This is a genomic window from Paraburkholderia sabiae (assembly GCF_030412785.1).
GTDB classification, from domain to species: Bacteria; Pseudomonadota; Gammaproteobacteria; order Burkholderiales; family Burkholderiaceae; genus Paraburkholderia; species Paraburkholderia sabiae.
In genome coordinates this window covers 342,734-1,263,412 of the sequence record NZ_CP125295.1, presented here as the reverse complement: position 1 = coordinate 1,263,412, position 920,679 = coordinate 342,734, and the positions used below count along the sequence as shown (strand labels likewise).

Annotated in this window: 809 protein-coding genes, 20 tRNA genes, 1 other RNA gene, 3 pseudogenes and 3 riboswitches (2 of these 836 only partly in view); of the genes and pseudogenes, 377 read left to right on the top strand and 456 right to left on the bottom strand. The window is 63.1% G+C overall.

The features are described 5' to 3' along the window. From QEN71_RS05705 to QEN71_RS05695, 3 genes are all read left to right on the top strand, one after another. On the top strand, positions 1–810 hold the 3' portion of the coding sequence (locus tag QEN71_RS05705) for a DUF2950 domain-containing protein (protein WP_201650090.1). 105 nt of this gene lie to the left of the window's left edge; only the last 810 of its 915 coding nucleotides appear in the window; its start codon lies off the left edge, out of view; the stop codon is at positions 808–810. Positions 811–1,116: 306 nt separating this feature from the next. Continuing rightward, positions 1,117–1,974: a bifunctional methylenetetrahydrofolate dehydrogenase/methenyltetrahydrofolate cyclohydrolase FolD gene (gene folD / locus QEN71_RS05700; RefSeq protein ID WP_201650089.1), complete on the top strand. Its 858-nt coding sequence runs from the start codon at positions 1,117–1,119 to the stop codon at positions 1,972–1,974. A 404-nt stretch (positions 1,975–2,378) separates the two neighbouring features. Continuing rightward, positions 2,379–4,493 (top strand): M3 family metallopeptidase, encoded by a 2,115-nt coding sequence (locus QEN71_RS05695; RefSeq protein WP_201650088.1) that lies wholly within the window; start codon positions 2,379–2,381, stop codon positions 4,491–4,493. A gap of 124 nt (positions 4,494–4,617) precedes the next feature. Here the strand turns inward: QEN71_RS05695 and QEN71_RS05690 are convergent, their stop codons facing one another. Beyond that, positions 4,618–5,907, bottom strand: a complete 1,290-nt coding sequence (locus QEN71_RS05690) for an amidohydrolase family protein (RefSeq protein WP_201650087.1) — start codon at positions 5,905–5,907, stop codon at positions 4,618–4,620. A 175-nt stretch (positions 5,908–6,082) separates the two neighbouring features. Between QEN71_RS05690 and QEN71_RS05685 the strand changes: the two genes are divergently transcribed. Beyond that, a tRNA-Met gene (locus QEN71_RS05685) sits at positions 6,083–6,159 on the top strand. Positions 6,160–6,329: 170 nt separating this feature from the next. Next, on the top strand, positions 6,330–7,106 hold the full coding sequence (gene xth, locus QEN71_RS05680; protein WP_201650086.1) for an exodeoxyribonuclease III: 777 nt from the start codon (positions 6,330–6,332) through the stop codon (positions 7,104–7,106). A gap of 84 nt (positions 7,107–7,190) precedes the next feature. Here xth and ntrC read toward each other — a convergent pair whose 3' ends face one another. The 4 genes from ntrC to QEN71_RS05660 form a co-directional block, all read right to left on the bottom strand. Beyond that, positions 7,191–8,705: a nitrogen regulation protein NR(I) gene (ntrC, locus tag QEN71_RS05675; RefSeq protein WP_201650085.1), complete on the bottom strand. Its 1,515-nt coding sequence runs from the start codon at positions 8,703–8,705 to the stop codon at positions 7,191–7,193. A gap of 71 nt (positions 8,706–8,776) precedes the next feature. Next, positions 8,777–9,919, bottom strand: coding sequence for a nitrogen regulation protein NR(II) (glnL, locus tag QEN71_RS05670; protein ID WP_201650084.1), 1,143 nt, complete (start codon positions 9,917–9,919; stop codon positions 8,777–8,779). A gap of 165 nt (positions 9,920–10,084) precedes the next feature. Further along, complete coding sequence (gene glnA / locus QEN71_RS05665) at positions 10,085–11,500, bottom strand: type I glutamate--ammonia ligase (RefSeq protein ID WP_028365844.1); 1,416 nt, start codon at positions 11,498–11,500, stop codon at positions 10,085–10,087. Beyond that, positions 11,493–11,840, bottom strand: a complete 348-nt coding sequence (locus QEN71_RS05660; RefSeq protein WP_201650083.1) for a hypothetical protein — start codon at positions 11,838–11,840, stop codon at positions 11,493–11,495. The genes glnA and QEN71_RS05660 overlap by 8 nt, the downstream gene beginning before the upstream one ends. 116 nt (positions 11,841–11,956) lie before the next feature. Between QEN71_RS05660 and QEN71_RS05655 the strand changes: the two genes are divergently transcribed. Further along, positions 11,957–12,421: a rhodanese-like domain-containing protein gene (locus tag QEN71_RS05655; protein WP_201650082.1), complete on the top strand. Its 465-nt coding sequence runs from the start codon at positions 11,957–11,959 to the stop codon at positions 12,419–12,421. A gap of 156 nt (positions 12,422–12,577) precedes the next feature. Here the strand turns inward: QEN71_RS05655 and QEN71_RS05650 are convergent, their stop codons facing one another. The 4 genes from QEN71_RS05650 to QEN71_RS05635 all read right to left on the bottom strand — a co-directional run bounded on the left by QEN71_RS05650 (position 12,578) and on the right by QEN71_RS05635 (position 16,521). Next, entirely contained in the window at positions 12,578–13,414 is an 837-nt protein-coding gene (locus QEN71_RS05650; RefSeq protein ID WP_201650081.1) for a competence/damage-inducible protein A, read from the bottom strand. Positions 13,415–13,426: 12 nt separating this feature from the next. Continuing rightward, positions 13,427–14,305: an EI24 domain-containing protein gene (locus QEN71_RS05645; protein WP_201650080.1), complete on the bottom strand. Its 879-nt coding sequence runs from the start codon at positions 14,303–14,305 to the stop codon at positions 13,427–13,429. A 153-nt stretch (positions 14,306–14,458) separates the two neighbouring features. After that, positions 14,459–15,454 (bottom strand): sterol desaturase family protein, encoded by a 996-nt coding sequence (locus tag QEN71_RS05640; protein ID WP_201650079.1) that lies wholly within the window; start codon positions 15,452–15,454, stop codon positions 14,459–14,461. A 53-nt stretch (positions 15,455–15,507) separates the two neighbouring features. Further along, positions 15,508–16,521, bottom strand: a complete 1,014-nt coding sequence (locus QEN71_RS05635; RefSeq protein ID WP_201650078.1) for a YVTN family beta-propeller repeat protein — start codon at positions 16,519–16,521, stop codon at positions 15,508–15,510. Positions 16,522–17,076: 555 nt separating this feature from the next. Here QEN71_RS05635 and QEN71_RS05630 point away from each other — a divergent pair. Then, on the top strand, positions 17,077–18,381 hold the full coding sequence (locus QEN71_RS05630; RefSeq protein WP_233471781.1) for a YadA family autotransporter adhesin: 1,305 nt from the start codon (positions 17,077–17,079) through the stop codon (positions 18,379–18,381). 79 nt (positions 18,382–18,460) lie between these two features. On the opposite strand, the gene hrpA is transcribed toward QEN71_RS05630, so the two are convergent. Further along, the gene (hrpA, locus tag QEN71_RS05625) at positions 18,461–22,768 is read right to left on the bottom strand and encodes an ATP-dependent RNA helicase HrpA (RefSeq protein WP_201650076.1); all 4,308 of its coding nucleotides are present in this window, start codon (positions 22,766–22,768) and stop codon (positions 18,461–18,463) included. A 23-nt stretch (positions 22,769–22,791) separates the two neighbouring features. Here hrpA and argA point away from each other — a divergent pair, with 23 nt between their 5' ends. Together argA and QEN71_RS05615 are read left to right on the top strand one after the other, a co-directional pair. Further along, positions 22,792–24,171, top strand: coding sequence for an amino-acid N-acetyltransferase (gene argA / locus QEN71_RS05620; RefSeq protein ID WP_201650075.1), 1,380 nt, complete (start codon positions 22,792–22,794; stop codon positions 24,169–24,171). A 55-nt stretch (positions 24,172–24,226) separates the two neighbouring features. Further along, positions 24,227–24,502, top strand: a complete 276-nt coding sequence (locus QEN71_RS05615) for an oxidative damage protection protein (RefSeq protein ID WP_012400884.1) — start codon at positions 24,227–24,229, stop codon at positions 24,500–24,502. Between the two features lie 237 nt (positions 24,503–24,739). On the opposite strand, the gene QEN71_RS05610 is transcribed toward QEN71_RS05615, so the two are convergent. Next, entirely contained in the window at positions 24,740–24,976 is a 237-nt protein-coding gene (locus QEN71_RS05610) for a hypothetical protein (RefSeq protein ID WP_201650074.1), read from the bottom strand. Positions 24,977–25,248: 272 nt separating this feature from the next. Between QEN71_RS05610 and proP the strand changes: the two genes are divergently transcribed. Further along, positions 25,249–26,718 (top strand): glycine betaine/L-proline transporter ProP, encoded by a 1,470-nt coding sequence (gene proP / locus QEN71_RS05605; RefSeq protein WP_201650073.1) that lies wholly within the window; start codon positions 25,249–25,251, stop codon positions 26,716–26,718. Between the two features lie 54 nt (positions 26,719–26,772). Here proP and QEN71_RS05600 read toward each other — a convergent pair whose 3' ends face one another. From QEN71_RS05600 to QEN71_RS05570, 7 genes are all read right to left on the bottom strand, one after another. Next, a complete protein-coding gene (locus QEN71_RS05600) occupies positions 26,773–27,249 on the bottom strand; it encodes a metallophosphoesterase family protein (protein ID WP_201650072.1) in 477 nt (158 codons plus the stop codon). Positions 27,250–27,268: 19 nt separating this feature from the next. Further along, positions 27,269–28,057 carry a hypothetical protein gene (locus QEN71_RS05595; protein WP_201650071.1) on the bottom strand — a complete coding sequence of 263 codons (789 nt, stop codon included), beginning with the start codon at positions 28,055–28,057 and terminating at the stop codon, positions 27,269–27,271. 3 nt (positions 28,058–28,060) lie between these two features. Next, positions 28,061–28,636 (bottom strand): TMEM175 family protein, encoded by a 576-nt coding sequence (locus QEN71_RS05590; RefSeq protein ID WP_201650070.1) that lies wholly within the window; start codon positions 28,634–28,636, stop codon positions 28,061–28,063. A gap of 130 nt (positions 28,637–28,766) precedes the next feature. Then, a complete protein-coding gene (locus tag QEN71_RS05585; protein WP_201650069.1) occupies positions 28,767–29,108 on the bottom strand; it encodes a cupin domain-containing protein in 342 nt (113 codons plus the stop codon). Positions 29,109–29,117: 9 nt separating this feature from the next. Further along, the gene (locus tag QEN71_RS05580; RefSeq protein ID WP_201650068.1) at positions 29,118–30,521 is read right to left on the bottom strand and encodes an FAD-containing oxidoreductase; all 1,404 of its coding nucleotides are present in this window, start codon (positions 30,519–30,521) and stop codon (positions 29,118–29,120) included. A gap of 127 nt (positions 30,522–30,648) precedes the next feature. Then, the gene (locus tag QEN71_RS05575) at positions 30,649–30,840 is read right to left on the bottom strand and encodes a hypothetical protein (RefSeq protein WP_201650067.1); all 192 of its coding nucleotides are present in this window, start codon (positions 30,838–30,840) and stop codon (positions 30,649–30,651) included. A gap of 263 nt (positions 30,841–31,103) precedes the next feature. After that, the gene (locus tag QEN71_RS05570) at positions 31,104–31,724 is read right to left on the bottom strand and encodes a glutathione S-transferase family protein (protein WP_201650066.1); all 621 of its coding nucleotides are present in this window, start codon (positions 31,722–31,724) and stop codon (positions 31,104–31,106) included. Positions 31,725–32,829: 1,105 nt separating this feature from the next. Between QEN71_RS05570 and QEN71_RS05565 the strand changes: the two genes are divergently transcribed. From QEN71_RS05565 to QEN71_RS05535, 7 genes are all read left to right on the top strand, one after another. Further along, positions 32,830–33,903: a LacI family DNA-binding transcriptional regulator gene (locus tag QEN71_RS05565; RefSeq protein WP_201650065.1), complete on the top strand. Its 1,074-nt coding sequence runs from the start codon at positions 32,830–32,832 to the stop codon at positions 33,901–33,903. Positions 33,904–33,962: 59 nt separating this feature from the next. Then, positions 33,963–35,009: an ABC transporter substrate-binding protein gene (locus tag QEN71_RS05560; protein WP_201650064.1), complete on the top strand. Its 1,047-nt coding sequence runs from the start codon at positions 33,963–33,965 to the stop codon at positions 35,007–35,009. Further along, positions 35,006–35,830 carry an ABC transporter permease gene (locus QEN71_RS05555; RefSeq protein ID WP_201650063.1) on the top strand — a complete coding sequence of 275 codons (825 nt, stop codon included), beginning with the start codon at positions 35,006–35,008 and terminating at the stop codon, positions 35,828–35,830. The genes QEN71_RS05560 and QEN71_RS05555 overlap by 4 nt, the downstream gene beginning before the upstream one ends. A gap of 25 nt (positions 35,831–35,855) precedes the next feature. After that, a complete protein-coding gene (locus tag QEN71_RS05550) occupies positions 35,856–36,773 on the top strand; it encodes an ABC transporter permease (RefSeq protein WP_201650062.1) in 918 nt (305 codons plus the stop codon). Further along, positions 36,770–37,822 (top strand): ABC transporter ATP-binding protein, encoded by a 1,053-nt coding sequence (locus QEN71_RS05545; RefSeq protein WP_201650061.1) that lies wholly within the window; start codon positions 36,770–36,772, stop codon positions 37,820–37,822. Before QEN71_RS05550 ends, QEN71_RS05545 begins: the two co-directional genes overlap by 4 nt. A 660-nt stretch (positions 37,823–38,482) precedes the next feature. Next, complete coding sequence (locus QEN71_RS05540; protein ID WP_201650060.1) at positions 38,483–39,310, top strand: phosphodiesterase; 828 nt, start codon at positions 38,483–38,485, stop codon at positions 39,308–39,310. Positions 39,311–39,431: 121 nt separating this feature from the next. Beyond that, the gene (locus QEN71_RS05535) at positions 39,432–40,640 is read left to right on the top strand and encodes an MFS transporter (protein WP_201650059.1); all 1,209 of its coding nucleotides are present in this window, start codon (positions 39,432–39,434) and stop codon (positions 40,638–40,640) included. Between the two features lie 15 nt (positions 40,641–40,655). Here the strand turns inward: QEN71_RS05535 and QEN71_RS05530 are convergent, their stop codons facing one another. The 5 genes from QEN71_RS05530 to QEN71_RS05510 form a co-directional block, all read right to left on the bottom strand. After that, positions 40,656–41,084, bottom strand: coding sequence for a response regulator (locus QEN71_RS05530; RefSeq protein WP_201650058.1), 429 nt, complete (start codon positions 41,082–41,084; stop codon positions 40,656–40,658). A 31-nt stretch (positions 41,085–41,115) separates the two neighbouring features. Continuing rightward, positions 41,116–41,760, bottom strand: coding sequence for a response regulator (locus tag QEN71_RS05525; protein ID WP_201650057.1), 645 nt, complete (start codon positions 41,758–41,760; stop codon positions 41,116–41,118). A gap of 105 nt (positions 41,761–41,865) precedes the next feature. Then, complete coding sequence (locus QEN71_RS05520; RefSeq protein WP_201650056.1) at positions 41,866–42,411, bottom strand: ferritin-like domain-containing protein; 546 nt, start codon at positions 42,409–42,411, stop codon at positions 41,866–41,868. 99 nt (positions 42,412–42,510) lie between these two features. Beyond that, a complete protein-coding gene (locus QEN71_RS05515) occupies positions 42,511–42,672 on the bottom strand; it encodes a DUF1328 domain-containing protein (protein ID WP_012400904.1) in 162 nt (53 codons plus the stop codon). A gap of 97 nt (positions 42,673–42,769) precedes the next feature. Next, entirely contained in the window at positions 42,770–42,946 is a 177-nt protein-coding gene (locus tag QEN71_RS05510) for a DUF1328 domain-containing protein (RefSeq protein ID WP_082427194.1), read from the bottom strand. 237 nt (positions 42,947–43,183) lie between these two features. Here QEN71_RS05510 and QEN71_RS05505 point away from each other — a divergent pair, with 237 nt between their 5' ends. Continuing rightward, positions 43,184–44,689, top strand: a complete 1,506-nt coding sequence (locus tag QEN71_RS05505; RefSeq protein WP_233471780.1) for a sensor histidine kinase — start codon at positions 43,184–43,186, stop codon at positions 44,687–44,689. Positions 44,690–44,937: 248 nt separating this feature from the next. Further along, positions 44,938–45,075, top strand: coding sequence for an entericidin A/B family lipoprotein (locus QEN71_RS05500; protein ID WP_054924844.1), 138 nt, complete (start codon positions 44,938–44,940; stop codon positions 45,073–45,075). A gap of 206 nt (positions 45,076–45,281) precedes the next feature. Here QEN71_RS05500 and QEN71_RS05495 read toward each other — a convergent pair whose 3' ends face one another. After that, a complete protein-coding gene (locus tag QEN71_RS05495; RefSeq protein ID WP_201650054.1) occupies positions 45,282–46,070 on the bottom strand; it encodes a DUF4397 domain-containing protein in 789 nt (262 codons plus the stop codon). Between the two features lie 264 nt (positions 46,071–46,334). Here QEN71_RS05495 and QEN71_RS05490 point away from each other — a divergent pair, with 264 nt between their 5' ends. Continuing rightward, positions 46,335–48,383, top strand: a complete 2,049-nt coding sequence (locus QEN71_RS05490; protein WP_201650053.1) for an NADPH-dependent 2,4-dienoyl-CoA reductase — start codon at positions 46,335–46,337, stop codon at positions 48,381–48,383. A gap of 28 nt (positions 48,384–48,411) precedes the next feature. Here QEN71_RS05490 and QEN71_RS05485 read toward each other — a convergent pair whose 3' ends face one another. After that, positions 48,412–49,332, bottom strand: a complete 921-nt coding sequence (locus QEN71_RS05485) for an EamA family transporter (protein WP_201650052.1) — start codon at positions 49,330–49,332, stop codon at positions 48,412–48,414. A gap of 614 nt (positions 49,333–49,946) precedes the next feature. Further along, positions 49,947–50,074: riboswitch (TPP riboswitch) on the top strand. A 104-nt stretch (positions 50,075–50,178) separates the two neighbouring features. Here QEN71_RS05485 and thiC point away from each other — a divergent pair. The 5 genes from thiC (at position 50,179) to QEN71_RS05460 (ending at position 56,578) form a co-directional block, all read left to right on the top strand. Continuing rightward, a complete protein-coding gene (gene thiC / locus QEN71_RS05480) occupies positions 50,179–52,110 on the top strand; it encodes a phosphomethylpyrimidine synthase ThiC (RefSeq protein ID WP_201650051.1) in 1,932 nt (643 codons plus the stop codon). Between the two features lie 285 nt (positions 52,111–52,395). Beyond that, positions 52,396–52,608: a glycine zipper 2TM domain-containing protein gene (locus QEN71_RS05475; RefSeq protein ID WP_012400913.1), complete on the top strand. Its 213-nt coding sequence runs from the start codon at positions 52,396–52,398 to the stop codon at positions 52,606–52,608. Positions 52,609–52,963: 355 nt separating this feature from the next. Beyond that, positions 52,964–53,551, top strand: a complete 588-nt coding sequence (locus QEN71_RS05470; protein ID WP_201650050.1) for a hypothetical protein — start codon at positions 52,964–52,966, stop codon at positions 53,549–53,551. Between the two features lie 295 nt (positions 53,552–53,846). After that, on the top strand, positions 53,847–55,445 hold the full coding sequence (locus QEN71_RS05465) for an L-lactate permease (protein WP_201650049.1): 1,599 nt from the start codon (positions 53,847–53,849) through the stop codon (positions 55,443–55,445). A 158-nt stretch (positions 55,446–55,603) separates the two neighbouring features. Continuing rightward, entirely contained in the window at positions 55,604–56,578 is a 975-nt protein-coding gene (locus tag QEN71_RS05460) for a DMT family transporter (protein ID WP_201650048.1), read from the top strand. 106 nt (positions 56,579–56,684) lie between these two features. Here QEN71_RS05460 and QEN71_RS05455 read toward each other — a convergent pair whose 3' ends face one another. Further along, positions 56,685–56,834, bottom strand: coding sequence for a hypothetical protein (locus QEN71_RS05455; RefSeq protein ID WP_201650047.1), 150 nt, complete (start codon positions 56,832–56,834; stop codon positions 56,685–56,687). Positions 56,835–57,013: 179 nt separating this feature from the next. Next, the gene (gene bamC / locus QEN71_RS05450) at positions 57,014–58,243 is read right to left on the bottom strand and encodes an outer membrane protein assembly factor BamC (RefSeq protein ID WP_201650046.1); all 1,230 of its coding nucleotides are present in this window, start codon (positions 58,241–58,243) and stop codon (positions 57,014–57,016) included. Between the two features lie 498 nt (positions 58,244–58,741). Between bamC and QEN71_RS05445 the strand changes: the two genes are divergently transcribed. After that, complete coding sequence (locus QEN71_RS05445) at positions 58,742–59,221, top strand: DUF2844 domain-containing protein (RefSeq protein ID WP_201650045.1); 480 nt, start codon at positions 58,742–58,744, stop codon at positions 59,219–59,221. 16 nt (positions 59,222–59,237) lie between these two features. Beyond that, complete coding sequence (locus tag QEN71_RS05440) at positions 59,238–60,560, top strand: DUF3443 domain-containing protein (protein ID WP_201650259.1); 1,323 nt, start codon at positions 59,238–59,240, stop codon at positions 60,558–60,560. Positions 60,561–60,654: 94 nt separating this feature from the next. Here QEN71_RS05440 and QEN71_RS05435 read toward each other — a convergent pair whose 3' ends face one another. The 11 genes from QEN71_RS05435 to QEN71_RS05385 all read right to left on the bottom strand — a co-directional run bounded on the left by QEN71_RS05435 (position 60,655) and on the right by QEN71_RS05385 (position 74,106). Next, on the bottom strand, positions 60,655–62,652 hold the full coding sequence (locus tag QEN71_RS05435; RefSeq protein ID WP_201650044.1) for a YadA family autotransporter adhesin: 1,998 nt from the start codon (positions 62,650–62,652) through the stop codon (positions 60,655–60,657). Positions 62,653–62,982: 330 nt separating this feature from the next. After that, positions 62,983–63,213 (bottom strand): hypothetical protein, encoded by a 231-nt coding sequence (locus tag QEN71_RS05430; RefSeq protein WP_201650043.1) that lies wholly within the window; start codon positions 63,211–63,213, stop codon positions 62,983–62,985. A gap of 129 nt (positions 63,214–63,342) precedes the next feature. After that, positions 63,343–63,789, bottom strand: coding sequence for a hypothetical protein (locus tag QEN71_RS05425; RefSeq protein WP_201650042.1), 447 nt, complete (start codon positions 63,787–63,789; stop codon positions 63,343–63,345). A gap of 131 nt (positions 63,790–63,920) precedes the next feature. After that, positions 63,921–64,688 carry an amino acid ABC transporter ATP-binding protein gene (locus QEN71_RS05420; protein WP_201650041.1) on the bottom strand — a complete coding sequence of 256 codons (768 nt, stop codon included), beginning with the start codon at positions 64,686–64,688 and terminating at the stop codon, positions 63,921–63,923. Between the two features lie 3 nt (positions 64,689–64,691). Further along, positions 64,692–65,369, bottom strand: coding sequence for an amino acid ABC transporter permease (locus tag QEN71_RS05415; protein ID WP_201650040.1), 678 nt, complete (start codon positions 65,367–65,369; stop codon positions 64,692–64,694). A 22-nt stretch (positions 65,370–65,391) separates the two neighbouring features. Then, positions 65,392–66,174: an amino acid ABC transporter substrate-binding protein gene (locus tag QEN71_RS05410; RefSeq protein ID WP_201650039.1), complete on the bottom strand. Its 783-nt coding sequence runs from the start codon at positions 66,172–66,174 to the stop codon at positions 65,392–65,394. Between the two features lie 778 nt (positions 66,175–66,952). After that, the gene (gene hydA / locus QEN71_RS05405; protein ID WP_201650038.1) at positions 66,953–68,404 is read right to left on the bottom strand and encodes a dihydropyrimidinase; all 1,452 of its coding nucleotides are present in this window, start codon (positions 68,402–68,404) and stop codon (positions 66,953–66,955) included. Positions 68,405–68,438: 34 nt separating this feature from the next. Beyond that, on the bottom strand, positions 68,439–69,944 hold the full coding sequence (locus QEN71_RS05400) for an NCS1 family nucleobase:cation symporter-1 (protein WP_201650037.1): 1,506 nt from the start codon (positions 69,942–69,944) through the stop codon (positions 68,439–68,441). Between the two features lie 45 nt (positions 69,945–69,989). After that, on the bottom strand, positions 69,990–71,300 hold the full coding sequence (gene preA / locus QEN71_RS05395; RefSeq protein WP_201650036.1) for an NAD-dependent dihydropyrimidine dehydrogenase subunit PreA: 1,311 nt from the start codon (positions 71,298–71,300) through the stop codon (positions 69,990–69,992). Between the two features lie 63 nt (positions 71,301–71,363). Next, complete coding sequence (locus tag QEN71_RS05390) at positions 71,364–72,713, bottom strand: NAD(P)-dependent oxidoreductase (protein WP_201650035.1); 1,350 nt, start codon at positions 72,711–72,713, stop codon at positions 71,364–71,366. Positions 72,714–72,828: 115 nt separating this feature from the next. Continuing rightward, entirely contained in the window at positions 72,829–74,106 is a 1,278-nt protein-coding gene (locus QEN71_RS05385; protein WP_201650034.1) for a Zn-dependent hydrolase, read from the bottom strand. 396 nt (positions 74,107–74,502) lie between these two features. Between QEN71_RS05385 and QEN71_RS05380 the strand changes: the two genes are divergently transcribed. Beyond that, positions 74,503–75,207 (top strand): TetR/AcrR family transcriptional regulator, encoded by a 705-nt coding sequence (locus QEN71_RS05380; RefSeq protein ID WP_201650033.1) that lies wholly within the window; start codon positions 74,503–74,505, stop codon positions 75,205–75,207. 25 nt (positions 75,208–75,232) lie between these two features. Here QEN71_RS05380 and boxA read toward each other — a convergent pair whose 3' ends face one another. The 4 genes from boxA to QEN71_RS05360 all read right to left on the bottom strand — a co-directional run bounded on the left by boxA (position 75,233) and on the right by QEN71_RS05360 (position 80,799). Further along, positions 75,233–76,483 (bottom strand): benzoyl-CoA 2,3-epoxidase subunit BoxA, encoded by a 1,251-nt coding sequence (gene boxA / locus QEN71_RS05375; RefSeq protein ID WP_201650032.1) that lies wholly within the window; start codon positions 76,481–76,483, stop codon positions 75,233–75,235. Between the two features lie 34 nt (positions 76,484–76,517). Next, positions 76,518–77,945: a benzoyl-CoA 2,3-epoxidase subunit BoxB gene (gene boxB, locus QEN71_RS05370; protein WP_201650031.1), complete on the bottom strand. Its 1,428-nt coding sequence runs from the start codon at positions 77,943–77,945 to the stop codon at positions 76,518–76,520. Positions 77,946–78,029: 84 nt separating this feature from the next. After that, positions 78,030–79,700 carry a 2,3-epoxybenzoyl-CoA dihydrolase gene (gene boxC, locus QEN71_RS05365; RefSeq protein ID WP_201650258.1) on the bottom strand — a complete coding sequence of 557 codons (1,671 nt, stop codon included), beginning with the start codon at positions 79,698–79,700 and terminating at the stop codon, positions 78,030–78,032. A gap of 145 nt (positions 79,701–79,845) precedes the next feature. Beyond that, positions 79,846–80,799, bottom strand: coding sequence for a helix-turn-helix transcriptional regulator (locus QEN71_RS05360; RefSeq protein WP_201650030.1), 954 nt, complete (start codon positions 80,797–80,799; stop codon positions 79,846–79,848). Between the two features lie 243 nt (positions 80,800–81,042). Here QEN71_RS05360 and QEN71_RS05355 point away from each other — a divergent pair, with 243 nt between their 5' ends. The 4 genes from QEN71_RS05355 to QEN71_RS05340 all read left to right on the top strand — a co-directional run bounded on the left by QEN71_RS05355 (position 81,043) and on the right by QEN71_RS05340 (position 86,858). Then, the gene (locus QEN71_RS05355) at positions 81,043–81,522 is read left to right on the top strand and encodes a DUF4863 family protein (RefSeq protein WP_201650029.1); all 480 of its coding nucleotides are present in this window, start codon (positions 81,043–81,045) and stop codon (positions 81,520–81,522) included. 86 nt (positions 81,523–81,608) lie between these two features. Next, positions 81,609–83,207: a benzoate-CoA ligase family protein gene (locus tag QEN71_RS05350; protein WP_201650028.1), complete on the top strand. Its 1,599-nt coding sequence runs from the start codon at positions 81,609–81,611 to the stop codon at positions 83,205–83,207. Between the two features lie 8 nt (positions 83,208–83,215). Next, on the top strand, positions 83,216–84,070 hold the full coding sequence (locus QEN71_RS05345; protein WP_201650027.1) for an alpha/beta fold hydrolase: 855 nt from the start codon (positions 83,216–83,218) through the stop codon (positions 84,068–84,070). A gap of 667 nt (positions 84,071–84,737) precedes the next feature. Further along, a complete protein-coding gene (locus QEN71_RS05340) occupies positions 84,738–86,858 on the top strand; it encodes a phosphocholine-specific phospholipase C (RefSeq protein ID WP_201650026.1) in 2,121 nt (706 codons plus the stop codon). 91 nt (positions 86,859–86,949) lie between these two features. Here QEN71_RS05340 and QEN71_RS05335 read toward each other — a convergent pair whose 3' ends face one another. The 3 genes from QEN71_RS05335 to uvrA (QEN71_RS05325) all read right to left on the bottom strand — a co-directional run bounded on the left by QEN71_RS05335 (position 86,950) and on the right by uvrA (QEN71_RS05325) (position 94,760). Beyond that, complete coding sequence (locus QEN71_RS05335; protein WP_201650025.1) at positions 86,950–87,654, bottom strand: glutathione binding-like protein; 705 nt, start codon at positions 87,652–87,654, stop codon at positions 86,950–86,952. Between the two features lie 105 nt (positions 87,655–87,759). Beyond that, positions 87,760–88,824 (bottom strand): DMT family transporter, encoded by a 1,065-nt coding sequence (locus tag QEN71_RS05330; RefSeq protein WP_201650024.1) that lies wholly within the window; start codon positions 88,822–88,824, stop codon positions 87,760–87,762. 26 nt (positions 88,825–88,850) lie between these two features. Beyond that, positions 88,851–94,760: an excinuclease ABC subunit UvrA gene (gene uvrA / locus QEN71_RS05325; protein ID WP_201650023.1), complete on the bottom strand. Its 5,910-nt coding sequence runs from the start codon at positions 94,758–94,760 to the stop codon at positions 88,851–88,853. Between the two features lie 785 nt (positions 94,761–95,545). Here uvrA (QEN71_RS05325) and QEN71_RS05320 point away from each other — a divergent pair. Further along, on the top strand, positions 95,546–95,830 hold the full coding sequence (locus QEN71_RS05320) for a DUF3303 domain-containing protein (RefSeq protein WP_201650022.1): 285 nt from the start codon (positions 95,546–95,548) through the stop codon (positions 95,828–95,830). Between the two features lie 150 nt (positions 95,831–95,980). On the opposite strand, the gene QEN71_RS05315 is transcribed toward QEN71_RS05320, so the two are convergent. From QEN71_RS05315 to QEN71_RS05245, 15 genes are all read right to left on the bottom strand, one after another. Then, a tRNA-Pro gene (locus QEN71_RS05315) sits at positions 95,981–96,057 on the bottom strand. Between the two features lie 71 nt (positions 96,058–96,128). Then, positions 96,129–96,527, bottom strand: a complete 399-nt coding sequence (locus tag QEN71_RS05310) for a MerR family transcriptional regulator (protein ID WP_201650021.1) — start codon at positions 96,525–96,527, stop codon at positions 96,129–96,131. Positions 96,528–96,581: 54 nt separating this feature from the next. Further along, positions 96,582–96,992, bottom strand: a complete 411-nt coding sequence (locus tag QEN71_RS05305; protein WP_028368821.1) for an integration host factor subunit alpha — start codon at positions 96,990–96,992, stop codon at positions 96,582–96,584. Positions 96,993–97,046: 54 nt separating this feature from the next. After that, on the bottom strand, positions 97,047–99,479 hold the full coding sequence (gene pheT / locus QEN71_RS05300; protein WP_201650020.1) for a phenylalanine--tRNA ligase subunit beta: 2,433 nt from the start codon (positions 99,477–99,479) through the stop codon (positions 97,047–97,049). Between the two features lie 159 nt (positions 99,480–99,638). Beyond that, positions 99,639–100,652, bottom strand: a complete 1,014-nt coding sequence (gene pheS / locus QEN71_RS05295; RefSeq protein ID WP_201650019.1) for a phenylalanine--tRNA ligase subunit alpha — start codon at positions 100,650–100,652, stop codon at positions 99,639–99,641. 158 nt (positions 100,653–100,810) lie between these two features. Then, on the bottom strand, positions 100,811–101,170 hold the full coding sequence (rplT, locus tag QEN71_RS05290) for a 50S ribosomal protein L20 (RefSeq protein ID WP_004192938.1): 360 nt from the start codon (positions 101,168–101,170) through the stop codon (positions 100,811–100,813). A gap of 29 nt (positions 101,171–101,199) precedes the next feature. After that, entirely contained in the window at positions 101,200–101,397 is a 198-nt protein-coding gene (gene rpmI / locus QEN71_RS05285) for a 50S ribosomal protein L35 (protein ID WP_004191477.1), read from the bottom strand. A 257-nt stretch (positions 101,398–101,654) separates the two neighbouring features. Next, the gene (gene infC, locus QEN71_RS05280) at positions 101,655–102,179 is read right to left on the bottom strand and encodes a translation initiation factor IF-3 (protein WP_201650257.1); all 525 of its coding nucleotides are present in this window, start codon (positions 102,177–102,179) and stop codon (positions 101,655–101,657) included. Positions 102,180–102,229: 50 nt separating this feature from the next. Then, positions 102,230–104,137 carry a threonine--tRNA ligase gene (gene thrS, locus QEN71_RS05275; RefSeq protein WP_201650018.1) on the bottom strand — a complete coding sequence of 636 codons (1,908 nt, stop codon included), beginning with the start codon at positions 104,135–104,137 and terminating at the stop codon, positions 102,230–102,232. Positions 104,138–104,419: 282 nt separating this feature from the next. Then, a tRNA-Val gene (locus QEN71_RS05270) sits at positions 104,420–104,496 on the bottom strand. An 87-nt stretch (positions 104,497–104,583) separates the two neighbouring features. Beyond that, the gene (locus tag QEN71_RS05265; protein ID WP_201650256.1) at positions 104,584–106,824 is read right to left on the bottom strand and encodes a RelA/SpoT family protein; all 2,241 of its coding nucleotides are present in this window, start codon (positions 106,822–106,824) and stop codon (positions 104,584–104,586) included. Between the two features lie 67 nt (positions 106,825–106,891). Next, positions 106,892–107,245 carry a RidA family protein gene (locus QEN71_RS05260; protein WP_201650017.1) on the bottom strand — a complete coding sequence of 118 codons (354 nt, stop codon included), beginning with the start codon at positions 107,243–107,245 and terminating at the stop codon, positions 106,892–106,894. 104 nt (positions 107,246–107,349) lie between these two features. Continuing rightward, positions 107,350–108,282, bottom strand: coding sequence for an alpha/beta fold hydrolase (locus tag QEN71_RS05255; protein WP_201650016.1), 933 nt, complete (start codon positions 108,280–108,282; stop codon positions 107,350–107,352). A 187-nt stretch (positions 108,283–108,469) separates the two neighbouring features. Then, positions 108,470–109,111 carry a CoA transferase subunit B gene (locus QEN71_RS05250; RefSeq protein ID WP_028368828.1) on the bottom strand — a complete coding sequence of 214 codons (642 nt, stop codon included), beginning with the start codon at positions 109,109–109,111 and terminating at the stop codon, positions 108,470–108,472. A gap of 2 nt (positions 109,112–109,113) precedes the next feature. Then, positions 109,114–109,818: a CoA transferase subunit A gene (locus QEN71_RS05245; RefSeq protein WP_201650015.1), complete on the bottom strand. Its 705-nt coding sequence runs from the start codon at positions 109,816–109,818 to the stop codon at positions 109,114–109,116. Positions 109,819–110,095: 277 nt separating this feature from the next. Between QEN71_RS05245 and QEN71_RS05240 the strand changes: the two genes are divergently transcribed. After that, positions 110,096–110,641 carry a PAS and helix-turn-helix domain-containing protein gene (locus tag QEN71_RS05240; RefSeq protein WP_201650014.1) on the top strand — a complete coding sequence of 182 codons (546 nt, stop codon included), beginning with the start codon at positions 110,096–110,098 and terminating at the stop codon, positions 110,639–110,641. A gap of 73 nt (positions 110,642–110,714) precedes the next feature. On the opposite strand, the gene QEN71_RS05235 is transcribed toward QEN71_RS05240, so the two are convergent. Further along, positions 110,715–111,143, bottom strand: a complete 429-nt coding sequence (locus QEN71_RS05235; RefSeq protein ID WP_201650013.1) for an acyl-CoA thioesterase — start codon at positions 111,141–111,143, stop codon at positions 110,715–110,717. A 199-nt stretch (positions 111,144–111,342) separates the two neighbouring features. Continuing rightward, positions 111,343–112,119: an SDR family oxidoreductase gene (locus tag QEN71_RS05230; protein ID WP_201650012.1), complete on the bottom strand. Its 777-nt coding sequence runs from the start codon at positions 112,117–112,119 to the stop codon at positions 111,343–111,345. Between the two features lie 185 nt (positions 112,120–112,304). On the opposite strand from QEN71_RS05230, the gene QEN71_RS05225 reads away from it, so the two are divergent. Continuing rightward, positions 112,305–113,978 carry an electron transfer flavoprotein-ubiquinone oxidoreductase gene (locus QEN71_RS05225; protein ID WP_290468235.1) on the top strand — a complete coding sequence of 558 codons (1,674 nt, stop codon included), beginning with the start codon at positions 112,305–112,307 and terminating at the stop codon, positions 113,976–113,978. 81 nt (positions 113,979–114,059) lie between these two features. On the opposite strand, the gene QEN71_RS05220 is transcribed toward QEN71_RS05225, so the two are convergent. From QEN71_RS05220 to QEN71_RS05205, 4 genes are all read right to left on the bottom strand, one after another. After that, positions 114,060–115,523 carry a tetratricopeptide repeat protein gene (locus QEN71_RS05220; protein WP_201657899.1) on the bottom strand — a complete coding sequence of 488 codons (1,464 nt, stop codon included), beginning with the start codon at positions 115,521–115,523 and terminating at the stop codon, positions 114,060–114,062. A gap of 46 nt (positions 115,524–115,569) precedes the next feature. Further along, on the bottom strand, positions 115,570–116,670 hold the full coding sequence (gene aroC, locus QEN71_RS05215; RefSeq protein ID WP_201657902.1) for a chorismate synthase: 1,101 nt from the start codon (positions 116,668–116,670) through the stop codon (positions 115,570–115,572). 142 nt (positions 116,671–116,812) lie between these two features. Then, positions 116,813–118,750, bottom strand: a complete 1,938-nt coding sequence (locus tag QEN71_RS05210) for an MFS transporter (protein ID WP_201657905.1) — start codon at positions 118,748–118,750, stop codon at positions 116,813–116,815. A 144-nt stretch (positions 118,751–118,894) separates the two neighbouring features. Next, the gene (locus tag QEN71_RS05205; RefSeq protein ID WP_201657908.1) at positions 118,895–119,362 is read right to left on the bottom strand and encodes a CBS domain-containing protein; all 468 of its coding nucleotides are present in this window, start codon (positions 119,360–119,362) and stop codon (positions 118,895–118,897) included. Between the two features lie 412 nt (positions 119,363–119,774). Here QEN71_RS05205 and QEN71_RS05200 point away from each other — a divergent pair, with 412 nt between their 5' ends. From QEN71_RS05200 to QEN71_RS05190, 3 genes are all read left to right on the top strand, one after another. Then, positions 119,775–121,112, top strand: a complete 1,338-nt coding sequence (locus QEN71_RS05200; protein WP_201658153.1) for an O-acetylhomoserine aminocarboxypropyltransferase — start codon at positions 119,775–119,777, stop codon at positions 121,110–121,112. After that, on the top strand, positions 121,109–121,954 hold the full coding sequence (locus QEN71_RS05195; protein ID WP_201657911.1) for an alpha/beta fold hydrolase: 846 nt from the start codon (positions 121,109–121,111) through the stop codon (positions 121,952–121,954). The genes QEN71_RS05200 and QEN71_RS05195 overlap by 4 nt, the downstream gene beginning before the upstream one ends. Before the next feature lie 141 nt (positions 121,955–122,095). Next, entirely contained in the window at positions 122,096–122,419 is a 324-nt protein-coding gene (locus tag QEN71_RS05190; protein WP_201657914.1) for an Mpo1-like protein, read from the top strand. A gap of 21 nt (positions 122,420–122,440) precedes the next feature. Here the strand turns inward: QEN71_RS05190 and QEN71_RS05185 are convergent, their stop codons facing one another. Beyond that, on the bottom strand, positions 122,441–123,757 hold the full coding sequence (locus QEN71_RS05185) for a YihY family inner membrane protein (protein ID WP_201657917.1): 1,317 nt from the start codon (positions 123,755–123,757) through the stop codon (positions 122,441–122,443). Positions 123,758–123,953: 196 nt separating this feature from the next. Here QEN71_RS05185 and wrbA point away from each other — a divergent pair, with 196 nt between their 5' ends. From wrbA to QEN71_RS05165, 4 genes are all read left to right on the top strand, one after another. Continuing rightward, complete coding sequence (gene wrbA, locus QEN71_RS05180) at positions 123,954–124,556, top strand: NAD(P)H:quinone oxidoreductase (protein WP_028370375.1); 603 nt, start codon at positions 123,954–123,956, stop codon at positions 124,554–124,556. 2 nt (positions 124,557–124,558) lie between these two features. Then, positions 124,559–124,990, top strand: a complete 432-nt coding sequence (locus QEN71_RS05175; RefSeq protein ID WP_201657920.1) for a DUF2069 domain-containing protein — start codon at positions 124,559–124,561, stop codon at positions 124,988–124,990. Positions 124,991–125,101: 111 nt separating this feature from the next. Continuing rightward, positions 125,102–126,529 (top strand): FAD-binding oxidoreductase, encoded by a 1,428-nt coding sequence (locus QEN71_RS05170; RefSeq protein WP_201657923.1) that lies wholly within the window; start codon positions 125,102–125,104, stop codon positions 126,527–126,529. Between the two features lie 38 nt (positions 126,530–126,567). Continuing rightward, positions 126,568–127,398, top strand: a complete 831-nt coding sequence (locus QEN71_RS05165; RefSeq protein ID WP_201657926.1) for a metallophosphoesterase — start codon at positions 126,568–126,570, stop codon at positions 127,396–127,398. 17 nt (positions 127,399–127,415) lie between these two features. Here QEN71_RS05165 and QEN71_RS05160 read toward each other — a convergent pair whose 3' ends face one another. Both QEN71_RS05160 and QEN71_RS05155 read right to left on the bottom strand, forming a co-directional pair. Beyond that, a complete protein-coding gene (locus tag QEN71_RS05160) occupies positions 127,416–127,577 on the bottom strand; it encodes a hypothetical protein (protein ID WP_201657929.1) in 162 nt (53 codons plus the stop codon). A gap of 170 nt (positions 127,578–127,747) precedes the next feature. Beyond that, a complete protein-coding gene (locus QEN71_RS05155; protein WP_201657932.1) occupies positions 127,748–128,686 on the bottom strand; it encodes a LysR family transcriptional regulator in 939 nt (312 codons plus the stop codon). A 162-nt stretch (positions 128,687–128,848) separates the two neighbouring features. Between QEN71_RS05155 and QEN71_RS05150 the strand changes: the two genes are divergently transcribed. Genes QEN71_RS05150 through QEN71_RS05135 form a run of 4 tightly spaced genes read left to right on the top strand, consistent with a single transcriptional unit; the run spans position 128,849 to position 133,712 of the window. Beyond that, positions 128,849–130,405: an efflux transporter outer membrane subunit gene (locus QEN71_RS05150; protein WP_201657935.1), complete on the top strand. Its 1,557-nt coding sequence runs from the start codon at positions 128,849–128,851 to the stop codon at positions 130,403–130,405. A gap of 14 nt (positions 130,406–130,419) precedes the next feature. After that, entirely contained in the window at positions 130,420–132,648 is a 2,229-nt protein-coding gene (locus tag QEN71_RS05145) for an FUSC family protein (protein ID WP_201657938.1), read from the top strand. Next, positions 132,638–132,838, top strand: coding sequence for a DUF1656 domain-containing protein (locus tag QEN71_RS05140; RefSeq protein WP_147233624.1), 201 nt, complete (start codon positions 132,638–132,640; stop codon positions 132,836–132,838). The genes QEN71_RS05145 and QEN71_RS05140 overlap by 11 nt, the downstream gene beginning before the upstream one ends. A 13-nt stretch (positions 132,839–132,851) precedes the next feature. After that, positions 132,852–133,712, top strand: a complete 861-nt coding sequence (locus QEN71_RS05135; protein WP_201657941.1) for an efflux RND transporter periplasmic adaptor subunit — start codon at positions 132,852–132,854, stop codon at positions 133,710–133,712. A 647-nt stretch (positions 133,713–134,359) separates the two neighbouring features. Here the strand turns inward: QEN71_RS05135 and QEN71_RS05130 are convergent. Beyond that, complete coding sequence (locus QEN71_RS05130; RefSeq protein WP_201657944.1) at positions 134,360–136,021, bottom strand: methyl-accepting chemotaxis protein; 1,662 nt, start codon at positions 136,019–136,021, stop codon at positions 134,360–134,362. 453 nt (positions 136,022–136,474) lie between these two features. Here QEN71_RS05130 and QEN71_RS05125 point away from each other — a divergent pair, with 453 nt between their 5' ends. Then, entirely contained in the window at positions 136,475–137,728 is a 1,254-nt protein-coding gene (locus QEN71_RS05125) for an MFS transporter (RefSeq protein ID WP_223962586.1), read from the top strand. A 785-nt stretch (positions 137,729–138,513) separates the two neighbouring features. Continuing rightward, positions 138,514–140,421: a propionate--CoA ligase gene (locus QEN71_RS05120; RefSeq protein ID WP_201657947.1), complete on the top strand. Its 1,908-nt coding sequence runs from the start codon at positions 138,514–138,516 to the stop codon at positions 140,419–140,421. A 4-nt stretch (positions 140,422–140,425) separates the two neighbouring features. On the opposite strand, the gene QEN71_RS05115 is transcribed toward QEN71_RS05120, so the two are convergent. Both QEN71_RS05115 and QEN71_RS05110 read right to left on the bottom strand, forming a co-directional pair. Then, positions 140,426–141,214: a 5'-methylthioadenosine/adenosylhomocysteine nucleosidase gene (locus tag QEN71_RS05115; RefSeq protein ID WP_201657950.1), complete on the bottom strand. Its 789-nt coding sequence runs from the start codon at positions 141,212–141,214 to the stop codon at positions 140,426–140,428. Next, on the bottom strand, positions 141,211–143,601 hold the full coding sequence (locus QEN71_RS05110) for a UvrD-helicase domain-containing protein (protein ID WP_201657953.1): 2,391 nt from the start codon (positions 143,599–143,601) through the stop codon (positions 141,211–141,213). The genes QEN71_RS05115 and QEN71_RS05110 overlap by 4 nt, the downstream gene beginning before the upstream one ends. A 193-nt stretch (positions 143,602–143,794) precedes the next feature. Here QEN71_RS05110 and QEN71_RS05105 point away from each other — a divergent pair, with 193 nt between their 5' ends. After that, positions 143,795–146,668 carry a valine--tRNA ligase gene (locus QEN71_RS05105; RefSeq protein ID WP_201657956.1) on the top strand — a complete coding sequence of 958 codons (2,874 nt, stop codon included), beginning with the start codon at positions 143,795–143,797 and terminating at the stop codon, positions 146,666–146,668. 72 nt (positions 146,669–146,740) lie between these two features. Further along, a complete protein-coding gene (gene galU / locus QEN71_RS05100) occupies positions 146,741–147,622 on the top strand; it encodes a UTP--glucose-1-phosphate uridylyltransferase GalU (protein ID WP_012400984.1) in 882 nt (293 codons plus the stop codon). A 707-nt stretch (positions 147,623–148,329) separates the two neighbouring features. Here galU and QEN71_RS05095 read toward each other — a convergent pair. The 4 genes from QEN71_RS05095 to QEN71_RS05080 all read right to left on the bottom strand — a co-directional run bounded on the left by QEN71_RS05095 (position 148,330) and on the right by QEN71_RS05080 (position 151,593). Then, positions 148,330–148,560: a sulfurtransferase TusA family protein gene (locus tag QEN71_RS05095; protein WP_201658159.1), complete on the bottom strand. Its 231-nt coding sequence runs from the start codon at positions 148,558–148,560 to the stop codon at positions 148,330–148,332. A 117-nt stretch (positions 148,561–148,677) separates the two neighbouring features. Further along, positions 148,678–149,700, bottom strand: coding sequence for a Gfo/Idh/MocA family oxidoreductase (locus tag QEN71_RS05090; protein ID WP_201657959.1), 1,023 nt, complete (start codon positions 149,698–149,700; stop codon positions 148,678–148,680). After that, complete coding sequence (gene iolG, locus QEN71_RS05085) at positions 149,700–150,719, bottom strand: inositol 2-dehydrogenase (RefSeq protein ID WP_201657962.1); 1,020 nt, start codon at positions 150,717–150,719, stop codon at positions 149,700–149,702. Before iolG ends, QEN71_RS05090 begins: the two co-directional genes overlap by 1 nt. Beyond that, positions 150,712–151,593, bottom strand: a complete 882-nt coding sequence (locus QEN71_RS05080; protein WP_201657966.1) for a MurR/RpiR family transcriptional regulator — start codon at positions 151,591–151,593, stop codon at positions 150,712–150,714. The genes iolG and QEN71_RS05080 overlap by 8 nt, the downstream gene beginning before the upstream one ends. Before the next feature lie 282 nt (positions 151,594–151,875). Between QEN71_RS05080 and QEN71_RS05075 the strand changes: the two genes are divergently transcribed. The 7 genes from QEN71_RS05075 to iolB all read left to right on the top strand — a co-directional run bounded on the left by QEN71_RS05075 (position 151,876) and on the right by iolB (position 160,887). Next, positions 151,876–152,931 (top strand): sugar ABC transporter substrate-binding protein, encoded by a 1,056-nt coding sequence (locus QEN71_RS05075; RefSeq protein WP_201657969.1) that lies wholly within the window; start codon positions 151,876–151,878, stop codon positions 152,929–152,931. A 207-nt stretch (positions 152,932–153,138) separates the two neighbouring features. Beyond that, the gene (locus QEN71_RS05070; protein ID WP_201657972.1) at positions 153,139–154,317 is read left to right on the top strand and encodes an ABC transporter permease; all 1,179 of its coding nucleotides are present in this window, start codon (positions 153,139–153,141) and stop codon (positions 154,315–154,317) included. A gap of 18 nt (positions 154,318–154,335) precedes the next feature. Further along, the gene (locus tag QEN71_RS05065) at positions 154,336–155,139 is read left to right on the top strand and encodes an ATP-binding cassette domain-containing protein (protein ID WP_201657975.1); all 804 of its coding nucleotides are present in this window, start codon (positions 154,336–154,338) and stop codon (positions 155,137–155,139) included. Positions 155,140–155,185: 46 nt separating this feature from the next. Next, positions 155,186–157,219, top strand: coding sequence for a bifunctional 5-dehydro-2-deoxygluconokinase/5-dehydro-2-deoxyphosphogluconate aldolase (locus tag QEN71_RS05060; RefSeq protein WP_201657978.1), 2,034 nt, complete (start codon positions 155,186–155,188; stop codon positions 157,217–157,219). Continuing rightward, the gene (gene iolD, locus QEN71_RS05055) at positions 157,216–159,153 is read left to right on the top strand and encodes a 3D-(3,5/4)-trihydroxycyclohexane-1,2-dione acylhydrolase (decyclizing) (protein WP_201657981.1); all 1,938 of its coding nucleotides are present in this window, start codon (positions 157,216–157,218) and stop codon (positions 159,151–159,153) included. The genes QEN71_RS05060 and iolD overlap by 4 nt, the downstream gene beginning before the upstream one ends. A gap of 10 nt (positions 159,154–159,163) precedes the next feature. Further along, positions 159,164–160,084: a myo-inosose-2 dehydratase gene (gene iolE / locus QEN71_RS05050; RefSeq protein ID WP_201657984.1), complete on the top strand. Its 921-nt coding sequence runs from the start codon at positions 159,164–159,166 to the stop codon at positions 160,082–160,084. Continuing rightward, positions 160,081–160,887 (top strand): 5-deoxy-glucuronate isomerase, encoded by an 807-nt coding sequence (gene iolB / locus QEN71_RS05045; protein ID WP_201657986.1) that lies wholly within the window; start codon positions 160,081–160,083, stop codon positions 160,885–160,887. The genes iolE and iolB overlap by 4 nt, the downstream gene beginning before the upstream one ends. Before the next feature lie 675 nt (positions 160,888–161,562). On the opposite strand, the gene QEN71_RS05040 is transcribed toward iolB, so the two are convergent. From QEN71_RS05040 to QEN71_RS04995, 10 genes are all read right to left on the bottom strand, one after another. Next, positions 161,563–163,719 carry a hypothetical protein gene (locus QEN71_RS05040; protein WP_233472059.1) on the bottom strand — a complete coding sequence of 719 codons (2,157 nt, stop codon included), beginning with the start codon at positions 163,717–163,719 and terminating at the stop codon, positions 161,563–161,565. A gap of 219 nt (positions 163,720–163,938) precedes the next feature. After that, positions 163,939–164,652: an ABC transporter ATP-binding protein gene (locus tag QEN71_RS05035; protein ID WP_201657989.1), complete on the bottom strand. Its 714-nt coding sequence runs from the start codon at positions 164,650–164,652 to the stop codon at positions 163,939–163,941. Further along, entirely contained in the window at positions 164,649–165,419 is a 771-nt protein-coding gene (locus tag QEN71_RS05030; protein ID WP_201657992.1) for an ABC transporter ATP-binding protein, read from the bottom strand. Before QEN71_RS05030 ends, QEN71_RS05035 begins: the two co-directional genes overlap by 4 nt. Continuing rightward, complete coding sequence (locus QEN71_RS05025) at positions 165,416–166,675, bottom strand: branched-chain amino acid ABC transporter permease (protein ID WP_233472060.1); 1,260 nt, start codon at positions 166,673–166,675, stop codon at positions 165,416–165,418. Before QEN71_RS05025 ends, QEN71_RS05030 begins: the two co-directional genes overlap by 4 nt. Beyond that, positions 166,668–167,606: a branched-chain amino acid ABC transporter permease gene (locus QEN71_RS05020; RefSeq protein WP_201657998.1), complete on the bottom strand. Its 939-nt coding sequence runs from the start codon at positions 167,604–167,606 to the stop codon at positions 166,668–166,670. The genes QEN71_RS05025 and QEN71_RS05020 overlap by 8 nt, the downstream gene beginning before the upstream one ends. Positions 167,607–167,609: 3 nt before the next feature. Next, positions 167,610–168,068, bottom strand: coding sequence for an acyl-CoA thioesterase (locus QEN71_RS05015; RefSeq protein ID WP_201658001.1), 459 nt, complete (start codon positions 168,066–168,068; stop codon positions 167,610–167,612). A gap of 34 nt (positions 168,069–168,102) precedes the next feature. Beyond that, complete coding sequence (locus QEN71_RS05010; protein WP_201658004.1) at positions 168,103–169,251, bottom strand: iron-containing alcohol dehydrogenase; 1,149 nt, start codon at positions 169,249–169,251, stop codon at positions 168,103–168,105. Between the two features lie 67 nt (positions 169,252–169,318). After that, the gene (locus QEN71_RS05005) at positions 169,319–169,849 is read right to left on the bottom strand and encodes an NUDIX domain-containing protein (protein ID WP_201658007.1); all 531 of its coding nucleotides are present in this window, start codon (positions 169,847–169,849) and stop codon (positions 169,319–169,321) included. Positions 169,850–169,891: 42 nt separating this feature from the next. Continuing rightward, on the bottom strand, positions 169,892–170,923 hold the full coding sequence (locus QEN71_RS05000; RefSeq protein WP_201658010.1) for a threonine aldolase family protein: 1,032 nt from the start codon (positions 170,921–170,923) through the stop codon (positions 169,892–169,894). A 196-nt stretch (positions 170,924–171,119) separates the two neighbouring features. Beyond that, positions 171,120–172,355, bottom strand: a complete 1,236-nt coding sequence (locus QEN71_RS04995; protein ID WP_201658163.1) for a YbfB/YjiJ family MFS transporter — start codon at positions 172,353–172,355, stop codon at positions 171,120–171,122. Positions 172,356–172,462: 107 nt separating this feature from the next. Between QEN71_RS04995 and QEN71_RS04990 the strand changes: the two genes are divergently transcribed. After that, positions 172,463–173,368: a LysR family transcriptional regulator gene (locus QEN71_RS04990; RefSeq protein ID WP_201658013.1), complete on the top strand. Its 906-nt coding sequence runs from the start codon at positions 172,463–172,465 to the stop codon at positions 173,366–173,368. A gap of 120 nt (positions 173,369–173,488) precedes the next feature. Here the strand turns inward: QEN71_RS04990 and alaS are convergent, their stop codons facing one another. After that, complete coding sequence (alaS, locus tag QEN71_RS04985) at positions 173,489–176,113, bottom strand: alanine--tRNA ligase (protein ID WP_201658016.1); 2,625 nt, start codon at positions 176,111–176,113, stop codon at positions 173,489–173,491. Positions 176,114–176,423: 310 nt separating this feature from the next. Here alaS and QEN71_RS04980 point away from each other — a divergent pair, with 310 nt between their 5' ends. Then, entirely contained in the window at positions 176,424–177,644 is a 1,221-nt protein-coding gene (locus QEN71_RS04980; RefSeq protein WP_201658019.1) for a CaiB/BaiF CoA transferase family protein, read from the top strand. A gap of 76 nt (positions 177,645–177,720) precedes the next feature. On the opposite strand, the gene QEN71_RS04975 is transcribed toward QEN71_RS04980, so the two are convergent. Together QEN71_RS04975 and ggt are read right to left on the bottom strand one after the other, a co-directional pair. Further along, positions 177,721–178,272: an RBBP9/YdeN family alpha/beta hydrolase gene (locus tag QEN71_RS04975; protein WP_201658022.1), complete on the bottom strand. Its 552-nt coding sequence runs from the start codon at positions 178,270–178,272 to the stop codon at positions 177,721–177,723. Between the two features lie 52 nt (positions 178,273–178,324). Continuing rightward, the gene (gene ggt / locus QEN71_RS04970; protein WP_201658025.1) at positions 178,325–180,130 is read right to left on the bottom strand and encodes a gamma-glutamyltransferase; all 1,806 of its coding nucleotides are present in this window, start codon (positions 180,128–180,130) and stop codon (positions 178,325–178,327) included. 497 nt (positions 180,131–180,627) lie between these two features. Here ggt and QEN71_RS04965 point away from each other — a divergent pair, with 497 nt between their 5' ends. Together QEN71_RS04965 and QEN71_RS04960 are read left to right on the top strand one after the other, a co-directional pair. After that, positions 180,628–182,349 (top strand): glutamine--tRNA ligase/YqeY domain fusion protein, encoded by a 1,722-nt coding sequence (locus QEN71_RS04965; protein WP_201658028.1) that lies wholly within the window; start codon positions 180,628–180,630, stop codon positions 182,347–182,349. 141 nt (positions 182,350–182,490) lie between these two features. Beyond that, a complete protein-coding gene (locus QEN71_RS04960; protein ID WP_201658031.1) occupies positions 182,491–183,405 on the top strand; it encodes a transporter substrate-binding domain-containing protein in 915 nt (304 codons plus the stop codon). Between the two features lie 14 nt (positions 183,406–183,419). On the opposite strand, the gene QEN71_RS04955 is transcribed toward QEN71_RS04960, so the two are convergent. Then, positions 183,420–183,878, bottom strand: coding sequence for an NUDIX hydrolase (locus tag QEN71_RS04955; protein ID WP_201658034.1), 459 nt, complete (start codon positions 183,876–183,878; stop codon positions 183,420–183,422). Continuing rightward, entirely contained in the window at positions 183,875–184,264 is a 390-nt protein-coding gene (locus QEN71_RS04950) for an RT0821/Lpp0805 family surface protein (protein ID WP_201658037.1), read from the bottom strand. The genes QEN71_RS04955 and QEN71_RS04950 overlap by 4 nt, the downstream gene beginning before the upstream one ends. A 247-nt stretch (positions 184,265–184,511) precedes the next feature. Between QEN71_RS04950 and QEN71_RS04945 the strand changes: the two genes are divergently transcribed. Next, entirely contained in the window at positions 184,512–184,799 is a 288-nt protein-coding gene (locus tag QEN71_RS04945; protein ID WP_233472061.1) for a hypothetical protein, read from the top strand. Here QEN71_RS04945 and QEN71_RS04940 read toward each other — a convergent pair. Next, the gene (locus QEN71_RS04940; RefSeq protein WP_233472062.1) at positions 184,778–186,151 is read right to left on the bottom strand and encodes a cytochrome-c peroxidase; all 1,374 of its coding nucleotides are present in this window, start codon (positions 186,149–186,151) and stop codon (positions 184,778–184,780) included. The genes QEN71_RS04945 and QEN71_RS04940 overlap by 22 nt on opposite strands. A gap of 250 nt (positions 186,152–186,401) precedes the next feature. On the opposite strand from QEN71_RS04940, the gene QEN71_RS04935 reads away from it, so the two are divergent. Beyond that, complete coding sequence (locus tag QEN71_RS04935; RefSeq protein ID WP_201658043.1) at positions 186,402–187,979, top strand: acid phosphatase; 1,578 nt, start codon at positions 186,402–186,404, stop codon at positions 187,977–187,979. A 202-nt stretch (positions 187,980–188,181) separates the two neighbouring features. Here the strand turns inward: QEN71_RS04935 and QEN71_RS04930 are convergent. The 3 genes from QEN71_RS04930 to QEN71_RS04920 form a co-directional block, all read right to left on the bottom strand. Continuing rightward, positions 188,182–188,256, bottom strand: a tRNA-Arg gene (locus QEN71_RS04930). A 136-nt stretch (positions 188,257–188,392) separates the two neighbouring features. Continuing rightward, entirely contained in the window at positions 188,393–189,223 is an 831-nt protein-coding gene (locus QEN71_RS04925) for an undecaprenyl-diphosphate phosphatase (RefSeq protein WP_201658046.1), read from the bottom strand. A gap of 272 nt (positions 189,224–189,495) precedes the next feature. Beyond that, entirely contained in the window at positions 189,496–189,792 is a 297-nt protein-coding gene (locus QEN71_RS04920) for a hypothetical protein (protein ID WP_201658171.1), read from the bottom strand. Between QEN71_RS04920 and QEN71_RS04915 the strand changes: the two genes are divergently transcribed. The 5 genes from QEN71_RS04915 (at position 189,791) to QEN71_RS04895 (ending at position 194,481) form a co-directional block, all read left to right on the top strand. After that, the gene (locus QEN71_RS04915) at positions 189,791–190,708 is read left to right on the top strand and encodes an aldose epimerase family protein (RefSeq protein ID WP_201658049.1); all 918 of its coding nucleotides are present in this window, start codon (positions 189,791–189,793) and stop codon (positions 190,706–190,708) included. The genes QEN71_RS04920 and QEN71_RS04915 overlap by 2 nt on opposite strands. A 152-nt stretch (positions 190,709–190,860) precedes the next feature. After that, positions 190,861–191,574 carry a peptidoglycan DD-metalloendopeptidase family protein gene (locus tag QEN71_RS04910; RefSeq protein WP_201658052.1) on the top strand — a complete coding sequence of 238 codons (714 nt, stop codon included), beginning with the start codon at positions 190,861–190,863 and terminating at the stop codon, positions 191,572–191,574. Between the two features lie 207 nt (positions 191,575–191,781). Next, positions 191,782–192,111, top strand: coding sequence for a hypothetical protein (locus tag QEN71_RS04905; protein ID WP_201658054.1), 330 nt, complete (start codon positions 191,782–191,784; stop codon positions 192,109–192,111). Between the two features lie 676 nt (positions 192,112–192,787). Further along, positions 192,788–193,096 (top strand): DUF2288 domain-containing protein, encoded by a 309-nt coding sequence (locus QEN71_RS04900; RefSeq protein ID WP_201658056.1) that lies wholly within the window; start codon positions 192,788–192,790, stop codon positions 193,094–193,096. Beyond that, positions 193,093–194,481 (top strand): MATE family efflux transporter, encoded by a 1,389-nt coding sequence (locus tag QEN71_RS04895; protein ID WP_233472063.1) that lies wholly within the window; start codon positions 193,093–193,095, stop codon positions 194,479–194,481. Before QEN71_RS04900 ends, QEN71_RS04895 begins: the two co-directional genes overlap by 4 nt. 24 nt (positions 194,482–194,505) lie before the next feature. On the opposite strand, the gene QEN71_RS04890 is transcribed toward QEN71_RS04895, so the two are convergent. Continuing rightward, complete coding sequence (locus QEN71_RS04890; protein WP_201658058.1) at positions 194,506–194,679, bottom strand: YajG family lipoprotein; 174 nt, start codon at positions 194,677–194,679, stop codon at positions 194,506–194,508. A gap of 166 nt (positions 194,680–194,845) precedes the next feature. Here QEN71_RS04890 and QEN71_RS04885 point away from each other — a divergent pair, with 166 nt between their 5' ends. The 5 genes from QEN71_RS04885 to QEN71_RS04865 all read left to right on the top strand — a co-directional run bounded on the left by QEN71_RS04885 (position 194,846) and on the right by QEN71_RS04865 (position 197,332). Continuing rightward, positions 194,846–195,019, top strand: a complete 174-nt coding sequence (locus tag QEN71_RS04885; protein WP_201658060.1) for a hypothetical protein — start codon at positions 194,846–194,848, stop codon at positions 195,017–195,019. 306 nt (positions 195,020–195,325) lie between these two features. Next, on the top strand, positions 195,326–195,484 hold the full coding sequence (locus QEN71_RS04880; RefSeq protein WP_201658062.1) for a DUF3309 family protein: 159 nt from the start codon (positions 195,326–195,328) through the stop codon (positions 195,482–195,484). An 83-nt stretch (positions 195,485–195,567) separates the two neighbouring features. Next, a tRNA-Pro gene (locus QEN71_RS04875) sits at positions 195,568–195,644 on the top strand. A gap of 248 nt (positions 195,645–195,892) precedes the next feature. Beyond that, positions 195,893–196,351: a SixA phosphatase family protein gene (locus tag QEN71_RS04870; protein WP_201658064.1), complete on the top strand. Its 459-nt coding sequence runs from the start codon at positions 195,893–195,895 to the stop codon at positions 196,349–196,351. Positions 196,352–196,516: 165 nt separating this feature from the next. Continuing rightward, complete coding sequence (locus QEN71_RS04865; RefSeq protein WP_201658066.1) at positions 196,517–197,332, top strand: GNAT family N-acetyltransferase; 816 nt, start codon at positions 196,517–196,519, stop codon at positions 197,330–197,332. Positions 197,333–197,977: 645 nt separating this feature from the next. Here the strand turns inward: QEN71_RS04865 and ppk1 are convergent. Further along, positions 197,978–200,041, bottom strand: a complete 2,064-nt coding sequence (gene ppk1 / locus QEN71_RS04860) for a polyphosphate kinase 1 (RefSeq protein ID WP_201658069.1) — start codon at positions 200,039–200,041, stop codon at positions 197,978–197,980. 238 nt (positions 200,042–200,279) lie between these two features. On the opposite strand from ppk1, the gene ppx reads away from it, so the two are divergent. Further along, positions 200,280–201,827 (top strand): exopolyphosphatase, encoded by a 1,548-nt coding sequence (ppx, locus tag QEN71_RS04855; protein WP_233472065.1) that lies wholly within the window; start codon positions 200,280–200,282, stop codon positions 201,825–201,827. A 670-nt stretch (positions 201,828–202,497) separates the two neighbouring features. Here ppx and phoR read toward each other — a convergent pair. From phoR to QEN71_RS04800, 11 genes are all read right to left on the bottom strand, one after another. Continuing rightward, on the bottom strand, positions 202,498–203,811 hold the full coding sequence (phoR, locus tag QEN71_RS04850) for a phosphate regulon sensor histidine kinase PhoR (protein WP_201658075.1): 1,314 nt from the start codon (positions 203,809–203,811) through the stop codon (positions 202,498–202,500). A 102-nt stretch (positions 203,812–203,913) separates the two neighbouring features. Next, positions 203,914–204,615 carry a phosphate regulon transcriptional regulator PhoB gene (phoB, locus tag QEN71_RS04845; RefSeq protein ID WP_006051991.1) on the bottom strand — a complete coding sequence of 234 codons (702 nt, stop codon included), beginning with the start codon at positions 204,613–204,615 and terminating at the stop codon, positions 203,914–203,916. Positions 204,616–204,679: 64 nt separating this feature from the next. Further along, positions 204,680–205,384 (bottom strand): phosphate signaling complex protein PhoU, encoded by a 705-nt coding sequence (phoU, locus tag QEN71_RS04840; RefSeq protein ID WP_201658078.1) that lies wholly within the window; start codon positions 205,382–205,384, stop codon positions 204,680–204,682. A 35-nt stretch (positions 205,385–205,419) separates the two neighbouring features. Beyond that, the gene (gene pstB / locus QEN71_RS04835; protein WP_028367729.1) at positions 205,420–206,268 is read right to left on the bottom strand and encodes a phosphate ABC transporter ATP-binding protein PstB; all 849 of its coding nucleotides are present in this window, start codon (positions 206,266–206,268) and stop codon (positions 205,420–205,422) included. A gap of 15 nt (positions 206,269–206,283) precedes the next feature. Beyond that, positions 206,284–207,180, bottom strand: coding sequence for a phosphate ABC transporter permease PstA (pstA, locus tag QEN71_RS04830; RefSeq protein WP_201658081.1), 897 nt, complete (start codon positions 207,178–207,180; stop codon positions 206,284–206,286). Beyond that, positions 207,177–208,175 (bottom strand): phosphate ABC transporter permease PstC, encoded by a 999-nt coding sequence (gene pstC, locus QEN71_RS04825; protein WP_201658084.1) that lies wholly within the window; start codon positions 208,173–208,175, stop codon positions 207,177–207,179. Before pstC ends, pstA begins: the two co-directional genes overlap by 4 nt. A gap of 156 nt (positions 208,176–208,331) precedes the next feature. Next, entirely contained in the window at positions 208,332–209,363 is a 1,032-nt protein-coding gene (gene pstS / locus QEN71_RS04820; protein ID WP_201658087.1) for a phosphate ABC transporter substrate-binding protein PstS, read from the bottom strand. A 319-nt stretch (positions 209,364–209,682) separates the two neighbouring features. Continuing rightward, the gene (glmM, locus tag QEN71_RS04815) at positions 209,683–211,041 is read right to left on the bottom strand and encodes a phosphoglucosamine mutase (RefSeq protein ID WP_201658090.1); all 1,359 of its coding nucleotides are present in this window, start codon (positions 211,039–211,041) and stop codon (positions 209,683–209,685) included. Positions 211,042–211,069: 28 nt separating this feature from the next. Further along, the gene (folP, locus tag QEN71_RS04810) at positions 211,070–211,954 is read right to left on the bottom strand and encodes a dihydropteroate synthase (RefSeq protein WP_201658093.1); all 885 of its coding nucleotides are present in this window, start codon (positions 211,952–211,954) and stop codon (positions 211,070–211,072) included. A 135-nt stretch (positions 211,955–212,089) separates the two neighbouring features. Next, positions 212,090–213,979 carry an ATP-dependent zinc metalloprotease FtsH gene (ftsH, locus tag QEN71_RS04805; protein WP_012400287.1) on the bottom strand — a complete coding sequence of 630 codons (1,890 nt, stop codon included), beginning with the start codon at positions 213,977–213,979 and terminating at the stop codon, positions 212,090–212,092. Between the two features lie 186 nt (positions 213,980–214,165). Further along, positions 214,166–214,828 carry an RlmE family RNA methyltransferase gene (locus QEN71_RS04800; RefSeq protein WP_201658096.1) on the bottom strand — a complete coding sequence of 221 codons (663 nt, stop codon included), beginning with the start codon at positions 214,826–214,828 and terminating at the stop codon, positions 214,166–214,168. Positions 214,829–215,079: 251 nt separating this feature from the next. On the opposite strand from QEN71_RS04800, the gene QEN71_RS04795 reads away from it, so the two are divergent. Beyond that, positions 215,080–215,634 carry a YhbY family RNA-binding protein gene (locus tag QEN71_RS04795; RefSeq protein ID WP_201658099.1) on the top strand — a complete coding sequence of 185 codons (555 nt, stop codon included), beginning with the start codon at positions 215,080–215,082 and terminating at the stop codon, positions 215,632–215,634. Between the two features lie 136 nt (positions 215,635–215,770). Here the strand turns inward: QEN71_RS04795 and QEN71_RS04790 are convergent, their stop codons facing one another. From QEN71_RS04790 to gloB, 7 genes are all read right to left on the bottom strand, one after another. Continuing rightward, positions 215,771–216,277 (bottom strand): DUF4149 domain-containing protein, encoded by a 507-nt coding sequence (locus tag QEN71_RS04790; RefSeq protein ID WP_201658169.1) that lies wholly within the window; start codon positions 216,275–216,277, stop codon positions 215,771–215,773. Between the two features lie 19 nt (positions 216,278–216,296). Further along, positions 216,297–216,773, bottom strand: a complete 477-nt coding sequence (gene greA / locus QEN71_RS04785; protein ID WP_201658102.1) for a transcription elongation factor GreA — start codon at positions 216,771–216,773, stop codon at positions 216,297–216,299. A gap of 151 nt (positions 216,774–216,924) precedes the next feature. Continuing rightward, a complete protein-coding gene (gene carB / locus QEN71_RS04780; RefSeq protein ID WP_201658105.1) occupies positions 216,925–220,179 on the bottom strand; it encodes a carbamoyl-phosphate synthase large subunit in 3,255 nt (1,084 codons plus the stop codon). Positions 220,180–220,312: 133 nt separating this feature from the next. Beyond that, a complete protein-coding gene (gene carA / locus QEN71_RS04775; RefSeq protein WP_201658108.1) occupies positions 220,313–221,467 on the bottom strand; it encodes a glutamine-hydrolyzing carbamoyl-phosphate synthase small subunit in 1,155 nt (384 codons plus the stop codon). A gap of 452 nt (positions 221,468–221,919) precedes the next feature. Next, positions 221,920–223,164, bottom strand: coding sequence for an MFS transporter (locus tag QEN71_RS04770; RefSeq protein ID WP_201658110.1), 1,245 nt, complete (start codon positions 223,162–223,164; stop codon positions 221,920–221,922). Between the two features lie 237 nt (positions 223,165–223,401). Continuing rightward, positions 223,402–225,084, bottom strand: coding sequence for a transglycosylase SLT domain-containing protein (locus QEN71_RS04765; RefSeq protein WP_201658113.1), 1,683 nt, complete (start codon positions 225,082–225,084; stop codon positions 223,402–223,404). A 155-nt stretch (positions 225,085–225,239) separates the two neighbouring features. Beyond that, the gene (gene gloB, locus QEN71_RS04760; protein ID WP_201658116.1) at positions 225,240–226,043 is read right to left on the bottom strand and encodes a hydroxyacylglutathione hydrolase; all 804 of its coding nucleotides are present in this window, start codon (positions 226,041–226,043) and stop codon (positions 225,240–225,242) included. Between the two features lie 19 nt (positions 226,044–226,062). Between gloB and QEN71_RS04755 the strand changes: the two genes are divergently transcribed. From QEN71_RS04755 to QEN71_RS04740, 4 genes are all read left to right on the top strand, one after another. Next, positions 226,063–226,878, top strand: a complete 816-nt coding sequence (locus QEN71_RS04755; RefSeq protein ID WP_201658119.1) for a class I SAM-dependent methyltransferase — start codon at positions 226,063–226,065, stop codon at positions 226,876–226,878. Next, positions 226,875–227,321 carry a ribonuclease HI gene (rnhA, locus tag QEN71_RS04750; protein ID WP_201658122.1) on the top strand — a complete coding sequence of 149 codons (447 nt, stop codon included), beginning with the start codon at positions 226,875–226,877 and terminating at the stop codon, positions 227,319–227,321. Before QEN71_RS04755 ends, rnhA begins: the two co-directional genes overlap by 4 nt. Positions 227,322–227,394: 73 nt before the next feature. Continuing rightward, a complete protein-coding gene (gene dnaQ / locus QEN71_RS04745; RefSeq protein WP_201658125.1) occupies positions 227,395–228,144 on the top strand; it encodes a DNA polymerase III subunit epsilon in 750 nt (249 codons plus the stop codon). Positions 228,145–228,192: 48 nt separating this feature from the next. Continuing rightward, a tRNA-Val gene (locus tag QEN71_RS04740) sits at positions 228,193–228,267 on the top strand. Positions 228,268–228,427: 160 nt separating this feature from the next. On the opposite strand, the gene QEN71_RS04735 is transcribed toward QEN71_RS04740, so the two are convergent. From QEN71_RS04735 to QEN71_RS04725, 3 genes are all read right to left on the bottom strand, one after another. Beyond that, positions 228,428–228,886 carry a DUF2214 family protein gene (locus QEN71_RS04735; protein WP_201658128.1) on the bottom strand — a complete coding sequence of 153 codons (459 nt, stop codon included), beginning with the start codon at positions 228,884–228,886 and terminating at the stop codon, positions 228,428–228,430. Positions 228,887–228,965: 79 nt separating this feature from the next. Further along, a complete protein-coding gene (locus QEN71_RS04730; protein WP_201658131.1) occupies positions 228,966–229,814 on the bottom strand; it encodes a hypothetical protein in 849 nt (282 codons plus the stop codon). A 234-nt stretch (positions 229,815–230,048) separates the two neighbouring features. Then, the gene (locus QEN71_RS04725; protein WP_201658134.1) at positions 230,049–231,113 is read right to left on the bottom strand and encodes a glycosyltransferase family 4 protein; all 1,065 of its coding nucleotides are present in this window, start codon (positions 231,111–231,113) and stop codon (positions 230,049–230,051) included. A 735-nt stretch (positions 231,114–231,848) separates the two neighbouring features. Here QEN71_RS04725 and QEN71_RS04720 point away from each other — a divergent pair. Beyond that, positions 231,849–233,684 (top strand): ABC transporter ATP-binding protein, encoded by a 1,836-nt coding sequence (locus tag QEN71_RS04720; protein WP_201658137.1) that lies wholly within the window; start codon positions 231,849–231,851, stop codon positions 233,682–233,684. 89 nt (positions 233,685–233,773) lie between these two features. On the opposite strand, the gene otsA is transcribed toward QEN71_RS04720, so the two are convergent. Further along, positions 233,774–235,204, bottom strand: a complete 1,431-nt coding sequence (gene otsA, locus QEN71_RS04715; RefSeq protein WP_201658140.1) for an alpha,alpha-trehalose-phosphate synthase (UDP-forming) — start codon at positions 235,202–235,204, stop codon at positions 233,774–233,776. 52 nt (positions 235,205–235,256) lie between these two features. Then, entirely contained in the window at positions 235,257–236,006 is a 750-nt protein-coding gene (otsB, locus tag QEN71_RS04710) for a trehalose-phosphatase (protein ID WP_201658143.1), read from the bottom strand. A 405-nt stretch (positions 236,007–236,411) separates the two neighbouring features. Here otsB and QEN71_RS04705 point away from each other — a divergent pair, with 405 nt between their 5' ends. The 3 genes from QEN71_RS04705 to QEN71_RS04695 are packed head-to-tail and all read left to right on the top strand — an operon-like array spanning position 236,412 to position 238,434. Further along, on the top strand, positions 236,412–237,011 hold the full coding sequence (locus QEN71_RS04705) for an SCO family protein (RefSeq protein WP_377791337.1): 600 nt from the start codon (positions 236,412–236,414) through the stop codon (positions 237,009–237,011). A 17-nt stretch (positions 237,012–237,028) separates the two neighbouring features. After that, the gene (locus QEN71_RS04700) at positions 237,029–237,508 is read left to right on the top strand and encodes a copper chaperone PCu(A)C (RefSeq protein WP_201658148.1); all 480 of its coding nucleotides are present in this window, start codon (positions 237,029–237,031) and stop codon (positions 237,506–237,508) included. Positions 237,509–237,543: 35 nt separating this feature from the next. Then, positions 237,544–238,434 (top strand): cytochrome c oxidase assembly protein, encoded by an 891-nt coding sequence (locus QEN71_RS04695; RefSeq protein ID WP_201658151.1) that lies wholly within the window; start codon positions 237,544–237,546, stop codon positions 238,432–238,434. Positions 238,435–238,447: 13 nt separating this feature from the next. Here the strand turns inward: QEN71_RS04695 and QEN71_RS04690 are convergent. From QEN71_RS04690 to uvrC, 6 genes and pseudogenes are all read right to left on the bottom strand, one after another. Beyond that, positions 238,448–238,949: pseudogene (locus QEN71_RS04690) on the bottom strand (GNAT family N-acetyltransferase). A gap of 170 nt (positions 238,950–239,119) precedes the next feature. After that, positions 239,120–239,193 (bottom strand) — tRNA-Cys (locus QEN71_RS04685). Between the two features lie 149 nt (positions 239,194–239,342). Next, a tRNA-Gly gene (locus QEN71_RS04680) sits at positions 239,343–239,418 on the bottom strand. A 66-nt stretch (positions 239,419–239,484) separates the two neighbouring features. Beyond that, positions 239,485–239,560 (bottom strand) — tRNA-Gly (locus tag QEN71_RS04675). A gap of 148 nt (positions 239,561–239,708) precedes the next feature. Beyond that, positions 239,709–240,299: a CDP-diacylglycerol--glycerol-3-phosphate 3-phosphatidyltransferase gene (gene pgsA, locus QEN71_RS04670; RefSeq protein ID WP_012400260.1), complete on the bottom strand. Its 591-nt coding sequence runs from the start codon at positions 240,297–240,299 to the stop codon at positions 239,709–239,711. A gap of 108 nt (positions 240,300–240,407) precedes the next feature. Then, on the bottom strand, positions 240,408–242,618 hold the full coding sequence (gene uvrC, locus QEN71_RS04665) for an excinuclease ABC subunit UvrC (RefSeq protein WP_201661086.1): 2,211 nt from the start codon (positions 242,616–242,618) through the stop codon (positions 240,408–240,410). Positions 242,619–242,727: 109 nt separating this feature from the next. On the opposite strand from uvrC, the gene earP reads away from it, so the two are divergent. Both earP and efp read left to right on the top strand, forming a co-directional pair. Continuing rightward, the gene (gene earP / locus QEN71_RS04660) at positions 242,728–243,909 is read left to right on the top strand and encodes an elongation factor P maturation arginine rhamnosyltransferase EarP (RefSeq protein ID WP_201661089.1); all 1,182 of its coding nucleotides are present in this window, start codon (positions 242,728–242,730) and stop codon (positions 243,907–243,909) included. A 351-nt stretch (positions 243,910–244,260) separates the two neighbouring features. Then, the gene (gene efp, locus QEN71_RS04655; protein WP_201661092.1) at positions 244,261–244,818 is read left to right on the top strand and encodes an elongation factor P; all 558 of its coding nucleotides are present in this window, start codon (positions 244,261–244,263) and stop codon (positions 244,816–244,818) included. A 45-nt stretch (positions 244,819–244,863) separates the two neighbouring features. Here efp and QEN71_RS04650 read toward each other — a convergent pair whose 3' ends face one another. Beyond that, complete coding sequence (locus tag QEN71_RS04650; RefSeq protein WP_201661095.1) at positions 244,864–245,037, bottom strand: hypothetical protein; 174 nt, start codon at positions 245,035–245,037, stop codon at positions 244,864–244,866. A gap of 69 nt (positions 245,038–245,106) precedes the next feature. On the opposite strand from QEN71_RS04650, the gene QEN71_RS04645 reads away from it, so the two are divergent. Together QEN71_RS04645 and QEN71_RS04640 are read left to right on the top strand one after the other, a co-directional pair. Beyond that, on the top strand, positions 245,107–245,313 hold the full coding sequence (locus tag QEN71_RS04645; protein WP_201661098.1) for a CsbD family protein: 207 nt from the start codon (positions 245,107–245,109) through the stop codon (positions 245,311–245,313). A 124-nt stretch (positions 245,314–245,437) separates the two neighbouring features. After that, complete coding sequence (locus QEN71_RS04640; RefSeq protein WP_201661099.1) at positions 245,438–246,820, top strand: sigma-54-dependent transcriptional regulator; 1,383 nt, start codon at positions 245,438–245,440, stop codon at positions 246,818–246,820. Between the two features lie 87 nt (positions 246,821–246,907). Here the strand turns inward: QEN71_RS04640 and nagZ are convergent, their stop codons facing one another. From nagZ to QEN71_RS04530, 22 genes are all read right to left on the bottom strand, one after another. After that, a complete protein-coding gene (nagZ, locus tag QEN71_RS04635) occupies positions 246,908–247,939 on the bottom strand; it encodes a beta-N-acetylhexosaminidase (protein ID WP_201661100.1) in 1,032 nt (343 codons plus the stop codon). 66 nt (positions 247,940–248,005) lie between these two features. After that, the gene (gene acpS, locus QEN71_RS04630) at positions 248,006–248,413 is read right to left on the bottom strand and encodes a holo-ACP synthase (protein WP_201661101.1); all 408 of its coding nucleotides are present in this window, start codon (positions 248,411–248,413) and stop codon (positions 248,006–248,008) included. Between the two features lie 22 nt (positions 248,414–248,435). Continuing rightward, positions 248,436–249,200, bottom strand: coding sequence for a pyridoxine 5'-phosphate synthase (gene pdxJ / locus QEN71_RS04625; RefSeq protein ID WP_201661102.1), 765 nt, complete (start codon positions 249,198–249,200; stop codon positions 248,436–248,438). Next, on the bottom strand, positions 249,197–250,219 hold the full coding sequence (gene recO / locus QEN71_RS04620) for a DNA repair protein RecO (protein WP_201661103.1): 1,023 nt from the start codon (positions 250,217–250,219) through the stop codon (positions 249,197–249,199). Before recO ends, pdxJ begins: the two co-directional genes overlap by 4 nt. Then, positions 250,206–251,105 (bottom strand): GTPase Era, encoded by a 900-nt coding sequence (gene era / locus QEN71_RS04615; RefSeq protein ID WP_201661104.1) that lies wholly within the window; start codon positions 251,103–251,105, stop codon positions 250,206–250,208. The genes recO and era overlap by 14 nt, the downstream gene beginning before the upstream one ends. 64 nt (positions 251,106–251,169) lie before the next feature. Beyond that, a complete protein-coding gene (gene rnc / locus QEN71_RS04610; RefSeq protein WP_201661105.1) occupies positions 251,170–252,423 on the bottom strand; it encodes a ribonuclease III in 1,254 nt (417 codons plus the stop codon). A gap of 174 nt (positions 252,424–252,597) precedes the next feature. Next, positions 252,598–253,491 carry a signal peptidase I gene (gene lepB / locus QEN71_RS04605; RefSeq protein WP_201661106.1) on the bottom strand — a complete coding sequence of 298 codons (894 nt, stop codon included), beginning with the start codon at positions 253,489–253,491 and terminating at the stop codon, positions 252,598–252,600. A 19-nt stretch (positions 253,492–253,510) separates the two neighbouring features. Then, complete coding sequence (gene lepA / locus QEN71_RS04600; protein ID WP_201661108.1) at positions 253,511–255,304, bottom strand: translation elongation factor 4; 1,794 nt, start codon at positions 255,302–255,304, stop codon at positions 253,511–253,513. 166 nt (positions 255,305–255,470) lie between these two features. After that, positions 255,471–255,677: a glutaredoxin family protein gene (locus QEN71_RS04595; RefSeq protein WP_233472139.1), complete on the bottom strand. Its 207-nt coding sequence runs from the start codon at positions 255,675–255,677 to the stop codon at positions 255,471–255,473. A gap of 68 nt (positions 255,678–255,745) precedes the next feature. Beyond that, positions 255,746–257,254 carry a DegQ family serine endoprotease gene (locus QEN71_RS04590; RefSeq protein WP_201661112.1) on the bottom strand — a complete coding sequence of 503 codons (1,509 nt, stop codon included), beginning with the start codon at positions 257,252–257,254 and terminating at the stop codon, positions 255,746–255,748. 19 nt (positions 257,255–257,273) lie between these two features. Continuing rightward, entirely contained in the window at positions 257,274–258,314 is a 1,041-nt protein-coding gene (locus QEN71_RS04585; RefSeq protein WP_201661115.1) for a MucB/RseB C-terminal domain-containing protein, read from the bottom strand. A 4-nt stretch (positions 258,315–258,318) separates the two neighbouring features. Then, positions 258,319–258,960: a sigma-E factor negative regulatory protein gene (locus QEN71_RS04580; protein ID WP_201661117.1), complete on the bottom strand. Its 642-nt coding sequence runs from the start codon at positions 258,958–258,960 to the stop codon at positions 258,319–258,321. Between the two features lie 95 nt (positions 258,961–259,055). After that, positions 259,056–259,655: an RNA polymerase sigma factor RpoE gene (gene rpoE / locus QEN71_RS04575; protein ID WP_012400242.1), complete on the bottom strand. Its 600-nt coding sequence runs from the start codon at positions 259,653–259,655 to the stop codon at positions 259,056–259,058. Between the two features lie 132 nt (positions 259,656–259,787). Beyond that, a complete protein-coding gene (locus QEN71_RS04570; protein WP_233472138.1) occupies positions 259,788–260,273 on the bottom strand; it encodes a protein YgfX in 486 nt (161 codons plus the stop codon). A gap of 4 nt (positions 260,274–260,277) precedes the next feature. Next, positions 260,278–261,516, bottom strand: coding sequence for a beta-ketoacyl-ACP synthase II (gene fabF / locus QEN71_RS04565; RefSeq protein ID WP_201661119.1), 1,239 nt, complete (start codon positions 261,514–261,516; stop codon positions 260,278–260,280). A 352-nt stretch (positions 261,517–261,868) separates the two neighbouring features. Beyond that, on the bottom strand, positions 261,869–262,108 hold the full coding sequence (gene acpP / locus QEN71_RS04560; RefSeq protein WP_004197638.1) for an acyl carrier protein: 240 nt from the start codon (positions 262,106–262,108) through the stop codon (positions 261,869–261,871). A gap of 148 nt (positions 262,109–262,256) precedes the next feature. Continuing rightward, positions 262,257–263,006 (bottom strand): 3-oxoacyl-ACP reductase FabG, encoded by a 750-nt coding sequence (gene fabG, locus QEN71_RS04555; protein ID WP_201661121.1) that lies wholly within the window; start codon positions 263,004–263,006, stop codon positions 262,257–262,259. A gap of 67 nt (positions 263,007–263,073) precedes the next feature. Next, complete coding sequence (fabD, locus tag QEN71_RS04550; protein ID WP_201661124.1) at positions 263,074–264,006, bottom strand: ACP S-malonyltransferase; 933 nt, start codon at positions 264,004–264,006, stop codon at positions 263,074–263,076. Between the two features lie 95 nt (positions 264,007–264,101). Beyond that, the gene (locus tag QEN71_RS04545; protein ID WP_201661127.1) at positions 264,102–265,091 is read right to left on the bottom strand and encodes a beta-ketoacyl-ACP synthase III; all 990 of its coding nucleotides are present in this window, start codon (positions 265,089–265,091) and stop codon (positions 264,102–264,104) included. Then, the gene (plsX, locus tag QEN71_RS04540; protein ID WP_201661130.1) at positions 265,091–266,221 is read right to left on the bottom strand and encodes a phosphate acyltransferase PlsX; all 1,131 of its coding nucleotides are present in this window, start codon (positions 266,219–266,221) and stop codon (positions 265,091–265,093) included. The genes QEN71_RS04545 and plsX overlap by 1 nt, the downstream gene beginning before the upstream one ends. 135 nt (positions 266,222–266,356) lie before the next feature. Then, a complete protein-coding gene (gene rpmF, locus QEN71_RS04535; RefSeq protein ID WP_012400235.1) occupies positions 266,357–266,536 on the bottom strand; it encodes a 50S ribosomal protein L32 in 180 nt (59 codons plus the stop codon). Positions 266,537–266,649: 113 nt separating this feature from the next. After that, a complete protein-coding gene (locus QEN71_RS04530) occupies positions 266,650–267,288 on the bottom strand; it encodes a DUF177 domain-containing protein (protein WP_201661133.1) in 639 nt (212 codons plus the stop codon). Positions 267,289–267,514: 226 nt separating this feature from the next. Here QEN71_RS04530 and QEN71_RS04525 point away from each other — a divergent pair, with 226 nt between their 5' ends. Together QEN71_RS04525 and QEN71_RS04520 are read left to right on the top strand one after the other, a co-directional pair. After that, a complete protein-coding gene (locus tag QEN71_RS04525; protein WP_201661136.1) occupies positions 267,515–268,132 on the top strand; it encodes a Maf-like protein in 618 nt (205 codons plus the stop codon). Next, the gene (locus QEN71_RS04520) at positions 268,129–268,848 is read left to right on the top strand and encodes an SAM-dependent methyltransferase (RefSeq protein WP_201661139.1); all 720 of its coding nucleotides are present in this window, start codon (positions 268,129–268,131) and stop codon (positions 268,846–268,848) included. Before QEN71_RS04525 ends, QEN71_RS04520 begins: the two co-directional genes overlap by 4 nt. A gap of 56 nt (positions 268,849–268,904) precedes the next feature. Here QEN71_RS04520 and QEN71_RS04515 read toward each other — a convergent pair whose 3' ends face one another. The 4 genes from QEN71_RS04515 to QEN71_RS04500 are packed head-to-tail and all read right to left on the bottom strand — an operon-like array spanning position 268,905 to position 272,052. Then, positions 268,905–269,915 (bottom strand): S49 family peptidase, encoded by a 1,011-nt coding sequence (locus tag QEN71_RS04515; RefSeq protein ID WP_201661142.1) that lies wholly within the window; start codon positions 269,913–269,915, stop codon positions 268,905–268,907. Positions 269,916–269,961: 46 nt separating this feature from the next. Continuing rightward, positions 269,962–270,354 (bottom strand): Rieske (2Fe-2S) protein, encoded by a 393-nt coding sequence (locus QEN71_RS04510; RefSeq protein ID WP_201661145.1) that lies wholly within the window; start codon positions 270,352–270,354, stop codon positions 269,962–269,964. After that, entirely contained in the window at positions 270,351–271,010 is a 660-nt protein-coding gene (locus QEN71_RS04505) for an HAD-IA family hydrolase (protein WP_201661148.1), read from the bottom strand. The genes QEN71_RS04510 and QEN71_RS04505 overlap by 4 nt, the downstream gene beginning before the upstream one ends. Next, positions 270,991–272,052 carry an RluA family pseudouridine synthase gene (locus tag QEN71_RS04500; RefSeq protein WP_201661150.1) on the bottom strand — a complete coding sequence of 354 codons (1,062 nt, stop codon included), beginning with the start codon at positions 272,050–272,052 and terminating at the stop codon, positions 270,991–270,993. The genes QEN71_RS04505 and QEN71_RS04500 overlap by 20 nt, the downstream gene beginning before the upstream one ends. 762 nt (positions 272,053–272,814) lie before the next feature. Between QEN71_RS04500 and QEN71_RS04495 the strand changes: the two genes are divergently transcribed. From QEN71_RS04495 to QEN71_RS04470, 6 genes are all read left to right on the top strand, one after another. Further along, a complete protein-coding gene (locus QEN71_RS04495) occupies positions 272,815–276,108 on the top strand; it encodes an Rne/Rng family ribonuclease (protein WP_201661152.1) in 3,294 nt (1,097 codons plus the stop codon). Between the two features lie 172 nt (positions 276,109–276,280). After that, positions 276,281–277,393, top strand: a complete 1,113-nt coding sequence (gene moaA, locus QEN71_RS04490) for a GTP 3',8-cyclase MoaA (protein ID WP_201661154.1) — start codon at positions 276,281–276,283, stop codon at positions 277,391–277,393. A 15-nt stretch (positions 277,394–277,408) separates the two neighbouring features. After that, the gene (gene mobA, locus QEN71_RS04485; RefSeq protein ID WP_201661156.1) at positions 277,409–278,023 is read left to right on the top strand and encodes a molybdenum cofactor guanylyltransferase MobA; all 615 of its coding nucleotides are present in this window, start codon (positions 277,409–277,411) and stop codon (positions 278,021–278,023) included. Positions 278,024–278,114: 91 nt separating this feature from the next. Further along, entirely contained in the window at positions 278,115–279,410 is a 1,296-nt protein-coding gene (gene moeA, locus QEN71_RS04480) for a molybdopterin molybdotransferase MoeA (protein ID WP_201661158.1), read from the top strand. Positions 279,411–279,482: 72 nt separating this feature from the next. After that, a complete protein-coding gene (locus tag QEN71_RS04475) occupies positions 279,483–279,758 on the top strand; it encodes a hypothetical protein (protein ID WP_007741774.1) in 276 nt (91 codons plus the stop codon). Continuing rightward, positions 279,758–280,246, top strand: coding sequence for a GNAT family N-acetyltransferase (locus QEN71_RS04470; RefSeq protein WP_201661160.1), 489 nt, complete (start codon positions 279,758–279,760; stop codon positions 280,244–280,246). The genes QEN71_RS04475 and QEN71_RS04470 overlap by 1 nt, the downstream gene beginning before the upstream one ends. Positions 280,247–280,317: 71 nt before the next feature. Here the strand turns inward: QEN71_RS04470 and QEN71_RS04465 are convergent, their stop codons facing one another. The 5 genes from QEN71_RS04465 to pncB form a co-directional block, all read right to left on the bottom strand. Next, positions 280,318–281,802, bottom strand: a complete 1,485-nt coding sequence (locus QEN71_RS04465; RefSeq protein ID WP_201661162.1) for a DNA recombination protein RmuC — start codon at positions 281,800–281,802, stop codon at positions 280,318–280,320. Then, complete coding sequence (locus QEN71_RS04460) at positions 281,799–282,788, bottom strand: 2-hydroxyacid dehydrogenase (RefSeq protein WP_201661164.1); 990 nt, start codon at positions 282,786–282,788, stop codon at positions 281,799–281,801. Before QEN71_RS04460 ends, QEN71_RS04465 begins: the two co-directional genes overlap by 4 nt. Positions 282,789–282,842: 54 nt before the next feature. Further along, the gene (locus QEN71_RS04455) at positions 282,843–284,282 is read right to left on the bottom strand and encodes a sodium:proton antiporter (protein WP_377791294.1); all 1,440 of its coding nucleotides are present in this window, start codon (positions 284,280–284,282) and stop codon (positions 282,843–282,845) included. After that, a complete protein-coding gene (locus QEN71_RS04450) occupies positions 284,272–284,934 on the bottom strand; it encodes a LutC/YkgG family protein (protein WP_201661167.1) in 663 nt (220 codons plus the stop codon). The genes QEN71_RS04455 and QEN71_RS04450 overlap by 11 nt, the downstream gene beginning before the upstream one ends. A gap of 193 nt (positions 284,935–285,127) precedes the next feature. After that, complete coding sequence (pncB, locus tag QEN71_RS04445) at positions 285,128–286,327, bottom strand: nicotinate phosphoribosyltransferase (protein ID WP_201661169.1); 1,200 nt, start codon at positions 286,325–286,327, stop codon at positions 285,128–285,130. Between the two features lie 321 nt (positions 286,328–286,648). Between pncB and fdxA the strand changes: the two genes are divergently transcribed. The 8 genes from fdxA to QEN71_RS04405 all read left to right on the top strand — a co-directional run bounded on the left by fdxA (position 286,649) and on the right by QEN71_RS04405 (position 291,009). Continuing rightward, on the top strand, positions 286,649–286,972 hold the full coding sequence (fdxA, locus tag QEN71_RS04440; RefSeq protein WP_201661172.1) for a ferredoxin FdxA: 324 nt from the start codon (positions 286,649–286,651) through the stop codon (positions 286,970–286,972). A 112-nt stretch (positions 286,973–287,084) separates the two neighbouring features. Then, positions 287,085–287,160 (top strand) — tRNA-Asn (locus tag QEN71_RS04435). A 63-nt stretch (positions 287,161–287,223) separates the two neighbouring features. Next, positions 287,224–287,299: transfer RNA gene (locus tag QEN71_RS04430), tRNA-Asn, on the top strand. Positions 287,300–287,473: 174 nt separating this feature from the next. Beyond that, positions 287,474–287,965 (top strand): CreA family protein, encoded by a 492-nt coding sequence (locus QEN71_RS04425; protein ID WP_201662592.1) that lies wholly within the window; start codon positions 287,474–287,476, stop codon positions 287,963–287,965. 38 nt (positions 287,966–288,003) lie between these two features. After that, entirely contained in the window at positions 288,004–288,831 is an 828-nt protein-coding gene (locus QEN71_RS04420; protein WP_201662595.1) for an AraC family transcriptional regulator, read from the top strand. A gap of 86 nt (positions 288,832–288,917) precedes the next feature. Then, positions 288,918–289,685 carry an AzlC family ABC transporter permease gene (locus QEN71_RS04415; protein ID WP_201662598.1) on the top strand — a complete coding sequence of 256 codons (768 nt, stop codon included), beginning with the start codon at positions 288,918–288,920 and terminating at the stop codon, positions 289,683–289,685. Beyond that, complete coding sequence (locus tag QEN71_RS04410; protein ID WP_201662601.1) at positions 289,682–290,005, top strand: AzlD domain-containing protein; 324 nt, start codon at positions 289,682–289,684, stop codon at positions 290,003–290,005. Before QEN71_RS04415 ends, QEN71_RS04410 begins: the two co-directional genes overlap by 4 nt. Positions 290,006–290,235: 230 nt before the next feature. Continuing rightward, positions 290,236–291,009 carry a DUF4088 family protein gene (locus tag QEN71_RS04405; RefSeq protein ID WP_201662604.1) on the top strand — a complete coding sequence of 258 codons (774 nt, stop codon included), beginning with the start codon at positions 290,236–290,238 and terminating at the stop codon, positions 291,007–291,009. A gap of 67 nt (positions 291,010–291,076) precedes the next feature. Here QEN71_RS04405 and QEN71_RS04400 read toward each other — a convergent pair whose 3' ends face one another. The 3 genes from QEN71_RS04400 to QEN71_RS04390 all read right to left on the bottom strand — a co-directional run bounded on the left by QEN71_RS04400 (position 291,077) and on the right by QEN71_RS04390 (position 294,238). After that, positions 291,077–293,281 (bottom strand): ATP-dependent helicase, encoded by a 2,205-nt coding sequence (locus tag QEN71_RS04400; RefSeq protein WP_201662606.1) that lies wholly within the window; start codon positions 293,279–293,281, stop codon positions 291,077–291,079. Between the two features lie 178 nt (positions 293,282–293,459). Continuing rightward, on the bottom strand, positions 293,460–293,723 hold the full coding sequence (locus QEN71_RS04395) for a hypothetical protein (protein ID WP_201662609.1): 264 nt from the start codon (positions 293,721–293,723) through the stop codon (positions 293,460–293,462). A 47-nt stretch (positions 293,724–293,770) separates the two neighbouring features. Beyond that, a complete protein-coding gene (locus QEN71_RS04390) occupies positions 293,771–294,238 on the bottom strand; it encodes a hypothetical protein (RefSeq protein WP_201662611.1) in 468 nt (155 codons plus the stop codon). Between the two features lie 322 nt (positions 294,239–294,560). Here QEN71_RS04390 and QEN71_RS04385 point away from each other — a divergent pair, with 322 nt between their 5' ends. The 6 genes from QEN71_RS04385 (at position 294,561) to fumC (ending at position 302,742) form a co-directional block, all read left to right on the top strand. Beyond that, positions 294,561–294,779 carry an RNA-binding S4 domain-containing protein gene (locus QEN71_RS04385; protein ID WP_012400207.1) on the top strand — a complete coding sequence of 73 codons (219 nt, stop codon included), beginning with the start codon at positions 294,561–294,563 and terminating at the stop codon, positions 294,777–294,779. A gap of 219 nt (positions 294,780–294,998) precedes the next feature. Next, the gene (locus tag QEN71_RS04380; RefSeq protein WP_201662614.1) at positions 294,999–296,390 is read left to right on the top strand and encodes an MATE family efflux transporter; all 1,392 of its coding nucleotides are present in this window, start codon (positions 294,999–295,001) and stop codon (positions 296,388–296,390) included. A 171-nt stretch (positions 296,391–296,561) separates the two neighbouring features. After that, on the top strand, positions 296,562–297,701 hold the full coding sequence (locus QEN71_RS04375) for an IS481 family transposase (protein ID WP_290468217.1): 1,140 nt from the start codon (positions 296,562–296,564) through the stop codon (positions 297,699–297,701). Positions 297,702–298,358: 657 nt separating this feature from the next. Then, positions 298,359–299,318 carry a ketopantoate/pantoate/pantothenate transporter PanS gene (gene panS / locus QEN71_RS04370; RefSeq protein ID WP_201653386.1) on the top strand — a complete coding sequence of 320 codons (960 nt, stop codon included), beginning with the start codon at positions 298,359–298,361 and terminating at the stop codon, positions 299,316–299,318. Between the two features lie 344 nt (positions 299,319–299,662). Then, positions 299,663–301,258 (top strand): phospholipase D family protein, encoded by a 1,596-nt coding sequence (locus QEN71_RS04365; protein WP_201653383.1) that lies wholly within the window; start codon positions 299,663–299,665, stop codon positions 301,256–301,258. A gap of 83 nt (positions 301,259–301,341) precedes the next feature. After that, positions 301,342–302,742: a class II fumarate hydratase gene (fumC, locus tag QEN71_RS04360; RefSeq protein WP_201653380.1), complete on the top strand. Its 1,401-nt coding sequence runs from the start codon at positions 301,342–301,344 to the stop codon at positions 302,740–302,742. A 76-nt stretch (positions 302,743–302,818) separates the two neighbouring features. On the opposite strand, the gene QEN71_RS04355 is transcribed toward fumC, so the two are convergent. The 4 genes from QEN71_RS04355 to QEN71_RS04340 form a co-directional block, all read right to left on the bottom strand. Beyond that, complete coding sequence (locus QEN71_RS04355; protein WP_201653377.1) at positions 302,819–303,325, bottom strand: acyl-CoA thioesterase; 507 nt, start codon at positions 303,323–303,325, stop codon at positions 302,819–302,821. 134 nt (positions 303,326–303,459) lie between these two features. Next, positions 303,460–304,509 carry a GlxA family transcriptional regulator gene (locus QEN71_RS04350; RefSeq protein ID WP_201653374.1) on the bottom strand — a complete coding sequence of 350 codons (1,050 nt, stop codon included), beginning with the start codon at positions 304,507–304,509 and terminating at the stop codon, positions 303,460–303,462. 34 nt (positions 304,510–304,543) lie between these two features. Beyond that, complete coding sequence (locus QEN71_RS04345; protein ID WP_201653371.1) at positions 304,544–305,788, bottom strand: MFS transporter; 1,245 nt, start codon at positions 305,786–305,788, stop codon at positions 304,544–304,546. Positions 305,789–305,913: 125 nt separating this feature from the next. Continuing rightward, entirely contained in the window at positions 305,914–306,054 is a 141-nt protein-coding gene (locus QEN71_RS04340) for a hypothetical protein (protein WP_201653368.1), read from the bottom strand. A 195-nt stretch (positions 306,055–306,249) separates the two neighbouring features. Between QEN71_RS04340 and QEN71_RS04335 the strand changes: the two genes are divergently transcribed. Then, positions 306,250–306,963, top strand: coding sequence for an ArsR/SmtB family transcription factor (locus QEN71_RS04335; protein WP_201653365.1), 714 nt, complete (start codon positions 306,250–306,252; stop codon positions 306,961–306,963). A gap of 152 nt (positions 306,964–307,115) precedes the next feature. After that, positions 307,116–309,776: a DUF6600 domain-containing protein gene (locus tag QEN71_RS04330; RefSeq protein WP_201653362.1), complete on the top strand. Its 2,661-nt coding sequence runs from the start codon at positions 307,116–307,118 to the stop codon at positions 309,774–309,776. 91 nt (positions 309,777–309,867) lie between these two features. On the opposite strand, the gene QEN71_RS04325 is transcribed toward QEN71_RS04330, so the two are convergent. Further along, positions 309,868–310,839 carry a thymidylate synthase gene (locus QEN71_RS04325; RefSeq protein ID WP_201653359.1) on the bottom strand — a complete coding sequence of 324 codons (972 nt, stop codon included), beginning with the start codon at positions 310,837–310,839 and terminating at the stop codon, positions 309,868–309,870. A gap of 204 nt (positions 310,840–311,043) precedes the next feature. Further along, complete coding sequence (locus tag QEN71_RS04320; protein ID WP_201653356.1) at positions 311,044–312,438, bottom strand: sigma-54 dependent transcriptional regulator; 1,395 nt, start codon at positions 312,436–312,438, stop codon at positions 311,044–311,046. A 547-nt stretch (positions 312,439–312,985) separates the two neighbouring features. On the opposite strand from QEN71_RS04320, the gene QEN71_RS04315 reads away from it, so the two are divergent. The 9 genes from QEN71_RS04315 to QEN71_RS04275 all read left to right on the top strand — a co-directional run bounded on the left by QEN71_RS04315 (position 312,986) and on the right by QEN71_RS04275 (position 321,473). After that, the gene (locus QEN71_RS04315) at positions 312,986–313,468 is read left to right on the top strand and encodes a hypothetical protein (protein WP_201653353.1); all 483 of its coding nucleotides are present in this window, start codon (positions 312,986–312,988) and stop codon (positions 313,466–313,468) included. 83 nt (positions 313,469–313,551) lie between these two features. After that, a complete protein-coding gene (locus tag QEN71_RS04310; protein WP_201653350.1) occupies positions 313,552–314,064 on the top strand; it encodes a hypothetical protein in 513 nt (170 codons plus the stop codon). Continuing rightward, positions 314,061–314,672 (top strand): hypothetical protein, encoded by a 612-nt coding sequence (locus tag QEN71_RS04305; RefSeq protein ID WP_201653347.1) that lies wholly within the window; start codon positions 314,061–314,063, stop codon positions 314,670–314,672. The genes QEN71_RS04310 and QEN71_RS04305 overlap by 4 nt, the downstream gene beginning before the upstream one ends. Positions 314,673–314,701: 29 nt before the next feature. Continuing rightward, positions 314,702–316,099, top strand: a complete 1,398-nt coding sequence (locus QEN71_RS04300) for a hypothetical protein (RefSeq protein ID WP_201653344.1) — start codon at positions 314,702–314,704, stop codon at positions 316,097–316,099. A gap of 96 nt (positions 316,100–316,195) precedes the next feature. Further along, on the top strand, positions 316,196–316,915 hold the full coding sequence (locus QEN71_RS04295) for a C39 family peptidase (RefSeq protein ID WP_201653341.1): 720 nt from the start codon (positions 316,196–316,198) through the stop codon (positions 316,913–316,915). A gap of 6 nt (positions 316,916–316,921) precedes the next feature. Then, on the top strand, positions 316,922–317,728 hold the full coding sequence (locus QEN71_RS04290; RefSeq protein WP_201653338.1) for a peptidase C39: 807 nt from the start codon (positions 316,922–316,924) through the stop codon (positions 317,726–317,728). 111 nt (positions 317,729–317,839) lie between these two features. Then, positions 317,840–319,306, top strand: coding sequence for a hypothetical protein (locus tag QEN71_RS04285; protein ID WP_201653335.1), 1,467 nt, complete (start codon positions 317,840–317,842; stop codon positions 319,304–319,306). 24 nt (positions 319,307–319,330) lie between these two features. Further along, positions 319,331–320,860, top strand: a complete 1,530-nt coding sequence (locus tag QEN71_RS04280) for a sigma-54 dependent transcriptional regulator (protein ID WP_201653333.1) — start codon at positions 319,331–319,333, stop codon at positions 320,858–320,860. Between the two features lie 112 nt (positions 320,861–320,972). Beyond that, positions 320,973–321,473 carry a dihydrofolate reductase gene (locus QEN71_RS04275; RefSeq protein WP_201653330.1) on the top strand — a complete coding sequence of 167 codons (501 nt, stop codon included), beginning with the start codon at positions 320,973–320,975 and terminating at the stop codon, positions 321,471–321,473. A 620-nt stretch (positions 321,474–322,093) separates the two neighbouring features. On the opposite strand, the gene pmbA is transcribed toward QEN71_RS04275, so the two are convergent. Further along, positions 322,094–323,464, bottom strand: coding sequence for a metalloprotease PmbA (gene pmbA / locus QEN71_RS04270; RefSeq protein ID WP_201653327.1), 1,371 nt, complete (start codon positions 323,462–323,464; stop codon positions 322,094–322,096). Between the two features lie 220 nt (positions 323,465–323,684). On the opposite strand from pmbA, the gene yjgA reads away from it, so the two are divergent. Then, positions 323,685–324,296 (top strand): ribosome biogenesis factor YjgA, encoded by a 612-nt coding sequence (yjgA, locus tag QEN71_RS04265; protein WP_290370864.1) that lies wholly within the window; start codon positions 323,685–323,687, stop codon positions 324,294–324,296. Then, entirely contained in the window at positions 324,277–324,903 is a 627-nt protein-coding gene (gene mog / locus QEN71_RS04260; RefSeq protein WP_201653324.1) for a molybdopterin adenylyltransferase, read from the top strand. The genes yjgA and mog overlap by 20 nt, the downstream gene beginning before the upstream one ends. 4 nt (positions 324,904–324,907) lie before the next feature. Here the strand turns inward: mog and orn are convergent, their stop codons facing one another. After that, entirely contained in the window at positions 324,908–325,531 is a 624-nt protein-coding gene (gene orn, locus QEN71_RS04255) for an oligoribonuclease (RefSeq protein ID WP_201653321.1), read from the bottom strand. Positions 325,532–325,622: 91 nt separating this feature from the next. On the opposite strand from orn, the gene QEN71_RS04250 reads away from it, so the two are divergent. From QEN71_RS04250 to QEN71_RS04240, 3 genes are read left to right on the top strand one after another with little or no spacing between them, the layout of a single operon-like run. Next, positions 325,623–326,882 (top strand): M48 family metallopeptidase, encoded by a 1,260-nt coding sequence (locus QEN71_RS04250; RefSeq protein ID WP_201653317.1) that lies wholly within the window; start codon positions 325,623–325,625, stop codon positions 326,880–326,882. Further along, positions 326,879–327,832, top strand: a complete 954-nt coding sequence (gene rsgA / locus QEN71_RS04245) for a ribosome small subunit-dependent GTPase A (protein WP_201653314.1) — start codon at positions 326,879–326,881, stop codon at positions 327,830–327,832. Before QEN71_RS04250 ends, rsgA begins: the two co-directional genes overlap by 4 nt. An 11-nt stretch (positions 327,833–327,843) precedes the next feature. Then, positions 327,844–328,164, top strand: coding sequence for a putative signal transducing protein (locus QEN71_RS04240; protein WP_201653408.1), 321 nt, complete (start codon positions 327,844–327,846; stop codon positions 328,162–328,164). Positions 328,165–328,188: 24 nt separating this feature from the next. Here QEN71_RS04240 and QEN71_RS04235 read toward each other — a convergent pair whose 3' ends face one another. The 6 genes from QEN71_RS04235 to rpsP form a co-directional block, all read right to left on the bottom strand. Beyond that, entirely contained in the window at positions 328,189–329,127 is a 939-nt protein-coding gene (locus QEN71_RS04235) for a CobD/CbiB family protein (RefSeq protein WP_201653311.1), read from the bottom strand. Between the two features lie 163 nt (positions 329,128–329,290). Continuing rightward, complete coding sequence (locus tag QEN71_RS04230) at positions 329,291–329,998, bottom strand: CoA pyrophosphatase (protein ID WP_201653308.1); 708 nt, start codon at positions 329,996–329,998, stop codon at positions 329,291–329,293. Between the two features lie 93 nt (positions 329,999–330,091). Further along, positions 330,092–330,475 carry a 50S ribosomal protein L19 gene (gene rplS / locus QEN71_RS04225; protein WP_012400181.1) on the bottom strand — a complete coding sequence of 128 codons (384 nt, stop codon included), beginning with the start codon at positions 330,473–330,475 and terminating at the stop codon, positions 330,092–330,094. 145 nt (positions 330,476–330,620) lie between these two features. After that, complete coding sequence (gene trmD / locus QEN71_RS04220; RefSeq protein WP_201653305.1) at positions 330,621–331,388, bottom strand: tRNA (guanosine(37)-N1)-methyltransferase TrmD; 768 nt, start codon at positions 331,386–331,388, stop codon at positions 330,621–330,623. A 24-nt stretch (positions 331,389–331,412) separates the two neighbouring features. Continuing rightward, positions 331,413–332,108 (bottom strand): ribosome maturation factor RimM, encoded by a 696-nt coding sequence (gene rimM / locus QEN71_RS04215; protein ID WP_201653302.1) that lies wholly within the window; start codon positions 332,106–332,108, stop codon positions 331,413–331,415. Positions 332,109–332,203: 95 nt separating this feature from the next. Continuing rightward, positions 332,204–332,458 carry a 30S ribosomal protein S16 gene (rpsP, locus tag QEN71_RS04210; RefSeq protein WP_012400178.1) on the bottom strand — a complete coding sequence of 85 codons (255 nt, stop codon included), beginning with the start codon at positions 332,456–332,458 and terminating at the stop codon, positions 332,204–332,206. 413 nt (positions 332,459–332,871) lie between these two features. Here rpsP and QEN71_RS04205 point away from each other — a divergent pair, with 413 nt between their 5' ends. Beyond that, positions 332,872–333,339, top strand: coding sequence for an NINE protein (locus QEN71_RS04205; protein WP_201653405.1), 468 nt, complete (start codon positions 332,872–332,874; stop codon positions 333,337–333,339). A gap of 14 nt (positions 333,340–333,353) precedes the next feature. Here QEN71_RS04205 and QEN71_RS04200 read toward each other — a convergent pair whose 3' ends face one another. Together QEN71_RS04200 and QEN71_RS04195 are read right to left on the bottom strand one after the other, a co-directional pair. Then, positions 333,354–334,493, bottom strand: a complete 1,140-nt coding sequence (locus QEN71_RS04200; protein WP_201653299.1) for a PA0069 family radical SAM protein — start codon at positions 334,491–334,493, stop codon at positions 333,354–333,356. 111 nt (positions 334,494–334,604) lie between these two features. Beyond that, positions 334,605–335,093: an Lrp/AsnC ligand binding domain-containing protein gene (locus tag QEN71_RS04195; RefSeq protein WP_201653296.1), complete on the bottom strand. Its 489-nt coding sequence runs from the start codon at positions 335,091–335,093 to the stop codon at positions 334,605–334,607. 166 nt (positions 335,094–335,259) lie between these two features. Between QEN71_RS04195 and QEN71_RS04190 the strand changes: the two genes are divergently transcribed. Further along, a complete protein-coding gene (locus QEN71_RS04190; protein WP_201653293.1) occupies positions 335,260–336,546 on the top strand; it encodes a D-amino acid dehydrogenase in 1,287 nt (428 codons plus the stop codon). Positions 336,547–336,621: 75 nt separating this feature from the next. Here the strand turns inward: QEN71_RS04190 and QEN71_RS04185 are convergent, their stop codons facing one another. The 6 genes from QEN71_RS04185 to QEN71_RS04160 form a co-directional block, all read right to left on the bottom strand. Continuing rightward, positions 336,622–338,412: an acyl-CoA dehydrogenase gene (locus tag QEN71_RS04185; RefSeq protein WP_201653290.1), complete on the bottom strand. Its 1,791-nt coding sequence runs from the start codon at positions 338,410–338,412 to the stop codon at positions 336,622–336,624. Positions 338,413–338,514: 102 nt separating this feature from the next. Continuing rightward, complete coding sequence (locus tag QEN71_RS04180; protein ID WP_201653287.1) at positions 338,515–339,450, bottom strand: electron transfer flavoprotein subunit alpha/FixB family protein; 936 nt, start codon at positions 339,448–339,450, stop codon at positions 338,515–338,517. A gap of 28 nt (positions 339,451–339,478) precedes the next feature. After that, on the bottom strand, positions 339,479–340,228 hold the full coding sequence (locus QEN71_RS04175) for an electron transfer flavoprotein subunit beta/FixA family protein (RefSeq protein WP_201653284.1): 750 nt from the start codon (positions 340,226–340,228) through the stop codon (positions 339,479–339,481). A 249-nt stretch (positions 340,229–340,477) separates the two neighbouring features. After that, positions 340,478–341,278 carry a MetQ/NlpA family ABC transporter substrate-binding protein gene (locus tag QEN71_RS04170; RefSeq protein ID WP_201653281.1) on the bottom strand — a complete coding sequence of 267 codons (801 nt, stop codon included), beginning with the start codon at positions 341,276–341,278 and terminating at the stop codon, positions 340,478–340,480. Positions 341,279–341,303: 25 nt separating this feature from the next. Further along, the gene (locus tag QEN71_RS04165) at positions 341,304–341,957 is read right to left on the bottom strand and encodes a methionine ABC transporter permease (protein WP_201653278.1); all 654 of its coding nucleotides are present in this window, start codon (positions 341,955–341,957) and stop codon (positions 341,304–341,306) included. Further along, complete coding sequence (locus tag QEN71_RS04160; RefSeq protein WP_201653276.1) at positions 341,947–342,981, bottom strand: methionine ABC transporter ATP-binding protein; 1,035 nt, start codon at positions 342,979–342,981, stop codon at positions 341,947–341,949. The genes QEN71_RS04165 and QEN71_RS04160 overlap by 11 nt, the downstream gene beginning before the upstream one ends. A gap of 239 nt (positions 342,982–343,220) precedes the next feature. Between QEN71_RS04160 and QEN71_RS04155 the strand changes: the two genes are divergently transcribed. Continuing rightward, positions 343,221–344,099, top strand: a complete 879-nt coding sequence (locus QEN71_RS04155; RefSeq protein WP_201653273.1) for an alpha/beta hydrolase — start codon at positions 343,221–343,223, stop codon at positions 344,097–344,099. 6 nt (positions 344,100–344,105) lie between these two features. Here QEN71_RS04155 and QEN71_RS04150 read toward each other — a convergent pair whose 3' ends face one another. Then, positions 344,106–344,915 carry an enoyl-CoA hydratase gene (locus tag QEN71_RS04150; protein WP_201653270.1) on the bottom strand — a complete coding sequence of 270 codons (810 nt, stop codon included), beginning with the start codon at positions 344,913–344,915 and terminating at the stop codon, positions 344,106–344,108. Between the two features lie 31 nt (positions 344,916–344,946). Continuing rightward, positions 344,947–345,870 carry a histone deacetylase family protein gene (locus QEN71_RS04145; RefSeq protein ID WP_201653267.1) on the bottom strand — a complete coding sequence of 308 codons (924 nt, stop codon included), beginning with the start codon at positions 345,868–345,870 and terminating at the stop codon, positions 344,947–344,949. 206 nt (positions 345,871–346,076) lie between these two features. Here QEN71_RS04145 and mltB point away from each other — a divergent pair, with 206 nt between their 5' ends. Further along, positions 346,077–347,285, top strand: coding sequence for a lytic murein transglycosylase B (gene mltB, locus QEN71_RS04140; RefSeq protein ID WP_201653264.1), 1,209 nt, complete (start codon positions 346,077–346,079; stop codon positions 347,283–347,285). Between the two features lie 77 nt (positions 347,286–347,362). Here the strand turns inward: mltB and cysM are convergent, their stop codons facing one another. From cysM to gyrA, 17 genes are all read right to left on the bottom strand, one after another. Then, on the bottom strand, positions 347,363–348,265 hold the full coding sequence (cysM, locus tag QEN71_RS04135) for a cysteine synthase CysM (protein ID WP_201653261.1): 903 nt from the start codon (positions 348,263–348,265) through the stop codon (positions 347,363–347,365). Between the two features lie 317 nt (positions 348,266–348,582). Beyond that, complete coding sequence (locus QEN71_RS04130; protein ID WP_201653258.1) at positions 348,583–348,951, bottom strand: ComEA family DNA-binding protein; 369 nt, start codon at positions 348,949–348,951, stop codon at positions 348,583–348,585. 78 nt (positions 348,952–349,029) lie between these two features. Next, positions 349,030–350,022 (bottom strand): ADP-glyceromanno-heptose 6-epimerase, encoded by a 993-nt coding sequence (gene rfaD, locus QEN71_RS04125; RefSeq protein ID WP_201653255.1) that lies wholly within the window; start codon positions 350,020–350,022, stop codon positions 349,030–349,032. An 81-nt stretch (positions 350,023–350,103) separates the two neighbouring features. After that, entirely contained in the window at positions 350,104–351,102 is a 999-nt protein-coding gene (rfaE1, locus tag QEN71_RS04120) for a D-glycero-beta-D-manno-heptose-7-phosphate kinase (protein ID WP_233471970.1), read from the bottom strand. Continuing rightward, positions 351,059–352,471 carry a UDP-glucose dehydrogenase family protein gene (locus QEN71_RS04115; RefSeq protein WP_201653252.1) on the bottom strand — a complete coding sequence of 471 codons (1,413 nt, stop codon included), beginning with the start codon at positions 352,469–352,471 and terminating at the stop codon, positions 351,059–351,061. The genes rfaE1 and QEN71_RS04115 overlap by 44 nt, the downstream gene beginning before the upstream one ends. Positions 352,472–352,561: 90 nt before the next feature. Continuing rightward, positions 352,562–353,737: a lipopolysaccharide assembly protein LapB gene (lapB, locus tag QEN71_RS04110; RefSeq protein ID WP_201653249.1), complete on the bottom strand. Its 1,176-nt coding sequence runs from the start codon at positions 353,735–353,737 to the stop codon at positions 352,562–352,564. Positions 353,738–353,793: 56 nt separating this feature from the next. Next, positions 353,794–354,087, bottom strand: coding sequence for a LapA family protein (locus tag QEN71_RS04105; protein ID WP_109482019.1), 294 nt, complete (start codon positions 354,085–354,087; stop codon positions 353,794–353,796). Positions 354,088–354,418: 331 nt separating this feature from the next. After that, entirely contained in the window at positions 354,419–354,742 is a 324-nt protein-coding gene (locus tag QEN71_RS04100) for an integration host factor subunit beta (protein WP_028369107.1), read from the bottom strand. Positions 354,743–354,764: 22 nt separating this feature from the next. Beyond that, positions 354,765–356,495, bottom strand: coding sequence for a 30S ribosomal protein S1 (gene rpsA, locus QEN71_RS04095; RefSeq protein ID WP_201653246.1), 1,731 nt, complete (start codon positions 356,493–356,495; stop codon positions 354,765–354,767). 151 nt (positions 356,496–356,646) lie between these two features. Continuing rightward, complete coding sequence (gene cmk, locus QEN71_RS04090) at positions 356,647–357,333, bottom strand: (d)CMP kinase (RefSeq protein WP_201653243.1); 687 nt, start codon at positions 357,331–357,333, stop codon at positions 356,647–356,649. A 48-nt stretch (positions 357,334–357,381) separates the two neighbouring features. Continuing rightward, entirely contained in the window at positions 357,382–358,686 is a 1,305-nt protein-coding gene (gene aroA, locus QEN71_RS04085; protein WP_201653240.1) for a 3-phosphoshikimate 1-carboxyvinyltransferase, read from the bottom strand. 17 nt (positions 358,687–358,703) lie between these two features. After that, positions 358,704–359,666, bottom strand: a complete 963-nt coding sequence (locus QEN71_RS04080) for a prephenate dehydrogenase (protein ID WP_201653237.1) — start codon at positions 359,664–359,666, stop codon at positions 358,704–358,706. Positions 359,667–359,717: 51 nt separating this feature from the next. Continuing rightward, positions 359,718–360,833: a histidinol-phosphate transaminase gene (hisC, locus tag QEN71_RS04075; RefSeq protein WP_201653235.1), complete on the bottom strand. Its 1,116-nt coding sequence runs from the start codon at positions 360,831–360,833 to the stop codon at positions 359,718–359,720. 73 nt (positions 360,834–360,906) lie between these two features. Beyond that, complete coding sequence (pheA, locus tag QEN71_RS04070; protein WP_201653233.1) at positions 360,907–361,989, bottom strand: prephenate dehydratase; 1,083 nt, start codon at positions 361,987–361,989, stop codon at positions 360,907–360,909. Between the two features lie 69 nt (positions 361,990–362,058). Beyond that, positions 362,059–363,141, bottom strand: a complete 1,083-nt coding sequence (serC, locus tag QEN71_RS04065) for a 3-phosphoserine/phosphohydroxythreonine transaminase (RefSeq protein WP_201653230.1) — start codon at positions 363,139–363,141, stop codon at positions 362,059–362,061. A gap of 213 nt (positions 363,142–363,354) precedes the next feature. After that, positions 363,355–363,963, bottom strand: coding sequence for a DUF2059 domain-containing protein (locus QEN71_RS04060; protein WP_201653226.1), 609 nt, complete (start codon positions 363,961–363,963; stop codon positions 363,355–363,357). A 117-nt stretch (positions 363,964–364,080) separates the two neighbouring features. Continuing rightward, positions 364,081–366,708, bottom strand: coding sequence for a DNA gyrase subunit A (gene gyrA, locus QEN71_RS04055; RefSeq protein WP_201653223.1), 2,628 nt, complete (start codon positions 366,706–366,708; stop codon positions 364,081–364,083). A gap of 515 nt (positions 366,709–367,223) precedes the next feature. Here gyrA and ompA point away from each other — a divergent pair. The 5 genes from ompA (at position 367,224) to QEN71_RS04030 (ending at position 370,491) form a co-directional block, all read left to right on the top strand. After that, complete coding sequence (ompA, locus tag QEN71_RS04050) at positions 367,224–367,871, top strand: outer membrane protein OmpA (protein ID WP_012400146.1); 648 nt, start codon at positions 367,224–367,226, stop codon at positions 367,869–367,871. Positions 367,872–368,087: 216 nt separating this feature from the next. Continuing rightward, positions 368,088–368,786, top strand: coding sequence for a bifunctional 2-polyprenyl-6-hydroxyphenol methylase/3-demethylubiquinol 3-O-methyltransferase UbiG (ubiG, locus tag QEN71_RS04045; protein WP_201653220.1), 699 nt, complete (start codon positions 368,088–368,090; stop codon positions 368,784–368,786). A gap of 36 nt (positions 368,787–368,822) precedes the next feature. Continuing rightward, a complete protein-coding gene (locus tag QEN71_RS04040; protein ID WP_201653217.1) occupies positions 368,823–369,536 on the top strand; it encodes an HAD family hydrolase in 714 nt (237 codons plus the stop codon). A gap of 105 nt (positions 369,537–369,641) precedes the next feature. Further along, positions 369,642–370,011, top strand: a transfer-messenger RNA (tmRNA) gene (ssrA, locus tag QEN71_RS04035). Between the two features lie 195 nt (positions 370,012–370,206). Continuing rightward, positions 370,207–370,491, top strand: a complete 285-nt coding sequence (locus QEN71_RS04030) for a PAAR domain-containing protein (protein WP_201653214.1) — start codon at positions 370,207–370,209, stop codon at positions 370,489–370,491. A gap of 39 nt (positions 370,492–370,530) precedes the next feature. Here QEN71_RS04030 and QEN71_RS04025 read toward each other — a convergent pair whose 3' ends face one another. Next, on the bottom strand, positions 370,531–371,658 hold the full coding sequence (locus tag QEN71_RS04025; protein WP_201653211.1) for a glycosyltransferase family 4 protein: 1,128 nt from the start codon (positions 371,656–371,658) through the stop codon (positions 370,531–370,533). A 337-nt stretch (positions 371,659–371,995) separates the two neighbouring features. On the opposite strand from QEN71_RS04025, the gene QEN71_RS04020 reads away from it, so the two are divergent. Continuing rightward, entirely contained in the window at positions 371,996–372,355 is a 360-nt protein-coding gene (locus QEN71_RS04020; protein WP_201653208.1) for a COG4315 family predicted lipoprotein, read from the top strand. An 80-nt stretch (positions 372,356–372,435) separates the two neighbouring features. Here the strand turns inward: QEN71_RS04020 and QEN71_RS04015 are convergent, their stop codons facing one another. Together QEN71_RS04015 and QEN71_RS04010 are read right to left on the bottom strand one after the other, a co-directional pair. Further along, positions 372,436–372,702 carry a hypothetical protein gene (locus QEN71_RS04015; RefSeq protein ID WP_201653205.1) on the bottom strand — a complete coding sequence of 89 codons (267 nt, stop codon included), beginning with the start codon at positions 372,700–372,702 and terminating at the stop codon, positions 372,436–372,438. Between the two features lie 143 nt (positions 372,703–372,845). Continuing rightward, positions 372,846–373,928: a substrate-binding domain-containing protein gene (locus QEN71_RS04010; RefSeq protein ID WP_201653202.1), complete on the bottom strand. Its 1,083-nt coding sequence runs from the start codon at positions 373,926–373,928 to the stop codon at positions 372,846–372,848. Between the two features lie 194 nt (positions 373,929–374,122). Here QEN71_RS04010 and QEN71_RS04005 point away from each other — a divergent pair, with 194 nt between their 5' ends. From QEN71_RS04005 to QEN71_RS03990, 4 genes are read left to right on the top strand one after another with little or no spacing between them, the layout of a single operon-like run. After that, complete coding sequence (locus tag QEN71_RS04005) at positions 374,123–374,581, top strand: NAD(P)H-dependent oxidoreductase subunit E (RefSeq protein WP_407675470.1); 459 nt, start codon at positions 374,123–374,125, stop codon at positions 374,579–374,581. After that, positions 374,578–376,134, top strand: a complete 1,557-nt coding sequence (locus QEN71_RS04000; RefSeq protein WP_201653196.1) for a formate dehydrogenase beta subunit — start codon at positions 374,578–374,580, stop codon at positions 376,132–376,134. The genes QEN71_RS04005 and QEN71_RS04000 overlap by 4 nt, the downstream gene beginning before the upstream one ends. Before the next feature lie 15 nt (positions 376,135–376,149). Beyond that, positions 376,150–379,089, top strand: coding sequence for a formate dehydrogenase subunit alpha (gene fdhF / locus QEN71_RS03995; protein WP_201653193.1), 2,940 nt, complete (start codon positions 376,150–376,152; stop codon positions 379,087–379,089). 9 nt (positions 379,090–379,098) lie between these two features. Beyond that, positions 379,099–379,353 carry a formate dehydrogenase subunit delta gene (locus tag QEN71_RS03990; RefSeq protein WP_201653190.1) on the top strand — a complete coding sequence of 85 codons (255 nt, stop codon included), beginning with the start codon at positions 379,099–379,101 and terminating at the stop codon, positions 379,351–379,353. Positions 379,354–379,440: 87 nt separating this feature from the next. Here QEN71_RS03990 and QEN71_RS03985 read toward each other — a convergent pair whose 3' ends face one another. The 3 genes from QEN71_RS03985 to QEN71_RS03975 form a co-directional block, all read right to left on the bottom strand. Beyond that, positions 379,441–381,177, bottom strand: a complete 1,737-nt coding sequence (locus tag QEN71_RS03985; protein ID WP_201653187.1) for an FAD-dependent monooxygenase — start codon at positions 381,175–381,177, stop codon at positions 379,441–379,443. Between the two features lie 109 nt (positions 381,178–381,286). Next, positions 381,287–382,384, bottom strand: a complete 1,098-nt coding sequence (locus QEN71_RS03980; RefSeq protein WP_201653184.1) for a cation diffusion facilitator family transporter — start codon at positions 382,382–382,384, stop codon at positions 381,287–381,289. Continuing rightward, positions 382,381–382,725, bottom strand: a complete 345-nt coding sequence (locus tag QEN71_RS03975; protein WP_201653181.1) for an ArsR/SmtB family transcription factor — start codon at positions 382,723–382,725, stop codon at positions 382,381–382,383. The genes QEN71_RS03980 and QEN71_RS03975 overlap by 4 nt, the downstream gene beginning before the upstream one ends. A 146-nt stretch (positions 382,726–382,871) precedes the next feature. Here QEN71_RS03975 and QEN71_RS03970 point away from each other — a divergent pair, with 146 nt between their 5' ends. Further along, positions 382,872–384,719 (top strand): tetratricopeptide repeat protein, encoded by a 1,848-nt coding sequence (locus QEN71_RS03970; RefSeq protein ID WP_201653178.1) that lies wholly within the window; start codon positions 382,872–382,874, stop codon positions 384,717–384,719. Positions 384,720–384,802: 83 nt separating this feature from the next. Here the strand turns inward: QEN71_RS03970 and tcuC are convergent, their stop codons facing one another. Continuing rightward, on the bottom strand, positions 384,803–386,104 hold the full coding sequence (gene tcuC / locus QEN71_RS03965; protein ID WP_201653175.1) for an MFS transporter: 1,302 nt from the start codon (positions 386,102–386,104) through the stop codon (positions 384,803–384,805). Between the two features lie 414 nt (positions 386,105–386,518). Between tcuC and QEN71_RS03960 the strand changes: the two genes are divergently transcribed. Further along, positions 386,519–387,085 (top strand): GNAT family N-acetyltransferase, encoded by a 567-nt coding sequence (locus QEN71_RS03960; RefSeq protein WP_201653172.1) that lies wholly within the window; start codon positions 386,519–386,521, stop codon positions 387,083–387,085. A gap of 156 nt (positions 387,086–387,241) precedes the next feature. Next, on the top strand, positions 387,242–388,234 hold the full coding sequence (locus tag QEN71_RS03955) for a hypothetical protein (RefSeq protein WP_233471969.1): 993 nt from the start codon (positions 387,242–387,244) through the stop codon (positions 388,232–388,234). An 88-nt stretch (positions 388,235–388,322) separates the two neighbouring features. On the opposite strand, the gene QEN71_RS03950 is transcribed toward QEN71_RS03955, so the two are convergent. The 3 genes from QEN71_RS03950 to QEN71_RS03940 all read right to left on the bottom strand — a co-directional run bounded on the left by QEN71_RS03950 (position 388,323) and on the right by QEN71_RS03940 (position 392,620). Next, positions 388,323–389,066 (bottom strand): DUF2968 domain-containing protein, encoded by a 744-nt coding sequence (locus tag QEN71_RS03950; RefSeq protein WP_201653169.1) that lies wholly within the window; start codon positions 389,064–389,066, stop codon positions 388,323–388,325. A 255-nt stretch (positions 389,067–389,321) separates the two neighbouring features. Next, positions 389,322–390,692 carry a gamma-glutamyl-gamma-aminobutyrate hydrolase family protein gene (locus tag QEN71_RS03945; RefSeq protein WP_201653166.1) on the bottom strand — a complete coding sequence of 457 codons (1,371 nt, stop codon included), beginning with the start codon at positions 390,690–390,692 and terminating at the stop codon, positions 389,322–389,324. Between the two features lie 158 nt (positions 390,693–390,850). Continuing rightward, complete coding sequence (locus tag QEN71_RS03940; protein WP_201653163.1) at positions 390,851–392,620, bottom strand: cation:proton antiporter; 1,770 nt, start codon at positions 392,618–392,620, stop codon at positions 390,851–390,853. Between the two features lie 163 nt (positions 392,621–392,783). Here QEN71_RS03940 and QEN71_RS03935 point away from each other — a divergent pair, with 163 nt between their 5' ends. Together QEN71_RS03935 and QEN71_RS03930 are read left to right on the top strand one after the other, a co-directional pair. Beyond that, positions 392,784–394,172 carry an amidase gene (locus QEN71_RS03935; protein ID WP_201653161.1) on the top strand — a complete coding sequence of 463 codons (1,389 nt, stop codon included), beginning with the start codon at positions 392,784–392,786 and terminating at the stop codon, positions 394,170–394,172. Positions 394,173–394,268: 96 nt separating this feature from the next. Further along, positions 394,269–394,775 carry a disulfide bond formation protein B gene (locus tag QEN71_RS03930; RefSeq protein WP_201653158.1) on the top strand — a complete coding sequence of 169 codons (507 nt, stop codon included), beginning with the start codon at positions 394,269–394,271 and terminating at the stop codon, positions 394,773–394,775. 394 nt (positions 394,776–395,169) lie between these two features. Here QEN71_RS03930 and QEN71_RS03925 read toward each other — a convergent pair whose 3' ends face one another. After that, on the bottom strand, positions 395,170–395,400 hold the full coding sequence (locus QEN71_RS03925) for a hypothetical protein (protein ID WP_201653155.1): 231 nt from the start codon (positions 395,398–395,400) through the stop codon (positions 395,170–395,172). 156 nt (positions 395,401–395,556) lie between these two features. Here QEN71_RS03925 and xdhA point away from each other — a divergent pair, with 156 nt between their 5' ends. The 5 genes from xdhA to guaD all read left to right on the top strand — a co-directional run bounded on the left by xdhA (position 395,557) and on the right by guaD (position 403,117). Next, entirely contained in the window at positions 395,557–397,098 is a 1,542-nt protein-coding gene (xdhA, locus tag QEN71_RS03920; protein ID WP_201653152.1) for a xanthine dehydrogenase small subunit, read from the top strand. Beyond that, on the top strand, positions 397,095–399,521 hold the full coding sequence (gene xdhB / locus QEN71_RS03915) for a xanthine dehydrogenase molybdopterin binding subunit (RefSeq protein WP_201653149.1): 2,427 nt from the start codon (positions 397,095–397,097) through the stop codon (positions 399,519–399,521). Before xdhA ends, xdhB begins: the two co-directional genes overlap by 4 nt. A gap of 100 nt (positions 399,522–399,621) precedes the next feature. Further along, positions 399,622–400,632 carry a xanthine dehydrogenase accessory protein XdhC gene (gene xdhC / locus QEN71_RS03910; RefSeq protein WP_201653146.1) on the top strand — a complete coding sequence of 337 codons (1,011 nt, stop codon included), beginning with the start codon at positions 399,622–399,624 and terminating at the stop codon, positions 400,630–400,632. A gap of 78 nt (positions 400,633–400,710) precedes the next feature. Beyond that, complete coding sequence (locus QEN71_RS03905) at positions 400,711–401,751, top strand: adenosine deaminase (protein ID WP_201653143.1); 1,041 nt, start codon at positions 400,711–400,713, stop codon at positions 401,749–401,751. Positions 401,752–401,779: 28 nt separating this feature from the next. Then, entirely contained in the window at positions 401,780–403,117 is a 1,338-nt protein-coding gene (guaD, locus tag QEN71_RS03900; protein WP_201653140.1) for a guanine deaminase, read from the top strand. Positions 403,118–403,736: 619 nt separating this feature from the next. Here guaD and QEN71_RS03895 read toward each other — a convergent pair. Then, complete coding sequence (locus tag QEN71_RS03895; protein WP_201653137.1) at positions 403,737–404,978, bottom strand: NAD(P)/FAD-dependent oxidoreductase; 1,242 nt, start codon at positions 404,976–404,978, stop codon at positions 403,737–403,739. A gap of 122 nt (positions 404,979–405,100) precedes the next feature. Here QEN71_RS03895 and QEN71_RS03890 point away from each other — a divergent pair, with 122 nt between their 5' ends. Further along, a complete protein-coding gene (locus QEN71_RS03890) occupies positions 405,101–405,865 on the top strand; it encodes a class I SAM-dependent methyltransferase (RefSeq protein WP_201653134.1) in 765 nt (254 codons plus the stop codon). A gap of 45 nt (positions 405,866–405,910) precedes the next feature. Here the strand turns inward: QEN71_RS03890 and QEN71_RS03885 are convergent, their stop codons facing one another. The 18 genes from QEN71_RS03885 to QEN71_RS03800 form a co-directional block, all read right to left on the bottom strand. Beyond that, on the bottom strand, positions 405,911–406,342 hold the full coding sequence (locus QEN71_RS03885; protein ID WP_201653131.1) for an excinuclease ABC subunit A: 432 nt from the start codon (positions 406,340–406,342) through the stop codon (positions 405,911–405,913). Positions 406,343–406,368: 26 nt separating this feature from the next. Next, the gene (locus tag QEN71_RS03880; RefSeq protein WP_201653128.1) at positions 406,369–406,803 is read right to left on the bottom strand and encodes a hypothetical protein; all 435 of its coding nucleotides are present in this window, start codon (positions 406,801–406,803) and stop codon (positions 406,369–406,371) included. A 73-nt stretch (positions 406,804–406,876) separates the two neighbouring features. Then, on the bottom strand, positions 406,877–408,103 hold the full coding sequence (locus QEN71_RS03875) for a beta-ketoacyl-[acyl-carrier-protein] synthase family protein (RefSeq protein ID WP_201653125.1): 1,227 nt from the start codon (positions 408,101–408,103) through the stop codon (positions 406,877–406,879). After that, on the bottom strand, positions 408,100–409,326 hold the full coding sequence (locus QEN71_RS03870) for a beta-ketoacyl-ACP synthase (RefSeq protein WP_201653122.1): 1,227 nt from the start codon (positions 409,324–409,326) through the stop codon (positions 408,100–408,102). The genes QEN71_RS03875 and QEN71_RS03870 overlap by 4 nt, the downstream gene beginning before the upstream one ends. After that, the gene (locus QEN71_RS03865; RefSeq protein ID WP_201653119.1) at positions 409,326–410,051 is read right to left on the bottom strand and encodes a 3-ketoacyl-ACP reductase FabG2; all 726 of its coding nucleotides are present in this window, start codon (positions 410,049–410,051) and stop codon (positions 409,326–409,328) included. The genes QEN71_RS03870 and QEN71_RS03865 overlap by 1 nt, the downstream gene beginning before the upstream one ends. Beyond that, a complete protein-coding gene (locus tag QEN71_RS03860) occupies positions 410,048–410,542 on the bottom strand; it encodes a hotdog family protein (protein ID WP_201653116.1) in 495 nt (164 codons plus the stop codon). The genes QEN71_RS03865 and QEN71_RS03860 overlap by 4 nt, the downstream gene beginning before the upstream one ends. Before the next feature lie 31 nt (positions 410,543–410,573). Continuing rightward, positions 410,574–411,755: a beta-ketoacyl-[acyl-carrier-protein] synthase family protein gene (locus QEN71_RS03855; protein ID WP_201653113.1), complete on the bottom strand. Its 1,182-nt coding sequence runs from the start codon at positions 411,753–411,755 to the stop codon at positions 410,574–410,576. Further along, a complete protein-coding gene (locus QEN71_RS03850; protein WP_201653398.1) occupies positions 411,752–414,169 on the bottom strand; it encodes an MMPL family transporter in 2,418 nt (805 codons plus the stop codon). The genes QEN71_RS03855 and QEN71_RS03850 overlap by 4 nt, the downstream gene beginning before the upstream one ends. Next, positions 414,169–414,837: an outer membrane lipoprotein carrier protein LolA gene (locus tag QEN71_RS03845; protein ID WP_201653110.1), complete on the bottom strand. Its 669-nt coding sequence runs from the start codon at positions 414,835–414,837 to the stop codon at positions 414,169–414,171. The genes QEN71_RS03850 and QEN71_RS03845 overlap by 1 nt, the downstream gene beginning before the upstream one ends. Next, the gene (locus QEN71_RS03840) at positions 414,825–415,262 is read right to left on the bottom strand and encodes an acyl-CoA thioesterase (RefSeq protein ID WP_201653107.1); all 438 of its coding nucleotides are present in this window, start codon (positions 415,260–415,262) and stop codon (positions 414,825–414,827) included. Before QEN71_RS03840 ends, QEN71_RS03845 begins: the two co-directional genes overlap by 13 nt. Continuing rightward, complete coding sequence (locus QEN71_RS03835) at positions 415,255–416,853, bottom strand: HAL/PAL/TAL family ammonia-lyase (RefSeq protein WP_201653104.1); 1,599 nt, start codon at positions 416,851–416,853, stop codon at positions 415,255–415,257. The genes QEN71_RS03840 and QEN71_RS03835 overlap by 8 nt, the downstream gene beginning before the upstream one ends. Continuing rightward, positions 416,840–418,615: a glycosyltransferase family 2 protein gene (locus tag QEN71_RS03830; RefSeq protein WP_201653101.1), complete on the bottom strand. Its 1,776-nt coding sequence runs from the start codon at positions 418,613–418,615 to the stop codon at positions 416,840–416,842. Before QEN71_RS03830 ends, QEN71_RS03835 begins: the two co-directional genes overlap by 14 nt. Next, complete coding sequence (locus QEN71_RS03825; RefSeq protein WP_201653098.1) at positions 418,612–420,300, bottom strand: AMP-binding protein; 1,689 nt, start codon at positions 420,298–420,300, stop codon at positions 418,612–418,614. The genes QEN71_RS03830 and QEN71_RS03825 overlap by 4 nt, the downstream gene beginning before the upstream one ends. Beyond that, on the bottom strand, positions 420,297–420,995 hold the full coding sequence (locus QEN71_RS03820) for a COG4648 family protein (protein WP_201653095.1): 699 nt from the start codon (positions 420,993–420,995) through the stop codon (positions 420,297–420,299). The genes QEN71_RS03825 and QEN71_RS03820 overlap by 4 nt, the downstream gene beginning before the upstream one ends. Continuing rightward, on the bottom strand, positions 420,995–421,246 hold the full coding sequence (locus tag QEN71_RS03815; RefSeq protein ID WP_028369852.1) for an acyl carrier protein: 252 nt from the start codon (positions 421,244–421,246) through the stop codon (positions 420,995–420,997). Before QEN71_RS03815 ends, QEN71_RS03820 begins: the two co-directional genes overlap by 1 nt. A 2-nt stretch (positions 421,247–421,248) precedes the next feature. Continuing rightward, positions 421,249–421,548: a phosphopantetheine-binding protein gene (locus tag QEN71_RS03810; protein ID WP_012400100.1), complete on the bottom strand. Its 300-nt coding sequence runs from the start codon at positions 421,546–421,548 to the stop codon at positions 421,249–421,251. Next, positions 421,529–422,323, bottom strand: coding sequence for a lysophospholipid acyltransferase family protein (locus tag QEN71_RS03805; protein WP_201653093.1), 795 nt, complete (start codon positions 422,321–422,323; stop codon positions 421,529–421,531). The genes QEN71_RS03810 and QEN71_RS03805 overlap by 20 nt, the downstream gene beginning before the upstream one ends. Next, positions 422,307–423,047, bottom strand: a complete 741-nt coding sequence (locus tag QEN71_RS03800; RefSeq protein WP_201653090.1) for a beta-ketoacyl synthase chain length factor — start codon at positions 423,045–423,047, stop codon at positions 422,307–422,309. Before QEN71_RS03800 ends, QEN71_RS03805 begins: the two co-directional genes overlap by 17 nt. 516 nt (positions 423,048–423,563) lie before the next feature. Further along, positions 423,564–423,746, top strand: a riboswitch (yybP-ykoY riboswitch). 54 nt (positions 423,747–423,800) lie between these two features. On the opposite strand from QEN71_RS03800, the gene QEN71_RS03795 reads away from it, so the two are divergent. After that, the gene (locus QEN71_RS03795; protein ID WP_201653087.1) at positions 423,801–424,373 is read left to right on the top strand and encodes a TMEM165/GDT1 family protein; all 573 of its coding nucleotides are present in this window, start codon (positions 423,801–423,803) and stop codon (positions 424,371–424,373) included. Between the two features lie 109 nt (positions 424,374–424,482). Here the strand turns inward: QEN71_RS03795 and QEN71_RS03790 are convergent, their stop codons facing one another. After that, a complete protein-coding gene (locus tag QEN71_RS03790; protein ID WP_201653084.1) occupies positions 424,483–425,184 on the bottom strand; it encodes a DUF4136 domain-containing protein in 702 nt (233 codons plus the stop codon). A 207-nt stretch (positions 425,185–425,391) separates the two neighbouring features. Between QEN71_RS03790 and pepN the strand changes: the two genes are divergently transcribed. The 5 genes from pepN (at position 425,392) to QEN71_RS03765 (ending at position 430,316) form a co-directional block, all read left to right on the top strand. Next, positions 425,392–428,094 carry an aminopeptidase N gene (pepN, locus tag QEN71_RS03785; RefSeq protein WP_201653080.1) on the top strand — a complete coding sequence of 901 codons (2,703 nt, stop codon included), beginning with the start codon at positions 425,392–425,394 and terminating at the stop codon, positions 428,092–428,094. A gap of 158 nt (positions 428,095–428,252) precedes the next feature. Further along, a complete protein-coding gene (locus tag QEN71_RS03780; RefSeq protein WP_201653077.1) occupies positions 428,253–428,534 on the top strand; it encodes a type II toxin-antitoxin system RelE/ParE family toxin in 282 nt (93 codons plus the stop codon). A 16-nt stretch (positions 428,535–428,550) separates the two neighbouring features. Then, entirely contained in the window at positions 428,551–428,991 is a 441-nt protein-coding gene (locus QEN71_RS03775; RefSeq protein WP_201653074.1) for a HigA family addiction module antitoxin, read from the top strand. Positions 428,992–429,142: 151 nt separating this feature from the next. Next, entirely contained in the window at positions 429,143–430,159 is a 1,017-nt protein-coding gene (locus QEN71_RS03770) for a class 1 fructose-bisphosphatase (protein ID WP_201653071.1), read from the top strand. 81 nt (positions 430,160–430,240) lie between these two features. Continuing rightward, positions 430,241–430,316, top strand: a tRNA-Thr gene (locus QEN71_RS03765). Between the two features lie 55 nt (positions 430,317–430,371). Here QEN71_RS03765 and QEN71_RS03760 read toward each other — a convergent pair. Together QEN71_RS03760 and QEN71_RS03755 are read right to left on the bottom strand one after the other, a co-directional pair. Next, positions 430,372–431,511, bottom strand: a complete 1,140-nt coding sequence (locus QEN71_RS03760) for an acyl-CoA dehydrogenase family protein (RefSeq protein WP_201653068.1) — start codon at positions 431,509–431,511, stop codon at positions 430,372–430,374. Continuing rightward, positions 431,504–432,754: a CaiB/BaiF CoA transferase family protein gene (locus QEN71_RS03755; RefSeq protein WP_201653065.1), complete on the bottom strand. Its 1,251-nt coding sequence runs from the start codon at positions 432,752–432,754 to the stop codon at positions 431,504–431,506. Before QEN71_RS03755 ends, QEN71_RS03760 begins: the two co-directional genes overlap by 8 nt. Before the next feature lie 93 nt (positions 432,755–432,847). Here QEN71_RS03755 and QEN71_RS03750 point away from each other — a divergent pair, with 93 nt between their 5' ends. Beyond that, positions 432,848–433,783, top strand: a complete 936-nt coding sequence (locus QEN71_RS03750; RefSeq protein WP_201653062.1) for a LysR family transcriptional regulator — start codon at positions 432,848–432,850, stop codon at positions 433,781–433,783. A gap of 6 nt (positions 433,784–433,789) precedes the next feature. Here QEN71_RS03750 and QEN71_RS03745 read toward each other — a convergent pair whose 3' ends face one another. The 3 genes from QEN71_RS03745 to QEN71_RS03735 are packed head-to-tail and all read right to left on the bottom strand — an operon-like array spanning position 433,790 to position 437,883. Beyond that, positions 433,790–434,257 carry a TlpA family protein disulfide reductase gene (locus tag QEN71_RS03745; RefSeq protein ID WP_201653395.1) on the bottom strand — a complete coding sequence of 156 codons (468 nt, stop codon included), beginning with the start codon at positions 434,255–434,257 and terminating at the stop codon, positions 433,790–433,792. A gap of 3 nt (positions 434,258–434,260) precedes the next feature. Next, positions 434,261–435,514 (bottom strand): sialidase family protein, encoded by a 1,254-nt coding sequence (locus tag QEN71_RS03740; protein WP_201653060.1) that lies wholly within the window; start codon positions 435,512–435,514, stop codon positions 434,261–434,263. Next, positions 435,502–437,883, bottom strand: coding sequence for a TonB-dependent receptor (locus tag QEN71_RS03735; RefSeq protein WP_201653057.1), 2,382 nt, complete (start codon positions 437,881–437,883; stop codon positions 435,502–435,504). Before QEN71_RS03735 ends, QEN71_RS03740 begins: the two co-directional genes overlap by 13 nt. Here QEN71_RS03735 and QEN71_RS03730 point away from each other — a divergent pair. After that, positions 437,882–438,040: a hypothetical protein gene (locus QEN71_RS03730; RefSeq protein WP_223963853.1), complete on the top strand. Its 159-nt coding sequence runs from the start codon at positions 437,882–437,884 to the stop codon at positions 438,038–438,040. The genes QEN71_RS03735 and QEN71_RS03730 overlap by 2 nt on opposite strands. A gap of 7 nt (positions 438,041–438,047) precedes the next feature. Here QEN71_RS03730 and QEN71_RS03725 read toward each other — a convergent pair whose 3' ends face one another. Further along, positions 438,048–438,428 (bottom strand): DUF2946 domain-containing protein, encoded by a 381-nt coding sequence (locus tag QEN71_RS03725; RefSeq protein ID WP_201653054.1) that lies wholly within the window; start codon positions 438,426–438,428, stop codon positions 438,048–438,050. A gap of 226 nt (positions 438,429–438,654) precedes the next feature. Here QEN71_RS03725 and QEN71_RS03720 point away from each other — a divergent pair, with 226 nt between their 5' ends. From QEN71_RS03720 to QEN71_RS03710, 3 genes are all read left to right on the top strand, one after another. Then, positions 438,655–438,804, top strand: coding sequence for a hypothetical protein (locus QEN71_RS03720; RefSeq protein WP_201653051.1), 150 nt, complete (start codon positions 438,655–438,657; stop codon positions 438,802–438,804). Then, positions 438,789–438,953: a hypothetical protein gene (locus QEN71_RS03715; RefSeq protein ID WP_201653048.1), complete on the top strand. Its 165-nt coding sequence runs from the start codon at positions 438,789–438,791 to the stop codon at positions 438,951–438,953. The genes QEN71_RS03720 and QEN71_RS03715 overlap by 16 nt, the downstream gene beginning before the upstream one ends. Before the next feature lie 186 nt (positions 438,954–439,139). Further along, positions 439,140–439,736: a chorismate mutase gene (locus tag QEN71_RS03710; protein WP_201653045.1), complete on the top strand. Its 597-nt coding sequence runs from the start codon at positions 439,140–439,142 to the stop codon at positions 439,734–439,736. Here the strand turns inward: QEN71_RS03710 and QEN71_RS03705 are convergent. Next, positions 439,733–440,911 carry an exonuclease domain-containing protein gene (locus QEN71_RS03705; protein WP_201653042.1) on the bottom strand — a complete coding sequence of 393 codons (1,179 nt, stop codon included), beginning with the start codon at positions 440,909–440,911 and terminating at the stop codon, positions 439,733–439,735. The genes QEN71_RS03710 and QEN71_RS03705 overlap by 4 nt on opposite strands. Positions 440,912–441,235: 324 nt before the next feature. Continuing rightward, positions 441,236–441,439 (bottom strand): cold-shock protein, encoded by a 204-nt coding sequence (locus QEN71_RS03700; protein WP_201653039.1) that lies wholly within the window; start codon positions 441,437–441,439, stop codon positions 441,236–441,238. 408 nt (positions 441,440–441,847) lie between these two features. On the opposite strand from QEN71_RS03700, the gene QEN71_RS03695 reads away from it, so the two are divergent. Continuing rightward, positions 441,848–442,090: a hypothetical protein gene (locus QEN71_RS03695; RefSeq protein ID WP_201653036.1), complete on the top strand. Its 243-nt coding sequence runs from the start codon at positions 441,848–441,850 to the stop codon at positions 442,088–442,090. A 533-nt stretch (positions 442,091–442,623) separates the two neighbouring features. Further along, positions 442,624–443,787, top strand: coding sequence for a porin (locus tag QEN71_RS03690; RefSeq protein ID WP_201653033.1), 1,164 nt, complete (start codon positions 442,624–442,626; stop codon positions 443,785–443,787). Positions 443,788–443,905: 118 nt separating this feature from the next. On the opposite strand, the gene greB is transcribed toward QEN71_RS03690, so the two are convergent. After that, positions 443,906–444,478: a transcription elongation factor GreB gene (gene greB / locus QEN71_RS03685; protein WP_028369681.1), complete on the bottom strand. Its 573-nt coding sequence runs from the start codon at positions 444,476–444,478 to the stop codon at positions 443,906–443,908. Positions 444,479–444,598: 120 nt separating this feature from the next. Between greB and QEN71_RS03680 the strand changes: the two genes are divergently transcribed. Both QEN71_RS03680 and QEN71_RS03675 read left to right on the top strand, forming a co-directional pair. Then, positions 444,599–444,675 (top strand) — tRNA-Arg (locus QEN71_RS03680). 105 nt (positions 444,676–444,780) lie between these two features. Further along, positions 444,781–444,857 (top strand) — tRNA-Arg (locus tag QEN71_RS03675). Positions 444,858–444,943: 86 nt separating this feature from the next. Here the strand turns inward: QEN71_RS03675 and QEN71_RS03670 are convergent. The 5 genes from QEN71_RS03670 to QEN71_RS03650 form a co-directional block, all read right to left on the bottom strand. Next, a complete protein-coding gene (locus tag QEN71_RS03670) occupies positions 444,944–445,432 on the bottom strand; it encodes a phage protein NinX family protein (RefSeq protein ID WP_201653030.1) in 489 nt (162 codons plus the stop codon). 67 nt (positions 445,433–445,499) lie between these two features. After that, on the bottom strand, positions 445,500–447,884 hold the full coding sequence (locus QEN71_RS03665; RefSeq protein ID WP_201653027.1) for a RelA/SpoT family protein: 2,385 nt from the start codon (positions 447,882–447,884) through the stop codon (positions 445,500–445,502). Between the two features lie 79 nt (positions 447,885–447,963). Further along, positions 447,964–448,167, bottom strand: a complete 204-nt coding sequence (gene rpoZ / locus QEN71_RS03660; RefSeq protein ID WP_006025620.1) for a DNA-directed RNA polymerase subunit omega — start codon at positions 448,165–448,167, stop codon at positions 447,964–447,966. A 62-nt stretch (positions 448,168–448,229) separates the two neighbouring features. Beyond that, positions 448,230–448,904, bottom strand: a complete 675-nt coding sequence (gene gmk, locus QEN71_RS03655) for a guanylate kinase (RefSeq protein ID WP_201653024.1) — start codon at positions 448,902–448,904, stop codon at positions 448,230–448,232. Positions 448,905–448,922: 18 nt separating this feature from the next. Further along, positions 448,923–449,846 (bottom strand): YicC/YloC family endoribonuclease, encoded by a 924-nt coding sequence (locus tag QEN71_RS03650; RefSeq protein WP_201653022.1) that lies wholly within the window; start codon positions 449,844–449,846, stop codon positions 448,923–448,925. 297 nt (positions 449,847–450,143) lie between these two features. Here QEN71_RS03650 and rph point away from each other — a divergent pair, with 297 nt between their 5' ends. The 16 genes from rph (at position 450,144) to QEN71_RS03570 (ending at position 466,079) form a co-directional block, all read left to right on the top strand. Continuing rightward, positions 450,144–450,884 (top strand): ribonuclease PH, encoded by a 741-nt coding sequence (rph, locus tag QEN71_RS03645; protein WP_201653019.1) that lies wholly within the window; start codon positions 450,144–450,146, stop codon positions 450,882–450,884. Next, positions 450,877–451,512, top strand: coding sequence for an RdgB/HAM1 family non-canonical purine NTP pyrophosphatase (gene rdgB / locus QEN71_RS03640; RefSeq protein WP_201653016.1), 636 nt, complete (start codon positions 450,877–450,879; stop codon positions 451,510–451,512). The genes rph and rdgB overlap by 8 nt, the downstream gene beginning before the upstream one ends. Beyond that, positions 451,509–452,723 (top strand): radical SAM family heme chaperone HemW, encoded by a 1,215-nt coding sequence (gene hemW / locus QEN71_RS03635; protein WP_201653013.1) that lies wholly within the window; start codon positions 451,509–451,511, stop codon positions 452,721–452,723. The genes rdgB and hemW overlap by 4 nt, the downstream gene beginning before the upstream one ends. Before the next feature lie 57 nt (positions 452,724–452,780). Beyond that, positions 452,781–452,870 (top strand) — tRNA-Ser (locus QEN71_RS03630). A gap of 290 nt (positions 452,871–453,160) precedes the next feature. Then, positions 453,161–453,961, top strand: coding sequence for a hypothetical protein (locus QEN71_RS03625; protein WP_201653010.1), 801 nt, complete (start codon positions 453,161–453,163; stop codon positions 453,959–453,961). Between the two features lie 121 nt (positions 453,962–454,082). Further along, positions 454,083–454,298 carry a helix-turn-helix transcriptional regulator gene (locus QEN71_RS03620; protein ID WP_201653007.1) on the top strand — a complete coding sequence of 72 codons (216 nt, stop codon included), beginning with the start codon at positions 454,083–454,085 and terminating at the stop codon, positions 454,296–454,298. Next, positions 454,298–454,690 (top strand): hypothetical protein, encoded by a 393-nt coding sequence (locus QEN71_RS03615; protein WP_201653004.1) that lies wholly within the window; start codon positions 454,298–454,300, stop codon positions 454,688–454,690. The genes QEN71_RS03620 and QEN71_RS03615 overlap by 1 nt, the downstream gene beginning before the upstream one ends. A 176-nt stretch (positions 454,691–454,866) precedes the next feature. Further along, positions 454,867–456,114 (top strand): AAA family ATPase, encoded by a 1,248-nt coding sequence (locus QEN71_RS03610; RefSeq protein WP_233471968.1) that lies wholly within the window; start codon positions 454,867–454,869, stop codon positions 456,112–456,114. Beyond that, positions 456,111–456,725: a TubC N-terminal docking domain-related protein gene (locus QEN71_RS03605; RefSeq protein WP_201653001.1), complete on the top strand. Its 615-nt coding sequence runs from the start codon at positions 456,111–456,113 to the stop codon at positions 456,723–456,725. The genes QEN71_RS03610 and QEN71_RS03605 overlap by 4 nt, the downstream gene beginning before the upstream one ends. A 34-nt stretch (positions 456,726–456,759) precedes the next feature. Beyond that, positions 456,760–457,440, top strand: coding sequence for a hypothetical protein (locus QEN71_RS03600; RefSeq protein WP_233471967.1), 681 nt, complete (start codon positions 456,760–456,762; stop codon positions 457,438–457,440). A 319-nt stretch (positions 457,441–457,759) separates the two neighbouring features. Beyond that, positions 457,760–458,302, top strand: a complete 543-nt coding sequence (locus tag QEN71_RS03595; RefSeq protein WP_201652998.1) for a hypothetical protein — start codon at positions 457,760–457,762, stop codon at positions 458,300–458,302. Positions 458,303–458,581: 279 nt separating this feature from the next. After that, positions 458,582–459,007: a hypothetical protein gene (locus tag QEN71_RS03590; RefSeq protein WP_233471966.1), complete on the top strand. Its 426-nt coding sequence runs from the start codon at positions 458,582–458,584 to the stop codon at positions 459,005–459,007. A gap of 316 nt (positions 459,008–459,323) precedes the next feature. Next, the gene (locus QEN71_RS03585; protein ID WP_201652995.1) at positions 459,324–460,688 is read left to right on the top strand and encodes a tetratricopeptide repeat protein; all 1,365 of its coding nucleotides are present in this window, start codon (positions 459,324–459,326) and stop codon (positions 460,686–460,688) included. 5 nt (positions 460,689–460,693) lie between these two features. Then, complete coding sequence (locus QEN71_RS03580) at positions 460,694–464,944, top strand: RHS repeat-associated core domain-containing protein (protein WP_290468234.1); 4,251 nt, start codon at positions 460,694–460,696, stop codon at positions 464,942–464,944. Between the two features lie 23 nt (positions 464,945–464,967). Beyond that, the gene (locus QEN71_RS03575) at positions 464,968–465,264 is read left to right on the top strand and encodes a hypothetical protein (protein ID WP_201652989.1); all 297 of its coding nucleotides are present in this window, start codon (positions 464,968–464,970) and stop codon (positions 465,262–465,264) included. 89 nt (positions 465,265–465,353) lie between these two features. Further along, positions 465,354–466,079: a hypothetical protein gene (locus QEN71_RS03570; protein WP_201652986.1), complete on the top strand. Its 726-nt coding sequence runs from the start codon at positions 465,354–465,356 to the stop codon at positions 466,077–466,079. Between the two features lie 610 nt (positions 466,080–466,689). On the opposite strand, the gene QEN71_RS03565 is transcribed toward QEN71_RS03570, so the two are convergent. Next, positions 466,690–467,886 (bottom strand): tyrosine-type recombinase/integrase, encoded by a 1,197-nt coding sequence (locus QEN71_RS03565; RefSeq protein WP_201652983.1) that lies wholly within the window; start codon positions 467,884–467,886, stop codon positions 466,690–466,692. 133 nt (positions 467,887–468,019) lie between these two features. After that, positions 468,020–468,169 (bottom strand): hypothetical protein, encoded by a 150-nt coding sequence (locus QEN71_RS03560; RefSeq protein WP_201652980.1) that lies wholly within the window; start codon positions 468,167–468,169, stop codon positions 468,020–468,022. A 178-nt stretch (positions 468,170–468,347) separates the two neighbouring features. Here QEN71_RS03560 and QEN71_RS03555 point away from each other — a divergent pair, with 178 nt between their 5' ends. The 3 genes from QEN71_RS03555 (at position 468,348) to QEN71_RS03545 (ending at position 470,969) form a co-directional block, all read left to right on the top strand. After that, a complete protein-coding gene (locus QEN71_RS03555; RefSeq protein ID WP_201652978.1) occupies positions 468,348–468,854 on the top strand; it encodes an energy transducer TonB in 507 nt (168 codons plus the stop codon). Positions 468,855–469,273: 419 nt separating this feature from the next. Then, positions 469,274–470,581, top strand: a complete 1,308-nt coding sequence (locus tag QEN71_RS03550) for an MFS transporter (RefSeq protein WP_201652975.1) — start codon at positions 469,274–469,276, stop codon at positions 470,579–470,581. Positions 470,582–470,789: 208 nt separating this feature from the next. Beyond that, positions 470,790–470,969 (top strand): hypothetical protein, encoded by a 180-nt coding sequence (locus tag QEN71_RS03545; RefSeq protein WP_201652972.1) that lies wholly within the window; start codon positions 470,790–470,792, stop codon positions 470,967–470,969. A 772-nt stretch (positions 470,970–471,741) separates the two neighbouring features. On the opposite strand, the gene waaC is transcribed toward QEN71_RS03545, so the two are convergent. After that, entirely contained in the window at positions 471,742–472,749 is a 1,008-nt protein-coding gene (gene waaC / locus QEN71_RS03540) for a lipopolysaccharide heptosyltransferase I (protein ID WP_201652969.1), read from the bottom strand. A 272-nt stretch (positions 472,750–473,021) separates the two neighbouring features. Between waaC and QEN71_RS03535 the strand changes: the two genes are divergently transcribed. Continuing rightward, complete coding sequence (locus QEN71_RS03535) at positions 473,022–474,419, top strand: chloride channel protein (RefSeq protein ID WP_201652966.1); 1,398 nt, start codon at positions 473,022–473,024, stop codon at positions 474,417–474,419. A 283-nt stretch (positions 474,420–474,702) separates the two neighbouring features. Here QEN71_RS03535 and QEN71_RS03530 read toward each other — a convergent pair whose 3' ends face one another. The 6 genes from QEN71_RS03530 to map form a co-directional block, all read right to left on the bottom strand. Further along, positions 474,703–475,014: a YXWGXW repeat-containing protein gene (locus QEN71_RS03530; protein WP_201652962.1), complete on the bottom strand. Its 312-nt coding sequence runs from the start codon at positions 475,012–475,014 to the stop codon at positions 474,703–474,705. 258 nt (positions 475,015–475,272) lie between these two features. Further along, the gene (gene minE, locus QEN71_RS03525) at positions 475,273–475,527 is read right to left on the bottom strand and encodes a cell division topological specificity factor MinE (RefSeq protein WP_012400068.1); all 255 of its coding nucleotides are present in this window, start codon (positions 475,525–475,527) and stop codon (positions 475,273–475,275) included. 15 nt (positions 475,528–475,542) lie between these two features. Next, positions 475,543–476,358, bottom strand: a complete 816-nt coding sequence (gene minD / locus QEN71_RS03520) for a septum site-determining protein MinD (protein WP_201652959.1) — start codon at positions 476,356–476,358, stop codon at positions 475,543–475,545. 89 nt (positions 476,359–476,447) lie between these two features. Continuing rightward, positions 476,448–477,284, bottom strand: coding sequence for a septum site-determining protein MinC (gene minC / locus QEN71_RS03515; RefSeq protein ID WP_201652956.1), 837 nt, complete (start codon positions 477,282–477,284; stop codon positions 476,448–476,450). A gap of 221 nt (positions 477,285–477,505) precedes the next feature. Then, positions 477,506–478,048, bottom strand: coding sequence for a GNAT family N-acetyltransferase (locus tag QEN71_RS03510; RefSeq protein ID WP_201652953.1), 543 nt, complete (start codon positions 478,046–478,048; stop codon positions 477,506–477,508). A gap of 241 nt (positions 478,049–478,289) precedes the next feature. Further along, positions 478,290–479,075, bottom strand: a complete 786-nt coding sequence (map, locus tag QEN71_RS03505; protein ID WP_201652950.1) for a type I methionyl aminopeptidase — start codon at positions 479,073–479,075, stop codon at positions 478,290–478,292. A gap of 505 nt (positions 479,076–479,580) precedes the next feature. On the opposite strand from map, the gene QEN71_RS03500 reads away from it, so the two are divergent. From QEN71_RS03500 to QEN71_RS03480, 5 genes are all read left to right on the top strand, one after another. Next, a complete protein-coding gene (locus QEN71_RS03500; protein WP_201652947.1) occupies positions 479,581–480,129 on the top strand; it encodes a fimbrial protein in 549 nt (182 codons plus the stop codon). 226 nt (positions 480,130–480,355) lie between these two features. Continuing rightward, complete coding sequence (locus QEN71_RS03495; RefSeq protein ID WP_201652944.1) at positions 480,356–481,099, top strand: fimbrial biogenesis chaperone; 744 nt, start codon at positions 480,356–480,358, stop codon at positions 481,097–481,099. A 198-nt stretch (positions 481,100–481,297) separates the two neighbouring features. Continuing rightward, complete coding sequence (locus QEN71_RS03490) at positions 481,298–484,054, top strand: fimbria/pilus outer membrane usher protein (RefSeq protein WP_201652942.1); 2,757 nt, start codon at positions 481,298–481,300, stop codon at positions 484,052–484,054. A 118-nt stretch (positions 484,055–484,172) separates the two neighbouring features. Next, entirely contained in the window at positions 484,173–485,258 is a 1,086-nt protein-coding gene (locus tag QEN71_RS03485) for a fimbrial protein (protein ID WP_201652939.1), read from the top strand. A 129-nt stretch (positions 485,259–485,387) separates the two neighbouring features. After that, positions 485,388–485,912 (top strand): fimbrial protein, encoded by a 525-nt coding sequence (locus tag QEN71_RS03480; RefSeq protein WP_201652936.1) that lies wholly within the window; start codon positions 485,388–485,390, stop codon positions 485,910–485,912. Positions 485,913–486,018: 106 nt separating this feature from the next. On the opposite strand, the gene QEN71_RS03475 is transcribed toward QEN71_RS03480, so the two are convergent. The 13 genes from QEN71_RS03475 to QEN71_RS03415 all read right to left on the bottom strand — a co-directional run bounded on the left by QEN71_RS03475 (position 486,019) and on the right by QEN71_RS03415 (position 502,295). Further along, positions 486,019–486,609, bottom strand: a complete 591-nt coding sequence (locus QEN71_RS03475; protein WP_201652934.1) for a PqiC family protein — start codon at positions 486,607–486,609, stop codon at positions 486,019–486,021. After that, positions 486,606–488,201 (bottom strand): PqiB family protein, encoded by a 1,596-nt coding sequence (locus tag QEN71_RS03470; RefSeq protein WP_201652931.1) that lies wholly within the window; start codon positions 488,199–488,201, stop codon positions 486,606–486,608. The genes QEN71_RS03475 and QEN71_RS03470 overlap by 4 nt, the downstream gene beginning before the upstream one ends. Then, on the bottom strand, positions 488,198–489,547 hold the full coding sequence (locus QEN71_RS03465) for a paraquat-inducible protein A (protein ID WP_201652928.1): 1,350 nt from the start codon (positions 489,545–489,547) through the stop codon (positions 488,198–488,200). Before QEN71_RS03465 ends, QEN71_RS03470 begins: the two co-directional genes overlap by 4 nt. After that, positions 489,544–491,016 (bottom strand): efflux transporter outer membrane subunit, encoded by a 1,473-nt coding sequence (locus QEN71_RS03460; protein WP_201652925.1) that lies wholly within the window; start codon positions 491,014–491,016, stop codon positions 489,544–489,546. The genes QEN71_RS03465 and QEN71_RS03460 overlap by 4 nt, the downstream gene beginning before the upstream one ends. A gap of 1 nt (position 491,017) precedes the next feature. Then, positions 491,018–494,278: an efflux RND transporter permease subunit gene (locus tag QEN71_RS03455; RefSeq protein ID WP_290468233.1), complete on the bottom strand. Its 3,261-nt coding sequence runs from the start codon at positions 494,276–494,278 to the stop codon at positions 491,018–491,020. 63 nt (positions 494,279–494,341) lie between these two features. Beyond that, complete coding sequence (locus QEN71_RS03450) at positions 494,342–495,595, bottom strand: efflux RND transporter periplasmic adaptor subunit (protein ID WP_290468232.1); 1,254 nt, start codon at positions 495,593–495,595, stop codon at positions 494,342–494,344. Positions 495,596–495,834: 239 nt separating this feature from the next. Continuing rightward, on the bottom strand, positions 495,835–496,221 hold the full coding sequence (locus QEN71_RS03445) for a response regulator transcription factor (RefSeq protein WP_028370299.1): 387 nt from the start codon (positions 496,219–496,221) through the stop codon (positions 495,835–495,837). Between the two features lie 62 nt (positions 496,222–496,283). Next, on the bottom strand, positions 496,284–496,955 hold the full coding sequence (locus QEN71_RS03440; protein WP_201661534.1) for a response regulator transcription factor: 672 nt from the start codon (positions 496,953–496,955) through the stop codon (positions 496,284–496,286). Further along, the gene (locus tag QEN71_RS03435; RefSeq protein WP_201661531.1) at positions 496,952–498,292 is read right to left on the bottom strand and encodes a PAS domain-containing sensor histidine kinase; all 1,341 of its coding nucleotides are present in this window, start codon (positions 498,290–498,292) and stop codon (positions 496,952–496,954) included. The genes QEN71_RS03440 and QEN71_RS03435 overlap by 4 nt, the downstream gene beginning before the upstream one ends. A 519-nt stretch (positions 498,293–498,811) precedes the next feature. After that, positions 498,812–499,042, bottom strand: coding sequence for a hypothetical protein (locus tag QEN71_RS03430; RefSeq protein WP_201661528.1), 231 nt, complete (start codon positions 499,040–499,042; stop codon positions 498,812–498,814). A 312-nt stretch (positions 499,043–499,354) separates the two neighbouring features. Next, a tRNA-Ser gene (locus QEN71_RS03425) sits at positions 499,355–499,445 on the bottom strand. Positions 499,446–499,594: 149 nt separating this feature from the next. After that, positions 499,595–500,893 carry a serine--tRNA ligase gene (serS, locus tag QEN71_RS03420; RefSeq protein WP_201661525.1) on the bottom strand — a complete coding sequence of 433 codons (1,299 nt, stop codon included), beginning with the start codon at positions 500,891–500,893 and terminating at the stop codon, positions 499,595–499,597. A 91-nt stretch (positions 500,894–500,984) separates the two neighbouring features. Beyond that, positions 500,985–502,295, bottom strand: a complete 1,311-nt coding sequence (locus tag QEN71_RS03415; RefSeq protein WP_201661522.1) for a replication-associated recombination protein A — start codon at positions 502,293–502,295, stop codon at positions 500,985–500,987. Positions 502,296–502,604: 309 nt separating this feature from the next. Here QEN71_RS03415 and cytX point away from each other — a divergent pair, with 309 nt between their 5' ends. Beyond that, entirely contained in the window at positions 502,605–503,921 is a 1,317-nt protein-coding gene (gene cytX / locus QEN71_RS03410) for a putative hydroxymethylpyrimidine transporter CytX (RefSeq protein ID WP_201661519.1), read from the top strand. Between the two features lie 13 nt (positions 503,922–503,934). Here cytX and QEN71_RS03405 read toward each other — a convergent pair whose 3' ends face one another. Both QEN71_RS03405 and speB read right to left on the bottom strand, forming a co-directional pair. Then, the gene (locus QEN71_RS03405; RefSeq protein ID WP_201661517.1) at positions 503,935–505,566 is read right to left on the bottom strand and encodes a tetratricopeptide repeat protein; all 1,632 of its coding nucleotides are present in this window, start codon (positions 505,564–505,566) and stop codon (positions 503,935–503,937) included. Between the two features lie 247 nt (positions 505,567–505,813). After that, complete coding sequence (speB, locus tag QEN71_RS03400) at positions 505,814–506,806, bottom strand: agmatinase (RefSeq protein ID WP_201661514.1); 993 nt, start codon at positions 506,804–506,806, stop codon at positions 505,814–505,816. Between the two features lie 162 nt (positions 506,807–506,968). On the opposite strand from speB, the gene QEN71_RS03395 reads away from it, so the two are divergent. Next, positions 506,969–507,883 carry a LysR family transcriptional regulator gene (locus tag QEN71_RS03395; RefSeq protein WP_201661511.1) on the top strand — a complete coding sequence of 305 codons (915 nt, stop codon included), beginning with the start codon at positions 506,969–506,971 and terminating at the stop codon, positions 507,881–507,883. A gap of 9 nt (positions 507,884–507,892) precedes the next feature. Here the strand turns inward: QEN71_RS03395 and lolA are convergent, their stop codons facing one another. Both lolA and QEN71_RS03385 read right to left on the bottom strand, forming a co-directional pair. Next, a complete protein-coding gene (lolA, locus tag QEN71_RS03390; RefSeq protein WP_201661508.1) occupies positions 507,893–508,588 on the bottom strand; it encodes an outer membrane lipoprotein chaperone LolA in 696 nt (231 codons plus the stop codon). Between the two features lie 36 nt (positions 508,589–508,624). Then, positions 508,625–510,940, bottom strand: coding sequence for a DNA translocase FtsK (locus tag QEN71_RS03385; protein WP_201661505.1), 2,316 nt, complete (start codon positions 510,938–510,940; stop codon positions 508,625–508,627). 485 nt (positions 510,941–511,425) lie between these two features. Here QEN71_RS03385 and trxB point away from each other — a divergent pair, with 485 nt between their 5' ends. Further along, a complete protein-coding gene (gene trxB, locus QEN71_RS03380; RefSeq protein WP_201661490.1) occupies positions 511,426–512,433 on the top strand; it encodes a thioredoxin-disulfide reductase in 1,008 nt (335 codons plus the stop codon). Between the two features lie 29 nt (positions 512,434–512,462). Here the strand turns inward: trxB and QEN71_RS03375 are convergent, their stop codons facing one another. Continuing rightward, on the bottom strand, positions 512,463–512,597 hold the full coding sequence (locus QEN71_RS03375; RefSeq protein ID WP_267909743.1) for a hypothetical protein: 135 nt from the start codon (positions 512,595–512,597) through the stop codon (positions 512,463–512,465). Between QEN71_RS03375 and QEN71_RS03370 the strand changes: the two genes are divergently transcribed. The 3 genes and pseudogenes from QEN71_RS03370 to QEN71_RS03360 all read left to right on the top strand — a co-directional run bounded on the left by QEN71_RS03370 (position 512,596) and on the right by QEN71_RS03360 (position 515,381). Next, positions 512,596–513,414 (top strand): Smr/MutS family protein, encoded by an 819-nt coding sequence (locus QEN71_RS03370; protein WP_201661488.1) that lies wholly within the window; start codon positions 512,596–512,598, stop codon positions 513,412–513,414. The genes QEN71_RS03375 and QEN71_RS03370 overlap by 2 nt on opposite strands. Before the next feature lie 15 nt (positions 513,415–513,429). Beyond that, entirely contained in the window at positions 513,430–514,050 is a 621-nt protein-coding gene (locus QEN71_RS03365) for a trimeric intracellular cation channel family protein (protein ID WP_201661485.1), read from the top strand. Between the two features lie 60 nt (positions 514,051–514,110). Next, positions 514,111–515,381 (top strand): annotated as a pseudogene (locus QEN71_RS03360) (IS256 family transposase). Between the two features lie 144 nt (positions 515,382–515,525). On the opposite strand, the gene QEN71_RS44755 reads toward QEN71_RS03360, so the two are convergent. From QEN71_RS44755 to QEN71_RS03335, 6 genes are all read right to left on the bottom strand, one after another. Continuing rightward, positions 515,526–515,831: a hypothetical protein gene (locus QEN71_RS44755; RefSeq protein ID WP_407675469.1), complete on the bottom strand. Its 306-nt coding sequence runs from the start codon at positions 515,829–515,831 to the stop codon at positions 515,526–515,528. A 78-nt stretch (positions 515,832–515,909) separates the two neighbouring features. Next, positions 515,910–517,274: a hypothetical protein gene (locus tag QEN71_RS03355; RefSeq protein WP_201661484.1), complete on the bottom strand. Its 1,365-nt coding sequence runs from the start codon at positions 517,272–517,274 to the stop codon at positions 515,910–515,912. Positions 517,275–517,847: 573 nt separating this feature from the next. Continuing rightward, positions 517,848–518,963, bottom strand: a complete 1,116-nt coding sequence (locus QEN71_RS03350) for an ABC transporter ATP-binding protein (protein WP_201661481.1) — start codon at positions 518,961–518,963, stop codon at positions 517,848–517,850. Between the two features lie 111 nt (positions 518,964–519,074). After that, positions 519,075–519,932 (bottom strand): carbohydrate ABC transporter permease, encoded by an 858-nt coding sequence (locus tag QEN71_RS03345; protein ID WP_201661478.1) that lies wholly within the window; start codon positions 519,930–519,932, stop codon positions 519,075–519,077. Beyond that, on the bottom strand, positions 519,922–520,863 hold the full coding sequence (locus QEN71_RS03340; protein ID WP_377791988.1) for a carbohydrate ABC transporter permease: 942 nt from the start codon (positions 520,861–520,863) through the stop codon (positions 519,922–519,924). Before QEN71_RS03340 ends, QEN71_RS03345 begins: the two co-directional genes overlap by 11 nt. 165 nt (positions 520,864–521,028) lie before the next feature. Then, positions 521,029–522,276 (bottom strand): ABC transporter substrate-binding protein, encoded by a 1,248-nt coding sequence (locus QEN71_RS03335; RefSeq protein ID WP_201661476.1) that lies wholly within the window; start codon positions 522,274–522,276, stop codon positions 521,029–521,031. Positions 522,277–522,805: 529 nt separating this feature from the next. Here QEN71_RS03335 and zwf point away from each other — a divergent pair. The 3 genes from zwf (at position 522,806) to QEN71_RS03320 (ending at position 527,012) form a co-directional block, all read left to right on the top strand. Continuing rightward, positions 522,806–524,263 (top strand): glucose-6-phosphate dehydrogenase, encoded by a 1,458-nt coding sequence (gene zwf / locus QEN71_RS03330; protein WP_201661474.1) that lies wholly within the window; start codon positions 522,806–522,808, stop codon positions 524,261–524,263. 147 nt (positions 524,264–524,410) lie between these two features. Then, positions 524,411–525,118: a 6-phosphogluconolactonase gene (gene pgl / locus QEN71_RS03325; protein WP_201661472.1), complete on the top strand. Its 708-nt coding sequence runs from the start codon at positions 524,411–524,413 to the stop codon at positions 525,116–525,118. Next, positions 525,096–527,012: a bifunctional transcriptional regulator/glucokinase gene (locus tag QEN71_RS03320; RefSeq protein ID WP_201661470.1), complete on the top strand. Its 1,917-nt coding sequence runs from the start codon at positions 525,096–525,098 to the stop codon at positions 527,010–527,012. Before pgl ends, QEN71_RS03320 begins: the two co-directional genes overlap by 23 nt. 213 nt (positions 527,013–527,225) lie before the next feature. Here QEN71_RS03320 and QEN71_RS03315 read toward each other — a convergent pair whose 3' ends face one another. After that, positions 527,226–528,437 carry a Bcr/CflA family multidrug efflux MFS transporter gene (locus QEN71_RS03315; protein WP_201661468.1) on the bottom strand — a complete coding sequence of 404 codons (1,212 nt, stop codon included), beginning with the start codon at positions 528,435–528,437 and terminating at the stop codon, positions 527,226–527,228. Positions 528,438–528,620: 183 nt separating this feature from the next. Between QEN71_RS03315 and QEN71_RS03310 the strand changes: the two genes are divergently transcribed. The 9 genes from QEN71_RS03310 to QEN71_RS03270 all read left to right on the top strand — a co-directional run bounded on the left by QEN71_RS03310 (position 528,621) and on the right by QEN71_RS03270 (position 537,606). Next, a complete protein-coding gene (locus QEN71_RS03310) occupies positions 528,621–529,265 on the top strand; it encodes a hypothetical protein (RefSeq protein ID WP_201661466.1) in 645 nt (214 codons plus the stop codon). A gap of 204 nt (positions 529,266–529,469) precedes the next feature. After that, positions 529,470–530,750: a glutamate-1-semialdehyde 2,1-aminomutase gene (gene hemL, locus QEN71_RS03305; RefSeq protein ID WP_201661446.1), complete on the top strand. Its 1,281-nt coding sequence runs from the start codon at positions 529,470–529,472 to the stop codon at positions 530,748–530,750. Between the two features lie 39 nt (positions 530,751–530,789). Then, positions 530,790–531,911: a bifunctional diaminohydroxyphosphoribosylaminopyrimidine deaminase/5-amino-6-(5-phosphoribosylamino)uracil reductase RibD gene (gene ribD, locus QEN71_RS03300; protein ID WP_201661444.1), complete on the top strand. Its 1,122-nt coding sequence runs from the start codon at positions 530,790–530,792 to the stop codon at positions 531,909–531,911. Positions 531,912–531,935: 24 nt separating this feature from the next. Next, entirely contained in the window at positions 531,936–532,550 is a 615-nt protein-coding gene (locus tag QEN71_RS03295) for a riboflavin synthase (protein ID WP_201661442.1), read from the top strand. A 114-nt stretch (positions 532,551–532,664) separates the two neighbouring features. Continuing rightward, the gene (gene ribBA, locus QEN71_RS03290) at positions 532,665–533,801 is read left to right on the top strand and encodes a bifunctional 3,4-dihydroxy-2-butanone-4-phosphate synthase/GTP cyclohydrolase II (RefSeq protein WP_201661440.1); all 1,137 of its coding nucleotides are present in this window, start codon (positions 532,665–532,667) and stop codon (positions 533,799–533,801) included. Positions 533,802–533,879: 78 nt separating this feature from the next. Further along, entirely contained in the window at positions 533,880–534,398 is a 519-nt protein-coding gene (gene ribH / locus QEN71_RS03285) for a 6,7-dimethyl-8-ribityllumazine synthase (protein ID WP_201661438.1), read from the top strand. Continuing rightward, positions 534,395–534,832 carry a transcription antitermination factor NusB gene (gene nusB / locus QEN71_RS03280; protein WP_012400028.1) on the top strand — a complete coding sequence of 146 codons (438 nt, stop codon included), beginning with the start codon at positions 534,395–534,397 and terminating at the stop codon, positions 534,830–534,832. The genes ribH and nusB overlap by 4 nt, the downstream gene beginning before the upstream one ends. A 120-nt stretch (positions 534,833–534,952) precedes the next feature. After that, positions 534,953–536,146, top strand: a complete 1,194-nt coding sequence (locus QEN71_RS03275) for a pyridoxal phosphate-dependent aminotransferase (RefSeq protein WP_201661434.1) — start codon at positions 534,953–534,955, stop codon at positions 536,144–536,146. A 131-nt stretch (positions 536,147–536,277) separates the two neighbouring features. After that, complete coding sequence (locus QEN71_RS03270; protein ID WP_407675468.1) at positions 536,278–537,606, top strand: IS4 family transposase; 1,329 nt, start codon at positions 536,278–536,280, stop codon at positions 537,604–537,606. A gap of 64 nt (positions 537,607–537,670) precedes the next feature. Here the strand turns inward: QEN71_RS03270 and QEN71_RS03265 are convergent, their stop codons facing one another. Then, on the bottom strand, positions 537,671–538,870 hold the full coding sequence (locus QEN71_RS03265; RefSeq protein ID WP_201650603.1) for a transglycosylase SLT domain-containing protein: 1,200 nt from the start codon (positions 538,868–538,870) through the stop codon (positions 537,671–537,673). Positions 538,871–539,463: 593 nt separating this feature from the next. Between QEN71_RS03265 and QEN71_RS03260 the strand changes: the two genes are divergently transcribed. Then, positions 539,464–541,041: a UbiD family decarboxylase gene (locus QEN71_RS03260; RefSeq protein WP_201650604.1), complete on the top strand. Its 1,578-nt coding sequence runs from the start codon at positions 539,464–539,466 to the stop codon at positions 541,039–541,041. A 57-nt stretch (positions 541,042–541,098) separates the two neighbouring features. Beyond that, positions 541,099–541,776, top strand: a complete 678-nt coding sequence (locus QEN71_RS03255; RefSeq protein ID WP_201650605.1) for a LysE family translocator — start codon at positions 541,099–541,101, stop codon at positions 541,774–541,776. A gap of 120 nt (positions 541,777–541,896) precedes the next feature. Here QEN71_RS03255 and QEN71_RS03250 read toward each other — a convergent pair whose 3' ends face one another. Together QEN71_RS03250 and QEN71_RS03245 are read right to left on the bottom strand one after the other, a co-directional pair. Continuing rightward, positions 541,897–542,187: a hypothetical protein gene (locus tag QEN71_RS03250; protein ID WP_201650606.1), complete on the bottom strand. Its 291-nt coding sequence runs from the start codon at positions 542,185–542,187 to the stop codon at positions 541,897–541,899. Between the two features lie 416 nt (positions 542,188–542,603). Continuing rightward, positions 542,604–542,765, bottom strand: coding sequence for a hypothetical protein (locus tag QEN71_RS03245; protein WP_167528645.1), 162 nt, complete (start codon positions 542,763–542,765; stop codon positions 542,604–542,606). A 267-nt stretch (positions 542,766–543,032) separates the two neighbouring features. Here QEN71_RS03245 and QEN71_RS03240 point away from each other — a divergent pair, with 267 nt between their 5' ends. From QEN71_RS03240 to trmB, 5 genes are all read left to right on the top strand, one after another. Beyond that, positions 543,033–543,971 carry a Rossmann-like and DUF2520 domain-containing protein gene (locus QEN71_RS03240; RefSeq protein ID WP_201650607.1) on the top strand — a complete coding sequence of 313 codons (939 nt, stop codon included), beginning with the start codon at positions 543,033–543,035 and terminating at the stop codon, positions 543,969–543,971. A 171-nt stretch (positions 543,972–544,142) separates the two neighbouring features. Then, complete coding sequence (locus QEN71_RS03235) at positions 544,143–544,463, top strand: EthD family reductase (protein WP_201650608.1); 321 nt, start codon at positions 544,143–544,145, stop codon at positions 544,461–544,463. Between the two features lie 134 nt (positions 544,464–544,597). Then, the gene (locus tag QEN71_RS03230; RefSeq protein ID WP_201650609.1) at positions 544,598–545,161 is read left to right on the top strand and encodes a YggT family protein; all 564 of its coding nucleotides are present in this window, start codon (positions 544,598–544,600) and stop codon (positions 545,159–545,161) included. Positions 545,162–545,259: 98 nt separating this feature from the next. Beyond that, positions 545,260–545,333 (top strand) — tRNA-Gly (locus tag QEN71_RS03225). A 190-nt stretch (positions 545,334–545,523) separates the two neighbouring features. After that, positions 545,524–546,303, top strand: a complete 780-nt coding sequence (gene trmB, locus QEN71_RS03220; RefSeq protein ID WP_201650833.1) for a tRNA (guanosine(46)-N7)-methyltransferase TrmB — start codon at positions 545,524–545,526, stop codon at positions 546,301–546,303. An 83-nt stretch (positions 546,304–546,386) separates the two neighbouring features. Here the strand turns inward: trmB and QEN71_RS03215 are convergent, their stop codons facing one another. The 3 genes from QEN71_RS03215 to QEN71_RS03205 form a co-directional block, all read right to left on the bottom strand. After that, the gene (locus QEN71_RS03215) at positions 546,387–547,223 is read right to left on the bottom strand and encodes an undecaprenyl-diphosphate phosphatase (RefSeq protein WP_201650610.1); all 837 of its coding nucleotides are present in this window, start codon (positions 547,221–547,223) and stop codon (positions 546,387–546,389) included. 79 nt (positions 547,224–547,302) lie between these two features. Beyond that, complete coding sequence (locus QEN71_RS03210; protein ID WP_201650611.1) at positions 547,303–547,896, bottom strand: DUF1439 domain-containing protein; 594 nt, start codon at positions 547,894–547,896, stop codon at positions 547,303–547,305. A gap of 86 nt (positions 547,897–547,982) precedes the next feature. Continuing rightward, the gene (locus QEN71_RS03205; RefSeq protein ID WP_201650612.1) at positions 547,983–548,279 is read right to left on the bottom strand and encodes a YkgJ family cysteine cluster protein; all 297 of its coding nucleotides are present in this window, start codon (positions 548,277–548,279) and stop codon (positions 547,983–547,985) included. Positions 548,280–548,500: 221 nt separating this feature from the next. Between QEN71_RS03205 and hemN the strand changes: the two genes are divergently transcribed. Next, positions 548,501–549,904: an oxygen-independent coproporphyrinogen III oxidase gene (hemN, locus tag QEN71_RS03200; protein WP_201650613.1), complete on the top strand. Its 1,404-nt coding sequence runs from the start codon at positions 548,501–548,503 to the stop codon at positions 549,902–549,904. Positions 549,905–549,997: 93 nt separating this feature from the next. Further along, positions 549,998–550,082 (top strand) — tRNA-Leu (locus QEN71_RS03195). A gap of 166 nt (positions 550,083–550,248) precedes the next feature. Here the strand turns inward: QEN71_RS03195 and QEN71_RS03190 are convergent. After that, positions 550,249–551,646 (bottom strand): amino acid permease, encoded by a 1,398-nt coding sequence (locus tag QEN71_RS03190; RefSeq protein ID WP_377790997.1) that lies wholly within the window; start codon positions 551,644–551,646, stop codon positions 550,249–550,251. Between the two features lie 273 nt (positions 551,647–551,919). Between QEN71_RS03190 and QEN71_RS03185 the strand changes: the two genes are divergently transcribed. Then, the gene (locus tag QEN71_RS03185; RefSeq protein ID WP_201650614.1) at positions 551,920–552,855 is read left to right on the top strand and encodes an alpha/beta hydrolase; all 936 of its coding nucleotides are present in this window, start codon (positions 551,920–551,922) and stop codon (positions 552,853–552,855) included. 38 nt (positions 552,856–552,893) lie between these two features. On the opposite strand, the gene QEN71_RS03180 is transcribed toward QEN71_RS03185, so the two are convergent. Together QEN71_RS03180 and QEN71_RS03175 are read right to left on the bottom strand one after the other, a co-directional pair. Further along, entirely contained in the window at positions 552,894–554,147 is a 1,254-nt protein-coding gene (locus QEN71_RS03180) for an MFS transporter (protein WP_201650615.1), read from the bottom strand. Positions 554,148–554,261: 114 nt separating this feature from the next. After that, a complete protein-coding gene (locus QEN71_RS03175) occupies positions 554,262–555,692 on the bottom strand; it encodes an aminotransferase-like domain-containing protein (protein ID WP_201650616.1) in 1,431 nt (476 codons plus the stop codon). 268 nt (positions 555,693–555,960) lie between these two features. Here QEN71_RS03175 and QEN71_RS03170 point away from each other — a divergent pair, with 268 nt between their 5' ends. The 6 genes from QEN71_RS03170 to QEN71_RS03145 all read left to right on the top strand — a co-directional run bounded on the left by QEN71_RS03170 (position 555,961) and on the right by QEN71_RS03145 (position 561,330). Further along, positions 555,961–557,145, top strand: a complete 1,185-nt coding sequence (locus QEN71_RS03170; protein ID WP_201650617.1) for a mandelate racemase/muconate lactonizing enzyme family protein — start codon at positions 555,961–555,963, stop codon at positions 557,143–557,145. A gap of 62 nt (positions 557,146–557,207) precedes the next feature. Further along, positions 557,208–558,245, top strand: coding sequence for an ABC transporter substrate-binding protein (locus QEN71_RS03165; RefSeq protein WP_201650618.1), 1,038 nt, complete (start codon positions 557,208–557,210; stop codon positions 558,243–558,245). 39 nt (positions 558,246–558,284) lie between these two features. Then, positions 558,285–559,274, top strand: a complete 990-nt coding sequence (locus QEN71_RS03160; protein WP_201650619.1) for an ABC transporter permease — start codon at positions 558,285–558,287, stop codon at positions 559,272–559,274. 14 nt (positions 559,275–559,288) lie between these two features. After that, positions 559,289–560,110: a quaternary amine ABC transporter ATP-binding protein gene (locus QEN71_RS03155; protein ID WP_201650620.1), complete on the top strand. Its 822-nt coding sequence runs from the start codon at positions 559,289–559,291 to the stop codon at positions 560,108–560,110. Positions 560,111–560,271: 161 nt separating this feature from the next. After that, a complete protein-coding gene (locus QEN71_RS03150; RefSeq protein ID WP_201650621.1) occupies positions 560,272–560,976 on the top strand; it encodes a pseudouridine synthase in 705 nt (234 codons plus the stop codon). A gap of 165 nt (positions 560,977–561,141) precedes the next feature. Continuing rightward, positions 561,142–561,330 (top strand): hypothetical protein, encoded by a 189-nt coding sequence (locus tag QEN71_RS03145; RefSeq protein WP_201650622.1) that lies wholly within the window; start codon positions 561,142–561,144, stop codon positions 561,328–561,330. A gap of 23 nt (positions 561,331–561,353) precedes the next feature. On the opposite strand, the gene QEN71_RS03140 is transcribed toward QEN71_RS03145, so the two are convergent. Continuing rightward, positions 561,354–562,418 carry an NAD-dependent epimerase/dehydratase family protein gene (locus QEN71_RS03140; protein ID WP_201650623.1) on the bottom strand — a complete coding sequence of 355 codons (1,065 nt, stop codon included), beginning with the start codon at positions 562,416–562,418 and terminating at the stop codon, positions 561,354–561,356. A gap of 73 nt (positions 562,419–562,491) precedes the next feature. Here QEN71_RS03140 and QEN71_RS03135 point away from each other — a divergent pair, with 73 nt between their 5' ends. From QEN71_RS03135 to QEN71_RS03125, 3 genes are all read left to right on the top strand, one after another. Continuing rightward, positions 562,492–563,523 (top strand): CDP-6-deoxy-delta-3,4-glucoseen reductase, encoded by a 1,032-nt coding sequence (locus QEN71_RS03135; protein WP_201650624.1) that lies wholly within the window; start codon positions 562,492–562,494, stop codon positions 563,521–563,523. Positions 563,524–563,860: 337 nt separating this feature from the next. Beyond that, positions 563,861–565,045, top strand: a complete 1,185-nt coding sequence (locus tag QEN71_RS03130; RefSeq protein WP_201650625.1) for an acetylornithine transaminase — start codon at positions 563,861–563,863, stop codon at positions 565,043–565,045. After that, positions 565,042–565,500 carry a GNAT family acetyltransferase gene (locus tag QEN71_RS03125; protein WP_201650626.1) on the top strand — a complete coding sequence of 153 codons (459 nt, stop codon included), beginning with the start codon at positions 565,042–565,044 and terminating at the stop codon, positions 565,498–565,500. Before QEN71_RS03130 ends, QEN71_RS03125 begins: the two co-directional genes overlap by 4 nt. A 658-nt stretch (positions 565,501–566,158) precedes the next feature. Here QEN71_RS03125 and QEN71_RS03120 read toward each other — a convergent pair. The 7 genes from QEN71_RS03120 to QEN71_RS03090 form a co-directional block, all read right to left on the bottom strand. Then, complete coding sequence (locus tag QEN71_RS03120; protein ID WP_201650627.1) at positions 566,159–566,875, bottom strand: ABC transporter ATP-binding protein; 717 nt, start codon at positions 566,873–566,875, stop codon at positions 566,159–566,161. After that, on the bottom strand, positions 566,875–567,651 hold the full coding sequence (locus QEN71_RS03115; RefSeq protein WP_201650628.1) for an ABC transporter ATP-binding protein: 777 nt from the start codon (positions 567,649–567,651) through the stop codon (positions 566,875–566,877). The genes QEN71_RS03120 and QEN71_RS03115 overlap by 1 nt, the downstream gene beginning before the upstream one ends. Before the next feature lie 18 nt (positions 567,652–567,669). Further along, positions 567,670–568,839: a branched-chain amino acid ABC transporter permease gene (locus tag QEN71_RS03110; RefSeq protein ID WP_201650629.1), complete on the bottom strand. Its 1,170-nt coding sequence runs from the start codon at positions 568,837–568,839 to the stop codon at positions 567,670–567,672. A gap of 18 nt (positions 568,840–568,857) precedes the next feature. After that, on the bottom strand, positions 568,858–569,808 hold the full coding sequence (locus tag QEN71_RS03105) for a branched-chain amino acid ABC transporter permease (RefSeq protein ID WP_201650630.1): 951 nt from the start codon (positions 569,806–569,808) through the stop codon (positions 568,858–568,860). A 228-nt stretch (positions 569,809–570,036) separates the two neighbouring features. Then, positions 570,037–571,236 carry a branched-chain amino acid ABC transporter substrate-binding protein gene (locus QEN71_RS03100; protein WP_201650631.1) on the bottom strand — a complete coding sequence of 400 codons (1,200 nt, stop codon included), beginning with the start codon at positions 571,234–571,236 and terminating at the stop codon, positions 570,037–570,039. Positions 571,237–571,774: 538 nt separating this feature from the next. Next, positions 571,775–572,734 carry a 4-hydroxy-3-methylbut-2-enyl diphosphate reductase gene (ispH, locus tag QEN71_RS03095; RefSeq protein WP_201650632.1) on the bottom strand — a complete coding sequence of 320 codons (960 nt, stop codon included), beginning with the start codon at positions 572,732–572,734 and terminating at the stop codon, positions 571,775–571,777. 2 nt (positions 572,735–572,736) lie between these two features. Further along, a complete protein-coding gene (locus QEN71_RS03090; protein WP_201650633.1) occupies positions 572,737–573,192 on the bottom strand; it encodes an FKBP-type peptidyl-prolyl cis-trans isomerase in 456 nt (151 codons plus the stop codon). Between the two features lie 189 nt (positions 573,193–573,381). On the opposite strand from QEN71_RS03090, the gene radC reads away from it, so the two are divergent. The 4 genes from radC to nadB all read left to right on the top strand — a co-directional run bounded on the left by radC (position 573,382) and on the right by nadB (position 576,611). Further along, positions 573,382–574,110: a RadC family protein gene (gene radC / locus QEN71_RS03085; protein ID WP_201650634.1), complete on the top strand. Its 729-nt coding sequence runs from the start codon at positions 573,382–573,384 to the stop codon at positions 574,108–574,110. 257 nt (positions 574,111–574,367) lie between these two features. After that, a complete protein-coding gene (rpmB, locus tag QEN71_RS03080; protein ID WP_004186391.1) occupies positions 574,368–574,601 on the top strand; it encodes a 50S ribosomal protein L28 in 234 nt (77 codons plus the stop codon). Between the two features lie 10 nt (positions 574,602–574,611). Continuing rightward, positions 574,612–574,779 carry a 50S ribosomal protein L33 gene (gene rpmG, locus QEN71_RS03075; protein WP_004185395.1) on the top strand — a complete coding sequence of 56 codons (168 nt, stop codon included), beginning with the start codon at positions 574,612–574,614 and terminating at the stop codon, positions 574,777–574,779. Between the two features lie 233 nt (positions 574,780–575,012). After that, positions 575,013–576,611, top strand: a complete 1,599-nt coding sequence (gene nadB / locus QEN71_RS03070; protein ID WP_201650635.1) for an L-aspartate oxidase — start codon at positions 575,013–575,015, stop codon at positions 576,609–576,611. A 79-nt stretch (positions 576,612–576,690) separates the two neighbouring features. Here the strand turns inward: nadB and nadC are convergent, their stop codons facing one another. The 6 genes from nadC to purN form a co-directional block, all read right to left on the bottom strand. Beyond that, a complete protein-coding gene (gene nadC, locus QEN71_RS03065) occupies positions 576,691–577,593 on the bottom strand; it encodes a carboxylating nicotinate-nucleotide diphosphorylase (protein ID WP_201650636.1) in 903 nt (300 codons plus the stop codon). Beyond that, on the bottom strand, positions 577,593–578,723 hold the full coding sequence (nadA, locus tag QEN71_RS03060) for a quinolinate synthase NadA (protein WP_201650637.1): 1,131 nt from the start codon (positions 578,721–578,723) through the stop codon (positions 577,593–577,595). Before nadA ends, nadC begins: the two co-directional genes overlap by 1 nt. Before the next feature lie 132 nt (positions 578,724–578,855). Further along, entirely contained in the window at positions 578,856–580,052 is a 1,197-nt protein-coding gene (locus QEN71_RS03055; protein WP_201650638.1) for a DesA family fatty acid desaturase, read from the bottom strand. 205 nt (positions 580,053–580,257) lie between these two features. Beyond that, on the bottom strand, positions 580,258–581,613 hold the full coding sequence (locus QEN71_RS03050; RefSeq protein ID WP_201650639.1) for a mechanosensitive ion channel family protein: 1,356 nt from the start codon (positions 581,611–581,613) through the stop codon (positions 580,258–580,260). A gap of 86 nt (positions 581,614–581,699) precedes the next feature. Beyond that, on the bottom strand, positions 581,700–582,959 hold the full coding sequence (locus QEN71_RS03045; RefSeq protein WP_201650640.1) for an RsmB/NOP family class I SAM-dependent RNA methyltransferase: 1,260 nt from the start codon (positions 582,957–582,959) through the stop codon (positions 581,700–581,702). Next, entirely contained in the window at positions 582,956–583,621 is a 666-nt protein-coding gene (gene purN / locus QEN71_RS03040) for a phosphoribosylglycinamide formyltransferase (RefSeq protein WP_201650641.1), read from the bottom strand. The genes QEN71_RS03045 and purN overlap by 4 nt, the downstream gene beginning before the upstream one ends. Positions 583,622–583,740: 119 nt before the next feature. Between purN and QEN71_RS03035 the strand changes: the two genes are divergently transcribed. From QEN71_RS03035 to dut, 6 genes are all read left to right on the top strand, one after another. Further along, the gene (locus QEN71_RS03035; RefSeq protein WP_201650642.1) at positions 583,741–584,733 is read left to right on the top strand and encodes a bifunctional riboflavin kinase/FAD synthetase; all 993 of its coding nucleotides are present in this window, start codon (positions 583,741–583,743) and stop codon (positions 584,731–584,733) included. Between the two features lie 189 nt (positions 584,734–584,922). Beyond that, positions 584,923–587,760 (top strand): isoleucine--tRNA ligase, encoded by a 2,838-nt coding sequence (gene ileS / locus QEN71_RS03030; protein WP_201650643.1) that lies wholly within the window; start codon positions 584,923–584,925, stop codon positions 587,758–587,760. Then, positions 587,760–588,260: a signal peptidase II gene (gene lspA / locus QEN71_RS03025; RefSeq protein WP_201650644.1), complete on the top strand. Its 501-nt coding sequence runs from the start codon at positions 587,760–587,762 to the stop codon at positions 588,258–588,260. Before ileS ends, lspA begins: the two co-directional genes overlap by 1 nt. A 128-nt stretch (positions 588,261–588,388) precedes the next feature. Beyond that, positions 588,389–589,633: a bifunctional phosphopantothenoylcysteine decarboxylase/phosphopantothenate--cysteine ligase CoaBC gene (coaBC, locus tag QEN71_RS03020; protein ID WP_377791002.1), complete on the top strand. Its 1,245-nt coding sequence runs from the start codon at positions 588,389–588,391 to the stop codon at positions 589,631–589,633. A 73-nt stretch (positions 589,634–589,706) separates the two neighbouring features. Next, complete coding sequence (locus QEN71_RS03015; protein ID WP_201650646.1) at positions 589,707–590,711, top strand: LLM class flavin-dependent oxidoreductase; 1,005 nt, start codon at positions 589,707–589,709, stop codon at positions 590,709–590,711. A 64-nt stretch (positions 590,712–590,775) separates the two neighbouring features. After that, positions 590,776–591,222 carry a dUTP diphosphatase gene (dut, locus tag QEN71_RS03010; protein ID WP_201650647.1) on the top strand — a complete coding sequence of 149 codons (447 nt, stop codon included), beginning with the start codon at positions 590,776–590,778 and terminating at the stop codon, positions 591,220–591,222. Between the two features lie 108 nt (positions 591,223–591,330). On the opposite strand, the gene clpA is transcribed toward dut, so the two are convergent. Both clpA and clpS read right to left on the bottom strand, forming a co-directional pair. Next, on the bottom strand, positions 591,331–593,631 hold the full coding sequence (clpA, locus tag QEN71_RS03005) for an ATP-dependent Clp protease ATP-binding subunit ClpA (RefSeq protein ID WP_201650648.1): 2,301 nt from the start codon (positions 593,629–593,631) through the stop codon (positions 591,331–591,333). Continuing rightward, positions 593,628–593,942 (bottom strand): ATP-dependent Clp protease adapter ClpS, encoded by a 315-nt coding sequence (clpS, locus tag QEN71_RS03000; protein WP_028368427.1) that lies wholly within the window; start codon positions 593,940–593,942, stop codon positions 593,628–593,630. The genes clpA and clpS overlap by 4 nt, the downstream gene beginning before the upstream one ends. 539 nt (positions 593,943–594,481) lie before the next feature. Between clpS and cspD the strand changes: the two genes are divergently transcribed. Continuing rightward, positions 594,482–594,688, top strand: coding sequence for a cold shock domain-containing protein CspD (cspD, locus tag QEN71_RS02995; RefSeq protein WP_007586257.1), 207 nt, complete (start codon positions 594,482–594,484; stop codon positions 594,686–594,688). Between the two features lie 93 nt (positions 594,689–594,781). Here cspD and QEN71_RS02990 read toward each other — a convergent pair whose 3' ends face one another. The 3 genes from QEN71_RS02990 to icd all read right to left on the bottom strand — a co-directional run bounded on the left by QEN71_RS02990 (position 594,782) and on the right by icd (position 598,279). Continuing rightward, entirely contained in the window at positions 594,782–596,410 is a 1,629-nt protein-coding gene (locus QEN71_RS02990; RefSeq protein WP_201650649.1) for a multicopper oxidase family protein, read from the bottom strand. A gap of 129 nt (positions 596,411–596,539) precedes the next feature. Next, a complete protein-coding gene (locus QEN71_RS02985) occupies positions 596,540–596,881 on the bottom strand; it encodes a hypothetical protein (RefSeq protein WP_201650650.1) in 342 nt (113 codons plus the stop codon). 141 nt (positions 596,882–597,022) lie between these two features. After that, complete coding sequence (gene icd, locus QEN71_RS02980; RefSeq protein WP_201650651.1) at positions 597,023–598,279, bottom strand: NADP-dependent isocitrate dehydrogenase; 1,257 nt, start codon at positions 598,277–598,279, stop codon at positions 597,023–597,025. A 323-nt stretch (positions 598,280–598,602) separates the two neighbouring features. On the opposite strand from icd, the gene QEN71_RS02975 reads away from it, so the two are divergent. The 12 genes from QEN71_RS02975 (at position 598,603) to QEN71_RS02920 (ending at position 613,187) form a co-directional block, all read left to right on the top strand. After that, the gene (locus tag QEN71_RS02975) at positions 598,603–599,172 is read left to right on the top strand and encodes a pseudouridine synthase (RefSeq protein ID WP_201650652.1); all 570 of its coding nucleotides are present in this window, start codon (positions 598,603–598,605) and stop codon (positions 599,170–599,172) included. 428 nt (positions 599,173–599,600) lie between these two features. After that, entirely contained in the window at positions 599,601–599,795 is a 195-nt protein-coding gene (locus QEN71_RS02970) for a hypothetical protein (protein WP_028370957.1), read from the top strand. Positions 599,796–599,939: 144 nt separating this feature from the next. Then, on the top strand, positions 599,940–600,455 hold the full coding sequence (locus tag QEN71_RS02965) for a DUF192 domain-containing protein (RefSeq protein WP_201650653.1): 516 nt from the start codon (positions 599,940–599,942) through the stop codon (positions 600,453–600,455). A 242-nt stretch (positions 600,456–600,697) separates the two neighbouring features. Beyond that, positions 600,698–602,803 carry an elongation factor G gene (gene fusA / locus QEN71_RS02960; protein ID WP_201650654.1) on the top strand — a complete coding sequence of 702 codons (2,106 nt, stop codon included), beginning with the start codon at positions 600,698–600,700 and terminating at the stop codon, positions 602,801–602,803. A gap of 693 nt (positions 602,804–603,496) precedes the next feature. Next, complete coding sequence (locus QEN71_RS02955) at positions 603,497–603,988, top strand: cupin domain-containing protein (protein ID WP_028370954.1); 492 nt, start codon at positions 603,497–603,499, stop codon at positions 603,986–603,988. Between the two features lie 11 nt (positions 603,989–603,999). Continuing rightward, complete coding sequence (locus tag QEN71_RS02950) at positions 604,000–605,016, top strand: HoxN/HupN/NixA family nickel/cobalt transporter (RefSeq protein WP_201650655.1); 1,017 nt, start codon at positions 604,000–604,002, stop codon at positions 605,014–605,016. A 223-nt stretch (positions 605,017–605,239) separates the two neighbouring features. Then, on the top strand, positions 605,240–606,925 hold the full coding sequence (locus tag QEN71_RS02945) for an ABC transporter substrate-binding protein (protein ID WP_201650656.1): 1,686 nt from the start codon (positions 605,240–605,242) through the stop codon (positions 606,923–606,925). A 31-nt stretch (positions 606,926–606,956) separates the two neighbouring features. Then, positions 606,957–607,967 carry an ABC transporter permease gene (locus tag QEN71_RS02940; protein ID WP_201650657.1) on the top strand — a complete coding sequence of 337 codons (1,011 nt, stop codon included), beginning with the start codon at positions 606,957–606,959 and terminating at the stop codon, positions 607,965–607,967. Continuing rightward, positions 607,964–608,899: an ABC transporter permease gene (locus tag QEN71_RS02935; RefSeq protein ID WP_201650658.1), complete on the top strand. Its 936-nt coding sequence runs from the start codon at positions 607,964–607,966 to the stop codon at positions 608,897–608,899. The genes QEN71_RS02940 and QEN71_RS02935 overlap by 4 nt, the downstream gene beginning before the upstream one ends. Next, the gene (locus tag QEN71_RS02930; protein WP_201650659.1) at positions 608,896–611,001 is read left to right on the top strand and encodes an ABC transporter ATP-binding protein; all 2,106 of its coding nucleotides are present in this window, start codon (positions 608,896–608,898) and stop codon (positions 610,999–611,001) included. The genes QEN71_RS02935 and QEN71_RS02930 overlap by 4 nt, the downstream gene beginning before the upstream one ends. A gap of 498 nt (positions 611,002–611,499) precedes the next feature. Further along, the gene (locus QEN71_RS02925; protein WP_201650660.1) at positions 611,500–612,468 is read left to right on the top strand and encodes a hypothetical protein; all 969 of its coding nucleotides are present in this window, start codon (positions 611,500–611,502) and stop codon (positions 612,466–612,468) included. A gap of 263 nt (positions 612,469–612,731) precedes the next feature. Then, positions 612,732–613,187: a hypothetical protein gene (locus QEN71_RS02920; protein ID WP_201650661.1), complete on the top strand. Its 456-nt coding sequence runs from the start codon at positions 612,732–612,734 to the stop codon at positions 613,185–613,187. Between the two features lie 33 nt (positions 613,188–613,220). Here the strand turns inward: QEN71_RS02920 and QEN71_RS02915 are convergent, their stop codons facing one another. Continuing rightward, positions 613,221–614,066: an aldo/keto reductase gene (locus QEN71_RS02915; RefSeq protein WP_201650662.1), complete on the bottom strand. Its 846-nt coding sequence runs from the start codon at positions 614,064–614,066 to the stop codon at positions 613,221–613,223. 178 nt (positions 614,067–614,244) lie between these two features. On the opposite strand from QEN71_RS02915, the gene QEN71_RS02910 reads away from it, so the two are divergent. Further along, entirely contained in the window at positions 614,245–614,991 is a 747-nt protein-coding gene (locus tag QEN71_RS02910) for a GntR family transcriptional regulator (protein WP_201650663.1), read from the top strand. Between the two features lie 10 nt (positions 614,992–615,001). On the opposite strand, the gene QEN71_RS02905 is transcribed toward QEN71_RS02910, so the two are convergent. Further along, positions 615,002–616,396, bottom strand: a complete 1,395-nt coding sequence (locus QEN71_RS02905) for a CoA transferase (protein WP_201650664.1) — start codon at positions 616,394–616,396, stop codon at positions 615,002–615,004. A gap of 116 nt (positions 616,397–616,512) precedes the next feature. Here QEN71_RS02905 and QEN71_RS02900 point away from each other — a divergent pair, with 116 nt between their 5' ends. Beyond that, the gene (locus QEN71_RS02900; RefSeq protein ID WP_201650665.1) at positions 616,513–617,745 is read left to right on the top strand and encodes a citrate synthase family protein; all 1,233 of its coding nucleotides are present in this window, start codon (positions 616,513–616,515) and stop codon (positions 617,743–617,745) included. A 33-nt stretch (positions 617,746–617,778) separates the two neighbouring features. On the opposite strand, the gene QEN71_RS02895 is transcribed toward QEN71_RS02900, so the two are convergent. Next, positions 617,779–618,090, bottom strand: coding sequence for a DUF2917 domain-containing protein (locus QEN71_RS02895; RefSeq protein ID WP_201650666.1), 312 nt, complete (start codon positions 618,088–618,090; stop codon positions 617,779–617,781). A gap of 184 nt (positions 618,091–618,274) precedes the next feature. On the opposite strand from QEN71_RS02895, the gene QEN71_RS02890 reads away from it, so the two are divergent. Beyond that, positions 618,275–619,687: an aminotransferase-like domain-containing protein gene (locus tag QEN71_RS02890; RefSeq protein WP_201650667.1), complete on the top strand. Its 1,413-nt coding sequence runs from the start codon at positions 618,275–618,277 to the stop codon at positions 619,685–619,687. A 13-nt stretch (positions 619,688–619,700) separates the two neighbouring features. Here the strand turns inward: QEN71_RS02890 and QEN71_RS02885 are convergent, their stop codons facing one another. After that, a complete protein-coding gene (locus tag QEN71_RS02885) occupies positions 619,701–620,018 on the bottom strand; it encodes a type II toxin-antitoxin system RelE/ParE family toxin (RefSeq protein ID WP_267909575.1) in 318 nt (105 codons plus the stop codon). Then, the gene (locus QEN71_RS02880; protein ID WP_201650669.1) at positions 620,015–620,293 is read right to left on the bottom strand and encodes a type II toxin-antitoxin system ParD family antitoxin; all 279 of its coding nucleotides are present in this window, start codon (positions 620,291–620,293) and stop codon (positions 620,015–620,017) included. Before QEN71_RS02880 ends, QEN71_RS02885 begins: the two co-directional genes overlap by 4 nt. Positions 620,294–620,518: 225 nt before the next feature. Between QEN71_RS02880 and mdtD the strand changes: the two genes are divergently transcribed. Together mdtD and QEN71_RS02870 are read left to right on the top strand one after the other, a co-directional pair. Beyond that, positions 620,519–621,904 carry a multidrug transporter subunit MdtD gene (gene mdtD, locus QEN71_RS02875; protein WP_233471810.1) on the top strand — a complete coding sequence of 462 codons (1,386 nt, stop codon included), beginning with the start codon at positions 620,519–620,521 and terminating at the stop codon, positions 621,902–621,904. A gap of 282 nt (positions 621,905–622,186) precedes the next feature. Next, positions 622,187–623,461, top strand: coding sequence for an EAL domain-containing protein (locus QEN71_RS02870; protein WP_201650671.1), 1,275 nt, complete (start codon positions 622,187–622,189; stop codon positions 623,459–623,461). On the opposite strand, the gene QEN71_RS02865 is transcribed toward QEN71_RS02870, so the two are convergent. Next, positions 623,417–624,376, bottom strand: a complete 960-nt coding sequence (locus QEN71_RS02865) for a sigma-70 family RNA polymerase sigma factor (protein WP_201650672.1) — start codon at positions 624,374–624,376, stop codon at positions 623,417–623,419. The two genes, QEN71_RS02870 and QEN71_RS02865, sit on opposite strands and share 45 nt — an antisense overlap. Positions 624,377–624,536: 160 nt before the next feature. Between QEN71_RS02865 and clpP the strand changes: the two genes are divergently transcribed. Further along, positions 624,537–625,190: an ATP-dependent Clp endopeptidase proteolytic subunit ClpP gene (clpP, locus tag QEN71_RS02860; protein ID WP_201650673.1), complete on the top strand. Its 654-nt coding sequence runs from the start codon at positions 624,537–624,539 to the stop codon at positions 625,188–625,190. A gap of 9 nt (positions 625,191–625,199) precedes the next feature. Here the strand turns inward: clpP and QEN71_RS02855 are convergent, their stop codons facing one another. Beyond that, positions 625,200–625,811: a TetR/AcrR family transcriptional regulator gene (locus QEN71_RS02855; RefSeq protein WP_201650674.1), complete on the bottom strand. Its 612-nt coding sequence runs from the start codon at positions 625,809–625,811 to the stop codon at positions 625,200–625,202. Between the two features lie 48 nt (positions 625,812–625,859). Between QEN71_RS02855 and QEN71_RS02850 the strand changes: the two genes are divergently transcribed. Beyond that, positions 625,860–626,459 carry an isochorismatase family protein gene (locus QEN71_RS02850; RefSeq protein ID WP_201650675.1) on the top strand — a complete coding sequence of 200 codons (600 nt, stop codon included), beginning with the start codon at positions 625,860–625,862 and terminating at the stop codon, positions 626,457–626,459. Between the two features lie 97 nt (positions 626,460–626,556). Beyond that, on the top strand, positions 626,557–627,864 hold the full coding sequence (locus tag QEN71_RS02845) for an NYN domain-containing protein (RefSeq protein ID WP_201650676.1): 1,308 nt from the start codon (positions 626,557–626,559) through the stop codon (positions 627,862–627,864). A 184-nt stretch (positions 627,865–628,048) separates the two neighbouring features. Here the strand turns inward: QEN71_RS02845 and sodB are convergent, their stop codons facing one another. Both sodB and xseA read right to left on the bottom strand, forming a co-directional pair. Further along, complete coding sequence (gene sodB / locus QEN71_RS02840) at positions 628,049–628,627, bottom strand: superoxide dismutase (RefSeq protein WP_201650677.1); 579 nt, start codon at positions 628,625–628,627, stop codon at positions 628,049–628,051. A 207-nt stretch (positions 628,628–628,834) separates the two neighbouring features. After that, entirely contained in the window at positions 628,835–630,214 is a 1,380-nt protein-coding gene (xseA, locus tag QEN71_RS02835; protein ID WP_201650678.1) for an exodeoxyribonuclease VII large subunit, read from the bottom strand. 592 nt (positions 630,215–630,806) lie between these two features. Between xseA and lpxK the strand changes: the two genes are divergently transcribed. The 5 genes from lpxK (at position 630,807) to QEN71_RS02810 (ending at position 634,859) form a co-directional block, all read left to right on the top strand. Beyond that, complete coding sequence (gene lpxK, locus QEN71_RS02830) at positions 630,807–631,823, top strand: tetraacyldisaccharide 4'-kinase (RefSeq protein WP_201650679.1); 1,017 nt, start codon at positions 630,807–630,809, stop codon at positions 631,821–631,823. Beyond that, positions 631,804–632,007, top strand: coding sequence for a Trm112 family protein (locus QEN71_RS02825; RefSeq protein ID WP_007180583.1), 204 nt, complete (start codon positions 631,804–631,806; stop codon positions 632,005–632,007). The genes lpxK and QEN71_RS02825 overlap by 20 nt, the downstream gene beginning before the upstream one ends. Positions 632,008–632,135: 128 nt before the next feature. Further along, on the top strand, positions 632,136–632,954 hold the full coding sequence (gene kdsB / locus QEN71_RS02820; protein ID WP_201650680.1) for a 3-deoxy-manno-octulosonate cytidylyltransferase: 819 nt from the start codon (positions 632,136–632,138) through the stop codon (positions 632,952–632,954). 245 nt (positions 632,955–633,199) lie between these two features. Then, the gene (adk, locus tag QEN71_RS02815) at positions 633,200–633,865 is read left to right on the top strand and encodes an adenylate kinase (RefSeq protein WP_201650681.1); all 666 of its coding nucleotides are present in this window, start codon (positions 633,200–633,202) and stop codon (positions 633,863–633,865) included. A gap of 235 nt (positions 633,866–634,100) precedes the next feature. Continuing rightward, positions 634,101–634,859 carry a 3-hydroxyacyl-CoA dehydrogenase gene (locus QEN71_RS02810; RefSeq protein WP_201650682.1) on the top strand — a complete coding sequence of 253 codons (759 nt, stop codon included), beginning with the start codon at positions 634,101–634,103 and terminating at the stop codon, positions 634,857–634,859. Between the two features lie 82 nt (positions 634,860–634,941). On the opposite strand, the gene QEN71_RS02805 is transcribed toward QEN71_RS02810, so the two are convergent. Together QEN71_RS02805 and murJ are read right to left on the bottom strand one after the other, a co-directional pair. Then, on the bottom strand, positions 634,942–635,784 hold the full coding sequence (locus QEN71_RS02805; protein ID WP_201650835.1) for a SirB1 family protein: 843 nt from the start codon (positions 635,782–635,784) through the stop codon (positions 634,942–634,944). 5 nt (positions 635,785–635,789) lie between these two features. Continuing rightward, the gene (gene murJ, locus QEN71_RS02800; protein WP_201650683.1) at positions 635,790–637,340 is read right to left on the bottom strand and encodes a murein biosynthesis integral membrane protein MurJ; all 1,551 of its coding nucleotides are present in this window, start codon (positions 637,338–637,340) and stop codon (positions 635,790–635,792) included. Positions 637,341–637,826: 486 nt separating this feature from the next. On the opposite strand from murJ, the gene rpsT reads away from it, so the two are divergent. Next, positions 637,827–638,105, top strand: a complete 279-nt coding sequence (gene rpsT / locus QEN71_RS02795; protein ID WP_201650684.1) for a 30S ribosomal protein S20 — start codon at positions 637,827–637,829, stop codon at positions 638,103–638,105. A 201-nt stretch (positions 638,106–638,306) separates the two neighbouring features. On the opposite strand, the gene QEN71_RS02790 is transcribed toward rpsT, so the two are convergent. Further along, entirely contained in the window at positions 638,307–638,642 is a 336-nt protein-coding gene (locus QEN71_RS02790) for a DUF3579 domain-containing protein (protein WP_201650685.1), read from the bottom strand. A 462-nt stretch (positions 638,643–639,104) separates the two neighbouring features. Here QEN71_RS02790 and argF point away from each other — a divergent pair, with 462 nt between their 5' ends. Next, positions 639,105–640,034 (top strand): ornithine carbamoyltransferase, encoded by a 930-nt coding sequence (gene argF, locus QEN71_RS02785; RefSeq protein ID WP_201650686.1) that lies wholly within the window; start codon positions 639,105–639,107, stop codon positions 640,032–640,034. A 98-nt stretch (positions 640,035–640,132) separates the two neighbouring features. Here argF and murB read toward each other — a convergent pair whose 3' ends face one another. Further along, entirely contained in the window at positions 640,133–641,173 is a 1,041-nt protein-coding gene (murB, locus tag QEN71_RS02780) for a UDP-N-acetylmuramate dehydrogenase (RefSeq protein WP_201650687.1), read from the bottom strand. Between the two features lie 172 nt (positions 641,174–641,345). On the opposite strand from murB, the gene QEN71_RS02775 reads away from it, so the two are divergent. Then, on the top strand, positions 641,346–641,831 hold the full coding sequence (locus QEN71_RS02775; protein ID WP_201650688.1) for a YajQ family cyclic di-GMP-binding protein: 486 nt from the start codon (positions 641,346–641,348) through the stop codon (positions 641,829–641,831). Between the two features lie 62 nt (positions 641,832–641,893). Here the strand turns inward: QEN71_RS02775 and plsY are convergent, their stop codons facing one another. Both plsY and ybaK read right to left on the bottom strand, forming a co-directional pair. After that, positions 641,894–642,523 carry a glycerol-3-phosphate 1-O-acyltransferase PlsY gene (gene plsY / locus QEN71_RS02770; protein WP_201650689.1) on the bottom strand — a complete coding sequence of 210 codons (630 nt, stop codon included), beginning with the start codon at positions 642,521–642,523 and terminating at the stop codon, positions 641,894–641,896. Between the two features lie 158 nt (positions 642,524–642,681). Then, positions 642,682–643,173 (bottom strand): Cys-tRNA(Pro) deacylase, encoded by a 492-nt coding sequence (gene ybaK, locus QEN71_RS02765; RefSeq protein ID WP_201650690.1) that lies wholly within the window; start codon positions 643,171–643,173, stop codon positions 642,682–642,684. Positions 643,174–643,315: 142 nt separating this feature from the next. Here ybaK and QEN71_RS02760 point away from each other — a divergent pair, with 142 nt between their 5' ends. Continuing rightward, positions 643,316–644,899 carry a class I adenylate-forming enzyme family protein gene (locus QEN71_RS02760; protein ID WP_201650691.1) on the top strand — a complete coding sequence of 528 codons (1,584 nt, stop codon included), beginning with the start codon at positions 643,316–643,318 and terminating at the stop codon, positions 644,897–644,899. 36 nt (positions 644,900–644,935) lie between these two features. On the opposite strand, the gene xerD is transcribed toward QEN71_RS02760, so the two are convergent. The 3 genes from xerD to queG are packed head-to-tail and all read right to left on the bottom strand — an operon-like array spanning position 644,936 to position 647,662. Further along, positions 644,936–645,871, bottom strand: coding sequence for a site-specific tyrosine recombinase XerD (gene xerD, locus QEN71_RS02755; RefSeq protein ID WP_201650692.1), 936 nt, complete (start codon positions 645,869–645,871; stop codon positions 644,936–644,938). Beyond that, complete coding sequence (locus QEN71_RS02750; RefSeq protein WP_201650693.1) at positions 645,868–646,338, bottom strand: methylated-DNA--[protein]-cysteine S-methyltransferase; 471 nt, start codon at positions 646,336–646,338, stop codon at positions 645,868–645,870. The genes xerD and QEN71_RS02750 overlap by 4 nt, the downstream gene beginning before the upstream one ends. A gap of 31 nt (positions 646,339–646,369) precedes the next feature. Then, positions 646,370–647,662, bottom strand: a complete 1,293-nt coding sequence (queG, locus tag QEN71_RS02745; protein WP_201650694.1) for a tRNA epoxyqueuosine(34) reductase QueG — start codon at positions 647,660–647,662, stop codon at positions 646,370–646,372. Between the two features lie 17 nt (positions 647,663–647,679). Here queG and tsaE point away from each other — a divergent pair, with 17 nt between their 5' ends. Beyond that, positions 647,680–648,234, top strand: a complete 555-nt coding sequence (tsaE, locus tag QEN71_RS02740; protein ID WP_201650695.1) for a tRNA (adenosine(37)-N6)-threonylcarbamoyltransferase complex ATPase subunit type 1 TsaE — start codon at positions 647,680–647,682, stop codon at positions 648,232–648,234. Further along, on the top strand, positions 648,216–649,751 hold the full coding sequence (locus QEN71_RS02735; RefSeq protein ID WP_201650696.1) for an N-acetylmuramoyl-L-alanine amidase: 1,536 nt from the start codon (positions 648,216–648,218) through the stop codon (positions 649,749–649,751). Before tsaE ends, QEN71_RS02735 begins: the two co-directional genes overlap by 19 nt. Before the next feature lie 646 nt (positions 649,752–650,397). Here the strand turns inward: QEN71_RS02735 and QEN71_RS02730 are convergent. Further along, positions 650,398–651,279 carry an EamA family transporter gene (locus QEN71_RS02730; RefSeq protein ID WP_201650836.1) on the bottom strand — a complete coding sequence of 294 codons (882 nt, stop codon included), beginning with the start codon at positions 651,277–651,279 and terminating at the stop codon, positions 650,398–650,400. 168 nt (positions 651,280–651,447) lie between these two features. Between QEN71_RS02730 and QEN71_RS02725 the strand changes: the two genes are divergently transcribed. Both QEN71_RS02725 and trxA read left to right on the top strand, forming a co-directional pair. After that, positions 651,448–652,329, top strand: coding sequence for a pirin family protein (locus tag QEN71_RS02725; protein WP_201650697.1), 882 nt, complete (start codon positions 651,448–651,450; stop codon positions 652,327–652,329). Between the two features lie 110 nt (positions 652,330–652,439). Then, positions 652,440–653,288: a thioredoxin gene (trxA, locus tag QEN71_RS02720; RefSeq protein ID WP_201650698.1), complete on the top strand. Its 849-nt coding sequence runs from the start codon at positions 652,440–652,442 to the stop codon at positions 653,286–653,288. Between the two features lie 75 nt (positions 653,289–653,363). Here the strand turns inward: trxA and tcdA are convergent, their stop codons facing one another. Continuing rightward, positions 653,364–654,224 (bottom strand): tRNA cyclic N6-threonylcarbamoyladenosine(37) synthase TcdA, encoded by an 861-nt coding sequence (gene tcdA, locus QEN71_RS02715; protein WP_201650699.1) that lies wholly within the window; start codon positions 654,222–654,224, stop codon positions 653,364–653,366. Between the two features lie 169 nt (positions 654,225–654,393). Between tcdA and pdxH the strand changes: the two genes are divergently transcribed. The 3 genes from pdxH (at position 654,394) to QEN71_RS02700 (ending at position 657,627) form a co-directional block, all read left to right on the top strand. Then, complete coding sequence (pdxH, locus tag QEN71_RS02710) at positions 654,394–655,032, top strand: pyridoxamine 5'-phosphate oxidase (RefSeq protein WP_201650700.1); 639 nt, start codon at positions 654,394–654,396, stop codon at positions 655,030–655,032. Between the two features lie 176 nt (positions 655,033–655,208). Continuing rightward, positions 655,209–656,423 carry an SAM-dependent methyltransferase gene (locus QEN71_RS02705; protein ID WP_201650701.1) on the top strand — a complete coding sequence of 405 codons (1,215 nt, stop codon included), beginning with the start codon at positions 655,209–655,211 and terminating at the stop codon, positions 656,421–656,423. Positions 656,424–656,544: 121 nt separating this feature from the next. Next, complete coding sequence (locus tag QEN71_RS02700; RefSeq protein WP_233471811.1) at positions 656,545–657,627, top strand: DUF72 domain-containing protein; 1,083 nt, start codon at positions 656,545–656,547, stop codon at positions 657,625–657,627. 63 nt (positions 657,628–657,690) lie between these two features. On the opposite strand, the gene msrA is transcribed toward QEN71_RS02700, so the two are convergent. Continuing rightward, a complete protein-coding gene (msrA, locus tag QEN71_RS02695) occupies positions 657,691–658,236 on the bottom strand; it encodes a peptide-methionine (S)-S-oxide reductase MsrA (RefSeq protein ID WP_201650703.1) in 546 nt (181 codons plus the stop codon). 306 nt (positions 658,237–658,542) lie between these two features. On the opposite strand from msrA, the gene QEN71_RS02690 reads away from it, so the two are divergent. Beyond that, positions 658,543–659,055: a flavin reductase family protein gene (locus QEN71_RS02690; protein ID WP_028364570.1), complete on the top strand. Its 513-nt coding sequence runs from the start codon at positions 658,543–658,545 to the stop codon at positions 659,053–659,055. Between the two features lie 57 nt (positions 659,056–659,112). On the opposite strand, the gene QEN71_RS02685 is transcribed toward QEN71_RS02690, so the two are convergent. Beyond that, entirely contained in the window at positions 659,113–659,619 is a 507-nt protein-coding gene (locus tag QEN71_RS02685) for an Lrp/AsnC family transcriptional regulator (RefSeq protein WP_201650704.1), read from the bottom strand. Positions 659,620–659,751: 132 nt separating this feature from the next. On the opposite strand from QEN71_RS02685, the gene kynB reads away from it, so the two are divergent. The 3 genes from kynB to kynA are packed head-to-tail and all read left to right on the top strand — an operon-like array spanning position 659,752 to position 662,622. Further along, positions 659,752–660,399, top strand: a complete 648-nt coding sequence (kynB, locus tag QEN71_RS02680) for an arylformamidase (RefSeq protein ID WP_201650705.1) — start codon at positions 659,752–659,754, stop codon at positions 660,397–660,399. Positions 660,400–660,425: 26 nt separating this feature from the next. Beyond that, positions 660,426–661,676: a kynureninase gene (gene kynU / locus QEN71_RS02675; RefSeq protein ID WP_201650706.1), complete on the top strand. Its 1,251-nt coding sequence runs from the start codon at positions 660,426–660,428 to the stop codon at positions 661,674–661,676. Between the two features lie 10 nt (positions 661,677–661,686). After that, positions 661,687–662,622, top strand: a complete 936-nt coding sequence (kynA, locus tag QEN71_RS02670; RefSeq protein ID WP_201650707.1) for a tryptophan 2,3-dioxygenase — start codon at positions 661,687–661,689, stop codon at positions 662,620–662,622. 615 nt (positions 662,623–663,237) lie between these two features. Here the strand turns inward: kynA and QEN71_RS02665 are convergent. The 7 genes from QEN71_RS02665 to QEN71_RS02635 all read right to left on the bottom strand — a co-directional run bounded on the left by QEN71_RS02665 (position 663,238) and on the right by QEN71_RS02635 (position 671,382). Next, entirely contained in the window at positions 663,238–663,978 is a 741-nt protein-coding gene (locus QEN71_RS02665; RefSeq protein ID WP_201650708.1) for an SDR family oxidoreductase, read from the bottom strand. Continuing rightward, entirely contained in the window at positions 663,975–665,519 is a 1,545-nt protein-coding gene (locus QEN71_RS02660) for an FGGY-family carbohydrate kinase (protein WP_201650709.1), read from the bottom strand. The genes QEN71_RS02665 and QEN71_RS02660 overlap by 4 nt, the downstream gene beginning before the upstream one ends. A gap of 68 nt (positions 665,520–665,587) precedes the next feature. Then, positions 665,588–666,667 (bottom strand): alcohol dehydrogenase catalytic domain-containing protein, encoded by a 1,080-nt coding sequence (locus QEN71_RS02655; protein WP_201650710.1) that lies wholly within the window; start codon positions 666,665–666,667, stop codon positions 665,588–665,590. A gap of 44 nt (positions 666,668–666,711) precedes the next feature. Then, entirely contained in the window at positions 666,712–667,713 is a 1,002-nt protein-coding gene (locus QEN71_RS02650; RefSeq protein WP_201650711.1) for an ABC transporter permease, read from the bottom strand. After that, complete coding sequence (locus tag QEN71_RS02645; protein ID WP_201650712.1) at positions 667,700–669,247, bottom strand: sugar ABC transporter ATP-binding protein; 1,548 nt, start codon at positions 669,245–669,247, stop codon at positions 667,700–667,702. Before QEN71_RS02645 ends, QEN71_RS02650 begins: the two co-directional genes overlap by 14 nt. A gap of 69 nt (positions 669,248–669,316) precedes the next feature. Further along, positions 669,317–670,270, bottom strand: coding sequence for a substrate-binding domain-containing protein (locus tag QEN71_RS02640; protein WP_201650713.1), 954 nt, complete (start codon positions 670,268–670,270; stop codon positions 669,317–669,319). 89 nt (positions 670,271–670,359) lie between these two features. Then, positions 670,360–671,382 carry an AraC family transcriptional regulator gene (locus tag QEN71_RS02635; protein WP_201650714.1) on the bottom strand — a complete coding sequence of 341 codons (1,023 nt, stop codon included), beginning with the start codon at positions 671,380–671,382 and terminating at the stop codon, positions 670,360–670,362. 593 nt (positions 671,383–671,975) lie between these two features. Between QEN71_RS02635 and dalD the strand changes: the two genes are divergently transcribed. From dalD to QEN71_RS02620, 3 genes are all read left to right on the top strand, one after another. Further along, positions 671,976–673,382, top strand: a complete 1,407-nt coding sequence (gene dalD / locus QEN71_RS02630; protein ID WP_201650715.1) for a D-arabinitol 4-dehydrogenase — start codon at positions 671,976–671,978, stop codon at positions 673,380–673,382. A gap of 171 nt (positions 673,383–673,553) precedes the next feature. Then, positions 673,554–675,038, top strand: coding sequence for a xylulokinase (xylB, locus tag QEN71_RS02625; RefSeq protein WP_201650716.1), 1,485 nt, complete (start codon positions 673,554–673,556; stop codon positions 675,036–675,038). 122 nt (positions 675,039–675,160) lie between these two features. After that, positions 675,161–676,132, top strand: coding sequence for a sugar-binding transcriptional regulator (locus QEN71_RS02620; protein ID WP_201650717.1), 972 nt, complete (start codon positions 675,161–675,163; stop codon positions 676,130–676,132). On the opposite strand, the gene QEN71_RS02615 is transcribed toward QEN71_RS02620, so the two are convergent. The 7 genes from QEN71_RS02615 to QEN71_RS02585 all read right to left on the bottom strand — a co-directional run bounded on the left by QEN71_RS02615 (position 676,127) and on the right by QEN71_RS02585 (position 684,256). Next, entirely contained in the window at positions 676,127–677,908 is a 1,782-nt protein-coding gene (locus QEN71_RS02615) for a tetratricopeptide repeat protein (RefSeq protein WP_201650718.1), read from the bottom strand. The two genes, QEN71_RS02620 and QEN71_RS02615, sit on opposite strands and share 6 nt — an antisense overlap. Positions 677,909–678,160: 252 nt before the next feature. After that, positions 678,161–679,270 carry an ABC transporter ATP-binding protein gene (locus tag QEN71_RS02610; protein WP_201650719.1) on the bottom strand — a complete coding sequence of 370 codons (1,110 nt, stop codon included), beginning with the start codon at positions 679,268–679,270 and terminating at the stop codon, positions 678,161–678,163. A gap of 63 nt (positions 679,271–679,333) precedes the next feature. Beyond that, complete coding sequence (locus QEN71_RS02605) at positions 679,334–680,026, bottom strand: HAD family hydrolase (RefSeq protein ID WP_201650720.1); 693 nt, start codon at positions 680,024–680,026, stop codon at positions 679,334–679,336. Further along, the gene (locus tag QEN71_RS02600) at positions 680,023–680,889 is read right to left on the bottom strand and encodes a carbohydrate ABC transporter permease (protein WP_201650721.1); all 867 of its coding nucleotides are present in this window, start codon (positions 680,887–680,889) and stop codon (positions 680,023–680,025) included. The genes QEN71_RS02605 and QEN71_RS02600 overlap by 4 nt, the downstream gene beginning before the upstream one ends. Beyond that, a complete protein-coding gene (locus QEN71_RS02595) occupies positions 680,886–681,824 on the bottom strand; it encodes a carbohydrate ABC transporter permease (protein ID WP_201650722.1) in 939 nt (312 codons plus the stop codon). The genes QEN71_RS02600 and QEN71_RS02595 overlap by 4 nt, the downstream gene beginning before the upstream one ends. Before the next feature lie 238 nt (positions 681,825–682,062). After that, entirely contained in the window at positions 682,063–683,385 is a 1,323-nt protein-coding gene (locus QEN71_RS02590; RefSeq protein WP_201650723.1) for an ABC transporter substrate-binding protein, read from the bottom strand. 88 nt (positions 683,386–683,473) lie between these two features. After that, the gene (locus QEN71_RS02585; protein WP_201650724.1) at positions 683,474–684,256 is read right to left on the bottom strand and encodes an L-iditol 2-dehydrogenase; all 783 of its coding nucleotides are present in this window, start codon (positions 684,254–684,256) and stop codon (positions 683,474–683,476) included. A 299-nt stretch (positions 684,257–684,555) separates the two neighbouring features. Here QEN71_RS02585 and QEN71_RS02580 point away from each other — a divergent pair, with 299 nt between their 5' ends. The 4 genes from QEN71_RS02580 to QEN71_RS02565 are packed head-to-tail and all read left to right on the top strand — an operon-like array spanning position 684,556 to position 687,754. Further along, positions 684,556–685,047 carry a Fur family transcriptional regulator gene (locus tag QEN71_RS02580; RefSeq protein ID WP_201650725.1) on the top strand — a complete coding sequence of 164 codons (492 nt, stop codon included), beginning with the start codon at positions 684,556–684,558 and terminating at the stop codon, positions 685,045–685,047. Positions 685,048–685,093: 46 nt separating this feature from the next. Further along, positions 685,094–686,032 (top strand): metal ABC transporter solute-binding protein, encoded by a 939-nt coding sequence (locus QEN71_RS02575; protein WP_201650726.1) that lies wholly within the window; start codon positions 685,094–685,096, stop codon positions 686,030–686,032. After that, the gene (locus tag QEN71_RS02570; protein ID WP_201650727.1) at positions 686,029–686,970 is read left to right on the top strand and encodes an ABC transporter ATP-binding protein; all 942 of its coding nucleotides are present in this window, start codon (positions 686,029–686,031) and stop codon (positions 686,968–686,970) included. Before QEN71_RS02575 ends, QEN71_RS02570 begins: the two co-directional genes overlap by 4 nt. Then, positions 686,963–687,754, top strand: a complete 792-nt coding sequence (locus QEN71_RS02565) for a metal ABC transporter permease (RefSeq protein WP_201650728.1) — start codon at positions 686,963–686,965, stop codon at positions 687,752–687,754. The genes QEN71_RS02570 and QEN71_RS02565 overlap by 8 nt, the downstream gene beginning before the upstream one ends. 74 nt (positions 687,755–687,828) lie before the next feature. On the opposite strand, the gene fghA is transcribed toward QEN71_RS02565, so the two are convergent. From fghA to QEN71_RS02550, 3 genes are all read right to left on the bottom strand, one after another. After that, positions 687,829–688,674, bottom strand: coding sequence for an S-formylglutathione hydrolase (gene fghA / locus QEN71_RS02560; protein WP_201650729.1), 846 nt, complete (start codon positions 688,672–688,674; stop codon positions 687,829–687,831). 12 nt (positions 688,675–688,686) lie between these two features. After that, positions 688,687–689,793, bottom strand: coding sequence for an S-(hydroxymethyl)glutathione dehydrogenase/class III alcohol dehydrogenase (locus QEN71_RS02555; protein ID WP_028364542.1), 1,107 nt, complete (start codon positions 689,791–689,793; stop codon positions 688,687–688,689). A 196-nt stretch (positions 689,794–689,989) separates the two neighbouring features. After that, a complete protein-coding gene (locus QEN71_RS02550; RefSeq protein ID WP_201650730.1) occupies positions 689,990–691,414 on the bottom strand; it encodes a xylulokinase in 1,425 nt (474 codons plus the stop codon). A gap of 419 nt (positions 691,415–691,833) precedes the next feature. Here QEN71_RS02550 and QEN71_RS02545 point away from each other — a divergent pair, with 419 nt between their 5' ends. Continuing rightward, the gene (locus QEN71_RS02545) at positions 691,834–693,249 is read left to right on the top strand and encodes a nucleobase:cation symporter-2 family protein (protein WP_201650731.1); all 1,416 of its coding nucleotides are present in this window, start codon (positions 691,834–691,836) and stop codon (positions 693,247–693,249) included. A 73-nt stretch (positions 693,250–693,322) separates the two neighbouring features. Here QEN71_RS02545 and QEN71_RS02540 read toward each other — a convergent pair whose 3' ends face one another. From QEN71_RS02540 to QEN71_RS02520, 5 genes and pseudogenes are all read right to left on the bottom strand, one after another. Continuing rightward, positions 693,323–693,847 (bottom strand): helix-turn-helix transcriptional regulator, encoded by a 525-nt coding sequence (locus QEN71_RS02540; RefSeq protein WP_201650732.1) that lies wholly within the window; start codon positions 693,845–693,847, stop codon positions 693,323–693,325. 101 nt (positions 693,848–693,948) lie between these two features. Beyond that, a pseudogene (locus QEN71_RS02535) lies at positions 693,949–694,194 on the bottom strand (hypothetical protein); the annotation flags it as partial. A 214-nt stretch (positions 694,195–694,408) separates the two neighbouring features. Further along, positions 694,409–695,926: an efflux transporter outer membrane subunit gene (locus tag QEN71_RS02530; RefSeq protein WP_201650734.1), complete on the bottom strand. Its 1,518-nt coding sequence runs from the start codon at positions 695,924–695,926 to the stop codon at positions 694,409–694,411. A gap of 10 nt (positions 695,927–695,936) precedes the next feature. After that, positions 695,937–699,131, bottom strand: coding sequence for an efflux RND transporter permease subunit (locus tag QEN71_RS02525; RefSeq protein ID WP_201650735.1), 3,195 nt, complete (start codon positions 699,129–699,131; stop codon positions 695,937–695,939). A gap of 18 nt (positions 699,132–699,149) precedes the next feature. After that, positions 699,150–700,400, bottom strand: a complete 1,251-nt coding sequence (locus QEN71_RS02520) for an efflux RND transporter periplasmic adaptor subunit (RefSeq protein WP_201650736.1) — start codon at positions 700,398–700,400, stop codon at positions 699,150–699,152. Between the two features lie 426 nt (positions 700,401–700,826). On the opposite strand from QEN71_RS02520, the gene QEN71_RS02515 reads away from it, so the two are divergent. Then, complete coding sequence (locus QEN71_RS02515; protein ID WP_028364537.1) at positions 700,827–701,462, top strand: TetR family transcriptional regulator; 636 nt, start codon at positions 700,827–700,829, stop codon at positions 701,460–701,462. 55 nt (positions 701,463–701,517) lie between these two features. Here QEN71_RS02515 and QEN71_RS02510 read toward each other — a convergent pair whose 3' ends face one another. Beyond that, positions 701,518–702,147, bottom strand: coding sequence for a cysteine hydrolase family protein (locus QEN71_RS02510; protein WP_201650737.1), 630 nt, complete (start codon positions 702,145–702,147; stop codon positions 701,518–701,520). A 148-nt stretch (positions 702,148–702,295) separates the two neighbouring features. Between QEN71_RS02510 and QEN71_RS02505 the strand changes: the two genes are divergently transcribed. Further along, positions 702,296–703,351, top strand: coding sequence for a helix-turn-helix domain-containing protein (locus QEN71_RS02505; RefSeq protein WP_201650738.1), 1,056 nt, complete (start codon positions 702,296–702,298; stop codon positions 703,349–703,351). Between the two features lie 29 nt (positions 703,352–703,380). Here the strand turns inward: QEN71_RS02505 and QEN71_RS02500 are convergent, their stop codons facing one another. The 6 genes from QEN71_RS02500 to QEN71_RS02475 all read right to left on the bottom strand — a co-directional run bounded on the left by QEN71_RS02500 (position 703,381) and on the right by QEN71_RS02475 (position 709,346). Beyond that, positions 703,381–704,127: a CoxG family protein gene (locus tag QEN71_RS02500; protein ID WP_201650739.1), complete on the bottom strand. Its 747-nt coding sequence runs from the start codon at positions 704,125–704,127 to the stop codon at positions 703,381–703,383. A gap of 33 nt (positions 704,128–704,160) precedes the next feature. Then, on the bottom strand, positions 704,161–704,616 hold the full coding sequence (locus QEN71_RS02495) for a DUF427 domain-containing protein (protein ID WP_201650740.1): 456 nt from the start codon (positions 704,614–704,616) through the stop codon (positions 704,161–704,163). A gap of 397 nt (positions 704,617–705,013) precedes the next feature. Continuing rightward, the gene (locus QEN71_RS02490) at positions 705,014–705,511 is read right to left on the bottom strand and encodes a carboxypeptidase regulatory-like domain-containing protein (protein ID WP_201650741.1); all 498 of its coding nucleotides are present in this window, start codon (positions 705,509–705,511) and stop codon (positions 705,014–705,016) included. Between the two features lie 244 nt (positions 705,512–705,755). Further along, positions 705,756–707,264 carry a DegQ family serine endoprotease gene (locus QEN71_RS02485; protein WP_201650742.1) on the bottom strand — a complete coding sequence of 503 codons (1,509 nt, stop codon included), beginning with the start codon at positions 707,262–707,264 and terminating at the stop codon, positions 705,756–705,758. A gap of 113 nt (positions 707,265–707,377) precedes the next feature. After that, a complete protein-coding gene (locus tag QEN71_RS02480) occupies positions 707,378–708,679 on the bottom strand; it encodes an ATP-binding protein (protein ID WP_201650743.1) in 1,302 nt (433 codons plus the stop codon). Between the two features lie 4 nt (positions 708,680–708,683). After that, positions 708,684–709,346 carry a response regulator gene (locus QEN71_RS02475; protein ID WP_028364529.1) on the bottom strand — a complete coding sequence of 221 codons (663 nt, stop codon included), beginning with the start codon at positions 709,344–709,346 and terminating at the stop codon, positions 708,684–708,686. A 326-nt stretch (positions 709,347–709,672) separates the two neighbouring features. Between QEN71_RS02475 and dacB the strand changes: the two genes are divergently transcribed. The 3 genes from dacB to QEN71_RS02460 all read left to right on the top strand — a co-directional run bounded on the left by dacB (position 709,673) and on the right by QEN71_RS02460 (position 713,825). After that, positions 709,673–711,352 carry a D-alanyl-D-alanine carboxypeptidase/D-alanyl-D-alanine endopeptidase gene (gene dacB / locus QEN71_RS02470; RefSeq protein WP_233471809.1) on the top strand — a complete coding sequence of 560 codons (1,680 nt, stop codon included), beginning with the start codon at positions 709,673–709,675 and terminating at the stop codon, positions 711,350–711,352. Positions 711,353–711,550: 198 nt separating this feature from the next. Further along, positions 711,551–712,471, top strand: coding sequence for a sterol desaturase family protein (locus QEN71_RS02465; protein ID WP_201650744.1), 921 nt, complete (start codon positions 711,551–711,553; stop codon positions 712,469–712,471). A 154-nt stretch (positions 712,472–712,625) separates the two neighbouring features. Beyond that, a complete protein-coding gene (locus tag QEN71_RS02460) occupies positions 712,626–713,825 on the top strand; it encodes an SGNH/GDSL hydrolase family protein (RefSeq protein ID WP_201650745.1) in 1,200 nt (399 codons plus the stop codon). A 90-nt stretch (positions 713,826–713,915) separates the two neighbouring features. On the opposite strand, the gene QEN71_RS02455 is transcribed toward QEN71_RS02460, so the two are convergent. The 9 genes from QEN71_RS02455 to QEN71_RS02415 all read right to left on the bottom strand — a co-directional run bounded on the left by QEN71_RS02455 (position 713,916) and on the right by QEN71_RS02415 (position 723,571). Continuing rightward, entirely contained in the window at positions 713,916–714,959 is a 1,044-nt protein-coding gene (locus QEN71_RS02455; protein WP_201650746.1) for an L-threonylcarbamoyladenylate synthase, read from the bottom strand. Between the two features lie 12 nt (positions 714,960–714,971). Continuing rightward, positions 714,972–716,180 carry a 5-(carboxyamino)imidazole ribonucleotide synthase gene (locus tag QEN71_RS02450; RefSeq protein ID WP_201650747.1) on the bottom strand — a complete coding sequence of 403 codons (1,209 nt, stop codon included), beginning with the start codon at positions 716,178–716,180 and terminating at the stop codon, positions 714,972–714,974. Between the two features lie 73 nt (positions 716,181–716,253). Next, positions 716,254–716,763, bottom strand: a complete 510-nt coding sequence (gene purE, locus QEN71_RS02445) for a 5-(carboxyamino)imidazole ribonucleotide mutase (RefSeq protein WP_201650748.1) — start codon at positions 716,761–716,763, stop codon at positions 716,254–716,256. 24 nt (positions 716,764–716,787) lie between these two features. Then, positions 716,788–717,678: a phosphoribosylaminoimidazolesuccinocarboxamide synthase gene (locus tag QEN71_RS02440; protein WP_201650749.1), complete on the bottom strand. Its 891-nt coding sequence runs from the start codon at positions 717,676–717,678 to the stop codon at positions 716,788–716,790. 177 nt (positions 717,679–717,855) lie between these two features. Beyond that, on the bottom strand, positions 717,856–718,920 hold the full coding sequence (gene fba, locus QEN71_RS02435) for a class II fructose-bisphosphate aldolase (RefSeq protein ID WP_201650750.1): 1,065 nt from the start codon (positions 718,918–718,920) through the stop codon (positions 717,856–717,858). Between the two features lie 241 nt (positions 718,921–719,161). Beyond that, positions 719,162–720,598 carry a pyruvate kinase gene (gene pyk / locus QEN71_RS02430; RefSeq protein ID WP_201650751.1) on the bottom strand — a complete coding sequence of 479 codons (1,437 nt, stop codon included), beginning with the start codon at positions 720,596–720,598 and terminating at the stop codon, positions 719,162–719,164. A 488-nt stretch (positions 720,599–721,086) separates the two neighbouring features. Then, entirely contained in the window at positions 721,087–722,280 is a 1,194-nt protein-coding gene (locus tag QEN71_RS02425; RefSeq protein ID WP_201650752.1) for a phosphoglycerate kinase, read from the bottom strand. 215 nt (positions 722,281–722,495) lie between these two features. Then, positions 722,496–722,819, bottom strand: a complete 324-nt coding sequence (locus QEN71_RS02420) for an AzlD domain-containing protein (protein WP_201650753.1) — start codon at positions 722,817–722,819, stop codon at positions 722,496–722,498. Continuing rightward, positions 722,816–723,571 (bottom strand): AzlC family ABC transporter permease, encoded by a 756-nt coding sequence (locus QEN71_RS02415; RefSeq protein ID WP_201650754.1) that lies wholly within the window; start codon positions 723,569–723,571, stop codon positions 722,816–722,818. Before QEN71_RS02415 ends, QEN71_RS02420 begins: the two co-directional genes overlap by 4 nt. 297 nt (positions 723,572–723,868) lie before the next feature. Between QEN71_RS02415 and QEN71_RS02410 the strand changes: the two genes are divergently transcribed. From QEN71_RS02410 to QEN71_RS02385, 6 genes are all read left to right on the top strand, one after another. Further along, positions 723,869–724,792 (top strand): branched-chain amino acid transaminase, encoded by a 924-nt coding sequence (locus QEN71_RS02410; protein WP_201650755.1) that lies wholly within the window; start codon positions 723,869–723,871, stop codon positions 724,790–724,792. A 71-nt stretch (positions 724,793–724,863) separates the two neighbouring features. Next, on the top strand, positions 724,864–725,058 hold the full coding sequence (locus QEN71_RS02405; protein ID WP_201650756.1) for a zinc-finger domain-containing protein: 195 nt from the start codon (positions 724,864–724,866) through the stop codon (positions 725,056–725,058). A gap of 211 nt (positions 725,059–725,269) precedes the next feature. Then, the gene (gene waaF / locus QEN71_RS02400; protein WP_201650757.1) at positions 725,270–726,295 is read left to right on the top strand and encodes a lipopolysaccharide heptosyltransferase II; all 1,026 of its coding nucleotides are present in this window, start codon (positions 725,270–725,272) and stop codon (positions 726,293–726,295) included. Positions 726,296–726,470: 175 nt separating this feature from the next. Next, on the top strand, positions 726,471–726,917 hold the full coding sequence (locus QEN71_RS02395; protein ID WP_201650758.1) for a nuclear transport factor 2 family protein: 447 nt from the start codon (positions 726,471–726,473) through the stop codon (positions 726,915–726,917). A 77-nt stretch (positions 726,918–726,994) separates the two neighbouring features. After that, a complete protein-coding gene (locus QEN71_RS02390) occupies positions 726,995–728,083 on the top strand; it encodes a hydrolase (protein WP_201650759.1) in 1,089 nt (362 codons plus the stop codon). Next, complete coding sequence (locus QEN71_RS02385; protein ID WP_201650760.1) at positions 728,076–728,678, top strand: DUF2946 family protein; 603 nt, start codon at positions 728,076–728,078, stop codon at positions 728,676–728,678. The genes QEN71_RS02390 and QEN71_RS02385 overlap by 8 nt, the downstream gene beginning before the upstream one ends. Here the strand turns inward: QEN71_RS02385 and QEN71_RS02380 are convergent. Beyond that, positions 728,675–730,363 carry a M48 family metalloprotease gene (locus tag QEN71_RS02380; RefSeq protein ID WP_201650761.1) on the bottom strand — a complete coding sequence of 563 codons (1,689 nt, stop codon included), beginning with the start codon at positions 730,361–730,363 and terminating at the stop codon, positions 728,675–728,677. The two genes, QEN71_RS02385 and QEN71_RS02380, sit on opposite strands and share 4 nt — an antisense overlap. Before the next feature lie 218 nt (positions 730,364–730,581). Here QEN71_RS02380 and moaC point away from each other — a divergent pair, with 218 nt between their 5' ends. Next, complete coding sequence (gene moaC, locus QEN71_RS02375; protein ID WP_201650762.1) at positions 730,582–731,058, top strand: cyclic pyranopterin monophosphate synthase MoaC; 477 nt, start codon at positions 730,582–730,584, stop codon at positions 731,056–731,058. 93 nt (positions 731,059–731,151) lie between these two features. Here moaC and QEN71_RS02370 read toward each other — a convergent pair whose 3' ends face one another. The 8 genes from QEN71_RS02370 to recA all read right to left on the bottom strand — a co-directional run bounded on the left by QEN71_RS02370 (position 731,152) and on the right by recA (position 739,802). Then, the gene (locus QEN71_RS02370; protein ID WP_201650763.1) at positions 731,152–732,942 is read right to left on the bottom strand and encodes a PglL family O-oligosaccharyltransferase; all 1,791 of its coding nucleotides are present in this window, start codon (positions 732,940–732,942) and stop codon (positions 731,152–731,154) included. Positions 732,943–733,112: 170 nt separating this feature from the next. Further along, complete coding sequence (locus QEN71_RS02365) at positions 733,113–733,730, bottom strand: pilin (RefSeq protein ID WP_290468230.1); 618 nt, start codon at positions 733,728–733,730, stop codon at positions 733,113–733,115. 150 nt (positions 733,731–733,880) lie between these two features. After that, positions 733,881–734,606 (bottom strand): TerC family protein, encoded by a 726-nt coding sequence (locus tag QEN71_RS02360; RefSeq protein WP_201650764.1) that lies wholly within the window; start codon positions 734,604–734,606, stop codon positions 733,881–733,883. Between the two features lie 160 nt (positions 734,607–734,766). Then, positions 734,767–735,648 (bottom strand): succinate--CoA ligase subunit alpha, encoded by an 882-nt coding sequence (sucD, locus tag QEN71_RS02355; RefSeq protein WP_012399862.1) that lies wholly within the window; start codon positions 735,646–735,648, stop codon positions 734,767–734,769. A gap of 116 nt (positions 735,649–735,764) precedes the next feature. After that, on the bottom strand, positions 735,765–736,934 hold the full coding sequence (sucC, locus tag QEN71_RS02350) for an ADP-forming succinate--CoA ligase subunit beta (protein WP_012399861.1): 1,170 nt from the start codon (positions 736,932–736,934) through the stop codon (positions 735,765–735,767). Positions 736,935–736,989: 55 nt separating this feature from the next. Next, a complete protein-coding gene (locus QEN71_RS02345) occupies positions 736,990–737,721 on the bottom strand; it encodes a DUF2889 domain-containing protein (RefSeq protein WP_201650765.1) in 732 nt (243 codons plus the stop codon). Between the two features lie 172 nt (positions 737,722–737,893). After that, complete coding sequence (recX, locus tag QEN71_RS02340) at positions 737,894–738,718, bottom strand: recombination regulator RecX (protein ID WP_201650766.1); 825 nt, start codon at positions 738,716–738,718, stop codon at positions 737,894–737,896. A gap of 7 nt (positions 738,719–738,725) precedes the next feature. Beyond that, positions 738,726–739,802, bottom strand: a complete 1,077-nt coding sequence (recA, locus tag QEN71_RS02335) for a recombinase RecA (RefSeq protein ID WP_201650767.1) — start codon at positions 739,800–739,802, stop codon at positions 738,726–738,728. 236 nt (positions 739,803–740,038) lie between these two features. Here recA and QEN71_RS02330 point away from each other — a divergent pair, with 236 nt between their 5' ends. The 4 genes from QEN71_RS02330 (at position 740,039) to QEN71_RS02315 (ending at position 744,394) form a co-directional block, all read left to right on the top strand. After that, positions 740,039–740,788 carry a response regulator gene (locus QEN71_RS02330; RefSeq protein WP_201650768.1) on the top strand — a complete coding sequence of 250 codons (750 nt, stop codon included), beginning with the start codon at positions 740,039–740,041 and terminating at the stop codon, positions 740,786–740,788. An 8-nt stretch (positions 740,789–740,796) separates the two neighbouring features. Next, a complete protein-coding gene (locus QEN71_RS02325) occupies positions 740,797–742,344 on the top strand; it encodes a sensor histidine kinase (protein ID WP_201650769.1) in 1,548 nt (515 codons plus the stop codon). Between the two features lie 228 nt (positions 742,345–742,572). Further along, the gene (locus QEN71_RS02320; protein WP_201650770.1) at positions 742,573–744,231 is read left to right on the top strand and encodes an MFS transporter; all 1,659 of its coding nucleotides are present in this window, start codon (positions 742,573–742,575) and stop codon (positions 744,229–744,231) included. 86 nt (positions 744,232–744,317) lie between these two features. Beyond that, positions 744,318–744,394, top strand: a tRNA-Met gene (locus QEN71_RS02315). A gap of 116 nt (positions 744,395–744,510) precedes the next feature. Here the strand turns inward: QEN71_RS02315 and QEN71_RS02310 are convergent. Continuing rightward, complete coding sequence (locus QEN71_RS02310; protein ID WP_201650771.1) at positions 744,511–744,954, bottom strand: MarR family winged helix-turn-helix transcriptional regulator; 444 nt, start codon at positions 744,952–744,954, stop codon at positions 744,511–744,513. A 146-nt stretch (positions 744,955–745,100) separates the two neighbouring features. On the opposite strand from QEN71_RS02310, the gene QEN71_RS02305 reads away from it, so the two are divergent. Beyond that, positions 745,101–746,639, top strand: coding sequence for a DHA2 family efflux MFS transporter permease subunit (locus QEN71_RS02305; RefSeq protein ID WP_201650772.1), 1,539 nt, complete (start codon positions 745,101–745,103; stop codon positions 746,637–746,639). A 23-nt stretch (positions 746,640–746,662) separates the two neighbouring features. On the opposite strand, the gene QEN71_RS02300 is transcribed toward QEN71_RS02305, so the two are convergent. Next, positions 746,663–747,340, bottom strand: coding sequence for a FadR/GntR family transcriptional regulator (locus QEN71_RS02300; protein WP_201650839.1), 678 nt, complete (start codon positions 747,338–747,340; stop codon positions 746,663–746,665). Between the two features lie 272 nt (positions 747,341–747,612). Here QEN71_RS02300 and dgoD point away from each other — a divergent pair, with 272 nt between their 5' ends. Continuing rightward, positions 747,613–748,761 carry a galactonate dehydratase gene (dgoD, locus tag QEN71_RS02295; protein WP_180721534.1) on the top strand — a complete coding sequence of 383 codons (1,149 nt, stop codon included), beginning with the start codon at positions 747,613–747,615 and terminating at the stop codon, positions 748,759–748,761. 259 nt (positions 748,762–749,020) lie between these two features. On the opposite strand, the gene QEN71_RS02290 is transcribed toward dgoD, so the two are convergent. Then, positions 749,021–749,950: a CopD family protein gene (locus QEN71_RS02290; RefSeq protein WP_201650773.1), complete on the bottom strand. Its 930-nt coding sequence runs from the start codon at positions 749,948–749,950 to the stop codon at positions 749,021–749,023. After that, complete coding sequence (gene copC / locus QEN71_RS02285) at positions 749,947–750,333, bottom strand: copper homeostasis periplasmic binding protein CopC (RefSeq protein ID WP_201650774.1); 387 nt, start codon at positions 750,331–750,333, stop codon at positions 749,947–749,949. Before copC ends, QEN71_RS02290 begins: the two co-directional genes overlap by 4 nt. A 450-nt stretch (positions 750,334–750,783) precedes the next feature. Here copC and QEN71_RS02280 point away from each other — a divergent pair, with 450 nt between their 5' ends. The 4 genes from QEN71_RS02280 to QEN71_RS02265 all read left to right on the top strand — a co-directional run bounded on the left by QEN71_RS02280 (position 750,784) and on the right by QEN71_RS02265 (position 755,380). Continuing rightward, positions 750,784–751,515, top strand: coding sequence for a c-type cytochrome (locus tag QEN71_RS02280; protein ID WP_201650840.1), 732 nt, complete (start codon positions 750,784–750,786; stop codon positions 751,513–751,515). 20 nt (positions 751,516–751,535) lie between these two features. Next, positions 751,536–752,834: a c-type cytochrome gene (locus tag QEN71_RS02275; RefSeq protein WP_201650775.1), complete on the top strand. Its 1,299-nt coding sequence runs from the start codon at positions 751,536–751,538 to the stop codon at positions 752,832–752,834. Positions 752,835–753,006: 172 nt separating this feature from the next. Then, a complete protein-coding gene (trhA, locus tag QEN71_RS02270; protein WP_201650776.1) occupies positions 753,007–753,627 on the top strand; it encodes a PAQR family membrane homeostasis protein TrhA in 621 nt (206 codons plus the stop codon). Between the two features lie 199 nt (positions 753,628–753,826). Next, positions 753,827–755,380 (top strand): DEAD/DEAH box helicase, encoded by a 1,554-nt coding sequence (locus QEN71_RS02265; RefSeq protein ID WP_201650777.1) that lies wholly within the window; start codon positions 753,827–753,829, stop codon positions 755,378–755,380. A 52-nt stretch (positions 755,381–755,432) separates the two neighbouring features. On the opposite strand, the gene QEN71_RS02260 is transcribed toward QEN71_RS02265, so the two are convergent. Continuing rightward, the gene (locus QEN71_RS02260) at positions 755,433–755,954 is read right to left on the bottom strand and encodes a hypothetical protein (RefSeq protein WP_201650778.1); all 522 of its coding nucleotides are present in this window, start codon (positions 755,952–755,954) and stop codon (positions 755,433–755,435) included. Positions 755,955–756,032: 78 nt separating this feature from the next. Then, entirely contained in the window at positions 756,033–756,860 is an 828-nt protein-coding gene (locus tag QEN71_RS02255) for a ferritin-like domain-containing protein (protein WP_201650779.1), read from the bottom strand. 413 nt (positions 756,861–757,273) lie between these two features. Between QEN71_RS02255 and QEN71_RS02250 the strand changes: the two genes are divergently transcribed. Together QEN71_RS02250 and QEN71_RS02245 are read left to right on the top strand one after the other, a co-directional pair. Beyond that, positions 757,274–758,053 (top strand): DeoR/GlpR family DNA-binding transcription regulator, encoded by a 780-nt coding sequence (locus tag QEN71_RS02250; protein WP_201650780.1) that lies wholly within the window; start codon positions 757,274–757,276, stop codon positions 758,051–758,053. A 381-nt stretch (positions 758,054–758,434) separates the two neighbouring features. Then, the gene (locus QEN71_RS02245) at positions 758,435–758,632 is read left to right on the top strand and encodes a hypothetical protein (RefSeq protein ID WP_090865504.1); all 198 of its coding nucleotides are present in this window, start codon (positions 758,435–758,437) and stop codon (positions 758,630–758,632) included. A gap of 185 nt (positions 758,633–758,817) precedes the next feature. Here QEN71_RS02245 and QEN71_RS02240 read toward each other — a convergent pair whose 3' ends face one another. Continuing rightward, entirely contained in the window at positions 758,818–759,207 is a 390-nt protein-coding gene (locus QEN71_RS02240) for a hypothetical protein (RefSeq protein WP_201650781.1), read from the bottom strand. Between the two features lie 214 nt (positions 759,208–759,421). Between QEN71_RS02240 and glpD the strand changes: the two genes are divergently transcribed. The 3 genes from glpD to QEN71_RS02225 all read left to right on the top strand — a co-directional run bounded on the left by glpD (position 759,422) and on the right by QEN71_RS02225 (position 763,383). After that, the gene (gene glpD / locus QEN71_RS02235; protein WP_201650782.1) at positions 759,422–760,957 is read left to right on the top strand and encodes a glycerol-3-phosphate dehydrogenase; all 1,536 of its coding nucleotides are present in this window, start codon (positions 759,422–759,424) and stop codon (positions 760,955–760,957) included. A 137-nt stretch (positions 760,958–761,094) separates the two neighbouring features. Then, complete coding sequence (gene glpK / locus QEN71_RS02230) at positions 761,095–762,594, top strand: glycerol kinase GlpK (RefSeq protein WP_201650783.1); 1,500 nt, start codon at positions 761,095–761,097, stop codon at positions 762,592–762,594. Between the two features lie 102 nt (positions 762,595–762,696). Further along, positions 762,697–763,383, top strand: coding sequence for an HAD family hydrolase (locus QEN71_RS02225; protein ID WP_201650784.1), 687 nt, complete (start codon positions 762,697–762,699; stop codon positions 763,381–763,383). Between the two features lie 666 nt (positions 763,384–764,049). Here QEN71_RS02225 and ribB read toward each other — a convergent pair. The 4 genes from ribB to QEN71_RS02205 form a co-directional block, all read right to left on the bottom strand. Further along, positions 764,050–764,784, bottom strand: coding sequence for a 3,4-dihydroxy-2-butanone-4-phosphate synthase (ribB, locus tag QEN71_RS02220; protein WP_201650785.1), 735 nt, complete (start codon positions 764,782–764,784; stop codon positions 764,050–764,052). 218 nt (positions 764,785–765,002) lie between these two features. Then, a riboswitch (FMN riboswitch) is annotated at positions 765,003–765,172 on the bottom strand. Positions 765,173–765,247: 75 nt separating this feature from the next. Further along, the gene (locus tag QEN71_RS02215; RefSeq protein WP_201650786.1) at positions 765,248–765,976 is read right to left on the bottom strand and encodes a helix-turn-helix domain-containing protein; all 729 of its coding nucleotides are present in this window, start codon (positions 765,974–765,976) and stop codon (positions 765,248–765,250) included. A 232-nt stretch (positions 765,977–766,208) separates the two neighbouring features. Next, positions 766,209–767,387, bottom strand: a complete 1,179-nt coding sequence (locus QEN71_RS02210) for an MFS transporter (protein ID WP_201650787.1) — start codon at positions 767,385–767,387, stop codon at positions 766,209–766,211. 32 nt (positions 767,388–767,419) lie between these two features. Next, complete coding sequence (locus QEN71_RS02205) at positions 767,420–767,815, bottom strand: VOC family protein (protein ID WP_201650788.1); 396 nt, start codon at positions 767,813–767,815, stop codon at positions 767,420–767,422. A gap of 113 nt (positions 767,816–767,928) precedes the next feature. On the opposite strand from QEN71_RS02205, the gene QEN71_RS02200 reads away from it, so the two are divergent. The 12 genes from QEN71_RS02200 to QEN71_RS02145 all read left to right on the top strand — a co-directional run bounded on the left by QEN71_RS02200 (position 767,929) and on the right by QEN71_RS02145 (position 781,939). After that, entirely contained in the window at positions 767,929–768,954 is a 1,026-nt protein-coding gene (locus tag QEN71_RS02200; protein WP_201650789.1) for a LysR family transcriptional regulator, read from the top strand. 225 nt (positions 768,955–769,179) lie between these two features. Continuing rightward, on the top strand, positions 769,180–770,565 hold the full coding sequence (gene miaB / locus QEN71_RS02195; RefSeq protein ID WP_201650790.1) for a tRNA (N6-isopentenyl adenosine(37)-C2)-methylthiotransferase MiaB: 1,386 nt from the start codon (positions 769,180–769,182) through the stop codon (positions 770,563–770,565). 18 nt (positions 770,566–770,583) lie between these two features. Beyond that, on the top strand, positions 770,584–771,678 hold the full coding sequence (locus QEN71_RS02190) for a PhoH family protein (protein ID WP_201650791.1): 1,095 nt from the start codon (positions 770,584–770,586) through the stop codon (positions 771,676–771,678). Between the two features lie 30 nt (positions 771,679–771,708). Continuing rightward, positions 771,709–772,170 (top strand): rRNA maturation RNase YbeY, encoded by a 462-nt coding sequence (gene ybeY / locus QEN71_RS02185; RefSeq protein WP_201650792.1) that lies wholly within the window; start codon positions 771,709–771,711, stop codon positions 772,168–772,170. 82 nt (positions 772,171–772,252) lie between these two features. After that, positions 772,253–772,906, top strand: coding sequence for a gamma-glutamylcyclotransferase (locus QEN71_RS02180; protein WP_201650793.1), 654 nt, complete (start codon positions 772,253–772,255; stop codon positions 772,904–772,906). A 791-nt stretch (positions 772,907–773,697) separates the two neighbouring features. Next, positions 773,698–774,594 carry an HlyC/CorC family transporter gene (locus QEN71_RS02175; protein WP_012399827.1) on the top strand — a complete coding sequence of 299 codons (897 nt, stop codon included), beginning with the start codon at positions 773,698–773,700 and terminating at the stop codon, positions 774,592–774,594. A gap of 36 nt (positions 774,595–774,630) precedes the next feature. Continuing rightward, positions 774,631–776,307 (top strand): apolipoprotein N-acyltransferase, encoded by a 1,677-nt coding sequence (gene lnt / locus QEN71_RS02170; protein ID WP_201650794.1) that lies wholly within the window; start codon positions 774,631–774,633, stop codon positions 776,305–776,307. A 227-nt stretch (positions 776,308–776,534) separates the two neighbouring features. After that, positions 776,535–777,542: a glycine--tRNA ligase subunit alpha gene (gene glyQ / locus QEN71_RS02165; protein ID WP_201650795.1), complete on the top strand. Its 1,008-nt coding sequence runs from the start codon at positions 776,535–776,537 to the stop codon at positions 777,540–777,542. 15 nt (positions 777,543–777,557) lie between these two features. Further along, on the top strand, positions 777,558–779,657 hold the full coding sequence (gene glyS / locus QEN71_RS02160; RefSeq protein WP_201650796.1) for a glycine--tRNA ligase subunit beta: 2,100 nt from the start codon (positions 777,558–777,560) through the stop codon (positions 779,655–779,657). A 10-nt stretch (positions 779,658–779,667) separates the two neighbouring features. Next, positions 779,668–780,225: a D-glycero-beta-D-manno-heptose 1,7-bisphosphate 7-phosphatase gene (gene gmhB / locus QEN71_RS02155; RefSeq protein ID WP_201650797.1), complete on the top strand. Its 558-nt coding sequence runs from the start codon at positions 779,668–779,670 to the stop codon at positions 780,223–780,225. 37 nt (positions 780,226–780,262) lie between these two features. After that, a complete protein-coding gene (locus QEN71_RS02150) occupies positions 780,263–781,021 on the top strand; it encodes a lysophospholipid acyltransferase family protein (RefSeq protein ID WP_201650798.1) in 759 nt (252 codons plus the stop codon). Between the two features lie 60 nt (positions 781,022–781,081). Next, the gene (locus QEN71_RS02145; protein WP_201650799.1) at positions 781,082–781,939 is read left to right on the top strand and encodes a M48 family metallopeptidase; all 858 of its coding nucleotides are present in this window, start codon (positions 781,082–781,084) and stop codon (positions 781,937–781,939) included. A 608-nt stretch (positions 781,940–782,547) separates the two neighbouring features. On the opposite strand, the gene gloA is transcribed toward QEN71_RS02145, so the two are convergent. The 6 genes from gloA to QEN71_RS02115 form a co-directional block, all read right to left on the bottom strand. Continuing rightward, positions 782,548–782,934, bottom strand: coding sequence for a lactoylglutathione lyase (gene gloA / locus QEN71_RS02140; protein ID WP_201650800.1), 387 nt, complete (start codon positions 782,932–782,934; stop codon positions 782,548–782,550). A 77-nt stretch (positions 782,935–783,011) separates the two neighbouring features. Further along, positions 783,012–784,139, bottom strand: a complete 1,128-nt coding sequence (locus tag QEN71_RS02135; RefSeq protein ID WP_201650801.1) for a porin — start codon at positions 784,137–784,139, stop codon at positions 783,012–783,014. A gap of 218 nt (positions 784,140–784,357) precedes the next feature. Then, the gene (rsmA, locus tag QEN71_RS02130; protein ID WP_201650802.1) at positions 784,358–785,188 is read right to left on the bottom strand and encodes a 16S rRNA (adenine(1518)-N(6)/adenine(1519)-N(6))-dimethyltransferase RsmA; all 831 of its coding nucleotides are present in this window, start codon (positions 785,186–785,188) and stop codon (positions 784,358–784,360) included. Between the two features lie 20 nt (positions 785,189–785,208). Then, positions 785,209–786,210, bottom strand: a complete 1,002-nt coding sequence (pdxA, locus tag QEN71_RS02125; RefSeq protein WP_201650803.1) for a 4-hydroxythreonine-4-phosphate dehydrogenase PdxA — start codon at positions 786,208–786,210, stop codon at positions 785,209–785,211. Between the two features lie 14 nt (positions 786,211–786,224). Further along, positions 786,225–787,628, bottom strand: a complete 1,404-nt coding sequence (locus tag QEN71_RS02120; RefSeq protein ID WP_201650804.1) for a peptidylprolyl isomerase — start codon at positions 787,626–787,628, stop codon at positions 786,225–786,227. A gap of 140 nt (positions 787,629–787,768) precedes the next feature. After that, entirely contained in the window at positions 787,769–790,135 is a 2,367-nt protein-coding gene (locus tag QEN71_RS02115; RefSeq protein WP_201650805.1) for an LPS-assembly protein LptD, read from the bottom strand. 226 nt (positions 790,136–790,361) lie between these two features. Between QEN71_RS02115 and QEN71_RS02110 the strand changes: the two genes are divergently transcribed. Together QEN71_RS02110 and murU are read left to right on the top strand one after the other, a co-directional pair. Further along, entirely contained in the window at positions 790,362–791,438 is a 1,077-nt protein-coding gene (locus QEN71_RS02110; RefSeq protein WP_201650806.1) for an aminoglycoside phosphotransferase family protein, read from the top strand. Between the two features lie 23 nt (positions 791,439–791,461). Then, positions 791,462–792,151: an N-acetylmuramate alpha-1-phosphate uridylyltransferase MurU gene (gene murU, locus QEN71_RS02105; RefSeq protein WP_201650841.1), complete on the top strand. Its 690-nt coding sequence runs from the start codon at positions 791,462–791,464 to the stop codon at positions 792,149–792,151. A gap of 589 nt (positions 792,152–792,740) precedes the next feature. On the opposite strand, the gene QEN71_RS02100 is transcribed toward murU, so the two are convergent. After that, entirely contained in the window at positions 792,741–794,609 is a 1,869-nt protein-coding gene (locus tag QEN71_RS02100) for an ABCB family ABC transporter ATP-binding protein/permease (RefSeq protein WP_201650807.1), read from the bottom strand. 241 nt (positions 794,610–794,850) lie between these two features. Between QEN71_RS02100 and QEN71_RS02095 the strand changes: the two genes are divergently transcribed. Further along, positions 794,851–795,246: an acyl-CoA thioesterase gene (locus tag QEN71_RS02095; protein ID WP_201650808.1), complete on the top strand. Its 396-nt coding sequence runs from the start codon at positions 794,851–794,853 to the stop codon at positions 795,244–795,246. 42 nt (positions 795,247–795,288) lie between these two features. On the opposite strand, the gene QEN71_RS02090 is transcribed toward QEN71_RS02095, so the two are convergent. Beyond that, positions 795,289–798,411, bottom strand: coding sequence for a sensor domain-containing protein (locus tag QEN71_RS02090; RefSeq protein ID WP_201650809.1), 3,123 nt, complete (start codon positions 798,409–798,411; stop codon positions 795,289–795,291). Between the two features lie 184 nt (positions 798,412–798,595). Then, positions 798,596–799,072: a nitrate reductase associated protein gene (locus QEN71_RS02085; RefSeq protein WP_201650810.1), complete on the bottom strand. Its 477-nt coding sequence runs from the start codon at positions 799,070–799,072 to the stop codon at positions 798,596–798,598. A 120-nt stretch (positions 799,073–799,192) separates the two neighbouring features. On the opposite strand from QEN71_RS02085, the gene fdhD reads away from it, so the two are divergent. Continuing rightward, positions 799,193–800,014, top strand: coding sequence for a formate dehydrogenase accessory sulfurtransferase FdhD (fdhD, locus tag QEN71_RS02080; protein WP_201650811.1), 822 nt, complete (start codon positions 799,193–799,195; stop codon positions 800,012–800,014). Positions 800,015–800,044: 30 nt separating this feature from the next. Here the strand turns inward: fdhD and QEN71_RS02075 are convergent, their stop codons facing one another. The 18 genes from QEN71_RS02075 to QEN71_RS01990 form a co-directional block, all read right to left on the bottom strand. Continuing rightward, positions 800,045–800,809, bottom strand: coding sequence for an enoyl-CoA hydratase (locus QEN71_RS02075; RefSeq protein ID WP_201650812.1), 765 nt, complete (start codon positions 800,807–800,809; stop codon positions 800,045–800,047). A 632-nt stretch (positions 800,810–801,441) separates the two neighbouring features. Next, on the bottom strand, positions 801,442–802,641 hold the full coding sequence (locus tag QEN71_RS02070; RefSeq protein WP_201650813.1) for an acetyl-CoA C-acyltransferase: 1,200 nt from the start codon (positions 802,639–802,641) through the stop codon (positions 801,442–801,444). Between the two features lie 11 nt (positions 802,642–802,652). Further along, positions 802,653–805,088, bottom strand: a complete 2,436-nt coding sequence (locus QEN71_RS02065) for a 3-hydroxyacyl-CoA dehydrogenase/enoyl-CoA hydratase family protein (RefSeq protein WP_201650814.1) — start codon at positions 805,086–805,088, stop codon at positions 802,653–802,655. A gap of 125 nt (positions 805,089–805,213) precedes the next feature. Further along, on the bottom strand, positions 805,214–807,001 hold the full coding sequence (locus QEN71_RS02060) for an acyl-CoA dehydrogenase C-terminal domain-containing protein (RefSeq protein WP_201650815.1): 1,788 nt from the start codon (positions 806,999–807,001) through the stop codon (positions 805,214–805,216). Positions 807,002–807,095: 94 nt separating this feature from the next. Further along, complete coding sequence (locus QEN71_RS02055) at positions 807,096–807,701, bottom strand: TetR/AcrR family transcriptional regulator (protein WP_201650816.1); 606 nt, start codon at positions 807,699–807,701, stop codon at positions 807,096–807,098. A 239-nt stretch (positions 807,702–807,940) separates the two neighbouring features. Beyond that, on the bottom strand, positions 807,941–809,218 hold the full coding sequence (gene clsB, locus QEN71_RS02050; protein WP_201650817.1) for a cardiolipin synthase ClsB: 1,278 nt from the start codon (positions 809,216–809,218) through the stop codon (positions 807,941–807,943). Continuing rightward, positions 809,215–809,691 carry a dihydroneopterin triphosphate diphosphatase gene (nudB, locus tag QEN71_RS02045; protein ID WP_201650818.1) on the bottom strand — a complete coding sequence of 159 codons (477 nt, stop codon included), beginning with the start codon at positions 809,689–809,691 and terminating at the stop codon, positions 809,215–809,217. Before nudB ends, clsB begins: the two co-directional genes overlap by 4 nt. Positions 809,692–809,862: 171 nt before the next feature. Then, entirely contained in the window at positions 809,863–811,662 is a 1,800-nt protein-coding gene (gene aspS, locus QEN71_RS02040; protein WP_201650819.1) for an aspartate--tRNA ligase, read from the bottom strand. Positions 811,663–811,734: 72 nt separating this feature from the next. After that, a complete protein-coding gene (locus QEN71_RS02035; protein ID WP_201650820.1) occupies positions 811,735–812,391 on the bottom strand; it encodes a DUF502 domain-containing protein in 657 nt (218 codons plus the stop codon). Between the two features lie 67 nt (positions 812,392–812,458). Continuing rightward, positions 812,459–812,812 carry an FmdB family zinc ribbon protein gene (locus QEN71_RS02030; protein WP_201650821.1) on the bottom strand — a complete coding sequence of 118 codons (354 nt, stop codon included), beginning with the start codon at positions 812,810–812,812 and terminating at the stop codon, positions 812,459–812,461. Between the two features lie 138 nt (positions 812,813–812,950). Continuing rightward, positions 812,951–813,586, bottom strand: a complete 636-nt coding sequence (locus tag QEN71_RS02025) for a class I SAM-dependent methyltransferase (protein ID WP_201650822.1) — start codon at positions 813,584–813,586, stop codon at positions 812,951–812,953. A 22-nt stretch (positions 813,587–813,608) separates the two neighbouring features. Next, positions 813,609–815,192, bottom strand: a complete 1,584-nt coding sequence (ubiB, locus tag QEN71_RS02020; protein WP_201650823.1) for a ubiquinone biosynthesis regulatory protein kinase UbiB — start codon at positions 815,190–815,192, stop codon at positions 813,609–813,611. Positions 815,193–815,207: 15 nt separating this feature from the next. Beyond that, entirely contained in the window at positions 815,208–815,852 is a 645-nt protein-coding gene (locus QEN71_RS02015) for a ubiquinone biosynthesis accessory factor UbiJ (protein WP_201650824.1), read from the bottom strand. A 108-nt stretch (positions 815,853–815,960) separates the two neighbouring features. Further along, on the bottom strand, positions 815,961–816,956 hold the full coding sequence (locus QEN71_RS02010; RefSeq protein WP_201650825.1) for a Tim44 domain-containing protein: 996 nt from the start codon (positions 816,954–816,956) through the stop codon (positions 815,961–815,963). A gap of 37 nt (positions 816,957–816,993) precedes the next feature. Next, positions 816,994–817,725 (bottom strand): bifunctional demethylmenaquinone methyltransferase/2-methoxy-6-polyprenyl-1,4-benzoquinol methylase UbiE, encoded by a 732-nt coding sequence (ubiE, locus tag QEN71_RS02005; RefSeq protein ID WP_201650826.1) that lies wholly within the window; start codon positions 817,723–817,725, stop codon positions 816,994–816,996. Between the two features lie 70 nt (positions 817,726–817,795). Continuing rightward, positions 817,796–818,209, bottom strand: coding sequence for a gamma-butyrobetaine hydroxylase-like domain-containing protein (locus tag QEN71_RS02000; RefSeq protein WP_201650827.1), 414 nt, complete (start codon positions 818,207–818,209; stop codon positions 817,796–817,798). A gap of 7 nt (positions 818,210–818,216) precedes the next feature. Further along, the gene (locus QEN71_RS01995) at positions 818,217–818,645 is read right to left on the bottom strand and encodes an HIT family protein (RefSeq protein ID WP_201650828.1); all 429 of its coding nucleotides are present in this window, start codon (positions 818,643–818,645) and stop codon (positions 818,217–818,219) included. A 32-nt stretch (positions 818,646–818,677) separates the two neighbouring features. Beyond that, positions 818,678–822,811 carry a DUF3683 domain-containing protein gene (locus QEN71_RS01990; RefSeq protein WP_201650829.1) on the bottom strand — a complete coding sequence of 1,378 codons (4,134 nt, stop codon included), beginning with the start codon at positions 822,809–822,811 and terminating at the stop codon, positions 818,678–818,680. Between the two features lie 1,085 nt (positions 822,812–823,896). On the opposite strand from QEN71_RS01990, the gene ilvA reads away from it, so the two are divergent. The 4 genes from ilvA to QEN71_RS01970 all read left to right on the top strand — a co-directional run bounded on the left by ilvA (position 823,897) and on the right by QEN71_RS01970 (position 828,495). Beyond that, positions 823,897–825,420, top strand: coding sequence for a threonine ammonia-lyase, biosynthetic (gene ilvA / locus QEN71_RS01985; protein ID WP_201650830.1), 1,524 nt, complete (start codon positions 823,897–823,899; stop codon positions 825,418–825,420). Between the two features lie 9 nt (positions 825,421–825,429). After that, the gene (locus QEN71_RS01980; RefSeq protein ID WP_201650831.1) at positions 825,430–826,332 is read left to right on the top strand and encodes a 5'-nucleotidase; all 903 of its coding nucleotides are present in this window, start codon (positions 825,430–825,432) and stop codon (positions 826,330–826,332) included. After that, complete coding sequence (gene queF, locus QEN71_RS01975; RefSeq protein ID WP_201650832.1) at positions 826,329–827,153, top strand: NADPH-dependent 7-cyano-7-deazaguanine reductase QueF; 825 nt, start codon at positions 826,329–826,331, stop codon at positions 827,151–827,153. Before QEN71_RS01980 ends, queF begins: the two co-directional genes overlap by 4 nt. A 202-nt stretch (positions 827,154–827,355) precedes the next feature. Further along, the gene (locus QEN71_RS01970) at positions 827,356–828,495 is read left to right on the top strand and encodes an IS481 family transposase (protein ID WP_290468229.1); all 1,140 of its coding nucleotides are present in this window, start codon (positions 827,356–827,358) and stop codon (positions 828,493–828,495) included. Positions 828,496–829,019: 524 nt separating this feature from the next. On the opposite strand, the gene QEN71_RS01965 is transcribed toward QEN71_RS01970, so the two are convergent. The 3 genes from QEN71_RS01965 to QEN71_RS01955 are packed head-to-tail and all read right to left on the bottom strand — an operon-like array spanning position 829,020 to position 831,846. After that, complete coding sequence (locus QEN71_RS01965; RefSeq protein ID WP_201651260.1) at positions 829,020–829,406, bottom strand: RidA family protein; 387 nt, start codon at positions 829,404–829,406, stop codon at positions 829,020–829,022. A 55-nt stretch (positions 829,407–829,461) separates the two neighbouring features. Then, entirely contained in the window at positions 829,462–830,949 is a 1,488-nt protein-coding gene (locus QEN71_RS01960) for an N-acyl-D-amino-acid deacylase family protein (protein ID WP_201651261.1), read from the bottom strand. 3 nt (positions 830,950–830,952) lie between these two features. Continuing rightward, positions 830,953–831,846, bottom strand: coding sequence for a MurR/RpiR family transcriptional regulator (locus QEN71_RS01955; RefSeq protein WP_201651262.1), 894 nt, complete (start codon positions 831,844–831,846; stop codon positions 830,953–830,955). Positions 831,847–832,023: 177 nt separating this feature from the next. On the opposite strand from QEN71_RS01955, the gene QEN71_RS01950 reads away from it, so the two are divergent. Then, positions 832,024–833,301 (top strand): amino acid deaminase, encoded by a 1,278-nt coding sequence (locus QEN71_RS01950; RefSeq protein WP_201651263.1) that lies wholly within the window; start codon positions 832,024–832,026, stop codon positions 833,299–833,301. A gap of 69 nt (positions 833,302–833,370) precedes the next feature. Here the strand turns inward: QEN71_RS01950 and QEN71_RS01945 are convergent, their stop codons facing one another. After that, complete coding sequence (locus tag QEN71_RS01945; RefSeq protein WP_201651264.1) at positions 833,371–833,841, bottom strand: MarR family winged helix-turn-helix transcriptional regulator; 471 nt, start codon at positions 833,839–833,841, stop codon at positions 833,371–833,373. Between the two features lie 30 nt (positions 833,842–833,871). Then, complete coding sequence (locus tag QEN71_RS01940; RefSeq protein WP_201651441.1) at positions 833,872–835,467, bottom strand: MFS transporter; 1,596 nt, start codon at positions 835,465–835,467, stop codon at positions 833,872–833,874. A 138-nt stretch (positions 835,468–835,605) separates the two neighbouring features. On the opposite strand from QEN71_RS01940, the gene QEN71_RS01935 reads away from it, so the two are divergent. After that, positions 835,606–836,448, top strand: a complete 843-nt coding sequence (locus tag QEN71_RS01935) for an EcsC family protein (protein ID WP_201651265.1) — start codon at positions 835,606–835,608, stop codon at positions 836,446–836,448. Here QEN71_RS01935 and QEN71_RS01930 read toward each other — a convergent pair. The 8 genes from QEN71_RS01930 to QEN71_RS01895 all read right to left on the bottom strand — a co-directional run bounded on the left by QEN71_RS01930 (position 836,418) and on the right by QEN71_RS01895 (position 847,693). Then, positions 836,418–837,368 (bottom strand): alpha/beta hydrolase, encoded by a 951-nt coding sequence (locus tag QEN71_RS01930; protein ID WP_201651266.1) that lies wholly within the window; start codon positions 837,366–837,368, stop codon positions 836,418–836,420. The two genes, QEN71_RS01935 and QEN71_RS01930, sit on opposite strands and share 31 nt — an antisense overlap. A gap of 169 nt (positions 837,369–837,537) precedes the next feature. Then, positions 837,538–837,978 (bottom strand): CHRD domain-containing protein, encoded by a 441-nt coding sequence (locus QEN71_RS01925; protein ID WP_201651267.1) that lies wholly within the window; start codon positions 837,976–837,978, stop codon positions 837,538–837,540. Positions 837,979–838,153: 175 nt separating this feature from the next. Further along, a complete protein-coding gene (locus QEN71_RS01920; RefSeq protein ID WP_201651442.1) occupies positions 838,154–842,611 on the bottom strand; it encodes an ATP-binding protein in 4,458 nt (1,485 codons plus the stop codon). A gap of 8 nt (positions 842,612–842,619) precedes the next feature. Further along, on the bottom strand, positions 842,620–843,363 hold the full coding sequence (locus tag QEN71_RS01915; protein WP_201651268.1) for an aquaporin: 744 nt from the start codon (positions 843,361–843,363) through the stop codon (positions 842,620–842,622). 184 nt (positions 843,364–843,547) lie between these two features. Beyond that, positions 843,548–844,189, bottom strand: a complete 642-nt coding sequence (locus tag QEN71_RS01910) for a response regulator transcription factor (protein WP_201651269.1) — start codon at positions 844,187–844,189, stop codon at positions 843,548–843,550. 85 nt (positions 844,190–844,274) lie between these two features. Continuing rightward, complete coding sequence (locus tag QEN71_RS01905) at positions 844,275–844,979, bottom strand: response regulator transcription factor (RefSeq protein ID WP_201651443.1); 705 nt, start codon at positions 844,977–844,979, stop codon at positions 844,275–844,277. Positions 844,980–845,093: 114 nt separating this feature from the next. Then, positions 845,094–845,747 (bottom strand): response regulator transcription factor, encoded by a 654-nt coding sequence (locus QEN71_RS01900; protein ID WP_201651270.1) that lies wholly within the window; start codon positions 845,745–845,747, stop codon positions 845,094–845,096. A gap of 653 nt (positions 845,748–846,400) precedes the next feature. Continuing rightward, on the bottom strand, positions 846,401–847,693 hold the full coding sequence (locus QEN71_RS01895) for an MFS transporter (RefSeq protein ID WP_233471841.1): 1,293 nt from the start codon (positions 847,691–847,693) through the stop codon (positions 846,401–846,403). Positions 847,694–847,791: 98 nt separating this feature from the next. Between QEN71_RS01895 and QEN71_RS01890 the strand changes: the two genes are divergently transcribed. The 7 genes from QEN71_RS01890 to QEN71_RS01860 all read left to right on the top strand — a co-directional run bounded on the left by QEN71_RS01890 (position 847,792) and on the right by QEN71_RS01860 (position 854,380). Then, the gene (locus tag QEN71_RS01890) at positions 847,792–848,685 is read left to right on the top strand and encodes a LysR family transcriptional regulator (RefSeq protein WP_201651271.1); all 894 of its coding nucleotides are present in this window, start codon (positions 847,792–847,794) and stop codon (positions 848,683–848,685) included. Between the two features lie 506 nt (positions 848,686–849,191). Further along, positions 849,192–849,803 (top strand): c-type cytochrome, encoded by a 612-nt coding sequence (locus QEN71_RS01885; RefSeq protein ID WP_377791197.1) that lies wholly within the window; start codon positions 849,192–849,194, stop codon positions 849,801–849,803. Positions 849,804–849,877: 74 nt separating this feature from the next. Then, a complete protein-coding gene (locus QEN71_RS01880) occupies positions 849,878–851,164 on the top strand; it encodes a c-type cytochrome (protein WP_377791195.1) in 1,287 nt (428 codons plus the stop codon). Between the two features lie 40 nt (positions 851,165–851,204). Then, positions 851,205–851,387 carry a hypothetical protein gene (locus QEN71_RS01875; protein ID WP_201651274.1) on the top strand — a complete coding sequence of 61 codons (183 nt, stop codon included), beginning with the start codon at positions 851,205–851,207 and terminating at the stop codon, positions 851,385–851,387. Between the two features lie 2 nt (positions 851,388–851,389). After that, positions 851,390–851,962, top strand: coding sequence for a cupredoxin domain-containing protein (locus QEN71_RS01870; protein ID WP_028364993.1), 573 nt, complete (start codon positions 851,390–851,392; stop codon positions 851,960–851,962). Then, positions 851,949–853,571 carry a b(o/a)3-type cytochrome-c oxidase subunit 1 gene (locus tag QEN71_RS01865; protein ID WP_201651275.1) on the top strand — a complete coding sequence of 541 codons (1,623 nt, stop codon included), beginning with the start codon at positions 851,949–851,951 and terminating at the stop codon, positions 853,569–853,571. The genes QEN71_RS01870 and QEN71_RS01865 overlap by 14 nt, the downstream gene beginning before the upstream one ends. Then, a complete protein-coding gene (locus QEN71_RS01860) occupies positions 853,571–854,380 on the top strand; it encodes a c-type cytochrome (protein WP_201651276.1) in 810 nt (269 codons plus the stop codon). Before QEN71_RS01865 ends, QEN71_RS01860 begins: the two co-directional genes overlap by 1 nt. A gap of 87 nt (positions 854,381–854,467) precedes the next feature. Here the strand turns inward: QEN71_RS01860 and QEN71_RS01855 are convergent, their stop codons facing one another. After that, positions 854,468–856,117 (bottom strand): methyl-accepting chemotaxis protein, encoded by a 1,650-nt coding sequence (locus tag QEN71_RS01855; protein WP_201651277.1) that lies wholly within the window; start codon positions 856,115–856,117, stop codon positions 854,468–854,470. A 343-nt stretch (positions 856,118–856,460) separates the two neighbouring features. Between QEN71_RS01855 and QEN71_RS01850 the strand changes: the two genes are divergently transcribed. Continuing rightward, positions 856,461–857,264 carry a bestrophin-like domain gene (locus QEN71_RS01850; RefSeq protein WP_201651278.1) on the top strand — a complete coding sequence of 268 codons (804 nt, stop codon included), beginning with the start codon at positions 856,461–856,463 and terminating at the stop codon, positions 857,262–857,264. 16 nt (positions 857,265–857,280) lie between these two features. Here QEN71_RS01850 and QEN71_RS01845 read toward each other — a convergent pair whose 3' ends face one another. Continuing rightward, the gene (locus QEN71_RS01845; protein ID WP_201651279.1) at positions 857,281–858,186 is read right to left on the bottom strand and encodes a LysR family transcriptional regulator; all 906 of its coding nucleotides are present in this window, start codon (positions 858,184–858,186) and stop codon (positions 857,281–857,283) included. A 136-nt stretch (positions 858,187–858,322) separates the two neighbouring features. On the opposite strand from QEN71_RS01845, the gene QEN71_RS01840 reads away from it, so the two are divergent. Continuing rightward, on the top strand, positions 858,323–859,066 hold the full coding sequence (locus QEN71_RS01840; protein WP_201651280.1) for an SDR family oxidoreductase: 744 nt from the start codon (positions 858,323–858,325) through the stop codon (positions 859,064–859,066). 136 nt (positions 859,067–859,202) lie between these two features. Here QEN71_RS01840 and QEN71_RS01835 read toward each other — a convergent pair whose 3' ends face one another. Together QEN71_RS01835 and QEN71_RS01830 are read right to left on the bottom strand one after the other, a co-directional pair. Continuing rightward, a complete protein-coding gene (locus tag QEN71_RS01835) occupies positions 859,203–859,736 on the bottom strand; it encodes a single-stranded DNA-binding protein (RefSeq protein WP_201651281.1) in 534 nt (177 codons plus the stop codon). A gap of 127 nt (positions 859,737–859,863) precedes the next feature. Further along, a complete protein-coding gene (locus QEN71_RS01830; RefSeq protein WP_201651282.1) occupies positions 859,864–861,051 on the bottom strand; it encodes an MFS transporter in 1,188 nt (395 codons plus the stop codon). A 283-nt stretch (positions 861,052–861,334) separates the two neighbouring features. On the opposite strand from QEN71_RS01830, the gene uvrA (QEN71_RS01825) reads away from it, so the two are divergent. Then, the gene (uvrA, locus tag QEN71_RS01825; protein ID WP_201651283.1) at positions 861,335–864,433 is read left to right on the top strand and encodes an excinuclease ABC subunit UvrA; all 3,099 of its coding nucleotides are present in this window, start codon (positions 861,335–861,337) and stop codon (positions 864,431–864,433) included. A 21-nt stretch (positions 864,434–864,454) separates the two neighbouring features. Beyond that, positions 864,455–865,540: an AI-2E family transporter gene (locus QEN71_RS01820; protein ID WP_201651284.1), complete on the top strand. Its 1,086-nt coding sequence runs from the start codon at positions 864,455–864,457 to the stop codon at positions 865,538–865,540. 88 nt (positions 865,541–865,628) lie between these two features. Here QEN71_RS01820 and QEN71_RS01815 read toward each other — a convergent pair whose 3' ends face one another. Next, complete coding sequence (locus QEN71_RS01815; RefSeq protein ID WP_377791204.1) at positions 865,629–867,833, bottom strand: TonB-dependent siderophore receptor; 2,205 nt, start codon at positions 867,831–867,833, stop codon at positions 865,629–865,631. A gap of 306 nt (positions 867,834–868,139) precedes the next feature. Between QEN71_RS01815 and QEN71_RS01810 the strand changes: the two genes are divergently transcribed. Beyond that, the gene (locus tag QEN71_RS01810; RefSeq protein WP_201651285.1) at positions 868,140–869,378 is read left to right on the top strand and encodes a PepSY-associated TM helix domain-containing protein; all 1,239 of its coding nucleotides are present in this window, start codon (positions 868,140–868,142) and stop codon (positions 869,376–869,378) included. A gap of 70 nt (positions 869,379–869,448) precedes the next feature. Here QEN71_RS01810 and purU read toward each other — a convergent pair whose 3' ends face one another. From purU to QEN71_RS01785, 5 genes are all read right to left on the bottom strand, one after another. After that, a complete protein-coding gene (gene purU, locus QEN71_RS01805; protein ID WP_201651286.1) occupies positions 869,449–870,312 on the bottom strand; it encodes a formyltetrahydrofolate deformylase in 864 nt (287 codons plus the stop codon). A gap of 70 nt (positions 870,313–870,382) precedes the next feature. Then, on the bottom strand, positions 870,383–871,231 hold the full coding sequence (locus QEN71_RS01800; RefSeq protein WP_201651287.1) for an NUDIX hydrolase: 849 nt from the start codon (positions 871,229–871,231) through the stop codon (positions 870,383–870,385). A gap of 41 nt (positions 871,232–871,272) precedes the next feature. Continuing rightward, positions 871,273–871,887 (bottom strand): LysE family translocator, encoded by a 615-nt coding sequence (locus QEN71_RS01795; protein WP_201651288.1) that lies wholly within the window; start codon positions 871,885–871,887, stop codon positions 871,273–871,275. A 25-nt stretch (positions 871,888–871,912) separates the two neighbouring features. After that, positions 871,913–872,479 carry an adenine phosphoribosyltransferase gene (locus QEN71_RS01790; RefSeq protein ID WP_201651289.1) on the bottom strand — a complete coding sequence of 189 codons (567 nt, stop codon included), beginning with the start codon at positions 872,477–872,479 and terminating at the stop codon, positions 871,913–871,915. Between the two features lie 124 nt (positions 872,480–872,603). Next, positions 872,604–874,607: a cation:proton antiporter domain-containing protein gene (locus tag QEN71_RS01785; RefSeq protein WP_201651290.1), complete on the bottom strand. Its 2,004-nt coding sequence runs from the start codon at positions 874,605–874,607 to the stop codon at positions 872,604–872,606. A gap of 148 nt (positions 874,608–874,755) precedes the next feature. Between QEN71_RS01785 and kdsD the strand changes: the two genes are divergently transcribed. The 11 genes from kdsD (at position 874,756) to QEN71_RS01730 (ending at position 884,253) form a co-directional block, all read left to right on the top strand. Then, the gene (gene kdsD / locus QEN71_RS01780) at positions 874,756–875,739 is read left to right on the top strand and encodes an arabinose 5-phosphate isomerase KdsD (RefSeq protein ID WP_201651291.1); all 984 of its coding nucleotides are present in this window, start codon (positions 874,756–874,758) and stop codon (positions 875,737–875,739) included. Continuing rightward, on the top strand, positions 875,739–876,302 hold the full coding sequence (locus tag QEN71_RS01775; RefSeq protein ID WP_201651292.1) for a KdsC family phosphatase: 564 nt from the start codon (positions 875,739–875,741) through the stop codon (positions 876,300–876,302). The genes kdsD and QEN71_RS01775 overlap by 1 nt, the downstream gene beginning before the upstream one ends. Then, on the top strand, positions 876,299–876,892 hold the full coding sequence (gene lptC / locus QEN71_RS01770; protein ID WP_201651293.1) for an LPS export ABC transporter periplasmic protein LptC: 594 nt from the start codon (positions 876,299–876,301) through the stop codon (positions 876,890–876,892). Before QEN71_RS01775 ends, lptC begins: the two co-directional genes overlap by 4 nt. A 32-nt stretch (positions 876,893–876,924) precedes the next feature. Beyond that, positions 876,925–877,602, top strand: a complete 678-nt coding sequence (gene lptA, locus QEN71_RS01765; RefSeq protein WP_201651294.1) for a lipopolysaccharide transport periplasmic protein LptA — start codon at positions 876,925–876,927, stop codon at positions 877,600–877,602. Continuing rightward, a complete protein-coding gene (gene lptB, locus QEN71_RS01760; RefSeq protein ID WP_201651295.1) occupies positions 877,599–878,381 on the top strand; it encodes an LPS export ABC transporter ATP-binding protein in 783 nt (260 codons plus the stop codon). Before lptA ends, lptB begins: the two co-directional genes overlap by 4 nt. A 229-nt stretch (positions 878,382–878,610) precedes the next feature. Then, the gene (locus QEN71_RS01755; protein WP_201651296.1) at positions 878,611–880,128 is read left to right on the top strand and encodes an RNA polymerase factor sigma-54; all 1,518 of its coding nucleotides are present in this window, start codon (positions 878,611–878,613) and stop codon (positions 880,126–880,128) included. A 174-nt stretch (positions 880,129–880,302) separates the two neighbouring features. Next, on the top strand, positions 880,303–880,662 hold the full coding sequence (hpf, locus tag QEN71_RS01750; RefSeq protein WP_007579701.1) for a ribosome hibernation-promoting factor, HPF/YfiA family: 360 nt from the start codon (positions 880,303–880,305) through the stop codon (positions 880,660–880,662). Positions 880,663–880,955: 293 nt separating this feature from the next. Beyond that, positions 880,956–881,471, top strand: coding sequence for a PTS sugar transporter subunit IIA (locus QEN71_RS01745; protein ID WP_028365018.1), 516 nt, complete (start codon positions 880,956–880,958; stop codon positions 881,469–881,471). Between the two features lie 148 nt (positions 881,472–881,619). Continuing rightward, positions 881,620–882,588 carry an HPr(Ser) kinase/phosphatase gene (gene hprK, locus QEN71_RS01740; RefSeq protein ID WP_028365019.1) on the top strand — a complete coding sequence of 323 codons (969 nt, stop codon included), beginning with the start codon at positions 881,620–881,622 and terminating at the stop codon, positions 882,586–882,588. Between the two features lie 77 nt (positions 882,589–882,665). Beyond that, positions 882,666–883,559 (top strand): RNase adapter RapZ, encoded by an 894-nt coding sequence (rapZ, locus tag QEN71_RS01735; RefSeq protein WP_201651297.1) that lies wholly within the window; start codon positions 882,666–882,668, stop codon positions 883,557–883,559. 58 nt (positions 883,560–883,617) lie between these two features. Further along, the gene (locus tag QEN71_RS01730; RefSeq protein ID WP_201651298.1) at positions 883,618–884,253 is read left to right on the top strand and encodes an LON peptidase substrate-binding domain-containing protein; all 636 of its coding nucleotides are present in this window, start codon (positions 883,618–883,620) and stop codon (positions 884,251–884,253) included. A gap of 9 nt (positions 884,254–884,262) precedes the next feature. On the opposite strand, the gene mutY is transcribed toward QEN71_RS01730, so the two are convergent. Together mutY and mutM are read right to left on the bottom strand one after the other, a co-directional pair. Beyond that, positions 884,263–885,360 carry an A/G-specific adenine glycosylase gene (mutY, locus tag QEN71_RS01725; RefSeq protein ID WP_201651299.1) on the bottom strand — a complete coding sequence of 366 codons (1,098 nt, stop codon included), beginning with the start codon at positions 885,358–885,360 and terminating at the stop codon, positions 884,263–884,265. Between the two features lie 7 nt (positions 885,361–885,367). Continuing rightward, positions 885,368–886,198: a bifunctional DNA-formamidopyrimidine glycosylase/DNA-(apurinic or apyrimidinic site) lyase gene (gene mutM, locus QEN71_RS01720; protein WP_201651300.1), complete on the bottom strand. Its 831-nt coding sequence runs from the start codon at positions 886,196–886,198 to the stop codon at positions 885,368–885,370. A gap of 87 nt (positions 886,199–886,285) precedes the next feature. Between mutM and QEN71_RS01715 the strand changes: the two genes are divergently transcribed. From QEN71_RS01715 to hisC (QEN71_RS01680), 8 genes are all read left to right on the top strand, one after another. Then, a complete protein-coding gene (locus QEN71_RS01715; RefSeq protein WP_201651301.1) occupies positions 886,286–888,127 on the top strand; it encodes a tetratricopeptide repeat protein in 1,842 nt (613 codons plus the stop codon). Beyond that, the gene (gene lolB / locus QEN71_RS01710; RefSeq protein WP_201651302.1) at positions 888,127–888,759 is read left to right on the top strand and encodes a lipoprotein insertase outer membrane protein LolB; all 633 of its coding nucleotides are present in this window, start codon (positions 888,127–888,129) and stop codon (positions 888,757–888,759) included. The genes QEN71_RS01715 and lolB overlap by 1 nt, the downstream gene beginning before the upstream one ends. Before the next feature lie 25 nt (positions 888,760–888,784). Next, positions 888,785–889,666, top strand: coding sequence for a 4-(cytidine 5'-diphospho)-2-C-methyl-D-erythritol kinase (gene ispE / locus QEN71_RS01705; protein WP_201651303.1), 882 nt, complete (start codon positions 888,785–888,787; stop codon positions 889,664–889,666). Between the two features lie 51 nt (positions 889,667–889,717). Next, positions 889,718–889,794 (top strand) — tRNA-Gln (locus tag QEN71_RS01700). Positions 889,795–889,841: 47 nt separating this feature from the next. Continuing rightward, positions 889,842–890,798 (top strand): ribose-phosphate pyrophosphokinase, encoded by a 957-nt coding sequence (locus QEN71_RS01695; RefSeq protein WP_201651446.1) that lies wholly within the window; start codon positions 889,842–889,844, stop codon positions 890,796–890,798. Positions 890,799–890,953: 155 nt separating this feature from the next. Further along, complete coding sequence (locus QEN71_RS01690) at positions 890,954–891,565, top strand: 50S ribosomal protein L25/general stress protein Ctc (protein WP_201651304.1); 612 nt, start codon at positions 890,954–890,956, stop codon at positions 891,563–891,565. A 120-nt stretch (positions 891,566–891,685) separates the two neighbouring features. Further along, positions 891,686–892,288 carry an aminoacyl-tRNA hydrolase gene (pth, locus tag QEN71_RS01685; RefSeq protein WP_147233949.1) on the top strand — a complete coding sequence of 201 codons (603 nt, stop codon included), beginning with the start codon at positions 891,686–891,688 and terminating at the stop codon, positions 892,286–892,288. A gap of 33 nt (positions 892,289–892,321) precedes the next feature. Then, the gene (gene hisC, locus QEN71_RS01680) at positions 892,322–893,401 is read left to right on the top strand and encodes a histidinol-phosphate transaminase (protein ID WP_201651305.1); all 1,080 of its coding nucleotides are present in this window, start codon (positions 892,322–892,324) and stop codon (positions 893,399–893,401) included. Positions 893,402–893,472: 71 nt separating this feature from the next. Here the strand turns inward: hisC (QEN71_RS01680) and QEN71_RS01675 are convergent, their stop codons facing one another. The 3 genes from QEN71_RS01675 to rsmD form a co-directional block, all read right to left on the bottom strand. Continuing rightward, positions 893,473–893,730: a YfhL family 4Fe-4S dicluster ferredoxin gene (locus tag QEN71_RS01675; RefSeq protein WP_201651306.1), complete on the bottom strand. Its 258-nt coding sequence runs from the start codon at positions 893,728–893,730 to the stop codon at positions 893,473–893,475. 148 nt (positions 893,731–893,878) lie between these two features. Further along, positions 893,879–894,385: a pantetheine-phosphate adenylyltransferase gene (gene coaD / locus QEN71_RS01670; RefSeq protein WP_201651307.1), complete on the bottom strand. Its 507-nt coding sequence runs from the start codon at positions 894,383–894,385 to the stop codon at positions 893,879–893,881. A gap of 117 nt (positions 894,386–894,502) precedes the next feature. Next, positions 894,503–895,117 (bottom strand): 16S rRNA (guanine(966)-N(2))-methyltransferase RsmD, encoded by a 615-nt coding sequence (rsmD, locus tag QEN71_RS01665; protein WP_201651308.1) that lies wholly within the window; start codon positions 895,115–895,117, stop codon positions 894,503–894,505. A gap of 306 nt (positions 895,118–895,423) precedes the next feature. Here rsmD and ftsY point away from each other — a divergent pair, with 306 nt between their 5' ends. Further along, positions 895,424–896,593: a signal recognition particle-docking protein FtsY gene (gene ftsY, locus QEN71_RS01660; protein ID WP_201651309.1), complete on the top strand. Its 1,170-nt coding sequence runs from the start codon at positions 895,424–895,426 to the stop codon at positions 896,591–896,593. A gap of 109 nt (positions 896,594–896,702) precedes the next feature. Here the strand turns inward: ftsY and maiA are convergent, their stop codons facing one another. Then, positions 896,703–897,347: a maleylacetoacetate isomerase gene (gene maiA / locus QEN71_RS01655; protein WP_201651310.1), complete on the bottom strand. Its 645-nt coding sequence runs from the start codon at positions 897,345–897,347 to the stop codon at positions 896,703–896,705. 34 nt (positions 897,348–897,381) lie between these two features. Beyond that, positions 897,382–898,080, bottom strand: a complete 699-nt coding sequence (locus QEN71_RS01650; RefSeq protein ID WP_201651311.1) for a fumarylacetoacetate hydrolase family protein — start codon at positions 898,078–898,080, stop codon at positions 897,382–897,384. 254 nt (positions 898,081–898,334) lie between these two features. Here QEN71_RS01650 and ybiB point away from each other — a divergent pair, with 254 nt between their 5' ends. Beyond that, positions 898,335–899,303: a DNA-binding protein YbiB gene (gene ybiB / locus QEN71_RS01645; protein ID WP_201651312.1), complete on the top strand. Its 969-nt coding sequence runs from the start codon at positions 898,335–898,337 to the stop codon at positions 899,301–899,303. Between the two features lie 519 nt (positions 899,304–899,822). Beyond that, on the top strand, positions 899,823–901,481 hold the full coding sequence (gene leuA / locus QEN71_RS01640) for a 2-isopropylmalate synthase (protein ID WP_201651313.1): 1,659 nt from the start codon (positions 899,823–899,825) through the stop codon (positions 901,479–901,481). 115 nt (positions 901,482–901,596) lie between these two features. Here leuA and QEN71_RS01635 read toward each other — a convergent pair whose 3' ends face one another. Both QEN71_RS01635 and QEN71_RS01630 read right to left on the bottom strand, forming a co-directional pair. Then, a complete protein-coding gene (locus tag QEN71_RS01635; RefSeq protein ID WP_201651314.1) occupies positions 901,597–901,980 on the bottom strand; it encodes a nuclear transport factor 2 family protein in 384 nt (127 codons plus the stop codon). A gap of 45 nt (positions 901,981–902,025) precedes the next feature. Then, positions 902,026–902,589 (bottom strand): acyloxyacyl hydrolase, encoded by a 564-nt coding sequence (locus QEN71_RS01630; protein ID WP_201651315.1) that lies wholly within the window; start codon positions 902,587–902,589, stop codon positions 902,026–902,028. A gap of 364 nt (positions 902,590–902,953) precedes the next feature. Here QEN71_RS01630 and rpoH point away from each other — a divergent pair, with 364 nt between their 5' ends. The 5 genes from rpoH to cydX all read left to right on the top strand — a co-directional run bounded on the left by rpoH (position 902,954) and on the right by cydX (position 907,364). Next, positions 902,954–903,889: an RNA polymerase sigma factor RpoH gene (gene rpoH / locus QEN71_RS01625; protein WP_201651316.1), complete on the top strand. Its 936-nt coding sequence runs from the start codon at positions 902,954–902,956 to the stop codon at positions 903,887–903,889. Between the two features lie 315 nt (positions 903,890–904,204). Further along, positions 904,205–904,477 (top strand): cytochrome oxidase putative small subunit CydP, encoded by a 273-nt coding sequence (cydP, locus tag QEN71_RS01620; protein WP_201651317.1) that lies wholly within the window; start codon positions 904,205–904,207, stop codon positions 904,475–904,477. Then, positions 904,467–906,056 (top strand): cytochrome ubiquinol oxidase subunit I, encoded by a 1,590-nt coding sequence (locus QEN71_RS01615; RefSeq protein ID WP_201651318.1) that lies wholly within the window; start codon positions 904,467–904,469, stop codon positions 906,054–906,056. The genes cydP and QEN71_RS01615 overlap by 11 nt, the downstream gene beginning before the upstream one ends. Positions 906,057–906,081: 25 nt before the next feature. Further along, positions 906,082–907,218, top strand: a complete 1,137-nt coding sequence (cydB, locus tag QEN71_RS01610) for a cytochrome d ubiquinol oxidase subunit II (protein ID WP_201651319.1) — start codon at positions 906,082–906,084, stop codon at positions 907,216–907,218. 26 nt (positions 907,219–907,244) lie between these two features. After that, a complete protein-coding gene (gene cydX / locus QEN71_RS01605) occupies positions 907,245–907,364 on the top strand; it encodes a cytochrome bd-I oxidase subunit CydX (protein WP_201651320.1) in 120 nt (39 codons plus the stop codon). A gap of 68 nt (positions 907,365–907,432) precedes the next feature. On the opposite strand, the gene nagE is transcribed toward cydX, so the two are convergent. The 5 genes from nagE to QEN71_RS01580 form a co-directional block, all read right to left on the bottom strand. Next, positions 907,433–909,190 (bottom strand): N-acetylglucosamine-specific PTS transporter subunit IIBC, encoded by a 1,758-nt coding sequence (gene nagE, locus QEN71_RS01600; protein ID WP_201651321.1) that lies wholly within the window; start codon positions 909,188–909,190, stop codon positions 907,433–907,435. A 108-nt stretch (positions 909,191–909,298) separates the two neighbouring features. Then, positions 909,299–911,887 carry a phosphoenolpyruvate--protein phosphotransferase gene (gene ptsP, locus QEN71_RS01595; RefSeq protein WP_201651322.1) on the bottom strand — a complete coding sequence of 863 codons (2,589 nt, stop codon included), beginning with the start codon at positions 911,885–911,887 and terminating at the stop codon, positions 909,299–909,301. A 13-nt stretch (positions 911,888–911,900) separates the two neighbouring features. Then, positions 911,901–912,908 carry an SIS domain-containing protein gene (locus tag QEN71_RS01590; RefSeq protein WP_201651447.1) on the bottom strand — a complete coding sequence of 336 codons (1,008 nt, stop codon included), beginning with the start codon at positions 912,906–912,908 and terminating at the stop codon, positions 911,901–911,903. After that, on the bottom strand, positions 912,901–914,004 hold the full coding sequence (gene nagA, locus QEN71_RS01585) for an N-acetylglucosamine-6-phosphate deacetylase (RefSeq protein ID WP_201651323.1): 1,104 nt from the start codon (positions 914,002–914,004) through the stop codon (positions 912,901–912,903). Before nagA ends, QEN71_RS01590 begins: the two co-directional genes overlap by 8 nt. A gap of 80 nt (positions 914,005–914,084) precedes the next feature. Then, positions 914,085–914,819 (bottom strand): GntR family transcriptional regulator, encoded by a 735-nt coding sequence (locus tag QEN71_RS01580; RefSeq protein ID WP_201651324.1) that lies wholly within the window; start codon positions 914,817–914,819, stop codon positions 914,085–914,087. A gap of 376 nt (positions 914,820–915,195) precedes the next feature. Between QEN71_RS01580 and QEN71_RS01575 the strand changes: the two genes are divergently transcribed. Beyond that, positions 915,196–916,119: a bifunctional helix-turn-helix transcriptional regulator/GNAT family N-acetyltransferase gene (locus tag QEN71_RS01575; RefSeq protein WP_201651325.1), complete on the top strand. Its 924-nt coding sequence runs from the start codon at positions 915,196–915,198 to the stop codon at positions 916,117–916,119. A gap of 85 nt (positions 916,120–916,204) precedes the next feature. On the opposite strand, the gene QEN71_RS01570 is transcribed toward QEN71_RS01575, so the two are convergent. After that, the gene (locus QEN71_RS01570) at positions 916,205–917,017 is read right to left on the bottom strand and encodes a MetQ/NlpA family ABC transporter substrate-binding protein (protein WP_201651326.1); all 813 of its coding nucleotides are present in this window, start codon (positions 917,015–917,017) and stop codon (positions 916,205–916,207) included. Between the two features lie 333 nt (positions 917,018–917,350). Here QEN71_RS01570 and QEN71_RS01565 point away from each other — a divergent pair, with 333 nt between their 5' ends. Continuing rightward, positions 917,351–918,169 (top strand): FkbM family methyltransferase, encoded by an 819-nt coding sequence (locus tag QEN71_RS01565; RefSeq protein WP_201651327.1) that lies wholly within the window; start codon positions 917,351–917,353, stop codon positions 918,167–918,169. Between the two features lie 7 nt (positions 918,170–918,176). Here QEN71_RS01565 and QEN71_RS01560 read toward each other — a convergent pair whose 3' ends face one another. Further along, the gene (locus QEN71_RS01560; protein WP_201651448.1) at positions 918,177–919,955 is read right to left on the bottom strand and encodes a methyl-accepting chemotaxis protein; all 1,779 of its coding nucleotides are present in this window, start codon (positions 919,953–919,955) and stop codon (positions 918,177–918,179) included. A 228-nt stretch (positions 919,956–920,183) separates the two neighbouring features. Here QEN71_RS01560 and QEN71_RS01555 point away from each other — a divergent pair, with 228 nt between their 5' ends. Next, positions 920,184–920,474 carry a YciI family protein gene (locus QEN71_RS01555; RefSeq protein WP_201651328.1) on the top strand — a complete coding sequence of 97 codons (291 nt, stop codon included), beginning with the start codon at positions 920,184–920,186 and terminating at the stop codon, positions 920,472–920,474. 98 nt (positions 920,475–920,572) lie between these two features. Here QEN71_RS01555 and QEN71_RS01550 read toward each other — a convergent pair whose 3' ends face one another. Then, positions 920,573–920,679: the 3' end of an SCO family protein gene (locus tag QEN71_RS01550; protein WP_201651329.1), read on the bottom strand. It continues 511 nt past the right edge of the window; the window shows 107 of its 618 coding nt (coding positions 512–618); its start codon lies off the right edge, out of view — the gene reads right to left on this strand; it ends in the stop codon at positions 920,573–920,575.

Genomic DNA, 920,679 nt, shown 5'->3' with positions numbered 1-920,679 from the left:
GTCTATCCGACGCCTGACGCCGCCGCCGAAGCCTTCGCCAACGCGCTCGCGATCAGCGACCATCCGGCGATGGAAAAGGTGCTCGGCAAGAACTACCGCCACTACATTCCGACCACAAACATCGGTGAGGACGATATCTACGCGTTCCTCGGACAGTGGGCGCAAGGTCATCATATCGTCGACGATCCGACGCCGCGTCACGGCCACAAGAGCGTCCATCTCGCCGTCGGCGATGGCGGCTGGACGCTGCCCATTCCGATCGTCCAAACGGCGCGCGGCTGGCAGTTCGACACGCCCGCCGCTACCGACGAAATGCTCACGCGCCGTATCGGCCGCAACGAACGCTCGGCGATCCTGACGTCGCTCGCGTATGTGGATGCGCAAAACGACTACCGCGGCCAGATGCAGCATTACGCGCAGAAGTTCATCAGCTCGCCCGGGAAGCACGACGGCCTGTACTGGCCGACGTCCGAGGGCGAGCCCGAAAGCCCGCTCGGTCCGCTCGCCGCGACGATGCCGCATCAGATCGCGCCCGGCGAGGCGTACTACGGCTATCACTACCGCATCCTCACGTCGCAGGGTTCGAATGCCGACGGCGGCGCGCAGAACTACTTGCAGGACGGCACGCTGTCGAAGGGCTTCGCGCTGGTCGCGTGGCCCGCGGAATACGGAAAGACGGGCGTGATGAGCTTCATCGTCAACCAGAACGGACAGGTCTACGAGAAGAATCTCGGGCCGCAGACGGCGCGCGTCGCGGGCACGATCACGTCGTTCAATCCCGATTCTTCGTGGCAGGCCACCCAGCCGTGAACGCGCATTGAACATACCCTGACCGCGCGAAACGTCTCCGGCGATGTCACCCGTCGCCATCCCTCGCGTTGGCCCGACGGTATAATGTCGAACTTCGCTGCGGCGCGGTTTTCGCGCCGTGCGCTTTCCGGCATGCGACCCGTTCCAGCCTTCGAGCGCCATCCGTGCGATTCGCGGCGTCCGTCACGGCGCGCGCCGCGAACGCATGTGCAGCACGCACAACGCGCGGCATGCGCGGCAACGTGATCACACGCCCCGCACCTGCCCGCCCCGCCCGCATTCCGACACGCCCATTCTCGACCGACCATGACAGCCAAACTGATCGACGGCACCGCCCTTTCCAAGACCTTGCGCGCCGACGTCGCCACGCGCGCCGCCGCCCTCACCGCCCGCGGACATCGGCCGGGTCTTGCCGTCGTACTCGTCGGCGACAATCCGGCGAGCGAGGTCTACGTCCGCAACAAGATCAAGGCTTGCGAGGACAACGGACTCTTCTCGTCGTATGACCGCTATTCCGCGACGATGACGGAAGCCGATCTGCTCAAGCGGATCGACGAACTCAACCGCGATCCGAAGATCCACGGCATTCTCGTGCAGCTGCCGCTGCCCGCGCATATCGACAGCCACAAGGTGATCGAGGCGATCGCGCCCGAGAAGGACGTCGACGGCTTTCACGTTGCGAACGCCGGCGCGCTGATGACGGGCAAGCCGCTGTTCCGCCCGTGCACGCCGTACGGCGTGATGAAGATGTTCGAAGCGCATGGCATCGCGCTGAAGGGCGCGAATGCAGTGGTGATCGGCCGCTCGAACATCGTCGGCAAGCCGATGGCGATGCTGCTGTTGCAAGCCGACGCAACCGTCACGGTCTGCCACAGCAAGACGCGCGACATCGGCGCGTTCACGCGCGACGCGGATGTCGTCGTGGTCGCGACGGGCCTGCGCAACACCCTGACGGCCGACATGGTCAAGCCGGGTGCGACGGTGATCGACGTCGGCATGAACCGCGACGAGAACGGCAAGCTGTGCGGCGACGTCGATTTCGCGAACGTCAAGGAAGTGGCCGGTCATATCACGCCCGTGCCGGGCGGCGTCGGCCCGATGACGATCACGATGCTGCTCGTCAACACGATCGAAGCCGCCGAACGCGCCGCCGGCCAGGCCTGAGCGACGCACTGACCGCGGCGCGCGCCGCGTTCCCTTCTCGACTGGCTTCCAGAGACCCTTCTCCTGCCGCCCGGATTGCGATACCGCGCCGGGCGCGCCTCATCTGCCGGACCGTCCGCTGACGCGCGCCGCGCTTCTGGTACAAATATGGCTGTGCCCGCTACGACTGCGCGCGGGCGGCAGTTCTGATAAGTTGTTTCGCACCCGGCTGGATATTGGCTTGCGCTATTGGCTCGATTGACCCGCCAACGACTGGAAATGGCGGCAGGCGCCCCAATATGCCACCTTGCAGGGCGCACGATGGCGCACGGCTTTCGGGCCGCCTGGCATCCGCGCCGCTCCCGTTTCAGACCCGGACAGATGTTCGTCCAGGCCTCCATTCACCGCGTCAGACAGGAAGCACCATGTCCACATCTCAATCGACATCCGACAATCCGCTCCTCGATTTCTCCGATCTGCCGCGCTTTGGCGAGATCCGCCCCGAACATGTGACGCCCGCCCTCGATGTGCTGCTCGCGAACGCCTCCGCCGCCGTCGAGCGCGCCGCCGAGCCGTCGACGCCGGCATCGTGGGCCGACGTCGTCGAGCCCGTCGAACGCGCGACGGAGCCGCTGTCGCGCGCCTGGGGCGTGATCGGCCATCTGAACGCCGTCGCCGATACGCCGGAACTGCGCGCCGTGTATGGCGAGAACCTGCCGCGCGTGACCGAGTTCTGGTCGAGCGTCGGACAGAATCTCGCGCTCTACGAGAAGTACAAGGCGATTGCCGCCAGCGACGACTTCGGCTCGCTGACGGGCGAACGCAAGAAGATCCTGAACAACTCGCTGCGCGACTTCAGACTGTCGGGCGCGGAACTGCCTGAAGATCAGAAGCCCCGTTTCGCCGAATTGCAGGAACGGCAGGCAGCGCTGTCGAAGGCGTTCTCGGATCACGTGCTCGATGCCACGAACGCCTATGCGTGCTTTGCGGAAAGCAAGGACGAACTCGTGGGCCTGCCCGAAGACGTGATCGAAGCCGCGCACGAAGCGGCCGAGCGCGAAAGCAAGAGCGGGTGGAAGTTCACGCTGCATTTCCCGTCGTACTTCCCGGTGATGCAGTACTCGGAAAACCGCGCGATGCGCGAGACGATGTACCGCGCCTATGTCACGCGCGCGTCGGAACTCGGGCCGCAATACGGCAAGGGCAACGCCGAGTGGGACAACACGGCGAACGTCGCCGAAAACCTGAAACTGCGCGAAGAAGAAGCGCACATGCTCGGGTACAGGAATTTCGCGGAAGTGTCGCTGGCGCCGAAGATGGCCGAGTCGCCGGAACAGGTCATGGCATTCCTCGAAGACCTCGCGACGCGTGCGCGTCCGCACGCCGAACACGACTGGACAGAGCTTCGCGAGTTCGCTTCAGGCGAACTGGGCCTGAGCGAACTGCAGCCGTGGGATGTCGCCTTCGCCGCCGAACGTCTGCGTCAGAAGCGCTACTCGTTCTCCGAAAACGAAGTGAAGCAGTACTTCCCGGAAGACATCGTGCTCAAGGGCCTGTTCAAGGTCACCGAGACGCTGTTCGGCGTGAAGATCCGCCGCGACGAAGCGGCGACGTGGCATCCCGACGTGCGCTTCTTCCGCGTCGAGAATCAGGACGGCGGCCTCGTCGCACAGTTCTATCTCGACCTGTACGCCCGCGAAGGCAAGCGCGGCGGCGCATGGATGGACGATGCGCGCTCGCGCCGCAAGCCGGTGAACGGCGCGGTGCAAACGCCCGTCGCGTATCTGACGTGCAACTTCTCGGCGCCTGTGGGCGGCAAGCCCGCCTGCTTCACGCACGATGAAGTGATCACGCTGTTCCACGAATTCGGCCACGGCCTGCATCACATGCTGACGCGTGTCGACGAACTGGGTGTGTCAGGCATCAACGGCGTCGAATGGGATGCTGTCGAACTGCCGTCGCAGTTCATGGAAAACTTCTGCTGGGAGTGGGACGTGCTGAGCGACATGACACAACACGTCGATACGGCCAAGCCGCTGCCGCGCGATCTGTTCGACAAGATGCTCGCCGCGAAGAACTTCCAGAGCGGTCTGGGCACGCTGCGCCAGATCGTGTTCTCGATGTTCGACATGAAGCTGCACGTGGACTTCGATACGTCGGGCGCGAAGAGCGCGAACGATCTCGCACGCGAAATCAACGAGCGCTTCCACGTGATTCCGCAAGCGGCTTTCTCGCGCTGGCCGAACACGTTCAGCCACATCTTCGCGGGCGGCTACGCGGCGGGCTACTACAGCTACAAGTGGGCCGAAGTGCTTTCCGCCGACGCGTACGCCGCGTTCGAAGAAGCCGCGCAGGCGGGCAAAGGCAGCGTGCTCGATGTGGCGACGGGCACGCGGTATCGCAAGGAGATTCTCGAAGTGGGCGGCAGCCGTCCCGCGATGGAATCGTTCAAGGCGTTCCGCGGCCGCGAGCCGAACATCGATGCGCTGCTGCGTCACAACGGCATGGCGCCGGGTTCGACGCCGGGCGCTGCGCATTGAGGTTGCACATTGACGCTGCGCCGATAGCGTGACTTGCCGAAGCGCCGGCTTATGCTGGTGCTTGGAACAAGGTCAGCTTTCGAGCAAACACAAAGCGGGTTCGGGTTCACCGAACCAGCTTTTTTCATTCGCGATGCAGCTTGAAGTCCACTTCCGTCGGCCGCCCTTCCAGCGATAACGATGCGCGCGCCGCCGGCGCACGGCTCACGATCTTCCCTCGACTCACGACGGCCAGCCTGGCAGCGCGCAAGCGTATCGCCTCGACGGCATCGCGAGCGTCGAGCACGACGAGGTTCGCGTCGCATCCCGGCTCGATGCCGTAACGCTCCAGTCCGAAGATACGCGCCGCATTCACTGTGACGGCGTCGAAGCACGCGTGCATCGCGTCGATGCCCGTCATCTGCGCGACGTGCAGGCCCATATGCGCGACCTCAAGCATGTCGCCGGAACCGAGGCTATACCACGGGTCCATCACACAGTCGTGGCCGAACGCGACGTCGATGCCCGCCGCCATCATCTCGGGCACGCGCGTCATGCCGCGCCGCTTCGGATACATATCCGAGCGACCTTGCAACGTGATGTTGATCAACGGATTCGCAATGGCTGCAACACCCGATTCGCGCATCAACGGCAGCAGCTTGCTGACGTAGTAGTTGTCCATCGAATGCATCGACGTCAGATGCGAGCCCGTCACGCGACCATGCATGCCGAGCCGATGCGTTTGCGCGGCGAGCGTTTCGATATGACGCGACATCGGATCGTCGGATTCGTCGCAATGCATGTCGACGCGCAAGCCCTTCTCTGCTGCGAACTCGCAGAGCAGCCGCACGGACTCGGCGCCGTCCGCCATCGTCCGCTCAAAGTGCGGAATGCCGCCGACCACGTCGACGCCCATTGCGATCGCGCGCTTGAGATTGTCGAACGCGCCCGCGCTGCGCAGCAGTCCATCTTGCGGAAACGCGACCAGTTGCAGGTCCATATACGGCGCGACGCGGCGCTTCACTTCGAGCAGCGCTTCGACGGCAAGCAGACGTTCGTCGCACACATCCACATGCGTGCGGATAGCCAGCAAGCCGCGCGCAACGGCCCAGTCGCAATACTGCAGCGCACGTTCGACGAGCGCTTCCTGCGTCAGATGCGGCTTCAGTTCGCCCCATAGCGCGATGCCTTCGAGCAAGGTGCCCGACGCGTTCACGCGCGGCAAGCCATACGACAGCGTGGCGTCCATATGGAAGTGCGCGTCGATGAACGGCGGCGTGACGAGCGCGCCGTTCGCTTCGATTTCCTCACGCGCGCTCGCCGCGAGCGTCGGCTCGACCGCAACGATGCGGCCGGACTCGATACCGATGTCGACGAGACTGTGCTGTTGCGCGGCGCTGCGCGGTAATACGGCACGACGGATGATCAGATCCATGAAGGGCTCCCTTTACATGACATCGATTCTATCGGCGGAAGAAATGCTCGGGAATCGGCGTAATGGCATAGGACGAAACACCATGTCTCAACGACGCGTAGCAGACGTAGATGAAAAAAATTCGATCAAGTGTTTGACGCGTGCCGAATGTGTCCGTACAATTCGCTGCTTCTGACGCGGGGTGGAGCAGTCTGGCAGCTCGTCGGGCTCATAACCCGAAGGTCACAGGTTCAAATCCTGTCCCCGCAACCAGTTTCAAAGGCATCGTGTCCTGCTCCACACGGCCTCAAGCATATAAAGCCCGCATCGCCTCAAGCGTTGCGGGCTTTTGCTTTTTTGCCTATGCCTGTTGCCGTACTGAGCAACCCGGCCCGATCAGGGTAAGATTCCACCAGCACCTGAAGCAACAACGAGAACGAGCGATGAAATTAGCCACGTGGAACGTGAACTCCCTGAAGGTTCGCCAGCAGCATGTGATCGACTGGCTCGAACTTAGTCAGACCGACGTGCTGTGTCTCCAGGAACTCAAACTGCCCGACGAAAAGTTTCCGCGCGCCGAACTCGAAGAAAAGGGTTATCGCAGCTGGTTCGCCGGCCAGAAGACGTACAACGGCGTCGGCATTCTGGTGCGCAACGGCATGAGCGTCGATGAAGGCAGCATCGTGCGCAATATCCCGGGCTTCGAAGATCCGCAGCAGCGCGTGATCGCGGCGACCATCGAAGGCGTGCGCGTGATCTCCGCTTACTTCCCGAACGGTCAGGCGCCCGGCACCGACAAGTTCGCCTACAAGCTGCGCTGGCTCGACGCAATGCACGACTGGATCGCGAGCGAACTCACGCAGCATCCGAAGCTCGCGCTGCTCGGCGATTACAACATCGCGCCCGAAGACCGCGACGTGCATGATCCGAAGGCGTGGGAAGGACAGAACCTCGTGTCGCCGGAAGAGCGCGCGCAGTTCAACCGTCTGATCGAACTCGGCCTCGTCGATTCGTTCCGGCTCTTCGAACAGCCCGAGAAGACCTTCACGTGGTGGGATTACCGGATGCTCGCGTTCCGTCGTAACGCGGGCTTGCGCATCGACCACATCCTGCTGTCGAAGCCGCTTGCGGCCAGCTGCACGCATTGCGATGTCGACAAGACGCCTCGCAAGTGGGATCAGCCTTCCGATCACGCGCCTGTCGTCGCGCTCGCTGAATAAGCCTCGATAATAGCGACAAAGACAAAGCGGCTCGATGGCGCATCACACACCATCGAGCCGCTTTCGTTTTGCCACCAGCGGCGCTTACGGTTCGAGATTCAGTTCCTGAATCTTGCGCGTAATCGTATTGCGCCCGATGCCCAACCGCTCCGCCGCTTCAACCTTGCGGCCGCGCGTGAAATCGAGCGCTTCGCGGATCACAGCCGCTTCGAAACGCCGCGACAGTTCGTCCATCACATCGGCGGCGTTCTCGCGCAGCAGTTTCGCGACTTCCGTGCGCAAACCGCTTTCCCATGCGGCAACGGGCGAAGGAATCGCCACGCCGCCGGGCACGACAACCGAACCCATAGTCGGCACAACGCCGTTCGCCGTGCCACCGTTACCCGACACGGCATCGCTCGAAGCCGTGCTCGCCGCCATCGCGAACTCCGCCCCGCTCTGCTGCGTCGACACGAGATCGGGCGGCAGATCCTTGATCTCGATCGTCTGCGCGGGCGCCATCACGGTCAGCCAGTTCGCGAGGTTTTCGAGTTGCCGCACGTTGCCCGGAAACGGCAGCGTCGTCATGTAAGCCAGCGCCTCGTCCGACACGCGTTTCGGCTCGACGCCGAGATCGCGCGCGCTCTTCTGCAGAAAATGGCGCGTGAGCAGCGGGATATCTTCGCTGCGTTCACGCAGTGCAGGCAGACGCAGGCGGATCACATTCAGCCGGTGATACAAGTCCTCGCGGAACAGCCCCTGACGCACGCGCGCTTCGAGATTCTGATGCGTCGCTGCGATCACGCGCACATTCGCGCGCAACGGATTATGTCCGCCGACGCGATAGAACTGACCGTCCGAGAGCACGCGCAACAGACGCGTCTGCAAATCGAACGGCATATCGCCGATTTCATCGAGAAACAGCGTGCCGTTCTCAGCCTGCTCGAAGCGGCCCTGACGCATCGCCTGCGCGCCGGTGAACGCACCGCGCTCATGGCCGAACAATTCGGATTCCAGCAGATCTTTCGGAATCGCTGCCGTGTTCAACGCGATGAACGGACCGTTCGCGCGTGGGCTATGTCGGTGCAAGGCGCGCGCGACAAGTTCCTTACCGGTGCCTGATTCGCCCGTAATGAGCACAGTCGCAGCCGAATGCGACAGGCGGCCGATCGCGCGGAACATGTCCTGCATCGCGGGCGCCTGGCCGAGCATCTCGGGTGCTTCGGCGACGCGGTCGTCCCATGTCTGCTCGCCGCGCATGCTTTCGTCGACGGCGCGGCGAATCAGTTCAACGGCCTTGTCGACATCGAACGGCTTCGCGAGGTATTCGAACGCGCCGCCCTGAAACGCGGCCACGGCGCTATCGAGATCCGAGAACGCCGTCATGATGATGACGGGCAGTCCCGGCACGCGGTCGCGCACGGTTTGCAGCAGTTCGAGCCCGGAACCGCCCGGCATCCTGATGTCGGAGACGAGGACCTGCGGGCTGTCGTGTTCGAGTGCGCCCGCGGCCTCGCGTACGTTCGCGAAACTGCGCGTCGCGAAGTTCTCGCGGGCGAGTGCTTTTTCGAGCACCCAACGGATCGATTGATCGTCGTCTACTATCCAGATCGGCTTCATATAGGTCCGTCAGAAGTCTTGTATGGCGTGTGTGTGCAATCGACTGTGCAGTCGCGTGTACGGTCGATTCATCAGCAGTCGAGCGGCAGCAGAATCTGAAACTCGGTGTGACCAGGACGGCTCTCCACTTCGATCATCCCTTCGTGTTGTTGCACGAAGGTCTGCGCGAGCGTCAGGCCAAGACCGCTACCGTCTTCACGGCCCGATACGAGCGGATAGAAGATGCGGTCGCGGATGTCTTCGGGAATGCCGGGTCCGTTGTCGACGATATGCAAGTCCAGTGCCAGCTTGCAAAGACGTTTCGCGATCGTCACCTTGCGCGCGACGCGCGTGCGCAACTCGATGCGCGCATCGCCCTGCGAGATGCGTTCGCGCAATGCTTCGGCCGCATTGCGCACGATGTTCAGCAGCGCCTGGATCAGTTGCTCCTTGTCGCCGCGCAGATCGGGCACGCTCACGTCGTAGTCGCGTTCGATCGTGAGGCCGCGCGGAAACTCCGCGAGAATCACGGCCCGCACGCGCTCGCACACTTCGTGAATATTCACGTCGCCGACGATATGCGGATGACGATGCGGTTCGAGCAACCGGTCGACAAGCGTCTGCAGCCGGTCCGATTCCTTGATCACGACCTGCGTGTACTCGCGCAACTCGTCGCGTTCACGCGCGCCGAGTTCGAATTCGAGCAATTGCGCCGCGCCGCGAATGCCGCCGAGCGGATTCTTGATCTCATGCGCGAGATTGCGGATCAGCTGTTTGTTGACGGCGGTGAGATCGTGAATGCGCTCTTCGCGATCCGACCTCAGATGCCGCTCGTTCTCGAACAGTTCGAGCAGCACGTAGTCCTGTGCGCTCTCCAGAAAACCGACGACGGCATGCACATGCAGCGGCTCGTGGCCGGGGCGTTCGAGCACGGCATCGAGATGCGTCGCGTGGAAACGGTGCGCGGCGATGGCGGCGATGGTCGCCGTCAGTTCCTCGCCGTTCGCGAAGATCTCGGGCCATGCCATTTGCGTAAGCTGACGGCGCGACATTTCGAGCATCGACTCGGCCGACGGATTCGCGAACGCGACACGCAGCGTCCGCTTGTCGAGCACGAGCACGACAGTGGGCAGCGCCTCGAAGCCCGGCAGCAAACCGGAGTCGACGAGCTGCACGTCATCCGACAATGCGTCGGCGTGCCCTTTTCTGGCCTTGATGAGGTTCTTCAATACCATCTTGCAGTCGGGTCTCGATAGCCTTGCATGGGACGGGCGGTTTGCAACAAAAACGTCACGGCTTTCGATCCAACGAAAAAGGGACGGCGCCGCCGTCCCTTCATGACCGATCGCAGCGTCGGGGCGTACGCTTCGCCGCTCATCGCGAGCGAAGCGCAGCGCCTCTTACAGCGAGTAGTACAGTTCGAATTCGACCGGGTGCGTGGTCATACGCACGCGCTGGAGTTCGCTTTCCTTCAGCTCCAGGTATGCGTCGATCATGCCGTCGGTGAACACGCCGCCGCGCGTCAGGAACTCGCGGTCTGCGTCGAGTGCTTCGAGCGCCTGGTCGAGGCCGGCACACACGGTCGGGATCTTTGCATCCTCTTCCGGCGGCAGGTCGTACAGGTTCTTGTCAGCAGCCTCGCCCGGGTGGATCTTGTTCTGCACGCCGTCCAGACCTGCCATCATCAGTGCCGAGAAGCACAGGTACGGGTTCGCGAGCGGATCCGGGAAGCGCGTTTCAATACGGCGGCCCTTCGGATTCGGAACGTGCGGAATACGGATCGATGCCGAACGGTTACGTGCCGAGTAAGCCAGCTTCACGGGTGCTTCGAAGTGCGGCACGAGACGCTTGTACGAGTTCGTACCCGGGTTCGTGATCGCGTTCAGCGCGCGAGCGTGCTTGATGATGCCGCCGATGTAGAACAGCGCGAATTCCGACAGGCCGGCGTAGCCGTTGCCCGCGAACATGTTCTGGCCGTCCTTCCAGATCGACTGGTGAACGTGCATGCCCGAACCGTTGTCGCCGACGATCGGCTTCGGCATGAACGTCGCCGTCTTGCCGTACGTGTGCGCGACGTTGTGGACGATGTACTTCAGTTGCTGCGTCCAGTCGGCGCGCTGCACCAGCGTCGAGAACTTCGTGCCGATTTCGTTCTGGCCTTGACCTGCGACTTCGTGGTGGTGAACTTCAACCGGGATGCCGATCTGTTCGAGCAGCAGACACATTTCCGAGCGGATGTCCTGGAACGTGTCGACGGGTGCGACCGGGAAGTAGCCGCCCTTCGTGCCCGGACGGTGACCCGTGTTGCCGCCTTCGAATTCCTTGCCCGACGACCACGGTGCTTCTTCCGAACCGATCTTGACGAAGCAGCCCGACTGGTCCGTGTTCCACTGGACCGAGTCGAAAATGAAGAATTCCGGCTCCGGACCGAAGAAGGCCGTATCGCCCAGGCCCGTGCTCTTCAGATACGCTTCAGCGCGCTTCGCGAGCGAGCGCGGGTCGCGCTCGTAGCCCTTGCCGTCAGCCGGTTCGACGACGTCGCAGGTCAGCACGAGGGTCGATTCTTCGTAGAACGGGTCGATGAAGGCGGTGTTCGAGTCCGGCACGAGCAGCATGTCCGACGCTTCGATGCCCTTCCAGCCTGCAATCGAAGAACCGTCAAACGCATGGCCGCTTTCAAACTTGTCTTCGTCGAATGCCGACACCGGCACCGAAACGTGTTGCTCCTTGCCGCGCGTGTCGGTGAAACGGAAGTCGACAAACTTGACGTCCTCGTCCTTGACGAGCTGCATGACGTCGGCCACGGATTTACTCATAACCTATCTCCTGATTAACGAATTCGGCGGGTTCAGCCGCCGCCCAATCTAGCTGACCAGCCCCGATGCGTCCACCCCTCGATACCAGCTTGAAAGGAAAAGTGATGCTGGCATCGGGCCAGTTTGATCGGGACCAATAAAGCAGCTTCCATGCCATGTTTTGATTCCGCGTGCGCCACTTCGCTGCAACGCCAATATTCACGCGCGTTTGCGGGGAATGGACGCACACCGTTTGCGTGAATCGCCGCGCCATCTGCCCGCCGCTTGCACCATTGTCGAGCATCCGACAAACCGGCGACTGCTTAATATTCCATTTTGGTGCATCCTCGTGATTTTGCACCAGATTAGAGCGTCGCTCAGGTTACCGAAATCGTGAGCGTGCGCCTGCATGACCGGGCATGTGCCAGCCCGGCAGCTTGCTAGAATGTTTTTTTGGCCCCAAGGAGATTTGCTGTCATGAGTACGCTCGAACAGTTGTACAGCCAGGCCGACAAGCGCCGCGTCGACAACCAGCTCCCGTACGCGGGCGCCGTCTCGCCTGCCGAGGCATTCGAGCTTCTGCAACTCGACCCGCGCGCCCGTCTCGTCGATGTCCGCACACGCGCCGAACTGGACTGGGTTGGGCGCCCCGTCGTCGGCGACGGTCAGTACGCACACGTCGAATGGACGCGTTATCCCGGCGGCGTGCCGAACGCGGAATTCATCGATCAGCTGCGCCAGGTCGCGACACCCGACACGCCCGTGCTGCTGTTGTGCCGCAGCGCCGCGCGCTCGAAGCTGGCCGCCATCGCCGCGACGCAGGCCGGTTTCACGAAAGCGCTGGATCTGCTCGAAGGCTTCGAGGGCGACAAGGACGGCCAGGGGCATCGGAAGACGGTGTCGGGCTGGTGTTTCCGCGGGTTGCCGTGGATCGGCGCCTGACACATCTCAAGCCTCTCAAGCGCCACGCAAAAAGCAGTCTCGAACACGCGGCGCACGGATCAGTCCGTGCGCCGCTTCGTGTTGAATCGTCTGCGCGCGATGTGACACGCGGATGATGGGACGCGTCGCGCGTCCCGACGTCCCCGGCGTTGGCGCTCAGCCGCGCGGCTGCGCCTGCGACGCGATCGTTTCCGGCTCGACGATATCGCCGCCAAGCATATGCACGCCTTCGCGCAGCTTCACGAAGGCGGCCGCGACGGCTTCCGGTTCCCCCTTCACACCCAGATCGATGTGACGGCGCGCATAGATGCCGCCGCGCTCCGCATCGCCGACGCTCGGCAGACTGAACACGCGCACGCCCGGAAAGTCGTGCTGGATCTTTTCCATCAACGGCGTCAGCGTCGATTCAGGCAACTCGAAGACGAGCAGAGACTTTTCCGCATGCGGCGTCGAATGATGCAGATGCTCGTATTTCGTATCGAGCACCCATTCGATCATCGGCCAGGCCATCACCGGAAAGCCCGGTACGAAATGATGGTCGCCGACGGAGAAACCAGGAATCTTGTTGTAGCCGTTCGGAATGATCGACGCGCCGCGCGGATACGTGCCCATGTTCAGCCGATGCAGGTTATCCGGCGAGTTCAAATCGACGGGCGTCGGCGAACTGGCGGGATGCGTCTCGCGAATGCGCTCCTGGATCAGCACCTTGGCCTCGGGATGCAATTCGAGCGGCACCGCGAGCGCCGCGGCCGCGCACTGACGCGTGTGGTCGTCCGGCGTGGCGCCGATACCTCCTGTCGAAAACACGATGTCGCCCGTCGCGAACGTACGGCGCAACGTGGCCGTGATGCGCTCCGGGTCGTCGCCGATGTATTCGGCCCATGAGAGCGACAGGCCGCGCGCGCTCAGAAGCTGGATGACTTTCGGCAGATGCTTGTCGACACGCCTGCCCGACAGAATTTCATCGCCGATGATGATCACGCCAAATGCCATTGCTGCCTCTTGTCAGTAGGAAACAGGCGCCGTGCCTCGCGCGCTGTAAGGACCGTGGGGGCCGTGGTGCGGACCGTGATGGCCGTTACCGCCATGCTCGTCGGCGCGCATCCGCTGCAGCGCGCGCAGGCAGTAGTAACCGAACCACAGCGCCGTGAACACGAGGATAAAAGCATAGATCCAGATGGTCACGGCGGTCATCACAGGGAACAGCACGATCAGCCACACGGACGACGCCCAGATCAGCGTCGGCAGCGAACCGAGCAAACCGCTCGCCACGCCGATCAGCAGCAGCGGCAAGCGATGCTGACGCACCAGTGCGCGGCGCTCCTCGCTGGTCGCGTGCAGCGACAGCGCGTCGTAAGTCATCACGCGATAGGTCAGCCAGCCCCACAGCAGCGGCGGAATCAGCGCGAAGAACGGCGGAATCAGCCAGAGCGGCAGCGTGATGACGAGCACGAGCAGACACACGAGCGTCGTCCAGACGGAATGCACGACGCTGCCGTACCACGTGCCGCCATGCCGCATTTCAAGCCCGGAGAATTGCCGTTTCGACAGATGCTTGATGACGGAGGGCATCGACAGCGTCGCGATCAGCAACAGCACGGTCACGACGATCAGCGGAATCGCCATGGCCACCACGATGAATGGCGCAACGGCCGCATGCAGCGACGAAAAACCGAGCCAGTCGAATAGGCCATAGAGCGTCGTCGTGAGCGGCCAGCTTTCGAGCCAGCCGCGCGTCGCGCCGATCAGGGTCTGCCAGGAAAACCACAGCACCACGCCCCAGACGATCGCGGCTGCCGCAAACGGCATGAACGTCAGCCAAAGCATGCGCGGATGGAGCACGGAAGAAAGCGCGCGCCCGAACGAGCGCAAGAGGTCATTCATGCGTAGTCGATGACGTGATGGATAAGCAGGAAAGGAAGGAAACGTGGACAGGATAAACCACGTCGGGCGTCGGCGTCGAAAGCGACAACGACGCTTCAGGAGGAATGCGAGCGACGCGTGACGCGCGTCGGCCCGCAAATCGCGCAGCCGGAATCAGATATGCGGCGAAGCCGCGCTCCGCTGCTTCTTGCCGGCGACACGCTGCGCAATCCGCACGAACGCGAGCCAATGCTGCGCCCAGAAGCCCTCGCCGTAGTGACGGCCGCTCAGCTGGTCGCGGATGCCCGTCGGCTCCATTTCGCGGCTCCACGACGCGCTGCCGAACAGCATGTCCCACCACGGAAACAGCACGCCGAAATTGCAGCCGTACTTGAGCCCTTCGTGACCGTAACCGATCGCGTGATGGCGCCGATGGAACGTCGGGCTGACGAGCAGACGCTCGCCGAGCCAACCGAAATACATGCGGATATTCGCGTGCTGCACGCTCTGAGCGAGATTCGTGATTGCGACGAGCACGACGAACTGCGACGGCGGCACGCCGATGAACAGCGCGATCACCGCGAAGAAACACGCCTGCAGCAGATCGTCGAGCAGATGGTTACGGTCGTCGGCCCACAGCGACATCTGCTGCTGACTGTGATGCACCGCGTGCAGTTCCCACCAGACGCCGATCCTGTGCTGCCCACGGTGATACCAGTAACCCGCGAAATCGATCACGAGCAGATACATGATGAACGTGACGACAGGTTGCGTCGTCACGCCCGGCCACAGGTTGTCGAGTTCGATGTTCGCGATGCCGCGCAGACGCAGCCAGCCCTGAACCGAATCGAAGAACGGCTGCAGCGCGAAGAAGAAAAACAGGTTGAGAATGCCGAGCTTCGCGATCCACGTGTACAGCACGTCGACGCGCACCGCCTTGCGGTCCTTCCACCGCTCAACGGGCCGCAGCGCCTCGAGCGGACGCAGCAGCGCGTACATCGCGAGCACCTCCAGCACGCCGACGATCACCCAGTAGAGGCTGTCGTAGGTGTCTTCGTCATAGTCCATCAGATCGAAATGGAACAGCAGCGGCTGCACGATATCGACATACAGCAGCGTCTGGATCGACGAAACAAAGCTATCGAGACTGGAGGCGATGAGGTGGAACATGGTGCTCTATATGCGCGGCGCGCCGGCGAGGCGCGCCGCCTGTGTACGATGCGTTACGCCCCGTTCGGCGCAGTGACGGGCGCGCGATTGAAGAAATAGATGCCGTGCGGCGAACGGCCGACAGCGATCGTCTGGATCAGCTTGTGCGTCGTCAGGTCGATCACGCCGACGTGCTTCGCGAAGCGGAACGTTACCCACAGATAGCGTTTGTCGGCGGAAAGTTCCATGTCGTCCGGTCCTGGCATCAGGCCCGTGATGTCGCCGACGTTGGTGAGCGTGTCTTCGTCGATGATGCTGATCGTGCTCGCCACCCGGTTCGACACGGCGACATGCTTGCCGTCCGCAAGCGAGCGGAAGTTGTGCGCGCCCTTGCCCGTCATGATCGTCTTCACGATCTTCTGGTTGCGCCAGTCGACGACGGCGACGTAATCCGCGCCCGTCATGCCGATCAGCAGGTATTTGTCGCCCGGCGTCATCCACAGGCCTGCCGGCACCTTGCCGACCTTCATCTTCCACTTGACCGTCTGCGTGGCGAGATCGACGGCAGCCAGTTCGCCCGACACCTGCAGCGTGACGAACACGGTCTTGTTGTCGTTCGTGAACGCCATGTGACTCGGCATCACGGCGAGCGGCAGACGGCTCGCGAGCGTCATGTTGTGGCCGTCGTAGTGATAGATGTCGAGGCGGTCGAGGCGCAGACCCGTCGTGACGAGCCACTTGCGGTCCGGCGAGAACCCGATCTGATACGGGTCCTCGATGCCCTCGACCCAGCGCTGCGGCTTGCCCGTCTTCGGATCGACGAACATCAGATTGTTCGACACCGAATTTGCGACGATCAGCGAGGAATTGTCCGGCGTGGGCATCAGGTGATGCGGCTCCTTGCCCGTCGGCACAGTATCGATCACCTGGTGCGTGGCCTCGTCGATCAGGCTCAGCGTCGCTTCGCCGGAATTGAGCACGATCACGTTATTGGCGTGGACGGCGGGAGAGAAAAAGCTTGCTGCCGCGACGAGCGCCGCGCCTGCTGCAAACGTGCTGGTCAAGCCGGGAAGGGAAAATTTGCGCATGAAGACTCACATCAGGGGGTAACCGCCATTGTAGAACGTTTGCGCTGCTCAACGGTTGACCTCCGTCGAGGAAATGCGTGGGCTTGCGGCGCGCCGCCGCAGCATGCTCCGGATCGGTTCCGACCGGTTGCACTACCCTTCCTGGCGTCACCGTTTTTTCATTCGAGTTTTTCCGACTGCCGCGTTCGAAATCAGCTGCCATTCACCAGCCTCGAATAATAAATCGAGAATATTTCCTAATTATTCAAAACGAAAATTCTGCAATATCAGAGCGAATTTTCTGATCGTTATTAATTAAGAATTACCTCATATCGACACATCGGTGTCGTCCTCAAAAATCATTGCGTGCAATTCCCGTTTCGAGGCTTCCCAGCAAGCCGGAAGCGCGCGATCGGACATCCTTTCCATACCAGTACGAGCGGGTTTTGCCACTTGCGGATGTCGATTGCGCGAGATGTTTCCGGCTATTTGCTTCATCGTTTCACCCGGAGTTTTTGAGGCATGAAAAATCAGAATCGAATAATCCAGAATCCAGTTATGCGTCGGCGCAGTGTCGTGAGCGGGCGAGCACGGGCCGTATTGCGTATGACGCTGGCAGGCATGCTGCTGGCGACGACGGGCGCGAACGCCGCCGTTCTTATCGGCAACCGCACGATTTCGTTCTACTCGACTGGCGTGGCAGTCGGTGAGGACGCGATTTCAGGCGGCATGGATGCCGTCACCGTCGGCGAAAGCTCATGGGCGGCCGGCAACAACTCGACCGCGCTCGGCTCGCATGCTGTGGCGATGGGGGACGCGTCGACAGCGTTAGGCGACTCTGCACGGGCCAACGAGTCCCAGTCGCTCGCGATCGGCGCGAACTCGACGGCACTTTTCGCCAACAGCATCGCGCTCGGCTCCGGCTCCATCACGCTGTTCGGCGCGCAAACCGGCTATACGGCGTTCGGACTCAGCGCGCCGCAAACTTCGTCCGGCGAAGTCAACATCGGTAATCGCACGATCAGCGGCGTCGCGCCCGGGCGCGACGATCAGGACGCCGTCAACGTGGGGCAACTGAAGGCCGTGGCGAGCCGGATCGACGGCACGGTCGCATATGACCGCCGTGCCGACAGCCATGCGGCCAACTCAATCGATTACAACAACGTGACGCTCCAGGGCGACGCCGAACACGGAGGCACGCAGATTCACAACGTCGCCGATGGCATCGACCCGCACGACGCGGTGAACCTCTGCCAGGTGTCGGCGATGCTCGGCGACGCCGTCGGCAACATCACCGTCAACACATCGAACCCGATGTTCAGCGCCGAAGGCTCGCCCGCAACTGACTCTGCGCTGGCAGCGGGCACGCATTCCGTTGCAGCCGGCGCGAAAGCTGTGGCGAGCGGAACGGGCGCCGTCGCGCTCGGCGCCAACACCAACGCTAGCGCGGACAACGCGGTAGCGCTCGGCCAGGGTTCGGTCGCTGACCGGGCGAATACCGTTTCCGTCGGTGCAGTGGGACAGGAACGGCAGATCACGAACGTCGCGGCAGGCGTTCAGGGCACGGATGCCGTCAACGTGGACCAGCTGAATCAGAGCACGGGCAAGGCGAAAGCCTATACCGACGATCAGGTCCGTTCGGCGCGCAAGGACAGCTACGGTGGCGCGGCGGCGGCAATCGCCATGGCCGGCTTGCCGCAAGCGGTGCTGCCGGGCCACGGCATGGTCGCGCTCGCGGCCGGCACTTATGGCGGCCAGTCGGCGATGGCGCTCGGCGTGTCGCAACTGTCCGACTCGGGCAAATGGGCCTACAAGCTGCAAGGCACGGCGAGCACGCGTGGCGAGCTTGGTGCGTCAATCGGAGCGGGCATGCACTTTTGATGCCTCTGCGATCAATGGGCGTCGGTTGCGTGCGGCGTGTGCAGGATCCGGCGCACGCGTGAGCGCGCGCCAGGATCGATCAACGCTGCATCGACTCCCAGACCTTGTAGAGCCGTTTGACGGAGACGGGCATCGGCGTGCGCAGTTCCTGCGCGAACAGCGACACACGCAGTTCCTCGAGCAGCCAGCGGAACTCGGCGAGCCGCACATCCGGCACGCCGCCGCGCTGCGCGAGCGCTCGCTGGTAGTGCTGGGCGAGCGGCTGCAATTCGGCGAACTGACGGGCGTCGCGCGCCGGGTCCGCTTTCAGCTTGTCGATGCGCAGCGCCATGCCCTTCAGGTAGCGCGGGAAATGCGACAGCTGGGCGTACGGCGTATCGACGACGAAGCGTTTGCCGATCAGTGCGTCAAGCTGGCTTTGCATGTCGGCGTACGCAGCCGCAAACGGCTTGGCCTGCGCGAGCTTTTTGACGACGGCCGAATACTCGCCAAGAATCTGCCCGACGAGTCGGGCAATCTCTTGCGCCAGTAACGTCAGCCGGCTGCGGCCTTCGTCCTTGCGCGCGTGGAAGCTGGTGTCGTCGGCGGGCAGCGGGTCTTGCAGGCACGCACGGTCGAGCGCCATATCGATCAGCTGATCGCGCAGTTCTTCCTGCGTGCCGCGCGGCATGAACTGCATCGCCATTTCGCGCAGGCCCGGCAGGTTCTTTTCGAGGTATTTGATCGGCTCGCGCAGTTGCAGCGCGAACAGCCGCCGCAGGCCCGCGCGATGAATGCGCGCCGCCTCGTCGGGCGAATCGAACACCTCGACGTCGCAATGCGTGCCGCGATCGACGAGCGCCGGATAGCCGAACAACGTTTGCCCGCCCCGCCGGATTTCGAGCAACTCGGGCAGCTTGCCGAAGTTCCACGTCGTCAGGTTTTCGTAGAGGGCGGTTGCAGGAGCGGCGGCGGCTTCGGCGGCCGTCGGCGTGCGAGGCGCAGCGGAAGCGCCGCGACCAGCAGTCGCCGCCGCGCCGGTGGCTGTACCGCGCGCGGACGCATCGCCGCCCGCATTCGCCAACGCGGCACCTGCCGCGCTCGACGCGATCTTCTGGAACTGCTGCTGCGCCTGGCCGCCCAGTTCCGCACGCAATTGCGCGAGGTTGCGGCCCATCGCGAGCTGACGTCCATGCTCGTCGATGACCTTGAAGTTCATGAACAGATGCGGCGCAAGCGTTTCGAGCTTGTAGTCGGATTGCTTTGTCGCGACCTGCGTCTGTTCGCGCACGTCGGCGATCACGGTGTCGAGCAGACCGCCCGCGCCGAACTTCGGGCCGCTGTGCCGCTCGACGAATGCCGCCGCGTATTCCGGCAAGGGCACGACATGGCGGCGCAGCTTCTGCGGCAGCGACTTGAGCAGCAACTGCGTCTTTTCCTTCAGCATGCCCGGCACGAGCCACTCGACACGCCGCGCATCGACCTGGTTCAGCGCATACAGCGGCACAGCGAGCGTCACGCCATCGCGCGGCGAGCCCGGCTCGAAGTGATAGGTCAGCGTCATATCGACGCCCGCCATCGTCATGCGCTTCGGGAACAGATCCGTCGTGACGCCGGCCGCCTCGTGGCGCATCAGATCGTCGCGCGACAGATACAGCAGGCGCAGCTTGTCCTCCTGCTGCCCGCTCTTCTTCACTTCGTCGCGATACCAGCGCTCGAACGCGGCGCCCGTATGGATCCCATTCGGAATCGCCTGATCGTAGAACGCGTAGATCAGTTCGTCGTCGACCAGCACGTCCTGACGACGCGACTTGTGTTCGAGTTGCTCGATATCGGCGAGCAGCTTGCGGTTATGCGCGAAGAACGCGAGCTTCGTGTCGAACTCGCCTTCGACGAGTGCACCGCGAATGAACAGCTCCCGCGCGCGCGCCGGATCCTGCTTGCCGAAACTGACGCGCCGCCGGTGATAGACGGGCAAGCCGTAAAGCATCGCGCGTTCGAACGCGGTCACTTGCGCCGCGCGCTTTTCCCAGTGCGGCTCGGAGAGCGATTTCTTCAACAGATGCGCACCGACGCGCTCGACCCATTCCGGCTCGATCTTCGCGATACAGCGCGCGTACAGCCGGCTCGTCTCGACGAGCTCGGCCGCCATCACCCACTTGCCCGCCTTCTTCACGAGCGCCGAACCCGGCCACAGATAAAACTTGATGCTGCGCGCGCCGAGATAGTACGGCTCGTCGTCGGCTTTCAGCCCGATGTTGCCGAGCAAACCTGTGAGCAGCGCGAGATGGATCTGCTCGAACGTCGCTTCACTGTCGTTCAGACGCCAGCCGTGCTCGCGCACGACCGTGAGCAGTTGCGAATGCACGTCGCGCCATTCGCGCAGACGCAGATGCGACAGAAAATTCTGCTTGCAGGCATCCGTCAGCTGCTTGTTCGACTTCTTGTGCGCAACGGCCTCTTCGAACCACGCCCAGATTTTCAGCCATTGCAGAAACTCGGAGCGCTCGTCGGCGAATTTGCGGTGCGCCTGATCGGCCTGTTCCTGCGCGTCGATCGGACGGTCGCGCGGATCTTGCACGGAGAGCGCGCTCGCGATGATCAGCACTTCGCGCAGCGCCAACTGATCGCGCGCGGCGAGAATCATCCGGCCGACGCGCGGATCGAGCGGCAAACGCGCGAGTTCGCGGCCGAGCGGCGTCAGCGCGTTGTCGTCGTCGACGGCGCCGAGTTCGTTCAGCAGTTGATAACCGTCGGCGATTGCGCGTCCGGGCGGCGGCTCGATGAACGGGAAGGTTTCGATCGCCGTCAGATGCAGCGACTTCATCCGCAAAATAACGGCCGCAAGCGACGAACGCAGAATCTCCGGGTCCGTGAAGCGCACGCGCGACTGGAAATCGGCCTCCTCGTACAGCCGGATGCAGATGCCGTCGGCGACACGGCCGCAACGCCCGGCGCGCTGGTTCGCGGCCGCCTGCGAAATCGACTCGACCTGCAGCTGCTCGACCTTGTTGCGATACGAGTAGCGCTTCACGCGTGCGAGGCCCGTGTCGATCACGTAACGGATGCCCGGCACCGTCAGCGACGTTTCCGCGACGTTGGTCGCGAGCACGATGCGCCGCGCGTTCGACGGACGGAACACGCGCTCCTGCTCGGCCGCCGACAGCCGCGCGAACAACGGCAGGATTTCCGTGTGCGGCGGATGATGCTTGCGCAGCGCTTCCGCGGCGTCGCGAATCTCGCGCTCGCCGGGCAGAAACACGAGCACGTCGCCGGGGCCTTCACGGCACAGTTCGTCGGCGGCTTCGACGATCGCATCCATCAGGTCGCGGTCGGTTTCTCGTTGCGATTTCGGGCGGTCACCGCGTTCGCGAGTCGACGAACCTTCAGCCGCCTTCACGGCGGGCGAATCCTCGGCTACGGGCCGATACCGCACCTCGACGGGATACAGCCGCCCGCTCACCTCGATCACGGGCGCCGGCTTCTCGTCGCTGCCGAAATGGCGCGCGAACCGATCGGCGTCGATCGTCGCCGAGGTCACGATCAGCTTCAGATCGGGGCGCTTCGGCAGAATCTCTTTCAGATAGCCGAGCAGAAAATCGATGTTCAGGCTGCGCTCGTGCGCTTCGTCGATGATCAGCGTGTCGTAGGCTTTCAGCAGCGGATCCGTCTGCGTTTCCGCGAGCAGAATGCCGTCCGTCATCAGCTTGACGGACGCGCCGGGCGCGAGATTGTCGGTGAAGCGCACCTTGTAGCCGACCACTTCGCCGAACGGCGTGCCGAGTTCCTCGGCGATGCGCCGGCCCGTCGCCGATGCCGCGATCCGACGCGGTTGCGTGTGACCAATCAGGCCGCTGCCGCCCGCGCCGATCCCGCGTCCGAGCGCGAGACAGATTTTCGGCAACTGCGTCGTCTTGCCCGAACCCGTCTCGCCGCTGACGATCACGACCTGATGCCCCGCAATCGCGCGCGCGATTTCCTCGCGGCGGCCCGAGACAGGCAGCGCTTCGGGGAACGTGATGGGCGGAACCGGATTCGGTTCGACGACGCGCGCCGGCTTATGCGACATCTGTGACTTCTGCGGCTCGCGCGGCTGCTGGCGCTGCCTGTCGCCGCCTGCCTGGTTCGGACCGCGCTTGCCCTGCTGGTTCGGGCGCGCATTCTCCGCGCGATTCTGCTGCTCGCGTGCGCCAGCGTCCTTGTGTTTTTTCGTCTCGTCGGGCGCAGAAGGGCCCGAACGCGGCGCATTCGCAACATTCACGGAAACGTCACGACGCGGCGCGTCACCGCGCGTATCGCGCGTCGCATGCCGATGCTCGCGCGGCGCGGGCTTCGCAGCGTCTTTCGCGGCATCGGATGGAGCGTTTTTCGTATCGGCTCCAGCGGAGCTTTTGGGTACATTCGACATGGGGGCGCATTATAATCCGGGGCATGAATTCCCAAACCGACCTCGTCCCCTCGCCCGCCCCTTCTCCGGCACCGTCCGGCGACGCGGAAACCCTGTTGCAGCACGCGCAATTCGTCGACTGGATGCGATCGGTCGCGCCGTACATCCACGCGTTCCGAAACAAGACGTTCGTCGTAGGCTTCGGCGGCGAAGTCGTGCATCAGGGTCTGCTCAACGCGCTGGTGTCCGATATCGCGCTGTTGCAGGCGATGGGTATCCAGATCGTGCTCGTGCATGGCTCGCGTCCGCAAGTGGAAGAGCAGATGAGCCTGCACGGCGTCGAGTCGGAGTTTTCGCACGGCATGCGCATCACGAATGCGCGCGCGCTCGAATCCGCGAAAGAGGCAGCGGGCGAAGTGCGTCTCGACATCGAGGCCGCGATCAGCCAGGGCTTGCCGAACACGCCGATGGCACACGCGCACATCAGCGTCGTGTCGGGCAACTTCGTGACGGCGCGGCCTGTCGGCATTCTCGACGGGGTCGATTTCCAGCACACGGGTGTCGTGCGCAAGATCGATGCCGAGTCGATCCGTCACTCGCTCGCGAGCGGCAAGATCGTGCTGCTGTCGCCGCTCGGCTTCTCGCCGACGGGGGAAGCATTCAATCTGGCGATGGAAGACGTCGCATCGGCGGCCGCGATCGCGCTGCGCGCCGACAAGATCGTTTTTCTCACCGAAACAGATGGCCTGCTCGACGAGGAAGGCGCGCTGATCCGCGAACTGTCGCTCGACGACGCCTACCGTCTGCACGAAAGCGGCGCCGTCACGGGCGACGCCGGTTTCTATCTGAAGCACTCCATTCGCGCGTGCCGCGGCGGCGTGGCGCGGGCGCACATCATTCCATACGCGCTCGACGGCAGCCTGCTGCTGGAACTGTTCTTGCACGACGGCGTGGGCACGATGATCTCGTACGAGAACCTCGAAAGCCTGCGCGAAGCGACGCCGGACGACGTCGGCGGCATTCTGTCGCTGATCGAGCCGCTCGAATCCGACGGCACGCTGGTGCGGCGCGGGCGTCACCAGATCGAACGCGATATCGACCACTTCTCGGTGATCGAGCACGATGGCGTGCTGTTCGGCTGCGCGGCGCTGTATCCGTACACTCAGGAACGCATCGGCGAAATGGCGTGCCTGACGGTCGCGCCCGAAGCCCAGGGCACGGGCGACGGCGAGCGGCTGCTCAAGCGCATCGAGCAGCGCGCGCGGGCGCGCGGACTCACGCGCATCTTCGTGCTGACGACGCGCACCGAACACTGGTTCCTCAAGCGCGGCTTCGTGAAGGTCACCGTCGACGACCTGCCCGAAGACCGCCGCCGCCTCTATAACTGGCAGCGCAAGTCGCTCGTGCTGATGAAACAGCTCTGAGCGCGCACAATAACGCCGCGACGCCGTTACATATCGATTACAGGAGAAGCACAGCATGACTCGCATGGTTCAATGCACGAAGCTCGGCAAGGAAGCCGAAGGTCTCGATTTCCCGCCGCTGCCGGGCGAACTCGGCAAACGGATCTACGAGAGCATCTCGAAGGAAGCATGGCAGCAGTGGCTCAAGCAGCAGACCATGCTGATCAACGAAAACCGCCTGAACATGGCCGATCCGCGCGCGCGCCAGTATCTGATGAAACAGACGGAGAAGTTCTTCTTCGGCGAAGGCGCCGACCAGGCTTCGGGCTACGTGCCGCCCGCGCAGGGCTGAGCGCTCGCTTTCGGGCTCGCCTGACGAAAAATCCGCGCCGTGTGCGCGGATTTTTTTCGTCCATTCTCAGGCGCGCCTCCGCGATGCCCGCGCCCGAATTTGAACGAAACCGTTAATCGAAAGCAGCTTTTTCAGCGTCCGCCAAATTCCCGCAATCCCCCGCCAGGCAACGGATTGCGCGCTTCCGCCCGAGCCCCGTCGGACGGGCGGTTTGCACGATCCTCTGTTATCGTGCTATCATGTTCTTCGTTCTAACAGCATTAACCCTTCATTCGCGTTCAGTTCTCTTCCCGGCATGGCGTTTTTTGTCGCTTTTGGCCCGGACAGGATTGGATTGTTTTTATACAAGAAGGCTTGTCGGTTGTTTTGTTGCAAGTCGCGCCCGTTGATCGGTGCGATCCAGAGCGACGCCTCGCCGGCCTTTTTCGTTTCAAGCCTTTTCAAGCGGCGTGAGCACATTGCATGGCAATGCATGCGCGAGCGTCCTCCGGTATCTGCCCCCCTGCAAGGCCACGCGGATACCAACGTTTAGCAGCAACCGATGAGTGCATTTTCGCGACGACCTTCGCGATGCACGGGCGTTACTTTTTCTGCGCGAATGTCCTGAACGTTGCGCAGTGCGCCTTTGCGCGGTCCGTGCCGGGCAGTTTGGCTTTCCCACGCTTTTGACCGCTCGCGAAACTGCACTTCCAGCAATCCGTGGCGGAGCGCGCACGCGTTCGGCCGCAGTCATAGGAGCATTAACCTTGACCGCTTCCAGCAACGGCTTCTGGCGACATAAGAACAACGACAACAGCCTGACACTCGACGACATCACGGTCGTCGACAACTCCCTTCTCAAACGTGCAGTCGGCGCGATGGCGCTCGGCAACGCGATGGAATGGTTCGACTTCGGCGTGTATAGCTATATCGCCGTCACCCTCGGCAAAGTGTTCTTCCCGTCGAGCAGCCCTTCGGCGCAGCTGATTGCGACGTTCGGCACGTTCGCGGCGGCGTTCCTCGTGCGCCCGATCGGCGGCATGGTGTTCGGTCCGCTCGGCGACCGCATCGGCCGGCAACGCGTGCTCGCGATGACGATGATCATGATGGCTCTCGGCACGTTCGCGATCGGTCTGATTCCGAGCTACGGCTCGATCGGGATTCTCGCTCCGGCATTGCTGCTCATTGCGCGTCTCGTGCAGGGCTTTTCGACGGGCGGTGAATACGGTGGCGCGGCGACTTTCATCGCTGAGTTCGCGACGGACCGCCGACGCGGTTTCGCAGGCAGCTTCCTCGAATTCGGCACGCTGGTCGGCTATATCCTCGGCGCCGGGACGGTTGCCGTGCTGACGGCGTCGCTGTCGCAGGAAGCGCTGCTGTCGTGGGGCTGGCGTGTGCCGTTCTTCATCGCGGGTCCGCTGGGTCTGGTCGGCCTGTACATCCGGATGAAGCTCGAAGAAACGCCCGCGTTCAAGAAGGAAGCCGAAGCGCGTGAAGCGGATGAGAAGTCGCGCCCGAAGCAGAGCTTCATGGAACTGCTCGCGCAACAATGGAAGCCGCTGCTTCAGTGCGTCGGCCTCGTGCTGATCTTCAACGTCACCGACTACATGGCGCTGTCGTATCTGCCGAGCTATCTGTCCGCCACGCTGCACTTCAACGAATCGCACGGTCTATTCCTCGTGCTGGCCGTGATGGTGCTGATGATGCCAATGACGCTGTACGCAGGCCATCTGTCGGACAAGATTGGCCGCAAGCCCGTCATGCTGCTCGGTTGTGTCGGTCTGTTCGCGCTGTCGATTCCGGCGCTGCTGCTGATCCGCACGGGCGCAGTGTTGCCGGTATTCGGCGGACTGCTGATTCTCGGCGCGCTGCTGTCGACGTTCACGGGCGTGATGCCGTCGTCGCTGCCCGCCCTCTTCCCGACGAAGATCCGTTATGGCGCGCTGGCGATCGGCTTCAACGTGTCGGTGTCGCTGTTCGGCGGTACGACGCCGCTGGTGACGGCATGGCTGGTCGACCGCACCGGCAACCTGATGATGCCCGCGTACTACCTGATGGGCGCGTCGATCATCGGTATCGTGTCGGTGCTCGCACTGCGCGAGACGGCTCGCAAGCCGCTGCTCGGCTCGGGTCCGTGCGTCGCGACGCGTGCGGAAGCGCACGCCGTGCTGCGCGGCGAACGCGAAGCCGCGGAACTCGAGGAAGCGTATACATCTGCCGTAACGGCGCGCGCATAACGATTCGGGTCGCACATCGAAATGAAAACGGGTCAGCTTCGGCTGACCCGTTTTTTATGCCGTCAACGTGTGCAATGTGGCTTCGACGTTCGGGCCTTCGATCGTCAGCATGCCTGCCGAAATCGGCAGCTTGAAACGGCGCGGCCCCGCGCTGCCGGGATTGACGAACAGCACGCCATCGCGCTCGACGATCAGCGGCTTGTGCGAATGCCCGGTCACCACCACGCGCACACCTTCGTCGCGCAGATTGTCCGGCACGTCGGCAATATCGTGGACGACGAAGATCTTGACCTGCTGCACGTCGAGCGTCGTATGCAGCGGGATCGATACGGCCCAATCGCCCGTGTCGTTGTTGCCGCGCACGACCGTCAGCGGCGCGATCGGTGCGAGCGCATCCAGCGTCGCCTGATTGCAGATGTCGCCAGCATGGATGATCGCGTCGCATCCTGCGAGCCACGCGAGCGCCTCGGGCCGCACGAGATTGTGCGTGTCCGAAATCAGACCGATACGGGATGAGCGCCGCTTGACCATGATGCGATCCGAATGAACGTCAATCGAGCGCTGCGAGCGGCGCGCGAGGTTTGCGCGACATCGCGAGCAGCCGCTTCGTCGCGCCCTGCACGATCACCGAGACGACCGCGCCGCACGCAAACGCGGGCAGCACGCCGAATGTCGGCAGCATCAACGCGACAACCGAGAAAAACGCCGCGAACGATGCACGCCCTATCACCATGCCGCGCATCAGCAGCGCGACGAACGGCGCGCCGTGCGCGCGTTGTGCCGACACCGCGAGCACGATGCCAAGCAGCGGAAACACCGACAAGACGCCGCTCCACGCCGCGCCCATCGATGCCGACAATGTCGTCACCGCGAGCGTCAGCACGGCGCCAGCCAGCATGCGCAACGCGAGATCCGCGACACTGATGCGCGCGGCGGGCACCACGCCTTCGACGCGCGGCAATCCGGCCTGCGACACACCAACCGCCACGCACGCCGCCGCCAGCGACCACGCCAGCCCCGAGGGCAGATGCGTCAGCAGCACGGCGACCAGAACCCACGCGAACAGACCCGCCAGCAGCGCCGCCGGCCAACGGCTGACGCGGCATGTCCATGCGTACGCGAAGTTGAACGCCTCTGACGCTGCAATGGCCGCAATCGAAGCCGCCGACGCCTGCGCTGCAAAGTCCGTCCCGCGCTCCAGCGCGAGCAGCAGCACGATCGGCCCCGCGACGACGGGCAATCCCGCCAGCCAACCCGCCACGGACGGGCCCCACACGCGCCCCGCCATCGTGAGCGCGGCGAGAAAGCCAGGCACCAGCGCGAGCTTGAGCGCGAGCATCGCTTATTCCTTGACGAGCAATTCGATGCGGCGGTCGGGCACGAGCCACATGAACGCGCACAACGTATAGAGCACAGCCGACACCCACGGCGCGATGAACGCGAACACTACGCCCGCCAGATAGACCACGACGGACAGCTTGCCCTTCACGTCTCGGCCGAGCGCACGCGCGATCGTCGAATCGGGTCCGTGATGACGGATCAGCACATGCGCGAGAATGAAGTACGCGACGGCGCACATGACGAGATCGAGCCCATACAGCGCGGTCGGCCATGCGGCCAGATGGCTCTCGCCGATCCAGTGCGTCGTGGCGGGCATCAGCGACAGCCAGAAGAGCAGATGCAGATTCGCCCACAACACGCCGCCCGTGACCTTCTGCACGGCATGGAACATGTGATGATGATTGTTCCAGTAGATGCCGACGTACAGAAAGCTCAGCACGTAGGCGAGACAGATCGGGATCATCGGGCGTAGCGCGTCGAGGTCGAAGCCCTCCGGCACTTTGAGTTCGAGGACCATGATCGTGATGATGATCGCGATCACGCCATCGCTGAAGGCTTCGACTCGTCCTTTACCCATCTGCCCGTTTTCCTGTTTTCCGTTGCGGTTATTGTTCGATCGTCGGCGCAGGCAAGGCCGTGCGCCGCCGCCGATTATCCGCGATCACCAGCGAGACTGTCGACGACAGGTACACGCGTCATCGAGTCCATCACGACACAGAAGGCTCGTGATAGATCGCGAGCCACACCGTCTGCTCCGTTTCATGCGTCCACGCGACGCGATGCCGGCAATGCGGCTCGATCAGCACATAGTCGCCGGGACGCATGTCGTGCAGCAGCGCGTCGTCTTCGAACTCGAGCACGGCGGCACCCGACAGCAGCACGACCCACTCGGCGCGCGAGTCGTCGTACCAGAAGCCGGGCGGGCTCGTGTGCCCCATCGACACGATCCGCTCGACGTTCAGGCGCTGTCCCGCAACGAGCATATCGACCCGTTCTTCGCCTTCGCGCTTCGCTTCGCCGCTGAACAGATTGCCCGTTTGCAGCTGCATGTCGTCACCTCACTTCATGGGCGCGAGGCCGTCGAGCAGCGTCGGTATCAGTTCGCTGATCGTCGGATGGATATGCATCGCGTATTGCAGCGTCGTGTACGGCGCGCGTGTCGTCATGATGTCGATGAACGTGTGAATCGCTTCGTCGCCGTCGACGCCGTAGATCGTCGCGCCGAGTATCTGCTTCGACTGCGGATCGACGAGCACTTTCATGAAGCCGTCCGTTTCGCCCTTCTCGCGCGCGCGTCCGACGCGCGTCATCGGCATCGTGGCGATCAGTGCGTCGCGGCCGCTCTCGCGCACGTCGTGCTCCGACAGACCGACGCGCGCGAGCGGCGGATCGACGAACACGGCATACGCCATGATCCGGTCGTCGACGCTGCGCTTGCCGCCGTCGAACAGATTCGTCGATACGATCTGAAAATCGTCGTAAGAAGTGTGCGTGAAGGCGCCGCGTCCGTTGGCGTCGCCGATCGCCCACACGCCGGGCACGTTGGTGCGCAACTGGCCGTCGACGGGAATCGTGCCGTGTTTATCGACGTGGATGCCCGCGGCGTCGAGGCCGAGGTCGTCGGTGTTCGGACGGCGGCCCGTCGCGAACAGCAGATGCGACGCTTCGAGCGGCGCGGCATCGTTGCCGAAGAACACGCGCACGCCGTCGCCGCTTTCCTGCAACGGCTCGACGCGCGACGGCTCGCCGCCGAAGCGGAACGCGATGCCTTCGCGCGCGAGCACTTTCTGCACGTTGAGCGCGAAGTCTTCGTCCTCGCGCGCAAGCACGCGCTCGCCGCGCACGATCACCGTCACCTTGCTGCCGAAACGGCGAAACACCTGCGCGAATTCGAGCGCGATATAGCTGCCGCCGACGATCACGAGATGCGCAGGCAATTCCGTCAGTTCGAGCAGCGACGAGTTCGTGTGATAGCGGATGCGCTCGATGCCTTCGAGCTTCGGAACGACGGCGCGCGTGCCCGTGTTGATGAAGATGTCGTCGGCCTGCAGTTCGGCCAGCAGATTGCCGCTTTCGGGATCGGTGATGTTCAGCCTATGCGCGCCCGTGAAGCGCGCGTGGCCGTTGAAGACGGTGAGATTGTCCGTACCGCGCAGCCACTTTTCGACGCCGGTGCGCGACTGTCCGATGATCCTGTCCTTACGCGCCTTCACTTGCGCGAGATCGACGCTCACGTCGCCTGCCAGCTTCACGCCGTAATCGGCCGCACGACGTGCGACGTGTGCCGTACGCGCGCTCGCCACATACGCTTTCGTCGGCGTACAGCCGACGTTTACGCAGGTTCCGCCGAACTTGTCTCGCTCGATGACAGCCGTCTTGCGGCCCTTCTCCGCGAGACGCACGGCGAGCGGCGAGCCGCCCTGTCCCGTGCCGATCACGATGGCGTCGAAATGCTGTGGCATGGCAGATCTCCCGAAGCGCGTGTGCGAGTCGGTCATCTTACGCCAGCACGGTGTTTCTCGAAGTGATGCGTCCCGGTGGTGAGTCGTCGATTAGTCGAAGGCCGTCCGACCGTTCATGTCGCGCGGATTACGCGTCGCAGTGATGCAGCGAGCACAGCAGTTCGCGTGAACGCTGCAGCGCCGCGCGCGCACCGTTGGTCGCGACGACGAATCCCGCCTGACTCAGATTGAAGTCCACCTGCACCATGATCTGGATGAGCGACACCATCGGCAGCACCACTGCCGGGTGATAAAGCTGTCTTTCGATGATCGCTCTCATGGCCCGCCTCCAATCGCATCGGCGTCGCGTATCGGCCGCGGCGCCCATCCAGTACAAGTTTCGATGGAGGGATTGTAGGGAGCGAAGTGTTAGGGATAAATGAGCTAAACGCGAAGATAGTTGTCGATGGAGCAGAACAATCCGGGAACGCCTTGCGGCGCGGGGTTTCGGGGCTTTCCGGCGGGTTGGCGCGGGCTTTTTTCAGCTCGCTTTTTCACGCTGCGCTCAGGCGCTGCGTGGTCGTTCCCGTCGAAAGCGAACGATCATTCGAGCGGTGCAGCGACGAATTCGGGCAGTGCCTCGGCGCGCTTCGAAAACGCGGCGAGCGCGGGGTAACGCGCCGGATCGACGAGATCGGGCAGCATGTAGTGCTGGAAGCGCCACACGACGGCCAGCGTGATGTCCGGCTGCAGCAGGCGCTCGCCGAACAGCCAGCCGTTTCCTTCGCGGCCCGCGATGGCTTTCTCCAGATGATCGTACGCGGCGAACAATTGCGACTGGACGCGATCGATCCACGGCTGATGCTGGCGCTCGACCGGCCGCAGATTCACTTCGTAGACGTTTTGCATCGTCTTTTCGCAGGCGGCGAGCGCGAAGCCGATCAGGCTGAGCGCCTTCATGCGCTCGCCGGTGTCGGCGGGCATCAGACGCTTTTCCGGCGGGCTCAGATGCTCCAGATAGTCGAGGATCAGCGACGAATCGATCAGCATCGTGCCGTCGTCTGTAAAGAAGGTCGGCGCCTTGACCACGGGGTTGATCTTCGCGAACGCGTCGAAATGCCGGAATACCGACACGCTCTGATGTTCGAACGGCAGGCCGAGCACGTTGAGCGAAATGGCGACGCGCCGGACGTAGGGTGAATCCATCATGCCGATCAGCTGCATTCCGCTTTCTCCCGTCGAATGTGATCAGTCGGGATACTGTAGACGAATGGCCATGCGTTGGCGATGGATTTGCCGGACCTCGATGCCCGGCCATGCCTCAAAGCGGCTCGTAGAGCTTTCCGCGTACCAACAACGCGCCGCATAGGCGGCAAACCCAGCGGACTTCGTTTTCCCGCGTGCGCCACAGAAACCTGTAGTGACATTTGTGCATGTCGCCGTCCCCTGTTGCCAATTTTTGTACCGGTCTGATTCTAGGAATTCCGTCTTATCAAGGCCTTAAGGCCATCGCGCAAGACGGGCCCCGGCAGGCGTCGCGCACTATGCCATGCCCGCGGATCGTCGGCAATTAAGGTTTTGTGGCAGAAAGCGCGCGTGCGGCGCCGTGCGAGGAAATCGTGCGGGAGGCCGTGGTGGCGCTGGTGGGATATAGATTCAGGCCAGAGGGGCGTCGGCAGCGGTGGCGTTGTTGTCATCGCGCTGCTGCTTCGAAACCTGAGGAAGCGCCTGGTGCCGGGGACCGGACTCGAACCGGCAAGCTGTTAAGCGGCGGATTTTCGTCACACTACGTCTTTCGACGCCGTCTGCCACATCACAAACACAAGGCAGCAAACGTTCGTGCGCTGGACTATGCCTTCGCCATCGCGATGCGCGTATTGCGCACATCGCCTTAGGCGCCCCCCGTCTAGTCTCTACACCTTCCGCGCCTTCCGCCCTGCATCGGCAGGAAAGGAAAACGGGCTTGGCTCGGCGTTGCCTCGGCCGCAAGACGCGAATTGCGAATCGCAAATCACGCGCGTTCAGGGGTTTCACCGAATTTGAAGGGTTCTGCACCGGCCGTTTCCGGCTGGGCACTCAATGCTTTAAGTCCGCTATGTTTACCAATTTCATCACCCCGGCAGGGCGGACGCGATTCTACCATCGCGCCGCGGCCTGACCAAACCGGCGCGAACCCCAGTTTCGCCGTTCCGCGCCCTACTGCGTGACCCACCGCGCATTCATCGACCCGTCACAAACGTTCCCGATAATCCGCCCGACGAAAACGTTTACAACACCGCGCGCCAACGCTACCGAGCAGCGCGCGGCGCAGGCTAACGGGAACCCAACGATGACGCCCACGATCAAGGATGTCGCCGCTCACGCGGGATTTTCGATCGCGACCGTGTCGCGCGCGATCAACGCCCCGCACACGGTCAACCCGGTGACCCTCGAAAAAGTGCGTCAGTCGATAGACGCCCTCAACTTCCGTCCGAGCCCGCTCGGCCGCCAGCTGCGCGGCGAGCGCTCGCGCCTGATCGGCGTCGTGCTGCCGACGCTCGCCAATCCTGTATTCGCCGAATGTCTGCAAGGCATCGACGAACTGGCGTCCGCGCAAGGCTATCGTCTGATGCTGATGACGACGCAATACGACGCCGACCGCGAGCGCCGCGCGATCGAAACGCTGCGCGAACAGCGCGTCGAAGGCCTGATCCTGACGGTCGCCGATGCCGACACGCACCCATTGCTCGACGACCTCGACCGCGACGGCATGCTGTACGTGCTGATGCACAACGACACGGTGCGCCGCCCGTCCGTATCCGTCGACAATCGCCAGGCCGCCTACGACGGCGTGCGCATGCTGATCGCGCACGGCCATCGCCGGATCCTGATGCTCGCGGGCACGCTCGCCGCGTCGGACCGCGCGCGGCTGCGCCATCTCGGCTACACGCAGGCGATGCAGCAGGCCGGTCTCACGCCCGCGCCCGCGCTCGAAATCGACTTCAACGCGGACGAGCTTGCGCCGTCCGTGCTCAATCATCTGACGACGGGCGCGAATCGCCCGACCGCCCTCTTCTGCTCGAACGATCTGCTCGCGATGGTCGTGATGCGCGGCCTGCGGCGCGCGCGCTTCGAGATGCCAGGCGACATGTCGATTCTCGGCTTCGACGGCCTCGCGATGGGCGAACTGCTGTCGCCGCCGCTCGCCAGCGTCTGCGCGCCGAATCGCGAAATCGGCTGTGCGGCATGGCGGCGGCTGATCGAACGCGTCGACGGCACGCGGCCTTCGGGTTTCGACGACGCGCTGCACGCGCCGTCGCTGTCGCTGACCTTGCCGCACACGCTGCGCGAAGGCGCGACGATCGCCGCAATCTCCGACGCATCGGGCGTCACACCGAACCGCATCGTCCGCACGACCGCGTGACATCGCCACACACGTTTCCAAGCCTCCAACAACCCTTTCCAACCTTCGGGAGACCTGTCGTGACCCGCCGTTCCTCCATCGGTATCGCAGCGTTGCGCGTCGCGCGCGCGGCGCTGGTTGCATCGTCGTTCGCGCTGACGTTCGGCGCCGCGCAAGTCGCGCACGCCGAAGAAACCGCGATCTGCTACAACTGCCCGCCCGAATGGGCCGACTGGGCCAGCCAGATCAAGGCCATCCAGCAGAAGACGGGCGTCCACGTGCCGTTCGACAACAAGAACTCCGGCCAGTCGATCGCGCAGCTGATGGCCGAGCAGAAGAGCCCGGTGGCGGACGTCGTGTATCTCGGCGTGTCGTCGGCGTTCCAGGCGAAGGACAAGGGCGTGATCGCGCCGTACAAGCCCGCGCACTGGAACGACATCCCGTCGAACCTGAAAGACCCGCAAGGCTACTGGTTCGCGATCCATTCGGGCACGCTCGGCTTCTTCGTCAACAAGGACGCGCTCGAAGGGAAGCCCGTGCCGCGCTCGTGGGCCGACCTGCTCAAGCCCGAATACAAAGGCATGATCGGCTACCTCGATCCGTCGAGCGCGTTCGTCGGCTATGCGGGCGCCGTCGCCGTGAACCAGGCGCTGGGCGGCAGCTTCGACAACTTCAAGCCGGGTCTCGACTGGTTCGCGAAGCTGAAGGCCAACCAGCCGATCGTGCCGAAGCAGACGGCCTACGCGCGCGTGCTGTCGGGTGAGATTCCCATCCTGCTCGACTACGACTTCGACGCGTATCGCGCGAAGTACAAGGATCACGCGAACGTCGAATTCGTGATTCCGAAGGAAGGCACGATCGAAGTGCCGTACGTGATGAGTCTCGTGAAGGGCGCGCCGCACGATGCGAACGGCAAGAAGGTGCTCGATTTCGTGCTGTCGGACGAAGGCCAGAAGCTGTGGGCGAACGCGTATCTGCGTCCCGTGCGTTCGAATGCGATGAGCGCCGACGCCGCGTCGAAGTTCCTGCCCGCCAGCGACTACGCGCGCGCCAAGGCCGTCGACTTCGGCAAGATGGCGGAAAAGCAGCAGGCATTCGGCGAGCAGTATCTGCAGGTGATGCATTGAACGACATTACGTTCCCGCTGCGCTGGCGCATCGCGTTGATCGCGCCGGCGCTGGCCGTGTTCATCGCGTTCTGGCTGCTGCCGATGACGGCGCTCGTGCAGGTGAGCGCCGACGGTCATCTGCTGCAGACCTATGGCGCGATGCTCGCGAACGCGCGCTATATGAAGAGCCTGTTCGCCACGGTCGTGCTGTCGGCGGCCGTGACGGCGGCGACGCTCGCGCTGTCCGTGATCTCGGGGCTGCATCTCGCGCGTCAAGAGTTTCCCGGCAAGCGCACGCTGCTCGCGCTGCTGACGTTTCCGCTCGCGTTCCCCGGCGTCGTCGTCGGCTTCATGGTGATCATGCTGGCGGGACGTCAGGGTTTGATCGGCGCGCTGTCGCTGAAGCTCACGGGCGACAAGTGGGTGTTCGCGTATTCGATGACGGGCCTCTTTCTCGGCTATCTGTACTTTTCGATTCCGCGCGTGATCGTCACCGTGATGGCGTCGGCGACCAAGCTCGATGCGTCGCTCGAAGAAGCCGCGCGTTCGCTCGGCGCGTCGCCGTGGCGGATCATGTGCGACATCGTGCTGCCCGCGCTGTCGCCGGGGTTGATCGCGGCGGTCGCCGTGTGTTTCGCGACCGCGATGGGCGCATTCGGCACGGCCTTCACGCTCGCCACCGACATCGACGTGCTGCCGATGACCATCTACACCGAGTTCACGCTCAACGCGAACATGGTGACGGCGGCGGGATTGTCGATCGTGCTCGGCATCGTGACGTGGATCGTGCTGTATGTGGCGCGCAGCGTCAGCGGCTCCGCTGTGGCCGCGACGGCCTAACTCCATGGCGATTGAACATAACCGCATGAACTCCGTTGCTCATTCAACCGACGCGCCCGATCTGCAACGCAGGCGCGCGTTCGCCCTGCCCTCGCTGCGCGCCTCGCTCGCGGCGGGACAATGGCTCGTCACGTTGCTGCTTTGCGCGTTTCTGATCGTGCCCGTCGTGATGTCGATTCTCGCGGGGCTGACGGTCAACTACTTTCAGGGTGTCGCGAGCGGACTCACGCTGCGCTGGCTCGGCGAAGTGTGGACGCAGTATCACGACTCCGTGTTCCTGTCGCTCGAAGTCGCGCTCGCGACGCTCGTCATTACGCTGCTGACGGGCGTGCCTGCGGGCTACGTGCTCGCGCGCAGCGAGACGCGCCTGTCGCGCATCATCGAAGAATTTCTGGTGCTGCCCATCGCGTTGCCGGGTCTTGCATCCGCGCTCGCGCTACTCGTCGTGTATGGCGGCTTCACGATGTTCCGCACGAGCGCCGCGTTTATCGTCGTCGGCCATGTGGTGTTCACGCTACCGTTCATGGTGCGTGCCGTCGCCGCCGTGTGCGCGAGTTCGGGACTGCGTACGCTCGAAGAAGGCGCGGCGAGTCTCGGCGCGGGCTTCTTTCAGCGCTTCGTGACGATCGTGCTGCCGAACGTGCGGCCGGGCATCGTTGCAGGCGCACTGGCTGTCGTCACGCTGTCGATCGGCGAATTCAATCTGACGTGGATGCTGCATACGCCCGAAACGAAGACGCTGCCCGTCGGACTCGCCGATACCTATGCGTCGCTGCGCATCGAGATCGGCAGTGCTTACACGATTCTCTTTTTCATCATGACGATGCCGCTGCTCGTCGCGATGCAATGGCTCGGCGTCGATGCGACGGGCCAGCGCAACGTGAAGCAGAAGAAAGCGCGCGTCGCCGCTGCACCCTCACCTGCACAAGAAGACCAGCCATGAAGCTCGCCTCGATTCCTATCACGCTGACGCGTTGCGCGAAGACGTTTCGCGGCACGCGCGTGCTCGAACCGCTCGATCTGACGATCGGCGCGGGCGAAACGCTGGTGCTGCTCGGGCCGTCGGGCTGCGGCAAGACGACGACGTTGCGGATGATCGCCGGTCTCGAACAGCCGGACGCGGGCGGGCGTGTTGCTTTCGGCGATGAGGATGTCACCGCGCTGCCTATCGAGAAGCGTCAGGTCGGTATGGTGTTTCAGAGCTACGCGCTGTTTCCGAATCTGACCGTGCGCGGCAATATCAACTATGGTTTGAAGATCAAGCGCATTGATGCAGAGGTGGCGCGACAGCGCGTCGACGAATTGCTCGCGATGATGCGGCTTACCGAGCACGCCGATAAACCGATCGATCAGCTTTCCGGCGGACAGCGTCAGCGTGTGGCACTGGCGCGTGCGCTGGCGCCGCAGCCGCGCGTGCTGCTGCTCGACGAGCCGTTGACGGCGCTCGATGCGCGTCTGCGCGATACATTGCGAAGCGAGATGAATGCTTTATTGCGCGAACTCGGTATTACGACGGTTTATGTGACGCACGATCAGGCGGAAGCGATGGAACTCGGCGACCGGATCGTCGTGATGAGTGCTGGGCGGATCGAGCAGATCGGGACGCCAAGGGATATTTATTATCGCCCGGCGAATCGGCAGGTTGCGCAGTTTGTTGGGACGATTAATCGGGTTTCTGGCCAGGCCAAAGATGGCTTGCTTTGTACTACTGGCGGTGCCATTCCTTTGCCTGCGACTCATGCTACTCGAGTTATGCCTCATGGCGATGAGGTGTTTTTTCGGCCTGAAGATGCGTGGCTTGCTGATCCTGAAAGTGCTCAGTTGCGGGGCGTTGTGGATGCTGCTGCGTTTTTGGGTGAGCGCACGCGGCTCACTATTCGCGATGCGGCGCCCGATGTTTTGATCGTCGATGTGCCCGGGCGGGTTGAGTTTGCTCGCGGTATGGCTATCGGGATTTCTGTTGCCAGGGATGGCTTGATTGCTCTGGCGTGAGGTTTTTTGTCTGCGACGCTAGTCGCCATTCCTGGTTTTTTGTATCTTGCTTTTTGATGGCATCCGCGATTTCGTATCCGTACTTCAGGCGTTGCCCCTGTGCGGGGCGGCACCTACTTTTCTTTGCAGCGGCAAAGAAAAGTAGGCAAAAGAAAGCCGCTTTTGAACCTCCGGTGCCGGCCAGGATACCGCTGCGGCATGCCGCAGTTGAGCTATCGCGCAGCAACGTCCGCACTCTGTAGAACGCCCGCAGTTAACCGCGCACGGCGCGAAAACCCACACACAGTCTGGAGCACATAACGCCGCAATCAGACCGACGGCAAACACACGAAAACAAGCACACAAAAACAAGCCGACCGAACGTGCCCCGAGTGGATGTCATCTTTCGTGCCGCGCGCGCCTGACTGCGGGCATTCTACGGAGTGTTGGCGTCGCTGCGCGACCGCTCAAAGACCGTGTACCGTGGCGTTATCCTGACCGGCACCGGAGGTTTGAAGCGGCTTTCTTTTGCCTACTTTTCTTTGCCGCTGCAAAGAAAAGTAGGTGCCGCCCCGCACAGGGGCAACGCTAATAAACCGATACGTCAACGCGGATGCCAGCGCAGCAGCAAAAAGCAAAAACTGGCGACTGCGTCGCAGACATGAAAAAGAGGACACTTCGATGTTAATAGCCCAGATCAGCGATCTCCACATCAAACGCCCGGGCGCGTTGGCGTACCGCCGTGTCGACACGGCACCTTACCTGCAACGCTGCGTAGAGCGCTTAAACGCAACCCAACCCCGACCCGAAGCGGTCGTCATCACCGGCGATCTGGTCGACCAGGGAACCCCAGACCAGTACGAGCACCTGAAAGCCCTGCTAGCGCCGCTAGCAATCCCTTACTACCTGCTAGTCGGCAACCACGACGACCGCGCCAACCTGCGCGCAGCCTTCCCGGAACGCGAAGAACTGCACACGGGCGGCGAGTTCGTGCAATACGCGATCGACATCGGCCCGCTGCACCTGATCGCCCTTGACTCGATGGTCCCGGGCCAGAGCGCCGGCCTGCTCTGCGACGCACGTCTAGCCTGGCTGGAAAAGCAACTCGATAAAGCCCGCAACAAGCCCGTAATCGTCGCGCTGCACCACCCGCCGTTCGTGTCCGGCATCGGACACATGGACGAACTGCGCCTCGACCCGCAGGCCGCGCAAAAGCTCGCAGCATTGCTATCGCGCCACGCGAACATCGAACGCGTGATCTGCGGCCACGTACACCGCCCGATGTTCGTGCGCTTCGGTGGCACGATCGCATCGGCGGTGCCCGCGCCCGCGCATCAGGTCGCGCTCGATCTGCGCGACGACGCGCCGTCCGCGTTCGTGATGGAGCCGCCCGCGTTCGCGCTGCATCGCTACGACAGCGTCAACGGTCTGATCACGCATCACGGCTACGTCGAACAGGCCGACGGCCCCTATCCGTTCTATGAACCGGAAGGCAAGCTGATCGATTGATGGCGCACGAGCGTGCCACAATGGCCGCAGATGCAGCAGCGGCGTCCAGCAAAGTCCGCCCTGCTCCGGTATCATCGGCACGCTCGAATCCTCCCGCCGGCATTGCGCCGGCTGCCGCATCATGTCGACACCCGCTTCCACTCCTGCCGCGTCGGACCGCTCGCTGCGCGGCCTTCTGCTGCTGCTCGCGACCATCGCGGGCGTTTCCGTCGCCAACATCTACTACAACCAGCCGCTGCTCGACGATTTCCGCAAATCGTTTCCGCAAAGCGCATCGTGGATCGGTGTCGTGCCGTCGGTGACACAGCTCGGCTACGCCGCCGGCATGCTGCTGCTCGCGCCACTCGGCGACCGCTTCGACCGTCGCCGGCTGATCCTGCTGCAGATCGCCGGCATGTGCATCGCGCTGCTGTGCGCCGCCGTCGCGCCGAATCTCTCCGTGCTCGTGTTCGCGAGCCTCGCCATCGGCATGCTCGCGACCATCGCGCAACAGGCCGTGCCCTTCTCCGCCGAACTCGCGCCGCCGTCGCAACGCGGCCATGCCGTCGGCACCGTGATGAGCGGGCTGCTGCTCGGCATTCTCCTTGCGCGCACGGCGGCGGGCTTCGTCGGACAGTACCTCGGCTGGCGGGCCGTGTTCGGCGCGTCGATCGTCGCGTTGATCGTGCTCGCCGTCGTCATCCTGTCGAAGCTGCCGCACAGCAAGCCGACCTCGACGCTCGGCTACGGCAAGCTGATCGGCTCGATGTGGCATCTCGTCGTCGAATTGCGCGGTCTGCGCGAAGCATCGCTGACGGGCGCGGCGCTGTTCGCCGGCTTCAGCCTGTTCTGGTCGACGCTCGCACTGCTGCTCGCGGGTGCGCCGTTTCACTACGGGCCGCAAGCGGCAGGTCTGTTCGGCATCGTCGGCGCGGGCGGCGCGATGGCCGCGCCCATCGCGGGCAAGTTCGCCGACAAGCGCGGGCCGCGCGCCATCGTCTCGCTGTCGATCGCGCTGGCGGCGATCTCGTTCGTCGTATTCGCAGTGTCGGGCACGAGCCTCGTCGGACTCGTGATCGGCGTGATCGTGCTCGACATCGGCGTGCAGGCCGCGCAGATCTCGAACCAGTCGCGCATTTATGCGTTGAAGCCGGAAGCGCGCAGCCGCGTGAACACGGTGTTCATGGTCTGCTATTTTATCGGCGGTGCGGCGGGTTCGGCTGTCGGCGCGTTCGTGTGGCCGCTGTTCGGCTGGGTCGGCGTGAGCATCGCCGGTCTGCTGTTCACGCTGCTCGCCGGGCTCAATCACCTGCGCGGACGTCCCGAGCCGCTGAAGGCTTCGGGCGCGTGAGTTGATCGCTTTGATCTACTGCTCGTCCAGACGCGCCTGCGCATATTTGTGCAGCGCGTCGATTACCCGATCGAATTCGAACGACTTGTCGTAGAAGTGCCGCACGCCATATTGCCGGCACCGCTCGCGATACGCGGGCAATGCGTGATTCGTCAGCACGGCGGCGAAGGTCGACTCGATCAAGCCTTCCTTCTGCATATACGCAAGCACCGGTACGCTCGATCCGCCCTTCAGTTGCAGATCGACGATCACGGCATCGAACGCTTCGCCGTCGAGCAGCGCGATCGCTTCATCGGCTGATTCGGCCTGCGCGGCCACCTGCATCACGCCCGACGCATCGATCGCCTCGACGATGCTGCGCCGGATCAGCGGCGAATCCTCGATCAGCAGCACACGCAGCGGCGTGTGGCCGGATTCGTCGTGTGCGGTGGCGGAGGGATTCATCGGGTGCGTTCCATACTCACGAAGCGGCGCATCACTCGATCAAACCATTCTTGATCGCGTAGTACGTGATGTCCGCGTTGTTCGTCATGTGCATTTTTTCGAGCACGCGCGCGCGATACGTGCTGACCGTCTTCACCGACAGATGCAGTTCGTCGGCGATATCGGTCGGAATCTGCCCGGACGCGAGCTTGCAGAAAATCTGGAACTCGCGCTCCGACAACTGTTCATGCGGATGCGAAGCCGCGGGCTTGTCGAGACTGTTCGCGAGCGTATCGGCGATGGCCTCCGACAGATAACGATGCCCGCGCGCAACCGAACGGATCGCGCGCACGATCTCATCAGGCTCGCAGTCCTTGTTCAGATAGCCGTTCGCGCCCGCGCGCAGCAGGTTGATCGCGTACTGGCTCTCCGGATAGCCCGAGAGAATCAGCACGTTCTGCGCGGGACGCATCTGGCGGATCACGCGCAACGTATCGATGCCGTTCTTGTCGGGCATCGCGATGTCGAGCAGCACGACGTCGAACGGCTCGCCGTCCGGCTGCTCGCGCACGAGGCGAATCGTCTCGTCGCCCGTCGCCGCTTCCGCCGCGACGCACATGTCCGGCTCGTCGGCGACGAACTGTCTGAATCCGCCCCGGACGATCGCGTGATCGTCCGCTATCAGCACTCGAATCATCGTTCGTGTCTTGCGCAGTTAGAGAAGAAGAGCGAACGCGCAGCGGCACGGATTGCACATGCCGCCGCCCGCGTCCTCGTGCGTGACAAGCGTTGTGACAAGCGCTTATTCGCGGCCCGTCAGCAGATCGGCCATGTCGTCCGCGTGCTCTTCCTCGACGGCGAGAATCTCTTCGAACATGCGGCGCGTCGTCACGTCGCCATCGCCGAGATAGCGGATGATCTCGCGATACGTATCGATCGCGATGCGCTCCGCGATCAGGTTCTCGCGAATCATGTCGGTCAGGCCGTTGCCTTCCTTGTATTCGGAGTGCGAGCGCGACGTCAGGCTGTTCGGCGCGAAATCGGGCTCGCCGCCCAGCTGCACGATGCGCGCAGCGAGCGTATCCGCGTGCTGCTGCTCTTCATTCGCGTGCTCGAGAAACTCCTGCGCGACGGCTTCCGAATTGATGCCCTTCGCCATGAAGTAATGGCGCTTGTAGCGCAGCACGCAGACCAGTTCGGTCGCGAGCGCGCCGTTCAGCAGCTTCAGCACGGTATCGCGGTCCGCGCCGTAGGTCGACGTGACGGGACCTTCATCCATATCCTTGCGTGCCTGTTGACGGATCCGTTCGAGGTCCATCACGAACTCGCCTTTCGATGACTTCGACATTGACTGACTCCTTGTACCGGTATTGTGGGAAACGCGCACGCTGCCGCCGTCTGTACTGCGCGGCGTGTCGGCGTGCGCCTTGGGGGCGTGATGCCTGCGCTATGTCCGGAACACGCCGAGCAGCAGCGTGACGACGAACACGACCAGAAAGATGTAGAACAGAATCTTCGCTATTTCGGCGGCGCCGGCGGCAATGCCGGTGAAGCCGAACACAGCGGCGATGATCGCGATCACGAAGAACACGAGTGCGTAATGCAGCATGACGACGTTCCTTTCCTGTTTAGGCGATGTGCTGTTGCAGCTCCGTCGAACAGAGCGCTTTCACTTGTGCTCCGATCCGGGTTGCCTTCGAGCGTCGCTAATCGACTATCTTCTTCGTCACGACGAAGCCGAGCACGAGGAAGACGACGCACAGGATCAGGAACACCACGAACAGGAACTTCGCGATAGCCGCCGCGCCTGCCGCAATGCCCGTAAATCCGAGCAGACCCGCGATCACCGCGATCACGGCGAAGAACAACGCCCACTTGAGCATGATGGGAACCTCCCTGGCTAATGTGTGACTGAGGTGTGGCTGAGGTGTGGCGAATGGATCGCTAACCTTCATCGTAGGGAGCAGTTTGCGTACCCGCATTCGGGCGCACGCTGTTTTTCATGTGGGAATCCGCCGACACCCGCTTTCGACCGGCCTTCCACCGCGGCCTTTGCAGCACTCGCGCGAACGCAACGACGCCGCATGACGCTACACTGTCGATGACTTCATGGCATGGAGATGGCAGTGTCAGGTGAAGCCCAAGCAGGCGCCGAAGCACGGCTCACAACCCGGCTGGCGGACTGGATGCACCAGCGCAGTTGGGCGATCGCGATGACGGTCGCGATCGTGATTACGTGCGGCGGCCTCGTCATCCTCGAAACGGCGCGGCAACGTATCGCATCGGAATACGAAGCGGCGCTCGAAGCGCGCAGCGTCAGCATGCAGCTGAGCGAACTCGACCGGCATCTCGCGCAGTTGCAGGCGCATGAAAGCCGCTTTCTTCTGACGAGGAACGACGCGGACGCGCGCGGCTACTGCGCTCGCGCAGCGGATATCCGCCGCAACATCGGCGCGCTCGACACATACTTCCGACGTGCCGCCGACAGCGCGGAAATGGCCAGCTTCACGCAGATTGCCGCGTTGATCGACGCGCGCATCGGCAGCGGCGCACAGACGTTGCAACAGGCTTCGCCGCGTCCGCTCGAACTCGCCGCGTGCGGCGGCGCAGCGCCGAAAACCAGCGCCGATGCGTCGCTCGTGACGAGCACGCTCGCCTTGCTGCGCGACAACGAAGAGCGCCGCGCGCAGCGCGCGCTCGATGCGAGCCGCGCCGATCAACGCGTGTCGACGCTCGTCGCGGCGGGTTTGTCGGCGCTCAACATCGTGCTGTTCATTCTGTTGTTCCGCAACCTGGGCACCCAGATCGACAGCCAGGCGCGCGCGCAAAAGCAGTTGATCACGCAGCAGGAAGAACTCGATCGGCTGGTCAACGAGCGCACGCGGCAACTCGAAGCGCTGGGCTGGCACCTGCAGGCCGTCAGCGAAAACGAAAAGACCCAGCTTGCGCGCGAACTGCACGACGAACTCGGCGCGATTCTCACGGCGAGCAAGATGGATGTCGCGTGGGCGCGGCGCAAGATGCAGGACGCCGATCCCGTCATCGCGGAGAAACTGACGCGCGCGCTCGCGACGCTCGATCAGGGCATCGCGCTCAAGCGCCGCATCATCGAGGACATGCGGCCGACCGTGCTCGCGAACTTCGGCCTCGTCACGGCGCTGCGCACGCTCGGCGACGAAGCCGCGCAACGCAACGGCTGGGCGCTCGACCTGCATCTTCCCGACGACGAACTGCAACTCGACGAACAGACCGAGATCGCGCTCTTTCGTGTCGCGCAGGAATCGCTGACCAACGCGGCGAAGTACGCGCGCGCCACGCAGATCACGATTGCGCTGAGCGCGGGCCACGGCGAAGTGGCGCTGCATATCGCCGATAACGGCATCGGCATCATGCCAGGCGATCTCACGCGCACGCATACGCACGGGCTGATGGGCATGCGCCAGCGCGTCGCCGCGCGCGGCGGACGCTTCGATATCCGGCGCGGCGACCTGCACGGCACCGATATCCACGTCGTGCTGCCCGTGCCGACCGTCGGCGTGACGAAGGAAGCGGAAACGCGCGAACCAGGCGGCGAATCGATCGACAGCGTGCCGGACAGCAGCGTCACGCCCGTCGCGCGTCTGTGATGACGCCGCGTTGCGCCGCGTAGGATTGCGCCGACAAGAAAATCGTCGCGTCTCCGACAGCATCGCGACAACGCGTCTCTTACCATGAAATCAGACCGGATCGGCTGGCGCAATGCCCCGGTCGGACGACAGGGCGCGCACGCCGGGCGATATCGAACACCGCAACAGGGAACCATGCCGGCGCGCGCGAATCGATCGAAGCATACGTCGAATATTCCTTCGAATATTCCTGAAAAGGGAGAAGACTCATGACACGATTCATCGCACTGCTGCTGCTCGCGGGCACGACGCTGCTGGCCGCCTGCAACACGATGGCCGGCGCGGGCCAGGACATCTCGAAGGGCGGCAACGCCATCACCAATTCGGCCGAGAAGCATTCGGACTGATACGGCATCCGTTCAGCCGTTTCGATTCGGTTTCGATCCATCATTGCAAGCCGCCGCGTCACACGCGGCGGCTTTTTTTGCGCCTTGCTTCGCGCGTTGCCGACGCAAAACAGAACGGCGGCTCATTTGCATGAGCCGCCGTGCCGTCCCCCTGCTTCTGCCTGTTATCGCGCCTTGCCGTCCTGATCCGTCATTGCCTCATTGCGTCACTGGCCGTTCAACGTATTCGTCAATTCCAGCGCCGGCTGCGAGGTGTTGCCGCCCTGCGCGACCAGCAGGTGAATCTGGTTCGGCAGCAACTGCGTGAGCGCGCCGCCGATGGGCACCGACGTCACCAGCCAGTCCGCGTTGTTCGCGAGGTCGAACGAACTCGACTGGAAGATCGGCGTCTTGCTGCCCGCCGTCGTGGCGATCAGCACATACGTGCCGCCCGACACATAGACGGAATCCTGACCGCTCGCGGGCACGGCGTTCTTGAACGACACGCCTGCCATCGTCGGGCTCACGCTCGAAATGTTCGTGTTGCCCGGCGGCACCAGGTACAGGTCGAGGTTGGACGAGTTCACCGACGCGTTGAACCCGCGCAAGCGCGCGCTGCCCGACAGCAGCCCCTTGTCGAACGGATCGTCGATCAGGCCGATGTCGGTGCCCGTCGAACCCGGCACGGCGATCACCGTGTATTCATGACCCTTCGCGACGTCCGGAAACGAGCCGCTCGCGAGCGGCGTCGTGCTGCCGGAAGTCGCATACGCAACCGTCGTCGCGCCCGTGTTGATGTTCGCGAAGTTGGTCACCCCCTTGTACGCGATGCTCTTCTGCAATGCGCTGCCGTTGACGAGAAAGTCGACCGTCGGGCCGCTCGGAATCGCGTGCACGAAATGGATCAACGGATTCTGCAACCCGAGTTCCTTGCCCACGTCGTTCGAACTGCCGCCGCACGCCGACACCAGTGCAGCCGCTCCGACGAGCGCCGCCACCGTTCTGATAATTTTCATCTGCCACCTCTCCCTGATTGAGCCCGAAGCCCGTTATGTCATGCGTCCTCGAGGTCGGTCAGCGCTCGATAAACCGGTTTTGCCCGCATCGATTGGACGATTGCGCTCAGCAATCGCTGTGCCGCGCCGCCGATTGCCGACGACATGCGAATAAACCCGTCATCCGGAATGAAAGGGTTGGAGGCAATTAGAATTTTTCCTCGGAGGTTTTGCGCAAGCTCGCGTGTATCGTTCGAGCGCGTCCACTTTTACATGGTGCCTTGCATGTCTTACCCGCGGCTCCTGGCCGAACTCGATCTGGGCTATACGCGCCTGCGCAATCGCGTCGTGATGGGCTCGATGCATACGGGCATGGAGGACCGCTTCTGGAACTATCCGAAGCTCGCGGCGTACTTTCGCGAGCGCGCGAAAGGCGGTGTGGGGCTGATCATCACGGGCGGCATTTCGCCGAATCGCGAGGGCTGGCTGCTGCCGTTCGGCGGCACGCTGAACTCCGTCTTCGATCTGCGCAATCACCGCAAGCTGACGCGCGCCGTGCATGAAGAAGGCGGCAAGATCGCGCTGCAGATCCTGCACGCCGGACGTTACGGCTATCAGCCGCTGGTCGTGTCGGCGTCGGCGTTGAAGTCGCCGATTTCGATGTTCAAGCCGCGCGCGCTGACCACGGCCGGCATCGCCAGAACGGTGCGCGCCTATGCGCACTGCGCGCGGCTCGCGCAACGCGCGGGTTATGACGGCGTCGAGATCATGGGCAGCGAAGGCTATCTGCTGAACCAGTTCCTGTGTCCGCGCACGAACCGGCGCGACGACGCCTACGGCGGCACGCTGGAAAACCGCATGCGGATCGCGCGAGAAATCGTGCAGGCCGTGCGCGCCGCGTGCGGCGAGCGCTTCATCGTCGTGTACCGGCTGTCGCTGATCGATCTCGTCGACGGCGGCAATACCTGGGATGAAACCGTGCAGGTCGCTCAGGCGCTCGAAGCGGCAGGCGTCACGATGTTCAACACGGGCATCGGCTGGCATGAGGCGCGCGTGCCGACCATCGTCACGTCCGTGCCGCGCGCGGCGTTCGCGCCGTTGACGGCACGTCTGAAAGCGGCCGTCAACGTGCCCGTGATCGTCTCGAACCGCATCAACACGCCCGAGGTTGCCGAAGATCTGCTCGCGCAAGGCGCCGGCGATCTGGTGTCGATGGCGCGGCCGCTGCTCGCTGATCCCGAGTTCGTCGTGAAAGCCGCCGAAGGCCGCGCGCACGAAATCAACACCTGCATCGCCTGCAATCAGGCTTGCCTCGATCACACGTTCGAGAACAAGCGCGCGACCTGTCTCGTCAATCCGCGTGCGGGCCGCGAAACCGAACTGGTCTACACGCCGCTCGCCGCGCATCAGAAGCCGCGCGCCGTCGCCGTGATCGGCGCGGGACCGGCTGGGCTGTCGGCCGCGACGGTGGCGGCCGCGCGCGGGCATCGCGTGACGCTGTTCGATGCGGCGGCGACCATCGGCGGCCAGTTTAATCTGGCGATGCGCGTGCCCGGCAAGGAAGAATTCAGCGAGACGATCCGCTATTTCGACAGCCAGCTACGCAGGCATGGCGTCGACGTGCGTCTCGGCACGCGCGTAGATCCCGCGCTGCTTGCGGCCACGCCATTCGACGACGTGATCGTCGCGACGGGCATCGTGCCGCGCCGTCCGCCGATTCCGGGCATCGACGGACCGAACGTGCTGTCGTACGTCGACGTGCTGCGCGGTGCGCCTGTCGGGCGGCGCGTCGCGGTGATCGGCGCGGGCGGCATCGGCTTCGACGTCAGCGAGTTCCTGCTGCATCGCGCGGACGAGCCGCTGCCGCTGTCGCGGCAAGCGTGGATGGACGAATGGGGCGTCGATCTGAACGTCAGCGAGCGCGGCGGTCTCAAGACGCCGGGCGTCTGCGATCCCGTGCGCGAAATCTGGCTGCTGCAGCGGAAAACGGGCAAGCTCGGCGCGGGGCTCGGCAAGACTTCGGGCTGGGTGCATCGCGCGGCGCTCGTGCGCAACAAGGTGAAGATGCTCGATAGCGTGACGTATCGGCAGATTGCGGAGCGCGGGCTGCTGATCGAGCGCGCGGGCAGCGAGCAGTGGCTCGATGTCGATACGATCGTGGTGTGCGCGGGACAGGAGTCGTTGCGCGATCTCTACCCTGGTTCGTCCGGGTCGCCCGCTGCGACCACCGCCGGCGGGCCGCGCTTTCATGTGATCGGCGGGGCGTCGGTGGCGGCGGAACTCGATGCGAAGCGCGCGATCCGCGAAGGCGCTGAACTGGCCGCGCGGTTGTAGCGCGGCGTCGGCACGGCGATGGCGGGCGTTATGCCGGTTTCGCCCGCCGCCGCAAGTCGAACCAGAATGACAGCCCGACGCTCGCCAGAATCACCGCTGTCGCGATGACCGTCGAGCGTGTCACGGGCTCGCCGAGCAACAGCGCGCCCAGCGCCACGGCAACGACCGGGTTCACGTACATGCAGGAACTCGCGATGATCGGGCTCGTATGCCGGATCAGAAAGCCGTAGGCGACATAGGCGGCCATCGTGCCGATCAGCATCAGGTACACGAAGGCGAGCATCGGCAGGAAATGCACCTCCATCATCCGTTCGCCCGACACCCACGCGACCATCGTCGACATGGCGCCGCCGAGTCCGATTTGCAGCGACGTCGACAGAAACAGGTCCGACGGCAGCTTCAGGCGCGACGCGAGGTGTGCGCCGCCCGCCCAGAACAGCGCGCCGCAGAGAATCGCCAGACTGCCGCCCGCCGAGCCCTGCGACTGGTCGCCGTGACTGAGAATGGCGATGCCGACCAGCCCGAGCCCGACGGCGAACCACTCGCCTCGCGCGATCTTGCGCCCGGCGATGGCCGCGATGACGGTCGCGAAGAGCGGCACGGTCGCAACCATCACGGCCGCCGTGCCCGTACCGACAGTGCGCATCCCGTAGGCGAGCATGCCGCTCGACAAGCCGACCAGCATCGTGCCGACCAGCCCGGCGTTGCGGATTTCCGTGAGCGGCGGCCAGACGGGCTTACGGCGCATCGCGAAGATGAACAGACCCACGCCCGCGAAAAAGTTGCGCAGACCCGACATCAGGAGCGGCGGGAACGAGCCGAGCGCGACGTGCACGGCCAGGTACGTCGAGCCCCAGACGATATAGACGACGCCCAGCGCGAGCGCGATCTGTCCGCCGTGCGATTGCGGCAGGCGGAACGGGAAACGGTCAGGAAGATTGAATGCCACGTTCAGCCCGCCCGTGCCAGTGCCAGGGCCGCGGCCCCGCTGAATACGCACGAACGGGACGGCAGACGCCGCGTCGACGACACGGCATGAGGGGCAAAACGGGCTGGCATGGCAGTAGAACGGTAGACGACAGTCGAACGGTTGTCGGACGGCAAGTGAGCACCAGGTCAATGGCGCGAATTGATGGCTTTCTCGATGCAGAATGCAATAACAGCAGCCAACGGGCGCGAAACGCCGCGCCGCCGAGCATTATGCAATATCTGGACAACGCTTCGGCAAGAGAATCGTAACTTTCGTTGCAAGGGAGACGAAAAGGTTAAATAGGTGGCGATCGTGGTGCCGTCTTCGAGGGAATCGCCAGATGCGACGGCCGCGCAGATGTTTTGCTTAGGCTGACTGATTAATTGTCGATCGTGATCCGGCATGACGGCCCGTATCGGGCATTAATGAGATTGCGGACTGCATCGCGGACACGGCACCCGACAACCCCGCAATCCCGATGAAAGCCAGCCGCAATGGGCTTCTTGCGCGTGTCGGCCGATACGTCGCCCGGCGCTGCCGCCTCAATTTCGAGACGTGTTGCCAAACCCCGCCCCGCCAGGTTATCGTGTGCGCTGCTAACGCGGGGGTCCTGCGTTGTGCGTCGCCGGGAAGCAGAACGGCACCGCATGGCGTGGGTGAGAAATACCCTTTGAACCTGATCTGGATAATGCCAGCGCAGGGAAGCGTTCGGGCTCGCCGCTTCACCTGCCGCACCGTCTCACCCTCCTCGCGCGAACCCGGTCCACTTCCCCGTCTCGTTCTCCTGCGTAGCTGTTACGCCCCACAATTGCATGGAGAAGACGCATGAACGCCAACCCGAAATTCATTTCCGCGAACGCGCACGTCGACGAGGCCGCCGTCGCGCCGCTGCCGAACTCGCGCAAGGTCTACGTGACCGGCTCGCAACCCGACATCCGCGTGCCGATGCGTGAAATCACGCAGGCCGACACGCCGACGGGCTTCGGCGGCGAGAAGAATCCGCCCATCTACGTGTACGACACGTCGGGCCCGTACACCGATCCCGATGCGAAGATCGACATCCGCGCCGGCCTGCCCGCGCTGCGCCAGCGCTGGATCGAAGCGCGCGGCGATACGGAATCGCTGCAAGGCCTGTCGAGCGATTACGGCCGCGAGCGCGCCGCCGATCCCGCTACCGCGCAACTGCGCTTTCCCGGTTTGCATCGCACGCCGCGCCGCGCTGTCGCCGGCCGCAATGTTTCGCAGATGCACTACGCGAAGCAAGGCATCATCACGCCGGAAATGGAATACATCGCGATTCGCGAGAACCAGCGCCGCGCCGAGTATCTGGAAAGCCTGAAGACGAGCGGGCCGAACGGCGCGAAGCTCGCCGCGATGATGGGCCGCCAGCATCCCGGCCAGGCGTTCGGTGCGAGCGCATTCGGCCCGAATGGCTTGCAGGCAATCACGCCCGAATTCGTGCGCGAAGAAGTCGCGCGCGGCCGCGCGATCATCCCTGCGAACATCAATCACCCGGAAAGCGAGCCGATGATCATCGGTCGCAACTTCCTCGTGAAGATCAACGCGAACATCGGCAATTCGGCCGTGACGTCCTCCATCGGCGAGGAAGTCGACAAGATGACGTGGGCGATCCGCTGGGGCGGCGACACGGTGATGGATCTGTCGACGGGCAAGCACATTCATGAGACGCGCGAATGGATCATCCGCAATTCGCCCGTTCCCATCGGCACGGTGCCGATCTATCAGGCGCTCGAAAAGGTCAACGGCAAGGCTGAAGACCTGACGTGGGAAATCTTCCGCGACACGCTGATCGAACAGGCCGAGCAAGGCGTCGACTACTTCACGATCCACGCGGGCGTGCGTCTGCAGTACGTGCCGCTTACGGCAAACCGGATGACGGGCATCGTGTCGCGCGGCGGATCGATCATGGCGAAGTGGTGTCTCGCGCATCATCGCGAGTCGTTCCTGTACGAGCACTTCGAAGACATCTGCGAAATCATGAAGGCGTACGACGTGAGCTTCTCGCTCGGCGACGGCCTGCGCCCCGGCTCGATCTACGACGCAAACGACGAAGCGCAGCTCGGCGAACTGAAGACGCTCGGCGAACTCACGCAGATCGCGTGGAAGCATGACGTGCAGGTGATGATCGAAGGTCCGGGCCATGTGCCGATGCAGCTCATCAAGGAGAACATGGACCTGCAGCTGGAATGGTGCGACGAGGCGCCCTTCTACACGCTCGGACCGCTGACGACGGACATCGCGCCAGGTTACGACCACATCACGTCGGGCATTGGAGCTGCGATGATCGGCTGGTTCGGCACGGCGATGCTCTGCTACGTGACGCCGAAGGAGCACCTCGGCCTGCCGAACAAGGACGACGTGAAGACGGGCATCATCACGTACAAGCTCGCCGCGCACGCCGCCGATCTGGCGAAGGGCCATCCGGGCGCGCAGGTGCGCGACAACGCGTTGAGCAAGGCGCGCTTCGAGTTCCGTTGGGAAGACCAGTTCAACATCGGCCTCGATCCCGACAAGGCACGTGAATTCCACGACGAAACCCTGCCGAAGGATTCGGCGAAGGTCGCGCACTTCTGCTCGATGTGCGGCCCGCACTTCTGCTCGATGAAGATCACGCAGGACGTGCGCGACTACGCCGCGAAGGAAGGCATGAGCGACGTCGACGCGCTGAAGAAAGGCATGGAAGTGAAGGCCGTCGAGTTCATCAAGAGCGGCGCGGAGATCTATCAGCGTCAGTGACGTTTGCTGGTGACGTTTGCCGCTAATGCGCATTGAGCGCAAAGCCCGCCTGTCGTCGAAGGCGGGCTTTTTTGCGCGCGCTTTTTACCGCCATTCGCGAGCAATGGGCAGGTTGTTTTTACGTCATGCCGTGATTATTCGAGAGCGCGAAACATTTGATTACTAAACCGACACTTTCCTGACAAGCCCATACAAACAGAAACGGCACCCGGCGATACCATCGAATCACCCGATCGGGAGCGCAATTTGCGATTCCCGTCGATAGAAACATAAGGGAGTCGAATCATGAAAACCTTCCATCGAATCGGTGCGCTGGCCACGCTTGTGGCCGTGGTGGCGAGCCTCTCCGCATGCGACGGCATGACCCGCCGGCAACGCGATACGGCGATCGGCGCGGGCGTAGGCGGCGCGGCGGGCGCGGCGATCGGCGGCAACGCGCTGTCGACGCTGGGCGGTGCGGCTGTCGGTGGCGTGATCGGCAATCAGGTCGGCAAGTAACGCACGAAATACGGCACAAAGATACGGCAGCAAGAGCCACAGGAAATACGACAAAATCGCCGTCGAAGGCGATGCAGGCAAACGGCCTCGGATCCCGCTTCCGCGATGCTGCATAAGCGGGACTCGAAAGCCGAAGGGAGATGGGCAGAGTCCGGCGCGCATGGACGCGCCGGACGTGTCCTGCAAATGATCGTCGTTCGCAGCCGTGCGCGCACGCGCGTGCAAACGGCAAGTGAAGCGACAAGTGAAATACGCGGTTACCACTTTACGATGTGCCCATCGAAACCCTGACGTAAGCTCAATACAATAGATTGAGCAGCGCGACACGGCGCTGCGAGATTACGAGGAGCACGTCATGAAACCGCTCGATGCAACGTTGCGCGCCGCCAGCGCCGTTGCAGCGCTGGCATTGTCGGGCGCGCTGTCCGGCTGCTATTACTACGCGCCGTACGGCTACTATCCTGGCTACGGATACTATCCGGGCTACCCCGCCGCTTACCCTGTCGTGCCGACGGCGGCAACCCAGCAGGCACTGCCCGTCGCACCCGGGGACGCGGCACAAGCCTACACGCAACAGCAATTCACGATGCCCGCCGATGCGTCGGCCGGCATGCCGCCCGCCTACGACGTCGCGCCTGTCTACGCCGCACCGGCCTACTATCCCGTTGCGTATCCGGCCTATCCGTATGGTTACCCTTACTACGGCTGGCCGGGCTGGTGGGGACCGTCGATCTCTCTGAGCTTCGGCTACTGGGGCGGTTGCTGCGGCGGTCACTACGGATATTACGGACACCACGGCTACTGGGGCGGCTATCACGGCGGATACCACGGCTATTACGGCGGCCACGGCTACTACGGACACGGCGGCAGCTGGGGCGGCGGACATGGCGGCTGGGGCGGCGGCAGCGCGTGGGCGAGCGGCGGACACGGCCGCTCGCATTGACCCGTAGCGATGAACCGCGCCGCCCTGCTTCGACTTTCGACGGCGTGACGCGCATCGCTACGAACGAGACCACGCTTCTATTCCCGCAACAGCTTCCTTCGTTTTCCCTGCTTGACGGAAATCGCCAGCGTTCTATGCTGGCGGTTGCCAGTGCAATACCTGTTTAATTGCGTACCACGGCGCTCCCGCTCCAGCGTTCCCACGCGACGGGCGCCGCCTTCATCCGTCCAGCCCTGCCGCTTCGCCGCGTAGGCGCAGTCTTCGCGTCGAATCGAACAACAACGAAGGAGACGTGATGTTTCACCAGCTATTGACGCCCATCGGCAACTCCCTGTTGCCATCGTTCATCGTTGCCGCATTGCCCATCATCGTCGTGCTCGTGCTGCTTGGCTGGGCGCGACGGCCGGCCTGGCAGGCCTCGCTGGCCGGTCTCGTGGTCGGTCTGCTGATCGCGATTTTCGGCTGGCAGTTTCCCGTCGGACTCGCGCTCAACTCCGTCGCGGCGGGTGCCGTGTTCGCCTGCTGGCCCGTGATGTGGATCGTCGTGACCGCGATCCTGCTGTACAACATCGCGCAGTATTCGGGGCGCTTCGCGGCCTTCCGCATGTGGATGATCGACAATCTGCCGAACGACCGGCGCATCGTGCTCGTCGTGATCGGCTTCTCGTTCGGCGCGCTGTTCGAAGGCATTTCGGGCTTCGGCACGCCAATCGCGATCACCAGTTCGCTGCTGATCCTGCTCGGCTTCCCCGCGCTCGAAGCGCTGACCTTCACGCTGATCTTCAACACCGCGCCCGTCGCGTTCGGCGCGCTCGGCGTGCCGATCACGGTGCTCGGCGCGGTCACGCACCTGCCGACCGATGCCCTCGCCAAGATGGTCGGCCGCCAGTTGCCGTTCTTCGCGCTGCTGCTGCCGTTCTACGTGATCGGCGTGTACGCGGGCTTTCGCAACATGCTGCGCGTGTGGCCGGTGCTGCTCGTGTCGGGCGGCAGTTTCGCGCTGACGCAGTTCGTCACGTCGAACTTCATCAACTACAGCCTGACGGACGTGCTGTCGTCGCTGGTGTCGCTGGTTCTGACCATCGCTTTCCTGCGCGTCTGGCGCCCCGCCGCCGATCCCGCGTTCGCCATCAACGTCGATCGCGTGAACGAGACGCGCGGCAAGATTACGGGCACGCAGGGCTGGTATCCGTGGCTGATCGTGTCGGCTGTCGTGATCATCTGGACGATCGCGAAGATCTTCATGATCGGCGACGTAAAGGTGCCGTGGCCGGGTCTCGACAAAGCCGTCTACATCACGCTGTACAACACGCCGTATGGCGCGATCTGGGACTTCCAGCCGCTCGCGACGGGCACGGCGATTCTGGTCGCGGCCATCATCACGGCGTTCGTCGTGGGCCTGAAGCCGGCCGATTTCGGTCGCGCGATCGTCGATACCTGGGTGCAAACGCGCATCGCCATTCTGACGGTGGCGACCATCGTCGGCCTCGCGTACCTGATGAACTACTCGGGGATGAACTACACGCTGGGGCTCGGCGTGTCGTCGGTGGGCGCGTTCTTCCCGCTGGTGTCGGCGTTCCTCGGCTGGGTGGCCGTGTTCCTGTCGGGCAGCGATACATCGGGCAACGCGCTGTTCGGCAACCTGCAGGTGGTGGCCGCCAATCAGCTGAACCTGAACCCGGTGCTGATGGCCGCGACGAACTCGTCGGGCGGCGTGATGGGCAAGATGATCTCGCCGCAGAACATCGCGACGGGCGTCGCGACGACCGACCTCAAGGGCAAGGAAGGCTACGTGTTTGCGAAGACCTTCAAGCATTCGATCCTGCTCACGGTTCTGCTCGGTATTCTCGTGTGGCTGCAGCAGAACGTGCTGCAGTGGATGATTCCGCATTGAACTGGGCATGACGACGCGGGCGCGAACGACGCGCGCCCGCGTCATGTTCTTCTGCGCGTATAACGCGCGGGCGCGTTAGAGCCAATCCTGACAGTCGGATTGCCGATTCTTGCTATTTCATTCCATCGTGAAACGACGCCCATAAGCCGGGTGTTAACATGCGTACGCATCGCGACTCAACTGTGCGCGACACACTCACGATGAATCCAGTCAACGTCTTCCAGCTTCTGATCCTCGCCGCGCTATGGGGCGCGTCGTTCCTGTTCATCCGCGTCGGCGTCGGCGATTTCGGCGTCGCGCCGCTGATGGCGCTGCGTGTCGGCATCGGCGCGCTGTTCCTGCTGATCGTGCTCGTCGCGCGCCGTCCGCTGCGCGAATCGGCCGCGACGCTGCGCACGCGCGCGCTGCCGCTGCTCGTGGTCGGCATTCTCAATTCGGCCGCGCCGTTCTGCCTGTTCGCGTACGCGGAGATCACGCTGTCGGCGGGCGTTACGTCGGTGATCAACGCGACCACGCCGCTGTGGGGTGCGCTCGTCGCTTTCGTGTGGCTCAAGGACAGGTTGAGCGCGCTGCGCAGCGTCGGTCTTGTGATCGGCTTCGCCGGCGTGCTGATGCTGGTCTGGGATCAGATCGCTGCGCCGAGCGGCACCAACGTCTCGCCCACGACGACCGCGCTCGCGGCAGCCGCCGCGCTCGGCGCGACGCTGCTCTACGGGATCGCCGCCAGCTATACGAAAAAGCATCTGACGGGTGTCGACGCGCTCACCGTCGCGACGGGCACGATGATCGGCGCGACCATCGTGCTTCTGCCGCTCGCTGTTGCATCGTGGCCGGCAGCCGCGCCGTCGATGAAGGCATGGGGCTCCGTGATCGCGCTGGGCGTCGCCTGCACGGGCATCGCGTACATGCTGTTCTTCCACCTGATCGCCGTCGCGGGTCCGGCGCGCGCGATTACCGTGACGTTCGTCATTCCCATCTTCGGCATTCTGTGGGGCGCGCTGTTTCTCGGCGAACGCGTCTCGCTGGGGATGATCGAGGGCTGCGCGGTGATTCTCGTCGGCACGGCGCTCGCGACGGGCGTCGTCAAGCGCATTCCGGGCTTCGGCGGACGACGTGTCAGCGAGCGGTGCTGATTTGCCTCTGCGCTGATTGGCAGGGACTTGCGTTGCTGCTGCGTTGCGAAAATGGCTGATCTGAGTTGCGGGCCGCGATGAGATTCGCGGTCCGGCGTTTTTCGAACTATCGAAACCTGCGCGGACTGTGATGATTGCGCCGGGTGCGCGGCACGGCCCGACGCGCAGAATCGCCAAACGACAGCACCGCGCCGCACATCACGGCGAGCGCGATCAGGCTCACAACCCACATCCAGTACGGTATGACGTCGAACATGACCGGCCTCCTCGTGATGGCTGTCTCGATCGATGCCCCAGCAAAGCGCGTGCACGCGTTTTGCATTCACCAGAATGCAATCCCCGATACCGGATGAGATGACAACAAAAAAGCCCGCAAGACGGAATCCGTCATGCGGGCTTTTTTGCGTGGCTGCGCGAGGCACGCAGCCGTGACCGTCAATGCAGCTGATCGACCATCAGCGACATGATCTGCTTCGCTTGCGACGACGAATCGATGTCACCCTTGTCGTCGACGACTGCGACACGCGTCTGGTTCGGCGTCACCGCGCGCACGTTCACGCGATATTGCTTGGCGACCTTTTCCTTGCGGCCATGGAACACCTGGCTCCAGAAGCCCTGCTCCGCCGACGACATGTCCTTCGGATCGACATAGCGCACGAAGTACAGGCCACGCGTGCGATCGCGATCGTCGACGGTGAAGTTGCTGCGATCCAGCGCGAGACCGACGCGCAGCCACGCGCGATCATACGGCTCGCCCAGCGTCAGTTCCGTGGACGACAATTGCGCCGACGTCTCTGTGGACAACGGATCGCGCATCGGCTGCTGTGCCGCCAGCGAGACGTTCGCCGCAGCCGTGGCTGCCGCCGCCGATTTCGCGCCGCTCGTCGCAGCATTCGGCGCCGTTTGCGAACCGGCCGGCGAAACAGCCGCGACGGTGGTCGCATTCGCCGTGCGCGTGCCCGTGTCGTTCTTGGCCAGCGTCGCCATCAGGCGCTTCAGATATTCGGTTTCGAGCGCGGGATCGTTCGGCTTCGGTTCCCACTTGCTCGTGTCGTTGTTCGCGCCGCTGAGCGCTTCACGCAGACCTTTCTGGCTGACGAACACGTAAGTGCCGCCATTCGGCGCCGCTTCGAGACGCGTCCGGTACTTGTTGCGCTCGGCCGTCACATACGAATTGCCCATCGCCTTCGACAATGTGCTGCGGATCAGGCCGTCGTTGATCGACGGATGCGTTTCGTTCCAGTCCGTCTCCATCACGCCCTTGTCGCGCTGGTCGACGACGAGCAGAAAGCCTTGTTCCTGCCAGAAGCGGCGGATTTGCGGCCAGGCCTGTTCCGGGCTCTGGTTGTCGAGCACCAGCCAGCTTTCCGTGCCGTCGCGCTGGATATGCATGCCAGTGACAGCGGGCGCGACGGACGCGGTGGACGGCGCCTCGCTCTGCACCTGCTGCAGCGTAGACAGCGACGTCTGACCGCTTTGCGGCGGCAGCGAACGCTGATCCGCGGTTTCCTCGATCATGTTCGGCGGAACAGCGAGTGACACTTCCTTCGATTTCGAGTCGCTCTTGTAGTCGATCTTGGTCGGCGACGACGTGCCGCAGCCGGCGACCAGACCGCCTGCCATCAGCAATGCTGCAAACCGCTTGGTGAGACGAAGTTCAGTCATGTTCTGGGAATCCTTCCGCTACGCCACGGCAAGTCCGTGGACTAACCCATCATTTTACCGGCCCGGCGACGCGAAGTGCAAAAAGCAGACGTTACCTCGCCTTCTCGCGCTTTCTCACGTTTTCGATTACGGCACGGTTGAGGCCTTTTTGCGTCGATCGGCGTCTTGTCATCCAAGTTCGAATGGCGAACTTTGGCACATGCCGGCCCCGCGACGCAAAAGCCGCCCGCATCATCTCATAATGAATCGGAAGGCCGGCATTTCTAGCAGTATATGAGCTGAAGATTTAACGGTTCGCCACAATCTTCCGGGCCTTCTCCTGCACTATCCATCCGCAACTAATCCTTTGATTTTTCTACTCAAAATCGTGCTGACGGTTTGTTGTCTTTTGAGATAAAAACCCGTCCTTACCGTCTCCACGGATCGTGTCTCAAAACCCCGGTGATATCTTGAAAAGACGATCTCAAAAATCTTCAAGGACTCTCCGGGGGCCGCAGCATGACACTGATCAACACGCATCGCGCAATCGTTGTCGCCGCCTCGGCCGTGTTCGCGTTGTGCGCGAACACGCTGACTGCGTGCGATGCGCGCGCCGAACTCGGCGGCACGATGCCCGCCCTGCAAGCCAATGAACCCTGCACCCAACATGCGGTGCCGGGCAGCGCAGTCCGCGTACAGTCGACCGTCGATGCAGGCGGCACGACCATCAACGCGTACGCCACCTGTGACGGCCTGATCTTCGCCTATGCATGGCAAGGCCCGACCATGCCTGACCTCGCGCGATTGCTGGGTCCGTATGCGGACGGATATCGCGCGAAAGCGGCGACGCAACTCAGCGCATTCGGCCATCTTCACGCGTCGCGCGTCGAACAGCCGGATGTCGTCGTCGAGTCGGGCGGCCAGATGCGCAGCTATGTGGGCCGCGCGTGGCTGCCCGCCGCCGTTCCGAGCGGCTTTTCGCTCGCCGATCTGCGCTGACGAAGAGAGCGTGATGATGAACAAGTCTCCGACACGCGCCGTCCGATTCGCGCAGAACACCTTCCCGACATTCGTCGCGCTCGCCATGCTCATCGCGCTGACGGGATGCGGCGGCGGTGGCGGCGGCGCTTCAGGCACATCTGGCGCTTCGCCCCAAACATCGGCCACGCCGCCGTCTGCGAGCGGCACGCCCACGGCCAGCGCACCCGTTGCGGTCAGCACGCCCGTAGCAACGGTGCCGCAATCGACGGTTCCCAACGTCCAACCGATCGTCGTTACGACGACGCCGACGCAGACCCGCAACATGCTCACGACGAGCGTAACGATCTGCGCGCCCGGCACCGCCAATTGCGTGACGATCGATAACGTACAGGTCGACACGGGCTCGCAAGGCTTGCGCGTACTTGCATCGCAACTGCCCGCCAGTCTCGCGTTGTCGGCCGTATCCGCGACAACGTCTGCGGGAGCGACGAGCAGGATCAGCGCCGAATGCAGCGTGTTCGGCACCGGCTTCACATGGGGCGCCGTACGGACCGCCGACGTCCGCATGGCCGGCCAGCTTGCCGCCGGCGTCTCGATCCAGGTGATCGGCGATGCGACCGTTCCCACCGTACCTGCCGACTGCGCCGCGTCAGGCTTGCCCATGATGACGCCCAGCACGCTGCGGGTGAACGGCATTCTCGGAATCGGTCTGTTTTCGGTCGATTGCGGTGGCGCCTGCATCACGTCGGCCTTGCCGCGCTGGTACTACGGGTGCGATGTCGCGGGCGCGTGTGCCTCGACCACGCAGCCGCTCGATCAGCAGGTCGCCAACCCCGTCAGCCGGTTTGCACTCGACAACAACGGCGTCGTGATCGATCTGCCCGCCGTCGGGCCGAACGGCGCGGCAGCCGTCAACGGATCGATGATCTTTGGCATCGGTACGCAGGCCAACAACACGCTTGGCAGCGCCACAGTCCTGAAGGCCAATTCCATCACGGGCTATGTAACGACCTCGCTCAATGGTCAACCGTATTCGCAGAGCTTTATCGATAGCGGATCGAATGGCCTGTTCTTTCCGAGTACGACACTCACACGGTGCGGCTTCTGGTGGTGTCCCGCGTCGACGCAATCGCTGACGGCCACGCTGACGGGAACAGACGGCGGATCGGCATCGCCGGCTTTCTCGATTGCCAATGCCCAGTCGCTGTTCGCCACGCAAAACTATGCATTCGATAACCTCGGCGGACCTTCTAACGCGTTCGATTGGGGACTGCCGTTTTTCTATGGCCGCCGCGTCTACACCGCAATCGAATCCCGGCTCACGTCTGCTGGCCGCGGGCCGTACTACGCGTTTTGAGCACGCATCATGGTAATCAACGCCGCGCTCTGATCTACCTGCATACGAAACCTGGCGTGGTTTCCCGGGACGCCGCGCCAGGTTTCGGCCACGATCAGTCGCTGAGCACGATGCCGATTCCTGCCCGCACAATCGTGCTGTTACTGCCCGCCGACGCTACACCCGCATTGAGATTGATCGTCCCTTTCTCATTCCAGCGCGATACACCGAGCCCAAACGCCGCTTGCCCACGATAACCCGCGACACCGGCATTCAGTGTCGTGCGTCCCGGCAGATAAGGCGTGACGATCTGCAGAGCCGAAGCGGATGCGATGCCCTTGCGTGTGCTTCTGTCGAGATCATGAATCGACTGATTGGTTTGATCGACGGCTGCATTTAGCTGATTCAGGTTCACGGCGTCCGTCCCACGCGTGCCCGGCGCGACGTTGACGATTTGCCGCTCGCTGCCCGCCTGACCAACCGATACGGTATTCGCACGATCCGCGACCGAACCCGAGCCCAACGCGACGGCCCCACTGGCGAGCGCCTGGCTGCCCGTGCCGAACGCCGACGCGTTAGCGCTGTTCGCGACAGCCTGGGCGCCGACGGCTGTCGCCGCCGCAGCGTTCGACTGCGCGCCACCACCGAGCGCCGTAGCCTGATCGCCGTTTGCGAGAGCGGCCGCACCAACCGCCGTAGCGTGCGTGCCCGTCGCGGAGGCAGCTTCCGCCGTGGCGTCTCCATTCGCGCTGACGAATGGCGTCGGCACGCCCGAAATCTGCACGTTAGCAATCTGACTGATCGCATCGTTCAATTGACCGAGGTTGACGGCGTCGGTGTCGGCGGTGCCCGCAGCGACGTGCGTGACCTGCCGCTCGTTTCCGAACGAGCCGACCGATACCGAGTTGGCCCGATCGGTGACCGCATTGGCGCCGAGCGCGACCGAATTCGCGAACGCAGCCTGCGCGCCGCCGCCGATCGCAACGGAATCGGAGCCCGTCGCAAGCGAATCGGCGAGCGTCGAATTCGCGTGGAAAAAGCGCGCCTCAATACCGTTATTGATCACGTTGCCGAGCGCGACGTTGAGGTCGTTGATCGCGGTCGTGTTGCTGGTGACACGGCCGTCGAGATTACCGAGCGCGTCGCCGACATTGCGGAACACGCTGCCACCCACGCGATAGCTCGGCGCAACCACCGAGCCGTCCGTCGCCACTGACGCCCCTCCGCCAAGCGCCGACGCAACGCTCGCGCTCAGGCCGTGCAACTGACTGCCATTGATCGCATCGAGGCTGGCAGCGTCGACGGCGCCATCGGCGACATTGGCGAGGTGCACAGGCGCACTTGCTGTCGCTCCGCCCAGCGTTACCCTGGCGTGCGCCGACGAGTCGTACATCACGGCATCGGCCAGCCCGGAGGACACCGTGCCGCGCAACTGGCTCACGTTGACCGCGTCGGTGTCGGCCGTTCCCGCCGCGACGTTGATGATCTGGCGCTGCAGCGTCGCATTGCCCACCGACACCGTGTTCGCCCGGTCGGCTTTCGCGTTCGCGCCCAGGGCGACTGCGCCGTTCGCCACCACCGAACTGCCGGATCCCAAAGCCAGTCCGTCCACAGCGCCCGAGCCAGCGAATGCGTTCACGCCGATCGCTACAGAACTTTGGCCGTTCGCGAGGGACATCGAGCCCAACCCAAGCGCATCGGCGCCGTCCGCAGACGCCATGTAACCGATCGACACCGCCCGGTCCGCATTGAAACCCGTTGATGCGCTATAGCCAATCACCGTCGAGTTGATGGCCAACGCCGCCGTACGCGTGCCCACCGCCGTCGATCCCATGCGGCTTGCGGCAGCGCCCGCCCCGACCGCGAGCGCGTTGCTGCCCGACGCGTTCGCGGACGGCCCGATCGCCATCGTGTTCAGTTCGTTCGAAACCTCTGTCGGCGCGCCCGCCATGACGTTGGTGCTGACCGCGATGTAGTCGGTGACGGAAGCGGCAAGCGCCGCCGGCGACCACGCAATGGTCCCGAGACTCATAGCCACGGCCATGCCGATGCATCCTTCCAGCGAATAAGCCCGCTCACGCCTGACACCCATTCCGCTCTGCAAATTGCTCATCCAACACCTTGAAACGAGAAACCACTACCCTCCCCAAAATGCGGCATCGGATGGGTTCAGCGATATTGCTTCGGATACCGAATCAATAAAGATACGGTATTCGATGAGCGACAGCGCCAACGCCCCGCCGGGATGCCTCCTACGTACCGTCACTTCTTCGATGTCGGTTACGACGGGCAAATCCTACGGAGACGAGGCGACCGTCAATACAAGAAAACTCCCAAAGTCGGAATTATTCGATTCGCGCGCGCGACGCCCGTCAACCGACATGCGTCGGGAAAAGAAAATGGGGAAAAGAGAAGCAGCGCGAGCAAAGCGCTGGGCGCAACCCTACGAACCGCCGCCGGCGAGCACCCGTTCGAGCGCCATCGACCGCGCGGCCTCCTCGGCTTCTTCGCGGGTATCGAACACACTACCGGATACGTGGACCTGATGCCATTCGGGATTGTCGGCGGCATCGCGGAAGATGCGAAAGCGCGCGCAGTAGCCGCGCGGCGTGACGGGGACCACGTCGATATCGACGGAAGCGCCTTCGATCTGGTGTCTGACGAAGCCGTCCATGCTGCCCTCCTGACATCTGCGTTGCACGCAGAAATCCTAGCATGGGGTTTCGAGGACTGCCGGTGCGTCGCAGCATGCCCGCTGCATCGCTGCACTACGGCGGCGCGGCGCACTGTGGCGCCGCCCGGATCACTCGCCGGACTCGGCCTGGTCGCCCTTCGGAGCGTCCTTCACGAGGCGCGCGGGCGCGAGCCAACGGAACGTGCTCTGGCCGTTCGCGTCGTACGTGCATTCGACTGCCGCGGGCACAACGGTCTTGTGCGGCCGGTTCTTCTGGAACGCGGCCGTGACGGGCGCAAGCAGGCCCGCTTCGATGATGTTGGTGTTGGGCGGCTTGGCGACGGCCGCTTCGGACGCCGTCTGCGGATGCTCGAGCGTGCCTTCCACGACGACGCGGCTGCCGTTGATGCCCGTGCCCGTGTGATGAATGGTCAGCGTGTCGGCGGCGGAAACCTCCTGCGCCGACTGCCGCATCGACTGCTCGCATGCACTCGTGTTCTTGTACGTGGCCGCGCATCCCGCGGACAAGGCGGCCACCACCATGCAGCATGCGATAACAGGAGTGCGGGTCTTCATCGATCTTCCGGAATTCAGGGCGACGGCCATTGTAGCCTGGCTCGCCGCCACGAGCATGAAGCGCGGGCCGGCCCATATAAAGCAAAGGGCGCCCGCAGGCGCCCCCGATACGACTCATGCGCAAGCAGCGCTCAGTCTTCCCAGCTGTCCGGCAGGCTTTGCGTCAGCGTCGACACAAAGGTCGCCGTTTCCGCTTCTTTCGGCTGCGTGAAGATATCGCGCGAACGGCCCTGCTCGACGATCGAGCCATTGCTCAGAAACACGACATTGCGCGCGATCGATGCCGCGAGCCGCAGATCGTGCGTCGCCATCAGCATCGTCATGCCTTCTTTCGCGAGCTGACGCAGCACTTCGACCACTTCGGCGGCAAGGCCGGGATCGAGCGCGGAAGTCGGCTCGTCGCACAGCAACACTTCCGGCGAGGGCGCAAGCGCGCGGGCAATCGCCACACGCTGCTGCTGTCCGCCCGACAGCGTGACGGGCCACGCATCCGCCTTGTGCGCGATGCCAACCTTCTCGAGCAGTTCGAGCGCGCGCACGCGTGCACGTTCGCGTTCCCACTTCTGCACGGTAATGAGCCCTTCCATCACGTTCTCGATCACCGTCCGGTGCGGGAACAGCTGGAAATTCTGGAACACCATGCCCGTGCGACGGCGAATCGCGAGGACAGCTTCCTTCGACGGCTTTTCCGTACGGCTGAACCGGATGCCCTGATCGCCGAGTTCGAGCGACCCCGCTTCGGGAATTTCGAGCAGGTTCACGCAGCGCAGCAGTGTGCTCTTGCCGCTGCCCGACGGCCCGATCAGCGCCGTCACGTTGCCCTGATCGAGCTTCAGATCGACGCTGTTCAGCACGCGATGATCGCCGAAATACTTTTCGATTTTTTCGAGGCGGATCATCGTTCAGTTACCCGACGTGAAAAGCGCGTGACGGCCGAAGCGGCGTTCGAGACGCACCTGCGCGGACGACAGCACCGAGCTGAACACCAGATAAATCAGCGCGGCTTCCGTATAGAGAATCAGCGGTTCGTACGTGACCGATGCAATGCGCTGTGCGGCCTGGAAAATCTCCGGCACGGTCAGCACGGCAGCGAGCGACGTATCCTTCACGAGCGCGATGAACGAATTCGACAGCGGCGGCAACGCGACGCGCGCGGCCTGCGGAAGAATGGCGCGGCGCAGTGCCTGCGCGCGCGTCATGCCCATCGAGTACGCCGCTTCCCACTGCCCTTTCGGAATCGATTCGATCACGCCGCGGATCACTTCCGAGTTATACGCACCGACGTTCAGCGAGAAGCCGATGATGGCCGCCGTCAGCGGATCGAGCACGATCCCGACATTCGGCAGGCCATAGAAGATGACGAACAGCTGGACCAGCAGCGGCGAGCCGCGAAACAGCCACACATAGAAGCGCACGATCGCCACCGACCACTTCGGCCCGAACAATCGGGTCAATGCGACGATGAACGCGAGCGCCAGCCCGATCGCGAACGACACGAGCGTCAACGGGACGGTGAACACGAGGCCCGCGTACAGCAGCGGCCACAGCGAGTCACCCATCAGGTGCAACCATGCAGGCATGATTCAGGCTCGCCTTCGTGCTTTACTTGGAAACGTCTTTGCCGAAGTACTTTTCGGAGATCTTCGCGTACGTGCCGTCAGCCTTGAGTTCCGCGAGTGCCTTGTTGATGGCGGCCTGCAGTTCCGGGTTGCCCTTGCGGATCAGCACGGCCGAGTGGTCGGAGCTGTCCGACGACGTATCGATCGCGGCGATCTTCACCTTCGCGTCCGGCTTGTGCTTCTTGAAGTCGAGGAACGACAGCGAGTCGTTGACCGTCGCGTCGACGCGGCCCGACGTCAGCAGATCGATCGATTCGTTGAAGCCTTGCACGGGCACCACTTCCGCGCCGTGCGCGGCGGCGATCTTGCCGAAGTTGCTGGTCAGCGTATTCGCCGACTTCTTGCCCTTCAGGTCGTCGAAACCCTTGATCGTGCTGTTGTCCGAGCGAACGATCAGCGCGGCGTGCGAGACGATGTACGGCTCCGAGAAGTCGTACTTCTGCTTGCGCGCATCGGTAACGGCCACTTCGTTGATCACGGCGTCGTAGCGGTTCGCGTCGAGACCGGCGATCAGACCATCCCATTTGCCTTCGACGAACTCGGCCTTCACGCCCAGCTTCTTCGCGATCGCACGGCCGATTTCGACGTCGAAGCCCGTCAGCTGGTTCGACGCGTCATGGAACGTGAACGGCGCGTACGTGCCTTCCGTGCCGATCTTGAAGGCGCCGGCGGACTTGATCTTCGCGAGATCGTCGGCGGCGAATGCGGCCGTGGCCGTCGCGACCTGTAGCAGGCCGATCAGCAGAAGGGATCGAATCGACTTCATAGGGTGTGCTCCGTGGTTCGTTTTGTGTCTGCCGGACTGCGCGCCCGGCTGCGTGGGGCGGACTGTAGCAAACGGGCTTTATTTCCACAACGCATTTTGAGCCGCATGGATATGCTGCGGCGGAATATGGTGCGGCGAAATACGTAAGTATACGGGGTTGTGGGTGGGGGTGCTTTTGGGGTTATTTTTTGCTGGCAGCGCCTTTTCTCGTTCAGGCTTTTGCGCTGGCGTCCGCGTTTTCGTAGCGGTGCTTCATACGTTGCCCCTGTGCGGGGCGGCACCTACTTTTCTTTGCAGCGGCAAAGAAAAGTAGGCAAAAGAAAGCCGCTTCAAACCTCCGGCGCCTGCCAGGATAACAGCACGGCGCACGTTCCTTGAGCTGTCGCGCAGCGACGCAAACACTCCGTAGAAAGCCCGCAGTCAGGCGCGCGCGGCGCGTAAGGTGACATCCACTTGGGGCACATACGGGCGGCTTGTTTTTGGTGCGCTTGCCGTCAGCTTGATCGCGGCAGTATGTGTTCCGGACAGTGTGGGATTTTCGCGGCGTGCGCGGTTGACTGCGGGCTTTCTACAGAGTGCGGACGTCGCTGCGCGATAGCTCAACTGCGGCATGCCGTAGTGCGAACCTGGCAAACACCGGAGGTTCAAAAGCGGCTTTCTTTTGCCTACTTTTCTTTGCCGCTGCAAAGAAAAGTAGGTGCCGCCCCGCACAGGGGCGACGCTAATAAACCGCTACGAATTCGCGGATGCCAGCGCAGCCAAAAGCAAAAACCAAAACCTACCTCTCAACAGGATGCGGCTCCTTGAGCCGATTAGCCACCCGCACAGCGTCATAGTAAGCCGCATTAGGAGGCCGCTTCAAATACATACCCGCACCGCGTTGCGCGCGAAGATCCCCATCAGCCCACACATGCGCCCCACGCGCAAAAGTATGCACAGCAACACCCTGCACAGTCATCCCTTCAAACACATTGAAATCCACCTTCTGATGATGCGTCTGAGCGGAAATCGTCCTGCTACCAGCAGGATCCCAGACAACGAGATCCGCATCCGCCCCAACCTGCACAGCGCCCTTACGCGGATAAAGATTAAAAATCTGCGCGGCATTCGCAGAAGTAATGCGCACAAACTCATTCGGCGTAATACGCCCTTTATTCACGCCCTCGTGCCACAACACGGACATCCGATCCTCGACCCCGCCACATCCGTTCGGAATCTTCGTGAAGTCCTCGCGGCCCATCGCCTTCTGCGATGCGCAGAACACGCAATGATCGGTGGCCGTCGTATGCAGCTGACCTGATTGCAAGCCGCGCCACAAAGCCTCGCGATGCTCGCCCGTGCGAAACGGCGGGCTCATCACATGCGCAGCGGCACGCGTCCAGTCGGGATCGCGATACACGCTTTCGTCGATCACCAGGTGCCCCGGCAGCACTTCGCCGAATACGCGCTGGCCTTCATTGCGCGCGCGTGAAATCGCTTCGACCGCCTCTTTCGACGACACATGCACGATGTACACCGGCACGCCGAGCACCTGCGCGATACGGATCGCGCGATTCGCGGCCTCTCCTTCCACTTCGGGTGGACGTGACAACGGATGCGCCTCCGGTCCCCTAAAGCCCTTCGCCAGCAACTGCTTCTGCAACTGGAACACGAGTTCGCCGTTTTCCGCGTGCACAGTGGGCAGCGCGCCCAGTTCGAGCGAACGCGAGAAGCTGTTCACGAGCACTTCGTCGTCGGCCATGATCGCGTTCTTGTAGGCCATGAAGTGCTTGAAGCTCGACACGCCATGCTCATGTACGAGCGTCCCCATGTCTCGATAGACGGAGTCGTCCCACCACGTCACGGCCACATGAAAGCCATAATCGGCCGATGCTTTTTCCGCCCAGCCGCGCCATTCATTGAACGCGTCCATCAACGGCTGCTTCGGGCTCGGGATCACGAAGTCGATGATGCTCGTCGTGCCGCCCGACAGCCCCGCCGCCGTGCCCGTGTAGAAGTCGTCGCTCGCCGTCGTGCCCATGAACGGCAGTTCCATATGCGTGTGCGGATCGATACCGCCCGGCATCACGTATTGATCGTGTGCATCGACGATATGCGCGCCTGCGGGCGGATCGATCGTGCGATCGATCTGCAGGATCGTGCCGCCGTCTTGCGGGTCCGCGATCAGCACGTCGGCTCTATGCGTGCGGTCCGAATCGATCACCGTGCCGCCGCGAATGAGAGTTGTCATCGGTTGCCTCCTCCTTCGAATATCGAAACCGGAATCACGCGCTTGCCATGCTCGCGCCCGGGCTGCGCCGCATCTTCATCCACGCGCCGTACACGATCGATGCCAGCGCCAGTCCCACGAACCATGCATACGTGTAGAGCGTATTGAAGATCGCGGGCACGTTCGGAAACGATGCGGGAAACGCGGTATGCAGAAAGCCCGGCAGGTTCGGCAGCACGCCGATCACGAGTGCAACGACAGCGGCCATGTTCCAGCCGCCCGTATAGCTGTATTCGCCGTTTTCGTCGAAGAGTTCGCGCTGATCGAGCCGCGTGCCGCGAATGAAAAAGTAATCGACCATCAGGATGCCCGCGACGGGACCAAGCAGCGCCGAATAGCCGACGAGCCACGTGAAGATATAGCCTTGCGTCGTCGCGAGAATCTTCCACGGCATCATCACGATCGCGATGGTCGCGGTAATCAGCCCACCCGTTCGATACGAAATGCCCTTCGGCCAAAGGCTCGAAAAGTCATACGCGGGTCCGACGAGATTCGCCGCGAGATTGCAGCACATCGTGTCGAGCGTGAGGATGATGAGCGCCACGCCTACGCCGATGCCCGTCATGCGGCTCGTCAGATCGATGGGGTCCCAGATCGCCTTGCCGTAGATCACGACCGTCGCCGACGTGACCACTACGGAGATCACCGACAGCAACGCCATCGGCACCGGCAAGCCGATCGACTGGCCGACGATCTGATCGCGTTGCGTTCTCGCGAAACGCGTGAAGTCAGGGATATTCAACGCGAGCGTCGCCCAGAAGCCGACCATCGCCGTGAGTCCCGGCCAGAACGTGAGCCAGAACAGTCCTTCCTTCTTGCCGCCCGGCGCAAACTGCGAAGGCGCGGAAAGCATCGAGCCGACGCCGCCCGCCTTCGACGTCGCCCACCACACGAGCGCGATGCACATCACGACCTTGATCGGCGCGGACCAGCTTTCGAGCCAGCGGATCGAATCCGTGCCGTGCACGATGAAGTAAATCTGCAACGCCCAGAACGCGAGAAAGCACGCGAGCTGTCCAATCGAAATGTCGAGAAACGGCAGCGCCGCGCCGTGAAGCGCATTGCCCGTCAGGATGTTGAGCAGCGTATAGATCGCGCTGCCGCCGAGCCACGTCTGGATACCGTACCAGCCACACGCGACGATTGCGCGCAACATCGCAGGCAGTTTCGCGCCCTGCGTGCCGAACGACGACCGCACGAGCACTGCGTACGGAATGCCGTGCTTCGCGCCCGCGTGACCGATCAGCAGCATCGGCACCAGCACGATCACGTTGCCGAGTAGCACCGTCAACACCGCCTGCCACGGCGACATGCCCTCTTCCGTGAGCCCGGCCGCGAGCATGTACGACGCGATGTTCATCACCATGCCGACCCACAGCGCCGCGAAGTGATACCACTTCCACGTGCGCTGCGCCGGGCCCGTCGGCGCCAGGTCGTCGTTATAGAGACTGCTGCCGCCGGCCACTTGAGATGCGTCGGCGGATTGCGCTGTCTGCTTCATCGATGGATCTCCACTTGACCGCTCGTTGACTTTCAGTCCTGTTTTTCAGGCTGCTTTCGCTGCTTGCTGTGCGTGGGTCGTGTCGGGCGTATCCGCAACGACACGCGCGGGATTGTTCGGATGCGTGGTCCAGTTCGCGTACTCGCCGCTATCGACGCGCTCCATCGTGATGCATTCCTCGACGGGACACACATGCATGCAAAGATTGCACCCGACGCATTCCGCATCGACCACTTCGAAGTGCCGCTTGCCGTCCTTCTCGCGCGTGATGGCCTGATGCGATGTGTCTTCGCATGCGATGTGGCACAGGCCGCATTGAATGCACTTGTCCTGATCGATGCGCGCCTTGATGTCGTACTTGAGATTCAGGTACTTCCAGTCCGTCACGTTTTGCACCGCGCGGCCGCGAATATCGTCGAGCGTCGCGTAGCCCTTCTCGTCCATCCAGTTCGACAGACCGTCCGCGAGATCGGACACGATGCGAAACCCGTAATGCATCGCCGCCGTGCAAACCTGCACGCTGCCTGAGCCGAGCACGATGAACTCGGCGGCATCGCGCCACGACGAAATGCCGCCGATGCCGGAGATCGGCAATCCAGGCGTCTCCGGATCGCGCGCGATTTCGGCGACCATGTTCAGTGCAATCGGCTTCACGGCAGGACCGCAGTAGCCGCCATGCGTGCCCTTGCCGTCGACGGTCGGCATCGGCGCCATCTGATCGAGATCGACGGCGACGACCGAGTTGATCGTGTTGATCAGCGACACGCCATCCGCGCCGCCCTTATACGCGGCGCGCGAACCCATGCGGATATCGCTGATGTTCGGCGTGAGCTTCACGAGGCACGGCAGCTTCGTGCCTTCCTTCACCCATCGCGTGACCATCTCGATGTACTCCGGCACCTGACCGACAGCCGAGCCCATCCCGCGCTCGCTCATGCCGTGCGGGCAACCGAAGTTCAGTTCGACGGCATCCGCACCTGTGTCTTCAACGAGTGGCAGGATCCACTTCCAGTCGTGTTCATTGCACGGCACCATCAGCGATACGATCAGCGCGCGATCGGGCCAGTCTCGCTTGACCTGCGCGATCTCGCGCAAGTTGACGTCGAGCGGCCGGTCGGTGATCAGTTCGATGTTGTTCAGTCCCGCGATACGCTGGCCATTCCACTGCACGGCGCCGTAACGCGAACTGACATTGACCACATGCGGATCGAGCCCGAGCGTCTTCCACACGACGCCGCCCCAGCCCGCTTCGAACGCGCGGTTCACGTTATAGGCTTTGTCGGTCGGCGGCGCGGACGCGAGCCAGAAAGGATTCGGCGACGTGATGCCGGCAATCGTGCAGCGTAGATCGGCCATGTTCGGCTCCGTGGGGATTCGGTTTTATCGTTGCGCGTGACGACGAACGCGTGCGAGCGCGTTTCAGGCCGCTTTCACGGCTGCGAGCGCGAATGCCGCATCGATCGATGCCGCCGCGAGCTTGCCGTCCTGCACCGCCTGCACCGTCAGATCGATGCCGCCCGACGCCGCGCAATCGCCGCCCGCCCACACGTTATCCAGCGAAGTGCGCATGTCGGCGTCGACCGCGATGCGGTGCTGATCGAGCGTCAGGAGTGCGTGCTCGAGACCCGTTGCGACCAGCGTTTGACCGATTGCCTTGAGCACCATGTCGGCTTCGACCGTGAAGCGCTCCGCGCTGCCATCTCGCGCAGTGCGTTCGAATTCGACGCCCGTCACGATGCCGTCGCTGCCCATCAAACGCACGGGCTTCGCATGCGTGATGAGCGTCACGCCCTGCGTCTGCGCGAACTCGCGCTCGGCCCACGTCGCGCTCATCGATTCGACGCCGCGCCGGTACACCATCGTCACATTCGTCGCACCGAGTTTGCGGCTTTGCACGGCTGCATCGACGGCCGTATTGCCGCCGCCGATCACGACCACGCGGCGGCCCACGGGCACCGTCGAGAGATCGGTCGCTTCGCGCACCTGCTCGATGAAATCGACGGCATTCATCACGCCGCTCAATGCTGCACCTTCGAGTTCGAGCGCACGCACGCCCGTCAGTCCGATCGCGAGAAACACGGCATCGTGTTGTTGACGCAGCGAATCGAGCGTCACGTCACGGCTCAAAGCAACGCCTGTTTTCAGTTCGATTCCGCCCACCGACAGCAGCCATTGCACTTCGCGCTGTGCGAAATCGTCGACCGTCTTGTATGCGGCGATGCCGTATTCGTTGAGGCCGCCTCCCTTGTCGCGTGCGTCGTAAATCGTCACACGATGACCCGCCACGGCCAGGCGATGCGCACAGGCAAGCCCCGCCGGTCCCGCGCCGACGACGGCCACATGACGTCCGCTATCCGCTGCGCGCGCGAACTGCACGGCATCGTGCGCCATCGCCCAATCCGTCGCGTGGCGCTGCAATGCGCCGATCGCGACGGGCTTCGCGTCCTGGTGATTGCGCACGCATGCGCCTTCGCAAAGAATCTCCGTCGGACAGACGCGCGCGCACATACCGCCCAGCGGATTCGCGGACAGTATGTCGGTCGCGGCGCCCTTCAGGTTGCCGTTGCCGATCTTGCGGATGAAGCTGGGAATATCGATCTGCGTGGGACACGCCTGCACGCATGGCGCGTCGTAGCAGTAGTGACAGCGGCTCGCGGCCGCGGCGGCGGCTGTGGGATCGAGCAGCGGCGCGATGTCGGCGAATTCGCACGAAAGCTGGTCGGACGACAGGCGGTGCGCCGCGATGTCGCCCGTTTGCTTGATGGCCATACGCGTTCCTTCGTCAAGGTGAGGACGTAGCCGTGCCTGCCGGCTTCGCTCGAACGAAGCCGGGACGGCATGTGTTATAGGTGAAGCGTTGCAGCCTTAATGCGTCATCGAGTTCTTACGATGCAGGTTCGCACGCTCGCTCGAGCATCGCGTGCAGCAGCACGTTCGCGCCCGCCTCGATCCATTCGGGCGTCGCGTCTTCGATTTCGTTGTGACTGATGCCGTCCACGCACGGCACGAACACCATCGATGTCGGCGCCACTTGCGACAAATAGCACGCGTCATGACCCGCGCCCGACACCATGTCGCGATGCGAATAACCGAAACGCACGGCTGCCGCGCGCACGGACTTCACACAGGCCGCGTCGAACCTGACGGGTTCGTAGTAAAAGATCTGTTCGAGCTGCGTTTCGAGGCCGATGCCGCCTGCGATCTTCGCGACGCCTTCGCGCAACGCAGCATCCATTTTCGCGAGCACGGCGTCGTCGGGATGACGGAAGTCGACCGTGAAAAATACGCGGCCAGGAATCACGTTGCGCGAGTTCGGATGCACCTGCATCATGCCGACCGTCGCACACGCGAGCGGTGCATGATCGAGGCCGATACGGTTGACGAGATCGACGACGCGCGCCGCGCCGAGCAACGCGTCCTTGCGACGCGGCATCGGTGTCGGACCTGCGTGCGCTTCCTGACCTGTCAGCGTGATTTCGTACCAACGCTGGCCCTGGGCATCAGTGACGACGCCGATCGTCTTGTTCTCGGCTTCGAGTATCGGCCCCTGCTCGATGTGTAGTTCGAACGCCGCATGCAAGGGCCGGCCACCGCATGGCACGTCGCCCGCATAACCAATCCGCTTCAGTTCTTCACCGATCGTCTTGCCGTCGACGTCCTTGCGCGAGAGCCCATAGTCGAGCGTGAACACGCCCGCAAAAACACCCGACGCCACCATCGCGGGCGCGAAGCGCGAGCCTTCCTCGTTGGTCCAGATCACGACTTCGATGGGATGTTCGGTTTCGATGTTGCGGTCGTTGAGGCTGCGGATTACTTCGAGACCGCCCAGCACGCCGTAGATGCCGTCGAAGCGGCCGCCCGTCGGTTGCGAGTCCGCGTGCGAGCCCGTCATCACGGGCAGTGCATTCGGGTTCGTGCCCGCGCGCCGCATGAAGACGTTGCCCATCTGGTCGACGCTCACCGTGCAGCCTGCGTCCTTTGCCCAGCTGACGATCAGGTCGCGCCCCTCTTTGTCGAGATCGGTCAGCGCGAGACGGCAGACGCCGCCCTTCTGCGTCGCGCCGATTTTCGCCATCGTCATCAGGCTGTCCCACAGGCGTTTGCCGTTGACGGCGATCGACGTATCGAGTCCTTGTTTCAACGCTTCGGATACCGCATTCATTCGTCTTGCTCCTCTGGATCAACACGTTTTGCAGTTCAACCGCGAGCGGCGCAAAAGACGTTGCATCTCTCGCGACGAAGTGAAACGGGTGTATCGGCGGCGCTATCGGATCCGCTTTGGGGCATCCGTGCATGCGTGGCGTGCGTCGCGGTAAACCCTGGGGATCGCGCACATCGCGAATCCTGTCCGACTGGACAGGTTGTAGCCGATTAAAATTATCAAATCAATGTCTTTTGTGCGGGCTGATACAGATCGCGGCGAGAGCGAGAAGCATGCCATTGCAATGCAGCAACGCGACTCGTATGCATCGCGTTGCGGTGAACAGGTCTATGTCGAACGCGAAACGAACGGCTAGAATGAAGCGCGACGCGGCACCCGGGCCACGCGAGGGCAACGATGAAACACGACAAGCCAGTGGAAGAAGCGGCAGTGAGCGAGACCGATCACGACGTAGCGCCCGCACCTTTGCGGCGGCGCAAGGCTCACATTCGCGAGAGCAACGAAGCGCATCTTCTGGCCTGCGCGGAAGCCGTTTTTGCGGAGCGCGGCTTCGAAGGCGCGAGCACAGCGATGATCGCGGAACGCGCAGGCTTGCCGAAAGCCAACGTCCATTACTACTTCCCGACGAAGCTCGCGCTCTATCGCCGCGTGCTCGAAGATCTGTTCGAAGACTGGCACCGCGCGGCGAATACGTTCGAAGGCAGCGACGATCCTGTCGAAGCGATCGGCGGTTATGTGCGCGCGAAGATGGATTTGTCGCGGCGGCGGCCGCTCGGTTCGAAGGTGTGGGCGAACGAGATCATCCACGGCGCAGAGCACATGATCGATATTCTCGAACAACGCGTGAAGCCGTGGCTCGATACGCGCGTGACCGTCATCGACGACTGGATCGCGCGCGGACTGCTCGCGGACGTCGATGCAAAAACGCTGCTGTACATGATCTGGGCGACGACGCAGCACTACGCGGATTTCGACGCGCAGATACGCGCGCTGGGCGGCAAACGGGCATTGTCACAAAAGGCCTTCGATGCAGCGACGGAACAGGTCGTGCAACTCGTGATTCGCGCGTGCGGCGCGAAGTCGCCTGCTGAAAAGACCTGATGCCCGCACGCGTTGAGTCCTTTTTTCAGTACGTTTCCAGATGCAGCCGCCCTTCACGCTTGAGCTTCTGCCATAGCACGTCCCATTCGAGACCGTGCCGATCGGCGATGTCCTTGAGCGACTGCAACACGCCGTCTTCCATGCCCTTCAGCCCGCACACGTAGATATACGTGCTGTCGTCGCGAAGCAGTTGCGCGACGTCGGCGGCACGCTCGCGCATCGCGTCCTGCACGTAACGCTTCGGCTCGCCGGGCGTGCGTGAAAACGCGAGATTCGTGTCGATGAAATCCTTCGGCAGATTCGTCAGCGGGCCGAAGTACGGCAGCTCTTCTTTCGTGCGCGCGCCGAAGAACAGCATCAGCTTGCCCGTTGCGCCTTTGAGTCTGCGTCGACGGCGATACTCGGTCATTGCGCGCATCGGCGCGGAACCCGTGCCCGTGCAGATCATCAGCAGATGCGAGTTCGGATGATTGGGCATCAGGAACGTGCTGCCGAATGGGCCGATTACGCTCACGACATCGCCCTTCTTCAGATCGCAAAGATAGTTCGAGCTCACACCGCTGGCCGCGTTGCCGTGATAGTCCTGCGTGACGCGCTTCACGGTCAGCGACACGTTGTTGTAGCCGGGGCGTTCGCCATCGCGCGGACTGGCGATCGAATACTGGCGCGCATGATGCGAACGTCCGTCGGCGGCGCTGCCTGGCGGCAAAATACCGATCGACTGGCCTTCGAGCACCGGGAACGGCATCGATCCAAAATCGAGCACGATGTGATGAATGTCGCTTTCCGTCGCTTCGTCGGTGAGCCGGTAGTTGCCGACGACCGTCGCCGTCGTCGGGTTCTTGTGCGTGTAGAGATTCACATACGGACGCGCCGCGGACCACGGCGGCACCACGGCGCCGCGCACCGTATCGACTTCGATGCCTTGCGCTTCATTCGTACTGTCGCTGCTTGCCGATGCAGTGTCGGCTGATGCTTCCGATGCAGCCGGCGGCGCCATCGTTCCCTGCTCCGGCAACACGTCCCACGTGTATTGCTCGTCGATACTCCACGCGTCGGCCTTCAGCACCGTGCGCCAGTTGTCGATTGCTCCTGTCGGGCACGGCGGCACGCAGGCCATGCAGCCGTTGCACACATCGGGCATCACGACGTAGTTGGTGCCGTCGTGTGTGATCGCATCGATCGGACAGGTCTCTTCGCATGTGTTGCAGCGAATGCAGATCTCCGGATCGATCAGATGCTGCTTGAGAATGTCGACCGGTACAGGCGCGTTCATGATGACTCTCTCTTTCGCTGTTGCTACGCGACGCCTAGTTGAAGCGCACGTATTCGAAATCGACGGGCTGACGGTTGATGCCCATCGCGGGCGGCGCGATCCAGTTCGCGAACTTGCCGGCCTCCACCACGCGACCCATCAGCGACGCGACGTACGCGCGGTCTTCCGGTGTCGGCAGCCACTTCGCTTCGTTCGCGGCCCATTCGGCCTCGCCGATCACGCGACCATCGGGCGACACACGCGTGCCCGCAAAGGTGCCGATCTGACGATTGAACGCCTTGTGCGGAACGGTCAGACGAAAATCGATGCCGGCCTTTTCCAGCACCTTGTTCCAGCGGCCGACGCCCGCGACGGAATCCTTGATGTAGTCGTCGCGCAGCACCTCGTTCATCGCGTTGAGCATGGGCACTTCGCGTTCGACCAGCTTGCCGTCCTCGACATCGAGCAGCTTGTAGCTTTGCCCGTTCAACTGATGATCGTCGTCGCGCTTCGTCTCTTCATAGCGGCCCTTGAGCCCCGAGTTGTAGAACGTCGCCGCATTCGACGACTGGTCCGCACCGAACAGATCGATCGTCACCGAGTAGTGGAAGTTCAGATAACGCTGGATGGTCGGCAGATCGATCACGCCTGCTGCGCGAAGCTTGCTGACGTCGTCGGTCTTGAGTTCGTTCATCACCTGCGCGGTGCGCTGCACGACGCGCGACACACCCGATTCACCGACGAACATGTGATGCGCTTCTTCCGTCAGCATGAACTTCGTCGTGCGCGCGAGCGGATCGAAACCGGATTCGGCGAGTGCGCTCAACTGGAACTTGCCGTCGCGATCGGTGAAGTACGTGAACATGTAGAACGCGAGCCAGTCAGGTGTTTTCTCGTTGAACGCGCCGAGAATGCGCGGGTTGTCGTCGTCACCCGAGCGACGGCCGAGCAGCGCTTCCGCTTCTTCGCGTCCATCGCGGCCGAAGTAACGATGCAGCAGATACACCATCGCCCACAGATGCCGCCCTTCCTCGACGTTCACCTGAAAGAGGTTGCGCAGGTCGTACATCGACGGCGCCGTGAGCCCCAGATGACGCTGCTGTTCGACGGAAGCCGGCTCCGTATCGCCTTGCGTGACGATGATGCGGCGCAGGTTCGCGCGATGTTCGCCTGGCACGTCCTGCCACGCGGCTTCGCCCTTGTGCTCGCCGAAATGGATCTTGCGATCCTGATCGCCCGGCGTGAGAAAAATGCCCCAACGATAGTCGGGCATTTTCACGTAGTCGAAATGCGCCCAGCCGCCGGGATCGACGCTCGTCGCAGTGCGCAGATAGACGTCGAAGTTGTGCGAGCCGTCAGGGCCCATGTCGCCCCACCACGACAGGAAGTTCGGCTGCCATTGCTCGAGCGCGCGTTGCAGCGTGCGATCGTCGGCGAGGTTGACGTTGTTCGGGATCTTGTCGCTGTAGTTGATCGTGGACATGTCGGTTCCTTGAGCGCGATGCGTGTTCGTGTGATTGGCGAGAGGCGTGTGTCGTTGCAGGCCGTGTTCGGCTCGGATTTCGACTCAGACCCGCGAGACGTCGAATTGCGCCTTGCTGCCCTTGCCGTACACCTTGAGCGCGCCCTTCTCGCCCACCGCGTTCGGCCGGTTGAAAATCCAGTTCTGCCACGCCGTCAGACGTCCGAAGATGCGCGTCTCCATCGTTTCGCGGCCGTTGAAGCGCAGGTTCGCCTCCATGCCCGTCAGCGCATCAGGCGACATCGCCGCGCGTTCTTCAAGCGCGATGCGAATCTCGTCGGCCCAGTCGATGTCGTCCAGCGATGCCGTCACGAGGCCAAGACGTTCCGCTTCCACCGCTTTCACCGGCTCGCCGATTGTTGCGCGCACGGCATCGAGAGGTTCGGTCTCTTCGTAGAAACGCCGCGCAAGCCGCGATTGATGCGTGACCATCGGATACAGACCAAAGTTGACTTCCGACAGCGTGATCGCGGGCTCTTCATCTTCGTTCGCGGGCAGCGCGGCCATGTACGTGCGGTCGGCGGCAAACGCGAATTCGGCGAACGTGCCCGCGAAACACGAACCCGGTTCGATCAGCGCGAACAGCGAACGCGACGACACGTCGAGGCGCGCAAGCGTGCGGCGCAGCAGACCAATCGTCTCGCGCACGAACCAATGGTCCTTGTGCTGAAGCAGCGTGGCATCGGCGGCGAGCACGGCGCGCGCATCGCCTTCCGTCTTCAGGATCCACGTGCCGATGTCGAGTTCGTTGGTACGCATCGACAGGATCGCATCGTCGAGTTCGCGCGCAAACTGCAGCGGCCACCAGTTCGCACCCTTCGCGACGATGCCGTCGATACCGGAAGGTTGCTGCGTCGTCGGTGCTTTGGCAGTGAAAGTGGCCGTACGCTTCGCGCGGTCGATCGTCACGTCGAGCGTCGCGTACGTGAGGCCGTCTTCGCGATCCGTGCGTTCGATGCGCGTCAGCGTCGCGCCTTGCGCATCCGCCGGACGATCGCTCTGCTGCGCGAGTTCCAGTGCGCGCGCCGCGATGGCCTGCTCGAACTGGTTCGGCTTCACGACTTCATCGACGAGACGCCACTCCTTCGCACGTGCGCCACGAATGCCTTCGACGACGGTGCAGAAAATATCGGCGCGATCGTGTCGCACCTTGCGCTTGTCGGTGACGCGTGTAAGTCCGCCCGTGCCCGGCAGCACGCCGAGCAGCGGCACTTCCGGCAGCGCCACCGACGACGAACGGTCGTCGACCAGATAGATCTCGTCGCACGCGAGCGCCAGTTCATATCCGCCGCCGGCACATGAACCATTCACAGCTGCAAGAAACTTCAGGCCCGAGTTGCGCGACGAGTCCTCGATGCCGTTGCGCGTTTCGTTCGTGAACTTGCAGAAGTTGACCTTCCATGCATGCGACGACAGACCCAGCATGAAAATGTTTGCACCCGAACAGAACACGCGATCCTTCAGGCTCGTAAGTACCACCGAACGCACTTCCGGATGCTCGAAGCGGATGCGCTGAAGTGCATCGTGCAGTTCGATGTCGACGCCGAGATCGTATGAATTGAGCTTCAGCTTGTAGCCATCGCGGATACCGCCGTCTTCGGCGATGTCGATGCCGAGCGTGGCAACCGGACCGTTGAATGACAGCTTCCAGTGCTTGTACTGCGATGGGTCGGTGCGGTAGTCGACTTGCGCGGCGGCGGTGTCGGCCGGGGACATGGCTGAGGACATGGGGCGTCTCCTGAAGCGGTGCAGTTCGTTTTAACGAACAATAGTGCACCGCCTCAGCCATGTAAAGCACTTTACTTCATGTTTTCGGGTTATCCCCTAGCGGCACTGTTCAGCTTCAACCGCACCACATGCATTAGGTTTCGTCGCCCAGTTCGGCAGCGAGCCGAGCGGCAAGGCGGTCGCGCAGTTGCAGGTAGGCGTCGGCGAGCGTGCGTTCGCTCGTGTCGAAAATCATGTCGGCGCGGTTGTAGAGTTCGCTGCGTCCCGCGAGGATGCGCTTCAGATCCTCCATCGCCTCCTTGTTGCCCGACATCGGCCGCAGATCGCCCTGCGCGACGACGCGGCGCATGTGCTCTTCCGGGCTGGCCTGAAGCCACACGGTGAAACAATGCGCGAGCAGCGCGTTGAAGGTGCCGGGCTCCGACACCAGCCCGCCCGGCGACGCGATCACCGCCCGCTCGTGCTCGCCGATCACGGCCTCCAGCGCGCGCTGCTCGTAGCGGCGATACGCGCTCGCGCCATACAGCGAGTGGATCTCCGACGGCGGACAGCCCGCCATCTGCTGGATCACCTTCGTGATCTCGATGAACGGCACCTTGCGCTCCTGCGCAAGCATGCGGCCGAGCGTCGACTTGCCCGCGCCGCGCAAGCCGATCAGCGCGATGCGGTCCTTGCGATGCGGGTCGCGCGGTGCCTGCGCGAACATCTCGGAGAGCGCGACGCGCGCGCGCTGCAACGCCGCCTGATCGCGGCCCTGCAACAGTTCGCGAATAAGCAGCCATTCGGCCGACGACGTCGTTTCGTCGCCGATCACTTCGGCGAGCGGACAGTTCAGCGTGGCCGCGATCTGCCGCAGCACCAGCACCGATGCGTTGCCGACACCCGACTCGAGATTCGCGAGATGGCGCTCCGACAGGCCCGTTTCCGACGCCAGCGTCTTGCGGGTCATGCCGCGACGGGCCCGCAGCAGGCGCACGCGCTCGCCCATCGCGGTCAGAAACGGATCGCGCTCTTCGCGCTCGGCCTTCGGCGCTTCATCGTCGGCGCGCGGGGTTTGGGCTGCATCGGCGGAGTAAGTTTGGTTCATATCTGGAAGCCTCATCGCCTAGGTATATGTACTATAGTGCTTGACATGCTCAAGGTGAACGGTTAATTTTCGCCGCATATCGAGGCAATAACAACGCCATCAGCCCTCGTCCGGATGGCATAGGCGAAATCGGAGACGCGCGGTGGCATCGCACATGAACTAAGGTGCGTGTCGACCGGCAGCAAACTATCTTGCAGGAGGCCCCGTGCAACGCAGATCGCATCGGGCCGACAGGAGGCAAGCATGTCCCCCCAAGACTTTCAGCGTCTGATTGCAGGCGTCACGGCGGAACTGGAAGGACGGCCGCTCGACGCGTCGCTCGGCGTGTGGCTCAACGCGACCTGGGCCGCCGGCAGCGCGACTTACGATGCCCTCGCCGACGCATGCCGCGCGGGCGTCGCCGAAGGCTGGCTGTGCAATCGCGAGCATGGCGGCATCCGTTTCGGCCGCATCATCAAGCCCACGCCCGACACGCATGGTTTTTCCGTCGACGTCGTCGACATGCAGGACATTGCCGGTCCGCATCATGTGCACCCGCACGGCGAAATCGATCTGATCATGCCGCTCACCGAAGGCGCGACCTTCGACGGCCATCCCGCTGGCTGGTGCGTCTATGGTCCCGGCAGCGCGCATCGGCCGACAGTTGCCCAAGGCCAGGCGCTGGTGCTTTATCTGTTGCCGCAAGGTGCAATCGAATTCACGCGAGACAACGCCGCTGCCTGACGCGATAGCGCGATCACGCGACGGCACGAAGTCTTCACATCCTGCACTCCTGTTCCCACGCACGCCGCCACCTCGCCGGAGGACATATGCAAGCCTTGCTGGAAACGCCGCCTGGCGAGCCCGCGCCAAAAGTCGAAGCGCCGCCCGCGCAGTTCAACTTCGCGTCGCATCTGTTCCGGTTGAACGACACGCGTGCCGACAAGGCGGCCTATATCGACGACGCGGGCGTCACATCGTTCGCACAACTCGAAGATCGCGCGCGCCGTTTCGCTTCTGCGTTGCGCGCGATCGGCGTGCATGCCGAAGAGCGCATCCTGCTGGTAATGCTCGACACAGCCGAACTGCCGGTTGCGTTTCTCGGCGCGCTATACGCGGGCGTCGTGCCCGTGGTCGCGAACACTCTGCTGACGGCCGCCGATTACCTGTACATGCTCACGCACAGCCACGCCCGCGCCGTGATCGCTTCCGGCGCGCTGTTGCCGGCCGTCGAGCAGGCGATGAGCGAAGCTGAACACGACGGCTGCCTGCTGATCGTGTCGCAACCCGTCCATCTCGATCCGCCGCCCTCGCATGTGCTGAACCAGCTGATCGACGGCGCCGAACCTTTGCTGAAACCGAATGCATGTAGCGGCGACGACATTGCATTCTGGCTGTACTCATCCGGTTCGACGGGCAAACCGAAAGGCACCGTGCACACGCACGCGAACCTGTACTGGACTGCAGAGCTTTATGCGAAGCCGATACTCGGCATCACTGAACGCGACGTCGTGTTCTCCGCGGCCAAGCTGTTCTTTGCCTATGGCCTCGGCAATGCACTGACGTTCCCGCTGTCCGTCGGCGCGACGGCTGTGCTGATGGCCGAGCGCCCGACGCCGGACGCGATCTTCAGGCGGCTCGTCGAACATCGGCCGACTATCTTCTACGGCGTGCCGACGCTGTACGCGAACATGCTGGTGTCGCCGAACCTGCCTCCACGCGGGCAGGTCGCGATGCGTGTGTGCACGTCGGCGGGCGAAGCATTGCCGCGCGAGATCGGCGAGCGCTTTACTGCGCATTTCGGTTGCGAGATTCTCGACGGCATCGGCTCGACCGAAATGCTGCACATCTTTCTGTCGAATCGCGCGGGTGAAGTCGAGTACGGGACAACGGGCCGTCCAGTGCCTGGATATGAAGTGGAGTTGCGCGATGAAGCGGGCCATCCCGTGCCCGACGGCGAAGTCGGAGATCTGTTCATCAAGGGTCCAAGCGCCGCGCTGATGTACTGGAGCAATCGCGAGAAGTCGCGCGCGACCTTTCTGGGCGAATGGATCCGCAGCGGCGACAAGTACTGCCGGCTGCCGAACGGCTGCTATCAGTATGCGGGCCGCAGCGACGACATGCTGAAAGTGAGCGGCCAATACGTGTCGCCCGTCGAAGTGGAAATGGTGCTCGTGCAACATACTGCAGTACTGGAAGCCGCCGTCGTCGGCATCGATCATGGCGGCCTCGTGAAAACGCGTGCATTCGTCGTGCTGAAGCAAACTGCCGATGCATGCGATGCACTCGCCGATGAACTGAAGTCGTTCGTCAAAGGCAAGCTCGCGCCGCACAAGTATCCGCGCGATATCGTGTTCGTCGACGACCTGCCGAAGACGGCGACAGGTAAGATTCAACGCTTCAAATTGCGAGAGCAGCTCAACAGCTGAAGAACGGAATGGCCGAACCTGTCACGACCTTGCGCGACGTCTCCCCGAGCGCGTCGGTCGCATTGCCGGCGAATGCGCATCGCGGCGCGCTGAATATCGAATATCGCTGGCTCAATGCACATCTGGCCGACGCGCCACTTGCCGTGTTCCTGCACGAAGGGCTCGGTTCCGTCGCGATGTGGAAGGACTGGCCACAGACCTTGTGCGACGGGCTCGGCATGCGCGGTCTCGTGTATTCGCGGCCGGGTTACGGACGTTCGACGCCGCGTCCGCATGACGTCAAGCTGCCCGTCGATTTCATGTCAGTGCAGGCGCGCGAGGTGCTGCCCGCGCTGCTCGATGCACTCGACGTCAACGAAGCGGAAAGAAAACGCATGTGGTTGATCGGTCACAGCGATGGAGGATCGATCACGCTGCTTTATGCTGCCGCTTTTCCTGATGCACTGGCCGGCGCAGTCGCGATCGCACCGCATGTTTTCGTCGAGGACATTTCTGTTGCCAGCATTGCCGAAGCCAAAACGGCCTACGAACAGAGCGACCTGCGCAGCAAGCTCGCGCGCCATCACGATGATGTCGACTCGGCGTTCTATGGCTGGAACGATATCTGGCTGAGCGATGCGTTCCGGTCGTGGAGCATTGTCGATGAACTCGACTGCATCCGCTGCCCGCTGCTCGCTGTGCAGGGTTACGACGATCATTACGGCTCCATGGCGCAGATCGACACGATCGCGCAACGCGCCGCGCAGACGCAACTGACGAAGCTCGAAAACTGCGGACACTCGCCTCATCGCGATGCGCCACGTGTACTCAACGATGCGATCGTCGCGTTCATTGGAACGCACTCCCGTTCCGCGCGGATCTGAGCGAAAAGCACCGAAGTTCTCCACAGAATCTGTGCGCGACCCTGTGGACAAGCTGCCGATAACGCGGCCAAGTCATTGAACCGTCACAGGGAATGCGCACTGCATCACATGCAGTGCGCTTCGTGCTTCATTCCGCACTTTGATGCATGCACCTTGCAGGCGCTTTTACCTGCATCTCGTTGCATGACGCTTCGCGATTCTTTCTTCAGCTCACGCTTCACATTAGCTACACACGCGCTGGCTATCCTTTCGCGTCTCTCAAGCATGACGCCGGAGGATGACGATGCCCGCTCTGCACAAAACTGCATGTAGGCCGCGACGCAACCGTTTGCGTTTAGCGTTCGCCGTCATCGCGATGTCATCGGCCGTCGCGGCGTGCGGAGACGACGCATCAAGCGAGGCCGCCTCGCAAGAACACTCACAGCAGACACAGCAGGCACAGTCCCCCACCCTGGCGACGACATTCAACGCCGTCCCGACGCTTCAAACCTCGCAATCTTCCCCGGCACAGGCACACGCCGCCGCATCCAGTGGCGCCAGTGCAGCCGATTCTGTCGTTCTCGCACCACCCGTGATCCACACCGTCGATTGAGTTCGTCCCGTCGGCTTCCATGCCCCCGCGTGGAAGTCTCACCTTACCGTTTCTTCCCTCACGATCGAAGCCAACATGACCTCAAAAAACCGCCGTGATTTCTTGCGGGCAGCCGCCCAGGCAGCCGGCTCCGCCACCGCATTGACGATGCTTCCCCTCGGCATCCGCAATGCGCTCGCGATTCCCGCGAACAACAAGACAGGCAGCATCCGCGACATCGAACACATCGTCGTGCTGATGCAGGAAAACCGCTCGTTCGATCACTACTTCGGCTCACTCCGGGGCGTGCGCGGTTTCGGCGATACACGCGCGATCAACCTGCCGAACGGCAAGTCGGTGTGGCATCAACCGGGACTGGCCGGCGTCGGTGAAGTGCTGCCGTTCCGGCCGACGGCGCCGAATCTCGGCCTGCAATTCCTGCAGGATCTGCCGCATGACTGGCCGACGACGCACGGCGCATGGAACGGCGGCCGCAACGATCAGTGGGTGCCGAAGAAAGGCACGACGACGATGGCGTACCTCACACGCGACGACATTCCGTTCCACTACCAGCTCGCCGACTCGTTCACGATCTGCGACGCCTATCACTGCTCGCTGATGGGCGCGACCGATCCGAACCGCTACTACATGTGGACGGGCTGGGTCGGCAACGACGGGTCGGGCGGCGGCCCGGTCGTCGACAACTCGGAAGCGGGTTACGGCTGGTCGACGTATCCGGAAGTGCTGGAGTCCGCGGGCATTTCGTGGAAGATCTATCAGGACGTCGGCACAGGTCTCGATGCCAAGGGATCGTGGGGCTGGACCAGCAATCCGTACATCGGCAACTACGGCGACAACTCGCTGCTCTACTTCAACCAGTATCGCAACGCGCAACCCGGCAACCCGCTGTATGACAAGGCGCGTACGGGCACGAACGTATCGGCGGGCGACACGTACTTCGACATTCTGCGCAAGGACGTGCAGAACAACCAGTTGCCGCAGGTGTCGTGGATCGTCGCGCCGGAAGCGTACTCCGAGCATCCGAACTGGCCCGCGAACTACGGCGCGTGGTACGTCGATCAGGTTCTGCAGATTCTCACGTCGAACCCCGAGGTGTGGAGCAAGACCGCGCTTCTGATCAACTACGACGAGAACGATGGTTTCTTCGATCACGTGTCGCCGCCGTTCGCGCCGTCGTCGAGTGCGAATGGCCTGTCGACCGTCGACACGACCAATGAAATCTATCCGGGCGGCAACAACGGTCAGTATGCAGCGGGGCCGTATGGTCTCGGACCGCGCGTGCCGATGCTGGTCGTGTCGCCGTGGTCGAAAGGTGGCTGGGTGTGCTCGGAGGTGTTCGATCACACGTCAGTGATCCGCTTCATCGAAGCGCGTTTCGGCCACGGCCACGGCCACAAGCTGTCGGAATCGAACATCACGCCGTGGCGCCGTGCCGTGTGCGGCGATCTGACGTCGGCGTTCAACTTCAAGAATCCGAACGATGCGTTCCCGACGCTCCCGTCCACGGCGTCTTACAAGCCGCAGGACGAGGCGCGCCATCCCGATTACGTGCCCGTGCCGCCGCTGGTCGGTGCCGTGCCGAAGCAGGAGTCGGGCGTGCGCCCCGCGCGTGCGCTGCCGTACGAACTGTTCGTGCGCATCAACGACAACAGCAGCGGCAAGCTCTCGGTGCGCTTCGTCAATACGGGCGATGCAGGCGCGAACTTCCTCGTGTTCGAAGCGCTGAGCGCCGATGCACCGCGCACGTACACGGTCGAAGCCGGCAAGCGCCTCGTCGATCAACTGTCCGTGAAGGCAGACGGTTCGTATGACTTCACGGTGCACGGTCCTAACGGGTTCCTGCGTCGTTTCGCCGGCAAGCAAGTCGCGCAGCATTTCTGGAACAGCCGCGATCGCGCGAATCCGGAAGTCGCGGAAGGCTACGACGTGGCGAACGGCAATCTGCAACTGCGCCTGAAGAATGACGGCAACGCGCGCTGCCAGTTCACGATCGTCAATGCCTACGACTCGGGCAAGCCGCTGACGCATTCGGTGCGCGGCGGCGATAGCGATACCGTCTATCTCGACCTGCGCCATGTGTATGGCTGGTACGACCTGACGATCACAGTGGACAGCGATGCGTCGTTCACGCGCCGTATCGCCGGTCACGTCGAGACGGGCAAACCGAGCATGAGCGATCCGGCGCTGGGCGCTTAAACGCTAGTTCGCTTGCGCGATAAGTAAAAGCCCGTACCGTTGTCGACGGTACGGGCTTTTCTATTGTCGATGCACGAAGCGAAGGTGGCGCTTATCCGCGTTTCGGAATGTCCAACCCTCTGATGACGGCAGGACGCGCGAGAAATGCGTCGAGCGTGCGCTTCACATGCGGGTAGTTGTCGAAGCCAACCAGATCGCCAGCCTCATAAAAGCCCACCAGATTGCGCACCCACGGAAACGTCGCGATATCGGCGATCGTGTAGTCGTCGCCCATGATCCACTTGCGCGTGGCGAGCCGCTCATTCAGCACGTTGAGCAGGCGTTTCGCTTCGTTGATGTAGCGGTCGCGCGGACGCTTGTCCTCATAGTCCTTGCCGGCGAACTTATGGAAGAAGCCGACCTGGCCGAACATCGGACCGATGCCGCCCATCTGGAACATCACCCACTGGATCGTCTCGTAGCGTGCCGACGCGCGCTGCGGCATCAGTTGTCCCGTCTTGTCGGCAAGATAGATCAGGATCGCGCCCGACTCAAACAGCGGCAACGGTTCGCCATCCGGTCCGTTCGGATCGATGATCGCGGGAATCTTGTTGTTCGGATTGAGCGAGACGAATTCCGGCGACAACTGATCGTTCGAATCGAAGCGCACCAGATGCGGTTCGTACGCGAGGCCCGTTTCTTCCAGCATGATCGACACCTTGACGCCGTTGGGTGTCGGCAGCGAGTAGAGCTGGATGCGCTCAGGGTGCACAGCCGGCCACTTCCTGGCGATCGGAAAAACGGTTGGATCAGGCATGAAGAATGTCCTTGTCAGTGGATGTCGGCAAACAGGGATCAATATAGACGGGTTGAGTGGACTTTGCTTGTGGCTGAACGGTTGGAGTGTCAACGCCAGCGGCCGTCAATGCGAATGCCGATGATGAATATCCGGAAAGTGCGCATGCGTGTGCGTGATGCGCGCGTGACGGTGCGGGTGCACATGCGGTTCCACGCCATCCCACTCGAAATCGTGTGTGTGCTGATGATGCTCGTCGTGTCGATGCCGATGATTGTGTTCGAGCGCTTCGTGCGTGTGTTCGTGTACGTGACGCTCGCGCAAATGCAGCCAGACGCCGAGCGCCATCAGCATCGTCGCGATCCAGAACGACAGCGTCGGCAGTTCGGGCCAGAGCGCAAACGAAATCGCGATACCAAACAGCGGAGCCACCGAAAAATACGCGCCCGTGCGCGCGGTTCCGAGATGACGCAGCGCGACGACGAACAGCACGAGACTCACGCCATAGCCGGCCAAGCCCGCCACCATCGACGCGCCGATGAACGCGGGCCCCGGCAAATGCGCGCCCAGACAAAGCGCAATGCCCGTATTGACGACGCCAGCCACCAGCCCTTTGACGCAGGCAATGAACATCGCGTCATTGTTCGAAACCTTGCGCGTGAGATTGTTGTCGATGGCCCAGCACAGACACGCGCCGGCGACCAGCAGCGCACCCGTGCCTGCGCCGCCCGCTCCGGGCTGCCATGACAGCAACACGCCACCCGCGACGATCGCCATCATCCCGAGAAACACCTGCGTGTCGACGTTCTCGCGAAACACGAACCATGCGATCAACGCCGTGAACACGCCCTCGAGATTGAGCAGCAACGACGTCGTCGCAGCCGGCGTCGTGCTGAGTCCGAACATGAGCAGCGCAGGCCCCGCGATACCACCCGCGATGATCGCCCCGATCAGCCACGGCAACTCTTTGCGCGGCATGACGATTTCCCGATGTCCGCTCGCGTCCGACCTTTGCCGCCAGCGTCGGACGAACATTGCAATGGCAAGCCCGCAGCCGCTGCCTAGGTAGAACAGGCCCGCGACCATGAACGGTGACAACGCGCCAAGCAGCGCTTTGGCGAACGGAGTCGTCGCGCCAAAGAGGAGTGCTGCGAGGATGGCCGTAATGGCCGCGCCGTGACGTGTGTTCATGATCAGCCTCTGCTCTTCGCCTCGGATCAACCAGCGCTGACCCGCTCGCCGGCTACGGTTTCGCCCGACTCGCCCGCAACGCGCGAGAGCACCGGTTCGAGCGCTCGCCCCGTGTGGCTCGCCGCGATGCGCACCAGACCTTCGGGGTCAGTGGACGCGACGATCGACCCACCGCCCACGCCGCCTTCCGGCCCGAGATCGATGATCCAGTCGGCTTCGGCGATCACATCGAGGTCATGTTCGATCACGACGACACTATGTCCCGCATTCGCGAGCCGATGCAGCACGCGAATCAACTTTGCGACGTCGGCCATATGCAGCCCGACAGTCGGCTCGTCGAGCACGTACAGCGTGTGCGGCGCCTTCTGACCGCGACGCGTGATGTCGTCGCGCACCTTGCTCAGTTCGGTCACGAGCTTGATGCGCTGCGCCTCGCCGCCTGACAGTGTCGGCGACGGCTGGCCGAGCGTCAGATACCCGAGGCCCACGTCCTTCATCAGTTGCAACGGATGCGCGATATTCGACATCGACGCGAAGAAGTCGACGGCCTCGTCGATTTCCATTGTCAGCACGTCACCGATATTCTTGCCGCGCCACGTCACCGCGAGCGTTTCCGGATTGAAGCGCTGACCGTGACAGACGTCGCACGGCACCTTCACATCGGGCAGGAAGCTCATGCCGATCGTACGCACGCCTTGTCCTTCACACGCAGGACAACGGCCGTCGCCTGTGTTGAACGAAAAACGCGATGCCGTGTAGCCGCGCGCCCTCGCTTCGAGCGTATCGGCAAAGAGACGTCGGATCGTGTCCCATACGCCGATATACGTGGCGGGACACGAGCGCGGCGTCTTGCCGATCGGCGTCTGGTCGACCTCGAGCACGCGGTCGATCGGCTCGAATCCACTGATCGATTCGCAGCCTTGCCAGGCATGCGTGACATTCAGCGACGGCCGGGGTGCGCTACGTGCGAGCACGCTCGAGCGGCGGTTTGCAGCGGGCGCATCGTCCCCTTGCGCAGCTTTGCGGGCGCGACGCACAGCCGGCGACGACAGGACCGATCGCCCCACTGCGTCGAGTAAATTTGCCATCAGCACATCGCGCGCGAGCGTCGACTTGCCGGATCCGCTCACGCCCGTCACCGCGACGAGACGTCCGAGCGGAAAGCCGACCGTCACGTCGCGCAGGTTGTGCAGCGTTGCTCCGTGCACAGTCAGCCAGCTCTCCGGAACGGCCGGCGCACGCTTCGTTGCGAGCGAAACGGGACGCCGCTCCTGCAACGGATGCAGAATCGGCTTCGCGAGAAATTGCCCCGTCAGCGAGTCGGCTTGCGCAGACAGATCGCCGACACGCCCCTGCGCGACCAGCGTGCCGCCGCGCTTGCCGGCTCCTGGACCGATATCGATGATGTGATCCGCGCGACGGATCGTGTCTTCATCGTGCTCGACGACGACGAGCGTATTGCCCTTGTCGCCAAGCTTGCGCAGCGCATTCAGAAGGATCTGGTTGTCGCGCGGATGCAGTCCGATAGTCGGCTCATCGAGCACATAGCAGACACCCTGCAAATTGCTGCCGAGTTGCGCCGCGAGGCGAATGCGTTGTGCCTCGCCGCCCGACAAGCTCGGTGCGGCGCGGTCTAGGCTCAGATAGCCGAGACCCACTTCTTCGAGGAACTGCAAGCGACTACCGATTTCGCTGATCACGTCGCGCGCGATTTCCGCATCACGGCCGCTCAGTTCGAGCCCGTCGATCCAGCGTCGCGTGTCGGACACCGTCCATTGCGCGACGTCGACGATCGGCGTTTCGTCGAATGTCACGGCGCGAGCGGACGGGTTCAGTCGCGTGCCGTGACAATCCGGACATGGCTCCTCGCCGACGCCTTCCGGCTCCTGCTCGTCCGACGGCAAGGTCTGCTCGCGGCCACGGTTGTCGTCGACGAGTACGGTGTCGTCATATGCAGCGCGCTGTTCACGCGTCAACGCGAGACCCGTACCGACACAAGTCGTGCACCAGCCGTGCTTGCTGTTGTACGAGAACATGCGCGGATCAAGTTCCGCGTAACTCGTGCCGCACACGGGACAGGCCCGCTTCACCGACAGCACCTTTACTTCGCCCACATGCGCGGTGGGACCGTTGCGCGTCATCGCGTGTTCGAGGCCGTCTAGCGGCGCGAGCAGATGAATGACGCCCTTGCCCGTCTCGAGCGTTTCGTCGAGCAGCCGGCGCAATTCGGCTTCCTTGTCCGCCGATACGATGATGTCGCCGACGGGCAGCTCGATCGTATGTTCGCGGAAGCGGTCCAGCTTCGGCCACGGATCGACGGGCACGAACTCGCCGTCGACGCGCAGGTGCGTATTGCCACGCGCTTTCGCCCACTTCGCGAGATCCGTATAGACGCCCTTGCGATTCACGACCAGCGGCGCAAGCAAGCCCACGTGTTGACCTTTATGGTCGCGCATGAGCTGAGCGACGATCGACTCGACGCTTTGAGACGTGACGGGCGCGCCATCATGAATGCAGTGCTGAATGCCGAGCTTCACATACAGCAGACGCAGGAAGTGCCATACCTCCGACGTCGTCGCCACGGTACTCTTGCGTCCTCCGCGCGACAAACGCTGCTCGATCGCGACGGTGGGCGGGATGCCATACACGGCGTCGACTTCGGGGCGACCCGCAGGTTGCACGATCGAACGCGCATAGGCGTTCAGTGACTCGAGGTAGCGGCGTTGTCCTTCATGGAACAGGATGTCGAACGCGAGCGTCGACTTGCCCGAACCGGACACGCCCGTGATGACGTTGAACTTGCCGTGCGGAATATCGACGTCGAGCGCTTTCAGGTTGTGCTCGCGCGCATTCACGATACGCACGACATCTTCGCCCTCCACGGCGCGCCGGGCGCGCGCAGCGTTCAACGCGGTCTGCAGCGGCATGCCATGTACTGCAGCTTCCGCCTTTTCGGCGGCCTCCGTTGGCTCGATTGTGTGGCCCATCGCGTCGTCGTATTGCACGAGGGCTTGCCCCGTGTGCGAACCGGGGCATTGCTTGACGTCTTCCGGCGTACCCGCACACACCACCAGCCCGCCTGCATCGCCGCCTTCGGGACCGAGATCGATCAGCCAGTCAGCAGCACGGATCACATCGAGATTGTGTTCGATCACGATCAGCGAATGACCGCCGGCGAGCAGCTTGCCGAAGGCCTGCATCAGCTTCGCGATGTCGTCGAAGTGCAGCCCCGTGGTGGGCTCATCGAACATGAACAGCCGCGCCGGCGCCTGCTTCGCGCCGCCCCGCGCGGTGCGCGCCTGTGCGGTTTCTGCGAGGAAGCCGGCGAGCTTCAGACGCTGCGCTTCGCCACCCGACAACGTCGGGACCGGTTGACCCAGTTTCACGTATTCGAGACCGACATCGACGATAGGTTGCAGCACGCGCAGCACCTCGCCATCACCGGCGAACAGACCGACTGCTTCGTGCACGGTCAGTTCGAGCACATCCGCAATGCTCAGCGCGCGCCCCTCACGCTCGATCTTCACTTCGAGCACTTCGGGACGATAGCGGCTGCCGTCGCAATCCGGGCAACGCAGATAAACGTCGCTCAAGAACTGCATTTCGATATGTTCAAAGCCCGAGCCGCCGCACGTCGGGCAACGGCCGTCGCCGGAGTTGAAGCTGAACACGCCTGCGCCATAGCCGCGTTGCAGTGCGAGCGGCGCTTTGGCGAACAGTTTGCGGATTTCGTCGAATGCGCCGACGTAGCTCGCGGGGTTCGAGCGCGTGGTCTTACCGATCGGCGACTGGTCGACAAAGATGGCGTCGCTGATCTGCTCGACGCCCGTCAGGCTGCGGTGCGCACCCGGCGATTCCGTTGCCTTGCCGAGTTGCCGCGCCAGCGCGGGGTACAGCACGTCCTGAATCAGCGTCGACTTGCCCGAACCCGACACACCCGTCACGCAGACGAGACGTTGCAGCGGGATCTCCACCGTCACGTCGCGCAGATTGTGCTGACGCGCGCCTTCGAGCGTGATGCGCGGCGTGCTCGTGTCGACGGGTCGACGCGCCCAGTGCGCTGCATCGGCGACGTGCTTGCGGCCACCCAGATACTCGCCCGTCAGCGTGCCTGCCGAACGGATTGCGTCGGGCGCGCCGTCGTAGATGATTGTGCCGCCGCGCTCGCCCGGACCCGGTCCCATGTCGATCAGGCGATCGGCGGCGAGCATCACCGACGGATCATGTTCGACGACGACGAGCGTATTGCCCGCGTCGCGCAGACGTTGCATCGCCTCGACAATCCTGTTCAGATCGCGCGGATGCAGGCCAATGCTCGGCTCGTCGAGGACGAACAGCGTCTTGGTCAGCGACGTGCCGAGCGCGGTCGTCAGGTTGATACGCTGCACCTCGCCGCCCGAAAGAGTGCGGCTCTGGCGGTCGAGTGTCAGATAACCGAGGCCGACGTCGCACAAATATTTGAGGCGCGTGCGCACTTCGGCAAGCAGCAGTTTCAGCGCGTCGTCCAGCAGTGCGCTCGGCAAAGTGATTTCGTCGAAAAAGCGCCGGATACGCTCGATAGGCAGCAGCATCAGATCGTGCACCGTCAGACCCGGCAAGGCTTCGAGCTGCGTCCGGTTCCAGTCGACCCCGCGAGGCAGGAAGCGTTGCGCCGGCTCCAGCACGGCGTCAGCGTTCTGCTTCGAGCCCAGACGCCACAGCAGCGATTCCGTTTTCAGGCGCGCGCCACCGCACGTCTCGCAGGGCGTGTAGCTGCGGTACTTCGACAGCAGCACGCGGATATGCATCTTGTACGCTTTCGACTCCAGATAGCCGAAGAAGCGCTTCACGCCATACCACTGTTTCTGCCATTCGCCGTCCCAGTCCGGCGAACCGTTGATGACCCAGTCGCGCTCGGCTTCCGTGAGCTCCGACCAGCGCGTGTCGCGGCGAATGTTGGCCTTCGCCGCATAGCGCATCAGGTCGTCCTGGCACTCCTTCCATGCGGGCGTTTGCATCGGCTTGATCGCACCGCCGCGCAACGTCTTGCGCTCGTCGGGAATCACGAGGCCCAGATCGACGCCAATCACGCGGCCGAAGCCCCGGCACGTATCGCACGCGCCATAGGCCGAGTTGAAGGAGAACAACGCCGGCTGCGGATCGGCATAGCGCAGATCGCTGTCGGGGTTGTGCAGCCCTGTGGAGAAGCGCCAGATCTGCGGCTCGGCCTCAACACCTTCTTGCGTCTGAGCCAGCACGTAGACGTTGACCCGGCCACCGCCGCGCTTGAGCGATGCTTCGATCGCCTCGACCACGCGCGACTTTTCGACCTGATGCAGACGAAAACGATCGGCAACGACGTCGAGCACCTTGCGCATGCCCGTCGCCGACGCGACTTCGCGCTGCGCCTGCACGCGCGTATAGCCGCTCGCGGAGAGCCATTGCTCGACTTCCGCTTCGCTCGTCGTTTCCGGTAGTTCGACCGGGAAGGTCAGCACGATGCGCGGATCGTCCGTGGCCGTGCGCGCGTCCAGTTCGGCGTAAATGGTTTCAGGCGAATCGTGCCGGACGGCCTGCGCGGTCTTGCGGTCGAAGAGTTCGGCCGCGCGCGCGTAGAGCAGCTTCAGGTGGTCGTTCAGCTCCGTCATCGTGCCAACGGTTGATCGCGAACTGCGCACGGGATTGGTCTGGTCGATGGCGATGGCGGGTGGCACCCCGTCCACGCGATCGACCTGCGGCCGGTCCATCCGGTCCAGAAACTGCCGGGCGTATGCGCTGAAAGTTTCGACATAGCGCCGCTGCCCTTCTGCATACAGCGTGTCGAACACGAGGCTCGACTTGCCCGAGCCCGACGGCCCTGTCACGACGGTCATTTCGCCCGTGTGGAGGTCGAGGTCGACGTTCTTCAGGTTGTGCTGGCGTGCGCCACGAATTCGGATCGTTCCGTTAGATGACAATTTGCCTGTCCGTCTGAATGAGTTGGCCGGGGCACGATGGCGGACGATAGCGGCCATGCCTGCCGATGCGGCGAAGTTCGTGCGACGCGTACGGGCAATTTCGAAGAGGCCGCCGCGCCGGATAGGTGAATACTATACTGTATGTTTATACAGTTTTGCACGCCGATTGCACGACGATGACGCGGCGAACGGCATAAGACAAATGACGAGTGTAGGACGCCCGCGGGCTCGGCGGGTTCAGCCGGAAATCGAGTCAATGCTGGCGCAAACCGCGTCGACTGACGACGCCGAAAAAGAAAACCCGGTGGAGCACCGGGTTCGAATGGCCGTCCCCCACAGCCCTCGGGCGAAGGCTGATCGGCCGTTTGCCACATGCCATCTGTCGCCTGGCGGCGGTCGAATGCGCATCGACGATGGTCTTAGTCTGGTTCGCCCCCCGGCGGACCACGAAACGTCGGACGACTCCTCGCAGCACCTCTTGCATCGTCCGAACGTCGAAACAATGTATGAGTGCAGGCTTAACGGAAACTTAAATCGTGCCGATCCCGGCGGAACGAATGCGGTGCGACGCACAGAAAACTCTGGAATAGGACTGCTGCTTTGGTGGCAGTCGAGCGGACGCTACCTATCATTCTTGAGAACGCCGAGGTGGCGGTATCGCGTTTCGGACCTTGCGGGAAGAATCCGAGCGTGGTGCAGGCTCCCGGGCGCCGCAATCCGCAGCGCTCGTGACGGTGACGGCTCGCCACTGGCCGGCATCGCCGCGACCGAAGTGGAGGTGCGCAATGAAGTTCATAGTTCAGTGGAACGGCCACCCGACGGTGCAGCAATCGGCTGTCGAGCGCTTCATGAAAACGGGCGGTGCGTTGCCGCCTGACGGGATCAAGATGATCGGACGTTGGCATTCGATCGGCGAGTTGAGCGGATGCGCGATCATCGAGTCGGAGAGCACGGCACCGATGGCCGCGTGGGTGCTGCAATGGGGCGACGTCTTTACGTTCAGGATCTCGCCGGCGCTGTCGGATGAAGAGCTCGGGGCGGCGTTGGGCGCGCATCAGGCGGGGCAGTGAAGCCGGACGTTTGAGTCGCTTATGCCGGTCGGACGATGACGATTAATCAGGATGACGACGCAGTTGCATCCACTGCCTCGCACGATATCAAACCCGTCCGCCAAAGAAAAAAGGACTTACGGTTTGCACCGTAAGTCCTTTTTGTCCATCTGGTCGGGGCGAGAGGATTTGAACCTCCGACCACCTGCACCCCATGCAGGTACGCTACCAGGCTGCGCTACGCCCCGAAAGCATAAAAGTATAACAGACACTTCATGCGAATAGAACTGCAACAATCAAACTCGATACAACAAATCGTTCAATGCCCGAGCAGGTCGATCACCTGCAGCAGCTCCTTGCGCAACTGATCGACATCGACGGTTGCCGTAGTCGGCTGCACGACTGTACCTTCGACTACCTCGCCCTCGGCTTCCGCGCCCTGCCCGGCACCATGCGAATCGAGGCGGTTGCGCGCGCCGTTGATCGTGAAACCCTGCTCGTACAGCAACTCGCGGATCCGCCGGATCAGCAGCACTTCATGATGCTGATAGTACCGGCGATTGCCGCGGCGCTTCACCGGACGCAACTGCGTGAACTCCTGCTCCCAGTACCGCAGCACGTGCGGCTTGACACCGCATAGCTCGCTGACTTCACCGATCGTGAAGTAGCGCTTCGCGGGAATCGGAGGCAAGACGACTTTTTCGATCGTCGCTGTCATCGTCAGTTAGCGGCCGGTTGACCGTCGTAGTGGTTGCGCGGGCGCGCGAATCGATTAACGCGCGAAGCTCTCTTCAGCGCCGTTCTCAACCAGCGCCTTCAGCTTTTGACTTGCATGGAACGTCACGACGCGGCGCGCGGCGATTGGAATCGCCTCGCCCGTTTTCGGATTTCTGCCCGGACGCTGCGGCTTGTCGCGCAGCTGGAAATTGCCGAAGCCGGACAGCTTCACGCTGTCGCCGCTTTCCAGCGCGTCGCGAATCACTTCGAAGAATGCTTCGACCATGTCCTTCGCTTCCCGCTTGTTGAGCCCGACATTGTCGAACAGCAGCTCGGCAAGCTCAGCCTTGGTGAGCGTCGGTGCTTCGGCCGACGCGCTGGAGGTCGAGGTAGGAATATCGCGGATCATGGCGCTACGCTGCGCCGAAAGAAGGGCTTCGAAATCACTCGAGTTCATTTCATTCATATCTGTCAAATGGCGCTTCAACCGGAACGGAACCTGCGGAACAGCCGTTGATGGTTATCCGCGCAACCGGGCGCCATACACTCGAGCAAGACGATCCACTAAAGTCTGAATGGCCAGATCGACCGTTTCATCCTGAAGGGTCCCACCAGTATCTTGCAAGGTTACACGGAACGCAAGGCTTTTCTCGTGCGCCGCCAGCCCGCCGGAAGTATTTGATTTTGCACGAAATTCATCGAAAAGCGCAACCCTTTGAATGGTCTTGCAAGCCTCTTCCGACAGCGCCTTTTGCATCTCGTCGAAGAGCGCCTGAACCTCGATTTTCTGGTCGACGACGATCGCGATATCGCGTCGCACAGGCGGGAATTTCGATACTTCCGAAGGACTCGGCAACGCGCGCTGCATCAGCGCTTCCGCTTCGACTTCGAACACGATCGGCGCATGCGGCAGGTCGTACTTCTGCATCCAGCGCGGATGCAGTTCGCCGATCCAGCCGATTGCGCGGCCATCGAGTTCGATGCGCGCGCTACGTCCCGGATGCAGCGCCGGATGCTCGGCCTTCACGAAACGCGCGACGGCAGGCGCAAGCAGCGCTTCGAGATCGCCCTTCACGTCGAAGAAATCGACGGCACGCGTCGCCGCGCCCCACTGCTCTTCGACCACGGGACCATACGCGAGCGCGCCGATCATCTTCGGCTGCGCGAAGCCTTCGACGGCCAGCTCGCCTGCCTTGACCGACGCATCCTGAAGGAACACACGACCCGCTTCGAACACGCGGATACGATCCGCGCGACGGTTCAGGTTGTGGCGCAGCACGTTGATCAAACTGCCGAACAGCGTCGTACGCATGACCGACAGCTGGCTCGCGATCGGATTGAGCAGCTTCACCGGCTTGTCGTTGCCCGCGAAGTCCTGCTCCCACTCGGCATCGACGAAGCTGAAGTTCACCGTTTCCGCGTAATCGCGCGCGGCGAGCGCGTGGCGCAGCGTATGAATCGAGCGCTGCGTTTCGTTCGTACGGCGCATTTCGCTGCGTGCGACAGGCGGACGCGCGGGAATTTTCTCAAAGCCGTAAATGCGTGCGACTTCTTCGATCAGATCTTCTTCGATCTCAATATCGAAACGATACGGCGGCGGCGTCACGAGGAAGTCGTCGCCCGCACGCTCGAACGGCAAGCCGAGGCGCGTGAAGATCTGTGCGATCTCATCAGCGCTGATCGCCACACCGATGATGCGGTTCGCGCGCGCAACACGCATCTTCACCGGCGCGCGCTTCGGCACGTTGACGATCTGGTCGTCGACAGGACCGGCTTCGCCGCCGCAGATGTCGAGAATCAACTGCGTGATGCGCTCGATGTGCTCGACGGTGGTCGAGTAGTCGACGCCGCGTTCGAAGCGATGACCCGCGTCCGTCGAGAAGTTGTAGCGGCGCGACCGGCCGCGGATGCTATCTGGCCACCAGAATGCGGCTTCGAGATAGATGTTGGTGGTGTCGAGCGTGACGGCCGTGCTGTCGCCGCCCATGATGCCCGCGAGGCTTTCGATGTGTTGGTCGTCGGCGATCACGCCGACCGTTTCGTCGACTTCGACCGTATTACCGTTGAGCAGCTTCAGCGATTCGCCGCGCTTGCCCCAGCGCACGTCCATGCTGCCGTGGATCTTGTCGAGATCGAACACGTGCGACGGACGGCCGAGTTCCAGCATCACATAGTTCGAGATGTCGACCAGCGCCGAAATGCTTCGTTGACCGGAACGTTCGAGCCGCTCGACCATCCATGCCGGCGACTTCGCGCGCGCATTGACGCCACGAATCACGCGGCCCGAGAAGCGGCCGCACAGATCGGGCGCCGAAATCTTCACGGGCAACGTTTCGTTGAGCTTGACTTCGACCGGCTTGATTTCGAGCGGACGCAGCGGCGCGCCCGTGATCGCGGCGGTTTCGCGCGCGACGCCGAACACCGACAGGCAATCAGCCTTGTTCGGCGTCAGCTTGATTTCGAACACGGTGTCGTCGAGGTTCAGCGTTTCGCGGATGTCCTGGCCAATCGGCGTATCTTCCGGCAGGATCAGCAGGCCGCTATGATCTTCCGACAGCTTCAGTTCACGCGCTGAGCACAGCATGCCTTCGCTTTGCACGCCACGCAGCTTCGAGAGCTTGATCGCGAACGGCGCACCGCCTTCTTCGGCGGGCGGCAGTTGCGCGCCCACCAGCGCGACGGGCACCTTGATGCCGGGCGCCACGTTCGGCGCACCGCACACGATGTTCAGCGTCGCGCCCGTGCCGGCGTCGACCTGACACACGTTGAGCTTGTCCGCGTCCGGGTGCTTGACGACTTCGAGCACGCGGCCCACGACGATCTTCGAGGTAGGCGGCGCGGCGGGACGCAGGTCTTCCACTTCGAGACCGGCCATCGTCAGCGCGTGCGACAGTTCGGCCGTCGTCAGTTGCGGATCGACAAAGGTTCTGAGCCAGGATTCCGGGAATTGCATGGTTCTGTACGTTCTAAACAGGTTGTGTCCGCGTCCGGCCGATACATCGGCACCATGCCGGAGGCGCTGTTTGCGGCGCGACAGTCAGATTGCCGACTGCCGGGCCGCTCTCGTCGCATGCTTGAGCTGCTGGCTCGCGCGCTGCGTCTTGAGTTCGCTTCAGGCGAACTGGCGCAAGAAGCGCAGGTCGTTTTCAAAGAACAGACGCAAATCTTGCACGCCGTAACGCAGCATCGTCAGACGCTCGAGGCCACTGCCGAATGCAAAGCCGATATAGCGCTCCGGGTCGAGGCCCATGTTGCGGATCACCGTCGGGTGAACCTGGCCGGAGCCCGAGATTTCAAGCCATTTGCCGGCGTTCTTGCCTTGCTCGAACATCATGTCGATTTCGGCTGACGGCTCGGTGAACGGGAAGTACGACGGACGGAAGCGCACGAGAATGTCGTCGCGCTCGAAGAATTTCTTGAGGAAGTCGGTGTAGACGCCCTTCAGGTCGGCGAAGCTGATGTTCTCGTCGATCCACAGGCCTTCGACCTGGTTGAACATCGGCGAGTGCGTCGCGTCGCTGTCCACGCGGTACGTGCGGCCGGGCACGATCACCTTGATGGGCGGCGTGTTAGTGCGCGCGTAGCGGACCTGCATCGGGCTGGTGTGCGTACGCAGCAGCAGCGGACGGCCTTCGGCGTCCTTGCCGTCGACGTAGAACGTGTCCTGCATCGAACGCGCCGGATGGTTTTCCGGGCTGTTCAGCGACGTGAAGTTGTACCAGTCAGTTTCGATTTCGGGACCGTCGGCCACGTCGAAGCCAATGGTGCGGAAAATCTGTTCGACGCGTTCCCACGTGTGCATCACGGGGTGCAGACTGCCCGTGCCGGCGCCGCGCCCGGGCAGCGTGACGTCGATGGCCTCGGCGGCGAGGCGCTGGTTCAGCAGCGCGTCGGCGAGCGCCTGGCGGCGCGCCGTCAGCGCAGCTTCGACCTGCTGCTTGACGATGTTGATCCGCGCGCCTTCCGTCTTGCGCGTTTCGGGATCGAGCTTGCCCAGCCCCTTCAACAGTTCCGTCAGGGCGCCCGACTTGCCGAGAAAGCGTGCCTTCTCGTTTTCGAGCGTGGTGACGTCGGAGGCTTGTTCAAAGGCGCTTTTTGCGTCGGCGACAATCTGGTCCAGATCCATTGATCCCATCTTTTCAACGTCAGTATTCAATCGAAGTAAAACTGGCTCGACCAACAAAAAAGGGGCTCGGTGAGGAGCCCCGTTTTTGTTGCAGCGTCACCGAGACTACCGGATGTTCGCTGCAACGAACCACGCAGTACTAGATGCTAACAGCGCAATCAGGCTGCAACGGCGGCTTTCACCTGCTTGACGATCGCAGCAAAAGCAGCCTTGTCGAACACAGCCATGTCGGCCAGCACCTTGCGGTCGAGTTCGATCGACGCCTTCTTCAGGCCGTTGATGAACACGCTGTACGTCATGTCGTGCTGACGCACCGCCGCGTTGATACGCGTGATCCACAGTGCGCGGAACACACGCTTCTTGTTGCGGCGATCGCGGTAGGCGTATTGGCCTGCGCGCATGACCGCCTGCTTGGCGATGCGATAGACGTTATTGCGGCGGCCGCGGTAACCCTTGGCCAGGTTGATGATCTTCTTGTGGCGGGCCCGTGCGGTAACCCCACGTTTTACTCGAGGCATGTTTCGCTCCTATGAGTGTCGGTTAAGGGTTAGGCGAACGGCAGCATTGCGCGTACGGAGTTCAGATCGGAATCATGAACTGCCGTGGCGCCGCGCAGGTGACGCTTGTTCTTGGTGGTCTTCTTGGTAAGAATGTGGCGCTTGAAGGCTTGACCGCGCTTGACGGTACCGCCCGGACGAACCACGAAGCGCTTTGCAGCGCTCTTCTTGGTCTTCATCTTCGGCATGACAACTACTCCATTATTTGATGGACATGGGTGTGCGGTTGGCTCAGAAAGCCCTCACCCGCCCTTCGAGACCCACTCCACTTGGTATGCAGACGGCGTGAACTGCTGGCCGCTGCTTTTCAGGAAAAGCGCGCACTACAAAACTGATGCGCGCGCCATTCTGAAACCTGCTCTGCGTCTAGCGATACGCCGACGCGTGATTCTCAATCTTTCCCACAAACACGCTGCGCTTCACGAGAAGCCCAGCCGATGTCTGCTTACTTCTTTTTCTTCGGCGCCAGCACCATGATCATCTGGCGGCCTTCCATCTTCGGCATTTGTTCGACCTGACCGACTTCGTCCAGATCGGTGCGCAGGCGCTCGAGCATGCGCATGCCGATTTCCTGGTGAGCCATTTCGCGGCCACGGAAACGCAACGTGATCTTCGTCTTGTCGCCATCTTCGAGGAAGCGGACGAGATTGCGCAGTTTGACGTTGTAGTCACCGTCATCCGTACCCGGTCGGAATTTGACTTCCTTGACCTGGATGACTTTCTGCTTGAGCTTGGCCTCGTGCTGCTTCTTCGCTTCCTGGTACTTGAACTTGCCGTAGTCCATCAGGCGGCAGACGGGCGGAACCGCTTGCGGGGCGATTTCAACCAGATCCACGTCCTGCTGTTCCGACAGGCGGAAAGCATCAGCGAGTTTTACGATGCCGAGCGGTTCGTTGTCGACTCCGACCAGACGCACCTCGGGTGCAGTAATTTCACCGTTGATGCGATGCGACGACTTATCAGTAGCGATGTTACGTTTCCTCTAAAAATTAAAAAAACGAGCCGCGCTGCCTGGGTGGTTTAGTTGAACGTCTGCACGTCCTGACGCAGACGCTCGCTGAAGGCATCGAGGGACATCACGCCCAGATCGACGCCGCCACGGGCACGCACGGCTACCGTTTGTGCATCACGCTCCTTATCGCCGACAACCAGCAGATACGGCACCTTTTCAAGCGTGTGCTCGCGTATTTTATAGCTAATCTTCTCGTTGCGCAAATCCGCCTCCACTCTAACCCCTTGTTTTTGCAACGATTGGGCTAGCGTTTTGGCGTATTCCGCCTGACTTTCCGCGATATTCATCACAACGACCTGCATCGGCGCAAGCCAGGCAGGCATTGCACCAGCATGGTGCTCGATCAGAATGCCGAGGAAACGCTCCATTGATCCGACGATTGCCCGATGCAGCATGATCGGGCGCCGACGGCTGTTGTCTTCCGCGACATATTCGGCGCCCAGACGCTCCGGCAGCACCATATCGAGCTGCAGCGTGCCGCACTGCCACGAACGACCGAGCGCGTCCTTGATGTGATACTCGACCTTCGGACCGTAGAACGCACCCTCGCCCGGCAGTTCTTCCCACGTCACGCCACATGCCGTCAGCGCGTCGCGAAGACCTTGCTCGGCGCGATCCCATACTTCATCCGTACCGGCGCGCGCGTCCGGACGCAGCGAGAGCTTGATCTCGACGTTGTCGAAACCGAAATCTTTATACACGCTCATCGCCAGCGTGTTGAACGCGATCGATTCGCTGATGAACTGGTCTTCCGTACAGAAGATATGCGCATCGTCCTGGACGAAACCACGCACACGCATCAGGCCATGCAGAGCGCCCGACGATTCATTGCGATGGCACGAGCCGAACTCGGCATAACGCAGCGGCAAATCGCGATACGAACGCAGGCCGTGATTGAACACCTGCACGTGACCCGGGCAGTTCATCGGCTTGATTGCGTAATCGCGCTTTTCCGACTCCGTCGTGAACATGTTTTCACGATAGTTCTGCCAGTGACCGGACGCCTCCCACAGCGAGCGGTCCATGATCATCGGCGTCTTGATTTCAAGGTAACCGGCATCGTTCACGCGACGGCGCATGTACTGTTCGACCTGCTGCCATAACGTCCAGCCGCGCGGATGCCAGAACACCATGCCCGGCGATTCGTCCTGCATGTGAAACAGGTCGAGTTGCTTGCCGAGCTTACGGTGATCGCGCTTTTCCGCTTCTTCGAGCATGTGCAGGTACGCGTCCTGGTCTTCCTTCTTCGTCCAGGCCGTACCGTAAATGCGCTGCAACTGTTCGTTCTTCGAATCGCCGCGCCAGTACGCGCCCGCGAGCTTCATCAGCTTGAAGACCTTCAGCTTGCCCGTCGACGGGACGTGCGGGCCGCGGCACAGATCCGTGAAGCCGCCATGCGAGTACAGCTTGATTTCGTCGCTGGCGGGAATCGATTCGATGATCTCGGCCTTGTACTTTTCGCCGATGCTCTTGAAGTAGTCGACCGCTTCGTCGCGCGACACCACGCGGCGCGACACAGGCTCGTCCTTCTTCGCGAGTTCCTGCATGCGCTTTTCGATCTTCTCGAGATCTTCGGGCGTGAAGGGACGGCTGTACGAGAAGTCGTAGTAGAAGCCGTTGTCGATCACCGGCCCGATCGTCACTTGCGCTTCCGGGAAGAGATCCTTCACCGCGTACGCAAGCAAGTGGGCCGTGGAATGGCGAATGATGTCGAGACCGTCGGCGTCCTTCTCCGTGACAATCGCGAGCGAGACGTCGTGATCGATCAGCGCGGACGTATCCACCAGCTCACCGTCGATCTTGCCGCCGAGCGCCGCCTTCGCGAGGCCGGGGCCAATCGAGGCCGCCACTTCGGCGACCGTCACGGGATGCTCGTATTGTCGAACAGAACCATCGGGCAGTCGTATCGAAACCATTGCGTTCTCCGTAATGCCGGCCGGCGGCACAGGCAACAAGACTTAAAGACAAAAACCGGGACAAAAAAAATGCGGCCCCGCTTTCGAGGGGCCGCATTCACTTTTCTGCAAACTACTGCAAACAACAAGGGCGAAAGTGGTCCTCGACTAGCGTCGCTCCGAAGCAGTTCCGGTCAACGTTCGCGGTGTCATAACCATGATCGCTTTGTTCGCCATTTGCGCCGAAGCGCTCATTGCAACTTGCGTTTGCGAAACCTCGGCAACCCGAAGTTTCTGATTCGTTGGTAGGCTCGATTGGACTCGAACCAACGACCCCCACCATGTCAAGGTGGTGCTCTAACCAGCTGAGCTACGAGCCTAGAGAAACGAGATTATATGGAGCGTAGAGAAAGTTGGCAAGCGTTTTTATGTGGCGGCATCAAAATTAGCTTCGCCACGTCGACCGCTTACTTGCGTGTTGCCCTCACGACGCCCGCCACTTCGCCCAGCATCGCGCAGGCACGCTGAATCTGCGCGGCACTCGACACTTCCACAGTGAACTGCATGAACGCGGCGTTGCGTCGCGACTGCGTCTTCACACCGACCACGTTCATCTTCTCGCGCGCAAAGACTTCGGAGATATCGCGCAGCAGACCTTGACGGTCCGTCGCTTCGATCGACAGATCGACGGGATAGACCGACTTGCCGCGCCCACTCATCACGTCGGCGGACCATGCCGTTTGCAGCACGCGCTCTGGCGCGCGATCGGCCATGCGCAGGAACGTCGGGCAATCGCTGCGATGAATCGACATGCCCTTGCCCCGCGTGACGAAACCCGCGATGTCGTCGGGCGGCGCAGGCCGGCAGCAGCGCGCCAGTTGCGTCAGCAACGCATCGACGCCGACCACGAGCACACCCGTCGACGCCCCATGCGCAACGCTCGAACCGCTACTGCGCTTTTCGAACTGCTCGGGTGCTTCGACGACAGGTTCGGCGGGCGGCGCATCGCTCAGCGCCTGCTCGACGAGCCGCAAGCTGAACTCTTCCTTGCCGACCACCGAGAAGAGATCGTCGGTGGACTTGAAGCCGAGCTTCGCGGCAAGCTGATCGAGATTGACCGACGTCTTGCCTTCGCGCTGCAAGGTCTTTTCGACCATTGCCCGACCGGTCGCGATGTTCTCTTGCACCTCGACCGCGTTGAACCACGCGCGCACCTTCTGGCGTGCGCGATGGCTTTGCAGATAGCCAAGCTGCGGATTGAGCCAGTCACGCGACGGACCGCCCTCTTTCACCGCGATGACCTCGACCGTCTGCCCGTTCTGCAGCGGCGTGTTCAGCGGCACCATCGCGCCATCGACGCGCGCGCCGCGGCAACGATGCCCCAGTTCACTGTGCAGGTGATACGCGAAATCGAGCGGCGTCGCGCCTTGCGGCAACGGAATCACGCGAGCCTGCGGCGTGAGTGTGTAGATGTGATCGTCGTCGAGCGTGGCCTGGCGAAGTTGCTCCCAAGGTCTGAACGCACCCTGCTCGCCCGGCTTGCCTTCGGACACATCGTCCTTCCACGCGAGCAGCTGACGCAGCCACGCAATCTTCTCGTCGTACTTCTCGCTGGCGCTGAACTGCCCGCCATAGCCGCGCGTCCCCGCTTCCTTGTAGCGCCAATGCGCAGCCACGCCATATTCGGCGAACTGATGCATCTCCTGCGTGCGGATCTGCACTTCGAACGCGCGGCCATCGTCGCCGATCACCACCGTGTGCAGCGACTTGTAGCCGTTCGGCTTGGGCCGCGAGATGTAGTCGTCAAATTCCCTCGGCACCGGCTGCCACAGGTTGTGCACGATGCCGAGCACCGTATAGCAATCCTTGATGTCCGGCACGATGACGCGAAATGCGCGCACATCGTAGAGCTCGGAAAAATCGAGCTCCTTGCCGCGCATCTTCCGCCAGATGCTGTAGATGTGCTTGGGCCGGCCGCTCACTTCGGCCTTGATATGCGCGGCAGCGAGTTCCTGCTGCAGTCGCGCGATCGCCTCGGCAACATAGGTTTCGCGTTCGACTCGCTTCTCGTCGAGCAGCTTCGCGATACGCTTGTAGGTCTGCGGCTCTTCGAAGCGGAACGCGAGGTCTTCGAGTTCCCACTTCAGTTGCCAGATGCCGAGCCGGTTCGCGAGCGGCGCGTAGATATCCAGCGTCTCGCGCGCGACGTCGGGCGAAGGCGTGATCTTCGCGGCCGCGTAGTAGCGCAGCGATTGCAGACGTGACGCCAGCCGGATCAACACGACGCGAATGTCCTGCGCGAACGCGAGCAGCATCTTGCGCAGTGCTTCGACCTGCGCGCGGCGCGCGGCCTGCGCGTCGCGGCCCGCTTCGGGCATCGCGTTCTGCGCCGCGCGCATGCTCACCGTGCCGAGCCGCAGCAGCTTGCGCACATCGCTGACCAGTTGCGCGACTTCCTCACCGAAGTTGTCGGCGATGGTCTGCTCCGGGTTCTGCAGATGCGGTGTCAGCGAGAACAACGCCGCCGCGAGCACTGCGGGCGGATCGACGTTGAGTGTGCGCATGATCGCCGCCGTGCCCGCCGCATGTTCTGCGAGCGGCTCGCCCGACGAAAGCCGCGCATCGCCTGCATGCTCGCGGACGAACGCGAGCGCGTCGTCGAAAGACGGCGTCGGATTCGGAGCGGTCGTGGCGATATCGGTGTTCATCATGCAGCGGCCCGCGGCGCGCGCGGACAGGTCAGGCTGATACTCGAAGCGTGAATTGATTGCGTAGTTAGCTGCGTTGGGCGGCGACGACGACCACTTCGACGAGGCACTTCGGATTGGCGAGCTTGGACTCGACGGTAGCGCGCGGCGGCGTGTTGCCTTGCGCGACCCACTCGTCCCACACGGCGTTCATGCCGGCGAAGTGCACCATGTCCGAGATATAGATCTGCACCGACAGCAGATGCGCCTTGTCGCTGTTGACTTCGGCAAGCAGACGGTCGATGTGGCCGAGCACTTCGCGCGTCTGACCGGTGATGTCCTGATCGGTGTCTTCAGCGATCTGGCCAGCCAGATACACCGTGCCGTTGTGAACGGCGGTTTCCGAAAGACGCTTGCCGACGTGATGACGAATGACTGCCATGAAATGTCCTGTCAGTTGAGAATGAAAAACGACGACGCACGGAAATGCATGATGCGTAAAACCGGTCGGTCGAGACCGGTCAACGGCGCCGCGCCAATCTCATATTATGACGCGTCAGCGCCGTTCCCGAGAAAGAACCGTTTCGCGATCTCGATCTGATCGGCGTGCAGAAATGCCGGCGCATGGCCGACACCGGGAATTTCGACGCTCGACACGTTGCGTCCCTTCTCGATCATCTGCGCGACCGTTTCGCGCGACAGCAGATCCGATTGCTCGCCGCGCACGACGAGCACCGGGCCTTCGATCGCCGAGAACGAATGCCACAGCGCCGCCTCGCCGAGCGCCGCGAGTTCGGGCGTGGTCTGCTTGAACGGCTCGGCGATGCGCGGGTCGTAGCGAAAGCGCCACGCGCCTTCCTGCTCGTGCACCAGCGGCGTGTTGATCTCGCGCCACTCCTCCTGCGTCAACGGACCGAACGATTCCGCGAGCAACGCAGCGTGATCGATCGCTTCCTGCTGAGAGGAGAACGACACCGGCTGCCCCAGATAACCGCCGATACGCTCGATCGCAGCCGGTTCCAGGTGCGGACCGACGTCGTTGACGATCATCTTGCGAACGGGCGAATCTTTGAGCCCGGCGAAGGCCATGCCGATCAGTCCGCCCATCGACGTGCCAAACCAGTCGACCGATTCCACGCCGAGCCGCGCCACGAGCGTGACCATATCGCCGACATACTGCGGAATGCTGTAGTAAGCGGGATTGCCCAGCCACGACGACAGCCCGCGCCCAACCACATCCGGACACACCACGCGATACGTTGACGACAGCGCCGCCGCCAGCCGGTCGAAGTCGCGCCCCGAGCGCGTCAGCCCATGCACGCAGACCAGCACGCGCGGATTGTCGGGCGCGCCCCATTCGGTGTACGCGATGCGATGCAGTCCCGCGGGACTCGCGCATTGCACATAGCGCTGACGGGGCGCGGTGGAATGCGCGGTGAAATCGGGTGCAGGCGAAACAGCGACGGGCGTAGCGGTCATCGGGACTCCCTCGATCGAAAGAAGGTGGCGCACGAAGGCGCATGGAACACGATCGATTCTAAACTGCTTCGCCGCGTACGCTCATCGGTCGAACGGCATAGGACGAATGCACAAAAAGCAAAGCGGGCGCGACCTGCATCGCACCCGCTTCACGACAACTGCATTCGGCACGAGGCCGGGCAGACCTTTACTTCACGGCGCTCGTATCGAGCGGCGCGCCCGTCTTCGCCTTGATCTCGTCGACGGTGACGCCGTCAGCCAGTTCGACCAGCTTCAGACCGCCGTCCACCACGTCGATCACGCCGAGGTCCGTGATGATGCGATCGACCACGCCCACGCCCGTCAGCGGCAGCGTGCACTCTTCGAGGATCTTGTGCTGGTCGCCCTTCGCGACGTGCTCCATCAGCACGACGACCTTCTTCACGCCCGCGACGAGGTCCATCGCGCCGCCCATGCCCTTGATCATCTTGCCGGGGATCATCCAGTTCGCCAGATCGCCCTTCTTGCTGATCTGCATCGCGCCGAGGATCGCCAGGTTGATGTGGCCGCCGCGAATCATCGCGAACGAATCGGCCGACGAGAAAATCGACGAGCCCGGCAGCGTCGTCACCGTCTGCTTGCCGGCGTTGATGAGGTCGGCGTCCACTTCCTCTTCATACGGCGACGGGCCGATGCCGAGCAAACCGTTTTCCGATTGCAGCCACACTTCCATGCCCGCGGGCACGTGGTTGGCGACGAGCGTCGGCAGACCGATGCCGAGGTTCACGTAGAAGCCGTCCTGCAGTTCCTTCGCCGCGCGCGCGGCCATCTGGTCACGATTCCAAGCCATGGTTACTCTCCTTTCGCGCGGACGATGCGTTGTTCAATGCGTTTTTCCGGATGGGCGTTCAGCACGAGGCGCTGCACGAAGATGCCCGGCGTGTGGATCGCGTCCGGATCGAGTTCGCCCGTCTCGACGATCTCTTCGACTTCGGCGACCGTGATCTTGCCGGCCATCGCGCACATCGGGTTGAAGTTGCGCGCCGTGCGGCGGAAGATCAGGTTGCCCGACTTGTCGGCCTTCCATGCCTTGACAAGCGCGACGTCGGCCGTCAGCGAATGTTCGAGCACGTAGTGGTTCTCGCCGAACTGGCGCGTTTCCTTGCCTTCCGCGATGATCGTGCCGAAGCCGGTGTTCGTGAAGAACGCCGGAATGCCCGAGCCGCCCGCGCGCAGCTTTTCGGCCAGCGTGCCTTGCGGCGTGAATTCCAGTTCGAGTTCGCCCGCCAGATACTGGCGCTCGAATTCCTTGTTCTCGCCGACATACGACGAGATCATTTTCTTGATCTGGCGCGTTTCCAGCAGCAGACCGAGGCCGAAGCCGTCGACGCCCGCATTGTTGCTGATGCAGGTGATGCCCTTGACGCCCGACTCGCGCAGGGCCGCGATCAGCGCCTCGGGAATGCCGCACAATCCAAAGCCGCCGACGGCGAACGTCTGGCCGTCCTTGACGATGCCTTCGAGCGCGGCTGCGGCGCTTGCGTAGACTTTATTCATCAGTGTGTCCCTTCCTTGATTGGATACCCGAAATCCGGATCGATGCGACGCCGTTTTTATTCGACTGGCGCGACGGGCATGGCCCGACATGCCATTCTAGTCATCTGCGGCGAACGGTGGCGTGACACGGACAAAGCTGCTTTCCGGTGTCCGCTGCGTACCGTCCGGCGCGTCTGCGGCGCATCTTGTGATGTGCCGAAAGCGTACGATGCCGCGGCATTCCGGCACAATACGCAAAAATACATAAGTATTCGTACCGCATCCCTTCGCTGATTTCATGCCCGCTCTGGATTACCAAACCGCTTTTCACCTCGCGCCGATCGGCCTCGTGCTGGCGCGCGAACGGATCATCGAAGACTGCAACGACCAGCTTGCCGCGATCTTCGGCCGCTCGCGCGAGTCGTTGCTCGGGCAATCGTTCGCGGTGCTGTATCCGTCGCCCGACGAGTTCGAGCGTATCGGCGAGCGCATTCCGCCCATCATGACGGCGCAAGGCAGCTATGCCGACGACCGCATCATGAAGCGCGCCAACGGCGAGCTGTTCTGGTGTCACGTGACGGGACGCTCGCTCGATCTGTCCGTGCCTCACGCGGCGGGCGTCTGGACCTTCGAGGATCTGAGCGCGACGCGGCGTGTCGCTGTGGAACTGACTCCGCGCGAACGCGAGATCGCCGCGCAACTGGTGACGGGGAAAACCAGCAAGCAGATCGGCCGGATTCTCGACATCAGCTCGCGGACCGTCGACGTCTACCGCGCGCGGCTGATGCGCAAATACGGCACGGGCAACGCGACCGAACTGCTGCAGCGTCTGCTTGGAAACTGACTTTTGAGGGAGTGGCGGCGCCGGCTTCGGGTGCCGGCGCGCGTTGACTGCGTGGAGGCTGCGTGAAAAAGGCTCAGGCCTTCACGAGATGAGCGTTTTCGATGGTCGAGCGCAGCAGATCCGGAATCGGCACCGACTTGCCTGCCGCGTAGTCGATCCACACGCATTTGGCCGAGCCGCGCGCGTACAGCGTGCCGGGATCGTCGGCGCGGAATAGCTCGAAGCCGGTGTCGAAGCTGCTGCGCCCCGGCGTGCCGACCGTCATACGGCCAATCACGTCGCCCGGATAGTGCAGCTGCTTCAGAAATTCCATCGACGCATTGACGATCACGGGGCCTTGCCCTTCGCCATTGCCGCCGGCGATGCCAAGCTGCTCGAACCAGGAAATCCGCACCTGCTCCATGTAACGGAAATAGACCGTGTTGTTCACATGGCCGAACGCGTCCATGTCGCCCCAGCGGATCGGCATCGACATCTCAAAAACGGGGTGGTACTCGCTCATTGCACTTCTTCTTGCGGGTTGAATCGGGTTTGAATCCGGGTTGAATCGGGAAAGCAAAGCTGCCTGCGCCGCGCGCTCAGGCGCGGCGGCGACATATGGATGACGCGACGTGCCGCGCCAGGCGGACGTCGCGCTCGAGGTCAATGATCGCGCGTTTCGCGTTTTTGCGCCGCGAACCGCGCGAATCGCGTCGCGCCCGTTACGAGAGGGCGAAGCCGTCGTCGGCGGCAATCACCGAGCCGTTGATGAACTGCGACTCGTCGGCGGCCAGCAGCAGCAACAGCCCGTCGAGATCTTCCGGTTTGCCGACGCGGTGCCTCGGCAGCATCGACACCAGCTTTTGCCCCTGATCCGTCGACCAGTGATGATGGTTGATCTCGGTATCGATATAGCCCGGGCAGATCGCGTTCACGTTGATGCCATGGCGGCCCCACTCCTGAGCCATCGCCTTCGTCATGTGCACAACAGCCGCCTTGCTCATCGAATACAGCCCGATCTGCGGCAACACGCGCAAACCCGCCACCGACGCGATATTGATGATCCGGTACGGCGGCTTGTTGGCGCCGCCGCCGCGCATGATCATCCGTTTGGCCACTTCCTGCGCGACGAAAAACGCGCCGCGCGTGTTCGTGTCGAACACATATTCGAAGTCGGCGGGCGTCACGTCGGTCAGCTTTTGCGTCGTCGACACGCCCGAGTTGTTGACGAGGATGTCGATCGTACCCGCCTCCGTCTCGGCGTGCGCGACGGCCGACTTGATGCTCTGATAGTCGGTCACGTCGAGCGACACGACGGCCGCCGCGCCGCCCGACGCCTCGATTTCGGCGCGCAATTCCTTCAGACGTTCGATACGTCGGCTTGCCAGCACGACCTTTGCGCCAGCCTGCGACAACACCATCGCAAACCGCTTGCCGAGTCCACTCGACGCGCCCGTAATCAGCGCCACCTTGCCTTCCAGATTGATCGAACGGCCCATTGTCGTTTTCCTTGGAACGTGAATGTGACGGAGCGACGAACCGGCGCGCGGCGCGGCCATGGGTCAACCCCAGGTCACAATAATAGAACGATCGTGCTAATATTGTCTCGTTGTGTTGCAGCGCAGGGATCATTCACTGACAATACGATCCCGAAAAAAGCATTCTAACGGTAAGAGGAGCATCAATGACCCCCGCAAGTCTGATCGAGCAATATGGCCCGCGCGAGTCGATGGAATATGACGTCGTGATCGTCGGCGGCGGCCCGGCCGGCCTGTCCGCGGCCATTCGCCTGAAGCAGCGCGCCGCCGAAAAAGGCGTCGAAATTGGCGTCTGCGTGCTCGAAAAAGGCTCGGAAGTCGGGGCGCATATCCTCTCGGGCGCGGTGATGGACCCGCGTGCGCTGAACGAACTGATCCCGGACTGGAAGGAAAAAGGCGCGCCGCTCGACGTCGAAGTGACGGAAGACCGCTTCCTGTTCCTGAACGAAACGGGCGCGAAATCGGTGCCGAACTGGGCGTTGCCGGACAATTTCAAGAATCACGGCAACTACGTGATCAGCCTCGCGAACGTCACGCGCTGGCTGGGTCAGCAGGCGGAAGCGCTGGGCGTCGAGATTTTCCCGGGCTTTGCGGCGGCTGAAGTCCTGTACAACGACGACGGCTCGGTGAAAGGCGTCGCGACGGGCAATCTCGGTATCGGCAAGGACGGCGAGCCGACGGAAAATTTCCAGCTCGGCATGGAGTTGCACGCGAAATACACGCTGTTCTGCGAAGGCGCGCGCGGGCATCTCGGACGCCAGCTGTCGGACAAATTCAAGCTGCGTGACGGCGCCGATCCGCAGGTGTACGGCATCGGCATCAAGGAACTGTGGGAGATTGATCCCGCAAAGCACAAGCCGGGCCTCGTGATCCACACGGCCGGCTGGCCGCTCGATACGCAGACCTATGGCGGCTCGTTCCTCTATCACATCGACAACAATCAGGTGATGGTCGGGTTCGTGGTCGGCCTCGGCTATTCGAACCCGTATCTGTCGCCGTTCGAAGAATTCCAGCGCTACAAGACGCACCCGGAAATCCGCAAGTTCCTCGAAGGCGGCAAGCGTGTGTCGTACGGCGCGCGCGCGATCACGGCGGGCGGCCTGCTGTCGCTGCCGAAGCTCGTGTTCCCGGGCGGCGCGCTGGTCGGCGATGACGCGGGCTTCCTGAACGCGTCGCGGATCAAGGGCTCGCACGCGGCAATCAAGACGGGCATGCTCGCCGCCGACGCCGCGTTCGATGCCGTGCAAGCCGGCCGTCAGAGCGACGAACTCGCGGCTTATCCGGAGTCGTTCAAGACTTCGTGGCTGCACACCGAGCTTTATCGCGCACGTAACTTCAAGCAGTGGATGAGCAAGGGCCTGTATCTGGGCACGCTGATGGTCGGCATCGAGCAGAAGCTGATGGGCGGGAACGTGCCGTGGACGCTGCATCACCAGCACTGGGATCACGAGATGCTGAAACCGGCGTCGCAGTGCAAGCCGATCGAGTATCCGAAGCCGGACGGCAAGCTGACGTTCGACCGTCTGTCGTCGGTGTTCATCTCGAACACGAATCACGAAGAGAACCAGCCCGCGCACCTGACGCTCAAGGATGCGAGCGTGCCTGTGAACGTGAACCTGCAGACCTACGCGGGACCGGAAAGCCGCTACTGCCCCGCCGCCGTCTACGAGTTCGTGAAGAACGACGACGGCAGCGAGCGGCTCGTGATCAACGCGCAGAACTGCGTCCACTGCAAGACGTGCGACATCAAGGACCCGACGCAGAACATCGTGTGGGTCACGCCCGAAGGCGGCGGCGGTCCGAACTACCCGAACATGTGAGTTCGGCACTGCTCCGCCCGCAAACAAAAAACGCCGCTCGATGAGCGGCGTTTTTGCATCATGGCCCGGATGCAACACCGATCAGGCCGCAAAAACCTCCAGCCGCGCGCGGACCTGGTCGAGCACAGGCGCCCACGCCCCGACGGACGGCTGACGAAACAGCTCGACCGTCCGATACCACGGCGTACGCTCCGTCTCCTCGCCCCAGAACCACGCGGACACGTGATCGAGCATCAGCCAGGTTGGCACGCCGAGCGCGCCCGCCAGATGCGCCGGGCCGCTGTCGATGGTCAACAGCACATCGAGATTCACCAGCAATGCCGCCACATCGTCGAAACCGGCTTCGAATTGCGGCGTCAGGTCGACGACATCGAAACCCTGCGACCGCCATTGTCCGACCGTCTGTCCACGCCCAGGCGAAATCGCGAAGAAGGTCACGCCGGGAACATCAAGGATCCGTGCGAACGCTTCGGCATCGACCGATCGACGCCGGTCGCGGATGTGATCGGGATTGCCGTTCCACACGATGCCGATCTTCTTCTTTCCCTCAGCCGTCGCACTCGCGACGCGCTCCCGCCACGCCTCGACGCGCGCAGGATCGGCGCTCAGATACGGCCGCCCCCAGGTAGAAGGATCGTTGACGCCGAGCCGCAGCGGCAAACTCATCAGCCCACAATGGTAGTCGGGCTTCGTGTCGAGGCTCGTTTCGATCGCGATGCCATCGGGCAACATGCGCTCGAACAGATGCTGCATCGGCCCGGCATAGCCGAACACCACGCGACCGCCTTCGCGTTGCGCCCGTTCGGCGAGCATCGGCAGAAAGCGCACGGCCCACAGGCAGTCGCCGTTGCCCTGCTCGCCATACACGACGAGCTTCTTGCCCGCCAGCGATTCACCACGCCAGTTCGGACTGATGGCCGCCAGCGCCGCCTTCGCGGCGTTCGCATCGTGCGCGAAAGCGACGCGCGCTTCGTAGTCGAGCCAGCCTTGTGCATAGCGCCCCGCCCGCACCTCCAGCTCCGACAGGTCGAACATTGCGTGCGCGTTGTTCGGCGTCATTTCAAGCACGCGGCGCAGCAACGCTTCCGCTTCGCCGAACCGGCCCTGCTCCTTGATGGATAGCGCCAGCTTGTGCAACACGATGTGATTTCCCGGCGCAGCACGCGCAGCTTCGTGAAGCAGTCGCTGCGCTTCGGCGAAATCGTCGCGCTCCTGAAAAACGGCGGCACGCCAGACGAGCGCGTTGGCGTCGCCGGCATCGCGCGCCAGCAGCAGCGCCGTAGCGGATTCGACGAGCGGCCAGTCGCGCAGAATGAAGGCCGTCTGCGCGACGTTGTGCAACAGGCGGGGATCGCAGTTCGCGTCGAGCCGATAGGCCCGCACGAGCGCGTCAATGGCTTCGCGCAAAAGCGCCCTGTCGCCGTTCGCGCGTTCGAGCAGCGTATTGCCGAGTACGAGCCAGTCGCCAGCGACGGCGTCGGGCTGTGACGTGCGCGCGCGCAGCGGCTCGAGCGGGTCAGCCATGGTGGGATTGCCAGTGTTCATGTCGACTGCCCGTCAGGAAGCGCGCGCGTGCGGTTCGCGTTCGAGCTTACGGCGCGCTGGCCGCGATCTTCGGCGTTCCGACGACCACGTCGCCGCATTGCGCGCGATGCCGCAGCGCGTGGTCGATCAGCACGAGCGCGAGCATCGCCTCGGCGATCGGCGTAGCGCGAATGCCGACGCACGGATCGTGGCGGCCGAACGTTTCGACGACGGCCGGCTGCCCGTTCTTGTCGATCGAACGACGCGGCGTACGGATACTCGACGTCGGCTTGATCGCAATCGAAACAGTAATGTCCTGTCCCGTCGAAATGCCGCCGAGCACGCCACCCGCGTGATTGCCGACGAAGCCTTCCGGCGTCAGTTCATCGCCGTGAACGGAGCCGCGCTGCGCGACGCTCGCGAAGCCCGCGCCGATCTCGACGCCCTTCACCGCGTTGATACCCATCATCGCGTGCGCGATGTCGGCGTCGAGACGGTCGAACAGCGGTTCGCCAAGGCCGACGGGCACGCCCGACGCGACCACGTTGATGCGCGCGCCGATCGAATCGCCGTCCTTGCGCAGCGCGTCCATGTAATCTTCGAGTTGCGGCACGATGTCAGCGTTCGGCACGAAGAACGGATTCTCGCGCACGAATTGCCAGTCGACGAACGGCACGTCGATCTCGCCGAGCGCCGCCATATAGCCGCGAATCTCGGTGCCGAACTTCTCGCGCAGCCACTTCTTCGCGACCGCGCCCGCCGCCACCGTCGGAGCCGTCAGACGCGCGGACGAACGGCCGCCGCCGCGATAGTCGCGAATGCCGAATTTCTGCCAGTAGGTGTAGTCGGCGTGACCGGGGCGGAACGTTTCGGCGATATTGCCGTAGTCCTTGCTGCGCTGGTCCGTGTTGCGGATCAGCAGCGCGATGGGCGCGCCCGTCGTCTTGCCCTCGAAGACGCCGGAGAGAATCTCGACCTTGTCTTCTTCCTGACGCTGCGTCACGTGGCGCGACGTGCCGGGCTTGCGGCGGTCGAGTTCGAGCTGGATGTCGGCTTCGGCGAGCGACATGCCCGGCGGGCAGCCGTCGATTACACAGCCGATAGCCGGGCCGTGCGATTCGCCGAAGGTCGTGACGGTGAAGAGCGTACCGAGGGTATTGCCGGACATGAGCGTCGTCCAAAGAAATGCGGGGAGGACGTTATTATGCCAGCCCCGCCGCGCTGCCGTGGCGCGTTGCGGCCCCGTCGGTAGTCATAGGACAAATGGACGGCGCGCACTGCCCGTCGCGAGGCGCCTTCACGAAGCGATGTCACTTTCGCGCGCCGCGCAGTTCCGTCACGATCTGCTGCAGCCGCTCCGGCGTGGCTTCTGCCGGTTCGAGCGGCTCGGCGACAGCCAGCGTCAGGCGGCTCATCACACCTTTCTGGATCGGACGCGGAAAGCGTGCGTCGATGCTGCGCGACCAGAAACTGCCCCACAAACCGCGCAACGCCATCGGCACGACGGGCGCGGGCTTGCGCCGCAAAATCTCCGTGACGCCGTGCCGGAACGGATTCATGTCACCCGTTTTCGTCAGCTTGCCCTCTGGAAAAATACAGACGAGATCGCCGTCGTCGAGCGCTTTCGCGCAGGCTTCGTAGGCACGCGCGAGCAACGTGGCATCTTCGTGTGCGGGCGCAATCGGAATCGCCTTAGCGTGTCTGAACAGCCATCCGACGACGGGCGTCCGGAAGATTCGGTGATCCATCACGAAGCGGATCGGCCGCGGGCTTTCGGCCATGATGACGATGGCATCGACATAGCTCACGTGATTGCACACCAGCACGGCCGCGCCCTCTTCCGGGATGCGCTCGGCGTGCACGAGGCGGATCCGGTAGAACGTGTGCACGAGCAGCCACGCGACGAAGCGCAGCAGGAACTCCGGCACGAGCGAATAGATATAGATCGCGACGACCACGTTGAGCAGCGCCGTCACGAGGAACAGCCCTGGAATGTCCACGCCCGCCGACGTCAGCGCGACGGCCATCAGCGCCGACACGATCATGAACAGCGAGTTGAGGATATTGTTCGCCGCGATGATCCGCGCGCGATGGCTCGGCTGGCTGCGGCTCTGGATCAACGCGTAAAGCGGCACACTGTAAAAGCCGCCGAACATCGCGAGCAGGAACAGATCGGCGAGCACGCGCCAATGCGCAGGCAACGTCATGAACTCGGCCACCGTCAGCAGATGCCCTGCGCCCGGCAACGTATGGCTGGCGAAGAACAGATCGATCCCGAAGACGCTGATGCCGATCGAGCCGAGCGGCACGAGACCGATCTCGATACGCTTCTTCGACAGCCGCTCGCAGAGCAGCGACCCGGTGCCGATACCGATAGAGAACGTCGCCAGCAGCACGGTGACGACGTCGGGATTCGCGGACAACACGTCCTTCGCAAAGCGGAAGAACGACGACAAAAACGTCGCACCGACGAACCACAACCAGGAAATGCCGAGCAGACTCAGAAAGACCGTCCGGTTCTGACGCGCGAGCTTCAGATTGCGCCAGGTTTCGCTGATCGGATTCCAGTTGATGCGCAGTTCAGGTTGAGACGGCGTCGACGGCGGCACGAAGCCCGACGCCACGCGCCCTATCACGGCAATCGCGACGCAGCCGAAAGCGAGAATGGCCGCGCCATGCGCATCCGAACCCGCCGCCGCGCCGCCCATGATCGTGCCGAGCAGAATCGCGACGAAGGTGCCCATCTCGACCATGCCGTTGCCGCCGACCAGCTCCGACTTCTCCAGATGCTGCGGCAGATACGCATACTTGACGGGGCCGAACACCGTCGAATGCACGCCCATCAGGAACGTGCACAGATACAGCAGCGCCGCGTTATGCAGCCAGAAGCCCGCGCCGCCTACCAGCATCACGCCGATCTCGAAGGTTTTCACGAAGCGCGTGAGCATCGCCTTGTCGTACTTGTCGGCGATCTGACCGGACGTGGCAGAGAACAGGACAAACGGCAGAATGAAGATCGCGGAAATCAGAAAAGCCGCGGTATCCGCATTGACGCCTGAGAAACGCGCGGCCTGATACGTGACGAGCGACGTGAAGCCGATCTTGAACACGTTGTCGTTCATTGCACCGAGGAACTGCGTCCAGAAGAACGGCGCAAAACGGCGCTCGCGCAACAGACGGAACTGCGAGCCATGCTCGCGCGCGCTGCGCTTTGCTTGTGCGGCGGTGGACAACGGACGATCGCTCATGAAGTGCTGGACAGAAGACGGGCTGTGTCGGAACGGCGAACACAAAAAAGCGCGCTGATTACGCGCGCTTCGAGGATGATGCAGTCATGCGACAGCGGCATGTCGGCAGGCTTCACACCGGCACATCGACCTATGCCGATGGGCTCAGCGCGACGGCTGCTCCTGTTGCGGCTCGTCTTCGGCGGGCCAGTCGCGGATGTAGGCCTTCAGCATCCGGTTTTCAAAGCCCTGCTCTTCGACGACAGCTTTCGCGACGTCGTAGAACGAAATCACGCCCATCAGCTTGCGGCTTTCCATGACGGGCAGATAGCGCACGTGATGCTCGAGCATCATGCGGCGCACTTCGTTGACATCCGTTTCCGGCGTGCAGGTAAGCGGGTGATCGTCCATGATCTTGCGGATCGTGCTGCCGCCGACGCTGCCGCCATTGCGGCTCAGCACCAAAATGATCTCGCGGAACGTCAGCATGCCGACGAGGTCGCCGTACTCCATCACGACGAGCGAGCCGATATCGTGTTCGGCCATCGTGATGACGGCTTCGTTGAGCGGCGTGTCGGGCGTGACCGTGAAAAGCGTGTTGCCCTTGAGCTTGAGGATGTCGCTGACGCGCATGATTCGTCTCCTGTCGACGGAAGCCGGCGTGACGCCGCTCGCTTCCGCCCATACAAAGTTGTCGACGGGAATCAGCGCTTGGGCGCTCTGCCCCGGTCCCGTGCAACGTGGTTGCGGATGAAGCCTTCAGAAGCATGAAAAGGCATGACTGACTTTCGATCCTAGCGGAAAGGCCTGCAAAAAGGAAGCGGACGCCCCCGCCGATAGCGCGCCAGCGAACGTCCGGCGGGCGGCGCTCACGGACCTGTCCCCGCTTGAAAGCACCGCGCTGCGCGCCGGGTCCGCGCCCGTTTTGTAGGCACCACCTTGCCGAGGCGCACTCCGGGCGATAACGGAGTGGTCCGCGCACGGCGCGATGATACGATGCCTCCACGCTCACCTTCGCCGGGCTGACGAGGCCTGGCCGCCCATGATGTCCGCCAACCGTTTCGACACGCTCGCGCTGCACGCGGGCGCCGCCCCCGACCCCGCGACGGGCGCGCGCGCGACGCCCATCTACCAGACCACCTCGTTCACGTTCCGCGACTCCGACCACGCCGCCGCGCTCTTCAACATGGAGCGCGCCGGTCACGTCTACTCGCGCATCTCGAACCCGACGGTCGCCGTGTTCGAAGAGCGCGTCGCCGCGCTCGAAAACGGCGCCGGCGCGATCGGCACGGCGAGCGGCCAGGCCGCGCTGCATCTCGCGATTGCAACGCTGATGGGCGCGGGGTCGCATATCGTCGCGTCGAGCGCGCTCTATGGCGGCTCGCACAATCTGCTCAACTACACGCTGCGGCGCTTCGGCATCGAAACGACTTTCGTCAAACCCGGCGACATCGACGCCTGGCGGGCCGCGCTGCGCCCGAACACGAAGCTGCTGTTCGGCGAGACGCTCGGCAACCCGGGCCTCGACGTGCTCGATATCGCGACCGTCGCACAGATCGCGCACGAGCATCGCGTGCCGCTGCTCGTCGATTCGACCTTCACCACGCCGTATCTGCTCAAGCCGTTCGACCACGGCGCCGACTTCGTGTACCACTCGGCGACCAAATTCCTCGGCGGCCATGGCACGACGATCGGCGGCGTCCTGGTAGACGGCGGCACGTTCGACTTCGACGCTTCCGGTCGCTTCCCCGAATTCACCGAGCCCTACGAGGGCTTTCACGGCATGGTCTTCGCCGAGGAGAGCACCGTCGCGCCGTTCCTGCTGCGCGCCCGCCGCGAAGGGCTGCGCGACTTCGGCGCATGCCTGCACCCGCAAGCCGCGTGGCAACTGCTGCAGGGCATCGAGACGCTGCCGCTGCGCATGGAGCGCCACGTCGCGAACACGCGCAAGGTGGTCGAATTCCTCGCCGCGCATGCCGCCGTCGAATCCGTCGCCTATCCCGAACTGCCGACGCACCCTGACCACGCGCTCGCCCAGCGCCTGCTGCCGCGCGGCGCGGGTGCCGTGTTCAGCTTCAACCTGCGCGGCGACCGTGCCGCCGGCCGCGCGTTCATCGAAGCGCTGTCGCTCTTCTCGCATCTCGCGAATGTCGGCGACGCGCGCTCGCTCGTCATTCATCCCGCATCGACCACGCACTTCCGTATGGACGCCGCCGCGCTCGCCGCAGCGGGCATCGCGGGAGGCACGATCCGGCTGTCGATCGGTCTCGAAGACCCCGACGATCTCATCGACGACCTCAAGCGCGCGCTCAAGGCCGCGCAAAAGTCCGGCGAGCGTTCCGCGAATCAAACCGCCGCGACCCCGCGCAAGGAGTCCGCATGATCGTCGACGTCAACGGTAAATCCGCCTACGTGTACGCAGGAGGCAAGGCGTTCGACGCCGCCTTGCCCACCGCCGTCTTCATTCATGGCGCCGAGCACGACCACAGTGTCTGGGCCTTGCAGACCCGCTACTTCGCGCACCACGGCTTCGGCGTGCTCGCCGTCGACCTGCCCGGCCATCATCGCAGCGCCGGCCCTGCACTGACGACCATCGCAGACATGGCCGACTGGCTGGCCGCGCTGCTCGACGCCGTGGGCGTGTCGCGCGCATTCGTCGCCGGGCACAGCATGGGCTCGCTTGTCGCGCTCGACTTCGCGGCCCGCTACCCGTCGCGCGCGACGCACCTTGCGCTGGTAGCCACCGCCGTGCCGATGGCCGTCTCCGACACATTGCTCGACGCTGCCCGCGAGCGCGAGCCGGACGCGATCGCGATGGTCAACGCGTGGTCGCATTCGACACTCGCCGCCAAGCCATCCTGCCCCGCGCCCGGCTTCTGGCTGCAGGGCATGAACGCCCGCCTGATGGAGCGCGTCTCTGCCACGGGCGAGCCACTGCTTTTTCACACCGACTTCAACGCCTGCAACGCGTACACGGACGGCCTGGCGCGCGCTGCGCAAGTGACGTGCCCTACGCGTCTGCTCGTCGGCAAGCGCGACGTGATGACGCCGCCGCGTGCAGCCAAAGCCCTCGCCGACGCACTGCGCGCGGCGAACGTGCCCGTCGATACCGTCACACTCGACGCCGGCCACGCGCTGATGTCCGAGCAGCCCGACGCGACGCTCGATGCACTTTATGCGTTTGCGAAGTCGCGCGTTCCCGACCGTCCACCAGCAGCACAGTAACGGCTCACAGCGTCGCCCGCCATTGGCCGGATGGCCAGGTTGCATGCATCTGGCGATAGCAGCAGAATGAATCCATGACTGCGCGGTTCGGGCGGCGCCACGGCGTTCCGAACCTTCGGCAGGCCGGCAATGGAGGCGATCATGAGCCATCAGACAACGCACGACGAACACTTCGCAAACTTCGCGCAGTTCTATCCGTACTACCTGACCGAGCATCGCAACACGACGTCGCGACGGCTGCATTTCATCGGCTCGCTGGGGGTGATCGGCTGCGCCGCGATGGCGCTCGCGACGGGTGACTGGCTGTGGCTGCCGGCTGCCGTCGTGTGCGGCTACGGCTTTGCGTGGGTCGGCCATTTCTTCTTCGAGAAGAACCGGCCGGCGACCTTCCGGCATCCTGTCTATAGCCTGATGGGCGACTGGGTGATGTTCAAGGACATCTGCACCGGGAGGATTTCCCTCTAGCCGCGCCGACTGGATAAACGCTCAGGCCGTCTGCCGGGGCAAGGCCGTCGGGCCGTCCATAGAAGGGTTCTGCTGTGCGGCACCACGCGCCAGGGCTCGGGCCATCAGCAAGGTCGCAAGGCTCACGTTGAGGCCGGTGTTATCGAGCGCGGCAAGCAGCGTCGAGCTGTCCACACGCGTCGAATCGAGATTCAGCTGATACGCCAGTTCCGCGCGGTCGATCACGAACAGATCGAAGAGCCGTTCGACCGTGATCTGGTTCGGGTTCGCGACCAGCAGGAAGCGCGGCCGCTGGCCGTTTTCATCGAGTTGCACGATCCAGTCGATCGCTTCGAGCTGCTGCAACAGGCGCACCGTCGTTTCCATATCGCGACGCAACGCGCGCGCGAGTTCCGGAACCGTGTAGCCGTGCGTGCCCGCGTCGCGCGCTTCGACAAGACGCGCGAGCAGTTCGAGCGAGTCGAGCAGATCGCTGCCGGGAAAATCGGGACGATGGAACTGGCCCGTGCGTATCGCCGGCAATGCGGACGCGATCATCGCGCCCGCCAGCGTGATGAACCAGCTCAGGTACATCCACAGCAGGAAGAGCGGCACGACGGCGAACGCGCCGTAGACAGCCGTATAGGTCGGAATGCGCCGGATGTAGAAGCCGAAACCGCGCTTCGCCAGTTCGAAGGCGATTGCGGCCGTCACCCCACCGACGATGGCATCGCGCCACTCCACTCGGCAGTTCGGCAGAAACACGTAGAGCATCGTGAATGCGAGCACGGTCAGAGGCAGCGCGGCACCCGCGAGCGCCCATTCGATCAGCGGCGTGATGCGCTGCGCAGCCGAATAGCTCATCGACTGCGTGAACAGATACGACGAGATCGACAGACTCACGCCGATCAGGATAGGACCGAGCGTCAGGACGGCCCAATAAACCAGCACGCGCTGCGCGAAAGGCCGCGCCTTGCGCACGCGCCAGATCACGTTGAACGCCGACTCGACCGTCATCATCGTCATCACGGATGTGACGAACAGAATGATCATGCCGAGCGTGGTCAGCCCCTTCGCCTTCGATGCGAACTGATTCAGATATCTGAAGATCTGGCTGCTGACCTGATCGGGCATCAGGTGCTCGGCGAGAAAAGTCTGCAGCGACACCTGGAACTGCGCGAAGATCGGAAACGCAGTGAAGAGCGCGAACGCGACGGTCGCGAGCGGCACCAGCGACAGCATGGTCGTGAACGTGAGACTGCCCGCCACCTGCGGAATGCGATCCTCGCTGCTGCGCTTCGCGGCAAATGCAGCGAGACGCTTGAGCGTGTCGAGATCGAAGCGCAACCTGGACAACAAACCGACCTCCTCCACTTCAATGCACACGTGGACCGCGAGATGAACTACGCCGCGCATCATTGCGCGGCATTCACGTATCCACGGACAACTCACCCCGTAAGCGGACCGCAAGACCCACGCGACCGATGCCGCACGGGCGAACTCACCGCACCGTCAGCGAACCCACCCCTATAATACCCGTTCACTGCTCATGCCTATGAAAGACATCCTCGTGCTTTACTACAGCCGGCACGGCGCCACGCGCGAACTCGCGCTGGCCATCGCGCACGGCGTCGACAGCGTTCCCGGCATGCAGGCGCGCGTGCGCACGGTGCCGCCCGTCTCGACGGTCTGCGAAGCCACGCAGCCCGATATTCCCGCCGAAGGCCCGCCGTACGCGGAACTGCGCGACCTCGAAGAGTGCGCGGGACTCGCACTCGGCTCGCCGACCCGCTTCGGCAACATGGCCGCTTCGCTCAAATATTTTCTCGACGGCACCACGCCGCAGTGGCTCTCGGGCGCGCTCGCGGGCAAGCCGGCCTGCGTGTTCACGTCGACGGGCAGCCTGCACGGCGGCCAGGAATCGACACTGCTGTCGATGATGCTGCCGCTTCTGCATCATGGCATGCTGATCCTCGGCATTCCGTACACCGAAAGCACGCTGACGACGACGCAAACGGGCGGCACGCCCTACGGCGCGTCGCACTTCGCGCGCGCGGATTCGGCCGGTCACGGCATCTCCGCCGACGAGAAGACGCTCGCCATTGCGCTCGGCGCGCGGATCGCGCGCACGGCGGCATCGATGACCGAGCGGCCCTGACCATGTCGCGCGACGCTGCCGCTGCAACCCATGACGCGCAAGGCAACCGCGCCGCCGCGTCGGGCGCGCTGCTTGCGCTCGTCGTACTGATCGCGCTGTGCGTCGCATGGGAGTGGTGGCTCGCGCCGCTGCGCGCGGGCGGCTCGCTGCTCGTGCTGAAGGCCGCGCCTTTGCTGCTCGCGCTGCCTGGCGTGTGGCGCAAGCGGCTTTACACGCTGCAATGGGCGTCGATGCTGAGCCTGCTGTATCTGATGGAAGGCATCGTGCGCGGCATGTCCGATCGTGGGCTGAGTGCGCAACTAGGCTGGTGCGAAGCGCTGCTTGCCGTCGTGTTCTTCGTCTGCGCACTCGTGTATGTCGCGCCGTTCAAGCGCGCAGCGAAGCACCGTGCGCGTCGCGAGAACGAAACGGCTCGCGGCCCCGCGTCCGGTTGACATTACGCCTCGACTATCGGGCGCGGTGCGGTCACAGCCATGGCCGCCGCGCGCTTCGCTGCATCAACCTGCAACCATCATAAAGCGTCGCACCCGCTCTGACCGACCACCATGAATTCCGTTGCTCCTTCGTCCTTTATCGCTGCATGCGCCGACGCCATCGGCGCGGCACATGTGCTTACCGATCCGCACGACACCGCCCCCTATCTGACCGACTGGCGCCGCCGCTACACAGGCAGCGCGTGCGCGGTGCTGTGTCCGTCGACGGCTGAAGAAGTCGCCGCGCTCGTCCGGCTAGCCAACGAACACCACATCGCACTCGTGCCGCAAGGCGGCAACACGGGACTCGTCGGCGGCGCCACGCCGGATACGAGCGGCGCGCAGGCCGTGCTGAGCCTCAAGCGACTGAACCGTGTGCGCGATGTCGATCCGCACAACAACACGATCACCGTTGAAGCCGGCGTCGTGCTGGCCGATGTTCAAACACGCGCCGAAGCCGCGGGTCGCCTGTTTCCGCTGAGTCTCGCCGCCGAAGGCAGTTGCACGATCGGCGGCAATCTGTCGACGAACGCGGGCGGCACAGGCGTGCTGCGCTATGGCAACACGCGCGAACTGTGTCTCGGGCTCGAAGTCGTGACGCCGCAAGGCGAGTTGTGGGATGGCTTGCGCGGACTTCGCAAGGACAATACGGGCTACGATCTGCGCGATCTCTTTATCGGCGCGGAAGGCACGCTCGGCATCATCACGGCTGCCGTGATGAAACTGCATCCGCAGCCGGCCGCACAGGTGACGGCGCTCGCCGCGCTGCCGTCCGCACACGCGGCACTGGATTTCCTGTCGCTCGCGCAACGCCACGCCGGGCCACTGCTGACGGGATTCGAACTGATGTCCGATTTCTGCCTGCGGCTCGTGAACCGGCATTTCCCGCAAATGCGTTATCCGTTCGCCGAGCCGCACGCGCAAATCGTGCTGCTCGAACTGTCGGATAGCGAAAGCGAGGAACATGCGCGCGCCCTGTTCGAGAAGTTGATGGAAACGGCGCTGGAAAGCGGTCTCGTCGAAGATGCCGTCGTTGCGGAAAATCTCGCGCAATCGCAGGCTTTCTGGGATCTGCGCGAGCACATTCCGCTCGCGCAAGCCGAGGAAGGGCTGAACATCAAGCACGATATCGCGGTGCCGATTTCGCGCATCGGCCATTTCATCGAGGAAACGGATGCGTCGATTGCGAAGGCGGTGCCCGGCGCGCGTATGGTCACGTTCGGCCATCTCGGCGACGGCAATCTGCATTACAACGTGCAGGCGCCCGAAGGCGTCGATGCCAAGCAGTTTCTTGCTCAGTATCAGAGCGCGATGAATCAGATCGTCTACGACAGCGCGCATCGGCATCGCGGCAGTATCAGCGCGGAACACGGAATCGGTCAGTTGAAGATCGATGAAGCCGCGCATTACAAGTCGGAAGTCGAGGTGCGTCTGATGAAGACGCTGAAAGCCGCGTTCGATCCGCTGAACCTGATGAATCCCGGCAAGGTGCTACGCTAGTCAGGTTTAGAACTGAGTCGATTCGACAAGAGGCGTCCATGAAAATTCGCGTGCTGTCCGATCTGCATCTGGAAAACGACACGCCGGAAATCATCCCGCATGCGGACGCCGATCTCGTCATACTGGCAGGCGACATTCATAACCACGCCGAAGGCTTGCGCTGGGCCGCCGAAACGTTCGACGAAGCGGTGCCTGTCGTGTACGTGCCCGGCAATCACGAGTATTACGACGGCGAATTCGGCGCACTGGAAGCGGCGATGCGCGATGCCGCCGCGAGCATCGACAATCTGCATTATCTGAACAACGAGACGCTCGTCGATCCACGCGGGCAATGGCGCGTGCTCGGCACGACGCTGTGGACCGACTTCGATCTGTATGGGACGGATGAAGAGACGCGCGCGATATCGATTGCCGCCGCCGAGCGTGTGATGCTCGATTATCGCGGGCTGATTCAGGTGACGTGGACAGCGGGCAACGAAGCGAACGCGGAGACGTTGCAGGACAACACGCCCCGCAACCTCACGCCCGCCGACACGCTCGCGCTGCATCGCCACGCACGCGGCTGGCTCGAAGGCGAACTGGCGAAACCGTTCGCGGGCAAGACGATCGTCGTCACGCATCATGCGCCGCACCGGCGCAGTCTCGCCGAGCGTTACGCGGCAGACCTGGCTTCAGCGGGATTCGTCAACGATCTGCCGTCGCTCGTGCGCGAACCTGTCGCGCTGTGGGTGCACGGCCATACGCATACCGCATTCGATTACGTGGAAAACGGCACGCGCGTGGTGTGCAATCCGCGCGGCTATCTCGACCGGCGCACCCGCGCGCTCGAAAACGCGGCGTTCGCGTGGACCAAAGTGGTCGAAATCTGACGCAGGAAAGCCTGCGATCACATTCCGCTGATATCGCGCGAGCGCCGCACCGGCCGCTCGACGCGGATCGGCACGAGGCGCGGTTGCGGTTTCATCCGTCGCAGCAGATCGCGCGACGCGGCAATTCCAATCAGTCCGACCATGACGGCGACGCCGATCATCAGCAGATGCGTATCCATGTTGTCCTCTTCGATTCCAGATGTGCTTGCGCGCCGAAACTCGTCGGCCCTTGATGAAACGTTAGCAAACCCGATGCCGCGAGGAAAGTAAGCAAGTGTTGCGGCGCGACATGGGGATGTAACAGTCCGTCAAAGGCTGTCCGACGCATGTCGTGCCAAAGGTGGCTATTTCAAGTGCGCGCGAACTTGCGCAGCTCCGCCTGATCCGCGGCGAGCGTCGCGGGCAGTTCGTCGCGCAGAAATTCAACCCAGGTGCGGATCTTCGCGTCCAGATACTGCCGCGACGGATACAACGCGTACACGTTCATCTCCTGCGAGATGTACTCCGGCAGAATCCACACGAGTTCGCCACTGCGCAGGCCGGCAATCGCCGAATAGATGGGCAGCACCGCGACGCCCATGCCTTCGCGCACCGCCACGGCCATCGCCTCTGCCACGTTAATCTGGAATGTCGCCGCGCCCAGATGCAGCGTCTCCTGCCCGTTCGGGCCGTCGAAGGTCCATTCGTCGGCGGGCATCACGGGCGTGATCATTTGCAGGCAGGTGTGACCGCGCAGATCCGAAAGTGTCTGCGGCACGCCGTTACGCTCCAGATAATCGGGCGACGCGCACGCGATGCTGAACGCGCTGCCCAGACGCTGCGACACCAGCCCCGAATCGGGCAGGCTCTGCGCGAGGACGAGCGCGACGTCATAGCCTTCGTCGAGCAGATCGGGCATACGCTGCGCGAGCGTCAGTTCGAGATGCACATCGGGATAACGCTGCTGATAACGCCCCATGGCAGGCACCACATAGTGCTGGCCGAAGCTTGTCATCGCGTGAACCTTGAGCTTGCCGGAGGGACGCGCATGGGCGTCGCTGGCCTCGGCTTCCGCCTGATCGACGTACGCCAGTATCTGTTCGCAGCGCTGGAGATAGCGCTCGCCCGCTTCCGTGAGCGCGATGCGGCGCGTCGTGCGGTTCAACAGACGCGTGCGCAGATGCGCTTCCAGATCGGACACGGCGCGCGACGCGTAGGCCGTCGTCGTATTGAGATGCTGGGCCGCGCCCGTAAAGCTGCCCGCTTCGACGACGCGGGCAAATACGCGCATGTTCTGAAGCGTATCCATGTTTCACACCCAATCTTTCTGTATGGGAAGGATTGTTGCACGATTTGGAAAGGCGATTATCTCATTCTCCGTAAGTATGCGTTACATCCTTGCGGGTTATTCGCTAATTAAGGGAAAAATATAATCCCCTACAAGGTTCTATCGTCATTTGGGGAGCAAATCGTGCAGTTTCCGGTAAAAAAAGGGATCGCCGCACTGTCGGTTCTTACGATCTCGTTGATAATCGCCGGCTGTGCGAGCACGGGACACATCGCGCCCCAATCGACCAGCAACGATCCCGCGTCGCTCGACGTCGGCGCCGCGATCCGCGCGGCCAATGCCGACGCGCAATGGCCTGCCGCCGACTGGTGGCGCGCCTATAACGATCCGCAGCTGAATGCGTGGATCGAACAGGCGCAGGCGGGCAATCCGTCGCTCGCGGCGGCGCAGGCGCGCGTGCGCGAGGCGCAATCGATCGCGGGCGTCGCGAAGTCGGCGGAATTGCCGCAGGTCAACGGCAGCATGCAGATCCAGCGCAAGCAGTGGCCGGACAACGTGTTCTACGGTCCGGGCGAACTGGCTGGCCAGCAGTCGTGGAACAACACCGCCGAACTCGGCCTCTCCTATCACCTCGATCTGTGGGGCAAGGACAAGAACGCGACCGAAGAAGCGCTCGACGTCGCGCACGCGCGCGCCGCCGATTACCGCGCCGCCCAGCTCGAACTCGAAGCGAACATCGTGCGCGCGTATATCCAGATGTCGCTGAACTACGCGCTACTCGACATCGCGAAATCGACGCTCGAACAGCAGCAACAGGTCGCGGCGCTCGCCAACCGGCGGCTGAAAGGCGGCATCGGCACGCAGCTCGAAGTCGCGCAGGCGGAAACGCCGCTGCCCGAATACGAACGGCAAATCGACGCGATCGAGGAATCGATCGCGCTCGGCCGCAACCAGCTGGCCGCGCTCGCGGGCAAAGGCCCCGGCGCGGGCGATTCGATCACGCGTCCGCAACTCGCGCTGTCCGGTTTCGCGGGCCTGCCGTCGACGATGCCCGCCGAACTGATCGGCCATCGCCCGGATATCGTCGCGGCGCGCTGGACGGTCGCGGCGCAGGCGCGCGGGATCGACGTCGCGAAGGCCGATTTCTATCCGAACATCGATCTGCTCGCGTCCGTCGGCGGCTATGCGGCGATGGGGCCGCTGTTCGGTTTCCTGAAGTCGCAGGCGGGCGGCTGGACAGCGGGTCCGGCGCTGTCGCTGCCCATCTTCACGGGCGGACGTCTTCGTTCGCAACTGGGCGCGGCGTCGGCGGGCTATGACGTGGCTGTGGAGCAATACAACCAGTCGATCGTGACCGCGCTGAAGGAAATCGCCGACGAAGTCGTGCGGATGCGTTCGCTCGATACGCAGCTGAACGACGCGCAGCGCTCCGTCGCGACGGCGAACAAGACGTATCAGCTTGCGCGCGAAGGTTATCGTCGCGGCCTGACCGACTACGTGAACGTGCTGATCGCGCAGACGCAACTGCTGCGCGCGCAGGAAGGCGTCGCGAAGGTTCAGGCGGGGCAGCTTCAGGCGCACGCGACGCTCGTCGCGGCGCTCGGCGGCGGTGTGATCGATCCCTCGGATGGTCCGTCGCAAAAGGAAGTGCTGCCTGGACATGGCAAGGGCAAGAGCAACAACGGCACGAGCGACGGCGCGACGAAAGCGGCCTCGACGGCCACGCCCGCCGCGCACTAAAAGGAGCGCCGCCGATGTCCTCGAATTCTTCCACCACGCGCACGCCGCCCTCACCCGGCGCGCTCTACGCCGCGTTCCTCGATTGGGCGCGCACCGACGGCCGCACGTGGATCTATCTGTTCAAGGCGCTCGCCGCGTGCTTTCTCGCGCTCGGCATCGCGATGAAGCTCGACCTGCCGCAGCCGCGCACCGCGATGACGACCGTCTTCATCGTGATGCAGCCGCAAAGCGGCATGGTCTTCGCGAAGAGCTTCTACCGGATCTGCGGAACGCTGATCGGACTCGTCGTGATGATGGCGCTGATCGGCCTGTTTGCGCAGCAGCCCGAACTGTTCATCATCTCGACGGCAATCTGGGTCGGCATCTGCACGGCGGGCGCCGCGCGCAACCGTAATTTCCGCTCGTACGGTTTCGTGCTGGCGGGCTACACGGCCGCGCTGATCGGCATTCCCGCCTCGCAGCATCCCGACGGCGCGTTCATGTCGGCGCTCACGCGCGTCGCTGAAATCGTGGTCGGCATTGTGTCTTCGGGCATCGTGAGCGCGCTGGTGTTTCCGCAGCACGCGGGCGAGCAGATGCGCAGCACCGTGCGCGCACGCTTCTCGTCGTTTGTCGATTACGTGTGCGCGGCGCTGTCGGGCAACGTCGATCGCGCGCGCATCGAGGACACCAACGCGAAGTTCGTCGCCGATGTGGTCGGCTTCGAGGCCGTGCGCAGCGTGGCCGTGTTCGAAAGCCCCGATTCGCGGATGCGCAACGGCCGTCTGTCGCGACTGAACAGCGAGTTCATGACGGTATCGACGCGCTTTCACGCACTGCATCAGCTGATGAACCGGCTGCGCGTGTCGAACGCGGCGGGCGCGACGGCCGCTGTCGATGCGCTCGAACCGTATTTCCGCGAGATTTCGCCGCTGCTGAGCAAATCGGGCGAGCCGGTGCTGACGGCCGCCGACGCAGCGCACGCGGCGGCCCAACTCGAAGCGTTCAAGACCGACCTGCCGAAGCGTGCGCGCGCGACGCGCCTCGAACTCGAACAGCGCGCCGACGTGCCGCTGCTCGATTTCGACACGGGCGCCGAACTGCTCTACCGCTTCGTCGACGATCTGCATGCGTATGCCGCGACCTACGCATCGCTTGCTGTAGCGACGCACGAACGCGAGCGCTGGATCGCTCATTACGAGCCGAAAACGAACGGCATCGCGGCGGGCGTCGCGGGCTTGCGCGCGGCCATCGTGATGGCGATCCTCGGCGCGTTCTGGATCGCGACCGCGTGGCCGAGCGGCTCGACGCTGACGCTGAACGCGGCGGCCGTCTGCGCGCTCGCGTCATCGTCGCCGAATCCGACGCGCACCGCGTTCCAGATGGCGGCGGGCACGATCCTGTCGTCGACGCTCGCGATGGTGCTGACGTTCGGCATCTATCCGCATATCGACGGCTTTCCGCTGCTGTGCGCCGCACTGACACCGTTCCTCGCGCTCGGCGTGTGGATGACGACGCGCCCGAAGCTCGCGGGCTACGGCGTCGGCTACTGCATCTTCTTCTGCTTTCTCGCGGGCCCGGACAACGTGATTCATTACGACCCGAGCAGCTTCATCAACGACGCGTTGGCGCTCGCGCTGTCGATGCTGGTCGCGTCGATCGCATTCGCCGTGCTGCTGCCGCCGTCGACGCCGTGGCTGCGCAACCGGCTGCTGATCGATCTGCGCGCGCAGGTCGTGCTCGCGTGCCGCGGACGCATCGGACGCTTGTGGCGGCTGCGTACGCGCTTCGAGAGCGGCGCGCGCGACCTGATGCATCAGATCAACGCGCTCGCGGCGAGCGAAGCCGACGTGCGACGCGACACGATGCGCTGGATGTTCGCGGTGCTGGAGATCGGTAATGCCGTAATCGATCTGCGCAGCGAAGTCGCAACACTGCCGCGCGATGCGCGCTACGCGCCGTCGATGCCGTGGCGCGTCAGCTTGCGCGCGACCTGCTCGGCCGTGAGCCGGCTATTCGAGCGTCCGCGCGCGGAGCGTCTGGACAGTGCACTGGCCGCGACGGCCGATGCGATCGCCGCCGTCCAGCAGACGCTTGCGACCTTCACGCCACCGCGCGACGAGCGACATCAGTTGCAACGCATTTTGAGTCATCTGCATTTCATCCGGAGCGCGCTGCTCGATCCGCAATCGCCGCTGGGGCAACTCGGCGGTGCGGGCGACACGAACGGCGACGCGCCACAAGGAGTTCGTCATGCCACGTGAGATTGCCGTACTCGACGCGTACGTGCCTGCCATCGTGCTGCTGTTCATCGCGGGCGCCGCGATCACCTGGGTGCTCGATCGCGCGATGGCCTGGACGGGCCTGTATCGCGTCGTGTGGCACCCGTCCCTGTTCCGCGCGAGCCTGCTCGTGTGTGTGTGCGGCGTGTTGGGCCTCGCCGTTTATCGTTAAGAAGAGTCGAATCATGACTATCAGAAACATCATTGGATTCATCGCGACGGCCATCGTGTTCGTCGTCGCGATCCTGATCGGCCGTGCGCTGTGGGTGCACTACATGGACGAGCCGTGGACGCGCGACGGCCGCGTGCGCGCCGAAGTCGTCAACATTGCGCCGGACGTGTCGGGCGCGGTGGTCGAGCTGCCGGTGCGCGACAACCAGTTCGTGCACAAGGGCGACCTGCTGATGCAGATCGATCCGTCGCACTACCAGATTGCCGTCGAGCAGGCGCAGGCGGCCGTTGCCGCGCGCAAGGCCGAGTTGCAGATGCGGCGTGACGATGCGCAGCGGCGTGCTGATATGGACAGCCTTGTCGTGTCGAAGGAAAGCCGCGAGAACGCAACGCATACGGCTTCGGCTGCCGAAGCGCAGTATCAGCAGGCGCTTGCTGCGCTCGGTGCCGCGAAGCTCAATCTCGAACGCACGCGGGTGGTGGCGCCTGTCGATGGGTATGTGACGAACCTGAACGTGTATCGCGGTGATTATGCGATTGCCGGTTCGGCGAAACTGGCTGTCGTCGATAGCAATTCGTTCTGGGTTTATGGGTACTTCGAAGAGACCAAGCTGCCGCATGTGAAGGTCGGCGATAAGGCTGATATTCGCCTCATGAGCGGCGGGACTTTAAAGGGGCATGTCGAGAGTATTTCTCGAGGAATTTATGATCGGGATAATCCGCAGAGCCGTGAGTTGCTTGCTGATGTTAATCCGACTTTTAATTGGGTTAGGTTGGCGCAGCGCGTGCCTGTGCGGGTGAAGATTGATTCTGTTCCAGATGGGGTTTTGTTGTCGGCTGGCACGACGTGTACGGTCGTTGTTACGCCGTCGTAAACGGGTTTTTTGTCTGCGACGCAGTCGCTATTTCTGTTTTTGGTTTTTTGGTTTTTTTTTGGTTTTTCGGCTTTGGCTGCGGTGGCATCCGCGAATTCGTATCCGTGCTTCAGGCGTCGCCCCTGTGCGGGGCGGCACCTACTTTTCTTTGCAGCGGCAAAGAAAAGTAGGCAAAAGAAAGCCGCTTTTGTACCTCCGGTGCCTGCCAGCATAACGCCACGGCAGATGTTTCTTTGAGCTGTCGCGCAGCGACGCAACACTCCGTAGAAAGCCCGCAGTCAACCGCGCGCGGCGCGAGAGATGACATCCATCTGGGGCACATTCGGCCGGCTTGTTTTTTGTGCGTTTGCAGTCGGTCTGATTGCGCCGGTATGTGCTCCAGACTGTGTGTAGGGGTTTCGCGCCGTGCGCGGTTAACTGCGGGCTTTCTACGGAGTGTTGGCGTCGCTGCGCGATAGCTCAGCTGCGGCACGCCGCAGCGCCATCCTGGCGGGCACTGGAGGTTTGAAGCGGCTTTCTTTTGCCTACTTTTCTTTGCCGCTGCAAAGAAAAGTAGGTGCCGCCCCGCACAGGGGCGACGCGTGAAGTACGGATACGAAATCGCGGATGCCACCACAGCCAAAAGCAAAAAGCAAAAAGCAAAAGCCCTACCGAAGCGAGAACTTGGCAACAGCCAACTTCAGGCCTTGAGCCTGATCATCAAGAGCCCGCGCAGCCGCAGTAGCCTGCTCAACAAGCGCAGCGTTTTGCTGAGTCCCAGCATCCATCTGCGACACAGCCAGATTAATCTCCTCGATCCCAGAACTCTGCTCGGCGGAAGCAGCCGAGATCTCTCCCATGATGTCCGTCACGCGCTTCACAGCGCGCACAACCTCACCCATCGTCTGTCCCGCGTCCTGCGCGAGTTGCGAGCCGTTGCTCGCCCGCTCCACCGACGCGCTGATCAACCCCTTGATCTCCTTCGCCGCGGAAGCGCTGCGCTGCGCCAGGTTGCGCACCTCGCCCGCCACTACCGAGAAGCCGCGCCCTTCCTCGCCCGCGCGCGCCGCCTCGACGGCCGCGTTCAGCGCGAGGATGTTGGTCTGGAACGCAATCCCTTCGATCACGCCGATGATGTCGCCGATGCTCTTCGCGCTGTCGTTGATCTCACCCATCGTCGCGACCACGCGGCCCACCACGTCGCCGCCCTTCTCCGCAATCGCCGATGCGTTGTCGGCCAGCGTGCGCGCCTGCTTCGCGTTGTCCGCGTTCTGACGCACGGTCGACGTCAGCTCTTCCATGCTGCTCGCCGTCCGTTCGAGCGCCATCGCCTGCTGCTCGGTGCGTTGCGACAGATCGAGATTGCCCATCGAAATCTCGCCCGACGCCGCCGCGATCGCCTCGGCGCTCGACGCAATATGCGCGACCGTCGACGACAGCCCGTTCTGCATGTCGCGCAACGCCGACAGCATGCTCGAGTTGTCGCGCTTGCCGAGCACGATGTCGTTCGACAGATCGCCCGCCGCGATACGGCTCGCGATTTCCTTTGCGTACAAGGGCTCGCCGCCGAGCTGCCGCGCGAGGCGCCGCACGACCCACTCGCTGATCACGAACGCGAGCACGATCAGCGCGACGGTCATCACGGCCATCATCACGAACGACGACTGATAGATGAACGACGACGCATCGATGGTCGCCTTCGCGGCCTTGCCGCGTTGCGCGACGAGTTCGTCGACGAGCTTTTCGAGCTTGCCCGTTTCGACCAGCATCGAGACGTCCATCGTGCCGACCTGCCAGTTCATCTGCGACAGATCGAGCGGCTGCGCCTTCACGAGCGTCACGAAGTCGCGCAGATGGCCGCTCCACACGCCGATCGCGTCAGCGAACTTCTTCTGCTGCGCGGCGGCGTCCGCGGTGTCGGCATATTGCTGGAGCGTGTTGAGTTCGGTCGACAGACCCGCGAGGCCCTTGTCGATATCGGCGCCGAGTTCGTCGCGTTCCTTTGCGGTCGTCGCCGTCAGCAGCATCTTCTGGGCGCGGCTTGCGCGCAGAAGATAGCCGCGCGCTTCCTCGGCGGCCCGGCTGGCGACATGGCCCTGTTCGTAGATCGAGCGCATCTGCCCGTTCAGGCGGCTGATCTGCGCGAGCGAAAACACGCCGATGGCGAGCGTGCCCGCCAGCAAAACCGCAAATGCGAGGCGCAAAGTCTTCTTCACGGACCAGCCGCGCAGCTTCATGCCCCGCTTGCCCGAACGCGCCGGCCCCCCGGCCGCTTCGCCATCCGGCACGAACCCCGCGCCCGGCTGGCCACCCAGCGTAACTGCTTTCATGTTGTCGTCCCCACTTGTATTTCCCTACCGGAAAGGTCAGTTCCGGCATTGCTGCTTTTCTCTCCGGGATGACGGCATCGCCGGCGACGTTCTTGAGGCCGTCCGTGTGCGATTTTCCCGGTCCTGTGCGCGCCGCCTCATGAGCCGCGCGCCGCGTCGGATTTATACATTGGCCAAAATTCGTTGGGCAGATTTCCCACGATTTGCACCGGCATCTGCCGTCGAGCGTCGCCCGAAACACCCGACACGCCGTTCGACGCTTCGACGCGGCGTGCGTTTCGCCCAGAAAACGGGCACGCCGCCCGTCGATCGATGTCCGAAACGCGACAAAACTTGGCCGGACAATTGGCGCGAGACAAACTACACTTCAACAAACGCTAAAAACATCTCGCCGCCGACCGTTTGCCGCAACTGCCGGCGCGCGCTTCCGAGCCACCTCTCCTGACCGACCACATGGAAACCAGCCTCGACAAAGGCGCCCTGGCTGGCGCCACTGCTTCAGCTTCTGCTCCGGCTGCCAAGCCGCAAGCGAAGACCGTTTATTCGATTCTCGGCGCGATCAGTTTTTCGCATCTGATGAACGACATGATCCAGTCGTTGATCCTTGCGATTTATCCGATGCTGAAGGCCAATTTCTCGCTGTCGTTCGGACAGATCGGCCTGATCACGCTCACTTATCAGATCACCGCATCGCTGCTGCAGCCGCTCGTCGGCTTTTACACCGACAAGCATCCGAAGCCGTACTCGCTGCCTGTCGGCATGGGCTTCACGCTGTCGGGTCTGCTGCTGATGTCGGTTGCGCCGAGCTTCGGCGTGCTGCTGATTGCAGCGGCGCTGGTCGGCTGCGGATCGTCGGTGTTCCATCCGGAGTCGTCGCGGGTTGCGCGCATGGCGTCGGGCGGCAAGCATGGTCTTGCGCAGTCGCTGTTTCAGGTGGGCGGCAACGCCGGTTCGTCGCTCGGACCGCTGCTGGCTGCGCTGATCGTGATTCCGCATGGCCAGCGCAGCATCGCGTGGTTTTCGGCGGCGGCGCTGGTCGGCATTCTGGTGCTGACGCATATCAGCCGCTGGTACAAGCATCACCCCGCGACGAAGAAGGCGCGCACGGGCGCCGCACCGCACGCGACGCTGTCGCGCGGCAAGGTAGCGTTCGCGATGAGCATTCTGGTACTGCTGGTGTTCTCGAAGTACTTCTATCTGACGAGCATCAACAGTTACTTCACGTTCTATCTGATCGACAAGTTCCATCTGCCTGTGCAGGCAGCGCAGATCCATCTGTTCGTGTTCCTTGCGGCTGTTGCGGCGGGTACGGTGATCGGTGGACCGGTGGGCGACCGGATCGGGCGCAAGTATGTGATCTGGGTATCGATTCTCGGCGTCGCGCCGTTCACGCTGCTGCTGCCGTATGCGAATCTGTTCTGGACGGGCGTGCTGACCGTGATCATCGGGATCGTGCTGGCTTCTGCGTTCTCCGCGATTCTTGTGTATGCGCAGGAATTGATTCCTGGGAAGGTGGGGATGGTCGCCGGGCTGTTCTTTGGGTTTGCGTTTGGGCTTGGCGGGATTGGGGCTGCCGTGCTCGGGCAGCTGGCTGATGCCACCAGCATTCCTTATGTCTACAAGGTTTGCTCGTTCTTGCCGTTGCTTGGGATCTTGACTGTTTTTCTGCCGGATATTGAGGGGAAGCGGGCTTCTGCCAAAGCCTGAGTTTTTTTGTCTGCGACGCAGTCGCCATGCTTTGCTTTTGCTTTTTGCTTTTCGCTTTTCGCTTTTTGCTTTTGGCTGCGGTGGCATCCGCGATTTCGTATCGGTGCTTCAGGCGTCGCCCCTGTGCGGGGCGGCACCTACTTTTCTTTGCAGCGGCAAAGAAAAGTAGGCAAAAGAAAGCCGCTTCAAACCTCCGGTGCCCGCCCGGATAACGCTGCGGCATGCCACAGTTGAGCTGTCGCTCAGCGACGCCAACACTCCGTAGAAAGCCCGCGGTCAACCGCGCGCGGCGCCCCCCACATACAGTCTGGAGCACATACCGCCGCAATCAGACGGACGGCAAACACACAAAAAAACAAGCCGGCCGAATGTGCTCCAAGGGAATGTCATCTTTCGCGCCGCGCGCGCCTCATTACGGGCTTTCTACGGAGTGCGGACGTTGTTGCGCGACAGCTCAAGGAACATGTGTCGTAGCGGTATCCGGGCAGGCACCGGAGGTTTGAAGCCGCTTTCTTTGGTTACTTTCTTTGCGGCGGCAAAGAAAGTAACTGCCGCCCCGCACAGGGGCAACGCATGAACTACGACGTGGCCTCGCGGATGCCAGCCAGCCAGCCAAAGACCAAAACCAAAACCAAAACCAAAAACCAGAAACCCAAAAGCGAAAAAACCAGAACAACGACTAGCGTCGCAGACGAAAAAAAAGTCATGGTGAACCCGCGTTGCCCACGCCGCACGGCGTGCCCTATCCTGTCCAGACCCGCGTCAGCGTAAAACTGGACATCCCAATGACCTCCTACCGCGAGTTCCACCGCCGCTCGATCGAATCCCCGGAAGACTTCTGGCGCGAGCAAGCCACCCGCATCCATTGGGAAACAAAATTCGACACCGTCCTCGACCGCTCGAATCCGCCCTTCGCGCGCTGGTTCGTCGGCGGCAGGACGAACCTCTGTCACAACGCGGTCGACCGGCATCTCGCGGAACGCGCGCAACAAAACGCGCTCGTCTATGTATCGACGGAAACGGGCATCGAGCGGCGCTACACCTACGCCGAACTGCACGCGGAAGTGAACCGGATGGCGGCCGTCATGCGCTCGCTCGGCGTCAAGCGCAGCGATCGCGTGCTGATCTATCTGCCCATGATCCCCGAAGCCGTGTTCGCGATGCTCGCGTGCGCGCGGCTCGGCGCGATCCACTCGGTCGTGTTCGGCGGATTCGCTGCGCCTAATCTCGCCGCGCGTATCGACGACGCCAAGCCCGCACTGATCGTGACAGCCGATGCGGGCGCACGCGCCGGCAAGGTGATCGACTACACGCCGCTCGTCGATGAAGCGATGTCGCGCGCGACGCACAAGACGCCGCACGTGCTGCTGATCGACCGGCAACTGACGCCCGAGCGTCTGAACGCGCCCTACCTCGTCGCCTACGAGCCGCTGCGCGAGCAGTTCTTCGACGCCCATGTGCAATGCGAATGGCTCGAATCGACGGAACCTTCATATGTGCTCTATACGTCGGGCACGACAGGCAAGCCGAAAGGCGTGCAGCGCGATGTGGGCGGTTATGCGGTGGCGCTCGCGGCGTCGATGGAATACATCTTCGAGGGCAAGCCGGGCGACACGATGTTCACCGCGTCCGACGTCGGCTGGGTGGTCGGTCACAGCTATATCGTCTACGCGCCGCTGATCGCGGGCTTGACGACGGTCATGTACGAAGGCACGCCCATCCGTCCCGATGGCGGGATCTGGTGGCGTCTCGTCGAGCAGTACAAGATCAATCTGATGTTCACCGCGCCGACCGCGATTCGCGTGCTGAAGAAGCAGGATCCGGCGCTGCTGAAGCAGGCCGATCTGTCGAGCCTGCGCACGCTCTTTCTGGCGGGCGAACCGCTCGACGAACCGACGGCGTCATGGATCGCCGATTCGCTCGGCAAGCCCGTCGTCGACAACTTCTGGCAGACGGAAACCGGCTGGCCGATTCTCGCGATCCAGCGCGGCGTCGAAGCGCTGCCGCAAAAGCTCGGCTCGCCGGGCGTGCCCTGCTACGGCTACGACCTGACGCTGCGCAACGAGCACACGGGCGAGCCGTGTCCCGCGGGCGAAAAAGGCGTGATCACGCTCGGCTATCCGCTGCCGCCGGGCTGCATGTCGACCGTCTGGGGCGACGATGCACGCTTCGTGAAAACGTATTGGGAAAGCGTGCCGAACCAGCAGGTCTATTCGACGTTCGACTGGGGCATTCAGGACGAAGATGGCTACGTGACGATCCTCGGCCGCACCGACGACGTGATCAACGTCGCGGGCCATCGACTCGGCACGCGCGAAATCGAGGAAGCGCTGTCGGGCCACAAGGCAGTCGCGGAAGTGGCCGTGGTCGGCGTGACGGATGCCGTGAAGGGACAGGCGGCGATTGCGTTCGTCGTGGTGCGCGATGCGGGTGCGTACGAATCGGACGATGCGCGCGCGAAACTGTCCGCCGAACTGTGCGCGACCGTCGATCGCCATCTCGGCGCGATCGCGCGGCCCGCGCATGTCGTGCTGGTTTCGATGCTGCCGAAGACGCGCTCGGGCAAGCTGCTGCGCCGCGCGATCGCGGCGCTCGCCGAAGGCCGCGATCCCGGCGATCTGCCAACCATCGAGGATCCGTCGGCGTTGCAGCAGATTCGCGAAGCCGTCGCGGCGGCGCTGACTTCGAAGTGACGACCTAGCCGCGCGCCAACAAGAACCGCTTGAGAATCCCGCTTGAATACGTGCCCGCGATCTCAGTCAGGAACGTGACGAACGATGCGGGCGCATGCGCGTCCGCCGTATCCGAAATGGTCCGCACGACGGCGCACGGCACGTTGTATTCGTAGCAGACCTGCGCGATCGCCGCCCCTTCCATCTCGACGGCCAGCGCGTCCGGCAACGAGGCGCGCAGCATATCGACGGCTGTCGCGCTGGCAACGAACTGGTCGCCGCTCAGAATCAGCCCGCGATGCACCACAGGACGCGCCTCGGTCAGAAAACGCTGCGACAGCGCATCGCCCTCTTCTTCGACGAAACGCTCGCAGGCAGCGGCCAGCGCGGCCGTCAACGGCGCATCGGCGGCGAAGCGCGACATGTCGAGCAGCGGCACTTCGAAACGCGGAAAGAGCGGCGACGCATCCATGTCGTGCTGCATCAGCGATTCGGCGACGACGATATCGCCGATCCGCACAGCCGGCCCGACACCGCCCGCGACGCCCGTGAACACGACGGCTTCGACATCGAACGCGTGAATCAGCGCGCTCACCGTCGCCGCCGCCGCGACCTTGCCGACGCGCGCCAGCGTCACCACGCACGGCGCGCCGTGCACCGTGCCGATGTGATAGTCGCGCTTGCCGTGCGTGATGGTTTCGACGGCGCCTTCAGCGCGCATCGCGATCAGCAGATCGCCGAGTTCCTGCTGTAGCGCCGCCATCACGCCAAGCGGACGGCGCGGAATCGTTGCTTCCGAAGGCAGCGCGCTCATTCGACCGCCTGCAGTTTTGCGACGGCCAGCGCGAGCCATTTCTCGCCGTGCCGCTTGAACTTGACGAGCGCCTTCGCGTCGGCGCCGCCGCCTTCGAGCGCGGTGATCGTGCCTTCGCCGAACTTCGTGTGGAACACCTGCTGTCCGACACGGAAGCCCGTGTCCGCCGCGCGTTGTTCGTTGGCGAACGCAGGCAGCGGCGCGTTGGTCGTCGCGTAGCTTTCGCGGCCCTGATAGCCGCCTTGATAGCCGCCGCCCTGCTGACGATCCGGGCGCGAGAACCAGTCGCGGCCCCACGCGGCGTTGTCCGAGCGGCCGCCGCCCCAGCGCGCGCCCGCTTCGACCTTCGGCGTGAGCCACTTGAGCGTTTCCTGCGGGAGTTCGTCGAAGAAACGCGAGCGGATGTTGTAGCGCGTCTGGCCATGCAGCATCCGGCTCTGCGCGAACGACAGATAGAGCCGCTCCTTCGCGCGCGTGATCGCGACGTACATCAGACGACGCTCTTCTTCGAGCCCATCGGACTCCATCGCGCTGTTCTCGTGCGGGAACAGCCCTTCTTCGAGACCCGTAATGAACACCGCCGTGAATTCGAGGCCCTTCGCCGCGTGCACCGTCATCAGCTGCACGGCTTCCTGGCCGGCTTGCGCCTGGTTGTCGCCCGCTTCGAGCGATGCGTGCGACAGGAAGCCCGCGAGCGGCGTCATCGTGTCGGGGTTTTGCGCGGGGTCGGCGGGATTCGCGGCATCGAGCACATCGACGCCAGGATCGTCGGTCGAGACGACCAGTTCAGGCGCGGACGTCGCACCCGGACGCAGCGGAATCGAACGCGCGGGCGTGTCGAGGCCGTAGCCTTCTTCGCTGACGAAGGCGGTCGCGGCATTGACGAGTTCCTGCAAGTTCTCCAGCCGCTCCTGGCCTTCACGCTCGTTCTGATAGAACTCGGACAGGCCGCTCGCGCGCACCACGTATTCGACTGTTTCGGGCAGGCTCATCTGCGCGGTTTCGGCGCGCATCTTCGCGATCAGGTTCGCGAACGTGCCGAGGCTCGTGCCCGCCTTGCCCGTCACGTACGGAATCGCCGCCGCCATCGAGCAGTTGTAGAGACGCGCCGCGTCAGCCAGCTGTTCGATGGAGCGCGCGCCGATGCCGCGCGTCGGGAAATTGACGACGCGCGCGAACGCGGTGTCGTCGTTCGGATTGTCGATCAGGCGCAGATACGCGAGCGCGTGCTTCACTTCCTGGCGTTCGAAGAAGCGCAGGCCGCCATACACGCGATACGGAATGCCCACGTTCACGAGCGTATGTTCGATCGTCCGCGATTGCGCGTTGCTCCGATACAGCACGGCGATCTCGCTGCGCGACAGGCCCGTATTGATCAGCGCGCGAATCTCTTCGACGATCCAGCCCGCTTCCTGCGAATCCGTCGCAGCTTCGTAGACGCGCACCGGCTCGCCGTGGCCCGCGTCCGTGCGCAGATTCTTGCCGAGACGCCGCGAATTGTTCGCGATCAGATGATTCGCGGCATCGAGAATATGGCCGTGCGAACGGTAATTCTGTTCGAGCTTGATCAGATTGCGGACCTTAAACTCGCTTTCGAAGTCGCGCATGTTGCCGACGTTCGCGCCGCGGAACGCATAGATGGACTGGTCATCGTCACCGACCGCGAAGATCGCGTTGTGCTCGCCGGCCAGCATTTTCAGCCACGCGTATTGCAGCTTGTTCGTGTCCTGGAACTCGTCGACCAGAATGTGGCGGAAGCGCGCCTGGTAATGCGCACGCAGCGGCGGGTTGTACGACAGCAGCTCGTAGCAGCGCAGCAGCAGTTCGGGGAAATCGACGACGCCTTCGCGCTGGCACTGCTGGTCGTACGCTTCATACAGTTCGACGAACTTGCGGTTGAAGTTGTCGGAGGCGTCGACGTCTTTCGGCCGCAGGCCCTGCTCCTTCGCGTTGTTGATGAAGTACTGCAGGTTCTTAGCCGGATATTTCTCGTCGTCGATATTCAGGCCCTTCATCAGGCGCTTGATGGCCGACAGCTGGTCCGACGTGTCGAGAATCTGGAACGTCTGCGGCAGGCCCGCGTCGCGGTAATGCGCGCGCAGCATCCGGTTGCACAGGCCGTGGAACGTGCCGATCCACATGCCGCGCGTGTCGATGGGCAGCAGCGCCGACAGGCGCGACATCATTTCGCGCGCGGCCTTGTTCGTGAAGGTGACGCCGAGCACGGTGGGCGGCGACGCGAATCCTTGCTGGATCAGCCACGCGATCCGCGTGATCAGCACGCGCGTCTTGCCGCTGCCTGCGCCCGCCAGAATGAGCGCCGGTTCGTTCGGCAGCGTGACGGCGGCGTGTTGTTCGGGGTTCAGGTTCGCGAGCAGTTCGGGCATGAGTCAGGAGGAAAAACGACGGTTGCGGCGGGTGGTCCGTCATTATAAGACCGGGCGTCGGAGGCTGACGCCGCCCTGCTCTGCCCCTGGCCATTCGGCCAATGTCGTCTGGCCGAGGTGCATCACCTGCGCATCCCTTTATAATTCAAGGTTCCAGGCATTCTTTCCACGCATTTTCCGGCAGATTTTGACGATGACGACAAGCGACAACACGCTGGCCAAGAGTTTCGAGCCGCAGACGATCGAGTCCCAATGGGGCCCCGAATGGGAAAAACGCGGCTACGCCGCTCCGACGATGGAGCCGGGCCGCAAGAATTTCTCGATCCAGTTGCCGCCGCCCAACGTCACGGGCACGCTGCACATGGGCCACGCGTTCAACCAGACCATCATGGACGGCCTGACGCGCTATCACCGCATGCTCGGCGAGAACACGCTGTGGGTACCCGGCACGGACCACGCGGGCATCGCGACGCAGATCGTCGTCGAGCGTCAGCTGGACGCACAGGGCGTGTCGCGCCACGATCTCGGCCGCGAGAAGTTCACCGAGCGCGTGTGGGAATGGAAGCAGCAGTCGGGCTCGACCATTACGGGTCAGGTGCGGCGTCTGGGCGCATCGATCGACTGGTCGCGCGAATACTTCACGATGGACGACAAGATGTCGGCCGCCGTGCGCGACGTGTTCGTGCGCCTCTATGAACAGGGCCTGATCTACCGCGGCAAGCGCCTCGTGAACTGGGACCCGGTGCTGCTCACGGCCGTGTCCGATCTCGAAGTGGTCAGCGAGGAAGAAAACGGCAACCTGTGGCACATCCAGTACCCGCTCGTCGACGGCTCGGGTCATCTGACGGTTGCCACGACACGTCCCGAAACGATGCTCGGCGACGTCGCGCTGATGGTGCATCCGGAAGACGAGTGCTACGCGAAGCTGATCGGCCAGAAGGTCAAGCTGCCGCTGACGGACCGCGAGATTCCCATCATCGCCGACGACTACGTGGATCGCGAATTCGGCACGGGCGTCGTGAAGGTCACGCCCGCGCACGACTTCAACGACTATCAGGTCGGCCAGCGCCACAAGCTGCCGCAGATCGAAATCCTCACGCTGGACGCGAAGATCAACGACAACGCGCCGGAAAAATATCGCGGCATGGACCGCTTCGACGCGCGCAAGCAGGTCGTCGCGGATCTGGAAGCGATCGGCGCGCTCGAATCGGTGAAGCCGCACAAGCTGATGGTGCCGCGCGGCGACCGCACGGGCGTCGTGATCGAGCCGATGCTGACCGACCAGTGGTTCGTCGCGATGAGCAAGCCTGCCCCCGAGGGTACGTTCAATCCGGGCAAGTCGATCGCCGAAACGGCGCTCGACGTGGTGCGCAACGGCCAGATCAAGTTCGTGCCCGAAAACTGGACCACGACGTACTACCAGTGGCTCGAAAACATCCAGGACTGGTGTATCTCGCGCCAGCTGTGGTGGGGTCATCAGATTCCCGCGTGGTACGGCGAGAACGGCGAAATCTTCGTCGCGAAGACGGAAGAAGACGCGCGCGCCAAGGCCGACGCGCAGGGCTACAAGGGCGCACTGAAGCGCGACGACGACGTGCTCGACACGTGGTTCTCGTCGGCGCTCGTGCCGTTCTCGTCGCTGGGCTGGCCGCAGGAAACGCCTGAGCTGCAGGCGTTTCTACCTTCGTCGGTGCTGGTGACGGGCTTCGACATCATCTTCTTCTGGGTCGCGCGCATGGTCATGATGACCACGCACTTCACGGGCAAGGTGCCGTTCGATACCGTCTACGTGCACGGCCTCGTGCGCGACGCCGAAGGCCAGAAGATGTCGAAGAGCAAGGGCAACACGCTCGACCCGATCGATATCGTCGACGGCATCGGTCTCGACGCGCTCGTCGCGAAGCGCACGACGGGCCTGATGAATCCGAAGCAGGCCGCGTCGATCGAAAAGAAGACGCGCAAGGAATTCCCCGACGGCATCCCCGCGTTCGGTACGGACGCGCTGCGCTTCACGATGGCGTCGATGGCCACGCTCGGCCGCAACGTCAACTTCGACCTTGCACGCTGCGAAGGCTATCGCAACTTCTGCAACAAGCTGTGGAACGCGACGCGCTTCGTGCTGATGAACTGCGAAGGCCACGACTGCGGCTTCTCGAAGCCGGGCGCGTGCCAGCCGGGCGATTGCGGCCCGGGCGGCTACACGGACTTCTCGCAGGCCGACCGCTGGATCGTGTCGCTGCTTCAGCGCGTCGAAACGGAAGTCGAAAAAGGCTTTGCCGACTATCGCTTCGACAATGTGGCGAACGCCCTATACAAGTTCGTATGGGACGAATACTGTGACTGGTATCTCGAACTTGCGAAGGTGCAGATCCAGACGGGCACGCCCGAGCAGCAGCGCGCCACGCGCCGCACGCTGCTGCGTGTGCTCGAAACGGTGCTGCGTCTCGCGCACCCGGTGATTCCTTTTATTACGGAAGCGTTGTGGCAGAAGGTGGCGCCGCTCGCGGCGAAGTACCCGGAAGGCAAGGCGGAAGGCGAAGCGTCGATCATGACGCAGCCCTACCCGCTCGCCGAAGCGGGCAAGATCGACGAATCGGCCGAGCAATGGGCCGCCGATCTGAAAGCCGTGATCGATGCATGCCGGAACCTGCGCGGCGAGATGAGCCTGTCGCCGGCGACGAAGGTGCCGCTGCTGGTGACGGGCAACGCGGAGCGTCTCGCGTCGTTCGCACCTTACGCGCAGGCGTTGGCGCGTTTGTCCGAGGTGCAGATCATCGCGGACGAAGCGACGCTGGATGCGCAGGCACATGGCGCGCCAATTGCTATTGTTGGTACGGACAAGCTCGTTCTGAAAGTGGAAATCGATGTCGCAGCGGAACGCGAGCGACTGTCAAAAGAAATCGCGAGATTGAACGCAGAAGTTTCGAAATGTAACGCCAAGCTCCAGAACGAGAGTTTTGTTGCAAAAGCACCGCCGGCGGTCGTTGAGCAGGAGCAAAAAAGGCTGGCAGAATACCAGACCACGATTGGCAAGCTGACCGCACAACTGTCGCGCTTGCCTGCCTGATTCGACGACCCATGCGCGTCGCGCCATCCGGCGTCGGCGCGCATCCCAAACCAGAGGAAGCAGGGTACACACATGCTAAAAGTTACAAAGGCAGTCTTTCCGGTCGCGGGTCTCGGCACCCGCTTCCTCCCTGCCACCAAGGCCAGCCCGAAGGAGATGCTGCCGATCGTCGACAAGCCGCTGATTCAGTACGCTGTCGAGGAAGCGATGGCGGCCGGCATCACCGAAATGATCTTCGTGACGGGCCGCAGCAAGCGCGCGATCGAAGATCACTTCGACAAGTCGTACGAAATCGAGGCTGAACTGGAAGCGCGCGGCAAGGCGAAGCTGCTGGAACTGGTCCGCAGCATCAAGCCGAGCCATGTGGACTGTTTCTACGTGCGTCAGCCGGAAGCGTTGGGTCTTGGCCACGCTGTGCTGTGCGCGGAAAAGCTGGTGGGCGACAACCCGTTCGCGGTGATCCTTGCAGACGACTTGCTGTACGGCAAGCCGCCCGTGATGCAGCAGATGATCGAGGTGTTCGATCACTATCACAGCTCGGTGATCGGCGTCGAAGAGATTCCGCCGTCGGAGACGAAGTCGTACGGTATCGTCGACGGCAAGGAGTGGGAAGACGCGATCATCAAGATGTCGGGCATCGTCGAGAAGCCGGCGCCTGAGGTTGCGCCGTCTAACCTGGGCGTGGTCGGGCGTTATGTGCTGAAGCCGCGGATTTTCGATCATATCCGCGCGTTGAAGCCTGGTGCGGGTGGTGAGTTGCAGCTTACGGATGCGATTCAGTCGCTGCTCGCTGATGAGCAGGTTCTTGCTTATAAGTACCACGGCACGCGGTTTGACTGCGGTAGCAAGCTTGGATATCTGAAAGCTACTGTTGAGTTTGCCTTGCGGCATCCTGAAGTCGCTGCCGACTTCGAAGAGTATTTGCGGACTCGGTCGCCTGTGCTGGAAGGTTGAGGTTTTTGCCTGCAGCAGGCTTTGTTTTTTGCATCACAGCCGTCGTGTCTCGCGACGGCTTTTTTCTTTTTGTTGCTGGCATCCAGCGATTTCGCTGGCATCCTCGTTCGCTGGCATCCGCGAATTCGTATCGGTTTGCTAGTGTTGCCCCTGTGCGGGGCGGCACCTACTTTTCTTTGCAGCGGCAAAGAAAAGTAGGCAAAAGAAAGCCGCTTCAAACCTCCGGTGCCGGCCAGGATAACGCTACGGCACACGTTTCTTTGAGCGGTCGCACAGCGCCGCCAACACTTCGTAGAAAGCCCGCAGTCAGCCGCGCGCGGCGCGAAAAAAGACATCCACTTGGAGCACATTCGGTCGGCTTGTTTTTGTGCGTTTGCCGTCGGTTGATTGCGGCGGTATGTGCTCAGACTGTGTGTGTGCTTTCGCGCCGTGCGCAGTTAACTGCGGGCTTTCTACAGAGTGCGGGGGTCGCTGCGCGACAGCTCAACTGCGGCATGCCGCGGCGCTGCCCTGGCGGGCACCGGAGGTACAAAAGCGGCTTTCTTTTGCCTACTTTTCTTTGCCGCGGCAAAGAAAAGTAGGTGCCGCCCCGCACAGGGGCAACGCCTGAAGCACCGAAACGAATTCGCGGATGCCACCGCAGCCAAAGCAAAAAGCAAAAAGCAAAAAAGCAAAAACTGGCGACTAGCGTCGCAGACAAAAACCCTTCAACGCCGCCGCATCAAAAACACAAAAACCTTATCCGGCATCGTCGAGCTATCGACGATTTCATTCCCTGTCTGCTTGGAAAAAGCAGCAAAATCCCGCTGCGAGCCGGGATCCGTAGCCAGCACTTTAAGAATCTGACCGCTTTCCATATCAGCCAGCGCCTTCTTGGCGCGCAGAATCGGCAACGGGCATTTCAGCCCGCGCGCGTCCACTTCCTTGTGAATCTGAATTTCCATCGACGATGACCTTCCGAGGCGGCGCACTCAGCGCCATGCAGAAGGCTCAAATTTTAACGTAAGCACACAAAGCGCGCCCAGGCCGCGAAAACCCGGACGCGCCCACGACGATCACAGGTCGACGGCCTGCCCGCTCGAAAGCGATTCACGCAACGCAAAACCAATCCGCGTCGCCTCCATCGCGTCGGCCAACGTCGCCCCGCTTTGCCGCCCTTCCCTGACAGCCGCGACGAACGCCCGCGCTTCATGCAGGAACGCGTCCTCGAAGCGATCGAAGAACGTCGGCGTGCACTCGTTGCGGATACCGCTCGCATCCGCGATTTCTACGCGATTCAGACGCGGATTGCGCCCGACATACAGCGCGCCCGCCGTACCGATCACTTCGCTGCCCGTGTCGTTGCCATGCGCCAGCGTCCGCGACGCGTAGAACATCGCCATCCGCCCTCCCTCGAACTCGCAGATCGCCACGCCGTTGTCGACATCGCCGAACTCCCGCAAGCCTTCGTGCAGCGCAATCACGCCGCTCGCATATACGCGCTTCACCTTCGGCATGCCGAGCAGCCAGCGCGCGACGTCGATATCGTGCACCGTGCAGTCGAGAAAAATGCCGCCTGACGTCGGCGCAAAGCGCACGAAAAAGCCCTCGGGATCGTTCTGGTCGCAAGTCTGCGAACGCACCATGAACGGACGGCCGATCGCGCCCGCCTCGATCTTCTCGAACGCGTCGCGATAGCTGGGATCGAAACGGCGCATGAAGCCGATCGTCGCCTGCAACTGCGGATGACGCTGCGACTCGGCGATCACGCGCTCGCACTCGGCAAGATCCAGCGACAGCGGCTTCTCGCAGAACACATGCTTGCCCGCACGCAACGCATCGACGATCTGCTGCGCGTGCAGCGCGGACGGCGTGACGAGCCACACGGCATCCACATCGCGATCGTCGAGCAACGCGGCGTAATCGTCGTAAAGACGCGGCGCGGGCAGCGCGTTGCGCGCCCACTCGCGCTCGGCTTCGACGGGACTGCACGCGGCCACGAGCGCCGCGCCCGACACGCGGTACGCGAGGTTCTCCGCGTGCCGCTTGCCAAGCCGCCCCAACCCGACGATACCGACCCGCAATGGTCCGCCGCTCATCACAGCGCCTCGTTGAGCTTCACCGCGCGGCCTTCGCGCCACGAACGCGTCGCGGCTTCGGCGAGTTCGAGCGCCTTCATGCCGTCGGCGACTGTCGTGCGCACCGGCTTGCCTTGCGTGACGGCTTCGAAGAAATGCGCGATTTCGAGCGCGTACGCAGCGCGATAACGTTCGAGAAAGAAGTGCTCCGGCACGTCGCTCGATACGGCCGACTTCGAATACGCCGTCACTTCCGTCGGACGCACGTTGCCCGCCTGCAGCATCCCTTCGCTGCCGAGCACTTCGAAGCGCTGGTCATAGCCATACGCGGCACGCCGCGCCGTATTGATCTGGCAAAGTCGGCCGCGTTTCGTGCGGATCGTCACCGCCGTCGAACCGATATCACCCGCCTCGGCGATCGCCGGATCGGACAGACAACTGCCCGTCGCGTGCACGGTCTCCGCGTCGTCGTCGAGAATCCAGCGGAAGATGTCGAAGTCGTGAATCAGCATGTCCTTGAAAATGCCGCCCGAGTGCTTGATGTACTCGACGGGCGGCGCGCCCGGATCGCGGCTCGTCACGACGAGCATTTCCGGCGTGCCGATTTCGCCCGCATCGATGCGCGCCTTCAGCGCCGCGAACGTCGGATCGAAGCGGCGCTGGAAGCCGATCATGCACACGACGCCCGCCTTCGCGACGGCATCGGCGCAGGCGCGCGCGCGTTCCAGCGTCAGATCGACGGGCTTCTCGCAGAACACGTGCTTCTTCTGCGCCGCCGATTGCAGGATCAGATCGGCGTGCGTGTCGGTGCTCGAACAGATCACCGTCGCGCCGACCGACGCATCGCCCATCGCGCCGTCGATATCGGCCACCTGCGCGCCGTATTGCGCGGCGAGCGCTGCCGCCGCCTCGCGATTCACGTCGACCACATACTTGAGCCGCACGCCCGGCTGCCGCGCGAGATTGGACGCATGAATCTTGCCGATGCGCCCCGCGCCGAACACTGCCACGTCGATCGTCTTGCCTGCCACTTCAGTCATCGTATCCTCCAGTGTCTGTCGACTCTTCTACGTTCAATTCGAGCTTGTACGCGAGCGCGATGAACAGCGCCTGGCACAGGCAGATCGTGCTGGTCAGCGAGCGGAACGCAAACGCGCTGCCCTCTTTCACATACAGCTGCGTGCTCGCATAGCGCGCGAGCGGCGATAGCTGGCTATCCGTAATGACGAGCGTCTTCGCCTGATGGTGATGCGCGACGCGCAGGCAATACTGCGTCTCCTTGCCGTACGGCGCGAAGCTGATCGCGATCACGACATCGCCCTTCTTCACGCTGCGAATCTGCTCGCGATACATCCCGCCGAATCCCGACACCAGATGCACGCGCTTCGGCGTGTGCTGCAACGCGTAGACGATGTAGCTCGCGACGGGAAACGAGCGCCGCACGCCGATCACATAGATGTTGTCCGCCTGCTGCAGCATCTTCACGGCGGCGTCGAACTGCGCGTCGTCGAGCGAGCCTTCGAGTTCGTCCAGACCGTCGCGGCACGCGGCCACGAATTCCCGCGCGACACTGCCGCCCGACAGCCGCCCAGGCTTCTCGTCGATCAGCTTGCGGATGCGCTGCTGATAGCTCTGCGCCGAACCGCCCTGCGTCGTGTACGCCTGACGGAACACCGCCTGCAGATCGGAAAAGCCCGAGAAACCGAAACGCTGCGCGAAGCGCACCACGGCGGACGGATGCACGCCGCAACTCGCCGCGATGTCGCTGGTGCGATCGACCATCACGCTCGAACGATGCTGCTCGAGATACGTCGCGACGCTCTTCAACTGACGCGGCAACGACTCGTAGTTCTCCGCGATGCGCTGCATCAATTCTTCGACGCTCGGCAACTCTTCTGTGCTGTCTTCCGGCATGGCGCTGACCTCTGTGTTTTTTTGCAGCGCAAAACCGCACCCGAAACGCGTTTCGCAGAACGCAAACGAACGGAAATGCACTGTCCCGACGTTGCGGAGTATAGGCAGAACCGAAAGCAAATGGAATGGATTTTCCATTTTTTCTTTGACATGAAATTTTCATTGCACGTCTCGAAAAACTGGCCTACTCTTGGTCCTGAGCGATGACGCAACGGCGAGCCGGCATCACCTCGCAAAGCGTCAGACGCTCCCCTCAAATACGAACAGACAAAGGTGGAGACAATGAGACTTTGCAAAGGCAAGGCTTCGTTCAAGGTTCTGGCAGCAGCGCTGACGCTGGCGGCGGGCATCGGCGCGATGACGGCGGCATCGACGGCGCAGGCGGCGGACGCGAAGTTCGTGCTGATCAGCCACGCGCCGGACTCCGACTCGTGGTGGAACACCATCAAGAATGCGATCAAGCAGGCCGACGAAGATTTCAACGTCGAAACCGACTACCGCAACCCGCCCAACGGCGATCTCGCCGACATGTCGCGCCTGATCGAGCAGGCGGCCGCGCGCAACTATGACGGCGTGATCGTGACCATCGCCGATTTCGACGTGCTGAAGAGCTCGCTCGGCAAGGTCACGGGCAAGAAGATTCCGCTCGTCACGATCAACTCGGGCACGGAAGAACAGAGCGCGCAACTCGGCGCGATCATGCACATCGGCCAGCCTGAATACGTGGCGGGCAAGGCAGCGGGCGAAAAAGCCAAGGCTGCCGGCGTGAAGTCGTTCCTGTGCGTGAACCACTTCGCGACCAACGTCGTGTCGTTCGAGCGTTGCCGCGGTTTCGCGGATGCGCTCGGCGTGAACTACAAGACCTCCACGATCGATTCGGGCCAGGACCCGACGGAAATCCAGTCGAAGGTCAGCGCCTATCTGCGCAACCATCCGAAGACGGGCGCGATCCTGACGCTCGGACCGACGCCCGCTTCGGCGACGATCAAGGCCGTGCAGCAGATGGGCCTCGCGGGCAAAATCTACTTCGCCACGTTCGACTTCTCGGACGACATCGCGAAGGGCATCCAGGACGGCACGATCCAGTTCGCGATCGATCAGCAGCCGTATCTGCAAGGCTATATCGCCGTCGCCGTGCTGGCGATCGTGAAGAAAGAACACACGACCGATCCGACGAAGATCCGGCAGATCCTGCAGGCCAATCCGAAGTTCAAGGAGCGTCTGCAAACTTACGGCCTCGAGCCGTCGTATGGGCCGAAGAACATCCGTTCCGGTCCGGGCTTCATCACGAAGGCGAATATCGACAAGGTCATCAAGTACGCGGGCCAGTACCGCTGACGGACTGACTTCTTTAGCCAATACGCGGTACCGGGCGCGCCAGCATCGCGCGACCCCGGCGGACCTTTGCACGCTTTTTTTTGTGCGATGACAGCCGCCATCGTCGGGCGCCCCGACCGCGATCTTCACCGGCTTTCCGCGCGTCTCTCGCCACTCTCACGAGTGAAACCGCGCGTCAGAGCTGAATGCATGGACATTGGAGACATCATGGGCGTAGCCGGCAAACACTTTCCATCGCATGGTCACGACGCACCGAACGACGCGTCGGACGCCACCGCGCAATCCACCGCACCGGCGAACCCCGCTGACGAACGCATCCGCAAGGAATCGTTCTTCGGCCATGTGCTGAACCGGCCGGAATTCGCCGCGATCTCGGGCACCGTGCTGGTCTTCCTCGTGTTCGCGCTCACGGCGGGCAGCTCGGGCATGTTCAACCTCGACGGCGTGATGAACTGGTCGCAGGTGTCCGCGTATCTCGGCATTCTCGCCGTCGGCGCGTGTCTGCTGATGATCGCCGGCGAGTTCGATCTTTCCATAGGCTCGATGATCGGCTTCGCGGGCATGATGGTCGCGATTCCCGCCGTCTATTTTCACTGGCCGATCTGGGCGTCCATCATCTTCGCGTTCGCAGGCTCGATGGCGCTCGGCGCACTGAACGGCTATCTCGTGATGCGCACGCGCCTGCCGTCGTTCATCGTGACGCTCGCGTTCCTCTTCATTCTGCGCGGCCTGACGCTCGCGCTGTCGATCATGGTCGCGGACCGCACGATCATCTCCGGTGTCGGCGATCTCGCGCAGGCTGATGCCGTGACCAACTTCCTGTTTCATGGCGTCGCGCTGCACGGCCTCTTCACGAGCCTCGCGCACATGGGCATCGGCTCGCTGCTCGACAACGGCCAGCCGCTCGTCCCCGGCATTCCCAAAGTGCTGCTGTGGTGGTTCGCATTGGCCGCTGTGGGTGCGTTCGTCCTCGCGAAGACGCGCTACGGCAACTGGGTGCTCGCCGTCGGCGGCGATGCGAATGCCGCGAAGAATGTCGGCGTGCCCGTGCGCCGCGTGAAGATTTCCCTCTTCGTGCTGACGGCCTTCTGCTCGTGCCTGTTCGCCGTGCTGCAGGTGTGCGACATCGGTTCCGCTGCCGCCGACCGCGGCCTGCAAAAAGAATTCGAAGCGATCATCGCCGCGGTGATCGGCGGCACGCTGCTGACGGGCGGTTATGGCTCGGTAGTGGGCGCGTGCTTCGGCGCGCTGATCTTCGGCGTCGTGCAGATCGGCATCACCTATACGAACGTCAGTTCCGACTGGTTCCGCGTGTTCCTCGGCGTGATGCTGCTGATCGCGGTGCTGTTCAACCACTATGTGCGCCGTCGCGTGGCGCAGTCGTAATCGACAGGGGAAACGATCATGTCCGACACTCTCAAGCAGGACGACGTCATCCTGTCGCTCGAAAACGTCAGCAAGTATTTCGGCAAGGTGATCGCGCTGTCAGGCGTCACGCTGCGGCTGAAGCGCGGCGAAGTGCACTGCCTGCTCGGCGACAACGGCGCAGGCAAGTCCACGCTCATCAAGACGCTCGCGGGCGTGCACCAGCCCTCTTCCGGCGATTACCTCGTGGACGGCAAGAAGGTCAACTTCGAATCGCCGAGCGACGCGCTCGATATGGGCATCGCCACCGTCTATCAGGATCTCGCGCTGGTGCCGCTCTTGTCCGTCGCGCGCAATTTCTTCATGGGACGCGAGCCGCAGAAGAAGCTCTTCGGCCTCGTCAACGTGATGGACCTCGACACGAGCGCACGCATCGCCCGCGACAAGCTCGCTGAAATGGGCATCATGGTGCGCGACCCGCATCAGCCGATCGGCACGATGTCGGGCGGCGAACGGCAATGTCTGGCGATTGCGCGTGCGATTCACTTCGGCGCACGCGTACTGATTCTCGACGAACCGACAGCCGCACTCGGCGTGAAGCAGAGTTTCAATGTGCTCAAGCTGATTCACAAGGCGCGCGCGAAAGGCATCTCCGTGATCTTCATCACGCACAACGTGCATCACGCGTACCCCATCGGCGATTCGTTCACGCTGCTCAATCGCGGCAAGTCGATGGGCACGTACACGAAGGACACCATTTCGAAGGACGAAGTGCTCGACATGATGGCGGGCGGCGCGGAGATGCAGAAGATGATCAGCGAACTGGAAGGCGCGGAGATCTGAGCCCTGGCGCTCTCTCTTTTGCCTACAGCACAACCGGGACACACACATGGCTCTTACCAGCAACCCCACGCCTCGCGACGCGAGCCGCTTCGCGGCGGGCCGCAGCCGCGACATCATCTGCCTAGGCCGGCTAGCCGTCGATCTGTACGCGCAGCAGGTCGGCTCGCGTCTCGAAGACGTCGCGAGCTTCGCGAAGTATCTGGGCGGCTCGTCGGCGAACATCGCGTTCGGCTGCGCGCGACTCGGGCTGAATGCGTCGATGCTCGCGCGCGTCGGCAACGACCACATGGGCCGCTTTCTCACCGAAACGCTCACGAAGGAAGGTTGCGACGTCGAGCACGTGCGCGTCGATCATGAGCGTCTAACGGCTCTCGTGCTGCTCGGCCTGAAAGACCGCGATACGTTCCCGCTGATCTTCTATCGCGAGAACTGCGCGGACATGGCCGTCGATGAAAACGACTTCGACGAGGCGTACATCGCTTCGTCGAAAGCGCTGCTCATTACGGGCACGCATTTTTCGACGGAACAGGTGAACCGCACGAGCCGTCGCGCGCTCGAATACGCGCGACGTAACGATGTGCGTACCGTGCTCGACATCGACTATCGGCCGGTGTTGTGGGGACTTACGGGAAAGGCTGACGGCGAGACGCGCTTCGTCGCAAACGACGGCGTGAGCACGCATATCCAGAGCATCCTGCCGCTCTTCGATCTCGTGATCGGCACGGAAGAAGAGTTTCGCATCGCGGGCGGCAAGGACACGCTGATCGACTCGCTCGCGCAGGTGCGCAAGGTGACGGCCGCGACGCTCGTCGTGAAGCGCGGGCCGCTCGGCTGCCAGATCATCGAGGGCGACGTGCCCGCTTCCATCGACGACGCGCCGATTCAAGGCGGCGTCGAAGTCGAAGTGCTGAACGTGCTCGGCGCAGGCGATGCGTTCGCGTCGGGCTTCCTGTCCGGCTGGCTGCGCGACGAGCCGCTCGAAGCGTGCGCGCGCTCGGCGAACGCGAGCGGCGCGCTGGTCGTGTCGCGTCACGGCTGCGCGCCCGCGATGCCGACGCCCGCCGAACTCGACTACTTCCTGCGCGAAGCGAAAGCGGACCCGGCACGCATGCGCCGCCCCGACCGCGATGCGACGCTCGCGCGGCTGCATCGCGTGACGCCCGCTCGCAAAACGTACGATGAAGTGCTCGGCTTCGCGTTCGATCATCGCAACCAGTTCTTCGAACTCGCGCAGCAGACGGGCGCGGACCCGGCGCGCATTTCGACGCTCAAGCGCCTGTTCGTCGAAGCCGTCAAACAGACGGAAGAAGCGCTCGGCCTGCAAGGCAAGGTCGCCGTGCTGATCGACGATCGCTACGGTCAGGATGCGCTCAACGAAGCGACGGGACGCGGCTGGTGGATCGGCCGTCCTGTGGAGTTGCCGGGCTCTGTGCCGCTCGTATTCGATCATGGCCGCTCGGTCGGCACGACGCTGACGAGCTGGCCGCGCGAGCATGTCGTGAAATGCCTCGTGCAATTTCATCCCGACGAACCGATCGAACAGCGCATCGAACAGGAAGCGCAACTGCGCGCCCTCTACGACGCCGTGCAGGAATCCGGCCATGAACTGCTGCTCGAAGTGATTCCGCCGAAGCATCTGCCCGGCGGACCGGACGTCGTGTTTCGCGCGCTGAAACGGTTGTACAACATCGGCATCTATCCGGAATGGTGGAAGCTCGAACCAATGGATGCATCGCAATGGCAAGCCGTCGATGCGCTGATCCAGGAGCGCGATCCGTATTGCCGCGGCGTCGTGCTGCTTGGGCTGTCTGCGCCCGTCGAGCAGATGATGGAAGGCTTCCGCGCGGCGGCGCAATCGAAGACCTGCAAGGGCTTCACGGTCGGCCGCACGATTCACTATGAGCCGAGTCACGCGTGGCTTGCAGGCGAAATCAGTGACGACGAAGTGATCGCGCGCGTACGACGCACATTCGAAACGCTGATCCAGTCGTGGCGCGAGCATCGCGCGGCAGCGGGCGCGGGTGATGGCACAGCGCATGCGGGCTCATCGCGTAACGTTCATCAGGAGCAGGCGGCATGAATCAGCGCGTGTTGCATCATGATGTCGCGGCATCGCCCGATGCCGTTGCTCAGGCCAATGCCGACGGCACGATCCGTCTGACGGCGGCACAGGCCGTCGTTCGCTATCTCGCTGCGCAATTCGTCGAAACGGAGGACGGCGCGGGCACGGAGCCGCTGTTCGGCGGCGTGTTCGCGATCTTCGGGCACGGCAACGTCGCGGGACTCGGCGAAGCGCTTTATCAGCATCGTCACGAACTGCCGACTTACCGCGCGCACAACGAACAGGCGATGGCGCATAGCGCAATCGCTTTCGCGAAGGCACATTTCCGTCGACGCATGATGGCCGTGACGACATCGATCGGCCCCGGCGCGACGAATCTCGTGACGGCGGCGGCGCTCGCGCATGTGAACCGCTTGCCCGTGTTGCTGCTGCCCGGCGATATCTTCGTGTCGCGTGCGCCGGATCCTGTGTTGCAGCAGGTCGAGGATTTCCACGACGGCGGCATCTCGGCGAACGACGCGTTCAAGCCAGTGTCGCGATACTTCGATCGCATCGTGCATCCGGCGCAATTGCTCAACGCGTTGCCGCGCGCGATTCGCGTTCTGACAGATGCCGCGTTGTGCGGTCCTGTCACGCTCGCGCTGCCGCAAGACGTGCAGGCCACCGCATACGACTATCCCGCCGATTTCTTCGAACCGCGCGTCGTCAAGTTTCATGCGCCCTCGCCCGTCGAACACGAACTCGCCGATGCGCTGCTCGTGCTGCGCAACGCGAAGCGTCCGATGATCGTCGCGGGCGGCGGCGTGCTGTATGGCCGCGCGACCGATGCGCTGAAGGCGTTCGCGACGAAGCACGGCGTTCCCGTCGCTGAAACGCAGGCGGGCAAGAGCGCGCTCGCATGGGACGATCCGCTGAATCTCGGTGCGCTCGGCGTCACCGGTTCGCCCGGAGCGAACGGGATCGCGCACGAAGCCGATTGCGTGCTCGCTGTCGGCACGCGTCTGCAGGACTTCACGACGGGCTCGAACACGCTCTTCACGCAGGCGCAGGTGATCGGCATCAATGCGAATGCATTCGATGGCCTCAAGCATCGCGGTTGCATCGTGCAGGCCGACGCAAAGCTCGCACTTGAAGCGTTCGGCTCGCGACTGGAAGGATGGATAGCGGACAGCGCGTGGACCGCACGTGCGCAACAACACGCGAACGAGTGGCGCGACATCGTGCAGAAGCTCACGCATGCGCAGCAACGCGACAACGTGCTTCCCTACGACGCCGACGTAATCGGCGCAGTACAACGTTCGAGCGGACGCTCCACAACCGACGACATCGTCGTCTGCGCCGCCGGCACACTGCCTGCCGAATTGCACAAGCTGTGGCGCGCGGGACGTCCGGGCGCGTATCACGTCGAGTACGGTTATTCGTGCATGGGCTACGAGATCGCGGGCGGACTCGGCGCGAAGCTCGCGCGTCCTGAGCGCGAAGTCATTGTGATGGTCGGCGACGGCAGCTATCTGATGATGAACAGCGAAATCGCGACATCGGTGATGCTCGGCGCGAGGCTGATCGTCGTCGTGCTCGACAATCGCGGCTATGGCTGCATCAACCGCTTGCAGCAGGCCTGCGGCGGTGCACCGTTCAACAACATGTTCGACGACTGCGTACAAGGCTCGCCCGGCGCGCCGCAAATCGACTTCGCTGCACACGCGCGCGCGATGGGTGCGCAGGCCGAGCACGTCGCGAACGTGCAGGAACTCGAAGCCGCGATGCAACGCGCGCGCGCCTCGGATCGCACGTACCTGATCTGCATCGACACCGATGCCGCGCGCACCACGGACGAAGGCGGCTGGTGGTGGGAAGTCGCCGTGCCCGAAGTGTCGCCGCGCGAAGGCGTGCGCAGCGCACGCGCCGATTACGAAGCGCATATGAATGCGCGTGGCCGAAACAACGAGTGAGGAAGCGCACATGAGTCAGTTCGAAGTACGCATCGGCATCAATCCGCTGTCGTGGATGAACGACGATCTGCCGTCGCTCGGCGGCGAGACGCCGCTCGACGTCGCGCTCACGGAAGGACGCGAAATCGGCTATCAGGGGTTCGAGCTGGGCAACAAGTTTCCTCGCGAGCCCGAAGCGTTGAAGGCGCTGTTCAAACAGTACGACCTGTCGCTCGTGTCGGGCTGGTATTCGGGTCGGCTCGCGGACTTTAGCCGCAGCATCGACGACGAATGCAAAGCCGCCGATGCGCATCTGGAATTGCTCGCGAAGAACGGCGCGACGGTGATGGTGTACGGCGAAGTGCACAACACGATTCAGGGTTCGCCCTTCCCGCTTTATCAGCGGCCGCGCTTTTTCACCGACGAGCAATGGAACACATACGCACAGCGCCTGAACGAATTCGCGCGCTATACGTTGAGCAAGGGCGTGCGTGTCGCGTATCACCATCATATGGGCGCGTATGTCGAAACGTCTGCCGACGTCGATCGCTTGATGTCGTTGACGACCGAAGACGTGGGGCTGCTGTTCGACGCGGGCCACATTACGTTCGCGGGCGGCGACGCGCTTGCCGTGTTGAACCGGCACATCGGACGCGTGTGTCATGTGCATTGCAAGGACGTGCGCCCTTCCGTGATGAAACTCGCGCGCAATCGCAACTGGAGTTTTCTCGATGCGGTGATCGCAGGAGCGTTCACGGTGCCCGGCGACGGCGCAGTCGATTTCCCTGCGATCATCGATACGTTGAAGCGTCATGGTTATCGCGGCTGGCTCGTGGTCGAAGCGGAGCAGGACCCGGCCGTCGCACCGTCGTATGCTTATGCGCAGAAGGGGTATCGCACGTTGCGCACGCTCGTCGATGCGCCCCTCGATGTCGCACAGGAGGCAGCATGAGTTTGCTCGTGAAAGCGACGCGCGAAGGACAGACGATCGCGCGTGTCACGCCGGAATCGGCGGGCTGGAGGTATGTCGGATTCGCCGCTTACCGGATGGAGCCGAATGAAGTGGTGCATGTGCTCGAAGCATCGCGCGAGGTGTGCATCGTGGTGATGGCGGGCGCCGTCGATATCGAAACGGATGCGCAAACGTGGTCCGCGCTTGGATCGCGTGACAGTGTGTTCGAAGATAGCGCGCCTGTTGCTCTTTATTTGCCGCCGAATACGCGGGCGATTGTGCGTGCTAATCGTTTTGCCGAGGTTGGCGTGGCCAGTGCGCCTGCGAAGGGGGAATATCCGGCGCGGCTGATCGAGCCTTCGCAGATGAAGCGCTCGGTGCGCGGCAAGGGCGCGAATACGCGGTTCGTGTGCGATATTCTTCCGCAGACTGAGCCTGCTGAGTCATTGCTCGTTGTCGAGGTGCGCACGCCTGGCGGGCATTCGTCGAGCTATCCGCCGCATAAGCACGATACGGAGAATGTTCCTGCGGAAAGCTCGCTCGAAGAGACTTACTATCATCGGCTTAGTCCAACGCAAGGGTTTGCGTTTCAGCGCGTGTATACCGATTCGCGCGATATCGATGAATCGCTGGCTGTTGAGGATCACGATGTTGTGATGGTGCCGCGTGGGTATCATCCTGTTGTTGTTCCCTACGGGTATGACTCGTACTATCTCAATGTTATGGCTGGGCCTGCCAGGACATGGCATTTCAAGAATGATCCTAAGCATGAGTGGATCATTGAGCGTGATTCCAAATCTTGATTTTTTTTGTCTGCGACGCTAGTCGCCATTCTGGTTTTTTCTGTCTGCGACGCTAGTCGCCGTATGTGTCAGCTTGGGCATCCGCGATTTCGTTTCGTTTTGCTAGCGTCGCCCCTGTGCGGGGCAGCACCTACTTTTCTTTGCAGCGGCAAAGAAAAGTAGGCAAAAGAAAGCCGCTTTTGTACCTCCGGTGCCCGCCAGGGCAGCGCCGCGGCATGCTGCAGTTGAGCTGTCGCGCAGCAACCTCCACACTCCGTAGAAAGCCCGTAGTCAGGCGCGCACGGCGCGAAAAGCCCACACACAGTTTGGAGCACATACCGCCGCAATCAGACCGACGGAAAAGGCAAAAAAACGTGCTGGCCGAATGTGCCCCAGGCGGATGTCGTCGTTCGCGCCGCGCGCGCCTGACTGCGGGCTTTCTACGGAGTGTTTGCGTCACTGCGCGACCGCTCAAAGACCGTGTGCCGTAGCGCTATTCTGGCTGGCACCGGAGGTTTGAAGCGGCTTTCTTTTGCCTACTTTTCTTTGCCGCTGCAAAGAAAAGTAGGTGCTGCCCCGCACAGGGGCAACGCTAGCAGACGGACATGAAACCGCGGATGCCAGCGCAGCAAAAGCAAAAACAAAAAACCAAAAACCAAAAGAATGGAATGGCGACTAGCGTCGCAGACAAAAAAATCAACGCCGACCGGCAAGATCAACAACCAACGCACCATCTTCCCGCATCATCACTTTCCCTTTAGCGACATCACGCCGATAGGCATAAAGCTCGAACCGCATCGGTTCGGCCCCACCACGTCGAGTGTCATGAATCAAAGTCCGCCCATTCACAACAAGCGAATTGAACATCTTGACATCGCCGGACTCGATAAAAACAAAACTACTCCCCGCGTCAGCGGGCACCTTCCCGACAGGCAAAGACAAATCACGCTTGAACCGAAGCACGAGCCCTTCATCGGTAACTCGAGCACCGGCAAGACGCCCCTGCAGCAATGGCGCAGGAAACACCGAATACTGATCGAACACGAGTTCGTTCCCGTTCAATACAACACCCTTGCGCTCAAACGGCGTCAACGAAGAAAGCGGCACATCCAAAGCCCGCAACATCCCCGCTTGCGGCACACCAAGCACCTTCACCGACTCGGGCCGATAAACGATATGCCGCTCATCGCGCACAGCGATCGTCCCCCGCATCGTCGTCGGCAGCCACGTGCCCGGAAAGTGATTCCATAGCTTGATGCCGCCCGTCACCTGCAACTCGCCATCGACAGGCGTCAGTTGCAGATCGTTCAGCGAACGCGGCGCATAGTCGAGCAGATAATCGTTGAAGAGCGCCGCCATCGCGGGCCACGGCTCGACCACTTCGCCATCGATGATGTGTATGTCGTATTGCGTCGGATCGTCGAGATCGACAGGCTGTCCGGGATGCTTCGGCACCATCTGCGCATCGAGCGACCGCACATGAAAACCGATCCGCCCCGATACATAGAAGTCCACGTTCTGCATGTGAATCAGCGGCGCGGGGCCAGGCGAATTTCGTTCGTCCGATATCGCGCCAGACTTCGTTGTATCGAGACTCACGGGCACCGCTCTCGCGCCCGCGTCGCGCAAAAACGGCACACGCTGCCATTGCGCCCGCGCCGATGCCAGTTCGGCCTGCTGCGTGCGGATAAAACTGTCGTTCAATTTCGCGCTCGCGCTGCCGATACCGATACCGACGCCACGCTCCGTATCTCGCGATGCCCCCGCGAGCGCCACATACGACGGCAGATGCACATTCAGCGCGCCCGCTTCGTCGAAGGTCAGATAGCCCGCCGCCATCTGCTCGCGATAGCGATACAGATCGAGCACGAACGGCGCGTTGGTATCGATGGGCGTGATCGCCATGTCGATGTTCATCGGCATCGAGCGCATGAACTTCACGTCGCCGCCTTCGATCAACAATCCGCGCACAGGCATCGATGCGGGCCACGCAATGTCGTTCAGCGTGTGATCGTCGAGCGTGAAGCGCACGCCATCGGGATGAATCGCGATCTGCGTAATCGTCATCTTCAACGCGGGCGGCGGCGTGAGCTTCGCGACCTGCATCACGACATCGTCGCCATCGAGCCGCGCAATCGGCGTCTCCACGTTCAGCAGATCGGCCATCTTCACGTGCGCGGCCTGCATCAGTTTGTCCGCGGCGACGCCCGCCACTTCGACATGCTCTGCATGGAACGCCATCTCGTTCGCGTTGCGCATCGACAGCGTGCCCGTCAGCACGATAGGCACCCAGCCGCCACGCTGCATTTCGCCCGTGATGCGCAAGCGCCCTTCTTCCGGCACGACGCGCATGTTGCGCAACGGCGGCCCTCGATACTGGAACAGATAACGGTCGAAAATCGCCGTGAGCTTCGCGGCATCGAGCGTCACTTCGCCGCGATGCACGTCGATGGTGACGCTGTTCGGATCGTCGAACACGATCGGCGCGCCCGCGCGCACAGGCACGAGCGTCGCCGCCATCCTCTGGATCTGAAAGCCGATGTCGCCCGTCACGCGAAAATCGACATCGCGCGCGAACATCATCGAACCGTCGATGCCTGAATCGCGCAACGTCAAAGGACGCACGCGCTTCATGCTCATGCCGCTTGCGGACGGCTCGCGGTTCGCGATCACCTGTTCGGCGGAAAGCTGCTTTTGCTTCGACGCTTCGATCGAAGGCAACGCGGACGATGCTTGCGGCGCAGCGGAGTTTGCATCGGCACACGCCGATACGATCAGTGACGCGTACAACATCGCTGCGGCCAGCATGCAGCGCACGATGTCGCGTCGAAGCGCGCGTATCTCGTCGATCATGTCTCCTCCTCTCGCCGGCTCGTTCGATGACGGGCCATGCGCTTCTGATGATTGTCGTGGTTTGTCCGCGCGCTGCCGACAAGATTTCTGGAGGACGTTCACCAAACGCGAGCGCGTTTGATTCGATGAAAACAGGCGTCGAAGAGGCTTATCGCACGGTGCTTCGCGCGATAACGGGAGATTCGCTCAAACAGCCAACCGATGTGACGCGACGCAAGCTCAGCCCACGCCGAGCCATTCCTGCATCACATCGGGCCGACGACGGAACGTTTCGAGCGTGTCGTCGAACACGATCTCGCCATGTCCCATCACGGCGATGCGGCTTGCAAGGCGATCCGCGATCACGAGCCTTTGCTCGATCAGCAGCATCGCGACGCCCCGCTCGCGCAACAGCGTCAGCGCCGCGGCAAGCTGCGCGACGACCTGACCCGCGAGCCCTTCCGTCGGTTCGTCGATCACGACGAGATCGGGATCGCCGAGCAGCGCGCGTGCCACCGACAGCATCTGCTGCTCACCGCCCGACAACGCGCCCGCTTTCGTGCGCCCACGTTCGCGCAGCACGGGGAACAGCCTGTGCGCATCGTCGAGTGTGAAGCGTGCGGCACGCTTGCCCTCGCGCGGTTTGATGCCGAGCAGCAGGTTCTCGCGCACTGTCAGCGTCGGAAACACGTCGCGTTGTTCGGGCACGTAGCCGATGCCGAGACGCGCGATTTCGAAAGTGCGTTGCCCGGCGAGCGAGCTTCCCGCGAAACGCATCACGCCCTGCGTACGCAACATGCCCATGATCGCCTTCGCCAACGTCGAGCGTCCGGAGCCATTGCGGCCCGCGAGCGCGACCGCTTCGCCTGCTTCGATTTGCAGGCTCACGCCATGCAGCGCCTGGCTCGCGCCGTACCACGCGCGAAGATCGTGAATCTCCAGTAGCGGGTTCATCGCGCCGCTCCATGAGTCACATCGTCGATGTCGCCAAGATACGCGGCGCGCACGGCGGGATCGGAGCGAATGGCGTCGGGCGTGCCCGTCGCGATCACCTCGCCTTGCACCAGCACGCTGATCCGGTCCGCGAGACCGAACACCACGTCCATATCGTGCTCGACCATCAGCAGCGTGCGCCCCGCCGTCGCGCTGCGAATCAGTTCGACGGCACGCGCCGCTTCAGCGCGATTCATGCCTGCCGTCGGTTCGTCGAGCAGCAGCGTGTGTGCGCCGCTCGCCAGCGCAAGGCCCAGATCGAGCGCGCGTTGTTCCGCGTAGCTCAGCGTGCCCGCAATCGCATCGCGCCGTTCGCCGAGCGCGACCGATTCCAGCACGGCTTCGGCGGCCTCGTCGGCTTCGCGCGTCGTGGTGTAGCGCTGCCACCATCGCATGCGATCGCGATTCGCGATCTGCGCGGCGCAACGCAAGTTGTCGAACACGCTGAGCTTCGCGAAACAACGTGTCGTCTGAAAACTGCGCGCGAGTCCGCGTCGACAGATCGCAGCGGGCGCGAGCCGCGTGATATCGGCGCCATACAGTTCGATGCGCCCCGCGCTCGGCCGCGCCGCGCCCGCGATCAGATTGAAGAGCGTCGATTTGCCCGCGCCGTTCGGGCCGATCAGCGCGTGACGTTCGTGCGGCTCGACGAGCAGATCGACGCCGCGCAACACGCGCGTCGCGCCGAAGCGCTTGTCGAGACGCCGCACCGCGATAGCCGGGATCATGGTCGCGCTCCTGCGTTGACTTCAGCGGAAAGCAAACGGTCGCGCCGTGCCGCGATGTTCATCGTCAGCCAGCCGATGCCGGCGAGACACAGCACGGCCGCCACGAGCCAGACAGGATTCATCGTCAACAAGACACTCACGCGCTCTTCCGTGCCGAAACGCTGTGCGTAGACCCATTGCACGCCGAGCACAACGGCAAGCGTCCATGCGCACACGCTCATCACGCGATACGCGAGCCACGGCAGACAGACGCGCCAGCCGTCGTGCGCGAAACGCGCGGCCTGACGCCGAATCCATCCCGCGATACCGTCGGGCGAACTCACGACCACGGTCACGAAGAAAAGCCCGAGATACAGCAGCCACGCGCGCGTCGTGCTCGCCACGACGACGCTGAAAAACGTCAGCACGACAGCGCCCACGACCGGCCCGAAAAACACGCCGCTGCCACCGATCACCGTCGCGATCAGCACCGAGCCCGAGCGCAGCATGCCGACGCTTTCCGTCAACACCAGTTCGACATTGATCAGCCCGAGCGTGCCCGCGATGCCCGCAAAGAACGACGACCACACGACCACCTCGTAACGCACGCGGCGCGGATAGCAGCCGATAGCCGCCGCGCGCATCGGGTTGTCGCGTACGGCATGCGCGAGCCGCATGAACGGCGTGCGCGATAGCGCGTACATCGCGAGCACGGCGAGCGCGCACCACAGCGCGATCAGCGCATACGCCTCGCGCGCGGGGCCGAACGTGAAGCCGGGCACGGCGAGTCCCGCCGTGCGGTCGATCGCGACGCCCGCTTCGCCGCCGAACCAGTCGGGCAAGGTCCACGCCGCCGCCGCGACGAGTTCGCCGATGCCGAGCGTGATCATCGCGAACGCGGTGCCTGAGCGGCGCGTCGCGACGAGGCCGTACAACGCGCCGAATAGCGCGCCGCCGATGCCGCCAATCAACGGCAACAAGGGCAACGGCAGGCCGAAACGATTGAACAGCTGCGCCGCGATCAGCGCGCCGATCCCCGACGACGCCGCATGTCCGAACGACAGCAGCCCCGCGCCGCCGAGCAGCAGGTTGTACGACAGCGCGAACACGATCATCGCCGCCGTCTGCGCGAGCCATGCGACGAGCCAGCTTTGCGACGACACGCAAGGCGGCACGACGAGCAGCAGCGCAAGCGCGATCCACGGCAGTGCGGCGCGACCTTGCTGCGCGCGTAGCGAAACGGGCCGCGCGTCGTGTACGTTGAACTCGTCACGCATCGTCGTCGCGTTGTCCGAAGAAGCCGCGCGAACGCACGGCGAGCATCGCGACGAGCAGCACATATGGCACGAGCGGTGCGAGTTGCGCGAGCGTCAACGCGCTCCACGCGGCGGGCAGCGTATGGTCCAGATCGCCGAACAACTCGCCGAGCGGAAGGTCCGTCGATACCGCGAAGGTCTGCAGACAGCCGATCACGAGCGACGCCACGAGCGCGCCGCCCAGCGACCCCAATCCGCCGATCACGACCACGACGAACACGATCGATCCCACCGATTCGGCCATCGCCGGTTCGACCACGAAGAGCGGCGCGCCGATCACGCCCGCCAACGCGGCGAGCGCCGTGCCCGCCGCGAACACGCCCGTGAACACGCGCGGCACGTCGTGACCGAGCGCTTCGACGGCTTGCGGATGCGTGAGCGCGGCCCGCACGATCAACCCTGCTTTCGACACGCGCAGCACAGCAAACAGCACGACCAGCATCGCGAGCGCGACGGCCATCATGAACGCCCGATAACGCGAAAACGCGAGGCCGTAGACATCGAACAAGGGACCATCGAGCGCCGGCGGCACGCTCACGCTGAGCGCCTGCAAACCCCACACGAGCTTGACGCCTTCGCCGATCAGATAAGCCGCGCCGAACGTCAGCAGCAGTTCCGCCAGATGCCCGTGCGGACGCACGCGCCGCAACAACCATCGTTCGAGCGCCGCGCCCATCAGCCCGACGACGAGCGGCGCGATCAGGAGCGCCCACCAGAACCCCGCGCGCGCCGCCACCGAAAACCCGACATACGCGCCGAGCATGTAGAAGCTCGCGTGCGCGAAGTTCAGCACGCCGAGCATGCTGAAAATCAGCGTCAATCCCGCCGACAGCATGAACAGCAGCAAGCCGTAGCTCACACCGTTCAGCGCATCGATGACGAACGACTGCACGCGTCAGTCCTGCGCCGTTTGCCCGTTCTGCACGACGAGCGGCTCGAGCGCCGCGCGCAGTGCATCGGGCAACGCAACCGGACGGCGCGTCTCGCGATCCACGTAGACATGCACGAAATGCCCTTGCGCGGCGGGCTGATCGTCGCCTTCCCTGAAAAGGCCCACTTTGTAGCGCACGCTCGACGTGCCGAGCCGCACCACACGCAGGCCTGCATCGATACGGTCCGGAAACACGATCGGCGCGAAGTAGTTGCACTGCGTTTCGACGACGAGGCCGATCGTCGTGCTGTGCTCGATATCGAGCGCGCCGGTGCGAATCAGGTACTCGTTCACGACCGTATCGAAGTAGCTGTAATAGACGACGTTGTTCACATGGCCGTATATGTCGTTGTCCATCCAGCGCGTACCGATGGCGAGAAAGTGCGGATAGGCCGTGCGCGGCGCGATTGCGGGTTTGTTCATGTCGTGTTCGGTTGATTGAATGAGCCTTGTGCGCCTACATCGACTCCTGAAGCATGCGCCGGTAATCGTCGGCCGTCGCTTCGCGCGGGTTCGTCTTGTGGCAATGATCGGCAAGCGCGCCCTTGATCACCTTGTCGAACGCACTTTCGTCGACGCCCATTTGCCGCAGACCCGTCGGCAGGCCGAGGCGCGCCGTCATGTCGTGCAGCGCCTGCGCGAGATCGGCATTGTCGGGCAGATTCATCACGCGACGCATGCGCGCATAGCGGCGATTCGCGACGACCGTTTCCGCGCTCTCGTTGAAACGCAGCACGGCAGGCAGCACGACGGCGTTCAACGTGCCGTGATGCAGCGACGTGCGCCCGTTGACGGGCACGCCGCCGAGCGGATGCGACAGCGAATGCACGCAGCCGAGCCCTTTCTGGAACGCCATCGCGCCTTGCATCGATGCGCTCATCATGTTGAGGCGCGCGTCGCGATGCTGGCCGTCGTGCGTCGCCAGTTCGATGTTCGCCCAGGCGCGCTCCAGCCCGTCGAGCGCGATGCCGTCGGCGGGCGGATTGAACGACGGCGCGAGAAACGTTTCGATGCAATGCGCGATCGCGTCCATGCCGGTTGCGGCCGTCAGCATCGGCGGCAGACCCAGCGTGAGACCGGGATCGCAGATCGCAGCCTTTGGCAGCAGATGCCACGAGTGAAAACCGAGCTTACGGCCGTCGTTCAGAATCACGATCGCGCCGCGCGCCACTTCGCTGCCCGTGCCCGCCGTGGTCGGAATCGCGATCAGCGGCGCGGCCTTGTCGGTGATCTTGCCGCTGCCGCCTTCGATGGTCGCGTAGTCCGTCAGCGCGCCCGGATGCGTGGCCATGATCGCGACGCCTTTGGCGAGATCGATCGACGAGCCGCCGCCGATCGCCAACAGCCCGTCGCAGCCTTCGTCGCGGTAACGCTGCACGGCCGACATGACCATTGCTTCCGTCGGGTTCGACGGCGTGTCGTCGAAGACGGGCGCACCGGGAATCTTCAACGCATCGATCGCCTGTTGCGCGACGCCCGCCGCCATCACGCCCTTGTCCGTCACCACGAGCGGCCGCCTGATGCCCGCGCGCTCGCATTCGGCGGGCAACTGCGCGAGCGCGTCGTAACCGAGATGAATGTGCGTCAGATAGTAGATGTAGGCCATGTCGATGCGTCTCCTGGTTATCGGTGTGTGACGACTGAGACCACTGCGGTGTACAGCGCAATACTGCTTACTGCCCCGGCCGCTCGACGAACTCGAACGGCAAGCCGCGCGCACGCATCCAGTCGGCGAGCGCGAGTCCCGTTGCCACGGGCCACGGACGCAGCTTCGGCGGATCGATCAGCCGGTATTCGAGCAACTCCGGCGACAGCGCGATCTCGCCGCTCGCGCGCACGTGATACGCGATGATCAGCTCGTTCTTGCGGATGAATTCGTACACGCCGACCAGCTCAACGGAATCCGCGACGAGCGACGTTTCTTCCTGCACTTCGCGCGCGATGCCCTGTTCGGGCGTCTCGCCGTTTTCGAGGAAGCCGGTGATCAGCGCGAACATCGCTTCGGGCCATGCAGCGTTGCGCGCGAGCAGGATCTTGCCGTCGTACTCGACGATAGCCGCGACGACGGGCAGCGGGTTGTTCCAGTGCACGTACCCGCAGGTTTCGTCGGGACAGCTTTGACGAACGCGTGCGCCTTCGTGCTCGGGATCGGCGCGCTCGACGAGCGGCGTCGCGCAACGCGGGCAGAAGCGGTATTCGGTCATGGGCGTAGAGTCGGTCGGCGGTGGCGGCTGTTTAGCCAATGCTCACGCGGCGCACAGCGCACGCACTTCGTCGACGAAACGCTCGACCGTTTCGGGCTGCGTATCCCATGCACACATCAGCCGGCAGCCGCCCGCACCGATGAACTCGTAGAACTTCCAGCCGCGCGTGCGCATCGCCTTCGCGACCTGCGGCGGCAATTGCGCGAACACGGCATTCGACTCGGTCGGGAACATGATGCTCACGCCCGGAATCTCCGCGAGACGCGACTCCATCAGCTTCGCCATTGCGTTCGCGTGACGCGCGTTGCGCAGCCACACATCGTTATCGAGCAAGCCGAGCCACGGCGCGGAAATGAAGCGCATCTTCGACGCGAGCTGTCCCGCCTGCTTCAGGCGATACGCGAAGTCGTCGGCGAGCGCGCGGTCGAAGAACACCACCACTTCACCGACGGGCAAACCGTTCTTCGTGCCGCCAAAGCACAGCACGTCGACGCCCGCGCGCCAAGTGATCTCCGACGGATGCACGTCGAGCGCGGCGACTGCATTCGCGAAGCGCGCGCCGTCCATATGCACCTTCAGATGACGACGCTTCGCGATGGCCGCGATCGCGCGGATCTCCTCGACGCTGTAGACAGTGCCCACCTCAGTGGATTGCGTCAGCGTGACGACCTTGGGCTTCGGATAGTGGATATCGGCGCGGCGCGTAACGACGGCTTCGATCGCATCCGGCGTGAGCTTGCCGCCGATGCCCGGCGCCGTCAGCAGCTTCGAGCCGTTCGAGAAGAACTCGGGACCGCCGCATTCGTCCGTTTCGATATGCGCGAGTTCGTGGCAGATCACCGAGTGATACGACTGGCACAGCGACGCAAGCGCCAGCGAGTTCGCCGCGGTGCCGTTGAACACGAAGAACACTTCGCAGTCGGTCTGGAACAGGTTGCGCAGACGGTCGCAGACCTGCTGCGTCCACGAGTCGTCGCCATAGGCCGGTTCGTGGCCGCTGTTGTTGGCGGCGATCAGCGCATCGAGCGCCTCGGGGCAGATGCCGGCGTAGTTGTCCGACGCGAAATGTTGCATGGCAGGCGGCGCGCCCGGCGATGGGCACGCGAAGATGACCGGAAAGCGGACATTTTAGTGCCGAGGGTTCTGATTTTGCTGCTGGAGATTTAAGGCGGACTGCGGATTGGCCGAATGGCCTATACGGCGCGAGTGACGCGAAGCGCCGCGGGTCCGTTCGCGCGCAAGGTTCCGTCGCGCGATTCGGCGCGCTGCTTTACGCCTGGGCGCGTGGCGCCGGCCGCATCAGCGTCACCGCGACGAGTCCCACCGCGCCGGCCACCAGCGCCAGAGCCGCGAGCCACAACGCGGGCGTGAACGAGCCGCTGTGCGCGGCGATCGGCGCAGCGACGAGCGGCCCGGCGATCTGTCCGAGACCGTATGCCGCCGTCGCGTAACCCATCAGTCCCGCCGCGTTGTCGCCATGCAGGCGACGCGCTTCGCGCATCGCGAACAGCGTGATCGCCGTGAATGGCAAACCGATCAGCGCGCTGCCGATTGCGAATCCGCCCGCCGTCGGCGACACGATGCCCGCGATGATGCCCAATGCCTGCAACACATAGCAGCCGGCCAGCAGCGTGCGGTTGTCCAAGTGCGACGGCAAACGCGCGCCCGTCAGTGCCCCCGCCACCAGCGCGCCGCCGAACATCGGCCAGAACAGATCGGGCCATGGCGAACCCACAGGCAACGCGGCGCGTGCGATGACAGGCAGGAACGTCGCGGTGATGATGTATCCGAAGCCGGGCACGCCGTAGAGGACGATCAGCCAGAAGGCATCCGCGCGATGCAGATGCGCGTGATGGTGTTGCGCATGCATCTGCGGCGACGCTTTGTTCGCGCTTGCGCCTGTTTTGGCAGTCGATGTGGTGATCGTGAACGTGCGCCACACCAGCGCCGTGAGCACGGCCGACACGAGCCCGAAGCCGATCCAGCCCGCCGTCGCCCCGAGGCCGCCCGCCGCGCTGACCAGCAGGCCCGTCGCCGCAATGCCGAAGCCCGGGCCCGTGTAGATCACGCCGCCCCACTCGTTCGCCCCCAGTTCGGCAAGCCGCCGCAAGCCCCACTGCGACGCGAACACGAAGGTCCACGCGCTGACGGCGCCCGCGACGAAGCGCACCACGGCCCAGACCCAGAACTGATGCGTGACGCCCATCGCGAGCACTAGCAACACCGTCAACGCGAGGCCCGTCTTCACGACGCGCGCGGCGTCCATGCGCAGCGCGACACAGGCGATCGCGCCAAGAAAATAGCCCGCGTAATTGAGCGAAGCGAGCCAGCCGCCGTGTTTGATGTCGAGTTCGCCGCCGTGGAGCATCAACGGCAGCAGCGGCGTGAAGGCGAACCGGCCGACGCCGAGCGCGACAGCCAGCGCCGCCATGCAAGCTAGCGCGGCGCGCCGGGCATCGCCGGGGGCGGCGTGGTGCGTGAAGGTGCGAGAGGCGAGATCGTTCATCGAGGACATTGCGGTTACGGCCGTGGCTGTTTTACCGAAATCGTAGCTTGACCCATCAATCTCATAAAATGAATAATACGGATAGATTGAATCTCATGGAGAGATTAATGGATCTTGCCGCTCTCACCATTTTTCGCGCCGTCGTGCGCGAAAACGGCGTGACGCGTGCCGCCGCGAAGCTCAATCGCGTGCAATCGAACGTGACGACGCGCATCAAGCAACTCGAAGAACAGCTGGGCACGGAGCTTTTCATTCGCGACGGCCGGCGGCTTGTGCTCACGCCCGCCGGCGAAACGCTGCTGCCCTATGCCGAACGGCTGCTCGCACTCGCCGATGAAGCGCGGCATGCGATCAAGGACGCGCGTCCGAGCGGCCGGCTGCGGCTCGGCACGATGGAAAGCGTCGCCGCGACCCGTCTGCCGGGCCTGCTGGCGCACTATCACCAGACGTGGCCCGACGTCGCGCTCGAACTGGAAACAGGGACGACGGGCAAGCTGATCGACCGGGTGCGCGAGTTCGAAGTGGATGCCGCGATCGTCGCGACGCCACTCGATCCGGGCTGGATCGGCGATATGTATGAGATCGAGCCCGTGTTTCGCGAAGAACTGGTGATGCTGACGCCGCGCGGCCATCCGCCTATCCGTCACGCCAGCGACGTCACGCTGTCGACGCTGATCGCCTTCGAAACGGGCTGTGCGTATCGCACGCATGTCGAAAAGTGGTACATGGATCGCGGCATGCGCCCGGCGCGCGTGCTGGAACTCGGTTCGTATCACGCGATCGTCGCCTGCGTGGCGGCGGGCGCGGGCGTAGCCGTCGCGCCGCGCTCGGTGCTGGCGCTGCTGCCGGAATCGAACGATATCGCCGTGCATACGCTCGATGAACTGGGCAGTATCGACACGCTGCTGATCTGGCGGCGCGGTCATTTCTCGTCGGCGCTGAATGCGCTGCGCGGGATGCTGGTCGCGAGCGGGAACGTGCAGGAGATGGGTTCGGAAGAAGCGGCCGTGTGAGCGCGCTTTATTTGCGTGAATGAGTGGTCTGCCCACGAAAAGCAAAAAGCCGCGAGTCTCATCGACTCGCGGCTTTCTTTTATGCAAAAGCGGAAGCTATCTGCCCCGCTCCGGGCGCGCTCAGAGTTGCGCTTCCACCCAGCCCTTCACGCCTGCCAGCGCAGCGGGCAGATTAGCCGGCTCGGTGCCGCCTGCCTGCGCCATGTCCGGACGTCCGCCGCCCTTGCCACCGACCTGCTGCGCGACGAAGTTCACCAGTTCGCCCGCCTTGACCTTCTTGCTTGCCTCGGCCGTGACGCCCGCGATCAGGCTGACCTTGCCGCCTTCGACAGACGCCAGCACGATGGCCGCGCTCTTGAGCTTGTCCTTCAGCTTGTCGACGGTTTCGCGCAGCGTCTTGACGTCCGCGCCTTCGAGCGTTGCCGCCAGCACCTGCACGCCGGACACCTCGATTGCCTGACCCGCCAGTTCATCGCCCTGGCTCGACGCCATCTTCGACTTCAGCGCGCCCAGTTCCTTTTCGAGCGCCTTTACCTGGTCCTGAACCAGCGAAATGCGCTGCGTCAGTTCCGACGGCTGCGCCTTCAGCGCGGCTGCTGCGGCATTGATGCGCGCGTCCAGTTCCTGCACGAAGCGCACCGCGTTGTCACCCGTGATCGCTTCGACGCGACGGATGCCCGCCGCGACGCCGCCTTCCATCACGATCTTGAAGAAGCCGATGTCGCCCGTGCGATTCACGTGCGTACCGCCGCAGAGTTCCCGCGAGAAGCCCAAGTCGAGCACGCGCACTTCGTCGCCGTACTTTTCGCCGAACAGCGCCATCGCGCCGCCCTTCACCGCGTCGTCGTACGACATCACGCGCACGATGCCCGGCGCGTTCGCCAGCACTTCGGCGTTGACGATTTCTTCGACGCGGCGAATCTGTTCGTCCGTCATCGGCGCGTTGTGCGCGAAGTCGAAGCGGGTCTTGTCCGCGTCGACCAGCGAGCCCTTCTGCTGCACGTGACCGCCGAGCACTTCGCGCAGCGCCTTGTGCATCAGGTGCGTGGCCGAGTGGTTGCGAGCCGTGCGCGCACGGCGGACGGCGTCGATTTCCGCCTTCACGACGTCGCCGATTTTCAGCGTGCCCTGCTCCAGCGTGCCGTGGTGGCCCACGACGTCGGCCTGCACCTTCAGCGTATCGACGACGCCAAAGCGGATGTTCGCATTCGCGAGCACGCCCTGATCGCCGACCTGACCGCCCGACTCCGCGTAGAACGGCGTGTGATCGAGCACGACGACAGCCTGCTGGCCCTTCGTCACTTCGTTGACGGATGCGCCGTCGACGTACAGCGCGGTGACCTTTGCGTCATCGAAGACGATCTCTTCGTAGCCGTGGAACGTGGTCTTCGCGCCCGTGTATTCCAGGCCCTGCGCCATCTTGAACTTGCCGGCCGCGCGCGCCTGTTCGCGCTGACGGGCCATCGCTTCGTCGAACGCCGGTTCGTCGACCGTGACGCCGCGCTCGCGGCACACGTCCGCCGTCAGATCGAGCGGGAAGCCGTAGGTGTCGTGCAGTTTGAACGCGACTTCGCCGTCGAGCGTCTTGCCGCCCTTCGATTTGAGGTCCGCCAACGCGGCTTCGAGAATCGACATGCCGTGTTCGATGGTCTCGAAGAAGCGCTCTTCTTCCTGGCGCAGAACGTCCGTGACGCGCTGTTCGGCATCAGCCAGTTCGGGATACGCGCCGCCCATCTGCGCGACGAGATCCGCGACCAGCTTGTGGAAGAACGAACCCTTGCGGCCGAGCTTGTAGCCATGACGGATAGCACGGCGCACGATACGGCGCAGCACGTAGCCACGGCCTTCGTTGCCGGGGATCACGCCGTCGACGATCAGGAACGAGCACGCGCGGATGTGATCGGCGATCACCTTCAGCGAGTTGTTCGACAGATCTTCGATTCCCGTTTCACGGCCGGCAGCCTTGATGAGCGCCTGGAACAGGTCGATCTCGTAGTTGCTGTGCACGTGCTGCAGCACGGCCGCGATACGTTCCAGGCCCATGCCCGTGTCCACGCACTGCTTGGGCAGCGGCGTCATGTTGCCCTGCGCGTCGCGGCTGAACTGCATGAACACGAGATTCCAGATCTCGATGTAACGATCGCCGTCTTCTTCAGGCGATCCCGGCGGGCCGCCCCACACGTCCGGACCGTGGTCGTAGAAGATTTCCGAGCACGGGCCGCACGGGCCGACGTCGGCCATCTGCCAGAAGTTGTCCGACGCGTAGCGCGCACCCTTGTTGTCGCCGATGCGGATGATGCGCTCAGCCGGCACGCCGACTTCTTTTTCCCAGATGCCGAAGGCTTCGTCGTCTTCCTGATAGACGGTGACCCAGAGCTTTTCCTTCGGCAGCTGGTAGACGCCCGTCAGCAGTTCCCACGCGTAGTGGATCGCGTCGCGCTTGAAATAGTCGCCGAACGAGAAGTTGCCGAGCATTTCGAAGAACGTGTGGTGACGCGCGGTGTAGCCGACGTTTTCCAGGTCGTTGTGCTTGCCGCCCGCGCGCACGCTCCGCTGCGCCGTCGTGGCCCGCGAGTACGGACGCGATTCGGCGCCGAGAAACACATCTTTGAACTGCACCATGCCCGAATTGGTGAAGAGCAGCGTCGGGTCGTTGCCGGGCACGAGGCTCGACGAACGGACGATCGTATGGCCCTTCGATTCGAAGAACTTGAGGAATTTCTCGCGGATTTCGGCGGCTTTCATAGCGTGCTTTTGGGGACGGTCCTGGCTTGAGCCGACGGCTGCGGAAGACTGACCGGCCGTCGCAATAGATTGTTTCCTGAACGGTCGATTATACGGGATCGGCGTTCTCGCGCGGCGGCGTGGCGCGGGTTGCGCGCGGCATTGGCCATCCGGCCAGTTTTTCCTCGAAAAATGCCCCGGCTGTCATTTGTCCTATGCCGTCAGGCTGGATAGGCCAGGCGCGGCCGATCGCTTAAGATGCAACACATCGATCGAATCGGGCAGCGCCCGCGCGGCGCGTGCCCCATCACATTGGAGACGTAGACAGAATATGGGCGCACTCAGTCATATCCGCGTGCTGGACCTCACCCGCGTGCTCGCTGGTCCGTGGTGCGCGCAAACGCTCGCCGATTTCGGCGCCGACGTGATCAAGGTCGAGCGTCCGGGCGCCGGCGACGACACGCGTCATTGGGGGCCGCCGTATCTGAAAACGCCGGACGGCGCGGACACGCGCGAGGCCGCCTACTATCTGGCGGCGAACCGCAACAAGCGCTCGGTGACGGTCGACATCGCGACGCCAGAAGGACAGCAGATCGTCCGCGAACTGGCCGCGCAAAGCGACGTCGTGCTGGAGAACTACAAGGTCGGCCAATTGAAGAAGTACGGGCTCGACTATGAATCGCTAAAGGCCGTGAAGCCGGATATCGTCTACTGCTCGGTAACGGGCTTCGGGCAGACGGGGCCGTATGCTCAGCGCGCGGGCTACGACTTCATCGTGCAGGGCATCGGCGGCTTCATGAGCATCACGGGCGAGCGCGACGGGCAGCCGGGCGGCGGTCCGCAGAAAGCAGGCGTCGCCATCGCCGATCTGATGACGGGCATGTACTCGACAGTCGCCGTGCTGACAGCGCTCGCGCACCGCGACCGCACGGGCGAAGGCCAGTACATCGACATGGCGCTGCTCGATGTGCAGGTCGCGATGCTCGCCAACATGAATTCGAATTTCCTCGCGAGCGGCAAGCCGCCCGCGCGCTGGGGCAACGCGCATCCGAACATCGTTCCGTATCAGACGTTCCAGACGAGCGACAGCTGGATCATCGTCGCCGTCGGCAACGATGGGCAGTTCCGCAAGTTCGTCGAAGCGGGCCAGCGCGCGGAGCTCGCCGACGACGACCGCTTCGCGACCAACCCGGCTCGCGTGCGCAACCGCGAGATTCTCGTGCCGATTCTCGCGGAGATGGTTCGCACGCGCAGCAAGCACGAATGGATCGATGCGCTCGAAGCCGCGGGCGTGCCGTGCGGCCCGATCAACGATCTGGAAGAGGTGTTCGACAACGAACAGGTGGTCGCTCGCGGCATGCAGCTGCAACTGCCGCATCCGTCGGGCGGTACGGTCAAGCTGGTGCGCAACCCTATCCGGATGAGCGCGACGCCGCCCGAAGCGCAGGCGCATCCGCCGACGCTCGGCGAACATACGGAAGCAGTGTTGCGAGACGTGCTCGGTTATGGCGACGAGCAGATCGACGGGTTGCGGGGCCGCTCGGTGATCTGAAGCGACACGCCGTTGAACGGGCGCGTCCCAGTGGTGGCGTGCAGGCTAAACCGAAGTATTGGCAGCCTGCGCCGCCTCACGCCATCGACCCCAGCCAGCGCTGTCCTTCGTCCCACTCGCCCAACCCGCTGTCCGCGTTGATATGACCTCGCGGGCCGATGTTCTCCCAGCGGCTGCCCCACGCGGCCGCACAGGCCTGCGAGAACGGCACGCCGCCATACGGATCGTCCGTGCTCGCGACGACGATCGACGGAAACGGCAGCGTCAACATCGGCACGTCGTCGAAACCGGCGGCATCAGCGGGAAATCCCGGACCCGCGGGATCGGGCAACGCGACCAGCAATGCCCCCGCCACTTTCGCGAGCGCATCTTTCGACGCATGGCGCGCCGCCCAGAACGCGACCGTCAGGCAGCCAAGGCTGTGCGCGGCAAACAGAACGGGGGTCTTCGAAGCGGCAATCGTGGCGTCGAGCGTGTCGCACCATTCTTCGCAGACGGGATGATCCCAGTCGCGCATCGGCACGCGCGAAAAGTTCGGGTAGCGCGCTTCCCAGCGCGTCTGCCAGTGGCCGTCGCCCGAGTTCATGTAACCCGGCAACACGATTACGCTCCGCTGCTCCAATGTCATTCCGTTCCCCGTTTTTGTCGTGTGTTCATGGAAAGCGGCCGCGCCGCCATCGCTATTGAATCACACGGCCCACGCCGACGCCGCGCGGATCAGCGGCCGGTTGCGGCGTCGTGCCATCGATGCGGATCATCTGCACGTCGCCGTTGAACGTCTGCCCCTCCACCGTATAACCGCGCGCCTTCAGCTGCTCGGCCAGTTCGCCGTCGATCGGGTGATACGGCTCCCAATAGATCGTCTTCTGCGGCAACAGCTGATGATGAAAGCGCATCGCGGAGAGCGCATCGGCGGGCGGCAGGTTGAAGTCGTACAGATCGGTCATCACCTGGAAGATCGACGTGAAAATGCGCGAGCCGCCCGGCGTGCCGATCACGAGCGCCACCTTGCCGTCCTTGAGCAGAATGGTCGGCGTCATCGACGACAACGGTCTGCGGCCCGGCGCGATCGTGTTGACGTCGCCGCTCGTTACGCCGGACTGGTTCTTCACGCCCGCTTTCGCCTCGAAGTCGTCCATCGCGTCGTTCAGAACGAAGCCGCCGCCATCAACCACCACGCCCGACCCGAACGACCCGTTCAGCGTGTACGTGTTCGACACGGCATTGCCCCACTTGTCGACGACGGAGAAATGCGTCGTCTGCGCCTTTTCGGGCATCGAGTCGCCGAGACCCGGCTTGACGGGCGCGGCGCCCGGCACTTCATCCGGCGTGATGTCTTCGACGCGCTTCGCGAGATACGCGTCGTCGATCAGCTTGTCGACGGGCACGCGGTACGAATCGGGGTCGCCGATGTACTGCTGGCGATCGGCGAACGCGCGGTCCTCGATCTGCGCGACCAGGTGGACATACGGCTCCGAATTGAGCGCCACGCCGTCGAATTGCGGCTTCAGGTCCGCTTTCATCTTCAACAGCTGGATCAGCCCGATGCCGCCCGAACTCGGCGGCGGCGCCGTGACGATCTGATAGCCGTTCCAGCTCGCCGTCACGGGCTGACGCCACACGGCCTTGTACTGCAGCAGATCCGCTTTCGTAACGAGGCCGTGGCCGTACATCTGATGCGCGATCAGGTCGGCCGTCTGCCCTTCGTAGAACTCGCGGCCGCCGTCGGACGCAATTCGCGTCAGCGTCTGCGCGAGTTCGGGCTGGCGGTACACGACGCCCGCCTTCAGGTTCGAAAAATACGCATCGAAATTGGTCTTGCCGCCGAAGCTCTGCGACGCGACTTCGCGACGCTTCTGCATCCACGGTTCGACGGTGAAGCCGTCCGTCGCGTACTTGATCGCGGGCGCGAGCACCTGCTTCCATTTGAGCTTGCCGAAGCGCTTCTGCGCCTCCCACATGCCGTCGACGGTGCCCGGCACGGCCACCGCGCGATGCCCGACGGCGCTCATGCCCTTGATCACGTTGCCCTTGTCGTCGATGTACATGTCGCGCGTCGCGCTTTGCGGCGCTTTTTCGCGGTAGTCGAGGAAGTACGGCTTGCCGTCCATGTACACCGTCATGAACCCGCCGCCGCCGATGTTGCCCGCATCCGGGTACGTGACGGCGAGCGTGAAGGCGACTGCGACGGCGGCGTCGACGGCGTTGCCGCCCGCCGCGAAGATTTGCTGCGCGGCGTCCGCGGCATAGCGGTCGGGCACGGCGACCGCGGATGCGTCGAGCGCGGGCTTCGGCTGGGGCGTTTTCGCATCGGCCACAGGCGCCGCGACGAAACTCGCGAGCAGCGCGCCCGTGAGCGCCAGCGTGGTCGCGACGCGCGCCAAGGCGCGCGCGGCAGATGATTCGGCGTGGGTGCCAGCACGAGTTTCGACATGCATATCGGCACCAGAAAGTGCGCGCAGCGCGCGCGACGTCGGAAGAGACATCCGAGGAACTCCGGGATCGATGGACCGGCTCGCCCGTGCGCAACGCCAGAGACGGCGGGCTCGCGGCAAGGACAGGTCGCGTGAAGCGGCGGGACGGGCGGCGCCCGCCCAGGCCACGACAGAATAACGGAAATGCAGTGTCTGCCGAAAAACGCCGCCGGAGGCGCCACAGGCACGCGGCGCGTCGCCAGAACCGCCGGGCAAGCCGGTTGCTGGCTGAACTGCGGCAGACGAAAGAGACGCACAAAAAACGATGCCGCGCACGGTCGCAGGACGGCGCAGCGCGACGCATGCTAAGCGCGTGCATTGCGCGGGGCCAATGCAATTTACGTCCTGTTACAGCGGGGATCGCACCCCGAAAATCCGGACAAAATGGGCACGTGCAAGCTGCACGCCGTATTGCGCAGGCTTAAAGGCTGTCGTCGAATGTGTCGTCAGGTAGAATTGACAGACTAACGGACACATATAGTGTCCAGGACCGACTCTCTCCATCTCGCATGAACAACGATCGCAAAGACGCCGAGCGCAACGACGCGCCCGTTTCGAATTTCATCCGCAACATCATCGACGACGACAACCGCTCGGATAAGTGGAGCCAGCGCGTGGAAACGCGCTTTCCGCCGGAGCCGAACGGTTATCTGCACATCGGCCACGCGAAGAGCATCTGCCTGAACTTCGGCATCGCGCAAAGCTACGGCGGCGTGTGCCATTTGCGCTTCGACGACACGAACCCGGAAAAGGAAAGCTTCGAATACGTCGACTCGATCGTCGACGCCGTGAAGTGGCTCGGCTTCGAATGGAAAGATGACAAGCAGGAGCACCTTTACTTCGCGAGCGACTACTACGACAAGCTGTACGAATTCGCCGAACTGCTGATCACGCGCGGCAAGGCCTACGTGGACAGCCAGAGCGCCGAAGAAATGCGCGCGAACCGCGGCTCGGCGACGGAAGTCGGCACGCCGTCGCGTTTCCGCGACCGCAGCGTCGACGAAAACCTGGACCTCTTCCGCCGCATGAAGGCGGGCGAGTTCAAGGAAGGCGAACACGTGCTGCGCGCGAAGATCGACATGTCGTCGCCGAACTTCAACATGCGCGATCCCGTCATCTACCGCATCCGCTTCGCCCACCACTACCGGACGGGCGACAAGTGGTGCGTGTATCCGATGTACGACTACACGCACTGCATTTCGGACGCGCTCGAAAACATCACGCATTCGCTGTGCACGCTCGAGTTCGAAGATCACCGTCCGCTGTACGACTGGATCCTCAACGAACTCGCCGACGCCGGCATCTTCGCGCGTCCGCTGCCGCAGCAGATCGAGTTTTCGCGCCTGAATCTCACGTACGCGATCACCAGCAAGCGCAAGCTGCTGCAGCTCGTCAACGAAGGCCATGTCGACGGCTGGGACGATCCGCGTATGCCGACCATCGTCGGTGTGCGCCGGCGCGGCTTCACGCCGGACGGCATCAGGCTGTTCTGCGAGCGCATCGGCATCACGAAAGTCGATTCGTGGATCGACATGAGCGTGTTCGAAGGCGCGCTGCGCGACGATCTCGACGAAAAGGCGCCGCGCGCGACCTGCGTGCTCGATCCGCTGAAGCTCGTCATCGACAACTATCCGGAAGGCCAGACGGAAGAATGCAGCGCGCCCGTCCATCCGCATCATCCGGATCGCGGCGTGCGCACGTTCCCGTTCTCGCGCGAACTGTGGATCGAGCGCGAAGACTTCATGGAAAGCGCGCCGAAGGGCTATTTCCGCCTGTTCCCCGGCAACAAGGTGCGCCTGAAGTACGGTTATGTCGTCGAATGCACGGGCGCGGAGAAGGACGAGAACGGCAACGTGATCGCCGTGCACTGCAACTACTTCCCGGATAGCCGTTCGGGCACGGAAGGCGCGAACAACTACAAGGTGAAGGGCACGATCCACTGGATCAGCGCGACCCAGGCGGTGCCCGTCGAAGTGCGCATCTACGATCGCCTGTTCAAGGAAGCGCAGCCCGACGCGGGCGGCCGCGATTTCCTCGAAGCGCTCAATCCCGATTCGAAGCGCGTCATGCATGCGTTCGTCGAGCCGGGTCTGCGCGACATCGAGCCGGAACAGCGCTATCAGTTCGAGCGTCACGGCTACTTCGTCGCCGACCGCTATGACACGAAGCCGGGCAAACCCGTATTCAACCGGATCGTCAGTCTGAGAGACAGTTGGGGAAAGCCGGCGTAAGCTGATTGTCTGGTTGCGTCACGCGCGGCATGCGGCGTTTTTAGCGCACGCATGCCGTGGCCGTGGTGCAGCACGAAGGACATCGCCATGCACGGCGTGACAGTGCAGCCGGACTGATTGCTGCCGGCCCCAGGGGGAAAAATGAAGGTTGCAATCAAACACAGGCGAGTGGCACTCGCTATCATCGCGGCCGCGGCGCTTGCGTCGTTCGTGCCGTCCGCACACGCCGACGAACCCACGGGAACGCTCAAGAAGATTCACGACGACGGCGTCATCGCGCTCGGCGTACGTGAAGCGTCGATTCCCTTCTCCTACGCCGACGGCGATCGCACGATCGGCTATTCGCAGACCATCGCGCTCGCCATCGTCGACGAGATCAGGAAGACGCTCGCGATGCCCAATCTGCGCGTGCGCGAAGTGCCCATCACATCGGCGAACCGCTTCATGATGCTGGCCAACAACCAGATCGATCTCGAATGCGGCTCGACCACGCATACGCGCGAACGCGAAAACGTCGCGGCCTTTTCGAACAGCTTCTTCCAGTACGCGGTGCGGATGATCGCGCGCAAGAACGCGGGCATCACCGACTTCGCCGACCTCGCCGGCAAGCCCGTCGTCACGACGGCGGGCACGTCGGACGAACGGCTCGTGCGTCAGTTGAACAGCGAGAAGCAGTTGAACATGCGCATCGCGAGCGCCAAGGATCATTCCGATGCGTTCGCAGCCGTGAAGGCCGACCGCGCGGTCGCGTTCGTGATGGACGAGCCGATTCTCTACGGCTTTCGCGCCACCGATCCGCGTCCCGACGACTTCGTCGTGACGGGCACACCGCTCGGCTATGAAACCTATGCGTGCATGTTCCGCAAGGGCGACGCGCCGTTCCGCGAGCTGGTGAACCGTGTGATTTCGAAGATGCAGACGTCGGGCGAAGCCGAGCGGCTATACAACGTCTGGTTCACGCAGCCGATCCCGCCGCACGGAATCAACCTGAACTATCCGCTGTCGTCGGAAATGCGCACGCTGTTCGCGCATCCGAACGACAAGGCGCTGGACTGACGCTTACGTCGTACTCAGGACGCTTCAAGCGATTGATGCAACTCGGCAAGCGATAGCGTCGTCTGAAAGAGCCGCGTGAGACTGCGGCTCGCGTAGTGCTCGACTTCATCCGGTGCGGCCCAGCGGAACGCGTCCATTTCGGGAATCATCGTGCCGTCCGAGCGGCGCGGAAACATCGACGTGCACGTGCAACGCGTGAGATCGAGTTCGTCGGCGCGGGCGCGCGCGGCGAACAGATGCAGATCCTTGTCCCGCCGATACACGAAACGCCCAAGGTCCGTCAGACGTTCGGGCTCGACCGTGAGACCCGTTTCCTCCTCCATCTCACGCAGCGCCGTCACGTGCGGCGCTTCGCCCTCCTCGCCCTGCCCTTTGGGAATGTCCCAATGCGTCGTTTCCGTCGCGTGCGCGAGCAGCACGCGCCCGTTGGGATCGAGCAGAACGACGCCGCAAGAAACCGTGCGCGCGCTCAATGCTTCTTCTGCAGCACCCAGCGGCCCGTGCCCTCGCGGCAGAACTGCGGGTTGAGATTCATCGACTGCCCTTTCGCGCTCAACACGACGTGCATCTGACGGCACGTGCGGTCGCCCGTTTTCGAGGTGGCGTCGGGCGTCAGTTGCGCCTCGATTTTCGTGCTGTTGCGCAGGCCATCGTTGTTCCAGGTGACCGACTCGCCGTCCTGCTTCTTGTCGAGCGCATCGAATGCGGCGGCTTTCAGCGAATCGTTGTCGGCCTGCTTCATGTAGGAAATCGGCGTGTCGTTAAGAAAGCCGAGATTGGCAGCGTGCGCGCCGACTGCGCCAGCGAGCAGCAGCCCGCCCACGGAGAGTTGAAACGCGGCTCGGATTCGCATCGACATGTAGTTCTCCGCTGAAGTCGGGTTCGGGCACGATCGGCGCGGCCATTAAGTCGCGCGATCTGGACCCCAAAAGCATAGCACGTCGATCCGGCACACAGGTTCGTCGCGGACATGCGTTCATCGACGCACTTCAACGCAAGCCGGAAGCATCATTGAGATAACGCTCGTCGCGCTACCCGCCATCCACAAGCCTGTTCAGACCATTTTAGGACGCGTCTCATAGGCACTGATGAAGCCCATCCCTAACATGAACCCGGTCAAATTCAACCGTATATCGAACGCTTACGCGTTGCGACTGCCGCTCATGGACCTCTCGTTCGCTCTCCAGTTTTTCGCCGCGATGCTGACGCTGATCTGCATCACGCTGACGGTCGTCGTCATGCGCATCGATCCCGCGCCGACGCCGACTATCGTGCGTATTCGCGGCCTGCGCCGCCGCAGGTGGCCATGCGTGCTGACGCGAGCCGGCCTCGCCTGCCTGCTCGCGTCGTTCGTGCTGTTGATCGCAGGCTGCTATTTGCTGCTGACGATGTGAGCGTCCGCATGCTGCTGTGGCGCTTCCGGTTGATAACCGTCCGTCAGCGTCTTGAGGAACGCGACCACGTCCTTGATCTCTGATTCATCCAGCGCAGGCTTGTCGCCCGGCTTGCGATCGAACGGCGGATCGGTATTCAGATTCGCCCAATACTTCTTCGGCAGATCGTCGAACTTCTGCACCTTGCCCTTCACGACGGGATAGAACTTCTCCGGGTTCGTATCGCGCTGCGCATAGAAGCGCACGACGTCGTCGAGCGAGTGATAGATCCCGTTGTGAAAAAAGGTCTTGCGCAGCGCGACGTTGCGCAGCGTCGGCGTACGGAAAATGCCGCAATACTCGCCCTGCCCCTTCAGATCCGTGCGCTCCGGACCGCACGCGCCCAGATCGTAGAAATGCGCATCGCGATTCACGGACAGCGAGCGGTTGCGCGGCACGCCGAGCGCAATCAGACCGAAATCGGTGAACGCGGGCGGCGCGCCGTCGAGCGCACGCTGACTGATGTGGCAGCTCGCGCAGTTACCCTTGGTTTCGTCGTTGAAAAGCTGCAGGCCGTGCAACTCGGCTTTGGTCAACTGAGCCTTGCCTGCGAGATACGCGTCGTACTTGCTTGTGTACGGATAAAACAGTTCAGGCGTTTGCTGGAACACTTCGAGCGCCTCCAGCACCGCCTTGAACGTCGTGTCGTCGCTGTCGAAAACATGCGCGCCGAACGCGTCGCGAAACTCGTTCGCATACGGCGCAGCCTTCACGGCCGACGCCACTTTCTGCGGGCTGCTACCCATTTCGAACGACGACGTCAGCGGCATGCGCGCCTGGTCGCGCGCGTGGTTCACGCGGCCGTCCCACATCAGCCCGCCTGTCGGGCCTGCGTCGACGCTTTCGTCGCCTTCGTCGTCCGAATCGTGATAGTGCTCGGTGAACGACGGCACTTTCTGCAGATACTTGATGTTCGGCGCGGCACGCATGCCTTGCTGATGCATGTCCTGACCACCGAGCTGCACGGCCAGCGCGTTCGGCGGACCGAACGCATGCTGCGGGCTATGACACGACGCGCACGCGAGCTTGCCCGAACCCGACAGTGACGGATCGAAGAAAAGCTGCTTACCGACGGCCGTCATCTTCCTGACGGACTCATACACCTGAGCACGCGTCTGACCGCCGGCGGGCAAGACGGCAGCGCCATCCGCTGACACTTTCCGGATCTGCGCACCACTCGCATCGGCGGCTTGCGCTGCAGACGTATGCGCGCCATCGGCCTGTGCGTTGCCTGCATCGCAGCCCGTCAGCACCACGGCGAACAACGCTGAAACGCCCAGCACACCGAGCCATCCCGTGCGCCCGAAGGCCATCCCTTTTCGAACCCCTGCCACATCGCGCCGCATATCTTTTCTTACCTGCTCGTGTTGATCGACTGCGCGAGGTTATTTCACTGACATGTCGCCTAAATGACATAAAGCCGACTGTTCAACTCACGACAAAAGCTAAATGGAATAGTTGCGTAAGAAATTAATCGTTCTGTCAAAAAGCCTTGCGACACTCTCGCCGCCGGCTTTCCTTACAAGGATTCGCCGCCGGTCCCCAACGCGAGAGAGATAAATCATGAACATAAAACTGATCTGCGCGACGCCTATCGCGATCGCGGCAGCAATCGGGCTGTACGCATGTGGTGGCAATTCGAACTCGAAGCCGACGCTGTCTTCCGTGAAGAACGTCGTGGTGATCTACGCCGAGAACCGCAGCTTCGACAACCTCTATGGCAACTTCCCGGGCGCCAACGGCCTGCAGAACGTCACGACGGCGAACTCGCGTCAGCTCGACCGCGACGGCTCCGTGCTCGCGACGCTGCCGCCCGTCTGGGGCGGCCTCACGCAGGCAGGCGTGACGCCCGTGATCACGCAGGCGATGACGGCGAACCTGCCGAACGCGCCGTTCGCGATCGACGATCCGAACGGCTTCAACACCGGCATGAACCTCACGACGCGCGACCTGTATCACCGCTTCTACGAGAACCAGATGCAGATCCACGGCGGCAAGAACGACATGTTCGCCGCGTGGGCCGATTCGGGCGGTCTCGTGATGGGTCACTACACGCCGAACGCCGACAAGCTGCCGCTCTACAAGCTCGCGCAGCAATTCACGCTCGCCGACAACTTCTTCATGGGCGCATTCGGCGGCTCGTTCCTGAATCACCAGTGGCTGGTTTGCGCGTGCACGCCGTTCTATCCGAACGCAAACACGAGCCCGGCTTCGACCTCGCTGTCGAGTGTCGACGCGGACGGCGTCACGCTGACGCTCAAGTCGACCTCGGCGGCATCGGCGCTGACCGATGTGCCGACCTTCGTCAACTCGGGCACGCTCACGCCTGACTTCTACGCGGTCAACACGATGCAGCCGCCGTATCAGCCGAGCGGCAACAAGGCGGCGTCGGGCGGCGACGCGAATCTCGCCGACCCGACCAACAAGACGACGCTGCCGCCGCAGACCAACCAGCACATCGGCGATCTGCTCAACAGCGCAGGCGTGACGTGGGCGTGGTACGGCGGCGCATGGGGCGATGCCGTCTCCGCCGCGCAGAACAACACGGCGAACGTGATCTACGGTGCGAACCTGACCTCGCCGAACTTCCAGCCGCACCATCAGCCGTTCAACTACTTCGCGGACCTCGCGCCGGGCACGGACAACCGCACGAAGCATCTGCTCGACGGCGGCCTGAACGGCTCGGAGTTCATCAAGGCGATCGACGCCGGCACGCTGCCGCAAGTCGCGTTCTACAAGCCGCAAGGCAACCTGAACGAGCATGCGGGCTACACCGACGTGTCGCAAGGCGACCAGCACATCGCCGACGTGATCTCGCATCTGCAGAAGAGCCCGCAGTGGAACAACATGGTCGTGATCGTCACGTACGACGAGAACGGCGGTTTCTGGGATCACGTCGCGCCGCCGAAGGGCGACCGCTGGGGTCCGGGCACGCGCATTCCGGCGATCGTCGTATCGCCGTATGCGAAGAAGGGGTTCGTCGATCATACGCAGTACGACACGACGTCGATCCTGCGCTTCATCACGCACCGCTTCAATCTGCCGACGCTCGCGGGCCTGACGGCGCGCGACAACGCGCTCGTCGCGAACGGCGGTCAGGCGATGGGCGACCTGACGAACGCGCTCGATATCAAGAAGTAAGCCGGGAAGTAAGCACGCGGCAACATGGGCGAGCCCGTCGCCCGTCATCGACGAAGTACGGGCGGCAACAGCAACAGCGCATTTCTCCACGTTCGATGCGCAAACGCTTCAGGGCAGCTTCGGCTGCCCTTTTTTATTTACACGCTGCGAGGGAGAAACGGCGCGGGACGCGCACGCGGCATGAACGCATGCACAGGATGGATGGCCCCCCCACGAGGAATCGAACCTCGATTTCAGGTTTAGAAGACCCGTGTTCTATCCGTTGAACTATGGGGAGGCGAAACCGGAATTTTAACCTGGCGCAACCATCACGGATGGCGGCCGGTCGAGGACATCGGACTTGCTGTGATGCCCAGACAGAAAGGCCCGGCAGCAGCGCCGGGCCCGCGATTATAACCGATCGAACCGCGCCGTCAGACGGGCTGCGGATGCGTCATGAACCAGCCGAGAAACACCACGCCCGCGATCACGCAGTACACGCCGAACGCTGCCAGCCGGCCGCGTCCTTCGAAGTAGCGCATCAGGAAGCGCACGCTCAGATACGCCGCGATGGCCGTCAGCACGCCGCCCAGCAACGCGTCGGCGAGTTGGCCCGGCGCGTGGAACAGCTTCGGCAGTTCGAGGATGCCCGCTGCGAAAATGATCGGCGTGCCGAGCAGGAACGAGAATTCGGCCGCTTTCTCGGAGGTGAGGCCGGCGCCGTTGCCGGCGATCATCGTCAGACCGCTGCGCGAGAAACCGGGAATCAGCGCGCCGATCTGCGCAAGGCCGACGAGGAACGCCTGCTTGAACGTCAGCTTCTCCGGCGCACGATGCGCGCGCGAGCGCTGCAAACGGTCGCCGAACCACAGCAGGATACCGTTGACGATCAGCGCGATGGCCACGATGCGCAGATCGTGGAACACACGCTCGAGGCGCTTTTCGAGCACGAGACCCACCAGACCGGCCGGAATCGTCCCGATGATGAGCGCCCACATCATATGACCTTCGTCATTGCGGCGACCCGACAGCGACGCGAAAAAGCCGCTTATCAGCTCGATCCAGCGCGTCCGGAAGTACCACAGCAGCGCGAACGCCGTGCCGAGGTGCAGCGCGACGAGGAACGGCAGCAGTTGCGGTGCATGCTTGTCGATATGCATGCCGAACAGGGCGGGAACGAGCAGCGTGTGACCAAGACTGCTCACCGGAAACAGTTCCGTGACGCCCTGCAGCACGCTCAAAAAGATCAAAAACGACAGGCTCACGCGTCGGTCCTTTTGAAAAGTGGGGAGGTTGGACAGCTTGCCGGAGCATGATGTCCGGCATCTGAAGGCGCGTCGATTATGACGGGGCGACCCCGGTGCGCCAAGGACAAAAATTCGGCTTTTTGCGTACCTTGCGGCGTCGCACCATTATTGAAAGGCCGATTACGGCCATGAAAGCAAAAAGGCCCGCCGGGAAGGCGGGCCTGCGTGCGGAGGCTGCGTGGACCGTCGGTACGTGCCGACGGCTCAACGTGGTATCTCGTCGCCCCGTGTCAGCGTGCAAATTTATAAAAGAAATAAATCGTACTGCCCGTGAACATACCGAACAGTGCCACGCTCATTGCCATTGCGAGATCCATCGCCCCTCCCAAAAACCGAGTGATCGAGTCCAGCCGGAGCCGGTCTGAACACATTATCGATTGCGCTGACTGTGCGGCAACACCCGCAATTTCCCCAGAAGGGTTTCCCCGTAGCATAAAGCGGAGCAAAATCGGCGTTCTCCGCACGCTTTGCGCCAGAATCGTGCACGTCCACTCCCTTCCCAACCGCTTTTCTACTGCCATTGCCATGCCTCAATTCCAGCAACAGGACATCATCGAGATCGCACGCGACGCCTCCTTGCTGCGCGTCGCTCCGCAGGCGGGCGGCCGCCTGCTGTCGTGGGACATCGACGGCCAGTCGGTGATCTTCTGGCCCGACCAGGCGGACTGGAGCCAGCCCGCGCGCGTGCGCGGCGGCAATCCGCTGCTCTTTCCGTTTCTCGGCCGACATTTCGTCGACGGACAGATCGGCCGCTGGAAGGACGCGCAAGGCACCGTGCGCGAACTGCCGATGCACGGCTTCGCGCGCGACCTGCCGTTCGAAGCCACGGTCGACGAAGCGGCCCGCTCGATCAGCATGACGCTGACCGACAGTGACGCGACGCGCACGGGCTATCCGTTCAGCTTCCGCTTCGAAACCCGTTACACGCTGGTCGACCCGCACACGCTCGACGTCGAATTCATCACGACCAACACGGGCGCGGCAGGCAGCGCGCCGCTGCCCTACTACGCGGGTCATCACTTCTATTTCACGCTGCCGCACACGCAACGCGGCGAGACCGTGCTCGAACTGCCGCGCACGGTGCGCCGTCATCAGTTGCCCGACGGCGCGATCACGCCGGGCGAAGCGGGCGAGCCGGACTACCGTCTCGACGATCCGCGCATCATGGACCGCTTCCATTGCCTCGACGGCGCGCCGGATCACCTCGTGCGCGTGGTCGCGCTCGGCCTGAACCGCAGCATCACGATCGATCTGCAGCGTCCCGGCTCGGTGCCCTGGTACGCCGTCACGACGTGGACGGAAAAGCCCGAATCCGGCTTCTTCTGCGTCGAGCCGTGGCTCGGCCTGCCCGACGCGATCCACAACGGTCTCGGCCTGCGCTGGCTCGATGCGGGCGACACGGAAACGGCGTCGCTGCGCATAGCTGTCGGCACGCTGCCCTGAGCGCCACGCATCATTTCGCATCGTGCGCGGCCCTTGCAGCGGGCCGCGCATGAGTCCGAAAACGGGGTTTGCCTTGCAAAACCGTTAGAATCTGGCGTTTTGCAACTGTCGCGTGATCGGGATCGGCGCGCGGCGGCGTCTTGCGAGGTCCAATGTTGACAACAAAAATCAGACGGCTCGTCTGCGGGGTCATGGTCGCAGCACTGGCCGCATGTGGCTCGGCACCTGTAGGTCCGGGTTTCTATCGCGTCGAACGGGGCGACACGCTGTACAAGGTCGCGCGTAGCAACCGCACGTCGGTACAGAACATCGTCCGCTGGAACAACCTGTCGAACCCCGATTCGATCGAGGTCGGTCAGGTGCTGCGCGTCTCGCCGCCGCCCGGCACGGCAACGGCGAGCACGGGTTCGTCGCGAAGCAGCAGCAGCGCGAGCGCGTCGGCGGGAACGTCGTCTTCGTCGCGCAGTGCGGCAGCGGATACGCCGTCGGCGCCTGCGTCGTCGATCTCGCTGATCTGGCCGGCGACGGGCAACGTGATTCGCGGCTTCGACGGCAACAATTCGAAGGGCATCGATATCGCCAACGCCGCGGGCACGCCCGTGTTCGCCGCGGCGGGCGGCACCGTCGTGTATGCGAGCAACGGCTTGCGCGGCTACGGCAATCTGCTGATCATCAAGCACAACGCCGACTATCTGACGGCCTACGCGCACAACCGCACGCTGCTCGTGAAGGAAGGCGAAACGGTGCAGCAAGGCCAGAAGATCGCCGAAATGGGCGATTCCGACAACGATCGCGTGATGCTGCATTTCGAGCTGCGTTACGCGGGCCGTTCGATCGATCCGGCACGCTCGCTGCCACCGCGCTAACGCGCCCTTGGGCGTCCCCAGGCGCCTTAGCCGCCGCCATGCGCGCGGCGGCGGATATCCTGTGGACGCGCGCACGAAGCGGCATACGCGGCGTCCGGGAACCCAACGGGCCTTGCAGGGCTCCATCACAGAGGCGGGCGGGCACGCTCCGTGCCACGTCTGCCGACACCGCGTCCCTACGCGCAACGACACAAAGAGGACACTCCGATGAAATACGCCTTTGCGGCAGTTCGAGCGACGGCAGCGGCCCTCGCGATCGCGTCTCTGGCGGGTCTCGCAGGCTGCGCAAGTTCCGGCTCGACGACGCTCACCTATCTGCCGAACGGCGACCCCGGCTTCGCGATCAACTGCAGCGGCAGCGACGCGAGCCAGAACTGGGGCGAGTGCTACAAGCGCGCGGGCGAAGCCTGCGGCGCGTACGGCTACGACGTGATCTCGAAAGATGTGGACACGGGCGGCACGGCGGGCGGCACGCTCGGCGGCGTGCTCGGCGCCAACGTGAAGAACCGCTCTATGGTGATCCGCTGCAAGCAGTAGTTCGGCTTTGTGCGTGCGGTCGGCGTCGTCTGACGTTTAATGAGCGCGGACAAAAAAAGGCCCGGCACGAGGCCGGGCAAACGGGGGTTCGGCGCATATCGGCAAAGGACCGGTTCACCATGCGCCGAAACGAAATCTAGCAACGCCCCTATACCCACGCAATCGATTAATTGTGCAAATAGTGTGAGTCGGCGCACGGTTCAATGGCGAACTGAATGACGCACGTGTCAATCGGGAAACCGAATCAACGCGGCGCGCGCCATCCGATACTCGCATCGGGCTATACGCAACTCCCCCGAAAGCCACGACGGGCGCGGCTTTCGGAAGAACATAAAAATGTCGCACGCGAATTGATCTGCACTGCCATATACGGCCGATTCACGCATTTCACTTCGATGGCGGCAATCGCGAGACTTGGTGCGCCAACGCACCTTTCGATCGCAATTCACAACAGCGAATTCCTCTGATTTAACCGGCACGCGAGCATCGCTTTAATGTGCCGATATGCGTGCAATGCGTATGAGTTTTAATCCGCAAACGTGTGCCTGTTAATCGGCGCATTGGCACCGTCGTGAACGGGCTCACGAGCGGACTATTGCGATCCCGCAGCCGGACGGTCCAGCGTCGCCTATGGTTTATAGTTACGCCCCGTCACGTGCTGCTGGCTCATATCGTCATGACTTCCTCCGACACCCCACAAAGCCCTCTCTATCAAAAGCTGCTCGGCGAAACCGCGAAGATCGGCTGGTCCGAACTCGAACGCTTCTTTGCGCGCGGCATGCTGCTGCGCGTGGCACGCGATCTCGATCTGGTGAGCGTCGCCGAAGCGATCGCCAGCGACGACGCCGCGCAGGTCACGCAATGGCTGTCGTCGGGACTCGTCGAACGTGTGCAGGCGGAGACGGCCGCCGACTTCGCCGCGCGCGACCCGGACCTGTGGGCCGTCGTGGTCTCGCCGTGGGTCTGTGTGCAGGAGCGCGGTTGAACGATCGCCGCGACGACGCAGCCGCGCTGGATACCACGTCCACGGCAGACGCCCTGCCGACGCACTGGCACCGGCGCGTGCTGACGCTCGCGCTCCCGATCGTTCTCGCCAATCTGACGCAGCCGATCCTCGGCGCCGTCGACACCGCCGTCGCCGGGCACCTGGACAGCGCGTCGTATCTCGGCGGCGTCGCACTCGGTGGACTGTTCTTCAGCTTCGTATTCTGGGGCTTCGGCTTTCTGCGCATGGGCACGACGGGGCTCGTCGCGCAATCGTTCGGTGCCGACGATCAGGCCGGTCTGCGCATGAACGTCGTGCGCGCGATGCTGCTCGCGTTTGCGATCGGCGCCGTGGTGCTCGCGCTGCAGGTTCCGCTGATCGACTTCGCGATACGCACGATCGGCGGCAGCGATGAGGTTCAGCGCCACGCGCGCGCTTACTGTCATGCGCGCATCTGGGCGGCCCCGCTCGCGCTAGGCAACTATGTCGTGCTGGGCTGGCTGCTCGGCACGCAGCGCGTGCGCGTCGCGCTCGCGACGCAAGTCTTCATTAACACGGTGAACATCGTCGCCGTGTGCCTGTTCGTGTATGCGTTCGATTGGGGCGTGGCGGGTATCGGCGCGGCGACAGCGACGGCCGATGCGCTCGGCTTCGTGTTCGGCGCCGTGCTGCTCTGGCAGATGCGCCCGCGCGGCCTGCCCGCGCTCGAACGCGCCGCGCTATTCGATCCGGCCGCGCTGAGGCGCATGGTGACGATCAACCGCGACATCTTCGTGCGGACGATGTGCCTGCTCGGCGTCTTCGGCTGGTTCGCCCATCTCGGCGCGAAACAGGGCGACGCGACGCTCGCGGCGAACGCGCTGCTGCTCAATTTCCAGACCTTCATGGGCTATGGACTCGACGGCTTCGCGCATGCGGCGGAAGCGCTCGTCGGCGCGGCCATCGGTGCGCGCAATCGCGATGCGTTCCGCCAGGCCGTCAAGGTGACGCTGCTGTGGTCGGCGCTTGGTGCGCTCGCGTTTTCGCTCGTCTACTGGATGACGGGGACGTGGATCATCGAGCGTCTGACCGATCAGGCGGCCGTGCGCGCGACGGCGGAAGCTTTCCTGCCGTGGACGGCGCTATCGCCGATCGTCTCCGTGTGGGGCTTTCTGCTCGACGGCGTGTTCATCGGCGCGACGCGTACGCGCGATCTGATGACGTCGATGGTGGTGTCGCTCGGCGCGTTTCTGGCCGCTTCGTGGGCGCTCGCAGGCACGCACGGCAACCACGGCTTGTGGGCGGCGCTGATGATCTTCATGGCAGCGCGCGGCCTCACGCTCGCGCGTCTGCTGCCGCGTCTCACACGCGATATCGGCCCCGCGTTGCCGCAGAGCCATGCGTGACCTGAGCCTGCGCGCTCGCCGCGTTTATTGAGGCGCGGCGGGCGCGTCGATCATCGACGGCGGACGATCGTCCGTCGGCACGCCGTGATAGTCGGCGGGATCTTTGGGCGGCACGTGATGGTGGATGGTCGGATCGTCGGCACACGCCGACAGGGCGAACAGCGAAAACAGCGAGGCAGCCAGCAGGAAGCGCTTCATAAACTTTTCGGACAGGGTGTGAGCATCGACGGATGACGTCGCGGGCCACGAGTCTAACCGCAAAGCGCAATGTGCGCCGCCGAACCTGGGCATCGCCCTGCTTGCGCCATCTTGCTGCGCCTGCTCTACTATGTAGGCATGATTGCAGTCGTCGAAGGAGGCCGTCATGGATGCCGAATCGATCGCAGGGCTGGTTGGACTGGCCATAGGTTTGCTGGTGCTCGTGGTGTTATCCGTTTTCGAATCGCGCACCTATCGCCGCGAACATCAAGGCGAAGGGATGATGCACCACTGGCTGGCCGAGCATCACGTCTTCGACAGAATGCGCCGCAGACACTGAAGCCCGACGCGTCGCACCCGCGGCGCATCGCGACTGTCTTTCGCCGCACATGAAGGCGGCGCGTCGGCGTTTGGCCGACTGCGACGTCTTCGCCTGAGCGCGCGCTTGCGCGTCAGGATTCGCGCGCCCTCTCCTGTTATCCCTCTCCGCTGATTCTCGCCGTCGTCGGGCACGTGCCTTGCTGACTGTAAGGCATGGATCGCGCATCCCGCGCGCTCGATAAACCGGCCGCCGGCGCGCACCCGCGCTGTCATTGCGTGCTGAAGCGGTCTCCAATTGTGGCCCGGCCATATAAGGAGAGATAACATGACCCTCGGAACCATTCTGTTGATCGTGCTGATCCTGCTTTTGATCGGCGCCCTCCCAAGCTGGCCGTACAGCCGCGAATGGGGCTATCGTCCGACGAGCCTCGTCGGCGTCGTGCTGATCGTGGTGATCGTGTTGCTGCTGATGGGTCAGATATGACGCCGAACTTCGGCCCTCGCTTCTGCGTTAAACCGCAGATTTGACTCGCGGACACCAATGCGGATACAATCTCGGGCTCGCGTCGGAGCGTAGCGCAGCCTGGTAGCGCATCTGATTTGGGATCAGAGGGTCGTAGGTTCGAATCCTATCGCTCCGACCACCAACATGCCGTACACGAAAACCCGCCTCACCTTCCGGTGTCGCGGGTTTTTGTTTTTCTGCCGTTGTTTTTCCGCTGCGTGGTTCTCGCGGCGCGAACGCGGATCCATCGCACGGCCGAAACATGCGCGCGATAAAAATCCGGAAACGATCCAGAAACGCAGAACGACAAAACTCCCCTCGCCCTACGTTGTCCATACTTGTCGATAGATCGAAAGATCGTCACGACACGCACCTGGAGACACCGCCATGAACCTGATTCTCTGGCGTCACGCCGAAGCTGAAGACACGGCCTCGAGCGATCTCGCCCGCCAGCTGACGACACGCGGCCGCAAGCAGGCGCAGGCGTCCGCGAAATGGCTGCGCGCGCGTCTTCCCGACGACGCCGTGATCCTCGCGAGCCCTGCCACGCGCACCGTCCAGACGGCCGAATCGTTGACGGACCAATACCGCGTCGTGCGCGAGATCGCGCCGGACGCGAGTGCCGCGGATGTGCTCACGGCAGCCGGCTGGCCCAACGGCATCGCGCCGACCGTCGTGGTGGTCGGCCATCAGCCGACGCTCGGCCATGTCGTCGCCCGCCTGCTCGCCGACAGCGGCGCGAGCTGGCCGATCAAGAAGTCAGCGATCTGGTGGATCGAGAGCCGCACGCGCGGCAATGACGAGCAGGCTGTGCTGCTTGCGGCGATCACCAGCGACCTGATCTGATTCAGGCCGCATTGGCGGGTCGCGTGATTACAACACCGAAGGCGCGCCGAAAGCGGCGGCCTTACGACACGTCATTGAATCGTCACGACGTTGCCACGTGAGCGTCACCAGCCGTTACTACATTGGCGTCGAAGCGAATTTCACATTTTCGACCAGGAACGCCACATGCGAGAACTGCCGACGCCAACCCTGCCCTTCGCATCGATCCTCGAGCCGCGTCGTCGTTTGCCGCGCACGGAAGAAACGGTCACTGCCCAGCATCGTCTGCAAGTGTCGTGGGCGCGCACCGACGAGGAGCTTCGTGAAGCGCAGCGTCTGCGTTACCGGGTCTTCGCCGAGGAAATGGGCGCGCGCCTGTCCGGTCCTGCCGGCCTCGACGTCGATTCGTTCGACGCTTACTGCGATCACCTGATCGTCCGCGATCTCGACACGCTGAAGGTGGTCGGCACGTACCGCGTGCTGCCGCCGCACCAGGCGGCGCGTATCGGCCGCCTGTATGCCGAGGGCGAGTTCGATGTATCGCGTCTCACGCACTTGCGCTCGAAGATGGTCGAAGTGGGCCGCTCGTGCGTGCATCCCGACTATCGCAGCGGCTCGGTGATCATGTCGCTGTGGGCGGGTCTCGGCTCGTACATGCAGCACAACGGTTACGAGACGATGCTCGGCTGCGCGAGCGTCGCGATGGCTGACGGTGGGCACTATGCTGCCAACCTGTATGCATCGATGGCCGATGATGCGCTGACGACGCCGGAGTATCGTGCGTTTCCGCATACGCCGTTGCCTGTCGAAGAATTGCAGACTGGGGCGAAGGTTGCGCCGCCGCCGCTGATCAAGGGTTATTTGCGGCTCGGGGCGAAGATTTGTGGTGCCCCGGCGTGGGATCCTGATTTCAATACCGCTGATTTCTTGACGCTGTTCAGGTTGGAGGAGATCAATGCGCGGTATGCGCGGCATTTTCTTGGTGATGCGCTAGGCCGTTGATTTTTTGTCTGCGACGCAGTCGCCATTCTGGGTGTTTTGCTGCGCTGGCATCCGCGGTTTCGTATCGGTGCTTCATGCGTCGCCCCTGTGCGGGGCGGCACCTACTTTTCTTTGCAGCGGCAAAGAAAAGTAGGCAAAAGAAAGCCGCTTTTGAACCTCCGGTGCCTGCCAGCATAGCGGTGCGGCATGCCGCAGTTGAGCTGTCGCTCAGCGACGTCCGCACTGCGTAGAAAGCCCGCAGTCAAGCGCGCACGGCGCGAAAAACCCACACACAGTTTTGAGCGCATACCGCCGCTCAAACCGACGGCAAACACACAAAGACAAGCCGACCGAATGTGCCCCAGATGGATGTCATCTTTCGCGCCGCGCACGGTTGACTGCGGGCTTTCTACGGAGTGTTTGCGTTGTTGCGCGACAGATCAAGGAACGTGTGCCGTAGCGTTATCCTGGCAGGGACCGGAGGTTTGAAGCGGCTTTCTTTTGCCTACTTTTCTTTGCCGCTGCAAAGAAAAGTAGGTGCCGCCCCGCACAGGGGCAACGCTTGAAGCACCGATACGAAACCGCGGATGCCAGCGCAGCCAAAAACCAAAAGCAAAACGCAAAAGGCAAAGAATGGCGACTAGCGTCGCAGACAAAAAGAACCTTTTAAGAACAGAACTTCGTCAACAAACTAAGCTGCGCATTCCGCGAGGACTTCCCGGGCCTGCGCCGGCGATAATGCCCATCACTCTGCATGAGCCAGGCGGCCTGATTATCCCCGAGAAACGCCGACAGCCCTTCAGCAATCACACGCCGCTTCAACCGCCGGTTATTGATCGGAAACGCGACTTCAACACGCCGGAAGAAATTCCGATCCATCCAGTCCGCACTGGACAGATAAACCTGCTCGCGCCCGTTATCGTAGAAATAAAAAATACGATGATGCTCAAGAAAACGCCCCACGATCGACCGCACCGTGATGTTCTCCGACAGCCCTTCCACCCCCGGCTGCAAAGCACAAACACCACGCACGATCAAATCGATCTTCACGCCCGCCTGTGAAGCCTCATACAACTCGGCGATAACCGTAGGCTCAAGCAGCGCATTCATCTTCGCAACGATCCGCGCCCGCTTGCCCGCGCGCGCATGCTCGGCTTCGGCGCGAATCGATTCGACGAGCTTCGGATGCAGCGTGAACGGCGACTGCCACAACTCGTGCAACGGCAACTCGCCACCGATCCCAGTCAACTGCTGAAACACGTGATGCACGTCTTCGCAGATCTTCTGGTCCGCCGTCATCAGGCCAAAGTCGGTATAGAGGCGCGCCGTGCGCGGATGATAGTTGCCCGTGCCGAGGTGCGCGTAACGCTTGAGGATCGACTTGCCGCCTTCCGATACACGTCGCACGATCAGCATCATCTTCGCGTGGCACTTGTGGCCGACCACGCCGTACACGACGTGCGCGCCGACGGCTTCGAGCTGCGACGCCCAGTTGATGTTCGTCTCTTCGTCGAAGCGCGCGAGCAGTTCGACTACCACCGTCACTTCCTTGCCGTTGCGCGCGGCCTGCATCAGCGCATCCATCAGCGGCGAATCCGTGCCCGTGCGATAGATGGTCTGCTTGATCGCGACGACGTTCGGATCCTTCGCGGCCTGCAGCAGCAGTTCGAGCACCGGCTGGAAGCTCTCGTACGGATGATGCAGCAGCACATCGCCCTGATCGATCACGTCGAACAGGCTCGCGCTGGTGGCGATCTGCTGCGGCGTCGCGGGAATGTGCGGGACGAACTTCAGATCCGGCCGGTCGACCATCTCGGGCAACTGCATCAGACGCACGAGATTCACCGGGCCGTCGACGTAGTAGCAGTCCTTCTGCGACAACCCGCTTTCGTCAAGCAGTCGACGTACGAGATGCGCAGGCGTGTCCGCCGACACTTCGAGCCGCACCGCGTTACCCAGATGTCGCGCGGGCAGTTCGCCCTGCAGCGCGACGCGCAGATTCGTAATTTCGTCTTCATCGACGAACAGTTCGCTATTGCGCGTGATACGGAACTGGTTGCAACTGCGCACGAGCAACGCCGGGAACAGCTCGCCGACGAAACGTTGCAGCAGCGAGCTCAGCAGCACGAAGCCATGCGGATAACCCGACAGCTCCTGCGGCATGCGCACGAGGCGCGGCAGTGCGCGTGGCGCCTGCACGATGCCCATCACGGCTTGCCGGCCGAAGGCATCCTTGCCTTCCAGCTCGACGACGAAGTTCAGGCTCTTGTTCAGCACACGCGGAAACGGATGCGCGGGATCGAGGCCGATCGGCGTCAGGACGGGCAACAGCTCATTGATGAAGTAGTCGCGCGCCCATTGGGTCTGCGCTTCGTTCCAGGCTTCCGTGCCGTGAAAATAGATGCCTTCGTCTTCGAGCGCGGGCAGCACGGTGTCCTGCAACATTGTGTACTGACGATGCACGAGCTTCTGCGCGCGTTCGACCACGAGGTCATAGCAGTGCTGCAGTGACATGCCGTCGGGCGACAGCGCGCCGGGGTTGTCGCGCATCTGCTCCTGAAGACCGGCCATGCGGACTTCGAAGAATTCGTCGAGGTTGCTGCTGGTGATGCAGATGAAGCGCAAGCGTTCGAGAAGCGGGACAGCCGGGTCCGCGGCCTGTGCGAGCACACGCTCGTTAAAACCCAGAATGCCCAGCTCGCGGTTCAGAAGAGGATAGCGGTTGGACATCGGCGCCGTGAATGAAATGTCGGAAGATGACTCGAAAGGACGCTCGGAAATTCTCACAGTATGATGACAGGTGCGTGAAATGACTTGTCACGTGATTTTACGCTTTTGCCGACCCATGTCGTAAATATGACGCAAGGTTTATGTGACCATAGCGCACGACAATGGCGGAGGTGACAGCGTGATGTCCAGTACGCTTAAAATGGCGACTTTGAACAACGCGCGAACCAGCGCGCCCGGCATGGGTGATCTGTTTGCGCGCATGAGGTCCTCACACCCGATGGTCAACACTCCGCCACTACTTGCCGCCGTCGATCTCGGCTCGAACAGCTTCCGTCTGATCGTGGGCCGCGTCGAAGAAACCGAAGCGGGCAGCCAGATCTATCAGGTCGACGCGCTGCGCGAACCGGTGCGGCTCGGCGCGGGCCTGTCGCGCGAAAAAATGCTCGACCGTGCTTCGCAGGTGCGCGGCTGGGATGCGCTCAAGCGCTTCGGCGAACGTCTGCGCGACTTCCATCCCGATCACGTGCGCGCCGTCGCGACCAACACGTTGCGGGTCGCGAAGAACGCGCAGGAATTTCTCGGCGAAGCGGAAGCGGCGCTGGGTTTCCCGATCGAAGTGATCGCGGGCCGCGAGGAAGCGCGCCTGATTTATGCAGGCGCTGCACATTCGGTGCCGGCGAGCGCGGGCAAGCGGCTCGTCGTCGACATCGGCGGCGGCTCGACGGAATTCATCATCGGTTCGCACTACACGCCGATCCGGATGGAGAGCCTGTACATCGGCTGCGTAAGCCACAGCCGCCAGTTCTTCCCGGCGGGAAACGTCGACGAATACACGATGCGCCAGGCCGAACTCGCGGCCTCGCGCGAAATCCAGATCATTTCGGCCGACTACAAGGCCGAGGGCTGGGAACAGGGCATCGGCTCATCGGGCACGGCGCGTGCGCTGGCCGAACTGCTCGAAGCGAACGGCTTCAACGATCCCGGCATCACGCACGGCATCTCGCGTGGCGGTCTTGAACGTCTGAAACGTGCACTGATCAAGGCGGAGAACGTCAACCGCCTGAAGCTCATTGCGCTGAAACCGGACCGCGTGCCGGTGCTGGCGGGCGGCCTGTCGATCATGATCGCGGTGTTCGACGAACTCGGCGTCGACTATGTCGACACGACGGACGGCGCGTTGCGTCTTGGCGTGCTGTATGACCTGCTGGGCCGTTCGCAGCATCAGGACATGCGTACGATCACGGTCGAGGGTTTCATGCGCCGCTACGGCGTCGATCGTGCGCAGGCGAGCCGTATCGGCGAGCTTGCGGTGCATTTCTACGATCAGCTCAACGAGCCCGATACGGAAGCGCGCGAAGAGAACCGCATGTTCCTTGGCTGGGCGGCCGCGCTGCATGAAATCGGGCTGTCGATTTCGCATAGCGCGTATCACAAGCATTCGGCGTATATCGCGAGCAATGCGGATATGCCTGGTTTCTCGCGTACCGACCAGGCGCGGCTTGCGGCGCTCGTTGTTGGGCATGCCGGCAAGCTCGGGAAGCTTGCGCAGACGCGGGATCTCGAATGGAAGCTGCTGTTCTGTCTGCGGCTCGCCGCGCTGTTTTGTCGACGTCGGGCGGATGCCGGGTTGCCGGAGATCACCATTACCGAGGCGAATGGCGGGTATGAAGTTCGGTTGCCGAATGCGTGGGTTGCGAATAATCCTCTTACTGACTATAGCCTTATTCAGGAGGCGGCTGAGTGGGAGAAGATTCGGACGCCGTATCGTGTCGTGTATACCGATTGATTTTTGTCTGCGACGCTAGTCGCCATTCTTGCTTTTTTGTTTTTGCTTTTGCTTTTGCTTTTTGCTGCGCTGGCGTCCGCGATTTCGTATCGGTTTATTAGCGTTGCCCCTGTGCGGGGCGGCACCTACTTTTCTTTGCAGCGGCAAAGAAAAGTAGGCAAAAGAAAGCCGCTTTTGAACCTCCAGTGCCTGCCAGGATAACGCTGCCGCATGCCGCAGTTGAGCTATCGCGCAGCGACGTCCCCACTCCGTAGAAAGCCCGCAGTCAACCGCGCACGGCGCGAAAGCCCCACACATCGTCTGGAGCACATACCGCCGCAATCAGACCGATGGCAAACACACAAAAACAGGCCGACCGAATGTGCCCCAAAGGGATGTCATCTTTGGCGCCGCGCGCGCCTGACTGCGGGCATTCTACGGAGTGTTGGCGTCGCTGCGCGACAGCTCAAACACCGTGTGCCGTGGCGTTATCCTGGCAGGCACCGGAGGTTTGAAGCGGCTTTCTTTTGCCTACTTTTCTTTGCCGCTGCAAAGAAAAGTAGGTGCCGCCCCGCACAGGGGCAACGCGTGAAGAACCGATACGTCAACGCGGATGCCACCGCAGCAAAAGGCAAAAACAAAAAGCGAAAAAACCAGGACTGGCGACTAGCGTCGCAGACAAAAAACAACTTCAAGCAGCAGTCGACTGCAACCGCGCGGTCCGCGCAACAGGAAACCGCACGGTAAAAGTACTCCCCCGCCCCTCTTCACTCTTCACATCAAGCTGCGCATCATGCCGCTGCAGCACATGCTTGACGATAGCAAGCCCAAGCCCGGTGCCACCCGTATCCCGCGACCGACTCCGGTCAACGCGATAAAAGCGTTCAGTCAACCGCGGAATATCCGCAGCAGGAATCCCAAGCCCACTATCGGAGACCGCAAACACAGCCTGCCCACCCTGAGCATGCCAGCTCACATTGATCGACCCGCCGTCAGGCGTATACCGGATCGCATTCGTCACGAGATTGCCGAACGCACTCAGAATCTCCGTCTCGACACCCGTCACCGTCAACGCTTCATCGGAGTCAAAACCAATCCGATGACGTCCGCCCGACAAACTCTGCGCATCGTCCTGCAAATGCCGCAGCACGGCGCGCATATCGACCATCTGATTGCTAGGCGGTTTGTTGTCGCCTTCGAGCGTCGCGAGCACGAGCAGATCGCTGACGATATGCTGCATCCGCTGCGCCTGCTGCATCATCAGATCGAGATAGCGCACGCGCTCGCTTTCGTCGAGCGGCAACTCACGCATCGTTTCGAGAAAGCCGGAGAGCACCGTCAGCGGCGTCTTCAGTTCATGCGACACGTTGGCAACGAAGTCGCGCCGCATCGCATCCGTACGTTCAAGTTCGGTAATGTCCTGCGACAGCACCAGCTTGCGATTCTCGCCGTACGGAAACACCTGCACGGAGATCACGTTCTGGCGCTTGTCGCCCATCCCGCGCATGATCAGCATCTCTTCGTAATGATGCGAGTTCAGGTAGCGGACGAAGTCGGGATGACGCACGAGATGCGTGATGTGCTGACGCAGATCGCGTTTCGCATCAAGGCCGAAATGCTCTTCGGAGATCGCGTTGCACCACTCGATCTGATCGTGATCGTCGAGCATCGCAACGCCGTTCGGCGATGCCTGAATGGCCTGAATGAAACGCGAATGCTGCTGCTCGACCTGGCGCACCTGCGCATGCCAGCGCTTCGCGAGCTTGTGCAACCGGTAGTAGATTTCGCCCCAGATGCCCGGCGCGCTCGGCACTTCGCCGTAGACGGGCGCGTCGAGCAGACGCCACAGACGCTGCTTGTGGAACGTGCTGAAGATGCCTTGCGCGAGCAGCGCGAGCACGGCAATCGACAACGCCAGCTTGGTATTGACGAAAATGCCGACTGCCACGCACAGCACAGCGAGGAGCACAAGCGATACCAGGGAACGCGCCCAGATGATGTTCATGTGTTCCTGCGACCTTGAAAACAAGCCTGAAGACTTCAGAGACAACAAAGCGCGCTGCGTTGATACCCCGCAGCGCGCTTCGTGTTTTTCGATCAGTGTACCTTATGCGCTTTTGGCCAGGCGATAGCCGCTGCCGCGCACCGTCTCGATCATCGCATCGCAGCCCGCCGGCTTCAGCGCGGCGCGCAGACGCTTGATGTGCACGTCGACGGTACGTTCTTCGACGAACACGTGATCGCCCCACACCTGATCCAGCAACTGCGTGCGGCTATGCACGCGCTCCGGATGCGTCATGAAGAAGTGCAGCAGGCGGAATTCCGTCGGACCGAGATCCAGCTTGATCTCGCTGCCTTCCGCATGCGCGGCGACGCGGTGCGTGGCCGGGTCGAGCTTCAGACCGTTGATCGCGACGACGTCTTCCGTCAGCTGCGGCGCGCGGCGGCGCAGCACCGCCTTGATACGCGCCATCAGTTCCTTCGGCGAGAAGGGCTTCGTCACGTAGTCGTCGGCGCCGATCTCGAGGCCGAGCACCTTGTCCTGCTCATCGCCGCGCGCCGTCAGCATGATGATCGGGATGTGCTTGGTGCGCTCGTTGTTGCGCAGGTCGCGCGCGAACGCGATACCCGATTTGCCCGGCAGCATCCAGTCGAGCAGCACGAGATCGGGAAGCACGTCGCTGATCAGGTTCTGCGCCTGTTCGGCGTTGTACGCACGAATCGGACAATGGCCCGCGTGTTGCAAGTTGACCGAGATCAGCTCGGAAATTGCGGGTTCATCTTCGATAACGAGAATACTGCTGGGCATCGGCGCCTCTTGATAAACGGTATATACGGTTTTGGCTGAGCGGATTCGTCGAACGTCGGACGGATCAGCTGAGCGCTTCGCGCTCGAGCGCGTCGCGGCCCATGTGACGCACGTCCGTGCCCTTCACCACGTAGATGATGAACTCGGCGATGTTCTTCGCGTGATCGCCGATCCGCTCGATCGCCTTCGCGATGAAGAGGAAGTCGAGACCCACGGAGATCAGGCGCGGATCTTCCGTCATGTACGAAATCAGCTTGCGCACGAAGGCGCGGAATTCCTCGTCGATCGCCTTGTCGTCGCGCACGATCTGCGCAGCGGCCACGGTATCGAGACGCGCGAACGCATCGAGCGCGCGGCGCAGGATGCTCACGGCCATATCGCCCGACAGCTTGATTTCAGCGATGTTGATCGTGCGCGACGCGCCGTCTTCCGACAGGCGCTTCGTGCGCTTCGCGATCTTCTCGGCTTCGTCGCCGGCGCGTTCGAGGTTCGTGATCGTCTTCGAGATCGCCATCACGAGGCGCAGGTCGCGCGCCGTCGGCTGGCGTCGCGCGATGATGTTGCTGCACTCTTCGTCGATCTCGACTTCCATCTGGTTCAGACGGTCTTCGGCGGCGATGACCTGATCGGCGATGCCAATGTCGAATTCGTTCAGCGCGTTCATCGCGGCGACGATCTGAGCCTCGACGAGGCCGCCCATTTCGAGCACCTTCGAGGACACCAGGTTCAGGTCGGCGTCGAACTGGCTGGACAGGTGTTTGTCGGACATGTCTTACTCCCTAAGCTCGTGCGTGCGCTCAGCGCTTAACCGAAGCGGCCCGTGATGTAGTCTTCCGTTTCCTTGCGGACCGGCTTGATGAAGATCTTTTCGGTGTCGCCGAATTCGATCAGCTCGCCCAGATACATATAGGCAGTGTAGTCCGAACAACGCGCGGCCTGCTGCATGTTGTGCGTGACGATCACGACGGTATAGTCGCTCTTCAGTTCGGCGATCAGCTCTTCGATACGGCCCGTCGAAATCGGGTCGAGCGCCGAGCACGGTTCGTCGAGCAACAGCACTTCCGGACGGATCGCGATGCCGCGTGCAATACACAGACGCTGCTGCTGACCACCCGACAGACCGTAGCCGCTCTGGCCCAGCTTGTCCTTCACTTCGTTCCACAGCGCAGCCTTCGTCAGCGCCCATTCGACGCGATCGTCCATCTCCGAACGCGACAGCGTTTCGAACATCTTCACGCCGAATGCGATGTTGTCGTAGATCGACATCGGGAACGGCGTCGGCTTCTGGAACACCATGCCGATACGTGCGCGCAGCAGCGAGATATCGCGCTTCGTCGTCAGCAGGTTCTCGCCGTCCATCAGGATTTCGCCTTCGGCGCGCTGCTCCGGATAGAGCGCATACATCTTGTTGAACGTGCGCAGCAACGTCGACTTGCCGCAACCCGACGGGCCGATGAACGCCGTCACCTTGCCTTCGGGAATCTGCAGGTTGATGTTCTTCAGCGCGTGATACTTGTTGTAGAAGAAGTTCAGGTTGTTGACTTCGATCTTCGGGCGCGAGGGCGCTGCCGCTTGACCGCTCTGCGCCGGGTCGAAACCGGCGGGTGCCGCCGGGCGTTCGACGGGATTCAGGTGACTTTCTGCCATGTTCATCGGATCGCTCCGCCCTTACTTTTTCGAAAAGATCGTACGCGCGAGAATGTTGAGACCCAACACTCCGAGCGTGATCAGGAATACGCCGGCCCACGCGAGGGATTGCCACTGCGCAAACGGGCTCATCGCGAACTTGAAGATCGTAACCGGCAGGTTCGCAACCGGTTGATTCATGTCCATCGTGAAGAACTGATTGGACAGCGCCGTGAACAGCAGCGGCGCCGTTTCGCCGGCGATACGTGCGATGGCCAGCAGCACGCCCGTGACGATGCCCGCGATCGACGCCTTCAGCGTGATCGACAGCACCATCTTCCACTTCGGCGTGCCGAGTGCGAAAGCCGCTTCACGCAGTGCGTTCGGCACGAGCTTCAGCATGTTCTCCGTCGTGCGGATCACGATGGGAATCTGCAGCAGCGCGAGCGAGATCACACCCGCCCAGCCGCTGAAGTGGCCCATCTTCGCGACGACGAGCGCATACACGAACAGACCCACGACGATCGACGGCGCCGACAAAAGAATGTCGTTGATGAAGCGCGTGATGCTCGCGAGCCAGCCCTTCTGGCCATACTCGGCGAGATACACGCCCGCCATGATGCCGATCGGCGTACCGACGAACGTGGCCAGCACGACCAGCATCAGACTGCCGACGATCGCGTTCGCGAGACCGCCGCCATCCGTGTTCGGCGGCGGCGTCGACTGCGTGAACAGTTCGACGGAGAGACCGCCGATGCCGAGGCGCAGCGTCGTGTACAGAATCCACACGAGCCACAGGAGACCGAAGGCCATCGCGGCGAGCGACATCGTCAGCGCGACCGCGTTGGTCGCCTTGCGGCGCTTTTGCAGCTTGTTGCGCATCGCGTCGAGCGCTGCGGCATCCGTGCTGCCCGGCATGTTCAATGAGGATTGCGTCATTTCGCGCCCTCCCCTTTCTCGAGGCGAAGCAGCATGATCTTCGAAATCGCCAGCACGATGAAGGTAATCACAAACAGGATCAGGCCGAGTTCCATCAGCGCGGCCGTATGCAGGCCAGGCGCTGCTTCCGCGAATTCGTTCGCGAGCGCCGACGTGATGCTGTTACCCGGCGAAAAGAGCGACACGTTGTCGAGCAGGTTCGTATTGCCGATCACGAACGTGACGGCCATCGTCTCGCCGAGCGCGCGGCCGAGGCCGAGCATCACGCCGCCGATCACACCCGTCTTCGTGAACGGCAGGACGATCTTCCACATCACTTCCCACGTCGTGCAGCCGATGCCGTATGCCGATTCCTTCAGCAGCACGGGCGTGACTTCGAACACGTCGCGCATCACGGACGCGATGTACGGGATGATCATGATCGCGAGAATCACACCCGCGCACAGAATGCCGATACCGATAGGCGCGCCCTTGAACAGCGCGCCGATGACGGGCATGCCGCCGAGCAGCTGGCCGAGCGGCTTTTCGAAGTACGTCGCGAAGATCGGCGCGAACACGAGCAGACCCCACATGCCGTACACGATCGACGGAATCGCGGCGAGCAGCTCGATCGCGATGCCGAGCGGCCGGCGCAGCCAGGCGGGCGACAGTTCGGTCAGGAAGAGCGCGATGCCGAAGCTGACGGGCACCGCGATGATGAGTGCAATGATCGACGTCGCAATCGTGCCGTAGATGGGCACCAGCGCGCCGAACTGTTCGGAAGGTGGATCCCAGTCGGAAGTCCACAGGAATGCGAGGCCGAATTTCTGGATCGTCGGCATGGAAGCCACGATCAGCGACACGATAATGCCGCCGAGCAGCAGTAACGTGACGATGGCGGAAAGCCGGGCGATGCCGCCGAAGATGATGTCGCCAGCGCGGCTGGGCGCTTTCTGCGTCGTGCTACCGGGCGGAGTCGACCGGGCCGCGTCAGAAGTGAGAGGGAGGTCGGACATGGGAGCTGATAAACCTGTTTCCGGTTTCCGGTTGCCGCATGGCGTATGCCAGACGGCCAGTACTACGGCCGCCGGGCCTCATCGAAGCCGGGCGGCCGGCCGCGCGCAGTTACGACTCTGCGCGCGGTGGATGCTGCTGTTGCTGCGTGTCGAGGATTACTCGGCGATCGACTTGCCCGATGCGTCCTTGACCTTCGCCTTCCACTGCGTCTTGATTTCCGACACAACCGATTCCGGCAGCGAGATGTAGTCCAGATCGTTTGCAGCCTGGCCGCCGTTCTTGAACGCCCAGTCGAAGAACTTCAGCGTTTCCGCGCCTTGCGGACCCTTCTCTTGCGTCGTGTGCAGCAGCACGAACGTCGCGCCGACGATCGGCCATGCGTTCTTGCCCGGCTCGTTCGTCAGGATCTGGTAGAACGACTTCGACCAGTCAGCGCCAGCAGCCGCTGCCTTGAACGTTTCCGTCTTCGGCTCGACAACCGTACCAGCCGAGTTCTTCAGGTCGACGTAGACCATGTGGTTCTGCTTCGCGTACGCCCACTCGACGTAGCCGATTGCGCCCGGCAGACGCTGCACGAATGCTGCGACGCCGTCGTTGCCCTTGCCGCCCGTACCCGTCGGCCAGCTGACCGTCGAACCTTCGCCGACCTTCGACTTCCACTCGGTGTTGACCTTCGACAGGTAGTTCGTCCAGATGAACGACGTGCCCGAACCGTCAGCGCGGCGGACAACAGCGATGTCCGTATCCGGCAGCTTGACCTTCGGGTTCAGCGCGGCGATTGCCGGGTCATTCCACTTCTTGACCTTGCCGAGGTAGATGTCGCCGAGCACTTCGCCCGACAGCGTGATTTCGCCAGCCTTGACGCCCGGCACATTGATCACGGGAACCACGCCGCCGACGACCGTCGGGAACTGGAACAGGCCTTCCTTCGCCAGTTCGTCGTCCTTCAGCGGAGCGTCCGAGCCTGCGAAGTCGACCGTCTTCGCGACGATCTGCTTGATGCCGCCCGACGAGCCGATGCCCTGATAGTTAACCTTGCCGCCACCCGTCTTCTGGTATGCATCGGCCCACTTCGTGTAGATCGGTGCTGCAAAGGTGCTGCCCGCGCCGGTGATGTCGGCGGCTTGCGCTGCGATCGCAAAGAGAGCGCCAGCCATGCCAGCGAACGCGGTTTGCATCAGTTTCATGTTTTCTCCGTGGTTGTGAGCGTGTGCAACGACACCGCGAAGAATAGTGGCGCTTTGTGACAGTAACGTGACTATTCGTGAAGTTACTGTGACAGTCTTATTACGGCCGTGAAAGGCGTTGCGTCAGGGTTTTCACTGTCGCAGCAGATGCGCGCTGAATGGGCGCTGTAGCCGTCGAAATCGGTCAAGCGATAACGTTTGCGCGTTTCGCTAGCGCTTTCGAAATTTTTAAGCGATTTTTTAACGTTGCGACACCGCGAGCGGCGCAAAAAAAGGCGGCACGGAGCCGCCCTTCTGTCTTAAACGCGTGTCTTGCGGATCATGTCGTCGCCTGTTTGACGACGGCGGCGATCGTTTCCGCGTGGTGTACGGCATCTTTTTCGTGCGCCGCTTCCACCATCACGCGCAGGACCGGCTCCGTGCCTGAGGCGCGGATCAGCACACGGCCGCTGCCGTCGAGCGCGCCTTCCGCCTCGCTGATCGCGCGACGGATCGCGTCGCTGCCCTTCCAGTCCGCGCCCGGCTGCATCCGCACGTTGATCAGCTTCTGCGGGAACAGCTTGACGCCTTCGAGCAGCTGTTCGAGCGAACGGCCGCTGCGTTGCATCGCCGCCAGCACCAGCAGCGCGGAGACGATACCGTCGCCCGTCGAATGGCGATCCAGCGACAGGATGTGGCCCGAGCCTTCTGCGCCCAGCTCCCAACCATGCTCGCGCAGTTTCTCCAGCACGTAGCGGTCGCCGACGGCCGCGCGCACGAACTGCACGCCAACCTTCTTCAACGCGACTTCAACGGCCATGTTGGTCATCAGCGTGCCAACCGCACCTTCGACCTTGCCCTGCGTCGCGATACGGTCCTGCACGAGCACGTACAGCAGCTCGTCGCCGTTGTAGAGCCGCCCGTTCGCATCGACGATCTGCAGGCGGTCGGCGTCGCCGTCCAGTGCAATGCCGAGATCCGCCTTGTTCGCGCGCACCGCACGCACGAGTGCATCCGGCGCCGTCGCGCCGACGGCGTCGTTGATGTTGAAGCCGTTCGGCGACACGCCGATCGTGACCACGTCCGCACCGAGCTCGTGAAAGACATGCGGCGCGACGTCGTACGCGGCGCCGTGCGCACAATCGACGACCAGCTTCATGCCGCGCAGATCGAACGTCTGCGGGAAGGTGCTCTTGCAGAACTCGATGTAGCGGCCGGCCGCGTCGTCCAGACGCCGCGCCTTGCCGAGCCGCTCGGACGGCGCGCATTCGAGCGGCTTGTCGAGTTGCTGTTCGATCTGCGACTCGACTTCGTCCGGCAGCTTGTTGCCGTCGGCGGAGAAGAACTTGATGCCGTTGTCGTAGTACGGATTGTGCGACGCGCTGATCACGACGCCCGCCGCGAGACGCAGCGCGCGCGTCAGATACGCGACGCCCGGCGTCGGCATCGGGCCCGCCAGCATCACGTCGACGCCCGCCGCCGAGAAGCCCGACTCCAGCGCCGCTTCGAGCATGTAGCCCGACACGCGCGTGTCCTTGCCGATCAGCACTGTCGGGCGCTTGCCCGTCTTCGCCCACGTGTCGGCGCCCGCCAACACCTTGCCCGCCGCGTAGCCGAGCCGCAGCACAAAATCCGGCGTGATCGGCGCATCGCCGACCTTGCCACGAATCCCATCCGTTCCGAAATATCGACGTGCCATATTGGAATTTTCCTCCCAAGCGTGGAGATCAGGCGCGCCGCGCTGCGTCGCGGGTCGCCGCCCATATTTTCAGTGCATCCACCGTTTCCGCCACATCGTGCACGCGGATGATGGCCGCGCCACGTTCAGCTGCACACACTGCCGCCGCCACGCTCGCCGCGACGCGCTCTCGCGGCGGTCGATTGACAAGCGCACCCAGCATCGATTTGCGCGACATGCCCGCCAGGATAGGCAACGGCGAGCCGAGCACCGGCGCTGTCTTAGGCAGGTGTGCGAGTAGCGCGTAATTATGCTCGACGGTCTTGCCAAATCCGAATCCTGGATCGACGCTAATGCGATTTTTTGCAACACCGGCGCTTATCATCGTGTTGACACGTTCATCCAGAAAGGCTCGGATGTCGGCGACGACGTCGTCGTAAGCCGGCTCGCCGACCTGCATGGTCTGCGGCTCGCCGAGCATATGCATCACGCACAGGCCACACTGACTGTCGCGCACCGCATCGATCGCGCCGGGCATCCGGAAGCCCCAGATATCATTAATCAGATCGGCGCCCGCCGCCAGCGCATGGCGCATAACCTCAGGCTTGTAGGTATCGACGGACACGGGAATGCCCGCGGCACTGAGTTCCTCGACGAGCGGGATCACGCGAGCCAGCTCGTCTTCGAGCGGCACGGGCGGCGCACCGGGCCGCGTGGACTCGCCGCCGATATCGATGATGTCGGCGCCATCGGCCAACATCTTCTCTGCCTGTTCCCTCGCCTTGCCCGGTTCGCCGAACAGGCCGCCGTCGGAGAAAGAATCGGGCGTGACGTTCAGGATGCCCATCACGAGCGGGCGTTCGAACGTGAACGTGAACCGGCCGCATTGCATCGGCTCGGGGATCGGATATATCGGGGAATCGGAGTTGGACACGAGACGTGACGTACCTGAAGGGCAAATGATTTAGGACAAACCGCGACAGGAATGCATCGCGATCAGACCAGCATTAGAAATGAAAACGGGCCGGTGTGAAAACACACCGGCCCGTAAAACACCTTTAACCAATCGTCAGGTCGCCGGCGCGGTTGCGCTGCCCGGCTTCACTTCCGTACCCGGGCTGCTGCCGCCCGAAGCATCACCCGGCGACGGCGTGCTCTTCGGCGAACGCGGCGGACGACCAGCCATGATGTCGTTGATCTGATCGGCGTCGATCGTTTCCCACTCCATCAGCGCGGCGGTCATCGCTTCGACCTTGTCGCGGTTCTCGTCGAGCAGGCGCTTCGCGAGGCTGTACTGCTCGTCCAGCACGCGACGGATTTCCGCATCCACCTTCTGCTGCGTCGCTTCCGAAATCGTCCGCGTGAAACCACGGCCGAACGGCGACTGATCGTTTTCGTCGTCGACGTAGACCATCGGCCCCAACGCGTCCGTCATGCCGAAGCGCGCCACCATCGCGCGAGCCGTCGACGTCGCCTTGTTGAAGTCGTCTGAAGCGCCTGTGCTGATCAGGTTCAGGAACAGCTCTTCAGCAACACGGCCGCCGAACAGGATGGCCAGACGGTCGAGCAGATAGTCCTTCGAATACGTTTCGTTGTCATGCTCCGGCAACTGCCACGTCACGCCCAGCGCGCGGCCGCGCGGGATGATCGTGACCTTGTGAACCGGATCGGCCTTCGGCAACAGCTTCGCGATCACCGCGTGGCCCGACTCGTGATAAGCCGTCGCACGTTTTGCGTCTTCGCGGATCACGGCCGACTTGCGCTCCGGACCCATGAAGATCTTGTCCTTTGCGTCCTCGAAGTCCTGCATTTCGACGATGCGCTTACCGCGGCGCGCAGCAAACAGCGCTGCTTCGTTCACGAGGTTCGCGAGGTCAGCACCCGAGAAGCCCGGCGTGCCACGCGCGATCACCGCAGCATCGACGTCGTTAGCGATCGGCACCTTGCGCAGATGCACCTTCATGATGTGCTCGCGGCCACGGATATCCGGCAGACCGACGTACACCTGACGGTCGAAACGGCCCGGACGCAGCAGCGCCTTGTCGAGCACGTCCGAACGGTTCGTCGCAGCGATCACGATCACACCCGAGTTCGCCTCGAAGCCGTCCATTTCGACGAGCATCTGGTTCAGCGTCTGTTCGCGCTCATCGTTACCGCCGCCCATGCCAGCGCCGCGATGACGGCCGACCGCGTCGATTTCGTCGATGAACACGATGCAGGGCGCGTGCTTCTTCGCCTGTTCGAACATGTCACGAACGCGAGCCGCACCGACACCGACGAACATTTCGACAAAGTCCGAACCCGAGATGCTGAAGAACGGCACTTTCGCTTCGCCTGCGATGGCGCGCGCGAGCAGCGTCTTACCGGTTCCCGGCGGGCCGACCAGCAGCACGCCGCGTGGAATGCGACCGCCCAGCTTCTGGAACTTCTGCGGATCGCGCAGGAAGTCGACCAGTTCAGACACTTCTTCCTTGGCCTCGTCGCAGCCCGCGACGTCCGAGAAGTTGATCGCGTTGTTGTTCTCATCGATCAGACGCGCACGGGATTTACCGAACGAGAAGGCCCCGCCTTTCCCGCCCCCCTGCATCTGTCTCATCATGTAGAACCAGAATCCGATAATCAGGATGGTTGGCCCGAGGTAGTACAACGCGGACACCAGCGCATTCGGCTCGTCGTCAGCCTTGCCGCTGACCTGGACGCCATACTTCATCAGATCGCCGACCATCCAGATGTCGCCCGGCGACACGATCTGATACTTCTGACCGTCGGCCGGCGTCACCGTCAGGTTGCGCCCCTGCACGATCACGCTCTTGACCTTGCCGCTCTTCGCGTCATCCATGAACTGCGAATAGGAAACGCCTTCCTGGACACGGGGCTTGTCGAACTGCTTGAACACCGTAAACAGCACCAGTGCGATAACCAGCCACACTGCTGCTTTCGAAAACATGTTGTTGTTCAAAGCACCACTCCTTCACTCATAGACAAGCGCCTACATTTGCCTTGCGGCACCACTCAGGCATTCTAATCCAGTCCGAAGACCCCTGCCATAAGCATTCGCTACCGCATAAATAGCGTACCGCGCAACCTCAGCGCTCTTATTTTCCGGCGTGCCGGAAATGCGGGCTCACATATCACTGCACCCGGTTCAACGGGGCCGCTTCAGGTGCTTCCCGAGAATGAACGTCTCGGACGACTTGTCCCGGGACGCCTTCGGTTTGCGCGCGGCCACCGTCTTAAACTGATGCTTGAACTTTTCGACAATCTGGCTGTAACCGCTGCCGTGAAAGCATTTGACTAAAAGGGCACCATCGGGTTTCAGGTGGTTTTGGGAAAACTCCAGCGCGAGATCGCACACATGCTCGATTCGCGCAGCGTCCGCCACCGCCACTCCTGACAGGTTGGGCGCCATATCCGAAATTACAAGATCGACATCGCGGTCTCCGACAACTTCTTCCAGTTGTTCGAGAACACTGTCTTCGCGGAAGTCGCCCTGAATGAAATGGACGTCGGCGATCGGCTCCATCGGCAGGAGGTCGAGCGCAATGATCGTGCCGTCGATCCCGCCCTCGCGCTGCGAATCGCGGTTCTTGCCGTGCGCCAGCTTGTTGCGCACGTACTGGCTCCAGCTGCCGGGCGCCGCGCCGAGATCCACGATGACCTGGCCTGCGCGGATCAGCTTGTCCTGTTCGTCGATTTCCTTCAGCTTGTAGGCGGCGCGGGCGCGATAACCCTCCCGCTGCGCCATTTTCACGTACGGATCGTTGATGTGGTCGTGCAGCCACGACGTGTTGAACTTGTTTTTTGCCATTAAACGTTGAAGTCTTGCTACGAGATGCCGCGCTTTTAGCGGATAATACGCGTTTAATTCGCGTGGCTGCAGCCAAAGGCCGCGCTCCGCGCTGTGGTTCTGCTTGCAGTCCACGCCGACGTCGCACTTTCTGCCAGCGTCGTATTTGCCGTCCGCGGTTTTCTAACTTTTCGCGCGCCGCCTGCCATATGGCCGGATCGACCGATCCCTGCTCGCAGGCGTCGCCATTTTAGTCGAGTCTTCCACTTCACATGCCCGCCCTCAAAATCTCTTCCGAACAACGCGCCGATTTGCGCTCTCAGGCTCACGCGCTCAAGCCGGTCGTGATCATCGGCGCCGAAGGGTTGACCGACGCCGTGCTGGCCGAAATCAAGGTCCACCTGAAAGCGCATCAGCTGATCAAGATCCGCGTGTTCGGCGACGAACGCGAAGAGCGTATCGCGATCTACGACGAAATCTGCGATCGCCTGAATGCCGCGCCGATCCAGCATATCGGCAAGCTGCTCGTGATCTGGAAGCCGGAAAAGGCCGCGACCGAACGCGCTCCGGCAGCGAAGGCTGGCGCAAAACCCGCGGCTAAACGCGGTGCGCTGCCGAGCGCCCGTGAAGCTGCGGAGGAACCGTCGTCGAAGGGACGCGCGCCCCGCGTCGTGAAGGTCGTCAAGCCCTCGGACAATCCGACGCGCCGTCCGAAAGCGCAAAAAATGCTGGTGCGCGGCAACGAGCGCGTCACGGCGGGCGGCAACATCAAGCGAGCCAAGAAGCGGCAGACCAGCGCGAAGCGCTCGCATCAGACGTCGAAGTAACACGAGAACGGCGCGGAACACCTGTTTGATCTGTGGACCGCGCCAGTCGATGAGAAACGCTGCTTTATGCGGCGATCTGCCGCGCTGCTGACGTCAGAGAGTCCAATCCCGGACCACTGGCCATTACGCCGAGCCGTTACCCGGCTGTCCTACCGGCGACGCGCCCCGCGCCCTGCTCCACCGGAATACCGGCTCCCGCCGGCAACTTCCACACGAGCACGATACCCAGCAGGCTTTCAATCAGATAGAACACGCTCGACACGCCGTGCAGCATGCCAAAGCGGCTCGCATAAACGGAGTGGCCGACATCCGTGCCCGCTTCCTGCGCGGCGATGCGCAGCGCATTCATAAACGGCTGCAACGCAAAGTAGCCGACCAGCACACACACCAGCATGCCGGCGATCAGCCAGCGCAGACGCCGATACGCGTCGCCGCCGCGTCGCACCAGCACGTTGCACAGCGCGAGCAGCAGCACGCCGCACACCACGCCGATCACGCCCTCGATCCGAAACAGCTGCGCCGCGACCGCGCCCGCCGTCATCCGGTCGAGCGATGTAAACAGTACGGGCGCCACCGCATAGCCGATGGTCAGCAGACTGCCGACCCACACGACTGTCAGCAGGCGGAACAGACGATGCGGCATCGAAGACACGAGATTCGCCTTAGATATAACGGACCGCGATGATTTCGTACTCGCGCACGCCGCCCGGCGCCTGCACCGATGCGACATCGCCTTCTGACTTGCCGATCAGCGCGCGCGCGATCGGCGAGCTGACGGAGATCAGGCCGTGCTCGAGATCGGCTTCATCGTCGCCGACGATTTGATAGGTAACCGAATTACCCGAATCCAGATCTTCCAGATCGACGGTCGCGGCAAACACGACGCGGCCGTCTGCGTCGAGCGCAGAGGGATCGATGACCTGCGCGGCAGCCAGCTTCGATTCGATCTCGGCGATACGGCCTTCGATAAAGCCCTGCTTCTCTTTCGCAGCGTCGTACTCGGCGTTTTCCGACAGATCGCCTTGGGCACGCGCTTCCGCGATGGAATTGATGACCGAAGGACGCTCAACCGATTTCAAACGCTGCAATTCGTCGCGCAGCTGATCTGCACCGCGCTTCGTCAATGGAATAGTGCTCATAAACAACTCTTTGGCAAATAACAGCCACAAAAAAAATCACCGCGGTTAAGTGCATCCCGCATGGTGCGCAAATGTGGCACGAAGCCCGATCTGACACCTTTGGGACGCCGCTTAACCGCGGCACTTACGTCTTGGACAGAAATCTGAAGCCTTAGTTTAGGCGACCGTGGAGTCCTTGTAAATCATAGACTTCCAGGTCCTTCAGATAACGCAAACCTTCAACGGCGGCACGCGCGCCCGACATCGTCGTGTAGTACGTGACCTTCTGCGCCTGCGCGCTCATGCGGATCGAGCGCGAATCGGCGATGGCAGCGCGCGTTTCGTCGACGGTCGTGAAGACCAGCGCGATCTCGCCGTTCTTGATCATGTCGACGATGTGCGGACGGCCGTCCTTCACCTTGTTCACGACCTTCACGGGAACACCCGCCGCTTCGATCGCGGCCGCCGTGCCCTTCGTCGCGACGAGCGGATAGCCGAGCTCATGCAACATGCGTGCGACTTCGACGGCCTTCGGCTTGTCGGCATCCATCACGGTCAACAGCACCGTCCCCGATTCCGGCAGACGCGAACCCGCCGCGAGCTGCGACTTGAAGAGTGCTTCGCCGAACGTTTGGCCAACGCCCATCACTTCGCCCGTCGAGCGCATTTCCGGTCCGAGCACGGGGTCGACAGCCGGGAACTTGACGAACGGGAACACTGCTTCCTTCACGCTGAAGTACGGCGGAATCACTTCCTTCGTCACACCCTGCTGCGCGAGCTTCTGGCCGACCATCGCGCGCGCCGCGATCTTCGCGAGCGGCAGGCTCGTCGCCTTCGACACGTACGGCACCGTACGCGACGCACGCGGATTCACTTCGAGCACGTAGATGATGTCCTGCTTCGAGCCGTCCGCCTGCGGCACCTGCTGGATCGCGAACTGCACGTTCATCAGGCCGATCACGTTCAGCGCCTTCGCCATCGCGCCCGTCTGACGCTTGAGTTCAGCGACGGTTTCCTGCGACAGCGAGTACGGCGGCAGCGAGCACGCCGAGTCGCCCGAGTGCACGCCTGCCTGCTCGATGTGCTCCATCACGCCGCCGATGAACACCGTGTCGCCGTCCGAGATACAGTCGACGTCGCACTCGATTGCGTCGTTCAGGAAACGGTCGAGCAGCACGGGCGAATCGTTCGATACCTTCACGGCCTCACGCATATAGCGCTCGAGGTCGCGCGGTTCGTGAACGATTTCCATCGCGCGGCCGCCCAGCACGTACGACGGACGCACGACGAGCGGATAGCCGATTTCGTCGGCGAGCTTCAGCGCTTCGTCTTCCGCACGCGCGGTGCGGTTAGGCGGCTGGCGCAGATTCAGGTCTTGCAGCAGCTTCTGGAAACGCTCGCGGTCTTCCGCGGCGTCGATCATGTCCGGCGACGTGCCGACGATAGGCACACCGTTCGCTTCGAGATCGAGCGCGAGCTTCAGCGGCGTCTGGCCGCCGTACTGGACGATCACGCCGAGCGGCTTTTCCTTGTCGACGATTTCGAGCACGTCTTCGAGCGTCAGCGGCTCGAAGTACAGACGGTCCGACGTATCGTAGTCGGTCGAAACGGTTTCAGGGTTGCAGTTGACCATGATCGTTTCGTAGCCGTCTTCGCGCATCGCGAGCGCGGCGTGCACGCAGCAGTAGTCGAACTCGATGCCCTGGCCGATCCGGTTCGGGCCGCCGCCCAGCACCATGATCTTCTTGTTGTTCGTCGGGTTGGCTTCGCACTCTTCCTCGTAGGTCGAGTACATGTAGGCCGTCTTCGTCGCGAACTCGGCGGCGCAGGTGTCGACGCGCTTGTAGACGGGGCGCACGTTCAGTTCGATACGGCGCTTGCGCACATCCGGACCCTTTACGCCGAGCAATTTGCCGAGGCGGCGATCCGAGAAGCCGCTCTGCTTCAGATACAGCAGCTCTTCCTTCGTGAGGCTCGCGAGCGTGCGACCTTCGAGCGCCTTTTCCTTGCGGATGATCTCTTCGATCTGCGCGAGGAACCACGGATCGATTGCCGTTTCCTCGAAGATTTCCTGTTGCGTGAGACCGAGACGGAACGCGTCGCCGACGTACCAGATACGGTCCGGGCCAGCTTCGCCGATCTCGCGGATCACTTCGTCGCGGCTCGTGGTCTTTTCATCCAGACCGTCGACGCCGACTTCGAGACCGCGCAGCGCCTTCTGGAACGACTCCTGGAACGTGCGGCCAATCGCCATCACTTCGCCGACCGACTTCATCTGTGTGGTCAGGCGCGGATCGGCTTCGCGGAATTTCTCGAATGCGAAGCGCGGAATCTTCGTGACAACGTAGTCGATGGTCGGTTCGAACGAAGCCGGCGTCTGGCCGCCCGTGATTTCGTTCTTGAGTTCGTCCAGCGTGTAGCCGACGGCGAGCTTCGCCGCGACCTTCGCGATCGGGAAGCCCGTCGCCTTCGACGCGAGCGCCGACGAACGCGACACGCGCGGGTTCATTTCGATCACGATCATCCGGCCGTCGACGGGGTTGATCGAGAACTGGACGTTCGAGCCGCCCGTGTCAACGCCGATCTCGCGCAGCACCGCGAGCGATGCGTTACGCAGGATCTGGTATTCCTTGTCGGTGAGCGTCTGCGCCGGTGCGACGGTGATCGAGTCGCCCGTATGGATACCCATCGGGTCGAGGTTTTCAATCGAGCACACGATGATGCAGTTGTCCTTTTTATCGCGGACGACCTCCATCTCGTACTCTTTCCAGCCGAGCAGCGATTCTTCGATCAGCAGTTCGCGCGTCGGCGACAGATCGAGACCGCGCTTGCAGATCTCTTCGAATTCTTCGCGGTTGTACGCGATGCCGCCGCCCGAACCGCCGAGCGTGAACGACGGACGGATCACGATGGGATAACCGCTGCCGCCCGTGAACGTCGCGATTTCCGCGTGAACGGCCATCGCTTCGTCCATCGAATGCGCGATGCCCGACTTGGCCGAGCCGAGCCCGATCTTCGTCATCGCGTCCTTGAACTTCTGGCGGTCTTCGGCCTTGTCGATGGCTTCCGGCGATGCGCCGATCAGTTCGACGTTGTACTTCTCCAGCACGCCGTGGTGATGCAGATCGAGCGCGCAGTTCAGCGCGGTCTGGCCGCCCATCGTCGGCAGGATCGCGTCGGGGCGCTCCTTCGCGATGATGCGCTCCACCACTTCCCACGTGATCGGCTCGATGTACGTGACGTCGGCCGTGTTCGGGTCGGTCATGATCGTCGCCGGATTGCTGTTGACGAGGATGACCTTGTAGCCTTCTTCACGCAGCGCCTTGCACGCCTGCGCGCCCGAGTAGTCGAACTCGCACGCCTGGCCGATGATGATCGGACCCGCGCCGATGATGAGAATGCTCTTAATGTCTGTCCGCTTGGGCATAACGCTCTCGCTAATGTATTCCTGAGTTCTTACCGTTGGCGCGTCGCGGTGTGCCGTTCGGTCTTGCCCAGATGGGCCCACCGAACGGCGTCGCGGTGCGCGCCGTGTTCCCGCCGCTATTCGCGAGCTACGCTTATGCCGCTGCCGACTTGTTGCCCTTCGCCTGATCCATCAACGCGGTGAAGCGGTCGAACAGATAAGCGATGTCGTGCGGACCGGGCGACGCTTCCGGGTGGCCCTGAAAGCAGAAAGCCGGCTTGTCCGTCAGCGCGAAGCCCTGCAGCGTGCCGTCGAACAGCGACACATGCGTGACCTTCGCGTTAGCAGGCAGCGTGTCGGCGTCGACCGCGAAGCCGTGGTTCTGCGACGTGATGACGACGCGGCCGTCTTCCAGATCCTTCACAGGATGGTTCGCGCCGTGGTGACCCGTCTTCATCTTCATCGTCTTCGCGCCGACGGCGAGACCCATGATCTGATGGCCGAGGCAGATGCCAAACGTGGGAATGCCGCGCTCGATGAATTCTTTGGTCGCCGCGATCGCGTAATCGCAAGGCTCGGGATCGCCGGGGCCGTTCGACAGGAACACGCCGTCCGGGTTGAGCGCGAGCGCATCGGCAGCCGTGGACTGCGCGGGCAGCACGGTCACGTGGCAACCGCGTTCGGCCAGCATGCGCAGGATGTTGTACTTCACGCCGTAATCGAACGCGACAACACGGTAGCGCGGCGTGTTCTGCATGCCGTAGCCGCTACCCAGACGCCATTCCGTCTGCTTCCATTCGTACGGCTTTTGCGTCGACACGACCTTCGCGAGGTCCATGCCTGCGAGGCCGGGGAACGAGCGCGCGAGTTCGATTGCCTTCGCTTCGTCATCCGAGCCTGCGAGAATCGCGCCGTTCTGCGCACCCTTGTCGCGCAGCACGCGCGTCAGCTTGCGGGTATCGATGCCGGCGATGGCGACGACGCCTTCGGCTTTCAGGTAGTCCGGGAGCGAGCGCTCCATGCGGAAGTTCGACGCGAGAATGGGCAGATCACGGATGATCAGGCCGGCGGCATGGACTTTCGTAGCTTCGACGTCTTCGGCGTTCACACCGACGTTGCCGATGTGCGGATACGTCAACGTGACGATCTGGCGCGCGTAGCTGGGGTCGGTCAGGATTTCCTGATAACCGGTGATGGCGGTATTGAAGACGACTTCACCGATCGTATGACCGGGCGCGCCGATCGAGTAACCACGAAAGACCGTGCCGTCGGCGAGCGCGAGCAGAGCGGGAGAAAATGACGGCAACACGGGAGACTCCTTGGGGGAGCACCCTGTTGCCGACCTGTCTATCCGACCGTGCGGGCCGCGTCAGGCGCATCTGAGGATGCGCGCGCAGGCTCGCTCGCGTTGTCGCTGTTCGCGGGAATCGCATCGGGCCTCGCGGAGTTCGCAGTCGGCCCATTGTGTAGGCGGACTGGCTGGTTGCGGCCCGCTGGCGACGGTAGCCGGAGTATTCACGAAGATACGACCGGAACTACAACGAAACGCGGCGGATGAACGGTGTGGGAGAGGTAGGCGCTAGGGTGCGGGTTGATAAGCTCAAACCTTGAAATTATAGCCTGAAATGACCCTTCTCTCCAAATCCGAGATGGGTCGGCGCTGCGCTAACAGGGTTCGACCAGGCGACTGCGGCGCTACCAGCATGCCGCAACCACAACCTTCACAGCCCTTTTGCGCCTTATCAGGATACGCCCGTCAACTTACGGTTGATGCTCGGCGTGAACCCGCGCGGGGTCTTTGGCGAGCACGCGACTCGGCAGCACATACCAGACCGCGCTCGCCAGCTGCAGCGCGACGAGAATGCCCCAGGCCGTCAGATGCGCGGCGGCCGGATAGTGACCGTCGACGGGCGTCCAGCGCGACAGCACGGCGCCGACGCCGATCTGGAAACCGAAAATCAGCATGAAGATGATCAGCGTCAGCGTCGTATTGGCGCGGCCGATCAGATGCGGAGGAAAGTGGCGCGCAAGCACCGCATAGCTGAGGATCCCGACGCCGCCGAAAATCCCGTAAGCCGCCCACAGCAATCCCGCCGGCAGCGGCGCGCGCAGCATGATCAGCAACTGAGTGATGACGAACAGCGCCATGCCGACGCCGCAAAACGCATACAGCGACAGCCCGCGCCGCTCCATGCTGCGCGCCGCCGCGCCGAAGCCGACGCAGCCGGCCATCATCGCGAAACCCAGCACGGATACGAACGCGGCCGCCTCGTGCGATCCGAAACCCGACACGTCGCGCAGCCAGGCGCCGACCCACAGCGACTGCATCGCGTAAAAGACGCCTTGCGTGACGACCGAGAACGACGCGATCTTCCAGAACGCCGCGCTGCGCAGGATGTGCCACGTACCCTTGAACTGGCCGACGAGGTTGGCCTGATGACGCGTCTCCTGCTTTTCGGGCGCGAATACCCAGAGCATCGCTGCGACCACGATCGTCAGGACGACGAGCGCAAAACAGACGGCACGCCAGCTCGCGAAGGTCAGCACCCAGGTCAACGGCGAGCCGACCACGACACCGCCCAGACCGCCGACAGCCATCACCAGGCCGTTGATCAGCGGCAGACGCGCCGCCGGAAAATGCTGCGCGAGCGCCTTGAACGCGCCGCCGAGGCACACCGACACACCGACGCCGATCAGCAGCCGCCCCACCATCATCATGCCGACGCCGTGCGCCGCGCCGAACACGCCGATGCCGGCCGCGGCGAACAGCAGCATGCCCGCCGTCACACGCCGCGAACCGTAGTGGTCTAGCAGGACGCCGGCAGGCAACTGCGCGCCCGCGAAACCGAGAAAGTAGAGACTGGTCAGGAGACCGAGATCGGCAGCCGACAAGCCGAGTTCATGGGTGATCAGCGGCGCAAAACCGAGATTCACGCCGCGAAAGACGTACGAGACGAAGTAACCGGCGGAGAACAGCAGGAAGACACGGAGCGGCGTCGAGAACATGGGGCATCGGCAGGAAGGCCCGGCGGGCACGAGGGTGAACGATAACGGAATCGTGTCCATCGTGGCGCCAAGACCGCGTCTCGCGTACGGAGAACGTCAGCGGAAAAACGAAGCCGGAAATGAAAAACGCCGTCACGTGAAGTGACGGCGTTCTGGAAATCGAGGAAAGATCGGAGCGCACTTCATGCGCTGCCCCCGCAACGCATGTTCGGTCATCCTCGGGACAGCCGCTGTTGTTTACTTGCCCTTCTTCGCGTTGGCCGATACCTTATGGCGGCTACCGGAATCGGCCTTCGACGCCTTGCCGGCCGCTTCCGTCGAAACCTTCGTCACCTTGCCTTTTGCGGCAGCAGGCTTGGCCTTCTCGACCGGTTCCGACACTTTCACCACGCCCGAGTGGCCGCGGCCTCGTTTCTTATCGTAGCGCGATTCGGAACGGGTGTCTGCGACCTGAGCGCTCGCCTTCTCTACGCCGCCACCGACGGGGACCGTCGCCAGCTTCTGCGGACCCGGCTCGCTCGGCATTGCCTTGCCGACGGGCACGTGCAGCACGACGACCTGCCCCGGCATCACCATGTCGCGCTTCGTCCGGTTCCACGCCTTCAACTGACCGATCGAGACATCGTAGCGATCGGCGAGCAGCGCCATCGACTGCTTGCGGCGCACGCGAATCAGCATCTTGCGCGTGTCGGGCACGTCCGGCTCCATCGCGAGCACGGCACCTTCGGCGACGTCCGCGCTGATGTCTTCGTCGTCGTCATCGGCGCGCGGCACGACGATCGTCGAGCCCGGCTTCAGACGCATGCCCGCCGGAATCTTGTTCACGGCCATCAGCGTGTCGGCGTCGACACCGATCTTTTCGGCGATCGCGGCGGGACGGCTGCGCTCGGTGACCGTGTAGGTCGTCCACGACGACAGCGAACCCGTGTACGACTTCAGATTGCGTTCGAAGGCGCTAGCGTTGTCGAACGGCAACAGAATCTGCGGCTGCGTCGCGCCAAGAATGACCGGCTTCTTGAACGACGGATTCAGCGAGCGGAATTCGTCGGGCGTCATGTTCGCGAGCTTCGCCGCCGTGTCGACGTCGATGTCGTGCGACGTCGTCACCGTCACGAAGTACGGGTGATTCGGAATGGACGGCAGCGTGAGCCCGAAGACCTGCGGGTTCGTCACAATGTTCTTGACCGCCTGCAGCTTGGGCACGTAGTTGCGCGTTTCCATCGGCATGCGCAGGCTCTGGTAGTCCGTCGGAAGACCGGCTGCCTCGTTACGCGCGATGGCGCGCTGCACGTTGCCCTCACCCCAGTTGTACGCGGCGAGCGCCAGATACCAGTCGCCGAACATATCGTGCAGACGCGACAGATAGTCGAGCGCGGCGCTGGTCGACGCGAGCACGTCGCGGCGCTCGTCCTGCCACATGTTCTGCTTGAGGTTGTACGTGCGACCCGTGCCCGGCACGAACTGCCACATGCCCGCTGCCTTCGCGACCGACAGCGCCTGCGGGTTGTACGCGGATTCGATGAACGGCAACAGCGCCAGCTCCGTCGGCATATGGCGCGCTTCGAGTTCTTCGACGATGTGATACAGGTACTTCTGCGACCGTTCGGTCATGCGCTGGACGTAGTCCGGGCGCTGCGCGTACCAGTTCGCCTGCATGTCGACGAGGTCGCTCTGCAGGTCAGGCATCTGAAAACCACGGCGGATACGGCCCCAGAGATCACTGTCCTGACTCGTCAACTGATCGACGGAACCCTGGTCGACGTTGATGGTTTCTTTGGCGGTGGCTGTCTTGCGAAGGGCGTCGGCTACGGCTTGCTGGTTAGCAGGATTGGAAGCAGTGGAAAGGCTAGTCGTCGTAGGTCCCTGGCTCGCGCAGGCGGCGAGCGTCAGGACCAACAACGCGCAAAAGATAAATCTCATGAACGTCTCGGCTTCCAAAGGGGCTGGAATTTGCAGCCGATAGTACGAAAGTGCGCCGTTTCCGTCAATCAGAAAGATGTGAAAAAGTCTGCGAAATCCTAGGCTTGGCGTTTCTTTCTACGATTCGGATGAGCATGCCCCCATGCTCCGAGCGGTTAGCGGAACCTGTTCTTCCACTCCCGCATCAATGTGAAAGCGGCCAGCCGGTCCGGCACCGATTCATGCAACTGGTCCGCGAGCGCCGCCTGCACGGACGCCTCGCCCGCGCGCAGGAACGGGTTGACGGCGCGTTCATGGGCGATCGTGGTGGGCAGCGTCGGGACCTGGCGCGCGCGCAGCGCAGTCGCTTCGTCGCGCCAGGCTTGCAGCTTTGCGTTGTCCGGCTCGCAGGCAAGCGCGAAGCGGATATTCGACAGCGTGTACTCGTGCGCGCAGTGAACTTCCGTATCGCCGGGCAACGCGGCGAGCGAGTCCAGCGAGGTCAGCATCTGGGCGGGCGTCCCTTCGAACAGCCGGCCGCAGCCACAGGCGAACAGCGTGTCGCCGCAAAACACGTGCGGCGTGCCGCGCAGATCGGCGGCCTGGAAGTACGCGATATGGCCGCTCGTATGACCGGGCACGTCGAGGATCGTGAAATCGAGCGAAGGTGCAGCGATGTGCACCGTGTCGCCTTGCTGGAGACGCACCGTCAGCCAGGGAATCGTCTCGCCGGCGGGCCCATAGACGGGTAAATCCCGAGGCACATCCTGGCCATTCAGCAGATCGGCCACTCCGCCGACGTGGTCGGCGTGATGGTGCGTGAGTAAAATAGCGCTCAGCCGCCATCCCCGTTCTGACAGATACGCCTTCACCGGGGCGGCGTCGCCCGGATCGACGACGACGGCATGATGGCCATCCGACACGACCCAGATGTAATTGTCATCAAACGCCGGGACGGGCACGTACTCGAGCGAATTCATAGGCGACGCATTCTTCAACATGTCTGACCGATCGATTATAGACTGGCCTGCCTGGACCACCTCCCCGCCCGGACGCTATGTGCTGGAGTGGGAGCAGGCGCAGCTCGACCGCGTCGTGTCCGACGTCTTCGGCTATCACGCGCTGCAACTGGGCCTGCCGCAACTCGACGCGCTGCGCGAAAACCGCATGCCGTGCCGCGGTCTCGTGCTCGATGCCGAGAGCGGCGCGAGTGCACCGTACACGTTCCCGCGCGGCGTCGCGGGCGGCCTGCCCGAGCGTCATGCGCCGGCTGGACGCAGCGCCGTCTGGTGCGACCTGCTCGACTTGCCGTTCGAGGCGCAGAGCGTCGATCTGATCGTGATGCCTCACACGCTCGAATTCACACGCGATCCGCACCGGCTGTTGCGCGAAGCCGAGCGAGTGCTGATGCCCGAAGGCCAGCTGATCATCCTCGGCTTCAATTCGCTGTCGCTGTGGGGCGCGCGGCAATCGGTCGGCAAGGTCGCGGGAAAGCCGTTCGTGCCCGCCGCGCATGACCTGATCGCGTTCACCCGCCTGAAAGACTGGATCAAGCTGCTCGGTTTCGACCTTGAACGCGGACGCTTCGGCTGCTATCGTCCGCCCCTCGTCGGCGAAAAATGGCTGTCCCGCTATCAGTTCATGGAAGCCGCGGGCGACCGCTGGTGGCCGATCTTCGGCGCCGTCTACATGGTCACGGCGATCAAGCGCGTGCGCGGCATGCGCCTCGTCGGACCGCTGAAAGTGAAGAAACCCGTGCTGGCCGCCGGCCTCGCGCCCGCCGCCACACCCAATACCCGCAACAAGACCCAATGAGTTCTGATCTGATCGAAATCTTCACCGACGGTGCCTGCAAAGGTAATCCCGGCCCCGGCGGCTGGGGCGCGCTGTTGCGCTACGGCACGCAGGAAAAAGAACTGTTCGGCGGCGAAGCGAACACGACCAACAACCGGATGGAACTGATGGCCGTGATCGCCGCGCTCGAAGCACTGAAGCGTCCGTGCAAGGCGGTCGTGCACACCGATTCGCAATATGTGCAGAAAGGCATCAGCGAATGGATTCACGGCTGGAAGAAAAAAGGCTGGGTGACGGCCGCCAAGGCGCCCGTCAAGAACGCCGACCTCTGGAAGCGACTCGACGCGCTCACGCAGCAGCATGAACTGGAGTGGCGCTGGGTCAAAGGTCACGCGGGCCATCCGGAGAACGAGCGCGCGGATGCGCTCGCGAATCGCGGCGTAGCATCGCTGGCGGATCTCTGACGGGATTCGCGCGGCCCGGCCGCAACGAGCACCCCTTTCTTCTCACGCATCAACACAGGCAGGCAACACCGACATGCGCCAAATCATCCTCGATACGGAAACGACAGGACTGAACGCGAGAACGGGCGACCGCATTATCGAAATCGGCTGCGTCGAGCTGGTGAACCGCCGGCTGACGGGCAACAACCTGCACTTCTATGTGAACCCGGAGCGCGACAGCGATCCGGGCGCACTGGCCGTCCACGGCCTGACGACGGAATTCCTGAGCGACAAACCCAAGTTCGCCGAAATCGCCAACGAGCTGCGCGACTTCCTGCAGGACGCGGAACTCATCATCCACAACGCGCCTTTCGATATCGGCTTTCTCGACGCCGAGTTCGCGCTGCTCGGCCTGCCGCCCTTCTCGAAACATTGCGGCGAGGTGATCGACACGCTGGTGCGCGCGAAGTCGATGTTCCCAGGCAAGCGCAATTCGCTCGACGCGCTGTGCGACCGCTTCGGCATCAGCAACGCGCACCGCACGCTGCACGGCGCGTTGCTCGACTCGGAACTGCTCGCCGAGGTGTACCTCGCGATGACGCGCGGCCAGGAAAGCCTCGTGATCGACATGATCGGCGAAGCGGCCGGCGGCGAAGCGGGCGGCACGCAGCGCGTGAAGCTCGACACGCTCGAACTCGTCGTGCTGGCCGCATCGGACGATGAGCTCTCCGAGCATGAAGCGTTGCTCGATGGTCTGGACAAAGCGTTGAAGGGAACGAGCGTGTGGCGCACGCAACCAGTCGCCGAAAATGCGTCCGCAAACGCCGATGCGCAAATTGCTTAAAAAGTACTTGTCGAAGTCTAAAAGAGCTGACATAATGCACAGCTCTTCGGGTGGTTAGCTCAGCGGTAGAGCACTGCCTTCACACGGCAGGGGTCACTGGTTCGATCCCAGTACTACCCACCAAATTCGAAGAAAAGAAGGCCCGGACGGAAACGGTCGGGCCTTTTTCTTTTCCGGCTCCGTTTCATCGCTTTAGCGTGCGGCTTGAGCTTTGACGGCTTGCTCGATCGTTGCACGTGCAATCACACATGTACGCGCGTGCGCTGCGCGCGAAGCCCTTCGCTCACGACGCGCCCGCTCCAATCCCACGCGCCATCCCCGACGCGGCGAACACCATCACGACGAGCAGAATCGACTGCCAGTGACCAATGCGCGCGAACTTACCAGCGCGCGAGATATCCGGCGTCTCACCATTTCTCACGGCGATGCGCCAGCGGATCAGCGACATCATCGGCGCGATCTCGAAGATCAGGATCAGCACGAGCGCCGCCATCTTCAAATGAAACAGCGGCTCGTGCAGATAATAGTCGGCGCCCTTCTCGAAGCCTCCGAACACGCGCATCAAACCCGTGACAATCAGGATGACGGCCGTGATGCCCCAGACGTTGTCCGCGAGAAACACGCGTGGCAAGTCGCCCGGACTCCTGAGACGACGCAGTCCACGCGTGCGCCCGATAATCGCCGCGAGCGCGAAACCGTAACCGAGCAGATGGACAGCGGCCAGCAACCAGCGGATCAGCATGGACTTCTCCATGATCGATGAAAGCGGTCGGTGTTTCGCAGCGAAGGGAAACGGGCGCGCGTGCTGCGCCCGGAGAAACTCAGGCCTGCCGCAGATTCGCGTCCAGGGCACGCGCTGCCACGCGATCGCCTTCCGTCGAAAGCGGCGTCCTGAACACCGTCTGCCGGTTATGGCCGGCGGCGGCAGGCGAATCCCACATCAGTTCGACTTTCGGACGCCGCAGCAAGCCGCCGACGCCGGCGCGCTCCAATGTTGCATGACCGTTCGAAATGGGCGGCACGGTTGCCGGTTGCGCACCCGACAGATCGACGGCACGAGCGATGCCCGCCGCGCGCTGCGCCCCCTCCTGCCAGCGCAGCGACAGTTCGCGCGCATCGTACTGACCGAGCTTGCGGCTTTCGGCCCAGACGACAGCCGTGCGCGTGACGGCATCGATCGAAATGGCGAACCGGCCGATCGCAAAGCGGCGCGCCGCGGTATTCGTGCGCCACAGCGCGCGCGGTCGGCAGATCCATACGACGACGGCGTACAGCGTCGGCGCGGCGATCAGCCAGCCGTTCGTCGCCGCGACGGCGTTGAACGCACGGCGCCAGCCGGCCGCCCAGACGAACGCTCCGACGGACCAGACCGCGAACAGCAGACAGAGGAAAGCGAACAGACGCAGCGCCTGACGCAGCCACTGCGGCAACGGATGAAACGGCCGCTCGGCACGCGCTTTCGCGCCAGGCAGGAAGATCAGCAGAAACAGGAAGACGAGGTTTATGCACGCCCACGGCGACGAGGCCATCGCCTGCAGCGCGGTAAGCGGGTCCATCTCGCCCATCGAGAATACCCAACGAGCCAGGATCACGAGACCAATGGCGCGAAGCGCGAACATCGTGCCGGCGCCGGGCGCCGCGCTCGCACGCATCTGTTTCGTTCTCGCCAAAGCAATCTCCTCGTATGGACCGGCTGCGCCGGATTTGCGGCACGGCCATTATAGGGATATTACGGATTCGTCTCACGGTTGCCGGACCGCGAAAACACACTTTCCGCGCATTCCGCGCGCCATTCACGTCGACGTGCTGCGCAAATGCAACAACGCCCCGCATGTTCGACACATGCGGGGCGTTGCCGGGACATCGTAGCGACCGCGCCGGGGGCGCAGTCTTCGATGAAAAGATCAGCCTGCGTTGACTTCGCGCAGCACCGTGCGGCGCTTCGCGCGCAGCAGTTCTTCGTACGTGTTCAGGTAGTTCTGCGCCATCACCTTCGACGAGAAGCGTTCTTCGAACGCCTTGCGGACGCCTGCGCGCGGCAGTTGGTCCAGACGCTTGAGGGCTGCGACCGCGCTGATTTCGTCTTCGACGACAAAGCCCGACACGCCGTTCTCGATCACTTCCGGCACCGAGCCGCGCTTGAACGCGATCACGGGCGTGCCGCAAGCCATTGCTTCGATCATCACCAGACCGAAGGGCTCCGGCCAGTCGATCGGGAACACCAGCGCATGCGCGTTGCCGAGGAACTCACGCTTTTCGGCTTCGCCGATTTCGCCGATGTACTCGACGTGCGGCAGCGCCATCAGCGGCTTGATCACTTCTTCGTAGTAGGCGCGGTCGGCCTTGTCGATCTTTGCAGCGACCTTCAGCTTCATGCCTGCCTGGCCGGCGATGCGGATCGCGCGGTCGAGACCCTTCTCCGGCGACACGCGGCCGAGGAATGCGAGGTAGCCCGGTTCGACGTTGGGGATCGGCGTGAGGACGTTTTCCGGCAGACCGTGATACACGGTCGACAGCCAGTTGGCCTGTTGCAGCGGCTGACGCTGGTTGTCCGAGATCGATACGACGGGCACGTCGCTGAACGTGTTGAACACGGGCTGCAGTTCGGGCAGGTCGAGACGGCCGTGCATCGTCGTCAGGAACGGCACCGGCTGGCGCGCGAACAGCGAGAACGGGTAGTAGTCGATGTGGAAATGCAGCACGTCGAACTCTTCCGCACGGCGGCGCACTTCTTCGAGCAGCAGCATGTGCGGCGCCATCACGTCGCGGATCGTCGGGTCAAGACGCAAAGCTTGCGGCCAGAAGGCTTCAAGCTTCGCCGAGGTTTGCGAATCGCCACTCGCAAAGAGCGTTACGTCATGTCCCAACTCGACCAGCGCTTCCGTCAGGTAGGACACGACGCGTTCCGTTCCGCCATAGAGCTTGGGAGGAACCGCCTCGTGCAAGGGAGCGATTTGAGCGATTCGCATAGTGGAAAACTCCTCGTAAAAAATCAGGCAAAAAGACTGCAGTTTGGAAAAAGCGACTTCGCTTGCTCGCCAGGGCGCTCGGTTCGGCATGCAGCTTGAAGCCGCACCGGCACGAGCCTGATTCTTTCGAGAAATTCCTGCGATGGATCGCTTGGTAAGGCGCCAGCTTGGGTCAATGTCAAAGACTGTGCTCATGCCGTAAACGCGGCTGATGAACGGACGTTGACAAACTGTCAGATATTTCCTGACGCGACCGAGCACGCATTATCAATGCCTGCATGGCGGACCGGCTCCCACATTTCAAAGTCTTTACGTTGTTACAAACGCGAAACACTCTGCAAACCCTTGTTTTCTCAAGGCGTTCTACATTGGGAACCCTGCATCGGGCGCTGGCGCCACAAGCCGATTGTCGACGGTCCGAGAACCTGACTGCGCTTGTAAGACCGATCTGTCGGTCTGGATTGCGCCGGCTGCGTATGCAATCTGTAATTATATCCTGAAAAAACACGCCTTTGGCGTGAACCACTTGGCCCGACGCGGGTCAAGCGTGGAAACCTTACCGGCATCGTGTCGCGAAAATAATCGCGCCCTCATTGGCCGTCCCGCCATGCGAAATGGCTTTTGCATGTTTACAATGCGAGTCCTACGCTGGTGTTACGGGCCGTTCCCAGGCACAACCGTTGCACGACCTGAACCCGATTCAGACCGTCTCAAACCGACCGATCAAACGAACAATTGGAACATCTGACCATTGCCCAGCGAAACGCCCATAACGCAAAGCTCGCGAGCTATGCGAACCGGCCGCTTGCGTTCCTCTTCCGCTTTATTCGCCGCCATCCGGTCGCTCATCTGATCGTGCTGGGCAGCGTATTCGCGGCCGTGGGCTGTGCACTCGCTTCGCAGTACGCGATCAAGCATCTGATCGACGTACTGGGCGCAGGCCGTCATCATCCGGGGCCGCTATGGGGCGCATTCGCGATCCTCGTCGGCCTGATTGCGGCCGATAACCTGCTATGGCGTGTCGGCGGCTGGGTCGCCGCGCATACGTTCGTGGCCGTCACGGGCGACTTGCGCAAGGATCTCTTCCAGTACCTGACGGGCCATTCGCCGACCTATTACGCGGAGAAGCAGCCGGGCACGCTGGCCAGCCGGATCACGGCAACCTCGAACGCCGTCTACACGGCCGAAAACACGACTGCGTGGAACGTGTTGCCGCCCTGCATCGCGGTCGCGGGCGCGATCGTGATGATCATCACCGTCAATCCGCTGATGGCGCTCGGCCTGCTGTCCTGCTCGGCGATTCTCTCCGTCGTGCTGTTCAAGCTCGCGGGCCGCGGTTCCGCGCGTCACCACAACTTCGCGACCAGGGCGGCCGCTGTCGACGGCGAACTCGTCGACGTGATCGGCAACATGGGCCTCGTGCGCGCGTTCGGCATGACGTTTCGCGAGCAGAAGCGTTTCAGCGCGACCGTGAAGTCGGAGATGGTCGCGCGCCAGCAAAGCCTGCTGTACCTCGAAAAGCTGCGTCTGTTGCACGCCGTCATCACGGCGCTGCTGTCGGCGGGTCTGCTCGGCTGGGCGCTGTGGCTGTGGGATCAAGGCAAGGCGACGTCCGGCGATATCGTGCTGGTCAGCTCGCTCGGCTTCACGATCCTGCACGGCACGCGCGATCTGGCCGTCGCGCTCGTCGACGTGACGCAGCACGTTGCGCGTCTCGCCGAAGCCGTGAAGACGCTGCTCGAGCCGCACGGCATGCCCGATCGCAATGACGCCACGGAACTCGTGCCGCAAGGCGGCCGCGTCACGTTCGACAAAGTCACGTTCGCGTATCCGAAACGCCGCGCGATTCTCGATCACTTTGATCTCGACATTCCCGCCGGCCAGCGCGTCGGCCTGATCGGCAAGTCGGGCGCGGGCAAGTCGACCGTGCTCGCGCTGCTGCAACGCTTCTACGAAACGCAGGGTGGACGCATCCTGATCGACGGCCAGGACATCGGCACCATCACGCAGGACAGCCTGCGTCACACGATCGCGCTGGTGCCGCAGGACATTTCGCTGCTGCACCGTACCGTCTACGAGAACATCGCCTACGGACGTCCTGAAGCGACGCGCGACGAAGTCCTCGCCGCCGCGCGCGACGCCCGCTGCACGGACTTCATCGAAGCGATGCCGGAAGGTTTCGATACGATCGTCGGCGATCGCGGCGTGAAGCTGTCGGGCGGTCAGCGCCAGCGCATCGCAATCGCGCGCGCGATCCTCAAGAACGCGCCGATCCTGCTGCTCGACGAAGCAACCTCCGCGCTCGATAGCGCCTCCGAGGAAGCGATCCAGAAGGCGCTCGACCGGCTGATGGTCGGCCGCACGGTGATCGCGATCGCGCACCGTCTGTCGACGCTGCACAACTTCGATCGCATCATCGTGATGAGCGCGGGCAAGGTTATCGACGACGGCAGCCCCGAAGAATTGCGCAATCGTCCGGGTCTGTATCGCGATCTGCTCTCCAAGCAGTTCGGCAAGCATTCGACGCTGCACGTCGGAGGCAAGAAGCTCGACGAACAGCACGTCGCGTAACGTGTTGGCTCCGGCCTGAACGCGTCGGCAAACAAAAAAGCCGCTTCGAAATCGAAGCGGCTTTTTTTATCGGCGTGCGCGTAGGATTTTCACCCTTCCGCAGTTTCCTTCACCGACTGTGCAGACGCATCGGGCATACGCTGCAAGTCGCGCATGAAGTTGTCGCGCCACACCGACACGTTGTTCTCGCGTAGCTGCGCCATCATGTCGACGTAGCGCGCCTTGCGTTCAGCGAGTTGCATCGACAGCGCCGTGCCGAGCGCATCGGCCATGCCGTCGATGTCGACGGGATTGACGATCAGCGCGCCCGTCAGCTCCTGCGCGGCTCCCGCGAAGCGCGACAGCACCAGCACGCCGGGATCTTCGGGGTCCTGCGCCGACACATACTCTTTCGCGACGAGATTCATGCCGTCGCGCAGCGGCGTCACATAACCCACGTGCGCGGTGCGGAACAGTGCAGCGAGCACGGGCCGCTCGTACTGTCGATGGATATAGCGGATCGGCGTCCAGTCGAGTTCCGCGAAGCGCCCGTTGATGCGCCCCGACTCGCCTTCCAGCTGCAGACGGATTTCCTGATATGCGTGCAGATCGGAACGCGTCGGCGGCGCAATCTGCAGGAACGACACCTTGTCGCGATACGAAGGCGAATGTTCCAGCAGCCGCTCGAACGCGCGAAAACGCTCGACCAATCCCTTCGAGTAATCGAGGCGGTCCACGCTCATGATCAGCTTGCGCGCGTGCAGCGTCGCCTCGATCGTGCGCACAGGCTTGTCGCTCTCGCCCGCTTTCGCCAGTTCGGCGATCTCGTCCGGATACACCCCGATCGGATACGCCGCCGCGCGCAGCGTGCGGCCGAATGCGTGCACGACCGTCGGCGTTTGTACATGCGTCGTTGCTTCGACGGAGCCATCCGCCTCGTTGACGATGTAATCGCAGAACGCGCGCAGATCGGGCTTCGTCTGGAAGCCGAGCAGATCGAACGAACAGAGCGCTTCGACGAGCGCGCGATGCGGCGGCACGGCCAGCAGCACCTGCGCCGCCGGAAACGGGATGTGCAGGAAGAAGCCGATGCGGTTCTTCACGCCCGCCGCGCGCAGCGCCTGCGCGAACGGAATCAGGTGATAGTCGTGAACCCAGATCACATCGTCTTCGCGCAGCAGCGGCACCAGCTGCTGCGCGAGCCACGTGTTCACGCGGCAATAGCCTTCGAAATCGTGCCGGTCGAACTGCAGCAGATCCGGCCGATAGTGGAACGCGGGCCACAGCGTCGCGTTCGAGAAGCCGCGGTAGTACTGGTCGTAGTCGCGGCGCACGAGACCGATGGTCGCGAACGTCACGGGGCCGCGCTCTTCGACCTTCATCTGCGGCTGGCCCGAGCCGAGCACATCGCCGCTCCAGCCGAACCACATGCCGCCCGTTTCCTTCAATGCGTCGTACACGCCGACGGCCAGGCCGCCCGCCGCCGGGCCGCCTTCCGAGATCGGCGCGACGCGGTTCGATACGATGATCAATCGGCTCATGTGGCGTGATTTCCGTGCTGAATGAAGGCGAGGCGCAGATGAACAGGCGTCGTCATGCGCTGCGCGCTGCCGCGACGATTTCCGACAGCCACGCGAGCAGCGCGCTCACCGAGCCGATGCGCGAGCGCGCGATCGTGTCGCCGGCGCCGACCTTGATCGACAGGCCGCCATGATCGTTGACGACCGCGAAGCCTTTTTCGTCGGTGAGATCGTCGCCGGCGAAGATAGGCGTGCGGCCTGTGAACGGCGGCTCGTCGAGAAACGCGCGCAGCGCGCGGCCTTTATCGACGTCCTTCGGTTTGATCTCGTAGACCATCTTGCCCGGCTGCAGCACATAGGCATCGGGATAGTCGGCAACCAGACGCGTCGTCGCCTCGCGCGCTACCGGCTCGCGGTCGGGCGCATTGCGATAGTGCAGCGCGAGCGCCGCGCCCTTGATTTCGAGCAGCATGCCGGGATTCGCGTTGACGACGTCGGCGAGAATCTGCTCCATGCGCAGCAGCCGCTCGTCGTTGAAGCCGATGCGCTGCGTGTCGCCGTTCGCATCGCGCCGTTCGGCGCCGTGCAGGCCCGCGATGGGCATATCCGGCATACCGAGAAACTGGTCAATGCTCTCGATGCCCCGCCCCGACACGATTGCCACCGCGCCGTTCGTCAGACGCCGCAGCTCGGCGAGCAAGGCGATCGCCTCGGGCTGCACGAGCACGCCGTCGGGTGTCGGTGCCAGATCGACGAGCGTGCCGTCGAAATCGAAGAAAAACGCTGTCTCGGTCGGAGACAGAAAAGCGGGAAGTGCTTGCATCGGTGTACGTTGCCTCTCAGCCGCTTGCAGCCGGAAAAGTGTGCGCATCTTACCGCGCATCGGTCGTTTTTTCGAGAAAGTAAGTTTTCGCCCAGCGCGGGCGGGCGATTCGGGTCGCCCGTCGACGGAACGGAATGCAAATTCCGCACAATCCCGCTACAGCCGCCTTTCAACGCGCTGCGGCATATTGACTCGCTTTCCGCCTCAAAAGCCCACGGTACAACGACGCGCAGCAAATTGCGATAGAGTCGCAACGGCGCGCGCCATGGAATAACGTCGCGCGACATCCGGTTTGACCCATCGCGGCGCGCAGTTTGCGTTCCGTCCTGAATCGAGTCGTCGACACTGCCTTTGTTCCCGAAAGCACTGGTGTTCCACTTGCGTTCCCTCGCCCCACACGCTTGCCTGCGACGGCGCCTCACGGCGCTGGGTATCGGTCTGTGCGTCGCGCTCGGCGGCGCGGGATGCTCGCAACACAGCGAGCCGTGGCAACTGACGGACGTCAGCGGCCATCTGCCCGACCTCGATTTCACGCTGACGGGCGACGATGGCAAGCCCGTGGCGGCGGATTCGCTCAAAGGGCGCGCGTCGCTCGTCTACTTCGGCTACACGCATTGTCCCGACGTCTGCCCCGAGACGATGGGACGTCTGATGCAGGTCATCGACAAACTCGGGCCGGACGCGCAGAAGGTGCGCATCCTGTTCGTCAGCGTCGATCCTGCACGCGACACGCCCAAGGCACTGCACGACTACGTCGGCGCATTCGATGCGCAGCATGCGCGAGGCCTGACGGGCACCGATTCGCAGATCGAGGACATGGCGCGGCACTATCGCGTCGCGTATCAGATGGAGAAGCGCGAGCCGAACGGCAACTACGAAGTGACGCACAGCTCGGCCGTCTATATTTTCGACGCGCACAATCACGCGCGCCTGCTCGCCACGGATCACGACACGCCCGACGTCATCGCGAAGGACGTGCGCCGTATCATCGAAGACCAATCCTGATTTCTCACGGGTTCACCATGACACAACGAATCAAAACGCTTTCGACGCTTCACACGCTGCTTTGCGCTGCCGCTTTCGTCTTCACAGCGACGGGCAGCATCGCCGCGCACGCCGCCGACAGCAAGCAGGCCATCGCCGTGCAGAACGCGTGGGTCCGCTGGCTGCCGAACAATCTGCCCGCCGCGGCTTACGTCACGCTCACCAATTCGAGCGACAAGCCGATCGATCTCGTCGACGTATCGAGCGCCGACTACGGCAGCGCGATGCTCCATCAGACGGTATCGAACGGCTCGACGCAGAAGATGGTGATGGTCGACAAGCTGACAGTGCCCGCGCATGGTCAGGCATCGATTGCGCCGGGCGGCTATCACGTGATGCTCGAGGACGCGAAGCATAAGGTCGCGCCCGGCGATACCGTTCATCTGAAGCTGAAGTTCTCCGACGGCGAGACGCTCGATGCGCCGTTTGCCGTGAAGTCGCCTGCGGCTGCCAAGTAACGTTACCGCCGCGTGAATTTGCGCCTTTATCCGCGATGAACCTGCTCTACTGGCTCGAACCCTGGGAACCGTCGCCGACCGTGGTGATCGCGGTACTGCTCGCCGCCGTGCTGTTCGCGCGCGGCGTGCGCAAGGCGAAGGTATCGGTGGCGCGGCAACTGTCGTTCTGGTTTGGGCTCGCGGCGCTCTACGTCGCGCTGCATACGCGGCTCGACTATTTCTTCGAGCATGAGTTCTTCATGCATCGCGCGCAGCATCTGGTGCTGCATCATCTCGGGCCGTTTTTCATCGCGCTGTCGTATCCGGGCGCGGCGATGCGCGCGGGCATTCCGTTCGCGTGGCGGCAACGCTATATGCGCCCTGCACTCCAGACGCGCTGGGTACGTGCAACGCTCGACGTGCTGTTTCATCCCGTCGTCGCCGTCGTTCTGTTCGTTGGACTAATCTATTTCTGGCTGCTCTCGCCGATTCATTTCGTCGCGATGCTCGACTGGCGTCTGTATCGCGTGATGAACTGGAGCATGGTGATCGACGGCCTGATGTTCTGGTGGCTCGTGCTCGATTCCCGACCGGCGCCGCCTGCGCGGCTCTCGCCGGGTCGCCGGATCTTGATGGTCGTCGCGGCGATCCCGCCGCAGATCGTGCTCGGCGCGTTCATTTTCTTCTCGCCGCGCGAGCTGTATCCCGTCTATTCGATCTGCGGACGCGCTTTTACCTGGCTCAGTCCGATGCGCGATCAGCAGATCGGCGGACTGTTGCTATGGATTCCTGGTTCGATGATGAGCGTGATCGGCGCGCTGCTCGCGCTGCGTCACTGGATGAGACTGTCCGCGCGAACGCGCCTGCGCGATGAGAAACGTGCGGACGTCACAACGTCGGCTCGCAAGCCAACGCCATCGAGTGCACTGCACGCGAATCAGCATTGAGACGCAATGAGCGTCAGGCGGAACGCATCCAGATATGCGGAATGCCATCCTCTTCGTGCACGTCGGAAACCGGCTCGAAGCCGAACGCACCATAGAACGCTTGCAGATGCGCCTGCGCGTGAAGGCGGATCGGCGTGCCCGGCCACTGCACGTGGATGTGGGCCAGCACCTGTTCGAGCATCGCTCGGCCGAGGCCTTGTCCGCGGAAATCAACGGTCGTCAGTACGCGGCCGATGCGGATTGTCGGCGTCCTCGCCGTCGGGCAGCAGCACACGTAGATAGCCTGCCAAGGGCGCGCGCGTATCGCGTGCCTGCTCGCCGTACCCAAGCAGATGCCACGCTTCGGTATCGAGACCGTCGACATCGCCATACAGACAGTTCTGCTCGATCACGAAGACGGCCGCGCGGGCCGCGAGCATATCGTAGACCTCAACGTTGGTGAGGTCGTCGAAGGCCTTCCAGCGCCATTCGATAGGAGAAGCGGCTTTGCTTTGCATAGGTTGCTGCCCGGTCATGACGTTGCTTTGAACAGGATGGCGAAGCAGTCGATTATGCCGCGACGATCGGTCGATGCACAGACTGCACAACGCCCTCTTCCGCTTGAACGACTGCACGAATCACCACACGCAAAAAATGCGCGATGAAAAAAGAAAAGCCCCGACAAGTCGGGGCTTTTCTTTGCTTCTGGAGGCGCGAACCGGAGTCGAACCGGTCTAAACGGCTTTGCAGGCCGCTGCATAACCGCTTTGCTATCGCGCCACAAGCGGACTGCCGAACCGTATTCAGTTGCGTCTGCAACGGCTCGCAGATTTTTCTGCATCGACCCCGACGACAGATCGAGGCCAATCATGTTCAACGCTTCTTCCGAAGCATCAAACAAAAAGGGAAGCTTGGCTTCCCCCTGTGTTTGGAGCGGGAGACGAGTCTCGAACTCGCGACCTCAACCTTGGCAAGGTTGCGCTCTACCAACTGAGCTACTCCCGCATAAATCTGCCACTTACTGCTACAACGCTTTGCTTGTTGCTTGCCGCAAAACGATGCTTTGAAAACTGGAGCGGGAGACGAGTCTCGAACTCGCGACCTCAACCTTGGCAAGGTTGCGCTCTACCAACTGAGCTACTCCCGCATTTTGCTGCTGTTTTCTCTAGTATTTCGCGCTGTTTGTTAGCGCGTGCACCGGAGAAACGAGATTATGTAGAAGGCGCCGAATCGTGTCAACCCTTTTTGTACGAGAGATTGAAAATTTTAGCGACGCCGCGCGCCTTCCTCTCGATTTACGCCATGCCACCGCGCTCGCGAATCTGCGGCCACGCAAGCTTCATGTAGTACAGCATCGACCAGATCGTGAGGAATGCGGCGAGATAGATGAGCCACAAGCCCCACACGCGCGTGTCGATCGAAAACGCACCGAACGACAGCGGACCATAGAACAGCAGCATCGGAATCGCCGTCATCTGGCAGGCCGTCTTGAACTTGCCGAGCGAATTCACGGCGACGCTCTTCGATGCGCCGATCTGCGCCATCCATTCGCGCAGCGCCGAAATCGCGATCTCGCGGCCGACGATCACGAGCGCGATCGCCGAATCGAGACGTGACAGCTGCACGAGCACGAGCAGCGCGGCCGTCACCATCAGCTTGTCGGCGACGGGATCGAGGAACGCGCCGAACGCCGACGTCTGGTTCCATTTGCGCGCGAGAAAACCGTCGAACCAGTCGGTCAGCGCCGCAAGAATGAAGATCGTCGCCGCGGCCAGATTGCGGTGCATCGGACTCAGCATCATGTCCGGCAGATAGAACACACCCACCACGAGCGGAATCAGCACGATCCGCAGCCACGTCAGGAAGATCGGAAAATTAAACGGCATGGGGCAGGCGCTACGTTCTGAGATAAGAGATGCAATTGTGCCGGTTCACCGGGCGAGCCACAAGCAACGCCCCGGCGCGGCCATTCCAACGCGCGTGTAAGCCAAGCGTCAATGCAGCTGACGGTAAATCTGTTCGGCCAGCGCGCGCGAGATGCCTTCGACGCTCGCCAGATCGTCGATACTCGCCGCCACCACGCCGCGCAAGCCGCCAAAGCGCGCGAGCAGCCGCTGACGGCGTTTCGCGCCGACGCCTTCCAGTTCTTCGAGCCGCGAAGTCTGCCGCGTCTTGCCGCGCTTCGCGCGCATGCCTGTGATCGCGAAGCGGTGCGCTTCGTCGCGGATCTGCGCGACCAGCATCAGCGCCGCGCTTTCCTTGCCGAGTTCGAGCCACGGCCGGCCGTCCGCGAACACGAGCGTTTCGAGACCGACCTTGCGGCCCTCGCCTTTCGCCACACCGACGAGCATACCGAGGTCCAGCCCGAGTTCGTTGAACACCTGACGCGCGATCTCGACCTGTCCCTTGCCGCCATCGATCAGCACGATGTTCGGCAGTTGGCCGCCCGCGGCAACGGGTTCCGCGCCTTCGGGTGCTGCGGCGGGATCGGCGGCGGCTTCTGGCTGCAACTCGGCCGCGTCGTCGTTCGCGTTCGCCGCGGCCTGCGCGACCATCTTTTCGTAGCGGCGCGTGAGCACCTGACGCATCGCCGCGTAGTCGTCGCCGGGCGTGATGCCAGTGATGTTGTAGCGCCGGTATTCGGACGACTGCATCTTGTGATGATGAAACACCACGCACGACGCCTGCGTTGCTTCACCCATCGTATGGCTGATGTCGAAACACTCTATGCGCAGATGCGCCAGGTCTTCGCATTCGAGCGACAGCGTGTCCGCGAGCGAGCGCGTGCGCGATTGCTGCGAGCCTTGCTCGGACAGCAGACGCGCGAGCGCGATCTTCGCGTTCTGCTCGGCCATCGCGAGCCAGGCGCGCTTTTGCCCTTGCGGCTGCCGCAGCAGCGTGACCTTGTGACCGGCCTGTTCGATCAGCAGATCGACGAGTTCGCGGCTCGCCGGCGCATGGCTGACCACGAGCACGGGCGGCACGCGGTTGCCGAGATAATGCTGCGCGATGAACGCTTCGAGCACTTCGGATTCGATGCCGGGCGTGCGGCGCGGCTTCTTGTCTTTATCGACAGCGGCTTCTTCCGAATCGGGATCGGAATCGCCATCTTCGTCCAAAGCGGCTTCCTCGAGATTGAGCACTTCGTCGGACTCTTCGCCCAGTTCCGCTTCGACATCGATCACGGATGCGGACTCGTTCGATACCAACGCATCGCCGTCTTCGAGACCGCCTTCGTCCGCGGTCAACGCGCTTTCGACATGCGTCGGGAAATACGCCTTGTCGCCGAGATGCCGCCCGCCGCGCACCATCGCGAGATTCACGCAGACGCGTCCGCCGAGCGCGACAACGGCCAGAATGTCGACATCGCTGTCGCCGCCGACTTCGATGGCCTGCTGATGCAGCACCGTCGATAGCGAACTCATCTGATTGCGCACGGCCGCCGCCTGCTCGAACTTCAGTTCGCCGGCGAATGCGTGCATCTTCTGCTCGAGTTCCTTCATCACTTCCGACTGACGTCCGAGCAGAAAGCGCGATGCATTGGACACATCGCGCGCGTAGTCGTCTTCGGTGATCGCGCCGACGCATGGCGCCGTGCATCGTCCGATCTGATGCAACAGACACGGCCGCGTCCGGTTGTTAAACACAGAGTCTTCGCAGGTGCGCAACTGGAACACGCGCTGCAGGATCTGAATGCTCTCACGCACGGCCCACGCGCTTGGGAACGGTCCGAAATACTGATTCTTCTTGTCGACCGAACCGCGGTAGTAAGCCATGCGCGGAAACTGATGCCCCGTCAGCTTGAGATACGGATATGACTTGTCGTCGCGAAACAGGATGTTGTAGCGCGGCGCCAAAGCCTTGATCAGATTGTTCTCGAGCAACAGCGCTTCCGCTTCAGAGCGCGTGACCGTCGTTTCGATCTTCGCGATCCGCGACACCATCATCGCGATGCGCGGCGACAGCAGCGTCTTCGTGAAGTAGCTCGACACGCGCTTCTTCAGATCGCGCGCCTTGCCGACGTACAGCACGGCGCCATGCGTGTCGTAGTAACGATAGACGCCGGGCATGTGCGGCAACTGGCGCAGCACCTTTTTCGGGTCGAACTCTTCTGCGACGGCTTCGGGCACGCCGGGCTTCGAGGTCTGCTTTGCAGTCTGATGGGCAGCGGAATCGGCGGCGCGTGAGGAATCGGATCGGGTCATGCAGAATCGGCTTGGACGCCGCGAGCTACCGGCGCGTCATGTGGGTGATGTGCTTTAGAATCGCCAGTTTAGAACATTCCGCCCGCGCCCGAACCCAGGCGCCGCCATCATGTCCTCCGCTTCCATTCAAGCGTCACGGCCCCCGACGATCGCGTGCGACATTTTCTGCGCGGTGATCGACAACTTCGGCGATATCGGCGTCTGCTGGCGGCTCGCGCGGCAACTCGCGGGCGAACACGGCTGGCAGGTACGTCTGCTGGTCGATGACCTGCACGCGTTTCACAAGCTGAATGCTTCGATCGACGTGAAAAGCGCGCGGCAGACGGTCGGCGGCATCGACATCGAGCATTGGCACGAACCCGCGCATGCAGGCGATACGCTGCAGGTGGCCGACGTCGTGATCGAAGCGTTCGCGTGCGAATTGCCGCATGCGTATATCGAGGCGATGGCGCGGCGCGAGCGCGCGCCCGTCTGGTTCAATCTCGAGTATCTGAGCGGCGAAGACTGGGTCGCGGATTTCCATTTGCGGCCGTCGCCGCATCCGCGTCACGCGCTGATGAAGACGTTCTTCTTCCCGGGACTCGGCAAAGGCACGGGCGGCGTGTTGAAAGAAGGCGATCTGGATGCGCGCCGGGCGGCATTCGAAGCATCCGCCGATGCACGCGCCGCCTGGTGGCAAACGAAAACCGGCAGCACGCCGCCCGCCAAGGAAGCCACCGTCATCTCACTGTTCGCGTACGAAAACCCGGCCGTCGACAGCCTGCTCGAACAATGGCGCGACGCCGAAAGTGAAATCGTGCTGCTCGTGCCCGAGGGCCGCATTTCGGGTGCGATCGCGCGGTTTTTCGGTCTGCAATCGTTCGCGGCGGCGGCGCACGCAACGCGCGGCAATCTGCGCGCCCACGCGCTCGCCTTCACCGACCAGCCCGGCTACGACGAACTGCTCTGGGCCAGCGACGTCAACTTCGTGCGTGGCGAAGATTCGTTCGTCCGCGCGCAATGGGCCGCGCGGCCGTTCGTCTGGCACATCTATCCGCAAGCCGACGACGCACATCTGCCGAAGCTCGACGCCGCCCTCTCTCACTACGCGCACGGCCTTCCCGCCGACGCCCGCGCCGCGCTCGGCCGCTTCTGGCACGCGTGGAACGGCAACGGCACGCCCGACTGGGCCGATTTTCAGCGTCATCGGGCGCGCCTCGATGCCCGCGCAGCTGCATGGGCGCGCGAACTCGCGTCGATCGGCGATCTCGCGGGAAATCTCGCCGAATTCGCAAAAAGTCAGTTAAAATAAGCGGTTATCCAACGGCCGACGACGCAAGCGCGGCACGACGGCTCAGCCGGCGGCGGATTCCGAATCCGCCTTCACGGCCATGTCAGTCAGTGTCACACGCGTACGCGCCCGCTTCGGGTAAAAGAAGCAGACGGACGAAGCACGGAACGAAGCCACGCAAGCATCAGGCGCGTTCCGGCCAGCACCGGCCCCGCTCACCGCGCAATCCAGTTTGGTCCACGCTCACGGCATCAAACCGGGCGTCAGATTGGCTGACAAGCCGATCGGCCAGCGCGCCGGGCGCCGAACCCGCTTACGCCGTATGCCGTTGAGCACAAAGTTGAAGCACCTTATTTCGTACAGGACAGTTTTATGAAGATCGCTCAAGAACTCCGCACCGGCAACGTGGTGATGATCGGCAACGACGCGATGGTCGTGCAGAAGGCCGAATACAACAAGTCGGGCCGTAACGCCGCCGTCGTCAAGATGAAGTTCAAGAACCTGCTGACGGGCGCAGGCATGGAAACCGTCTACAAGGCGGACGACAAGTTCGACGTCGTCGTGCTGGACCGCAAGGAAGTGACGTACTCGTACTTCGCTGATCCGATGTACGTGTTCATGGACGCCGACTACAACCAGTACGAAGTCGAAGCCGAAATGATGGGCGACGCGCTGAACTACCTCCAGGACGGCATGGGTTGCGAAGTCGTGTTCTACAACGAGAAGGCCATCTCGGTCGAACTGCCGACCACGCTCGTTCGCGAAATCATCTACACGGAACCGGCTGTCAAGGGCGATACGTCGTCGGGCAAGGTTCTGAAGACGGCCAAGCTGAACACCGGCTTCGAACTGCAAGTGCCGCTCTTCTGCAATATTGGCGACAAGATCGAAATCGACACGCGTACCAACGAATACCGCAGCCGCGCATAAATTTGAATCGCGCCGCAGTGCATTCGTCTTAAACCCTGAGTCAATTCAGGGTTTTTGAATTAAAAAGCGCCCTTCGGGGCGCTTTTTCTTTTTTTCGCGACCGTGTATGGTGGTGGAAAACTTTACCGGCCTGTCATGCAATTTTGCCAGGCCGATGCCCGATGAGAGGCGTTTTAGTCCGCGCTCACGCTGCTTTTTCGAGATAACCTGCTTTGGCACAACTCCTGCTTATCGAGTAGTTCAGGCCTATGAGGCTTTCGTTCATTCGGAAAACACGGGAGGTGTGCCATGAACAACGATATCGCTGAAGGCAAGTGGAAACTGATGATCGGCAAGGCGAAGACCGCGTGGGGCGAACTCACCGACGACGAATTGACCAAGGCGGAAGGCCGCGCCGACAAGCTGGCAGGCCTGATCCAGGAGCGCTATGGCAAGACGCGCGACGAAGCGGAACTCGAAGTGCGCCGCTTCTTCGATCGCAACCGGGACTTCTGACCTGCCGCGCCCGACCGGGAGCATTGGCCGCTGAAGCCCACTCATCAAGCGTCCGCGTACGCGGCGCCGCCCACGGCGGGCCGCGCACGTCGGGCATCCGTCCATCTGAACAGTTGCGCTCGTTATGCCACATGCCCTGATTGTCGAAGACGATCCCAATAGCCTGTCAGGCCTGTCCGCGATTCTGGCCGCCGACGGTTTTTCCGTCGACACCGCCATCACGCTCTCCGAAGCGCGCGCAGCCCTGACACGCTTCATCCCCGACGTCGTGCTGGTCGACCTGAATCTGCCCGACGGCAGCGGGCTCGATCTGCTTCAGCATTTGCCCGCGCAACCGCCCGGCGGAGCCTTGCCCGTGATCGTGATGACGGGCAACGCTACCGTCGAAAGCGCGATCGAAGGCTTGCGGCACGGCATCTGGGACTATCTGCTCAAGCCCGTCAACATTCCCCGTTTGCGCAGCCTGCTGGCGCGCATTCCGCGCCCGTACGAACTGACGGAAGAAGTGCAAACGCTGCGCGCCAAGCTGCGCCGCATGGGCCGCTTCGGACCGATGATCGGCCGCAGCGGCGCGATCCAGCACATCTACGATTCGATCGAGCATATCGCGCCGACGGAAGCCGCCGTGCTGATTTCCGGCGAGGCCGGCACCGGCAAGGAGGTCGCCGCGCGCACGCTGCATGAGATGAGCCGCCGTCGCAAAGGGCCGTTCGTCGTACTCGACTGCCGTTCGGCGCAGGCCGTCGCGGGTGGACGACCGCTCGAAAGCCTGCTGTTCGGCCATGAACGCGGCGCGTTCGGCGGCGCGGAACAGCGCGAGCCGGGCCTGTTCGAGCAGGCGAGCGGCGGCACGCTCTTCATCGACGAAATCACGTTGTTGCCGCGTCCGCAGCAGGAAGCGCTGCTGAGCGCGCTCGATTCGCAGACGTTCATGCGCGTCGGCGGCACGAATCAGGTGGCGACCGACTTCCGCCTGGTCGCATCGACGCGCAAGGCGCCGCGCGCGGCGGTCGCGGAAGGCACGCTGCATCAGGATCTGGGACTGCGACTCGAAGCGGCCGCGCTGTCGCTGCCGCCGCTGCGCGAACGCGGCGACGACCCTGCCCTGTTTGCGCAGGCGCTCGTCGACGAATTGAACGACGAAGCAAACGCGCGCGGCGTTGCGGATGCGACGAAGCTGGTCGGCCCGAACTTCGTCCGCGAATGCCTCGCGTATGAATGGCCGGGCAACGTGCGCGAGTTGCAGGATCGCGTGCGGCGCGCGTATCACGCGTCCGGTGATGTGCTCGAAACGTTGCGCGCCGACGAGAGCAATGGCGCGGGTGGCCGCGATCTGAACGGCGGTCGCGTGCAGGTTACGGTCGGCACGCCGCTCGCCGACGTCGAAGAGATGCTGATTCGTGCGACGCTCGACGCCGTCGGCGGCACGCGGCATCGCGCGGCATCGTTGCTTGGAATCAGTCCGAAGACGCTGTACAACAAGCTGCAGCGCATGCGGCTGAACTGATCGACGGCGCTGTAACCGCTTGCCAAAAGCAAAAGGACGGGCTCTTTCGAGACCCGTCCTTTTTTATTGCTGCTTCGATCGCGCAGATCAGGCCGCGAACGCCTCGCGCAGCAGCGCCTGTGCCTGCTGATACTGCGGCTCAGCCATCAACTCCGTCCACGACAACGCCTCGCCGCGCGGACGCATACGCTCCAGACGCTGCTTCGACTCGTCCGACTGCGTGACGCGCAGCGCGTCGAGTACCTTGCCCGCCTCGTCCGGCTGATTGCAGATCAGCACCATATCCACACCGGCTTCAAGCGCCGCCGTGGCCGCTTCCGTCAGCGTGCCGCCCTGGCGCGCGGCTTCCATCGACAGATCGTCGCTGAAAATCGCGCCCTTGAACCCAAGCTTCTCGCGCAGGATGTCCTGAATCCATATGCGTGAAAAACCGGCCGGCTTGCTGTCGATCTTCGGATAAATCACGTGCCCTGGCAGCACGGACGCCAGCGACATGCCGAGCCAGTCGTACGGCGCGACGTCTTCGCTGAGAATCTCGTCGAGCGTGCGTTCGTCGACAGGCACGGCGACATGCGAGTCCGCCGTCGCAAATCCATGTCCCGGAAAATGCTTGCCGCAATTCGCCATGCCCGCGAGCGCGAGACCATGATTGAGACTCTTGGCGAGCAGCGTCACGACGCGCGGATCGCGATGAAACGCGCGATCGCCGATGACCTGCGAATGACCGTAGTTCAGATCGAGCACGGGCGTGAAGCTCATGTCGATGCCGCACGCGCGCAGCTCGGAGGCGAGCACGTAGCCGACGGCCGTCGTCACGTTGGTCGCGCGCAGCACGTCCTGATCCCACAGCGCGCCGAGCTTGCCCATCGACGGCAGCACGGTGAAGCCATCCGTACGAAAGCGCTGCACGCGACCGCCTTCGTGATCGACGGCGATCAGGAGGTCCTTGCGGATTGCGCGGATCGAGTCCGTCAGCGCGACGAGTTGCGCGCGGCTTTCGAAGTGACGCGCGAACAGGATCACGCCGCCCGTCATCGGGTGCGCGAGGCGGCGCTCGTCATCGGCGTTCAAGGTTTTGCCGACGACGTCGAGCATCACCGGGCCAGGAGTCAGTTTCATCGGATTCGTCAGAAAGAGAGAGGAACGCGGCGCCGCTATCGCGAGCGAATCGCCGCGCCGGGAAAGTCAGGCGGAAGGATCGGGCGTTTCGGCAATCACGAACGACACCGCGTAGTCGCGCTCATCGGACAACGTCACGCGCGATGTGATGCCGCGTTCGGCAAGCCAGTCGGCGAGTTCGCCCGACGCCACGCACATCGGACGGCCGCTCGGCTCGTTCAGCGTTTGTAGCGCGCGCCACGTCATCGGCCAGTGCATGCCGAGTCCGATCGCTTTCGAGAACGCTTCCTTCACGGAGAAGCGCGTCGCGAGAAACGCGAGGCCGCGCGCCTGCGAGCGCGCATTGCGCGCGTGATAGACGCGCAACTCGTCGGGGCCGAGCACCTTTTCGGCGAAGCGTCCGTTGGTACGCTGCATCACCGCCGCGACGCGGCTGACCTGAACGATGTCGGTACCGATGCCGTAGATCGCCATACGTGTGCGTCTCGATGCGTTGTTATGCGCGCGCCGCGAGACGCGCGGCGACCATGATCGCCTTCATCTCGCGCACGGCGTTGTCCCAGCCGGCGAAGATCGCGTGCGCGACGATCGCGTGGCCGATATTCAGTTCGACGATGCCTTCGATCGCCGCGATCGGCTGGACGTTCGTGTAATGCAGGCCGTGACCCGCGTTCACTTTCAGTCCGAGCGACGCGCCGAACTCGACGCCGCGCACGACGCGCTCGAACTCGCGCTGTTGTTCGCCCGCGTCGTGCGCTTCCGCGTAGGCGCCCGTGTGAAGTTCGATCACGGGCGCGCCCGCTTCGTGCGCGGCGCGAATCTGCGCTTCGTCGGCATCGATAAAGAGCGACACGCGTGAACCCGCGTCGGCCAGCTGCTTGCAAGCGGCGCGCACGGCCTCGAAGTGTCCGACGACATCGAGCCCGCCTTCCGTCGTCAGTTCCTGGCGCTTTTCCGGCACCAGACACACGTCATGCGGCTGCACCTCGCATGCGATGTCGAGCATTTCCTGCGTCACCGCGCACTCGAGGTTCATGCGCGTCTTCAACTGCGGACGCAATGCGCGCACGTCGGCGTCGACGATATGACGACGGTCTTCGCGCAGATGTAGCGTGATCGCGTCGGCGCCCGCTTCTTCTGCCTGGAGCGCGGCGCGGATCGGATCGGGATACGACGTGCCGCGCGCGTTGCGCAGCGTGGCGACGTGGTCGATGTTCACGCCGAGGTCGATCACATTCGGAGAAGTCAGAAAGAAGCTCATAAGTTCTGCAGGTCGATCAGGATCTGGCGCGTCGCGAGCGGCGTGCCGCCCAGATAGGTGTTGAGCAAAAAGCGCATCAGCGTCTTGCTTTGCGCGACGGTCTGCGTTCGATGGTAATCGTCCTGCTCCATATCGAGCAAGGTTTGTCCGCTGATCACGGGCCAGTTCGACGGATACTCGTCGGATGCTTCGCGCACGCCGCGTTCCGGGTCGAACACATAACGGCCCTCGGGCACCACGGCCTTGCGCGCCACTGTTCGATTGAGCGCCATCGCATAACCGGTTTCGCGCAAGAGCACGCGCTCGAATGAGCGCAGTACCTGCACGGGCGGCTCGTCGTGCGCGAGGCGCGTGAGCGTGACGACGTAATGGTGGAACAGTTGCGGATGCGGGTCTTCGCGCGCGAGAAACTTCACGAGTAACTCGTTCACGTAGAAGCCGCACAGCAGCGCATCGCCCGTGAGCGGCAGCATCCCGCCGACCCATTCGGCACCCGTCAGCGTGCGCATTTCCGATTTGCCCGACCAGTTGAGCGACAGCGGCTGGAACGTTTGCAGCACGCCGCGCAGCGCCGAATGTGGACGCTTGGCGCCCTTTGCGACGAGCGCGATCCGGCCGTGATCGCGCGACAGCACGTCGATGATCAGGCTCGTTTCACGGTATGGATAGCTATGCAGCACGAAAGCGGGCTGCTCGCTGATGCGGAACTCGGAGGCAGGTGCACGCGGCACGCGGGACGGTGAACGGCGCGCCGATGTTTTGCGCGCGGGCGCTTCGGCGCGGTCGCCGTCATCGGAAAAGTCGTCGTCGTTTTTGCGCGACGACGTGCTGCGTTTGGACGAGCGCGCGGCACGCACCGGCTTCACGGCTGCCGGCGGCTCGAACGATTCGGGCTGCTCGCGCTGAGCGCGCGTGGCGTCGTCAGGATCGGTGTCGGATTCGGCGTCGTGCGGCAGCGTCATCCACGCGTCGGATCGGGTACCCGTTGCGTCGTCGCTCGTAACGTCATTCGTACCCATAGGCACGGAGTCCGGCTTCGTTGTCGGCCCAGCCACTCTTCACCTTGATGAACGTTTCGAGATACACCGGACCGTCGAACAGCTTTTCCATGTCGAGGCGCGCCTCCGTGCTGATCTGCTTCAGCTTCGCGCCCTTCTGGCCGATGATCATCGCCTTGTGCATATCGCGCTCGACGAGAATCGTCGCGAAAACACGACGCAGGCGTCCTTCCGTCTCAAACTTGTCGATCAGCACGGTACTGGTGTACGGCAGTTCGTCACCCGTCCAGCGGAACACTTTCTCGCGCAGGATTTCGGCGGCGAGGAAACGCTCGCTGCGATCGGTCAGGTCGTCTTCGCCGTAGATCGGCTCGCCTTCCGGCAGATACGGCTTGACCGTCGCGAGAAGGCGCTTGATATCGTCGGCATTCTTGGCAGACAGCGGCACGATTTCCTTGAACTCGCGCAACGCACTCATCTGCTGCATGAACGGGAACAGCGAATCCTTGTCGTTCACGCGGTCGAGCTTGTTCGCGATCAGCAGCGTCGGCGCGGACTTCGGAATCAGGTCGAGCACCTTCTGGTCGTCGGGACCGAAACGGCCGGCTTCGATGACGAACAGCACGGCGTCGACGGAAGTCAATGTGGACGTGACCGCGCGATTCAGCGAGCGGTTCAGCGCGCCGCTGTGACGCGTCTGGAAACCGGGCGTGTCGACGAAGATGTACTGCGCGTCGTCGAGCGTGTTGATGCCCGTGATGCGATGACGCGTCGTCTGCGCCTTGCGCGACGTGATGCTGACTTTCTGGCCGACGAGCGCGTTCATCAGCGTCGACTTGCCGACATTAGGACGGCCGACGATCGCGACCATGCCGCAACGAAAACCAGTGGGAGTGGGAGCGTTCATATTCGTACTACGGCAGGTTCGTGTGGACGCGCGTCGTAGAGCGCGCGTTCACGTGATATTGCGTTCAGTGACCGGCATCGGCCACGCGGGTGTGCACCGCGCCGGCGACGCCGGGTTCGAGATCGCCCGTATTTGCGCCGGACGTGGCCTCGCGAGCGCGAGACGCAGGTTTGTCTGCGCTGCGGGCGTTGGTGTCGGGTTTTTCCGCGGGCTTTTCGGCCGTTTTGTCAGACGGCTTTTCGGGCGCTTTGTCTGCTGCGCGTGCCGCTGTGTCGGGCTTGTCGGAGCTTTGGCGCTCGGGTTGACGCTCTGCCGGTTTGGCGGCCGTGTCCGGCTTGTCGGCGATTCGCGCGGGCCGCTCGCCCTTCTCGCCACGTTCGGCCTTGTCGCTTGTCGCGTCCTGGCTGTATTCGACATGCGCGGCGCGGATGACGGCGAGCGGCGCGGCCGCGGCTGCCTGTCCCGCCGACGGCACTTCCGGCGCCAACGACTTCGCTTCGGCCCGCGCCGCGCGCTCGGCCCGGCGGCTGTCGGGTGCGCGCAAATCGAGCGCAGCCTGAACGCCTGTCACGCCCGGTACGATTTCCGCTTCCTGCTTCGCTGCGCGCGCGCCCTTCGAGCGCTTCGGCTTGGCCACCACGGCGGGCGCCGCCGCCATCACTTCATCGAGCGCTTTTTTCGCCGCAGCCTGCTCGGCCGCGCGGCGGCTCGCGCCGGAACCGGACACTTTCACGTCCAGCTTCGGCACCGTGCATTCGACTTCGAACTGCTGATTGTGCGCCGCACCATGCGTGGCGACGACGGTGTAAGTCGGCAGCGGAATCTTGTGGCCTTGCAGGTATTCCTGCAGCAGTGTCTTGGCATCCTTGCCGAGCGTGCGCGGGTCGATGTGGTCGAGAATCGGCACGTACAGGCGCTTGATGACCGTCTGCGCGGCGTCAAAGCCGCCATCGAGGAAGATCGCACCCAGAATGGCTTCAAGCGTGTCCGCGAGGATCGACGGGCGACGGAAGCCGCCGCTGCGCAGTTCGCCTTCGCCGAGCCGCAGGCCTTCCGAAATATTCAGGGCCTGAGCGATTTCATACAAGGACTGCTGCTTGACCAGATTCGCACGAACGCGGGACAGATCGCCCTCGTCCAGTTTCCCGAAACGTTGGAACAAAAGCGCGGCCACCGCGCAGTTCAGAACGGAATCGCCGAGAAATTCCAGCCGCTCGTTATGCGTGGCACTGTGACTGCGGTGAGTTAAAGCCTGGCGCAACAATTCCGCATTGCGAAATTCGTAGCGCAAACGGCTTTCCAACGGAGATAGGGGCATGTGCAGAGTATAACGCGGGCGCATCACGGGGCGGAAACGCGGCCCCGGCGCCGAAAAAGCGTGTTGTAGCGACGTTACCGCGCGTTCTTAAAGTAGCGTGATAGCACGTCGCGTCAAATGCGCGACGTGTTGCGCGGGTTCAGTGCGCATCGTTCGTCGATGCGCGAAAGGCGATCACTGGAAGCCGCCGATACGCTTCAAACTACTGAAGTTCATCCAGATGAAAAACGCGCGACCGACGACGTTCTTGTCGGGAGCAAAGCCCCAGTAGCGGCTGTCCGCGCTGTTGTCGCGGTTGTCGCCCATCATGAAGTAGTTGCCCGGCGGCACCTTGCACGTCACGCCATGCGCGTCGTACTTGCAGTTATCGCGATAAGGATAGTCTTCTGCGCCGACGATGAACGGCGGCACAGCGGGATTATTGAGAATGCGATTCTTGCGGCCGTCGATGTCTTCTTCAAACTGCTTCGCGTAGCCGATGCGTTCTTCATCGAAGTAATCAGGCAGCGGCGTTTCGGGTACGGGCTTGCCGTTGATCGTCAGCTTCTTGTCCTCGTACGAGACGATATCGCCCGGCAGACCGATCACGCGCTTGATGTAGTCGACCGATTCGTCCTTCGGATAGCGGAACACGACGACGTCGCCACGCTGCAGCGGACGGCCTTCCGTGATCTTCGTATTCGTGATCGGCAAACGGATGCCGTAGTCGTACTTGTTGACGAGGATGAAGTCGCCGACCAGCAGCGTCGGCACCATCGAACCCGACGGAATCTTGAACGGCTCGACCACGAACGAGCGCACGACGAACACGACCAGAATCACCGGGAAAAAGCTGGCCGTGTATTCGAGCCACCACGGCTGACGCAGCTTGTCGTCACGCAGACGCGCGCGCGTGGCGGGCGCATTCTCGTCGGCGAAACGCTCGCCGATGCGTGCCTGCTGATTGTCGAACTCGGCGACGGCTGCGTCCGCCGCCCGGCGCCGTTGCGGCAGGAAAACCAGTTTGTCCGCGACCCATGCCACGCCCGTGAGAATCACGAGCACAAAAAGAATCAGCGCAAAATTCATAGGGTTCCAGTTCTTAGTCTTATTTGTCTTCGACGCGCAGAATCGCGAGGAAAGCCTCTTGCGGAATCTCGACAGAGCCGACCTGCTTCATCCGCTTCTTACCTTCTTTCTGCTTTTCCAACAGCTTCTTCTTACGCGTGATGTCGCCGCCATAACACTTGGCAAGAACGTTCTTACGCAGCGCCTTGATGTTCTCACGCGCGATGATGTGCGCACCGATCGTCGCCTGGATCGCAACGTCGTACATCTGACGCGGAATGATTTCGCGCATCTTCGCCGCCACTTCGCGGCCGCGGTACTGGCTTTGCGACCGGTGGACGATGACGGACAGCGCGTCGACCTTGTCGCCGTTGATCAGCATGTCGACCTTCACCACGTCCGACGCGCGATATTCCTTGAACTCGTAATCCATCGACGCATAGCCCCGCGATACCGACTTCAGACGATCGAAGAAGTCGAGCACGATTTCGCCCATCGGGATTTCGTACGTTAGCTGAACCTGGCGGCCGTGGTACTGCATGTTGATCTGCGAGCCGCGCTTTTGCGTACACAGCGTGATCACCGCGCCGACATAGTCTTGCGGCATGTACAGATTCACGGTGACGATCGGCTCGCGCACTTCTTCGATCTTCGACGGGTCCGGCATCTTCGCCGGATTCTCGACCATGATGGTCGTGCCGTCGCGTTGAACGACTTCGTAGACAACGGTCGGCGCGGTGGTGATCAGGTCCATGTCGAACTCGCGCTCGAGACGTTCCTGGACGATCTCCATATGCAACAGACCCAGGAAGCCGCAGCGAAAGCCAAAACCGAGTGCCTGAGACACTTCTGGTTCGTACATCAGTGAGGCGTCGTTGAGCTTGAGTTTTTCCAGCGATTCGCGCAGTGCGTCGTACTGGTTCGCTTCGACAGGATAGAGACCCGCGAACACCTGCGGCTTCACTTCCTTGAAGCCCGGCAGCGGTTCCGGCGCGGCGTTCTTGATAGTCGTGACGGTATCGCCGACCTTGGCTGCCGTCAGTTCCTTGATGCCCGCGATGATGAAACCCACTTGCCCAGCCGACAGCGATTCCAGATTCTTCGACTTCGGCGTGAACACGCCGACGTGCTCCACGGGATACTCAGCGCCCGTCGCCATCATGCGAATGCGGTCCTTCGGACGCAGCGTGCCGTTGACGATGCGCACCAGCATCACGACGCCGACGTAATTGTCGAACCACGAGTCGATGATCAGTGCTTGCAGTGGCGCGTCCGCGTTGCCCTTCGGCGGCGGCACTTTCGCGATTAGCGATTCGAGCACGTCTTCGACGCCCAAGCCCGTCTTCGCGCTGCAAGGCGTGGCGTCGGTCGCGTCGATGCCGATCACGTCTTCGATTTCAGCGATCGCGTTTTCGGGGTTGGCGGCCGGCAGGTCGATCTTGTTGAGCACGGGCACCACTTCGACGCCCAGTTCGATTGCCGTGTAGCAGTTCGCGACCGTCTGCGCCTCGACGCCCTGACTCGCGTCGACGACCAGCAGCGCGCCTTCGCACGCGGACAGCGAACGGCTGACTTCGTACGAGAAGTCGACGTGCCCCGGCGTGTCGATCATGTTCAGGTTGTACACCTTGCCGTCGCGCGCGCGGTACGACAGCGCCGCCGTCTGAGCCTTGATGGTGATGCCGCGCTCGCGCTCGAGATCCATCGAGTCGAGCACCTGTGCTTCCATCTCGCGGTCCGACAGACCGCCGCAAATCTGGATGATGCGATCGGCGAGCGTCGACTTGCCGTGGTCGATGTGCGCAATGATCGAAAAGTTACGAATATGATCCATTCAGTGCCGATCAAGCGAAAAAGGCGCGCTCGGACGATTGCGGAGCACGCCTTGTAAGTAAGTGAAAAACTTATCTATTTTAGCCGAAAAGGGGGTCGCCGGGCACGACTTCCAGGTAGCGGGAGACATTCGTGCTATCTGATGACCGGTTTCCGGCCTTGCCGGGTCAGCGCGGCGGCGTTTCGGACTGCGCCGTCAACGCCGCCCGCACACGCGTTTCGTCGAGATGGTAATGACACAGCTCGACGCCTTCGTAGGTCAGCACGGGCACCCAGTCGTTGTAGCGCGCTTCGAGTGAAGGATCGGTGTCGATGTCGATCACTTCGAGCCGTACGCCGAATTCAGCCAGCAGCGGTTCGAGCGCGGCGCGCATGTCGTCGCAGAGGTGGCACCACGCGCGTCCGTAGAGCGTGAGCGATGCCACCGCGTTGACGACGTCCGTCACTTCGACGCGCGCGGCCGGACGGGCACGAACTGCGTGTTTTCCCCGCGACGGACCAGCAGCGCGACCATCTTCGACGCGTCGAGATGTGAAGTGACCTCTTCGAACTGCTTCGCGCTCGTGATATCCGTGTCGCCGACGCGCAGGATGATGTCGCCGCGCTGTAGCCCAACGCGCGCCGCCGGACCGTCGACGGCATCAACCTGTACGCCGTTGTGCAGCTTGAGCGACTTCATCTGATCGGCCGGGATATCGCTGACGGCCACGCCCAACGCGTTCGACGCGCGCGGCTTCGGCGTCGGCGCCTTCTTCTGGTCGGCCTTCGCGGTCTTCTCAGGCTGCATTTCGGCGACCGTCACAGGCACTTCGCGCGTCTGGCCCTTGCGCCACAGCGTGATCGTCGCCTTCGTGCCCGGCTTTGTGTCACCGACCATGCGCGGCAGATCCGTCGCGGTGTCGACATTGTGTCCGTTGAACTTCAGGATGATGTCGCCCGGCTGCACGCCCGCCTTGTCGGCGGGACCGCCCGGCTCGACGCTGCTGACGAGCGCGCCCTGTGCCTTCGGCAATCCGAGCGAATCGGCCACGTCCTTCGTGACTTCACCGATCGCGACGGCGATACGGCCGCGCGTCACCTTGCCCGTCGTCTTCAGCTGATCGGCCACACGCATCGCTTCGTCGATCGGAATCGCGAACGAGATGCCCATGAAGCCGCCCGTCCGGCTGTAGATCTGCGAATTGATGCCGATCACTTCGCCCTGCATGTTGATCAACGGACCGCCTGAGTTGCCGGGATTCACGGCCACATCCGTCTGGATGAACGGCAGATAATCGCCCGTGTCGCGCCCCTTCGCGCTGACGATGCCCGCCGTCACCGTGTTTTCGAGCCCGAACGGCGAGCCGATCGCGACGACCCATTCGCCGACGCGTACCTTGTTCGAATCGCCGATCGGCACTGTGGGCAGGTTCGCTGCGTTGATCTTGACGACGGCCACGTCGGTGCGGTCGTCGACGCCGATCAGCTTGGCCTTGAACTCGCGCTTGTCGGTGAGCGTGACGTAGATCGTGTCCGCGTCGTCGATCACGTGAGCGTTCGTCATCACGTAGCCGTCCGACGACAGGATGAAGCCCGAGCCGACGCCGCTGTTCTGCTCGGTATCGGGGCCGTTGTCGGGCGATTGATCCTGGTCGTTGTTATCGCCGCGGGGCGATTTTGGCGTGCCCGGCGATTGCGGCGACTGGGGCGAATTAGGCATCGGAATGCCGAAGAAACGCCTGAAAAACTCCGACATATCGCCATCGTCCATGCCGGGCGGCAGGCCGCGCGTGCTATTGGACACACGCGCCGTGGTGCGGATGTTGACGACGGCTGGCCCGACCTTGTCGACCAGATCGGTGAAATCGGGCAGATTGGCAGCAGGCGCCGCCGACGCCGCGTGCGGCGCAAGCGGCAGGCAAGCCACCAGTACTGCGGCCGCGAAGAATTTGCGCACCGAGAGAATCGTCATGTCGTAGCGAACCGAAGGATTACCTGGAAGGCTTGTATTCTATGGCAGCCGCGAATTGCTGCAACGTGGTCTGAGGCACTTCCCCGAGCAAGGTGATCCAGAAATCCCCGCGCCGCTTGACCAGTACGTGCGTCGCCCCGCTGCTTCCCGCTCCTTCCTTGCGGGTGCTTTTTTCGACCGGCTCCACGAAGATCGATATTGCCGCAAGACCGTCGGAGAACACCATCTGGTCGACAGGAATAGGCGGATTGGACGGGTCGTGCGCCGCCATCGGCCGGCGCAACTCGCGAATCTTGTGGAAACCGGCGACAGGCGACGTCAGTTGCCAGCCCTGCGCTTCCATATCGACGGGCTCGACGGGCGGTCGCACCACGGTCCAGCCGGACGTATTCTTGATGCCGGACGCGATAGGGGCCTTGTCGACAGGCACGCCGATGCGAATCTGCGAAAACGACATCTGTTCGAGCACCTGACCGCTCGGGTCGAGCGTCTGCGCGCGCAGCAGCAGTCCCGTTTTCGTGTCGGCCCAGAGTTTGTAGGCAAAACGGTTCGCGTCCTTCGGATCCAGCTCGATCACCTGGCTATCGACACCCGCAACGCGGTCCGTGCCCAGCATCTTCGGCTCGTAGACGCTCAGCACCTGCTCGCCGCTCGCCGATAACAGGGCCGGAAACGAGTCCTTGTTCTGCCGTTTCTCGACGACGCATAAATGCCGCTCGGGCACGAACGTATAGAGCTCGTCGTTATGACGCAGCATCTTGCGCGGCTTGCCGTCGAGGCTTTCCAGCGATTCGAACTCGCCGTCGTTACGCGTTGCGTAGTGGGAAATGCGCGAGGACTGTACGAAATTGCCGCGCTGATAGACGAAGGCACCCTCGTAGTTCTGCTGCTGCGCGGCCTGATGGATCCGGTTCAGCAGTTCCGCCGCGCTGTGCCGGGTGGCAGAGTCGTCGGTTTGCGCGAAGGTACGCGACGTAGCGGACAACATCACGGCTGCGCAGAACAGAAATGCCGGCAGCCGCCCCCAGATAGTCGTTTTTTTCAACCGCAGACTCTGCATCAGACTAGTGGCCCTGCGTGGTCAAAGAAGCCGCGCGGAGCAACGGCATCGAGCCCGAAACGACAGGCTGCAGGCCGAACTGTTGATGCGCTTCCAGATATTGATCGAGGCTCGCGTCGCGGATGATGTTGCCATCCGACACATCCGCCTGGGCCGTGGTCGCGGCAGGCATCGAAGCCATCGCCACGCGCTGCACCGAATCCGTGTGCGGCGCGACCGACGCGACTTGCGTGACGCCCGCGCCCGTATTCACGCCCGACAGCTGCGGCATCACGATCCACGTCAGCGTTGCGGCAGCGGCCGCCACGGCGAACGCCGGAATCACGCGACGGCGCAGCGCCAGCAGACGGCGCGTGGCGGGCACGGCAGCCGGTGCAAGTACATGTGCCTCGCTCTCGAAGCGGGCCGAAAAGCCCGCCAGAAAGGCGCTGCTCGTGGCCGGACTGACGGCCAGATCGTCGGAACGCAGCGCGTCGCCGATCAGGTGATAGCACGACCATGCCGCGCGATCTTCATGACCCAGCGCGGCCAGAATTGTGTTCGGATGCTCGCCGTCGAGCAGTTCGCCGTCGACAAAAGCAGACAGACGCTCGGCATGCGAGCTCGCTTGCGCATTTGTTTGCATTGGCATCGAAACCGACCCCATGATGCTCCCCATCTTTCAGACACCCCGTAGTGACACCACTTAACCCAGATACTGCGCCGCTGTCCGCGAGGCCGGCTGGCAGCTGTTCTACAGCCTCACCAGCGCTTGCCCTCGGGCGTGTCAAGCAGCGGACGCAATTTTGCCGCAATGGCCTCGCGAGCACGGAAAATTCTTGATCTGACGGTGCCGATCGGGCAACCCATCATTTCAGCGATTTCCTCGTAGCTCAGACCTTCAATTTCACGAAGAGTTATGGCGGTGCGCAGCTCTTCCGGTAAAACCGCCATCGCAGCATTGACCGTCTCAGCGATCTGTTTGCTCATCAACATCGACTCGGGCGTGTTGATATCCCTTAGTTGGTCGGCATCCGAGAAAGTTTCCGCTTCTTCAGCATCTGCTTCTGTCGAAGTGGGCGCTCGGCGGCCCTGGGTCGCAAGGTAATTCTTGGCCGTATTGACGGCAATCCGGTACAACCACGTATAGAACGCGGACTCGCCGCGGAATTGGGGCAGCGCCCGGTATGCCTTGATGAAGGCATCCTGGGCCACGTCCTCGACCTCGGCAGGATCCCGCACGAGGCGCGAGATCAGCCGGATGATCTTGCGGTGGTACTTTGAGACCAGAAGCTCGAACGCGGCCTTGTCGCCGTTCTGGACGCGTTCAACCAGCACCTGATCTATTTCTTTTTCGCTCACCTGATAAATCCGTTAACTTTTGCGCGTGTAGCGGGGCACCATTGTAGCGTCCCCTTCAACGCGGCACGTTACGCGCGTAACAGCCGTTACAGTCTTTACAGTCAAGGCGTTCAGCCGCGCCGGGAGGCCCGCTCAGACGTGCGCCGCGCGTCTGGCGAGCACGGCAAGCTCGCGAAAAACACGGCTTTCGAGCATGTCGGCCGCGAGCAGCAACCGGTGCAATGCGCCTTCGTCGTCCTCGAGCCACAACATCAGCAGGCTGTCGCTCCACTGGCTGCATCCAACGATACGGCCCTGAGTGCGCAATATTCCCGCCCGGTTCCAGATCGACAGTCCTTCCGGCCCGATTTTAAGGGCGCCGGGCTGATTGCGCCCTTGATGGACCGCGGCCAGCAACAGAATTCCGAGAACGGCCAATCCCGTCAGCGCCGCCCGACCAAGCCCAAAGCGAGCTCCGATGGTCGTGCAGACAGCCGTGATAGCCACGACGATGAAAAACGCGGTCGCCAGATGCAACGCGGCGGACCGCCGCAGCGCAATGCGTTGCGAGGGTCCGCCGTTCAGTGCGGAATCGGAAGACTGAGCCGGCTCAGCCGGCAGCGACGATGCCGCCGTCAAGCGTTCAGGCGCGCTTGAAAACCAGCGTGCCGTTCGTGCCGCCGAACCCGAACGAGTTCTTCAGCGCGACGTCGATCTTCATCTCCCGCGCCGTGTTCGCGCAGTAGTCGAGATCGCATTCCGGATCCTGGTTGAAGATGTTGATGGTCGGCGGCGACACCTGATTGTGCACGGCGAGCACCGTGAACACCGACTCCAGACCGCCCGCGCCACCCAGCAGGTGACCCGTCATCGACTTCGTCGAGTTCACGACGATCTTCTTCGAGTGATCGCCGAATGCGCGCTTGATACCCGTGGTTTCAGCGAGGTCGCCGAGCGGCGTCGAGGTGCCGTGCGCGTTCAGGTAGTTCACCGAATCAGGGTTCACGCCCGCGTTCTTCAGCGCCGCGAGCATGCAGCGGCGTGCGCCGTCGCCGTCTTCCAGCGGGGCCGTCATGTGATACGCGTCGCCGCTCATGCCGTAGCCGCCGACTTCCGCGTAGATCTTCGCGCCGCGCGCCTTGGCGTGCTCGTACTCTTCGAGCACCATCACGCCGGCGCCTTCACCGAGCACGAAGCCGTCGCGGTCCTTGTCCCACGGACGGCTGGCCGTCGACGGATCGTCGTTACGCTGCGACAGCGCACGCGCCGCCGCAAAGCCGCCGATGCCGAGCGGCGAAACCGTCGACTCCGCGCCGCCCGCGATCATCACGTCACAGTCGCCGTACTCGATCAGCCGCGAAGCTTCGCCGATGCAGTGCAGGCCCGTCGTACAGGCCGTCACCATCGACAGATTCGGACCCTTGAGACCAAACTTGATCGACAGGTGGCCGGAGATCATGTTGATGATCGACGCGGGCACGAAGAACGGCGAGATACGGCGCGGACCGCGGTTCAGCAGTTCCGTTTGCGTGACTTCGATCATCGGCAGGCCGCCGATGCCCGAACCCACGTTCACGCCAATGCGTTCGGCGTTCGCTTCGGTGACTTCAAGGCCGCTGTCCTTCATCGCCTGAATGCCAGCCGCCACGCCGTAATGGATGAACGTATCCATGTGGCGGGCTTCCTTGCCGGCGATGTAGTCTTCGATGTTGAAGCCCTTCACTTCACCGGCAAAACGCGTGGAGAAGTTCGACGCATCGAACTTCGTGATGTTGGCGATGCCGGACTTGCCGGCGACCAGATTGGCCCAGCCGTCGGCAACATTATTGCCAACAGGCGAAATAAGGCCCAGGCCTGTAACAACAACACGACGACGGCTCACGGTAACCCCTTTTCCATAGATGACAAAACAAAAGCCACAGAAGCGCACAGGTAAGCGCCCTGTGTGCCCTGTGGCTGTTTAACCTGACGAACGCGCTGACCAGGGCGCTGACGAATACGCTGACCAGTGCACGGGCGAAGTCGCCAGAACATGCACCAGTAAGCGCAATGGCGTAAGAGCCGATCCTTGTTGCATCGGCCAGTGCGCCTTGAACGACGCCGTCAGGCTCGCGCGCATGCGCATCGGCATTGACGCCTGCCCCGTTTGCGCCGTCTGGCGCGACGAGGCTGCCGGCACGACGGACGCTGCGGAACTCGCAGCAGCCGAAGCAGCCAGGCAGGCGCGAATGACCTTAGGCCTTGACGTTAGCGCGAGCGTAGTCGATCGCTTGCTGAACAGTCGTGATCTTCTCGGCTTCTTCATCCGGAATTTCCATGCCGAATTCGTCTTCGAGAGCCATCACCAGTTCGACCGTGTCGAGCGAGTCAGCGCCGAGGTCGTTCACGAACGATGCTTCGTTCTTGATTTCCGCTTCAGCAACACCGAGTTGCTCTGCAACGATCTTCTTGACGCGCTGTTCGATATTGTCCATTACCCCTCCAAGGGAAAAAAGTTCATAAATACAGGTGCGCGCATTTTATCAGGTTTGCATCTGTAAAAAAGCGGCGCACTGGGTTGCTGTAAAGCCGTTCTGTCCGCGCTTTGAATGGCATCAAGGCGCGGATAGTAACCGAATTTGATTACGACATATACATGCCGCCGTTCACATGCAGCGTCGTGCCGGTGATATAACCGGCCTGCGGCGATGCGAGGAACGTAACAGCATGAGCGATATCCTCCGGGCTGCCGAGTCGGCCGAGCGGAATCTGAGCCTTCAGAGCCGTTTGCTGCTCTTCGGGCAACGTCTTCGTCATGTCCGTGTCGATGAAGCCCGGCGCGACGCAGTTCACCGTGATGTTACGGCTGCCGATCTCACGTGCGAGCGCACGCGTCATGCCCGCTACGCCTGCCTTCGCGGCTGCATAGTTCGCCTGACCTGCATTACCCGACGAGCCGACCACCGACGTGATATTGATGATGCGGCCGCCGCGCGCTTTCATCATCGGGCGCAGCACGGCGCGCGACAAACGGAACACGGACTTGAGGTTCGTGTCGATCACGTTGTCCCAGTCTTCGTCCTTCATGCGCATGGCCAGCTGGTCTTGCGTGATACCCGCGTTGTTGACCAGCACGTTGAGCGCGCCGAATTCCTTCACGGTACCGTCGATCAGCGCTTCAGCCGCTGCTGCATCGTTGACGTTGAGCACTGCGCCACGGCCGTTCAGACCTTCCGCCTTAAACGCTTCCGTGATCGCGTTCGCGCCGCTTTCACTCGTGGCCGTGCCAATTACCGTCGCGCCTTGACGCGCGAGTTCGATCGCGATTGCGCGGCCGATGCCACGCGAGGCACCCGTCACGATTGCGATCTGTTTGTCGAGAGTCTTTTCCATCGTTCGATTCCGCATGGCCCTGCACATGCAGGGCTGTTTGATTCATTGCTACCGTACAAATAGACGTTCAAGCTGTGACGACTTTCAGCGCTTCGTCCAGCGACGCCGGATCGACGATCGCCGCACCGACCAGATTGCCGTCGATGCGCCTGGTCAGACCCGCAAGCACCTTGCCGGGACCGCACTCGATCACATGCGTAACGCCCTGCTTCGCGATCGACTGCACGCACTCTACCCAGCGTACGGCACCCGCCGCCTGACGCACCAGTGCATCCTTGATGCCAGCCGGTTCGTTGACGATAGCCACGTCGACGTTGTTCACGACAGGAATGGACGGCACTTGCACTTCGACGCTCGCCAGATATTCGCGCAACTGATCCGACGCCGGCTTGAGCAGCGACGAATGGAACGGCGCGGACACAGGGAGCGGTAGCGCGCGCTTGGCGCCTTTTGCCTTTGCCACTTCGCACGCCTTTTCAACCGCCGCCTTGTGACCGGCGATCACGACCTGCGCGGGCGCGTTGAAGTTCACGGCTTCGACGACGCCTGCCGCCGATGCCTCCTTGCACACTTCGCGCACGGTGTCGTCATCGAGACCGAGAATGGCAGCCATGCCGCCCTGCCCGACGGGCACGGCGTTCTGCATGGCCTGCGCGCGAAAACGCACGAGCGGCACTGCATCGCGAAACTTCAGCGCGCCAGCGGCGACGAGCGCCGTGTATTCGCCGAGGCTGTGACCGGCCACGATTGTAGGCGCAGGGCCGTTCGCCGCCTGCCATGCGCGAAAGATCGCGTAAGCAGCCGTCAGCATCACGGGTTGGGTGTTAGTGGTGAGATTCAGGTCTTCAGCCGGGCCTTCGGAGATCAGTTTGCCGAGATCCTGGTTGAGCGCGTCGGACGCTTCCTGGAGGGTTTCGCGCACGATCGCGTTATCGGCGAATGCATTGAGCATGCCGACCGCCTGCGAGCCCTGCCCCGGAAAAACGAACGCAAATTTCATATCGTCCCCAATTCGATCAATTCATTGTGCGTGACGCGCACGCATGGCGTGCGCCGCCACCTGAAGCGGCGCTCAGGCGCTGCTTCGCGCGGTCATCAGTAACGGATGACCGATGCGCCCCATGTAAAGCCGCCGCCGACGCCTTCGATCAGCACGTTATGGCCGCGCTGGATGCGTCCGTCGCGAACCGCGACGTCGAGCGCGAGCGGGATCGATGCCGCCGACGTGTTGCCGTGCTCGTGCACGGTTACGACCATCCGCTCCTGCGGCAGGCCGAGCTTGCGGCACGTGCTCTGCATGATGCGGATATTGGCCTGGTGCGGAATCAGCCAGTCGACCTGTTCGGGCTGAAGATCAGCCTTCTGCAGCGCCTCGACCGCGACTTTCTCCAGCACGTTGACAGCCAGCTTGAACACCGCCTGACCGTCCATGTGCAGGAACGCACTGCCTTGCACGATGCCGCCGTTCACATTGCCCGGCGTACACAGGATGTTCGAATGGCTGCCGTCCGCATGCAACGCGCTTGCCAGCACACCCGGTTCATCCGATGCCTGCAGGATCACAGCGCCCGCGCCGTCGCCGAACAGCACGCACGTGGTGCGGTCGTTGAAATCGAGAATGCGCGAGAACGTTTCAGCACCGACCACCAGCGCAGTACGATGTTGCCCGCTTCGAATGAAGCTGTCAGCCGTCGCAACGGCATAGGCAAAACCTGAGCACACGGCCTGCACGTCGAACGCGGCGCCGTTGTTCTTGATGCCCAGTTTGTTCTGCAGCAGACACGCCGTGCTCGGAAACACGAAGTCAGGCGTCGATGTGGCGACGATGATCAGGTCGATGGATTGCGGATCGACGTCGGCGGCTTCGATCGCGCGTTGCGACGCGATGAGCGAGAGATCGCTGGTCGTGACATCGGGATCGGCGAAGTGACGCGCGTGAATGCCCGTGCGGGCCACGATCCATTCGTCGCTAGTCTCGACGCCCTGCTTCGCGAGACGATCGGCCAGTTCCTGATTGGAAACGCGGTTGGACGGCAGATAGCTGCCCGTGCCCAGCACGCGGGAATAGGTAGTGGATTGAGCCATTATGCCTTCGAGGATTGTGCGCTGTAGGGCTCGGCCGGCTGGCCAGAAATCGGACCCGCGATCGGGCTTGCCACCTGGCTCGCGGAACCCGGTCCGCCTGCGTCGCGCTTCGCCTGTTCGAGTGAACCCGCGTTCTCCTCCATCGCGCGGGCAAGGCGTTCGAGAACGCCATTTTTGACGGCATCATACCCGCGTTTGATTGCCCACTCAAACGCGTAGGCATCGGCCGAACCGTGACTTTTGATCACCAGCCCGCGCAGGCCGAGCAGCGCCGCGCCGTTGTACTGGCGATGATCGACACGCTTCTTGAAACGCAGCAGCACGGGCAGCGCGAGCACGGCCATCACCTTGGTCAGCCACGAGCGGCCGAATTCTTCCTTGATGATATCGGAGAGCATCTGCGCGAGGCCTTCGGACGTCTTCAGCGCAACGTTGCCGACAAAGCCATCGCAGACGATCACGTCGACGGTGCCTTTGTAGATATCGTTGCCTTCCACGTTACCGCGGAAATTGAGCGTGCTGGTCCGCAGCAGTTCGCCCGCCCGCTTGATGGTGTCGTTGCCCTTGATGACCTCTTCGCCGATATTCAGGAGCCCGATGGTCGGACGCTCCTTGCCTTCGACGGCGGAAACCAGCGCATGCCCCATCTCCGCGAACTGCAACAGATGCTGCGGTTCGCAATCGACGTTCGCGCCGAGGTCGAGCATCGTGGTGTAGCCAGTGGGATTGGGCAAGGCAAACGCGATCGCCGGACGTTCGATGCCCGGGAGCGTTTTAAGGACATAGCGGGAAACGGCCATCAGCGCGCCGGTGTTGCCGGCGGAGATGCAGGCCTGCGCCTCGTCGTCTTTGACGCGATTGAGCGCCACGCGCATCGACGAGTCTTTCTTCTTGCGAAGTGCGACTTCGACAGGGTCGTCCATCGCGACGATTTCGGACGCGGGTACGACCGTGATTGCCGGATTGTCCGCCGCCTTCAGCTTTTTGAGCTGCGCACGAATCGCGCCTTCGATGCCAACGAGCATCAGGTGCGCATCGGCGTGCGAGCGAACGAAGTTGACGGCAGCGGGAACGGTCACGGACGGGCCGTGGTCGCCTCCCATGCAATCTATCGTGAGCTTTACAGTCATGGAATGCGACGAATTTCAGGCACAAAAAAGCGGCAGTTGAATGCCGCCTTTTTGATGAACCGGGAAAATGTCAAGCGAGCCGATCGCCACGCTAAACGCCAATGGGATAAACCCAGTTGAGCGCAATGCTGACGATTAGTCGTTCTTCGTCTTGACGACTTTCTTGCCGCGATAGTAGCCGTTCGGGCTGATGTGGTGACGCAGATGCACTTCACCCGTGCTCGGCTCAACAGCCAGCGGCGCTGCGTTGAGGAAATCGTGCGAGCGGTGCATGCCGCGCTTCGACGGCGACTTCTTGTTTTGTTGAACTGCCATGATAACTCCTGAAAATTTTCCGAATTCTAACACAGCCCGACGCAGCAACCGCCATAGGCCACGTGGCTAAACCACCGTGCCCGGCGCGCCCCATCGCGCTCCCATGCAACTGTTCAGTGCTTCTTGCCGCCGGAGCCGCCCGACTTCAGACCTTCGAGTGCCGCAAAAGGATTCGGCCGCTTGGGCTCTTCACCCTCTTCGGCTTCGCCCTCGGCGACCTCTTCGCCTTCCAGCCCAGCCGTGCCCGAGGTCAGACTCTCGTGCACTTCGGGACAGACGTCGTGCTTGGGCACGAGCGGCAACGAAAGCAGCAATTCCTCTTCGATCAAGTCGACAAGATCGAACTGGCGTGACCCAACGATCACATCGACTTCATCCTCGTCCAGAGGAAACTCTTCAGCTTCCTCTTCCGTATTGACGATCCGGTAAGTCGCATCGACGTTGAACGCCTGCTCATACGGAGACAGGCAACGCTGACATTCGAGCCATGCGGCGCCGTGAATCGCGAGCCTCAGATACGGCTGCGGACCCTCGGCGCCGTCGTCCTGCAATTCCGGCTGCGTCGTCCCTTCGGCTTGCCAGGTGAACGCGGTATCGCGGTCTGGCGCTTCCGCCGGGACTTCGTTTAACATGCGCGGCAGTTGCGAGACGCGCACGGTACCCGCGGCCTGACGTCCACTGCGTGCAAAATCGAACAGGTCGAGTGCGCGCGGGTCGACGAGACCAGCAGGTTTGCCAGGATGTTGAGTCATGTGCGCTCCTGCGTCGGCAAGGATTTCAGCCGGGTAAGTCGTTATATGCCCTGTTGCGTCGACAGCGCCCGCCTGGACGCCATTTGGCAAAGCATACCGATGAAAAGCCCAAAATCATATCCGTTTTGTCTTTTCGAGTCAAACACTTAAGGCCGGCTACGCAGACGCGCCGCCGCCTCGCCTTTCGACACCCCGTTTTCCCGATAGATCAAGGTTCTTTCCCAGCATGCCGGATTCCTCCAAACGCCCGCCCCGCCTGATTCTGGCGTCGAGTTCGCCGTATCGGCGTGAACTGCTCGAACGCCTGCGCATTCCGTTCGACGTCGTGGTGCCCGCCATCGACGAAACACCGCTCGAAGGTGAATTGCCGGAAGAAACGGCGGTGCGTCTCGCGCAGGCGAAAGCGCGCGCCGTCGCCGCAGAACAGCCGACCGGCGAACGTGCGCTGATCATCGGCTCGGATCAGGTCGCGACCTACGACGGCCATCAGATCGGCAAACCCGGTACGCATGAAAAAGCGCTGGCGCAATTGCAGGCGATGCGCGGCCGCGAGGTGCTATTCCACAGCGCGCTTTGCCTGCTCGATAGCACCTCCGACGACGCCGAAACCGTCGACGTCATCACAAAAGTGCGCTTTCGTGACCTGTCCGACGCCGCGCTCGACGCCTATCTTCGCGCCGAAACACCTTACGACTGCGCTGGCAGCGCGAAAGCGGAAGGCCTCGGCATCGCGCTGCTCGACGCCATCGAATCCGACGATCCGACCGCGTTGATCGGCCTCCCGCTGATCGCGCTCACCCGCATGCTGCTTGCCGCGGGCTACCCGCTGCTGGAGGCGCAATGAGCGGCGTTCTCTATCTGATCCCGAATACGCTCGGCGACGGCGACGCCGCCGCGCTCGATGCCGTCCTGCCCGCGCCCGTGCGCGCCCGCGCGGCCGCCCTGCACTATTACATAGGCGAAAACGCCAAAACGACGCGCGCGTTCCTGAAAAAAGTCGGCACGGAGCGGCCGATTCAGGAAATCGAGATTCGCGAACTGAACGTCAATACGCCGGCTGGCGAAATCGACAAGCTTCTGGCGCCCGTTCTGGCGGGGACGGATGCGGGACTCGTATCGGAAGCGGGATGCCCCGCCGTCGCCGATCCGGGCGCGCTTCTCGTGCGCCGTGCCCACGAGCGCGGCGTGAAGGTGGTGCCGTTCGTCGGACCGAGTTCGATTCTGCTCGCGCTGATGGCATCCGGGCTGAACGGCCAGAGTTTTGCATTCCACGGCTATCTGCCCGTCGACGCCAACGAGCGCGCGAAACGCCTGCGCGAACTCGAGCAGCAGTCGCGCAAAGGCAAGCAGACGCAGATTTTCATCGAAACGCCGTACCGGAATCGCGCGTTGCTCGACACGTTGATCGCGACGTGCGCGCCGTCGACACTCGTCTGTGTCGCAGTCGATCTGACACTAGAAAGCGAAACGATCCTGAGCCGGACCGTCATCGACTGGAAGAAGAAGCCCGCGCCGGATCTTCACAAACGCCCGGCGATTTTTCTGATTCTGGCGAACTGACGCCAGGAAAGCGGCGGTCGGATTCCTGGACCGCCGCCGCCAAGCGAATACGGCGCTTACCGCAGATTCAGCTTGCCGATCGTCGCCATCGCACGCACGGCGCCGCTGCCGACGGCCGCGCCGAACTTACGCGCCACGCGATCCGTGATGCTTTCCTTCACCGTGTAGTCGACCACGTCGGGCGCCTTGATGATTTCGCGCGCAACGTAATCGGTATCGCCGAAACCGTCGGCCAAACCCAGTTCGACGCTCTTTTCGCCCGTCCAGAACAGGCCCGAGAAGATGTCCGGCGTGTCCTGCAGCCGCTTGCCGCGCCCCTGCTTCACGGCGTCGATGAATTGCGCGTGGATTTCGTCCAGCATCGCCTGCGCGTGTTGATCCATCTTCGGCGTATCGGGCGAGAACGGATCGAAAAAGCCCTTGTTCTCACCGGAAGTGCGCATCCGGCGCTGGATGCCCAGCTTGTCCATCAGACCTGTAAAGCCGAAGCCATCCATCAGCACACCAATCGATCCGACGATGCTGGCCTTGTCGACATAAATCTTGTCGGCGGCCGCGGCAGCGTAATAGCCGCCCGACGCACACATATCGCTCACGACGACGTAAAGCGGAATTGCCGGATATTTCGCGCGCAATCGGCGAATTTCACGGTAGATGATGCCCGCCTGAACCGGGCTGCCTCCCGGACTGTTGCAGCGTAATACGACGCCCGCCGTGCCAGCATCATCGAAAGCGCTCGCGAGCGCCGCGTCGACATCTTCAGCGTTTGCATTCGTATCCGACGCGATCTCGCCTTCAAGTGTGACGAGTGCTGTGTGCCGGCCAGTCGCGGCGACTTTCTCCCCGCTGAAGTCGAACACGGCCCACGCGATGACGACCAGCACTGCCAGGAACAGAAACCGGAAGAAAATGCGCCAACGCCGAGCCGCCCGCTGCTCGTTGACGGCCGCGAGCGCAATCCGCTCGAGCGCGGCGCGTTCCCAGTTCGGCTCGTCGGTGGACGCCCGGCGTGCTTCGCGGCCCGCTGTGGCAGGTTCGTTCGGATCGGGAGTCAGATTGTCGGACATGCGTTAGCGTCGATTGGAATCGAGGTTTGAAAATGATGCCGGGAAATCAGACAGATGCCGGACGCAGATCGGTGTCCGGCATCCAGAATACGGCACGGCCTTCAGGCGTATCGCGCTCGTCGACCTGCAAGGGCCGAAGCCTGCCGCCGCGGCACGGGCCGCCCACGCATTTGCCCGTATCTGGCGCGTAAATCGCGCCATGCGTCGCGCACATCAAGTATAAGCCGGACGATTCGAAGAACTGTCCCTCGTTCCAGTCCAGTTCCATCGGAACGTGCGCGCAGCGGTTCAGATAGCCATAGGCAACGCCGTCGTAACGCACGAAAAACACGACGGCGTCGCCGCCCGCGTAAGTCGCGTTACGACGTACCCCCGCCCCGCCGTCGACCAGTTCTTCGGACGCGCACACGCGCACGGGTTCAAGCACGGCGTCCGTCATGCGTGCTCCCGCAGCCAGCCCGACAGCGACGCGATGCTATCCGCGACGAACTTCGGCTCCAGCGCCACCAGCGAGTTGGCGGGATGCGCGCCGTACGTGACGCCGATGCCCGACACGCCCGCGTTGATCGCCATCTGCAGATCATGCGTCGTATCGCCGACCATCACCGTACGCGCGGGATCCTGCCCCAGTTCGCGCGTGAGTTCATGCAACATGGCGGGATGCGGCTTCGAGAACGTTTCGTCGGCGCAGCGCGTGCCGTCGAACAGGCTCGTCAGGCGCACCTGGTCGAGCGCGCGATTCAGCCCGACGCGGCTCTTGCCCGTCGCGATCGCGAGCAGATAGCCCTGGTCGCGCAGGTCGGCCAGCATCTCGCGCACGCCCGTAAACAGCTCGGTCGTCTGATCCTTCACCAGATAATGGAAGCGATAACGCTCGGCGAGACGCGGATAGTCGGACGGATCGAGCGTCGGCGCGGCAATCTGGAGCGCGTCGCGCAAGCCCAGACCGATGACGAAACTCGCGGCTTCGTCGGCGGGCACGGGCAGGCCGAGGTCGCGGCAGGCCGCCTGGATGCTGCGCGTGATGTGGACGGTCGAATCCATCAACGTCCCGTCCCAATCGAACACGATCAGATCAAATTGCTGTCGAGCCATGCGTTCCCGTCTCGGTATGTGGTTGTGTATGGTCAGCCGCTGCGCCAGCGATCCCGGCGAGTTGCGCGACGAAACGCTTGCATTCCGCGGGCAGCGGCGCGTCGAACCGTACCGTCTCGCCCGACGCCGGATGCGTCAGTTTCAGTCGATACGCGTGCAAAAACATCCGTTTGAGCCCCGGATTGGCGTTGGAGCGCGCAAGCTGCTTGTTCAGCGCGAAATCCCCGTATTTGGCGTCACCGACGATCGGCAAGCCCAGATGCGCCAGATGGACACGAATCTGATGAGTGCGACCCGTTTTCAGTTCCGCCTCGAGCAGCGCGTAGTCGGTCCACCGGTCGACCAGATTGAAAATGGTGTGCGACGGCAGGCCGTCCGGCTGAACCCTCACGCGCCGCTCGCCGTCCGGCAGCAGATATTTGTGCAGCGGCTCTTTCACCGCGCGCCGACGGCCCCAGTCGCTCGCCCATTCTCCGTGGACACACGCGTAGTAGCGCTTGTCCATCCGGTTTTCTCGGATCTGCTCGTGCAGATTCACCAGCGCCGCACGCTTTTTCGCGAGCATCAGCACGCCCGACGTCTCGCGGTCCAGCCGATGCACCAGTTCCAGAAACTTCGCCTGCGGGCGCGCGGCGCGCAATTGCTCGATCACGCCGAACGCCACGCCGCTGCCGCCGTGGACGGCGACGCCCGCGGGTTTGTCGATGACGAGCATGTGATCGTCTTCGAACAGGATGTCGAAATGCGCGGACGGCGCCGGCGCGTTCACCGGTTCGTCGCTTTTTGCGATGCGGATGGGCGGTACGCGCACCAGATCGCCATAGGCCAGACGGTATTGCGCGTCGACCCGGCCCTTGTTCACGCGTACTTCGCCGCTGCGCAGAATCCGGTAAATATGACTCTTCGGCACGCCCTTACAGACGCGCAGCAGGAAATTGTCGATCCGCTGACCGGCCGCGCCGTCGTCGATTTCGATCATCGAAACCTGATCGCTCGCGACGCCCGTCACGGATTTCTGGGATGTTTTGCCTAACTCTTTCATTCTGAATATAATTTGCCCAGCAGTCTGCGGTGGCCGACTATATAGGATCGGCGCATTAAACCGAATCGCGGGTGGATTGCGCAGGTGCAAGCGATAAAAACGTTATTTTACTTGCGCCGGGGGTTGGTTGCTCGCCCTGAAAATGAGATGCAACAAGTTGCACGCACGATGCACGACACGGCAGGGACGGCGCCCACAGGCACGTTCGGTCACAGTCGGCATCGTCGGTAACGGAATTTTGGTTAAAAAGAATTTGACTGGCGAGCTTCGGCGACGGACGGCTTGGATGTCCCTTCAGCGCGAAGCGGCCGGTGGCGAAAATACGGCGTGCGCCCGAGGCGTCCCGCAGAAAGTGCGGGACATGGCGACGTCAAAATGAGGCGAGACACCCCTGAGCGGGACAGGCGCGCGTTGTGAGCGAGCTTGCCCGCTGCGGCAAGACCGCGGCTTTCGAACCCGTCCGGACGCGCGCCCAGCTGGCGCGGCAGCGCACGTGGACGAAAGCCTATGCAAGTCGGCTGCCAGGACCCGCGGCGTGTCGGGCCATTATTTGAAGCCGTGTTCGCATGTGCCCTGCGGCAGCGCGTCCATTTTCTTTCGGACGGCGCCCTTTCAAGGCAATTCTCCCGCCATCTTTCCCGCTCCAGCGTGCTTGTGAAAACACAATAAGGCGCGGCATGCCGCTGTCCTTGCCGCCGGCTGGCCGGGTTCGATCCCGCGCGCCGTCGGTCCGGACAGGCAGAGCCGCTCTGGAGCCGTTCAATGAAACGCATGTTGTTCAACGCGACGCAGCAGGAAGAACTGCGCGTCGCCATCGTCGATGGGCAAAAACTCATCGACATCGACATCGAAACCGCCGGGCGCGAACAGCGCAAAGGCAACATCTACAAGGGGATCGTGACGCGCATCGAGCCGTCGCTCGAAGCCTGCTTCGTCAACTACGGTGAAGACCGACACGGTTTTCTCCCGTTCAAGGAAGTCGCTCGCCAGTATTTCCGCGAAGGCATCGACATGCGCTCCGCGCGCATCCAGGACGCCCTCAAGGAAGGCCAGGAACTGATCGTTCAGGTCGAGAAAGAAGAACGCGGTAACAAGGGCGCGGCCCTCACCACGTTCATCTCGCTCGCCGGCCGTTACCTCGTGCTGATGCCGAACAATCCGCGCGGCGGCGGCGTGTCGCGCCGGATCGAAGGCGACGACCGCCAGGAACTGCGCGAAACCATGTCCCAGCTGCAACTGCCCGAAGGCATGAGCATCATCGCGCGCACGGCCGGTATCGGCCGCAGCGCCGAAGAGCTGCAGTGGGACCTGAACTACCTGATGCAGCTGTGGCGCGCGATCGAAGCCGCGTCGCAAAGCGGCACGCAAGGTCAGCCGATGCTGATCTATCTCGAATCGAGCCTCGTCATCCGCGCGATTCGCGACTACTTCCAGCCGGACATCGGCGAAATCCTCATCGACACCACGGAAATCCATGACCAGGCGCGCGCCTTCATGGACATCGTGATGCCGGACAATGTCAACAAGGTGAAGCGGTATCACGACGACGTGCCGCTTTTCTCGCGTTTCCAGATCGAGCACCAGATCGAAACCGCGTACTCGCGCACGGTGCCGCTGCCGTCGGGCGGCGCGATCGTGATCGACCACACGGAAGCGCTCGTCGCGATCGACGTGAACTCGGCGCGCGCCACCAAGGGCGCCGACATCGAGGAAACGGCCACGCGCACGAACCTCGAAGCCGCCGACGAAGTCGCGCGCCAGTTGCGTCTGCGCGACCTGGGCGGCCTGATCGTGATCGACTTCATCGATATGGAGTCGGCGAAGAGCCAGCGCGAAGTCGAGCAGCGTCTGAAGGACGCCCTCAAGCACGACCGCGCACGCGTCCAGATGGGCAAGATCTCGCGCTTCGGCCTGATGGAGCTGTCGCGCCAGCGTCTGCGCCCGGCGCTGTCCGAAGGCAGCCACGTGACCTGCCCGCGCTGTAACGGCACGGGCCACATCCGCGATACCGAATCGTCCGCGCTGCAAGTGCTGCGGATCATTCAGGAAGAAGCGATGAAGGAGAACACGGCGGCCATCCACTGCCAGGTTCCCGTCGAAGTCACCGCTTTCCTGCTCAACGAAAAGCGCTCGGAAATCAACAAGATCGAGTCGCGCTTCAAGGTCAACGTCGTGCTGGTGCCGAACAAGCACCTCGACACGCCGCATTACAAGCTCGAGCGTCTGCGTCACGACGACGCGCGCCTCGACGATCCGCGCGCGTCCTGGAAGATGGCCGAGGAAGCTGCTCGCGAGCTGGAATCGGAAACGGGTTACAGCAAGCGTGCCGAAGAGGTGAAGCCGAAGCAGGAAGCGGCCGTCAAGGGCATCACGCCCGAGAAGCCGGCACCGAGCGCACCCGTGCGCACGCCGGCTCCCGCCGCCGCTACTGTGGAAGTGCAGCCGGCAACGGGCGGTTTCATCGGCTGGCTGAAGGGTCTGTTCGGCATGCAGCCGGCGGCTCCCGCACCCGCGCCCGCTCCTGTCGAAAAGACGACGAAGCCGGCACGCGGCGAACGCACCGAGCGCGGTGAGCGCACGGGCGAGCGCGGCGGCGACCGCAACCGTAACCGTCGCGGCGGCGCAGGTGGCCGCGACGCGGCAGGCCGTGGCGAAGGCGCGGCGACGCAAGGCCGTCAAGGTCAACCGTCGCAACGCGGCGAACGTCAGGAACGCGAACCGCGCGAAGCACGTGAGCCGCGCGGCGGCCGCGAGCAGCGCGAAGGCCGTGAGGCACGCGAACCGCGTGATGCACGTGAAGGGCGTGAGGCACGTCCGGAACGCGTCGAACGCGGTCAGGAACGCGCGGAAGCAACGGAAGCACGCGGCGAGCGTCAGGAACGCGGTGAGCGCCGTGAACGTGGCGAGCGCGCTGAACGTGCTGAGCGCGGCGAACGTCGCAAGCAGCAGCAAACCGAAACCGCCGAAGCACTGAGCCAGGACGAAGCGCAAATGGATGTCGCCGCACAGGCACAAGCCAATCTGGCGGGCGGCGCCCCCGGTGAGGAAGCACGTGACGGTGAAGAGCGTCGTCGCCGTCGTCGCGGTCGCCGTGGTGGCCGTCGCGAGCGCGAGGAAGAAGGCGTGAACGTGAACACGGCAGCCGATGTCGCAGAAGCAGAAGGCGAAACGGCTCCGGCCGCGTCGGCCGAAGCTCCCGTGCGCGCGCCGGAACACACGGGCCGTCACGAGGCGCAGCCGCAAGCGGCTGAAGCCGTCCAGCAGCCGGCGCAGGAAGTGAAGCCAGTCGAAGTCGTCGTGGCAGCCGTCGCGACGAGCGCAGCCGTGGTCAGCGAACTGCACGCATCGGCGGAAACGCCGGCGCTTGCCGTCGAAAAGGCAGCGAAGGCGGAAGCCGTCGTGCCCGCCGACGAAGCACTGGCAGCGACGCAGGTCGAAGCGGTTCCCGCCGAGCCGGCAGCTGTCGAGACGCCGTCCGTCGCGCCTGTGGCACCTGCCGCAGCGACGGAAGCGCCGGCAGAAGCGCCCGCACAGGTCGAAACCGTCGCGGCCGCGCCTGCTGCCGCCGAGCCGGTGATCGAACCCGTTACGGCCGCGCCTGAAGCAACGCCTATGCAGGTCGCGCAACCGGCAGCAGAAACGCCCGCCGCGGTCGAACCAGCGGTCGAACCAGCGGTCGAACCAGCTGTCGAGCCGGTCGTCGAACCGGTCGCCCAGCCTGTCGCGGAACCCGTCGTTGAAGTCGCGCAAGCGCAGCCCGTCGTGGAACCTGTGCCGGAGCCGGTTGCAGCGCAAGCTGCGCCCGTCGCCGCTCCCGCGGAACCGCAACCCGTTCGCTCGAACGGCGCGGCATCCGGCCAGTCGGCGGAAGCGCTCACGTCGATGCTGGAAAGCGCCGGCCTCGTCTGGGTCAATACCGACTCCGACAAGCTGCGCGCCGCCCAGGAAGCCGCCTCGCAGGCAGTGAAGCCTGCCCGCGCGCCGCGCGAGCGCAAGCCGCTCCCGCCCGTCGACGCAACGCCGATGCAACAGGTCGAAACCGCGAAGCACGAGTAAGCGGTCGCTAACCTGAGCAGAGCAGCCTGAGCCTAACCGCTCAGGCTTCCCGAAAGCCCGCCTGCAAGGCGGGCTTTTTTCTGCCGATAACCTTGTTGCACCGCGCGTTCGCCCTACTGTGACGGAAAGTGCCTTCCGCTAGAATGAAGTCTGATATCCCAAATATGTGACCATGTCCCGACGCATCATCCCTGTTGCCGACGTCAGCGCCGTTCCCGACGTCGCCGGTCCCGCCCGGATCCCGCGCGGCGAACTGACCGATACGCTGTCGCGCCCGCTGCGCGATCTGCGTATATCGGTCACGGACCGCTGCAACTTCCGGTGCGTCTACTGCATGCCGCGCGCCGTGTTCGACAAGGACTATCCGTTCCTGCCGCACAGCGCGTTGCTGACCTTCGAGGAAATCGAGCGCATCGCGGCTATATTCGTCGCGCATGGCGTCGAGAAGATCCGGCTGACGGGCGGCGAGCCGCTCTTGCGCAAGAACCTCGAATTTCTGATCGAACGACTCGCGCGGATGACGACGGCGACGGGCAAGCCGCTCGACCTGACGCTCACGACCAACGGTTCGCTGCTCGCCCGCAAGGCGCAGAGCCTGAAGGACGCGGGGCTGAACCGCGTCACTGTCAGCCTCGACGCGCTCGACGATGTGTTATTTCGCCGCATGAACGACGCCGATTTCGCGGTGCGCGACGTGCTCGAGGGCATCGAAGTCGCGCAATCGGTCGGACTTGCGCCGCTGAAGGTCAACATGGTCGTCAAGCGCGGCACCAACGACAGCGAAATCGTGCCGATGGCCGCGCACTTCAAAGGCTCGGGCGTGGTGCTGCGGTTCATCGAATACATGGACGTCGGCACGTCGAACGGCTGGAACATGACGGAAGTGCTGCCGTCGGCGGACGTGGTCGCACGCATCAGCGAGCACTTCCCGCTGCTGCCGCTCGAAGCGCACAGCGCCGCCGAAACCGCGCAGCGCTGGGGCTACGCGGACGGCAGCGGCGAGATCGGCGTGATCTCCAGCGTGACGCGCGCGTTCTGCGGCGATTGCACGCGTGCGCGGCTGTCGACGGAAGGCAAGGTCTATCTGTGCCTGTTCGCGTCGTCGGGCCACGACCTGCGCGCGCTCGTGCGCAACGGCACGAGCGACGCCGGCATCGCCACCGCTGTCGCCAACATGTGGCATGCGCGCGGCGACCGCTACTCGCAGCTGCGCGGCAGCGCGAGCGCGGCATCGAGGACGACGTCGGAAGAGCGGCGCGTCGAGATGTCGTACATCGGCGGCTAAGTCCGTCGCTCTCACATGACCGTTTCACGCGACGACATCACGGGCCTGCTTCTCGCGGGCGGACGTGGCATGCGCATGGGCGGCGCCGACAAAGGCCTGCAGATGCTGAACGGCGAGCCGCTGGCGCTGCATGTGATGCGCCGTCTCGCGCCGCAAGCCGGCTCGCTGCTGATCAGCGCGAACCGGCACGCCGAGCGTTACGCGGAACTCGGCGCCCCCTTCCACGCGACCGTGATCGCCGATACGCTGCCCGATTTTCCCGGTCCGCTCGCTGGCCTGCTCGCGGGATTGCGCGCCGCGCGCACGCCGTTCGTGCTGTCCGCGCCGTGCGACACGCCAGGCTTCCCGGCCGACCTTGCGGACCGCCTCGTGGCCGCGCTCGACGAACATCAAGCGAATATCGCGACCGTCACGACGACGGACACCGAAGGCAACACGTCGATCCACCCCGTTTTCGCACTGGTGCGCACGTCGCTGGCCGACGACCTCGAAGGCTTTCTGCAGGCGGGCGAGCGCAAGGTTCGCACGTGGTACGCGCGCCACAGGGCCGTCGAAGTCGCGTTTCCGGACGAGCGCACGTTTTACAATATCAATTCACTGCAGGAACTCGCCGACTTCGAACGACGTTGACGAAAGTTGCCGGGTTCCACATGAGCAGCCGCCATTTGCCGCGATCGCCCGGCCGCCGCCGCACCGCATCCCGTCGCGACGCTCCCCTTTCATGACCACGCTGAACGAAACCTCGAGTTGCGTCGCACAGTACGACGCTCAAGCCATGCCGGTGTCCGCCGTCCAGGCGATCGTCCGCGAATGGGCGGCGCCCGTGACGACGGTCGAGCGCGTGCATCTGCGTGACGCGCTGAACCGCGTGCTCGCGCAGGACATCGTGTCGCCCATCGACGTGCCCGCACACGATAATTCGGCGATGGACGGCTATGCGTTCTCCGGCGCGGCGCTCGAAGGTCAATCGGGCGAAATCGCGCTGGCTGTGGCGGGCAAGGCGTTCGCCGGGCATCCGTTCGAAGGCACCACGGACGCCACGCAATGCGTGCGCGTGATGACGGGCGCGACGATGCCCGCGGGCTGCGACACGGTCGTGCCGCAAGAAGCCGTCACGCGTGAAGGCGACACGATCCGCTTCGCGGCCCAGCAGCTGCGTACGGGCGCGAACCGGCGCCTCGCGGGCGAAGACCTCGCGGGCGGCGCGGTCGCGCTGAAGGCGGGCCGCATCGTGCGTGCGTCCGACCTCGGACTGCTTGCGTCGCTGGGTATCGGCGAAGTGTCCGTGCGTCGCCGGCTGCGCGTCGCTTTCTTTTCGACAGGCGACGAATTGCGCTCGATCGGCGAGCCGCTCGATGCCGGCTGCGTCTATGACAGCAACCGCTACACCCTCTTCGCGATGCTCAAGCGCCTCGATGTCGACCCCATCGATCTCGGCGTGGTCCGCGACGAACCTGCCGCGCTCGAAGAAGCGTTGCGAACGGCTGCCGCGAGCGCGGATGTCGTGATAACCTCCGGCGGCGTTTCCGTCGGGGAAGCCGATCTGACGAAGCAGATGCTACGTTTGCTCGGCGATGTCGCGCACTGGAGTCTCGCGATGCGTCCTGGCCGGCCGCTGGCGTTCGGTCGGATCTGGTCGGGCGGCAAGCCAGGTGCGGGCGAACCGGCCATCTTCTTCGGTCTTCCGGGCAACCCGGTGGCCGTGATGGCCGCGTTCTACCAGATCGTGCGCGAAGTGCTGCTGCGGATGTCGGGCGCGACGACGCACGCAGTGCCGCTGATCCGCGCCGCATGCGTCGAAACGATCCGCAAGCGCCCGGGCCGCACCGAATTTCAGCGCGGAGTCGCGCAGCGCGACGCGCAAGGCGCATGGCACGTCCATCCGACGGGTTCGCAAGGCTCCGGCGTGCTCAGTTCGATGAGCGAAGCAAACTGCTTTATCGTGCTCGCCCATGAACAGTCCGATCTCGATCCCGGCGACGCCGTCGATATCATGCTGTTCGACGGCCTGATCTGAGCGAATCTCAGCGCGCACGGCCGGGCAGACAGGTTTTCAAGCATTCCACTACGACATACGGGTTTGACTTACATGAAAAAACAGATCTCGTTCATTGCCCCGGGGCAAACGGCAAAGGCATTGATCCTCGTGTACCTGACGTTCAGCGTGCCGATCGTGTTGCTCGGCGTGCTGGTCGCATTCATCCGTTATGGGTCGGTGGAACTGAGCACCGTGTTCAGCGCGCTGCTGCTCAACGCAATTCTCGGCTTCATTCTGCTGTGGATCGCGTGCCATGCGTACAACTGGGTTGCGTCGCGCTTCGGCGGCATCGAAATCCAGCTGAGCGACGTGCCGGAGGAAGCGTAATGTCGACGACCATCCGCGCAGCCACACGTGACGACGTCGGCGCGATGCTTGCGCTGATGTACGAACTGGCCGAGTTCGAAAAACTCACGCACCTGTTCATCGCGACGGAAGCGGACCTGGGCGACGCGCTGTTCGGCGCGCGGCCGTCGGCGGAAGCGATCGTGGCCGAGCGCGAAGGCAAGATGATCGGCTACGCGCTCTTCTTCCATAACTACTCGACCTTCCTCGGACGCCGCGGCCTGTATCTCGAAGACCTGTACGTGCAGCCCACCGAGCGTGGCACGGGACTCGGCTCGAAGATGCTGCGCTATCTGGCGGCACTGGCCGTCGAACGTCGCTGCGGCCGCTTCGAATGGTCGGTACTCGACTGGAATCAGCCCGCGATCGATTTCTATCAGAAGATGGGCGCAACTGTGCTGCCCGAATGGCGTATCGTGCGCGTCACGGGCGACGCGCTCGATCAGTTGGCGGCAAGCGCGGCGAACTGATCTGGCCTGCCTGTCGTAAAAAGAAAAGGCGCATAACTGCTACGGTTAATGCGCCTTTTTTGCGCCCTGTTTTAAGACTCGTCGGGATCGACGCCGGATAACGAGTCCCCGAGCAATCCCGCCGCCCTTTCTTCCGGCAACGCCTCGACATCGCGCAGCTTGCGGTTCATCTGACGCGTGCGCACTTCCGCTGCTTCGATCGACCGCGTGACCGTTTCGAGTTGCGATTTGGTTTTCGCGAGCACGTCGCCGAACTTGCCGAACTCGGTCTTCACGGCGCCGAGCACCTGCCACACTTCACTCGAACGCTGCTCGATGGCGAGCGTGCGGAAACCCATCTGCAGGCTGTTGAGCAACGCGGTCAAAGTGGTCGGCCCGGCGATCGTCACGCGATAGTCGCGCTGCAACAGATCCGTCAGCCCCGGACGACGCAGAATTTCTGCGTACAACCCTTCCGTCGGCAGGAACAGCAGCGCGAAGTCGGTGGTATGCGGCGGCGACACGTACTTGTCTGCAATCGTCCTGGCTTCCGCACGAATCCGCCCTTCGAGCGCACGCGAGGCGTCTTCGACTGCGACAGGATCGGCCCGCTCCTGCGCTTCGATCAGACGTTCATAGTCCTCACGCGGAAACTTCGCATCGATGGGCAACCAGACTGGTGTAGCCGCTGCATCGGGTGAAGGCTGACGCCCAGGCAGCTTGATCGCGAACTCGACGCGATCGTTGCTCTTAGGAATCGTCGCAACGTTCTTTGCGTATTGATCGGAAGTCAGTATCTGTTCGAGCAACGCTTCGAGCTGCACTTCGCCCCAGGTGCCGCGCGTCTTGACGTTCGTCAGCACCTTCTTCAGATCGCCGACACCTGCCGCCAGCGTTTGCATTTCACCAAGCCCGCGATGCACCTGTTCGAGACGGTCGGACACGAGCTTGAACGATTCGCCGAGACGCTGTTCGAGCGTCGCGTGCAGCTTTTCGTCGACGGTGCGACGCATCTCTTCGAGCTTCGTCGCGTTGTTCGCCTCAATGTCCTTCAGACGCTGCTCGATGGCCGCGCGCACTTCCGCGAAGCGCCGGTCGTTGGCCTCCGTCACCTGCGCCAGTTGATGCTGCAACGTCTCGCCGAAGCGCGTCAGCGTCACGCTCTGTTCGTCGCGCGCCTGCTGCGCCTGTTGCTGAAAGCTGTAGCGCACTGCCTCAAGTTGCTGCGCGTTCGTCTCCGTGAGCTTGACGAGTTGCTGCGCGAAGCCGTCGATCTTGCCCGCCTGCACCGTCGTCATGCTCGTGAACTGCGCCGCGAGCGTCTGCTGGAACTGCGAAAAACCGCCGTTCAATTCGGTACGCGACACGCGCGCCGTGTCGGAAATCTCGCCGCGCAACTCACGTTCGAGCCGCTCGAATTCCCGCATCTGAGCAAGCGCTGCGGCGTCCAGCCGTTCGCCCAGTTCGTCGATGTAGACGTGCTGCTGCTCGGCGTTCGCGCCGCGCAGCAACAGCGCGAGCGCGATCACCAGCGCGACGGCCAGAACGGCAATGGCCGCGATCAACACCATCGTCATGAACGCGCCTTTCCGATCACGTCAGGGTTGATCGGATTCGGCGGACGCCCCGCGCGCGGTCCTTCGCCGAGTGCCGCGATCAGATTGTCGGCCGCGAGATTCGCCATCGCGCGACGCGTCGCTTCCGTCGCGCTCGCGATGTGCGGCGTCAGCACGACGTTCGGCACGCCCAGCAACGCCGGATTAAGCTTCGGCTCGCCCTCGAACACGTCGAGGCCCGCTGCCGCGATGCGCTTCTCGCGCAGCGCAACGGCAAGCGCCGCGTCGTCGACGATGCCGCCACGCGCGATATTCGTGAGCGTCGCGGTCGGCTTCATCAGCGCGAGTTCGGCGGCGCCGATCGTGTGATGGCTTTCAGCCGAGTACGGCAGCACCAGCACGACGTGATCGGCGAGCCGCAGCAGGTCTTCCTTCGACGCATACGTCGCATTCAACTCGCCTTCGATTTCGGGCGAGACGCGCGAGCGATTGTGGTAGATCACATTCATGTTGAAGCCGCGCGCGCGACGCGCCAGCGCCTGGCCGATGCGGCCCATGCCGATCACGCCGAGCGTCGAGCCGTACAGATCCGAGCCGAGAAAGCCGTCGTACGACCATTTGTCCCACTTGCCCGCACGCAGCCAGTGTTCCGATTCGGCGATACGGCGCGCGGCGGCCATCATCAGCGCCCAGCCGAAGTCCGCCGTCGATTCGTTGAGCACGTCGGGCGTGTTCGTACCGAGCACGTTCGATGCGTTGAACGCGGCCATATCGAAGTTGTTGTAGCCGACTGCCATATTCGACACAACGCGCAGACGCGGCGCGACGGCCAGCACGGACGCGTCGATCACGTCACCCGCCGTCAGCGCGCCGTCCTTGTCGGCTATCCGGCGCTTGAGTTCGTCGGCGGGCAGCACGTCGCCGTTGTTCCATTCGACGTCGAAATGCTGCTTGAGGCGCTCGATCACATCCGGAAAGATGGGACGCGCGACCAGAATCTTTTGCATTGCCATTCTCCGAGTATCAGTCCGCCGCGCACGCCATCCGGCGCGCGTACGGCATTAGAAGAAAATCCACGACGTCGCGATGAACAACGGTACCAGCACCACGCCCGACCACGCGAGATAACCGAAAAAACTCGGCATCTGCACGCCACGCGACTCGGCTATCGCTTTCACCATGAAGTTCGGCGCGTTGCCGATGTAGCTGTTTGCGCCCATGAACACGGCGCCCGCCGAAATCGCCGCGAGCGTCGACGCGCCCGTGTTCATCAACGTCTGCGCGTCGCCGCCGGCAAGGTTGAAGAACACGAGATACGTCGGCGCGTTATCGAGGAACGACGACAGCACGCCCGTCGCCCAGAAGTACATTTCGTCGCGCGGCTGGCCGGCCGTGTCGTTGACGAGATGCACGATACCGCTGAACGCGCCCGCCTCGCCCGCGCGCAACATCACGATAACGGGCGCGATCGTCACGAAGATACCCGCAAAGAGTTTCGCGACTTCTTCAATGGGCGCCCAGTTGAATGCATTCCCCTCGCGCGCGGCATGCGGCGTGACAGCCAGCGACAACAGCGTTACCGCGACAAGCGCCACGTCCCGCACGATATTCTGCAACGCGACGTGCGTGCCTGCTACGTCGAATGTGATGCCGGGTTTCCAGAGGCCGCTCATCAGCACGAGCCCGATCACGAGCGCGAGCAACACGAAATTGATCTTGCCGGTCACGCCGACACCCTGCGTATCGGGCGACGGATCCACAGGCAGCACTTCTTCGCGATGCCGGAAATAGAATGAATCGAGCGCGTAGAACGCGGCGAGCAGGACGACGCAGATGAAGAGCATCGGCAGCGCGAGATGCACCGTCGTCCAGAAGAAGCCGACGCCGTTCAGAAAGCCGAGAAACAACGGCGGATCGCCGAGCGGCGACAGCGAACCGCCCGCGTTCGCGACCAGAAAAATGAAGAACACGACGACATGCACGACGTGTTTGCGATTGTCGTTGGCGCGCAATAGCGGGCGAATCAGCAGCATGGCTGCGCCCGTCGTTCCCATGATGCTCGCGAGCGCCGTGCCGAGTGCGAGCAGCGCCGTGTTCAGTCGTGGCGAACCATGCAGATTGCCCGTCACGCAGATGCCGCCCGCGACGGTATAGAGCGCCGTCAGCAGCACGATGAACGGCACGTACTCTTCGAGCATCGCATGGATCAGCGTGCCGAAGGCCATCGGAGCGCCGAAAGCGAACGCGAAAGGTACGAGAAACAGCATGGCCCACGCCGCCGAAATCTTGCCGAAATGGTGATGCCACAGCTTGGGCGCGACGAGCGGAAACACGGCGATCGACAGAAGGATGCCCGCGAACGGCGCGCCCCACCACACGGACAGCGCAGCGCCATCGAGACTTGCCGCCGATGCTGCGAACGGCCAGCACGTCAACGCGAACAACAGCGCGAAACGCGTACCAGGCACGCTGCCCTGCAACGGCACGGACTTACGCGCCACGCACGACGATCGCATGCACGCGATAAGGACCGTGCGCGCCGAGCACGATGGTCTGTTCGATGTCGCCCGTACGCGACGGGCCCGAAACGAAGTTGACGGCACGTGGCAGCTCGCCGCGTTCGCTGCGGATCAGGTTGAACGCGTCTTCATGACCGGCGACGATGCGCGACGCGGGCACGACTGCGATGTGCGTTTCGGGCAGCAAGCCCGCCGACGCATAGGTTTGCGGTCCGGAGAGCAGCACCAGCGTGCCTGTTTCAGCCGTCGCACAGAAGCAGCCCGTGATGCCCACGCGGTCTTCGTCACGCGGCTTGCGAAACTCGACGTCGATGCCTGAGCCGGCCCAAGGCAGCGCTTCGAGCGTCTGCCATGCGATGGCCTGTGTCGGCAGGTTCAGTTCGGAGAGATAGCGGTGCGCGGCGGCCGGCACGTCGGCGAGCGACTCGACGGTATCGACCGTGGTCGCCATCTTCTTCGCCTGTTCGATGAAATGCGCGGTGAGATCGGCCGGCATCGGCGGACGCGGACCTTGCGGATGACTCGCGAGATACGCTTGCGCCGCTTCGCGTTCGGACGCGGCCGGCTCGGGTTCGCGCCCTTGCGCGGCGCGGATGCGCGCCAGGATGTTGCGGCGGGCCGTCGATGTATCCATGTGCAATATCCTCGTGCCGGTGATCGTGTGGACGATGCGAAATACGCCTGCGAGATGCGCGTGCGGACTGCGCATCGACCCGCGAATTATACCGGCCGCTCTTCGCGCAAACACCTGGCCAGATGGCATATAGCGGCGCCTACGCCAGGCGCCGACAATGACCTTCACATGTTCATGAACGACAAGCCGCGCGTTACTTGCCCGCGTCTTCTTCCACAGGATGATCGATGCCGAACACCTGACGCAGATAGGCGAGGTACGCCTTGTCTTCGCACATGTTCTTGCCCGGAGAATCGGACAGCTTGGCGACGGGCTGGCCATTGCACTTGACCATCTTGATCACGATCTGCAGCGGGTTGTAGCCAAGATCGTTGGTCAGATTCGTGCCGACGCCGAACGCGAGCTTGCAGCGGCCACGGAAGCGCTCATACAGCTGCAGCACCTTCGGAATGTCGAGCGCATCGGAGAACACGAGCACTTTCGTGCGCGGGTCGCAGCGGTTCGCTTCGTAGTGCGCGAGAAGACGCTCGCCCCAGTCGAACGGGTCGCCGGAATCGTGGCGCGCGCCGTCGAAGAGCTTGCAGAAGTACATGTCGAAATCACGGAGGAACGCCCTCATGCCATACACGTCCGACAACGCGATACCCAGGTCGCCGCGATATTCCTTCGCCCACATTTCGAAGCCGAAGATCTGCGAATCGCGCAGACGCGGGCCCAGCGCCTGGCAGGCCTGCAGGTATTCGTGCGCCATCGTGCCGAGCGGTGTGAGGCCATGCTTCATCGCGTAGAACACGTTGCTCGTGCCCGCGAACTGCTCGCGCAGACCGTCCTTGAGCGTCAGGATCACCTCTTCGTGCCAGCGACCCGAGAAGCGGCGCCGCGTGCCGTAGTCGGCGATCTTGCATTCGGCGAATTCGGGCCGCGCGCCCAGCAGCTGGATCTTGTCGCGCAGGCGCTCGCGCCCTTCGCTGTAGTCGGGCTGCAGCTGCGTGTTGCGGAAATAGACTTCGTTGACGATCGCGAGTACGGGGATTTCGAAGAGGATCGTGTGCAGCCACGGCCCCTTGATATCGATCTCGATTTCGCCGTTGCCTTTCGGCGAAGGCGTGATCGAAATGTACTTCTCGTTCAGATGGAAGAGCGCGAGGAAATCGATGAAGTCGTTCTTGATGAAACGCATCCGGCGCAGGTAGTCAAGCTCGCCCTCGTTGAAGCGCAACTTGCAGAGCTTGCGCACTTCGCTGTGTATTTCGTCGATGTACGGCACGAGGTCGACCTTCGGCGTGCGGCAGCGGAACTTGTATTCGACGTTGGCGGCCGGGAAATGATGCAGCACGACCTGCATCATCGTGAACTTGTACAGGTCGGTATCGAGCAGCGAAGTAATGATCATGATCTTGCAAACCGGGACTGCGTAAAAATCGGAAGACGTCAGGCCTCGTGCGCCATCGCCCTTTCGTGTTCGCCTCGCGCGCCGCGCGAAGATGCTGTCGCATGTTACCCGAATGCGCGCGGGCGGTTGTTCCAACGCGTCGAGCGCAGTGTCGGCCAATGCGCACGTGGCGCAAACGGCCCGCCATAAACTAATCACCAAACGATATAAACGGGTTGGGACGATCGCGTATGCACTACTTGACGTTACGTTACAATACCGCTTTTGGCGTCTTGCCATCTCCCCACTACCCAAAAGATATCGTTTGCAGGAGTTGCCTGAATGACTCACGTTGTGACCGAAAGCTGCATCAAGTGCCGCTATACCGACTGCGTCGATGTGTGCCCGGTGGACTGCTTTCGCGAAGGTCCCAACTTCCTCGCGATTGATCCGGACGAATGCATCGACTGCGCCGTGTGCGTGGCGGAATGCCCCGTGAACGCCATTTACGCTGAAGAAGACGTACCCGGCGACCAGCAGCACTTCACGGAACTCAATGCCGAACTGGCAAAGGGATGGCCGAGCATCACGAAGACCAAGTCGCCGCTGCCCGAAGCCGACGAATTCAAGGACGTGAAGGAAAAGCTCGCACTGCTCGAGCGTTGATCGAAAGAAAACTGCCCCTCGGCTCGAATTAGGCGAATTAAATTGAGATGAACCGAAGGTATTGACAGGTTCTTCTACACCTCCTACAATTTCGCTTCTCTGCTGTTGTTGTTCCCCGATAGCTCAGTCGGTAGAGCGCCGGACTGTTAATCCGTAGGTCCCTGGTTCGAGCCCAGGTCGGGGAGCCAAGAATTGCAAAGGCCCGTTAATCACAACGGGCTTTTTTATGTAGCGACACGTTGTACTGCTGTTCCCCGATAGCTCAGTCGGTAGAGCGCCGGACTGTTAATCCGTAGGTCCCTGGTTCGAGCCCAGGTCGGGGAGCCAAAATTCGAAGGCCCGCACATGTGCGGGCCTTTTTTATTTTCTGCGATCGGTTGATCGTCGATTTCGCTTATGCCTTTCGCCGCGACGGCGAGGCCGGGCAACCAGGTTACGATTGCGTTCACATCGGCAGCCGCTTTCGCTGCCCGCTCAATCGCCCAATCCTCCGGTCACCTGATGAAAATCGTCCAGCCCCGCGTGCGCGTCGCCGCCCTTCTCGTATTCGTCGCAGCGTTCATCTGCGCACCGCTCGCGCAGGCCGAAGAGGTCGCCAGCGTCAACACGAACTTTCATATCACCGGCTCGGACCGCGTGGTCGTCGAAGCATACGACGATCCCGCCGTGCAAGGCGTCACCTGCTATGTATCGCGGGCGCGCACGGGCGGCATCAAGGGGACACTCGGGATCGCCGAAGATCCAACGGAGGCGTCGATTGCGTGCCGCCAGGTCGGGCCCGTCAAGATCCCCGAACCGCTGCGCCAGCAGGCCGATGTATTCACGGAACGCATGTCGCTCATCTTCAAGACGCTGCACGTGGTACGCGTCGTCGATACGAAACGCAACACGCTCGTCTATCTGACCTACAGCGACCGCGTCGCGACGGGCAGCGCGAAAAACAGCGTCACCGCCGTGCCGATGCCCACCGGTACGACGATCCCCGTCCGTTGATTGCGCGGTAGACTGACAGATCCATCTGAACTTCGATCATGACTTCGACCCGTTTCCGCGATAACGCCCGTTACTGGCGCACGCCGCTTCTGCCCGGCGCGGATCTGCTCACGGCCGAATATCACGATCACGAGTTCACCCCCCACTGGCACGACGCATACACGATTCCCGTGATCGAGGCAGGCGCGGAAACGTATCGCTATCAGGGCGCGCGGCACGTCGCCGAAGCGGGCAGCGTGCCCATCATCAATCCCGGCGAAGTGCACACCGGCTCGCGTGCGATGGACGAAGGCTGGCGTTATCGCGTGATGTACGCGCCCGTCGAGTTCATTCATGCGCTGGCGGAAGACATCGCGGGCTGCGCGCAGCCGCTGCCATGGTTTGACGCCGACGTGATCCGCGACGCTGATCTCGCTATACGGCTATCGCGTGCGCATCAGTTGCTCGAGGCGAACGGCGACCCGCTCGTCGCGGAAACGGCGATGCTCGACGCGCTGTCGACATTGCTCGTGCGCTACGGCCGTACGCGTTCCGCCGCACCGCAATTCACCTGCGACGATGCGCGCGTCGTCACGATGAAGGAGCAACTGGCAGACGACCTGGCCGCGCCGCTCAAGCTCGCGGATCTCGCCGAGGCGGTGGGCCTGTCACAGTTTCACGCGGCCCGGCTTTTCTCCAGAGTGACGGGCCTGCCGCCGCACGCATGGCGCAACCAGATCCGGCTGCAGCGCTCGCTCGGACCGCTGCGCGCGGGCGCGTCGGTGGCAGATGTCGCGGCGGCGAACGGCTTCACCGATCAAAGCCACTTCACACGGCATTTCCGCCGTATGTTCGGCGTGCCGCCGGGTCGCTGGCAGTCGTCCTGAGTGCTCGCTACCGCTCGAAACGAGCAGACTCAAGCTACACATCCCCAGCGCAAGAACGTACAAGCCGCCAGTCCCCTCACCCGGCTATGCTGCGCCGTATCGAGGAGGAAAGATTGACTCACCCTGCACAACCCACTCACCGTTTCAAGGAACTCACGGCGGGCGCGCGCGACACGATCCCGATGATCATTGGCGCGCTGCCGTTCGGCGTGATCTACGGCACGCTCGTCGCGTCCGGACCACTGCATTTGTGGCACGGCCAGCTGATGTCGCTGATCGTGTTCGCCGGCTCTGCCCAGTTCATCGCACTCGGCCTGATCGCGGGCCACGCGAGCTACGCCGTCATCTGGGCCACGACGCTCGTCGTCAACGCCCGCCACGTGCTCTACAGCGCGACGCTCGCGCCCTACGTCTCGCACCTGCCGCCGCGCTGGCGCTGGGCGCTCGGCGGCCTGCTGACGGACGAAGTGTTCGCCGTCGCCTGGGCGCACTACCGGCTGCAGCCGCCGGGTGCGGTCGGCCCGTACTACTTCCTCGGCTCGGGCCTCGCGATGTACCTGAACTGGCAGATCTGGACGCTCGTCGGCCTGCTGTTCGGCGCGGCCTTCCCGGGGCTGCAATCGCTCGGCCTCGATTTCGCGATGGTCGTGACCTTCATCGCGATCGTGGTCCCGCAGCTCGTCGCCTTGCGCTATCTGGCGGCGGCTGTCACAGCCGGTGCGCTCGCGTTCTTCTGGCAGGACTGGCCGTACAAGCTCGGCTTGCTCGGCGCGGTATTCGTGGGTGTCGCGGTGGGCGTGCTGCTGTCGCTGCCCGCGTTCCAGCGCACCCGCACGGTGGAGGCATCGCGATGAACTACGTCCTTCTGATTCTCGGCATGGCCGTCATCACGTGGCTGATCCGCACTGCCGTGTTCGTGCTCGGCGATCGCGTCGTGTTTCCGCCGCTCGTGCGCACCGCCCTCGGCTTCGTGCCCGTCACTGTCCTGACTGCGATCATCGTGCCAATGGCCGTGTCGCCGCACGGCACGGAAGCGGAAATCACGTGGCGCAATCCGCAACTGATCGGCGCACTCGCCGCCATCGCCGTCAGCGCACTCACGCGCCGGCCGCTTCTCACCATCGCGGTCGGCCTCGCCGTCTTCTTTGTCTGGCAAGGCGTGGTGCTGAAGTGACCATGCAGTAACGTTTGCGCGCCGTCCGCCCGGCACGGCGCGCCGCCCTCAAGTTCCCTTTCAATCCGCCGATAAACACTCGTGGTCCGTGAACCAGGCACCGTCCATCGACGGATGCCGGCAAGCCGGACAGAACCGCGCCGGATATCGGTGCCGTCTGCGCACGAGGGCGCACGGCACGGGGCCAGCGCCTCAACGGTAGTCGCGCGGTCGACGAAACGGGATAAGACATGGGTCAGATTACCCTCAACATCAAGGACGAAACGCTCGGATCTTTGCGAAAGGATTTCGAGGCGTTCGTGCGGGTCTCGCTCAAGCTAGATCCGCAGTTCGCGACGCCGTCGTTCGAGGACTTCCTGCGGGCAAAACTGCTCGACAACATGGTGCCGCTGACCGAGAACGCCGTGCAGCGGATGCTGCAGGGCGGTCAGTACGCATGGGCGAAACGCACGCTGGACAAGGAGTTTCCGGACGTCGTCGCGATTCTGATGAAGCAGGCGAACGAGTTCGGCTTCGGCTTCGCGTCGCGCTCGGAATGGACGCCCGAAGAGCTGGCGAAGCAAAGCCGCGAATGGGCCGCGGCGATCGTCAAGGAAGCGGAAGGCGCGCCTTCGCTGGTCGATCCGCTCGCCGCGCAGATCAAGTCGGCGGCGCAGGACATTCAGGCGCTCGAGGAAGTGATGCAGACGCCCGCCTGGCGTCTGGCCGAATCGCTACGTCAGCGGGTGTACGAGGCGAAGGTCGCGTGCGAAACCAGCGTGGGCAGCGCGGCGCGCGAGAAGCTCGGCGAACTGCGCGGGCTGTTGCGCCTGGGCATTTCGCACGGCTCGTTCCAGAAGCAGGAAGCGCAGCAGATCATGGAATATCTGCGCCTCCTGAAGCCGGAGATTTTCGTCGAAGAGCCGTATGACGTGTTCACGCGGCTCGCCGCGTGGCTGCGCAACTTCTTCATGCCGCCGCCGCGTCCGCAGCAGCAGCAACAACAGCAGCGGCAGTCGCGCTAGGCTTTAACTCGCGACAATCGTCAAGACAAACGGCGTCCGCATCGGACGCCATCAGATCGCGGCAAGCTCAGTCCCACATTTTTCTGAGTTTCGCCGCGATTTCTATTTTGGCTTGCGCGGCAGCCGCCAGCCCCGCCGATGTCGGCGCCGACACGACGGGCACCGGCGGCCACGCATGCGAATCGAACAGCGGCAGCAGATGCGGCGGGATGAAGCGCGTCCGCGACGCCCACACGTGACGGTCGCCGAGATGCGTCTGGTTGTGCACGTAGAAGCGCTGCGGCATCACGATGTGCAGGTCTTCCTTCGCGCGCGTCATCGCCACATACAGTAGACGCCGCTCCTCGTCGATTTCCTCCTCGCTGCCCGTGCCGAGATCGGACGGAATGCAGCCGTCGACGCCATTGAGCACGAACACATTGCGCCACTCCTGCCCCTTCGCCGAATGGATCGTGGACAGGATCAGATAGTCCTCGTCGATCAGCGGGACGCCGGATTCGTCGCTGGTCGCGTCGGGCGGATCGAGCGTCAGTTCCGTGAGGAAGCGCTCGCGCGACGCATACGTGCCCGCGATGCTCTCCATCTGCACGAGATCGGCCTGGCGAATCGACGCGTCCTCGTGATTGCGCTCCAGATGCGGTTCGTACCAGCGGCGCACCATCTCGAACTCGGCGGGCCACGGCGTCTGCCGGCCGCACACGGACGCCATCATCGCGACGAACAGATGCCAGTCTTCGAGCGTACGCGCGGGCGGCGCAAACGCGGCGAGCGCGCCCGCCGCGCAGCCGGACACGCCATGCGCGACATCGAGCGCGCTGCCTGAACCGAGCGCGTCGGCGCGTGCGGCGATATCGTCGAGCACGCGCGCGGCCGTCGCCGGCCCGACGCCCGGCAGCAGCTGCACGACGCGGAAACCCGCGACGCGGTCGCGCGGATTCTCGGCCCAGCGCAGCACGGCGAGCACGTCCTTGACGTGAACGGAATCGAGAAATTTCAGGCCGCCGAACTTCACGAACGGAATGTTCCGCCGCGTCAGTTCGATTTCGAGCGTCGCGCTGTGATGCGCGGCGCGGAACAGCACCGCCTGCGACTTCAGTTTCATGCCCGCTTCGCGCGCGGCGAGCACCTGTTCGACGATGTAGCGCGCCTGGTCGGCATCGTCGGCGACAGTGACGAGGTGCGGCCGTTGCGCGGACGCCTTGTCGGTCCACAGATTCTTCGTGTAGCGCTCGGTCGACAGATCGATCACGGCGTTCGACGCTTCGAGAATCGGCTGCGTCGAGCGGTAGTTGCGCTCCAGCGTGACCTGCTTCGCGGGCGGATCGAAATGCGCGGGAAAGTCGAGGATGTTGCGCACGGTCGCGCCGCGAAACGAGTAGATGGATTGCGCGTCGTCGCCGACCACCGTCAGGCCGCGCCCGTCGGGCTTAAGCGCCAGCAGGATCGACGCCTGCAGCCGGTTGGTGTCCTGATACTCGTCGACGAGCACATGATCGAAACGGCCGGACAGATCGGCGGCGATCGCCGGTTCTGCCGCCATATGCGACCAGTAAAGCAGCAGATCGTCGTAGTCGAGCACGCTCTGCTTCTGCTTCGCGTCGACGTAGGCCGCGAAGAGCATGCGCAGGTCGGCTTCCCATTCGCGGCACCACGGAAACGCGCTATTCAGCACGTCCGCGAGCGAAGCGCCCGTGTTGACGACGCGCGAGTAGATCGCGAAACACGCCGACTTCGACGGGAAGCGCTTTTCCTTCGCCGAAAAACCGAGTTCGTGGCGCACGAGATTCATCAGATCGGCGGAATCTTCGCGGTCGTTGATCGTGAAAGTCGGCGACAGCCCGATCAGATCCGCGTACTCGCGCAGCAGGCGCGCGCCCACGCTGTGGAACGTGCCGGACCACGTGAGCCCTTGCGCGAGCGCGGCACGCGTGCCGAGCGCCGCGCTGGCGATGCGCGTGACGCGCCGGGTCATTTCGAGCGCCGCGCGACGCGAGAAAGTCAGCAGCAGGATGCGGCGCGGATCGGTGCCCTTGACGACGAGATTCGCGACCCGGTGCGCCAGCGTGTTCGTCTTGCCCGAGCCCGCGCCCGCGATGACGAGCAGCGCGCCGGACGGTTTTGCGACATCGTCCGTGCCGTATTCGACGGCTTCGCGCTGGGCTTCGTTGAGCTTCGCGAGCCAGTCGGCAGCGGCCGCCGACGCGGATGCCGAGGTGGCCTCAACCGGCGCGGGAGACGGCGATGAAGACGGGGAATCGGCGACGGAAAGCACGATGACGGGTCGGAGAGTGAAGGCGACGCATACTGTATATCCATACAACCCTCGACGACAAGCGCCCCATTTTTCGGGCCGCAGTCGCTGCCATGCGCGCAAAGAAAAGCCCGGCAAGCGCCGGGCTTTTCTTGCGCCGAACGGCATCGAGCCATCCGGCGTGCTGCATCGAGAACGCTTACTGCGACTTCGCGTCCTTGACCTTGGCTTCAGCGTTGGCCTTGTCGGCGTCGGCCTGTGCTTCGGTCTTCTTCTTGTCGGCCTTTGCCTGCGCGACGTCCGCCTTCTTGTTGGCCTTCGCCTGTTCCTTCGCCGCCTTGCTGTCGGCGTGGGTCATCGGCTCGGATGCCGGATCGTGCGTCTGCGCGACGGCGAGCGTCGTCATGCTGCCGGCCATCAATACCGCGCACAGCGCGCTCATTGCCTTGCTGGTCCTGTTCATCGTGTCCTCCCTTGGTCGAACGTCAAAACGGTTACCGGGACGCGGCGTCAGTTATGCGCTTCGCCCGTCGCCGCCGCGCCCGTCGGCTGGCCCTGCATTTCGGCCTTCAGCTCGTTCGACGCCGCTGCCTTGTCGGCCTTCTTGTTGAGCTTCGCGTTGCGGACCTGGTCCTTGTACGAGTCCTTCGCAGCCTTCTGCTGCGCCTTCATCTGTTCCTTCGACGTCTGTTTCTGCGCGCGATATTCCGCGTTCGCCTGCGCGTCGGCGTTGCGCTTCTGGACGAGCGGATCGGTCGAACCCGGCGCCGTCAGGTTCTGCGGCGCGGGCGCCGGCATCTGGACGCCCTGCGCAGCCGGTGCGGCGGCAGGCGCCTGCGTCATCTGGGCGGCCGCGGGAGCCTGCGTCTGCGCGGACGGATCCGCCGAAGGTTGGGTCGCCGTCTGCGCGAATGCGGCCGTCGATGCGATCGCAGTGGTCAGGGCGGTACCGATCAGGAGCTTACGGAGCTGGTTCATGGCAATCCTCTCTGAAGTTTGTCGATGTCGGCGCGCGAGCGGGTTGTTGGTTGACACCGATGTTCGACGTCGTGCCCGCGCTATCCGCCTGTCGCAAAAATGCAGCAGGCTATTCCACAGACCGGGCGTTTGCGAGTGGAGTTCTTCGCAAAAGCCGACTGTTACTCAACGTATCATTTCCTGACAACTGAATAACATCTGCTTGCAAGTGCCCGATCCATCGCCATGCGTATTGCGTACGCAGCGTCGCGCGCCACGCGATGGCTTATCATGCGAGTCGCTTTTTCCACGAATTCGCCGACCACCGTCGATCGCAACTGCCATGCCTAATCTCGATTTCACTCTGACCGGCGACTACGTCGAACTCCACAATCTGCTGAAGATCACCGGCCTCGCGGACAGCGGCGGATCGGCGAAGGTGATCGTCGCGTCGGGCGCCGTGACCGTCGACGGACAGGTCGAAACGCGCAAGACCTGCAAAATCCGCGCGGGCCAGGTCGTACTGCTCGGCGACACGCGGATCGCCGTCCACGAGGGCTGAACGTCGATTCCACCCGTTCGGACGTCACGCCGCGCCTCGACGACACATGCGGCCTGCATCGCCGACTCGCTGCCGCCATCAAAACCCGCACCAAAGATGTGCCTGTTGATCGACAGCGCCGCGTTACCGCAATAAGCTGTCCGTCTGGACAGAAAAACGAAAAGCGCGCGGCATTCTGACCGCGCGCGTGTCGCCCTTTCGCGCCTCTGCGCTTCGAACATGAATCCAACCGGAATGTCCCGCGCGATGAGCGGGCCGCCCACGCTGTCGCGTCACGCCGCCGATACCGCGCGTCTCGCCGCCCCGCTCGCCATTGCCCAGCTCTCGCAGATGGCGATGAGCGTCACCGACACCGTTCTGCTCGGCTCGCTCGGCCCCGACGCGCTCGCGGCGGGCGGGCTCGGCGCAAACCTGTTTTTTGTCGTCGTGACGCTACTGCAAGGCGTACTGACGTCGGTGAGCGTGAGCGTGTCGCATGCGCGCGGCGCGCAGGCCGAGGATCGCGTGCCGCACATCTACTGGACGGGCTTTCTGCTGTCGCTGCTGCTCGCCGTGCCGGCGTTCGTGCTGCTGTCTTTTGCGACGCCCATCATGACGGCGTTCGGCGAGCCGACGCTGCTTGCTCACAACGTCGGCGAATACTGCGCGGTGCTGCGCTGGGGCGCGCCGGGCAGTCTGATCGGGATCGGCCTGATGCGCTCGTTCCTGCCCGCGATCGGCGCGGCGCGGCGCCTGCTGTGGGTGTCGATCGGCGGCGTATTCATCAATGCGTTCCTGAACTACGGACTGATACACGGCGCGTACGGCTTGCCGCGCCTCGGCTTCCTCGGCTCGGCGGGCGCGACGACCTTTACCGTCTGGCTCACGGCGCTGACGTTGATGGGGCTGCTGCATCTGCGCCCGCGCTTCCGGCATTTCGTGACGGCCACGCGCCCGACCGTGCCGTTGATGGGCGAACTGTTCGGCATCGGCTGGCCGGTGGCGATCACGTATGGCGTCGAATCGACGCTATTTCTCGCGACGGGCCTGATGGTCGGTCTGCTTGGCGAAGCGCAGCTCGCGGCGCATCAGATCGCGCTGAACGTGGCGTCGGTGGCGTTCATGGTGCCGCTCGCGATCGGCCAGGCGGCGAATGTGCGCGTCGGCTTCTGGTCGGGTGCGGGGCAGCCGCTCGCCGCGCGGCATGCGGGGTTTGTCGCGCTTGCGCTGGGTGTCGGGTTTATGAGCTTGTCGGGGTTGCTGCTGATCACGGCGCCGCACTTTATCGTCGGGCTGTATCTGCATCTGGACGATCCCGCGAATGCTTCGACTGTTGCGCTGGCTAGCTCGCTGCTGGGTGTGGCGGCGATTTTTCAGATCGTCGATGGGATGCAGACGGTTGGGTCTGGGTGCCTGCGCGGGCTCAAGGACACGCGGATTCCCATGATCGCTGCTGCGTTTGGATATTGGGGGATTGGGTTTCCTACCGGATACACGCTTGCTTTTCACTTTGGGCTCGGCGCCCGGGGGTTGTGGTGGGGGCTGGCTGCTGGGCTTGCCAGTGTGGCGCTGTTGATGACGCTTCGCTTTCATAAGATGAGTTTGAGGCGCGTGCTCGGCGCAGAACGTTAGCGCGGGTTTTCTGCGCTGGCATCCGCGGTTTCGTATCGGTGCTTCAGGCGTTGCCCCTGTGCGGGGCGGCACCTACTTTTCTTTGCAGCGGTGTACAGACTGGAGACATAGCTGACAGGTGTACAGGGACATGGTTGACACTTTCGGGTAATCAAACGCCCGGATTCAACCATGCCCTGGGAAGCAAAAAACACCATGAATCTCCGCGAAGAATTCGTCAGCCTGGCCGCCACACAGGCCCTGTCATTCAGCGAGCTATGCCGGCGCTACCGGATCAGCCGCCAGACCGGCTACAAGTGGCTGGACCGTCACAAGGCCGAAGGCCCCGGCGGGCTGGCCGACCGCTCCCGACGCCCGCACCACAGCCCCCTGCGCTCACCTGAACACATCGAAGCGCGGGTGCTGGAACTGCGTCGCGAACATGGCTGGGGCGGACGCAAGATCGAACGGCGCCTGAAGGATCTGGGCGAGACAGAGGTGCCCGCGCCCGCCACGATCACCGAAATCCTGCGCCGCCATGGGCTCATCGATGAACAGGCGTCGCAGCAGCGCCAGCACTGGCAGCGCTTCGAGCACGCGCATCCGAACCTGCTGTGGCAGATGGACTTCAAGGGCGACGTCCAGACGCTGAAGGATGGGCGCTGCATGCCGCTGACGGTCATCGACGATCACTCGCGCTACAACCTCGTGCTGAGCGCCTGCTCGCGTACGACCACACAGGTCGTGCAGGCCGAGCTTGAGCGCGCGTTCCGCTGCTACGGGCTGCCCGCGCGCATCAACACCGACAACGGCGCGCCGTGGGGCTCGCCCAGCGCGCCGGGGCAGCTCACCGAACTCGCGGTCTGGCTGATCCGGCTGGGCATCCTGGTGAGCTACAGCCGGCCGTATCACCCGCAGACCAATGGTAAGGACGAACGGTTTCACCGCACGCTGAAGGCCGAAGTGCTGGACCGGCAGGCCTTCAGCACACATGCGCACATGCAGCAGGCACTGGATCGCTGGCGGCACGTGTACAACGTCGAACGTCCGCACGAGGCACTCGGGATGGCCACGCCCATCACGCGCTACGCGTGTAGCCTGCGCGCGATGCCCGAGCGGGTGCCCGAGCCCGAATACGGCCCCGGCGATGAAGTGTTGCGGGTCAATGCCAGCGGCGTGGTGCGCCTGCGCGGCCAGAAACTGAAGCTGTCGATCGCGCTCAAGGGGCTGCAGGTAGCCGCCCGCATGAGCGAGAAGGAAGACGGGGTGATCGAGATCTGGTTCGCCCATCAGCGGGTCGCAAAACTTGACCTGAAGACTCCCAAACCCTGACCATCAGGTGTCAACGATGTCCCCGTACAGGTGTCAACCATGTCTCCAGTCTGTACACAGCGGCAAAGAAAAGTAGGCAAAAGAAAGCCGCTTCACACCTCCGGTGCCAGCCAGGATGGCGCTGCGGCGTGCCGCAGTTGAGCTATCGCGCAGCGACGCCAACACTCTGTAGAAAGCCCGCAGTAAACGCGCACGGCGCGAAAAGCCCGCACACAGTCTGGAGCACATACCGCCGCAATCAGACCGATGGCAAACGCACAAAAATCAAACCGACCGAATGTGCCCCAGGTGGATGTCATCTTTCACGCTGTGCGCACCTGACTGCGGGTGTTCTACGGAGTGTTCGCGTCACTGCGCGCCAGCTCAAGGAACGTGTGCCGGAGCGCGAATCTGGCGGGCACCGGAGGTTCAAAAGCGGCTTTCTTTGGTTACTTTCTTTGCCGCGGCAAAGAAAGTAACTGCCGCCCCGCACAGGGGCAACGCAAGAAGTACAGATACGAAACCGCGGATGCCAGCGAAGAAAAAAACAAAAAAACCAAACCATAAGCCTGCTTCCAATCGGCAGGTAAAATCCGAGGTTCTCAGCGGCAACCCAGCCGTATAAAAACATCAACCGCGTCGCGAAAACAAACAAAAACCACCAGAGGATCGCCCTTCATGCTCCCCCGCATCACCCGTCTCTTCCCGCTGTGGGCCGTACTGGCCTCGCTGGCCGCCTACTTTTCGCCGTCGTCCGTCACGGGCATCGCCCCCCACGTCACGACGCTGCTCACGATCATCATGCTGTCGATGGGTGTCACGCTCTCCATCGACGACTTCCGCCGCGTCTTCACGCGCCCCGCGCCCGTCGTCGCGGGCATCGTGCTGCATTACCTCGTGATGCCGCTCGCCGCCTGGGTCATCGCCAAAGCGCTCCACATGCCGCCCGATCTGACGGCGGGCATGGTGCTGGTCGGTAGCGTCGCGAGCGGTACGGCGTCGAACGTGATGATCTATCTGGCGCGCGGCGACGTCGCGCTGTCCGTCACGATCAGCGCGCTGTCGACGCTCGTCGGCGTGTTCGCCACGCCGCTGCTCACGCGCCTGTACGTGGACGCGTCGATCGCCGTCGACGTCCACGGCATGCTGATGAGCATCCTGCAGATCGTCGCGCTGCCGATCATCGTCGGCCTCGTCGTCAATCATCTCTTCGGCAAGCTCGTGCGCAAGATCGAGCCCGTGTTGCCGCTGGTTTCGATGGTGTCGATCCTGCTGATCATCGCGGCCGTCGTCGGCGGCACGCAGAAGAGCATCGCGTCGGTGGGCCTCGTGGTCGCGCTGGGCGTGGTGCTGCACAACGGCATCGGCCTGCTCGGCGGCTATTGGGGCGGTCGTCTGCTCGGCTTCGACGAAGCCGTTTGCCGCACGCTCGCGATCGAAGTCGGCATGCAGAACTCCGGCCTCGCCGCGACGCTCGGCAAGCTCTATTTCACGCCGATCGCCGCGCTGCCCGGCGCGCTGTTCTCGGTGTGGCACAACCTGTCCGGTTCGATGCTGGCAGGCCACTGGGCCGGCCGCCCGGCAAAGGGCTCGACGGCGCAGCAGGAAGCCGATGCGCTTGCCCGCGAACGCGTCTGACGCCAAACCCGCTAATCCTTCCGAAGCACCACCCGCTTCCCGCGCCGCGCGTTCCAGATGACGCGCGGCGCTTCACTCCCTCCTCTCATCACAGGCATGCGTATTGCGTAAGACGCAGTACGGCTATCCGACCCGCTTTTGCGTTTGCCCGTAGAATGACCCCGGTCGATCGACGGGTGGCAGCACGACGAACATCCGTCACGCGTGTCGGCTCATCACACGAACGACACCGCCGCATTGCCGTTTCGAATACAACGACGCAGGGAACAACGCAGCACCGCATCGCGCGAATCCCGCAGATCGAGCGAGGCCCAATGTTCATACGCATCACACGTGGGGCGTGCATGACACGCGCTTTCACGCTCTTCATGTCGGCGCTTCTGCTGGCGGCCTGCGCGACGCGCCCGCCCGCCACCGCGTTCGATCGCCCCGTCACGCACGCACTGCCCGCCACCGATGCCACGCCCCTCGCCGCCGCCCTCGCGCCACCCGAGCAGGCGCATCCGGGCCAGTCCGGTTTTCGCGTGCTGGCTGACGGCACCGAGGCGTTGCAGATGCGCATCGCGCTCGCACGCTCGGCGACCAGGACGCTCGACATGCAGTACTACATCGCCGAAGAAGACACGACGGGCAAGCTGCTGCTCGCCGCCGCGCTCTACGCAGCGGATCACGGCGTGCGCGTGCGCATGCTGGTCGACGACCTGAACTTCAAGGACATCGATCGCGTGATGGCCGCGCTCAACTCGCACGACAAGATCGAGATCCGCGTGTTCAACCCGTTCGGCAGCGCGTCGACGAGCTTCTATCAGCGCAGCCGCAATTTCTTCACGCAAGTCGGCGCCTTCACGCGGCGCATGCACAACAAGGCGATGATCGCCGACAACCAGCTCGCGATCGTCGGCGGCCGCAATCTCGGCGACGAATACTTCAGCGCGAGCCCGACGCTGCAGTTCCGCGATATCGACGTGCTCGCGGCCGGCCCGATCACGGCCGACATCTCCGCGAGCTTCGACGCGTACTGGAACGACAGCAACGCGTATCCGCTGCGCGCGCTGAACAAACAGAAGTTCGATCCGCACGATCTCGACGAAATGCGCGACGAGTTGCGCGCGCACTGGCGCAAGAACGCCGAGCCGTACAACGCGAAGCCGCTGAACGCGACGCCGCTTGCCGCGCAGATCGCGAAACACGAACTGCAGCTGGTCTGGGCGCCCGCCGAGTTCAAGGTCGATTCGCCCGAGAAAATGAAGCTGCCCGCCGATCAGTACAAAAGCCCGCCGATGCAGCGGCTCATCGAACTGATGCACGACGCACAGCGCGAATTTCTCATCACGTCGCCGTATTTCGTGCCGCACCAGGCGGGCGTCGATGCGCTCGGCACACTGGTCAAGCGCGGCGTGACCGTCAAGGTGCTGACCAATTCGCTCGCCGCGACGGACGCCGTCGCCGTGCAGGCGGGTTACAGCCCGTATCGCGTGCCGCTGCTGGAACGCGGCGTGCAGTTGTACGAGTTCAAGCCGACGCAAGGCAGCGAGCCACCGACGGCGGGTCTGTTCGGTTCGCGCTCCAAAGCGAGCCTGCATGCGAAAACGTATGTGATCGACCGTCAGACGCTCGTGATCGGCTCGATGAATCTCGATCCGCGCTCCGCGCATCTGAACACGGAACTCGCCCTCGTGATCCACAGCCCGCCGCTCGCGGAGCAGGTCGCGAAACTCTTCGATCAGGCGACGGCGCCCGCCATGAGCTACCGCGTTACGCTCGCGACGCCGGACGAACTCGCCGCGCTGCGCAACTCGGCGACGCCGCAATCGAAGCTGGTCTGGACCGACGAGGAAAACGGCCAGATCCGTCGCTACAACCTCGATCCCGGCGCGGGCTTTTACCGCAATGCGCTGACGGGTCTATTCTTGTTGCTGCCAGTCGACGAGCAGTTATAGCGGCAGCCCTGTGGCGCACGCATATGGCCTGTGCGCCGCTTTCCCCGGAAGCCTTCCGATCACCCAGTCAAGCGGAGTAGAACATGACCGAAGATGTACGCATGGAACGCGATACGTTCGGCGAAATCGCCGTGCCGAACGCGAAATTGTGGGGGGCGCAAACGCAGCGTTCGCTGCAGAACTTCAAGATTTCGACGGAAAAGCAGTCGCCTGAACTGATCACGGCACTCGCGATCATCAAGCGCGCCGCCGCCGAAGTGAACCTGAACCTCGGCGTACTCGACGCGACCAAGGCAAAGGCGATCATGGCCGCCGCCGACGAAATCATCGAAGGCAAGCATCCCGACGAATTCCCGCTCGCGGTTTGGCAAACGGGTTCCGGCACGCAGACCAACATGAACCTCAACGAGGTGATCGCGAACCGCGCGAGCGAACTGATGGGCGGCGCGCGCGGCGAAGCGCGCCTCGTCCATCCCAACGACGACGTGAACCGCGGCCAATCGTCGAACGACGTGTTTCCGACGGCGATGCACGTCGCGGCGGCCGTCGGTATCGTCAAGCATCTGCTGCCCGCCGTGAAGACGCTGCGCGAGACGCTCGACAAAAAGGCCAAGGCATTCGCCGATATCGTGAAGATCGGCCGCACGCATTTGCAGGACGCGACGCCGCTCACGCTCGGCCAGGAATTCTCCGGCTATGTCGCGCAACTCGACCAGAACGCGAAGCACATCGAGTCGACGCTCGCGCATCTGTACGAACTCGCGCAAGGCGGCACGGCGGTCGGCACGGGCCTCAACGCACATCCGAAATTCGCCGGCGACGTGGCCGCCGCGATCGGCCGCCTGACGGGCCTGCCCTTCGTGTCGGCGCCGAACAAGTTCGAAGTGATGGCCGCCGCCGACGCGCTGGTGTTCGCGCACGGCGCGCTAAAGACGCTGGCAGCAAGCATGATGAAGATCGCCAACGACATCCGCTGGCTGGCGAGCGGCCCGCGCTGCGGCCTCGGCGAACTGTCGATTCCCGAGAACGAGCCGGGCAGCTCGATCATGCCGGGCAAGGTGAATCCGACGCAATCGGAAGCGGTGACGATGCTGTGCTGCCAGGTATTCGGCAACGACGTCGCGGTGAACGTGGGCGGCGCAAGCGGCAACTTCGAGCTGAACGTGTTCCGGCCGATGGTCGCGCATAACGTGTTGCAGTCGGTGCGCCTGCTCGCCGACGGCATGCACAGCTTCAACGACAACTGTGCCGTCGGCATCGAGCCGAACCGGGAGCGCGTCGATCAGTTGTTGAATGAGTCGCTGATGCTCGTGACGGCGCTCAATCCGCACATCGGCTACGACAAGGCCGCGAAGATCGCGAAGAAGGCGCACAAGGAAGGCACGACGCTGAAGGCATCGGCGCTCTCGCTCGGCTATGTGACGGAACAGCAGTTCGACGAATGGGTGCGTCCGCACGACATGGTCGGCAACGCCAAAGGCTAACGCCCTTCTCTTCCATCGTCAGTCAGTCACGATGCTCGCCTTGCCGTGAACGCAAGGCGAGCATCCGTCCAGCGCATCAGACCTTGCCTTGCGCCACTTCCTCGGGTTTCAGGTCGACGATCGCATCGAGCGCGGCCTTCACGTCCATCGCGTAGTTCGCGAGGCGCTTCTGCTCGTCGGTTTGCGGCACGAACGACGGCACGGGCACGGGGCTGCCGTTCTCGTTGACGGCGACCATCACGACGAGGCAGTCCGTCGTTTGCAGCAGTTCGCCGCCCTTCGGATCGCCCGCGTGCACGGACACATGGATATGCATGCTGGTGCGCCCCGTCGCGACGACGCGCGCACGCAGTTCGACCAGATTGCCGACGTGGATCGGCCGGCGGAAACGGATATTGCCGACGCTGACCGTCACGCAGTAGCGGCCCGACCAGACGGCCGAGCATGCGTACGCGGTTTCGTCGATCCATTTCATCAGCGCGCCGCCGTGCACCTTGCCGCCGAAGTTGACCGAGGTCGGCTCGGCGAGAAAGCGGAACGTGGTTTCTGAACGATCCAGCGGCGCGGCGATTGGCGTGCTCATCTTGACTCCGGTCAAACAAATCGAAAGGAGCCGATTATACGAGGGCAATAAGGCGGCCGTTGTGCTATCGCGGTATCTGGCCCGCTCGCGCCTCGCGGTTACGCGGCGCGAGCATGCGTTGAACAAGGTTCGACTCAGCGCAACGCTGACGCAAAACGCTCGCGGTAATCGAGCGGCAGCACGCCGAAGCTGCGCATGAACGCGCGCCGCAAGTTCTGCTCGCTGCCGAAGCCGCAATCGAGTGCAATCCGCTTCAACGGACGGCGCGACTCGGCCAGCGCCCGCGACGCCGCCTCCAGCCGCATCGCCGACACGGTTTTCGCGGGCGTGCGCCCCACTTCGTCGACATAGCGGCGCGCGAAGTTGCGCGGACTCATGCGCGCCTCTTCGGCGAGCCGCTCGACGGACAGGTCGCCGTTCAGGTTCGACGCCATCCAGCCGTGCAGTCCGTCGAACGCGCCGCCCGCCGACGCCTGCGCCGCGAGCGCCGCGCTGAACTGAGACTGGCCGCCCGGCCGCTTGACGAACACGACCAGCCGCCGCGCAACCTGCATCGCGACGGGATGCCCGTAGTCTTCCTGAATCAGCGCGAGCGCGAGATCGATGCCTGCCGTCACGCCCGCCGAGGTCCACATCGAGCGCTCATCTGCAAGCGGCTCGCGGATGAAGATCGGCTCGGCGTCGACGTGGACACGCGGGAAGCGCTCGGCGAGCCGTCCGGCGTCGCGCCAGTGCGTGGTCGCGCGGCGCCCGTCGAGCACGCCCGCCGCCGCCAGATAGAACGCGCCCGTACACACCGAGCAGACGCGCCGCACGTTCGGCGCACGCCGCGCGATCCAGTCGATCAGCGCGGGTTGCAACGTGCCCGGATCGTCGACGGGAATGCCTGGCACAATCAGCGTGTCGATGGGTTCGTCGTCGAGCGTATCGAGGCGTTGCGTGACGACGGGCAAACCGGGAAACGTGTCGAGCACGCCGCCGTCGATCGACGCGACCGTCGTGCGGTACGCGACGGGCTCGCGCGATGTCGCGGGAATGCGGCGGGCGTCGCGCACCGTCAGTTCGGCGCGATGAAACGCCTCCAGCGGACCGCTGGCGTCGAGCAGCACCAGGTTTGGCGCGACGGCGAACACCACATGGCGCACCTTGGGTGCGGGCGGATCGTTGTCCAGCGTGTCGTTCATCGCGTTCTTGTTCAGGTTCGTTATCGGAAAGCGTTCAGAAGCTCGACGACGCCGCCATGCGCTTGCGCGACCAGGCGAACGCCAAGGTCGCAAACGCAGCCAGCGCGAGGAACGGGAAAATCGCCGCGTTGATGGCCGCCCAGCCGAAGTGCGCGAGCATCTGCCCCGCGCACAGCGAACCGACTGCCGAGAACGCAAAGGTCGTGAATTCGCTCGTCGCCTGGGTCTTCGCGCGCTCCGACGGCCGGTACGACTGTGCAAGCAACGTCGTGCCGCCGACGAACATCAGGTTCCAGCCGACGCCGAGGCACGCGAGCGCCGCGTAGAAATGCGGCAGATCGGTCGAGCGCAGCGCGAGCACGCCGCACAGCGCCGACAGCACGATGCCCGCGCCGATCACGCGCAGCACGCCGAACCGGGCGATCAAGCGCGCCGAGAAAAACGACGGCGCGAACATGCCGACCAGATGCCACTGGATGATCTGCGCGCCATCGCCGATCGAGTGTCCGCACGCGACGGCGGCAATCGGCGTCGCCGTCATCACGAACATCATCACCGCGTAGCCGAGCGCGTTGTTAGCCAGAGCCGCGACGAAAATCGGCTGGCGAACGATCGCGCGCCAGGGACGCGCGGGTTCGCGGTGCGCGGCGGCGTCGACGTGCGGCGCAGCATCGCGATACAGGCCTGCGACGAGCGCCATCGACAGCAAGCCGAGTCCCGTCACGAGCGCATAGGAACCGGCGAACGCGATGGGCGCGAGCCAGTCCTTGCTCCACGCGGCGAGCGCGGGCCCGAGCACGGCCGCGACGACGCCGCCTGTGAGCACCGTCGAGATCGCGCGGCTCTTGGCTTCGACGGGAACGGCGTCGGCGGCGGCGAGCCGGTAGTACTGCGCAAAGGCCTGAAACACGCCGACGGTCGCCGTGCCCGCGCAAAACGCCCAGAAACTGTGATGGAAGATCGCATACACCGAGATCGCGCCGCCCGCCGCGCCGATGCCCGCGCCCAGCAGAAAGCCCGCGCGCCGGCCGATGCGCGCCATCAGGAACGACGCGAAGACCGTCGTCAGCGCGGCGGCGACGGTGATCAGCGAAAACGGAAGCGTGGCGAGCGACTTGTCGTCGGCGAGCGTGTAGCCGACGAGCCCCGTAAGCGTCAGATCGATCGATACGGACGACGTGTAGAGCGCCTGACAAACGGCCAGCACGCGCGCGGCGCGGCGGCCGTGCGGATCGGCGTGGCCCGTGACGGCGGGAGCGGCGGTGGAAGATGACGGCATCGGTGGCCTCGCGGCTGGGTGACGATGTCGGCATCGTCACATCGATCGCCTTGGCAGAAAGGCCAATGATGCATCAATTCCTGCCAGATGTGCACGCGCGCCTTCTGCGCCTCGCGGCCCGGGTCTCAGTTGTGGAAGGAGACGCCTTCGTCGATCGTGCCGTACATCGTGATGCTGCCCGACCCGGCCGACGACGATCCCGACCCGCCCTGCGCGCACGCGCTGCAAAGGACGACGGCGGTGAGCATGGCAAACAGGATTTTCATGACTGCGTCGTTCGCTAAACGTCGAATGGAAATGGTCTTTTGATTCTAGCCTGGACCCCTGAGCGGCCGCAGATTGCCTCGGCTGGGCAACGTACGCAACAATGCATGCGACGCTTCACGACAACCTGAAACATCGAATACGCACGACGCTTAGAGTGGAGTCATGACAAGCGAAACCGACCACGGGAGACTTCGATGACTGCTGCATTTCCCTCGGAACCGAGCCACTTTCCCGGCCTGAGCCATATCGGCGCGCTGCTCGCCGATCCCGGCCGCGCCGCGATGCTGTGGGCGCTGATGGACGGCACCGCACGTCCGGCGGGCGAACTGACGCTGATTGCGGGCCTGTCGCCGTCGGCGGCGAGCGCGCATCTCGCGCGTCTGACGGACGGCGGGCTGCTCGCGCTCGAAGTGCGCGGGCGGCATCGCTATTTCAGGATTGCGTCGGCGGAAATCGCCGCGACCATCGAGGCGCTCGCGAATGTCGCGCAGGCAGCCGCGCCGCAGCGGGCCGTGCCGCGTCCGGCGCGCACGGTGCCCGTCGACATGCGCTATGCGCGCACCTGCTATGACCACATGGCGGGCGAACTGGCCGTGCGCGTGTACGAACGGCTCGTCGACGGCGGACTGCTGACTGTCGACGGCGACGCGCTCGACGCAACCGCTGACGGCGCTGCCTTGCTGGCCGATTGGGGTATCGACGTGTCGCAGCATCGCACCCGCCGGCGGCGCTTCGCGTGCACTTGCCCCGACTGGAGCGAACGTCGCCCGCATCTTGGCGGCGCGCTGGGTGCGGCGCTGCTCGATTCGTGGTCGGCACGCCGTTGGGTCGAACGCACCGACCGCCCGCGAATCCTGCGCGTGACGCCCGCCGGGCATCGTCATTTCGACGACTTTCTCACGCATTGACGAACGATTCGTCTGACAAGGCGAAAGGCACGACAACTTTTGTTACAGCGCCGTTGAGGTGGCTTACAAATGAGAGAGCCTTGAAACAGGGGCGCCGGGTAGAGTGATTTCACTCGGCATCGCGTGTTGCGACGCCCGATGGAGCGACAACCATGAAATCACTCGCCACACGCACGAAAGCTGCACCTAACGAACCTGCCCCGCGATCCGGCGGACATCGGACGTCGATCGTCGCGTTCGCCGTCGCGGGCGCGCTGACGACTCTCGCGCTGCAATCCGCCTGGGCGCAGGAAGCGCCGCCGCCCGCCAACTACGCGCAAAGTGCGCCGGACAGCGATCCGCCCGGACGCGTCGCGCGTCTGAACTACATGGCGGGCACGGTCACCACCGAACCGGCAGGCGCTTCCGACTGGTCGTACGCGCAGGTCAACCGCCCGCTCACGACAGGCGATCAGCTCTGGAACGACAAGAACGCGCGCTCGGAGCTGCACATCGGGTCGACGGCCGTGCGCATGGGCGAGCAGACCAGCCTCGACGTCCTCAATCTCGACGACAACAGCGCTCAGCTGAAAGTCGCGCAAGGCACGCTGTCGACGCGCGTGCGTTTGATCGCGCCCGGCTCGTCGTATGAGATCGACACGCCGAATCTCGCGCTGGGCGTGAACGCGCCCGGCGACTATCGCGTCGATGTCGCACCCGATGGCAGCAGCACGACCGTCACCGTGCGCAACGGCAGCGCGACCGTCTATGGCGACAACGGCCAGGTGCCCGTCGGTGCCGGTCAGCAGGTCACATTCACGGGCACGAGCCTGCAACAGGCGGCCACCAATGGCGCGCCAGGCGCCGATCCGTTCGATCAGTGGGCCGCGAGCCGCGACGCCGCCGAGGATCGCTCGGTGTCGGCGCGCTATGTGTCGCGCGAAATGCCCGGCTATCAGGATCTCGATGCGAACGGCACGTGGCGCAACACGCCGCAGTACGGCGAAGTGTGGACGCCGAATCAGGCGCCCGCGGGCTGGGCGCCTTATCACGATGGTCACTGGGTCTGGCAGGCGCCGTGGGGCTGGACGTGGGTCGACGATGCGCCGTGGGGCTTTGCGCCGTATCACTATGGCCGCTGGGCGTATGTCGACGATTCCTGGGCCTGGGTGCCGGGACAGGCGGTCGTCAGCGAGCCGCCCGTGTATGCGCCTGCCCTCGTCGCGTTTGTCGGCGACGGTGACGGCGGCAACGACTGGGGCGTGAATCTGGCCGTCGGCGGCGTGGCCGCGGCGGGTCTTGCGTGGTTCGCACTCGGACCCGGCGAGCCGTGGCACCCGCACTGGGGCGGCGGTCACGACTGGAGCCCGCGCTACTACGAGCGCGTGAACAACACGGTCGTCGTCAATAACCGCGTCGATATCCATAACAACATCCACAACACGTACATCAACTACCGCGCGCCGAACGCAGTGACGGGCATGCGGGCGACGGACTTTGTCCACGGACAGCCGACCAATCACTTCGGCCAGCGCGTCGATCCCGCGCAGTGGCACAACGCGCGCTTCAATGCGGGCGGGCCGGGTATTGCGCCCGTGCGGCAGAGCTTCGCGCCGGGGATGCGCAATGCCACGTATCGGCCGCCGTCGAATGCGATGGCGCGGCCTGTGGTCGGCACGCGCAATCCGGGTATGCCGGCCGCGTTTCACGACCGGCTCGCGCAGAACTTCGCGCAAGGTGGTCACGGCCGCGTGCCGGGTGCAGGCGAGCCGATCGTGCATACGTCCGTGCCGGCGCAGTTTCCGGGGAAGACGCTTGGTGGTAATGGGCCTAATAGGCCTAATGGGCCCGTGGCGAACGTTCGCGTTGTGAATTCGCATGGGCCTGTCATCAACCCGCGTGCGCCGGGACAGATGGCGGGTGGTCCTAATGCTCAACGCCCGGGCGGCGCAGTACCGCAGATGGATGGGCGGCAGCCTGGGATGCAGGGACACGGCTTCGCGCCAGGGCAGATCGCCGGTGCGCCTGGCGGACAGCCTCGACCGGGCAGCGGCGGGCCGCAGAACAACGGTCAACAGCACGGCATGCCGATGCAGGCAGGCAATGGCGTGCCGCGTCCGCCGCAATTCGCGGGCGGGCATCCGATGAACGGCGCGCCGCAGCAACAAGGACAACCCGGCGGCGCGCAACGTCCGGAAGCGGCAGCAGGTCAGCAGCACGAACCGATGTGGACGCAGCACCATGCGCCGATGGCGCAGCAGCGCGGTAATCCGCAGCAATCCGGCGCGGGACAGGCGCCGGGACAGGTCGCCCAGCAGCAGCATGCGCCCATGCAGCGACCTGCGAATGGTTTTGGCGGCGGAACCGCTCAAGGACAGCCCGCGCACGGGCCCGATCCACGCACGCAACAGGCGGCCGCGCCGATGCAGCAGCCGCAAGCGCATCCCGAGATGCGACCGCAACCGCAGGCCCAGCAACAGCCGAGAGCCGAGATGCATCCGCAGCCTCAGCCACAGGCTCAGCCGCGCGCGGAGTTTCATCCGCAGCCCCAGCCGCAGCAACAGGCCCGGCAGGAATTCCACCCGCAGCCGCAACAGCAGCCGCGTCAGGAGTTTCATCCGCAACCGCAGCCTCAACAGCAAGCCCGTCAGGAATTCCATCCGCAGCCACAACAACAGCCGCGTCAGGAATTCCATCCGCAGCCGCAGCCTCAGGCACAACCGCGCCCTCCGCAGCAGGCCCAGCAGCCGCACCCGCAGCCCCAGTCACAACCGCAACAGCACCAGGAACAGCGCGCGACGGGCGGCGGACACGACGAGCACCATCACGGATAAGCCACGCTGCACCGTCCATCGCCGCAAACAAAAACGCCCACCGCGATTCGCGGTGGGCGTTTTCACATTAAGGCCGAAAAACTGCCGGAGCTCAGATCGCCATCGGCGCCGTCAGCGGCTCGTGATGCCGGTAGCCGACCAGCGAGAAATCGGACGGCTCGACCTTTTCCAGCCACTCGGGCTCGTAGACGCCCGTCTTCGCATACTCGGGCACCCGCTCCGAAATCGCGAACTGCGGGCTCTCATACGGGTCGCGCGTCAGTTGCTGCTGCAACATGTCGAGCTGATTCTCGTAGATGTGCGCATCGCCGATGAAATACGTGAACCAGCGCGGCGTATAGCCCGTCAGCCGCCCGACGAGATGCAGCAACGCGGCCCCTTCCGTCAGATTGAACGGCGTGCCGAGACCGACGTCGTTGCTGCGGATATAAAGGCACAGCGAAATCTCGCGCTTGGCGGCATTCGGCAGGAACTGGTACAGCAGATGGCACGCGGGCAGCGCGATTTCCTCGAGCACGGCCGGATTCCACGCGTGAAACAAAATCCGCCGGTCGGACGGGTTGTTCATGATCGTGTCGAGACACTGGCGCAGCTGGTCGATTGCCTTGTACATCAGCACCTTGCGCACACCGCCCTCTTCGAACTCGGTGACGGGCGCATAGCCGCGCGATGCCGCGTCTTCCAGCTGTGCGCTCGCTGTCGCGTCGAGCACCTTGTAGGCGGGCCACTGGCGCCACTGCACACCGTAGACGTCGCCGAGATCGTCCGTTCCCTGGCGGTAAGGATTGGCGAGCCACTGCGCGTTGTCGTTAGCGTTCGCGTCCCAGACCTTGCAGCCGAGCGCGCGGAAATCGGCGGCGCTTCGCGACGCGCGCAGAAAACCGATCAGTTCGCCGATCGCCGATTTGAACGCGAGCTTCTTCGTCGTCACGGCCGGGAAACCCTGCTGCAGATCGAAACGCAACATCGCCCCGGGCATGCTGATCGTGCGAATGCCGGTGCGGTTTTCCTGCCAGCTGCCGGTATCGAGGATCGTGCGGACGAGGTCGAGGTACTGTTTCATGCGGGTTCCTTCGGCGTGGCGCGGGCGCGCATCGAACCGTTTTTGGGAAAACCACGATTCTAGCAAGCCGGACGACGGCAGGTGAGCGCACTGGCTGAACGGCATAGACGCGCCGCGAATGCGCCTGAAACCTGGCTTCAGAAACAAAAAAGCCCGGCCATCCAGCCGGGCTTTCTACGCAAAACAGTCAGGCAACCGATGCGCTTACAGATGCGGCATCGTCGACGGCATTTCCGCATGCTGAGCCATCGGCTCGGTTTCCATATGCCGCATGCCGTGCGAACAGAGCAATCGATACAGCGTCACACGCGAAATGCCGAGTTCCTGCGCGGCATCGCCCAGACGCCCGCGATGACGCAGCAAGGCGAGTTCGATCGCCTGCCGCTCGGCCGCCTCGCGTGCCTGCGCGAGCGATACGGGCACGATTTCGACGTACTCGGCCAGTTCGAGATCGCGCGCGGTGATCGCCCGCCCTTCCGACATCACGATCGCGCGACGCACGCGGTTGATCAGCTCGCGCACGTTGCCCGGCCAGCTGTAGTTGTGAAGTGCCGCGATCGCATCGGGCGCGAAGCCGCGCAGACGCCGGCTCGCATCTTTCCTGAAACGTTCGAGCATGTGCCGCGCGAGCAGTTCGATGTCCTTGCCACGCGCGCGCAGCGGCGGCTCGTCGATCTGCAGCACGCACAGCCGGTGATACAGGTCCGAGCGGAAGCGCCCTTCGATCATCGCCGTGTTCATATCGACGTGCGTCGCGGAAATGATCCGCACGTCCACTTCGATCGAGCCGTGTCCGCCCAGCCGTTCGACCTTGCGCTCCTGCAGGAAGCGCAGCAGGCTCGCCTGGCTTTCGAGCGGCAAGTCGCCGATTTCATCGAGGAAGAGCGTGCCGCCGTTGGCCGCTTCGACGCGCCCGATCTTGCGCTGGTTGGCGCCCGTAAACGCGCCGCGTTCGTAGCCGAACAGCTCCGATTGCAGCAGATGCGGCGGAATCGCGCCGCAGTTGATGGGGATGAACGGCGCATTGCGCCGCGACGAGCGTTCGTGAATGGCGACGGCCGTAAGTTCCTTGCCCGTGCCCGATTCGCCCGAAATGAAAACGGGCGCGTCCGTCATCGCCACTTTGCGGATGGAGCGGAACAGCGCGAGCATCGCGTCGCACGAGCCGACCATTTCGCCTTCCGAACCGCCTTGCGACGCATCGTTCGAAGCGGGCTCGCCGAGCGAAACCATGCCATACGCATGACCGACGGAATCGACGATCCGGTCGCCCGAATAAGGCACGGTCACATAATCGAAACAGTAGTCGCGCACGAGCCGGCGCAACGCGGCGTCCTGCAGCTGGCCGGCCATCGTGGTCGCGACCCAGCCGACATTGGGCATGGTCAGGCACGACTCGAAAGCCGCGATTTCATGCTGCTGGAAACAGCTCGACAGATCGAGCAGACCACCCGCCGCCATCCCCGAGCGCACGGCGCGGCGCGCGTCGCGGGCGGAACCGACGACTTCGACATGCCACCCACGCTCATGAAAACGCGTGTTTAACTCAGCGCTCGGATCTCTTGATACGTAAATCAGTTGCCGCGTGGCGGATTCCATTATTCAGATCCTCTCGTCAACGAACGTTAAGGATGACGGCATGTGCTGATCTGGATTTAGCTTTCAGGCACGCCTATTCGCACGGGATTCGCAAACAGCGAAAACCGAACGGCCATTCCATTCCGTACGGACAGCTGATCCCCGAAAAACGGCGCGTGTATTGAAACGACCCAGTACTGGGCTTTTTAAAATCATGTCTGTGGATGAGAGCTTACTATACGCGCGAGCCGCCGAAAACAAATATGCGAATTAAATCGTTTAGCCTTGTGCGGCAAGGGTTTGCGCCTCATCAGCAGGTTCATTGCCGAGGCATTTATTAGGTGGAAGCGCATTCACCTGACTTTTTTATCAACGTACTACGCTCGCGTTGCACTTAACGCATCCATTTGAAATTTGCGTGTTTTCTGGCCGAGGTTTCAGAGCTGAAACGTTTTCGTACGATTTGGAACGCGCGGCGTCTCACGCATTTCAACGGTTCCAATTGCATCAATGGATTGCGACGGATGGCACACGTTTCGCTAAATCTCCCGCACCAAGGAGAGACATCATGCGACTCGTTTTCCGCATCGACTCGAACCCGATTCCCCTGCTGCCCGTCAGCCTTGCCGTGTGCGTGGCCATCGCGCTGGCGGCGCTGCCCGCCGGCGCGAACGCACAGGAATCCATCAGCGCCGAGCCGGCTGTGTCGGCCGCGCAACAGGCGACCGATCCCGCCGCGGATGAAACATCGAACGTCGCGGCGACCGCGGACAGCGCAAATATCGCGAGTGAAACCGAAACGAACAGCGCGCAGGTGCTGAGCGTGCCCGCCGACGGCGCAGCCATGAGCGACATCGCGCTCGACGACCAGGTGCTGTCGCGTCAGCGCGGCGGCGCAGTGGGCATGGTGATGGTCGCGGCAACGCCGCAGCTGGTGCACGGCTCGTCGGTGACGCTGTGGGACGAAATCGCACCGCCTTCGCCACTGCCCATACCTATCGACGCCGCACGCGCAGCACAAGGCAACGTCGCGAACTACCAGCGCAAGTAACAAGGCAGCACAGCATCGCACGAGCAAAAGAGACCAGTGCGAACTAGTTCGCACTCCAGACGGGTTAAGTCGGGGATACAAAAATGATCGCTTCATTGGGGACGCTGTGCAGCCGTGCGACGCGCGCGGGGCGGGCTAAAGCAATCGCCGCGCTCGCCGGCGCATTGACGGCCGGTTTCGCGGGCGCGGCCTTCGCGCAGACCGCGAATCCGGGCGACATCGTCGTCCAGCGCGAAATCACGCCGCGCATCGCCTATGCGCCCGTGCCGCGTGATCAGGATCCCGTCAGCGCACGCGTCTCGACCTTTCCCAACAGCACCTTCAATCCGACGATGGCGCAAGTCGCGTCGGACGCCGATCTGACCAACGCGCACGGCTCGACGGGCCTCGACAAGAACGTCGCAGGCGGCGCCGGCTTGCAGGCCGTCACGCGCATCCTCACGGGCAGCACCACGAACAACAACGTCGCGTTCAACTCGGGCGGCATCGGCCAGCCTGCGCCGGGCGTCGGCGGAACGATCTCGTCGTCGGTCACGGGTGCGCTCGCCCCGCTGTCGACGGCGCTCGGCGGCGCGCTCGGAGGACTCGGCAAATGAACACGCGACTTCATCCGATCCTGCCGCTCATGGCACTCGCACTCGCCGCCGCGCAACCGGCTTTCGCGCAGCGCATAACGGGTGAAGTGAGCGGCGACGCGAGCATCGCCACAGGCGCCGCCGTCAGCGTGACGGGCGCGATCACGGTGAACCAGGCGGCGGGCCTGAACAACGCGCAGATCAACCAGCTGACGATCACCAACGGCGACGCCGCCGCGAACGACAACGCGAGCGTCCAGAGCGCCACCGCGCGGGCGCGGGTGCCGAGCGCGCGCGCGTCGATCGAAGGCAACGCATTCTCGAATTCGTCCGGAGCGGTGATGGTGAACCAGTCTGCGGGCGTAGCGAATCTCCAGCGCAACAGTGTGCAGCTCGGCACTGCGGCGCCAGGGGTCGAGACCGTCTCGGATGGGGTGCTATCCGCGACGGCCGCGAACAACGGCGGTCAGGGTCGAGCGGTCGCGGTTCAGGGCGTTCGCGAGGCCAGCATTTCCGGCGACGCCTTCAGGAACGTCACCGGAATCGTGCAGATCAACCAGACAGCCGGAGCCGGTAATGCCACGGCGAACAGTTTTGTGCTCCGTCCCCCGGCGGGCACTCTTTTCTAACTGACCACAACTAGTATCGGAGCGAAACCATGAAGCGCACTCTTATTGCAGCAGCTGTCCTTGCAGCCGCGTCGTCGAGCGTCTTCGCAAGCCCGCTGAAGAACCCGTTCATCTTCAATGCGACGCTGGTCGGTGAAGCCGTCGGCATCGAAGGGTTCGTCACGCTGTTCGGCTGCGTCGGCGTCTCCAGCACGGCAGGCGCCGTCGTCAACAACACGCAGCGCGCCTACGCGAACGCCTCAATCAGCCCGAACGCGCAGTCGTACACGTCCGGCTCCGTGACGACGCGGATCGACAACAGCTACAAGTCGATCAACGGCGGCGGCAGCGCATGGGCTTCGCTGTCGACCTCGCACTCGTCCGAATCGTATGGCGCGCAGGGCTATCAGGCTTCGGCGGGCTACAAGTACGGCGAGCAGAGCAGCTCGGTCAAGGGCGGCGGCTTCGAGTTCAGCGCGCAGGCTGCAGCCATCGAAGGCGGCTTCAGCCATGAAAGCCAGAACTCCGGCGGACACATCTCGGCAGGCGGCCATGCGGGCGGCAGCTACGAGGCGAGCTCGCACTACAACCCGTGGACAGGCACCGCGTCGGGTCATGCCAGCGTGCAAGGCGGCCTGTCGGCGGGCTACAAGGAGTCGAGCTATGCCAACAGCGAGCATGTCTCGGGCGGCTTCGGCGCCGTCGAAGCGTCGGGCCAGGGCAAGGTGTGGGGCTATCAGGCCAGGCAGGGCTCCGGCTACGTGGCCTATGGCGAGCAGTCGAGCGGCTACGACGTCGAGAAGTCGAAGACGCATGACAGCGCGTCCGCGCAATGGGGCTTCAGCTCGTCGGTGTCGAAGACGGATGTCGAGGTGTACGGCTCGGTCACCCAGCACATCAACACGCAGAAGGCGGGCACCCTGACGGCAACGACGGGCGCCAACGCGGCGACGAACGTGAGCGGCAACATCGGCGTCAACATCGCGGAAGGCGTGAACAACGCCCAAAGCAACGACGCAGCGCTCGCTTCCGTCGATGCCGGCAACGTGTTCGGCAACGCTCAGGTCTTCAACACGCAAAGCTCGGGCGGCAAGGCCAACATCAACAACTTCAACGTGAACGCGTCGGTTGGCGACGGCTCGCTGCAGTACGCATCGGGCAACGTCGGCGTGAACGTCGCGTCGGGCATCAGCAACGTGCAGAACAACAGCATGGCTGCCTCGACGTCGACGGTCTCGCGCAACCATGGCAGCGCGGCGATGGTGGCAACGGATGACTCGTCGCAAACGGCGGGCGTCGACTTCCGCGGCTCGTTCGAAGGCACGGCGTCGCTCGGTGCGGGCGCGCTCAGCCACGCGACGGGCAACATCGGCGTGAACATCGCGGGCGGCGCGGGCAACGTGCAGCACAACGGCCTCGCCATCGCCTCGATGAACACGAGCCGCTAAGCGAAGCCGTAATCAAAAAGGCAGTCACACAAGCAGCCATACGGGATGCGCCGACGGTCGACACGGCCGCCGGCGCAATCCTGGCAGGAGACCAGCATGTCCGGGTTTGACCCGTTCCCCGCGTTCCGACGCGCCGCATCCGTTGCTGTGCTTGCAACTTGCGGATTGTGTGCGCAAGTGCACGCACAGGCGACCGTCGACACGTCTACCCTCGCAGGTATTCCGCTTACGAAAACGGTGCACTCGATGAGGGACCTGCGTTACCGCCATATCGTCAGCCAGCAGTTCGACTACAGCTGCGGTGCGGCGGCGCTTGCGACCCTTCTCAAGTTCGGCTACGGGATCGACATCCCCGAGACGGATCTGATCCGCCGGATGATGGTTTTCTCAACGCCGGAAGTGGTCGTCAAGAACGGCTTCTCGATGCTCGACATGAAGAAGTTCGTCGAGACGATCGGGCTGCGGGGCCGCGGATTCCGGGTGAACACGGACGCGCTGTATCACCTCCAGATTCCCGTCATGGTTCTGATGAACCTCGACGGCTATGAGCATTTCGTGATCGTCAAGCACGCGCAGGACGGTCGCATCTTCATCGCGGACCCCGCACTCGGCAACCGGATCCTGCTCGAGGAGGATTTCGCGAAGACATGGAATGGGCTCGTGTTCGCAGTCGTCGGGAAACCGTTCAGGGAGGATTCCCCGCTGTTGCAGGACAACGAGTCGCTGGCCTTGCGGCTGCGCGAGCGCGCGCTCGCCAACGGCACGGCCGCGACGCCTTTTGTCGAATACGGCTTGATCAAGGCAGACCTGTTCTGACCACCCATGAAGCACTCCCTCTCCCAGCCCGGCCGCACGTATCTCGCGACGTTGATCGTCACGACGTGCGGCCTCGCCACGGGCGCCAACGCGCAGGACGTCTCGACGTTCCGCGACGTGGCGCCGGCGGCGATCCAGTGGCAAAGCGTCGGGGACGATGTGCTCGCCCAGCAGACCGGAAAAGGCGCGGGCGGACAGATGATCTCCGGTTTCGTATTGAACGTACTGTCGCAATGGCAGTTGCCTAACGGCGCGAATGCGCTCGCGCAAGGCAGTCTCTCCGTTGCACGCGATGCCGCGAACGCGCTGACGGCCAACGTCAGCACGCTCGCACGCGTCACCGACGGCCGCGGCAATCCGGGCGCAGACCCGAACGCGCGGACGGGCGGCGGCCAGCACATCGCGGTCAACGGCGTATCGCAGGTCACGCAGGTGGCGGGCGATCGCAACGCCGGCTTCAACACGGCGACGATCGACTTCAACAACAATCCGCAACTGCTGGCAGTCGGCACGAATGCGCAGAGCGCAGCGGCAACGAATACGGCGGGCAGCGTCAGGGCGGGCATCGCGTTCGGCAACGGCGGCGTGACCGTCGCGCTGCAGACGCCCGCCGGCATCGCTACCCAGACCATTGCACCGGGCAACGCGCAACAGGCCGGCGCGATTGCACAACTGCTGCAGATTGCAGGCAATAACCAGCAAGTCGCCAACCAGTTGCAGCTCTCGTTGCAGACGACGCCGATGTCGTCCTCGATGCTGCGCCAGGCCGGCGTACTACAAGCCCTGCAAAACGCGGTGAATGCAAGGAGATAAGGCGGGCCGCCACCCGTCACCCGAGTCACCAGGAGGAGAAGTCGTACTGCAAGCGGCAGCGCAAAGCATAAGAACCAGCCACGCGCTGCCAGTTTCACCGGGGGAAGAACAATGATGACCGATACAACAGGCAGGAAGCCGCGGATGAGGCTCGCGGCGATACCTGCTGCAGCGATGCTGTTCGCGCTATCGCAGGGGGTGTCCGCCCAGTCCATCGGCAGCCAGTCGCTCGAGGACCGGCTCAACATGCTGATGCGCGTCGTCGATGAGCAGCAGCGTCAGATTCAGTCGCTCGAACGGCAGGTGACGAATCTCGAGATGTCGCAGCGCGGCCGCGGCGCGCCGGGCTATGGCGCGCCCGCCGGCAGCGAGGCCGTCGCCGAGCAGCCGGGCGCCGACGGCCTGCCGATGCCGCTGCCGCCGCTCGCGCAGGTGACGCCGGGCGCGCCCGCGCCGGGCAACGCGACGGGCACGGCCACCGGCGTGCCTGTCAATCCGCCCGCGCCGGAAGGCACGGCGGCGACGGGTTCGCCCGGCACCAGCAATCCGAACGCGCAGGCGAGCGGCCCCGGCATGCCGGAAGGCGCCGTCGGGCAGACGCAGAAAGCGGCCGAACCGGTGCGCACGCAGGCCGAAGAAGCCGTCGTGCAGCGCGAGCACGCGCCCCTCTTCGATCACAAGCTGACGCTGGACTGGGGTATCAGCGACACCTACTACGATCGTCGGCAGTTGCAGCTGTCCGGCTTCCTCGCGCTCGACGCGATCTTTCTCGGCAACATCAATCTGGGGCAGACCAAGTCGCACCAGATCATGGCCGACCTCGATACGCGCTACGGTCTGACGGACCGTGTGAGCGTCGACGTGGACGTGCCGTATGTGTACCGGCATAGCCAGTTCATCGTCGGCGGCGCGGGCGGAGCGGCGAACACGCTGTCCGACGCGTCGGTGAATTCGAGTGCGATCGGCGACGTCAACTTCGGGCTCTACTACCAGATCCTGAAGGAGACCAACAACATTCCCGACGTGGTCGGCAGCCTGCGCGTGAAAGCGCCGACGGGCACCTCGCCGTTCGGGCTCAAGGTCGTGCAGCTCGAACCCGACAACACCAACCTCGTCGCGCCGTCGAAGCTGCCCACGGGCACGGGCTTCTGGAACGTGACGGCGGGCCTGTCGGTGCTGAAGACGTACGATCCCGTCGTGCTGTTCGGCAGCATGTCCTACACGTACAACATCGCGCGCTCGTTCGCGGATATTTCGTCGATCGCCGGACAGACGCAACCCGCGACCGTCAAGCTCGGCGACATCTTCCAGATCGGCGCGGGCGTCGCGCTCGCGTTCTCCGACAAGGATTCGGCGAGCATCTCGTACACGCTCGCGCTGCAGCCCGCATCGAAAACGAAGGCGCCCGGCGGCGACTACGTGAAGGTGCCGGGCAGCGAGACGACGGCAGCCGTGATGAATTTTGGCCTGAACCACGTGGTGAACAAGCATCTGACGATCAACGGTTCGGTATCGATCGGCATGACGCCCGACGCGCCGAACTATGTCATCGGCCTGCGCTTTCCCTATACCTTTTGACGTGACACCGATACGAGGCAGATCGTGCGCGAATCTTCTCATCTGAGTTCCGTAACGCCGCTTGCTGGATCCGGGCTGCGTCTTGCTGTCTCGCGGGGGTCGGAAACGTCCGCCGCACGCCCCGAGGCCGTCGACACGCCACGCGGCGCCACGCCCGAGGCCGGTACGCGCGTCCTGCTGTACGCCGCGCGCACGCCCGACGACGCGCTCGTCGAGCATCTGAAGAGCCGCGGCTGGAGCGTGCTCGTGGCGCGCTCGGCGCACGAGATCGGCAAGCTCATCAAGCCCTCGACGATGTGCGCGGGCATCGTCGACATGGCGAGCTTCCCGGCGCGCGATCTGCCGGGGCTCGAAGCAGGCCTGCGCCAGCAGCAGGTCGGCTGGATCGCGCTCGCCAATCCCGAACGGCTCGCCGATCCCGCCGTGCGGCGGCTGATCCGCCATTACTGCTTCGACTACGTGAAGATTCCCGTGGCGAACGCGACGATCGATTATCTGGTCGGCCATGCGTACGGCATGATCAATCTGGGCGACGCCGACCTGCCGCCCGACACGACGGCCGTCAGCGACGACGAGATGGTCGGCACCTGCGAAGCGATGCAGCAGCTGTTCCGCACGATCCGCAAGGTCGCGAACACCGACGCGAGCGTGTTCATTTCGGGCGAATCGGGCACGGGCAAGGAACTGACGGCGCTCGCGATCCACGAGCGCTCGCCGCGCCGCAAGTCGCCGTTCGTGCCGATCAATTGCGGCGCGATTCCGCATCATCTGCTGCAGTCGGAGCTGTTCGGCTACGAGCGAGGCGCATTCACGGGCGCGAACCAGCGCAAGATCGGACGCGTCGAGGCGGCCAACGGCGGCACGCTCTTTCTCGACGAAATCGGCGATCTGCCGATGGAAAGCCAGGCGAGCCTGTTGCGCTTCCTGCAGGAAGGCAAGATCGAGCGTCTTGGCGGACACGAGTCGATTCCCGTCGACGTGCGCATCATTTCTGCGACCCACGTCGATCTGGAAGGCGCGATGAGCGAAGGACGCTTCCGCCAGGATCTGTTTCACCGGCTGTGCGTGCTGCGCGTCGACGAGCCGCCGCTGCGCGCGCGCGGCAAGGACATCGAACTGCTCGCGCATCACATTCTCGGCAAGTTCAAGACGGACAGCGCGCGCAAGATTCGCGGCTTCACGCCGTCGGCGATCGAGGCGATGTACAACTATCACTGGCCGGGCAACGTGCGCGAGCTGATCAACCGCGTGCGACGCGCGATCGTGATGGCGGAGAGCAAGCTGATCTCGTCGGAGGATCTCGACCTCGCGCAGTTCAGCGAGCAGCAGACGATGAGTCTCGCGCAGGCGCGCGAAGTCGCCGAGAAGCGCGCGATCGAAGTCGCGCTGTTGCGGCACCGGCACCGGCTCAACGAGGCGGCGGCGGATCTGGGGATTTCGCGCGTGACGCTGTATCGGCTGATGGGCACGCATGGCTTGCGCGATGCATCGGGTGACGACAAGGGGGATGGCAAGGGCGCGGCGTATCGCGGTGATGGCGACGTGAGGGAATAGCTTTTCTGGGTTTTGCGTCGGCGTGATCCTAGCGTCGGGCTGGTTGGGGCATGCTGTCGGGTAGAATCGGCGTTTGCTTTTTTACCTCGCTACCTACCCGATTTTCACTCGCATGACGACGCTCACCCTGATCGTCGCTCGCGCCCGCAATGGCGTGATCGGCCGTGACAACCAGCTGCCCTGGCGGCTTCCCGAAGACCTCGCTTTCTTCAAGCGCACGACGATGGGCGCGCCCATCGTGATGGGGCGCAAGACGCATGAATCGATTGGCCGCGTGTTGCCGGGACGACGCAATATCGTCGTGACGCGCGATGCCGCGCGACGGTTCGAGGGCTGCGACACCGTGACGAATCTCGACGATGCGTTGGCGCTTGCGGCGCGCGATGGGGCTGCGGAGGTGTTTTTGATCGGCGGTGCGCAGTTGTATGAGGAAGGTTTGCGGCGCGCCGGGAAGATGATCGTGACTGAGATTCACGCTGACTTTGAAGGTGATGCGTGGTTTCCTGCGCCTGATGCGGCGCTGTGGGAAGAGGTTTCTCGCGAGACGCATGTGGCTAAAGAGCCTAATGACTTTGAATATGCCTTTGTGATTTATCGGCGCGTTGGCGCTTGAGGTTTTTGGTTTTTTTCGCTGGGGTGGCGTCCGCGTTTTCGTGTCGGTTCGCTAGCGTTGCCCCTGTGCGGGGCGGCACCTACTTTTCTTTGCAGCGGCAAAGAAAAGTAGGCAAAAGAAAGCCGCTTCAAACCTCCGGTGCCCGCCAGGATAACGCCACGGCGCGCGTTCTTTGAGCTGTCGCGCAGCGACGCACACACTCCGTAGAAAGCCCGCAGTCAGGTGCGCGCGGCGCGAAAGATGACATCCACATGGGGCACATTCGGTCGGCGTGGTCTTGTCCGTTTGCCGTCGGCCCAATTGCGGCGGTATGTGCTCGAGACTGTGTGTGGGATTTTCGCGCTGTGCGCGGTTGACTGCGGGCTTTCTACAGAGTGCGGACGTCGCTGCGCAATTGCTCAACTGCGGCACGCCGCAGCGCCATCCTGGCAGGCACCGGAGGTTCAAAAGCGGCTTTCTTTTGCCTACTTTTCTTTGCCGCGGCAAAGAAAAGTAGGTGCCGCCCCGCACAGGGGCAACGCTAGCAAACCGACACGAAAACGCGGATGCCAGCGAAACCCAAAACCAAAAAACAAAACAAAAAAACCAGAACCGCGACTAGCGTCGCAGACGAAGAAAAATCACTGCCCAGCGACAGTCATCCGCTCGATCAAAACAGAGCCAGTCTGCTTGGTCCCACGGACAATAGTATCCGCGCCAATAGCGACAACATGCCGGAACATCTCCTGCAACGTGCTCGCCACGGTAATCTCCTCGACGGGATACTGGATCTTCCCATTCTCGACCCAGAACCCAGACGCGCCACGCGAATAATCGCCCGTCACGTAGTTGACGCCCTGCCCCATCAGTTCCGTCAGGAGCAAACCGGTACCGAGCTTCCGCAACATCTCTTCGAAATCATCGGACTCTTGCGTCAGCGAACTGCGCAGCGACAGATTATGCGAGCCGCCTGCGTTACCCGTCGTCGGCATGCCGAGCTTGCGCGCCGAATACGTCGACAGGAAATAGCCCTCGACGACGCCGTCCTTCACCACCGAACGCTGCTTCGTCCGCACACCTTCTTCATCGAACGGTGCGCTGCCCATCGCGCGCGGCACGTGCGGATCTTCGACCACCTGCACATGCGGCGCAAACACCGGCTTGCCCAGGCTATCGACGAGAAACGATGTCTTGCGATACAGCGCGCCGCCGCTCGTCGCCTGCACGAACGCGCCGAGCAGACCGGCAGCCAGCGGCGCCTCGAACAGCACGGGCACCTTGCGCGTGTCCAGACCGCGTGCGCCCATGCGCGCCAGCGCGCGCTCGGCGGCATAGCGGCCCACGGCTTCAGGATTGGCGAGTTCGCCCGCGCTGCGCTTCGACGTGTACCAGTCGTCGCGCTGCATGTTGCGGCCGCTGCCAGCAATAGGCGCACACGCGACGTAGTGACGCGAATACGGATAGCCCGCCAGGAAACCGCGTGACGTGCCGAGCACGAACTGCGAATGCTGCGCCGACACGCTCGCGCCTTCCGAATTCTTGATCTGCGGGCTCGTCGCGAACGCGGCATCTTCTGCCCGGCGAGCGAGTTCGACGGCTTCGTCGGCGTCCAGATTCCAAGGGTGATACAGGTCGAGATCGCGCGGATCGGTTTCGAGCAACTCTGCTTCCGCAAGGCCCGCGCAGTCGTCTTCCGCCGTGAAGCGCGCGATGTTGTACGCGGCCATCACCGTGTCCTTCAGCGCCTCGGACGAAAAGTCGGACGTGCTCGCATTACCCCGCTTGTTGCCGATGAACACCGTCACGCCGACCATCTTGTCGCGGTTGTGCTCGATCGTCTCGACTTCGCCGCGCCGCACGGAAACGGACAGGCCGTCGCCTTCCGAGATTTCGGTGGCCGCGTCGCTCGCGCCGAGCGACTTTGCGTGACGAAGAATGTCGGAGGCGATTTCCTTCAGTTCGTCCTGCGTATGGGGGAAAAAGCGTTGCCGGGCTTCCGTGTCTGCTGCCATTGTCGTTTGCCGTCCTGAGTTGCGGTGCCGTCCGGGCCGAAGCCCGCGAGAGTTCGTCGTTGCAAGCGCTGTGTCCAGCCGGCCTGTGCGCCGACGCATCCCGCGATCATAGCAAGCTCTTCGCTGACGTACCTGGCATTCGCATGTGCTTCGCGCCTATGCCATCCGGCGCCCGGTATCTGCTCAGGCTGGCGCGCCCCGGCAAGCTACAATATCGCGCATGACACGCAAAACCCGCATTCAACCCATGGAACCCGCTGCCGTCGTCGACGACAACGGGTATGACCGTCCCAGCAAATCGCAACTGAAGCGCGACATGCACGCGCTGCAGGAGCTGGGCGTAGAGATCGTCGCGCTGCCGAAAGACGCGCTCAAGCGCATGCCGATGCCCGAATCCCTCGACGAAGCCGTGCGCGAAGCGCGCCGCATCACCGATCACGAAGGCAAGCGCCGCCAGATGCAATACGTCGGCAAGGTGATGCGCGGCCTGCTCGACAGCGAAACGGCCGCGCTGCGCGAAGCGCTCGACAAGTACAAGGGCGTCAACAAGGCGGAGACGGCTCGCCTGCACTGGATCGAGCGTACGCGCGAACAGCTGCTCGCCGACGACGCCGCGCTGACGGAGTTCATCCGCCAGCACCCCGCCGCCGATCCGCAGGAAGGTCGCACGCTGATCCGCAACGCCCGCAAGGAAGCGCAGCAAGGCAAGGCGCCGCGCTATTTCCGCGAGCTGTTCCAGTGGATCAAGAACGCCGACGGCGGAAGCACCGACGATGACGACATCAACGATTCCGACGAACCGGACGATCACGATGACGATTCCCACGCGTAATCATCCCGACGAGCTGATCGTCGGTCTCGTGTCGATCAGCGACCGTGCAAGCACGGGCGTCTATGAGGACAAGGGCATCCCGTCGTTACAGGAATGGCTCGGCGCCGCGCTGACGTCGCCGTTTCGCACGGAAACGCGGCTGATACAGGACGACGCGCAGACCATCACAAAGACACTGATCGAACTCGTCGACGAAGCCGGTTGCGATCTGGTGCTGACGACAGGCGGCACGGGCCCGGCGCGGCGCGACGTGACGCCCGAAGCGACGCTGGCAGCCGGTACGAAGGAAATGCCGGGGTTCGGCGAGCAGATGCGCCAGATCAGTCTGAACTTCGTGCCGACGGCGATCCTGTCGCGTCAGGTTGCAGTGATCCGCGAAACGGCGGACCGCGCCGCGCTGATCATCAATCTGCCGGGACAGCCGAAGTCGATCAAGGAAACGCTCGAAGGGCTGCGCGATGCGGAAGGGAAAGTGAAGGTGCCGGGCATTTTCGCCGCTGTGCCGTATTGCATCGATCTGATCGGCGGCCCGTACATCGAGACGAACGCCGCCGTGGTGACGGCGTTCCGGCCGAAGAGCGCAGTGCGCGCTCCGCGGCAAAGCTGAGACGTTACTTCGCGCTGGTGTCGCTTGACGGCGCGTCGGCTGCGCCGGCCGCCGGGACCAGGAAATGCTCGCGGTAGTAGCGCAGTTCGTCGATGGATTCGTGGATGTCGGCGAGCGCCGTATGCATCGCGCGCTTCTGGAAGCCTTTGTAGATGGCGGGCTGCCAGCGGCGGCACAGCTCCTTCAGCGTGCTGACGTCGAGGTTGCGGTAATGGAAGAACGTTTCCAGTTCGGGCATCCAGCGCGCCATGAAACGGCGGTCCTGGCAGATCGAGTTGCCGCACATCGGCGACTTGCCGGGCGGCACGTACTGGCCGAGGAATTCGCGAATCTGCGCGGTCGCGTCTGCTTCCGTCACCGTCGACGCGCGCACGCGGTCGATCAGCCCCGAACGGCCATGTGTGTTCTTGTTCCAGTCGTCCATCTTGCCGAGCGTTTCGTCGCTCTGATGGATCGCCAGCACGGGGCCTTCGACCATTTTGTCGAGCGTCGAATTGGTCACGACCACGGCGATTTCGATGATGCGGTCGTTGTCGGGATCGAGCCCCGTCATTTCCATGTCGAGCCAGACGAGATTCATGTCGGTGCGCGCGAGCGGCTGGTCGACGGATTCGATAATGTCAGTCATTGAAGGCAACCCTGATTTGGATGGCGCGTTCCCGCCCGCAGGCGTGAACAAACATATAATTCTCGCATAGAACCACCCACGGATTCCCCGGATGCCTACTCTGTACTTCACCGTTCTGTTCGTGATCGCCGTGGTGGCGATGGTCGGCACGAAGCTCTGGCTCGCGTCGCGGCAGATCCGCTTCGTTGCAGCGCACCGCGAAAGCGTGCCGCAGCAGTTCTCGGGCACGATCGCCCTCACGGCGCACCAGCGCGCCGCCGATTACACCGTCGAGCGCACGCGGCTGACGATGGCCGAAATCGTCGTCGGCGCCGCTGTGCTGATTGCGCTCACATTGCTGGGCGGCGTGCAGGCGCTCGATCTGGCAATCGACGACTGGCTCGGGCGCGGCTATGTCGGCCAGATCGCGCTGGTTGCGGCCGTCATCGCGATCACGAGCGTGATCGACCTGCCCTTCGACTACTACCGTCAGTTCGTGGTCGAGCAGCGTTTCGGCTTCAACCGGATGACGAAGCGCATCTTTTTCGCCGACCGGATCAAAGGCGTGCTGCTCGGCGCCGCGTTCGGTTTGCCGCTGCTGTTCGTCGTACTGTGGCTGATGAACCAGGCGGGCACGTACTGGTGGTGGTGGACGTGGGTCGTCTGGGTCGTGTTCCAGATGCTCGTGCTGATTCTGTATCCCACTTTCATCGCGCCGATGTTCAACAAGTTCGAGCCGCTCAAGGATGAGGCGCTCGTGCAGCGCATCGACGCGCTGATGAAGCGTTGCGGCTTCGCGGCCAAGGGCCTCTTCGTAATGGACGGCAGCCGCCGCTCCGCGCACGGCAACGCGTACTTCACCGGCTTCGGCTCGTCGAAGCGCATCGTGTTCTTCGACACGCTGCTCTCGCGTCTGTCGGGCAGCGAGATCGAAGCGGTGCTCGCGCACGAACTCGGCCACTTCAAGCGTCGCCACGTGATCAAGCGGATGATCGTCACGTTCCTGATCAGCCTCGCGATGCTCGCGCTGCTCGGCTGGCTCGCGCAACGCACGTGGTTCTTCGAAGGCCTCGGCGTGCGTCCGTCGTTGACGGGCAGCAACGACGGCCTCGCGCTCGTGCTGTTCTTCCTCGCGGTGCCCGTATTCCTGTTCTTCGTGACGCCGCTCGGCAGCCTCAGTTCGCGCAAGCATGAGTTCGAAGCCGACGCGTTCGCCGCGACGCAGACCGACGCGAAAGATCTCGTCAACGCGCTCGTCAAGCTGTACGAAGACAACGCGTCGACGCTCACGCCCGACCCGCTCTATACCGCGTTCTATTATTCGCATCCGCCCGCCTCGCAGCGGATCGACCGGCTGCTGCGTCACGCATGAGCGGCCGTTCCCCGAAAGCGTTGCGCGCCGCTGCCGCTGGCGACCGCGCGCAGGACCGCGTGCGCGGCCTCGTGATCGCCGCGCATGGCCGTCACTACATCGTCGCGTCCGAAGACGGCAGCGCGATCCTGCAATGCTTCCCGCGCGGCAAGCGCAGTGAGATTGCCGTCGGCGATCAGGTGCTGTACGAACCGACGTCCGCCGATCAGGGCGTGATCGTCGAGATCGGCGAGCGGCGCAATCTGCTGTATCGCTCGGATCAGTACAAGTCGAAGCTCTTCGCCGCGAATCTCGATCAGTTGCTGATCGTGCTCGCCACCGAGCCGCATTTCAGCGAAGACCTGCTCGGCCGCGCGCTCGTCGCCGCCGAGGAGAACGAGCTGAAGCCGCTGATCGTGCTGAACAAGATCGACGTCGAAGCCGCGCTGCCGCTCGCGCGCAAGCGGCTCGAACTGTATCGCGGGCTGGGTTACACGGTGCTCGAAGTGTCGATCAAGATGCAACCGGACGCCGCGCGCGCGACGCTCGAAGAACATCTGCACGGCCATTCGACGCTGCTGCTCGGCCAGTCGGGCATGGGCAAGTCGACGCTCGTGAATCTGCTGATTCCCGACGCCGAAGTCGCGACGCGCGAAATCTCGACGGCGCTCAACAGCGGCCGCCATACGACCACGTTCACGCGCCTCTACCCGCTTCCGGGCGTCGAAGGCGCGCTGATCGATTCACCCGGCTTCCAGGAATTCGGCCTGCATCACCTGACGGAAGGCAAGCTCGAACGCGCGTTCCCCGAGTTCAGGCCGCTCTTGCCGAATTGCCGCTTCTACAACTGCCATCATCTGCATGAGCCGGGCTGCGCGATTCTCGAGGCCGTCGCCGATGGCCGCATCGCGAAGGAACGGCACGCGCTCTATGCGCAGCTCGTGCACGAGGCGAGCCAGATCGTCCGCTAATCGAGATCATGATGAAGCTGATGCGCGCGCCCAATGTCGTGATCGGGCAGCATTGGGTCAACGTGCTGGCGGCAGCGGGCATCGCGTGCGAATTGCATAACCGCTATCTGAGCGGCGCGATCGGTGAAATTCCGGCGGATCAGTGCGCGCCGGAGTTGTGGCTCGTCGACGAACGCGACGAAGCGTTGGCAAGAAGATTGATCGATGCGGCGCGCAGCGGGCCGGCAGCCGATGCGCCGCGCTGGCGCTGCGCAACGTGCGGCGAAATGCTCGAAGCGCAGTTCACCGTGTGCTGGAATTGCGGAACGGCGCGCGATCCGCTGGACGGTTGAGCGCCGTTTTCGATGTGATTGCTTTCAGGCGAGCCAGACGGCGATCGTCAGCATCAGCAGCAGGATCATCCACAGAATGACCGCGCGCCACACGAGGCCCACCGCCGATTGCAGCGTGCGCGGCGTGCAGTCGTCGCCGACAGGCATCGGGCCGCCGTCGCCCGTCGCCAGCGCGTCGAGACTCGACACTTCGGCGAGCGGACCCGCGAGGCGCGCGCCCAGCGCGCCGCTGCCGGCAGCGAGCAGCACGCCGTCGTTCGCATCGGGCCATTGACGCGCGTGGTTGCGCCACGCATAGATCGCGTCCTCGAAATTCCCGACGATCGCAAAGCCCAGCGACGTTAAACGCGCCGGAATCCAGTCGATCACGAAGAACGCGCGCTGCGCGAAGGTGGAGAACGCAACGGTCCGGTCGTCGGTGGGCTTCGCCCACGTGCGCGCCAGATACTCGGCCGTGCGATACAGCACGGCGCCAGCAGGGCCAACGGGAATCAGGAACCAGAAGAACACGCCGAACACGTGCCGATGCGAGGCCACGACGGCGTGGATGAGCGTGTGGCGCACGATCTCGCTAACGGGCATGTCGACGGTATCCATGCCCGTCCATTCGTTGAGGATTTCACGCGCGCGCGGCACGTCGTCGTTGTTCAGCGACAGATGGATGTCGGTGAAATAGTGGCTGAACTGGCGGAAACCGAGCGTGAAGTACAGCACCGCGACGTTCCACAGGAACGCGAGCACGAAGTGGATCTCGTACAGCACGAAGTAGATCAGGCCCGTGACGAGCGTCCAGGGCAGCACGACGACCAGCCACGCGAGAAAGCCGTGCTTTTCCTTGCCAGCATCGAAGCCGTGCGCCGTCGACTCCGCATGGTATTGAAGGAGCGCCGACACCGGGTTGTTCGGCGACAGCGCGCGCACCTGTTCGAGGATGAGGGCCAACAATACGGAGAAAAAAGTCATGCGAGACGCCGTGCTATTCGAGTTCTTGCCGGGCAGTGGTTGCCGGCCGATCTGGTCCGATGTGCGGAATTGGTCATTACGATAGCACAGGGTCGGATGAGGCTGAGTTGCTGCAATACAAACGTAATGCGGCAGGCCCGTGTGCTATTCGCGCTGCGATACGTCAAGCGGCGAGGAAGCGATAGAAATTGCGCAACATGCCCGCCGTTGCACCCCAGATGAAGTAATCGCCGCCAGTTCCGCCTGGCGTGCCGCGCGGATAGGGCATTGCAAAAAAACGACGATCGCCGCCTTCCCATGTCAGCACGCGCACTTCGTGGTTCTTTGGATCCATCAGGAAGCGCAGCGGGACTTCGAAGATTTCCGCGACTTCGAACGTGTCGGCCTGCACCGTGAACGGCGGATGCACGAGTCCGACGACGGGCGTCACGCGGAATCCGGTGCCCGTCAGGTATTCGGGCAACGAGCCGAGCACTTCAACCCGCGACGGATCCAGCCCTACCTCTTCCTGCGCTTCACGCAGCGCTGTTGCCGTCGTCGTGGCGTCGTGCGGTTCGTGTCGTCCGCCGGGGAAGCTGACCTGCCCCGCGTGATCGTTCAGATGCGCGGTGCGCTGCGTGAGCAGCACGGTCAACCCCTCTTCGCGCACGACCAGCGCCACGAGCACGGCGGCTACACGCGGATCGCTCGTGTCGCGCCAACGCACCTCGCGCGTCTCCTGTTCCCACGGCAGGGTCTGTTCGAAGCGCGCGCGCACGCCGTCCGGCGTCAGACGATCGGGCGCGATGGCGGGCAGAACGACATCTGCCGGTTCGACAGGCAAGCTTTCGGGATCAAAAACGGGACGGGAGGGACGGGAAGGCGCGGTCAATGGAAGTCTCGAAACGAGCGCTCGTGGGACATAACGCTATTTTGACCTGACAAACAAAAAAGCACCCGCGAGGGGTGCTTTTTCTTACAGCTTTTACGCTTGAGCAGCGCGGTCTTTCGACACCAGCTTCTCTTTGATTCGAGCCGACTTGCCCGAACGCTCGCGCAGGTAGTACAGCTTTGCACGACGCACATCGCCACGACGCTTCACGACGATGCTTGCCAGCAGCGGCGAATACGTTTGGAACGTACGCTCGACGCCTTCGCCCGACGAAATCTTGCGGACGATGAACGACGAGTTGAGGCCACGGTTACGCTTCGCGATCACGACGCCTTCGTAGGCCTGAACGCGCTTGCGGTTACCTTCAACCACGTTGACGCTCACGATCACCGTATCGCCGGGGGCGAATTCGGGAATGGTCTTGCCTGCGAGCGCGCGCTCGATTTCTTCCTGCTCGAGTTTTGCAATCAGATTCATTACTGACTCCTGGTGCCATCTTGTCGGCGTTCGTACCTGCCTCGCGCTTCGCGCCCGGCTACGGCCCCGATAGAGGATGGGTTCACATCAGGAACCGGCCACGCATGGACGGTTCCGCCTGGATCTCACGACGTCGCCCGAAGCTTTAAGACTTCGATGCTTCCTTCGCGAGATTTGTGAGCCACGTCTCGTCGGCGCGACTCAACAACTTGTTCTTTCTGGCCTGAACGATCAGATCGGGCCGCTTGTGCAACGTGTTGCGCAGAGCTTCGCGCCGCCGCCATTGCTCGATTTCCGCATGATGGCCACCGAGCAGCACATCGGGCACACGCACACCGTCGTATTCCTCGGGACGCGTGTAGTGCGGGCAATCCAGCAACCCATCGACGAAACTGTCCTGCACCGCCGATTGTGCGTCGTTCAACACGCCCGGCAGATGTCGCACGACGGCATCGATCAACGCCATGGCCGGCAACTCGCCGCCCGACAGCACGAAGTCGCCGAGGCTGACTTCTTCGTCGACGACACGATCGATCAGACGCTGATCGATCGCCTCATAGCGGCCGCACAGCAGGATCAGACCAGGTTCGGCGGCAAAGCGCATGACCTTGTCGTGATTGAGCGTGGCGCCTTGCGGCGACATCATCACGACACGTGCGCCGCCAATGCCCTGCTCCGCCTGCGCCGCTTTCGCGGCGTCGATCGCGTCTTCCAGCGGTTTGGCCAGCATCACCATGCCGGGGCCGCCGCCGTACGGGCGATCGTCGATTGTGCGGTAGTTGTCGGTTGTGAAATCGCGCGGATTCCACGTGCGCAAACCATAACGCTCCTGCTTCGCCGCCCGGCTCGTGATACCCCAGTCGGTCAGCGCGCGAAACATTTCAGGAAAGAGCGTAACGATATCGAACTGCATCGCTCTCTCCGTGAAGCGAACGTTTTAGTAATCGGCTTCCCAGTCGACGATGATCTTCTTCGCCGCCTGATCCACCGTTTTGACATAGACGCCGACGAACGGGATCAAGCGCTCGCCGGTGACCGGCTTGCCGTCTTTGCCAGTAGCCGGATACTCGATGCGCAACACCGACTGCGCACCGTTGTCGATCAGATCTGCCACTTTGCCGAGTTCGACGCCTGCCTCGTTGAAAACATCGAGGCCCAGCAGGTCGACCCAGTAATATTCGTCGGTTCCGAGCGCAGGGAAATCGCTGCGGCGTACGTAGACGCGGTGACCGCGCAACGCAAACGCAGCATCGCGGTCGGCAGTGCCTCCCAGTTGCGCAACGATGCTGTCGCCGTGAACCTTCGACTGCAGGCGGGGCGCCGACTTACGCTCGCGGCCCTTCTCGAGCCACCAGCGTTTGGCGCTGAGCAAGGCGTCGCCGCCATGACCGGCGTCCGCGTGCGCGGCCACCTTCACCCAACCTTTGAGACCGTATGCGTCGACGATCGCGCCGACTTCGACTGCATCGTCCGGCCAGCTTTCCGCCGATTCAGCGCGAGCTTCCTGCGCTTCTGCGGCATTCGCTACGACCTTCTCGACCGGCTTGCGGACGAACGCGCCGAATGACGCCTTCGCGCCAGGCTGCGTTTTCGCCTTCGCGCGACCTGAACTACCCGAATCACGCTCCGACATCAGCGAACCTCAAGCCTGCATACGTCAAACTTGCACATCTCAGACTCGCACAGAACCACTGCTGCACGAGCCGACGATGTACCTTAAAACTGCAATTACGCAGCCGGTTGCGCCTTTTGCGCTTCCTTCACCAGACGCTGAACCGTCGGCGACAGTTGCGCGCCAACGCCTTGCCAGTACGTCAGGCGGTCTTGAGCGATACGCAGCGACTCGCCCTTCGTTGCGACCGGGTTGTAGAAACCAACGCGCTCGATAAAGCGGCCGTCACGACGGCTACGCGAATCGGTTGCGACGATGTTGTAGAACGGGCGCTTCTTCGAGCCGCCACGAGCCAAGCGGATGATGACCATACTAGAATCCTTGAAAACCGGGGTTCGAAACTACTGAAACACGCGATTATATCCCGAAACCAAAATCACAACAAACACTTAGCGGGATAAACTGAAGCATCAGCGCGGAGCCAGCGCTTAAATTCTGCTTCATCCGACGCCCAAATCGTCCGAACAACCCCTCTGGGAAAGCCGTGAAGCACTTCACGAGGCGGCTTCTTGCGGTGCTCGCGAGACCGTCGCGCCGACGCCACGTCGTGTGCGCCGCCGGGATTCCATGCAGGACAGCAGCGGTACGGCTCATCGGTCTGGCCAGGCTCCCGGCATAAGCAGCGACACGTGCCGCACGCTAAGCGGGCGGCGTAGAATGCGCGTCGGCTGTGCGTCGGATGCGCAGCCATCGCAAGCCATCCGTCATCCTGTCGCTCACGTTCATGGCCACTGTCGCTACGCATAACTCGCGCTTTCGCTCGAAGACCCTTACCGCCGCGCTCGCTTTCTTCTTTGGCACGCTCGGGGCACACCGCTTCTATCTGTATGGCCTCCGCGACGTCTGGGGCTGGGCGCATCTCGTCGGCACGATCATCGGCATTCCGGGTTTCATGCTGCTCGCCGCTACTGAGCGTACCGCGATCATGGGCTGGGTGCTCGCGTTTCCAGGCGCCGTGTCGATGCTGGCCGCATTCCTCGCGGCGATCGTCTACGGCCTTCGCCCCGATGAAAAATGGGACGCCCAGTTCAATGCGCACACAGAGCAGCAAAGCCGCTCCGGCTGGACTGTCATCTTCGTCGTGATCTTTTCGCTGCTGATCGGCGCCTTCCTGTTGATGACTGGGCTCGCGCTATCGTTCCAGACGTACTTCGAGTCTCAGGTCGAAGCCGCGAAAGCGATCTCACAATAAGCGCCCGCTCAGAGTCAGAAGAGACTCATCTGAGACGAGCTTGCCGGCGCGGCGGGTTTAGCCTGCTCGACGCGACGGAAGTGCGACATGTCGAGAATGCCGTGATTGCGCGCATTCAATCCAAGCCGCCGAACCGCGTTCGCAAAGCGATGCTTCAGCAGATCGGCCCATAGCCCCTCGCCTTTCATACGCGTCGAAAACGACGAGTCGTAGTCCTTGCCGCCGCGCATATCGCGCACGCGGTTCATCACGCGCTCGGCGCGGTCGGGGAAATGCGCGTCCAGCCAGCCCTTGAAGAGCGGCGCCACTTCCCACGGCAAACGCAGCACGATGTAGCTCGCGCTGGTTGCGCCCGCTTCCGCGCAGGCTTCGAGCACACGCTCCATGTCCTGATCCGTGACGAACGGAATCACGGGGGCGATGCTGACGCCCACAGGAATGCCCGCCTCGCTCAACGCACGGATCGCTCTCAGCCGCCGTGCGGGCGTCGCAGCGCGCGGTTCGAGCGTGCGGGCGATGTCGGCGTCGAGCGTCGTGATGGTGATCGCCGCCATCATCAGCCCTTTCTCCGCCATCGGCGCCAGCAAGTCGATGTCCCGCTCGATCAGCGAGTTCTTCGTGATCGCCGCGAACGCCTGATTGTGATCGCTCATCACCTGGATCACGCGCCGCGTGAGTTGCAGATCGCGTTCGGCGGGCTGCCACGCATCCGTATTCACGCCGAGTGCGATCGGCTCCGGCACATATGACTTCTTCGCCATCTCGCGAGCGAGCAACTCGGGCGCGTTGACCTTCGCGTAGATCCGGCTCTCGAAGTCGAGCCCCGGCGACAAGCCGAGATAGCTATGCGTAGGCCGCGCGAAACAATAGATGCAGCCGTGTTCACACCCGCGATAAGGATTCAGCGACACGCCGAACGGAATATCCGGCGACTGGTTGTGCGTAAGGATGCTCTTCGCACGCTCCTCGAACACTTGCGTACGCAGCGCGGGACGGCCGCTTTCCTCTTCCGACGGCGCGATCCAGCCGTCGTCGATCGCCTCGCGCTGATCGACTTCATAGCGGCCCTGCAAATTCGTGATCGCGCCCCGCCCTTTGCGCGGAGCAGGCGGCGCGATCGGATATTCGGGAATGTCTCGGTCGTAGTCGGTCACGGCACACGTCAAAAGCAACGCTGAATACTGTATAAATATACAGTATTTACGGCTTTTGTCGAGCGTGAGTTTGAGGGCCGGTTCAGTGTCTGACGAGGCTTGCCGGGCGCGTCATTCGCCAACGGCGATCGTCAGTGTTTCCTTGATTTCTTCCATCACGACATAGCTCTTCGACTGCACCGCGCCGGGCAGTTGCAGCAGGATGTCGCCGAGCAGTTTCCGGTAGTCGGCCATTTCGCCGATGCGCGCCTTGATCAGATAGTCGAAGTCGCCCGACACCAGATGACATTCGAGCACCTCGGGAATCTTCTGCACTTCGCGCCGGAACTGGTCGAACATGTTGCCGCTTTTGTGATCCAGCGTGATCTCGACAAACACCAGCAGCGCCGCGCCCAGCTCCGCGGGATTCACGCGCGCGTGGTAGCCGGTGATCACGCCGTCGCGCTCCATGCGCTTGACGCGCTCGATGCACGGCGTCACCGACAGCCCCACCTGCTCGGACAACTCCTTCATCGCGATCCGGCCGTCGATCTGAAGGATTTTCAGGATCTTGTGATCGAGCTTGTCGAGCGCTCGCACGGGATGACGCTGTGTACGCATGGTATTTACTGAAAATCCCAAAAATACGATAACAAAACCTACCCCGACGCAAATAGTATAGCGGTTAACACTGGGTATCCGGCATATCACCTCGTCAATCGAACAAAATCGCGATGCACGAGGTTTCCCACCAAGCCGCGAGCCTTTAGACCTTTATGGAGCAGCTATGCGAGTCGTCGTTCTGGGCAGTGGCGTCGTTGGGGTAACGAGCGCCTATTATCTTGCGCGCGCGGGTCACGAAGTCACGGTAATCGACCGCGAGGCTGGCCCTGCGCTCGAAACGAGCTTCGCCAACGCCGGCCAGATCTCGCCTGGCTACGCTGCGCCGTGGGCGGCACCGGGCGTGCCGCTGAAGGCCGTCAAATGGATGTTCCAGAAACACGCGCCGCTCGCCATCCGGCTCGACGGCACGCAATTCCAGCTTCAGTGGATGTGGCAGATGCTGCAGAACTGCACGTCCGCGCGCTATGCCGTCAACAAGGGCCGCATGGTGCGTCTCGCCGAATACAGCCGCGACTGCCTGCAAGCGTTGCGCGCCGAAACGGGCATCAAGTACGAAGGCCGCACGGGTGGCACGCTGCAGCTGTTCCGCACGCAACAGCAACTCGACGGCGCGGCGAAGGACATCGCCGTGCTCGAGGAAGCGAATGTGCCGTACGAACTGCTGATGCCCGCCGATCTCGCGCGTGCCGAACCGGCGCTCGCCGCGACGTCGCACAAGCTGACGGGCGGCCTGCGTCTGCCGGGCGATGAAACGGGCGACTGCCAGCTGTTCACGACGCGCCTCGCCGCGCTCGCCGAACAACTGGGCGTCAAGTTCCGCTACAACACGCCGATCGACGCACTCGCGATGGAAGGCGACCGCATCGCCGGCGTGAAGTGCGGCGGTGAAATCGTGCGTGCGGACAGCTTCGTCGTCGCGCTCGGCTCGTACTCGACGAAGTTCCTCGCGGACATTGTCAAGATTCCCGTGTATCCGCTCAAGGGCTACTCGATCACGGCACCGATCGTCGATGCGAAGTCCGCGCCCGTGTCGACGGTGCTCGACGAGACGTACAAGATCGCAATCACGCGCTTCGACGACCGGATTCGCGTCGGTGGCATGGCCGAGATCGTCGGCTTCGACAAGAAGCTGAAGCAGGCGCGCCGCGAAACGCTCGAAATGTGCGTCAACGACCTGTTCCCGGGCGGCGGCGATACGTCGAAGGCGACGTTCTGGACGGGTCTGCGTCCGATGACGCCGGACGGCACCCCCATCGTCGGCCGCACGCCCGTGTCGAACCTGTTCCTGAACACGGGACATGGGACGCTCGGCTGGACGATGTCGTGCGGTTCGGGTCAACTGCTCGCCGATCTGATCTCGGGCAAGCGTCCGGCGATTCAATCGGGCGATCTGTCGGTGCATCGCTATCTCGGCGAAACGGCGGGTCAGACGCGTCCGGCTTATGCCTGATTCGTTTTACTGAGTTTCGATGTGAAAACGGCGCCCTTGGGCGCCGTTTTTGTTTGCTGCTTGTGTGTCGTCTTGTTAGAACTGGTCTTCGTGTAGCGCCAGCACGCCTTCGCCACCTTTTGCGCTGGTAATCGATGCTTCGAGCGCTACGGCCTGCGACAGCACGTGTTCCGCAAAGAATTGCGCAGTTGCGATTTTTGCGCCGTAGAACGACGGATCGCTCGCGTGCTTTTCTTGTGCAGCGAGCATCGCGCGCGCCATCTGCCAGCCGCCCAGCACGATCCCCGCGAGCTTCAGATACGGCACGCTGCCTGCGAACACTGCGTTCGGATCGCTCTTCGCATTTGCGACGACGAACGCCACCGTCGATTGCAACGCATCATGTCCACGCGACAGATGCTTTTGCATCGACTCGAAGGCTGCGCCCTTCTGCTGCTTCAGAGCTTCGACGGTCTCTGCGATGCCCGCGAGCAGCTTGCTTGCGACCGCGCCGCCATCGCGCAAAGTCTTTCGACCAACAAGATCGTTTGCCTGAATCGCCGTCGTGCCTTCGTAGATCGGCAGGATGCGTGCGTCGCGGTAGTACTGCGCCGCACCCGTTTCCTCGATGAAACCCATGCCGCCGTGCACCTGCACGCCGAGGCTCGCCACATCGACGGAAAGCTCCGTGCTCCAGCCCTTCACGATCGGCACCAGGTATTCGTAGATCGCCAGGTGCTCGGCGCGCTTCGCTTCGTCGGCGTGATGATGCGCGACGTCGCTGTGCGATGCGGCGACATACGCCAGCGAACGTGAGGCTTCCGTAAGCGCACGCATCGTCGACAGCATGCGCCGTACGTCCGGATGATGAATGATCGACACGGCCTGCTTCGCCGAACCATCGACGGGACGACTCTGCACGCGTTCTTTCGCATACGCGACGGCCTTCTGATACGCACGGTCCGCGACGGCCACGCCCTGCATGCCGACCGCAAACCGCGCCGCGTTCATCATGATGAACATGTATTCAAGGCCGCGATTCTCTTCGCCGATCAGCTGACCGATTGCGCCACCATGATCGCCGAACTGCAGAACAGCAGTCGGGCTCGCCTTGATCCCGAGCTTATGTTCGATCGACACACAATGCACGTCGTTGCGCTCGCCGAGCGAGCCGTCTTCGTTCACAAGAAACTTCGGCACGAGGAACAGCGAAATGCCCTTCACGCCTTCGGGCGCATCGGGCGTGCGCGCGAGCACCAAGTGCACGATGTTGTCCGCCATATCGTGCTCGCCCCACGTGATGAAAATCTTCGTGCCGAACACCTTGTACGAACCATCGCCTTGCGGCTCGGCACGCGTGCGTACCATCGCGAGATCGGAGCCGGCTTGCGGCTCGGTGAGGTTCATCGTGCCCGTCCATTCGCCGGAGATCAGCTTGGGCACGTAGGTCTGCTTTTGCGCTCCGCTGCCAGCGGTGAGCAACGCTTCAATAGCGCCATCCGTCAACAACGGACACAAAGCAAACGACAGATTCGACGCATTGAGCATTTCGATGCACGCCGTCGCGATCAGCTTCGGCAGCCCCTGCCCTTCGTATTCGACCGGGTGCTGCACGCCTTGCCAACCACCCGCGGAGAACTGGCGAAACGCATCGGCGAAACCGGGCGTCGCCGTGACCTTACCGTCCTTCCAGCTACTCGGATTGCGGTCGCCTTCGACGTTCAACGGCGCCAGCACTTCTCCGCACAGCTTCGCGGATTCTTCGAGCACGGCCTGTGCGGTATCGGCGTTCGCTTCCTCGAGTCCGGGCAGCGCAGCGATATCGTCCAGTCCGGCCAGTTCCTGCATCACGAACATCATGTCCTTGATGGGTGCCGTGTAGCTCATGGTGTGTCTCCTCCCTGGCTCAAATGAAAAAAGAGGCGCTGGATGTTTCATCCTCGCGCCTCTTTCCTGGTGTCGCGCGCCCTCAGACGGCGCGTCGTTCGATCAGCCGAGTTCCTTCACCAGTTCGGGCACGACGGCGAACAGATCGCCAACCAGACCGTAATCCGCGACGCTGAAGATCGGCGCTTCTTCGTCCTTGTTGATCGCGACGATAACCTTCGAGTCCTTCATGCCTGCCAAGTGCTGGATCGCACCCGAGATGCCGACCGCGATGTACAGCTGCGGCGCGACGATCTTGCCGGTTTGACCGACCTGATAATCGTTCGGGACATAACCCGCATCGACAGCTGCGCGCGACGCGCCCATCGCTGCGTTGAGTTTGTCCGCCAGAGGCTCGAGAACCTTGTTGTAGTTCTCGCCGCTACCCAGACCCCGACCACCCGACACGATGATGTTCGCCGACGTCAGTTCCGGACGGTCGAGCTTCGTCACTTCGCGGCTCACGAACTGCGAGATGCCGGAGTCAGCCGCCGCTTCGATCTTCTCGACCGATGCGCTGCCGCCTTCCGCTGCTACCGGATCGAAACCCGTCGAGCGAACCGTGATGACCTTGATCGGGTCAGCCGATTGCACGATCGCGATCGCATTGCCTGCGTAGATCGGGCGTTCGAACGTATCGGCGGAATCGACTGCCGTGATGTCGCTGATCTGCGCGACGTCGAGCTTCGCGGCGATACGCGGCGCGATGTTCTTGCCGTAGGCCGTAGCGGGCGCGAGGATGTGCGAAAAATCCTTCGCGATGTTCAGCACCGTCGCCTCGATGTTTTCCGCGAGACCTTCGGCCAGTTGCGGCGCGTCAGCCAGCAGCACCTTGGCCACGCCCGCCACCTTCGCAGCCGCATCAGCAGCACCTTGCGCGTTGTGACCAGCGATCAGCACATGCACGTCGCCACCGATCTTCTGCGCGGCAGCGACCGTATTCAGCGTCGCTGCCTTGAGCGCCGCGTTGTCGTGTTCAGCAATTACCAGAATCGTCATTTCATTCGTCTCCATGTGCCCGTAGAAATCAAAGCACCTTGGCTTCGGTCTTGAGCTTCTCGACCAGCGTCTTCACGTCGGCCACCTTCACGCCAGCCGAGCGCTTCGGCGGCTCGCTGACCTTCAGCGTCTTCAGACGCGGCGTGACATCGACGCCCAGGTCTTCCGGCTTCACGGTTTCGAGCGGCTTCTTCTTCGCCTTCATGATGTTCGGCAGCGTCACATAACGCGGCTCGTTCAGGCGCAGATCGGTCGTCACGACTGCGGGCAGCTTCAGCGACAGCGTTTCCGCACCGCCGTCGACTTCACGCGCTACGGTTGCCTTGCCGTCAGCCACAACAACCTTCGATGCAAACGTCGCTTGCGGCAGATTCGCCAAAGCAGCCAGCATCTGGCCGGTCTGGTTGGAGTCGTCATCAATGGCCTGCTTGCCAAGAATGACGAGCTGCGGCTGTTCCTTGTCGACCAGCGCCTTCAGCAGCTTCGCGACAGCCAGCGGCTGCAGGTCTTCATTCGATTCGATCAGGATCGCGCGATCCGCGCCGATTGCCAGCGCCGTGCGCAGCGTTTCCTGACATTGCGTCACGCCTGCCGACACGGCGATCACTTCCGTCGCCACGCCCGCTTCCTTCAGACGCACGGCTTCTTCGACGGCGATTTCGTCGAACGGATTCATCGACATCTTCACATTGGCAATGTCGACACCCGTGTTGTCCGACTTCACGCGGACCTTCACGTTGTAGTCAACCACTCTCTTGACTGGCACCAGGATTTTCATGCACACGCTCCAAAGTTACGAATACGTCAACCCGACGGACATTATAGCGATAGCCTCTGCGGCAGCCGCTCCGGGATTGCTTGGTATTGAGGATATCGCTCCCCGACAGGATGACGGAAATAGCGAACGGTCGTGCTATTCTAAACCGGAAAAAACCCGGAGGCCAAGTCCGGGTTCTCACCGATAAGTCTGAGCAATCGCATGAACGCCAGCGGCGTCCACGCGATTCAACCGGCCTTCAACCAAAGTTCACCAGGCCGCGATCACCGCGCCGCCAAACTTGCTCTCGATGTACTGCTTCACTTCCGGCGAGTGGTAAGCCGAGATCAGCTTCGCCACCCACGGCTTGTTCCGATCCGACTCGCGGATCGCGATGATGTTCACGTACGGACCCTTCGGATCTTCGATCGCGATTGCGTCCTGCTTAGGCTTCAGACCGGCTTCCATCGCGAAGTTCGTGTTGATGGCCGCTGCGTCGACGTCGCCGAGCGAGCGCGGAATCTGCGCTGCGTCGAGTTCGACGATCTTCAGCTTCTTCGGGTTCTCGGCGATATCGAGCGGCGTCGCCTTCAGGCCCGCGTCGGCGCGCAGCTTGATCAAGCCCTGCTTCTGCAGCAACAGCAACGCGCGGCCGCCGTTGGTCGGATCGTTCGGAACGGCGATCTTCGCGCCGTTCGGCAACTCGGCCAGCGTCTTGATCTTCTTCGAGTAGATGCCCATCGGGAACGTCACCGTATCGGCGATCTTGATCAGCTTGTAGCCGCGGTCGTTCACCTGCGCCTGCAGATACGGATCGTGCTGGTAGCTGTTCGCGTCGAGGTCGCCGCCCGCGAGCGCCGCGTTGGGCTGCACGTAGTCCGAGAACTCGATGACCTTGATGTTCAGGCCGTTCTTCGCCGCGACCGTCTTCACGACGTCCATCAGTTGCGCGTGCGGGCCGCCCGTCACGCCGACCTTGATCGATTCGTCGGCGAACGCAAGTTGCGATGCGCCGAACAGCGTCACTGCGCTAAACGCGGCTGCCAGCTTGAGAATGAAACGACGTTGCATAAGACCAAACCTTTGAAAATGTTATTTATTTATGGCTCAGGCGACGCACGAGCCAATCCCCGAACGACTGCACCAGCTGCACGAAGACGATCAGGATCACGACGACCGTCACCATCACTTCCGGCAGAAAACGCTGATATCCGTAGCGGATACCGAGATCGCCCAGACCGCCGCCGCCGATCGCGCCCGCCATCGCCGAATAGCCGACCAGCGATACGAACGTGATCGTCAGACCGGCAACGATGCCCGGCAGCGATTCCGGCAGCAGCACCTTGAACACGATCTGCGACGTAGTCGCGCCCATCGCCTGCGCAGCTTCGATCAGCCCGCGATCGACTTCGCGCAACGCCGTCTCGACGAGCCGCGCGATGAACGGCGCGGCGGCGATCGTCAGCGGTACGACAGCGGCCGCCGTGCCGATCGACGAACCGACCACGAGACGCGTAAACGGAATCACCGCGACGAGCAGAATGATGAACGGCACCGAGCGCACCGCATTGACGACGACGCCCATCGCGCGGTTGAACGGCAGGTTCTGCATCACGCCCTGGCGATCCGTCAGATAGAGCGCGACGCCGAGCGGCAGACCGACGGCCGCGCCGATCAGTCCCGAGATGCCGACCATGATCAGCGTCTCCCAGAACGACTGCACGAACATATCGAACATTTCACTCAACATACGACAACTCCTCGACCACCACGCCCTGTTCGCGCAGGAACGTCATTGCCTGCGCCACCTTCGTCGGTTCGCCGCCCGCGAGCACCGCGAGCGAGCCGAACGCCTGCCCCTGAATCTCGTCGATCTGGCCGTGCAGGATGTTGAAGTCCAGTTCGTAGCGGCGAATCGTCTCCGAGAGAATCGGCTGATCGACGCCTGAGCCCGTGAACGCGAGCCGCAGCAAATGGCCGCTGCCCGTCTTGAGACGCTCGGCGACACGCGCCTTCAGCGCGGGCGGCAACTCCTGCGCGATCACATCGCCGATCAGCGCTCGCGTGACTTCGTGATGCGGCTGCAGGAACACGTCGATGACCTTGCCCTCTTCGACCACGCGGCCGTTGTCGAGCACGGCGACGCGATCGCACACCTGCTTGATCACTTCCATCTGGTGCGTGATCAGCACGATGGTCAGCTTCAGCTCGCGGTTGATGCGCTTGAGCAGATCGAGAATCGCGCGCGTGGTTTCGGGATCGAGCGCGGAGGTCGCTTCGTCGGACAGCAGCACTTTCGGCTTGCTCGCGAGCGCGCGCGCAATGCCGACGCGCTGCTTCTGTCCGCCGCTGATCTGCGACGGATAGCGGTCCTTCTGCGCCGACAGGCCGACCAGTTCGAGCAGCGGCAGCACGTGCGCCTCGATTTCCGCGCGCTTCATGCCGGCGAGTTCGAGCGGCAGCGCGACGTTCTCGAACACCGTGCGCGACGACAGCAGATTGAAGTGCTGGAAGATCATGCCGATTTCGCGACGCGCCTCGCGCAGTTGCGCGGCGGGCATCGTCGTGAGATCGAGGCCGTCGACGACGACATTGCCTTCCGTCGGACGCGTCAGCAGATTGATCGTGCGGACCAGCGTGCTCTTGCCCGCGCCGCTGCGTCCGATGATGCCGAACACCTCGCCTTGAGGAATCGACAGATTGACGTTGTGCAGCGCTTCGACCCAGCCCCGTGGCCCTGGAAAACGCTGTGAAAGATTGCGTAGTTCGATCATGAAAAACGAAACGGCGGACTTGCCAGCGGGCGTCGCACGCCCCGGGCACCGGCCGCCGTGACTTTTATTTGAATTTAACCCGACGATTTTACCGCAGTCACGTCATATCCTTTAATAATCAATTCAGCGACTTTCATAACCGACAGGAATTAGAGGATCGCTCGGGCGATTCAAACACGGAGGCGCCTTCGCATGCCGCTATGATCGTGCGCATCCCAATAATAATCGGACGATTGCCTATGGAGACCTCACAGGCCAGTACCGCTTCCGTCGCCTCGCATCCCGAGCGCACGCAAACCACGACACGCGACGGCGTCACTCTGCCGGTCTATCGATGGCGCGCCGCGGGCCTGCGCCGCGCGACGGTCGCGCTGATCCACGGACTCGCCGAACACGCGGGACGATACGCGGCGCTTGCACAGACGCTCAACGCGAACGGCATCGAACTGATCGCCGTCGACTTGCGCGGCCACGGCGACGCACCCGGTCGGCGTGTGTGGATCGAACGCTTCGACGAATACCTGCTGGATGCCGAAGCGCTCATCACCGAAGCGACGCGCAACGACGGCCCGCTGTTCCTGATGGGCCACAGCATGGGCGGCGCGATCGCGGCGCTGCATGCGATCGAGCAGCATCCCGAGAGTCGACGCTCATTGAACGGGTTGATCCTGTCGAGTCCCGCCCTCGCGCCCGGCCGCGACGTGCCGCGCTGGATGCTCGCGCTGAGCCAGAAGATCAGCCGGGTGTGGCCGCGCTTCCCGGCGATGAAAATCGATCCGAAGCTGCTGTCGCGTGATTCGCGTGTCGTCGAGGCAAATGCGAGCGATCCCCTCGTCCATCACGGCGCGATTCCCGCACGCACGGGCGCCGAACTCCTGCTCGCGATGCAGCGCATCGAACAAGGCCGCGCGCATCTGCGCACGCCGCTGCTCATCTGGCACGGCACGGCCGACAAGCTCACCGAACCCGAAGGCAGCCGCGACTTCGGCGCGCACGCCGGTTCGCCCGACAAGACGCTCACGTTCTATGACGGCAGCTATCACGAGACGATGAACGACCTCGATCGCGAACGCGTGATCGACGCACTCGTCGCGTGGATATTGAAACGTTCGGAATGAGCGGGGTCAGCGGCCCGAGGACTGCTTCCAGTCTGGCGGCCGCTTGTCGATGAATGCCTGCACGCCTTCGAGCGCCGACTCGTCCATCATGTTGCAGGCCATGGTCTGGCCGGCCAGTTGATACGCGGCCTCTATGCCCATTTCGAGTTGCCGGTAGAACAGCCCCTTGCCCGCTTCGACGGCCTCGCGCGGCTTCGCGCAAATGCTCTTCGCGAGCGCGGCGACTTCAATGTCGAGCATGTCCATCGGCACCACGCGATTCACGAGACCTTGCTGCTTCGCGGCCATCGCGTCGATGAAGTCGCCCGTCAGCAGCATTTCGAGCGCGGCCTTGCGCGACAGGTTGCGCGACAACGGCACGGAAGGCGTCGCGCAGAACAGCCCGAGATTCACGCCCGACACCGCGAAGCGCGCCGTATCGGCGGCGACGGCGAGATCGCACGTGGCGACGAGTTGACAGCCCGCCGCCGTCGCAATGCCGTGCACGCGCGCGATCACCGGCTGCGGCATCCGCTGGATTGCGAGCATCATCTTTGCGCAGCGCGCGAACAGCGATTGGTAGTAATCGAGCGACGGCGCCGCGCGCATTTCCTTCAGATCGTGGCCGGCGCAAAACGCGCGGCCCGCGCCCGCGATCACGACGACGCGCGCATCGCTCTTCGCGATGTCGGCGAGATGTGCCTGCATCTCGTCGAGCAGCGCTTCGGAAAGCGAGTTGAACGCATCCGGCCGGTTCAGCGTGAGACGCACGACGCCGCGCACGTCATACGCGTCTCGCGTCAATTCGATCAGTGCGCCCGTTGCCTCTGCGTTCATATGCTGCCTCCTCCGATGCGCGCCGCCGCGTTCAGATGTCCGCGAGCGCTCTCACGTGCGCGACGACGCTGCGTCCGAGCGCCGACAGGTTGTAGCCGCCTTCCAGACAACTGACGATGCGCCCTTTCGCGTATTTGTCCGCGACCTGCCGAATCTGCTGCGTGATCCACGCATAGTCGTCCTCGACGAGCGCCATGTTGCCGAGATCGTCCTCACGATGTGCGTCGAAGCCCGCCGACACGAACAGCATCTGCGGCTTGAACGCTTCGAGCCGCGGCAACCAGATCATGTCGATGGCTTCGCGTACGACCATGCCCTTCGAGCGCGCCGCGATCGGCACGTTGCACATATTCGGCGCCTGATTGTCGGCACCCGTGAACGGATAGAACGGATGCTGGAAGATGCTGCACATCAGGACGCGCGTGTCGTTCGAAAACGCGGCTTCCGTGCCGTTACCGTGATGCACGTCGAAATCGATGATCGCGACACGTTCGAGCTTGTGCACTTCGAGCGCGTGCCGCGCGGCAATCGCGACGTTGTTGAAGAAGCAGAAGCCCATTGCGCGCGCCGGCTCCGCGTGATGGCCGGGCGGACGCACGCTGCAAAACGCATTGTCGTAGCGGCCTTCGATCACGGCATCCGTGGCTGCGACGGCGGCGCCCGCCGCGCGCAATGCGGCCGTCCACGTGTGCGGGTTCATCGACGTGTCGGGATCGATTTCAGCGTAGCCGCTCTGCGGCGCACGCTCGCGGATGTAGTCGACATGCGCCTTCGTATGCACGCGCAATAGCGCGGCTTCGTCGGCAAGCGGTGCGGACTCGCGCTCGATCAGCTCGCCGATGCGGCTCGCGATCAGCTGGTCTTCGATCGCCTGCAGACGGGCGGGGCATTCGGGATGCCACTGGCCCATCTCATGCTGCAGGCAGTCTGCGTGTGAATAGAAACCGGTTGCCATGAGTTGATTGTGAGCAGCGCGCTTCGCGAAGTGTCGCGAAGGTGCGCTACATGTCTCCGTCCATTGACGCAAGCGGGTTGCGCGAATACTACGAACTTACCACACGATGCGCCCAGACCGTGATGCAGCAACGCTTCTGCACAGTTTCGAGAATCCCGTCGGGTATACTGCCCCGTAACTTTTTTGCCCCACAGATCCAGTTCACCATGACCGTCAAGCTTGCTCCGTCCGCACTCCATCGGCTACGCGCAACGACTGTAGCCGCCGCGCTGTCCATCGCATGGTGCGCGTTCGCGGGAGTCGGTCCGGCTTCGGCGCAGACCGTCAACAGCAAGCCACGCGTGCAGCTCGCGCAGGGCCAGCCCGAGCAGCCGTCGCAAGGGCAGTTCGAAGAAGAGATCGTTCCGCAACGTTACGCGAACAATGCCGACGTCGACGCGTTCATCAACGACATGGCCGCGCGTTACGACTTCGACACCGCCGCATTGCACGCGCTATTCGCGCGCGTCAGCTATTCGGCCACGGCCGTGAAGCTCGTGACGCCTTCGCCAATTCCGTCGATCAAGAACTGGCGCGTGTATCAGGCGCGCTTTCTCGATCCGGTTCGCATCAACGCGGGTGTGAAATTCTGGCGCGCGAATCAGGCAACGTTGCAACGCGCCTACGAACAATATGGCGTGCCGCCGGAGGTGATCGTCGGCATCATCGGCGTCGAGACGATTTATGGGCGCTATATGGGCAACTTCCGTGTGCTCGACGCGCTCACCACGCTCTCGTTCGATTATCCGAACACGCCGAATCGCGCGGACCGGATGATCACGTTCCGAAAGAATCTCGAAGACTACCTGGTGTGGACACGCGATTCTCAAATCGATCCGACCACAGTGCTGGGTTCGTACACGGGCGCGATCGGCATTCCGCAGTTTCTGCCTAGCAGCATCGTCCAGTATGCAGTCGATTACGACGGCAACAAGAAGATCGATCTGCGCACGAGCCAGGCAGATGCGATCGGCAGCGTCGCGAATTATCTGAAGCAGAACGGCTGGGAAACGGGTCGTCCCGTCGTGTGGAACATCGCGACGGACACGGGCAGCCTCGGCATCGCGCAAGCCGCCGCGACGGGCGCGCCGGAGCCGCGCTGGTCGCTGCAGCAATTGCTGAAGGCGGGCATGCTGATGAACGAGCCGGGTCTCGACACACGCACGGAAGCGGGCACGCCGGTTACCGTCGTCGATCTGCCGTCGCCGGGCCGGGCCACGGAATATACGCTTGGGCTCAAGAATTTCTACGTGCTCACGCGCTATAACCGCAGCTTCTTCTATGCGCTTGCCGTGTATCAGCTTGGTGAACGCGTGAAGGCGCAGATGGCGGCGACGGACGCAGGCACTGCGTCGATGCCGGCAGCGTCGCAGTAATCGCGCTCACGTGACCATAAAAAACGCCGGCAGATGCCGGCGTTTTTCTTTGCAGAGCTGTGTGGAACGCGCTCGCGTTATGCGGGGAACACGCCCGTCGACAGATAGCGGTCGCCGCGATCGCAAACGATGAACACGATGGTCGCGTTCTCGACCTGGCGCGCGATACGCAGCGCCACTTCGCACGCGCCCGCCGACGAGATGCCGCAGAACACGCCTTCGACAGCCGCCATCCGGCGCGCCATCGCTTCCGACGCCGCCTGACTCACGTTTTCGACCCGATCGATGCGGCTGCGGTCGAAAATTTTCGGCAGATACGCTTCCGGCCATTTGCGGATGCCCGGAATGCGCGAGCCCTCTTCCGGCTGCGCGCCGATGATTTCGATCGACGGATTCTGTTCCTTCAGGTACTGCGACACGCCCATGATCGTGCCCGTCGTGCCCATCGCCGATACGAAGTGCGTAATGCGGCCTTCCGTGTCGCGCCAGATTTCGGGGCCCGTCGCTTCGTAGTGCGCGAGCGGATTGTCCGGATTGCCGAACTGGTCGAGGATGATGCCCTTGCCTTCGCGCTGCATCTGCTCTGCGAGATCGCGCGCGTATTCCATGCCACCCGTGACGGGCGTCAGCATGATCTGCGCACCGTACGCGGCCATGCTCTGACGGCGTTCCAGCGACAGGTCTTCCGGCATGATCAGGATCATCTTGTAGCCGCGGATGGCCGCTGCCATCGCGAGCGCGATGCCTGTGTTGCCGCTTGTCGCTTCGATCAGCGTGTCGCCCGGCTTGATGCGCCCGCGCAGTTCCGCTTTCTTGATCATCGACAGCGCCGGGCGGTCCTTCACCGAACCCGCAGGGTTGTTGCCTTCCAGCTTGCCGAGCACGACGTTGTTGCGCGCGCGGATGTCGTCGTCCACGACGCGGACGAGCTGAATGAGGGGCGTATTGCCGATCGTGTCTTCAATCGTTTTGTAAGCCATGTCGGTTGCGTGCTGTGACGGTGCGCGGAGTCTTGAATCCGTCGATTCTAAACTACCGGGCGCGGCGCTGCCGGCAGCCCCTGTCGCGTGCATGGATGCTTCGGCGCTCCCTTCCCTGCCACGAAGCGCCCCGGTGCACACGCAAAAAGCCGCGGCAGGCTGGATCTGCCGCGGGAGCCAGTCATCTGAACGACGGCCGAAGGAGTGACCTGTGGCAACTCCGAAGGGAAGCGTGAGACGGAGGCGAGCGCCCGCCCTGCGTGCCGGGACGTACCGGCGCACATCGGGCGCTCAGTTCATGCATTCAGACCGATGGGTTACTTCTTGACCACCACTGCCGTGTCGTTCTTCGCAGCGGACGCGGACTTCGCGTGCGGCGCCGCAGCCTGTGCGCCAGCAGCAGCGACAGCCGTCGCACCAGCGCCCGATGTACCGACAGCGAGACCTTCGGCCTGCAGACGCTCGACCGTATGGCCGCCGAGACCCTTGACCCGCTTGCTGAGATCCGACGCGTCCTTGAACGGACCGTGAGCCGAACGTTCGTCGAGAATGGCCTTCGCCTTCGCGGGACCGATACCCTTGATGCCGCGCAGCGCGGATTCGTTAGCGGAATTGACATCGACGGAGGCGAACGCCTGGCCGAAAGCGGCGAGCATGGCCGCCGTGACGAGGATTTTTTTGAACATATATGGAATCTCCCTGAAACACCGGCCGGTGACGATCACCGACCGGGAGACTCCAGTCTAGAGAGGTGTACGAACGATTTACACCTGGCCAGATAGCCAACGCACGTAGCGATCGACGCCTTCCTGCACCGTCAGGAACGGTGCGTCGTAGCCGGCTGCGCGCAGCTTGGTCTGGTCAGCTTGCGTGAAGCACTGATACTTGCCGCGCAACGCATCGGGAAACGGAACGTACTCGATCAGCCCGCGCTGCACCAGCTCCGCGAGCGATAGCGCCGGCTCGCCGTCGAGCGCACGCAGCGTGTTGACCACCGTCGACGCGATGTCGTTGAACGGCTGCGCACGCCCGCTGCCCAGATTGAAAATGCCCGACTTCTCCGGATGATCGAAGAAGTACAGATTCACCTTCGCCACGTCTTCGACGGAGACGAAATCGCGCGTCTGTTCGCCTGCCGCGTAGCCGTTGTACTCGCCGAACAGCTTCACCTTCCCTTCGGCGCGGAACTGGTTGAAGTTGTGAAACGCGACGGACGCCATGCGCGCCTTGTGCGATTCGCGCGGCCCGTACACGTTGAAATAGCGGAAGCCCGCGATCTGGCTCTTCGCCGTCGGCAACACACGGCGAATCACCTGGTCGAACAGGAACTTCGAATAGCCGTAGACGTTCAGCGGCGCCTCGACTTCGCGCTCTTCGACGAAACGCGTCGAGCCGCCATACGTTGCCGCCGACGACGCATACAGAAACTGCACGCCCTGTGCGAGACACGCATCGAGCACCGCGCGGCTGTAGCGGAAGTTGTTGTCCATCATGTAGCGGCCGTCGGTTTCCATCGTGTCCGAACAGGCGCCCTCGTGGAAAATCGCGCGCACCTTGCCGAAGTCGCCGCGCGCAAAGCGTTCGACGAATTCCGTCTTGTCGAGATAGTCGTCGATTTCGCAGTCGACGAGGTTCTTGAACTTGTCGGCGCGCGTCAGGTTGTCGACGGCGATGATGCGGTCTTCGCCGCGCTCGTTGAGCGCCTTGACGATGTTGCTGCCGATAAAACCAGCCGCGCCGGTGACGATGAGAGTCATGGTCGTCCTGCAGTGATGAGAGTCAACGGATGCGGAGATGAACCGCCGCGCGCCACGCGATGCAACGGGCGCGCGCGGGCATCAGTGAAAGAGTTCGTCGTAGTCGACAGTGGCCGTGCCGAGCTTGGCGACCACGATGCCGGCCGCGCGATTCGCGAGCGTCACGGCTTCTTCGAGCGGCAGGCCCGCGCCGAGCATCACGGCGAGCGTTGCGATCACGGTGTCGCCTGCGCCCGACACATCATACACTTCGCGGGCTACAGCCGCCGCGTGCAGCTTGCCCGAGTCGGAGAAGAGCGTCATGCCCTCTTCCGAGCGCGTGAGCAGCAGCGCCGTCAGCTCCAGCTCGGTGCGCAGCTTCGTCACGCGGTCCAGCAGATCGGCTTCGGACTTCCATTGCCCGACCACTTCGCGCAACTCCGCGCGGTTCGGCGTGATCAGCGTGGCGCCGCGATAGCGCTCCCAGTCATCGCCCTTCGGATCGACCAGTACCGGCTTGCCCGCCGCGCGCGCCTTCGCGATCATCTGCGTGACGTGCGTGAGGCCGCCCTTCGCGTAGTCCGACATCAGGATCACGTCGTGCGCGGGCAGCAGTGTGTCGTAGCGTGCGAGGCCCGCGAGCAGCGCTTCGTGTGCGGGCGCCTTCTCGAAATCGACGCGCAGCAGCTGCTGCTGGCGCGACAGCACGCGCAGCTTGATCGTGGTCGGCAACTCGGGATCGCGCTCCAGATGCGGCGCGACGCCGCTATCGTCGAGCAGTTGCACGACGCGCTCACCCGGCTCGTCGTGACCGACCACGCACAGCAAGCCAGCCTGTGCGCCAAGCGCCGCCGCGTTGCGCGCGACGTTCGCCGCGCCGCCCAACCGGTCTTCCTGCCGCTGAACGAGCACCACGGGCACGGGCGCTTCCGGCGAGATCCGGTTCACGTCGCCGAACCAGTAGCGGTCGAGCATCACGTCTCCGACCACCAGCACGCGCGCCGCAGCGAGGCGGTCGCGCGCGATGATGCCTACGTCGGGCGCGAGCGTCGCGCCTTCAGGTACGGCGGGAGTCGGATGAAGTTTGAGCGGGTCGTGCATAAGGACGTCCAATCGAGTGATAGTCGATGCCGAGCTCGGACATCGCCTCGGGTTCATACAGATTGCGGCCGTCGAAAATCAACGGCGTTTTGAGCTGCTTCTTCAGATGTCCGAAGTCCGGGCTCTTGAATTCCTTCCATTCCGTGACGATCACGAGCGCGTCGGCGCCTGTGAGCGTCTCGTCCTGTGTGCTCTCGAAATGCAGACGCGCCTGTTGCTCGGGTGCATTGGCCAGATCGAGCGCGAACACACGCTTCGCTTCCGTCGTCGCGACGGGATCGTACGCATGCACCGTCGCGCCGCGCGCGAGCAGTTGCGCAATCACGCGACGGCTCGGCGCTTCGCGCATGTCGTCGGTATTCGGCTTGAACGACAGGCCCCACACGGCAAACTTGCGGCCGCTCAGATCCTCGCCCAGCGAACCCGTGATCTTGCGCACGAGCACTTCCTTCTGCTCGCTATTGACCTCTTCGACGGATTCGAGAATGCGCAGGTTGTGACCCATCTCGGCGCCCGTGCGGATCAGCGCCTGCACGTCCTTCGGGAAGCACGAGCCGCCGTAACCGACGCCCGCGTACAGGAAGTGATAGCCGATGCGCGGGTCCGAGCCGATGCCGCGACGCACGGCCTCGATGTCCGCGCCGACGGTATCCGCCAGATTCGCCATCTCGTTCATGAACGAGATGCGCGTGGCGAGCATCGCGTTGGCTGCGTACTTCGTGAACTCGGCCGAACGCACGTCCATATACAGCGTGCGTTCGTGGTTGCGGTTGAACGGCGCGTACAGACGGCGGATCTTCTCGCGTGCCTTGTCGCCGTCCTCGTCGTTGTCCACGCCGACGACGATGCGATCCGGACGCATGAAGTCCTCGACGGCCGCGCCTTCTTTCAGAAATTCCGGATTCGATACGATCGAAAAGCCGTGCTGCGCGCTGTCCTTGAGGCCGCGCTTCGCCAGCTCTTCCGCGATCACGCCGCGCACGCGCTGCGCGGTGCCGACGGGCACCGTCGATTTGTCGACGACGACCTTGAACTCGTTCATCGTGCGGCCGATGTTGCGCGCGGCTTCGAGCACGTATTGCAGGTCGGCCGAACCGTCTTCATCGGGCGGCGTGCCGACGGCGATGAACTGGACTTCACCGTGCGCGACGCTGGCCGCGACGTCCGTGGAAAACGTGATACGCCCTGCCGCGCGCGAACGCGCGATGATTTCCTGCAGGCCCGGCTCGTGAATCGGCATGCCACCGTTGTTGAGAATGTCGATCTTGCGCGGATCGACATCCAGACAGAAAACGTCGTTGCCGACTTCGGCAAGGCATGCGCCCGTGACAAGACCTACGTAACCCGTTCCGATAATGGTGATTTTCATACGCTTCCCGGTAGATGATGCGGGTTCAATGTTCGACGCTTCGGTGCTGCGCGACGGCCCTGTGACATGCGTTCATGCACGCGACCGGCATCAGCTCGATGCCGTGATCGGCTCGACGCGGCGCGGCGCGTAGGTTTCCCAACCGCTGCAGCCCGGACACTGCCAATAGAACAGGCGCGCCCGGAAGCCGCAGTTCTGGCAGGTGTACCGCGGCAGATTCTTGGTGCGCTGGCGGATCAGCGTGCGCATCAGTTCCAGTTCGCTGCGGCGCGGCTCTTCGGCCACCGCCTGCTGCGCTTCGAGCAGGCGCGTCATGCCCGCGAGATTCGGCGACTTCTGCATCTGCGTGCGCGCGAGCGCGTGCGCCGCTTCGGGACCGCGCAGCGCCGAGACGTGCTGATACGCGACGTCGAGCAGATCGTTCGACGGATAGCGGTCGACCCACGTCGTCAGCAGATCGGCGCCGTCTGCCTGACGGCCAAGCGCTTCGTACGCCTTCATCAGCTTTTCGGCGACGAGGGGCAGATAGGACGCGTTCTGTTCCTCGACTCGCAGCCATTGCTCGATCGCCTTCTCGTACTGTCCGGCCGCCGCGTCGACGTCGCCGAACAGGATCGTCGCGCGCACGTTCTGCGGATGCGCCTTCAGCGCGAGATCCAGCTGACGGCGTGCCTCGTCCGGATTCTTCTGCTGCAGCGCTTCCTGTGCCAGTTCGCAATGGAAGTGGCCAATATCCTTGTCGAGCGACGCGGCGCCCATCGTTTCGAGCCGCCGCGCGGTATCGATCGACTTGTTCCAGTCCTTCTCGATCTGATAGATCGTGAGCAGCGCGCGCTGTGCGCCGAGCGCATAGTCACCCGATTCGAGCGCCTTGAAGGTCTCTTCCGCGCGATCCAGCAGGCCGGCTTTCAGGAAGTCCTGGCCCAGTTCGTACAACGCATGGTCGCGCTCGGTGACGGGCAGATCCGCACGGCTCAGCAGGTTCTGGTGCACGCGGATCGCGCGATCCGTTTCGCCGCGACGCCGGAACAGATTGCCGAGCGCGAAGTGCAGTTCAATCGTTTCCGGGTCGAGCTTGACGACTTCGATGAAGGCGTCGATGGCCTGGTCCGGCTGCTCGTTCAACAGAAAGTTTAGTCCGCGAAAATAAGAGCGCGGCAGATTGGCGCTTTCGGACAGCAGCGCCTTGAGGTCGTAGCGCGCAGCCACCCAGCCGAACGCAAACGCGACGGGTATGACAAGCAGCCACCAGAGGTCTAGATCCATGCGAATGTGCGGAGTGCGAAAGAGGCCGTGCGCCAGTGGCACACGGCGTTAGAAGGCTAGATGAGCGGGGGCATCGGCGGCTCTTCGACGACAGCGGGCGTTTCGCGCGCCACGCGCAGCTCGCGCTTCAGCCGGCCGTTTTCCATCCGCAGACGGAACATCGCCGGCAGCGACGATACGAGCCCGGCCAGCAGGCCGACGACGAAGAACGCCAGCCCGATCAGAATCAACGGCGCCTGCCACGCATACCCGGCGAGGAAATTCAGCGTAGCGCTTTGCGTATTGGACAGTGCAAGCACCAGCAGCAGCACGAACACCAGTACGCGAATCAGCCAGACGATAAATTTCATGTATTGATCTCTTGACGGCGGTTGCGGGATGACGCCGGCTTGATGACGCGTCGCGCCACGGTGTTCGCCCGCGCCGAAGTGACCCGTATTGTAAATGAAGCCTATGGGGACTGGCAGAGGCATGCCGCTCGTGATGCCTTACTGTCGCTAAAGGGATGAGAAATGTGCGCGATCGTGGTGTGAATCGGCCTCGGAACGCGGCCTTGGAGCCGATTCACTTGCGACAGACGAAAAAAAAGCGCCCTAAGGCGCTTTTTTCTGGTCAATGCCGTTTGACTGGCTTAGCCGCGGCGAACTTCAACCGGAACTGCGAAAACTACACAGAGCCGGCTCAAAGATCGTCGTCCGCGGCTTCGTCTTTCAAAGGCTCGCCCGCACGACGATCGACGCGTTCGCGCAACTCCTTGCCAGGCTTGAAGTGCGGCACGTGCTTCTCGGGCACCAGCACTTTTTCGCCCGACTTCGGGTTGCGCCCGACGCGGGATGGACGGCGGTTCAAGCCAAAGCTGCCGAAGCCGCGAATTTCGATGCGATGGCCGTTCGCCAAGGCGTCCGACATCGCATCGAGCATCGTCTTCACCGCGAAATCCGCATCCTTGAGGACAAGTTGCGGAAATCGCGTAGCCAGCTGGGCGACCAATTCCGATTTGGTCATACTGCAGCAGACCCCTTAAGGCTTACTGGTTCTGGCCGTCGAGCTTGGCCTTCAGCAGCGCGCCGAGGTTCGTCGTGCCGCTTGCTGCCGAGTTCGTGTCGGCTTGCAGGCCGCGCATCGCTTCCTGTTGCTCAGCCGAGTCCTTCGCCTTGATCGACAGGTTGATGCCACGCGACTTGCGGTCGATGTTGATGATCATCGCATTGACCTTGTCGCCTTCCTTCAGCACGTTGCGAGCGTCTTCCACGCGGTCTTGTGCGATTTCCGAAGCGCGCAGGTAGCCTTCGACGTCTGCCGTCAGCTGAACCACTGCACCCTTCGCGTCCACCGTCTTGACCACGCCGTCGACGATCGAACCCTTGTCGTTCATTGCAACGAAGTTGCTGAACGGGTCGCCTTCGAGTTGCTTGATACCCAGCGAAATACGTTCCTTCTCGACGTCGATGCCGAGAACGATCGCTTCCACTTCGTCGCCCTTCTTGTACTTGCGGACAGCTTCTTCGCCCGTTTCCGACCACGACAGGTCCGACAGGTGAACCAGACCGTCGATGCCGCCAGGCAGACCGATGAAGACGCCGAAGTCGGTGATCGACTTGATTGCGCCTTGCAGCTTGTCGCCCTTCTTGAAGTTGCGGCTGAAGTCGTCCCACGGATTCGGCTTGCACTGCTTCATGCCGAGGCTGATACGGCGGCGGTCTTCGTCGATCTCGAGGACCATGACTTCGACTTCGTCGCCCAGCTGGACAACCTTCGACGGCGCAACGTTCTTGTTCGTCCAGTCCATTTCCGACACGTGGACGAGGCCTTCGATGCCCGACTCGACTTCAACGAATGCGCCGTAGTCGGTGATGTTCGTGACCTTGCCGAACAGACGCGTGCCCGACGGGTAACGGCGCGAAATGCCTTCCCACGGATCGTCGCCCAGTTGCTTGATACCGAGCGAAACGCGGTTCTTTTCCTGGTCGAACTTGAGGATCTTTGCCGTGACTTCCTGGCCAACCGACAGAACTTCCGACGGGTGACGCACGCGACGCCATGCGATGTCGGTGATGTGCAGCAGGCCGTCGATACCGCCCAGATCCACGAACGCGCCGTAGTCGGTGATGTTCTTGACCACGCCTTCGACGATCGCGCCTTCCTTCAGCGTCTCGAGCAGCTTTGCGCGCTCTTCGCCTTGCGTCGCTTCGATCACAGCGCGGCGCGACAGCACCACGTTGTTACGCTTGCGGTCCAGCTTGATGACGCGGAATTCCAGCGTCTTGCCTTCGTACGGCGTCGTGTCCTTGACAGGGCGCGTGTCGACCAGCGAGCCCGGCAGGAACGCGCGGATGCCGTTGACCATGACGGTCATGCCGCCCTTGACCTTGCCCGTGATCGTGCCCGTCACGAGTTCGTTGTTGTCGAGGGCCTTTTCCAGCGACAGCCACGAAGCCAGACGCTTCGCCTTGTCGCGCGACAGGATCGTGTCGCCATAGCCGTTTTCCAGCGCGTCGATCGCGACGGAAACGAAGTCGCCCGCCTGCACTTCTACCTCGCCCGCGTCATTCAGGAACTCTTCGAGCGGGATGTAGGCTTCGGACTTGAGACCAGCGTTGACGACCACGAAGTTGTGATCGACACGCACGACTTCGGCGGAGATCACTTCGCCAGCGCGCATGTCCTGCTTGGTCAGCGACTCTTCAAACAGAGCCGCAAAGGATTCGGTATTCGGGGTAGAGGTTTGCAGGTCGGACATAAAAATCTGATATTGCATGGTTCTCGCAGCGTCAGGTGAACCACCACGGTTCAGCACTACGGCAAGGAGCGAAAGCCATACGGGGTTAAGGGTTAAACAATCGCCTCGCGTTTCACCGCAAGGCACCAACACGACTACTCAAAAACATTCGATGCGGTCTGTTCCGCGTTCAGCTTTGCGGAACCAGCTCCCGGTACCATTGCACCACCTGTTCGACCGCCTGGTCGATCGACAATGCAGAGGTGTCGAGCAGCTGCGCATCTGCCGCAGGCTTGAGTGGCGCGGCTGCGCGCTGACTGTCGCGCTCGTCGCGTTCACGCAAATCCCGGAGCAAGTCATCCATATTAGCAGAAAATCCTTTTTGGATCAATTGCTTATGCCGGCGGGCGGCGCGCGCCTCGACGCTGGCCGTCAAAAACACCTTCAGCGCGGCGTCAGGAAAGATCACGGTGCCCATATCGCGGCCGTCGGCAACCAGGCCCGGCTGCTTGCGGAAAGCCCGCTGACGGGCCACTAGCGCGGCCCTGACGGGTGCGTGAATGGCGATCGCCGAAGCCCGGTTGCCAATTTCCTCGGCGCGGATGTCGGTCGACACGTCGGCGCCATCCAGCTGCGCGATGCCTTCGCGAAAGGTGATATGGAGTTCACCGACCAGTTTTGCAAGTGCGTCGGCGTCATCGGCGGCGATGTCGTAGCGCACGCTGGCGAGCGCGGCGAGCCGGTACAGCGCGCCGCTGTCGAGCAGGTGAAAGCCGAGCTCGGCGGCGACCAGCGCGGCCACCGTGCCTTTGCCGGATGCGGTGGGGCCGTCGATCGTGATGACGGGCGTCTGGTGAAAGGGGCGGGTCGGTTTCATCGGAGAGGTCGCCCGTCGGAACGGGCGGCACGTGTAGTCAAAGCGGGATCAGGGTTGCGCGAGCGCCAGGAAGCGCTCGAAATAATCGGGGAACGTCTTGCCGACGCATTTCGGATCGTTGATCCGAACGGGCACGCCACCGAGACTCACCAGCGAGAAGCACATCGCCATCCGGTGGTCGTCGTAGGTGTCGATCGCGGCATTCGGGGTCAGCTTTTCGGGCGGCGCGACGACGAGGAAATCCTCGCCCTCCTGCACTTTCGCGCCGACCTTGCGCAATTCCGTCGCCATCGCGGCGATGCGGTCGGTTTCCTTCACACGCCAGCTGGCGATATTGCGCAGCGTAGACGTGCCGTCCGCGAACAGCGCGGCGACCGCGATGGTCATGGCCGCGTCGGGGATCAGGTTGAAGTCCATGTCGATCGGGTCCAGCTTGCCGTGATCGTTGCCGACACCGCGCACTTCGATCCAGTCGTCGCCCATCGTCACGTTCGCGCCCATTTTCATCAGCGCCGTCGCGAAACCGACATCGCCCTGGATGCTCGCGCGCCCCACGCCTTCGACGCGCAGCGGTCCGCCGCCCAGCGCGCCCGCCGCGAGGAAATACGACGCCGACGACGCGTCGCCTTCCACCATGATCTTGCCCGGCGACTGATAGCGCACGCCGCTCGGAATCGTGAAACGCTCCCAGCCGAAACGCTCGACCTCGATGCCGAAGCGCTGCATCAGCTTGATCGTGATCTCGATGTACGGCTTCGAGATCAGTTCGCCCGCCACTTCCACGACCGTCACGCCGCTTTCCGTCTTCACAAGCGGCAGCGTCATCAGCAGCGCCGTCAGAAACTGGCTCGACACGTCGCCGCGCACGCGGATAGGCGCCTCGACCGAAATCTGCGCCGGACGAATACGCAGCGGCGGAAAGCCTTCGTTCTCTTCGTAGTCGATCTTCGCGCCGATCTGCCGCAGACCGTCGACCAGATCGCCGATCGGCCGCTCATGCATACGCGGCACGCCGTGAATCCGATAGTCGCCGCCGTTCACGGCAAGCGCGGCCGTCAGCGGGCGCACTGCCGTGCCCGCGTTGCCGAGGAACAGGTCGGCGCGCGCCGCCGGCAGCGCGCCGCGCGTGCCCGTCACGACACAGGTGTCGCCGTCGCGCTTGACCTTCACGCCGAGCTTTTCGAGCGCGTCGAGCATCACCCGCGTGTCGTCCGAATCGAGCAGATTCGTGATCGTCGTTTCGCCTTCGGCCAGCGCCGCCAGCAATAGCACGCGATTCGAGATGCTCTTCGAGCCGGGCAGACGAACCGTGCCGGATGCACGGGAAAACGGTCCGAGATCGAGATGTTCCATGTGAATTCCAGTGTCCTTTATTTCGACGCGTCGTCGGCGGGCGAGCGCGCGGGCGACGGCTTCTTCGACGGCGCGGCACGTTCCTGCCACGCGCTGCGTGCCGTGCGCGAGCGCGCAAATACCGCTTCGAGCGTCGCGCCGTCGCCGGCTTCGATCGCCGCGCGCAGCCGCGCCAGCACAGCCGTGTAGTCGTCAATTTCATCCAGCAGCGCCGCGCGATTGGCCACGCAGACGTCGCGCCACATTTCCGGGCTCGACGCAGCGATCCGCGTGAAGTCACGGAATCCGCCGGCGGCGAACGAGAACTTCAGTTCAGCATCGGATGAATTGAGAATCTGCTCAACCAGCGCGAACGACAACACGTGCGGCAGATGACTGACCGACGCGAACACGCGGTCATGCTGCCCCGCCGACATCGCGTGCACACTCGCGCCCGTCGCGCGCCACATTGCGGCAATACGCTCGACGGCGCCCGGCGCGTTCTCCGGCAACGCGCACAGCACGACGTTTCGATTCACGTACAGGTCCGGCAACGCCGCTTCGACGCCGCTCGACTCGCGACCTGCGATCGGATGTCCCGGCACGAACTGATTGATGCGCTCGCCCAAAGCAGCATGCGCCGCCGCGACGACGTCGGATTTCGTGCTGCCGGCGTCGGTAACGATGGTGCGCGGATCCAGGAACGGCGCGATGCGTTCGAGCAAAGGCTGCGTCTGAGCAACGGGCGCAGCCAGCAGCACGACGTCGGCGCCGTCGAGCGCGTCGCGCAACGCGGCGTCATCCGTTAGCGCGGCGCTCGCGTCGATCACGCCCAACTCAAGCGCGCGCTCCGTCGATGCAGCCGAGCGGCCCACACCGATCACGCGCCGCGCGCCGCCTACGTCGCCGCGTTCGCGCAACGCGCGAGCGAGCGATCCGCCGATCAGCCCGACGCCGAAAATCACCAGTTTGTCGAAAGAGAACGCTGCCACGTCAGTCACAGAAAAAACGCGCCCCGCTGTCGGTGAGGCGCGTGGATTGCATGGATACGCTCAGGCCGTCGTCGCGAGCGTCTTTTCGAGCGCCGCGATGAACGCCTCGTTTTCTTCAGGCAGGCCGATCGTCACCCGCAGCCACTGCGGCAGACCATAGCTACCCACCGGCCGCACGATCACGCCCTGCTTCAGCAATTCGAGATTCACGCGATTGCCCGCCGCATCGTCATTGCCGACGCGCACCAGCACGAAGTTGCCGAACGACGGCACGTATTCGAGACCGAGCTTGTCGAACACCTCCGTCAAACGACGATAGCCCTGAGCATTCAGTTCCGCGCTCTTCTGCAGGAACGGCTTGTCGTTCAGCGCGGCGATCGCGGCCGCTTGCGCGAGCGTGTTCACATTGAACGGCTGACGCAGACGGTTCATCAGATCCGTCAATTCCGGTTGCGCAATCGCGAAACCGACGCGCAGGCCAGCCAGACCAAACGCCTTCGAGAACGTGCGCGATACCAGCAGATTCGGATAGCGACGAACCCACGCGATCGAGTCGTAGCGCTTGTCGGCGCTCAGGTATTCCGTGTAAGCCTCGTCGAGCACGACGACCACGCTGCGCGGCACCTTCGACAGGAACGCTTCGATGGTCGCGCCGTCGATGAACGTGCCCGTCGGGTTGTTCGGGTTCGCGACGAACACAAGGCGCGTGTCGTCGTCGATCGCGGCGAGCATCGCGTCGAGATCGTGGCCGTATTCGACAGCCGGCACGACGATCGCGCGTGCGCCGAGGCCTTGCGTCGCCAGCGCATACACGGCGAACGAATATTGCGCGTAGACGACCGACTGGCTCTTCTCGACGAACGCGTGCGCGGCCAGTTCGAGAATGTCGTTGCTGCCGTTGCCGAGCGTGATCCACTCGGCGGGCACGTCGTAGTGCTCGGCCAACGCGGCCTTCAACTCGAACGCGTTGGCGTCCGGATAGCGGCCGAGTTCGCTGGCAGCCTGCGCCATCGCCGTCTTCGCCGAGTCGGGCATGCCGAGCGGATTCTCGTTCGACGCCAGCTTCACGATCCGCGCTTCGTCCAGACCGAATTCGCGCGCGACTTCCGAGATCGGCTTGCCAGCCACATAAGGCGCGATCGCGCGGACGTAGGACGGACCGAAAGACGTTGTCATGGATATCTCCGGGTAGCTATCAGGCTTGCGTGTGATTGGGTTGCTTGCTTGCGAAACGAAAGCGGGCCGCGTTTCAGCGGGCGCGCGGATACGAGCCGAGTATCTTCAGGAAGTCGGCCTTCTGGCCGAGTTCGGCGAGCGCGCCGGACACGGACGCATCGTCGCGATGCCCTTCGACGTCGATGTAGAAGTAGTACTCCCACGTGCCGACGCGGGCCGGACGCGACTCGAAGCGCGTCATCGACACGCCGTGCTTCGCGAGCGGCTCCAGCAGCTTGAACATCGCGCCCGGCTCGTTCGCGACCGACACGATCAGCGACGTCTTGTCGTAGCCGCTCGCGCCCGTCGGCTGCTTGCCGATCATCACGAAGCGCGTGCGGTTGTGCGGATCGTCCTGGATCAGCGCATAAGCGACCTGCAGGCCGTATTGCGTCGCGGCGCGGTCGCCGGCGATAGCCGCGATGGTCGGATCTTCGGCCGCCATGCGCGCGGCTTCGGCGTTGCTCGACACCGCCTGGCGCTCGACGTGCGGCGCGTGCGTCGCCAGCCAGCGCTGGCACTGCGCAAGCGCCTGCGCGTGTGCGCACACGCGCGTCACGCCCGCCAGGCCGCCGTTGAGCGTCAGCAGATTGTGGTGGATCGGCAAAGCCAGTTCGCCGCCGATCAGCAACTGCGTTTGCAGCAGCAGATCGAGCGTGCGCGACACCGCGCCTTCCGTCGAATTTTCGATGGGCACCACGCCGAATTCCGCGCCGCCTGCCTCGACCGAACGGAACACTTCGTCGATCGACGAACACGGCAGACCTTCGATCGATTGACCGAAGTACTCGTGCATCGCCTGTTCGCTGTAGGTGCCCGCCGGGCCGAGATACGCCGCGGTGATGTTCTTTTCGAGCGCACGGCTCGCGGCCATGATCTCGCGCCAGATCGCGCTGATGTGCTCGCCGGCCAGCGGGCCGTCGCTCATGTCCTGCAGACGCGCGATCACCTGCTGCTCGCGCTCCGGACGAAACACGGGCGCGTTGAAGTGCTTCTTCACCTCGCCGACTTCGAGCGCGACCGCCGCACGTTGATTCAGGAGCGCGATGAGCTGCGCGTCGATCGCGTCGATCCGTTCGCGCAGCGGTTTGAGTTGAGAATTGAGTTCGTCGTCCATGCTTCTAAAGGGCCAATTCGGGTCCGGCAGGGCCCGGTTCGGAGAGGATGCGCGCCGCGACCGCAAAGATCACGCGCTGCGCTGTTCGAATTCCCTCATGTACTCGACAAGCGCTTTGACGCCTTCGAGCGGCACCGCGTTGTAAATCGACGCCCGCATGCCGCCGACGGACTTGTGGCCCTTCAGCTGCACCAGCCCGCGCGCTTTCGCGCCGGCCAGGAAATCTTCATTGCGCGACTCGTCGGCGAGGAAGAACGGTACGTTCATCCGCGACCGCGCGTTGCGTTCCACCTTGTTCAGATAAAAATTCGACGAGTCGATCGTGTCGTACAGCAGCTTCGACTTTTCGACGTTGCGTGCCTCGATCGCCGTCAACCCGCCCAGCTTCTTCAACCACTTGAACACCAGCCCGGCGATGTAGATCGCGTACGTGGGCGGCGTGTTGTACATCGAATTGTTCAGCGCGACCGTCTTCCATTCGAACGCCGACGGACAGATGCTCATCGAACGTTCCAGCAGATCCTCGCGCACGATCACGACGGTCACGCCCGCCATGCCGATATTCTTCTGCGCGCCGCCGAACAGCACGCCGTACTTGGCGACGTCCATCGGGCGCGACAGGATGTGCGACGAAGCGTCGGCGACGAGCGGAATATCACCGAGGTCGGGAATTTCGAACGTCTCGACGCCGTGGATCGTTTCGTTCGTGCACAGGTGCACGTAGGCGGGGTCGTCGGACAGATTCCACTCGGCGCGCGCCGGAACGTGCGTGAAGCCTTCCGCCGTTTCGCCGCTCGCAGCCAGATGCACTGTGCCGTATTTCTGTGCTTCCTTGAACGACTTTTGCGACCAGGAGCCCGTCACGACGAAGTCCGCGCGCGCCTTGCGGCCCATCAGGTTCATCGGCACGATCGCGTTTTCGCCGAGCCCGCCGCCTTGCAGGAAGAGAATCTGATGACTGGACGGCACCTGCAGCAGTTCGCGCAGGTCCGTCAGCGCCTCTTCATGAATCGTCATGAATTCTTTGCCGCGATGGCTCATTTCCATCACGCTCATGCCGCTGCCGCGCCAATCGAGCATTTCGTCGGCTGCCTGGCGCAGCACTTCTTCGGGCATGGCCGCCGGACCGGCGGAGAAATTGAAGACGCGCATCGTGAGAACCCTGGGAAGCAGGCGCGCGGCGTGTGAAAGAGCCGGAGACCGCGCCTGAAAGAAAATGGCCGTCTGCGCGCAAGCGCAAACGGCCATTATCGCATTGACGCTCAAAACCCGCCAAACCTCGGCGTTTCAAGGGGTTTCACGCATTTCCCTTTTACGCCGCCTGTGACGGACGCTTCGAACGCCGTTCTGCCTTGCTCGACCTGCTTACTTCGCCGGCTTGACGGAAGCGACTTCCTTGTCAGCCTGGTCGCGCGTCGCCTTGATCGATTGCGGCATGTACTTCTGCATCAGACCGTTCACGACGTCGCGGCCAACCTGGTCTTGAACCTGGATGAACTTGCGGCCCGTCGGGCTCTTGTAGAACGCGGTCAGGTCGTTGATTTCCTGCACGCTGTAGTACTTCGCGTAGGCGTCGTACTGAGCTTGCATCGCGTCCTGCTTGAATGCGTCCGTTGCGAACACCTGGCCCGCCGAGTCAACCAGCTTCGGCACAGCGTTCTTTTGCAGCGCCGGGACGGAAGCCTGCTTCTGCTTGTCCGTCATCGTCTTGTTTTCCGACAGTGCGTCCGACAGGATTGCCGGGACGAGCTGCTTGGCCTGCATCTGCGCGCTGTTGCCGATGGCGCCGACCAGCTTCTGTGCGTCGATCGCGTCGAGCAGATTCTTGATGGCAGCCTGTTTAGCCGGATCAACCGGAGCAGCGGCAGCGGCGGGAGCAGCCGGGGCCGGCTGCTGGTTTTGCAGCGCTTGCGCCATCGCGAGCGTCGGCACGAAAGCGGCCAGGACCATCAACTGCTTGAAACGGTTTTGCATCACTACTCCCTAAGAGAAATTAACCTGGTTGCTTCACCGCGCAGGCGCTGCATCGATTCCGATGCACTCAGACTGCCCGCGCGGCTTTACGCATTACTTGAGAAGCTTCGCTGCGGATTACGACGTTTCGCTTTCATCACCGCCGGCTTCGTCGGCAGGCAGGTCGGCGTCGCCGTCCACGTCAGCTTCCGCTTCGGCAATCTGTTGCAGACCGGAAAGCTTGGTGCCTTCATCAAGGCTGATGAGTGTAACACCTTGCGTTGCGCGGCCCATTTCTCGAATTTCCGACACGCGCGTCCGGATCAGCACGCCCGTATTGGTGATCAGCATGATCTGCGCTTCCGGGTCGACCAGCGTCGCGGCGACCACCTTGCCGTTACGCTCGGACGTCTGGATTGCGATCATGCCCTTTGTGCCACGGCCGTGACGCGTGTACTCGGTGATCGGCGTGCGTTTGCCGTAGCCGTTTTCCGTTGCCGTCAGCACTGACTGCTGCTCGTCGCCCGCCACCAGCAGCGCGATGACGCTCTGTCCGTCTTCGAGCTGCATGCCGCGCACACCACGCGCTTCGCGGCCCATCGGACGGACATCGTTCTCGTCGAAACGCACCGCTTTGCCCGAATCCGAGAACAGCATCACGTCGTGCTCGCCGTCGGTGATAGCCGCGCCGATCAGATAGTCGCCGTCATCCAGACCGACCGCGATGATGCCCTTCTTCAGCGGACGGCTGAAGGCTTCGAGCGGCGTCTTCTTGACGGTGCCGAGCGCCGTCGCCATGAAAACGAACTTGTCGGCCGAAAATTCCTTCACGGGCAGAACGACCGTGATCTTCTCGCCTTCCTGCAGCGGGAACATATTGACGATCGGACGACCGCGCGAATTGCGCGAACCCTGCGGCACTTCGTAAACCTTCAGCCAGTACACGCGGCCGCGGTTCGAGAAGCACAGGATGTGATCGTGCGTGTTCGCGATGAAGAGCGTGTCGATCCAGTCGTCTTCCTTCATCTGGGTCGCCTGTTTGCCGCGACCTCCGCGCTTCTGGGCGCGATATTCCGACAACGGCTGCGATTTCACGTAACCGGAGTGCGACATCGTCACGACCATGTCCTGCGGCGTGATGAGGTCTTCCGTGTTCAGCTCGGTCGCGTTCATCTCGATCTTCGAGCGGCGTTCGTCGCCAAATTCGCTCTTGATCGTGACGAGTTCGTCGAAGATGATGGAAGTTATGCGTTCCGGACGTGCGAGGATGTCGAGCAGGTCGGCGATCTGGGCCATCACGTCGCGATACTCGCCGATGATCTTGTCCTGCTCCAGACCCGTCAGGCGTTGCAGACGCATCTGCAGGATTTCCTGAGCCTGCGTGTCCGACAGACGGTAGAGACCGTCGCCCTGCATGCCGTACGCCGGGTTCAGCCCTTCCGGACGATACGCAGCGCGGCCGCCCGACGTCGCGTTGTCGGCTTCCGCGCGCTGCAGCATCTCGCGCACGATCGACGAATCCCAAGAGCGGTCCATCAACTCCTGTTTCGCGATAGGCGGCGTGGGCGCAGCCTTGATGATCGCGATGAAGTCGTCGATGTTGGCGAGCGCGACGGCGAGGCCTTCGAGCACGTGGCCGCGTTCGCGCGCCTTGCGCAGTTCGTATACAGTGCGCCGCGTCAGCACTTCGCGACGATGCGACAGGAAATGCGAGAGCATTTCCTTCAGGTTCAGCAGCTTCGGCTGGCCGTCGACGAGCGCGACCATGTTCATGCCGAACGTGTCCTGGAGCTGCGTTGCCTTATACAGATTGTTGAGAATGACCTCAGGCACTTCGCCGCGCTTCAGCTCGATCACGACGCGCATACCGCTCTTGTCGGATTCGTCGCGAATGTCCGAGATGCCTTCCAGCTTTTTCTCATTCACCAGCTCGGCGATACGCTCGAGCAGCGAACGCTTGTTCACCTGATACGGCAGTTCGTCGACGATGATCGCCATGCGCTGACCGCGATCGATCTCTTCGAAGTGCGTGGTCGCGCGCATCACGACGCGCCCGCGTCCCGTGCGGTAGCCGTCGCGCACACCCTGCACGCCGTAGATGATGCCGGCCGTCGGGAAGTCCGGCGCCGGCACGATCTCGATCAGTTCGTCGATCGTCGCTTCGGGGTTCTTCAGCAGGTGGTGACAGGCGTCGACGATTTCGTTCAGGTTGTGCGGCGGAATGTTCGTCGCCATGCCGACTGCAATACCCGACGAACCATTGATCAGCAGGTTCGGAATGCGCGCGGGCAGAATGGACGGCTCGTTTTCGCTGCCGTCGTAGTTCGGCTGGAAGTCGACCGTTTCCTTGTCGATGTCGGCGAGCAGTTCGTGGCCGATCTTCGCCATGCGGATTTCGGTGTAGCGCATCGCCGCGGCATTGTCGCCGTCGACTGACCCGAAATTGCCTTGTCCATCGACGAGCATGTAGCGCAGCGAAAAGTCCTGCGCCATCCGGACGATCGTGTCGTAGACAGCCGAGTCGCCGTGCGGATGGTACTTACCGATTACATCGCCGACGATACGCGCCGATTTCTTGTACGCCCGGTTCCAGTCGTTGTTCAGTTCGTGCATGGCGTACAGCACGCGCCGGTGCACCGGCTTCAGGCCATCGCGGACATCGGGAAGCGCGCGCCCTACGATCACGCTCATCGCGTACTCGATATACGAGCGGCGCATTTCCTCCTCTAGGGAGATTGGTAGAGTCTCTTTGGCGAATTGATCCATTGTCCGTATCGTTTACGCGCGAAGACGATGAGGGAAACGCGTTCTTCACCTCACCGCTTGGGCCTACCCCTGGGTGTACTTCCTGTGCGGCTGCGAGCGCAGCGCATCACGCGATTCTATCATGCGGCGCACCCGCCCCCGGCGACGTGCGTATACCTATTAGTGGGACGTCGAAAAACGGCACTTGGAAGCGCCTCGCGCGCGTGATGACCGGGCCCGGAAAATGCTCCTTGTCAAGCCGCCCGAAGCGGCCTCCGGCGGCCTCTTGACGAACTTGACACCTTTTGTTGCGCATGCACCACATTCGACCGGGCGTATGGATAGGGGGCGGATTTTTTTATCGTCGGAAGGGAACGATATGGCAAAATGCCAACGCACAAGTTTAGACACTGCTCGAAGTCTATACACAGCGTCTTTTGTTCTGCACCGATGTTATACTTCGAGCAATGTATGACTGGTCTACGTCAACAGGCTCGCAGTAAACCTGCGGTAATCTCAATTTCGAGAGGAGAAATATGAATAAACTTTCAAAGCTCGCGTTCATTGCAGCTACCGCAGTTATGGCTGCATCCGCTTCGGCACAGTCGGTGCCGGCGTCGCGACAAGCCACGAACGACAACTGGGTGAACGGCACCGGCGAATACGTGTGGATGAACGGCACGAACGAGCTTTGCTGGCGCGATGCGTTCTGGACGCCGGCAACGGCTAACGCAAAGTGCGATGGCGCACTGGTCGCACAAGCACCGACCCCGCCGGCACCGGCACCGGTTGCTCCGGCAATCACCAGCCAGAAGATCACGTACCAAGCTGATACGCTGTTCGACTTCGACAAGGCTATCCTGAAGCCGGCTGGCAAGGAAAAGCTGGACGATCTGGCATCGAAGATTCAAGGCCTGAACCTGGAAGTCGTCGTGGCCACGGGCTACACCGACCGCATCGGTTCGGACAAGTACAACGACCGTCTGTCGCTGCGTCGTGCACAAGCTGTCAAGGCATACCTGGTCAGCAAGGGCATCGAAGCCAACCGAATCTACACGGAAGGCAAGGGCAAGCGCAACCCGGTTACGACGGGCTGCAACCAGAAGAACCGCAAGCAACTCATCGCCTGCCTCGCACCGGATCGTCGCGTGGAAGTCGAAGTTGTCGGTACTTCGAAGCAGTAAGCTACAGAATACCGCAGTATGCAAGCCCCGCTTCGGCGGGGCTTTTTTTATGCCCTCGTGCTCGGCCAGAGCTAGGACGAAGCCGCGACAACCGCGCCGCCCGCGCTGCGCAAGCCGTCAGCGACCCGGCGCTTTTTGCCCGTCCGTGCCCAGCCCTATATACTCAGGGTTTCTCCGATCCACCCCGCTCTTCCTGCCCTCGAGGCCGCATCCGTCATGACCAACGCCGATCCCCACGAACTGCAGAAATTCAGCGATCTCGCGCATCGTTGGTGGGATCCGAACGCCGAGTTCAAACCTTTGCACGAGCTTAATCCCGTGCGGCTCAACTGGATCGACTCGCACGCGTATCTCGCAGGCAAGCGCGTGCTCGACATTGGCTGCGGCGGCGGGATTCTGTCGGAATCGATGGCGACGCTGGGCGCAGATGTGAAGGGAATCGACCTGTCCAACGAAGCTTTGGGCGTCGCGGATCTTCACAGCCTTGAAAGCGGTGTAACGGTAAATTACGAAGAAATCGCGGCGGAAGCGCTGGCGGCCCGCGAACCCGCGTCTTTCGACGTCGTCACGTGCATGGAAATGCTCGAACACGTGCCGGATCCGTCGAAGGTCGTCGAGGCGTGCAAGACGCTCGTCAAGCCCGGTGGCTGGGTGTTCTTTTCGACGCTCAACCGCAACGTGAAGTCGTATCTGCTGGCCGTCATCGGCGCCGAGTACGTCGCGCGCATGCTGCCGAAGGGGACGCACGACTACGCCCGCTTCATCCGCCCGTCGGAGCTCGCCGGTTTCGCACGCGCCGCTGGTTTGCACACCGCGGACATCAAGGGCATCACGTACAACCCGCTGACACGCCACTTCGGCCTGTCGAGCGATACCGATGTGAACTACATGCTCGCGTGCCGTCGCGAAGCCTGATCCATTTTTAGCGTCCGGTTAACTGCACCTACTTAAATGAGCGATCCCACGCCCCTGCCTCAGCGAGAAGACGAAGAAGCATCGATCGGTCTTTGCCAGGGCATTCTGTTCGACCTCGACGGCACGCTGGCCGACACAGCGCCCGACCTTGCCGCAGCCGTGAACAGGATGCGCCATGATCGCGGCCTCGAGATGGTGCCGCTGGAACAGTTGCGGCCGCTCGCGTCGGCGGGCGCACGCGGGCTGCTTGGCGGCGCCTTTGGCATCGGCCCGGAGCATCACGACTACGCGTCGATGCGCGACGAGTTCCTCGCCAACTACGAAGCCGATCTTTGCATCGAAACCATTCTGTTTCCTGGTATCGGCGAGATTCTCGACGACCTCGACTCACGCGGCGTGCGCTGGGGCATCGTGACGAACAAGGTCGCCCGGCTGACGGAACCGCTGGTCGCCCAACTCGGGCTGGATACGCGTGCGGGCTGCGTCGTCAGCGGCGACACGACACCGCATTCGAAGCCACACCCCGCGCCGCTCCTGCACGCGGCGAAGGAACTGGATCTGTCGCCGGAGCGGATCGTGTACATCGGCGACGATCTGCGCGACGTGCAGGCAGGCTTTGCGGCCGGCATGGTGACCGTCGCCGCCGCCTACGGTTATTGCGGCAACGACATTCCGCCGACGCAATGGCACGCGAAGCACGTCGTCAATTCGACGGCCGAATTGCTGGGTCTGTTGCGCGACATCAGTTGACGCGACGCCGTTCAGCGTCGACGCCGCGAATGTTTCGCCGTGACTCGCGCGGGCGGCTATTGTAAAATGGATTCTTGGGCCACATCTGTGGCTCATTCCTTCTGCGGGGGCGACCTGGTTTCGACAGGGGTTGCGAAGCGGCTAGGGCATGTCGAGGACCCGTCACCTCGTTAATCAATGGGAAAAACGTAACTGCAAACGACGATACGTTCGCACTGGCAGCCTAAGGGCCGCCGTCCTCTGCCTAGTTCACTGACGGGCTAGTGTCGCAAGACCGGTAGCAATACCGACAGAGGTCATATACGTCAGTTAAGCCTTGGCGGCGTCACGACGTCCGGGTCGAAAATCTAGTGAATCGCCGTAGCGCAGCGTGTTCGTCCGCGTCGCTGCGGTTAAATCAAAAGACAGAACTAAACATGTAGAACTAGTCGTGGAGGACTTCTGGACGCGGGTTCGATTCCCGCCGCCTCCACCAATTTTCAATCTGGTGATACCGCAGGACAGAAACCCGCACGGCGTAAGCTCTGCGGGTTTTTTGTTGCCCTCGGCGTTCACACCGCCCTTCTCACGCCATTTTCAACCTTTTCTGATAGCGGCTCGATCCGGCATGAAGTCAAATGTGCGAACCCAAATTCGCTCAGCACAACTAATCAAACAAGGATGCCCGAACATGAACCAGATAGCCGATCCCATCATGGCCCGCCTCGGCGACCTCACCGACCACGGCGGCAAGATTGTCGAGGCTGCGCAGGATCTGCTCGAAGACGACATCGGCGTGGCGCTCGACGGCCATCTGGTTGCATGTCCGCGCTGCGGCGGCAAATACCAGATCATCGCCAGCGGAAGACGCCGGCACAACGGCAAGCGCATCGCCTACATCGGCGACATCACGATGTGCGGCGCAACGCTCGTACGAGACACCCAGGAGCCGGGCGCTGCGCCGACTGCACCTTAGCAGCGAGCGCCGCCGCACCGAACGAGAAAGCGCGAACGGTCACGCTGCAGCGCGCCCGTACACCTCTTCCGTTTCCCGAATGAACTTGCTGTTGCAGAACTCGCGCTCGGCTTTCGTGCGCGCGCTTTGCCCCATTGCAGGAAGGCGATTGCGGTTCGCGAGCATCGTGCGCAGCCGCTCGGTCATCGCTTGCGTGTCGCGCGGCTCGACGACCCAGCCGTCGACGCCATCGTCGACGTTGTCCGGCAAGCTCGCGTAGCGCGTGACGAGCACGGGCCGCCCCATCGACATCATCTCGCGGCACGCGAACGAAATGCTCTCGATCGCGTACGACACGATAAAGCCGACGTCGAATGCCGCGATATAGTCGCGAACGTCTTCCGTGAAACCCGTGATCAGCAGATGCTCGCTCATGTTCAGCGATTCGATCGCCTGACGCTGCTCGTCATTCGGCTCCGTGCCGACTACCACGAGCACGACCTGCTTGCGCAATTCGTCGGGCAACGCGGCGACGGCGGCGACCATGTCCATCGTTCCCTTGTACCAGTCGAAGCCGGTGATCGTGCCGACCACGAGCTTGCCCGCATGCGCGGCGCCTAACAGCGCGTCGCGTTTGCGCGCGGCGAGCGCGTTTTCGACGGGCGAGTAAAAGCCGATGTCCACGCCATTCGGGATCACCGACATCCCGCAATCCGCGTACACCGAGCCTTCCAGCAGCTTCGCCGCGGGATTCGACACGGCAATCACATGATGCGTCGCGCGCCGCGCCTTGAGCTTTGTCATGAAGTCGCGCTTGACGCGGATCGTGTTGTGCTTCGTGAACACGAAATACGGACGCTTGAACGAAGCGAACATCGTCGCCAGCATCACCAGCCGGTGATCGGGCGAGCCGTTCACATGGACCACGTCGAAACGCTCGCGCTTGAGCAGCGCGCGCAATTCCCGGATCGCGCCGACAAAGCGACCCAGCTCTTTCAGCTTGGCGGGAAATTCCATCGGCAGCGCGCGGATATCGGAGACCGCGCTCGCATGCTGCAAAAGGCGGCTGGTCTTCGGCGCGCCGACGACGACGTCATGACGCGCGGCGAGACCGCGCGCGATCGAAACGACATACGTGTCGTGACCGCCTCCACGACCGTTATGGAAGTTGGTCAGTAGTATTTTCATGCCCGGCTTTCCCCGTATGCGAGGGCTTGACTACGCCACTTCGGCTGCATCGAATCGAAGCAGACCGGCGCAATGCGTTTTGCATTGCCTCTATTTCATTGATCAGGGGAATTATACCGTGCCGTCTTACCGGCCCTTTCGGCGTTCCGGGAACAGGACCTCGAGCGCGTCCGCGGCGATGGCAGCAAAGAATATGTTCGAACGACAGATGGAATAACACGGCGCGGCAGCCGTTTATTCGATGCGCGCGCATTGAATGGCAGTCAACGCATTTAAGGCGCGCGTCCGCCGATCGATTGCATACACTCCATATACAACGTCAAACAGGAGCCGCATCATGCGCAAGACTCTTCTCCTCATCGCCGCGCTCGCCGTTCAACAGGTCGCGTTCGCCGCGCCGCCGAAAGCCTCTGATGGCCATTTCGTCGACGCAGAAGGACGCACGCTCTACACCTTCGACAAGGACACGACTCCGGGCAAAAGCGCCTGCACGGGCGGATGCGCCGCGGCATGGCCCGCCGCAGCTGCCGACGCCAGCGACAAACCATCGGGCGACTGGACCACGATCGATGGCGCCGACGGACAGAAGCAATGGGCGTACAAAGGCAAGCCGCTCTATCGCTTCGCGAAGGACGAGAAGCCGGGCGACATGAAGGGAGATGGATTCAAGGACGTGTGGCACGCGGCCAAGCCGTAAGGCGCGCGGCCAATCGACAGAATTGACGAACGTCAAAAGGACGCACGCACTGCCGACAGGCGCTGCGTGCGTCGTGTCATTTACTGATCTTCAGGGCACTTGAGGTTGCAGCCGTTAGGATCGCCGTCGTCGCCGCGCTTGCGCAGCTTCGACTTCTTGTCGCTCTGATATTTCTTCGACGGAGCCGATGCGCCGAACGGCATCTGCGGATGCTCATTGAGCTTGAATTCTTCGGTCAGGATGCCGCCCGGCACGCCGGGCGAATTCTGCGCAAAAGCGACGGACATCGTGGCAAACAGCGCGCCGGCCGTAAGCGCGGCGGCACAAGCGGGAACGAAATATTTCATATCGGATCGAGGCGGTCAGCGAGCCGCGCATGTCAGGCGGAATAACGAAAGCGTAGAGATTATCGCAAAGCGCGGCGCCACGCAGCGTCCGCAGCTTCGATCGTTGTTACGAGCGCTTACCCCGCCCTCGTCGATACGCCCGTTCAGACGCTGTCGCCACCTTCCAGCCCCTGCTCCAGCTCAAGCAGCTTGCCGCAGTCGCCGGGATCGTAGCCTTCGAGATGCGCGACGCTCTGCCGGAATGCATTGCCGCGCAGCACCGACATCACCGTCGTGAGCGGCTCGCGTTCGAGGCGCGCGCGATCGCACGCAAAGTAATAGTCCTCGTCGACGATCGGAATGAAATCGAGCCCGAAGTGATGCGCGGCCGGCTCCACTCCGAAGCCGACATCGGCCATGCCGCTAGCAACGAAAGCGGCGATGGCCGAGTGCGTCAGTTCCGTCGATGCATAACCGTTCACACGATCCGGATCGACGCCGACGCGCCGCAGCGCCAGATCGATCAGCATGCGCGTGCCGGAACCATGCTGCCGGTTGACGAAGCGGATATCGTCGCGCGCAAGATCGGTCAATCCGCCGATGACCTTCGGATTGCCCTTCGCGAGAAAAAGCCCCTGTTTGCGGCGCGTCAGATGCACGAGCACATGACGTTGCGGATCGAGCCACTGACGATACTTGTCCGCGCACGCCGCGCGAAACTCGCCGCGCGGCAAATGGAAACCGGCGAGGTCGCACTCGCCGCGCGCAAGCGCCGTGATCGCTTCGGCGCTGTCGCGGTATTTGATGTCGAGCGGGACCTGGTCGGCGACGAGTGCCGTCACCAGCGCGGCCACGGCGTAACCGTGCGAGGCGTGGATGCGCACGTCGTCGGCCGGCGGTGCGAGCCAGCGGTTCAGATCGCTCGCCACTTCGCTCGCCAAAGCCTGCATGTTGCCGTCCAGACGCTCCCCGCAAAGTCGTTGCGCGCGCAACACGGCTTGCCCCAGTTCGGAGAGCGCAGAACCGCGTCCGCGTTCCTTTTCTATTAGCGCGCCGCCCAGTTGAGTCTCGATGGCGCGCAACAAACCCCATGCATGGCGGTAGGACAAACCCTTAAGCGCAGCGGCCTGCGCGATGCTTCCCGTCTGGTCGACGAGGGCCAGCAACGGCACGGCGTCAGTCAGGCTGGACGTTTGGCCATTGCTGTCCCGCACAATCAGCTGCGCCTGGCATTCAATTCGAATCATATATGCAGTTCTAGTTCCTATTGCGAAAGCCGATCCACCCGCCTATCGTTCGCATTGATATATCAAACAAGCAAAGCATAGATGCACGACTTATGAATAACAAGTGCATATATCGACTTTGGAGGAGCCCCACTGTGGATCGACCGAATGCCATTGCGCCAGACGAACTCGTGCGCCGACACGCACAGCCCGGCATGTCGCTGGTTGCCCTACTGCACGCCATTCAGGACGACGTCGGCTTCGTGCCGCCCGAAACCGTCGCCCCGCTTGCGCGAACGATGAACCTGTCACGGGCGGAAGTCCACGGCGTCATCACTTATTACCATCACTTCCGTCAGTCGCCCGCTGCGCCTGTCACGGTGCAGCTGTGCCGCGCGGAAGCATGCCGCAGCATGGGCACGGAAGCGCTCGCGCAACATATCGAAGCGCGCACGGGTTGCCGCTTCGATGCCCATAAGCACGGCGATGCACACGACCACACGCACGATCACGCATGCGACGGCGCTGTCGGTCTCGAATCGGTGTATTGCCTCGGTCAGTGCGCGCTGTCGCCGGCCATGATGATCAACGGCGAGCTGCACGCCAAAGTGACGCCGCAAAAATTCGACGCACTGCTTGCGGCCGCGATGAAACGCGTGGAGGAAACGGTATGACGCGCATCTACGTTCCCCGCGACTCTTCGGCGCTGGCGCTCGGCGCCGACGCGCTGGCCACCGCTATCGTCGATGAAGCGAAAGCGCGCGGCATCGAAGTCGAACTCGTGCGCAACGGCTCGCGCGGTTTGCTGTATCTCGAACCGCTGATCGAGGTCGAAACGCCCGCAGGCCGCATCGGCTATGCGAACGTCGAAGCCGAAGACATCAAGCCGCTGTTCGACGCCGGTTTCGTCGAAGGCAACGCGCACGCGAAGCAGGTCGGCGTCGTCGACGAGATTCCGTATCTGAAGAAGCAGCAGCGTCTGACGTTCGCGCGCATCGGCATTACCGATCCGCTGTCGACGGACGACTACATCGCCAATGGCGGCATCGTCGGCCTGTACAACGCGCTCGCGATGACGGGCGACGCAGCCGTCGAAGCGCTGATCGAATCCGGCCTGCGCGGCCGCGGCGGCGCAGCGTTCCCGGCCGGCATCAAGTGGCGCACGGTGCGCGCCGCGAAGGCCGATCAGAAGTACATCGTCTGCAACGCCGACGAAGGCGACTCGGGCACGTTCTCCGACCGCCTCGTGATGGAAAGCGATCCGTTCGTGCTGATCGAAGGGATGATCATCGCGGGCATCGTGACGGGCGCAACGGTCGGTCATATCTATGTGCGCAGCGAGTATCCGCATTCGATCGCGACGCTCGAAGCAGCCATCGTCAAGGCGCGCGCCGCCGGCTGGCTCGGCGACAGCGTGCTCGGCTCGGAGCATCGCTTCGAACTGTTCGTCGCGAAGGGCGCGGGCGCGTATGTGTGCGGCGAGGAAACGGCGCTGCTCGAATCGCTCGAAGGCAAGCGCGGCATCGTGCGCGCGAAGCCGCCGCTGCCGGCGCTCGAAGGTCTGTTCGGCAAGCCGACCGTGATCAACAACGTCATCACGCTGGCGACGGTGCCGATCATCTTCGCGAAGGGTGCCGCGTTCTACAAGGACTTCGGCATGGGCCGCTCGCGCGGCACGCTGCCCTTCCAGATCGCGGGCAACGTCAAGCAAGGCGGTCTCGTCGAACTCGCGTTCGGCTGCACGCTGCGCGAACTGATGTTCGACTACGGCGGCGGCACGGCAAGCGGCCGTCCGGCGCGCGCAGTGCAGGTCGGCGGCCCGCTCGGCACGTATCTGCCCGAAAGCCAGTGGGACATCCCGCTCGACTACGAGGAATACGCGAAGGTCGGCGCGGTCGTCGGTCACGGCGGTCTCGTGATTCACGACGACACGTCGAATCTCGCCGACCTCGCGCAATACGCGATGCACTTCTGCGCGCTCGAATCGTGCGGCAAGTGCACGCCGTGCCGGATCGGCTCGACGCGCGGCGTCGAAGTGATCCAGCGCATCCGTAACGGCGACACGTCGACGAAGCAGGTGCAACTGCTGCGCGACCTGTGCGACACGATGGTGTCCGGTTCGCTGTGCGCGATGGGCGGCATGACGCCGTTCCCGGTCGTCTCCGCGCTCGACCATTTCCCCGAAGATTTCGGCCTCGTGGCCGCCACGCCGAAACAAGCGGCCTGATAAGGGAGCCCAACCATGTCCGATCCGATCACTTTCAAATCCGGCGGCTGCGGCTCCGGCAACTGTGCCTGCAAGGCAGGCGCGCTGCGCAACGAGCGCGGTCCGCTCGACGATACCGACTACGGCACGCCGCTGCGTCATTCCGACGTCGACGTGACGCTCGAAATCGACGGCCAGATGATCTCCGTTCCGGCGGGCACGTCGGTGATGCGCGCCGCCGCCGAAGCCGGCGTCAACATTCCGAAGCTGTGCGCCACCGATTCGCTCGAACCGTTCGGCTCGTGCCGTCTGTGTCTCGTCGAAATCGAAGGCCGCCGCGGTTATCCCGCGTCGTGCACGACGCCCGTCGAAGCGGGCATGAAGGTGCGCACGCAGACCGACCGTCTGCAAGGCCTGCGCCGCAACGTGATGGAGCTGTATATCTCCGATCACCCGCTCGACTGCCTGACCTGCCCCGCCAACGGCAACTGCGAACTGCAGGACATGGCGGGCGTGACGGGCCTGCGCGAAGTGCGCTACGGCTACGACGGCGAGAATCACCTGAAGGACCAGAAGGACGAGTCGAACCCGTACTTCACGTACGACCCGTCGAAGTGCATCGTCTGCAACCGCTGCGTGCGCGCCTGTGAAGAAACGCAAGGCACGTTCGCGCTGACCATTACGGGCCGCGGCTTCGAATCGCGCGTCGCCGCGAGCGAAAGCCAGCCGTTCATGGAATCGGAATGCGTGTCGTGCGGCGCGTGCGTCGCGGCATGCCCGACGGCGACGCTCTCCGAAAAGAGCATCGTGATGATGGGCCAGGGCGAGCACTCCGTCGTGACGACCTGTGCGTACTGCGGCGTCGGCTGCTCGTTCAAGGCCGAGATGAAGGGCAACACGGTCGTGCGGATGGTGCCGCACAAGAACGGCCAGGCCAACGAAGGCCACGCCTGCGTGAAGGGCCGTTTCGCATGGGGCTACGCGACGCACAAGGACCGCATCAAGAAGCCGATGATCCGCGCGAAGATCACCGATCCGTGGCGCGAAGTGAGCTGGGAAGAAGCGCTCAGCTACGCGGCATCGGAATTCCGCCGCATTCAGGACAAGTACGGCCGCGATTCGATCGGCGGCATCACGTCGTCGCGCTGCACGAACGAAGAAACGTATCTGGTGCAGAAGCTCGTGCGCGCCGCGTTCGGCAACAACAACGTCGACACCTGCGCCCGCGTTTGCCACTCGCCGACGGGCTACGGTCTGAAGACGACGCTCGGCGAATCGGCGGGTACGCAGACCTTCGCTTCCGTCGATAAATCCGACGTCATCATCGTGATCGGCGCGAATCCGACGGACGGCCACCCGGTGTTCGGCTCGCGTCTGAAGCGCCGCGTCCGTGGCGGCGCCAAGCTGATCGTGATCGATCCGCGCCGCATCGATATCGTCGATACGGCGCACGTGAAGGCCGAACATCATCTGCAACTGCGTCCGGGCACGAACGTCGCGATGGTCACGTCGCTTGCGCACGTGATCGTGTCGGAAGGCCTGCTCAACGAACAGTTCATCGCCGAGCGCTGCGAAGACCGCGCGTTCCAGCACTGGCGCGATTTCGTCGCGCTGCCGGAAAACTCGCCGGAAATGATGGAAAGCGTGACGGGCGTGCCGGCGCAGCAGGTGCGTGAAGCCGCGCGTCTCTACGCGACGGGCGGCAACGCGGCGATCTACTACGGCCTCGGCGTGACGGAACACGCTCAAGGCTCGACGACCGTGATGGGCATCGCGAACCTCGCGATGGCGACGGGCAACATCGGCCGCGAAGGCGTCGGTGTGAATCCGCTGCGCGGTCAGAACAACGTGCAGGGTTCGTGCGACATGGGCTCGTTCCCGCACGAACTGCCGGGCTATCGCCATATCAGCGACACCGTCACGCGCACGCTGTTCGAAGGCGAATGGGGCGTGACGCTGCAGCCGGAACCGGGCCTGCGCATTCCGAACATGTTCGACGCTGCGCTGCACGGCACCTTCATGGGCCTGTACTGCCAGGGCGAAGACATCGTGCAGTCCGACCCGAACACGCAGCATGTGGGCGCGGCGCTGTCGTCGATGGAATGTATCGTCGTGCAGGACATCTTCCTGAACGAAACCGCGAAGTACGCACACGTGCTGCTGCCGGGTTCGACCTTCCTCGAAAAGGACGGCACGTTCACGAACGCCGAGCGCCGCATCTCGCGCGTGCGCAAGGTGATGCCGCCGATGCCCGGCTACTCGGACTGGGAAGTGACGATCCTGCTCGCCCGCGCGCTCGGCTACGAGATGAACTACACGCATCCGTCGCAGATCATGGACGAAATCGCGCGACTCACGCCGACGTTCCATGGCGTGTCGTACGAGAAGCTCGACAAGCTGGGCAGCATCCAGTGGCCGTGTAACGAACATGCGCCGGAAGGCACGCCGACGATGCACATCGACGAGTTCGTGCGCGGCAAGGGCAAGTTCGTGATCACGAAGTACGTCGCGACGCCGGAAAAGGTCAACCAGAAGTTCCCGCTGATCCTGACCACGGGCCGTATCCTGTCGCAGTACAACGTCGGCGCGCAGACGCGTCGCACAGAGAACTCGCGCTGGCACGAGGAAGATCGTCTGGAGATCCATCCACACGACGCCGAAGATCGCGGCATCAAGGACGACGACTGGGTCGGCATCGAATCGCGCGCGGGCTACACCGTGCTGCGCGCGAAGGTGGCGGACCGGATGCAGCCGGGCGTCGTCTATACGACGTTCCACTTCCCTGAATCGGGCGCGAACGTGATCACCACGGACAGCTCCGACTGGGCGACGAACTGCCCCGAGTACAAGGTCACGGCCGTGCAGGTGATGCCCGTCGAGCAGCCGTCGCAATGGCAGAAGGACTACTCGCGCTTCAACGACGAGCAGCTCGAGCATCTGAGCAAGCGCGAAATGGCCACCACGTCAGGTAAATAAGGCAAAGCAATGGACGCACATAACCTGGTCGACATGGCGAACCGCATCGGCGATTTTTTCGAGTCGATGCCGGATCGCGACGAAGCGATCGACAACATTGCGGATCACATCCGCCGCTTCTGGGAACCGCGCATGCGCCGCTCGATTCTGGCGACGCTGCACACGAACCCCGAAGGCGTCGAGCTTGAATTGCACGAGATGGTCCGCGAGGCGCTTATCAGGCATCGCGAGGATCTGACGCCGAAGGAACCCGCGGCGGCATAGCACGAGTTATTCACGCAGCAGCAACAGCAACCTGGCGTTCGCATCGGAAACGATGCGAACGCTTTTTTTATGGGCGCTCGATGCGCGTCAAGGCGCGGGTGTCGGCGGCTCCGGCGACGCGTTCTTTGCGAACCACGCTTCGCAATGGCGCAGCAATCCATTCAGATCGGTGCCCGGCCGTCCTCTTGCACACACATAGCCGTCGGGCCGCACCAGATAAAACGAAGGCCGCGTACGGCCGAACGATTCGCTGAGCGACGGCCCGCCGCCCTCGCCGTTCGCATCCGACACGCGCCACACACGCACCGCGCCCGGCAACAGGCCTTCGACGGCCGAGACGAAGCGGTCGAGATCGGCGGAACGCACGGGTTTGCGCCCGAGGCCAAGCAATTTGCCGTTGCCCGAGGCGGCTTCCTCCGGCGGATCGACGAGCAGAAACAGCGAGAAGAACGCGGGATCGTGCAGATCGAAAATGCAGCCGATGCCGGGCGCGCGCCCGAGCGGACCGTCGACCACATGCACGAGCGCATCGGGCGCACGTTCGCCCGCGCGCGGACCGCCGTCGAGCACGCGTTCGAGCGTCAACGGCGAGCGCCGGTATTGAATCGCCAGTTCGCTGACCGTCAGCCGCGCGGCATCGCGCAGCGGCCCGAGCGCGGCGAGGACGGGCATCACGCGCTCGCGCAGCAGCTTGAGCGGACCGTGATCCGCTTCCGCCATCTGCGTGACAAAGCTGGTTTGGCGCAGCACGTCGCGCTCGATCGGATGACGTTCGAGGTGATATGTGTCGAGCAGCCGCTCGGGCGCATCGCCCCGCAGCACGCGGGCAATTTTCCAGCCCAGATTGAACGCCTCCTGAATGCCCGTATTCATGCCCTGCGCGCCTGCGGGACTGTGCACGTGCGCAGCGTCGCCCGCGAGGAACACGCGCTGTGCGCGCAACTGCTCGACCATCCGGCTATTCAGATGGAAATAGCTCGACCAGTTCAGGCCGCTGATGTCGATGGGATGGTGGATGCGGCTCTTCGCCAGCAGACGGCATTCTTCGAGCGTCGGTGAGGGAATCTCCGTGAGCTGCAGTGGATCGCCGCCCGTCTGATCGCCCCCGGGCGGCCCGCCCGCCGGCATCGCGGGATGATCGGCGATCAGCCGCTGCCTGCCCTTGCCCATTGGAAACAGCGCCGCGAGCCCCGAGCCCGACGCGAAGATATGGAATTCATCGTCGGACCAGCCGGTGTCGGCTTCGAGGTCGGCGAGCAGGAAGGTCTGCTCGAACGTCTTGCCCGCGAAGCTCATGCCGAGCCGGTGGCGGATCGCGCTGTGCGCGCCGTCGGCGGCGATCATGTACGACGGATGCAGCGTTTCGATATGGCCGTCCGCGCGCTGCAGCGTCGCGTTGATACCGGCCGAACCTTGCGCGAACATCGTCAGCTCGACGCCGCGTTCGACGAGCACGCCGAAGCTGGCCAGATGCTCGGTCAGCAGACGCTCGGTGACGGACTGCTCGAGAAACAGCAGATACGGATAGCGCGTCTGCAACGGATCGAAGTCGAGGCGCGCAAGCCGATGTCCGTTCGAATACAGATTCGCGGTGCGCGCCCGATGCCCCAGTTCCAGAAACTGATCGACGATCCGGTGCTGTTCCAGCAGTTCGAGCGTGCGCGCCTGAATGCCGATCGCGCGCGAGTGCGGATCCGGTTGCAGCGCCTTGTCGATGAGACGCACGGGCACGTGCGCGCGCGCAAGACTCATGGCTGCCGCCAGCCCCGTCGGCCCCGCGCCGACGATCAGCACGGGCGGTACGTCGAAGGAAGCACCCGTCATGCAGACCTCCGCAGTCGGACATGTCTGCTAGTGTACGCCGAGCGTTTGAATCGCTGCCGGGCCACCGACGACGCGGCGCATCAACGCGCCGCCTGGCACCAGGACGGGTTTAATGCGCGTGCGGCGCGCTATCCAGCGAACAGCGATGCTGCGTCGTGCCCATGTCGACCTGCAATGTCGCGTGATGCATGTCGAACTCCGCGCGCAGCGTGCCGACGATGCCGTCGATCATCCGGTCGCCCGGATGACCGGCCGGAATCACGAGATGCGCGGACAGCGCGTTGCCCGTCGTCGACAGCGCCCAGACGTGCAGGTCGTGCACATCGGTGACGCCCGGCTGCGCGGCGAGGTATTCGCGGATCTTCTGCACATCGACGCCGGGCGGCACGCCGTTGAGCGCGAGGCTGATCGAATCGCGCAGCAAGCCCCACGTGCCGTAGACGATCACCGCGACCACGATGATGCTCATCACCGGGTCGAGCCACGTCCAGCCGCTAAAGAGAATGACGAGGCCGCTGACGGCGACGGCAGCCGACACGGCGGCGTCGGCGAGCATATGGAGGAAGGCGCCGCGGATGTTCAGGTCGCCCTCCGAGCCGCGCATGAAGAGCCACGCCGAGAAGCCGTTCACCACCATGCCGACGACGGCAACGATGAACACGTCGAGCCCCGCGACGGGCGCGGGATGGAACAGGCGTCCCACCGCTTCCGCGACGATCACGCCGCACGCGAACAGCAGCAGCCCCGCGTTCAGCAGGCTCGCGAGAATAGACGAACCGCCGAGGCCGAACGTGTAGCGCGCGGACGGCCGGCGCGTCGCGAGCCATGTCGCGCCCCAAGCGAGCAACAAGCCGAGCACGTCGGACAGATTGTGGCCGGCGTCGGCGAGCAGGGCCGTCGAGTTGGCGAGCACGCCGTAAATCGCTTGCACGACGACGATCGCGACGTTCAGCGCGACGGCGATCGCGAACGCACGGCCGTGTCCGGCGGTGGGCGCGTGGTGATGATGTCCGTGGCCATGCGCATGACCCGCATGACCCGCATGACCATGCGCGTGTGCGCCCTTGCCGCGCGTTTCGTGCGCGTGGTCGTGGTCATGTGAGTGGTCGTGATCTGCGTGAGCGCATGCGTCGGTGTGCACATGTGCATCGGGCTTCGGCTGATGCTGCGCAGTAGCGCCGTCGGTCTGATGGGCAGTGTATTTCATGCTTGATCCTGCGAAAGTTCGGCGGCGGCGTCGCTGACGGGTTCGGCGACGTGTTCGAGCATGTCGGTCAGCATGCCGCTGATGTGTCCGTCGGCGGCGACGTAGAACACCTGCTTGCCCTGACGCTCTGCGCGCACGATGCGCGCCGCCCGCAGCAGCCGCAAATGGTGGCTCACCAGCGACGGCGAGAGGTTCAGCGATTCCGCGATCGCGCCGACCGCGCGCCGCTCGTCGACACACGCGAGCACGATCCGCAGACGCGTCGGATCGCCCAGCAGACGGAACAGATCGGCGATCTGGACGACGCGATCGTCGGTACTGAGAGAGAGAACGGCTGACATTGTCGGCAGAGCAATCGAAGGAGTCGATGCGTACATATGAACAGGTGTTCATATGTTATTGAGCAACAGTCTCCAAGTCAAGTCGGGAAGCATCCGCCGAGTGTGGGAAAATGCGCGTTTTCTCGCATCACACCCTCGCCTGCGTCATGCACCCAGTTTTCGACCGCGCGTATAGCGCGCATCGTGACGGCCGGCTCGACGACGCCGAGCGCGGCTATCGCGCTACCCTCGATCTCGACCCCGCTCATGTCGACGCGCTGCATCTGCTCGGCGTGCTGCGCCATCAGCAAGGCCAGCACGAAGAAGCGGCCGACCTCGTCCGCCGCGCCGCCGACCTGCGCCCGCAAGACGCCGGGTTGCAGCTGAATCTCGGCAACGCGCTGAAGGCGCTCGGCCGGCTCGACCAGGCAATCGAACGCTTTCGCAATGCGCTGACGCTCGCGCCGACGTTTCCGATGGCGCACTACAACCTCGGCAATGCGTACGCGCTCGCCGGGCGCCACGAAGACGCCGTCGATGCATTCGAGAAGTCGCTGCGTCTGCAGCCGATGGACGCGTCGTCGCACGTCAATCTCGGCAATGCGCTGCATGCGCTCGGCCGGCATCGCGAAGCCGTCGATTCGTTCCGCCGCGCGCTCGAACTGCGGCCCGGCCACGCAGGCGCGCACAACAACATCGGCATGGCGCTCAACGCGCTCGGCTCCGCGACGGAGGCCAGCGCCCATTTCCGCGCCGCGCTCAAGATCGAGCCGCGCTTCACGGCCGCGCGCTTCAATCTCGCCAACACGCTCGACGCGACGGGTCAGCACGAACAGGCCGTCGCCGAGTTCGAAGCGGTTCTCGCGATGCAGGCGAACCTGCCGCCCGCGCTGTTCGGCCTGGGCAATGCGCTCGCGTCGCTTGGCCGTCACGAAGAAGCGAGGCCGCGCTTCGAACGCGCCGTCGGTCTCGATCCGAACTTCGCGCTCGCGTGGCTAAGCCTCGGCGCCGCGCATCACGCACTCGGCGCGCACGCTGCCGCCGTGCGTGCGTTCGATCAGGCGTTGCGTCTGCGGCCCGATCTGCCGATGGCGCATATGAATCGCGGCGTGACGCTGCTCACGCTCGGCGACTTCAAGCGCGGATTGCCCGAATACGAATGGCGGCTGGAGAATGCCGTCGCGTCGCCTGGCGCGCCGCCGCTGCCGCGCTGGAACGGCGAGCCGATCGAAGGACGCACGCTGTTCGTGCACGCCGAGCAGGGCTTCGGCGACACGCTGCAATTCGTGCGCTTCGTCGAAATCGTCGCGAAGCTTGCGGTGCGCGTCATCCTCGAAGTGCAGCCGCAACTCGTGCCTCTGCTCGCGCCGACGGCCGAACAATGGCGCGTCACGCTGATCGCGCAAGGCGCGCCGCGTCCCCGCGCCGATCTGCAGTGTCCGCTGTTGAGCCTGCCTTTCGCGCTCGGCACGCAATTCGACTCGATTCCGGCACGCACGTCGTATCTCACCGCGCCTGCCGCGTCGCGCCGCACGTGGCGCGGCTCGCTCGGCGGACACGCGAAGCGCAAGTTCGGAATCGCGTGGTCGGGACGCGCGCAGCGCCAGGAAAACCGCTCGCTGCCGCTTGCCGCGCTCGAGCCGCTGTTCGCGCTGGACGGCATCGACTGGATCGTGCTGCAGCCCGAGCTTGCCGACGACGAACGCGCCGCGCTCGACGCGCATCCGCGTGCGAAGAACATTCATCGCTTCGACGGGCGCATTCGCGATTTTGCGGATACGGCGGCGATCATCGAGCGTCTGGACGGCGTGGTGTCGGTCGATACGTCGATTGCGCACCTGACGGGCGCGCTTGGCAAGCCGCTCTGGCTGATGCTGCCGTTCGCCGCCGACTGGCGCTGGTTCACGGGCGATCAACGCAGCCCGTGGTATCCGTCCGCGCGGCTCGTGCGGCAATCACTGCCCGGTGAGTGGGCGGAAGTCGTCGAGGAAGTGGCGGCGGCGCTGCGCGATTGATCGCAGTCTGAGCACACGCTGAAATGAAAAAACCCCGCACGCATGCGGGGTTTTTTGTTTTGCCGCTTCAGAGCAACTGGCGCTCAAGCCGTCCGGTACTGATTGCGCGCTTCCTGCGTGCGATACAGCACGAGCGTCGCGATCAAACCGCACACGGCGGCAACGCTCATCCACAGGCCGGGCGCGGCCTTGTTGCCCGTCGTGTGGATCAGGTACGTCGCGATGGCCGGCGTGAAGCCGCCGATCGTCGTCGCCAGGCTGTACGCCAGCGAGAAGCCTGCTGTGCGCACGTCGGCGGGCATCACTTCCGTCAGCGCGACGACCATGCCGCCGTTGTAGCAGCCGTACAGGAACGACAGCCACAACTCGACCATCAGCAGGCGCGCGAACGACGGATCGGCGACGAGCCACTGCACGGCCGGATACGATGTGAGGATCGTGAGAACCGTGAACGTCAGCAGCACGGGACGGCGGCCGACGCGATCCGAAATCGCGCCCGAAACAGGCAGCCAGATCAGATTCGATACGCCGATGCAGACGGTAACGATCAGCGTATCGATCGACGAGAGTTTCAGCACTTCCTTGCCGAAGGTCGGCGTGTACGCGGTGATCATGTAGAACGACACCGTCGTCATGATGACCATACCCATGCCGCCGAGCACAACGCCCCAGTTCTGGAGCATCGACGCAAAAATTTCGCTGACCGTCGGACGATGCTTCTTCGCGAGGAACTCGTCCGTCTCTTTCAGCGAGCGGCGGATCAGGAACAGGAACGGCACGATCAGACAGCCGATCAGGAACGGCACGCGCCAGCCCCATGCCGTCATCTGGTCGGCGGGCAGCAGGCGGTTCAGGAACACGCCGATCAGCGCGGCGAACACCACGGCCACCTGCTGGCTGCCCGACTGCCACGAACAATAGAAGCCCTTGTTGCCCTTGGTCGCGATCTCCGACAGATACACCGACACGCCACCCAGCTCGACACCCGCCGAGAAGCCCTGCAACAGACGTCCGGCCAGCACGAGCACGGGCGCGAGCACGCCGATCGTCGCGTAGCCCGGAATCGCCGCGACCGTCAGCGTGCCGAGCGCCATCAGCGCGAGCGTCAGGATCAGGCCTTTGCGCCGGCCGTGATGGTCGATGTACGCGCCGAGCACGATCGCGCCCAACGGTCGCATCAGGAAGCCCGCGCCGAACACGGAAAGCGACAGCATCAGCGACGCGAATTCGTTGCCGCTCGGAAAGTACGTCTTCGCGATCGCCGCGGCGTAGTAGCCGTAGACCATGAAGTCGTACATTTCCAGGAAGTTGCCGCTGACGACGCGGAAGACGGTACGGACCTTGGATTCGTCCGTCGCTACTTGAGCATGGGATGCAGTTGCCATGACTATCTCTAAATGGGCCCGCAGCCTGCATGACAGGCATGCGTTGGGCGGTTCAAACGATCCGCGGGGAGAACGCGGATGCCCGGTCCGGCGCGGCCAGGTCTGGCTTTCGCCCGTCAGGGCGCGACGCTCGCGTGGGCGCGGTATTCTGCTGCGACGACCGCCGGGGAGATATCAGGGTAAACGTGGAGTTTCGCTTACAACACGCGCCTCACGTGATAATAACGTTACTCGGAACGGCGTGCATTTAATACAATTTGCTTACAATAGCCATCAAACAAGAAAATTCTTCCGATGCCGCTTTTGGCCGGCAAGTCCCGCCAGATGACGCGGGACGACATGCGCCGTATCGTGAGTCTCTTGCCGCGCGTTCGCCGGCTCACACTCGTCAATCGTTTCGTTTCTACCGCCGCAATGTCTGATTCCGTTTTGCCGCCCGCTCTTTCGCCCCTCGCGCTGCGTCCCGCGACCGACGCCGACGCCGATCTCATCGCTGCCATTCATAGCGCGAGCTGGCAGGCGACGTATCGCGGACTGTTGCCCGATGCGTTTCTCGACGGCGAGGTTGCGCACGAGCGCGCGTCCTACTGGCGCGCGCGGATGTCGGCGCCGGGTGCCGAACGGCGCATCGTGCTGATCGCCGAGCGCGCGGGCGAACCGATCGGCTTCGTGTGCGTCGAGCGCCAGCCGGATTCGCCGTGGGGCGTGCTGCTCGACAATCTGCACGCACTGCCCGCGCATCAGGGGATCGGCGCGGGCAAGCTGCTGATGCGCGCCGCGCAGGACTGGGCGCGCGAGCATGGCGAAGCGCAGCTGTATCTCTATGTGCTGGAAGGCAATGCGCCTGCGATCGCGTTCTACGAGCGTCAGGGCTGGCAGTTTTCCGGCGCGGAGCCCGACCATATGGGCGGCGTCGATATCACGGCGTTGCGGTATGTGTATCCGCTCGATCGCGTACTGGCAAATCATCAGGATCACTGATCATTTAGGATTGATCCGATAGTTTCAACCGGGCGACGCCTGCCACCATACCGCGACCCAACGCCTCGACTCAAGCCATGAGCATGCAGCCCGTTTGCGTCTGCTGATGTCTGCCGCTCCGAGGCTAAAAACACGAACAACATCGAGGCGAGGACCGTGTCGACACCCTTACTCACACACGTTGCCGGCGAACTGGCGATGCCGCGTCTTCGCCCGCTCGAGCTGGTCTCACGCGCCGTCGGCCGCGAGTGGTCGCTGCTGCCGCCCAACGCGAGCTTTCGGGCGGAACTCAAGGCGCTGTATGCGGCTATGATGCGGACCTTCTGCATGAGCGCCTCCGCCATTCGCGCGATGTCGCGCTGGGACTCGCAAGCCAAACTTCACACGCCGCCCGCTGCTTCCCCTTCGGCTTCGGCCATTCCTGAGTTCAAGGCCGACACCATTTCTCTCGGCATGCGTGATCCCGTGCTCGCATCGGCGCGCAAGAACCGGCAGTCGAACATGCTGGCGGGCGGTGCGTGCGCCGTCGGTGGTGCGGCGTTGATCGCGTGGCTGATGGCGAATCATCCGCGACACCCTTCGTCACCGACGCTTGCCGCTACGCCCGAGGTCACGCTCAATTCCGTTGCCCGGCTGAATGACTCGACGAAGCACGCGGATGCGCCGATCGCATGGAATCGAGCGCATGGTGATCTGGCCGCACGCGACGCCGAACATCCAGCGGTTACGTCGCATGCAAGCGCCGCATCGAAGCGCCCGACGGAATCGGGCATCGACCAAACAGCGAAGCGCGAGCGCGACACGCTCGCGAAGATTGACGTACGACACGCCCCACATGCGACGCAGCGTCCGAACGAGATCACGCCGCACCGATCCGTGGCCGCATCACGCGTATCGCCCGATTCGCACATCGCCTCGACCAAGCGCCCGCGCCATCTGCCGTCGATTGCAGGCGCTTACTCGCCTGTTGCGCCCTCCGCGCGCTTCGACAGCGACTATGGTTCCGTCACGATGTCGGCGGGCACGCACATCACCGATATCCCGCCCGCCGTCATCCGGCGCGAGCGCGTCGATACCGACAGCACCGAGTGGATGAACCACATGTCGCATCGGCGCATCACCGAAGCGCCAGATAGTTTCTCGAAGTAAGTCTCTCTGAAACGAAAAGGGCTGAGTCCAAAGCAATCCTAGACTCAGCCCTTTTCTTCTCATATCTCGCGTTCTCGCGATCACAAACTCAGCGAGTTCCCGGCAACCCGGCCTCCGCCTGATGCTGCAACTGCAGAACCTGTTGCTGCAACTGGCGCAATTGCGCCTGAGCCTTCTCTTTCTCGTCACGCAACGCTAGCGTTTCGTCCTGCGTCTGCCGCTGATAGTCGGCGACCTTCGCTTCCTGCGCGTGCGCCACTTCGATATCGGCCTGCAAACGCTGGGCGCGCGCCTGCGACTCGTTGATCACGCGCTCGATCGACGCCTTCTGCGCCTGCAACTGCGCCCGACGAATCTCGACTTCCGCGAGCTGCGACGTCTGCCGCGCGAAGCCTGAATAGATCGTCTCGGCGCGCGACTGATCGGATGTTCGAATCACACGCCAGAAGTGCTTGTCCTGAAACAGCGCGACATAGTAAGTCATGCTCGGCGCGTGGAAGAACAGCGACGCGCCGTAGCCACCATTGTACGTGGTGCGCATCTCGACGAGGCCGCCGTCGTGGATCAGTTGCATCAGGTCGGCGACATCGCCTTGTGTGCTGCCGCTCGCGTAGGCGCGCGGGTCGGCATGTGAGTCGGCAGTCATATCTTGAGCGGCGATCTCGTCGGCCGAACCATCCGGCGCGTCGGCCTGCGCGCCCTTCCCCGCGCTAGCACGCGCGACGTCCGTTCCCGTTGCCGTCTTGCTGGCCGACTGTGCGATGCCGCCATGCATGAACGCGCAAGCAATCGCGAGCATGACCGCGCGGCGCAGATCCAGGGGGTACTTCATACGTCGATACTCCATGCGTATCCAGAAACAGGCTCGGATTATCGCGCGGATTTTGGTCTTTCTGACGTCTGAAAACGGGACTTTAAATCAAGATAAACGGACAACTAAGTAATTCGACGCACAAACGTAAAACTTCGTAAAACACGACGCATTTACTGAGAGAAATTCGGCTGCAGCACGGACGAGCGCATGAGCGAAATGCAAAACGCGAACGGGCCGTTACTGGCCCGCTCGCGTTTATCGCAGAAGAAAAGATCAGAAGCGCGTTTCGCGCGCGACCCGCAGGAACGTATCCAGCAGCGGTGTGCAGTCGAGCAGCTCGGGGCCGCCCGCGCGGTGAAACTCAGGGTGCCACTGCACGCCCATCACGAACGGTGCGCGTCGATAACGCACTGCCTCGATGATGCCGTCCGTCGCCGACACGGCCTCGATATTCAGATCGCGCCCAAGCTGATTGACGGCCTGGTGGTGGATCGAATTGACGATCGCCTCGCGCCGTCCCGGGAACATGTTGACGAGTGTCGAGCCTTCGGGAAAATGCACCGAGTGACGATGCTGGTCGTAATGTTCGTTGACGTGGACGGCTGCCGTCGGGACATCCGAAGCAATGTCCTGATACAGCGTGCCGCCGAACGCGACATTGATCAGCTGACAGCCGCGGCACACGCCCAGTACCGGCTTGCCCGACTCGATGAACTCATGCAGCAGTTCGAGTTCGTACATGTCGCGCACACGGTCGCCGGGCCATTCGGGGCGCGTCGCCGCTTCCGCGTACGACTGCGGCGACACGTCGGCGCCGCCTTGCAGCAGCAGACCGTCCAGATGCTTCGCGTAGTCGCGCAGGCGGATGTTGCTCGGATGCAGCATCCCCTGATGGCCGACCGTCGGAATCATGAAGACGAGCACGTCGCGCGACATCACCCAGTGCGCGATCGATTCCTCCAGATACTGGAGCGTCTTGCCGCGCAGACCCTTCGCACCCGGTTCAGGGTGGAAGATCCGCGCCGATACGCCGATGCGCAACGTGCGCTGCGTGATCCTGCGGCCGGCACGGTCGAATATCTGCCGGGCGCGCGCGGCGATGATCCGGCCGAACACCGACCACGCCGAATCGCTGTGCTTCAGATACGCAGGCGGTGCCGGCGGATACGCGCTCGCGGGCGGCGGATTCGACGCGCCGAAGTCGGGCGCCGAGCCGAAGCCCGCAGGCGGCGCGCCGCCCGTGTTCGCCGATGCGCCGAGCGTGCCGTCAGGCTCGCCGCCGCCGGGCGCCGCCGTTGGCGCGCCCGCTGCGCCGCCGACAGCTGTCGGGCTCGCGCCCGCCGCCGTTGCAGCCGCGCGCTCCGCATTCGATACGACCGACTGCACGCGCGCAGCGGCATCCCTCGATGCCTGAGGCGATTCAGGCGTCACGTTGGAGGCGCTTTCGGGGGAATCGGTCGAAGCCGCTTCTTTGGCTTCCTTCGCGGGAGTGGGGGTTGGAGCCGGGCCCGGTTTCGGGCCCGATACCGGGCCAGGTATCGGCCCGGGTGCGGGTGCCGGGGGCGATCCGGCAGAGCCGGACTGGCTCGTCGAAGGAGATGGATTGCCGGGAGCACCGGCGTTATCGGAATTGTTCTCGCTCATGACTGTATGACAGACGCGTCTTCGCGCGTGAACGATTAGACATATCTCATTATCCGCCTCAGGCCCCGCTGCGGCAAACGAGCACACATTTCGTCACATCGAGACACAACATGCAACCTGGCGCAAACGCGTCTCAATGGGAGCGGTTGCGCAGCGCATCATGGATCCGGCTGTTCCTCGAAGGTTTCGCGCAGCGCGATCTGCATCGTCGCGTGAATCCGCACGCACCAGCGCCACAGCACCGTCAGCAGCAGCGCGGCACACAGCAGCACGGCGACGAGCAGGCCCGTCGGCGGCAGGATTGTGCTCGAAAGCGCCGCGACCAGCAGAAACACGCCCAGCATCGAAACGACGGGCACGAGGTCGGAAATCGCGTAGCGGATCGCGCTCGTGAAGCGCCCCGCTTTCGCCGGCTGCACGCTGATTTCGGCGAGCAACAGCGCCAGCGACTTCGTCTTCCGGTAGACGGCGACGAGAAACGGCATCGATACGATCAGCGCCCCGCTCCACAGCACGACGCGTTGCATCGGCTCGGACGGCAGCCATTTCTCGATGAATCCGCTTCCATATAGAGTCACATAAGGCGCTCCGTAAGACGCGCCCAGAAAAATCGCCGCGACGATCGCCAGATTCACCGCGATCTGCAGAATGATCCGGCGCGTGAGACTGAAAATGGTCGGCTCGCCGGAAGCGGGTCGCAGGCTGCCGAGCCACTGCCCGTACATGCCGAACACGTTGGCGACGGTGCGCGGCATCGCGTGGCCGACGCGGCGCGTGAGCGGATCGGCGGCGCGGATCAGGTACGGCGTGAAGAGCGTCGTCAGCGCGGAGACGGCGACGGCGATCGGGTAAAGAAACGCGCTCGTCACTTTGAGCGTCAGGCCGAGCGACGCGATGATGAACGAAAACTCGCCGATCTGCGAAACCGTCATGCCGACGCGCATCGCCGTGCGCCCGTCCTTGCCCGCGAGGAAGGTGCCGAGCCCGCACGACACGATCTTGCCGAGAATCACCGCGATCGTGATGACGGCGATCGGCCACGCGTAGTCGACCAGCACCGTGGGGTTCAGCATCAGCCCGATCGTCACGAAGAAGATCGCTGAGAAAGCATCGCGCAGCGGCGCAATCAGATGTTCGATCCGGTGCAGATGGCGCGATTCGGCCATGATCGCCCCGATCAGGAACGCGCCCAGCGCAATGCTGTAATCGAGCTTGACGACCAGCAGACAGAACGCGAAGCAGAACCCGAGCACGGACACGAGCAGCATTTCGTCGCTCTGCGACTTCGCGACGTAGTTGAGCGCGCGCGGCACGACGAGAATGCCGATCACCAGCGACACCGTCATGAACAGCAGCAGCTTGCCGAGCGTGACGAACGCGATACCCGCCGACAACTCGCCCGTCTGCGCGATGCCCGACAGCAGCACGAGCATCGCGATCGCGAGAATGTCCTCGACGATCAGAATGCCGAACACCAGTTGCGCGAAACTTTCGCGCTTCAGGCCGAGTTCGGAGAGCGCCTTGACGATGATCGTCGTCGACGAAATGGCGAGAATCGCGCCGAGAAACAGCGAATCCATCTTGCTCCAGCCAAACGCGCTACCGATCTCGTAGCCGATCCACAGCATCAGCACGATCTCCGACAACGCCGCGACCACCGCCGTCGCGCCGACCTTGAACAGCTTGCGCAGACTGAATTCGAGCCCGAGCGAGAACATCAGGAACACGACGCCGAGTTCGCCGAGCGTCTGGATGGTCTGTTCGTCGTGGATCAGCTGGAACGGCGGCGTGTACGGCCCGATGATCACGCCCGCCGCGATATACCCGAGCACCACCGGCTGTTTCAGGCGATGGAACAGCACGGTGACGACGCCGGCAAGCGCCATCACGACTGCCAGATCCTGAATAAAGCCGATGCCGTGGTGCATAGTGTCGTTCCTTACAGAAAGTAATCCAGAACGCGATGGTACCGCACGAACGGTTAAAAACGATTTAGCGTGACGTGCTGAAACATGCGCGCCGTGTAATTCCGTGGTTCGCGCCCGAAGCGTCACAATACGGTTCTCGACACCCGACCTGCCGATTCACGCCATGACTACCGCCACGCCACCGGAACTCACGCCCTTCCCGCCGCTCGCCCAACTGGCCGCCGATCTCGCCGCGGGCCGCACGACGAGCCGCGCGCTCGTCGAAGCCGCGCTCGAACGTATCGCCGATCCCGCCGGCCAGGGCGCGGCCGTTTTCATGCAGGTCGACGCCGACAACGCGCGCGCCACCGCCGACGCCCACGACCGCCTGCGCGCGGCGGGCACGGTGCTGTCGCCGCTCGCGGGCATTCCCGTCTCGGTGAAGGATCTGTTCGACATCGAAGGACAGGTGACGCGCGCGGGCTCGAAGGTGTTGGCGAACGCCGCGCCCGCCACGGCCGACGCACCCGCCGTCGCGCGACTGAAGCGCGCGGGCGCCGTGATCGTCGGACGCACGAACATGAGCGAGTTCGCGTTTTCCGGCCTGGGTCTCAATCCGCACTACGGCAATCCGCTGTCGCCGTACCGGCGCGGCGTGAAGGGCGACGAGCGGGTGTCGGGCGGCTCGTCGTCGGGCGCGGCGGCGTCGGTGGCGGACGGCATGGCGGCTGTCGCGCTCGGCAGCGACACGGGCGGCTCGCTGCGCATCCCCGCCGCGCTGTGCGGCCTCACCGGCTTCAAGCCGACGGCTGACCGTGTGCCGAAACAGGGCGGCGTGCCGCTTTCGCCGACGCTCGACGCGTTTGGCCCGATCGGCGCGACGGTCGCGTGTTGCGCGCTCGTCGACCGGATTCTGGCTGGGCTGGAGCCTGTGATTCCGGCTGCGCGGCAGCTCGAAGGCGTGCGGCTCGGTGTGCTGAATCATTACGTGACGGACGGCGTCGAGCCGGAAGTCGCCGAAGCCTACGATGCCGCGCTCAAGCATCTGGAGGCGGCGGGCGCGATCGTCAGCGATGTGCGTTTTGCGCCGCTCGACCGTCTCGCCGATATCAACCGCTTCGGCTTTTCGCCCATCGAAGCGTACGCGTGGCACCGGCCGCTGCTCGACGCGCACCGCGACGCCTACGATCCGCGCGTGCTGATGCGCATCCTGAAAGGCCAGCCGGCGACGGCCGCCGACTATCTCGATCTGCTCGCCGAGCGCGCCGCCGTGCTGGTCGAGGCGCGCACGATGTGGCAGCGCTTCGATGCCATCGTCGCGCCGACCACGCCGATCGTGCCGCCGCGCGTCGCGGAACTGGTGAACGACGACGACGCGTTCTTCCGCGCCAACGGCCTCGTGCTGCGCAATCCGAGTGCGTTCAACTTTCTCGATGCGTGCGCGATCTCGCTGCCGTGCCATCCGCGCGGCGCCGCGCCCGTCGGGCTGATGCTGGCGGCCGGCCCGCACGCCGACGATGCGTTGCTGGGAATAGGACGGGCCGTCGAAGCGGTATTGAATACGATCCGCTAATCCTCGCGGGGCAGCGTTTCCGGGCCGTCGGCATGCGCCGCGGGCTTCGGCTAGAATCGCCGCACCTTTTACCGAATTTCCACCGCTAGCAGGATCATGAATATCGACAACGTTAAATTGCGCCGCGAACGCAGTCTGCTCGTTCTACTCGGTCTCGTCTGTCTCGCGCTCGTGGGTGGCGCGTTGTATCTGCAGTTCGTCGAACACGAAGATCCGTGCCCGTTGTGCATCATCCAGCGCTATTTCTTTCTGCTGATCGCGATTTTCGCGTTCCTCGGTGCGCGGATGCGCGGCTGGACGGGCGTGCGGCTGCTCGAGGTGCTGGCGCTGCTGTCGGCGCTCGGCGGGCTGGTGACGGCCGCGCGGCATGTGTATGTGCAGTCGCATCCGAATTTCAGCTGCGGGTTCGATGCGTTGCAGCCGATTGTTGATGGTTTGCCGCCGGCGCACTGGCTGCCGAGTGTTTTTAAGGTTGCCGGTTTGTGCGAAACGCCTTATCCGCCGATTCTTGGGCTTTCTTTGCCTGCCTGGTCGCTGGTTGGGTTTGTTGTGGCATTTCTCGCGCTGGCGCTTGGTCTTTGGCGTAATCGCGGCGCGCGATAGCCGGTTTTTTCGTTTTTTGCTGGTTGTTTTAGGTTTTTATTGGTTTTTGCTGGCATCCGCGGTTTCGTATCCGTACTTCACGCGTTGCCCCTGTGCGGGGCGGCACCTACTTTTCTTTGCAGCGGCAAAGAAAAGTAGGCAAAAGAAAGCCGCTTCAAACCTCCGGTACCCACCCGGATACCGCTACGGCACAGGTTCTCTGAGCTAGCGCGCAGCAACGTCCGCACCCCGTAGAAAGCCCGCAGTCAACCGCGCACGGCGCGAAAACCCCACACATGGTCTGGAGCACATACCGCCACAATCAAACCGACGGCAAACGCAAAAAAACAAGTCAACCGAATGTGCCCCAGGTGGATGTCATCTTTCGCGCCGCGCGCGGATGACTGCGGGCTTTCTACGGAGTGTGGGCGTCGCTGCGCGACGGCTCAACAGCGACATGCCGAAGCGGTATCCAGGCCGGCACCGGAGGTGTGAAGCCGCTTTCTTTGGTTACTTTCTTTGCGGCGGCAAAGAAAGTAACTGCCGCCCCGCACAGGGGCAACGCCTGAAGCACAGCTACGAATTCGCGGATGCCACCGCAGCAAAAACAAAAAAGCAAAAAACAAAAACCAAAAAGCCGTGCCATGCCCTCCCCCACATACCCCTCATTCGATCAGAAAAATATTTTTGGGACAAAGTGGTGTTATGTTCGAACCTGGATGGCGATCTACGTGCGCGAGGCCGGCTACGGCGCGACCCATGCGTAACGCGCGCCCGGTCCGCAATGTCTTCAGGATTCGCCGTGACAACGCAAACCATCCGCTTCTATCACCAGGGAACCGTCCGCGAAATCGGCGGCGTGCCCGCCTCGCGCACCGTGCTCCAGCACCTGCGCGAAGACCTGCACTGCACAGGCACCAAGGAAGGCTGCGCGGAAGGCGATTGCGGCGCATGCACGGTCGTCGTCGGGGAAGCCGATTCGAGCGGGCAACTGCAACTCAAGGCCGTCAACGCCTGCATCCAGTTCCTGCCGACGCTCGACGGCAAAGCCCTCTTCACCGTCGAAGACCTGCGCGCGGCCAGCGGCGCGCTGCATCCCGCGCAACAGGCAATGGTCGACTGCCACGGCTCGCAGTGCGGTTTCTGCACGCCCGGCTTCGTGATGTCGATGTGGGCGCTCTACGAAAACCAGCCCACCGGCGCCGGCCTGCCGACTCGCGATGAAATCAACACCGCGCTGTCCGGCAATCTGTGCCGCTGCACAGGTTATCGGCCGATCGTCGAAGCGTCGCAGAAGATGTTCGACGAGCAGCACTATCCGCGCGTCGCGCTCGACCGCGCAGCCGTCGTCAAGGCGCTTCGTTCGATCCAGCGCAGCGCGACCTTCGAATACAGCGCGCCCGATACGCGCGGCGACGCATTCGGCCAGCCGACTTTCTACGCGCCCGTCACGCTCGACGCCTTCGCCACGCTGCGCGCGCAACATCCGCACGCCCGCCTGCTCGCGGGCAGCACCGATGTCGGCCTGTGGGTGACGAAGCAGTTTCGCGATCTCGGCGACATCCTGTACATCGGCAACGTCGCGGAACTGAAGACGATCGAGCGCGACGCGCAGACGCTGACGATCGGCGCGGCCGTCTCGCTCGAAGACGCGTACGCCGCCCTCACCGCCGACTATCCGGAACTCGCCGAACTGTGGACGCGCTTCGCGTCGCTGCCGATCCGCAATGCGGGCACGCTCGGCGGCAATGTCGCGAACGGCTCGCCCATCGGCGATTCGATGCCCGCGCTGATCGCGCTCGACGCGCAAGTCGTGCTGCAACGCGAGCGCAAGACGCGCACGCTGCCGCTCGACGCGTTCTACATCGGTTATCAGAAGACGGCGCTCGAAGCGGGCGAATTCGTCGCGGCGATCCGCGTGCCGCGCCCCGCGCAGGATCTGCGTTTCCGCACATACAAGGTTTCGAAGCGCTACGACCAGGACATCTCGGCCGTGTGCGCCGCGTTCGCCTTGCGCATCGCGGACGGCGTGATCGCGGATGCGCGCATCGCGTTCGGCGGCATGGCCGCGACGCCGAAGCGCGCGCAGCAGGCGGAAGCCGCGCTCAAAGGCGCGCCCTGGGACGCGGCCGCCGCGCAACGCGCAATGACCGCGCTCGCCGCCGACTACCAGCCGCTCACCGACATGCGCGCATCGGGTGCGTACCGGCTGAAAGTCGCGTGCAATCTGCTGTGGCGCTTCCATCTGGAAACGCGCGACGCCGATCCGCTCGCGTTGCGCGACGTCAACGCATTCGCGTTCGATGCAGGCGCGCTGCATGCCACGCAGGAGCCGACGTCATGAACAAACAGACTGAAGCATTCGTTCATCAGGCAGAGCGCGCCGAAGCCGACGCGCAAACCGCGATCGGCGTGCCGCTGCCGCACGAATCGGCGGCGCTGCATGTGAGCGGCGAAGCAACCTACACCGACGACATCCCCGAGCTTCAACAGACGCTGCACGCGGCGCTCGGCCTGTCGCGGCATGCGCATGCGCGCATCGTGTCGCTCGATCTCGATGCCGTGCGGGCTGCTCCCGGCGTCGTCGCCGTGCTGACAGCCGACGACATCCCCGGCGAAAACAACTGCGGCCCCGTCTTGCACGACGATCCGATTCTCGCCGACGGCGAAGTGCTGTATCTCGGCCAGCCCGTCTTCATCGTCGTCGCGCAGAGCCACGAACTCGCGCGGCGCGCGGCGGCGCTCGCGAAAAGCGACGACGTCGTGCGTTACGAGCCGCTCGAAGCCGTGCTGACAGCCGCGGAAGCGAAGGCGAAAAAGCAGTACGTGCTGCCGCCGCTGCACCTGAAGCGCGGCGCGCCCGCCGAGAAAATCGCGCAGGCGCCGCACCGGATCGCAGGCACATTCGAAGTCGGCGGCCAGGAGCAGTTCTATCTGGAAGGCCAGGTCGCGTATGCCGTGCCGAAGGAAATGGACGGCATGCTCGTCTACAGCTCGACGCAGCATCCGAGCGAAATGCAGCACGTCGTCGCGCATATGTTCGGCTGGCCGACGCATAGCGTGCTGTGCGAATGCCGCCGGATGGGCGGCGGCTTCGGCGGCAAGGAATCGCAGTCGGCGCTCTTTGCATGTGCCGCGTCGCTGGCCGCGCACAAGCTGCGTCGCCCCGTGAAGTTGCGCGCCGATCGCGACGACGACTTCATGATCACGGGCAAGCGTCACGACGCGATCTACGAGTACGAAGCCGGTTTCGACGATGACGGCCGCATTCTCGGCGCGCGCGTCGAGATCGCGCTGCGCGCGGGTTTCTCGGCGGATCTGTCGGGCGCCGTCGCGACGCGCGCCGTGTGCCACTTCGACAACGCGTATTACCTGTCGGATGTCGATATCGTCGCGTTGCCGTGCAAGACGAACACGCAGTCGAACACCGCGTTTCGCGGCTTCGGCGGACCGCAGGGCGCGCTCGTAATGGAAGTGATGATGGACGGCATCGCGCGTGAACTGAAGCGCGATCCGCTCGACGTGCGTCGCGCGAATTTCTACGGCATCGGCGAGCGCAACGTCACGCCGTATGGCCAAACGGTCGAAGACAACGTGATCGCGCCGCTGACGGACGAACTGATCGAATCGAGCGGCTATCTCGCGCGGCGCGAAGCGATTGCCGCGTTCAACGCGACGAGTTCCGTGCTCAAGCGCGGCATCGCGTATTCGCCCGTCAAGTTCGGCATCTCGTTCAACGTGCCGTTCCTGAACCAGGCGGGCGCGCTCGTGCACGTCTACAAGGACGGCTCGGTGCTCGTGAATCACGGCGGCACGGAGATGGGCCAGGGCTTGAACACGAAGGTCGCGCAAGTCGTCGCGGGCGTGTTCGGCCTGCCGCTCGCACGCGTGCGCGTGACGGCGACGGATACGTCGAAAGTCGCGAATACATCGGCGACGGCTGCTTCGACGGGCAGCGACCTGAACGGCAAAGCCGCCGAAGCCGCCGCGACGACGATCCGCGAACGCCTCGCCTCGCTCGCGGCGAAAGAACTCGGCGGCATGCCCGGCGATGTGACCTTCGCTCAAAGCGAAGTGCGCGCGAACGGCGCGGCGATGCCCTTCGCGCAACTCGTCAACGCGGCGTATCTCGCTCGCATCCAGTTGTGGTCCGACGGCTTCTACGCGACGCCGAAAGTGCATTGGGACGCGAAGACGCTGACGGGTCATCCGTTTTACTACTTCGCATACGGCGCGGCCGTGTCCGAAGTCGTGATCGACACGCTGACGGGCGAATGGAAACTGGTGCGCGCGGACGTGCTGCACGACGCCGGCCAGTCGATCAATCCCGCGATCGATCTCGGCCAGGTGGAAGGCGCGTTCATCCAGGGCATGGGCTGGCTGACGACGGAAGAGCTCTGGTGGAATCGCGACGGCCGTCTGATGACGCACGCGCCGTCCACCTACAAGATTCCCGCCGTCAGCGACACGCCCGCTGCGTTCAACGTGAAGCTGTACAGCAACGACAACGTCGAGCCGACCGTGTTCCGCTCGAAGGCTGTCGGCGAACCGCCGCTGTTGCTGCCGTTCTCGGTGTTTCTCGCAATCCGCGATGCCGTCGCGGCCACCGCGCCCGAAGCCGCGCACGCGCCGCCGCTGCGCGCGCCCGCGACGCCCGAAGCGATTCTCGACGCGATCGATGCCATGCAGACACTACATGCGGGCACGCCCTCTGCAACGATCGATTCAGCGGCCAGTCCAACTTCACCGGCGGACACGGCCGCATAACGCCACACACGTAAAAAGTGCCGCGCGACACGACCGCGCCGCACGCAAGATCAACCGGCTGCGCGGCCAACCCGCGCGGCCCAGCACGGAGAACCGCCGGATGCATGCCTGGCTCACCGATCTGCAGCAACTGCTCGCGCACGGCGACGCCGTCGTGCTCGTGACAGTCGCTCGCGCCGAAGGCTCGGCGCCGCGCGACGCGGGCACGAAGATGATCGTCACACGCGATTCGGCGCGTCACACGATCGGCGGCGGACATCTCGAATGGAAAGCGATCGAAAGCGCGCGCCAGGTGCTGCGCGACGGCATGCGCGCGCCGAACATGCGGCGGCTCGAACGGTTCGCGCTCGGACCGAGCCTCGGCCAGTGCTGCGGCGGTGCGGTGGTGCTCGCATTCGAGCGACTCGATATCGCCGATCTCGGCTGGGTCACGTCGCTCGCGAAGCGCATCGCGGCAGGCCATTCGATGGTGCGTAGCGTATCATTCGGCCCCGCACCCGATGCGGTGATGCTGTCCGATCCGGAGCCGGGCGTCGAAAGCGCCGACTGTCTGCTGTGGGACGGCGCGGGTTTCGACGACAGCAGCGCGCTGCTCACCGAAACCATCGCGCCGCGCGATTTTCCCGTCGTGCTGTTCGGCGCAGGTCACGTGGGCGCAGCGCTCGTGCGCGTGCTCGCGACGTTGCCCTGCCATGTGCGCTGGGTCGACGAACGCGATGCGCAGTTTCCCGAGCCCGACACACTGGGCGCGTCGAACGTGACGATCGACGCGAACGACGCACCCGACGAAGCCGTCGACAAGGCCGCGCCGCGCACGTATTTCATCGTGATGACGCACAACCACGCGCGTGACCTCGATCTCGCCGAGCGCATCTTGCGGCGTGGCGACTTCGCGTTCTTCGGCATGATCGGCTCGCACACGAAGCGCAAGCAGTTCGAGCACCGGCTCGCCGCGCGCGGCTTCGATCCCGTCGCGATCGCGCGGATGAAATGTCCGCTCGGCGTGGACGGCATCGTCGACAAGTCGCCGGAAATCATTGCGATTTCGGCGGCGGCGCAACTGCTGCAAGCCGTCGAGGCCAACGCCGCGCACGCAGTGCAAACGGCATGAGCATCAACGCATTGGGGACGTCCGACCAGCCATCGGACGTCGAATAATTCCATCGATAACCCGAACCATTGACCGACCATGACGACAACCACATTGTCCCCGCTAGCTCACAAGACGCACGGCGCTCCGAAGGCCGAGCTGCATATTCATATCGAAGGCTCGCTCGAACCCGAGCTGATCTTCAGGCTCGCCGAACGCAACGGCGTGAAGCTCGCGTATGACTCGATCGATGCGCTGCGTGCCGCGTACGCATTCACCGATCTGCAGTCGTTCCTCGACATCTACTACGCGGGCGCAAGCGTGCTGCTGAAGGAAGAAGACTTCTACGACATGACGATGGCGTACGTCGAGCGCGCGCTCGCCGACAACGTCGTGCACACGGAAATCTTCTTCGATCCGCAGACACATACGGAACGCGGCGTATCGATTGCGACGGTGGTTGCAGGCATCGAACGCGCGCTGGCCGAAGCCGAAACGCGCGGCCTCACGAGCAAGCTGATTCTGTGTTTCCTGCGCCATCTGTCCGAAGAAGACGCGCTCGCCACGTTCGACGCCGCGCTGCCGCTGTTCGATCAGTACAGGCATCGGTTGATCGGCGTCGGCCTCGATTCGTCCGAGCGCGGCCATCCGCCGTCGAAGTTCGAGCGCGTGTTCGCGAAGGCACGCGACAAAGGGCTGAAGCTCGTCGCGCATGCAGGCGAAGAAGGTCCGCCGTCGTACATCTACGAAGCGCTCGATCTGCTGAAAGTGGATCGCGTCGATCATGGCGTGCGCAGCATCGAAGACCCGGCGCTCGTCGCGCGTCTCGCCGATTCGCGCGTTGCGCTCACGGTCTGCCCGCTGTCGAACCTCAAGCTGTGCGTGTTCGACGATCTGACCAAACATACGCTGAAGGCGCTGCTCGACGAAGGCGTCGCCGTCACCGTGAATTCCGACGACCCCGCTTACTTCGGCGGCTACGTCAACGAAAACTACCTCGCGACGATCGATGCCCTCAAGCTCGACGACGCCGAGGTGTACACGATCATCCGCAACAGCTTCGAGGCGTCGTTCGTGACGCCTGCGGAACGCGACGCGATGATCGCGAAACTCGATGCGCACTGGCGCGCATCCGCTTGATCCTTAAAGTTCGGAGACGGTTTCACTCATGACTCAAACAGCTTTTCGCGCGCAACTGCTGACGTTCAACGGCGATCCTGCGCAATCGTCCCATGCCGCAGTCTTCAACGAAGACGGCCTTCTGATCGTCGAAGACGGACATGTCGTCGCGGCGGGCGCGTATGCGTCCGTCGCGGCGCAGCTCGCACCGGGAACACAGGTGGTCGAGATGCGCGACAAGCTGATCGTCCCCGGTTTCATCGACACGCACATTCATTTTCCGCAGACGGACATGATCGCGTCGCCCGCGCCCGGTCTGCTGCCGTGGCTCGACACGTACACGTTCCCGACCGAGCGCGGCTTCAGCGAAGCCGCTGTCGCAGAGGACACGGCGCGCTTTTTCATCGACGAACTGCTCGCGAGCGGCACGACGACGGCGCTCGTCTACTGCACGGTGCACAAGCAATCCGCCGATGCGCTCTTCACGGAAGCGCAGCGGCGAAACGTGCGGATGATCGGCGGCAAGGTGCTAATGGATCGCAACTGCCCGGAGTTTTTGCGCGACACCGCGCAATCGGGCTATGACGACAGCGCCGAGCTGATCGCGCGCTGGCACAACAAGGGACGTCAGATGTACGCGCTGACGCCGCGTTTCGCGCCGACGTCGACGGAAGCGCAACTCGAAGCGACGGGCGCGCTCGCGAAGCTGCATCCCGATGTGTTTATCCAGAGCCACGTCGCGGAGAATCACGACGAAGTGAAGTGGGTCGCGAGCCTGTTCCCGGGTCATCGCAGCTATCTCGACATCTACGATCACTATGGACTGCTGCGGCCGCGCGCCGTGTATGGGCACTGCATTCATCTCGATGCCGAGGACCGTCGCAGGATGGCGGAGACGCGCGCCGTCGCTGCGCACTGCCCGACGTCGAACCTGTTTCTCGGCAGCGGGTTGTTTGATTTCGACAAGGCGGATGAGTCAGGCATGCCTGTGACGCTCGCTACTGACGTCGGCGGCGGCACGTCGTTTTCCATGCTGCAAACGATGAATGAAGCGCACAAGGTTGCGCGGTTGGGTGGGCATCATCTGACCGCGACGCGGATGTTCTGGCTGGCGACGGCAGGTGCTGCCGAGGCGCTTGATCTTGGGGATAAGGTCGGGACACTTCGGCCCGATGCCGAGGCCGATTTCGTCGTGCTTGATCCGCAAGCTACGCCTTTGCTGGCTCGGCGTACTGCGCGTACTGAATCGCTCGAGGAGCTGTTGTTTGCGTTTGCGTTGCTCGGCGATGATCGTGCTGTGTTTGAGACTTATGCTGCCGGGCAGCGGGTTCATCGGCGTGATGATTTGCGCCAACATGTGGCTGGGAAGGCGCGGATCGCGGCCTGAGCTTTGGTTTTAGCTTTTTGGTTTTTTGCTTTTTTTGTTTTTTGCTTTAGCTGGCGTCCGCGATTTCGTATCGGTTTGCTAGCGTCGCCCCTGTGCGGGGCGGCACCTACTTTTCTTTGCAGCGGCAAAGAAAAGTAGGCAAAAGAAAGCCGCTTTTGAACCTCCAGTGCCTGCCAGAATACCGCCACGGCACACGGCCTTTGAGCGGTCGCGCAGCGACGCCAACACTCCGTAGAAAGCCCGCAGTCAACCGCGCACGGCGCGAAAACCCCACACACAGTCTGGACACATACCGCCCCAAACCGAGGGCAAACGGACAAAAACAAGCCGACCGAATGTGCTCCACGCAGATGTCATCTTTCGCGCCGCGCGCGGTTGACTGCGGGCTTTCTACGGAGTGTTGGCGTCGCTGCGCGACGGCTCGACTGCGGCATGGCGCGGTGCTATCCTGGCGGGCACCGGAGGTTCAAAAGCGGCTTTCTTTGGTTACTTTCTTTGCCGCGGCAAAGAAAGTAACTGCCGCCCCGCACAGGGGCAACGCTAATAGACCGATACGAATTCGCGGATGCCACCGAAGAAAAAAAGCAAAGAATGGCGACTAGCGTCGCAGACAAAAAACCTACCCCTTACACACCTCATACAACGAATTCAACCGCCGCACAGGCTCGGCGACATAAGGATTCGTCTCATCCCACGCATACCCCGCAAGCACGGCGCTGATCATGCGCCGGATCAACGGCGTCTGGTGCGGATAAAAGATGATGTCCTGCAACTCACCCGTATACCAGCGCTCGACGAACGCACGAAACGTATCGATCCCCTTGCGCAGCGGAACGTCATACGCCGACTGCCAGTCAACGCGCTCGCCACGCAACTGGCGCTCCAACGTCGCCACAGCAAGATGCGCCGACCGCAACGCAATCGTCACCCCCGACGAAAACACAGGATCCAGAAACTCACCCGCATTCCCGAGCAACGCAAAACCCGCCCCATGCAGCCGCTCGACATTCGCCGAGTACCCGCCGATATGCCGCACAGGCATCAAAAACGGCGCATTGCCGATCAGCCGGTTCAACGTCGGCTCGCTCTGGATCAACGCACGCAGCTTCGCTTCACGCTCGGCCTCGGGCACATCGAGGAACGCCGCCTCCGCCACACAACCCACCGACGAGCGCCCGTTAGCAAGCGGAATCATCCAGTACCACACATCGCGATGGTCAGGATGCACAGCCACCGTGATCTTGCTGCGATCATGTGCTTCGACGGGAATGCCGTCGCGCACATGCGTGAAGATCGCGGCGCGCGTCGGCATGCGCGTCGGCGCTTCGAGATTCAAAAGACGCGGCAGCACGCGTCCAAAGCCGCTCGCGTCGAGCACGAAGCGCGCATGCACCTGGTAGGCGTTGCCCGCTTCGTCGGCGACGTCGAGCACGGGTGCATCGCCTGTCTTCATCGCGAGCACTGTGTGGCCGAAGCGCACGTCCGCGCCCTGCTCCGCCGCACAGCGGATCAGCAGGTCGTCGAAGGTCGCGCGCTCGACCTGATACGTCGTGCCCCAGCCAGCCGAATGCTTGTCGCGGAAGTCGTAAGCGGACGACTGATCGCGATACACGAAATGCGCGCCGTTCTTGTACTGAAAGCCCGCTTCGACGACGGCCTGCAACATGCCCGCTTCTTCGAGGTACGCCATGCTCTGCGGCAACAGGCTCTCGCCAATCGAAAAGCGCGGAAAGTGCTGGCGCTCGAGCACGAGCACCGATCGTCCCGCCTTGCGCAACAGCGCCGCGGCAACCGCACCCGACGGCCCTGCTCCGATGATGGCCACATCCACCGCAGCGTTCATCGACGAATCCATATTCATTGATATTCCTTCAAATAGCGTATTGCGCGCGCAACGCTTTGCATCCTTACCAGCGATTACAATGTCGCACAAACCATCCCAATCCAAGACCACCGAAACACCATCACCGACCGGGGAATAACGTGCAGTCCACCGAAACATCCAGCGTCTCCGAAGGCGTGCCAGGCAATGTGCCGTTCGTGCCGGAGACGTCGTTCGGCGTCTGGTTCCTGCGTACCCATACGTGGGAGCACCACGTGCTGCGCGTCGCGATCAATGACCTCAAGCGCCTGATCGACACGCCGCCCCCCGCGTCGCCCGTAATCGTCGATGTCGGTTGCGGCCAGGGTATTTCATTCCGTCTGCTCGCGCAAACGTTCAATCCAGAACGCATCATCGGCATCGACTTTCATGAGCCGTCGCTCGATCTGGCGAAGAACGCCGCCCGCGTGTGCGGCGATCACGCCGATACACGCGCCACGCAGATCGACGTGCTGCACGGCGACTGCGCGAACCTGCCGCTGCCCGATGCCAGCGCCGACATCGTGTTCTGCCATCAGACGTTCCATCATCTCGTCGAGCAGGAACGCGCGCTCGCCGAGTTCCGTCGTGTGCTGAAGCCGGGCGGCGTGCTGCTGTTCGCCGAATCGACGGATGCGTACATCAAGTCGTGGGTAATCCGTCTGCTGTTCCGCCATCCGATGCACGTGCAAAAGAGCGCGGACGGCTATCTCGACATGATCCGTCGCGGCGGCTTTACGTTCGGTGCGCACAACGTATCGTTGCCGTACCTGTGGTGGAGCCGCGCAAAAGATTTCGGCTTGCTGGAGCGTCTCGGCATCTACACGCCGAAGCCCGGCAAGCGCCGCGAAACGCTGGTCAACGTCGCAGCCGTCAAGATCGACTGATACCAGAAAGCGGCATCGCACACGAGCGATGCCGCTCTTTCACCATTACTTCTTCAGGGTCACCACGTCGCCCTTCAGCGCGACACCAGCAATCACCGCGCCCGCGCCGCAGGTGAACTCCGTCGCGCTCTCGCGCACTTCGTTCTTGTAATTGCTCTTGATGTTGATGACGGCATTGCCGCCTTCCTTGCGCGCGCGCTCCTGAAGCTCGATCACGGCCGACAGGAACACGTGCTGGCACGCCGTCTCGTCGCTCTTGCCGAACGCGTTGGTCTTCTTGTTCGTCGCGAATTCGCCGAAGCTCTTCACGACGCCAGGATGCTTCTGGCCCGCGAAATACAGCGAGATATCTTCGCTGACCTTGCCCGGCTCGCTCGCGAGCGCTTCGGCGACGGGATAGTTGTTGACGGTGTCGCGCGCGAACGCGTGCGAGGCGAGACATGCGACGACAGCTGCACAGATCAGGTGACGCTTCATGGTTATTACCCTCGTGGTTGGATTTCTTATTGCGCTTGCGTTTCCAGCTTGACGACATCGCCGCGCACGGCGAGCGTCGATCCGTTCAGGCTCGCGCCGCACGTAAATTCCGTCGACGAAGCCGATTCGTTGTGTTGAAAGTGCGTCTTGATGTCGACGACGGCATTCGCATGCTGCGCGCGTGCGTAGTCGCGCAGATCCTGCAGCGCCTTGGCGAGCGCGTTATTGCAGTTGGCCTCGGGGCTCACGTCCGGCTTGCGCGGCACGCGCACGGCAAACTCCTTGTTGCCGAACGATTGCGTCACAGGCGCATGCGCCTGCTCGCCGAAATAAAGCGCCACGTCCTGCCCGTTCTGCGTCTGGAGCGCGGCCGGCATCGGCAGCGATTTGATCTTCGTCGAGCAGCCAGCCTGCGTGAGTACGGCGGCTGCCACCAACCCCAATGCGATTCTGGTTTTCATTATTCGACTTCCCTTTGTCGTTGTTTATTGTTCGTACTGCGTGTGCTTACTTACTACGTGTGCTTACTGCGTTTCAAATCCTTGCGAACATCAGGCTCGCACAGCTTCCCCCGAAGCCGAACGACACCGACAACGCGCGTTCGATCCGTGCTTCACGCGTCGCCTGCACGAGCGGCAATTGTTGCGCAAGCGGCTCGATATCTTCGATGCCCGCCGTCCCCGCGATGAAACCGTCGCGCATCATCAGCAGCGTGTAGATCGCTTCATGCGCGCCGCACGCGCCAAGCGGATGTCCCGTCAATCCTTTCGTCGACGAAAACGGCGGCACGTCTGCGCCGAATACCGTTTGCAACGCACGCAGTTCTTCGATGTCGCCAAGCGGCGTCGACGGCGCGTGCGCGTTCACATAATCGGGACGCGCGCCCGCTTCGTCGAGCGCCGCCTGCATCGCGCGCGCGATGCCCGGCGCGTGCGGCGACACCATGCCCGCGCCATCCGTGCTGTGCCCGAAACCCGTCAGCTCCGCGTAGATACGCGCGCCGCGCGCGAGCGCGTGATCGAGCGCTTCGAGCACCAGCACGCCGCCGCCCGACGCAATCACGAAACCATCGCGCGCCGTATCGTACGGTCGCGATGCGCGCTCGGGCGTGTCGTTGAAACGGCGCGACAGCGCGTGCATCGCGTCGAACATCAGCGTCATGTTGTCGTGCAGGCATTCGCTGCCACCTGCGAGAACGATCTGCTGACGCCCGGTTTGAATCAGCTGCATCGCCTGGCCGATCGCGAGCGCCGACGTCGTGCATGCCGACGACGGCGAATACGTGACGCCTTCGATGCCGAACACCTGCGCGACATTCGCCGATGCCGTGCTGCTCATCGCCTGCGGCACCGTGTACGGCGGCGTCTTGTCGACGCCGCGCGCGTTCGCCACGGCCATCGCCGCGTCATACGTGGACATCGTGCCGACGCCCGAGCCGAGCACCGCGCCGACCTGCGGCGAACGCAGCGCAGCGGGATCGAGCCCGGCATCGTCGATTGCCTTGCGCGCCGCATGGCATGCGAAGCGCGCGGTATCGCCCATGAAGCGTTCGAGCTTGCGATCGAACGGCGGCTCACCGTCCACCGACGCCACGCCCGCGACCTGCGTGCCGAAGCCGCGCTCGCGCCACGCATCGACGCGCGTGATGCCGCTGCGCCCATCGCGCAGCGCGGCGCTCACGTCGTCGAGCGTATTGCCGATGCACGACACGATGCCCATGCCCGTGACGACGACGCGCTGCAAGCCGTGCACACGCGTCATCGAATGCGCCTGAAAATCAGCGACGTGTTGATGCCGCCGAACGCAAAGTTGTTGCTCATCACATACTCGGCGTCGATATGGCGCGCTTCGCCCTTGATGTAATCGAGCGGCGCGCACGCGGGATCGACTTCCGTCAGATTCAACGTCGGCGCATACCAGTTGCGCTTCATCATCTCGATCGTCCACCACGCTTCTAGCGCGCCGCACGCGCCGAGCGTATGGCCGACATAGCTCTTCAGCGACGAAATCGGCATGCGCTCGCCGAAGGTCTGCGCCGTCGCCTGGCTCTCGGCCACGTCGCCGCGATCCGTCGACGTGCCGTGCGCGTTCACATACGCAATCGCGTTCGCTTCGAGCTTCGCGTCTTCCAGTGCAAGCTGCATCGCGCGCGCCATCGTGCTCGCCGTCGGCTGCGTCATGTGCGCGCCGTCCGAATTGCAGCCGAAGCCGACGATCTCCGCGTGGATCGTCGCGCCGCGCGCCTTCGCGTGTTCGTATTCTTCGAGCACGAGCGTCGCCGCGCCCTCGCCGACCACGAGACCGTCACGCTTCGCGTCGAACGGACGCGGCGTGAGTTGCGGCTCGTCGTTGCGCGTGCTGGTTGCATAGAGCGTATCGAACACGGCGACAGCGGGCCCCGACAGTTCTTCTGCGCCGCCCGCGAGCATCAGCGTCTGCTTGCCCATGGCGATGTTTTCGTACGCGTAGCCGATCGCCTGGCTGCCCGACGCGCACGCCGACGAGGTCGGCACGATGCGCCCTTTCAGGTCCCAGAACAGGCTCACGTTGACGGCTGTCGTGTGCGGCATCATCTGCACGTAGCTGTTCGACGTGACATCCGTCATCGAGCCCGTTTCGAGCATCGTGCCGAACGCGCGGATCGGTTCGACGGAACCCGACGACGAGCCGTACGCGACGCCCATACGGCCGTCGGCGATCGATTCGTCGCCCGCGAGGCCTGCGTCGGCGAGTGCGAGTTCGCTCGCGCGCACCGCATACATCGACACCGTGCCCATCGAGCGCGTCTTCTTGCGCGGCCAGCCGGCGGGCTGCACGAACGCCGGCAGCGGCGCGGCGAGACGCGTGTGCAGCGACTCGAAGTAGTCCCACTCCGGCATGCGCCGCACCGCATTGCGACCCGCCTTCAGCGCCGCTTCGATCTCGTCCCAGCGGCTGCCGAGCGCCGTGACGCCGCCCATCCCCGTAATGACGACGCGCTTCATCAGATCATCCCGCCATTGACGCCGATCACCTGACGCGTCACGTACGAGGCCGCATCCGACATCAGGAAGCTGACCACCGACGCGACCTCGGCCGGTTGACCGACGCGATTCATCGGCACGGTCTTCAGTGCGTGTTCGAGCGGCATATCGTCGAGCATGCCTGTTTCGATCAGACCGGGCGCGACGCAGTTGACCGTGATGCTGCGCGACGCGAGTTCGACGGCGAGTGCCTTGGTCGCGCCGATCAGCCCCGCTTTCGCCGCGCTGTAATTGACCTGCCCGCGATTGCCGATCACGCCCGACACCGACGCGATCGTCACGATGCGACCGCCCTTCTTCGCGCGGACCATCGGCATCGTCAGCGGATGAACCACGTTGTAGAACGCGTCGAGGCCCGTTTCGATCACCACGTCCCAGTCTTCGTCGGTGAGCGCGGGGAACGCCGCGTCGCGCGTCACGCCCGCGCTGCACACGATGCCGTAGTACGGACCATGCACGGCGACATCCGCCTCGAGCGATTCGCGGCACGCGGCGCGGTCGCGCACGTCGAACTGCAGCACACGCGCCGAGCCGCCCTGCGCCGCGATGCCCGCCGTGACGGCCTCGGCTTCCGTGCGGCCCGTGCGGCAATGCACGGACACGGCGAAGCCATCTGCCGCCAGTTGATAGGCAATCGCGCGGCCGATGCCGCGGCTGGCGCCCGTAACCAGAACTCGCCGGCTCATGAACTGATACTCCCTTCGATGAACGTCTGAAAATCGTTCGGTTGAAAGACCTTGATGACGGCGTCCGCGCAACGCGCGCCGTCGTGGTCGATCGTGCATTCGTAGGCGCTGTGGCCCTCGTCGCTGCGCAGCACTTCCTGCACGTTGACGGTCAATTGCGCGTCGCACGCGAACGCGCTCGCGTGCGCCTTGTAGCTGCGCGTGCCGAGCAGCACGCCGGGGCGCGCGCGGCCGCCTGCGCGCATTGCGAGCAGCGCGACATGCGCGGCGACGCCCTGCGCCATCAGTTCGATGCCGATCCACGCGGGCATCGCGCCGTTGTCGTCCGCGTACCATGCGTCGCCGTGCACGGACGCGTGCGCCGTCAGCGTTTCGTCGCCGCATGCGCTCACGCCGTCGAGCAACAGCATCGTGCCGCGATGCGGCAGGATCGTGTCGATAGGTGGAAATGCTTCGCTGGTCTCAGCGCGGGTCTCAGGTGTGGCCGTCATGTCGTTATGTTTTTTCGGATGTCCTGTCGGTTCAGCGCGCCAGTATCAGGCTGACGTTGCTGCCGCCGAACGCGAACGAATTGCTCATCACGTATCGCGTGCCGTCGCGCGGCACGCGCCGCTCGTCTTGCACGAGATCGAGTTCGGGCAATGCCGGGTCGGCTTCGCCATCCCATTGATGACGCGGCATCGAAACATCGTCGCGTGCGAGCGTGAGCCACGCGAAGCCCAGTTCCGTCGCGCCCGCTGCGCCGAGCTGATGCCCCGTCAGCGGCTTCGTGCCGCTCGCGGGCACGCCGTCCGCGAACACGCGCGACATCAGATGCGCTTCCATGTCGTCGTTCTTGCGCGTGGCGGTTGCGTGCAGATTCACATACGCGATCGCCGATGCGTCGATGCCTGCGTCCTCGAGCGCCGCGCGCAAGGCCAGTTCGCCACCGACGCCATTCGGGTCCGGCGCGGACACATGATGCGCATCGCTCGATTCGCCCGCGCCCGCAAGCCGCACTTCGCCTTCGTCGCGTGTCATCAGAAACACGGCGGCGCCTTCGCCGACATTGATGCCGTTGCGGTTGCGACTCATCGGATTGGTGCGCGTCACACTCGTCGATTCGAGCGACGCGAAGCCCTGCACGGTCAGCTCGCACAGCGTATCCACGCCGCCGACGATCATCGCGTCGCACAGTCCCAGTTGCAGTAAACGGCGCGCCGACACAAACGCTTTAGCGCTCGAAGTGCAAGCCGTCGATACCGTGAAAGCCGGTCCCTGCACATTCAACGCGGCCGCCGCGAACGGCGCGGCCGTGCCGATTTCCATCTGCCGATAGTTGAAGTCCTCGGGCAGCAGACCCGCTTGCGCCTGGTGAACGAACGCGACTTCGGCGGCGTCGATGCCCGACGTGCTGGTGCCGAGCACGATGCCGATGCGGTGCGAGCCGTAACGCTCGCGCGCCGCTTCGATCGCGGGACGGATCTGTTCGAGCGCGGCGAGCAGCATGCGGTTGTTGCGGCAGTCGAAGCGCTTGAGCGCGGCGGGCGGCGCGATGTCGAGCGGCGTCGACACACGGCCGACGAATGCATCGCCGATGCCCGTATGCATCAGCCCCATTCCCGGCGATTGAGCGGCCTGAAGTGCGGGCACGATCGAAGCGACATCGCCGCCGAGCGCATTGACCATGCCAAGCGCATGCAGATAAACGGGTGGCAAGGTCATGCAACTCTCCTTCTTCCAGGCGGCATGCCGATCGGCGCCAACAGCACCGACACGAGGATGCCGAGCGCCAGCGTGGCGCCGAAACTCTTCAGGGCAGGCATCGCGCTCAAGGCCAGCATGCCGAACGACAGCAGCGTCGTCGCGGCGGACAGCAGCACGCCCGTCCAGACCGCGCCGAGATCGGCGTGATCGCGCAGGCAGCCTTCGCGCAGGAACACCGCATAGTTTGCGCCGACGCCGAGCACGAGCATCAGCGCGAGGCAGTTGAACAGATTGAGCGGCACGCGCGCATAGCCGAACGCGGCAAGCGTCACGCCGATCGCGAGCAGCACGGGCAGCGTCGTCGCGATGCCGCCGCGCGGCGTGTAGCGCACCATCAGCAGGATCAGCACGAGCAGCAGCGCGCCCGCAAGCCAGATACCGCTATCGACGCGATACGCGCCGAACAGCTTCGACACGCTCGCGGCCTTGTCGACGAATACGACGCCTTCAATCGAGCGTGCTGTGCCGATCAGCGCGTTGATGTTTTGAGGCGTCACGCGCTGCGGAATCACGATGGCCGCGTAGCCATGTTCGCCGTGTGATTCGACCGCACCGAGCCACAGATGACGATAAGGCTGCGACCACGGCGCGGCGAGCCAGCGCTCGACCGTCAACGGGGTTGCATTCGACTTCGCGTACGAAGCGATCCACGCATCGGCGATTTCATCGCGGTAGCCCGCTTGCAGCAGCATCGAACGAAGCGCGGCGGGATCGTTGAATACGTGCTGTGCGAGGACTACACGCGCATCGGCCTGTCGTTGCGCCGACGGCACGAACTGCGTCACCGATTGCCACCCGTTCACCGATTGCGCGCCGCTCAACGCATCGAGCTTCGCGCCGAGCGCTTCCGCGCGCTGCAACACGATGTCCTGCGACGCACCGCGTACCACGAAAAACTGCGCGGTGTTATCGACGCCGATCGCATTGCGCACCTGATCTTCCTGTGCGACGAGCGCGGGATCGCGCTGGATCAGCAGATGGATGTCGTCGTCGCTGGTGAGGCGCAGCCAGCCGGGAATCGCGATCAGCACCAGCACGCCTGCGACGATCCACGAGCGCCGTCCGCCGATCGTCGCGTGCCAGCGCGCGAGCAACGTCGCCGCGCGCAGAAAGAGCCGACGTTGCGCACGCTTCGGTCCCTTCACGAGCAGCGTAGGCAGCAGCCACAGCACGGACGCGAACGCCGTGCAGATGCCGACGATCGCAAAGCACGCGATCTGCTTGAGCGCCGGGAACGGCACCCACGCGAGAATGGCGTAGCCGAGCAGGCTCGTCGCGAGCGCGACGCTCAGCGCGGGACGCACCGAGCGCGCGCCCTGCCGCGCATTCCAGCCGCCGCGTTGTCCAAGGCCAGCGCCGAGATAGACGACGAAGTATTGAATCGAATAATCGACGGCCTCGCCGATCAGACTCGCACCGAACACGAGTGTCAGCAGATGCAGCTTGCCGAACACGAGCATCGTCGCGGCCAATGCACACACGATGCCGAGCGCCGTCGATACGAAGCCGAACAGCAACAGGCGCGGCGAGCGGAACACCCACAGCATCAGCAGCGCGATGCCGCACGCGGACGCGACGCCGATCAGGTGCACTTCGCGCTCCGATGCGCTGCGCGCCGATTCCGCGTAGAACACGGCACCCGTGCGCGCGACGCTCGCATCGGGAAAGGAAGTCTTCAATGAAGTCTGTGCCTGCGCGACAGCCGACAGCACCGCGTGCTGTGTCTGCGTTTCGTACGCTGAACCCGGCAGCGTCGTGACGACGAGCACGCTTGTCGCATCGCCGCGATGCGCGACGAGCATGTTGTCTTCGAGATCGAGATTCGATGTGGCGAGCGGCAGCGCCGACAGCCAGTGTTCGAGCCCGCCGAACGGATCGTCGGCGAGTTGGGTGGCGAGTGGGCCGCGCACCGGGTTGTAGATGCGCTGCATCAGCGCGTCGTGCAGTGAAGCTGAGCCATTCGCGATCGCGTCGCGATCGTCGCGCGTCAGCAGATTGAAGCGATACGGCATATACAGCGCGCCGATCTGCGACATATCGAACGGCGGCAACTCCGCCGTCACGGAGGCAAATGCGCCGCTCTTCTGCAACGCCGCGCCGAACTGCTTCGCCGCCGCCTTCGCGTGATCGTCGTCCTTGCTCGTCACCAGAAACACCGTGCGATCGCCGAGCGCGTTGGCAAGCGTATCGACGGCTTTTTCGGCGACAGGATCGGCTTCCGTCGCGGGCAGCAGCGCGAGCAGGTTCGTTTCCAGCGGCGACGGCCCCGTGAAGCGCCAGGCGCAGTACAGCGAAGCGACGAGCGCGAGCACGAGCCATGCGGCCCGGATGCTCCACAACTGCGTCTTCGTCCACTGTCGCGCCATCAGCATCATTGTGCTCCTAGCAGCGTGCGCTCGGCAGGCGCCAGATCATCGATCGCCTCGCTCTTCGCGAACTCGATCTGCGTGACGTCACCGTTCGCGAGCGTGATGCGCAACGACTGAAGGAATTCGCCGCCCGTCATCTGCAAGCCCTTGATGGATTGCGCGAGTTGCGGCTGGTTCGGCTTCAGATCGAGCTTCCATTGCGACGGCGTGCCCTGTGCATCGACGTCGAATTGCGAATACAGCGCGGACAGATCGCCGCCGAGCATCGCACGCATCATCTTCGATACCTGCGCGACGCCGCGCACGCCTTGCGCGCTTTTCGTGTTGACGCGCTTGCCATTCGCATCGACTTCACTAACGCCGGCATCGCCGATCACGTACGTCGCCTTGTACGGCGTATCGACGCGCCAGATCACGCCGCGCTCGCGGAAGAACACCAGCGTGCCCGTGCTGACGAGCGGCTGCTTCATCGCGGAGAGCGTCTGCGTCTGTGTGAATTGCGCGCGCACGCCTTTGGTCTGCGCGAGCCGCGCAGCGACCTGCGAGACGAGCGCCGTGTTGCCGTTTTGCGCCTGCGCCTGCGTTGCCGCTTGCGCGACGTTAAACGGATTCACGCTTGCAGCAGCGAGCAATAGCGCAGTCAACGCGATGCGTAGTCTCATCGTGCCCATGCGCGCTCCAGCTTTTCGAACACGACGGGCGGCGACACGAACTGCGTTTCCTGCGTGGAGGCTTCGATGGCGACCTGAATCGTCGTGCCCTTCGTCAGCCGCGTGCCCGTCGCGCAATCGACGATTTCATAGCCTATTTTCAGGCGGTTTTCGAATTCGAGCAGTTCGGTGCGGACGTCGATCCGCTGGCCGTAGGTTGCGGGCCGCACGTACTTCAGATGCGCCTCGACGATCGGCCACAGATAACCCGACGCCTGCATCTCGCGATAGTCGTAATCGAAAGCACGCAACAGCGCGGCCCGGCCGATCTCGAAGTACTTCAGATAATGGCCGTGCCAGCACACGTTCATCGCGTCGACGTCATGAAACGGCACTTCGACGATCGCGCTTGCCTTCAACGTCTTGTGCGGATGGCGTTCATTCATGATGCGCGCCTCCTTCGATCAACGCACAATCGGCGATACGCGCCGTCAATGCGCGTAAATCGCTTTCGAGCGCGCGGTCTTCGTCGACGAACGGCGACATCGACGCGACGCTCTCCGCGAACGCGCGCAACGGCGCGGGCACGAGCGTCGCATCGTTGAGACGCACACGCAGCTTCAGCGCCTGCACAGCAGCGAGCGTATGCGCCGCCGCGACCTGCTCCGTCAGTTCGAGCACGCGCAGACAGTCGCGCGCGGCGATCGTGCCCATGCTGACCTTGTCCTGATTGTGCGCTTCCGTCGAACGCGAGAACACGCTCGCCGGCATCGTGTGCTTGAGCGCTTCCGCCGTCCATGCCGACGACGAAATCTGCACTGCCTTGAAGCCGTGATTGATCGGCGCGCGCGCCGAAGTCGCGCCCGTCAGGTTGCGCGGCAAGCCGTTGTTGAACTTGTCGTCGACGATCAGCGCGAGTTGCCGGTCCATCAGATCGGCGAGATTGGCGACGGCCGTCTTCAACGCGTCCATCGCGAACGCAATATGGCCGCCGTAGAAGTTGCCGCCGTGCAGCACACGCTCGCCATCGGGATCGATCAGCGGATTGTCGTTCGCGCTGTTGAGTTCGTTCTCGACGTCGCGGCGCACCCACGACAGCGCATCGACGACCACGCCGATCACATGCGGCGCGCAGCGGATCGAATAGCGATCCTGCAAGCGATGACCCGGCGTATCGTCGCGGCCTTCGAGGTCCGCGCGAATCCATGCGGCGGCATCGGCCTGGCCTGCGTGCGGCTTTGCTTCGAAGATCATCGCGTCGAAGTGCGCGGCGCGGCCGTCGAGTGCGACCGTCGACAGCGCTGTCAAACGCGCGACCACTCGCGCGAGATGTTCGGCGCGCGCGAACGCAAGACACGCGAGGCCCGTCATCACGGCCGTGCCGTTCATCAGCGCGAGGCCTTCCTTCGGCGCGAGCATCAAAGGCGCGTGACCGAGTTGCGTCCAGACGCCCGCGGCATCGCGCAGCGCGCCGTCGAACATCACGTCGCGTTCACCGACAAGCGCCGCCGCCACATACGACAGCGGCGTCAGATCGCCGCTTGCGCCGACCGAGCCTTCCGACGGAATGCGCGGCAGCACGCGATGATTGACGAGATCGGCGAGCCGTTCGAGCAGCACGGGGCGCACGCCGGAGAAGCCGTACGCAAGCGAGTTCAGACGCGCGGCGATCACGGCGAGCGTCTGCGCATCGTCGAGATGCGCGCCCATGCCGCAGCCGTGATAGCGCGTGAGTTGCAGCGGCAACGCTTCGACGAGTTCCATCGGCACGTCGACCACGCACGCGTCGCCGTAACCCGTATTCACGCCGTACACCGTTTCGCCCGCCGCGAGATGACGGCGCAGAAAATCCGCGCCGCGCTGGATGCGCGAGCGCCACGCGGGATCGCCGCTCAACGCAACGTGCGCGCGGCCCTTCGCAATCGCGACGACTTCTTCGATCGACAGCCTGCGTCCGCCGATCACCACCGTTCGCGGCGCTGACACACTCGCAGCGCTTGCAGCGTGCGTATCGTCGATCAGATCATGTTCGGACATTCGCGTCTCCGTGCGGGATGGCACCCGTTATCGCTTTTCGGGGACGCGCCCAGAAATCGAAAAAATTGAACCATTGATAAGGCGCCTTGCGGCAATAGTGCTCCAGACGCGACGCATAGCGCTGCGCCCATGCCGCGATATGCTGCGCGCGTTCGCGGCGCGGCAGGTCGATGCGTTCAGCGAACGGCTCGAAGTACAGGCGGTAGCGCTCGCGATTGCGCTCGTCGCGCTCTTTCAGGCAGAAGAACAGATACACCGGGCAGCCGAGCGCATGCGCGAGCACATAAGGCCCTTGCGCGAACGGCGCCGTTGCGCCGAGGAACTGCGCGTCGGTCGTGCGGCCCGAATCGCGCGCGGGCACCCGGTCGCCGACGATCACGAGCAGTTCGCCCGCGTCGATGCGCTCCTGCATCATCATCGACGTCTCGGGGCCGAAGTCGCTCACCTGAACCAGACGCTTTGCAAAATCGCTGCTCGCCGTCGACAGCACGCTGTTGAAACGCTTCGCGTGCTCGGTGTAGACGATGGCCGTGACCTTCGCATGACCGCCCTTCGCGGCAAGTGCGCGCGTCATTTCGAGGTTGCCGAGATGCGCGCCGATCACGAGCGCGCCGCGTTTGCTTGCGATCAACTCGTCGAACGCGGATGAATCGTCGAATACGACGTCGCTGGAATCGATACGGCCCGACCACGCAGCGAGCTTGTCGAGCCCGGATTGCGCGAACGCCAGCATCTGCCGATACGCGGAGCGCCAACCGGGACGCGGCGTACGCTCGCCTTGCGCGGCCTGTTCGAGATGCGTGAAGTATGTACGCGACGCCGCACGTGCATCGCGGCCCGTCAACAGAAAATACGCGACCACGGGATGCAGCCACAACGCAGTAAAGCCCATGCCGAACAGCTTGCAACTGAGCGCGAGCAACCTCATGCCGAGACGGCTGCCGCGTTCGGCGACACGCCACCACTTCGTGTTGTCGCCGTTCGAATGCGACGTAGAAGCACCCGATTTGCGCGGCATGAACTTGTGCGCGAGCAGCATCGGCAGACGCAGCAGCATTCCGCATGCGAGCCGCGTATGGCTCGCGCTGATGCGCACGTTGTCCCACAGCACGTCGAAGTGCGACACGCCGTCCGTCGCGTAGACGACGCGCGTCGGAATCGCGCGGAACGCGAGACGCCGCCAGTACAGGCGCACGAGAATCTCGATGTCGAAGTCCATACGCGTCGGCAGCTGCACGCTGTCGATCAGCGCACACGCGGCGTCGAGCGGATAGAGACGGAAGCCGCACATCGAATCGCGGATCGTGAACGACAGCGTTTCGATCCATACCCACACGTGCGTCAGATAGCGGCCATACAGACGCGACTTCGGCACGCTCTCGTCATACACAGGACGGCCGAGAATCACGGCGCCCGGCTCGGCGCGCGCAGCATCGAGAAAGAGCGGCACGTCGTTCGCATCGTGCTGGCCGTCCGCGTCGATCTGCAAGGCGTGCGTGTAGCCCGCGCGCTTCGCGGCGCGCAGCCCCGCCATCACGGCCGCGCCCTTGCCGCCGTTCACAGGCAGACGCAGCAGCGTCATCTGCTCGCGATACTGGCAGGCGAGCTTCGCGAGCACGGCTTGCGTCGCTTCATCGCTGCCATCGTCGACGACGAAAATGGGAAGCTTGTGAACGAGAAGACGCTCGACGGTGCCGCCGATCGCATCCTTGTGGTTGTAGATCGGAATGACGACGCACGGCGCGAAAATCGCTTCGCTCATGCGCGCTCCCGGTACACGATCACGCCCGACGAACTGTCGCGGCCATCGATGCGATACGCGAACTGCACGCGCCGCCGCGCGGCATCGTGCGACAGCTTCAGGTCGAGCACGGCGCCCGGCATTACGGGCGCGGTGAATTTCAGGCGATCGACGGATTCGATGTCGCGCAGACCCGTCACATGCTCGGCGGCGAGGCGGATCGCCCAGTCGAGCTGCACGACGCCGGGCAGAATCGGCAGGCCGGGAAAGTGGCCTTCGAAATGCACGAGTGTGGGCGGTACGCGCAGTTCGTAATGCAGGTCGTCGCCATTACGCGCTTCGGACAGCACTTCGAAGCCTTCGATGCGCGGCTCGAATGCGGCGGCAACTGACGCGACGGGCAGCTTGCCGCGTGCATCGAACGGCAACGCGATGCGAAAGCGCCAGTGACGCGGCAGCACGACCACATCGAAATACGCGGCAAGGTGCCGGCGCAACGTCTTCGCGAGCGCGACGCGTCCTTCGCTGCGCAGCGCTTCGCTGCCGGCTTCATTCAACGCGACCACGGCGCCAACGCGTTCACGCGACGCACCCGCGAGCGGCACCACAGCCGCCTGCGCAACATACGGATGCAGCGCGAGACGCGCTTCGACTTCGGGCAGCGACACACGCTTGCCGTCGAGCTTGATCACGCGATCGAGACGCCCCAGCAGACGGAAGCGGCCTTCGTCGTCGAATGCGATGGCGTCGTCGGTGCGATGCCAGTCGTCGTGACCGAGATGCGCCGAGCGCACGTTCAACGCGCCATCCTCGCCGCGCCGCACGTCGACGCCGTTGACGGGCCGCCACGCCGACGTCTCGTTCTGCCGGCGCCACGCGATGCCGCCCGTTTCCGTGCTGCCGTAGATTTCGATCGGCGCGCTGCCGAATGCCGTCGCGTACTCGGAAGCGGCTTCGGCGGAAAGCGGTCCGCCCGACGAAAAGAATGCGCGCGGAGCAGGCGCGAGCGCCGCGAAGCCGGGCAACGCAGGCCAGCGCGACAGCTGCGCCGGCGACGACACGACCACCGTCGCGCCGCATTGCGCAATGCGCGCCTGCACATGTTGCGGCTCGATGCACACGGCGCGGTCGAATGCGCGCCCTGCCGCGAGCGGCCACATCACGCGAAACAGCAAACCGTAAATGTGATGATGCGGAACGCTCGCGAGCATCGTCGCGTCGCCGACGAGCGCGCCCCACTCGCGTTCGAGCGTGTGCACTTCGGCGTCGAACTGCGCGAGCGTCTTGTGAATCGGCTTCGGCGTGCCGCTGCTGCCCGACGTGTAGAGCGTGAGCGGCGCGTGCGGATCGATGTGCAGCGGTGTCACCGATGGTGCGTGCGTCGACGCATGCGCGCGAATGTCGGCATCGGTGAGTACGGCATCGTAGGCATCGGCGAGATCGGCGAGATAGCCGGGCGTCGCGTTCGCCGGAATCACAGGCGTCTTGCCGCAAGCGAAGAGCGCGAACAGTGCGCACGCAAAGTCGAACGGATCGTCGATGCACAACGCATAGCGATGCGCCTGCGTTTCGCGCAACTGCTGCGCGAGTGCGAAGACGCGCGCGCGGAAGGCGGCGAAATCGATCGTGTTAGCGGATTCGTCGTCGCGGCAAACGGGCACATTGGCAGCGCGCTCGCACGACAGCAGTTCGTGCAGTGCGATCATGCCGCCTCCGAGCGCCGGGCGCGCGGCAGGATCACGAGATAGCGCCATACGATTTCGCCCACCAGCAGCACACCGATGAGCCCATAAGCAATCGCGCCGTTATAGAGCGACCACGCTTCGCGCGGCCAGTACAGCGCGGTGTAGAGAGAAAACAGACCATTCGCCAGAAAGAACGCGCACCAGATCTGCGTCACGCGACGCGTGTGGCGGATCGCCGGCTCGCTCAGATTGGGCGTGCCGATGCGCGCGAATTTTTCGATCATCGTCGGGCCGCGCACGAGCGTCGCGCCGAACGCGATCAGCAAACCGAGATTCACCAGCGACGGATAGATGCGCAGCAACAGTTCGCTGTTCGTCCACACGATGGCAGCCGACGCTACGCTCAGCATGAGCGCCACGCCCCAGTCGATACGCGTGAGCTTGCGTAGCGACGCGCCGAACGCGCCCGTCCCCGCGCAACGCTGAAGCCACAGCAGCGCGAACAGCAGGCAACCGACGAAGCGCGGCTCGTCCCAGAACCACGCGCACAGAATCACGGCGGGATACGCGAGCTTGGCGAGTACGCCGAGCGCGAAGCCGAGCCAGCCGCGCGGGCGCGAGTCGTTTTGCACTGCGTCCTGCACAGCTTCTTGCGCCACGGGCGGCGTCTGCTTGTCGTCCGAAGCGCCGTGCGCGTGCGAACGTTGCGCGTGCATCAGCCCTGCGCCGCGAGCAGCGATTCGACGGCAACGATCACGTCGCCGACCGTGCGCACCGACTTGAACTCCTCCGGCTTGATCCGGCGGCCCGTCATCTCCTGCAGCTTGATCGCGAGATCGACGGCGTCGATGCTGTCCAGATCGAGCTCTTCGAACAGGTGCGCTTCGGGCGTCACGCGCTCGGGCTCGATTGCGAAGTTTTCTTTGAAGATGGCGCGGATGCGCTCAAGGATCTCGGTGTCGGTCACGGTCATTCCCCTTTCTTTGTGGTATCGCCCGATTCATGCGCAAGCTCGCGCTGGCTTGCCACCAGCGCCGCGAGCGTATTGATCGAGCGGAAGTGCTCTCGCGTGCGTTCGTCGTTCGCCGCGATCGTCAATTGATAGTGTTTGCGCAGCACGATGCCGATTTCGAGCGCGTCGATCGAATCGAGACCGACACCGTCGGTATCGAAGAGCGGCGCGTCGTCGTCGATGTCGGCGGGCGTCAGGTCTTCCAGATCGAGCGCTTCGATCAGAAGCTGTTTGATTTCAAGCTTTAAAGAATCCATAGTCGAACAGGTGCTGTGTGATATGTGCTTCGATGGCGCTCGTCACCGTGCGGGCAGCCAGCGCGGGCGGTTCGTCGTGCGCCGCGAAGGCGTCCGCGCCGACGGGTGCGAGCACGTTGACGCGCATGCGGAACGCGCGCTCGGGCACGTTGTACCAGCGCATGCCCTTCGTGAACGCGGGCGGATCGCAGTCCATCAGGACGGGCAAAATCGGCGCACCGGACTTGAGCGCCATGTGCGCGAAACCGCGTGAAAAAGCATGCATCCGGTTGCGCGCCGGGCTGCGCGTGCCTTCCGGAAAGATGATCATCGTGTAGCCACTCGCGAGTTGCCGCGCGCCCGCTTCTACGAGTTCGAGCGGATCGGCGTTGCTGACGTATTCCGCCGCGCGCACGACGCCCCAGAAAAACGGATTGCCCCAATGCGCGCTCTTGACGACGCAGCACGCGCGCGGCGTCAGCGACAGCAGCACCATCACGTCGAGCCACGTCGGGTGATTCGCGACCACGATAGCCGGGTCGTTGCGCTGACGGCGCAGCGCGGCGACACCGTGCGCATCGAGCTCCATCACGCCGACCCATTGCAGCACGGCCACGAGCGCGCGGAAAAACGCGTGAATGATGGAAGTGATCGCCAGCTGCTTCGACGCGCGATGCGGCCACAGCCACGCGAGCGGAAACAGGATCAGCGAAAAGCCGAGTCCGCAGATGCCGAATGCCGTGAACGCGAGCGCCGTCGCGACGAGGCGCCAGTGGTAGTCAAGCCACGCCTTCATCCCAGCTCCATTCCCAGACGGCATATTCGCTGCACCATTGCGCAGCCGTATGCGTGTCGAGGCAGTGATGAACAGCCTGGCTCTGCGTTGCAAAGAGAGTGCCTGTTTGATCGGGCGCGGCTCTGTCTGCTGCGTTATCTGTTGCGTTATCTGTTGCACCACCTGCTGCGACGGACGTGCGCGAGCAGGACAGCCGACCTGTCGCGCTTGCGTCGAGCAGGATCGCGAGCGCGCCGCCCTGCACTTCTTCTTCGATCGTGCCGTACGCGGGATCGGCGGGCTCGTCGGCATAGACGAGCAGAACGGGCGTCGAGGTGTCGGTCGAATATTGCGCGTGCGCTTCGAGCAGCGCGTAGCCGAGCGTTTCGGCACCCGCCGACAGCGCGCTCGCGGCCGAGCGGTCGCCGCGCGCGATGCCGAACACGCCCGTCATCGCGTTGAGCACGGAAAGACTGAAGGAAGTCGGCGAAACCGGTTCGCCCGCGCTGATGTTGCGCAGGATGTCCGTGGTGCGGCGCAGCTCGCCGTGGCGCGATGCGAACACGATCCGGACACTGGGTTTGTCCGCGGCGCAGTCGTGCGCGACCTTCAGTGCAATGCGCGACAGCGTGCTGAGACGACGCCGCACCATCGGCTCGATGAAGCCAATGTCGGGGGCGACGGCTGCGACGGCAGGCCACGAAGACCAGCGAGCAACCGGAATGGTCCAGTGCAGATCGGGCATATCGGTGTTCGCGCGTGAAGGCTGCTGGCGCCAGAGGCGCGCCTGCCGTCGACAGCACGTGAAGCGCGCTACTCCCGGGCGGGGCGCGACGCCAGGTTGATGAGTCCACTTTTCTTTTAAGGATTCACCAAAATAACGGCACGCAGCGGTGATTATTTAGGGGCGGGACGACAAAACAGGTTTTCGTCTGGTCATTACCTCGGCCGTCCGAAATGATACAGAGCATTTTGGCCGAAATCAGCCAGAAAAGACGTATCCATCTGTATCCGTCTCTTGCACGCGACGAAAGCGTTTTCCCACCTGACGCGGCCCGCCCCAACAGGCTTTGCCGTCGCCCGGCGCGGAAATCACGCCGAATCACGCCATCTGTTACTGCCTATTCCCATCGGTGCCGACGACAAATACGTTAAAAAACGATAATTGCGGCCGGTTTTGCAACGACCTGCTGTCAGTGGCGATAAATGCACAGTAAGTAGCGGGAAATCTTCGCTTTTACGCAAACTGGCGTGCTATACTCCGCCCCTCATTGGGGAGTAGCCGCCCCGCATCATGCCCGCGCAACGGTCAGCTTCACGGCCGGCGAGCGCAGCGTGCGTGATTTGCGGGGGCGCCTGTCAACAGACTTGACCTTTGTGGTCATGGCAGACGCAGCCTCTGGCCTGGCGAGACCGATGATCCACTACCGCCGCTCTAGGGCCCGGCGCGTCGTGGGTCGTCGCTCGCACACATCTCGGCCCGAGGAATCTATCAAACGTGGAACAAGCTTTTCTGATCTCGACCGGCGCGGTCGCGCTCGCTGAAATCGGCGACAAGACGCAACTGCTCTCGCTCGTCCTCGCCGCGCGCTATCGCAAGCCGCTCCCGATCATCCTCGGCGTGCTCGTCGCGACGCTGATCAATCACGCGGGCGCCGGCGCGCTCGGCGCCTGGCTCGGTTCGCTCGTCACGCCGACCGTGATGCGCTGGGCGCTGGCCGCGTCCTTCATCGGCATGGGTCTGTGGATTCTCGTGCCCGACAAGCTCGACGAATCGGAAGCGAACACCAACCGCACGCATTTCGGCGTGTTCGGCGCAACCGTGGTCACGTTCTTTCTCGCTGAAATGGGCGACAAGACGCAGATCGCGACGGTCGCGCTGGCCGCGCGTTTCCACGATTTCTTCGGCGTGGTCGCGGGCACGACGCTCGGCATGATGATCGCGAACGTCCCGGCGATCCTGCTCGGCGACCGCTTCGCGCACCGGCTGCCGACCAAGCTGGTCCACGGCATCGCCGCCGTCATGTTCGTCGTGCTCGGTGCACTGGCGCTGATGGGAGTCGGCGTCTGATGGTTTGAGCGGACGGTCATTTGACAATCCGCGGGTAGAAACGACAACGGCCGCATCGCTCAGACGATGCGGCCGTTTTTTGCCTTCGACGCGCCGCGCGCAAGCGCCTCTACTGAACCGTTTTCGCGCCCGAAGCCGGCACGGGCGGCGCGGCGCTGTCGGCGGCGACTTCGTTGGAAACGCCGCCCTTTCCGTCGACGGGCAGCTTCACGGTGCGCACCACGCCGTTGCCCATGGGGAAATCGGACATCGCGCTGCGCGCCAGATACGGCATCGCGGCGATCAGCGACGATTGCTCGTCCGTATTGCGCGCGGTCACGTTATACATTTCCTTGCCCGTCGCGCGATCCGTGATGCGGATGCCGAGCAGATGCGTGTACACGGGATAGCTCTGGTTCACATAACCTGCCGGATACGGACCCCACGGGCCCCAGGGACCCCACGGATCGAACGGACGGCCCCAGTAATACGGGCCCGGCCACGGGTTGTAGTAGACGGGCTGCGCGACGTTCACCGTATCCGAGCGCATGCCATACGCGAGCGCCACGAGATAGTGCGCGTTGCGCTCGTCGGTCTGGCGGAATGCGTGCAGCGCGAGTTCGTTCGCGACGATCTGCTCGTACGTGGCCTGTTCGAGATTGTTCTTCTGTTCCGGCGTGCGCGTGAACGCGTAGGTGCGCGTCGCGTCGCTGCCGTTCCAGTCGGAAAAGGCCGTCACCTGCGTCGTCACGTAGGTCGTGCAGCCCGCCAGCAACGTGGCGAGCGCCGCGAGCACGAGCGCGGCGTGGCGGGTCAATCGGTCGAGCTTCATGGTCGTCCTCGTTGGTATCGTCGGCCGCGCCTGCCTGCCGGGCAAGCGGATGGGCGGCCCGATAATACGCTGACTGCGCACGACGGTAAAAAGTTCTGTCCGCACGATCGGCCGAGGCTTTGTACAATGGGCCGATCACCCGGCACGCTGTCGTATGTTGCGCTGTATACAACGCGCCGGCTTCGAGCTTATTCCCGAACGCACATCATGGCCGATACCGAAACGCCTCAAGTGATCCGCCGCGCCGACTACGCGCCGCCCGCTTTTCTCATCGATACCGTCGCGCTCGAGTTCGATCTCGTGCCGGAGCGCACGGTCGTCAGGAATACGATGCGCATCCGCCGCAATCCCGACGCGGTGCGCGCCACGCATCTCGAACTGATGGGCGAAGATCTGACGTTCGTCGAAGCGTCGATCGACGGCAAGCCGTATGCCAACGTGCGTGCGCATGAGCACGGCCTGACCGTCGACAACGTGCCCGATTCGTTCGAACTCACGTTGACGGGCATCTGCAACGCGGCAGCGAACACGACGCTGTCGGGACTGTATGTGTCGAGCGGCAACTTCTTTACGCAGTGCGAGGCCGAGGGCTTCCGGCGCATCACGTGGTTCCTCGATCGCCCGGACGTGATGGCCACCTACACGGTCACGCTGCGCGGTGACAAGGCCGCGTATCCGGTGCTGCTGTCCAACGGCAATCTGCTCGAAGAGGGCGACCTGCCCGACGGCCGCCATTTCGCGCGCTGGGAAGATCCGTTCAGGAAGCCGAGCTATCTGTTCGCGCTGGTCGCGGGCAAGCTCGTCGCGCTGGAAGAGCGCGTGAAGACGGGCTCGGGCAAAGAGAAACTCCTGCAGGTCTGGGTCGAGCCGCACGATCTCGACAAGACGCGCCACGCAATGGATTCGCTGATTCACTCGATCCGCTGGGACGAGGAACGCTTCGGCCTCGAACTCGATCTGGACCGCTTCATGATCGTCGCCGTGAGCGACTTCAACATGGGCGCGATGGAGAACAAGGGCCTCAACATCTTCAACACGAAGTACGTGCTGGCCAACCCGGAAACGGCGACCGACACCGACTTCTCGAACATCGAAGCCGTCGTCGGCCACGAATACTTCCATAACTGGACGGGCAATCGCGTCACGTGCCGCGACTGGTTCCAGCTGAGCCTGAAGGAAGGTTTGACGGTGTTCCGCGATCAGGAATTTTCCGCGGACATGGCAAGCGGCGGCAGTTCCGTCGAAGACCAGGCTGCGCGCGCAACCAAGCGCATCGAAGACGTGCGCGTGCTTCGTCAGATGCAGTTCGCCGAAGATGCCGGCCCGATGGCGCACCCCGTCCGCCCGGAAAGCTACGTCGAGATCAACAACTTCTACACGATGACCGTGTACGAGAAAGGCTCGGAAGTCGTGCGGATGTATCAGACGCTGTTCGGACGCGAAGGCTTCCGGCGCGGCATGGATCTGTACTTCAAGCGCCACGACGGCCAGGCGGTGACTTGCGATGACTTCCGTCACGCAATGGCCGACGCGAACGGCCGCGATCTCGCGCAATACGAGCGCTGGTACAGCCAGGCGGGCACGCCGCGTATCGGCGTCGAAACGCATTACGACGCCGCGCAGAAACGCTATACCGTGACGCTCAAGCAGGGTTACGGCGACGCGTCGGCGGCTGCGCGCGACACGCAGAAAGGCCCGCTGCTGATTCCGTTCGCGATCGGTTTGATCGGCGATGACGGCAACGACATGCCGCTGCGTCTCGACGGCGAAGCATCGGCGTCATCGCAGACGACGCGTGTGCTCGAATTCACGCAGACCGAACAGAGCTTCACGTTCGTCGATGTCGCCGAGAAGCCGCTGCCCTCGTTGCTGCGCAATTTCTCGGCGCCCGTCGTGGTCGAGTACGACTATACGGCCGACGAACTCGCCTTCCTGCTCGCGCACGACAGCGATCCGTTCAACCGCTGGGAAGCCGGCCAGCGCCTCGCGACGCGTGAGCTGCTGACGCTCGCCGAGCTGGCGGCGACAGGCAAGGCGCTGGAACTGGACGATACCGTGGTCGCCGCTTTCGGCCGCGTTCTGAACGACGAAACGCTGTCGCCGGCGTTCCGCGAACTCGCGCTGATGTTGCCGTCGGAGGCGTATCTCGCCGAGCAGATGGACGAGTCGAACCCCGCCGCCGTGCACAGCGCGCGCCAGTTCGTGCGCAAGCGCCTCGCGTCCACGCTCAAGGGCGACTGGCTCGCGATCTACGAACGCCATCAGACGCCGGGTGCGTACGAGCCGACGCCTGCGGCGGCCGGCCATCGCGCGCTGAAGAACCTTGCGCTCGCGTATCTCGCCGAACTCGAGGATCCCGCCGACGCCGTACGTCTCGCCAAGGCTCAGTACGACTCGGCGAACAACATGACGGATCGCGCGGCGGCCTTGTCGGCGCTGCTGACGGCGGCGGCTTCGAATGGTGGCACCGCTGCCGCCGAAGCGCTCGGCGACTTCTATCGTCGCTTCGAGAACGAGCCGCTCGTGATCGACAAGTGGTTCGCGCTTCAGGCGATGCAGCGCGGCGCGAAGCAGCGTCCTGTGATCGAAATCGTGCGCAAGCTGATGACGCATCCCGCGTTCACGCTGAAGAATCCGAACCGCGCGCGCTCACTGATCTTCAGCTTCTGCTCGGCGAACCCGGCGCAGTTCCACGCGGAAGACGGCTCGGGTTATGCGTTCTGGGCCGAACAGGTGATCGCGCTCGACGCGCTCAATCCGCAGGTTGCCGCGCGTCTCGCGCGGGCGCTGGAACTGTGGCGACGCTTCACGCCGAGGCTGCGAGACCAGATGCGCGCGGCGCTGGAAAAGGTCGCGACGCAGGCGAAGTCGCGCGACGTCCGCGAAATCGTGGAGAAGGCGCTCGCCTGATTTTCGGTCTTTCCTGGCAAGTCGAAAGCCGGCACGTGTGCCGGCTTTTTTCTTTGGCGGCTGGCCATCTGGCCGAGTGGTTTCAGCGCCTCGTTGCGATCAGACTGAACGCGTCGATTTAATGGTTTACGTTTAACATGACGCGTTATACACTCCCCATGATCTCAACGTTCGGCGACAAGGAAACCGCGGCTGTCTTCAAAGGCATTTTTGTGCAGTCGCTGCCGCGAGAAGTGCAGCTGATCGCGCGCCGCAAACTGCTGCTGATCGATGCAGCGAGGTCGATCATCGACATGTTCGCGCCGCCTGGAAACCGGCTCGAATTGCTGCAAGGCACGCGCAGCGGCCAATGGAGCATCCGTATCAATGCGCAATGGCGCATCTGCTTCCAGTACATCGACGGCGACGCGCTCAATGTCGAGATCGTCGACTATCACTGACTCGTAGGAAACCATCATGGCCATCAAACGTTCTGAACTGGACAACGTCGACTTCGCCGAGGTTGCCACGGGCGAACGCATGCCCGAGACGACGCCCGGGGATGTCCTGCGCAGCGAATTTCTCGAACCGCTCGGCATGTCGGCCAATGCGTTGTCGCTGGAACTGCGCGTGCCGGCGCCGCGCATCAACGACATCGTGCGCGGCAAGCGGGCCATTTCGTCGGAAACGGCCTTGCGTCTGTCGCGCTTTTTCGGCAACAGCGCGCATTTCTGGCTCAATCTTCAGATTGCCTACGACTTGCGCGTCGCAATTGCGGAATCGGGCGAGAAAATCGAGCGCGAGATCGAGCCGCTGCCGCCTTCGCGCCGGCCCAAGCACACACGGCTGTCGCGCGAGCAGATCAAGGCCGCCGAGGACGCAGCGGCGGCATCACGCCGGGTTTCCGCGTCGCGTTGAGGCGCTCTGAGGCGCTCTTTCTCCGCTGGCCGGGAGCCGCGGAGCGTACGACCGTACGCCCGGCAGCAACACCGCGATTATTTAAAGTCACGGAACCCGAACATCGAAAGGTTAAAATCGGGAAATTCCCAAGCCTCTCCGGAGTACTGCAATGTCTTTGCAACGTCGTACCACTCTCACGAAGTATCTGATCGAGCAGCAGCGCGAAAACAACAATCTGCCTGCCGATCTGCGCCTGCTGATCGAAGTCGTCGCGCGCGCGTGCAAGGCCATCAGCTATCACGTCAGCAAGGGCGCGCTCGGCGATGCGCTCGGCACGGCCGGTAGCGAGAATGTGCAGGGCGAAGTGCAGAAGAAGCTCGACATCCTGTCGAACGAAATCCTGCTCGAAGCCAACGAATGGGGCGGCAACCTCGCGGGCATGGCATCGGAAGAAATGGAACAGTTCTTCCCGATCCCTGCGAACTATCCGAAGGGCGAATACCTGCTCGTGTTCGATCCGCTCGACGGCTCGTCGAACATCGACGTCAACGTGTCGATCGGCACGATCTTCTCGGTGCTGCGCTGCCCGGACGGCCAGCAGCCGACGGAGCAGTCGTTCCTGCAAAAAGGCACGCAGCAGGTCGCGGCGGGTTATGCCGTATACGGCCCGCAAACCGTACTCGTGCTGACCACGGGTAACGGCGTGAACTGCTTCACGCTCGATCGCGAACTGGGCTCGTGGGTGCTCACGCAAAGCGACATGCGCATTCCCGTCGAGACGCGCGAATACGCGATCAACGCATCGAACCAGCGTCACTGGTATGACCCGGTGCAGCAGTACATCGGCGAGTTGAATGCGGGCAAGGACGGTCCGCGTCAAACCGACTTCAACATGCGCTGGATCGCATCGATGGTCGCCGACGTGCATCGCATCCTGAACCGCGGCGGCATCTTCATGTACCCCGCCGACAAGCGCGATCCGTCGAAGCCCGGCAAGCTGCGCCTGATGTACGAAGCCAACCCGATGGCGTTCATCGTCGAACAGGCGGGCGGTGCGGCGACCAATGGCGAGAAGCGCATCCTCGACATCCAGCCGAAGACCCTGCATGAGCGCGTCGCGGTGTTCCTCGGCTCGAAGAACGAGGTCGATCGCGTGACCCGCTATCACCTCGAAAAGAAAAGTTGAGAAAGCACTTGCCAAGCCTGAAAACAGGCTTCATAATCTCACTTCTTCGTTGCTGACGAATTAAACGAAAGCAACAACGGAGCCGGAATAGCTCAGACGGTAGAGCAGCGCATTCGTAATGCGAAGGTCGGGGGTTCGATTCCTCTTTCCGGCACCAGCAAGATTCAAACAAAAAGCCCAGTCCTCGTGACTGGGCTTTTTGCTTTCTCACGTCATCCCAACACCGTACGCGCAATCACCGTCCGCTGAATCTCAGACGATCCTTCGTAGATCCGCAGAATCCGCGCGTCGCGAACGAAGCGCTCCAGTGGCATCTCGCGCGTGAAGCCGTATCCACCATGCATCTGCAGCGCTGCATCGGTGACGAACGCAACCATCTCCGATGCATAGAGTTTTGCCATCGATGCAGCCTGCGTAAACGGCACACCCTCCGCCCGTTTGACGGCTGCCTGCAAAGTCAGCAGCCACGCAGCTTCGAGCCTCGTCTTCATATCGGCGATTGTCCATTGCAGACCTTGCCGGCTCGACAGCGGCTCACCGCCCACCCGCCGCTCTTTCAACCACTCGATCGCCGCCGACAACGCCGCTTCCGCAATGCCGATACTCGTTGCGGCCACATCGAGCCGGCTGTTGTCGAGCACCTTCATCGCCGTGCGAAATCCGCTGCCCTCCGCGTCGACGCGGTTCGCGGCGGGCACGAAGCAATCGAGCGCCACTTCATGCGCGGGCGCGCCGCGTATGCCCATCAGCTTTTCCGCGGGCGCAACGTCGACGCCCGGCGCGTGCCTGTCGACCACGAATGCGCTGATGCCGCGCGTGCCCGCATCGGGATCGGTCTTCGCATACACGACGATGAACTGCGCCGCGTCGGCATTCGAGATGAAGTGCTTGACGCCCTTGATCCGATAGCCCTCGCCTTCGCGCGTCGCGCGGGTCGCCATGTCGGCGGGATTGGAGCCCGCGCGCGGCTCCGTCAGCGCAAACGCGCCGAGCTTTTTGCCGCTGGCCGCGTCGGGCAGATAGCGATCGCGTAACGCATCGTCGCCGCCGATCAGGATCGAATCGGTGGCGAGGTAATGCGCGCCGATCATCGACGACGTCGACGCACACGCCTTCGCGATCTCCACCAGCGACAGCACGATCGCCACCGGCGACGCTTCAACGCCGCCCCACCGCTCCGGCAAGTTCATGCCCATCACGCCGAGTTCGGCGAGTTGCGCGACGTAGCGCGTCGTCGAAAGCTCTTCGCGATCGACTTGCGCGGCGCGCGGCGCAAGTTCGCTTTGAGCAAAGCGCGCGATTGCATCGGCGATTTCAATGTCGCTGTCTTCGATGCCTAAACGCTTATGCATGGTCGCGCTCCTCTTTGCGAATTGCATCTTCTGTCGTCGCAGCACAAGCGCCGAACGCGCCACGCTCGCGCAACGACGCAATGTCTTCGTCGTCGTAACCGAGTGCCTGCAAGAGCGCATCGGCATGTTCGCCGAGCGCCGGCGCAGGCGTCACACGATTGGCGTCATACGCGGAAAACTTCACTGGCTGCGAAGGTAAGCGCGTAGCGAACCTTCCATCTCGCTGCACGTCGGTGAGCAACCCGCGATGCACCGCTTGCTCGCTCTCAACTGCCTCCGAAAGATTGCGAATCGGCGCGACGGGAATGCCGGCTGCACCAAGCGTCTCGTTGACATCATCGACGGTTCGCGTCGACGACCACGCTTCAATCACCAGCCGCAACTCGGCTTCATGAAGACAGCGCGACGCATCGCTGGCAAAACGCGGATCGTCCGTGAGATGCGTTGCGCCGATCGCCTGAGCAAAAGCAGCGAAGAGCTTGTTATTCAGCACCGCGACGACATAAAAGCCGTCAGCCGCACGATACGCGCCGAACGGCGCCGACGACGGATGCCGGTTCCCCACGCGGCGCGGCGCGAGGCCCGTCGCAGCGTAGCGCGCAACGAGCGTCGCGCTCAGGCCGAGCGTCGCGTCGAACATCGACACGTCGACGTGCGTGCCCTTGCCGTTCTTCTCGCGCGCGAGCAACGCGGCGAGCACGCCCCACGATGCGAACAGACCGCTGACGACGTCGGATACCGATTCGCCGATCATCGTCGGCGGTCCGTCGGGCGAACCGGTTGCGTCCATCAGCCCGCACATCGCCTGAAGGATGATGTCGTACGCGGGCCGATGCGATTCAGGCCCCGTCTGCCCGAAACCCGACACGCTCGCATACACGAGCGACGGATTGATCGCGCTCAACGCCGCGTAGCCGATGCCGAGTTTGTCCGCGACGCCGGGCCTGAAATTCTCGACGACGACATCGGCGTCCGCGCACAACGCCCGCGCGAGCTCACGCCCCGCGTCCGTCTTGAGATCGAGCACGATGCTGCGCTTGTTGCGGTTCATCGCGGCGAACAGGCCGCTCTCACCGTCCGCGCCGAACGGACCGACAACACGATAATCATCGCCGGCAGGCGGCTCGATCTTGACCACATCCGCGCCGAGATCGCCGAGCAGCGCGGCGCAATACGGGCCCGCCAGCACGCGCGAGAAATCGATCACGCGCAGACCGTCGAGCGGCAAGGTAGAACGTTGCATCGCACGCCCCTTTCACGAGAGATGCAACGATTCTGGGCGGCTGACCCTATCAAGTAAAATATGGAATTGAATTACCACCTATAGGTTTTTCTGATGCGTATCTCGTTGCGGCTTCTGCGTTACTTCACGGCGGCGGCCGAAACGGGCAGCACGACAGCGGCGGCAAAACTGCTGAACGTGTCGCAGCCTTCCATTTCGGTCGCCATTCGCGAACTCGAAGCGCTCTTCGACGACACGCTGTTCACGCGTGAGTCGGGCGCGAAAATGACGCTGACGCGATTCGGCGTGCGCAAGCTGGCGGAGGCGCATCAACTGCTGAACGCCGCCGCATCGTTCGAAGCGGACGACAGCGGCGATGCAGCCGCTGGCGAAGTGCAGATCGGCGTGTTCAGCACGATCGCGCCTGTCTATCTGCCCGTGCTGCTGCGCGTTGCGCGCGAACGCTTTCCCGATCTGTCGATCCGGTTCGTCGAAGGCGATCTCTTGCAGCTGGAAGACGCGTTGCGCAGCAGTCGCATCGAACTCGCGCTGATGTACGACGTCGGCCTGCCCGCTGATATCGAGCGCGAATGTCTCGCGGAACTGGGGCCTTATGCGCTCGTGCCCGCTGCATCGAAGCTCGCGAGGAAAGCGGGCAAGGTTTCGCTGCACGATCTCGCGAAAGAGCCGCTGATCCTGATCGATCTGCCGCACAGCCGCGAGTTTCTGATGGCGCCGTTCTGGCAATGCGGGCTCGCGCCCGAGGTGCGTTATCGGGCGACGTCGATCGAACTCGTGCGCGGGATGGTGGCGAACGGTCTCGGCGTGTCGCTGCTGATTACGCAAGGCGACGCGAGCGCGACGGCGGGTGCGATCGAACGGCCGATCCGCGAAGAGACGATCCGCCAGCCGCTGGTGATCGCGCGGCCTTCACGCGCGTCGCGCACCAAGGCGGCGGAACTCGTCGCGCAATGCATCCGCGACGCGGTCAACGAAGCAATGGCGAAACGCGTGGTGCAAACGCGCCGCCGCGCGACGCAGCCAAAATAGCGCGCGTCAGCGATGCCACGCGTCGAGCGCCGCGGGCTGCAGCAATCCGCTCGACGCCTGACGCGTACCGTGTGCATCGATCAGCAGCGTGCGCGGCATTTCGCCGTGCCAGTTGGCATCGAGCGCGCGACGCAGCTTTTCCGGCATCGGCTCGGCGTTCGCGTAGAGCGCCGTCTGCGGCGGCAACGGCAGCGACGCGAGCACCTGCGACAGCGCCGCCGCGTTGTCGTCGATCGGGTCCATCGCGATCATCGTCAGACGCACATCGCGATGCTTCTTCTGCCACTCGGCGATGCGCGCGGTGTTCTCGCGGCAATAGCTGCAATCGAGCGACCAGATTTCGACGATCTGCGGCTTGCCTTGTGATGCCGCCAATACCGCCTCGACGTCCGACGCGTACAGCGGTTTCAGATCGGCGGCATGCGCGCTCAACGCGGCGAAGCAAGCCGCGAGCAACATCAGCATTCGCTTCATCATTTACTTGCCCTCCTCGACGGGCACCAGCATGTAGCTGTCGTTCTGCGTGCGCCATGACAGATAAATGCGCCCCGCGTCGTCGAGCAACTGCGGGTTGTCGCTGCCGCCTGCCGTCTGCGCGAGCGAGCGCGGTGCGCTCCAGTGCGCGCCTTCGTCGTCGGAGCGGCGCAGCATCAGGCGCATCGTGTCGCCGTCAAAGTCCTTCCACGCGAGCCACAGCGTCTTGCCGCGCGCGATCAGCGCCGCGTGCGACGCCTGCTCGTCCGGCTTGCCCGTATCGCCGAACGCCCACGGTTCGCCCAGCGGCTTGCCGTCGGCGGACAGGCGCGAATAGTAGACATCGGCGCGTCCATTCACGACGCTGAACCATGCCATGTGCCGCACGCCGTCCGGCGTGATCGCGAGCGCCGGACCGTGCTCGGGACACGCTTCCATATGCCAGCCGGAGAACGTCGCGCGAATCGGCACGACCGGTTGACCGGCGTCGACGGGCAGCACGGCGAGCGCATGGTCGCGGATCTGGCCTTCGAACACGTTGCGCCACATCGCCTGCACGCGGCCTTCGCTGTCGAGCGCCAGCGCGATCCGGCAGCACTCGCACGTGTGATCGGCGACCTTGCGCTCGGGCTGGAACGTCAGCCCGCCATCCGTCGATACCGCGTAATACACAGCCGCGCCGTCGTACGGCTTGCCCGCCTTTGTTGCCAGCGTGAGATCGCGCTTGTCGATCCACGTGACGAAAATGCGCCCTTGCCCGTCGACGATCAGCGAATCGAAACGATGCGTGATCGGCTGGCGGTCGCCGTGCACTGTGGCGGGCACGCTCCAGGTCGCGCCGCCGTCCGTCGAGCGCGAAAAGCGCACCATGCCCGTGTACGGCTGGTCGAGCGGCATCGACCACGTGACGTAAATCGTCTTCGCATCCGGACTCGCCGCGATCTTCGGACGATTCTCGGCACTCGTGTAGATCGGCTCCGGCATCGCGTTGACCGTGACGGGCGCCGACAGCGCAAGGTTCTTGCCATCCGCCCTGTCCGCATGCGCGACGACGACGTGCTGCCCTTCGACCCACGTCACCCACAGCCGATGTTTCGAATCGAACGTCGCGCCCGTCGCGAGCGGCGTCTTCGCAGGCTTCGCGGCGGCGTTGCTCGCGCCCATGCCGTCCATCTTGCTCATGTCGTGCGCCATCAGCGGCTGCGTCAGCGAGAGGCTTGCGGCCAATACCGCCGCCCATTTTCTTAAAGCGACCATTTGAGTTCTCCGTAGAACGTGCGGCCCGGATAAGGGTGGAAGACGTAATAGCGGCGGTCCGTGACGTTGTCGATGCCGACGGACGCCAGCCAGTGTTTGCCCATCTGATAGCGCGCCTTCAGGTCGATCACGAAGAACGAACTCGTGCCGCCATAGACGTCGGGGTTGATGTCGCTGTTGTCGAGCGTGTTGTACTGGCGGCCTGAGTAGCGCATGCCGACGCTGCCCTGCCACTGCTGCGTGAAGTGGTAATTCGCGAGCAGGTTGGCGCGCATGACGGGAATGCGCGGAAAGCGCTTGCCGACGTACGATGGATTCGCCGAATCGGCGAGGATGCGCGAATTCGTCGCCGATACGTTCGCGTCGAGATCGAGCCCATGCAGCAGCACGTTCTGCCCCGAGAACGCGAGTTCGACGCCGCGCACCCGCACACGGTCCACGTTCGAGATGTTCGTGACCGTCGTCGAACCGCTGACAGTGGTCTGGCTATAGATCGAATCGCGCAGATCGCTCTGGAACACGCTGGCTCGCACGACGCCGACGCCGACATCGCGTTCTGCCGTGAAGTCCCAGTCGATCGCCTTCTCCGGACGCAAGCCCGGGTTGTTGTTGATGATCGCGTTGTTCGAGATCGTTCCCTGGAACAGCTCGGCGACGCTCGGAAAGCGCGTGCCCGTCGCGAACGACAGCCGGAACAGCCAGTCCTGCGTCGCCTGCCATTGCACCGACGCTTTCGGCGACAGCGCGTTCGCGCTGCGGTCCGCATAGCCGAAGGTCGACGCGCTGTTGCCGAGCGCGCCGTCGTAGGCGTCCCAGCGCTCGTAGCGCAGACCGAGCGTCGCGAGCCAGCCGGGCGCGAAACGCCACGCGTCCTGGCCGTAGAGCGCCTGCGTGCGCGTGTCGCCGCGATACGTGCTGGCGAGCGTCGTCGGCGAGCCGTTCAGCCAGTCGGACGCGTTGTACGTCTCGTTGCGCAGGAAGTAGTTATCGAAGTGATAGCCGACGGTCAGCGCGTGACCTGCATAGGACGGCGATTCCGCTTTCAGGTCGAAGGTGCGCCAGCCGGTGCCGTCGCCATAGAAGATTGTGCCGGGACCGCCGGCGTAGGCGGCAGGCGGCGCTGTCGTCGACGAGCGCAGCACGTCGCGCGACACGTCGTACGCGGACACCACGCCCGACAGCTTCCAGCCCGAATCGAGCCGCGCGTTCAGTCCGAACGCGTAGAGCCAGTTCTCCTGATCGCCGTTGGCGGGCGAGAACGCGGTCGGCGCGATCGTGTAGTTCTTCCCGCCGATCGTCACGTTGCCCGCATAGACGGGATTGCCCGCGGCGTCCGTCAGGAAGGTCTGCGCGCGGTCCTTATAGTGGTTTTCCCAGTGCCCGAGCGTCAACGTCGCATCGATGTGGTCGGTGAGCGCGTAGCCCATGCGCACGCTTTCGTTGATCTGCTCGGTGCGCTCCATCATCTGCGGACCGACAATCACGCGCGGCTGGCCGTTCGGGCCGATGTCCGACGCCGCGCCCGTCACGGCGACAGGCGCGCCGAGCTTCGCGTTGTACGCGCTGTTCGGGCTCGCGTACTGGAGCGGCTGGCTGTTGTTCTCGAGGCGGTCGAGCGTCAGGGAATACCAGAACCTGCCGACGCGATCGGCGATATGCGCCGTCTCGTGATTGCCGCCGAAGTTCTTCGAGAAACCGTACGCGTCGTCATAGTGCTGCGTGAACAGTTGCGTATCCAGCGACGCTTCGAGTTTCTCCGGCTTGCGCGTCGTGATCTGCACGGTCGAGCCGATCGAGTTGCCCGGATACAGCGCCGAGAACGGACCGTACAGCACTTCGACCTGCGCGATGTCGTCGGGCGCGATCAGCGACCAGCGCGGCGGATACGCGTAGCTCGAACCCAGCAGATTCGACAGCAGCAGCCCGTCGGCATAGACGAGACCGCGCGCGCTCTGCAACTCGTTGAAGTCGCGGCCCGCGAAGACGGAATTGCGGTCGCCCGTGAAGCGCTTGCGCACCATCACGTTCGGCGCGTACTTGAGCGCGTCTTCCGTGTTGACGATGTTGCGCGCGTCGATCTGCTCGCGCGTGACGGTTTCGACGACGCCGGGCGTGTCGGGCGAAAACGCGGGCGCCGCGCGCGCGGCCGTCACGCTGACGGCCTGCAACGTGTTGGCGGAGTCCGTCAACGAATTCGCGGAACTGTTCGTTACAGAAGTATGGGAGACCGAAGTATCGGATGCGGGTTGGTCGATGGCGGCACGATCGGTCGTACTTTCATCGGCCCATGCAGGATGAACGGCGAACACTGTCGCGCACGCAAGCGATAGCGGCGTGCGGGCGGACAGCGCAGCGGAAACGATGCGCATGAAGAATCCTGGAAACGTGATCGAAGGCGCCATGCCGATGCCGATGTCCAGCGCGATCCGCCACACGAAGCATGCGGATGGCGGATCAGGACGAAGGCGGGCACGGCGGCCCGCCGCCCGCTACGTCGTAACGACGCCGGGCGAACGAGCTGGCTGAAAGCGCTTCAGATCGACGGGACAGGTGGTGCGCGAGGTTGTGCGACGCGTACGCTGCGGCGCACAAAGACGGCTTCCGGTTCGATGGCTTGCGCGTAGGCAAGCGTACGGACGGGAGGCGCAACGAACGGGACACTGGCGCCAAGTGCGAAGTTGGCGGCGAAGCCGGGACAGTAGACACAGTGGGGAACGACGAGGTGCGTCTTCGACGTGCTGTCGTTCGAACCATCGAGATGGATGACGACGTTTTGCGCGCCGGCCGCGTGACAGAGTTCGACGGAAAGCGGGCCTTCGTTGCCCGGCGCACGCGCATAGCCGATGACGGGCGACAGTACATTGAGTACCAGCGCCAGCCATACGAGACTGATCCAGCGTGTCGAACGTGTCATCGCGACTTGAGAAAGTGAGCGCGCGCAGTATAGCAAGCGGCCGCGAGACAGTCTTTAGACGTACTGCAATATGGACAATCGTTAAATTCTAAACAAGGCGCTTCAATCCCTGGGAGCCTGTGCCGTTAAAGCAACAGAGAGCGCGCCAAAACATCGGCTGTGTGCGGCAGCGCTGGTGCGCTGCACGAGCCGAGGAAGATAATGAATTCGTAAAGGAGAACCCATCATGGATACCAAACCGCCGAAGATTCCGACCCCCGACAAGGTGTTCAGCCCGGATCCGGAACCGGCAGGCGTTGAATTTCTGGGCGCGGAACTGCCAGAGCACGTTCGCGCGTTCTTTGACGAACAACGCAAGTCGTGCGACTCGAAGTAACGGTCGACGTGCGTTCTGAAGCATCGGGGTTCGCGCCGCAGCCGCGTGCGCGTGGTGTCGACGCGCGTCTATGCGCTTCGTTCGATGAAGCGCCGGGTAGTCCTGCGCCCGCGTTTTTGCTCGGCTTGCCGCTGATTTCGTTCTGCTGAGCGCCGCTGACGACGCGACATCGTGTCGCGGGCGTACGCGTTCGTTCGTTCAATTGAACGTCTGTTTGTTCTTCGTTTGTCCTTCGCCGTTCAGGCGCACGTTGCGCATGCGTGACGCATAATCGCGCGCTTCGTCTATCCTTCTGCCTTTCCCTTTCGATGTAGCCGCATGCTGCAGCACGCTCAATGACCCGTCCGAAACTCGTCGGCGCGCTTGGCGCGATTCTGCTTTCTTCCGCTCTCGCCTTCTCGCCCACATCGGCTCGGGCCGACGGCGACGACACGGCGCTCACGAATCTGATCGCACTCGTCTCCCAGCGGCTCGCGCTGGCCGAACCCGTCGCGCGTTACAAGTGGGCGCACCATCAGGCGATTACCGATACGCCGCGAGAACAGGCGCTGCTCGCCGACGTCGAGAAGCGCGCCACGCGCGCGGGTGTGGACCCGGCGTTCGCGCACGCGTTCTTCCAGGATCAGATCGATGCGAGCAAGGACGTGCAGAACGCGCTGTTCGAGACATGGCGCACGACCCGACCGCCCGAAGGCGCCGCGCCCGATCTGGCGACGAGTCTCAGGCCGCAACTCGACAAGCTGACGCAATCGCTGATCGCCGGGCTGGCGCGCATGCAGACGCTGCGCGCACAGGACGATTGCCCGACGCGCGTCGCGCGCGGCATCGACAACTGGAAATCGCTCACCCGCTATGACAACACCCGAAACGCCGCGCTGACGCGGGCGCTCGGGCATGTGTGCGAATCGGGCGGCGTCGGGGCGACGGGTTAGGCGGCGTCGGCTGGCGCTGTCGTCAGCACGACAGCGTCCGAAGCCAGAGCGGCCGGGCGGCTGAGCGGCAGCACCTGCAGGCCGCGCGCGAGATGCGACTGGAGAATGCGCCAGGTCGCGAGTTCGAATGCGCCGGGTACGCTGGCCGCGAGCAGCGTCGCGGCTTCGGCAAGCGACGGCGCGTGTCCGAGATAGCGCCAGCGATCGACGATGTGGAACACACGTCCGCCTTCAGCTGTATCCCGCTCCTCGAACGCGATGGCGCCGTCATACGGCCATGGCGCATCGACGGGATCGGCGCGGCTCACGCGCGGCACACGGTTGTGCGGCGGGCGCAGTGCGGCGATCAGTTGCGCTTCGGCGAGCAGCGCGCCGATCTCGCCGCCCGTCGCGCGCCATTCGACGCGGCGCACCTGCTGCGCGAGCTTCATCTCTTTCGACGAACGTCGCTCGCCCGTCAGGTGCGAGCGCAAACGCTGACGCACGCGCACGCTGCGTCCTACGTAGAGCGGCGCGTCGCTCTCGCCGTAGAACGCATACACGCCGCAACCTGCGGGCGCGGTGTCGATCAGATCTTCCGTGATATCGCCCGCGAGCCGGAAACGCCGCATCGTCTTGTCGATCTGCGAGCGCAGCACGTCGACGGGCACGAGGCCATGCAGACGCTGCCAGTACTGCCAGATCAGATCGGCGTCGGCGAGTGCGCGGTGGCGATCCGAAGGCACGAGCGCGTGACGCTCGACGAGCGCGTCGAGGCCGTGGCGCTTTTCGGCGGGAAATAGCGCGCGCGACAGGCGCACCGTACACAGCACATCGGGATTGAAGGCGAAGCCCGCGCGCTGGAACTCGCTGCGCAGAAAGCCGCGGTCGAAGCTCGCGTTGTGCGCGATGAAAAGCTTGCCGTCGAGCCGCGCGAACAGTTCCGCGGCAATGGCGGCGAACGTGGGCGCGCCGCGCACCATCTCGTTGGTGATGCCCGTCAATTGCTGGATGAACGGTGGGATCGGCTGACCGGGATCGACGAGCGTGGTCCAGCTGGACGCACCGTCCGGCCCCACTTCAACGACGCCGACTTCCGTGATTCTGTGCTCGCCGACGGAACCGCCCGTGGTTTCAAGGTCGACGAAAACAATCGGCACATCGAGGGCCGGCTCAGACAGAAACGGTTCAGACATGAGAAAAACTGAAGGATGCAGGACTTCGCAGAAGTATGCCCTATCGGCGGCAAAGCTTGCGTGCGCAATTTCAATTCAGACGAATTGGCACGCGATCATCGGCGAGGCGCCAATCTCCCTATTCGACATATCGCCATAAATAAACCATCAATCAGGGATTACACCGATTAATACGTCGAACGCGAAAATAAGCTGAGTGGAAACGATTACGGACGAGCCGTTTATACCAGGACGATCGCCAGCGGTTAAAGCGCTGATGAGCAGGCAATAAAAAACCCCCGCAAAGCGAGGGTTTATCCTGGGAGCCGACGGCTCTTCAGCGAATTACAGCGGCTGAATGTTCGCAGCCTGGCGACCCTTCGGGCCAGCCTTCACGTCGAACGACACGCGCTGGTTCTCCTTCAGCGACTTGAACCCTTCCGAGCGGATCTCCGAGAAGTGCGCGAAGAGATCCTCGCCACCCGTGTCGGACGTGATGAAGCCGAAGCCTTTAGCATCGTTGAACCATTTGACGATACCGGTTTCCATGTTCCACTTTCCTCAATTTGAATAAGTCAGGCAATGCCATTAATGCCGATTACGATCCACGACTCCGAAAACCGGAAATATATGCAGCGCGCACTATTAAGCTTCGGCCATCGAAAATCCAGCACGGCATTTATACGGGGAAGCACAATCGCGCGTCAAGGGGTTTCAAATCGAAACCTGGACGCCCGTCAAATCATTCATTAAAGCGAACGCCGGGTCGGTTATTAATCAACGGATGCCGAATTGATTCCGGTCTCTATTGCCGACTCGAGGTGCTATAACAAACAGAGGTGAGAAACTTTTTCCGCAATGTAACAAAACGTGAGTTTCGTAAGTGTTTTCACGAGTTGTTAAGGTGCATTCTGAAACGCAAGATTTCAGCCAGCAGTTTGCAATTGGAGAAATGCCATGCTGTTCGACACGCTTCGCCGCATCGCCGCCCACCTGTTCCGCCCCACGAACGCCGCCCCTGCCTCTGACACGCTTGCGCAGCGCGCGTCGGCGCTGGAGTTCGATCCGATGTGGCATGGCGACCACTGGCAGAACCTGCTGTCATCCCCAATGGACGCGCGCCATTACGTGATCGAAGATTGGAGCCTGACGCCGGGGCTGGAATTCGCGCCCGCCGTTGCGGATGGAAAGCACCAATAAATCGATTGCTATAAAGCTGTAAGCGGGCGAAAAAAAAGCGCGACTCTTGCGAAGTCGCGCCGACAAAGGTTTGGAGATCTTTTTCGTCAACGAAAAAGTCTGCTTCGAAAAGCAGAGATTTCAGTATAGCGCCGGTGGCGGTTTTGATTAGCGTCGACTCTCGCAATCTACTATTGCAAAGCTGACAACAATCGTTAACCCGCGATTTTCGCGTTGTTTTCGCACGTCATTTCATGTCGTAATTGAACAACGCGCAAAGGTTGACACATAAGGCTGATATCCGCCAATCGGCCGGAAACCCTTTATCGATAAGGCTTTCAGGCCTCATCTCGATAATTTCCCATTCTGTAATACTTTATTGCTAATTTCGGAACGGCCATCGGGCAGGTCACGTCTCTACACTTTGCCTACCCGGAAACGAACGCACGTCGGTCACCGTGCGTTGTTCACGCGATTTGCCTCTCGCAGCAACCGCGTGAAGTTTCCTTCAAGCCTGGGTTTCCAAAACCCATCCTGTTCTCGGAGTTACAAAGATGAAAAAGACTCTCATGGTCGCGGCCCTCTCGGGCGTTTTCGCAACGGCTGCGCATGCGCAAAGCAGCGTCACGCTGTACGGCCTGATCGATGCTGGCATCACCTACACGAATAACCAGGCTACGGCCCCGAACCAGGGTCACAGCAACGTCCAGATGACGTCCGGCTCGGTGAACGGCAGCCGTTTCGGCCTGCGCGGCGCTGAAGACCTCGGCGGCGGCCTGAAGGCAATCTTCACGTTGGAAAACGGCTTCGGCATCAACGACGGCACGCTCAAGCAGCAAAGCCGTCTGTTCGGCCGTCAGGCGTTCGTTGGTCTGGCAAGCGACCAGTTCGGCGCTGTGACCCTCGGCCGTCAATATGACAGCATGGTCGACTACGTCGGTCCGCTGTCGCTGACGGGCACGCAATACGGCGGCACGCAGTTCGCCCACCCGTTCGACAACGACAACCTGAACAACTCGTTCCGCGTCAACAACTCGGTCAAGTACCAGAGCGCGAACTACGCTGGCTTCAAGTTCGGCGCGTTGTACGGCTTCTCGAACCAGGCTGACGGCTTCTCGAACAACCGTGCATACAGCGCGGGCGCATCGTACAGCTTCGCAGGCTTCAACGTCGCTGCTGCTTACCTGCAACTGAACAGCAACGGCGCGACGGGCACGAACGCAGCGTTCAACACGTCGGGCGCAGTCAACGGCGACAACACGTTCTTCGCTGGCCGCCAGCAGACGTGGGGCGCAGGCGCGAACTACACGTTCGGCCCGGCAACGGCTGGCCTCGTGTACTCGCAGACGAACCTGTCGAAGATGGCTGGTATCAACCAGGGCGCATCGGGCAACCAGGGTCTGCAGAACAGCTTCGGCGGCAACAGCGCTCACTTCCAGAACTTCGAAGCGAACGCACGCTACGCTCTGACGCCGGCACTCAGCGTCGCTGGCTCGTACACGTACACGCGTGCAAGCCTGGGCGGCGAGCGTCCGCACTGGAACCAGTTCAACCTGCAAACGGCCTACGCGCTGTCGAAGCGTACGGACGTGTACCTGCAGGGCGAATACCAGCAAGTCAGCGAAAACTCGATCGTCAACGCCAACATCAATGGCCTGAACGCTTCGGCGAACGAGAAGCAAGTTGCTGTGACGGCTGGCCTGCGTCACCGCTTCTAAGCATCAGCAGTACTTGCAGCATGAAAAAGGCGCCGCTTGCGGCGCCTTTTTTTCGTTCGTGCGGCAGCGTTCGAATGAGCCGCGCTGGCTACGGCGTTCGGAGGCGCTCGGAAGAGCCTTACGCCTCTTCCTCTTCGCGCGTCGGATAGACCACGTCGAGCACATCGATCGGCTGCGGGCCGGCCGGCGTGTGCAGCGTCACCTGATCGCCGACCTTCGACTTCAGAAGCGCCCGCGCGATCGGCGAAATCCAGCTGACGTGCCCTTCGTCCAGATTCACCTCGTCGATACCGACGATCTTCACCGTATGTGTCTCGCCGTCTTCCGTCGCGTACTCGACGGTCGCGCCGAAGAACACCTGATCGGTGTTCTCCTGGCGGCTGCTGTTCACCACCTCGGCCAGATCGATACGCTTCGTCAGAAAGCGGATGCGCCTGTCGATCTCCCGCAGCCGCCGCTTGCCGTAGATGTAATCGCCATTCTCCGAGCGGTCACCGTTCGACGCCGCCCACGACACCAGCTTCACCACTTCGGGCCGGGCTTCGTCGATCAGATGCAGCAGTTCGTCGCGCAGCCGCCTGTAGCCCGCCGGCGTGATGTAGTTCTTCGCGCCAGCAGGCACGTCGGGTTGAGCGGCTTCGAGATCGTCGTCGTTCTCGTCAGTCGATTCTTTGACAAAGGCTTTGTTCATGATGGTTCAGCGTTGAAGCGGACATCCAGATATCTAGCCTACATGATACGGCGGTTGTCACAAATTTCGGGGTTGCCCCTTCCCTTTTTCCGAGACCTTGCTATAATCTCATTTCTGCGTGCGGCTGTAGCTCAGTTGGATAGAGTACTTGGCTACGAACCAAGGGGTCGTGGGTTCGAATCCTGCCAGCCGCGCCACTTTTTTCGAGGGCCTTCCTCCGGGAAGGCCCTTTTGTTTCACCGGGCTGAACGCGCAGTATCATGCGTTACCCGAGCAGTTCAAGCGAAGTTCAAGTTTAGCGTGCGGCTGTAGCTCAGTTGGATAGAGTACTTGGCTACGAACCAAGGGGTCGTGGGTTCGAATCCTGCCAGCCGCGCCACCCATGAAGGGCCTTCCAACCGGAAGGCCCTTTGTCTTTCTGGCTTCGCTTTTCCGCGCCAACGCCTTCCGCCCGTGCAGATCAGTTCAGCGCGGCGCCGACCCGATATCACCAATCTCGCCATCCGGCTTCGGTAGCTCGTTCTCGATGCCCACAGCCGACTGTTCGCCGATCGGCGTCGCCCGCGTGCCGAACAGCGACTGAGGCTGGCGCACCACCTCCTCGACGGTATCGCCGAACCGGCTGATCACGAACGCCCTCAACAGCGCGAGACGTAGCGATTCGCCGTGCGCGGATACCGTCTTGTGACCGCCCTCGAAGTCCGCGACGCAATGCGCTGCGCCGTCGCGCGTGCGCTCGCTCACTTCGAGCCGCTGCGCGCGCTCCAGCACGACAGCCGCGGCTTCCCATGACACCGAAGGCGTGAAGCGTCCGTCCCACGGACGTCCGCGGTCGTTGCCGCGTATCGAGACGACGCTGCCGCTATCGGTAAAGTGGATTTCGCGTACGAAGTCGTGCAGACTGCGGGCGACCCAGTAGTCGAGCGCGAGGCCGGAGAGATCAGCTACGTTCATCGTGTTGTTCCTGTAGACAGGCAAGGACAGGCACGCAAGGCACGCGCCCGCCTTTCAACTTCCGATTTCAGTAATCGGCGCGCTCGCGATCGATCCGCATGCCGCCGTCGTGATGACGATGCCCTTCTTCGCTCGGCCGTTCGCGCGCGATGCGCATTACGTCGAGATTGGTCCGCACGCGGCGCATCACGTTGGCGAGATGCACGCGGTCGCTGACCTGAATAACGAAGCGCAGCACCGTCGATTCCTGCGACTGGTCTTCGTCCATCGCAATGTGGACGATGTTTGCGTCGGCGGACGTGATATCCGCCGCGACGCGCGCGAACACGCCCTTGGTGTTCTTCACCAGCACCTTGATCGCGACGTCGAACAGACGGCCCGGCTGCGGCGCCCACGCGACGTCGATCCAGCGGCCCGGATCGCGCCGGTGAATGCGCTGCGCGACGCGGCAGTCGGTAGTGTGGATCGCCATGCCGAGGCCGATGCCGATATAGCCCATGATGTCGTCGCCGGGAATCGGACGGCAGCACGCGGACAGTTGCACCGACATGCCTTCCGTACCCGTGATGACGACGGGCGGCGCATTCGGCGTCGGATGTTCGGAGCGCGGATGATCGTCGTCGCCTTCGTGACCTTCGCGCCCGCTCATCAGCACTTCGATACGCTTGGCCATAACCGCGGCGACGCGCCGGCCGAGACCGATATCCGCGAAAATTTCCTGACGGTTCTTGTTGCCCGTCCACAGCACGAGTTTGTCCCACACTTCCGGCGTGACATCGGACAGCGCGAGCCCATAACCCTTGAGCGACTGATCGACGAGCCGTTCACCGAGCTGCACCGACTCGTTCAGACGCATCGTCTTCAGATAATGGCGGATAGCCGTGCGCGCCTTGCCCGTGCGCACGAAGCCGAGCCACGCGGGATTCGGCTTCGAATACGGCGCCGTGATCACTTCGACGATGTCGCCGCTCTTCAGCTCGGTGCGCAGCGGCAGCAATTCGTTGTTGATCTTCACCGCGACGCACTGGTTGCCCAGGTCGCTGTGGATCGAATACGCGAAGTCCAGCGCCGTGGCGCCGCGCGGCAGCGCCATGATCTTCGACTTCGGCGTGAACACGTAGACGGCGTCCGGGAACAGATCGATCTTGACGTGTTCGAGGAATTCGCTCGAATCGCCGACTTCGCTTTGAATGTCGAGCAACGACTTGAGCCACTGATGCGCGCGCTTCTGCACATCGTTGAGATCCGCGCCGCCGTTCTTGTAAAGCCAGTGCGCGGCGACGCCCGCTTCCGCGATCTCGTGCATCTTGCGCGTGCGCACCTGGAACTCGATCGGCGCACCGAACGGACCGACCAGCGTGGTATGCAGCGACTGATAGCCGTTGACCTTCGGAATCGCGATGTAGTCCTTGAACTTGCCCGGCACCGGCTTGTAGAGCGCATGCAGCGCGCCGAGGCAGGTATAGCATTCGAGCGCGCTTTCCACCACGACGCGGAAGCCGTACACGTCGAGCACCTGCGAGAACGACAGCTGCTTGTCGCGCATCTTCTTGTAGATGCTGAAGATGGTTTTCTCGCGGCCCGTCACTTCGGCATCGAGCTTCGCCTCGCCAATGGCGCGCTGCACCGATTCGAGAATCTTGCCGACCACTTCGCGCCGATTGCCGCGCGCCGCCTTCACCGCCTTTTCGAGCGTCGCGTAACGATGCGGATTGAAGTTCGCGAAGCTCAGATCCTGCAACTCGCGATACGTGTTGTTCAGGCCGAGACGGTGCGCGATGGGCGCGTAAATATCCAGCGTTTCACGCGCCACACGACGGCGTTTTTCCGGCGGCACTGCACCGAGCGTGCGCATGTTGTGAAGCCGGTCCGCGAGCTTCACGAGAATCACGCGCACGTCGCGCGCCATCGCGAGCAGCATCTTGCGGAAGTTTTCCGCCTGCGCTTCCTCGCGGCTGCGGAACTCCATCTTGTCCAGTTTCGACAACCCGTCGACCAGTTCCGCGACCTTCGCGCCGAAACGCTCGGCGAGTTCGGTCTTGGTCACGCCCTGGTCTTCCATCACGTCGTGCAGGAGCGCAGCCATGATCGACTGCGCGTCGAGCTTCCACGCCGCGCACGTTTCCGCGACGGCAACAGGATGCGTGATGTAGGGTTCGCCGCTTTGACGGTATTGCCCGAGGTGGGCTTCGTCGCTGAAGTGGAAAGCGGCTTTGACTTCCTTGATCTCTTCCGGGCTGAGGTAGCCGGAGAGCGCAGCAGTCAGCTTGGCGATGGAGACGACGTCATGCCGGCGCGGCTGCTCCGGCGTGGCGGTGGGTCCGAACAGATGGCGAAACGATTGTTCGAGGACCGCGTCGATGTACTTGCGTGCAGACGAAGGCGAGTCGCTTTCGTGTTCGTGGGCAGCGTGGTCCACTTCCGAGGCGGATGGCGAGGGGTTGGTGCTCATGGTCGCCTCCGTTGCGATGGTGCCTGTCTGCACGCGTGGGGTGAGTTACATGACGTTCGAACGTTGAAGTATGCGTGCCTTAGACGGGCACCTTCTTCAGCATTTCGACGCCGACCTGGCCAGCCGCGATCTCACGCAACGCGACCACCGTGGGCTTGTCGCGGCTTTCGATTTTCGGCGTGTGGCCTTGAGCGAGCTGACGAGCGCGATAAGTCGCGGCAAGCGCCAGTTCGAAACGATTCGGGATCTGTTTGAGACAGTCTTCGACGGTAATGCGGGCCATGTTGAAAATTCCTTCTCTGTATGTTGGTTATTCTACCTTATGTCCTTCCGACCTCGCCCGTATCACGCGTGCGGCAAGTGAATGCCGAGCTGCATGAAGAGGTCCGTATGGCGCGCGTATTGCGAAGCGAAGCGCGAGCGCGTCGCCGACACGAGGCATTGCAGTTCGGCGAGCGCGCGATCGAAGTTCTCGTTGATCACGACGTACTCCGCTTCCGCTGCGTGCGCCATCTCGCTGCCCGCTGCGAGAAGACGTCGCGTGATCACATTCGGCTCGTCCTGGCCGCGCTTTTTCAGGCGCTCTTCGAGTGCTTCCAGCGACGGCGGCAAGATGAAAATTTCCACTGCATTGCGGAACTGCTTCTTCACCTGCTGCGCGCCCTGCCAGTCGATTTCGAGCAGCACGTCATGGCCGCGTTTCATCTGCTCCTCGATCCACACGCGCGAGGTCGCGTAGTAGTTGCCGTGCACTTCGGCGCTCTCGAGAAACTCGCCGTCATCGTGACGCTGCAGGAAGTCTTCGACGGTCGTGAAGTGATAGTGCTCGCCGTCCTGTTCCTTCGGACGCGGCGGGCGCGTCGTGTACGAAATCGACAGGCGGATCGCGGAATCTTTCGCGAGCAGCGCGTTCACGAGTGTCGACTTGCCCGCGCCCGACGGCGCGACAACCATGAACAGGTTGCCCGGATAGACGCCGGCGTAGGGATTGCGTTTGTGCTCGGATTTGGCTTCGGTCATGCTGGTGAGACTCCCGTATTACTCCAGGTTTTGTACTTGTTCGCGCATCTGTTCGATGAGCAGCTTCAGCGTCATCGACGAATCGGCGAGTTCTTTCGCGGCTGCCTTCGAGCCGAGCGTGTTCGCTTCGCGGTTCAGTTCCTGCATCATGAAGTCGAGACGCTTGCCGACCTTGCCGCCCTTCTGGATGACGTGGCGCGTTTCGTTCAGATGCGCGGTGAGGCGCGACAGTTCTTCGGCGATGTCGATGCGAATGCCGTACATCGTCACTTCCTGACGGATGCGCTCGGCGATCTCTTCGCGCGACACGATCGTCGCGGCCGTATCCGGCGCGGCGATGCCGAGCGCTTCCTGCAGACGCTCGACGATCTTCTGCTGATGCTTCGCGATCAGCTCGGGCACGAGCGGCGTGATCTTCGTCACGATCGCTTCCATCTCGGTGACGTTGTTGAGCAGCATCGTGGCGAGCTGCGCGCCTTCGCGTCCGCGCACGTCGATCAGATCCGTGATGGCCTGCTTGCCGCACGCGAGCACGGCATCGCGAAGGACTTCCGGCGACACGCCGCTCTCCGCCAACACGCCGGGCCAGCGCAGGATTTCGCCCGTGCGCAGACGGCCCGCGTCAGGGAATGCCTCCAGCACGGAACGCTCCAGCACCGCGAGCTGTTCGAGCGCGTCGCGATTGAGCGCGCCTGCGTTCGCCGACTGCTCGCTGCGCTGCAGGTTGATACGGATATCGACCTTGCCGCGCGACAGCTTGTTCATCAGCATTTCGCGCAGCGTCGGTTCGCAAACGCGCACGTCTTCCGGCATCCGGAAGTTGAGATCGAGAAAGCGCGAGTTCACCGTGCGCAATTCGACGGACACGCTGACGCCGCCGTTGCCCGATGCTGCTGCGAGTTCGCGCGTGGCGCTCGCATAGCCAGTCATACTGTAGATCATGATAGGTCTCGCGATTGTGGTCGCGCGAATCTGCATCGCACGACCAGGGATTCGAGTCGCCCGGCGTGTACGAGACGCGAGGCGGGGAACGCGCATTATCCCATTTTTGACGGACGGACCCGCCGGAGGTGGCCTACGGGTAAGCCCGGGCAAACGGCGCTTCGGGCGGTGTCGTGCGTGTCGCCACATCCGCGGCGTTTGCCGCGACGAATGGCGTTGCGCGATACGGGCGGCGCCGGCGCGATCGGCGGTAAAATTGCAGTTTCCTTCCAGCCTCTCTCCCCCACTATTCCGACGATGAACGACACCACGAAACGCCCCAGCGGCCGCGCCGCCGATCAGCTGCGCGACGTGCGCATCACGCGCCATTACACGAAGCACGCGGAAGGCTCCGTGCTGGTCGAATTCGGCGACACCAAGGTGATCTGCACGGCGAGCATCGCCGAAAGCGTGCCGCCGTTCCTGCGCGATCGCGGCCAGGGATGGCTCACGGCCGAATACGGCATGCTGCCGCGCGCGACGCATACGCGCAGCGACCGCGAAGCCGCGCGCGGCAAGCAGACGGGCCGGACGCAGGAAATCCAGCGCCTGATCGGACGCGCGCTGCGTTCGGTGTTCGATCTCGAACGGCTCGGCGCGCGCACGCTGCACATCGACTGCGACGTGATCCAGGCCGACGGCGGCACGCGCACGGCGAGCATCACGGGCGCATTCGTCGCCGCGCACGACGCCGTTGCGAAGCTGCTCGCGACAGGCCGCATCGAAACCTCGCCGATCACCGACTACGTGGCAGCCATTTCGGTCGGCGTGTACGACGGCGTGCCCGTGCTCGATCTCGACTACGACGAAGACTCGCAGTGCGATACCGACATGAACGTCGTGATGACGGGCGACGGCGGCTTCGTCGAAATCCAGGGCACGGCGGAAGGCGTGCCGTTCTCGCGCGACGAGATGAACAAGCTGCTCGATCTCGCGCAAAGCGGCATCGCGACGCTGATCGCGATGCAGAAGGAAGCACTGGAGTTGAAGGGTGAGTGACAGGGTCAATGATCGCCAGGACAATGCGCTGCGCAAGATCGTGCTGGCGTCGAACAACGCGGGCAAGCTGCGCGAATTCGCGGCGCTGTTCGGCACGGCGGGCATCGAGCTGATTCCGCAAGGCGCGCTCAACGTGCCGGAAGCGGAAGAGCCGCATCCGACGTTCGTCGAGAACGCGCTGACGAAGGCGCGTCATGCGTCGAAACTGACGGGCCTTCCCGCGATCGCCGACGATTCCGGCCTGTGCGTGCGCGCATTGCGCGGCGCGCCGGGCGTCTATTCGGCGCGTTACGCGCAGCTTGCGGGTGGCGAGAAAAGCGATGCCGCGAACAACGCGCGACTCGTCGAACAACTGAAAGACACGAGCGACCGGCGCGCGTATTACTTCTGCGTGCTCGCGCTGGTGCGCCATGCCGACGACCCGGAGCCGCTGATCGCCGAAGGCCGCTGGCACGGCGAGATTCTCGATGCGCCGCGCGGCGCGAACGGCTTCGGCTACGATCCGTACTTCTTCCTGCCCGCGCTGAACGCCACGGCTGCCGAACTCGAACCGGCCGTGAAGAATGCGACCAGTCATCGCGCGCTTGCTCTGCAGCAACTGTTCGGCCGGTTGAAGGAGGAAGCGTGAGTTCTGCATCGACGGTCGGCGTCAACGTCGTCAAGGCGTTCTCATCGCCAGGCAGCATCCGGCTGACTTCGCTGCCGCCGCTCGCGCTTTATGTGCACTTTCCGTGGTGCGTGCGCAAGTGTCCGTATTGCGACTTCAACTCGCATGTATCGAAAGGCGGCGCGTTCCCCGAAGACGATTATCTCGACGCGTTGCGCAGCGATCTCGAACAGGCGCTGCCGCTTGTCTGGGGACGGCAGGTGCATACCGTGTTCATCGGCGGCGGCACGCCGAGCCTGATGTCGGCGAAAGGACTGGACCGGCTGCTGTCGGACGTGCGCGCGCTGCTGCCGCTCGATGCCGACGCCGAGATCACGCTCGAAGCGAATCCCGGCACGTTCGAAGCCGACAAGTTCGCGCAGTTTCGCGCGAGCGGCGTGAACCGGCTGTCGGTCGGCATCCAGAGTTTCAACGAAACGCATCTGAAGGCGCTGGGCCGCATTCACGATTCGACGCAAGCGCGCCATGCCGTCGACGTCGCTGCGAACACGTTCGACAACTTCAACCTCGATCTGATGTTCGCGCTGCCGAAGCAGACGCTGGCCGAATGTCAGGCGGATATCGAAACGGCGCTCTCGTACGCGCCGCCGCATCTGTCGCTGTATCACCTGACGCTGGAGCCGAACACGCTGTTCGCGAAGTTTCCGCCGCCGCTGCCCGACGACGATTCGTCCGCCGACATGCAGGACTGGATTCACGAACGCACGCGCGAAGCGGGCTACGAGCGCTATGAGGTGTCGGCGTATGCGAAGCCGCATCGGCAGAGCAAGCACAATCTGAACTACTGGCGCTTCGGCGACTATCTCGGCATCGGCGCGGGCGCGCATACGAAGCTGTCGTTTCCGAACCGCATCTTGCGGCAGATGCGCTACAAGCATCCCGCGACGTTCATTGACGAAGCGCGTTCGGGCAATGCCGTGCAGGAAGAGCATGAAGTCGGCGCGCGCGATCTGCCTTTCGAGTTCATGCTGAACGCGCTGCGGCTGGTGGAGGGGTTTCCTGTCCATCGGTTCATCGAACGTACGGGTTTGCCGATGACGTCGATCGAGCCGGCCTTGCAGGAAGCCGAGCGCCGCGGACTGATCACACGCGACTTCGAGAAGATCGCGCCGACGCCACTGGGCCAGGCATTCCTCAACGATCTCCAGGGGCTGTTTTTGAAGGATTCGTGATCGGCGGGATGGTTTGTTGTTTGGGAGGGAAGCGTTTCAGGTTACAATTTCGGGCTCGGAGGGTTGGCAGAGCGGTTGAATGCACCGGTCTTGAAAACCGGCAAGGCTTTACGGCCTTCGTGGGTTCGAATCCCACACCCTCCGCCAAGATGGATAACAAAACCCAGTAAGCTCAACGACTTACTGGGTTTTTGTTTTTTTAGCCCATCAATTGGCCCATCAGCGAGCACGCTCTTGTGGAGTCAGCCGCCCCTTCGTTTGCGCTCTGCCAACGTGCCGGAATGTTCAGGAAAAAGGCGACGCGCTAGAATCATTTAGAAGGACTACAGGCGAGGCTTCCCCCGGTAGTCGGCGGCGACATTGACGAGCCGTCCGGGAGGTTCCGGCGAGCGTGCGTCATCGCAGACTACTACAGGTTGTACGTGGAGGAAGGCGCGATGAAAGCTTGGGAAAATGATTCGTGTGCGACGGTGCAAGCATGTTTTTCTGTATATCCGGTCGCGGTTGCTGCGGCATTGTGGTGTGGTGTCTCGCCCGATGAAGTCGATGAAGAGTTGCGGCGTGCGATCCCCGTTGGACAGGGAAATGCTCTTGCCCGCGCCACTTTGCGGCATCCGTACCTGAAGTGTCTGGAGCCCCGCATTCGCGCCATTCACGCCGCGATTGACGGCGGAGAGTTGCTTTCATGCCGGGAAGATGGCCGCCCTGTAAACGGTGAGCATGTCGCTTATGAACGTCGGCATGTATACGGCCAGCATCTGAAAGAGTGGGCAAAGTCCATTGCACCTAGTGAGCGTCCCGCATTCCTGTTCGATGACGTGGAACGTGGCATCCACTCTGCCATCACGCAGGAGGCGTATCAGGCACTCAAGGCCGCGCACGACGGGAAAGAGCAGAAGCTGATCCGAGCCAATGAACGAATCCGGGAACTCGGAGAAGAGAAGGCTCGCATCGAAGCCGAGTGCAATTCGCTGAAAGGCATGGTGGATCGTATGAGCGCGCAACTAAAAAGCGCTCCGCCGGGTGAACGCTCGGAAACGACCTATCTCAATATTATTGCGGGGCTGGTGCGCCTGTTGACGCCTTCTCATGTACAAGACCTCGCGGGCGCACGCTATGAAAGCCAGGCTGCTGTCATACAGGCGTTACTCTCTGCGTTTCCATCGACGCCGGGTATTTCGCAAAGGACGCTGGAAGAAAGATTCGCGGCAGCGAATCGGAGTATCGACGCATCCTGATGCGATCACCGCAATCGCGGTAGCTTACGCCGCAACTGCGGTGCAATCCGCCGCGCATTCCGCTTGAATGAAGCCCATGCCGCGCTATTCCGGCGCGCGCCTCACTCTTTGAGGTGAACACATGGCTGATCGAACCATCCCCATTCTGATTCCCCGTTCTCGCGTCTCGGAGATAACCGGACTTCAGCGCAGCGCCCTTTATGACCGTATTGCGCGCGGCGACTTCCCGAAGCCCGTCACGATCGGCAGCGCGTCCGTGCGCTGGATCGAGGCTGAAGTTATTGGCTGGGTGCAGCAGCAGATCGACGCCAGCCGCGCTCAGTCCGGTGGCAGGTAATGGACGCCGCCGACGTTCAGTCGCAGACCGCGCCGCCCGATGACGCCGAAGCGCTGGCGGCGGCGCGCGCCGAATTCTGGGCGCGGTGGCGCGGAGAGCTTCCTTCTTACGCTGAATCGCGCCGTGTTGCCGTTCGATTGATCGAAAGCAATGCGGCCGTCACAGGTACGCCGCGCAATCCGCTGGCCGCGCGTGTTGCGAATGGCGCGAGCCGCCGCAGGGCGGAAGCGCTAGTCGCGTGCTTTGAACGTCTCATAGAAAAGGAACTGGCCCGCTGCGAGCGCTGCATGACGCCCGGTGAGTGGCGCGAGCATCGCGAATGGGTGGAGCAATATGCGCGCGGCTCGCTGTGGGAAGCACTCGAACAGCGCTCGCACAAGGGAGTGCTATGAGAAGCCAAAGCGAGAAGGAGGCTGATCTGATGCACGCCGCCGCCCTGATCGAGTTGAACGACAACCGCCGCGAACAGATTGAGCGCGGACGACAGCGTGCCGCACAGGGCGCACAGATAGCGACAGAGAAGATCACTGGCGCGAAGGTCACAGCGCGCAAGGCGAACAGCGATGCAATGGCCAACGGTCAACCGGCAGAGGAACCCGCCGCCGTCCTGCTTCAGTGTGCGGCGGACGTGAAGCCGCAGCCCGTTACCTGGCTGTGGCCGGACTGGCTCCCGGCGGGCAAGCTGACGATCCTGGCGGGCGCGGCGGGAACCGGCAAAACCACGCTCGCAATCAATCTCGCCGCTGTCGTGTCGCGCGGCGGCGCGTGGCCGGACGGAAGCACCTGCACACACCCCGGCCAGGTGTTGATGTGGAGTAGCGAAGATGATGTCGGCGATACGCTGGTGCCGCGCCTGATGGCGGCGGGGGCGGACCTGGCGAAAATCCACTTCGTGCGCAACGTGGCGAGAACAGACGGCGAGCTGGTGCCGTTCGATCCGGCTCGCGACATGCCGCTGCTGAACGCGCGCATGGCCGGTATGGGCGACGTGCGCCTGCTGATCGTCGATCCGGTGATGAGCGCCGTGGGCGGCGACGCGCACCGCGCCAACGATGTGCGCCGCGATCTGCAACCGCTGGTTGACCTGGCCACGCGTCACGGCGTAGCCGTGATCGGCATTTCTCACTTCGCCAAGGGATCGGGCGGCAAGACGCCGGTGGAGCGCGTGATCGGCTCCCAGGCGTTCGGCGCGCTCGCCCGCATGGTGCTGGTCACGGTGAAAGAGGAAGGCGCGGAGCGCCGCATTCTGGCCCGCGCGAAGTCCAACATCGCGCCGGACGACGGCGGCTTTACCTATGCGCTGGAGCGCGTCGAGGTCGCGCCGGGCATCCGCACAAACGCCGTGGTGTGGGGCGAACGCATCGAGGGCAGCGCGCGCGAAATCCTGGGCGAAGTGGAGCAGGACGACGACGAACGCCGGAGCCTGCGCGACGAGGCGCGAGAGTTTCTGGCCGGACTGCTGGCGAACGGCCCGGTCGATGCGCGCTCTATCAGGAAAGATGCGGACGGGGCTGGCTATAGCTGGTCGACGATGTTTCGCGCCGCGCACGAGCTTGGCGTCGAAAAGGAAAAGGCTGGCATGAAAGGCGGCTGGCGCTGGGCGTTGCCGAAGATTTCAGGCGGCGAAGATTTCACGAAGATTTCTGGACTCTGTGGTGTGAAATCTTCGGGAGGTCGTGAAATCTTCGGTAGCGGCGCGGGTTTGCGGTCTGCCCCTTTGGGCGGTTTTGCCGAAGATTTCAGCAATACGGAGTTGGAATCTTCGGGAAAAAAAGAGCCGCCGGACGACGATGACCGCGTGAAGGATTCGGTATGAGCGCCGCCGAGCTTGTGGAGCGCGCCGCCGCCCTGGGTGTCTCGCTCTGGATCGAGGGCGAACGCATTGGCATCGAGGGACCCGCGCATAGCGTCGCGACGATCAGGCCGGAGCTTGCGGCGCGCAAGCCGGAAATCATGAAGTACCTGCTGACGGGCGGAACAGGCGGTGCCGTCATTGACGAGCCGCCAGCCAGGCAAGCGGCCAATGATCCGCAGACCCAGCCCGATGACGATGACTGCGCCGGAGCGCTGGTTGACCCACTCAGAGGCCCCTACCTGCCTTGGGGGCCGCACCTCGCGGCGGACAATGTGCGGCGACTTCGCGCCGGACTGTTCGCGATGATTGCCGAGATCGCGAACGCAGAAGGCTGGCCGCGCGAGCGCTTCAACGGGATCATGTCGCGCGCCGTGCGCGGGCCGCTGTCGGACCTGTTGCCGAACATCGAATACTTTCATTCGAAGGTGATCGAGCGCCGCGCGGAGACCGAGGCGCGCGCGCTGCTGGCGGCGCGGTCGTGGAAGCTCGAAGGTTTGGACGACCGGCACGCGTGCCCCGGCTGCGATGGCTCCTGTTTGGGAACGAAACGAAGCTGCACGCGCAGGGCATGATGTGGATGGCAAGGTGACGGACGGAGGCAACACCATGACGGTGAAGGTCAGAAAGAAGACAGGCGCGAACGCGGCCACCGGAGCGAACGGGACGAATGGCATCGGGGCGTCCGAAGCGGCGAGGCGCGAGTCGATGGCCCTCGGCGCGCGTGTCGCGCACAGTCCGGCGCTGCGCGCGGCGGGTGCCGTACAGCCTTACGTTGAGCACATGTTCGGGCCACATACGGATATTGACGCCTATTCGCAGCGCTTGGCATCGCTGGCGGAAGACATCATCGATGGCGACATGCGCGGCGTCGAGCGGATGCTCGTCGCCCAGGCGAACACGCTGGACATGATCTTCAATCAGCTTGCACGCAAGGCCGCGCACTGCGAATACCTGAACCAGTTTCAGGTGAACATGGCGATGGCGCTCAAAGCGCAGGCGCAAAGCCGCGCGACGCTCGAAGCGCTAGCGGAACTGAAGAACCCGCGCGCGGTGGCGTTCGTCAATCAGGCGAACATCGCACACGGTCCGCAACAGGTGAACAACCACACAAAAGACGGCGGCGCGCCGCCCTGGCATCACGCGCGCGCGGAAGATTCCGCGAATCCTTCGAACGAACTATTACCGGACGATCATGGGACGACACTGGACGCCGCAACAGCGGGCGCAGCAGGCCGAAGCGATCCGACGCTGGAAGCCGTGGGAAAGTTCGACGGGACCGCGCACTGAGGCGGGCAAGGCCGTATCCGCGAGCAACGCGACCATGCACGGCATGAGGTCCGCAAGATGGCGGGCCGAACTTCGCGAATTGAACGCACTCTTGCGCGAATGCAAAAAACGGCTGGACCGCTGAACCTTCCGGCCAGAAAAAAGGCGGTGTGCGGCAGCATGGAGGATGCGCCCGGAACTTCTTGTCGGTGGCGGTATCAGGTTGCGCTCGATACGGGCGCGTCATTCGGGTCCTTCCCGGCACCATTTGTCACGCGGGTTGCGCAGACCGCGATTCCGGCGTAGCTGTGGGTATCGAAACTTGTCCTGGGACAACATCGTGAACGAACGAATCAGCGCATCGGAATTCGCGCGCCGCGCCGGTTGCGATGTCAAACAGATTCGCCGCGCGCTTGCACGCGGGGCGCTGGAACGCGGCGCGGACGGGCTGATTGATACGGCAATGATCGGCACGGCCTGGCGCAAACCGAACCGCCGCACGCTCGCGAAGGATGTGCGGGCTGACGCCCAAGACAACGCGACGGCGCAAACCCCGGCAGGACGCGAATCCGATTCCTTGCCGGGCATGTTGCCGCTGGCGGAAGCGCTGCGTCTGAAGGAGCACTATGCGGCGATGCTGCGCAAGCTCGAATACGAACAGCGCGAAGGGAGCCTGATCGAACTGGCGCAGGCCGAGGCCGTGGTGTTCGACATATTCCGCGCTGCGCGCGATGCGTGGCTCGCGTGGCCATCGAAGGTCGCGCCGTTCATTGCCGCCGAGTTGGGTGTAGAGGTGGACGCCGTGGCGATGTTGCTGGCCGAGTACGTCTATCGTCAGCTTCAGGAACTTGGCGAGCCGCAGCCTGATTTCGTGAACGGGTGATCCGCCACCAGTCAGAAGCCGTAACGGCGTGCGCTATACTCCAAACATCACGGAAACACCGTGATCCTGGATTGGCGTCCAGGAACGATACAGGCGGGCAACCGCCGACCGGCGGTTTTTTTATGCCCGCATCAAGCGCCCTATGGTCGGGTCTTGGTGAGGGAGCGCTTGCGCTCGCCGGTTTCCTGTATCGCCGGTACGCCAACCTTGCCTTGCGCCCGGCCACCCCGATTGGCGTCGGGGCAGTCGGGTTTATTACCCGATACAGGAGGCCGCATCATGCGCCACGTTCCCGCTCGCCCCGAGCAATCCCAATCTCTTCTTTCTGCCACTGACGCCGTCTCACGTGAGCGCGAAGCACTGGAGCGACAACGCGCCGACCTTGTGAGCGCGCTCGCCGCTGCCGAGCAATCTGCCAGCTTCTTTCCGCCGGGCTCAACGGAACACGGCAAGGCTAAAGCCCGCGTGACGCTTCTGCAAAACGAATTGCGTCTTATGCGGGGCAGGCTTGGCGTCGCAAAGAAGTCTCTCGACCTCGGCGAGCTACTAATTCAGATTTGCCGCGAGCGAGCCACGCCAGCCGAATGGAAGCGCACAGTTGCCGAGGCTCGGCGACGACATGACGCACAGGCCGCAACGAAGGATGTCGGCCCGCTGCTGGCCGATACCGAATCGGCACCGGGCAGGCCGATCGAGCGGGACTGAGCTGGAAGGTATCCGCAGCTCGCAGGAACCGCACTCATGCAAAGTAAATAGAGTCCGGTGCGGGCCGCGCAACTTCGGACTTCTCTGATTGGCAACATCCACTGCCAGGCTGACATTGGCGCATTCGCGCGCGGGCGGCTGCGCGCGCAAGCATCCGCAGCAATAACGATCACAAGAAAGGAGCTGGTCCCATGCATTGCCCGCAGTCCGCGCAGTCTGATCCGTGTTGCCGTTCCTTCTGCCTCATCCACCAGCCGGAAGGGCTCGCAAGTCCGGGATGGCGTGAGTGCCGTCCCGCGACGGTGGATGTAAAAGCATGAGCAACTGGCATCCGACCAATCCCGTCGAGCGCCGGTTCATGGCGGTTCACGATGACTGGATGATCTTCGCCACACACAGCCATGCCCGTCTGATGTACTGGCAAACCAGCGAAGCCGACCGGCGCATGCTTGACACCTACTTCCAGCGACAGGACAGGCTGTCCAGCGCAGTGCTGCGCCTCTACACCGGTTTCGTAGACGCTGACCTGTACGCCGCCGCTCTCGCCGATGAAATCGTCGCGTGGTATGAAGATCGCAAGGCGACTTCACAGGCAGGAGGCGTCACGGCGGACTGGGTGCCGCCTGTCCGGGGACGGGATGAAGCGGCGACACCCTACCTGCTGCGGATCACGGGCAGCCTGATGCGTCATCACCCGGACGTGTTCCCGGAGCTGGTGCTGATTCTCGAACCGGGGCGGATCAGCAAGCCCGACGCGCTTGAGCGCTGGCTAGATACGCTGCTGGGCTATACCGAACGTGACGCCTGGCAAGCTGCGCGCCTGCGTTTCGTGCTGACAGGCACGGATGCCGAAGCGCTTGCAGGGTTGCGCAAGCGCCGACCCCAGCAGGTGATGCTTTTGCAAGGCCGCTATGGCACGGAAACACTGCCGCGCGAACTGGTTGTCGAATCAGGCCAGCGTGGTCCGCAGGGTGATTTCCTTCGCCTGTTCGTAGAACTGAACGAGGTCCTTGAACGCGGTGATGTCGCGCGGCTTGAACGCTTGCGTGCCGAAGCGCTGACGGTCACACAGCAACAACGCTGGTTCGACCAGAGCGTGACCGTTCATCTGCTTGTGGGGGCGGCCTGGCTGAAGTGGAACGAGCCAGCCCAGGCGCTTGCCGCCTACGAACAGGCCACGCAGGCCGCGCATCAGGCTATCGACGCGGCTCATCCGGCGGCCAGAAAGCTCGCCGTCAACAGCCTGTTCGGTGAAGCCAGTGCGTACTGGATGCAGGGCAACCATCGCCATGCTGCCGAACGTTACGAGCGGGCCGCATCGTTCGCTGAAGCAGACAGGGACGGCGTTCTCGCCGTCGAAGCGTGGCGCATGGTCGGTGAGTGCATGAACCAGATGCGGCGTCAGGAAGATGCGCTGGCGGCGAATTTCCGCGCGCTTGATTTCGGCGCGTGGATCGACCCGGCGCTGCGTGCCAACAGCAACGTCCAGCACGTCGCACAGCAGGCGCTTACGCGCGTTGGCACGTTTCATCGTCGGCGTGGCGAGCTGACGCACCGGCTGCGCATCCTGTATGGCGAGAACTGGACTGAGACTATCAAACCGCTACCGCCCGAAGCCGTCACCGCGCAAATCATGGCCGACATGCCCGATACATCTGGCCCCCCGGGAGGGACGGCGTAATGGGCATGCTGGCGGTGACCCATCTCACGCCCGTCGTGGGCGTGGACGTACACATGATCCAGACGCCTGCGGGCGTTGTCCTGCCGATACCGCACCCGCACGTGGGCTTCGTACTGGACCCGGCTGAATACCTGTCGTGCCTGCCCGAGGGCGTGGGCAGCATGGTTTCGATAGGCATGATGGCGATGGGAGCAGCTTCCATTGTCAAGCTGGGCATGCGCAGTATCGGCGCGGCGGCAGTCGCGGCAGGCGCGATGGCCGTCTCGATGGCGGCCGGCGGCGGGGGCGGCCCGATCTGGGTCAACGGCCTGATGCGCTCCACGGCCGGCACGCAGACCATGCACACGCCGGGCTTGCATTTTCCGATCGGCGGTATCTTCACCGGTCCCGATGCTCCCAAACCGGCCGGCAATGGGGAAGCGTTCCTCGGCAGCATGACGGTACGCGCCAACGGCGATCCGATGGCCTATGCCGTGCTGCCCGCGCTGACGTGCTGGTTCGCGGGCATGTTGTCGCTCTCGCATAACAGCGAGCACACGAAACGCGGCGCGTCGTCGCTGCCCACCTCGGTCATGCTGCCCGTTCCCGCTGGCCGTCCCGTGCTGGTGGGCGGCCCGCCCGTACCGAGCATCGCAGCGCTGGCGGGCATGGCCATGCAGGCGGCACACGCGCATGGCATGAAGAAAGAGCCCAGGTTCTGCAAGGTGTCGAAGGCGATTCAGGACCGCGTGGGTGACGGCCTGTGGGGCAAGGTCGTCAAGAAAGTCGCGAAATGGGCCTTCGGTGAACCCGTCAACGGTATCACCGGCGAAGTTGTCGTGCAGCAGCACGACTTCACCGTGCCGGGACGGCTACCGCTGGTGTGGGATCGTTACTATGCGGGCCATGATGCTCAGCCGGGCGCACCGGGCTACGGCTGGCAGTCGCCCGCCGACATCCGCTTCGAGCTGTTTGCGCACGATGATGAGATCGGCGGACTCGTCCGTTTCCCCGACCAGTGGGTCTGCTTCGACCAGCTTCCGGCAGACGAAGGCTGGGCTGCACGCATCATTGAAGGCGTCGGTGGTCATGCGCTGTATCGTGACGGCGACGGTCACTTTATCGTGCGCTCGCGTGACGGGCATGAATACCGTTTTCCGCTTCCCGGCCACTGGCGCGAGCAGGCACTCGCCGCCAATCCGCAGCGACCGCTCAGGCTGTGGCCGGAACAGTTCAACGACCTGAACGGAAACGCGTGGCGCATCGGGACGGGAGACGCACAGGGGTCGCTTCTTTTCGCGGAATGGTCGGGCGATGCGCCCACGGGCCGCACTGTGCAGTGCAAGGCCGGGGACGTACGCGGATGTCTGGGCGCGATCACGCTGCACGATGCGCAAGGACACGTCTGGCCGCTCGTGCGCTACCGGCAGAGGGCGTCCGGTGATCTGGTCGCGGTTCATGACGCGCTTGACGAGCCGTACCGCTTCGAATACGACGCGGCACACCGGATCGTGCGTCATACCGACCGCAACGGCCTGTCGTTCTATTACTCGCATCAAAAGCACGATGATGGCCGCTGGCGCGTCGATCACGCGTGGGGCGATGGCGGCCTTTACGACTACCGCTTTGAATACGATCTGACCTACCGGGAAACGCACATCACCGATTCGCTCGGCGGCCTCACGCGCCTGCAATGTGATGAGCGCGGTCTGCCCGTCATGCTGACGAATCCGCTGGGCGGCGTATCAAGCTATCGCTATGACGGGCTCGGACGCACGATCGAGGAAGTGGACCCTGCCGGATACCGGACCCGATGGGAATACGATCTGTGTGGCAGTCTCATTGGCCATACCCTGCCTGATCGCAGCGCCACGCGTACCGAATACGATGACGAACTGCGGCCTGTTGCCATCACCGATCCCGAGGGCGGTGTATGGAAACAGGCGTGGGATTCGTGCGGCAGGCTGACGGAACAGACGACGCCTTCGGGCATCGTCACGGAATTCGGCTATGACGCTCGCGGCCAGCTCGTGCAGGTGCGTGACGCAGGCCAACAGGTCACCACGCTCACCTATGATCCGCTGGGTTATCTCACGACCCTGACAGACCCGGTTGGGCGCACTACCCGGCTGCGGCATGATGCGCACGGCAAACTCGTTGAGCGGCGATCGCCTGGCGAAGAACCCGCCTTCTATTCGTGGGACGCCAGGGGGCGACTCACGGCCTGTACGCTGCCGGGCGCGCGCTTCGTGCGCTGTGAATACGATGCTGAGGATAACCTCACGCAATACACCGACGAAGCTGGCCACGTCACGCGCTTCGGCTATTACGGACAGGGGCGGCTGGCTAGCCGCACCGAAGCGGATGGCAGCATCACGCGCTATCGCTACGACACCGAGGAACAGCTCGTCGGCGTGACCAACGCGTTGGGACAGACGTGGCATCTGAACCGCGATGCGGCCGGCCGCCTTATCGAGGAAGTGGGATACGACGGTCGCTCACGCCGCTACACCTACAACCCGGCAGGACATCTGACGCAGAGCATCGACCCGCTGGGCAATGTGCTCGCGGTGACGTGCGATCCGCTGGGGCGAATCACGCGGCGCACAGTTGAGGGCGGCACCGAAAACGAGGAATTCGCGTATAACCGGCGAGGCCAGTTGACCCTTGCGCGCAACGGGTACGCTACGGTCGAGCGGGACTTTGATGCAGACGGTCGCCTGACGGAAGAAACGCAGCAGCATGCCGATGCCAGGGGCACGCTAGCATACGTCTACAATGCGGCGGGCCGCCTGAGCGACCAGAAACGCACGCTGCAAGCTGCCGATCCCACCTTCGGGCAGACACTGGCCTACACCTATGATGCGCTCGGTCAGCCCCAGTCGGTCCAGATTGACGGTCACGAGCCTATCCGCTTTACGCGTGATGTTGCGGGACGGTTGGCGCGCACACAGTTCACGACCCACCTCGAACATGGCTACGAATACGACCGCGCGGGACGCCTGAGCCGTCATGCCACGCGCAGCGCGGGTCACCGTGACGACGAAACGCGTTTTGAATACGACATCAGCGGCAACCTCACCGGACGCAGAGACAGCCGCCTGGGACACGACCTGTTTCGCTATGATCCGCTGGGTCGCATTGTTGAACATACCGATCCAGCCGGACGCCTGAAACATTTCTTCCATGACGCGCATGGGGATCGTTTCAGGGTCGTGCGCGACGATGAACACGGACGCCAGTTGCAGCACGCGGACGGCGGGGTGTGGCAACTCGACGCAGCGGGGCAGCTCGTCACAAGGCAGGGTCGCGAACACGGCGTCCAGGCCTTCGAATGGGATGCGTTCGGGCGGATGGTGCGGTTCGAGAACACGCGCAACGAGCGGTGGGCGTACCAGTACGATGCGCTGGGGCGACGCATTGGCAAGCTGGCGCTCGACGTGCGCAGGCCAGGCGCGACGCACAGCCAGCAGGGATCGCAGACGTGGTTCCTGTGGGATGGCGACGCGATGGCTGGTGAAGTGCGGCGGCAGGTGGCACACGGTCCGCTTTCCGCACACTTCTACGCGTATCATCTGGGCAGCTTCGCGCCACTGGCATTGCAGGCGGATGACGGTGTATCTAAGCAACTTTACTTCTACCAGACCGACCCGAACGGTGCGCCCGTCCGCCTGCGCGATGCGGATGGTGGTATCGTCTGGGAAGCGCACTACGCTGTCACGGGCAGGGTCGATCACGTTGAGACGCATCGGATTGAGCAGCCGATTCGGTTGGCCGGACAGTACTTCGATGACGAGTCGGGGCTGCACTATAACCGGCATCGGTACTTTGATCCCAACACTGGATCATTCATTAGTCAGGATCCGATTGGGCTCGAAGGCGGGCAGAATCCCTATCAGTTCGCACCCAATATCATTGGATGGGTTGATCCTCTCGGCTTAAAATGCGGCCCAGACGCTCCATTAGACTGGAGCGGCTTTGATCCGGCAGGACTTTCTCGGAAAGAGCATGTGAAACTTCACGGTGCTGATGACGTGACAAAAGATTTGCATGGAATATTTTCTGAAAACCCTATGCACATGGTGCAACAAGCATGGAAAAAAGCCAAGGACATGGGAATTACTCCCACCTCTCCAGGAAGGAGGGAAACATATACAATCCCATTCCCCAATGCGGGAACTCAAGGCGGAAAATTGGGAAGTGGGGCGACTCTCAACACCATAAAAATAGTCGTTGAGAAAGGTACAAATAAAGTAGTAACTGCATTCCCTGAATAAGCGCGCATGGAAGGAAGAAATAAATGGAAAATGGGTCGTATTTTTTTATAAAAGATGACGATGCCTCAAATCGGCAAAGCATAGGAGTTTTGCTTGTGCATAATAGCAAAATTGGCGACGATATTTTTCTTTACTGCATGGAGTACGCTCAATTCTGGCGACATATGAGCGGAAGTGTTGTTATGGATGAAGTTGACTTCAAAAAGCCACATATATCGCCCGTGGCATTTGGCGATTTGCTGGAATCAAATTTCGCAGCCCATATTAGTGGGGTGGTTAATATTACTGATGGAAGAGTAATAAATTCAATACAATTTTAACGGTCGGTCTTTATTGACGTGCACGGCGAGACTGTTTTCTGGGCTCACAATTCCGATTACCTGAAAGCCGCTGATGGAAAGTCATACAGATGACGCTTGCGATTGCGGTGTTGTCGGCTATTCTGGCCGCATATGCAGGTGGGGCGTGCGCATCAAAGAGTTACGATGATTACGACACCTTCTACACTGCCCAGCCTAGAGCGGTGTTTGAGGTTCCAATTGCATCCGGCGATAGTGCTGCTTACGCCAATCCCGGAGAACCTGGAATCTATACTGAATTGCAATCTGATTTGGACGGGAAACTGATACACATTGTAATTTCAAGCAATCGAATCACGGTCAATGATCGAGCCTATTTTTTTGCGAAGGCTGTGACCTTTCCAGGAGAGCATGCCTCAGACATCTATCCACCTTCTGCCAGTGCATTCTTGGCCCCTAGGGCAAAGTTTCACACCGACTCCCTTTGCGTCCAAGGTTACAGTAACGGGTCAGGCGAAGCAGATCGTCATACACAAATCTATTTGCTAGTTGAGCCACTACAGCCCAAAGGTCGTGGACCGCTCCTGCATTTGCCGGGTCTGCTCTCGTCGTGCCGAGCCATAGTGGCAACGAAGAACGGTCAACTTACTTTTCCAAAGAACAGTTATTTGCTGGACGAGGCGCAAGACACACGCATAGGCCTGCTCGTCTCGTACTTCATTTTTAAGAGCGGACACTTTGCACCCACCAACAACGACGTCCGCCTTCGCTTCGCCAGCCCGGGAAATCCGTTCACGTTTTCGCGGCAAGACGAGTTAGCCCCTAGGGAGCCGTGACCCTTTGCGCAAGTCGGTCGCCGCCCACGTGCGCCGCCCACGCTTCCATCATCGGGCGGCGCTGTTCAAGCAAATCAGTTCGGTGATAACTCGCTTCAACCTTGTTCGCGACAGTACGTACAAACGCCCATTCCGCCAGATCGCGAGCGTAGCCGCCTTCGCTGGTCCAATCCCGAAAGCTTGATCGGAAACTGTGCGCGCAGGGGAAATGGCGAGCACAAGTCGTCAACACCCCCAACTATTTTCAGAGTTGTCCGATACCAAATCTTTCCCCGATTCGTCGAAATTGACTGTGGGAATTGCGCGCTTACTTTGAGCGTGAGATTTTCCCGGCATGGCGAATGATGACTGCATTTCAACGGAAAGGAAGCGATGAATATGACGAGCATTAACCCCGGCCCGAAACCTAAACGAGAAGATGGCAAAGACGACCGGAGGCACCACGTGAATCCTCCAACCAAACCCAAGCACCCCACGTTGCCGATTCACGATCCAAAGAAGAAGTGAACGTAGCGGCATGACCTAAATTGTTATTGGGCATGTGCGCATAGCCGTTTCTCCCGCTTGGGGGAGACGGCAGTACGCAGCAGTCAGTCTAGAGACTTCCCTTTTACCTTTGCGAACAGACATGTTCCGCCCACTTCTCCATGAGTGGCCGTCGCTGTTCGAGCAAATCCGTGCGGTGATAAGCCGCTTCAACTTTGTTCGCGATGGTGTGCGCGAGCGCCCGCTCGGCAAGGTCGCGCGCATAGCCGTTTTCGCTGGCCCAATCTCTGAATGAGCTTCGGAATCCGTGCGCGGTCGCGGCGCGGCCCGGCGTATCGCTCTTTGCATTCACGCGGCGAAGTAGCGCCGTCAAGGTCATATCGGATAGCACCTTGCCACGCGGCGACGGGAACACCAACGTCTCGTGTTGTTTCTGTTCTTTCAGCCGCTTGACGAGCGCGAGCGCCGCCACCGAGAGCGGGACGCGATGCGGCTCCTTCGCCTTCATGCGCTCGCCGGAAACCGTCCAGATACCTACGTTGAGGTCAAACTCCGCCCATGTCGCGCCGCGCACTTCGCCACTTCTCGCCGCCGTGAGAATCAGGAACAGCAGGGCCGCACGGGTGTTATCGCGGAGTTCGATATCCCGAAGTTGCGCCTTTGCGAACGCGGGAACATCGCGCCAGGGCATCGCCGGTTGATGCTCTTTCTTCGTCCCCTGCTTCGGCAATATATGGTCAACAACGCTTACCGGGTTCGCGACGATATGGCCGTGAGCCCAGGCCCACTGCATCACGGCGTGCATACGTTGGCGGGTACGGCTGGCGGTTTCGGCCTTGTCCAGCCAGATAGGCCGCAACACGTCCGCGCAATCGGCGGGCGTGATCGCGCCAAGCGGTTTGTTGCCGATCTTCGGAAACGCGTAGGCTTCAAGCGTGCTGATCCACTGCGCGGCGTGCTTCGCGTTCTTCCATCCGGGTTTGAGTTCGCCATGAAGCTCGCGCGCCGCCTTCTCGAAGGTGAGCGCAGCAGCGGCGACGCTGGCAGCTTGCTGTTCGCGGTTGCGCGCGTCGATGGGATCGGCTCCGCCGTCGATCAATTTGCGCATCGCGAGTGCCTTCTCTCGCGCGTCGGCAATCGATACTTCGGGATAGACGCCAAGTCCTGCATCGCGGCGCTTGCCCGTTACTGGACTCGTGAAGCGTAGCGTCCACTTGCTGCCTGTCTTGCCGGGAGTGAGAAGCAAGCCCGTAACTTTCCCGTCGAAAACTGGCTTGTCGCCAGCCTGTAGTGCTTTTGCCTGCCTGTCCGTGAGTGCCATTTCAGCCCATCGTATAGCCCATCGCCAAGTGGCGGATAGCGCCGGAATATTGTAGCGTGCTACGGTGATGAAATGACACCAACCCATTGATATTATGCAATTTTGTGGAATGTCGCGGAAACTGGCGGATTATTTATTGGCGGACACACCCTCCGCCAGCTTTTTCCTGTTGCGCCTCTTCCTGATCGCCAAAAATCCAGTCGGAATTTCTCCGGCGATCATCGCTTCCTTGCCTTTGTAATTCTCCTGTCGTACTGACGAACGCTCCACTGGCTTCGCTCACCGATTTCTCCTTCCAACGTTGGCTCGCACTCAGCGAACGAGCGCATGGAGCGCACATCCGTTCCGCAAAACATCCTCGACAACCAACGCGCGCTACCCCGCACATCCGTACCAACGCTCATTGAATCGCAACACGCATCGTCTACGATGAACATACATCTCGCGTGCGAGTTATTGCGATGTCCAGCCTCTCGCTTCCCAGCCGCATCCACCCGACGTTCAAGCGAGCCGCGGCACTCGCCTTCATGCTTCTAGGCGCGGCCTGCAGTTTCACCGTCACGCCGCCGCAGCCAGCCGCAAGCGTCGCGCCTCCACCCGCCGCCATCAACAGCCTGACGCTCGATCAGTACCGCACGGCTGTTGCGCAACGCATCGTCGAACGGAACCCGTCGTATGTGCTGCGCGGCACCCCGCAAGCGATGCTGCGTTCGCTCGTCGTCGTTTCGTTCGTCGTGGATCGCAATGGACAGATCGTCGCGTCGAACGTGTATCGCACGAACGGCGACGATGAAGCGGAGAACACCGCGCTCGCCACGCTCCGACGCTCTGCGCCGTTGCCGCTGCCGCCGTCGAAATTGCTGAACGGCAGAGGCCAGGTCGAACTGTTCGAAGACTGGCTCTTCAACGACAACGGCAAGTTCCAGCTGCGCACGTTCGCATCGCCGCAGGCACAAACGATCGATTGAATGCGCGATGCCGTCGGCGTGCATTGAAGCGCAAGACAAGTCACCCGAACGAACGCTCAACAGGCAGCAAGGCACGCCGCCTTGCCGCCCGGCCGCCGCCCTCGCTATAATTTTTTAAATATCCGCCGGAATCTCCGGCCCTCGCTGCGCGCCGCCAGCTCACCCGCTCGCGTCGCGCGGTCCGACCGTCACGTTGCCGCGCCACCCGCGCGCGCGTCCGTCCGGTTTGCTTCGCGCTTCGCTTGCGCGCGGCAAGCTGTCGATTCGTTGCACGTGCAACGTCTCGCGTCGCGAGTCCGCTCGCATCGCCGACACACCGTCGTTCACACGATTGCGCGCGCTCCCGCTTCGCCTACACTCAGACACACAAAGGCGCACCGCCCGCCCCGCGGCTGCGTCGCGACATTTGGAGACCCTGCATGTCCACCTCGCCCCTTTCCAGCGCCCAGCCCGGCGCGGGCAGCAAGAGCAGCGCCTCGCGCGTGATCTTCGCGAGCTTCATCGGCACCGCGATCGAGTTCTACGATTTCTACGTCTACGCGACAGCCGCGGCGCTCGTCATCGGTCCCGTGTTCTTCCCGCACGGCTCGGCGACGGCTCAGGCGCTGTCGGCGTTCGTGACGTTCGGCATCGCGTTCATTGCCCGACCGATCGGCTCGTTCCTGTTCGGCCACTTCGGCGACCGCATCGGCCGCAAATCGACGCTCGTCGCGTCGCTGCTGGTGATGGGCCTGTCGACCACGCTGATCGGCTTCGTGCCCGGCTACGATTCGATCGGCAGCCTCGCGCCGATCCTGCTGTGCGTGCTGCGCTTCGGCCAGGGCATCGGCCTCGGCGGCGAATGGGGCGGCGCCGCCCTGCTCGCCACCGAAAACGCGCCCGCCGGCAAACGCGGCTGGTTCGGCATGTTCCCGCAACTCGGACCGTCGATCGGCTTCCTCGCGTCCAACGGCCTGTTCTTCGGCCTCGCGCTGTCGCTCTCCGACGAGCAGTTCCGCAGCTGGGGCTGGCGCGTGCCGTTCATCGTCAGCGCGGTGCTGGTCGCGCTCGGCCTGTACGTGCGCCTGAAAATCGCGGAAACGCCGGCGTTCCAGGCGGCCATCGATCGTCAGGAACGCGTTCGCGTGCCCGTCGCGACGCTGCTCGGCAAACACCTCGGGCCCGTGATCCTCGGCGCGTTCGCGATGGTCGTCTGCTACACGCTGTTCTACATCTCGACGGTGTTCTCGCTGTCGTACGGTGTGTCGGCGCTGCACATCTCGCGGCAGAGCTTCCTTGGCATGCTGTGTGTCGCCGTCGTCTTCATGGCGCTCGCCACGCCGCTGTCCGCGTGGGCCAGCGATCGCTTCGGCCGCAAGCCGGTGCTGATCGTCGGCTGCATCGCGGCGATCCTGTCGGGCTTCACGATGGCGCCGTTGCTCGGCAGCGGCTCGATGCCGCTCGTGCAACTGTTTCTCATCATCGAACTGTTCCTGATGGGCGTCACGTTCGCACCGATGGGCGCGCTGCTGCCCGAACTGTTCCCGACCAATGTGCGCTACACGGGCGCGGGCGTCGCGTATAACCTGGGCGGGATTCTCGGCGCATCGGTGGCGCCGTATATCGCGCAGATGCTCGCGGCGCAAGGCGGGCTGTCGTGGGTCGGCCTGTACGTGTCGGCGGCTGCCGTGCTGAGCCTGATTGGCGTGCTGTGCATGCGCGAGACGCGCGACGCACGGTTGATGTAACCCCACCAGCCGACGTTCCAACGCAAACGGCCCCGGTGCGATGTTTCGCGCCGGGGCCGTTTTGCATCGCGGGCACTGAGTTCCAGATATCGAGTCCGTACTAACAAGCGAGGACAGGGAAATCCCCCGGGTTGCCGCACTTTCCGTCATCCCTATACTCGAACCATAAGCAGGCCATTCGATAGCCATGCTGCATGGGGAGGCATCGATGAACTTTCATCTGGATAACGCGGACGTCGTCGTCATCATCGCGCTGGCGTTGCTCGGTTCGCTGCTGCTCGCGTTCCGATTCAAGCCGGCAAGCTGGAAAGGCATCGTCGTCGAAGCCGTTGCCGCGAACCTGGCCGCTATCGCCGCCGTCGTCGCGTTCGAAATGCTGATGGCCTGAGCGGCCATCAGCGCCACTCACCCGATCAGCGGTAGTAGTAGCCGTGATGGTGATAGCCGCCACCTTCCGGCACCACGATACAGCCACTCAGCGATGCAGCCAGCAGCGCGCCCGTCACCAAAGCCAACATCAAGCGTTTCACGTCGTTCTCCCTTAGAGTCAGTGTCGTTTTATTCGAGCGAACCCCGAATGACCTCGATTGGACACGAACCCGTCAGGGGTGAGCGTTGCAATTTGTAAGCGTCCACTCCGTCTGTGTTACAGGCAGAGAAACGCGTGCGGCGCGATGAAGCGTCGTGAAAGCACACAAGCGAGATGGCGCCAGGCCAGTCAATACGCATGAAGCCCGCCCGGAAAGCCTCGGCGGGCAAGGCATCGGCGGATCGCGATCTCACCGGGGCGCGGGCGCTGACGAAACCCGCCTCACGCGAGTCGGAAGGCCGAAAGAAAAGCGACAGTTTTAACAGGCGTGTAATGAGCGGACGCGCGCCTCGAAGCAGTAACATCAACGAGTCGATACGCAGCGTGAAGTCAGCCGCAGCCGAACTCACGCGAAGCGCCGCCGGGAATTCCGAACAAAAAGAATGAAATCGGTTGAACTTGTCCGCACCCGTATGGTCTTTACGAATGTTGTACCGGTTTGTTCTGCAGGTTTCCTCTCGGTCCGCGCGCTTCAGGCGCGGGCTTTTCAGAGGCGTCTCGCGACGGCGTCCGCACCTGGGCGAATTGCGCGTGCGCCTCTTTTCTTTTTTCTACGGCTTAAGCCTCAGCCTCAGGCCGCTGCCACCGACTCGCCCTTGCCACCGAGCGCAAGCGGGTCGGCGTGCACATGATCGATGGCGGCCAGCGCCTCGGCGACGGGTGGCACGTAATTCCCTTCCCCAATCGAAACCGAGCGGAACGGCACGTTATTCCCAAAGGTTTCGCGCGACGTGGCGATGAAGATCATCACCGCGCGCTTGCCGAGCGCGTGCGCCAGATGGACGAATCCCGTATCGACGCCGATCACGAAGTCCGACGCCGCGATCACCTGGGCGATCTCCGTCACGCTCAATTGCGGCAGCAGTTCCGCGCCTTCTACCTGATCGACGATCGCGAGCCCCTCGCTTCGTTCGGCAGCCGAACCCCACGGCACGACCACATGAAAACCGCGCCGCACCAGTTCCTTTGCGATGGTGATCCAGTGCTCCGCCGGCCATTTCTTGTCGTCCTTCGAAGCGGCATGAAATAGCATCGCGAGCGGCCGCCCGCCCGTATCGACGATCGGCTTTGCGGGCGCGGGAATCTGCAAGTTGTAGTCGGGCGGCGTGTCGAGCGGATAGCCGAGCGCCGTGCTGACCGTCTCCCGCATGCCGTTCCAGGCATTGCGGTCGCGCGGCGGCACGAAGCGGCCGGTGTACGCAAACGCAGCACCGCGCTCGCCGAGATCCTTGTTGCGATAGCCGAGGCGCCGCCGCGAACGCGACAGGAACGCGATGATCGCGCTCTTGTAGACGCCGTGAATATCGACGACGACGTCATACCGGTGCGCACGCAATTCGCCGATGGACTCCGCGATCGCCTTGAAATCGGCCCAGCGACGCGCTTTCTTGAATCGGCGCAAGGGCGCGCACAGCACGCGGTCGATGCCGGGATTCCAGCGCGCGATCTCGGCAAATGACTCGTCCACCGCCCAGTCCACCGCAACGCCGGGGAAGGCGCGTTTCAGATCGGAGACGATAGGCTGCGCCTGTATCACGTCGCCCATCGAGGTGACTTTGACGATAAGAATTCGCTTCATTGATTGCCCGTTTTGGCTGCTCGGTCGCAATCTGCAATTTTAGCCGAGCCACCCTGGAATTGCCCGCAAAATGGGCAGCGGCAAATCTTGCCGGAGCCGTTCTATCGTTACCAGACGTTACTTCCCTTGACAGTGCCCGCCGCGCGCGGGGGACGGCCCAGCAAGCTTTCAGCCCGATTGCGCTGTTCCGCCGCCTATAATGGTCCGAACTCCGGCCCCTCTGCCCGTCGCATCTGCCGGCCCTTCATCGGCCCATTCCCAGCCCGATTCCCATGTCACGGACACCCCTGCTGTCCTCGAGCATCGGCCGGCGCGTGCGGCGTCTGTGGCGCCAGTACGGCATCTTCTGGCTGGGCGCGATCGCCGTCGGCCTCACGGCCGTCTTTTATGCGCGGCTCATCGATTACGGCTACAACGCTTTCCTCGATCTGCAGAAGCAGCACCGCTGGCTCACGCTGCTGCTGACGCCCGCCGTCGCTGCGCTGTCCGTCTGGCTCACACGGCGTTTCTTCCGCGGTGCCGAAGGCAGCGGCATCCCGCAGGTCATCGCGACGCTGCATTCGAACACGAGCGCAGCGGGCGCACGGCTTCTGACCTTTCCTATCCTGCTCGGCAAGATTCTCGTGTCGTTTCTGGCGATCCTGGGCGGCTTCACGATCGGGCGTGAAGGACCGACCGTGCAGGTCGGCGCCGCGCTGATGTTCAACCTGCGCCGCCTCTACCCGCGCTCGAACGCGCTGATCGAACGGCAACTGGTGCTGGCGGGCGCAGCGGCCGGCCTGTCGGCGGCGTTCAACACGCCGCTCGCGGGCATCGTCTTCGCGATCGAAGAACTCACGCGCAGCTTCGAAGCACGCGCCAGCGGCGTTCTGATCACGGCCATCATCATCGCGGGCATCATCGCGCTCGGCCTGAACGGCAACTACACGTACTTCGGCACGATCGACATCGGCGCGCACTTCCCGCAACTGCTGGCCGTCGCCGTCGTCATCACGGGCATCGTCACGGGCATCGCGGGCGGCATTTTCGGCTGGCTGCTGCTCAATACCGATCGCTGGATTCCCGAACCACTGCGCCGCCTGAACAGTGAGCGGCCCATCGCGTTCGCCGCGCTGTGCGGCCTGGCCATCGCGGTGATCGGGCTGATCTCGGGCGGCACGACTTTCGGCAGCGGCTATGCGGAAGCGCGCGGCCTGCTCTATGGCACCGAGCATCTGTCGATGCTCTATCCACTGCTCAAGATGGCGTCGATGATCGGCTCGTATCTGCCGGGCATTCCGGGCGGCATCTTCGCGCCGTCGCTGTCGATCGGCGCCGGGTTCGGCAATGTGCTTCACATGTTCTTCGACGACATGCAGCTGCCGATGCTGATCGCTCTCGCGATGGTCGGTTATCTCGCCGCCGTCACGCAGTCGCCCATCACGTCGTTCGTGATCGTGATGGAGATGATCAACGGACACGCGCTCGTGATTTCGCTGATGGCGACCGCGCTCGTGTCGAGCCGGATTGCGAGCCTGTTTGCGCCGCCGTTGTACGAGGCATTGTCGCTGCGCTATATGACGCCTGCCGTCGTCACGCCTGACGCTGCCGTTGCTGCAGAAGGTCGCTCAAAGGACGAGGAAAGCGGTGACGACAATCAGCTCACGACGCGTGACGAGGCAAAGGAATAAGCGACGCTGAGAAAAAATCGGACGCGCTCCGCTGAACGCGTCCGACCTCCCACAATCGTCAGTACACGACGACGCCGACCGGGTGGTAATACACCGGACGGGCAGGCACGACGACGCAACCGGCCAACGTGACCGCCAGTGCGACGATCGCGAGCAAGGTTCTTTTTTTCATGTGACGACTCCCTTGAGGGTTGCGGATAAGCGCGCTCTCGGGCGCGTTCGGCGAACAGGCGGCGGGTCTTCAGCGCGTGTTATCGCCGCCTGTTCGAGACTCGGTCAGGCATCAGGCCCAATGGCCCTGGACCCAGCGCCAGTTCGGACCGTGCGCGATCCAGTGGCCGGGCACCCAGTGATAACCGACGCGCTCCACCTGCCAGTGCCCCGGCACCCACGCATAGCGGCCGTGGTCCCAGCGCCAGTGTCCCTTGTCCCACACGTAGCCCACGCGGGGCGCGGGCACGGCTTCGAAGCGCTCGACGGGCGGCGCGCTCGGCGCGACGACGATCACTTCCGCAGCCGACGCCGAAGCGGCGGCAGACAGACCGGACACCACGAGCACAGCGGAAACTGCGAGCAGACGAATCGACTTGTTCATGTTTTCACCTCTTGTGTCAGCACCGAATGATGGCGTTGCCGGTTCAATGCGCGAGGTGACGAAAAAGCTGACAGAGGACGTGTTACGGCCTGCCCTCAAGTGCAACGGATTATTTCGGGGATATTCCGCGAAGAGCGGAAAGAGACGTGTGCGAAGGGTTCGCAGCAACGACACGCAGACACGGCAATGCGCGTCACCCGATGACGGTGACGCGCATCACGCGAGAAGAGATACAACCAGCGAGAAACTGAAGACCGCTCAGACCTGCGGAATCTCGATCTTGACCTCGAGCACTTCGAGGTCGTCGTGACGTTCGAGATTCACGCGGATATCGTCGTCGGAGATTTTCACGTACTTCGAAATCACAGCGACGAGTTCACGTTGCAACGCGGGCAGATAATCGGCGGGCGCTTTGCCGCCCACGCGCTCATGCGCGATGATCAGCTGCAGGCGTTCCTTCGCTATCGACGCGGACTTCTTTTTCTCGCCCAGCAAAAACGAAAGAATCGACATCAGGTACGCCTCCCTTTACTTGGTGCCGAAGAGGCGCTGCAGCAGGCCCGGCTTCTGGTAATCGGTAAAGCGCAGCGACTTCTGCTCGCCGAGGAAGCGCGACACGACGTCCTTGTACGCTTCGGCGACATCGGTGCCGTCGAGATGCACGGCGGGCAAGCCCTGGTTCGACGCGTGCAGCACGGCTTCCGATTCCGGAATCACGCCGATCAGATCGATACGCAGGATTTCCTGGATGTCGGTCAGCGACAGCATCTCGCCTTCGCTCACGCGTTTCGGGTTGTAGCGCGTGATCAGCAGGTGCTCCTTGATGGGCTCCTTGCCTTCGATCGCACGCTTCGTTTTCGACGACAGGATGCCGAGAATGCGGTCCGAGTCGCGCACCGACGACACTTCCGGGTTCGTCACGATCAGCGCTTCGTCGGCGAAATGCATGGCAAGCAGCGCGCCCGATTCGATACCCGCCGGCGAATCGCAAACGATGTATTCGAAGTCCATCGCGATCAGGTCGTTGATGACCTTCTCGACGCCTTCCATCGTCAGTGCGTCTTTATCGCGCGTCTGCGAGGCGGGCATGATGAACAGGTTCTCGCACTTCTTGTCCTTGATGAGCGCCTGGTTCAGGTTGGCTTCGCCCTGGATCACGTTGATCAGGTCGTACACCACGCGACGCTCGCAGCCCATGATGAGATCGAGATTGCGCAGACCGACGTCGAAGTCGATCACCGCCGTTTTCGAGCCGCGCAACGCGAGACCGGACGCGAAGCTCGCGCTCGTGGTCGTCTTGCCTACGCCACCCTTGCCCGAAGTCACCACAATGATTTTTGCCATTACCCTTTACCTTGTGTTCGTCAATTCGTCTATTGAGTCCGGCGGGAGTTCCATCGCGCGACACGCAAAATGCACGTGCGGCGTACGCATCAGGTGAGCCGCAGCGGTTCGATCATCAGCTTTTCTTCGTCGAGCCAGATCTGCACCGGCTTGCCGAGCACGTCGGCTGGCAGCGGGTTTTCGGTCGTCCGGTAAATGCCCGCGATCGAGATCAGTTCCGGTTCGAGACACGTGCAGAAAATGCGTGCGTCGTGGTTGCCGTGCACGCCCGCGAGCGCGCGGCCGCGCAACGGCGCATAAATATGGATGTTGCCTTCCGCGATCACTTCGGCGCCGTTGCTCACCATGCCGAGCACGACGAGATCGCCCTTCGCGTAGATGCGCTGGCCCGAGCGCAGCGGCTTGTCGATCACCGTCGTCTGCGACGACGAGCCGGCGATGCGCACGGGCTCGGTGGACACGGCGGGCGCGCTTTCTTCCTCGGAGGGAATGGGCAGTTGCATCTGCAGCTGGCCTTGCGCCTGTGGTGCCACGTCAGCTTGCTGTGCGGCGGCCTGTTTGCCCGACGTGTCTTCACCCGCTTCGTCGCCGTTGTTCTTGCTGCCGCGCGGATCGCGTGCGTCGAGCAGCGGCAGTCCCGCTTCGTTCGCCCATTCGTGCTGCGCGCTGTCGGCGACGACGCCGATGGGACGCATGCGCACGCTGCCGAGCAGCGCAGCGATGTCCGCGAGCGGCACACGTTCGTTTTCTGCAAGACGGCGCACGTCGATCGCGACGGTATCGTTCGCGAAGAATTCGGGCGTCGCCTCGAAGCGCCGGGTCAGCTCGGCACGCATTTCAGTGAGGTCGGTCGTCTTGACGACAAACAGCAGCGTGTCGACCGCGCCACTGCGCAGTTCAAAGAATGGCGATTTCCTGGGCGACATAGCGTTCGGCAAAAAATTTTGCGTATTTTACAGGCGTCCAGGCGAACGGTGAGCTTTTTTGCCAATAAGTCTTCACGCAGTCATCACGCGACAGGAAAATGCCGCGCGCGTGCTGCGTCCCGGGCGAATGGATCGACAAAAAGTGGGAACGGTGCGTAGTTCGGACGCGCGCAGAGGCGTCCGTTGAAGGCTTGAAGCGTGGCGAAAAACGGCTAGATGAACTACCCGCGAGCCGTGTCGTCCGATGCCGTCGCTTGCGGCACGTGCCGCACGAGCAGCGTCTGGAACTGGTCGGGCGCGCGCGGAATGCGCTCGTGCTCGCCCGTCGGGCCGAAGCCGAGACGCTCGTAGAAGCGCATGGCGTTGCGGTTTTCGTCGGCGATCCACGCGTAGATTTCGGCGGCACCCGCCGCCGCGAGCCACTCGCTGGCCGTGTTGACGAGCAGTTCGCCGCCGCGCAGATGCCGCACGGCGGGCGCGACCCACAGCTCGCTGACGAACGCGCGATGCGACGGCGCATCTTCGAAGCACGCGCCGATCAGACCGGCGGGATGCCCTTCCGTGTACAGGATGAACGACGTCGACGCCGCTGAGGATGCGTGCCGCGCGGCCGTCTCCTCGAATATGGACGCATCGGCCGACAGCGCTTCTTCGAGCGTCTCGCCGAAAGCGTAGGGCGCTTCGCGCAGTGAAGCCGTACGAAGCTCGCGGAAGACGGCGCCCTGATCGGCTGCGATGCGGCGAACGGTCAGTGAAGGACTCATGCGGTCGAAAATCCCTTATGTCATCCGGGTGAAACGCTAGCGCGTAGCTTTAACCGAACCGGCGCGTGAGTCAAATCTTTAATTCGGCGCAGTGCGAGCGAGCGCGCACGGGTTGACACGCGGACGCCAAAACGGCATACGCGCGTGCCGTTGTGGCGCATCGCATCGGGCATGGTCGGCCGCAAACGGTTGCGGGCAGTCGCTCCGCCGCTTCCCGCAACTCAAAGCAACTCAAAGCAACTCAAGGCGCCTCGTAGCACCCCGTGCCGTCGGGCCACGGCGTGAGCAACTCGTAGCCGTCGTCGGTGACGGCGACCATGTGCTCCCATTGCGCGGACAGCGAACGGTCTTTGGTGACGACCGTCCAGCCGTCGCGCATCACCGTCGTGCCGGCGCGGCCGGCGTTGATCATCGGTTCGATCGTGAAGACCATGCCCGGCTTCAGGCGCACGCCCTGCCCCGGCTGGCCGTAGTGCAGCACCTGCGGATCCTCGTGATAGACCTTGCCGATGCCGTGTCCGCAGTAGTCGCGCACGATCGAAAAGCCCTCGCGCTGCGCGATCTTCTGGATCGCATGACCGACATCGCCGAGCGTCGCGCCCGGCTTCACCTGACGGATGCCTTCGAGCATCGCCTCGTAGGTCGTGTCGATCAGCTGCTGCGCGACGGTGCCCGGCTGGCCGACCGTGTACATGCGGCTCGTGTCGCCGAAGAAACCGTCCTTGATGACGGCCACGTCGATGTTGATGATGTCGCCGTCCTTGAGGATTTCGCTGCGGTCGGGAATGCCGTGACACACGACGGAATTGACCGACGTGCAGACCGTTTTCGGAAAGCCCATGTAGCCGACGTTCGCGGCAATCGCCTTCTGCGTGTTGACGATGTAGTCGTGGCAGATCGCGTCGAGTTCGCCCGTCGAGACGCCGGGCTTCACGTGTTCGCCGATCATGGCGAGCACATCGGCGGCGAGCCGGCCCGAGATGCGCAGGCGGGCGATGTCTTCTGGAGTTTTATAGGTGATGGCCATGTCGGAAAGCGTTGGCGGGATGCGTGGTCTGGAGGCGCGTGCGTGGAGCGCTTCGGGGCACGAGTCAAACAGCGCCTCGAACGCGACCCTACATCCGGTTGTCGGGCCAACCCATTTTACAGAGTCTTCTGGATACAGAGTCTTCTGGAAACGGCTGAAGCTCGCTTGCACCTCACAAATTGCGCATCGCGTGACGCCGTCCCCGCGAAACCGTCGACTGCGCGGTCGCGTAACTCATCTACCCAACGAGCTCTCCCATATCTGCTTGGAAAGCACGCCAATCGCCCTAGGAATCGTCTCTCAATTTAAGACTGTTCCTATCGAAGCTCATATCGATTCCTCGAATAATACCTCTGCCCACTCATGGGCCTAACAGGTGGATCCGTCATTTAGCTGGCGGGCGGAATTTTCCTCTCGATTCCGATAACTGTCGGATCCCATGCTCTCTCAACGGTTCATCAATCTAATTCAGTCACTTCGGTGACGCTTTGGAGTAGGAAGTTTCATGAAAAAAATCGCTTTCCCCCTGATCGTTGCAGCAATGGGTCTGGCTGCTTCGGCGGCACACGCAGCGCCCGCCAGCAACGGCGGCGTCGTAACGATCAACGGTCAACTGACGGCCAACACGTGCACCGTGAGCGGCAACGGTCAAGGCAACAACTTCACGGTCACGCTGCCGACGCTCGCCGCCTCGACGCTGTCGGCGGCCGGTTCGTCGGCTGGCTCGACGGGCTTCGCCATCGCTCTGTCGAGCTGCACGCCGTCGACGGGCAATGTGCACACGTTCTGGGAATATGGCGCGAATACGCTGAGCGACGGCAACCTGCTCAACAACGGCACGGCCACGAAGGTTGAAGTCCAACTGGTCGACTACAACGGCAGCCAGAAGACCATCGACGTCAGCAAGGCTGACGGCGCACAGAACTCGCAATCCGTCGCCATCTCGAGCGGTGCCGCGAACCTGCAGTACGCCGCGCAATACGTGTCGCCGGTTGGCGGCGCTACGGCTGGCAGCGTGACGACCAACGTCACGTACTCGATGATCTACCAGTAATCGGGTGGTGCGCGGACGCGATGCTCACGCGTCTTCCATCCGCGCACAAACGCAGCAAACATCGGCTGCCGCCATGGTCTTTCAGTCCAGTCGACGGCAGCCGGTTACGCCTTGCATCGTGTCGTGCGACGTTACCCCGGCGCAGTCGATCGATGTCCTGGCGAGCGGCGCCCCGCGGCATACGCGCAGCGCCATCTCATCGAATTCCGTTTTGTGGTTGAGCGTCATGAATATCCGAAAACTTCTTAAGTGTGCGATGGCTGCCGGCGTGCTGGCCATCGGTGCGATGTTGCCCTTCGCGACACAGGCATCCGTCGTCATCGCGGGTACGCGCGTGGTCTACAACGCGACGGATAGCGAAGTGACGCTCAAGCTTTCCAACGTGGGCAAATCGCCCGCGCTCAGCCAGGTGTGGCTCGACAAGGGCGACCTCACCGCCGATCCGAGCAAGCTCGATTTGCCGTTCGTCCTGACGCCGCCGCTCGCGCGCATCGACCCGGACAAGTCTCAGACAATCCGTATTTCCTATACGGGCGAAGCGATGCCGACGGACCGCGAGACGCTCCTGTGGTTCAACCTGCTCGAAGTGCCGCCCAAGCCCACGGCTACCCAGGCGGGCGCGAATTACGTGCAACTGGCGTTCCGCTCGCGCCTCAAATTTTTCTTCCGTCCGGCCGGCTTGCCCGGCAAGGCTGATGACGCACCTGAAAAGCTCACGTGGCACATCGGCACGCAGGACGGCAAGCCCGCATTGCTCGTTTCGAATCCGACGCCCTATCACGTGACGATTATCGAAGCGCACGTGGGCGAAGGCGTCAATGCGCCGAAGTTCGACGAAGGCGGCATGGTCGCGCCGGGCGCCAACCTCACGCTGCCGCTGTCGGGCGCGCCGGGCGCTGGCGGCAAGGTGTCGTTCACCACGCTGAACGACTACGGCGGCCCGATGAAGCACGAATCAGCGCTGCAATGACGCCGAAGCCTGCGCAAGCCGCAGGCGAAGAGTCGCCGCTGCGAAGCATCCCGATGCCTTCGTCAGCCGGACTAATGGCGCCGCAAAGGGATGAACCGCGGCGCACCTGACAGCATGAATCTTCGCAGGGAAAAACCGGACGTGCCGATGGCCTGATGCCATGGCAGGGGCCGGTGTTGCCTGCGAATCCGGCTCATCATGAAGAATAGACATCCGAAACACATTTCCACGCGCGCGTACGCCAATCCGCTGTGTCTAAGCCAGGCGAGCCTCGCCGTGCTGCTGACGTTCAGCGCGGCGCATGCCCATGCAGACGCGCTGTCCGTCCTCAATGGCGCCGCTCCCGCCGAACCCGTCGCGACAGCCGAAGCCGAGCACGCTGCGCCGCTGCTCGCTTCCACCGACACGCATGCGCTGTCGGCCGCCGACGGCATGGCGACCTCGCACGCGAACCGTACTGCCGCGCCGACCAACCCCGCTCCCATCACGCTGAACATCGCGGCCGCCGCGCCGGAATCCGTCGAGTTCAATTCGCAGTTCCTGACGGGCACCAGTGCAGCGACCGTCGACATCTCCCGTTTCGACAAAGGCAATGCCGCCCTGCCGGGCCACTATCGCGCGGCGCTTTACGTGAATGGCGTATGGATCGGCGTCACCGACGTCAACCTGCGCGAAACTGGCGGCCAGAAGCGCGCAGCACAGCCCGTGTTCGACCGCGACCTGCTGACGCGCGTCGGCGTGGATCTCACGCGACTGCCGGAAACGGCGCGCGCGAAGCTCGACGCCGCCGCTAACGGTGGCTCGACCGCGCTGTTGCCAGAACTCATCCCGCAGGCCACGGCAACGTTCGACATGGGCGAGCAGCGTCTCGACGTGAGCGTTCCGCAGGCCATGATGAGCCGCAACGCGCGCGGCTGGGTCGATCCGAAGTTCTGGGACGACGGTGTGCCTGCTGCGACGCTGCAGTACAACGCCAATGTCTATCACACCAACGGCGCGGGACTCGCGACGACGCAGGGCTATCTCGGCCTGACCGCGGGCGCGAACCTCGGCCCGTGGCGCTTCCGCTACAACGGCAACGTCACCAGCGCGACGGGCACGGGCACGCATGTGCAAAGCATGCAGACTTACCTGCAACGCTCGTTCGAACCCATCAAGAGCCAGTTGACGCTCGGCGATTCGTACACTGACGGCACGATCTTCGACAGTATCGGCGTGCGCGGCGTGCAACTGGCCACCGACGACCGCATGTATCCCGAATCGCAGCGCGGCTATGCGCCGACTGTGCGCGGCATCGCGAACAGCAACGCGAAGGTCGAGGTCAAACAGAACGGCAACATCATCTACACGACGACGGTTGCGCCGGGCGCGTTCGAGATCAACGATCTGTACCCGACGGGCTACGGCGGCGACCTCGACGTCGTCGTGACGGAAGCGGACGGCAGCCAGCATGTGTCGAAGGTTCCGTACGCGGCGCCTGTCAACGCGCTGCGCGAAGGCCGCTGGCGTTACAACGTCGCAGCGGGCCAGTACCGCAATACGAGCGCGCACAACCATCCGTTCGTCTTCGAAGCGGGCGTGCAGCGCGGCGTCAACAACTTCGTCACGCTGTACGGCGGAGTGGCCGCTGCCGAGGGCTATCTGTCGGGCGCGCTCGGCGCGGCGATCGACACGCCCGTCGGCGCGTTCGGCCTCGACATCACGCAGGCGAACAGCAGTTTCCGGAACATGCCGGGCCGCAGCGGCCAGAGCTTGCGGATTTCCTATTCGCGCCTGTTCGCGCCGACGAACACCAACCTGACGCTGGCCGCGTACCGGTACTCGACGAGCGGCTTCCTGGATCTGCCCGACGCGATGAATCAGCGCGATCTCGCGCAGCGCGGCATCGGCAATACGAATACCGGCGTGCAGAAGGGCCGGCTTCAGCTGACGCTGAACCAGAACCTCGGTACGTGGGGCTCCGTCTACGCATCCGGCTTCACACAGAACTACTGGAACAAGTCGAATCGCGATACCTCGTACTCGGTCGGCTACAACACGAATTTCCGTCGCGTCGGCGTGGGTGTGTCGGCGTCGCGCGAACTCGACGTGAACAGCGCGCGCTGGGACAACCGCGTGATGCTGAACCTGAGCATTCCGCTCGACATCGGCTCGAAGGTCGCCAATACGATGACGAGCTTCATGCACGACTCGCGCGACAACAGCACGCAGATTCAGGAGACGTTCACGGGCGCCGCGGGCGCCGACAACGAACTGAGCTACGGCGTCACGGCGGGTTATGACTCGGGCAGCACGAATGGCGGCAGCATCAACGCGAACGCCGGTTATCTGAGCCGCTACACGCAGTTGCGCGGCAACGCGGGTTATTCGAACGGCTATACGCAGGCTGGCGGCGGCATGTCGGGCACGGTCGTCGCGTACCCGGGCGGCGTTGCGCTGACGCCGCAAACGGGAGACACGTTTGCGATTGTCGAAGCGAAGGACGCGGCAGGCGCGCGCGTGGCGACGGCGCCGGGCGTGCGCGTCGACGGGTTTGGACATGCGGTCGTCGCGGGCATGGAGCCGTATTCGCTGAATACCATCGAAATCGACACCAAGGGCCTGCCGATGGGTGTCGAACTGAAGAGCACCGAACAGCATTTTGCACCGACGGCGGGTGCTGTAGTGCGCGTGAAGTTCGATACCGAAAATCGCGGCCAGGCGGTCGTGATGCGTCTGCGCCGTCCGAACGGAGACACGGTGCCGTTCGGCGCGGATGTGCTGGACGACAAGGGCAACAACGTCGGCACGATCAGCCAAGGTAGCCGCGCGATGTTCTACAGCAACGCCGCTGTTGGCGATCTGACTGTGAAATGGGGCGCAGGCATAGGGCAGAGTTGCACGGTCAGCTACTCCCTTCCCGTTGCCCAGAAGGGGAAGACGGCGATCGCGTTCGCCGATTCAATGTGCCGCTGAAAATCGCACGCGACGCCCGTTTCCACGCGGCACGCAACGAAACGTGCTCCATGAAACGAATAGCGCAGCAGATTTAAGTCATCTTGACGATTGACCCAAATTTTTCAAAGAGTATTTTATGAACGATTCAAAGCATTCGACGAATCGATACAGGCTTGTTCAGTTTCTGGGGCTTTGCTTCCTGGGTTTGTGTTGGATGATCGCGTCGCCGCAAGCTCGGGCCGACTCCTGCTCGGGCGTCAGCGGCAACACATATCCAGTTACTTTGCCTGCCTCGGTCACCGTACCGCGTGACAGCGCAGTAGGCACTGTTCTCACCGGATGGGCCTCGACTAGCGGCACCAGCGTAAACATGTGGAACTGCTCGCAAAGTAGCGGGATGGGCATTGGATCCTTTGGCATGCCGATGTTGACAAGCACGGGCACGACGACGTCCTATGGTGGACGGTCGTACACCGTGTATAACACGGGATATACGGGGATCGGCATGATCATAAGTTTCTCGGACGGCGAACAATCCTGTGGCGGCTGGTTCAACGAGGGTGATATCGGCACAAACGGAGGTTCCTGGTACGGTGCCACCTGCAACACGACCAGTACACCTGTTGGCGCACAGATACAGGTCGCGCTCGTCAAGACGGGCCAGCCTAGTGCGGGCACGCTATCAGCCTTGAACGTGGCACGGGCTGCACCCGGAATGCGGCCTACTGCTCCTATCGTCGGGTCGCCGTCGACCCTCCTTTCGTCCTACACGGTGTCTTTCAGTACGCCCAACGTTCAGATTGTGAATGGCTCTTGCACGACTCCCGACGTATCGATTCCGCTCGGCACATTCTCCACGGTAGGATTTACGGGCGTCGGCCACACGACGACAAACGTCGGCTTCAACATCAGCGTGAACAACTGCCCAGCGGGCTTGAACAGCGTCCAGTACCGCATCGATCCGACGACGACTGTCGTGAACAGCTCACAATCGGTGGTCGCACTAGACAGCAGTTCGACGGCCACGGGCGTCGGTGTGCAACTGCTCAACAACAGCGGCACAGCGCTCCCGTTGAGCAGCTATCAGACCTTTAGTGGGTACAGTTCAAGCACGGGCGGCAGCTACACTATCCCGCTGAAGGCACGGTACTACCAGACGACCTCCACGGTTGGCCCCGGCCCGGCAAATACGTCGATGACCGTCACGATGCAATATCTGTAAATCTGCGATACGGCCAAACGGGTCTGCTCCACGCTGACCCGCTTCGGCATGCATAGCCACACGCGAACCTCGGCAAACAGACTCGCGGCAAGCAGGGCTAACGCCGATTGCAATCCTCGACCGAACACCATGACTTTACGAAAGATCTTCTCGCTGCTCGCCTCGCTCACACTGATGGCAGCAGGACCGGCTTTCGCCGCAGATGCAAACCTCAATTTCACCGGCCTGATCATGCAGCCTTCGTGCAGCATCGACAGTGCGTCGGCGAATCAGGTCGTCAATCTGGGCAGCGCGCCCATCATGAACTTTGCATCCGTCGGCAGTACGACGAACGCCACGCCATTCAACGTGAAGCTCGTCAGCTGCGCGCCGGGCACCGTCATCACGATGACGGTCGCAGGAACGATGGACACCGTGGCAAGCGTGCTGCAGAACACGGGCACCGCGACACAGGTAGGCGTGCAGCTTCTCAAGGCGTCCAGCGTCGGCGCAACCACAGGCACGCCCGTCACGCTCAACAGCGCCGTCGCAATGGGCACAGTCGACAGTACTTACTCAATGACGATTCCGTTCGTCGCGCAGTTCTACGAACTCGGCACGCTGACACCCGGCTCCGTCGTGGCGACAGCGACGGTGAACTTCACCTACAACTGACCGCCTCGGCGGATGCTTGATGGCGAGCACGGCCGTCGTGAGGACATGACGGCTCGTGCGCGTCCAAGTATGAACACTCGCGCTTCATCGGCATAACAGCGCTCACCTAGCTCGCAACAGCACGCCGGATCGCCGCCGCAATCTCCCGGCTCACTACCCCGAGCGCCCGGCTATGCGCAGCCACGAGCGCCGCGTCGTCCGCGCCCTGCACCGGCTCGCGCACGGTCGAGCGGCCCGTCAGCAACGCGTCGCGGCCTGCCACGCGCACCGTCCACAAGGCATCGACGGCGACCGCTTCGCCCGGCATCGAATCGAACTGCACGATATCGACGCGCACGCGGCACGCCTCCGTGCCCGCCACCGTTTGCGACGACACCGACACGCGCTGCGAGCCGAGCAGGCGCGACAGATCGGCGGCGATTACATCGGCGACACCGCTTTTCACGGGCTCGCCCCAGCGCGCGAATTCGTTCAGCTTCACTTCGTTGCCGGACACGCGCGTCACGAGTTGCGGCCGGTCGACCAGTTCGGGCACCGTCACGGGCCCGACCACCACCGACACCGATAGCGGCGCGCCCGTGCTGTCGAGCGTCGAATCCGGGCTCAACGTATAGAAGTTCGAACGCGGCGAAGCGCACGCGGCCAGCATGACGGCGACGCAGAGATACGCGCCGCGCGAAAGCATCGATCGCTTCACTTTGCGTCCTCCTGTTTGCCGCGCAGCAGCGCTTCCGGATGACGCTGCAGATAATCGGACAGCGCGCGGAATGACGCCGCCGTGCGCGCGAGTTCGCGGATCGCATCGCTCGTGTCCTGTTGAAGCGTCGAGTCGGGCGCGAGCGCGTTGCTGGCCGAATTGAGCGTCGTCTGCGCCGCCGACAGCGTGCTCTTCGCCTGCGGCACGACCTGCGTGTTGAGGCTTTGCATCAGCGCGCTCGCGTTGGCGAGCGTCTGCTGTGTGTTCTTGCCGATTTCTTCGAGCGGCAGCTTGTCGATCCGCGCGACGATCCGGTTGATCGACTCCTGCAGCGACTGCAAACCGCTCGGCTCGGTCGGCAGTTCGGCGGGCGTGCGGCTCCAGTCGACGGTCGCCTTCGGCGCGTGCGGGAAGAAATCGAACGACACGTACAACTGGCCCGTCAGCAGACTGCCCGTTTTCAGCTGCGCGCGGAAACCACGCGACACGAGGAAATCGGCGATAGCCTTCGGATCCTCGACGACGCGCCCGCCTCCCGGCTTGTTGTTCGCGTAGCGCGACGTGAAGCGCTCCGGATAGAAGCGGATTTCGACGGGAATGCTGATCTTTTTCGTGACGGGATCGAAGCGCGTATAGATCGCCGACACTTCGCCGAGCACGATGCCGCGGAAATCGACGGGTGCGCCCACCGTCAGCCCGCGCACCGATTCCGTGAAATTGAGCACATAAGTATCGACGATGCGGTCCTGCACCTTCATCGCATCGGTGCGCGTCGCGAACAGCGTGAACGGCGTGCGCACCTCCGCTTCCGGCTCCGCGAGCGACGACGCGGGCGTTTCGAACGCCAGCCCGCCGATCAGGATCGACACCAGCGACTGCGTGTTGATCTTCACGCCGTCGGTGCCGAGTGCGACGTCGATGCCGCCCGCTTCCCAGAAGCGCGAATCGCTTTTCACGTACCGGTCGTACGGCGCGTTCACGAAGATGCGCAGCGTGATGCCGCCGCCGTCCTTGTCGAGTTCGAACGAGGTCACCTGGCCCACGCGCAACCGCCGGAAATAGACGGGCGAGCCGACATCGAGGGAGGCCAGGTTCGCTGCCTTCAGTACGAACTCGCGGCCGGGCACGTCGCTCGCGAATACGGGCGGAATTTCGAGTCCCGTGTAATCGCGCCGCTCCTGTTTCGCCTTGCCGATGTCCATGCCGATGAACGCGCCCGACAGCAGCGTGCTGATGCCCGATACGTTGCCGCCCGCTATGCGCGGCCGTTCGACCCAGAAGCGCGTGTCGTCGACGAGCATGTTGGTGGCGTCGCGCGTGAGTTCCGCCGTCGCGACGACGCGCTTATAGTCTTTCGACAACGCCACCTTCTTCACGACGCCGATATCGACGTCCTTGAACTTGATCTTGGTCTTGCCCGCTTCGAGCCCTTCGCCCGTCTTGAAGCTGATCGTGATGGTCGGTCCCTGCGACAGCGCCGCCTGCACCGCGAGCCAGATGCCGACGCCCACGGCCACCACGGGCACGAGCCAGATCCACTGGATGCGCCAGCGCTTCTTCGGCACGGCGACGGCGTCGGGCGGCCGGTTCATTCCGGTTTCCTCGTGTCCCAGATGAGGCGCGGATCGAACGACATCGCGGCGAACATCGTCAGCACGACGACCGCGCCGAACGCAATCGCGGCCGGTCCGGCACGCACCGTGGCGAGCGCATTGAACTGCACGAGCGCCGTGAGCACGGCGATCACGTAGATATCGAGCATCGACCAGCGGCCGACCAGTTCGACGATCCGGTAGATGCGCGCGCGCTGATCCGGCTGCCACGTCGAGCGGAAATTCGCGGAGATCGCGAGAAAGCCGATCGCGAGAATCTTCAGCATCGGCACCGCGATGCTCGCGATGAAAACCAGCACGGCGAGCGGCCACGAACCCGACGTCCACAGATACACGACGCCGCTCATGATCGTGTCCTTCTGTGCGCCGAACAGCGAACTCGTGTCCATCACGGGCAGCACGTTCGCGGGAATATAGAGGATGATGGCCGCGATCAGACACGCCCACGTGCGCGCGAGGCTATCGGGTTTGCGCAGATGCAGATGCGCGCCGCAGCGCGGGCAGTGCGTCGGATGCAACGGCAAATGTACGGCGGCATGAACGTTCGCATAGTCGCGCTCGATCTGAGCCTGCATCGGCGCGACGCGCGTCAGCAAGCCGCAGTCGTGGCATACGCACATGCCGCACGCGGCGGCCGTCTCGGCGGGAAACGGCGTGTCGCTGTCGAACGCAGGGCCGGCATCGGGCACGCCTTCGAGACGCGTCCAGAGATCGCGCGCATCGAATGCGGAAGCGGCCGCCGCGAGCATCAGCATCAGCGCACCGAACGACCACAACGCGGCCCCCGTCACCACCGACGCGATATGCGAGAGCTTCACCAGCGCGACGAGCAGACCGAGGATCAGCACTTCCGTCATGCCCCACTCCTGCGCGACGCGCAGCATGCGGAACACGGCGTCCGCGCGATACGGCGTGCGTCCGAGCCGCAACGGCAGCAGCAGCCACACGAGGCCGAGCGCCTGGCACGCGGGCATCAGCATCGTCGTGATGAAGATCAGCGCCGACAGCGGCCACATGCCGTCCTGATACAGCACACGCACGGCGCCGAACATCGTCGTTTCGACGAGATCGCCGTTCACGGCAAGACCGACGATCGGGAATGCGTTCGATATCACCCACAGCGCACATGCGGCGAGCGCATAGGCGAGCGTCCGGTCGAGACTGTTCGCATGACGCCGGTACAGCGTCGCGCGACAGCGGCAACAGCGCAGCACGCCTTCGGGCGGCACGGCGCTTTCGCGCTGCAGCAGATCGCATTCGTGACAGGCGATCACAGGCGTGCGCGCAGCGTGGCCGAGATAGGTCGAGGTGGCCGTGTCGCTCATTTCACGTCCTGCTTTTCTGCTGCGTTGTCAGGTTGCTGTGTATCGCCCGCATGTGCCTGCGTGGTCGTCATCCCCTCAGCCGTAATGATCCAGCCGCCGCCCATCGCCTTGTACAGACTCACATACGACACGAGCACACCGGCCTGCGTCTGCGTCTGGCTTAGTTGAGCGTTGAAGAGACTGCGTTCGGCATCGAGCACTTCGATATAGCTCGTGTAGCCGCCTTCATAGCGAAGCCTCGCCATATGCGCGTATGTGGCCAGCGCTTCCACCTGGCGTCCCTGGATATCGAACTGTTCGCGCAGTTTCTGCGACGAGATCAGCGCATCGTCGACTTCCTGGAACGCCACCTGGATCGCCTTGCGATACGAATACAGTGCCTGCTGCTGCACGGCTTCGGCCTGCTTCACCTGACCGGCAATCGCGCCACCTTCGAAGATCGGCTGCGTCACCGATCCGGCAAACGACCACACGCGCGCCGGCCCCGTGAAGAGTTTCGAGAACTGGCCGCTTTGCGTACCGAGCAGACCCGTAATCGAAATCTGCGGGAAATACAGCGCTTTTGCCGCGCCGATCTGCGCATTGGCGGAAACGAGATCCTGTTCGGCCTGACGCAGATCGGGCCGACGTTCGAGCAGATCCGACGGCAAACCGGCAGGTACCGCAGGCGCCGCCAGTTCACCGAGCGCACGGCCGCGCAGGATATCGCCCGGATTGCGCCCGAGCAGCACCGACAGCGCATCTTCCTGCTGCGCAATCTGCGATTCGATCTGCGGAATGCGGGAGCGCGAGTCCTCGTATTCGGACTGGCTCTGCGCGAGTTCCATCTGCGAGACTTCGCCGCCCTTGAAGCGCAGTTCGAACACATGCACCGATTCCGCTCGACTCGACGTGGTGGCCTTCGCGATCTCCAGTTGCCGGTCAAGACTGCGCAGGTTGATATACGACGACGCCACCGACGACACGAGCGTGAGGATCGTGCCGCGCTTCGCTTCTTCCGTCGACAGCAGGCTCGCGCGCGCCGCTTCCGTCAGACGCCGGTTGTGACCGAACAGATCGATTTCCCACGACGCCGACAGCGCCAGCTGATACGAGTTGAACACCGGACTGGTGATGTTCGAGAACAGTGGCGACGTTGTCGGGATACGCTGGCGTTCGGCATCGAAGCCCGCATCGACGTGCGGCAGCAGTGCTGCGCGCGTCGTCACGAACTGGCCGAGGAACTGGTCGACGCGTGCGGCGGCGACCTTCACGTCGTTGTTGTTCGCGAGCGCGGTGGTGATCAGGTCGTTGAGTACGGGGTCGTCGAACTGTTTCCACCATTCGGTGTTCGCGACGTCGGATGCGTAGTTGTCGGGGAAGCGGTACGTCGCGGGTACTTCTACCTGCGGGCGCGAGTAGTTCGGGCCGAGGAGACAGCCGCTCAGGGTCAGGGCACACAGTGGGCCGATCAGCAGGACGCGGCGCATGTCAGTCACCCTCGCGCGGTGCAGACGGGCTCGTGGTCGGCCCACCACCGACAGTCGGCCCACCCGCAGACGGTGGCACCTTCGGCTCACTGGGCGTTGCGCCAGGCCCGGAAGGCGGCACATCGCCCGTCTTCTTGTCCTTCTTCTTCGCACTCTTCTCCGACATCGTCTCCAGCACATAGAAGAACATCGGAATGAAGAACACGGCAATCGCCGTCGCGCCCAGCATCCCGCCGATGACGCCCGTGCCAATCGAATGCCGGCTGTTCGCCGACGCCCCCGTCGCAATCGCCAGCGGCACGCAGCCGAGAATGAACGCCAGCGACGTCATCACGATCGGCCGCAACCGTTCTTCGGCTGCCGTCATCGTCGCGTCGAACACTGACTTGCCCGCCTCGCGGTTGAGCACCGCGAACTCGAAGATGAGAATCGCGTTCTTCGCCGCGAGCGCAACGAGCATCGTCAGACCGATCTGGAAGTACACGTCGTTGTTCAGCCCGCGCAACAGGATTGCGAGCAGCGCGCCGAACAGCGCGAACGGCACCGCCATCAGCACGCCGAACGGCAGGCTCCACTTCTCGTACTGCGCCGCGAGAATCAGGAACACCATGATCAGGCCGAACACGAACACGAGGCCGGACGTGCCGCCCGACTGCTTCGCCTCGAACGCCTCGCCGCTCCATGCGATGCCGTACTCGGACGGCATCTGCGTCGCGAGTTCTTCGAGCGTGCTGATCACCTGGCCCGACGCGTAGCCAGGCGCGGCGTTCGCCGTGATCTTCACGGCCGGGAAGTTGTTGAAGCGCGTGATCAGGTCCGGCCCCGTCACGTAGCGCGACGTCACCACCGATTTGAGCGGCACCATGCTGCCATTCGAACTGCGCACGAAGATCTGTTCGAGATCGTCGGGCTTCAGGCGATACGACGGCTCGGCCTGCAGAATGACCTGCCACAAACGGCTCGAACGGTTGAACTGCGACACATAGAGCGAACCGAACATCGTCTGCATCGCGCTATAGACGTCCTCCACCGGCACGCCGAGTGTCTCCGCCTTGTCGCGATCGACGTCAACCAGCAGCTGCTGCGAATCCGCATTAAAGGTGTTGGTCACGCCGGTGAGTTCCGGCCGCTGCTTCGCACGCGCGACGAAATCGTTCACCACCGCCGCGAACTGCGCGATGGTCGCATCGCCCTTGCTCTGGATCCACATCTCCGTGCCGCCCGTCGTGCCGAGGCCCGGAATCGACGGCGGATTGAGCGGCACGACGATGCCTTCGCGAATCTGCGAGAGCGCCTTGTATGCATCGATCAGCACCGCGCGCGCGTTCTGCGTGCGGATATTGGCCGACTTGTAACGTTCCTCGAAACTCTTGAAGCCGACGAAGAACGTCGACGAATTGTTCTTGTTCTGGCTATCGAGAATGCTGAAGCCGTCGACGGTCGTGATGCTGCCGACGGCGGGCTGCTTCATAAAGTACTCTGAAATGCGATCGGAAACTTTCCCCGTTCGATCGAGCGATGCGGCATCGGGCATGATCACGGCGCCGAGCAGATAGCCCTGATCTTCGGGCGGCAGGAAGGCGGTCGGGATGTCACGCATCATCAGCACCGCGAGCCCGATCATGCCGACAAAAACCAGCAGCGCGATCACGAAACGCTTGATGATGAGCCGCACCGCGCGCGTATAACCCGCCGTCATCCGCGCGAACTGGTTGTCGAACCAGCGGAAGAAGCCTTTTTTCTCGTGATGTCCGGGTTTCAGCAGCAATGCGGCAAGCGCGGGCGAGAGCGTCAATGCGACCACACCGGAAATCACCACCGAGATCGCAATCGTGATCGCGAACTGCTTGTACATCTGCCCGGTAATGCCGCCGAGAAACGCCACCGGCACGAACACCGCGCACAGCACCAGCACGATCGCGACGACCGGCCCGGCGACCTCATCCATCGCCTGTTTCGCGGCCGATTTCGGATCGAGCTTGTGAACGGTCATGTTGCGCTCGACGTTCTCGATCACGACGATCGCATCGTCCACGACGATGCCGATCGCGAGCACCATGCCGAACAGCGTGAGCATGTTGATCGAGAAACCGAGCGCCTCCATCCCCATGAACGTGCCGACAATCGACACCGGCACGGCCAGCACGGGAATCAGCGTCGCGCGCAGGCTCTGCAGGAACACGAACACGACGATCACCACCAGCACGACGGCTTCGAAGAACGTGTGCACGACATCCGTGATCGACGCGCGCGTGAACTCGGTGGTGTCCATCGCGATCTCGTAGTCGATCCCTTCGGGGAACGTCTTCTTCATCTCGGCGAGTGTCGCGCGCACCTGTTTCGACACATCGAGCGCGTTCGCGCCCGGCTGCTGGTAGACGGCGAGCACGGTCGCGGGCTTGCCCTGGAAGCGGCTGCGGATCGAATAGTCCTTTTGCCCCAGTTCCGCACGGCCGATGTCCTTGAGCCGCACGATCGCCGCGCCGCCGCTTTGCGCACGAATGATGATGTTCTCGAACTGGGCGGGTTCGGTGAGGCGTCCCGTCGTCGTGACGGCGAACGACTGCTCGACAGGGTTCCCGGTTGGCGATTGCCCCAATCGGCCGACCGCGAACTGCTGGTTCTGGTTGGCCACCGCGCGCTGCACGTCGGCGGCCGTGATGCCGAGTTGCGCCATGCGGTCGGGGCGCAGCCAGATGCGCATCGCGTAGTCGGGCGTGCCGAAGATGCTCGACTGGTTCGCGCCCGGAATGCGCTTCAAGGCATCGAGCACGTAGACGTTCGCGTAGTTGGCGATGTAGGTCGCGTCGTAGCGCTCGGTGGGCGAGTAGATCGCGATCACCATCATGAACGCCTGCGATTTCTTCTGCACCTGCACGCCCTGCGCCGTCACCGATTGCGGCAGTTGCGGCAGCGCGAGATTCACGCGGTTCTGCACGTCGACCTGGGCGAGTTCCGGGTTCGTGCCGATCTGGAAGTACGCGTTGATCGTCAGGTTGCCCGTCGATGAACTCGACGAGCTCATGTAGATCATGTTGTCCGCGCCGTTGACCTGCTGCTCGATGGGTGCGGCGACGTTGTTGGCGACCACGTCGGCGCTCGCGCCCGGATAGGTCGCGGAGATCGTGATCTGCGGCGGGGTGATGTCGGGATATTGCGCGGTGGGCAGCGCGAGCATCGTCAGCGCGCCGCCGAGCGTGATGACGATCGAGATGACCGAGGCGAAGATCGGGCGGTCGATGCAGAAGTGGGAGATGTTCATCGGATCGGGGGCGCCGGATGGCGTCGGTCGTCATCGGTCATCGTTCGTCGGGGCTTCGCATCGTCATGGGCTGGCGCGCTGCGCGAGCGTCGCGGCGGGCGCTGATGCCGAAGCCGCGGGTGCCGAAGCGGGTGCGGCAGGCGTCCCACCCGGTGGCGCACTGACCACCTTGATCTGCGCATCCGACGACACGCGGATCGCGCCGTCGACCACCACGCGTTCGCCCGCCTTCAGGCCTTCGTTCACAAACCAGTCGTCGCCGTGCCAGTCGCCGACATCGATCACGCGCTGATGCGGTTTCGAATCCTGGTCGAGCACCCACACGAAGTGGCTCTTCGCGCCTTGCAGCACCGCGCGCTGCGGCACGAGAATCGCATTCGGCCGCACCGCGCCCGACACCTTCGCACGCACGAACTGCCCCGGGCGCAACGTGCCGTTCGGATTGGAGAACGTCGCGCGCACGAGGAACGTGCCCGTCTGCTGGCTGAACGCGGGGTTCGTGAAATCGATGCGGCCTTTCTCGGGATAGATGGAACCGTCGGCCTGGATCACTGTCACGTCGAACTTGTTATCAGGCGGGAAACGCAGCAGGCCCTTGGTGATCTGTTCGCGGTAGCGCAGCAGTTCGTTCTCGGAGATGCTGAAGTTCACCCACATCGGATCGAGCTGGTAGACGTACGTGAGCAGGCCGGATTGTGTCGGCGTCACATAGCTGCCGTCCTGCACACGCGCGAAGCTGGAGAGACCCTTGAGCGGCGAGCGGATCGTGCAGTAGCTCAGGTTCAGTTCGGCCGTGCGCACTTCACCCTGTGCGGCGATGACGGCGGCTTCGGCCTGTTTCTCGTTGCCCGTTGCGTCGTCGAGATCCTTCTTGCTTAATGCGTTTTGTGCGGCAAGCGGAATCACACGCGCTAGGTTCTGCTTTGTGACGAGCAGCCGCGCCTGCTGTTGTGCGAGCGCGCCCTTGGCGGATTGAAGCGCAGCTTCGAAAGGCTTGCGGTCCATCACGAACAGCACCTGGCCTTCCTTGACCAGCGCGCCTTCGTCATAGAGCCGCCGTTCAAGAAAACCGTCGACACGCGCACGGATTTCCACCTCACGCGAACTCTGCGTCTGCGCGGTGAACTCGAAATCGACGGGGGTTTCTTTCTGCGCGACGGTGACGACGGTCACTTCGACAGTCGGGCGTGGCGGTTCGGTGGAGGCTTTCTTGCAGGCGGTGAAAAACAGGACGGACGCGAGTGCGGCCACGAGCGCACAGCGTGATATCGGCGGCCACGCGGCAACCATCGACGGGTGTCGAAATGTCCGTCCCATAACAAATCTCCGCAACTCGAAACGATTGCCTCCGCCCTCGCCTGCGCTGCGCGCACTGCACGGCGGACTAACGGGAAGCGCGCCAGCCGGGCTGGCGACTCCGATGCAATCCAGTGTGGAAGCGGGGCGGGTCAAAGACAATTGGACCTTGGTCCAATACCCAATCCGGCGATAACGGTCGTGCGCAGGAGCGCATATACGCTTGCGTCCCGCAGCGTTCGATCGCACGGGCGACGCGCTCATAGCGGCGCAGCGATGCCGAGCACGGCACACACTGTCCGGATGAAGAGCACGTCGTTGAAGGGCTTGCGCAGATAGGCGCGCGCGCCCGCCGCGAGCGCGGCTTCGCGCACGCCGGCGTCGTCGTGGGCCGTGATGAATATGACGGGCACGGCGCTGCCCGCCAGCCGGCGCTGCACCTCGATGCCGTTGGAACCTGGCATCTGCACGTCGAGGATCACGCAGTCGGGGCGATACGAAGGCGTGGCCGACAGCACGTCGAGAAACTCGTCGCCACTCGTGTACGTATCGGCCGCAATCCCGACTGAGCGCAACAGACGCCTGATCGCCCTGCCCACCGACGCATCGTCGTCGACTACCACGACGAATGGTTTGTCTGTGCCCATTCTGATTAGCCTATTGAGCCGCCACGTCCACGCGGACGATGCGTGGGCGTCTCAGCAATAGACTATGAGACTGCGGGCGTCGGTGGTATTGGACCTTGGTCTCGTATGCCGTCGGCTGTAGACTCGCAAGCGACGGCCACCTTGTCGGCGATGCGCACCAGTTCCGCGAGCGAGCCGACCTCCATCTTCTGCATCACACGCGCGCGATGCGCCTTGACGGTTTTCTCGACGGTGCCGAGTTCGCACGCCACCTGCTTGTTCAGAAGGCCGAGCACGATCAGATTCATCACTTCGCGTTCGCGCACCGTCAGGCGTCCGACGCGGCTGCGCAACACTTCCAGTTCGTGCATCGACTTCGACACTTCGACGGAACGCGTGAGCGCGTGATCGATCGCGCGCAGCAGATCGTCGTCGTCGACGGGCTTGGTGAGGAAATCGGTCGCGCCGGCCTTGATCGCGCCGACCGTCATCGCGATGTCGCCGTGCCCCGTCAGAAAGATGATGGGCAAACGGGCATCGAGTTCGCGCTGCAGTTCGAGTCCGCTCAGATCGGGCAGCTGCACGTCGAGCACGACGCAAGCCGGCGTGCGCTCGACAACCGCATGCGCGAGAAATTCACACGCCGAGCCGTACGCCTCCACCTCGTGTCCCGCCGACCGGATGAGCCGCGTGAGCGCGCGGCGCACCGACGGGTCGTCGTCGACGACGTAGACGAGCGCGGCGGACAGGCTCATGACGCCGCCTGCGCAGCACCGGCGCTGCTCGTTTCGCGCGCTGCAGGTAACGCGACATAGAACGTCATGCCCTGATCCGGGTTGTTCTCGGCCCACAGGCGGCCGCCGTGCATCTGCACGATCGAGCGGCTGATCGACAGCCCGAGACCCAGACCTTGCGGCTTCGACGTGACGAACGGCTTGAAGATGCATTCGAGCCTGTCGGGCGTCAGGCCGTGTCCGCGATCGCGCACGGCGATACGCACCATGCCGTCGCGGCCGGGTTGCGCAAAGAGCGCCACCACGCGATCGGGCGAACCGCATTCGCTCACGGCATCGAACGCGTTGAGCAGCAGATTCAGTAGCACCTGCTGCAGTTGCACCTTGTCGCCGCGCACGGGGGGCAAGCCGTCGTCGATCACGTGCGACACATGGATGCCGCGCGCGACGGCATCGCCATGCACGAGCAGCGCGACGTCGCGCAGCAGGCCGCCCGCATCCAGACTGAAAAGTTGCTGCTGCTCTTCCTTCTTCACGAAGGCGCGCATCCGGCGGATCACTTCGCTCGCGCGCCCGCTGTCGTCGACGATGTCCTTCAGGATGTCGCGCACTTCGGCGAGATCGATCGGCTCCTGATCCATGAAGCGCTGCGCGGCCTGGCCGTTGCTGAGAATCGCCGTCAGCGGCTGGTTCAGTTCGTGTGCGAGCGACGCGGCCAGTTCGCCCATCGTCGATACGCGCGTCAGATGCGCGAGCTCCCGGCGATTGCGTTCGAGTTCGAAGCGCTCGGTCATGTCGGTGATGAACGCGACGGTCGCGATGCGCCCTTCATAGCGGATTGCGCTCGTCGCGATTTCGACGGGAAACTCGCTGCCGTCGCGGCGGCGCGCGCGCAGGCTGCGCGTGCGGGTCGAAGCGGGACGGCCTGCTTGCTGCGAAGCGCCGCCCGACGCGCGGCTTTCCTGTGAAAGCGCCGGCGCGACCATGCCGACACATGCACCCGCCAGCACGCCGCGCCGGTAGTCGAAAAGCCGTTCGGCCTGCGCATTGGCGAGGACGATCACGCCATGTTCGTCGAACACGACGGACGCGACGGGCAGGCACTCGATGACATCGGCGAGTTCGTTCGACGCGCCGGACTGGCGACGCAAGAACGTGAAGTAACCGCTTGCGCCATGCAGGCTTCCCATGCGCGCGAGAGGGTTCGCCGCGCGCTTGAACCAGGGCAACAGGGATACGCCGCTGCGCATCGGCATGGAACCGCCGACGCGCTCCGGCGCGACGCGTCGCAGATGCAGCGACCACCAGACAATGATTGCAGCCACCGCGACTGTCAAAGCAGATATAGCGATGTGCATGGCTTACCGTTCCTCAAGACGTTCGCACTCATACTGCCGCGACCACGTGCGCACGCCTTCGTTGTTGTTAGCAACGCATCCGGGCGGCGCGGGAATGGGCGCGCGACGCCTCTGCCTTTACGCATGAAACCGTGACATCGTCTTGTACTGATGCACTGGTTGACCGCCGAGGTCAACTACTTGCGCCAGAAAATGAACGGGCAAAGTGGCCCATTGGCGCAAATCTTCATATGGACTGCGAATATTCACGACCAGCTTCCGTGAACAATCGCTGGTGACTTTTTACTTGTCCGCACTGATGTCGGGCGGAAAAAAGTGCAACTTCATCGTAGGCACAAAGTCGGGCTTAGTAAAGCAGCGAAGCGGTCGCCGGCGAGAAACTGACGGGAGTCTTCGGTTCCGCGGCATCTGTTCACGCTGGCGTTTCAATGGCGGGGTTTGATGCGCAGCCCGAAACGATCTTTGGCGTTGCTGAGCGCTTCGGGCTGTAGCGGAAGGTTGATGAACGGACGGGCTACGTCATGCGAAATCCGATGGGCCCGGCGTCGGCACGCCTGGCGGCGGATCCTCGTCGCCTATCGGTTCGTCCGGATCTTCGTCATCCGTCTTTGGTTTTTCGGGCAACGGTTGATCGAGGCCGGGTTCGACAGGCGTGGGAATCGCATCGCCGATCGGCTTGTTGAGCTCGTTCGGCGGAATCTCGGCCGGATCTTTCGGTTGTGTGCTTTCCTCGCGATTGGGGCTCGTCATGTTGGACTCCAATTGTGGTTGGGCAGACAACACAGATCACGCAACGACCGTACCAATGGTTTTTGTGCAGTAGCGTTCGACGAGTCGCCGAACGCCCGCGATGCCTGTCGACATGCGATGTGCAGACGAACATGTGCTTGCGCGGATTCGTAGATCTGTCGCGAGCGGACGAGCGAGAAAACGGGATTGTGGCGCTATGGCCGTGTAATTTGCGGCGTCCGGCTTCGGAGGATCAGGAGGCGATATCGGCCGCGCGTGAAAAGAGCGGCACAAACGAAAACAGGCCCCGAAGGGCCTGTTTCGCTTTGCATCTGGCGGAAAGGGTGGGATTCGAACCCACGATACGGTATAACCGTATACCGGATTTCGAGTCCGGCGCATTCGACCTCTCTGCCACCTTTCCAGATTCTTTGACTTCCCACCAAGGTGGTCTTGTCGCGTCACACTAAGCGGGTCGTTGCTTGCGTGAGACGAAGATTATAGAACACCTGTTTTCGATTTCCAAGTCATTTTTCGCAGAAACTTGAAAAGGACCTGGAGACGTCAATCCGTTCAGCCGGCCGCCTTCACTTCCAGACGTTCGACGCCGCCCAGATACGGACGCAGCGCCGCCGGAACCGTGACCGAGCCGTCCGCGTTCTGGAAATTCTCCAGCACCGCGACGAGCGTACGGCCGACTGCCAGTCCCGAACCGTTGAGCGTATGCACGAGTTCGGGCTTGCCCTGCGCGTTGCGGAAGCGCGCCTGCATCCGGCGCGCCTGGAACGCTTCCGTATTCGAGCAGCTCGAAATCTCGCGATAGGTGTTCTGCGCCGGCACCCACACTTCGAGGTCGTACGTCTTCGCTGCCGAAAAGCCCATGTCGCCCGTGCAGAGCGTGATCACGCGATACGGCAGTTCGAGCTTCTGCAGGATCGTCTCCGCGTGCGTGACCATCTGCTCGAGCGCGTCATACGACGTGTCAGGCGACGTGATCTGCACCATCTCGACCTTGTCGAACTGATGCTGGCGGATCATGCCGCGCGTGTCGCGGCCATACGAGCCCGCTTCCGAGCGGAAGCACGGCGAATGCGCCGTCAGCTTGATGGGCAGCTCGTTCGCGTCGACGATACTGTCGCGCACCGTGTTCGTCAGCGAAATCTCCGACGTCGAGATCAGGTACTGCGTGACCGTATTCTCGCCGCCGCCCTTTTCGACACGGAACATGTCGTCGGCAAACTTGGGCAGCTGGCCCGTGCCGAACAGGATCTCAGGATTGACGATGTACGGCGTATAGACTTCCGTATAGCCGTGCTGCTGCGTGTGCGTGTCGATCATGAACTGCGCGAGCGCGCGATGCAGACGCGCGATCTGTCCGCGCAGCATCGTGAAGCGCGCGCCCGACAGCTTCGCACCCGTTTCGAAATCGAGGCCGAGCGGCGTCCCGACATCGACGTGATCCTTCACCTCGAAGTCGAACGTGCGCGGCGTGCCCCAGCGGCGCACTTCGACGTTGCCCGCTTCATCGTTGCCGACGGGCACGCTTTCGTGCGCGAGGTTCGGCACGCCGAGCAGCAGGTCGGACAGACGCTTCTGGATGTCTTCGAGCTGCACCGCCGACGCCTTCATCTCGTCGCCGATACCGCCGACTTCGGCCATCACCGCCGACGTGTCTTCGCCCCGCCCTTTCATCGCGCCGATCTGCTTCGACAGACTGTTGCGCTTTGCCTGCAGCTCTTCGGTACGGGTCTGGATGGCGCGGCGTTCGGCTTCGAGCGCGGAGAACGCCGCGACGTCGAGGGTATAGCCGCGATCGGCGAGGCGTTTCGCGACGCCGTCGATGTCTTTGCGCAGCAGCTGGATGTCAAGCATGGGATGGGGCGACAGTTCGTTGGTTGAATGGGCGATTTTAGCGCACCGGCGCGGCTGGCCGGCGGCATTGTCGGGTCAGGTGCAACGCGCTTCAGCTTTTCTTCCGGTTCTCGCTGCGCCATTGCGCATCGAGGTCGGCGAGTCGCGCGAGCTTCTCCCCGATCTTGCCTTCGAGCCCGCGCGGCGTCGGCTGATACCAGCGTGGGTCGCGCATGCCGTCGGGCAGATAGGTCTCGCCTGCGGCGTACGCGTCCGGTTCGTCGTGCGCGTAGCGATACTCGTGGCCGTAGCCGAGTTCCTTCATCAGCTTGGTCGGCGCGTTGCGCAGATGGATCGGCACGGCGCGCGACTGGTCCTTGCCGACGAAGCTGCGCGCCGCGTTGTACGCGTTGTAGCCCGCATTCGATTTCGGCGCGACGGCCAGATAGATCACGGCTTGCGCGAGCGCCAGTTCGCCTTCGGGTGTGCCGAGGCGCTCGTAGGTTTCGGCGGCGTCGAGCGCGATGCGCGCCGCACGCGGATCGGCGAGCCCGATGTCCTCCCACGCCATGCGCACGAGGCGCCGCGACAGATAACGCGCGTCCGCGCCGCCGTCGAGCATCCGGCAGAACCAGTACAGCGCGCCGTCCGGATTGCTGCCGCGCACCGACTTGTGGAGCGCGCTGATCTGGTCATAGAACGCGTCGCCGCCTTTGTCGAAGCGACGCAGATTCTCGACGAGCGCACTGGCGAGCAGTTCGCCGTCGATTTCCGTTTTCTTCTGCTGAGCCGCCGCGCGCGCGACGATCTCCATATTGTTCAGCAGCTTGCGACCGTCGCCGTCGGCGGAACCGATCAGCGCGTCGCGCGCTTCGTCCGTGAACGTGAGGCCGCCGAGTTCCTTCCGCGCGCGGTCGAGCAGTTCGCGCTGCTCGTCCGCGTCGAGACTCTTGAGCACGTAGACGGCGGCTCGCGACAGCAACGCGCTGTTCACCTCGAACGAAGGGTTCTCCGTCGTCGCGCCGACGAACACGAACAGTCCGGACTCGACGTGCGGCAAGAACGCGTCTTGCTGGCTCTTGTTGAAGCGATGCACTTCGTCGACGAACACGAGCGTCTGGTGGCCGTTCGCGCGATGGATCTGCGCCGTTTCGACGGCTTCGCGAATGTCCTTCACGCCCGACAGCACCGCCGACAGCGCGATGAACTGCGCGTCGAACGCGTCGGCCATCAGGCGCGCGAGCGTGGTCTTGCCGACGCCGGGCGGGCCCCAAAGGATCATCGAATGCGCTTCGCCCGACTCGAACGCGACGCGTAGCGGCTTGTTCGGGCCGAGCAGATGCTTCTGCCCGATCACTTCGTCGATGGTGCGGGGCCGAAGGCGCTCGGCGAGCGGAACATTGGCGCGGGTTTCTTCAAACATGGCGTTTTGGGGATAATCTCGGCTTTTCGGGTATAAACCGTCACACGCACAGCATGCACCGCATGGCGCGCGGCGGTCTGTCCCGGAACGGCACGCAACCGCGCGAAACCGTCATCCGGCGTGCAGCGGCGCATGCAGAGTTGTGCATTATGACAGCCGCCGCGCAGCGAGGCTTCGCGGCAGATGTCATAGGCGGAATCTGATGGGCGGTCCGCAAGACACGTACCGTGCGCCGGACAGGATAGCGACAACATACGGTTGCAAATCACAGCCGATACGACAACGACAGACAGACAGGAAACAGATTCGATGGCTCAGGATCCAATCGCCGGCGAGACCGGCTCGACCTACGCACCGCTCAAGCCGGTGCCGGACGCGCGCCGCGCGTTCAAGACGGGCGACGCGTTCGCACTCTGGTTTTCGCTCGGCATCGGCCTGCTGGTCGCGCAGGCGGGCGCGCTGCTGGTGCCCGGCCTCTCGCTGCCGCACGCGCTGCTGGCGATTCTGATCGGCAGTGTGATCGGCGTGGTGCTGCTCGCGCTCGCGGGCGTAATCGGCACGGACACGGGGCTTGCGGCGATGTCGTCGCTGCGTCCGACGCTCGGCGTGCGTGGCGCGTCGATTCCCGCCGTGCTGAACATGGTTCAGCTGGTTGGCTGGGGCTCGTTCGAAGTGATCGTGATGCGCGATTCCGCCGATGCCCTCTCCAAACAGGCGTTCGGTTTCTCGGCCCCGCTTCTCTGGACGCTGATCTTCGGCGTGCTCGCGACGCTGCTCGCGATCAGCGGCCCGCTGTCGTTCGTGCGGCGTTTTTTGCGCACGTGGGGCATCTGGCTCCTGCTGGCGGGCGCCGGATGGCTGACGTACGCCGTGCTCGCGAAGCAGAACCTCGGCGAGCTGATGCATCGTCCGGGCAACGGCGAAATGTCGTTTGGCGGCGCGATCGATCTCGTCGTCGCGATGCCTTTGTCGTGGCTGCCGCTGATCGCCGATTACACGCGCTTCGGCCGCAAGGCGGGCGAGACGTTCCGCGGCACGATCCTCGGTTATGGCATCGCGAATATCTGGTTCTACGCGCTCGGCGCGGTGTACGGACTGGCCGCAGGTGGCGGCGATGCGCTGCTGACCACGGCGCTCGCGCAGGCGGGTGGCGGCCTCGCGCTGCTGCTGGTGTTGATCGATGAGATCGACAACGCGTTCGCCGATGTTCACTCGGCGGCGGTGTCGACGGGCACGTTCTGGACGCGCGCGAGCGTGCCGCTGCTGTCGGCCGCGTTTGGCGCGCTGTGCACGCTGATCGCGCTCGCCGTGCCGATGGCGAAGTATCAGAACTTCCTGCTGCTGATCGGTTCGGTGTTCGCGCCGCTGTTCGGCGTCGTGCTGGTCGATCACTTCATCGTGCGCAAGCGCCGCATCGAAGTCGACGCGCTCGCCGATACGCAAGGCCGCTACGGCTACTCGGGCGGCTGGCACATGAGCGCGTTCATTGCGTGGGCGATCGGCATCGCCGCGTATCAGGCGATCAACCAGTGGCTGCCGAATCTCGGCGCGACGCTGCCCGCGCTGGTGATCGGCGCGGTGTGCTATCTCGCGTTCGTATCGGCGCGCAAGCAGGCTTACGCCTGATTTTTGAAGATCTTCAGGTCGGCGCGCGCTCGCTCGTCGACCATTCTTCGAGCGCAGTTCTCACGCGCTCGATCACCTCGCCCCACTCGCCAGGCTGCGTCTGACGGAACAGACGTGCGCGCGGATACCACGGCGTATCGTCGCGATCGTGCAGCCAGCGCCAGCAACCGTCGTAGCGCGAGAGAATCCACGTCGGCTTGTTCAACGCGCCCGCCAGATGCGCGATCGATGTATCGACGGTAATCACAAGGTCTAGTTGTTCGATGATCGCGGCTGTGTCCGCAAACTCGTGAACGTCGTGCATCGGATCGAATGGACGCAGTTCCGGCGGGAGCGTGTCGATTTGCGGCTGCGTCGACGCGCCCTTTTGCAAGCTGACGAACGTGATGCCCGGCACGCGCAGCAGCGGAAGATACGCGCGCGCATCGAGCGAACGGCGGCGGTCGACGGCGTTGATCTCCGGTTGATCGGGACGCGGATCGCCGGCCCAGACAAGTCCTACCTTGAGGTTGCCTTCGGGCAGACGTCCTTTCCATTTCGCGGAGTACGCGGGAGGCACGCGCAGGTAAGGCGTTGTGCGCGGAATGGCGTCGAGCGTCGTCGTGCCGAGGCGCTGCGGCAGGCTCATCGTCAGGCACACGTAGTCGTGCTGCGGAATGTCGTGCTCGCCATCGAGCACAATGCATCGGTCGACGCCTTCGATCGTCTCGAACAGACTTTGCAATGCAGGCGAACACGCGACGCTCAGCTTCGCGAGTCCTAGAGCCTTGAGCATCGGCAGATAGCGGCAGAACTGGAGGCTGTCGCCGTGCCCCTGCTCGGGCCACACGAGTAAGGACTTCCCCGCGAGCGACTCGCCGCGCCAGATCGGAAACCCGACTGGCGGCGGCGCAATCTTGCGAGCCGGCCACGCGGAATCGTAGCGGGTTTCGAACAGCGCCCAACCCTCTTCCAGACGCCCGACGTTGAGCAGCAGATGCGCGAGGTTGATCTTCACCTCGAAGTAATCGGGCTGAAGCGCGAGCGTCTGTCGATACGACGCCTCCGCTTCGGCAAAGCGATGCTGCATCTTGAGCACCACGCCGAGATTGAAATGCGCCTTGACGTCGCGCGGATTGGCCATGATTGCGCTTTTATATGCTGCTTCGGCTTCGGGCAAGCGCATCTGGGCCTGATACAGCACGCCAAGATTGACCAGGAAGTCGCCGTCATTTGGCTGAAGTTCGAGCGCGCGCAGATAGGCCGATTCGGCCTCGTCCGTCCGGCCGAGTTGCGCATAGAGCCGCCCCATGTTCACGTAAGCGCCGGCGTGATTCGGCGTAATGGCCAGCGCGTTGTGATAACACGCTGCGGCTTCGTCCAGGCGGCCCAGTTCTTTCAGCACGACGCCCAGGTTGCTGTGCGCGTCGCAGTAATCCGGCTTCACAGCAATCGCGCGCCGCCAGTAAGTCTCGGCATCGTGCGGACGATCGATTGACAGGCAGCACGCCGCGGCCAGATTCAAAACCTGCGCGTCGGCGGTGTGTGCGATCAGCGAAGGTTCAAGCATCGCGAGCGCTTCCTGGAAGCGTGCGTTGCCATACAGCGAGACTGCGGATGAATAGCGATCGACTGTGGCCTCGGGATTTTGCAAATCGCCGTACATGACTGGATCCTGCGAGAGACGTATTAGGAAGGGGTGCGGCGCGCTTTACGATTTATCCAAGAATTCTTGTCGAAATCGCGCCGAAGCCCTTGCAGCGTACCGAAGCGAGGGGTCCGTCTCTAGCTCACTATTCTTAAAAATGCCTAGGATGTGGCGAATTGGGCCTCGGGTGATGAGAAACAAAAACGCCCATAACAGACGTTATGGGCGTTGTCTGGGCGATTCTGTGAATCGCCAGTGCGATGAATTAGCGCGTAGCCGGCCGATACTCGACGCCCGGCAGCACGCACAGCAGTTCGAACGCGAGATTCGCGCCGAGCAGCGCGGTCGTGCCGAACGGATCGTACGGCGGCGCCACTTCGACCAGATCGCAGCCGACGATATTCAGCCCACGCGCGCCGCGCACGATTTCGAGCGCCTGCGGCACCGTCAGTCCGGCGATTTCCGGCGTGCCCGTGCCCGGCGCAAAAGCCGGATCGATCCCGTCGATATCGAAGGTGATGTAGACAGGGCCGTCGCCCATCTGCTCACGCACGCGCGCCATCAGCGGCACCAGCGACTGGTTCCAGCACGCTTCCGCCTGCACGACCTGAAAGCCCTGATCGCGGCACCAGTCGAAGTCTTCCGCCGCGTAACCCGTGCCGCGCAGACCGATCTGCACCACGCGATCGCAATCCAGCAAGCCCTCTTCGACCGCGCGGCGGAACGGCGTGCCGTGCGCGATCTTTTCGCCCATCATCGTGTCGTTGACGTCGGCGTGCGCGTCGACGTGAATCAGGCCGACCTTGCCGTACTTGCGGTGGATCGCGCGAAGGATCGGCAGCGCGATCGTGTGATCGCCGCCGAGCGTGATCGGTTTCGTGCCGTGTTGCAGGATTTCGTCGTAAGCGCGCTCAATGCGGCCGATCGAATCCAGGAGGTTATACGGATTGATCGCAACGTCGCCGATATCGGCGACACGCAGGGAGTCGAACGGCGCGGCACGCGTCGCCATGTTGTACGGGCGCAGCAGTACCGATTCCGCGCGAATCTGACGCGGACCGAAGCGCGCACCCGTGCGGTTCGACGTGCCCAGATCGAACGGCACGCCGACGAAGCACACGTCGAGCCCTTCCGCCGAGCCGACGTTCGGCAGCCGCATCATGGTGGCGATCCCGCCGGAGCGCGGCATCGCGTTGCCCGACAACGGCTGCGGCCGCTCCGTGAGGTCCGGAGAAACGAAATTCGAGGAAGTATTCATCGTGGTTCGCCAATGAAAAGCACAGCGTCTTGAAAAAGCGTCAAATCCAGCCGCCGCAAAGCGCGCGACGCCGGGGCATTTCTTATTTTTGTGCAGTTCCGGCGAAGATAAAATGCCGACAGAAAAAACTTCACATCGATTCGCACCGATGTATCCTGCCGTATGTTCTCGCAACTGACCGATCTCGACCTGCGCCTGATCCGCGTGTTCCTCGCCATTGTGGACGCGGGCGGCGTTTCGCCTGCTCAGGCTACCTTGAATGTAGGCCAGTCCACCATCAGCACGCAACTTTCGACGCTTGAAACCCGTCTGGGGTACCGGCTGTGCGAACGCGGCCGCAGCGGTTTTAGCCTGACCGCGCGAGGCGAACAGTTCGTCGAGGCGGCGCGCGCGCTGCTGTCAGCCGTCGATGCCTTCGGCGTGCAGGCGCGAAATGTCGGACGAAAGCTGGTCGGCACGCTCGGAATCGGCATGATCGGGCATACGCCCGTGTCGGAAAGTGCGCGTATCAGCGATGCGATCGCGCGCTTTCGCGCCCGGGACGAGTCGGTGCGATTCTCAATTCTCGTGCGCTCTCCAGGAGAACTCGAAGAATTGTTGTTGAGCGGACGGATTCAGATCGGCATCGGATATTTCTGGCACCGTGTGCCGTCGCTTGAATACACCGAGATTTTTTCAGAGGAGCAGTTCGCGTATTGCGCAAAGGGGCATCCGCTGTTCGCTCGCGCGGGCGATGTCTCCCCCGCCGAAGCCGCGCAGCATGAGTGGGCGTGGCGCAGCTATCCGCTGCCCGAGGCCGAAGCTTCAGCAACGCCGCACAATGTCTCCGCTGTCGCCGACAACATGGAAGCCGTCGCGATGCTCGTGCTGTCGGGTCATCACCTCGGCTATCTGCCGGGGCACTTCGCCGCGCCGTATGTGAAGGAAGGTTTGCTCGCTGCGGTAAACCCGCAGCAGATGGGCTACCGCGTCGCGTTTCATATGGTCACGCGGACGCGGCAGCATCGGACCGAAATCGTCGATGCGTTTATCGACGATATGAAGGCCGCGCATCCGTCGCCCGGCCTACATGCATGAACGCGACGTTTAGCCGTTGATCACGTCGGCGCCCTTGGGCACCGTGAACTTGAACGCGTCCGCGGGCAGCGACGGGTTCTTCTGGATGTTCGAGAATTTCAGCAGCGTCACGTTGCCGAACACGTCGTGCAATTCCATCGCTTCGAGATTGCCGTCCTTGAAGCCGATGCCGACACGCTGAAACTGCGTGTCCTTCGACTTCGGAATCAGCTCGAGCCAGTCGATGCCCGCCTTCACGCCCGCGTCCTTCAGCGTGAAGTTCTTGTCGAGATCGTTGCTGCCGAACAGGATTGCCGCCGGGCTCGCACCGAGTGCGCCGCCCAGCTTGCGCACCGTGACCTGATTCAGATCCTTGTCGTACACGTAGAGCTTGTCGCCATCGGCCTGCAGCAACTGCGCGTACGGTTTTTCATAAGCCCAGATGAACTTGCCGGGACGCGCGAACGTGAACGTTCCGCTCGACACCTTGTTCTGCGACGCATTTTGCGTCGACAGCACGCCGCTCGCCTGTTGTTGCGCATTGCTCGGCGCACGCACTTCCGTTTGCGTGAATTCGCCGCGCGCCGAACGCACTTGCGAAACGAACTGCTTCAGTTGATCCGTGCCACTTGCGAAAGCATGAGACGTGACGAGCATCGAGGCGCCGAAAGCGAGTACGCGCATCAGATTGCCAAGACGGGTCTTAGACCCAACGATTTGCAGCATGTAGTTTTCTCCCTTATGGCGTCCGGGCAGCGAGCGTCATTCCGTCTCGCGTGCCGGCACCAGAATTTCGCGGTTGCCGTTCGACGACATCGCCGACACCAGCCCCGACTGCTCCATCTGTTCGAGCAGACGCGCGGCGCGGTTGTAGCCGATGCGCAGATGCCGTTGCACGAGCGAAATCGACGCGCGACGGTTCTTGATGACGATTTCGACAGCCTGATCGTATAGGGGGTCGGACTCGCCGCCGCCCGCGCCGGTTCCCGAGGCGTCGGCGGAACCTTCGTCGCCTTCGCCCGACACGCCGCCTTCCAGCAGCCCTTCGATGTAGTTCGGCTCGCCCTGCTCCTTGAGCTTTTCGACGACGCGATGCACTTCGTCGTCGGATACGAACGCGCCGTGCACGCGAATCGGCAGGCCCGTGCCCGGCGGCAGATACAGCATGTCGCCCATACCGAGCAGCGATTCCGCGCCCTGTTGATCGAGGATGGTGCGCGAGTCGATCTTCGACGACACCTGGAACGCCATCCGCGTCGGCACGTTAGCCTTGATAAGGCCCGTGATGACGTCGACGGACGGACGCTGGGTCGCGAGAATCAGATGGATACCCGCCGCGCGCGCCTTCTGTGCGATACGCGCGATCAGTTCTTCAACCTTCTTGCCGACCACCATCATCAGGTCAGCCAGTTCGTCGATCACAACGACGATATTCGGAAGACGCGACAGCGGTTCAGGATCGTCCGGTGTCAGGCTGAACGGATTAGGAAGTTTCTCTTCGCGCTTCGCGGCGTCGTCGATCTTGTTGTTGAAGCCCGCGAGGTTACGCACGCCCAGCTTGCTCATCAGCTTGTAGCGGCGCTCCATTTCGGCGACGGTCCAGTTCAGCGCGTGGCCGGCCTGGCGCATGTCCGTGACCACCGGACACAGCAGATGCGGAATGCCTTCGTAGACGCTCATTTCGAGCATCTTCGGATCGATCAGGATCATTCGCACCTGATCCGCGCTCGCCTTATACAAGAGCGAGAGAATCATCGCGTTGATACCGACCGACTTGCCCGAGCCCGTCGTACCCGCGACCAGCAAGTGCGGCATCTTCCCGAGATCCGCGCACACTGGCTTGCCCCCGATATCCTTGCCGAGGCCCATCGTCAGCGGCGAGCCGGCGTCGGCGTAGACGGCGGAGCCGAGAATCTCCGACAGCCGCACCGTCTGACGACGCTGGTTCGGTAGTTCGAGCGCCATGTAGTTCTTGCCCGGAATCGTCTCGACAACACGAATCGACGTCAGCGACAGCGAGCGCGCCAGATCCTTCGCGAGATTGACGACCTGGCTGCCCTTCACACCGACAGCTGGCTCGACTTCGTAGCGCGTAACGACCGGACCAGGATACGCCGCAACCACGCTCACATCGACGCCGAAGTCCTTCAGCTTTTTCTCAATGAGTCGCGAGGTGAATTCGAGCGTATCGGCGGAAATGGTTTCTTGCGTGGCAGGCGCGGGATCGAGCAGCGAAATGGCCGGCAGCGTGGAGTCGCCAGGCAGGCTTTCGAACAACGGCACCTGACGTTCTTTCTCAACGCGCTCCGACTTCTCCGGCTTCGTCACGGGCGGCACGATCATCACCGGCTCGTGGTCCTCGCTCTTCACGCGGCTCTGTTCGACCTTGCCTTCGCGTTTCACGGCAGCCGCCTCGCCGAGCTTGCGGTCGCGGCCCGCTTCGCGACGCAGCTTGGCGAGCGTCACGGCATTGATGATCGAATCGCCGACCTTCTCGCAAACGGACAACCACGAGAAGCGGAAGTACAGCGACAACCCGATGCCCAGCGCGATCAGCAGCGCGAGCGTGCCGCCCGTGAAACCGAGCGCATGTGACACGCCCTTCGCGACCGCTTCGCCGATCACGCCGCCCGGCGCGCGCGGCAGTTGCACTTTCAGCGACCACATGCGCAGCGCCTCGATGCCGTCGCACGCGAGCAGCACGAGCACGAACGCGAACACGTCAGCGAGCCAGCTGTTGTCGCGCGGCGCGTCTTCGGCGGGTTCTTCCTGACGGGTGATGCGCTTGTAGTTGGTCGAGATGCGTCGCGCGAGCAGGACGATCCACCACCAGGCGGACAGCCCGAAAAGCAGAAGGAGGATGTCGGAGGTGTAGGCGCCGACGCGGCCGGCCCAGTTCGAGATGTGATCGACCTTCGCCGCGAACGTCCAGCTCGGGTCGCGGCGACTGTAGCTGATCAGCGCCATCACGAGGAAAACGCCGAGCGCCACCTGGAGAATCCAGCGGATTTCGGTGAAAAGGCGCGACATGCGGTGAGGCAATGCCTGCGCGTTCGCGGAGTATGGAGCTTTTGCCATTGAGCCTGTTGCGTGTGGCGGCCTGCAGCGGTTTGATTGCCGGTTCGAGTCCGGTCCCCGGCGCCGGTTTCAGTTGCCCTTCAAATCGTCTGCCGGGACTGACTCAGGTGCCGGGAATGTCCGCCGGCAAGCCGCCTGTCGTTCGTTGGCGACTATTGTAAACGCACTGTTGCGCCCAAGGCTGTAAATGACGGTAACGTTGGCCGAACGGCCAGGAATGTCGTAATTCCCATACGTTTTCGGGCCAAACGCGGGGCTTTTCGGCGGATTTCAGCGCCGTTACGCCATTTACCCGGCTTAAGCATTTGGCATCGCCTATCGGTTTCATCATAAAGCTTCATGAAGCAGCCGCTTGCCCTGCCCTTTATAATACGGGGCTGATACCCATCTAACGTGTCAAGCAGGTTTCCCGGCTCGACGCCAGTACCGCCGGTCACGGCAATTGCTTCATCGCCGCAGACCGACGCTTTTAACGGATTTCGATCATGCCAGCTTCCCCGACCAAACACGCGAAGGTTCTGATTCTCGGTTCCGGCCCTGCCGGTTACACGGCGGCCGTCTACGCGGCGCGCGCCAACCTGTCGCCGATGCTCGTCACGGGTCTCGCGCAGGGCGGCCAGCTGATGACCACGACGGAAGTCGAAAACTGGCCCGCCGATCCCAACGGCGTGCAAGGTCCGGAGCTGATGGCGCGCTTCCTCGAGCACGCCGAGCGCTTCAACACCGAGATCGTGTTCGACCATATCCATACGGCCAAGCTGGACGAAAAGCCGATCCGCCTGATCGGCGATTCGGGCGAGTACACGTGCGATTCGCTGATCATCGCGACGGGCGCGTCGGCGCAATATCTCGGCCTGCCGTCGGAAGAGCTGTACATGGGCCGCGGCGTGTCCGCGTGCGCGACCTGCGACGGCTTCTTCTACAAGAATCAGCACGTCGCCGTGGTCGGCGGCGGCAATACGGCGGTTGAAGAAGCGCTGTACCTCGCGGGCATCGCGAAGAAGGTGACGGTGATCCACCGCCGCGACAAGTTCCGCGCCGAGCCGATCCTGATCGACCGTCTGCTCGAGAAGGAAAAGGAAGGCGGCGTCGAGATCAAGTGGGAGCACGTGCTCGACGAAGTGAAAGGCAATGAGGGCGGCGTCAACGGCCTGCGCGTCAAGAACGTGAAGACGGGCGCGACCACGGATATCGACCTGCAAGGCCTGTTCGTCGCGATCGGCCACAAGCCGAACACGGATATCTTCGAAGGTCAGCTGGAGATGAAGAACGGCTACATCATCACGAACGGCGGCCTGAACGGCAACGCGACGGGCACGAGCGTGCCGGGCGTGTTCGCAGCCGGCGACGTGCAGGATCACGTGTACCGTCAGGCAATTACGAGCGCGGGTACGGGCTGTATGGCTGCGCTGGATGCGCAGCGTTATCTGGAAAGCATCCACGAGTCGATCGGCGAGCGCGCGATGAGCGCCGAAGCCGAGCGTTCGATCTGATCCTTTGATTGCGTCGCTGTTTGTGGTGTTCAACTAGAACGGCGGACGTGGATCGGTAAAATAGCGGCATGCAGCCTGCGTGCCGCGCTTGCTGGATTTTCGATGTTCGTAAGGGCCGCGGCGATATGCCGGCGGCCCTTTTTGTTTTTTGCTTCGATCGCCATGCCCAAGAACCTGCCCCACCCGAGCGAACCGAAACGGCCGCGCAAAGCGGCTTCCCGTCCTGACGATGCTTCTGTGTCGTCTGATGCTGGCGCTTCTTCGTCTTCTTCGGCGTCTTCGAAGAAGCCTTTGGTTGAGACCGGCGCCGGGCTGGCTGGGCTAGGCGGTTTGCGCGATGCGTTGAAAGGCGCATCCCAACGCGCTCAGCGCGAGAAGGCTGTGGCGGCGCAAGCGTCGCGTGAAGCCGCCGCCGATGCTGACATGTTCCGGCGTGAAATCGGCGAAGTCGCGCCGCTGGGCGCGAAGCCTCGCGCGACGGTGGCGCGCACGCCGCCCGCTCCCGTTCCGCTTCAGACGAAACTCGACGAAGAAGCTGTGCTGCACGAAGCTATTTCCGATGAGTTCGATCCCGAAGTGCTGCTCGATACCGATGAGTCGCTGTCTTACTGTCGGCCCGGTGTGAGCCAGGAAATCGTTAAGAAGCTCCGACGCGGTGCCTGGATCGTGCAGGCACAACTTGATCTGCATGGGATGCGTCGTGAGGAAGCGCGTGAGGCGCTATCCGAGTTCATCCGTGAGGCGAGTAAGAAAGGTCTGCGTTGCCTGCGCGTGATTCATGGGAAAGGCTTAGGGTCGATTGGGAAAGAACCGGTGCTGAAGGGCAAGGTTCGCGCGTGGCTCGTGCAAAAGGAAGAAGTGATCGCGTTTTCGCAGGCTCGTGCGCATGATGGTGGTGCCGGGGCTGTACTCGTGTTGCTGCAACCTGTGTCGGCTGGGTCTGCTCCCGGGTCTTCGTCTTCTTCGTCAAGCAAAGTCTAAGAAGGCTCTTCAACGATGCATCCTCGTCTCACTCTCGCGCTTTCAATCATGGAAGCGCTGGCTATTCTTGCCTACGCGATCTCTGGGTTTATCGAAGCCCGGACGAAACGGCTCGATGCTGTTGGGACTTTTCTGGTGGCGATGGCGACTGCATTCGGCGGCGGGACGGTTAGAGATGTGCTGCTCGATCGGAGGCCGTTCTATTGGGTCGAGCATCAGTGGTACGCGATTCTGATCTTTGTTCTCTCGTTCTTTGCGCCGTTTGTGTTGAAGGCTTACACGCGGGTTTTTAACGAGCGCGTGTTGCTCGTGGCGGATGCTGTGGGGCTTGGGCTGTTTAGCATCTCGGGGACGTCGCTCGCGCTCGATGCGCAGATGCCCTGGTTTGTGGCGTCGATGATGGGTGTGGCTACTGGCGTGTTCGGCGGCATCATCCGTGATGTGATCTGCAATGAGGTTCCTCTTATTTTGCGGGACTCGCGGCCGTATGCTACTTGTGCGCTTGTTGGGTGTTGGGTTTATCTGCTGCTGGATTACATTAACTTCGATACGGTCTACAGCGTGTTGATTGCTACGGGGTTCATTCTTGTGGCAAGGCTAGTGACGTTTAAGTTGGATGTTAGGTTGCCGCATTGATCGGACCTATCCGCAATTTTGTGGGCGAGGCATAACATGAGGAGTTAAAAGCTCATGGATATGCCGATGAAGAAGAAACGCACAGTGGCAGCTCAGGCGGCGGCCCGCGGGCCGTTGCCTGAGCTGCCCGAAGCCCTGCTGGACGAACTGGTCAAAGGGCCGATGACACCGGCGCAGGTGCAGGACCTGATGCTGGCGTTTAACAAGGCGGTCATCGAACGTGCGATGGGTGCCGAGATGAGCATGCATCTGGGCTACCGGCCTGGGCAGGCCCGGCCGGCCGGTCAGGCCAACGAACGCAATGGTGCCAGTGGCAAGACTGTTATCACCGAGCGCGGACCGCTAAGGGTTGACTTGCCGCGCGACCGCGATGGCAGCTTCGAGCCCATCCTGATCCCGAAGCACGAGCGCCGTTTCACTGGCTTTGACGAGCGCATCATCGCAATGTACGCGCGCGGCATGAGTGTGCGCGAGATCCAGGCCTTTCTGGCCGAGCCTACGGCACGGAGGTCTCGCCCGATTTCATCAGTTCGGTGACTGACGAGGTGATGGCCGAAACGCTGGCCTGGCAGAACCGGCCGCTCGAGCCGATGTACCCGGTCGTATTCTTCGACGCCTTGCGCGTGAAGATCCGCGATGACGGCGTGGTCAGCAACAAGGCGGTCTATCTGGCGCTGGGCATCCAGACTGACGGCCAGCGTGACGTGCTGGGCTTATGGATCGAGCAGACCGAAGGGGCGAAGTTCTGGCTCAAGGTGTTCAACGAACTCAAGACGCGTGGCTGTCAGGACATCCTGATCGCCGTGGTCGATGGCCTGAAGGGACTGGCCGAGGCAATCGGCACCGCTTATCCCAGGACAGCCGTGCAGACCTGCATCGTGCATCTGATCCGCAACAGTCTGGCATATGCGAGCTACAAGGACCGTAAGCCCCTCGCAGCGGCGCTGCGCCCGATTTATGCTGCCGCGAGTGAAGCGGCTGCGCAGCAGGCTTTACAGGCTTTCGCTGAGGGCCCGTGGGGCATCCGGTACCCCATGATCGTGCAATCCTGGCAGCGCGCCTGGGAACATGTCACGCCTTTCTTCGTGTTTCCGCCGCAGATCCGACGCGTTGTGTACACCACCAACGCCATCGAGAGTCTGAACATGCAATTGCGCAAGATCATCAAGACCCGGGGCCATTTCCCCAATGACGAAGCGGCCATCAAGCTGCTGTGGCTGGCATTGCGCAACGTCCTTGCAAAGTCCGTGCGCCATGCCTATGACTGGAAGTCTGCAATGAACCAGTTTGCCATCCTGTTTGGCGACCGCTTCACGCAGGCCCGCGGATGAAGATTCTTTAACTGCCTCGCCCACAAAAACGCGGACAGGTTCCATTGATCGAAAAATACTTCCCTTCGCAACAGCGCGGGAACTTTAAAGCCGCCGCGACCTTAGGCTATCTTTACCCAATCCACGGGGATTGCCCCTTATATGTCAATCCGTCGAAGATTCAGAACTTGCCCTCGCTCCTGCGAGCAGCAACGGTAACTCATCTTTGTAGGACATCACTGGTTGATACAGATCGTGATATGCGGCTCCTATAGCACCTTCAAACAAACTAAGCTCGGGCCGCTGCGTTCCAGAAGCTAGCACATGATTTGTAGCAATTCCAGGGTATGGATCGATATAATATATTTTTCGTATCCCAAGTTGATATGCCTTCTTTGCACACAATTCACATGGACTCGCAGTCGTAAATAAATATCCACCGAGTATCGACTGCCCACCATATTTTGCAATTTGAAGGAATGCATTTTCCTCAGCATGAAGCGATCGTGTGTGAACCTGATTTTCTTTCTTTTTTTGCTTGTTATAAGCTTATTTAAAACAGAAACTCAGATTTCTGCCATCAAACGCTTCAAAATTTGAATTAGACAAATATGTTTTTACCAAGATACCTTTAAACTCTGAATCTCCCCGCTCGTATTCACTGTAAGCGACTGCATCATAACCACCCTGCATCAAATGAGATACATTTCGCAATAAACAAGGAACTTGCCCTTGCGGGACATCATTCCACCCAATGGCCTTAACCGAATAAGAATTATCGGTAACGACTGCACCTACCTGCCGAGAAATGCACCCAGAGTTTGCCTTAGCCGCAATTGCAGCTTGCATACATCGTTCGACCGCAGTCGGAGTTACTAGACCAGGATGTTGCATCAAAGTCACATACCTAACTAATTGCCTCGTAAGTTCGATACGGCTCTCGCTCCCGGAGCCGGTATTAGATATGTAAACATCTGCCAATTCCAAGCACGATTTGATGTTTTGTTTTACCAAATCGGAATAATCGTCCGCATCGGCAATGCGGTCGGGATATTCACGATTATCCAGATCCTTTATTTCTTCGTTTGTTAGTTGCAGATCGTGAAGTCGCCGCTTTCGATCGTCGTCAGTTGTGCTGACGGCCATTGTGTAGAAAGAGGAAATCCTTTCCCTCAAATAACGTATCTCATACGGATGTCGCAGAGCATCAACGACAACATACCGTTGATCTAGTCCTTTTATAGAACAATATTTTCTAAATAACGCAATTATTTTTTCGATGGCAGCAGGAATTGTGAATATTTTCTCCGGATCAACTTTATTTTGAAATGGCGATCCAGACTGCCGAATATTGTTGCCAAGTTCTTGAAAAAAACGTGTATAAGCCGTCTTATGCGGGAGAAGAATTTCTCGTAGCCGCGAAAGACGTGCGACCACTTCAACGATAAGCGTATGCATTGCGTCCAGGATTTCCTGATCGTCTGCAGCGTGCAATCGATCCAGAACCGCAAATGCTTTTTTTACCTTCCTCTCAATTGGGCGTAATATCTTAACTATCTCGGCTTGTGAGATATTTGAGTCGATCAGTAAAAGATGAGAGACGAGCTTCTGATTTCCCTCACGTATTGCCATAGCAAGGATTAGCGCTGTGACGCTGATAGTGGCAAAGGGCTGCCAATGCTTTTCCGCCCAAAGCCGCACGATGCGAAGCTTGCGGTCTTCGTGACTTCTCGGAGGGTTTTGGACACTGGGTAGACTAAGATCAGAAAAAAGTGCGGTTGCAAGTACGCGTGCTGCAGTCGTACAGCCACTACCGGTACGCCCCGTAAGCCCGATTACCAGAAAGTTTTTACGGTGTTCGAAGACTTTCCCGATCCCTTCCGCGATGTATTCCTTCTGTGCCTTACCTGTCATGTTCCGTGTCCTCGGCAAACTTGTTGTGCGACCACCTTGGCACTCGCCGACGCAGTCGATTGTACTAAGCGCGTTTACGGAACGGCAGACCCTTCTCTTTAATCTAGTTTTCAGCTGTATGAGCTGCAAGGCAATCTGGCACTCGTCTTGAATGGCCTTTCGAATACAGGATGGGGCCGCAATTTATCTGCCACCCGAGCCTGATAGTCGGCAACGGCGGTTAGCACTTCGCGCGCTTTGTCGGTAGTCAAGGCAGTCTGCCGCGGTTGGCTTGGTACTACGCGGTCACGTATCAGGCCCGTTTCGATTTAACAAACCGCTTTGCAATTTGTCCGGACAACATGCCCTCAAGCAACTCAACGTCAAGGCGTGCATCATGTGCGCCGTCGCTCGCAAGTCGCTCCAGCAACGTAAGCATTTGAGGTTTAGGTAGCAATCCAAAGTATATGACCGCCTATTCACCACCCTTTCACCCGCACAAGCGAAACCCGAAGCGCAAAAACCAGAAGGCCCCGAACGAATCTCATCCGCTCGGGGCCTTCTCAAAACCAACTCAACAACAGCAACTAACCCTTAAGCAATCCGCTCTTCCGTCTGCGGATCAAACAGAACGGCCTTAGAAACGTCGAACATCAGCGACATATTCTGCTCGGGTTGCGGATTAGCCCCCGGGTGCACACGACTCACGACCCGCTTGCCATTCACCTGCGCAAACACCAGAGTATCCGGACCAGTAGGCTCAATCACATCGACCTTAACTTCGATCGGCTGCAGCTTACCGTCTTCGACGTTATGCGCATTCCGCGTATCGGTAATCCGCTCGGGGCGCAGGCCAAGAATCACTTCCTTGCCGACATGGCCCTTCACCGCGCCATTAAACGGCAGATTCAGCACCGAACGCTTCACACCCGTATCAAGCTCAAGCCCGATACCCGAGCCTTGCTCAACAACCTTACCTTGAATGAAGTTCATCGGCGGCGCGCCAATAAACCCGGCAACGAAAAGATTCGAAGGCGAATCATAAATCTCTTGCGGCGCACCGAACTGCTGAACGATACCGTCCTTCATCACAGCAATCCGATCGCCCAGCGTCATCGCTTCGATCTGATCGTGCGTCACATAAACGATCGTCGTACCCAAGCGCTGATGCAGCAGCTTGATTTCCGAGCGCATCTCGATACGCAATTTAGCGTCGAGATTCGACAGCGGCTCGTCAAACAGGAACATCGCCGGATCGCGCGCCAAAGCACGACCCATCGCCACACGCTGCCGCTGACCACCCGACAGTTGACCCGGCTTGCGATCCAGCAGATGCTCGATCTGCAGCAGCTTGGAAACGCGAGCCACGATCTGATCCTGCTCGCCCTTCGCGACCTTGCGGATATTCAAACCGAAGGAAATGTTCTCGCGCACCGTCATCGACGGATACAGCGCGTACGACTGAAACACCATCGCGATATCGCGATCTTTCGGCGACAGGTTGTTCACCGTCTTGCCGCCGATCTGAATCTCGCCCTTCGTCACGGTCTCGAGACCGGCGATCATGTTGAGCAGCGTCGACTTACCGCAGCCCGAGCCGCCGACGAGAATCAGGAACTGACCGTCTTCGATGTCGATGTTGACACCCTTCAGGACAGGCACCCCGTTCGGGTAGGTCTTGTACACGTCACGGATGGAAAGGCTTGCCATGCTGTGAATCCTCTAGTCTCTGTACTGCTGATGCGTCGCTAGCTGGCGACGCGAGCCGAATACCGTTGAGCACCGCTGCTCGCCTCAACGCAAGCAGCGGCCGCGTAAAAATTAGCCCTTCACCGCACCCGCCGTCAGACCGCGCACGAAGTAGCGGCCGGCGATCACGTAGACGAGCAGCGTCGGCAGTGCCGCGATGATCGCGCCCGCCATGTCGACGTTGTATTCCTTCACGCCCGTCGACGTATTCACGAGGTTGTTCAGCGCCACGGTGATCGGCATCGAATCGACGCCGGAGAACACGATACCGAACAGGAAGTCATTCCAGATCTGCGTGAATTGCCAGATCAGGCAGACCATGAAAATCGGCAGCGAGATCGGCATCATGATCTTCGTGAAGATCATGAAGAACCCTGCACCGTCGATACGCGCTGCCTTCACGAGTTCAGCCGGCACGCTCACGTAGAAGTTGCGGAAGAACATCGTCGTGAACGCGATACCGTAGACGACGTGCACCAGCACCAGCCCGCCGATCGTGTTCGACAGACCGAAGAAGCCTTGCAGACGCGCCATCGGCAGCAGAATTGCCTGGAACGGAATGAAGCAGCCGACCAGCAGCATCGTGAACAGCGCGTCCGCGCCGCGGAAACGCCAGTGCGTCAGCACATAACCGTTGAACGCGCCGATGATCGACGAGATCAGCACGGCCGGAATCACCATCTTCACCGAGTTCATGAAGAACGGCTCCATGCCGTCGCAGCGCACGCCCGTACATGCCTGGCTCCACGCCTTCACCCACGGCGCGAACGTCCAGTGTGTCGGCGGCGTCAGCAGGTTGCCCGTGCGAAGCTGGTCGATGTCCTTGAACGAAGTCGACAGCATCACGTACAGCGGGAACAGGAAGTACAGCGCAAACAGGATCAGCGCCGCGTAAATCACCGCGCGACTGAAGTTCATCTTAGGCTGCATTGCGCGTGCTCCTCGATTCCAGGTACATCAGCGGCACGAGCACGGCCACGACGGTCGCGAGCATCATCATCGACGACGCAGCGCCGACGCCCAATTGCCCACGGTTGAACGAAAACGTGTACATGAACATCGCGGGCAGCGACGACGACGTGCCCGGACCGCCCGCCGTCAACGCGACGACGAGGTCGAAGGTCTTGATCGTGATGTGGCAGAGAATCAGCAGCACCGAGAAGAACACGGGGCGCATGCTCGGAATCACGATCTTGCGATAAATGGTGGGCAGCGTCGCGCCGTCCACTTGCGCGGCCTTGAAGATTTCGCTGTCGACGCCGCGCAAGCCGGCAAGAAACAGCGCCATCACGAAGCCCGTCGATTGCCACACGGCCGCGATCACGACGCAGAAAATCGCCTTGTCGGGGTCGCCCAGCCAGCCGAACGAAAAGCTCGTCCAGCCCCAGTCGTTCAGCACTTTCTGAAAGCCGAGATCCGGATTCAGAATCCACTGCCACGCCGTGCCCGTCACGATGAACGACAGCGCCATCGGATACAGGAACACCGCGCGCAAAGCGCCTTCGTTGCGAATCTTCTGATCGAGCAGGATCGCGAGGAACAGACCCAGACCGATACAGATCGCGATGAACGGAATGCCGAACCAGCCAAGGTTCGCCGCCGACGTCCACCAGACGTCGTTGTCGAACAGTTCAGCGTACCGGTCGAAACCGGCGAAATCGTAACGCGGCATCAATCGCGACGTGGACAGCGACAGATAACCGGTGATGAGAATGAAACCGTAGACAAAGACAAGGCTGATGACGATGCTGGGAGACAACACCAGCTTCGGCATCCAGCGGTCGGCCAATGCCGCCATCGGCGACACGGGGCGCGTTGCACGCGTCGTGCCTTTTGCGTTTCCGCTAATAGAAGCAGTCACAACTCGACTCCTGGAACTGTACCGTCAGGCATCCATGAAAGACGCCGAGCGGCAGAGGCGCGGTGATGCATCGCATCATGCGTCGCGCCATCGTCGTCCGGCGCGCATGAACTGATTAAAGACCATGCGCGCCGGGCGTTCTGCTACAACTGTGCTACGACTGCCTTACTTCGTCTTCGCAGCCTTCGCGAGTGCGGCAACCGCGCTCTTCGAGTCCTGATTCGAGTTCATGAACTTCGTCACGACGTCCGAAATCGCGCCTGCTGCTGCGTCCGGCTGAGCCATGCCGTGAGCCAGCGACGGCACATAGCCGCCCGACTTGATGGCCGTCTGTTCATCAGCGTAGGACTTCTTCGCGCAGTCGTCGAATTTATCCATCGACACGCCGAGACGAACGGGAATCGAACCCTTGTACAGGCTGAACTGTTCCTGGAAGTCCGGGCTCATGATGGTCTTCGCGAGCGCCAGCTGGCCAGGCGTTGCAGCCTTCTGGCCCTTCTGCTGGAAGAACACGAACGAGTCGACGTTGAACGTGTACGACTTTTCCGTACCCGGAACAGCTGCGCAGATGTAGTCCGAGCCGGACTTCTTGTTCGCGTTAGCGAACTCGCCCTTCGCCCAGTCACCCATGAACTGCATGCCGGCCTTGCCGTTGATGACCATCGCCGTCGCCAGGTTCCAGTCGCGACCCGTACGGCCGCTGTCGAAGTAACCCTGGATCTTGCGGACCGTGTCGAACACGCCGAGCATCTTGTCCGACGTCAGCGTCTTCTGGTCGAGGTCGACGAGCGCCTTCTTGTAGAAGTCCGCGCCTTGCGACAGCACGACGTCTTCCCACAGCGTCAGGTCTTGCCACGGCTGGCCGCCCATTGCGATCGGCTGGATGCCGGCTGCCTTCATCTTGTCGGCGACAGCGAAGAACTCAGGCCACGTCGTCGGCACCTTGCCGCCTGCCTTGTCGAGCGCTGCCTTGTTGATGTACAGCCAGTTGACGCGGTGCACCGAGAACGGCGCTGCGACGTAGTGGCCGTCCGCGTGCATGATCTTGTCGATTTCGGGCGGCAGGTTCTTCTTCCAGTCGCCGGCGACGGAATCGATGTTCACCAGCACGCCTTGCGATGCCCAGTCCTGAATCAGCGGACCCTTGATCTGAGCGGCGGTCGGGGCGTTGCCCGAGATCACCTGGGTCTTCAGTGCCGTCATGGCCGCTGCGCCCGCGCCGCCTGCCACCGCGAAGTCCTTCCACGTGTAACCCTGCTTCTGCAGGTCGTCCTTCAGCACGCCGACGGCCTTCGACTCGCCGCCCGACGTCCACCAGTGCAGCACTTCGACAGACTCGGCCGCCTGTGCCGTGGCGACGCCACACATCAGACCTGCGGCGCACAGGGCGCCCATGATCGCACGGAATTTCATTGCTTATCTCCTCCAGACACCTGAACTAAAAACGAGTGGCCCCTGATGTCACCAGGGTGTGATGGTTGGTCAAACAGGCAATACGCTGGACGGTCGAGCGTCGGACAGGCACACGATGTTGTGGATGTGCCGGCGTGCCGAGGTTCGGCCGCGTGACGCTCAAGAGATGAGTGATGTGCAGTGCAAGAACTGTCTCCTCTTTTGATTTTTGCCTGCTCCGCCTTCTGACTGCGGCGCGTTGCAGACTCGAGGTGGTCCGCGCACGTCATTCGCCGAAAACGCCTGTCTCCGTCATGCTGCGCCGCGCTCGAAAGGCACTCTGGCGCATGCCGGAACGCGTTGTCCGTTAACATGCAGGGAAGCTACGTGCACCCGCGAAAAGGCGCTTGTTCACAAGCCCCGCACGCTTTTTTCATCGAATTCACGTTACCTCTTGATTTGGATTGTAGTTAAACTACAATTCAGTGTCAAAAAAAATTTTATCGGACTACGGGCGCCTTACAGCCCCATCGGATATCCCCGGAGACACATGCAAACCGACTCTAGCTTCACCTTCGTTCTCTTCGGCGGAACTGGCGATCTGTCGATGCGCAAGATCCTCCCCGCTCTGTATGAAGCGCACCGTGCGGGCATGCTCGCGGCGAGCGGCAAGATCGTGGCTGTCGCGCGCCATGAGGAAGACCGTGACGGATATCTGCGATGGGTCAATGAGCACGTGAAGGCGCACGTCGCGAAGAGCGGCGTCGATGAAAACGCGTGGACGAGCTTTATCGCGCGTATCGAATACGTGAAGCTCGATCTCGGCAACGCGGAAGATTTCGTGAAGCTTCGCGATGCCCTGCAGGATCTGCCCGGCACGCGCGTGTTCTATCTGGCGACGGGCCCGTCGCTGTTCGTCCCCATCTGCCGCGCGCTGGCTTCCGTCGGTCTGAACGAGCACGCGCGCATCGTGCTCGAAAAGCCGCTCGGCTATGACCTGCGTTCGTCGAATGCGATCAACGACGCCGTCGGCGAAATCTTCGCGGAAGAGCAGATCTACCGTATTGACCACTACCTCGGCAAAGAGCCCGTGCAGAACCTGCTGGCGCTGCGCTTCGGCAATGCCCTCTTCGAGCCGCTGTGGCGCCGCGAGTGGGTCGAGAGCATCCAGATCACGATTGCGGAAGAACTCGGCGTCGAAGCCCGCGGCGACTTCTACGACAATACGGGCGCGCTGCGCGACATGGTGCAGAACCATTTGCTGCAGCTGCTTTCGATCGTCGCGATGGAACCGCCGCACTCGATGGATTCGGATTCCGTCCGCGATGAAAAGCTGCGCGTGCTGCGCGCGCTGAAGCCGATCGATCCGCGCGACATCAGCAAGGTCGCCGTGCGCGGCCAGTATCACGCGGGCGTCATTCGCGGCACGTCGGTGCCCGCGTATGCAACCGAACCCGGCGTGAAAACGGACAGCGCAACGGAAACGTTTGTCGCGTTGAAGGTCGAGATCGAAAACTGGCGCTGGGCGGGCGTGCCGTTCTTCCTGCGTACGGGCAAGCGGCTCGCCGATCGCGTCGCGGAAATCGTCGTGAACTTCCGCGCAGTGCCGCATTCGGCGCTGGGCGCGTCGGCGTTGCGCGCGGGCGCGAACCGGCTCGTGATCCGTCTGCAGCCGAACGAAACCATTCGTCTGTATTGCCTCGCGAAGAAGCCGGGCGAAGGGATGAACCTGTCGAGCGTCCACCTCGACCTCGCCTTCGACCAGTTCTTCAAGGAAGGCCAGATGGAGGCGTATCAACGCCTGCTGCTCGACGTGATCAACGGACGCCTTGCGCTCTTCGTGCGTCGCGACGAACAGGAAGCGGCATGGAAGTGGGTCGAGCCGATTCTCAACGAATGGGCCGCGTCGGGCAAACCGAAGCCGTACGCGGCAGGTACGTGGGGTCCGGCAGCGGCAAGCGCGATGCTCGCGCAGCACGATACCTGCTGGCTCGAAGAAGAGAACTGAATTTGAAGTAGTACGGCGCGTTTTGTTTTGACCTGCGATGATCGATGTCTTTTCCGTTTATCGCATCGGTCGCGCAGCGCGCCGTGTGCAGCACAGCATGATCCCGCAGCACCTCAGATCAAACAAAGAAAGCAGCATGGAGGAGAAGTGATCGAGCTTCACGCTTTCGACGACCCGCGCGCCCAATCCGACGCGCTGGCGAAGGCGGTCGGCGACGCGTTACATGCGTCGCTCGCCGCCGGTGCGCGCGCGACCCGCGCTCGCCCGACGACCCTTGCCGTGTCCGGCGGCACGAGTCCGCGTCCGTTTCTGCAGACGCTATCCACGCAACCGTTCGACTGGAAGCGCGTTGCCGTGACGCTCGTCGACGACCGCTGGGTGCCCGAAACTGACGACGCCAGCAACGCCCGCCTCGCACACGAGACGCTGTTGCAGAATGCCGCGCGTGACGCCGCCTTCCTTCCGCTCGTCGATACGACGCACTTGCTCGACGCCTACGTCGCCGCCTTGAACGGCGAAGTCGCGAGCGGCACGCGTCATCTGCCCGACGTCGCCGTGCTCGGCATGGGCGAAGACGGCCACACGGCGTCGATTTTCGCGGACGCGCCCGAATGGGAGCACGCCATCTCGACGGCCGAACCGTTCGTCGCCGTGCATCCCGGCGCTGCGCCGCATGCGCGCGTGAGCTGGTCCATGTCTGCCTTGAAGAAGATCGACCGGTTGTTTCTGCTGATCGCCGGTCAGAAAAAGCTCGACGTGCTCAATGCCGCCGCAGCCGCCCCACAAAAAAATGCCATCTCGACGTTGGCGAACGACAAGGGAGTGAGACTCGATGTCTACTGGTGTGCAAACTAAGGCTGCCCCCGGCGCGGGCCAGCACGCCGACGGACCGAGGCTGCTCGCCGACATCGGCGGCACCAATGCGCGCTTTGCGCTTGAGACGGGTCCAGGCGAAATCACGCAGGTTCTGGTGTATCCCTGCGCAGAATATCCGGGCGTCGCGGATGTCATCAAGAAATATCTGAAGGACACGAAGATCGGTCGCGTGAATCATGCGGCGATTGCGATTGCGAATCCCGTCGACGGCGATCAGGTCAGCATGACCAATCACGACTGGACGTTCTCGATCGAAGCGACGCGCCGTGCGCTCGGCTTCGATACGCTGCTCGTCGTCAACGACTTCACTGCGCTGGCCATGGCGCTGCCCGGTCTCACCGATGCGCAGCGCGTGCAGGTCGGTGGCGGCTCGCGTCGTCAGAACAGCGTGATCGGTCTGCTCGGCCCGGGCACGGGCATGGGCGTGTCGGGTCTGATTCCCGCCGACGACCGCTGGATCGCGCTCGGCAGCGAAGGCGGCCACGCGACGTTCGCGCCGATGGACGAGCGCGAAGACCTGGTTCTCCAGTACGCGCGCAAGAAGTGGTCGCACGTGTCGTTCGAGCGCGTGGCGGCGGGGCCCGGCATCGAAGTGATCTATCGGGCGCTCGCGGGACGCGACAAGAAGCGCGTGCCCACGACGATCGAAGTTTCGGAGATCGTCAAGAAAGGACTCGACGGCGATCCGCTCGCGGCCGAAACGATCGATGTGTTCTGCGGCATTCTCGGCACGTTCGCGGGCAACATCGCGGTGACGCTCGGCGCGCTGGGCGGCATCTATATTGGCGGCGGCGTGGTGCCGCGTCTGGGCGAAGTGTTCGCGCGTTCGTCGTTCCGTCAGCGTTTCGAGGCGAAGGGCCGCTTCGAGGCTTATCTGAAGAACGTGCCGACTTACGTGATCACGGCGGAGTACCCGGCGTTCCTCGGCGTGTCGGCGATTCTCGCGGAGCAGCTGTCGAATCGCGCAGGCGGAAGTTCGTCGGCCGTGTTCGAGCGTATCCGTCAGATGCGCGATGCGCTGACGCCCGCCGAGCGGCGCGTCGCGGATCTCGCGTTGAACCATCCGCGTTCGATCATCAACGACCCGATCGTCGACATCGCGCGCAAGGCCGACGTGAGCCAGCCGACGGTGATCCGCTTCTGCCGGTCACTCGGCTGCCAGGGCCTGTCCGATTTCAAGCTGAAGCTGGCGACGGGTTTGACGGGCACGATTCCCGTCTCGCACAGCCAGGTGCATCTCGGCGATACGGCAACCGACTTCGGCGCGAAGGTGCTGGACAACACGGTGTCGGCGATCTTGCAGCTGCGTGAGCATCTGAACTTCGAGCATGTCGAGGCGGCGATCGATCTGCTGAACGGCGCGCGACGCATCGAGTTTTATGGGCTCGGCAACTCGAATATCGTCGCGCAGGATGCGCACTACAAGTTCTTCCGCTTCGGCATTCCGACGATTGCTTATGGCGATCTGTACATGCAGGCGGCGTCGGCAGCGCTGCTCGGCAAGGGCGACGTGATCGTTGCCGTGTCGAAGTCGGGACGTGCGCCCGAGTTGCTGCGCGTGCTGGAAGTGGCGATGCAGGCGGGCGCGAAGGTGATCGCGATTACGTCGAGTAACACGCCGCTGGCCAAGCGCGCGACGGTCGCTTTGGAGACCGATCACATCGAGATTCGCGAATCGCAGCTTTCTATGATTTCGCGGATTCTGCATCTGCTGATGATCGATATTCTGGCTGTTGGGGTCGCGATTCGGCGTGCCGCGCCGGCTTCTGAAGTTAGCGCTACTGTGAGTAAAGTCCGCAAGGGTGCGGATGATGATACGTCGGCCGTGCTCGACTGGCTTAGTCATGGGGCGGCGGCTTCGCCGAAGGATTAGCGGTTTTTTTGTCTGCGACGCCAGTCGCTGGTTTTGGTTTTTGGTTTTTGCTTTTTGCTTTTTGCTGCTGCGCTGGCATCCGCGATTTCGTATCTGTACTTCATGCGTCGCCCCTGTGCGGGGCGGCACAGGGGCAACGCGAGAAGCACCGATACGAAATCGCGGATGCCACCGCAGCAAAAAACGAGCGACTGCGTCGCAGACAAAAAACGCCTATTGCAACACCGACCTGGAATGCCACCGCACAACCAAAACCCTTCCAACAAAACACAAACACCCAGCAACAGCAATAGTGACTCCCATGCCTTGAGGCGAGCCATCATGCCAAAGCCCAACGGCAAAAGAAGACAACGCTCCTAGCGCAAGTTGAACAGCCCCAAACACAGCCGCAGCAGCACCAGCGTTGTGCGGATATCGATGCATCAGATCGGTCGTGCAGTTAGCCGACAGCAACCCCACTACACCGACCACAAAAAACAACCCAGCCACAATCGACCACAACCCGCCCCACCCCGTCAGACACATCAACGCGACAAACAGTGACGCGACAAAGCTGATAGTCGCAGCGGCAGAAATCACAGGCAGCGGCCCAGTCCGCCCAACAACCCGCGTGTTGATGAAATTCCCGAGCATGATCCCGACGATGTTCATCCCGAACAGAAAGCCATAGTGCTGCGCGGACACATGGAAGTACTCGATATAAACGAACGGCGTCGCCGTGATGTACGCAAACATCGACGCGAATGCCATACCGCCGCACAGCATGTGCCCCCACGTGACAGGATCCTTCAGCAACGTCCCATACGCGGCAAACGATTGAAACACGGCACCGTGCGCACGCTTTTCGCGCGGCCAGGTCTCCGGCACCTTCGTGAATGCAGTCACCGCGCAGATCGCGCCGAAAATCGTCAGCGCGATAAAGACGACGCGCCAGCCGCCAAGCAATAACAACTGACCGCCGATCAAAGGCGCCAGCAACGGCCCGATCGACGTGACGATGGCAAGCATCGACAGCACACGCGCGGCATCGGCGGGCCCGTGCGCGTCACGGGCGATCGCGCGCGCCAGCACCGACGCCGCGCCCGCGCCGAGCGCCTGCACGAAGCGGAATGTGATGAGCGAACCGATCGTCGGTGATAAAGCGCACACGATCGTCGCGAGCGTGTACATGACGATGCCGCCGAGCAGCACCGGCCGCCGCCCATACGCATCCGACATCGGCCCGTACAGCAGCATGCCGATCGAGAAGCCAAGCATGAAGCTCGTCAGCGTGCTCTGCGCGGCGCCCGCGCTGACGCTGAAAGCCTGCGTGATCGACGGCAGGCTGGGCAGGTACATATCGATCGAAATCGGCCCGCACGCGGCGAGCGCGCCGAGCAGCAGAATCAGCCGGGCGTCGGGCCGGGATCTGACGTCGTGAGACATGGAATTCCATTGAGAAGCAGCGCGCAAGGAACGGCCGATGCTGGACCCAGCGGACCGTGCAGCACTGCGGATACGGCCCCCGATTGTAACCGACGCCCAATCGCGGCCTTCCCGCCACCGGCCTTTCTCCGCCTTATCGGTTAAGCTGGCCGTCCATTCTTTCGACACCGACATCCGACCCAGATGACCGCCTTTCTGCTGATCTGGAGCCCCAAAAAATGGCCGTGGCCCGAACTGCCCGACGTGGCAAAACGCGTTGCGGCAGGAGAAGCCGTCACCGATGTCTGGGGTTGCGGCTTCTCGCGCAGCATCCTGCCGGGCGATCGCGTGTTCGTTCATCGCGTGACGCTGGAGCCCAAAGGCGTGTTCGCGTCGGGCTATGTGACGCGCGCGCCGTACGAAGTGCCCGATGCGACCAAAAAGCGCGGCTACCGGCTGTGCGTCGACTTCGTGTACGACTATCTGGTCGATGCGCATCATGAAGTGGTCGTCACGCGCGACGAACTGCGCAAGCATCCGTTCTCCGTGCAAACGTGGGACGCCCAAACCTCCGGCATCTCGATCAAACCGATGGCCGAAGGCGCGCTCGAAAAGCTGTGGATCGAACGGACGGGCAAGCGGGCGCGCCCCGCCGCCGCACTCGCGCCACAGTCCGACACACCGGCGACCTCGACGAAAGAGCAGGCGACGCAAGCCTGGAGCGCCGCCAACAAGGCTGCGGCGGGCAAACGCGCGGCGCGGGTCGCGATGTACTTCAGTTCGCGCAAGCGCGGGGACGGCACGCCCGGCGACGGCGAGGGCGGCGGTAGCGATTCCGGCGACACCTGAGCGCAATCGCCCACGCCCGGCCGCCCCGCTCGCGGCCGATTCGACACGACTCCGGTACAATTTCACGAGGTCATCCTGACGGTCGTGTGGCCGCTCTGCGCCAGCGCGCGAGCATCCGCGCCATACCAATACCGCCTTTGTACTGCACTCGCGCAAGTCCCAGCCGTTCGACGCGCGAGCCCAACCCAAGCAGGTCCAACGCTCATGTCCAGCAATCAAGAACTCTTCGACCGCGCCCAGAAAACCATTCCGGGCGGCGTCAACTCGCCTGTGCGCGCCTTCCGTTCGGTCGGCGGCACGCCGCGTTTCATCGAGCGCGCACAAGGCGCGTACTTCTGGGACGCGGAGGGCAAGCGCTACATCGACTATATCGGCTCGTGGGGGCCGATGATCGTCGGCCACGTGCATCCCGAAGTGCTTGAAGCCGTGCAGCGCGTGCTGTCGAATGGCTTCTCGTTCGGCGCGCCGACGGAAGCCGAGATCGAGATCGCCGAAGAAATCTGCAAGCTCGTGCCGTCGATGGAACAGGTGCGGATGGTGTCGAGCGGCACGGAGGCCACGATGAGCGCGCTGCGTCTCGCGCGCGGCTTCACGAACCGCAGCCGCATCGTCAAGTTCGAAGGCTGCTATCACGGCCACGCCGACAGCCTGCTCGTGAAGGCCGGCTCGGGCCTGCTGACGTTCGGCAACCCGACGTCGGCGGGCGTGCCCGTCGACATCGCGAAACACACCACCGTGCTCGAGTACAACAACGTCGAGGCGCTCGAAGAAGCGTTCAAGGCGTTCGGCAACGAGATCGCGTCGGTGATCGTCGAGCCGGTGGCGGGCAACATGAACCTCGTGCGCGCGACGCCCGAATTCCTCGGCGCGCTGCGCCGCCTGTGCACCGAGTACGGCTCGGTGCTGATCTTCGATGAAGTGATGTGCGGCTTCCGCGTCGCGCTCGGCGGCGCTCAACAGTTGTACGGCATCACGCCGGATCTCACGTGTCTCGGCAAGGTGATCGGCGGCGGCATGCCGGCGGCGGCCTTCGGCGGACGGCGCGATATCATGGCTCATCTGGCGCCGCTCGGCGGCGTGTATCAGGCGGGAACGCTCTCGGGCAATCCGATCGCCGTCGCGGCCGGTCTGAAAACGCTGCAACTGATCCAGGCGCCCGGCTTCTACGACGCGTTGTCGCGTCAGACCACGCGCCTCGCGCAAGGGCTCACGGAAGCGGCGCGCGAAGCGAAGATTCCGTTCGCGGCGGATGCCGTCGGCGGCATGTTCGGCCTGTATTTCTCGGAGTCGGTGCCGGGCAGCTTCGCGGAAATCTCGCACTGCGATATCCCGCGCTTCAACAAGTTCTTCCACAAGATGCTCGACGCGGGCGTGTACTTCGCGCCGTCCGCGTATGAAGCAGGCTTCGTGTCGAGCGCGCATGACGACGCGATCGTCGACGCGACCATCGAAGCCGCGCGCGGCGCGTTCAAGTCGCTCGTCTGATTCACGTCGACGAAACCCTAAAGGGATAACCCGAAACCGATGTTCTCGCAGACCGATTTCGTCCACATGGAGCGCGCGCTGGCCCTCGCCTGGCGCGGCCTGTACACGACCGACCCGAATCCGCGCGTCGGTTGCGTGCTGGTGAAGAACGGCGAGGTGATCGGCGAAGGCTATACGCAGCCGGCCGGTCACGACCACGCCGAAATCCAGGCGCTCAAGGACGCGCGCAAGCGCGGCCACGATCCCAAGGGCGCAACCGCCTACGTGACGCTGGAGCCGTGCAGCCACTTCGGCCGCACGCCGCCCTGCGCGAATGCGTTGATCGAGGCGAAGCTCTCGCGCGTGGTCGCCGCGATGGAAGACCCAAATCCGCGCGTGTCGGGACGCGGACTTTCGATGCTGCGCGACGCGGGCATCGAGGTGCGCTGCGGCCTGCTCGAAAACGACGCGCGCGAACTGAACATCGGCTTCGTATCGCGGATGACGCGCGGCCGGCCTTGGGTTCGGATGAAAGTGGCGGCCTCGCTGGATGGCCGTACAGGACTGCCGTCGGGCGAAAGCCAGTGGATCACGAGCGAAGCTGCGCGCAACGACGGACATGCGTGGCGCGCCAGAGCGTCGGCGATCCTGACGGGCATCGGCACCGTGAAGGAAGACAATCCGCGCATGACAGTGCGCGCCGTCGATACGCCGCGCCAGCCGCATCGCGTGCTGATCGACAGCCAGCTCGAAGTGCCGCCCGAAGCGCAGATTCTGGCAGGCGCGCCGACGCTGATCTTCTGCAGCACGCTCACGCCGCTGCTCGAAGAACGCGCCGCCGTGCTGCACGATCGCGGCGCCGAGATCGTGCCGCTCGCGAACGAAAACGGCAAGGTCGACCTGCCGCGCATGCTGGAAGAACTGAGCAAGCGCGAGGTCAACGAACTGCATGTGGAAGCGGGCTACAAGCTGAATGGATCGCTGCTGCGCGAAGGCTGCGTCGACGAACTGCTCGTCTATCTCGCGCCGAGTCTGCTCGGCAATGACTCGATGAGCATGTTCAATCTCGCCGCGCCGGGCTCGCTGGATGGGCGCACGCAACTCGAATTTCATGCCGTGGACCGGATCGGCGACGACGTGCGGATTCTCGCGCGCCTGATCCGAAAGACGCCCACGCACTGACCAAACGACATAGGACACGACACGATGTTTACGGGAATCGTCGCGGCTGTCGGCCGCATTGCATCGATCAAACCGCTTGGCAATGATCCCGACGCGGGCGTTCGGCTTCATGTAGATGCGGGCGGCCTCGATATGGAAGACGTGCAACTGGGCGACAGCATCGCCATTCAGGGCGCGTGCATGACGGTGATCGAGAAGTCGCCGGCTTCGTTCGACGTCGACGTGTCGCGCGAGAGCCTGAACCGTACGGTGGGCCTCGGCGACACGGGCGAAGTCAACCTCGAAAAGGCGCTGCGCTCGCATGATCGGTTGGGCGGCCATATCGTGTCGGGCCATGTGGACGGTCTCGGCACAGTGACGCGCTTTGCGCGCGTGGGCGAATCGCACGAACTGCGCGTGCTTGCGCCGCGTGAAATCGGCAAGTATCTGGCATACAAAGGCTCGATTACCGTGAACGGCGTGAGCCTCACCGTGAACTCGGTGAACGACCGCGACGACGGCTGCGAGTTTTCGATCAATCTGATTCCGCATACGGTTGAAGTCACCACGCTCAAGGCTCTGAAGGAAGGCGATCAGGTCAATCTGGAGATCGACCTGATCGCGCGATACGTCGAGCGCATGCTCAACGCACCGAAGTAGTCTCGCCTTCCTCTTTGCGGCTGAACATTCGTCCGAATGGCATATGCCGTTCGGACGGGCGACTTGCCGGGCGGCGTGGCGTAAAATACGCGCTTTCCCAAACTTCTCGCCAACATGACCCTCGCCTCCACCCTTGAAATCATCGCCGAGCTCAAAGCTGGCCGGATGGTGATTCTTGTCGACGAAGAAGACCGCGAAAACGAGGGCGACCTCGTCATCGCTGCGGAATTCATCACGCCGGAAGCGATCAACTTCATGGCGCGCTACGGCCGCGGCCTGATCTGCCTGACGCTCACGCAAGAACGCTGCCGCCTGCTCAACCTGCCGCTGATGACGCACCGCAACGGCACGCAGTACGGCACGGCGTTCACCGTCAGCATCGAGGCGGCGGAAGGCGTGACCACGGGCATTTCGGCGGCGGACCGCGCGCATACCATCGCGACGGCTGTTGCGGCTAACGCGCGCGCCGAAGATATCGTCCAGCCGGGCCACGTGTTCCCGATCATGGCGCAGCCGGGCGGCGTGCTGGTGCGCGCGGGCCACACGGAAGCGGGCTGCGATTTCACGGCGCTCGCGGGTCTCACGCCTGCTGCCGTGATCTGCGAGATCATCAAGGACGACGGCACGATGGCGCGTCTGCCCGACCTGCTGACGTTCGCAGAAGAACACGGCCTGAAGATCGGCACGATCGCCGACCTGATCCACTATCGCAGCCGCACGGAATCGATCGTCGAGCGCGTCTGCGAACGCACGATGCAAACCGTGCACGGCCCGTTCCGCGCGGTCATGTATCTGGACCAGCCGAGCGGCCAGCCGCACATGGCGCTGGTGCGCGGCACGCCCACGCCGGATCACGAAACGATGGTGCGCGTGCACGAGCCGCTGTCGGTGCTGGATCTGCTGGAAGTCGGCACGTCCACGCACTCGTGGACGCTCGACGCCGCGATGAAGGAAATTGCCGCACGCGATCACGGCGTGATCGTGCTGCTGAACTGCGGCGACTCGAAGGAACACATGATCGACGTGTTCAAGGCATTCGACGAAAAGAGCCGGGCCGAGGCGCTCAAGCGCCGCCCGGTGGACTTCAAGACGTATGGCATCGGCGCGCAGATTCTGCGCGAACTCGGTGTCGGCAAGATGCAGGTGCTGTCGAACCCGCGCAAGCTGGGCAGCATGTCCGGCTACGGGCTCGAAGTGACCGGCTTCGTGCCGATGCCAGGCAGCGCGGCCCAAAAGCCGCAGAACTGCTGAACGCTTTCACCGTTCTAACGCTCAGTTTTTTGCCCAGTTTCGCTCACCTGCGCTCAACCAACACACTACGGACCTCATATGGAAATCGGACAATACCAACCGAATCTCGACGGCGACGGCCTGCGCATCGGCATCGTCCAATCGCGCTTTAACGAACCCGTCTGCAACGGCCTCGCTGACGCCTGCATCGAAGAACTCGAACGCCTCGGCGTGACGGGCGAAGACGTGCTGCTCGTCACCGTGCCGGGCGCGCTGGAAATCCCCCTCGCGCTGCAAAAGCTCGCCGAAAGCGGCCAGTTCGACGCGCTGATCGCGCTCGGCGCGGTCATTCGCGGCGAGACGTACCACTTCGAACTCGTGTCGAACGAAAGCGGCTCGGGCATTTCGCGCATCGCGCTCGACTTCGGCATCCCCGTCGCGAACGCCGTGCTGACCACGGAAAGCGACGAACAGGCCGTCGCCCGCATGACCGAGAAGGGCCGTGACGCGGCCCGCACCGCGGTCGAAATGGCGAATCTCGCGGTCGCGCTCGAACAGCTCGACGGCGATGACGACGACGAAGGCGAAGACGAGGACGAAGAAGAGGAACGGGCATGAAGAGCGCACGCCGACGCTCCCGCGAACTGGCCACGCAGGGGCTTTATCAGTGGCTGCTGTCGGGTTCGCCGGCAGGTGAGATCGACGCGCAGTTGCGTGGCGCCCAGGGCTACGACAAGGCCGACCACGAACATCTGGACGCGATCCTGCATGGCGTGATCCGCGATTCGGAGGCACTGTCCGCCGATCTCGCGCCTTGCCTCGACCGCCCGATCGACCAGCTGTCGCCCGTCGAACGCGCAGTGCTGCTGGTGGCCGCGTACGAGCTGAAGAACCACATCGACATTCCGTATCGCGTTGTCATCAACGAGGCTGTCGAGCTGGCGAAGACCTTCGGCGGCGCCGATGGCTACAAGTACGTGAATGGCGTGCTGGACAAGCTGTCGGCAAAGCTGCGCGTCGACGAAACGCAGGCGGCTGCCCGCAAGCAATAAGCGCGACGAGCGTAGCTGCCTTCGGCTGTTGGCGATGCAGGCGGGTCCGGCGTTACGCGGGCCCGCCTTTGTTATTTGCGCGGCTCTATCTGCGCACTTGCTTTGAACCGGATTGATCGAATGAACAGCGTGACCGAACCCCTCGTAAAACTGGCCGCCCGCGTCGACGCCATCCAGCCTTTCTACGTCATGGAACTGGCGAAGGAAGCGTCGCTGCTGGAGCGCGCCGGGCGCGACATCATCCATATGGGAATCGGCGAGCCCGATTTCACTGCGCCCGAACCCGTCATCGAGGCGGCGACGCGCGCGCTGCGCAGCGGCGTCACGCAGTACACGAGCGCGCTCGGCATTCACCCACTGCGCGAGGCGATCGCGGGGCATTACAAGCATGCATATGGCCTCGACATCGATCCGGCGCGGATCGTCGTGACGGCGGGTGCGTCGGCGGCGCTGCTGCTGGCGTGCGCGGCGCTCGTCGATCGCGACGACGAAGTGCTGATGCCCGATCCGAGCTACCCGTGCAACCGCCATTTCGTCGCCGCCGCCGAGGGCAAGCCGGTGCTGGTGCCGAGCGGCCCGGCCGAGCGCTTCCAGTTGACGGCCGCCGATGTCGAACGTCTGTGGAACGAGCGCACGCGCGGCGTGTTGCTCGCGTCGCCGTCGAATCCGACCGGTACGTCGATCGAGCCGGCCGAACTGAAGCGCATCGTCGAAGCGGTCCGCGCGCGCGGCGGCTTCACGATCGTCGACGAAATCTACCAGGGCCTGAGCTATGACGCGCCACCCGTGTCGGCGCTGTCGTTTGGCGACGACGTGGTCACCGTCAACAGCTTCTCGAAGTACTTCAACATGACGGGCTGGCGCCTGGGCTGGCTGGTGGTGCCGCCTTCCCTCGTCGGTGCGTTCGAGAAGCTCGCGCAGAACCTGTTCATCTGCGCGTCGGCGCTTGCGCAGCATGCGGCGCTCGCCTGCTTCGAGGCGGATACCCTGGCAATCTACGAGGGCCGCCGGCTCGAGTTCAAGCGACGCCGCGATTTCATCGCGCCCGCGCTAAAATCGCTCGGCTTTTCGGTTCCCGTGATGCCGGACGGCGCGTTCTACGTCTATGCGGATTGCCGCACCGTCGCCCATCCGGCCGCCGGCGACAGCGCTGCGCTCACTAAAGCGATGCTGCACGACGCGGGTATCGTGCTCGTGCCGGGGATGGATTTCGGCTCGTATCAGCCGCGCGAGTACATCCGTCTGTCGTATGCGACGGCTTATTCGAAGCTGGAAGAGGCGGTCGAGCGTCTGCGGAAGCTGTTCGGCGGCTAGACGTAACCGCTACGCCAACGAAAAAGGGCACCCGAAGGTGTAATGCCGTTCAGTTAAGCGACTGAACGGCATTTTTATTGGTAGCTCGAATTGGTTGTAAACGCGGCGTGGCGATGTTAACTTTCATCGCCATGCTGGTCGATGATTTGCGCCTCCTTGTTGAATCACAGCCGCCGCTCGATTGGGACCGGCTAGGCCAGCATCTGCCGTACAAATGGATCGAGTATGCGGTGCAGGCCAGTGGCAGTGCCAGCGTGCGTCGGCGTCGGCTACCCGCACAGCAGGTCGTGTGGCTAGTGATTGCGCTGGCGTTGTATCGGCACCAGTCGATCAGCGAGGTCGTCGATGAACTGGACCTTGCGCTACCCGCACCCGATGCGTCATTTGTCAGCAAGAGCGCCATCGCCCAGGCGCGGCAGCGTATCGGCGCCGCCCCCCTGGCGTGGCTGTTTCATGAATCGGCCCGGAACTGGATCGCGCAGGATCAGGCGAAGTACCTGTTCAAGGGATTCTCGCTATTCGCGATGGATGGCACGACGCTGCGAACCACCGACAGTGTCGCCAACCGCAGGCATTTCGGCGCCTCGGCTGCCGCTCACGGTCGGGTGGGCAGCTATCCCCAACTGCGCGCGGTCACGCTCACCGCCCTGGCGACGCATCTGGTGTGTGATGCCGGGTTCGGCCCTTACGATATCAATGAGATGATCTGGGCGCGTGAGCTCATCCCTCGTGTGCCAGACAACTCCATTACCGTTTTTGATAAGGGGTTCCTGTCGGCCCAGATCCTGTGCAATCTGGCTTCAGGCGGCGAGAACCGGCATTTCATCATCCCGGCCAGATCGAACCTGCGCTGGGAGGTCGTGAGCGGGTGCGACGGTGACCAGATCGTGCGCATGCGTGTGTCGCCGCAGGCCCGCACGAAATGCCCCGAGCTGCCCGAATTCTGGCAGGCGCGCGCCGTGCTGGCCGTCGATGCACGTGGCCGGCAACGGACATTGCTCACGTCCCTGACTGATCGAAGGCGTTTCAAGGCGGCTGACATTGTGTCGTGCTACGAGCGTCGCTGGCAGATCGAGACCAGCTACCATGAACTGAAGCAGTCGATGCTGGGCATGGAACTGACCCTTCGCAGCCAGACCGTACAAGGTGTCTATCAGGAGTTCTGGGGGGCTCTGATCGCCTATAACCTGATTCGCCTGGAGATGGCCAGGGCGACACTCGACGCCCGGCACGCACCCGACGAGCTGAGCTTCATCCGCGCGTTTCACACCATTCAGTACGAAATGACGTGGGCGGCCGTGACGCGCTCGTACGGCAAACTGCCAGCGCTGCTCAGGCGCCTGCGCGAGCGGCTCAAGCAACTTCCCAACGACAAACGGCCCGGGCGCAGTTGCGCTCGGGCCGTCAAATCCAGACCGTTTCGCTATACCGTTCGGTTCCTCAAAAGAGACCTTAACTGAACGGCATTACACCCGAAGGTGCCCTTTCTTTTGCCGGATCAGCTTTCAGCCGAACGCGTTTAGCTCAAGCGCCCAGCTCGGGCTGCGACGGATGCTTCGCCGTGTTCGCGCTCGCATCGTCCTGTTCCGCGCCCTTCACCGACGTCCCCGCCGTCAGCGGATGACCTTCGAGCGTGACCTGAACGCGCTTGTTCGCGCCATTCGACGACGCGGAAGACGACGGCGTCGAAGCCTGCACCGTCGCCGGCGCTTGCGGCGAGTTGATCGGCACCTTGCGGCCACGGGCCACGTCGCGCAGACGCGTACGCTCTGCCATCACCTTCGCGCCGTAGCCGCCGTCGTCCGGCGACGTCGAACCGACGTACAGACGCAAACCGCCCGGCAGCGAACCGCCGCGCGCGATGCAATCCTTCAGCACGATTGCGCCGACCTTGATGTTCGCGAGCGGCTCGAGCGCCGCGCTCTGGCCGCCGAAGTAGCGGAATTTGTCCGAATGAACCGTCGACATGACCTGCATCAGGCCCTTCGCGCCGACGCCGCTTTCCGCGTACGGGTTGAAGCCCGACTCGATCGCCATCACGGCAAGCAACAGCAGCGGGTCGAGGCCGACTTCGCGGCCGGTGTCGAATGCGGCTTTCACGAGCTCGCTGACGGGCTCCTGGGCCACGCGATAGCGGCGCGCGATAAACGTTGCAACGAGATCCTGCTCGCGGGTGGACACCAGCACGCGGTCGTCGCGTGCATCGGGCGATACGCGCTGCGACGGGATCATCGACGCGATCGTGCCGACGCTCGGCAGCGTGCGCGGATCGAGGCCGTTGAGCGCCGCCGACGAAAGGCCCGTGCTCACACCCGTGCCTGCCGGCGCCGTGAAGCTGCCGTTGTCGCTGGCGACGCTGTAGCCGGCGTCAGCGGCGGCCGCTGCGGTGTTGGGCGTGTCGCCCTTGCCCGGATTCGACGAGCTGGACAGCGTATCGTCCTGCGGCGCCGTGTTGCTCCGCTGTTGCGGCGCGAACGACGGCAGCGGATTGCCCTGCAGCAGACGGGCGGGGCCGGCTTGCACAGCAGCCGAAATGAAGGGCATCAGCCGCGTTGCCAGCGTCAGGCGCCAGCTGGGCATCAGCCACAGCGTAAGCGCGAACAGGACGGCAAATCCGCCGACCACGCTGAAAAGATGATGACTCACACGCGTCCCTTGGCGAACTGCGCCGCGCATGACCTGCGCGAGCCGCTCGTTGGGACGCCACGATAACCAGGCGTTCATTCAGATCTCCCATGTTGCTGGCTCCGCGAACACCGTAAAAATGACCGGCTGGAATGCAGTTCGCAAAAGCCAAGACGCCGCGCACTCTGGTTAAGGCGACAACGACGTCGGGAAAACGGCAAAAAGTACCGTTGGGGAGCCAAAATCTTGAAAAGGGCCGCCTGCATGCCAAAAAGCACGCATTCGTTGGCTCCCACGCGAAAAACCAGCGTCGAAATGCGCTGGTGGAGACTACATATGACCGTCAATACCGTGCAGGGGCGGTAAGAGCGACGCGTTGCGTCTGAAGGACCGGGGGACGGTGGTAAAAACTATCAATACCCTGCAACCGATGTGACCGGATTCTATCAGGGTTTTATAGATCGTCAACACTATAGAATGTCAAAACTATAACCAATTGTAATAATGAACACTGTTCAGGAGCTTCAAGCGCCCTGCATACGGGCCTTTCCAGCCGATTGACATTTTCCGTATTCAACGTGCGCTTCCCAACGCAGGTAAAATCGACAATCCATTCGGCGCGGTCGTTCGTCACCTGTTCGTCACCGTGCCGCCAGCTTCTGTAGCCCTTGTATCGCAGCCCGAACAGACCGATGAAATACAAAGACCTGCGTGACTTCGCGAGCCGCCTCGAATCGCTTGGCGAGCTACGCCGTATCTCGCAAAAGGTGTCGCCTATCCTGGAAATGACGGAACTGTGCGATCGCGTGCTGCGCGCAGGCGGCCCCGCGCTGCTGTTCGAGTCGAAGGAAACGCATGCGTTCCCTGTGCTCGGCAATCTGTTCGGCACGCCGCGGCGCGTCGCGCTCGGCATGGGTATCGACAACGGCGCATCGGGCGACGCCGGCGGCGATCAGGCGGCGCTGGAGTCGCTGCGCGATGTCGGGCGTCTGCTGTCCGCGCTGAAGGAGCCGGAGCCGCCCAAGGGCCTTAAGGACGCCGGCAAGCTGCTGTCGCTGGCGAAGGCGGTCTGGGACATGGCGCCGAAGACGGTGAGCGCCCCGCCCTGCCAGGAAATCGTCTGGGAAGGCAACGACGTCGATCTCGCGAAGCTGCCCATTCAGACCTGCTGGCCGGGCGACGCGGGTCCGCTGATCACCTGGGGCCTCACGGTCACGCGCGGGCCCAACAAGACGCGGCAGAACCTCGGCATCTACCGGCAACAGGTGATCGGGCGCAACAAGGTCATCATGCGCTGGCTTGCGCATCGCGGCGGCGCGCTCGACTTCCGCGAGTTCGCGTTGAAGAATCCCGGCAAGCCGTATCCCGTCGCGGTCGTGCTGGGCGCCGATCCGGCGACCATCCTCGGCGCCGTGACGCCCGTGCCCGATACGCTGTCCGAATACCAGTTCGCGGGCCTGCTGCGCGGCGGCCGCACGGAACTCGCGAAATGCATCACGCCGGGCGTCGATACGCTGCAGGTGCCCGCGCGCGCCGAGATCGTGCTCGAAGGCTTCATCTATCCGCAGGAAGGCCAGCCGGCGCCCGCGCCCGAAGGTGCGCCGCCGCGTCCGTCGAAAGGGGCGAGCGCGTCCTATGAGCATGCGCTCGAAGGTCCGTACGGCGATCACACCGGCTACTACAACGAACAGGAGTGGTTTCCCGTTTTCACGATCGAGCGCATCACGATGCGCCGCGACGCGATCTATCACTCCACCTACACGGGCAAACCGCCCGACGAACCCGCCGTGCTCGGCGTCGCGCTGAACGAGGTGTTCGTGCCGCTGCTGCAGAAGCAGTTCACCGAAATCACCGACTTCTATCTGCCGCCCGAAGGCTGCAGCTACCGGATGGCCATCGTGCAGATGAAGAAGAGCTATCCCGGCCACGCGAAGCGCGTGATGTTCGGCGTGTGGAGCTTCCTGCGGCAGTTCATGTACACGAAGTTCATCGTTGTCGTCGACGAAGACGTGAACATCCGCGACTGGAAGGAAGTCATCTGGGCGATCACGACACGCATCGACCCGACGCGCGATACCGTGCTGGTCGATCGCACGCCGATCGACTATCTGGATTTCGCGTCGCCCGTTGCCGGTCTCGGCTCGAAGATGGGACTCGACGCGACCAACAAATGGCCCGGCGAAACCGATCGCGAGTGGGGTCGGCCGATCGTGATGGACGATGCCGTGAAGGCGCGCATCGACGGTCTGTGGAACGAACTCGGCCTGTGAACCGGGCTGTTTTGCAGGCTTCTTCAACTACAAAAAATCATCAGCGCGGTCGAACGGATGCATAGCTTGTCGATGTTGTCGGACGGTTTTTTTCTCTCGCTGTCGTTGTGCCTCGATATCGGCCTCGTCAACGTCGCGATCATCTCGCTGACGTTGTCGCACGGCTTCAGGCCGGGCTTCTGGCTCGGCCTCGGTTCCTGTTTCGGCGATCTGATCTACGCGGCGCTCGCGCTCGCGGGCATGGCCGCGCTGCTGCAATTCGAGTCGGTGCGCTGGGTCGTGTGGATCGGCGGCGCGGCGATCCTGCTCTTTCTGACCTGGAAGATGGCGCGCGAGGCGCTGTTTCCGGCATCGGCGCCGCCTGTCGAAGGCGAAGCCGATCCGTCGACGCCGCATCTCGATCCGAAGCGCGGCTTTCTGCGCGGCGTGCTGCTCGCCGTTTCTTCGCCGAGCGCGATTCTGTGGTTCGCGGCCGTCGGCGGCGCGCTGATCGCCAAGGCAGGCGCGACATCGGTGACGACAGCGCCCGTGTTTCTCGGCGGCTTTTTTCTCGGCGGACTGTGCTGGACACTCTTCATTTGCGGCCTGGCAAGCCACGGACGCAAGCGCGCCGGCACGGGGCTGCTGCGCATCTGTCACGTGCTGTCGGCGGTGTTGTTCGCTTATTTCTCGTACAGCGTGATCGTCAACGGCTACCACGATCTGATCGTGCCGACGGCTCACGCTGCAAGCTGAGCGCCCTCGCGGTTTTCACACGCCCACATGCAAACGGCGCAACGCGGCGATGAGCCGGCGTTGCGCCGTTTTGTCGTCAGTCCGACGTAGCGCCAATCAACGCGCTACACAGCCCGATCATCAATACCGGTAGTACGGACGGCCGTAGTAGCCGTGATGGTAATAAGGCCGGTGATAGCCGTAGTACCCGCCTACGACGACCGGCGGCGGCGGTGCATAAACCACGGGCGGCGGCGCATAGACGACGGGCGGCGGCGGTGCGTAGTACGCGGGCGGCGGGGCCGCGTAGACCGGATATGCCGGCGCGACCGGAACACCGATGCCGATACCAACGGACACATGAGCCTGCGCTGCAGTGGTCATTCCCACCCCGAGAGCAGCAACAGCGATAGACGGAACGATCTTCTTCACTTGTATTTCTCCTGGCGGCTCGGCCGTGTTGACCGGGTCGCATGACGGTCATGCTCTGAACTCAATGTATCGAAAAAGCCTGCATGCCGTTGTCTGCATTTGTTGCAAATTGCAATTGCGGGAAAGCGGTTCGTTAGCCGGGGCTTTTTTGTCATTCTTCAGATGACGCGCATCGTATCGAAAATCAAGGCTTTGGACGATCGTTCGATGCGGATCGGGCATCCTGACCGGCTTGTTCGAAGGGATCTGTGGCGCGTCGGTAATCTTTAATTACAAATTCGCCGAATGGCCGTTGCGGACGCGCATCATCGCGTCCTGCGTGCTTCGCGTCCGCCAAAAGGAAAACGCCCGGCCGACTGGCCGGGCGTTCTGCATGTTCCGCTTCAAAAGAGCTTCAAAAGAGCTTCAAACGAGCATCAACCGACTTTCACATACGTGAACTCGCGCGTGACATTCGGCGGCACATAGGCGCCGCTAATCTTCACCCGAGGGCTGAGCCGCTTCTTCTGATCCCACCAGCGACGGCGTTGAGAATGCGTGAGGAACCGCAAGTGCTTTCGGTAAGCAAAGATGCTCATCGTAACCTCCCGAATCTGACTGCGAGACATAGAAAACCACGGTGACCGCCTATCCACTCCTACGGAAAATCCTGAAAGCAGTTTTCGCGCCTGCCCGCACGGCCATCGGCTGACATGCGTCGCGAGCGGTCCTGAAAGCGTCAGTTGACCGCGAAACGCACGTTTGTGTGCGCCCAAACCACCTGCCAAAGCCGCCAGATCGCGCCCTGGATTTATTGGAGCGCGATACTGCTGCTTCCTTCTTCAGTCCCGTCGGGAGCAGGAACCATGTCCCAGCCCTCCTTGCCGCGCCTGGGTTTCGTCGGCGCGGGCCGGATTGCGCGTTGTCTTGCGCTCGGCTTCGCACGCGCCGGATATCCCGTCACGGCTATCGCGAGCCGCACGCCGGAATCGGCGCGGCAGCTTGCCAGTCAGATCGAATTCTGCGCCGCGTATGACGACCCTCAGCGGGCCGTCGAGTCGGCGGACATACTCTTTTTAACCGTCCCGGACGACAGCATCGGTACGACAGCGAACACACTCGCCTTTCCAGCGCGAGCGGCGCCCGGCAAGGAAGCCTGGGCCGTCGTGCATTGCAGCGGCGCGTCGCCCGTCGAACTGCTGGCCCCGGCTCGGGACCAGGGCGCGTCGATCGGCGGTTTTCATCCACTTTACCTGTTCAGCGGCGATTTGACAGACGTCGACCGGATCGCCGGCTGCTCGGTGACGATCGAGGCCGACGGCGCGCTAAAAGACGCGCTGGTGGCGCTCGCCGGCGCGCTGCACTGCCATCCGCTGTCGATTCCCGCCGACGGCCGCCTGCTGTATCACGCGGCAGCGCACTACGCGGCGGGATTCGCGCTGTGCAGCCTCGCCGAAAACGTGAACCTGTGGCGCAAGCTCGGATTCGACGAGCACGACGCGCTGCGCGCACTGCTGCCGATGATGACGCGCACGCTCGAAACCGCCCGCGACCGCGGCCTCGCCAACGCGCTGGCAGGCCCCGTTTCACGCGGCGACGTCGGCGTGGTGGAAAAGCAACTGTCGCTGCTGGAAGGGCTGGGCGGCGATCACGGCGCGCTGTTCGGGCTGATGTCGAGGCGGGCCGTCGCGCTCGCGCGCCAGCGTGTGACGCCGCCCGTCGCCATCGACGCGATCGCCGCCGCTGTCGAACAGTCGCTCAGCCGCACGCTTCAAGGCGCAGCGAAAGGTGCAAGCGCGGAGTAAGCCGTGATAATGTGACGTCCGGCATGAACGGGGCCATCATGACTACCGCCCGCGACGGGATCGGCGGCACGGACGGTCCCATCGACAAGGCCGGCCACCACGCGGGCAACGACACGCAGCAGGCGCACGACGCCCGCCCTGCGCTTCGTGACCAACCGACGAGAACGCACAATGATCAAGGTCAGCATCCTCTATCCGTATCGAGAAGGCGGACGTTTCGACGTCGACTATTACTGCGGCACGCACATGCCGCTCGCCGCGAAACTGTTCGGCGCAGCGCTGAAGGGCTGGTCGGTCGACATCGGCATCAACGCCGGCCCGCCGGGCTCGCCGCCGCCGTTCGTCGCCGCGGGGCACTTTCTGTTCGACACCGTCGAGGCGTTTTACGAAGTCTTCAAACCCGCCAGCGACACATTGCTCGCCGACATTCCCAACTACACGGACGGCGGCAACGGCAAAATCCTGATCAGCGAAATCAAGGTCGCCGTCTAACCCCGGCGATCCGCGCGCGCGTTCTGGCGAGTTCCTTGCCGTTCGTCGTGCGTTCGATGTTGTCAGCCGTCCGCCGGCCCGCCGGCGCCACGCGTCCCGCCTGCCGGGACGTTTTCTGAAGGAAAGGATCCACGATGTTCGGCGATATCGCCCGTTTTCTGCTCAATACCGTCTTCACGCTGTTCGGCGCGGCGCTGCTGCTGCGCGCCTGGCTCCAGTTCATCCGCATGCAGCCGTACAACCCGGTGTCGAGTGCCGTGATGCAGGCGACCAACTGGCTCGTGCTGCCGCTGCGCAAGATCATTCCGAGTACGCGCAGCATCGACTGGGCGAGCCTCGTCGCCGCGCTGATCACGTCGATCGTCTATGTCGTGCTGATGGTCGCGATCGTCGGCGTCGATCCGCTCGGGCTGATGCCGTCGCTGCTGATCGTCGCGCTGCTGACGGTCGTCAAGTGGGCGCTGAACCTGCTGATCTGGCTGACGATCCTGATGGCGCTGCTGTCGTGGCTCAATCCGCGTTCGCCCGCCATGCCGATTTTGTATCAGCTGACGGCGCCGTTTCTCGATCCGCTGCGCAAGATCATGCCGCGCTTTGGCGGCATCGATCTGTCGCCGATCCTGCTGTTCGTGATCGTCCAGGTGCTGCTGATGGTCGTGACGCGCGCAGCCGTGTCGCTGACGCTGTTCGGCATCTGATACGCGCCTGATTCCGCTTGATTCCACTCGATGCCGGGTGCCGCGCGCATCCGGCGATTTGCCCAAAGCCGGCGAATCCGCGTAAAATAGCGCGCTCTGCGGGCGTCGTATAATGGTAATACCCTAGCTTCCCAAGCTAGAGCCGTGGGTTCGATTCCCATCGCCCGCTCCACTTTCAGCCGCTCCCTCTGCCGCAACGCGCGCATAGGGAGAGCAGGCGGAAATCCAGCGTGAGAGCCGCCTCCCTGAAGGCGGCTTTTTTATAGCGTGCTTTTATAGCGACCTCCTGTCGAGCACGGAAAGACGCGCCTCACGCCCAGTCAGTTTCAGTGATTTCCGCCGCCAATCTTGCCTTCATCACGATGATTCACGATCCGAACGAAGCCGGTCTGCCGCGCGATCCCTCCCAACTCACGGACGACGAACTGCCGGAAATCGCTGACGCCGCTGCGTCGGACAACCCGCTGCATCTGCGCCGCATCCGCAGCTTTGTGACGCGCGCCGGCCGAGTGTCGACGGGCCAGCGCCGCGCGATGGACGAACTCGGCCCGCGCTACGTCGTGCCCTATTCGCCTGAGCAGCCTGACTGGGAAGCCGTTTTCGGCCGCCGTGCGCCGCGCATTCTGGAAATCGGCTTCGGCATGGGCGCGACGACGGCGGAAATCGCGACGCATCGCTCGAACGACGACTTTCTCGGCGTCGAAGTGCACGAGCCGGGCGTCGGCGCGCTGCTCAAGCTGATGGGCGAGCACAATCTGTCGAACATCCGCATCATCCAGCACGACGCCGTCGAAGTACTCGAAAACATGATCGCGCCCGAGAGTCTGGACGGCGTGCATATCTTCTTTCCCGATCCGTGGCACAAGGCGCGCCATCACAAGCGCCGCCTGATCCAGCCGAAGTTCGTCGCGCTGCTGGTGTCGCGGCTGAAGCCGGGCGCGTACATCCATTGCGCGACCGACTGGCAGAACTACGCAGAACAGATGCTCGAAGTGCTGGGCGCGGAACCCGCACTCGAAAACACCGCCAAGGATTACGCGCCGCGTCCCGACTATCGCCCTGTGACGAAGTTCGAGAAGCGCGGCCTGCGCCTTGGGCACAGCGTGTGGGATCTGATCTACAAGCGTCGTCCGAATAGCTGAAGCACACTGGCTTAATCGGCAACAAAAAAGGCCTGCGGTTTGCACACCGCAGGCCTTTTTCATATTCGGCGTTTCAAAAGACGTCAATCCGCCCAGCTCAAACCGCCGCTATAGCCGATCAGCAGGATCAGCAGACCGAAGCCGATCCGATACCACGCAAACGCGCTGAAATCGTGCGCGGCGATGTAGCGCAGCAGCCAGCGCACGCAAGCGAACGCGCTGACGAACGCGGCCAGAAAACCGATCGAGAAAAGCCCGAGCGCATCCGTCGACAGTTCGTGCCAGCCCTTGTGCAGCTCGTACACCGTCGCGCCGAAGATGATGGGGATTGCGAGGAAGAACGAGAACTCGGTCGCCACGCGCCGGTCGAGCCCGAACAGCATGCCGCCGATGATCGTCGAACCGGAGCGCGACATGCCCGGAATCAGCGCGAAGCATTGCGCGAGACCGACCTTGAGCGCGTCGAGCGGCGTCATGTCGTCGACCGAATGGACGCGCGCCCGAACGTCCGGCCGGTTGCGCTGCCGCGCCTCGACCCAGAGGATCAGCACGCCGCCGACCACCAGCGCGAACGCGACAGGCACGGGCGAAAACAGCACCGCCTTGATCGCTTTTTCGAACAGCAGCCCGAGCACGATCGCCGGAATGGTCGCGATGATCACGTTGAGCGTGAAGCGCCGCGCTTCGGTGCGCGTCGCGAGTCCCGACACGACGTCGATGATGCGCTGCCGGAATTCCCAGCACACGGCGAGAATCGCGCCGAGCTGGATCACGACATCGAAAGTTTTTTCCTGCGGGACATCGAAGTTCAGCAAACTGCCGGCCACGATCAGGTGACCCGTGCTCGACACCGGCAAAAATTCGGTCAAGCCTTCCACGACGCCGAGAATGAGCGCCTTCAACGTGATGATCCAGTCCATCCGTGGCCTTTTCGCTTGGAGTTGGTAGGCAAAACGGCTGCGTCAGCAAGGTCGGCGCGGCCGCCCGGCCGCGCGTGTGTCACTTTTCGACGATCTGCACGCGTATGCCGTTTGTAAGGACCGTGATTGTACCGGGTTCGTAATTCACTCCGGCAAATTGCAGCTGCTCGGGCTTGAATGTGTAGACGGGATAGTTGGTCAGCAGCTGGGTGGCGAGCACTGCCGCGGCCGCGTTGATCTGCTGCGTATAGGCCTGCGCGTTGCCGTCGACGCTCACGTTGTCGACATTCGGCTGGCGCAGCACGACGGAACGGCTTTGTGGATCGTATTCGAGCTGGCTCGACAGTGTGAACACGCCGTTCACCGGCTGCTGCAGGAACGGACTCGCGAGCCGCGCATCGAGCCGCACCGAGACGCGGTTCGTATCGGGCAGCAAGCCGACAACGGGATTGCTCAGCGCGACATCGAACACCTGCGACACCGTGCGCTGATACGGAAACTTGCGCTGTACGGCGTCCTGAACCTGCTTCTGCGAAAACGTGTAGTGATCCGGAATAAACGGGAACGTCGACGTTGCGCATGCGACAAGCGGCGCCGTGATGCCTGCGGCCACGCAGACGGACAGCGCGGAAACCAGAAAGCGGCGCCGTGCGGGCGCAGCGGATTGCGTCATGCAGATTCTCCTGTGGCAGGGCGAGCGCCGCGCCGGTATTGCTTTCGATGAATTGTGTTCCGTCTTTCGTGCCGCGACGCCGCCGGTCACGGGCGCGTATCGGCTTCCAGACGCGTGAGCCAGACGAGCGCTTCGTCGCGCGAACTGCCGCACATATCCGGCTGTGGCTGTAGACCCGAACAGCACGCCGGACGTTCCGGCTTGCCGAAGATCGCGCAGCGCAGATCGTCGCCGAGCTGCACGCAGCGTACGCCCGCGGGCTTGCCGTGCGGCATGCCGGGAATCGGGCTCGAAATCGACGGCGCGATGCAGCACGCGCCGCAATTCGGGCGGCACGCGTGATCCGGCGCAGCGGACGGCGTGTGAGACAAAGGGAGAGACACGACAGACTTCCTGATACACGAGTACACGAAACGGCGCTCAAATCCGCAAAACCTTGACGCCGATCAACCGACATTGTGCCATCTGACGCGTTGCGACCTTTTTACTCAATGTCTCATAGACGCACGCCCTTACACTCGTTCGAGCTCAACCCACGCTCGCACGTCGCCTGTCCAGATCATCTGGCCCGACGAAATCAGGCGCGCGTCTGGAGACCGATTCGATGAACACCGCGCCTTCTTTCCCTTCGGCGGATTCGCTGTTCCGTCCCGACCTGCTCGCGAAGTACAGCGCGAACGGACCACGCTACACGTCGTACCCGACGGCCCTCCAGTTCCGCGACGACTTCTCGCCCGACGACTACCGCCGCGCCGCCGCCGACAAAGGCGCATCGGAAACCGGTCTCTCGCTGTACTTCCACATTCCGTTTTGCGACACCGTCTGCTTCTATTGCGGCTGCAACAAGGTGGTGACGAAGAACCGCGCGCGCTCGGCGCCGTATCTCGCGCGGCTCAAGCGCGAAATCGCGCTGCAGGCCGAACTCTTCGATACGTCCCGGCCTGTGACGCAGTTGCATTGGGGCGGCGGCACACCGACTTTTCTGTCGCACGACGAAATGTCGGAACTGATGGCCACCACGCGCGAGCACTTCCTGCTGCGCAGCGACGCCGAAGGCGAGTTCTCGATCGAAGTCGATCCGCGCGAGGCGCCGCCGAAAACCATCGTGCATTTGCGCAATCTCGGCTTCAATCGTTTGAGCCTCGGTGTGCAGGACTTCGATCCCGTCGTGCAGCGCGCGATCAATCGCATCCAGCCGCTCGAAATGACGGCGAGCGTAATCCGCGCCGCGCGCGCGACGGGTTTTCATTCGATAGGCGTCGATCTCATCTACGGCCTGCCGTATCAGACGGTGAGCAGCTTCAGCAGGACGCTCGATACGATGCTCGAACTCGCGCCCGACAGGCTCTCCGTCTTCGGCTACGCGCACATGCCGCAACTTTTCAAGATGCAGCGGCAGATGGATCCGTCGACGCTGCCCTCGCCCGCTGAGCGGCTCGCGATTTTGCAACGCGTCGTCGAGCGACTGACGGACGCGGGCTATGTGTATATCGGCATGGACCATTTCGCGCTGCCCACCGACGAACTCGCGCGTGCGCAGGCGCAGCGCACACTGCATCGCAACTTCCAGGGCTACAGCACGCGTGCCGAGTGCGATCTGATCGGCTTCGGGGCATCGTCGATCGGCAAGGTCGGCGATGTGTACGCGCAGAACGCGAAAGACCTGACGGGCTACGCAGCGGCCATCGACACAGGCGAGCTGGCGATCACACGCGGCGTGCGTCTATCCGCCGACGACCGGCTGCGGCGCGACATCATCACCCAGCTGATGTGCAACCTGGAATTGCGTTTCGACGAATTCGAGGCCGCGTACGGCATCCGCTTTCAGGACACGTTCGCGCCCGAACTGGAACGGCTGCGCGCCTTCGAGGACGACGGGCTCGTGAAGATCGGCGCGGGACGGCTCGATGTGCAGGTGGCTGGGCGGATGCTCGTGCGCAACATCGCGATGGTGTTCGACCGTTATCTGGGCCAACAGTCGATGCAGCGGTTTTCCCGAACGGTGTAACGGCGTCGGCTTGCCCGCGAGCGGGTTTTCGGCCATAATCTGCGTCTTCGCCCGGCAGCCCGACGTCAAAGCGCCGGTGCAGTCGCAAGAAATGCCCAGGTGGTGAAACAGGTAGACGCAGGGGACTCAAAATCCCCCGCCGCAAGGCGTGCCGGTTCGAGTCCGGCCCTGGGCACCAGAATTCAGCTTCATCTCACTGAACCCGCGTTCATCCATCGGATGCCGCGGGTTTTGTGTTTTCTGGCCGCCTTCGAAACCCAAAAAAAACCAAAAAGACAAAAGCCGGATCGCCTCACGGCGAATCCGGCTTTTTTGCATCATGTGTCATGCGGCTCAGCGAAAATTCACCGCCCGCCCGTTGCCCCCGCCAGCCGATGCGCCGCCGCGCGTCGGCGCTTCACCACATAGCCGATCCACATCACGAAGAGCCACACAGGCACCAGCAGCACCGACACATTGAGTCCCGGCGTCATCGCGAGAATCACGAGCACCATCGCCATGAACGCGAGGCAGAGCCAGTTGCCGAGCGGGAACCACAGCGACTTGAAGACGAGCGTCTCGCCCTGCGCAAGCATCGCGCGACGCGACTTCAGATGCGTCAGGCTGATCAGCGACCAGTTCAGCACCAGCGCTGCGACGACGAGCGCCATCAGCACGTCGAGCGCCTTCGCGGGAATCAGGTAATTGATGATCACGCAAGCGAACGTCGCGAGCGCCGACAGCCCGATCGCCATATACGGCACGCCGCGTTTGTCCACCTTTAGCAGCGCGCGCGGCGCATTGCCCTGCTCCGCGAGACCGTACAGCATGCGGCTATTCGCATAGACGCCGCTGTTGTACACCGACAGCGCCGCCGTCAGCACGACGACGTTAAGAACATTCGCCGTCAAACCCGCGCCGATCTGCGAAAAGATCATCACGAACGGACTGCCGCCTTCCGCGACCTGATTCCACGGATACAGCGACAGCAGCACGACCAGCGAGCAGATGTAGAAAATCAGAATCCGGTAGATCACCTGATTCACGGCCTTCGGAATGCTCTTCTGCGGATCGTCGGCTTCGGCGGCCGTGATGCCGATCAGTTCCAACCCGCCGAACGAGAACATGATCACCGCGAGCATCATGAACAGGCCATTGAAGCCGTGCGGGAAGAAGCCGCCGTGGCTCCACAGGTTCGAGATCGATGCCTGCGGACCGCCGTTGCCGCTCAGCAGCAGATAGCCGCCGAACAGGATCATGCCGATCACGGCCACGACCTTGATGATCGCGAACCAGAACTCAGTCTCGCCGTATGCCTTCACGTTCGTGAGGTTGATCGCGTTGATCACGACGAAGCACACGAGCGCCGACACCCACGCCGGCACGTCCGGCCACCAGAAGTGCACATAAGTGCCGACAGCCGTCAGTTCGGCCATGCTCACGAGCACGTACAGCATCCAGTAGTTCCAGCCCGACAGGAAGCCCGGGAAATCGCCCCAGTACTTGTACGCGAAGTGGCTGAACGAACCCGCAACGGGTTCCTGCGCAACCATTTCGCCGAGTTGACGCATGATCAGAAACGCAATGAATCCGCCGATCGCGTAGCCGAGAATCATCGACGGTCCCGCCGATTTCAAAACCCCCGCCGATCCCAGAAAAAGCCCCGTACCGATCGCGCCGCCCAGCGCGATCAGCTGGATATGGCGGTTCTTCAGCCCACGCTTCAGGCCGTCATGCTGCTGTCCGTTAAGTCCGTCACTCAAGATGTCTCACTCCACTGCATTGCACTCAACCGAATCCGCGCCGGGCCGATCGTACCCGTGCGGAAAAATCATAAATTGTACCCTTCGGCTCAGTGCTCGCCCGCCCTGCTCAACCGAACCACCGAGACGGTCCATGTCAGAACTTGCGCCACGGATTTCCATGCTCCCGCCAAATCGTTGCGCAACGTGTCCGAAAACTCCGTGCGATTGCGGTTGTCACCCTGGCTTGCGTTCGGTATGTTCCCAGAATCCCGTCCAGCCGATGGAGTCGCCATGTCGCCGAAACATCTGCTCTATGCCGTTCTCCTTGGCGCGTTCGTCGCCACAACCGGCGTCCATGCGCAGACGGGACAACCCGCGGCGCAGCCCGCGCCATCGGCGGCGCCCGATGCCGAGCCTGCTGCGCCCGCGCCTTCCGCCACGGAAGCCACGCCGCCAGCTGCACCACCCGCAGCACCGGCTCCCGCTCCCGCGCCTCGCCCCACCGCGGCTTCCACGCCACCCAGCGGTCCCGTGCAGAACATCGTGCTCGTACATGGCGCGTTCGTCGACGGATCGAGCTGGAACGGCGTGATCGCGCGCTTGCAGAAGAAGGGGTATCGCGTCGCGTCGGTGCAGATTCCGCTGACCTCGGCCGCCGAGGACATCGCGGCCACCAGACGCGTGCTCGCGCAACTGACCGGCCCGACTGTGCTGGTCGGCCATTCGTGGGGCGGCTTCGTGATTACGGAGGCGGGCTCGGGACCGGATGCATCGAAGGTCGTCGGCCTCGTCTACGTGGCGGCGATCGCGCCGGATATCGGCGAATCGTCGGTCGATATTCTCAAGCGCGGCCCGCAGATGCCCGCCGGCTCGGCGATGACGAAGGACAGCAGCGGCTTTCTGTGGCTCGACCCGGCGCGCTATCACGCCGACTTCGCCGCCGACGTCCCCGAAAACCTGACCCGCGTGCTCGTCGCCGCGCAGCAGCCGATCGCGGCCAAGTCCTTCGAAGAGCGCGCGACACAAGCCGCGTGGCGCTACAAGCCGTCGTGGTACATCGTGACGACGCGCGACCGCGCGGTGTCGCCGGAAATCCAGCGCTGGATGGCGCATCGCATCGGCGCGACGATCGTCGAAACGCCGTCGAGCCATCTGCTGCCCGTCGCGCACGCAGGCGCGGCGGCCGATGCGATCGACCGCGCGGCGAAGGAGTTCGGCAAGGAGTAAGCGCCGTGCTGTCTGGCGCATAACCCTTCACGATGGCTTCACGAAGAAGCCATCGCGCCGCTGTCAGGAATCCGCGCGAGCCGCGCCGCCGGCGATATCACGATGATCCACGCCTGCACGGCAAAGCCGAGCGCGGCCGCGACCAGACAGGCGTCCATGCCGAAGCGCGCGCTGATCGCCGCGCCCAGCAGCGCGCCCACGGGCCGCGCGCCGTACGTCGCCGTGCTGTTGAGCGCCGACACGCGGCCCATCATGCCGGCGGGCGTAATCGCCTGACGCAGCGTCGTCGAACCGACCGTCCACAGAATCGGCCCCGCGCCGAGCAGGAAGAAGCTCGCCGCCGCGAGCCAGAACGACGGCACGGCGAGCGTCGCGACCATCGCGAGCGAAGCGGCCAGTCCACAGAACGGCCCGACGATCAGCGTGCGTCCGAACGTCACCCGCCGCGCGACGGAAGGCGCGGCCAGCGCGCCGCACACCATGCCGACGCCGTACGCGCCGAGCGTCACGCCGACAGCCGTCGCGCCCAGCCCCAGCCGATGCACGGCATACGGCACATACACCGCCTGCAGCGTGAAGAAGCCGATATTGAAGAATACGGCCGTCGCGAGCATCGGACGCAGCAACTCGTCGCCGAACACGAAGCGCGCGCCGTCGCGCAGTTCGAGCATGAAGTGGCGCGTGACCGCAGCCGCGCGCGGCGGCTCGCGCAAGCCGGCCAGCAGCGCCGCCGCCAGTGCCGACAAGCCCGCTGCGCATCCATACGCCCAGCCCGCGCCGATCCATCCGACCAGCAGCCCGCCCAGCGCCGGCCCCGCCGAATACGCGACGCTGCGCGCAAGCTCGATACGTCCGTTGGCGACGGGAAGCGCATCGCGCGCGACGAGCGCGGGCACGAGCGCGGGCGCGGCGACGCTGTACGCGACCGTGCCCGTCGCGCCGAAAAAGCCGAGCACGGCGAGCAGCGGCAACGTCAACGCGTGAGAGAGCACGAGCAGCAGCACGGTTGCCATCGCCAGCGCACGCACACCTTCCGACACGGCCATCAGCGCGCGGCGCGAACGTCGGTCGGCATAGACGCCCAAGGGAATCGAAAGCAGCAGGAACGGCAAGGTCTGCGCCGTCTGCAAGAGCCCCGTATCGCGGGCGCTCGCGCCGAGCGTGAACACGGCGACGAGCGGCGCGGCGGCGAGACTGATCTGCTCCGCCGACTGCGCGATCAGGTTCGACCACGCAAGCTGCTGAAACGGCGCGGGTAACGCGGCGCGCGAGTGAGAAAAGGGAAAGCGCATCGGCTGCCTCCGTGACGCGATGACGAAAAACTCATCGTCACGGTTTCAGTCAGCCGTCGCGCTCCGCTTCTTGCTCTGTGATTCCGTCAGACCACGACGTGCAGCAAGCGCCCCTCAAGGCGCGTATGAAGAAGCCATGCCGCTTTCGAGCCCGTGTTCGAGCGTGGTGCGAATCAGCGAAAGGCCGCGGGCGAGCGCATCGAGCGACGTCGCGCCGCTCATGCAGATGCGGATTGCGTGCGGCGCGGCATTGCGGCCGATCACGAAGCTGTCCGCCGTCTTCACGAGCACGCCCTCCTGACGCAGCGCCGCCGCGAATTCCGCCGCGCGCCACGGTTCGGGCAGCGGCAGCCACAGATGCGAACTGGTCGGCGCCTGCCGATAGGCGACGTCCGTCAGCGCATCGTTCGCGACGGCATGTTCCGCATCGATCCGCGCACGCTGCAACGCATTGAGCCGGTCCATCTCGCCGCTTTCGATCCAGCGCGACACGATCTCGGCCATCAGCGGCGCCGTCATCCAGCAGTCGCTGCGGATCACAGCGGCGATCTTCGAGCACCACGCGCTCGGCGCCTGCAGATAGCCGACGCGCAGCCCCGGCGCGACCGACTTCGACAGCCCCGCGATCAGAAACGCCTGTTCCGGCATGCGCACCGCGAGCGGCTCGGGCGGCGTTTCGAGCAGCATCGCCGGGACGATGTCTTCGATCAGCAGCACGCCATGGCGCTGCAGGATTTCCGCGACGGCGTCGCGCCGTTCCGCCGACATCGTCGCCGTAGTCGGATTGTGGATAGTCGGCACGCAGAAGATCGCGCGCGGATGCAGCGACTTGCACGCGAGTTCCAGCGCGGCGGGCACGAGCCCTTCCTGATCGATCTCGACACCCACGAGATGCAGCCGCAACTGCCGCGCGAGCGCGATGATGCCGGGATAGCTGACCACTTCCGCGAGCACGGTATCGCCGGGACGCGTGACGGCACGCAGCACCGACGCGAGCGCATGCTGCGCGCCCTGCGTGACGAGCACGCGCGACGCGCTCGCCGGACTGCCCGCGCGACCGAGCCACGCGGCGCCCGCGAGACGATGGCGCATCGAGCCCGCCTCGGGCGCGTATTGCAGCAGTTCGGCCGTGAGGCGCTGATCGGTGGCGATGTCGGCGAGCGTGACGGAAAGCGCAGCCGCTTCTTCCGTCGACTGCGGGACGTTCTGGCCGAGGTCGATCAGCGGCGGCGCGCTGGCCGCGCCGGGGCGCAGCATCGTGTAGCCGTTCGCGACGGGTGGCAATTCACGCGAGCGAGCCTGCGCGACATACGTGCCGTCGCCGACGCGCGCGTTCGCGAGTCCCTGGCGCTCCAGTTCGGCATACGCGCGGCTGATCGTGCCCGTCGTCACCCGCAGTTCGCTTGCGAGCGAACGGTGCGGCGGCAGCTTTTCGCCGGCGGGCAATTGACCGTTGAGGATGGCCTGCGCGAACGCGCGCGCAATGACCTGGTATTTCGGTTCGCTGCCCGCCTCGATTCTCGGCAGCCAGGCATTCATCGCCATGATGCGACGGTCTCCGGTAGTTCGTTGAGTTGTGTCATTCGGATGATACGCACTGCATATCCCAGAATTGGATGCAGTCATTTACTTTTATTGAAGCGATTGAGTTGCCTGCTGCAGCTTCATAGCATTGCGTCATTCTTATCCCATCCGGGATGCATCGTCTGCGGATTGAATGCGGCACCGCATCAATCAATCGGCGAAAGCATCGGCATGGGACCCAGGCAAAGGCAAAAAAACGCCGACGCCGGTCAACAGGAGGAGACGCCTGATGGATCGTGAAGCAAGCCAGGTCGTGAATCAGACTGCACACAGTGCACACGCGGCCCGGATTACCCGGATCGAGATTACGCACCACCAGCTGGTGCTCGATCCGCCCTTCCCCGCCTCCTGGGATAGCCAGCCGCGCCGCAAATTTCCCGCGACGATCGTGCGCGTGCACGACGACGCCGGCCGCGTCGGCTTCGGCTCCGGCGACGCGATGTACGGCTTCGCGGATTACCAGCATCTGTTCATCGGCGCCGATCCGCTCGATCTCGCGCGCCACAGTGCCGTGCTCGACAACATCGGCTTTCACGCCGGCCGTCCGTGGCCGCTCGATATCGCGCTGTGGGATCTCGCAGGGAAAATCCGCGGCAAGGCGTGCTGGCGGATGGCGGGCGGGCGCAGTCACAGGATTCGCGCGTATGCGTCGAGCGGCGTGCATCGCCGGCCCGACGAGATGGCGCGCATGGCACTGCATGTCGCCGAACGTGGCTTTCCAGCGCTCAAGATCCGCTTCGGACGTCCGCAGCTGAAAGACGATTTCGCCGTGCTCGCCGCCGTACGCGAAGCCGTCGGTGACCGACTCGAACTGATGGTCGACTGCAATCAGGGCTGGCGCATGCCTTGGGACACGGCCGCGCCGTGGACCTTCGACGAAGCGCTCGGCGTCGCGCGCGAACTCGAAAAGCAGCGCGTCTACTGGATGGAAGAGCCGCTGCATCGCGGCGACTACGACGGCATGGCGCGGCTGCGCCAGGCGGTCGCGCCGGAACTGCGCATCGCGGGCGGCGAGATGACTCGCGAGCGCTACGAGTTCGACCAGTTGCTCGCGCACGAATGCCTCGACGTGTATCAGCCGGACGTCGCGTGCTCGCTCGGCATGGAAGGTCTGCGCAAGCTCGCGCAAGCCGTCGAGGCGCGCGGCAAGGTCTTCACGCCGCACACGTGGGGCAACGGCATCGGCGTCGCCGCGAATCTGCATCTGACGGCGGGCGCCGCGAGCGCGCCGTTCATCGAATTTCCGTACGACCCGCCCGAATGGTCGATCGAGCGCCGCGACTTCATGCTGAAGAACCCGATCGATATCGACAGCGAAGGCTGGATCACGTTGTCGGACGCACCGGGCCTCGGCCTTTCCATCGACGAAGACATCCTCGCCGCGACGCTCAGTTCCAGCAGCACGTACGGCTAAAGCAAGACCTGTAAAGCGCCCGACGACGGCGCGAAGCATCCAATCACAATCGGAGACAAACCATGCAGATCAGATCCCTGATGCGCGCCGCCACGGTCGCGCTCGCAGCGAGCGCCTTATGGCCCGCCGCTGCCCACGCCGGCAGCTGGTGCTCGGCGGGCAAGCCCGTGAGGTTCGCGGGCGTCACGTGGGAAAGCGGCGCGTTCACGTCGGAAGTCTTGCGCTTCATCACCGAGAAAGGCTACGGCTGCAAGACGGACACGGTGCCCGGCAACACGGCCGCGACGGAAACGGCGCTGTCGCGTGACGATCTGCAGGTCTGGTCCGAACAGTGGACGGGCCGCTCGGAAATCATCGCGAAGGCGGTCGCGGACGGCCACGTGAAGCTGCTCGGCGACACGCTGCCTGGCGGCACCAACGAAGGCTGGTTCGTGCCCGAGTACGTCGTCAAGGGCGACGCGAAGCGCAACATCAAACCCGTCGCGCCGAACCTGGTTTCCGTGAACGATCTGCCGAAGTACAAAGGCGTTTTCGAAGACGACGAAGAACCGGGCAAAGGCCGCTTCCTGAACTGCCCGTCGGGCTGGGACTGCGAGCGCGTGAACCGGCGCCTGCTGAAGACGCTCAATCTCGACGACTCCTATACCGACTTCCGCCCCGGCACAGGCGCGGCGCTCGATGCCGCGATCGAATCGGCGTACGCGCGCGGCAAGCCGATCCTCTTCTACTACTGGGAACCGGCAGCGCTGATGGCGAAGTACAAGTTCGTCCAGCTGAAGATGCCTGCGTTCAACCAGAAGTGCTGGGACACGCTGCGCGCGGATAACAGCGCGTCGCAGTGCGCGTCGTCGTATCTCGTGTCGCATCTGAAGGTCGGTGTGTCGACGCCGTTCTATCAGGCCGAGCCGCAACTGATGGACACGTACTCGAAGGTCAGCTTTCCGATGGACTTCCTCAACAAGACCATCCTCGACATGACGAGCAAGAAGATCGACGGCCAGACGATGGCGAAGCAGTTCCTGCAACAGCATCCGGAAATGTGGAAGGCATGGGTGCCCGCTGACGTCGCACAGAAGGTTCAGGCTGCGCTCGCAGGCTGATGAGCAGCGACGCGTCATGACGCATCGGAGGGTTTCAACATGAATTCGATCTTCCTGCATCTGTCGATTGCCGATTGGGTGAACGACCATGTGCAATCGTTCGTCGCCGCGTACGGCGACAGCTTCCACGACTTGAGCACGGCGCTGCTGCGCTACGTGCTGGTGCCGCTCGAAGGCGCGTTGCGCGCGACGCCGCCGTGGGCAATCCTGATCGCCGTCGGGCTGCTCACGCTGAACGCGACGCGGCGCATCGGCATCGCCGGGTTCTTCGTGCTGCTGCTGTATGTGATCGGCTGCTTCGGGCTGTGGGACAAGCTGATGCAGACGCTCGCGCTGATGCTCGTCGCGACCGTGCTGTCCGTCGTGCTCGGCGTGCCGCTCGGCATCTGGGCGTCGCGCAGTCCGTGGATGCGCCGCGTGCTGCTGCCCGTGCTCGACATCATGCAGACGCTGCCGAGCTTCGTGTATCTGATCCCCGTGCTGATGCTGTTCGGCCTCGGCAAGGTGCCCGCGATTCTCGCGACGATCATCTACGCGCTGCCGCCGCTGATCCGCCTGACCGATCTCGGCATCCGTCACGTCGACGCCGATGTCGTCGAAGCGGCGCGCGCGTTCGGGACGACGCGCTGGCAGTTGCTCGTCAACGTGCAGTTGCCGCTCGCGCGGCCCAGCATCATGGCAGGTATCAACCAGACGACGATGATGGCGCTGTCGATGGTCGTGATCGCGTCGATGATCGGCTCGCGCGGACTCGGCGAAGACGTGCTCGCCGGTATCCAGACGCTCGATATCGGCAAGGGCATGCAGGCGGGTATTGCGATCGTGATTCTCGCGATCGTCATCGACCGGATCAGTCAGGGCTACGGGCAGGATCGCCGCACGCGCCGACTCGTCGCGCAACGGCGCAAGGCGAAGGCGGCGTCGCGCATTCCTTATCGCAATGCAGGCGCGGCGCGCGACGAAGAACCGGCAGTGGCAGGCAACGAAAACGCAACGCAGAGCGGCCTCGAAACCCGCGCGGCGGATTGACGGAGGGCACGGACATGTCATCGATCGAAGTCAAAAACGTGTACAAGCTCTTCGGCCCGGAAGCCGGTCATCGGCGCGTGCTCGACCTGCTCAAGAGCGGCCGGAGCAAGGCCGAAGTGCTTGCGCAGACAGGTTGCAACGTCGGCCTGAACAACGTGAGCCTGCACATTGGTTCCGGCGAAATCTACGTGATCATGGGTCTGTCGGGCTCGGGCAAGTCGACGCTCGTGCGCCACTTCAACCGGCTGATCGAGCCGACGGCGGGCGAGATCGTCATCGACGGTTCCGACGTCATCAAGCTCGATCCGCACGGCTTGCGCGAGTTGCGCCGCTACAAGGTCAGCATGGTGTTCCAGAACTTCGGTCTGCTGCCGCATCAGACCGTGCTCGACAACACCGCCTACGCGCTGCGCACGCGCGGCGAAGGCAAGGCCGAAGCGAACGAGAAGGCGCGCACGTGGCTCGGCAAGGTCGGGCTCGACGGATACGGCGATCACTATCCGGATGAGCTGTCGGGCGGCATGCGTCAGCGCGTGGGTCTCGCCCGCGCGCTCGCCGCCGACACCGACGTGTTGCTGATGGACGAAGCGTTCTCCGCGCTCGATCCGCTGATCCGAACAGAAATGCAGGATCAGTTGCTGCAACTGCAGGCGACGCTCAACAAGACCATCGTGTTCATCACGCACGATCTGGACGAAGCGCTGCGCATCGGCAATCGCATCGCGATCCTGCGCGACGGCACGCTGGTGCAGGAAGGCACGCCCGACGAAATCCTCTCGAAGCCCGCCGACGATTACGTCGCGCGTTTTGTCGAGCGCCGCTCCGGCGCGCATTGAGTGCGCATTGAGTGCGCACTGAGCGCGGGCGGCGCAGTCCGCGCGGCAGGTAAAATGCTGGCGATGAAGGCGTTCTTCGGTGGTTCGAAGAACGCCTTCGACGTTTTGATGCCGCTTGTCTGCTTCGTATCTGCTTCGTATCTGCTTTACCTTGCGCTCCCATGAATCTCGAAAGCGTTCTCTTCTCTCAAGGCTTCGGCTCGCGCCGCCAGTGCCGCGCGATGATCGCCGATGGCCTTATCTCGATCGGCGGCGCGACGCTCACCGACGCCGATGCTGATATCGACACGAACGCGCTCGTGTTCGAAGTCGACGGCACGGCGTGGCCTTTTCATGAGCGCGCTTACATCCTGCTTAACAAGCCTGCGGGTTATGAATGCTCGCGCGATCCGCAGCATCATCTGAGCGTCTTCAATCTGCTGCCCGCGCAGTTCGCGACGCGCGGTATCCAGTGCGTCGGACGGCTCGACCAGGACACGACGGGCCTGCTCCTGCTCTCCGACGATGGCCAGTTCGTCCACGCGTACACGTCGCCGAAACGCAAGGTGCCGAAGCTCTATCTCGCGACGACCCGCCATCCGCTCGACGACGCGCAGCTCGCCGCGTTGCGCGAAGGCGTGCTGCTGCATGGCGAAGCAAAGCCGATCGCCGCGGTCTCCGCTCATGCACGCAGCGATCACGAACTCGAACTGACCGTGCTCGAAGGCAAATACCATCAGGTGAAGCGGATGGTTGCGGCGGCAGGCAATCGCGTCGAAGCGCTGCATCGCGAGCGGATCGGTGGGCTCGCGCTGCCGACGACGCTCGCCGAGGGCGCATGGCAATGGCTCGATGCAGCCGACCTGGGTGCATTACGGAACGGGTAAACGACGAGCGCGCCGCTCGCCTTATCTCAAGTGCTTGAGACTACGTTGGATTCCGAACAAAACCGCAACAGAATCCTTTCGAAACGCTGCGACGCAGCATGCTTGCGTCGAACGCCCGTCCTATACTCGTATTAACAAAGATTACAAAGCGGGCAAGGAGGCGCCATGTTCACTTACGGCAACCTGGCGATGTCATACGGGATGATTGCGTTCATCGGTCTCGCGATCCTGCTGATAGGCGGCGTAGTGGCCGTCATGCATCTTCGGCACCGGTACGAGCCGAGTCTGATCGCTGCCTTGATCGGCGCATTCTGCTGCTTTCTGCTGCTGGAAGCGCTACCTGCCCTTACCTGACCGTCTGATCGCTTACCTCTCCATCACGGCTTGCCTGCGCCCGGTTGAATCCGGGCCGGGCTCGCGATCGTGCGCAGAAAATCGTCGACATCCGGATAGCGCAACTGCACGCGCAGTTCGCGCTTCAGACGCGTGTTCAGCAGGCGTCGCGATTCGCGCATGAACGACAGCATCATTTCGCCGAGCTGGCGTTCGGCTTCGTCACGCGAGATGCGCGGCGCACGTTCGACACCGAACGCGTCCGCCACGCGATCGAAGTAATCGCCCATTTTCAGCGTCGTGTCGTCGGATGCGTGAATCACACGCGATGGACGTCCGTGCGTCGCCATGCGCAACAGGATCGCAGCGAGATCGTCGGCATGGATGTGATTCGTGTAGACGTCGTCTTCATCGACGAGCGCGGGCGTGCGCTTTTCCAGCCGCGCGAGCGGCAGCCGGTTGCCCGCATAGATGCCCGGAATACGCGCGATGCTCGCTGTCAGCACCCGCCGCGTCGCCGCGCGCCGCAATTGCGTTTCCGCCGACACGCGGCGTTTCGCGCGGTCGTTGGCGGGCGCGACGGGCCGCGTCTCGTCGAGCCATGCGCCGCCGCAGTCGCCGTAGACGCCCGTCGTGCTCGCGTAGACGACACGCAAACGCCTCGGCGCATCATGGCTAGCCCGGAGAGCCGGACTACCCCCGTCGGGTACAATACTGGATGTTTTGCGTGCACGAATGACGTGCTGCGCGCGTCGCAGGCGCCCTGTCGCGACATGACGGGCATGGCGGATGCGCGGCGCCGCTAACGTGGCAGTCAAGGTGGCGATCAGCGCGCGCGTGCGCGTGTCTTCATCGCCGGTTTTTTGCGGAGGCGCGAGATGCAGCACGGTCGGCGCGAGACGCGCGATACGCGAGAGACTCGCACGCACGTCGAGATCGCCGACGATCGGCGTGACGCCCGCCGCGCGCAGTTCGTCGCGGCGCTCGGCGTGACTCGTGAGCGCATAGAGACGCGCGCGTCGTTGCAGTTGCCGCACACAGCGCATGCCGACATCGCCGCAACCGACGATCAGCAAGCGCGGCCTGCGCATATTTCGTGTCGCTTTCATCGTGGACGCATTGTAGCTGCGATCCACGATACGCATTGGTTACCGACTCCCTGTATTCGAAGATTGAACGCATATGGCATTTAACGTAACGCTCCGGCAAAGCGGCCGGCAGTTTCAGGTGGAACCCGACGAACCCGTGCTGACGGCCGCCCTTCGCCAGGGCATCGGTCTGCCGTACGGCTGCAAGAACGGCGCATGCGGCTCGTGCAAGGGTGCCGTCGTCGGCGGTGAAGTCGAGCAGCGCGCGCATTCGTCGTCGGCGCTGTCGAACGACGAGAAGACGCGCGGCATGGCGCTGCTGTGCTGCACGACGGCCTGCACCGACCTCGAAATCGACATCCGCGAAATCACGGGCCTCGGCGACGTGCAGATCAAGAAGCTGCCGTGCCGCGTGAATGCGATCGAGCGCGTGGCCGACGACGTCGTCGTGCTCAAGCTGCAACTGCCCGCAAACGAGCGTCTGCAGTACATGGCCGGCCAGTACCTCGAATTCATCCTGAAGGACGGCAAGCGGCGCAGCTATTCGATGGCGAATGCGCCGCACACGGAAGGTCCCGTCGAGCTGCACATCCGTCACATGCCGGGCGGCGCGTTCACGGATCACGTCTTCAACACGATGAAGGAGCGCGACATCCTGCGCTTCGAGGCGCCGCTCGGCACCTTCTTCCTTCGCGAAGAATCGGACAAGCCGATCGTGCTGCTCGCTTCGGGCACGGGCTTCGCGCCGCTGAAGGCGATCGTCGAGCATGCCGCGTTCAAGAACATCACGCGCCCGATGACGCTCTACTGGGGCGCGCGTCGCAAGAAAGACCTGTACATGATGGAGCTCGCCGAGCAATGGGCGCGCGAGATCCCGAACTTCAAGTTCGTGCCTGTGCTGTCCGAGCCGGACGCGGACGACGCATGGACGGGCCGCACGGGCTTCGTTCATCGCGCCGTCATCGAAGATCTGCCAGACTTGTCGGCGTATCAGGTGTACGCGTGCGGCGCACCTGTCATGGTCGAATCGGCGCAGCGCGATTTCACGCAGCATCATCGCCTGCCGGAAGACGAGTTCTATGCGGATTCGTTCACGAGCGCAGCCGATCTCGCGAACCCCGTCTGATCGTTGCGCAGTCATCCGCATCGACTGATTGGCGGAGATGAAACCGGCCGGCAAACGTGAAGACATGCAAATTGCAGGTTTACATGGGCGCCGGCATTGTCGTATTCTTTCGCGCATGAACCGCATCCTGTCCGAACTTCGACGTCGCCGCTCGCTGCTCCCTTAGGGGCGCCGCTGGCTTCGTCACGGATTCGCGCGAACAACGCGCAAGCAGTTCGAATCATGAAAGCCACGGCATGCCGTGGCTTTTTGTATTTCTGGCGTTTCCTTTCTTTCCGTTGCTGGGCCATTTTGTCCGAGGCGGTTTCTTATCCCTGTTTGCCTGGAGCCTGTAGCCATGAACTTCAATGAGTATCCGATCGATTCGCTGATGTACATCACGAACCGGCCCGAAATCGTTTTCACGCACGGCAAGGGCTCGTGGCTCTATGACAACACCGGCAAGCGATATCTGGATTTCATTCAGGGCTGGGCCGTGAACAGCCTGGGCCATTGCAACGACGGCGTAATCGAAGCGCTCACGCAGCAGGCGCGCACGCTGATCAATCCGTCGCCGGCGTTCTACAACGAGCCGATGGCGAAGCTCGCCGGCCTGCTCACGCAACACAGCTGCTTCGACAAGGTGTTCTTCACGAACAGCGGCGCCGAAGCGAACGAAGGCGCGATCAAGCTCGCGCGCAAGTACGGCAAGAAGTTCAAGAACGGCGCGTACGAGATCATCACGTTCGATCACGGCTTCCACGGCCGCACGCTGGCGACGATGTCGGCGAGCGGCAAGCCCGGCTGGGACACGATTTATGCGCCGCAGGTGCCGGGCTTCCCGAAGGCCGATCTGAACGACATCGCTTCCGTCGAGAAGCTGATCACCGACAAGACCATCGCCGTGATGCTCGAGCCGATCCAGGGCGAAGGCGGCGTGCTCCCGGCCACTCGTGAGTTCATGCAGCAACTGCGCGAGCTGACGACGAAGCACAATCTGCTGCTGATCGTCGATGAAGTGCAAAGCGGTTGTGGCCGTGCGGGGACGCTGTTCGCGTACGAGCTGTCGGGCATCGAGCCGGACGTGATGACGCTGGCGAAGGGCATCGGCAGCGGCGTGCCGCTCGGCGCGCTGCTGTGCAAGAAGCATGTCGAGGTGTTCGAAGCGGGCGACCAGGGCGGCACGTATAACGGCAATCCGCTGATGACGGCAGCCGGCTATTCGGTGATCTCGCAGCTGACGGCGCCCGGTTTTCTCGAAGGCGTGCGGGCGCGCGGCGAGTATCTGCGCGCGAAGCTGCTCGAACTGTCGGCAGAGCGCGGCTTCGAGGGCGAGCGCGGCGAAGGTCTGCTGCGTGCGTTGCTGCTCGGCAAGGACATCGGCAACCAGATCGTCGAGAAGGCGCGGCTGATGCAGCCTGACGGCCTGTTGCTCAACGCTGCGCGTCCGAATCTGCTGCGCTTCATGCCCGCGCTCAATGTGACGACGGAAGAGATCGATCAGATGATGTCGATGCTGCGGTCGATTCTGGATACGCTGTGATAGACGCGCCACTGTCGATCCGCGCGTTCGATGCGGCCGACACGGATGCCGTGATTGCGTTGTGGCTCGAAGCGTTCCCGGAGTATGGGGATACGAGCAGGCCGCAGCGCAATCCGCATCTTTCAATCAAGAACAAGCTCACTACGCAGCCTGAGTTGTTCTTTGTTGCTGTTGCCGGTGCCCGGATTGTGGGCACTGTGATGGCGGGGTATGACGGGCATCGCGGGTGGATGTATTCGCTTGCCGTTGATTTTGCCTGCCGGCGGCATGGGATTGGGACTCGACTCGTGCGTCACGCCGAGGCCGCTCTTGCTGCTCGCGGTTGTCCTAAAGTAAATCTTCAGGTGCTTAGCGTGAAAGCCGATATCCGTGGGTTTTATGAGGCACTCGGGTATCGGGTCGATGATGTCGTTAGTCTCGGGAAGAGGCTCGATCTTGTCTGCGACGCTGGGTAGTGGTTTGGTTTTCGCTTTGCTGGCATCCGCGATTCGTTAGCGTTGTTCATGCGTTGCCCCTGTGCGGGGCGGCACCTACTTTTCTTTGCAGCGGCAAAGAAAAGTAGGCAAAAGAAAGCCGCTTTAACCCTCCGGTGCCTGCCGGGATAGCGCTACGGCGCACTGTCCTTGAGTTGTCGCGCAGCGACGCGACACTCCGTAGAAAGCCCGCAGTCAACCGCACGCGTCGTGAAAGACTCGACCCAGTTGGGGCACATTCGGCTGGCTTGTTGACTTGTGCTTCGACTCCGCAAATTGCTCCACGGGTTTCTTTCGGCCGAATGTGCTGTAAATGCGGATGGGTTTTCATCCTGCGCGTGGTTGACTGTGGGCTTCCTACGGAGTGTCGCGTTGCTGCGCGATAGCTCAACTGCGATATGTCGCAGCGCTATCCGGGCAGGCACCGTAGGGTTAAAGCGGCTTTCTTTGGTTACTTTCTTTGCCGCTGCAAAGAAAGTAACTGCCGCCCCGCACAGGGGCAACACTAATAGACCGATACGAATTCGCGGATGCCAGCGCAGCAAAACACCGCGGATCCCAGCGAAGAAATAAAAAAGGCCACATGTTCATCACATGCAGCCTTCGAACCACAGATCAGAGCTCGCCCTGCAAGGGCAAATTACTCCCCGAGGTATGCAGCCCGCACCTTAGGATCATCAAGCATCTGCTTGGCGTCACCAGACATGGTGACAGTCCCGGAATCCATCACATACCCACGATCAGCGGCCTGCAGAGCCAGACGAGCATTCTGCTCAACGAGCATCACCGTAATGCCTTCCTTGGAAATCTCACGCACCACTTCGAAGATCTTCTCGACCATGATCGGCGACAGGCCCATCGACGGTTCGTCGAGCAGCAGCAGCTTCGGCTTCGAGATAACGGCACGGGCCATCGCCAGCATCTGCTGTTCACCGCCGGACAACGTACCGGCCAGCTGCGTAGCACGCTCCTTCAAACGCGGGAAAAAGCCGAACATCCGCTCGACGTCCTTCTTGATGCCGTCCGCGTCGTTACGCAGATAAGCACCCATCTGCATATTCTCGACGATCGACATACGCGCGAAGATCCCGCGACCTTCCGGCACCATCGCCAGACCGCGCTTCAGCAGCTCATGCGGCGGCACGCCCTTGATCGACTGGCCCATGTACTCGATGTCGCCGGCCGAGTACGGCTTCAGGCCCGTGATCGCCTTCATCGTGGTCGTCTTGCCCGCGCCATTGGCGCCGATCAGCGTAACGAGTTCGCCCTGCGCGATCTCCAGGTCGACGCCCTTGACGGCCTGAATGCCGCCGTAGTTGACCTGAAGGCCCTTGATTTTCAACATTGCCGTAGCCATCAGTGAACCCCCGCGCCCAGATATGCCTCGATCACCTTCGGGTCCTTCTGCACGTCATGCGGCAGACCTTCGGCGATCACCTTGCCATAGTCGAGCACCGTCATCCGGTTGCACAGACCCATCACCAGTTTCACGTCGTGCTCGATCAGCAGGATCGTCTTGCCGTCCGCGCGGATCTTGTCGAGCAGCTTCGTCAGTTCGACCTTCTCCGTCGCGTTCATGCCGGCAGCCGGTTCGTCGAGCGCGAGCAGCTTCGGATCGGTCGCCAATGCGCGTGCGATTTCCAGACGGCGCTGGTGACCATACGACAGGTTGCGCGACGTGTAGTCCGCGTATTGCAGCACGCCGACGTATTCGAGCAGTTCGAGCGCGCGTTCCTTGATCTCGCGCTCTTCCTGACGCTCAGCCGGCGTCTGGAACACGGCGCCCAGCAGGCCGTGCTTCGTGCGCACGTGACGGCCGACCATCACGTTTTCCAGCGCCGTCATGCCGCCGAACAGACGGATGTTCTGGAACGTACGCGCGATGCCCGCCTTCGCCACCTGATAGACGGCCGTCGGCGTGTACGGCGTGCCGTCGAGCTTGAATTCGCCCGAGTCCGGCGTGTAGAGACCGGTAATCACGTTGAAGAACGTCGTCTTGCCGGCGCCGTTCGGGCCGATCAGACCGTAGATCGTGCCTTCCTCGATCTGCAGGCCGACATCCGACAGCGCCTGCAAACCGCCGAAGCGCTTGTTCACGCCCTTCACGGACAGACGGATTTGTTTGTCGCTCATTTCTTTTACTCCTGTCCGTTAGGCACGCACCGGCTTCTTGCCGTTGCGCTTCGCGATCTTCGCGATCTTGTCTTCGTGCTTCGGCGACGGCCACAGGCCTTCCGAGCGGTACAGCATGATCAGCACCATCGCGAGTGCGTACACGAGCTGGCGGATCACTTCCGTATCGACGATTTCATGACCGAAGATCATGTGCTGCAGCGGACCCATCGTCGAGCGCAGGAATTCCGGCAGCACGGCGAGCAGCACCGCGCCGAGAATCACGCCGGGGATGTGGCCCATGCCGCCCAGCACCACGCAGGCCAGCACGACGATCGATTCCGGCAGCGTGAACGATTCCGGCGACACGAAGCCCTGGAACGCGCCGAACATCGCGCCCGACAGGCCGCCGAACGACGCGCCCATCGCGAACGCCAGCAGCTTCACGTCACGCGTGTTGATGCCCATTGCCTTCGCGGCGATTTCGTCTTCGCGGATCGCGGCCCATGCGCGGCCGATACGCGAGTGCTGCAGACGCGTACAGACCCAGATCACGAACAGCGCGCACAGCACGAACACGTAGTAGTACGAGTACACCGACGGGAACTGGAAACCGAACAGCGAGTGCGACTGCGCGAGGCTGAAGTCGCCGACGTGGATCGGATCGATACCCGTGATGCCCTTCGGGCCGTTCGTGATGTTCACCGGACGGTCGAGGTTGTTCAGGAAAATACGAACGATTTCCCCGAAGCCCAACGTCACGATCGCGAGGTAGTCGCCGCGCAGACGCAGCGTCGGCGCACCGAGAATCACGCCGCAGATCGCCGCGATCGCCATCGCGCACGGAATGATGATCAGGAACGGCACGTGCAGTCCGTTCGGTGCGAAATGCGCGATCCATTCGAATTGCGACGAGAGGTGCGGCGACGACAGCAACGCCGCCGTGTAAGCGCCCACCGCGTAGAACGCGATGTAGCCCAAATCCAGCAGGCCGGCGAAGCCGACCACCACGTTCAGACCCAGCGCCAGCATCACGTACAGCATCGCGAAGTCGAGCACGCGGACCCAGTAGTTGCCGCCGGCCGCGCCGATGATCATCGGCGCGACGATGACGAACACAGCGGTGATGAGGCCCACCGTCAGCGTCTTCGTCATGTTGCGTTCGGGGACGAGCGTCGTCGACGGCTCGATCGGTTGAATTGAGGTCATTATGTTTGCTCCTTTCCCTTACGCACGATCCGCGACACGTTCGCCGAGCAGCCCCGACGGACGGAACACCAGCACGATGATCAGCACGATGAATGCGAACACGTCCTGGTAGTTACTGCCGAACACGCCACCCGTCAGGTTGCCGATGTAGCCGGCGCCCAGCTGTTCGATCAGACCGAGAATCACGCCGCCGACCATCGCGCCGCCGAGATTGCCGATACCGCCGAGCACAGCCGCCGTGAACGCCTTCAGGCCGGGAATGAAGCCCATGTAGAAGTGCGCGTTGCCGTATTCCGACGCGATCATCACGCCCGCCAGCGCCGCCAGCGCCGAGCCGATCATGAAGGTCGCCGAGATCACGAAGTTCGGATTCACGCCCATCAGCGACGCAACGCCCGGGTTCTCGGCGATCGCGCGCATCGCGCGGCCGAGCTTGGTCTTGTGCACGAGGAGCAGCAGGCCCGCCATCACGAGGAACGCGACGACGATGATCACGATTTCAGTCATCGAGATCACGGCGCCCGGCGTGGTGTCCGTGGCCTTGATCACGTTGAGGGGATCGGTGGGCAGCAGCTGCGGGAACGGCAGCGGGTTGCGCGACCAGATCATCATCGCGAGCGTCTGCAGCAGGATCGACACGCCGATCGCGGTGATCAGCGGGGCGAGACGGGGTGCCTTGCGCAACGGCCGGTAGGCGACGCGCTCGATCGTGTAGCCCACGAGCGCACATACGATGGCGGCGATCACCAGCGCGATACACAGCGTCGGCACATTGCCGAGACCGGGGAAGTGGTTCTGCAACACACCGATGGACGAGAGCGCGACCATCGCGCCCACCATCAGAATGTCGCCGTGCGCGAAGTTGATGATGCCGAGAATGCCGTACACCATCGTGTAGCCCAGTGCGATGATGGCGTAGACACTACCAAGCACCAGTCCGTTGATGACCTGCTGGATGAAAATATCCATTTAATGCTCCTTGGCCCGTGCGACTGGATTCGCGCGCTTCATCTGCCGGTTGGCGCTGATGAGTGACGCAAATCGCAACGGCACTGCGGGTACTGATATAAAAGACCGGTAAGGGTTATCTTCATCGACCGTTCGTGGCCGCTGGGTTGCAGCGGCCCGCACGCTCGACGCGGATGCAAAAACGGCACCGTCGGATGGTCCGGTGCCGTCAGGCTGTACGTCCCGTCATTACATCTTCACGACGTCGAGGACCGCTTTCTTGCCGTCCTTGAAGTCGTAAAGCGTAATCGCACCTTCTTTCAGGTCGCCCTTGTCGTCGAATGCGATGTGGCCGATCACACCTGTGTAATCGGTCGAAGGCATCGCAGCGAGCACCTTGGGCGGCTCGATCGAATTGGCGCGCTTCATTGCATCGACGATCACGTACACAGCGTCATACGTGAACGGCGCGTAAATCTGCACCGGCGTGTGGAAGCGTGCGTCGTACTTCTTTTCGAAGTCCGCTCCCCTTTCCATCTTCGAAAGCGCAAGGCCTGCTTCCGAACATACGAGGTTCTGGACGGCACTGCCCGCCAGCTCCCCTACCTTGTCGGTGCACACGCCGTCGCCGCCAAGGATTTTTGCCCTGATTCCGAGCGCCGCTGCCTGTTTCGTAAACGGCCCGCCCGTTGCATCCATGCCGCCGAACATGATGGCGTCCGGCTGGGCACTTTTGATCTTTGTGAGGATGGCCCGGAAATCCGTGGCCCGATCATTGGTCGCCTCGCGCGCAACAATTTTCGCGCCGCCCGCTTCCGCCGTCTTCGCGAACTCGTCGGCAAGACCTTTGCCGTAGGCAGTCGCGTCATCGACGACGGCGATCCGTTTCGCGCCGAGTGCTTTCGTCGCGTAGTTCGCCAGTGCCGGGCCCTGCTGCGCATCGGTCGCAACGACCCGGTAGGTCGTCTTGAAGCCCTGCTGCGTGTAGGCCGGATTCGTCGACGACGGCGAGATCTGCACAATGCCCGCGTCGCTATATATCTTCGAGGCCGGAATCGATACACCCGAATTCAGATGCCCGACGACCGCCACCACGTGATCGTCCACCAGTTTCTGCGCGACCTGCGTGCCCGTCTTCGGATCGCCCGCATCGTCCTGCGCGTCCAGTTGCAGCTGGATTTTGCGGCCGTCGATGGTCAACCCCTGCGCGTTGATCTCTTCAATAGCGAGACGCGCCCCGTTTTCATTGTCCTTACCCAGATGTGCAATGCCGCCCGTCAAAGGGGCCGCATGACCGATCTTCACGACGGTCACTTCGCTTGCGGGCGCTGCCGAGGCTGCCGTTGCAGCCGACGCGCTCTTGTCCGCTTCGCCATCGTTCTTTTTGCTGCACGCGGTCATCGCAACCGCGGCCGCGATGGTCACGGCACAAGCAAACTTGACTCGCATTAAATAGGTCTCCTGCGCCTTGCAAAATCTGGCGTTCCAAGGCGCTAAAGCCTTGAGAACGCGCGCATTGTAACTCCAATTCTGCGACGGGCAATATTGCTGAATGCGCAGGGTTTTCCTGCATTGCAACCGCATTTCGAGACATCTAGCGCGTTATCGTTGCAACCTGGTTGCGCCAGTTTTTTGTGCATCAGTTGCACCAGCAACGATGCATTGCCACACCAGTTGTTGCAGTGATTCCCGCGTCAGCCCGATGCTGCGGACTTCAACCCATCGACCCGTCCCAATATTGCGTCGCGGCGCAGATGCACCGATTTTGTGCGTTCGAACGGCCTTTGTTGCGATCATCAGACGAAAAACAGGGCGCGATCGGCTGCTTGAACCCAAATTACGCCTCGAAAAACAAAAAGAATGTTCGCCTCGACACCGTCACTTTCTAGTTTTTATGTGATATGGCACCGTTTTTCCAGCGATTTCGGAGGTCTCGGGGCAATAAAAAAGCGCGCCCGCGGCGCGCTTTTTCGATGGGGACAGGTCGTCAGGCCGGCAAACCGAGCCCGCGCGGCAACGGAAACGCGATGTTTTCCTCGATACCTTCGAGCGCACGCACGTTGCGCACGCCCAGTTCGCGCAGACGGCCAATGACAGCCTGAGCCAGCGCCTCGGGCGCCGACGCGCCCGCCGTCACGCCGATCCGGCGCTTGTCCGCGACCCATGCGGGATCGATCTGATCCGGCGAGTCCACCATATAGGACGGAACGCCGAGCTTTTCAGCCAGTTCGCGCAGGCGGTTGGAGTTCGAGCTGTTCGGGCTGCCGACGACGATCACTACATCGCACTGCGGCGCCATGAACTTGACGGCGTCCTGGCGGTTTTGCGTCGCGTAGCAGATGTCCTGCTTCTTCGGTTCCTTGATGTTCGGGAACTTCGCCTTCAGCGCGGCGATGATCTGCGCGGCGTCGTCGACGGACAGCGTCGTCTGCGTCACGTAAGCGATGCGGTCGGGGTCGGCCAACTCCAGCGCCTGCACGTCGTCGATATCTTCGACGAGATACATGCCTTCGCCCGTCTGCCCCATCGTGCCTTCCACTTCGGGGTGGCCCTTGTGGCCGATCATCACGATGTCGAAGCCTTCCGCGCGCATCTTCGCGACTTCGATGTGCACCTTCGTCACCAGCGGGCACGTTGCGTCGTACACGCGCAGGCCGCGCTCGTCGGCTTCCGCGCGAACGGCCTTGGACACGCCGTGCGCACTGAAGATCACTGTGCTGCCCGCCGGCACTTCTTCGAGTTGTTCGATGAAGATCGCGCCCTTCTTGCGCAGATCTTCGACGACATACGCGTTATGAACGATTTCGTGACGCACGTAGATCGGCGAACCGTACAGCTTGATGGCGCGCTCGACGATCTCGATCGCCCGATCGACGCCGGCGCAAAATCCGCGCGGTTGCGCAAGCAGGATTTCAGCTTCGGCGAGAGTCGTGTCCGTGATGCTCATGTTTACAGGATCCCGATGATTTTTACTTCGAACGTCAGCGCCTGGCCGGCGAGCGGATGGTTGAAATCGAAGAGAGCCGAGGTTTCGCCGACCTCTTTCAGCACGCCGGCGTAGCGTCCGCCGCCCGGCGCATTGAATTCGACGAGATCGCCGGGAGAAAAATCCTCACCGATCATGCTGTTTTCGCGCAGCGTGGCCAGCGACACGCGCTGGATCAGCTCTGGATTGCGCGGGCCGAATGCCTCACCCGGTTCTAGCTGAAAGGTCGAGTGGTGACCCACCTTCAATCCCAGCAGAATGTTTTCCAGCGGCGGCGCCAACTGGCCGGCGCCCAGCAGCAGCGTGGCGGGTTTCTCGTTGAAAGTGCTGACGACTTCGGCGCCATCGGCGAGCGAAAGCCGGTAGTGAAGCGTCACGTGCGAACCGGGTTTCACTTCGGAGATGTCGATGATGCTCATGCGGTACTCGTTCGGTCGTGGCGCGCGGCGCTTGAACGCTGCGGCGCAGGTCGCGCGCATGGCGGGCCCGTGCGAGGCCGGGGATGCCGTGCGCAAAGGCTCTATTGTAAGCCACATATCCCGAGCCGGCTGGAACGTTGCTGTGCGGCGCGCCGTCGCCGCTTCATCCGAATTTCGAAGGACGTAGCCATGAACGACACGATAGTCATCCCGCTCACCAACGCGGAAAAATCCCCGATACGCCGCGCCCCGCCTGCGTGGCCGGCGCGCGATATGCCACGTGAACGCCTGCTCGATGCGGGTCCGGGCGCACTCTCCGACACCGAACTGGTCGCGCTCGTGCTCGGCTCGGGGCTGCCCGGACATAATGTTTTCGACGTCGCGCGCTCGCTGCTGCAGCGCTTCGGTTCGCTGCGCGCGATGCTCGACGGAACGCCGGAAGATTTCGACGGCATGCGCGGCGTCGGTCCGGCCAAACGCGCGCAATTGCTGGCGATCATGGAAATGGCGCGGCGCGCGCTGGCGGAAAAGATGCGCGAGCGTCCGCTGATCGATTCGCCCGAAGCCGTCGAAGACTATTTGCGGCTGCTGATCGGCTCGCGTCCTTATGAAGTGTTCATCTGCCTGTTTCTCGACACGCGGCACCGGCTGATCCGCTCGGAGGAAAATTCGCGCGGCTCGCTCACGCGCATGGCCGTGTATCCGCGCGAAATCGTGCGGCGTGCGCTTTCCGTCAATGCAGCGAGCCTGATCGTCGCGCATAATCACCCGTCCGGCGCAGTCAAGCCGAGCGCCAGCGACCGCCAGCTGACGCGTGTGTTGCGCGACACGCTCGCTTTGATCGACGTGCAACTGATCGATCATCTTGTGATTGGCGCAAACGAGACGTTTTCTTTCGCCCGCGCCGGCTGGCCTTGAAGCGCGCCGCGACGGGCCGCGCAGGCATTGAAGCCATAGACGTCTGCCTTCCACGTTGATGTATCGTCGCAAATAAGGTTTGATTTTTCGGCTCTTTTTCTGCTACTATCTCGGTTTGCCTCTTCCAACCCCTGTTCCGAAGCCACAAGGCCTTCTCGGAAAGCAAGCGATTCAAGTCGGCTACGGCTCGGTCCACATGTTTTCCCGGGAAACTTCACGGCGTTCGAACTCAGAATTAGCGTATTAGGAGTGCTCTCATGGCACGCGTATGCCAAGTAACTGGGAAAGCGCCGATGAGCGGCAACAACGTTTCCCACGCGAACAACAAGACCAAGCGTCGTTTTCTCCCGAATCTGCAAAACCGCCGTTTCTGGGTTGAAAGCGAAAACCGTTGGGTGCGCCTGCGCGTTTCGAACGCCGGCCTGCGCCTGATCGACAAGAACGGTATCGACTCCGTGCTCGCTGACCTGCGCGCACGTGGCGAAGCCTAAGGAGTAAATCATGGCCAAGGGCGCACGCGACAAGATCAAGCTGGAATCGACCGCAGGTACGGGTCACTTCTACACCACGACGAAGAACAAGCGCAACATGCCGGAAAAGATGGAGATCATGAAGTTCGATCCCGTCGCTCGCAAGCATGTGGCGTACAAGGAAACGAAGATCAAGTAATCTCGTTTTCTGCCTGTTGACGATGAAAAGCCCCGCTTCTGCGGGGCTTTTTGTTTTTCATCTCTGGCTTTGCGCTATCCCGCCGTTATTACCCTGCTTCCGGCGCGCGCAACAGACTAAGCCGTTCGGCCTGCTTTTCCTCGCAGGCTGCAACGCGTATGCTCTTCGGTTTCCAATCGAATGGCTGTGGCGGCGTTCGCTGCACCGGCCGCGCAATACGACGGAGAGAGGAGATGAATTTCGATGTAGCGATTGTCGGCAGCGGCCTTGCCGGTTTGAGTGTCGCGCTGAATCTCGCAGAGACACGGCGCGTCGCCGTGATCGCCAAACGCTCGCTGACCGAGGGCGCCAGCGACTGGGCACAAGGCGGCATCGCGGCTGTGCTCGATTCAGCGGATAGCGTCGAGAATCACGTCGATGACACGCTGATCGCTGGCGGTGGCTTGTGCGACGAGGCCGCTACGCGCTTCATCGTCGAGCATGGCCGCGAGGCAATCCAGTGGCTGATCGATCAAGGCGTGCCGTTCACGAAAGACGATGCCGCCGAGCTCGGCTTTCACCTGACGCGCGAAGGCGGCCACAGCCATCGGCGCATCATTCACGCGGCAGACGCGACGGGCCACGCCGTCGTCGCGACGCTGAGCGAACGGGTGCGGCAGCATCCCAACATCACGCTGCTCGAAGATCACTACGCGATCGACCTGATCACGTCCGACCGCCTCGGCCTGCCCGGCCGGCGCTGTCATGGCCTCTACGCGCTCGATCTGACAAGCGGGCGCACCGTCACGATCGAAGCGCCTCACACGGTTCTGGCAACGGGCGGCGCCGGCAAGGTCTACCTCTACACGACGAACCCCGATACCGCGACGGGGGATGGCATCGCGATGGCCTGGCGCGCCGGATGTCGTGTGTCGAACATGGAGTTCATCCAGTTTCATCCGACGTGTCTGTTCCATCCCTACGCGAAGTCGTTCCTGATTTCGGAAGCAGTCAGAGGAGAAGGCGGCATTCTTAAGCTGCCGGACGCCACGCGCTTCATGCCCGCACACGACGAACGCGCCGAACTGGCGCCGCGCGATATTGTCGCCCGTGCGATCGACTTCGAGATCAAGAAGCGCGGTATCGATTGCGTGTATCTCGACATCAGCCATCAATCGCCTGAATTCCTGCGCGAGCATTTTCCGACTATTCTTGCCCGTTGCCTGGAGTTCGGCATCGACATTACGAAAGAGCCGATTCCCGTCGTGCCCGCCGCGCACTACACCTGCGGTGGCGTCGTAACGGATCTCGCGGGACGCACAGATCTGGCCGGGCTGTACGCCGTCGGCGAAACATCGTGCACGGGTCTGCACGGTGCAAACCGGCTCGCGAGCAATTCGCTGCTCGAATGTCTGGTGATCGGCCGGTCGGCGGCACAGGCGATCGAGCAGGAAGGTTTCGGCGCTGCCGTGCACGCGCCGCTGCCCGACTGGGACGAAAGCCGCGTGTCCGATCCCGACGAGGAAGTGGTCGTCGCGCACAACTGGGACGAACTGCGGCGCCTGATGTGGAATTACGTCGGCATCGTGCGCACGGACAAGCGGCTTGCGCGCGCGAAGCACCGGCTCGCGCTGCTGCGTGACGAAATCCACGAGTATTACGCGAACTTCAAGGTGAGTCGCGATCTGCTTGAGTTGCGGAATCTGGTGGATGTGGCTTCGTTGATCGTCGAAGGCGCACGTTCGCGGCGCGAAAGTCGCGGCCTGCACTACAGCCGCGACTGGCCGAACGCGTTGCCGAAGGCGCTGCCGACCGTGCTTTCGCCCGAACGCGTGCCGAACCGGAACGTTTAGCGGGACTCGCGTCGCATTGAAAAGGCCATCGCCAGTCAGACTGGCGATGGCCTTTTTCTTGAACGCCTACGCTATTCGGCTAGACGATGCGCATCGAAAAATCGGTCGCGCGCACGTCCTTGGTCAACGAACCTACCGACACGCGGTCGACGCCCGTCTCCGCGATCTGCCGGATCGTGTCGAAGTTCACTCCACCGGATACTTCCAGCACCGCCCGCCCCGCCGTGATGCGCACCGCGTCGCGCATCATGTCGAACGAGAAGTTGTCGAGCAGCACGGACTGCGCGCCGTGAGCGAGCGCCGACTCCAACTGCTCCAGCGTTTCGACTTCGATCTGGATCGACACAGCCGCGTTCAGCGCGAGCGCCGCCCGCATCGCCGCGCCGACACCGCCCGCCGCCGCGATGTGATTTTCCTTGATGAGAATGCCGTCGTAGAGCGCGAGCCGCTGATTCGCGCCGCCGCCCACGCGCACCGCGTACTTTTGCGCGAGTCGCAAACCCGGCAGCGTCTTGCGCGTATCGAGCACACGGGCGCGCGTATGCGCGATCGCATCGGCGAACTTGCGCGTCGCGCTCGCGACGCCCGACAGCATCTGCAGAAAGTTGAGCCCGTTACGCTCTGCCGTCAGCAGCGAGCGCGCCGGCCCGCGCAGCGTGCACACCACCGAATCCGCCGCCATGCGGTCGCCTTCGCGATAACGCCATTGCACTTCAATACGCGGATCGACGCGACGCATCACTTCGTCGAACCACGGCACGCCGCACAGCACCGCCTCTTCGCGCACGATGATGCGCGCGTCGCGCATCTCGTCTGCGGGAACGAGAAGGCCCGTCAGATCGCCGCTGCCGACGTCTTCCCCGAGTGCATCGGCGACGTTGCGCGCGATCGCCGCAGCGAACGCGTCGCCATACTGCGCCTGAACTTCCGCGAAAAGCGGCGAGACGGCGTCTTTCAACTCCAGCGATTCACTCGCGCCCATCAAGCCGCTCCAATGTTCGAGAACAGCGCGGTATCGCGCGCGAGATCGCCGCTCGCCTGCACGCGCTTCTTGTGACGCGCGGCGAAATCGAGCATGCGATCGATCGGCAGACGCGCGCGCTCGCCAATCGCCGGATCGACGAAGATTTCGTTGTGGCCGCGCTCCAACACTTCAACGAGATTGCGCAGCCCGTTCATCGCCATCCACGGACAATGCGCGCAACTCTTGCACGTTGCGCTGTTGCCGGCCGTGGGCGCTTCGATAAAGGTCTTGCCGGGCGCAGCGAGACGCATCTTGTGCAGGATGCCGAGGTCGGTCGCGACAATGAAGTGCGTCGCGCTGCTGTTCTTCGCTGCGTCGATCAACTGCGTTGTAGAGCCAACGACGTCGGCCTGCGCCACCACACCTTCAGGCGACTCAGGATGCACGAGCACTTTCGCGTCCGGATACTCGGCCCGCAGAAGATCGAGTTCGACGCCTTTGAACTCATCGTGAACGAGACAAGAGCCTTGCCACAGCAGCATGTCGGCGCCCGTCTTTTTCTGGATATAGCTGCCGAGATGGCGATCCGGCGCCCAGATGATCTTTTCACCACGCGCATGAAGATCGGCGACGATCTCCAGCCCGATCGACGACGTCACCATCCAGTCGGCCCGTGCCTTCACGGCCGCGCTTGTATTCGCATACACGACGACCGTGCGGTCCGGATGCGCATCGCAGAAGGCAGAAAACTCGTCGACGGGGCAGCCGAGATCGAGCGAACAGGTCGCATCCAGGTCCGGCATCAGAATGCGCTTGTTTGGACTGAGAATCTTCGCGGTCTCGCCCATGAAGCGCACGCCGGCGACCACCAGCGTCTGCGCGTCGTGGTCGCGTCCGAAGCGGGCCATTTCAAGTGAATCGGCCACGCAACCGCCCGTTTCGTCCGCCAGTTCCTGCAATTCAGCGTCGACGTAGTAATGCGCGACGAGCACTGCCTTTTCGCGCTTGAGCAAGCTGCGAATACGCTCCTTCAACGCGAGTCGTCCCTGCGTTGACGGCGCATCGGGCACTTTCGCCCAAGCCTGGCCGATGCTGCAGGCCGTGCCTTGCGGACGGTCGTACTCGACGCTCCTGATCGCCTGATTCATGATCTCCTCTGCCCTGCTGATTCTGCCGCCGACAGCCGATTCTGCGAACCGATTTCGGCGGCCCAAAAAAGCAAAACCCCGCCAACGCGGGGTTTTGTGACGTAACGAAAGTTTAATAGATTTCGTCGCGAATCAGGCGTAGCGCCGCAGGCGCATCGCAAATTCCTGCAGGGCCTTGATGCCGCTTTGCTCAGCGCGGTGACACCAATCTTGCAATTGCACCAGCAGTTGTTCGCGCGATGCGTTCGAACGTTCCCACATCGCCGCGAGTTCGTTGCGCAGTTCAATGTAAGTGCGCAACTTCTGGCTGCTTGCGAAAATCTGCGGCAACTGGAGACGCTGCGGCTCGTCGAGACCGGCCTCTTCCTTGTGGAACCAGCTACGCGCGCCGCGCATCAGCTGATATTTCTCGCGCGCACCGACTTCCTTCAGATGCGCCAGTTCCTGACGGTACGCACGCTTGATCGCCTTCGCGTAGCTCGCCATGACTTCATAGCGGTTCGCCAGCACGGCTTGCAGCGTGTCCTGATCGAGCACGAGCTTGCCGGTAGTCAGACGCGGCGTCGGCGCGATCTTCTTCACCTTGGCGAGACGGAACGCCGACATGATGCGGATATACATCCAGCCGATATCGAACTCGTACCACTTGTTCGACAGCTTCGCGGACGTCGCATACGTATGGTGGTTGTTGTGCAGTTCTTCGCCGCCGATGATGATGCCCCACGGGAACAGATTCGTGCTCGCATCCGACGAGTTGAAGTTGCGATAACCCCAGAAGTGTCCGAGACCATTGACGACGCCAGCCGCCCAGAACGGAATCCAGATCATCTGCACGGCCCACACGGTCAGACCGACGATGCCGAACAGCGCGACGTCGATGACCATCATCAGGCTCACGCCGAGAATCGGATACTTCGTATAGACGTTGCGCTCGAGCCAGTCATTCGGCGTGCCGTGGCTGAACTTGCGCATCGTTTCTTCGTTCTTCGCTTCGGTGCGATACAGTTCGGCGCCTTCGAGCAGCACCTTCCAGATACCGCGCGTCTGCGGGCTGTGCGGATCTTCTTCCGTTTCGCACTTTGCGTGGTGCTTGCGGTGAATCGCGGCCCACTGGCCCGTCAGCATGCCCGTGCTCATCCACAGCCAGAAGCGGAAGAAGTGACTTGCGATGGGGTGCAGATCCAGCGCGCGGTGCGCCTGGCAGCGATGGAGATAGACCGTGACGCCGATAATCGTCACGTGCGTGACGGCGAGCGTCCACAACACGATTTGCCACCACGAAAAACGCAATGCGCCGTGGGCAAGGAAATCAAGCAGGGAATTCAACAAGGCCATTTACCTGGAAACGAAGACATTCGCGCAAGGATACAACGGCGGATGTCAAGGAAGTGAAAGCAATTGAAGATTTTGGACGTTATTCTACGCGAACGGTTCCAAGTATCTGTAACAAAAAAGGATTTTGTTGTGCTGCATCAACTGCAGACGCGCCGATTGAGGGTCGAAGCGGCCATTTTCGACCCCGGGAACGCCCGTTTCAGGCGGCGCTGCCCGGTTCGTTGGCGGCACGTCCAGTCACACTTACCGCCTGCGACATGATGTCGCTATTGCCCTCGACAATGCGCACTTCCCGTTGCGCATAAGGAATCGCGATGCCGTTTTCCTTGAAAAGCCGCCAGATGTTGCGGTTCACGTTCGAGCGCACGCCCGACGTGCCCGTCGCCGCGTCTTCGATCCAGTAACCGAGTTCCAGATTGATGCCGTCCGGCCCGAAGCCCGCCAGATATGGCGTCGGCGCCGGTTCCCGCAACACACGCTCGACACCCGCCGTCGCCTCGACCAGCAACGCCATCGCCTTCTCGACATCCGTCGAATAGGCGATCTGGACCGTCGCCTTCGCATTGCCGCGTGTCAGATACGACGACTGGTTCTGCACGACGTCGGTGATCAGTTTTTCGTTCGGAATCAGCGTTTCGATCCCGTCGAGTCCGCGCACGACGGTATAACGCGTGCGGATCTGCGTGACCATGCCTTGCAGCCCGCTCACGTTGATCGTGTCGCCGATCCGCAGCGACCGGTCGATCAGGATGATGAAGCCCGACACGTAGTTGCTCGCAATCTTCTGCAAGCCGAAGCCAAGCCCCACGCCCAGCGCGCCGCCAAACACGCCGAGCACCGTGATGTCGATTCCGACCAGCGACAGACTGATCAGAATCGCCGCGAGAATCAGCAGCGCCCGGCCGACGCGCGACAGCACCACTTTCAGGTTCGCGTCGAGCGCGCCTGCGCGCATCAGCCGGTCTTCGAGCGCCGCGCCGAGCCACATCGCGACGATCATCGTCACGCACACCCACAGCAACCCTGACAGCAGCGACAGCAAGGTCAGGTGCGTATTGGCGATGCGGAACTGCACGCTCGCCATCCATTTGAGCACGTCGTTCTGGATGCCCATGACCGTCAGCACCATGCCAACCCAGACGATCAGCGACACGACCTTCTCGACCAGCGACAGCCACGTATGCGTGCTGCCGTCGCGCCCGAACACGCGGCGCGCGAGATAGAACACGATGTAGATCAGCCCGATGCCGAACAGCGGCACCAGCGCGAGATCGAGCAGCGACGTGTGGATGAACTGCCCCGCGATCGCCCGCGCGATCCACACGAGCACGCCGCCGAGCAACGGAAAGAGCGCGCGATTGAGCGCTTCCGCACCGAATCGCAGCGCGTTATAGCGGGTTTCGCGCTGCGCATCCAAAGCACGCCGCGCGAGACGCGCGAGCACCCACGCAAGCGCCAGCGTGCCGAGCAGCACGCCGACCTGCCACAGGATCACGGGCTGGCCGAAGTCGCGCACGACGTCGCCCAGCATGTGAAAGAAGAGATGGTTTTGCATGTTGTTTCCAGCAGCCGGCACGACACGTCATTCACGAGCTGCGCACCGGCCGGACCGCCCGAAAGCGGCCCGTTGGCGTGACGCGCTTAGCCGCGGCGCTCCAGCACGGCCGCGAAGAAGCCATCCGTCGAATGACGGTGCGGCCACAGCGACAGGAAGTCGCCCATTTCCAGTTCGACGCGCTGTTCGGCGAGCACATCGCGCGCAGGCACCAGTTCGAAATCGGGATGATCGGCGAGGAACTGCTTCACGACGCCTTCGTTTTCGGCGTCGAGAATGCTGCACGTCGCGTAGACGAGACGGCCGCCCTTCTTCACGAGACGTGCGGCGCTCGTCAGGATGGACAGCTGCTTCGGCGTCAGTTCGGCGATCGATTCCGGCGACTGGCGCCATTTCAGATCGGGATTGCGGCGCAGCGTGCCGAGGCCGCTGCACGGCGCGTCGACCAGCACACGGTCGATCTTGCCCGCAAGCCGCTTGATCTTCGCGTCGTGTTCGCTGTCGATCAGAACCGGATTCACGTTCGACAGGCCGCTGCGCGCGAGGCGCGGCTTGAGCTTGGCGAGACGCCGGTCGGAGATGTCGAATGCGTACAGACGGCCCGTCGAGCGCATCGCCGCGCCGAGTGCCAGCGTCTTGCCGCCCGCGCCCGCGCAGAAATCGACGATCATCTCGCCGCGCTTGGGCGCGACCAGCGTACAAAGCAGCTGGCTGCCTTCGTCCTGCACTTCGAGCCAGCCGTCCTGGAACGCGTCGAGCTTCGTGAGCGGCGGCTTGCCGACCACGCGGACGCCGAGCGGCGCGTACGGCGTCGCGCCCGCCTCGATGCCCGCCTTCGACAGCGCGCCGAGCACGTCGTCGCGGCTCGCCTTGATCGGGTTCGCGCGCAGATCGAGCGGCGCCGGATAGTTCAGCGCGGCGGCCAGATGAGCGATTTCCTCGGCTTCGAAGCGGTTGCTGAGCGCCTGATAGATCCAGTCGGGCAGATTCATGCGGATACGCAGCGGCAGACTCTGCGGATCGATCTTCGAGACATGCTCGAGCCACGAGTTTTCCGCTTCCGACACGAACGGCTTCAGCGCCGTACGGCCCGCGGTCTGCATCAATCCGAGCAGCGCCATGCGGCGGTTCGGACTACCGGTGCCGCTTTCTGCCAGATGCGCAAATTCCATCCGGCGGCGCAGGACCGCAAACACGGCTTCCGCGATCACACCGCGCTCGCCGTGGCCGAGCTTCGGATGCGCGCGGAAAAAGCGGCTGGTTGCGGCATCGGCGGGGCCGGTGAACTTTAGGACGTCCGCAAGCAGAGTCTCAGTTTGTCCGATCAAAAATCCATGCAGTCTCATGCGCCCTCCCCGGCGGTGTTCTGGCTAATTGTGTCGATGAAGAGCCACTGCGGCTCGGGCGGCGTCACGGTGACGCGCAGGCCGTCGACGGCGAGGCGCCCTTCGACGAACCAGCGCACTGCGCGCGGATAAATAACATGTTCGGTGTCGAGCACGCGCGCCGCGAGCGTCGCGGCGTCGTCGCCGGAAAGCACGGGCACGGCCGATTGCAGCACGATCGGGCCGTGATCGAGCGTCGGCGTGACGAAATGTACGGACGCGCCATGCAGCCGCACGCCCGCGTCGAGCGCCGACTGGTGCGTCTTGAGGCCCGGAAAGCTCGGCAGCAGGGACGGATGCACGTTGATCATGCGGCCCGCGTAACGGTCGACGAAACCATCGGTCAGCACGCGCATGAAGCCGGCGAGCACGACCAGATCGGGCGCGAAGCCGTCGATTTCGCGCGCGAGCGCGGCGTCGAAGCTTTCGCGGTCAGGAAACTGGCGGTGGTCGACGACCACCGCGGCAATGCCTTGCGACGCCGCAAACGCAAGCCCGGCGGCATCGGGACGGTTGGCAATCACGGCGGCGACACGCGCCGGCCAGCCCTCGCTTGCGCACGCGCGCACGATGGCTTCCATGTTGCTGCCCCGTCCGGAAATCAGAATGACGAGATTTTTCATGCGCGGATTTTATCATTCGGCCATGCCGCAATCCGCGCGGCGGCGCCGTCTGTAGCCCTGTGCGTTTATAATCGATTGTTTTGCGGCATCCGGCCCGCTCAAATCCTTCGCCCGCTATCGTGAGAGTCTTCCGCGGTCTTCCCAATGCCGAGAGCCGTGCGCCGTGCGCACTGACCATCGGCAACTTCGACGGTGTCCACCGCGGACATCAGGCGTTGCTCGCCCGCGTCCGCGCTGCCGCAGACGCGCGCGGCCTGCCCGTCTGCGTGATGACCTTCGAGCCGCACCCGCGCGAGTTCTTCAATCCCGCCAGCGCGCCGCCGCGCATCGCCATGTTGCGCGACAAGCTCGAAGCGCTGCGCATGAACGGCGTCGATCGCGTGGTGGTCGAGCATTTCAATCACACGTTCGCGAGCCAGTCGCCGGATACGTTCGTCGAGCGGATCATCGTCAATGGCCTGCACGCGCGCTGGGTGATGATCGGCGACGACTTCCGCTACGGCGCGAAGCGCGCGGGCGACTTCAATTCGCTGAAAACGGCGGGCGAGTCGTACGGTTTCGAAGTCGAGCAGATGGCGACTGTCGCCGATCCGTCCGGCGCGCGCATTTCCAGTTCGGGCGTGCGCATGTCGCTGATCGCGGGCGATCTGGACTCGGCACGCGCCGCGCTGGGCCGCGACTATCTGATCAGCGGCCACGTCGTGCATGGTCTGAAGCTCGGCCGCGATCTCGGTTTTCCCACGCTGAATCTGCCTATCGCGCACAAGCGTCCCGCGCTGTCGGGCATTTTCATCGTGCAGGTGCACGGTATCGACGACAAACCGCTGCCGGGCGTCGCGAGTCTCGGCTTGCGTCCCACTGTCGACGATTCCGGCCGCGTGCTGCTCGAAGTGCATCTGCTCGACTGGCACGGCGACGCGTATGGCAAGCTGGTGCGCGTCGAGTTTCTCAAGAAGCTGCGCGACGAGGAAAAGTTCGTCGATCTCGAAACGCTGACGGCAGCAATCGCGCGCGACGTCGCGAACGCCCGCACGTGGTTCGAAGCCATCGGCGACGCGCCGGGCAGCCGTTCTACAGGTTTCGCCACGTCGGCAACCGATCGAATTAGATGACCGCCGCGGTACGTGCAGGCGCTTGAGCGAAGCACGTACCGTCCGCCGCGCATCGACGGGCGCCGCCTGCAGCAATGCAACGGCCTCGCATCGTGCGCGACGCCGGGCGCACCGCCAGACGCCTCGCCCGGCGCCACTCAGGCCTTTGCGCATGCCGCGCCCCAACATCGTATTCACCGCTACCTCACCATGAGCAACAAGAAAGCCGATTCGAAACCGCAGGCCCGATACCCCGTCAACCTGCTCGACACGCCCTTCCCGATGCGTGGCGACCTGCCCAGGCGCGAGCCGCAATGGGTCAAGGAATGGCAGGAGCGCAAGATCTACGAGAAGATCCGCGCCGCCTCGAAGGGCCGCCAGAAGTTCATCCTGCACGACGGCCCGCCGTATGCGAACGGCGACATCCACCTCGGCCACGCGGTGAACAAGATCCTGAAGGACATGATCGTCAAGGCGCGCAATCTCGCGGGCTTCGACGCCGTCTATGTGCCGGGCTGGGACTGCCACGGCATGCCGATCGAAATCCAGATCGAAAAACAGTTCGGCAAATCGCTGCCCGCCGCCGAAGTGATGGCGAAGGCGCGCGCCTACGCAACCGAGCAGATCGAGAAGCAGAAGGCCGGCTTCCGCCGTCTTGGCGTGCTCGGCGACTGGGACAATCCGTACAAAACGATGAACTTCGCGAACGAAGCCGGCGAAATCCGCGCACTCGCGAAGATCATGGAAAAGGGCTACGTGTTCCGCGGCCTGAAGCCGGTGAACTGGTGTTTCGACTGCGGCTCGGCGCTGGCCGAAGCGGAAGTCGAGTACAAGGACAAGACCGATCCGACCATCGACGTGCTGTTCACGTTCGCCGAGCCGGAGAAGACGGCGCAGGCGTTCGGTCTCGCCGCGCTGCCGCGCAACGAAGGCGGCGTCGTGATCTGGACGACCACGCCGTGGACGATCCCCGCCAACCAGGCGCTGAACCTGCATCCGGAAATCGTCTACGCACTCGTCGATACGCCGCGCGGCCTGCTGATCCTCGCTGAAGAGCGCGTCGAGGCCTGCCTGAAGTCGTACGGCATCGAAGGCAACGTGATCGCGACAGCGCCCGGCGCGAAGCTCGTGAATCTGCGCTTCAACCATCCGCTCGCGTCCGCGCATCCCGGCTACAAGCGCACAGCGCCCGTCTATCTCGGCGACTACGTGACGACGGAAACGGGTACGGGCATCGTGCACTCGTCGCCGGCATACGGCGTCGAGGACTTCGTGTCGTGCAAGGCACACGGCATGGCCGACTCGGACATCATCAGCCCGGTGATGGGCGATGGCCGCTACATCGAATCGCTCGCGCTGTTCGGCGGTCTGTCGATCTGGGACGCGAATCCGAAGATCGTCGAAGCGCTCGACGAAGCGGGCACGCTGCTGCGCACCGAAAAGTACCTGCACAGCTACATGCACTGCTGGCGTCACAAGACGCCGATCATCTACCGCGCGACGTCGCAATGGTTCGCCGGCATGGACATCAAGCCGAACGACAGCGACAAGACGCTGCGCGAGACGGCGCTCGAAGGCATCGAGGCGACGGCGTTCTATCCGTCGTGGGGCAAGCAGCGCCTGTTCGCGATGATCGCCAACCGTCCCGACTGGACGCTGTCGCGTCAGCGTCAATGGGGCGTGCCGATGGCGTTCTTCGTGCACAAGGAAACAGGCGACCTGCATCCGCGTACGCCCGAACTGCTCGAAGAAGTCGCGAAGCGCGTCGAAGTGTCGGGCATCGAGGCATGGCAGACGCTCGATCCGCGCGAGCTGATCGGCGACGACGCGAACATGTACGAAAAGAACCGCGACACGCTCGACGTGTGGTTCGATTCGGGCACGACGCACTGGCACGTGCTGCGCGGCTCACACAAAGACGAATTGCAGTTCCCGGCCGATCTGTATCTGGAAGGCTCGGACCAGCATCGCGGCTGGTTCCATTCGTCGCTGTTGACGGCGTCGATGCTCGACGGCCGTCCGCCGTACAACGCGCTGCTGACGCACGGCTTCACCGTCGACGGCGAAGGCCGCAAGATGTCGAAGTCGCTCGGCAACGGCATCGATCCGCATGAGGTGTCGAACCGTCTGGGCGCGGAAATCATCCGTTTGTGGATCGCGTCGACCGATTACTCGGGCGAGCTGGCCATCTCCGAAGAAATTCTCAAGCGCGTGACGGAAAGCTATCGACGCATCCGTAACACGCTGCGCTTCCTGCTCGCGAACCTGTCGGACTTCGACTTCGAGAAGCATGCGCGTCCCGTCAGCGACTGGCTGGAAATCGACCGTTATGCCGTCGCGCTGACCGCGAATCTGCAAGCGGACATCCTGTCGCACTACGACCGCTACGAATTCCACCCGGTCGTCGCGAAGCTGCAGACGTTCTGCTCGGAAGATCTGGGCGGTTTCTATCTCGACGTGCTGAAGGACCGTCTGTACACGACGGCACCCGATTCGAACGCACGCCGCTCGGCGCAGACCGCGCTGTATCACATCGCGCACGGCCTGCTGCGTCTGATGGCGCCGTTCCTGTCGTTCACCGCCGAAGAAGCATGGAAGGTGTTCCAGCCGAACAGCGAAACCATCTACACCGAGACGTATCACGCGTATCCGGACGTGCCGGAAGCCGCGACGCTGCTCGACAAGTGGACGCTCCTGCGCGCAGTGCGCAGCGACGTGACGAAGGCGCTGGAAGAAGCGCGTGTCGCGAACCAGATCGGTTCGTCGCTGCAGGCGGAAGTCGAAATCCGCGCGAGCGGCGCGCGTCACGATGCGCTCGCGAGCCTCGGCGCCGACCTCAAGTTCGTGCTGATCACGTCGGGCGCGACGGTCGTGAAGGTCGATAGCGTCGAAGAAGAAGGCGTCGAAGTGATCACGTCGAAGTATCTGAAGTGCGAACGCTGCTGGCACTATCGCAAGGAAGTGGGCGAAAACGCCGAGCATCCGACGCTCTGCGGCCGCTGCATCAGCAACCTGTTCGGCAACGGCGAAACGAGGAGCGCGGCATAATGTCCAGAACGCTGTCGAAATCGACGGGCGGCTCGCTTGCGCCGTGGCTGGGCGTCGCGGTCATCGTGATCCTGTTCGATCAGTTGACGAAGATTGCGGTGGCGAAGGTGTTCGCGTACGGCTCGTCGCATGCGATCGCGCCGTTCTTCAACCTCGTGCTCGTCTACAACCGCGGCGCCGCGTTCAGCTTCCTTGCGATGGCGGGCGGCTGGCAGCGCTGGGCGTTCACGGCGCTCGGCGTCGCGGCGGCCATTCTGATCTGCTATCTGCTCAAGCGTCACGGCAATCAGAAGATGTTCTGCACGGCGCTCTCGCTGATCATGGGTGGCGCGATCGGCAACGTGATCGACCGGCTGCTGTATGGCCACGTGATCGACTTCCTCGATTTCCACGTCGGCGCGTGGCACTGGCCGGCGTTCAATCTCGCGGACAGCGCGATCACGGTCGGCGCGGCATTGCTGGTGTTCGACGAACTGCGGCGCGTGCGCGGCACACGCTGACATAACAACAACGCGGCGCATTCGAGGCCGCATTGCCAGCGCAGGCATCGCGGCCTCGAACCGCGGCGCCCGCGCCCTGGCAGTCTTGCAGTACGAAGCCGGCGCGCTTCACCGATGCGCCGGCCATCATGTCTTGTCGGAGGCATCAGTTGGCCACAGAACTCGCCGGAAAACACATCGTCCTCGGCATGACAGGCGGGATCGCCTGCTACAAGATCGCTGAACTCACGCGGCTGCTCGTGAAAGCGGGCGCCACGGTCCAGATCGCGATGACGGAAGCCGCCACGCAGTTCATCACGCCCGTCACGATGCAGGCGCTGTCCGGCCGCCCCGTCTACACGAGCCAGTGGGACGCGCGCATCGCGAACAACATGCCGCACATCGATCTGTCGCGCGAAGCCGACGCGATCGTGATCGCCCCCGCCTCCACCGATTTCCTCGCCAAGCTCGCGCACGGTCTGTGCGACGACCTGCTGTCGACGCTGTGCATCGCGCGCGACTGTCCGCTGCTCGTCGTGCCGGCGATGAACCGGCAGATGTGGATGAATCCGGCAACGCAACGCAACGTCGCGCAGTTGCGCGCGGACGGCATCGAACTGCTCGGCCCCGATTCGGGCGCGCAGGCATGTGGCGAAGTCGGCGACGGACGCATGCTCGAACCGGAAGCCGTCTATGAAGCGATCGCCGCGTTCTTCACGCCGAAGACGCTGGCCGGCCGCCGCGTGCTGCTGACAGCAGGCCCGACTTTCGAGCCGCTCGATCCCGTACGCGGCATCACGAACCGTTCGAGCGGCAAGATGGGCTTCGCACTCGCGCGCGCCGCGCAGCAGGCGGGAGCCGACGTGCATCTCGTCGCGGGCCCCGTCGGACTCGATACACCGTGGGGCGTCTATCGCGAAGACGTGCAGACGGCGCAGCAGATGCACGACGCCGTGATGCGCGCGGTGCCCGGCTACGACATCTTCATCGGCGTCGCGGCCGTCGCGGACTGGCGCGTCGATCATGTCGCCGAACACAAGATCAAGAAGACGGCCGATCACGCCATTCCGTCGTTTTCGTTCGTCGAGAATCCGGACATTCTGGCTGCCGTCGCGAAGCTTCCGAAAGCGCCGTTCTGCGTCGGCTTCGCAGCGGAAAGCGGCGATCTCGACATTCACGGCGAAGAGAAGCGCAAGCGCAAGAACGTGCCGCTTCTGATCGGCAATCTGGGCCCGCAGACTTTCGGGCTCGACGACAACGAAGTCGTGCTGTTCGAAGCCGCCGGCACGACGCGGCTGCCGCGCGCGGACAAGCAGACGCTCGCGCGTGCACTCATCGCCGAAATCGCCAAGCGCCTGCCGGATGCGAGCGTGACGGGGAGCGTGACAGGTTGAACGCGCCGCGCTCGCCGTCATCGTCCACGTTCACGCTCGAATGCTCTTCATCAGCTAACGTTCTGGTGCTGTCATGACTCTGCTCTCCGTGCTCGACCAGACGCCCGTCATCGACGGGCATACGGTTGCCGACGCGATCGCCGCGACGGTCGAACTCGCGCAACTCGCCGACGACCTCGGCTTCACGCGCTATTGGTGCGCCGAACATCACGGGCTTTATGGCGTGTCGAACCCGTGCCCGGAAGTGATGCTCGCGCGCCTCGGCAGCGTGACGAAGCGCATCCGCATCGGCTCCGGCGGCATCATGCTGCCGTACTACAGCCCGTTCAAGGTTGCCGAGCAGTTCATGATGCTCGAAGCGCTGTTTCCGAATCGCGTCGATCTGGGCGTCGGACGCGCGCCGGGTGGCGACATGCGCACCGCGCAGGCCGTCGCGGCGGGCGCCTACAATCGCGGCGAACTGTTTCCGCAGCAGGTGAGCGAACTCGTCGCGCTGATGGACGGCGCGCTGCCGTCCGATCACCTCGCGCACGGCGTGCTGCTGCAGCCGCAGATCGAGACGCGTCCGCAATTGTGGGTACTCGGTTCCAGCGATTTCGGCGGCATGCTGGCCGCGCAGCTCGGCATCCGCTTTTCATTCGCGCATTTCATCAATGCGCATTTCGGACATTCGGTCGCGCAAGCGTATCGCGAGCGCTTCGTGCCCGGCCACGAGGAAAAGCCGTATCTCGCGGCAGCGGTGTTCGTGATCTGCGCGGACACAGAGCAGGAAGCTGCCGACCTCGAAAAAGCCGTCGATCTACGTCGCGTGCAAATGGCATACGGATTGAACGCGCCCGTGCCGTCCATCGCGCAGGGTCTCGCGCAGGAATATGGCGAGCGCGAGCAGCTGATCATCGACCGGGAAAAGCCGCGCAGCATCATCGGCACGCCCGAGTCCGTGACGGAGCGCATGCGCGCGCTGCAGGAACAATTCGATGCGGACGAACTGATCGTGCTCACGGTCGCGGGCAGCTACCGCGCGCGTCTGCGTTCGTATCAACTGCTGGCCGAGGCGTTCGATCTCGGCAAGTCATGAATCGACTACGGTGTTCCGTTGCGATGACGGGCGCCGCCATTTTTTCAACCTCTCACCGAACTGCATGAAACTCGACCTCAAGATTCTCGACCCGCGCATGCGCGAACAACTTCCCGCCTACGCCACGACGGGCAGCGCGGGCCTCGACCTGCGCGCGTGCCTCGATGCGCCGCTCACGCTCGAACCCGGTCAGACGGCACTCGTGCCGACCGGCCTTGCGATCCATCTCGCCGATCCCGGCTACGCGGCGCTGATCCTGCCGCGATCGGGCATGGGCCACAAGCACGGCATCGTGCTGGGCAATCTGGTCGGTCTGATCGACTCGGACTACCAGGGCCAACTGATGATCTCGACGTGGAATCGCGGCACGACCACGTTCACGCTGAATCCGATGGAGCGTCTCGCGCAACTGGTGATCGTCCCCGTCGTGCAGGCGACGTTCAATATCGTCGACGAATTCGACACGAGCGATCGCGGCGAAGGCGGTTTCGGCAGCACCGGCAAACACTGAGGCATCGCTCAGAATCCGTTCTGAATCGTTGCTTGGCCGAGCGGCCAAATAAAAACGGCGTGGGTTGTGAAACCCACGCCGTTCTTTTTGCTTCGGATGTTTCGACGCTTAGTCGACTTCCACTGCTTCCGGATTCGGATTGCGCGGCGGCGCCGAATTTTCGTCGAACGTCAGCTGGATCTTGTCTTCCGCATCGACGTCGACCGTCACGCGGCCGCCGCTCATCAGCTTGCCGAACAGCAGTTCGTCGGCCAGTGCACGACGGATCGTGTCCTGGATCAGACGCTGCATCGGACGTGCGCCCATCAGCGGATCGAAACCGTGCTTCGCGAGATGCTTGCGCAGCGCGTCGGTGAAGAGCGCGTCGACCTTCTTCTCGTGCAGCTGGTCTTCCAGCTGCATCAGGAACTTGTCGACCACGCGCATGATGATTTCTTCATCGAGTGCACGGAAGCTGATCGTCGAATCCAGACGGTTACGGAACTCAGGCGTGAACATGCGCTTGATATCGGCCATTTCGTCGCCCGTTTCGCGGCGCGTCGTGAAACCGATCGTCGACTTCTGCATCGACTCGGCGCCCGCATTCGTCGTCATGATGATGATGACGTTGCGGAAGTCCGCCTTGCGACCGTTGTTATCCGTCAGCGTGCCGTGGTCCATCACCTGCAGCAGCACGTTGTAGATATCCGGATGCGCTTTCTCGATTTCGTCGAGCAGCAGCACGCAATGCGGCTTCTTCGTGACGGCTTCCGTCAGCAGACCGCCCTGATCGAAACCGACATAGCCCGGCGGCGCGCCGATCAGCCGGCTCACCGCGTGACGCTCCATGTACTCCGACATGTCGAAGCGGATCAGCTCGATACCCAGCGTGAACGCCAGTTGCCGCGCCACTTCCGTTTTGCCGACGCCCGTCGGGCCGGAGAACAGGAACGCGCCGATCGGCTTGTCCGTCTTGCCGAGGCCTGCGCGCGCCATCTTGATCGAAGCCGACAGCGCGTCGATAGCGGGATCCTGACCGAACACGACGGCCTTGAGATCGCGGTCGAGCGTCTGCAGCTTGCTGCGGTCGTCCTGCGACACGCTTTGCGCCGGCACGCGCGCGATCTTCGAGATGATCTCTTCGATCTCGCTCTTGCCGATGGTCTTCTTCTGCTTCGACTTCGGCAGGATGCGTTGCGCTGCGCCCGCCTCGTCGATCACGTCGATAGCCTTGTCGGGCAGATGACGATCCGTGATGAAGCGCGCCGACAGCTCAGCCGCCGCCGACAGCGCCCCCGACGAATACTTCACGCCGTGGTGCTCTTCGAAACGCGATTTGAGGCCACGCAGGATCGCCACCGTCTGCTCGACGGTCGGCTCGGTCACGTCGATCTTCTGGAAACGGCGCGACAGTGCCGCGTCTTTTTCGAAGATGCCGCGGAATTCCGTGAACGTCGTCGCGCCGATGCACTTGAGCGTGCCCGACGACAGCGCCGGCTTCAGCAGGTTCGACGCGTCCAGCGTGCCGCCCGATGCAGCGCCCGCGCCGATCAGCGTATGGATTTCGTCGATGAACAGGATCGCGTTCGGACGTTCCTTGAGTTCCTTCAGAACCGTCTTGAGGCGCTGCTCGAAATCGCCGCGATACTTGGTGCCCGCCAGCAGCGCGCCCATGTCCAGCGAATAAACCTGAGCGTCCACCAGAATGTCGGGCACTTCGCCGCGCGTGATGCGCCATGCGAGACCTTCCGCGATCGCCGTCTTGCCGACGCCGGCCTCGCCGACCAGCAGCGGATTGTTCTTGCGACGACGGCACAGCACCTGCACCACGCGTTCGACTTCCGCTTCGCGTCCGATCAACGGATCGATGCGGCCGTCCTTCGCCATCTGGTTCAGGTTCTGCGTAAATTGTGCAAGCGGCGTTTCCTTTTGCGCAGCGGCTTCGTCCGATTCCGCATTCGCATCCGTCGACTTCGCGGCTTCCGAGCTGTTCGTCTTCGCGATGCCGTGCGAAATGAAATTGACGACATCCAGACGCGTCACGCCCTGCTGCTGCAGGTAATACACCGCGTGCGAATCCTTCTCGCCGAAGATCGCCACGAGCACGTTCGCGCCCGTCACTTCCTTCTTGCCGTTCGACGTGGACTGGACGTGCATGATCGCGCGCTGGATCACACGCTGGAAACCCAGCGTGGGCTGCGTATCGACGTCGTCAGTGCCCGGAACGGTCGGCGTATTGTCGTGAATGAAGTTGCGCAGGTTCTGACGCAGGTCTTCAATGTTGGCCGCGCATGCGCGCAGCACTTCAGCCGCCGTCGGATTGTCCAACAGCGCCAGCAAAAGATGTTCGACCGTGATGAACTCATGCCGCGCCTGGCGCGCTTCCATGAACGCCATGTGCAGGCTGACTTCCAGTTCCTGGGCAATCATGCTTCCTCCATCACGCACTGCAGCGGATGCCCTGCCTGCCGCGCGTGGGTAACGACTTGCTCGACTTTGGTCGACGCGATGTCCCGCGTGTAGACCCCACAAACTCCCCTGCCTTCGCGATGGACCTTCAACATGATCTGCGTTGCGGTCTCTCGATCTTTATTGAAATACTCTTGCACGACCATCACGACGAATTCCATCGGCGTGAAATCGTCATTCAACAGCACCACCTTGAACATGGCAGGCGGTTTCAGCTTTTGTTCCTGCCGCTCCAGTACGGTGTTGTCCTGCTTGTCCGGGATAATCGCCATACACCCATTCTAAACAACTCGGACAGGCCCGCAATCCTGTCAAAACCCGACCGGCTGGCCGGACATCGGTTCCCTCCGGCCCTGTGGAGCAGCCTCTCGCGGGTGCGCTCTGCGCCGGGCCGCGTGCGGTCGGCGGCCCTCCGGTCAATCTGTGTTGCAGCGTGATGACTGCAGTCGGATCGAGTATCGCACAACCCGGGCCAGCAGGCTGATGACACGCCATCGCGCCATCCGCTTCTCACCTCTGCACTGCATGTGAGTCGATTATGCGACTTTTCAAGACGCGCCGCTTGCGCCACCGCACATAAGAAAAGCGGGAGAAACCCTGGAAATTGGTTCTTTACAACGGAGAATTCCGCGTCTCAAAATTTTCTTGACACTCGAATAAAGAGACTCAACAATCAAGCTGGCACTTTTTTCAATAAGCGGTCTAAAGAAAAAATGCCGTTGGTGAGCTTGTGAGGAGGGACGACTGCATCCCGTGGTCGTTGAGCTTTTCGAGGGCTCGTGGCAGCTTTTGAGTTACAGGGGAAGTTGGTATGGCAACTGGTACGGTCAAGTGGTTCAACGACGCGAAAGGTTTCGGATTCATTACGCCCGACGAAGGCGGTGAGGATCTGTTTGCACACTTTTCGGCTATCCAGATGAACGGTTTCAAGACCCTCAAGGAAGGCCAGAAAGTTAGCTTCGAGGTCGTTCAAGGCCCGAAGGGCAAACAGGCATCGAACATTCAGTCCGCAGCCTGATACGTTCGGTCCGCAGCCTTGAAAACCCGGCTTCATGCCGGGTTTTTTCGTTTCTGGCGTTGGCAATGCCTCTAACGATAACTACGGCAGCAATCAGACAACCTTGAGGGTTGCCATCATGCCGAGATCCTCGTGTTCCAGTATGTGGCAATGGAACATCCGCTCGCCTGCGTCGCGCTGCACCGTCGCGATGCGTACCGTCTCGCCGGGCTGCACGTTGACGGTATCCCGCCATGCAAGATACGGCTCGGGCACCGCGACGCCGCCCCGCTCCCGCCGGATCACCTGAAACTGCGTGCCGTGCAGATGGAACGGATGATCCATGTCGGTGCGGTTTTCGATCGACCAGACTTCGACTTCGCCCCGCCGGCTCGTCAGCGCGATGCGCGATGAATCGAAACGCGCGCCGTTGATCATGAACTGCATGCCGGGCGGCAGCGCCGACATCGTCGCGCCCGGACGGTGCATCGCCGTCATGTCCATTTCTTCCGAGAAGACGACCGATTTCCGCGGGGCTTTGTCGGCCGCGCTGTCAGTGGATGACAGCAGCGGGGCGATCGGTCGCAATGTCGGCGGCACGGTGCGCGCCGCAGCCGTCGACGACGGCGTGAAGCGCACGTCGGCGAGCGGCTTCGCGGGATCGGCGGGCAGACTCTTGCCTTCCGTCATCGTCATCTTGCGGCGGTCGTACGCGGCTGCCGTGAGAACCGCCGTCGACGCCTGCGCACCGGCGCGCACGACGATCTCCGCCCGCTCGCCCGGCGCGAGCAGCAGTTCCGTCAGCCCGTCGCGCGGCTTGTCGAGCAGCCCGCCGTCGGTGCCGACCTGCGTGAAGGTCCGGTTCCCGCCCAGCGACAATCTCAGATAGCGGGCATTGCCGCCATTCCACAGACGCCAGCGCTCATCCTGCGCGACGTCGATTCGCGGCCGGCGCGCGCCGTTGACCAGCACGAACTGCCCTTCGCGGCCATTCATCCAGTCCATCATGTCGTTCGGCGCGACGGACGCGTCGCTTGCCAGCTTCAGGTCCGTGAAGAACAGGTGACGCTCAGGAAACGCGGCGAGCGGATCGTCGGCGGCACGCACGACGATCGGCCCGGCCAGCCCGCGAAACACCTGTTCCGCCGACATCATGTGCGGATGCGGGTGATACCAGTACGTGCCCGCGCTGCCGGGCGGCAAGGTGAATCGGTAGACGTGCGTTTCGCCGGGCGCGACCGGGTTCATCGGATTGCCGTCCTGATCGGGCGGTACGGGCAGACCGTGCCAGTGAATCGTCGACGGTTGCGGCAGATGGTTGACGAAGCGGATTTCGACGGTGTCGCCTTCGCGCACGTCGATGAGCGGTCCGACGATCGGCCCTTGGGCGGCATCGCCGTAGAGCCACAGAGCAGTCGGATGTCCCGGCATTAACTGGCGGCGCACGGGTTGCGCGACGAGCGTCGCGCGGAATACGCCCGGCTCGCTGCTTTCGTTGCGCAATGTGCGCAACGCAGCGAGCGGCGCGCCGGACGGAATCGCCGTTTCGGGCGCGAGCTTCGGCGTTCCTTGTGCGGCGTGTTGGTTGGCGTGCGACGAGTGCGACGACGACATGCCCGGCATGTCGTCCATGTCACTCATGCCGTGCATGTCGTGCATTGAATGCTGTGCGGAAACATTGCGCGCGAAAAGCGACGCAACGGCAACGCTCAACGTACGGGCGAGAAATTCCCTGCGAATCATGGATCGTTTCCTTGCTGATGCGGCGCGGCAATCGTGTTGCACGCGAACGCATGGATCGTGTGACGACAGCGTGATGCGTGTCGCCCGCTTGCGCGCTGTTCGATGAGAAGCAGCGCTGACACGAACCCGTCAGGCGATCGGCGGACGAACAGGCGGCGCACGTGTGACGCTCGCGCGCATCGCGTCGCTATCGGCAAAGTGAATCTCGGAGGCCGCAGCGTGCGCCGACACGCTGACACTCGATAGCAACGCACCGCAATGCACGCCGCACGCGCTCATGCAGCACAACGAATGCGTGCGATGGCAACTGGAATCCCGATCGCTGGTTGACGCAAGGCAATGTGCCGCTTCCGCATGCACCGGGACGACACCCGAAGACACATCATGATGATGATGCTCGCAAGCGAACGCGCCCTGCATGCCGAGCAGAGAAAACGTCAACACGATGACAATGCGCCACAGCAATTTCATGCGAGCGGATGCGAGCAGGAGCAAAGAAAACAGACAACGGATCATAACGCAGTCACGTTGCCGCATTCGGGCGAACGCACAAAACAAAACCCCGGCGCTCGCCGGGGTTTCGTCACTGCCATTCAGAACGCAGAATCGCGCTCACATGTTCTCGATCATCACCTGACCGAAGCCCGAGCACGACACCTGCGTCGCGCCTTCCATCAAACGCGCGAAGTCGTACGTAACGCGCTTCGACAGAATCGACTTTTCCATCGACGCCAGGATCGTATCCGCCGCTTCCGTCCAGCCGATATGCCGCAGCATCATTTCCGCCGACAGAATCTCCGAACCCGGGTTCACGTAGTCCTTGCCCGCATACTTCGGCGCGGTGCCGTGCGTGGCTTCGAACATCGCGACGGAGTCGGACATGTTCGCGCCCGGTGCAATGCCGATGCCGCCGACCTGCGCAGCGAGCGCGTCGGAGATGTAATCGCCGTTCAGGTTCAGCGTTGCGATCACGTCGTATTCGGCGGGACGCAACAGGATCTGCTGCAGGAACGCATCGGCGATCACGTCCTTCACGACGACGTCGTTGCCCGTCTTCGGATTCTTCACCTTCATCCACGGCCCGCCGTCGATCAGCTCGGCATTGAATTCCTTCTGCGCGAGCGCATAGCCGTAGTCACGGAACGCGCCTTCCGTGTACTTCATGATGTTGCCCTTGTGCACGAGCGTGACCGTACGACGATCGTTGTCGAGCGCATATTGAATCGCCTTGCGCACCAGACGCTCGGTGCCTTCGCGCGACACCGGCTTCACGCCGAGACCCGAAGAGTCCGGGAAGCGGATCTTCTTCACGCCCATTTCGTCGCGCAGGAACTGGATGACCTTCTTCGCTTCAGGCGACCCGGCCGGCCATTCGATACCCGCGTAGATGTCTTCCGAGTTCTCGCGGAAGATCACCATATTGACCTTCTCCGGTTCGCGCAGCGGCGACGGCACGCCCTTGAAATACTGCACGGGACGCAGACACACATACAGATCGAGTTCCTGACGCAGCGTGACGTTCAGCGAACGGATGCCGCCGCCGACGGGCGTCGTGAGCGGCCCCTTGATCGACACGATGTAATCCTTCACGACCTCCAGCGTCTCATCGGGCAGCCACACGTCGGGACCATAGACCTTGGTCGCCTTCTCGCCCGCGTAGATTTCCATCCAGTGGATCTTGCGCTTGCCGCCGTATGCCTTTTCGACGGCAGCATCGACGACCTTGATCATCACGGGCGTGATGTCGACACCCGTACCGTCGCCTTCGATGTACGGAATGATCGGCTGATCGGAAACGTTGAGCGAGAAATCCGGGTTGACAGTGATCTTGTCACCGTCAGCCGGAACCGTGATGTGCTGATACGCCATGATCGGACTCCAGTGATAGCTGTACTGTGAGAACAGGTTGGAAATGCAAAACCGGGGCGCTTCTCTTGCGCGCGGCGCAGCGTCACGCCGATGCGAGTGCTGATGCCGGATACCGATGCAACAAGCGGCCAGGCGGGTATTCTAGCCCACACCGGCGCCAGGCCGCGCTCCGGGCGTGCACGTACGAGGCCTCGCGCACGCTGTTCCTTGTTCGAACCTGTTTTACATTCGATGTCTTATATAAGACGTGGAAATGAGCTTGACGACGCATGCGTTAAGATTTCGCTATTCGTTATCGCTGGCCCGGCTCTCCTCTTTCGCGCATGACTCTGCTCGCTCTCAACAAACCCTTCGGCACGATCTGTCAGTTTTCGCCGCACGAAACACGCGCGTCGCTGGCCGACTGGGTGAAGGTGCCCGGCGTCTATCCCGCTGGCCGTCTCGACTCCGATAGCGAAGGTCTGCTGCTGCTCACCGACGACGGCGCGCTGCAAACGCGCATCGCGGAGCCGAAGCACAAACTGGTGAAGCGTTATTGGGCGCAAGTCGAAGGCGCGCCAACGGAACAGCATCTAAAGGCGCTCACGCGCGGCGTCGATCTCGGCGATTACGTCACGCGACCTTGCCGCGCCGATTTCGTCGAACCCGGTGACGCGCTATGGGATCGCACGCCTCCCATCCGATATCGCGCGGCCATTCCGACGACATGGATCGAACTGTCGATCACCGAAGGCAAGAACCGCCAGGTGCGCCGCATGACAGCGGCCGTCGGGTTTCCGACGCTGCGTCTCGTGCGTGTCGGCGTCGGTGCGCTCGATATTTTTTCGCTTGGGCTGCAGCCCGGCGAAAGCCTCGAGCTATCTGCGCGCGCACCGTGGGATGGCGTCGCGTAGCAATTCATGCACCCGCAAATCACGCTTCGATAAATCGCTAAGCCGTTGTATCGACATGCGTTTCTCACGCAATTGCATCAATTTGAAAATGCGCTTGCAAAGTACAAAAGCCGCCCTAAAGCGCCGCTAATTCGCGCACTCTGCGACGCGTTATCAGCTTCGAAAAAATTCCTGAAAATTTTCGTCAACCACGTCGCGCGTTCATGCGTTAGTCCACGCAGATGCCGCTGAAGCTGTCCGGCATTCAGCCTCAAGAGCCTTGGTGCACGCCGCTCCAACGACGTGCACGAAGGTGTCTGAACGCTAGCAGCCGCAAAGAAAATTTTCTTCGATGCGGATGTCAACCGAAAGGTGGATGGCACGTTTAACGACATGACTCAATCTAACCGGGTCATTAGGTTATTTATCTAAAGCTGAGGATTCGCAAAATGAACAAACTGATCGCCGCTCTGGTCGCTGGTCTCTTCGCAACGGCAGCATTCGCACAAGCTTCGGCACCGGAAGCAGCTTCGGCAGCTCCGGCAGCAGCAGCTTCGTCGCACAAGGCAACGAAGAAGGTTTCGCACAAGAAGTCGCACAAGAAGGCAGCTCCGGCAGCAGCAGCTTCGGCAGCGTCGGAATAAGTTTGTTGCAATAACGCAGTCAAGAACTAGCAGAATTGCCGTTCTTACGGCGTTGAAAGGCAGATGGCCGCAAGGTCCTCTGCCTTTTTGTTTTTGACGCGCTCGCGTAACATTCGCGAGTCATATTCAGCAAGGAGCTACGTCGTGCGATTTTCATTGCGCTCGTTGATCGCGCGCTTCGCGATTGCAGTTGCATTGCCTGTTGCCGCATTGTCGGCTGTGTCGTTCGCGGCGATGTCCGCGCAAGATGCGCATGCGCAGCAGATGCCGCAGGGCGCGAAACAGCCCGGCGATTTCCCACGCGCAAAACTCACGGCGGGCATGTTCGTGATCGACGCCGCCGTGGCCGCGAACGATGCCGATCGCGAGCAAGGTCTGATGTACCGCTCGCAACTCCAGCCGAACGAAGGCATGCTCTTCGTGTTCGGCGAGAACGCCGTGCATTGCTTCTGGATGAAGAACACGCTGATTCCGCTGTCGATCGCATTCATCCGCGCGGACGGCACGATCACCGACATCGACGAAATGCAGGCGGAAACCACCAACAACCATTGTCCGAAGAACAATGGTGTCTATGCGCTCGAAATGAGCAAGGGCTGGTTCACGTCGAAGGGCATCAAGCCCGGTATGAAGATTCAGGGGCTGCCGGCGCCGCAATAAGCGCACGGCCCGACGAAAAGCCGCAAGCCGGCGCAGCCGAAAGGCGCGCCGGCTTTTTTGCGCCCGCTGCATCGCAACGTCCGGCGGTCGCCGGGCCCTTCCTGGCAGGATTCCTGCAAAAGCGGGGGCGACACGCTATTCTTATAGTCTCACCAGCAGCACCGAGATCGTCCGGGCCGCGCAGCAGATGACCGCGGACGGCCCGGCGCCATTCACCGGCGCGCCAACTCATGGAGGTTCACGTGCCCCGCAAGACTCCTATCGAGCGATATCGGAACATCGGTATCAGTGCTCACATCGATGCCGGCAAGACCACCACCACCGAACGCATTCTTTTCTACACCGGCGTGACCCACAAGATCGGCGAGGTTCACGACGGCGCGGCGACGATGGACTGGATGGAACAGGAGCAGGAGCGCGGCATCACGATCACGTCGGCGGCCACGACGGCCTTCTGGAAAGGCATGGCCGGCAATTATCCGGAGCACCGGATCAACATCATCGACACGCCGGGACACGTCGACTTCACGATCGAAGTCGAGCGCTCGATGCGCGTGCTCGATGGCGCGTGCATGGTCTACGACTCGGTCGGCGGCGTGCAGCCGCAGTCCGAAACCGTGTGGCGTCAGGCGAACAAGTACAAGGTGCCGCGCATCGCGTTCGTCAACAAGATGGACCGTGTCGGCGCGGACTTTTTCCGCGTGCAGAAGCAGATCGGCGAGCGCCTGAAGGGCGTGGCCGTGCCCATCCAGATTCCCATCGGCGCGGAAGAGCATTTCCAGGGCGTCGTCGATCTGGTGAAGATGAAGGCGATCGTGTGGGATGACGAGAGCCAGGGCATCAAGTTCACGTACGAAGAGATCCCCGACAACCTGAAGGAACTCGCGCACGAGTGGCGCGAAAAGATGGTCGAGGCAGCGGCGGAAGCAAGCGAAGAGATGCTCGAAAAGTACCTGACCGACCACGAGAGCCTGACGGAAGACGAGATCAAGGCGGGCATTCGCAAGCGCACGATCGCCAACGAGATCGTGCCGATGCTGTGCGGCAGCGCGTTCAAGAACAAGGGCGTGCAGGCGATGCTCGACGCCGTGATCGACTATCTGCCCTCGCCTGTCGACGTGCCCGCCATTCTGGGTCACACGGAAGACGACAAGGAAGCGGAGCGTCATCCGAGCGACGACGAGCCGTTCTCGGCGCTCGCGTTCAAGATCATGACGGACCCGTTCGTCGGCCAGCTGATTTTCTTCCGCGTGTATTCGGGTGTCGTCGAATCGGGCGATACCGTCTACAACCCGGTGAAGGAAAAGAAGGAGCGCCTAGGCCGTATCCTTCAGATGCACGCGAACGAGCGCAAGGAAATCAAGGAAGTGCGCGCGGGCGACATCGCGGCGGCTGTCGGTCTGAAGGAAGCGACCACGGGCGACACGCTGTGCGACCCGAACAACATCATCATCCTCGAACGGATGATCTTCCCTGAGCCGGTGATCTCGCAGGCCGTCGAGCCGAAGACGAAGGTCGACCAGGAGAAGATGGGCATCGCGCTGAACCGCCTTGCGCAGGAAGACCCGTCGTTCCGCGTGCAGACGGACGAAGAATCCGGCCAGACGATCATCTCGGGCATGGGCGAACTGCACCTGGAAATTCTCGTCGACCGGATGAAGCGCGAGTTCGGCGTCGAGGCGACGGTGGGCAAGCCGCAGGTCGCGTATCGCGAGACGGTGCGCACCAAGGTCGAGGATGTCGAAGGCAAGTTCGTCAAGCAGTCGGGTGGCCGCGGGCAGTATGGTCACGCGGTGATCTCGCTCGAACCCGATCCGGGCAAAGGCTACGAGTTCATCGACGCGATCAAGGGCGGCGTGATTCCACGCGAGTTCATTCCTGCTGTCGACAAGGGCATTCAGGAGACGCTGAAGGCCGGCGTGCTGGCGGGTTATCCCGTCGTGGACGTGAAGGTGACGTTGACGTTTGGTTCGTACCACGACGTGGACTCGAACGAAAACGCGTTCCGCATGGCTGGCTCGATGGCGTTCAAGGAAGCGATGCGCAAGGCGAAGCCGGTGCTGCTTGAGCCGATGATGGCTGTTGAGGTTGAGACGCCTGAGGACTTCATGGGTAATGTGATGGGCGATCTGTCCGGGCGGCGCGGGATCGTGCAGGGGATGGAGGATATTGCCGGCGGCGGTGGCAAGCTCGTGCGGGCTGAAGTGCCTCTTTCCGAGATGTTCGGATATTCCACCTCGCTGCGCTCGTTGACGCAAGGGCGCGCTACTTACACGATGGAGTTCAAGCAGTACGCCGAGACGCCGAACAACGTGTCCGAAGCTATTATTAATTCGAAATCCAAATAGGTTTTTTGTTTTCGCTGCGCGAAGGCCCGTTCTTTTTGGACGGGCCTTTTTTGTTTTGCTGCGCTGGCATCCGCGAATTCGTATCCGTGCTTCACGCGTTGCCCCTGTGCGGGGCGGCACCTACTTTTCTTTGCAGCGGCAAAGAAAAGTAGGCAAAAGAAAGCCGCTCTTGAACCTCCGGTGCCTGCCTGGATAACGGCACGGCACACGGTCTTTGAGCTGTCGCGCAGCAACTCCAACACTCCGTAGAAAGCTCGCAGTCAGGCGCGCGCGGCGCGAAAGATAACATCCACCTGGGGCACATTCGGTCGGCTTGCTTTTTTGTGTTTGCCGTCGGTTTGATTGCGGCGGTATGTGCTCCGGATTGTGTGTGGAGTTTCCGCGCCGTGCGCGGTTGACTGCGGGCTTTCTACAGAGTGTGGAGGTCGCTGCTCGATAGCTCAACTGCGGCATGCTGAAACGCTATCCCGGCAGGCACCGGAGGTACAAAAGCGGCTTTCTTTTGCCTACTTTTCTTTGCCGCTGCAAAGAAAAGTAGGTGCCGCCCCGCACAGGGGCAACGCATGAAGCACAGAGACGAAATCGCGGATGCCAGCGACGAACTCGCGGATGCCAGCGCACCGCAGCAAAAAGCACCAACATTTTGACCATGCCAGAATGGCAAAGCAAACCGACCGGCAAGGAGACAAAAAAATGTCCCACGACGACGATCATCAAGCGCCGACAGACTGGCGCACCAACGGCGTGAAGGTCATCAAAGGCGACCAGCTGGACACAAACACCCCCCAAACCCCAGGCATGAACCGAGCCGCAGCAATCAACGCCGCCCGCGTAGGCGCGCAAAAAATCTGGGCCGGCACGGTAACGATCCACCCGAACGCAAAAACAGGCGCCCACCACCACGGCGCATTAGAAAGCGTGATCTACGTCGTCCGCGGCCACGCAAGAATGCGCTGGGGCGAACATCTGGAGTTCACCGCCGAAGCCGGTCCCGGCGACTTCATCTTCGTGCCGCCCTACGTGCCGCATCAGGAAATCAACGCCAGCACCGACGATCCACTCGAATGCGTGCTCGTGCGCAGCGACAACGAAGCCGTCGTCGTGAACCTCAACATCGATGCCGTCGAGCAACCCGAAACCGTCTACTGGGTCGACCCGATCCACAAACACCCGCACGATCACTAAGCCCGTCCCCCATGACGCCGACCTCCCTGCGCCCCCGCCTCGTCACGCTGTACGTGGGTCTGATCGCCGCCAATCTCGCCGCGTGGGCGTGGGCGCTGATCGCATTTCGCCACTATCCGCTGCTGCTCGGCACTGCGTTGCTCGCGTATGGATTCGGTCTGCGCCATGCCGTCGACGCCGATCACATCGCCGCCATCGACGCCGTCACGCGCAAGCTGATGCAGGAAGGCAAGCGCCCGCTCGGCGTCGGGCTCGCGTTTTCGCTCGGGCATTCGAGCATCGTGATCGCGGCCACCGTCGGCATCGCGTTGACGGCGCTGTCGCTGCACGGGCGCTTCGAGGCGCTTCATGCCGTCGGCGGGACCATCGGCACGATCGTGTCGTCCGTGTTTCTGCTCGTGCTCGCGGGCGTGAATCTCGTCATTCTGCGCGACGTGTGGCGCCGCTACCGGCACGTTCAGCAAGGCGGACAACTGACGCACGAAGATGCCGCGCGCGCCGCGCCCGCCGGTCTGCTGTCGCGCGCGCTCAAGCCGCTGTTCAGGCTCGTCACGAAGAGCTGGCACATGTATCCCGTCGGCGTGCTGTTCGGCCTCGGCTTCGATACGGCCACCGAAATCGGCCTGCTCGCCATTGCCGCCGCCGAAGCGGGCAAAGGCCTGCCGCTCTACTCGATCCTCGTGTTTCCCGCGCTCTTCACGGCAGGAATGACGCTCGTCGATTCCACCGATAATGTCCTCATGGTCCACGCGTACAGCTGGGCAATGGACGACCCGAAACGCAAGCTCTACTACAACGCCAGCATCACGTTCGTGTCGGCCGTCGTGGCGATTGCGATCGGCGGCATCGAGGCACTCGGATTGCTAGCAGACAAGCTGGAACTCAACGGCGGCGCATGGGACGCAGTGGCGGCCGTCAACGAGCGCTTCGGGATGCTGGGCTACGGCATCGTCAGCGTGTTCATGCTGTGCTGGATCGGCTCGATCCTGTTTCATCGCTGGCGCCGGCCCGCTGCGGCCACCCACTAACGCGCCGACGCCCGAGCATCGGAACACGCGTCCCGACGCCGTGCCGTTGTGCGCACGACACAACTCTCGCCTCGGATTCGTCTGAAGGGAACCGTGCGCGGTAGCGAATGCTCCTAATTGGGAGGCAATCGCTTACACTGATCCCGCATCGTGATCGCAGTACCACCGCAGCGCCGCGCCTTTGCGCATGGCGTCCCAACAGAACGGATCGGACCCACCATCGATGAAGAATTCCGCGGACCCGCGTTTTGCGCCTCGCCTGGCCGAATCGGTTGAACTCGACGCGACGCGCCGCAGCGCCGACGCCCACGGCAACCACGCCATCGACGAATTCCTCGCCGGCCGTCTGACGCGCCGCGAACTGCTGCGCTATGCGAGCGTGATGGGGATGTCGCTCGCGGGCGGCGGCCTGCTGGCGCCGCGCAGCGCTCGCGCTCAAGGCGCAGCGGGCGCCAACGCCACGATCCGCGTCGCGCATCTGACGCCCGCGGGCGCCGTCGATCCGATGACGGTCACCGACGCCGCCAGCCTCTGCCTGCTCAATCAGACGGGCGAATTCCTGATCGACGACGACGGCGAAAAGCAGACGCTCAAGCCCTCCCTCGCGCTGTCATGGAAGCCGAACGACAAGGGCGACGTGTGGACCTTCAAGCTGCGCGAGAACGTGAAATTCCACGACGGCCAGGCCTTCACCGCGAAGGACGTCGCCGCGACGTTCGACCGTCTCGCCGATCCCGCCGCCGGTTCGGCTGCGCTGTCGACCTTGAAGGGCGTGCTGTCGAAGGGCAACACGAAGGTCGTCGACGATCACACCGTCGCGTTCCATCTCGACGCGCCGAACGGCAACTTCCCGTACTACGTCTCTTCGGACAACTACAACGCCGTGATCCTGCCCGCGAACTATGCAGGCAACTACGAGAAAACCTTCATCGGCACGGGTCCGTTCAAGCTCGAAAAGTATCAGGCAAAGGTGGGCGCGTCGTTCGTGCGCAATCCCGACTACTGGGGCGACAAGGCGCTGCCGCAGCGCGTGCAGTTCACGTTCTACGCGGACCAGCAGGCGCAGATTCTCGCGCTGCAAGGTCATCAGGCCGACGTGATGGGCACCTTCACCGTGCAGGGCGGCCAGGGTTTGATGAACAACCCCGAGTTCAAGGTGATCGGCGTGAAGTCGAGCGCTCACCGGCAGATTCACATGCGCGTCGACAGCCCGCAGTTCAAGGACAAGCGCGTGCGTCAGGCGCTCGCGCTGTCGCTCGATCGCGATGTGATCGTCAAGGGTCTCTTCAAGGGACGCGCGCAGGTCGGCAACGACAGCCCGTTTGCGCCCGCGTTTCCGTCGTCGGATGCAGGCGTGCCGCAGCGCAAGATCGATGTCGCGAAGGCGAAGCAGCTGCTCGCGGCGGCGGGCGTGCCGAACGGCTTCGACGTGACGCTGACGACCGAAAAGTACATGGAGATTCCCGACCTCGCCGTCGTCGTGCAGAACTACGCGAAGGCCGTCGGCATCCGCATCAATCTGAAGGTGGAGAGTCAGTCGCAGTACTACGGTTCGGGCACGCCGGGCAAATCGGACTGGCTCGATTCGCCGCTCGGCATCACCGACTACGGCAGCCGCGGCGTGCCAAACGTGTTCCTCAGCGCGCCGCTGACGAGCGGCGGCACGTGGAACGCCGCGCACTTCAAGAATCCGCAGTACGACAAGCTGGTCGCCGACTACGTCGCGGCGCTCGATATCGCCGCGCAGAAGAAAGTGTCCGCGCAGATCCAGACGTTGTTGCTCGACGAAACGCCCGTGATCTTCCCGTTCTTCTACGATCAGCTGATCGCCGCGCGCAAGCAGCTGAACGGCGTGCGCTTCACGGCGATCGCGCAGCTGTATTTCGATCGCGCGACGCTCGCGGCCTGATTGCGCGCAACGCAGCGAGCCAGGTACAACGATGTCGACGACGGTTTCCTCATCCTCCGTGGCTCGCGGCACAGGCGGCGCGGCGCGTGTCGCACGCTTCGTGGCGACGCGCGTCGGCCTTTCGCTGATCACGCTGTGGCTGCTGTCGGTGATCGTGTTCGCGGGCGGCCAGTTGCTGCCAGGCGATATCGGCCGTGCAATTCTCGGCCCGCTCGCCGATGCCCGCGCCGTCGCCGCGCTCAATCATCAGCTGGGCGCGGACCGGCCGCTTCTCACGCAGTACACGCAGTGGATCACGCATTTCGTGCAAGGCGATATGGGCACGTCGTACATCTTCCGTGAACCCGTCTCGCAGTTCATCGGTAGCGCGCTGGCAAATTCGGCGAAGCTCGGCCTGCTCGCGTTCGTCGTGGTCGTGCCGCTCGGCATCGCGGGCGGCGTGTGGGCCGCGATGCATGCGGGACGCTGGCTCGATCGCACGATCAGCATTGCGGGGTTGTCGGCGACCGTCGTGCCCGAGTTCGTGTCGTCGATCGTGCTGATTCTGATATTCGGCGTGTGGCTGCAATGGCTGCCCATCGACGCGACGTATCCGCCCGGCGCCGGCATCTTCACGCAACTGAAGCATCTGGTGCTGCCCGTGCTGCCGCTCGTGTTCGTGTTCTTCGGCTATATCGCCCGAATGGCGCGCGCGGGCACCGTCGAAGCGCTCGATGCCGACTACACGCGCACCGCGATTCTCAAGGGACTGCCGCCGCATATCGTGATCTTCCGGCATGTGCTGCGCAATGCATTGCTGCCGACGATCACCGTCGCCGCGACGCAGCTCGGCTACATGATCGGCGGACTCGTCGTGGTGGAGACGCTGTTCCACTATCAGGGCATCGGCTCGCTGATCTACAACGCCGCGAAAGCGAAGGACTTTCCGATGCTCGAAGCGGGCGTGCTGACGGTCGGCGTCGTCTATACCGTCGCCAATCTCGTCGCCGATGGGCTGTACGTGCTGCTCAATCCGCGTCTGCGCGTGGGGAGCACCGAATGAGTACGACGACGCCTTCTACGCCCAATACGCCCAATACGCCCAATACGCCCAATACGCCGGATACACCGGATAAGCCCGTCCCGCCGTCGACCCCACGCGCACGCGACAGCCGCCACGACGTGCTGCGCGCATTGCTGCGTTCGCCGACCTTCATCGTCGGCGCGCTGATCGTGCTGTGGTGGATCGTGTGCGCGATTGCGGGCTTGTGGATCGCGCCGCTCGATCCATACGCGTCCGATCCGTTGAATTCGCTCACGCCGCCCGCGCAAGGTCACTGGTTCGGCACCGATCAACTCGGCCGCGATGTGCTGTCGCGCGTGATCGTCGGCGCGCGCGACATCCTCACGATCGCCCCGCTCGCGACGCTGCTCGGTACGCTCGCGGGCACGGCGCTCGGTCTTTTCGTCGGCTATTTCGACGGCTGGGTCGACAACGTGGTCGGACGCGCGATCGATGCCGTGCTCGCGCTGCCGCTCGTGATCGTCGCGCTGCTCGCGCTCGCGGCCGTGGGCGCGTCGAACTTCACGGTGATCCTCGTGATCGGCATCACGTTCACGCCGATCACGGCCCGCACGGTGCGCGCCGCCGTGTTCGCAGAACGGCATCTCGACTACGTGGCGGCCGCCCAATTGCGCGGCGAAAACGCGTTCTACATCATGTTCGCCGAGATTCTGCCGAACGTGCTGCCACCCATCATCGTCGAAGCGACGGTGCGCCTCGGCTACGCGATCTTCGCGGTCGCGACGCTGTCGTTTCTCGGCTTCGGCATCCAGCCGCCTTCCGCCGACTGGGGCCTCGCGCTCTCCGAGTCGTACACGCTGATGGCGGGCGGCGCATGGTGGACGGTCGTATTCGATGCCGCTGCGATCGCCTCGCTGGTGGTCGGCGTGAACCTGATCGCGGATGCCGTGCAAGGAGCCGTCGACGCATGAACGGCCCCTCTCCTCCCCCGCCGCCCGCCTCGTTCCCCGCCTTCGACGTATCGAAGAGCGAGCAGTCGGACGCGCTCACCATCGTCGGACTGACGGTTGCGTATCGCACGCGAGGACGCGAACGCGAGGTGCTGCAGGACGTATCGTTTCGCATCAAGCGTGGCGAATCGTATGGGCTCGTCGGCGAATCGGGCTGCGGCAAGTCGACGGTTGCAATGGCGACGCTGCGCTATCTGGCGCGCAACGGACGCGTGAAGGCGGGCCGCATTTCGATCGCGGGCAAGGACGTGAATGCGCTCGATGCCGCCGCCTTGCGAACGCTGCGTGCGAACAGCATATCGATGGTGTATCAGGATCCGTCGCGCGCGCTCAATCCGTCGCTGACGGTGGCGCGCCAGGTCGCCGAAGCATTCGAAGCCTCGGGCGCTTCCTACGACGACGCGCTGCGGCAGACGGCAGAGATCTTGCGCAAGGTGCGCATCGCCGAGCCGGAACGCGTGATGGACAGTTATCCGCATCAGCTGTCGGGCGGCATGCAGCAGCGCGTCGTGATTGCGATGGCGCTCGCGTCGAAACCCGCGCTGCTGATTCTCGACGAACCCACCACGGGACTCGACGCAACCGTCGAAGCCGAAGTGCTCGATCTCGTCGCGCAGCTGCGCGAGGAATTCCACACGGCGGTGCTGTTCATCAGCCATAACCTGGCCGTGATCGGCAGGATGTGCGAGCGCGTCGGCGTGCTGTATGCGGGCAAGCTCGTCGAAGAAGGCGTGACGCAGGATGTATTCGCGCGGCCCCGGCATCCGTACACGGTCGGCCTGCTGCGCTGCCTGCCGACGGTAGGACGCAGCAAGGACACCGACCGGCTGGATACGATCGCGGGCAGCTTGCCGCAGCCGGGTTCCATCACGCAGGGCTGCGTGTATCTGGAACGCTGCCGTCTCGCCGACGACCGCTGCCGACGCGAAGCGCCGCCGCCTTATCGTGTGAGTGCGCAGCATGGCGATCAGATGTCGCGCTGTCATTATCACGAGCGTGCCATCGACTTGCCGCGCATGACGCCCGTCGAAGCCTCCGCGAACGGGCGCATCGCGTACGACGCCGCGCCCGTGCTGCGCGCGGAAAACGTCTCGAAGACTTTCCATGTCGCGGGCGCGGCGCTGCGTGCCGTCGACGATGTGTCGCTCGAACTCGCGAAAGGCGAGACGCTCGGTCTCGTCGGCGAATCGGGCAGCGGCAAGACGACGCTCGCGAAGCTGCTGCTCGGGCTTGTCTCGCCCGATGAAGGCAGCGTGCTCGAACTCGACGGCGCGCCTCTGCCGGCGCGCGTCACGAGCCGCAACGACGATCAGGTGAAGTCGCTGCAGATCGTGTTTCAGAATCCCGATTCGGCGCTCAATCGCGCGCATTCGGTGCGGCGGCTGATCGGGCGCGCGCTATCGCGTCTGTCCGCGCTGCGCGGCGACGCGCGCGAGGCAAGGCTCGAGTCGCTCGCACAGGCTGTGCGGCTGCCCGATCGCTATCTGACGTCGCGCACGCGGCAACTGTCGGGCGGACTCAAGCAGCGCGTCGCGATTGCGCGCGCGTTTGCGGGCGATCCGCGCATCGTCGTGTGCGACGAGCCGACCTCCGCGCTCGATGTCTCCGTGCAGGCCGCAATCCTCAATCTGCTCGCCAATCTGCAGCGCGATCGCGGCGTGAGTTATGTGTTCATCTCGCACGATCTGAACGTCGTGCGCTATCTGTCCGATCGGATCGCCGTGCTGTACGTGGGGCGCCTGCTCGAGATCGGACCGGCCGCGGCCGTGTTCGACGGTCCGCATCATCCTTATACGGAAGCGCTGCTGTCGTCGGTGCCGACGCTCGATCTGCACGACGGCGAAACACCCGCCGACGCGAAGCGGCAGCGCATCCATCTGTCCGGCGAACTGCCGAGTCCTGCCGCGCCGCCGTCGGGCTGCGTGTTTCATACGCGCTGTCCGCGCAAGCTCGGCGCGATCTGCGAGCAGCAGGATCCGCCCTCCACCGATGCCGGCGACGGTCATCGTATCCGCTGTCATATCCCCGTCGACGAACTGCGCGTGCTTCAACGGCGCAACTGATTCCCGCTTGCCGATTCGCTGCTGCATCGCGCGTTGAAACGAAAAACGCCGTGTTTCGACCCGCGCGTTTCAGGTCCGAAACGTTTTTCTCGCGTTTTACAGCGTGCGCGAAATGGCGGTCACGCAAATGCCACGTGCGGCGGGCGTCTGCGCGCAATGGCATGTTTATCGCTAAATGACGCTCACGCATGGGGTTGCGTCGGGATCGACAAAAACCTTGAGCTCCGGGACTTCGCGCCGGTACACGAACGACGCAACGGCGCAAAGAAAAGACAGTCGATCCCACGTTCGATGTCGAACGTTACGCAGAAACAAGAAGCCGCAGGCGGCGGGAAGGGAGGCAGGAGCGCGCGACGTGCCACGGATAACGGCACGCGCCGCGACTACGAAGAGCAACAAAAGCTCGCCCGCTGCCGATCGGCCCGGCACAGAACAACGCGATAAGCAGTGAACACGGGATGACGGCTGCGGGGGCGTCGTTTCGTCGGGAGAGGTGCGATGAAGACCGGCATAATTAATACGTACTACTACAAGGCAATACGGGGTACGGCAACCCTTGTGGTTGGCGCGGGGGCTTTCATGGCGGCTCAATCCGTTCAGGCCGCATCCACGGACGACGTGATCCCGAAGTGGATCGTTACAGCCGATGCGCCACTGCCTGCCAGCGGCGCGTCGGCTGCGACGCAACCGGCGCACGGCGACGCTGGGTCGATGGGCGCGGAAGCCGGCGCGACGACGGCCGCCGATGATGCGTCATCCGTCTTTCTCCTTCGAACATGTATCGGCAATGCAGGCAACTGCTCGCCCAGCGGCGGAAGGGCTAGCAGTGGCGCTAGTGCGGGGGCGGCTGGGGCGGGTGCGTCGGGGTCTGCGGGATCGTCGGGATCGTCGGGATCGTCCGGCGGAGGTTCGGGCGGTGGGGGCTTTGGGGCCGCGGCGGGTTCGAGCGGTGGTTCAGGTGGCGGGTTTGGTGGTGGTGGCAGTGGCGGTAACGGCGGCGGCAGTAACGGCGGCGGCAGTAACGGCGGCGGCGGTAGCGGTGGCGGCGGTAGCGGTGGCGGTGGTAGCGGTGGCGGTGGTAACGGCGGCGGCGGTAACGGCGGTGGCGGTAATGGCGGCGGTGGTAATGGCGGCGGTGGTAACGGCGGTGGTGGTAACGGCGGCGGTGGTAACGGCGGCGGTGGCAACGGCGGCGGCGGTAACGGTGGCGGTGGTAACGGCGGCGGTGGTAACGGCGGCGGTGGTAACGGCGGCGGTGGTAACGGCGGCGGCGGCGGCAACGGTGGTTGCGGTTGTGGCGGCAGCGGTCACGGCGGACCTGGCGGCGGCTTCGGCAGTGGCGGCTTCGGTGGTGGCTTTGGTAGCGGTGGCTTCGGCGGCGGTTTCGGCGGCGGCTTCGGCAAAGGCGGTGGCTACGGCGGAGGCTCCGGCTCGGGCGGCGGTCACGGCGGCGGCAACGGACATTAGATCCGGCGGACGGCGCGCCCCCGCGCCGTTCTCCCACGTCAGCCATCCCGCAGCATAGAGACGCTGTCTGGCCGTCGTCGGCGGTGACGTTCCGATCCCCCGGTCGGACGTCACCGCCCAAGGGCCGATATGCATCAACTTCACGATGCCCATGCGCACTCACCGCAAGAGCAATCGAACATCGCGCGCGAAAAGCCGCGCACCGGAACCAAACCGCCCCGCCCGCCTCCTATCTATTCCACGTTCGATATGAGGCCTCCTACATGCAACGACACTTCCCCCGCCCCGTTGCACGCATCGCGTCGTGCCTGCTGATGGCTTCGCTGGTCGGTGGCGCGTCGCTGGCTCAGGCGCAGAATGCACCACAAAACGCGGCACAAACGCAAGCCGCCCCTCCCGTCGATCCCACCTTCTCCGCGTATTCGCTTGCGCAAGCCTGCCAGCAGAAGTCCGACAACGTCGCGCATGGCCAATGCGTCGGCGCAGTGCGCGGCATCATCCACGGCTATCAGTACGGCGTGCTGTTTCTGAGCCAGCGCACGTCGCTGTCGGCGAAGGAAACGCAGCGCGTGTCACTGTGTCTGCGCGACGTGCCCGTCTCGACGATCGTCGATGAATTCGTTCAGGACGCCGGCCAGGTCAACGCCGATTCGCTCAAGCGCACGCCCGCCGAAGTCGCCGTGCTCGGTTCGGTGCATATGCATCACGCGTGCGACTGAATCGACACCTACGCACGTGACCCGAAGCGCCGCTCAAAGCATCTCGAGCGGCCGCTTGCTGCGCGGCGGCCGAAAGTGCGTATCGATGGCGGCGAGGTCGTCGGCGGAAAGCTGCAGGTCGAGCGCGCGACGGTTGTCGCGCACATGCTCGATGCGTCCTGACTTCGGAATCGCGAACACCTCGGGTTGCCGCAGCACCCACGCCAGCGCAACCTGAATCACCGACACGCCATGCCGAGCGGCGATATCGTCGAGCGGCGAGCGCTTCGGCAGGCGTGCGTGATCGACGGGACTGTAGGCCATCGCGGGCATCTTGCGGTCCGCGAGCCACGGCAGCAGATCGAATTCCGATCCGCGCCGCGCGACGTTGTAGAGAATCTGGTTTGTCGCGCAGGCATCGCCGTCCGCCACATCGACGAGTTCTTCCATATCGTCGACGTCGAAGTTGCTCACGCCCCAGTGACGAATCTTGCCGTCGCGCCGCAACGCCTCGAAGCCCGCGACCGTCTCTTCGAGCGGCACCGAGCCGCGCCAGTGCAGCAGATACAGATCGATGCGATCGGTCTTCAGTCGCCTCAACGACTGCTCGCACGCATGCTGCACACCACGCTTGCTCGCGTTGTGCGGATAGACCTTGCTGACCAGAAACACCTCGTCGCGAAGTCCGTGCAGCGCTTCGCCGAGCAGCGATTCCGTCGCGCCTTCGCCGTACATTTCGGCCGTATCGATCAGCGTCATGCCGAGTTCGATGCCGCCGCGCACTGCCTCGATTTCGGCCTTGCGGCGCGACGGATGCTCGCCCATCTCCCACGTGCCCTGCCCGAGTTTCGGAATGCGTTCGCCGTCGGGCAGCGTCACGCTGGCGATGTCGTTCGTCATGGTTGCGTCCTCGTTAATGGTGTTCTGAAGATGCGCCGCCGGGTAGCTATCGATGCAGCGGCTCGTCCAGCGAGTGTAGCGCCGGTTCGCGACACGCATCCGTGTCCCGGCAAAACCCCGCTATAACGCCGCGCGCCAATGTCATAGAATTGCCGCTTGCCCTACTTGCGTCCGTCACATGAACCCAGCCTCGGAAGACCGTTGGCGCGATCTGCGCCCGGACCCGGAAAACGATACGCCGCTGTATCTTCAGCTCGCCCGCAAGCTCGGCACCGCTATCCATGAGAACCGCTGGAACGCCGGCGAAGCGCTGCCGTCGGAACGTGTGTTGTCGGATGCGCTCGGCGTGTCGCGCATCACGGCGCGCAAGGCGATTGCGCTGCTCGTCGAACAGGGCTTGATCCGACGTTCGCAAGGCGCAGGCAGTTTCATCACGCCGCGCTATGAAGATCCGCTGTCTCGTCTGTCGAGCTTCAGCGAAATGCTGCGCCGGCGCGGCTTCACGCCGAGTTCGCAATGGCTGTCGCGCGAGATCGTGCCCGCCAATCGCGATGAAGTGATCCAATTGGGACTGTCGCCCGCTGCCGCCGTCACGCGGCTGCGCCGGCTGCGCCTCGCGGACGGCATCGTGATGGCCGTCGAGAATTCGACCTTCCCGGCTTCTGTGATTCCCGATCCGCAGGCAATCGGCGATTCGCTGTACACGTATCTCGAACAGAAAGGACTGACTATCGTTCGGGCGTTGCAGCACTTCCGCGCCGTCAACGCGAGCGACGAGATCGCGCAGCAGATGAGCATCGCGCCGAACGACGCACTGCTGCTGATCACGCGCGTCGGCTACACGGCCGACCAGCGCGCGATCGAACTCACCGATACCTACTGCCGCAACGACTACTACGATTTCGTCGCGGAACTGCGCAAGTAGACGCCAGCGCTTAGGTTTCCCAGCGCGCCGCGTCAGTACCGATCGGCACAGGCGGCCGCGCATAAAACGCGGGCGTCTCCGACATCAACTCGGCGGGCGCCGCCGCGCGCACGCGGCCAAACGGCGAATCGACGTCGTGCAAACCATCCTGCACGTTTTCATAGGTGACGTCCGGCACGCGCCAGCCGTCCTCGATCTGCCCCATCGATTGCAGCCAGCGGCCCGTTTGCGCCAGCGACAGCCGCACGTGCCAGCTGCCGCCTTCCTGCGCACGCCGCGCGAGCGCGACCATCGCGCCGAACGCGGCGAGATAACCCGTCGCGTGATCGAGCGCCTGACACGGCAGGTGCTTCGGCCCGTCGACGCCTGCCGCGCGGCTCTCTGTGTACGCGATACCGCTCGCCGACTGCACGAGGCTGTCGAAGCCGCGCCGCATCGCCCATGGCCCCGCGTGGCCGTAAGCCGAAATCGACACGCAGACGATGCCGGGCCTGACGCGCGCCAGCGTCTCGGGATCGAAACCGCGCGCGGCAAGCGAACCGGGACGGTACGCCTGGAGAAACACATCGGCCTTGCTCGCGAGCGCCTGTAGCTGTTCGCGCGCCTTGAGTTCGCGTAAATCAAGCGTTGCCGAGCGCTTGCCACGTCCGTTGTCGATGACGAGCGGCGCGATGTTCGGCAGATGCGGACCGTTGATCAACAGAACGTCCGCGCCATGCTGCGCGAGCGCGCGTCCCGCCACCGGTCCCGCGATGATGCGCGACAGATCGAGCACCCGAGTCCCCGCGAGCGGCCGCAGCGCCTCGCCGCGTCCGGGCGCTTCGGGCGGCGCATCGCCGATCCGCTCGATTTCGAACAGCGGCAGATTCGCGATCGCCTTCGCCTGATCCAGCGCCGCCCATTCGCGCGGCGAGCGGATCAGCGCGGCGCACAGGCCGGCATCGGCGAGCGTCTGATCGAGCTTCGCGCCGTCCCAGTTACGAATCGCTTCGGCGACCGCGCCAGGATCGCCGTCGCAGCCGAGCACCTTCAGCACGCCCTGCAGATGATGCGGAAAATTCGTGTGCAACTGGATCCATCGACCATCGCGCGTCGCATAAAAACCCGTCACAGGATGACGCAACTCCTGCGGCAAGCCATCGTTCACACGCAGATACCGCTCGCTGCGAAACGCGATCAGCGCGCGTCGCACGTTCACGTCGACGCGTTGCATGCGGCCCGCGCGCAGGCGGAAGCAATCGGCGGCGGCGAGCGCCATCGCGGCAATCGACGCGCTCGCCAGCGTCCCGACGCGAAACACGGACGGCAGCGACGGATCGTTGCCCTCCATCGACACATATTCGAGCAAGGCCGGATCGCAGCCGGCAACGGACCACAGATGATCGAGAGCGAGCTGGGGCGTCATAGCGAGCAGACTTCCTGGAGAGGAGACGTGCCTCAGTCTAGGATTGCGACTCGCCACGATCAATCTTGATTCATATAATCAATATATATTCATTTGTTTGGCTTTCGCTCCCCGATATGTCCACTACACGCTACCTATCCGCCGACGAAGCCGCCGCGATGCTCGGCATCAGCGTCACGACGCTCTACGCGTACGTCAGCCGGGGCATGCTGCGCTCTGCGCCGGACGCGAACAGCAAGCGGCGTCTCTACGACGCCGACGAAGTGCGGCGTCTCGCGCGCCGCAAGGAAGACGGCAAGCGCGCCGGCAAGGTCGCGCAGAAGGTGCTGGACTGGGGCGTGCCCGTGCTCGAATCGTCGATCACGCTGATCGCCGACGGCAAACTGTTGTATCGCGGCCGCGACGCGATCGAACTCGCGCGCACGGCGACGCTGGAAGAAGTAGCGGCGTTGCTGTGGGAATGCAGCGCGCGACGCATCGCCGACGCGCCCGCCGCGCCGCTCGCCGCCGCGCAATGGTCGGCGTGGCTCAAGCTCTGGAGCGACAGCGCGCCGCTCGATCGCGCGCTGGTGCTGCTGCCCGCCGCTGCCGCGCAGATGCCGCGTGTCTGGGCGCTCGGCCGCGACGCGCAACTCGACAACGCCTGCGCGCTGCTGCGGCTGCTCGCGGGCGCGATGATTTCGACGGCGCCGTCGAACGAACCGCTTCACAAGCAACTCGCCGGCGCATGGGGCGTGCGCAACCGCGCGCAGATCAATCTGTTGAGAGCGGCGCTCGTCGCGTGCGCGGATCATGAACTGAATGCGTCGACGTTCACCGTACGCTGCATCACGTCGACGGGCACGCATCTGTTCGGAGCGGTCGCGGGCGGACTTGCTGCGCTATCGGGGCCGAGGCATGGAGGGGAAACGGCACGCGTCGCGGCACTGTTCGACGAAGCCGCGCGCGCCGCCGATCTCGACCGCTATCTGGCGACTCGCCTCGCGCATCATGAACAAAGCGCGCCGGGACCGGTGATTTCGGGTTTCGGTCATCCGCTGTATCCGGACGGCGATCCGCGCGCGCGACTGCTGCTCGATCTGCTCGACGAATGCGCACCCAGCCGTTCGCCGCTCGCGGATGTGCAACGGCTCGCCCGCACCGTGCGCGACACGACGGGCGCCGCGCCGACCGTCGACTATGCGCTCGCGGCCATCGAACGCGTGCTCGGTCTGCCCGCCGGCGCGGCCTTCACGCTGTTCGCGGTCGGCCGCGTGACGGGCTGGATTGCGCACGCGATGGAGCAGACCAGCGACGGGCGCCTGATCCGTCCGCGCGCCAGATACATCGGCGCGTACGAAGCGGACTGAGCAGGACTGACCGACACGAGAGCCGTCAGCGGTTCAGGCCGTGAGCAGCCAGCGCGGCATCCAGGTAAAGCGCGGCGTGCGGCGCCGTTCGACGCGCACCGTATCGGACGGGCCGCTCGCCACCGTCAGCGAGAGCCGCACGCCGTCACGCCCTGCGCTCATCCACGCGACCGCGCCGCGCTTCAGTTCGAACGACTCGCCCGGTGCGAGCCAGTAATCGTCGGCATCACCCTCGACCGTCAACCAGAGTTCGCCTGCCAGCACGTTCACGGCGAGCGGCTGCGCGACCCGCCAGGCGCTGGCCGGCTCGCCGTGTTCGAGTTCAAAAGTACGGATTTCACGCATCGCTCGCTCCTTGAAGTGCTTTTTCGCTTGCATCCATTATTGTCGTGCGAAGATAACTGTCACATGCACAGTGCTGAACAGTTTCAAAAGAACTGTACAGCCAGAAAACCTGACAGTTGCTGGTGCTTCGACCGTGACAGAGCGTTTGCGTACGGCCGGCGGAGCGCCCGAAGGGAGACACCCTGTGAAGCTAGACATCGACCTGAACCGCGAAAACGGCGTGCCGCTCACCGAGCAGATCGTGAGCGGCGTGCAGGAATGGATCCGCTCGCGCACCGCGCATCCCGGCGCGAAGCTGCCGTCGATCCGCCAGTTCGCCACCGAAAACGACATCAGCCGCTTCCCGGTGATCGAGGCATACGACCGGCTCGTGTCGCTCGGCTATCTGGATTCGCGGCCCGGCTCGGGGTTCTACGTGGCGGAGCGGCATCGCGCATCGATGAGCGGCCAGGGTACGTCCGACCCGCGCCGCGCCGAGGACGAATCGGTGCACATCATGCAGCAGTTCAATCACCCGGGCGAATCGCTGAAGCTCGGCAGCGGCTTCATCCCCGAATCGTGGCGCGACATGGACAGCCTTGCGCAGGCGATCCGCCACGTGTCGCGCACCGACGGCGCGAGCATGATCGACTACGCGACGCCGCTCGGAAACGCGACGCTGCGCGAGCATTTGCAGGCGCGCGTCGCGCAGCTCGGCATCGAAGCGGAAGCCTCGCAGATCCTGATCACGATCGGCGCGAGCCAGGCGATGGATCTGCTGATGCGTTACATGCTGAAGCCCGGCGACACGATCTTCGTCGAGGATCCCGGCTACTACAATTTCAACGGTTTGCTGAAGCTGCATGGCGTGAAGCTCGTCGGCATTCCGCGCACGCGCACGGGTCCCGATCTCGACGCGATGCAAAAGCAGTTGCAGCAGCATCGGCCGAAGGTCTTCTTCATCAACTCCGTCTTTCACAACCCGACGGGCACGACGATCGCGCCGCCGATCTCGTTCCGTCTGCTGCAACTCTCGCGCGAACACAACTTCAAGATCATCGAAGACGACATCTACGCGGACTTCCAGAGCGATCCCACCGATCGCCTCGCGACGCTCGATCAGCTCGAACATGTGATTTACATCGGCGGGCTGTCGAAGACCTTGTCGTCGTCGCTGCGGATCGGCTACGTGATCGCGGACCACGCGACCATCAAGGATCTCGCCGACATCAAGATGCTGACGAGCATCGGCGGATCGCGTTTCGCGGAAGCCGTGACGGTGGCGCTGCTCGAACGCGGGATGTATCGCAAGCATCTGGACCGGTTGCGGCGGCGTATGCGCGACGCGCTAGGCGCAACCGTGCAGGCGCTCGAAATGAGCGGCTGGGAGGTGTTCGAAAATCCGATCGGCGGCAAGTTCGTGTGGGCGCGCGTGCCGCATATCGACGATGCGGAGCGGCTCGTCGAATGCGGCGCGCCGCTCGGGGTGACGGTGGCGCCCGGCAGCTATTTCAGGCCGAATGCGGAGCCTAGCCCGTGGATTCGCATCAATGCGGCGTTTGCGAACGAGCCGCGGGCGCGGGCGTTTTTTGAGGCGGCGGCGCGGTTGAAGGGGTGATGAAGGCGCGCGTTCATTCGCCCATCATGAGCTTCTCGTAGTCCTGACGCGCGGCGTACACCCCGAGAAACGCTATGGTCTGGGAATCTTCGTCCACTGCATACGGCAGTACCGTGTTGTTCCGGTAATGGGTAATCCGCAAGCCAGGCGCGAGATCGTCGCGCGGCTTGCCGCGATATGGGAAGCAGCTCATCGTTTGGCAGAACTCCAGCACATTGTGCTGGTAGCGATCGAGATGATGTTCAGAAGCCGCAGTCAATTCCATGAAGCTCAGAATGCGATCCAGCGAAACCATGAATTCCGGCGCGAATACAACCTTGTATTGCCTCATGCCGCCGGTTTCTTTCGGGCTTTGCGACGTTCCGCGAGCTGTTTCGCTACATCGTCGGCCGACAGCGCGCGCGAAGGATCGGCCTTCAGCCGCAGATGCGCGGGCACCACTTCTTTGCGCAGCCATTCTTCGACGGCCTGATCGCGTGCTTTGAGAAGGCGCAGCCCGTCGCGAATCACTTCGCTGTCGTTGTTGTAGTCGCCACCCGCGCTCCGCTCGCGAACGAACTCGAGCAGTTCCGGTGTCAACGTGATGGTCAAACGTGTGCTTGCCATGATGGCCGCTCCGTCGAATAGTGTATGACACTATCATACACTCGCGACCTGAGGCGCGGCACTTGCTCGCGCTGACATCGATACGAATCTCGCGCTTTTTCCTTAGAATGTGGGCTCCCCGCCCAGCCGCCCTGCCTCGTCTTCATGTCCGAATCGACCGAATCTGCAACGACCGCTCATAGCGACACGAGCAAAACCACGCCCACGGCCCGCTCGCTGACGGTGATGCTGTGGATCGTCGCGACGGGCTTCTTCATGCAGACGCTCGATTCGACCATCGTCAACACGGCGCTGCCCGCGATGGCGCGCAGTCTCGGCGAATTGCCGTTGCATATGCAATCGGTCGTGATCGCGTATTCGCTGACGATGGCCGTGATGATTCCCGTCTCCGGGTGGCTCGCGGACAAGCTCGGCACGCGGCGCGTGTTCATGAGCGCGATCCTCGTCTTCACGATCGGTTCGCTTCTCTGCGCGAATGCGCAGACGCTCACGCAACTCGTGATCTATCGCGTGCTGCAGGGCGTCGGCGGCGCGATGCTGCTCCCCGTCGGACGGCTTGCCGTGCTGCGCGTGTTTCCCGCGGAACGCTATCTGCCCGCGCTGTCGTTCGTCGCCATTCCGGGGCTGATCGGGCCGCTGATCGGCCCGACGCTCGGCGGCTGGCTCGTCAAGATCGCGTCGTGGCACTGGATCTTCCTGATCAACGTGCCCGTCGGCATCATCGGCGTGATCGCGACGTTCATCTACATGCCCGACAGCCGCAATCCCGATACCGCGCGCTTCGACATCAAAGGCTATGTGCTGCTGATCGTCGGCATGGTGTCGATCTCGATGGCGCTCGACGGACGCACCGAATTCGCGATCCAGCACGCGACCGTGCTGATGCTGCTGATTCTTTCGCTTGGCTGTTTCGTCGCCTACGGTTTGCATGCAGTGCGCGCGTCCAACCCGATCTTTTCGCTTGATCTGTTCAAGATCCACACGTTCAGCGTCGGTCTGCTGGGTAATCTGTTCGCGCGTATCGGCAGCGGCGCGATGCCGTATCTGATTCCGCTGCTGTTGCAGGTGAGCCTCGGCTACAGCGCGTTCGAAGCCGGCCTGATGATGCTGCCCGTCGCGGCGGCGGGCATGTCGTCGAAACGTCTCGTCACGCGGCTCATCATGAAGTACGGCTATCGACGCGTGCTCGTGTCGAATACGGTGCTCGTCGGTCTGGCGATGGCGAGCTTCTCGCTGACGAGCGAGCATCAGCCGCTGTGGCTGCGTCTCGTGCAGCTGGCGTTCTTCGGCGGCGTCAACTCGATGCAGTTCACCGCGATGAACACGCTCACGCTGAAAGACCTCGGCACGGGCGGCGCAAGCAGCGGCAACAGCCTCTTCTCGCTCGTGCAGATGCTCGCAATGAGCCTCGGCGTTACGGTCGCGGGCGCGTTGCTCACCACGTTCACGGGTCTGATGCCGCGCGTGACGGCCGCCAACTCGCTGCCCGCCTTTCACGCGACGTTCCTCTGCGTCGGCCTGATTACGGCCGCGACGTCGTGGATTTTCGCGCAGCTATCGGCGGATATCCGGCAGCCCGCGAAGCGCGCCGATCCGCAGGAACGCACCTGAGTGCGCACGCCGCGCGTCACGCTCGAACGCTAATGGGGCGCGCGCCGCACCACCGCTGTGCGCTTCGTTTCTCACGCGCATGACAGCATTGGCGATTGCGGCGCACAATTAAAGGCGAACGCGCCGAACAAGGCGCAACTCACGCATGAACAGCAGCAGAGAGCCCGCGGCGTTTCGTCATGCGCATGTTTCTTGCTGCCCTATCCTGTAAACTTGAATCTCTCGCGGCCATGCACGGCCCGCCTCGTCACAACGCCCGCTTTTCAACCGATAACCGACACGATGAGCATGATCGAACTCGATCCTCCCGGCTTCCAGCCTCCACGCCCCGTAGCGGGCGATGAAGGCTCGCGCCGCACCGTCCGGTATGGCGGCTACACGGTTTTCAGCGTGTTTCAGCCGGTTTTCTCGGTTTCTCACCGCCGCGCGATCGGCTATCACGCGTCGCTGCGCGCTCACGACGAGAACGGCAAGCAGGTGCCGTCCGCCGAAGTCTTTACGCAAGCCGCGCGGCGCGGCGATCTGCTCGAACTCGGTCGTCTCGCCGAATCGCTGCATCTGGGCAACTTCAACGCATTCGACAGCCACGACGAATGGCTCTTCCTGAGCCTCCATCCCGCTGCGCTGATGGACACGAGCTACGGCGACGCGCTACTCGCCGGCCTCAAGGCGCTCGGCCTGCCCGCGCAACGCGTGGTGCTCGAAGTGTCCGAACAGGCGGGCGGCGAAACGACGCGCTTCGCCGAAATCATCGATTCGCTGCGCAAGTCCGGCTTTCTGATCGCGCTCGACGGTTTCGGCGCGAAGCATTCGAACATCGACCGCGTGTGGAATCTGCGGCCCGACATCGTCACGCTCGATCGCTGCATCCTCGCGCAAGCCAGCGAGCATTCGCATATCGAGCGCGTGCTGCCCGGTATCGTGTCGATGCTGCATGAATCGGGGCAACTCGTGCTGATGGGCGGTCTGTCGACGGAGCGCGACGCGTTGATCGCGCTCGAATGCAACGTCGATTTCGTGCAGGGCTCCTTCTTCGCCGCGCCGAGCGTCGAGCCCGTCGCGCGTCAGGCGACGGTCAATCTGATGGACGAACTGTCGGCGGCGCTGCGGCAACGCGTGGCCGCGCGCGAACGTGCGCAGTCCGAGCGGCTCGCGCCGTTCGTCACGGCTCTCGAATCGGCGAGCGCGCATCTGGTCGAAGGCGAAACGATGGCTGACGCGACCGCGCCGCTGCTCGCGTTGCGCGAAACGGCGCGCTGCTTTCTGCTCGACGGCTCGGGCCGCCAGATCGGCGACAACGTGCTGCCGACCGGCCGCGCGTCGCAACGCGCCAAGCGCTTCCGTCCGCTCCTGCATTCGGAAGGCGCGAGCTGGGAACGCCGCCCGTATTTCATCGAGGCCGTGCGCGCACCCGGTCAGGTGCACCTGACGCCGCCCTATCTGTCGATCAACGAAGCGCACCTGTGCGTGACGGCGTCGATCGCGGCGGAAACCGCGCGCGGCATGCAGGTGCTATGCGTCGATATCAACTGGGAAGTGGCCGCGCATCGTAATTGACGCGGCCTGGCTGCTGACGGGTTGCAGCAGCCGCATGATCGCCGCGCGTCCGAACACGCGCGTCGCGGGCGCGAGGCGCAGCGCGCCCGTCACGATGCGCAATGCGACGATGCGCTCGTCCTCGTCGATCGAAATATCGAGCAACGCGTCGATCTCGCCATTGCGCATCCACGCCACGGCGCTCATGCCGTTCATCGACACCGTTTCCATCTGATCGCCACCGCCGCGCATCGACAGCGTGGTGGCAACCTGATCGGCCGTCGCAACAGCGTCGACGGTTTCGGGCGCGTCGCTGATCACGCTCGGCACGTCGCAGAAGAGCCGAACGAGTCCCACGCGATCCTGCGCTTCCATCGCCGCCCGCAAGCGCTCCACGATACGCGCATGCGCGGCGGGATCGGCGCGTTTCGCCGGCACGCCTTCACGCTGCAGGCGCTCTTTCGCGCGGTGCACCATCTGCCGGCAATTCGCGGGCGTCTTCGCGAGAATCTTCGCGATCTCCGCGTAGTCGCATTCGAATGCCTCGTGCAGCACGAAGGCCGCGCGCTCTTCGGGCTTCAGGCGTTCGAGCAGCAACATCACGCCATATGACATCTGCACGGCCTGCAACGCCAGATCTTCCGCCGACGGCGCGAGTCCTTCGAGCCACGGGTCCGGCATCCAGCCGCCCGAACGCGTCGTGCGCTCGATCTGCAGATGACGCAACCGGTCGATCGCGAGCCGCGTCGTGATTGTCGTGAGCCACGCGGCCGACGAGCGCAATTCGCTCGCGTCGGCAGCATGCCACTTGAGCCATGCATCCTGGACGACGTCTTCCGCTTCTGCGCGGCTGCCGAGCATCCGGTAAGCGAGCGCGAAGAGCTTCGCGCGCACCGCCTCGAATTCCGCCGACTTCTCTCTGTCCATCTGGTCCATGCGTGCCGCTCCTGTGGCTGGTTCATCGGCTTGACGGACAGGCCGCCCGCGCTGTGACACGTCGACGCAAAAATATCCTTGTCACGCTGCGCCCCGCTTTCGCGTCATGCGACTGAAATCCCGCACCGCGCGGGCCCTTCAGTCAATCAGCGAGGAACGCATGCATCGTCACTTCTCTACGCCGACCAATTCCGGCTTCAATCTCGTGCCGACCGTCATCGAGCAATCGAGCCGCGGCGAGCGCGCCTACGACATCTATTCTCGGCTCTTGCGCGAGCGGATCGTGTTTCTGGTCGGGCCCGTCAACGACCAGTCGGCGAGCCTGATCGTCGCGCAGTTGCTGTTCCTCGAATCGGAGAATCCTGACAAGGATATTTCGTTTTACATCAATTCGCCGGGCGGCTCGGTCTATGACGGCCTCGCGATCTTCGACACGATGCAGTTCATCAAGCCCGATGTATCGACGCTCTGCACCGGATTCGCGGCCAGCATGGGGACGTTTCTGCTCGCGGCGGGCGCACCGGGCAAGCGCTATGCGCTGCCGAACGCGCGCATCATGATCCATCAGCCATCGGGCGGCGGCCAGGGCACGGCGTCCGACGTCGAGATTCAGGCGAAAGAAGTGCTGTATCTGCGCGGACGCCTGAACAGTCTGCTCGCCGAGCGGACGGGCCAAAGCCTTACGCAGATCGAAAGGGACACGGATCGTGACAACTTCATGTCCGCGGATGCGGCAAAAACTTATGGTCTCGTCGACGACGTGCTGACGGCGCGCGTGCCGCTTCCGGTCGATACACTGCACGCTACGACCTGAAGCAACGTTTCAGCGCAGGCGCGCGGCGAGATACGTCGATACAACCAGCTTGTACTCGTCGACCAGCGCCTTGCGCTCTTTCTGCTTCGCGGCGGCGTACAGCGGATTCAGACTCTTCACGACCTGCAACGCGACTTCGGCGACGCGAAACGCGTCGTCGTCCGATAACGCTGTGCTGTAGCGCTGAAACAGTTCGGCGAACCGACCGCGCAAGCGGTTGCGCGCGGCGGCATCGCGTTTGAAATTCAGCGTCACCGACAGCAGCGGCAGATACGCGGGCCGCGCCGCCATGAAATCCGTCATCAGCGTGAAAATACGATCGACGAGTTCATCGACGCTGCCGTCCTGCGCCGCCTCGCCCAACGCGCTCCACTGCGCCTCCATTTCATCGCCGTAACGCGTGCGCAGCGCAAAAACGAGCGCATCCTTGTTCGGAAAGTATTGATAGACGGCACCGATCGACGTGCCCGCACGTTCGGCGATCGCCGTCATCGTGGCCGCGTCGAAGCCGCGCTCGGCGATCACGTCGCCGGCGGCGTCAAGCAGCGCGTCGACACGCTTTGCCGCGCGTTCCTGCTGCGGAACGCGCCGCACTTTCGGATTATCTGAGGCAAGACTCATGTTGATCGACTATCATGACCTGAGGCCATCCTCACATATAGGTGACGCATGACGCAAGCGCTTTCCATCGATCCGCGCAGCACCGCCCTCGTGCTGATCGATCTGCAACACAGCAACGTCGGGCGGCAACTGATGCCGCATTCGGCAGCGGATGTGGTCGCGCGTTCCGTGCGCGCCGCCGATGCGTTGCGCGCGGCGGGCGGCACCGTGGTTTTTGTGCGCGTCGACGTCGCGCAACTGCTGTCCTTGCCCGCCGACGCGCCGCTGCGTCCGCGCGACGCGCCCGCTCCGCCGCCGCAAGCGTCGGACCTCGTGCCCGAATGCAACGTGCAGGCCGGCGACGTGATCGTGACGAAGCGCCAATGGGGCGCGTTCTTCGGCACCGATCTGGAACAGCAATTGCGTCGCCGGGGCATTCGCACCATTGCGCTGACGGGCATCGCGACGAACTTCGGCGTCGAGTCGACGGCACGCGCCGCGTTCGATCAAGGCTACGAGCTGATCTTCATCGAAGACGCAATGTCGGGTTTGTCCGGCGATACGCACCGTTTTCCCGTCGAGGATATTTTCCCGCGCATGGGTTTCGTGCGGTCGACGGAAGAATTCGTCAGCGCGGTTGCGGAGAACGGGACGTTCGGCGGCGCCTGAGCGCAGCGCGGAGCAGTTCGGCGCAAGCACCTTGCAAACACTCGATCGACGCCCCGTTGTGTGAGACGATCGAGCCTGCACTTCACTGGAGAAGCATATGGCGTCATCCCAGGATACCGTCAGCATGGCGCTGTTCTGTGATTTCGAAAACGTCGCGCTCGGCGTGCGCGATGCGAAATACGAAAAATTCGACATCAAGCTGGTGCTGGAGCGCCTGCTGCTGAAAGGCAGCATCGTCGTGAAGAAGGCGTATTGCGACTGGGACCGCTACAAGGGCTTCAAGGCCGCGATGCACGAAGCGAATTTCGAGCTGATCGAAATTCCGCACGTGCGGCAGTCGGGCAAGAATTCCGCGGACATTCGCCTCGTCGTCGATGCACTCGATCTCTGCTATACGAAGTCGCACGTCAACACGTTCGTCATCATCAGCGGCGATTCGGATTTTTCGCCGCTCGTGTCGAAGCTGCGCGAAAACGCGAAGCAGGTGATCGGCGTCGGCGTACAGCGCTCCACTTCCGATCTGCTGACGGCGAACTGCGACGAGTTCATCTTCTACGATGATCTCGTGCGCGAAAACCAGCGCGCCGCCGCCAAACGCGACAACGCGAAGGCCGCGCAACAGACAGCACAACAGCCGTCGAAGCGCGCGCCCGAAGGCGAGAAGCGCAAGGAAGATCTCGAGACGCGCAAGACGAAGGCAATCGAGTTCGCCGTGCAGACTTTCGATGCACTGGCGTCCGAGCGCGGCGACAGCGGCAAGATCTGGGCATCGGTGCTGAAGAACGCGATCAAGCGCCGCAAGCCCGATTTCAACGAGACGTACTACGGTTTTCGCGCATTCGGCAATCTGCTCGAAGAAGCGCAGTCGCGCGGACTGCTCGAAGTGGGCCGCGACGAGAAGTCGGGCACGTTCGTGTATCGCAGCGCGGCGCCTGCTGGCGCTGCGCCCGTCGAAGTCGTGGCGCCGCGCGAAACGGGCGACGAATGGGCCGCAATGCCGGCTGCTGCCGAGATCGTCGAACTGGAGGAAACGGCCGTTGCTGGCTCCGTCGTCGAAGCAGAGTTGCCGGCAGATGATGTCACTGACGTTACGCCGTTTGTCGTGTCGACCGAACCTGCGGAGAAGGCAAAGAGCGACACGCGTCGCAAGGATCGCGGTACGCGCAAGCCCGCTGCGAAGAAAGCGAAGAAGGCGAAGACGGAACGCGTCGAAGGCGTCGAAGCTTCGCCCGCAGATACGCCTCGTGCCGCCGAGCCGGTTGCGGCGTCTGAGCCTCAAGCGCCGTTGTTCGAAGCAGAAGATTCGGCGACGCCAGCGCCCGCTGCGAAAAAGCGACCGTCGCGCAAATCGGCGACGCGCAGCCGCCGTCCTCGCAAGACGGAAGCAACCAGCGATACCGAGTAACCGATACGCGTCACGCGAAAACGAAAACGCCGCTCATTCGAGCGGCGTTTTTCCATCAGCACAGCATGCCGATATTGATACGGATAGCGAATCAATAAAAGCACGCAAAAGAAAAAGCCCTCATCAATGAGGGCTTTTTTGTCATGCCGTCATTCCCGGTTTCACCAGGAATGCTTGCAGGAACTTACGCGAAATTCTTTTCAGCGAAAGCCCAGTTGACGATGTTCCAGTATGCTTCGACGAACTTCGGACGTGCGTTGCGATAGTCGATGTAGTACGCGTGTTCCCACACGTCGATCGTCAGCAGCGCCTTGGCGTCCGTGGTCAGCGGCGTAGCTGCATTGCTGGTCGAGACCAGATCCAGCGAACCGTCAGCCTTCTTCACGAGCCATGCCCAGCCCGAGCCGAACGTGCCGACTGCCGTCTTCGTGAACTCTTCCTTGAACTTGTCGAAGGAACCCCACTTCGCGTTGATCGCGTCCGCGAGCGCGCCCTTCGGTGCACCGCCACCTTGCGGCGACAGGCTGTTCCAGAAGAACGTGTGGTTCCACACTTGCGCCGAGTTGTTGAACACGCCGCCCGACGACTTCTTGACGATTTCTTCCAGCGACAGGCTTTCGAACTCAGTGCCCTTGATCAGATTGTTCAGGTTGGTCACATAGGTCTGATGGTGCTTGCCGTAGTGAAACTCGAGCGTCTCTTCCGACATGTGCGGAGCGAGTGCGTTCTTGGCGAACGGCAGCGGCGGGAGCGTATGTTCCATGGTGCTATTCCTTTGTATCTGTTTATGGGGAGTCTGCGGATAACGCTGTGGGAGCACTCGATTGTAGGCGACTTGGAATAACCCCGCAAACGCAAGCCCTTTATGGCATTCATTGCGAAAACGCGCTGCACGCGCAGCGTAATTAATGCTCGCGCAGCGTGTTTTCACATGTCATACGAAGGTCAAAACTACTGTGGCGATCAGCACTTAAAAGCCATCCGTAAGACGCGGCTGAACATCCGACAACGCGATATCCGCCGAGCCTTCCGCGAGGTGAACGGTCATGCGCCGGCCCGGCTTCAATGCAGATGGCGCACGCACCGCGCGACCGTTTTGCGCATCGAGCAAGGCTGCGTAACCACGTTCGAGCGTGCGTTGCGGACTCAATACTTCGAGCCGCGCGGCAAGCGTTTCCACGCGCGCAACGTGTCTTTCATGTTGACGCAACAGTGCACGGTCGAGGCGCTCTGAAAGGCCCGTCACTTTCGAACGATGCGACGTGAGATCGGGACGCCAGCGCTGCCAGCGCATCTGCACGAGCGAGAAACGCGCACGCGCATCGCGCACGGGCCGCGCACCCGCCGACGCGAGCCGCACGCTCAGCTGCTGCAAGTGCGTGCGTTGCCGCGCGAGTCGTTCAGCGGGCGACACGAGACGCCGCGCGAGCCAGTCGAGCTGTTGTGCGCGTCGCTCCATCATGCGTCCGAAGCCACGCGCGAGCGTCGCATGCCGATGATCGAGATCGCGCAACAGCAGCACGCGTTGCGGGCTGACGAGTTCGGCGGCGCCCGTCGGTGTCGGCGCGCGGACGTCGGCGGCGAAGTCGGCGATCGTGAAGTCAGTTTCGTGACCGACGCCGCTCACGACGGGCACCTCGCTCGCCGCGATCGCGCGCGCCAGCACTTCTTCGTTGAACGCCCACAAATCTTCGATCGAACCGCCGCCTCGACACACGATCAGCACATCCACTTCGCGCCGCCGGTTCGCCGCTTCGACCATCGCGGCCAGCTTCGCGCTGACACCTGCACCCTGCACGGGCGCCGGATAGACGATCACGGGAATGTGCGGCGCGCGGCGTGCCAACGTAGTCAGCACGTCGCGCAACGCGGCCGCCTGCAACGACGTGACGATGCCGATCGAACGCGGATGCGCGGGCAGCGCGCGCTTGCGCTGCGGATCGAACAGACCTTCGCCTTCGAGTTGCGCCTTGAGCCGCAGGAACGCTTCGTACAGTCGGCCCTGACCTGTGCGGCGCACCGCTTCGACGTTCAATTGAAGTTCGCCGCGCGGCTCGTACATCGTGACGAGCGCGCGCACTTCGATCTTGTCGCCTTCGCGCGGCGTGAATTCGGCGTATTGCGCGCGGCCGCGGAACATCACGCAGCGCATCTGCGCCTGCGCGTCCTTGATCGAGAAATACCAGTGCCCGCTCGCGGCGCGCGTGAAGTTCGACACTTCGCCCGACACCCACACGAGCGGAAACGAGCGTTCGAGCATGGTCCCGATCGCGCGATTGAGCACCGAGACGGGAACGACGGCGTCGCCGCCCGCACCAACAGGGGACGAGAACTGACTTTCGGAATTCATGCGAAGAATGGTTTTGACAGGCCGGACAGACGATAGACCGATCGGCCAGTCAGGTCCAGCGTGTTCTCAACGTCTTTAGCCGGATTGTTAAAAGTGTCCACATGTCGGGAGCGCCGTGGAAGACGACCTCAAAACCGCGCCAGAGCCCACTTAATACCAATTAACCAATTGATTTTTATGGATTTTTCATCTTTTAAAAGTTCCCTTTTGCCGACGCGATGCTTGCGGGGCGGCCATTCCGACAGATTGCAAGGCAGGTTCTCCACAAAGTTATCCACAGGCTATGAATAAAGCATTCGCCGTGCGCGGCGGGCCTCTGAACGCCGTCCCGACTTGCAGCCGACGCCGCCCGCGCGCTAGAGTGCCGGGTTCTGGCGGAATCTGGCGCCCGTCGCGCGAGCGATCCAAGCCAATGGTTTTTCGCCGCTGCCGTCCTTTGTTGTTCGTTTGTTGCGTTCGCTTGTTGTCCACGTATCGTGGTTCCCTTGATCATCCAACCGCCGATGCAACCGACCGCCCGGAGATGCCTGCTGATGTCCGTGTCCGCCCTGTCCGTCCCGTCTGACGCGCCGCGCAAGCCGGCTGCCCGCCGATGAGCGATCTCGCTTCCCGCCTCGAAACGCGTATCGCGCGCGAGTGGCAGCAGCGCGGTCCGCTCGCGTGGGCGATGACGCCGCTTGCGTGCGTCTTCGGCGCGGTCGCGCTCGGGCGACGCGCGGCGTTCAAACTGGGCTGGCTGAAGTCGGTGCGTGTGCGCGTGCCTGTCGTGATCGTGGGCAACGTGACGGTCGGCGGCACGGGCAAGACGCCGACGGTGATCGCGCTGGTGCAGGCGCTGCGCAGCGCAGGCTTCACGCCTGGCGTCGTATCGCGCGGCTACGGCGCGAAGATTACGCAGCCGACGCTCGTCACGCCGACGTCGAAGGCGTCGCAAGCTGGCGACGAACCGCTGCTGATCGCGCGCCGCACGGGCGCACCCGTGTTCGTCTGCCCCGATCGCGTCGCGGCCGCCGAGGCGCTGTGCAAGGCGCATCGCGATGTCGACGTGATCGTCAGCGACGACGGCTTGCAGCACTATCGGCTGGAACGCGACGCGGAGATCGTCGTGTTCGATCACCGGCTGGGCGGCAACGGCTTCCTGCTGCCTGCCGGACCGTTGCGCGAGCCGCTGTCGCGCCAGCGCGACGCCACGCTGATCAACAATCCCTACGACCGCGCGATGCCGCCGTGGCCAAACACCTTCTCGCTCGATCTCGCGCCCGGCGACGCGTGGCATCTCGACAATCCGCGTCTGCGCCGCCCGCTCGCGCAATTCAAAGGCGAGCGCGTGCTCGCCGCGGCGGGCATCGGCGCGCCCGAGCGCTTCTTCGCGACGCTGCGCGCGGCGGGCCTCTCGCCCGACACGCGCGCGTTGCCCGATCACTATGCGTTCAGCACGAATCCGTTCGTCGACGTGGACGCCGATGCGATCCTGATCACCGAAAAGGATGCGGTAAAATTGGGGTCCTGGCATGACGCGCGGCTTTGGGTCGTTCCCGTCGAAGCCACGCTCGATCATCGCCTCATTGCACTTGTTGTGGAGAAAGTCCGTGGACGCTCGCCTGCTTGAAATTCTCGTTTGCCCGATCTGCAAGGGTCCGCTCAGCTACGACCGCGCCGCGCAGGAATTGATCTGCAACGCGGACAAGCTCGCCTACCCGATCCGCGACGGCATTCCCGTCATGCTCGTCGACGAAGCGCGGCAAACGGTCGAAGGCACGCCTGTCGATCTGAACCCCGGCTCCGTGGCCTGAGCGCCGTTGCGTGCAACGCGGCATCGCATGATGACGCCTCGCACGCCGGTCGCAATACGAACTCGCATACCGCGCCGCCTGTGAGGCGGCGCGTCTTTCTCAGCCTCGCCGAGGCCGCTGTCACTTCCATGAACGACACCCAGCACACTCCGCCCTTCATCGCCGTGGTCCCGGCGCGCCTCGCTTCGACGCGTCTGCCGAACAAGCCGCTCGCCGATATCGGCGGCAAGCCGATGGTCGTGCGCGTTGCGGAGCGCGCGCTCGAATCGGGCGCGCAGCAGGTGCTGGTCGCAACCGATGCGCAAGAGGTCTTCGATGTCGTGCGCGCACACGGCATCGACGTGATGATGACGCGCGCCGATCATCCGTCGGGCACCGACCGTCTCGCGGAAGTAGCCGCGCATTACGGCTGGAGCGACGACACGATCGTCGTCAACGTGCAGGGCGATGAGCCGCTGATCGATCCCGCGCTGGTGCGCGGCGTAGCGTCGCACCTTGCTGCAACGGACGGCTGCGTGATCGCCACGGCCGCGCATCCCATTCACGATCCCGCCGAAGTCTTCAATCCGAATGTCGTGAAGGTCGTGCTCGATGCGCGCGGCGTTGCGCTGTACTTCTCGCGCGCGCCGATTCCGTGGGCTCGCGACGCGTATCAGGCGCACTGGCCGAACGTCGCGCAGATGCCTGCGCCGCCTGCGCCCGCCGCCGTTCATCGGCATATCGGGCTGTATGCGTACCGCGCGAAGTTTCTCCGTACTTACCCGAGTCTCTCCATCTCGCCGATCGAACAGAGCGAAGCGCTCGAACAGCTGCGCGCCATGTGGCACGGCGAGCGCATCGCCGTGCTCGTCACGCACGACGCGCCTCTGCCGGGTGTCGACACACCCGACGATCTTGCCCGTGTACAGGCGTTTTTCGGGTCGTCAGCGCAAAAAGGCATGGCATAATCGATCGTTCGCGCGATTCATCCGATATCGATGCACATTGATCGATATCACCGTTCGCCCGTATTTTTAATTCGCCTGTTTTGCCGTTTGCTTCGCAGCGCCGTTCACACGTGCAGCGCGAAGCCGGCAGCGAAAAGCTGCCCGGCAATCAGAGCGGACAACAAAGAATCAAGAGCGTTGACTGCAGCAGAGATAATCGATGCGCGGCGCGCCAGACAGAATTTACATAGATCTGGAGATATCAAATGCGTTTGATCCTGTTGGGCGCTCCTGGCGCGGGCAAGGGCACCCAGGCGAACTTCATCAAGGAAAAGTTCGGCATTCCGCAAATCTCGACGGGCGACATGCTGCGTGCAGCGGTGAAAGCGGGCACGCCGCTCGGCATCGAAGCAAAGCGCTACATGGACGCGGGCGAACTGGTCACGGATGAACTCATCATCAATCTCGTGAAAGAGCGTCTGCAAGATTGCGACTGCGCGAACGGCTATCTGTTCGACGGCTTCCCGCGCACCATTCCGCAAGCGGAAGCGATGAAGCAGGCAGGCGTCGCGATCGACTACGTGCTGGAGATCGACGTGCCGTTCGACGAGATCATCACGCGTATGAGCGGCCGCCGCATGCACCCCGCGTCGGGCCGCACGTATCACGTGAAGTTCAATCCGCCGAAGGTCGAAGGCGTCGACGACGTGACGGGCGAACCGCTGATCCAGCGCGACGACGACAAGGAAGAAACGGTCAAGAAGCGCCTCGACGTGTACGTCGCACAGACCAAGCCGCTGATCGACTACTACAACGGCTGGGCGCAGAACGGCGATGCGTCGACGTCGCTGAAGGCGCCGCAATATCGCCGCATCTCGGGCCTCGGCTCGGTCGATGAAATCCGTGCCCGCGTGTTCGACGCGCTGAAGTAATCGCGCATCGCGCGCAGCACACAAAAGAACCCGCCTTTTACGGCGGGTTTTTTATTGCGCGCTTATTGCTCGCGTGGTTCGTTCGGAGCACTGAGCGCAGCTGCTCAATAACGACGCACACGCGTCATTCGTCCTATGCCGTTTGCGCGGTTTGACGCGTGAGAGCGACCCGTTAAAATCGATCGGCGACAACAATTCCAAATCACGCGATCACGCATTCCATCAAGGAGAAGACATGGACATCAAGGACAACGTGTTTCTGGTCACGGGCGGCGCGTCCGGCCTGGGCGCCGCGACGGCGCGCCTGTTCGCGGAGAACGGCGGCAAGGTCGTGCTCGCGGACCTGAACCACGACGCCGGCGAGGCGCTCGCGAAGGAACTGGGCGGCGTGTTCGTCAAATGCGACGTGAGCCGCGAAGACGATGCAGCACAAGCCGTCGAAGCCGCGACGAAGCTCGGCGCGCTGCGCGGCCTCGTCAATTGCGCGGGCGTCGCGCCTGCCATGAAGACGGTCGGCAAGGACGGCCCGCATCCGTTGCATTCGTTTGCGCGCACGGTGTCGATCAATCTCGTCGGCACGTTCAACATGATTCGCCTCGCGGCGGCAGAGATGTCGAAGCTCGAGCCGAACGCGCTCGGCGAACGCGGCGTGATCGTGAACACGGCGTCCGTCGCAGCGTTCGACGGACAGATCGGTCAGGCGGCGTATGCGGCATCGAAAGCGGGCGTCGCGGGCATGACGTTGCCGGTCGCGCGCGATCTGTCGCGCAACGCAATCCGCGTGATGACGATTGCGCCGGGCATCTTCGAAACGCCGATGCTGCTCGGCATGCCGCAAGAGGTGCAGGACGCGCTCGGCGCGATGGTGCCGTTCCCGCCGCGCCTCGGCAAGCCGAACGAGTACGCAATGCTCGTCAAGCAGATCTTCGACAACCCGATGCTCAACGGCGAAGTGATTCGTCTCGACGGCGCGATCCGGATGCAGCCGAAGTAAGCGCGTTTTGGGTGTCGCTTGAAATGAAAAACGCCTGCGTATTGGATTACGCAGGCGTTTCCGGTTGCAGCAAGCGGTCTGGTCAGTCGCGGTCGTTGTGCTGTGTGCGCTGCCGCAACTCCAGCAATTGCGATTCAACGACAGTCGCATCTTCGGCATCCGGCCGATCGCCGAGATAACGTTCGAGATCTTCGAGCGCGGGCCGCAAGTAATCAAGCCGCGCATACGCGAAGCCGCGATCGCGCACTTCCTCGATGCTGTCCGGCAGCGCGATCACCAAACGCTGCTGAACGGCGAGCAGCCGCTGCCAGCGCTCCGTCTGCAGATACGTCGCCTTCAGATTGCGCAGCATGCGCGCGATGATCTCGCGGCGCGTCGCGGGCTGAAGCAGCATGCGCAGCGCGCGGCTCACCGATTCGCCCGCCTTCGCCACGTAAGGCTCCAGCATCTCGACCATCTCGGCTTCCGTCAGCGGATGGCCCGTAGTCGGATCGATCATCGCGTCGCCTTCGGGCAACGTGACACGCAGCAGGAAGTGTCCGGGGAATGCGACGCCGCGCACGGGAATATCGACCTGCGACGCCATCTCCAGATACAGCACTGCCAGCGAGATCGGAATGCCGCGCCGGCGCTTGAGCACCATGTTGAGGTGGCTGTTGTCGGGATCGTAGTAATCGTTGACGTTCGCCGCGAAACCCAGCTCGCGGAAGAAGTAGCGATTCAGAATGACGACGCGCTGCTGGATGTCGGCGTCGTCGGGAATGCGGCGCTTGACGCGCAATGCGAGTTCGTCGATCTCAGCGAGCACCGCTTGCATATCGAGATCGGGATAGGCGTCCTGCGCAAGCGAAAGCGCCGCTTCCGTGAGCGGAAGCCCATCGTCCTCGGCGACGAGCGCACTGAAATAGTCGAGAACCCGGGTCATCGTGATCACTTCACTCGCCTTCTGAAATACGCGTACTTGAAGCCCATCAGCAAGAGCATACCGAAATATAACGCCGCGAACAGCACGAGGCACGCCGCGAGGAGCACCATGCGCCGCAGCGGTTCGGCATGCATGCCGATCCAGTCGAAGTTGATCGCGAACCAGTGCATCACGCCCGCGAGCACGAGGCACGCGCCGATCAACTGCACGAAGAACACCGACCAACCCGCCGACGGCATATAGATGCCGCGCCGCCGCAAGCCAATGAACAGGCACAGCGCGTTCACGCAAGCGCCGAGCCCCACAGAGAGCGTCAGCCCCGCATGCGCGAAGATCGGCACGAACACATAGTTACTCAGCTGCGTGACGACCAGCACGAACACGCCGATCTTCACAGGCGTCTTGATGTCCTGCTTCGCGTAGAAGCCGGGGGCGAGAATCTTGATCAGGATGAGGCCGATCAGGCCGACGCCGTAGGCGGCCAGCGCGCGCCCCACCATCACGACGGCGTTGCCGTCGAACTTGCCGTAGTGGAACAGCGTCGCCGTGAGCGGCTCGGCGAAGAAGAACAGCGCGACAGCGCTCGGCGCGGCGAGTAGAAACGTGACGCGCAGGCCCCAGTCGAGCAGCGACGAATATTCGTGCGCGTCGGCATCGACGTGCGCTTTCGACAGGCTCGGCAGCAGGATCGTGCCGAGCGCGACGCCGAGCAGCGCCGTCGGGAATTCCATCAGACGGTCAGCGTAATTGATCCACGACACCGCACCCGGCCCGATGTGCGACGCGATGTTCGTATTGATGATCAGGCTGATTTGCGCGACAGAGACAGCGAACATCGCCGGCACCATCTTCGCGAGCACGCGCTTGACGCCGCGATGCGCGAGCGCCTTCAGCGGATTGAGCCCGATGCGCGGGATCATGTCGATCTTTTTGAGGCCCGGCAGCTGCACGATGAACTGCGCGATGCCGCCCGCGATCACCGCCCACGCGAGCGCGTACACGGGCACCTTCATCAGCGGCGCGACGAACACGGCCGCGATGATGAACGAAACGTTCAGCAGCACGGGCGCGAACGCGGGCAGCGAAAAATTCTTGTACGTGTTCAGCACACCCGACGCCAGCGACGTCAGCGAGATGAACACGATGTACGGGAACATGATCCGCGTCATCGACACGGCGAGCGCGAACGCCTGGCCTTCTCCGCGCAGACCGGAGGCGACCACCATCACGACCCACGACGCACCCAGCACGCCCAGCAGCGACATCACGGCGAGCGCCCAGGCGAGCACTGTCGAGGTGGCATCGACGAGCGCCTTCGTCGCGTCGTGACCTTGCTGGTTCTTGAACTCGGCGAGGATCGGCACAAAGGCCTGCGAAAACGCGCCTTCGGCGGAAATGCGGCGCAGCAGGTTCGGAATGCGGAAAGCGACGTAGAACGCGTCGGTGTACTGGCTCGCGCCAAAAGCGCGGGCGATCAGCGTCTCGCGGGCCAGTCCGGTCACGCGCGAAAGCAGCGTGAAGCCGCTGACCGTCAGCAGGGCTCGGAATAGATTCATGGGGCGCTTATTATACGGGTGCGTCCGGGGCGGTCAGTGTGTCAGGGCCACGATTCGTGGCGATTCGAAGGGTTTGGGACCGATTTGCCGCAAAGGCGTTCGATTTGACGGCGAATTTGTGAACGAAAGGTGTCGACCGGGAAACCAGCCGACACCTCGTGCGTCCACCCGCACAACGGCACGGCGCTCCCAGAGCCGCACCGCGCTGCCCCGGCCTGCGACAGGCCATCCGCCACGCCGTCGCGCGCTGCGGTTGCCACGTATCTGATTTTGTTGCTATAATCGCCGGTTTCGAAGCTCGCTAAACCTTTTGCCTCGGTTTTTGCTCTACGCAACCCGGGCCAGAACGGGCGAGATTTCACGGTAGTTCTCAGTCGTTTTGTCTATTTGCGCCCTTGAGCAATCGCTCTCAAGGGTTCGATCTAAAAGCAGCGCCTGCCCTTTCTAAGGCTGGCACTGGAAACAGGAACAGGATAAGGAACCGTCATGGCTAACTCCGCACAAGCACGCAAGCGCGCCCGCCAAGCCGCCAAGGCAAACTCGCACAACTCGGCGCTGCGCTCGAAGTACCGCACGGCTGTCAAGGCTGTCCGCAAGGCAATCGATGCCGGCGACGCAGCGCAAGCCGCTGAAATCTTCAAGGCATCGGCAAAGACGCTGGACATCATTGCCGACAAGAAAATCGTTCACAAGAACAAGGCAGCTCGCCATAAGAGCCGCCTCGCTGCAGCCGTCAAGGCTCTGCAAGCGCCCGCAGCGCAGTAAATTCACGAATCCGGCAGCTCGCTCAGGCGGGCTGTTTCCTGTTTCCGCTGCGTCATGAAAGCCCGCTTTGGCGGGCTTTTTTGTTTTGCACGTCACTTTGATCTTGAGTGACCAAAAGCCAGCGGACACAAAAAAACCCGCCGATGCGGGTTCCATTGTTCGACTGCCTGCGCCGATGTCGACGCACCGGAAACCTGGCGCTCAGCGTGTCGGTGCCTTGCGCGCTTCGTGTTCCGGCGGCAGTTCGCACGCCTCGGTGACGAGCAGATCGTTGTCTTTCGCGAAGTTCATGACGAAGTCGAAAGCCATCGGCTCGATGTCCCGCAACCGCGAATCCACAATCACGCACTTCAGATCGCCGAGCAACGTGGGGCGCACGTAATGCGAATACTGCAGACGGGCATTCGGCCCTCTCGCGCCCGGACCGTAACACGACATCACGCCCGCCAGCCGTTCCGACCAGTCGCTCGGACGAAACTTTCGTCCACTCGACGTAATGCCTTGAATGAAATATTCGGTTGGGGGTGTGTCGGCCATGTACGAAACCCTGTGTGACTGCCCAGCGATCTGCCGGTGATAAGCCCGCGAGGATATTGCCTGAAAACGCTGTCTGAACACGTCTCGCGACCGCGCGAAGCAGCAGTTGATATGCCGTTCGTCTGCCACGAACAACCAGCCAGGACACCTCGGGCAGCAGCCATGATGGCACACGGCGCGGCGCATACGAGTGCGCCAGCGGATGCGCGGAAGCCATGTCCTGCAAGCGTAGGAGCCTGCCCGCCGGGCTTTGAGAAAACTTTGAGATTATAGCGCAGCCAGGGTTTTTCCGCACCGCACACAAGGCTCCCGGAACAGACCTTTGCAGATTCCGACAGGCACGACATGTCTTCTGGCTGACTCGTCAAAACATTCAAAATCCTTTATGCTGATTTGAGTTACCACAAACAACGGCGGCACAGTCCGGCATCTTCGTCCGGGTGAACCCGCCGTATTTGTTTTATGACCGCCAAGACTATCCGCCACTATCTGCAGTTCAACGATTTCTCGCTGGAAGACTACGAGTACGTGCTCGAACGCGCGCGCATCCTGAAGCGCAAGTTCAAGAACTACGAGACGTATCATCCGCTGCACGACCGCACGCTCGCGATGATCTTCGAGAAAAACTCGACGCGCACGCGCCTGTCGTTCGAAGCGGGCATTTTCCAGCTGGGCGGTCACGCCGTCTTCATGAGCACGCGCGACACGCAGCTCGGCCGCGGCGAGCCAATCGAAGACGCGGCGCAGGTCATCTCGCGGATGGTCGACATCATCATGATCCGTACGTTCGGCCAGGACATCATTCAGCGCTTTGCGGAAAATTCGCGCGTGCCCGTCATCAACGGTCTGACGAACGAATACCACCCGTGTCAGGTGCTGGCCGACATCTTCACGTACTACGAGCATCGTGGCCCGATTCGCGGCAAGACGGTCGCCTGGGTCGGCGACGCGAACAACATGCTGTACACGTGGATCGAAGCGGCGCAAATCCTCGGTTTCAAGCTGCGCCTGTCGACGCCGCCGGGCTACAAGCTCGACCGCGCGATGGTCGCGCCCGAAAGCGCGCCGTTCTTCGAAGAATTCGACGATCCGAACGAAGCCTGCAAGGGCGCCGACCTCGTCACCACGGACGTCTGGACCAGCATGGGTTTCGAGGCAGAAAACGAAGCACGCAAGAAGGCGTTCGCCGACTGGTGCGTCGACGCCGACATGATGGCGCGTGCCGACAAGGACGCCCTCTTCATGCACTGCCTGCCCGCGCATCGCGGCGAGGAAGTGAGCGCGGAGGTGATCGACGGGCCGCAGAGCGTCGTGTGGGACGAAGCCGAAAACCGCCTGCATGTGCAGAAGGCGCTGATGGAGTTTCTGCTGCTCGGCAAGCTGAATCACTGAGCCTGCACGGCAACGCGCCGTCACAAAACAAAGCGCCGGATTCGACATCCGGCGCTTTTTGTTTCAGGCTTGCGTCCAAAGCAGACGCTCGAATCCGCTCACAGACAAACCGGCTCGGCCTCCAGCTCCACGCCGAAGCGCTGCGCCACGTCTTGCTGGATCGCCTTCGCGAGCGCCAGCACTTCGGCGCCCGTCGCGCCGCCGCGATTCACGAGCACCAGCGCCTGCCGTTCATGCACGCCTGCCGCGCCCAGCGCGCGCCCCTTCCAGCCACAACGGTCGATCAGCCAGCCCGCCGCGAGCTTCACGCGCCCATCCGGCTGACGATACGAGACGATCTCGGGCTCCTTGGCAAGCAGCGCGTCGAACTGCGCCGCCTCGACGACAGGATTTTTGAAGAAACTGCCCGCGTTGCCGAGCGCGAGCGGGTCGGGCAGCTTCGCACGCCGCACGGCGACGACGGCGTCGAAGATAGCCTGAGGCGTCGGCGTTGCGTCGCCGAGACCGACGGCGGACAGCTCGCGCGCGATATCGCCGTAACCGGCGCGCGGCACCCACGCTTTCGGCAGCCTGAACGTCACAGACACGATCACGAAGCGCTCGCGCCCTTCCTGCTTGAAGACGCTGTCGCGATAGCCGAAGCGGCACGCGTCGGCGTCGAACTCGACGGTTTCGCCCGTCGCCAGTTCGACCGCGCGCAGCGACGCGAAGCGCTCGCACATTTCCAGCCCGTACGCGCCGATATTCTGGATCGGCGCCGCGCCCACCGTGCCGGGAATCAACGCGAGATTCTCGAGACCGGGCATGCCCTCTGCAAGCGTCCACGACACGAACTCGTGCCAGTTCTCGCCCGCGGCCGCTTCGACGTACCACGCGTCGTTATCTTCGCGGACGAGCTTGCGGCCACGCAGCGCGACCAGCAGCACGAGTCCGTCGAAATCGCCCGTCAGCACGACGTTGCTGCCGCCGCCCAGCACGAGCCGCCGCAGGCCCACGACACGCGGATCGCGCACGGCGGCGAGCAGCTGGGCCTCGCTTTCGATCCGGCACGCAAGGCGCGCGCGCACGTCGAAACCGAAGGTATTGTGCGGCTTGAGCGGAAAATCGGCGATAAACGGAAGCGGTTCGGACTGGGACATCGGATGTTGTGGCAAACGCCCGGCAGAACCTGCGCAAGCGGTAAGGAAGCCGCTCGCGAGCCTTGGGCAAAAGAGAAAGGCGTCGGTAAAATGACACCGGTCCGTGATTATAGCGAGTGCGTCGCGCGCAGCCTTCTGGCGCCGCACGCTTTGAAACAAATGGGAGAAAGCAATGCCATCGTTTGACGTCGTCAGCGAAGCGAACATGATCGAAGTGAAGAACGCGATCGAGCAGTCCAACAAGGAAATCTCGACGCGCTTCGACTTCAAGGGCTCGGACGCCCGCGTCGAGCAGAAGGAACGCGAACTCACCGCGTTCGCCGACGATGAATTCAAGCTCGGCCAGGTGAAGGACGTGCTCGTGTCGAAAATGGCGAAGCGCAACGTGGACGTGCGCTTCCTCGACTACGGCAAGATCGAGAAGATCGGCGGCGACAAGGTCAAGCAGGTCGTCACCGTGAAGAAAGGCGTGTCCGGCGATCTGGCGAAGAAAATCGTCAAGCTCGTGAAAGACAGCAAGATCAAGGTGCAGGCGAGCATTCAGGGCGACGCGGTGCGCGTGACGGGCACCAAGCGCGACGACCTGCAAAGCGTGATCGCGATGCTGCGCAAGGACGTGACCGACACGCCGCTCGACTTCAACAACTTCCGCGATTGATGTTCGCCGTCATGCGCCGGTTCACTGGCCGGCGCGTGACAGTCTGAACCGCAACTGCGGTTTCAGTGCTTGTTCGCCGCCGCTTCGGCCTTCTTCTTGTCGCCGATACGGCTCTCCTGCCCCGCCACCAGCTTCGCGATGTTCGCGCGGTGACGCCAGATCAGCAGCGCGCTCATCGCCACGATGGACAGCGCGATCACGTTCGCGCCGAACAGAAAGCCGTCGAACAGCGGCGCAAAGATCGCCGCGCACAGTGCCGCCAGCGACGAATAACGCGTGAAGAACGCGACGATCACCCAGGTCAGCAGCGTCGCGATACCGAGAATGGGATTGATCGCGAGCAGTACGCCCGCCGCCGTCGCCACGCCCTTGCCGCCCTTGAAGCGGAAGAAGATCGGATACAGGTGGCCGAGAAACACGGCGATCGCGGCGATTGCGACGGACGTGTCGTCGAGTCCGAATTGCGCCGAGAAATGGCCCGTGAGCCAGACGGCGAACCAGCCTTTGAACGCGTCGCCGATCAGCGTGAGAATCGCGGCCTTCTTGTTGCCGCTGCGCAGCACGTTGGTCGCGCCGGGGTTCTTCGAGCCGTACGAGCGCGGATCGGCCAGTCCCATCGCGGCGCTGACGATCACGGCAAACGACACCGAGCCGATCAGATAGGCCAGGACGGCGACAATCAGGTTTTCCATGTTGAAACTCTTATCAGTATCGGAAAGCGCACCAGGCGACGCTGGTCTCCATGTGCCGCATGCGCAAGACGCGCCGGCGCACCACGCGCCGCCGCAACGGCGCACATTCTACCGAACCCTTCACGTGCTTTTACAAGCGGAAGCAAAGTCCACCGCGCTCATTCGACGCTCGCGCATTGCACAGCCTTCGCCGACAGCAGCGACGTAACCACGCCGGGCTCGATGCTCACCAGAAAGCCGCGCCGCCCGCCGTTGATATAGATCCGGTCCATTTCGAGTATGGTCGATTCGACGTACACGGGCATCGTCTTCTTCGTGCCGAACGGCGACGTGCCGCCGATCATGTAACCCGAATGCCGGCTCGCGACTTCCGGCTTGCACGGCTCGACGCGTTTCGCGCCGATCTGCCGCGCGAGATTTTTCGTCGATACCGTGCGGTCGCCGTGCATCAGCACGATCAGCGGCTTCGCGTGCTCGTCTTCCATCACGAGCGTCTTGACGACGTGATGCTCGTCGACGCCGAGTTGCCGCGCGGATTCTTCCGTGCCGCCATGGTCGACGTAATCGTAAGGATGCTCGCCGAACTCGACCTTGTGACGACGCAAAAACTGCGTGGCAGGCGTTTCGGAAACGTGTCTGGATTTGCTCATCGGCGCATTGTAATGTCCGCGCGAGCCGACGTGCCATTGGCCGAACGGCCAATTGTGCGGGCCTCGGGGCTGTGGCACGATCGTTCGGAACGCGTCTTCCATGAAGTTGAAGCGTAAACTCCCGCCGTCAAAGGAGGCATCGTTGAATACAGCCCAGCACTCGCCTGACGGCTCGCAGTCCGTCCCGCAATCGGTCGACGTGGCCGCGCTGCTCGCCGCTCTCCCGGAACGCATCGCTGACATTCCGCGGCGCATCGCCCTGCGCGATCCGCAGCACGTTGCGCTGATCGAAGATCGCCGGCGTCTCACGCGCGCGCAACTCGTGGACGCCGTCGACGCCGTCGCTGCATTACTCGCCGAACAGGGCGTGCGCGCCGGCGACCGCGTGATGATCGTCGCGGAAAACAGCGTCGTGCAGATCGTGCTGATGTTCGCGGCCGCGAAGCTCGATGCCTGGGCGTTAATGTCGAATGCGCGGCTGTCGGCGGCGGAACTCGACGCGATCCGCACACATGCGCAACCGCGCCTCACCGCCTATGCCGTGGACGTATCGCCGGATGCTCGGCAGCACGCCGAACGCCACGGCGCGCAGCCGGCACACCAAATTGCAGCGGACATCGGCACATGGTCGTACGCGCTCGACAACAACGCGCAAGCGGAACCCGCCGAAGCCGCAAGCGACCGCCAATGTGCCGCGCTGATCTACACGACGGGAACGACGGGCTCGCCCAAGGGCGTGATGCTCTCGCACCGCAATCTGCTGTTCATCGCGGCCATCTCCAGCACGCTCAGACGCGTCAATGCCGATGACATCGTGTATGCCGTGCTGCCCATCTCTCACGTGTACGGCCTCGCGTCGGTGTGCCTCGGCAGCCTGTATGCGGGCGCGACGCTGAGGCTCGCGCCACGCTTCTCGCCCGACGCCGTGCAACACGCGCTCGCCGAAGAGCACGTATCGATCTTCCAGGGCGTGCCCGCGATGCACGCCAAACTGCTCGAATATCTGCAGGCTAAGGGCTTACCGTGGTCCGCTCCAAAGCTGCGCTTCGCCTATTCCGGCGGTTCGCCGCTCGACGCCGCGTTGAAGTCGCGCGTCGAAAGCGTCTATGGCGTCACGCTGCACAACGGTTACGGCATGACCGAAAGCAGTCCGACTGTGTCCCAAACGATGATCGAATCGCCGCGCACCGACTGCTCCGTCGGTCAGGCGATTCCAGGCATCGAAGTGCGTTTCGTCGGACTGGATGGCGTCGACGTCACGCAAGGGGAAGTGGGCGAGCTATGGGTGCGCGGGCCGAACGTGATGCTCGGCTACTACCGTAACCCGCAGCAGACGCAAGCCGCCGTCACGGAAGACGGCTGGCTCAAGACAGGCGATCTCGCGCGTCAGGACTCAGATGGCGCGCTGCATATCGCCGGGCGCAGCAAGGAGCTGATCATCCGCTCGGGCTTCAACGTCTATCCGGCGGAAGTCGAGCATGTGCTAAATGCGCATCCCGATGTCGTGCAATCAGCGGTGATCGGGCGCGCCGTCGAGGGTAACGAGGAAGTCGTGGCGTTCGTCGAACTGACGGGCGGCGCGACTGCGACGCCCGCCGATCTCGCCGCGTGGTGCGAAGCGCGCCTCGCGCCCTACAAGCGCCCTGCTGAAATCAAGGTGCTCGCCGCGTTGCCCGCGGCATCGACGGGCAAGATTCTCAAGCACCGGCTGCGCGATCTGGCCTGAATCACACGAACAAAGCGCAAACAAGCACGGCCAAAGTCAGCCGCGCGGATGGTGCGTCGCGTGCAGTGACTTGAGCCGTTCGCGCGCGACGTGCGTGTAGATCTGCGTGGTCGAGATATCGGTGTGGCCGAGCAGCAGCTGCACGACGCGCAGGTCCGCGCCGTGATTGAGCAGATGCGTCGCGAACGCGTGGCGCAGCGTGTGCGGCGACAGCGGCGCGTGGACGTGCGCCGTCAACGCGTGACGCTTGATGATGTTCCAGAACTGCTGGCGCGTCATGCCTTCGGCGCGCGCGGTGACGAACAGCGCATCGGCGGAACGCTGGCCGAGCAGCGCGGGCCGCGCTTCGCGCAGATAGCGTTCGATCCATCCGTGCGCCTCCTCGCCGAACGGAATCAGCCGCTCTTTCGAGCCCTTGCCCATCACGCGCACGACACCTTCGTTCAGCCCGACTTCCACCGTTTTCAACGTGACCAGTTCGCTCACGCGCAAGCCGCTTGCGTACATCAGTTCGAGCATCGTGCGGTCGCGTAGACCAAGCGGCGTCGTCACATCCGGCGCGCCGAGCAGCGCTTCGACCTGCGCTTCCGTCAACGTCGACGGAAAACGCGGCGGCTGCTTGGCTGAACGGATGCGCAAGGTCGGATCGGCCGACGCGCGATGCTCGCGCACGGCCCACGCGTAGTAACGGCGAAACACGGACAGACGCCGGTTCGCCGACGTCGATTTGTCGGCGGAGCGCGCCGCACTGTAAGCGGTGAGATCGGCTTCGCTTGCGGTATCGAGCGATGCGTCGCGCCGCTCGGCGAGCCATTCGGAGAAGAGCCGCAGGTCGCGCCGGTACGCATCGAGCGTATTGCGCGCAAGGCCGTGTTCGAGCCACAGCGCGTCGCAGAAGGCGTCGATCGACGCGCCGCTCGTCAGCAGCAAAGGCGACGCGGGTTGCGCGTCTTCGGTCAGCACATCAGTCATGCGTAAGGTACGCCCTCGTGTTTCAGTAGCCAGCGTTTGACGTTGCGATAGTAGCCGTCGCCGCCCGTATGCGCAAAGCCGCCGATGCCGCCCGCGCCGACCACGCGATGGCACGGAATCACGATCGGAAAGAAGTTCGACCCGCACGCCTGGCCGACGGCGCGCGGCACGCTGCCGATGCTCTTCGCGAGTTGCCCGTAGGTGATCACGACGCCGGGCGGAATCTCGCTGATCGCCTTCCAGACGCGTCGCTGGAACGGCGTGCCGACGTCGGCGAGCGGCAGATCGAAGCTCGCCGACGCCTGCTGCAAATACTGCCCGATCTGCTCGACGGCCTGCTTCGCGAGCGGCGAGTCCGGTTCGACGTTCGCCACCGAATCGGGCAGATAAACGATCTCGCGCACGGTCTCGCCTTCGAGCCGGACACCGATCTTGCCGAACGGCGCGTCGATCACTGCGTTGAACATGATGTGCTCACCTCTTTCGCTGAATTCCCGCTCAGGCCGCTTCGAGCGCCCACTCGACATGCTCGCGCACCAGCGGCGACGGATCGTCGGCACGCTTGCGCAATGCATCGATGATGGCCTCGCGCGCGTCGGCGGGCAGCGTATCGCGCGCGGCCCGCAGCGCGTTGCCCATGCCGACGGCGATATTGCGCAGCCAGCATTCGTAGCCGATCCGGCGGATCGCGCTGCCTTGCATGCGCGTGTCGAAATCGTCGGCGCTCCAGCCGAACAGCTCGACCAGCGACGCGCGATCGAGCCCGTGACGCACGTCGAAATCGGCGACGGGCGCGGCCTGCGCGAACTTGTTCCACGGACACACGAGCTGACAATCGTCGCATCCGTACACACGATTACCGATCAGCGGCCGCAAGTCCTGGGGAATACTGCCCTTCAGTTCGATCGTCAGATAGGAGATGCAGCGCCGCGCGTCGACCTGATACGGCGCGACGATCGCCCCCGTCGGACATGCGCCGATACAGCGCGTGCAGCTGCCGCAATGCGCGCCGGGCGTTTCGGGCGCAGTTTCCGGCGAGGTCTCGGCATCCGTCGGCAGCGGCAGATCGACGAAGATTTCGCCTAGGAAGAACAGCGAGCCCGCGTCCCGCTGCAGCAGCAGCGTGTGCTTGCCGCGCCAGCCCGTGCCTGCCTTCTGCGCAAGCTCGACTTCGAGCACAGGCGCGGAATCCGTGAACACGCGATAGCCGTACGGGCCGATCTCGCCGTCGATCCGCCCGGCCAGTTGCTGCAGGCGGTTGCGCATCACCTTGTGATAGTCGCGGCCGCGCGCGTAGATCGACACGACGGCCGCCGACGGGTCGTCGAGACGCGCGCGTTCTTCGAGTCGCCAGTCGTGCTGAACGTCGTCGACGGCACTTTCAGCGCCCTTTCGCGCATCGGGTGAATCGGTCGGATGTGCGCGCAAATGGGCGGGCAAATAGGCCATGCGAACCGAGATCACGCGTCGCGTGCCGGCCACAAGCTCGGCCGGCCGTGCACGTTTCATCCCATGTTTGGCCATATAATCCATCTCGCCGTGGCAACCCGCGTCGAGCCAGGCTGCAAGCCCCGCTTCGGCGTGCGACAGATCGATGTCGCTGATGCCGACTGCGCCGAAACCCAGTTCGCGTCCCCATTCACGGATACGCGAAGCGAGCGCAGCCAGTTGCGCTTCGTCGAAACGTCGCGTGACGGGTGCTTCGTCATCCGTCGCACGGGGCGACGGATGCGGATCGCGCTTCGGGTCCTCTTGTGGATCCGGCGTGGAATGCTGCTGGCCTTGGTTCATTACGCCATTTTACGAGAATGCCCGATCACACCGGACCCGCGAATCGACCTACCGCCGCCGTCCTGCTGGAGCGCCAGTTCGCGCTCGCGGACGAAGCCGCGACCACGGCATTCGGCGAGCGCTTCGCGCATGCGATCGACAGCGTGCGCAACGAAGCGATCGCGACGGACCAGAACCCATTCAACGGCCTCCAGGTGCAGCTGCACGGCGACCTGGGCGCGGGCAAAACGACACTCGTGCGCGCCACGCTGCGCGCCCTCGGACACACGGGCCGCGTGCGCAGCCCGACCTATACGCTCGTCGAACCTTATGCGGTCGAAAGACCGGATGGGGAACTCGAGCTGTATCACTTCGATCTTTACCGTTTCAACGATCCGGCCGAATGGGCCGATGCAGGCTTTCGCGAGTACTTCGATAGCGGCGCAATCTGCCTCGTCGAATGGCCGCAACGCGCGGGCAGCCTGCTGGGCGTGCCGGATCTCGTTTTCTCGCTCGACGTCGACGGCGATGGCCGCTCTCTTGTCGCCAGGGCATACAGCGAAACAGGAAAGGCATGTCTCGAAAGATGTTGATCAAACCGTTCCGCTCGATCGAATCGGCGGCCACCGCGACGCATAACTGGCGTCGCCGGCAGATTCTTCGCGCGGGCGCTTCCACGCTCGTCCTCGGCCTTGCGCCGCGCCTCGCGTTTGCGCAGTCGGTGCTCGGCGTGCGTGTGTGGCCCGCGCGCGACTACACGCGCGTGACCATCGAGTCCGACCAGCCGCTGCAGAACACGCAGCAACTGTTGCAAGGCCCTGACCGGCTGGTGGTCGACCTGAACGGTCTCGATCTCGACCAGGCGCTGAAGGATCTCGTCTCGAAGATCGCGCCGAACGATCCGCAGATTCAATCGGTGCGCGTCGGCCAGTATCAGCCGCATGTCGTGCGGATGGTGTTCGACCTGAAGGGCTCCGTGAAGCCGCAGGTGTTCACGCTGACGCCTGTCGGCACGTACAAGTACCGGCTCGTGTTCGACCTGTATCCCGCCGTCGCGCCGGATCCGTTGATGGATCTGCTCGCGCAGACCGAGCGCAAGGAACAGCAGCTGAAGGAGAACACCGCGCCGCCCGCCGCGACGCTCAGCGGCCCGTCCACGCCGCCCGGCGACAACAGCGATGCCTTCTTCGAGAAGTATGCGCAGAACAACGCGCCGTCGCCTGGTGCGCCCGTGCCGCGTCCGCCCTTGCATAGCGCGCCTGCTCCGCATGTTCCGTCGAAGCCCGCTGCCCCGCCCGCGCCGCCTGTCATTGCGCGCAACAACGACAACGATACGGACAACGACGGCGACGGCAACGACGAATACAAGTTCACCACGCCGAAGAAAGGCAGCAACACGGTGCGTCTGCTGACCGTCGCGATCGATCCGGGTCATGGCGGCGAAGACCCTGGCGCGATCGGCGGCAGCGGCACGTACGAGAAGCACGTTGCGCTCGACATCGCGAAGAAGCTGCGCGCGAAGATCGACGCGCAGCCGAACATGCGCGCGATGATGACGCGCGACGCCGACTTCTTCGTACCGCTGAACGTGCGCGTGCAGAAGGCGCGGCGCGTCGGCGCGGACCTGTTCGTGTCGATCCACGCGGATGCGTTCACGACGCCGGAAGCGAGCGGCTCGTCGGTGTTTGCGCTGTCGGAGCACGGCGCATCGAGCGCGGCCGCGCGCTGGATGGCGAACAAGGAGAACTCGTCGGATCAGATCGGCGGCATCAACATCAAGTCCGCCGACGCGAGCGTGAACCGCGCGCTGTTCGACATGTCGACGACGGCGCAGATCCGCGACTCGATGCGCTATGGCACGTTCGTGCTGAAGGAGATCGGCGGGATCAATCGCTTGCACAAGGGCTCTGTCGAGCAGGCCGGGTTTGCCGTGCTCAAGGCGCCGGATATTCCGTCGATTCTCGTCGAGACTGCGTTTATCAGTAACCCCGAGGAGGAGCGTCGTTTGAATGACGACGCGTATCGGGAGAAGATGGCTAACGCCATTATGAGTGGCATTAAACGGTATTTTGCGGCTAATCCGCCGCTGGCCAAGAGTCGGATGACTTAACGTTTTTTGTCTGCGACGCTAGGCGCTATTCTGGGTTTTTTGCTTTTTCGTTTTTTTGCTTTCGCTGCGCTGGCATCCGCGGTTTCGTAGCGGTTTATTAGCGTCGCCCCTGTGCGGGGCGGCACCTACTTTTCTTTGCAGCGGCAAAGAAAAGTAGGCAAAAGAAAGCCGCTTCAAACCTCCGGTGCCTGCCAGAATAACGCTACGGCACACGGTCTTTGAGCTGTCGCGCAGCGACGCCAACACTCCGTAGAAAGCCCGCAGTCAGGCGCGCGCAGCGCGCAAGATGACATCCACTCGGGGCACATTCGGTCGGCTTGTTTTCGTGTGTTTGCCGTCGCTTTGATTGCGGCGGTATGTGCTCCAGACTGTGTGGGTTTTCGCGCCGTGAGCGGTTGACTGCGGGCTTTCTACAGCGTGCGGACTTCGCTGCGCGACAACTCAAAGAACCTGTGCCGTAGCGGTATCCTGGCAGGCACCGGAGGTTCAAAAGCGGCTTTCTTTTGCCTACTTTTCTTTGCCGCTGCAAAGAAAAGTAGGTGCCGCCCCGCACAGGGGCAACGCTAATAAACCGCTACGAAACCGCGGATGCCAACCAAAAGAAAAAAAGCAAAGCATAGCGACTAGCGTCGCAGACAAAAAAACCTCACCTTGCCAACGAAAACCTCTGCAAAACCCACCCACCAAAAACATTAACAGCAAGCCCGGCCATAACGAGAACAGCGCCCAGGATCTGGGCCCCAGACAACGCCTCCCCAAGAAAAACCGAAGCCGAAGCAAGCCCAACAATCGGCACGAGCAAAGAGAAAGGCGCGACCTGCCCCGCGGGATACCGCGACAACAACCGGCTCCACAACCCGTACCCGAGCAGGGTTGCAACAAACGCAAGATAAACGATCGCAAACACGGACGACGCCCCAATCCCCGTCAACGCGGCCTCAATCCGCGCCGGCCCTTCGAACATATAAGACAGCACGAAGAAAGGCACAGGCGGAATCAGACTCCCCCACACGACGAGCCCGACCAGATCGACCTTGCCGACCTTCTTCGTGACGATATTGCCGAGCGCCCACATGACAGCCGCACACAGCGTGAGGACAAAGCCGGCGACAGTCATCGCATGACCACCCTGCAGGCCGATCACAGCAAGACCAATCGCCGCGATGACGAGACCAAGCACGTTCTGCGCGCGAAACCGCTCATGCAAAAAGAGCGCCGCAAAACCGAGCGTGAAGAACGCCTGCGCCTGCAGCACCAACGAGGCAAGACCCGCCGGCATGCCGACATACATCGCGGAAAACAAAAAAGCGAACTGCCCGAGCGAAATCGTCGCGCCATAGGCGAGAAGCCAGCGCCACGGCATCTGCGGCCGCCTGACGAAGAACACCGCGGGAAATGCGGCAAGCATGAAGCGCAACGCACCGAGCAGCATCGGCGGAACACCGTGCAGCCCGACCTTGATCACGACAAAATTCACACCCCACGCAACGACGACGACCAGCGCCAGCAGCAGGTCTTTCGGTGACATCTGCACTCCTGTTTTTGCTTGTCTCTGAACCTGAAAGTTTACCGGACCAACCGCCGACACGCCGCCCGCCAATACAACCGACCCCTTTCCATCCCTCGCGCCCTCGAACGCAAGCCGCCGACTCGGGCAGTAGAATGACCCGTCCTGCCCCCCCCAACCGAGCCTGTCATGTCCTCATCGATCAAAGCGGTTCTCAAGCCCCACGTCCGCGACATCGGCAATCTCGCCGTGCGGCGCGTGCTGCCCGCGATGGCCGCGCGTCTCGTCGGTCCGTTCATCTTCTTCGATCACATGGGCCCCGCCACGCTGCCCGCCGGCACCGGACTCGATGTGCGTCCGCATCCGCATATCGGTCTCGCGGCGGTCACGTATCTGTTCGAAGGCGCGATCATGCATCGCGACAGTCTCGGGTCCGAACAGAAGATCGTCCCCGGCGACGTCAACTGGATGACGGCCGGCCGCGGCATCGTGCATTCGGAGCGCACGCCCGAGCCGGAACGCACGAACGGCTCGACGGTCCACGGTATCCAGACGTGGGTTGCGCTGCCGCTCGACGACGAAGACGCCGAGCCTTCGTTCGAACATCACGCGGGCGCGACGCTGCCTGAAATCGAGCGCAACGGCGTGACGCTGCGCATCATCGCGGGGTCGTCGTTCGGCGAGACGTCGCCGGCGCGCACGTTCTCGGGCACGCTCTATGCTGCCGCCCACTTTTCGCCCGGCAGCGTGCTCGCGCTCGAACCGGAGCATGAAGAACGCGGCGTGTATCTGGTCGACGGCGATCTGTCGCTCGACGGCGAGCCGCTCGAAGTCGCGACCATGGCCGTGCTGACGCCCGGCGAAACCGTCACGCTCGCCAGCGCGAAAGGCGCGACGGTGATGCTGCTCGGCGGCGAGAAACTCGACGGCGAACGCTTCATCGAATGGAATTTCGTCGCGAGTTCGCGCGAGAAGATCGAGCAGGCGAAGCTCGCGTGGACCAACCAGGAAATGGGCAAGGTGCCCGGCGAAACGGAATGGATCCCGCTGCCGGAACGCAAGCCGCGCTAGACTGAACGGCATCGACGGCAAGCCACGCCGTTGCGGGACGAGAGGTTCCGCATTGAAACGGCACGCGCCGCCCCCAACTACTACGCCTACCGTTCAAGGAAGAGATAGCAATGGACACCACTCTCGCCACTTTCGAAAAGGACGTCATCAGCGCATCGATGCTCGCGCCCGTACTCGTCGACTTCTGGGCGCCGTGGTGCGGACCGTGCAAGACGCTCGGCCCGATGCTCGAAAAGCTTGAAGCCGAGTACGAAGGCAAATGGCGTCTCGTGAAGGTGAACGTCGACGAGAACCAGGAACTTGCCGCGCACTTCCAGGTGCGCAGCATCCCGCACGTCGTCGCGTTCGCGGACGGACGGCCCGTCGATCAGTTCATCGGCGTGTTGCCCGAAGGCCAGTTGCGCCAGTTCCTCGACCGCCTCGTGCCGGACGGCGCGGAAGCCGCGCGTGCGGAAGCGGCGATCGCGATTGCCGAAGGTCGTCGCGAGGACGCGTACAACGCGCTGAAGGCAGCGCTTGCCTACGATCCCGGCTTCGATGAAGCGCGCCTCGATCTGATGGAACTGCTGCTCGAAGACAACCGCACCGACGAAGCGCAGAACGAAAACGATCTGCTGTCGCCGAAGACGACGCAGGGCATCGACGCGCGCTACAACGCGATCAAGACGCGGCTCGATGCCGTCGACGCCGCCGCCGACCTGCCGCCCACGGGCGCGCTCGAAACGCGCGTCGCCGAGAATCCCGACGATCTCGACGCGCGCTTCGATCTGGCCAGCGCATTCATCGCGCGTCGCAAGTACGACCCGGCTCTCGAACAGTTGCTGTTCATCGTGCAGCGCGACCGCACGTTCCGTGAAGATATCGGACGCAAGACGATGCTTTCCGTATTCGATCTCGCCGCGCATCAGCCGGAACTGGTGGCGAAATGGCGTCGCAAACTGAGCGCGCTGCTGAACTAAGCAATCTCCCTGCACCATGAAAAAACGCGGCCGCCAGGCCGCGTTTTTTTCGTTCGTACGAAGCGGATCCGCGCTTCAGGCCGCCTGCTTCGCCAGCGCACGTAGCACATGCGCGACGGCCGCAAAACCGAAGCTCGCCGTTACGCACACGCTCGAACCGAAGCCCGCGCAGTTCAAACCCACCGGGCCATGATGACCGGGCGACGTCGTGACGTGTTCGGCCTCGTCGTCGATATCGCACACGGCCGCTTCGGGATAAATCAGCGGCTCGTCGGAATACACCGCGCTCACCTTGAATTTCGCTTTCGGTCCGCGCGGAAAACCATGCTGCTTGCGCAACTGTCCGCGCACTTTCGACAGCAGCGGGTCCTGAATGGTCTGCGCAAGATCGTCGATACGGATACGCGTCGGATCGAGCTGGCCGCCTGCGCCGCCGACCGTGATCAACGGCTGCTTGTGCTCGACGCACCACGCGATCAACGCTGTCTTCGTACGCACGCTGTCGATCGCATCGACGACGAAGTCGAAGCCCGCGCCCAGCACCTTGTCGAAGTTACCCGGCTCGATGAAATCTTCGATCACGCGCACGTCGCACTGCGGATCGATCAGCCGGATACGCTCGGCCATCGCATCGACCTTCGGCTTGCCGTAGTTGCCGTCGAGCGCGTGGATCTGCCGGTTCGTATTGCTCTCGGCGACGTTGTCGAGATCGATCAGCGTGATCGTGCCGATCGCCGTGCGCGCGAGCGCTTCCGCCGCCCACGAGCCGACGCCGCCAATGCCGATGACAGCGACGTGCGCGCGTTCGAACGCGGCGAGCGCGCCCGCGCCGTATAGTCGCGCGACGCCACCGAATCGGCGGGCGCGGTCAGCGGTTTCATGCGCGTGATGGTCGGTAGTAAGATCGGATTGCCCGGTGACAAGAGGCGTGGACATGATGTGTAGGTGTGCGTGCATTCAAGCCCGTATTTTGCCTGATCGCGTCGGCACGCGCCCGCGGGTCGCAGCAGGCTCGCCTTGCATCGCGAACGGAACACCGTCCGCCTCAACGCAAAAAAGTTTGTCCTTCGCTATACTGGCCCCACTGTAGCGCTTGCATAAAAATATGAGCACTCTTGCCGACCTCCGCAAAAACTATTCGCTCGGTTCGCTGGACATCGCCGATGCCAATCCGGATCCGTTCGGCCAGTTCGACACGTGGTTCAAGCAGGCCATCGACGCGCAGCTCCCCGAACCGAACACGATGACGCTTGCGACGGTCGACTCCCGCGGCCGGCCTTCGGCGCGAATCGTGCTGATCAAGGGTGTCGACGAACGTGGGTTCGTGTTCTTCACGAACTACGAGAGCCGCAAGGGCCAGGAGCTCGCGCAGAACCCACATGCAAGCCTTCTCTTCTACTGGATCGAACTCGAGCGTCAGGTGCGCATCGAGGGCAGCGTCGTCAAAACGAGCGACGCCGAAAGCGACGCATACTTCGCGTCGCGACCCGTCGGCTCTCGCATTGGCGCATGGGCGTCGGAGCAGAGCAAGGTGATTGAAAGCCGTGCCACGCTGGAAGCGCGAGAACGTGAATTCAGCGCACAATACGGAGAGAACCCGCCGCGCCCGCCGCACTGGGGCGGCTATCGGCTGATTCCCGACGCAATCGAATTCTGGCAAGGACGGCCTTCACGTTTGCACGACCGGCTGCTGTATACGCGCAGCGGAACTGCCGACTGGACGATCGCCCGTCTGTCGCCCTGACACATCGAAAGGCCGGCGCGCGGCCCGTCGTGCTGCACCTGGCATGACGCGTCGCGCCGACGGCTGGATCGCATGCGCGTTGCTCGAAGCCCGAACGCGCGGCCCATGATGGCACGCGCGCGGCGCACTGCGATTCGACAGGCTTTGCTTTGATTCATTGGACACGGAGAAATCACATGTTCTGGGAGAAGAAGCTGGCGCAGTGGGTAGAAGAAGTAAAAGCAAAGGCCAATATTCCGGCGCGCCTCGTGCTCTGGGATGGCCAGCAACATGACTTCGGCGTGTTCGCCGCGCCGGCGGTCACGCTGAAAGTGAACAGCGCGTCGGCGCTGCCCCTCCTGCTCGAACCGAGCCTCGACAATCTCGGCGAGGCGTACGTGAAGGGCAAGATCGACATCGAAGGCAAGCTGTCGGACATCATCAATATCAGCTACTCGCTGGCGCGCAGCACGGTGACGAGCGCGAGCAAGCTGGCGCGCGTGCGGCGCTATTTCAATCACACGAAAACGTCGGACAAGAAGGCGATCCAGTATCACTACGACGTCTCGAACGAGTTCTACAAGCTGTGGCTCGACGAGAACATGGTGTACTCGTGCGCGTACTTCGAGAACGGCGACGAAGATCTCGCCACCGCGCAGATCAAGAAGATCGACCACATCCTCACGAAGATCCAGGTGCAACCGGGCCAGCGTCTGCTCGACATCGGCTGCGGCTGGGGCGCGCTCGTGCTGCGCGCGGCGCAGAAGTTCGGCGCGAAGTGCGTGGGCGTGACGCTGTCGCAGAACCAGTTCGATCTCGCGACGCAACGTGTGAAAGCGGCTGGCCTCGAAGGTCAGATCGAAATCCGCCTGCAGGACTATCGCGACGTGGAAGGCCAGTTCGACCGCATCACGAGCGTGGGCATGTTCGAGCACGTCGGCCGCAAGAATCTGCCGACGTACTTCCAGAAGGTCCACGACCTGCTCGCCGACGAAGGCATCGCGATGAATCACGGCATCACGTCGACGGATTACGACAGCGGCGAAACGGCGCTCGGCGGCGGCGAATTCATCGACCGATACGTGTTCCCCGACGGCGAACTGCCGCACATCAGCCTCGCGCTCGAATGCATGCAGCGCGGCGGGCTCGAAGCTTTCGACATCGAAAGCCTGCGCCGTCATTACGCGCGCACGCTCGACATCTGGGCGGAGAACTTCGAAGCCAACGCGGCGGTTGCGAAGACGCTCGTCGAGGACGAGAAATTCCGTATCTGGCGTGTGTACCTCGCGGGCTGCGCGTATGCGTTCGAAAACGACGACGTGTCGATCTATCAGGTGGTATGCCGCAGGGCAGGCCGCAGCGCGAAGACGCTGCCGTGGTCGCGCCGCTTCATGTACGAGAAGGCGCTGTAAAATCGCGTGATTCCGTTTTGGCCGCGCCGCGCGCTGTTTCGCACGGCGCGCGGCGCGGCAAACTCATTCACGCGAAGCTTCGATGCAACAGGACACGCCTGACGGCACCGCGCAATTCGACATGTTCGGCAATCCCGTCGTCGATCAGACGACGGCTCCCGAAGCACCTGTTCCCGCATCCAACGACGCGCCGCCGAAAAAGCGCCGCGCCCGCGACGTCCTCGCCGCCCCTCCTTCCGACGATCTTCTCCAGCTCGCCAGCCAGTTGCCGCCGCAGGTGCATCTCGGTACATCGACATGGTCGTTTCCGGGCTGGAAAGGCATCGTCTACGGCGACGACTACAGCAACAGCAAGCTCTCGCGCGACGGCCTGACCGCTTACGGCGCGCATCCGTTGCTGCGCACGGTGAGCATCGACCGCTCGTTCTACCAGGCGCTCACCGTCACCGACTATCTGCGGTACGCGCAGCAGGTGCCCGACCATTTCCGCTTCATCGTGAAGGCACCCGCGCTCGTCACCGACGCAACCGTGCGCGCCGAACGCGGCGAGCCGGTGTCCGAAAACCCATGCTTTCTGAACGCGCAACTGGCCATCGATGAGTTCGTGCGGCCGTGCATCGACGGACTCGGCGCGAAGGCAGGCTCACTCGTGTTCCAGTTCTCGCCGCTGCCGATCGAGATGCTTGCGCAACCGGCGCTGTTCGTCGAACGGCTGACGGCGTTCCTCGCCGCGCTGCCGCCGCTGGAAGGCGACACCTGCTACGCCGTCGAAATCCGCGACGCGTGCCTGCTGACGCCGCGCCTGATTCGCGCGCTGAAGGCGACGGGCGTGCGCTATTGCGTCGGCATTCATGCGCGGATGCCCGATCCGTCGCGCCAGGCCGCCGCGCTCGCGATGCTCGATGAAGAACCGGCCGGCCCGCTGATCGTGCGCTGGAGTCTGCACGGCGGCTTCAAGTACGAGCAGGCGAAAGCGAAGTACGAACCGTTCGACAAACTCGTCGACGAAGACCCCGACACGCGCACCGCACTCGCCGAACTCGCCGCGCGCTACGCGATTGCCGGCCAGCCGGTGCTGATCGCGGCGAACAACAAGGCGGAAGGCTCGGCGCCGCTGACCTGCGTGAAGCTCGCGGCGGAAATCGCGGCTGCGTGCGAGCGGCTTCGCAGCGCACAAAAAGAAAGCGCGGCCGAAGCCGCGTAAGGGGGAAAACGCGCGAAAGGCTAGCGCAAGCCGCTCAGCACTCGCACCGCGCAGAGCGTTACATCACGCCTTGATCCGATGCGCAAACTTCTGCCGGAACTTCGCCACCTTCGGCGCGACGACGAACGCGCAATAGCCCTGATCCGGATGCTGCGCGAAGTAGTTCTGGTGATACGCCTCCGCCGCCCAGTAGTTGCCGTCGAGCGGCAGCACCTGCGTGACGATCTGGCCGTCGTAGATGCCTTCGGCGCCGATCTCGCGGATCGCCTGCAGCGCCGTCTCGCGCTGCGCGTCCGAGTGCGTGAAGATCACCGACCGGTATTGCGTGCCGACATCGTTGCCCTGGCGGTTAAGCTGCGTCGGATCGTGGATCGCGAAGAAAATATCCAGAATCTCGCGATAGCTGATGCGCGCCGGATCGAACTCGACCTTGACGACTTCCGCGTGCCCCGTGTTGCCGTCGCACACCTGCTCGTAGGACGGGTTGTCGGCGTGCCCGCCCGCATACCCCGATTCCACCGACGTCACCCCATCGACGCCGAGATACACCGCCTCCAGACACCAGAAACACCCGCCGCCCAGTGTGGCGGTCTCGACTGACTGACTCATGCTCGCTCCTTGGAATGGCTCGCCGCGACGTCCGTCCCGAGGACAAACGCACCGCTCGCCGCAGTCACCTGGACACTCTTCACCGCATCCGACCGGCGCAATATTCCGCGTTTTCGGGGATTCATGCAGGCCACATGCACCATCCGTACCACGCTGACGCCCTTGTCCCGCCGCGCGCCTGCGCCAGAGTCTCTGCGATTGCAGTTAAAATTGGGACAATTCGCCGAATTTCTACATGACCTTCGAACCGTTTTTTTCCATCTGGTCGCTTCATCAAGCGGTCCGTTCGCCGGAATGCCTCTGCCGATGAAGCGCGCCAACCCGCCCAACTTCGACGACGTCTCGTTTCGCCGCGCGCTCAGCCAGTTCGCGACGGGCGTCACCGTCATTACGACACGCGCGCCGTCCGGCGCGTTGATCGGTATCACGGCCAGCTCATTCAATTCCGTCTCGCTGACGCCGCCGCTCGTGCTGTGGAGTCTCGCGACACGCTCGGCCTCGATGCCCGTGTTCCGCTCCAACAGTCATTATGTCGTCAATGTGCTGGCGTCGTCGCAGCTCGATCTGTGCAAGCGCTTTGCGACGGTGAAGGGCGACCGCTTCGAAGGCGTGTCGCACGCAGCGGGCGACACGGGCATGCCCGTACTCGACGGCGCGCTGGCGTGGTTCGAATGCCATAACCGCAGCCGCTACGACGAGGGCGATCACGTGATTTTCGTCGGCGAAGTGGAGCGCTGCGGCGTCCACGAGCAGGCGGCGGAGATCGAGCCGCTCGTGTTCCAGAACGGCGATTTTCACGGACTGAAGCGGATCGGCTGAGCGCTCGCCGCCTTCGCCGCTTGAATTCCTGCCGCGGCTCGCTGGCCAGGGCCGCCGCTAGCCCGGCTGCTGCTGCACCTTCGAGCTCGACACCAGCGCGACGGGCACGCCCGAATCTTCCTTGAGCGTCTGCAGCACGATGTTCGAGCGGATGTCCATCACGCCCGGCGCCTTGTACAGCCGGCCGAGCACGAAATCCGAATAGTGCTTGAGGTTGTGGGCGAGCACCCGCAGCAGATAGTGCGTCTCCCCCGTCACGACGAACGCGCCGACCACTTCCGGCCAGTCGCGCAGCGCTTCCGCGAAGCGCTCGTGCCAGTTTTCCTGGTCGTTGCGCATCGATACCTGCACGAACGCTTCCAGTTCGAATCCCAGCACTTCCCGGTTCAGGCACGCGCGATAGCGCTCGATCACGCCCTGCTCTTCCAGCAGGCGCAACCTGCGCAGACAGGCAGACGGAGAAAGCGAGATGCGCTCCGCCAGATCGAGATTGCTGATTCGTCCTTCGTGCTGCAGCACCGTCAAGATACGGCAATCGGTGGCGTCGAGTGAGATCGCGTTCATTTTCGGTCTCCCTTTCCCGTTTGCCTCAAATTATGTTCCAACGGGGGCGAAATAAACAGTTTTTTTAGCAAGCACATTTCGTTTGATGCCGCCTATTATCGAGATGTAGCAGCCAAACGACATCAGGGAGACATGGACACACTTTGGGACATCACGCCCGCCGTCGATACGGCGACGCCCGTCTGGCCGGGCGACACGCCCGTCGGCATCGAGCGCGTGTGGCGGATGGAGGCGGGTTCGCCCGTCAACGTCGCGCGGCTGACGATCTCGCCGCACACGGGCGCGCACACCGACGCGCCGCTGCACTACGACGCCGACGGCGCCGCGATCGGCGCGGTGCCGCTCGATGCGTATCTCGGCCGATGCCGCGTGATTCATTGCATCGGCGCGACGCCGCTGGTGACGCCGGAGCATCTTTTAGGCTCACTCGATGAAATTCCGCCGCGCGTCCTCCTGCGCACTTACCTGAAAGCGCCAACTACGACCTGGGACAGCGATTTCTGCGCCGTCGCGCCGGAAACGATCGATCTGCTCGCCGCGCGCGGCGTGAAGCTGATCGGCATCGACACGCCGTCGCTCGATCCGCAGGAATCGAAAACGATGGACGCGCATCACCGGATTCGCGCACACCGGATGGCGATACTCGAAGGCATCGTGCTCGACGCCGTCGCACCCGGCGACTACGAACTGATCGCGCTGCCGCTCAAGCTGACAACGCTCGACGCCAGCCCGGTACGCGCCGTGCTGCGCGCACTCCCTGAACAACCGCATTCCGCCTGAACGCTCTTTCGACTGAACGAACCATCATGAATCAACGTGAAGAAGCACTCGCGCTCGACGCATCCGATCCGCTCGCGCCCTTGCGCGACCAGTTCGCGCTCGCGCCGAACGTCATCTATCTGGACGGCAATTCGCTCGGCGTGCCGCCCGCCGCGTCCGCGCAGCGCGCGCAAACCGTAATCGCCGCCGAATGGGGCGAAGGGCTGATCCGCAGCTGGAATACGGCGGGCTGGTTCTCGCTGCCGCGGCGCCTCGGCAACAAGCTGGCCGCGCTGATCGGCGCGGCGCACAACGAAGTCGTCGTCACCGATACGATTTCGATCAATCTGTTCAAGGTGCTGTCGGCGGCGCTGCGGATGCAGGACAAACGCGACCCGAAGCGTCGCGTGATTGTGTCCGAGCGCTCGAACTTTCCGACCGACCTGTACATCGCGCAAGGGCTCATCAAGCAACTGGATCGCGGCTATGAACTGCGTCTGATCGACGATCCGTCCGAGTTGCCCGCCGCGCTCACCGACGACGTCGCCGTCGCGATGATCACGCACGTCAACTACCGCACGGGCTACATGCACGACATGGCCGCGGTGACGAAGCTGATCCACGACAAGGGCGCGCTTGCGCTGTGGGATCTCGCGCACTCGGCGGGCGCCGTCCCCGTCGATCTGAACGGCGTCGGCGCGGACTGCGCTGTCGGCTGCACGTACAAGTATCTGAACGGCGGTCCCGGCTCGCCGGCGTTCGCGTGGGTGCCGTATCGGCATCAGAGCGACTTCGAGCAGCCGTTGTCCGGCTGGTGGGGGCATCGCGCGCCGTTCGCGATGGACCCGACGTATACCGCCGATGATGGCATCGGACGCTTCCTGTGCGGCACGCAGCCGATGGTGTCGATGGCGCTCGTCGAATGCGGCCTCGATGTGTTCCTGCAAACCGACATGCAGGCCATTCGCAAGAAGTCGCTCGCGCTGACCGATCTGTTCATCGATCTGGTCGAATCACGTTGCAAGGAATTTCCGCTCAAGCTCGTGACGCCGCGCGCACATGCACAGCGTGGCTCGCATGCGAGCTTCGAGCATCCGCATGGTTATGAAGTGATGCAGGCACTGATCGCGCGCGGCGTGATCGGCGATTATCGCGAGCCGCACGTGTTGCGTTTCGGCTTTACGCCGCTGTACACGCGTTACGTGGATGTGTGGGATGCCGTCGAGCATCTGCGCCACGTGCTTGCCGAAGAGACCTGGCGTGCGCCTGAATTCGCCGCGCGCGGCGCCGTGACCTGAGGAGCGCGCGATGACCGATCACATGAAGATGATGGACGACAAGCCGGCGCAAGGTTGCCCTTTCGGACATGGCGCAACGCCGGCGCCGCGTGCCGAGCATGCTTCGCATATGGCTGTCGATGAAGGCGAAGGCTGGCACGACGCGCAGCTCGATTTCTCGAAGTCGATGAGTTATGGCGACTATCTGTCGCTCGGGTCTATCTTGCATGCGCAGCAGCCGTTGTCGCCGGATCACAACGAGATGCTGTTCATCATTCAGCATCAGACGAGTGAACTGTGGATGAAGCTCGCGCTGTATGAGTTGCGCGCGGCGCTGGCTTGCGTGCATCGCGATGAGTTGCCGCCTGCGTTCAAGATGCTTGCGCGTGTGTCGCGGATTCTTGAGCAGCTTGTGCAAGCGTGGAATGTTCTCTCGACGATGACGCCTTCCGAATATACGTCGATGCGGCCGTTTCTCGGGAGTTCTTCCGGGTTTCAGTCTTATCAGTATCGTGAGCTCGAGTTCATGCTTGGGAACAAGAATGAGCAGATGCTCAAGCCGCATGCGCATCATGCTGATGTTTATGCCGAAGTTAAAGCTGCGCTTGAAACGCCTTCTTTTTATGACGAAGTTGTGCGCCTGCTTTCGAGGCGTGGGTTTGCTATTGACTCATCGCGGCTTGAGCGCGATTGGACTCAGCCTACCGTGCATGATGCTTCTGTCGAAGCGGCCTGGTTAGAGGTTTATCGTAATCCGTCTCAGCATTGGGAACTGTATGAGATGGCCGAAGAACTCGTCGATCTTGAAGATGCCTTTCGGCAGTGGCGGTTTCGGCATGTGACTACTGTTGAACGTATCATTGGCTTCAAGCAAGGTACTGGTGGCACCAGCGGTGCTACTTATCTTCGTAAGATGCTCGATGTTGTGCTCTTCCCCGAGCTTTGGCATGTGAGAACTATGCTGTAGTTTTTTTGTCTGCGACGCTAGTCGCGATTTTGGTTTTTTTTGCTTTTTTGCCTTTCGGTGCGCTGGCATCCGCGATTTCATGTCGGTATTCATGCGTCGCCCCTGTGCGGGGCAGCACCTACTTTTCTTTGCAGCGGCAAAGAAAAGTAGGCAAAAGAAAGCCGCTTTTGAACCTCCGGTACCTGCCAAGATAGCCCTGCGGCACGCCGCAGTTGGGCTATCGCGCAGCGACGTCCGCACCCCGTAGAAAGCCCGCAGTCAACCGCGCACAGCGCGAAAACCCCACACACCGTCTGGAGCACATACCGCCGCAATCAACTGACGGCAAACACACAAAAACAACCGGCCGAACGTGCCCCAGGTGGATGTCATCTTTCGCGCTGCGCGCGCCTGACTGCGGGCTTTCTACGGAGTGTTTGCGTCACTACGCGACAGCTCAAAGACCGTGCGCCGTGGCGTTATCCTGGGAGACACCGGAGGTTTGAAGCGGCTTTCTTTTGCCTACTTTTCTTTGCCGCTGCAAAGAAAAGTAGGTGCCGCCCCGCACAGGGGCAACGCTAATAGACCGATCCGAACTCGCGGATGCCAGCGAAAGCAAAAACAAAAACAAAAACATCATCTAGCGGTGTAACCACCGTCGATAGGCAGAACAACACCACTAATCATGGAAGCCGCCTCACTGAGCAAAAACAAAATAGGCTCAGCCACTTCGCGCGGTTCAGCGAACCGTTTAAGAGGAATCGCTTGCAAGGCAGGATCACGCTTGGCGGGCTCGCTCCAAGCCTTCACCGCCATAGGCGTCAAAGTAACAGTAGGATTCACGCTATTAACCCGAATGCCATAGGCCCCAAGTTCGACACACAAAACCCGAGTAATAGCATCCATAGCCGCTTTAGAAGCGCAATAACTCAAATGATCATCGAGCCCAACGAGCGCCGCCTGGCTAGACACATTCACAATACTGCCAGCGCGTCCAGCCTCGATCATCCCACGCGCAACATGCCGCGCCACCAACGCGGCACCTCGCGCATTCACACTCATCACGCTATCGAAGCTCGCAGCCGTCGTATCGATAGCGCGCTCAAGAACCGTCGTGCCTGCACAATTGACAAGCCCATCGAAAACGACATCGAGCGAACCCAAAGCTTCATCAATAGCCGCCTCATCGCCAACGTCTAACACCAAAGGCTCACACCCAGTCTCCTCAGCAAGCCGCGCCAGTTCGCCCACGTTGCGCGCCGCCGCCACAACTTGCGCGCCGCTGGCGCACAGCAATTCAACCGTCACGCGACCAATGCCGCTCGAAGCGCCAGTGACGAGAAAAGAGCGCCCGGAAAAATCGAAGGATAGGTTCATTTTGCTTGCAGTCGATGCATGACCGGCTTCAACGCCGGATACAGATCCGTATAAATGCCAAAGCGCTCCGCGTACATCGCCTGTCGCGCCGCATCAGGCTTCACGCGTTCGATCAGCTTCACCCAGCCGCCGCGCGCGACCTCTTGCGTAATCAGCTTCGTGCCGTACGCTGCGAGCAAGGCCGCGCCCATCGCTGCTTCCACGTCCTGCTCTATCGTGTAGACGGGAAAGCCCGTGATGTCCGCAATGATCGACATCCACAAATCCGAATGCGCCGCGCCGCCGACCACGATCAATTTGTCATCAAGCGACTTCGCGCCCTTACGTCCCGCCACGATGTTGTGCTGCAACGCGAACGCGACGCCTTCCAGCACCGCGCGATACAGATGCGCCCGCGTGTGATACAGGTTCAAACCGACGAACGCGCCGCTCGCCTTCGCGTCCCACACCGGGCTGCGCTCGCCCATCAGATACGGCAGGAACATCACGCCATCGGCACCCGCCGGAATCTGCGCGGCATCCTCTTCGAGCAATTGATGCGGGTCGCCGCCCGGAATCGCCTTCGCGGCTTCGACCTCCGCATGACAGAACTGCTCGCGATACCACGTCACCGATGCACCCGCCGTGATCGCTCCACCGAATACGTAAATATCCTGCAGCCCGTTGAACACGTGCGGCATGCTGACAAGTCCATGCCGCGCATCGACGTTCTGGTTGATGTAGCCCCAGCACATGCTCGTGCCGATCATCGCGACATGCTGGCCCGCGCGCGTGGCGCCCGCGGCATACGTCGCCATCGCCGCATCGACGCCGCCCGCGACGATCGCCGTACCCGCATCGAGTCCAAGCTGCTCCGTCCATTGCGACAGCAATCCGCCCACCACATCCGACGATTCGACCAGATGCTCGGGCATCATCGTCGCCGGAATGCCGAGCATGTCGAGCGATTCGTCGGACCAGTCGCGCTTCGCAATGTCATACACACCGCCGATATTGCCCGCCGAACTGTGATCGACAGCCACTTCACCCGTCAGCAGATAAATCACGTATGCATTCGGCGGCAGGAAGAATCGCGTATTCGCCCACACGTTCGGCTCGTTGTCGCGCAGCCAGAGCATCTTCGTGTAGCCGTAATAGCTGTCGACACCGTTGCCCGTGATCGCATACAAGCGGTCGAGATCGACGTTTTCGCGCACCCAGTCGACCTGCGCCGTCGCGCGCCGGTCCATCCAGATCAGGCACGGATACAGCGGCTTCATGTCGCTGTCGACGGGAATGCCCGAGCCGCCGTAAAGACTGCTCACGCACACGGCCTTGATCGCATTCGACGCAACGCCCGCTTCGCGCGCCTTGCCGACACAGCTTGCAATGCACTCGATCACCGCCTTCATCCACACGGTCGGCCATTGCTCGGCCCACAAGGGCTTCGGCGTGTCCGGGTGGTAGCCGCTCGAATGCTGCGCGACGATTTCGCCGTTCTGGTCGACGAGCACAGCCTTCGTGCTCTGCGTGCCGATATCGACGCCGATGACGTAGTTCATAAAGTCTCCGTGTGCGCGTCTTCACGACGCGCACTGTGTATTTTTCGAATGACGGGCGAACTATCCGGCTATCGGGCAGGCTTCATCAACACCTTGATCGAATCGAGCGAATTCGCGACCTTGATCGCTTCGTCCCATTCTTCGAGCGAGAAGCCGTGCGTGACGATGCCTTTCGACGTGACAAGTCCGCGCGCCAGCAGATCGATCGCAATCGGGTAGCAGTAAGGGCCGAGATGCGCACCGCGCACATCGAGTTCCTTGCGGTCGCCGATGATCGACCAGTCCATTGTAGTCTCCGCACCGAACACCGAAAACTCGACAAAACGCCCGAGCTTGCGAATCAGGTCCATGCCCTGATTCACGCCCGCCGGCACGCCCGTCGTTTCGATGTAGACGTCGCAGCCGTAGTTGTCCGTCAGCGACTTGACGATGGCGAGCGCATCGTCGCTCTTCGGATTGATCGTCACGTCCGCGCCATATTCGCGCGCAAGTTCGAGACGCTCGTCGACGAGATCGATCACGACGAGTTTCTTCGGCGTTTTCAGATGCGCGACTTGCGTCATCATCAGGCCGAGCGGGCCCGCGCCCGCGATCACGACGACATCGTCCAGTTGAATATCGCCGCGATTCACCGTATGAATCGCGCATGCCAGAGGTTCGATGATCGCGGCGTCTTCGAGCGAGATGCCGTCAGGAATCTTGTGCACGATGGCCGTCGGCGGAATGCGCATGTATTCGGCCATGCCGCCGTCCGCGACTTCGCGCTGGAAGCCGAAAATGTTATGCACTTCGCACATCCAGTACTGGCCGGATTTGCAATAACGGCACTTGCCGCAAGGCACGATCTGCTCGGCGATCACGCGATCGCCCTTCTTCACGCCGAAATGTTCTTCCGCGCCTTCGCCGATTTCTTCGACATAACCGAAGAATTCATGGCCCGGAATCACGGGCGCTTTCACCCACGGACTCGGTCCGCCCCAGAACATCTTCGCGCCGGAATGGCACTTGCAATCGCTCGCGCAGATGCCGCATGCGGCGATGCGAATCACGAGTTCATGCGCACGCGCCTGCGGTTTCGTCACGCGTTCGACACGATAGTCTTCCGGCGCGTGACACACGATCGCCGTCATGTTTCTTTCTGTGGTCATTGCATTGCCCTGCTTAAAAAGTGGAGAACAGAGGAGAGGAGAATTCACTTCTTGCGTTCGCGGCTGATGTAGATCGCGAGCAGAATGATTCCGCCCTTGATCACGTTCTGCACATACGGATTCACGCCGACCATGTTGAGGCCGTTGTTCAGCACGCCGAGCAGCAGCGCGCCGATCAGCGTGCCGATGATCGAGCCGCGTCCGCCCGAGATCGACGTGCCGCCCATCACCACGGCTGCGATTGCATCGAGTTCGAAACCGACGCCCGCATTCGGCTGGCCGCTCATCAGACGCGAGGTCAACACGATGGCCGCGAAAGAAGACGTCAAACCGGCGAGCGTATAAACGATCAGCTTCACGCGCGCGACGCGCACGCCTGACAGACGCGTCGCCTGTTCGTTGCCGCCTATCGCATACACGTAGCGACCAAACGGCATGCGTTCGAGCAGCAGCCACGCGATCGCGTAGACGACGAGCATGATGAGCACGGGCGCCTGAATGCCGAACACTTTGCCGCTGCCGAAGAAGCTGACCCATTCCGGCAAACCGTCGATCGGATAGCCGCCCGTGTAGATCAGTGCGAGACCGCGCGCGATGCCCATCGTCGCGAGCGTGACGATGATGGGCGGCATGCCCGCGAACGCGACGAAGAAACCATTTGCGACGCCGAAGCCGAGCCCCACCGCAATGCCGATCACGATCGCCGCGACGCCGTTGAGTCCTGCGACCATCAGCCCTGCGGATAAAGTCCCCGACAGCGCCATCACGGAACCAACGGACAGATCGATGCCGCCCGTCAGAATCACGGCCGTCATGCCGACGGCGATGATCGCGTTGATCGATACCTGACGCAGCACGTTTTCCAGATTTGCCGCCGACAGAAAACTGTCGCTCGCGAACACCATCACGATGCACACGACGAGCAAACCGATGAACGGATAGAACAAAGTCGAGCGCTTGATGCTCGCCCAGTTCAGGCGAAACGGCGCGCCCGGCGTATCGGATGCGACCGTCGAAGTCTTGGGAGAAGAGTTAGGCGTGTTCATGCTGTGTTGCTCCACGATTGCCGGTTGATGCACCAGCGGTTGCACCAGCCGTTGCATAAGTCATCACGGCATTCGATTCGATCTGGTCGCCTTCGAGCATCGCTTCGATGCGCCCTTGCCGGAACACGGCAACGCGATCGCACATGCCGACGATCTCCGGCAGTTCCGACGAAATCATGATGATCGAGTAGCCGCGCGCAGTGAGTTCGCGCATCAGCACATAGATTTCCGCTTTCGCGCCGACGTCGATGCCGCGCGTCGGTTCGTCGAAGATCAGGATGTTCGTGTGGTGATTCAGCCAGCGCGCGATCACCACTTTCTGCTGATTTCCGCCCGAGAGCGTCGCGACTTCCGTATGCATAGTCGGCGCCTTCACGCCGACGCGCTTCATGATGTCGGCCGTCGCTTTCGCTTCGCTGCCGTGATCGATGAAGAAGCGTCCCGTGCGGTACTTGCCGAGGTTGTTGATCGAAATGTTCTGCTTGATCGAGAACGACGTGATGAGCCCTTCCGTCTTGCGGCTCTCGGGCAGAATGCCGATACCGGATTTCAACGCATCGGCGGGATCGGACAGATTCACCGCCGCGCCGTTGATGCGGATGTCCTTCACGTGCGCCGCGTCCGCGCCGATCACCGCGAGCGCCGTTTCCGTGCGCCCCGAACCGACCAGTCCCGCGAAGCCGAGTATTTCTCCTTCTCGCAGCGTGAAGCGGTTCGTCGGACCGTCCTTGTGCAATTGCAGCGCGTTCACTTCGAGCACGTTCTTCGCATCGGCGGGAAGCGTCGGCTTCGGCGGAAAGCTGCTTTCGATCTTGCGTCCCACCATCATCTCGACAAGACGGCTCACGTCCGTCTGCGCGACATCCGTCATGCCGACATACTGGCCGTCGCGCAACACCGTGATGCGATCGCACACTTCGAAAATTTCTTCGAGGTGATGCGAGATGAAAATCATCGCGACGCCCTGCTTCTTCAGGTCGCGCATGATCGTGAACAGATGCTCGGCTTCGGCAGGCGTGAGCGTCGCCGTCGGTTCGTCGAGAATCAGAATGCGCGCATTCAGCGATAACGCCTTGCCGATTTCGACGAACTGCTGCTGCGCGACGGAGAGTTCGCGAATCGGCACGGACAGATCGATCGCGACGCCGAGCCGCGCGAAAATCTCCGCGGCCGCGCGGCGCATTTTCAAACGATCGAGCATGCCGAAGCGATTACGCAACTCGCGTCCGAGGAACATGTTCTCGACGGCGTTCAGATACGGAATCAGGCTGAATTCCTGAAACACGATGCCGACTCCCGCCGCCACCGCGTCGTGATAGTTCGTGAAGTGCCGCGCTTCGCCGTCGATCACGATCGTGCCGTCGTCGGGCTGATAGATGCCGCAGAGGATCTTCATCAGCGTCGACTTGCCCGCGCCGTTTTCGCCGAGCAGCGCGTGAATTTCGCCGCGCGCGATCTCGAGATGAATGCCCTGCAGCGCCTTCACGCCCGGAAAGCTCTTCGTGATGTTGTCGAGTTTGAGGATCGTGTCCATCGCGTTTTCCTGTTCACGCAACGGCGTTTAACCGAAATCGAAAACGCCGCTGCATCGTCAACGCCCTGCTTACCAGCTGAAGCCCTTCGCGTTGTCCTTGTCGACGAGCTTCACGTCGACGGGAATCGCCTTCGGCACATTGGCGCCCCACTTCTTCGCGAGCGCCACGCCGATCGCGAGGCGAATCTGGTCGCGCGGGAATTGCGCGGACGTTTCGATGAACTTCGAATTCGGCTTCTGGATCGCGGTGATCGCTTCCGGCGCGCCGTCGACGCTCGTCAGCTTGATGTCCTTGCCCGACGATTCGATCGCGGACAACGCACCCATCGAGCCGCCGTCGTTCACGCTGAAGATGCCCTTCAGGTTCGGATGCGCCTGGATCATGTTCTCGGTGACGGACAATGCCGTCGCACGTTCCTGCTTGCCGTTCTGCGTATCGACCACTTTTACGTTCGGGAACTTCGCGAGTGCCGCCTTGCAGCCGCGCACGCGTTCGAGAATCGGCACGACGGGAATGCCGTCGAGAATCGCCACTTCGCCGCTTCCGCCGATCGCTTTCGCGAGGTATTCGCACGACATCTGGCCCGCGTCGAAATTCTTCGAGCCGACGAACGAATCGACGGGACCGTTCGCGTTTGCATCGACGGCGACGACCACGGCGCCCGCCTTCTTCGCCGACGTCACGGCCGACTGGATGCCCGTCGAATCCGTTGGGTTCACGAGCAGGATGTCGATCTTCTTTTGCAGCATGTCTTCGACGTCGCTGACCTGCTTGCTCACGTCGTGATGCGCGTCGGTGACGACGACGGTCGCGCCGATCGATGCGGCGGCATCGTTGAGCGCCTTTTGCATCGTCACGAAGTACGGATTGTTCAGCTCCTGAAACGTCATGCCGATCTTCAGCGGCGCGGCGTTCGCGGTGGCGGGCGCGAACAGCGGCGCGGCGAGCATCACGGCGGCGAAGGCCAGCGTTGCGCGAACGCGCAAGGTGCGTGACTGATGCGATGAATGGCTGTGCGTCATGGTTTGTCTCCGTTTTTGAGGATGAGTGCTTCCCTCGCGCTGTCTGGCAGCGCGATGAGCAGGTGAAACGTCGGGATTGCTGAGGTGCCCTAGGTCGTCAGGATCGGCGGACCGGAAGGCGGATACGCCGCTGGCGCGGCGCGCGGCTGGCCGTGCGCATGAACCTGGGTTTGCGCGGCCGGCACGATCGAGGGCGCGTTGGCGATGCCCTTGCCGAGCGCCGCCGCCGCTTCGGAAGCGACGCGGCTCGCGTCGTTCAGTTGCTGGAAGCGGCGAAACTTCGACGGGGCCATGCCTTTCGCGGTGAGAAACTGCCGGTTGAAGTTCGACAGATTGTTGAAGCCGACCTTGTAGCAGATGTCGGTGACGCTCAGGTCATCGTCCATCAGCAGCTGGCACGCGAGGTTGATGCGCATCCGGTTCACGTACTGCACGAACGTCAAACCTGTGTGCCGGCGGAAGTAGCGCGAGAACGCGCTCACGCTCTGGCCCGCGAGTTGCGCGAGTTCCGATTCGCGCAACTCGGACGACAGGTTCTTGCCGATATACGACAGCACGTGATTGATGCGCGTCGACGCGAAGCTCGTCGGGTCGATCTGATACGCGGGGCTCGCGAGCAGTTCGCGGTCGGTCGCGTTCAGCAGGATCTCCATCATCGACAGAAACAGCACGATGCGGCGCAGGCCGCGCGCGTCGAGCAATTCCATGAAGAGCGGCTGGATTTTCGCGCTGGTTTGCGGACCGAACGACACGCCGCGCCGCGAATCGGCGAGCAGCGCTTCGAGCGTGCGCCACTCGGGGAAGCTCTCCGTGCAATGCGCGACGAAGTCCTGCGGGAACTGCACGACGAGATTGCGCTGTTCGATCGTCACGCCTTCGGGCACTTCGCTGACCCAGTTGTGCGGCAGGTTCGGGCCCATCAGCACGAGATTGCCCGGCGCGAACGGACCGATGTAATCGCCGACGAACATCTTGCCCGTCGTCGCGACGATCAGATGGATTTCGAATTCCGGATGAAAGTGCCAGCGCACCGTGCGGTACGGGAAGCCGTGATACCACGCCTTGAACGATTCGTCGCGGCGTACGGTGACCAGTTCGAGATCGGGTTGCACGTCGGTCTCCTGACGCGCGGCTCAAAGGCCCGGCTGCGCGCTTTCCACGCAACCCGCAAGCGGAGCTGCATGTTGATGCGCGTGCAACGAGGTAACCGGCATGACGAAGCCCTTCATCTGTCTTCCTCCTGTGTCTGCGTCGCTGTTGTTGCTCTTGTTGTGTGTACCGAAAGTTAGACCCCGGACGCAATAGAGGCCACTAGAAATGAGACCGCCGACCGATACTTTTTTGCATTCGGGTTAATCCTGGCGCTTTCATTGTCAAATTTGATGCAATGCAACAGCCTCGCAAGCGCATGTCCGGCAAGACGCGGCGCGAGCGTCACATGCGCTGCACAGGCCCGCCCCGTCGCGCTGCGCCACGAAAAAGCCGTGTCCTTCGCCTTGACATTCAATCGAGCGGATACGATCATTAGTTCACGTCAAGAGCAAATGCTCTTCAATTCAAACGTTGGGTTCACAACGTCGAGACAGCTTCTAGACTTATCCGAAGGAACGCACGCGAAAGACCGTGCGCACAAGATTTTCAAAACCAGCATGGGACCGGAGCAAGACGCTCGACGCACGAACTCCGGCCGACACAGGAGACGCATATGAACAGCGGCGAAAGCGGCGCAAGCAGGCAGGTGATCCTGCATATCGGCGCAGGCTCATTCCATCGCGCGCACCAGGCCTGGTATCTGCACCGGCTCAACGAAGCGCGCAAGCCCAACGATCCGCACTGGTCGCTGACCGTCGGCAATATCCGCAGCGACATGAATGCCGTCGCCGATGCGCTCGCTGCGCAGAACGGCGTCTACACGCTCGAAACCGTCACGCCGCAAGGCGAGCGAGCGTACGAAACGATCCGCTCGATCGAACGCGTCGTGCCGTGGTCGGCGAATCTGGATGCGCTCGTCGAAGCGGGCGCCGACCCCGCGTGCAAGATCATCGCGTTCACGGTCACGGAAGGCGGCTATTACCTCGACGAGCACGACAAGCTCGATACGGCTAATCCCGATCTCGCCGCGGATCTGAACGGCGCGCGCACCACGATTTACGGCGCGCTCGCTGCGATTCTCGAAGCGCGCATGCAGCGCAATGCCGGTCCCGTCACGCTGCAGACCTGCGACAACCTGCGCAGCAACGGCGACCGGTTCAAGGCAGGCATGACGCAGTTTCTCGAACGACGCGGCGCGACTGCGCTGCGTCAGTGGTTCGATGCGAACACCGCATGTCCCAACTCGATGGTCGATCGCATTACGCCGCGTCCGACGCCCGACGTGCGCGAGCGCGTGAAGGCCGCGACCGGTTTCGACGACGCCTGCCCGGTGATGGGCGAATCGTTTATCCAGTGGGTGATCGAGGATCACTTCATCGCCGGACGTCCCGCGTGGGAACAGGTCGGCGCGGAACTCGTCGAGTCGGTGCTCCCGTACGAAGAAGCGAAGATCCGCATTCTCAACGCGACGCATAGCTGCATCGCATGGGCGGGCACGCTCGTCGGCCTGTCGTATATCCACGAAGGCACGCTCGACGCCGAGATCCGCCAGTTTGCGCACGACTACGTGACGCAGGACGTGATTCCGTGCCTCACGCCCAGTCCGCTCGATCTCGCGAAGTATCGCGACGTCGTGCTCGAACGCTTCGGCAATCCGTATATCCAGGACACGAATCAGCGTGTCGCCGCCGATGGCTTCTCGAAGATTCCCGGCTTCATCGCGCCGACGCTATCCGAATGCTTCGCGCGCAAGGCCGAGCCGAACGCGACGGCGATGCTGCCCGCGCTGTTCCTGCGCTTTCTCGATCGCTGGCAACAGGGCAAGCTGCCGTACACGTATCAGGACGGCGTGATGGACGAAGGCGTCGCGCGCGGCTTCTTCAAGGCCGCCGATCCCGTGCAGGCGTTCTGCGCCGACCGGCTGCTGTGGGGCAGCATGGCGGGCATGGCTTCGCTGGAAAACGTCGTGCGGTCGGCGCTCGGCCGCGTCGATGCGTGGCTTGCCAAGCGGGGCAAATAACGCAGCTTCACACTCGTAGCGACATGGCCGCGCATGGACTCCGTTCACGCGCGGCCGCTCTCATTGATCGCCGCGTTCGAACCATGCCATCCGCCAGGTCTTTTGCGCATGGCATCGCACGCAGCATGCGGCTAAAGTAGCGCATCTCCTACCGACGAAGGTTTCGCGCCCATGTATCTCGGCATCGACCTCGGCACGTCCGAAGTGAAAGTTCTGCTGCTCGCCTCCGATGGACGCGTGATCGGCACGGCAGGTTCTCCATTCACCGTTTCGCGGCCGCATCAGCGCTGGTCGGAGCAGAATCCGTCCGACTGGTGGCAAGGCACACGCGAAGCGCTGTTCGCGCTGCGCGGCCGCTTTCCCGAACAGTTCGCGCAGATTCGCGGCATCGGGCTGTCGGGACAGATGCACGGCGCGGTGCTGCTCGACAGCGAAGATCGCGTGCTGCGTCCCGCGATCCTGTGGAACGACATGCGCGCCGTCGAGGAATGCGACGAGCTGTATCGACGCGCGCCGGACCTGCACAAGATCGCCGGCAATCTGGCGATGCCCGGCTTCACCGCGCCGAAGCTGCTGTGGGTCGCGCGTCATGAGCCGGAGATTTTCCGGCAGACCGCGTGTGTGCTGCTGCCGAAAGATTATTTGCGCCTGCAACTGACGGGCGACAAGGTCTCCGATCCGTCCGACGCCGCCGGCACGCTCTGGCTCGATGTCGCGCAGCGCGACTGGTCCGACACGCTGCTCGCGGCTTGCGATCTGAACCGCTCGCACATGCCGCGTCTCGCGGAAGGCAGCGCGTCGTCGGGCGTGCTGCGGCGCGAGCTGGCGGAAGAACTCGGCTTGCGCGAACCCGTCGTCGTGGCGGCGGGCGGCGGCGACAACGCGACGAGCGCAATCGGCATCGGCGCGACGCAACCGGGCGACGGCTTCGTGTCGCTCGGCACGTCGGGCGTGCTGTGCGTGATCGGCAACAGCTTCCGGCCGAATCCCGAGTCGGCTGTGCACGCGTTCTGTCACGCGATCCCCGATCGCTGGCATCAGATGAGCGTGGTGTTGTCGGCGGCGAGCTGTCTGCGCTGGGTGTGCAAGCTCACATCGACCGACGAGCCGACGCTGCTCGCCGAAGTCGAAAAACTCTCCGACGAAGCGCTCGTCACCGCGCCGCTGTTCCTGCCGTATCTGTCGGGCGAGCGCACGCCGCACAACGATCCGTATTCGCAGGGCGTGTTCTTCGGCATGACGCACGCCACCGATCGCGCGTTGCTCGGCTATGCGGTACTCGAAGGCGTGACGCTCGCGCTGACCGACGGCCTCGACGCGTTGCGCGCGGCGGGCACCGAAGTAAATGCGCTGTCGCTGCTGGGCGGCGGTGCGCGCAGCAACTACTGGGCGCAACTGCTCGCCGATTCGCTGAACACGACCACGCGCAAGCATGGCGGCGGCGAAACGGGCGCGGCGCTCGGCGCGGCGCGTCTGGGCTGGCTCGCGGCAGGCGGCGATCCCGCGAAGGTGCTGACCAAGCCGCCCGTCGAAATCGAATTCACGCCGAACGCGCAGCGACATGCCGTGCTGCGCGAGCGGCTCGCGAGTTATCGTGCGCTGTACCGGCATGTGAAGCCGATGTTCGCGCCCGCGCGCGAAGCGAACGCGGCGTAAAGCAACGCGCGCATTGAACGTGCAGCAGACGGCGATGAACGTCACAGCATGCAGCGCACCAGAACGCCCGACGCGGGCTTCCTGGTGTTACGCGCTTCGGCGCATTCCTGACCGCCAACATCGTGCCCAAGTCCACTGAAAAGCTCGATCTCGCGACCCGCGCCGCCTGGCTCTACTACGTCGCGGGCAACACGCAAAACGAGATCGCGGAAAAACTGCAGGTCTCGCGGCCCGTCGCGCAGCGGCTCGTCGCGTTCGCCGTCGAGAAGAATTTGATCCGTGTGCGCGTCGATCATCGGCTCGCGGACTGTCTGTCGCTGGCGGATCAGCTGTCGAAGCGCTACGGCCTGTCGATGTGCGAAGTCGTTCCCGTCGACAACGACAAGCCCGAAGAGATCGACCGCAAGCTCGCGGTCGCGGGCGCGCAGGTGATGGAGCGCTATCTCGGCGAAGAACGGCCGATGGTCGTCGCCGTCAGCAGCGGCCGGACGCTGAAGGCCGTCGTCGATCAGGTCGGGCAACTGGAGCGGCCGCAACACCGGCTCGTGTCGATGGTCGGCGCGATTGCGCAGGACGGCTCGTCGAATCGCTACGACGTCGCGCTGCACATCTCCGAGAAGACGGGCGGCAAGCATTTCCTGCTGCCCGCGCCGCTGATCGCCGATAACGAAGCGGAGCGCGCGCAATGGTGCAATCACCGTTTGTACCGGATCGTCGAATCGCTGTCGGGCGAAGCGGATGTCGCGTTCGTGGGGATTGGCAATATCGGGCTGCATTGCCCGCTGCATGAAGACGGCTTCATCACGTCGGATGAAGTGGAAGAACTGGTGTCGCTCGGCGCGGTGGCCGAACTGCTCGGCCTGCCTATCGACGCGAGCGGCGCACGCGTCGAATCGCCGACTGGCCGCCGGGTGACGAGCCTGAATCTCGATTCGCCGCCGAAGCGTCCCGTGATCGGTTTCGCGGGCGGCGAACGCAAGCGCAATGCGGTGATTGCCGCGTTGAAGGGCGGCTGGCTGTCCGGGCTCGTGACCGACGAGTTGTGCGCGCGCGCCGCGCTGAATCACGAAGGCGGACCGGCGTCGCGCTTATAGCGCTTCGAGCGCGCGGCGCACCGATTCGACGACGGGCGTCCAGTCGCCCAATACCTGCTGCCGGAACAGGCGCGCAGTCGGATACCACGGCGTGGTGTCGCCCGACATCGTCCAGCGCCAGTCGGCCTGCTTCGGTAGCAGCACCCACACGGGCTTGCCGAGCGCGCCCGCCAGATGCGCGACGGATGTATCGACGGTAATGACGAGGTCCAGAGACTCGATCACGGCCGCCGTCGCGTGGAAGCTGTCGAGCAACTGACCAAGCGCACAGATCGGCCAGCGATGCGCAACGCCATCCAGTTGCGCCTCTCCCGCGCCCTTCTGCAACGCGAACCACGCGATGCCATGCACCGACGCGAGCGGTTCGAGTGCCGCCAGAGGCGCCGAACGATAGACGTCGAGGTAATGGTGCGGATTGCCCGCCCACACCAGCCCGACTTTCCTGCTCGAACCCGCCGCCTTCCCGATCAACCCGCGCCACGCGTCGACCTGTGACTCATCCACCGACAGATAGGGCACGGCATGCGGAATCGCGTCGTCGGCGAGCGACGTGGGCACGCTCATCATCCGGGAGTAATAGTCGTAGCCGCCCGTCGGCGCTTCCGTCAACACACGATTTACGCCGCGCATGCGCGCGAATAGCGGCGCGAGTTCGCCGCTCGTCCACACGTCGACGGTCGCGCCCAGATCGTGCAGCACGCCGGCGTATCGAACGAACTGCAACTGGTCGCCCGCGCCCTGTTCGCGCGCCAGCAGAAAGCGCTTGCCGTCGAGCGGCTCGCCCTTCCATTCGGGCAAATCGAGTGGCGGATACTCGCGCTGGCCGCTCGCCGTCGTCTTGCGATGCTCGTAGTACGTCCAGCCTTTGCGAAAATTGCCGCGCCGCAGTTCGGACATACCAAGCAGCTTGTACGCATTCGATACATCCGGCGCGAGTTCGATGGCGCGGCGAAGATGTTCGTCGGCTTCGTCGTAGCGTGACATGCAGGTCAGCGTGAACGCGATGTTGTTATGCAGCGTCGCCGAATTCGGCAGGACTTCGAGCGCGCGCTTGTAGCGGATCACGGCATCGTCGAAATTCATCTGGGCATCGACTGCGAAGGCGATGCCGAACAATGCCTGCGCGTTTTCCGGCTCCTGCTGCAACGCGCGTTCGAAATACGTCACGGCTTCGGTGTGACGACGCGCCGCGTTCAGCGTCAGGCCAAGACCGAGCAACACGCGCATATCGTCGGGTGCATGGCGCGCGGCGCGTTCGTAGGCGGCCACGGCTTCATGCGGACGCCCGAGGATTTCGAGCGCGTCCGCGCTGCCGAGCGCCGCTTCGAAGAAATGCCCATCGAGCGCGAGCGCCTTCTGAAAGCTGGCGAGCGCATCTTCAGGCTTCGAGAGAAGACGCAATGCCTTGCCGAGATTGCAATGCGCGAGCGCATCGTGCGGCGCGCATTCGACGGCTCTGCGAAAGAAGTTCGCTGCATCTTCATTGTCGCCGCGCGAAAGCGCCGCGATGCCGCGATCGTTCAGACAGTCGGCGTGATCGGGTTGCAATGCGAGCGATGCATCGAACGATTCGATCGCGCGCTCGACGTCCTGCCGCTGCAGATACAGCACGCCAAGCATGTAGCGCGTGTTGGCGTCGTCGGGTTGGGTGTCGAGCAGCGCGCGATACGCGTGTTCGGCGCGATCGAGTTCGCCCGCGCGATGGAACGCGAGCGCGCGCTCTGCAACCGATGCGGGAACGGCGTGTTCGTGAGTAAGAGGAGAAGCGTTGTGCATGGCGCCTTGAGTCGGCCGCACGTTTGGTTTCGCGCGATCTGACGAGCAATCGCGCGGAAGACGTGCGCCGGACGGAATGGACGAAGAACCGGCAGCGCCACCTGAAGAACGGCTCAGGCACGCACTGTCAGACGATGCACAATTTTGATATGGGATAAGGCGCTGAACTATCGGACAAGTCCGAGTCCGCAATAAAGAAAAGCGCCGTTGCAGCGAATGCAACGGCGCTTTTTATCGATGCAGTTCAGCGAATCAGGCCGCCAGCACTTCGACGATCTTGCGCTGGAACGCGTTGCCGTCGCTGTCGAACAGATGGCAATGATCGGGCGATGCGCCGAGACGCAACGTCGCACCCTTCTCATGCCGTTCGAGCGGCGGAATGCGCGCGATCAAACCATCCGGCGCGACGCTGCTTTCGGCGTACAGATAAGCCGCATCGCCGAGCGACTCGACGGCCATGATGCGCGCCGACACGCCGTAGTCGGGCATGTCGACATGCAGATGTTCGGGGCGGATGCCGACTGTCACCTTGTCGCCCTCTTTCGCGCGGCCCGGCTCGACCAGCGCGAGTTGCGTCTCGCCCGTCTCGAACTTCACGAGCACGCCGTTCGCCGACACCGACTGCACGATGCCTTCGAGGAAGTTCATCTTCGGCGAGCCGATGAAGCCAGCAACAAAGCGGTTCGCCGGCGCGTGATACAGCGTGTTCGGGCTGCCGACCTGCTCCAGATTCCCCGCCGACAACACGACGATCTTGTCCGCGAGCGTCATCGCTTCGACCTGATCGTGCGTCACGTAGATCATCGTCGTCTTCAGTTCGTCGTGCAGACGCGCGAACTCAAGGCGCATCTTCACGCGCAGCGCGGCGTCGAGATTCGACAACGGTTCGTCGAACAGAAACACCTTTGGCTTGCGCGTGATCGCACGGCCGATCGCCACGCGCTGACGCTGGCCGCCCGACAGCTGCTTCGGCTTGCGTTCGAGCAGATGGTCGATGTGCAGGATCTTCGCCGCGTTGCGCACGGCGGCGTCGATCTCGGGCTTCTTCGTGCCCGCGAGCTTCAGACCGAATGCCATGTTGTCGTACAGCGTCATGTGCGGATACAGCGCGTACGACTGGAACACCATCGCGATGCCGCGCTTGGCGGGCGGCACGTCGTTCATGCGCGTGCCGTCGATCTGCAGGTCGCCGCCCGTGATGTCTTCGAGGCCGGCAATCATCCGCATCAGCGTGGACTTGCCGCAGCCGCTTGGGCCCACGAACACGACGAACTCGCCGTCCTGAATGTCGAGGTTGATGTTGCGCATCACCTCGTTGTCGTCGTAGGCCTTTCTGATGTTGCGCAGCGTTACGCTTGCCATGATGTGTCTCCGTATTTCCCTGCTACGTTGAATCGATTTGCCGAACGCGGCTTCAAGCCACGCCTATGTCACGGTCACGCGATGCAGCCATTGCGCGACCAGTTCCGGCAAAAGCTTCATGTCGTCGAATACATGTTGCGCGCCGAGCTGCCGCAGCGTGTCGACCTGTTCGTCGCTCGCGTGCCCGCCGCCGATAAAGCCATACACCGTCATGCCCGCCGATGTCGCCGCCGTCACGCCCGCCACGCTGTCCTCGATCACGAGACACGCTTCCGGATTCACACCGATCGCGCGCGCCGCGGCGAGATAAACATCGGGCGCGGGCTTCGGCGCTTCGACACTGTCCGCGCAAAACAGGCGGTTGCCGAAGAACTTCACGAGGCCCGTACGTTCGAGCACCGCTTCGACGTAGCCGCGATCGCTGTTGCTCGCGCAGGCCTTCTTTAGCGAGATCTGCGCGAGCGCTGCGTCGATGCCTGAGACCATCGGCGCCTTGATCGCCGACGCGCCGACCGTCATGCGGATCGCGTCGATATCGCCGGGCGTGAGCGTCATGCCGAGCGCCGAGGCCGCGCCTTGCAGCACGCGCTCGGTGCGCAGTCCGAGCAGCGGCATCACGACGGGCGCGATGTCGAGGCCCGGCCAGCGCGTTTCCAGCTCCTGCACGATGACCTTCGCGGCGATGGCTTCGCTGTCGATCAGCACGCCGTCGCAGTCGCAGATCAACGCGCGGTCTGCGTGTCGGGTCTCCGTCACTTGACCGCCCCGAAGGTAAGACCACGCACCAGCTGCTTCTGCGACACCCAGCCGACGATCAGGATAGGCGCGACAGCCAGCAGCGACGCCGCCGACAGCTTCGCCCAGAACAGCCCTTCAGGACTCGAATACGACGCGATGAACACCGTCAGCGGCGCGGCGTTCGAACTCGACAGGTTGATGCTCCAGAACGCCTCGTTCCACGACAGGATCACGAGCAGCAGCGCCGTCGATGCGAGCCCCGGCAGCGACATCGGCATCAGCAGATAGACGATCTCCTGCCACGTCGCTGCGCCGTCGATACGCCCTGCTTCGAGAATGTCGCGCGGAATTTCGGCGAAGTACGTGAACGACATCCACACGGCAATCGGCAGATTGATCAGCGTGTAGACGATCACCAGACCGCTGACGGTATCGAGCAGACCGCTGTTCTTCCACAGCAGGTAGATCGGCACCAGCACGCCGACGGACGGCATCATCTTCGTCGAGAGCATCCACAGCAGCACTTTCTGCGTGCGGCGCGTCGGGAAGAAGGCCATCGCGTACGCGCACGGCACGGCCAGAATCAGACACAGCAGCGTGACGCCGACCGAGATCAGGATCGAGTTCCACGCGAAGCCGAAGTAATTGCTACGCGCGAACACTTCGCGGAAGCTCTCAAGCGTCGGCGTGAAGAACAACGACGACGCGTAGGCCTGCTGCTCCGTCTTGAATGCCGTAATGGTCATCCAGAAGATCGGGAAGAACAGCAGCAGCGCGATGATCCACGCGAGAATGCCCGGAATGCTGCGTCGAATGATGGCGAACGGCGAATTGACCTTCGACACGTTCGTCGTAACAGGTGTAGCGGCAACCTGGCTCATTTTTCGTACTCCCCTTTCAGGTTCTTCGCGAGCATGCGCACGAGGAAGAACGACACGATATTCGCGAGCACCACGGCGAGAATCCCGCCTGCCGATGCGAGGCCGACGTCGAACTGTTGCAGGCCGAGCGCGTAGATCAGGTACGACAGGTTGGTCGTCGCGTTGCCCGGACCGCCGCCCGTCGTCGTGTAGATTTCGGCGAAGATCGACAGCAGGAAAATGGTTTCCATCATCACGACCACGGCGATCGCGCGTTTCAGGTGCGGCAGCGTGATGAAGAAGAACATCGCGAACGGACCTGCGCCGTCGATCTTCGCGGCTTCCTTCTGCTCCTGGTCGAGCGACTGGATCGCCGTGAAGAGAATGAGGAACGCGAACGGTAACCACTGCCACGCGACGATGATGATCACTGACGTCAATGGATACACCGCGAACCAGTCGATCGGCGCGAGCCCGACAGCGCGCATGCCGTCGGCGATTAGGCCGTAGACCGGATGCAGGATCATGTTCTTCCAGATCAGCGCGGAGACCGTCGGCATCACGAAGAACGGTGCGATGGCCAGCAATCGCGCGATGCCCTGCCCGTAGAACTTGCGGTCGAACAGCACCGCGAGCAGCACGCCGCCGACCACGGTAATCAGCAGCACCGCGACGATCAGTTGCAACGTATGGACGATCGACGGCAAGAAGGACGGATCGCTGGCGAGATATTTGTAATTGTCGAGACCCGTGAACCCTTTTTCATCCGGATTCAGCAGGTTGTAGCGCGAGAACGAAAACCAGATGGTCATCGCGAGTGGAATCGCCATCCACAGGACGAGAACGCCGACGGACGGCGTTACGAGCCAGCGCGCATGCGCGGCCTTGCGCGCTTCGCGCTCGTGTTCGGTTTGGGGTTCGGCATGCATGAGGGGTAGACGCAAGTGTTGACGCATGATGGACCACCTCTTCGGTAGTGCGCGGGTCGCGGGGGCGTGCGGCTCGCTGTGCTGCCAGGAGTCCGGCTGACGATGCAGTTACCTCGCACTGTCAGCCGGCGTTGTGCAACGTTCCGGCCGGGTGTGCTGCTTCCCTGAGAGGCTACGGGCTGGGTCTTGGACACGCCGTCCGCGTGGGGTCAAGCAGACGGCGTGCCAATTTCACTGCGGGTGTTACGTCGGTATAACTGGACGCTTACTTCTGGTAGCCGGCCTGCTTGACAGCGCGATCCGCCGTCGCGTTACCGGCTGCCAAGGCCTGGTCGACCGACATCTGGCCTGCTACTGCACCCGAAATGCTCTGACCGACCACCGTGCCGAACGACTGGAACTCAGGGATGCCGACGAACTGCACACCCGTGTAAGGCACCGGCTTCGCGGTCGGATGCGTCGGATCAGCCGTTTCGATGGCCTTCAGCACGAAATCGGCGAACGGCGCGGCCTGCTTGTACTCGGGGCGCGCATACGTCGACTGACGCGTGCCCGGCGGCACCGACGCCCAGCCTTCATCCTTTGCGACCATTTCGATGTACTGCTTCGACGTCGCCCACGTGATGAACTTCTTCGCCGCGTCGGCCTGTTTCGACGACTTCGGAATCGCCAGCGCCCACGCCCACAGCCAGTGCGAGCCGTTCGGCGTGGCTTGCGTCGGCGCGGCCGCGAAACCGACCTTGTCCGAAATCTGCGATTGCTGCTTGTTGTAAAGCATGCCGGCCGCGACCGTCGCGTCGATCCACATCGCGCACTTGCCCGACGACATCAGCGTGAGGTTTTCGTTGAAGCCGTTCGAGCTGGCTCCCGGCGGGCCGTCTTTCTTCAGCAGATCGACGTAGAACGAAACCGCCTTCTTCCATTCCGGCGTGGTCAGCTGCGCGTGCCATTGCTCGTCGAACCAGCGGCCGCCGAACGTGTTCACGAGCGTCGTCACGTACGCCATGTTCTCGCCCCATCCAGCCTTGCCGCGCAGGCAGATGCCGTAGGTGCCCGCCGATTTGTCGGTGAGCTTGTCGGCGAACTGGGCGATCTGGTCGTAGGTCGGGTTGTCGGGCATCTTCAGGCCCTTCGCCGCGAACAGATCCTTGCGGTAATACGTCATCGAGCTTTCGACGTAGAACGGCAGCGCGTACAGCGAGCCGTTGTACGACAGACCGTCGCGCGCCGTCTTCACGACGTCGTTCAGGTCGTAATCGGCGGGCAGGTTCGTGAGCGGCGCGAGCCAGCCGCGCTTGCCCCACTGCGGCGTTTCATACGCGCCGATCGTCATCACGTCGAACTGGCCGCTGCCTGTCGTGATGTCCGTCGTTGCGCGCTGACGCAGCACGTTTTCTTCGAGAATCACCCAGTTGAGCTTGATGTCGGGATTCGCTTTTTCGAATGCCGGCGACAGCTTCTTCAACTCGATCATGTCCGGATTGTTCAACGTCGCGATCGTCACGGTCGCCGCGTTGGCGCTGAAGGCAGCGCAGGCGAGCGCCGCGGCGCCAAATACGTTGAGCGCGGGTTTGCAGGTTGGCTTCATCGTTTGTCTCCTTTATTCGTACTTTCGTGTTGGTACGTGATCGGCGGATGCGTGTGCGCCGGGTAGCGGTTGCCGTAGTGAATGACGGTCAGCTCATCCAGTTGCCGCCGTCGACGTTCAGGGTTTGCGCGGTGATGTAATCCGCATCGGACGATGCGAGGAACAGCGCCGCCCCCGTCAGATCCGCCGGCAGCCCCATCCTGCCGAGCGGCACCGCTTCACCGACGAGACGCTTCTTCTCGCCGAGCGGCCGGTTCTCGTAACGCGCGAAAAGGGCATCGACCTGTTCCCACATCGGCGTATCGACGACGCCGGGCGCGATGCCGTTCACGTTGATCCGGTGCGGCGCGAGTGCGAGCGCCGCCGACTGCGTATAGCTGAGCACGGCCGCCTTGGTCGCGCAGTAATGCGACACGAGCGCCTCGCCGCGGCGGCCTGCCTGCGACGACATGTTGATGATCTTGCCGCCGTGGCCCTGCTCGACCATGCGTTGGGCGACGGCCTGCATCAGAAAGAACATGCCCTTCACGTTGACCGCGAAGAGCGTGTCGAAGATGTCCCAGGATTCGTCGAGAAGCGGGCGCATGTCGAACAGCGCCGCGTTGTTGAAGAGAATGTCGATCTGGCCGAACCGCTGCACCGTCTGCTCGACGATGCGCGCGATGTCTTCGCGCTTCGTGACGTCTGCGCTGATAGTGAGCACGCGCTCACCGTCGGTTTCGCGCAGCGCATGCGCAAAGTCGCCGGCCGGCTTCACATCGACCAGCACGCAGCGCGCGCCCTCCTCGAGATACCGCCGGGCCACTGCCTCGCCGATACCGCTCGCCGCGCCCGTCAGAATCGCCACCTTGCCTTGCAGTCGGGCTGTCACCACTGTCTCCGGTTCGTTTGGTTATTCGTTTGGTTATTCGATCGATGCTTCGATTCACCATGAGCTAACGCTCGTTGATCGAGCAATTGCTCTCGTTGTGATCGAATGATCGGATACGCGTCCGGTCATGTCAAGGCGCGTCGCGCAATTTCGATGGTGCAGCGCGGCAGCGCGAAAAAGCTCGTCTACGGCTGTCTTCTTAAGAATCGGCGATGACTTTGCAACGGGCAATGACAATTTTTCGAGATACGTTATATCATTGCGACCTCGTTCAATCCGACGCTGCCGGAGTTCGTGCGATGGCCCGCTCATCCGATCTTCACCCCGACGTTTCCGCCGATCACGCCGACCGGCTCGCGCACAAGCTCGCGCGCGCCGATGCGCTCGCCGCCGAGCGCGGTCTCGCGCTGACGACGCTGCGTCGCCAGGTCTACACGCTGATCGCGCAGAGCGAGCGCCCCGTCGGCGCATACGATCTGCTGGCCGCGCTGGAGCCGCAGCGCGGCCGCGTGCCGCCGACCACCGTGTATCGCGCGCTCGACTTTCTCGTCGAGCATGGCTTCGTGCATCGGATCGAATCGAAAAATGCGTTTTTCGCGTGCTGCCAGATGGGCGAGCCGCATCAGAGCCAGTTCCTGATGTGCGACGCGTGCGGCGAAACCGTCGAGATTCCCGGCGACGGCCTCGCCGCGCAGCTGTCGCACAGCGCCCCCGCGCACGGTTTCGAAGTGCATCACCAGGTCGTCGAGCTGAGCGGACTGTGCGCCGCCTGCAAGCACGGCCACGCCTGACGCCCTCCCTTCAACCCCGACACCTCTCGAGCAACAGGTCATCCCGATGAAGAACAACAATTCGATGTGGAAGTTTCTGACGCGCGCCGCCGCGTCGACGGTTTTCGCCTTCGCGCTCGGCCACGCCGCGCACGCGCAGGAAGCAAAGATTCCCGTCGTCGCCGCGGAGAATTTCTACGGCGACGTCGTGCAGCAACTGGGCGGCGATCGCGTCGACGTGACGAGCATTCTCAGCAATCCGGATCAGGATCCGCATCTGTTCGAAGCAAGCCCGAAGACGGCGCGCGCGTTGCAGCACGCGAGCCTTGTGGTCTACAACGGCGCCGATTACGATCCGTGGATGACGAAGCTGTTGAACGCGTCGAAGAACGACAAGCGCAAGACGATCGTCGCGGCGAAACTGGTCGGCAAGAAGAGCGGCGACAACCCGCATCTGTGGTACGACCCGGCGACGATGCCCGCCGTCGCGCGCGCGGTGAGCGCGGCGCTGGCGTCGGCTGATCCTTCGCACAAGGCGGCGTATGATGCGAACCTCGCGAAGTTTCTCGGCTCGCTCAAGCCGATCGACGACAAGGTCGCCGCGCTGCGCAGCCAGTACGCGCGCGTGAGCGTGACGGCGACGGAGCCGGTGTTCGGCTACATGTCGGATGCGATCGGCCTCGACATGCGCAACCAGCGTTTCCAGCTGGCCGCGATGAACGACACGGAAGCGAGCGCGTCGGACATCGCCGCGTTCGAGCGCGACCTTCGCGAGCGGCGCGTGAGCGTTCTGATCTATAACAGCCAGGCAACCGAGGCCCTGACCAAACGCATGCTGAAACTCGCGCAGCAATCGCACGTACCGACGATGAGCGTGACGGAGACGCAGCCGGCCGGCAAGAACTACCAGCAATGGATGCTGGCGCAACTCGACGCGCTCGGCAACGCGCTCGCCGCCGGCAACGCTGGCAATGCGGGCAGCGCGAACAAGGGAAAGACTCAATGAACATGCCTCGCCGCCAGGGATCGTCGGACACGGCACCCGTGCTCGACCTCGATCGCGTGACGCTCGAACTCGGCGACCGCACGATCCTGCGCGACACCAGCTTCACGATCAACCAGGGCGAATTCATCGGCGTGCTCGGGCCGAACGGCGCGGGCAAGACGACGCTGATGCGCTCGGTGCTCGGCCTCGTTCCAGCGGCGAGCGGCACGGTGCGCGTGCTCGGTGAACCCGTCATGCGCGGCAATCCGTCGATCGGCTATATGCCGCAGACGCGCAGCGCGCTCGCCGGCCGACGCGTGCGCGGGCGCGACTTCGTGGCGATGGCGGCGGACGGACATCGCTGGGGTTTGCCGCATGCGGACGCCAAGGCTCGCGCCGATGTCGACCGCGTGCTGGAACTGGTCGGCGGCAGCGCGCTCGCGGCGCGTCCGTTGTCAGAGCTGTCGGGCGGAGAGCGTCAGCGGTTGCTGCTCGCGCAATGTCTGCTCGGCAATCCGCGTCTGCTGCTGCTCGACGAACCGCTGATCAGCCTCGATCCGCATCATCAGAAAACCGTCGTTGAACTGGTCAAGCGCGTGCAGCAGGAACTCGGCATCGCCGTGCTGTTCTCCGCGCACGAACTCAATCCGCTGTTGCATGCGCTCGATCGCGTGCTGTATCTCGGCAATGGCGTAGCAGCGCTCGGCACCGTCGATGAAGTGATCACGAAGCCGGTGCTCTCGCGCCTCTATGGCTCGACCATCGACGTGATGCGCGTGAACGGCCGCATCTTCGTGATGTCGGGCGACTTCGACGTCGAAAAGCACGATCACGAACACGAAGACGACGACCATCAGCATGGCGAGCCGCACGGCCACGGACATTCGCACGGCCACGCGCACGACGCGAAGCACACCCACCACCACGCGTCACGCGACGGACACACGCACGATGTTTGAATACGATTTCATGGTGAACGCCTTCGCGGCGTCGGGGATTGTGGCCGTGCTGTCGGGCATCGTCGGCTACTTCCTCGTGATGCGCGGGCAGACCTTCGCGGGACACGCGCTGTCGCACGTCGGCTTTACGGGCGCGACGGGCGCGGTGCTGATCGGCATTTCGCCGATCTGGGGGATGATCGGCTTCACGCTCGCGGCGGGCGTCGGCATGGGCGCGCTCGGCGAAAAGCTCGCGGGACGCGATGTGGCCATCGGCGTGATTCTGTCGCTCGCGTTGGGCTTCGGCTTGCTGTTTCTGCACTTCTTCACCGCGTATGCGACGCAGGTCACGGCGCTGCTGTTCGGTAACGTGCTCGGCGTCAGTTCGTCGACGCTGGCCGTGCTCGCGGCGCTCGGCGTCGTCAGTCTGATCGCGCTGGCCGCGATCATGCGTCCGTTGCTGTTCGCTTCGCTTCAGCCGGAACTGGCGGAAGCGAAAGGCGTGTCGCTGCGGCTCGTGTCGGTGCTCTTTCTCGCGATCGCGGCGCTCGCCGTGGCCGCGTGCACGCAGATCGTCGGCGTGCTACTCGTGTTCACGCTGATGGTCGGACCGGCAGCCGCCGCACAGAATCTGTCGACGCGTCTGTCCGTCGGACTCGTGCTCGCCGCGCTGCTTGCGCTCGCGCAGGCGTGGATCGGCGTGACGCTCGCCTTCTATACCGACTGGCCGACGAGCTTCTGGATCACGCTGCTCGCGGCGCTGGTCTACGGCGCGAGTTTGCTGGCGCAGCACATGAGGCGTTGAAGTACGCTTAAAAAAACGGGGTGGCTTTCTTAGAGCCACCCCGTTTTGCATTTAGCACTTCGCATTCAGGGAGATCAGCCGAGCAACACCTTCGCGTGATGCGCGATGTGATCCTCGATGAAGGTCGAGATGAAGAAATAGCCGTGGTCGTAGCCTTCGTGCCGACGCAGCGTCAACGGCTGACCAGCCGCTTTGCACGCGGCTTCGAACACATCCGGATTGAGCTGCTGCGCGAGAAAGGCATCGGCGAGACCCTGATCCACCAGAATGCCTTCGGCGAACTTGCGTGTCGCCTTGCCGACGAGTTCGCTCGCGTCATACTCCTTCCACGCCTCGCGATCCGCGCCCAGATAGCCGCTGAACGCCTTCTCGCCCCACGGACAACGCGTCGGCGCGGCAATCGGCGCAAACGCCGACACCGACCGATAAATCTCCGGGTTACGCAACGCGAGCATCAGCGCGCCGTGGCCGCCCATCGAATGGCCGAAGATGCCGAGCCTGTCTCCATCGACGGGCAATTCGCCGACGACCGTCTCGCGCAGTTCGTCCCGCACATACGAGTACATCCGATAGTGCTTCGACCACGGCTCCTGCGTCGCGTCGACATAGAAACCCGCGCCGACGCCGAAGTCCCACGAGTCGGTCTCGCCCGGCACGCCCGCGCCGCGCGGGCTGGTGTCGGGCGCGATCAGCGCGATGCCGTGCTGCGCGGCGAAGCGCTGCGCGCCCGCCTTGATCGGAAACGTCTCTTCCGTGCAGGTCAGCCCGGCGAGATAGAACAGCGCCGGCACCTTCTTTTGCGCGGCCTCTTTCGGCATGAAGACGGAGAAGCGCATCGGCAGACCGATCGCCTTCGACTCGTGCTTGTAGATACGCTGCGTGCCGCCGAACGACGCATGCGTTTCGATCAGTTCGAGCATCGCGCCGCTCCTTTAGTAGATGACGACCGAGCGGATCGACTCACCCTTCTTCATCAGGTCGAAGCCTTCGTTGATCTGGTCGAGCTTCAGGTGATGCGTGATCAGATCGTCGATATTGATCTTGCCTTCCATGTACCAGTCGACGATCTTCGGCACGTCGGTACGGCCACGCGCGCCGCCGAACGCCGAGCCCTTCCATTGACGGCCCGTGACCAGCTGGAACGGACGCGTGCTGATCTCTTCGCCCGCCGCCGCCACGCCGATGATGAACGACTGGCCCCAACCCTTGTGCGTGCACTCCAGCGCCTGGCGCATCAGCGTCGTGTTGCCGACGCATTCGAACGAATAGTCCGCGCCGCCGTCCGTCAGTTGCACGATATGGTCGACGACGTTCTCGACTTCCTTCGGGTTGATGAAGTGCGTCATGCCGAACTTCTTCGCCAGTTCGACCCGGCCCGGATTGATGTCGACGCCGATGATCTTGTCGGCGCCGACCATCTTCGCGCCCTGAATCACGTTGAGGCCAATGCCGCCCAGACCGAACACGACGACGTTCGCACCCGCCTCGACCTTCGCCGAATAGACGACGGCGCCGACGCCCGTCGTCACGCCGCAGCCGATGTAGCAGACTTTGTCGAACGGCGCGTCTTCGCGGATCTTCGCCACTGCGATTTCCGGCACGACGATGTAGTTCGAGAACGTGGACGTGCCCATGTAGTGAAACAGCGGCTTGCCGTCGAGCGAGAAGCGCGACGTTGCGTCGGGCATCAGGCCCTTGCCCTGCGTCGAGCGGATGGCCTGACACAGATTCGTCTTGCGCGACAGGCAGAACTTGCATTGGCGGCATTCCGGCGTGTAGAGGGGAATCACGTGATCGCCCTTCTTCAGCGTGCCGACGCCCGGACCCGTATCGACGACGACGCCCGCGCCTTCGTGACCGAGAATCGCCGGGAAAATCCCTTCGGGATCGGCGCCCGACAGCGTGTAGTAGTCGGTGTGGCAGATGCCCGTCGCCTTCACTTCGATCAGCACTTCACCGGCGCGCGGACCTTCGAGGTCGACTTCTTCGATCGTCAACGGTGCGCCTGCTTTCCATGCGATTGCTGCTTTCGTCTTCATCGTGAATGCTCCTGTAGTTCCTTGAACCTGTTATCTGACCTGTTCCTGCGAATTCTTTCGCTGCCGCCGTGAATCATTGCGGCCCGGATTGTCCCTCATGTTCGCGCGCCACGCGCTGGACATCATCGCGTATCCGCAAGACGCGCGAATGGCATGCCGCGCCGCCCGATTGTCCTCATGCGACGGCGCATGCCTCTCATGCTGACGGCTGCGCGAACCACGGCTCGACGCGTCCGTAAAGATCGATGAAGCGCGCATAACGTGCGGCGAGTTGCGCATCGTCCTGCGGCCCGGCCACGCGCGATGCCGAAGGCGCGAGCGCCGCGAGGTCGGCTGCGTGCCAATGTCCCGCTGCGATACCACCGAGCATCGCCGCGCCACGCGCTGCCGCGTTCGGGCAATCGACGGCATGCAGTTCCACTTGCAGCGCATTCGCGAGCAACTGACGCCAGCGTGGATCGACCGAACCGCCGCCCGCGAGACGCAGCGCCGACACGCTCGCACCGCTTTGACGGATCGCATCGAGCCCGGCTCGCAACGAAAACGCGACGCCTTCGAACGCCGCGCGCATCATCGTGCCGCGCGACATGCCGAGCGCGAGTCCCAGCCAGCCGCCGCGTGCGGCAGGATTGAGCCACGGCGTGCGTTCGCCCGTCAGATACGGCAGAAACGTGAGACCGGGCGCGGCATCGGACTCGAACGCGTCGCGATAGGCGTCTTGCCATTCATAAGACAGCCAGCCGCGCACGGCTTCGAGCGCAACGCCGACGTTTTGCATGGCCGCCATCCGGTACCAGTGATCCGTCGCCGCGCGATATCGATGCAGCCCTTGCACCGGGTCGGGTTCTTCCGTCGCGAGCACGAGAATCTGGCCGCCCGTGCCCGTAGTCAACAGCGCGTCGCCGTCGCTTGTCAAACCGCTGCCGAGCGCAGCGCATGGCGTGTCGCCCGCACCCATCGCAAGCACGATGCCCGCGCGCAAGCCGAGCGCCTGCGCCGCTTCGTCCGACAACGTGCCGCCCGCGGCATACGAAGGCGCGAGCGGCGCGAACCAGTCTGCGGGCAGTCCGAGCCTCTCATGCAACGCACGATCCCAGACGCCGGAGGGTTCGGCTAGCGCCGTCGCGCACGCATCGGAGGGATCCGTGGCGATCGCGCCGCCCAGTTTGAAGCGCAGCCAGTCTTTGGCCTGCAACGCCCAGCGCGCGGCATGCACCGATTGCGGCTCATTCAGCGCGACCCAGCGCAGCAGCGGACCGGCCATGCCGGGCGCAACGGGATTGGGCTGCGGCGCGGGCCATGCATCGAGCAAGGACAACGCGCGCGTGTCGGGCCAGAGCATCGCGGGACGCACGGCGTGACCCTGCGCGTCGCTCAGCACGACGCCGTGCATCTGACCGGAAAAGCCGATGGCTCGCACGGCGCTGCGTTGCGCGTCGGGCAAGCGCGCTGCCGCCTCGCACAGTGCGCGCCACCAGACCTGCGGATCGATTTCCGCCCAGCCCGGATGCGGCGTGTCGATTGCATACGCGATGCTGGTCGCGGCCTGCTCGCGGCCTTCGTCGTCGATGATCGCGAGCTTCAGTGAACCTGTACCGAGATCGATGCCAAGAAAGGACATGAATGCGATGCGTTGAGTAAGCGGTTGCTGTTGGTGGTTATCGCGTGCTTCGGGGACATGACGCGCGCGCTTCATGCTGCAGACGGCGGACGGTCATTGTCACACGTCACGCCAGCTCGCGAGGGTTAACCCACCCCTGATGGCGCGTGCCCCGAAAACGCATTATGTGCGAACCGCAATACACATCATATGGGCGCATATACGTCGCGATGGCAAGCCGCGTTGAAGCAATTCCCGCAAGCCACCACGCCATAAGGGCTTCCGGGAAATTTACGCGATCTCGCATAAGCGGCGTGTTCCAAATCTGGTCCACGCATATCGTCCCGGCAAAGGTTGAAATAGGGAGCCGTGGTCTTGTCGCGCTTTTTCGTCCCGCATACCTTGGAGTCATCCCAAAACCAGATGTGGAGAGAGACAAGATGCACTCGAACACGGTTCATCCGTGCGACGAGCGACTGCCCTTCGGCCAGTTGCTGACGCTCGGCATTCAGCACGTACTGGTGATGTATGCAGGGGCCGTCGCCGTACCGCTGATTATCGGCAGTGCGCTCAAACTGCCGAAAGAGCAGATCGCCTTTCTGATCAGCGCCGACCTCTTCTCCTGCGGAATCGCCACGTTGATCCAGACACTCGGCCTGTGGATCTTCGGCATCCGGCTGCCCGTGATCATGGGTTGCACGTTCGCCGCCGTCGGCCCGATGGTCGCGATCGGCACGAACCCGAGCCTCGGCATCCTCGACATCTTCGGCTCGACCATCGCGGCGGGCGTGATCGGCATTGTCGTCGCGCCGATGATCGGCAAATTGCTGCGATTCTTTCCGCCTGTCGTGGTGGGCGTGGTGATCTCCGTGATCGGGCTGTCGCTGATGGAAGTGGGCATTAACTGGGCTGCGGGCGGCGTCGGCAATCCGGATTACGGCAATCCTGTCTATCTCGGCCTGTCGCTCGTCGTGCTCACGCTGATTCTGCTGATCAACAAATTTGGCAAAGGCTTCGTCGCGAATATTTCCGTGCTGCTCGGCATCGTCGCGGGCTTCGTGATTGCCGCGCTGCTCGGCCGCGTGAACATGGAAGGCGTGACGAACGCGCCGTGGGTCGGCTTCGTGATGCCGTTCCACTTCGGCCTGCCGCATTTCGACCCGCTTTCGATCGCGACGATGGTGACCGTGATGTTCGTCACGTTCATCGAATCGACGGGGATGTTCCTTGCGGTCGGCGACATGGTGGAGCGACCGGTCGATCAGAAGGCGCTCGTTCGCGGTCTGCGCGTGGACGGCCTCGGCACGTTGATCGGCGGCATCTTCAACTCGTTCCCGCACACGTCTTTCTCGCAGAATGTCGGCCTGATCGGCGTGACGGGCGTGAAGAGCCGCTTTGTCTGCGCGATGGGCGGCGTGATCCTCGTGCTGCTCGGCCTGTTCCCGAAGATGGCGCAAGTGGTCGCCTCCGTGCCCGCGTTCGTGCTGGGCGGCGCAGGCATCGTGATGTTCGGCATGGTGGCCGCGAACGGCATCAAGGTGCTGTCGAAGGTCGACTTCGTAAAGAACCATCACAACCTCTTCATCGTGGCAGTGAGCATCGGTCTTGGACTGGTGCCCGTCGTTTCGCCGCACTTCTTCGCGAAGCTGCCGCCGGCGTTGTCGCCGCTTCTGCATAGCGGGATTCTGCTGGCGTCGGTATCGGCCGTCGTGCTGAACCTGATCTTCAATGGCGTGAAGGGCGAGCGTGCCGCGAAGCGCGATATTCGCCGCGCCGGTCACGACTTCGACGGACGCAGCGGCAATGACGACGCCATTGCCGGCGACGAAATGCTGCGCGCCGCCGACATGCATTAAGCGCGCGACACGACAAGCTCGACCCGCGTGCGCATGACTTTGGTCGTGCGCACGCCGCTTTTCCTCCGGATGATCACGCGACCAGATTGTTGAAGTGCCGCGTTACCTTCGGCTCCAGATCGCGAGCCTCCTTCATCAGATTGATCTGCTTCGCGGACCTCGCGACTTCAAAGACTTCCGGCGCGATGTCATAGTCGCCGCGATCGTGCATCCACTCGAGCACGTCGCACAGATGCCAAAGCGATGTGCTGCCTTCGTGGACCGGCGCAGGGAAGTCGGTGGCATGCGATTGCATCAGCTTGCGCATGTTCTGACGCGACACGCCCGCCACTTCCGCAACATCCGTCAGCCCGACGAAATCTGGCGCAGCCTCGACCAGCTGCGCTGTCGGCACCGCGCGACGTACGTCCTTTAGCGCGCTGACAAGTGCATGCGTTGCGCTATTTGCTTCGCGTGCGAACGCGAGCGCAAGCCGACCCGCTTGACCCACACCGATGGTTGCGTCGTCGCAGCCTTCCGCCCCGAGACGCTCGACGATATCGTCGTGATCACAGTCTTCCGCGCTTAGACGGTACTTCAATGTGAAGGTGTATTCCATACCTGCTCCTTTTCCTTCTGCTCCTGTTGCTGCTCTTGAGCGTCCCGCCCGCATGCGCGTTGATTCGATCCAGCAATCACACGTAGCGAGATGACCTTCTGCCGATGCGGCGCGCAGTTTTCGACGATGCGCCGCAGCGTTCTTGCGTGACTCGTGGCATTGCGCGGCGTACACCAGATACTCGTAATGCAAAACTCGCCACACCTGCATTCAGCGTCGTTGTAGGGGCAATACATGCGCCCCCACGCGTGCCCGCTGCCTGTGGCGGGCACGATGCGCCAACCGTTGACTTCCGCATAGCCGAGTGCCGACTCGACTTCCTTCTTTGAATGACTTCGACGATTCATGAACGACTCCAGTCTATAGCGCCTCCCAACAGGTTGTCAATTGACAACCAAACAGCGGACCATCAATCTGAGACGATCCTGCAATCAACACCAGTTTGCGCGAACGATCTGGATAACTAAACTGTCCATCTGGCCAGGTTCTGCAAGACGAGCACGCAAAAAAAACGCCACGGCATGCCGTGGCGTTCTTGCTGCTGCAGAAGAAAAGTGAGTCTTAGCCCGCCGTCGCCGCCGAAGCAGCAACAGGCGCGCTGCCCGCGCCGTAATCGACAGGTGCGTCCGCGGGACGCGGCTGCTCGCCCGCACGTTCGATCCAGCCACCGCCGAGCGCCTTGTACAGATCGACGAGGTTCGTCAGACGCTCCATGCGCGCCGTGATCAGCGACCGCTGGGACGTGTACAGATCGGTCTGCGCGGTCAGCACGGCGAGATAGCTGTCGACACCGTTCCGGTAACGCAAGTCCGACAGATCGAGCCGGCGTTGCTCGGCAAAGGTGTTGCGCTCGAGCGCCTTGATCTGCTGGTCGTACGTGCCGCGCGCGGCAAGCCCGTCGGCCACTTCGCGGAATGCCGTCTGGATCGCCTTCTCATACTGCGCGACCTGAATGTTCTTCTGCACGGTCGCGAGATCGAGATTCGCCTTGTTCTGGCCGCCTTCGAAAATCGGCAGCGTGATCTGCGGCGCGAAGCTCCACGCCGCCGAACCCGGTTTGAACAGTCCGCCGAGCGTCGGGCTCAACGTGCCGAAGCTGCCCGTCAACGACACGCGCGGGAAGAACGCCGCGCGCGCCGCGCCGATATTCGCGTTCGCCGCCAGCAGATTCTGCTCGGCTTCCATGATGTCGGGACGGCGCGTGAGCAGATCCGACGGCAGACCCGCCGGAATATCGGTCAGCAGAGCCTGATCGTTGAGCACCAGGCCGCCCGGAAGATCCGACGGCAACGGCTCGCCGACCAGAACGATCAGTGCATTTTCTGCCTGTGCACGCAGACGCGCCTGCGACTGCTGATCCGCATTCGCCTGTTCCACGACCGTCTCAGCCTGACGCAGATCGAGTTCGGAACCGGTGCCCGTGTCGTACTGCAGCTTCGTGATGCGATACGACTCTTGCGCAGTCTTGAGCGTGTCCTGCGTGACCTTCAGCAGATCGTCATAGGCCAGCACCGTCAGATACTGATCCGCCACCGACGCGACCAGGGCGATTTCCGTCGCCTTGCGCGCCTGCGCCGTCGACAGATACTGCGCCAGCGCCTGGTCCTTCAGGCTGCGAATGCGGCCGAAGAAGTCGATTTCCCACGACGCATTCAGTCCGACCGAATACTGGTTGGAAATCGTATTGCCGAAGAACGACAGATCCTTCGGCGTGCGCTGCTTCGACTGCGAAGCGACGGCGTCGAGCGTCGGCATCAGCGCGGCGCGCGCGATCTGATACTGCGCGCGCGAAGCCTCGATGTTCAGCACCGACACGCGCAGATCGCGGTTGTTCTTCAGCGCGATATCGATCAGCTGTTGCAGGCGCTGATCGACGAAGAAGTCGCGCCAGCCGATATCGACCGCCGACTGACCGTTCGCCGTGCGCGCACCCGCGCCGGGCGCGGGCTGCGTCGCGTAGACACCGTCGCTCGGGAACGCGCCCGAAACGGGTGCGGCCGGCCGCTCGTACTTCGGCTCCATCGTGCAGCCCGTGGCGAACAGCGCGACGGCGACTGCCATCAAAGAATATTTATGCATCTCAATGTCCTCAGCTGGCGTTGCCCGGGCCGCTGCCGCCCTGCGGGTCATGCGGATGGTGCTCGTTGTAGTGCTTCATCGCTTCGTCCGGGTCTTCCTTGTCGCCCGTGAACTTCGCGCGAATCACGACGAAGAACATCGGGATCATGAAAATCGCGAGGAAGGTCGCCGTCAACATACCGCCGATCACGCCCGTACCGATTGCGTGCTGGCTTGCCGAACCCGCGCCGTTACTGATCGCGAGCGGCAGCACGCCGAGAATGAACGCGAGCGACGTCATCAGGATAGGCCGCAACCGCAGACGCGCCGCTTCGAGCGCCGCTTCCACCGGTCCCATGCCTTCACCCTGCTGCAGTTCCCGCGCGAATTCCACGATCAGAATCGCGTTCTTCGCGGACAGACCCACGGTTGTCAGCAGACCGACCTGGAAGAACACGTCGTTCTCCAGCCCGCGCAGCGTCGCGGCGAGCAGCGCGCCCAGCACGCCGAGCGGCACCACCATGATCACCGAGAACGGAATCGACCAGCTTTCATACAGCGCGGCAAGACACAGGAACACGACGAGAATCGAGATACCGTACAGGATCGGCGCCTGCGAACCGGACTGGCGTTCCTGGAACGACAGACCCGTCCATTCGTAGCCGATACCCGCCGGCAGCTTCGCCGCGAGCGCTTCCATCGCCGTCATCGCCTGACCCGTCGACTTGCCCGGCGACGCCTGACCCTGGATTTCCACGGCCGAAATACCGTTGTAGCGCTCGAGCTTCGGCGAACCGTACGTCCACTGGCCGCTTGCAAAGGCCGAGAACGGCACCATGCTGCCGGCGGTGTTGCGCACGTACCAGTCACTCAGGTTCTCCGGCGTCATGCGGAACGGCGCGTCGGCCTGCAGATACACCTTCTTGATCCGGCTGTCCGTATCGAGGAAGTTGTTCACGTACGCCGATGCCCATGCGATCGAGAACGTCTGGTCGATGGTCGCGAGGCTCACGCCCTGCGCCGCCGCCTTCTCGTGATCGATCGACACCTTGAACTGCGGCGTGTCGTTCAGACCGTTCGGACGCACCTGCGCGAGCATCGGATCCTTCGAAGCCATGCCGAGCAGCTGGTTACGCGCCGCCATCAGCTTCTCGTGACCGAGACCCGCGCGATCCTGCAGCTCGAAGTCGAAGCCCGACGCCGTGCCGAGTTCAGGAATGGACGGCGGATTGACCGGGAACACGACCGCGTTCTTGTAGCCCGCGAAGTGCATGTACATCCGGCCGACCAGCGCCTGCACCTTCTGGTCCGCGTGCTGGCGCTCCGCGTAGTCCTTCATCCGCACGAACACGAGACCGGAGTTCTGGCCGCGGCCCGCGAAGCTGAAGCCGTTCACGGTGAAGGTCGATTCGACGATCGATTTCTCGTCGTTCAGCAGCCAGTCGGAGATGTCCTTCAGCGCGCGCGCCGTGGTTTCCTGCGTCGAGCCCGACGGCGTCTGCACCAGCACGAACATCGTGCCCTGGTCTTCATCCGGCAGGAACGACTTCGGCAGACGCACGAACAGCAGACCCACCGCGACGATCACCACCAGATAGATGATGAGCCAGCGGCCCGAGCGCTTGATCACGTGATGCACGCCCGAGTGATACTTGTCGCGGCTCTTGTCGAAGGTCCGGTTGAACCAGCCGAAGAAGCCCTTCTTCTCTTCGTGATGGTCCTTCGGAATCGGCTTGAGGATCGTCGCGCACAGTGCCGGCGTCAGAATCAACGCGACCAGCACGGACAGCACCATCGCCGCCACGATCGTCAGCGAGAACTGCCGGTAAATTGCACCGACCGAACCGCCCGAGAACGCCACAGGCACGAACACGGCCGACAGCACCAGCGCCACGCCGATCAGTGCGCCCGTGATCTGGTCCATCGCCTTGCGGGTTGCCTCGCGTGGCGACAAACCTTCTTCCGACATCACCCGCTCGACGTTCTCCACCACCACGATCGCGTCGTCCACCAGCAGGCCGATGGCGAGCACGAGACCGAACATCGACAGCACGTTGATCGAGAAGCCCACCGCGCTCATGATCGCGAACGTGCCCAGCAGCACCACGGGCACCGCGATCGTCGGGATCAGCGTGGCGCGCAGGTTCTGCAGGAACAGGTACATGACCAGGAACACCAGCACGATACCTTCGAGCAGCGTCTTGACCACTTCTTCGATCGACAGGCGCACGAACGGCGTCGTGTCGTACGGGTACTTCACGACGAGACCGTGCGGGAAGTACTTCGACAACTGGTCGATCTTGTCGCGCACGGCCTTCGCCGTCGCCAGCGCGTTCGCGCCCGTCGCCAGCTGGATACCGAAGCCCGCCGTCGGCTGACCGTTGTACTTGGTGTCGAAGTTGTAGTTTTCGCCGCCCAGCTCGATGCGCGCAACGTCCTTGATACGGACCTGCGAGCCGTCCTGATTCACCTTCAGCAGCACGTTGCCGAACTGCTCGGGCGTCGTCAGCAGCGTCGCTTCGCTGATCGTCGCCTGCAGCAGCTGGCCCGGGATCGACGGCGTGCCGCCGAGCGAACCGCCCGCCACCTGAACGTTCTGCGCCTGCAACGCCGTTTCGACGTCGACGGGCGTGAGGCCGAAGTTGGTCAGCTTGTGCGCATCGAGCCAGATCCGCATCGCGTACTGCGAGCCGAACAGCGTGACCGTACCCACGCCGTCGATACGGCTGACCGGGTCCTGCACGTTCGACGCGACGTAGTTCGCGAGGTCGTACTTGGTCATGCTGCCGTCCGTCGACACGAACGCCATCACCAGCAGGAAGCTGCTGGACGACTTCGTCACCTTCGTGCCGAGCTGCTGCACCACCTGCGGCAAGAGCGGCGTCGCGAGCTGCAGCTTGTTCTGCACCTGCACCTGCGCGATGTCCGGGTTCGTACCCGCCGCGAACGTCAGCGTGATCGTGGCCGTGCCCGAGTCGTCCGAAGTCGACGACAGGTACAGCAAGTGGTCGAGACCGCTCATCTGCTGCTCGATCACCTGCGTGACGGTGTTTTCAACCGTTTTCGCCGATGCGCCCGGATACGTCGCGCTGATCTGCACGGCAGGCGGCGCAATCGTCGGATATTGCGCGACCGGTAGCGTGAAGATCGACGCCAGACCCGCCAGCATCAGAATGATGGCGATCACCCACGCGAAGATCGGGCGATCGATAAAAAACTTTGCCATGAAGCAGGCTCCCCTTGATTACGCGCCCGATGCAGCGGAGGCCGCGGCCGCGCCGCTGGCTGCCGGCGCGCCGCTTGCGGCGGACGCGCCCGGCGCACCCGCCGCGCTTGCGTCCGATGCCACGCCCGGCGGCGGAAGTTGCGCCGCAACGCCCTTCGCCTGCGCACCCGGCTTGATCTTGTCGACGCCGTTCACGATCACGCGATCGCCCGCATTCAGACCGCCTTCGACCACCCAGTACTGACCGTAGGTGGAAGAAGCCTGCAGCGTGCGCAGTTCGACCTTGTCGTCCTTGTTCAGCACCATGGCCGTCGGCTGGCCCTTCTGGTCGTGCGTGACGCCGATTTGCGGCACCAGCAGCGCGTTTTCGTCGACGCCTTCCTCGATGCGCGCGCGCACGAACATGCCCGGCAGCAGCACGTGATCCTTGTTCGGGAAGATCGCGCGGATCGTCACGGAACCCGTGGTCTGATCGACGGTGACGTCGGTGAACTGCAGCTTGCCCTTCTCCGAATAGACACGACCGTCTTCCAGAATCAGTTCGACCTTCGCGGCGTTCGGGCCGTTGGTCTTCAGGCGACCTGCCTGGATTTCGCGGCGCAGCTTCAGCCCGGCGAGGCTCGACTGCGTGACGTCGACGTAGACGGGATCGAGCTGCTGCACGGTCGACATCAGCGTCGCCTGGCTCGCCTGCACGTATGCGCCCGGCGTGACCTGCGAAATGCCGACCTGGCCCGACACGGGCGACACGACGTCCGTGTAGCCGAGATTGATCTGCGCGGTGTCGACGGCTGCCTTGCCTGCGGCGACATCGGCGGCCGCCTGGCCTTCGGCGGCCACGGCGTTGTCGTAGTCCTGCTTCGAGACGGCGTTCGCGGCGACCAGCACCTTGAAGCGGTTCGCCTGAGCGGTGGTCGATGCGAGATTCGCCTGCGCCTTCGCAAGCGATGCCTTCGCGTTGTTCAGCGTGGCGATGTACGGCGCCGGATCGATCTTGTACAGACGCTGGCCGGCCTTGACCTGCGTGCCTTCCGTGAATTCGCGGCGCAGCACGATGCCGTCGACCCGCGCGCGCACCTGCGCGACGAGGAACGCGCTGGTGCGGCCCGGCAGTTCGGTGACGACGGGCACGGCTTGCGGCTGGACCGTGACGACGCCGACTTCAGGAGTTTGAGGCGGAGGTGCTGATTGTTTTTGTCCGCACGCTGCCAGCATTACGGCAGCCGTCGCGGCAGTGAGTAAGCGGAATGGAACCCGTTCGACGCGCATGGAGCGACCTCTGTCAAAGACTGAGAAGGAAAAAGTGCGTGCATCTCTCTCCGGAGAAGGCTTGTGCACATTGGCATCTCAACGACGCCGTGACCGGACGCTCACGAATGCTTTTCCTGCGGGTGCACCCATTGCGAAATGCGCCAAACCGGGAAATGCCGCACCGCGCTGTCCATTTTTTGGGACAGCGCAAAGTGCATGGAAAGACAACAGTGACGGATATTAACCGTTCACTCCAACATGAGCCATCCGATCGATGGGGTGCTATTATATATACATTCATGAATGCATGTAAAAGTGCGTTCAACCCGAAAGAAGGCCTTCCCCCGAAAGATCAGCCAGGCATTAACGTGCACGAGAAATGATCTTTAACAGGCGCGTTTAAAAACGTCAGGGGAAACCCCGCATTTACCGCAGGTCATACGAATGGTCCGTCGAACCAAGGAAGAAGCGCAGGAGACGCGCACCCGCATCCTCGATGCAGCCGAGCAGGTTTTTTCTGAGAAAGGGGTGTCGCGCACGTCGCTGGCCGACATTGCGCAGACGGCGGGCGTCACGCGCGGCGCGATCTACTGGCACTTCGCCAACAAGGGCGAGCTCTTCACGGAAATGTTCGACCGCGTGCTGCTGCCGCTCGACGAACTCAAAGCGGCTTCCGTCGATCCGAATGAGGCCGATCCGCTCGGCCGGTTAATCGACATCTGCACTGTCTGTCTGCGCGACACCGCGAACGATCCGCATCGCCGCCGCGTGTTCGACATCCTGTTCCACAAGTGCGAGTTCGTCGAAGAGATGGGCCCTGTGATGGCGCGCTATCAGAACACGATGCGCGAGGGCCTGACGAACATCCAGACGTGTATGCGCAACGCGATTTCCAAAGGACAGCTGCCCGCCGATATGAACGTGCCCGTGGCGGCGTCGATGGTGCATGCGTTCATCAGCGGATCGCTGAAGGACATGCTGTTCGTGCCGGAAGTGCTGGACTTCGGCCGGCATGCGCGGCAGATGGTCGAAAGCATGATCGATGCGTTGCGCAGTCCGGCGTTGCGCATGGGCGCCTGACGGCGCCCGCTAGAACAGCGAACGCGCCGGAAGACCCGGCGCCCTTTCACTTCACTTAAGCCACGGCCTTCGCCCGCGCCTTCTGGTTCGACGCATAGATCGAACCGCGCTCCAGCTCACCGCCCGACTTCACAGCCTCGATCCACTGCTGCGTGCTCGCCACCGCGGCGAAGCGCGAGTGCAGCACGACGCTGAACACGCGATGAATCTCTTCAGCGCTCGCAAATCCCGCGCTGTTTTCATACGGCACAGAGCCCGTCGCGTCATGCAGGAACTCGACGGCCAGCCCGATGTGCAGCGCATGAAAAATCGTCGACGCGTCGCAGTTGTGCGTCATATAGCCGACCACAGTAAGCGTATCGATCTTGTTTGCGGCGAGCCAGTCGGCGAGATCGGTGTTCGTGAACGCGCTCGGCAGCGCTTTCTCGACGTAGTGATCATGTTCCCGCGACGCGACCACCTGATGCAGTTCCGCGCCCTCGCTGCCGCGCGCGAAGATCGGCGAACCGGCCGGCGTGAAGTTCTGCACGACGACGACGGGAATCCGCGCGGCATGCGCTGCGTCGATCGCCTGGCCGATGTTCGACAGTGAGGTCTGCACGTCGGGATATTCGATCGGCAGGTCGCCCGTGACGTATTCGTTCTGCACATCGATGACGATCAGGGCGCGGCGTGGCGTCGGCATGGCAACTCTCCTTGATGGTTGAAGTCGGCGGCTGACGGTTTCAGCCGATGTGCGCATTGTTCGCTTTCCACCCATCGCGCGACAGTGACCCGAATGACAATTTTCGCTAGGATCGGGCCATTCGTCATTTTTTCCAACGGAGGCCGCGATGGCCCGCTCCGCTGTCAGCGTTATTTCGAAGTCCGCTCGCACGCCCGCGACTGGACTCGCGGCGAAGCGAAACGACGCCGTGTGCCGCACCGTGTCGCGACAGCCGCACGTCGTGGCGGCCGTCGCCTTCGACGGCATCAGTCCATTCCACTTGTCGGTGCCATGCGTCGTGTTCGCCGAAGACCGCAGCGACGGCGGCGTGCTCGGCTTCGAGTTTCGCGTGTGCTCGATCGACGCCGGTCCGCTGTCGACCACGGCGGGCTTTTCGATCGCCGCGCCACACGGCCTCGACGCACTCGCCGACGCCGACACGATCATCGTGCCCAGCTGGCGCGATCCCGACGAAGCGCCGCCCGACGCGCTGCTCGACGCATTGCGCGCGGCGCATGCACGCGGCGCGCAACTGGTCGGCCTGTGCCTCGGTGCTTACGTGCTGGCTGCAGCAGGATTGCTCGACGGACGCCCGGCGACGACGCACTGGGCCTGGGCCGCCGACTTCGCGCGGCGCTTTCCCAACGTGAAGGTCGATCCGCAAGTGCTGTATGTCGATGACGGCGACATCCTCACGTCGGCGGGCACGGCGGCAGGACTCGATTGCTGCCTGCACGTGGTGCGCAAGCTATGCGGGGCGGAAAGCGCGAACTACATCGCGCGACGGCTCGTAGTGCCGCCGCATCGTCAGGGCGGCCAGGCGCAATACGTCCAGCAACCGATGCCGCCGGACATGCGCGGCAATCGCCTGTCCGCGCTGCTCGACTGGGTGAACGGCACGCTCGACGCGCCGCACACGCTCGATTCGCTCGCCGGCCGAGCCGCGATGAGCCGCCGCACGTTCACGCGGCATTTCAAGGCGGCGACGGGGACGACAGTGAGCGCGTGGCTGCTCGCGCAACGGCTCGCACGCGCGCAGCAGCTGCTCGAAAGCACGGACGAACCGATCGAGTCGATTGCTGGGATGGCGGGATTCGGTTCGACGGCGTCGCTGCGTCAGCATTTCACCGACGCGTTCAGGACGTCGCCGTCTGCGTGGCGGCGGGAATTTCGCGGCGTGTGATGCGCCGCGTGGCGTGACGCGGTGTGGCGTCAGCCCTGCGTAAAGTACCGCGCGACGTACAGCAGCAACGCGACGAAGAAGATCATCACCGCCCACGCCCAGTTCGGCAGCACGTGCGGATCATGCTCGTGATGCAGGCCGTGCAGCAGCGAATGCGCGGCGCGGCCCGTCAGCGTGCCGCCCTGCTGCTGATCGTGCAGCCGCGCGCGACGCGCCACGCCGCTCAGGCTGATCGGCCGAAGGAACACGTGCTGACGCCGCCCCTGCGTGCCCGTCGCGCGATTCGGACCTTTGCCGTGCTTGGCCTGCACGACAGCGCAGAATTCGGTGAAGAAGTCGTCGGCCAGTTCGTGCAGCGCGTTTTCGATCTGGCGCGCAGGCAGTTGCGCGAGCGGCCCCGTCGAAGTCGCCCACACCGAGTAGTCGATGCGCGTACTCGGACCGCGGCCCGGCAGATGGAGATGATCGTCGGTGCGCAATGACACGTCGATTTGCCCGCGCAGCGAGCCGACGCCTTCGGCGCGCGCCTTGAAGTTCAACGTGCGATGCGGCTTCGCGCTATGCGCGCCGTCCTCGCTCGCGACGTGTGCGCGAATGTGATAGTGCGCGCGCAACGGTCCGAGCGGGACCGTCATCGTCAGCAGATATTCGCCGCCCTGGAGTCGTCGCAACGATTCGCAATTGTCGAGACTCGCGCGCAGCAGCGCGAGATCCTGCAGCGCGTCCCAGACTTCGGACGGCGCGAGCGGCACTCTCAATGCGTCGTTCAATTCCATGACAGCCTCCCCGAAGAACGCGCGACAGCGGGATCAGGACGTCTGATCGATGCGGTCGACACGCGATGCGCAAAACGCAACATACCCAGCTATCTGCTTCACTCGCTCCAAAGGGTTTTCGTAGCTCCAGACTGCGTTTTCGATCGTCTCGTCTTCCGTGTGCAGGTGGAAGTACGATGCTTCGCCCTTGAACGGGCACTGCGTCGTATGAGCCGACCGGATGAGCCGCGCCATGTTCACGTCGGCGCGGGGAAAGTAAAACACGTCGGAACAACCGGTTTCGCTCAGGGTGAGTCCCGTATGCGTATCCGCGAACGTCACGCCCTGATGGATCACGCGCACCCGATGCTGGTTGGCCGTAATGGTAATCGTATGGTCCGCTTCTTCGCTGCCGCTGTGCGCTGGCGCACGGCCCGACGCATCGCCGCCGTGTCTGGCATTGCCGCTGTCCGCGTCTTCGGCGCTTGCGCCGGATGGGGCATCGTTCATGTCGTCCGCTCCGCTGCTGGCACGTGCGTGCACGCTTCGATCGACCGCCCGGCTGGTCCGTCAGCCCGGCATTCGTGGCACGCGCCGCGTCGTTATGATTCTGCGATGCGCGTCTCCCTCGGTCACCCGGCGTCGGCTGCCTGAAAGCGGAAGCCACGGAGCGTGTCCGTGGCTTCATTATTGACCAAACACGTCGCGCTTGCGCATCCTTCGTTGGACATCGGGTCTCTACCGATTGCCGCAGCGCAGGCGGCGCGCCGTGGCCGTTCTCCCTGAGAGGCGAGCCGTACGCCGGCGGACGGACGCATGTTCGTCGCCGGCTTCCGCCCGCGTTGCCTGCCGACTCTTATCTGCCGACTCTTATCTGCCGACCACTGGCCGATTGCGACGCGCCGGATTACTGCGTGCCCCAGTAGAACGCCGCCTTCGCCGTGCCCTTCGCGGGAATGGTGACGGGCTTCGTCTGGTCGCTTTCCTTATAGGCGGCGTGCACGGTGTAGCGGCCAGGGCGCAACTTCACGAGCATGTAGGGTCCGCGCGACGTGGTATCGAGCACGCTGCCGCCGTGGGCATCGACGATCTTGACCTTCACATCGGAAAGGTAGTCGGAGCCGGGGCCTGTGAAGCGCAGCGACAACGGCCACTGGCTTTGCGCGGCGAGCAGCGCCTTCGATTCATCGAGGCCGACGCCGCCCGACGTGAACGACACGTCGCCCTGCTGCTGCACTTGCGGCAGGCCGCCGCCGTTGACGTTGCCCGCGCTGGTGTTGTCGGTGGTGGTGCCGCCCGTGGTTTCGCTGGCTTGCTGCGCGTACGCGCCGCCCGTCAGGCCGAGCATGAGAACGGTCGCAGCCGCAGCCGTGGCGGCGCGGGCGACGAAACGACGATGGATCATTGCGTGGCTCCTTTTTCGGGGCGAACCCAAACAGTTCTGACGACTGTCCGCACGCAATCTGTATGCCTATGGCGGCCATATCGCCGCGCCGCCCGGCCCGGCCCCGTAAATCGGGCCCGTACGAAAAATGGCGGTTCGCGCAAACAAGCCGCGAACCGCCACTTTTTTTCATATCCGGCAGCTTTTACCGGGCGGCATCTCAAGACGCCGCCGGTGCTGCCGCATTGCCGCTCTCAACCGGAAATCAGCCGAGATCGACGGGCACGAAGATCTGCGAGTTATCGCGCTGGATCAGCAGCGCGATGCTGTTGCCCGCCGCCGATACCGCCTGCTTCAGCTGATCGACGTTCGACACCGAGCGTCCGTTGACGGCCAGAATCACGTCGCCCGGCTGGATGCCCGCGCTCGCTGCCGCGCCGCTCGCATCCTGCACCAGCAGACCATGCGACACCGACGCACCGCTCTTCTCCTGCGGCGTGAGCGGACGCACGGCAACGCCGAGCCGCCCTTGCATCTGCGCGGGACCGCCTTCGTCGTTCGCTGCCGTTTTCGTATCGGACAGCGAGCCGATCGTCACTTTCAGATCCTTGGTCGACTTGTCGCGCCACACCTGCAGGTCGGCCTGCGTGCCCGGCTTGATGCCCGCGATCTGCGACGGCAGCGCCGACGAGTCCGCCACATCGACGCCGTTCACCGACAGGATCACGTCGCCGGGCTGCAAGCCGGCCTTCGCGGCGGGACCGCCCGGATCGACGGAGCTCACGAGCGCGCCTTGCGGCTTCTTCATGCCGAACGAATCCGCGAGCGTCTGGTTCACGCCCTGCACGGCGACGCCGAGACGGCCGCGGCTCACGTGGCCCGTCTTCACGAGATCGTCCTTGACCTTGATCGCCTCGTTGATCGGGATAGCGAACGAAAGGCCCTGGAAGCCGCCCGTCTGCGAATAGATCATCGAGTTGATGCCGATCACTTCGCCTTGCAGATTGAACAGCGGGCCGCCCGAGTTACCCGGATTCACGGGCACGTCCGTCTGGATGAACGGCGTGTAGTTCTCGTCCGGCAGCGAGCGCGACTTCGCGCTGATGATGCCCGACGTCACTGTGTTGTCGAAGCCGTAAGGCGAGCCGATCGCGACGACCCACTGACCGACCTTGCTCGCGCGCGGATCGCCGATCTTCACGGTGGGCAGATCCTTCGCGTCGATCTTCAGCACCGCGACGTCCGACTGCTTGTCCGCGCCGACCACTTTCGCCTTGTACTCGCGCTTGTCGGTGAGCTTGACGGTGACGACGTTCGCGCCGTCGACGACGTGCGCGTTCGTCAGGATGTAGCCGTCCTGGCTGATGATGAAGCCCGAGCCGAGGCTCGCGCTCGGACGGTCGCCGCCGTCGTCGCCGCCAGGACCACCGTTCGGGCCGCCCGGCATCTGGCCGAAGAAGTGACGGTAGAACTGGTAGAACGGATCGCTCGGATCGATGGGAAGCTGGCCGCTGTTATTGCCGCCGCGCATCGCCGTCTGCTTGACGACATGCTTCGCGCTGATGTTCACGACCGCGGGACCGTAGGTTTCGACAAGGCCCGAAAAATCGGGGATGCCCGTTTTGGCTGCGGCTTCGGCGGGCATCATCGCGGCGACTGCGGGGGAGATCACCTGCGGCGCCGGCACGTTTCGATGGCCGGCCACATAGCCCGCCGACAAGGCGATGACGACGGCCGCTGCAACGGCGCTACGGGTCAGCATGTTTGCTTTCATCGTGTACTCCTGATTGGGAGAGTTGACTCTTCGATGGGACAAAGAGTACGGGGCGTCGCTTAAATCAGTCTTAAACAACGCAACCGCGATGAAAGCCCGGCTGAAAGGTCGATTCAGAAGCGCACGCTGACGAGCAGCCCGCCCGTTGCAGAGTCGTCGAGCGTGACGCTCGCGTGATGCTGAAGCGCAATGCGGCGCACGATCGCAAGGCCGAGACCGCTGCCCGACACGTCCGTGCGAGCGCGCGTCGCGCCCGCGCCGACGCGGTAAAAACGGTCGAACACGCGGCCGCGTTCGTCGGGCGGAATGCCGGGGCCGCTATCGCCGATCTGCACGACGGGCTTGCCGTTCTCGACGCGCAGACAGACGTCGACGCGCCCGCCGTTCGGCGTGTATTTGGTGGCGTTGTCGATCAGGTTGTTGAGCATCACGCGCAGCGCTTCCGTGTCGCCCGCGATGGTGGCGGGTTCGCTTGCTTCGATGCCGAGATCGACGCCGCGCTCCTGCGCAAGCGGCAGATACGCGGTCACGCATTCGTGCACGAGCGCGTTGAGATCGACGGTGCCCGTGGCCGCGTGGCCGTCCGGTTCGGAGCGCGCGAGCGCGAGCAACTGCTCGGCCAGACGCGTCGCGCGCGTCACGCCCGCCTGCAGATCGTGCAGCGCTTCGCGGCGCTCGGTTTCGTCGTGCGCGCGCGCCACCAGCTGCGACTGGATCTGCACGGCAGCGAGCGGCGTGCGCAGTTCGTGAGCGGCGTCGGCCACAAAGGCCTTTTGCGTATCGAGCGCGACGGCAAGACGTTCGAGCAGGCCGTTCAACGCACGGACGAGCGGCTGCACTTCGAGCGGCAGTCGCGAGTCGGGCAATGGATCGAGCGCTTCGGGATGTCGCGTGTCGAGCGCACCCGTCACGCGCCGCAACGGCGCGAGCCCGCGTCCGACGACGCCCCACACGGCCACGCCGAGCAGCGGCAGCAGCACGATCAGCGGCCACAGCGTGCGCAGCGCGACGTTCGCCGCGAGCCGGTTGCGCACCGACAGCGGCTGCGCCAGCTGCACAACGTTATCGCCGACGATCGCGCCATACACGCGCCAGTCGCCGCGCTCCGTGCGCTCCGTCGAAAAGCCGAGTTCGGCGCGCGGCGCGAGCGGCGCGCGCGGATGCGAGTAGTACATCAGCACGCCGTTGCGATTCCAGATCTGCAGCACGATGCCTTCATCGCCCGTATCGCGCGAGCTGAGCACCTGCGAAAACGGCTCGGCGGGCAGCGCGGCGGCGATTTCCTGCAACTGGTAATCGAAGAGTTCGTTGGCTTCGGCGAGCGCCTGGCGGTAGATCAGCCAGCCCGCGATACCGACGCCGAGCAATACGATGGCAAGCAGCCAGAAAAGCAGTTGACGGCGAATCGAACGCATCGTGTCAGGCTTCCTTCGCGATCATGTAACCGAGACCGCGCACGTTGCGGATCAATTCCGCGCCGAGCTTCTTGCGCAGCGCGTGGATATACACCTCGACGGTATTGCTGCCGATCTCCTCGCCCCAGCCGTACATCTTTTCTTCGAGCTGACTCTTCGACAGCACCGCGCCCGGCCGCGCGAGCAACGCGGCGAGCAGCGCAAATTCGCGCGCGGACAGCGCGACGGGCGCGCCGTCGAGCGTCACCTGATGCGAAGCGGGGTCGAGCGTGAGATTGCCGTGACGAATGGTCGACTCGCTGCGCCCCGACTGTCGGCGGATCAGCGCGCGCATCCGCGCGCCGAGTTCGTCGAGATCGAAGGGCTTGACGAGGTAATCGTCGGCGCCGGCGTCGAGTCCCTTCACGCGATCCGCGACGGCGTCGCGCGCCGTCACGATCAGCACAGGCAACTGATGGCCGCGTGTGCGCAACGTGCGTAGCACATCGAGTCCGTCGCGCTTCGGCAAGCCGAGATCGAGCAGCACGAGATCGTAGGGCTGGCCTTGTGCCGCGTTCAGTGCGGATTCGCCGTCCTGCACCCAGTCGACCGCGAAACCTTCGCCGCGCAGTGCCTTGCGCACGCCCTCGGCGATCATCCGGTCGTCTTCAACGAGAAGTATGCGCATCGCTATTCATCCGTTCCGGCATGGCCGGTATTGACGGCACTGACGTCCCGGCCGTGTGTTTTCGATGCCAGCATTCTAGCGCCCGCGTACTTTTTTCATCTTTTATCAATGCCCGCTGCATACGGGCGAAACATGACGTCGTGCGATGCGTGACGCGCGCGAAACACACGGCATCATTTTTTTCGCGACGTCATCGCAACTCTCTACAATGAGCGCTTTTGCACGGTGCGGCCGGTTTTCACCTCCTTGCCTGGCCCTTGCATTTGCCTTTCCGCGCAGACCGATTCAGGCTGCCACGCGCCGCTATTTCGACGATTTTTCCGTACATGCCGCTCGCCTTCGTTTCACTTGCTTCGTCGTATGCCCGTTCGCTCGGGCGCCACTTCAGGACGCTGACGTCCGCTCATGCCGAGCCGGCGGCTTCGCTGTCCGCAAACCGTTGTGCAGCATCGCGCGCCGCCGCCGTGCTGTTTGCATGCGCCGCGCTCGCCGTTGCCGCACCCACGCCAGCCCACGCGCGCAAGAAAGCGCAGCAACCCGCCGTCAACGTCAGCACCGTGCTGCCGCCTGCCGTGATGGCCGGCCTGCAGCGCGCACACGTGCCGCTGTCGTCGATCAGCGTGGTCGTCGAGAAGGTCGGCGACCGTACGCCCGTGCTCGCGCTGAATGCCGGCAAGCCGATGATGCCCGCGTCGACGATGAAGCTCGTCACCACCTACTCCGGTCTGTCGCTGCTCGGCCCGGACTACCGCTGGAAAACGACGGCGTATGCGCAAGGCAATGTGGACGGCAGCGGCGTGCTGCATGGCAATCTGTACATTCAGGGCACCGGCGATCCGAAGCTCGTGCCGGAAGAGCTGATCGATCTCGTGCAGAAGATTCACAAGGCGGGCATCACGGGTATCGACGGTGCGCTCGTGCTCGACAAGCGCTTCTTCGATCCGTCGACGCGCGATCTGCCCGCCTTCGACGACGACGCCAACGCGCCGTACAACGTCGGTCCCGATCCGCTGCTTTATGCGTTCAAGTCGCTGTCGTTCACGATGTCGCCGTCCGACGACGGCAAGGTGCAGATCGACGTGCTGCCCGCGCTCGCGCAACTTCAGATCGACAACGAACTGCGCGCGACGCGCGGCCCATGCCGCGGTGAACTCGTGACGCCCGCCGTCACGCCCGCGGCGAACGGCGTCGTCAACGCGTCGTTCATCGGCGACTATCCGCTGCGCTGCGGCGAGCGCACCGTCAACGTGGCCGTGCTCGATCACACCGCGTTCTTCGCGGGCGGTTTCCTCGCGCTTTGGCAGCAGACGGGCGGCACGTTCAACGGCACGACGCGCGAAGGGCCTGTACCGATCGATGCGAAACTCGTCGCGACGCATCAGGGGCCGATGCTGTCGGACATCGTTCACGACATCAACAAGTTCAGCAACAACACGATGGCGCGCAACCTGTTCCTGACGATCGGCGCCGTCATGAACCGGCCGCCCGCGACGCCCGCGAAGTCGGCGGACGCGATCGAATCGTTCCTGCATCGCAGCGCGATGCCGATGGAATACCTGAGCCTCGACAACGGCTCGGGCCTGTCGCGCGAAGAGCACATCACCGCGCTCGCGCTCGCCGATCTGCTGCAGAGCGCGAACGCGAGCCCCGTCGCGCAGGTATTCGTCGATTCGCTGCCCGTGGTCGGCGTGGACGGCACGATGCGCAACCGGCTGACGTCGAAGCCCGTGAACGGCAACGCGCACATCAAGACGGGCACGCTGCGCGACGTGCGCGCGATCGCCGGCTATGTCGCTTCCGCCGATGGACAGAGCTATGTGGTCGTCAGCCTGATCAACGATCCGCACGCGGAAGCCGCGCGCGCCGCGCATGACGAGCTGCTCGAATGGGTCTATCAGGGGCCTTCCGCGATGCTCGCCAGCACGGCCAACGCGCAAGCTGCCGAAGCCACGCAGGAGCCTCACCGCAAAGCCAGGAAAAACCCTCAGCGCCGCGGCGCCCACTGAGGATTCATTCTATTGAAGCGGTGCGCGGCGCGCCGCTTCGCGTTGTACGCTGTCGGCCAGTATCAAAAAAGCGCAGACAAACATGCATGATGGTGCACACGGCAAGCGCCATCGGCAGAACAGCGCCGCATTCAAACAATAAAGACAATGCCGGCTTCCCGTAGAGGAAGCCGCAGGGATCCTCGGAGGGAGACGTCAATGCAATTCGATGCCGAATTGCTTCTGCTCGGCATGGCGCCCATCTTTCTCGCGTGCATTGGCTGGGAAGCGTGGCACGCGTGGCGCACACAGCCCGAAGCGCGCATGTACAGCTGGCGCGACACCTTGTGCAATACCGCGCTCGCGCTGATGCATCAGGGCGCCGACAAGCTCGCGTGGCTGTTCGTGATTCCCGTCTATGCGTATTGCTATGCGCACTACCGGCTGCTCGACTGGCATGCGGGCTGGATATCGTTCGTCGTGCTGTTCGTCGCGCAGGATCTGCTCTATTACGTCTTTCACCGCTGCAGCCACCGCGTGCGCTGGCTGTGGGCCGCGCATGTCGTGCATCACTCGTCTGAGCGCATGAACTTCTCGACGGCATTTCGCCAGAGTCTCATGTATCCCGTCGCGGGCATGTGGGTGTTCTGGATTCCGCTGGCGTTTCTCGGCTTTCCGCCGAAGCAGATCGTCGGCGTCGTGCTGATCAATCTGGCGTTTCAATTCTTCGTGCATACGCAGTCGCTCGGCAAGCTCGGCTGGCTCGAATACGTGCTGAACACGCCGTCGATCCATCGCGTGCATCACGCGCGCAACGACCGTTATATCGACCGCAACTATGCGGGCGTGCTGGTGATCTGGGACCGGCTGTTCGGCAGCTATGTCGAAGAAGATTTGCGCGAGCCGCCCGTGTACGGCATCGTCGAGCCGCTTCACACGTATAACCCGCTGAAGGCGACGTTTCACGAATGGGCATCGATGGCGCGGGACTTCGTGCGTGTGCGTGGCTGGCGCAACCGGTTCAATGCACTGTTCGCGCCGCCCGCGTGGGCCGCGCAGTATCACGCAAGTCTGAGGGGCGCTCGCGATGCGCAAGCGCTTGCCGGGCAAGGACAACACAACAATAACGCAGCCGTCTGAACGGCTCATCGAATAACAAGGCAGCAAGCAGAAAAGCAGCAAGCAGGGAAGGTTTTGCAGGCCGACGCCGTGTCCACACGACGGCGCGGCCCGCAACAGATGGCGCACGAGACACATCGCTCGAGGCCAGACCATACGAGGAGATAAGGATCTTATGAAGCAAGCATCAAACAACACTGGCGTCGTGCGTTTCGCGCGGATCGCCGTCGCATGCGCGGCATTCGCGACGCTCGTCGCTTGCGGCGGCGGCAGCGACAACAACAATAACAACGCGAGCACGACGCCGGCGGGCGGGGTCAAGCTGCAGGTCGTGTCGTTCGGCGACAGCCTGTCCGATGTCGGCACGTATTCGCCCGTGATCACCTCGAGCTTCGGCGGCGGGCGCTTCACGACGAATCCGGGTGAAGTGTGGACGCAGAAGATCGCCGAATACTACGGCGACACGCTGACGCCGGCGTATGTCGGCGGCTTCGGCAAGGCGCTCGTGGCCAACGGCGGCTACGGCTACGCGCAGGGCGGCTCGGACGTATCGCGCACGGACGGCAATGGCTACGCGCCGAACAACCAGGCAGCCACGACGTGGCCGGTGACGAAGCAGGTCCAGCAATACCTGACCGATCACGGCAGCTTCAACTCGAATCAGCTCGTGCTGATCAATGGCGGCGCCAACGACATCCTGCAGAACCTGTCGACGATGCTGACCACGATCTCTACCCAGGTCGCGCAACTCACCGATCCGACCCAGGCGCCGCTGGTGGTCCAGTCGGTCGCGCAGAGCACGGTCGGTCCGATGGCGCAGGCGCTCGCGGTGCAGATCGGTACGATCCTCAAGGGCGGCGCGACGCACGTCGTCGTCATGGACGTGCCCGATATCGGCAAGACGCCGCTCGCCGCCAGCCTTGCCGCGCAATTGAACAATGCGCAGGTTCCGACGGTGATTTCGGGCATCGTCGCGACGTACAACGGCGTGCTGCAGCAAGCGCTGGCAGTAGGCGGCCTGACGAACAAGGTGATCTACGTGCAGACGAGCGACTGGCTCACGCCGCTGCTCGCCAATCCGTCGGCGCAGGGCTTCAGCAACACGACGGGCACGGCCTGCAACATCACGCAAATGGCTGCGAACGCGACGGCTTACGCGACGGCGAACCCGTCGGTGCTGGTCGGCGGCATGACGGCGGCGCAGTACGGCCAGCAATTCGCGTCGTCGCTGTTCTGCTCGCCGAATACGCTGACGGTCGCGGGCGCGGACCAGTCGTACGTGTTCGCCGACACGATCCACCCGACGACGCACGCGCATGCTGCATTCGCGACGCTCGTCGAAGGCAAGATCGCGGCTACTGGTCTGGGCAAGTAAGCGGTTTATTTCGCTGCCCTTGATGCAAAAAAGCCCGGCTTGTATGAGCCGGGCTTTTTGTTTTCATGCGCGTAGTTCGCTACGAAAGTGTCAGGCTTCGTTCGCCTCGAACGCCGCTGCTGCACGCCCGAGCCGGTCGTTGACGGCGATCCATTCGATGGTATCGGGCAACTTCTCGATCAGAATGCGCGATACGTTCGCGCGGTCCAACGCGCGCAGCAGACCGTAGAGATCGCGTGCATACAGATGCGGATCTTCCGGCGCGGCGACGAAATGCACGTCCGACGCTTCCGCCCAATGTCCTGCGCGCGACGCACGCGCCACCAGCGCCACACGCTCGCCGGGAGCGCGCGCGGCCAGTAGCGGCTCGAGCACGTCGAACGGCAGCAAGGCGAGCCGCGTGCGCGGCGCATAGTGCGCCTTCAGCGTGCCCGACGCGCGCGGCGCGCTCGCGTCCGAACCATCGGGCAAACGCGGCATTTCGCCGAGCACGTCGGCGATGTCCTGCGGCGTCACATGCCCCGGCCGCAGAAGCGCCGGAAAACCACGCGACAGATCGACGATGGTCGATTCGATCCCAACATCCGACGATCCGCCATCGAGCACGTGAATCGCATCGCCAAACTCGTCGCGCACGTGTTGCGCCGTGGTCGGGCTGACATGACCGAAGCGGTTCGCCGACGGCGCCGCCACGCCGCCATGTCCATTGCGCAACGCGCTGAACGCCGCAAGCAGCGACTGCGCAACAGGATGCGACGGACAGCGCAATCCGACGGAATCCTGACCACCGCTCACGGCCGCCGGAATATGCGCGGCACGCTTGAGAATCAGCGTAAGCGGACCCGGCCAGAAAGCATCGATCAGGCGTTGGGCTTCGGACGGCAACTGCGCGACCCAATAATTCGGATCGCCGTTCGGAGCCAGATGGACGATCACAGGATGATTCGCCGGCCTGCCCTTCGCCGCATAAATGCGCGCGACTGCGTCAGGACTTTCGGCATCGCCGCCTAATCCATACACGGTCTCCGTAGGAAACGCGACGAGTTGTCCCGCATCGAGCAGCGCTGCCGCGTGCGCGATTTCGTCGGCACTGACGCTCGACGTCACGTCAGCGGGTTTCATTTGATCCGGCATAACGGCTTGCGCTCAGTTCGTCGGAATATGCAGCAGACGCGCGCAGTCACGCGCCGCCGAACGCGCATGCTCGAGCGTCGCGGCCGTGAAATTCACGTGCCCCATCTTGCGACCGGGCCGCGCTTCTTCCTTGCCGTACAAATGCAGACGCGCTTCCGGCATCGCGGCGACTTCGTGCCACGGCGGCGTGACGGCGGCCGTCGGCTTGTCGCCCTTTGCGTTCGCGGGGAACCACACGTCGCCGAGGATATTCAGCATCACGGCGGGCGAATGCTGACGCGTATCGCCGAGCGGCATACCCGTCATCGCCCGCACCTGCTGTTCGAACTGGCTCGTCGCACAGGCGTCGACAGTGTAGTGGCCGGAGTTGTGTGGACGCGGCGCCATTTCGTTCGCGACCAGCGTGCCGTCTTCGAGAATGAAGAACTCGACGCACAGCACGCCGACATAGCCGAGCTTGTCGGCGATCTGCAGCGCGGCCTGCTGCGCCTGCTCGACGAGCGTCGCGTTCGCGTCGGGCGCGGGCACGATGGTGTGCGACAGCACGCCGTTGCGATGCGTGTTCTGCGCGAGCGGATACACGGCCGAGCAACCCGTCGCGCCGCGCGCGATCAGCGCCGACACTTCGAACTTCAACGGCAAGCGCTTTTCCAGCACGGTCGGAACGCCGCCCAGCGACGCATACGCCGCGCGCACTTCGGCGACGGTGTTCACGCGCACCTGGCCCTTGCCGTCGTAGCCCATGCGCGCCGTCTTCAGAATGCCGGGCAGCACGGCTTCGAGCGCGGCGTCGTCGATAGCGGCAAGTGCGTCCGACGTTTCGATCACCACGTGCGGCGCCACAGGCACGCCCGACGACGCGATGAAGCGTTTCTCCGCAATACGATCCTGCGCGACGGCGACACAGCGCCCGGCAGGACTGACGAACGTCGTGCGCGCGAGGAAATCGAGGCTCGCGGCGGGGACGTTCTCGAATTCGGTCGATACCGCCGCGCACAGGCGTGCGAGTTCGGTGAGAGCCGCTTCGTCGTCATACGCGGCGCGCAGATGGCGATCCGCAACGGCGCCCGCCGGACTGGTTTCATCCGGATCGAGCACGGCGACGCGATAGCCCATCGCCTGCGCGGCGAAGCAGAACATGCGGCCGAGCTGGCCGCCACCGACCATGCCGAGCCATGCGCCGGGCATAATCGGTGAAACCGGAGTGTTGTCTGGATTCATCTTGGTGGTCGGTCGCGGCCGATGTGGGGATCGGCCGGGTGAAACGTTGAACGACGAGGTGGAAAGCTACGCGTTACAGCGGCGGCAGCGTCATTGCATGAGCCGCTTCGTTCTGGCGCACGCGGAATGCGGCGAGCTTCTCCGCATATTCCGGCGACGTGCCCGACAGCAGCGACACGGCGAACAGCGCCGCATTCGCCGCGCCCGCTTCGCCGATCGCGAACGTCGCGACGGGCACGCCCTTCGGCATCTGCACGATCGAATGCAGCGAATCGACGCCCTTCAGGTACTTGCTCGCGACCGGCACGCCCAGCACGGGCACCGTCGTCTTCGCGGCGAGCATGCCCGGCAAATGCGCCGCGCCGCCCGCGCCCGCGATGATCGCGCGGATGCCGCGCTCGCGCGCGCTTTCAGCATAGGCGAACATTTCGTCCGGCATGCGATGCGCAGACACGACCTTCGCTTCGTACGGCACGCCGAATTCCTGCAGGATCGCGACCGCGTTCTTCATCACTTCCCAGTCGGAGCTGGAACCCATCAGCACGCCGATGACGGGCGCGCTGTGCGTGTGTGCTTCACTCATGTTGTCTTTCCGTATGCGATGCGCTCAGTCGAGCTTCTGTCCCGTGAGGCGTTCGAGCGCTTCCTGGTATTTCTCGGCCGTCTTCGTGACGACTTCGTCGGGCAGCTTCGGTGCGGGCGGCTCTTTCTTCCACGGCTGGGTTTCGAGCCAGTCGCGCACGAACTGCTTGTCGAACGACGGCGGGTTGGTGCCGACCTGATACTGATCCGCCGGCCAGAAACGCGACGAATCCGCCGTCAGCGCTTCGTCCATCAGATACAGCTTGCCGTGCTCGTCCAGACCGAATTCGAACTTCGTGTCGGCAATGATGATGCCGCGCGTTGCCGCGTACTCGGCCGCTTCCTTGTACAGACGGATCGAGATGTCGCGGATCGTTGCCGACAGTTCGGTGCCGATGCGGCGCTCCATCTCGTCGTACGTGATGTTTTCGTCGTGATGGCCCATTTCGGCCTTGGCTGCCGGCGTGAAAATCGGCTCGGGCAGCTTCTGCGCGTTTTGCAGGCCTTCGGGCAATTGCACGCCGCACACGGCGCCCGTTGCCTGATAGTCCTTCCAGCCGCTACCGGCCAGATAGCCGCGCACCACGGCTTCGACGAGAATCGGCTCGAGGCGCTTCACGACCACCGCGCGGCCTTTCACCTGCTCGGCTTCGTCGGCGGCGACGACGCTTTCCGGCGCGACGCCCGTCAAATGGTTCGGCACGACGTGGCTGAGCTTGTCGAACCAGAAGTTCGCCATCTGGTTAAGCACGCGACCCTTGTCCGGAATCGGCTCGCCCATGATGACGTCGAAAGCGGACAGACGGTCCGTCGTGACGATCAGCAACTGGTCGTTGCCCACCGCGTAGTTGTCGCGGACCTTGCCGCGGCCGAGCAGCGGCAGCGAGCGGAGCGTGGATTCGTAGAGGGTAGACATCGTCGTGATTCGCAAAAATGGGCCTGAAACTGCCCGAAACAAAGGGAAACAGCAAAAGGGAAACGCCGTTCCCCGGATATTGCGGGAACGGCGATCTGACGACAACCTGGCCAGATGGCCAGGTGCGCAATACTGCCTGCGTCTTGCGGGCGGGCCGGAAGCGCGCCCGCCTGCCGCTTAGCGAACGACTTGCGCGAGTTCGCCCGACTTGTACTTCTCAGCGATCTTGTCCAGCGAGACCGGCTTGATCTTCGACGCCTGGCCTTCGCAACCGAACGCCAGATAACGGTCCACACAGACCTTCTTCGCGGCTTCGCGAGCCGGCTTCAGGTAGTCGCGCGGATCGAACTTCGACGGATTTTCCGCCAGATAACGACGGATCGCGCCCGTGATGGCCAGACGCAGATCGGTGTCGATGTTGATCTTGCGCACGCCGTGCCTGATGCCGATCTGGATTTCCTCGACGGGCACGCCGTACGTTTCTTTCATGTCGCCGCCGAATTCGCGGATCTCGGCCAGCAGTTCCTGCGGCACCGACGACGAACCGTGCATCACCAGGTGCGTGTTCGGAATGCGCTCGTGAATCTCGCGGATACGCTGGATGGACAGGATATCGCCCGTCGGCTTCTTCGAGAACTTGTACGCGCCGTGCGACGTGCCGATCGCAATCGCCAAAGCGTCGCACTGCGTGAGCTTCACGAAGTCGGCGGCCTGCTCGACGTCCGTCAGCAGCTGCTCGCGCGTCATCGTGCCTTCCGCGCCGTGGCCGTCTTCCTTGTCGCCCATCAGCGTTTCCAGCGAACCGAGCACGCCCAGTTCCGCTTCAACCGTCACGCCGATCGAATGCGCCGCTTCAACGACCTTGCGCGACACGTCGACGTTGTACTCGTACGATGCAACCGTCTTGCCGTCGGCTTCGAGCGAACCGTCCATCATCACGCTCGTGAAGCCGCTGCGGATCGCGGCCATGCAGACCGCCGGCGACTGGCCGTGATCCTGGTGCATCACGACGGGAATGTGCGGATACGATTCCACGGCCGCCTCGATCAGATGACGCAGGAACGGCTCGCCCGCGTACTTACGCGCGCCTGCCGAGGCCTGCATGATCACGGGCGCGTTGACCTGATCGGCTGCCGCCATGATTGCCTGCACCTGCTCCAGATTGTTCACGTTGAATGCCGGAAGGCCATAACCGTGTTCGGCGGCATGGTCCAGCAGTTGACGCATTGATACGAGAGGCATTGATTACTCCATAGATTGAAACGAAATCTGTGCCGACGGCATCTATTTATGCAATTTCGTGCAATTTTATCGTGAAGCAGACCGTGTCCCGAGCGCACTCTCCCAAACTCTGTGCGCCACCTCTCTTTGGGGACACGGCTTCCTGCTTCACGCGTGCCGTTCGGTCTCGCCGTTCTTCCTCAACGTAACGGCTTGCTTTAACTCGCTCTGACGGCGGGTTTTGGCTGGCTAACTTCCACGCTCAGACCGGCTCGCCGACGCGCACGATCTTCAGCGTGTTCGTGCCGCCCGCCTGGCCCATCGGCTCGCCGACAGTCAGCACGACCATGTCGCCGCGCGCCGCGTAGCCCTTGCCGACCACCACTTCGAGCGCCTGCGCGAGCGCGATGTCGCGGTCGCTGCTGGTGTCGAGATGCAGCGACGTGACGTTGCGGTAGATCGCCATTGCGCGCTCGCTGCCCGTGCGGGGCGTCAGCGCGAAGATCGGCACGTGCGTCCAGTGACGCGACATCCACAGCGCCGTCGAGCCCGATTCCGTCAGCGCGACGATCGCCTTCGCGCCCAGGTGATACGCGGTGAACAGCGCGCCCATTGCGATCGACTGGTCGATGCGCGTGAACGTGCGGTCGAGGAAATCCTTGTCCAGTTCGACGTGCTCGGATTTTTCGGCTTCGATACAGATGGCAGCCATCGTTTCGATGGTCTGCACCGGGTATTTACCCGCCGCCGATTCCGCCGACAACATCACGGCATCCGTGCCGTCCAGCACCGCGTTCGCGACGTCCGACACTTCCGCGCGCGTCGGCACGGGCGCGTGGATCATCGACTCCATCATCTGCGTGGCCGTGATCACGAACTTGTTCATGTCACGCGCCATCTTGATCATGCGCTTTTGCAGCGCGGGCACAGCCGCGTTGCCGACTTCGACGGCGAGGTCGCCGCGCGCGACCATGATGCCGTCCGATGCTTCGAGAATGCCTTGCAGCGCCGGAATCGCCTCGGCGCGCTCGATCTTCGCGATCATCTTCGGCTTGATGCCGTACGGCGCGCCCGCGATGTTCGCGAGCTGACGCGCCATTTCCATGTCGGTCGCATTCTTCGGGAACGACACGGCGACGTAGTCCGCACCCAGCGACATCGCCGTGCGGATATCTTCCATGTCCTTCGCGGTCAGCGCCGGTGCCGTCAGACCGCCGCCCTGGCGGTTGATGCCCTTGTTGTTCGACAGGTCGCCGCCGATCTTCACAACCGTGTGAATTTCGTTGCCGATCACACGCGAGACGGTCAGCACGATCAGGCCGTCGTTCAGGAGCAGCGTGTCGCCTGCCCGCAGGTCGCGCGGCAGGTCCTTGTAGTCGAGACCGACGCGGTCGTCGTTGCCGAGCTCGCAATCGGCATCGAGGATGAAGGTATTGCCGGCAATCAGCGTCGTCTTGCCGTTTTCGAACTTGCCGACACGAATCTTCGGGCCTTGCAAATCGGCCATGATGCCGACTTCGCGGCCTGCCTGCCGGGCCGCTTCACGTACGAAATCCGCGCGTTGACGATGGTCGTCGGCGGTGCCGTGCGAGAAGTTGAGACGCACCACATCGGCGCCCGCCTGAATCATCTGCAGCAGGATGTCCTGGGTGCTGGAAGCGGGTCCGATGGTTGCGACAATCTTGGTGGCGCGATGCATGAGTCTCCTCGTCTGGATAGGATCGCTGGGATGAACGTTGGGAGTCGGATGCGGAGGCTGCGCAACGACAGGTGCTACATGGGGTGGTGCGCCGTTCGTTCCCTTCGAACCTTGAAGGCCCGGCGTCGAATCGTGGGGAGCTGCTGCGATCTTCGATGCCTGCGGCTGAGCGACCTCTTGAGTCACTTCAGTTGCAGGCAAGGATTCGTTGGCTTCGGTGTGCGAGGCGAGAGACACCGTTGCGGTTGAACCGGCTGTTTGATCCGCGTTGTCTGCGGCTTCGACGACAGCCAGTTCGATATTCTGTTCTGTTTCCGTCACGGCTGCGGTCTGTGCCACTGGCGCGTGATCGTGTTGCTGCGAGGCCGCTTGTGCGGCGGCCTCCCGTTGCAGCGCATCTGCGGAGCGCGCTGCGCGCTCCCCTGCCGCTGCCGTGCGCGACGCGTTGCGCGTCTTCTGAGCTTTGTTGGGGGAGCGCGTCGCCATTATCAGGCCCGCGATTCCAGCACTGCGACTGCGGGCAGCTTCTTGCCCTCGAGGAACTCGAGGAAGGCGCCGCCGCCCGTCGAGATATAGCTGATCTTGTCGTGGATGCCGTACTTGGCGATGGCCGCGAGCGTGTCGCCGCCGCCTGCAATCGAGTACGCCGACGACTTCGCGATCGCTTCAGCCAGCGTCTTCGTGCCGTTGCCGAACTGGTCGAACTCGAACACGCCGACCGGGCCGTTCCACACGACCGTGCCTGCCTTTTCGAGCTGGCCGGCGAGCGCCTTGGCCGTTTCCGGTCCGATGTCGAGGATCATGTCGTCGTCTTCGATGTCGGCGACCTGCTTGACGGTGGCTTGCGCCGTCGCCGCGAATTCCTTCGCCGTCACGACGTCCGACGGAATCGGCACCGATGCGCCGCGCGCCTTCGCCGATTCGATGATCGCCTTCGCTTCTTCGACGAGATCGGCTTCGACCAGCGACTTGCCGATCTTCAGCCCGGCCGCGAGCATGAACGTATTCGCGATGCCGCCGCCGACGATCAGCTGATCGACCTTGTCAGCGAGCGACTTCAGGATGGTCAGCTTGGTCGACACCTTCGAGCCCGCGACGATCGCCACGAGCGGACGCTTCGGCGAGCCGAGCGCCTTGCCGAGCGCTTCGAGTTCGGCGGCGAGCAGCGGACCCGCGCAGGCGACGGCCGCGTACTTCGCGATGCCGTGCGTGGTCGCTTCGGCGCGGTGCGCGGTGCCGAACGCGTCGTTCACGTACACGTCGCAGAGCTTCGCCATTTTCTGCGCGAGCTCGTCGGAATCTTTCTTCTCGCCCTTGTTCACGCGGCAGTTTTCGAGCAGCACGACCTGGCCGGGCGCGACGTTCACGCCGTTTTCGACCCAGTTCTGCACGAGCGGCACGTCGCGGCCGAGGAGTTCGGCGAGACGCTTCGCGACGGGCGCGAGGGAATCTTCAGGCTTGAAGTCGCCTTCCGTCGGGCGGCCCAGGTGCGACGTGACCATGACGGCCGCGCCCGCGTCCAGCGCGGACTTGATGGCGGGCACAGAGGCGCGGATACGGGTGTCTTCGGTGATGTTGCCGGCGTCGTCCTGCGGCACGTTCAGGTCGGCGCGGATGAAGACGCGTTTGCCGGATAGCTTGCCTTCGGCGATCAGATCGGAGAGACGCAATACCTTGTTCATGATTCGTATGCGAGTTGATTGGAAGGCGGTGCGGACTGCGCGGACGGCCTCTCGCGAACGGTGCCGGCGGCGTCGCGCAAGTTCCGGGAGAGGGCTATTTTAACCGATCGACAGATCGATCTAAGCCGATCCGAGCGAATCCCAGTATTTGCCTGCCGTAGCGGGCGTCGCGCGATATTGCAGCGCAACATCCGCATGCCTGCCGGCAAGCAGCATCAGAACATCAGCCGCAGCGCCGTGAACACCAGCATCCCGACCACGATCGTGCCGAGCATCGTACGCCGCCACAGGAACCACGCGAGGCCCGCGAGCGTGCCGTACAGCTCGTGATTCGACAGTGCGATGGACACGCCGCTGTCCGTCACGGCCACGTCCGGCACCACGACGGCCGCGAGCGCCGCCGCGGGTGCGTAACGCAGCATCCGTTGCGCGCGCTCCGGCAGCACCGTGCGCTCACCCCCGATCAGAAACAGCGCGCGTGTCAGCGCTGTGACAAACGTCATGCCGATGATCGCGAGCCAGATTTGCAGCGTGCTCATTGCAGGTCTCCCGAACGTCTCGTGCTGTTGCGGATGCGGCGCAGGTCGGCGCGCTCGACCATCGCGTCGGCGGCCGTGCCCGCGATGATGGCCGTCACGACGGCGAGCGGCAGCGCGAGGCGGTACGGCAGATCGAACGCGATCAGCGCGACGATGCCCGCGACGCTCACGGCCGCCAGGGTGGAACGCGACGAGATCGCCGACACCATCACGGGCAGCAGCGCGAGCGTGCCCGCGAGGGAAAGGCCCCAGTTGTCGGGGAACAGGCTCGCGAGCAGGATGCCGATGATCGACGACACCTGCCACGACAGCCAGCTCGCGATCGCCATGCCCCAGAAATACGCTTCCTTGCCGGGCACGTAGCCGTGCGGGAAGTTCTTTTTCTGGAACAGCAGATAGATGACGTCGCCGTTGAAATAGCCGACCAGCAGGCGCCGGTGCAGCGGCAGATAGGAGAAATGAGGCGCGAGGCCCACGCTGAAGATCACGAAACGCGTGTTCACCATCGCGGCCGTCAGCAGGATCGTCCAGAGGGGCAGCTTGGCGAGCATCAGCGGCAGCACGGCCAGCTGCGACGAGCCCGCGTAGACCAGCAGCGACATTGCGAGCGACTGCGGCACGGTCATCACCGACTTGCTCATCGCGATGCCCGTCACGAGGCCCCACGAAAAGATCGCCATCAGCGTCGGCGAATAGGCGCGCGCGCCATCACGGAAGGCACGGCGGTCGAGTTCGGACAAGCGAGCGAGCATGAGACGGATGCAGCGCGCCGCGATGAACGCGACGAACGCCACGATGGCAGGAGGTCAGCGCCAGATCGTGAAGCAGCCGCTGGCGCACGCGGTTTTGTTTTCAGCAACCGCCGGATTATAGCGTCCGGGGTGCCCGCAAATGCCCGTTGCTTGTGCAAAAGACGCTAAAATATCGCTTTTCGCCGCATGGCGCGCGTGCATCTGTCGTCGTCGCGCCACGCCCCGAATACCCCAACCGGACGTCACGATCAGACGTCAGAATCCGAACCCGCGAACCCGCACTGCCTGGAGAACCGTATGTCAATGGCCGACCGCGACGGCAAGATCTGGATGGATGGCAAGCTCATCGATTGGCGCGACGCCAAGATCCACGTCCTCACCCATACGCTGCACTACGGCATGGGCGTCTTCGAAGGCGTACGCGCCTACAAGACGGCCGACGGCGGCACGTCGATCTTCCGTCTGAACGAGCACACCAAGCGTCTGCTCAACTCGGCCAAGATCTTCCAGATGGACGTTCCGTTCGACCATGAAACGCTTGCCGCCGCGCAGCGCGAAGTCGTCCGCGAAAACAAGCTGGAGTCGTGCTACCTGCGCCCGATCATCTGGGTCGGTTCGGAAAAGCTGGGCGTGTCGGCCAAGGGCAACACCATCCACGTCGCGATCGCCGCGTGGCCATGGGGCGCGTATCTCGGCGAAGACGGCATCAGAAAGGGCATCCGCGTGAAGACGTCGTCGTTCACGCGTCACCATGTGAACGTGTCGATGGTCCGCGCGAAGGCGTCGGGCTGGTACGTCAACTCCATCCTGGCCAACCAGGAAGCCACGGCCGACGGCTACGACGAAGCACTGCTGCTCGACGTCGACGGCTACGTGTCGGAAGGCTCGGGCGAAAACTTCTTCCTCGTGAACAACGGCAAGCTGTACACGCCGGATCTGTCGTCGTGCCTCGACGGCATCACGCGCGATACGGTCATCACGCTGGCGAAGGACGCGGGCATCGAAGTGATCGAAAAGCGCATCACGCGCGACGAAGTCTATACGTGCGACGAAGCCTTCTTCACGGGCACGGCCGCCGAAGTCACGCCGATCCGCGAACTCGACAACCGCACGATCGGCTCGGGCACGCGCGGCCCGATCACGGAGAAGCTGCAATCGGGCTTCTTCGACATCGTGAACGGCAAGAGCGAGAAGTACGCGCACTGGCTGACGAAGATCTGAATTCCGCGGGCGCGGCATTGGCAAAATCAAGCTGGTCGCGCCCGTTCTCTGCATACAACGAGAAAGTCCCTATGAGCGAAATCAAGGAAATGCCGCTGGTCGAACTGTCGGCGAAAGATCTTCCTGCGTATTGCCCGAATCCGTCGATGCCGCGCTGGAGCAACCATCCGCGCGTCTTTATCGACGTGACTCATGGCGAAGCGCGCTGCCCCTACTGCAGCACGCGCTACAAGCTGAAAGAAGGCGAAGTGATCAAGGGCCATTGAGCCGCTGATTCGCTTCGTCTGCGGCGAGGGCTGCGGCGGCGCGCGGCGCGTCGTTTGCCTGGTCAGGCAAGCGGAACGCTGTATTTTCCGCCGCGCACGCCGATAAAGCCTGGGCCGTATGTAGCTCACAGTAGCGCACTATCCCTGACAACCCGGCACCGCGCGCCCCGAGCGCGCGGCGCCTTATTTTCGACACCGGAAACTCACCCTGATGCGTCGCGCGTTGGTTATCGCACCGAACTGGATCGGTGACGCATTGATGGCGCAGCCTTTGTTTGCGCGCCTCGTGAAATTGCATCCGCGCATCGCGATCGATGCCGTCGCGCCCAGCTGGGTCGCGCCCGTGCTCGAACGGATGCCTGAAATCCGCGATGTCTACGCCACCGATCTCGCGCACGGCAAGCTGCAGATGCTGCGCCGCTGGCAACTGGCGAGCGACTTGCGCGACGTCGGCTACGACGCGGCGTACGTGCTGCCCAATTCGCTGAAGTCCGCGCTGATTCCGTGGATGGCGGGCATTCCGCTGCGCATCGGCTATACGGGCGAGAGCCGTTACGGCCTGTTGAACGTGCGGCACGCGAACCCGCGCAAGGACGAGCGTCCGCCGATGGTCGGCCAGTACGCGGCGCTTGCCTACGCGCCCGGCGCCAAAGTGCCCGAAGATCTCGCGCCGCCCCGCCTCGACGCCGATCTGAACGAAGCGGCGCGCGTATCGACACGCTTCAATCTGGACACGCGCGTGCCGCTGCTGGTCTTCTGCCCCGGCGCCGAGTACGGTCCGGCGAAACGCTGGCCGCCCGAGCACTTCGCGGCGCTCGCGCAGATGGTCGGCCAGTCGTTCCCGTACACGAAGATCATTGCGCTCGGCTCGCCGAAGGACGCGCCCATCGCTCAGGCCATCGCCGACCGCGCGCCGAACGTGCGCAACCTGTGCGGCCAGACGGCGCTGGGCGAAGCCTGCGCGCTGATCTCGCGGGCCAGCGCCGTCGTCACCAACGACTCCGGGCTGATGCACGTCGCGGCCGCGCTGCGCCGGCCGCTCGTCGCCGTGTACGGATCGACCGATCCGCGCCACACACCGCCCTTGTCGGACCTCGCAAAGGTACAATGGCTGCATCTCGAGTGCAGTCCGTGCTTCCAGCGCGAATGTCCGCTGGGTCATCTGAACTGCCTGCGGCAACTGAGCGCCGAACAGGTATTCGACGACCTGCGCGGCATGTTGCTCGCGCAACGCTGACCGTCCGGCTCATCGAACGGTCTGCTGCGACATCGGTCGAGCTTCGTGCGGGCGCCGTCCCGCTTGCCTCTGCGGCGTCATGCTCGCGTCTTGCGGCGCGAGCATGCTGGCGGATGGCCTGCTGTACACCACTGACCCGCAACCGCGCGCGCAGCGCGCAAGAGACTGACAAGCCATGCCACGTTTTGCCCACATCTTCGAAGCCGCTGCGGACACGTTGAACGCTTATTACCAGGCGGTCGCGGAGGTCAATATCGACAGTTTGATGGGCCTGTGGATCGACGAGGAATTCGTCAGCTGCATCTGCGCCGACGGTTCGCATCTGCATGGCCTCGACGCGATCCGCTCGGGCCTGACCATTCAGCTCGAAGCGCAGCCGGTGTCGATCGAGCCGCTCGACATCCGCGTGTACGACAGCCTCGGCACCGTCGTCTATGCGATTGCCGAAGCGCACCGTCCGGCCGACCCGGCTGCCCTGCCGTCGATGATCTTCACCACCTACGTGATGGTCCACGAACGCGGCGAATGGAAGATCGCGCATATCCACGCGAGTGCGATGCCGAACGAAACAGCCTCGCAGTTTGCTGCCAAAATGAGACATGGTCAGGGCGCGCTGCACTGAAGCGTCCCGCGAGACCGCTTGAAAGAAGCTCCTGGGATCACCTCGGCCCGGAGTTTCGCCTGAATACCGGTGTTGGCATGAGCACGACCCACGACAAGAAAGCTTCTTCCAGACCGGCCCTCGATGCAACGGCGGCGGCTGTCGAGGCTGCTGTCGGCAGCACGCCCGTCGAAACCGCCATCGACATGCTGTACCGCCCGCCGCTCTGGCTGCCCAACAGCCACATCCAGACCATCATTCCCGCGCTGTTCGGGCGCCGCCCGGTCGTTGCCTACCGGCGCGAACGCTGGAACACGCCCGACGGCGATTTCATCGATCTCGACTGGCTCGCGCCCGATCCGCTCACGGGCTTCCGCGCGGCGGCGGGCGCGCCGCTCTTCGTGCTGTTCCACGGGCTCGAAGGCAGTTCGGACTCGCATTACGCGCGCACCCTGATGGCGGCCGCGTATGCGCGCGGCTGGCACGGCGTCGTGCCGCACTTTCGCAGTTGCAGCGGTCCGATGAACCTGCTGCCGCGCTTCTATCATCTCGCCGACAGCAACGAGGTCGACTGGGTGCTGCGGCGTCTGCGCGAGCGGCATACCGGACCGATCGTGGCCGCGGGCGTATCGCTGGGCGGCAACGTGTTGCTGCGCTGGCTCGGCGAGCGTCGCGAGGATGCGTCGATCATCGCCGCGGCCGCCGCGATCTCCGCGCCGCTCGACGTCCACGCGGGCGGCCGCGCGCTGTCGCAAGGCTTCGGCATGATCTACACGCGCAGCTTTCTGAAGACGCTCAAGCTGAAGGCGCAGCAAAAGCTCACGCAGTATCCCGGCCTGTTCGATCTGAACGACGTGCTCGGCTGCCGCACGATGCACGAGTTCGACGACGTCGTCACCGCCCCGCTGCACGGCTTTCGCAACGCCGACGACTACTGGACGCGCGCGACATCCCGGCCGCTGCTGCCCGAAATCACAGTGCCGACGCTCGTGCTCAACGCGCGTAACGACCCGTTCCTGCCGGGCGCCGTGCTGCCGTCGCGCAGCGAGGTATCATCGATGGTGGAACTCGATCAACCGGAGCATGGCGGACACGTCGGCTTCATGACGGGCCCCTTCCCCGGCCGGATCGACTGGCTTTCGCGCCGGGTCTTCGGCTATCTCGACCCGTTCACGCAACATGGATGACATCGTCAAGCAGGCACTGGCCAAATGGCCGAACGTGCCGCATTGCACCGGCTGGCTGCTGCTCGACCGGCGCGGCAACTGGCGCATGCGCGACGACGCTGCGCAAGCGGCCGGCGCGCCCGGCGAGCCGATCCGCCATACCGCCCTGCTCGGCTTCATCAATCGCAACTACGAAGCCGACGACGCAGGCCAATGGTTCTTCCAGAACGGGCCGCAGCGCGTGTACGTCGAACTCGGCTACACGCCGTTCGTCGTGCGGCTTGCCGTGGATGACGCCAGCGGCCAGCTCACGCTCACCGATCAGGCGGGCTCGGCCTTCGAACCGTCAGCCGTCTATCTCGACGACGAAGGCGGCATTCTGTTCACCGACCGCTCGACGCCCGCGCGTGTCGCCGTCCTGCACGACCACGATCTCGACCTGTTCTCCGAGCACGCCGACCTTGCGAGCGATGGACGAAGCGGCGAGTTTCGCTGGCGCGACGGCGTCGCGTTGAACCTGGAACCCGTACGCAAGTCGGAGGTCGAGAAGCGCTTCGGATTCATCGCAAGTCCTGCTGCGCGCGCAGCCGCAAGTTCGGACAACGCCTCGCACTAACTGCTGTTCTTCTCGTCCTCGCGCTCTTCCTTGTAGCGCGCCTCGAACTCGTGCAGACGCGCGTCGATCGTCGCAAGATCGTAGTAGCCGACCGACTTGATGTCGCGCGCTTCCTTCAGCTGGCGAATCGCCGACGGCCACGCCCCTTCCAGCGCGAACTTCTCCGCGAGCGCGCGATGCTGCGTCAGCGCATCGCCCGTACCGACGCTCGCCTGCGCCAGATAGCGCCACCAGACAGGCTGCTGCGGATCGGCGCGCGTCTCGCGCAGCGCCTGCGCCTGGGCTTCGTTGAAACGGCGCGCGGTGAGGAGCGTCTGCAGACGCATGTCGATGGCGGCGTGCGATTGCGGCCAGCGCTTTTGCGCGATTTCCGCGAGCCGCACGGCTTCGTCGTTGCGCCCCGAGCGCCGGGCCAGATCGACGGCAAGCACGTCGAGACTCGGCGAACTGCGCGTCGAGTCGCCCTCGGCGCGCTCGTTCGCATCGAACGCGGCGCGCGCATTGGCCAGCGACGTGGCCGCGTCGTCGTATCGGTCGATCAGCATCTGCGCGTAGGCGATGCCGTACCAGTTTGCCGCCACGTTCAGCGCCGTCCGGTCTTCGATCTCCGAGCGCATCCGCGAAATATCGTCGGCGTATTCACTGCGCGAGCGGTCCTGCAGCACGCGCGCCCGCGCGCGCACGAACGCATATTCCGACGACTGGCGCGGCTGCCGATAAGGCGAGCGACGCGCGCGGTCGGCCATGTCGGCGATCCGCTCGCCCGTCAGCGGGTGCGTGCGCGCGTACGCGGGCGCGCCCGCGTCGCTCATCGACGCGCGATCGAGCCGCTCGAAGAACGCCACCATTCCGTACGGGTCGTAGCCCGCGGCCGCGAGCATCTGGAAGCCGACTCGGTCCGCCTCGTGTTCGGCCGCGCGCGAGAAGCGCAGCTGATTGTCGACGGCATAGGCCTGCCCGCCGACCGCGATCGCGCTGCCCAGATCGCCGCTGTGCGCGAGCACGCCCGCCAGCACGCCGAGCAGCATGCCAGCGAGCGCCGCGTAGCCGCTGTGTTCGCCCGCCGTGATCATCCGCGCGATGTGCCGTTGCAGCACGTGACCCATTTCGTGACCGACGACGGAGGCCAGTTCCGATTCCGTCTGGGTCGCGACGATCAGCCCCGTGTTCACGCCGATAAAGCCGCCCGGCAGCGAGAACGCGTTGATCTGGGCGTCGCGCATCGCGAACAGATCGAAATCGGGACGATAGCCGCCGATATATTGCGCCGTCGCGGCCGCCGCAAGCCGCGCGGAAATCGAGTTCAGATAGTCGCGCACGAGCCAGTCGTCGATATAGTCGGGATCGCTGCGGACTTCGCGCATCACGCGCTCACCGAGCTTGCGTTCGGCTTGCGGCGTCAGCGATCCGCCCGAGCCGTCGCCAAGATCGGGCAGCTGTTGCGTCGACATCGGCGCGCGCAGGCTCGCGTTGCCGCCGGGGTTGCCCGAAAAGCGCGACTGCGCGCCGCCGTAGACGCCGAACACACCCTGCGCGATGTCGGGCGGCACGGAGGCGCTGCCGTACGTATCGAGCGGACCCGTGACGAGCGGCAGTTCCGACAGGTTCGACGGCTGCGCGACGATCGCGGGCGGAACGGCGAGCGTGACGGACAACAACGCAGCGAGAATCCGTTTCAGACGCATTGCGGGCGGTGGCGAGATCGAAAGCGGCGTAAGGCGCCGGAAGGAAAGGCCTGTTGCGATTGTACCCAGTGCCGTGCACGCGGCGGCTTGCGAAATGTGTCGCGTGTCGCGGGCAGAGCGCGAACGCACGTTGTGGGTTATCGTGAACTGCAGGCCCGCGCCCGACTGTCCGGCGGCGCTCGCGCTGCTATGATAGGCGCCCTCTGAAGGAGCCAAGCATGCCTGAACTCACTCATTTCGACGCGTCCGGCCAGGCGCATATGGTGGACGTCGGCGGTAAGGACGAGACGAAGCGCATCGCCGTCGCGCGCGGCACGATCCGCATGCTGCCCGCGACGTTCGACCTGATCCGCAAAGGCGAAGCCAAGAAAGGCGACGTGATCGGCATCGCGCGCATCGCCGCGATTCAAGGCGCGAAGCGCACCGCCGACCTGATTCCGCTATGTCATCCGCTGGCGCTCACGCGCGTCGCCGTCGATTTTGAACTCGATGAAACGGGACCGGCTGTGCATTGCCGCGTGCAGGTGGAGACGCTCGGGCGGACGGGCGTCGAGATGGAAGCGCTGACGGCCGTGCAGGTCGGCCTGCTGACCGTCTACGACATGTGCAAGGCGGTGGATCGCGGGATGACCATCACCGATGTGAAGGTGATGGAGAAGCATGGCGGGAAGTCGGGGGACTGGGTGGCGGAGTGACGTCTTGCTGCTGATTGCCGCCAGAAGGGGTTTCAATCTTTCTGACTGAGCGGCGCAGTTCGAGCGCCGCTCAGACTCGATGACGACGGGAAATCAGTCGTCGCCGTCATCCTCCTCATCGCTGTTGTTGATGTCCTTCGGCGGCGTTCCGTACTTCTTCATCAACTCCGCCTTGAACGCACCCAGCGTCTTCTGCTGATCGCACAGGTCGTAGAGATACGACAGCTGCGACGGCCAGTCATGCAGCTCTTCGGCGAAGATCTTCAGACGGTCGACGGTATCGAACGCGCCATTGGTGTCGCCGCTCAACGCCTGCAGCACGGCGTAACGGCGCAGCACCGTTTCGCCGGGCAGCAAGGCCATCGCCTGACGATGCATCGCCAGCTTGTGCGGCAGATCCTGCGAGTTCATCGGCAGGAGCGTCGCCATCCCATACTCGCCCCACGCGTTGAACAGGAACGACGGATCCTCGCGATACTGGTCGAACGGATGCGAGCCGTAGTACAGCACTTCCGAGCGCGCGTAATCGCGATAGATGGGATACAGCGCCGCCAGCCCACCAAAGACGATCACAAGGAACGCACCGAACGAGAAGCCGCCCGGAACCAGACGCAGCGGCTTCGTATCGAGCAGGCCGATCACGAACATCGCCGGCAGCAGGAAGAACATGTACTGCTGCGGATACTCGACGAGCGCGTGCATCACCAGCACACCGATCAGCGCGAGTCCGAACACGCGCGCGGCCGTGTGCGGCGCGCGCACGACACGCACGAACCACGCGGCCAGTCCGAGCAGCACGATGGCCACGCCGATCAGCCCTGTCTTCGCGAGCAGATCGATGAAGATGTCGTGCGAGTTGTTCGCGATCTCGACGCCGCCCAGCGACTTCACGAGATCAAACTGGTAACGCGGAAATTCGCCCCAGCCGACGCCCAGCAGCGGATGCGTGCGAAACATCGTCCAGCCGTACTTCCACAGCGCGAGTCGCGGCGCGATCTGGCTCGCGTCTTTCATCCGCTCGGCGGCGGATTGCGCGAGGTCGAGGTGGAAATGCACGTTCGCCCAACGGATCGCCGCATTCACCGCGAAGAACAGCACGGCCAGCACGACGGGAATCAGCCACTCGCGATTGCTGCGGCGGCGCGACGGATTGCGGCGCGTCTCCGCAAACGCCATCCAGAACCCGGCGACGACGATCACGCCCATCTGCAGCCACGGGCCGCGCGACACCGTCAACGCCAGGCCGCCCGAGAAAATCGCCGACACCAGCAGCCAGATGAACACGTTGATACGCCGCGTCTGCACGAGGTACATCGCACCCGCCGTCGCGAACGCGATATACGTCGCCAGGTGATTGGCCTGCGCCATGTTGCCGAACGGCCTGCGTTCGGTCAGCACGCTGTACGCGACCACCAGCGGCGTCACCTTCACTTCGAGGTGAAACAGCTGGATCGTCTGGCAGAAGACCGCGAAGAGCCCGCCGACGACCAGCGCGAACGCCGCCACCGTGAACGCGTTTTCCGTCAGGTTCGCCCGGCTGAAACCGAAGCCCGCGTGCGTCGCCATGAACGCGGCAAGCAGGAAACCGGCGCCGAGCCAGTTCATAGACGGCTGCGCGACAGGCAGCACGATCGACTGCGCGACCAGCACGAGCCCGAAGCCCAACGGCACCAGCGAGACGACAGGCGACGCGAAAGCCACGCGCGGCCGTGCCGTCGACACCAGCAACGCGACGCCCGCGCCCAGCAGCAGATAAAGCGACAACGCCGTGAACTCGGCGTAGAAGGTCGGAATCGGGTACGTGTGATTGACGACTGCGTACGGCAGGATCAACGCACACGCCAATATGAACAGTGAAAGATAGCGCGCGAAGGGGGTGGGCATGAGTAACCGGGGGCGTCAGCAACCGGCGCACTATACAAAAAAATCCTTACGCTGTGCGTCGGGTCGACTGAAATAACCCGGAATCAGGCCACGGCACGGAAACTTTTGCCGCGGCCTGCGATACCCGATCGATTTATACCGGGCTCATGTTGCGAACCGTTCGCGCCCGATCAGCCACGGCACTCGGGCGGTGCGAGATTCGACGCGAGCGTCGGCGCATCGACGGGCAACGGGCCTGCACCCGGCGCCGGCAGAGACGACGCTGCCTTGCCGCCCGCGAAGCATTCCCACGTGATGGTCCCCTTCTGCGCGGAGCCCTTCGCCAACGCGACGCGCGCGGTCGGCGTGTCGGCATTGTCAGGCGCGGACGGCACGAACACGATCGTGTTCGAACCGTCGTCGGCGACACGCGTGGTGAACGCAACCGTAATCTGGCCTGTGTCGTCGTCGATATGGATGGACTGAACGTTGCGCGTGGCAGGCGGCGACGCGTAGCCGCTGCCGAACGCATTGCCGCTCCCCGCGTTTTCGCCGACCGTCAACTGCGCAGCGGCCGCGAGCGACAGCCCTTCGCCGACGCGGCTGCGCGCCAGATAGTCCTGATACGCAGGAATCGCATACGCGGCGATCACGCCGACGATAGCCAGCACGATCATCAGTTCGATCAGCGTGAATCCCCACAAACGTTTGATACGCGAAAGCGCGGTAGGCCAGGCGCGCTGGGCGCGCACGAGCGGACGGCGAGCATAAAGCTTGGACAACGAAGCAACGGCAACAGTAGCGATCATCGGCAGACTCCTCAAAACGAAAGCGCCTGCCCCGGGAATCAGGACAGGCGCTTCGATCGTAGCGAGCCGCCGTTTGCGCCGGCAGTCGGCCAGATGGCTAGCCGAACGGCTAATGGCGCGCGGGCGGACGCGCCCGTAAAGTGAATGCGCTCAGTGCGTACCGTTCGGCGAGTCGCCAGCAATGCGCGCCGCGTTGCGCCGCTTCAGCGCGTATCCGACGATCACGACGAACAGCGCACAGACGATGCTCATGCCGTATTCGGCAACGGGCGTATCGAGGACGGGCCAACGGTCGCCTGCGGGGTCGTTGACGATCAGGCCGCCCGCGATCCATCCAAGGAGCGCGCCGCCAAACGTGACGACGGCCGGGTAGCGGTCGAGCAGCTTGAGCACGAGCTGGCTGCCCCAGACGATCAGCGGAATGCTGACGATCAGCCCGAACACGACGAGCGCGATGCGGTGATGAGGCTCGGCGGCTTCGGCAGCGCCCGCAATGGCGATCACGTTGTCGAGGCTCATCACGGCGTCGGCCACGATGATCGTCTTGATTGCCGTGATCAGCTTGTCGGCGGGTTTGACGTTGGCGTGCGCGTCGGGCGCGGGCGCCAGCAGGCGCACGCCGATCCAGATCAGCAGCAGGCCGCCCGCGAACTTGAGCAACGGCACGTCAAGCAGTGCGACGGCAAACGCAATCAAGGCTACGCGCAGCACGATCGCGCCGAGCGTGCCCCACAGCACGCCCTTCGTGCGTTGCGCGGACGGCAGGTTGCGGCAGGCGAGCGCGATCACGACAGCGTTGTCGCCACCCAGCAGGATGTCGATGACGATGATCTGGAAGACGGCGCCCCAATGGAGCGTAGTGAGGAATTCGAGCATGGAAAGCAGGATAGAAGGTAGCGAAAGCGAACGGCAACAAAAAAGCGAGGCAGCAATTGCTCGCTCCCTCGCTTGTCATTGCGTCTTACGAAAGGCCTTCGTAAGAGTATCAAAAAACGCCGGTATCGACCGGCGTTTCTTGAGCTTGCCGCAACCCTTCTTACAGCACCGACTTCAGCAGACGGGCCATTTCCGACGGGTTCTTCGTGACCTTGATGCCACAGGCGTCCATGATTTCCAGCTTCGCGTCGGCCGTATCCGCACCGCCCGAGATCAGCGCGCCGGCGTGGCCCATGCGCTTGCCCGGAGGCGCCGTGACGCCAGCGATGAAGCCAACCACCGGCTTCTTCATGTTGTCCTTGATCCAGTACGCAGCGTTCGCTTCGTCCGGGCCGCCGATTTCACCGATCATGATCACGGCGTCCGTATCCGGATCGTCGTTGAACATCTTCATCACGTCGATGTGCTTCAGACCGTTGATCGGATCGCCGCCGATACCGACTGCCGACGACTGGCCGAGGCCCAGTGCCGTCAGCTGGCCGACTGCTTCATACGTCAGCGTGCCCGAACGCGACACGACGCCGATGCGGCCCTTGCGGTGGATGTGACCCGGCATGATGCCGATCTTCAGTTCGTCCGGCGTGATCGTGCCCGGGCAGTTCGGTCCGAGGAGCAGCGTCTTGCGGCCTTCGCGGCGCATACGGTCCTTCACTTCGATCATGTCGCGGACGGGGATGCCTTCCGTGATACAGATCGCGAGATCGAGGTCGGCTTCGACGGCTTCCCAGATCGCAGCAGCAGCGCCTGCGGGCGGCACGTAGATGACCGAAACGGTCGCGCCCGTTTCTGCCTTCGCTTCCTTGACGCTTGCGTAGATGGGAATGCCTTCGAAATCTTCGCCGGCCTTCTTCGGGTTCACGCCAGCGACGAATGCTTCGCGGCCGTTTGCGTATTCACGGCATGCGCGCGTGTGGAACTGACCGGTCTTGCCGGTGATGCCCTGCGTGATGACCTTGGTGTCTTTGTTGATCAGAATCGACATGTATTGACCTCTGTTCGTTTGGTGGCGTGCGGGTGGCGTCTGGCGCGGCGAGAAACTCGCCGCACGCGCCCTTCACACGCCGCCATTCGTAATCCGGTAATGAGCGCCCCTGGCGATCAGGCCTTGCCTGCGGCGGCCGCGACGACCTTCTGCGCAGCTTCTTCCATGCTGTCCGCCGAGATGATCGGCAGGCCGGAGTCAGCCAGCATCTTCTTGCCGAGGTCTTCGTTCGTGCCCTTCATGCGCACGACGAGCGGCACTTGCAGATCGACCGCCTTCGAAGCCGCGATCACGCCTTCCGCGATCACGTCGCAACGCATGATGCCGCCGAAGATGTTGACGAGAATCGCCGTCAGGTTCGGGTTCTTCAGCATCAGCTTGAACGCTTCCGTGACCTTCTCGGTCGTAGCTCCACCGCCGACGTCCAGGAAGTTCGCCGGCTCGCCGCCGAACAGCTTGATCGTGTCCATCGTCGCCATGGCCAGACCGGCGCCGTTCACCAGACAGCCGATGTTGCCGTCGAGCGAGATGTACGCGAGGTCGAACTTCGATGCTTCGACTTCAGCCGGATCTTCTTCGTCCAGATCGCGGTAAGCGACGATTTCCGGATGACGGAACAGTGCGTTCGAGTCGAAGTTGAACTTGGCGTCCAGTGCGATCACCTTGCCGTCGCCCGTCAGGATCAGCGGGTTGATTTCGGCCAGCGATGCGTCCGTTTCCCACGTTGCCTTGTACAGGCCTTGCAGGATCGTGCGAGCTTGCGGGATCGAAGCGTCGGGCACGCCGATCTTCTTCGCCAGATCGTCGGCTTCCGCGTCGAGCAGACCCTTCGACGGATCGACGGCGACCTTGTGGATCGCTTCGGGCGTCTTGGCTGCGACTTCTTCGATGTCCATACCGCCTTCGCTCGAGGCCATCACGACGACCTTTTGCGACACGCGATCGATCACCAGACCGACATACAGTTCCTTCTTGATGTCAGCGCCTTCTTCGATCAGCAGACGATTCACCTTCTGGCCTTCCGGGCCCGTCTGGTGCGTGACGAGTTGCATGCCGAGGATCTGGTTCGCGTATTCGCGGACCTGTTCCAGCGACTTCGCGACCTTCACGCCGCCACCCTTGCCACGGCCACCCGCGTGGATCTGAGCCTTGACGACCCACACCGGGCCACCGAGCTCTTCAGCGGCCTTGACCGCATCATCCACCGAGAAGACCGGCTTGCCGCGCGGTACCGCGACTCCGAATTTCCGCAGGATTTCCTTACCCTGGTACTCGTGAATCTTCATGCGTGATTCCCTTCAGTCTGAGAGTTGGATTGAACTTCGCTTCCGCCTGGACCGCTCACTCGGGACGCGCCGTCTTCACGGCCTGTCCGTCGGCTGCGGCATCCGCGCGATCCGCTGAACGCGGCGCGTGCCCGTACCAGCGCGGATAAAACTGTCGCACCGCCTCGCCATCGAACCGCAGCGCATGGCAGCGGCCCAACTGGAATGGCGGCTTGTCGTTTGATTGCTCGCTTGCCTGTTCGCCTGCTTGCGCGCTCGAAGCGTTGTCTTGGGCGTCTCGTCCGTTGCTGCCCTGCGTGCCGTTGGCCTGGTCGTCCGTCGATCCATCCCCGCTTCCCGGCCTGCCTTTGTCCGTGTTCCACACGTCGCCTGCGAATGCCTGAATGGCGGCAGTCGGCAGGATTGCGCACAACTCGGTGAGATGCGTGCAACCAGCCGTGCCGGCCAGCAAACGGGCAGCATCGCGACGGAAGTTCTGGAAAAGGTTGAGCCCGATGAGGGCGCGATAGGCGGGATTGGAGGCTTCGCACAGACCGGGATACGGAACCCAGTCGGACGACGCTTCGGCGTCGACGACATTGAGCTTGCGATCGATCGTGATGCGGAGCCAGAGTTCATGGATCGGCGAGCCGTTCGGCCGGACACCCGACGCAAGCGTCACATCGCGTGGCTTTTCGTCGGTGAGGCATGCCTCGATATCCCACAGGCCATCTTCACGCTCATATGCGTCCGCTCGGATTGCGCGGCGATGGCGCAACTGTCGGGACACTGGCGGAGAAAGCGGCATGCGAGAACAAAGGCCGGATTTAAGAACCGTTGAATTTTAGCATACTGGGTATTTGAGACTGGCCGAAGCCCGCAGGGGCGTGATGGGCGGGCTTTCAGCGCTCCTGGCGCGCGACATTTCGGCGCAGTGCTTCTTGCGGCGCATCAATTGCGCGACGCATGTGCCTGACAGGCTATTCCGACGCGAAGTCTTCGTCGACGCCCTTGAGAATTTTCCCGATGATGCCCTGCGAGAAGCCTCGCGTCGCGAGAAAACGCGCCTGTTTCGCACGTTCATTCGGTGTCTCGGGCAACGAGCCGAACTTCTTGCGCCAGACGGCTCGGGCGCGCGCCAGTTCGGTTTCACGCAGCTGCGCGCTGACTTCTTCGACGAGTTCCTGCCCGACGGCATGCCGCTTGAGTTCGTTGACGATGCGACCGGCGCCCATGCGCGACGCACGCCGGTGAATCAGGCTTTCGGCGAAACGGGAGTTCGACAGCCAGCCTTCGCGTTCGAGCGAATCCAGCAAGGTGTCGATCGAATCGCCCTCTTCCGCGTAGGGCGCGAGCTTACGCGACAACTCCGCGCGACTGTACTCGCGGCGCGAAAGATACCCAAGTGCGCGGCCTTTGAGCGAACGTACGGGACGGTTTGAAGCGCGGTTTGCTTTGTCAGCGGATTTGGCTTCGCCTGGTTGGCGACGCGAGCGCGTGTAGGTTGTTTCGCCGGAGTCGGTGCTGCTGGCGCTGTCAGCGCTGCCGACGTTCGAGACCCGGCCACGCGAAGATGGGCCAACGCCTGCGGCTCGATCATGAGCGTCGAAGGATTCGAACGGATCGAAGTCGTCATCCGACGATGAGCCGTATGAAGACGATGCCGCTGTAGAAGCAGTCGGCGTTGCAGCAGACGAGCTTGAAGAAGAACGTGACGACGATTCGAATGCCTCGTCGTCACGCGGGCCGCCCGTATTGCGTCCTTCACCCGCAACCGGGGAAGCAGAGCGGCCCTTGCGTATCACGCGACGATTACTCCTCTTCGCCCACTTCCTCGTCGGCACTGACGGCAGCGCCCGCCGGCATTGCGTTCACGCCGAGCGATTCGCGGATACGGTTTTCGATCTCACGCGCGATGTCTGCGTTTTCGCGCAGGAATTCACGCGCGTTGTCCTTGCCTTGACCGATACGTTCGCCGTTGTAGCTGTACCAGGCGCCCGCCTTGTCGACGATCTTCGCCTGCACGCCGAGATCGATGATTTCGCCCTGACGCGAAATGCCCTCGCCGTACAGGATGTCGAAGATCGCTTCGCGGAACGGCGGCGAGACCTTGTTCTTCACGACCTTCACGCGCGTTTCGTTGCCGATCACTTCGTCGTTCTTCTTGATCGAACCGATACGGCGAATGTCCAGACGCACCGATGCGTAGAACTTCAGCGCGTTACCACCCGTGGTGGTTTCCGGGTTGCCGAACATCACGCCGATCTTCATGCGGATCTGGTTGATGAAGATCACGAGGCAGTTCGTGCGCTTGATCGTGCCCGTCAGCTTACGCAGCGCCTGCGACATCAGACGCGCTTGCAGACCCGGCAGCGAGTCGCCCATTTCGCCTTCGATTTCAGCCTTCGGCACGAGCGCCGCGACCGAGTCGATCACGATCATGTCGATCGAACCCGAACGCACGAGTGCGTCCGCGATTTCGAGCGCCTGTTCGCCCGTGTCCGGCTGCGAAACCAGCAGTTCGCTGACGTTCACGCCGAGCTTTTGCGCGTATTGAATGTCGAGTGCGTGTTCCGCGTCGATGAACGCTGCCGTGCCGCCGAGCTTCTGCATTTCGGCAACGACCTGAAGCGTCAGCGTCGTCTTACCCGACGATTCCGGTCCGTAGATTTCCACCACACGGCCACGCGGCAGACCGCCAACGCCCAGCGCGATGTCGAGGCCCAGCGATCCCGTGGAGACCACCTGAATGTCTTCAACTGCCTCACCCTGGCCGAGCCGCATGACCGACCCTTTGCCGAACTGCTTTTCGATCTGCGCAAGCGCGGCAGCGAGTGCCTTGCTCTTTTCCGCAGTCAGTCCAGCCGAGCCTTTCTTGCTTTCTTCCATGAATCGTCCTTTGCTATGATGAACGGCGTCTGAGGCAGGTGCGCCGGCCGTTTCGAGCCCGGGCTCAACAACCAGCACGCTAAACGCAGACACTGTATAAAAAAACAGTAGTTTTGGCAAGCACGTTTCGCATGCGGACGTCCACATGTGCAAACGGACAACACCCGACTACCCACAAAATTTTTCGGAGACGCTGTGCGCCGGAGCGCCCCGGTGCCGGCCGGGCAGGGCGCATCATGCGAATTCTCATTGCCGAAGACGACAGCATACTCGCGGACGGTCTCGTCCGATCACTCCGCCAATCGGCATACGCCGTCGACCATGTGAAGACGGGCGCGGAAGCCGACACCGCGCTGTCGATGCAGACTTTCGACCTGCTCATCCTCGATCTCGGCCTGCCGAAAATGTCCGGCCTCGAAGTGCTGCGGCGGCTGCGCGCGCGCAATTCGAATCTCCCCGTGCTGATCCTGACCGCGGCCGACAGCGTCGACGAACGCGTGAAGGGCCTCGATCTCGGCGCCGACGACTACATGGCCAAGCCCTTCGCGCTCAACGAACTCGAAGCGCGCGTGCGTGCGCTGACGCGGCGTGGCGCGGGCGGCGGGCCGACCGTCGTCAAGCATGGCTCGCTGTCGTTCGACCAGGTCGGTCGAATTGCCTATGCCAACGAGCAGGTTATTGATCTGTCGGCGCGTGAGCTAGGATTGCTCGAAGTCCTGTTGCAGCGGATCGGGCGGCTGGTGTCGAAAGAACAGCTGGTCGACCATCTGTGCGAATGGGGCGAAGAGGTCAGCAACAACGCGATCGAAGTCTACGTGCACCGGCTGCGCAAGAAGATCGAGCCGAGCGGCGTGCGCATCATCACCGTGCGCGGGCTGGGTTACTGTCTCGAGAAGACGACGCCCGCTCAGCCAACGCCGCAGACAACCGGGGCCGAGTCTTCCGACGCGTCCGCTGCCATGCCCGCTAGCCACTACTTCAAGTAAGGCGCTCCATGTCCGTCCGCGCACCACGCGCCACGGCGCACGCGGCGGATCTCGACGAAATCCGCGACGCGCGCTACGCCAATCCGTTTGCGCCGCCCGATGAAACCGAGGCGCAGGCGGAAACGCGTCCGCGTTCGCTGTTCGGGGAAATCCTCGACTGGATGCTCGCCCCGCTGCTGCTGCTGTGGCCGATGAGCCTGGCTGTCACGTATCTGGTCGCGAAGTCGATCGCGAACGGACCGTTCGATCGCGCGCTGGAAACGGACGCCTATGTGCTCGCACGGCAGATTCACCCGGTGAACGGCGTCGCCGAACTGACGCTGCCCGATTCGACGCGCGACTTTCTGCGTGCCGACAATATAGACAGCGTGTTCTATCAGGTGCTCGGCACGCGTGGCGAACTCGTGACGGGCGATCGCGATATGCCGCTGCCGCGCGAGGAAGACCGGCCGCAGCCGGGGATCGTCGAGTTTCGCGACGACATGCTGCGCGGCAATGACATCCGCGTCGCGTACACGACCGTCGAGTTTCCGCAGACGCCGGGCGCGCAGCCCGTGCTGGTGCAGGTGGCCGAAACGCTCGACAAACGCAGTGCGCTCGCCAACGACATCATCAAAGGCGTGATCCTGCCGCAGTTCGTGATCCTGCCGCTCGCCATTCTTCTTGTGTGGTTCGGGCTGTCGCGCGGTCTCGCGCCACTGCACGCGCTGCAGGCGCATATCCGCGCGCGCCGCCCCGACGATCTGTCGCCGCTCGAAGCACGTCGCGCGCCGCCCGAAATCGAGCCGCTCGTCACGTCCTTCAATGACTTGCTGACGCGCCTCGAACAGAACATGGAACTGCAGAAGCGCTTCATCGCCGATGCCGCGCATCAGATGAAAACGCCGCTCGCAGGCTTGCGCACGCAGGCGGAACTGGCGCTGCGACAGGAGGCGTCGTCGGAGGTGCATCGTTCGCTCGAGCAGATCGCGACGAGTTCTGAACACGCGGCGCGCCTCGTCACACAGTTGCTCGCGCTGGCGCGCGCGGAGAACCGCATGTCCGGGCAGGTTTTTGCGCCCGTCGAATTGGGCGACGTCGCGCGCAGCGCGGTGCGCGACTGGATCCAGGCAGCGCTCGCCAAGCAGATGGATCTCGGCTACGAAGGACCGGAGACGCCGGAAGAAACCATCGAAGTCGAAGGCAATGCCGTGATGCTGCGCGAGATGCTGTCGAATCTCATCGATAACGCTATCCGCTATACGCCCGCGGGCGAACGGATCACCGTGCGGGTGCGGCGAGACGCGGCCGCCCGCATGGCACATGTCGAAGTGGAAGACACGGGGCTGGGCATTCCGGCCGCCGAACGGGAGCGCGTCGTCGAGCGCTTCTACCGGATTCTCGGCCGCGAAGGCGACGGCAGCGGACTGGGCCTCGCGATCGTCCGCGAGATCACGACCATGCATGGCGGCACCCTCGCCATCGAAGACAATGTCTATCAGACATCGCCGCGCCTCGCGGGAACGCTCGTCCGTGTCAGCTTACGGATCATGGATCGTGCACAGGACTTACCCTAATCTGTCAGCTTTCGCCATTTCAGTCAGCAATCATATATCGTGACTTTAGAGAATTTAGCGACATGAATTCATGACGTTAGATGAATATGCCGGCGCGTTGACCGACGCAACACATTCTCAAAGGACATCCTTCCGAGTCAGAAGGCCGTAAGTTTCCGCTCCAATAATCGCTACACGGCAACGCCTGTCCAGGCGAACCGCGACTGATATCAATACTGGAGACGACATATGGCTACCGTAAGCGGGCAAATCTCGCACGCGCCGATGACGAAAGAAGAGAAACGGGTAATCTTCGCGTCATCGTTGGGCACGGTTTTCGAGTGGTACGACTTTTATCTGGCCGGCTCGCTGGCGGCCTTCATCAGCAAGAGCTTCTTCTCCGGCGTCAATCCGACGGCCGGCTTCATCTTCACCCTGCTCGGCTTCGCGGCCGGCTTCGCGGTGCGTCCGTTCGGCGCGCTGGTGTTCGGGCGACTCGGCGACATGGTCGGCCGCAAGTACACGTTCCTGATCACGATCGTCATCATGGGTCTGTCGACCTGCGTGGTCGGCTTCCTGCCCGGCTACGCGGCCATCGGCATGGCATCGCCCGTGATCTTCATCGCGATGCGTCTGTTGCAGGGCCTCGCGCTCGGTGGCGAGTACGGCGGTGCGGCCACGTACGTCGCGGAACATGCACCGGCAAACCGTCGCGGCTTCTACACCGCCTGGATCCAGACGACGGCAACGCTCGGCCTGTTCCTGTCGCTGCTCGTGATTCTCGGCGTGCGCACGGCAATGGGCGAAGACGCGTTCGGCACGTGGGGCTGGCGCATTCCGTTCGTCGCTTCGCTGGTGCTGCTCGGCATTTCGGTCTGGATTCGTATGCAACTGCACGAGTCGCCGGCTTTCGAACGGATCAAGGCTGAAGGCAAGACGTCGAAGGCTCCGCTGTCGGAAGCGTTCGGCCAGTGGAAGAATCTGAAGATCGTCATTCTGGCTCTGATCGGCATCACGGCTGGCCAGGCAGTTGTCTGGTACACGGGCCAGTTCTATGCGCTCTTCTTCCTGACGCAAACGCTGAAGGTCGACGGTGCAAGCGCGAACATCCTGATCGCGATCGCGCTGCTGATCGGCACGCCGTTCTTCCTGTTCTTCGGTTCGCTGTCCGACCGCATCGGCCGCAAGCCGATCATCATGGCGGGCTGCCTGATCGCCGCGCTGACGTACTTCCCGCTCTTCAAGGCGCTCACGCACTACGCGAACCCGGCACTCGAAGCCGCGACGCAGAAGGCACCGATCGTCGTGATCGCCAATCCGGACGAGTGCTCGTTCCAGTTCAACCCGGTCGGCACGTCGAAGTTCACGAGTTCGTGCGACATCGCGAAGAGCGCACTGTCGAAGGCAGGCCTGAACTACGACAACGTGGCGGCACCGGCGGGCACGCTGGCGCAGATCAAGGTCGGCGACACCACCATCGACACGTTTGACGGCAAGGCCGCCGACGCGAAGGAGGCGGGCAAGACGTTCGACAAGAACCTGAGCACATCGTTGAAAGCGGCCGGCTATCCGCCAAAAGCCGATCCATCGCAGATCAACTGGCCGATGACGGTCGTGATCCTGACGATTCTCGTGATCTACGTGACGATGGTGTACGGGCCAATTGCGGCGATGCTCGTCGAGATGTTCCCAACGCGGATCCGCTACACATCGATGTCGCTGCCGTATCACATCGGCAATGGATGGTTCGGCGGTTTCCTGCCGGCGACGGCCTTCGCGATCGTCGCGGCCAAGGGCAACATCTACTCCGGGCTGTGGTATCCGATCATCATCGCGCTCGCCACGTTCGTGATCGGTCTGCTTTTCGTGAAGGAGACCAAGGACTCCAACATCTACGCTCAGGACTGAGCGCGGGGTAATCTGGAGTTCTCGCAAAAAGTTGCCGCGCGGGGGTTGACAGCCCCCGCCGGCATCTTCATAATTTCGCTTCTGTCGGCGAATTAGCTCAGTCGGTTAGAGCGACGGAATCATAATCCGCAGGTCCGGGGTTCGAATCCCTGATTCGCCACCAAATGCAAGAAGCCGCTGTTTCTCACGAAACAGCGGCTTTTTCATTTCCAGCGCCGCCTGAAAGAACCAAAGATCGATCGAAGACCGCGCAACCAACGTGGTCGCGCGCAGAGCGTCTCACCGATCCACAATCCGCGTCAGATTCCCCCGCACCTTCTGCAGCAGAGAAATCAACTGCTTCGCCTCTTCGTCGGTGAGCCCGCTCAGGCCTTCGGCGGCAACCTGATCGCCCACGCGCTTCGCTTCATCCAGCGTCTTCTCGGCTTTCTCGGTGATCCGAATCTGCTTCTCGCGCCTGTCGCGCGGATTGCCGATCCGTTCGATCCAGCCGCCCTCCTCCATCCGGTCCAGCAGCCGTCCAGCCGAAATCGGCGCGACTTCCAGCAAATCGGCGAGCCGCGCCTGGTTGATGTCGCCATAGAACGACAAATACGCGAGCGCGCGGCACTGCGCGCGCGTGAGGTCGATCGAAAGCCGCGCGAGATCGTCGAACCGCTTGCCGACAAGTCTGCCGACATCGGAAATGAGAAAGCCGAAACGCTCGTCAAAGTGAGTTTTCATCGCGCGATTATACGAAGTGGTTTCGTGCAAACAGGCGAAAAACGCCCAAAACGCGCAGCGTACAACGACTCCGGGAAATTCAGCGTATCCATAGAAAAGCGTCGTCGATACAATAAGCATGCTTACTATTTTCCAAGACTCGCTTCATGGCCTCCGATTTGCCGGCAGCAAAACCCGCCGTCGAGCTGAACCGCCCGATGATCACGATCGCGATCATGCTCGCGACCTTGATGCAGACGCTCGACAGCACCATCGCCAACGTCGCGCTGCCGCATATGCAAGGCAGCTTGTCGGCGTCGCAGGATGAGATCACGTGGGTGCTCACGTCGTACATCGTGGCCGCCGCGATCGCGACGCCGCTCACCGGCTGGCTGTCCGACCGGCTGAGCATCAAGCGTCTGCTGATGTTCGCGATCGGCGGCTTTACGCTCGCGTCGGCGCTGTGCGGGCTGTCCGAAACGCTGACGCAGATCGTCGCGTCGCGGCTGCTGCAAGGCATTTTCGGCGCGTCGCTCGTGCCGTTGTCTCAATCGATCCTGCTCGACATCAATCCGCGCGACAAGCAGGGCCAGGCGATGGCCGTGTGGGGCATGGGCGTGATGGTCGGGCCGATTCTCGGTCCGACGCTCGGCGGCTGGCTCACCGACAGCTACAACTGGCGCTGGGTGTTCTTCATCAACGTGCCGATCGGCGCGTTCGCGCTGTTCGGCGTGTTGACCTTTCTGCCGTCGCGCGAACCGAAGCACGATGCAAAATTCGACGCGTTCGGCTTCGCGACGCTCGGCCTCGCAATCGGCGCATTGCAGGCGATGCTTGACCGCGGCGAACAGCTCGACTGGTTCGGCTCGAATGAAATCGTGATCGAAGCGCTGGTCGCGGCGATCAGCTTTGCGTTCTTCGTCGCGCACACGGCGACCGTCGGCAAGAAGTCGTTCTTCAAATACGAACTGCTGAAGGACCGCAACTTCGCGACGGGCACGTTCTTCATTTTCATCATCGGCGCGGTGATGTACGCGACGCGCGCGCTGCTGCCGCCGATGCTGCAAAACCTGATGAACTATCCCGTCGCCACGACGGGTCTCGTGACGGCGCCGAGCGGCGCGGGAACGATGATCGCGATGCTGTTCGCGGGGCGCCTGCTCAAGCACATCGACGCGCGGCTGATGCTGCTCGCAGGCTTCATCGTGTCGGCGTTCGCGCTCTGGCAGATGATGCAATACACGATCGTGCTGTCGGCGTCGGACATCGTGTGGCCGGGCGTGATTCAGGGCTTCGGCCTCGGACTCGTGTTCGTGCCGCTGAGCGCACTGACGTTCTCGACGCTCACGCCGGCGTTGCGCGCCGATGGCACGGCGACTTACAGCCTGATGCGCAACATCGGCAGCAGTATCGGCATTTCGATCGTGCAGACGCTGCTCACGCGCAACACGCAGGTCGCGCATTCGGATCTCGCCGCGAACGTGACGGCCTACAACCCCCTCGTTCAGCCCATGCTCGACACCGGTTCGCGCATGAACATGGCCGTGCTCGATGTGTCGATCACACAGCAGGCCGCGATGATCGCGTATCTGAACGACTTCAAGCTGATGTTCGTCGCGACGTTGTTCGTGATTCCGCTCGTGCTGCTGATCCGTCCGTCGCGCAAAGCGCCCGACGAATCGGTCGCGCATGCGGCAATGGATTGAACCGATAGAAAACCACGAGCCGATCAGCCTTCGATCCTTCCACGCGTCACACCCAGCAGCGAGGCCATCGCATGCCGCGCGCGCGGCGAATCGCGATCGCGGATCGCTTCGAACACCGCCGTATGTTCGGCGAGCGACGCGTTGAACACATCGGCGCGCTTCGCATTGAGCCGCAACTGCGCTTCGAGCGTGCGTTCGATCAGCGTGCCGAGCGGCACCAGCAGTTCGTTGCTGCACGCGGCGAGCACGCTCAGATGAAACTGCAGATCGGCGCGCACCCATTCGTCGACGTTGCGCGCCGCGACCATCGACGAATGCGCGGCATCGAGCGCGCCGAACGTCGAATCGCTGTGCGACGCCGCGGCGAGTCCCGCCGCATACGGCTCGATCATCTCGCGCATTTCCTGAAGCTTGAGCGCGAAATCCATCGCGGGCGCGACACGCGAATACCAGTCGAGCACATCGGCATCGAGCAGATTCCACGCGGGCTTCGGACGCACACGCGTGCCCACCCGAGGCCGCGATTCGATCAGCCCTTTCGACGTCAACGTGCGCAACGCTTCGCGCAGCACCGTGCGGCTGACACCGAACGTCTCCATCAGCTCCGCTTCGCGCGGCAGGACGGATTCCGGCGCGTAGTCGCCGCGCAGGATGGCTGTGCCGAGCAGCCAGGCGACGCGGCCGTGCAGATCTCGCTGCATCACGATTCCCCTCATGCTGTTTTTAGTTTTTGCTCGACCTCGCCTGAATGGGCGACGCGAACCGCCCGCGATTATCGGCGATAGCGGGCGCAAAACCCACCGTCGCCAAAGCAAAACCCTGCGACAAATAATACTATTAATAGTATTTTACGGCGATTTTGCGGTAGCATGTGGCTCCTCAACGGCCGCACGAGCCGCGTCCATTTAACGGGACGAACGGGCAAGGCGGCCACCAACCGCAATCGGCATTCGCAAGCTAAGGAGACGTCCCCATGAAGATCACCAAAATCGAAACATTCATCGTTCCGCCGCGCTGGTGTTTCGTGAAGATCGAGACCGACGAAGGCATCGTCGGCTGGGGCGAACCGGTTGTCGAAGGCCGCGCGCATACGGTCGCTGCCGCCGTCGACGAACTCTCCGACTATCTGATCGGCAAGGATCCGCGCAACATCGAGGACCACTGGCAGGTCATGTACCGCGCCGGCTTCTATCGCGGCGGTCCGATTTCGATGAGCGCGATCGCGGGCGTCGATCAGGCGCTGTGGGACATCAAGGGCAAATTCCACGGCGTGCCCGTGCACACGCTGCTCGGCGGCCAGGTGCGCGACCGCATCAAGGTGTATTCGTGGATCGGCGGCGACCGTCCGAGCGACGTCGCGAACAACGCACGCGCCGTCGTCGATCGCGGCTTTAAGGCCGTGAAGATGAACGGCTCGGAAGAACTGCAGATCATCGACACCTTCGACAAGGTCCAGGGCGTCATCAACAACGTCGCCGCTGTGCGCGAAGCGGTCGGCCCGAACGTCGGCATCGGCGTGGACTTCCACGGCCGCGTGCACAAGCCGATGGCGAAGGTGCTCGCGAAAGAACTCGATCCGTTCAAGCTGATGTTCATCGAGGAGCCGGTGCTGTCGGAGAACGTCGAGGCACTGCGCGACATCGTCAACCAGACGAGCACGCCGATCGCGCTCGGCGAGCGTCTCTACTCGCGCTGGGACTTCAAGCACATTCTCGCGGGCGGTTACGTCGACATCATCCAGCCGGACGCGTCACACGCAGGCGGTATCACGGAATGCCGCAAGATCGCATCAATGGCGGAAGCCTACGACGTCGCGCTCGCGCTGCACTGCCCGCTCGGCCCGATCGCGCTCGCAACGTGTCTGCAGATCGACGCCGTCAGCTACAACGCGTTCATCCAGGAGCAGAGCCTCGGCATCCACTACAACCAGGGCAACGATCTGCTCGACTACATCAAGAATCCGGAAGTCTTCAAGTACGAGGACGGCTTCGTGTCAATCCCGCAAGGCCCGGGTCTCGGCATCGAAGTGAACGAAGAGAAAGTGCGCGAAATGGCGAAGGTCGGCCATCGCTGGCGCAATCCGGTATGGCGTCACGCGGACGGCAGCGTCGCCGAGTGGTAAGCATCGGCGCGCAGTATCGCGAATGAGACACGAACGCCGCCTTCGGGCGGCGTTTGTTCATCCTGTCATTTGACAACCCGTTGTATCGACATCGGCGCGGCGGTGGAGCACGCACATGACGAGTTCACACGCAGCCGCGGCCGAACTCGAAGGCAAGGTCGCGGGCTGTGCGATCGGGCTGTTCTTCGCGCCCGTCGTCGGCCACAAGCTGGGTTACGAATAACCCGCCGCTATTCGCCGACAACGAGCATTTTCACGTTCAGCCGAGCACTGCAAAACCCGGCACGCTGTGCGACAGCACAGCAGCAGCAGCGAAGATGCCGAGCATCGCGAGCGCTTCGAGATACAGCAGGTTGGTGAACGTGTGCGCATCCATCGTCGATGCCGTGCGGCGCAATCTCGGCAACGCCGAAAAGCGGTTCAGGCCGCCGAGCACCAGCGCCAGCGCAACCAGCGCGAGCTTGAGCATCAGCACATGACCCCACGTGCTCGTTTCGATCGCGAGAAACGAGTTGCCCGATCCGCGTGCGGCATTGAACACGCCTGAAAGCAGCACGAACACGACGGCGACGAGCGACACATTCGACAGTTGCGTCGCCGTGCGGATCAGCACGCCGCGCGCGATCGACGTGCCGAGCGCGGGCAGCACCGACAATCCTGCCGCGAGCACGAGCCCGCCCCACACGGATGTCGTCAGCACGTGCAACGTGTGCATGCCGATCGCGGCCGACGCGACGCCTGCATCGGCCGCGTGACCCAGCGTTGCCTTGCCGCCCGCGATCGCGATCACCGCGAGCCACAGCAACGCGTTGCGCAACACATTGGTCTGCCGGCCGAACGACACCAGCAACAGCACGAGCGCGCCCGCAAACGCAATGCTCCAGCCAAAGCCGACATGCGTTTGCGACAACATCGTCGGCACGACACCGAAGGCTTCCGGCAAACGCACGCCCGCCATCTCGGCTGCCTGATACAGCAGCCAGCCGAGGTCAGCCAGCACCAGCACGATCGCCGACGCCTGCATCGAGCGCTGCGCGCGCAACCAAGCGGGACGCGCGGGCGCGATCTTCGCCTGCGCATCGTTGACGAGCCACGCGCCGAGCAACGCCGAACCAACGGCAAACGCGAATGCGACATTCATGAGCGCGGCCATGGCGACCTGCCCGATCCACAATCCGTCGACTCTCATTTGACGGTGAAGGCGTAGGTGCCTTTCGTGCGATGTCCATCTTCGGCGACGGCCGTCCATTGCACCGTATAACGCCCCGCTGCGAGCGGCTGCAATTCGAGCTGCATGGTCTTCTTGTCCTGCGCATCCACTTGCGATGCTGCCGACGCAGCAGGCTTGCCGCTTGCGTCGACGAGCGCGATCTTGCTGAACGCCGGCTCGAGAGGCTCGCTGAAATGGATGGTCACAGCCGAGGGTGCGGCGACTTCGGCGTTCGGCGCCGGATCGCGCGAGGTGGGCGTAGCATGTGCAAAAGCATTCGACGCAAGTGCGAGCGTGGCAAGCGATAAGCCGCACGCCGCGAGCCAGCGAAGTGGCGTACGTAGGGACAAGGAAAGAGTCATAGGCTGGCTGCAGATGAGAAATGGAAATTGCATGGACGGACGGGATAGTACGCTTCGATGTCTCGCCGCTCAGTCAGTTCAACGCTCATCGCAGCCGCGTCGAAGCACAGCGCCTTACACGAATTCGCTCAAAACTGAAACAGCAGGAGGCAACAAAGCGACAATCGCCCTCAATGCAAAATGCGCAATCTTAAAATAGCTGGAAGCGTTACCGTCCGGCCAGCGCTCATTCGCAGGCCGGACGGAAGACAGAAGATGCCAGCGAATCGCGTCAACTTGTCGCAATGACGGTGTCGTTGGGGCGCGTCAAGCACGAAAGTCGTCGTATGTGGCAAATAGTCACCATTACCCATCGATGATAGAATGCTGCGTCGCCGCGCACCTTCTCGCAGGCATTCATCGCGCTGCACACACCGATCCGTTCGAAGTTCGGCCAGGTCCACGATAATGATGGAGTTACGCGTGTCTTCAAGACGCATTTTCCGCCCGTTGCTCGCCCTGCTGTTGATCGGGTGCGCAGGCGTTTCTGGCGCTGTGCAAGCGCAAACCCAGCCTAAGGCTCCGGACACGATGGAAGCGCGCGTGCAAGGCTGCACGGCGTGTCACGGCTCCAAAGGTCAGGGTACGGACAACGACTACTTTCCGCGTCTCGCCGGCAAGCCGGCCGAGTACCTCTACAACCAGCTGAAGAACTTCCGTGAAGGCCGGCGCAAGTATCCGCCGATGAACTACCTCGTCACGTATCTCTCTGACGACTACCTTCACGACATCGCCACGTACTTCTCGCAGCAGCGTCCGCCGTATCCGACGCCGGCCAAGCCGACTGTGTCGGACGCCACGCTCGCGAAGGGCAAGGAAATCGTGCTGAATGGCGACGCGTCGCGCCAGATTCCCGCGTGCGCGGCCTGTCACGGCAAGAGTTTGACGGGTATGGAACCGGCCATTCCTGGTCTGGTCGGCCTGCACATGGACTACATCAGCGCGCAGCTGGGTGCATGGCGCTCGGGTTCGCGCCACGCGATCGAACCTGATTGCATGCACACCATTGCGACGCGTCTGACGGACGCCGACGTGAACGCAGTCGCCGCGTGGCTGTCCACGCAGCAAGCGCCGCAGAATCCCGTGCCGGCGCCCGCCAAATCGTTGAAGACTCCGCTTGCCTGCGGCAGCGAACCGCAATAAGGCACCGGGAGAGACAAACAATGAAACGCAAGTCTTTATTCGCGCTTTCGGCTGTCGTCGTGGTGGCGGCTGCCGCGCTGGTTCCCGTCCTGTGGTCGGGCAGCGACTATTTGCATAACGGCACCGCCGTCGCCGCCACGCCCGCAGACCAGGCAGCATTGATCAAGAAGGGTGAATATCTCGCCCGCGCCGGCGACTGTATCGCGTGCCACACGGTGCGCGGCGGCAAGGAATTCTCGGGCGGCCTGCCGATGGCCACGCCGTTCGGCACGCTCTTCACGCCGAACATCACGCCTGACGATCAGTACGGCATCGGCAAGTGGTCGCAGGACGACTTCTATCGCGCGATGCACACGGGCCGCTCGAAGGACGGCAGCCTGCTCTATCCGGCGTTCCCGTTCACGAGCTACACGAAGGTGTCGCGCGCCGACTCGGATGCGATCTACGCGTATCTGCGTTCGGTTCCGCCCGTTTCCGTGCCGAGCCGTCCGCATGAACTGAAGTTCCCGTTCAACAACCGGAATCTGCTGATCGGCTGGCGTACGCTGTTCTTCCGTGAAGGCGAGTACAAGCCGGATCCGACCAAGTCGGTCGAATGGAACCGCGGCGCGTATCTGATCGAAGGCCTCGGCCACTGCGGCATGTGCCACACGTCGATCAACGCGATGGGCGGCCCGGTGAATTCGGCGGCGTTCGCGGGCGGTCTGATTCCGCTGCAGAACTGGTACGCGCCTTCGCTGACGTCGAACAAGGAAGCCGGTCTCGGCGACTGGGACATCAAGGACATTTCCGATCTGCTGAAGAACGGCGTGTCGCAGCGCGGCGCAGTGTTCGGTCCGATGGCTGAAGTGGTTCACAACAGCCTGCAGTACATGTCGGACGAAGACGTCCACGCGATGTCGACGTACCTGAAGACGATTCCGCAGAAGAGCGAGGCGCCCGAGCATCTGCAGCTGGAAACGTCGGAACAGTTCGGCGGCGAACTGCTGAAGCAAGGTCAGAAGATCTACGCCGACAACTGCGCGAAGTGTCACTCGGAAAACGGTCTGGGTATGCCGCCGTCGTTCCCGCCGCTCGCGAACAACCAGTCGATCCAGATGCCGTCGGCCGTCAACCCGATCCGTATGGTGCTGAACGGCGGTTATCCTCCGAGCACGGGTGGCAATCCGAAGCCGTATGGCATGCCGCCGTTTGCACAGGCGCTGTCGAATCAGGAAGTGGCCGCTGTCGTGACGTACATCCGCCAGTCGTGGGGCAACCACGGTACGGCTGTGTCGCCGCAACAAGTGTCCGATCTGCGTTCGGCGCCGCTCGATTGAGCGTTGCGTGAAGGTTTGGGGCGCGGCCTGCGATAATCGAGGCCGCGCCCTTCGCTTTTTCAGGTGCGGCGTATGCGAGCCGGTTAGTCACAGGCTGACGGCCTATCAGGCGTATAACGGTTGTCCTGTGTCGTCGGCAGGATGAAATTGGCATCATGCGGGAGGAAGCACAGTGCATGTCGGTGAGCGTCTGAACAGCATCACTCACCTCGTCGGCGCCGTGCTGTCGGTGGCGGGGCTGGCGGCGCTCGTGACGATGGGCGCGCTCGACGGCGATGCGTACAAGGTCGTGAGCTTCAGCGTCTATGGCGCGATGCTCTGCGCGCTGTACGGGATTTCGACGCTGTATCACAGCGTGCGTCAGCCGCGTCTGAAAGCGATCTTGCAGAAGTGCGATCACTCTGCGATTTATCTGTTGATCGCGGGCAGCTATACGCCGTTTACACTGGTCACGTTGCGTGGCCCCTGGGGATGGTCGCTGTTCGGCGTGAGCTGGGGGCTGGCCGCGCTAGGAATCGTGCAGGAACTGACACTCGGGCGACGTACCCGCAGTGTTTCGATGGTGCTGTATGTGCTGATGGGATGGCTCGCGCTCGTTGCCATCCGCCCGCTGGTCACTGCGTTACCGGCTGCGGGCACCGCCTGGCTTCTGGCAGGCGGGCTCATCTATAGCGCCGGCATCTACTTCTTCGTCAACGACGAGCGCATCCGGCACGGACATGGCATCTGGCACCTGTTCGTACTTGCCGGCAGTCTGTGTCAGTTCGTCAGCGTCGCGCGTTATGTCGCATGAGGCGCGAGACGGCGGATGCAACTTAATGCCAGTCGACGTGTCTGCTTAGCGCGTCGAGCAATTCGGCACGCATCATCGCGCGTGCCGCCGATTTCTCCGTGAACGGTGAGTGTCGGGCGAGCGATCATTCGGGTCGCCCGCGAACGCGCCTTCGGGCCGCGTTGGCATCGTTTGCACAATTGCATTGCAAAGAGTTTTTATGTCTTTTGATTCCCTCGGCTTGTCCGAACCGCTGGTCCGCGCAGTCAACGAACTCGGCTACACATCGCCGACCCCGATCCAGCAACAGGCCATTCCCGCTGTGCTCAACGGCGGCGACCTGCTGGCCGGCGCGCAGACGGGCACCGGCAAGACGGCCGGGTTCACGCTGCCCATCCTGCAACGTCTTCTCACGATGCCGCCCGCGCCGGGCGGCAAGCGCGTCGTGCGCGCGCTGATCCTTACGCCGACGCGCGAACTCGCTGCGCAGGTCGAGGAAAGCGTGCGCGCGTACGGCAAGTATCTGAAGCTGAAGTCGACCGTGATGTTTGGCGGCGTCGGCATCAATCCGCAGATCGATGCGTTGCGGCGCGGCGTCGACATTGTCGTCGCGACACCGGGGCGTCTGCTCGATCACATGCAGCAGAAGACGATCGACCTGTCGCATCTCGAGATTCTCGTGCTCGACGAAGCCGACCGCATGCTCGACATGGGCTTCATCCACGACATCAAGCGCGTGCTCGCGAAGCTGCCGCCGAAGCGCCAGAACCTGCTGTTCTCGGCAACCTTCTCGGACGAAATCAAGGCGCTCGCCGACAGCCTGCTCGATGCGCCCGCGCTGATCGAAGTCGCGCGCCGCAATACGACGGCCGAAACGGTCGCGCAGAAGATCCATCCGGTGGATCGCGACAAGAAGCGCGAACTGCTCACGCATCTGATCAAGCAGCACAACTGGTTTCAGGTGCTGGTCTTCACGCGTACGAAGCACGGCGCGAACCGTCTCGCCGAACAGCTGACGAAGGACGGCATCAGCGCGCTCGCGATTCACGGCAACAAGAGCCAGTCGGCGCGAACGCGCGCGCTGGCCGAGTTCAAGAACAACACGCTGCAGGTGCTGGTCGCCACCGATATCGCTGCGCGCGGCATCGACATCGATCAGTTGCCGCACGTCGTCAACTACGATCTGCCGAACGTGCCGGAAGACTACGTGCACCGCATCGGCCGCACGGGCCGCGCGGGCGCGACGGGCGAAGCGGTGTCGCTGGTGTGCGTCGATGAACTGCAATTGCTGAAGGACATCGAGAAGCTGATCAAGCGCGCCGTGCCGCAAGAAGTGATCGCGGGCTTCGAGCCGGATCCGAACGCGCGCCCCGAGCCGATCCAGCGTCGCAGCCAGGGCGGCGGTGGTCGTCAGCCGCGTCAAGGTCAAGGTCAAGGGCAAGGCCAGGGTCAGCGTCAGGCGCAGGGACAGCAGAAACGCGAAGGCTCGTCGGGTGCGAACAACGGTCAGTCGCGCGGCGGCAACCGCGGGTCCAATGACAAACCGGGCGACAAGCCGAAGCAGCACGCGAAGCCGCAAGGCCAGAAGCCTGCGCATGCGCGCAACGACGGTTCGCGTCATCAGGACAAGCCGCGCGCAGCCGCACACGAAGGCAGCGCACACACGCCGCATGCTGCGCACGCACCTCGCAAGCCGCGCAATGGCAACCCGGGCGCCCTGCTCGGTGGCGGCAAGCCGCGCAGCGATGGATCGCGCGGTCAACGCGGCAACTGATACATCACGACGACGCCCGCCGTTCTCCACGCGGGCGTCTCACTTCCCTCTTCTATCTTCCAGCCGCCGCGCCGCCGACGGCCTTCTTCAGATACTCGATCTGCTGTATCCAGCGTTCGAGTACTGCATCTTTCCCCTCCGCCAGATCGAACGTAATGCCCGACGTCAGGCGCGCGTACTGCACGCGCTGCGCTTCGCCGGAATCGATCGTGCCCGCGAAACACGCGAGTCCGCCCGCGTCCGCGTTCAAAGGCACGAGCGCGAGTTGAACCTGATAGAACGCTTCATCGACCACGAAGGTCAGCGTCGCGCGTCCGCTTCGCGCGATCGCGCGCGCCGCACGCGATTGCGGCCATAGCCCGATGCAGAGCGTGCGCGAGTCGGGCGCATACATTTCGCCGATGCCCAGCAGCGACGTACGCACAGCGCTGCTTTCATCGACGGTCAGCAGCGATGCCGTGAAACCGATCTTCGACTCCAGCGCCGAGCCATCGAACAACGCACGCAATTCGACGGGCCATTCGTCGAAGACCTGTTGATCGAGTGAGTGGTTTTGCTCCGTGGATGTTGGCATGCGAGTGTCCTCTGTTCAGCGCAAAAGCAAATGGCCCGCGCGCGGCGGGCCATCGATATCTGAGCGCGACGAAGAATTTCAGCGGAAAAACACGTGCTGCGTGATCTTCGCGAGCGGGTAATGAACGCCCGGCTGAATCTTCGCCGGCAGGTCGAGTGGCTTGAGCAGCATCTTCACACACATGTCGGCGGACAGGTTGTGCCGCACGAGCTTGTTCACGCGCGCGGCTTTTTCGCGGTTGTACGCTTCGTCGTTGACGCGCTCAGGATAGCGGACCGCGAACACATGCCGCAGCGCGATCTCCGAGTCTTCGTTCTTGATCTCCATCACGCGCCGCATCAAGGCGCCGAGCACCGCGAGCCTTCCGTTGCCCTCGATCTGGTTGTACTTCTTGAAGTACTTGAAAAAGTGCTTGTAGTGACGGACTTCGTCGGTGCGGATGTTGTCGGTGATTTCCTTCAGCACGGGTTCGTCCGAACATACGCCGATCGCGCGATACAACGTGGCCGTGCCCGTCTCGACGACGCAGCGCGCCACCATTTCCAGCGCGCGCGTCTTCTCGAAGTCTTCCATGTTGCAGGTCTTCGAATACTCTTCGAAGAAATTGTGGAACGCCGTGTCCCAGTCGAACTCCGGCCACACGTGCGCGATGTAGGCCTTCAGCGCGCGGCCGTGCTGCATTTCTTCGGGCTCCCATTCATTGTTGAGCCACGCCGACACCTCGGGATCGCCGTTGAAGAACCTGCTCAGATTGCTCGTGTAAAGATCAGTACCGCTTTCGATAAACGACGACGCGCAAAGGAGCAACAGAAGGTCTTCGTTGGCGGCCGCACGTTGACGGTCGATGCGAGTGAGATCGATATCCTCGATGCGCCAGGGCATCACGTGAACAGCCTCGTTGTGCATAAAAGTCCGCTCCGAAAACCGTAGCGCCTCGTGTGCGGGCTGAACCGCATGTGCTCCGGTTCGACCGCCGCCCGTGACCGCTACAGTGCCTTGCAACATTGAATTTTTATCTTCATCTTAGCCGTTGCTCTGCAATTTCGCAGATAACACAGCACAGACCATGCCGTATCCGCGCAGTTCCGCGCAAACGTTGATTGATCGTGCGAATGCACAAAGACGTTGCATCTGGGATTCGATCTGATGTTTCGAACACCTTCGAAAACTTAAAACCGCACTACACTGCCTTTCGATCGACATTCAAACACGCGAAAAAATCCGCCGCCCGCGGCGGGCGACGACGAACACAACGAAGGTCTTACAATACCGCCAAGCCAACCCTCGCCCACTTACGGTGCGGCGCTCACAAAAACACCATGACACGAGACCCCCGCCTCACGCTGAACGCACGTCAACAGGAACTGCTGGAGTGGGTGCAACGCGACGGCTTCGTCACGGTCGACGATCTGGCCGCGCACTTCGACGTGACGCCGCAGACGATCCGCCGCGACGTCAACTGGCTCGCCGACATGAATCTGCTGCGCCGCTACCACGGCGGCGCCAGTCTGCCGACCAGTTCCGAGAACGTCTCCTACAGCGCGCGCCAGCGGATGTTCCACGACGAGAAACGGCGCATCGCGTCGCTCGTCGCGACCCACATTCCCGATCAGGCGTCCCTCTTCATCAATCTCGGCACGACAACGGAAGAAGTCGCGCGCGCGCTGAACCGTCATCGCGGGCTGCGCGTGATCACGAACAATCTGAACGTCGCGAGCATGATGAGCGGCTACCCGGATTGCGAGGTGCTGGTGACGGGCGGGATCGTGCGTCCGTGGGACAAGGGCATCGTCGGTGAGTTGACGATCGACTTCATCCGCCAGTTCAAGGTGGACTTCGCGATCATCGGCACGTCGAGCATCGAAACGGACGGCACGCTGCGCGATTTCGACACGCGCGAGGTGCGCGTCGCCGAAGCGATCATCGAACATTCGCGCACCGTCTTTCTCGCCGCCGATCATTCGAAATTCGGCCGCCCGGCGCTCGTGCGCCAGGGGCACCTGAACCAGATCGACTCCCTCTTCACCGACGCGCCGCCGCCACCCGACATGGCCGAAACGCTGGCGACGTCGGGCACGCAGGTCTACATCGCCGAGTGACGGTGTACGCGGCATTCGTGCCGCATGCGCCCCGGTTTGTGTGCCGGGGCCGCAAGCCCATTTCCGCCATGTTGCACCGCACGCAAATCCTCCAGTGAAATCAAGGATTTGCCGCCTCCACCGGACCGCCTCTTGCGCCGGATACTGTCAACGGGAAAATTTGCAGGGTCCGATTTGGACTTCCTGCCGCCATTGACTACACTCCAGTTCCCCAACGTCCTTAAACGTCTTTGGACTGAGCGACAGACGCTGGACGTGGGGCGAAGAGAGCAAAACTTCAGGCCTGATCCACGGTATTCACCGCCGCTGGATCCTCCGTCGCCGGCAGGGCCGTCGGCTGACGCAATGGCTACCCGAGTACGCTTGACATGGAGAGAAACGATGCTGAGTCCGCATGAATTCGCCACGTTGTTGCTCGTCAAGGACGCCCCCAATCAGGTCGACATGGAACGCGAAGAGCTCGACGCACTGCTCGAACGGCAGTTGGTCCAGCTCGAAAAACTCGCGTCGGGCTTGCAACAATGGCGTATCACGGAATCCGGCGATACGGCTCTCCGGGCTATCAAGCGCTTTTCCTGACGGCAACCGATCGCGCCTGACACGTTTGCCTGTCACTACCCTGCGACCGTAAGCGTGCCTGCAACGGACACGCGAGCATACGGGCGCCTGGACGGTCACGCGGATCGACCCGCCTGACCGTCTTTATGTTTTCACGCCTTCCACGCTGTCATTGAACGGCGCGTTTCTATGTGCACGCCTGCGGCTCAGCCCGCGCGCAACGTCGGGTCGACGACCGCGCGCCAGCTCAGCGCCTTGACGCGCTGCGCGTTGAAGAACTCCACCCACTGGCGGCGTGCTTCCGGATCGGTGCTCGCGCCCTGCGCCGTGTAGCGCTGCGCCAACGCAGTCTGGAACGCGCAGTAATCCGCCTTCGACAACCCGCCGCGCCGGTTCGCCACGTACGCGTCGAACAGCGTCGTATAGACCGATTGCGCGTCGTTGCCGTAATCGACGGGCTGGCTGCCGCACATCGCCTGCAAGTCCGCGAACGACGGCGCGCCCATCGTTCCGTTCAGGCTCGGCGTGCTGACGCATCCCGTCAACGCCGCTGCGATCGACAGCGCCGCTGCGCCCGTCATCCAGAGTCCACGCATGAAAATCACCTCGTATCGCCGCAATCCGGCTGGTTGCAGGAAGTATCGGCCCAGCGCCGCATTCCTGCCACCGAGCCCGTCGGCTGACGCAAATTCGCGCACCAATCTGCGGCAAGTCGAACTTTACTTTTTCGAATATGTTCATTAAAGTTTCGAAAACGAACATTACGATTTCACATCAACCCCATTTTTTCCTCCGTCAGGGGCATTCCGGGTGACGCAAGATTCCATTTATGACCTGCTCGTCGTCGGCGGCGGGATCAACGGCGCGGGTATCGCGCGCGACGCGGCGGGCCGCGGTCTTTCTGTGCTGCTGTGCGAACAGGACGATCTGGCCGCGCATACGTCGTCGGCCAGCACCAAGCTGATTCACGGCGGCCTGCGCTATCTGGAATACCGGGAGTTCGGTCTCGTCCGCAAGGCGCTGCAGGAGCGCGAGACGCTGCTGCGCGCGGCGCCGCACATCATGTGGCCGTTGCGCTTCGTGATGCCGCACATGCCCGATCTGCGGCCCGCGTGGCTGATTCGCGCGGGTCTGTTCCTCTATGACCACCTGGCGCGCCGCGAACTGCTGCCGGGTTCGCGCGGCATCGACATGCGCAAGCATCCCGCCGGCCAACCTCTCGTCGATTCGATCAGGCGCGGCTTCGTCTATTCGGACGGCTGGGTCGACGACGCGCGCCTCGTCGTGCTCAACGCGCTCGATGCGCAGGAACGCGGCGCGACCATCCTCACGCGCACGAGGCTCGTCGGCGCGACCCGCGTGAATGGCGAATGGCACGCGCAGTTGCTGCGCGCGGACGGCTCGACGGTCGCGGTTCGCGCACGTTCGATTGCGAACGCCGCCGGGCCGTGGGTCGGCGACCTGCTGCGCGGCCCGCTGTCGCGCGGTCGCGAGGCGAACTACAGCGTGCGGCTGGTGAAAGGCAGCCACATCGTCGTGCGCCGGTTGTTCGAACACAATCACGCGTACATCTTCCAGAATCCGGACAAGCGCATCATCTTCGCGATCCCGTACGAGCGCGACTTCACGTTGATCGGCACGACGGACCTCGAATACAAGGGCGATCCGTCGAAGGTCGCGATCGACGCATCCGAAACGCAGTACCTGTGCGACTCGATCAACCGCTACTTCAAGCAGCACATCGCGCCGCGCGACGTCTACTGGACGTATTCGGGCGTGCGTCCGCTGCTGGAGGACGAGAACGCGGACAACCCTTCCGCCGTGACGCGCGACTACCGGCTCGAACTCGATGCGCCTGCGAGCGAGGCACCGCTGCTGTCGGTATTCGGCGGCAAGATCACGACGTTCCGCAAGCTCGCAGAAGAAGCCGTCGATGATCTCGTGCGCGCCCTGCGGCACGACAAACAGGCATGGACGGCGGGCGTGCCGTTGCCGGGCGGCGATATCGCGCGGGCGGACTTCGAAGGCTTCGCGGCGCAGTTCGCGCAACAGCATTCGTGGCTGCCCGCCGCGCTCGCACGCCGCTACGCGCGCGCTTACGGTACACGCGCCGAACGCGTGATCGGCAATGCGCGCTCGCTGGCCGATCTCGGTCAGCAGTTCGCGCCGGGCCTGTATGAAGCGGAGTTGCGCTATCTGCGCGAAACCGAATGGGCGACGACGGCGCAAGACATCTTGTGGCGCCGCTCGAAGCTCGGCCTGCATGTCGAGCCAGGCACGCTCGAGAACGTCACGCGTGACATCGACGCGTGGTTCGCCCGAGTGGGCGCGAAACAGCACGCCTGACCTTATCGACACCCATGCGGCCACGCGCGGCGATTCCCCCGCGCGGGCGCGCATGCAACAATCCGCGAAGACATTCATTTCGCGTGACCTGAGCGCGCCGCCGCGCCGGTCCGACAAAAACGCATGGAGAAGAGACGATGCAGGATCAGTACATCCTGGCGCTAGACCAGGGCACCACCAGTTCGCGCGCGATGCTGTTCGATCGCAAGGGCAATGTCGTCTCGGTCGCGCAAAAGGAATTCAGGCAGATCTATCCGCATCCGGGCTGGGTCGAGCACGACCCGCAGGAAATCTGGGCGACGCAGGCGGGCGTCGCCGCCGAAGCCGTCACGCATGCCGGGCTGAACGGCACGTCGATCGCCGCCATCGGCATCACGAACCAGCGTGAGACCACGATCGTGTGGGACCGCGAAACGGGCCATCCCATCTATAACGCGATCGTCTGGCAGGACCGCCGCACGGCCGATTTCTGCGACCAGTTGAAAGCGCAAGGTCTTGAAGACAAGGTTCGCGCGAAGACCGGCTTGCCGATCGATTCGTACTTCTCGGCGACCAAGATCCGCTGGATTCTGGATAACGTCGACGGCGCGCGCGAAAAGGCGAAGCAAGGCAAGCTCGCGTTCGGCACGGTCGACAGCTGGCTCGTGTGGAATTTCACGAAGCACGAACTGCACATCACCGACGTGACCAACGCGTCGCGCACGATGCTCTTCAACATCCACACGCTGCAATGGGACGACGAACTGCTCGACGCGCTCGACATTCCGCGCAGCATGCTGCCCGAAGTGCGGCCGTCGTCGGAAGTGTATGGACCGACGAAGACGACCGTGTTTGCATCGAAGATTCCGCTCGCGGGCATCGCGGGCGATCAGCACGCCGCCCTCTTCGGCCAGATGTGCACGCGTTCCGGCATGGTGAAGAACACCTACGGCACCGGCTGTTTTCTCGTGATGAACACGGGCACGAAGCCGATCGAGTCGAAGAACAATCTCGTCACGACGATTGCCTGGCAGATCGGCGATCAGGTCAACTACGCGCTCGAAGGCAGCATCTTCATTGCGGGCGCCGTGGTGCAGTGGCTGCGCGACGGGCTGGGCATCATTCGCAGCGCGTCGGAAGTCGAGACGCTCGCGCGCGGCGTCGAGCATTGCGACGGCGTGTATCTCGTGCCGGCGTTCGCGGGGCTTGGCGCGCCGCACTGGAACGCGCGCGCTCGCGGCACGCTGTTCGGCGTCACGCGCGGCACGACGTCGGCGCACATCGCGCGCGCGGCGCTCGATTCGATCGCGTATCAATCCGTCGACGTGTTGAAGGCGATGGAAGCCGACTCGGGCATTCACATCGACGAACTGCGCGTGGACGGCGGCGCGTGCGCGAACAATCTGCTGATGCAGTTCCAGGCGGACATTCTTGGCGTCGACGCTGTGCGTCCGAAGGTCAGCGAAACGACGGCGCTCGGCGCTGCGTATCTTGCGGGACTGGCGACGGGCTATTGGAAAGACATCGATGAATTGCAGAAGCAGTGGAAGCTCGACCACCGCTTCTCGCCGTCGATGCCTGCCGCCGACGCAAAGGCCTGCCTGGACGGCTGGCAGCGCGCGATCCGCGCGGCAAAGGCGTGGGCCGACGCGCCGTGATTCGACGCGTGCCCGCTCCGGCGCGCCGGGCCGCGAAGCACGTATGATGTGGCTTTCCGCTTGCAGAGCGTTTGCAGGCGGCGCTTTCCTTCCGTTTTCAGCATGATCGACCATCTCATTTGCGACTGCGACGGCGTGCTCGTCGACAGCGAAGTCATTGCCGACCGCGTGATGCACGACACGCTCGCCGCCACTTTTCCGACGCTCGATTTCCACGAGATCTGCAAGACTGCCTTCGGTCAGCAGACTTCGCGCTTTCTGAAAAGCGTCGAAACGGCGCTCGACATTCGGTTGCCCGCCGATTTTCTGCAGACCGTCGAGGCGAATGTCGAAGCGGAGCTGGCGTCATCGTTATCGGCGATCAGCGGCGTGCGCGATGCGTTGCAGCGCGTGCCGTTGCCGGCCGCGGTTGTCTCGAACAGCCGGATGACGCGTGTGAGCGCGTCGGTGCGGCGCGCGGGACTCGCCGAGATTTTCGGGCCGCGTGTGTTTAGCGCCGAGCAGGTCGCGCGGCCGAAGCCTTATCCCGATGTTTATCTGTTTGCTGCGCAGCAGTTGGGCGTTGAGCCTTCGCGGTGCGTTGTGGTCGAGGATAGCGTTTCTGGGTTGAATGCCGCTCGTGCGGCGGGGATGATGACTATTGCGTTTGTTGGCGCTAGTCATATTCCTGATGGCTACGCCGATGTGCTGCGGAATCTGGGTATTACGCGGATCATGAAGCACATGGAGGAGTTGCCTTCCTTCGTTCAGGCTGGGATGCGGGGGGAGTTTGGGGGTTTGCAGTCGTAGTTGGTTTTTTCTTTGTCTTGCGACGCTAGTCGCCATTCTGGTTTTTTGCTTTTCGCTTTTTTTGGTTTTTGCTGCGCTGGCATCCGCGTTGCCGTATCGATTTGCTAGCGTTGCCCCTGTGCGGGGCGGCACCTACTTTTCTTTGCAGCGGCAAAGAAAAGTAGGCAAAAGAAAGCCGCTTCAAACCTCCGGTGCCTGCCAGGATAACAGCACGGCACACGTTCCTTGAGCTGTCGCGCAGCGACGCCAACACTCCGTAGAAAGCCCGCAGTCAGGCGCGCGCGGCGCGAAAGATGACATCCACCTGGCGCACATTCGGTCGGCTTGTTTTTTTGCGTTTGCCGTCGGTTTACGGCGGTATGTGTTCCGGACTGTGTGTGGGTTTTCGCGTCGTGCGCGGTTGACTGCGGGCGTTCTACAGAGTGCGGACGTTGCTGCGCGATAGCCCAACTGCGGCATGCCGAAGCGGTATTCTGGCGGGCACCGTAGGTTCAAAAGCGGCTTTCTTTTGCCTACTTTTCTTTGCCGCTGCAAAGAAAAGTAGGTGCCGCCCCGCACAGGGGCGACGCCTGAAGTACGGACACGAAATCGCGGATGCCAGCGCAGCAGCAAAAACCAAAAACAAAAAACCAGAATGGCGACTAGCGTCGCAAGACAAAAAAAGCATCAAACCTCGACACAAACCTCCCGCACCCCGGCGAGCGCGCGCCGAAACTCCACCAATTCGGCAATGGTCAACATAGGCATCTCATGCCGCGCAGCGAACACCTCAACATCCGCCCCGCGCATCATAGTGCCATCAGCATTCATCAACTCACAAAGAACACCGGCGGGCTTCAGCCCCGCCAACGTCACGAGATCGACGGTCCCTTCCGTATGCCCACGGCGCGCGAGAACACCGCCCGGCATCGCGCGAAGCGGATAAACATGACCAGGCCGCACAATATCCGCAGGCTTCGCATGATCCGCAATCGCGGCGCGAATCGTCGTCAGCCGGTCCGCGGCGGATACGCCCGTCGACACGCCCTCGCGTGCTTCAATCGATACCGTGAACGCCGTCGTGTTGCGGCTTTCGTTGTGTGCCGTCATCGGCGGCAATTCGAGTGCGCGTACCTTGTCGTCGGTCAGGCACAGACACACGATGCCGCTGCACTCGCGGATAAATAGCGCCATCATTTCGACGCTCATACGCTCGGCGGACATGATCAGATCGGCTTCGTTCTCTCGATCGTGATCGTCCTGCAGCACGACGGCACGGCCCTCTCGCAAAGCGTCGAGCGCAGCGGCAATGCGCGGCGGAACAGGTTCGGTGGCCAGCAACGGGAGATCGGCGACAGCATCCTCCGCGACGACGGACGGTGCGGGCCAGGCATAGGCAGCAGAAGTGGATACAGCGGACATGTGAAACGCTCCTCGCAAGAGTGTGGGCGAAAAACGTTTCAGGGCATTGCAAACAGGCAAACGCGTCCCGTCAGCCGCAACGGCTGACATGCGATGAACGGACAACCACGCGCGCCGCTCGTAATGAGCGGCATGGCGGCCACCTTCTCGCATGAGACGGAAGCAACGCGCCAATGACGCGTCCGTTCCCGTCGACAGGAACAGTCAGATGACTATCTGCACATCTTCTTCCATCCGGACTCTAACCGTCGGCTCTGGCGTCTCACCAGATCTGCTGACCCTGCATCCAACATACACGCAGGCGCTCGCGGGCTCGCAGACTCGCGCGCCTGATGCGCGCCGCCTGCATACCGCCGGTGGGGAATTTCGCCCCGCCCTGAAGACGTACTGATTGCCGGATCGACCCGGCTCGCAGAGCATACAACAACCTCGCGCGGCGTGCAGCCCGCGCGTGCTTCGGGTTTCATCCTTCGGAATGTGCATGCGCGAGCTGTGCGTCGTTCGGCGCGCCATGAGTCGCGTCGTGCGGCACGTCCCAGCGCGGCGGCGTCTCCGCATTCACCGTCACCCGAAACGCGCGCGCTTCCGTGTCGCCGGGATTGCGCAGACTGTGCGGCTGGTCGGCGTCGAAGACGATCGAATCGCCTGTCGCGAGCAATTGCCGGCGATCGTGCACGCTGACTTCGAGCGTCCCCACGCTGACGACGAGATTTACCGTCGTCCCCGGCGGGCGTCGCGTGCCCGGCTCGGTATGCAGCGGCGCGATGCGCAGCTCGTGAAACTCCGCGGTCGACGGCTCGCCTTCGGGATGCAGCGCGCGCGTCCAGTAGCGGCCATTCGAGGTGACCACACGCGCCGAGCGCTCGGCGGGCAAATGCTCGAAGCCGTTCACTGCGTGCTGACGAAGGAATGCGGCGACCGACACCTTCAACGCGGCCGCGACCTTGCACAACACTTTGATCGACGGCACGCTGCGCGCCGATTCGATCTGCGCGAGCATCGCGCGCGACACGCCGGATGCACGCGCCAAAGCATCGAGGGACAACTGACGCTCAGCGCGCAGCCGCGCCAGATTCACGCCGACACGATGTTCGAGCGCATCGAATTCGGAAGAGCGCGGTTCGTCGTGAGCGTGGGCCGCGTCGTGACCTTCGGATGCGCGGTCGCGCACGAGCGCAAGCGGTGACTGCATGATTGCCTCCAGAATCTCCGCATCGGTGCGGAGCAAGCACTAGTGGAGGCAAGACTAGCACCCGGTTTTCCTACGCCCAACGAAGTTATCTTCACACTGTTATCACGATCGCAGAGGACCGTTATGCGCTGACGTGCGATGCGTTCAGCACGCGGCGTCGATACAAAAGACAGATGCCCAGGCTCCGAAAAGCATGGGCATCGGAATCACCTCACAGCTAACGCGAACTCAATCAGACCCGCTCGCGCACTTCCCGCGTCACCACAGCGGCGGGCGCATCCATCCGCGCGGCGATCCACGTCAGCGCCAGCGCAGCCAGCGCGACGACGGCAGCCACATACGGCAGCGCATCGAGCCCGTAACCGTGGCCGATCGCGAGACCGCCGAGCCACGCGCCACCCGCATTGCCGACGTTGAACGCGCCGATGTTGAGCGTCGACGCGAGATTCGGCGCCGCCTTCGCCTTCTCGACGACGCGCATCTGCAACGGCGGCACCGTCGCGAAGGCCGCGATGCCCCAGATGAACACGGTGATGCCCGCCGCGATCTGCGAGTGGCTCGTGTGCGCGAACACGGCCATCACGACGGCAAGCGCGATCAGGATGCCCATCAGCGACGGCATCAGCGAGCGGTCCGCGAGCTTGCCGCCAATCGTGTTGCCGACCGTCAGGCCGACGCCGAACAGCACGAGGATCAGCGTGACGCCGTGCGGCGTGAAGCCGCTCACCTGCTCGAGAATCGGCGCGATGTAGGTGAACACGACGAACACGCCGCCGAAGCCGAGCACCGTCATCGCCAGCGCGAGCCACACTTGCGGTTCCTTCAGCACGCGCACTTCGTGACCGAGGCCTGCGGGCCCCGTGTCGTGACGATTCGGCACCAGCGCCGTGACGCCCGCGAGCGACAGCACGCCGAACGCGGCCACGATCCAGAACGCGACGCGCCAGCCGAACTGCTGACCGATGAACGTCCCGAACGGCACGCCAAGCACGTTCGCGAGCGTGAGGCCCGTGAACATCAGCGCGATCGCGCTGGCCCGCTTTTCCTGCGGCACGAGCGACGCAGCGACAACCGCGCCGATGCCGAAGAACGAGCCGTGCGCGAACGACGTCACGACGCGCGCGATCATCAGCACCGAATAGTCGGAAGCGATCGCGCACAGCACGTTGCCAATGATGAACACGCCCATCAGCAGTTGCAGCGCGAGCTTGCGCGGCATCTTGCTGGTGACGACGGCCAGCAACGGCGCGCCGACGGCGACGCCGAGCGCATAACCGCTGACGAGCAGACCGGCTGAAGGCAGCGACACGGCAAGGTCTTTCGCCACGTCGGGCAGCAGACCCATGATGACGAACTCGGTCGTGCCGATGGCGAATGCGCTGATCGCGAGCGCAAGCAAGGGAATGGGCATGTGAAGCTCCAGAAGAAGATTCAGACGAAGATTCAGAAAGACGCTCGACCGGCGTTGCGCGCCGCCGTCACGAACTCGACGACGACGGACGACGCCAGCGCGACGAACAGTTGCACTTCACCCGAGAGCGGCACATCGGCGGTCTGATACGGGACGCTCGCCTTCTCCAGCCGCGCGAGCAGCGCCTGCCACGCGTCGGCGTCGTCGAGACGGAACGCGATGTGGTCGATGCGCGGGCTCGTGCGACCGGCTTGATACGGCAGCGTCGAGTCGACGAGATGGATCACGGGACGGTCATCGGCATACAGCCAATGACCGCCGACGCCGAACGGCGGCCGCGCGCCGTCCGTCAGCCCGGCGACATCGACGAAAAAGCGTCGGGTGGCGTCGAGATCGGGGGTGACGATCGTCGCGTGGTCGAGATGCATGATGCGGCTCCGGGTAAACGCGGGTATCGCGTTGTCAGGATCGGATTGTCCGCGTACGCGCAGAATTTGATAATTGGCGTACCATTTGAAGGATTTTCAAACTTCATTGGATAATGACCGACAACCTCGGTGACATCCGTCTCTTCGTCGAAGCGGCGCAACTGGGCAGCCTGTCGGCGGCGGGCCGCAAGCTCGGCCTCACGCCGGCGGCGGCCAGCGCGCGTCTCGCGAAGCTCGAAGGCGGGCTGAAAGCGCGTCTGTTCGAGCGCACTACGCGGCAATTGCGTCTCACCGACGTCGGCCGCCTGTATCTGAGCGGCTGCCAGCAGGCGCTGCGCGCGCTCGACGACGCCGAATCCGCCTTGCAGGAAGGCCAGAACGCGGTGCGTGGCAAGGTGCGCATGTCCGCGACGTCGGACTTCGGCCGCAATCTGCTGATGCACTGGCTCGACGAATTCAACGCGCTTTATCCGGACGTCACGTTCGCACTGACGCTGTCCGATTCGCTGCAGAATCTGGTGCAGGAAGACATCGACCTGGCGATCCGCTTCGGCGTGCCGCAGGACAGCTCGCTCGTCGCTCGCTGGCTCGCGCCGAATCCGCGCGTGCTGTGCGCGTCGCCGGAATACATCGCGCGGCACGGCGAGCCGAAAGATCCGCTCGATCTGGCGCGCTTCGACTGCATCGTGCTCGGCACGGCGTCGGGGCCCGTCAACGAATGGCGCTTCACGCGCGGCGATGAAATCGTCACGTACACGATTCCGGTCGAATCGGCGCGCGAAACCAACGACGGCGCCGTCGCCCGCGAATGGGCGCTGCGCGGCTACGGCATCGTGATCAAATCGATGTGGGACGTCGAAGCCGATCTGAAAAGCGACGGCCTGCGCGTGCTGCTGCCGGACTGGCGCTATCCCGATGCGCCGCTGCACGCGCTTTATCACCGCAACCGCTTCATGCCGCCGCGCGTGCGCGTGCTGCTCGACTTCCTCGCCGAACGCTTCGCCAGAACCACAGGCGAACTGGAAGCGCAGCTCGGACTGCCGCAGCCGCTCGGCGATGCGCGCACAACGCGCTCGGGCGCGCAAAAACCGTCCGCGCTCGGAAAAAAACCGTCTGCGAACCGGGAATCGGACGCTTAAAGAACGCCTGGCAAGCCGCCAAAGCCCCTCGCCGCAAAGGGCTATAATGTTGGACTACGCTGTAAAAACGCGTTCGGGCGTTCAGTTATCGGCTCAATCGCCGCTCAGGCCCCGCTTCACATGGCGCTTTGCCGCGAGTTTCCTCGCCGCGACGCCGCGCGTTTTTCGTCTCTTCACCTTTTTATTGACGCCCCCAGGTTAATTACTGCGACCGGCGAACACTCGATGACCAAGAAAGTTTATGTAAAGACCTTTGGCTGCCAGATGAACGAGTACGACTCCGACAAGATGGTCGACGTACTCGGCGCGGCGGAAGGCCTCGTCAAGACCGACAACCCCGAAGACGCTGACGTCATTCTGTTCAACACGTGCTCGGTGCGCGAAAAAGCGCAGGAGAAAGTCTTCTCCGATCTCGGCCGCGTACGCGAACTGAAGGAAGCGAACCCGAATCTGCTGATCGGCGTCGGCGGCTGTGTGGCAAGTCAGGAAGGCGCGTCGATCGTCGCGCGCGCACCGTACGTCGACCTCGTGTTCGGTCCGCAGACGCTGCATCGTCTGCCGCAGATGATCGATCAACGCCGCGCAAGCGGCCGCGCGCAGGTCGACATCAGTTTCCCGGAAATCGAGAAGTTCGATCACCTGCCGCCCGCGCGCGTCGACGGTCCGAGCGCGTTCGTGTCGATCATGGAAGGCTGCAGCAAGTACTGCAGCTATTGCGTCGTGCCGTACACGCGCGGTGAAGAAGTGTCGCGCCCGCTCGACGACGTGCTCACCGAAATCGCCGGTCTCTCCGATCAGGGCGTGCGCGAAGTGACGCTGCTCGGCCAGAACGTGAACGCGTATCGCGGCGCGATGACCGTCGGCGCGACGGAAATCGCCGATTTCGCGACGCTGATCGAATACGTCGCCGAGATTCCCGGCATCGAACGGATTCGCTACACGACGTCGCATCCGAAGGAATTCACCCAGCGCCTGATCGACACCTACGCGAAGGTGCCGAAGCTCGTCAGCCATCTGCATCTGCCCGTGCAGCACGGCTCGGACCGCATCCTGATGGCGATGAAGCGCGGCTACACGGTGCTCGAATACAAGTCGGTGATTCGCAAACTGCGCGCGATCCGCCCGGATCTGTCGCTGTCGACGGACATGATCGTCGGCTTCCCCGGCGAAACGGAAGAAGATTTCGACAAGATGATGCAGCTCGTGCACGACATGAGCTACGACACGAGCTTCTCGTTCATCTACAGCCCGCGTCCCGGCACGCCCGCCGCGAACCTGCACGACGACACGCCGCGCGAAGTGAAGCTGCGCCGTCTGCAGCACCTGCAGGCGACCATCGAGGAAAACGTGCAGCGCATCAGCCAGGCGATGGTCGGCAAGGTCGAGCGCATTCTGGTCGAACGGCCGGCGCGTAAAGATCCGAACGAACTCGCGGGCCGCACGGAGAACAACCGCGTCGTGAATTTCCCGGCGCCCGTGGAAACGCACGCGCGCCTGATCGGACAGATGATCGACGTGAAGATCGTGCACGCGTATCCGCACTCGCTGCGCGGCGAACTCGTGATGGTTCACGATAGCGCGCCCGCCACACATCAAGCTGCAGCGCACTGACAGGACCGAACCCAAGCCTTGAAGACCACTCAGCAACATCTGGAATTCACCGCGCCGCGCGAAGACAACGCGCGGCTTGCCAACCTCTGCGGGCCGCTCGACGAAAACCTGCGGCAGATCGAACAGGCGCTCGACGTCACGCTGCAACGCCGCGGTCATCGCATCAGCATTCGCGGACGCGGCGCCAAAGTCGCGCTCAATGCGCTCGAAAACTTCTACAACAGCGCGCGCGATCCGCTCTCCGTCGACGATATCCAGCTGGCGCTCGTCGAAGCGCGTCATCCCGCTCGCAATGCTCGTCCGAATGGCGGCAACGGCGATACGGAAGAACTCGATCCGCGCTTTCGCGGCGATCCCGATCATCCGTTCGACGAGCCGGCGCATGAAGGCGTCGACGAAGAGGAACTGGGCCCGAAGCTGTACACGCGCCGCGCCGATCTGCGCGGCCGCACGCCCGCTCAGCGCGAGTATCTGAAGCAGATCGTCTCGCACGACGTGACGTTCGGCATCGGTCCGGCGGGCACGGGCAAGACATATCTGGCCGTCGCGTGCGCCGTCGATGCGCTCGAGCGCGATCAGGTCAAGCGCATCGTGCTGACGCGCCCGGCCGTCGAAGCGGGCGAGCGCCTCGGCTTCCTGCCCGGCGATCTCGCGCAGAAGGTCGATCCGTATCTGCGTCCGCTGTACGACGCGCTTTACGATCTGCTCGGCTTCGACAAGACGGCGAAGATGTTCGAGCGCCAGATGATCGAAATCGCGCCGCTCGCGTACATGCGCGGCCGCACGCTGAATCACGCGTTCATCATTCTCGACGAAGCGCAGAACACGACGCCCGAGCAGATGAAGATGTTCCTGACGCGTATCGGCTTCGGCTCGAAGGCGGTCGTCACGGGCGACACGACGCAGATCGACTTGCCGCGCGGCCACAAGAGCGGGCTGATCGAGGCGCAGCATGTGCTCGCGAACGTGCGCGGCATCGCGCTCACGCGCTTCACGAGCGCGGACGTGGTGCGGCATCCGCTGGTCGCGCGCATCGTCGAGGCTTACGACGCGCACACGAAGAAGGAAGCCGGCGAATCAGAAACGTCCAATTCCCGCGACGCCGCGAAGTGACACGGACATGACCGTAACGAAGAACGACGCATGAGCCGCGCCCCGAAACTGTCGCTGAACCTGCAATTTCCCGCTGGAAAAGCGTGGCCCGAACACAAGACGCTGTTGCCGAAGGCAACCGTGACCGCGTGGATCAGGGCCGCGCTGTTCGCGGACGCCGAACTGACCGTGCGTTTCGTCGACGCCGACGAAGGCCGCACGTTGAACCGCACGTATCGCGGCAAGGATTACGCGACCAACGTGCTGACGTTTGCCTACGCGGAATCGGAAGACGATCCCGTCACGGGCGATCTGATCTTGTGCTGTCCTGTCGTCGAGAAAGAAGCGAACGAACAGGGCAAGCCGCTCGAAGCGCATTACGCGCATCTGCTCGTCCACGGCACGCTGCACGCGCAGGGCTACGACCACGAGGACGAGGAAGAAGCTGAAGAGATGGAAGCGATCGAAACCGAGGTGCTCTGCAAGCTCGGCTTCCCTGACCCGTATGAATGAGGCTCGATAGCAGGAAGTTCGAGCCCGCCGTCAACGTCGATCGCAGGCTCCGAATCCCGCCCGGCCAACCGATCGAATCAACGTGAGCCAACCTGTTTCAACGCCACCGTCGACGCTTCCGCCCTGCCCCGGCTATCCGCCGTCGCTGGGCGAATCGCGTCTGCTGACGGACGACGAATTGCGTGTGTCGCTCGATTGCACGCTGCGCGACTGGGATCGCAAGAGTGATTTGTGGCTGTTCGGCTATGGATCGCTGATCTGGAACCCCGGGCTGCCGACGGTCGAAGCGTTGCGCTCGCGGGTGCATGGGTATCACCGTGGGCTGTATCTGTGGTCGCGCGTCAATCGCGGCACGCCGGAGCAGCCGGGACTCGTGCTCGCGCTCGATCGCGGCGGTTCTTGCAGCGGCATTGCATTTCGCCTCGCCGCCGAGGGCGCGATGCCGCATCTCGACGCGCTGTGGCGGCGCGAAATGGCGATGGGGTCGTATCGGCCTGCATGGCTGCCGTGTGTACTCGCCGATGGGCGGCGCGTTGATGCGCTCGCGTTCGTCATGCGGCGTGATGTTGCTTCTTATACCGGGAAGCTTTCTGATGATGTCGTTCGGGCCGTGTTGGGGTGTGCTTCGGGGCGCTATGGGACTACGCTTGACTATGTGAGTCGCACAGTCGCCGCTTTGCGGGAGAGTGGGATGCCGGATCGGGCGTTGGAGGCGCTTTTATCCAGGTGTGGATAAGGGTTCGGTTTTGCTTTTTTGTTTTTTGTTTTTGTTTTTTGCTGCGCTGGCGTCCGCGATTTCATATCGGTGCTTCACGCGTTGCCCCTGTGCGGGGCGGCACCTACTTTTCTTTGCAGCGGCAAAGAAAAGTAGGCAAAAGAAAGCCGCTTTTGAACCTCCAGTGCCTGCCAGGATGCCGCTTCGGCATGCCGCAGTTGAGCTGTCGCGCCGCGACGTTCGCACTCCGTAGAAAGCCCGCAGTCAACCGCGCACGGCGCGAAAACCACACACAGCCTGGAGCACATACCGCCGCAATCAACCGGCGGCACGCACCAAAAACAAGCCGACCGAATGTGCCCCACGTGGATGTCACATTTCGGGCCGCGCGCGCCTGACTGCGGGCTTTCTACGGAGTGTTTGCGTCGCTGCGCGATAGCTCAACTGCGGCATACCGAAGCGGTATCCAAGCAGGCACCGGAGGTGTGAAGCCGCTTTCTTTGGTTACTTTCTTTGCGGCGGCAAAGAAAGTAACTGCCGCCCCGCACAGGGGCAACGCTAATAAACCGATACGTCAACGCGGATGCCAGCAAAAATCCAAAAACCCAAAACCAAAAATCAAAAACCAAACCGCATCGCGAATAATAAGTGCCAAAAGACCAAATTTTGTCGACACCCCTGTCGACCGCAGATATCCGGTAGGATAAAAACCAAGCAACCCGCGGAAAGTGCGCCGGGACACGGTCCCGCCACACCCGTGGTGTATCCTTAACGCTCTGCAACAGCGCGCCCAGCTTTCCGGGCGCACCACCATGAACGATTCGTATCCCAGTCGACGCCATACCAGCGACAAACCCCAGGAAAAACGCTCCCTCCTCGAGCGATTGACCGACTTCATCTCGCCCGAGCCCGATTCTCGCGGCGAACTCCTCGAAATCCTGCAGGACGCGCACGAACGCAATCTCATCGACGCCGATTCGCTGTCGATGATCGAAGGCGTGTTCCAGGTTTCCGAGCTCTGCGCCCGCGACATCATGATCCCGCGCGCCCAGATGGACGCGATCAACATCGCGGACTCCCCAGACGAATTCATCCCGTACATGCTGGAAAAAGCGCACTCGCGCTACCCCGTGTACGAAGGCAACCGCGACAACGTCATCGGCGTGCTGCTGGCGAAAGACCTGCTGCGCTACTACGCCGAAGACGAAGCCGACGTGCGCGGCATGCTGCGCCCCGCCGTGTTCATCCCCGAATCCAAGCGCCTCAACGTGCTGCTGCATGATTTCCGCGTGAACCGTAATCACCTTGCCATCGTCGTCGACGAATATGGCGGCGTCGCGGGCCTGATTACGATCGAAGACGTGCTGGAGCAAATCGTCGGCGACATCGAGGACGAATACGATTTCGACGAGGAAAGCGGCAACATCATCGCGTCGCCCGACGGTCGCTATCGCGTGCGCGCACTCACCGAAATCGAGCAGTTCAACGAGGAATTCGGCACGCATTACTCCGACGAGGAAGTCGATACGATCGGCGGCCTGGTCACGCACCATTTTGGACGCGTGCCGCATCGCGGCGAGAAAGTGCGGCTCGACGACCTGATTTTCGAAGTGCTGCGCGCCGATGCACGCCAGATCCACATGCTGCTCGTGCGCCGCGATCCCCTCGCTGGCCAGCGCGAACGCGACGCCCAGCACGTGCAAACCTGATCCATCCCGTGTTTTTCTGAAGCCGACCGCGCAACAATGGCCGACCCGATCATTTCCCGTCTGCGCCGCGGCGTGACGCCCGACGCAGCCGATGCAAACATCGGGCGCGCCCGGACGTTGCCGTGGTGGCACTACCTCGCCGCCGCCGCCGTCGGCGCGCTCAACACGCTCTCGTTCGCACCGACTCCGCACGGCGGCTGGCTCGAACTCGCGATCTTCGTCTTCTTCTTCGCGTGGCTCACGCGCACGACAGGCTGGAAAAGCGCCGCCCTCACCGGCTTCGCGTTCGGTTTCGGCAACTACGTGACGGGCGTGTGGTGGCTGTACGTGAGCATGCACTTCTACGGCGGCATGCCGGCACCACTCGCGGGCGCGGCGCTCGTGCTGTTCTCGCTGTATCTCGCCGTTTATCCGGCGCTCGCAGCTGGCGTCTGGTCGTTCTGCGCGGGGCACGCGCGCAACGGCAAACTCGTCGACAACACGCCGTTTTCCCCGACCTGGCACGGCGCGTTCGCCTTCGCGAGCGCGTGGGCCGTCGGTGAATGGCTGCGCGGCACCGTGTTCACCGGCTTCCCGTGGCTCGCGAGCGGCTATGCGCAGGTCGACGGCCCGTTTGCCGGATTCGCACCCGTGGTGGGCGTGTACGGCGTCGGCTGGATCATGGCGCTCGCTGCCGCGCTGATCGCGCAAGCGCTTCTGCGTACGCGCGCCCCAAAAACCGAAACCACGCCGCGTTCCACTCGCATCGCGACGCCCGCCGTGATCGCCGTCGCGCTGATCGCGGCCGGCCTGCTGCTGCCGCTCGTCTCGTGGACGACGCCCGCCAACGCATCGCTGAGCGTGCGCCTGCTGCAAGGCAATGTGAAACAGGACATGAAGTTCGAAGCATCGGGCGTGAAGGCGGCCATCGACGAATATCAGCGGATGATCACCGAGAAACCCGCCGATCTGATCGTCACACCGGAAACGGCGATTCCCGTGCTCGCGCAGGCCATTCCCGAGCCGTTCGCGCTGGCCGTGCGCAATTTCGCCGATTCGACGCATTCGTCGATTCTGTTCGGCGCGATCGGCGGCAAGATCACGCCGGAAGGACGCGTCGTCGATTACACGAACAGCCTGTTCGGCGTCACGCCGGGTCAGACGGGCGTGTATCGCTACGACAAGCATCATCTCGTGCCGTTTGGCGAGTTCGTGCCGTGGGGCTTTCGCTGGTTCGTGAACCTGATGAACATTCCGCTCGGCGATTTCGCGCGCGGCGCGCCCGTGCAGAAGCCGTTCATCGTGCACAACCAGCCCATCGCCGTCGATATCTGCTACGAGGACATCTTCGGCGAGGAAATCGCGCGCACGGTGCGCGAGAGCGACACGCCGGCGGGCGTGCTCGTGAATTCGACGAACCTCGCGTGGTTCGGCAATACGATCGCACTCGATCAACATCTGCAGATCGCGCGCATGCGTTCGCTCGAAACGGGACGCCCGATGCTGCGCGCAACGAACACGGGCGCGACGGCCGCCATCGACGCGCACGGCAACGTGATCGCGCGCATGCCGACGTTCACGGCCGGCTCGATCGAAGCGACCATTCAAGGCACGACGGGCAATACGCCGTACGTGACGAGCGGCAATAACACCGTGCTTGCCGTGTCGCTGCTGTTCCTCGCATTTGGTTTCGCCTTCGGTCCGGGCCGCAAGCGAAAGAACGGCAACAGCTGAGAACTCACGGCGGGGCAGCGCAAAGCAACAAGCACAAACGCGCGCCCCCGTTGAACCACCAGGCCCCAGAAAGTCTCAAGCCACCGGCAATCCGGTAAAATTCAGGGTTTTACAGCACTGGGCCGCGCAGCCGGCCGGCTACGGGGTGAACGGCCAGCATGGCCGGCGCGCCCCGCGGGCCGCACGGCGTCCGCGTCCTGCCTGAAAGGCACCCTTCAAGGCACTTCATGCTCACGTTTCAGCAAATCATCCTGACGATGCAATCCTATTGGGACAAGCAGGGTTGCGCGCTGCTCCAGCCGATCGACATGGAAGTCGGCGCGGGCACTTCCCACGTCCATACGTTCCTGCGCGCGGTCGGCCCCGAGCCGTGGCGCGCCGCGTACGTGCAGCCGTCGCGCCGCCCGAAGGACGGCCGTTATGGCGAGAACCCCAACCGTCTGCAGCACTACTACCAGTATCAGGTCGTGCTGAAGCCGGCGCCGGAAAACATCCTCGACCTGTACCTCGGCTCGCTCGAAGCCCTCGGCTTCGATCTGAAGCAGAACGATGTGCGCTTTGTCGAGGACGACTGGGAAAACCCGACGCTCGGCGCGTGGGGCCTCGGCTGGGAAGTGTGGCTCAACGGCATGGAAGTGACGCAGTTCACCTACTTCCAGCAAGTGGGCGGCCTCGACTGCAAGCCGGTGCTCGGTGAAATCACGTACGGTCTCGAACGTCTCGCGATGTATCTGCAGAAGGTCGAGAACGTCTATGACCTGATCTGGACCGAGTGGGAAGAACAAGGTCCGAACGGTCCTGAAATGCGCCGCCTCACGTATGGCGACGTGTATCACCAGAACGAAGTCGAACAGTCGACGTACAACTTCGAGCACGCGAACACCGATCTGCTGTTCACGTTCTTCAACAGCTACGAAAGCGAAGCGAAGCGCATGATCGAAGTGCCGCTCGCGCTGCCCGCCTACGAACTCGTGTTGAAGGCAGCACACACGTTCAACCTGCTCGACGCGCGCGGCGCGATTTCCGTGACGGAGCGCGCGGCATACATCGGTCGCATTCGCGCGCTGTCGCGCCTCGTTGCACAGGCGTATTACGACTCGCGCGAAAAGCTCGGCTTCCCGATGCTCGGCAATCCCGTGCACGGCGTGCCTGGCCTCACCACCGACGAACAGGACGCCGCGATGCCCGCGTGGGCGCCGCCGCTCAAAGTCGAACGCAAGATCGACCAGGACTGACGAGACCAAGAAGACATGACGCAATCCCATCAAGCCACCCTGCTCGTCGAACTGCTGACGGAAGAACTGCCGCCGAAGGCGCTCGCGCGTCTCGGCGATGCGTTCGCGGAAGGCATCGCGCAACGTCTCGCGGCGCGCGATCTGATCGAAGGCGAACTGCAGTTCGAGCGTTACGCGACGCCGCGCCGCCTCGCTGTCACGATCAGGAACGTGCGCGACGTCGCGCCCGAGAAACACGTGCGCGAAAAAGTGCTGCCCGTCTCCGTCGCACTCGATGCGAACGGCCAGCCCACGCCGCCGCTCGCGAAGAAACTCGCGGCGCTCGGCTTCCCCGATTTCTCGGTGAACGATCTCGAACGCGCGAACGACGGCAAGGCCGAAGCGTTCTTTCTGCGCTACGCCGCACCCGGCGCGACGCTCGCCGAAGGTCTGCAAGCCGCGCTCGACGAAACGCTCGCCAAGCTGCCCATTCCGAAGGTGATGACGTATCAGCGTCCGGACGGCTCGAACGTGCAGTTCGTGCGCCCGGTGCATCGTCTGACGGTGCTGCACGACAAAGAGATCGTGCCCGTCACCGCGTTCGGCATCGATGCCGACGACACCACGCTCGGCCATCGCTTCCTGTCCGAAGGTTTCGTGCAGATCCAGCACGCGGATCATTACGCCGACACGCTGATGCACAAGGGCCATGTCGTGCCGAGCTTCGCGGACCGCAAGGAAACGATCCGCACGCATCTGCTCGCGCAGGCGAACGGCGACGAGGTCGTGATGCCCGAGTCGCTGCTCGACGAAGTGACGTCGCTGGTCGAATGGCCTGTCGTGTACGCGTGCAAGTTCGAGGACGAGTTCCTGCAGGTGCCGCAGGAATGCCTGATCCTCACGATGCAGACCAACCAGAAGTATTTCGCGCTCACCGACACGAACGGCAAGCTGCGCTCGCGCTTCCTGATCGTGTCGAACATCGAGACGAAGACGCCTGGTGAAATCGTCGAAGGCAATGAACGTGTGGTGCGTCCGCGTCTCGCCGATGCGAAGTTCTTCTTCGAGCAGGACAAGAAGCGTCCGCTCGCCGATCGTGTGCCGCAACTCGCGAACGTCGTCTATCACAACAAGCTGGGTTCGGCGCTGCAACGCGTCGAGCGCGTCGAAGCACTCGCTGGCGCAATTGCGCAGATGATCGGCGCCGACGTCGCGCTCGCAAAGCGCGGCGCGCATCTCGCGAAGGCCGACTTGCTGACCGACATGGTCGGCGAATTCCCCGAGTTGCAAGGCACGATGGGCACGTATTACGCGCGCCACGACGGCGAGCCGGAAGAAGTCGCGCTCGCGTGCTCGGAGCACTATCAGCCGCGCTTCTCCGGCGACGCGTTGCCGTCGACGGCAACGGGCACGGTCGTCGCGCTCGCCGACAAGCTTGAAACGCTGGTCGGGATCTGGGGCATCGGCCTGCAACCGACGGGCGAAAAAGATCCGTTCGCGCTGCGCCGTCACGCGCTCGGCGTGCTGCGCATTCTGGTCGAAAAGCAGTTGCCGATCGATCTCGTCGAACTGCTGCGCGCAGCAAACGCGCAATTCGCGAACGTGCCGAACGTCGCCGATTCGACGCAGGCCATTTACGAATTCTGTATCGACCGTCTGCGCGGCATGCTGCGTGAACGCGGCTATTCGGCGGGTGAAGTGGATGCCGTGCTCGCGCTGAACCCCACGCGTTTCGACGATATCGTCGCGCGTCTGGATGCCGTGCGCGAATTCGCGGCGCTCGCGGAAGCGGCGTCGCTGGCAGCGGCGAACAAGCGCATTTCGAACATCCTGAAGAAGTCGGAAGGCGCGAACGCGAACGGCGTGCAGACCGCGCTGCTCATCGAAGCGGCCGAAAAGGCGCTGCATGCGCAGCTCGAACAGGTTGCGCCGCGTGTGCAGTCGCAACTGGCCGAGCGTCAGTACACGGGCGCGCTGTCGGCGCTCGCGGCGCTGCGCGAACCCGTCGATACGTTCTTCAACGACGTGATGGTCAACGCGGAAGACCCAGCGCTGCGCGCGAATCGCCTTGCGCTGCTCGGCGCGCTGCATCAACAGATGAACTGCGTCGCGGATATTTCGCGCCTCGCAGCCTGAGCGACGCATCATGCCGACTGCAAAGAAACTGGTGGTGCTCGACCGTGACGGCGTGATCAACGTCGACTCGGATGCGTTCATCAAATCGCCCGACGAGTGGGTCGCGCTGCCCGGCAGCCTCGAAGCGATCGCGCGACTCAACCAGGCGGGTTATCGCGTGGCGATCGCGACGAATCAGTCGGGCATCGGCCGCGGCCTGTTCGACATGGATGCGCTCAACGCGATGCATCTGAAGATGCATCGCGCGGCGGCTGCCGTCGGCGGGCGCATCGACGCCGTGTTCTTCTGCCCGCATACGGCCGACGATCACTGCGAATGTCGCAAGCCGAAGCCCGGCATGCTGAAGATGATTGCGGAGCGCTTCGAGATCGACCCGGAAGACACGCCGTGCGTCGGCGACTCGTTGCGCGATCTGCAGGCAGGTGCGGCGCTCGGTTTCGTCCCGCATCTGGTGCTGACGGGCAAAGGCAAGAAGACGCTCGAAGCAGGCGGTTTGCCCGAGGGCACGCGCGTGCATGATGATCTGCGCGCGTTCGCTCTCGACTTTCTCGCCGAAGAACAAGAATGACGCGCCGTAGCGCGTCCACACCTCACTGACCACGCCGATGCGCTTCATCCGTTCGCTGTTGCTGCTGATCTTTTTCGCGGTCTTCACGATTCCATACGCGACCGCGTGCTTCTTCGCGTTTCCGTTCATGCGCGCCGACAACCGCTACTGGATGGCGGTCGGCTGGTGCCGCACGACACTCAACGTGGTGCGCTGGCTGAACGGCATCCGCTATGAAATTCGCGGCATGGACAATCTGCCGAACGGTCCCGCCGTGCTGCTGTCGAAGCATCAGTCCGCGTGGGAGACGCTCGCGTTTCCTGCGCTGATGCCGCGTCCGCTGTGCTACGTGTTCAAGCGCGAGTTGCTGTATGTGCCGTTCTTCGGCTGGGCGCTCGGCTTGCTGAAGATGATTCACATCGACCGCAAGGAAGGCAAGAACGCGTTCGCGTCGGTCACGCGACAAGGCGCGCGGCGCATGTCGGAAGGCGCGTGGGTGATCATGTTTCCGGAAGGCACACGCACGCCGACGGGCAAGCAGGGTAAGTACAAGACGGGTGGCGCGCGCTTCGCCGTCGCGACGGGCGCGGTCGTGGTGCCTATCGCGCATAACGCGGGACGTGTGTGGCCGCGCAACTCGTTCATGAAATATCCGGGTATAGTCACAGTGTCGATCGGCAAACCGATCGACACCACCGGGCTCACGCCCGACGAAGTGAACACGCGCGTCGAAACGTGGATCGAAGCCGAGATGCGCCGCATCGATCCAGCCGCTTATGGCGACGAGCAGAACACGCCCGCCGCCGCCCGAATCTGACGCGCCACGCTGCAAAGCGCACTCGTGCGTAGTGCAGCGTATCAGCGCGAAGTGAGTCCGATGCAGAAGTCTTCCAAGCCGCAGCCTGCTGCGGCGCTCGATAGCCGGCAACTCGATCTGCCGCTCTTCGACGAGCCGGGCAAATCCGCCGCGCCGCCGCAACTCAGGCCCGCCGCGCCCCTCGCACCCGATGGTTCGAAACTGCGCAGCGTCACGCTTGGCGCGCGCACGTTGCACTATGCGCTGAAGCGCTCGGCGCGCCGCTCGATTGGTTTTGCAATCGACAGCACGGGGCTCACGATCACTGCGCCGCGCTGGGTGACGCTTGCCGATATCGAAACGGCTATCGCCGAAAAGCAGCGCTGGATCTTCACGAAACTCACCGAATGGCAGACGCGTACTGAACAGCGCGTGATGCCGCGCGTCGACTGGAAGGATGGGGCTGAGGTGCCTTATCTTGGGCATACGGTGCGGGTGACGCTCGCTGCTGTGAATGGCCTGCTTGCGTACGATGCTGTGCAGAACGTGCTTGCATTGCCGCTGCCTGCGCAGGCCGATCCGCAGCAGATCAAGGATCGCGTGCAGGGCTGGCTGCAAAGCGAGGCCAAGCGGATTTTCGGCGAGCGCCTCGATGTGTATGCGGAGAAGCTCGGGGTGACGTATCGCGCGTATGCGCTGTCGTCGGCGGCGACGCGCTGGGGCAGTTGTTCGAGCGATGGGAAGATCCGCCTGAACTGGCGGCTGATTCATTTTCCGCTGTCGGTCATCGATTATGTCGTAGCGCATGAGCTCGCGCATTTGCGCGAGATGAATCATAGTCCGCGGTTCTGGCAGACTGTTGAGTCTATTTTTCCTGAGTTTCGTGAGGCACGGCAGACACTTAAGCATCATCCGCCGGAGCTTTTGCCGACGCTTTGAGTGTGGGTTTTTTGTCTGCGACGCAGTCGCGAATCTGGTTTTTTTGTTTTTGTTTTTCTTCGCTGGCATCCGCGATTTCGCTTTGGTTTGCTCGCGTTGCCCCTGTGCGGGGCGGCAGTTACTTTCTTTGCCGCGGCAAAGAAAGTAACCAAAGAAAGCCGCTTCAAACCTCCGGTGCCCGCCAGCATAGCGCCGCGGCCTGCCGCACTTGAGCCGTCGCACAGCGACGTCCGCACTCCGTAGAACGCGCCCGCAGTCAACCGCGCACGGCGCGACAACACCACACAACTTCGAAGCACATACCGACGCAAAACCAAGGCGACCCATGTGCCCCAATCAAGGGTAACCCTTCACGCCGCGCGTGCGTGACTGCGGGCTTTCTACGGAGTGTTCGCGTCGCGGCGCGACAGCTCAACTGCGGCATGCCGCGGCGCTATGCTGGCAGGCACCGGAGGTTAGAAGCCGCTTTCTTTGGTTACTTTCTTTGCGGCGGCAAAGAAAGTAACTGCCGCCCCGCACAGGGGCAACGCATGAACAACCGATACGAAATCGCGGATGCCAGCGCAGCAAAAAAACCGCGACTGCGTCGCAGACCAAACAAAAAACCGTTAAGACTTCTTCTGAATAAACTCGATCTTATAGCCGTCAGGATCGGTGACAAACGCGATAACAGTCGTGCCATGCTTCATAGGCCCCGCCTCGCGAACAACAGTCCCGCCCTGCGCCTTGATCTTGTCACACGCGGCATACGCGTCCTCCACCTCGATAGCGAGGTGCCCAAACGCGCTACCCATGTCATACGACTCAGTGTCCCAGTTATGCGTCAGCTCAATGACCGTGCCGTCCTTCTCGTCTTCATACCCAACGAACGCCAGCGTGAACTTCCCTTCCGGATAATCATTGCGACGCAGCACTTTCATACCGAGCAGCTCGGTATAGAACTTGATCGAACGATCGAGATTGCCCACTCGGAGCATGGTGTGAAGAAGGCGCATCGTGGACTCCCTTGGTGCGTGAAAATGTCGAGGACGTCAATGTACAGAAAAAGCCGCGCGTCCGCTCAGCGACACTTTCAGAATAGATGCCGCAGCCCCGCCATCAAGCCAATCTGCGAACCCTTCTGCGCCAGCCCGACCCCATTGACACCCTGCAACTGCGCGCCGATCAGATCGCCGCGGTACAACGCATAATCGCCTTCCAGATAAACGTCCGTACGCTTCGACGGGCTGTAGTCGGCGACCAGCTGATACTGCCACGCGGAGCCATCCTGCGCGGATGTCTTGCCATCCTGCAATGTCCGCCAGACATTCGCTGCGAAATGCCACGCGGCGCCGACCTGCTGCGTGATGCCGCCCAATATCATCCGACGCCGTGAAAAATCCGTGTACTTGAGCGCCGCGAGCACAGGCGCCGTGAACGGCCCGTTCGCGAAGTTCGAAAAGCCCGCATCGTTCTGATTCACGATATAGCCGAGCGCAAAGCGCGTCTGGTTCCACGTGTACGACGCACCGAAGGTCCAGGCCTTCGCGGTGCTGCCGTTGATGGAATCGCGCGTCTCTTCGTACGCGCCGCCGAGGTTCACCGGTCCGCCGCTCGGCGCATACGCAGCGGCCGCGCCGAACTGCGAGCCATACGACGTATGCCCTGCCACGCCACCAAACGCATACGCAACCGATAACATCACGTCATGCGCGCGCGCCTGATACTGCACCTGATTGCTCGTCCAGATGCCGCCCGACATCGTCACTTCCGGCTGGAAGCTGAAGTTGTACGGAATCCACGGATTGCTGCCGTAGCCGCCGATCGTAATCCCCTCGATCAGCACATTCGGCATACGCCCGAAAATCAGCTTGCCGTACGACGACGATTGCACGCCGATCTGCGCTTCGTTGAAAAACGGCAGCGTCGGATCGCTCTGACCGCTGTTGATGTAGATACGGTTTTCAAGCTTGAAGAAGGTAGACCAGCCGCCGCCCAGATCCTCGACGCCGCGCAAGCCCCAACGGCTTTCCGACATGCCGCCGTTGCCGAGCCCCACGCTCGAGTCGCCGTTCTTGTTCACGTGCGTCATGTAGCGGACGCTTTCATCGACGATGCCGTACAAGGTGACGCTCGATTGCGCTTGCGCCGTTCCGCACATCAATGCAGGCGACATCGCGGCCCACGCGCAGACCTTCAGCCTCTTGCTCACCTTCGTCATACCGTCTCCTGATTCATCCTGCATGCATTTGAATTGCGTGGGAATGTCTTAAAGCGGTGCGGCGTCGCTGGCGCGCGAATAGGCGAACGCAAGCAAGCGTAAGAGTAATCTGTATGAAGAGTCAGGAAGATAAAAGAAAGCCCGCGTGTTGCGGGCTGTCTACAAGGAACTGCGTCGGTCTGTGTGAACGCAACGATTTAACGTTGCCGATCGATGCGCTAGCGGGCCGATGCCGCCGATACCGCCTGCGCAACGGCCACATATTCCGCAACGGGCACGTCCTCGGCGCGGCGTTGCAGATCGAAACCGAGCGCTTCGAAATCGACGGTATCGCGATACGCGGACAACGTGTTGCGCAACATCTTGCGACGCTGCGAAAACGCGGCCGTCACGACTTCGCCGAGCGTCGTCTGATCGACGGTGGGCAGTTCGTGCGGCGCGTACGGAATCATGCGGACGATGGCCGAGTCGACCTTCGGCGGCGGCTGGAACGATTCGGGCGGCACGTCGAGCAGCTTGTCGATCACATAGCGATACTGCAGCATCACCGACAACCGGCTGAACGCCTTGCTGCCCGGCTCCGCGATCATCCGCTCCACCACTTCGTTCTGCAGCATGAAATGCTGATCGATCACACGCTCGGCGAACGTGGCGAGATGAAACAGCAGCGGGCTGGAAATGTTGTACGGCAGATTGCCGACGATGCGCAGACTCGGCTTGTCACCCTCGGCCGCGAGCGAGCCGAAGTCGAACGCGAGCGCGTCGCCTTCGTGCAGTTCGAGCAGATCGCCGAATTTCTTCTTCAGACGCCCGATCAGATCGCGGTCCAATTCGACGGCATGCAGCGGCGCTTCGGGCGTCGCGAGACGCTCGATCAGCGGTTCCGTGAGCGCGCCCAGCCCCGGCCCGATTTCGACCATGCGCTCGCCGCGTTGCGGACGGATCACGTCGACAATCGAATCGATAATGCCCAGGTCGACCAGAAAATTCTGTCCGAAGCGCTTGCGCGCGAAGTGGCCCTGGTGCTGTTTGCTTGAACTGTTCGACATCGAAAGAAGCTACGAAAAAATCACGCGACGCGCCGGTTGCGCGCCATGAAAACTGCTGTGTCGATCGCGGCGATCAGGCTGCCCGCGTCCGCGCGGCCGGTGCCGGCAAGATCGAGCGCCGTGCCGTGATCAACGGACGTGCGAATGATCGGCAAACCCAGCGTCACATTGATGCCTTCGCCGAAGGTCGCGTACTTGAGCACGGGCAAGCCCTGATCGTGGAACATCGCGAGCACGCAATCGGCCTCATTCAGATAACGCGGCTGGAAAAGCGTATCGGCAGGATACGGGCCGCGCGCGTCGATGCCCTGCCCGTTCGCCAGTTTCAGCGCGGGCGAGATCACATCGATTTCCTCGCGGCCCAGATAGCCGTTTTCGCCCGCATGCGGATTCAGGCCGGTGACGAGAATGCGCGGCGCGGGCAAGCCGAAATGATGACGCAAGTCGTGGTCGATGATGCGCAGCGTGTCGACGATGCCGTCGACCGTCAATGCCGCCGACACATCCTTCAGCGGCAGATGCGTGGTCGCGAGTGCAACGCGCAACGGCCTTGCGCCCGTACCCGCCAGCATCATCACGACATGCGGCGTGTGGGTGCGCTCGGCCAGATATTCGGTGTGGCCGGTGAACGGCACACCGGCATCGTTGATCGTGCTCTTCTGGAGCGGCGCGGTGACGATGGCATCGAACGTGCCCGCAACCGCGCCGTCGATTGCGGCATCCAGCAGACCGAGCACATACGGCCCGTTCTGCGCGTCGAGCTTGCCGGCCTGCGCGGGCACGGCAAGCGCATGATGCTGCGTGGCGATGCGCGCGCCCTGCTGCGCCGCCCAGTCGATCCCGACGGCCTTCGCGCGCTCCGTCATCAGACCGCTGTCGCCGAGCACCGTGAAATGCGCGTCCGGCCAATGCGCGCCCGCCGCGGCGAGCGCCTGTGCCGTCAGTTCAGGACCGACGCCAGCCGGCTCGCCCGTAGTGATCGCGATGTTCAGCGGAGCGTTCGAGGGCTGGGCAGCGGTCATGACGATTCCAGAGGTTATTGCGCGGAGTTGTCCGCGGACGTGCCCGCGGGCGTACCCGAGTATGGGCCTGCCTTGTAATCGACATACGCGGTGTCGCGCAGTTCACGCAGCCAGTCGGCATACGCCTGTTCCGCCTTGCGCTGGCCGATCGCCTGGCGCGCGAGGTCCATCTGCTGCGAAACCGAGCCTTCCGCCTCGCGGCGGCCGAGCACCTGGATCAGGTGGTAGCCGTACTCGCTTCGCACGGGCTGGCTGATCTGGTTGTCCTGCAGCGAATTCATCGCGCGTTCGAACTCGGGAACCGTCTCGCCCGGGCTGATCCAGCCGAGATCGCCGCCTTGCGACGCCGAGCCGTCCTGCGAATACGTGCGCGCGAACTTGTCGAAGTCGCCTTGGCCCGCTTCGATTTCCTGGCGGATTTCGAGCAGCTTCTGACGCGCCTGCGGTTCCGACATGCCGTCGCCGACACGCAGCAGGATGTGACGCACGTGCGTCTGCGTGAGCTTCGTCGAGTCGGCGGAAGTCGAGCCCTGGCCCGAACGGCGCTCGACGAGACGCACGATCTCGAAGCCGTCGTTGGTGCGGATCACGGACGGATTGACCTGGCCCGGACGCAGCGTCGAAGACGCCGTCACGAATTCAGGCGGCAGTTTCGACGGCGCCTGAAAGCCCAGATCGCCGCCCTTCGACGCATCGGCTGCCTGCGAATTGTTCTTCGCGAGCTTTTCGAAGTTGTCGCCCTTCAAGGCTTCCTGCAGCAGCGAGTTCGCCTTCGCCTGAGCGGCTTCGATGTCCGTCTGCGATGCGTTGAGCGGCGCCTTCAGGAGGATGTGCTCCATGTGCAGGTCGCTCGTCAGACCAGCCGTCGGGCCGCGCTGACTTGCGATGTAGTTCGCCACTTCCGCGTCCGACACGGTGATCTTGCTGTCGACTTCCTTTTCGCGCAGACGCGACAGGATCAGTTCCGTCTTCGCGTCGCCCATGAAGGTCGACCAGGGCACGCCTTGCGCCTCGATACGCGCGCGGTACATGTCGAGCTGCATGTTGTTCGCCTGGGCGAGACGTTCGAGCGTGCGCTGCACGGTCGCGTCGTCGACCGTGATGCCGTCTTCGCGCGCCTTCTGCAGCTGGATGCGTTCGAGCACCATCTGGTTCAGCACCTGCTGGCGCAGCTGGTCGGCGGGAGGAATGGGCGCGTGCTGCTGGGTCAGGCGCTTCGTGATCAGGCCGACGCGCATGTCCAGCTCGCGCTGCGTGATGACCCCGTTATTGACGACAGCCGCGATCGTATCGACCGTTTGTGCATTGCTGTTGCCGCCCAGTGCCTGCGCGTGCGCGGGTCCGGCCAGCAGAATGGAAGCGGCCGCAGCGAAGCCGGTCGCGAACGTTGCCAGGCGAAGCTTTTTCATGATTGCCACAGATACTCCAAAGATGTCGGGCACGCTCGGCCCGTCTTTCGACCTGGGTGGGCGCGTTGGCGCCTTACCCGGATCCCATGCAACAAGTTGCGTTTCTGTTCTGCGAACGACGCGGCATCGGTCTGTTACCCGCGACCCGCTCATTCGTAGTTGTTGAACTGCGATTCGGGCGGCGGCGGCGGCGGCAGCGGCTGATAGCCCGCCACGCTGGCGCGGAACGCCGACATCAGACCGTTGTCGACACTCGACAGCCCCTTGAACGTCAGCTGCGCGAGCACCCGCGTGCCGGCCGTCTGACTGCCCGTCGAGTTGACCCCGTTGGCGTAGCGCTGGAACCCGACGCCGAGCGTCCAGCAATCCGCGTCGTATTGCACGCCGAGAAGCGCGTCGACGGCGCGATGGCCTTTCAGGTCGTAATTGATCCGCCCGACGCCGTAGACCCGATGCATGAGCGGCCACTGTCCCGAGATCAGCAGCTGGTTGATCGGCTGATTGTCGAGCGTCGTGTTGGCGCGCGTGTACCGGTAGCCGACGTTGACGACCTTGCCGGATTCGGGGCTGTATCCGAAGCCGACACTGGTCTTGACCAGCTGATTGTTGTCCGCATTATATTGGAACGCGGTTTCCGAGGCGAAACCGGCCCCGAGCTTCAGGGACGCGCCGAGAATCAGGTCCGAATGCGTCGCCTGTTCCGTGGTCTGCGTCTGGTTCAGCGTGACGCGCTGATCGCGGAAATAGTACTGCTGCGCGATCACGAAGCGCGCGCGTTCGTCGCCCGTTGCCGGGTTCAGGAAACGCGTGGTGAGCGCGGCCGTCAGGCGGTTCGCGTCGGCGATCCGGTCGTTACCGACGAACGTGTTCGGCGTGAAGATTTCGGCGAGACCGAAGTCCGATTCCGCCGTGTCGAACAGCGGCGCGAAGCTCTGGTTGCGATACGGCGTGTAGACGTAGTACAGACGCGGTTCTAGCGTCTGGATATAGTCCTCGCCGAAAATCCGCACCGAGCGGTCGAAGATCAGGCCGGTGTCGAACGAGAACGTCGGCACCGATTCCGTGAAGTTCTTCGGCTGGTTCGCGGGCGAGCCCGTGCCGATGTTGCTCAGGTCGTACGACGCGAAGTGCCATTGCACCTTCGGCGTGACGAAGTAACCCGGACCGATGACGGAGTACGACAGGTACGGATTGAAGACGACGCGATCGCCTTCCGTCGCGTCCGCCGTGGTGATGCGAAAGCGCGTGTAGTCGGCTTCCGCGCCGAAGTCGAAGCCGCCGACGTTGTACTTCGTGTACTTCACGTTCAACTGCGGCTCGCGGCCGTACGGCGCGGTGGACGGCGACAGCGTCTGCCAGTGCTGCTCGCGCGCGAGCACGGACCACGGCCCGTTGTTGTACGTCAAACCCGCTTCCTGCTGATACAGCAGCTGCGTGCCGTTCAGGAACTGGTTCGTCGTCGATGCAAGGTCTTCCGGATAGGTATTGTCCGAGACCTTGTTGTAGTAGATGTACCCGCCGAACCCCGAACCGAAGTTCTGGTTGTGCTGGATGTACAGCGCGTAGCGGTTCGTGTGCGTGATCTTGTCGTCGGGCAGATATTCGCCCGTGATCGAACCGCTATACGTTGGCGACAGATACCGGAAGGTCGACTGCAACTGCACGCCGCGCTTCGACAGGATGCGCGGCGTGACCGTCAGATCGCGGTTCGGCGCAATGTTGAAGTAGTACGGCAGCGACAGCTCGAAGCCGTTGGTCGAACTGAGCGAGGCCGTCGGCGGCAACAGGCCGCTGCGCCGTGCGCCCGACAACGGGAACGACAGCCACGGGCTCGCGAAGACGGGCACGCCCTCGAAGAACAGCACGCCGTTGTGCGCGACGCCGTTGTCGGCGCCCGTGTCGAAATCGAACTCGCTGCCCTTGATGTACCACGCGGGATCTTCCTCGCACTGGCACGCCGTGTAGGTGCCGCGCGTGAAGACAGAGCGCTCGTTGTCGAGCAGATCGACGCGCTCCGCGCTGCCCGACCCGCCCGTCACGTTGAAGTGGTACTTCGGCGTGGTCATGAAGCCTTCGCTCGACTCGAGCTTCATGTGCGCTTCCGGGCCCGCGAAGCGGGCGCCGTTACCGGACAGATGGACATTGCCGTATGCATCGGCCATGTCCGTATCCTGATCGTAATGAAGCGCGTCGGCCTTGAGCGCCGATGTGCCGCGACGGACTTCAGCGGAGCCTTTGGCTGCGATGTCCTGATCGGCTGTGCCCGTGGTCGAGTCGCCCAGCACGAAGGTGGCGGGACTCTGGCCGTCGGGCGTCGAGTGATCTTCGAGTTGTGGAGCCAGCCGCAGGCCCCACGGCGCGTCTATCGGCTGCGCCTGCGCCGCCTCCCCCGCCAGCTGCGCGTGCGAGAGCGCGGGCAGCAGACCCGGCACGGCGATCAGCGCCGCTGCGAGCCGCCTTCTGCGCGGCAGGCCGTCAGAGGAGGGAGTGATTGGGAAAAGCTGTCTGGGCGGCATGTATCGTTTGGCGTATCGGCCCTGCTGTCAGTTCATGTGCCCGGTCATCAGTCACGAGTTGCCGCCTGTGCAATCGGGCATCGAATGCACAACTATTGACGATTCATGCAGCGGTAAGGCGGGCGATCCAGCGAGATGCGCGAGAACTGACGCGAGTCGCGTCAAAAAAGTCGTGGGGTATTATATGGCAAGACGTTGCCCACCCCGATTTTGTCGCCTGCTTTTCATGACGCATTCCCCTGCATCTTCCCTTACATCCGCTTCTTCGACGGCGGACACACGACTCGAGCTTCTCAACGGCTGGCTGCGCACTCACGCCGACCGCTACCGTCTCGACCTCGCCACCCTTCAGCCGGCTTCCGCCGACGCGAGCTTTCGCCGTTATTTCCGCCTCGCGGGGAGCGGCGCCGAGCTGGCGGGCGGGGCATCGACAGTCATTGCCGTCGACGCACCGCCGCCCGAAAAGTGCCGCGAATTCGTCCAGGTGGCCGGTTTGCTGGCCGACGCGGGCGTGCATGTGCCGCGCGTGCTCGAAGTCGATCTCGACGCGGGCTTCATGCTCGTCACCGATCTCGGCACGCAGTCGTATCTGTCCACCTTGCGTGACAGCAGTCCTGCCGAAGCGAAACAGCTGATGCGCGCCGCGCTCGATGCGCTGATCCGCTGGCAGCTCGCGTCGCGCGACGACGTGCTGCCACCGTTCGACGAAGCGTTCCTGCGCCGCGAGATGGAGCTGATGCCGGAATGGTTCATCGGCCGGCATCTGGGCCGCGAGGTCGACGACAACACGCGCGGCGTGCTCGATCGCACGTTTGCGCTGCTGGTCGCGAGCGCGATGGCGCAGCCACAGGTCTTCATGCTGCGCGATTTCATGCCGCGCAATCTGATGATCGCGAGTCCGAATCCCGGCGTTCTCGATTTCCAGGACGCTGTGTACGGCCCGATCACCTACGACGTCGCGTCGCTGTTGCGCGATGCGTTCATCGGCTGGGACGAGGAGTTCGAACTCGACTGCTTCGCTTATTACTGGGAGCGCGCGAAAAAGGCCGGCTTGCCCGTCGATCCCGACTTCGGCGAGTTTTACCGACAGATCGAATGGATGGGACTGCAACGGCACATCAAGGTGCTGGGACTGTTCTGCCGGATCAACTATCGCGACAGCAAGCCGCATTACATGGCGGATCTGCCGCGTTTCATCGGTTATGCGCGCAAGGTGTGTGAACGCTACCGGCCGCTCGTGCCGTTCGCGAAACTGCTCGACGACCTCGAAGGCCGCGCGGCCGAAGTCGGCTACACGTTCTGACGGGGAAGCACTTGAACAAAGCGATGATCTTCGCCGCCGGACGCGGCGACCGGATGCGGCCGTTGACGGACACGTGTCCGAAGCCGCTGTTGAAAGTGGGCGGCAAGGCTTTGATCGAATGGCAGATCGAGCGACTCGCGCGCGCGGGATTCACGACGATCGTGATCAATCATGCGTGGCTTGGAGAGCAGTTCGAGGCTGCGCTCGGCGATGGCTCGCGGTATGGCGTTTCGTTGCGGTACTCGGCGGAGCATGATGCGCTCGAAACGGCAGGCGGGATTGCTCAGGCTTTGCCGTTGATCGAAGACGCCGGTGCGTCGCAAGTGTTCGTGGCTGTCGCTGGCGATGTGTATGCGGATTTTGATTATTCTTCGTTGCGGCTGGAATGCGAGCGTTTGGCCGCTCTCGATGTGCCCGGGATGCATCTTGTGATGGTGCCTAATCCTTCGTTTCATCCTGAAGGCGATTTTGTTCTCTCTGGCGACGGGCGTTTGTCTTTGGACGGCGCGCCGCGGTATACGTTTGGCAGTATTGGCGTCTATGACACGCGGATGTTTAGGGATATCGCGCCTGGGACGCGGCGGGCTCTGACTCCTTATTATCGCGATGCCATCGCGCTTGGGCGCGCTACCGGGCAGCTTTATCAAGGGCTTTGGGAGAATGTTGGGACTCCCGCGCAGCTTCAGGCGCTTGATAAGGTTTTGATGTTGTAGTGCGTGCGGTTGCGTTGCGTCGCGTCGCGCTGGCATCCGCGGTTTCGTATCGGTGCTTCATGCGTCGCCCCTGTGCGGGGCGGCACCTACTTTTCTTTGCAGCGGCAAAGAAAAGTAGGCAAAAGAAAGCCGCTTTTGAACCTCCGGTGCCTGCCAGGATGCCGCCACGGCACACGTTCTTTGAGTGATTGCGCAGCAACGTCCGCACGCTGTAGAAAGCCCGCAGTCAACCGCGCACGGCGCGAAAACCCACACACAGTCTGGAGCACATACCGCCGCAATCAACCGGCGGCACGCACCAAAAACAAGCCGACCGAATGTGCCCCACGTGGATGTCACATTTCGCGCCGCGCGCGCCTGACTGCGGGTTTTCTACGGAGTGTTTGCGTCGCTGCGCGACAGCTCAACTGCGGCATGGCGCAGCGTTATCCTGGCGGGCACTGGAGGTTTGAAGCCGCTTTCTTTGGTTACTTTCTTTGCGGCGGCAAAGAAAGTAACTGCCGCCCCGCACAGGGGCAACGCTAATAAACCGATACGTCAACGCGGATGCCAGTAAATCGCGGATGCCAGCGCAGCAAAAAAACCAACCCTACTCAACCTCACCAACATGCGCAGCCCCCGCCCGCTCCTGCTGCAAGGCCCACATCTGAGCAAACAGCCCACCGGCCTGTAGAAGAGCAGCAAAAGTCCCACGCTCAACGATGCGCCCTTTGTCCATGACAATAATCTGCTGCGCATGCACAACAGTCGACAACCGATGCGCAATGATCAAGGTCGTCCGCTCACGCGCAATCTGATCGAGTTCATGCTGGATAGCCCGCTCAGAACGCGAATCAAGCGCCGACGTCGCTTCGTCGAACAGCAGCACAGGCGGATTCTTCAGCAACGTCCGCGCGATCGCAACGCGCTGTTTCTCCCCACCCGACAGCTTCAATCCGCGCTCGCCGACAGGCGTCTCATACCCCTTCGGCAAGCTCTCGATGAACTCGTGAATATGCGCCGCGCGCGCCGCCGCAATCACCTCGTCGCGTGTCGCGGAAGGACGCCCATACGCGATGTTGTAGTAGATCGTGTCGTTGAAGAGCACCGTATCCTGCGGCACGATACCGATCGACGCGCGCAGCGAATCCTGCGTGACGTCACGAATATCCTGTCCGTCGATACGTATCGCGCCGCCCATCGCGCGATCCAGATCGTAGAAGCGAAACAGCAGACGCGCGAGCGTCGATTTGCCCGAGCCGCTATGGCCGACCACAGCCGTCGTCGTGCCCGCAGCTATCGTGAAGCTCACGTCGTGCAGGATCGAACGCGACGGCTCATACGCGAAGTTCACGCGCTCGAAGCTGACCTGCGCGCCCCGCACCACGAGCGGCGCGGCGCCCGGCACGTCGGGCACTTCACGCGCGGCGCCGAGCAACGTGAACATGCGGTCCATGTCGGTGAGACTCTGCTTCAGCTCGCGATACACGACGCCCAGAAAATTCAGGGGAATGTAAAGCTGCAACATGAACGTGTTGATCAGCACGAGATCGCCGAGCGTGAGCCGCCCCGCCATCACGCCCTGCGTCGCGCGCCACAGGATGAACACGAGGCCGATACCGATGATCGCCTGTTGCCCGAAGTTCAGCGCCGACAGCGAATTCTGCGACTTGATGGCAGCCGCACGGTAGCGCTTCAGGTTTTCGTCGTAACGCTGCGCTTCCCACTCTTCGTTGTTGAAGTACTTGACCGTCTCGTAGTTCAGCAACGAATCGATCGCGCGCGAATTCGCCTTTGAATCGAGCTCGTTCATCGTGCGGCGAAAATGCGTGCGCCACTCGGTCACTTTCACCGTGTATGTGATGTACGCGACGAGCGCGATCGCCGTGACGATCGCGTAATACGCCTCGTATTTGACGATGAAAAAGCCGAGCACGAGTCCGAATTCGACGAGCGTCGGCAGAATGCTGTACAGCGAATACGAAATGAGTTGCGTGATGCCGCGCGTGCCGCGTTCGATATCGCGCGACATGCCGCCCGTCTGCCGTTCCAGATGAAACCGCAGCGACAGCGAATGCAGATGCCGGAACACCTTCAGCGCAAGCTGGCGCACAGCGCTTTCCGTGACCTTCGAGAAAAGAATCTCGCGCAGTTCGGTGAAGAGCGACGTCGACAGACGCACGACGGCATACGCGACCACCAGCAGTCCCACGCCGCCGAGCAGCACGATGCCGGGCGCATTCGTCGCGCGCCCGAGCGCCGTCAGATGCCGAACGGAAGCGAGATTGTCGACGATGTGCTTCATCACGACAGGCACGCCGAGATTGGCGACCTTCGCGCCGATCAGGCTGCTGAGCGCGAACACGACGCGCCACTTGTAGGTCGCGAGATAAGGCAGCAGCGAAACGATGGTTTGCCAGTCGTTGCGCGGCTGATTCGAGATCGGCGACGGTTCGGACGAAGCGGAATAGCGACGCATGATTTGTATTGTGGGAATGCCTGCACGCTTGACGCGCGACTCGTAGGGAATGTGACGGGCGAACGCGATGCGCTCGCAATAAGTTCGAGCGTGCGCTTTCCCGTACAATTCCTGATCTAGCAATATTGTCGCAGAAGCCGGCTGGCGCCGCTTTCGCCGCGCTGACCGTACGATGTGTCCCGGTCATCGCGTCGTCGTGAGAGCGCTCGCTGCAGGCTCAACTGATTCTATGGATGCCCCGATGACCCAGACTCCCCAACTCCCGCAGAAATCGTGCGCGCTGCGCGTCGTCCCGCAACCGTCGGATGCGAACGTTCATGGCGATGTGTTCGGCGGCTGGATCATGGCGCAGGTCGATATTGCCGGCTCGATTCCCGCAAGCCGCCGCGCGAACGGCCGCGTCGCGACCATCGCCGTCAATTCGTTCGTGTTCAAGCAGCCGGTGTTCGTCGGCGATCTGCTGAGCTTTTACGCGGATATCGTGAAGACGGGCAACACGTCGGTGACGGTCTCCGTCGAGGTCTACGCGCAGCGCATGAGCCTCGCGGAAGAAACGGTGAAGGTCACGGAAGCGACGCTCACCTACGTCGCGACCGACAGCGACCGCCGCCCGCGCGCGTTGCCGCCGCTGGAGTAAATTCCGCCTGCCGCGCCCGTTGCAGGCGCGGCACGCTTGCGCTCAGGCGTCGGCTGTTGCGATCGCCGCGCTCTCCGCGCCACGCTGCAACATGCCGGGAATCGCGTGGTGCGGCAGCGGCTTCGCGAAGTAATAGCCCTGCATCTCGTCGCACGCGCGCTCTTTGAGGAAGTCGAGCTGCGTCGACGTCTCCACGCCTTCCGCGATCACCTGCAGATTCAGCGAGTGCGCGAGCGCGATGATCGCTGAGGTGATCGTCTCGTCGTCCGACGATTCGCCGATATCCGACACGAACGATCTGTCGATCTTCAAGCGGTCCACCGGGAAGCGCTTCAGATAGCTCAGGCTCGAATAGCCCGTACCGAAGTCGTCGATGGCAAGACCGATGCCGAGCGCGTGCAGTTCGTTCAGCATCGACACGGCTTCTTCCGCGTTGCGCATGATGGTGCTCTCGGTCAGTTCGAGCTCCAGATACTGCGGATCGAGACCGGTTTCCTCTAGCACCTGCATCACGAGCTTCGCGATATCGCGCTGCTGGAATTGCCGCGCCGACAGATTCACCGACACCCGCGCGGGCGGCAATCCTTCGTCCTGCCACGCCTTGTTCTGGCGACACGCTTCGCGCAGCACCCACTCCGACAACGGCCCGATCAAGCCGCTTTCCTCGGCGACAGGAATGAACTGCGACGGCGGAATCAGGCCGACTTCCGGGTCATGCCAGCGCACCAGCGCTTCCATGCCGACCACCTGCCCCGTTTCGATATCGACCTGCGGCTGGTAGTGCAGCAGAAACTCGTTGTCGCGCAGCGCGCGGCGCAGACGCCGCTCCAGATTCAGGCGCGCGCCCGCCGACACGTTCATCTCCGGCTGATAGAACTGGAACGTGTTGCGGCCCATGTCCTTCGCGCGGTACATCGCGAGGTCGGCCTTCTTCATCAGCGTTTCGGCGTCGTCGCCGTCCTGCGGGAAGAGGCTCGCGCCCATGCTGCAACCCACGTACAACTCCGTGCCGTCGAGCCACACCGGCTCCGAAATCGACGCGCGCACGCGTTCCATCCACGCGATCAGCGATTGTTCGTCGACGGTATCCGTCATCACGATCACGAACTCGTCGCCGCCATGACGCGCGACCGTATCGCTTGCGCGCGCGGCACGCGCGAGACGATCGGCCACGACCGACAGCAGCCGGTCGCCGACGCTGTGACCCAGACTGTCGTTGACGTTCTTGAAGCCGTCGAGATCGATGAACACGACGGCTACGCCCTTGTGATGCCGTTGCGCGACGATCAGCGCATGCTGCAGCCGGTCGCGCAGCAGATTGCGGTTCGGCAGACGCGTGAGGCTGTCGTAGTTCGCCTGATATTCGAGCTGTTCCTGATAGCGGATCAACGCCGTCACGTCGTTGATGACGGCGATGTGGTGCGTCGTCTGTCCGTCGGCATCCGGCACGGGCGCGATATACAGCTGATTCCAGAACAGCGCGCCGTCCTTGCGGTAATTGCGCAGCACCGCGCTCACTTCGCGGTTCGCCGCGAGCGCCTGACGGATCGCGGCGATGCCTTCCTGATCGCGGTCATTGCGTTGCAACAGACGGCAATCCTGACCGATCACTTCCTGCGGGTCATAGCCCGTGATGCGCTTGAACGCCGGGTTCACGTACTCGATCAGATTGCCTTCCTTCGAAGGCCCCGTAATCAGAATCGCGTTGACGCTCGCATCGAGCGCGCGGCTTTGCAGGCGCAACGCGAGATCGGCGCGCTTGCGCTCGGTGATGTCGGTGTACGAGCCGAGCACGCCGATCACGCGGCCGTCGCTGTCCGTGAACGGCAGCTTGCTCGTCACCGTCGTGCGATGCACGCCGTCGATCACGATATCGGTTTCGTAGTTCATCTTCGGCACGCCGGACGCCATGACTTCCGTGTCCTGGCGCGCGAGCCCTTCAGCGAAGCCGCGCCACGGCATGTCTTCGTCGCGCTTGCCGATCACCTGCTCCGGATACGCGAGGCCCGCGTCGCGCGCGAACGCCATGTTGCAGCCCAGATAGCGCAGTTCCTTGTCCTTCCAGAAAATGCGCTGCGGAATGTTGTCGATCACCGTTTCCAGCATCTGGTTCGAACGCTGTGCTTCGGCTTCCGCGTTGATCTGCTCGGTGACGTCGTCGGCGAGCACGAACAGCGCGGGTCGGCCCATGAAGGTCATCGCGTGATAGGAAATGTCCGCGCTGATCTGCGAGCCGTCCTTGCGCCGGTGATGCCAGACGCCCGCCATCGTGCGCGGGCCGCCCGGCGTCACGTCGCTGCGCTGCAAGTGCGTCTCCAGTCGCGTCACTTCGGAATGCGGGCGGATCGCGCGCACCGTCATCGCCAGAAACTCGCTCTCCGAGTAGCCGTACTGCTGGACGGCCGCCGTGTTGACGGCCAGAAAGCGCAGCGTGTCGCGATCGAAGATATACATCGGCACGGGATGCTGCTCGAACAGCCCGCGAAAGCGCTCGTCGTTCCGGTGCAGCGCGCGGGCGATGCGCAGCTTTTCCCGCGCGACGTTTTCGCGCGCGCCGAACGTGTAGATGAGCAGCCCACCGCCCGCAAGCATCGTCACGACGAGAAAGAGCATCGCGTAGCGCGAATCGCGCGTCGATGCTTCGAGCGCGTCCTTCAGCGCGCGGTCTTCCTCCGCGCGCAGTTGATCCATGTGCGCTTCGAGCCGGTCGACTTCCATGCCGAGACGCGTGTAGGTCTGCGCAGCCCATGCACGCGAGCCGTCCTGCTCGGGCGCGGTGGTTTTGGCGAGCGCGACGGCGATGTCCTGCTGCAGGCGCTTGCCGTTGACCGTGAGGTCGTCGAGCGCGCCGGCGACGCGCGGCTGTCCCGCGAGCTGCTCATGCAGCGCCCGGTCGATCTGTGCAAGCGACGCGGTCATGTTCGCGACGGCCTTCTCGGGCGCGGGTTCGGCCGACGCCTCGTAGCGGCCGAGCACACCGAGGCCGTCCTCGAGCGTCGAGCGATAGGCTTCCAGGTTCTGACGGATGGCCGTCGAACGGGCAGTGCGCGCATCGGCATCGCGCTGTCCGCAAATCTGCGTGTACGCGACGAACGCGTTCGCGCCGACGGCAGCCGCAACCACGGCCAGGTTGATCAGCAGCCGCTTCGATAGAAAAGAGATCATAGGTTCCGAACGTCGTTCGATCCTGCAGGCGGGGCGCGCGACGGCGCCGTTCAGTCGCGGCGCGAGCGCGACGCGGACGAAACAGGCGCAACCGGGCGCGGCGCGCTTTTACGCGCCAACCTTTGGATAACGGCAGCGTTCGGAAGAGATTGAGGGCAAAAAGCGAAAAAATCCTGCGCCGGATTCAGCTAGCGAGGCCGAATTCCTTCATCGCCGGCACGAAATCATGGTTGCTCGCCGCCTTGCGCGACAGTTTGGCGAGCACGTAGCGCTGAAACGGCGCGAGTTGCGCCCATTGCGCGGCACCCGGCGGCGCGAGATTCGCGAGCTGCGCCTGGTTCAGCACGGTTTCCGGCACGACTGCAGTGTCGCGCCATGCCGGGTTATCCTCGGGCGTGAACCATTCGGGCTCGACGTTCGCGTGCGTGCGCATCATCTCGAACAGGGCGTGATCGAAGTTCGGCTCGATCGCCGTGTCCTCTTCGACGGGAAAGCGCGCCAGTAACGCGCGGTCTTCGTGCGGCAGCATCTGCCATTGTTCGAGCGAAATCCGCAGCCCGAAGCGGTCGAGATTGAATCGGACGACCATCGGGATGAATTTCAGATTCTCCGAAGATTCAACCTCGAAGTTGAACAGCAGGGGCGCATCATTGAGTCCCATGACAGATTCCTCTTATTCGGCGGCCAACGCGCTAAGCCGGTCTGAGGTATTTTAGAACCTTATTCGCGGCGCGGCGGCCTTCGGGCAGCCGGGTCGCTGCTCTAGCGCAGGAGTCAGCAGGTGAACGAACTGGATACGGGCGAACAGCCGGGCATCGTCGAGCAAGCGGTGCGCCGCCACCGCGGCGGCGCGGTCGAGAGCGTCGCCGATCATGTCGGCCAGGAATGGCCTGTCGCGCTCGTCTTCAACGGCATTTCGCATGCGGTGATGATGTGCACGCCGCGCGACCTCGAAGAATTCGCGGTCGGCTTCGCGATTTCGGAAGGGATCGTCGAGCGTGGCGCGCACATTCAGGACATCGAGGTCGAATTCCGCGACGGCAAGTTGCCGCATGCGGAAGTGCAGCTGACCGTCGTGCAGCAGGCGTTTGCCGCGTTGAAGGAGAAGCGCCGTGCGCTGTCGGGACGCACGGGTTGCGGCGTGTGCGGGATCGAGAGCATCGATCTGCTCGATCTGACGCCGGAGCGCGTGCCCGACACCGGCTTTTTGCAGCGCCTCGCGCCGGATGCGATCGCACGCGCCGCGAAGGAACTGCCCGCGCACCAGGCGCTCACGAAGATGACGGGCGGCCTGCACGCGGCCGCGTGGTGCGATGCGACGGGCGCGATCCGCTGTGCATTCGAGGACGTCGGCCGTCACAACGCGCTCGACAAGCTGATCGGGCGACTGTCGCTGGATCGCGTCGATACGCGGGAAGGCTTCGTCTTTCTGTCGAGCCGCGCGAGCTACGAGCTGGTGCGCAAGGCCGCGCGCGTCGACATTCCGATGGTCGCGACGATTTCGGCGCCGTCGTCGCTGGCCATCACGATTGCGCGCGAAGCGGGCGTGCGGCTGGTGAGTTTCTGTCGCGAGTCGAGTTTCGTCGATTACGACACCGTGTGACGCCCGTTTCCTTTCCGCCTGGCTTGCCGCTCAGTTGAACTGGCGGAAGTCCGGCTTGCGCTTTTCGAAGAACGCCTTGAACGCTTCCTTCGCTTCGGGCGCGAGCAGCATCTTCGCGAAGTGGACGGCTTCTTCCGTCATTTGCGTCTGGATTTCGTGCTGTGCCGCGCGCTTCATCATCTGCTTGGTGACGCGCAGCGACGACGCGGGCAGCGCGGCCAGCTTCTGCGCCTGTTGCAGCGCGAACGCGTCGACTTCAGCGGCGGGCAGCAGACGGTTCACGAAGCCCATGCGCTGTGCTTCCCTGGCGTCGAACGGTTCGCCGAGCATCAGCTTTTCGGCCGCTGCCTGATAACCTGCCACTCGCTGAAGCAGCAATGACGACGCGGCTTCCGGGCACAGGCCGAGTTGCGAGAAGGGCAGTGAGAACGTCGCGGTGTCGGCGGCGTAGACGAGATCGCAATGCAGGAGCAGCGTTGTGCCTACACCGACGGCCGCGCCCGCTACCGATGCCACCAGCGGCTTCTCCGCCGAGCTGATCGCGCGCAGGAACTGGAACACGGGCGCGTTTTCGCCGACGGGCGGCTGCTTCATGAAATCTTCGAGATCGTTGCCGGCGCTGAAGATGCCTGCGCTGCCGCGGATCAGGACCGCTCGAATTTCCGGGTTTGCTTGCGCTTCGACTAGCGCGTCGGCCATCGTCTGGTACATCGCTGCCGTGATCGCGTTTTTCTTTTCGGCTCGATTAAATGCGATCGTTAGCACGTCGTGCGTGCGGGTTAGTGTGATTTCCACTGCGTGTCTCCTTGCTCGTTGCTCGTTGCTTCTTGCTTCTGTTTCCGCGAAGCGGGTGGAATGCAGTTTCTTACGCTGGCATCCGCGTTGCCGTATCGGTTTGCTAGCGTTGCCCCTGTGCGGGGCGGCACCTACTTTTCTTTGCAGCGGCAAAGAAAAGTAGGCAAAAGAAAGCCGCTCTTGAACCACCGGTGCCCGCCAGGATAACAGCACAGCGCACGTTCTTTGAGCTATCGCGCAGTCACCTCCGCACTCCGTAGAAAGCCCGCAGTCAACCGCGCACGGCGCGAAAAACCCACACCGTCCGGAACACATACCGCCGTAAACCGACGGCGGGCGAACAATACAAGCCGACCGAATGTGCCCCAGGTGGATGTCATCTTTCACGACACGCGCGCCTGGCTGCGGGCTTTCTACGGAGTGTTTGCGTCGCTGCGCGACAGCTCAACTGCGGTATGCCGAAGCGTTTTGCTGGCGGGCACCGGAGGTTTGAAGCGGCTTTCTTTTGCCTACTTTTCTTTGCCGCTGCAAAGAAAAGTAGGTGCCGCCCCGCACAGGGGCAACGCCAATAGACCGATAACAAAACGCGGATGCCAGAAAAAAACTAGCAAAACCGCGCCGCAAGCAAAACATCACATGCGCTCGAAAATCCCAGCAGCCCCCATCCCAGTGCCAACACACATCGTCACCATCCCGTACTTCAAATTCCTGCGGCGCAAGCCATGAACCACAGTAGCAGCACGAATCGCACCCGTCGCCCCGAGCGGGTGCCCGAGCGCGATGGCGCCGCCGAGCGGATTGACCTTGGAGACATCCAGCCCAAGATCCCCGATCACAGCCAGAGCCTGCGCAGCAAAAGCCTCATTGAGTTCGATCCAGTCGATATCGTCCTGCTTCAAGCCCGCCGCCTTCAGCGCAGCCGGAATCGCCTCCTTAGGCCCAATACCCATAATCTCCGGCGGAACCCCACGCACAGCAAAGCTGACAAACCTCGCCAACGGCGTGAGATTGAACTGCTTGAGAATCTTCTCCGACACGACGATCAGCGCGCCCGCGCCATCCGACGTCTGCGAGCTGTTACCCGCCGTCACCGAGCCCTTGTTCGCAAACACGGTACGCAGCTTCGCCAGCCCTTCCATCGACGTGTCCGCACGCGGGCCTTCATCGAGCGCCACTTCGCGCGACTTCACGCGCACTTCGCCCGTCGCGAGATCGGGGAAGCGCTCGATGATCGTGTACGGCGAAATCTCGTCGGCGAATTCGCCCGCCTGTTGTGCGGCAAACGCCTTGCGATGCGATTCGACCGAGAACTGGTCCTGCTGCTCACGGCTCACCTTCCAGCGCTCGGCAACCTTCTCGGCCGTCAGGCCCATGCCGTACGCAATGCCGACGTCTTCATTGCGATCGAAGATATGCGGCGACAGCGACGGCTTGTTGCCCATCATCGGCACCATGCTCATCGATTCGCAGCCGCCCGCGATCATCACGTCCGACTCGCCGACGCGAATGCGGTCCGCCGCCATCGCCAGCGCCGTCACGCCCGATGCGCAAAAGCGGTTCACCGTCACGCCGCCAACGGTGCTCGGCAGACCGGCCAGCAGCGCGCCCATGCGCGCGACGTTCAGGCCCTGCTCGGCTTCGGGAATCGCGCAGCCGATAATCGCGTCTTCGATCAGCGACGTGTCGAGACCGGGCACCTGCGCGACAGCCGATCTGATCGCGTGCACCAGCAGTTCATCCGGGCGCGTGTTTTTGAACATCCCGCGCGGCGCCTTGCCGATCGGCGTGCGGCTCGCGGCAACGATATATGCGTCCTGCAATTGCTTTGTCATTTGAGGCTCCCTCAGTTGCGCACCGGCTTACCCGTTTGCAGCATGCCCATGATCCGTTCCTGCGTCTTCTGCGTGCCGAGCAACTCGACGAACGCACGACGCTCCAGCGCCAGCAGCCATTCTTCATCGACCAGACTGCCCGCTTCGACGTCGCCGCCGCACACTGCTTCCGCGATGCGGCTCGCGATCAGATAGTCGTGCTCGCTGATGAAGCGGCCGTCGCGCATGTTCACGAGCGACGCCTTGATCGTCGAAATCGCCGAGCGTCCGGCGACGGGCACCTGCGTCACCCGCAGCGGCGCGCGATAACCGGCCGCCGCCAACGCACGCGCTTCCTTCTTCGCGGTGTCGAGCAGTTCGAAGACGTTGAAGACGATCGTGTCCGACGGCTTCAGATAACCCATCGCGCGGGCGTCGAGCGCGGAAGCCGAGACCTTCGCCATCGCCGCGTTCTCGAACGACTTCTGCAGGAACTTCAGCAGATCGTTCGTCGCGCCGACCTGCGTCGCGGCTTCGGCGGCACGCAGCGCGGCTTCCTTCAGGCCGCCGCCAGCCGGCACCAGACCGACGCCCACTTCGACGAGACCGATATAGCTTTCGATATGCGCGACGCGCTTCGCGCTATGCAGCAGCAGCTCGCACCCGCCGCCGAGCGCGATGCCCGACACGGCCGCAACCACGGGCACGTTCGCGTACTTCACGCGCAGCATGCCCTGCTGGAACTTCTTCACGAACGGCTCGATGCCCTTCGCGCCGCCCATCATGAACGCGGGCATCGCTTCTTCGAGATTCGCGCCCGCCGAGAACGGGCCGCCCGGCGCGCCGAGTTTCAGCGACGTCGGTTGCCAGATGACGACGGCCTTGTAGTCCTTCTCGGCGGTATCGATGGCTTGCGTCAAACCGTCGATCACCGACGGTCCGATCGTGTTCATCTTGCTCTTGAACGACACGATCAGGACGTCGTTCTCGCCCGCGCGATCGTCGACCCACGCGCGCACCGCATCCGTTTCGAACACGGTCTTGCCATACGTCTTCGGATCGGCGCCCGTCTCGCCGGCGAGCGGCGCGCGGAACACCTGACGGTCGTAGACGGACAGCGACGAGCGCGGCACGAAGCGCTGGTCAGCCGGCGACCACGAGCCTTCGTCCGTATGCACGCCGCCCTTCTCGGCGACGGCGCCTTCGAGCACCCACGCGGGCAGCGGCGCGTTCGACAGCGCCTTGCCCGCCGCAATGTCTTCCTGCACCCACTCGGCGACCTGCTTCCAGCCCGCCGTCTGCCAGCCTTCGAACGGACCTTCGTTCCAGCCGAAACCCCAGCGGATTGCGAGATCGACGTCGCGCGCGTTGTCGGCGATCGACTCCAGATGCACGCCGATGTAATGGAACACGTCGCGGAAGATCGCCCACAGGAACTGCGCCTGCGGATGCTGCGATTCGCGCAAGAGCTTCAGACGCTCGGCGGGCGGGCGCTTCAGGATGCGGCCGACCAGTTCGTCAGCCTTCGCGCCGCCGTCGACATAGCTGCCCGACTTCGGATCGAGCACCTTGATCGCCTTGCCTTCCTTCTTGTAGAAGCCCGCGCCCGTCTTCTGGCCAAGCGCGCCCTGCTGCACGAGTCCGGCGAGCACGGCAGGCGTTTCGTAGACCGGGAGGAACGGATCGCCCGCGAGGTTGTCCTGCATCGTCTTGATGACGTGCGCCATCGTGTCGAGACCGACCACGTCCGCCGTGCGGAACGTCGCCGACTTCGCGCGGCCGAGGCGGCTACCCGTCAGATCGTCGACTTCATCGAAGCGCAGACCGAACTTCTCGGCTTCCTTGATGACCGCGAGAATCGAGAAAATGCCGACGCGGTTCGCGATGAAGTTCGGCGTATCCTTCGCGCGCACGACGCCTTTGCCGACCACGCTCGTCAGGAACGTTTCGAGTTGATCGAGAATCTCCGGGCGTGTCGTCGACGTCGGAATCAGCTCGACGAGGTGCATGTAGCGCGGCGGATTGAAGAAGTGGACGCCGCAGAAGCGCGACTTCAGCTCGTCGGAAAAGCCCTTCGACAGTTCCGTGATCGACAGGCCCGACGTGTTCGTCGCGAAAATCGCGTTCGCGCCGATGTGCGGCGAGACCTTCTTGTACAGGTCGTGCTTCCAGTCCATGCGCTCGGCGATCGCCTCGATCACCACGTCGCATTCGGCGAGCTTGTCGATGTCGTCGTCGTAGTTGGCGGGCTGGATGTATTGCGCGTCGTCCTTCACGCCGAATGGCGCGGGCGACAGCTTCTTCAGGTTCTCGATGGCCTTCAGCGCAATCGCGTTCTTCGGGCCTTCCTTGGCGGGCAGGTCGAACAGCAGCACGGGCACCTTGGCGTTGATCAGGTGCGCAGCGATCTGCGCGCCCATCACGCCGGCGCCGAGCACGGCGACCTTGCGAATGATCAGATTGCTCACGTCGTTCCTCCGGGGCGTTATGCGGTGTCGCGAGTCGCCGCGCGCGGGCTTCGACGAGCGGCGCGCGGCATGGGTGTGAGAGTGTCGCGTCGGCGCATGACTTTGGCGCGCCGACGCCTGATGGCTTAGAACAGCGCTTCGTCGATTTCCATCAACGTCTTCGACCCGGCGCGCGCGGCGCGGATCGTCGAGGCCGTTTCGGGCAGCAGCTTCGCGAAGTAGAAGCGCGCGGTGGCGAGCTTCGACTTGTAGAACGGATCGCCGGAAGCCTGGTTGTCGAGCGCGATGCGCGCCATACGCGCCCAGAAGTACGAGAACACCAGATGGCCGACGGTGCGCAGATACGGCACGGCTGCCGCGCCGACTTCGTCCGGGTTCTGCATGGCCTTCATGCCGATTTCCATCGTCAGCTTCTGGACCTTGTCGCCGATGTCCGCGAGCGGATTCACGAACTCCTGCATCTCCGGCTTGATGCCTTCTTCCTCGACGAAATCCGACACCAGCTTGCCGAACTTCTTCAGCTTCGCGCCCATGTCGCCGAGCACCTTGCGGCCCAGCAGATCGAGCGACTGAATCGAGTTCGTGCCTTCGTAGATCATGTTGATACGCGCGTCGCGCACGTACTGCTCCATGCCCCACTCGGCGATGAAGCCATGGCCGCCGTAAATCTGCATCGCCATGTTCGTGCCTTCGAACGCGTTGTCCGTCAGGAACGCCTTGATGATCGGCGTGAGCAGCGCGACGAGGTCGCCGGCTTCCTTGCGCACGGATTCATCGGCGTGCGACAGCTCCTTGTCGATGTGCAGCGCCGACCAGTACGTGAACGCGCGCGCGCCTTCTGCGTAGGCCTTCTGCGTGAGCAGCATGCGGCGCACGTCGGGATGCACGATGATCGGATCGGCCGCCTTTTCGGGCGCCTTCGGGCCCGTCAGCGAACGCATCTGCAGACGTTCCTTCGCGTAGACGAGCGAGTTCTGATACGCCACTTCCGTCAGGCCGAGGCCTTGCATGCCGACGCCCAGACGCGCCGCGTTCATCATCACGAACATCGCGTTGAGGCCCTTGTTCGGCTCGCCGACGAGCCAGCCCTTCGCGTTGTCGAGATTGATCACGCACGTCGCGTTGCCGTGAATGCCCATCTTGTGTTCGATCGAACCGCACTTCACGCCGTTGCGCTCGCCCGGAGCGCCGCTCGCGTCGGGGACAAATTTCGGCACTACGAACAGCGAGATGCCCTTCGTGCCCTGCGGCGCGTCCGGCAGACGCGCGAGCACGAGGTGGATGATGTTGTCGGCGAGATCGTGCTCGCCGCTGGAGATGAAGATCTTGGTGCCGCTGATCGAATACGAGCCGTCGCTGTTCGGCTCGGCCTTCGTGCGCAGGATGCCGAGGTCGGTGCCGCAATGCGGCTCGGTCAGGCACATCGTGCCCGTCCATTCGCCCGACACGAGCTTCGGCAGATACGCCTGCTGCAGTTCCGGCGTGCCATGCGCGTGCAGACATTCATACGCGCCGTGCGACAGGCCGGGGTACATCGTCCACGCCTGGTTCGCCGAGTTCATCATCTCGTACAGCGCGTTGTTGACGAACGCGGGCAGGCCCTGGCCGCCGAAGTCGGGATCGCAACCGAGCGCGGGCCAGCCCGCCTCGATGTACTGGCGATACGCTTCCTTGAAGCCCTTCGGCGTGGTGACGACGCCATCGCCTTCGTATTTGCAGCCTTCCTGATCGCCGCTCTGGTTCAGCGGGAACAGCACTTCCGAGCAGAACTTGCCGGCTTCCTCGAGCACCTGGTTGATCGTGTCGGCATCGAGATCAGCGTGCTTGGGCATCTGTTTGATCTCGGCTTCGACGTTCAGCAGCTCGTGCAATACGAATTGCATGTCGCGCAGCGGCGCGGCGTACTGTCCCATGTGTCTCTCCAATCAATCCAAAGGTGTTGGCTCGAGCTCCACTGCCAGCCTCCCCGCCGTCTGGATCCATCCGATGAGGACCAGGCCAGCCTCGCTAGCTGCTTGCGCTCTCGCTCTGATACGAAACAATCAGTTTTTCCAGCGCGGCCCACGTAAGGCGCACGGCATCGGGCAGATGCAGGAAGCGTGCGTCATGATGCAGGCCGAGCGTGAAGCTATACAGTTCGAACAGCATCAGTTGCGGATCGGTGTCCGCACGCAGATGCCCTTCCTCCATCGCCTGCGAAATGGCTCGCGTGAGCGCCGCGCGCCACATCGTGACGCTCGCCACCAGCTGCTCGCGCACCGCGCTCTCCGCGCGATCGTCGTACTCGACCGCGCCGCTGATGTAGATGCATCCCGTCGTCACTTCCTGGATGCGCTTCTCGATCCAGCGCGAGAGCATCGCGCGCAAGCGCGGCAAGCCGCGCGGTTCACGCAGACTCGGGAAAAACACCTCGTCCTCAAAGCGACGGTGATATTCGCGCACCACTTCGACCTGCAGGTCTTCGCGCGACCCGAAATGCGCGAACACTCCGCTCTTGCTCATCTGCATGCGCTCGGCGAGCAGACCGATCGTCAGACCTTCCAGTCCGTCGCGGCTTGCCAGATCAAGTGCTGCATCGAGAATCGCGGCTCGCGTTTGTTCGCCTTTTCGCATAGCTGTGTACCGTCTGATTTGATCGAAAGTAAAAATCGAACGGTCGTACCATTATTGTGGGCGACCGTCCGCGAAACAAGGAATTTATTAGAAACGGGTTTCTAACCAGGATTTGATTTTCCGTCATTCGACAATCAGACGATGCGGAATTTTTAGAATCATTTGCCAGAAATGCGCCGGGTTGTCTCCGAATTCTGATTGTTATGACTGGATTTCGTCTGCGTTATTCGGTCAGCTTCTTAATCGTAGCCGCCGACCGTCAGCAGCTTCATCGCGATCCGATAGGTGTTGTACGCGAACCAGTTCAAGAGACGCTCGCCAGCGGGACGCGCCTCGTAGTGTTTTTCGTCGATGCGGCGCGACTCGTCGAAGGCGGTGAGGATCGATTTGCGCAGCTGGTCGATCTCCGGATGCAGCACGAGCACGACGTTGGCCTCGTTGTTCAGCATCAGGCTCAGCGCGTCGAGATTCGACGAGCCGACCGTGCCCCAGTTCGAATCGACGACGGCGACCTTGCCGTGCAGCATGGTCTTCTCGTACTCGGCGATCTTCACGCCCGACTTGAGCAGCGTGCGATACAGGAACGGCACCGCGTAATCGAGCACGGCGAATTCCTTCCTGCCGATCACGAGCTTCACATCGACGCCACGCTGCGCCGCGTACATCAGCGCGCGCCGCAGCTTGCGCCCCGGCATGAAGTACGGATTCGCGAGCAGCACTTCCGAGCGCGCCTGGCCGATCGCCGTCAGATACGCCTTTTCGATCGCGCGGCGATTGACGAAGTTGTCGCGCGCGACGAACGCAATGCACGGCTCGGCCATTGCGCGCATGTCCGCGTTTCGGCCACCACTGCCGTTAGTGCTGCGGCGCGCGCGCACGAAACGCGCGGTCGCGGCCTGCGGCGTCGCGCCGCCGACAGCAGGCGGCGCAAGCGCCGGACGATGGCCGATGCGGATGCGTTCCCACTGCACGTCGATCGCTTCGAGCACGTCGGCCACGACAGGCCCTTGCAGCTCGACGGCGAAATCCCAGCGCGCATACGGCAGACGCGTGCCGTTCTGGTCGAAGTCATCGACGACATTGATGCCGCCGCAATACGCGAATTCGCCATCGACGACGGCCAGCTTGCGATGCGTGCGCGAGAAGCCGAAGCGGCCAAAGATATGCGGGTTGTAAATGCGATGCTCGATGCCCGCCGCCAGCCAGTCGTTGAACATCGGCAGACGCTCGGTGCCGACGCCGTCCGTGATCACGCGCACGTGAACGCCGCGCGAGGCGGCGCGGATCAGCGCGTCGGACACAGGACGGCCCGCGGGATCGTCGCAGAAGATGTAGGTTTCGAGCGCGACGTCGCTTTTCGCGGCTTCGATGCGTTCGATCAGCGCGGCGAAATACGTCTCGCCCGCCGTGAACAGCCGCACCGTGTTGCCGGAACAAAAGCGATACCTGGACCAGTAGCGCCGGCCGGGCAGATGCTGCGTCAGCCGGTCGAAGCGGCGGCTGCCGCCGCCGCTCATCGGCAACGCTCCTTCACGCGCTGCGGCAACTGCAGGATCGCATCGCGGTTCGACCATGAGAAGCAGCGCTCGGCGGCTTCCTGCCAGGGCAACCACAGATGCGCCGTATGTTCGAGCGGCGCGAGCGTCACTTCGAGGCGCTGCGGCACCTGCAGACTGAACCAGTGCTCGGTGTTGTGCGTGACGCCTTCAGCATAGCGATGCCGCCACGTCGGGAAGATTTCGAACTCGATATGGTGTTGCCAGTCGACGAGCGCCTCACGGGGCACGGCCTCGCTGCCGACGACGATGCCCGTCTCTTCCGCAACTTCGCGGATCGCCGTCTCGCCGAGCGGCTCGTCGATATGCTCCTTCGAACCGGTGACGGACTGCCAGAACGCTTCCCGGTCGGCTCGTTCGATGAGCAGCACGTCGAGGTCGGGCGTGTGGATGACAACGAGGACGGATTCCGGAATCTTCGGCGGTTTCGGCATGGTGATAAAGCGGGCGCGGTGTGGCGTGATGCATCGCGCGATGCATGTCGGACGGCAGAGCTTACAGCGACTGTAACGCAAAAAGCGAAAAAGGCGCATATCGCGCCTTTTTCGCTGCCGGTTTCGCGCTTGCGTCGTTGTTTTAACGACGCACCGCGCGAGCGGTCACACTTACGCCTTCTGCTCGGGCTGACGCAGACGGATATGCAGTTCCTTCAACTGACGCTCGTCGACTTCGCTCGGCGCCTGCGTGAGCAGGTCTTGCGCGCGCTGCGTCTTCGGGAATGCGATCACGTCGCGGATCGAATCGGCGCCCGCCATCATCGTGACGATGCGGTCGAGACCGAACGCGATACCGCCGTGCGGCGGCGCGCCGTACTGCAGCGCGTCGAGCAGGAAGCCGAACTTCAGACGCGCTTCTTCCGCACCGATCTTCAGCGCGCGGAACACCTTGCTCTGTACGTCTTCCTGGAAGATACGCACCGATCCGCCGCCGATTTCCCAGCCGTTCAGCACGATGTCGTACGCCTTCGCGAGGCAGCGGCCCGGATCCGTTTCCAGGTATTCCAGGTGCTCGTCCTTCGGGCTCGTGAACGGGTGGTGAGCGGCGACGTAGCGGTTTTCCTCTTCGTCGTATTCGAACATCGGGAAGTCGACGACCCACAGCGGCTTCCAGCCCGCTTCGACGAGGCCGTTCGCCTTGCCGAACTCGGAATGACCGATCTTCAGACGCAGTGCGCCGAGGCTGTCGTTCACGACCTTCGCGCGATCCGCCGCGAAGAAAATGATGTCGCCATCTTGCGCGCCCGTACGTTCGATGATCGCTGCGATCGATGCGTCGTGCAGGTTCTTGACGATCGGGCTTTGCAGACCGTCACGGCCCTTCGCCACTTCGTTGACCTTGATCCACGCGAGACCCTTCGCGCCGTAGATACGCACGAATTCCGTGTAGCTGTCGATATCGCCACGCGAGAGCTCCGCGCCCTTCGGCACGCGCAGTGCCGCGACGCGGCCGTCCTTCGTGTTGGCGGGCGTGCTGAACACCTTGAAATCGACGTCCTTCATCGCGTCCGTCAATTCCGTGAATTCGAGCTTCACGCGCAGGTCCGGCTTGTCCGAACCGAAGCGGCTCATCGCTTCCGAATACGGCATCACGGCGAACTTCGCATCCAGTTCGACGCCGATCGTTTCCTTGAACACATGACGCGTCATGTCTTCGAACAGATCGCGGATTTCCTGCTCACCCAGGAACGACGTTTCGCAGTCGATCTGCGTGAATTCCGGCTGACGGTCGGCGCGCAGGTCTTCGTCGCGGAAGCACTTGGTGATCTGGTAGTAACGGTCGAAGTTCGCGACCATCAGAAGCTGCTTGAACAGCTGCGGCGACTGCGGCAGCGCGAAGAACTGGCCCGCGTTCACGCGCGACGGCACGAGGTAATCGCGCGCGCCTTCCGGCGTGCTCTTGGTCAGCATCGGCGTTTCGATGTCGATAAAGCCGCGCGAATCGAGATACTTGCGCACTTCCATCGCCACGCGATAGCGCAGACGCAGGTTGTGCTGCATCTGCGGACGGCGCAGGTCGAGCACGCGATGCGTGAGGCGCGTGGTCTCCGACAGGTTGTCGTCGTCGAGCTGGAACGGCGGCGTCACCGACGCGTTCAGCACGGTCAGTTCGTGGCACAGCACTTCGATCTTGCCGCTTTTCAGGCCGGCGTTCGTCGTGCCTTCCGGACGATTGCGCACGACGCCCTTCACCTGGACGCAGAACTCGTTGCGCACGCCTTCAGCCGTCTTGAACATCTCAGCGCGGTCCGGGTCGCAGACAACCTGAACGAGGCCTTCGCGGTCGCGCAGGTCGATGAAGATAACGCCGCCATGGTCGCGGCGCCGGCTCACCCAGCCGCACAGCGACACGGTTTGACCCAGCAGGTGTTCGGTCACCAGACCGCAGTATTCAGATCTCATCGACATGATGTTTGTCTTTCGTTTTGCATTGGTTGAACGGCGCGCGCCACATTGTGTTGCGGGCGGCGCGAGCCGGCATTACAGCGGTGGCTCGACGGGCGTGCGGCGCTCCGGAAGCGGCTGATTGGCCGGCGGAGCGACAACGCCCATCGAGACGATGTACTTGAGTGCGGCGTCGACGGTCATGTCGAGCTCGATCACTTCGGCTTTCGGCACCATCAGGAAGAAGCCGGACGTCGGGTTCGGCGTGGTCGGCACGTACACACTGACGTGGTCTTCCTTGAGGTGATTGACCACGTCGCCGCCGGGGATGCCCGTCAGAAACCCGATGGTGTAGGACCCTTTACGCGGATATTCGATCAGCAGCGCCTTGCGGAACGCATTGCCGCTCGACGACAGCAGCGTGTCGGACACCTGTTTGACGCTGGTGTAGATCGGGCCGACGACGGGAATGCGCGCAACGATCAGTTCCCACCAGCCGACCAGCTTCTGCCCAACGAAGTTCTGCGTCAATAGCCCGACGACAAAAATGAAAGCAAGCGTCAACACGGCGCCGAGGCCGGGCAGGCGGAAACCGAGCATGCGCTCCGGCTGCCACGAACGGGGCAGCAACAGCAACGTCTGATCCATCGTGCCGATGATCAGACCCAGCACCCACAACGTGATGGCGAGAGGCACCAGCACCAGCAGGCCCGTCAGAAACACCGATTTGAGCGTCGTCTTTTTCGTCGTCATGTGTACCGCCAGAAATCCGCGCAGCTGCGTTGCGCGGCGTCTACGTCACCTCGAGGTGGCGAAACTGCTAGGTGCCCGAGCTGCTGGCCGGAGCAGGCGCCGCTGCGGGCGCGGCGGCCGCCGGTGCGCTGGTGGATGCGGCGCTGTCCGACGAGGACGAGGCGGAAGCCGTGTCCGGCTTGCTCTCCGTCTTCGCGTCCGATGCAGCCGCACCGTTGCTGGACGCACCGCCCGAATTGCCGCCACGGAAATCCGTGACATACCAGCCCGAGCCCTTCAGCTGGAAGCCGGCGGCGGTAACCTGCTTGCGGAATGCATCGGTTCCGCACTCCGGGCATTGCGTCAACGGGGCGTCGCTCATTTTCTGGAGCACGTCCTTCGCGAAGCCGCATGACTCGCATCGATAAGCGTAGATCGGCATGACCTTGTCCCTACTGAAATCTCTTAGAACGCTTGCAAAGCCTTGAATTATAGCCGCAAACAATGGCTGGCCCTGGAATTCGGGGGAAACGGCCGGCATAACGACCACTGAATTAAATGAGGACGCTTCAGGCGAACATCAAGCCCTTGCTGCACCGCGCCGACGCCACGTCAGCCAGCGCTCCCGCCCGGCGAAGACCGCGATCGAATCGTCGACGGGTTCGTCTTCAACCAGTTCAAAATGCATCGACAGGAGCGCGTCGAGTTCGGCGCGGTCGATGCCGAACGGCGGCCCCTTTTGCGTCGCGCCGATGAAAAAGAACCCGGCGAGCAATCCGCCCTCAGGCAAGAGTTCCGCCATCCGGGCGAGCCAGTCCCCTCGCCGCGCCGGCGGCAGCGCGCACATGAACGCGCGCTCGTAGATCCAGCCCGGTTCGAAAGGCGGCTGGTACGTGAAGAAGTCAGCCTCTTCGACCAGATCGCCACGCGCGCCCAGTTGGGCACGCGCTGCTTCGACGGCACGCGGCGCGAAGTCGATCGCGCGAACGGGCCAGCCTTTCTCGGCAAGCCACCACGCCTCGTATGCGCTCCCGCACCCAGGAATGAGCACGGGCATCGGCGCGTGCCGCTCGACGAAAGCCTTGAACGCGGACGGCACGCCTGCCTGATCCCACGGCGTGAAACGGCGTTCGAACCGTTCGTCCCAGAACCCGGGCGCGTTCGGATCGCGGTTTTCGAAATCAGAAGGGGGAATGACTGGCCGCTTGTCGCTCATAGGGATACCTCGTCGATGGCGTTCAATAGCCGCCGTACGCGATGGCGAGCCACGCGCGAGCCAGCACCGCGCCGATGCCCACCGCCACGCCGAACATCAGCAGCCCTTGCAACAGGCGGTTGGTACGCTTCTGTTCGAGCAGGATCTGGCGGATGGTTTCGTCGTTGATGCCGCGCTGCTGCGCGTCGTGACGCTGCGCCAACGCGTGATGAATCAGCCGCGGCAGTTGCGGCAACGTCTTGCTCCACTGCGGCGCCTCGATCTTGAGCCGCTCGTACCAGCCTTTCGCGCCGATCTGCTCGTTCATCCAGCGCTCGAGATACGGCTTGGCGGTCTTCCACAGGTCGAGTTCCGGATCGAGCGAACGCCCCAGACCTTCGACGTTCAGCATCGTCTTCTGCAGCAGCACGAGTTGCGGCTGGATTTCGACATTGAAGCGGCGCGACGTCGAGAAGAGCCGCATCAGCACCTGACCCAGCGAAATATCCTTCAGCGCGCGATCGAAATACGGCTCGCACACCGCGCGGATCGCGCTTTCGAGTTCTTCGACGCGCGTCGTGGCCGGCACCCAGCCCGACTCCAGGTGCAGCGTCGCGACGCGGTGATAGTCGCGCTTGAAGAAGGCGAGAAAGTTCTGCGCGAGATAGTTCTTATCGAAATCCGAAAGCGCGCCGATGATGCCGAAATCCAGCGCGATATAACGCCCGAAATGCGCGGGATCGAGACTCACCTGGATGTTGCCGGGGTGCATGTCCGCGTGGAAAAAGCCGTCGCGGAACACCTGCGTGAAGAAGATTTCGACGCCCTCACGCGCCAGCTTCGGAATATCGACGCCCGCCGCGCGCAGCGTGTCGACCTGACTGATCGGCACGCCGACCATCCGTTCCATCACCAGCACGTTGGCCGTGCAGTATTCCCAATACATCTCGGGCACGAGCAGCAGATCGAGGCCCGCGAAGTTGCGCCGCAACTGGCTGCCGTTCGCGGCTTCGCGCATCAGGTCCAGTTCGTCGTGGAGATACTTGTCGAATTCCGCGACCACTTCGCGCGGCTTCAGACGCTTGCCGTCCGCCCACAGACGTTCGGCCCACACGGCGATGTCGCGCAGCAGCGCGAGATCGGAATCGATGACAGGCAGCATGTTCGGCCGCAGCACTTTCACGGCGACCTGCTTGCCCGCATGCTGCCCTGTCTTCAGCGTCGCGAAATGGACCTGCGCGATCGACGCGCTCGCCACCGGCACGCGCTCGAAGTCGTCGAAGATCGTATCGACGGGCGCGCCCAGCGACTTTTCGATAATGGCGATCGCCACAGCCGAATCGAACGGCGGCACCTGGTCTTGCAGCTTCGCGAGTTCGCTGGCGATGTCGGGTCGCAGCAAGTCGCGGCGCGTGGACAGTACCTGCCCGAACTTCACGAAGATCGGCCCGAGGCTTTCGAGCGCGAGACGCAGACGCACGCCCGGCGGCTGGTCGAACTTGCGGCCGATCGTGGTGATGCGCAGCAACAGCCGCACGCGGCGGTCATTGACGCGGCTCAGCATCATCTCGTCCAGGCCGAAACGGATGACGGTAAAGAATATCTTGAGGAAACGCAGGAAACGCATGGTTGAGCCCGGTGACTAGCGCGTGCCGCGCGACGTGGCGGCGCCGCCCGGCGCATTGGCGCCACGGGCTTCGACCTTCTGTTCGAGACGCTCGATGCGCTTCTCGACGCGCGCCAGCGCGTCTCGGGCTCGCGCGAGTTCGGCGTTGAAATCGTCGAGCGCGGCGCGGCGAACGAGCTGCGGGTTTTCGTCCAGCAGATACTCAGTGACCGATTCGAGCAGATTACGGCCCGTACGCAGCGCATGATCGCCGACCGTGCGCGCCACCGACGCAATCCGCCATGCCGGCCCGTCGCCGACGAGCTTCGCGAGATCTTCTTCCGGCTCCCAGCGCAAATGCTCGGCGAGCTTTGCGATCACCGTGGCGAACTCGGCGTCGCCTTCGATCTTCACGTGCTTCATCACGGCAGCCTGACCGCCTTGCACGAACGCGGGAACGGCGTCCGAGGGTACAGCGACCGTGACGTCGAACGCCTGCGCTTCGCTTTCGTCGACGGCGCTCAGATAGCCGTCCGGCTGCACCAGCAGGATCAGCGTGATGGGAGGACAGGACAGCCGCGCAGTCTTGCCGGCGTATGGGGTGAGACGTTCGCGCGCCCACGATTCGCGAGCGAGCAGATGGTTGACGGCAGCAGCGAAGGGCTTGGCGGCAAGGGTCATCGGCAGTGGAAAGAGAAAACCCGCGCCGGCGACTGCCGACGCGGGTTCCTATTGTAACGTCCGTTCGCTGCGAGCCTGACTCAGCCGAACGGCTAATCCTTTACGGGATCAGTGAAGATTGACTTGCTGGATGCCCGCGAGCAGCCAGCCTTCGCCCGTGCGCTTCGACAGGTTCCAGATTTCTTCGAACGGTTCCGCCGAGCCGCCCGACGTTTCGCGGATCAGGCCGTGGAAACGCACGCTCGCCAGGTACTCGCTGCCGCGATCCTCGACGCCCAGCAGATCGGCGTCGAGCTTCACGACGTCGGTCTGGTTCTTGTCGGCGCCGCGCGAGCTCAGATCCACCCGCACTTCGGCGAACATTTCAGGCGTCGTGAATTCACGGATGTCGTCCATATTGCCGGCATCCCACGCCGCCTGCAGACGCACGAAGTAGACCTTCGCGTTGCGCAGGAAAGCTTCCGAATCGAAGCCAGCCGGAACTGTCGGTGTAGCGGCGACATCGGGCGTCGTCAGCGGATTGCCTTGCGGTCCGAGGTACGAGCCCGTGGGAGGCGCCGTGTAGCGCGGCTCCTGCGAGTAGCCCGTGCCGCCCGCGTTCAGCGTCGGCGAGCCGCCTGCGTAAGCGGGCGACTGCGCATCGCGCTTGCGGCTAACGAACTTGCGGATCAGCCAGATGGCGACGAACGCGATCAGCGCGATCACGATCAGGTTCGACATCATGCCGGCGAACGCTTCGCCCAGGCCGAAGTGCGACAGCAGCGCGGCGATACCGAGACCTGCCGCGAGACCGGCGATCGGTCCCAGCCAGCGCGAACGGTTAGGCTGCGCGGCGGGCGTAGGCGGCGGCGTCGCGGGACGCTGCTGCTGCATTGCCTGCGACGGCGCGCCCGGCGACTGCGAAGGCGACGGCGCCGTCTGCTGATGCGGCTGGGTGATGTTCGACTGACGCCCCATACTGCGGCCGCCGCCCATGCGTTTCGCTTCGGCGTCGAGCGAGGCCAGCGTGCCGACAGAGATCAGGCCGACCATCGCGATCAGTCCGATTCTCCTCGCCCAAGCCCCCTTAACCTTACAACGAGATGACAGATTCGAATCAGACATTTTCTCAATTTCCTTTAAAAACGGGAGGTTAGGGACATTAGTATTTCGTCCCCACATGCAAGGCTACCACGCCAGCTGACAAATTGTAATATTTGACGGCGTCGAGGCCAGCTTGTTCCATCATCGTTTTTAAAGTTTCCTGGTCCGGATGCATCCGGATCGATTCCGCGAGGTAGCGATAGCTGTCGGCGTCCTTGGCAAAGCGATCGCCGAGCCACGGAAGCACCTTAAAAGAATAGACGTCGTAAGCCTTTTTGAGCGGATCCCAGACCTTCGAGAATTCCAGCACGAGCAAACGCCCCGCCGGCTTCAGCACGCGACGCATTTCGGCGAGCGCGGCGTCCTTGTGCGTCATGTTGCGCAAGCCGAATGCCACGGTGACCACGTCGAAGTAGTTGTCCGGGAACGGGATCTTCTCGGCGTCGCACAGCAGCGCCGGCGTAATGACGCCCTTGTCGATCAGACGATCGCGGCCCACGCGCAGCATCGATTCGTTGATGTCCGTGTGCCAGACTTCGCCCGTTTCGCCCGCCCGCTTCGCAAATGCTTTCGACAGATCGCCCGTGCCGCCCGCGATGTCGAGCACCTTGTAGCCCGGCCGCACGTTGGCCTGCGCAATCGTGAACGCCTTCCACGCGCGGTGCAGCCCGCCCGACATCAGGTCGTTCATCAGGTCATAGTTGGAGGCGACCGAGTGGAACACACCGGCCACTTTCTTCGCTTTTTCCTGTTCGTCGACTGTCTGATAGCCGAAGTGGGTTTTGGTCATCGCGCTTCGTCCTTTCGCGTATTCTGAAAATTGTTGCGCCGCACCCAGGCGGCATGCCGGCCGAATCGTATCAGTGTCTGTGGCCGTGCGCTGGACTGGATACGGGCATCGGTGCGTCGCGCTCGACGCCTGCTGCCTGAAGTTTGTCGAAATACTCGGCCCAGAGTTCGTCCTGACGGGTCGCGAGATCCCACAACAGGTCCCACGAATAGATGCCCGTGTTGTGGCCGTCGGAGAAAGTGGGCTGCAACGCATAGTTGCCGACGCCTTCGAGCGCGGTGATCGTCACTTCGCGCTTGCCCGTCTGCAGCGTTTCCTGGCCGGGACCGTGGCCGCGCACTTCGGCGGAAGGCGAAAAGACGCGCATCAGTTCGAACGGCACGCGGTAACTGTTGCCGTTCGCGTACTGCAGTTCGAGTACGCGCGATACGGCATGAACGACGACGCCGGTGGGGACCGGCGTGTCGGGTGTCAATCCACTCATGATGACCTCAGGCGAGAGCGTGTTCGATTTCGCCGCGTACCGCTTCGCGCAGCAACGTGGCCTGTGCGCGCCGTTGCGACAGCATCGCTTCCGATACCGTGCGCTGACGCGGCGCCCAGATGGGCAGCGGGAAATGCGCGTCGTTGGAAAAACGCGGGATCACGTGCCAGTGAACATGCGGAACCTGGTTGCCGAGGCTCGCCAGGTTCACCTTGACGGGTTGCAGGATGCGACGGATCGCGCGCTCGACGGCGTACACCACGCGCATCACGCGATCGCGATCGCCGTCGCCCAGATCGGAGAACTCGGCGACGTGCCTGTTCCAGATCACGCGGCAAAAGCCGGGATAGTCGTGTTCGTCGGCGAGGACGACACGCAGTGTGTCGTCCTGCCACAGCACATCGCCGCCGTCCTCACGGCAGAAGATACAGTCCATCGTCGTCCTCGAGCGGAACCTTTATCGTGCCATTAGACCAGCACGCGCTCGATTCCGCCATTGTTCGCGCGCTGGACATAATCCGCCATCCAGTTGTCGCCGAGCACGTGACGCGCGATCTCGACCACGATGTAGTCCGCTTCGACGTTCGCGTCTTCGTTGTAGCGCGACAGGCCCTGCAGGCAGGACGGGCAGCTCGTCAGGATCTTGACGTCCGTGGCACCGTTCGCGCCGTTCGCGCCGTTCGCGCCGTTCGCGCCGTTCGGCTGCGGACCGTCGCCGGCCTTCAGCACCGAACCGGCAGGCGCACCCGCCGCGCCCGCTGCCGCGTTCGCCATGTTGATCGCGTTCGCGCCCGCATCGGCGACGACCGGGATGTTGCGCAGCTTCGCGGCACCCTTACGGATTTCCTCTTCCTTGCGGAAGCGCACCTGCGTCGACACGTCCGGACGCGTCACTGCGAGCGTGCCCGATTCGCCGCAGCAGCGATCGTTCTTCTCGATCTTGTAGCCGTCGTTCTTCTCGGTGCCCATCAGTTCATTGACGAGCTTGACCGGGTCGATCGTCTTGATCGGCGTGTGACACGGGTCGTGATACATGTAGCGCGTGCCCGTTACGCCGTCGAGCCTGATGCCCTTCTCCAGCAGGAATTCGTGGATGTCGATGATCCGGCAGCCCGGGAAAATCTTCTCGAATTCGTACCCGGCCAACTGGTCGTAACACGTGCCGCACGACACCACCACCGTCTTGATGTCGAGATAGTTCAGCGTATTCGCGACGCGATGGAACAGCACGCGGTTATCCGTGACGATCTGCTCGGCCTTGTCGAACTGGCCCGAGCCGCGCTGCGGATAGCCGCAGCACAGATAGCCCGGCGGCAGCACCGTCTGCACGCCCGCTTCCCACAACATCGCCTGCGTCGCGAGACCGACCTGCGAAAACAGGCGCTCGGAACCGCAGCCGGGGAAGTAGAACACCGCTTCCGAATCGACGGTCGTCGTTTTCGGATTGCGGATGATCGGCACGATCTTGTTGTCTTCGATGTCGAGCAACGCGCGCGCCGTTTTCTTCGGCAGGTTGCCCGGCATCTTCTTGTTGACGAAGTGGATCACCTGCTCCATCACGGGCGGCTTGCCCGTGGTCGCGGGCGGACGCGCCGTCTGCTTCTTGACGATCTTCTTCAGCACCTCGTTGCCGAGGCGCTGCGCCTTGTAGCCGACGCCCATCATCGCGGTGCGCGCGAGGTTGATGGTCTGCGGATTCGTCGCGTTGAGGAAGAACATGCCCGCCGCGTTGCCCGCGTTGAACTTCTTCTTGCCCATCTTGCGCAGCAGATTGCGCATGTTCATCGTGACGTCGCCGAAGTCGATCTTCACCGGGCACGGCGTCACGCACTTGTGGCAGACGGTGCAGTGATCGGCGACGTCGTTGAACTCGTCCCAATGCTTGATCGACACGCCGCGGCGCGTCTGTTCTTCGTACAGGAACGCCTCGACCAGCAGCGACGTCGCGAGAATCTTGTTGCGCGGGCTGTACAGCAGGTTCGCGCGCGGCACGTGCGTTGCGCAAACCGGCTTGCACTTGCCGCAGCGCAGGCAGTCCTTCACCGAATCGGCAATCGCGCCGATATCGGACTGCTGCATGATCAGCGATTCATAACCCATCAGTCCGAACGACGGCGTGTACGCGTTGCGAAGGTCCGCGCCTTCGAGCAATTTGCCCTTGTTGAAGCGGCCGTGCGGATCGACGCGCTGCTTGTACGCGCGGAATTCGCCGATCTCGTCTTCCGTCAGGAATTCGAGCTTCGTGATGCCGATGCCGTGCTCGCCGGAAATCACGCCATCCAGCGAACGCGCAAGCTTCATGATGCGCGCCACTGCGATATGCGCGTCCTGCAGCATCTCGTAGTTGTCGGAGTTGACGGGGATGTTCGTGTGAACGTTGCCGTCGCCCGCGTGCATGTGCAGCGCGACGAACACGCGGCCGCGCAGCACCTGCTTGTGGATGGCTTGCGCTTCGTCGAGGATCGGCTTGAACTCGCCGCCGTTGAAGATCTGGCGCAGTTCCGCGCGGATTTCCTGCTTCCACGACACGCGCACCGTACGGTCCTGCACGATGTGGAAGACGTTCGCGTCCGGCTGATCGTCGACGCGGTCCGCGAATTTCTCCGCGAGTCCCGCATAGCCGAGCTGCACCAGATAGTGCTGCGCCTCGCGCAATGACAGATCGAGCCTGTCGCGCAGGAATTCCCAGCGCTTCTTCACGTGCGCGAGCAGTTCCAGCGCCTGCTGCACGCGGTCTTCGAGCAGTTCGGCGCTCGGGATTTCGTTCGCGTCGTCGCTCTTGCCGAGCGGCAGCTTGCCGCCCCTGAAGAACGCTTCGAGGGCGTCGACCAGTTGCAGCTTGTTCTTGATCGACAGCTCGATGTTGATGCGCTCGATGCCGTCCGTGTATTCGCCCATGCGGTTGAGCGGAATCACGACGTCTTCGTTGATCTTGAACGCGTTGGTGTGCTTCGCGATCGCGGCCGTGCGGCTGCGGTCGAGCCAGAAGCGCTTGCGAGCCTCGGCGCTGACCGCCACGAAGCCTTCGCCGCTCTTGCCATTGGCCATGCGGATCACTTCGGACGTAGCCGTCGCCACCGCGTCCGCATCGTTGCCGACGATATCGCCGATCAGCACCATCTTCGGAAAGGCGTTGCGCTTGCTCTTCGTCGCGTAGCCGACGGCGCGCAGATAGCGTTCGTCGAGGTGTTCGAGGCCAGCGAGAATCGCGCCGCCCTGCTTCGACGTTTCGAACAGATAGTCCTTGATTTCGACGATGCTCGGAATCGCCTCGCGCGCCTGGCCGAAGAATTCGAGGCAAACCGTGCGCGTGTGCGCGGGCATCTTGTGCAGCACCCAGCGCGCCGACGTGATCAGACCGTCGCAGCCTTCCTTCTGGATGCCCGGCAGACCCGCGAGGAATTTATCCGTTACGTCCTTGCCAAGACCTTCCTTGCGGAAGCGGCGGCCTTCGATGTCGAGCAGTTCGGTGCGCAGCAGCTTTTCGCCCGGCGCGTACTCGCCGTCGAACCACTTCAGTTCGAAACGTGCGACGGGGATGTCGTGAATCTTGCCGAGGTTGTGATCGAGGCGCGTGACTTCGAGCCAGTTCCCTTCCGGGTCGACCATGCGCCACCAGGCGAGGTTATCGAGCGCCGTGCCCCACAGCACGGCCTTCTTGCCGCCCGCGTTCATCGCGACATTGCCGCCGATGCAGGAAGCGTCCAGCGAAGTCGGATCGACAGCGAACACGTAGCCGGCCTGCTCGGCCGCTTCCGTGACGCGGCGCGTGACGACGCCCGCGCCCGAGAAAATGGTCGGCACCTTGTGCGCGACGCCGGGCAGTTCCGTCAGTTCGACGGCGCCGAGCTGTTCGAGCTTTTCCGTGTTGATGACGGCCGAGAACGGCGTGAGCGGCACCGCGCCGCCCGTGTAGCCCGTGCCGCCTCCGCGCGGAATCACGGTCAGGCCGAGTTCGAAACACGCCTTGATGAGGCCGGCGATTTCGGCTTCCGTGTCCGGCGTCAACACGACGAACGGGTATTCGACGCGCCAGTCGGTCGCGTCCGTCACGTGCGAGACACGTGCGATGCCGTCGAAGCGGATGTTGTCCTTCTGCGTCTGACGGCCCAGCACTTTGGTCGCGCGACGTCGCAAGTCGGCCATCTTGTCGAATTCGGCGGCGAACGCATCGACGGCGCGGCGCGCGGCGCCGACGAGCGTTTCGACGCGCGCGGCACGTCCGACACCGGCGTCGTCGGCATGTTCGACGAGATCGGCGCGGCGGCGCTTTTCGATTTCCGTGAGACGGTGATTCAGCGCTTCGATCAGCAGCGCGCGGCGCTTCGGATTGTCGAGCAGGTCGTCCTGCAGGTAAGGATTGCGACGCACGACCCAGATATCACCGAGGACTTCATACAGCATGCGTGCCGAGCGGCCGGTGCGGCGCTCCGCGCGCAGTTCGTCGAGCGCGGCCCAGGCTTCGTCGCCGAGCAGACGGATGACGATTTCGCGGTCGGAGAACGACGTGTAGTTGTATGGGATTTCGCGCAGACGCGCTTCGGTATCGGCGGCAACGGAGGCGGCGGCGCCGTTCGGATCGAAAACTTGAGGTGCGTTCATGTTTGGACGACTCGGGTAAGTCAGCGGCGTGCGCTCATCGCTGGGGCTCGCTGACAGTGCGCGTGGGGCGCAATGCTGGAAATCTTTCTAGTGTGCGAAGCCGCAACCGGCAGGCCAGCGCCCGGGATCGCCGGGGATATGGCTGGAACGTGGGTGGCCGGTCGCCTCGCGGCGCTCAGATATAGCTACGCGATCGTGCGTGCCGCACATGCCGCTGCGCCGCGGGGCGAGCCTCACGCGGGACGGGCATCAAATGGGCGATCCGAGGCTGCCAGTGCATCATCCGATCTTCCGATCCTTGTTCCAAACCATGATTCTACCGCAGGATGGGGGCGCGCGTTCGCGCGTGGACCTACGTGGCGTAAGGGTTTGCGGTTTGGCTTTTCTGGGTTGTCTGCGACGCTGGTCGCCATGCTTTGGTTTTCGCTGGCATCCGCGTTGCCGTATCGGTTTGCTAGCGTTGCCCCTGTGCGGGGCGGCACCTACTTTTCTTTGCCAGCGGCAAAGAAAAGTAGGCAAAAGAAAGCCGCTTTTGAACCTCCAGTGCCTGCCAGGATAACGCTTCGGCATGCTGCAGTTGAGCTATCGCGCAGCGATGTCCGCACTCTGTAGAAAGCCCGCAGTCAACCGCGCACGGCGAAAATCCCCACACAGTCTGGAGCACATACCGCCGCAGTCAACCGAGGGCAAATGCAAAAAAACGTGCTGACCGAATGTGCTCCAGGTGGATGTCATCTTTCGCGCCGCGCGCGCCTGACTGCGGGCTTGCTACGGAGTGTTTGCGTCGCTGCGCGACAGCTCAACTGCGGCATGGCGCAGCGTTATCCTGGCAGGCACCGGAGGTTTGAAGCCGCTTTCTTTGCTTACTTTCTTTGCGGCGGCAAAGAAAGTAAGTGCCGCCCCGCACAGGGGCAACGCTAATAAACCGATACGTCAACGCGGATGCCAATAAAACCCCAAAATCAAAACCCGAAACCCAAAACCAAAACCCAACCCCAAACCCCACCCCGTCCGCCAAGGACACACTTAGCGCTATCATTACCCCTTTCCCCTCAGCAACCAGCGCCCCGGGGCGCGCGCCCAGAATGGCCTCCCACGACTATCTGAAGAAAATCCTCACCGCCCGCGTCTACGACGTCGCGCGTGAGACCGAACTCGAATATGCGCGGAATCTTTCCGCACGGCTGCGCAACCCGATTTACCTGAAGCGCGAAGACAACCAGCCCGTCTTCTCGTTCAAAGTGCGCGGCGCGTACAACAAGATGGCGCACATTCCCGCCGACGCCCTCGCGCGCGGCGTGATTACGGCTTCGGCGGGCAACCATGCACAGGGCGTCGCGCTGTCGGCGGCCCGGATGGGCGTGAAGGCGATCATCGTCGTTCCCGTGACGACGCCGCAGGTCAAGGTCGACGCCGTGCGCGCGCACGGCGGTCCGACCGTCGAAGTCGTGCAGTCAGGCGAGTCGTATAGCGACGCCTACGCGCACGCCGTCAAGCTGCAGGAACAGCAAGGCCTGACCTTCGTGCATCCTTTCGACGACGAATACGTAATCGCCGGTCAGGGCACCGTCGCGATGGAAGTGCTGAGCCAGCATCAGGCGCCCATTCACGCGATCTTCGTCCCCATCGGCGGCGGCGGTCTCGCGGCCGGCATCGCGGCGTACGTGAAATCGGTGCGCCCGGAGATCAAGGTGATCGGCGTGCAGACGGACGACTCGTGCGCGATGGCGGAGTCGATCAAGGCCGGCAAGCGCGTGACGCTCAACGAAGTCGGCCTGTTCTCGGACGGCACGGCCGTGAAACTCGTCGGCGAAGAGACGTTCCGCCTGTGCCAGCAATACCTCGACGAAGTGCTGACCGTGAACACCGACGCGCTGTGCGCCGCGATCAAGGACGTCTTCCAGGACACGCGCAGCGTGCTGGAGCCGGCCGGCTCGCTGGCCGTCGCGGGCGCCAAGCAGTATGCCGAGCGCGAAGGCATCGAGAACCAGACGCTGATCGCCGTCACGTCCGGCGCGAACATGAACTTCGACCGCATGCGCTTCGTCGCGGAACGCGCCGAAGTCGGTGAAGCGCGCGAGGCAGTGTTCGCCGTGACGATTCCCGAAGAGCGCGGCAGCTTCAAGCGCTTCTGCGAACTGGTCGGCACGCGCAGCGTCACCGAGTTCAACTACCGCATTGCGGATGCGAACTCCGCCCATATCTTCGTCGGCGTGCAGATCCGCAACCGCGGCGAGTCCGCGCAGATCGCGGGCACGTTCGAAGAGCACGGCTTCGCGACCGTCGATCTGACGGGCGACGAACTGTCGAAGCAGCACATCCGCTACATGGTCGGTGGCCGCTCGCCGCTCGCGCACGACGAGCGCCTGTTCCGCTTCGAGTTTCCGGAGCGGCCGGGCGCGCTGATGAAATTCCTGTCGTCGATGGCGCCGAACTGGAACATCAGCCTGTTCCATTACCGGAATCAGGGCGCGGACTACAGTTCGATTCTCGTCGGCATCCAGGTGCCGTCGGCGGAAGATGCGGAATTCGCGCGCTTCCTCGCGACGCTCGGCTATCCGTATTGGGAAGAGACGTCGAACCCGGTGTACCGGCTGTTCCTCGGCTAATAATCGCGCATGGCTTTTTCGCTCGACGACAAGCTGGTGGTGGCGATCTCCTCGCGCGCGCTGTTCGATTTCGAGGAAGAGAACCGCGTGTACGAGGACGGCGACCTGCGCGCGTACGAAACGCTGCAGCGCGAACGGCTGAACGTCCCCGCCAAGCCCGGCGTCGCGTTTCCGCTGATTCGCAAGCTGCTGGCGCTGAATACGGGCGCGCATCGCGTGGAAGTGGTGATTCTGTCGCGCAGCGATCCCATCAGCGGCTTGCGCGCGTTCAGTTCGTGCCGAGAGCATGGCCTCGCGATCGAGCGCGGCGTGTTCACGCGCGGCCGACCGCCGTTTGCGTATCTGAAGCCGTTGAATGCGTCGCTGTTTCTGTCCGCGAATCAGGACGACGTGCGCGACGCGCTGGCGGCCGGATTTCCCGCTGCACGCGTGTTGCCCGAATCGGCGAAAATGGCGGGTAAGTACCCGGACGAAATCCGCATCGCGTTCGACGGCGACGCCGTTCTATTTTCCGACGAAGCGGAGCGCGTGTTCCAGAAGGACGGGCTAGGCGCCTTCGTCGGTCACGAGATCGACAACAAGGATCTGCCGCTCGCCGACGGGCCGCTGAAGCCTTTGCTGAAGGCGCTGCATCGTTTGCAGACGCTGGCCGACGAAGCCGCGCCGATGCACATTCGCACCGCGCTGGTGACGGCGCGCTCGGCGCCTGCGCACGAGCGCGCGATCCGGACATTGATGGCCTGGAACATCGAAATCGACGAAGCGATGTTTCTTGGCGGGCTCGACAAGGGCGCGTTTCTGCGCGAGTTCGAGCCGGACTTTTTCTTCGACGACCAAATTCGCCACTGCGAATCGGCCCGTGACGTGACAGCGATCGGGCATGTCGTGAGTGGCATCGTGAACGCATCATGACACCCGAACAATCTCCGCTGGGCAAGCCGTCCAGCTACACCGAACAGTACGACGCCTCGCTCCTTTTCCCGATTGCGCGAAAGAATGCGCGCGACCAGATCGGCATTGGCGCGACGTTGCCGTTTTTCGGCACGGACATCTGGAACGCGTATGAGCTGTCGTGGCTCAATGCGCGCGGCAAGCCGCAGATCGCTGTCGCAACGTTTTATGTTCCGGCGGATTCGCCGAATATCGTCGAGTCGAAGTCGTTCAAGCTTTATCTCGGTTCTTTTGCACACACTGCGTTTGATTCGATCGATGTCGTTCGCGATACGATCAAGCGGGATGTGTCCGCTGCTTGTGGCGCGTCTGTGTCGCTGCATCTTTATCCGCCGGCGGAGTTTTCCAAGCTCGGGCTCGAGGAGTTCGAAGGGACTTCGCTTGATCGGCTCGATCTCGATACCGACGTGTATCTGCCCGATGCTTCGTTGTTGTCGGCGGCGCTCGATGAAGCGCCTGTCGAAGAGACTCTGTTCTCCAATCTGCTTAAGTCGAATTGTCCTGTGACCGGGCAGCCTGATTGGGGCTCGGTGCAGATTCATTACGTCGGGCCGCAGATCGATCATGCTGGTCTGCTTCGCTACATTATTTCTTATCGGAACCACACTGGGTTTCATGAGCAGTGTGTCGAGAAGATTTTTCTTGATGTTCTCAAGGCTTGTCAGCCGGTTAAGCTGGCTGTTTATGCTCGGTATACGCGACGCGGCGGGCTCGATATCAATCCGTTCCGCACAAACTTTAATCTGCCGATGCCGGATAATTTGCGCACTGCGCGGCAATAAGGTTTTTTGTTTGTCTGCGACGCTGGTCGCTGTTTTTTTGCTGCGCTCTGGCATCCGCGATTTCGTATCGGTTCGCTAGCGTTGCCCCTGTGCGGGGCGGCACCTACTTTTCTTTGCCGCTGTGTAAAGACTGGAGACATAGCTGACAGGTGTACAGGGACATGGTTGACACTTTCGGGTAATCAAACGCCCGGATTCAACCATGCCCTGGGAAGCAAAAAACACCATGAATCTCCGCGAAGAATTCGTCAGCCTGGCCGCCACACAGGCCCTGTCATTCAGCGAGCTATGCCGGCGCTACCGGATCAGCCGCCAGACCGGCTACAAGTGGCTGGACCGTCACAAGGCCGAAGGCCCCGGCGGGCTGGCCGACCGCTCCCGACGCCCGCACCACAGCCCCCTGCGCTCACCTGAACACATCGAAGCGCGGGTGCTGGAACTGCGTCGCGAACATGGCTGGGGCGGACGCAAGATCGAACGGCGCCTGAAGGATCTGGGCGAGACAGAGGTGCCCGCGCCCGCCACGATCACCGAAATCCTGCGCCGCCATGGGCTCATCGATGAACAGGCGTCGCAGCAGCGCCAGCACTGGCAGCGCTTCGAGCACGCGCATCCGAACCTGCTGTGGCAGATGGACTTCAAGGGCGACGTCCAGACGCTGAAGGATGGGCGCTGCATGCCGCTGACGGTCATCGACGATCACTCGCGCTACAACCTCGTGCTGAGCGCCTGCTCGCGTACGACCACACAGGTCGTGCAGGCCGAGCTTGAGCGCGCGTTCCGCTGCTACGGGCTGCCCGCGCGCATCAACACCGACAACGGCGCGCCGTGGGGCTCGCCCAGCGCGCCGGGGCAGCTCACCGAACTCGCGGTCTGGCTGATCCGGCTGGGCATCCTGGTGAGCTACAGCCGGCCGTATCACCCGCAGACCAATGGTAAGGACGAACGGTTTCACCGCACGCTGAAGGCCGAAGTGCTGGACCGGCAGGCCTTCAGCACACATGCGCACATGCAGCAGGCACTGGATCGCTGGCGGCACGTGTACAACGTCGAACGTCCGCACGAGGCACTCGGGATGGCCACGCCCATCACGCGCTACGCGTGCAGCCTGCGCGCGATGCCCGGGCGGGTGCCCGAGCCCGAATACGGCCCCGGCGATGAAGTGTTGCGGGTCAATGCCAGCGGCGTGGTGCGCCTGCGCGGCCAGAAACTGAAGCTGTCGATCGCGCTCAAGGGGCTGCAGGTAGCCGCCCGCATGAGCGAGAAGGAAGACGGGGTGATCGAGATCTGGTTCGCCCATCAGCGGGTCGCAAAACTTGACCTGAAGACTCCCAAACCCTGACCATCAGGTGTCAACGATGTCCCCGTACAGGTGTCAACCATGTCTCCAGTCTGTACACAGCGGCAAAGAAAAGTAGGCAAAAGAAAGCCGCTTCAAACCTCCGGTACCTACCGGGATAACAGCACGGCACACGTTCCTTGAGCTGTCGCGCAGCGACGCAAACACTCCGTAGAAAGCCCGCAGTCAGGCGCGCGCAGCGCAAAAAATGACATCCACCTGGGCACATTCGCTCGACTTGTTTTTTTGCGTTTGCCGTCGGTTTACGGCGGTATGTGTTCCGGACTGTGTGTGGTTTTTCGCGCCGTGCGCGGTTGACTGCGGGCTTTCTACGGAGTGCGGAGGTCACTGCGCGATAGCTCAGCTGCGGCGTGCCGCAGCGCTATCCTGGCGGGCACCGTAGGTTCAAAAGCGGCTTTCTTTTGCCTACTTTTCTTTGCCGCTGCAAAGAAAAGTAGGTGCCGCCCCGCACAGGGGCAACGCTAGCAAACCGACAAAAAAGACGCGGATGCCAGCGAAGAAAAAGATCAAGCCGCAGGCTTCTTATAGGCGACGCAGTCAACCTCAACTTTACAGTCAATAACCATAGAAGACACAACACATGCCCGCGCAGGCGGATTAGCCCCAAAGTACTCCTTGAAGACCTTATTAAAAGAAGCAAAGTCGCGCGGATCATCGAGCCAAACCCCACACCGGACGACATGCTCCGGCCCATACCCGGCCTCGCTCAAAATCGCCAGCACATTCTGAATCGTCTTGTGCGACTGCTCGACGATTCCGCCGTTGATCACTTCGCCGTTTTCCATCGGCGTCTGCCCCGACACGAACAGCCAGCCGTCCGCTTCGACTGCACGCGCAAACGGCATCACCTGTCCGCCCGTGCCCTTGCCACCTTCAACGCCATAACGCTTCATCGTTCAACTCCTGTAACGGTAAGCGCGTCCGCAACCCATGCGAACGCAAAATCAGTCAGAAACCTTCGGTGTTCTCGGCCCGCGACGCCGCCGTCGCCCCACGCGCGACAAACCTCCCCGCGCGTTCGCCCGTGTGAGTCCCATCGCGATACGACAGCACGCCATTCACCCAAACCGCGTCGATACCATCCGCCGCCTGCTGCGGCTTGTCGAACGTGGCTGCATCGCGCACGCGCGCAGGATCGAACAGCACGAGATCCGCGTGATAGCCGATATGCACCTCGCCGCGCTCCTTCAAGCCGAAACGCCGCGCCGACAGGCTCGTCATCTTGCGAATCGCGTCTTCCAGCGGAATCAGCTTCTGGTCTCGCGCATAGTGCCCCAGCACGCGTGGAAACGCGCCCCACAAACGCGGATGCGGCAACGGATCGTTCGGCAAACCGTCCGAGCCGACCATCGTCGCGGGATGCGACAGGATGCGCCGCACGTCATCCTCGGACATGTTGTGATACACGACGCCAGCCGGTTGCAGTCGCTTGCCCGCTTCCTGTTGCGTGACGCCCCATTCCGCCGCGATGTCCTTGATCAGCTTGCCCGCCATCTCCGGATGCGGCGTCGACCACGTCACCGTGATGTCGATATCGCCCGTCACCTGCTTGAGATCGAGCGTCGACGAACTGCGGTTGTACGGATAGCAGTCGCATCCGACCGGATGAAATTGCCGCGCGCCTTCGAGCGACGCGAGCACCTCGACGCTGCGCCCCCAGTTCGACGGACCCGCGCACTTCAGATGCGAAATGATCACAGGCACGCGCGCGTGCTTGCCGATGCGATACGCCTCGTCCATTGCATCGAGAATCGCGTCGAACTCGGTGCGCATGTGCGTCGTGTACAGCGCGCCCGATGCCGCGAGCGGCTCGGCAAGCGCCATCACTTCTTCCGTCGGCGCAGCGAATGCAGAGCCATACGCGAGCCCCGAACTCAAACCGAGCGCGCCGTGCGCCAGCGCTTCTTCGAGCTGCGCGCGCATGCCGCCGATTTCCTGCGCCGTCGCCGCGCGGTCCAGCCGGTCCATATGGTTGTTGCGCAGCGCCGTATGTCCGATCAGCGCGCCGACGTTCACAGAAGGCTTCGCGGCATTCACGGCATCGACGTATGCGGCGAAAGTCGGATACTGGAACGCGTCGCGCGCGCCGAGCAGATTCATCGGATCGGGCGGATCGCCCTTCAACGAAACAGGCGACGCGCTGATGCCGCAATTGCCGACGATCACCGTCGTCACGCCCTGCGTGATCTTCGGCATCATCTGCGGCGAGCGGATCACGTGCGTGTCGTCATGCGTGTGGACGTCGATGAAGCCCGGCGCGAGCGCGCGGCCGTTTGCCTCGATCACTTCTTCGGCCAGCCAGTTCGACAGATTGCCGATCGCGGCGATCTTCCCATTGCGCAATGCGACGTCGCGTTCGGCGGGCGGCGCGCCCGTGCCGTCGTACAGTTGCGCGCCGACGATCAGCGTATCGGCGGCTTCGGGGTGCGAATGCATGGATCAGTCTCCTAGCGGTTGTCGGTCGCCGCCGCCACGGTGCGCATCGAGCGCATGCTTCATGCGGCGCAGCAGTTCGCGGCTCTCGTCGCCGAGACTCAACGCGAGTTCGGTGACGAGCACGTCGAGCGCCATCATCATCGCGTAACGCGACGACGACGGCTTGTAGATAAAGTCGGTTTCGAACGCGACGATGGGAATCACCCAGTCGGCCATCCTCGCGAGCGGCGACGCGGGCGCCGTCACCGTGATCAGCGTCGCGCCGTAGCTGCGCGCGATCTTGCAGCTGTCCACCATCTCGGGCACGCGGCCCGTCGTCGATAGCGCGATCACGACGGTGTCGCGCGAAACCGTCGACGCCACCATGCGCTGCAGCAAACCATCCTGATACGTGGCGACAGGTCGACCCAGCCGCACGAGACGGAAGCGCATCTCATCGGCGAGCGCAGTCGAGCCGCCGCCCATGCCGAACACGTAGATCATGCGCGCGTCGCGCAACGCGGCCGCCGCCTGCGCGATGGGCGCCTGACACAGCAACTGATGGTTGTGCGTGAGCGCCGTCTGCAACTCGTCGAACACGCGGGTTGCCAATGGCTCGGGCGTGTCGTCGTTTGGCGCGCTGATCTGCAGGAATCGCTGCCCTACTGCCGCTGCCTGCGCGAGTCGCAGCTTCAGTTCGCGCACGTCGCGGCAACCGACCGCCTTCGCAAATCGCGTGACCGTCGCGACGCTCACTTCGGCCCGCTCGGCCAACGCGCCGATGCTCGCGCGCGATGCACCCGTCAGATCGTCGAGAATCAGCGCCGCGACCTTGCGCTCGGCCGAGCGCAATTCGGGCGCACATTCTGCAATGCGCGCGACGATGTCGAAAGCAACGGGTTCGGCGGTGGAATTCATGGCTCGCTACTTGGCTCGAAACTCGGCTCGCAATTCGGCTCAAAAGCACCACGCGCCGCCGGTAACATCGACTGCGGCATGCGTGGTACTAAATAACATTTCATCAACCATCGTACTTTCGGTAACATACGAAAGTCAACTTCGATTCGATTTAACTGGCCGATGGAGCAGGATGACATGAAAGTTACAAACTATCAGGGAGCAACGATCGACCCTTATAGCAAGGGCTTGGGCAACGTGCCGGGCACGAGCATCCAGCTCGCGGACGCGTCGCGTCTCGAATGGAATCTGCTCGACGAAGACGTGAGTCTGCCCGCCGCCGTCCTGTACGCGGACCGTATCGAGCACAACCTGAACTGGATGCAGAAGTTCGTCGCCGAATACGGCGTGAAGCTCGCGCCTCATGGCAAGACCACGATGGCGCCGCAATTGTTCCGCCGCCAGATCGAAACGGGCGCATGGGGCATCACGCTCGCCACCGCGCATCAGGTGCGCGCCGCGTATCACGGCGGCGTATCGCGCGTGCTGATGGCGAATCAGCTGGTCGGCAAACGCAACATGCTGATGATCGCGGAACTGTTGAGCGATCCCGACTTCGAGTTCTTCTGCCTTGTGGATTCAGTCGAAGGCGTCGAGCAGCTCGGCAAGTTTTTCGGCTCGGTGAAGAAAGAGTTGCAGGTGCTCGTCGAACTCGGCGTGCCGGGCGGCCGCACGGGCGTGCGCGACGACGCGCAGACGCAAGCCGTGCTCGACGCGATCGCGCGTTATCCGGATTCGCTGAAGCTCGCGGGCATCGAACTGTATGAAGGCGTGTTGAAGGAAGAGCAGGAAGTGCGCGACTTCCTGCGCAGCGCCGTGAAGCTCACGCTCGAACTGTCGGACAAGGGCCGTTTTGCGCGTACGCCGGCTGTGTTGTCGGGCGCGGGTTCGGCGTGGTACGACGTCGTCGCTGAAGAATTCGCGAAAGCGTCGCGCAAGGACCGCATCGAAATCGTGCTGCGTCCCGGCTGCTATCTGACACATGACGTCGGCATCTATCGCAAGGCGCAGACGGACATCTTCAAGCGCAACCCTGTCGCGAAACGCATGGGCGAAGGCCTGTTGCCCGCGCTGCATCTGTGGGCGTATGTGCAGTCCATTCCCGAGCCTGACCGCGCGATCATCGGCCTCGGCAAGCGCGATTCAGCGTTCGACGCCGGCTATCCCGAACCTGCGAAGCACTATCGTCCGGGCACGCAGGCGCCGCGCGATATCGCCGGCACGGAAGGCTGGGAGATTTTCGGCATGATGGATCAGCATGCGTATCTGCGGATTCCCGCAGGCGCCGATCTGAAAGTCGGCGACATGATCGCGTTCGACATCTCGCATCCGTGCCTGACGTTCGACAAGTGGCGTCAGGTGCTGGTGCTCGATCCGTCGTATCGCGTGACGGAAGTGATCGAAACGTTCTTCTGATTTTTCTTCGATCGCTTCGTCAAGCAAAGCGGCGCGATGTGTGACGACATCGCGCCGTTTTTTATTGGCTCAACGGGCGGCTTCCGCAGGCTCCGCATCCGTCGATGCAGCCGCCGCCACTTCGCCGATGCGCGCTTCGAGCATCGTCAGCGCGCCCGACAGTCCTGCCAGCACATCATCCGGCAATGCGGCCATCGTGTCGTGCAGAAACGCATTGCGATTCGGCAGACTCGTTTCGATTGCGGCGCGGCCTTCCGCGGTAAGCTTCACGTTCGTGATGCGGTTGTCGCGCTCGTCCATGCTGCGCGCAATCCAGCCCATCGCTTCGAGCGACTTCAACTGACGCGTCAGCGCGCCCGGATCGATGCGCAGACGCTCGACCAGCTTCTTCTGCGACGACTCGCCCGCCTGCTCGTGCAGCGCGAGCAGAATGCGCCAGCGCGGCATCGGATGGCCGACGCGCCCCTCGAACGCCGACATGAACGCGCGATACGTGCGGCCAAACTGATGAAGGATAGCGACGCGGTCCTGTTCTTCCATGATCTTTCTTCTAAATCTCTAAAACGTCCGTCAGTCTACATGGACGACCGGCTCGACCTGCTTGCGTAACTTGACGGGCGGCACGCGCCGGCTCTGCCAGATCGCGAACAGCGACACCATTGCGCCGAGCGCGAGGCCAATGTGAATCGCGCCCACCAGCGATTCGCGCGCCGATTCCAGCAGCAACGCGCCATTGTGACCCGCGTGCGCGAGTGCGCTCAGAAGCGTCTGCTGCGCATCGCGATTCACGAGAATCTGCGGATCGCCGAGATCGGCGAACCATTGGCTCGCGTGATCGCCGTCGAGCGCGCTGCGCACGCCGCTCGCGTACATATGCGTGACGAGCGTGCCCGTCAGCGCCGTGCCGATCATCCCGCCGATCATCCGCAGCGATTGCAGCAGCGCCGTCGCGATGCCGAGATGCTCGCGGCCCGCCGTCTGCTGCGCGAACACGGTGAGGTTCGGCAGCACGAAGCCGAGGCCGAGACCGCCGAGCGTCATGAACAGCATCAGGAGCTCGCGCGGCATCGAGCGCGTCGCGATCACCACGCCGAGCGACGCCGCCGCAAACAGTGCGAAGCCGATGAACAGCATCACGTTCGGATTCGGAATGCGCGACACGATGCGCCCGTTCGCGATGCTGCCGATCGTGATGAACACGACGAGCGGCGTAATCACCAGCCCCGCCTCGTTCGGCGTCATGCCGAAGCCGCCCTGGAACAGCAGCGGCGCGTAGAACAGCAGTGAAAACATCGCGAAGCCGCCGAGCACGGCCAGCACGAACAGCGCGGACAGGCTCCGGTTGCGGAACATGTCGACGGGAAGAATGGCTTGCGGGAAGCGCTTTTCCCACTTCCACAGCGCGATCGCGCACGCGACGCTCACCACCAGCAAGCCGACGGCCGACGCCGACAAGCCATGCTTCGGCAGCAGTTCGACGAACATCTGCAAGCTGCCGAGCGACAGCGCAATCAGCAACGCACCGGGCCAGTCAAGCCGCATCTTGCCTTCGTGCACGACATGCCGAAGATGCGGCAGATAGCGCCACACGAAAAACAGCGACAGCAGGCCGACGGGCAGATTCACGTAGAACACCGAGCGCCAGCCGTAGTACTGCGTCAGAAAACCGCCGAGCGACGGGCCCACCGCGTTCGCAATGCCGAACGCCGAACTCATCAGCACCTGCCAGCGCAGACGCACGACCGAATCCGGAAAGAGATCGGGAATGCAGGCGAACGCGGTGCCGACCAGCATGCCGCCGCCGATGCCCTGCAGGCCGCGCGCAATCACCAGAAAAAGCATGTTGTTGGCCGCGCCGCAGAGCACGGAAGCCGCCGTGAACACGATGATCGACGCGATCACGAACGGCTTGCGCCCGTAATAGTCGCCGAGTCTGCCGAAGATCGGCACGGTGATCACCGAGGTCAGCAGATAGGACGTCGCAACCCACGCGTACAGCTCGAAACCCTTGAGATCCGCGACGATCGTCGGCAGCGCGGTGCCGACTACGGTCTGGTCGAGCGCAACCAGCATCGACACGAAAGAAACGCCCAGCATCGCCAGCAGCGATTCCCGGAACGGTAAAACTTGCCCACTCGAATGGTGAGCGGCGGTATGCACGGCCATTTTTTGATGAAACAACTGTTGACGCGTCAACGATACGGAATCATACCATGCGGGATGGCTCTAAATGTGCGTGCATTCGAACGCAGCCGCTGCACCGGATGCGTCAAAAAACTCAATCCGCCGAAGTCAGGGAGACTCATGGAACCCACGATGCTCGCCGCCGCGCCGCTTTCCGCCGACGATCTCGCAACACTGCGCCGCGCCAAACACGAACTCGAAAGTCCCGCGCTCGCGATGAAACTCGCCAGCATCGTCGGCTCGCCGATGGAAAAGCTGATCTCGCGGATGCCGTCCATCGCCAGCGACAAGGTCAACGACGCGACGCAACTCGCGCTGCGCAAATGCCTGCAGATCGCGCTGCGCACGCTCGGCCGTCCGATGGGCGGCGCGCCGCTCGGCGTCAGCGACCGGCCGAGCAATCTGCTGCACAAGTTCGCCGTCGCGACGACGGGCGCGGCGGGCGGCGCGTTCGGGCTGTTCGCGCTGCCTGTGGAACTGCCCGTGACGACGACGCTGATGTTCCGCTCGATCTGCGACATCGCGCGCAGCGAGGGCGAGGATCTGACGTCCGTCGATACGCAGCTGCAATGTCTGACGGTGCTCGGCATGGGCGGCACGTCCAAAGCCGACGACGACGCCGACTACGGCTACTTCATCATGCGCGGCGCGCTGGCGCAGGCGGTGTCGAAGGCGTCGTCGGAAATCGCGACGAAGGGCTTCACGACGCACGGCTCGGCGGCGCTGCTGCGCCTGTTGAACACGATCGCGTCGCGCTTCTCGGTGCAGGTGAGCGAGCAGATCGCCGCGAAGTCGATTCCCGCGATCGGCGCGGTGCTCGGCGCGATGGTCAACACCGTGTTCATCGATCACTTCCAGCAGGTCGCGCACGGGCACTTCACGGTGCGGCGGCTCGAACGCCAGTACGGCACGGATGCCGTCCAAGCCGCGTATCAGGCGATCGACGTTTCGCTCGAAGGCTGAACGTTGCGCGACTCGCTCGTCACGCGTTTCACGAAGCGCGCGGCAAGATCGAGCGCACGCCCCGCTTCGGGAATGAACGGCACCCAGAGTTGCCACACGTGCGGCATCTTGCGCCAGATCTCGAAGTCGATCTCGACGCCCGCCGCGCGTGCCTTGTCGGCGACACGGCGCGAATCGTCGAGCAACACTTCCGTGCTGCTCACCTGCATGAAAAGCGGCGGCAAGCCTTTCAGGTCGGCGTACAGCGGCGACGCGTACGGATGCGTCGCGGACGTGTCGCCCAGATAGAGCTTCGCGGCCCGCGCGATCGACGGACCGTGGAACATCGGATCGACGCCGTCGTTGGTTTCCAGCGACGCGCCCGTCGCCGCGAGATCGGTCCACGGTGAAAACAGGATCGCGCCGGCCGGCAACGGCTCGCCGGCATCGCGCAACGCGACGAGCGTCGCTAGCGCCAGGCCGCCGCCCGCCGAATCGCCCGCGATCACGATCGACTCCGGCTTCGCGCCGTCTTCGATCAAACGACGATACGCGGCGAGCGCATCGTCGAGCGCGGCGGGAAACGGGTGTTCGGGCGCGAGCCGGTAGTCGAGCGAAAACACACGCGCCCCGCTCCGCGCCGCCAGACCGAACGACGCCGCGCGATGCGTCTGCGGGGAACAGAAGTAGTAGCCGCCGCCATGCAGATAAAGAATCGTGGCCGCGTGTCTGCCGTCGACGCGCGTCAGCCACTCACCGCGCAGCGGTCCGTCGTGCGCGCCATATCGTTCGTGCAAAGTCCAGCCGGAAGGCACGCGCGGCGTATAGGCACGCTTCGCGGTCATCTTGCGCGCGCGTTCGGCGCTGATGGTCGGATGTCGTGTCTGCGGATGAAACTGACGGCGCAGAAACCAGCACGCGAGGGCGCTTTGCCAACTCATCGGAGCATTCTCCAATCGACAGTCAAGCGCCCATGGTACGTGGCTTTCGGCACGGCGCGGTCGACGGCGGCTTCTACTGGATGCATAAGGCGCCACGCTGCGTTTGAAATGCAAATGGCCGGAACCGCCGTGCGCGGTTCCGGCCATCTTTTTGTCTTGCCTGGTTTGTTTAATTCGCCGGCAACACCTGACCGCGAATCTCGCCCGTCGGGTTCTGCGCGGTGTGAATATTGAAGTACCACTGGCCCGCCATCAGGTCCGTGACCTGCTGTTCCGTGAGCGTCGCGGAACCCTTCATCGGGCTCGCCAGCGCATTCTTCTCGATGGGCACCTGCACCTTCGCGTTCTGACCGACGGGCGCCGGTCCGTGGAAGTGCGCCATCGTCGCGGGCCCCGACAGGCTCTCGTAAGTGGCCGTCCACTTGAGCGTCCTCGTCGACGTATCGAACGTAGCGTCCAATGCGCCGTGTCCCTTGCTCACGCGCGGTGGCACTTCGCTCGACGGCTCGAGGTCTGCCTTCAGTTCCACCGTGTCCGCCAGCGCAACACCCGACGCCGACGCCAACGCCCACACAACCGCCACCATGCTCAGCTTTCGAATCGCAATCATTGTTCTCTCCGAGTCTTTGCGCGCCGCGCTGGCATCGCTTCTTGTGCAAGGCCTGGGCGGCCACGCCAATTCATGCGCCAGCACATACTAGTGCAATTCGAAGCACAGCGCGTGACGCATGCGCAGTCACGCAAAGGCTTGCGAAGCGGGCGGAAAGAAGACGGGAAGCGCAGAGTCAGGCGAGCAACGCCGCCTGCTCTTCGATGCCATCGAGCATCGTGTTACACAGGCGGACGAGCGCGATGCCTTCGCTGCGCAACAGCTCGGACGGCGCGCTCGTCAACTGATGACGATAGCGTTCGAGCACGCCGAGCAACGGCGGATACTGCAGCACGCCCACGGCGCCCGCGACCCGATGGTGCCATTGACGCAACGCGCCGACGTCCGGCTCGTTCAGCAGCGGCGGCAGTGCACGCAGATCGTCGCGCACCGCTGACACGAACGCATCGAGTAACGACTTGACGGTCGATTCGCTGCCCCAGATCTGCGTCAACTGGCTGAGATCGACGGGCACGTACGCGATGCTGGCCGCGTCTTGAGGACGCGTGTCCTGCGCAACAACAGCGGGCGCTTCGCTTTGCCCGACAGACCGTGTACCCTCCGCGCCGAACCAGCGGCTGAGATACTCGCGCAAGGTGGCGAGACGCGTCGGTTTGACGAGGCAATCGTCCATGCCGGCTTCGCGGCACGCGTTCAGATCTTCCGGCGCGGTGTTCGCGGTAATGCCGAGTATCGGCAGACGCGCACCCGTCTCACGCTCCTTGTCGCGAACCGCACGCGCCAGTTCGTAACCGGACATCCTCGGCATGTGGCAGTCGGTGATCAGGAAGCCGTATGGCGTTGCATCGAGGGCTTCGAGCGCCTCGGCGCCATCGTTGACGACGTCGCACGCAAAGCCGAGTAACGCCAGTTGATGACGGATCAGTTCCTGATTGACGGGATGGTCTTCGGCGACGAGTACGAGCCGGCCGCAAGTGATCGCCCGCTCGCGATCGGGCGGCGCGGTGACGGCTTCCGCCGCGCCGGGTTGACGCGCGGGCGTCGGCGACAGCCCCGTCAGCGCCGCGGCGCACGCCGCGCTCAAACCGCGCCACGAAATCGGATTGATACTGACACGCACCGCGTTATCGACGATCCGGTAGCCGGTCGGCTTCGGCTTCTCGGTCAGACTGATGATTTTCGCGTTCGATTGCGCGATCTCGACAGGCAGCTCAACGCCATCGCCGACGAAAACCAGATCCACGTCTTGCGGCGTTGTCGCATCAGGAAATCCGGCCCCGCGCGCGCATCGCAGTTCGAGACCGAGCGCCGCGCCGAAATGGACGAGAGCCGTTGCGACGGGCGCATCGGAGGTGAACACGATGCCGCGCTTGCCGCGCAAACCGCCCGCGCGGTAATGCTGCATGTCGAGCGGCATCAGCAGACGCAACGTCATGCGGGTACCTTCGCCCGGCGTGCTCGACAACGACAGCGTGCCGCCCATCAGCGCGACCAGCTTGCGGCAGATCGTCAGTCCGAGACCGGTACCGCCGAAGCGCCGCGTGGTCGACGATTCCGCCTGCACGAAAGGCTCGAACAGCCGCGCCTGAACGTCGGGCGCAATGCCGATGCCCGTGTCGTCGACGGTGATCTCGACCGTTTGACCGTGCGCGCTCTGCTCGACCACCTGCACGTCGATGTCGACCTCGCCTTGCGGCGTGAACTTGATCGCGTTGCCAAGCAGATTGAACAGGATTTGTCGCAAGCGCACGCTGTCGCCTCGCAGCGTCGCGGCAACCTGCGGGTCGACATCGACACGCACCTTCAGACCTTTCTCATGCGCGCGCCCTGCCAACAGACCGACTGCGGTATCGACCAGATCGCGCAAGTCGATCGGCTCGGACTCGATCGTCAGGCGTCCCGCCTCGATCTTCGAATAGTCGAGCAGGTCGTCGAGAATCTGCAGCAGCGCGCCCGCCGACTCATGAATCATCCCGAGCATTTCGCCCTGGTCGGCGTCGAGCCGCGTACGTTCGAGCACTTCGACGAGACCCAGCACGCCGTTCATCGGCGTGCGGATTTCGTGGCTCATCATCGCGAGGAAGTCGTCCTTCGCGCGCGACGCGGCTTCGGCCAGATCGCGCGCATGCGCCAGTTCGTCGGCGCGCAGCCGTTCGACGCTCGCGTCGACCCAATAGCCGCTCCATACCGTCGCGCCGCTCGCCTCGCGGCGCGGTACGAGTTCGGCGCGAACCCAGCGCTGCTCGGAGGGACCGTCGATCCGAAATTCCAGGTGCAGCGGTTCAGACGACGCGGCGGAACGCTCGAGCGCTGCCACGACGCCCGGACGGTCTTCCGTGCAGATCGTGCCGAAGTCGAGCGCCGCGCTGCGCATCAGCACGGCGCTGTCGTAGCCCAACAGATGTTCGGTGTCGCCGCCGACATACGGGAACGTGTACTCGCCATCGAGCCCGCGGCGCAGCTGGAAAACCACTGCCGGCAGCGAGCCGGTCACGTCGATGAGACGCCGTTGCGTTTCGTTTGCCAGCATTTCCGCGCGACGAATGTCGGTGATATCGACGAGCGTGCCGAGCACGCAGAGCGGCGCGCCGCCCGCGTCCTCGCACACACACACGCAGAAAAGGCCGTGCCGGCTATCGCCATCGCGACTCTCGAACTGCAGTTCGATTTGCGTGGCCGAGCCGTTTTGCAGCGCGTCGCGCGTCAGCTGTTCGAGACGCAGGCTGTTGTCCTCGCCCCACGCGTGCACGTCGGCGCTCGTGCGGCCGATCACCATTTCATGCCGGAGCCCCGTCGCTTCTTCGTACGCGCGATTGACGGCGATGTAGCGCCCCTGCAGATCTTTGGCGACGAGCGGATACGGGACCATCTCCATCATCGTCTGCTGAAAATTCAGTTGCGATTCGAGCTCGCGCTCCGTGCGCTCGCGCCGGCCGACTTCGCGCTGCAACAGCACGTATGCCCGCAACGTCACCAGCAGGATCACACCGATGCCGATCAGCACGGGCAGCAGCCGCAGCGCAGTCACGCTCCAGCCGCCTCGCGGCCGCGCGTCGCCCGTCACCCATTTCTGGCGAATGCGCTGATGCTCCGGCGCGGGCATCGCCAGCAGCGCACGGTCGATCAGCCCGGCCAGCGGCGCGAGATCGGCGCGAACCGCAAAGCCGACGGGGTCCGGCTCACGCACCGTACCGACGATCTTCAGCACGCCCGCGTATTGCCCCGCCAACGCGGCGTCGATTTCCGCGACGTTGCCGACCAATGCATCGGCGCCGCCCGCCGCCAGAAATTTCAACGCTGCGTCCACTCTCGGGGCGACGCTCACATGAGCCGCCGCGACGCCATACGACTGGAAAGGCACCGCCCCTTTGCTATGGACGGACACCAGGATGCGGCGCGCCGCGAAATCGCTCAGGCTGCGTGCGGCGGGTTCGGCTTCGCGCGCCACGATGACGAGCGGATAGGTTTCATATGCGTGGGTGAAAGTTGCCCGATCCAGCCTGGGATCGTTGCGATTGGCCGTAGCAAGCAGCGCGATGTCGCCGCGCTGGAAACCCGCAAGCGTGCCCGGCCAATCCTTTGCCGGCACGCGACGAAGCGTGATACCCAACGACCGGCTCAGGTAGTCGAGATAGTCGGCAGCGATGCCTGACGGACGACCTAACTCGTCGAGCGCGCTGAATGGCGCCCAGTCGCCGTCGAAGCCGACGGTCAGGGGCGGCAAGGTTCGAAGCCACGCCTGTTCGTCGCGGCTTAGCACAAGATTCGACGCCGCCGACGCGGGCCGCGCTTCGAAACTGCCGCCGAGCCAGCGCGCCCGGATCGCGGCTTCGTCTTCGTGCTGAAGCGCAGTGAGCCCACGGTCCAGCTTGTCGCGCAAATCGGACCTCGCGACGGGAACGGCGAAGCGCATTTCGCTCACCTGCCCCGTTTCTTCGAACGCGATGGCCAGCCCGCTAAATTCCGGATCGGCCAGATAATGACGCACTGCCGGTGTGAAGCCGAAGTACACGTTGTCCTGGCCTTGCCTGATCGCCTGCAATGCGGAGCGTGTGTCGTCGAAGGAATCGAACTGCGCATGCGGGAAGCGCTCTCGCAGCACGGCGCCAAGCGCGAAGCCGCGCTCGACGGCGACGCGCGCGGCTTGCACCTGCTGCTGGCCGGACAACGCCGTTGCCCTGCTTGCCAGCGTGACGGCGGACGTCGATCCACGGAAATACGGCGTTGAAAACGACAGGCAATGCTCACGTTCCGGCGTGCGCGCGATGCTCGTCACGATGTCGACGCGATTCGCGCACGCGGCCGCAAGCAATCGGTCCATGTCGGGAAACGTCTTCGTCGTGATTTCGACGTCAGGCCCGACGATCGCACGCAGATAGTCGACGCTCATCCCGGCGTAGTTGCCGTCCTGGAACATCTCGAACGGCGGCCAGCCGCTGGCGAGCACGCCGACCGTCAGCCTCGCAGGAAACCCGGACGGATGCGCGCCAGGTGCGGCTTGCGCGGGTTGAATGCCGAGCAACAACGTGCACAACAGGGCAAAAGTGGCTGTCAGGGCGTGGCGAACGCGGGTCCGCAAGGTGCGATGTGTCGAATGAGAGGGGATCTGCGACGGGACGAGTGAGCAATACATGAGCGCGCTCACGCCGACTCGCCGCGACGGTCTTCGCGGCGCTGCATGAAAACATCGCGTGGCTCTCCGAATACACGCGAGTGCAGCAACCCCGCCAGCACGCCGCCTGCGAGTGGAGCAGCCCAGAAGAGCCACAACTGGTCGAGCGCCCAGTCGCCGACGAACAGCGCCGGTCCCGTCGAGCGCGCGGGGTTCAGCGAAGCATTCGTGACGGGCGTCGCGACGACGTAACCGAGCATCAGCCACAAGCCCGCGACGAGCGGTCCGACCAGGTTCGCCCAGCGGCCGTTCGACACCAGCATGCGCGCCAGCACGAACGCGAACGACATGGTGATTTCGACGGCCAGCGCCGAATGCAGCGAGTAGTCAGCGGGAGAATGGTCGCCATATCCCGTCGCGCCGAACTCGCTCGACGCCAGCTCGAAACCGGGACGGCCACTCGCGATATACACGAGCAGCGCAGCGCCCGCGGCCGCGCCGAGCACCTGCGCGGCGATATAGGGAGCGAGATCGCGGACGGGAAACCGTTGCGCTGTGACGAAAGCGACGGTGACGGCGGGATTGAAGTGCGCGCCGGAAAAACGTCCGAGAACGTATGTCGCCGTAGCGAGCGCCAGACCGAATGCGAGCGGCACGGCTATCACACCGATGCCCTGCGCGCCGGTGTTGAGCGCGGCGGTGCCGCACCCGATGAACACGAGCCACGCCGTCCCGGCGCCTTCCACGATCAATCGCTTTCCCAGCCCTGACATGCATCCTCCGGAAACTGCCCCGCTCCGACCATCCTTTGAGACGGATCAAATGAGTTGTGCGTTTCACATTTGATTTGCATTACGAATCAATTACGTGACACGACACCCCACGATCCGGGAGTCCAACCGGAGATTTTTGATTCCGTGAACAGGGCCGAAAATCGGACAATTCCGAAAAATGCGATCAGGTGAGACCGATCTGACAGGCGTAGTCGATCACGTCAGCTTCCGTTTCCAGCCCGAGCTTGCGCATGGCGTTGCGCTTCTGCGTGCTGATCGTCTTCGCGCTGCGATTGAGCCGGACCGCAATCTGGCTGATCGTCATACCGCTTACGTACATCGTGAAGACTTTCCATTCGCCGGCACTCATCACGCCCGATCGTGGTTGCGGAGTGCCCGCCTTCGCGATCGCTGCGCGCGCGTGGTTGGACAGATAGCCCTGGCCCGTCAACACCGCGTCGATCGCGTGAATCAACGAAGCGGTCATGTCGCGCTTGTCAACGATCGCGGCGACGCCATGCTGCAGCAACCCCATCAGGATCGACGGTTGATGGATCATCGTGAGTACGACGATGGGCAAATGCGGCGTGTGGTGCATCACACGTCTCAGGAACTGGATTGCATTGCTCTCGCCGTCGATGCCCGGCATGCCGATGTCCGTCACGACGACGTCGCACGTGCATACGTCCAGCAACTCGGCGAGCGCCTGCGTGCTGTCCGCCTCACCAACGACCGATACATGGCTGATCTGCTCCAGCAAAAACCTGACGCCCACGCGCACGCACGCGTGATCGTCGGCGACGATGACGCGAATCTTGTTTTCCATTCTTGTTCTGTACTTGTTGGTAGACCGTCGCCGTACAGCGTCCCCTCGAGGACGGTCATTTCGTTATGCCCACAGTTGCGCTGCGTCAGCCTCGTCCGCCTGTCCTGCTTGCCGCAATGGGTTGATCGTCGGGCACCAGACCATGTTCGACGGCGAATCGGAACAGATCGGCATCGCTTTGCAGCGACAGCTTGCGCATCGCCGTGCACTTCTGCGCGCTGATCGTCTTGACGCTACGGCCAAGCCTTAGCGCGATTTCGGTGACGCCTCGCCCCGTCGCGTATTGCGTCAGCACCTCGAGTTCGCGTCGCGACAGAACCTGCCTGACATAGTCGATCCGGCGCGACAAGGTAGCGTCGGCGAGCAAGGCGCGAATGGCAGGACCGACATAGCATTCGCGCGCCAGCGCAGTGATGATCGCCACGTGAATCAGGTCGATGCGGTCGCGCTTGCTCACAACCGCACCCACACCGAGCGCGAGCACCTTTTGCAGTGCGTCGGCCGACGTTTCCATCGTCAGCACGACTACGACGACATCAGGATGACGCTCCTTGAACTGCCGGACCATCTCGGTGCCGTCACCGTGTATGCCGCCCGGCATGTAGAGATCCATGATGACGAGTTCGCATTTGACACGCTGCGCCTCAGCGAACAACTCGGATGAATCTGTCGCCTTGCCGACAATTTCGATGTTGGGAAATCCCGACATCAGATTTTCCATCGCCAGCAAGACGAGCGGATGATCGTCGGCGATGATGGTGCGGATTGGCGGTGTCACATCCTTCCTCATATTCACGCGTGGTCTCTCCCTGTTTCTTGTAACTTGATATAGATCCGGCGATCTCTAGCCGGCGAGAATCAGATATCCAGTTTTCCCCAGACATAAGATTTCTCCGAAATATAGTTAGTGATCCCGAATTATCTCTTGTGCGAGACCGTACGCGCGCACGAAGGCAAACAGGCCGGGATCGTTGCTGACGCCAAGCTTCGCCATTGCGTCGCGCTTTTGCCGGCTAACCGTTCGAACGTCCCGCCCCAGATCGCGGGCGATTTCGGAGATGGACTTGCCGCGCACGAACATGCCGATCACTTCGGACTGGCGCGGAGAAAGGTAACGCATGGGCGACATGCCGAACGGCTCGCCGCTCGCCTCCGCGAGCGTCTGAAGGATCGACCGGCTCACGTAGGAGCGCCCCGTGCCGGCCGCGCGTATGGCGGCGGCCAGCTCGTCCATCGATTCGCTCTTGTTGAGCATGCCGATCACGCCGTCGGACATGATGGACCGGAGAATGGCCGCGTTGGTCAGGCTGGTCAGCACGACGATGCGAACCTCCGGCCAGCCGCTGCGTATGCGCCGGATGAGCCGGAGCCCGTCGTCGGCGTCCCCCGACGCACCCGGCATGGTCAGATCCGTGACCAGCACGTCGCATGGCGCGTTTTCCATCAGTTGAACAAGCGACGAAGGGCTCGTCGCCTCGCCGACGACCGTGAATCCTCCATGCGCGATCAGCGTGGCCCGGATACCGAGCAGAACAAACGGGTGATCGTCTGCCAGCATGATTCGAAGGTTCAAAGTTGCCGCCTGCTTTTTGGTTTGTGTTTATCGATGTCGAAACGTCCATTTCGAAGCGAGTCAAAAAGAGCCCGCTTTGAGAGACCGCCCCCGGACAAATAACGGATCGCGTTCCGACAAACCGAATCTAAACATCTTCGGCAAAAACGGAATATCAGAGATTTCCGAATCAATGACTGATTCAAAGATGATTTTGAAAAACCGCTGAGGAATTACCGACTTTGAACCACTCGAATAAGACAGTGCCCATCCATTTTCATCACGCCACTTCCGAAATTTCGGAATAGCTTTTAGGAAGCCTTGCTACAACGGGCTTCCAAGGAAGGAGACATAGAGTTCATCGTGGCAATTCTCGCATAATCCAATCGATACACATGCGATTCGGCATAAGAATTATATGCATCGCGAGTTTTTTGGCCATTCGATATAGTCGTGAAAGAAGAACCTGCTTATGCAAATAAACTTCAATCGATAGAATTTAAAATAATTCCGACTTTCAAGACAGAAAAATCAGACAGACCATATCGAATCTGCGACACAGAATGTTTTCGATTTAAGTCGATCACAAAATAAAGAAGGGGCATTCGACGGATAGCCGAACGCCCCAAAAAACCGCATCGAGATCTATGCCCGTTCGATCACGCCCGCACGCGCGCTCCGTACCGCGCCGCGCGCAGCGGCCTCGGGAAAACCGGCAGCGCGATCAGCGCGCACAGACTCGCAATGGCCCAGACCACCGGCCAGGAAGTTGCAGCAAGCAACGGCGGAATCGCGAGCGGCGTGACGAACAAGGTCATGAAGGCGCACGTGTTGCCCATCGCGAGTGCGGTTCCGGCACGGCGTGTCCCTGCGAGCGTCGCGAGTTCGGTGTAGGCAACGCCATGCCACGCGGATGCACTGACGCCGCCCAGCACGACCATCGCCGCGAGCACGACCGTCAAGAAACCGTGCGCGCCGCCCGCGCCCGCTGCTGCGATCAGCGCGAGCGTCGCGAACAGCAGCGCCGTCAGCACGCTGCATACGCGCATGTACTGGCGACGGTTTCCGTGCCGGTCGGTCCAGCGCCCGCTCCAGACGCGGGCCACTGCCGCGCCCGTCTGGACGGCCGCCATCGTCGCGCTGATGCCGACCACGCCCACGCGTCCGAAGTCATGCAGGAACACCGTCGCAAACGTGACGACGGCGAGTTGCGGCACGCACAGCACGCCAATTCCCAATGCGACGCGCCACACACCGATATCGCGCAGCGGCGAGGCGCCCTGCGCACTCGCACTGGGCGCAGCCGAAGCAGCAGACGCAGCCGACTCCGGCGGCTCATGCAGCCAGCGCCACGCGAACCAGCCCGTCACGGCGCACAGCGCGGCAAGCACGCCATACACCGCCGCAAAACCGAAGTGCGAGGCAAGCGACGGCAGCGTCAGCGCGCCGAGTCCGCCGCCCGCGGGCACAGCCGTTTGCCGGATGCTCATCGCGAGACCGCGTTCGCCTTCGCGAAACCATGCCATCACGGCGCGCCCGCTCGACCCGTTCACGCTTCCGCCAAGCAGCCCGACCGCCAGAAGTCCGAGCGCGAGCGGCACGATGCCGGGCACGTCGGCGCCGTGCGGCACGACGAAGCCGGCCATCGCCGCGAGCGCGGCGGCCGTCGTCAGCAGACCGAGCAGCAGCACGCGCCGGTCGCCCCAACGATCGGTGAGCAGTCCCCACGGCAGCTCGCTGACGGCAATGCCGAGCCCGAGCATGCCGAGCACCAGACCCAATCCGCCGTTGTCGATGTGATAGCCGTTACGCAGAAAGATCGCCGTCGTCGGAATGCCGGAAAATGCGGCCGCGAAGCTCGCGTTCGCGGCGAAACCGACGCCCAGCACCTTCCAGCGATGATCGACGCCCAACCCGCCTGATGTTCCCAATGCCTGAAAAGCTTGTCCCACGATGACCTCCGGATGACTCGGTTGGTGCTTATCGTAGGGTTGCGCGTTCAATCGGAAAAGCGGGAAAATAGGATGTCATCCATCGGAGAATCCGAAACATGAACCAGCGGGCGTTCGACCTCGCGCAGTTGCGCACCTTCGTGGCCGTCGCGGAAGCGGGCAGCGTGTCGGCTGGCGCCGATCGCGTGTTCCTGTCGCAGTCGTCGGCGAGCGAGCAACTGAAGAAGCTTGAGGAGCGCGCCGGCCAGCCGCTCTTCCTGCGCGGCAAACTGGGCGTCACGGCGACGCCTGCGGGCGCGAAGCTGCTGGATCACGCGCGCCGCATCCTCGCGATGAGCGAAGCCGCGTTCGAAGACCTGCAAGGGCGCGCGCTCGACGGCGAGTTGCGTATCGCGATCACCGATTACTACCGTCCGCACGATGTCGCGCGCGTGCTGAAGATGTTCTCGGAGCAGCATCCTCGGTTGCGGCTGCATGTGACGGTGCTGCCGAGCGCGGTGATCGACAGCGGCGTCGAAGACGACGGCACGTTCGACATCGGTCTGTCGCTGCGCATCGTCGCGCCGGGCGCGAAGCGGGTCGCGTCGGGCAGGCCGACTGCCGCCAGCACCGTCGTGCGACGCGAGAAGCTGGTCTGGGCGATGTCCGCCGATGCCGACCCAAGGCACATCGCCACGCCCTTTCATCTCGTGCTGCTGCCGTCGACCTGTCAGCTGCAGCGCTTCGTCGTCCGCTTGCTCGATGAAAGCAGGGTGCCGTACCTCGTATCGCATTCGGCATCGGGCATGGCCGGTCTTCAACTGGCATTGAAGGCGGGACTCGGCATTTCATGTCTGAACGAATCGTCGATCGGTTCGGGCATGGTGCCCTGCCCGCCTGCAATCAGCCTGCCTCAGTTGCCCGCCGTCGAGTTCCATCTGCTGCCCGGACGTCCCGGCGAAAGCGAGCTCGTCACCAATGCGCGCGAAGCGTTCATGCGTTTGCTTGCCTGAGCGGCAGACGGCGGTCTGCGAGTATGCCCGATTGACGCGGCAACGTCTGCAGACGCTTTTTGCCGTGCGTTGAAACACCGCCGATTGCCACCTATGATGTTTGCAATGCCTACGTCATCCTGATGACCTAACGTAACCACCGAAGGTGACAAAGCGTTGGCGGGATCGACGGCAGGCGCGAGGGGCGCCCCGCACCATGTCGCACCCTCTTCTGCGCGCGCGAGCCGGCTTGCATAGACTGTCGGCGCCGCGCATGTAAGAGCATCAATCATTTGCATGTCCTGGGTCGCTTAGGCGGCCGCGGTAGAGAAGCAAGAGTGAAGAGCGCCACGCGACTCTTCCTCGGGGTATCACACAACGAAATTTAGAAACCCTATTTCCCTACGAGGCCAGTCGTGCATCGCAGAACCATCGGCTCTTCGATCCTGTTGCTGTTATGCGCTCTTTGCACCGTGTGTGCGAGGCCATCGTTTGCCGCTTCGAATGACGCGCCCGCGCCGTCCACAATGGACGAGAAAATGCATGCGTGCACGACCTGTCACGGCGTGCAGGGCCAGGGACGCAACAACGATTATTTCCCGCGCATCGCAGGCAAGCCCGCCGAGTATCTGTTCAACCAGTTGCAAGCTTTCCGCGACGGCGGCCGCACCTATCCGCCGATGGGCTATCTGCTCGCGTTTCTGCCCGACGACTATCTGCGCAAGATCAGCCAGTATTTCGCCGACATGCAGCCGCCCTATCCGAATGCCGATACGAATCCGCTGCCGCAAGCGACGCTCGATTACGGCAAGCAGCTCGTCATGCAAGGCGACGCGAAGCGCGGCATTCCCGCGTGTGTCGCGTGTCACGGCGCGCGGCTGACGGGACAGCAGCCGGGCATTCCCGGCCTGCTCGGTCTGCATGCGAGCTACATCGCGGGACAGATGGGCACATGGCGCTCGGGCACGCGTCACGCGCTCGCGCCGGACTGCATGCATACCATCGCCGTCAAACTCAACGACAAGGACATCACGGCCGTCTCGAGCTGGCTCGCGCGCCAGCCGCGTCCCGCCGATCCGCGTCCCGTGCCGCGATTGCCCGGCAAGCTGCCGCTCGCATGTGGGAGCCAACCGGAATGAAGACTCTCTCCCTTCGCTTTGTTTCGCCTGGCTTGATCTCGATCAACTCTGCGTCGATTAATGTTGTGACGCGCATGCAACGAGCCGCTCGATTGACACGCCGCATGACGCTGCCGCTTGCAGCCGGCGCTGCGTTCGCGCTTGCCGTTGTCGTCGATGCACATGCCGCCGACACTGCCGCACCCGCAGCCGCCGGAACACGCTCCGAACAGGTCGTGCGCGGCGAATATCTGGCGCGCGCGGGCGATTGCGTCGCGTGTCACACGGCGCCGCGCGGCAAGACCTTCGGCGGCGGGCTCGCGATGGAGACGCCGTTCGGCACGCTGTACACGCCGAACATCAGCCCGGACAACGAATACGGCATCGGCAAATGGACGGCTGACGACTTCTTCAAGATGATGCGCACGGGCAAGAGCCCGGACGGCAAGCTCATCTATCCCGCGATGCCGATCGCGGCCTACACGAAGGTCACGCGCGAAGACTCCGACGCGATCTTCGCGTATCTGAAGTCGGTGGAAGCCGTGCATCAGCCGAATCGCAAACATGAACTGCGATTCCCGTTCAACCAGCGCGAACTGCTGGTCGGCTGGCGCTCGCTGTATTTCCGCGAAGGCGAGTTCCAGCCGAACCCGAGTCGCTCCGTCGAATGGAACCGCGGCGCGTATCTGGTCGAAGGACTCGGCCATTGCTCGATGTGCCATACGAAGATCAATCTGCTCGGCGGTTCGTCGAAGAGCGAGCAGTTCGCGGGCGGGCTGATTCCCGTGCAGAACTGGTACGCGCCGTCGCTGACATCCGACAAGGACGGCGGTCTCGGCGACTGGAGCATCAAGGACATCGTCGATCTGTTGCAGGCGGGCATTTCGGATCGCGGCGCGGTCTACGGCCCGATGGCCGAAGTCACGTATCACAGCCTGCAATACATGACCGACGACGACGTGAAAGCGATGGCCGTCTATCTGAAGACGCTGCCCGACAACGATCCCGGCCGCAAGACGGGCCCGTCGGCGACCGTGAAACCGGCCGTGTTCGAAACGGGCCAGCGCATCTACATGCAGAAGTGCGCGACCTGTCACGGCGAGCATGGCGAAGGCAAGCTGCAGCACTACCCGCCCCTCGCGCGCAACCAGTCGATCGAAATGGACTCGGCCGTCAACCCGATCCGCATCGTGCTGAACGGCGGCTTCCCGCCCGGCACGCGACGCAATCCCGAACCGTACGGCATGCCGCCGTTCGCGCAGGAACTGAACGACGCCGACGCAGCCGCCGTCGTCACGTATATCCGCACGGCGTGGGGCAACCACGGCCTGCCTGTGACGGCGAAACAGGTCAACGAACTGCGCAAGGCGCCGCTGCACTAGCTCACATCAATCGCATCAACCTGTCCTCGGAGATCTCTAGATGGACCCTGGTAAGCACTCCGGCGACCACGAAGGCAACGCTTCGGACGACGAAGTCGAACGCATCGTCGCACAAGGCCCGCACGGCGCGATCGCGGTCGCGGGTGTGGCGGCCGTGGTCGTGCTGGCATTGTGGATCGGCTTCTACTTTCTCGTGTTTCTGCCGCGTGGCGTCATTCACTGATCATGTCGACCCAACCTTCCCATTCCCCGGATAGCGGCCATGCCGTCGCCGAGCGCTCGGAAAAACGCTGGGCGTATTTCGTCATCGCGATCGTCGTCTTCATGCTCGTGGTCGTCGTGTACTCGGGCCTGCACTGGGCGATGATGCCGCCGTCGCGCGTCGAAACGATCGACCCGTCGCGGCTGCAGATGTCGGGCGAGTTTGTCGAGAGCAATCTCGGCAGCGCGGTCGAGCCGGACGGCTCCGTGGTCGTGCGCTTCATTGCGCAGCAGTACTCGTTCACGCCGCAATGTCTGCTCGTGCCCGCCGACACCGACATCACGTTCCGCACGACGAGCGCCGACGTCGTGCACGGACTGCTCGTCACGGACACGAACATCAACACGATGGTCGTGCCCGGCTATGTCGCGACGTTCTCCTCCTCCTTCCCGCAACCCGCCGACCATTTGATGCCCTGTCACGAGTTCTGCGGCTTCGGCCATCAGACGATGTGGGCGCACGTGAAGGTCATCGACAAAGCTGCCTTCTTCGAACAGGCCAAACAAAACCGGAGGCTCAGCTGTGTTTCACGCTAAGCGACTCGTTCTCGCGCACTTCTGGCTCGCGTTCATCTCGTTCGGTGTCGCGCTGCTGCTGGGCGCATGGCAGATGCTCGTGCGCAGTCCGCTGCATCCGTGGATCGGCGAACCGGAGCTGTATTACCGCTCGGTGACGGCGCACGGCACCGTGATGGCCTATGTGCTGCCCACGCTGGTGGCGATGGGGTTCGGCTACGCGATCGTCGAACTCGCATTGCAGCAGGCACTTGTCGGCCTGAAGTGGGCATGGGCCGCGCTCATCCTGCTCGCGGTCGGCGCGGTGATGGCGATGATCCCCGTCGCGGCTGGCCAGGCCTCGGTGCTCTTCACCTTCTATCCGCCGATGATCGGCAGTCCGTTCTACTATCTCGGCGTCGTGCTCGTCGTGGTCGGCTCGTGGATCTGGGTCGCGCTGATGGGCATCAATCTGCGCATCTGGAAGCGCGCAAACCCTGGCAAGCCGGTGCCGCTTGCGATGTACGCGAACGTGGCGGGCGCGTATCTGTGGGCGTGGACGGCCGTCGGCGCGGCGCTCGAAATCCTGTTCCAGATTCTGCCCGTCGCGCTCGGCCTGAAGTCGACGATCGACGCCGGCCTCGCCCGCGTGCTCTTCTCGTGGACGCTGCACGCGATCGTCTATTTCTGGCTGGTGCCGTCGTACATCGCGTATTACACGCTGGTGCCGCGCGCGATCGGCGGCAGGCTGTACAGCGATTCGATGGCGCGCGTGTCGTTCATCCTGTTCCTCGTGTTCGCGATGCCGATCGGCATTCACCACCTGTTCGCCGATCCGCAGGTCGGCGCGGGCTTCAAGTTCGTGCACGCCGTGTTCACGGGCATGGTGTCGGTGCCGACGCTGCTGACCGTGTTCACGATCTGCGCGTCGGTGGAAATTGCGGGAAGACTGCGCGGCGGCAAGGGCGCGTTCGGCTGGCTGAAGGCGCTGCCGTGGGACAACCCGATGATGCTCGTCATCGCGTTCTCGTTCATCATGCTCGGCTTCGGCGGCGCGGGCGGGCTCATCAACATGAGCTATCAGCTGAACGAAACGATCCACAATACGCAGTGGGTGACGGGGCACTTCCATCTGATCTTCGGCGGCGCGATCGTCATCATGTACTTCGCGATCGCGTATGAACTGTGGCCGCAACTGACGGGCCGCGCGATCTGCTCCGTGCGGATGGTGCGCTGGCAGTTGTGGCTGTGGTTCATCGGCATGATGGTCGTCACGCTGCCCTGGCACTACGTCGGACTGCTCGGCGCGCCGCGCCGCATGGCTTACTACGACTACAGCAATCCCGCGATCGCGCCGCAAGCGATCTGGGTCGCCGTGTCGGCGTTCGGCGGGTTCATTCTCGTGATATCCGGCTTTCTGTTCCTGTACATCCTCGCGAAATCGCAGTTCGGCATTGTCGAGCAGCCGAAGCAGTTCCGTTTCAGCGCGACCGTGCATCCCGTCGAGCGCGTGCCTGCCGCGCTGAACGGCTTGGGTCTGTGGGTCGCGCTGATGATCGGACTGACGGTGGTCAACTACAGCGTCCCCATCGCGCAGCTGCTCGGTTTGCAGCAGACGTCGGTGCCGGCCGTGTCGGTGGGAGCGCGGTGATGAACGAAGAACGCGTCTTCAGCTTCAGCAACCGATGGTTCACGTCGAGCGTGCTCGGCACGATCGCCATTGCCGTCGTGGCGATTCTGATCGGCTTCATCTGGCTGCCGTCGAAGCATCCCGACTTCACGCAACGCGGATTGTGGGCGACGATCTGCAGCGCGGCAGGCGTGCCGTCGAGCTGGTACACGCAAAGCGAGAACATCGCCGGCCCCGCGCCGAGCAATGTGATCGTGTTGCCGCCCGCGCCGCCGTGGGGCCGCGAGCGGCCGAGCGCCGAGTCGATCGGACGCGGTGCGACGCTCGCGCAGAACTGCTCGATGTGTCACGGCGTGGAAAGTCTGATCCAGGTCACGGCGCCCGTGCTCGCCGGGCAGTATGCCGACGTGATCTACAAGCAATTGCGCGACTACCAGAGCGGGCAGCGCGTGAACTCGATCATGCCGCCGATCATCGCGCGTCTGAACGATCGCGATCTGCACGATCTCGCAAACTACTACTCGACGCTGCCGCGTCCCGCCGCCGTCGAGCAGCGCACGGCCGAAGACGAGAGCATCCGCAAGCTCGTCAACGAAGGCTCGCCGATGCGCAACATCGCGCCCTGCGCAGCGTGTCACGGTGATCGCGATCGCAAGGGCGCCGCGCCGTGGCTGGGCGGGCAGTCGTCGGTGTACATGGCGGCGCAATTGCGCGCGTTCGCAGACGGCGACCGGCGCAACGACATCAACGAACAGATGCGCAACGTCGCGCGCCACATGACGCCGGAAGAAATCGACGGCGTCGCGAAGTATTACGCGCAGCGGCCTTGATCGCGTAACGCGTTGAAAAGAAAAACGGCGGTGCAAGCGTGAATGCCTGCACCGCCGTTTTGTTTCGTACCGCTTTTTCCGTTACGTTCAGACCGCTTCCGCCGCCTCCAGCGGCATCGCCGTTTCCCGCTGCTGAACAGTTGCCCGGCGCGCGACCACACGCGACGACGCTGCCTGCGCGCTATCCGTCTTGAACACGGAGACGGCGTCCGTCAGGCGACGCGCCTGCTCTTCGAGCGAACTCGCTGCTGCCGCAGCCTGTTCGACGAGCGCCGCGTTCTGCTGCGTCACTTCGTCCATCTGCGCAACGGCGAGATTCACCTGATCGATGCCCGTGCTCTGCTCGGTCGCGGCCTCGGCGATCTCTCCCATGATCGCGCTGACGCGCGCGATCGCATCGACGATCTCCGTCATCGTCGAACCCGAACGCTGCACGAGATCCGCGCCCGCCGTCACGCGTTCCGTCGATTCGCCGATCACGCCTTTGATTTCCTTCGCCGCTGCCGCGCTGCGTTGCGCGAGCGATCGCACCTCGCTCGCGACGACCGCGAACCCGCGTCCCTGCTCGCCGGCGCGTGCCGCTTCGACGGCTGCGTTCAACGCGAGAATGTTGGTCTGAAACGCGATGCCTTCGATCACGCCGACGATGTCCGCGATGCGCCGCGAGTCGTCGACGATCTGCTGCATCGTGCCGACCACCTGCTGCGTGAGATCGCCGCCCTGCGCCGCGAGCGTCGATGCGCCTTGCGCGAGCGAGCTTGCCTGCTTCGCGTTGTCGGCCGTCTGCTTGACCGTCGACGTGAGTTCTTCGATACTCGCCGCCGTCTCTTCGAGCGACGCGGCCTGCTCTTCCGTACGTTGCGACAGATTCGTGTTGCCAGCGGCGATTTCGCTCACACCCGTATCGATCGAATCCGTGCCGTGGCGCACCGTGCTCACCGTCGCGATCAGCGATTCCTGCATCTTGCGCAGCGCCGCCGCGAGACGTCCCATTTCGTTGTCGCCGACAATATCGATGCGGCCCGTCAGGTCGCCGTTCGCGATGCGCTGGAATTGATCGATCGTGGCGTCGACGGGATGCACGATCGCGCGCACCATCAGCACGCGCCCGATCCACGCGAAGATCAGCGTGGCCGCCATGCCGATCGCGACGCCGACGCTGATCGTGTAGAACAGCTGCTGCGCGTCCTGATAGCGCTGCTCGGCGTGATCGAGCTGCAGCTTTTCGAGCGTGAGCATCGCCTTTTCGAACGCGCTGTAGAGCGGCGACAGCTTGTGCGCCTGCAACTGCTGGAATGCCGCCTTGTCGCCGGACTTGAGCGCCGCGAGCGCGGGTTCGACGCCTTCGCGCAGGAAGGTGTCGCGCTTGTCCTGCATGTCCTTGATGAGACGCTGTTCGTCGGCGTCGTTGCTTGCCTTGCTGGTGTAATGCGAGAGCCGGTCGTTCGACACCTTCAGATACGTGTCGAAACGCTTGAGCACGGCGTCCGCGCCTTCCTGATCGTTCAGTTCGATCAGCGAAGCATAAGTCGCCAGCGCGAGACGCAGGCGCAGCAGCTGTCCGGCACTGCCTTCGAGGTCGGCCACGGCGGGCGTGTCGACGGTGTACATCTGTTGCAGCGACGCATTGCTCTCACGCAGCGACAACAGCCCCGCTGCCGCGCCAATCAGCAACACGATGCCGAACAGCACGATCATCAACGTAAGGTATGCGCGAATCGAAAGACGTTTCAACATGAACCTTGTCTCCTATGGCCGCGTGCCTGGAATCTCCCGGTTCCACGGCAGGCGTGCTGCGCCCAGGCCCATAGGCAAGGTCCGCAACGCGATTAAAATTTAAGCAAATGCACCACAATTTCAGTTACGGCCAGTTCGCCCAAAACTTTATGGGCCAGGTGGTGGCTTTCCTGCGAAATGTTCGCAAATTTGATCTGGCGCACAGGCTCGCGATGCTTGCGGGATCTTTCTTCTCGATATGTGGGTTTCGTGCCGTTGATTTAACAATCCGGCGGACGGCTGGCTTGCCCGCGCCGTCGCGTTGTTAGACATTAGCGAGGCGATGGCTACGCGGACCCCGCTCATGCAAGAGACAACGTCGACGCTCGTGGTATTCGTCCTGTTGCTGATCGGAACGGGCGTGGGTTTTTTCGGCAAGCCTTACTTGCCCGAGGAGCATCGCAAGCACGAGACGATGCAGCTGATCCAGCTGGTTATCACGATGCTCGTGACCTTCGCGGCGCTGGTGCTGGGGCTGCTCACGGCGTCGGCGAAAAGCAGCTTCGATACCGTCGGCAACGACTTCCGCTCGTATGCAGCCGAACTAATCCAGCTCGACACGGTTCTGCGCCAGTACGGTCCCGAGGCGGACCGTCCGCGTGAGTTGCTGCGCATGTACACGGCTGCGGCGATTGCGGCGACCTGGCCGCGCGAGCAACCGCCGGCGGGCGAGTATCCGAGAATTTCATCCGATCTGAATCAGGACAAGCTCGAAGACGTGAAGCTCGGCGACATGCTGAATGCAGCGTACATCGCGGTACGCAAACTCAAGCCGACCGACAGCTATCAGGAGAACACGCTGGCCGAGTGCCTTGCCCGTTTCGAACGTGTGATCGAGGCGCGCTGGACGCTGATCGAACAAGCGCATAGTTCGATCTCCAAGCCGTTTCTCACGACGCTCACGTTCTGGCTGATGGTGATCTTCCTGTGCTTTGGCCTCGTCGCGCCGCGCAATGCGCTGGCGCTCGTGATGATCATGCTGGGCGCGGTGTCGATCGCGTCGGCCGTGTATGTGATCGTCGATCTCGACACGCCGCTGACGGGGCCGATCGTTTCGTCGAGCCAACCAATGCGCGATGCGCTCGCGCATCTCGATCGGGCGCCTTAGTGCGCTTTCGTTTGCTTCAACCGAGGTTCAGTCCGCCTGCCGCGTCGAAGATTTCGCGCAGCCATTGAGCAAACACCCGCACACGCGACGACAACTGACGACTCTGCGGATAGAGCACGGTGACGGGCATCGGCGGCGGCGGAAATTCGGGCAACACGACGACGAGGCTGTCCGCAGCCAGCTCGTTCTGCACTCGATAGCGCGGCACCTGCACGAGACCGAGCCCCGCGACAGCCGAGCCGGTGTACAGGTCGGTGCCCGTCACGGACACGATCGCCTCCAGATTGATCTCGACGACGCGTTCGTCGATGGTGAATTCGAGCGGCAACGCGTTGCCCGTCGCGCTCGATATGTAGTTGACGGCGCGGTGCGTCGCGAGCGAGTCAGGGCTGTCGGGTGTGCCGTATCGTTCGAGATAGCTTGGGCTCGCAACCGTCACCTGTTCGAGCCGCGCAACGCGCCGCCCGACCATCGACGAATCCTGCAGATTGCCCGCCCGCAGCACGCAATCGACGCCCTCGCGCACCAGATCGACCAGCCGGTCGTCCTCGCCGATATATAGCTCGATGCCCGGATAGCGCGCCAGAAACTCAGGCAGCGCCGGCACGATGAAGTGCCGTGCGAGTGTGCCCTGCAGGTTCACGCGCAGCAGTCCCTTGGGCGCGGCATTGCGAAACGAACCCTCGGCTTCGTCCATGTCGGCGAGCAGGCGCACGCAGCGGCGGTAATACGCTTCGCCGTCGTGCGTGAGGCGCACGGTGCGCGTCGTGCGCTCCAGCAGCCGCGCGCCGAGCCGCGCCTCCATGCGTTTCATCAGGTTCGTGACGGTGGCGCGGGGAATCTGCAGATCGTCGGCCGCACGGGTGAAGCTCTGCCGCTCGGCGATCCGGACGAACACCTGCATTTCCTGAAAACGGTCCATGGAACGGCTCGCAGCGGCCGGGTTTCAGCCATTGTTGAAGTGAATGGAACGATGATAACAAGTTTAGCCTGATTATCTCTTTCGTGAGATATCCGATCATCCTTCTCATCAACTCACCACTTCAAGGAATCGGATCATGAACAACGTCAAGAATGCACAGGTCGCCATCGTCACGGGCGCTTCGCGGGGCATCGGCGCGGCGATCGCGCGGCGCCTCGCCAGCGACGGTTTTGCCGTCGTCGTGAACTACGCGGCGAGTTCGAAGGAAGCGGACGCGCTCGTCGCCGAACTGAAGGCGGAAGGCGCGGCAGCGATCGCGGTGAAGGCGGATGTCTCGAATGCCGACGACGTGCGCCGCCTGTTCGATGCAACGGAACAGCAGCTCGGCCGGGTCGACGTGCTCGTCAACAACGCGGGCATCCTGAAGCCGGCGCCGCTTTCCGACACCAGCGACGCGCTCTTCGCGCAAACCTTCGATATCAACGTGCGCGGCACCTTCAACACGCTGCGCGAAGCGGCGACGCGGATGAATGGCGGCGGACGCATCGTGAACTTTTCGAGCACGACGCTCGCGCTGAACATGCCCGGCTACGCGATCTACAACGCGACGAAGGCCGCCGTCGAATCGTTCACGCGCGTGTTCGCGAAGGAACTGCGCGGTCGCAACATCACCGTCAATGCGGTGGCGCCGGGGCCCGTCGCGACGTCGCTGTTCCTCGACGGCAAGACGGAAGAGCAGATCCAGACCTTCGCGAAGATGCCGCCGCTGCAACGGCTTGGCCAGCCGGAGGATATCGCTTCTGTGGTCGCGTTTCTCGCGGGTTCGGATGGCGCGTGGGTGAATGGGCAGATTCTGCGGGCGAATGGCGGACTGGCCTGATCGTCCGCAAGCGCGGCTCATGTGGCCATGTAGCTCATGTTCTCGCGCGCATAACAAAACACCCCGCTCGATGGCGGGGTGTTTTTGCATTCGTTCGACGCGCGATGCTTCAGGGCGTCTTGATCGCGGAGATGGATTAGAACGGGATATCGTCGTCCATTTCGTCGAAGCCGCCGCCAGCCGGCGCGCTCGGACGGCTCTGACCGCCGCCGCCGCCGCCACCCGCTACACGGCCACCACCGCCGCCGCCCGACATGCGGCCGCCGCCGCGTTCCATCGATTCGCCACGGCTGTAGCCGCCGTCGTCGCCACCACCACCGCCGCCGCCCGCACCGCCGCGGCCGCCGAGCATCTGCATCTGGTCAGCGACGATTTCCGTCGAGTAACGTTCGGTGCCGTCTTGCGCCTGGTACTTTCGCGTGCGGATACGGCCTTCGATATACACCGACGAGCCCTTCTTCAGGTACTCCGACACGATTTCAGCGAGGCGCCCGAAGAACGAAATGCGATGCCATTCCGTCATTTCCTTGAATTCGCCCGACTGCTTGTCCTTGTAGCGATCGGTCGTGGCAAGGCGGATGTTCGCCACCGCGTCGCCGCTCGGAAGATAACGAACTTCCGGATCGGCGCCCAGATTGCCGACGAGAATGACCTTGTTCACGGATGCCATGAGTTTCTCCTGTTGATTCCGTTCCGGCGACGCGGCACTGGATGGCTTCTACGCCACGGCCGCTTCAGAGTGACCGGAAAGCGCGCCCCGTTGTTACACGCCGCCTGTAAATTCGAGCCCTAAAACTTTATGCCTTGCGCGGCGGCTGTTTCATGCTGGCGGCGATTATAAGCCAGCACGCCACGAGCCCAGAACAGGCAAAGAAAACCGCGCTCTGTCCGTCCACTTTCAGCAGCCAGCCGCCGATCACGCCGCCCATTGCAAGCCCGATCGACTGCGTGGTGTTGTACACGCCGGCTGCCGCGCCCTTGCGATTGCCCGGCGCCAGCTTCGACACCAGCGAAGGCTGCGATGCTTCCAGAATATTGAAGCCGAGGAAGTAGACGAACAGGATCGCGGCCACAGTCAGAATGGTATGCGGAGCCACGCCAAGTAGTAACTGTCCGATCAGGATAAGACCAATCGCACTCAGCAGCACGGCCTTCATCTTGCCGCGCTTTTCCGCGGCGATGATCGCGGGGACCATCATCACGAAGGCGAGGCCCATCACGGGCAGGTAAATTTTCCAGTGCGACGACACGGGCAGTCCGCCCGATTCGAGGATGCGCGGCACGACGAGGAACAGCGCGGTTTGGGTCGCGTGCAGCACGAGCACGCCGAAGTTCAGGCGCAGCAGTTCCGGGTTGTGCAGGACTTCGCGGAACGGCGCGGGAACGTGCACGGGTTTCGGCGCATCGGGGACGATCCACAACACGACGCCGATAGCCAGAATCGAAAAGATGCCGACGAGCGTGAACAGACCGCTCATGCCGAGCCAGTGGAACACAATCGGTGCGCCGACGATCGCCACGGCGAACGACACGCCGATCGAGCCTCCCACCATCGCCATCGCCTTCGTGCGATGCTCTTCGGCCGTCAGGTCCGCGATGAACGCGATCACCGCCGACGACACCGCGCCCATCCCCTGAATCACGCGGCCGACGATGATCCACGTCATGTCGTGCGCGAACGCCGCGACAAAACTGCCGAGCGCGAAGATCAGCAGACCAGTCGCGATGACGGGCTTGCGGCCGACCTTGTCGGAAATCCAGCCATAAAAGATGTACAGCAGCGATTGCGTCACGCCGTATGCACCGAGCGCGATGCCGACCAGCAGCACGTTGTCGCCGCCGGGAATCGTCTTCGCGTAGATCGAGAAGACGGGCATGATCATGAAGAGGCCCAGCATGCGCAGCGCGAAGATCGCGGCAAGCGACACGGTCGCGCGCAGTTCAGGCGCGCTCATGCGTGAAGATGTGGCGGACGGATTGGACATCGGGAACGATTTTCGAATGAACGGGCAGCGAGTCGCGCGATGCCCACATGCACGACGCACGCGCGGCATCTGACGCTGGCCGAGCTTATAACGGGTTGCCGGCTGTCTTGCAGAAGGCGGAAATCGCCCTTACTTACGAACCATTCCCGCAACGCTGAACCGCAAAAAAACGACGCTTTCGCCCCTGTCAGCGAGCCGTTTGCGCACTGTCAGGAAGCCGTAACGGCGGTCTGGAAAAGTCGTTATAGTAGCAGGTTTAGCCTTCTCCTCTTCCCGCCGGTTCATGGAACAAATCCGTATCCGTGGGGCTCGGACCCACAACCTGAAGAACGTCAATCTCGACTTGCCGCGTCACAAGCTGGTCGTGATTACCGGCCTGTCCGGCTCGGGCAAATCGTCGCTCGCCTTCGACACGCTCTACGCCGAAGGCCAGCGCCGCTATGTGGAGAGCCTGTCCGCGTACGCCCGGCAATTTTTGCAGCTGATGGAAAAGCCGGACGTCGACCTGATCGAAGGTTTGTCGCCCGCCATCTCCATCGAGCAGAAAGCGACCTCGCACAACCCGCGCTCGACGGTCGGCACCGTCACCGAAATCCACGACTACCTGCGACTACTCTACGCACGTGTCGGCACGCCGTATTGCCCGGACCACGAAATTCCGCTCGAGGCGCAAAGCGTCTCGCAGATGGTGGACGCCGCGCTCGCGCTGCCCGAAGACACGCGGCTTATGATCCTCGCGCCCGTCGTCGCGAATCGCAAGGGCGAGCACACCGAGCTGTTCGAGGACATGCAGGCGCAGGGTTTCATCCGTTTTCGCGTGCGCTCGGGCGGCGGTACGGCCAACGAAGGCGTCGCGAAGATCTATGAAGTCGATTCGCTGCCGCAGCTGAAAAAGAACGACAAGCACACGATCGACGTCGTCGTCGACCGTCTGAAGGTGCGGGCCGACGCGAAGCAGCGTCTCGCCGAATCGTTCGAAACGGCGCTGCGTCTCGCCGACGGCCGCGCGATCGCGCTCGAAATGGACACGGACAAGGAGCATCTGTTCAGCTCGAAGTTCGCGTGTCCGATCTGCTCGTACTCGCTGCAGGAACTGGAGCCGCGGCTTTTCTCGTTCAACAACCCGATGGGCGCGTGTCCGGAATGTGACGGCCTCGGCCAGATCACGTTCTTCGATCCGAAGCGGGTGGTCGCGCATCCGTCGCTATCGCTGGCGGCGGGCGCCGTGAAGGGCTGGGACCGGCGCAACCAGTTCTACTTCCAGATGCTGCAAAGCCTCGCGGCGTTCTACGGATTCGACATCGATACGGCATTCGAAGATTTGCCCGAAAAGGTGCGCAGCATCCTGCTGTACGGTTCGGGCAAGCAGACGGTGCCGTTCTCGTACATCAACGAGCGTGGCCGTACGTCCGTGCGCGAGCATGTGTTCGAAGGGATCATTCCGAACCTGGAGCGGCGTTATCGCGAGACGGATTCCGTCGCCGTGCGCGAAGAACTCGCGAAGTATCAGAACAATCAGGCGTGTCCGTCGTGCGAAGGCACGCGTCTGCGCCGCGAAGCGCGCTACGTGCGCATCGGTGCGGACAAGGACGCGCGCGGCATCTACGAAGTGAGCGGCTGGCCGCTGCGCGACACGCTCGGCTATTTCCAGACGCTGAGGCTCGAAGGCGCGAAGCGCGAAATCGCCGACAAGGTCATCAAGGAAATCGTCGCGCGTCTGATGTTCCTGAATAACGTCGGGCTCGATTACCTGTCGCTCGAACGCAGCGCCGAAACGCTGTCGGGCGGCGAGGCGCAGCGCATCCGGCTCGCGTCGCAGATCGGCTCGGGGCTGACGGGCGTGATGTACGTGCTCGACGAACCGTCCATCGGCCTGCATCAGCGCGACAACGACCGTCTGATTTCGACGCTCAAGCATCTGCGCGATCTCGGCAATTCGGTGATCGTCGTCGAGCACGACGAGGACATGATCCGCATGGCCGATTACGTCGTCGATATGGGACCGGGCGCGGGCGAGCACGGCGGCATGGTGATCGCCGAAGGCACGCCCGACGAAGTGCAGGCCGATCCCGCGTCGATGACGGGCCAGTATCTCGCGGGCGCGCGCCGCATCGAATTCCCCGACGACCGCAAGCAGGCCGACGAACGCCATCTGCGCATCATCGAGGCGTACGGCAACAACCTGAAGCTCGTCACGCTCGATCTGCCTGTGGGTCTTCTGACCTGCGTGACGGGCGTGTCCGGTTCGGGCAAGTCGACGCTCATCAACGACACGCTCTATCACGCCGTCGCGCAGCACTTGTACGGTTCGTCGGCGGAGCCGTCGCCGTTCGAGGCGATCGAAGGCCTCGAACATTTCGACAAGGTCATCAACGTCGACCAGTCGCCGATCGGCCGCACCCCGCGCTCGAATCCCGCCACCTACACGGGCGTCTTCACGCCGATCCGCGAACTGTTCGCTGGCGTGCCCGCCGCGAAGGAACGCGGCTACGATCCGGGCCGCTTCTCGTTCAACGTGAAGGGCGGACGCTGCGAATCGTGTCAGGGCGACGGCGTGCTGAAGGTCGAGATGCACTTCCTGCCGGACGTGTACGTACCGTGCGATGTGTGTCACGGCAAACGGTACAACCGCGAAACGCTGGATATCCTCTACAAAGGCCAGAACATCAGCGAAGTGCTGGAGATGACGGTCGAGCACGCGTACGACTTCTTCAAGGCCGTGCCCGTCGTCGCGCGCAAGCTGAAGACGCTACTGGACGTGGGTCTCGGCTATATCCGTCTTGGCCAGTCGGCGACCACGCTGTCGGGCGGCGAGGCGCAACGCGTGAAGCTGTCCCTGGAACTGAGCAAGCGAGATACGGGTCGCACGCTTTATATCCTCGACGAGCCTACAACCGGTCTGCATTTCCACGATATCGCGCTGTTGCTCGAAGTGATTCATCGGTTGCGAGATCAAGGAAATACCGTGGTCATCATCGAGCATAATCTCGATGTGATAAAAACTGCCGACTGGGTGATCGATCTGGGCCCGGAAGGCGGCGCCGGCGGCGGTCAGATCATCGCCCAAGGCACGCCGGAGCAGGTCGCGAGGTCGAAAGCAAGTTTTACCGGCCGTTATCTCGCGCCGCTTTTGCAGCGCGACAAGGCAGCCGGCGCGCTCGTACATGATGCCGAAACAGATGAGGAAGAAGCTGAAGCAACTGTCGGCGACGCCGACGCTGAAGAATCCGCAAAACCAGCCGTAAAAGCAGCAAAGCCGAAAAAGGCCGTCGCTGCCGATGCACCCAAACCGGCTTCGACATCGACAGCGAAGCCAGCGGCAGGCGCGGTCAAAGCGGCGGCAAAAACCGCCAAGGCCCGCAAGCCGAGCGTGAAAACCTGAGGTTGGAGACTATAGAAAGCCATGGCCAAGCGTAATCAGGCCCGCGAGGACGGGCAGGTGCAGGATCTGCGCCCTCGCCCGGTCAGGCTGACCAGCGACATGAGCCTGCCGAAACTGTCGGCGGTCGAAATCGGCAGCTACATCGTCGCCTTGCTCGCGATGTGGGCGGTGCTCGAACTGAAGCTGCTCGGCGCGCTGCTCGCCGGCATGCTCGTGTTCCAGCTCGTCCACACGCTCGCGCCGCGCATCGAAAAGCATATGTCGAGCGGGCGCGCGCGCTGGCTCGCGGTGGTGATTCTCTCTGTGGTGATCGTCGGCGCGCTGACGGGCTTCACCGTCGCCGTGATCGAGCACTTCGAGAAAGACGTGCCGAGTGTGCAGAAACTGCTCGACCAGGCGATGTCGCTGATCGATCAGGCGCGAGGCCGTCTGCCGGAATTCATCGCGCAGAACCTGCCCGTTTCCACCGAGCAGATGAAAGAGAAAGCCGCCGTGCTGATGCAGACGCACGCGAGCACGTTGTCGCAAGGCGGCAAGAACGCCGCGCGGATTTTCACGCACATTCTGATCGGCATGATCATCGGCGCGATCATCGCGGTCGGCGCGCAAAGGCACATGCAGCGGCTGCCACTGTCGACGGCGTTCATCACGCGCGTCGGCCGTTTCGCCGACGCGTTCCGCCGCATCGTGTTCGCGCAGGTGAAGATTTCGGCGATCAACACGGTGTTCACAGGCATCTTCCTGTTGCTGCTGTTGCCGCTCTTTCACGCACCGCTGCCGATGGCGAAGACGCTGGTCATCCTCACGTTCATCGTCGGCTTGCTGCCCGTGATCGGCAATCTGATCTCGAACACGCTGATCGTGGCCGTCGCGCTGTCGGTGAGCTTTCCGGCGGCCGTGACGGCGCTGATCTTCCTGATCCTGATCCACAAGCTCGAATACTTCCTGAACGCGCGGATCATCGGCGGACAGATCGAGGCGCGCGCGTGGGAACTGCTGATCGCGATGCTCATCATGGAAGCCGCGTTCGGCATTCCGGGCGTGATCGCCGCGCCGATTTTCTATGCGTACATCAAGCGAGAACTGATCTATCTGCGGCTCGTGTGACGCACACGGCTCAGCAAACAAAAAAGGGCGACCGCGAGGCCGCCCTTTTTCATGTCCGCGATTCCCGAAGCACGGAGGAACGCGACGATCAGAAGTCGATGCGCGCGTTGAGCGACACCGTGCGCGGATCGCCCGGCGAGATGTAGTCCGCGTACTGATATTCCCAGTAGCGCTTGTTCGTGATGTTGTCGAGCGCGGCACGGAACGTCACACCATATCCGCCGATTTTCGTTGCATACGTCGCGCCGACATTGAAGAGCGTGTAGCCGCCCGCCTTCAGATCGCCCGCGGGACGCACGGTCGTGTTGCCCGTGAACTTGGCGTCGGCGCCGACTTTCAGCCCCGGCACGTACGGCACGTTGTACGTCACGTGACCGGCCGCGACGAAGCCCGGCGCGCCCGCGACGCGGTTGCCGTCGAACGACGAACCGCGCTCGTACTTCGTATGCAGCCACATCAGGTCGCCGCCGACCGTCCAGCCCGCGCCGAGCCGCACGTCCGCGCCCGCTTCGACGCCCTCGAAAATCGACTCGCCGTCCTGCACGTAGAAGTTCGCGCTGTTCGGGTATTCGGCGCCGCGCTCGATGCGGAACAGCGCCGCGCTCGCGCTCCAGCGCGTCTGCTCCGTCTTGACGCCGACTTCGTACTGCTTGCTGCGCAGCGGCTTGAGCATCTGACCGGCGTTCGCATACGTGAAGTCGACGATCGAACCCGCTTCGAGCGATTCGACGTAGCTCGTGTAGAGCGTCGTCGTCGGTGCGAGCTTGAACATCAGCGCGACGGAAGGCGTGAGCACACCGCTCTGGCTGTAGTGCGAACTCGTCGCGCCCGCCAGCGTGTAGCCGTTCTGCTCGTAGTTCGTGTAACGCACGCCGCCGAGCACCGACCAGCGCTCGGTCAGCTGGATCGTGTCGCTGGCGAACAGCGCTTTTTGCGTGATGTCGCCGGCTCGATAAGTCGTGAGGCCTTCGGGGCTGTAGAAAGTGTTGTTGTTCGGCGAATAGATGTTGCCCGTGCCGATCAACTCGTACGCGCTGGTCGCTTCGTATTCGTTCACCTGCTTCTGCCACGCCGCGCCGAACACCAGTTGATGCTGGAACGGTCCCGTCTTCACGTTGCCTTCGACCATCGCCTGCCACAAGCTCAGACGATGCCCTTCCTTGCCGGCGAAGCGGTAATCCGTGTAGTCGCCGGATGCGTCTTGCAGGAAGAACGTGCTCTCGTTGCGGTCGCGGAAGCTCTTGCTGAAGCTGTACGTGAGACTCGCGGTCCAGTCAGGCGTCAGGTTGTAGTGCAGACCCGCCGTGTACAGCTGCAGATTTGTGTTCAGGTGCTGCGACGCGTTGCCGAGGTTGTCGGTGGAACCGCTGACCGTCGTCGGCAGCGAGGTGCCGACGTATTGCGCTGTCGAAATCGAACCGCCCTGGCCGCTGGCATGCTGATCCTGATACAGCGCGCCGAACGTCGCCGTCAAGTCGCGTGTAATGCGGGCGTCGAGCGCAAGCGAAAACGCGTCGCGGCGGATGTTGCCGTCGTTGTACGTCTGCCCTTCTTCGTGCGTGGCGTTGAAGCGATAGCCGAACATGCTGTTCGGACCGATGCGGCCGCCGAGGTCCGCGTGCTCGCTCCACACGCCGTCGTTCCGATAGCCGATGTCGACGCTGCGAACCGGCGTGTCGCTGCGCGGCGGCTGTTTCGTCACGTAATTGACGACGCCGCCCGGCGCGCCGAAGCCATACATGAAGCCGGACAGCCCCTTCAGCAGTTCGACGCGTTCGAGCTGTTCGTACGGCATCGTGATGCCATAGCTGTTGAACGGCAATCCGTCGATCTTGAAGCCGTTCTGCCAGTCGAGCTGCATGCCGCGCACGCTCAGATACGTCGCCCATGCGCTGTACGGATTGCCGTTGTCGGAGACGGAAGCGTCGCGCGCGAACACGTCGCCGAGCTTTTGCGGCTGCATGTCCTGCAACTCTTCGCTGGTAACGACGGTCGTCGAAAACGGCGTGTCGAGCTGCGTGCGCGTGCCGAGCGCGCCGCTGTTGACGTCGGTGTTCAGATGCTGCAGCGAGTCCTGCGCGGCCGTCACCTTGACGACGGGCAGCGCCTTGTCGGCGGATGAATCGCTGGTCGCGCCCACCGATGTCGCGGCGGCATTCGTCGCGTTGCCCGCGCTGTCCGACTGCGCGTACGCGCTGTGGCTCGCAGCAAACGCGAGCATCGCGGCAACGTGCAGTGCGCCCATGACAGGCGCCTTCTTGCCGTACTTCTGACCCGCCCCTTTTCCGACCATCTTTTTCATTGTTGTTCCCGGCAACTCATTTGAAAAACATCATTCAATGAGAATCATTCCCATTTACCCGAGGGCGAATGATGCCGGAACTGTTGGTGTTCTGTAAATGTTTACACGCGACATTTTGTCGCAGACGCATAAGAAGGCATGGCACACAGCACGCCGGATTCAGCGCGTGCTTACGAAACACTTGCGACATCGGCGCGTACCCCATAAGATGCGAATCATTCTTATTCAGAGGCAGTGCGTCGTCATGTCCGCCATTTTTCCGCCGATCACGGCCGCCGTTTCCGGCGGGAGCCACGCATGAGGCCCGTGCTCGTGCGGCTGCATCGCTGGTTCGGGATCGGGACGGCGCTGTTTCTGTTCGTCGCGGGGCTGACGGGCGCGTTGATCGCGTGGGATCACGAACTCGACGCGATGCTCAATCCGACGTTCTTCTACGCGCGCGGCGACGCGCAGCCGCTGCCGTCGCTGGAACTCGCACGCCGTGTCGAAGCCAACGATCCGCGCTTGCAGGTCACCTATCTGCCGCTTTCCGTCGAACCGGGACACGCGCTGCAGATGATGGTGCTGCCGCGCGTCGATCCGAAGACGAACCAGCCGTATCCGCTCGACTTCAACCAGATCGCCGTCGATCCCGCGACGGGCGCGATCCAGAGCCGCCGCGAATGGGGCGCGCTGTCCGTCGCGCGTCTCAATCTGATGCCGTTCATCTACAAGCTGCACTACACGCTGTTCCTGCCGTTCACGGGCGGCATCGACATCGGCACGTGGCTGATGGGCATCGTCGGGATGGTGTGGATTTTCGATAGCGTGATCGCGCTCGTGCTGTCGTTTCCGAGCATGAAAGCATGGAAGAAGTCGTTCGCGTTTCGCGTGCGGCGCGGCGGCTACGCGCTCACATTCGATCTGCACCGTTCGGGCGGCGTGTGGATCTGGGGCCTGTTGCTGATGATGGCGGTGACGTCGGTATCGATGAATCTGTCGGCGCCCGTCGTGCAACCGATCGTCAAGTTTTTCTCGACTTTGACGCCGACGCCGTTCACCGATCCTTCCTTGCTTCCGACGGCAAAGCCGGATGAAGCGCCCATCGCGCGCGAACAGGTTCTGAAACAGGCCGAACAGGCGCGCACCGACAAACACATCGACGCCCCGCCGGGCGCGATTTACTACGCGCCGATGTTCCACGTCTATGGCATCGGCTATTTCAACGCCGGCGACGATCACGGCGACGGCGGTCTCGGCAACGCGTGGACGTACTGGAACGCGCAGAACGGCCAGCCGCTCGGCGCGCAGATTCCCGGCAAGGGCACGGCGGGCGATCTGTTCATGCAGGCGCAATTCCCGCTGCATTCGGGGCGCATTCTCGGGCTCGGCGGACGGATTCTGATCAGCTGTGTCGGCGTGATGGTCGCCGTGCTGAGCGCAACGGGCCTGTTGATCTGGCTGAAGAAGATGAACGCGCGCCGCCAGGCATCGAGCGCACGCAAGTCATCGGCGCGCGTGGTTCAGGCGCAGACGGAAAGCGCGGCCTCGCGATAACGCTTCACCAATAAAAAACCGGCGCTGCCGTTCAAGACACGCGCCGGTTTCTAACGAAACAAAAAACGAATCAGCGGAACACGACTGTCTTGCTGCCGTTCAGCACGATACGGTGTTCGACGTGCCACTTCACCGCGCGCGCCAGCGTCACGCATTCGACGTCGCGGCCGATCGCCGTCAATTGATCCGGCGTCATGCTGTGGTCGACACGCTCCACTTCCTGCTCGATGATCGGACCTTCGTCGAGATCCGTCGTCACGTAATGCGCGGTCGCGCCAATCAGCTTCACGCCGCGATCGAACGCCTGGTAATACGGCTTTGCGCCCTTGAAGCTCGGCAGGAACGAGTGATGAATGTTGATCGCGCGCCCTTGGAGCCGCGCGCACAGTTCCGGCGACAGAATCTGCATATACCGCGCGAGCACCACGAGATCCGCCTTGCTTTCGTCGATCACTTCGAGCACGCGCGCTTCCTGATGCGCCTTCGTGTCGCCCGACGTCAGCGGAAAGTGATGGAACGGAATGTCGTAGCTCGCGGCGAGCTGATAGAACTCCTTGTGATTCGAGATGATGGCGGGAATCTCGATGTTCAGCTGTCCCGTGCGATAGCGGAACAGCAGATCGTTCAGACAGTGACCGATCTTCGACACCATGATCACGACGCGCGGCTTCACGTTCGCGTCATGCAGTTCCCAGCGCATGCCGAACTGCTCGGCGAGCGTCGCGAATGACTCACGCAGCGCGTCGATACCGGGATCGCCGCCTACCTGCTGGAAGTGGACGCGCATGAAAAATTCGCCCGTGTGGCTGTCGCCGAATTGCGCGGAGTCGAGGATGTTGCTGCCGCGCTCGAACAGAAAGCCCGATACGGCGTGAACGATGCCGGGCCGGTCGGCGCACGACAGTTTGAGAATAAAGCTGTGTTCGGTCGACATGACCTCGGTGACTCCCTTCTTCAGTGCGTGTTTCTTGAACTCTTGAACGTGTTTCGCTGGTGCTGTCGCGTCAATCGAGAACGGGCGGCTCGAACAGCGCGTCGATGCCCTCGCACGCGTCCTCGTCGATCCATCGGCGACGCAGCATGCAATCGAGTGTCGCGAGACTGGCATCGACCGTCATCGCGCCCTCTTCGATCGCCTGCGCAACATCTTCGATACGCGCCAGCCGATGCTCACCGACTTCGCCGTCCTGATTGCGCGGCGCGAAGTCTTCGGGCAGCGCAAGGTCGTAGATGAAAATCTGCTCGGCCTGCGTGCCTTCGGGCAACGACTGCAACACGTGCGCGGTGCGCCCGGCGACAGCGCGCGCGGCGATCTCTTCCGGAATGCCCGCTTCTTCCCAGCACTCCTTGACGATCGTCTCGGCCAGGCTGAAACCCCAGCCGATGCCGCCCGCGACCACGTTGTCGAGCATGCCGGGATCGGTGGCCTTCGTCTCGCTGCGCCGCGCGATCCACAACTGCGGCGCGCGATCCACGTATTCTACGACGCCGTTCAGATGCACCGCGTACGTCATCGTGCCGAAAAAGCGCGACGCCGCGCGCTCGATATACGCGAGCGGAGACGCATCGAATGCATTGCGGATCGCGTAGGTTTCGTCGCGCCAGCCGGGAATGCGGCCTTCCGCTGCGAGCGCGCCGATCACCGAACCGAGCGCCGCGCTGCGCAGATTCACCGAGTCGAATTGCGGCGACAGCAGCACGCGCTGTCCGTCGATATCGAACACGTCGGGCCAGCGCGTGAGCAACGGCACATCGCTCGCGCGAATCCAGCCGACGCGCTCGCCGCCGATCACAAACGGCAGATGCAACGCTCGATCGAAACGGCGCGCGGCGATGATGCAAGGCAAAGACATGGAAACTCCAGACAGCGAGATGAACGAAGCGCGCGAACGGTTCAATCGCGCAGCGCGACGCGAATGCCGATTGCGATGAACGTCGTGCCCGCCAGCCGGTCGAGCCACACGCCCGCGCGCGGACGGCGCTTCAGCCATCCGCCGATCATGCCCGCGCACACGCCGAACAGCGAAAACACGACCACCGTTTGCAGCATGAACAGCGCGCCCAGTTCGAGCATCTGCAGCGTGACGCTTTGCACGCCATGCGGATCGACGAATTGCGGCAGGAACACGACGAAGAACAGCGTCACCTTCGGGTTCAGCATGTTGCCAATGACGCTCTGCCGGAAGATCGACTTGAGCGGCTGCGGCGGGCGTTCGTGCGCGGTCGCGAGTCCTTTGCTGGTGAGCGCCTTGATGCCGATCCAGACCAGATACGCAGCGCCCGCGAGCTTGATGACTTCGAACGCGACGGGCGACGAGCGCAGCACGGCCGCGACGCCGAGCGCGGCGAGCGTCGTGTGAAACGAAATGCCCGCTGCGAAGCCGAGCGCCGCAACGAAGCCCGCCGCGCGTCCCTGCGAAATGCCGCGTGCGAGCACCTGCAGATTGTCGGGGCCGGGCGCGAACGTGATCGCTAGCGACGTCGCGAGGAAAATCAGGAAGTTGGGCATCGCGCTCAAAGCTCGGTGAAAAAGATCAATGGCCGCCGAACGTCGTGACGGTGAAAAGCGGCAAGCCTGCGTCGCGCAGCAGCTTCGAGCCGCCCAGGTCGGGCAGATCGACGATCGCCGCGCCTTCGATCACCGTCGCGCCGAGCCGTTCGAGCAGTTTCTTGCCCGCCATCATCGTGCCGCCCGTCGCGATCAGATCGTCGACGATCACGACGCGGTCGCCCGGCTTGCACGCGTCCTCGTGAATCTCGACGGTCGCCGAGCCGTATTCGAGTTCGTACGATTCGGACACCGTCTTGTACGGCAGCTTGCCGATCTTGCGGATCGGAATGAAGCCGAGGTTCAGTTCATACGCGAGAATCGGCCCGATGATGAAACCGCGCGCGTCAAGACCGGCCACGTAGTCGAGCTTCTGGTCGATATAACGCTGCACGAACAGATCGATCAGCACGCGCAGCGTTTTCGGCTTTTGCAGAAGCGGCGTGATGTCGCGGAACTGCACGCCGGCCTGCGGCCAGTCGGGCACCGTGCGAATCTCGCTGTTGATGTATTCGGCCGGATCGAACGGCTGGTTCGCGGGCGATTTGGACATGATGACTCCAGACGGGTCTCGGTAGACCCTGATATTTCCAGTGAACTGCTTGAATGCTGCGCGCGTCCGTCGAATGTGGGGAACGGCGCGCCGCTTGAATTACGGTGAAGAACGACAGCAAGCGTCAGGCCGCCGCCGCGCCCGCCCGCCGATGTTTCGACAGACGCTCTTCCGCTTCCGCCAGCGCTTCGGGCAGGCCGCGCAGCACGACGATGTCGCTCGCGCGCAGCTTGGTCGACGGATCGGGTTCGACGCCGCGAATGCCATGCCGGCGAATCGCCGTCACCTCGACGCCAAGATCGAACAGCCCGAGTTCTTCGAGCGTGCGCCCGACGGCATCGGCCTTTTCGTCGACGGGCACCGATTGTAGCCGCACCTGCTCGTGACCGTCGTCGTCTTCCACGTCGTCGGCGCCGTGGAAGTAGCCGCGCAACAGACTATAGCGCTCGTCGCGCAGTTCCTCGACACGCCGCACGACGCGGCGCATCGGCACGCCCATCACGACGAGCGTATGCGACGCGAGCATCAGACTGCCTTCCACGATTTCCGGAATCACTTCCGTCGCGCCCGCTGCGAGCAGCTTTTCGAGGTCGCTGTCGTCGACGGTGCGCACGATCACGGGCAGCGTCGGTTCCAGTTCGTGGATGTTATGTAGCACGCGCAGCGCCGACGGCGTGTTCGCGTACGTGATCGCGACGGTCGCCGCGCGGTGAATACCCGCCGCGAGCAGCGACTCGCGCCGCCCGGCGTCGCCGAACACGACCGATTCGCCCGCCGCCGCAGCCGCCGCCACGCGATCGGGATCGAGGTCGAGCGCGACGTACGACAGCCCTTCGTGCTCCAGCATGCGCGCGAGGTTCTGTCCTGCGCGGCCATAGCCGCAGATGATCACGTGGCCGCTCTGCTTGAGGCTTTGCGTCGCGATGCGCGTCATCTGCAAGGACTGCATCATCCATTCGGTCGACGACAGCCGCAGCACGATGCGGTCCGCGTTCTGGATCATGAACGGCGCGGCGAGCATCGACAGCAGCATCGCGGCGAGAATCGCCTGCAGCAGCGTCGCGTCGACGAGGTGTTTGTCGAGAATCAGATTCAGCAGCACGAAGCCGAACTCGCCCGCCTGCGCAAGCCCGATACCCGTGCGCATCGCCACGCCCGGCGTCGCGCCGAACAGCCGCGCGAGGCCCGTGATCATCACCGCTTTCAGCAGCACCGGGCCGATCAGGAACGCGAGCACGATCAGCGGATGCTCCCAGATCACGCGCGGATTGAGCAGCATGCCCGTCGTCACGAAGAAGAGGCCGAGCAGCACGTCGCGAAACGGCTTGATGTCCTCTTCCACCTGATGGCGGTATGGCGTTTCGGCGATCAGCATGCCCGCGATGAACGCGCCGAGCGCGAGCGACAGGCCGAATTTATCGGTGATGAACGCGGCGCCCAGCGTGACGAGCAGCAGATTCAGGATGAACAGTTCCTGCGAACGACGCCGCGCGACGACGTTGAACCAGCGTGTCATGAACTTCTGTCCGACGATCAGCAGCAGCGACAGCGCGATCACGATCTTGATCGACGCGATGCCGAGCGACTTCATCAGATCGTCCGAACTGCCGCCGAGCGCCGCGATGACGATCAGCAGCGGCACCACGGCCAGATCCTGGAACAGCAGCACGCCGAAGATATTCCGACCATGCTCGCTTTCGATTTCGAGCCGCTCCGCGAGCATCTTGCTGACGATGGCCGTCGACGACATCGCGAGCGCGCCGCCCAGCGCGACGCTCGCCTGCCACGAGATGTGCACCCAGCGCTCGAACACGAACCCGAGCGACACCGCGACGGCAATCGTGCCGAGCACCTGCAGCAAGCCCATGCCGAACACGAGGCGCCGCATCGCGCGCAGCTTCGCGAGCGAAAACTCCAGGCCGATCGAGAACATCAGGAACACGACGCCGAATTCGGCGAGATTCTGCGCGCCGACCGAGTCCGGCACGATGCCGAACGCGTGCGGCCCGACCACGATGCCGACGGACAGATAGCCGAGCATCGGCGGCAGGTTCAGATAGCGGAACACGACGACGCCCACCACTGAAGCCAGCAGCAGGAACAGCGTCATTTCGAGCGGCGAAATCATCGGCAAAAGCGCATCCGGGTGAGCGTCCTGGTTCGTCGGCGAAGCTACGCGCAAACGCCCGCGCAGCAAGGTTTAGGGGCCCGTGAAGGCAATGTCCGGAAAGGTCGTTTCCGGCGCGGCGAACATGCGCCTTTGCTATACTCCCCGGATGATAGCGAAAATCAATGGCGACCGGGCACTTGCGCTCGCTCGCGACGTGCTCGACATCGAAGCGGACGCCGTGCGCTCCCTTCGCGACCATCTCGACGACGCATTCGTCGAAGCAATCGATTTCATTCTTGGCTGCCGTGGGCGCGTAGTCGTTTCCGGCATTGGCAAATCCGGCCATATCGCGCGCAAGCTCGCAGCGACGCTCGCGAGCACGGGCACGCCCGCGTTTTTCGTGCATCCCGCCGAAGCGAGCCACGGCGATCTCGGCATGGTGACGGCCGACGACGTCTTCATCGGCATGTCGAATTCCGGCGAATCGGAAGAACTCGTCGCGATTCTGCCGCTGGTGAAGCGCCTCGGCGCGAAGATGATCGCGATGACGGGTCGCCCCGGTTCGAGTCTCGCAAAAATCGCCGACGTGCATCTGTACTGCGGCGTCGAAAAAGAAGCGTGTCCGCATAATCTCGCGCCAACGGCCAGCACCACGGCCGCACTCGCGCTCGGCGATGCGCTCGCGGTCGCCGTGCTCGAAGCGCGCGGCTTCGGCGCCGACGACTTTGCCCGCTCGCATCCGGGCGGCGCGCTCGGCCGACGCCTGCTCACCTACGTGCGCGACGTGATGCGCACGGGCGACCAGATTCCCAAGGTGCTGTCCGAAGCGACCGTGCGCGACGCGCTGTTCCAGCTGACGGCGAAGCGCATGGGCATGACGGCTATCGTCGATGAAAACGAGCGGGTGAAGGGCATCTTCACCGACGGCGACCTGCGCCGCGTGCTCGAACGCGACGGCGATTTCCGCGCGCTGTCGATCGACTCCGTGATGACGCACGGTCCGCGTACCATCGGTCCCGACCGGCTCGCCGTCGAAGCCGTGGAACTGATGGAGCGCCACCGGATCAATCAGATGCTCGTCGTCGACGAAGCGGGCAAGCTGATCGGCGCGCTCAACATGCATGATCTGTTTTCGAAGAAGGTGATCTGATGGCCCCTGCCGCCCTGACCGCCGCCGAACGCGCGAGCCGCGTGAAGCTGATGATTTTCGACGTCGATGGCGTGCTCACCGACGGCGGCCTGCTGTTTACCGATCAGGGCGACACGATGAAGGCGTTCAACTCGATGGACGGCCACGGCGCGAAGCTGCTGCGCGAAGCCGGCATCGACACGGCGATCATCACGGGCCGTCAGTCGGGCATCGTCGCGAAACGCGCGGAAAATCTGCGCATCACGCACGTCTATCAGGGCGTCGAACACAAGCTCGCGGCATTTGAGCAACTGCTGAACGAAACGGGCCTCACGCCCGAAGAATGCGGCTATATGGGCGATGACTGGGTCGATCTCGCCGTCATGCTGAAAGTCGGCTTCGCGGCGGCGCCGGCGAACTCGCATCCCGAAGTGATCGCGCGTGCGCATTGGGTCAGCGAAGCGCGCGGCGGCCACGGTGCGGTGCGCGAAGTGTGCGACGCGCTGCTGCGCGCGCAGGGCCACTACGACGAACTGCTCGCAGCCGCATGCCGCGGCGAGACGCAGCGAGGCCTGGTCGGATGAACAGATTTCGCTGGACGTCGCTGATTCCGCTCGTCGCGATGGCGGCGCTCGCCGGCATCACGTACTGGCTGCTGCAGGCGACCCGACCGCATCAGGACGAAGGCCTCATCAAGCCGAAGCAGCACACGCCCGACTATTTCGCCGATAACTTCTCGGTGTCCGAGCTCGACCAGTCGGGCTCGACGCAATATCGCCTGACGGCTGCGACCCTCGTTCATTACGAGGACGACGAAGTGAGCGACCTGACCAAACCGGCCATCCGCGCGTTCCAGCCCGGCAAGCCCGTCGTCACGGCAACGGGCGACACGGGCACGGTGAACGGCGACGCGTCGATCGTCGATCTGTACGGCAATGCGCGCATCGTGCGCGACGCGGGCGCCGGCGACCCGAGAATGCAGGCTGATTCGACGCATTTCCGCGTGCTCGTGAACGACGATGTGATCGAGACGGAAAAGCCGGTTAAACTTCAGCGCGGCTTGTCGATCATGACGGCCAGCGGCATGAACTACAACAATGTCACCCGGGTGATGCAGCTCTTCGGCAACGTGCGCGGCGCCATCGCCCCGGCCGACTCCGGCGGCTCCCAGTAGCAACCCGGGTAAATCCATTCCAGCGTGACTGCATGAACGAATCGTTCCCCCGTTTTGAGTCCGGCCGCATGCGTGCGCTTCGTGCAAGCCGCGCCGGACTTGCGGCACTTTTGATCGCCTTGCCGTTTGCCGGCTTTGCGCCGCTTGCGCACGCCGAGCGTGCCGACAAGGACAAACCGCTCAATATCGAAGCGGACAACATGACTTACGACGACCTCAAGCAGGTCAATATCTTCACGGGCCACGTGGTCGCGACCAAAGGCACGATCCTGATCCGTGCGGATCGCGTCGAAGTGACGCAGGATCCGCAGGGCTATCAGTATGCAACGGGCACGTCGACGGGCAAGAACCTCGCGTACTTCCGTCAGAAACGTGACGGCGTCGACGAATATATCGACGGTGATGCTGAACGCATCGACTACGACGGCAAGCAGGATCTCACCACGCTGACGACGCGCGCGACCGTGCGCCGTCTGCAAGGCACGAACACGATCATGGACGAAGTGCACGGCAGCGTGATCACGTACGACGGCCAGAACGACTTCTACACGGCGAAGGCCGGCAAGGACGTCGCCAGCCCGGGCAATCCGAGCGGCCGCGTGCGCGCGATGCTGTCGCCGCGCAACGGCGGCGCGCAGCCGCTCAGCGGCCCGTCGGCGACCCTGCAGCCCGCCAACCAATTCCCGGCACAAGGAACCACCAAGCCGTGAGCGCCCCCGCCCTTCCCAAACGAAAGCCGGCCGGCACCAGCAGTTCGCTCGTCGTTCGCAATCTGAAGAAGCGTTATGGCTCGCGCACGGTCGTCAAGGACGTGTCGCTCGACGTGAAAAGCGGCGAAGTGGTCGGCCTGCTCGGCCCGAACGGCGCGGGCAAGACCACGTCGTTCTACATGATCGTCGGTCTCGTGCCGCTCGATGCCGGCGAGATCGATCTCGACGGCAAGTCGATCAGTCTTCTGCCCATCCACAAGCGCGCGTCGCTCGGCCTGTCGTATCTGCCGCAGGAAGCGTCCGTGTTCCGCAAGCTTTCCGTCGAGGAAAACATCCGCGCGGTGCTGGAGCTGCAAGTCGGCGAAGACGGCAAGCGTCTGTCGAAAGACGCGATCGCGTCGCGCACGGAAGCTTTGCTCGACGAACTGCAGATTTCGCATCTGCGCGAAAACCCGGCGCTTTCGCTGTCGGGCGGCGAACGACGCCGCGTGGAAATTGCGCGTGCGCTTGCGACGAATCCTAGCTTCATCCTACTCGACGAGCCGTTCGCGGGCGTCGATCCGATCGCCGTGCTGGAAATTCAGAAGATCGTGAAGTTTCTGAAGCAGCGCAACATCGGCGTGCTGATCACGGACCACAACGTGCGGGAAACGCTCGGTATCTGCGATCACGCATACATCATCAGCGACGGCAGCGTGCTCGCAGCGGGCGCGCCCGGCGACATCATTGAAAATGAGAGCGTGCGCCGCGTCTATCTGGGCGAACACTTCCGCATGTAAGCGCGCACGCGGCGCGTGAGCGCCGCGTGGAGCCGCGACCTCCGGCCCTCGTTCCGGGCCGTTTCAAAAGCAGGGTTCAGTAATTTTGACGGGCTACGCTGGCGCGTGATCGCTCGCGTTATGCGCGTGGTACGACCGTCCGCGCCAAAATCTGATGCACACGCGTTTTTGCGGGTGTCGCAAGGTATCGCGGTCGTGGCAAACTCTCTACAATGAATCACACATTGCCATGAAAGCCAGCCTCCAACTCCGCCTGTCGCAGCATCTTGCGCTGACACCACAACTGCAACAGTCCATCCGGCTGCTGCAGCTGTCTACGCTTGAACTGCAACAGGAAGTCTCGATGGCGATCGCCCAGAATCCGCTGCTCGAAGCGGAGGACGACTGGATCGCGAGTCCGTTGCGCGTTGCCGCCGACGGCACCGTCATCGCGCAAACGGCGCAGAATGCCGCGCCGGAGGAAATGTCGAGCGCACCGCCGTCGTCTTCGTCCACGTCTTCCAGTGAAAGCTCGGATGGCGGAGAGCCGCAGGGCGTTGACGAATACAACGGCATGAGTTCGGATGCAAACGGCGATTCGAGCCAATGGAATCTGGACGACTACGGCCGTTCGGGCAACGCATCGGACGACGACGATCTGCCGCCGCTGCAAATCCACGAATCGACCACGACGCTGCGCGATCACCTGACTGCTCAACTTCGCGTGACGCAGGCCAGTCCGCGCGACCGCGCGCTCGTCACGTTCCTGATCGAATCGCTCGATGACGACGGCTATCTGACGGCCACCTTCGACGAAATACTCGCCGACCTGCCCGAAGAACTCGAAGTCGATACCGACGAACTGAACGCGGCACTCGCGTTGCTGCACAGCTTCGACCCTGCTGGCGTCGGTGCGCGTTCGGCGTCCGAATGCCTGCGTTTGCAGCTGTGCCGGCTCGACGGGTCGCCAACCCGCACGCTCGCACTCGACATCGTTGCTCACCATCTGGAGCTGCTCGCCGCGCGTGATTTCACGCGTCTGCGCAAGTACCTGAAGGCCAGCGATGACGATCTGCGCGATGCACATGCACTGATCCGCTCGCTCGAACCGTTCCCTGGTGCAGCCTATGGCAAGGCCGAAGCAGACTACGTCGTGCCCGACATCATGGTGCGCAAAACGGCACAGGGCTGGCAGGCCGAACTGAACCCGGAAGTCGTGCCCAAGCTGCGGATCAACCATCTGTACGCGAATATCCTGCGTAACAATCGTGGCGATCCGGGCAGTGGTTCGCTGCGCCAGCAACTGCAGGAAGCACGCTGGTTGATCAAGAACATCCAGCAACGTTTCGAGACGATCCTGCGTGTCGCGCAGGCAATTGTCGAGCGTCAAAAGAACTTTTTCGCCCACGGCGAAATTGCCATGCGCCCCTTGGTTTTGCGGGAAATAGCTGATACGCTGGGTTTACACGAGTCGACGGTATCGCGTGTGACAACCGGCAAGTACATGCTCACCCCATTCGGGACGCTTGAATTTAAGTACTTCTTCGGATCGCACGTATCCACCGACACCGGGGGCGCGGCCTCTTCCACGGCCATTCGCGCGCTCATCAAGCAACTGATAGGAGCAGAAGACACCAAATCTCCTCTTTCAGACAGCCGCATTGCCGAACTGCTGGCAGAACAGGGTTTCGTCGTGGCGCGCCGTACAGTTGCGAAATACCGCGAAGCACTGAAGATCCCAGCAGTCAATCTGCGCAAGTCTCTGTAGCCCGCTGCCTCCTGTGGCGGGCATTTTCCGGCCGCGCCGCTGTTTGGCGGAGCAGGCTGGCCGATGCGACCTGCCAGTAGCCTGTCAACGGGGGACGGCGTGGCAGATTGCGAGAATCGACCGGCGCTCGCGCGATTCATGCGGACCAGGCGGCCACTAGCTTGGAGAAGCACTATGAATCTGAAGATCAGTGGACACCATCTCGATGTAACGCCAGCGTTGCGAGAATATGTGATCACCAAATTAGACAGGGTGCTAAGACATTTCGATCAGGTGATCGATGGCAGTGTGGTCCTCTCGGTCGACAACCACAAGGAAAAGGAAAAGAGACAAAAGGTTGAAATCAACCTGCATCTGAAGGGCAAGGATATTTTCGTCGAAAGCTGCGATGGCGACCTGTACGCCGCGATCGACCTGATGATCGACAAGCTCGACCGCCAGGTCATTCGTCACAAGGATCGTCTGCAGGGCCATCAGCACGACGCGATCAAGTATCAACCGCTAGCGGCGCAACCGGAAGTGCCGCCGCAATAAGCCGGTTAGAGGCTTTTCCTTAACCCCGCAAAACCGCCCGACATCGGGCGGTTTTTTGTTTGAGAGCGTATTGCAGTGTCCTGTGTGCGTGTTTGCGGTGATTCAACGAGTGAGAGGCAGCCCGAATTTTTCACTCATGGCGCGGCGCACCATAGGTTGCAACCCTGTTCTATAATAAATCGGTTACCTTCGGGGTCTTTGTCCAGCCCGAGTCCTGCACAAAGGGATCATTGCGGGTCTCAAGAGCAGGGCTCATTGCAAGTCGCTGGATTCGCCATGAGCAGCTGTCCGGCATGGAACGCTTTTCAAACGCCACAGCGAGGAGAATCCAGGCGACCTTTGCGCCTGTCAACATGAATCGTTTAGCCAAATATCTTCCCCTCGAAAACGTCGTCGTCGGTCTAGCGGTCACCAGCAAGAAGCGCGTATTCGAGCAAGCGGGCCTGATCTTCGAAAACCAGAACGGCATCGCCCGCAGCACGGTGACTGACAATCTGTTCGCGCGCGAGCGTCTCGGTTCGACGGGGCTCGGCGAAGGCGTCGCGATCCCGCATGGTCGTATCAAGGGCCTCAAGCAACCGCTCGCTGCCTTCGTGCGGCTCGCCGATCCGATCCCCTTCGAATCGCCGGACGGCCAGCCCGTTTCGCTGCTCATCTTCCTGCTGGTCCCGGAACAGGCGACGCAGCAGCACCTTGAAATCCTGTCGGAGATCGCCCAACTGTTGTCGGATCGCGAAGCGCGCGAACGGCTGCACACAGAAGAGGACCGCGAGGCGTTGCATCGCCTGCTGACTCAGTGGCAACCTTGACGTATTCGCGGGCGCATCAGGGCCGAAACCGGCAGATACACGGCGCGTCGGCGCCGCGCTCGATTCGAGGTTACGGCCTATCGACGTTACACGGCAGCACGAGAGCAGCACCCTAGCGGCACATACGAGGTCAGGGAGTCAGGGATTCATGGATACGTCCAGCATCAACGCCCAAAGCATTTTCGACGACAACGCCGCCGCGCTGAAACTCAGCTGGCTGACGGGGCATGAGGGCTGGGAACGAGGCTTCTCGGCGGAAACGGTTGCGACTGCAACGTCCAGCGCCGACCTCGTCGGCCACCTCAACCTGATCCACCCGAACCGGATCCAGGTGCTCGGCGATGCCGAAACCAACTACTACCAGCGTCAATCCGACGAAGACCGCTCGCGCCACATGGCCGAGCTGATCGCGCTCGAACCGCCGTTCCTCGTGGTCGCGGGCGGCGTCGCTGCGCCGCCGGAACTGGTCCTGCGCTGCACGCGCTCGTCGACGCCGCTCTTCACCACACCGATGTCGCCTGCTGCCGTGATCGACAGCCTGCGTCTCTACATGTCGCGCATCCTTGCGCCGCGTGCAACGCTGCACGGCGTATTTCTCGACATCCTCGGCATGGGCGTGCTGCTCACGGGCGACTCGGGCCTCGGCAAGAGCGAACTCGGCCTCGAACTGATTTCGCGCGGCCACGGTCTCGTCGCCGACGACGCCGTCGACTTCGTGCGCCTCGGCCCCGATTTCGTCGAAGGGCGCTGCCCGCCGCTGCTGCAGAATCTGCTCGAAGTGCGCGGCCTCGGCCTGCTCGACATCAAAACGATTTTCGGTGAAACGGCCGTGCGCCGGAAAATGAAGCTGAAGCTGATCGTGCAGCTGGTGCGCCGCCCGGACGGCGAGTTCCAGCGGCTGCCGCTGGAAAGCCAGACGGTCGACGTACTCGGTCTTCCCATCAGCAAGGTCACGATTCAGGTGGCGGCGGGCCGAAACCTCGCCGTGCTGGTCGAAGCGGCCGTGCGCAACACGATCCTGCAGCTGCGCGGCATCGATACCTTGCGCGACTTCATGGACCGTCAGCGCCTCGCGATGCAGGATCCCGACAGCCAGTTTCCCGGCAAGCTGATCTGACGCGATACGCGCGAAGCCGCGGCGGCACAGCGGGTGGCACCGGATGCTATGATGAACCCAACGGATTCCACGACTCCATGCGCATTATCCTGATCACCGGCATCTCCGGCTCCGGCAAGTCTGTTGCATTGAACGCGTTAGAAGACGCGGGCTATTACTGCGTCGACAATCTGCCGCCGCGCTTCCTGCCCGAACTCGCCACCTACCTCGCAGGCGACGGTCTGGAACGGCTCGCAGTGGCGATCGACGCGCGCTCGGGCGCCTCGCTCGACGACATGCCGCAAATGATCCGCGATCTCTCCGGCAAGCACGACGTGCGCGTGCTGTTCCTGAACGCGAGCACGCAGGCCCTGATCCAGCGCTTTTCCGAAACACGCCGCCGCCATCCGCTGTCGGGCACGCCCGCACACGACGCCGATGTAGGCGTGCTGACGTCGCTTGCCGAAGCTATTGAGCGCGAGCGTGAGCTCGTCGCGAGCCTCGCCGAATTCGGCCACCAGATCGATACGAGTAACCTGCGGGCAAACGTTTTGCGCATGTGGGTCAAGCGTTTCATCGAACAGGAGCATACGGGCCTCGCGCTGATGTTCGAGTCGTTCGGCTTCAAGCGCGGCGTGCCGCTCGACGCCGACTTCGTGTTCGACGTGCGCATGCTGCCCAATCCTTATTACGACCGCGAGCTGCGGCCGCTGACGGGGCTCGACAAGCCCGTCATCGATTTCCTCGATGCACTGCCCGTCGTCCAGCAGATGATCGGCGACATCGAGTCGTTCCTGCAGAAATGGCTGCCGCGTTTCCGCGACGACAACCGCAGTTATCTCACCGTTGCAATCGGTTGTACGGGCGGACAGCACCGCTCGGTATTCATCGCCGAAACGCTGGCCGCGCGTTTCGCGAGCGAAGGGAACGTGATAGTGCGGCATCGCGATGCGCCGATCGACGTCGACGACTCATCGAAACTGGTCGCCTGAGGCTTCCGATGGTGGCTTGACCGGCCGCTCGGGGCGGCCCTAACCGAAGCGTTGCGCCATGTCCTCTACACCGTCCGTGCTTGCCGATGTGCCGCTGTTTCCATTGCACACCGTCCTCTTTCCCGATGGACTGCTGCCGCTGAAAATCTTCGAGGCCCGCTATCTCGACATGGCGCGCGATTGCCTGCGCGACAAGACGACGTTCGGCGTGTGTCTGCTGAAGAGCGGCGCAGAAGTCGCCCAGCCCAATGAACCTTCCGTGCCCGAAAGCGTGGGTTGTCTCGCGCAGATCGACATATGCGATGTCGACGAATTCGGCATGCTGCTGATCCGTGCGCGCGGCACCGAGCGGTTCCGGCTGCTTTCGCATCGTGTCGAATCGAGCGGCCTGCTGGTCGGCATGGCCGAACTGGTCGGCAGCGACGTGCCGCTCGAAGGCACGCAGCTGATGGAGAAATTCGGCGCGTGTGCGGAGGTGCTCGAACGCATCATCGCGACGATCCGCGAACGCGATCCGGAAAGCCTGCCATTCGTCGAACCGTTCAGACTCGACGATCCGACGTGGGTGTCGAACCGTCTGTCCGAAGTGCTGCCCATCGCACTGAAAGCGCGGCAAAAACTGATGGAACTGCAGGATGCCGGCGCGCGCATCGACGTCGTGCATCACTACATGCAGCAGCATCAACTGCTGTAGGCGCAGCGCTCAGATCAGCGAACCCTGCAGACCTTCGAGCACCTTGCGCACGGGCGCAGGCACGCCGTACGCGTCGAGTTCGTTCAGCGACATCCACACCGTGTCGGCATCGCGCGCACTCACGGCCTTCGACGCGCGATCGAACTCCGCGATGCGCGGTTCGATATCGAGCCTGAAGTGCGTGAACACATGCGTGAGCGGCGCGAGCGGCGATACGGCTGCACGCGCGCCGAAGTCTCGCGCGAGTTGTGCGAGCGCATCTTCGTCGGCCGCTTCGGGCAGACTCCACAAGCCGCCCCAGATGCCCGACGGCGGGCGCTTTTCGAGCATCACCGAATCGCCGTCGCGCAACAGCAGCATCCACGTACGGCGCGTCGGCACTGTTTTTTTCGGGCGCGCGGCGGGCAACTCGCGCTGACGTCCCGTGACGTTCGCCACGCAATCGACGGCAAACGGACAGCGCACGCAATCCGGCTTGCCGCGCGCGCACAGCGTCGCGCCGAAGTCCATCAAGCCCTGCGTGTAGGCGCTGATGTCGTCGTCGGTCGCGTCGACGGGCAGCAGCGACTCCGCCAGCAGCCACATGCCGTTCTCGACTTTCTTCTCGCCCGGAAAGCCTTCCACGCCGAACACGCGTGCAAGCACGCGCTTCACATTGCCGTCGAGAATCGTCGCGCGCGCGCCGAATGCGAACGACGCGATCGCCGCAGCCGTCGAACGTCCGATGCCCGGCAACTCCGCGAGCGCTTCCACCGATTCGGGAAACCGTCCGCCATGCTGCTCGACGACGACCTGCGCGCAGCGATGCAGATTGCGGGCGCGCGTGTAATAGCCGAGGCCGGCCCACAAGGTCATCACGTCGTCGGCGGGCGCAGCCGCGAGCGCGGCGACGTCCGGAAAACGCGCGAGAAAACGTGCGTAGTACGGAATCACCGTCGATACCTGCGTCTGCTGCAACATGATTTCGGACAGCCAGATACGGTAGGGATCGCGCGTGTTCTGCCACGGCAGGTCGTGACGGCCGTGTTCGCGCTGCCATGCGATCAGGCGCACAGAGAAATCGGCGAGCTTCGGTATCGTGGGAGAAATGCTGGAAGAAGCGGACATGAACGGCTCAGCGCTGACAGGTCGGACAGTAGTAAGTGGAGCGTTGGCCTTGCACGATCTGTTTGATCGGCGTGCCGCAGACGCGGCATGGCAGACCCGCGCGATCATAGACGAAATAGTCGAGCTGGAAGTACCCGCTTTCACCGTTACTGCCGACAAAGTCGCGCAACGTGCTGCCGCCCTTTTCGATCGCCGCGGCGAGCGTCACGCGCACGGCGTCTGCAAGCAGATCGTAACGGACGAGCGAGATGCGGCCAGCGGGCGTAGTCGGCCGGATGCCGGCGCGAAACAGGCTTTCAGAGGCGTAAATGTTGCCCACGCCGACGACCATATCGCCGGCAAGCAACGCCTGCTTCACCGACACCTTCCGTCCGCGCGTCTTCCGATGCAGCAGCGCGCCGGAAAACGACGGCGCGAACGGCTCGACGCCGAGATCGGCGAGCAGTGGATGATCGAGAACGTCGCCTGCCGAGCGCGGGTGCCATAGCACAGCGCCGAAGCGCCTCGGGTCGCGAAAGCGCAGAATAAAGTCGTCGAAGATCCAGTCGACGTGATCGTGCTTCGCCGCAGCCGGCGGATGCGGCACGTTACGCAGCACCCTGAGCGTCCCTGTCATGCCGAGATGCACGATGAACCAGCCCTCGTCGATCTCGAACAGGAGATATTTGCCGCGCCGTTCCACTTTGTGGACCAGCCGGCCGTGCAGCAGGCGCGCAAAGCCGGGCGGAATCGGCCAGCGCAATGCGGGCGTGCGCACATCGACGCGCTCGACGCGGCGCCCCGCGACATAAGGTTCGATTCCGCGTCGGGTAACCTCAACTTCTGGCAACTCTGGCATGTCTAACTGGTCTGCAACTTGCGTCCGTGGTTATGCGCTTATTGTAGCGAGCGCGTTACAATCGACCGAAACATTGAACGGATCTGTATGAACCTGTCCATCGTTAAGCAGTTTTTGAAGCGCCGGGCCGGTGCGAACAGCGTGCCGCACGCCGTTTCCGCACGCCGGCTGCTGGGCGCGGCCGCTCTGGCTGTCTGGGCGCTCGCCGCCTTGCCCGCGCATGCGCAGGATCCGTCGCCCGATACGGATGACAACTCTGTCTCCGTGCAAGACGCCTTCGGCCCCGATTCCGCCGAAGAAAAAACCAGCCTGCCCAGCGTTCCGCTGACGAGCCAGATCGTTTTCCAGGTGCTCGCGGCGGAAGTCGCTCTGCAACGCAATCAGCCGGCGCCAGCGTATCAGACCTATCTCTCGCTCGCTCGCGACACGCACGATCCGCGCATGGCGCAGCGCGCGACGGAAATCGCGCTCGCCGCGCAGAGCCCATCGGATGCGCTGGCGGCCGCGCAGCTCTGGCAACAATATGCACCGCAATCGGAACGCGCCGCACAGCTCGACGCATCGCTGCTCGTGCTGTCGGGCAAGCCCGACGACGCCAAGCCGATGCTCGCAAAAGAACTCGCGAAGATTCCGCCGGAAAACCGCGGCAACGGCATTCTCGCGCTTCAACTGCTGATCTCGCGCGGACCGAATCGCGTGGGCGGGCTGCACGTGCTGCAGGATCTGATCGCGAACGACATGAACCGCCCGGAAGCGCAGTTCGCGCTCGCGCGTCAACAGCTGATCGCCGACGATGCGCCAGGCGCGCGCAAATCGCTCGAACAGGCGCTCAAGTTGAAGCCCGACTATCTGCCCGCAGCGTTGATGCTGTCGCAGATGGGCCCGGAAGAGCGCAAGGAAGGCATCGCATCGCTCGAAAAATACGTCCAGGCGAATCCGAAGTCGCATGAAGCGCGGCTCGCGCTCGCGCAGATGTATCTCGCCAGCGATCGCCTCGACGACGCGCAGAAGCAGTTCGAGTTCATGCAGAAGGACAACCCGAACGATCTGACGCCGCTGATGGCGCTTGCGCTCATCAAGATCCAGCAAAAGAATCTGCCTGAAGCGCAGAACTATCTGCAGCAATATGCGCAGCGGGCCGAGAAAACGCCGGGCGCGGATGCGGGCCAGGCGTACATCTATCTCGCGCAGCTGTCGCTCGAACAGAAGGACACGGCGGGCGCGAGCCGCTGGCTCGACAAGATTCCGCCGACCAGCACGCAGTACATTCCGGCGCAGATCACGCGCGCGCAACTGCTTCAGCGGGAAGGCAAAGTGGATGACGCGCGCAAGCTGCTTGCGGGCATTCACGCGCAGGATCCGCATGAGCAGGCGCTGATCGCGCGCACCGACGCGGCGATCCTGTTCGACGCGAAGCGCTATCAGGAAGCGGAGACGCGTCTCGCGCAGGCCACGAGCGACTTCCCGGACGACCCCGATCTCACGTACGACTACGCGATGGCCGCCGAAAAGAACAGCCATTACGACGTGATGGAAACGCAGTTGCGCAAGCTGATGCGCACGCAACCGGATAACGCGCAGGCATACAACGCGCTCGGCTATTCGCTTGCCGATCGCGGGCAGCGTCTGCAGGAAGCGGACAAGCTGGTCGAGAAGGCGCTGGCGCTGTCGCCGAACGACGCGTTCATCATGGACAGCGTCGGCTGGGTGAAGTACCGGCTCGGCGATACGTCGGATGCGATCCGCGTGCTCCGCAAAGCCTACGATCTGCAGCCGAACGCCGAAATCGGCGCGCACCTCGGCGAAGTGCTATGGAAGAGCGGCGACCAGGATCAGGCGCGCGCAGCATGGCGCGATGCCCGCAAGCTCGAACCCGACAACGATACGCTCGTCAAAACGCTCAAACGTTTTCAGGTGAACGATCTCTGATGCACTTTTCTTTTCCCGTGTCCTCCTCTCCGGCGCCGCGTCGCGCGGCGCTGGGTCTCGCAGCCGCAGCCATCGTCGCGTTGTCGGGCTGTGCTTCCGTCAAGCCGCAAGGTCCGTCCACGTCGAATGCAGCAACGGCCGTTACTGCGCAGACGAGCCGCGCGTATCACGGCCGCTTCGCCGTTCAGTACGTCGACCAGAATGGACAGCAGCGCAATGCGTACGGCAACTTCGACTGGCAGGAACGCGGCGATACCGTGACGCTGCAATTGCGCAATCCGCTTGGACAGACAATGGCGATCGTCACATCGTCGCCCGCGGCCGCGACGCTCGAACTGCCGAACCGCCAACCGCTGACCGCCGATAACGTCTCGACGCTGATGCAGAACGCGCTCGGGTTTGCGCTGCCCGTCGAAGGGCTGCGCTACTGGCTGCAGCCGTCGGTTGCGCCGACATCGAAGGCGAAGACCGAGAAAGATCCGCAACAGGACACGCGTCTGAAGGAAATTCAGCAGGACGGCTGGACGATCGACTACCTCGCCTATGCCGATGCGCCCGCAACCGGCGTGAAGCGCGTCAATCTCGCGCGCACCGAACCACCGCTCGACATCAAGCTCGTGCTCGACCAGTAACCGCACGCGCGCATTGCAAAGACTCATGATCGAAACGAACGACTCGCTGCGCGACTGCCTCGCTCCAGCGAAGCTGAATCTCTTCCTGCACATCACCGGCCGTCTGCCGAATGGCTATCACGCGTTGCAGACGGTGTTCCAGTTGCTCGACTGGGGCGACACGCTGCACTTCACGCGCCGCGATGACGGCGCGATCACGCGTGGCACCGATATCGCCGACGTCCCCGCCGACACCGACCTCACCGTGCGCGCCGCGAAGCTGCTCAGGGAACATACGGGCACGAGCCAGGGCGTGAACATCGAGATCGACAAGCGTCTGCCGATGGGCGCGGGTCTTGGCGGCGGCAGCTCCGATGCAGCGACGACACTGCTCGCGTTGAACCGCCTCTGGAAACTGAATCTGCCGCGCGCGGAATTGCAGACGCTCGCAGTGAAACTGGGCGCCGATGTGCCGTTCTTCGTGTTCGGAAAAAATGCCTTCGCAGAGGGTATCGGAGAAGAACTCGAGCAGGTACAATTGCCGCCGCGCCACTTCCTGGTGGTGACACCGAAGGTTCACGTTCCAACGTCGGCAATTTTCTCCGAAAAAGAGTTGACAAGAGATACGAAAGCCCTCACAATAGCAGACTTTCTTGCACAGCATAGTTGCAGCGCAGAATGGCCAGATAGCTTCGGTCAGAATGATATGCAACAGGTTGTCGCTAGAAAATACGCGGAAGTTGCGCAGGTGCTGAGATGGTTTGATAACATCGCGCCGGCGCGGATGACAGGATCAGGCGCAAGCGTTTTTGCAGCGTTCCGTAGTAAAGATGAAGCAGTTGCGGCGCAAGCCAAACTGCCAGTCGAATGGAACGGTGCAGTAGCGGCAAGTCTGGATACGCATCCACTCTTTGCTTTCGCGGCATAAGTTTCGCGGCACTGAATGGCCTACACATTCAGTGAAGCTCAAAGTTAGTGTAGGGGAGTCGCCAAGTTGGTCAAGGCACCGGATTTTGATTCCGGCATGCGAGGGTTCGAGTCCTTCCTCCCCTGCCATAAATTCTCGCAGTTCCTCGCCTCCCACAGCCTGAAGCAGGTGCATGATGAGCAGCCATGACGGCCTGATGGTTTTTACTGGCAACGCAAATCCCGCGCTTGCACAGGAAGTCGTCAAAATCCTCGGTATTCCCCTCGGCAAAGCAATGGTCTCCCGGTTCTCGGATGGCGAGATCCAGGTCGAGATTCAGGAAAACGTGCGTGGCAAGGACGTCTTCGTCCTTCAGTCCACCTGCGCGCCGACCAACGACAATCTGATGGAACTGATGATCATGGTCGATGCGCTCAAGCGCGCATCCGCAGGCCGGATCACCGCAGCCATCCCCTACTTCGGCTATGCCCGTCAGGACCGCCGCCCGCGTTCGGCGCGCGTGGCGATCTCGGCGAAGGTCGTGGCGAACATGCTGGAAATCGCTGGCGTCGAGCGGATCATCACGATGGATCTGCACGCTGACCAGATTCAAGGTTTCTTCGACATCCCCGTCGACAACATCTATGCAACGCCCGTGCTGCTCGGCGATCTGCGCAAGCAGAATCACGAGAACCTGCTGGTCGTGTCGCCGGACGTCGGCGGCGTGGTCCGCGCCCGTGCACTGGCAAAGCAGTTGAACTGCGATCTGGCCATCATCGACAAGCGTCGTCCGAAGGCGAATATCGCTGAAGTGATGAACATAATCGGTGAAGTCGACGGTCGCACCTGCGTGATCATGGACGACATGGTCGACACGGCGGGCACGCTCTGCAAGGCAGCGCAAGTGCTGAAGGAACGCGGCGCGACGAAGGTGTTCGCGTATGCGACGCACCCGGTGCTGTCGGGTGGCGCCGGTCCGCGTATCGCTGCATCGGCGCTCGACGAACTCGTCGTCACCGATACGATTCCCCTCAGCGAAGAAGCCCGTCAATGCGCGAAGATTCGCTCGCTGACTAGTGCAGGTCTGCTGGCCGAAACGTTCTCGCGTATCCGTCGCGGCGACTCGGTGATGTCGCTGTTCGCGGAAAGCTAAAGTATTCGCAAAAGCGCCGCATGATGAATGCGGCGCTTTTGCATTCGGCATGAACGGACGAAGGTTCATGTCGTTTTGTCAGGGGTCTTCCGCTCATCTTGGGCAAGCAAGACCCCGTTTTACTGCCTGGTCGCGGGCAGATAATGGAGAAGCAAATGAAAGTCATCGCTTTCGAGCGTAATCTGCAAGGTACGGGTGCGAGCCGCCGCCTGCGTAACTCGGGCAAGGCCCCGGGTATCGTGTACGGCGCTGGCGAACCGCAACTGATCGAAATCGATCACAACGCGCTGTGGCACGCACTGAAGAAAGAAGCATTCCACTCGTCGATTCTCGATCTGGAAGTGGCAGGCAAGTCGCAACAGGTTCTGCTGCGCGACGTGCAATACCACCCGTTCCGTCAGATCATCCTGCACGTGGACTTCCAGCGCGTCGACGCGAAGAAGAAGCTGCACACGAAGGTGCCGCTGCACTTCATGAATCAGGAAACCAACCCGGCTGTTAAGCTGGGTGGCGCGATCATCTCGCACGTCATCAACGAAATCGAAATCGAATGCCTGCCGGCCGCTCTGCCGGAGTTCATCGAAGTCGATCTGGTGAAGATCGAAGCGGGTCAATCGCTGCACGCAACGGACATCGTTCTGCCGGCTGGCGTCGCACTGGTTGCGCACCTCGTCGCAGAAAACCCGGTGATCGTTTCGGCACCGATTCCTGCTGGCGCACAATCGGAAGAAGCAGCTGCTGAAGGCGAAAAGCCGGCAGCTGAATAAAACCGCTATCCTCTCGATCCGTTTCAATGGAACGGTCGACGTAACCCGCCGCGGTTCGCCCCGGCGGGTTTTTTTTCGATTATTTCAGCCTGCGCGTGCTGACGCGCGGCTCACTCGAACATGATCAAGCTGATCGTCGGGCTCGGCAATCCGGGCGCCGAATACACCGCGACCCGTCACAACGCCGGCTTCTGGCTCGTCGACCAACTCGCTCGCGAAGCGGGCACGACGTTGCGCGACGAACGGCGCTTCCACGGCTTCTACGCGAAAGCGCGCCTTTATGGCGAAGAAGTGCATCTGCTGCAACCGATGACGTATATGAACCGCTCGGGTCAATCCGTCGTCGCGCTTGCGCATTTCTTCAAGATTCTTCCGGACCAGATTCTCGTCGCTCACGACGAACTCGATCTGCCGCCTGGCACCGTCAAGCTGAAGCTCGGCGGCGGCAGCGGCGGGCACAATGGCCTGAAGGACATTTCCGCGCATCTGTCGACGCAGCAGTATTGGCGGCTGCGCATCGGCATCGGCCATCCGCGCGATCTGATTCCTGAAAGCGCACGCGCCGGTGCTAAGCCCGATGTCGCGAACTTCGTGCTCAAGCCGCCGCGCAAGGAAGAACAGGACGTGATCGACGCGTCGATCGAGCGCGCGCTGGCGGTGATGCCGACCGTCGTCAAGGGCGAACTCGAACGCGCGATGATGCAGCTGCATCGAAATCCCTGACGCGACGCGCGTCGACGCACACAGGAGAGAAGCTTGAGCCGTTACTGGAGCGACATCGTTGATCGGCTGACGCCGTATGTGCCGGGCGAGCAGCCCGCGCTCGCGCATCCCGTCAAGCTGAACACCAACGAGAACCCGTACCCGCCCTCGCCCGCCGTGCTGCGTGCGATCCGCGACGAACTCGGCGAGCACGCCGAGTCGCTGCGCCGCTATCCCGATCCGACGGCGCGCGTGTTGCGTGAGACCGTCGCGGCGCACCACGGGCTGAAAGCGGAACAGGTGTTTGCGGGCAACGGTTCGGATGAAGTGCTCGCGCTCGTGTTTCAGGCGCTTCTCAAGCACGACAAGCCGATTCTCTTTCCGGACATCACATACAGCTTCTATCCGACGTACGCGCGTCTCTACGACGTCGAGTATCGGACGATTCCGCTCGACGATACGTTCCAGATCCGCGCAGACGACTACATGCAGTCGAATGGCGGCATCATCTTCCCGAATCCGAATGCACCGACGGGTCACGCGCTCCCGCTTTCGGACATCGAACGAATCGTCGCATTGAATCCCGATTCCGTCGTTGTTATCGATGAAGCGTATGTCGACTTCGGCGCGCAATCTGCTATCTCACTGATCGGCAAGTATCCGAATCTCCTCGTTGTGCATACGACGTCGAAGTCGCGTTCGCTCGCCGGCATGCGCGTGGGATTTGCATTCGGCGATGCCGCATTGATCGACGCGTTGAATCGCGTCAAGGACAGCTTCAACTCCTATCCGCTCGACCGTCTCGCGCAAGCGGCTGCGACGGCCGCATACAAGGACGACGTGTGGTTCCGCGAGTGCACGAAAAAGGTCATCGCGAGCCGCGAACGTCTGACGGCGCAATTGACGGCGCCAGGATTCGAAGTCGTGCCGTCGTCGGCGAATTTCGTATTCGCGCGCCACGAAGGTTATGACGCGGCCACGCTCGCCAAGCAACTGAGGGAAAAGGAAATCTTCGTGCGGCACTTCAGGCTGCCGCGCATCGACCAGCATCTGCGTATTTCGATCGGCACGGATGCCGAGTGCGACACGCTGCTGGATGCGTTGAAAGATATTCTTGGCGGGTACGTCGGTTAAGACGTCGGCACTAAGACAAACGGCGCCGTCTAGACAAACTAACGGCGCCGCGTTCAGACGAATCAGATAAATCAGGCGCTTTTCGCAGCCTGCAACCCGTTGTACTTGTCCATCAACTGCTCCTGCGTCTCCAGGTGTTCCGGATTGCGCGGAATACATTCGACGGGACATACCTGCACGCATTGCGGCTCATCGAAATGGCCAACGCATTCGGTGCACTTTTTCGGGTCGATCACATAGATTTCCGGGCCCATCGAAATGGCGTCGTTCGGGCACTCGGGCTCGCAGACGTCACAATTGATGCACTCGTCGGTAATCATCAGGGCCATGCTGTTCTCACTTCATGCCGGCGCGCCGCGTCTTTGCACGCGCCGGTAAAAACGTTCCGTAATCCGCAATTTTACGCCTGTCGGATAGACCACGCTGAGCGTCCGGTTATGGCAACACGCTCGCGCTTCGCCGCCAGGCGCAGACAGATCACGGATTGGCAGCGCGCGCCAACTCGTTAGCAGCGACCTTGTCCTGCAGCCGCTTTTCCACCGACGGAAACACGAACTTGCTCACATCGCCGCCCAGTTGCGCGATCTCGCGGACAATCGTGCCCGAGATGAACTGGTATTGATCCGACGGCGTCATGAACATCGTCTCGACGTCGGGCAGCAGATAGCGATTCATGCCCGCCATCTGAAACTCGTACTCGAAATCCGATACGGCGCGCAGCCCGCGCACGATCACGCGCGCATTGTTGATACGGACGAAATCCTTCAATAGCCCCTTGAAGCTCATCACCTGGACGTTCGGATAGTGGCCGAGCACTTCGTTCGCAATCTCGAGGCGCTCTTCGAGCGTGAAGAAGGGCCGCTTGTTGCGGCTATCCGCCACGCCCACCACCAGCGTGTCGAAAATGCTCGATGCTCGACGCACGAGGTCTTCGTGACCGCGCGTGAGCGGATCGAACGTACCCGGATACACGGCGACAACCATGGGATTTCTCCTCTCTACTGACTAGAAGGCATGCCGGAGCACACCCTGCAGGACTCGTCTGACGACGATATCGCGCGCGTGACGGCAAACCGCCCGGCGCTTGTTATGGAACGCGCATTATTCCTCATTTTCGCGCTGCAGCAAATGATAGTGGACAGCGCCCGCCTTGCCCTGCCGGACCACTGACCAGCCCGCCAGCGCTGCGTGTTCGACGGCGTCGAGCGATTCGCCCGACTCGACGTAGAGGAAGCCATCCGCGCCGACCAGCGGCGCCGCCAGTTCCAGCGAGCGGCCGAGCAGTTCTTCGCCGAACGGCGGATCGATGAACACGATGTCGAACGAACCGGGCGCGAGGCTCGCGGCGAGCCGCAATGCGTCGGCTTCGGCGATTTCGATCGCACCGGCCGCCAGCTTCGCCTGATTCGCCCGCAGCTGCGCCGCCGCGCGCGCGTTGCGTTCGACCATCAGCACGCGGGCCGCGCCGCGCGATGCCGCTTCGAAACCGAGCGCGCCGCTGCCGGCAAAAAGATCGAGACAACGCTGGCCATCGAGCCGCTGGCCGAGCCAGTTGAACAGCGTCTCGCGGACGCGGTCGGGCGTCGGGCGCAGACCATCGATGTCGATCACGGGCAGCGGAGTGCGTTTCCAGTCGCCGCCGATAATGCGGATCGAGTGTGCCTGGCCGCGGCCGGAAGGCGCGCTTTTTGCGCGGGCGGGAGAAGTACGGGACATGCGTTTCATGTGTTGAGCTAGTGCCCGCCGATCGTCGGTAAACAGAGGCCGATCGGCGAGCCGGAGCGCCCACGTTACCACACGCGCGCAAGCGCCCCCGGCGAAGTTCACCACGACGGTGCGCGCCTGCCCGCGATCACGACGACGCCTGACGCGCCTGATAAAATGTGCGGCTCCAAGCGCCTTGCATGGCCGATCGCCATGCAGCCGCCGCCGGACCGTTGCGTGCTCGCCCATCGCCGTTCGCCGCCACGCGCCGCCGAGCCGCAAGCAGGAATCCGGCACACTTTCACTCCAGCCCAGACCATGTTCAGCTTTTTCAAACGATTCAAGGGTTCCAAGGCGCCCGACGACACGCCTGATGCGTCGCAGACCGATTCCGGCGCCGACGTCGACATGCAGGACGTGGCTGAGCCGGAAGCGCCCGCCGCGCCCCGTCAGCAAGCGCTGCCGGATTCCGCCGACGCGCCCGAGTTCGACCCGAACTACGTCCCCGACGCCGCCGATTTCGAAGATTCGGACGACGAAAACGAAGCGAACGTCGAAATCGTCCCGCCGCCCGTTCCCGAAGCAGCCGCGAAACGCACGTGGCTCACGCGCCTGCGCAGCGGCCTGTCGAAAACGAGTTCGAGCATCACGGGTATTTTCGTCGGCACGAAGATCGACGAAGACCTGTACGAAGAACTCGAAACGGCGCTGCTGATGTCCGACGCGGGCGTCGACGCGACGGAATATCTGCTCGAAACGCTGCGCGAAAAAGTGCGCGCCGAGCGCCTCACCGATCCGCAGCAGGTCAAGACCGCGCTGCGCACGCTGCTCGTCGATCTGCTGAAGCCGCTCGAAAAGTCGCTGACGCTCGGCCACTACCATCCGACCGTGATGATGATCGCGGGCGTCAACGGCGCGGGCAAAACGACGAGCATCGGCAAGCTGGCCAAGCATATGCAGCGCTTCAACCAGTCGGTGCTGCTCGCAGCGGGCGACACGTTCCGCGCCGCCGCGCGCGAACAGCTCGCGATCTGGGGCGAGCGCAACAACGTGACGGTCGTGCAGCAGGAAAGCGGCGATCCCGCGGCGGTGATTTTCGATGCTGTCGGCGCAGCGCGCGCCCGCAAGATCAACGTCGTGATGGCGGACACGGCCGGCCGTCTGCCGACGCAGCTTCATCTGATGGAAGAACTGCGCAAGGTAAAGCGCGTGGTCGGCAAGGCGATGGACGGCGCGCCGCACGAAGTGCTGCTCGTCATCGATGCGAACACCGGTCAGAATGCGCTCGCGCAAGTGAAGGCATTCGACGACGCGCTCGGGCTCACGGGCCTGATCGTGACGAAGCTCGATGGCACGGCGAAGGGCGGCATTCTTGCGGCGATTGCGCGGCAACGTCCTGTGCCCGTGTACTTCATTGGAGTCGGCGAGAAGGTCGAAGACCTGCAACCGTTCAGCGCAGAAGAGTTCTCGGATGCGTTGCTCGGGTGATGCAGTGACCACCTGAATGCGAGCGAAAGACAAAGGGCGTCATGTGTTTTGCATGACGCCCTTTTTCATGGCTTCTCGCGTTTCAACGCTTCCTTAGCGGAATGCGCTTTTACTCCGCGTCGGGCTGCACAGACGGTTCGGCACGCGCGAACGCATCGAGCGAGTTCGCGTATTCGCAAATTCGCCGGACGGTCGGATACGGACTCAGATCGACATTGAAACGGCTCGCGTTGAACACCTGTGGCACGAGACAGATATCGGCGATGGTCGGTGTATCGCCGAAACACAGCTTGCCCGCGCGTCCGTCCGCGACCAGATATTCTTCGAGCGCGGCAAAACCCGAACTGATCCAGTGGTGATACCACGCATCCTTCACTTCGTCGCTGACGCCGACGGTGCGCTTCAGATACTTGAGCACGCGCAGGTTGTTCAACGGATGGATCTCGCACGCGAGCTGCTGGACGATCGAGCGGACATACGCACGATCGGCGGGCTTCTTCGGCAGAAGCGCGGGTTCGGGATGCGTCTCCTCCAGATACTCGATGATCGCAAGCGACTGCGTGATGACGTCATCGCCGTCGACCAGCGTCGGCACGATGGCGTCGTGATTGAGCGTGCGATATTCGGGCTTGAACTGCTCGCCGCCGTCACGCAGCAGATGCACGGGCATGTACTCGTACGGCAGGTTCTTCAGGTTCAGCGCGATGCGCACGCGATACGACGCGGAACTGCGAAAGTAGCTGTACAGCTTCATTGTCTTGTCCTCCCCCTGAATGGATCCGGCGGCGTCAGACCACGCGCACGCTGAATTCGCCCAGCCCGTCCACGCCACCCTTCATCAGATCGCCCTGGACAATCGCGCCGACGCCTTCGGGCGTGCCCGTGAAAATCAGGTCGCCGGGCTGCAGTTCGAAGAAGCTGGACAGATACTCGATCGTCTCAGCCACCGACCAGATCAGCTGCGACACATCCGAGCGCTGCTTTTCTTCGCCGTTGACGCTGAGAAAGATCGCGCCCTTGTCGATGTGACCGACCTTCGAAACAGGATGAATTGGACCGAGCGGCGCGGAATGATCGAAGCCCTTCGCCGTGTCCCAGGGACGGCCCAGTTTTTTCGCTTCCGCCTGCAGGTCGCGGCGCGTCATGTCGAGACCGAGCGCGTAGCCGTAGACGTGATCGAACGCGTTCGCGGCGGGAATGTTCTTGCCGGCCTTGCCGATGGCCGCGACGAGTTCCATCTCATAGTGGACGTTCTTCGACTGCGCCGGATACGGAAACTCGCCCGTCGCGCCCGCCGCGACGTACAGCACGGCGTCCGCCGGCTTGGCGAAGAAGAACGGCGGTTCGCGGTCGGGATCGTGGCCCATTTCGCGCGCATGCGCTTCGTAATTGCGGCCGACGCAGTAAATGCGGCGCACCGCGAATTGATCGTCCGATCCGACGACTGGCACAGCCGTCACCGGCGCTGGCGCAAACACGTAACCCATTCCGTTTCTCCGTCTTCTATTGAGCCGCTCTGACGCGGCGAAGCATTGAGTGTAACGCGGCGCCGTTTCACGCGTAGCCTGGCCGAACGGCCAGGTGGCATGCGTTCAAGCGATGCCGTAAGGTTCAAGACAGGCCGCGACTTTGCTCGTAAGTTTGCTCGAATTCTGGACGCAAGCGCGGCGTGCGATACTCGAAAGGAACGTAGCGCGTCGATCCGCGTCTGCCCGCTGTCCCTCAAATACCGATTTGCCCGATGACCGATTCCACCGACACCACGCCATTTCCCTGCGCCCGATTCATCAAGGAAATCGGCCGCGGTCCCAACGGCGCGCGCGCGCTCACGCCGGACGACACGCATGCGCTGTACGCCGCAATGCTCGACGGCCGCGTCTCCGATCTCGAACTGGGTGCGATCCTGCTCGCGTATCGGGTGAAAGGCGAATCCGCCGACGAACTGGCCGCGATGCTGACCGCAGCGCATGCATCGTTCGCACCGATCGACGTGAAGCACGGCACGCATCAGGCGGTGTCGATTCCGAGCTACAACGGCGCGCGCAAGCAGCCGAATCTCGTGCCGCTGCTCGCGTTGCTGCTCGCTCGCGAGGGCGTGCCCGTGCTCGTGCACGGCGTGACGGAAGACCCGGGCCGCGTGACGAGCGCCGAGATCTTCGCGCATTTGAACGTCGCGCCCGCGCAGACGCACGGTGACATCGAAGCGGGCCTCGCGAACCAGCGCGTCGCTTTCGCGCCCATCGAAACACTCGCGCCGAAGCTGGCGCGGTTGCTGTCACTGCGTCGACGGATGGGCGTGCGCAATTCGACGCATACGCTCGTCAAGATTCTTCAGCCGTTCGCGCCGGCAGGCTTGCGGCTCGTGAACTACACGCATCCGCCGTATCGCGAGAGTCTGACGCAACTGTTCGTTTCGCATCCTGAAGCCGCTATCGGCGGTGCGCTGCTCGCCCGCGGCACGGAAGGCGAGGCTGTCGCGGATACGCGCCGCCAGGTGCAGATCGACTGGCTGCATGACGGGATCTGCGAAACGCGCGTGGCCGCCGAGCGCTCGTCGCCGGATGCACCCGAGGTCGATCTGCCCGAAGGCCGCGACGCGCCGACCACGGCAGCATGGATCGCGGACGTCCTGCGCGGCGATGCGCCCGTGCCGGCCGCAATCACGCGGCAGGTCGAACTAATCGTAGAAATCGCGCGGAAGGCCGCCTGACAAGGGGCGGCGGCCTTTCGACACGGCGCTTTCCCACCCGAAACGAACGCATCGCGGCTCACAATGTGTTGACAGGCCCACGCTGCCTCGCTTATCTTTTAAAAATGCGTTCCTTTCCGAACACCCTCCGAATTACCCTCGGCCGCCTAGCGCGGCCCCTATCGCTACGTCTAGCGTAAGCAAGGCGTAGCGCCGCGTGCAGTCGCCAAAGCGGCTGCAGCGGTCCTCCTGGCAGTTCCCGTAGTTCCGTTTCACCCCAGTCCGTAGTTCCTTCAAAACCTGTAGTCGTCTGTATTCGTCCGTTTACCGCGCGGACGAATCGCGAGGGTCAAATGCACGTTGCATGGGCTTCCGTTTCGATCGTTGCCTTCGTCGTCGTTCCGATGACGTTGTTTGTTCGCGCCCGTTCGTTGCTCCCGCTAGCGCCCGGCTTGCGGGTCGTGCATCTGTGGCAACCCGCCAGCCGCTCGACGCCACACTCCCCAGCACACGACTAAACGAATCGAACGAGGCCTTACCATGTTGCGCAACCCTGCCGAGAAATACCGTCCCTTCCCCGCCGTCCGTTTGACCGGGCGAAAGTGGCCCACCCGCACGATCGAGCGCGCGCCGATCTGGATGAGCACCGACTTGCGCGATGGAAACCAGTCGCTGATCGAGCCGATGAGCATCGCGCAGAAGACCGAGTTCTTCGAGATGCTCGTCGCCATCGGATTCAAGGAGATCGAAGTCGGTTTCCCGTCGGCGTCGCAAACCGACTTCGATTTCGTCCGCAAACTCATCGACGAAAAGCGCATTCCCGACGACGTGACCATCGAAGTGCTCGTCCAGTCGCGCGCGGACCTGATCGCGCGCACATTCGAGGCGCTCGAAGGCGTGCCGCGCGCAATCGTCCATCTGTACAACGCGATTTGCCCGTCGTTCCGCAAGATCGTCTTCAACCAGTCGCCGGAAGAAGTGAAGGCGCTGGCCGTCGAAGGCACGCGGATCATTCGCGAGCACGCCGACGCCCGTCCGCAGACGCACTGGACCTACCAGTACTCGCCGGAAACGTTCAGCATGACCGAGTTGCCGTTCGCGCGCGAAGTCTGCGACGCCGTCGCGCAAACGTGGCGTCCCACGCGCGATCACAAGATGATCGTGAACCTTCCCGCCACCGTCGAAGCCGCGACGCCGAACGTGTATGCGGATCAGATCGAATGGATGGACCGCAATCTCGGCTATCGCGACAGCATCGTCTTGTCGGTGCATCCGCATAACGACCGCGGCACGGCCGTCGCCGCCGCGGAACTCGCGTTGATGGCGGGCGCGGACCGCATCGAAGGCTGTCTGTTCGGCAACGGCGAGCGCACGGGCAACGTCGACATCGTCACGCTCGCGATGAATCTCTACACGCAGGGCATCGATCCCGGCCTCGACTTTTCGGACATCGACGCCGTGCGGCGGGTGGTCGAGCGCTGCAACCAGATTCCCGTGCATCCACGCCATCCGTACGCCGGCGACCTCGTCTACACGGCGTTTTCCGGCTCGCACCAGGACGCGATCCGCAAGGGTTTCGCGCAGCAAAAAGCCGATGCCGTCTGGGAAGTGCCCTATTTGCCCATCGATCCCGCCGACGTCGGCCGCAGCTACGACGCCGTGATCCGCGTGAACAGCCAGTCCGGCAAAGGCGGTTCGACCTATCTGCTCGAGCGCGGCATGGGCTTCGCGCCGCCGCGCCGCGTGCAGGTCGAATTCAGCCACGCCGTGCAGTCGATCGCCGACCAGTCCGGCGAGGAAGTGACGGGCGACGCAATCTGCACGCTCTTCGCTCGCGAATACTTCGAAACGGACGGCCCGGCGCAGCGCGTGAACGGCTCGACGGTGCGCTGGAACAAGCGCGAGATCGGCGTGCCGGCGATGGCGACGGCGAGCATCGACGGCCACGAGGCTTATGCGAAGGCCGTCGCACAGGAAATCGCGGCGGCGTCAAAGCAGGCCGTCGAGGTCACGTCGTTCGAAACAATGCGCACGGCGGACGGCCGCACGGCCGTGTTCGTCGGCTGCCGGGTTGGCGATCAACCGATGCGGCACGGCGTCGGCGTCGCGGAAGACGAAATGACGGCTGTCGTCGATGCCGTCGTCAGCGGCGTCAATCGCGCGGGCTGGCCGGCTGTCGATCGCCGGGTCGCGGCGTAATTCGCCGTCGGAAAAAACGCAAAAGCGCAAACGCCGGCGATTCACCCGTCGCCGGCGCGCACGAACCGCTTACGAAGCGGGTTTCGTCAGAAAAAGAGTGATGGCGCGATCCGCGTCACTCGATTGCGCAACGCGTCGCCTGCCACGCGATCAGGCGCCACTTGCCGTCTTCCTGCGCCTGAATCGCCGTGTAGGCGATCGGAAAGAGCAGCGCGCCGTTGTTGGCTTCCATCTCGATCAGCGCGCGCCCCGTCACCACGCAGGTCTCGCGTCCGACGGGCAGCACGTCCTGCGACTGCACCTCGATCTGGCGATAACGCCGACGTCCGGCCGTGATGGCATCGATGAACTGCTGCTTCGACTCGCGCTTGCCGTTCGTGTGGACGTAAATGACGTTGTCCGAGAGCAGCGCATCGAGCTGCTGGCCGTTTCCTTCCACCATCGCGCGAAAACGATCGCGCTCCAGCCCGCGAATCGCCTCGATCACTTTTGCCACCATCGCGTTCGCCCCCATCGACGACGGCGCCGACAGCGGCAACGATCGTCAGAAGTTGTACTGCACGTAAATCTGGTGGAAATTTATACCAGGATTCGGCTCTTTGATACCGCCGTTCGAGACATGCTGAAAGCGGTAGCCAAGCTGGTACTGCTGATGATCGCCGAACTGCGCGCCGACGCCCGCCATGTCGGCGAACTGGAACGCGGAGCCCATCGTGAAGGTCGAAGAAAGGCGCGGGTGAGTCAGCACGCGCACGCCGACGCCGGCCTCGACGAACGGCCGGAACCAGCCCGAACCGCGAATGAAGCGGATCACCGGCGTGACGCCGAATTCGCCGATGTTCTCGTTTTCGTTGCCTTCGTCCGTATGCCACCACGCCGCGTGCGCCTCGCCGATCAGCGAGAAGTGCCAGCCGCCGATTTCCCACCAGGTCAGATTGGGATCCCAGACAAAGCCGAGATCGAGCTTGCGTACGTGATGGTCGGCGGTGCCCCCCGCGACCTGAATGCCGAACTGGTCTGCCGAAGCCAGACCGGATGCGCCGAGGAACGTCGCCGCAGCGGCACATTTGAGCGCCGCGTGAAGCCAGGCCTTGTTCTTTTTTTCCATCGTACGTCCACCAGATGCGGGGTTGAGCGAGGACATCGCGCAGCGACATTTTAGAGACAGTAGCAACTATCGGGCCCTTTAATCGGGATCAAAAAGTCGCAAATAACTGCTTCCGTTTCCGAAAAAATCTTGCAGTCGATTACGGAATTTTGTCGTATCCGATGAATCCTAAGCGTTCGCTGGCAAACCCGCAGATGAGGTACGATAGAGACACGACACTATTAGAAGTTACATTCCAATAGTATTTCGGGAACTTGGATGGCCCTACGGCTTCTAAGTATTAGCACTCGGTAGATGAGAGTGCTAACATCCATCGTGGTCTGGCAACTGCCAGACTTTTGTCTGAATAAAAGGAGTTTGCTACGTGAGCAACACATTGACCCTTCCGAGTACTCTGAGCCCGTCGTCGGCTAAGGCCGCTCCGGCAGGTGCACTGGCGCTCTCGCACGCTTCTCTTCTGCCCGGTCAGCTGGGCAATATCGACGCCTACATCCAGGCCGTAAACCGGATTCCGATGCTGACGCCGGCAGAAGAGCGCCAGTTCGCCACTGAATACCGCGAGCAGAACAACCTTGGGTCTGCGCGCAAGCTCGTCCTGTCGCACCTGCGGCTGGTCGTGTCGATCGCGCGTAACTACCTCGGGTATGGCCTGCCGCACGCCGATCTGATCCAGGAAGGCAACATCGGTCTGATGAAAGCTGTGAAGCGCTTCGACCCGGAGCAGAACGTACGCCTCGTGTCGTACGCGATGCACTGGATCAAGGCCGAAATCCACGAATACATCCTGCGCAACTGGCGCATGGTGAAAGTGGCGACGACCAAGGCGCAACGCAAGCTGTTCTTCAACCTGCGCAGCCACAAGCAAGGCTTGCAGTCGTTCACGCCGGACGAGATCGACGGTCTGGCGAAAGAACTGAACGTCAAGCGCGAAGAAGTGGCCGAAATGGAAACGCGTCTGTCGGGCGGCGATGTCGCGCTCGAAGGTCAGGTGGAAGACGGCGAAGAAGCATTCGCGCCGATCGCCTATCTGGCGGATTCGCACAGCGAGCCGACGGCCGTGCTGGCCGCGCGTCAGCGCGACAAGCTGCAAAGCGACGGTATCGCGAGCGCGCTGGAATCGCTCGATCCGCGCAGCCGCCGCATCATCGAAGCACGCTGGCTGCAGGTGGAAGACGACGGTTCGGGCGGCTCGACGCTGCACGAACTGGCCGACGAGTTCGGCGTGTCGGCTGAACGGATTCGCCAGATCGAAGCAAGCGCGATGAAGAAGATGCGCACCGCGCTGGCCGAATACGCATAAGCACTGAGAAGCAGCGGGCGCGCCCGCACCCGTTTCAAATCCGTCTCAAGCAAAGCCCCGCCCTTCGCAAGAAGGCGGGGCTTTTTCTTATGCGTCGCGTCAGATATTGCGTGAAAGCGAGTCGACGCGGAGACATTGCCTTGACCTCGCACAGAACGTGACTTATTAGTGATCAAGCAGATGCACGCTCGCGACACGATGACGCGGCCGCGTCCGTCAGCTCATTCCTACAATGGTTAGGCATGCGCCAGCGCGGCAGACGATGCGCACTGGGTCCTGCCGGGTCAACCGGCGCGATGTCGTTGCCGATCGAACATGGCCATCACGCTCAATCACAGGAATGCCACACGCCGCACGCTCGCCAGCCGCATCGTCGCGTGGGCTCGCGGTCCCACTTTCGCGCGCGACATCCTGATCGTGCTCGCGATCAAATTCGTGCTGCTGCTCGCGCTCAAGTTCGCGTTTTTCAATCATCCACAGGCCCAGCACATGTCGCTGCCGCCTGCGCAGGTCGCACAGGCGCTGCTCTCGGTGCCCGCATCCGTCCCATCGCCGCCTCCGCCTCAAGGTGACAACCATGCCCGCTAGCGACGTCGTCGATCTCTCGCGTCTGCAATTCGCCGTCACGGCGCTTTATCACTTCCTGTTCGTGCCGCTGACGCTCGGTCTGTCGTGGCTGCTCGTCATCATGGAGAGCGTCTACGTGATGACGGGCAAGCAGATCTACAAGGACATGACCCAGTTCTGGGGCAAGCTGTTCGGCATCAACTTCGCGATGGGCGTGACCACGGGCCTCACGCTCGAATTCCAGTTCGGCACCAACTGGTCGTACTACTCGCATTACGTGGGCGATATTTTCGGCGTGCCGCTCGCCGTCGAAGGGCTGATGGCGTTCTTTCTCGAATCGACCTTTGTGGGCCTGTTCTTCTTCGGCTGGAACCGGCTGTCGCGCGTCCAGCATCTGATGGTCACGTTCCTCGTGGCGCTCGGTTCGAACCTGTCGGCGCTGTGGATCCTGATCGCCAACGGCTGGATGAACAACCCGGTCGGCGCAGAGTTCAACTACGAAACGATGCGCATGGAGCTGTCGAACATCTTCGACGTGATCTTCAATCCCGTTGCGCAGGTGAAGTTCGTGCATACGGTGTCGGCGGGTTACGTGACGGCGTCGATGTTCGTGCTCGGTCTGTCGTCGTGGTATCTGCTCAAGCGCCGCGACATCGATTTCGCGCTGCGCTCGTTCGCGGTCGCTTCCGGCTTCGGGCTCGCGGCGACGTTGTGCGTGATCGTGCTCGGCGACGAATCGGGCTACACCACGGGCGAAGTGCAGCAGATGAAACTCGCCGCGATCGAATCCGAATGGGACACGGCGCCGCCGCCCGCGCCGTTCACGATCGTCGGCATTCCGAACCAGCAGGAAGAGCGCACCGACTATGCGCTGCGCGTGCCGTACGCGCTCGGCATCATCGCGACGCGCTCGCTCGACGAACCCGTCGTCGGGCTGAAGGAACTGATGGCGCAGAACGAGACGCGCATCCGCAACGGCATCCTCGCGTACGGCGCGCTGCAAAAGATCAAGCAAGGCGACGCGACCGACGAAACGCACGCCACCTTCGACGCGAACAAGAAAGATCTCGGTTACGGCCTGCTGCTCAAGCAGTTCACGCCGAGAGTCGTCGACGCCACCGCCGATCAGATCAGACAGGCCGCGAAGAAAACCGTGCCGCCCGTGCTGCCTGTGTTCTGGTCGTTCCGGTTGATGGTCGGCCTCGGCATCCTGTTCCTCGCGACCTTCGTGCTCGCGTTCTTCTTCTGCGCGCAGCGCTCGCTGCTGCGCGACAACCGGCGCTGGTTCCTGCGCTGGGCCGTGTGGGCGATCCCGCTGCCGTGGCTCGCGGCCGAGTTCGGCTGGATCGTCGCGGAAGTCGGACGCCAGCCGTGGACGATCGCGGGCATCCTGCCGACGTCGCTCTCGTCGTCGAGTCTGACGGCGGGCGATCTGTATCTGAGTCTCGCGGGTTTCGTCGTGTTCTATACCGCGCTCTTCATCATCGAGATCACGCTGATGTTCAAGTATGCGCGGCTCGGTCCGTCGTCGTTGCATACGGGCCGTTACCACCACGAGCAAACCGCGCAGACGACGGTCGGCGCGAATACGGCGGCATGAGAGACACGAGGACAAGGACAACGCTATGGATTACCCAACGCTCAAACTGATCTGGTGGGTGCTCATCGGTGTGCTGCTGATCGGCTTCGCGCTCACCGACGGCTTCGACATGGGCGCAGCGATCCTGCTCCCGTTCATCGGCAAGACGGACGCCGAGCGGCGCATCGTCGTGAATACGGTCGGCGCAACCTGGGAAGGCAATCAGGTCTGGCTCATCACGGCGGGCGGCGCGATGTTCGCCGCGTGGCCGCTCGTCTATGCCGCGTCGTTCTCGGGCTTCTACTTCGCGATGCTGCTGGTGCTGTTCTCGCTGTTCTTCCGCCCCGTCGGCTTCGACTATCGCGGCAAGCGCGACGATCCGCGCTGGCGAACCGCGTGGGACTGGGCGCTGTTCATAGGCGGATTCGTGCCGGCGCTGGTGTTCGGCGTCGCGTTCGGCAACCTGCTGCAAGGCGTGCCGTTTGCGTTCGATCAGGATCTGCGCGTCACCTATCACGGCAGCTTCTTCGCGCTGCTCAATCCCTTCGCGCTGCTGTGCGGCGTGGTGAGCGCGTCGATGCTGGCCGCGCACGGTGCCGCGTTCGTGAAGATGAAAGCGGACGGCATCGTCGCGCGGCGTGCGTCGATTGCACTGCGCGTCGCGTCGCTCATCGCGGTCGGGCTGTTTCTGATCGCGGGTGTGCTGGTGTCGACGTTGATCGGCGGCTATCAGATCAGCGAGCCTGCGCCGCTCGATACCGTCGCCAATCCGCTGCTGAAGAACGTGATCGGCGCGCCCGGCCTGTGGCTCACGAACTACGCGATGTATCCGTGGATGATCGCCGCGCCCATCGCAGGCGTGGTGGGCGGCGTGCTCGCACTCGTGCTGGCGAACTCGCGCTTCGAGCGCACCGCGTTCCTGTCGACCTCGCTGATGGTGATCGGCGTGATCCTGACGGCGGGCTTCTCGATGTTTCCGTTCATCATGCCGTCGTCGCTCGACGGACGCAGCAGCCTCACCGTCTGGGATTCGACGTCGAGCCAGATGACGCTGCAGATCATGCTGATCGCCGTGATCATTTTTCTGCCGCTCATCCTGATCTACACGAGCTGGGTGTATCGCGTGATGCGCGGCAAGGTCACCGCCGATGCGATCGAACAGAACCATCACACGATGTACTGACGTCACGCGCAAACGAGGAGCGAATCATGTGGTACTTCAGCTGGATTCTCGGCATCGGACTCGCGCTTGCGCTCGGCATCATCAACGTGATGTGGCTCGAAGCGACCAACGCCGTCGATGCGGACGCGAACCGCGACGAACGCTGAGCCGTAAACGACAATCGGCGCCCCGAGGGGCGCCGATTGCTAACTCAGCAAGCCTTAAACGTTGAATCTCAGGCCGTTGCCGTCAGACGCGTCGACAGCTGCTGCGCGTAACGCTGCGCCGCCTCGCCGACGACGATGTGGAACGTATCCGTCGCCACCCACGCGACGCTCAGCGTGTCGAGACGCTGGCGATCGATAGCCGAAGGATCGCGCACGACGATACGCAGGCGCGTCGCCGCCACGGCTTCCAGCGACACGACGTTCGTCGCGCCGCCGAACACGGCGAGCCAGCGCAGCGGATCCGGATCGAGCGGGCCGTTGCCAGCAGCCGTCGCAGCGACCGGCGTTGCAACCGCTGCCTTCACAGGAGCATGAGCAGGAGCCACAGCAGCCGCGCCGCCACTTGCAATCGTCGAGCGGATTTCATCGGCGATGATGTCCGCTTCCGGTCCGATGATGACCTGCACCGCGCCGCCGCCGCGCTTCAGCACACCGCGCGCGCCGATCGACTTCAGTTCGTTCTCCGACACCTTCTCTGCATCGACCACCGACAGACGCAGACGCGTCGTGCAAGCGTCGACCACCGACAGATTTGCCGCACCGCCAAGCGCCGCGATGTAACGCTGCGCGCGCGTGCCAGCCGCTGCCGTCGCGCCTTCGACAGGCGCCACATAACCGCCCGACGTGTACGACTCGACAGCCGCTTCCGGCGTCTCGGCCTCGCGGCCCGGCGTCGCCATGTTGAACTTGCGGATGAAGAAGCGGAACAGGCCGTAGTACACGACGCCATACGCGATACCGATCGGAATCGCTTCCCAGCCCTTCGTCGACAGGCCGTAGTTCAGCACGTAGTCGATCGCGCCCGCCGAGAACGTGAAGCCGAGCTTGATGCCGAGCGCCGAGCAGATCGCGAGCGACAGGCCCGTCAGCACCGCGTGGATCGCGTACAGCACCGGCGCGAGGAACATGAAGCTGAATTCGATCGGCTCCGTCACGCCCGTCAGGAACGACGTCAGCGCCATCGAGAACAGCAGGCCGCCGACCAGCGCGCGCTTCTCCTTCGGCGCTTCGTGGAACATCGCGAGACACGCGGCGGGCAGACCGAACATCATGATCGGGAAGAAGCCCGTCATGAACGTGCCCGCCGTCGGATCGCCTGCGAAGAAGCGATGCAGGTCGCCCGTCACGGCTGCGCCGCCCGGCGGCGTGAAGCTGCCGAACACGAACCACGCGAGCGAGTTCAGGATGTGATGCAGACCCGTGACCAGCAACAGACGGTTCAGCAGACCGAACACGAATGCGCCGATTGCGCCTGCCGTCGTCAGCCAGTGGCCGGCGGAGTCGATGGCGCCTTGAATCGGCGCCCACACGTAGCCGAACACGATGCCGAGCACCAGACACGCGACCCCCGTGACAATCGGCACGAAGCGCTTGCCTCCGAAGAACGCGAGGTAGTCCGGCAGCTTGATGTCCTTGTACTTGTTGTACAGCATCCCCGCGACGATACCGGCGATGATCCCCGACAACACGCCCATGTTGAGCTTGTCGTTGATGTCCTTCATGACGGCCACTTCGACCAGATAGCCGATCGCGCCCGCCAGCGCCGCCACGCCGTTATTGTCCTTCGCGAAGCCGACGGCGACGCCGATCGCGAACAGAAGCGGCAGGTTGTCGAAGATCGCGCCGCCCGCGTCGGCGATCATCTTGATGTTGAACACATCGGGCTGACCGAGGCGCAGCAGCAAACCGGCGACGGGCAGAACCGCAATTGGCAGCATCAGTGCGCGGCCAAGGCGCTGAATCTTCAGAAACGGATTTCCATCCATTGATACCTCCACTCCTTTGTCTCGTGTAGTTGCGTAATTGCTTTACTTGCTGGTTGAAATGTCGAGCTGACGAATCCGGTTTTCAGACTGATTGCGACGCAAGCGCAATCAGTCTTGCGGCCAGATTTCGCGGCTCAGGGCTCTTACCGCTTGTGCCGATTCGAGCGCCAGAGCGTCCTGGGCGCGCTGACGGCACAGCTGATAATCGAGATTGCGAACGCGCGCCTTGATGCCCGGCACGGATACAGGGTCGACCGATAGCTCGGTCACTCCGAGGCCAACGAGCAGCGGCACCGCGAGCGGATCGCCGGCGAGCGCGCCGCACACGCCGACCCACTTGCCGTGCTTTTCGGCACCCTGCACAGCCGCCGACACCAGACGCAGCACGGCCGGATGCATGCCGTCAGCCTGTGCCGCGAGATCGGGCTGGCAGCGGTCCATCGCGAGCGTGTATTGCGTGAGATCGTTGGTGCCGATCGACAGGAAATCCGCGTGCTTCGAGAGTTGATCGGCGAGCAGCGCCGCCGACGGCACTTCGATCATCACGCCGACTTCGATCTTTTCCGTGCGCCCAAGCTCGACGGCGAGTTCGTCGATCCGCTTGCGCAGACGCACGAGTTCGCCCGCGTCCGTCACCATCGGCAACAGGATGCGCACCTTGCCGACCGGCTGCACCGCGAGCAGGCCGCGCAACTGGTCTTCGAGCAGATCCGGGCGCACCTGCGCGAGACGGATGCCGCGCAGACCCAGCGCCGGATTCGGTTCGGGCGGCAGCGTCAGATAATCGACTTCCTTGTCCGCGCCGACATCGAGCGTACGGATGATCGCCGTGCGTCCTTGCAGCGCCTCGACGATCGACTGATAGCTCTCGCGATGCTCGTCGACGGTCGGCGCCGCCTGACGGTGGATGAACAGCAGCTCGGTGCGCAGCAGGCCGACGGCGTCCGCGCCGTTGTCCACTGCAGTCGTTGCGTCGTCGAGCGTCGCGATGTTGGCGGCGACTTCGATTGCGCGGCCGTCGCGGGTCGCGGCGGCTTGCTTCGACGTGCGGCGGTTCGCTTCACGCTCGCCCGCCAGACGCTCACGCTCGTTGCGCGCACGTTCGACGTCGAGCGCGCTCGGCGCATATTCGAGACGGCCCGCCGTCGCATCGACGACGACCTGCGTGCCGTCCGCGATCGTGTGCAACGCATCGCCCATCGCGACCAGTGCCGGAATGCCCGCCTGCCGCGCGATGATCGCCGCGTGCGAGGTTGCGCCGCCGCGCGCCATCACGAGCGCGGTGACGCGCTTGCGATCCAGCGACGACAAATCGGACGGCGTGAACTCGTCGGCGCTCAGCACGGCTTCATCGGGCAGCGAGCGAGCCGCCGCGTTCGAATAACCGAGCGCGCGCAGCACGCGCTTTTCGATGTCGCGCAAGTCGGCGGCACGTTCGGCGAGCAGCGCGTCATCGACTTTCGACAGCACGCCGATCTGCGTGCGGATCGTTTCGCGCCACGCGAAGCCCGCGCTCTTGCCGAGGCTGATGAGATCGCGAGCGGCGTCGATCAGCGTCGGGTCTTCGAGCAGCACGCGATGCACGGCGAAAATGCCCGCTTCGCCATGCGCGCCGCGCTGCGATGCGTCGCGCACGGTCGTGTTCAGTTCGGCGTCGACGGCAGCGAGCGCCTTGTCGAGCTGACGGCTTTCGGCAGCGGGCGTGTTGCCCGTCGTCTCGGGCGGATCGATGTCCGCGTCGTCCCAGCGCACGAGCTTGCCGACAGCGATGCCGGGCGCCGCGCACACACCCGCGAGCGTGTTCGGCGCGAGGCTCTCGGCGCCTTGCGGACGCACAGCCGTGACGGGCGCGGGCGACATCTGGCGCGCGGGCTTCTCTTCCGCTTCGCCGTGCGCTTCGCGCGTCAGTTCGCGCACCACGGCATCGACGGCCGCTTGCGCCTGCGCGCCGATACCGACGATCTCGACCGTTGCGCCCTGTCCCGCGCCCAGTCCCAGCAAACCGACGACGCTTTCGATCGCCGCCTTCTTGCCGTCGAAACGCACTTCGACACGCGCATCCAGACCGCGCGCGGCTTCACGCGCACGCGCCGCGGGACGCGCATGCAGCCCGCCCGCATGGTCGAGCACGATGGTCTGGCGCGCTTCCTCGCTGACGCTCGACGCTTCGCGCGACGCCGCCACTGCCGCGCCATCTTTCACGCGCAGCGTCAGGAGCGGCGACTGGCCTGCCTTGAGCACGCCGTGGTCGGCGCGCTCGACGATCTCGAATGCATCGGAGTTCGCAATCGCGATCACGGAAACCAGGCTCGGTGCGTTGCGCGCGACCACGTCCTGATCGAACTCGATCAGCACATCGCCCGACCGCACGGTTGCGCCCTGCTCGATCATCGGCGCGAAGCCTCGGCCGTTCAGCTCGACCGTGTCGATACCGATATGCAGCAGGATTTCGGCGCCTTCTTCCGTCGTGATCGTGACGGCGTGGCCGGTGCGCGCCAGATGCATCACGACGCCGTCGCACGGCGCAACGAGCTTGCCTTCCAGCGGATCGATGCCGATGCCGTCGCCGAACATGCCGCCCGAAAACACCGGGTCGGGCACGTTCGCGAGCGGGACGACGGGACCCGTCATCGGCGCGAGCAAAACAATATGGCCTTCGGAATGGCTCTTCAAACGGGACTCCTCGACACGTCGCATCTGAATATCTCGATCAGTGAGTTTCGGTGACTTTCATCAGATGGCGCGGCGCATCAGGATTGCGTCCGCGAGCGGCGGCGAGGCCGGCTGCCATCACGTAGAAAGAAAGGATTGCGGCAATCGGATCGAGCGCAGCATGCGCCGTCGATGCCAGCGGCAAGGTGGCTTCGGGCACGTCGTCCGGTGCGGCGAGCAGCACGCGTGCGCCGCGCGCCTGCATATCGCGCGCGAGTTGCAGCAGACCGGCCTGTTCGGGGCCGCGCGGTGTGAACACGAGCAGCGGATAGTCGCGATCGATCAGTTCCATCGGACCATGACGCACTTCGGCGCTCGAAAACGCTTCGGCCTGAATGCCCGACGTTTCCTTCAGCTTCAGCGCGGCTTCCTGTGCGATCGCGAGACCGAGACCACGGCCGATCACGATCATGCGTTCGACGTCGCGCAATTCGTCCACAGCCTTCGACCAGTCGAGCGTACCTGCGCGCGCGAGCGCATCGGGCAGCGACTTGAGTGCACCGAGCAGCGCGTCGTCCTGTTGCCAGTGCGCGACGAGTTGCGCGGACACCGACAGCATCGCGATATAGCTCTTCGTCGCCGCGACGCTCAGCTCAGGACCGGCGACGAGCGGCAAGTAAAACTCGCATGCGTTTTCGAGCGGCGAGCCGGGCACGTTGACGGCGGCCACGGTCAGCGCGCCCGCTTCGCGCAGCGCCTGCATCGTGCCGACCAGATCCGGGCTCTTGCCCGATTGCGAGAAACCGAGCGCAAGCTGGTTCTGCACTTTGAGCGGCGCCTGCTGCAGCGTGGCGACGGACATCGGCAGCGACGCGACGGGCAGGCCGACGCGGCTCATCGTCAGCGATGCGAAATAACTCGCCGCGTGATCCGAGCTGCCGCGCGCGACTGTGAGCGCGACATGACGCGGCTCTTGTGCGAGCCGGGCCGCGAGCGCTTCGACGCGCGACGTATCGTTGAGTTGCGCGGCGACCACATCGGCGGACGCCAGCGCCTCTTTAAGCATATTCGACAATCGATTCTCCTTCGACGTAAGTCGCCGTCAGCGCCAGTTCACGGTCGAACACGACGACATCGGCCCACGCGCCGCGTGCAAGGCGGCCACGGTCTTCGATGCCGAGGTAGTCGGCGGCATAGCGGGACATACGGTTTGAAACATCGGCCACCGGCAGGCCGAGCGATACGAGATTGCGCAGCGCCTGATCCATCGTCAGCGTGCTGCCTGCAAGCGTGCCGTCGGCAAGGCGCACGCCGCCGAGGCACTTCGTCACGTGCTGGCTGCCGAGGCGGTATTCGCCGTCCGGCATGCCCGTCGCCGACGTGCTGTCCGTCACCACGTAGAGACGCGGGATCGCGCGCATCGCGGCGCGGATCGCGCCCGGATGCACGTGCAGCAGGTCGGGAATGATTTCCGCGTATTCGGCGTGCGCGAGCGCCGCGCCGACCATCCCCGGATTGCGGTGATGCAGCGGCGACATCGCGTTGAACAGGTGCGTGAAGCTGCGCGCGCCGTGTTTCATCGCGGCGACGGCGTCGTCGTACGTGCCGAGCGAGTGGCCGAGCTGCACGCGCACGCCGCGCGCGTTGATCTCGGAAATGATGTCCATGTGGCCGGAGATTTCCGGCGCGATCGTGACGACGCGGATCGGCGCAATCGACAGATACTTCAGCACTTCGTCGAGCACCGCCGACACAGCCGCGTCAGGCTGCGCGCCGAGCTTGCCGGGATTGATGTACGGGCCTTCGAGGTGTACGCCGAGCACACGCGCGCCGCCCGGCACGCGGTTCTTCGCGACGTCGCCGAGGCCCGCGACGACGGCCATCAGTTCGTCGCGCGGTGCCGTCATCGTGGTGGCGAGCAGGCTCGTCGTGCCGAAGCGCGCGTGCGTGCGCGTGATCGCTTCGATCGCGTTGCCCGCTTCCATCACGTCGGCACCACCGCCGCCGTGCACGTGCAGATCGATGAAGCCTGGCAGGATGTAGGGCGCATCGTTCGTCGACGGATCGACGGCGTCGCCCTTGATCGCCGAGACGCGGCCGTTTTCGAATTCGATCGTGCCGTGGATCCAGCCTTCGGGAGTGAGTATGTTTCCGGTCAGCATGAGTCTCTCTGATGTTGCGTTATGCAGTGCGTGACTGATTTGCGTGGCCCGCGTTCAACCTGTATTCGTTGTGAGCAGGCTCAAAGCCGCAGTTCAGCGACGAAGTCGTAGTAATCGTCCCGGCAGTACGTGTCCGTGAGTTCGATGGCGCGCTGGTCGGCGCTATAGCCGACGCGCGTGATCAGCAGCAGCGCGCAGCCCTGTTCGATGTCCATCAGCGCGGCGATCTCGCTCGACGCGTTGACGGCGCGAAAGTGCTGCAGCGCGCGCACGACGGGTGCGCCGCGCTGTTCGAGGTAGCTGTAAAGCGAGCCGCCAATCGCCTGCGGATCGGGCACGATCGACACGGGCAGCGACGAATGCTCGACGGCCATCACGATGCCGTCGGCGCGACGCAGACGGCGCAAGCTCGCCACCGACGCTCCCGGCGACAGGCCGAGATGCACGATCTCGTCGCGGCTCGCCGTGCGCAGGCCGCGCTCCAGCCACACCGAATCGGGACGAAAGCCGCGCTGCTCCATCTTCTTCGTGAAGCCGGTGAGACGCGACAGCGGATCTTCGACGCGCGGCGTGATGAAACTGCCCGCGCCGCGCGCGCGCCGGATCAAACCCTGTTCGACCAGCAGCGCAATCGCCTTGCGCGCGGTGATCCGCGACACGCCGATGGCGTCAGACAACGTGCGCTCCGACGGCAGCGCCTCGCCAGCCGACCACACGCCGCAATGGATCGCCGTCGCCAGATTGCGGGCGAGTTGCAGGTACATCGGGGTGACGTTGTGCGCGTCGGGTGTCAGTGCGGACCAACGGGTTTCCATATGGCTCGGTCGGGATCGTGAGGATTCTGGACTGCTTTAACCTACGAAATCGGAGCCCATTATATAACCACCATAATACCAGTCAACGCACTGGTATCCGGCTGGTATACGTCGCACAAGCCATTGATCTGAAAGACATTTCCCGAATTAAGCGGTTTCCAACTGACAGACGGCTGGCATTAGGGCATACCCGTATTTGAGACCAGTCGACGAACTGGTCCTCCCAAATGGTCTGTCAAGTTACGTGCGTTAACCCGCAAATGTCATACCTCTTTATTAACAATCTGGTGCAAACTTCGAAATTCGCGCGCGATCACTCGATGGAAACAACAGAGCTTGGTGACCGAATGACAGTCGAATACGGGGAACGGACAAGGTGAACGATCCCGACATAGCCCGGGCGGAACAGGTCCGCCACTTCAACCGCTTTTACACGCAGCACATCGGGGCACTGCACGAACATCTGCAGAAGAGCCCGTTTTCGCTGACGGAAGTGCGCGTGATGCACGAGCTGTCGCGCAGCCAGCATCAGACGGCTGCGGCGCTCGCGCGCGACCTCGGCATCGACAGCGGTTATCTGAGCCGGCTGCTCGCGAGCTTCGAGCGACGCAATCTGATTTCGCGGAAGCCGTCCGAAATCGACGCGCGCCAGTCGCTGGTTTCGCTGACGGAGACGGGACTCGCCGCGTATCGGCCGCTCGACGCCGCCGCGATCGACGAAGTCGTCGCCGTGCTCGCGCGGCTCGCGCCGCACTCGCAGGATCAGCTGATCGCCGCGATGAAGCTGATCGAGCGGCTGCTCGACGAGCGTCCACGGCACAGCATCGTCACGTTGCGGGCGCCGCGTGCGGGCGAATATGGTTTGCTGGTGTCGCGCCAGGCGCAGTTGTTCGCGCAGGCGCACGGCTGGGATCACACGTTCGAAGCGCTGCTCGCGCAGCAGGCCGCGCGCTTCGCGCAAGGACACGACGTGCAGCGCGAAAACTGCTGGGTCGCGGAACAGGATGGGCTGATCGTCGGATCGGCGCTGGTGACGAGCGCCGCCGACGCGCAGGCGAACGTTCATATGCTGTACGTCGAACCGGACGTGCGGCGGCTCGGCATCGGTACGCAGCTGATCAACGAATGCGTGCGCTTTGCGAAGCGGGCGGGATACCGCACGTTGTCCGTCGAAGGCGAAAGCTCGCTCGACGAAGCGCGTCGGCTTTTCACGCAAGCCGGTTTCGCGCTGCTTGCGGCGGCACCGGAGCGGCGCTTCGGGCGCGATCTCGTCATCGAACGGTGGGAGCGCGGGATGTAGACGCGCTTCGCTTCTAACGTCGCAAACAAAAAAGCGCCACGGTTTCCCGTGGCGCTTTTCACATCGAGTGGTCAGTTCGTGCCGCTCAGAACGACGGCACGACGGAACCCTTGAACTCCGTCTTGATGAACTGGCGAACGTCTTCCGACTGATACGCGGCAACCAGCTTCTTCACCCACGGCTGGTCCTTGTCCTTCGCGCGCACGGCGATCAGGTTCGCGTACGGACTGTGCACGTCTTCGAGCGCGATCGCGTCTTTGGTCGGCTGCAGGCCGGCTGCCAGCGCGTAGTTCGTGTTGATCGCCGCGGCGTCGACATCCGACAGCGAACGCGGCAGTTGCGCGGCATCGAGTTCGACCAGCTTCACCTTCTTCGGATTCTCAGCGACGTCGAGCGGCGTCGCGGTGCCGCCGTTCGTGCCCGCGCCCGCCTTCAGCTTGATCACGCCTTGCGCCTGCAACAGCAGCAGCGCGCGGTTTTCATTCGACGGATCGTTCGGCACTGCGACCTTCGCGCCTTGCGGCAGATCCTTCAGCGACTTGAGCTTCTTCGAATAGACACCGAGCGGCGAGATATACGTCAGGCCCGCATTGACGATCTTGTAGCCGCGCTGCTTCACCTGGCTGTCGAGATACGGCTGATGCTGGAAGCTGTTCGCGTCGAGATCGCCGGCATCGAGTGCGGCATTCGGCTGCACGTAGTCGTTGAACTCGACGACCTTCACGTTGAGGCCTTCGCGCTTCGCGACCTTCTGCACAACCGACCAGATTTGCGCGTCGGGGCCGCTGATCGTGCCGACCTTGATGACCTTGTCGTCGGCGTGTGCGCCGAAGCTCGTGACGAGTGCCGCCGAAGCGAGCGCTGCGGAAAAAACCTTGATGAGTGTTCTGCGCTGCATGTGATTCTCTCTTGACTGCCTTGTTTCAGATTCGTAGATCGACGGCGGACGTTCTTGAATTGCCCGTCATGCGTCGAGCCGTAGATGGTCTCACAGGCTCGCGTCGATGTGAAATACAGGGTTCGCATATGGGTATGCGCGTTTCCCGGCGCGGCCCCGCGCCATACCTCACAACGTGATGCATCGGAGCGCGAGCGTTTTCAGAGCCGTCCTATACGGGAATCTGCGCCGCATTTTTAAGATAGTGGATGTCCGAACGCGCACCGATCAGCCGGACTTCCTCACCCGCGAACGCCGCGGGACATCACTCCATCAACGCATACGCAGACACTCATGTCATTTCCCGCTCGCCCCATCGCCTACGTTCTTGCCTCGACCAACCACGGCAATATGATCGTCAACCGCAACGACTTCGCCTTCAAGGAGGACGGCACGACGTTCGGCGTCGGCTTTCAGCTGCTCACTGCGTCGCAGTTCGACATCAATGAAATCAACCTCGCGCGCATGATTCTCGATCTGCGCCGCCATCACTTCGGCGACGGTGTGGTCGCGATCGACGGCGGCGCTAACATCGGCGTGCACACGATCGAATGGTCGCGGCATATGTACGGTTGGGGACAGGTGCATGCGTTCGAAGCGCAGGAAATCGTCTTCTATGCACTGGCGGGCAACATCGCGCTCAATAACTGCCTCAACGCAAGGGCGCGTCTCGCGGCACTGGGTGAGCGATGCGGCGACATGATCGTGCCGCGGCCGGACTACATGCGGCCCGCGAGCTTCGGCAGCCTGGAACTGCGTCAGAGAGAGAACACCGAGTCCATCGGCCAGCACATTTCGTACGACGCAAACCACGGCGCCAAGGTGCCCGTGGTCGATCTGCCGTCGCTGGAACTCGATCGTCTGGACTTTCTGAAACTCGATGTCGAAGGGATGGAGCTCGACGTGTTGCGCGGGGGACGCACGGTGCTCGAACGGCATCTCCCCGTCATGCTGATCGAAATGATCAAGTCCGATCGCGCTTCTATTGAGACTTTTCTGCTGGAGCTTGGCTATCGTTCGTTCGACTTCGGAATCGACATACTCGTGATTCACGAATCCGACCCGACGTTGCAACACATCCAACAGACCGGGAACGGACTCGCGATCGGTTAAGGAGCTATCAGAAGGTCGTCCAGTCGTCGTCGGATGACTTCGGTGCAGGCGTGCGCGGCGCGGCTGCCGGCTTGCGAGCGGCGGGCGGTGCCGCGTGCTCTTCGCGCGCAGCAGGTCGCATCACGGGCTCGTGCTGCGCGTGGGTCGTTTGAACTGCCGCAGGTTCCACGTGCGCCTTCGGCGCCGGCTTCGGTACAACCTTGCTGGCGACGGTCCGCACGGGAGCCGGTGTCACGACGGCATCCGAGCCACTCACACGGAACGTGCCGATCGTCTGACGCAGACGCGTCGCCTGATCCTGCAGCGATGCCGCAGCCGCCGCAGCCTGTTCGACGAGCGCCGCATTCTGCTGCGTGACCTCGTCCATCTGCGTGACCGCACGGCCGACTTGCGAAATGCCGCTGCTCTGTTCTTCCGACGCCGCCGCGATCTCGCCCATGATGTCCGTCACGCGACGCACGGCCTGCATGATCTCGCTCATCGTCGTACCGGCCTGCTCGACGAGCGTGTAGCCGTTGTTGACGCGCTCGACGGAATCGCCGATCAGCTGTTTGATTTCCTTCGCCGCCGTCGCCGAGCGTTGCGCGAGGCTGCGCACTTCGCCTGCGACGACCGCGAATCCACGGCCCTGCTCGCCGGCGCGTGCCGCTTCGACGGCCGCGTTCAGCGCGAGAATGTTAGTCTGGAACGCAATGCCCTCGATCACGCCGATGATGTCCGAGATCTGACGCGAGCTATCGTTGATCTCCGTCATCGTGCTGATCACGCGGCTCACGACCTCGTTGCCCTTCGTCGCGATTTCCGATGCGTTGTTCGCGAGGCCGCTCGCCTGGCGCGCGTTGTCGGCGTTCTGCTTGACGGTCGCCGTCAGCTCTTCCATGCTCGCGGCCGTTTCCTGCAGCGACGCGGCCTGCTGCTCGGTGCGCTGCGACAGATCGCCGTTACCCGCGGCAATCTCGTGCGTCGCCGACGCGATCGATTCCGCCGACTGGCGAATCTCGCCGATCGCACGCTGCAGACGGCTTTGCATCTCGTTCATCGCGGCCATCATGCTGGTTGAATCGTTCGCGCGCACGGGCACGATCTGCGTGAGATCGCCCGTTGCAATGCGCGCCGCGAGCTTCGCTGCATCCTGCGGCTCGCCGCCGAGACTGCCGCGCACGTTGCGGATGATCAGCACCATCGCGAACGAAATCACCGCGCCGATCACCAGCACGACGATGAAATGCTCGATCAGGTTCGCGTAGTAAGCGGTGTCGATGTCGCGCACGAACACGCCGCTCACAATGTTCCAGTCCCACGGCGTGAAATGCACCGCATAGCTGATTTTCGGCACGGCTTCTTCGCTGTGCGGCAGGCGTCCGCGATACTCGGCGAAGCCTTTGCCCGTCGCCTTCGCTGCATCGACGATCGATACATACAGCAGTTTGCCGTCCGGATCCTTGAAGTCGCCGACCGCTTTGCCGTTCATCTGCGGCAAGGTGGGGTGCATCAGCACGACAGGCTTCGAATCCATCACGAACAGATAGCCCGATTCGCCGTAGCGCATCGTGGCGAGACGTGCGAGCGCGTCGCGCTGCGCATCGGCCTCGCTCATCTTGCCGGACTGCGCGAGCGCGTAGTAGCCGTTCACGACGCCTTGCGCGGCATCGACGAGATTCACCATGCCTGCCTTGCGCTCGTCGAGCATTGTCGAACGGGTTTCAACCGCGCTCCACAATCCGACGCCCAGCAAACCCAGCCATACGAGCACAAGCGATAACCACAGCTTGCGGTTCAGACTCATCCTACTCATGTTGTGTTGGTCTCATGTGGTGGTGTTACTTTCCTTGGCATATCCGTCGCGCCGCCTCGGCAGGCGATCAGCGCAAACGATTGCTCTTACTGGATAACGGCACGTCGAGGCGCTGACTTGAGGCGGGCTGTAAGGGACACATCGCCGTTAGATGCGCGGATAATGACGGGACACGCCGATATGCATGCCATCCGGCTCATCCCTTTTGCGAGGTTTCTTATGTATGTCGTTTCCCTCACCTACACGGCATCGCTGGATCGCGTGGACGACGCGCTGGAAGCGCATCGCGCGTTCCTTGCGCGGCAGTTCGATGCGGGCGTGTTCGTCATGGCCGGGCCGAAAGTGCCGCGCGACGGTGGCGTGATCATCGCGGCAGGTATCGAACGAGCAAGGCTGGACGAGATTCTCGCGAGTGATCCGTTCGCGCAGCAGAAGGTCGCGCGCTATGACGTGACGGAATTCAAGGCGACGCGGATGGCGCCAGGAATGAATCTGAAAGTGCCGGAATGAGGTGAGGTTTGAGAGTTTGCGGTTTGAAAAAAGAAAAGGCTGCACGATGCGTGCAGCCTTTCTTGTTTCGAAGCGCGGTTCGTTCTTAAGCTAATCGCTCAGCCAAGCAACAGCTTGAGATCATGAACCCACGGCGATGCACCCTGGCCATCGCGCGCGAACAGACGCAGCTTGCCGTCGGTATCGAACACGTAGCTGGCTGCGG

Bases quoted from the DNA above. Each gene is read 5' to 3' on its own strand.
- folD (WP_201650089.1), top strand. From the start codon at position 1,117: ATGACAGCCAAACTGATCGACGGCACCGCCCTTTCCAAGACCTTGCGC.
- QEN71_RS05695 (WP_201650088.1), top strand. From the start codon at position 2,379: ATGTCCACATCTCAATCGACATCCGACAATCCGCTCCTCGATTTCTCC.
- QEN71_RS05690 (WP_201650087.1), bottom strand. From the start codon at position 5,907: ATGGATCTGATCATCCGTCGTGCCGTATTACCGCGCAGCGCCGCGCAA.
- xth (WP_201650086.1), top strand. From the start codon at position 6,330: ATGAAATTAGCCACGTGGAACGTGAACTCCCTGAAGGTTCGCCAGCAG.
- ntrC (WP_201650085.1), bottom strand. From the start codon at position 8,705: ATGAAGCCGATCTGGATAGTAGACGACGATCAATCGATCCGTTGGGTG.
- glnL (WP_201650084.1), bottom strand. From the start codon at position 9,919: ATGGTATTGAAGAACCTCATCAAGGCCAGAAAAGGGCACGCCGACGCA.
- glnA (WP_028365844.1), bottom strand. From the start codon at position 11,500: ATGAGTAAATCCGTGGCCGACGTCATGCAGCTCGTCAAGGACGAGGAC.
- QEN71_RS05655 (WP_201650082.1), top strand. From the start codon at position 11,957: ATGAGTACGCTCGAACAGTTGTACAGCCAGGCCGACAAGCGCCGCGTC.
- QEN71_RS05650 (WP_201650081.1), bottom strand. From the start codon at position 13,414: ATGGCATTTGGCGTGATCATCATCGGCGATGAAATTCTGTCGGGCAGG.
- QEN71_RS05645 (WP_201650080.1), bottom strand. From the start codon at position 14,305: ATGAATGACCTCTTGCGCTCGTTCGGGCGCGCGCTTTCTTCCGTGCTC.
- QEN71_RS05640 (WP_201650079.1), bottom strand. From the start codon at position 15,454: ATGTTCCACCTCATCGCCTCCAGTCTCGATAGCTTTGTTTCGTCGATC.
- QEN71_RS05635 (WP_201650078.1), bottom strand. From the start codon at position 16,521: ATGCGCAAATTTTCCCTTCCCGGCTTGACCAGCACGTTTGCAGCAGGC.
- hrpA (WP_201650076.1), bottom strand. From the start codon at position 22,768: ATGTCGAATGTACCCAAAAGCTCCGCTGGAGCCGATACGAAAAACGCT.
- argA (WP_201650075.1), top strand. From the start codon at position 22,792: ATGAATTCCCAAACCGACCTCGTCCCCTCGCCCGCCCCTTCTCCGGCA.
- QEN71_RS05615 (WP_012400884.1), top strand. From the start codon at position 24,227: ATGACTCGCATGGTTCAATGCACGAAGCTCGGCAAGGAAGCCGAAGGT.
- QEN71_RS05610 (WP_201650074.1), bottom strand. From the start codon at position 24,976: ATGCATTGCCATGCAATGTGCTCACGCCGCTTGAAAAGGCTTGAAACG.
- QEN71_RS05600 (WP_201650072.1), bottom strand. From the start codon at position 27,249: ATGGTCAAGCGGCGCTCATCCCGTATCGGTCTGATTTCGGACACGCAC.
- QEN71_RS05595 (WP_201650071.1), bottom strand. From the start codon at position 28,057: ATGCTCGCGCTCAAGCTCGCGCTGGTGCCTGGCTTTCTCGCCGCGCTC.
- QEN71_RS05590 (WP_201650070.1), bottom strand. From the start codon at position 28,636: ATGGGTAAAGGACGAGTCGAAGCCTTCAGCGATGGCGTGATCGCGATC.
- QEN71_RS05585 (WP_201650069.1), bottom strand. From the start codon at position 29,108: ATGCAGCTGCAAACGGGCAATCTGTTCAGCGGCGAAGCGAAGCGCGAA.
- QEN71_RS05580 (WP_201650068.1), bottom strand. From the start codon at position 30,521: ATGCCACAGCATTTCGACGCCATCGTGATCGGCACGGGACAGGGCGGC.
- QEN71_RS05575 (WP_201650067.1), bottom strand. From the start codon at position 30,840: ATGAGAGCGATCATCGAAAGACAGCTTTATCACCCGGCAGTGGTGCTG.
- QEN71_RS05570 (WP_201650066.1), bottom strand. From the start codon at position 31,724: ATGCAGCTGATCGGCATGATGGATTCACCCTACGTCCGGCGCGTCGCC.
- QEN71_RS05565 (WP_201650065.1), top strand. From the start codon at position 32,830: ATGACGCCCACGATCAAGGATGTCGCCGCTCACGCGGGATTTTCGATC.
- QEN71_RS05550 (WP_201650062.1), top strand. From the start codon at position 35,856: ATGAACTCCGTTGCTCATTCAACCGACGCGCCCGATCTGCAACGCAGG.
- QEN71_RS05545 (WP_201650061.1), top strand. From the start codon at position 36,770: ATGAAGCTCGCCTCGATTCCTATCACGCTGACGCGTTGCGCGAAGACG.
- QEN71_RS05540 (WP_201650060.1), top strand. From the start codon at position 38,483: ATGTTAATAGCCCAGATCAGCGATCTCCACATCAAACGCCCGGGCGCG.
- QEN71_RS05535 (WP_201650059.1), top strand. From the start codon at position 39,432: ATGTCGACACCCGCTTCCACTCCTGCCGCGTCGGACCGCTCGCTGCGC.
- QEN71_RS05530 (WP_201650058.1), bottom strand. From the start codon at position 41,084: ATGAATCCCTCCGCCACCGCACACGACGAATCCGGCCACACGCCGCTG.
- QEN71_RS05525 (WP_201650057.1), bottom strand. From the start codon at position 41,760: ATGATTCGAGTGCTGATAGCGGACGATCACGCGATCGTCCGGGGCGGA.
- QEN71_RS05520 (WP_201650056.1), bottom strand. From the start codon at position 42,411: ATGTCGAAGTCATCGAAAGGCGAGTTCGTGATGGACCTCGAACGGATC.
- QEN71_RS05515 (WP_012400904.1), bottom strand. From the start codon at position 42,672: ATGCTGCATTACGCACTCGTGTTCTTCGTGATCGCGATCATCGCCGCT.
- QEN71_RS05510 (WP_082427194.1), bottom strand. From the start codon at position 42,946: ATGCTCAAGTGGGCGTTGTTCTTCGCCGTGATCGCGGTGATCGCGGGT.
- QEN71_RS05505 (WP_233471780.1), top strand. From the start codon at position 43,184: ATGGCAGTGTCAGGTGAAGCCCAAGCAGGCGCCGAAGCACGGCTCACA.
- QEN71_RS05500 (WP_054924844.1), top strand. From the start codon at position 44,938: ATGACACGATTCATCGCACTGCTGCTGCTCGCGGGCACGACGCTGCTG.
- QEN71_RS05495 (WP_201650054.1), bottom strand. From the start codon at position 46,070: ATGAAAATTATCAGAACGGTGGCGGCGCTCGTCGGAGCGGCTGCACTG.
- QEN71_RS05490 (WP_201650053.1), top strand. From the start codon at position 46,335: ATGTCTTACCCGCGGCTCCTGGCCGAACTCGATCTGGGCTATACGCGC.
- thiC (WP_201650051.1), top strand. From the start codon at position 50,179: ATGAACGCCAACCCGAAATTCATTTCCGCGAACGCGCACGTCGACGAG.
- QEN71_RS05475 (WP_012400913.1), top strand. From the start codon at position 52,396: ATGAAAACCTTCCATCGAATCGGTGCGCTGGCCACGCTTGTGGCCGTG.
- QEN71_RS05470 (WP_201650050.1), top strand. From the start codon at position 52,964: ATGAAACCGCTCGATGCAACGTTGCGCGCCGCCAGCGCCGTTGCAGCG.
- QEN71_RS05465 (WP_201650049.1), top strand. From the start codon at position 53,847: ATGTTTCACCAGCTATTGACGCCCATCGGCAACTCCCTGTTGCCATCG.
- QEN71_RS05460 (WP_201650048.1), top strand. From the start codon at position 55,604: ATGCGTACGCATCGCGACTCAACTGTGCGCGACACACTCACGATGAAT.
- QEN71_RS05455 (WP_201650047.1), bottom strand. From the start codon at position 56,834: ATGTTCGACGTCATACCGTACTGGATGTGGGTTGTGAGCCTGATCGCG.
- bamC (WP_201650046.1), bottom strand. From the start codon at position 58,243: ATGACTGAACTTCGTCTCACCAAGCGGTTTGCAGCATTGCTGATGGCA.
- QEN71_RS05445 (WP_201650045.1), top strand. From the start codon at position 58,742: ATGACACTGATCAACACGCATCGCGCAATCGTTGTCGCCGCCTCGGCC.
- QEN71_RS05440 (WP_201650259.1), top strand. From the start codon at position 59,238: ATGAACAAGTCTCCGACACGCGCCGTCCGATTCGCGCAGAACACCTTC.
- QEN71_RS05435 (WP_201650044.1), bottom strand. From the start codon at position 62,652: ATGAGCAATTTGCAGAGCGGAATGGGTGTCAGGCGTGAGCGGGCTTAT.
- QEN71_RS05430 (WP_201650043.1), bottom strand. From the start codon at position 63,213: ATGGACGGCTTCGTCAGACACCAGATCGAAGGCGCTTCCGTCGATATC.
- QEN71_RS05425 (WP_201650042.1), bottom strand. From the start codon at position 63,789: ATGAAGACCCGCACTCCTGTTATCGCATGCTGCATGGTGGTGGCCGCC.
- QEN71_RS05420 (WP_201650041.1), bottom strand. From the start codon at position 64,688: ATGATCCGCCTCGAAAAAATCGAAAAGTATTTCGGCGATCATCGCGTG.
- QEN71_RS05415 (WP_201650040.1), bottom strand. From the start codon at position 65,369: ATGCCTGCATGGTTGCACCTGATGGGTGACTCGCTGTGGCCGCTGCTG.
- QEN71_RS05410 (WP_201650039.1), bottom strand. From the start codon at position 66,174: ATGAAGTCGATTCGATCCCTTCTGCTGATCGGCCTGCTACAGGTCGCG.
- hydA (WP_201650038.1), bottom strand. From the start codon at position 68,404: ATGACAACTCTCATTCGCGGCGGCACGGTGATCGATTCGGACCGCACG.
- QEN71_RS05400 (WP_201650037.1), bottom strand. From the start codon at position 69,944: ATGAAGCAGACAGCGCAATCCGCCGACGCATCTCAAGTGGCCGGCGGC.
- preA (WP_201650036.1), bottom strand. From the start codon at position 71,300: ATGGCCGATCTACGCTGCACGATTGCCGGCATCACGTCGCCGAATCCT.
- QEN71_RS05390 (WP_201650035.1), bottom strand. From the start codon at position 72,713: ATGGCCATCAAGCAAACGGGCGACATCGCGGCGCACCGCCTGTCGTCC.
- QEN71_RS05385 (WP_201650034.1), bottom strand. From the start codon at position 74,106: ATGAATGCGGTATCCGAAGCGTTGAAACAAGGACTCGATACGTCGATC.
- QEN71_RS05380 (WP_201650033.1), top strand. From the start codon at position 74,503: ATGAAACACGACAAGCCAGTGGAAGAAGCGGCAGTGAGCGAGACCGAT.
- boxA (WP_201650032.1), bottom strand. From the start codon at position 76,483: ATGAACGCGCCTGTACCGGTCGACATTCTCAAGCAGCATCTGATCGAT.
- boxB (WP_201650031.1), bottom strand. From the start codon at position 77,945: ATGTCCACGATCAACTACAGCGACAAGATCCCGAACAACGTCAACCTC.
- boxC (WP_201650258.1), bottom strand. From the start codon at position 79,700: ATGTCCCCGGCCGACACCGCCGCCGCGCAAGTCGACTACCGCACCGAC.
- QEN71_RS05360 (WP_201650030.1), bottom strand. From the start codon at position 80,799: ATGAACCAAACTTACTCCGCCGATGCAGCCCAAACCCCGCGCGCCGAC.
- QEN71_RS05355 (WP_201650029.1), top strand. From the start codon at position 81,043: ATGTCCCCCCAAGACTTTCAGCGTCTGATTGCAGGCGTCACGGCGGAA.
- QEN71_RS05350 (WP_201650028.1), top strand. From the start codon at position 81,609: ATGCAAGCCTTGCTGGAAACGCCGCCTGGCGAGCCCGCGCCAAAAGTC.
- QEN71_RS05345 (WP_201650027.1), top strand. From the start codon at position 83,216: ATGGCCGAACCTGTCACGACCTTGCGCGACGTCTCCCCGAGCGCGTCG.
- QEN71_RS05340 (WP_201650026.1), top strand. From the start codon at position 84,738: ATGACCTCAAAAAACCGCCGTGATTTCTTGCGGGCAGCCGCCCAGGCA.
- QEN71_RS05335 (WP_201650025.1), bottom strand. From the start codon at position 87,654: ATGCCTGATCCAACCGTTTTTCCGATCGCCAGGAAGTGGCCGGCTGTG.
- QEN71_RS05330 (WP_201650024.1), bottom strand. From the start codon at position 88,824: ATGAACACACGTCACGGCGCGGCCATTACGGCCATCCTCGCAGCACTC.
- QEN71_RS05320 (WP_201650022.1), top strand. From the start codon at position 95,546: ATGAAGTTCATAGTTCAGTGGAACGGCCACCCGACGGTGCAGCAATCG.
- QEN71_RS05310 (WP_201650021.1), bottom strand. From the start codon at position 96,527: ATGACAGCGACGATCGAAAAAGTCGTCTTGCCTCCGATTCCCGCGAAG.
- QEN71_RS05305 (WP_028368821.1), bottom strand. From the start codon at position 96,992: ATGAATGAAATGAACTCGAGTGATTTCGAAGCCCTTCTTTCGGCGCAG.
- pheT (WP_201650020.1), bottom strand. From the start codon at position 99,479: ATGCAATTCCCGGAATCCTGGCTCAGAACCTTTGTCGATCCGCAACTG.
- pheS (WP_201650019.1), bottom strand. From the start codon at position 100,652: ATGGATCTGGACCAGATTGTCGCCGACGCAAAAAGCGCCTTTGAACAA.
- rplT (WP_004192938.1), bottom strand. From the start codon at position 101,170: ATGCCTCGAGTAAAACGTGGGGTTACCGCACGGGCCCGCCACAAGAAG.
- rpmI (WP_004191477.1), bottom strand. From the start codon at position 101,397: ATGCCGAAGATGAAGACCAAGAAGAGCGCTGCAAAGCGCTTCGTGGTT.
- thrS (WP_201650018.1), bottom strand. From the start codon at position 104,137: ATGGTTTCGATACGACTGCCCGATGGTTCTGTTCGACAATACGAGCAT.
- QEN71_RS05265 (WP_201650256.1), bottom strand. From the start codon at position 106,824: ATGAACACCGATATCGCCACGACCGCTCCGAATCCGACGCCGTCTTTC.
- QEN71_RS05260 (WP_201650017.1), bottom strand. From the start codon at position 107,245: ATGGCAGTCATTCGTCATCACGTCGGCAAGCGTCTTTCGGAAACCGCC.
- QEN71_RS05255 (WP_201650016.1), bottom strand. From the start codon at position 108,282: ATGACCGCTACGCCCGTCGCTGTTTCGCCTGCACCCGATTTCACCGCG.
- QEN71_RS05250 (WP_028368828.1), bottom strand. From the start codon at position 109,111: ATGGCTTGGAATCGTGACCAGATGGCCGCGCGCGCGGCGAAGGAACTG.
- QEN71_RS05245 (WP_201650015.1), bottom strand. From the start codon at position 109,818: ATGAATAAAGTCTACGCAAGCGCCGCAGCCGCGCTCGAAGGCATCGTC.
- QEN71_RS05240 (WP_201650014.1), top strand. From the start codon at position 110,096: ATGCCCGCTCTGGATTACCAAACCGCTTTTCACCTCGCGCCGATCGGC.
- QEN71_RS05235 (WP_201650013.1), bottom strand. From the start codon at position 111,143: ATGAGCGAGTACCACCCCGTTTTTGAGATGTCGATGCCGATCCGCTGG.
- QEN71_RS05230 (WP_201650012.1), bottom strand. From the start codon at position 112,119: ATGGGCCGTTCGATCAATCTGGAAGGCAAGGTGGCGCTGATTACGGGC.
- QEN71_RS05225 (WP_290468235.1), top strand. From the start codon at position 112,305: ATGACCCCCGCAAGTCTGATCGAGCAATATGGCCCGCGCGAGTCGATG.
- QEN71_RS05220 (WP_201657899.1), bottom strand. From the start codon at position 115,523: ATGAACACTGGCAATCCCACCATGGCTGACCCGCTCGAGCCGCTGCGC.
- aroC (WP_201657902.1), bottom strand. From the start codon at position 116,670: ATGTCCGGCAATACCCTCGGTACGCTCTTCACCGTCACGACCTTCGGC.
- QEN71_RS05210 (WP_201657905.1), bottom strand. From the start codon at position 118,750: ATGAGCGATCGTCCGTTGTCCACCGCCGCACAAGCAAAGCGCAGCGCG.
- QEN71_RS05205 (WP_201657908.1), bottom strand. From the start codon at position 119,362: ATGCGCGTCAGCGACATCCTCAAGCTCAAGGGCAACACGCTTTTCACG.
- QEN71_RS05200 (WP_201658153.1), top strand. From the start codon at position 119,775: ATGTCCGCCAACCGTTTCGACACGCTCGCGCTGCACGCGGGCGCCGCC.
- QEN71_RS05195 (WP_201657911.1), top strand. From the start codon at position 121,109: ATGATCGTCGACGTCAACGGTAAATCCGCCTACGTGTACGCAGGAGGC.
- QEN71_RS05190 (WP_201657914.1), top strand. From the start codon at position 122,096: ATGAGCCATCAGACAACGCACGACGAACACTTCGCAAACTTCGCGCAG.
- wrbA (WP_028370375.1), top strand. From the start codon at position 123,954: ATGAAAGACATCCTCGTGCTTTACTACAGCCGGCACGGCGCCACGCGC.
- QEN71_RS05175 (WP_201657920.1), top strand. From the start codon at position 124,559: ATGTCGCGCGACGCTGCCGCTGCAACCCATGACGCGCAAGGCAACCGC.
- QEN71_RS05170 (WP_201657923.1), top strand. From the start codon at position 125,102: ATGAATTCCGTTGCTCCTTCGTCCTTTATCGCTGCATGCGCCGACGCC.
- QEN71_RS05165 (WP_201657926.1), top strand. From the start codon at position 126,568: ATGAAAATTCGCGTGCTGTCCGATCTGCATCTGGAAAACGACACGCCG.
- QEN71_RS05160 (WP_201657929.1), bottom strand. From the start codon at position 127,577: ATGGATACGCATCTGCTGATGATCGGCGTCGCCGTCATGGTCGGACTG.
- QEN71_RS05155 (WP_201657932.1), bottom strand. From the start codon at position 128,686: ATGGATACGCTTCAGAACATGCGCGTATTTGCCCGCGTCGTCGAAGCG.
- QEN71_RS05145 (WP_201657938.1), top strand. From the start codon at position 130,420: ATGTCCTCGAATTCTTCCACCACGCGCACGCCGCCCTCACCCGGCGCG.
- QEN71_RS05140 (WP_147233624.1), top strand. From the start codon at position 132,638: ATGCCACGTGAGATTGCCGTACTCGACGCGTACGTGCCTGCCATCGTG.
- QEN71_RS05135 (WP_201657941.1), top strand. From the start codon at position 132,852: ATGACTATCAGAAACATCATTGGATTCATCGCGACGGCCATCGTGTTC.
- QEN71_RS05130 (WP_201657944.1), bottom strand. From the start codon at position 136,021: ATGAAAGCAGTTACGCTGGGTGGCCAGCCGGGCGCGGGGTTCGTGCCG.
- QEN71_RS05125 (WP_223962586.1), top strand. From the start codon at position 136,475: ATGGAAACCAGCCTCGACAAAGGCGCCCTGGCTGGCGCCACTGCTTCA.
- QEN71_RS05120 (WP_201657947.1), top strand. From the start codon at position 138,514: ATGACCTCCTACCGCGAGTTCCACCGCCGCTCGATCGAATCCCCGGAA.
- QEN71_RS05115 (WP_201657950.1), bottom strand. From the start codon at position 141,214: ATGAGCGCGCTGCCTTCGGAAGCAACGATTCCGCGCCGTCCGCTTGGC.
- QEN71_RS05110 (WP_201657953.1), bottom strand. From the start codon at position 143,601: ATGCCCGAACTGCTCGCGAACCTGAACCCCGAACAACACGCCGCCGTC.
- QEN71_RS05105 (WP_201657956.1), top strand. From the start codon at position 143,795: ATGACGACAAGCGACAACACGCTGGCCAAGAGTTTCGAGCCGCAGACG.
- galU (WP_012400984.1), top strand. From the start codon at position 146,741: ATGCTAAAAGTTACAAAGGCAGTCTTTCCGGTCGCGGGTCTCGGCACC.
- QEN71_RS05090 (WP_201657959.1), bottom strand. From the start codon at position 149,700: ATGAGCGGCGGACCATTGCGGGTCGGTATCGTCGGGTTGGGGCGGCTT.
- iolG (WP_201657962.1), bottom strand. From the start codon at position 150,719: ATGACTGAAGTGGCAGGCAAGACGATCGACGTGGCAGTGTTCGGCGCG.
- QEN71_RS05080 (WP_201657966.1), bottom strand. From the start codon at position 151,593: ATGCCGGAAGACAGCACAGAAGAGTTGCCGAGCGTCGAAGAATTGATG.
- QEN71_RS05075 (WP_201657969.1), top strand. From the start codon at position 151,876: ATGAGACTTTGCAAAGGCAAGGCTTCGTTCAAGGTTCTGGCAGCAGCG.
- QEN71_RS05070 (WP_201657972.1), top strand. From the start codon at position 153,139: ATGGGCGTAGCCGGCAAACACTTTCCATCGCATGGTCACGACGCACCG.
- QEN71_RS05065 (WP_201657975.1), top strand. From the start codon at position 154,336: ATGTCCGACACTCTCAAGCAGGACGACGTCATCCTGTCGCTCGAAAAC.
- QEN71_RS05060 (WP_201657978.1), top strand. From the start codon at position 155,186: ATGGCTCTTACCAGCAACCCCACGCCTCGCGACGCGAGCCGCTTCGCG.
- iolD (WP_201657981.1), top strand. From the start codon at position 157,216: ATGAATCAGCGCGTGTTGCATCATGATGTCGCGGCATCGCCCGATGCC.
- iolE (WP_201657984.1), top strand. From the start codon at position 159,164: ATGAGTCAGTTCGAAGTACGCATCGGCATCAATCCGCTGTCGTGGATG.
- iolB (WP_201657986.1), top strand. From the start codon at position 160,081: ATGAGTTTGCTCGTGAAAGCGACGCGCGAAGGACAGACGATCGCGCGT.
- QEN71_RS05040 (WP_233472059.1), bottom strand. From the start codon at position 163,719: ATGATCGACGAGATACGCGCGCTTCGACGCGACATCGTGCGCTGCATG.
- QEN71_RS05035 (WP_201657989.1), bottom strand. From the start codon at position 164,652: ATGAACCCGCTACTGGAGATTCACGATCTTCGCGCGTGGTACGGCGCG.
- QEN71_RS05030 (WP_201657992.1), bottom strand. From the start codon at position 165,419: ATGATCCCGGCTATCGCGGTGCGGCGTCTCGACAAGCGCTTCGGCGCG.
- QEN71_RS05025 (WP_233472060.1), bottom strand. From the start codon at position 166,675: ATGCGTGACGAGTTCAACGTACACGACGCGCGGCCCGTTTCGCTACGC.
- QEN71_RS05015 (WP_201658001.1), bottom strand. From the start codon at position 168,068: ATGAACAAACCCGCAATCGCGCCGCGCACGGCCTATCCGCACTTTCTC.
- QEN71_RS05010 (WP_201658004.1), bottom strand. From the start codon at position 169,251: ATGGCCTACATCTACTATCTGACGCACATTCATCTCGGTTACGACGCG.
- QEN71_RS05005 (WP_201658007.1), bottom strand. From the start codon at position 169,849: ATGACCGAATACCGCTTCTGCCCGCGTTGCGCGACGCCGCTCGTCGAG.
- QEN71_RS05000 (WP_201658010.1), bottom strand. From the start codon at position 170,923: ATGCAACATTTCGCGTCGGACAACTACGCCGGCATCTGCCCCGAGGCG.
- QEN71_RS04995 (WP_201658163.1), bottom strand. From the start codon at position 172,355: ATGAACGATCTCGCCTCTCGCACCTTCACGCACCACGCCGCCCCCGGC.
- QEN71_RS04990 (WP_201658013.1), top strand. From the start codon at position 172,463: ATGGATCTTGCCGCTCTCACCATTTTTCGCGCCGTCGTGCGCGAAAAC.
- alaS (WP_201658016.1), bottom strand. From the start codon at position 176,113: ATGAAAGCCGCCGAAATCCGCGAGAAATTCCTCAAGTTCTTCGAATCG.
- QEN71_RS04980 (WP_201658019.1), top strand. From the start codon at position 176,424: ATGGGCGCACTCAGTCATATCCGCGTGCTGGACCTCACCCGCGTGCTC.
- QEN71_RS04975 (WP_201658022.1), bottom strand. From the start codon at position 178,272: ATGACATTGGAGCAGCGGAGCGTAATCGTGTTGCCGGGTTACATGAAC.
- ggt (WP_201658025.1), bottom strand. From the start codon at position 180,130: ATGTCTCTTCCGACGTCGCGCGCGCTGCGCGCACTTTCTGGTGCCGAT.
- QEN71_RS04965 (WP_201658028.1), top strand. From the start codon at position 180,628: ATGAACAACGATCGCAAAGACGCCGAGCGCAACGACGCGCCCGTTTCG.
- QEN71_RS04960 (WP_201658031.1), top strand. From the start codon at position 182,491: ATGAAGGTTGCAATCAAACACAGGCGAGTGGCACTCGCTATCATCGCG.
- QEN71_RS04950 (WP_201658037.1), bottom strand. From the start codon at position 184,264: ATGTCGATGCGAATCCGAGCCGCGTTTCAACTCTCCGTGGGCGGGCTG.
- QEN71_RS04945 (WP_233472061.1), top strand. From the start codon at position 184,512: ATGAACCCGGTCAAATTCAACCGTATATCGAACGCTTACGCGTTGCGA.
- QEN71_RS04940 (WP_233472062.1), bottom strand. From the start codon at position 186,151: ATGGCCTTCGGGCGCACGGGATGGCTCGGTGTGCTGGGCGTTTCAGCG.
- QEN71_RS04935 (WP_201658043.1), top strand. From the start codon at position 186,402: ATGAACATAAAACTGATCTGCGCGACGCCTATCGCGATCGCGGCAGCA.
- QEN71_RS04915 (WP_201658049.1), top strand. From the start codon at position 189,791: ATGCCTCAATTCCAGCAACAGGACATCATCGAGATCGCACGCGACGCC.
- QEN71_RS04920 (WP_201658171.1), bottom strand. From the start codon at position 189,792: ATGGCAATGGCAGTAGAAAAGCGGTTGGGAAGGGAGTGGACGTGCACG.
- QEN71_RS04910 (WP_201658052.1), top strand. From the start codon at position 190,861: ATGTTGACAACAAAAATCAGACGGCTCGTCTGCGGGGTCATGGTCGCA.
- QEN71_RS04905 (WP_201658054.1), top strand. From the start codon at position 191,782: ATGAAATACGCCTTTGCGGCAGTTCGAGCGACGGCAGCGGCCCTCGCG.
- QEN71_RS04900 (WP_201658056.1), top strand. From the start codon at position 192,788: ATGACTTCCTCCGACACCCCACAAAGCCCTCTCTATCAAAAGCTGCTC.
- QEN71_RS04890 (WP_201658058.1), bottom strand. From the start codon at position 194,679: ATGAAGCGCTTCCTGCTGGCTGCCTCGCTGTTTTCGCTGTTCGCCCTG.
- QEN71_RS04885 (WP_201658060.1), top strand. From the start codon at position 194,846: ATGGATGCCGAATCGATCGCAGGGCTGGTTGGACTGGCCATAGGTTTG.
- QEN71_RS04880 (WP_201658062.1), top strand. From the start codon at position 195,326: ATGACCCTCGGAACCATTCTGTTGATCGTGCTGATCCTGCTTTTGATC.
- QEN71_RS04870 (WP_201658064.1), top strand. From the start codon at position 195,893: ATGAACCTGATTCTCTGGCGTCACGCCGAAGCTGAAGACACGGCCTCG.
- QEN71_RS04865 (WP_201658066.1), top strand. From the start codon at position 196,517: ATGCGAGAACTGCCGACGCCAACCCTGCCCTTCGCATCGATCCTCGAG.
- ppk1 (WP_201658069.1), bottom strand. From the start codon at position 200,041: ATGTCCAACCGCTATCCTCTTCTGAACCGCGAGCTGGGCATTCTGGGT.
- ppx (WP_233472065.1), top strand. From the start codon at position 200,280: ATGGGTGATCTGTTTGCGCGCATGAGGTCCTCACACCCGATGGTCAAC.
- phoR (WP_201658075.1), bottom strand. From the start codon at position 203,811: ATGAACATCATCTGGGCGCGTTCCCTGGTATCGCTTGTGCTCCTCGCT.
- phoB (WP_006051991.1), bottom strand. From the start codon at position 204,615: ATGCCCAGCAGTATTCTCGTTATCGAAGATGAACCCGCAATTTCCGAG.
- phoU (WP_201658078.1), bottom strand. From the start codon at position 205,384: ATGTCCGACAAACACCTGTCCAGCCAGTTCGACGCCGACCTGAACCTG.
- pstB (WP_028367729.1), bottom strand. From the start codon at position 206,268: ATGAACATGGCAGAAAGTCACCTGAATCCCGTCGAACGCCCGGCGGCA.
- pstA (WP_201658081.1), bottom strand. From the start codon at position 207,180: ATGACGCAATCCTCATTGAACATGCCGGGCAGCACGGATGCCGCAGCG.
- pstC (WP_201658084.1), bottom strand. From the start codon at position 208,175: ATGTCCGACCTCCCTCTCACTTCTGACGCGGCCCGGTCGACTCCGCCC.
- pstS (WP_201658087.1), bottom strand. From the start codon at position 209,363: ATGAAACTGATGCAAACCGCGTTCGCTGGCATGGCTGGCGCTCTCTTT.
- glmM (WP_201658090.1), bottom strand. From the start codon at position 211,041: ATGGCACGTCGATATTTCGGAACGGATGGGATTCGTGGCAAGGTCGGC.
- QEN71_RS04800 (WP_201658096.1), bottom strand. From the start codon at position 214,828: ATGGCAAAAAACAAGTTCAACACGTCGTGGCTGCACGACCACATCAAC.
- QEN71_RS04795 (WP_201658099.1), top strand. From the start codon at position 215,080: ATGCCCGCCCTCAAAATCTCTTCCGAACAACGCGCCGATTTGCGCTCT.
- QEN71_RS04790 (WP_201658169.1), bottom strand. From the start codon at position 216,277: ATGCCGCATCGTCTGTTCCGCCTGCTGACAGTCGTGTGGGTCGGCAGT.
- greA (WP_201658102.1), bottom strand. From the start codon at position 216,773: ATGAGCACTATTCCATTGACGAAGCGCGGTGCAGATCAGCTGCGCGAC.
- carB (WP_201658105.1), bottom strand. From the start codon at position 220,179: ATGCCCAAGCGGACAGACATTAAGAGCATTCTCATCATCGGCGCGGGT.
- QEN71_RS04770 (WP_201658110.1), bottom strand. From the start codon at position 223,164: ATGTTCTCGACGCCGCTCCGTGTCTTCCTGCTGTTCTCCGCCGGTTAC.
- QEN71_RS04765 (WP_201658113.1), bottom strand. From the start codon at position 225,084: ATGAGATTTATCTTTTGCGCGTTGTTGGTCCTGACGCTCGCCGCCTGC.
- gloB (WP_201658116.1), bottom strand. From the start codon at position 226,043: ATGAATTCGCTCGAGTACGTGCCCGTCCCGGCGTTTGATGACAATTAC.
- QEN71_RS04755 (WP_201658119.1), top strand. From the start codon at position 226,063: ATGTCTGACCGATCGATTATAGACTGGCCTGCCTGGACCACCTCCCCG.
- rnhA (WP_201658122.1), top strand. From the start codon at position 226,875: ATGAGTTCTGATCTGATCGAAATCTTCACCGACGGTGCCTGCAAAGGT.
- dnaQ (WP_201658125.1), top strand. From the start codon at position 227,395: ATGCGCCAAATCATCCTCGATACGGAAACGACAGGACTGAACGCGAGA.
- QEN71_RS04735 (WP_201658128.1), bottom strand. From the start codon at position 228,886: ATGCTGATCCGCTGGTTGCTGGCCGCTGTCCATCTGCTCGGTTACGGT.
- QEN71_RS04725 (WP_201658134.1), bottom strand. From the start codon at position 231,113: ATGCGAATCGCTCAAATCGCTCCCTTGCACGAGGCGGTTCCTCCCAAG.
- otsA (WP_201658140.1), bottom strand. From the start codon at position 235,204: ATGAGCCGATTGATCATCGTATCGAACCGCGTCGCGCCGATCTCGGAA.
- otsB (WP_201658143.1), bottom strand. From the start codon at position 236,006: ATGCAAGCACTTCCCGCTTTTCTGTCTCCGACCGAGACAGCGTTTTTC.
- QEN71_RS04700 (WP_201658148.1), top strand. From the start codon at position 237,029: ATGACACAACGAATCAAAACGCTTTCGACGCTTCACACGCTGCTTTGC.
- QEN71_RS04695 (WP_201658151.1), top strand. From the start codon at position 237,544: ATGAACCTGCTCTACTGGCTCGAACCCTGGGAACCGTCGCCGACCGTG.
- pgsA (WP_012400260.1), bottom strand. From the start codon at position 240,299: ATGCCGTTTAATTTTCCGATCTTCCTGACGTGGCTGCGGATCGTGCTG.
- uvrC (WP_201661086.1), bottom strand. From the start codon at position 242,618: ATGACCCGATCCGATTCCTCACGCGCCGCCGATTCCGCTGCCCATCAG.
- earP (WP_201661089.1), top strand. From the start codon at position 242,728: ATGTCCTCCGCTTCCATTCAAGCGTCACGGCCCCCGACGATCGCGTGC.
- efp (WP_201661092.1), top strand. From the start codon at position 244,261: ATGAAGATCGCTCAAGAACTCCGCACCGGCAACGTGGTGATGATCGGC.
- QEN71_RS04645 (WP_201661098.1), top strand. From the start codon at position 245,107: ATGAACAACGATATCGCTGAAGGCAAGTGGAAACTGATGATCGGCAAG.
- QEN71_RS04640 (WP_201661099.1), top strand. From the start codon at position 245,438: ATGCCACATGCCCTGATTGTCGAAGACGATCCCAATAGCCTGTCAGGC.
- nagZ (WP_201661100.1), bottom strand. From the start codon at position 247,939: ATGAAACTGACTCCTGGCCCGGTGATGCTCGACGTCGTCGGCAAAACC.
- acpS (WP_201661101.1), bottom strand. From the start codon at position 248,413: ATGGCGATCTACGGCATCGGTACCGACATCGTTCAGGTCAGCCGCGTC.
- pdxJ (WP_201661102.1), bottom strand. From the start codon at position 249,200: ATGAGCTTCTTTCTGACTTCTCCGAATGTGATCGACCTCGGCGTGAAC.
- recO (WP_201661103.1), bottom strand. From the start codon at position 250,219: ATGGGTACGAATGACGTTACGAGCGACGACGCAACGGGTACCCGATCC.
- era (WP_201661104.1), bottom strand. From the start codon at position 251,105: ATGAACGCTCCCACTCCCACTGGTTTTCGTTGCGGCATGGTCGCGATC.
- rnc (WP_201661105.1), bottom strand. From the start codon at position 252,423: ATGCCCCTATCTCCGTTGGAAAGCCGTTTGCGCTACGAATTTCGCAAT.
- lepB (WP_201661106.1), bottom strand. From the start codon at position 253,491: ATGAATTTTGCGCTGATTCTTTTTGTGCTCGTGATTCTCACGGGCGTG.
- lepA (WP_201661108.1), bottom strand. From the start codon at position 255,304: ATGGATCATATTCGTAACTTTTCGATCATTGCGCACATCGACCACGGC.
- QEN71_RS04595 (WP_233472139.1), bottom strand. From the start codon at position 255,677: ATGCGCGCCGCGCTCGAACCGCTGCTGGCTGAATTCGGCGTACGGCTC.
- QEN71_RS04590 (WP_201661112.1), bottom strand. From the start codon at position 257,254: ATGACGATTCTCTCGGTGCGCAAATTCTTCGCGGCCGCAGTACTGGTG.
- QEN71_RS04585 (WP_201661115.1), bottom strand. From the start codon at position 258,314: ATGCAGAGTCTGCGGTTGAAAAAAACGACTATCTGGGGGCGGCTGCCG.
- QEN71_RS04580 (WP_201661117.1), bottom strand. From the start codon at position 258,960: ATGGGGTCGGTTTCGATGCCAATGCAAACAAATGCGCAAGCGAGCTCG.
- acpP (WP_004197638.1), bottom strand. From the start codon at position 262,108: ATGGACAATATCGAACAGCGCGTCAAGAAGATCGTTGCAGAGCAACTC.
- fabG (WP_201661121.1), bottom strand. From the start codon at position 263,006: ATGGAAAAGACTCTCGACAAACAGATCGCAATCGTGACGGGTGCCTCG.
- fabD (WP_201661124.1), bottom strand. From the start codon at position 264,006: ATGAAATTTGCGTTCGTTTTTCCGGGGCAGGGCTCGCAGGCGGTCGGC.
- QEN71_RS04545 (WP_201661127.1), bottom strand. From the start codon at position 265,091: ATGGCTCAATCCACTACCTATTCCCGCGTGCTGGGCACGGGCAGCTAT.
- plsX (WP_201661130.1), bottom strand. From the start codon at position 266,221: ATGACTGTAAAGCTCACGATAGATTGCATGGGAGGCGACCACGGCCCG.
- rpmF (WP_012400235.1), bottom strand. From the start codon at position 266,536: ATGGCAGTTCAACAAAACAAGAAGTCGCCGTCGAAGCGCGGCATGCAC.
- QEN71_RS04530 (WP_201661133.1), bottom strand. From the start codon at position 267,288: ATGACTCAACATCCTGGCAAACCTGCTGGTCTCGTCGACCCGCGCGCA.
- QEN71_RS04525 (WP_201661136.1), top strand. From the start codon at position 267,515: ATGCCGGATTCCTCCAAACGCCCGCCCCGCCTGATTCTGGCGTCGAGT.
- QEN71_RS04520 (WP_201661139.1), top strand. From the start codon at position 268,129: ATGAGCGGCGTTCTCTATCTGATCCCGAATACGCTCGGCGACGGCGAC.
- QEN71_RS04515 (WP_201661142.1), bottom strand. From the start codon at position 269,915: ATGTCCGACAATCTGACTCCCGATCCGAACGAACCTGCCACAGCGGGC.
- QEN71_RS04510 (WP_201661145.1), bottom strand. From the start codon at position 270,354: ATGACGGACGCCGTGCTTGAACCCGTGCGCGTGTGCGCGTCCGAAGAA.
- QEN71_RS04505 (WP_201661148.1), bottom strand. From the start codon at position 271,010: ATGGCTCGACAGCAATTTGATCTGATCGTGTTCGATTGGGACGGGACG.
- QEN71_RS04500 (WP_201661150.1), bottom strand. From the start codon at position 272,052: ATGAAAGAGTTAGGCAAAACATCCCAGAAATCCGTGACGGGCGTCGCG.
- QEN71_RS04495 (WP_201661152.1), top strand. From the start codon at position 272,815: ATGAAACGCATGTTGTTCAACGCGACGCAGCAGGAAGAACTGCGCGTC.
- moaA (WP_201661154.1), top strand. From the start codon at position 276,281: ATGTCCCGACGCATCATCCCTGTTGCCGACGTCAGCGCCGTTCCCGAC.
- mobA (WP_201661156.1), top strand. From the start codon at position 277,409: ATGACCGTTTCACGCGACGACATCACGGGCCTGCTTCTCGCGGGCGGA.
- moeA (WP_201661158.1), top strand. From the start codon at position 278,115: ATGACCACGCTGAACGAAACCTCGAGTTGCGTCGCACAGTACGACGCT.
- QEN71_RS04475 (WP_007741774.1), top strand. From the start codon at position 279,483: ATGAAAAAACAGATCTCGTTCATTGCCCCGGGGCAAACGGCAAAGGCA.
- QEN71_RS04470 (WP_201661160.1), top strand. From the start codon at position 279,758: ATGTCGACGACCATCCGCGCAGCCACACGTGACGACGTCGGCGCGATG.
- QEN71_RS04465 (WP_201661162.1), bottom strand. From the start codon at position 281,802: ATGACGATGGTGTTGATCGCGGCCATTGCCGTTCTGGCCGTCGCGCTG.
- QEN71_RS04460 (WP_201661164.1), bottom strand. From the start codon at position 282,788: ATGCAAAAGATTCTGGTCGCGCGTCCCATCTTTCCGGATGTGATCGAG.
- QEN71_RS04450 (WP_201661167.1), bottom strand. From the start codon at position 284,934: ATGGATACATCGACGGCCCGCCGCAACATCCTGGCGCGCATCCGCGCC.
- pncB (WP_201661169.1), bottom strand. From the start codon at position 286,327: ATGATCATTACTTCGCTGCTCGATACCGACCTGTACAAGTTCACGATG.
- fdxA (WP_201661172.1), top strand. From the start codon at position 286,649: ATGACTCACGTTGTGACCGAAAGCTGCATCAAGTGCCGCTATACCGAC.
- QEN71_RS04425 (WP_201662592.1), top strand. From the start codon at position 287,474: ATGAAAATCGTCCAGCCCCGCGTGCGCGTCGCCGCCCTTCTCGTATTC.
- QEN71_RS04420 (WP_201662595.1), top strand. From the start codon at position 288,004: ATGACTTCGACCCGTTTCCGCGATAACGCCCGTTACTGGCGCACGCCG.
- QEN71_RS04415 (WP_201662598.1), top strand. From the start codon at position 288,918: ATGCTGCGCCGTATCGAGGAGGAAAGATTGACTCACCCTGCACAACCC.
- QEN71_RS04410 (WP_201662601.1), top strand. From the start codon at position 289,682: ATGAACTACGTCCTTCTGATTCTCGGCATGGCCGTCATCACGTGGCTG.
- QEN71_RS04405 (WP_201662604.1), top strand. From the start codon at position 290,236: ATGGGTCAGATTACCCTCAACATCAAGGACGAAACGCTCGGATCTTTG.
- QEN71_RS04395 (WP_201662609.1), bottom strand. From the start codon at position 293,723: ATGAACAGGACCAGCAAGGCAATGAGCGCGCTGTGCGCGGTATTGATG.
- QEN71_RS04390 (WP_201662611.1), bottom strand. From the start codon at position 294,238: ATGAACCAGCTCCGTAAGCTCCTGATCGGTACCGCCCTGACCACTGCG.
- QEN71_RS04385 (WP_012400207.1), top strand. From the start codon at position 294,561: ATGCCTAATCTCGATTTCACTCTGACCGGCGACTACGTCGAACTCCAC.
- QEN71_RS04380 (WP_201662614.1), top strand. From the start codon at position 294,999: ATGAATCCAACCGGAATGTCCCGCGCGATGAGCGGGCCGCCCACGCTG.
- QEN71_RS04375 (WP_290468217.1), top strand. From the start codon at position 296,562: ATGCCCTGGGAAGCAAAAAACACCATGAATCTCCGCGAAGAATTCGTC.
- panS (WP_201653386.1), top strand. From the start codon at position 298,359: ATGCTCCCCCGCATCACCCGTCTCTTCCCGCTGTGGGCCGTACTGGCC.
- QEN71_RS04365 (WP_201653383.1), top strand. From the start codon at position 299,663: ATGACACGCGCTTTCACGCTCTTCATGTCGGCGCTTCTGCTGGCGGCC.
- fumC (WP_201653380.1), top strand. From the start codon at position 301,342: ATGACCGAAGATGTACGCATGGAACGCGATACGTTCGGCGAAATCGCC.
- QEN71_RS04355 (WP_201653377.1), bottom strand. From the start codon at position 303,325: ATGAGCACGCCAATCGCCGCGCCGCTGGATCGTTCAGAAACCACGTTC.
- QEN71_RS04350 (WP_201653374.1), bottom strand. From the start codon at position 304,509: ATGAACGACACGCTGGACAACGATCCGCCCGCACCCAAGGTGCGCCAT.
- QEN71_RS04345 (WP_201653371.1), bottom strand. From the start codon at position 305,788: ATGCCGTCATCTTCCACCGCCGCTCCCGCCGTCACGGGCCACGCCGAT.
- QEN71_RS04340 (WP_201653368.1), bottom strand. From the start codon at position 306,054: ATGAAAATCCTGTTTGCCATGCTCACCGCCGTCGTCCTTTGCAGCGCG.
- QEN71_RS04335 (WP_201653365.1), top strand. From the start codon at position 306,250: ATGACTGCTGCATTTCCCTCGGAACCGAGCCACTTTCCCGGCCTGAGC.
- QEN71_RS04330 (WP_201653362.1), top strand. From the start codon at position 307,116: ATGAAATCACTCGCCACACGCACGAAAGCTGCACCTAACGAACCTGCC.
- QEN71_RS04325 (WP_201653359.1), bottom strand. From the start codon at position 310,839: ATGAAACAGTACCTCGACCTCGTCCGCACGATCCTCGATACCGGCAGC.
- QEN71_RS04320 (WP_201653356.1), bottom strand. From the start codon at position 312,438: ATGGAATCCGCCACGCGGCAACTGATTTACGTATCAAGAGATCCGAGC.
- QEN71_RS04315 (WP_201653353.1), top strand. From the start codon at position 312,986: ATGCGACTCGTTTTCCGCATCGACTCGAACCCGATTCCCCTGCTGCCC.
- QEN71_RS04310 (WP_201653350.1), top strand. From the start codon at position 313,552: ATGATCGCTTCATTGGGGACGCTGTGCAGCCGTGCGACGCGCGCGGGG.
- QEN71_RS04305 (WP_201653347.1), top strand. From the start codon at position 314,061: ATGAACACGCGACTTCATCCGATCCTGCCGCTCATGGCACTCGCACTC.
- QEN71_RS04300 (WP_201653344.1), top strand. From the start codon at position 314,702: ATGAAGCGCACTCTTATTGCAGCAGCTGTCCTTGCAGCCGCGTCGTCG.
- QEN71_RS04295 (WP_201653341.1), top strand. From the start codon at position 316,196: ATGTCCGGGTTTGACCCGTTCCCCGCGTTCCGACGCGCCGCATCCGTT.
- QEN71_RS04290 (WP_201653338.1), top strand. From the start codon at position 316,922: ATGAAGCACTCCCTCTCCCAGCCCGGCCGCACGTATCTCGCGACGTTG.
- QEN71_RS04285 (WP_201653335.1), top strand. From the start codon at position 317,840: ATGATGACCGATACAACAGGCAGGAAGCCGCGGATGAGGCTCGCGGCG.
- QEN71_RS04275 (WP_201653330.1), top strand. From the start codon at position 320,973: ATGACGACGCTCACCCTGATCGTCGCTCGCGCCCGCAATGGCGTGATC.
- pmbA (WP_201653327.1), bottom strand. From the start codon at position 323,464: ATGGCAGCAGACACGGAAGCCCGGCAACGCTTTTTCCCCCATACGCAG.
- yjgA (WP_290370864.1), top strand. From the start codon at position 323,685: ATGACACGCAAAACCCGCATTCAACCCATGGAACCCGCTGCCGTCGTC.
- mog (WP_201653324.1), top strand. From the start codon at position 324,277: ATGACGATTCCCACGCGTAATCATCCCGACGAGCTGATCGTCGGTCTC.
- orn (WP_201653321.1), bottom strand. From the start codon at position 325,531: ATGACTGACATTATCGAATCCGTCGACCAGCCGCTCGCGCGCACCGAC.
- QEN71_RS04250 (WP_201653317.1), top strand. From the start codon at position 325,623: ATGCCTACTCTGTACTTCACCGTTCTGTTCGTGATCGCCGTGGTGGCG.
- rsgA (WP_201653314.1), top strand. From the start codon at position 326,879: ATGAGCGGCCGTTCCCCGAAAGCGTTGCGCGCCGCTGCCGCTGGCGAC.
- QEN71_RS04240 (WP_201653408.1), top strand. From the start codon at position 327,844: ATGAAGCTGATGCGCGCGCCCAATGTCGTGATCGGGCAGCATTGGGTC.
- QEN71_RS04235 (WP_201653311.1), bottom strand. From the start codon at position 329,127: ATGACTTTTTTCTCCGTATTGTTGGCCCTCATCCTCGAACAGGTGCGC.
- rplS (WP_012400181.1), bottom strand. From the start codon at position 330,475: ATGAATCTGATTGCAAAACTCGAGCAGGAAGAAATCGAGCGCGCGCTC.
- trmD (WP_201653305.1), bottom strand. From the start codon at position 331,388: ATGCAGTTCGATATCGTTACGCTCTTTCCTGAAATGTTTCGCGCGCTG.
- rimM (WP_201653302.1), bottom strand. From the start codon at position 332,108: ATGTCGGAGCGTGATTCGGGTAGTTCAGGTCGCGCGAAGGCGAAAACG.
- rpsP (WP_012400178.1), bottom strand. From the start codon at position 332,458: ATGGTCATCATCCGCTTGGCTCGTGGCGGCTCGAAGAAGCGCCCGTTC.
- QEN71_RS04205 (WP_201653405.1), top strand. From the start codon at position 332,872: ATGGCCACTGTCGCTACGCATAACTCGCGCTTTCGCTCGAAGACCCTT.
- QEN71_RS04195 (WP_201653296.1), bottom strand. From the start codon at position 335,093: ATGCGTACACAGCGTCATCCCGTGCGAGCGCTCGACAAGCTCGATCAC.
- QEN71_RS04190 (WP_201653293.1), top strand. From the start codon at position 335,260: ATGCGAGTCGTCGTTCTGGGCAGTGGCGTCGTTGGGGTAACGAGCGCC.
- QEN71_RS04185 (WP_201653290.1), bottom strand. From the start codon at position 338,412: ATGAGCTACACGGCACCCATCAAGGACATGATGTTCGTGATGCAGGAA.
- QEN71_RS04180 (WP_201653287.1), bottom strand. From the start codon at position 339,450: ATGACGATTCTGGTAATTGCTGAACACGACAACGCGGCGCTCAAGGCA.
- QEN71_RS04175 (WP_201653284.1), bottom strand. From the start codon at position 340,228: ATGAAAATCCTGGTGCCAGTCAAGAGAGTGGTTGACTACAACGTGAAG.
- QEN71_RS04170 (WP_201653281.1), bottom strand. From the start codon at position 341,278: ATGCAACGTCGTTTCATTCTCAAGCTGGCAGCCGCGTTTAGCGCAGTG.
- QEN71_RS04165 (WP_201653278.1), bottom strand. From the start codon at position 341,957: ATGTTGAGTGAAATGTTCGATATGTTCGTGCAGTCGTTCTGGGAGACG.
- QEN71_RS04160 (WP_201653276.1), bottom strand. From the start codon at position 342,981: ATGATCGAACTACGCAATCTTTCACAGCGTTTTCCAGGGCCACGGGGC.
- QEN71_RS04155 (WP_201653273.1), top strand. From the start codon at position 343,221: ATGGAGACCTCACAGGCCAGTACCGCTTCCGTCGCCTCGCATCCCGAG.
- QEN71_RS04150 (WP_201653270.1), bottom strand. From the start codon at position 344,915: ATGAACGCAGAGGCAACGGGCGCACTGATCGAATTGACGCGAGACGCG.
- QEN71_RS04145 (WP_201653267.1), bottom strand. From the start codon at position 345,870: ATGGCAACCGGTTTCTATTCACACGCAGACTGCCTGCAGCATGAGATG.
- mltB (WP_201653264.1), top strand. From the start codon at position 346,077: ATGACCGTCAAGCTTGCTCCGTCCGCACTCCATCGGCTACGCGCAACG.
- cysM (WP_201653261.1), bottom strand. From the start codon at position 348,265: ATGGCTTACAAAACGATTGAAGACACGATCGGCAATACGCCCCTCATT.
- QEN71_RS04130 (WP_201653258.1), bottom strand. From the start codon at position 348,951: ATGTTCAAAAAAATCCTCGTCACGGCGGCCATGCTCGCCGCTTTCGGC.
- rfaD (WP_201653255.1), bottom strand. From the start codon at position 350,022: ATGACTCTCATCGTCACCGGCGCGGCTGGTTTTATCGGCAGCAACATC.
- rfaE1 (WP_233471970.1), bottom strand. From the start codon at position 351,102: ATGCACGACCCGCTCAAACTTCATCCGACTCCCGCCGTACCTGAAGGC.
- QEN71_RS04115 (WP_201653252.1), bottom strand. From the start codon at position 352,471: ATGAAAATCACCATTATCGGAACGGGTTACGTAGGTCTTGTCACGGGC.
- lapB (WP_201653249.1), bottom strand. From the start codon at position 353,737: ATGGATCTAGACCTCTGGTGGCTGCTTGTCATACCCGTCGCGTTTGCG.
- QEN71_RS04105 (WP_109482019.1), bottom strand. From the start codon at position 354,087: ATGAAATTTATCGTCTGGCTGATTCGCGTACTGGTGTTCGTGCTGCTG.
- QEN71_RS04100 (WP_028369107.1), bottom strand. From the start codon at position 354,742: ATGACCAAATCGGAATTGGTCGCCCAGCTGGCTACGCGATTTCCGCAA.
- rpsA (WP_201653246.1), bottom strand. From the start codon at position 356,495: ATGCAATATCAGATTTTTATGTCCGACCTGCAAACCTCTACCCCGAAT.
- cmk (WP_201653243.1), bottom strand. From the start codon at position 357,333: ATGAAACCGACCCGCCCCTTTCACCAGACGCCCGTCATCACGATCGAC.
- aroA (WP_201653240.1), bottom strand. From the start codon at position 358,686: ATGGAACATCTCGATCTCGGACCGTTTTCCCGTGCATCCGGCACGGTT.
- hisC (WP_201653235.1), bottom strand. From the start codon at position 360,833: ATGACAACGTCTTTCGGTCCGTCCTACGTCCGCGCGATCGCGCCTTAT.
- pheA (WP_201653233.1), bottom strand. From the start codon at position 361,989: ATGGACGACGAACTCAATTCTCAACTCAAACCGCTGCGCGAACGGATC.
- serC (WP_201653230.1), bottom strand. From the start codon at position 363,141: ATGCGCGTCTTCAATTTCTCCGCCGGTCCGGCGGCCATGCCCGAAGAA.
- QEN71_RS04060 (WP_201653226.1), bottom strand. From the start codon at position 363,963: ATGCAAAACCGTTTCAAGCAGTTGATGGTCCTGGCCGCTTTCGTGCCG.
- gyrA (WP_201653223.1), bottom strand. From the start codon at position 366,708: ATGGATCAATTCGCCAAAGAGACTCTACCAATCTCCCTAGAGGAGGAA.
- ompA (WP_012400146.1), top strand. From the start codon at position 367,224: ATGAATAAACTTTCAAAGCTCGCGTTCATTGCAGCTACCGCAGTTATG.
- ubiG (WP_201653220.1), top strand. From the start codon at position 368,088: ATGACCAACGCCGATCCCCACGAACTGCAGAAATTCAGCGATCTCGCG.
- QEN71_RS04040 (WP_201653217.1), top strand. From the start codon at position 368,823: ATGAGCGATCCCACGCCCCTGCCTCAGCGAGAAGACGAAGAAGCATCG.
- QEN71_RS04030 (WP_201653214.1), top strand. From the start codon at position 370,207: ATGAACCAGATAGCCGATCCCATCATGGCCCGCCTCGGCGACCTCACC.
- QEN71_RS04025 (WP_201653211.1), bottom strand. From the start codon at position 371,658: ATGAAAATACTACTGACCAACTTCCATAACGGTCGTGGAGGCGGTCAC.
- QEN71_RS04020 (WP_201653208.1), top strand. From the start codon at position 371,996: ATGCGCAAGACTCTTCTCCTCATCGCCGCGCTCGCCGTTCAACAGGTC.
- QEN71_RS04015 (WP_201653205.1), bottom strand. From the start codon at position 372,702: ATGAAATATTTCGTTCCCGCTTGTGCCGCCGCGCTTACGGCCGGCGCG.
- QEN71_RS04010 (WP_201653202.1), bottom strand. From the start codon at position 373,928: ATGATTCGAATTGAATGCCAGGCGCAGCTGATTGTGCGGGACAGCAAT.
- QEN71_RS04005 (WP_407675470.1), top strand. From the start codon at position 374,123: ATGTCGCTGGTTGCCCTACTGCACGCCATTCAGGACGACGTCGGCTTC.
- QEN71_RS04000 (WP_201653196.1), top strand. From the start codon at position 374,578: ATGACGCGCATCTACGTTCCCCGCGACTCTTCGGCGCTGGCGCTCGGC.
- fdhF (WP_201653193.1), top strand. From the start codon at position 376,150: ATGTCCGATCCGATCACTTTCAAATCCGGCGGCTGCGGCTCCGGCAAC.
- QEN71_RS03990 (WP_201653190.1), top strand. From the start codon at position 379,099: ATGGACGCACATAACCTGGTCGACATGGCGAACCGCATCGGCGATTTT.
- QEN71_RS03985 (WP_201653187.1), bottom strand. From the start codon at position 381,177: ATGACGGGTGCTTCCTTCGACGTACCGCCCGTGCTGATCGTCGGCGCG.
- QEN71_RS03980 (WP_201653184.1), bottom strand. From the start codon at position 382,384: ATGAAATACACTGCCCATCAGACCGACGGCGCTACTGCGCAGCATCAG.
- QEN71_RS03975 (WP_201653181.1), bottom strand. From the start codon at position 382,725: ATGTCAGCCGTTCTCTCTCTCAGTACCGACGATCGCGTCGTCCAGATC.
- QEN71_RS03970 (WP_201653178.1), top strand. From the start codon at position 382,872: ATGCACCCAGTTTTCGACCGCGCGTATAGCGCGCATCGTGACGGCCGG.
- tcuC (WP_201653175.1), bottom strand. From the start codon at position 386,104: ATGGCAACTGCATCCCATGCTCAAGTAGCGACGGACGAATCCAAGGTC.
- QEN71_RS03960 (WP_201653172.1), top strand. From the start codon at position 386,519: ATGTCTGATTCCGTTTTGCCGCCCGCTCTTTCGCCCCTCGCGCTGCGT.
- QEN71_RS03950 (WP_201653169.1), bottom strand. From the start codon at position 389,066: ATGAAGTACCCCCTGGATCTGCGCCGCGCGGTCATGCTCGCGATTGCT.
- QEN71_RS03945 (WP_201653166.1), bottom strand. From the start codon at position 390,692: ATGAGCGAGAACAATTCCGATAACGCCGGTGCTCCCGGCAATCCATCT.
- QEN71_RS03940 (WP_201653163.1), bottom strand. From the start codon at position 392,620: ATGCACCACGGCATCGGCTTTATTCAGGATCTGGCAGTCGTGATGGCG.
- QEN71_RS03935 (WP_201653161.1), top strand. From the start codon at position 392,784: ATGACTACCGCCACGCCACCGGAACTCACGCCCTTCCCGCCGCTCGCC.
- QEN71_RS03930 (WP_201653158.1), top strand. From the start codon at position 394,269: ATGAATATCGACAACGTTAAATTGCGCCGCGAACGCAGTCTGCTCGTT.
- QEN71_RS03925 (WP_201653155.1), bottom strand. From the start codon at position 395,400: ATGGCACGGCTTTTTGGTTTTTGTTTTTTGCTTTTTTGTTTTTGCTGC.
- xdhB (WP_201653149.1), top strand. From the start codon at position 397,095: ATGAACAAACAGACTGAAGCATTCGTTCATCAGGCAGAGCGCGCCGAA.
- xdhC (WP_201653146.1), top strand. From the start codon at position 399,622: ATGCATGCCTGGCTCACCGATCTGCAGCAACTGCTCGCGCACGGCGAC.
- QEN71_RS03905 (WP_201653143.1), top strand. From the start codon at position 400,711: ATGACGACAACCACATTGTCCCCGCTAGCTCACAAGACGCACGGCGCT.
- guaD (WP_201653140.1), top strand. From the start codon at position 401,780: ATGACTCAAACAGCTTTTCGCGCGCAACTGCTGACGTTCAACGGCGAT.
- QEN71_RS03895 (WP_201653137.1), bottom strand. From the start codon at position 404,978: ATGAATATGGATTCGTCGATGAACGCTGCGGTGGATGTGGCCATCATC.
- QEN71_RS03885 (WP_201653131.1), bottom strand. From the start codon at position 406,342: ATGAAGCGTCACCTGATCTGTGCAGCTGTCGTCGCATGTCTCGCCTCG.
- QEN71_RS03880 (WP_201653128.1), bottom strand. From the start codon at position 406,803: ATGAAAACCAGAATCGCATTGGGGTTGGTGGCAGCCGCCGTACTCACG.
- QEN71_RS03875 (WP_201653125.1), bottom strand. From the start codon at position 408,103: ATGACGCGTGTGCACGGCTTGCAGCGCGTCGTCGTCACGGGCATGGGC.
- QEN71_RS03870 (WP_201653122.1), bottom strand. From the start codon at position 409,326: ATGAAGCGCGTCGTCATTACGGGGATGGGCGGCGTCACGGCGCTCGGC.
- QEN71_RS03865 (WP_201653119.1), bottom strand. From the start codon at position 410,051: ATGAGCCGGCGAGTTCTGGTTACGGGCGCCAGCCGCGGCATCGGCCGC.
- QEN71_RS03860 (WP_201653116.1), bottom strand. From the start codon at position 410,542: ATGACGGCCACACCTGAGACCCGCGCTGAGACCAGCGAAGCATTTCCA.
- QEN71_RS03855 (WP_201653113.1), bottom strand. From the start codon at position 411,755: ATGACCTTGCCACCCGTTTATCTGCATGCGCTTGGCATGGTCAATGCG.
- QEN71_RS03850 (WP_201653398.1), bottom strand. From the start codon at position 414,169: ATGCTGATGGCGCGACAGTGGACGAAGACGCAGTTGTGGAGCATCCGG.
- QEN71_RS03845 (WP_201653110.1), bottom strand. From the start codon at position 414,837: ATGGGCACGATGAGACTACGCATCGCGTTGACTGCGCTATTGCTCGCT.
- QEN71_RS03840 (WP_201653107.1), bottom strand. From the start codon at position 415,262: ATGAATGAACGCCATCCGCACAAGACGTTGAAGGCAAGCGCGATCGTC.
- QEN71_RS03835 (WP_201653104.1), bottom strand. From the start codon at position 416,853: ATGTCCGAACATGATCTGATCGACGATACGCACGCTGCAAGCGCTGCG.
- QEN71_RS03830 (WP_201653101.1), bottom strand. From the start codon at position 418,615: ATGAGCGAAGCGATTTTCGCGCCGTGCGTCGTCATTCCGATCTACAAC.
- QEN71_RS03825 (WP_201653098.1), bottom strand. From the start codon at position 420,300: ATGATCGCACTGCACGAACTGCTGTCGTGCGAGCGCGCTGCCAATGTG.
- QEN71_RS03820 (WP_201653095.1), bottom strand. From the start codon at position 420,995: ATGCACGCGCAACGTTCGCACGCGCACGGCGCTTCGGACGACAAGCAG.
- QEN71_RS03810 (WP_012400100.1), bottom strand. From the start codon at position 421,548: ATGGATTCTTTAAAGCTTGAAATCAAACAGCTTCTGATCGAAGCGCTC.
- QEN71_RS03805 (WP_201653093.1), bottom strand. From the start codon at position 422,323: ATGAAGGCGTGGCTTGACTACCACTGGCGCCTCGTCGCGACGGCGCTC.
- QEN71_RS03800 (WP_201653090.1), bottom strand. From the start codon at position 423,047: ATGCCCGATCTGCACTGGACCATTCCGGTTGCTCGCTGGTCTTCGTGG.
- QEN71_RS03790 (WP_201653084.1), bottom strand. From the start codon at position 425,184: ATGAAGCTCGACCGATTGACCCGCCACGCCGCGCTCGTGCTCGCGGCG.
- pepN (WP_201653080.1), top strand. From the start codon at position 425,392: ATGGCCGATACCGAAACGCCTCAAGTGATCCGCCGCGCCGACTACGCG.
- QEN71_RS03780 (WP_201653077.1), top strand. From the start codon at position 428,253: ATGATCTCAACGTTCGGCGACAAGGAAACCGCGGCTGTCTTCAAAGGC.
- QEN71_RS03775 (WP_201653074.1), top strand. From the start codon at position 428,551: ATGGCCATCAAACGTTCTGAACTGGACAACGTCGACTTCGCCGAGGTT.
- QEN71_RS03770 (WP_201653071.1), top strand. From the start codon at position 429,143: ATGTCTTTGCAACGTCGTACCACTCTCACGAAGTATCTGATCGAGCAG.
- QEN71_RS03760 (WP_201653068.1), bottom strand. From the start codon at position 431,511: ATGCATAAGCGTTTAGGCATCGAAGACAGCGACATTGAAATCGCCGAT.
- QEN71_RS03755 (WP_201653065.1), bottom strand. From the start codon at position 432,754: ATGCAACGTTCTACCTTGCCGCTCGACGGTCTGCGCGTGATCGATTTC.
- QEN71_RS03750 (WP_201653062.1), top strand. From the start codon at position 432,848: ATGCGTATCTCGTTGCGGCTTCTGCGTTACTTCACGGCGGCGGCCGAA.
- QEN71_RS03745 (WP_201653395.1), bottom strand. From the start codon at position 434,257: ATGAAGCGAATGCTGATGTTGCTCGCGGCTTGCTTCGCCGCGTTGAGC.
- QEN71_RS03740 (WP_201653060.1), bottom strand. From the start codon at position 435,514: ATGGTCGCTTTAAGAAAATGGGCGGCGGTATTGGCCGCAAGCCTCTCG.
- QEN71_RS03730 (WP_223963853.1), top strand. From the start codon at position 437,882: ATGAAGAATCCTGGAAACGTGATCGAAGGCGCCATGCCGATGCCGATG.
- QEN71_RS03735 (WP_201653057.1), bottom strand. From the start codon at position 437,883: ATGCGCATCGTTTCCGCTGCGCTGTCCGCCCGCACGCCGCTATCGCTT.
- QEN71_RS03725 (WP_201653054.1), bottom strand. From the start codon at position 438,428: ATGACACGTTCGACACGCTGGATCAGTCTCGTATGGCTGGCGCTGGTA.
- QEN71_RS03720 (WP_201653051.1), top strand. From the start codon at position 438,655: ATGGATACCAAACCGCCGAAGATTCCGACCCCCGACAAGGTGTTCAGC.
- QEN71_RS03710 (WP_201653045.1), top strand. From the start codon at position 439,140: ATGACCCGTCCGAAACTCGTCGGCGCGCTTGGCGCGATTCTGCTTTCT.
- QEN71_RS03705 (WP_201653042.1), bottom strand. From the start codon at position 440,911: ATGTCTGAACCGTTTCTGTCTGAGCCGGCCCTCGATGTGCCGATTGTT.
- QEN71_RS03700 (WP_201653039.1), bottom strand. From the start codon at position 441,439: ATGGAAACCGGTATCGTCAAATGGTTCAACGATGCTAAAGGCTTCGGC.
- QEN71_RS03695 (WP_201653036.1), top strand. From the start codon at position 441,848: ATGCTGTTCGACACGCTTCGCCGCATCGCCGCCCACCTGTTCCGCCCC.
- QEN71_RS03690 (WP_201653033.1), top strand. From the start codon at position 442,624: ATGAAAAAGACTCTCATGGTCGCGGCCCTCTCGGGCGTTTTCGCAACG.
- greB (WP_028369681.1), bottom strand. From the start codon at position 444,478: ATGAACAAAGCCTTTGTCAAAGAATCGACTGACGAGAACGACGACGAT.
- QEN71_RS03670 (WP_201653030.1), bottom strand. From the start codon at position 445,432: ATGAACGTAGCTGATCTCTCCGGCCTCGCGCTCGACTACTGGGTCGCC.
- QEN71_RS03665 (WP_201653027.1), bottom strand. From the start codon at position 447,884: ATGAGCACCAACCCCTCGCCATCCGCCTCGGAAGTGGACCACGCTGCC.
- rpoZ (WP_006025620.1), bottom strand. From the start codon at position 448,167: ATGGCCCGCATTACCGTCGAAGACTGTCTCAAACAGATCCCGAATCGT.
- gmk (WP_201653024.1), bottom strand. From the start codon at position 448,904: ATGACCGAAGCCAAATCCGAGCACAAACGCAATCCCTACGCCGGCGTC.
- QEN71_RS03650 (WP_201653022.1), bottom strand. From the start codon at position 449,846: ATGATCTACAGTATGACTGGCTATGCGAGCGCCACGCGCGAACTCGCA.
- rph (WP_201653019.1), top strand. From the start codon at position 450,144: ATGAACGACACCACGAAACGCCCCAGCGGCCGCGCCGCCGATCAGCTG.
- QEN71_RS03625 (WP_201653010.1), top strand. From the start codon at position 453,161: ATGAAAGCTTGGGAAAATGATTCGTGTGCGACGGTGCAAGCATGTTTT.
- QEN71_RS03620 (WP_201653007.1), top strand. From the start codon at position 454,083: ATGGCTGATCGAACCATCCCCATTCTGATTCCCCGTTCTCGCGTCTCG.
- QEN71_RS03615 (WP_201653004.1), top strand. From the start codon at position 454,298: ATGGACGCCGCCGACGTTCAGTCGCAGACCGCGCCGCCCGATGACGCC.
- QEN71_RS03610 (WP_233471968.1), top strand. From the start codon at position 454,867: ATGGCCAACGGTCAACCGGCAGAGGAACCCGCCGCCGTCCTGCTTCAG.
- QEN71_RS03605 (WP_201653001.1), top strand. From the start codon at position 456,111: ATGAGCGCCGCCGAGCTTGTGGAGCGCGCCGCCGCCCTGGGTGTCTCG.
- QEN71_RS03600 (WP_233471967.1), top strand. From the start codon at position 456,760: ATGACGGTGAAGGTCAGAAAGAAGACAGGCGCGAACGCGGCCACCGGA.
- QEN71_RS03590 (WP_233471966.1), top strand. From the start codon at position 458,582: ATGCGCCACGTTCCCGCTCGCCCCGAGCAATCCCAATCTCTTCTTTCT.
- QEN71_RS03585 (WP_201652995.1), top strand. From the start codon at position 459,324: ATGAGCAACTGGCATCCGACCAATCCCGTCGAGCGCCGGTTCATGGCG.
- QEN71_RS03580 (WP_290468234.1), top strand. From the start codon at position 460,694: ATGCTGGCGGTGACCCATCTCACGCCCGTCGTGGGCGTGGACGTACAC.
- QEN71_RS03575 (WP_201652989.1), top strand. From the start codon at position 464,968: ATGGAAAATGGGTCGTATTTTTTTATAAAAGATGACGATGCCTCAAAT.
- QEN71_RS03570 (WP_201652986.1), top strand. From the start codon at position 465,354: ATGACGCTTGCGATTGCGGTGTTGTCGGCTATTCTGGCCGCATATGCA.
- QEN71_RS03565 (WP_201652983.1), bottom strand. From the start codon at position 467,886: ATGGCACTCACGGACAGGCAGGCAAAAGCACTACAGGCTGGCGACAAG.
- QEN71_RS03555 (WP_201652978.1), top strand. From the start codon at position 468,348: ATGTCCAGCCTCTCGCTTCCCAGCCGCATCCACCCGACGTTCAAGCGA.
- QEN71_RS03550 (WP_201652975.1), top strand. From the start codon at position 469,274: ATGTCCACCTCGCCCCTTTCCAGCGCCCAGCCCGGCGCGGGCAGCAAG.
- QEN71_RS03545 (WP_201652972.1), top strand. From the start codon at position 470,790: ATGAACTTTCATCTGGATAACGCGGACGTCGTCGTCATCATCGCGCTG.
- waaC (WP_201652969.1), bottom strand. From the start codon at position 472,749: ATGAAGCGAATTCTTATCGTCAAAGTCACCTCGATGGGCGACGTGATA.
- QEN71_RS03535 (WP_201652966.1), top strand. From the start codon at position 473,022: ATGTCACGGACACCCCTGCTGTCCTCGAGCATCGGCCGGCGCGTGCGG.
- QEN71_RS03530 (WP_201652962.1), bottom strand. From the start codon at position 475,014: ATGAACAAGTCGATTCGTCTGCTCGCAGTTTCCGCTGTGCTCGTGGTG.
- minE (WP_012400068.1), bottom strand. From the start codon at position 475,527: ATGTCGATTCTTTCGTTTTTGCTGGGCGAGAAAAAGAAGTCCGCGTCG.
- minD (WP_201652959.1), bottom strand. From the start codon at position 476,358: ATGGCAAAAATCATTGTGGTGACTTCGGGCAAGGGTGGCGTAGGCAAG.
- minC (WP_201652956.1), bottom strand. From the start codon at position 477,284: ATGTCGCCCAGGAAATCGCCATTCTTTGAACTGCGCAGTGGCGCGGTC.
- QEN71_RS03510 (WP_201652953.1), bottom strand. From the start codon at position 478,048: ATGAGTCCTTCACTGACCGTTCGCCGCATCGCAGCCGATCAGGGCGCC.
- map (WP_201652950.1), bottom strand. From the start codon at position 479,075: ATGGCCATCACCTATAAAACTCCAGAAGACATCGCCCGCCTGCGCATC.
- QEN71_RS03500 (WP_201652947.1), top strand. From the start codon at position 479,581: ATGAAAAAAATCGCTTTCCCCCTGATCGTTGCAGCAATGGGTCTGGCT.
- QEN71_RS03495 (WP_201652944.1), top strand. From the start codon at position 480,356: ATGAATATCCGAAAACTTCTTAAGTGTGCGATGGCTGCCGGCGTGCTG.
- QEN71_RS03490 (WP_201652942.1), top strand. From the start codon at position 481,298: ATGAAGAATAGACATCCGAAACACATTTCCACGCGCGCGTACGCCAAT.
- QEN71_RS03485 (WP_201652939.1), top strand. From the start codon at position 484,173: ATGAACGATTCAAAGCATTCGACGAATCGATACAGGCTTGTTCAGTTT.
- QEN71_RS03480 (WP_201652936.1), top strand. From the start codon at position 485,388: ATGACTTTACGAAAGATCTTCTCGCTGCTCGCCTCGCTCACACTGATG.
- QEN71_RS03470 (WP_201652931.1), bottom strand. From the start codon at position 488,201: ATGAACCGGCCGCCCGACGCCGTCGCCGTGCCGAAGAAGCGCTGGCGC.
- QEN71_RS03465 (WP_201652928.1), bottom strand. From the start codon at position 489,547: ATGAGCGACACGGCCACCTCGACCTATCTCGGCCACGCTGCGCGCACG.
- QEN71_RS03460 (WP_201652925.1), bottom strand. From the start codon at position 491,016: ATGCGCCGCGTCCTGCTGATCGGCCCACTGTGTGCCCTGACCCTGAGC.
- QEN71_RS03455 (WP_290468233.1), bottom strand. From the start codon at position 494,278: ATGAACATCTCCCACTTCTGCATCGACCGCCCGATCTTCGCCTCGGTC.
- QEN71_RS03450 (WP_290468232.1), bottom strand. From the start codon at position 495,595: ATGGGACGGACATTTCGACACCCGTCGATGGTTGCCGCGTGGCCGCCG.
- QEN71_RS03445 (WP_028370299.1), bottom strand. From the start codon at position 496,221: ATGGGCACAGACAAACCATTCGTCGTGGTAGTCGACGACGATGCGTCG.
- QEN71_RS03440 (WP_201661534.1), bottom strand. From the start codon at position 496,955: ATGAGCCTGTCCGCCGCGCTCGTCTACGTCGTCGACGACGACCCGTCG.
- QEN71_RS03435 (WP_201661531.1), bottom strand. From the start codon at position 498,292: ATGCACATCGCTATATCTGCTTTGACAGTCGCGGTGGCTGCAATCATT.
- QEN71_RS03430 (WP_201661528.1), bottom strand. From the start codon at position 499,042: ATGACGAGCCCCAATCGCGAGGAAAGCACACAACCGAAAGATCCGGCC.
- serS (WP_201661525.1), bottom strand. From the start codon at position 500,893: ATGCTTGACATCCAGCTGCTGCGCAAAGACATCGACGGCGTCGCGAAA.
- QEN71_RS03415 (WP_201661522.1), bottom strand. From the start codon at position 502,295: ATGTTTGAAGAAACCCGCGCCAATGTTCCGCTCGCCGAGCGCCTTCGG.
- cytX (WP_201661519.1), top strand. From the start codon at position 502,605: ATGGCTCAGGATCCAATCGCCGGCGAGACCGGCTCGACCTACGCACCG.
- QEN71_RS03405 (WP_201661517.1), bottom strand. From the start codon at position 505,566: ATGTACGGCGATTTGCAAAATCCCGAGGCCACAGTCGATCGCTATTCA.
- speB (WP_201661514.1), bottom strand. From the start codon at position 506,806: ATGAATACTTCCTCGAATTTCGTTTCTCCGGACCTCACGGAGCGGCCG.
- QEN71_RS03395 (WP_201661511.1), top strand. From the start codon at position 506,969: ATGTTCTCGCAACTGACCGATCTCGACCTGCGCCTGATCCGCGTGTTC.
- lolA (WP_201661508.1), bottom strand. From the start codon at position 508,588: ATGCTGCAAATCGTTGGGTCTAAGACCCGTCTTGGCAATCTGATGCGC.
- QEN71_RS03385 (WP_201661505.1), bottom strand. From the start codon at position 510,940: ATGGCAAAAGCTCCATACTCCGCGAACGCGCAGGCATTGCCTCACCGC.
- trxB (WP_201661490.1), top strand. From the start codon at position 511,426: ATGCCAGCTTCCCCGACCAAACACGCGAAGGTTCTGATTCTCGGTTCC.
- QEN71_RS03370 (WP_201661488.1), top strand. From the start codon at position 512,596: ATGCCCAAGAACCTGCCCCACCCGAGCGAACCGAAACGGCCGCGCAAA.
- QEN71_RS03375 (WP_267909743.1), bottom strand. From the start codon at position 512,597: ATGGCGATCGAAGCAAAAAACAAAAAGGGCCGCCGGCATATCGCCGCG.
- QEN71_RS03365 (WP_201661485.1), top strand. From the start codon at position 513,430: ATGCATCCTCGTCTCACTCTCGCGCTTTCAATCATGGAAGCGCTGGCT.
- QEN71_RS03355 (WP_201661484.1), bottom strand. From the start codon at position 517,274: ATGACAGGTAAGGCACAGAAGGAATACATCGCGGAAGGGATCGGGAAA.
- QEN71_RS03350 (WP_201661481.1), bottom strand. From the start codon at position 518,963: ATGGCAAGCCTTTCCATCCGTGACGTGTACAAGACCTACCCGAACGGG.
- QEN71_RS03345 (WP_201661478.1), bottom strand. From the start codon at position 519,932: ATGCAGCCTAAGATGAACTTCAGTCGCGCGGTGATTTACGCGGCGCTG.
- QEN71_RS03335 (WP_201661476.1), bottom strand. From the start codon at position 522,276: ATGAAATTCCGTGCGATCATGGGCGCCCTGTGCGCCGCAGGTCTGATG.
- zwf (WP_201661474.1), top strand. From the start codon at position 522,806: ATGCAAACCGACTCTAGCTTCACCTTCGTTCTCTTCGGCGGAACTGGC.
- QEN71_RS03320 (WP_201661470.1), top strand. From the start codon at position 525,096: ATGTCTACTGGTGTGCAAACTAAGGCTGCCCCCGGCGCGGGCCAGCAC.
- QEN71_RS03315 (WP_201661468.1), bottom strand. From the start codon at position 528,437: ATGTCTCACGACGTCAGATCCCGGCCCGACGCCCGGCTGATTCTGCTG.
- QEN71_RS03310 (WP_201661466.1), top strand. From the start codon at position 528,621: ATGACCGCCTTTCTGCTGATCTGGAGCCCCAAAAAATGGCCGTGGCCC.
- hemL (WP_201661446.1), top strand. From the start codon at position 529,470: ATGTCCAGCAATCAAGAACTCTTCGACCGCGCCCAGAAAACCATTCCG.
- ribD (WP_201661444.1), top strand. From the start codon at position 530,790: ATGTTCTCGCAGACCGATTTCGTCCACATGGAGCGCGCGCTGGCCCTC.
- QEN71_RS03295 (WP_201661442.1), top strand. From the start codon at position 531,936: ATGTTTACGGGAATCGTCGCGGCTGTCGGCCGCATTGCATCGATCAAA.
- ribBA (WP_201661440.1), top strand. From the start codon at position 532,665: ATGACCCTCGCCTCCACCCTTGAAATCATCGCCGAGCTCAAAGCTGGC.
- ribH (WP_201661438.1), top strand. From the start codon at position 533,880: ATGGAAATCGGACAATACCAACCGAATCTCGACGGCGACGGCCTGCGC.
- nusB (WP_012400028.1), top strand. From the start codon at position 534,395: ATGAAGAGCGCACGCCGACGCTCCCGCGAACTGGCCACGCAGGGGCTT.
- QEN71_RS03275 (WP_201661434.1), top strand. From the start codon at position 534,953: ATGAACAGCGTGACCGAACCCCTCGTAAAACTGGCCGCCCGCGTCGAC.
- QEN71_RS03270 (WP_407675468.1), top strand. From the start codon at position 536,278: ATGCTGGTCGATGATTTGCGCCTCCTTGTTGAATCACAGCCGCCGCTC.
- QEN71_RS03265 (WP_201650603.1), bottom strand. From the start codon at position 538,870: ATGAACGCCTGGTTATCGTGGCGTCCCAACGAGCGGCTCGCGCAGGTC.
- QEN71_RS03260 (WP_201650604.1), top strand. From the start codon at position 539,464: ATGAAATACAAAGACCTGCGTGACTTCGCGAGCCGCCTCGAATCGCTT.
- QEN71_RS03255 (WP_201650605.1), top strand. From the start codon at position 541,099: ATGCATAGCTTGTCGATGTTGTCGGACGGTTTTTTTCTCTCGCTGTCG.
- QEN71_RS03245 (WP_167528645.1), bottom strand. From the start codon at position 542,765: ATGAGCATCTTTGCTTACCGAAAGCACTTGCGGTTCCTCACGCATTCT.
- QEN71_RS03240 (WP_201650607.1), top strand. From the start codon at position 543,033: ATGTCCCAGCCCTCCTTGCCGCGCCTGGGTTTCGTCGGCGCGGGCCGG.
- QEN71_RS03235 (WP_201650608.1), top strand. From the start codon at position 544,143: ATGATCAAGGTCAGCATCCTCTATCCGTATCGAGAAGGCGGACGTTTC.
- QEN71_RS03230 (WP_201650609.1), top strand. From the start codon at position 544,598: ATGTTCGGCGATATCGCCCGTTTTCTGCTCAATACCGTCTTCACGCTG.
- trmB (WP_201650833.1), top strand. From the start codon at position 545,524: ATGATTCACGATCCGAACGAAGCCGGTCTGCCGCGCGATCCCTCCCAA.
- QEN71_RS03215 (WP_201650610.1), bottom strand. From the start codon at position 547,223: ATGGACTGGATCATCACGTTGAAGGCGCTCATTCTCGGCGTCGTGGAA.
- QEN71_RS03210 (WP_201650611.1), bottom strand. From the start codon at position 547,896: ATGACGCAATCCGCTGCGCCCGCACGGCGCCGCTTTCTGGTTTCCGCG.
- hemN (WP_201650613.1), top strand. From the start codon at position 548,501: ATGAACACCGCGCCTTCTTTCCCTTCGGCGGATTCGCTGTTCCGTCCC.
- QEN71_RS03185 (WP_201650614.1), top strand. From the start codon at position 551,920: ATGTCGCCGAAACATCTGCTCTATGCCGTTCTCCTTGGCGCGTTCGTC.
- QEN71_RS03180 (WP_201650615.1), bottom strand. From the start codon at position 554,147: ATGCGCTTTCCCTTTTCTCACTCGCGCGCCGCGTTACCCGCGCCGTTT.
- QEN71_RS03175 (WP_201650616.1), bottom strand. From the start codon at position 555,692: ATGGCGATGAATGCCTGGCTGCCGAGAATCGAGGCGGGCAGCGAACCG.
- QEN71_RS03170 (WP_201650617.1), top strand. From the start codon at position 555,961: ATGGATCGTGAAGCAAGCCAGGTCGTGAATCAGACTGCACACAGTGCA.
- QEN71_RS03165 (WP_201650618.1), top strand. From the start codon at position 557,208: ATGCAGATCAGATCCCTGATGCGCGCCGCCACGGTCGCGCTCGCAGCG.
- QEN71_RS03160 (WP_201650619.1), top strand. From the start codon at position 558,285: ATGAATTCGATCTTCCTGCATCTGTCGATTGCCGATTGGGTGAACGAC.
- QEN71_RS03155 (WP_201650620.1), top strand. From the start codon at position 559,289: ATGTCATCGATCGAAGTCAAAAACGTGTACAAGCTCTTCGGCCCGGAA.
- QEN71_RS03150 (WP_201650621.1), top strand. From the start codon at position 560,272: ATGAATCTCGAAAGCGTTCTCTTCTCTCAAGGCTTCGGCTCGCGCCGC.
- QEN71_RS03145 (WP_201650622.1), top strand. From the start codon at position 561,142: ATGTTCACTTACGGCAACCTGGCGATGTCATACGGGATGATTGCGTTC.
- QEN71_RS03140 (WP_201650623.1), bottom strand. From the start codon at position 562,418: ATGAAAGCGACACGAAATATGCGCAGGCCGCGCTTGCTGATCGTCGGT.
- QEN71_RS03135 (WP_201650624.1), top strand. From the start codon at position 562,492: ATGGCATTTAACGTAACGCTCCGGCAAAGCGGCCGGCAGTTTCAGGTG.
- QEN71_RS03130 (WP_201650625.1), top strand. From the start codon at position 563,861: ATGAACTTCAATGAGTATCCGATCGATTCGCTGATGTACATCACGAAC.
- QEN71_RS03120 (WP_201650627.1), bottom strand. From the start codon at position 566,875: ATGGCTACGGCAATGTTGAAAATCAAGGGCCTTCAGGTCAACTACGGC.
- QEN71_RS03115 (WP_201650628.1), bottom strand. From the start codon at position 567,651: ATGAGCGACAAACAAATCCGTCTGTCCGTGAAGGGCGTGAACAAGCGC.
- QEN71_RS03110 (WP_201650629.1), bottom strand. From the start codon at position 568,839: ATGACCTCAATTCAACCGATCGAGCCGTCGACGACGCTCGTCCCCGAA.
- QEN71_RS03105 (WP_201650630.1), bottom strand. From the start codon at position 569,808: ATGGATATTTTCATCCAGCAGGTCATCAACGGACTGGTGCTTGGTAGT.
- QEN71_RS03100 (WP_201650631.1), bottom strand. From the start codon at position 571,236: ATGCGAGTCAAGTTTGCTTGTGCCGTGACCATCGCGGCCGCGGTTGCG.
- ispH (WP_201650632.1), bottom strand. From the start codon at position 572,734: ATGAGCATCACGGACACGACTCTCGCCGAAGCTGAAATCCTGCTTGCG.
- QEN71_RS03090 (WP_201650633.1), bottom strand. From the start codon at position 573,192: ATGAGCATCATCGACATCTCCGAAGTGAAACCCGGTTCGCACGTGACG.
- radC (WP_201650634.1), top strand. From the start codon at position 573,382: ATGAACGACACGATAGTCATCCCGCTCACCAACGCGGAAAAATCCCCG.
- rpmB (WP_004186391.1), top strand. From the start codon at position 574,368: ATGGCACGCGTATGCCAAGTAACTGGGAAAGCGCCGATGAGCGGCAAC.
- rpmG (WP_004185395.1), top strand. From the start codon at position 574,612: ATGGCCAAGGGCGCACGCGACAAGATCAAGCTGGAATCGACCGCAGGT.
- nadB (WP_201650635.1), top strand. From the start codon at position 575,013: ATGAATTTCGATGTAGCGATTGTCGGCAGCGGCCTTGCCGGTTTGAGT.
- nadC (WP_201650636.1), bottom strand. From the start codon at position 577,593: ATGGGCGCGAGTGAATCGCTGGAGTTGAAAGACGCCGTCTCGCCGCTT.
- nadA (WP_201650637.1), bottom strand. From the start codon at position 578,723: ATGAATCAGGCGATCAGGAGCGTCGAGTACGACCGTCCGCAAGGCACG.
- QEN71_RS03050 (WP_201650639.1), bottom strand. From the start codon at position 581,613: ATGCAAAACCATCTCTTCTTTCACATGCTGGGCGACGTCGTGCGCGAC.
- QEN71_RS03045 (WP_201650640.1), bottom strand. From the start codon at position 582,959: ATGAGACTGCATGGATTTTTGATCGGACAAACTGAGACTCTGCTTGCG.
- purN (WP_201650641.1), bottom strand. From the start codon at position 583,621: ATGAAAAATCTCGTCATTCTGATTTCCGGACGGGGCAGCAACATGGAA.
- ileS (WP_201650643.1), top strand. From the start codon at position 584,923: ATGAGCAACAAGAAAGCCGATTCGAAACCGCAGGCCCGATACCCCGTC.
- lspA (WP_201650644.1), top strand. From the start codon at position 587,760: ATGTCCAGAACGCTGTCGAAATCGACGGGCGGCTCGCTTGCGCCGTGG.
- coaBC (WP_377791002.1), top strand. From the start codon at position 588,389: ATGTCTTGTCGGAGGCATCAGTTGGCCACAGAACTCGCCGGAAAACAC.
- QEN71_RS03015 (WP_201650646.1), top strand. From the start codon at position 589,707: ATGACTCTGCTCTCCGTGCTCGACCAGACGCCCGTCATCGACGGGCAT.
- dut (WP_201650647.1), top strand. From the start codon at position 590,776: ATGAAACTCGACCTCAAGATTCTCGACCCGCGCATGCGCGAACAACTT.
- clpA (WP_201650648.1), bottom strand. From the start codon at position 593,631: ATGATTGCCCAGGAACTGGAAGTCAGCCTGCACATGGCGTTCATGGAA.
- clpS (WP_028368427.1), bottom strand. From the start codon at position 593,942: ATGGCGATTATCCCGGACAAGCAGGACAACACCGTACTGGAGCGGCAG.
- cspD (WP_007586257.1), top strand. From the start codon at position 594,482: ATGGCAACTGGTACGGTCAAGTGGTTCAACGACGCGAAAGGTTTCGGA.
- QEN71_RS02990 (WP_201650649.1), bottom strand. From the start codon at position 596,410: ATGATTCGCAGGGAATTTCTCGCCCGTACGTTGAGCGTTGCCGTTGCG.
- QEN71_RS02985 (WP_201650650.1), bottom strand. From the start codon at position 596,881: ATGAAATTGCTGTGGCGCATTGTCATCGTGTTGACGTTTTCTCTGCTC.
- icd (WP_201650651.1), bottom strand. From the start codon at position 598,279: ATGGCGTATCAGCACATCACGGTTCCGGCTGACGGTGACAAGATCACT.
- QEN71_RS02975 (WP_201650652.1), top strand. From the start codon at position 598,603: ATGACTCTGCTCGCTCTCAACAAACCCTTCGGCACGATCTGTCAGTTT.
- QEN71_RS02970 (WP_028370957.1), top strand. From the start codon at position 599,601: ATGAACAAACTGATCGCCGCTCTGGTCGCTGGTCTCTTCGCAACGGCA.
- QEN71_RS02955 (WP_028370954.1), top strand. From the start codon at position 603,497: ATGTCCCACGACGACGATCATCAAGCGCCGACAGACTGGCGCACCAAC.
- QEN71_RS02950 (WP_201650655.1), top strand. From the start codon at position 604,000: ATGACGCCGACCTCCCTGCGCCCCCGCCTCGTCACGCTGTACGTGGGT.
- QEN71_RS02945 (WP_201650656.1), top strand. From the start codon at position 605,240: ATGAAGAATTCCGCGGACCCGCGTTTTGCGCCTCGCCTGGCCGAATCG.
- QEN71_RS02940 (WP_201650657.1), top strand. From the start codon at position 606,957: ATGTCGACGACGGTTTCCTCATCCTCCGTGGCTCGCGGCACAGGCGGC.
- QEN71_RS02935 (WP_201650658.1), top strand. From the start codon at position 607,964: ATGAGTACGACGACGCCTTCTACGCCCAATACGCCCAATACGCCCAAT.
- QEN71_RS02930 (WP_201650659.1), top strand. From the start codon at position 608,896: ATGAACGGCCCCTCTCCTCCCCCGCCGCCCGCCTCGTTCCCCGCCTTC.
- QEN71_RS02925 (WP_201650660.1), top strand. From the start codon at position 611,500: ATGAAGACCGGCATAATTAATACGTACTACTACAAGGCAATACGGGGT.
- QEN71_RS02920 (WP_201650661.1), top strand. From the start codon at position 612,732: ATGCAACGACACTTCCCCCGCCCCGTTGCACGCATCGCGTCGTGCCTG.
- QEN71_RS02915 (WP_201650662.1), bottom strand. From the start codon at position 614,066: ATGACGAACGACATCGCCAGCGTGACGCTGCCCGACGGCGAACGCATT.
- QEN71_RS02910 (WP_201650663.1), top strand. From the start codon at position 614,245: ATGAACCCAGCCTCGGAAGACCGTTGGCGCGATCTGCGCCCGGACCCG.
- QEN71_RS02905 (WP_201650664.1), bottom strand. From the start codon at position 616,396: ATGACGCCCCAGCTCGCTCTCGATCATCTGTGGTCCGTTGCCGGCTGC.
- QEN71_RS02900 (WP_201650665.1), top strand. From the start codon at position 616,513: ATGTCCACTACACGCTACCTATCCGCCGACGAAGCCGCCGCGATGCTC.
- QEN71_RS02895 (WP_201650666.1), bottom strand. From the start codon at position 618,090: ATGCGTGAAATCCGTACTTTTGAACTCGAACACGGCGAGCCGGCCAGC.
- QEN71_RS02885 (WP_267909575.1), bottom strand. From the start codon at position 620,018: ATGAGGCAATACAAGGTTGTATTCGCGCCGGAATTCATGGTTTCGCTG.
- QEN71_RS02880 (WP_201650669.1), bottom strand. From the start codon at position 620,293: ATGGCAAGCACACGTTTGACCATCACGTTGACACCGGAACTGCTCGAG.
- mdtD (WP_233471810.1), top strand. From the start codon at position 620,519: ATGCTGTGGATCGTCGCGACGGGCTTCTTCATGCAGACGCTCGATTCG.
- QEN71_RS02870 (WP_201650671.1), top strand. From the start codon at position 622,187: ATGAGCATGATCGAACTCGATCCTCCCGGCTTCCAGCCTCCACGCCCC.
- QEN71_RS02865 (WP_201650672.1), bottom strand. From the start codon at position 624,376: ATGGACCAGATGGACAGAGAGAAGTCGGCGGAATTCGAGGCGGTGCGC.
- clpP (WP_201650673.1), top strand. From the start codon at position 624,537: ATGCATCGTCACTTCTCTACGCCGACCAATTCCGGCTTCAATCTCGTG.
- QEN71_RS02855 (WP_201650674.1), bottom strand. From the start codon at position 625,811: ATGAGTCTTGCCTCAGATAATCCGAAAGTGCGGCGCGTTCCGCAGCAG.
- QEN71_RS02850 (WP_201650675.1), top strand. From the start codon at position 625,860: ATGACGCAAGCGCTTTCCATCGATCCGCGCAGCACCGCCCTCGTGCTG.
- QEN71_RS02845 (WP_201650676.1), top strand. From the start codon at position 626,557: ATGGCGTCATCCCAGGATACCGTCAGCATGGCGCTGTTCTGTGATTTC.
- sodB (WP_201650677.1), bottom strand. From the start codon at position 628,627: ATGGAACATACGCTCCCGCCGCTGCCGTTCGCCAAGAACGCACTCGCT.
- xseA (WP_201650678.1), bottom strand. From the start codon at position 630,214: ATGAATTCCGAAAGTCAGTTCTCGTCCCCTGTTGGTGCGGGCGGCGAC.
- lpxK (WP_201650679.1), top strand. From the start codon at position 630,807: ATGAGCGATCTCGCTTCCCGCCTCGAAACGCGTATCGCGCGCGAGTGG.
- kdsB (WP_201650680.1), top strand. From the start codon at position 632,136: ATGAACGACACCCAGCACACTCCGCCCTTCATCGCCGTGGTCCCGGCG.
- adk (WP_201650681.1), top strand. From the start codon at position 633,200: ATGCGTTTGATCCTGTTGGGCGCTCCTGGCGCGGGCAAGGGCACCCAG.
- QEN71_RS02810 (WP_201650682.1), top strand. From the start codon at position 634,101: ATGGACATCAAGGACAACGTGTTTCTGGTCACGGGCGGCGCGTCCGGC.
- QEN71_RS02805 (WP_201650835.1), bottom strand. From the start codon at position 635,784: ATGACCCGGGTTCTCGACTATTTCAGTGCGCTCGTCGCCGAGGACGAT.
- murJ (WP_201650683.1), bottom strand. From the start codon at position 637,340: ATGAATCTATTCCGAGCCCTGCTGACGGTCAGCGGCTTCACGCTGCTT.
- rpsT (WP_201650684.1), top strand. From the start codon at position 637,827: ATGGCTAACTCCGCACAAGCACGCAAGCGCGCCCGCCAAGCCGCCAAG.
- QEN71_RS02790 (WP_201650685.1), bottom strand. From the start codon at position 638,642: ATGGCCGACACACCCCCAACCGAATATTTCATTCAAGGCATTACGTCG.
- argF (WP_201650686.1), top strand. From the start codon at position 639,105: ATGACCGCCAAGACTATCCGCCACTATCTGCAGTTCAACGATTTCTCG.
- murB (WP_201650687.1), bottom strand. From the start codon at position 641,173: ATGTCCCAGTCCGAACCGCTTCCGTTTATCGCCGATTTTCCGCTCAAG.
- QEN71_RS02775 (WP_201650688.1), top strand. From the start codon at position 641,346: ATGCCATCGTTTGACGTCGTCAGCGAAGCGAACATGATCGAAGTGAAG.
- plsY (WP_201650689.1), bottom strand. From the start codon at position 642,523: ATGGAAAACCTGATTGTCGCCGTCCTGGCCTATCTGATCGGCTCGGTG.
- ybaK (WP_201650690.1), bottom strand. From the start codon at position 643,173: ATGAGCAAATCCAGACACGTTTCCGAAACGCCTGCCACGCAGTTTTTG.
- xerD (WP_201650692.1), bottom strand. From the start codon at position 645,871: ATGACTGATGTGCTGACCGAAGACGCGCAACCCGCGTCGCCTTTGCTG.
- QEN71_RS02750 (WP_201650693.1), bottom strand. From the start codon at position 646,338: ATGTTCAACGCAGTGATCGACGCGCCGTTCGGCAAGATCGGTGTCCGG.
- queG (WP_201650694.1), bottom strand. From the start codon at position 647,662: ATGAACCAAGGCCAGCAGCATTCCACGCCGGATCCACAAGAGGACCCG.
- tsaE (WP_201650695.1), top strand. From the start codon at position 647,680: ATGCCCGATCACACCGGACCCGCGAATCGACCTACCGCCGCCGTCCTG.
- QEN71_RS02735 (WP_201650696.1), top strand. From the start codon at position 648,216: ATGTCTCGAAAGATGTTGATCAAACCGTTCCGCTCGATCGAATCGGCG.
- QEN71_RS02730 (WP_201650836.1), bottom strand. From the start codon at position 651,279: ATGTCACCGAAAGACCTGCTGCTGGCGCTGGTCGTCGTCGTTGCGTGG.
- QEN71_RS02725 (WP_201650697.1), top strand. From the start codon at position 651,448: ATGTCCTCATCGATCAAAGCGGTTCTCAAGCCCCACGTCCGCGACATC.
- trxA (WP_201650698.1), top strand. From the start codon at position 652,440: ATGGACACCACTCTCGCCACTTTCGAAAAGGACGTCATCAGCGCATCG.
- tcdA (WP_201650699.1), bottom strand. From the start codon at position 654,224: ATGTCCACGCCTCTTGTCACCGGGCAATCCGATCTTACTACCGACCAT.
- pdxH (WP_201650700.1), top strand. From the start codon at position 654,394: ATGAGCACTCTTGCCGACCTCCGCAAAAACTATTCGCTCGGTTCGCTG.
- QEN71_RS02705 (WP_201650701.1), top strand. From the start codon at position 655,209: ATGTTCTGGGAGAAGAAGCTGGCGCAGTGGGTAGAAGAAGTAAAAGCA.
- QEN71_RS02700 (WP_233471811.1), top strand. From the start codon at position 656,545: ATGTTCGGCAATCCCGTCGTCGATCAGACGACGGCTCCCGAAGCACCT.
- msrA (WP_201650703.1), bottom strand. From the start codon at position 658,236: ATGAGTCAGTCAGTCGAGACCGCCACACTGGGCGGCGGGTGTTTCTGG.
- QEN71_RS02690 (WP_028364570.1), top strand. From the start codon at position 658,543: ATGAAGCGCGCCAACCCGCCCAACTTCGACGACGTCTCGTTTCGCCGC.
- QEN71_RS02685 (WP_201650704.1), bottom strand. From the start codon at position 659,619: ATGAACGCGATCTCACTCGACGCCACCGATTGCCGTATCTTGACGGTG.
- kynB (WP_201650705.1), top strand. From the start codon at position 659,752: ATGGACACACTTTGGGACATCACGCCCGCCGTCGATACGGCGACGCCC.
- kynU (WP_201650706.1), top strand. From the start codon at position 660,426: ATGAATCAACGTGAAGAAGCACTCGCGCTCGACGCATCCGATCCGCTC.
- kynA (WP_201650707.1), top strand. From the start codon at position 661,687: ATGACCGATCACATGAAGATGATGGACGACAAGCCGGCGCAAGGTTGC.
- QEN71_RS02665 (WP_201650708.1), bottom strand. From the start codon at position 663,978: ATGAACCTATCCTTCGATTTTTCCGGGCGCTCTTTTCTCGTCACTGGC.
- QEN71_RS02660 (WP_201650709.1), bottom strand. From the start codon at position 665,519: ATGAACTACGTCATCGGCGTCGATATCGGCACGCAGAGCACGAAGGCT.
- QEN71_RS02655 (WP_201650710.1), bottom strand. From the start codon at position 666,667: ATGACCACAGAAAGAAACATGACGGCGATCGTGTGTCACGCGCCGGAA.
- QEN71_RS02650 (WP_201650711.1), bottom strand. From the start codon at position 667,713: ATGAACACGCCTAACTCTTCTCCCAAGACTTCGACGGTCGCATCCGAT.
- QEN71_RS02645 (WP_201650712.1), bottom strand. From the start codon at position 669,247: ATGGACACGATCCTCAAACTCGACAACATCACGAAGAGCTTTCCGGGC.
- QEN71_RS02640 (WP_201650713.1), bottom strand. From the start codon at position 670,270: ATGACGCACAGCCATTCATCGCATCAGTCACGCACCTTGCGCGTTCGC.
- dalD (WP_201650715.1), top strand. From the start codon at position 671,976: ATGAACAGCGGCGAAAGCGGCGCAAGCAGGCAGGTGATCCTGCATATC.
- xylB (WP_201650716.1), top strand. From the start codon at position 673,554: ATGTATCTCGGCATCGACCTCGGCACGTCCGAAGTGAAAGTTCTGCTG.
- QEN71_RS02615 (WP_201650718.1), bottom strand. From the start codon at position 677,908: ATGCACAACGCTTCTCCTCTTACTCACGAACACGCCGTTCCCGCATCG.
- QEN71_RS02610 (WP_201650719.1), bottom strand. From the start codon at position 679,270: ATGGCAAGCGTAACGCTGCGCAACATCAGAAAGGCCTACGACGACAAC.
- QEN71_RS02600 (WP_201650721.1), bottom strand. From the start codon at position 680,889: ATGAGCCAGGTTGCCGCTACACCTGTTACGACGAACGTGTCGAAGGTC.
- QEN71_RS02595 (WP_201650722.1), bottom strand. From the start codon at position 681,824: ATGCGTCAACACTTGCGTCTACCCCTCATGCATGCCGAACCCCAAACC.
- QEN71_RS02590 (WP_201650723.1), bottom strand. From the start codon at position 683,385: ATGAAGCCAACCTGCAAACCCGCGCTCAACGTATTTGGCGCCGCGGCG.
- QEN71_RS02580 (WP_201650725.1), top strand. From the start codon at position 684,556: ATGGCCCGCTCATCCGATCTTCACCCCGACGTTTCCGCCGATCACGCC.
- QEN71_RS02575 (WP_201650726.1), top strand. From the start codon at position 685,094: ATGAAGAACAACAATTCGATGTGGAAGTTTCTGACGCGCGCCGCCGCG.
- QEN71_RS02570 (WP_201650727.1), top strand. From the start codon at position 686,029: ATGAACATGCCTCGCCGCCAGGGATCGTCGGACACGGCACCCGTGCTC.
- QEN71_RS02565 (WP_201650728.1), top strand. From the start codon at position 686,963: ATGTTTGAATACGATTTCATGGTGAACGCCTTCGCGGCGTCGGGGATT.
- fghA (WP_201650729.1), bottom strand. From the start codon at position 688,674: ATGCTCGAACTGATCGAAACGCATGCGTCGTTCGGCGGCACGCAGCGT.
- QEN71_RS02555 (WP_028364542.1), bottom strand. From the start codon at position 689,793: ATGAAGACGAAAGCAGCAATCGCATGGAAAGCAGGCGCACCGTTGACG.
- QEN71_RS02550 (WP_201650730.1), bottom strand. From the start codon at position 691,414: ATGTCCTTTCTTGGCATCGATCTCGGTACAGGTTCACTGAAGCTCGCG.
- QEN71_RS02545 (WP_201650731.1), top strand. From the start codon at position 691,834: ATGCACTCGAACACGGTTCATCCGTGCGACGAGCGACTGCCCTTCGGC.
- QEN71_RS02540 (WP_201650732.1), bottom strand. From the start codon at position 693,847: ATGGAATACACCTTCACATTGAAGTACCGTCTAAGCGCGGAAGACTGT.
- QEN71_RS02530 (WP_201650734.1), bottom strand. From the start codon at position 695,926: ATGCATAAATATTCTTTGATGGCAGTCGCCGTCGCGCTGTTCGCCACG.
- QEN71_RS02525 (WP_201650735.1), bottom strand. From the start codon at position 699,131: ATGGCAAAGTTTTTTATCGATCGCCCGATCTTCGCGTGGGTGATCGCC.
- QEN71_RS02520 (WP_201650736.1), bottom strand. From the start codon at position 700,400: ATGCGCGTCGAACGGGTTCCATTCCGCTTACTCACTGCCGCGACGGCT.
- QEN71_RS02515 (WP_028364537.1), top strand. From the start codon at position 700,827: ATGGTCCGTCGAACCAAGGAAGAAGCGCAGGAGACGCGCACCCGCATC.
- QEN71_RS02510 (WP_201650737.1), bottom strand. From the start codon at position 702,147: ATGCCGACGCCACGCCGCGCCCTGATCGTCATCGATGTGCAGAACGAA.
- QEN71_RS02505 (WP_201650738.1), top strand. From the start codon at position 702,296: ATGGCCCGCTCCGCTGTCAGCGTTATTTCGAAGTCCGCTCGCACGCCC.
- QEN71_RS02500 (WP_201650739.1), bottom strand. From the start codon at position 704,127: ATGGAATTGAACGACGCATTGAGAGTGCCGCTCGCGCCGTCCGAAGTC.
- QEN71_RS02495 (WP_201650740.1), bottom strand. From the start codon at position 704,616: ATGAACGATGCCCCATCCGGCGCAAGCGCCGAAGACGCGGACAGCGGC.
- QEN71_RS02490 (WP_201650741.1), bottom strand. From the start codon at position 705,511: ATGATCCATCGTCGTTTCGTCGCCCGCGCCGCCACGGCTGCGGCTGCG.
- QEN71_RS02485 (WP_201650742.1), bottom strand. From the start codon at position 707,264: ATGAAAGCAAACATGCTGACCCGTAGCGCCGTTGCAGCGGCCGTCGTC.
- QEN71_RS02480 (WP_201650743.1), bottom strand. From the start codon at position 708,679: ATGCGTTCGATTCGCCGTCAACTGCTTTTCTGGCTGCTTGCCATCGTA.
- QEN71_RS02475 (WP_028364529.1), bottom strand. From the start codon at position 709,346: ATGCGCATACTTCTCGTTGAAGACGACCGGATGATCGCCGAGGGCGTG.
- dacB (WP_233471809.1), top strand. From the start codon at position 709,673: ATGCCGCTCGCCTTCGTTTCACTTGCTTCGTCGTATGCCCGTTCGCTC.
- QEN71_RS02465 (WP_201650744.1), top strand. From the start codon at position 711,551: ATGCAATTCGATGCCGAATTGCTTCTGCTCGGCATGGCGCCCATCTTT.
- QEN71_RS02460 (WP_201650745.1), top strand. From the start codon at position 712,626: ATGAAGCAAGCATCAAACAACACTGGCGTCGTGCGTTTCGCGCGGATC.
- QEN71_RS02455 (WP_201650746.1), bottom strand. From the start codon at position 714,959: ATGCCGGATCAAATGAAACCCGCTGACGTGACGTCGAGCGTCAGTGCC.
- QEN71_RS02450 (WP_201650747.1), bottom strand. From the start codon at position 716,180: ATGAATCCAGACAACACTCCGGTTTCACCGATTATGCCCGGCGCATGG.
- purE (WP_201650748.1), bottom strand. From the start codon at position 716,763: ATGAGTGAAGCACACACGCACAGCGCGCCCGTCATCGGCGTGCTGATG.
- QEN71_RS02440 (WP_201650749.1), bottom strand. From the start codon at position 717,678: ATGTCTACCCTCTACGAATCCACGCTCCGCTCGCTGCCGCTGCTCGGC.
- fba (WP_201650750.1), bottom strand. From the start codon at position 718,920: ATGCCTCTCGTATCAATGCGTCAACTGCTGGACCATGCCGCCGAACAC.
- pyk (WP_201650751.1), bottom strand. From the start codon at position 720,598: ATGCATCGCGCCACCAAGATTGTCGCAACCATCGGACCCGCTTCCAGC.
- QEN71_RS02425 (WP_201650752.1), bottom strand. From the start codon at position 722,280: ATGAACAAGGTATTGCGTCTCTCCGATCTGATCGCCGAAGGCAAGCTA.
- QEN71_RS02420 (WP_201650753.1), bottom strand. From the start codon at position 722,819: ATGAGCACGCTGCAAATCTGGCTCGCGATCATCGGCATGACGTTTGTC.
- QEN71_RS02415 (WP_201650754.1), bottom strand. From the start codon at position 723,571: ATGCTCGCTCGCTTGTCCGAACTCGACCGCCGTGCCTTCCGTGATGGC.
- QEN71_RS02410 (WP_201650755.1), top strand. From the start codon at position 723,869: ATGTCAATGGCCGACCGCGACGGCAAGATCTGGATGGATGGCAAGCTC.
- QEN71_RS02405 (WP_201650756.1), top strand. From the start codon at position 724,864: ATGAGCGAAATCAAGGAAATGCCGCTGGTCGAACTGTCGGCGAAAGAT.
- waaF (WP_201650757.1), top strand. From the start codon at position 725,270: ATGCGTCGCGCGTTGGTTATCGCACCGAACTGGATCGGTGACGCATTG.
- QEN71_RS02395 (WP_201650758.1), top strand. From the start codon at position 726,471: ATGCCACGTTTTGCCCACATCTTCGAAGCCGCTGCGGACACGTTGAAC.
- QEN71_RS02390 (WP_201650759.1), top strand. From the start codon at position 726,995: ATGAGCACGACCCACGACAAGAAAGCTTCTTCCAGACCGGCCCTCGAT.
- QEN71_RS02385 (WP_201650760.1), top strand. From the start codon at position 728,076: ATGGATGACATCGTCAAGCAGGCACTGGCCAAATGGCCGAACGTGCCG.
- QEN71_RS02380 (WP_201650761.1), bottom strand. From the start codon at position 730,363: ATGCGTCTGAAACGGATTCTCGCTGCGTTGTTGTCCGTCACGCTCGCC.
- moaC (WP_201650762.1), top strand. From the start codon at position 730,582: ATGCCTGAACTCACTCATTTCGACGCGTCCGGCCAGGCGCATATGGTG.
- QEN71_RS02370 (WP_201650763.1), bottom strand. From the start codon at position 732,942: ATGCCCACCCCCTTCGCGCGCTATCTTTCACTGTTCATATTGGCGTGT.
- QEN71_RS02365 (WP_290468230.1), bottom strand. From the start codon at position 733,730: ATGATCGCTACTGTTGCCGTTGCTTCGTTGTCCAAGCTTTATGCTCGC.
- QEN71_RS02360 (WP_201650764.1), bottom strand. From the start codon at position 734,606: ATGCTCGAATTCCTCACTACGCTCCATTGGGGCGCCGTCTTCCAGATC.
- sucD (WP_012399862.1), bottom strand. From the start codon at position 735,648: ATGTCGATTCTGATCAACAAAGACACCAAGGTCATCACGCAGGGCATC.
- sucC (WP_012399861.1), bottom strand. From the start codon at position 736,934: ATGAAGATTCACGAGTACCAGGGTAAGGAAATCCTGCGGAAATTCGGA.
- QEN71_RS02345 (WP_201650765.1), bottom strand. From the start codon at position 737,721: ATGCCGCTTTCTCCGCCAGTGTCCCGACAGTTGCGCCATCGCCGCGCA.
- recA (WP_201650767.1), bottom strand. From the start codon at position 739,802: ATGGAAGAAAGCAAGAAAGGCTCGGCTGGACTGACTGCGGAAAAGAGC.
- QEN71_RS02330 (WP_201650768.1), top strand. From the start codon at position 740,039: ATGCGAATTCTCATTGCCGAAGACGACAGCATACTCGCGGACGGTCTC.
- QEN71_RS02325 (WP_201650769.1), top strand. From the start codon at position 740,797: ATGTCCGTCCGCGCACCACGCGCCACGGCGCACGCGGCGGATCTCGAC.
- QEN71_RS02320 (WP_201650770.1), top strand. From the start codon at position 742,573: ATGGCTACCGTAAGCGGGCAAATCTCGCACGCGCCGATGACGAAAGAA.
- QEN71_RS02310 (WP_201650771.1), bottom strand. From the start codon at position 744,954: ATGAAAACTCACTTTGACGAGCGTTTCGGCTTTCTCATTTCCGATGTC.
- QEN71_RS02305 (WP_201650772.1), top strand. From the start codon at position 745,101: ATGGCCTCCGATTTGCCGGCAGCAAAACCCGCCGTCGAGCTGAACCGC.
- QEN71_RS02300 (WP_201650839.1), bottom strand. From the start codon at position 747,340: ATGCAGCGAGATCTGCACGGCCGCGTCGCCTGGCTGCTCGGCACAGCC.
- dgoD (WP_180721534.1), top strand. From the start codon at position 747,613: ATGAAGATCACCAAAATCGAAACATTCATCGTTCCGCCGCGCTGGTGT.
- QEN71_RS02290 (WP_201650773.1), bottom strand. From the start codon at position 749,950: ATGAGAGTCGACGGATTGTGGATCGGGCAGGTCGCCATGGCCGCGCTC.
- copC (WP_201650774.1), bottom strand. From the start codon at position 750,333: ATGACTCTTTCCTTGTCCCTACGTACGCCACTTCGCTGGCTCGCGGCG.
- QEN71_RS02280 (WP_201650840.1), top strand. From the start codon at position 750,784: ATGGAGTTACGCGTGTCTTCAAGACGCATTTTCCGCCCGTTGCTCGCC.
- QEN71_RS02275 (WP_201650775.1), top strand. From the start codon at position 751,536: ATGAAACGCAAGTCTTTATTCGCGCTTTCGGCTGTCGTCGTGGTGGCG.
- QEN71_RS02265 (WP_201650777.1), top strand. From the start codon at position 753,827: ATGTCTTTTGATTCCCTCGGCTTGTCCGAACCGCTGGTCCGCGCAGTC.
- QEN71_RS02260 (WP_201650778.1), bottom strand. From the start codon at position 755,954: ATGCCAACATCCACGGAGCAAAACCACTCACTCGATCAACAGGTCTTC.
- QEN71_RS02255 (WP_201650779.1), bottom strand. From the start codon at position 756,860: ATGCACAACGAGGCTGTTCACGTGATGCCCTGGCGCATCGAGGATATC.
- QEN71_RS02250 (WP_201650780.1), top strand. From the start codon at position 757,274: ATGACACGAGACCCCCGCCTCACGCTGAACGCACGTCAACAGGAACTG.
- QEN71_RS02245 (WP_090865504.1), top strand. From the start codon at position 758,435: ATGCTGAGTCCGCATGAATTCGCCACGTTGTTGCTCGTCAAGGACGCC.
- QEN71_RS02240 (WP_201650781.1), bottom strand. From the start codon at position 759,207: ATGCGTGGACTCTGGATGACGGGCGCAGCGGCGCTGTCGATCGCAGCG.
- glpK (WP_201650783.1), top strand. From the start codon at position 761,095: ATGCAGGATCAGTACATCCTGGCGCTAGACCAGGGCACCACCAGTTCG.
- QEN71_RS02225 (WP_201650784.1), top strand. From the start codon at position 762,697: ATGATCGACCATCTCATTTGCGACTGCGACGGCGTGCTCGTCGACAGC.
- ribB (WP_201650785.1), bottom strand. From the start codon at position 764,784: ATGTCCGCTGTATCCACTTCTGCTGCCTATGCCTGGCCCGCACCGTCC.
- QEN71_RS02215 (WP_201650786.1), bottom strand. From the start codon at position 765,976: ATGCAGTCACCGCTTGCGCTCGTGCGCGACCGCGCATCCGAAGGTCAC.
- QEN71_RS02210 (WP_201650787.1), bottom strand. From the start codon at position 767,387: ATGCCCATTCCCTTGCTTGCGCTCGCGATCAGCGCATTCGCCATCGGC.
- QEN71_RS02205 (WP_201650788.1), bottom strand. From the start codon at position 767,815: ATGCATCTCGACCACGCGACGATCGTCACCCCCGATCTCGACGCCACC.
- QEN71_RS02200 (WP_201650789.1), top strand. From the start codon at position 767,929: ATGACCGACAACCTCGGTGACATCCGTCTCTTCGTCGAAGCGGCGCAA.
- miaB (WP_201650790.1), top strand. From the start codon at position 769,180: ATGACCAAGAAAGTTTATGTAAAGACCTTTGGCTGCCAGATGAACGAG.
- ybeY (WP_201650792.1), top strand. From the start codon at position 771,709: ATGAGCCGCGCCCCGAAACTGTCGCTGAACCTGCAATTTCCCGCTGGA.
- QEN71_RS02175 (WP_012399827.1), top strand. From the start codon at position 773,698: ATGAACGATTCGTATCCCAGTCGACGCCATACCAGCGACAAACCCCAG.
- lnt (WP_201650794.1), top strand. From the start codon at position 774,631: ATGGCCGACCCGATCATTTCCCGTCTGCGCCGCGGCGTGACGCCCGAC.
- glyQ (WP_201650795.1), top strand. From the start codon at position 776,535: ATGCTCACGTTTCAGCAAATCATCCTGACGATGCAATCCTATTGGGAC.
- glyS (WP_201650796.1), top strand. From the start codon at position 777,558: ATGACGCAATCCCATCAAGCCACCCTGCTCGTCGAACTGCTGACGGAA.
- gmhB (WP_201650797.1), top strand. From the start codon at position 779,668: ATGCCGACTGCAAAGAAACTGGTGGTGCTCGACCGTGACGGCGTGATC.
- QEN71_RS02150 (WP_201650798.1), top strand. From the start codon at position 780,263: ATGCGCTTCATCCGTTCGCTGTTGCTGCTGATCTTTTTCGCGGTCTTC.
- QEN71_RS02145 (WP_201650799.1), top strand. From the start codon at position 781,082: ATGCAGAAGTCTTCCAAGCCGCAGCCTGCTGCGGCGCTCGATAGCCGG.
- gloA (WP_201650800.1), bottom strand. From the start codon at position 782,934: ATGCGCCTTCTTCACACCATGCTCCGAGTGGGCAATCTCGATCGTTCG.
- QEN71_RS02135 (WP_201650801.1), bottom strand. From the start codon at position 784,139: ATGACGAAGGTGAGCAAGAGGCTGAAGGTCTGCGCGTGGGCCGCGATG.
- rsmA (WP_201650802.1), bottom strand. From the start codon at position 785,188: ATGTCGAACAGTTCAAGCAAACAGCACCAGGGCCACTTCGCGCGCAAG.
- pdxA (WP_201650803.1), bottom strand. From the start codon at position 786,210: ATGACCGCTGCCCAGCCCTCGAACGCTCCGCTGAACATCGCGATCACT.
- QEN71_RS02115 (WP_201650805.1), bottom strand. From the start codon at position 790,135: ATGCCGCCCAGACAGCTTTTCCCAATCACTCCCTCCTCTGACGGCCTG.
- QEN71_RS02110 (WP_201650806.1), top strand. From the start codon at position 790,362: ATGACGCATTCCCCTGCATCTTCCCTTACATCCGCTTCTTCGACGGCG.
- murU (WP_201650841.1), top strand. From the start codon at position 791,462: ATGATCTTCGCCGCCGGACGCGGCGACCGGATGCGGCCGTTGACGGAC.
- QEN71_RS02100 (WP_201650807.1), bottom strand. From the start codon at position 794,609: ATGCGTCGCTATTCCGCTTCGTCCGAACCGTCGCCGATCTCGAATCAG.
- QEN71_RS02095 (WP_201650808.1), top strand. From the start codon at position 794,851: ATGACCCAGACTCCCCAACTCCCGCAGAAATCGTGCGCGCTGCGCGTC.
- QEN71_RS02090 (WP_201650809.1), bottom strand. From the start codon at position 798,411: ATGATCTCTTTTCTATCGAAGCGGCTGCTGATCAACCTGGCCGTGGTT.
- QEN71_RS02085 (WP_201650810.1), bottom strand. From the start codon at position 799,072: ATGGGACTCAATGATGCGCCCCTGCTGTTCAACTTCGAGGTTGAATCT.
- QEN71_RS02070 (WP_201650813.1), bottom strand. From the start codon at position 802,641: ATGACAAAGCAATTGCAGGACGCATATATCGTTGCCGCGAGCCGCACG.
- QEN71_RS02060 (WP_201650815.1), bottom strand. From the start codon at position 807,001: ATGGGACAGTACGCCGCGCCGCTGCGCGACATGCAATTCGTATTGCAC.
- QEN71_RS02055 (WP_201650816.1), bottom strand. From the start codon at position 807,701: ATGCGAAAAGGCGAACAAACGCGAGCCGCGATTCTCGATGCAGCACTT.
- clsB (WP_201650817.1), bottom strand. From the start codon at position 809,218: ATGAGCGGCGGCGGCAGCCGCCGCTTCGACCGGCTGACGCAGCATCTG.
- nudB (WP_201650818.1), bottom strand. From the start codon at position 809,691: ATGCCGAAACCGCCGAAGATTCCGGAATCCGTCCTCGTTGTCATCCAC.
- aspS (WP_201650819.1), bottom strand. From the start codon at position 811,662: ATGTCGATGAGATCTGAATACTGCGGTCTGGTGACCGAACACCTGCTG.
- QEN71_RS02035 (WP_201650820.1), bottom strand. From the start codon at position 812,391: ATGACGACGAAAAAGACGACGCTCAAATCGGTGTTTCTGACGGGCCTG.
- QEN71_RS02030 (WP_201650821.1), bottom strand. From the start codon at position 812,812: ATGCCGATCTACGCTTATCGATGCGAGTCATGCGGCTTCGCGAAGGAC.
- QEN71_RS02025 (WP_201650822.1), bottom strand. From the start codon at position 813,586: ATGAGCGACAAGCGGCCAGTCATTCCCCCTTCTGATTTCGAAAACCGC.
- ubiB (WP_201650823.1), bottom strand. From the start codon at position 815,192: ATGCGTTTCCTGCGTTTCCTCAAGATATTCTTTACCGTCATCCGTTTC.
- QEN71_RS02015 (WP_201650824.1), bottom strand. From the start codon at position 815,852: ATGACCCTTGCCGCCAAGCCCTTCGCTGCTGCCGTCAACCATCTGCTC.
- QEN71_RS02010 (WP_201650825.1), bottom strand. From the start codon at position 816,956: ATGTCTGATTCGAATCTGTCATCTCGTTGTAAGGTTAAGGGGGCTTGG.
- ubiE (WP_201650826.1), bottom strand. From the start codon at position 817,725: ATGACCAAAACCCACTTCGGCTATCAGACAGTCGACGAACAGGAAAAA.
- QEN71_RS02000 (WP_201650827.1), bottom strand. From the start codon at position 818,209: ATGAGTGGATTGACACCCGACACGCCGGTCCCCACCGGCGTCGTCGTT.
- QEN71_RS01995 (WP_201650828.1), bottom strand. From the start codon at position 818,645: ATGGACTGTATCTTCTGCCGTGAGGACGGCGGCGATGTGCTGTGGCAG.
- QEN71_RS01990 (WP_201650829.1), bottom strand. From the start codon at position 822,811: ATGAACGCACCTCAAGTTTTCGATCCGAACGGCGCCGCCGCCTCCGTT.
- ilvA (WP_201650830.1), top strand. From the start codon at position 823,897: ATGGCCTCCCACGACTATCTGAAGAAAATCCTCACCGCCCGCGTCTAC.
- QEN71_RS01980 (WP_201650831.1), top strand. From the start codon at position 825,430: ATGGCTTTTTCGCTCGACGACAAGCTGGTGGTGGCGATCTCCTCGCGC.
- queF (WP_201650832.1), top strand. From the start codon at position 826,329: ATGACACCCGAACAATCTCCGCTGGGCAAGCCGTCCAGCTACACCGAA.
- QEN71_RS01970 (WP_290468229.1), top strand. From the start codon at position 827,356: ATGCCCTGGGAAGCAAAAAACACCATGAATCTCCGCGAAGAATTCGTC.
- QEN71_RS01965 (WP_201651260.1), bottom strand. From the start codon at position 829,406: ATGAAGCGTTATGGCGTTGAAGGTGGCAAGGGCACGGGCGGACAGGTG.
- QEN71_RS01960 (WP_201651261.1), bottom strand. From the start codon at position 830,949: ATGCATTCGCACCCCGAAGCCGCCGATACGCTGATCGTCGGCGCGCAA.
- QEN71_RS01955 (WP_201651262.1), bottom strand. From the start codon at position 831,846: ATGAATTCCACCGCCGAACCCGTTGCTTTCGACATCGTCGCGCGCATT.
- QEN71_RS01950 (WP_201651263.1), top strand. From the start codon at position 832,024: ATGAAAGTTACAAACTATCAGGGAGCAACGATCGACCCTTATAGCAAG.
- QEN71_RS01945 (WP_201651264.1), bottom strand. From the start codon at position 833,841: ATGGAAGAACAGGACCGCGTCGCTATCCTTCATCAGTTTGGCCGCACG.
- QEN71_RS01940 (WP_201651441.1), bottom strand. From the start codon at position 835,467: ATGGCCGTGCATACCGCCGCTCACCATTCGAGTGGGCAAGTTTTACCG.
- QEN71_RS01935 (WP_201651265.1), top strand. From the start codon at position 835,606: ATGGAACCCACGATGCTCGCCGCCGCGCCGCTTTCCGCCGACGATCTC.
- QEN71_RS01930 (WP_201651266.1), bottom strand. From the start codon at position 837,368: ATGAGTTGGCAAAGCGCCCTCGCGTGCTGGTTTCTGCGCCGTCAGTTT.
- QEN71_RS01925 (WP_201651267.1), bottom strand. From the start codon at position 837,978: ATGATTGCGATTCGAAAGCTGAGCATGGTGGCGGTTGTGTGGGCGTTG.
- QEN71_RS01920 (WP_201651442.1), bottom strand. From the start codon at position 842,611: ATGTATTGCTCACTCGTCCCGTCGCAGATCCCCTCTCATTCGACACAT.
- QEN71_RS01915 (WP_201651268.1), bottom strand. From the start codon at position 843,363: ATGTCAGGGCTGGGAAAGCGATTGATCGTGGAAGGCGCCGGGACGGCG.
- QEN71_RS01910 (WP_201651269.1), bottom strand. From the start codon at position 844,189: ATGGAAAACAAGATTCGCGTCATCGTCGCCGACGATCACGCGTGCGTG.
- QEN71_RS01905 (WP_201651443.1), bottom strand. From the start codon at position 844,979: ATGAGGAAGGATGTGACACCGCCAATCCGCACCATCATCGCCGACGAT.
- QEN71_RS01900 (WP_201651270.1), bottom strand. From the start codon at position 845,747: ATGCTGGCAGACGATCACCCGTTTGTTCTGCTCGGTATCCGGGCCACG.
- QEN71_RS01890 (WP_201651271.1), top strand. From the start codon at position 847,792: ATGAACCAGCGGGCGTTCGACCTCGCGCAGTTGCGCACCTTCGTGGCC.
- QEN71_RS01885 (WP_377791197.1), top strand. From the start codon at position 849,192: ATGGACGAGAAAATGCATGCGTGCACGACCTGTCACGGCGTGCAGGGC.
- QEN71_RS01880 (WP_377791195.1), top strand. From the start codon at position 849,878: ATGCAACGAGCCGCTCGATTGACACGCCGCATGACGCTGCCGCTTGCA.
- QEN71_RS01875 (WP_201651274.1), top strand. From the start codon at position 851,205: ATGGACCCTGGTAAGCACTCCGGCGACCACGAAGGCAACGCTTCGGAC.
- QEN71_RS01870 (WP_028364993.1), top strand. From the start codon at position 851,390: ATGTCGACCCAACCTTCCCATTCCCCGGATAGCGGCCATGCCGTCGCC.
- QEN71_RS01860 (WP_201651276.1), top strand. From the start codon at position 853,571: ATGAACGAAGAACGCGTCTTCAGCTTCAGCAACCGATGGTTCACGTCG.
- QEN71_RS01855 (WP_201651277.1), bottom strand. From the start codon at position 856,117: ATGTTGAAACGTCTTTCGATTCGCGCATACCTTACGTTGATGATCGTG.
- QEN71_RS01850 (WP_201651278.1), top strand. From the start codon at position 856,461: ATGCAAGAGACAACGTCGACGCTCGTGGTATTCGTCCTGTTGCTGATC.
- QEN71_RS01845 (WP_201651279.1), bottom strand. From the start codon at position 858,186: ATGGACCGTTTTCAGGAAATGCAGGTGTTCGTCCGGATCGCCGAGCGG.
- QEN71_RS01840 (WP_201651280.1), top strand. From the start codon at position 858,323: ATGAACAACGTCAAGAATGCACAGGTCGCCATCGTCACGGGCGCTTCG.
- QEN71_RS01835 (WP_201651281.1), bottom strand. From the start codon at position 859,736: ATGGCATCCGTGAACAAGGTCATTCTCGTCGGCAATCTGGGCGCCGAT.
- QEN71_RS01830 (WP_201651282.1), bottom strand. From the start codon at position 861,051: ATGTCCAATCCGTCCGCCACATCTTCACGCATGAGCGCGCCTGAACTG.
- uvrA (WP_201651283.1), top strand. From the start codon at position 861,335: ATGGAACAAATCCGTATCCGTGGGGCTCGGACCCACAACCTGAAGAAC.
- QEN71_RS01820 (WP_201651284.1), top strand. From the start codon at position 864,455: ATGGCCAAGCGTAATCAGGCCCGCGAGGACGGGCAGGTGCAGGATCTG.
- QEN71_RS01815 (WP_377791204.1), bottom strand. From the start codon at position 867,833: ATGGTCGGAAAAGGGGCGGGTCAGAAGTACGGCAAGAAGGCGCCTGTC.
- QEN71_RS01810 (WP_201651285.1), top strand. From the start codon at position 868,140: ATGAGGCCCGTGCTCGTGCGGCTGCATCGCTGGTTCGGGATCGGGACG.
- purU (WP_201651286.1), bottom strand. From the start codon at position 870,312: ATGTCGACCGAACACAGCTTTATTCTCAAACTGTCGTGCGCCGACCGG.
- QEN71_RS01800 (WP_201651287.1), bottom strand. From the start codon at position 871,231: ATGTCTTTGCCTTGCATCATCGCCGCGCGCCGTTTCGATCGAGCGTTG.
- QEN71_RS01795 (WP_201651288.1), bottom strand. From the start codon at position 871,887: ATGCCCAACTTCCTGATTTTCCTCGCGACGTCGCTAGCGATCACGTTC.
- QEN71_RS01790 (WP_201651289.1), bottom strand. From the start codon at position 872,479: ATGTCCAAATCGCCCGCGAACCAGCCGTTCGATCCGGCCGAATACATC.
- QEN71_RS01785 (WP_201651290.1), bottom strand. From the start codon at position 874,607: ATGATTTCGCCGCTCGAAATGACGCTGTTCCTGCTGCTGGCTTCAGTG.
- kdsD (WP_201651291.1), top strand. From the start codon at position 874,756: ATGATAGCGAAAATCAATGGCGACCGGGCACTTGCGCTCGCTCGCGAC.
- QEN71_RS01775 (WP_201651292.1), top strand. From the start codon at position 875,739: ATGGCCCCTGCCGCCCTGACCGCCGCCGAACGCGCGAGCCGCGTGAAG.
- lptC (WP_201651293.1), top strand. From the start codon at position 876,299: ATGAACAGATTTCGCTGGACGTCGCTGATTCCGCTCGTCGCGATGGCG.
- lptA (WP_201651294.1), top strand. From the start codon at position 876,925: ATGAACGAATCGTTCCCCCGTTTTGAGTCCGGCCGCATGCGTGCGCTT.
- QEN71_RS01755 (WP_201651296.1), top strand. From the start codon at position 878,611: ATGAAAGCCAGCCTCCAACTCCGCCTGTCGCAGCATCTTGCGCTGACA.
- hpf (WP_007579701.1), top strand. From the start codon at position 880,303: ATGAATCTGAAGATCAGTGGACACCATCTCGATGTAACGCCAGCGTTG.
- QEN71_RS01745 (WP_028365018.1), top strand. From the start codon at position 880,956: ATGGAACGCTTTTCAAACGCCACAGCGAGGAGAATCCAGGCGACCTTT.
- hprK (WP_028365019.1), top strand. From the start codon at position 881,620: ATGGATACGTCCAGCATCAACGCCCAAAGCATTTTCGACGACAACGCC.
- rapZ (WP_201651297.1), top strand. From the start codon at position 882,666: ATGCGCATTATCCTGATCACCGGCATCTCCGGCTCCGGCAAGTCTGTT.
- QEN71_RS01730 (WP_201651298.1), top strand. From the start codon at position 883,618: ATGTCCTCTACACCGTCCGTGCTTGCCGATGTGCCGCTGTTTCCATTG.
- mutY (WP_201651299.1), bottom strand. From the start codon at position 885,360: ATGTCCGCTTCTTCCAGCATTTCTCCCACGATACCGAAGCTCGCCGAT.
- mutM (WP_201651300.1), bottom strand. From the start codon at position 886,198: ATGCCAGAGTTGCCAGAAGTTGAGGTTACCCGACGCGGAATCGAACCT.
- QEN71_RS01715 (WP_201651301.1), top strand. From the start codon at position 886,286: ATGAACCTGTCCATCGTTAAGCAGTTTTTGAAGCGCCGGGCCGGTGCG.
- lolB (WP_201651302.1), top strand. From the start codon at position 888,127: ATGCACTTTTCTTTTCCCGTGTCCTCCTCTCCGGCGCCGCGTCGCGCG.
- ispE (WP_201651303.1), top strand. From the start codon at position 888,785: ATGATCGAAACGAACGACTCGCTGCGCGACTGCCTCGCTCCAGCGAAG.
- QEN71_RS01695 (WP_201651446.1), top strand. From the start codon at position 889,842: ATGAGCAGCCATGACGGCCTGATGGTTTTTACTGGCAACGCAAATCCC.
- QEN71_RS01690 (WP_201651304.1), top strand. From the start codon at position 890,954: ATGAAAGTCATCGCTTTCGAGCGTAATCTGCAAGGTACGGGTGCGAGC.
- pth (WP_147233949.1), top strand. From the start codon at position 891,686: ATGATCAAGCTGATCGTCGGGCTCGGCAATCCGGGCGCCGAATACACC.
- QEN71_RS01675 (WP_201651306.1), bottom strand. From the start codon at position 893,730: ATGGCCCTGATGATTACCGACGAGTGCATCAATTGTGACGTCTGCGAG.
- coaD (WP_201651307.1), bottom strand. From the start codon at position 894,385: ATGGTTGTCGCCGTGTATCCGGGTACGTTCGATCCGCTCACGCGCGGT.
- rsmD (WP_201651308.1), bottom strand. From the start codon at position 895,117: ATGTCCCGTACTTCTCCCGCCCGCGCAAAAAGCGCGCCTTCCGGCCGC.
- ftsY (WP_201651309.1), top strand. From the start codon at position 895,424: ATGTTCAGCTTTTTCAAACGATTCAAGGGTTCCAAGGCGCCCGACGAC.
- maiA (WP_201651310.1), bottom strand. From the start codon at position 897,347: ATGAAGCTGTACAGCTACTTTCGCAGTTCCGCGTCGTATCGCGTGCGC.
- QEN71_RS01650 (WP_201651311.1), bottom strand. From the start codon at position 898,080: ATGGGTTACGTGTTTGCGCCAGCGCCGGTGACGGCTGTGCCAGTCGTC.
- ybiB (WP_201651312.1), top strand. From the start codon at position 898,335: ATGACCGATTCCACCGACACCACGCCATTTCCCTGCGCCCGATTCATC.
- leuA (WP_201651313.1), top strand. From the start codon at position 899,823: ATGTTGCGCAACCCTGCCGAGAAATACCGTCCCTTCCCCGCCGTCCGT.
- QEN71_RS01635 (WP_201651314.1), bottom strand. From the start codon at position 901,980: ATGGTGGCAAAAGTGATCGAGGCGATTCGCGGGCTGGAGCGCGATCGT.
- QEN71_RS01630 (WP_201651315.1), bottom strand. From the start codon at position 902,589: ATGGAAAAAAAGAACAAGGCCTGGCTTCACGCGGCGCTCAAATGTGCC.
- cydP (WP_201651317.1), top strand. From the start codon at position 904,205: ATGGCCATCACGCTCAATCACAGGAATGCCACACGCCGCACGCTCGCC.
- QEN71_RS01615 (WP_201651318.1), top strand. From the start codon at position 904,467: ATGCCCGCTAGCGACGTCGTCGATCTCTCGCGTCTGCAATTCGCCGTC.
- cydB (WP_201651319.1), top strand. From the start codon at position 906,082: ATGGATTACCCAACGCTCAAACTGATCTGGTGGGTGCTCATCGGTGTG.
- cydX (WP_201651320.1), top strand. From the start codon at position 907,245: ATGTGGTACTTCAGCTGGATTCTCGGCATCGGACTCGCGCTTGCGCTC.
- nagE (WP_201651321.1), bottom strand. From the start codon at position 909,190: ATGGATGGAAATCCGTTTCTGAAGATTCAGCGCCTTGGCCGCGCACTG.
- ptsP (WP_201651322.1), bottom strand. From the start codon at position 911,887: ATGCGACGTGTCGAGGAGTCCCGTTTGAAGAGCCATTCCGAAGGCCAT.
- QEN71_RS01590 (WP_201651447.1), bottom strand. From the start codon at position 912,908: ATGCTTAAAGAGGCGCTGGCGTCCGCCGATGTGGTCGCCGCGCAACTC.
- nagA (WP_201651323.1), bottom strand. From the start codon at position 914,004: ATGCTGACCGGAAACATACTCACTCCCGAAGGCTGGATCCACGGCACG.
- QEN71_RS01580 (WP_201651324.1), bottom strand. From the start codon at position 914,819: ATGGAAACCCGTTGGTCCGCACTGACACCCGACGCGCACAACGTCACC.
- QEN71_RS01570 (WP_201651326.1), bottom strand. From the start codon at position 917,017: ATGCAGCGCAGAACACTCATCAAGGTTTTTTCCGCAGCGCTCGCTTCG.
- QEN71_RS01565 (WP_201651327.1), top strand. From the start codon at position 917,351: ATGTCATTTCCCGCTCGCCCCATCGCCTACGTTCTTGCCTCGACCAAC.
- QEN71_RS01560 (WP_201651448.1), bottom strand. From the start codon at position 919,955: ATGAGTCTGAACCGCAAGCTGTGGTTATCGCTTGTGCTCGTATGGCTG.
- QEN71_RS01555 (WP_201651328.1), top strand. From the start codon at position 920,184: ATGTATGTCGTTTCCCTCACCTACACGGCATCGCTGGATCGCGTGGAC.